The following is a 917,026-nucleotide window of genomic DNA, read 5'->3' as shown; positions in this document are numbered from 1 at the left end:
GGGGCTACGGGCCCGCCGATCGTCGGATGCGGACGATGTCGTGGTCGTGGCCGATGGAGAAGCCGGAGTCGTTCGGCTCGGCGAAGTTGGTCAGGACGTAGTGTTCGAGGGCCTTGCGGCTCGGCAGGTGGTCGCGGGTGGCCAGGTCCGGGACGTTCACCATGAACTCGGCCACCGCGAGGGCGTCGGCCAGGTTGTCCGCACGAAAGCGCACGGGCAGGGTCTCGACGGTCCAGTCCCCGACGAGGCCGTCGTCGGCCGCGACAAGCGCGCTCGCCGTCGCCGCCAGGTCGAAGCGCACGTCGAAGAAGTGCCGCACCAGGCGCATGCACTCGTTGTCCGGATTCTGGAGCGCGAGGACGAGTTCACCGCCCGGTCGGACCCAGCCCAGCATGCGCCGCACCGTGGGCAGCCAACGCGGCTCCGGCAGGTAGTACAGCATGTGCGAACACAGCGCGAAGTCGGCGACGGCGGGCAACTCCACCGCTTCGACGGGATCGCCCAGCACCTCCGCGTCCGGGCAGGCGAGGCGGAGCGCGGTACGCATGTACTCGCCGGGTTCGATCGCGATCGTGCGCTCGAAGTAGCGGCTCAGGTACCGGGTGGTCGCACCGGAACCGGCCCCGATGTCGACGAAGACCGAACGGCGGGGCAACTGTTCCACCAGCGCGGCCAGATGGGCATGGGTCACGGCCTTCTCGTCCGATCCGGCGAGGAAGAGTTCGAAGGCTTGGCGGTATTCGTCTCCGGCGACGTCCAGGATCCGAATCGGGTCGGAAGGGGATGCCTCGGCAGGTGGCAACGCCATGCGGTTCGCCCTCCCCGCGAGGATCCCCCGCAGTTCGCTGTGGTCGTGGGACACCACGCTACGCCGTTACGGGGGCCCGATCCCGGATTGGCGAGAGTGAGCGAACCGCGGTCGCGCGAACGGCCGAAGCACCGACGCCCGGGCCCTCACTCACAATCGCAACCAAGCCGCGGTGTCCGACCCGAGTCGCCCGTCGTCGGCCAATGGCCCACTCGTCAGCAACGGTTCGGCGTGTTCGGGAAGCTCCACCGGCTCTCGGCCCAGGTTGACCACACACGCGAACCGGTCGCCCCGGGTGAACGCGATCACCTGCGCCGATGCCCCCGGCAACCAGGTCAGATCGCCGTCGCCGAGCGCCGATTCCGCGCGGCGCAGCCGGATCGCGGTCCGGTACAGGGTCAGCATCGAGTCCGGGTCGCCGCTCTGCGCCTCGGCGGTCCGGTCGGCCCAGTCGGCCGGCTGCGGCAGCCACGGCGGCGCCGACGCGCGCGCCGGGCTGAAGCCGTACGGCGGTGCGTCCCCCGACCAGGGCAGCGGTACCCGGCAGCCGTCCCGGCCCGGCGAGGTGCCGCCCGAGCGCAGGGCCATCGGGTCCTGCAACGCCGCCACCGGGATGTCCTCCACCTCGGGCAGCCCCAACTCCTCGCCCTGGTAGATGTAGACCGCGCCGGGCAGCGCGAGGGTGAGCAGCGCCGCCGCCCGGGCCCGGCGGGTGCCCAGTGCCGGATCGGTCGGTACGCCGCGCGCCTTGGTCGCGAAGTGGAACGAGGTGTCCGCACGGCCGTACCGGGTCACCGTTCGGGTCACGTCGTGGTTCGCCAGTACCCAGGTCGCGGGCGCGGACACCGGGGCGTGCGCGGCCAGGGTGTCCTCGATCGAGGCGCGCAGTCGGCCGGGTTCCCACGGGCAGGACAGGAAGTCGAAGTTGAACGCGGTGTGCAACTCGTCCGGCCGCAGGTAGCGCGCGAAGCGCTCGGTGTCCGGCAGCCAGATCTCGCCGATCAGCGCGCGCGGATCCGGGTACGAGTCGGCGATCGCGCGCCATGAACGGTAGATGGCGTGCAGCCCGTCCAGATCGACGTAGGGGTGCGGGCCGGTCGAGTCCGGGTCCAGGTCGGGCAGCGCCGGGTCCTTCTCCAGGAGCGCCGCCGAGTCGATCCGCACGCCGGAAGCGCCCCGGTCGAACCAGAAGCGCAGTACGTCCTCGTGTTCCGCGCGGACGCGCGGGTGGGCCCAGTTGAGGTCGGGCTGGCGCGAGTCGAACAGGTTGAGGTACCAGTCGCCGGGCGTGCCGTCCGGATCGTCGGCCCGGGTCCAGGCCGAACCGTGGAACTCGGACACCCAGTTGTTCGGCGGCAGTTCGCCGTGTCCGGGCCGAAACCAGAACAACTCGCGTTCGGGTGCCCTCGGGTCGGCGATCGCCGCCCGAAACCACGGATGCTCGCTGGAGACGTGGTTGGGCACGATGTCCACGATGGTGCGGATGCCCAGCTCCAGCGCGTCGGTGATCAGCTTCTCCGCCCCGGCCAGGGTGCCGAACTCCGGTGCCACGCCCCGGTAGTCGGCCACGTCGTAGCCGCCGTCGGCCATCGGCGAGGGATACCAGGGGCTGAACCACAGCGCGTCCACGCCCAATTCGGCCAGGTACGGTAGCCGCTCGCGCACACCGGCCAGGTCCCCGGTTCCGTCGCCGTCGCCGTCGGCGAAGCTGCGCGGGTACACCTGGTAGATCACCGCGCCGCGCCACCACGGTGCCGCCTGCGCTCCCTGTCGGCCGTGCTCTGCCACGTCGGCGTTCCTTTCGGTGGGAGGGGAAGGGAAGAGGGGGAGAGGAGGTGCGGGCGAGGGGGAGAGGAGGTCTACTCCTTGACGCCGCCCGCGCTGATCCCGGCGATGATGTGCCGCTGGAAGACCAGGAAGATGGCGACCATCGGGATGCTCGCGATCACCATCGCGCCGATCAGGTAGGTCAGCGGCAGACTCGCGGACAGTTGCACCAGCGCGACGCTGATCGGCTGCTTGTCGGTGTCCGGGAAGACCAGCAGCGGCCACAGGAAGTCCTGCCAGACCGCGACCACCGCGAAGATCGACACCACCCCGAGCACCGGCCGCGACATCGGCAGCACGATGTACCACAGGGTCCGCAGCGGTCCGGCGCCGTCGATCGACGCGGCCTCCAACACGTCGTCGGGCAACTGGTCGAAGAAGCGCTTGAGCAGGTACAGGTTGAACGCGTTGGCCACCGACGGCAGCCAGATCGCCCACGGGGTGTTGAGCAGGTTGGTGCCGACGAATGGCACGTCGATCGCGGTCAGGTACTTGGGCACGAGCAGCGCGGACGCGGGCACCATCAGGGTGGCCAGGATCGCGCCGAGCACGATCTGCCCGAACACCGGCTTGAGTTTGGACAGCGCGTACGCCGCCGCCGTGCACAACACGATCTGGAAGAACCACGCGCCGCCCGCCTGGAGCGCGGTGTTCTCGAGGTAGCGGGCCAGGTCCATCCGGCGCCACGCCTCGGCGTAGTTGTCCGCGTGCCATTCCTTCGGCACGTAGGTCGGCGGGCTCTGCAACATCTCGTCGGGGGACTTGAACGCTCCGGTGACCATCCAATAGATGGGGAACAGGAACGCGGCCGTGAAGCCCGCCAGGGTGAGCGCGAAGACCACCCAGTAGGTGATCCTGCCTCGTTTGCTGCGCAGCCGCATCGGTGAGACGAGGGTGCGTACCTGGGCGCCGGCCCGGCGCCGGGAGCGTTCCGCGGCGCGTTCCGCCCGCCGATGCGCGCGCCGATCCGCCCATGCGCCGGCGCGCCCGCCGCCGGATCCGATCGTGATCGTCATCGCCGGCCCCCTAGTCCTTCGTCCGGGTCAACCGCAGGTACAGCGCGGAGAACGCCGCGAGCAGGATCAGCAGCAGCACGCTGAGCGCGCAGGCGCTTCCGTAGTCGCTGTAGACGAACGCGTATTTGTAGATCAGGTACAGCACGGTGATGGTGGAGTCGCCGGGTCCGCCGCCGGTGATGACGAAGGGTTCGACGAACACCTGCATCGTGGCGATGATCTGCAGGAGCATCAGCATCAGGATGATGAACCGGGTCTGCGGGACGGTCACGTGCCGGATGCGCTGCCACAGGTTCGCGCCGTCCAGCTCGGCCGCCTCGTACAACTCGCCGGGGATGCCCTGGAGCGCGGCCAGGTAGATCAGCACCGTGCCGCCCATGTTGGCCCAGGTGGCGACCAGGACCAGCGAGATCATCGCGGTGTCCTCGCCGTTGGTCCAAGTCGAGGTGGGCAGGTGCGCGGCGCGGAGCACCTCGTTGAACAGGCCCGGTCCCGGGTCGAAGAACCATTTCCACATCAGCGCGGTGACCACCGGCGGGATCATCACCGGCAGGTAGACCGCGAGTCGGAAGAACGCCCGGGCGTGCCGCATTTCGTTGATCAGCAGGGCCAGTACGAACGGCACCACGAAGCCGATCACCAGGGCCAGTCCGGTGAAGTAGAAGGTGTTGCGCCAGGCGGCGGCGAACTCGGGGTCGTGGAAGACGGTGGTGAAGTTGTCGAACCCCACCCACTCGGTGCCCGCGTCGGCCCGGCCGCCGGTGCGTTGGAAGGACAGTTGGATGGCCCGGATCGCCGGATACCAGGAGAACAGCGCGAAGCAGAGCAGGCCGCCGGCGAGGAATCCGTACGCGGTGAGGTTGGCGGTGATCGTGCGGCGCAGGCGGGTTCGGCCCCGGGGGCGGGAGGTGGGGCCGCCCCGGGGACCGGTTCGGGAGCCGCCGGGTCGCCATCGGGTCCGGCCCGGGGGGTCCGGCTTCGAGACCGCGACCGTGGTTGTCATGGCGTGCGCTCCCTCGCTGCTGTCGCTTGTCGCCGCTGCCGCTGCTGCTGCTTGTGCCGGTGCCGCTGGTGGGCAGGTGGGCAGGTGGGCCGGGGTGGCCGGGTGTCGGGGGTGTGCGGGCAACGGGCCGAGCGCCGGGGCGGGCCGGGGCTGGGGTGGTGTCCCGGCCGGCCCGTCGGGCGCGCGGAGAGTGCCCGGTGGTGACCGCTGCGCGCGGGCCGGGGCTACTTGGCGAGTTGCTGGGTGATCTTGGTGTTCGCGTCGCCGAGCAGCTTGTCCAGGTCGGCGTCCTTCTTGGTCAGCACGCTGGAGACCACGCCGTCCAGGATCGAGTAGATCTGCTGGCCGTTCGGGGGTTCGGCGATCGCGGGGACGGTGGCGCCGGCGAAGCTCGCGTAGTTCTCCACCGGCAGGTTCGCGTTGGCCGCCTTGAGGTCGACGTTGGACTTCGCGGCGCCGCCGGTCCAGATGGCCGGCTCGGGCAGTCCGACCGGCTCCTTGTCGGTCTTGCCCCGGGCCCAGTCGTTCAGGCCCTTGCCCGGGGTGAGCGCGAGGAAGTCGAGCCACTTCAGGCCCGCCTCGATCTGCTCGGGGGTGCACTTCTTGTTGAACATGTAGCCGTCGCCGCCGGCCAGGGTGCCCTTGCCCTCGGGCATCGGCGCGATGCCCAGGTCGGCGAGCTTGCCGCCGAACTCGTTGACGATGGTGGGGATGTTGTCGGGCGCGGCCAGGAACATGCCGAGCCGACCGCTGCCCATCATCTGCTGGACGTCCGCGATGGTCAGCAACTGCTTGCTGCCCATGCTGTTGTCCGTCCAGCGCATGTCGTGCAGCGTCTGCAGCACGGCCTTGCCCTCGGGCGTGTTCACGGTGCCGGACTTGCCGTCGGCGGACACCGCCGTGCCGCCGCGCGAATACAACTCGGCGACGAAGTGCCAGCCGCCCTGGTTGCTCGCGCTGTAGTCGGCGTAGCCGACCGTGCCGCCGCCGCTGTCGGCGATCTTCTTGGCCGCGGCACGGACCTCGTCCCACGTGGCCGGCGGTTTGTTCGGGTCCAGGCCGGCCTTGGTGAACAGCGCGCGGTTGTAGACCAGGCCCATCGAGTAGTTCGTGCGCGGTACGCCGAACGTCTTGCCGCCGGCGTCCTGGAAGTACTTCACCAGGTCGGGGCGAAGTTCCTTGCCCGCGACGAGCTTGTCCAGGTGGGCGCTGATGTCGGCCGCGCCGCCGCGGGCCAGCACGGTCTGCACATTGGTGTAGTTGACGTAGAACAGGTCTTCCATCTGTCCGCCGGACAACTTTGCCTCGAACGTGGTCGGGTCCGAGCAGGGGAACGCGTCCTTGGACTCGATTTTGATATTCGGGTTGGCCTTCTCGAAGGTGGCCACGTCTTGTTCCCACTGCTTGCGGTCGACCTCGGCGGTGCGCGGCGGCTTGCAGTTGACGGTGATCGAGACCTTCTTGCCGCCGCCGGTCGCGGCGGGGTTCGCGGCGCCCGAGGGGTCGGCCTTGGCGTTGTCCGCTTTGTCGCCGGAGTCGTCCGAGCAGGCGACTCCGGCGAAGAGGAGACCGGCGGCGACGAGGGCGGCGGAGGATCTGCGGTACCTGGGCGTGGTGTCGCGCAGCCGACGTGCGCGACGGGTTTCACGTATCTGGCGCATCTGAAGAGCCCTTCTGACCGTGGGGACTCGTCGGCCGGCAGGTCGTCGTGCTGCCCGCGGGGGATTGCGGGCAGCACGACATGGCCCGGGGGCGGCCGTGCGGATCTCGGTCGGTACTCGATGGAACCCGACGACGGAACGAACAGGCGCAGACGTCCGGGAAGGTGCGTTCCGGACCCTGCGTGGCGCTGCACACTCAACCACGGGGGAGTACGGGGCTACAAGATGTCGACGAGATTTCGCAAATTAGCGACAGGGGTTGGTGGTTCGATCGATGCTGCCTTGCAGAATGCTGCCTTTCAGTTGGCGGTGGGTCCGGTGGAGCGGTCGTCGGGGGTGTCCCGACCGGCCGCCGGAACCGGTCCCGACGACTTGCGCAGCACCAACTCCGGCTCGAACAGCAGCTCGTCGTGGGTGACCCGGGTGCCGGCGATCTCGGCCATCAGCAACTCGACCGCGGCCCGGCCCATCAGCTCGATCGGCTGGCGTACGGTGCTCAGCGGCGGGTCGGTGGCCGACATCAGCGCGGAGTCGTCGTAGCCGACGATCGACACATCGCCCGGAACGTGAAGTCCCAGGCGGCGCACGGCCCTTACCGCGCCGAGCGCGAGCGGGTCGCTGGCGCACACGAGCGCGGTGATGCCGCGATTGATCAGCCGGGTGGCGGCGGCCTGGCCGCCCTCGGGGGAGAACAGCGCGTGTTCGATCCGGTCCTCGGGGAGGTGTACGGCGAGCCGGGCCGCGGCCAGTTTGCGGTTGGAGGGCACGTGGTCCGGCGGCCCGAGGATCATTCCGATCCGGTCGTGGCCCAGCGCCGTCAGATGTGCGATCGCCTGCTCGGCGGCGGCCGCGTCGTCGCAGCTCACCCGCGGGAAGTCGAGGTTGTCCACGGCGGCGTTCATCAACACGGTGGGCAGGTTGCGCTCGGCCAGGCGGGCGTAGTGGCCGTGCGGCGAATCGGCCTGCGCGTACATGCCACCGAAGAAGATCACCCCGGAAACGGCCTGGTCGAGCAGCATCTCGACATAGTCGGCCTCGGTCACCCCGCCGGCCGTCTGGGTGCACAACACGGGCGTGAACCCGCGTTGCGCGAGCGCGCCGACCACGATCTCGGCCAACGCCGGGAAGATCGGATTCTGCAACTCCGGCAACACCAATCCGACCAACCGCGCCCGCTCGCCGCGCAGTTGGGTGGGCCGCTCGTACCCCATCACGTCCAACGCGGTCAGCACCGCGGCCCGGGTCCCCTCCGACACCCCCGGCTTTCCGTTGAGCACGCGACTGACCGTCGCCTCGCTCACTCCGACCTTCTTCGCAACCTCAGCAAGTCGACGCACCATGCGCGCAAGACTAGTACGAGCAACGTCATCTTTTTGCACGATCACGCAAGCCTTGTGCGCGCGGGGTGGGCGCGCGGGTACGGGGGCGGCGCGGGCCGCCGTCGCGCTCCGCCCCGGCGCGTCCGCGTGGAGCGGATCCGGGGCCGGCGTGAGGACCCGCCGCCCACCGTCCGGCGCGCCCACCCCACCCACACCGCGCATCGAGACGCTACCGGGCAGGCGCGGACCCCGGCACGTGACGGGGCGACCGAAGGTGTGGGGTTACGGGGTTGGGGGCGTGAGCGATTGGGCGGCTTCGAGGAGGGCTTCGACGATTTGGGATTCGGGAACGGTTTTCACGATTTGGCCTCGGACGAAGATTTGGCCCTTGCCGTTGCCGGAGGACACGCCGATGTCCGCTTCGCGGGATTCGCCGGGGCCGTTCACGACACAGCCCATGACCGCGACGCGCAGCGGGATCGGGAAGCCGTCGAAGGCCGCCTCGACCCGGCGGGCCAGGCGGTGGATGTCCACCTGGAGTCGGCCGCAGCCCGGGCAGGAGACGATTTCGAGTCGGCGCGGGCGAAGCCCGAGGGATTGCAGGATGTGGCAGCCGGCCTTGACCTGTTCGGTGGGCGAGTCGGACAGCGACACCCGGATCGTGTCGCCGATGCCCTCCGACAGCAGGATGCCGAACGCCACGGCGGACTTGATCGAGCCCTGGAGGCTGGGCCCGGCCTCGGTCACGCCCAGGTGCAGCGGATAGTCGCAGCGCGCGGCGAGCAACCGGTACGCGGCGATCACCGTGCGCGGATCGTGGTGCTTGACCGCGATCTTCAGGTCACCGAAGCCGTGCTCCTCGAACAACGAGCATTCCCACAGCGCCGATTCGACCAGCGCCTCGGGATCGGCCCGACCGCCGTGCCGGGCCAGCACCCGCGGGTCGAGCGAGCCGGCGTTGACCCCGATCCGGATCGGTACGCCCGCCGCGCCCGCCGCCGTCGCGATCTCCCGGACCTTGTCGTCGAACCGGCGAATGTTGCCCGGGTTCACCCGTACCGCCGCGCAGCCCGCGTCGATCGCCTGGAAGACGTAGCGCGGCTGGAAGTGGATGTCCGCGACCACCGGGATCGGCGATCGCGCCGTGATCGCGGGCAGCGCGTCGGCGTCGTCCTGGGAGGGCACCGCGACCCGGACGATGTCGCAGCCGGCGGCGGTGACCTCCGCGATCTGCTGCAGCGTGGCGTCGACGTCGGCGGTCGAGGTGGTGGTCATGGTCTGCACGCTGATCGGCGCCCCGTCGCCCACCGGTACGGCGCCGACGTCGATCCGCCGCGACCGGCGCCGGATCGGAACCTGCGTGGGCACCTCGGGCAGGCCGAGGTCGGTGGCGGTCATGCGGGTGCCTCCTGTGCGGATGGGCGCGTACTCGCGGCTGCGCGACGCAGCTGTGCCGGGGCGTCTGCGATCGGCGCATCCCGTACCGGCGACGGGAGTTCGGCACCGGCGGAGGACGCACGAGGCGGCCTCGCTCGACTACCGGTGCGCCGGTGCAATCGCGGGTCGGTCGCGCGTGGTCGACCGAGTCTCGGGCACCCGTCGTACATGTTCCTCCCGGGTCGCAGCGGTGTGCGCACGCGGCTGCCGGGCCGGGCCGAAGCCCGGTCGGCGCGACGTGCATATGGCAGTTTTCCCGACGATCAGACGATCGAGAAGGCGTGAAGCGTGGCCCGGTGGCGCACCGATGATCAAGACGGTACGCGGGGGGTACGGACGTACGGGAGGGCGCGATCGGATGCGCCGGGCGGTCGCTTCGAGCGCCGTCGGGTGCCGGTCGCGTGCCGGTTGGTGCCGATTCGGGTGTCGGGTCGGAGGCAGGTTCGGGAGCCGGACCCGGTGCGGGGCCGGCTCCGTCGGTGGCCTCGCGGCTCACCCGTCGAGCAACATCCGGCGTAGCCGCTCGAAGGCGGTCGGACTCGGGCGGTTCGGCAGGAAATCCCGGATCTGCCGGGCGCATTCGGCGGAGCTGTAGGTGTGCGTGTCGCATTCGAGGTCGTACACGCCGTGCGCGTGCACTCGGTCGAACTGGAGGGCCACCAGGCCCGAAGGCCGGTCCCCGCGTGCCTGTTCGCGGCGCAGCAACTCGGCGCGTGGGCAGCGTAACCCGACCAGCACCACGTCCCGGGCGGGCAGCACGTCCAGGCAGTCGAGCAGGCGCCAACGTTTGCTGAGGAGGTGGTCCATCACCACATGGTTCCCGGCGGCGGCCATGCCGGCGACCGCGCGGTGGAAGCCCCTGACGGTGCGGTCGATCTCGGCCTGGACGAGGTCCGGCGCGATGTGCCGCTTCGAACGCATGGCGTGGAAGGAGTCCACCGGGAGGTGGTAGTGCGAGGGTTCGAGGATGCGCAGCAGTTCCGTCGCGATGCTGGACTTGCCGGAACTGGAGGTGCCGTTCAGGAAGATGATGCGCCCCGTCGCGGGTCGCGGCGGTGACTCTTGCGGCGACGTCATCTCCGCAGTGTAGCGACCCAGGGCCTATTGCGGATCTCCTATATCCGTTATCTCGATGCGCGGCGACCTCACGTGCTCTCCGTCGATATGATCCACTAGAGTGCCACTACAGTTAATGGCGAGAGCGGACGGGACGGCGGACATGGCGAGCTCGACGGGTTCCCCGGGGACGGGCGTACGTGCGGCCAAGGCCGCCGCCAACCGGGCACGCATGCTCGGTGCGGCGCGTGAGCTGTTCATCGCACGCGGATACGTCGCCACCACGATGGCCGCCATCGCGACCGAGGCGGGTGTCGCGGTGCAGACGCTCTACTTCACCTTCGCGACCAAGCGGGCGATCCTGGCCGAACTGCTCGACGTCGCGGTGACCGGGGACGCCGAGCCGATCGCCACGCTCGACCGGCCCTGGGTGGCCGAGGCGCTCGCGGCTGCGCCGGTCACCCAGATCCGGCTGCAAGTGGTCGCCACCGCAGGGATCCTGGCCCGGGTCGGGCCGATCCTGGAGGTGGTGCGATCCGCCGCCGCGGTGGACCCGGAGATCGCGCAGTTGTGGCGGACCAACATCGCCCATCGACACACCGTGCAGCTACACCTGGCCGAGGCGCTCGCGGCCAAGACCGACCTGCGGGCCGGCCTCGACGCGGCCCGCGCCGCCGACCTCGCGCTCGCCGTACTGGCCCCGGAGAGCTACCACCTGCTCGTCCACGACCGGGGGTGGAGCCCCGAGGCGTGGCAGGTGTGGGCGGCGGACGCGCTGGTGCTGCAACTGCTCACGGGCGCGGTGGATCCGGGCTGAGCCCGCTTCGCGCGCGGCCCGGCGGAACCGCGCGGCACGATCTGAACAGAGTGACACTCCAGTGGAGGTGATGGGCGGATGAACCCGACCGTCGGCGCGGACGCCGGCCCGATAGTGCTCATCGGCGGCTACGGCGCGGTCGGCACCGAGGTCGGCCGGACGCTCGCACCGTGGTTCCCGGGTCGAGTGCTGCCCGCCGGCCGCGATCTCGATCGGGCGCGTCGAGGCGCCGCCGAACTCGGCGGCGCGTTCGGCGGGGCGCGCGTCGACGTCACCGAACCCGGCTCCGTCGTCCGGCTTCTGACGGAGTATCGGCCCGCTGCCGTGGTCCTGTGTGTGGAGCCGCCGGATGCCGAGATCGCCCGGCTGTGCCTGAGCGGCGGTGTTCCGATCGTCGACGTCGGCGCGTCCCACCACCTGCTCGCGGCGACCGCCGCGCTGCGCGACACGGCCGCGTCGACCGGGGCCCGCGCGCTGTTGAGCGTCGGGGTCGCACCCGGGCTGAGCAACCTGCCGGCCCGCAGGGCACACACCGAAGTCGGCGGCGCGGATCGGATCGAGATCACGATCGTGCTCGGCGCCGGCGAGCGGCACGGCACGGACGCGATCCGCTGGACCCTCGACGGTCTCGCCGCGCCGGTGACCGCGACGCCGGCCCGGGTCGGCCTGCCGGGATGCGGCGTGCGGACGGCCACCCGTTCCCGTTCTCCGATCAGTACACGCTGCGCGACACGCTCGGCGTACCCGACGTGACGACGCGGCTGTGTCTGGACTCGCGGATGTCGACGGGGCTGCTGTTCGGTCTGCGGCGTACGGGCGTTGCCCGCGCGGTCGAGCGACCCGGGGTGCGCGGGGCGCTGACGGCGACGCTGCGTCGGGTCCATCTCGGCGGGGACGGGTTCGCGGTCCGGGTGGACGCGATTCGCGGGGCGCCGGGGAGGGCCGACGGCGACGCGGTGCCCACGGAGCGGCGGGTCACGTACGCCGTCACCGGTCGAGGCCAGAGCCGGGCCACCGGCCTGGTCGCCGCACACGCGACGCGGCACATCCTGACCGGCGCGGCCCGACCGGGCGTACGGCACCTCGACGAGGTCGACGAACTCCTCGGCCTGCCGGAGAGCTTGGGATCGGAAGGCTTGCGACTCCGGCGATTCCGGCACGACGCCATCGGGCCGATTCCGCCGGCGTGGTGACCACTCGCGCGAGGGTGCTCGGGTGAGGCGGTGCGGAGCCGCCCGCCTCGGAGCCGCCCGCCTCGGCATCCGACGTTCAGGGCTCGGTCCACCGGTCGGGTGCCGGTGGCTCGTGCCGACATCCTGGGGGCGTGCGTTGCGTTGGCCGTTCCGTTGGGGAGAGGGGCTCCGCTCGGCGGCGCTCCACGGGTGAGGCGGGCGAGCGGGTGTCGTCCGGCGGTGCGGCGGGCGTTGTCCATCAGGGATTCGGTCGCCTGATTCGGTCGCGTGGTCGGGTCGTCGGGTCGTCGGGTCGTCGGATCGCGTCGGAACGCCCTGGATCGGACCGAAATCACCGATGTGGTCGACCTCGCGGAGTGTCGCACCTCCCGAAGGGGGGTTGCCCGTCGGGGCTCTGGCATGCTGGGCGGCGTCCGAGTACCCGTGATGGGGAAGCCAACGGAGGTCCCAGATGAGCCTTGCCCGCAGAGCGACTTCGCCACCCAAAGCGAAGGTCGTGGTCGTCATCAACCGTAAGGGTGGCGTCGGCAAGAGCACGATCGCGGTGAATCTGGCCGCCGTCGAGGGCCAGAACTTCACTCCCACCGGGCCGTTCGACCCCGATGCCGACGCGCCCGTGGTCGCCTGTGGAATCGACCCGCAGGGGTCGATGGAGGACTGGGCGGACCGGGTCCCCGAGGAACACCTGCCGTTCGACTACATGTCCACCAAGGGCAAGCCCGGCATGCTCGCCGAGTTGAAGGCCGATCCCGCGGTCGCGCGGATCATCGTGGACAGCCCGGGATTCATGGACACCGACCCCGAGGCCGAACTCGCCACCGACCCGCTCGGGCACGGCGCGGCGGCGGACGCCCTGCGGGACATGCTCGAGGTCGCGGACCTGGCGGTGGTACCGATCACGCCGGAGTTCATGAGCTGGTCGCCCAGCGAGTACACGATCGAGCGGGTGCTCAAGCCGCGTGGGATCCCGTACATCGCGGTGGTCAATCTGTGGGACCCGCGCGACGGCGAGACCGACCGGGCCCGGGTCGAGGCGTGGATAGACGAACGCGGCTACCCCAGGGCCCGGGAGCCGATTCGCAAGTACAAGATCCACGCCCATGCGGCGGAGGGCGGACTCGTGGTCACCCAATACAAGGAGAGCGGCACCGCGTTGCGTGCCCGCGAGGACTTCTACAAGCTCGCCCTCGCGATCGAGCAGGCGATCTGATGGGCCGTCAACGTACTCCCCGGACGGCCGCCGAGCCGCGTCGACTGCGGACCGCCGCCGACATGGCCAAGGAACTGCCGGCGCCGTTTCGGCCACTGTCCGACAGTCCGGTCCTGATCGACGACGAACAGCGACAACTGGCAGCGTGCGAGGCCGCGATCGAGACCTTGCGGGTCGCGTTCTGGGCGGCGGGCAAGGCATTGCAGATCGTCCGTGACGCGCGGCTGTACCGCACCCGCTACGAGACCTTCGAGGACTACTGCCTCGACCGCTGGGACATGCAACGCCGGTACGCGGACCGGCTGATCCAGGCCTGGCCGATCGCGGAGGCGTTGAGTCCAATTGGCCTCAAGGCGGTGAACGAGGCGCAGGTGCGTGAACTCGTCCCGCTCGCGGGCCGATACGGGAACGAGGCCGCCGTGACGGTGTACCGCACGGTCGCCGAGGCGGAAGCCGTACCGCTGACGGCGGCGGTGTTGCGCGGCGCGGTGGCGGCGGTCGGCGAGGCGTTCTCCCCGGCTGCCGCGGTCGAGCAGGTCCGCGACTACCTCGCCTCGCTCGGCATCGAGCCGGAGCCCGAGGGTGACCGGGTGGTCGACTACACGGCCAAGGCCGCGGACACCATTCCGCGTCGCTGGCTGAGCACGCTGGCCAGGCAGGACCGGGCGGCGGCGGTGGCCTACCTCGACGAGTTGGAGCGTCAGGTGGCGCGGGCACGGCGGGAGCTTGCCGAGGGCGAAGCCGAGGGCCGTGCCGGTGGTCCGGGCGCAGCCGATGTCGCGGGTCGTCCGGACGGCGACGCGGGGTCGGGGTCGGGGTCGAGCGCGGACCGGAGCGCGGTGTCCGCGTAGGCGCTGCGCGCCGCCGGAGCATGGCCGTCGGGTGAGTCCAATTGGACTCACTTGGTGAGTCGTTGCGGCCGGGCGGTCGCTCGTGCGTGCGTTGCGGTGCGCCGGGGCGTGCCTGTGCCCCCGTCGGGGTTCGGCGGCCCTTGCCTTCGTCGCACGCGGGCGGGTGCCTTCCGCGTACGGCCGCCGGCCGCCGGCTTCCCGCCTTCCGCCTCTCGCGTTCCGCGATTGCCGCGAGTACGAGGCAAACGCGTGCGGCGGGCCGGGCGTGCTCGGTGGCGGAGGGGCGCCGGTGCGTGCGTACCGCAGACGCGACGGGCGCGCGACCCGGGCCGGCGTACGCGCGGATGCCGGCCCGGGGGCGGCGGAGCGGATGTCTGCGGCACCTGATCGGATCGTCCCCGGTGGCCGGATCACCTGTCACCGACCGCCTCGGAAGGTCACTTCCCGAAAGCTGACATCTCGAAGGGTGACTTGTCGAAGGGTGGCTCCGGAACGTGACCGCGGATCACCGACCGGACGTCGAAGCGGCCGTTGAAGGCCGAGCCGCGTACCGCGAAGCCGGGTTCCTCCACCACGCAGGTAGCCTCCTCCACCGAAGGACGGTCCCTCACCCGAAATCCAGTCTCCGGCCGAAGGACGCCGCCGCCGAGGGGAGCCCCCACCGACCGTCGGATCGCCCACCCGGCGTTCGCTCCTCCGCGGCCCGAATCACCCACCGAAACGAGCACTTCCCGACTCGGACCCGTGCCTCGCGCGCGGGACGAAGGAGTTGTCGCAGACATGCTGGACCTCGCGCGCTGGGACTGGTCCCGGCACTGGCCCTACCTGGCCGGAGCCCTCGTCGTGCTGGCCTCGATCGTCCTCATCGAACGCGCCCGCCGCCGCGCGATCGCCGAACGCGCCCGCGTCGCGGCCCTGCCGGAGGAGGCCCGCAAGGCGTTGGAGAGCGACCGGTCCGCGACCCGGGACCGGCGCGGGAGGCGAGTCGAGGACCTGCTGACGGCGGCGGTCGCGGCAGCCGCGGCGGGCCTGTCGGCGGCCCAACTCGGCAAGTTCGGCCGGGACGTCATGGGTCTGCACGGCCCGTGGGCGTATCTGCCGTTCGTCGCGCTGGACTTCGCGGCCGTGGTGTGTGCGCTGCGAGCGCGCCGGCGGGCGTCGCGGGGCGCCGCGGCGGGTCTGTCGGGGGCCCTGGTGTGGGTCCTGGCGTTGTTGTCCGCGTCGATGTCGGCCAGCGAGGGCGACAACCTCGGCGAGGCGTTCGCGCTCGGCATCTGGGCGCCGATCGCGGCGGTGTTGTGGGAGCTGGGCCTGGCCGAGGAGCGGCACGCGCGGACCGAACGCGCCGATCGTCGGATCGGGTTGATCCGCTGGCTGCACCCGATCGAACGTGTCCTGGTCCTGGCCGAGTTGGCGGGTGACGAACACCTCGGCGCGGCCGACGCGACCGAACGTGTCCGTGAGCGCCGCGCGGCACGCGCGTTGTACCGCCTGCGCCAGGCCACCGAGGCCCGTGCGGCCCAGATGGACGGGGGCGTCTCCCGCTCCAAGCGCGGGACCGAGCGCAGGTACCGTCGTGCCGAGGCGTTCGCGCAACGTACGGCGGCGCGCGTCCGGTTGGCCGACGCCGAGGTGGAGGCCGCGGTCCTGCCGCAACTGCGCATCCTGGTCGACGTGGGTCGGCTCGCGAACATGACCTGGCCCGCGCCGGACGCCACCGCCATTCCCCGGCAGCGCGGCGGCCGGCCGCACCTCGGCACGGGTCCCACGCACCCGCAGGCCGGCGAACCGCACTCGTATCCGACCGCCACGCGCCGGGTTGCCGGCGTCGCGGTCTTCGCCGGCGCCGGCGCGCAGCCGGAGGCCGGGTTTTCGTCCATGGACGGCGGATCGTCGGAGGACGAGCCTGTGCAGCGCGCCACGCCTGCCGTGTCGCCGAGTGTGAACGGCTCGGGCCGTGGCGCGGCTGCGCCCTCTGCTTCGCCCTCGTCTGCGGTCGGGGAAGACGCGGAGGTGGGGCAGCAGGAGACGAGGATCGGATGGTCGGGGGCCGGTGACCTGCTCGTCGACGGGACGGTCGGGTCGTCCCCTGCCGGGGACCCGCGTGACGGTGTGGTGGCCACCTGGCCGGGCGGCGGCGGCGAGTCGGGCCGAGGGGCGGGGGCTCGGTTGCCGAGGGCCTCGGGTCCGGCGACTGTCGGTGCCGGGGGTTCGGCGACGCGAGGCACGCCGAACGGGCCGCGCGGCCCGGAAGGCCGGTCCCGGGAAGCGGCGATGGCTTCGGCGGGCGCCGGGGGCTCGACCCGATCGTCCGGCGCCGGGGGCGGGGCGCCGCGAGCTGCCGAGCCGCGTCGGGCGGAGGCGGGCGACGGGGACTCGGATGACCGAGATCGGACCCGAGGCGTGACCGGAGACTCGTCGAGCGGGCACGGACCCCGGTACGAGCGTCCCCCGGGGCCGGCGGCCGAACAGCCCGATCTCGGCGCAGTCCGCGTAGGCGCGGCGGAGTCCGCACCGGCCGCGGTGAGCTGGGCCCCGGACATGGCGACGCCGCCGGGAGACGAGGGCTTGCCTCTCGGTGCGCGGATCGGGCCGCTCGTGCCCGTCGCCGGCGCGCACGAGCCGGGGACCGGGCCGGAACCCGCGGAGGACGGTCGGCACTTCGTGGGGACGAATGCGTATGGCGACGCGTACGCACCTCGCGAGGCACAGGTCGGGTCGTCCGGTGGCGAAGGCGGGTACGGCGGCGAACTCGGGACGTGGCCGGAGTCCGCGAGTACGCGCCGCCACGTCGCGGAAGCCGAGGTGTCCGGCGACGCGGCCGCTCCTCGGGGCGCGGTGGCGGGGGTGCGTCGGCATGTCGCGGATGCGGACCCGGACGTGTCGGGTGCCCTGTCGGGTGCCGTGGCGGGGGCCGACCGGATGGCGGGGCCCGAGTTGCTCGGTGGCGGAGGTACGCGTCACCACATGGCGGGTACGTGGTCCGAGGACTTGGAGCCGGACCGCGTGTCGGGTGTCGCCGACACGCCTCCTGTCGCCTCGAGGCGGGACGCCGGTGGCGGGTCGTCGGGTTCGGGCTCGGGTTCGGGTGTCGGGGGAGGGCCCGGGTTCGACGTGGTGGCGTCCGCGGGGCGACTACCCGATGCCGGCGTGCGCGCGGAGGCGGATGGCCGGTCGTGGGAGGTCGGTGACCTGCACCATCGCGCGACAGCCGATGTGCGCTGGGAGGGGACGCCGCAACCTGCCCCGTCGGGCATGTCGCCGGAGGCTCCGAACAGGTACGAGGACGGCGCCGTCGGGTCGCCCGCCGTGGCGGGTTCGTACCCGGACGCGAGTGCCGGTTCGCCCGACGTCCCCGGCCGGCCGCGCGATGCCGCCGGCGCCGTGAGCGTGTCGGGAGCGGTCCGACCCGACATGGCGGCGAGCGGGTCCGGTACCGGGGCGACACCCGTGTCGGCTCGTACCACCCGCCACGGGCGGGCCACCCGACACGACGGCGACCCCGACATGGCGCCGCCCGGCGACCCGACACCCGCCATGGCGGCACCACGCGGCCGGACAGGCGACATGGCGCCCACCGCCGATTCCGGCAGCGGCGTACACCGTCCGCCATCGGAACCGACACTCCCGGACCTGCCCGCCACGCCCGACGAACGCCGCGCGGAACCCGACGTCACATCGTCACGCCGGACGACTCCGGCAGATTCGGCGGCCGGCGACGCCAATTCCGCGCCGGTACCGGCGACACCCGACGCACCGTCGGAGCCGCCCGCCGGCGACCTGATCGAATCGTCTCCCGCGGCCTCCATCGACTACGACATCGCACTCCAGGGCCGAGTCGCCGACGGCGCGGCGCTCACCACCGCCGCCCGCCGTGACCCCCGAGTCCTCAGCCTCGCCGCCCTCCTCGCCGCCGAAGCCGACCTGACCGGCGCCGCCGTGGGCCGCAGCCTCGGCGTCAGCGAACGCACCGGCCAACGCCTCCTCCGCCTGGCCCAGGACGAACTCGACGCCCGCCGCAACCACGCCGACAACCCCGACCTGGCCGACGCGGGTCTGTGACCGGAGGCAGCCATTGCCAAGCCCGCCGCCGAGCCGGCCACCACCGAGGTGACCCACATCCGAGAAGTGACTTCGTACAACCGAAATCCCGGCGCGGGTCGGCGGCGGTCGTGACGTCGAGGGTTCGCCCGAACCTCTTTCGCCGGGGACCGGGGACCGGTGATCGGTACCCCGACCACCGAGCGCACCGTCTCGCGCTCCGTGGTCCGCCGTACGGCACGCTGCGCACGGTGGTTCCGCAACCGCGCACTTCGACCGGTTGCCCGATTCCCGAGTCCTGCTCCCTGAACGTCGACCCGACCCCCGGCAACGGAGGCCGGGCCGACGTGTCCACCACCCTGCGGCGAACATGGCCGGTCGCAGCAACGACGGCCCCCGACATCATGACCGGTCGCACCGACACGACAACAGGCGCATGGCAGTACGAGGTTCGGGACGGTCTGCGCGGCCCTCGGCCCGCCCGCGCGGCCCGCTTGGTCGCTCGATCGGCGGCGCGCCGCGTACCGGTCGACTCCGGGTCGGCCGCCGCCGTCGCGATCGTGGCGGTGCCTCAAGACACGGGCTTGCGCACTCCCCTTTCGACGCCCTCGACGCCCTCGACCACAATCGTCATCGCCGGTCCGGGCCGGCGGCGAGGTGCAGAGCGAGTCCGCTGGTGCCGGGAGATTCCAGACCCGGCACCAACTCCGCACCATCCCGGTAGGTCAAACCGGTGTAGTCGCCGCCGGACTCCGAGCGGTACGGAATCGGCAGCCGCCCGTTCAGCGAGTTGTGGGCCGCCACCGAGGTCGGCGTGCGCGGCCACGGATCACAGCGCTTTCGGCATCCGATGATCGGCGTGATCACGTTGCATCAGGATCGCTTCCAGCTGCCGGACGGTTCCGGCCAGGAGCCGATCACCCTGGTGCCCGAACCGGACGGCATCGATGAGGACAATCCACGATTGCTCGCGAAGCCGGCTGCCGACCCGGCTGCCGACCTTGGCGCCGACGCCACCGGCGCCGCGCAGCCGCGGCTCTGAGACCATCGGGACTCACGGACACCACCCCTCAGTTCAGCCCGGTGATGAACTCGCTGAACAGACGGTTCGCCGAGCCGGACTCGAACAGGCGCTCCAGGTCCGCCCGGGCGATCCGGCGCCGGAACTCGCCTTGATATGAAGCGTCCCCGGCGTTGTGCACCAATTCGGTCCACCAGGCCGCGAACGCCTGGTAGTTCCACACGTGACGAAGGCACGTGGACGAGTAGTCGTCGAGCAGGCTCACATCGTGATCGTTGTCCCGGTAGTGGAGTACGGCCTTCGCGAACACCTCGGCGTCGTGCAGGGCCAGGTTCATTCCCTTGGCGCTCATCGGCGGAACGATGTGTGCCGCGTCCCCGAGCAGGTACAGCCGGCCGTAACTCATCGGGCTGTACACCACACTTCGCAGTGGCACCAGTTGCGTGCCGACGATCCGACCCCTGGTGGCCACGGGCTCACCGAAGCGCGTCTCGATCTCGTCCCAGATGCGCTCCTCCGTCCACTGTGTCGCGGAACTGTCCAGCGGGCACTGCAGATAGAACCGACTCGCGTGCGGACCGCGAGCGAACTGACCCGCGAACCCCCGAGGATGCAGCGCCATCATGGACTGATGATTGGCCGGAACCTCGGCCAGGATGGTCAACCACGCGTACCCGTATTCGTGGGAGTCCCGCGTGAGGCACTCCTCGGGGATGGCCGCCCTGCTGACGCCGCGGTCGCCGTCGCAACCGGCGACGAACTCGCAGCCGATCACCCTCGTCGATCCGGCGTCGTCGCGATAGCGAACGCGTGGGCGTTCGTCGCCGCCGATGTTCGCCAACGAGACGTCGGCATCGAAGCGAAGGTCTCCGCCGTCGCCGACGAACACGTCGATGAGGTTGCGCACGAGTACCTGTTGAGGGCAGAAACGTCCGTCGCCGTGATCGTCGGATCCGAACGCGAGGGGACGCGTTTCGCCGTCGATCCGGAAGTTCATCACCGGCTCGAAGGGGACGCCTCCGATCACCCGGTCCTCGAGTCCCCACTCACGGAACATGCGCGCCGCCCGGGTGTCGATGACCCCGGCTCGTTGTCGCTGCTCGACGTACTCACGGCTGCGTTTCTCCAAGATGACGCAGTCGATCCCACTGCGCAGCAGGAAATTGCCGAGCGTGAGTCCGGCGACTCCCGCTCCCACGATTACTACGGTGGTGTTCTCGTCCGTTTCGGACATGGTTGGGACTCCCTGGAAATGGCGGTTGTGAGGCCGACCACGGCATGGCTGCACTTGGCATGCGGACATGGCCTCGTGGCCGGCGATCGCAGACATGCCTCATGGCCGGCGGTTCGGCGGTTCGACGAACCGGGAAACCGGGGGAACCGGCCACGGAAGCGGCGCCGCGGCATGGGCGCTCGTCTACCATGAAACGAAGTTTGCACTCCGGATCATACGGAGTGATCACTCCGGATAGCAAGGAGAGTCGTCGATGCGTCGAGACGGCGTGGTCAACCGGGAGCGCATCCTGCTGGCCGCCGAGCACGTGTTCGGGGCGGGTGGCGCGGCCGCCTCCACCGAGGAGGTCGCCCGCCAGGCCCAAGTCGGCGTCGCCACCGTGTTCCGGCACTTCCCCACCAAGCAGGACCTGATCGAGGCCACCGCCGTGCGCTACCTCGGAAAGCTGGAGGACGAGACCCGACGGCTCGCCGACGAGGCCGACGCCGGGCGGGCTTTCGCGTCCTTGATGCGCGTCCTGGTGTCGACCGGAGCCACCAAGCTGACTCTGCTGAATCTGCTGCCCACCGACGGCAACGGGCTGAGCAAGCCGGTCGACACGGCGGCCCACAGCTTCCTCGACGCGATCCGACTGGTCCTCGAACGCGCCCAGGCCGCCGGCGCCGCCCGCCCGGACGCCACCGTCGACGACGTGTCCACCCTGGTCCGAGCCCTCGCCCATGTGGCGACACCCGACGAGGGCGAAGCCGTCGATCGGGCTCTGCGGATCGTCCTCGACGGCCTCGGCGTGCCGCACTGACCCGCCTACGGCGCGACCGGCCCTGATCTCCGGCAATGTCGGGAGTGAGGGTGCGGGCGACGGGGAACCGGTGCGGTCCCGGTGTCGACCTCGGCACGGCCGGCGGTGCGTGCGGTGGGGCGATGAGTTTCGCCGTTGCCGCCGGTCTCCATTTCCGACACGCGATCAACCGCACTCGAGGAGAGCATCATGACCGCCACCTACACCTTCGACGTCTTTTCCAGCCTCGACGGCTTCGGCGCCGCCGGCGGCGACTGGACGGGCTACTGGGGCAAGCAGGGTCCCGAGCTTCTCGACCACCGGCTCGCCCTCTACGGCGAGGACCAGCGGATGGTATTCGGGGCCAACACGTACCGGGCGTTCGCGCGCATGTTGGCATCGAGTACCGAGGAGTCCGAGGTGCGTGACCCGTGGGTCACGCGGATGAGGAGCCTGCCCGCGACGGTGGTGTCGACCACCTTGGAAGGATCCCTCGACTGGCCGGACGCGACCGTCGTGAGCGGCGACGCCGTCGATGTCGTCGCCCGGCTCAAGGCGGAGTCCGACGTACCGTTGCGCTCGCACGGCAGCCTGTCGATGAACCGGGCGCTGATGGCCGCCGGTCTGGTCGACCGCGTCCAGGTGACGCTCTTCCCCGTGATCACCGGTCGCACCGGGCTGGACCCGATCTTCCAGGGCGCGGCCGACTTCGACCTCGAGCTGATCGAGCACCGGACGCTCGACGGCCACATCCAAGAGCTCGTCTATCGCCCCACCCTGCATGTCTGAATCCGTGCCTGCCCCCGGCGGATGCCGCGATCGCCCCGCTCGGTCCGCGGACGGTCCGCGAGGGTGACCGGTCACCGAGGCGGGCGTTCGGTTCCGTCGGTGCTACTGCTCGTAGCGCCGACGGGCGAGATGAACGGTGATGTCGGCGGCGATCTCGACCGTCTCGGGCAGAACCCGCGTGATCTGCCGAAAAACCTGCTCCTGCTCCGAGGCCGGCAATATCAGATAGGCCGATATGGTCGAGAGTTGGCCGATGTAGTCGCGAGCACTCATCATCAAGCGCCGCCTGATCATGGACTGCCGAACATCGGTGAACCACTCGGACCGTTGCAGCTCCGTACCGGGCCACTGCATGTCATGCTCCGGAGGCGTCCCGTCCGGGGACGGAACCCCGTCGCTCGCCAAGAACGGTGCTCGGGCCGCTCGAACGGCTTCCTCCACAGCGGGGTCGGCCAGGTGGACCGGTCCACCGAACGAGGCGAACACGCCACCGGGCTCGAGCAGTGCGGCCGTGCGTGACCACCGACCCTCCGGGCTCGTCCAGTGCAGCGCCGCCGCCGCATACACCAGCCCGTAGCTTTCGCCCGGTCGCAAGCCCTCGAACGCGGCTCGCACCGTCCTGACACTCGCCGGAACGTGCTTGCGCAACTCGGCGAGCATGTCCCCGTCGGGCTCGGTGGCGGTGACCGCGATTCCCCGTCGAGCGAACAGGCGGGTCGCCTTGCCTGTCCCGGCGCCGACCTCGAGGGCAGTCCGAATCGGCCGACCCGCGTACTCCATCACCGTGTCGAAGAGCTCCATGGGATACCCCGGCCGGAACCGTTCGTAGGCTTGCGCCCTCATCCCGAAGCTCAGTGCGCGACCAGACATGCCGAGCATCCTGACACGAGCCGCGCCGTCGTGGCTCGGGGCTTTTGTGCGACCGGGCCGCCGCCCGATCGAGAACACGGGCAGGCACACCTCGGTCGCCTGCCTGTCCCGGGCCCTCGCCGAAGCCGACGGGGCCGGTGCACCGGTCGATGCCCGCCGTGTCGGCCCGCGCCGCCGGGATCACCGGCCCCGGCAGCGGTACCGACTCCGAGCTGTGGGCGCGGTCGACCCGGGACGCACGGCCCCCTGTCCGCCGGCGCCCGGTCCGGGTGGGCGCCGGCGGAATCGTCCGCGTCCGAGGTCTTCGGAATCGCCGGTCGTGGGTGTCGGTCGACGGCATCGAGTCGTTGACCGGACTACCGGAGGACACGCCGGGAGCGAGCGCCCGAAGTCTCCGTGGCGACGCGGTCAGCTCGACTTCTCGGCGAGTTCGGCGAGGAACCGCGGCACTCGGCCGGTACCGAAGTCGTAGAACCGGGCCCACTGCGGTTCGACCGCGATACGCGCCATCCGGTCGTACATGGCCCGGCAGTTCCGCTCGAACTCGGCCGCGTACTCGGCGTCGAAGTTCTTCCGCGCGGCCTCGAGGTACTCCGGAACCACCCCGTCGACGATGGTGAGGTGCACGACGCCGCGCACCGACAGTGTCTTGGCCGAGCCGGGGCTGTCGCCGGCGTCGATGGTCAGGGCGACCTCGGGGCGGGCGGACAGCGCTTCCACCTTGGGCGCCGTGGCCGCGGTGGACATGACGATCTCGTCGCCGGTCCAGAAGATCCCGATCGGGATGACGCGTGGCCGCCCATCGAGTCCGTTGTATGCCAGCCGTGCCATCGACGCCCGGCTCAACAGCTCGTGGGCGTCGGCCAGCTCCTGTGCGATCTGTTTGGGGTCCATGACTTGTCGTCCTCCGCTGTCGCGCGGCCGCTCGTGGCCGCTGTGTCTCCGGGACGGAGACGCCGCCCCGCTCTCGACACCCGCGGCCGAATCGCCGTCCACTCGCCCACGGTAATCGTGCCGCGCGGACCGGCTCGGCCGGATGGCGCAGCGAGTGAAAAGCCGGGAGTTCCGTTCAGAGGAAAACGCGCGCGTTGTCGAGCCACGTCTGCGCGTCCGCACCGACCGCGGTGAGGTCGGTATCGGCTCGGGACCTGCGCTGAGTGACGCGGAGGCAGAAGTCCAGGGCGCTGCCCCGTACCCGTTGCGTCGCGTTCTCCGGGCCCCATGCCCAGGTTCGGCCGTCGGGACCGGTCAGTTCGACGCGGAACGGCTCTGCCGGAACAGGTAGCCCGGCGGCGTGGAACGACAGCGCTCGCCCGATCACTCCCAAGGAGGCCACGTGCCGGAGCCGATCCGTGGGACGGCGTGAGACACCGAGTGCGTCGAAAACGTCCTGCCCGTGGGCCCACACCTCCATGAGCCGAAGCGGTGCCATCAGCGTCGCGGTCACCTGCGAGCCGTACCAGGGAAATCCACGATCCCGCGGCGCGTCACGCAGCGCAGCCGCCACCTCGGTTCGGCCGGCGCGCCATTGTTCCAACAGCACCGAGCGCGGTTTGGCCGCTCCCGCCGCGGCGTCGAGATCGGCATGTCGGCTGCCTGCGGCTTCCACCTGCTTCAGTACGTCGTCGAACGCATCCGGGGTTCGTATCGCGATGAGAACGTTCGCGTCGGCCGAGGCGAGATGGGCGATCTGGTGGGCGATGGTCCATCCCGCTGCCGGTGTGGGCTCGGTCCAGTCGGTATGCGCAGATACCAGGGCGTCGAGCTCATCGCCTTCGGCCACCAGATCGAGCACGGCAACGTCGCGCTCCAGATCAGACGTGTCAAGGGTGTAATTCAGCATCCGATATCACCTTTTGGTTTCGTCTACGGTGAGATGCCCGCAGTTATCGGCGTGTTGGGACAGCGCCCATTCGGGTAGCCGGGTGTTCAACCCGACGAGCGCGCGCAGCCGCCCATCGCAAAGGCTCCATCGCGATCTACGCAGCGATCCGTCGATGTCGCCGCGCCGTGCACGACATGAGCGAACGGATGGGCTCATTACAAGAACGGAAAAAATTCGCGACATCCGAAACCGCGAGATCGCCGGGTGATGTGTTCGGCGCCCGTGCGGTTCGTCCTTTGCCGGGCCGCGAAATTCGGAGCGGCCTCCAGGGAGTCGCAACCGGATTCGTCGTCGTCCACCGTGGTTTCCGTTACTTCCACCATTGCATCGTAGATGCCCTCGGTGTTCTCCCGGCAATGGCGGGGCGCACCGCAAGGTCTTGGCACGCACCTCCGGCCGCGCGTTCGGGCCATCCGACTCCGGACGGGGAGCCGCACGCGGACCGTCTGCCACGGCCCACGGGCTGCCGCCCACGGCCCGGACCGCTCAGGGGATCACGCCGCGGAGCCCTGGCCCGGATCCGGGGGCTTGGGGGTCGGTACGAAGATGCTCAGCCGGTAGGTGGTCGGCTGGATCAGTCGCCCACACAGCGTGTCGATCCGCACGGCCGTCCAGTCGATCTGCCGGTCCGTCGCCCGGAGATCGCGGATGTGCGCGCGCCACGCCACCTCGTCCTGGGTTTCGAAGAGCACCTCCCAACGGCCCGCGTCGGGCGCGAAGCGAGCGGCGGCTCGCCGTGCGTCGTCCTGCTGCCGACGCCTTCTCTTCCCTTGTCCTGGCACCGACTCAGCATCACCGGCTTCCCCCGGCACGGCAAGGCCATGACGACACCTGGGAGAGCGGTTCGCAGCAGTGTCCTTGTGCGGCCGCCGCGTCAAGATGAGCGCACGACCGTCCACGAAGCGGAACCGTTGCCGTCGCCGCAGCAACTCGACGACCCGGAGCGAGGAGCCGGGCGGGGTGGCAGCCGGCCTGCCTCGCGCCTACGTGCGCCGGTATGGCGTGATCGCCGGGCGGAGTCGGCGACGGCCGGGGGCGGTGAGCAGTGCGTCGAGCAGTCGTACGAACGCCGCGGCGCCGCCTGCGTCGCCGGCCTGGTGGGGGATCAGGAACAGCGGGCCGACCGCGTCGATGCGGATTCGCTCGCGTGCGAGTACGAAGTCCAGGGTCAACATGGCGGCCCGGCCGTTGCCGTCGTGGAACGGGGGAAAGAACGCCACGTCCAGGTACGAGCGCACCGCCCGGGCCGCCGGGGAGGCTCCCGGTCGCGTCGCCTCGGCCAGGCACGCGTCGAAGGCGCCGCGCGTGCCCGCGTCGAGGCCGTACCGCTCCCTGCCGCCCTTCGCGAACGCGGGGCCGTCGCGGAACGGCACGGTCGGCAGTGCCAGGACGTCGCGCTGCCAGGTCTCCATGAGCGCGAACGAGAGCGGGACGCCGCGTGCGGCGTCGGCGCGGGAGCGGCGCAGGGCCGCGGCGAGACGCCCGGCACGTTCCGCGTCGCGGTCGCGGACCACGGTGGCGACGAACTCGGCGACGCCGTCGCGGAGTTCGGCGGCATCGGCGGGTGGAATGTCCGACTCCGGCCAGGGCACGTCCTGTCGGACGCGGCGCCACACGGCCAGGTCGTCACGCACCTGACAACTCGGTGGCGACGGCCCGTGCGACCTCCGCCGCGTTGCTCTCGGAAGACCTGACCCAACTGGAGAAACGGCCCTCGGTGGCCGCTGTGACCAGGTCCTGCGCGCGCTCGTCGGGCACGCCGGAGGCACTCAGGCACCAGGACAGGACCTGTTCGCAGGAATAGTGCCAGTACTCGTCCTCGGCGACGCGCTCGACCGCCATCGCGATCAGCCGCACGACCACCTGCTCCCAGCGACGCGCCCGAACCTCGGGATCGTCGGAGGGAAGCCTGAACTCGGCGAAGACGACGGCCAGTTCCTCAAGCCATGCGCGCCACCCGAGCAACGACCCGACCACCCCGCGCCGGACCGTGTCGGGGTCGGCGTCCCAGAAATCGCGGGGCCCGCCGGGGAGGCCGACGCCTTCGGGGGTGTTGGTGGTCAGCGCCGACCAACCACAGGCCCAGACCCCGTATCGGTCGACGAACGCATGAGTGATGTCGCGGTGCCAGTCGCGGTCGTCACCGGCGCGGTACGGAACCGTGCCCGGCACCGTCGCGGGATCGAACGGATGTGCGGCCGGGGCGACGTCAGCCCAGGTGAGGCACCACGGATCGGCGCCGAAGCTCTGCATCGGGTCAGTCTTCCACGCCGTCGGCCGCGCGAGGAGCAGTCCGCGCGAACGGGACGAACCGCGACCGCGGTACGTGTGGCGCGCGTCGGCAGGGTCGCGGGTGGGGGCGACTGAATGAGGGTCGGTCCGCCCGATGTCGCCGTGGTCCGGCAGGCACCGGGGAGACCCCGCCGGGCTACCGGTCCGCGATTGCGTCGATGGCGTCGGCGAGTTTGAAGTCGAGTTCCGTGACGACGCCGCCGGCCGTGTAGGTCGTCATGCTGAACCCGGTTTCCGCCCAGTGGAGTTCGACATCCGGGTGATGTTCCAGTTCCTTGGCGATCAGGGCGACGTCCCCGATGAGATGGGTACCGGTCTGGAAGTCGATGGCGAAGCTCTTCGTGATGCCGGTCGTGTCTCCCGACCAGCCGTCGCGCTCGGCGAGCCGCGCGGCTACGTCCTCGGCGGCCAGGGGTGTGCGTTCTCCCACGGTGCTCTCCTCGGATTCGACCGGCGGGTTCGCCGCCGGGGTGGTGTCTTCGGATTCTCATCGGGGAGGGCGGAGGGAGGCCAGTGTGGTGGGTGGTGTCGCGTCGGCGGCGGCTGAGCCGAGTAGGAGGGTGGTCAGGTCGTGGGGGTTGGCGTGTTCACCGGTTGGGGTCGCCGCTGCGATTCGGTCCAGTCGGAAGCCTCGGCCGGCTCGGCGGGTTCGGCACCAGGCGATGAGGTACCAGCGGCCGTCGGCGGTGAGCAGCCCGGCCGGTTCCACGACGCGGTCGCTTTCGTGTCCTGTCGCGTCGGTGTACGACAGCCGCAGCACCAGGTTGTCGGCGAGGGAGCGCTCCACCGCGGTCCGGATCGCCGCGTCGCCGGGTGTCGGCAGGGTGACGATTCGTGCGGCGAGTTCTCGGGCCGCCACCGAGGCGGGGCCGGTCATCGAGGCCACGATCTTCTGCGCCGCCGTGCGGGCCGCGCCGGCGTAGGGGGTGGAGGCGTCGGCCGCGGCGAGTGCGGCGGTCAGCGCCGAGGCCTCATCGACGGTGAGGTGGATCGGGGGCAGGGTCGTCTTCGGGTCGATCGACCAGCCGCCGCCGCGCCCGGGTATGGAGCGCACCGGGACACCGGTCTGCATCAGGGTCTGTAGGTCGCGCTGTACCGTGCGGGTGCCGACCTCGAACCGCGTGGCGAGCCTCGCGACCGTCAGAGGCCGCGGCGCCGCCGCGCGCAACTCTTCGACCAGCGCGTACAGCCGCGCAGTGCGTTTCATGCCGCCGACGCTACCTTCACGCGGAGGCCAGGAAGTCCCGCTGTCGCCGCAGTTCCCGCTCGGTGATGGTCAGCGGAAACAGCGTGAAGCCGTGCATCGCGCCGGCGACGACATCGAGTTGCACGCGCGCACCCGCCGCCTGCCATCGTGCGGCCAGGAACAGCGAGTCGTCCAGCAGCGGATCCTCGGTTCCGACGACGATCCGGGCGGGCGGCAGCCCGGTCGGATCCGCGAACAGGGGCGAGACCTCCGGTGCACGGCGCTGCTCCTCTCCCATCCCCGGCGTGAACAGCTCATAGCCGCTTCGAAGCGTGTCGGTGTTGCTCAGCAACTGTCGGGAGCCGAACCCGCGCTGGCTCGGCGTCATCGACAGGTCGTACGGGCCGAAGAGCAGGTGGGCCGCCCGGAACGCGCCGGTGATGCCGTACCGGTCGCGAAGGCGCAGCAGGGTCAGGACGCTCAGGTGGGCGCCGGCCGATTCGCCACCGATCAGCAGCCGTTCGGTACCGAACTCGGCGGCGGCGTTTTTCACCAACCACCGGGCGGCGGCCTCGCAGTCGTCCGGCCCGGCGGGGAACGGATGTTCCGGTGCGAGGCGGTACTCGACGCTCACCACGGCCAGCCGCGCCTGCTCGGCGAGCTGCCAAAGCCGCGCATCTTGTCCGCTCGCGGACCCGAACACCCAGCCGCCTCCGTGAATGTGCAGGTACACGCCGTCGACGTGGTCCGGTACGAAGACCCGGACCTTCACGCCGCCGTCGACGACGCGGTCCCGGCCGTGCGGCAGCCGCACGGGTGGCGTGTCGCCGCCGAGCCGGTTGCGCCGTAGGAGCGCCAGCGTGGCCGGGCTCGGTGCCTGCGCCCGAGTCGGGCGGCTCGCGGCGGCAGCCTCGAACTGCGCGTTGAAGGCCAGGGTTTCGGGGAGGCAGTCCTCATCCGTGTTCGTCATGCCGTCGACGGTCCCAGCCACCCGCGACAACACCCTGTCACCCTTTCTGCGCGCGCTTTGTGATCCGGGTCATGATCCTGTTTCGCGACCCTCGCACCGAGGTCGCGGCGCTTGTGTCGATCGGAACTTCATGCCGGTCGATTGCGGCGTACCGTGGTCAAAGGCTCACACATCACCTTCTGGGGGCATCCATGGACGTGCCGGCCGACCTGTCGATGGGCGAGCGGATCGAGTGGTTGCGGACTCGGCGAGGCATGAGCCGACCCGTGCTGGCCGGTCTGTGCGGTCGTGGCCCCGACTGGCTGAAGAAGATCGAGAGCGGCGAGCGTGAACTGCGCGACTACAGGCTGATCCTGAGGCTGGCGTCTGCGCTCGGAGTGACGGACCTCGGGGTCCTGACCGGCACCGGAGAGGTGATGCAGCCCGTGTCCCCAGCCCTGCACCACGAGTCGATCCCTGCCATTTGGGCGGCGGTCAAGAAGCGCAACTACTCGGCGGTGCGCCCGGACGCGCCGCCGGACGTCCCCGCACTCCGTGCCCGCGTCGATGCGGCGTGGCTGTTGTGGCACTCGTCCCGGTACAACCGCACCGAGGTCGGCGCATTGTTGCCCGACCTGATCGGTGCCGGCGAGATCGCGGTCCGCGCCCTGGACGGGCCGCAGCGACGCGACGCGTACGCGGTGCTCGCGACGATCTACCACCTCGCGCAGCAGCACATCGCGTACATCGCTCCGGCGGAACTCGTGTGGGTGGTGGCCGACCGGGGGATGTCGTCGGCGCAGTATGCGGACACCCCGGAGGCTCTGGCCGGTGCGGCCTGGTGCTACGGAAACGCGTTGCGCGAGACGGCCGACGGGGACGAGGCGCTGGCCGTGGTGATCGATGCCGCCGAGGCGATGCGCCCGCACCTGGACGATCTCGGCGATGACGCCCGTGGGTTGTACGGCGCGCTGCATCTGCACGCGGCGATCACCCACGCGAAGTACGGCCACGACGGCGACGCCTGGGCGCACTGGCAGCGCGGCGACGCCACCGCGAAGAGCCTGCCGGCGGGCTACCTGCACCCGTGGACCGTGTTCGGACGGCCGAACGTCGACATCCATGCCGTTTCGGTGGCCGCCGATCTGCTGCGCGCGGGCACCGCGCTGGAGTACGCGGATCGCATCGACCCGGAGAGCATGCCGTCCATGGAGCGTCAGTCGAGATTGTGGACCGAGAGCGCCCGCGGCCACGTTCAGCGGGGCGAGCACACGGCGGCGCTGCACCTGATGCAACGGGCAGTGGGTGTGGGCCCGGAGGCGGTCAGGTACACCCCGGCCGCACGAGGGGTGGTCGCCGAGTTGTGGCGCACGACACGAGGTCCGCTTCGGCGTGAGGTGGTGGAACTCGCGGAGAACGTAGGCGTCGTCGAGGGCTGATTCGTTCGACGGCGGCAACGGCGACTACGGCGACGACAGGGACGGATCGTCCCCTCCGCATAGGGGGACAATCCGTCCCTGTCGCTGTGTGCGCATTCGGTTACGGTCTTGGCACTGTCCTCCGCCACCGCGAGGGATGCCATGCCTCACCATCAGCGCACGCACGCCGCGCTCACCTCGGACGTCCGCCCGATGCTCGACTCCGAGACCGGCGAACTGCGGCTGCGGATAACGCTCTACGCCGTGGACGAGCCCATCGAGCACCTGGATCTCGTCCTGTCCGGGCCCGAGGTGGCCGACCTGGTCGACGTGGTGCGCCCGTCGGTGACGACGTGACTGTGATCGGTCCACTGCGGCCGTCATCCGCGTCGGTCCCTCGGGTGACGAGCATCGTCCGATCCGGATCGAAGTCCCCGGTCGTGCACCGTTGGACGTGACGCGGGCCGAGCTCACGGCCCTGGTGCACGAGTCTCGGATGTATCTGATGCGGACGTTTCCGACTCCGTCGCTCGGTCGGATCTCGAACTCGGGTGGGTGAACCCCACTCGATGCCGCCCGCTGTCGTCACCTGCGGGCCGCGGCGCCCGGTCCCGCAGCCACCGGCGCGGTTGCGGGACCGGGTTCGTCACTCTCGCGTCGGTCGGGGATCGCCCGACCGCCACGACCACCCCACCCCACCTCTGGAGGAGAGGCCATGACTCGGCCCGAACGTGACTGGAAGCTGCTTCGATTCGAGTATGACCCCGACCTGCTGAAGGCGCAGTACGAACTGCCGACCGGCGAGTATCGGTGGCAGACGTTCGCCGTGCCCACCGGCACGTTGCCCGCGCTGGTCGGCGCTCTCCTGGCACACGCCGACCAGAACGAGCGCACGGACATCCTGCGCGCGGAAGGTCGAGCGGAACGACGAGGCGATGTCCGCCCGGTACAGGGCGATGACCGATCGCACGCGAGCGCCGTCGTGGCTGCCCGAGTTCCTCCGCCACGGCAACACGCTGCGGTGATCGAAGGTCCGGGCCGTGCCCGCCGCCGGTCGGGTGGCCGGCCGGTTCAGCGCGGGCCGGAAGGGCCTCGCGCGATGGTCGAGAAGATGTCCGGCTGTGCGGCGAGGGTGAACAGTTCGGGTCCTGTGAGTGGGGGGCCGCCCAGCAGCGCGCCGGTCCGACTGTTGCGGGTGCCCGACATGAGTGCGCGTGCGGTGCCGTCCGGCAGCAGGATGAGGAGTTCCACGGTCGTCTCGCCGTCGTCGAGGGTTCGTGAACCGGTCACGGTCTGCGAGCCGTCGGGGAGGGTTCCGCGTACGCAGTCGGTCCAGGCGGGGAGTGCTCCTCCGGTCTCCTTGTTGATCCCGGGATCGCCTTCGCACGGCGATTCGGGTGCGGATCCCGGGGCGTGGCGGGGGCCGACGCCAACGCCGAGGGTGAACGTCCGGCCGTCGGTTCTCGTCGCCATGTACGACAGCGAGGAATCGCCGGGGAACTCCTCGTCGATGCCGGCGATTCCGGCGGGCAAGTGCGCGCGGAGGGCGGCCAAGACCTGGTCGTGCGCCGATCCCACGGCATCGCTCGGGCGCGAGGAGGGCCTGGACCCGGGCGGCGGGCCGGTGGACGGAGCGGCACGCGTGGGTTCGGCGGCCGGCCCGGAGACCACCGAACCGTCGCCGCCGTCGGAGGCGAGGGCCAGTGCGCCCGCCGTACCCCCCGCGAGCAGGGCTCCGGCGGCCACGGTCGCCACACCGATCAGCGACCGTCGGCGTCGGCGAAGTCGCCCGCCGCCCACGCGTACCGCGGACAGCAGGTCGGGCATGGGCGGCTCGCTCTCCGGTGGCGGGAGCATGTCCCGCATGAGTGTCGGCATGTCGTCGTCGATGGACATCGTGTGTCTCCATGTCTTGATGCGGTGATCCTGAGTCGGCGCGTTCGCGGGACCGCCGGGCGTGCTCAGGAGCGGGCGATGTCCTGGAGGGAATCGCCCAGGATCGCGCGGAGTTGGTCCAGGCCTCGGCTCGTGGCCGAGCGCACGGCGGAGGAACTGCGGCCGAGCAACGCCGAGGTTTCCTCGACGCTCTGGTCCTCCCAGTAGCGGAGCACGAGGACCGCCCGATAGACGGGGGTCACCTGCCCCAGTGCCGTCAGCAGCGCCAGACGCCGGTCGCTGTCCACGTCCGCCGTCGCCATCGTGTCGGGAATCGAGTCGGAGACCACCTCGCGGCCGGAGCGCAGGCGCTTGGCGTCGATGAAGCCCCGGATCATGACGCGGCGGGTGTAGCCGTGCACGGCGTCGGTGTCACGCATCCTGTGCCAGGTCGCGTACACCTTCGTCAGCGCCGTCTGGACCAGGTCCTCGGCCTGGTGCCAGTCCCCGCACAGCAGATACGCGGTGCGCCGCAGCGCGTGGTAGCGGGTGGTGACGAACTCGTCGAACAGACGCTCCTTCTCGGGTCTCATCCTGGTGTGCCCCCATGAGGTCGACGACGATTTGTCATACCGATCAGACGGGATCGGCCTCCCGAAATGTTGCGTGCGTCCACGCGCGGTCGGGTTCGCCGGACGGTGCCGGCCCTACCGGTGGGTACGTCGTCCGGTCCCGAACGTGACTCCCATCGCCGTCGTCGGTGCGGCGCTCGGCGAGCCGGGCGGGGTAACTCGGCGTGCCGACAGGGAAGTTGGGCACGCACAGTAGACGTGTTCATACCCGGATGAGGGCCGGACCCGGTCCGCCCGGGGTCCTGCCTTGCGTTCGCGACCCGAGCCGACATAATCCAAGCCTTCGGGGCAATCCCGGGATCGCTCGTTCGTCCGACCGTCTTTCACGCTCCCTGCACGTTCTCCACGTTCTCCACGTTCTCCGAGCTCCCAAGCTCTCCGCGCTCTCCGGACGTTCGTCGGACGTTCCTCGGACGACGGGCGCGGGCTCGTCCCGAAGCAGGCACCCCCTTCCAGTTTCAGGAGCACTTCAGTGCAGCTGCACATCAGCAGGCACATATCGGGCGCCGTCGGCGTCGGTGTACTCGCGCTCGCGCTGCCGGTCGTCATGGCCGGCACCGCCGAGGCCAAGCAGGACCACGACACCTGCGCCCGGGTCGGCGTGGAGTACTCGCTCGACGGCGGCAAGCACTGGACCACCAGTGGCCGGATGGACGGCACCCTGGTGACCCGGATCGAGGTCCGGCTCAAGGACAAGCCGAAGAACAAGTGCGAGTACGCGGTGTCGCTCGCCTCGTACAACACCGAGGGCCCGACCTGGCCGACCTCGGGCACCCAGAAGTTCCTCGGCTGGGACTCCAAGAAGCTCAGCAAGAACAACCCGAAGGTCACGCTCGACGTGAGCGCGTACCGACCGACCTGCTTCGGGCAGGTCGACCTGTATGGGAACGGCAAGAAGTACGACGGCGTGGCCAATCCGCTGCCGGCGTACCCCCGCAGCACGATCGCGAACCTGATCACGGCGTGGAACGGCGGCGACAAGTGCGCCCCGCCGACCACGACGCCGCCGACGACCAAGCCGCCGACGACGAAGCCCCCGGTGGAGACCACCAAGCCGCCGGTCGAGACCACCAAGCCGCCCGTCGAGACCACGAAGCCGCCGACGGCATCCACCAAGCCGCCGGTGGAGACCAGCAAGCCCGCGACCTCCTCCTCGGCCCCCGCCGTCGAGGAGACCAGCAGCACGCCGCCCGTCGGCAAGCCCGAGGTGACCCCGGTCGACGACACCGCCCCCGCGTCGCTCGCGGAGACCGGCTCGGACAACTCGAGCGCGATCGTGCTCGGCGCCTCGGCCGGCGTACTCCTGGTCGGTGGCCTCGGCGCCTTCGCCTGGAGCCGCCGCCGCAACAGCACCGGCACCGGCACCACCGCGTAAGCCACGTAAGCACCACCGGGCAGGCCGCCCGAGACTCCCACCCGGAGCCTCGATGGGGCCCGCCGGCGACACGACGTACGGCCCGGCCGGGACATCCCGGCCGGGCCGTACTCGCGCGTGGGGCGGGTCGGCGGCGACATCCCGCCGCCTCGTCGATGACCCTGGTTTCCCCAACCCGCCTATGGCACGATCCGTCACCTCTGGTCGTGGGCGCCCTTTCGCGTCCCATACCGCTCTCGTCCGATGGAGTGAACGTATGTCGATAGCCCACGTGTCCGGCCGGTTCGACGGCAAGACCGCGGTGGTCACCGGAGCGGGTTCGGGGGTCGGCCGCGCGACCACGCTGCGCCTGGCCGCGGAGGGTGCGAACGTCTTCGCGTTGGACATCGCGGCGGCGGCGCTGGCCGAGACCGCGGAACTGGCGGCCGGGCTCGCGGGGAAGGTCGTCACCCGGGTCACCGACGTGGCGGACCGGGACGAATGCTTCGCGGCGGTGGCGGCGGCGGTGGCCGAGTTCGGCGGGCTGGACGTACTGGGCAACGTGGCCGGCATCGCGCGGGCCGAGCACGTCCTGGAGGTCACCGAGGCGGACTACCGGCGGATGATGGGCGTCAACATCGACGGCTACTTCTTCATGTGCCAGGCGGCCATCCCGCACCTGCTCGAGCGTTCCGGCAACATCGTCAACATCGCGTCCAACGCCGCTGTGATGGGCCTGGCGTACAGCGTGGTCTACACCATGAGCAAGGGCGCCGTGGTGCAGTTGACCCGGTCGCTGGCCTGGGAGTTCGCCAAGCAGCCGCTGCGCGTGAACGCGATCGCGCCGGGCGGGATCGACACCAACCTGGTCGCCAACTACCAGATTCCGGCGGACGTCGACTGGGATCTGGTCGGCCGGGCGATGACGCCGCGCCCGATGGCCCAGCCGGAGGACATCGCCGCGATGTTCTCCTTCGTGGCCTCCGAGGAAGCCCGCAACGTGCACGGCGCCATCCTGCACAACGACAGCGGCCTGACCGCCGGCTGACGCCACGCGCGGTCGGGCGCGGAAGGCGCGCGAAAGGGCAATGCGCGAAGCGCACGACGCGTGAAAAGCACACGACCCGGCCCGCCACGGTCACGCGACCGTGGCGGGCCGGGTCGATTCGGTTACCGCGGTGCCGGGCGAACCCCGGAGCCCGCCACGGCAACCGCCGTTGTCAGGACGGCGCTCCGGCGGCGCGGCGGTCCAGGGAGTCGCCGACGAGGTGGTAGACCGCGTTCGTGGCCGCGGTGTGCTTGGCGACCTCGCCGGGATCGCGGTCCTTGCCGTCCGTGCGGCCGGTCATCTCGTAGATGAAGTAGCGGTACAGCGACTCGTGTATCCAGGTGTAGGCGGCTTCGGGCGCGAACACCTCGGTCTCCCGGTTGGTCGGGGGAGTGACCTGGTTGTAGTAACCGGCGTTGGACTGGGCGAGCGTCGCGGCGGCGATGGCGGTGGGCATCGTGAGCACGCCGACCGTCGTCTGTACGTTGTTGGCCTTGTCCACGTAGAGCGCGGAGACCGCGCGTATGCAGCCCAGCTGTTTGATCAGCTCGGCGGCTTCGCCGGAGGCCATCGGGGTGCAGTCCTCCAGGACCTTCACGCAGGTCCGGGTCAGGGTGCCGCCCTGGTACTTGTAGGGAAGCTGGGCGAGGCCGAAGACCTCGTCGACGGTCACCGGCTTGGGGTCGGTCCCCGCCGAGCGCAGATCCTCACGGGTGAGCGTCCCGCGCGTGGGCTTGTCGGTCGCGGTGACGGTGGCGCAGGGCCGCAACGGTTTGCCCGTCGAGGACGCGGTCGGCGAGGCGGCCCCCGTGGCCGGCGGCGTGCCGGGCGCGGACGCGGACGCCGACCCGGGGGCCTGCGATCCGCTCGCCGGAAGCGGCGCGGCGGCCTTCTTCGTGTCGTCTCCACCACACGCGGTGGAGCCGGCCAACACGGCCAACGCGCACGCCGTCACGGCGAGCCCGCGAACGCGCGTGCGCCGCCTGGCGCGAACGGAATCGCGAACAGAGCGAACAGAATCATGCTCGGACATCGGGGACCCGTTTCGAATCGCGGCCGACACCCACCGCTGTGCCCGGCCGCCGTGGGATCCGGTGCAGCGGCCGGATTTCGTCGTACCGGCTGATAATCGTGGGAAACCTACCATCCGGTGCAGCAGCAAGATCAACCATGTGGGGCGATAGCACGATCTCCGCGCGAAATGGATATGCCGATCACACCGTGTGGTTTCCGGACTCGGGCAGGCTCTCGAGCAGGCGGGTCAGCAGTCGCCCGGCCGCCGGACCGGTCGGGCCGTCGGTCGGCCAGGCCAGGGCGATCCGGCCGCGGGGACTCGGGTCGGTCAGGTGCAGGGTGCGCAAGCCGGCCGCCGTCGCCATGGCGGGAGGCAGGGCCGGGAGTACGGCCACGCCGAGGCCCCGGGCGGCCAGTTGCACCAGCAGTTCGGGCGCGGCGGCCTCGAATGCGATGCGTGGGCGGAATCCCGCCTCGGCGCACGCGCGGTCGAGGGTGCCGCGCAGACCGGTGCCACGCGGCAGGCTGATCAGCGGACGATCGCGCAGTTCGGCCAGCGGGACGCTGGTGCGGCCGGGTGCCAGCAGCGGATCGTCCGGGGCCGTCGCGACGACCAGCGGTTCGTCGACGAGCATCCGGAAGGTGAGGCCCGGCGGGGGCTCCGGGTCCACGATCCCGACCATCGCGAGGTCGAGTTCGCCGCGGCGCAGGGCGGCGAGCATGTGCTCCGACGTGTCCTCGGTGAGCGCGATCTCGACCCGGGGGTGCTCGTCGTGGAAATCGGCGAGTACCGAGGCCACGTCGAACTCGTGGGTCGCGGCGCCGGAGACCAGGCCGAGGGTGACCCGGCCGCGCAGCAGACCGGTGAACTCCTCGACGGTGTGCCGGACTCCCTCGACGGCCGCAAGCGCTGCCCGCGCGTACGGCAGGACCGCCTCGCCCACCGGCGTCGGTGTCACCGTCCGTCCGGAGCGGTCGAGCAACGGTTGGCCGAGCTCGCGTTCCAACTGCCGGATCTGGGCGCTGATACCCGGCTGCGCGAGGTGCAGACGGGCGGCGGCACGGGTGAAGTTGGCCTCCTCCACCACGGCGACGAAGTACTGCAACTGCCGGAGTTCCATAACCGTTGATTCTAGGTCCGAGAAAAGATGCGTCTTGGACTTATCGATCACGCCTCGCCACGCTTGATCACATGACCGGCCCCGCGAACCCACCGCCACCACCGAACGACCCGAGCACCCCGAACCCCCCGAGCACTTCGAGCACTTCGAGCCCCAACACCCCACCGCCCGCCGACGCGCGACTCAAGGCCGCCATCGCGGCCGAACGCCGGGACCTGGCCGCCCTGTTGGCCGATCTCCGAGCCGACCAGTGGGACGCGCCCTCGCTCTGCGCCGGGTGGCGGGTGCGCGAGGTGGCCGCCCACATGTCCATGGGCTTTCGCTACTCGCTGCCCCGCGTCGGCCTGGAACTGCTCAAGTCCGGAGGCAACCTGCATCGCACGACCGACCGCTTGGCCCGCGCGGACGCGGCCGCGCTGTCGACGCACGAGATCGCCGCCGCGCTCGCCGACAACGCGGAGCACCCCTGGAAGCCGCCGGGCGGGCGTACGGCGGGCCTGGGTCACGACGTGGTGCACGGCTTGGACATCACGGTCGCGCTCGGCCTGGATCGCACCGTCCCCGAGGACCGGCTGCGCATCCTGCTGGATGCGATCAGCCCCCGAGGCGTCAAGTTCTTCGGCGTCGACCTGACCGGCGTGCAGCTACGTGCCGACGACCTGGACTGGTCCTACGGCACCGGCACGCCACTGACCGGCTCGGGTCAGGACCTCCTCCTGGTCGCGTTCGGCCGTCGGCTCCCGCCCGGTCGGCTGCGCGGCGAGCACCGGGATCGCTTCGTCGCCGGGTGAGTCGGGGTGAGTCGGGGTGAGTCGTGTGGTGCCGGAACCCCGCCCGGCTCCGGACCGGTTCCGATGCGGTTAGGGTCGATCGGGTGACCAAAGAGTTCCTGCCGCCCGAGCAGTGGTACGAGCAACTGCCCACCCTGTACGCAGCCGCCTCCGCGCTGATCACCGATGTCGAGGACCGGGTGCTCCTGGTCAAACCCAACTACCGCGACTACTGGAATCTGCCCGGCGGCTTCGTCGATCGCAATGAGTCGCCGCACGACGCGTGCGCGCGGGAACTGCGCGAGGAACTGGGACTCGACCTGGACGTCGGCGAGTTGCTGGTGATCGACTGGGTGCCCGAGCAGGATCCCAGGCCGCGACCGCTGACCGGCTGGACCTTCGACGGCGGCACCCTGACGCCCGAGCGGATCGCCGCGATCCGGATCCAGGAGGACGAACTCGACGACTACGCCTTCGTCACCCTCGACCGAGCCGCGCAACTCCTGCCGAGCACCGTCGCCCCGCGCGTGCCGGCAGCGATGGAGGCCCGCGGCCTCGGCCGCGCCGTGTACCTGCCGAGGCACTGACTCGAGCGCATACCCGCCGAGGCACTGACTCGAGCGCATACCCGCCGAGGCACTGACTCGAGCCCGTACCCGCCGAGGCCCCGACCCGAACGAACGGCAACCGCGCCCCGCGCGTAGATTCGACGCCTGCTTCGCATTCGCGAACATCATCCACAGGCGCCCGGAGGCAAGGTTGTCGTCGTTCCGCTCCATCACCGAATCCGATCTCCCACGCGTCCTCGCCTGCGAGGTCGACGAGCCGATCGGCTCGATCTCCGCCGATCGGTACCTCGCCGAGGCGGCGGACGGGATGTATCGGCCGGAGTGGACCTGGATCGCCGAGCGGGACGGCCGGATCCTGGCCCGCGCGCTGTGGTGGGGCCCGGCCGACAGCGCGCATCCGGTCGCGTTGGACTGCCTGTACGTCGACGCGCAGGTCGAGGACCGGGCCGCGATCGGCGCCGAGTTGATCGCGGCGAGCCTGCGGGCGTTCCGCGCGGCCGGTGCGGACCGGCTGCCGCTGTACAACGTGACGCTGACCGGGGGGTGGCGCGAGGACCCCGCCGCCTCGGCCGCACTCGCCTGGCGGCGCGAAGCCGCGCTCGCGGCCGGTCTGAGCCACGAGGTCGAGCGGTTGCGTTTCGAGTGGTCGCCGGACGTGGGCGTACCGGCCGGCTCCGGACGACTCACCTTCACCGAGGCCGACGACGACGCGTTCCTCGCCGTGTTCCGGCGGATCGCCGAGGGCAGCCTGGACGCGGAGACGCGCAAGGGCCTGGCCGCGCACGGCCCGGAGGTCGTCGCCCGCCAGGAGATGGACTTCTACCTCGGCTGCCCGGGCCGACGCGAGTGGTGGCGCCTGGCGCACACCGCCGACGGAACCCTGGTCGGCCTGGCCATCCCGTCCGCGACGCCCTACCACCCCAACGTCGGGTACCTGGGCGTCGTCCCCGAGTTGCGCGGCCGCGGCTACGTCGCCGACCTGCTCGCCGAGATCACCCGGCTGCACGCCGACCGAGGCGCCGAACTGATCACCGCCACCACCGATACGACGAACGCCCCGATGGTCGCCGCCTTCCGCCGGGCCGGCTATCGCACCACCGAGGTCCGCATGGTCTTCTCCGCCCCCGAGTAGCCGGCGGTCGAGCATCCCCGCCCCGCACCTACACCAACTCCCGCCCCATCGCCGTCATTTGACCATTTCGGTCACACGGCCACCCGCCCGCCGGTACGTTTCCGGCGATGCACCGACGAATCGCGATCCGTGATTCGCGGCCGTCTCGATTCGGGTGGGGGCCCGAGGATCGTACGGGGCGGGGATCGACGTGCCCCGAGGGAGACGGCCGGGTGTGGTCCATCTTCAGGGAGGGGATCCCGATGTCGCTCCGTTCCGCGTTCCACGGCCACGAACCGAACCGCCGGCGCCGCCGCTTAGCCCAGGCACCCGAGGCGCGCCACCCGTACCGAACGCGCCACCCGTACGGCCCCCATCGCCTCCGCAACCCCCGCAGGCCGATCGCCCTGATCGCCGCCGCGACCCTGCTCCTCGCCGGCCTGGTCGCCCAGGCCGCCCCCGCCTCCGCCGCCCGTCCCGGGGTGTCCGCCTACGTCGCCAACTCGGGCTCGAACACGGTGTCCGTGATCGACACCGCGAACAACACCACCACGGCGACCATCCCGGTGGGCAGCGGTCCCTACGGGCTCGCCGCCAACCACGCGGGCACCCGGGTGTACGTGGCCAACTTCGGCTCGGCCGGCGTCTCCGTGATCGACACCGCGACCGACACCGTCACCGGCACCATCGCCACCACCGGCGCGCCGTTCGCGATGGCCGTCGACCCGACCGACACCCGCCTGTACGTCGCCCAGAACAATTCCGTTCTGGTCGTGGACACGGCGACCAATACCCCCACCGCCACCATCGCGGTGGGCACCGGTCCGATCGCCGTACTGATGGCCCCGGACGGCGCGCACGTGTACGCCGTCAACAACGCCGGCCACAACGTCTCGGTGATCGACACCGCGACCGCCGGCGTCGGCGCGACCATCGCACTCGGCGGCTCGCCCGACGGTGCCGCGCTCAGCCCCGACGGCAGGCGCCTGTACGCCGTGGACGACCAATCCGGCCTGTGGGTCCTCGACCTGACCGCCGGCGGTGCGCTCGCCGCCACCGTCCCGATCGCCGAGGGCAGCAACGTCGCGGTGAACGCGGCCGGGACCAGGGCCTACGTCTCCGCGTTCCCGGCCGCCGTCAAGGTGGTCGACCTGACCACGAACACGGTGATCGACAGCGTGGCGGTGGGCAGCTATCCGGCCAACCTCACGCTGCACGTCGCGGGCGGATTCGTGTACACCACCAACGCCGTGTCCGGCGACGTGTCGGTGATCGACACCGCGTCCGACACCGTGGTGGCCACCATCCCGGTCGGGAACACCCCGTACGGCATCGTCGTCGTCGGCGTCCCGCAATCGCGCACCGTCACCTCGGTGACCCCCGGTTCCGGCCCCGCGGCCGGCGGCACCGCGGTGACCGTCACCGGGACCGGATTCACCGGCACCACCGCCGTCGCGTTCGGCGCGACCCCCGCCCCCTCCTACACCGTCGTCAACGACACCACCATCACCACCACCGCGCCGCCCGGCACACCCGGCACCGTGGACGTCACCGTGACCGGTCCGGGCGGCACCAGCGCGACCACACCCGCGGACCGCTTCACCTACCTGGCCGCCCCGACGGTCACCTCGATCAGCCCCGGCTCCGGCCCCGCGGCCGGCGGCACCGTGGTCACCATCACCGGCACCAACCTCGCCGGCGCGACCGGCGTCACCTTCGGCCCCGGCCGGCCCGCCGGCTCGGTGTCCTGCACCGCGACGACCTGCACGGCGACCGCGCCGCCCGGCCCGTCCGGTCAGGTGGACGTACAGGTGAGCACCGCCGGCGGAACCAGCGCGACCGGTCCCGGCGACCGATACACCTACATCGCGAGCGCGGCCGACGTGGCGGTGACACTCCGGGCCACCGGCGTGCCGTCGTTGTTCAACGCGCGCATCGACTACACGGTCACCATCACCAACAGGGGCCCCGACGCGCTCGGTTCGACCACCGTCACGGCGCCGCTGCCGGTCCCGATGACCGTCACGTCGCCGGACTGCTCGGTGGCCGACCGCACGGTCACCTGCACGGTCGGCCCGCTGGCCGGCAACGCGACGACCACCCGGCACTTCACCGCACCGGTCGCCCTGCTCAGCCTGGGCGCCGAGTACGAGGTCACCGCGAGCCGCGTGGCGAGCACGCCCAACGACCCCAATCCGGCCAACAACAGCTCCTCGGCTTCGTGCACCGCGATCACGTCGCTGCTCATCTTCTGCTCCTGAGCGGGCCTCGCTTCGGGTAGTCGGTCCGCGCGGGCTCGGGGCGACCGGTCCGCGCGGTTTCGGGCGGCCGGTGCGCGTCGGCCCCGTGCGAGGCGCGACGGCCCGCACGCGTGAGCGGGCGTCGGCCCGGGACAGCCGATATACGCGGGCCGCCGTCGGTGCCGGGTAGCCGGAACACGCGAGCCACTGCCCCGGATCGCTTCCGACGGGTAGACAGGACACCTGCGGCGGGCCGGACTACCGGCCCGCCGCGGCGTGTGCCCGGGCTACGCCGATCGCGAACGCGACGGAATCCCCCTGTGCCGAAGCGGAAGTCGCGATGATGATGGGCCCGCGCACGCGCGCGACTCCACTCCGGACCGGGTCGCATCTCGGTCGGATCGCACTTCGGTGCCGCGCCTCGGCCCCCCGATGGGCGCACCCCGGGACACACGAAAGCGAACGCATGAGCCCCTCCTCGACACCCCGTGAACCCGATCGGATCGACGCCTCGATACCGGCGCAGTCCGCATCCGCGAAGACCCCGCCGGCCGGATCCGCACCCGAAGCCGCAGCCACGCCCGGATCCGGATCCGGATCCGGATCCGGATCCGATCTCGACCTCGGCTACGAGATTCCGCTCGAACTCCCGCACGACCCGACCGAGACGCCGGCCGAGAACGAGCGGCCCACCGGCGTGACCCCGATCGAGTTGTTCTTCGACCTCGTCTTCGTGTTCGTGCTCACCCAGGCCACCCACCAGGTGGAGTCGCACCCGGGCTGGACCGGGCTGCTCCAGGGCATGTTGCCGCTGGCGGCGATGTGGTGGATGTTCGGCGCCTTCAGTTGGTTGACGAACGCGGTCCGCCCCGACGCGACGGTGGTCCGGCTGCTGCTGGCGCTCACGATGACCTCGTTCTTCGTGATGGGCCTGGACCTTCCGTACGCGTTCGACCCGGACGGCTGGGCATTCGGCCTCGCGTTCCTGGTCGCCGTCGGGATGCACGTCGCGCTGTTCCTGACCGCGTCCGAGCCCTCGGCCCGCTCCGGGATCCTGCGCCTGGCGCCGTTCAACGCGGCGGGCGGCCTGCTGATCCTGGTCGCGCCGCACCTGCCGGACGCCGGCACCTGGGCCTGCTGGGTGGCGGCCGTGGTGGTGATGTACCTGTCGATGGTGATCGGTCGGATCCGCGGCTTCGTGGTCGAGCCGCACCACTTCGTCGAGCGGCACGGCCTGATCATCCTGATCGTGCTCGGCGAATCGGTCGTGGCCGTCGGCATCGGAGCGGGCGGTCGACCGGTCGACTGGAAGCTCGCGGGGGGCATCCTGCTCGGCATCGCGGTCGCCACCGGCATCTGGTGGACATACTTCGGCGGCGACGACGAACGCACCGTGCGCGCCATGTCGGAGGCCTCGGTCGAGCGTCGACAGATGCTCGGCTACGTGGCGTTCGGCCTGGCCCACGCGGTGATGATCGCGGGCATCGTGCTGATCGCGGCGGGCATCTCGGACGCCATCCATCACCTGGGCGGCGACACGAACCGTTGGTGGCTGGGGACCGGCTTGGCCACCTTCCTGGCGGGTCACGCGTGGCACCGCTTCGTGCTGGCCACCGGCCCGGTCCAGGGACACATCGTCACCGCGGTGGTGGCGGTACCCCTCATCGCGTCCGTCGCGGGCGCGGGCTGGGCGGTACTCGCGGCCGCCACGGTGCTCCTCGTCGTCATGACCGTGTCCGACCACCTCCGCCAGGTCCGCGCAACGCAGGAGCCGGACGCGCGGCAGGTGACCGCGGCTGCCTGACTCTTCGGGGCCGGGGAGCCTGCTCTGCTAGCGTCCCCGGCCATGAACGACAGCGTGTACGTGGGCAACGCGGGCCCGGACGCGGCGCTGGACCGGGGGTGGCTGCTCGGCCATTTCAAGGACGTCGGCGATCCTCGGCACAGCGAGGCGGTGGAGATCAAGTGGGGCGTGCACCCGCCCGGCGACGCGCGCGCCGAGTGGGTGACCGGTGAGGCGCGGACCGCGCTGCTGATCCTGATCAGCGGCCGGTTCCGGGTCGAACTGCCGGGCCGCAGCGTGTTGTTGGCGAAGCAGGGCGACTACGTGGTGTGGGGTCGCGGTGTCGACCACTCCTGGGCGGCCGAGGAGGAGTCGGTGGTGCTCACGGTGCGGTGGCCGTCCGTGCCGGGGTATCGGGTGGACGAACCCACCTGAGCGGCGGCGCGCGCCGGCGCCGCGGCCCACCCCCAGGCCGGCCACCGTGTCGGCCGACCTTCAGGGCGGTGCCGCTGCGGCCGACGCTTTTCGGCCGGCGCCTCCCGGGCGGCGCCTCCCACCCGGTGACGAACGGCACCGTGCGTTGCTCGCGCGACCCGTTGTACGACGAGCGGCTCATCTCGTACGCTCCGCAAGCCGACCCGGTCCGGGTCGGCGACACAACCGCATAGTTCGCAATCCAGGGGAAGCCGGTCGAAATCCGGCGCTGACCCGCAACCGTAGGCGGTGGCCGACAGGCCGCCGCGAGTCGGAATGCCTGGATTCGTACGAGTTTAAGGCTCCAGCTGTCGTGGACTGCACGCTGAAGCCCGGATTTCACGTCCGGCGGTGTCTCGTCGGCGCGATGCCGGGGGTCGGCGGTCCTGTGAGGAACATCGCTCGGCCCGGTCGGCATCGGTTTCGCCGCTCGTGCCGACGCCCGTCGCACGAAGGGAATCCGCACGTGAAATTTCGTGGGAACAAGGCTCGAATAGGCCGGCTGGTCGGGGCACTCGCCCTTCTCCTGCTGCCCGCCACCGCCCAGATCACCGTGAGCGCACCCGCCGCCTACGCCATCGACCCCACCAAGGGCTCCGCCGGCGTCTGCCCGGACGCCAACGGGGTGACCGTGATCGTCGACTTCCAGGAACTCGGCGGCGCCACGCTCACCCGCTGCGCGCCCGGCGATCAGGCCACCGGTCTGGCCGCGCTCAAGAACGCCGGCTTCCAGATCCAGGGCACGAACCGGTGGGGCGAGGCGTTCATCTGCCGGATCGAGGGCAAGCCCGGCACGGACACCGAGCCCTGCGTCAACACCCCTCCGGCGTCGGCGTATTGGTCGTACTGGCACGCGCCGAACAACGGCACCTGGACCTACAGCTCGTGGGGCGCGAGCAACCGCAAGCCCCCGCTGGGCAGCTTCGAGGGCTGGTCCTTCTCCAAGGACAAGACGTCGACCACCAACCCGCCACCGCGCGTGGCCCCCACGCGCCCGTAGGGCCGGCCGACGCCGGATCCGAAGCGAGGTCGTCTTCGGCTCCGCGACCGCGTTCGTTCCGCCGGGTCATCGCCGACGCGCGTGATTCGGTCGGAACGAACGCCGGGAACGGACCGCGCACGCCTGCCCGATCGGCGTCCGCGTCGCGCGTACCTCGTTTCACCGTCCACCGGGTGGACTCGCCTGCCGAACGCGCCCATCGCCGGCTAAGCTGACGGACGCAGTCGGTTCGCCCTGCCCGCCAGGCAGGCGCGTCGTAAGAGGGAACCCGGTGTGAATCCGGGACTGCCCCGCAGCGGTGAGTGGGAACGACCGCCGTCAACAGCACTGGGCCCGAGTCGGGCCCGGGAAGCGACGGCCAGTAGGAGTCCGCCCTTTCGGTGGACGCGCCCACGAGTCCGAAGACCTGCCACTGCCCGTGTGCCGACGAGGCGCACGGTGATCTCGGTGACCTCGTGGGCGGGTCGGCGGACAACCCGGTGGCACACGTGCGCGACAGCGCCGAAACGGCCCCGCGGCTTGCCCTCCCTTCGCGCCCTCGATCCGTCCCGGGATTCCGGAGACAGCTCGCGAAGGAGAGTTCCGTGACCACCAAGTCCGCAGCCGCGGCAACCCGCGCCACCGTGTACGGCTACCCCCGACAGGGCCCGCGCCGGGAGTTGAAGAAGGCCATCGAGGGCTACTGGGCCGGTCGGGTCACCGCCGACGGGCTTCGCGACACCGCGGCCGAACTGCGCCGCGCCAACCGCGATCGGCTCGCCGATGCCGGCGTGCACGAGGTGCCCACCGGTGACTTCTCGCTCTACGACCACGTCCTGGACACCACCGTGATGGTCGGCGCGATCCCGCCCCGCCACCGTGCGGCCGTCGAAGCCGACGCCCTGGACGGCTACTTCGCGATGGCGCGCGGCACCCAGGAGGTGGCGCCGCTGGAGATGACCAAGTGGTTCGACACGAACTACCACTACCTGGTCCCCGAACTCGGCCCCGACACCGTGTTCTCCGCGAACTCCCGCAAGCAGGTCGCCGAGTTCGAGGAGGCCGTGGCACAGGGCGTCACCGCCCGGCCCGTACTGGTCGGCCCGATCACCTATCTGCTGCTCGCCAAGCCCGCGCCCGGTGTCGCGGCCGACTTCCAGCCGCTGACCCTGTTGGACCGACTGCTGCCGGTGTACGCCGAGGTGCTCGCCGATCTGCGCGCGGCCGGCGCCGAGTGGGTGCAACTGGACGAACCCGCGCTGGTCCAGGACCGCAGCTTCGCCGAACTCAACGCCATCGCGCGCGCCTACCGCGACCTCGGCGCGCTCGCGGACCGGCCCAGGCTGCTGGTCGCCTCGTACTTCGACCGCCTCGGCGAGGCGTTGCCGATCCTGGCCAAGGCGCCGATCGAGGGGCTCGCCCTCGACTTCACCGGAGCCGCGTGCGCCAACCTGGACGCCCTGGCCGCCGTCGGCGGACTGCCCGGCAAGCGCCTGGTCGCCGGCGTCGTCGACGGGCGCAACGTGTGGATCAACGACCTCGGCAGGTCGCTGGCCACCCTGGGCACCCTGCTGGGCCTGGCCGAGCGCGTCGACGTGGCCGCGTCCTGCTCCCTGTTGCATGTGCCCCTGGACGCCGGCGACGAGCGCGATATCGACCCGCAGATCTCCCGATGGCTCGCCTTCGCCCGGCAAAAGACCGAGGAGATCGTCACGTTGGCCCGCGGCCTGGGCCAGGGCACGGACATCATCGCGACCCACCTCGCCGCCAACCGGGCCGACCTGGCCGCGCGCAAGGCCTCCGCGCTGACCCACGACCCCGCCGTACGCGCCCGCGCCGCCGCGGTCACCGACGCGGACGGCCGGCGCAGCCTGCCCTACGCCGAGCGCGCCACGACCCAACGCGCGCACCTGGGGCTGCCGTTGCTGCCCACGACCACGATCGGCTCCTTTCCGCAGACCGGCGAACTGCGCACCGCCCGCGCCGATCTGCGCGCCGGACGCATCGACGAGGCGGGCTACGAGGAACGCATCGAGTCCGAGATCCGCGACGTGATCTCCTTCCAGGAGAAGGCCGGGATCGACGTCCTGGTGCATGGCGAGGCCGAACGCAACGACATGGTGCAGTACTTCGCCGAACGACTCACCGGATACGTGGCCACCCGGCACGGCTGGGTCCAGTCCTACGGCACCCGGTACGTGCGCCCGCCGATCCTGGCCGGCGACATCTCCCGTCCCGAGCCGATGACCGTGCGCTGGACCTCGTTCGCCCAGTCGTTGTCCGACCGCCCCGTCAAGGGCATGCTCACCGGACCCGTCACGATGCTCGCGTGGTCGTTCGTGCGCGACGACCAGCCGCTCGGAACCACCGCCCGGCAGGTCGCCCTGGCGCTGCGCGACGAGGTCGACGACCTGGAGGCAGCCGGTGGTTCGGTCATCCAGGTGGACGAACCCGCGCTGCGCGAGACGTTGCCGCTGCGCGTCGCGGACCGCGCCGAATACCTGGCCTGGGCCACCGAGTCGTTCCGGCTGACCACCTCCGGCGTGCACGCGGCCACCCAGATCCACACGCACATGTGCTACGCCGAGTTCGGCGACATCGTGCAGGCGATCGACGACCTCGACGCCGACGTGATCAGCCTGGAGGCCGCCCGTTCGCACATGCAGGTCGCCCGGGAACTCGCCGCCCACGGCTACCCGCGCGAGGCCGGTCCCGGTGTGTACGACATCCACTCCCCGCGCGTCCCGAGTGCGGAGGAGGTGAGCGCTCTGCTGCGCGAGGGGTTGACCGCGATCCCCGCCGAGCGGCTGTGGGTCAACCCCGACTGCGGCCTCAAGACCCGCGGTTGGCCCGAGGTTCGCGCCTCGCTGGAGAACCTGGTGGCGGCGGCGCGCGAGGTACGGGCGACGCTCCCCGACGCCGCGTCCTGAGTCGAGACCGCCGGGGCGGGGCAGGCGCGCCCCGCCCCGGCGGTCCGGGGTCGTCCCGGCGGCCACGCGCGCCCGAACGGTGCGCGATTGTCCGCCGCGGGCTCACGGTTGGTGACGAACGGCACCGTGATCGCCCGCTCGTGCTGTTGTCCGACAGCCGGAATGCTCCGTATGCTGCACATGCCGACGTGTGTCGGCACCCTCAACTTCATAGTTCGAAACCCAGGGGAAGCCGGTCGAAATCCGGCACTGACCCGCAACCGTAGGCGGTGGCCGACAGGCCGCCGCGAGTCGGAATGCCTGGGTGCGTACGAATTGAAGGCTCCAGCTGTCGTGGACTACACGCTGAGGCCCGGACCCCCGACCGATGCCCGGCATCGGTCGGCTCCCGGGACGCGTTGGTCTCGGAAGGGTCCCATCGATGTCCTGGCTCACCGTGAGGAACACCGGCGCCGTCGCGGTCTGCGGCGCGGTCCTGGTCGCGGCCTCCCCCGTCTTCTCCGCGTCGGCAGACGCCGCGAACCCGCACGCCGACAACGCCGTCGCGGCGGCGAAATGGCAGGCCGGGGAACTGGTCGACGGCGGCATACCGGGCTTCGCCGGCTCCGACTGGGGCCTGACCATCGACACGATGATGGCGTTGTCGGCCACCCGCTCGCAGCCCGTCGCGCTCAAGGCCGCGGCGGACGCGGTGGCCGCCAACATCCGCAAGTACAACAGCGCCGAGGAGTGGGGCATGCCCGGCTCGCGGATCGCGGGTGCCACCGCGAAGGTACTCTTCGCCGCCGTGGTCGCCGACCGCGATCCGACCAGGTTCGGCGACCTGGACATGCGCGCGGAGACGCTCGACCTGATCGCCGGGGCGGACGCCGGCGACGACGCGGGTCGCATCCGGGACAAGCTCACCGGCAGTCCCGACTCGAGCAACGCGTTCGGGCAGTCGCTGGCCGTGCTGGGCCTGGCCCGCAGCGGTGGGGTGCCGCAGAGCGCGGTGGACTTCCTGATCAAGCAGCAGTGCCCCAGCGGCGGATTCCGGTTGTACCCGGGCCAGTTGGGCAGCACCGGCGCAACCTGCCAGGACACCCCGACCACCGTGCTGGACCCGGACTCGACCGGCATGGCCGTGCAGGCGCTGCTCTCCGCGGCGACCGAGAGCAAGTCGGTCGGTGCCGCGGCCGCAGCGAGGAAGGGCGCGGACTGGCTGAAGTCCAAACAGCGCGAGGACGGTTCGTTCGGCGGCTCCGGACCCACCGCGGCATCGAACACCAACAGCACCGGCCTGGCCGGCCAGGCCCTGCACGCGGCCGGCTTCCCGACCGAGGCGGACAAGGCCGCCGCGTGGGTGGCCAAGCACCAGATCACCACCGACAACGCGGGCGCCGCGACCAAGGACGTCGGCACGATCGCCTACAACGCGGAGGCCCTCACCTCGGCCCAGGCCGAGGGCATTCCGGACTTCCAGCGCGACCAATGGCGCCGCGCGACCCCACAGGCCCTGCTCGTGCTGACCGACGTCCCGCTCGGGGACCTCGGCAAGGCCCCCACCCAGCCGACCGGTACCGCCACGACCTCGCCGAAGCCGACCGACTCCGGCACCCCGGGGCCCACCGGCTCGGCCACTCACACCGGGTCGCAAACGCCGTCCGCGTCGACGTCCGCCACACCCACCACCTCGCTCAGCCAGACCGCGAGCGCGTCGATCACCGCGTCCGCGACGACCACGACCACCGCCGCCGGCACCGGCGGTTCGGTGTCGGGCGGCACGAGCAGCTCGGGTGGTGGCGGCACCACGAAGGGCGGCGGCGGAAGCCTCGCCAGGACCGGTGCCCAGGTCGGCGGGCTGCTCATGCTCTCCCTCGGACTGGTCGGCACCGGCCTCGCCGTCCGCGCCGGCGCGCGGCGCAAGAGCGGAAAGCACACATGAGGCGCCGCGGGAGTGGCGGCCGAACAGCCCGCGTGGTCACCGCGCTTGCCCTGCTCGCGCTGCCCGCCACCGCCCAGGTCACCGTCGCCGCGCCGACCGCGCACGCGGTCGACACCTCCAAGGGCACCCCCGGCTACTGCCCGGACGCCAACGGTGTCACGGTGGTGATCGACTTCCAGGAACTGGGCGGCACGACCATCGTGCGCTGCGCACGAGGTGACCAGGCCACCGGCCACGCCGCGCTCAAGAACGCGGGCATCGAGATAGCCGGTGTGGCCCGCTGGGGCGAGGCGTTCATCTGCCGGGTCGAGGGCAAGCCCGGCGCGAACTCCGAGCCGTGCATCGACACGCCTCCGGCCGGCGCCTACTGGTCGTACTGGCATTCCCCCAACGGCGGTTCGTGGACGTACAGCCAGTGGGGTGTGATGAACCGCAAGCCGCCGCCCGGCAGCTTCGAGGGCTGGTCGTTCTCCAAGAACAAGACCGAGACCACCAACCCGCCCCCGCGCGTGGCACCGGCACGCCCGGCGACGCCCACACCGCCGAATTCGCCCGCGACGAACAACCCGCAACCGCCGCCGGCCAACGGCGGATCGGGCGGCGGTACGACCTCGGCCGGGAACGGAGGCCGCACCGACTCCGGTGGGGGTGCGCCCGGCACGACCGGGACGGCGTCGTCGGGTTCGACGACCACGACCTCGGGAACCGACCCCCTCGCGCCGGGGCCGGGTGTCGCCGGCAACCCGATGGAGTCCGAGCAACCCACCGAGTCCGCGGCACCCTCGGCCCCCGCCGCGGCCGAGACGTCCGCGACCGCCTCCACCGATCCGGGCTCACCAGGCGCCTCCACTCAACCCTCCGGTATCACTCCACAAGGTCAGACCTGGACCGGAGGGGAGGAGTTGGCGACCAGGAAGCGCGACGGGATCCCGGCCACGACCATCGTCGGGACAGCCCTGCTCGTGGCGATCTGCGCGGCGGCCGGGTTCACCACGTGGCGTCGACGTACGCGCGCCGACGGGTCGAGTTGAGCACGCCCCGGGCGGGGCACCGGCCGTCTGCCGCCGCGTTCCGGCTTGGCGGTAGCCGGTTGCCGCGCACCGTGCATCCCGGCGCCTGGTGGTTGTGGGCGCTGGGCCTGGCCACCGCCGCAAGTCGCACCACCAACCCGCTGCTGCTGGCGCTGATCCTGGCCGTGGCCGGATTCGTCGTCGCCAACCGGCGCGGCGACGCGCCGTGGGCGCAGGCGTTTCGCATGTACCTGTTCCTGGGCCTGTTCATCATCGTGATGCGCGTGTTGTTCCGGATCATCTTCGGTGCGGGGGCCGCGAGCGGCCATGTGCTCGTCGACCTCCCGGAGATCCCGTTGCCCGCGTGGGCGGCGGGCATCCACCTGTTCGGCCCGGTGTCCCTGGAGCACGTGCTGGGTGGGTTCTACGACGGGCTGCGGCTGGCCACGATGATCGTGTGCCTGGGCGCGGCGAACGCACTCGCGAGCCCGAAACGCATGCTCAAGGCGGTGCCCGCGGCGCTGTACGAGGTGGGCGCGGCCGTGGTGGTCGCGCTGTCGGTGGCACCCCAACTGATCGAGAGCGTGCATCGGGTACGCCGCGCCCGCCGGCTGCGCGGCGGCGCGCAGAAGGGCATGCGGGCGCTGCGCTCGATCGCGATCCCGGTGCTCCAGGACGCGCTGGACCGCTCCCTCGCGCTCGCCGCCGCGATGGACTCGCGCGGGTACGGCCGCAACCGGCACCTGCCTCGGGCCATCCGACTGCTCACCGGCGTACTGACCCTGGTGGGCCTGATCGGCGTCTGCGTGGGGGTGTACGCGCTGCTCGACGGCAGCGCCCCGCGCTATCTGGGCGCGACCATGCTGCCCGGCGGGATCCTGGTCGCCGGTATCGGCTTCGTGCTCACCGGCCGGCGGATCAACCGCAGTGTCTACCTGCCGGACCGCTGGCGGTTCGCCGAATTCGCGGTCGCCGCGTGCGGGTTGGGCACCGGTGCGCTGCTCTACCTGACCAGCCGGATCGACGCCGGGAACCTCTATCCGTCGCTGAGCCCGCTCGCGTGGCCCGAGTTGGCCCCGCTGCCGGTGCTCGCGCTGGTCGTGGGCGCGCTGCCCGCGTGGCTGGCACCGCCGCCCCCGCTCACCGTGCCCCGGCTCGGCGACACCGTGCCCCGGCCGGACGCGACGGCCCGCACACCGACCCCGGGCCCGGCCGATGCCGGCACCACCATCAGGGAGAAGTCCGTCCGGTGATCGAATTCCGCGACGTCACCATCACCTACGCCGACGCGCCCGAACCCGCGCTCCGCGACGTCGAACTGAGCATTCCCGAAGGGGAGTTGTGCCTGGTCGTCGGTCGCACTGGGGCCGGCAAGTCCACCCTCCTGGGCGCGATCAACGGTCTGGTCCCACACTTCACCGGCGGCACCCTGCGCGGCAGCGTGCTCGTCGACGGCATCGACACCCGCTCCCGGCCGCCGCGCGAGTTCGCGCATCTGGTCGGCGTGGTCGGCCAGGACCCCCTCGCGGGTTTCGTCACCGACACGGTCGAGGAGGAACTCGCCTACGGCATGGAGCAGTTGGCCATCCCCTCGCCGGTCATGCGCAAGCGCGTCGAGGAGACCCTGGACCTGCTGGGCATCGCCGAACTGCGCCATCGCCCGCTGCGCACCCTCTCCGGCGGCCAACAACAACGCGTCGCGATCGGCTCGGTGCTCACCGCGCACCCGCGCGTACTGGTCCTGGACGAGCCCACCTCCGCGCTGGACCCGACCGCCGCCGAGGACGTACTCGCCGCGATCACCCGGCTGGTCCACGACCTGGGCATCACCGCGATCGTCGCCGAGCACCGCATGGAACGTGTGGTGCAGTACGCCGACCGACTCGTGCACCTGCCCGGCGACCGCACCGTCCGCGACGGCCCGCCTGCCGAGATCCTTCAGACCTGCGACATCGCCCCACCGGTGGTCGAACTCGGTCGGCTCGCCGGTTGGTCACCCCTGCCGCTGTCGGTGCGCGACGCCCGCCGCCTGGCCGCGCCGCTGCGCGCACGCCTGGCCGGCCGGACGCCGCCGCAGCCGGGTCCGCCCGCCGGCCCGTCGGCCTCGTTGTTGACGGCACGCCGGATCATCGTGCGCTACGGCGACGTGATCGCGGTACGCGGCCTGGATCTGGACCTGCCTCCCGGGCGGGTGACCGCGTTGATGGGCCGCAACGGCTCCGGCAAGTCCTCGCTGCTGTGGGCCCTTCAGGGCTCCGGACCCCGCCAGGGCGGCACGGTGGACGTCGCCGGCGACGATCCGGGCAAGGCCGCCCCACAGCGCGCCCGCGCACTGGTCGGCCTGGTCCCGCAAACCCCCGGCGACCTGCTCTACCTGGAGACCGTCGACGCGGAATGCGCCGAGGCCGACCGGGAATCCGGTGTCGAGGCCGGCGCGTGCCGGGCGTTGCTGGACCGCATCGCGCCCGACATCGACGGCGCCCTGCACCCGCGCGACGTCTCCGAGGGGCAGCGCCTCGCGCTCGTCCTGGCCATCCAACTCGTCGCCGCGCCACAGGTCGTGCTGCTGGACGAGCCCACCCGAGGGCTCGACTACCACGCGAAGCGGCGGTTCGTCCGCGTGGTGCGTGAACTCGCGGACGCCGGACGGGCGATCGTGCTCGCCACACACGACGTCGAATTCGTCGCCCAGGTCGCCGACCGTGTGGTGGTGATGGCCGAGGGCGACATCGTCGCGGACGGCCCGACCGCCGAGGTCGTGGTGTCCTCACCGGCGTTCGCGCCACAGGTGGCCAAGATCCTCGCCCCCGCGGAGTGGCTGACCGTCGCCACGGTCGGCGACGCCCTTGCCGCCGACGCGGCCGACGCCACCGACCGTTCGCGGCCCGTCCCGTCGGAGTCCGCGCCCGCTCCACGCGACGTTCGCGGCCGTGCCGCAGACCGGGAGACGACCGGATGACGATCGCACCGACCCCGACCAAACGCAGCAACGCCATCCGGATCACCCCGCGCACCGCGATCGTGCTCACCATCGCCTCGATCGCGGGCCTGGCGATGTTCCTGTGGCCGCTGTTCGCCTCGCCCTCCCCGGAATCGGCCGCGCACTCGGGCGACGCGCCGCTGATCTTCGCGGTCACCCTGCCGTTCGTGGTCGCGGTGGTGCTGGCCGAGATGACCAGCGGCGGTCTCGACTCCAAGGCGCTGGCCATGCTCGGCGTGCTGTCCGCGATCAACGCGGCCCTGCGTCCGCTGGGGGCCGGCACCGCGGGCATCGAGACGGTGTTCTTCATGCTCGTGCTGGCCGGGCGGGTGTTCGGGCCGGGTTTCGGCTTCGTGCTCGGCTGTACGTCCCTGTTCGCCTCGGCCCTGTTGACCGCCGGGGTCGGGCCCTGGTTGCCCTTCCAGATGCTCGCCTCGGCGTGGGTCGGCCTCGGCGCGGGGCTGCTGCCGCAACGCGTGCGCGGCAGGAGCGAGATCGTGATGCTGGCCGGCTACGGGGTGTTCTCCGCGTATGCCTTCGGCTTCCTGATGAACATGTGGTTCTGGCCGTTCCTGGCCGACTCGGAGAGCATGGTCGGCCCAGCGTTCGTACCCGGCGACGGCATCCTGGACAACCTGCACAGGTTCTTCGTGTTCACCATGCTCACGTCCACCTTCGGCTGGGACACCGGGCGCGCGATCACCAACTGCGTGGCGATCGTGCTGGTGGGCCCGGCAGTGCTGGCCGCGCTGCGCCGCGCGTCCCGCAGAGCGGCGTTCGAGGCGCCGATCGTCTTCGAACCCGCCCGGGCGGACGCCGACCACCCGAGGGCGGGCACCGCAGAAGCCGCGGGCACGGCGGGCACTACGGCCGGCACGGCCGCCGCGGAGGGAAAGGTACCGCCGAAGGGAGGCGGCACCGCGCACGGTCGCACTCGTGACCGAAACCGTTGATCCGTCCTCGTTCATCGCGCCGGCGGGCCCGACCGCACCCCCGCGACCTCGGGCGTACCCGGCGCCTTGTCATCGGACCCGAGACGCCTGCCCGGGCGACCGGCGGCGTACCCGCGAGGGGGGACCGATCAGCCCTGACGCGTAGCCCGGTTCCGACCGTCGAGCGATCCGCGCCCACGCCGACCTCTGGGAGGTTCGTAGCGCAGGGACCGATCGGTCCGTCAACGGGAGGAACACTGATGCACCAGGCGAAATCGCAGGCCACGCACCCGGATTCGAAGACCGCGCGAACGTCCGCCGGCCGGCTGCGACGCGTCTGGCGGGCCGCGCACGAGCCCGTCCCGGGGGTGCCGACCTGGGCGCGTCGGGCCGCGTACGCCGTGCCCCTGGTCGTCCTGCCGTCAAGCGTCTGGCGCCTCGGGGTGATCTTCGGTGACGACAAGCGCGGGGGGATGTTGCCGGACTGGGCCATGGACGGCTACGTCGTGCTGCTGTCCGTCCTGTCCGAACTCCTCGCGTTCACGGCGATCGGCCTGATCGCCCGCTGGGGCGAGGTGTTCCCACGCTGGGTCCCGATTCTGCGCGGCCGCCGGGTGCCGACGGCCGCCGCCGCGGTGCCCGCCGCGATCGGGGCGACCGTTCTCACCCTGATGTGGACGGCGATCGGAGTCCTCACGGAGGTGACGCAGACCAAGCTGAACGGCGATCCGCTGCCGGACGACTTCCCGTCGCGGGCCGGCGGTTGGGAATCCGCCTACTACTACGTGTCCTACGCGCCACTCGTGCTGTGGGGCCCGCTGCTCGCCGCGGTGACCATCGCCTACCTGCGTCGCCGCCGATCCGCCGCCCCCGGCCGCCTGGCCGCCACGGCCGGCTGACCGCCGCACCCGTCCCCGCGGGGGCCGAACCAGGCGGTGATCCGAGATACCGCCCCTCGTCGAGAGGCGGTACCCGTGGCCGGGTCAGGCCCAGTACTCCACATACAGCGAGAACCCGACCGCGCCGTTGCCGGTGCAGTGGTACGTGCTTGCGCCGGCATAGTGCACGTACATCGCGCCGGTGTTCTGGCACTCGGACAGATACCGGTACGTGGCGATGTAAGTGCCGCCCGCGGCCTGCGCCGAACCGGCCCCCGCCGTCACCAATCCCACCGACGCCGTCGCGGCGAGCGCCAGACCCGCCACGCGACGTGTCAACTTCGACATGCTTCCCCCGTTCGTCGATCATGTACGAACGCTCATGCTTCAGGTCGGCCGAGGCGCCGTCAAGATCCTTTCCGAACAACTTCCTTATATGTGGGGGGAGTTGCCGGCAAGCACGGGGTCGGGGGCGATCGCGTGCGGCGACCGTCCGGCACTATGCGAGGTACAACTCCAGTTGGATGCTGTCGGGGTCCCGGAACGCGATCAGGGTGAATCCGGTCCTCGGGGTGACCCGGACCCCGGAGTGGATGACACCGGCTTCGGTCAACCGGGCCTCCCACGCGTCCAGTTCGGCCCGGGAGTCCACCGTCAGGGCCAGGTGGTCGAGTCCGGTCACGTGCTCCTCGAACTCGGCGCCCGCCTCCGGGTGCCGGTGCCGGGTCAGGGCGACGACGACGCCGCTCGGGTGACGCATGATCCGCCGCTCGAAGTCGTCGGTGTCCCACGGGATCAGCGGTGCGAAGTCCAGAACCTCGGAATACCACCGGACCGACGCGTCCAGGTCACGTACGTTCAATGCGACATGGTGGACGCCGGAGAAGCTCGCCTTCGACACGTGTTCCGCCCTTCGTGGCCGCTGTGCCCGCCCACCCGTTCGAGCGGGATCGCCCGAGCCTACTGCGCGCCCGCGCACCCCGTTTCGCGCGCCGAGCGCTCGATCGCGGCAGCCAGGTACTCGGTCAGCGCCCGCACCCGAGGCAACAGGTCCTGCCAATCCTCGCGCTCGGCGCCGAGATAGCCGGCCCGTGCCCGGGCGAGCACGGGTCGGTGCTCGGCCGGGAGGCGTGCGAGCACCCAGTCGGCGGCGGCGTCCTTCGAGGTGATCACCCCGGTCGCGAGCGTCGTTCGGATCCGGGCCAGGGTCAGCAGCACGTTGCGGGTGTCGGTCGCCCACTCGCCGAGCAACTCCGGTACGCCCGCCACGATCGCCCGATTCAGGTCGGCGCGCGGGACCGGGTCGAGCACCTCGTCCGGTGGCGGCCCGAGCAGCGGCGCCCGGCCCAGCAGCGCCATCGTGATCAGCGGCGCGAGATCCGGGCTCGATGTCGGTGCCGGCGTCTCGCCACGCTCGTACTCCTCGCGCAGCCACTCGCCGTACTGGAACTCGCAGCGCGGCGGGTAGCGCCACGGCCTGACCTCGGATTGCACGACGACGGTCAACTCCACCGGCCGCGCGGGCCCGTGTCGGGCGCGCTCGCCGGAGATCTCCAAGGTCGCCTCGACCAGTGCCCGGCGTCGCGTCGTCGTGGTGCCGTGGCGCACGACGACCAGCACGTCCACATCACTGTGCGGGCGCAGGCCGCCGAGCACGGCGGAACCGTGCAGGTACATGCCGATGACGTCGTTGGTGTCGAGCGTGTCGCGCACCACGCGAACGACGTCATCGGTCGATGCCACCCGTGTGCTCTCCGTCCCTTGCCGGACGCGGGCCGCCGACAGGCGGCCCACCCCTTCGCCTGCATCGCATGGTAGGAAGTCGACCTCCCGGGCACCAACCGGTTTCGGCCGGCGTGGCAGAGGCGCGGGTGGGCCCTGCCGAGTCGCGCCCGAGTCGGCAGGCCCCCGCGCGGTCGAGATCAGCCCAGGATCGGGGTGGTCTGGGCCGAGGCGATCCGCCAGTCGTCGTCCTCCTTGACCAGCACGTAGGTGAGTTGTCCGGAGGACGCGGGCAGGGCGGGTGTGGCCGAGTCCTCCGCGCCGACGTTCGGCCGTCCGTCGAAGACCTGCTTGAGGCAGGCCACGATCGCCACGTCCGCGCGGACGAAGTGCACGTCCTGGATCTCGGCGGTGGTGGTCACATCCGCCAGGGGCGAGGCCAACGCCTGTCGCATCGCCGCGGTCAGCGCGGCCCGGCCGGACACGCGGCGTCCCCCGAAATTGACGATGTTCACCTCGGCGGTGTGCAGCGCCATGAGCCCCTCGATATCGTTCTGAAGCCGCACTGCGTCCGCGACGAGACGACGGATGGCGACGAGGTCGGACGATTCGGTGCTCATGTGAACTCTCCCGAGTGGTTGGTGTCGCAAGGGCGGCGCGCCCTCCGGGAACGAGTATGGAACCTCAAGGAAACTTGAAGTCAATCACCCTGGTCGGAGCCCCGAAACGACCCCTGCGCCGCGTCACACCACCCGTACGTCCACGCCCAGCTCGCGCAGCCCCGACACCGCGTCGGCCGGCGCGCTCGCGTCGGTGATCACGATGTCGAGGTCGGTGGCCGGGCACACGTGACCCAGGCCGGTGCGACCGAACTTGTTTCCGGCGCAGACCGCGACGACGCGCTGCGCCGAGGCGATGGCCGCCTGCTTGACCGGGACCTCGGTGAGGTCGTTGGCGGTCAACCCGTGTGTCACGGACAGACCGCAGACGCCCAGCACGGCGGTGTCCACCCGCAGTGTGCGCAGCGAGGTCTCGGTGAGGTGGCCGCCGAGCGTCAGGGCGCCGGGCGTGGTCTGGCCGCCGGGAACCAGCAGGCGGACGTCGGGCGCGTTCCCCAACAGGTGGGCCGAGTGCAGGTCGAGCGGGACCACGGTGACCCGGCGTCGGGCCAGCACGCGCGCGATGGCCAGGCTCGTGGTGCCGCCGTCCAGGATCAGCGATTCGCCGTCGGTGACCAGGGAATCGAACTCGGCGGCGATCCGGCGTTTGCTCTCCGGCGCCTCGTGCTCGCGCACACCGAAGGGCAGCACCTCGCCGCGCAGCACGAGGCTGACCGCGCCACCCCGGACCCGCCGCAGGACCCCCTGTTCGGCGAGTTGGTCGAGGTCGCGCCGGATGGTCATCTCCGAGCAACCGGTCTCCTCGGCCAGTTCGGCCACGGTGACACGTTCCGTCGTACGCATTCTCTCGATGAGCGAAAGTTGCCGCTCCGCACCTTCCATGTGTTCAATCAAACGTGCTGTATGTTCGAAAGTCAATCGACGACTCGATCGAGGAGCTCTCATGCGCACGGAGTGGATCGTCTTCGACTTCGGCGGGGTCATCTGTATGCCACCGCCGGACCACGCGGGGGAGGCGCTGGCCCGAGCACTCGGGGTCACCCAGGAGCGGTTGTGGCCCGCCTACTGGCCGGATCGGGCGGCCTACGACGCCGGCATCACCGACGCCGCCGGGTTCTGGCGCGGGGTGTGCGCGGGCCTGGCACGGCCCGCACCGGATCCGGAACTGGTGGACCTCCTGGTGGCCGCGGATCTCGACGCGTGGATGCACCTGAATCAGGAAACCCTGGACCTGCTGGCCGAGTTGGGCGCACTCGCCGACCGGGGCATCGCCCTGGCGCTGCTCTCCAACGCCCCGGCCGAGATGGCCCGACGGATCGAAGAGCAGCCCTGGGCGGCGCTGTTCCGGCACCGGGTGTTCAGCGCCGACCTGGGCCTGGCCAAGCCCGACCCACGCATCTACCGGCACCTGTGCGAGCGGCTGGACGCGCACCCCGGCCAACTCCTCTTCGTCGACGACCGTGCGGATAACCTGGACGCGGCCCGGGAGTTGGGCATCGAATCGGTGCTGTTCACCGACACTCCCACGCTCCGTGCCGCGCTCGCCGGGACCCGTTTCGCGGGATCGATCCGGTGAGCGCCGGGCGCGACGGCGGGCCCGGCGACAGACCCGGACGACAGGAGCACCCGGGCGCGGCCACGATCGGAACCGTGCGCACCGAGGACGCCCCGGCGCCGGACCCGGCGGCACCCGCGCCGGCCGCCGGGCCACCGGACGACGCCCCGGCGTTCCCACCCGGCGCGGCGATCGCGGCCTGTGTGGCCTTCGTGCTGATCGGCGCGCTCCAGGCGCTGTACGGACCGGCCATCCCGGCGCTGCGCGACGAGTTCGACCTCGGCCCCGCCGGAGCCGGCCTCGCGCTCAGCGCGCACTTCGCCGGCGCGCTGCTGGGCGTACTCGGCGGCGCGGCGCTGCGACGCCGCCGTCCGGATCGCCAACTCCTCGCCGTGTCCTGCCTGTCGATGGCGGCGGGCGCGGTCGGCTTCGGCCTCGCCGGGAGTTGGCCGCTCGCCTTGGCCGCGGTGTTCGTGCTGGGGCTCGGGTTCGGTGGCATCGACTACGGGCTCAACGTGATGGTCGCGGCCGGATTCGGTCGCCGCGGACCGGCCATGCTCAACATCCTCAACGCGCACTTCGGCCTCGGTGCGATCGCCGGACCGGTCCTGCTCGGCGCACTCGGCGCCGGCCGCTATCCGGCGGTGTTCGTCGGCTGCGGCGTGGTCTGCGTGCTGCTCGTGCCACCGCTGCTCGCGGTGCGCGACACCCCGGTCGGCACCGGGACCCGCGCTCCGCGCCCCGGGCCCGCGCCGGGTACGACGGCGCTGCTCGTGGCGGCCTTCGTCGGCGTGTACATCCTGCACGTCGGGATCGAGACCGGCGTCGGCGGTTGGGAGCCCACCCATCTGGAGGCGCTGGGCCATTCCACCTCGACCGCGGCCGGTGCGACCGCCGGGTTCTGGCTCGCGATGACCGTCGGCCGGTTCCTGGTCGCGCCGATCAGTCTGCGGTTGAGTCCGCAGATCGTGGTGCTGGCCGGTTGTACAGCGATGACCGGCTTCCTCTTCCTGGCGGCCGTGCCGGTGTTGGCGCCGTACGCCTATCTGGGCGTCGGGCTCGCCATCGCCCCGATCTTCCCGACCGGCCTGGCCTGGCTCGCCGCCCGGGTACCGGGCTCGGCGAGCGCCGCCGCGTGGGTGATCGCGGCCTCGATGATCGGCGGCATCGCCTTCCCGCCGCTGCTCGGCGGGGTCTTCGAGGTCACGTCCTCGGCGGGCTCCATTCCGCTGTTGCTGGGAGCCCTGTCGGTGCTGTGTCTGGTGGCCGCGGTGGGCTGCGCCCGGATCGGGCGGTCGGTCGGCGCCGGTCGCGGCTGAGCGGCGAGCGCGGTTGCCGAGGGGTTGCCCAGGGGTCGCCGCGCACAGCCACCGAGCGGGGTCGCCGAGGGGTCACAGGACGGGATTCCCCGGCGCACGCGGGCCCACCGGTCCGGCACATCCGCCGAGTGCCGCGGCGCCGCGTGGTGCCGGCGTCGCACGTACCGCCGGCGCAACGGTCCGCCGACGTCCGACCGGGTCGGAGGTCGGCGGACCGGAACCGGATCTCGCCGCGGTGCACGGGAGCGCCCGGTCGGCGCGCGGGTGTCACGCCTGCTTGGCCTCGATCTCCAGGACGATGGTGATCTTGTCGCCCACGGCCGCGCCCGCCGGGCCGCCGGTGACGCCGAAGTCGCCGCGGCTGATCTCGGTGGTGGCGGTGAAGCCCGCGACCGGGTTGCCGTCGAAGCCGGTACCGAAGCCGTTGACCTCGAGTTCGAGGGTGACCGGCTTGGTCACGCCGCGCAGCGTGAGGTCGCCGTCGACCTGGTAGACCACGGAGGACTCGGCGCGGATACCGGTGGACACGAAGGTCAGGCTCGGGAACTCGTCGGTGTCGAGGAAGTCCTCGTTGCGGATGTGGTCGTCCCGCATCTTGTTGTTGCTGTTGACCGAGGCGGTCTCGATGGTGGCGGTGACCGTCGACTCGAGCGGGTTCTCGGCGGTGACGATCGAGCCCTCGAAGGTGTCGAAGCGCCCGCGCACCTTGGCCACGCCCAGGTGGCGTACGGAGAACGAGACGTCCGAGTGGACCGGGTCGATGGCCCAGGTGCCCGCGATGTAGCCGGGAACGGTCTCGACGGAGGTGGTCATGGGAGCTCCTTGGGGTGCACTGCGACGGGATGTGTCGATCGGCCGCCGCAGACCGCGACGGGTTTTGTTGAACGCTCAGGAACATAGCACCCACAAGTTGAGTGTTCAACAAGACCTATGCTGTTCTCATGAACGACGACGATCGGCTGACCACCTCGGAGCACGAGATCTGGCGCTCGTACTTCACCGGGACCAGGGAACTCGCGGCCCATCTGGACCGGCGGATGCGCCGCGAGGCAGGCATGCCGATGACGTATTTCGAGATCCTGGGCCTGCTCGCGGAGTCGCCGAACCGGAGCCTGCGGATGAGCGAGCTGGCCGCGGCGTCGTTGTCGTCGACCAGCCGGGTCTCGCACGCGGTGACCGCCCTGGAGAAGTCGGGATGGGTCTCCCGCTGCCCGGTCGAGGGGGATCGGCGCGGCTGGGTCGCGCGCCTGACCGACGCGGGCCTGACCGCCCTCGGCGCCGCCGAGCCGACCCACGCCGCGACGGTGCGACAACACCTGTTCGACGCGCTGACGCCGACCCAGGTGGCCGCGCTGGCCGAGATCGGCCGGGCGATTCAGGACGGCCTGGGCGTGGTCTGCGCGAGCGCGCGGGCCGCGGCCGCGGGCGTCGACGGCGAGGACGTGGACGGGAGGGAGACCGAGGAGATCGACACCGGGATGGACTGTCCGCTCGAAGGACTCGACGAGACCGCGTGTGCGGGAGACGGCGGAGCCGGCCGTCAGGCGGCCCGCCGCCCCCGCCCCACGCCCTAGGCCCGGCCGGTGGGCCGGGTGCCGATCACGACCGTGGCGTACCACTCCTCGGACTCCACGACCCGCGGGATCAGGCCCGCGCGACGGAAGACCTCGACGGCCCGCGGGGCCTGCCGTTCGCTCGTCTCGACCAGCAACCGGCCGCCCGGGGCGAGCCAGTCCGGGGCCGCCGCGGTGACCCGGCGCTGCACGTCCAGGCCGTCCGTGCCGCCGTCCAGGGCCACCCGGGGCTCGTGGATCCGGGCCTCCGAGGGCAGCAGTTGCAACTCGTCGGTGGGTACGTAGGGCGTGTTCGCGACCAGGACGTCGATCCGCCCGCGCAGCGTCGCCGGCAGCGGTGCGAAGAGATCGCCCTCGAAGACCCGGTCGGCGGCGATGTTGCGCCGAGCACACCGCACCGCCGCCGGGTCGATGTCGGCGGCGTACACCTCGACTTGGTCGACCGCCGCCACCAGGGCCGCGCCCAGCGCGCCGGAGCCGCAGCACAGGTCGACCACCACGGCGCCGGGACGGGCCAGCGCGACGGCCTGGTCCACCAGGAACTCGGTACGCCTGCGCGGGACGAAGACCCCGGGGTCGACGACGATCCGCAGACCCCGGAACTCGGCCCAACCGAGTACGTGTTCGAGCGGAAGGCCGGCGACGCGGCGATCCACCATGACCGCCAGCTCGGCCGGCGAGGCCGCCGCGGCGACCAACAGTTCGGCCTCGTCCTCGGCGAATACGCAGCCGGCGGTACGAAGCCTGGTGACGATCACGGATGTGGGCCACGGTGACGCGGAAACCGACATGAGAGCCTTTCGGGATGCCGAAGGGTGCTCTCGTGGACTCACCTATGCCAGGTGGGCCGCACGGTCGTGGAAGGAGAGCACCCGACTTGATACAGCGGTAATCGGTGCCACCTCCTCGAACTCGGATCCGGGTTGCCCACGGTTGGGCGCGGCGGCCACACTACCGGACGCGAACCCCGCCGTACGCCGGGGTCGCGTCACCCGCGCCCGTGCCCGCGATTCACGCCGGAGGGTGCGCCGTACGCGAGGGTCGCGTGTCCGCATCCGCACCGCGCCGGTCCACGGCGACCAGGACCAGGCCGGCCAGGACGAGCGCGGCGGTGCCCAGGAAGCCCGCCGGGTAGCCCGCACCGCCGATCAGCGCACCGAACCCGACCGCGCCGATGCCCATGCCCGCGTCGAACGCGAGGTTCCACAGCGCGCTGACCCGGCCGAACTCGTGTGGTGCGACCCGCTCGAACATCAGCGACTGGGTCACGTTCTGGGCCGTGCCGAAACCGGCCCCGAACAACGCGGCGCCGATCAGCACGGTGACCGGCTCGTCCGAGCGGGCCAACAGCGCGGTACCCAGCGCGGTGGCCGCGATCGACGGCGCGAACAGCCGGGCGTGCCCGTGCCGATCGCCGTACCACCCGGCCCACCAACGGGCCGCCGGCGTGGTCCCGGATTGCGTCAACAGCGCGAGCGTGACCAGGGAAAGCCGATTCGAGGACACCGCCAGTGGCAGGAACGTGAGAATCACGCCCGCCGCGAACGTGCAAGCCGCGAAGACCACCGCCGGCCGGGCGAGCGCACCGGTACGCAGGCCGGCCAACACGCCGCCCCGGTCCGTCGAGGCCGCCGGTCGGTTCGTCGGCAACGCGATCGCGCTGCCGAGCGCGCCGAGCGCGCACGCCGTCGAGAGGGCGAACACCGCGGTGAACCCGAGGTGTTCGCTCATCCACAGACCCAGCGGCAGGCCCAGGATCGCCGGTACGCCGACCGCCGCCCCGTACAGCCCGAGCCCCTCGCCGCGCCGTTCCGGTGGCACCGACTCGGCGGCCAACGCGGTGCCCACCACCATCAGGATGCCCAGCCCGCCACCGCGCAACAGACAGACACCGACCACCAGGGGCAGTGTCGAGGACACCGCGAGTGCCATCGTGGGCACCCCCAGCAGCAACAACCCCAGCGCGAACACCGCCCGATAGCCGAACCGGGCCAGCAGCGCGGGCACCGCGAGTTCGGCCGCCACGGTCGACGCCATCAACGCACCGGTGACCAGTCCGGCCGCGCCCACCCCCGAGTTCGTCCCGTCCGCCGCCCGGGCGACATACAACGGCACCACCGACAACAGCAGATAGAAGCTGGTCATCGCGCCGCAAGCGGTCACGATGGTCGCCACCATCGTGCGACCGAGAATCGGTCGCCGCGTCGTTCCCTCCACCAAGCACGGCACATGCGCACCCATGGAAACCCCCAAGGAATCGGGTCGATTCGAACACCACCCACGCTGCCCGAGTCCAACCGGCGGCACATCCGGCAAACTCCCCGACCCACCCCCGGCAACCTCCCTATGTCGCCCCGCATACCCCCCACCCGGGGCGGCGGCAACCGGGCGCCCGATCGCAACCGGGTTGCCGCCTGCCGCCTCGGCCGGGGGCGGCTCGGGGGCCGCTCGGCGCGCTCGAGGCTGCCTGGGCACGGCTCGGCGGCAGGCGCACGCGGCGGGGCCTGCCGGCCCGCGGCTTCCGAAGCGTCCGGCGACCCGTCCGGCCCGGCCCCCGCGTTCGAGGACGCGTCATTCGACGCCCGGCGGAGGACGGTCGGCCCGATTCGATCCGGCCCTGCGACGTGCCTCGCCGCAGGACGCGGGACCGTGCGTGCAGGTGGCCGATGGCCCGATGAGCCCGGTGCCATGCTTGCGGGATGGACAGGACTGAGGGGTGGGCGGTGCCGTTGGTCGGGCGGGAGGCGGAGATGGGTGCGCTCGGGCGCGCCTGGGAGCGGGTCGGCACGGACGAGGCCATGGTCGTGCTCGTGCGCGGGGACGCGGGGATGGGGAAGTCGCGGCTGGTGGGCGAGTTCGCCGCCGGCCTCGGCGGCCGGGTGCGCGTCTCGCGCGGCGGTTGTCTGGACATGGGGCCGGACAACCTGCCGTTCGGGCCGTTCGTGACCGCGCTCCGCCGGCTGATCCGCGACCTCGGCGTACCGGCCGCCGCCGCGGCGCTCCCGGGCGGCGGGCGGCGCGGGCTGGCCCGGCTGTTGCCCGAAATGGGCGAGCCCGTACCCGAGGCGGATCCCGACCTCGGTCGCGCCCGGCTCTTCGAAGAGGTGCTGATTCTGCTCGAACACGCCGCCGAGGAACGACCTTTGCTGCTGATCCTGGAGGACCTGCACTGGGCCGACCGATCCACCTGCGAACTCCTGGCGTTCCTGGCCCGCAACCTCGACCGACCCGGCGTCCTCGTCCTGGGCACCCACCGCCCGCTCCTGCCGCACGCCGACGACCCCTTCGCCGCCCTTCCCGGCCTGCTCGCCCGGCTCGGCAACACCCGAGTCCTCGACCTGGCCCCGCTCGACCGCCCCGAGGTGGCCCGCCAACTCACCGACCTGCTCGGCCGGCCGCCCGACCCGCAGCACCTGGACCGGGTCCACCGACGCAGCGAGGGCAACCCGCTGTTCGTCGAGGCGCTCGCCGGCACCGACGCCGAAACCCCGGCCCCACTATCGGAGTTGCTGCTCGCCGAGGTGCACCGTGTGCCGGACCGCGGCCGCCGGGTACTGCGCGCCGCGGCCGTCGCCGGCACCACCCTCGGGCACACCCTCCTGCGCACCGTCACCGAACTCGACGACGTCGCGCTCGAGGACGCGCTGCGCCCGGTGATCGACGCGCGACTGCTGGTCGCCGGCGGCGACGGGTACACGTTCCGGCACACGCTGATCCGCGACGCCGTCTACGGCGACCTGCTGCCGGGCGAACGGATCCGGCTGCACGCCCGATGCGCCCGGGCGCTCACCGCCGACCCCGCGCTCGCGCCCGAGGGCCGGGCCGCCGCCGAACTCGCCGCGCACTGGTACGCGGCCGGCGACCGGGCCCGCGCGTTCGCCGGCGCGTGGCACGCCGCGGGGGCCGCCGGGACGGCATACGCCTACGCCGAGCGGCTGACCATGCTGGAACGTGTCCTGGACCTGTGGGACGCGGTACCCGATCCCGTCGGCGACCTGGGCGCGGACCGGATCCGGGTGCTCGAACTCGCCGCCGACGCCGCCGCGCACGGCGGTGCGGCGGGCCGAGCCGAGAACCTGCTCACCGCCGCCCTGCGCGACCTCGACCCGGTGCGCGATCCGGAACGCACCGCGCTCGCCCTGGAGAGCCGGGCCGCCGCCCGCGAGCGCACCGGCCGCGACGCGCTGCCCGACCTGGAACGTGCGGTACGCCTGGCACCCGCCGACCGCGGCACGCCCACCCGGGCCCGGCTGCTCGCCTCACTCGCCGGCACCCTTGCCGCCCGCGGCCGTGACCGGATCGCGTGCGAACACGCCCACGAGGCCCTGCGACTGGGCGAGGCGGTCGAGGACGGCTCGGTCCGGGCCCGCGCGCTGACCACACTGGCGACGCTGGTCGCGCGCACGGGCGAACTCGCGCCGGCCGTCGAGCTGTACGGGCAGGCCACGCGCATCGCGCGAGCGGACGGCCGCGACGACGACCTGCTCGCCGCGATCGCCGGCGAGGCCGACGCGCTCCAGGCCGCGGGCGAACACCGGGCCGCCGCCGAGGTGGCCCGGCACGGCGTGGCCACCGCGCGGGACCTGGGCCTGGCCCGATCGCGCGGCACCCTGCTCGCCGCGAACCTGGCCGAACCCCTGGTCGCGCTCGGCCACTGGACGGAGGCGGTGGAGATCCTCACCGACGCCATCGCACTGGACCCGCCGCCGGTGTACCTGGCCTGGTTGTGCGTCGTCCGCGCCGAACCGGCGGCGGCCATCGGGGCGCACGACGTGGCGGCCGAAGCGTTGCGTGCGGCGCGGTCCGCGCTCGGGCCGCCGCACACCCAGGAGACCTGTCTCGAACCGGACGCACTGGCCTGTCGACTCGCGTACGCCCGCGGTGACCTGGCCGAGGCGGAACACGTCCTGGACCACGTCCTGGCCGAACACGACCTCACCTCGAGTCGGCGCTACGCGTGGCCGCTGCTCGTGGTCGGGTGGCGGGTCCAGCGAGCGCGGCACGCGCAGGCCGTCCGGGACCCGGCCGGCCGCGCCGCGATCGACGCGCGCCGGGTCGAACTGCTCGCGCTGGGTGCGAAACTCCCGACGCCGGGCCGCGTCCAGGAGGCGCACCGGCGTACCTTCGAGGCGGAGGCCGGGACCGGTCCCTGGGCCGAGGCGGTCGCCGCCTGGCGGGCGATCGAGCAGCCGTACGCGCTGGCCGACGCCCTCCTGGGCAGTGCGACGGCGGCCCTGGCCGCGGGCGACCGTGACCTGGCCGCCGCCCAAGCCCGCGAGGGCGACACGTTGGCCGGCCGGCTCGGTGCTCGCCCGCTGCGCACCCGATTCGGGCAACTGGCCCGCCGAGGTCGGCTGAACCTGACGCCCGAGCCGAGCGTCGGCGCCGTCAGGCCGCCCGATGCCCGCAGCCGACTCGGGCTTACTGCAAGGGAGTTCGAGGTCCTGGGCCTGGTCGCACAGGGCATGGGCAACCGCCCGATCGCCGAACACCTCTTCATCTCCACCAAGACCGCCGGCGCCCACGTTTCCAACATCCTGGCCAAGCTCGCCGTCACCTCGCGCACCGAAGCCGCAGCCCTGGCCCACACCCTCGACCTCTTCCCAGCCGAGACCCCGTGACCCGACGCCCATGACCCGACGCCCGTCACGCCCTAAGGCCACCGGTGTCCCGCCGCGCCGCCGTCCCAGCCCCGGGGGCGACCGCGCGCGTCGAGGAGGTTCGCGACGTACCCCGGGACGTGCAGCCCGCCGCCGGTGGCCCGGCCGCGCCCGGAGCCCTGGCGGCGGCCGACGCACCGGATGTTCTCCCAGGCCCAGGCCTCCGTGCCGGCCATGCGATGGTGCATCGCGGACACGCAGCGCCCCAGCACCAGTTCGGTCTCCGGGTCGGCCGCCGCCGCGCCGCGCCCGCCTTGCAGGGCCCGCCGTGCGGCCATGAAGTCGGCCACCCGATCCTGGATCCGCGCGGCCACCGCCGCCTGCGCGTGCTCGCGGCCGACGTGCTCGACGTACGCCAGCACGCCGACCAGGTCGGCGGGCGGGTCGGCGCCGGCGCCGTCCCGGGACGCGTAGTAGTCGCCGGTCCAAGAGACCACGTCCGCCTGGGCGTTGCGGACGTCGTCGTAGGCGGCGCCGTCCCGAATCGCCACCGGGAGTTCGCCGCCCGCGAGGTACTCGTCGAGCAGCAGGCACGGGAACTGCCCGCCGGCGACCCGTCGATACCGGATGTAGGCGTCCACGCCGCAGGAGAGTTCCCGGGCCGCCGGATGGGACGTGTTCGCCGACCGGCGCGCCACCCGGTGCAGCGTTTCCACGCCCTCGACGACGAATTGCTCGCGCCACTTCGCGCTCATGGCCGGATACACCCGTTCCAGGATGTCCGCCAGGGCGTGCGCCATCGCGCCGGCGCCGGGTTCGGCCCGTCCGGTGCGGTACACCGATTCGATCTGATCGATCAGGTGTCTCTCCGTGGGCGCGTTGTGCTCCTCGGGTTCGGCGTAGCGGTCGTGGATGAGGAACTGCCATGCGATGAACTGCGCGTACAGGCAGAGCAGATCCGCGGTCGCGTCGGGATGGGTATAGGCGGCGAGATCGGCGAGTCGTGCTCCGATCAGTCGCTTCTCGATGCCCGGGCCGTCGAGCAGGTGGTGCCGCCGGGCCCAGGCGAGCAGCCCGCATTCCGCGTCGGGCGCGTGCGGATTGCGGTCGAGGGCGAACGGCAGTGGTATTCGCGGGGGATGTGCCTCGACCATGGGGGGACTCCATTCGTCGTCGAAGGGTGGTGCGGCCAAGGGGTTTCCGCGTACTGCGGACCTTCCCGGCCACCACCGGCTCCCGAACGCGACGATGCCGGCGTCCGGGACGTCACACAGCGATATCGCCCGTTTCCACCACAGGACGAATGTGGATCTGCTACGGATCGTCCGAATGACTCTGCCCGACGGGTGCGGGGCGCGGCGCTCACGCCGGCAGCAACGTCCCCACCAGCTCGGCGAATTGCTCCGGGGTGATGATCTCGACGCCGAGTTTCTCCGCCTTGGCCCGCTTGGAGCCCGCCTTGTCCCCCGCGACGACCAGGGCGGTCTTGGCGGACACGCCGGAGGACGCGGTGCCGCCGGCGCGCTCGATCAGTTCGTTCATCTCGTTGCGGGACAGTGCCGCCAGTGCCCCGGTCATCGAACCCGTCACCACGACCGACTTCCCGGTGAGGGGGCCCGCCTCGATCGGGCCCGACGCGCCGCCCTGCTCGGCCTCGGCCGCGCTCTCGGCCGCGACCGGTCGCCCACCGGGCTCGGTCATGTTCACCCCGGCGGCGACCAACTTGTCGATCACGTCGGCGAGTTCGGCCAGTTCGGCGACGATCACCGCCGCCTTGCCGGGACCGATCCCCTCGACCTGTGCCATCGCCTCCACGTCCGCCGCCCGGATCGCGTCCATCGTGCCGAAGTGCCGGGCGATCCGCCGCGACATCGACCGACCGGTCTGCCGCACGCCCAGCGCGCACAACACCCGGCTGAGCGGCTTGACCCGAGCCTCCTCGATGCCGGCCAACAGCTTGTCGGCGATCTTGTCCACCCGGTCCAGCGCCAGGAACTGTTCGCGGGTCAGGGTGAACAGGTCGGCCATGTCGACGACCGCGCCGGAGGCGACGAGTTGCCCGACGATCCGGCCGCCGATGCCCTCGATGTCGAGCTGGTCGCGGCCGACCGCGTACAGGATCCCGGCCTGGAGACCGCACGCGCGGCCCTGCGCGCACCGCCAGCGCTGCTGCGAGGTGTCCAACTCGCCGCCGCACTGCGGGCAGGCGGTGGGGAACTCGATCGGCGTCTCGTCGCCGGTGCGCACGTGCACCAGCGGGGCCTCCACCCGGGGGATGATGTCGCCCGCCTTGTACACGCTGACCTGGTCGCCGATCATCAGCCCGCGCCGTTCGATGTCGGCCGGGTTGTGCAGCGTGGCGAAGCCGACGATGCTGCCGTCGATCTCGATCGGGTCCAGGATCGCGCGCGGCGCGATCACCCCGGTCCGGCCGACCGCCCAGTCCACGCCGACGAGCCGGGTGATCTTGTGGACGGCGGCGAGCTTGTACGCGATCGCCCAGCGCGGCGCGCGCGACCCGTTGCCCGCGTCGGCCTGGTCCTGCGCGCTGTCGGCCTTGATCACCACGCCGTCGATGCCGAACGGCAGGTCGGCGCGCGACCCGGCGATCTCGTCGACGGCGGCCTGCACCTCCTCGACGCTCGCGCACACCCGCAGCCGCGCCGAGGTCCGCCCGGTGGTGAGCACGCCGAGCGCCTCGACCCGGGCCATCACCGCGGAGTGGTCGGCGGTGCGCAACTCCTCGGCGAACGCGCTCTCGTCGTCGGCGAGCGGCAGCGCGACGTAGCCGAAGAAGGTCATCGGGATCACGTACGGCCGGTCCTTGGCCCGCAGCGTGCCGGCCGCGCCGCCGCGCGGGTTGGCGAACACCGTCGCGCCGTGTTCCCGACGGATCTCGTTGGCCGCCTCGAACTGCTCCGCGGTGAGCAGGACCTCGCCGCGCACCTCGATCGAGACCGGCTCGGTCAGCCGATCCGGCAGGCCGACGACGGTGCCGATCGCGTGCGAGACGTCCTCCCCGGCGACGCCGTCGCCGCGCGTGACCAGCCGCTCCAGTCGACCCTCGCGGTAGCGCACCGCGACCGCGAGGCCGTCCATCTTCGGCTCCACCGTCAGCGCCGCGACCGGCCGCTTGATCCGTCGCTCCAGCGAGGCGGCCCACGCGGTCAGGCCCTCGGGATCGAACACGTTGTCCAGGCTGAGCATCGGCACCGTGTGCGGCACGTCGCCGCCGGACAGCGCGCCCGCCGCGACCTTGCCCACCGGCGACTCGGCGAGCACCCGGTCGGGGTGCTCGTGCTCGTACACGCCGATCCCGCGCAGCAGGCTGTCGTACGTGTCGTCGTCGAGGGTGGACTCGGCGCCGCCGTAGTAGGCCCGCGCGGCGGCGGTCACGGCCTCGACGGCCTGGGCGTACGCGTCGAAGTCGGCGAGAACGGCGGCCGGCGCCGGGGTGTCGGTCATGCGTACATACTCTCGAACCGGACCGACATCGGCCGGATGGCGAGGTGGCGAAACCCGGCCGGACGGCCGCCGCCGCCGGTCCGTCGACCCCCTCACCCGCGCTCCTCACGCCTCCCGGACCACCGGCCAGGGGTGCGCCCGCAGCCCCGCCGCCAACGTCAGCGTGACCGTGATCGACGCGCCGGCCAGCACCGTGATCGCCGTGGTCGGCGACGTCACCTGGGCGATCCCGCCCGCGATCGAGGCGCCGATCCCCTGCATCGCGACCATCCCCGACGAGTGCAGTCCCAACGCCTGCCCGCTCAACTCGTCCGGCGTCATCGCCATCAGGCGTTCCTGGAACAGCAGGCTCGCCGAATACCCGATCGACGCGAGCGCGACCACGGCCGCCGCGAGTGGCAGCGGCGGGTGCGCCGCGAACAGCAGGTACGGCGTGGCCAGCAGCAGCAACATCGGCGGCCCGAGCCGGCGCCGCCACGGCCCCGGGACGAAGCGCCCGCCCAGCACGTCCCCGGCGAGCATCCCCAGCGCCGCGAACGCGAACAGCAGGCCCGCGTGGTCGGGCGCGAGCGGGATGAACAGCGACTCGCAGCCGACGATCAGGCCGTTGGGCACCCACAGGGCGAGGTACACGTACCGGCGCGGCTTGACCGACCACAGCAGCGTGTTGTTGCGCCAGGTCTCGGCCGGCGACGGCCGTCCGGCCGCGCGCGGCGGTCGCCGGACCAGGCCGAACCGGGCCACCAGGGCGGCGAGCAGGTACAACCCGGCGGCCACCACGAGCGTGCCGCGCGCGGACAGCGCGCCGACCAGGACCGCGCCGAGCGAGAAGCCGACGATCTGGAGCGTCCCGTTGCTCATGTTGAGCACCGATCGCCCGAGCAGAAACCCGTCCCTGGGCAGGATCTCGTTGAGCAGGCCGTAGCGCACGCCCCCGCCCACCGCGGCCACCGCACCCTCGGCCAACACGATGACGAACACCGCCCACAGCGGCAGCGCGGGGATCGCCAGCGCGGCGGTGCCCGACGCGAAGATCAGCCCGATCACCGTCATCGCGGCCCGCGGCGGCAACCGGTCCGCCGCCGACATCAGCGTCGTCGCCCCGATCACCTGCGCGAGCGAGCCGCCGAACATCCCCAGCGCGGCCAGCAACGGCGAGCCGGTCCGGTCGTAGACCAGCGTGCCCAGGGCCAGGGCGCTCACCGTGGTGGCGGCGACGTGCGCGGAGGAGACGGCGAACAGCGGGGTGTACTCCGGTGCTTCGAACAACTCGCGATAGGTGCGCATGGCGAGAGCCTCCGGCCCGGCGGGCCGCGGACGTTAGTGTTTCGCCGGGAGGCGAAACCATGGGGTGGTGGCAGGTCGACGCGGACACCCTCGCGGGCAGCCGCTTCACGGTGTCGCCACTGGCCGAGGTGACCGCGACGCTGAAGACCCTGGAACGGGGGACGGCCGCGCATCCGGGCGAGCGGGCCTGGCTGAACGCGCACCTGCCCGCCTATCGCGCCCGGCTGGCCGAGGACCCGATCACGGCAACGTTGTTGCGGATCGGCTTCGGCGGCACCTGGAACGCGGACTTCCTCACGCCGCCGCCCCCGTCGGCGGGGGAGCGGGCCTTCGTCGCGCAACCGGCCCTCGTCGCGGGATCGGCCTTCGCCGCGGAACTGGCCGGGATCCGCGGCACGTCCGGTGCCGCGGCCCGGGCGGACCTGGAGGTGTCGATGGGCGGCCCGCTACCCGCCGCCCTGCACCGATCCGACCTCGCCGAACGCGCCGCGGACATCCTGGACTGGGTCTGGGCTCGGGTGGTCCGGCCGGACTGGCCACGCCGACGGCGGATCATCGAGGCCGACATCGTCGCGCGTACCGGCCAACTGAGCCGAGGCGGCTGGGCCGCGGCCCTGGAAGACCTGCGCCCGGGCATGCGCTGGCTGGGCGCGAGCCGGTTGCGCATCAACGCGTACGACTACCCGCCCCGCGAACTCGGCGGCGCCCGCCTGTCGTTCGTGCCGGTCACCGCCGGGCGCGGCTGGGTGGCCTGGGCGGAGGCCCGCCACTACGCGGTGATCTACCCCTGCTCGGGCACACTGGCCGATCCCCACCACAGCGCCGTCCCCGACCCGCTGGCCCGCCTGCTCGGCCCGGCCCGCGCCGGTGTCCTGACCCGCCTGGACACCCCCAAGAGCACCACCCAACTGGTCGCGCTCACCGGTCAGGGCCTGGGCTCCGTGGGCCGCCACCTCAAAGTCCTCCTGGACGCCCACCTCATCCTCCGCCGCCGCTCCGGCCGCTCCGTCCTGTACTACCGCTCACCCACGGGCGAGTCCCTGATCACGGCCCAGACACCGACCGAAGACGCGCTTCAGAACCACTGCGACCAGCCGAAGGTGAAGCGATAGGCCCGGCGCCCCGCCTCCGATCCCCGGATGCCTCGGACGAGCACGGCCGTCAGCGTCAGCACGAACAGCGTGGCGAAGGCGGCGACCACCAGGGCCCCGACGACGAGGCCCCCGACGAAGGCCGCGACCACACCGGCCACGAGTACCAGGCCCAGGCCGAAGTGCGCGTCGCGCGTGTCGGCGCGGAAGACCTCACGCAACGCACCGCGCGACGCCCGCATGTCCCGGTCGTACCGCTCCCGCGCCGCCACCGGGTCGGCCTCGGGTCCCTCGGGCCACTGCTGCCGCATCGCGTCGTCTCCCGGCTCGACCGAACCGAAGCCTACGGCGACCTTCCTGCCGGGGCGAGACCCGAACCGCCGACCGCCGACCGCGCGATGGTGCGCGGGGCCGTACCCGATGGGCCACGATGACCGGATGAGGACCGAACCCGTCACGCCGTTGTCGCCGCGCGGCATCCCGCACGTGCTGCTCACCCAGCGCTGGAGCGAACTCACCTTCGTGCACTGGGCCGTGCCGCCCGAGGCGGTCGCCCCGCTGCTTCCGGAGGGGACCCGGCCGGACGTTCTGGACGGCGTGACCTATGTCGGCCTCGTGCCGTTTCGCATGGTGGGCGTCGGCTTCCTGCGGCTGCCGGCAGTGCCGTGGCTGGGCACCTTCCCGGAGACCAACGTGCGGCTGTACTCGGTGGACACGGCCGGCCGGCGCGGCGTCGTGTTCCGCTCGTTGGAAGCCGCCCGCCTGGTGCCGGTCCTGACCGCCCGGGCCACGCTGCGCCTGCCCTACCGGTGGGCCCGGATGCGGATCGACCACACCGGGGACCGGGTGCGCTACACGACCCGGCGACATCGCTCGGAGGGCGCGCCGAGAGGCGGCACGGTCGAGGTCCGGGTCGGCGCACCGGTGAGCGACCCCAGCCCGCTCGAACACTTCGTCACCGCCCGCTGGGGCCTGCACACCCGAGTCGCCGGACGCACCCTCTACCTGCCCAACGCACACCCGCGATGGCCGCTCCGCCGCGCCGAGTTGCTGCATCTCGACGACGACCTGGTCGCAGCCGCCGGCCTGCCGCAGGTCGGCGGCAAGCCGGACAGCGTGCTCTACTCACCCGGCGTCCCGGTCCGCTTCGGCCCACCCCTCCCGGTCGACGACGATCCCGGCGGGCAACCCGGCTGAGGCGCTCCCGGGACCGGCCGACGCCCGGCGGCGCGCACGATCGCGATCACCGCCGGCCGACTGCCGGTCACCTCGGCTGGTGGTTACCTCGGCCGCCGGCGATCCCGCGCCCGGCACCGACCCCTGCACACGGTCGGCACCACCGGCCACACGATCACACCCACCTCGACACTCCACTCGAGCCGGGACGTGTCGGAGTGCGGACGAACAACGCGAACGGATCGCTCATACGATCGATCCCCCCAAGGCACCGACCCCACGCCGGTCACCTCCGAGCCGCCGACCCCACGTCGGCCGCCCCACCGCCCCCACCCCACGAACCCGGCGCCCCACCCCACGAACTCGTCGCGCCCCACCACGGTCGCGACGACCCGGGCACGGACTACCCGGCCATCCCCTTCCGCAGTCGGTCCACGTCCTCGAGGTCCTTGGCCCGCCGCGGACGATGCGGCATCCACGTGGGCGTCATCAGCTTTATCTCTATTTGCGCCTCGGGCGAGATGATCGGACAGGACAGCCCGGCCAACTTGCCCGGCGGGCCGTCCAGCATTCCCTCCGGCCACCGGGAGCCCGCCCACGGTCCGCCGGCCACGATCACGTGACCGTCGGGATCGCGGGCCAGGAAGGCGAATCCCAACTCCACGGCACCCGTCGTGTAATCGAGTTGTTGCTCGGCGGGAGCACGAGGCAAACGAACGAATCCACGCGCGGAGAACGCGGCGGTGAGTGCCGGGGCGTCCTGGGCCCACGCGAACCAATCCACGTCCGCGTGTTCCCGGGTTGTCCGGCCCAGGAAGAAGTCCATTGCCCATCCGCCACGCAACCAGACCTCTATACCCAACTCCCGGGCCAGGTCCTGGATTTCGACGATCAGTGCGAGCTGCCGGTCGGCATCCGACGACACAGTCATGGGTTTACCGTAGGGCTCCCGCACCCGGCGCCGGCACGGTCCGACCACGACGTCATCCACCCGTGACCGAAAACGACCCTACGCCGACCCCGAGTCGAACAGCGGCCTCATCGACTCCCGGCCGGCCCGCGCGGATCGATCGGGGCCAGGACCCCGAGCCGGTCCTCGATCGCCTGTGCGGCGAGCAGGCACAGGTCCTCCCGAAACGCGCGCCCGACGATCTGCACGCCGGTCGGGAGCCCCTCGACCACCCCGGTCGGCACGGCCACGCCGGGTACGCCCACGAAGCTGGTCGCCGTACACAGCCGCATCCCCGAGGCGACCCGGTCCCGCCCGGCCCGATCACGCGACTCCAGTCCCGGTTCGACCGGCGGTTCGGTGAACGAGGGGCCGAGCAACAGCGGGTACTCGTCCAGGAACTCGGCCCACGAGCGGCGGATGTTCAGCCAGGTTCCGCTCAGCCGCACCAACTCGTCCGCGCCGACCGGCGGGGTCCGCTCCATCGCCATCGCGATGTACCGATCGCCGCCCTCGCCGAGCAGCGTGCGCACCATCGGCCAGCTCGGCGCGAACTCGGTCACGGTGATCCGGCCGTACGCCTCCAGCGCCTCGTCCAGCCTCGGCACGTCCGCCACTTCGCGTACGTCGTACCCGGCGTCGCGCAGCGCGGCGGCGGCGGTCTCCACGGCCGCGCGCACCGTCGGATGCACCCCGTGCCCGCCCGGATCGCCCACCACCGCGACCTTGACCGGACCGGGGAGCGGTTCGCCGTACGCCGGCACCGGCATCGCCCGCGGGTCGCGCGGATCGGCCCCGACCAGCACCTCGTACACCAGTCGCAGATCGCCCACGGTGCGCGCGAACGGGCCGTCGGTGACCAGCAGTTGGGACGCCGGGCCGGGGTCGTCCGGGCCGAACGCGCGATGATCCGCGGCGAACCGGCCGGTGGACGGCTTGAGCGCGGCCACGCCGCAGAACTGGGCAGGCACCCGCAGCGACCCGCCCGAGTCGTTGCCGAGTCCGAGCGCGGCCATACCGGTGGCCACCGCCACCGCGTCCCCGCCGCTGGTGCCGCCCGGCGTGCGCTCGCGATCCCAGGGGTTGACCGTGTCGCCGAACAACTCGCTGCGCGTGTGCATCCCGGCCAGGATCAGCGTCGGAATGTTGGCGTGTCCGATCGGGATGGCACCGGCCGCGCGCAGCCGGGCCACCGGAGGCGCGTCGGACGGCGCCACCAGGTCGCGAAAGCGCGGCACGCCGAAGGTGGTCGGCACGCCCTCGACGGCGGTGGTCTCCTTGACCGTGAACGGCACGCCCGCGAGCGGACCCGGCGTCGCACCGGCGGCCCGCCGGCGATCCGTGTGCGCCGCCGCCTCGCGGGCGCGCTCGGCCATGACCTGGGTGACCGCGTTCACCTGCGGATTCACCTCGGCGATCCGCTCCAGATGGCTGTCCACCACCTCGATGGCCGAGACCTCCCCATCGCGCACCGCCGCCGCCAGCGCGGCGGCGGACATCCTCCACAGGGCATCCCGCATGGTGCGCACTCCTCTCCGTCCACGTTCCGATGCACTTGCATCGGAACTGTAGCCCGGGAATCGATACGAGCGCATCGGATAAAGTCGCTGCGCACGAACGAGCGTCGCGCGGCCGGCCGCGAACGGGCGACGCGCCGACCGCGAATCGGCGGCGCGTGCGTCGCGAACGAGTCGACCGGACCGTGAACGAACGCCGGGACACGGAAAGGCAACCGGACATGCCCAAACAGGTGGACCACGCGAGCCGGCGCAGGCAGATCGCGGAGGCCGTGTGCTCCCTCGCCGACGAACGCGGCCTGGAAGGGGTGACCCTGCGCGACGTCGCCGCCCGGGCACAGGTGTCGATGGGCGCCGTCCAGCGCTGCTTCGCCACCAAGGAGGAGATGCTGGTGTTCGCGCTCGGGCAGATCGGCGAACGCATCGGCGAACGGATCCGGGCCCGACTGGTCGCCGGCCCGGCCCAGTCGGCCGGCACCGAACTGGGCCACGCGGTCACCGAGATCGCGCTGTTGGACGAGGAGCACCGGGCCGAGGCCAGGGTCTGGCTGGCCTTCGTCGCCCAGGCGGCCGTCAGCGACGCGCTCGCCGGACCGCTGACGGCGAGCTACGCGGCGCTCCAAGCGGCGTTCACCCACCTCGTCACGGCAGCCGCCGCCGACCACGCCCACATCGCCGACCACACCGCCGGAGCCGATGTCGCCGACCGCGCGGCACCGCTGGACGCCCAGCGCGAGGCACGCACCCTGCTCGCCCTCGCGGACGGGCTCACCACCCACGTCCTGATCGGTCATCTCACCCCGGACCAGGCTCGGGAGGTCCTGCACACCCACCTGGAAAACCTCTGGCACCGCCCGCCCGGGATCGGTTGAGCCACCGTCGCGGCCCCTGCTTCGCTCGCTACCCCCGACCGGCTTCGCAGGAGAGCCCGTGCGTGCGCCGATACGCGTGAAGCTCCGCCGCCGTGGGCGGGTTCGCGCCCGCTCGGGAGCAGGTGAGGGCCGCGACCACCGACGCGTCCGCGAGCAGCGTGCCGAGCGTCGTCGGGTCGAGGCCGCGAATGCCGGCGGGGTCCAGCAGATCCCGGCGACGCAGCGCGTCCAGGAGGCCTGCCGTGTACGCGTCGCCCGCGCCGACCGTGTCCACCACCCGCACCGGTCGGGCCGGCGCCGTCGCATCGCCCGCTCGGCACACCCCGTACGAGCCCTCGGCACCGCGCGTGACCACCACCAGGCTCGGACCCAACGCCCGCCAGGCATCCGCCGCCGCGACGAAGTCCCGCCCGGGATAAAGCCATTCGAGGTCCTCGTCGCTGACCTTGACCACATCCGACAGGGCCACCAGCGACTCGATCCGGGTCCGGGCCCGCTCCGGATCACCCATCAGGGAGGGCCGGCAGTTCGGGTCGTAGGAGACCACCGTCCTCCCGCTCGCGTGCTCGGCCGCCAGCACCCGCCGCACGGCGTCCGCGCCGGGAGCGAGCGTCGCCGCGATCGAACCGGTGTGTACGCACCGGGTCGTGGCCGGAACGTGGATCGGCTCCGGCAGCTCCCAGGCGATGTCGAAGGTGTAGGTCGCCGCACCCGCCGCGTCCAGATCGGCGCGCGCCACGCTCGTTCGACCCGCGTGCGCGCTGCCGGGCGCGACCTCGACCGTGCTCGCGGCCAGGTGCGCGGCGAGCAACGCGCCGTGCGGGTCCCTCCCGTGGCGGGTGATCAGGTGGACCGGCACGCCGAGCCGGCTCAGGCCCACCGCGACGTTGGCCGGACTGCCCCCGGGGTGGGCGAGCGGTTCGCCGCCCCGCACGGACACGAGGTCGATCAGCGCCTCGCCGATCACGGTGATCACGGGTGGGTCCTCCCGGCTGAGCCGTCGTTGTGGTGGGTGATTCGGCGACCGGCCTCGACCGGCCGGGCGTCGGTGGACGTGCGGTCGGTCACGGACCGACCTCGCCCGAGCCGCGGGGGATCAGGCGGGTGCGCATGTGGATGTGTTGTACCGGCGTCGCGTCACCCGCCAGCCGGCGGAACAGCAGGTGCGCGGCGGCCTGACCGATGCCGAACGGGTCCTGGGCGACCACCGTCACGGCGGGCACGAGCATGTCGGCGAGTTCGAAGTCGTCGAAACCGACCAGGGCGGGTTGCACCGGGGACCGGCGGATCTCGCGCACGGTCTCCACCGTGAAACGGCTGTTGCCGCAGAAGACCGCCGTGGCCGGATCCGCGCCGCCGAGCATCGCGCGCAACCACACGCGCAGTTCCTCGCCGTACGGCGGCCCGTTGTAGACCAGGCGCGGATCGAGTTCGACGCCCGCCTCGGTCAACGCCTCGCGGTAGCCGCGCAGTCGTTCGTGCGCGGTGAAGATCTCCAGGCGGTCGCCGATGAACGCGATCCGCCGATGGCCGTGCCGGATCAGGTGCTCGACGCCGTTCCTGGCACCGCCGACGTTGTCGACCAGTACGGTGTCCGCCTCGATGTCGCCCGGCGGGCGGTCGACGAACACGCACACCATCCCGGCCTCGATCTCCGGCAACAGGTACGTGTGGCTGCCGCTGGCCGGAACCACGATCAGTCCGTCCACGCGGCGCGCGCACAGGGCCAGCACGAGATCGCGCTCCTTGTCCGGATCCTCCGCGGACGACGCGCTGAACAACACCGTGCCGTGCTGATGTGCGATGTCCTGGATGGACCGGGTCAGCGCGGAGGAGAACGGGTCCGCGGCGTCCTCCAGGACCAGGCCGATGCTGGAGGTGTGTCCCGAGCGGAGCTGCGCCGCGCTGTCGTTGCGGCGGAACCCGGTCTGCGCGACGGCCGCCCACACCGCCTGCTGCTTCACGGCGCTGACGTTCGGCTCACCGTTGATCACTCGCGAGACGGTCTTGATGCCGACGCCGGCGATGGCGGCCACGTCCTTCATCGTGGAGCGCCCGCGCCCGCGCGGTCGCTCCGGTGTCGTGGGGCCGGCCATCGGGGTCCTACCTTTCGAGCGGCCGGGCTCGTGCCCGGCACCCATGGTGCGTTGCTCGTGGAAAGAGGAAAAGCGGGGAAGTGGGGGAGCGGGGAGATGCGAGGGGCGGGGTATCGGGGTCGGGCGGCGGGCAGTGGCAGTGGGCGATGAAGGCGGTCGTCGGCTCAGCGGGTGGCTCGGCGCAGCGCCTCGGCGATGGTCGGAGCGGACCGCAGCCGAGGCAGCAGGGTGGCCTGGACGGCGTGGTACGCGTCGGGTTTCCCCTGCCAGACGGTGGCCGAGGGCCGCGCGTCGGCGTCGAGTTCGTGATGCCAGCTGCCGTGCTTGCGGTCCAGGAACACGGCGTCGGCATGCTCCCACCACGCTCGGTACCAGTCATCGTAGTCGGCGACCCCGGTGGCCCGACGCAGCGCCGCCGCGGCCGCGATGGCCTCGGCCAGGACCCAGTGCATGCGGGTACGGACGACCGGTTGCCCGGCCCAGTCGAGCGTGTACACGAACCCGGGCCGACCGTCCGCGTGTCCGCCCTCGCGTACCGCGGCGGCGAACAGGTCGACCGCGTCGGTGCGCAGCCACCCGGGCGGATCCGGCAGCGAGTCGGCCAGGGAGAGCAGCAGCCGGGACCACTCGAACCAGTGCCCGACGGTCGCGCCGTAGGGGCGGAACGGGTCGGCGGGGCGCTCGCGGTGGTACTCGCGGCGCGGCGTCCAGTCCGTGTCGAAGTGTTCGATCAGCCGCCATCGGTTGGCGCGGGCGTGGTCGTGGACGACGCGTTCGGCGATGCGCAGGGCGCGGGTACGCCACTTGTGCTCGCCGGTGGCGTCGGCGGCGGCCAGGAACGCCTCGACGGCGTGCATGTTGCTGTTGGCGCCCCGGTACGGCTCGCCGGTGGTCCAGGCCCGATCCCAGGATTCGGCGCAGGCACCCCGGTCGGCCTCCCAGAACCGGCGTTCGACCAGGTCCAGGGCCTCGGCGAGCAGGGCGGGCGCGTCCCGATGGCCGGCGGCACACGCGCTCGCGGCGGCCAGGACGACGAACGCGTGGTCGTACATGCGCTTGCCGTCGAGGCGTTCGGCGTCGAGTACGGGCCGCCCGGATCGGGTCACCACCGGATGCCAGCCGCCGTGCTCGTGGTCGTGCAGCAGCTCGGTCAACGCGGTGAGACCGTGCGCCACCAGCTCCGCCGCCTCGCGGGCATCGACATCGGCATCGCCGGCCGTCCCTCCCGGCGGACCGCCGGCGAGCAGCTCGGCCGCACCCGCACCGTCCTCGAACGACCGCCCACCGAACGGTCCCGACCCGAAAGCCCCGCTCACGAACCCGTCCGCGGCGAACCCATCCGCCGCGAACCTCTCGGCCGCGCGCTCATCGGCGGCGAACTCGTCGCCCCCGTACCCCACTTCGCCGAGACCCGCGCTCCCGACCCGCCCCCTCCCGCGGCTGTCCGCCGCGTTCCCCCAGCCCTGACTCTCCCCGGCCGCGTGCCCACCGCCCGAGCCCCTCTCGGCCGAAGAACCCGAAGTCACCCCGCCGGTCTCGCCCACGCCCGCCCCACCGTCCCGGCGAAGCTGCGCCAGCGCGAACACATGCGTCATCCGTGCCGTCACCCACGTGTGCACGACCCCGTCCGCGACCGGCCTGCCGATGTCGTCGAGCCACCCGAAGCCGCCTTCGGCCAACCGCGAGCCCCGGGCGAATCGGATCAGTCGATCGCACTCCGCGTCGAGCCAGGCCACGTGTTCGGGGGAGTCCCCCAGGGGTTCAGCCGCCATATGCCGCACGCTCCCTCTGACATCGTTGTCAGACGGACCGTACTCGGCTCCCCGCAAGCTGTCGATACGCCGACCCCAACCAACCCTCGATCAACCCCCAGTCATCGCACGAGCGGCCCATGGTGTGCCCCATCTCGGGGGCAATCGCCGTAATCCCCACCAGAACAACGGGAGATGCGAGTCACATCCAAGGTCGCCGAAACTCTTGACACCTGCCGGTGAGGCCAGCACTGTACTGACACCGTTGTCAGACGGTGGATCGCACCAACTCCCCCTCGTCCCCGTCCTGACACACGTGCGAACTCGCGGCGCCCCCGGTCCCGGCCGAGACGGCTCGTGCGGAACAACCCGACAATCCGAAGGAGTTGGGCACGTGCAACCCCTGATCGAAGGCCGCGGCCTGGTCAAGCGGTACGGCCAGGTGCAGGCCCTGCGCGGCGCCGACTTCACCGTCTTCCCGGCCGAGGTCGTCGCGTTGATCGGTGACAACGGCGCGGGCAAGAGCACCCTGACCAAGGCGCTCGCCGGCACCGAACATCCGGACGCCGGCCAAATTCTCTTCGAGGGCCGCCCGGTCACCATGCAACGACCAACGGACGCCCAGGAGTTGGGCATCGAAACGGTCTACCAGGACCTCGCCCTGGCGCCCGACCTGGACGGCCCGGCCAATCTCTTCCTCGGCCGCGAACTGCTGCGCAAGGGCTTGGCCGGACGCCTGGGGGTGCTGGACAAGGCCGCGATGCGCGCGCGAGCGGTCGAGGCGTTCGCCCGGCTCGGCGTCGAATTGCAGGACGTGGACGCCCCGATCGGGACACTCTCCGGCGGCCAGCGGCAGAGCGTGGCCATCGCCCGCGCGGTCGCCTGGGCGGACAAGGTGATCTTCATGGACGAGCCCACCGCGGCGCTCGGCGTCCTGCAGCGCGGCCGGGTGATGGACGTGATCCGCCGGGTCCGGGACAGCGGCATCGCGGTCGTGCTGATCAGCCACAACATGCCCGAGGTGCTGTCGGTCGCGGACCGCGTCGAGGTGCTGCGCCTGGGTCGTCGGGTGGCGAGCTTCACCGCGGCGGACACGACGGTGGAGGAACTCGTCGGCGCGATGACCGGCGCACTGGACGGACTCGACACGCAAGGAGCGCCGGTATGAATCTCGACAAGACGGCCACCCCACCGGGTCATCCGGAACCGGACAAGGACCGGCGCGACGAGCGGCCCGAGGGCCGGGACGAGGGGCGGCCCGAGGCGCGGCCCGACGAACGGCGCGAGGAACACGGCGAGGACGCCCCCCGGGGTCCGGGATCCGCGTTGCGCGCCGCGATCTGGCGCCGGCTCGCCCGCACCAACTCGTGGTGGACCTTCCTGGTCCTGATGGTGTTGGTGACCGCCTTCTCCATCATGCGGCCCGAGGAGTTCCCGACCACCTTCAACCTGCGCAACGTGGCCACCGACGCCGCGGTGCTGCTGATCGTCGGCGTCGGCATGACCTTCGTGATCATCATGGCCGGCATCGACCTCTCGGTCGGCTCGGTCCTGGTGTTCTCCGGCGTCGCGGCGGCCAAGACGATGACCGCCGTCGCCGGCGCGGACGCCGGCTGGGGCGCGATCCTGCTGGGCGTGCTCGCCGGTCTCGCCGCCGGCGCCGCCTGGGGTGCGTTCAACGGCTTCCTGATCGCCAAGGCCCGAGTGCCCGCGCTGATCGTCACGCTCGGCAGCCTGGGCATGGCGCTCGGCCTGGCCCAGGTGATGACGGAGGGTCAGGACGTCCGGGGCGTACCCACCCGATTCACCGACACGATCGGCAACGGCAGATTCCTGGGCATCCCCTGGCTGGTGGTGATCGCCCTGGTGGTCACCGCGCTCGGCGCGCTCACGCTGGCCACCACGCGGTTCGGCCGACGCACCTACGCGGTCGGCTCCAACGCCGAGGCGGCCCGCCGCGCCGGCATCGGCGTCGACGGGCACATGATCAAGGTGTACGCCCTGTCGGGCACGCTGGCCGGTCTCGCCGGTGTGCTCTCCCTCGCCCGCTTCACCACCACCACGATCGGCGGCCACGCCAACGACTCGCTCGGCGCCATCGCGGCCGTCGTGCTCGGCGGCACCAGCCTGTTCGGCGGCGTCGGCACCGTGGTCGGCACGCTGATCGGCGTGTTCATCCCCGCCATCCTGCAGAACGGCTTCGTCATCCTCGGCGTACAGCCGTTCTGGCAGAGCGTCGCGGTCGGTGCCGTGCTGATCGCCGCCGTGTACGCCGACCAGTTGCGCCGCCGCGGCCGGCAACGCCGCTGACCGCGCGGGCCGTTCGTCCGGAGCACCCGGTCCGGACGCCCCCGCTCGACCCGCCGGCCGTCCGGGCCCATCGCCCGGCCACGGCTGCCGGTCCCCGGCTGCCCGCCGCCCGGTCCCACCCTCGCTTCGCCCCACCACCGCCAGGAGGCACTGCCCGATGAAGACACCGACGTACGTCGCCGTGACCATCGCCCTGACCGCGGCCGTCACCCTCGGCGGGTGCGGCAGCGACAGCGGTTCCGGGGGCGGGCGCAAGATCACCTTTATCCAGGGCGTCAAGGGCGACGAGTTCTACATCTCGATGGCCTGCGGTGCGCAGCAGAAGGCCAAGGAACTCGGCGTGAAGCTCGATGTGACCGGCGCGGACAAGTGGGACGCGTCGCTGCAGACCCCCGTCGTCAACGCCGTCGCGGCCAAGCGCCCGGACGCGGTGCTCATCGCGCCGACCGACACCCAGGCCCTGCGGCAACCCGAACAACAGCTCAAGTCCCGGGGCACGAAGGTGATCGAGGTGGACACCAAGCTCGACGACGGCTCGATCCGGGAGACCTCGATCTCCTCCGACAACGAACGCGGCGGCATGCTCGCCGCGCAGACCCTGGCCAATCTGGTCCAGGACCGCGGCACGGTCGCGGCGATCAGCGTCAAGCCCGGCATCTCCACCACGGACGCGCGGCTCAAGGGCTTCGAGACCGAGATCAAGAAGCATCCCGGCATCACCTACCTCGGCGTGCAGTACAACGACGACGATCCGGCCAAGGCCGCCTCGATCGTCACCTCGACGATCGCCTCGCACCGCGACCTGGTCGGCGTCTTCGCCGCCAACGTGTTCAGCGGCGAGGGCGCGGCCACCGGCATCGAGCAGGCCGGCAAGGCCGGTCAGGTCAAACTGGTCGCCTTCGACGCCACGCCCAAGCAGGTCGAGGCGATGCGCAAGGGATCCATCCAGGGCCTGATCGCGCAGAAGCCGTTCGACATCGGTTCGCAGGGCGTCGAGCAGGCCGTCGCCGCACTGGACAAGAAGTCGGTCCCCAAGGCCATCTCCACCGACCTGGTCGCGGTCACCAAGGAGAACATGGACCAGCCCGACGTGAGCAAGTACCTCTACAAGGGCGCCTGTTGAGCCCTGACACCTGGTCCGGAGGATCCGCGCGCGGCGCGCGCGGTCCCACCCGGCCCGGCGTCCGGCCCCGGCCCCTCCGGGGCCGGACGTGTGTGCGATCGGCCGCGAGGCGGCCTCGGACCGAGCGATCCGAACACGGCCGAGCGGTCCGAGCACGGCCGGCCGCGAGCGCACGCGGGCGGGCGGCGGCACCTGGTGTCGCCGCCCGCCGTGAACCGCTGCTCCTGATGGCCTACTTGATCATCGTGGTGAGGGGCTGCTTGTCCTCACGCTCGATGATGCACGCGGCCTGGCGGCTGCCGTGCTTCCACGCGTCCATGTCCAGCGGATACGTGAACGAGAAGGTGATCTTGGGCGACGCGGGCTGCCGGTCGACGATGGGGCCGACGTACTGCTCGCACAGTTCGCTGACCTTGTCCTCGTAGCCGGGCGTCTCCGGGGTCACCGTCGCCGGCAGGTCGAACGCCTTGCCGACCTGGCCGTTGTGCGGCTTGGTGCACGGCACATCGGTGGTCTTGGCACCGTCCTGGTTGATGCACTGACCGGTCTTGTAGGTGAAGGCGTCGATGACATCGGCCGAGGACGAGGCGCTGCCGGACGGCTTCGTGGTGCCGCCGGGCTTGCCGGTCGAGGTGGCCTTCTCCGTGGATGATGCGGTCGAAGTGACGACAGGGGCCTTGCTGCCCTTGTCGTCCTTGTCGTCGCCGAGACAGCCGGAAAGCAGGGCGGTGGCGGCGAAGACTCCGGCCACGGCCGGCGCGATCGCGCGCAGGCGGTGGGAGGTGGGCATGTGGGACACAACCTTTCGCTTTGGGACGCCCAAGATCCTGTCGCGATCCCTCACCGAAACGTTGAGGGAAATGGTGCTTGATTCTTCGCCGAATCGATGCGATCAAGCCCCTCGCCGTTCACCACCGACCGCTCTCGCCTGCGATCCGTTCGCATTCTCGTACGCCGGCGTCGTCCGCGCCAGACCCGAGCGGGCGGATCGTGCCCCGCCCGGCGCCGGGATCCGCCGCACGGCCACCCCGATCACCTGATGGCGGTGCACGAAGCCGTACGCGCGTGAGTCCCAACTGGCGGCGGGGTTGTCGCCCAGCACGACCACGGCGCCGGTGGGCACCACGTCCGCGGCCACGTCGCGCAGGATCGGGAACCGGTCCCGGGGGATCGGGTCGCCCGCCACGGCCACCGCGCGTTTGATCATCAGCCGGCCCTCGGGCGCCGGGTCCAGGTCGGTGCGCTCCGGGATCGCGGCCAACTCCTCGGGACCGAACCCGCTGATCTCCGGGGGCAGTCCGGCCAGCAACGGCGGGTTCGGGACGCGCACGACCACAACCTGACCGGCGCGCACCCGACCGGTGCGGCGCACCAGCAGGCGGTCCCCGGGGGACAACGTGGGTTCCATGCTCGGGCCCCGGACCGTGGCCACCAGGTAGCGCCGCTGCATCCATACCAGGCTCGCGCCGCCCAGGCCGGCGGCGGCGGCCCCGGCCAGCGCCATGCGTCGCGTGTTCACTTCGCCTCCTGATAGCCGGCCGCCTGGAGTCGGAACAGGCTCGCGTAGCGGCCGTCGTGGTCGAGCAGTACGTCGTGCGGGCCCTGTTCGACGATTCGGCCGCCGTCCAGGACCACGATCAGGTCGGCGTCGCGCACCGCGCCGAGTCGATGCGAGATGAGCAGGCTGGTGCGGCCCTCGCGGTATTCGCGCATCCGGGCGTGCACCTCGTGCTCGGCCTGCGGATCCAGTCCCGAACTGGGCTCGTCCAGGATCATCAGGTCCCGCCCGGCGCGCACGAACGCCCTTGCCAGGGCCAGGCGTTGCCACTGGCCGCCGGAGAGCACCACGCCGGTGTCCGGGTCCTCCTTGTCCGCCTCGCTGAAGAACATCCGGGTCAGCAGCGTGTCATAGCCGCGCGGCAGCGCGACGAGCCGCTCGTGGATACCCGCCCGTTCGGCGGCGGCCTCGATCCGGGGCCGGTCCCGCAGGCTGTCCGGGTCGCCGAGGGCGATGTTCTCGGCGGCGCTCATGTCGTACTTCATGTGGTCCTGGAAGACCGCGCTGATCCGCGCCCGCAGTTCGGCGGGCGGGATGTCGCGCAGGTCCACGCCGTCCCAGGTGATCCGCCCCCGGGTCGGGTCGTACATCCGGCACAACAGCTTGACCAGCGTGCTCTTGCCCGCGCCGTTGAGGCCCACCAGCGCGACCGCCTGCCCGTGCGGGATGCGCAGGTCGACGCCGCCGAGCACCCAGGGGTGGTCGTCGCTGTAGCGGAACCACACGTCGTGGAACTCGACGCCGACTCCGGGCCGCACCGCCGCCGGCGTCTCGGTCGCCGAGGGCAGGTCGGGTTCGGCGCGGGCGATCGCGACGAAGTGGGTCAGGCCCAGGAGTTGCCCGTGGGCGGAGGCGATCGAGGAGACCAGGGTGTCCAACGCGGCCTGGATCCCGGCCAGCGCGGCGACGAACATCACCACGTCGCCGACGGTGAGGGTGCCGCGCCGGGCGGCGTCGGCGGCCCACCACAGGCCGACGCCGGCCACTGCGGCGCCGAGCGCGCCCAGCAGGCCCTGGGTGGCGAACTCGCGCAGGTCCATTCGGCGTTCGGCGTCGTTGGCGCGGTTGCGCTCCAGCACCATCCGGGCGCGCAGCACCGATCCGATGCCGAACAGGCGGATCTCCGAGGCCGCCTGAACGCCCGTCAGCAGGCCGCTGTAGAAGAACTCGCGGCGATGCACCTGCTCGTTGTCCCACTGCATCGTGGCCCGCAGCCGGGACAACCGCAGTTCGGCGATCAGCACCGGGACACCGGCGACCAGCACGAGCGCGGTCATGGTGGGACTCAGGATCAGCAGCGAGGCGACGAAGCCGAACAGGGTGAGCGTGCCCTGGAGCGTGCTGCCGACACCGTTGACCAGGACGCCGAAGTTGGCGGTGCTCTGCTGGGCCAGCCGCAGCCGGTCCAGGAACGCCGGATCCTCGAACCGGCGCAACCCGACCTGGCGTTCGGCCGCGCCGAAGAGTCGGTCCGTGGCCAGCACGCCGGTGGCCCGGCCGACCTGGGCGCGCAGATAGCGCCCCAGTCCCGGCAGCACGGTCGCGACCAGTCCGGTCAGTGCCAGCGCCAGTGCCGGGCCCGCGATCGAGCCGTGCCGCTCGGCCAACCGGTCGATGACCAGCTTGGTCAGCCACGCGGTGGCGATCGGTACGCCGGCCGCGCCGATGGTGACCGCCAGCGATCCGGCCGCCTGACCGGGCGCGGCGCGTACGGTCAGCGCGGCCGCCTCGCGGGTGGCCGCGGCCACCTCGCGCGCGGGTATCCGTGGGCTCACGCGCGTGCTTCGCTGGGCAGGTCGCTCATCCGACCACCACCGGCCACCACCCGCCGATCGTCGCCGAGCAGGTACACGGCGGGCGTCCAGGTGTTGTGGAACGCCGCCTGGACCGCGCCGTCGAAGTCCTCGGTCACCACGCGGGCCACCGGGGCGAGCGTGGCGATCAGGTCGGCGTCCTCGCCCGCGACCACCGCCAGGACCTCGCCGCGGGCCATCGTGCGGGCCTGGTCGGCGAACAGGGGCGCGAGCGTGTGGCAGGGCTCGCAGTGCGCCGAGAAGAACCCGACCAGGCCGCGCACGTCGGCGTCGGAGACCTGCTCGCCGTCGATGGTGCGCGCGGTGAACATCTCCGCGCGCGACCCGGGAGGCAGTTCGGTCCCCGGACCGCCCGGCCGAGTCGTGCCCGGGTGCGGATCGTTCGACGGCTCGTTCAGGCGGCGGATGACGCCGAGCGTGAGCAGCAGATTGACCGCCGCGACCAGGCCGATCAGGACGACGGCGGCGACAAGAAAGGGCATCAGGCATTCCTCGCGAACAGGTCGACGATGTCGTCGAGCGTGATGATCAGGAGCGCGCCGACCAGACCGCCGACGCCGGCCACGGCACTGCCGGCGATCGGCGGCAGGACGTCACCGGAGGTGGCCGGCCCGGACGCGAGGACGCCGCCGAGGGCGGCGGCCAGGAGCACGCCGTTGCGGGCCAGATGGCGCACTCCCAGCGGGGCGTCCGAGGCGCCGAAGCAGCGACAGGAGGAGCGGCGGCCGCGCCGCAACGCGGTGCCGATCGCGGCGGTGAAGGCGATCAGCAGCACGCCCGCGATCGCGAAGCCCGCGCCGCGCAGCGGCGGGATCGCGACCAGCACCGGTACCGAGGTCTCCGCCGCGACCACCACGACCGCGACCGGCTCGGCCCGCCGCGCGGGCATCGGCACCAGACGCGGCACCGACGCGACGAAGCCGGCGAAATCGCGGAACTTCGAGATCGCCGAGGCGGCGAATACCAGGCCGACCAGACAAGCGCAGCCCACATATATATATCCCATGGGCACCCTCTCTTTATGGCGCGCGGAAACGGCGGGCGGCGAAATCATCGCCGCCCGCCGTCGAGTCGGGCAGGATCGTTCAACACATTCCGGTGATCCGCGTGCGCAAATTCGTCGAATCGGTGGTGACGAAGATGCGCGCGGTGCCACGTCGGAGGCAGTTGTCGATGCGATCCGTGGGACCTCGGCCTTGTGGGCCGTGCGTCCCGGCATTGACGGCAATAAATCCCGCGGTGAGTAATTGCCACGAGGAATTCTGCGGGAGAGGAATCGGCCCCGAGGGACGTCGCGGGCGGGGAAGTCCACCCGCCCGCGACGGGTTTCACTCGGTCCCGGTCAGCAGGTGCCGATCCTGACGTAGGTGCAGCCCTCGTCCAGACAGCACTGCCGCAGCCACTTCACATGGTTCTGGCAGTACGTGTAGTTCGAGCAACCGGCGTCGACCGTGACCTTTTGGGCCACTCGGTTCAGCAGACGATCAGCGAGACGCATCATGACGTCTCCTCTCCCGGCCGGGTGGGCCGTATGGATTGGTAATTGGATTATTGCCAGTCCCGCTTTTTATTGGCAAGACCCAAAACACCAACGATCGGAGATGATCAAGGAATGCTTTGTCCGGCCAATTTGCGCACTGCAAAACAGCCGCGAATCGAGCCCATCCGCCGAATCCGACGGATGGGCTCGAAATGCCACCTTCCGGTCCCGGTACGACACGTGCCGATGTCGCGAAAAGGCGCGCGGGCACGGATACGGCGTGCTTACGGGACGAGATGGGCGAAAACCACGACGTTGCCGGAATAGTGGGTCTTCCTGGAGTAGGTGCCGCCGCAGGTGAGCAGCCGCAGTTCCGGCCGGGACGCGTCGCCGAAGACGCGCGCGGTGGGGAAGTCGTCCCGGGCGAACGCCTCCACCCCGTCCACCACGAAGGCCGCGACGCTGCCGTCCTCGCGGTCGATCTCGATCCTGGAGTCGCGCGGGAGCGCGCCGAGCGGGTAGAAGACCGCGGGTCCGGCGGCGGTGTCCACATGGCCGACGATCGAGGCGGTGCCCTTCTGCCCCGGCGTGACCCCGCCCTCGTACCAGCCGGCCAGATTGCGATCGTCGCGCGCGGGCACGTCGATGCCGCCGGCCTTGTCCAGGCCGACCCGGGTCAGCGGGGCGGAGATGCCCAACTCGGGGATCCGGATCCGGATCGGGGTCGACGCGCGCATCGGCGGCGCCTCGGCCGGCACGGCCGGCGGAGTAGGCGGAGTTGGCGGGGCGGGTGTGTCGGGCACGCCGGGCGCCGCGGGATCGGCCGGCGGCATCGGCGACGCGATCGGCACCGCCGCGGCGGCGGGCGGACGCGGCGGCGGCGCGGCGGTGTGGTACCCGGCGTACAGCAGCCCCGAGCCGCCGATCGCCAGCACGCCGGAGGCCGCCGCCCAGAGCAGGCGGCGGCCACCGGGTCGGTGCGGCCGATCCGCGGCACTCGCGGGTGCCTCGGGAGCGGAACGGGTCATCGGTCAGGCGAGGTTCGAGGCCCGGCGGCGGAGCGCGACGAAGCCGGTGCCGGTCGCGCCCGCGATGACCAGACCACCCACCGCCAGCAGCGCGGGGTCGCGCTCCTGGGTGCCGCCGAAGCCGGCCGTGGACGCCGCGACCGGCGCACTGCCCATCACGTGCAGGCTGCCGATCAGCTCCTGGCCCTCACCACAGACCACCTTGACCTCGTAGTCGCCGGTGGCCACATCCTTGATGGTGGCCTGACCCTTGACCTCCTCGCCCTCACGGGTGAGCGTGACCATGGCGGTGAACGCGTCCGAGGAAGCGGTCGCCGTGTTCGCGGTGCAGTGCTTGTCGTCCGACAACAGCACCGTGTCGCCGGGGCGACCGGAGTCGGCCTGCATCGGCGTGGCGGCGAACGCCGAACCTGCGGAACCGCATACGGTGAGACCGACGATCGTGCCGACGACTGCGAGACGGGCACAGCGCATTTCGTCCTCCAATGGACATGCGGAACCGAACCCGACAGACCGGGTTCCAGGGGAAGTCCCGCTACAAGGAACGTAAAAAGCCGCCCCACCCCCCGCCACCGGTGGCCGCCGAACGGTGGATCACGCCGGGCGTCGGAGTGGACCGGCCCCGGCCGGGGGTTTACCGCCGCCCCCGCTCACCGCCGCCCCGCCCCGACTCGTCGCCGCCGTCTCACCGCCGCCGCCCACCTGCCGGGCCGCCATCACCGCGACGTCGTCCTCCACCGGCGGCACCACCAGCCGGTCCAGGATCGTGTCCACCAGCGACTCCAACGGCGCCCCCGGTTCGATCCGCAGCGCCGCCAACCGCTCCAGCGACACGTCGATGTCCTCGTCCCGCCGCTCCACCAGCCCGTCGGTGTACAGGACCAGCACACTGCCCGGCGCATCCGGCCGAACCTGGGCCGCGTACCCGCCGCACCCGGTGCCCAGCGGCGGACCGGTGGGCAGGTCGAGCAGCCGGGTCGCGCCGTCGGCCGCGACCAGCAGCGGCGGCAGATGCCCGGCGTTCGCGTACGTGGACACCCCCGCGTGCGGATCCTTCAGCACCAGCAGACACGTGGCGACCCGCTCCAGCCCGGCCTCCTCGCCCATCCGGTCGGCCCGCGTCAGGATCTCCTCCGGGGACAGCCCGCCGGCCGCCAACACCCGCAGCAGCGCCCGGTAATGGCTCATGTCCACCGCGGCCTGCACACCGTGCCCCATCACGTCGCCGACCGCGAGCAGGGTGCGCCCGTGCGGCAGCGCGATCGCGTCGAACCAGTCGCCGCCGACCTCCACGCTGCGCCCGGCGGGCAGATAGCGGGTGGCCAGCTCGATGTCCGGGTGCGGCGCCTTGGGCCGGGCCAGCAGGGCGCGCTGCAGGGCGAGCGCGACGCTGTGCTCGCGCGAGTACCGCCGCGCGTTGTCCACACACGTGGCGGCGCGGTACGCGAGGTCGCGGGCCATCTCCACGTCGTCCTGGGTGAACGGCGACGAGTCGCCGGCGCGGACCAGGCTGAGCGTGCCGATCGTCTCGCCGCGCGCGATCAGCGGCACCATCATCGCCGAGTGCATGCCCGCCGCGCGGTAGACCGCCACCCGGGACGCGTCCGGCGCGGTTGCCCGCAACGCCTCGTCCGAGGGCCGGTTGTCCACCACCGTGCACCCGGTCAGCACCACCCGCGCCACGTCCGCGCCCGGCTGGTAGTCGATGTGCTCGCCGGGCCCGCCCAGGACGGCGCTCAGGTAGCGCAGCCGCGGGATCGAGGTCCAGGCGGCCCGACGCAGCCGCACGGTGTCCGGCTCCGGACGCGGCCGGCCGACCTCCTGGTCCGGATCGGCCGGTTCCAACAACTCGACGCCGACCACGTCCGCGAGCACCGGGACCAGCAGGTCGACCAGCTCGCGGCACGTGGTGTCGGTGTCCAGCGTGGTGCCGATCTCCAGCGCGGCCCGATCCAGCAGCGCGAGCCGCCGATGCGCCTGGTCCAGCGCGAGCTGGGTGCGCCGGGAGGCGGTGGTCTCCATCAGGATGCCGACGACGCCGAACACGCCGTTCTCGTCGTCGAGCCGGTGATAGGCCGCGTGCCACCACCGGGTCTGCCGCGCGCCCGCCACGGTGCTGACGCCGGTGACGGTCGCCTCGCGCGCGATCCCGTCGGCGAGCACCGCGCGCAGCACGTCCCGGGGCACCTCCAGCCCGGGGAACCCCTCGGCGAGGTCGCGCCCGACGTGCTCGTGCGCCGGCCGCCCGTCGATCCGGGCCAGCGCCGGATTGACGTACACGTGGCGCAGGTGCGGGTCGAGGATGCCGATCGGGGCGGAGGTCTCCTCCAACACCCGGTGGAACAGCCGCAGCCGGGCGGCCACCGACAGACGCGAGTCCGCGCCGAGCAGTCCGCCCACGTCGAACTCGTCGTCCGCCGGGTCGACGTCCTTGTGCAAGCCGGGTACCTCCTCACCACCACTGCCACCACCGTCGCGGACCGCCGGGTCCGGGACGCCTCGCGCGCCGCGCTCGGGCGGGCGGGCCGGTTCAGCCGGTCGGCACGCCCGGTGGCTCGGCGAGCGCGGCCAGGTCCACGTGCAGCAGTCCGCACGCGCGCAGCGCGCCGCCCACCCGGGCCAGGTCGGCGCCCGCCGAGACCGGTACGACGGTGCGCACCCGGGGATCGCCGGTACGGGCGAACGGGCCCAGCACCTCGCGGGCCCCGGCCTCCACGAACACCTCGATCCCGCGTTCGCGCAACGTGGTCAGCGCGGTGCGATAGCGAACCGGATGCCGCAACTGGCCCACCACCCCGTCGCGCAACTCGCGCTCGTCCGCGTAGTCGCGCCCGAGCAGTGGTGAGAGCACCGGATAGCGCGGGGTCCGGAACTCGATGTCGGCCCCCAGTCGGCGCCACTCGCCGGCCGCCGACTCGCGCAACCGGTTGTGGAAGAGCGTGCGGACGGTCAACGGCTTGGCGGCCACCGCCTTGCGCTCGGCCAACGCGGCGAACGTGGCCAGCGATTCGTCCGGGCCGGAGACCACGGTGTGCTCGGCCGAGTTGTCACAGGCCAGGTCCAGGCCCGGCAACTGGGCCGAGCACAGCAGTTCGAGCGTGTGCCCCGGCGCGAGGCGCAGGGTGAGCAGGCCGGCGGGGTCGGTGGTATGCAGCGTGCAGGCCGCCGCCCGGGCCAGATACAGCCGGGCGCCGTCGCCGGCCGTGTACACCCCGGCCGCCGCCAGCGCCGCCATCTCGCCCAGGCTGTGCCCGAGCAGCACGTCGGGGCGCACCCCGAAATCGCCCTCGAGCAGTCGGAACGCGGCCAGCGCGCCGGCGTAGATGGCCAGGTGCAGGGACAACTCGTGCCGATCCATCAACTCGTGCGCGTCCGGCGCCTTGGGATCGAGGAGCAGGCGCGACGGCGGCAGTGTGGCGCGATCACCGACCGCGTCGTCGACCTCGGCCAGGGTGTCGCGGACGACGGGCCGATCCTGGAGCCGGCGCAGTGCGCCCGGCACATAGGAGCCAACGCCGGGCATGATGATCGCGGTGCGTGGCACGCTCACGGAGACTCTCCCTTGGCTCTCGGTGGTCTCTGCTGTCGCGGCCGGGAGGTTCACCGAACCCCGGCCGCGGGTCCTGGGACGACGTCCGGAGGGTGACGAGGCGACTGCGCCGGGTACTCTCGCGGATCGTCCCCGCTCATGACGGCAACCCGGGCTCGCGGGAACGGGGCGCGTGTCCGGGGCGGATCGGGACGTGGACGGCGGGCTGGGCCCGGGCCGGCGGATCGGCCGGGTGGGGTCGGGGAAGGGCCCGATTCCAGGAGAGTCGAGCCGGCCGAGGACCGCAACCGCGCCCACCGCCGCGTCCCCGCGTCCGGAGCCGCCGAGCGCCCGATCCGGGGCCGATCCCGCGCCCGGGCGGGGCGGGCAACTCGCGTGGTGCCGGCGGCAGCCGACCTCGCGGAGCCCGGTCGGCGATGCGGGCATTCGGCGGCGGCGGGCCGCCGTTCGGGGGTATGCCATCCGGGTGGTTCACCGGGCGCGGGCCGCGGTCGCCGGTTCGGGTGGACCCCGACGCCCGCCCGTCGCCTCCGGTCGCCCCGATCGTTGGTCCGAACGTGATCAGCCCCAGCCGCGCACTGGCCGCCGGAATCTTCTCGGCCGCCGCGCTCGTCGCGCCCGCAGCCGTCGCCGTGGCCGCCGAACCCAACAGCGGCGTCACGGTCGTGGTGACCGGCGACGACCACTACGTCGCGGCGGACGGCGTCGTGGTCCGCCACGCTCCCACCGAGCATTCCGCTGTCGTCGAGATCGCCCGGCACGGCGACGTGTTCACCGTGCCCGGCACCCACGTCCCCGACGCGGACGCCGACCGGTACGGCCCGCGTCGGTGGCCGGCGGTCACCAACCGGCGCACCGGCGCGCACGGCTAGGCCCGGTCCGGCGGATCCTGGTGGATCGGGCCGCGTCGTGAGCGCAGCGAGGAGCCCGAAGGGCGGATGCCGTGCGTCGGCGTGCCGGCGAAGCAGCCGCACGGTGGTTGCATTCGGCTGCTTCTCTGTGCGGCGAGGCGCGCTGCCGGGCGGCGCGGACGCACCGGGATCCTCCGGACAGGGCTCGGGTGCAACGCGCCCACCTGCGCGCCGAACCCGCCCGGACCGGCGCCGCGGCCCGGCGAACCGAGCACGCGCCGACCGGCGAGGAAGCCAACCCCGCCGACCTGCGGGCGGGGCGGATGCCGGCGGTCGAGGACGTGGACCCGGCGGTGGTACGCGAGCACGACGAGAGCACGATCGCGACGCCGAACCCGGCCGGGCTCCGGGAGCGGAACGAGCCGGAGCCCGGCGCGCCGAACCGGGCCGGGCTCCGGGAGCGCGACGATCCGCGTCGGCGCCGACCGATCACCCGAACGGGTGTGCATATGCTGGCGGGGCCGTGAACCGGACATGTGGCCCGGCGGCGCCAACGGGAGGAGTGGCCCGATGAAGGTCGGCGTCATCGGTCTGGGCGACATCGCGGAAAAGGCCTACCTACCCGTCGTCTCGACCCTGCCGGACCTGGAACTGCGCCTGCACACCCGTACGCCGGCGACGCTGCGCCGGGTCGGGGAGATCTACCGGGTGCCCGAGGAGCACCGTCACGCCGACCTGGACGGGCTGCTCGCCGAGGGCCTGGACGCGGCGTTCGTGCACGCGGCGACCTCGGTCCATCCGGAGATCGTGACCCGGCTGATCGAGGCCGGCGTGCCCACCTACGTGGACAAGCCGCTGGCGTACAGCCTGGACGAGAGCGCGCGCCTGATCGAGCTGGCCCGGGCACGCGGCGTCGGCCTGATGGTCGGCTTCAACCGTCGGCACGTGCCGGCGTACGCGGAGAGCCGCGAACTGCCGCGCGACCTGATCGTGATCCGTCGCAACCGGGTCGGCACCGCGCGCGAACTGCGTACCGTGACCTTCGACGACCTGATCCACGTGGTGGACACGCTGCGCTTCCTGGTCCCGGGCGAGATCGAGCACGTCGACGTGCGGGCCCGGGTCGTGGACGGATTCGCGCAACACTTCGTGCTGCACCTGTCCGGCGCCGGCTTCAGCGCGATCGGCATGCTGAATCTGCGCAGCGGGTCGGACCAGGAGATCCTGGAGGTTTCCGGTCGGGACGGCACCCGCGAGGTGTACAACCTGGCCGACGTGGTCGACCACCACCAGGGCCTGCCGACCACCCGGCGGCGCGGCGACTGGACCCCGATCGCGCGCCAACGCGGGATCGAACAGGTGGTCCTGACCTTCCTGGAGGCGGTTCGCACGGGCGTCTTCCCCGACCTCGACGACACGCTGCGCACACACGAGATGTGCGAGCTGGTGGTCACCGAGGTGGAGAAGCAACTCGGCTGAGCGGGACGGGGACGCGCATGCGGACACGATGGTCGCCACCGGTCGTCGATCCGGGGCGGCTCGCCGAGCTTGCCGCCGAGATCGAGCGGATCGGCGAGCTCATTCGCCACGGCGGTGGTGTTGGGCCGGGCGAGGCCGAGGCCGCGATGGCCGCCTTTCGGGCAAGAACGGGACACGACCACACGATCGCGGACTTCGTCGATTACCACGGATCACGGTCCCTGGCGGACTTCGCGCTGGAGGCGGCCCGGCCGGCCCGGCCCCGGATCGCCGACATCACCCGGGCGGAACTGGTCGAGATCGTCGAACGCATCCTCGCGGGGGACGCCGAACTCGACTGGTATCTGCTGGTGTTGACGGTCAACGTGGCGCACCCGAGGGTGACCGAGCTGATCTTCGGCGGGCCGGCCGGGGGCGCCGGCGCCCCCGAGTCCGCCGAGGAGATCGTCGACGCGGCGTCGGCCTATCGCGCGATCGCGTTGTGAGCCGGGCCGGCGGGTCGGCTCGGGTCAGAACATCGTGTTGTCGTTCGCGGCGGTTTCCGGGATCGGCTGGATGACGTCCCAGTGCTCGACGATCCGGCCGTCGCGGATACGCACGATGTCCACGAGCGCGCTGCCCCGATCCTCCCGCGATGTGCGCATCAGGCTGTGTACGACGACCAGATCGTCCTCGGCCAGCACCCGCTTGAAGTCGATGGTCAGGTCCGGGAACCGGGCCCCGAAAGCGGTGACGAACTCGACGAACGCGTCGGCGCCGTCGGGAGCGTGCGGGTTGTGCTGGATGTAGCGGGCGCCGAGGTACTTCGCGGCGGCGTCCACCGGCCGCTTGTCGTTGAACGCCAGGTCGAAGAAGTCCTGGGCGATGCGCTTGTTCCGGGCCGGCCCCTCGAGGCGGTCGGAGTCGTCGGATCGGTCGTTCGGAGTGTGCCGTTCGGTGTCTCTCATGGGTTCAGTTCAGCAGCGCGGGGCCCGCGTCGGGAAACACCCGTTCGGATCGGTGGCATACCCTGCGGGTATGGCCGAGGTGGAGCTGCGTGAGCTGCGCTATTTCCGGGTGGTTGCCGAGGAGCTGAACTTCTCGCGTGCGGCGGAACGCCTGGGGATGACCCAGCCGCCGCTCTCCCGGGCCATCCGGCTGCTCGAACGGCGGCTGGACACGGCCCTGTTCGAGCGGGACAGCCACCGCGTGGCGTTGACCGCGGCGGGGGAGGTGCTGCTCGCCGAGTCCCGGTCGGTCCTGGACGCGGCCGACGCGGCCGTACGGCGCACCCGGCGCGCGGCGGCCGGCCCGCCGACCCTGGTCGTCACGGCGAAGCCGTGCGTCGCGACGGACCTGCTGCGCGACCTGGTCGCCGCGTACCGCGTGTTGCCGGCGGCACCGGTGGTGGAGGTGGCGGTCAGCGGCTTCGGCGAGCAGTCGGACATGGTGCGCGACGGGCGGGCGGACGCCGCGCTGCTCAGTGCGCCGTACGACGTCCAAGGGCTCGAACTGGAGCATCTGCTGGGCGAACCACGCGTGGCAGCACTGCCTCGGGTCCACCCGCTGGCCGCCCGGGAGACGCTGACCTGCGCCGATTTCGCGGACCTGCCGATGCCGAGGTGGCCGACCGCGAGCGTGGTCGAACGCGACTACTGGGCCGGGCGCGACCGGGCGCCGAATCGGGCCGGCGAGCGGCCCCGGGGTCCGCTCGTCCACGACAACGCGCAACTCCTGGAGTGTGTCGCGCTGGACCAGGCCGTCGCGCTGGTGTCGACCTCACTGGCCGAACGCAACCCGCGCCCGGACATCGTCTATCGGCCGGTCTCGGACGCGAGCCCGTTCACGATCGCGATCGCCTGGCGGCAAGGGGCCCGGAACCCGTGGCTCGCCCGGCTGGTCGACGTCGCGACGAAGGTGGCGGCGGAGACGGAGGCCCGCGGGCTCGATACGGGCGCGGAACTTCCCGTCGGTCGGCCCGGGTAGGGCGCGACGTCAGCCGGCTCGGGGCGGCAGTGCGCCGGCGGCCGACAGCGCGGCCACGGTTTCCGGATAGCGGCCCCGCGTCGCCCAGTCGATCGGGGCGTAGCCCGTGCCGTGGTCCTCGCGCAGATTGGGATCGGCGCCGTGTGCGAGCAGTTCGCGGACGGTCTCGGTGTGGCCCCAGCAGGCCGCCGCGCACAGCGGGGTGCCCTCGGAGCCGGATCCGCTCTCGGTGTCGGGGGCCGCGCCGGCCTTCAGCAGGAGCGCGACCACGTCCGCGGCCCCGTGCACCGAGGCCGCGTACAACGGCGTGGTCCCGTAGCGGTCCGGCTGTTCGGGATCGGCCCCGGCCCGCAGCGCCGCGGTCGTCTCGGCGAGGCGGCCGAGGCCGGCCGCGCCCACGAGCAGCCTCGACAGTCGTTTGCGCTCACGATGGTTCACGCGGCAGAGGGTAGTGGGCCGGTCGCCACCGTGCGCGGGGATTTAGCGGGTGGTGCGCGCCGAGGGCGGGGCAGCGGCCGGCCGCGCCGCCGGCCGATGGAGCGGGACCGGGTCGGGGAGGGGCCGGCGACGGGCGCGCGGGAGCGGGCGGGTGCGGGGCGGGTGCGGTGTCTCGGGAGTGCGGGTCAGTAGGTCGTTTCCGCCGCGCCGCCGGGTGGGTTGCGGCGGGCGGCGCGGGCGGCGCGGGCGGCGGTGATCCTGGCCGAGACGTCCACCCACGTGCTCCCGTAGTCGCGGTCGAGGCGGTCGCGCTCCTCCGGGGAGAGGTGTTCCAGGGCGGGCAGCAGGTCGCGCTGCTCGTGGACCAGCAGGCCGTCCATCGCGGACGCGGCGTCCTGCGCCTCGTCCTGGAAGCCCGGGCCGTCCGGGCCGAGCCGCTCGGCCGAGTCCAGGAAGCCCTCGATCCGGCGCGCCTGCGCGATGGCGTCGTCGACGTACCCGCTGCGGTGCCCGTCGGCGTCCCGGATCGCCGGATACAACACCCGTTCCTTGGTCGCGATGGTCGCCCGGATCGCGTTGTCGGCCTCGTCGAACAGGGCGACGGTGCTCTGCGGGGTGGCTCGCCACCGGCGGATCAGCTCACGAAGGTTGCGGTTGTCCAGCACGACTGTCTCCTTGCGCGACTCGGCTCACGCGGCCGCTCGGCGCGGACCGGCCACGACCACACCCCGTGCCACTGCCCTTTTCGGGACGGATCATCCCTTGGCCGGCACCCGGAAGGCCGCCCTTCCGAGGTGGTCGGCACCACGAAGTCGGGGTCTGTCGGGTGTTGCCACGCCGGCCGGCCGTGGGCGGGTCCGGGCGCACCCGGAGCGGCTCGACCCGTTCGGCGGGATGCGCGGCGGTCCCGGGTGAAGTGCCGGCCGATCTCCGCCCCGCGTCGACGACCGAGCCGGCATCGTGGTGCGGGTGACTGAGCCCTCGCGCACCCGACTCGCCCGGACCCTCCTCGCGACAGCCGCTGTGGCCGCATTGCTGACCGCGGCCGGCTGTTCATCGGACGATCCGGTCCGGTTCGAGGACGGCGACCGATCCGATTCCGTCGACGGGGTGCCCGGCCGGGGGTTCGCCGATGTCACGTTGACCCCGGAAGGCCCGTTGGACGCACGGCAGTTGTCCGCCTCGGCGGACATCATGCGCAAACGCGCGGCGACGAGCGGCCTGTCGGTGAAGGACGTGACGGTCCGGGACGGCACATTGCTGCTGCGGGTCTCGCTGACCAAGTACGGAGCCGAGACGAAGCAGCGGATCGCGGCGATCGCCGGCGCCGGGCAACTGACGGTGCGTCCGGTGACCAGCGCGACACCGGTCCAGGCGACCGTACCCGGGCAGCCGGGAGCCTCGGCGCCCGCGGGCCCACCCGAGTGCGCGGACTCGGCGACGCCTCGGGCGGACGTCCCCGGCTCGGAACTGATGGCTTGTGACGCCAAGTCGATGGAGAAGTACGTCCTGGCGCCCGCCGTGATCACCGGCACCGACGTCTCCGGGGCCGAGGCCCGGCCGCCCGCGAACGGCTCGCCGAGCTGGGAAGTGAGGATCAAGTGGACGGCCAAAGGCCAGGACGCCTTCACCCGGGTCACCTCCGAGGCCGCCGGTGGCCGACTGCCCACCAACCGGATCGCGATCGTCTGCGACGGCCGGCTGTTGATCGCACCGACCGTGCAGTCCGCGATCCCGGGTGAGGCGGTGATCAGCGGGTCCTACACCGAGGCCGACGCGCGACAATTGGCGGCGACGATAGGCGCGGGAACGCTGCCCGCGGGATTCACGGTCGGCGCGTACGTCGAGGGCAAGTAGTAGTAGTAGTGGGAGTTGCGCCACGGTCGGCGCGTACTTCGACGGCGCGCGGACGCCCGCCGGACAGGGCCTAGGTCCACAGGCTCGCCCAGGCGTGGGCGGCGTGGGCGAGGGCTTCGGCGCCCCAGACGCCGTCGGCCGCCTCCTCGTCCCAGCGGCGTGCCTCGGCCAGCGTGAAGGCGCGTACGCCGTCCGGGGTCGCGTCGCGCCATCCCGGGGTCCGGGACACCCAGGCGCGGGCCTGTTCGGGAGTGTGGCCACCGGCGGAGACCAGCCGCAGGCCCCATAAGGCCGCGTCGATCCACGCCGGGCCGAGCGCGGGCCAGGCCCAGTCGACCAGGCGGGCCCGGGTGCCGTCGACGAGGACGTTGCAGGCGGCCGGGTCGGTGTGCAGCAGGGACGTCCCGGTCAGCAGGTGCTTTTGGGCCGGGCCGCACCAGTACCCCCAGCGATCCCACGCGCTCGGCAACCGCAGTCCCGGCACCGGACACCCGCCCAACTCGGCGAGCGCGTCCACCACCAGGGCCAGGTCCGGCGACCCGGGTGTGTAGTCCGCATGGCGACCGTCGATGCCCTCGAACGCCAGCAGATGCCACCCCGCGACCTCCAGCCGCCACAACACACGCGGAGCGCTCGCGGGAAGGAACGCGTTCACCCGTTCCTCCTGGTCGAGTTCGTCGACCGGCTCCCAATGCGATCCCCACCATCCGGACACCTCGCCGGCGGGAGCGCCGACGAGCACGGGGGCGGGCCTGCGTTCGCGCTCGCGCTGTGCCTTGACGAAGACGGTCCGACCGTCGGGAAGTGTCAACACGGCCGACGCACCGCAGTTCGCGCCGCCCACCGTGTCCGCCACCACGGGTTGCACGCCGAGCCGACCCCGCACCGCCTCGCGCACCCGCACCGGAAGCCGATCCCACCCCACGTGGGCGATCGCCACGTCAGGACGCCGGAGGCGGCGGATGCTCCGGCGGCGTCGGCGGGTTCTTGTCCGGTGACCTGGGCCCGGGCGGACGTCCCGGATTGTCCGGCGTCGACGGCCCTCGCGGAGACGTACGCCCCTGACGCATCATGCATCGCAGCGTAGACCCGGGTGCCGACCTGCGAACAGGGCCCGAGCGCGGTGATCGTCACCGTCGGTTCGAAGGAAACCGCCTGGCGCGGAGGTTGTCGTCCCGGCATGCTGGGGCGATGTTGATCAGGGAAGCCGGCGCAGCCGACTGGGCGGGCATCTGGCCGTTCTTCCGCGAGATCGTCACCGCCGGGGAGACGTTCACCTATCCGCTGGATCTCGGTGTGGACGAGGCCCGCGAGTGGTGGCTCCTGGCCGCGCCGTTTCGGACCGTGGTGGCGGTCGACGAGGACGGGGCGATTCTCGGTACGGCGAAGATGAATCGCAACCACATGGGCAACGGTTCGCACATCGCAAGTGCGAGCTACATGGTCGATCCCGAACGCTCGGGCCAAGGCGTCGGCCGGGCGCTGTGCGAGTACTCGATCGCGTGGGCCCGGGCCCAGGGGTATCGGGCGATGCAGTTCAACGCGGTCGTCGAGACCAACGTGAACGCGGTACGGCTCTACCGCAACCTCGGCTTCGAGGTGATCGGGACGCTGCCGGAGGGCTTCCGGCATCCCGAGCACGGATACGTCGGGCTGCACATCATGCATCTCGCGCTCTGAGCGGGCTTCGTGCGCCGGTCGGCTCCAACCGGTTCTCCAAGGGTTCCCCACCGGTTCCCGACCCGTTCCCGGTCGGTTCGGGGCGCGCTCCGCGGTAGGTGACGGGCACGCCCCACAAGGCTCCTGATCGGTCGTCAGGCCCGGAGAGCGGTGCGCAGCCAGGACAGGCGCAGGCCGTCCTGGAAGGCGCCGCCGCCCTCGTGGCCGTTGAACGGATAGACCTCCATGCGCTTCGCCGCCGGGTAGTGGTTGTAGGCGGCGAACACCGTGGACGGGGGACAGGTGGTGTCCATCAGGGCCACGCTGAACAGGGCCGGCGCGGTCGCACGGGCGACGTGGTTGACCGCGTCGAAGTAGCCGAGCGTACGAAACGCCGCGTCGACGTGGTCGCGGTGCGCCGCGAGGTAGCGGGTGAGTTCGCCGAACGGGCCGGTCGTGGCGATCTCGGCGCCGCGGCGGAAATGGCACAGGAACGGCACCTCGGCCACCACGGCGGTCAGGTCGGGAATCAGGCCGGACATCGCGAGCGCGATGCCGCCGCCCTGGCTCTCGCCGACCATCGCGATCCGGGTCGGGTCGACGGCCGGGTGGCTGCGGGCCGTCGCGACGGCGCGGACCGCGTCCACGAACACGCGGCGGTAGAAGTACAGGTCCGGATCGGTGATGCCGCGGGTCATGAAGCCCGGGTGGGTGGGGCCGCCGCCCGCCGGGGCGTCGTCGCCGGTACCGCCGCTGCGCCACACGCTGCCCTGGCCGCGCACGTCCACCACGAGATGCGCGAACCCGGCCGCGGCATACAGGAGTTGCTCGTGTGGGAGGCCGCGCCCGCCACCGTATCCGGGGAACTCGACGACGCACGGCAGCGGGCCGTCGCGGTGGGTGGGCAGGACCAGCCAGGCGTGCACGCGCTGGCCGGCGTACCCGGCGAAGGACACGTCGTGGACGTCCACCGCGGTCAGCGGGCCGGCCTCGGGGGTGAAGGTCGGGTCGAGGGGGTGTGCGGCGGCGTCGGCGAGCGTACGCGTCCAGAAGGCGTCGAAGTCATCCGGCTCGGTGCGAACCGGTCGAAAACCTTCCAGTTCCGTCAACGGCAGGTCGCTCAAGGGCATGCCGTGCTCCTCGTTCCTGTTCGGGTGCGATCGATCGAGTGCCCGGGGGATCGAGTGCCGGCGATCGTGTCGTCGGCCAATTCTGCACACCGCCGGATCGGCGTGATCAATCGGGGCGAACGCGGCCGACGCGAGCGCCGGACGCCCCGGAACCGCCGCCGTTCCCTCAGGCTTGACACCCCGCCCGCGGTCGATCGAGGATCGTGAGCGGCATCGAACGTCGGCACCGATCGGGTGCGGCGCACGAGGTGCCGGGGTAATGCCTTGGAGGCATGCCACCGTGTCCGTTCACCTGAACCACACCATCGTCCTGTCCCGTGACCGGCGAATCTCCGCCGAGTTCACCGCCGGGATCCTCGGTCTCGAAGTAGGCCCACCGATGGGCCCCTTCCTGCCGGTCACCGTCGCCAACGGCGTGACGCTGGACTTCGCGAGCGTCGACCCCGAGACGATCTCGCCGCAGCACTACGCGTTCCTGGTCTCCGAGGCCGAGTTCGACGCGATCTTCGAACGACTGCTCGCCGCCGGTGTCCGCTACTACGCCGATCCGCGACTGAGCGAACCGGACGCGATCAACCGGCACGACGGTGGTCGAGGCGCCTACTTCCTCGACCCGAGCGGCCACTACCTGGAGATCATCACGCGCCCCTACGGCGGCGGCGAGGCGGACGCGGAGGACTGAGCGGCCGAGCATGTCGCGTCCGCGCGTGCTCCGTTCGGGCGCCGGCATCCCCGACCCGAACCCTGAGACGCAACGCTTCCCAGGGGCGTATGTATCCATCGGGGTAGGCGCGGGGGCGTACTTTCGTCCTCCTGTTCGTGCGCCGTCGGGAGTAGTACCCCTAGGGGCGGGTCCTCCCCAAGCAGTAACGGCAGTACCTACACACGACTGATTCGCGGCCTGTTGATCGCCCCTAGATTTAAGGAGACGAAGACGAGGATCCGGCCGCAGGGTCGCAGAGTCGAAGATGAGAAAACGGGGACACCATGAGCGCCGCAACCAAGTCGGGGACAGTAGCCGCGTTCATGCGCTTCGTCCTCTTCGGTGGTGGTACCGGACTGGCGTCGAGCGCCGCGCTCGTGGCCCTGTCCGATCACCTGTCGATCGCCGTCGCCAACGCCGTGGTCACCGTGGTCTTCACGCTGCTGGCCACCGAGTTGCACAGCCGGTTCACCTTCGGCGCGGGTCGGGCCCGCGGCCGGGTCCACGTCCAGTCGGCGCTGTCGGCCGCGGTCTCCTACCTCTTCACCACCGGCGCGATGCTCGCGCTGCACGCGGTGCAGTCGGCTCCGGGGGTGCTCAAGGAGCAGGCGGTGTACCTGAGCGCCTCCGGCGCGGCCGGGATCGCCCGCTTCCTGTTCCTGCGGTTCGTCGTGACGGGCAGGGAGGCGAGTGTGCCGGGCGTCGCGAAGGGTGCGCCGACGACGGTGGCGGTTTCCGTTCCGACCGGCCTCGCCGTTCCCGCCGTCGCCGCTCCTGCCGTCAGCGCTCCCGCCGTCGTCGCGGCTCCGGTACCGGCTCCGGCTCGGGTCGTGCTTCCGGCCTGGTCGGCCATCGTCACGGTGGCCCTCCCGGCCGCCGCGGCGCGGCCCGTGCCCACCCGTGCGTCACTCGTCGCGACGGCCTAGCAAGATGTTCCCGCCGACAGGAGTACCGGTATGACCCGCGCCGCCGCCGAGCACTACGAGCGACTCCTCGCCGAGAACTACACCTGGATGTTGGGTGGCGACCTGGCGCCGATCGTCGCTCGGCAGGCCGAGTTGCTCACCGGGCTGGGTGTCGCCCCGACCGAGACGTCCGCGACCTCGGTGGATCTGGGCTGCGGGCCGGGCAATCAGAGCCTGGCCCTCGCCCAACTGGGCTTCGACCGGGTCCTCGCGGTCGACACGAGCCGAACACTGCTGGAGGAACTCGCCGGATACGCCGCCGACCTGCCGGTGATCGAGCCGGTGCACGCGGACATCCGCACCGTTCTGTCCGAGTTGACCGCGCCGGAGGAGGTCGCGGCCGTGGTGTGCATGGGCGACACCCTCACCCACCTGCCCACGAAGGACGACGTGCGCGCGCTGCTCGTGGACATCGCCCGGGCTCTCGCACCCGGCGGCCGGCTCGTCGTCACCTACCGCGACCTCACCGAAACCCTGCACGGTATAGACCGGTTCATCCCGGTACGCAGCACCCGCGACCGGGTGTTCACCTGCTTCCTGGAATACCCGGACGAGGACACGGTCCTGGTCCACGACCTGCTGCACATCCACGACGGCAGCGCCTGGACCCAGCACGTCGGCAGCTACCCCAAGCTCCGGATCGCGTCGACCTGGCTCGCCGACCGCTGCGAGGACGTCGGCCTGAAGGTCGAACACAACGAACCCGGCCCACGCGGCATCCAGGTCCTGGCGGCGCACAGGCGGTGACGGCCGCACGGGGGTCACGGCCCGGCGGCCCGCGGATATTCGCGTGCGGTTGGCGCGTTCGCCGTGATACCCCAGGCTCCCATGGAAGATCTCGAAACCACACGCCTCGTGCTGCATCCACTGACCGTCGCGGAGGTGGAGCGGGTGGTGGCCGGCACCCCCGGCGAGGACGCGCACTGGGCGCCGGGGTATCCGACGCAGGGCGACGTGGTCGGCGGCCGACGTTTCCTGGACACGTGCGCGAGCAGCGGCGATCCGGGTGTATTCGGCAATTACGAGATCCGGCGCCGGGACGACGGGCGGGCCATCGGTGGGCTCGGCTTTCACGGAGCGCCGGACGCCGACGGTACGGTCACCGTCGGCTACGGCCTGATCCCGGACGCCCAGGGCCACGGCTACGCGACCGAGGCCCTGCGCGAACTCCTGCGCTTCGCCCGGGCGGCGGGCGCCACACGCCTACTGGGCGACACCGCGCGGGACAACATCGCGTCCCAGCGGGTGATGGCGGTCGTCGGCATGCGGCTGACCAAGGAGGACGCCGCCCTGAAGCACTATGCGATCACATGGCCGAAGCACGACGAGGCCCCCGACGCCACGACCCCCTGACAGCCGGCGCCGACGTGGGATGACGCTTCCTAGGTGCCGGGGATCGCGGTGCGGCGGTAGGCGTCCGGGGTTTGGCCGGTCCAGCGTTGGAAGGCGCGGCGCAGGGCGCGGGCGTCGGTGTAGCCCAGCCGGCCGGCTATCGATTGCACCGGAAGTTCCGTCTCGCGCAGCAGCGCGGCGGCGCGCTCGTGGCGTACGGACTCGATCTCGTCGCGCCAGGTGGTCTCCAGGTCGCTCAGCCGTCGCTGCAGGGTGCGCGGGCTCATCGTCATGCGCTGCGCGACCAGTTCCAGGCTCAGTTCCTCGCCCAGCGCGCCGGCGACCACGGATCGGAACGTGCCGTGCCAGCCCGCCGCGGGTCGGGCGTTCTCCAGCAGGTTGTCCGCGTACCGGCGCAGGATCAGGGCCAGTTCGTCGTCCGGGCCGGGCGGGCGGCGCGGTTGTGCGTCCAGGTCGAGGAAGGTCATCGAGTTCGCGCGGGCACCGAAGTCGATGGCCCGCGTGCCGAACGCCTCGATCAGGTGCCGGTGATCCTTGGGCGCCTCGTGCGCGAGGGCGACGTGTACCGGGACCACCGACGGCCCCCTCGCGTCCCGCGCCCGCCTGAGCATGATCGCCATCGCGAACTCGTCGATCGCGGTCACCGCCGCCGGCGCGTACTTCGCGATTCCGTACGTGATGGTCAGCCGTCGGTCGTCCTCGACCACCGTCATGTCGACCCCGGGGTCGGTCATGGTGGGGAGGTAGCGGGCGGCGTCGCGACAACCGTCGGCGAACGTACCGGCGGTGGTGAACAGGTAGTCCCACACGTGCAGCCGCCCCTGTGCGGCCGTCTCCCCGGTCCGGATGCCGGCACCCGCCGGGCCGGCGTGCGTGATCAGTTCCCATGCCCGGACCACGCTCGCGGTGGGTACCCGCAGCAGCGGGTCCGCCAGCGTCTCCGGTTCGAAGCCCGGCAGAAACGCGAGTTCGCTCCGGGCCACCCCGGCCCGCAGGGCGGCATCCCGCACCACGCGCGCCATGTGTGAGGAAACCGTGTACTCGATCACCGCCGGAGCATATCCGGGCGGTCAACCGCAACACCGATCCGGGATCTGTCGCGGATGGTCCCCTGGTCGGCGCGAAGTGTCCCCCTGCTCGGCGTCGAGTGTCCCCCGTCCCGGCGCGGGATGTCCCCCCGGTTCGGGTGGCGGGTACGACTCGGCGGCGGTCGGAATCCGTGCGTGGGACACGAATCCGGCCGCCGCCGAGGGGAGCCGGTCGTTGTCGGCCGGCGGGTCAGGGGCCGACCGTGCCGTCGATGCCCTCGCGCAGGAGGTCGGCATGGCCGTTGTGCCGGGCGTACTCGTGGATCAGGTGGAACATGACCAGACGCAGCGACACGTCCTCGCCGGACTTGGCGTTGTGGCCGGTGACGTCGAGGGACTCGGCGGCGGTCTCGATCCGGCGCGCGTGCTCGATCTCGGTCTCCCAGGCGGCGAAGGCCTCCGCCCGGGTGGACGTACTCGCGTCGTAGGCCACCTGGAAGTCGCCCCGGTCCGACCACACCAGCGGGATGTCCTCGCCGTTGATCACCCGACGGAACCAGGCCCGTTCCACCTCGGCCATGTGCCGGACCAGGCCGAGCAGGGAGAGCGTCGAGGGCGGCATCGACCGGCGGCGCAGGTCCTCGTCGGAGAGGCCGTCGCACTTCATCGCGAGCGTGGCCCGGTGGTAGTCGAGGAAGGCACGGATCATCTCGCGCTCGTCGGCGATCACGGGCGGGCTGGGGCGTTCGGTGGGCATGGTGGCTTGCTTTCGATCGGTGGTGGGTGGGCGGCGCGGGGTGTTGGCGCGACAAGCCATCATGCCGTGCGCTCCGATGTCGTCGATCGAACACGGTGCGCACGATCGACTCAGACGTCGGCGGGGGCCGGCGGGCGCAGCGCGTACCCCTGGCCGAATGTGCGCAGGGTGCGCGCGACGGCGCGGCGGGCGTAGGTGTTCGGGGCGGCCGCACCCGGGTCGGAGCCTGTCTCGAGACCGCCCGCGGGCAGGCTGCGCAGTGCCTCGGCCGCCTCCGCGCGCAGTCGCGGGCTGAGCATGCCGAGCGCGGAGGCCGCCCGCCGTGTCGCGGCGGGTGTTGCGGTGGGGTCGGCCAGGAGGGTGCGCAGTTCGGCTGCCGCCGCGTCGAGGAATCGCGGGCCGAGCTCGCCGAACAGCCGGGCCGCGCGGGTGCGGGTGTACCGGCTCGTGTCGGCCCGGGCCAGGGCGGTACGGAAGACCTCGGCGGCTTCGGGGAGGTGGAGGGGGCTCAGGAGGGCGAGCCGGCGCGCGATGTCCACGCGGTCACCGGCGCCGGCCTCGGCGGACCCGAGCAGGTCGCGCAGCGCCCGGATGCCCTCGGTCCGGTATCCCTGCCCGAGCTCCGCCAGACGCTCCGCCGCGGCACCGCGGGCGGCAGGCGGGCAGTCGGGAGCGGCGATCAGGGCGCGCAGGTGCTCCGCGCCCTCGGTGACGTATCCCGGGCCGAGTTCGCCGAGGGCGCGGGCCGCGAGCGTGCGGACGGCGGGTGTATCGCTGCGGGTTGCCAGGATCGAGCGGAGGACGTCGGCGACGTCGGCGGTGCGGCCGGCGTGCACGGTAAGGAGCTTGCGGGCCGCGTCCACGCGTTCGTTGGCAGGCCTGTCGCGCGCGGTGACGATGGCTTCGAGTACGTCCGCGGCTTCATCGGTGTATCCCGGGCCGAGCAGGGCCAGCGTCTGCGCGGCGTCGATTCGGGCGGCGACGTCGGCATGCGTTTCGTCGATCACGGCCCGAAGGAGGGAAGCAGCCTCGGAAGCGCACCCGTCACCGAGGCCGCCGAGCCGGCTCGCGGCGGCTGTCCGGGTGCGGGGGGCGGTTTCGGACGAGAGGGCGAGGGTGCGCAGGCGTGTCGCGGCTTCCTCGATGTATCCCTGCCCCACAGAGTCCAGTAGTCCGGCCGCCCACACCCGCTCCTCCGGATTCGCCCAGGTCGAATCGGCGATCGATCGGAGCACGGTGGCGACCTCGTGCCGGTAGTCCCAACCCAGGTAGGACATCTGGAGCGCGGCCTCCGCGCATCCGCGTGCTGTGCTGTCGGGCGCGGCGAGCACCGCTCGATACACGTCGACAGCCTCACCGACGAAGCGTCGTCCTTGAACGGACAGCACACGCGCCGCGTCCGCTTTCAGGCTCGCGTGCACGTCCGGTGCTTCGACGATGGCGCGCGCGAACGTCGCCACTTGGGACAGGTACTCGACACCGAGCCCCTGCAGGGTCTGTATGGCGCCGAGCCGGAAGCCGTCCAGGATATCCGGATCGGCGATGATCGATCGAAGCGCGGCCACGGACGTGGTGGTCTCCTCGGACGAGAGGCGAGCCAGGGCCCGTGCGGCCCTGATGTGTACGCCGTGGAGGGAGCCGGGATCGTCTCGCAATCGGTGGAGTACCTCGATGATCTCGACCGGTGGGGAGGCCTCGAGCCGGACGAGAGCGTCGGCGGCCGCGACCCGCAGGAAGGCGTCCGTATCCGAGGCCACCAGCACCGCACGCAGTGCCGCCATGGCCGCCGGGACGTGGCCCGGCCCCAGGTCGGCCATGCTCGTCGCCACGGCGAGTCGGTCCCCGCTGTCGACATCAGGTGCGTCGAGCATCGTGCGCAGGACGTGGGCGGCCTCCGCGACGTGGTCGGGACCCAACTTGGCGAGGTTCACGGCGGCAAGCCTGCGCCACGAGGCATGCGTCCTGGGGTCGGTCGATATCGCACGTAGTGCCGCCGCGGCCTCGACGACGTGCTTCGGGTCGATTCGGGCCAGCGTTTCGGCGATGGAACAGCGGTCGAAGAGAGAGGTGTTGGGTGCGACGAGGAGTCGGCGCAGGGTGGTGACGGCCTCGAGCACGTATTCCGGGGCGACCCTTGCCAACGCCGCCGCGCTGTCTTCCTTGGTGCCGGCGCCCGAGTCGGGGGCGATGAGTTCCGCACGCAGGATCCGCACCACTTCCGGCAGGAGATCGGGGCTCAGCTCGGCCAGTTTCATCGCGATCTGGTAGCGGTCGTAGGGATGGGCATGCGGTGCGGTGAGGTCCGACCGCAGTATCGCTTCGGCGTCCGGCAGCAGACGGGGGTCGAGTTCGACCAACCGCGACGCCCCGTCTCGGCGGTCGGACGCCGAGGTGCCCGGAGCGGCACAGGCCGCTCGGAGCGCCCGTGCGGCCTCGGGGATGAACGCCCGGTCGATCTCGCGCAACGCCAGCGCGGCCTGCCCGCGATCGTCGATGTCGGCGTCCTCGGCGGTGAGGATCGCCACCAGGGCCTCGACACCGGGCGTCGTGTGTTCCCCGCCCGGACGGACGCAGATCGATGCCGCGTCCACGCGTACGTGGGCGGGAGCGCGGTCCGAGGACAGCACGGCGCGCGCGAGGTCGGCGGCCTCGCCGGCGTGTTGTGGTCCGAGGTCGGCGAGTGCGCGGATCGCCGCGATTCGGGTTGCCGAAGGACCGTTCTCGGCGTTCAGCACGCCGCGCAGGATGGCGAGCGCGGCATCGGGATCGTGGATGGCGAGCGCTTGCGCGATTTCCACGCGCAGGTCGTCTCGGCGGTGGCAACCGCCCACGTACTCGTCGAGCGCGGCGCGGACGCCCGGCTCCGGGGCCAGGATCGCGGCGTCCCGGATGGCGTTTTGCACGGACTTCGGCCTGTCCTCGTTGGACAACGTCAACAGCAGGTGCGCCACGAACGAGTCGGTATGCGTTGCCGAGGCCGGAATCCCGCCCGCGAGCAACACCCCGGCGAGCGCCGAGTAGTCGCCGGTGCCCCGATTCAACCAGCCCAGGATCGTGTCCCCCGTGCCATGCAGATGGGCGTGGTGGGCGAGCACGGCGTGGGCGAACAGGTCGCCGTCGATCGCGCGATGCACGACGTACGTCCAGGCGGCCTCGGCCGCGTCGAAGTGCCTGGGCAACTCGTTCGCGCGGGTGCTCGCCGCGATGTGTTCGGCGAAGCTGTAGTGGGTGAAGCGCAGGAAATCGGTGTGGTGGGTGAAGACGCCGGCCGTGCCGAGGACCGAGGTGACCAGGCTGCCCCATTCCGGAACGCCGCGGCGGGTGGGTCGGCAGCCGTGTTCGTCGAGCCGGTCGAGGGCGAGGTCCAGGAGGGTTCGGGTGGCGGCGGCCGGGTCGGTGACCACGGTGACGGCCAGATGCTCCACGAGTTCGTCCCGGTGTTCGAACAGGAAGGCCGCGCTTGCCCGGTGGGCGGCCGAGCGTGGGGTCCAGCGGTGCAGGACGGTTTGTTGTTGCTCGTGCACCTCCTCCAGGTGCGCGTCGGCCAGCAGCGTGAAGTAGTCGCAGTAGAGGGTGAATCGGCTTCCGGGCAGCGGGGTGCCGGGTTGCTTGCGGTAGACGAGCGCGGCGACGGTGGCCAGCAGCGGGACCCGGACCAGGTCGCGGATCCCGGCCGCCTCGGTCTGCCGCAGGAAGCCGTCGGTCAACTCCGGCCCGTCCGCGTGGTCGTGGAACCAGCGGTGGGCGAACTCGCGCAACTGCTCGCGGTCGAACGGTTCCAGCGTGTACGTCCCGGTCGCCGCGTGCTGGAGCGGGGCAAGTTCGTCGTTGGGCAATGGGCGGGTGGTGATCAGCAGCCGGAATCGCCCGTCCGGATTGCGGACCCGGCCGGCCAACTCGGCGACCAGGCCGCGCCGTCGCTCGGGATCGGTGATCTCGTCGAGGCCGTCGACGATCAGCAGGCAGGTGGTGCCCTCGGGCAGGTGGTCGAGCAGGTCGTCCGGGAGGGGGCGGTCCAGGTGCGGGGCCAGTTCGGCGGAGAGGATGCGGACCAGGCGGGGGACGAGCGCGCTGCGGTCGGCGGCGAGGCGCCCGGCCGTGACCCGGAGCGGCAACAGGCGTTCGGCGTCGGCACCTCGGCTCGATTGGGCTTCGTAGGCGGTGGACAGGGACGCGGCCAGTTGCAGGCTCAGCGTGGACTTGCCCTGGCCCGCGCCGCCGGTGATCAGGACGTGGCGGTGCAGGCCGAGGGTCTCCTCGGCGGCGCGCGCGGGGGCCACCGGATGCACCGTCGACTCCACGGTCGAGTCCACGGGCACGAAGTGCCGCTTGCGTCGCTCCTCGTCGTGTCGGTGTCGGAACAGGTGCCGCTCGCGGTCGCGCAACTCCTCGCGTGGCTCGGCCGGTTTCGTGGTCGGCGCGCTGCGGGCCTGTTGGCGGACGTACACGGTGGCCAGGCCGTCGAGCGGCGCGTCGTACAGCCGGTAGGTGAAGTTGCGCGCCGCGATGATCTGGGCGTGCAACAACTCCCGTAGATGGGGCGGCAATGAGGGCGTGGTGTCGGCGGCCGAGGGGTGCCGGTTCCAACCGAGCACGATCCGCGCGCCGTGGTCGTCGTTGCGCTGTTGCGGTGGTGGGAAGCCCAGTTCGGGCAGGACGCGGTGCAGGTGGGTGTGTACGGTGGCCAGATCCAATGCCTTCGGGCCACCGGGGACGCCGTGTTCCAGGATGTCGATCAACCGGCCGGTGAAGGCGGTGTATCGGCCGCCGATCGGTGCGACCGCTTGTCGGGTGGCGGAGGCCGCGGCGAGGACGTAGGTGCCTTCCACGCGGGACATCTCGGCCAGTCGGGCGTCTTGGGGCACTTGCGGGGCACTCGGGCGCATGGATTTCGATTTCGGGTCCGTCGTGTCTTCTCCCGACCCGCCCAACCCTGTTCCGCCCGGTTCCATCGCGTCCGGTCGCGGCGCGTCCGGTCCCATCGCGCCGGCGAGGGCTCGGCCGGCGAAGCAGCAGTCCAGGAGTACCGCCTTGGCGGGGACCCGACGGGCCGAGCGCAGCACGTGGCGGACGTCCTGGAAGGGCAGTGCGGTGTACGGCCGGTCGGGTCGGCACCGGGGGAGGGACAGGAGCAGGTCCTCGGTGTCCGGCGAGATCAGGCCGTGACCGGCGTAGTACAGCAGGACCAGATCGGTCGCGGCGCCGGCCGCGTCGCTGAGCGCGTCGAGGACCTGGTCCCGGTGCTCGGGCTGCTCGATCACCACGCAGTTCCGCGCGGGCAGGCCCCACACTCGCGGGTCGGTCAGCAACTCCCGTAAACGCACCAGGTTTCGGGCCACGGCCGGGAGCGGCGCGAGATGCTCGAAGTCGTACGCGCCGACCAGGACCACGCGTGACCCCTGCGGGTCGTGCGGCCCGGCGCCCGTGCCACTCACGCCGCTCCGTGTCGGGTCGCCGGCTCGCCGACGAGTTGCACACGCATCCATCCCCCTTGGCCTGCCGAGCAGTTCAGCGTAGTGGGGTCGGGGGGTGGGGGAGGAAGGCTTGGGGGTGTGGGGGATCGCGACTGTGGTCTGTGGTTGTGGTCTGTGGGTTGGGTGCTCTGTGGTCTGTTGTCGGGGTGGTGCGTTGTCACCGGGGTTGTCTCGGGAGGGGTCGCGCGGGTCGGGGTTCGGGAGCGGGGTCGTGGGGGCGGGGCGTTGGGGGGCGCGGCGGGGCTCGCCGGGCAGCTTCGTGGGTCGGCCTCGTCGTTCGGCCCGGTGGTTCGGCCTGGTGGTTCACTCGTGTGGGTGATCCCTCCACGAGTCGGTCGAGCGATGGCGCGTATCCGCGGGAGGGTGATTGCGGCCGGGCCGGATGGGGTGCGCAGAGTCCGCCGACCGGTGCCTTCGCGGGCCCGTCGCGGGTGTGTCCCAGACGTGCTGCGGGCGGGTCACAGGTGTGACCGAGGCGTGACGTGCGTTCGGCGGCGGTCGTTTCACCCATCGAACGCGGAGCCGCCGGAGGCTCTTGTCCCCGTTCGAGTTGGAGGCTGTCGTGTGTGGTTCCCAGGTACCCGGACCCCGCTCGTTCGCCGCGTCGACGTGGCCGGAACGGTATGCACGACCGGACCCGGACGCGAGCTGTCCGATGTGTCGCAAGGATTTCACCGCACCCGACATCGGGTGGGGATTGTTGCTCAAGCGCGGTGTGTACGGCAACGCGTACCTGTGGCGCGCCGGCCGGGTGCGTGGATACATCGTGGTGGTCTGGACCGGCGGACACGTTGCTCGGCTGACCGCGCTGTCGCCCCGGCAACTCGCGGGCTTCATGGCCGAGGTGATCTCGGCGGGGCGCGCGATCGAGGCGCACTATCGGCCGGTACCCAAGCTCAACGTATCCCTGTTGGAGAACGACATCCCGCACCTGCACGCACATCTGATCCCACGTCACCCCACCGAGCCCACCCCGGAGCACCCGCCACCCTTCGCCCACCTGGACCACGACCATCAGGACGAGACCCGCATCCAATCCGACGCCGCGGCCCTACGCGCCCTCCTCGCCTACACAGGCGCAACCTACGCCGCAGAAACCGGCGAGGGCGGCCCATGAACGCCGCCCCGTGAAGGACAACCGCCCACCACCCACCACCCACCACCCACCACCGACCCGCCCGCGACCGGCGAACCTCCCGGGCGGGGAGGGCCCGCATGGCGACGAGGGGCGTCCTGGGGGCGGTCGGGCGGTGGGACAGCAGGCCGCCGACACCGTCTCGCCTGGGTGGTGGGCGGAGGCACCGGCCGGGGCGGGGGAGGCCGGTTGGGCCGGTTGGGCAGGGCGGTGATCTGGGGGACGGTCTCGGTCGGGTGGCGGGTCGGGGGACCCTTTCGGCCGGACGGCACGGAACTCCCGGGCGGGGAGTGGCCGCAGTGTGACGCGGGGCGCTCTGGAGGGGGTGGCCGGAGGTGGGACGACAGGTCGCCGGGCCGTCTCGCCGTGGCGGTGGGCGAGTGGGGCCGGTCGGGGCGGGCGGAGGTCGGCGCGGCTGATCGGGCTGGGCTACTCGGCCCTCGGTCCGATTGTCCCGGCCGATTTCCGCCTGAAGACCCGCAGCCGCAGCCACGTCGAGCGACGCATCGCCGTGGGCACGCGTGGCGATACGGGGGTCGGCCGCGGGGCTCGGATGCGCAACCTACGCGACCCGCGCGGCGCTTCTCATGTCAGGGCCTCGCCGGGAGGATCACCATGTCCGCCGAGGCCGTGGGGCTACGCGGCTCGCGTCGTGTTCGCCGGGATCTCGAAGATGATCTCGAATCCGTCGCGCTCGTTTCCCCGTTCACCGACACGCGTGAAGCCGAAGCCCGCGATGGTGGCCAGGGAGGCGTCGTTGTCGGATCGGATGGTGGCCCGCACCGTCCTGACATCGGGTTCGGCGGCGGCCCTGGCGAGTAGCGCCGTCAGCATGGCGCGGGCATAGCCCTGGCGGCGGTACCCGGGCGCGACGGTGTAGCCGATCTCGACCATGCCGGCCTCGTCCGGCGGCCCATGGAATCCGCCGTCGCCGACGACGGTCCCGTCCGGCTCGGACACCGCGGCTCGCGTGATCCAGGGCGCGGCAGTCGGATCCTTGGCGAGTTGGTCGGCGCGATAGCCGAAGATCCAGCGGGCGCGGTCGCCGACGAAGTACTCGTCGAGGGAGACCCCGGCTTCGGCGCTGCCGCCGGCGAGGTCACCGTCGGCAAGCGCGCGCAGCGCCTTGGCGCCGAGTTCGACGAAGCGGACGCGCTTGGGGATGGAGAGAGGTTCGTTGTTCATCGCGGAGATGTTCGTCTGGAACCGGAATGTTGTCCACCGCTTTTGCGGCACTGATGGGCATGGCGGTCGTTCCGGTCGGTTGGGTCGTGTCACGAGAAAGGGCGGACGGACGCCACGATGCCTACGTCGAACCCATTTCGCGATCGATCGCCTCGCCTGGACATGCGGCTGACGGTGCTCACTCGGCAGCTCGACGCGTTGGTGGGCAAGGCCGGGCGGGACGCGCGCGGCGAGGTGCGGTGGCGTGTGTGCACGGTCGGGAGCCGCCCGAGACGTTCCGGTCCATCCCACCTGTGGAATCGACCCGCGGATCGCGACCGACAGCCGCTCGCCCGTGGCCGGCCGCGGACCGGTGGTGACGCCGTTCGCGCACCGTGTTCCACCGCCTCGCCGCTTCCGGCAGAGCGCGCCGGCGCGTCCTGGTTCGGCCCCGAAACGGTAGCCCGTGGACCACTGCCCTGCCGGTGATCACGCCACCGGCCGGCACGGCGTCCCGGGTCGGGCCCGGCTTCGGATCGCTCGGGATGTCGGGTCGGCGGAAGCTAATGTCGACCCGTGTCTTCCTTGGATTCGTCGGGCTCGTGCCGTGCGCTGTGCTCACCGCGCCCGGTGCGGGCTCTGCGCTCGCTGCGCAGCGTCGTTCCAACCCGCTCGGCTCGCCCGGCTCGCTCATGCCGCTCGGCCCGCTCATGCCGCTCGGCCCGCCCGATCCGTCAGTGCCGCCCGACACCCGTACTGCATAAGGATGTTCGCCCATGGCAGCCGTCGAAGTGAACCCTTCTCCCGATGACGCCTCCGGCGATGATCGCCCCGAGCGGGTCGGCTATCGGCGGTCGGCGGGGTCGCCGCGTGGGGAGGCCAGGCGGCGGGAGTTGTTGGATCGGGTCACCGACGATCTTGCGACCAATGGGCTTGTGGACTTTTCGTTGCGGCGGGCCGCGCGCGCGGCCGGGACCACGCACAAGGTGCTGCTTTATCACTTCGATGGGGCCGACGACCTGCTGAAGCAGGCGATTCTGCAGCTTCGCGATCGGCGGATAGGCAGGTCGACGGCTGCTGCCGACGGGCCGACCCGGTTGTCGTTGGCGGAGTGGGTGCGGGTGGTGTGGCCGATTCTGGTCGGCGAGGAGGCGCGGGTGCTCGACCAGGCCATCGGGCTGGCGATGTACGACCCCGACCGGTACGCGGAACTGGGCCGGGGGGCGTCCCAGCAATACCTGCCCACCCTGCTGTCCATCTGTCCCGAGCACTGGTCGGATCGGCGCAAGCTCGAAGTCGCCGAGATGGTGCTCGCGGTGCTCCGGGGTTTCCTGGTGGACGCGCGGACCAGCGGTGATCTGGACGGGGTCGCCGCCGGGTTCGACGCCTTGACCCGGGCGCTGGAGCGGGAGGAGGCCGCCGACGCATAGGTGCCACCGGTCGTGCCGGATGTGCCGGCCGTACCCGCCGTCCCGTCCCGGCCGTGCTCGCGGCGTTCCGGCGCCCACGCTCCCCGTGGACAGTTTGCGAACCACGTGGTTCACTTCCTTCAAGGATGAACCTCGTCTCCTCGGAGGTCGGCGTGCGAGCGTCCACGGAACGCGAGAAGGTCCACTTCGTCAGCGCCGGCACGCGATGCGCCGCCTGGCACTATCCGGGCACCAACGGCGCCTGTGTGATCATGGCCGGCGGCTTCGCGGTGACCAAGGAACCGGGCACCGACCCGTTCGCCAAGCGCTTCCACGACGCCGGGTTCGCCGTCCTGGCCTTCGACTACCGCAGGCTCGGCGAGAGTGACGGGCAACCGCGTCAGGTGGTCCGGATCGGCGAGCAACTCGCCGACTGGCAGGCCGCGATCGAGTTCGCCGGGACACTGCCGGGCGTCGACCCGACCCGGCTCGCCGGCTGGGGATTCTCGGTCTCCGGCGGCCACCTCCTGCGCGTCGCGGCGCGCGGCACCTCGCGCCTCGCGGCGATGATCGCGCAGACGCCGAACACGGACGGCCCGGCCGCCCTGCGCAACGCGGCGCGCTTCCAACGACCGCTCGCGCTGCTGCGCCTGACGGGCCTGGGGATCCTGGACGCGCTCGGCGGTGCGCTCGGTCGCCCACCTCGACCGGTACCGCTCGTGGCACCGCCGGGAACCGTCGCCCTGTTGGCCACGCCGGACGCCCAGGAGGGGAACGACGTGCTCAACCCGGGCAACGCCTACCCGGATTGGCAGCAGGCGGTCGCGGCCCGCTCGGCGCTCGCCCTCGGCTGGTACCGACCGGGCCGGGACGCTCCCCGGGTGCGCTGCCCATTGCTGGTGGTGGTGTGCGACCAGGACCGGACCGCGCTCGCCGAACCGGCCGTCGCCGTGACGCGGCGGGCCCCGCGCGCCGAACTCGTACGTGTGCCGGGCCACCACCACGCGCCCTTCACCGCCGAGCACGAGCAGGTAATCGAGGCCGAACTGTCTTTCCTGCGACGCCACTTGACCGAAACCGACCCCATGCCGCGGCACCCCGTGGCCACCGTCCCAACGAGCGCCCCCGCGGCCACCCCCACCCCCGCCGATTCGCGGAGTTGAAGACGATGCCCATCCGGGAGATCGAACTGTCCGCCGGCACCATCGAATACGAGGACACCGGCGGTACCGGCCCCACGATCGTGCTGTTGCACGGGTTGCTGATGGACGCCTCGTTGTGGGACGCGCCGATCGCCGCGCTGTCCGCCGATCACCGCTGCGTGGCACCCACGTTGCCGCTCGGCGCGCATCGTCGCGCGATGCATGCCGATGCCGACTTGTCCCTGCCCGGAGTCGCCCGGCTGGTGGCGGAGTTCCTCGATCGCCTCGACCTGGCCGATGTCACCCTGGTCGGCAACGACACCGGCGGGGCGCTGGTGCAACTGCTCATGTGCGACGGCGCCGCGCGGGTGGGCCGGGTCGTCCTCGCCTCATGCGACGCGTTCGACAACTTCCCGCCCGGACTGACCGGCAGAACACTCGTGCTCACCGGCAGGCTCTCGCCCCGGATGTTCGGGCTGTTCATGCAACAGATGCGGCTTCGGCTGCTCCGGCGGCTGCCGATCGCGTTCGGATGGCTGACCAAGCGCGGCGACGCCGCCACCGCCCGCTGGGTCCGGCCGGTGTTGACCCGACCCGAGATCCGCCGCGACGCCGTCCGGATGTTGCGCGCGCTCGGCGCGGACACCGACCTCCTGCTCGTCGCGGCCGAGAGCCTGCCGAGCTTCGACCGCCCCGCCCTGGTGGTCTGGGCCGGCGAGGACCGCGTCATGCCCCCGGAGCACGGCCGCCGCCTGGCCGAACTCCTGCCGCACGCACGCCTGGTCGAGATCCGGGACAGCCATACCCTGATCCCGCTCGACCAGCCCGCCGAACTCGCGGAAGCCATCCGCGAGTTCACCCGCACCGCAGATCCGGCGGCGCCATGACCACCGTGCGGGGCACGCGCCCGACGGCGGAGCGCGATCACGTCGCTCCCACGTCTCGGCGCCGCCCGCGCCGACCCCGACCGGGACGCGCGGCCCCCGGCGCCGTTCCGGACCCCGCGCCGACCGCGCCGCCGCTCCGGTCCCCGCTCCGGTCCCCACTCCGGTCCCCACTCCGGTCCCCGCTTCGGGGAGCCGCGTCCGTACCGGCGGTGCGCACGAGGCCACGCACCATGGCGACGCCCACCGCCACCGCGAGCGCGTGCAGGACCGCCGCGTACGCGAGGTCTTCCGGCAGCGTGGTCCCGGCCGGGTGCGCGAGCGCGAGATAGAGCGTGAACGGCAACTTCCAACCGCTCCACGCGAACAGTGAGCCCGACCCGATCCAGCCGAGGGCCACCGGCAGCCAACGCGGCAACCGGGCCGGCCGACCCCACGCGAGCAGGCGGCCGGCGATCGCCGCCATGAGGGCCCAACCGCCCCAGATGCCGGTCAGGATCCGCCATTGGGCGTCGCGTGCCTCCGGGTGCGCGACGCCCAGCGTGCCGCCCATCGCCCAGTACAACCACACTGCCCCGAGCACGGCGCCGCCGACCGCCGACCACGGGACCCGACGGCGAGCGGGCCCGGTGGCCGTGTCTCGATCACCGACGCGTCCGGCGAACACGTCCGGCCGACGCCGCAACAGGTACGCGGGCAGCGCGAGGGCCAGACCCAGCCCCATCCCGACGAAGCCGATCTGGACCAGCGCCGCCTCCCAACCCGGCATCGACGCGTCCTCCGCGCCCGTGCCGGCATCGCCGGCCGCCTCCAGGCCCGCGCCCGCATCCCCGCCCGCGTCGGTGCCCGAGTCCGAGTCGCCGCCCGATGTCCACACCGAACTCAGCACCGCGTACGGCAACATCGGCACCAGGAAACCCGTACCCACCCACGTGCAGAACGCCAAGGGAGCGCCGGGAATCCGCATCCCCCACGGCCGGACGAGCGCGAGCGCGACGACGATCCCGATGCCCGCCATGCCCACCGTCGCCGTGTTGAGCACCACCCACTCGGTCAGCCCGAAGCCCGATCCGATCGGCAACACCCCGACCAGGGAACCGATCACCCACGACACCTTGATCAGCAGATACGGGGTCAACGCGAGCGCCGCCCCGTACGCTCCGACACGGCCCGATCGATCCCACCACCGCACCGGAACTCCCCTTTCGTCGACAGGAGTTCCAGCCTCCATCGACGACCTGCCGCGCACATCGGTCGAGCGGCGGGGCGCCCGTCCCCCGATCGGGGGACGGGACGGGTGAACCCGAGAGCGAGTGGGGGCCGAGGAGCGGGTTCGATGGGCCGACGAGCGGGACCGGCCCGTGCGTTCGCTACGTCCGGGGCGCGCCGTACCAGCGCCACGAGGTGCGGCGCGCACGGCCCGGGAGTTCGGCGCGCCCGGTGGCCCACAGCAGCGTCGGCCACGGGTCCGTGTCCTGAGGTACGTCGGGGAAGAGCCGGGCGAGGACGCGCGCGCACAGGTCGGCGGGCGGAGCCCAGGGCAGTGCGAGACCCTCGGCCAGGTCGTGGGTGTGCACCAGGGTCTCCACGATGCCCATCGCGGCGAAGCCCTCGGGGTCCGAGGCGCCGTGGCCGTGGTGGGCGCGCACGCTCGACGGCGTGGTCCGGGCCATGGCGACGAGCAGCGCGCCGCTCGCCTCCAACACCTGCAACAGGCCGTCGGCGCCCGCCGCGCGGTCCGCGTGGATCACGTTCGCCGGTCCGCCGGGCCGTCGACTCCACCACACGAACGGCACCTCGCCCGCCATGGGCGGGACGCCGGGGCCCAGTTGCGCGGCGTACGCGAAGAGGTCGTCGCTCAGGTGCTCGACCGTTTCCCAGCAGTCCCACTCCAGTGAACCGGCCTTGGCGTCCCAGGCCTCGGTGGGCACTCCCCGGAGCGCGGCCACCGCGAGTTGTACGGCCCGATCCAGATCGTCCGGCGTCACCGGACCCGGTGAGGCGGACGTGGCGTCCGAGGAGGGTCCGGACATGGCCTCTTCAGCTGATTCGCGCATGGATGCGACCGTATCGCCACCTCTTCGCGAACACGAGGCGCACCCTGCCGCGCCCCGGCGCCGGTCGGCCGGGCCGGCACCCGTCGGGCGCGCCGGCGGCCGCGCGGCCGAGAATGCCGCCACCTGCTAGCGCCGCGCCTCGAACCACGTGATCGTGACGTCGTTGGAAAACGATTCGCGGGCGGTCACGGCGAACCGCGTAGGGTCGAACTCCCCGTCGAACAGCGGGGTTCCGCCTCCCGCCACGACGGGGTAGCTCTTGATGTTCAGCTCGTCGATCTCGGGCAACAGCGTGCCCGCGAGCCGGCCCCCGCCGCACAGCCAGATGTCCCGGCCGCCCTCGCGCTTGAGCTCGCGGACCAGGGCGAGCGGGTCGCCGTCGACCACGGTGACGGCCGGGTCGGGGGACTGCCCGAGGCCGCGGGCGACCACGAACTGGCGCAGGTGCGCGTACGGGCTCGGCAGGCCGTGTTCGAGTGCGGGGCGATAGGTGCCGTGGCCCAGCACGACCGTGTCGAAGCGCAGATTCGGCGTGTCCGTGAGGCCCGCCCGCGCGCATGGCGGTGGGTACGGTCTCCGGATACCGCGCGTTGACCCACGCGGCGTAGTCGGTGGCCTGCCGCTCGTCGCCGACGGGGTAGAAGTCGACCTGCCCCGCCGGGCCGGCGATGTAGCCGTCGATGGAGACTCCGATGTAGTAGACCAGCTTTCGCATGCAAATAACTCCAGACGTAGTACTCTTCCTGAAGTGGTCAGAACATAGTACTACGACTGGAGTGGTGTCAATGGTCCGCAGGAACGCCGAGCGTCGGGCGGCGCTCGTCGATGCCGCCATCGAGGTGCTGGCGAAGGAAGGCGCCCGAGGGCTGACCTTTCGGGCAGTGGACGTCGAGGCAGGGGTGCCGACGGGCACGGCCTCCAACTACTTCGCCAGCCGCGACGAGCTGCTCACCCAGGCGGGCGCCCGGGTCTACGAACGGCTTCAGCCCGACGAGGCGCTGATCGCGCGGCAGCGGGCGAGTACGCCGGACAAGGAGGCGTACACGGTGCTGATGCGGGAGGTGGTCGGTCGGGTCAGCGCCTTCCGGACCGGCTATCTGGCCCTGCTGGAACTGCGTCTGGAGGCCACCCGGCGACCGGAGTTGCGCTCGGTGCTCACCGAGCGGGTCCGCGCCGACGTGGCCGCCAACGTCGCCTATCACGAACAGTCCGGGCTGCCCGGCGACGCGACCGCCGTCCGCCTGCTCTACCTGGCGTTCAACTGGCTCATCGTCGAACAGCTCACGCTGCCGGGGGTGTTCTCGGAAGCCGAGCGCGAACACCTCGTCACCGCGGCGGTCGACCGCATCGTGAACCCCTGACCGACCCCGGACGGTGCGGACCGTGCCGGGAGCGGCCGTTCGGGTACGGCGCGGAGCCGGCGGTCGGGGCGCGGACGCTGCATCCGACCGCCCTCCGGGCCGGGTTCGGGCGTGACGTCCCTCCGCTGCCGGTCGTTGGTCCGGGCGGAGGTGTGCGTCCCGGCGCGCGCGGGTCGGGTCCCAGTGCCCGGTGTGCGGTGGCCGCGGACACCGCCGCGTACCGGGGGCGACACCCGAAGCTCCCGGATCGATCTGGGGAGAGCGACACTTGAGCGACCACCGCCACAACGCCATCGCCTACGCCGCCATCATCCTCGAACGCGCCGATGGGGCCGTGCTGTTCATGGAGCGCAAGGACACCGGCTTCGCCGACGGCCTGCTCGCCCTGCCGGGTGGTCTGGCCGACCCGGGCGAACTTCTCATCGAGGCGTGCGCCCGGGAGACCAAGGAGGAGATCGCCACCGACGTGGCCATGGCGGACCTGCGCACGGCGTACGTGTCCCAGGTCCTCGGCGAGACCGGCGTTCCGGTGATCGGTTGGTACTTCCACACCACCGCCTGGTCGGGCGTCCCGAGCAACGCCGAACCCGACCAGTGCGCCCGGCTGGCCTGGCTCGACCCGGCCGACCTCCCGGCCGACGTCGAGTCCACCGACGCGACGGCGGTCACCGCGTGGCATCGCGGCAACACCCCGGTCCGCTGGGCCTGACCGTCTCACCGATCGCGCGGGTGGGCTATCCCGCCTCGCGGTCGGGCCAGTTCACCCGGCCGTCCCGGAACATCAGCGGTGCGGGCTCGATGTCCTCCAGGAAGCGCAACCGCCCGAGCACGACCGACCCGTCCGGGCTCGTGTGCGCGTCATCGGCCCGGGCGGCCAGCCAGGTCAACAGGACGCCGACCGCGTCGAACTCGTCCGGATGCAACTCCTGACGTACGCTCACGACCCACCCGCCGGCGGTCGGCGTCACGTCGGCCGTCGACTCGCCACCGACCCTCAACGCCATCCCGGTACGACCCAGCACGGGACGCGGATCGTCCTCCACCGTCGGCACACCGAAGTCGTCCACCACGACCACCGGAAACTCGGTCACGATGCCGCGGGCGCCCGACGCGGGAAGAACCCCGCCGCCGAGACCGGCATGCCACCGCAACTCGGCGACCTCGCCGCCGGAGAGCGGCCCGCGTATCGCCAAGGCCATGGTCAACTCGTAGAGATCACTCACACGTCGGGACCTTAGGGGGTGGCGTCGACGGACGGCGAACCCGACCGAAGTCCGTCCGCGCCTGCCCGTGCCTGTCCGTGCCTGTCCGCGGTCGGGCGCGGCCCGGTGCGGTCGAGCCCGGACCGGCGCGGATGGGCGCGGATGGGCGCGCGTGGTCCATCGCGGGGTGGTCGACTCCCGTGCGGATCCCCATGCAGGCTCCCATGCACTCCACCGTGCGACTCACCATGCGGGCTGCCATGCAGCTCGCCATGCAAGTACCAGGTCAGAGGCCTTTTCAAGCCTGTCGATGATGGCCATGTTCAGGTCGACGCACTCGTCGGCAACCGCGTCGATCGGAGTGCTCGTCGCGGGTTCTCCCCCCGGGGTCCCGCGCGCGGTCGGCGTGTGTCCTGCCGGTGAGGGTGCGGAAGACGTCGTCGAGGTCGGGGGTGTGCACGGTGAGCGCCTCGGTCCGGATGGCCGCGTCGTCGAGGGCGTCGAGGACGATGCGCAGGGCCGCGGCGGTGTCGTCGCCGGGGACGCTCACCGTGAGGGTCTCGCCGTCGCGGGTGGTGGCGCGGAAGAGATCGGCGGCGGCGTCGAGTCGGTCCTGGTCGGCGAACCGGATCCGGATGTGGGCGCCGGGGGTGCGGCGCTTGAGCTCCTCGGCGGTGCCCTCGGCGACCAGCCTGCCGTAGTCCAGGACGGCGACCCGGTCGGCGAGTCGGGCGGCCTCCTCCAGGTATCGCGTGGTCAACAGGATGGTCACGCCGTGGTCGGCGACCAGGCCGCGGACGACGTCCCAGACGATCCGGCGGCTGCGCGGATCCAGACCGGTGGTGGGTTCGTCGAGGAGGATCACGCGCGGTTCGCCGACCAGGGCCATCGCCAGGTCGAGCCTGCGGCGCGTGCTCCAGCACAGGGTGCGCGCGGCTGCGTGGGCATCCCGGGCGAGGTCGAACCGGGCGAGGAATTCGTCGGCCCGTCGGTGGCCCTCGGCCCGGCCCAGGCGGTGCAGGTCCGCCATCAGGATCAGGTTTTCCCGGGCGGTGAGCAGGTTGTCCGCGGCGGTGAACCGACCGGAGACACCGATCGCACGGCGCACCTTGTCGGCATCCCGGGTGAGGTCGTGGCCCGCCACTCGAATGTGGCCGGCGTCCGCGCCGATGAGCGTGGACAGGATTCGCACGGTCGTGGTCTTGCCCGCGCCGTCGGGGCCGAGCAGTGCGAAGACGGTGCCCTCGGGGATGTGCAGGTCGATGCCGTCCAGCACCACCTTGTCGCCGTAGGACTTGGCCAGGCCGACGGCGCTGATCGCCGGTGCGTGGACGAGGGGCGCGGAAGTCGTGGTCATGGCAGTCGCATTCCCCGAATCGTGGTTCTGCGGTCTCGTCCCGGCCGCGCGCCGGGATCAGGCGCGGTGGATCACGATGTGGCCGAGGTCCGTGCGGGCACGGACCTCGACGGTCTGCTTGGAGGCGTCGGGGCTGCCGGTCGGGCCGAGCGAGTTGCGCACGTCGCCCATCCGGGTCCATACGTCGAGCCGGGCCGCGGTGGACTCGCGGATGCCGACCTCCAGATTGCCGGTGCCGGTCCGCAGGCGTACCCGGCCGCGCGCCACCTCCTCGATCCGGATCGCGCCGTTGGCACACGTGGCGTCCACGTCGGCGTGCGCGACGCCGATCGCGATCCGGCCGTCGGACGAACTGACCCGCAGATCGCCGCCGACCTCACCGATGGTGCTCTCGCCGGCGGCGTTCGTGATCGTCGCCGCGCCGGTGACGGTGCCGATCGCGATCCGGCCCGCCGCGACGATCTCGGCGTCCCCGATCACGTGACCCACCCGGATGTCGCCGTAGCCGGTCCGGGCGTACATGGTGCGCGCCTCGTCGACGCGGATCGTGCCGACCGAGGTCTCGAGCCGGCAGCCGCCGAGCGGGCCCAGGCAGGTGAAGTCCGCCAGCGGCGTGCCGGCTTGGACCTCGGAGCCGGCCGGCAACTCGATGGCTATCTCCACTGAACCGCTCTTGCCGAGCGGCGAATGTGTCCCGGGTCCCTTGACCACCAGCCGACCGCCGGTGCAGGTGACCGAGATCTGCTGCGCGGCTCGTACGTCGAGTTCGTCCGCGCCGTCGCCGGGTAACACCTCGACGACCGTGTCGGTGCGCTTGCTCGCGGTGATCCGGACCGAGCCGACGTCGAATTCGAGGTCGACGGAGATCGGCTCGGGGGTGTCGAACTTGGGCATGGCGGTGCTCTCCTCGTGGCTGGTGGTGTTCCCGCCGGTCGGGCGGGGCGGGAGAAGAGTGGAGCGACGTCGGGTGGTCGGCGCGGTGCGCGGGTGCGGGCGCCCTGCGGCTAGCGGACCCAGCCGGTGTAGCGCCGTCGGCCCCGATCTCGGGTGGGGCCGCCTGGTGCGCCGTCGCGGGTCGCCTCGGGTTCGAACGAGCCCGCGACGGCGCGGACCAGCCAGGCGTTGACCGACAGGCCCTCGTACGCGGCGGTTTCCTCGACCCGGGACTTGAGGTGGGCGGGCAGGCGGAAGTTGATCCGCGCCGTGCCGCCGTCCTCGCCGTGGGCCGGGGCCATCGGTGCCGCGGTCGGCGGCGCGGGTGCTCCGCTCGGCTTGCGCTCGGGCGCCCGGGGATCGGCGTACGCCTCCCGCGCCGACGGCGCCGTCACCACGAACTCGGGGTCGAGACCGCGCAGTCGCATGTCCACCGAGCCCGGCGCCAGGTCGCGGGTGACCTCGGCCATCGCGGCGGACAGCGCGCCGAGCAGAACGAGTCGGGTGGCCGAGTCCAGCGGAGCGGTGAGGCGCGCGGCCAGGCTTCGGGCTTCGGCGCCACCCACGTCCGCAGCGACCGCGAGTTCGTTGCGGAGACTGTCGACGTATGGCGTGAGGTCCATAACGCCATCATGGCACGAAGATGGCGCCATGACGAGTCATTGTGACATCATTTCTCGATGGGTAGCGTGTCATTTGTGGCGCATGGCATCGTGGTGGCAGCCTGCGAAAACCGGCTCCTTGGTGCAAATATGCAGGTCGGGAGGGTTCTTTCTGTCGGTGTGCGGCATTGGCCCGTGGCCCTCGGTGGTGCCACGATACCGATGCGGACCGGCAGTATGCACCGTGCCGCCGTCGAAGACCAGAGCGGTGGCCGATGCCTCCGGCAGCACGCTCACGAAGGCGGGCGCACGACGGCGAAACCGGCGACGGCGAGTGCGCATGGTGGAGGGGGCGTCACCGGTGCGTCGCGGGACCACCCGGTACGCCGAGTCGTCCGGCGCGCCTGGGCGGCAACCATTCCGCGGCCCACCGACTTCCGTGTCCGGTCGCCTCGTTCCGCCCGGCGGTGCCGCCGCGGTTACGCCGACCGGGGGATTCGCAGGGTCGTAAAGTGATCATGCAGGGGTGGCGAGGCACGGTTGGCGAGGGGGCCGGAAGACGTGGCGATACGGGATCAACTGCGGGGCATCGGCGGGGCGGTGGGCTCCGCGGCGGCGTCGGGACGCGCGGCGGTGGGGAATCGGATCGGGGCCGGTCGGGCCCGGGTCGCGTCGGGGGACTGGGTGCGCGGGACGCTGGACGCGCTGCCCGCGCCGGCCGCACCCGCCACCGTGGCCTGGGAGTTCTCGCTGGGCGCGCTGGTGTGTCGGCACCCGAAGGTCCCGGCGATCACCGCGCGACCGCTGCGGCTGCTCGACGGGCTGGGCGCGGTGCGGTTCGGCCCGGAGAGCGTCGGCTTCGACGGGGAGGACATCCCGTGGGACAAGGTGATCCGGCTGACCGTGCACGACGCGTTCGCGTCGATGACCACGGCCGCGCTCGACACCGAGGTCGACCGCGTCCGTGAGGTGTTGCCGCCGCTGCCCGGCCGCAAGTGGGCGGTCACCAAGGTGGTGGAGGGCCTGCTCACGGTGGTGCTCGCGTCACTGGAACAGGCCGACGACCGGCGACTGGACAGCGCGGAGGTGGCCTGCGAGATCACCTACCGCGGCCTGCTCGGCCGAGAGAAGACGCTGCGCGCGAGCCTGTTCGCCACCGCGCTGCTGGCCCGACAGACCGCGGTCGCGGACAGCCTGGTGGCCACCGCCCGAGCGCACGGCGTCGAGGTGGTCGCGGCCGTCCCCGAGGGTGGCGCCGACGACGCGGCGGCGGCCGAGCGTACCCGTGTCCTGCGCGCCCGCACCGACGCGGTCTCCGCGCGGCTGCGCGCCCAGCGTGAGCAGGCCGCGGATATCGTCCCGCCCACCGAGTCGGCGGCGGCCGTCGGCAGCGCGCCGGGCCCCGCGTCCGCACCGTCGGTGCCGCCGGCCGGCCCGAGCAACCCGGCCCACCCCAGCGACGCGACGGACCCGACCGACCCGTTCTCCTGCTGACCGCCCGGGCCGCTCGGCGGCGCGCCCCCTCGGCCGAATCCGCGTCGCGGCGTGCCGGCTCGGCCCGACGCGCCTCGCCGCGTGCCTCCTCGGCCCGATCCGCTTCGCGGCCTGTCTTCCGGCCCGACCCGGCGTGCCGTCGTGGGAGGCGCGTTACGCGTGGGCCTCGATGCCATAGGGGCGCAGGCCGCGACCGCGGTAGTTGAGCAGGGCGTTGGGGTGGTCCTCGGAGGACGTGTGCAGCCACACCCGGCGGACCGGTTCGGTCGGCGCACCGGGGGAGGTGCGCCACGCCTGACGGAGCATCAGGGTCAGCGCACAGCCGCCCAGGCCCTTGCCGACGAACTCGGGGAGCAGGCCGAACGTGACCACCTCCACGTTCCCGTCGGGCTGCGGCTCCAGGTTGCCGATTCCCGCCCACTCGCCCGCGTGCGTGATCAGCCAGGTTTGCCGCAGCGGGTGCGCGGCCTGAAGTTCCGCCCAATCACGCTCGGTTCGGGACGCGCTGCGCCAGCCGTAGGGGGCGCCGACCCGAGCCTGGAGCGCGTACACCTCGGGCGTGATCGGGTCGAAGCGGTGCAACGCGAGGTTCGGGACGGAACGGGACGGCCGAAGCTCGTCGGCCGAGGTCATCTCCAGGTACATCACGGTCTTCCCCATCGACGCAGGCTATCGCCGCCGCGCACACCGCTGTGCTGAAGCGCATGCCGGCGGACGCGATGCCCGATATGCACGATATTCCCGGCATGCTCGATACGTTCGGCGCCTGACGCCCGGGAATCCGTGTGGCCACGACTTCCGGCCGGTCGTGGCCACGCGCCGGTGCACGGGTGGGTCGGGCCCGACTCGTGGTTTCCCGCAGCGCCACCACCACGCCGCCACGATGCCGACGTGTGCGGTGTGCGGTGTGCGGTGCCGCGCACTCGGGCCCGCGGCATGATCCATCCGACTTCTTGTGGGTGTCACGTCGTGGCCATACCGGCGCAACACGGGACGGCGAGACTGTGGGCATGCGAAAGTTCAGCACACCGGAGATGCCTGTGACCCCACCGAACGACCTGCTCGACCCGAAGCACCACCAGGGACGCGAGCGCGGCATCGCGCTCGTCGCGCACGACCGATGCAAGCCGGAGATGCTTGCCTGGGCCCGGACCCACCGCGAGATCCTGGCCGCCCACCGCCTGTGCGCGACCGGGACCACCGGTGGCATCCTCGCCGAGGAACTCGACCTCCGGGTCACCCGGTTCCGCAGCGGCCCGCTCGGCGGCGACCAGCAGATCGGATCGCGGGTCGCCGAAGGCGACGTGGACCTGCTGGTGTTCTTCTGGGACCCGCTGAGCGCCCAGCCGCACGAACCCGACGTGCGCGCGCTGTTGCGGCTCGCGGTCCTGGCGAACATCCCGGTGGCCTGCAACCGGGCGACCGCCGACTTCGTGATCACCTCGCCGCTGCTGGCGACGGCCGATGATCCGGACCGCCCCTGCTCGCCGGTCTTCGAGCCGCTGGCGGCGTAGCGCGCCCGGGCGTACGGCGCGTGCACGCCGAGCGGGTGCGCGCAGCGGGCGGGTACGGCCGCCGCCGCGCTCAGGGGCGGGTCAGGCCCCGGCGGTCGGCGTAGCGCACCGCGTCCGTCCGATTGCGCGCGTTGATCTTGGCGAAGGCGTTGTTGATGTGCGTCTTGACGGTCGCCTCGCCGATCGACAGGGCGGCGGCGATGCCGGCGTTGGTCAGCCCGTCGACGATCAGCCTCAGTACCTCCACCTCGCGATCGGTGAGCCGATCGGGATGCGCGGCGCGCTGCGCGGGCCGCGCCGATTCCGTCGATTTTGCCGAGGCGGCTTCAGGCGCGGCGATGGTCGGATGCGGGATACGCGGTCGCGGTGTCGCGGCCGGCTTCGGGTGCGCTGTCGGCTCGGGCCCGTCCGTCACGTCGGTCAACCTTTCGAGCACTGTGGCCTGCGCGGTGATTCGGGCCGCGTTCCGGCGATTTCTGCGCATTGGTGCCGTTGCGTACCCCGTCTCGCGCCGTACAACCTACCGGGACCGACGCCGCCTTCCCGACCGCCGCACCGCCGGCGCCCGGGATCCTTCGTCGGCGTTTTCGTCGACCGAGGACCCCGGGCGGAGGTGGCCGGCTCAGCCGCCGGCCGGCGGCGTCGGCGCGGGGTCGGACCAGTGGGTGAGGACCTCGGTGTACGGGTTGGCGGCGAGCCACGAGATCGCGTCCCGGGCGCTGCGTTCGTAGCTCTCGGCCAAGGCCCGGGCCTCGACCAGGGCGCCGGTGGTCTCGACCAGGCCGCGCATCCGGGCGAGCGCGGTCTCCGGGTTGGTCTCGTGCAGGAGCGCATGTCGGATCGCGGCGCGCTGCTCGGCGCTGCCGCGTTCGTGGGCGAGCAGTACCGGCAGGGTCGGGCGATGGTTGCACACGTCACTGTCGGCGGGCTTGCCCATGGTGGCGGCCGACGCGTCGTCGTACGGGAGCAGGTCGTCGCGGATCTGGAAGGCCAGGCCCACGTGCCGTCCGAACGCGCCGAGTGCCTCCACCGCCGCGTCGTTGCCGCCGCCCAGGATCGCCCCGACCCGGCAGGACGCGGACAACAACGCGCCGGTCTTGCGAGTGGCCATCGCGAGGTAGTCCTCGACCGGGCAGTCCAGATCCCCGGCGAAGCCCAGTTCGTCGAACACCCCCTGGCACATCGCGTATCCGCCCTCCGCCTGGGCGGCCATCGCCCGCGCGATCCGCTCGCCGGGCACCCCGTGGCGCGCACACTCCGCGAGCGCGCCGAACCACGCGAAGTACAGGCTGCTGCCCGCGATGATGGCGCGCTCGGGGCCGTAGGCGATGTGCACCGCCGGTCTGCCGCGCCGCTCCTCGTCGGCGTCGATGATGTCGTCGTGGAGCAGGCTCCCGGTGTGCACGCACTCCATCCCGACGGCGGCCGGCAGCGCGTGCTCGACCTCGCCGCCGACCGCGAGCGCCGCGTACATCACCAACGCGGGTCGCAGCAGCTTGCCGGTCGGCAGGAGCGCGTACCGGTGCACCGCGTCCATGCCCTCGGCGTCCTGCGGCCAGCGGCGGGCGAACTCGGCGGCAAGGACGGTCGGTACGTCCACGATCGGCCGATCGCACAACTCGTACGGGGTGGGCGCGACCGTCGCGCGCGCCCGCTTGGTCGATCGACGTTTGTGCGCCGTCGAGGAAACCTGCGGTGTCTCGGTCACGGCTTGCGAACCCCCTGTGTCGCCCCCTGAGCGCGGCCCCCGCCGCGCCGGAGCGCATGGGGGCGACGCATGATGCGGACGCTCGGCGGCGCCCGGATCAACCCAACAGACCGCGGGGGTTCGGCGACAGCCGGGTACGGAAGCATCGCTCCGGCGTACGCTCACCCGAACGGGAATCCGCGCCTCCACACCCCACCATCGCGTGGTTTCGCGGCGGGGCACCAGGATCGTGAGCCCCGCCGGCGGACGGGTCATGCCCCCGGGCGGGCCGCGATCGTCAGCGGTAGCCGCTCAGCCCGTCCGCCAACTCCGCGCGGTCGCCGTCCCGGAGCGCGGCCGGCGCCTGCTGCAGCGCGAACGTGCCGCGGATCGCGGCGACCCCCGGCGTCGAACGGCCCCGATTCGCCGGCCGTGTGGGTCGTCACGATCTCGCCGCTGCCCGGTTTCCACGGGACCCTCCTCGAACAGCCCGACACGGCGGCGGTGCCGGACGGCGCTCACGACCGCGTGACCGAGCGGAGACGTCCTCGATTCCCGGCGCGGCGCTCAGACCGCCAAAGCGCGTTCCGCGCGCAGCGCCGCCGCGATCTCGACGCAGCGTCGGGTCTGGATTCGGACCAGGTCGAGGGACATGAGGGTCGGGTCGCCGGTGCTGCCCTCGAGGTCCGTCACAGGGGGGAGTATGGCCACCGAACGCTCCGGCTCGCGCGCGCAGCGGCCGGGCGCGGGCCGGTGGACGATGCCGAAGCTGCGCATCAGCCCGCCGTGCAGCGTGCCGGGCGCCGGCGTGGTCACGAACACGCCGAACACCTGCTCCTCGGTGCGACGCTCCCACGCGCCCCGCATCTCGCGCGCGGCCGACGCGGTGGCGGGCGCGGTCGCGGAGTCCGAGAGTCGGCGCAACAAAGCGACCACGTCGCGGTCCCGCGCCGGAGCGCCGAGCACGACGACGTCGGCCCAGCTCAGATCGCGCGCGGTCGCGGGTGGATCCGCTCTCGGGTCCGCCGGTTTCGGGTCCGGTTCGGCCTCCGGCAGCCGGCGCAACCGGACGTCGGCGCCGGTGTTCCAGGCGACCGCCGCCACCGCGTCGGCCAGTGCCCGAACACACTCGGCGGTGTCGTGGTAGACCACTGTGACCTTGATCGTCATGTTGCCGTCTCCTTTGCCGATCCTGCGGCGCGCGGCCGCCCTCCCCGAATCCGGGACATCCTCACGCTAGGCGCGGACCGCCTTCCCGGAGATGGCCGTACGCGCCACGAAGAGGACTCCGCGCGCCGGCCGGCGGTCGATGGTGGTCGAACGAGTCGGTGGTGGCAGTCGATACCAGGCCGCACCGACATCGGCGCCCGGATCGCGGTGCGGCCACCCGCCCGCGCAGGGCGTACTCCGCCCCCACACACCGCACTCCGCCGGAACGCGGCACAGCCCGCCCGGGCGACCCCGAATCGGCCGTTTCCCGCGCTACCGGTCGCCGGCCCCCGGGTCCGGCCTCGATTAATGCGCACCGGCGCGTCCTCGAAGTGAACTTCCGGGGAACGGAAGGTACTTACCATCGGACAACCGCGCCGCCCGGACACCGACACTTCCGCCCGCCACCCAAGGACGTGACCTCGGCGCCCGAAGCGAGCGCGCGTGAATCGGGTACCGAAGCCCCGGTGGGCTAACGTCACTGTGCCCGCTCACCCGAGCCGCTCGCCCGAACCGCCTTGCCCCAAGCCCCCGCCCCCGTCGCCACCCCGCCCGACCCGTACCCAGGAGACCCGACCGATGGCGCTGGACCCGCTGGACAGCCGGATCATCACCGCGCTCATCGACGACGCGCGTTCGACCTACGCCGAGATCGGCGCCCGGGTCGGTCTGTCCGCGTCCGCCGTCAAACGTCGGGTGGACCGGCTGCTGGCCGCCGGTGTGATCACCGGGTTCTCCGCGTCGGTGGAGCCGGCCGCGCTGGGGTGGAGCACCGAGGCGTTCGTCGAGTTGTACTGCGTCGGGCGCACCTCGCCGAGCGCGATCGGACGGGCGCTGGCGAAGTTCCCCGAGGTGGTCTCGGCGAGCACCGTCACCGGCGACGCGGACGCGGTGATCCACCTGCTCGCCGAGGACGTACAGCACTTCGAACGCATCCTGGAGCGCATCAACGCGGAGCCGTTCGTGGTCCGCACCAAGAGCTCTGTCGTGCTTTCCCGGCTGGTCAGGCGCAATGGAACGAGTTGGCAGGGAGTGGAGACGCAATAGATCGGCGTCGACGCGCAAGATCGACCTCTTGGCCCGATCGCACACCCGTACGTAGGGTTTGAGTTGCCGGTGCGGACCAACCCGGCGCCCCACGGTTTTCGCCGGAACACCGACCCGCGCGGGATACGCCACTGCGGGAAACCCACCCTGCGCGGGAAACGCCGCCCGAACGCGCCGAGAGATTGTCGAGCCCCGCCATGCGCATGCACCGGTACGATCCCGCCCTCGCCGACCTGGTCTTCGACTACATGCGCGAGCGGCTCGCACTGGACCCGGTCCCGCTGGACAACCCCGGGCGCAAGGACAAGCTCGACCGCGCGCTCGACGGCCTGATCGGCGCGCAGGGCAACGACCCGGGCGACGTGCTGGCGATCTACGCCGACCAGCTCGCGCCGGCGGTCATCTCCTGCGACAGCCCGCGCTTCCTCTCCTTCATCCCGGCCGCGCCGACCAAGGCCGCGCTGCTGTTCGACATGGTCGTCTCGTGCGCGTCCCTCCAGGGCATCTCGTGGCTGGAGGCGGCGGGCGCGGTGGCCGCCGAGAACCAGGTGCTGCGGTTGATCGCCGACCTGGCCGGGCTGCCCGCGAGCGCCGGCGGTTGTTTCGTCAGCGGCGGCTCGGCCGGCAACCTGTCCGCGCTCGTGGTCGCCCGGGACATGGGCCGGCGGCGTACCGGCGCCACCGCCCGGGACCGCCTGCGGATCGCGGTCAGCGACCAGGCACACTCCTCGATCGGCAACACGCTGCGCATCATCGGCATGGACGCGCTCGTGGTGAAGACCACCGACCACCGCCTGACCGGCGAGGCGCTGCGCGCCGCGCTGGACGCCGACCCGGACGTGGCCGACGTGGTGGGCGTGGTCGCCACCGCCGGCACCACCAACGCGGGGATCATCGACGACCTGGCCGGGATCGGCGCGGTCGCCCGCGAGCGCGAGCTGTGGTTCCACGTGGACGGTGCCTACGGCGGCGCCGGCCTGCTCGCGCCCAGCGTGCGCGCCCGCTACGACGGGATCGAGCTGGCCGACTCGTTCGTGGTCGACCCGCACAAGTGGCTGTTCGCGCCGTTCGACTGCGCCGCGCTGGTGTACCGCGACCCGGCCCTGGCCCGCGGCGTACACACCCAGGACGCGTCCTACCTGGACGTTCTGCACACCGACGCGCCCGAGGAGTGGAACCCGACCGACTACGCGTACCACCTCACCCGCCGTGCCCGCGGCCTGCCGCTGTGGTTCTCGCTCGCCGTGCACGGCACCGACGCCTACACCGAGGCGATCGAGACCGCGCTCACGCTGGCCCGGGACACCGCCGAGCTGATCCGGGCCACCCCGCACCTGGAACTGATCCGCGACCCCGAGCTGTCCGCGGTGCTCTTCCGCCGGGTCGGCTGGAGCGCGGCCGACTACCTGGAGTGGTCGCACCGGCTGCTGGCCGGCCAGGTGGGTTTCGTCACACCGACCGGTTGGGAGGGTGAGACGGTGGCTCGCTTCGCCTTCCTGCATCCGGGTACCACGATGGCGATGGTCGAGGAGATCATGGCCACGATGGTGTAACGCCCTACGGCCTGCCGCTCGCGCGTTCGGGTCGCCGTGGCCCAGACTGGAACCCGATGGACGGCTTCCGGGGGCCGGGCGCCTCACGGGACCCGGGGCTGGAGAGGACAGGCGTGGCGCTGGACGAGTACGCGGACCCGCCGATGATGGTGCCGGAGGTCGACGCCGTGACCGGCGCGGTCGCGCGCCTGGTCGGGGTCGAGGGCGACGACGTGCGCGAGGCCGGCGCGTACGCGGTCTTGCAGGGTCTGCTCGACGGCACGCCCGCCGCGGTCGCGGTGATGAGCCCGAGCCTGCGCTACCTGTACGTCAATCCGGCGCTGGCCCGGATGAACGGCGTCTCGGCCGAGGAGCACCTGGGCCGGAGCATCGGCGAGGTGCTTCCGGAGGTGGACGCCAAGGACGAAATCCTGCGGGCGGTGCTCAGCGACGGCGTGGCCCGCGAGGCCACCTCCACCGGGATCACGCACGCGGGCCCGCCCGGGCGCCGCTGGTGGCACGGCGCCTACCACCGCCTGGAGCACGAGGGCGTGGTGGTCGGCCTGGCGGGCGTGATACTCGAGGTCTCCGAGTCCCGTCGCACCCAGATGGAACTGGACGCGGCCCGTCGCCGGCTGGCGTTCCTGGACGCCGCCGCGACCCGGGTCGGCACCACCCTGGACCTGGTGGAAACCTGCGAGGAACTGGCCGAACTGTTCGTCGCCGAGCTCGGCGACGTGGCCGCGGTGGACGTGTTCGCGGTCGAGGGCGCCAACGGCACACCGCACGCGCCGGAGGACATGGTCCGGATGTGGCGGGCCGCGCTGTCGCACCGGCCGGGGATGGCCGAGCAGGCCGCGATCCTGCGCCGGCCCGGCGAGAACGTGGACTACCAACAGGGCTCGATGGTGCCGCGCGCGCTGAGCGAGCGCAGCCCCGTGGTGGTCAACCGGGCGAGCGACGAGGAACTGGCCCGCGAGGTCTCCAGCCCGGACCGGCTCGCGGTGTTCCGCTCGGTCGGCCTGCACTCGGTGGTCGCGCTGCCCCTGGTCGCCCGGGGCAGCGCGATCGGCATGGTCACCCTGGCCCGGCACGGCGCCGTACCGGCCTTCTCCACCGAGGACGTGGTGCTGGCCCGGGACTTGGCCCGGCGCGGGGCGATCAGCGTGGACAACGCGCGCCGCTACGCGCACGAGCACGACATCGCACTGGCCCTCCAGCACGCGCTGCTGGCCGCGCCGGACGCACCGCACCCGGACATCGAACTGGCCTCGCGCTATCGCCCGGCGGGCAGCAGCGTGGAGGTGGGCGGCGACTGGTACGACGCGGTCGCGCTCAGCGGCGGACGCACCCTGCTCGCGGTCGGCGACGTGATGGGCCACGGCGTGCAGGCCGCCGTGGAGATGAGCCAGTTCCGGGCCCTGCTGCGGGTGCAGGCACGCTCCGACCTGGAGCCGCACGAGATCCTGGCCGCGGTGGACCGCACCAGCACCAAGGCGGGCATCGAGCGGGTGGCCAGTTGCCTGCTGGTGCTGGTGGACCCGGAGGCGGGCACGGTCACCTTCGCCAGCGCCGGCCACCTGCCGCCGCTCCTGGTCGGGCCCGGCGACGCGGCCGAACTCGTGGACGTCCCGGTCGGACCACCGCTGGGCACCGGGTTCGGCGGCTACACCTCGGTGCGCCGGCGCAGCCAGCCGGAGCGGGTCCTGGTGATGTACACCGACGGCCTGGTCGAGCGGCGGGGCGAGGACATCGGCGAATCGCTCCAGCGGCTGACCCACGTGGGACTGAGCGCCGAGACACCGCTGGTGCGCCTGGTGGACACGCTGATCGCGCGGATGATCACGGACAAGCCGGAGGACGACATCGCGGTCCTGGCCGCCCGCCAACACCCGCCGGGCGAAGCGACGGGACCGGTCGCGGGCCGGTGACCAGGGCGCTCGATTCGGGGCGCGCCATGGCGTCCAGCGCGAGCAGGTGATCCTGGCTCAGCGGATTCCGACGATGGTGACGGTGACGCAGCGGTCCTCGATGACGAAGGTGGCCTCACCCTCGACGCAGAACGCGTACCTGCGGGTGTTGGGGGCGCTTCGTTCGCCGACGCCCACGCGCCACGGGTCCGACGCCAGACTGCGGATCATGTCGGCGTAGGCGCTCTGTACGTGCGGTTTGGCGTTCCGGATCCAGCTCTGCGGTTGCGAGAGGGACTCCACCCGGTAGGCCATGATTCACTCGTCCCACTCGGGTGGAAGCGCCGGTACGGTGTCGACCGGCAGGCCGGCATTGATCCTCCGGATGGCTTCGGCCATCTCCGGCCAGTCGGGCAGCCGCCGGTGGTACAGGGTGACCTGCCATTGCGGAAGCATCTCGGCGAGCGGCGCCAGGTCTCCGGTGGCTTTCGCGTGGTCGAGGACGCGGACGTACTCCTCCTCGAACCGGGCCCGTAGGTCTTCGGGAAGCTCGGCTCGCAGTTCCGCGGGCGTCGGGTAGTGGTCGCCGCCGAAGCCGATGACGCGTTCGGGGGCCCGGGGATCGCGTGCCGTCTCATCCATGCCGTCAGCCTGACAGGGCGCGAGCCGGCATCACCAGACGGCGCGCGACGTGAAACCTGCCGGTCGGGCGCGTCGGCGGGCGCTCGGTGCGGTTTCGTCAGTCGGTGCGCGGGGTCGGCCGGCTCAGGGAGTGGCGCGTGCCCACGACTCGGGGACGCGGGCGTGCGGGCGGTGCCGGCGGCGCCGAGACCAGAGTGCCGGCGATGGTGTCCTCGAAGCGGCGGCGGATCGGGCGCCAGCGGGCGTCGTGGCGCGCGGCGCGGGCGGTGGCGCGACGCATCTTGTGCGGCTTGTCGTGGTAGCGCCGCCTGGCCCATGGGGACCCCGGCCGGGCCAGCCGGATCGCCGCGACGATGTTGACGAACGGGACGAAGATGCCGATCACCCCGGTGCCGACCTTGCCCTTGGCGAACGTGATCGCCGCCATCGCCACGTCGAGCAGCAGCACGATCACCCACGCCACCCGATCGTCGACGGTGTCGCCCTCGGGGGTCGCGTCGAAGGGGACGAACCCGCTCGCCGCCAGGCCGGCCGCGGCGGTGGCCAGTACGGTGGCCTCGATCGAGATCCGGCCCTGCTCGGTCCAGTACACGTCGGCCAGATGCACGACCATCCCGAACTCGTCCAGCACCAGCCCCGCGCCGATGCCGAGCAACACCCCCGCGACCGACCGGCCGACCAGGTACTCGCCGGTGGCGACCGCGAGGAAGCCGCCGAGCAGGGCGAGCACGATGCCGGGCACCACGTGGTGGATGTGCACACCGCCGCCGCCGATGTTGTGGAACGGCCCCCGGCCGGCCCGGATCAGCCGGGTGATCGTCCGCGTCACCAGGAACGTGATCAGCAGCGACGCGAACGCCAGGGTCATCGGCAACCGGCCGTCGTGGATCATCGTGTCGTGCCACCAGTCGGCCGACTCCAGGTGTTCCGGCGTCATCGGTACCCCTTTCCGTGTTCGTGCTCGCCCACCGGTGACCGCGCGCCCGGTCGGGGGCGGCGCACGAACGCCGAACAGGTGAACCGGGCCGTGTCCTCGGGCGCCCCGGTGACCAAGCGGTCGTGGTCTCGTTGGTCGGGGCATGATGAAGCGCATCGCAGCCGCCGCCCTGGCCGGCACCGCACTCGCGGCCTTCGCCGCGTCCGCCGCCCACGCGCAGGAGCCGACACCGAACACCGGCAAGGTTGCCGGTGTCCCGTCCGCCGTCTATCCGGACGGCCTCAACGGCCTGAACCACGTCAAGCAGGTCGCGGACACCCTGCCGCTGTAGGGCTCCGCGCCACAGACGGGCGTGGTGTCCCGGTCCGGCCCCGAACGGGGACACCACGTCTTGGGCACCGCACCCACGCGGACCCCGAGCCAGGGTCACTCGTCGTCGAGGGCCCGGCGCAGCTCCTCGGTCTCGCGGTTGGCGGCGGCGAGGTCGTCCGTCATCCGGCGGGTGCCCTCGGCCACCCCCGCGTCCCAGATCCGTTGCACGAGGGCGCTCGCCCGATCCTGCGGCAGGTCGGTCTCGCGCATCAGCAGCTCGGTCAGCTCGATGATCGGGTGTTTGGGGTGCATAGCCCCAGCAGACCCGCCGACGGGCCCGGCCGCACCCGGGGCACGGCCGGTCGGGGGAGCGAGCGCGCCGGCCGCGCGTGGGACGCCGGCTACGCCTTCAGGTGCTCCCACGCCCGCGGGTGGGTGGTCAGGTAGCCGGCCAGATTCTGCGCCGGCCGGCCGGTCAGGTTCGGGACCGCGGTGGACACCTCGCTCATCTCGCCGGTCGCGATCGCCTCGTACGAGGTCACCCAGCCGGCCATCTCCCACGCCGGCGCGTTGTACTGCGCGCGCGAGGCGTACGCCTGATTCCGGGTCTCCGCGACGTAGCGGATCGGCCGCCCGGCGAAGCGGGTCAGCTCGGCCGCCGCCTCGGCGAGCGTGATCGCGTCGGGGCCGGTCAGGTCGTATCGGAGGCCGTCGTGCGCGTCGCCGCCGAGCAGGACGGCCGCCGCCGAGTCGGCGACGTCGTCGTGGGCCACCGCCGAGACCCGCCCGTCCCCGCCCGGACCGCGGATGACCCCGTCCGCGCCGACCATGGCCGGCAGCCCGGCCAGGTAGAGGCTGTCGCGCAGGAACGTGTACCGCAGCCCGGTGGCCCGGATGTGCTGCTCGGTGTGCCAGTGGTCGCGCGCGAACGTGAAGGTCGCGTCCGGCGCCGCGCCCAGGAAGGACACGTACACGATCCGTTCGACACCGGCCGCCACCGCCGCGTCCACGGCGGTGATGTGCTCGCGGACCCGATCGGCGCTCTCCCGCGCGGACACCAGGAACAGCGTGTCCGCCCCCGCCAGGGCCCGTCGCATCGCCGCGTCGTCGCCGTAGGACGCCGGCGGCGCCTTGACCGCGCCCTCGAACTCCGGCAACCGGGACGGGTCCCGCCCCATCAGGCGCTGCGCCACGCCGGCCTCGGCGAGCCGCCGGGCGACCCGGCCGCCGACCTGCCCGCTCGCTCCGGTGACCGCGATGACTGGACCCATGACGACGTCCTCTCCCGACGGGGACGGCCCGACAGCTCCCGGCCGCTCGGCCACCGACCCTACTGCCCGGTTGTCCGACATCCCCCGAACCACGCCCGCACGGCGCGCCCTTGCCGCCCGGACCGGGCCCGCCGGCCGGGTGCCGCGCGAGTCAGCGGGGGTCGTCGATCGTGCCGAGCACCCGGTCCACCAGTGGACGCGCCCGGTCGACCAATTCGTGTGCCTGGTCGGGGTACTTCGCGGCCAGGACCACCGCGCCGATCACCAACAACAGCAGGAGCAGACCGGAACCGCTCGAACGGCCGCCGCGCCGGCGCCGCCGACGGTCGGCGGTTGCCGCCTGGTCGGCGAAGACGCGCCGGTTGACGCCGTCCTGGAACGCCTGTGCCTGCCGTGCCGCCTGCATTCCCGGATCGATGGGCATATCCGGGCCCCCTTCCCCCCTGCCCGCGCGGTCGCGGGTCATCGGTGGGGACGGGCCGGGTGGTCGCCGTGGTTCGCCGTATGCGGGGCTGTCACCGCGTCGGAACCAATCCGTGACGGCGGCGGATCCGGGCCGGCGGGCGCGGCGCCCGGACGAGTCCGCGACCGGACGGGGCTACTCGTCCCACCAGCGGTCGCCCTGCTCGCGACGGTTGGCCACGATCGCGGCGAAGGGCGGGATCGCCATCGCGACGACGGTCATGCCCGCGGCCGCGGCCACCGACCAGCGGTAGACCACCGTGCCGGCCAGCAGGAACAGCAGCAGGCAGACACCCATCATCACGAAGTAGCGCTTGCGGCGCCGCCGCTGGGACGGGACCGGCCCGGATGGAGTGGCACCCCCTCGACCGGGGCCGCCCGGATCGTTGGAGCTCATGTGTTCACGGTACGACTTCGCGCCGCCGGACGGGCTCGCGCCGCACGCGCGATCGCGCCACCCCGGGGAGTCACGCCCGGATGACAATATTGGTATAGACCTTTCGGGTCGGACGGTGTTGACTGGCGTCGAGGCGGGGCCGTGGGTCCGTGCCGATCGCCGGAAAGGAATCAGTCGCCATGACGACCGTCTCCCCTCCGTACGCCGGCGCGCCCGTCGCCTATCTCAGGTGCTATCCGCGCGACCCGTGGGAGATGGCCGCGCATCGCAACGCGCTGACCGCGTACGCGCAGGGGCTCGGCCTGAATCGGCCCGTGGTGTGCCTGGACAACGGCGTGTCCTCGCGCGAACAGGCACCGGAGCTGGAGAACCTGCTGGCCCAGGTGGCCGCGGGCGCGGTGCGCACCGTGCTGATACCGGGCCTGTGGGTGTTCGCCCTGGACCCGGAGCGGGCCCGGGCCACCGCCGACCGGTTCCGCGCCGCCGGCGCCGAGATCATCGACCTTCCGGGCCGCTGGCACCAGCGCGACGGCCGCCGCGTGGCCCGGTGGTGACCACCCGCCGCGTGGGCGGGTGGTGATTCCTTCCCCGGACGGGGCGATCGCGCGCGACCCGGGGGCCGGGCGATCCCCGACCGAGTGATCCCCGACCGAGTGATCCCCCGCCGAGTGGTCCCCGGCCGAGTGAACCCGCGCCACCCGGGAGCCGGGCGATCGCGCGCGGTCAGGTCGAGGCCGCCGCGCGCACCGTGTGGTTCAGCAGCAGCGCCGTCGTCACCGGCCCCACACCGCCCGGAACCGGGGTGAGCGCGCCGGCCACCGGCGCCACGGACACCGCGTCCACGTCGCCGACCAGACCGCCGTCGGCGGTGGGGTTGGTGCCCACGTCCACCACGACCGCGCCGGGCGCGACGTGTTCGGCGGTGATCAGCCCGGCGCGGCCGACGGCGGCGACCAGCACATCGGCGGTCGAGGTCGACCCGGCCAGGTCCTTGGTCCGCGAATGGCAGACGGTGACCGTCGCGTCGCGGTCGAGCAGCAGGTGCGCGGCGGGCTTGCCGACCACCGTCGAGCGGCCGATCACCGTGACACGCCGGCCGCGGAGTTCGATGCCGTGGTGGTCCAGGATCGCCACCACCGCCTCGGCCGTGGCGGGCGCGAAGGCGGGCAGACCGGCGGCGAGCCGGCCGAGCGAGAGCGGGTTCGCGCCGTCCACGTCCTTGCCGAACACGATCGCGCCGGCCAGGTCCGCCGGCACCGCGCCGTCCGGAAGTGGGGTCTGCAGGATGATCCCGTGCACCGCGTCGTCCGCGCTCAGCGCCGCCAACGTGCCCCGGATCGTCTCGGGGGCCGCGTCCGGGCCGAGGTCGACCACGTCGCAGGTGATGCCGACCTTCGCCGCGGCCGCGGCGATCGAGCGCACGTACCACGCGCCGGCCTCGTCGGCCGTGGCCACCACGACCGCGAGCGTGACCGGGGTGCCGGCCTCGGCGAGCAGCGCGGCCCGGGTCGCGGTCTCGGCGCGGATCGCGGCGGCCAATTCCCTGCCGGAGAGCACCCTCGCGGTCATCGGTTGACCTCCTTGCGGACCGCCGCGGTGACCTGCTCGGCGCGCACCGCGATGTCGTCCACCCGGCCGGCCTGCGTGCGCAGTTCGGCGCGGGCCGTCTCGTCCTTGATGCCGCGGAGGTTGATCTCGATGTTCACCCGCGCCGTGGTGGCCGCCGCACGGGCCGCCTCGGCCGCCGCGGCCACGTCGGTGACCACGTTGGGATTGCCGATCGGCAGCAGTTTCTCGGCCAGTTCGACGCACGCGGCGGCCACCACGACCACCTCCGCCGGCGGCTTGGCCGCGCCGACCAGCGCGGCGGCGATCGTCGCCGAGCGCTCGGCGACGGCCTCGTCGGTGTCCGCGGGCAGCCGGTAGGCCTCCGTCACCGCGGTGAAAGCGGCCGCGTCCTCCCCGGCCAACCGCAGTGCCACGTTCCGCAGTTCGTCGGTGAGCGCGATCACCTGGGCGATCGAGGCGGCGTGCTCGGCGTACCTGTCACCGGTGGTGTAGCGCGCGACCATCCCCAGCAGCGCCGCGGCCTGGGCGGCGTGCAGCGCGGCGGCCGCACCACCACCCGGCGCCGGCACCCGGTCGGCGAGGTGCTTCAGGTATTCGCTGATCTTCTCGTCGCGCATGCGCGCCCGTCCTTCGGTCGGTGGGGCCGAGACCGGTCCTGGATCCCCCGACCGGCACCACGACGGGGCATCGAGCACACACGCCTCGGCGCACGTCCGGGAATCCTCGCACGACGCGGCCGAAAGCCCGGAAAGCGGGAGGTGGGAGGCCCCGACCCGGGCGTCGACGACTCAGCCCGGCGCGTCCTGGGCGGGCCGATCCTCGCGGTGGTCCACGCACCACACGACCGCGGTGGCGTTGTCGTGGCCACCCGCGTCCAGGGTCGCCTTCAGCAACCGGGCGACGATCTCGGTCGGCGCGTCGGGTGCGGCCAACAGCGCCGCCAGTGGGTGGTAGGCGATCTGCTCGGCGACACCGTCGGTGCACAGCAGGTACACGTCGCCCGGCCGCAGGCTCACGTTGAGCACGTCCGGCTCGGGGCGACCGGGATGTCCCACGTAGCGGCTGAGCCGGTAGCGCGCGGCGGCGGCCTGCGGCGACTCGCTCGGGTACCAGCCGTACAGCGCGCCCAGCCACGCCTCGGTGTGATCGACCGTCAGCAGGTCCAACCGACCGGCCCGCAGCCGGTACGCGCGCGAGTCGCCGATCTGGACCAGCCAGGCCGCGGCCTCGGTGCTCCCTACGGGTGCCGGTGTCCGGTTCGGATCCGGGGCCGGATCCGGCTCGGCGACCAATGCGGTGAGTGTGCAGCCGGTGAAGCCGGGCAGGCCCGCGGCCTCCGCCAGCACCAGGTCCTGGATCCGGGCGACGCTCGCTCGCAGGTCGGCCGGGCCGGTCCCGTGCCCGGCGGACGCGGCCCGGCGGATCGAGGCGGTGAACTCGGTCATCGTGATTTGCCCGGCCGCCGTGCTGCCGGGTCCGTCGCCCATGCCGTCGGCGACGGCGGCGAGCCGCAGGTCCGGCTCCAGGGCCGGCACGTCGAAGTTGGCCCGGTACTTGTTGCCCACCACCGTGCCCGCGGCCGCGCGTACCCGCACCGGCCCCACCGCGAAGCCCGCCGCGGCCGTCGTCCCCGTGTGCTCCCGGCGTCGTCCGAACATCCGCGGCCCCCTTCGCTCCGTTGGGCGTACCAGCGGAACGCTATCGGGGGATCAGGCCACCGTGCGGAAATGTGTGGTCAACCGACCCTCGTCGTCGAGCCGGTGGAACGCGAGCGCCGGGGGGACGGCCGGGTTCACGAACGGGGCGTCGTCGTCGACGCGTTCCCACGGCAGGTTGATGGTGGACACCACCCCGGGGGCGACGATCAGCGGCTTGCCCGCGAACGTGGTGGCCGCCGGGGTGTGCGCGTGCCCGCACAACAGACCCATCACGTTGGGCCGGTCCGCGACCACGGCGGCGAGGCGGTCCGCGCCGAACTGGCGGATCCGGTCGATCTCCGGGCTGCCCAGTTCCACCGGCGGGTGGTGGAAGGCGACGAACACCGGCGCGGAGGAGGGTGCTTCGTCCAGGACGTCGGTCAACCAGGCGAGCGTCTCGTCGGCCAGGAGGCCGTCCGCGCGGCCCGGGATGGACGAGTCGCACAGCGCGAACACCGCGCCGCCGGCCGTGTGGTGCACCCGGTTGATCGGCTCGTCGCCGGCGGGTTCGTCGAACAGTCCCGCGCGAAAGGGCCCGCGCACATCGTGGTTGCCCGGCAGGATCAGCACCGGGTGCCGGGACGCGAGCAGCGCACGCGCCTCGTGGTACTCGGCGGGCGTGCCGTTGTCCACGATGTCGCCGGTGACCAGCACCACGTCCAGGTCGTACGGGAGCGCGTCGAGATGGGCCATCGTCGTCCGGGTGCGCTCGGCCGCGTGCGGACCGCCGTCGAGGTGGGTGTCACTGAGGTGCGCGAACACGATCATGCGGGCGTCCTTGAGGGGAGGGGAAGCGGTGGTTCCGGTGTAGTCGGCCGCGATGACGCCGACGCTACGGGGGTGACCGGACCAGGGTTAAGATCCAGTGAAATGTTCGAGGATTGGACCAGTTCCCCGGTCGACGCGCTCGATCTGCACGTCGAGGTCGACAGCGCCGCCGGTCGCCGCGTCGGTTTGGAGCGCGCGCTGCGCGCCGCGGTGCGGGCCGGGCGGCTGGCACCGGGCACGCCGCTGCCGTCCACCCGCGGCCTGGCCGCCGAGTTGGGCTTCGCGCGCGGGACGGTGACCGCGGCGTACGACCAACTGGTCGCCGAGGGGTACCTGATCGCCCGTCAGGGTGCCGCCACCCGGGTCGCGGACCTGCCCCGCCCACCCGCGCGGGACACGGCGGACACCGGATCGACAGCCCAGGCGCCGCGCTTCGACCTGCGACCGGGCATGCCGGACGTGTCCGCGTTCCCGACCGCCGCGTGGCTGCGCTCCACCCGTCGGGTGCTGACCTCCGCGCCGCCCGCCGACGTACACGGCCCGGGCGACCCGCAGGGCCGCGTCGAACTGCGCACCGCGCTGGCCGAGCACCTCGGGCGCACCCGCGGCGTGTCGACCACACCCGATCGCATCGTGATCACCTCGGGCTTCTACCAGTCGGCCGGCCTGCTCGCGAGCGTGCTGGCCGAGGCCGGGGTGGCGGCGGTGGGGATGGAGGATCCCGGACACCACGTCTACCGCGACGTGTTCCGGCACGCCGGGCGGCTGGTGGTGCCGCTGCCGGTGGACGCCGACGGCGCGCGCCTGGACCGGCCGGTCGATCCGGCGCTGGGCGCGGTGGTGTTGACACCGGCGCACCAGTACCCGACGGGCGTGCCGCTGCGACCGGGGCGGCGGCACGAGATGTGCGCGTGGGCGCGTGCGAGCGGCGGGCTGATCGTGGAGGACGACTACGACGGCGAGTTCCGCTACGACCGGCAGCCGGTCGGCGCACTCCAGGGGATGGCGCCCGAGCACGTCGCGTACTGCGGATCGGTGTCCAAGACGCTGGGGCCCGGCCTGCGCCTGGCCTGGATGGCGCTGCCCGCCCACCTGGTCGAACCGGTGCTGCGGGCCAAGTACCGGGCCGATTGGCACACCCAGGGGCTGAGCCAACTCGTCCTCGCGGACCTGCTCGCCCGGCACGACTACGACCGGCACGTACGGGCCGCGCGGCTGAGCTATCGGCGGCGGCGGGCGTACCTGGTGCGCCGGTTCGAGGCGGAACGGCGGGCCGGCGCACTGCGGTTGTGGGGCGTCCCGGCCGGGCTGCACGTGCTGATGACGCTGTCGGAGGACGGACCGACCGAGGAGCGGGTGCTCGCGCGCGCCGCCGAGCGCGGGATGGCGCTGCGCGGGCTGGGCGAGTTGTGGCACCGAGAGGCCCCGGAGCAGGGCATCCTGGTGGGCTTCGCGGCCCCGGCGGCGCACGCGTGGACGGGCACGATCGAGGCGCTCGCGGCGGTGCTGGGCGAGCGGTGAGCCGGGTGTGGCCGGCCGGATGGGGCCCGATCCGGTCTTGCACGCGCGCTCAGGGCGTCCGGACCACCCGGAAGTACAGATGCGTGACCCGCCGGCCCTCGATCACCCGGGTCGCCTCCAACTCGATCGGGGTGTTCGCGAGGTGGTCGAAGAACCGGATGCCCGCGCCGAGCAGGACCGGCACCAGGTCGACCACGATCTCGTCGATCAGGCCCGCGTCCAGGCACTGGCGCACGATGTCCGCGCCGCCGACACCCACCGTCAGGTCGCCCGCCACCGCCCGGGCCTGCGCGACGGCGCTCTCCACGCCGGCGGTGACGAAGGTGAACGGTGCCCGGGGGTGCGCGGAGACCCAGTCCTCGGGCACGTGATGCGTCACCACGAACACCGGCACACCGAGCGGGTGGCTGCCGTCCCACCCGTCGGTGTGGTCGAACAGGCGGCGCCCGGTCACCACCGCCCCCGCGTTGACCAGCAGCTCGCGCAGATGCCGGGCACTCGCCTCGGAGGTGCGGAACGTCATCGCCCCACCCGGTGCCGGCGTTTCCACGTTCCCGTTCGAGTACCAACCGAACAACTCCGCCACGCCGTCCGACGGGTCGGCGATGAACCCGTCCAGCGACATCGTCTTCTCCGCCACCACGATCGCCATCCGGCTGCCCTCCTCGGCCGTAGGCCCCGGCCGGCGCCCACGGCGCGGGCCGGGTCGGTCCTTCCAGTCTCGGTGAGGCGGACCGCGAGCGCTTGCGAAACCCGTGCCCACGGGCTTCCGAGGGCGGGAACCCGGCCTTTCGCGGGCGGAACCGACGGCCTTGCCGGGCGCGGAATCGGCGGCTTCTCGCGGGCGGGAACCGGTGGTTTTCCGGATCGCCCACGACAAACGGTGACGGATTGTATCGTCGCGATCACCACGTCGATCCGCGAGAGAGGCCACTCATGTCGGACGCACCCCGGATGTCGGATCACACCGAGCGTTTCCCCGGCGCCGGCTCCCTCTCCTGGCGCTACCTCGGACAGTGGCGGCTGCTGACCACCATCGGTCGGGCGATCGTGCTGGAGACGGCGCACCCGGTCGTCGGCGCCGGGGTGGTGGAGTTCTCCACGTACCGGCGGCACCCGTGGCGTCGGATCGAGCAGACCCTGCTCAGTCTGCAACGGCTGCTCTACCAGGACGAGGCGGACCGCGAGCGCGAGGCGGCCCGGCTGCGCCGACTGCACGGGCACATCAAGGGAGTCGACGCGCAGGGCCAGGCCTTCTCGGCGCTCGACCCGCAGGCGCAGGCGTGGGTGCACCTGACCGTGTTCGACGCGATCGTGCTGATGTGCGAGCTCGGCGGCGATCCGCTCGACGAAGAGCGACAGGCCGAGTTGTACGCGGAATGGCTGGTGGTGGGACGGCAGTCGGGGGTGCCGGCGAGCGAGATGCCGGCCACGGTGGAGGAATTCCGCGTCTACTTCGACGAGACCGTGCGCGAGCGGCTGACGGCCGGGCACGGAGTCGAGCAACTTCTGGACGCACTCGGGCGGTTGCCCGCGCCCGCGCAACTGTCCTTCGTACCGGACGCGGTGTGGTCGGCCGGGTCCTCCGTGCTGGGCACCGGGATCCGTGCGCTCGTGGCCGCCACGCTGCCGCCGAGCTATCGGGAGCGTCTGGGCGAGCGCGGGAAGGTGCCGTTCGGTACCGAGGCCGTGTTGTCGCTCGCCTGCCGGACGGCCGCGGTGGCCGGCGACCTGCTGCCGACGAGGTGGGTGTACATGCCGCTCGCGGCGACCTACATCGCGGCCAAGCGGGAAGCCGGGCGCGGGTTGCGCCGGTTCGGGTCGCGCGATCGTTCGGCCGACCCGGCGGCGCAGCTCGCGGACGCCTTCGTGCGCATTCTCGACCAGACCGGCGACGGGGTGTTGTCCTGGCCCGATCTGGCCGCCCTCGCCCGGGTGTTCAGTGATCGACTCGACCTGGCGGCGGTGGACGAGGAGGTCATGTACGCGGCCTTCCACGCCTGGTGGGACGAACTGCGCGCGACGGCGGACGCGAACCACGACGGTGTGGTCGACGCCGACGAGTATCGAGTGCTCGCCGAGGCCGCGCCGGGGGCCGCGATGGCCGCGCTGATGGTGCGGGTGGCCACCGCGGTGGACCGCGACGGGGACGGTCGGATCGATCAGGCCGACTACGCGCGCCTGATCGGCTCGGACCTCGCGCCGACGCGCCGGATCGGCTGGTTGCACGCGGTGGACACGGACGGCGACGGGACGGTCACCGTGGAGGAGTTCGCCGAGGCGCTGCGGGAGAGCGTGCTCGGCCGGGCCCGATCGGACACGCTGGACTACGTGCTCGGCCGGGCCTGAGGGCGCCGGTCGGCGAAGGCCGGGCGTGGGCGGATCTGCGCGCTGCCGGGCCGCTCCAACGGGGTGCGGGCGGTCGCGTTGCCCCGGTACGGCGCCAGGCGTCGGCGCAGCGCGCGCAGCGCGGCGTCCGCCCGGCCCGAGCGCGGCAGCGGACCGTAGTCCGGGAACGCCTGCCAGGTCGCGCGACCCCGCTCCAAGTGGCCCTGATCCAGGTGCGGTTCGGCCAACCGGGCGGTGGTGACCGCGCGGGCTCGGCACTCGCCGCGGGGGCGGTGGCACAGGGACCGGACGAGCGCCCGGATCGCGCCGGTACGATCGCCCACCGGCGCGAGCGCGTGCGCCCGGTGGCCCAGATGGTGCGCCTGCACGCTCAGTGCCCGTAACGCGGGCGCGTACCAGCCGAGATCGGCGGCCTCGCGACCCAGCCGTGCGGCGGCCCGCGTGTACGAGATCGGTCTCGGCGCGTGAGCCGTCGGCGTTTCGGCGGTCCGGGAGGCTCGCGTCCGAGGTCCGAGGTCCGAGGTCCGAGGTCCGAGGTCCGAGGTCTGCGATCCGGGGTTCGGGGGCTCGACGCGTGCGCGAGGCATCGCCGTTCGCGCTCGACGCGCGCTCGACGCGCGCTCGACGCGCGCTCGACGCGCGCCCTGCGTGCGCCCGGCGGGCAAAGGTCACGTGGGAGATTCGCGAGGTAACTGTGGGTGTCGTACGCATGGAGGAAACCGCCCACCGGCTGATACCGTGAACTACGAGGCCAAGCAGGCAGCTTTGCTCATAAAGCGCCTTTCTCATCCCCGCCTTCCCGCCGGTCGGGCCGGTTGTTCCGCGACTTCGCGCCGGGCGCCGGTGCCTCCTGGCCGTTCTTCGTGCTCGATGTATGCATTCGTGTTCGGTTCATGCTCGAATTGTGCGCGGCCTCTTTCTGTTCGGCCCTCTGGTTCGACGTGCGGTTCGGCTTGCGGTTCGAGACATGCGACAGCAGGAGGCGGCTCGATGAGCATTTCCGACGAGGAACGACGCACGTTCACCGAGCGCGACCTGTGGACGCTGTCGGGCGCCGACGATGCCGTCGACCCGCGGACCGAGGGGCGGGCCTGGGTCCGGCTCGGCGACGCGATGAGCCGCGCGCTGTACGCGTTCGAACGCGGTGTCTCGGCGGGTCCGGAACCGCAAGTCGTGCCCCGTCGAGGCCCGGTCGAGACCGCGATCGTGGTGCGCGCGCGAACGCGGGACATCCGCGAGCGGGCACTGGCACACCGGGAGGCCGCGCGGCGCGCGTTCCGGATCCTCGACGCGTCGCCTCGGGACGGTTCGGGATCGCGCCGGTTCGAGGTGTTGATCGCCCTGTCCCTGGCCGCCGGACAGGCACGCTGCTTGAGCAGGCGGCTCACCCACCTGCCCCCTCCCGCGTCCCCACGCGTGATCGCGCTGGTCGACGCGCTCGGGACGGCCCTGGCGGAGAGCGGGCGCGCGTTGGAGGCGATCCAGGGCGGATTGCGCGAGATGCCCGTGTCGGACGGTCCGGCGAGGTGCGATCCGGCCGCCGTACCGGATGCCGTCGCGGCTGCGGTTCGGCTCGCGATCGCCCTGGAGGAAGAGGTCCGGGCCGAGGCGGTCGACGCGTCCGGGGCGGATCTGTCCCGACTGGACCTGGTCGACACGGGCCCGCTCGCGGGCGTGGTGTGGTCCCGAACGACCGTGTGGCCGGTTCGCATCGCGCCGATGATCCGGGCTCGTTCCCATCGGGTGGCGGCCGGGGTCTATCGGGTGCGGCGGACGTACGGCGGCTGAGGAACGGATCCACCCCCACCGACCACGCCGCCCCCGACGGCCAACCCCCGGCCCGGTAGCGCCTGGGGAACAGGCGGGAGCCCGGCGCCAGGAGGTCGGACGGCGGCGCGCCGGGGCCGGTCGGCATGGTTGCTCGGCGTTCGGGAGATGGCCGGATCATTTGCTGGTTGACTGTGGGTCCGAGGAGGAGTTCATGACCGCACAGCACGCCGAGTCGGGCGACGAGCCACTCATCCCCATGCCGCCGCTGAAGATCAGGGCGCTCCGGGAGGCGGTAGCCGTACTGAGTCCGACCTATCTGCCCGAGTTCCAGCGGGAGGAGGACGAAGCACTCGACTGGGTCGCCGAGAATCTCCAGCCCAATGCCGTTCGCCTTTTTCTGCGCAAGTGGGCCGTCTTCGTGGCGATCGAACGCCGCCCGGCCCTCGCACGACGTCTCCGCGAGCTGGAACGCACGGTGGGGCAGTCACGGGATCCCGATGAGATCCGGCGCGCCGGCAGCGAAATCTCCAGGCTCCGAGCCGAGGTTCACCGAGAGGTCGCCGGTGAGTGACTGGTCCTGGGAGTGGCTGCCCGGCGGCGTGGAGGTGACGGGCGGTCTTCCGGCGAGGTGGTCGCCGCGGTGGGAAAAGCAGCTGCCGAGTTGGCGACCGTGCATTCGATGGTCTACCTGGACGGACCGGCCTTCAGGGCACCGGACCGGGCCTGCGTACATACGGTGACCCCGCCGGCAACCTTCTCTTCGAATACCTCACTGTTCCTCGGCAGGAATGCATCCACGTGACCCAGGTCAGTTGGCTGGGGCCGTAGCGCCACCGACCCGAGTCCGAGAGCTTGCGTTGCGTGGGTGAGGGGTTACGGGGTCCAGTGGGTGGGGTGGGTGAGGGTTGTGGGGAGCTTGGTGTGTGGGTCGCCCTTGGCGGCGTCGAGTTGGGATTGGATGAGGTACAGGGCGTCCGTGAGGTCCGCGCCGCGCAGGTCCGCGTCGCGCAAATCGGCGCCGATCAGGTCGGCGAGGCGCAGGTCCGCACCGCGCAGGTCGGCGCCGATCAGGTACGCCCCGCGCAGATTCGCGCCGCGCAGGTTCGCGCCGCGCAGCCTGGCACCGATCAGGTCGGCGCCGCGGCGCTCCTTCTTCTTGCCCGGGACGCCCGCGCGGGCCAGCTCGCTCGCACGCAGGAGCAGCGGGTTCAGGCGCTGCCGCAGCGCCCCGATATCGATCCGGAGCAGCTCGGCGGGCTCGCCCAGGGTGAGGCGCTCGGTGTCCTGGTAGGCGCTGCGCAACTCGTCATGGATCGGGCGCGCGGCCGTGAGCGAGCGCGCCTCGTGCAGGTACCGGAGCAATTCGTGCAGGTCCCGCATGACCGGGAACACCCGGAACATCTGCTGCGCGGTGTGCGGCGCCCGGCGCCAGTCCCGTCCCGCGTAGGTGACCTGGGCGACCTTTTGTCCCGCGCCGAAGCAGTCGTAGACGGTGCAGCCCGAGAAGCCGATGTCGCGCAGGCGCGTGTGCACGCCGCAGCCGAAGTCGTCCGCCCGGAGGTTGGGGCAGGCCCGACCGGCGGGCTTGTCGATGGCGAAGTCCGCCGAGGCGGCGAAGGCGGGCGCGACGCAGCACAGCGCGAAGCAGTTCGCGCAGTCGGCGCGGAGGCTGTCGGCCCGTTCCTCGACGAGCCCCGGGTCTCGGCCGGGTGCGGCGGGTTCGCGCTGGTCGGACACGGTGTGGGGGCTCCTGCCGGATCGGGGCTGCCGCGAGCCATGGCTCCGTCGCGCGCTCGGGATGATCCGTCCATTGTCCCCGATCGGACGGGGGTCCTTCGCGGGGTGGGTCCTTCGCGGGGCGGGCTCGGGCGGCGCGGGACGCCGGGGGTGGTCCGCCCTTCGGTACGTCCCGCCGGTCGGTGCGTCGGGCCTCAGCGGCCGGGCGTCGCCGGGCGGGTCCGCGGCGCGGGTGTGCCGACCTGGCCGAGCCACAGGGTGTCCCGGGCCCGGACCATCGCGACGAACACCCTGCGCCGGGCCAGTTCGGACCGCTCGCGTGCCGCTTCGCCGCCGCGGGTGCCGCCTCGGCCGCCGCCGGGCAGGGCCGGGTCGTACCTCGGCAGCAGTACGTGCTTGAAGTCCAACCCCTTGGCGCGGACGTAGCCGCCGATCTTGACCCCCGCGGTCGGCCGGCCCTCGTACTCCGCCAGGAGACACACCGGGATCCCGGCCCGCTCGATCAGGTCCGTGTAGTGGCCGACCTCGGCGCGGGAGCGGCACAGTACGGCGGTGTCCGGCCACGCACGGGGGTCCGCCCGTAACGCGGCGAGAAGGGCGGCGTCGTGCGCGGCCGGTGTCGCGCGATGTACCCGGACCACCTCGCGCGCCGGTTCGCGCGGCGCGCCCGCGTTGCTCGCCTCGCCGTCGAGTTCCAGGGGACGGGGGCCGGTGACGCGGCCGTGTTCGAGGTCCTCGAAGCCGTCCGCGCCGACCACCGCGAGCGCGGCGCGGACGATGCCGGGCGCGTTGCGGTAGTTGCGGCGTAGGACGTGGGTGCGCTCCTCGGGGATCGTGATGCCGGCCTCGGCGAGCCGGAATCCGCCCGGATACACGGCTTGTTGGCCGTCCCCGATGAGCAGCAGGCCGTTGGCGGCGTCGCCGACGAGCGCGTGCAGCAGGCGTACGCCCACCAGCGAGAGGTCCTGCACCTCGTCGACGATGACCGAGGCGTAGGCCGGCTGCCGCCCGCGCCGCAGCACCTCGCGGAGCGCGGCGGCGAGTACGTCGTTGAAGTCGCACACCTGTTCCGTGCGCAGCAGCCGTTCGTAGCGCTCGTACAACCGCCATACCGCCTCGCGGTCGCCCGCGCGGGTCAACCGGGTCCGCCGCCCGGGTCGGGGCAGCCGCCGGTACCGTTCGAACGTGGTGATCCCACGGCCCTTGATCACGTGATCGATCTCGTCGCGCCAGTAGCCCGCCGAGGCCGCGATCGCGGACAGGCGTCCACCCCGACCGACCTCGGCCCAGGCCCGATCGAAGGCGGCGGCGGCTCGGATCGGGTCGAGCTCGCGCGGCGGCCCGCCGCGCCCGTTCAGGAACGCGAGCGCCCAGGCGTGGATGCCGCTGAAATCCACCCGGTCCACCGCGACCGGCGCCATCGTGGCCAGGAACGTGCGTTGTACACGGGGCAGGTTGGCGGTGAAGGTCGCGTACAGCACCCGGCCGGTGCCGTGTTGGGCCAGGTAGGCGGCGCGATGCAGACCGACCACGGTCTTCCCGGTGCCCGCGGGGCCGGTGATCCGGGCCGGTCCGGGCCAGTCGGCCCGGACCAGCGCGCACTGGCCGGGATCGAGGTAGGTCATCCATCGTTCGATCGGCCCGACCCGTGCGGCCCGCAGCGTGGCGGCGGCGAACTCCCCCGGATCGAAGGACGCGTCGAGTGGTCCGGGTGGGGACGTACGCGCGACCGCCGTCGTCGACGGGGGCGGGGTCGTGGTCGCGGGTGTGGTCGAGGGCTCGGTGGGATCCTCGTAGACCGGGAACACCCGCTCCAGGCGCCGCGCGATCGCCGTCACCGATTCCGGGTCCAGCCGGGCCGGTCGCCCCAACAGATCGGGCGCGGCCTGGGTCTCGCCGAGCAGTCGGATCCGTCCCAGGCCGGCGTCGACGCGATGGCCGGCGAACACCATCATCGGCACGACCACCACCGGCGAGACGCCGAGCGTGGCGATCGCCTCCTCGGCGATGGCGGTGATCGCGAGCAGCTTCGCGGCCTCGCCGGCCCGCGGCTGATCTCCCGCGTACAGGGTGCCGTTTCGTATGTTCGGCGCGGCGCGCCAGTTCTTGACGTCGACGACGTACACCCCGGCGGGCCCGACCAGCAGCAGGTCCACGTTGGCCGTGCGGGTTCCCGGCCAGCGGCGATCGACGGCGGGCCGCCAGCCGTAGCCGGTCAGCATCAACAGGTGTGCCACGACCCGCTGTTCCGCCTGCGAGGCGGCCTCGTATCGGATCGCCACACGGCGGGCCTGGGCCCATTCGCGACGCAACTCCCTTTCCCGCGCCCGCGCGTCGCGTGCCAGCCGGGCAAGGGACCCGCCGGGGGCGGCGGCGCCCGCGCCGGTGCCCGTGTCGCTGTCCGTGCCCACGTTTGCGGATTGCATCGCGCCCCCCACCGTCGCGCCCCCACCCATGAGCATCCCCATCGGGGCGTGTGGTCATAGGCGGCTCCGGCGGTGAATTCCCGGGGATTCACGGGCACTACGCCGGGCCGTCCCGAGTACGCGTGGGGTGGGGCGGCGCGTCGATCCGTGGGCGTGGTGTCGGGTCGGCGGGCGGGTTGTCGGGTCAGCGGGACGCGGCGTCGTGCAAGGCGGTGAGGAAGGCGCGCAGGGCGGGTTGGGCCGGCGCGGATTCGCGGACCGCCGCGTAGATCCTGCGGATCGGTTCGGGGTTGCGGATCCGGCGGACGACGGTCGCGGATCGGCGGTTTTCCAGGGCTGATTCGGGGACCAGCGCGATGCCGAGGCCGGCGGCGGCGAAGCCCTGGGCGGTGGCGTAGTCCTGACTCTCCACCACGAACTCGGGGCTGAAGCCGGCCGCGCCGCACGCGTCGAGCAGGACGTCCAGGCACGGGCCCGGCGACTCGCTCGCGACCCACTGTTCCTCGGCCAGGTCGGACAGTTCCAGCACGGGCTTCGCGGCCAGCCGGTGATCCTTCGGGAGTACCGCGCGATAGCGGACGTCGAGCAGGTGTACGAAGCGCAGTCCGTCGACGGACGGGCGGTCGTCCGGGCGGACCACGAGTGCGATGTCGGCTTGGCCGTCCCGGACCTCGGAGAGCGGATGCCTCGGATCGGACAACTTCAACCGGACCTGCACGCCGGGGTGTTCGCGGCGCAGCGCGGCCAGCGCGGGAGCCACCAGTACGGCTCCGACGGTGGCGAAGTAGTGGATGGTGATCCGACCGGTGCGCCCGGCGCGAAGGTCGGCCAGGGCGGTCTCGGCGGCGGCGACGTGGGTGCCGATCAGCGTCGCGTACTCGGTGAGCAGACGGCCGGCCTCGGTGGGGCGCACGCCTCGACCGACGCGTTCCAGCAGCTCGATCCCGGCCTCCTTCTCGAGAGCGGCGATCTGTTGGCTCACGGCCGAGGGCGTGTATCCCAGGGTGCGCGCGGCGGCGGTCACCGAGCCGCCGGTGACCACCGCTCGAAGCACCTGCATGCGTCGCACATCAAGCATGTAGGACAGCTTAACGATTCATGAAGATCTTGTCGCTTGTCTTACCGGTTGGAGTGCGACACCGTACCAATCACCCCCTTACCAACTCGCGGCGGAGGCGAAGTGCTCGGCGGATCACGCGCGACCCTGGTGCGAATGGCGGTCCTCGCGTTGTTGTGGGGATCCGGCTTCCTGTGGATCAAGATCGCCCTCAACGGGGGCTTGGCCCCGCTGCACATCACCGTCGTCCGCTGCGCCCTCGGCAGCGCGGCGTTGCTGGTACCGGCCCGCTCGGCGCGGCAGCGGCTCCCGCGCGAACGGCGCGTGTGGGGGCACCTGGTCGTGGCCGCGCTGTTCTGCAACGCGCTGCCGTTCTTCCTGTTCGCGGTCGGTGAGCAGACGGTGGACTCCGGCGTCGCGGGCGTGCTGAACGCCACTACGCCCCTGTGGTCCCTGGCCATCGGGATCGGGCTCGGCACCGAGCGCGGCCTGCACCCGGCGCGGCTGATCGGCTTGGGGCTGGGCTTCGCGGGCACCCTGCTGATCTTCGCGCCCTGGCAGCGGGGCGGCCTGGCGGGCTGGGGCGCGTTGGCCCTGCTCGGCGCGGCGCTCAGCTACGCGGTCGCGTTCGCGTACATGGCCCGGCACCTGATCGGGCGGGGCGGCGCGCCGCTCGCGCTGTCGGCGGCGCAACTGGTGTGCGCGACCGGGCTGACCGGACTTGCCCTACCGGTCGGTCCGACGGATCCGGGCGGGCCGACCGGCACCGCCGTACTGGCCGTGGTGGTGCTGGGCGTCTTCGGCACGGGCGTCACCTTCCACCTCAACTCCCGCCTGATCGCCGACGAGGGACCGACGGCGGCGGCCACGGTCGGCTACCTGCTGCCGGTCGTCTCGGTGACCCTCGGCGCCGTCGTCCTGGACGAGGCCCTGAGCCTCCGCGTGGTGGCGGGCATGCTCGTGGTCCTGCTCGGCGTCGGCCTGACCCGTACCGGCATCCCCGACGCCACCAAGACCGCCCGCCCGCCCCGAACCGACCCCCTCCACCCCGAGAACCCTCCGGCGGCCAACCCCGACCCGGCAAAGAACCGACGAAACCCAAGCCCCCACCCACCGCGAACCCAACCCCACCGCGCACCGCGTTCACGCACCGCGCACCCGCCCCGCCCCCAACGCACAGCCGGTCGCCCGTCGTCGGCCGCAGGCGGCGCTTGCCGGAAGGCCCGCGCCCGCGCTCCGCTCAACGCGCCGCAGGCCGCCCCTTGGTGCCGCAGCTCGGCGCGGTTTGTTGCCCGCCCTCGCGCCCCCCGCCATTCGCTCCGCCGGTTGTCTGTGCCGCCCCCGCCCCCGCCCCCGCCGCAGCAGCAGGTCCGCCCCCGCCGCAGGCCCATCGTGGGTCGCGGGCTTCCGGGTTGGTCAGGTGGTCTTTGCCGGTGTCCAGGTGCCGGGGCGGATTACCGTCGCTGTGGTGTGGATGGGTGGGCTGTGGCGGAAGTGGAGGGTGAAGGGGATGGTTTGGCCGGGGGTCAGCCTGGGGGGTGTGCCGAGCATGATGTTGGCCCCGCTCGCGGTCATGCCGAGGAGGCCCTTGGCCGGGATCGGGAGGGACTTGGTCATCCACATCCGGCCGGCGTAGCCGGTGTAGGTGTGGAAGCTGAAGCCCACGTCGGTGGTGATCGGTGTGCTCACGCCGACGAGTTCGTCGTTGGCGGCGCCGGAGTTGCGGATGGTGAAGTACGCGGAGGTGGCGTCGGCGTTGGTGGCCAGGTGCACGCGGCCGTCACTGATCGACAGCTTCGGTGCGGTGCCCGCCTGCCCCGCGGCCGTCCAGGCGGTGAGCAGGGTCAGTGCGAGGGCCGCCGCCACGAGCGGGCCCGCGACCGTCTTGAGCAGGGCGAGAGGCTTCACTTGGGATCCCGTTTCGGGTCGTCGAGGCGGCGGTCGGCGCGGAATCGGGTCAGCCGCAGGCTGTTGCTCACCACCGCCAGCGAACTGACCGACATCGCCGCGGCGGCCAACATCGGATTGAGCAGCCCGGTCACCGCGACCGGGATCAGCACCACGTTGTAGCCGAAGGCCCAACCGAGGTTGGCCCGGACGGTGCCGGTCGTCCGCCGGGAGAGCCGAATCGCGTCGGCGAGCGCGGCCAGGTCGTCGCCGACCAACGTGACGTCCGCGGCGCCGATCGCGGCGGCCGTACCGCCGCCCATGCCGATGCCCAGGTCCGCCTCGCCCAGCGCGATGGTGTCGTTGATGCCGTCGCCGACCACCGCGATCGCCCGTCCGGGCTGGTCCTGCCGCAGGCCCCGGACCAGTTCGGCCTTGTCGTGCGGGTCCAACTCGCTCAGCACCTCGTCGATGCCCACCGCGTCGGCGACCGCACGCGCCGGCCCGGGACGGTCCCCGGTGGCCAGGATCACCGTGACGCCGAGCCGGTCGAGGGCCCGGATCGCGCCGGCCGCCTCGGGGCGCACCGAGTCGCCCAGCACCAGCACCCCGGACGGCACGCCGTTCACCGTCGCGAGCACGGCGGTGTCCCCGGCCGCGTCCGCCGCGGACAACGCCGCGCGCAGGTTCGCCGGCAGCGACGTCACATCCTCGGCCCCCGGCCGCAGCACCGCCACCCGCGCCCCCTGGACCAACCCGCGGACGCCCGTGCCGGGTTCGGCCGCGAAGTCGGCGACGGCCGGCAGCGGTCCGCTCCGCTCGGTCGCGGCCCGGGCCACGGCCCGACCGATCGGATGCCCGGACGCGGCCTCGACCGCGCCGACCAGGGACAGTAGTTCGCCCGGATCGACCCCGGGCGCCGGCTCGTACCGCAGCAGGCTCATGCCGCCCGTGGTCAGCGTGCCGGTCTTGTCCACCACGACGGCTCCGACCCGGCGCAGCCGTTCCAGCCCGGCCGGTTCGCGGATCAGTACACCCATCCGGGCACCGCGCCCGGTCGCGGCCAGGATCGCGGTGGGGGTGGCCAGGCCCAGCGCGCACGGGCAGGCGACCACCAGGACGGCCATCGTCGCGCCGGCCGCGGCCTGCGGGTCACCGCCCGCGCCGAGCCAGAAGCCCAACACGGTCACCGCCGTCGCGAGCACGGACGGTACGAACACGCCCGCGATCCGGTCGGCCAGGCGTTGCGCGTCGGTCTTGCCGGCCTGGGCCTCCTCGACCGACGCGGCGATCCGGGCGAGCCGGGTGTCCGCGCCCACCGCCGTGGCACGCGCGGTGAACCGGCCGCCCTCGTTGACACTTCCGCCGGGCACCGGGTCGGCCGGCCCGACCTCCATCGGCCGGCTCTCCCCGGTCAGGTGGGACACGTCGAGCGCGGATCGGCCCTCGACCACGACCCCGTCGGCCGGTACCCGGTCGCCCGGGCGCACCACGAACACCTGACCGACCGTCAGGGACGCGGTGGGCACGGTGACCTCGACCTCCCGGCCGCCCCGGCCGGGGTGCAGTACGGCGGCCTCGTCCGGGACCAGCGCCGCCAACTCCCGTACGGCCGACCCGGTGCGGACCCGGGCCCGCTCCTCCAGCCGGCGGCCGAACAGGACGAACAGGGGTACGGCCACCGCGACTTCGAGGTAGGTGTGGGCCTCGGCGCCGGCCGAGGACGGGAGCAGGTCGACCGTCATCCGCATCCCGGGTTCGCCCGCGTCGCCCACGAACAGCGCCCACAGCGACCACCCGAACGCGGCGAGTACGCCCAGGCTGACCAGGGTGTCCATGGTCGCGCCCGCGTAGCGCAGCCCGTGCAGGGCCCGTCGATGGAAGGGCCACGCGCCCCAGGTCGCCACCGGCGCGGCCAGCATCAGGCACAACCACTGCCAGTTGGTGAACTGCCACGCGGGCACCATCGACAACACCAGGACCGGAAGCGCGAGCGCGGCGGTCAGCAGCAGATCCCGCCGACCGCGATCGTGCTCCTCGGCGCCGGCCGGCCGGGCCCGGGTCGGGTCGGCCGTCGGGGCGGTCAGGGTCGCCGAGTAGCCCGCTTCGGTGACCGCCGCCAGCAGGCTCACCACGGGCACCGACGCGGGGTGCACCACCCGCGCCCGCCCCGTGGCCAGGTTGACCGTCGCGCTGACCCCCTCCAACCGGGCCAGCCGCCGTTCGACGCGATGTACGCAGGCCCCACAGGTCATCCCGGACACGGTGACGTCCGTGGTGACCAGTTCGGGCGAGGTGGTCACAGCGCACCGCCGACGGCCCGGAAGGCGGGCACCGCACCGGCCGGTTCGCCCAGTCCCATCCGGCCGTGCCCGCCGCCCTCGTCACCCATCGGCACCGGGGCGCCGGGCGGACCGGGCTTGCGCAGGTCGGGGGCCACCGGGCCGGCCTGGCGCCCGACCGCGAACGCGGCGACGAACAGGATCAACAGGAGGCCGACGAAGCCGAGCACCGTACGGGCGGCCGAGGTCGACCGGGTCGCCCCCGGGGACGAACCTGCGGCGGGACGCGCGGCCCTCGCGAGGAAGGGCAGGCGCCGGAGGCGGCCCGGAGAGTCGGGTCCGCCGGCGAACACGGGCATGAATCGGGCTCCAGGGATCGAACGGTGGGAGGTCGGGTCCGGCGCGGGGGCGGGGCCGCGGTCGACAACGGCGGCACCGGGGACGGACATCGAGGACAACCTTCGAGGACGGGCATCGGACACGGGCACCGGGACGGGCATCCGGGTAGTCGGCCGGCGGTGATCGGTGGTTCCCCGAGGCGGCGGATTCCTCGGTGAGAGGTGCGGCGGGAGCACGCCGGGTCGGATTCGAGGTGATTGGACATGGTTTAGAACATCATTGCGTGAAAGCGTTCGAGTCCGGTTCGAGCAGGGTTCGGGAGAAGTTCGGGAATCGGCCGGGCACCCGAGCGCTCCCGCGTACCCGGCAGGTGGGAGCATGAGCGTCACCATGCCTGCCCGGTCCGTGCTTCGAGCCGTTCGCGCCGCGATGTTCGCGGTGATCTGCGTGCTGCTCGCGTTGTTCGGGCACACGTTGATGTCCGACGCGCCGGTCCACTGGGCCGCGCCGGTCGGCGCCGGCGCCGGGATCGCCGTCCTGGCCTGGGCCGTGGCCGATCGCGAGCGCGGCCTCGGGGCGATCACGGGCGCGGTACTGGCCGCCCAGGCCGGCCTGCACACGTTGTTCACGCTGGCCCGCCAACCGGTCCCCGAACCGACCGGCGCGGCCCGCTTCCGCGACCAGTGGCTCCAAGTGCTGCTGTGCAACGACGACCGACCCGGCGACGCGCCGACCCGGTCGGTCACCGAACTCCTGGTCCGGATGCGGCTGGACCCCAACCTGGCCGGGCAGTCCCCGGAGGCGGCCGGCTTCGGTCGCCCGCCCTCCGGCGCACACCACACGGCCGGCGCCGGGGCCGGCGGGATGAACCACGACGGCGCGTTGACCGCCGTCCTGGGCCACGGCGGGACCGGCATGGTCGCCGCGCACGTGCTCGCCGCGCTCGGCTGCGGTGTGTGGCTGCGCCACGGTGAGAAGGCCGTCTTCCGGCTGCTGCGCGTGCTCGCGACGATGGCGGGCACCGTGGTTCTCGCACTGGTGGGCGCCTGGACGTCGCCGATCACCACCCGCCTGCCGGCCATGCCGCGCGCGGGTCACCGTCGCGAACGCGCCGTTCCCAAGTGGGTCTGCCGCCCGCTGCCGGGCCGAGGGCCGCCCGCCGCGCTCTTCGCCTGAGCCGTCCACCCGACCCGCGTGTGTCCGGACGATCCGGCCGTGTTCGCCCCGCTTCGGCGTGGCGACCACCTCCGACGCCGTTCGGCGAGTGCGTGTTCGTGAGTGCCTGTTCGCGCGTATTCGTCCGTGGTCGCCGCCTGTCGCGGGGCCGCGCCCCGACGGGGCGCCGCGCCCGCGTCGGCGCGTGGCGTCCGCGCGGGCGAGTAGCGCGCCCGCGATCGTGCTGCCCGTGCACCGGCGCACGTTCGCGGTGATCGCACGCACGCACCCACACCGCGGGCCGCGACGCCGACCGAGAACGCGTCCGCGTCGCCGTCGGTGGACCCGGGCGTACCCGCCACCCGAGTGGCGCCCGCCGCGCCGACTCGCCGGTCGCCGTGTCCGAACCCGACACCGCGCGCCGAGCGGGCCGGCCGTGTGCCCGGACGCCATCGGGTGCTTCGCGCACCGCCGTCGAGACCGGGCCCGTGGCTCCGCGCCGCACTCGGCTCCGGCGGGCGTGCCTCCCACCAGTTCGGCGTCGATCCGCCTCGGGCCGATCGATCGCCGCCCGCACGACGAGGACGTGGAACGTGACTTCCCTGCACCCTCCCGGCCGTCCCGGACCCGGAGCCGGCCGACCTCCGACCCTCGATCGACGTCGCGCCCATCGCGCGTGCGTCGGCGGGGTGTGCGATGCATGACCTCGACCTGACCGAGCGGGCCCTGGCGGGCGCCGCCGGAGACCCGGACGCCGTGGACGACTTCGTCCGGGGCACGCACCGCGACGTATGGCGCTTCGTCGCGTACCTGACCGACGTACAGAGCGCGGACGACCTGACCCAGGAGACCTACCTGCGCGCCTGGACGGCACTTCCCCGTTTCACCGGGGCGTCCTCGGTGCGCACCTGGCTGCTGTCCATCGCCCGACGCACGGTCGTCGACCGCTATCGCGCGGCGGCCGCCAGGCCGAGGACCGCCGCGGTCGAGGACTGGGTCGAAGTCGCCGAGCGCCGCCAGGACACCTCCCGGCCGGGCTTCGAGGAGGGGCTCGCCCTCGACGACCTGTTCGGGGCGCTGCACCCGGCCCGCCGGGAGGCGTTCGTGCTGACCCAGGTGCTGGACTTCGGCTACGCGGAGGCCGCCACCATCGCGGGCTGCCCGATCGGCACGGTCCGATCCCGGGTGGCCAGGGCCCGAAGCGACCTGATCACACTGCTGCGCGAGGCCGAGAGCGTCGCCTTCGAGACCGGGGAGGACCATGCCGTGAACCATCGGCGAGCCTGCTGACGCACCTGTTCGGGGCGAGGGTCCACCGGCGGGACCGGTGTGCCCTCGCCCGCGGGACCGGTGCGCCCACGCCCGCGATCCCACCCGGCGCCGCCGGCGGTTCGGTGGCGTCGGGTGGGTCGCGCCGTCGGCCTACGCCTTGCGGTCGGCGAGCGCGTACGACGCGACGGCGACGGTGCCGGCCACCGCGAACACCGAGGGCCACGCGCCGATCTTCTTCGCGAGGGGATGCGAGGCGCCGAACGCGACCGTGTACAGCCCGGTCAACGCGGCGGCCGTGGGCGTCCCGGCCCGCTCCCGCCACCCCTTGGCGGCGAACGCCCCGGCCGCCGCGAGCACCGCGCCACCCAACGGGCGCTTCCTCGTATAGCGGGCGACGGCATAGCCGCCGACCAGCCCGCCGGCGGCGACCGCGGCCGTGGGGATACGAGCCATGGGAAACACACTCCTCGGATCGACAACAACAGACGACGAGCGACGACGAGAGACGAAGGACGAGGGACGACAGGATCTCGCCCGATCGATCCCGGTGCGACACACCACCCGCCGCGCACCTCGACCGGCACCCTCACGAACCTAACGCCCCCGAATCCGCGCGCTGCCGCGGCCCCGCACCCACCCCGCGCGCCTTCGTGGGCCGGTGGGCAGATCGGTGTCGGTGCGGGCGGGTAAGGTGCGGCGGTCGGCGGGTCTGTCGCTTGTGGGTGATTCGTCCGCATCGGATGCGTCGGGAGGAGGTCGGCCTTGGAACGGTTTCGGCGAGTCGGACGCGGCACGCGCGACGTGCCGGTCGGCTGCCCGCGACCGGGCGCGTGGTGAGGCCGGCCGCGCCTCGGGTCGCGATGGCACCCGACGCGTACGGACACGGCGGTCGGCTCCGACCGTTGCGCGAGGACGGTGTGCCGATCGGGCCCGCCGAGCAGGTCCGCGACCTGGTCGCGGCGATCACCGACCTCGAGGCCGCGCCGGTGCCGCCCAGGTGGGTGTGGGCCTCGGCGGAGAGCGCGTACGCACCGCTGTTGCCCACCCGGGTCGCGCGCTGCCACGACCTCGCGCTGGTCGAGTCGTTGCTGCTCGCGCACGAGGGCCGGTTCGGCGAGCCGCGATCGCTGGGCGCGGCCTGGGCCCGCCTGAAGGGCCTGCCCGTACCGGACGACCTGCCGATCGGCGCCGCCGACGCGCAGGACAGCCTGTTCGTCCCCGACCGGCAACGGCTGCCCGCCGGCGCCGACGCGCTGGAAGCGGTGGTCGCGGTACACGCCGACCAGCTGCGCCGGATCGACGCGATCGAGGACCCCGCCCGCCGCTCGCGATTCCGGCTGCTGGTCGCCGCCGAGTCGGCGGGCGGATTGGTCGCGGCCGAGATGGCCGCCGACGGTCTGCCCTGGCGGGTCGAGGTGCACGACGCGCTGCTCACCGAACTGCTCGGCCCGCGCCCGCGGGTGTCCGGCGCGCCGCCACAACGACTGGCCGACCTGGCCGAGCGGTTGCGCGAGGCGCTCGGCGGGCGGGCGTTCAACCCCGACTCGCACACCCAGGTGATCAAGGCCTTCGCCGAGCAGGGCATCCGGCTCACCTCGACCCGCACGTGGTACCTGCGCGACATCGGCCACCCCGCCGCCGACCTGCTGATCAAGTACAAGGAACTCGCCCGCCTGCACGCCGCGCACGGATGGGCCTGGCAGGACACCTGGGTCCGGGGCGGCCGGTTCCGCCCCGAATACGTGGTCGGCGGCGTCGTCACCGGCCGCTGGGCCGGGCGCGGCGGTGGCGCGCTGCAGATCCCGCGGGTGCTGCGCGGCGCGGTGGTGGCCGACCCGGGATGGCGCCTGGTGGTCGCCGACGCGGCCCAACTCGAACCGCGCATCCTGGCCGCGATGTCCCGGGACGCGGGCCTGGCCCGGTCCGCCGCCGCCGGCGACCTGTACGAGGCGCTGGCCAAGGCCGCGTTCCAGGGTGACCGGGCCAAGGCCAAGCTCGGCCTGCTGGGCGCGATGTACGGCCAGACCAGCGGCGACATCGGGCCGCTCCTGGCCACGTTGCGCCGGCAGTACCCGGACGCGATGGGCTACGTGGAGGCCGCCGCGCGCACCGGCGAGGAGGGCGGCATCGTGCGCTCCCGGCTGGGCCGGACCTGCCCGCCGCCGTCGTCGGAATGGCTGGACCTCGCCGAGGGCGGTACGAGCGAACCCGCCGCCGACCGCACCGACGACGCCGGCGCCCGCTCGGCCCGCGCCCGGGGCCGCTTCACCCGCAACTTCGTCATCCAGGCCAGCGCCGCCGACTGGGCCCTGTCCCTGCTGGCCGCGCTGCGCCGCCGACTCGCCCGCTACGACTCGGCCCCGGCCGGCCGCCCGCACCTGGTCTTCTTCCAACACGACGAGATCATCGTGCACAGCCCCGCCGAACTCACCGAGGCGGTGGCCGCGGCGATCACCGAGGCCGCCGCCGAGGCACGGGCGCTGGTGTTCGGGGACACGCCGGTGTTGTTGCCGCTGATGCCGGCGGTGGTGGGGACGTACGCGGAGGCCAAGTAGGAGCGTGACCGCGCCCGCGGGCGACCGGGATTCCCCGGACCGGACCCGGGCCGATCACCGCAGGTGGGCCCGGCCCTACGGGCCGCGGGCCGCGCTACCGTGGGCCGATGCGCAGGCGGACGTGGGGCGTACTCGGGCTCGCGGTGGGGCTTTCGGTGCCCACGGTCGTTGCCACCATGGCCGGGGACGGTCCGCCCTCGACGGCCGCGCGGCTGTTCCTGCTCGGGGCCGGGCTCGTGGCCGGGTGGGCATTCGTGCTGATCGGGCTGTGGGTGCCCGGGCGCGGCGCGGCGCGGCGGATCGGACCGGGCCGCTGATGGTGGTGGCCGGGCTCGCCATCCTGGGCTCCGGCGCGCAGGAGTGGGGCGGGTTCGGCTGGTACGCCGTCGGCAACCTGATCGGCGGCGGCGCCTTCGCGGTGTTGGCGCATCTGCTGTTCACGGTCACCGAATCCACCGGCGGTCGCCTCGATCCGGTGCGCTCGGCGATCGTCGGGCTCACCTACGCGGTGGCCTTCGGCGCGGTGATCGTGATGCTGGCCGGTGGCTCCGCCGGGTGGTCGGCGGTGCTGCTCACCGCCTACGGGGTGGTGCCGGCGGGTGTGCTCGGCCACGCGTGGTGGGGTCGGCCCGACCTGCGCCGCGCGTTCGTGCCGGTCGTGGTGGCCGGGGCCGCGGTGTTGCTCGTGCTGGGCGCCCGGATGGGCACGGTGCTGTGGCCCGGCGACACGCCGCCGGCTGCCCGGGACGGCCTCGGGGCCGTGCTGTTGGTGGTCTTCGCGCTGTGGCCACTGAGCCTGCTGGGCTCGCTGGTCCACCTGCGACTGCGGCAACTCGCGCTCGCACGAGAGGAGTTGGTCGAGCAGGTACGCGCCGCCCGGGCCCGCACGGTCGCCGCGAACGACACCGAGCGGCGGCGGTTCGAGCGTGACCTGCACGACGGTGCGCAACAACGGCTGGCCGCCCTGCTGCTGTTGCTGGCCGGCGAGCGAACCGGCACGGCTTGGCGGCAGGCCCGCGAGGAGGTGCTGTCGGCGCTCGCCGAACTGCGCGAGATCGCGCACGCCGCGCACCCGGCGCTGCTGGTCGAGGCCGGTCTGGGGTCGGCCCTGCACGGGCTGGCCGAACGATCCGCCACCCGCGTCGAGGTACACGTGGCCGCGGGTGTCCCGGCGGACCTGCCGCAGGAGACCGAGCGCGGGTTGTACTTCGCCGCGGCCGAGGCACTCGCGAACGCCGACAAGCACGCCCGGGCGCGGCGGGTGCTGGTGACCCTGTCGACGCGCGGAGCCGAACTGGAATTGGTCGTCGCGGACGACGGCGTCGGTGGTTCGGTCCTGGACGCCGACTCCGCGCTCGCGGACCGGGCCGCCGCGCTCGGCGGCCGGCTCGTGCTGGAGAGCCCGAAGGGCGGCGGCACCCGAGTGCTGATCCGGGTACCGATTCCCGGGCCCGTGCTAGCGGCTGCCCCGGATGTGCCCGAGCACGGCCAGCACCCGGCGGTGGTCGTCCGCGGACTCGGGTAGCCCGAGTCGGGCGAACACGCTGCGCACGTGCGCCTCGACGGTCTTGGGCCGCAACCCCAGCAGCCGCCCGATGGCCGCGTTGGAGCGGCCCTGGGCCATCAACGCGAGCACCTCCCGCTCCCGGGCGCTGAGCACCGCGGCGGGCCCCTCGGCGCGGCGATCGAGCAGCCGGCCGACCACGATCGGATCCACCACACATTCGCCGCGGATCAATCGCCGCAGCGTGTCCACGAGTTCGTCGGCGTCGGCGACCCGGTCCTTGAGCAGATACCCGACCCCGTGCGCGTCGTCGGCGAGCAGCCGGGCGGTGTGCACCGACTCGACGTGATGGGACAACACCAGTACGGCGACCCCGGGATGCCCGGCGCGAATGCGGAGCGCCGCCTCCAGACCCTCGGCCCGCTGCCCGGGCGGCATCCGCACGTCCACGATCACCGCGTCCGGCCGATCGGCCGCCACCGCCGCCAACAGCGTCGGCGCGTCGCCCACCGCGGACGTGACCACGACCCCCGACTCCCCGAGCAGCCGCACCAGTCCGTCCCGGAACAGCACGCCGTCCTCCGCGATCACGACCCGCACGGCCCGATCCTATGGCGTGGCCCGGATCCCGTGCGGAGGTGCTCTACGGGGGCGCGAGGGCTATTCCCGAACGGGGCCCGGCCGCCGCGCCGGACGTCGGGTCCGCCGTCGCCCTAAGGGTCTGCACCTACTCGCGGGGGAGGCTCGCCGGACGGTTCGGCGCCGTGCGCGGCGTCGACCATGGGAGCCGTTTTCCCGAACTCCCAGGAGAGTGGCTGTATGTCGCGGATACCCGGACCCGGCCCGACGCCGGCTCGGACACACGGGGCCGCCGGGCCGCCGGCCGTTCGGCTGGACGCGGTGCTGCCGACACGCCGGAGGACGGCGGGGATCGTACGGTGCGGGCGAAGCTGCTCACCGCGGACGCGGCGGCCCGGGCCGGCACCCCGGAGATCGCCGGGCCGCTCGCCGACGCGACATTGTTGTTCGGTGCGATGGGCGGAGTGGGCGCGTTCGTCGCGGTGTTCGCCATCGCCGGCGCGTTCGGGCTCGCGGTGCTGGGCCGGGCCCGGGAGTTCGCGCTGTTGCGCGCGGTGGGGGCGACCGGCGGACAGATCCGCCGAATGGTGGTCGGCGAGGCGTTGCTCGTCGCCCTGCTCGCGGCCGTTCCCGGCGTCGCCCTCGGCGTTCCGCTCGCGCACGCATTGCGGGACGCCCTCGTCGAGCGTGCCGGTGTTCCGGCCGAGTACACCGTGTCCGTGGGCGCGCCGGCCGTCCTGTGCGGGGTCGGCGTCGGTGTGCTCCTCGCGCTGCTCGCCGCGGCCGCGGCGTCGCGGCACGCCGCGCGGACCCGTCCCACCGACGCGCTGCGCGAGGTCGGCGAACCTCGGCGACTGGTCACCTGGCCGCGAATCCTGCTCGCCGTACCGGCGTTGGGCGGAGCGGGTGCGCTGTTCGCGCTGACCCAGCGGATCGGTGGCGAAGTGGGCGTGGCTTTCCAGGTGTTGGTTCTGCTGTTGCTCCTGCTCGGCGTGCTTCCGCTCGCGCCGCCGCTCACCCGATGGTTCGAACGGCCGATCGGGGCCTGCGTGGCGATGATCGCCCGGACCACCGGATGGCTCGCGCACGCCAACTCCGCGGCGGCCACGCGCCGGGTGGCGTCGGGCGCCGCGGCGATGATGCTGAGCGTGGCGATGGCCGGCGACGTACTGCTCGTGACCACGGTGCTGCGCGATACCACGCGTGAGCAGAGCAGCGAACGGGTTCTGGCCGATCGGGTGTTGACGGGGCGTCACGGCGCGCCGGGGTTGCCCGCGGAGGTGGCCGGGGCGGTGCGCGGGTTGCCGGGCGCGGAGACGGTCTCGGCGATCCGGCGGACCGAGGTGGTCGCCGACGTGCTCGGTACGCCGGACGTGATACCGGCGGGCTTGGTCGATCCGGCCGGCGTCGAGCGGGTGCTGGACCTCGGCGTGCGCGCCGGGCGGCTCGCCGACCTCGCCGCCCCGGACACGGTCACGGTCGGCCGGACCTACGCCCGGGCCCGCGACCTGCACGTGGGCAGCGGGCTCACCGTTCGGCTCGGCGACGGCAGGCGCCGCGAGGCACGGGTGGTCGCGATCTTCGACCGCCCGCTGGGATTCGCCGACCTGGTGTTCGCGGGCCCCGGTGCGGGCGAGGCGCCAGGGCCGCCGCGCGTCGGTGGGGTTCCGCCGGCGGACGACCTCGACGACGCGGTGCTGGTCCGGGTCGCGGCGGGCCACGAGCGGGTGTTCGACGCGGCACTGGCGGCGTACCTACGCGAGCACCCCACCGTCGAGGTGCGCGACGGCGGTTCGTACGCGGACGATGCCGACACCGAGTTGGCGGCGAACACCACGGGTTCGTATCTGGTCCTCGGTGTCCTGCTGGTCTTCACGGCGGTCGCCATGGTGAACACGCTCGTGGTCGGCACCGCCGATCGGGCCCGGGAGTTCGCGCTGATTCGGGTGGTCGGGGCGAGTCGCCGCCAAGTCGCCCGAACAGTGGTCCTGGAGACGGCGATCGTGGTGCTGATCGGCACACTCGTCGGCACCGCGATCACGTGCGTCGCGCTCGCCGGCGCGCGCGGCGCCCTCACCGGCAGCGCGTCGTTCGCCCTTCCCCTGGGCGGGTACGTCCGCATCCTCGGCGGAACGGCGTTCCTGGGCTTGGCCGCAAGCCTGATTCCCACCGTTCTCGCACTGCGCGGCCGGCCGCTGGAGGTGCTCACCGGACGAGGCTGACCGGCCCCGCCTTCCTCGGCCGATCCGCCGCCCCGAGCCCGGATCGCGTACTCCACCCATTTCGCGCCGGCACCGGCCTCGACGCGTCGCGGCGAGGTCGAACCACCGTGCGACAGTCCGGAGATTCGGATTCATCATGGGAATTGCATTTCGGGACGACCGAAATCGGCAGCGTTGTGGTTGATATCGCCCGGATTTGACACCGGACTCGTCTCCTGCGGTAAATTTCGGGCGCCGAGATTGCCAATTTTGGCGAAAAGGTAATCGGTTTGGATTCGTGTTCTCGAGGACGACCATGACACTTTCGCCACCCGTCGCGGCCGCGGCACCCGCCGGCGGCGTGGCCGCACGCTGGGTCGGCCGGTCACCGGCGGCGGTGCGGCCGTACCTGCAGCTCATGCGAGTGGACCGCCCGGTCGGCACCTGGCTGGCAGTGCTTCCCGGGTGGATCGCGGTGGTGCCGGCGGCGGGATCCGGGGCCGGTGCGAACGTGCCGATCACCGTGGTGGTGCTGTTCGTCGTGGGCTTTCTGACCCGCAGTGCCGGATGCACGATCAACGATATTCTCGATCGCGGATTCGATGCGCGGGTGGTGCGCACGAGCGGCCGGCCGCTGGCGGTCGGGGTCGTCGATGTTCGGCGAGCCTGGTTATTCTTCGCCGGTCAGCTCCTGGTCGCGATCTCGATTCCGCTGATCCTCGGCCCGGTCGCCTTTCTGGTGATGGCGCTCGGATGGGTGGCGATCGCCGCCTATCCGTTCATGAAGCGGATCACCGACTGGCCGCACGTGTGGCTCGGGCCCTGCATGAGCTGGCTCGCGTTGGTCGCCTGGATCGCCGTGGCCGGCTCGCTCGATGTCGCCGCCGTGTTCCTGTTCGTCGGCTTGTCCTGCTGGGCCGTGGGTTGCGACATCGTGTACGCGCATCAGGACAAGGTGAGCGATGCCGTGGTCGGGGTCCGCTCGGCGGCGGTGCGCCTGGGGCGGCGCAGCGTTCCGGTGCTGATCGGTCTGTACGGCGCGACCATCGTGTGCCTCGCCGTGGCCGCTGCCCGGTCGGGTCTCGGACCGGCCTTCTGGCCGCTTCTCGCCGTCGCCGCCGGCCATCTGGTCTGGCAATCGCGGGTGTTGGACATCGACGATCCGGCGTGCTGCCAACGGGTGTTCGCCGCCAACCCGCAGTTCGGCGCACTGGTACTGCTGGCCGAGATCGCCGGCAGGCTGCTGTGACGCCGGCCCCGGCGCCCGCTCCGAAGCCTCGGCCGAACGCGCCTCGCATCGCCGTCGTCGGTGGTGGCATCGCCGGCCTCACCTTCGCCCTGGCCGCGCATCGCGCGGGTCTGGTCACGACCGTCTACGAGAAGTCCCGGCAATCGCGGGACGGCGCGGCAGGATTGCAGCTCGGTCCCAACGCGGTGCGTTCGTTGGAGCGCCTCGGGGCCGGGCCCGGGCTGCGCTCGGTGTCGTCGCGACCCGCCCGACTCGACTTCCGACACTGGCGCGACGGCGCCGCCCTGCTCCGGGTGCCGATCCGCCCCGGCTACTTCGTGCGCTTCGGCGCCGAGCACCATGTCCTGCTGCGCACGGACCTGCACGAGCTCCTGCTGGGCCTGTTGCCGCCCGACACGGTTGTCCACGGTGCCCCGTGCGTCGGGTTGCGGGAGGGGGCCGACGAGGTCCGGATCGCCTTCGCGGACGGCACGAGTGCGGTGGCCGAGGTCGTCGTGGGCGCGGACGGCGTGCACTCGAGGGTCGCCGCGCGGATGCACCCGGGGCGGCGGCCCCGGCACTCCGGGATGGACGCGTATCGGGCCGTGGTGCCGATCGGCGCGGCCGAGCGTGCCGCCGCCGTCGACGCGGTCCGGGTCTGGCTCGGCACGGACCGGCACTTCCTGTGCTATCCCGTGGCGAGCGGTCGGCGGCTGAACCTGGTCCTGGTCGCCCCCTCGGATGCCGGCGCCGACCCCGAGGAGAGTCGGGCCGAGCCGGTCGACGCGGAAGTGGTGGCCCGCTCGCTCCTCGACTGGGATCCGGCCGTACCGGCGCTGCTTCGTTCGAGCGCCGAACTGCACCGCAGGCCGCTGTTCGACCGGGATCCGCTGCCCGCCTGGAGCACCGCGCGCACCACGTTGATCGGCGACGCCGCCCACCCCATGCTGCCGCATCAGGCACAGGGAGCCTGCCAGGCGATCGAGGACGCCGTGGTGCTGGCGACCCTGCTGGCCCACGGCGGACGCTCGGGCGTGTCCGAGGCGTTGCGCCGGTACGCGGCGCATCGGGCCCCGCGGACCGCACGCGTGCAGGGCGAATCCCGGGAGTACGGGGCGCTGCTGCACTCGCCGGCGGGCGCCGAACTCCTGGCCGGGCTCGACGCCGACGCACTGCTCGACCTGATGGCGTGGACCTACGGGTACGACGCCGAGGAACAGGCCCTCGCGACCGCCCTGGCGTGAACCGAAGGCACCGATGCCGCGTCGCCGGCGCCGGCCTTGCCCCGCGCCCCGATCCGCACCCCTCTCGACGAACCCGCAGGCCGCAAAGGAGCACCAACCGTGACCGCCGAGGTCTCCACACCGATGCCCGTACCGCCCGTCGGCCCGCCTTCGGTCGCCCCGCCGTCTCCCGACCACATCGTCGGGTTGGCCTTCGGATTCACCGCCGCGAAGTGTCTGCTGAGCGCGGTCGAGACCGGTGTCTTCACCGAACTCGCCCGCCGTGAAGGGCAGCACGCCGAAGGCCTGGCCTCGAACCTGGGGTTGCATCCGCGCGGGGCTCGGGACTTCCTGGACACGCTCGTCGCCCTGGGTCTGTTGGACCGCACGGAGGGGCGCTATGCCAACACGCCGCAGACGGACCATTTCCTGGACCGCGCCAAGCCCTCGTACATCGGTGACGGCCTGGACATGGTCGGTGGGCGGCTGTACGGCTTCTGGGGCAACCTGACCCAGGCCCTACGCACCGGCGAGCCGCAGAACGAGGCCAAGTCGTCGGGCGCCGAGGCGAATCCGTTCGCCTACATCTACCAGGACCCGGACCGGCGGCGGCTGTTCCAGCGCGCGATGTCCCAGCTCTCCCGGCCGACCATGCTCGCGCTCGCCGAGCGGTTTCCCTGGGCCGACCATGCCCGGCTCGCGGACATCGGCTGTGGCGACGGCGCGCTGCTGTGCCGGCTCGCGAAGCGGCATTCGCACCTGACCGGGATCGGCTTCGACCTGCCCGCCAGTGCCGAGGCGTTCGCCGAACGCGTGGGCGAGGCCGAGTTGTTCGGGCGGGTCGGCTTTCACCCGGGTGACTTCCTCACCGATCCGCTCCCGGCCGCCGACGCCCTGGTGTTCGGACACGTCCTGCACGACTGGGACGCGCCCGGCAAGCGCCTGTTGGTGGCCAAGGCGTATGCCGCGCTGCCCGAGGGCGGCGCACTGGTCGTGTTCGAAGCCTTCCTCGACGACGATCGGCGGGCCAACGTGTCCGGTCTGCTGCTGGGTCTGAATACGTTGATCGAGACTCCCGGCGGCTTCGCGTGCACCGTCTCGCAGTGCCGTGAACTGCTGGCCGAGGCGGGCTTCCGGAGCACCCGGGTCGAACCCCTGGCCGGCGCGGAGTCCATGGTGGTGGCGGTGAAGTAAAGCGTTGGGGCGAGGACTTCGCGCCGATGCGGCGGTCCGCGTCCCGGCAGGTCGGGTTGTGCCACGAGTCACGGAGGGCGTCATCAAGGTTCTGCTCGTGGACAACCACGACTCCTACACATACAACCTCTTCCATCTGCTCGCTTCGGTGTGCGGCCACGAGCCGGACGTGGTCAGCAACGACGACGCCCGCTGGGCCGGCCTCGACCCGGACCACTACGACGCGGCGGTGATCTCGCCCGGGCCCGGACGGCCGGGCCGGGTGCGGGATTTCGGTCACTCGGCCGCGTTGTTCCGGGATCGGCGCCTGCCCGTCCTCGGTGTGTGTCTGGGCCATCAGGGCCTCGGCGAGGCGGCCGGCGGCCGGGTGGTCGCGGCGCCTCGGCCTCGGCACGGTCATCCGGAGACGATCACCCGTACCGGCGACGGGCTGTTCGCCGGGATCCCGAGGACGTTCACGGCGGTGCGCTACCACTCGCTGTGCCTGGCCGAGCCGTTGCCCGCCGCGCTGCGGGTGACCGCGCGTGCCGCGGACGGCGTGGTGATGGCCGCACGGCATCGCGAACTGCCTTGGTGGGGAGTGCAGTTCCATCCGGAGTCGGTGGCCTCGGAGTACGGGCAGACGTTGGTCGACAATTTCCTGACGCTCGCGTCGGCGGCGCGCGGCCGACCGAACCGGGCGCCCGCTCGTGCCACGCGCCGTGGCGTCGCGGTGGCCCCGCGACCCGTCGGCCTCCAGGTCAGAACGGCCGTGCTCGACCGGGAGATCGACACCGCGGCGGCCTTCGCCGCGTTGTACCGGGCCGGCGATCCGAGCTTCTGGCTGGACAGCGCCCGGGTCGAGCCGGGGCTGTCCCGGTTCTCCTTCCTCGGCGACACCGGCGGCCCGCTGGGCGAACTCCTGCGCTACGACGTCGGCGACGGGAAGGTGACCGTGTACCGGGACGGGAAGGAGAGCGGATTCCTGCCCGGGACGATCTTCGAGGTGCTCGGCGAACGTCTGCGCGAACGTGCCGTCGACGCACCCGCCGCGCTGCCGTTCGACTTCGTGGGCGGCTACGTCGGCTACCTGGGCTACGAACTCAAGGCGGACTGCGGCGCCGGCGTCAACCGCCACCGCGCACCCGAACCGGACGCGCAATGGCTGTTCTGCGACCGGTTCCTGGCCGTCGACCACTTCGCGCAACGCACCTACGCGGTCGGCCTGTGCCGCTTGGACGACGTGTCCCGGACGGACGCTTGGCCGGCGGCCACGATGCGCACCCTGGGCACCCTGCCGACCGCGACCGTCGCCCCGGAGCACCCGCCGCGCCGACCCCCCCACGTCCGCCGCCGCTCCGGTGCCCGCCGGCCACCGGCGGCGCTATCTCGCCGACATCGCCGAGAGCAGGCGCCTGCTCGCGGCCGGCGAGAGTTACGAGATCTGCCTGACCACGACCTTGTCCGCCGCCGCGCCGGAGGATCCGCTCACCCACTACACCCGCCTGCGCGCGCTCAATCCCGCACCCTACGGCGCGCTGTTGCGCTTCGGCGCGATGTCGATTCTCGCCTCGTCGCCGGAGCGATTCCTGCGCGTGGACCGGCACCGGGTGGCCGAGACCAAACCGATCAAGGGCACCACCCCGCGCGGCACCGACCCGGTCCGGGACGAGGCGTTGCGTCGCTCGCTGGTGACCGATCCCAAGACCCGCGCCGAGAACCTGATGATCGTCGACCTGCTGCGCAACGACCTGGGCCGGGTGTGCGACGTCGGCTCGGTGCACGTGGTCGACTTCCTGGCCACCGAGAGCTACGCGACGGTGCACCAACTCGTGTCCACCATCCGGGGCACCCTGCGGCCCGACGTGGACGCCGTCGGGTGCGCGCACGCGTGCTTTCCCGGCGGCTCGATGACCGGGGCGCCCAAGAAGCGCACGCTGGAGATCATCGACGCGCTCGAATCCGGACCGCGTGGCGTGTACTCGGGCGCGCTCGGCTACTTCTCCGCGTCCGGCGCGGCCGACCTGAGCGTGGTGATCCGCACCGCCGTGGTCCGGGACGGAACGGCCACCGTGGGCGCGGGCGGGGCGATCGTGTTGGACTCCGAACCGGCCGCCGAGTACGCCGAGATGTTGCTGAAGGCATCCGCCACGCTGCAGGCCTTCCCCGATGCGCGTGGTCGACCGGCATAGGGTGCGCATGGGCCGCTTCGCCCCGATACGCGGAGGTCGTCGGGTGGTGATTCGGCTCGCCCCCGGGATCGGGAAGAGAACGCCGCGTCGAAGACTTCGGATGCAGGGCCGGCCCGGGACCGCCGCCGGTGGAGCGATGCGGTCCCGACACCGTCCCCGGAAACCGACCGAGGACCGACGCAAGACCGACGGAAGGACCGAACACATGGACGCGCAACGGGCAATCGAGGAGTCGGCCGGATCGGCGTCTGGCAACACCACGACCGGTACGCCGCGGACGCCGACGCGGCCGGCGCCGCGGCCGAGTTGGAGGACCTCGGCTTCACCGGTGCCTGGATCGGCGGCGCGCCGGTGGACGGGCTGTTCGAGGTGACGAACCGACTACTCGGCGGCTCCCGCCGGCTCGGCGTGGCGTCCGGGATCCTCAACATCCGAACCTTCCCCCACCCGGACACGATCGCCGAGGTGTCCGCGGTCGAGAAGGCCCATCCCGGCCGGTTCCTGCTCGGACTGGGGGTGAGCCACGTCGAGTTGGCCGACCACCTCGGCATCGAGTACACCCCGCCGCTGGCCGCGATGAACGCGTACCTGGACGCCCTCGACGCCGACGGCCCGGAGGTCCCGCGCGTGCTGGCCGCGCTCGGCCCGCGCATGTTGCGCCTGTCCCGCGATCGCGCGCAGGGCGCGCACCCGTACTTCACCACACCCGCGCACACCCGCGAGGCGCGCGAGACGTTGGGCGAGGGGGTGTTCCTGGCACCGGAGCAGAAGGTGGTGCCGAGCACCGACCCGACGATCGCGCGGGCGGTGATCCGCGAGGCCTCGGCGCTGTACCTGGGCCTGGACAACTACCGGCGCAGCTTCCTGCGGCTCGGCTTCACCGAAGCCGACCTGGCCGACGGTGGCAGCGACCGGCTGATCGACACCCTGGTGGTGTGGGGCGACGAGGAGACCATCGCCGCCCGGGTCGGCGAGCACCTCGCCGCGGGCGCGGACCACGTGGGCATCCAGGTGCTCCCCACCGAGCCCGGTCACACCGGTCTGCCGCGCGCGGAGTGGGCCCGGCTGGCCCCGGCGCTGCGCGAGCTCTGATCACTCCCCCGACCCGGTGAGGTCGGCGACGAACGTGCGAAAGACCGTGCGGTAGGTGCTCGGGGTGGTGCCCGTCAGACGTTGGAAGTGGCGGCGCAGATTGGCCGGCGTACCCAGGCCGGTCTGCGTCGCGATCCGCTCCACCGGGTCCTCGGTGCGTTCGAGCAGCCATTGGGCCCGCTGGATCCGGGTGCGCAGCAGGTACTGGAGCGGGGTGAGCCCGGTCTCGGTGCGGAAACGACGGGTCAGGTTGCGTACGCCCAGCCCCGCGTGCGCGGCGATGTCGTCGAGGGTGAGCGGGCGCCGGAGGTTGGCCTCCATCCACCGGGTGGTCGCCGCGACGGTGCTGCCGGGTGGGGTGTAGGCGCTGTACCCCGCGTCGGCGCCGCCGCGGGCGAGGTCGTCGGCCGGGTCGTGGAGGTGCAGGAACACCTGCCGCTCCGTCTCGATGGCCACCGGCACACCGTGGTCCAGGGTGATCAGATCCAGGTACAGGTCGATGCCGCCCAGCACCCCGGCGGCACTGTGGAAGGGGCCGTCCGCGACCACCGAGCCCTCCGGGTCGACCGCGATCAGCGGATACCGGCGGGCGAGTTCCGCGGTGTCCCGGCGGCTGGTCGCGGCGCGCCGGCCGTCGAGCAGGCCGGTCGCCGCGAGTGTGAACGTGCCGGTGCCGACCGCGCCGATGCGGCAGCCGCGCGCGGCGACGGCACGAAGGGCGTCGACGACGTCGCCCGGGGGCGCGTCACGAAAGCCCGCGTGGCCCGGCAGCAGCACGGTGTCGGCGTCGTCGAGCCCGGCCAACGTGTCCAGACCCCAGGGGGTCTCGATGCGGAAGGACGCGGGGCCGCCCGTCGCCGTGAAGCCCGGAGCGGTGCAGATCCGCAGGTCGTAGCCGACCCGCGGGTGATGCCGGGCGGCGGTGCCGAACGCGAGTCCGGGCGCGGTGAGCTGGTGCCCGGGGACCCCGTCGAGAGCGAGGACGGCGATCACTGGCATGTCCGGAATCTAGCCGAGGATGACATCGAGACGACTGTTTGCGTCGGGGACGCGCCACGGAGGATGAGTGGGACGAGGACGGACGCGGGGGGACGTCCGACTCGTGTACGGCAGCACCACCATCCTCTCGAAAGGGTCACCACATGCCCACTTCGCACTCTCGGCCCACCCTCGATGCCCGCCCCGAGCGCCGACGGCGCGGCCTGTTCGCGAAATCGATGGCGGCGGTCGGCGCGGCGGTCGTGCTCGGCGCGACGGCGATGGCCGGCAGCGCGGGCGCCATCGTCAACGGGCAGGACTCGACGCAGCGCTACCCCTTCATGGCGATGGTCCCGGAGGTCGCGGCAGGCATCGACGCCCAGTGCGGGGCGACGTTGATCGACCGGCAGTGGGTCCTCACCGCGGCGCACTGTGTCGACCCCGAACTGCCGATCGTGCTGGAGGGGAAGGTGCGGATCGGCAGCCCGAATCGCGCCACCGGAGGTACGGTCCGCAACATCGACAAGATCGTGACCCACCCGGGCTACAAACTGGACGACCCCAACAGGAACGACCTCGCGCTGATCCGGCTGGACCGCCCGGTCTCCCAGCAGCCGATCAAGATCGCCAAGAAGGCGGGACCGGTCGGTACGCCCACCCGGATCCTCGGCTTCGGCACCACCGTCGACCAGGACATCGAGCACGCGGTGTTCCCCGACCGGCTCCAGCAGCTGGACACCCGCCGCGGCTCCGAGGCGGAGTGCTTCGGCCGCGCCGACGCGACCCGGTTGTGCACGGTCAGCCGAAAGCCCGGGGCCATGGCGTGCTTCGGGGACTCCGGCGGCCCGCAGATCCAGCGCGGCAAGGGTGGCCGCTGGGAGCTGATCGGGACCACATCGGGCGACGGTGACGGCAAGGAGGGCTGCGCGACCGGCCCGGGTCTGTACACCGACGTGACCGTCTACCAGGACTGGATCAACAAGACGATCCGGCACAACCACTGATCCCGAGGACGTGACCCGGCCCGCGCCGGTGGCCCCCGTTCCGGGCCACCGGCGCGGGACGACCCGGTCCCGTCCGCATCCGCGCCGTCCCCGGGGACGGCGCGGGGCGCAATGACGGATGTCGAGGCCGAGAACAGGCGAAATCGTCCGGTCGCGGCACTAGATTCCAGGTATGTCAGTGATCGCCGTGCTGGCCTCGGACGGGGTCCCGGGGCCTCAACTCACCACTCCCGGACTGGTGTTCGGGACCGCCTGCCGTGAACATCCCGGTCTGGCGTACGAGGTCCGGCTCTGCGCGGCCCCCGGACTACGGGCCACCGGCGCCCCGGGCTCGCTCCGGATCGACACGCCGTTCGGCCTCGACGGCCTCGCCGACGCGGACGTCGTACTGGTTCTCGGACACGACGGCCATCGCGACGATCCACCCGCCGGCGTCACGGCCGCGCTCCGCGCGGCGGCGGCGCGCGGCAGCCGGATCGCCGCCGTCGGCACCGGCACGTTCACCCTCGCCGCGACCGGACTCCTCGACGGCCGCCGTGCCACGACCGCGTGGCGACACACCGAGGAACTGGCGGATCTGCATCCGCGGATCGAGGTCGACCCACTGGGCACCGTGGTCGAGGACGGGCCGTTCCTGACGACGGCGGGCATCTTCGGCGGCCTGGACGTCTGCCTGTCCGTACTGCGCCGGGACCACGGCCGGCGGGTGGCGGTCGAGACGAGCCGCGAGCTCATCACACCGCTGCACACCTCCGCCGACGACGTCCGGGACACCATCGACCGCGAGGTCACCGAGAGCGTCGGTCTGGAACCCACCCTGCGCTGGATGGAAGCCAACCTGCACCGCCCGCTGACCGTCCCCGACCTCGCCGCCCACGCGCGCACCAGTGTCAGCAGCCTCACCCGCCGCTTTCACGCCCACACCGGTCTCAGCCCGCTCCGATACCTGCTCCGCGCCCGCCTGAACGAGGCCCGGCGACTGCTGACCGAAACGGACGTCCCCGTCGAGCGCATCGCGGCCCGCACCGGATTCGGCTCGCCCGCCGCCCTGCGTCGACACTTCCGCGCCCTCACCGGCACCGCCCCGCGCGATTACCGCCGGGCCCACCGCGAGTGTGACCATGGCGGTTCGTGCGAGGAGGCACTTTGACGTCCCGGAGCAACATCGACGAACCCGCCCAGGTCACCGAGTGTCCCGCGGCCCGAAACCCAAGGCCGCAGGATCGGGATCGGCAGCCGGACACCGACCCGGATCGGGTCACCTGGGCGAACGCGTGTCGAGTGGTCGGCACGCTCGACCACGTCGCGGGCAAGTGGAGTATCGGCATCCTCGTGTCCGTCGCCGAGGGCCCGATCCGCTTCACCGAGCTCGAGCGCACGCTGGAGGGCATCAGCAGACGTGTCCTCACCTTGAATCTGCGCCGACTGGAGCGCGACGGACTGCTGATCCGCACCGTGTATCCGACCGTGCCGCCGAGGGTCGAGTACACGCTCACCGACGTGGCGCGCGAGCTGACCGTGTCGCTCAGCGGCCTGGTGCGTTGGGCCGATCGGCACGGGCCGAGCATCGAGGCGGCCCGGCAGGTGTACGACCGGGAGCAGGCTGGGCAGGAGTAGCAGGGTCGACGGGGTCGAGCACGGCGCCGGAGCGCGGCGGGGCTCGACGGGTCGATCGGGTCGGATCGATCGGGTCGGATCGGATCGATCGGGTCGGGTGGATCGGGTGGGACGAACGGAGCGAGGAGTTCGATGAACAGCGCGGAGCTACTGGTCGACGGGTTCGGTCGGGTGCGCGAGGTGGTGCACGAGGCGGTCGACGGGCTGACCGCGAAGCAGTTGACCGAGCGGCTCGACGCCGACGCCAATTCGATCGCGTGGCTGATCTGGCATCTGGCCCGGGTCCAGGACGACCACGTCTCGGACGTCGCGGCCCTGGAACAGGTGTGGACGGCGCAGGACTGGCACGGCCGATTCGAACTGCCCTTCCCGGTCCGGGCGATCGGCTACGGCCAGGACACCGAGGCGGTGGCCGCGGTCCGGGTCGACTCGGCGGAGCTGCTCACCGGCTACTACGACGCGGTGCACGAGCAGACCATCGCGTTCGTCCGCGGTTTGTCGGCCGCGGACCTGGATCGTGTGGTCGACGAGGCGTGGACCCCGGCGGTCACCCTGGGCGTGCGGCTGGTCAGCGTGATCGCCGACGACCTCCAGCACGCGGGACAGGCGGCGTTCATCCGGGGCATCCTGCTGCGCCGATAGCCCGTTCCCCCGCGGCCGGGCCCGGGAGCCGCGCCGGCGCGGTCGGACGCTCGCCGACCCGGCATCCGCAGCACCGACTCGTGTTCCGCGCGAGAAGATCGGGACCACTTACTCAAGGATTAGGACGCCCTCTCCCATGAGCCCCGAACCCGCTTCGCACTCCCCGCTGGCCCACGGCGCCGAGTCCCCGGCCGCCGCCCTGTTCGACGCCGTCGGGGCCGCGTACGAGACCGCCTTCACCGGGTTGCCCGAGCAACTGGCCGCGCTGGACTGGCTGATCGCCGAACTCCCGCCCGGCTCGAAGGTGCTCGACATCGGTTCCGGTACCGGGCGGCCGACCGCCGAGCGGCTGGCCGCGGCCGGTCATCGGGTGACCGGGATCGATGTCTCGGCGACGATGGTCGACCTGGCCCGGACCCGGGTCGAGAGCGCGACGTTCGAGCAACTGGACGCGCGTGATCTGGTCGACGACGACGGCGCGTGGGACGCGGTGTGCGCGTTCTTCCCGTTCCTTCAACTTCCCAGGGCCGATCTGGACGCCCAACTGGACCGCCTCGGCGCGCGGCTGGCCCCCGGCGGGCTGCTCGCGTTCGCGACGGTACCGGCCGAGGCGGACGGCGTGGAGATCCTGTGGCTGGGCCACCGGGCGCGGGTGACCAGCCACGGCACCGACGAACTGCTCGTACGGCTGCGCGCGACCGGCCTGGAGATCGTCCACCACGCGGTCACCGTCTTCCAACCGAACCACCCCGAGGCCGGGCCCGAGGAACAACTCTTCGTACACGCGCGCAAGTCCGCGTCGCGCTGAGCGCTCGACCCGGGCGACGCGGGTCCCGGGCGACGCGGGGGCGGGGCGGGGCGGTCGGCGGCGCGTGGCAGGCGATCGGTACCGTGGTCCGCGTAGCGGAATGCCGCACTCGTCCGGCGCCGCGCGCCTTGTCCGTTCCCCTCGTCTCGTTCGGGATCCTGTGATGACCATGACCGAACGTGAGGATCCGAGCGGCAACGGGCGCGCCGGCGGTGCGAAGAGCGCCGACGGCGCGGCCCGCCCGGGTCGGCTCGCGCCGCCCGAGTGGCTCACCCTGACGCTGCGCGCCACCCCCGGTCCGTTGCCCAAGGCCGCCGCCGTACGGGCAGCGATCGGCATCGCGGCGCCGCTCGCCGTCGGGGTGGCCGTCGGTGACAGCGCGTCCGGCGCGTTGGTGTCCATCGGCGCGCTCGGCGCGGTGTTCGGGGACACCGCGGACGCCTACCGGCTGCGCGTCCTGAACATCGCCGTGCCGCAGATCGTGGGCGCGATCGGACTCGCGCTCGGCAGCGCACAGTTCGGACACGGCTGGTCGGCCGTCGCGATGCTGACGGTGGTCGCCCTGGTCGCCGGGATGATCAGCACGATCGGCGCGGTGGCCTCCGCGTCCGGGCTGAACCTGCTGTTGATGGCGGTGATCGGGGCGGGCCTGCCGATGCCCTCGCCGTGGTGGCGGGCGCCGATGCTGACCCTGGTCGGGGCCGGGCTGGTCCTGGTGATGGCGCTGCTGGCCTGGCCCGCGCGCTCGCGCATTCCCGAACGGGCCGCCGTCGCCGACGCGTACGACGCGACCGCGAACCTGCTCGCCGCGGCGGACACCGCCGAGTGGGAGACGGCCCGGGCCGAGGTGACGGCGACCCTCAACCACGCGTACGACCTGCTGCTCGGCCGCCGCGCGGTGGCGCCCGGACGCAGCCGCGGCATGTCGCGCCTGGTCGCGCTGCTGAACTCGGTCGGCCTGCTGGTCGAGGCGGCCACGGCGGTGCACGCCGACGACCGGCGGGTGGGCGAGGCGGACGTGGACACGGTGCGGGAGATCGCTGCGGCGGTCCGCGGCGGCACGGTGCCCACGGGCGCGGCTCCGCGCGGCGTCGCGACCGACCCCGCGGACCGTGCGGTCGCCGCCGCCATCGAGCACGCGCACGAGACGTTGTCCGGTGCGTACCGCACCCCCGACCGGGTCGGCCGGCCCGGAGCGCTGCCCGAACGGGTGGCCGCCGGTGCGCGGAACCTGCTGGTGTCGGCGGAGTCCTGGCGCTATGGCCTGCGGCTGACCCTGTGCATCGGGGTGGCCCAGGTGCTGGTGTCCGTGGTGGATGTACCGCGCTCGTACTGGGTGCCGCTGACCGTCACCTTCGTGCTCAAGCCGGATTTCGGTTCGGTCTTCTCCCGCGCCCTGCTGCGCGCGCTGGGCACGGCGGCGGGGCTGGTGGTGGCGGGCGTGATCCTGGAGTTCGTGCCGCGTGGCTGGTGGGAGGTGCCGGTCGTGGTCGTGCTCGCGGCGGCGTTGCCGATCCTCTCCCGACGCGGCTACGGCTATCAGACCGCGGTGATCACCCCGTTGATCCTGATCCTGTCCGACCTGCTCGGGCATCAGGGCGTCGGGCTGCTCGCACCGCGCCTGGTGGACAGTCTGATCGGCTGCGCGATCGTGTTGGTGGCGGGCTACGCGTTGTGGCCGGAGAGCTGGCACACCCGGGTCGGCGCCCGGCTGGCCACGGCGGTCGAGGACACCGCGCGGTACATCGAGTGCGCGTTCGACGAGAAGACCGATCAGGCCGCACGGGCGCGGACCCGGCGGCGGATCTACCGCGATCTGTCCGACGTGCGTACCGAGTTCCAGCGTGCGCTGGGCGAGCCGCCGCCGGCCGGCGCGCGGGCCGCGGCGTGGTGGCCGCTGATCATCGCGGTCGAGCGGGTGATCGACACCGGTACGGCGGCGGCGGTACACACCGCGCACGGCGCGCCGCCGCCCTCGCCCGAGGCGGCCGCGCACATGGCCGCCGAACTGCGCGCGCTGGCCGCCTCGATGCGCACCGGCGACGCGCCCGATCGGGCGGCGCGGCCGGCCGCCGCCGAGGATCCGCGCGACGCGCTCACCGACGTACGCCGGGAGGTCCGCTCGGCGCGCTCGATGCTGGACGGGCCGGCGGGGGGCGGGCAGGGTTCGGGGGAAGGGAAGGGCGCGGGAGACGGGACGAGCGCGGGCGAGCGGAAGGGCGCGGAACCGGGGGAGGAGAGCGGGTAGGAGAGCGGATGGCACCAGCCGTCAACTGTTGGTTGACGAACCATGATCGTCAACCTATGGTTGACGCATGGAGAATCCTGTGCGCATGACGAATCCGGTGCGGCTCGACGACCTCATCGAGAGCATCAAGCAGACCCATCCCGACGCCCTCCGACAGTTGTCCGACGCGGTGCTCGTCTCGGACCACCTCGGGGAACTGGCCGACCACCTGATCGGGCACTTCGTGGACCAGGCGCGCCGATCGGGCGCGTCCTGGAAGGACATCGGTACGAGCATGGGTGTCACCAAGCAGGCGGCACAGAAGCGCTTCGTCGCGAAGGCCTCCGGCGAGGCCGACCTCGATCCGAGTCAGGGCTTCGGCCGGTTCACCGACCGGGCCCGGAACGTGGTGGTGGCGGCACAGAACGAGGCCCGGGCGGCGGGCAACTCCGAGATCGGCCCGGCGCACCTGGTGCTGGGACTGCTCGCCGAGCCGGCGGGCCTGGCCGGGCGGGCCCTGGTCGCCCAGGGCGTGACCCCGGAGGCCCTTCGGGAGGCGGTCGTCGCCGTGCTGCCGCCGGCCGCCGGGCGGGTACCGGACCTGATTCCGTACGACGCGTCGGCGCGCAAGGTGCTGGAGTTGACCTTCCGCGAGGCGCTGCGGCTCGGGCACAACTACGTCGGCACCGAGCACCTCCTGCTCGCCCTGCTGGAGTTCGAGGACGGCACGGGCGTGCTCGCCGGCCTGGGTGTGGACAAGGCCACCACCGACGCGCACATCGTCGCGGCGCTCGCCGCACTGCTCGCCGATCGGCAAGGCCGGGAGTCCTGACGCTCGCCGCACCGGCGGGCGCCGCGGCCGGGATGCCCGAGGCTCGCCGCGCCCGGTGGCACGGGCAGCAGTCCTGACGCAACGGCCGGCGCTGTGGCGGATCACCCACGGATCGCGGTTCGCGAAGGCGCTCGCGCGCCCCGACGCGGCGGGCCGCCGGGCCGGCGCGCTCGGGGTCGCACCCGCCGACGAACACCGGCGCCGCGTCGAGGTCACCGGGCCGACCCGCCGGAGAGGAAGGCGTGGCGCTCGCCGGCATATTCGCCGTCCGGCGGGTCGTCGGTCGATCCGCCGGCGTCGCGCGGGCAATCGCGGAGGAGGACGGGAAGCGGTATCGTCCGCGCGACGATCCGTACGGCGCCGGCCGCGGGCGGATCGGGATCCCGCGCCCCGTCCTTCGAGCCCATCGCACCGTCCCCACCGCCGACCGAACCGGGCCGGCGTCTGCGGCGCCATGCTCCCGGCTCGTGCGATGCGCCGGATTGTCGCGACGACTCGTGAATCCACCGAGAGTCCTCGACGCGTCACGGAGCGCCCCCGCGCGGCGGAGCGCCACACCCGGTACGCGGCGCGCCTCACCGTCCGGCCATCGCGCCCGTGCGATCGACGTAACCCCCGACGCCGAGGTGTGTCACGCCGCCGAAACCACCGTTCTCTAGCGTCCGGAACGTGGGCTTCACCCGCCACGGGTCGAGACCACGTGCGCGTTCCGCGTAACGGCATATCGAGCCCTCGAGGCCCGAACGGCCCGAGCGACCCGAGCGACCCGAACGACGAGGAGGAACGCCCGTGTCGGCAACGGTTCCCCAGGCAGCCGACACCACCGTGCGGACCGTCTGCTCCTACTGCGGCGTGGGCTGCGGCATGCTGCTCGACGTCACCATCGACACCGCGACCGGACGCCGCACCGTGGTCAAGGCCCGCGGCGACGGTGCGCATCCGACCAACCACGGCCGGTTGTGCACGAAGGGTGCCACCAGCGCCGAGCTGCTCGCCGCGCCGGGCCGACTGGGGACGGCCCTGGTCCGGGACGACCGCGGCGCGCCGCCCGTGCCGAGCGGCGTGGACGCCGCGATCGGCGCGACCGCACGGCGACTGCGGGAGATCCTGGACGCGCACGGGCCGGACGCGCTGTCCTTCTACGTCTCCGGCCAACTCACCCTGGAAGCCCAATACTTGGCCAACAAACTGGCCAAGGGCTTCGTGGGGACCAACCTGATCGAGTCGAACTCCCGGCTGTGCATGGCCAGTGCGGGCAGCGGCTACAAGCTCTCCCTCGGCGCCGACGGACCGCCCGGCTCGTACCAGGACTTCGAGCACGCCGACGTGTTTTTCGTGATCGGCGCGAACATGGCCGACTGCCACCCGATCCTGTTCCTGCGGATGATGGATCGGGTCCGGGCCGGCGCCAAGCTGATCGTGGTGGACCCGCGCCGCACCGCCACCGCCGACAAGGCCGATCTGTTCCTGCGGATCAAGCCAGGCACCGATCTCGCGCTGCTGAACGGCCTGTTGCACCTGCTGGTGGAGAACGGCGACACCGACCCCGAGTTCATCGCCGAGTTCACCGAGGGCTGGGAGGCGATGCCCGACTTCCTGCGGGACTATCCGCCGGCCCGGGTCGCCGAGATCACCGGCATTCCGGAGGCGGACATCCGGCAGGCCGCGCGCTGGATCGGCGCGGCGGGGGAGTGGACGAGCTGTTGGACGATGGGGCTCAACCAGAGCACGCACGGCACCTGGAACACCAACGCGCTGTGCAACCTGCACCTCGCCACCGGCGCGATCTGCCGACCGGGCAGCGGCCCGCTCTCGCTGACCGGTCAGCCGAACGCGATGGGCGGGCGGGAGATGGGCTACATGGGGCCGGGACTGCCCGGCCAGCGCTCGGTCATGGTGGCCGAGGAGCGGGAGTTCGTCGAGGACCTGTGGGGTGTGCCGTCGGGCACGCTGCGGCCGGAACCGGGTCTGGGCACGGTGGACATGTTCACCCGGATGGCCGCCGGCGAGATCAAGGCGTGCTGGATCATCTGCACCAACCCGGTCGCCTCGGTGGCGAACCGCGCGACCGTGATCGCGGGTCTGGAGGCCGCCGAATTCGTGGTCGTCCAGGACGTGTTCGCGGACACCGAGACCAATGCCTACGCCGACGTGGTGTTGCCGGCCGCGATGTGGGCGGAGACCGAGGGCGTCATGGTCAACTCCGAGCGCAATCTCACCCTTTCCCGACAGGCCGCCGATCCGGTCGGCGAGGCGTTGCCGGACTGGCGGATCATCGCCCGGGTGGCGAGCGAGATGGGCTTCGCCGACGCCTTCGACTACGACAGCGCCGAAGAGGTGTTCGAGGAGTTGAAGCGGGCGTGGAACCCGACCACCGGCTACGACCTGCGCGGGGTCGGATACCGGCGACTGCGCGATATGCCCGTGCAGTGGCCGAGTTCGGCTCCCGACGGCCCGGACCGGAACCCGATCCGCTACCTGGTCCAGGACGACACGCCGACGGCGACCGGCCGGCCGCGGTTGCGCTTTCCGAGGCCCGGCGGTCGTGCGGCGTTCTTCGCCCGACCGCACCTGCCGCCCGCCGAACTGCCGGACGACGACTACCCGATGGTGCTCAACACCGGACGACTCCCGCACCAGTGGCACACCATGACCAAGACCGGCACGATCGCCACCCTCAATCGGCTCAATCCCGGTCCGTTCGTCGAGATCCACCCGGCGGACGCACGAGCGCTGGGCGTCGCGGCGGGCGATCGGGTCGAGGTGGCCTCCCGGCGCGGGCGCGCGGTACTGCCCGCTCGGGTGAGCGACCGCGTCCGGCCCGGCGATTGTTTCGCGCCGTTCCACTGGAACGACCGGTTCGGCGAGTACCTCGGCATCAACGCGGTCACCAACGACGCGGTCGACCCGATCTCCTTCCAGCCCGAATTCAAGGCCTGCGCGGTGGCGTTGACCAAGGTGGCCGGGCCGTCCCGACCCGAGTCCGGGAACGCGCACCCGGTATCGGAGCAGCGGCCCGCGGCGTCGCCCGGCGGCGGCGCACCGGCCGGGTTCGGCGACTTCGTGGACCTTGCGCCGCCCGTATTCACCGACGAGGAACGACGGTACCTGGCGGGGTTCATGGCCGGTGCGACGCGTTCCCTGGCGACGGTCGGAGCCGCCCGTGTCCCGGTGCTGCCGGCGCGTTCCCCGATCGCGCCGGAGCGGGTGACCTGGGTCAACGGGTATCTGGCCGGGATGTTCTCCGGCGCGGACGCCGAGCCGGCGCTGCGACCCGAGCCCGTCCACCGACCGGAGCCGGCGCCCGAATCCGGGCCGGCCGCGCCGCCGGCGGCGGATGACGACCACGACGTGCTGGTGTTGTGGGCCTCGCAGACCGGCAACGCCGAGGACGTCGCCGGTGCGACCGCGCGCCAGCTGACCGAGGCGGGCCTGCGGCCGAGCGTGGTGGAGATGGCCGACCACACCCCCGATTCGCTGCCGATCGGCGTGCCCGTCCTGATGATCACCAGCACCTTCGGCGACGGTGAGGCGCCGGACGGCGGGGCCGGGTTCTGGGCCGCGCTCGCCGCCGACGGGCGGCCCCGGCTGGACGGGTTGCGCTACGGCGTGCTCGCCCTCGGCGACTCCGGCTACAGCGACTTCTGTGCGCACGGACGGCGGCTCGACGAGCGGTTCGCCGAACTCGGCGGCACCCGGATCACCCCGCGCGCCGATTGCGAACCCGACTACGAGCGGACCGCCGCGCAGTGGCTGGAGCGCGTGGTCGCGGCCCTGACCGGGGACGGCATACCGGGCTCGCCCGCCGCGGACGCGCCCGGCGGACCCTCGACCACCGCCGTGCCGCCCGCGCCCGCGAGTGCGCCTCCCACCGCGCCGCCCGCCGGCCTCGGCTACTCGAAGGCGACGCCCTTTCCCGCTCCGCTGATCGGCGGTCGGCTGCTCGGGCTGCCCGGATCCGCCAAGGAGGTCCGGGAGTTCGTCTTCGACGCGCGTGGCGGCGGCGAGCAGGCCGCCCTGGAGTACGCGCCGGGGGACGCGCTCGGGATATGGCCGGTCAACCACCCCGAGACCGTGGCCGAGTGGCTGGCCGCGACCGGCCTGGACCCGGCGACGCCGATCACCCTGCCCGACCTGGGCGAACTCCCGCTCGGCGAGGCGTTGCGGACGCGGCTGGAGATCGCCCGGATCACCCCGGAACTGTTGCGATTCGTCGCCGATCGCACCCGCGACCGGGACCTGGCGCGGTTGCTTCGCGCGGACAACCGGGGCGAACTGGCCAAGTGGAGCTGGGGTCGCCAGGCGGTCGACGTCCTGGAAGCCTTCCCGATCCGTGCCGCGGCGGACGAATGGGCCGGTGTGCTCCGCCGGTTGGAGCCGCGGATGTACTCGATCTCGTCCAGTCCACTGGCCCATCCCAACGAGATTCGGATCACGGTGTCGGTGGTGCGCTACCGCAACGAGGCCGGTGCCGTGCGCAAGGGGGTGTGCTCGACCTATCTGGCCGAGGCCGCCGCGGCCGGCGATCCGGTGTCGATCTTCGTCCGCCGCGCGCCGCACTTCCGGCCGCCGGCCGACCCGCTGGCACCGGCCATCATGGTCGGCCCGGGCACCGGGGTGGCGCCCTTCCTCGGCTTCCTGGCCGACCGGGAGGCACGCGGCCACCCGGGCCCGAACTGGCTGTTCTTCGGCGAGCAGCGCCGGGCCACCGACTTCTACTACCGCGACGAGCTCGCCGAATTCCGGCGCACCGGTCGACTGGAACGCCTCGACCTGGCGTTCTCCCGCGACCAACGGGCCAAGATCTACGTCCAGGACCGGATGCGCGAGCACGGACCCAGGCTGTGGGACTGGCTCCAACGCGGCGCGCACTTCTACGTCTGCGGCGACGCGGGCCGGATGGCCAAGGACGTCGACCGCGCTCTGCGCGAGATCGCCACGGCGCACGGCGGCCTTTCCGAGGACGCCGCCGAGGCGTACGTGCGGCAACTCGCGGGCGAGCGAAAGTACGTCCGAGACGTGTACTGAGGGCGACCTCCGCCCGCCGCGGTCAGGCGGCCTCGTCCGGTCGGGCGTCCTGTGCCGCCAGTGCGCGCCGGGCCACGCCGATCGCCCGAGGGTCCCAGCCGGGGCGCGGCACCGACGTCAACAGCAGGCGGGTGTACGGGTGTTCGGGCTCGCCGAGCACCCGCGCGGTGGGGCCGGCCTCGACCACGCGTCCCGATCGCATGACGATCACGTCGTCGGTGACGCAGCGCACCACACCGAGGTCGTGGGTGATGAACAGGTAGCCGACGGAGGTCTGTTCGCGGATGTCCGCGAGCAGGTTGAGGATCTGCGCCTGGACGGAGACATCGAGTGCGGCGACCGCCTCGTCGAGCACCAGGACCTCGGGTTCGACGGCGAGCGCGCGGGCGATGGCGACCCGCTGCCGCTGCCCGCCGGACAACTCCCTGGGCAGCGCGTCCGCGGCGCGGGTCCCGAGTCCGACCCGGTCCAGCAGGTCGCGGATGCGCGCGTCGTGGTCGGTGCCGGGGAAGTGCAGCCGCAGGGTCTCCCGCAACACGGCCCGCACGCTGGTGCGCGGGTCCAGGGACAGGTACGGGTCCTGGAAGACCATCTGGATCCGCCGGGCGCGAGCCAGTCGGCCCGCGCGGCCACGGGGGGTGCCGGTCTGCTCGTTGCCGCGCACCCGCACGGTCCCGGAATCGGCCCGCTCCAGGCCGACGATGATGCGGGCCGTGGTGGTCTTGCCCGAGCCGGACTCGCCGACGATGCCGAGCGAGCCGCCGGCGGCGAGCGTGAACGTGACGTCGTCGACGGCGCGCACGTCACCGAACGAGCGGCACAGGCCGCTGACTTCGAGCAGGACATCGCGGTCTCGGTCAGGCATCGACGCTCTCCTGTTCCAGAAGGTCGCTGTGGTGGCACGCCGCGGTGTGCACGGGATCCCGGGGAGCGGGCCTGGCGAGCGGTGCCTCCCGGGCGCAGATCTCGGTGGCGAAAGCGCACCGGGGCGCGAAGGGACATCCCGTGAGCTTCTCGCGCGGATCCGGCGGCTGTCCGTCGATCGCGGTCAGCCGGCCCCGCGGCGCGTCGGGATTGGGCGTCGAGTTCAGCAGCGCCTTGGTGTACGGATGCCGGGGCCGGGCGAACAGCTCGGCGGCGGGCCCGGTTTCCACGATCCGCCCGGCGTACATGACGTAGACCCGGTCGCTGATCGCGGCCGCGAGGCCCAGATCGTGGGTGATGAACAGCAGTCCCGTGGCGAAGCGCTCGCGCACGTCGCCGAGCAGACCGACGACCTCGGCCTGGGTGGTGACGTCGAGTGCCGTGGTCGGCTCGTCCGCGAGCAGCAGTTGCGGGTCGCCCATGAGCGCCCCGGCGATCATCACGCGTTGCAACATGCCGCCCGAGAGCTGACCGGGGTAGCGGCGCAGGGCGGCGGCGGTCAGACCGACGGCCTCCAGGAGTTCGACGGCGCGCGCGTCGGCCGCCGCCGCGGTCATCGTCTTGTTCAGCCGCACGCTTTCGGTGAGGAAGTCGCCGATGCGGCGCAGCGGATTGATCGCGGCCCGCGGGTCCTGGAAGATCATCGCCGCGGTGCGGGTGCGCAGCTCGCGCAACTCGCGTGCGTCCATGGTCAGTACGTCTCGCCCGGCGACGTCGACGACGCCCTCGGTGACGGCTCCCTTGGGCAGCAGGCGCAACACCGTGCGTGACGTGAGGGTCTTGCCCGAACCGGATTCCCCCACCAGCGCGACCGTGTCGGACGCCCCGACGGTCAGGTCGACGCCGTCCAGGACCGGGCGGGCGGAGTGCGGGAGCCGCAGCCGCAGCCCGCGGATGTCGAGTGTGCTCACCGCTGCCTCCCGGCGCCTCGGTCGGCCCAGCGTTCGCCGACGACGTTGAAGGCGACGACGGTCAGGACGATCACCACACACGGGACGATCGCCGAGAGCGGATAACCGCTCTGGATGGCGGATTTGCCGTCGAAGACCATGCGTCCCCAGTCGGGGGTGAGGGCGGGTACGCCCAGGCCGAGGAAGGACAGGCCGGCCAGGTCGATCAGGGCGTACCCGAAGTTGACGGTGGACTGCGCCAGCACAACGGGCGCGATGTTGGGGATCACGTGCCGCAGGCAGATCTGCGCCCCGGAGTGGCCCTGTACCTGGTACGCGGCGATGTAGGGGCGTTCGCGTTCGGCGAGCACGAGTGAGCGGGTCAGCCGACTCACGTACGGGAAGTACGCGATCGCCAGCGCGACGACCGGCGCCATCAGGCCCTCGCCGTACACCGACACGATCAGGATCGCCAGCAGCAACCCGGGGAAGGCGAGGGTGAGTTCCGATCCACGCGAGAGCAGCGAGTCGAGCAGGCCGCCGCGCCATCCGGCGGCGACACCGACGGCGGCGCCGAGCAGCGTGGAGAACAGCACCACCGCGAGCGGGCCCAGCAGCGAGGTGCGCGCGCCGATGACGACCCGGGAGAACGTGTCGCGCCCGGCGGCGTCGACGCCGAGGAGGTGGTCGGCGGACGGCGGGGCGAGGGCGTCGCCGAGCACCCCCGTGTTGGGTTCGTACGGCGCGATCCACGGGGCCAGCAGCGCGGCCGGCACGATGACGCCGACGAACACCAGGCCGGCGACGTACAGGGGTGCACCCTTGGTGCGCAGCCGGGCCAGGCCGGGTCGGCGGGTGAGCGTGGGGGCACTCATGCGTTCGCCCTCGTTCCCAGGCTGATTCGCGGGTCGACGAGCGGGAGGAGCAGGTCGACGATGAGGTTCACCGTCATGAAGATGCCGATGATGATCAGCGAGATGGCCTGCACGGTGGGGAAGTCCTTGGTGGTCGCGGACAGTTCCAGGAGTTGACCGACGCCGCCGACACTGAACGCGGACTCCACCAGGACGGTGCACACCAGCAGGGTGGACACGATCAGGCCCGCCGTGGTCAACACCGGGCCGAGCGCGTTGCGGAACACGTGGCGGCCGATGACGTGCCGCTCGGGCACGCCCCGGCTGCGTGCGACGGTCACGTGTTCACCGTCGAGCGCCTCCAGCATCGCGCTGCGGGTGACCCGGGCGAGCAGGCCCACCAGGTAGAGCGCGAGCGCGACGGCGGGCAGTGTCAGGTGCCACATCATCGTGCCCAGACCGTCGCCGCTGCCGCTGCCGCTGGAGGGGAACCAGCCGAGTTCGACCGCGAACAGGCCCTGGAGCAGGATGGCCGCGACGAAGGACGGTGTGCCGATGGCGACCGTCGTGCCGACCAGCACGGCCGAGTCGGTCGCACCGCCGCGCACCGCGCCGAGCCGGCCGAGCGCGAGGCCCAGGACGACCACGACCACCATCGCCATGCCGACCAGCAGCAGTGTGGTGGGCAGGCGGTCCGCGAGCAGGTGCGAGACGTCGGTGCGGTATTGCAGGGACCGACCGAAGTCGCCGTGCAGCACGTTGGTCAACCAGCGCAGGTACTGCTCGATGAACGGGTCGTTCAGGTGGTACTGCTTCTCGATCGCCTCGAGGGCGGCCGGGGAGGCCGACCGCCCACCGAGGAGGAAACTCGCCGGATTGCCCGGCGCCAGGTACATCGCACCGAACACCACGAACGAGGCGGCGAGCAGGGTGACGGCCATTTCCAACAGCCGTCGTACGGCGAATCTCACGAAGTTCACCCCGCTGCCCCCACATCGGCCGCCCAGGGGTAGTACATGTACGCGATGGTGGTCGGTGCGCCGGTGATCCGCTTGTTCAGGAATACCGTCGAGGGCCATTCCGCGACCGGGATCCACACCACCTCCGCCGCCGCCTTCTGTTGCAGTTTCGCCTCCAGGGCGAACCGCTGTGCCGGGTCGTAGGTTTGGGTGATCTGTTCGACCAGGGTGTCGTACTCGGGGTCGGAGTAGCCGGCGTGGTTCTGGTAGCCGCCGGTGCGGAAGTTGCGCAGCAGGTCGACCGGGTCGGTCACGGACAGGTAGTACGTCTCGGGGAACATGTCGATCCCCTCGCGCGCCGCCGGGTCGGTGAACAGGGCCGAGAACGCGTCCGGCGCGATGGTCTTGAGCTCGATCCGCAGGCCGATCCTGGTTCCGGCGTCCTGGATCGCGGTGGCGAGCAGTGAGACGTCCTGGCCGATCGGGCTGGTCGCGACGGTGAGCGTCTTGCCGGTCGCGCCCGCCTCCCGGATCAGGCGCTTGGCCTGCTCGATGTCCTGCGCGCTCGGCGGCAGCGTGTCGAAGGCCGCGGCCTGCGCGTGGGCCGGAGCACCCGCCCAGGCCGCCCGCGGAGTGAGCGAGTTGCTCACCTTGCCGTTGCCGGCGAGCGCGGTCTTGACGAAGCCGGCGCGGTCCAGCGCCATCGACAGGGCCCTGCGCACGCGGACGTCGCCGAGCGCGCCCTTGGTGCTCGTGACGTTGACGTTGACGGTGCTCAGGCCCTCGCCGTAGTACAGCGTGCCCACGCCGCCGGCGCGCAGCCGCTCGTAGCTCTCCGTCGGGATCAGGAAGCCGCCGTCGACCTCGCCGCCGAGCATCGCATTGGTGCGCGCGGACGGGTCGGTGAGGAAGCGGAACGCGACGGTCTTCGCCTTGGCCTTGGTGCCCCAATAGCCGTCGAAGCGCTGTAGTTCGAGTGACTGGCCCTTGGTCCAGTCGCCGAGCTTGTAGGGCCCGGTGCAGTCCAGGCCGCCGGTGGTCCCGTAGTCCTTGCCCGCCGCCTCGACGCCCTTTTTGCTCGCCACCACGCCCGCGGCGGTGGCCATGAGTTGGGGGAACATCGAGTCGGGCTGCTTGAGCTTGAAGGTGACCTGCAACGGTGCGGTCGCGGTGACCGACTCCACCTTCTCGAACGACTCGGCCCAGGAAGCGCCGAGTTCGGGGTCCATCTGCCGGCCGACGCTGTAGACGACGTCGTCCGCGGTCATCACCGAGCCGTCGTGGAACCGCACGCCGGACCGCAGGTCGTACACCCAGGTCAGCGGGTCGGGGTTGCTCGCCTTCTCGGCCAGGCCGGGGGCCATGGTGAGCTGCGGTGTCCAGCGCATGAGGCTCTCGCACACGTTGGACAACACGGTGTTCTGCGGGTAGTCGAACGCCGAGACGTAGTCGAGGGTCAGCGGTTCGGCGTACAGGGCCCAGCCGAATTTCTCGATGTCGCCCTTGGCGGGCGGCGTGTCGGCGGACAGGCGGTATCCGGCCGGGTCGGCGTGCTTCTCGGGCGGGCCGGAACAGGCGGCGACCAGGGCGAGCGCGGCGGCGGCCGCGATCGGCGGTGCGGTGCGGCGGGCGGTGCGTCCGGACCGGCGCGGGAGATATCCGGGCATCAGGCGGTCCTTCCCGGGGCGGACGAGACGGGGATCTGCTGCGTGATGCAGTGCACGCCGCCGCCGCCGAAGGCGACGGTGCGGGTCGGGACGCCGACGACCTTGCGGTCGGGGAACGCGTCCTGGATGACCGCGAGCGCGCCGGCGTCCGCGGGGTGGTCGGCGGTCGGGACGACGACGCCGCCGTTGGCGATGTAGAAGTTGAGGTAGCCGACCTCGATGTCGCTGCCGCCCCAGGACACGAACGCGGCCTGCGGGACCTCGACGATCTCGAAGGGGCGGCCCAGTGCGTCGGTGGACGCCTCCAGTACGGCGCGGTTGGCGCGGCAGCGCGCGTAGTCCGGGTGTCCGGGGTCCTCGGGCAACTGGATGATCACCTTGCCGGGCGCCACGAACGCGCACACGCCGTCGACGTGACCGTCGGTCTCGGTGTCCAGGAGGCCGCCGTACGGCAGCCAGATCACCTTGGTGACGCCGAGCTTGTCGGCCAGTTCGGCCTCGATCTCGGCGCGGCTCATGCCCGGGTTGCGGTTGGGGTGGAGCAGGCACTGCTCGGTGGTGATCAGCGTGCCCTCGCCGTCGACCGTGATGGCACCGCCTTCCAGGATCATCTCGGAGGCGATGCGGGTGTCCCCGAGCCGCGCGATGAGCGCCTCGCCGACGCGGTCGTCCGAGTCCCACGGGTGGTGCTTGCCGCCCCACGCGTTGAAGCGGAAGTCGACGCCGGCCCGACGGCCGTTCCCGTCCCGGACGAAGATCGGGCCCGAGTCGCGGAACCACGCGTCGTCCAAGGGGAGTTCGATCACCGTCACGGCGTCGCCGCACAGTTCGCGGGCCTGCCCGCCGGCGCCGGGGACGGTGACCATGGTGACCGGCTCGAAGGCCGCGATGGCGCGGGCGACCGCGGCGTACTCGCGCTTGGCGGGGTCGAACAGGTCCCCCCACAGGTCGGGCCGGGTCGGCCAGGCCATCAGGCAGCCATCGTGCTCGGTCCACTCGGCGGGCATGCGGAACGTCATGTCGTGTCTCTTTCGGATCGGGGTGGTGTGGCGGAGATCGGGTGGGACGGCGGGGAGATACGGGTGGCGGGACAGGGACAGGGACGGGGACGGGGACGGGGACGGGGATGGGGACGGGGACGGGGATGGGCACGGCGGGACGGAGGTCGGGGCGGTGCTGGGGCGAAGGGAGCGCGCCGGGACGGGGACGGGCACCGCACGGGCCGGCGCGGTCGGGGCGTGGTCGGCGCGGCGGACGCGGAACGATCCGCGCGCCGACCCCCGCTCGAACGCGGTCTAGGCGACCGGCTCCTGCATCGTGGTGCAGTGGATTCCGCCACCACCGGCGCCGACGCGGTCGGTGTCGAGCTGGACCACCTCGCGGCCGGGGTAGGCCGCGGCGACCACCTGGCGGGCGGCCGCGTCCTTGGTGCGGTCGCCGAACTGGGACATCACCACGCCGCCGTTGCAGACATGGAAGTTGACGTACGAGTCGACGAAGTCCGGGTTGTTCGAGCGCGGGGTGTCCGGTCCGTCGATGCGGATCACCTGGAGTCGGCGTCCGCGCGCGTCGGTCGCGGCCGAGAGGATCTGCAACTGCTTGCGGGCGTCCTGAGCCCAGATGTCGGTGCGGTCGGCGGGCGGGACCTGCACCATGACCACGCCGGGGCGGATGAACCGCGACGTGGCGTCGATGTGGTCGTCGGTGATGTCCTGCCCCTTGATGCCCGGCACCCAGAGCATCTTGGTCGCGCCGTAGGCGGCCAGGACGGCCTGTTCGACCTGCGCCCTGCTCTTGCCGGGATTGCGGTTGGCGTTGACCAGGCTGCTCTCGGTGGCCATCACGGTCCCGTCGCCGTCGGTCTCGATCGCGCCGCCCTCGCCGACGAAGCCGGCGCGGGTGAAGGCGAGCCGGTCGTAGGCAGCGATCCGGGAGGCCACCAGGGCGTCCTTGGCGTGGGTCTGCTTGTTGCCCCATCCGTTGAAGCCGAGGCCGACCGCGTCCCGACCGCCCGAGCCGTCGGTGCGGAACACCGGTGCGGTGTCCCGCGCCCACAGGTCGTCGACGGGAATCGAGCTGATCACGGTTACGGCGGGACCGCACTTGCCGCGGGCCGCGGACGCGCTCGAGGTGTCCGGCGCACACATGATCACCGGTTCGAAGCGGGCGATGGTCCGGGCGATCAGCGCGATGTCGTTCTGGATGCCGCTCAGCTGCCGGCCCCAGATCGTCGACTTGGTCGGCCACGCCATCCAGGTCCGTACGTGCGTGACGTCGTCGGCGGCCACGCGCAGGCCGGCCGCCGCGCGGGCGCCGGCCGCGTTCGCCGTGGCCGCGTGTGCCGACGACGCGCCGAGGGTCCGGGCGCCGATCGCCAGGCCCGCGGCGCCCAGGATGGTCGTGCCCAGGACGTTGCGCCGGGACGGACCGATGTCGGTCGGTTCGGCGGCCTTCGAGGTACCGCTGCGGTGCACTCCAAACATGGCTGACTCTCCCTATCGGGTGCGCGCTCCGCCGGAATGGCGGCATGGGATGCATGGGTTTGCCGACGGCGGACCGCCCGCCGTCCAGGCTTGATGTGCCTGTCGGTGGCCGCGGACTCGTCCGACTCGTCGCGTGTCCGCTGCCGTGCGTGCCGCGTGGGCCGGGCCGGGAGGGGCGGAGCCGGTCCGGCGTTCCCACACTGTGGCACTGACTGAAAAGTCAGTCAATACATCGTTCGGCAAAGGGTTCGGCGGACATGTGGACGTCGAACCCGGTGGGCTGCGGGCCGGGTGACCGGTCGGAGGGCGGCCCGGCGGCGGCGTTCGGCGCGTCTCTCGCGCACGCGGGCGGAGCACGAGATAGCGTGACTGAAAATTCAGTCGGTTTTCTCGTTCGAGTCTCGGGGTCGGCATCGATCCCGCTGTGGGGTGCCAGGATGTCCAGTCGTCAAACCCGGATCTTGGAGGCCGCCGCCCGGCTCATCGCGCGGCGCGGTGTGCGGGGGCTGCGCGTCGAGGAATTGGCCGTCGACGCCGGTGTGTCCACCGGGCTCATCTACTACCACTTCGGCGACCGCGCGGGGCTGCTGAAGAAGACCTGGGAGTTCATCAACGAACGCGCCGAGCGCTACACCACGTCGGGACGCGATCCGGAGGGCGATCCGCGGGGCTACCTGGAGGACATGCTGCTGTTCGAGCTCCAGGACGTTCCCGAGGTCAGGGAGAACAGCACGGCGTGGGGGGAGTTCCGGGCGAGTGCGGTGTTCGCGCCCGAACTCGGCCGCCAAGTGCACGAGGCGACCGAGCAGTGGATCACGGACGCGGCGGACCTGATCACCGCGGCACGCGAACTGGGCGACGTGGCGCCGGACGTGTGCGCACAGGACGCCGCGGAGCGGCTGACCGCGCTCATCGAAGGGCTCAGCGAGCGGTGGTTGACGGGCTCGCTCTCGCTGGAGCGGGCCCGCCGACTGCTGCGTGGTGGTCTGGCTCTGGAACTGGGGCGCCGGATGGCGGTGTCGGCTGTACGAGAGGTTGACTGAAATTTCAGTTGGTGTCAGAGTGGAGATCACGGTGCCCCGGGTGCGCCGCCGGCTCTCGGGCACGATTCGCGAGAACCGTACGAACCGTGCAGCGTGAGTTTGCGCCCGCCGCCTCGGCTGCGCCGTGGGCCGCTGCCGACACGTCTCGATCCCGCGCCCCCTCGGCGCACGCCGCGATCCGCGCGGCGGTACGACCGATTGGAGGTACTCCATGTCCGATTCCCGTCCCGCGCGCCGCGGCATCCTGCACGCCCTGGGATTCGGTGCGTCGACGGCCGATACCGCCTCGGCCGGCTCGCCCGCGTCCGCCGCGGCCGCGGACCGACACCGTTGGCGGGTCCCCGCCGACGACGTACCGCACGCGCGGACCTGGATGTCGTGGCCGGCCGACCGCTCGATCTGGGGCCGGCACTTGTCCGGCGTACAGCGGGACATCGCGCTGATCGCCCGGACCGTCGCGGACCACGAGCCGGTGGTCGTGTGCGCGATCGACGAGGACGCCACCGCGGACGCCCGCGCGCAGTGCGGGCCGGGCGTCACGGTCACGGCCGAGATCCCCACCGACGACCTGTGGATGCGCGACACCTGCGCCGTGTTCCGCACCGACGGCACGGGCCGGATGAGCGCGATCGGCCTCGGCTTCAACGGCTGGGGCGGGAAGCAGACCCACCGCAACGACGCCCGGGTCGCGCGGTATGTCGCCGAGTACGCGGAACTTCCGTTTACCCGAGCCGAGTTCGTCGGCGAGGGCGGGGCCGTGGAGACCGACGGCGACGGCACCGTGATGGCCACCGAGAGCAGCCTGGTCAATCGCAACCGCAACCGCGGCATGTCCAAGGCGGACGTCGAGGCCGCGATCCTGGACGCCTACGGCGCGGACAGGATGATCTGGGTCCCCGGGATCAAGGGGCGCGACATCACCGACGACCACATCGACGTCACGTCGCGATTCATCCGGCCGGGGGTGGTCATGGTGCAGGTGCCGCCGGCGAGCCGCAAGGACGCGTGGGCCCGGGACGCGCGTGAACAGCTCGCCATCCTGTCCACGGCCACCGACGCCAAGGGGCGGCGCCTGCGGGTGCTGACCGTGGAGGGCCCGGAACACGCCCGTTCGACCAACCGTGACCTGGTCGACTCGTACCTGAACTTCCACGTGGTCAACGGCGCGGTCATCACCGCGCAGTTCGGCGATCCGCGCACGGATGCCGCGGCCGGGGCCGCGCTCGCGGACGCGTTCCCCGGGCGCGAGGTGATCCAGCTCGACGTCGACCGCCTCATGGGCGGCGGCGGGGGCATCCACTGCTCGACCATGCACGAGCCGGCTCGCTGACTTGAGCCCGTTCGCTGAACCGCGCCCGCGCCGACCCGTGCCCGGTCGCTCACCCGAGCCCGCTCGCAAGCCCATTCGGCGCCGCCGCGCCCCGTCCCGGCGTCTCGGCCGCCGTGACGTCGCCGCGGGCGGCGGCGGGATCCACTGCGCGACGCACGACCAACCGGGTACCCCGTCGTCATGACCGAGCGGGCGGGCCGAGCCGCCGGTCCGGGGGCGGGTACCGGGAGGGCAGGGTGAGCCCGCCCGGTCGGACGTTCGCGACGACGTGAACTTGCGTGCCCACATCCGGATTTCCACGGTGGACCCGCCGGTCACACCGACCGGGGGCTCGGTCACCGACCACCCAAGGTTCCGGTCGCCGGTCGGCGCGGGGTGGTGTGGCCGGCCATGGGGTGGATGGGCGCGACCTTGGTCGCCCTGGCGGCGTTTCGGAACTCCGCGCCGGGGCGGGCGGGTTGCTCAGACGCGTTCGAGTGCGCGGTGGGGTGGTGCGGGCAACTCGACGGCGATCGCATCGCCGGGCCGGATGTCGCCGCCGGTGCGCACGATGGCCATGATGCCCGCCTTGCGGACGATGCCGCCCGCCTCGTCGCGGCCGACGACGGCCTTGAGCAGGCCGTCCTGGAAGGCGTTGATCTGCGGACACGGGTTGCGCAGCCCGGTCACCTCGACCACGGCTTCGGCGCCCAGGCGCAGCAGCGTCCCGGTGGGCAGGCCGAGCAGGTCGACTCCTCGGGTGGTGACGTTCTCGCCCAACTCGCCCGCCGCGACGGTGAAGCCGGCCTCGGCGAGTTCCTCGAACAACTCGGCGTGGATCAGGTGGACCTGACGCAGATTGGGCTGGGTGGGGTCGGCCGCGACCCGGGAACGATGTTGCACGGTGACGCCGAGATGGGCATCGCCCTCGACGCCGAGCCCGGCCAGCAGCCGAATGCTCTCCACATTCGCCTTCGTGAACCGATGCTCCGCCTCCCGGCTCACCGTCACCACACGCGCCTCCACGCCGACACCCACTCTCCCGAGTCCCCATTCGATACCCACGACCCTAGGGCCCGAGCGCTCACGGGACGCGAGAGGGCGCCGGGGCGGTGCGTTGGCGCGTGGCGCGTGGCGCGGTGTGTCGGTGCGTACGGTGCGGGTCGTCGGGTGTCGGTGGGCGTGGCCGCGTCGGCGTGGTTCGGGGACGTGCGGGGCGTGGGTCGGCGGGGGTCCGGTCGCGTGGGCGCGAGCCGGAAGTGGCCGGTGGGCGCCGCGCGGGGTCTCTTCGTCGGCGCGCCTGCGTCAGGGTCCCGGAGCAAGTGGTCTGCGGCGCCGGGCAGTTCGGTTTCGGTGTCGCGGGTGACGGGGACGCGTCCGCCCGGTGGACCGGGCGAACCGTCCGAGCGGGGGCGGGATGCGTACGCCGGCCGGTGTGAGGGGAGTGGCTCGCTGGATCCGTGACGCTCCATCGCGGGTGTCGACCCGGCGGCCCGGGGTGGTGTGGGGCGTCCAGTAGTTTGGGTGGGTCGTGGGTGTCGATCCGAGTGGTCAGGGGGTGGTTGTCGTGCCCAAGGCCAGGCTTACGCCGGTGCGCTCGAAGCGGCCGGTGACGCGGGATCGGGTCGTGCGTGCGGCCACCGCGTTGACCGCCGAGGTGGGGTTGGAGGGCTGGACGATCCGGAGTCTGGCCACCGCGCTCGACTCGTGGCCGCAGGTGCTCTATCACCACGTGGGTGATCGGGACGCGGTGGCGCACGCGGTGGTCGAGGAGGTCGTGGCCCGCTTCCCGGTGCCCGATCCGGATCTGCCGTGGCGGGAATGGTTCCGCGAGTTGTTGTTGGCCGCCCGGCCGATCCTGCGCGCCTATCCCGGGGTCGCGCGGCGGCTCGTGCTGCGCGGGCCGAACGTGCCGGCCGCGTTGCCGATCATCGACCACGGCGTCGCGCTGCTGGCCCGCAGCGGCCTGGGCGTCGAGGCGATGGCGGCCTACCACGTGCTGTTCGCTGGGGCGATGTCGCCGATCGCGATCGAGGACGACCGTTCCGCGGCGGGTGTGTCCGCGGTGGACATGAGCGAACTCTCCGAGCAACTGGCCGCCGGCGGCGAGGGTCTGCGGGCCTTCGCCGCGACGCTGGCCCACCTGCGCCAGGGCCCCGACGAACGCGAGGCGTACGCCCTGCACATCTACACCTACACCCTCGATCGAGCCCTGGACGGCATCGCCGCGCGCATCGAGGCCTTGGCCGCCGGCGCGGAACCACTGGCCCCGTTCCCCTCCTGACGCACGGATGACCGTGATCGGTGGGTTCGCCGGACGGCAACCCTTTGCCGGCCGCGCCTGTTTCGCGTGGCGGGCGGACCGCCTCAACCCTTGCTCGCGCGGTGGCGGCAACCACCCGGCTCGACGCCGGGAGCGTTTCACTCGATGGTGAATCACGATCATCCCGCGTGCGCGAAGGCCCCGCCCGAGAGGACGGGAACCACATTCGAGCCGTCCATTTCGATTGCGATGGCGACGTCCTCGGCAAACCCGCCTGCGGCGAGTTCCCGCCCGGAAGCACCGGCGGCGACGGCGGTGCCCACGTCGGAGGTCGACACGAAAGCTCCCGCTGCCGCGTCGGCTTCGGGGGAGATCGTGCCGCAGCCGTGTTCCCCCAGCCCGGCGACTACTGCTCCCGCGCCGAGCAGGTCCTCGAGTGAGGGCCGGAGACTGCCGTCGGGCCATCGTTCGCCCGAGGCGATCACAGCGACAGGACGCTCGGCGGACCCGTAGCCCTTGTCGGCGAGCCACCTGCTCACCGCGGCGGCGTTGCGGAGCGAGGCCGCGACGACGGTGGCGTCGCCGGCCGCGGACGCGATGGCTGAGCCGTTGGGTGAGGGAAGCACCAATCGAGGCGTGAAGGGAGCGGCTCGCAAAGCGGCCGGAGAGAGTGACCACGGAGACGTACCGGTAGCCGCGCGACGTCCCACGGCCAGGTCGGCGTTCACTTGGTCGGCGAACACCGAGGCACTCTCATCGCGCCAACGATATGGCCGCACCCCATGGCCTCCCTGCCTCCACCGGTCGTCCATGGCCGAAGATCATGCCAGGAGAGCTCGACCGACTGCGATGCTTGGCCGGGCCGACTCGATTGCGCTCAAGGGCCACTCGGCCGCTCACTCCCGGCGAGCCGGGACCGGGACCCGGTAACGGCACCTGGACCGCAGGATCGTTTTCAGCGAACTCGGCGCGGACGGCACGGTCGAGGCGGCCGTGTGCTCGAACGTGCGGCAACGGCCCTGGTGGGACGCTCGGTTGGGTTGTGGCGAGGGCTCGGAAGGCGGTCGGCCGGGCAGCTGATGGCGCGGAGTGACAAGAATTACAGGTGGCTTTTGGTGACGAAATGGGATGATTTACGAATGCCTTCGCGTCAGTACGGCGGCCATCCGATCGACCCTCGTGCGCACCTCGACGATTCGGTGAAACGGCGCGTCGCACGATAGGCATGGGGCACTCCCCGCCCCGGCCGAACGATGCACTGCCGGGTGGGAGCCGCCAGTGGGACCCGGTCCCGACGATGCGTCCGTGGAGGATTCCGATGAGTGCCCGCACCCCGCGTGAATTCGCGCAACTGCCCTACGCACACCGGCTCGTGGCGTTCGAGGGCGAACTCGACCGGGACGGCGACCACGAACTCGCGCACTTCGACGGCGACGCCTTCGTGGAGGTGGAGGGCGGCGGCTCCGCGTTCACGTCGTCGGCGTTCTCGGCGGTCACGTTCACCGGCGGCCGGTACCGGCGGGCCCGGTTCGACGACGTGTGGCTGCACGGCGCGCGCGTCGTGGGGGTCGACTTCGCGGAGACCGCGTGGATGGACGCCGAGTTCACCGCGTGCGTACTGGCCGGGACCGAGGCCTTCGGCGCCACGATGCGGCGCGTGGTCTTTCATCAGTGCAAGTTCGACTCGGTCAACCTGCGGCAGACCAAGCTGCGCGAGGTCACTTTCGTGGACTGCCTGCTCCGCGACGTCGACCTCGCCGGCGCGACCCTGACCGACGTGAGCTTCCCCGGCTCGACCCTGGAGCGGGCCCGCCTGGACGGCGCCCGGATGACCCGGGTCGACCTGCGCGAGGCCGGCGCCCTCGACATCGCGTCCGGCCTCGAAGCGCTGCGCGGCGCCACCATCAACACCACCCAACTCCTCGCCCTGGCCCCAGCCCTCGCCCACCTCCTGGGCCTGACCGTCAAGGACCACTGACAGCCCCACCCCCACCCACCACGCCGCCCCCGGCGCCACCTCGCAGTCGCCCGCCCGCCCCCACGCACCGCACTGCGCCTGAGGTCGGGTCCGCGCCGATGCCTGAGGCCGCCGCGCACCGGCCCGCCGTCGTGTGGACCGTGCTGCTTCGCTTCATGAGCCGCGCCCACGACCGGCCCGGCCACGCACTCTGACTCGGCCGCAAGGCCACCGCGCCTTCAGTGCAACCGCCTCGCCGTCCGTCCGGACGCGGCCCACCCTGTTCCGCGCGCTGCATTGCCCGGCCCCGTTTCCCGCTCCGCGTCGCGCCCGACCCCGCGCCGCAGCCACTCCAGGCCGCGTTCCCGGCCGCGCCGCGCCGCCGCCTCGCGTCGCCCCGCGCCGCCTTGCGTCGCCCCGCGCCGCGCCACCCCACGCCGTGCCACCCCACGCCGCGCCTCGCGCCGCGCCGCCATCCCACCCCACGCCGTGCCACCCCACGCCGCGCCTCGCGCCGCGCCGCCATCCCACCCCACGCCGCGCTGCCCTGCTCCGCGCCGCGCCTTGCGCCGCCCTGCTCCGCGCCGCGCCTCGCGCCGCGCCGCCACCCCGCGCCGCGCCGACCCACCGCCCTGTGCCGCGTCCGCCCCGCTGCCTCGCCTCGCCCCGCTGCCCCGCCGCCCCGCACCGCCCGCCGCGCCGCCGCGCCCGCCGCCCCGCACCGCCCGCCGCGCCGCCGCGCCCGCCGCCCCGCACCGCCCGCCGCGCCGCCGCGCCCGCCGCCCCGCACCGCCCGCCGCGCCGCCGCGCCCGCCGCGCCGCCGCGCCCGCCGCGCCGCCGCGCCCGCCGCGCACCGCCCGCCGCACCCCGCCCGGCGCGGCCTCGCCGCCCCGCGCCGACCTGCCGCGCCGACCCGCCGCCCCGCCGCCCCGCGCCGTCGCGCCGCGTCGAGCGCCCCCCGTGACTTGGAGGTTGGGGTGTGGCGAAAATTCGGGCCCGGCTGTGGTGGTTGATGTTAGGTGAGGCTAACCTGCTTGATCACTGATCAAATCCAGACGGCGCAGCAGACCGGACGAGAGGTCGATTCGCGTGGCCACGTACATCACCGAGACGGAAGCGCCGGCAGGGCGGTCGGGTTCGCCGCTGACCGCGAAAGCGGCCGACGCGGATTCCGGGGCGGCGGGCAAGGGGGTGTCCGGGCTCGGTGAGGTGCTCGCACCGGTGCGGGGTCGGCTTGCCATCGGGGCCGGGCTTCAGGTGGTCGGGTCGGCCGCCGGGCTCACCCCGTATGTCGCGGTCGCCGAGATCGCGCGCGAGTTGCTCGCCGCCGGGCCGACCGACCGAGCCACCGTGTGGTGGTGGGTGCTCGCCGCCGTGGTCGGCCTGTTGCTGCGGACCGCGTGTGCGGGCGTCGCGTACACGATCACCCACTACGCGGACGCGGACACCGGGCTCCTGGTCCGCCGCCGCCTCGCCGAGCGGCTCGGCCGCGTGCCGCTCGGGTGGTTCTCCGCGCGCGGTTCCGGCCGGGTCAAGCGGTTGTTGCAGGACGACGTGCACGCGCTGCACCATCTGGTCGCGCACGCGCTCAACGACCTGGTCGCCGCCCTCGTCACCCCATTGCTCGCGATCGGCTACCTGTTCTGGGTGGACTGGCGACTGGCCCTGCTCGCGATCGCGCCACTGCCGCTGTATGTGATCGCGTACGGGTGGATGATGCGCGACGGCACCGCCAAGATCGCCGCCTGGAGCCAGGCTCTGGACCGACTCGACTCGGCCGTCGTCGAGTTCGTCGCCGGGATCGCCGTGGTCAAGACCTTCGGCCAGGCCCGCAAGGCGCACGACCGGTACCGGCGCGCCGGGGACGACCTCGCCGACTTCTTCGGCCGATGGGTCGGTCCGATGCTGCGCGTCGAGGCGGCGTCCTCGATGATCATCTCGCCGCCGGTGATGCTGCTCGTCGCGCTCGGCGGTGGCACCTGGTTCGTCGACGAGGGCTGGAGCGACCCGGTCGACGTACTGCCGTTCCTGATGCTCGCGGTGGGCCTGGGCGCACCCGTGATCGCCCTCGGCTTCGGTGCGCAGGCGATGCGCCAAGCCTCCGAGGCGGCCGGACGGATCGGTGAACTGCTCGCGGAACCGGTGCTGGAACCCCCGGCCCAACCGGGCCTGCCGGTCGGCGCCCGAGTGCGCTTCGAGGACGTGCACTTCTCCTACGACGGCGAGAACCCGGTGCTGAACGGCGTCGACCTGGTTCTCGAACAGGGCACCGTGACCGCCCTGATCGGCCCCTCCGGATCCGGAAAGACCACGCTCGCCCGGCTGTTGCCGCGCTTCTGGGATCCGGACCGGGGCACCGTCGGCATCGGCGGTGTGGACGTGCGCGACCTGGCCGACCGCGACCTGTATCGGCACGTCGGCTTCGTCTTCCAGGAGACCCGACTGCTGCGCAGCAGTGTGCGGGACAACATCGCGCTCGCCCGGCCCGACGCGAGCGACGCGGAGGTCGAGGCCGCCGCGCGGGCCGCGCAGATCCACGACCGGATCGGCGAACTCCCGCGCGGATACCACTCGGTGGTGCACGAGGACGCACACCTGTCCGGCGGCGAGACGCAGCGGATCGGCATCGCTCGGGCGATCCTGGCGGACACCCCCGTGCTGGTACTGGACGAGGCCACCGCGTTCGCCGACCCCGAGTCCGAGGCGGCCGTACAGGACGCGCTGTCCGAACTCGTCGCCGGGCGAACCCTGTTGGTGATCGCGCACCGCCTGCACACGATCACCCACGTGGATCGGATCGCGGTGCTCGAAGCCGGCCGGATCGTCGAATCCGGTCGACACACCGAACTCCTCGCCGCCGACGGCACATACGCCCGACTGTGGCGCGCGCAGTCACACATCGGGCACGACGACCGCGACGACAGTCGTGAGCTCGGCGACCGCGGCGACCGCGATGGCCACGACGACCAAAACCACAGCCAAACCCACGGCCAGGTGCCCGAAGCACACGGGGAGAGCACCCGATGATCCGTCAACTCCTGCGCATCGTCGCGCCGGAAGACCTCGGCCGATTCCAGCGCTACCTCGCGACCCTGACCCTGTACGGCATCCTCCAGGGCGTCGGCGTCGTGCTGATCGTCCCGGTGCTGCGTCCGCTCCTGCGCGGCGACACCGACGCGACCCATCCGTGGCCGGCGCTGCTCGCCGGTGTGACCGTGCTCACCTGCGCGGCCTACTACGTACAGGCCATGCTCGGCTTCACCAGCGCACTCGCCCTCCTGCGCGGATTGCACCACCGGGTCGGCGACCACGTCACGGCGCTGCCCCTGGGTTGGTTCTCCGCCGACCGGGTGGGCCGGCTGGCGCAGTCCACGTCGCAGGGCACGGTGATGATCACCGGGGTGCCCGCGCACCTGCTGCAACCCCTGGTGACCTCGGTGGTCACGCCGGTCACCGTGGCGGTGGGAATGTTGTTCTTCGACTGGCGACTCGCGTTGGCCACCGTCGTGCTCACCCCGGTGCTCGCGCTGGTCTACCGGTGGGCGAACGCGCTGATCGCCAAGAGTGCCCACGCCGTGGACGCCTCGGCGGTCGAATCCTCCAGCAGAATGGTCGAGTTCGCCCAGGCGCAGCCCGTGTTGCGCGCGTTCGGCCGGACCGCCGAGGGCCATCGGCTGCTCGACGACTCGCTGGTCGACCAGCGCCGCGCCGCGGTGCGGATGGTGCGCAGCGGCGTGCCGGGGGCGGCCGGCTTCGCGCTCGCGGTACAGGCCGCGTTCACCGTGATCGTGGTGGTCGGCGTGACGCTCGCACTCGACGGCGACGTGGACGTCGCCGAGTTGATCGCGCTGCTGGTACTGGCCACCCGCTTCACCGGCCCGCTGATCGAGGTCGCCGACCTCGGCGCCGCGCTGCGCTTGGCCGCGCACGACATCGACCGGATCGACGAGGTGCTCGCGGTGCCGCCGCTGCCCGAACCGGCCGCTCCGCGCTCGCCGGCCGACGCCGGGATCGGTACCGAAATCGTGTTCGACCACGTGGACTTCGGCTACGACGACCGGCGCGTGTTGCGCGACGTGTCGTTCACCGTGCCGCCGCGCACGATGACCGCGCTGGTCGGACCGTCGGGTTCGGGCAAGACCACGATCACCCGGCTGATCGCCCGCTTCTGGGACGTGGACGGCGGCAGCGTGCGGGTGGGCGGCGTGGACGTCAGGGACATGTCCACGTCGGACCTGATGAGCAGGCTGTCGCTGGTGTTCCAGGACGTCTACCTGTTCGACGACACGATCGAGGCCAACATCCGGGTCGGCCGCCCGGACGCGACCGACGCGGACGTGCGCCATGCGGCACGGTTGGCCCGGGTGGACGAGATCGTGGCCCGGCTGCCCGCGGGGTGGCAGACCCGGGTCGGCGAGCGCGGCGCCTCGCTGTCCGGCGGCGAGCGGCAACCCGTCTCCATCGCAAGGGCGTTGCTCAAGGACGCCCCGGTCGTCCTGCTGGACGAGGCGACCGCCGCGCTCGACCCGGAGAACGAGGCGGTGGTGCAGGACGCGCTGCGCGCGTTGACCGCCGACCGGACGTTGATCGTGATCGCGCATCGGCTCCGGACGGTGGTCGCCGCCGATCGCATCGTCGTGCTCGACGAGGGCGCGGTGGTACAGAGCGGCACCCACGACGAGTTGGCCGGACAACCCGGCCGCTACGCCGACTTCTGGGCCGAACGCGAACGCGCCCGAGGCTGGCGCCTCGCCGCGCCGGCACCCGGGCACACACCGCAGTAGGCCGTCCATTCCCGACGTGTGAGGTCTTTCGTCACCATGGTTCAGCCCACATCCCCCACCCCGTCCACCTCCGATACGCCGGTGCCGGAACCGGTCGCGGCCGCTGCGGCGGGCCGCTGGCCGGTGATCCTGGTCAGCGGTGCCGGCATCCTGATGACCCTCGACGTGACCATCGTCAACGTCGCGCTGCCCGCCATCGCCGAGGACCTCGGCGCCCGACTGGCCGGCCTGCAATGGGTGGTCAGCGCGTACACGTTGGCGTTCGCCGCGCTGCTGCTCGCGGCCGGTTCGGTCTCCGACCGGATCGGCCGGCGCCGGGTGTTCGGCGCGGGCGTCGCACTGTTCACCCTCGCCTCGGCGGCCTGCGCGACCGCGCCCGACGTCGGCACGCTGATCGCCTGCCGCGGCGTGCAGGGCATCGGTGCCGCGATGGTGATGGCCACCTCGTTGGCACTGCTGGCGTCCGCCTACGCGGGATCCACCCGCCAGACCGCGATCGGCGTCTACTCCGGCCTGAGCGGTGCCGCCGCCGCGCTCGGACCGTTGGTCGGCGGTGGACTGGTGGACGGGCTCGGCTGGCGCTGGATCTTCCTGATCAATCTCCCCGTGGGCGCCGTGGTCGTGCTCGGCACGTGGCTGCGGTTGCCGGACGACAGCACGAGCGTGGCCGGGCGCGGCCGACTGGACCTGGCCGGCGTACTGCTCGCGATCGTCGGTCTGTTCGCGCTCAACTACGCCGTGATCAAGGGCCCGGACAAGGGCTGGGCGGATCCGGTCGTGGTGGGCACGCTGACCGGCGGCGCGGTGCTGGTGGTCGCGTTCGTCCTGGTCGAGATGGCCCGGCCGAGGATCGCGCTGTTGGATCTGCGGCTGTTTCGGATCCCGTCCTTCAGCGGGGCGATCCTGGCCAGTCTGTTCGCCCGGATCACCTCGTTCGGCCTGCTGCCGTTCCTGATCCTGTGGTTGCAGGGCATGCTCGGCAACTCGCCGTTCCGGACCGGCGTGAAGATGTTGGCACTCACCATTCCGATCCTGGTGGTCGCGCCGTTGAGCGGGCTGGTGTTGCGGGTGCTGACACCGGGGCAGGCGATCGGTCTGGGCTTCGCGGTGGCGGGCGTCGGGACGTTGACCATGCTGCCGGTGGACGCGGACAGTTCGTGGACGGTCATGTTGCCGGGCTTCGTACTACTGGGCATATCCGGCGGGTTGAGCTTCCCGCCGCTGATGGGCGTCGCGGTGGGTGTGGTGCCGGCCGAGCGGGCCGGGATGGCGTCCGGCGCGACCAACATGTTCTTCCCGCTGGGTACTTCGATCGGAGTCGCCGCCGGCGGCGCACTGTTGACCGCACGGGTGGGAGACGAACTGGGCGGCGACGTGCTGGTACGCGGCGGAGTGCCGGAGGGAGCCGTCGACCAGGTTCGGGACGGTGTCGTCTCCGGGCGGTTCGAGCCGCTGTCCGAGCATCCGGCCGCGCTGGACAGCGCCCGCGAGGCGTTCACGGCGGGCCTGGCACAGGTGTGCCTGCTGATGTCCGTCCTGGCGTTCGCGGCGGCGGTTTTGTGCACGTGGCTGATCCGGGACGGGGACCGGCACGAGCCGCACGAGGCGAAGGCGGGCTGAACATCCTCGGGACCCCGCTCGCCGGTCCGGTCGGCGGGTACGTGCGAAAGCCCGGGCCGGCACCGACCGGGTGACCGGGCGGCGGCCGGCGCGTCCTCTCCCGCGCGACGGCGGCCGTCGACGATGATTATCGTTGGCGGCCCCGGCTGCCCCGCAGGCGGCGCGACCTGTGAGGATGTCCGCTTGTGGGGGAGGCGACAGTGGGCGAGCCGCACAGGCCGGACCGGACGGACGCGCGGGAGGAACCGCCGGCCGATCCCGGCCTGCCGCTACGCCCGCGAGGGATGGTCGACCTGCGCGGACGCGAGCGCGGGCCCGCCGTGCTGGGCTACCCGAGCGGCTCGGTCGTGGTGGTCTCCGGGTTGCCCGGCAGTGGCAAGAGCACATTGCTGCACCGCTGGTCCCGATCGGCGACGGTGATCGACCCGCGCACGGTGCACGTCGAATATCAGACCCGGATGCCCGGCTGGCTGCCGTACGCGGTCTATCGGCCGTGGGTGCGACTGCAACACGTGCGGCGGCTGCGCGCGCACGTGCGCGGCGGCGGACCGGTGCTGGTGCACGACTGCGGCAGCAGACCGTGGATGCGCCGCTGGCTGGCCCGATCCGCCGGCCGGCAGCGGCGCGAACTGCACCTGGTACTGCTCGCGGTGGACGCGGCCGACGCGCTGGCCGGCCAGGAGCGGCGCGGGCGCTGGGTCCCCGGGCGGGTCTTCGACCGACACCGGCGCGGTCTGGCGCAGTTGTTGCTGGCGCTGTCCGTACAGGGCGGCGGCGCCGTCGTACCGGAGGCGGCCTCGGTCGTACTGCTCGACCGCACCCTGCGCGAACACGTGATCGCGCTCGAGTTCGGCCCGGGGCGGACCCCTCGCCCGCTGCCGGGCCCGGTGCCGGAGCCCACCGAACCACCCCCGATCCTGCCCACCACCACGACCACCCGCGTGATCACCCGGCGGGACCCCCGCACACCCGAACCGATGCCGTGAACCCGAAGCCCACGGCGGACCCGGGCGGCCGGACTCACTCCGAGGAGATTTCCCGGGGCCGCGACCTCGCGACTCGGTAGGCCGGGCTCTCGTCGGTCACCCGATCGCGGTGACTGAGCCTGTCCCGGGGCGTCCGCAGCGCCTCGGACGCGGGCCTCATGGTCAACCCGAGCTGCTTCGACGAAATACGCGCCCCCACCGGGCGGAGCAGAAAACTCTGCCGCTCCTGCGAGAACCCTTTGGTCTGTGTATACCCGTCGACCAGGTCGCGCTGCATCGTGAATTTTCTCAGGTCCTCCGGCGCGAGCGGCACACGATTCTCCTCCATGTACCGAACCGCAAAGTCGACGGCCGGTTTGAAGGGCACCAAAAGGCATTTCGCGCCTCCGATGAAGCCACCCTTGGTGAGGCCGACGCCTTGTTTCATGAAGGCTTTGCCGATACCCATGAAGTCGCTGTCGTCAAGGACCACGTCGCGGTACTGGGTGAATTCACCGCGACCGTTGAGCGGGCTGTAGACCCGAGTCTGGTAGTGCCGCTCCTGTGGATTCTCCCGCTTGTACTCCGCCAGGTGGAACGCCGTGCACGTGTCCCAGTCGGTGCCCGCCATGAGAATGTGGGTGTTCGGGGTCCGGTACAGGGCGCCGAGTGGGGAAGCCTCGCCCAAGTGACTGCGCGGGTCGTGCCCGTCGACAATCTCGTGACCACGTTTCCCGGTGGCGGCAAACGACGTCTGTGGATGTCTGCTGCGAAATCCGCGCCGCCGGATCACCTCGCTCAGGAAGCCGACCTCCTCCGACGGGGTGATTCCCGGATCGAAAGCGGGCAGGGCGGCTTCGATGCGGGCGCGCTCCTCGGGGGTCTTCCCCTCGACCGCGGCCCGATAGGCGTGCGAGGTCAGCGAGTTCCAGGAGGTGAAGGTCGGTACGGCAAGGGTGGCGTCGGGTCCCAGGCCGTCCATGATCCCGTCCACGACGACCTTCGCCATATCGGCCTCGGGGCCCGACCGTGTGCCACCGGGACCCGCGCCGGCACGATCCCGGGTCGATGTCCGGGCGGACAGGGGCTCGAGAAAGGCCGCGAGCGACGAATGCAGCAAAATCGTGCGGTCGGACGGAATACCACGAAGCAGGTACCGCGTATCCTCGGCGATGCGCTCCGGAGTGAGATCGAGGACCGACACAGTTCCACACCTCTATCGTGCCCATCCGGGGTTCGGCGATTGCGGCGATCACTCTCCCACGAGAGTCGTCGCGCGGGAAGACCCGACGACGGGCCATGCCCAGCGGCCCCAGGACACCCGCCGCGCGACGGGAACACACCTGCCACGAGGCGCCGTTCGGGGTGGCCCAAGTGCGCGTTGCAGGCATCCCCAGGACAGGTCTCGCTCGACGGACGACCGGCGCCGGGCTCAGCCGGTCGTCGCCGCCAACCCCAGCTCCCGTTCACCCAGCGGCGCGAAGAACGCCGCGACCTCGGCCGGACCGACCTGCGCCAACGTGGCGGGCGACCAGCGCGGATCACGGTCCTTGTCCACCACCTGCGCGCGGATGCCCTCGACCAGGTCAGCCGTGGCCAGCGACGCGCACGAGACCCGATACTCCTGGTCCAACACGAGAGCCAGCGAATCCAGCTCCCGGGCCCGGCGCAGCGCGGCCAGGGTGACCTTGAGCGACGTCGGCGACTTCCCGGCGATCGATTCGGCGGCCTCCTTCGCGGCCGGCTCGCCGCTGCCGAGCAGCCGGTCCACGATCTCCTCGACGCTGTCCGCCGCGTAGCACGCGTCGATCCACCCGCGCCGCTCGGCGAGTTCGCCCGCCGGCGCGGTCTCGGCGTGGCGTGCGGCGGCGTCGGCCGGGTCCTCGGCGGCGAGCGCGTCGAGCAGTGCCGGCAATCGGTCGACCGGTACGAAGTGGTCGGCGAGCCCGCACAGGATCGCGTCGGCGGCGCCGATCGCCCCGGCGGTCAGCGCCAGATGTGTGCCCAGTTCGCCGGGCGCGCGGGAGAGCAGGTATGTGCCGCCGACGTCGGGCACGAAGCCGATCCCGGTCTCCGGCATGGCGACCGTCGAGCGTTCGGTGACGATCCGGACGTCGCCGTGTGCGGAGACGCCGACACCGCCGCCCATCACCACGCCGTCCATGATCGCCACGTAGGGCTTCGGGTAGGCCGCGATCCGCGCGTTGAGCAGGTATTCGTCCCGCCAGAACTCGCGTGCCGCGTGCCCGCCCACGAGTGCGTCGGCGCGGATCGCCCGGATGTCGCCGCCCGCGCACAGCCCGCGCTCGCCGGCTCCGGTCACCAACACCGCCGCGACCTCGTCGTCGTCCGCCCACTCCGCGAGCGCGGCGTGCATCCGGCGCACCATCGGGTGGTCGAGCGCGTTGATCGCGCGCGGGCGGTTCAGCGTGATCCGGCCGAGTCGACCCGCCGGGCCCACCCGATCGACCAGCACCGTGTCCTCGTGCGGGCTCTGCGCTTGCGGCGTCATCGTGCGGCTCGTTCCCTTCGCGGTCCGTGCTCCCGGAAGATCCGGTACGCCTCGCACGCTACCCGGCCGCCGCCCCGGCGGTTCGTAGCGGGCTCTCGGGCTCTCTTTCGGGCCCTCGGATTCTCGGTTTCCCGGGCCCTCACGCTTGACAAATCCGCACAATTTTTTGCTAGACCTGCCCGGGCCGGGTCGTTCGACCCGTCGTGAATCCACTTGTTCGTTGGGATTTATGCCATGGGGCAATCACCCCTCGTTTCGTATCTCCACGTCACCGACGTCACCCGCGTCACACCGCGCGTGGCGCGGGTGACCTTCACCGGGGAGGGACTCGACGACTTTCCCACCTGGCCGGACCAGCAGCTCAAGCTGTGCTTCCCCCGAGCGGGACAGCGCGCGCCGCGTCTGCCGGAGGAGGACCCGGACGACGTGCAGCGGTGGTACCAGGCGTTCCTGGCCATCCCGGACGCCGAGCGCCCGTGGATGCGCAGCTACACGGTCCGTGCCCATCACCGCGAACGCGCGGCGATCGACGTGGACTTCGTGCTGCACCCGGACGCCGGACCGGCCACCCGATGGGCGCGGACGGCCCGGCCCGGCGACGTGCTGGGCCGCTACGGCCCGTCGGCCGGCTACGCCCGCCCGCTGGGCGACGCCGACACGTACCTCCTCGTCGGCGACGAGACCGCGCTGCCCGCGATCGGCTCGATCCTGGCATCGCTCCCGGTGGGCGCCCGCGCGATCGTGTACGCCGAAGTCGTCGACGCGGCCGAGGAACAACACCTCGCGAGCCGGGCCGAACTCACCGTGCACTGGCTGCATCGTGGCGAAGTCCCGCCCGGGAAGCGCGACGTGATGCTGGGCGCGGTGCGCGATGCGGAGCTGCCCGGCGGCTCGGTACGGGCCTGGATCGCGGGCGAGGCCGGTGTGGTGCGGGCGCTGCGCCGACACCTGGTGGACGAACGCGGCCTGGCCAAGGGGCGGATCGAGTTCGCGGGCTACTGGCGACTGCGGCTGACCCAGGACGACGCGCCGACGGAGGAGGATCTGGCCGAGGCGCGCGAGCGTTCGGCGGACGCGGCGCGGGCGGGCGACTCCTGAGCGATCGGCCCGGTACGACCCGCCCGCCCGTCGCGGCCCGCGCCTACACCGCCGCCGGCCAGTTCGGGGCCCGTCCGGCCAGGGCCACCACGCGGTCGAGCAGCGGAGCGTCGGCGGGCAGCGGCACCGCGCGGGCGAACAGGCCCTGGGCGTCCACGGGGGCGTCGACGGAGTGGTCGGCGTCCGGCGGCGGGGTGAGGAAGGCCAGGGAGGCATCCAGGTTCGCGGTGTCCACCGTGTAGTCCCGGCCCAGCGCGCGGGCCAGGTCCCAGCCGTGCAGGACGAGTTCGTTGTGTGCGACCAGGCCCATGATCTCGGCGGGCAACGTCACGCCACCGGCCTGGGTCTCGCCCTCCCACGCGTCCGGCTTGCGCCAGGCGTCCACCAGCTCGGGCAACTGCCGAGACAGCAGATCGCGCCACCGCGGATCCAGGGCGGGCATCGTGCCGCCGGGCGCGGTCTGCGTCGACGGGCCGAACTCCTTGCGCGCCGCGTCGCGGAACGCGGCGGTCAGCCCGACCAGGTGGGAAAGCAGATCCCGGATCGTGTATCGCGTACACGGCGTCGGATCGTCGAGTCGTTCGTCCTCGATCCCGTCCGCGAGCCGGGCGATGGTCGCGGCCGGCGATTGCAGGTCCAGTGTCATGGGGTGACTCCTCTGCGGCTGTGCTGCACGTTGTCGTTCGATTCCGGTCCGAGTCCACCGCGGGTCCACTACGAGTCCACAGCGGGTCCTCGAGGGGTGGACCGGAATGGTCGGGAGAACTCATCGCGATCGGTCGGGAAAACTCATCGCGATTACCCGACCGCGACGACGCGCATGCCGCGCCTGCCCGGGACGGGCGCGCCGGCCGGACTCCCGTACCGGCCGGCGCGCCACCGCGGGGTCAGCTCGCCGTCGGCTCGTTCCGGTGGGTGATCCGGCGTACGGCAGGCGCCGAGACGATCTGGACGACGCCGGTGCCGGGGATGTCCAGGTGCGCGAACCCGCCCTCGAAGGCGACCCGGGCGCTCGGCACGAAGACGGTGGGCTCGCCGTCGGCGCCGATCACCGGGTAGCCGTCGACGAGCTCGACGGACGCGTCCAGCCAGGTGCGGTGCGAGGTCATGCCTGCACCTCCGGGAAGTCCAGCTCCGGCCGGGCCAGGTGGTTGTAGTAGTTGGACAGCGTGTTCAGCGCGATGTGCGCGACGATCTCGGCCTGTTCGGCCTCGGTGACCCCGGCCGCGCGGGCCGCCGCGCGGTCCGGCTCGGCGACCCGGCCCCGGGTGCGCAGGATCGCCCGGGCCAGGCCCAGGACGGCGTCGGTGTGCGGATCGGCGTCGTGCCCGTCGCGGGTGGCCCGCAGCTCCTGCTCGGTCAGCCCGATCAGGCCGCCGCGGAAGGAGTGCGCGCTGACGCAGTAGGTGCACTCGTTCTCCTGCGCGATCAGCAGCGCGAGCTGCTCCCGCAGGCGCGGTCGCAGCACGCCCCGGGTGAGGTGGTCGCGCATCGCGAGGTAGCCCTCCAGCGCGGCCGGGCCGCTCGCGAGCGCGGCGTACAGGTTCGGTACCCGGCCGAGTTGGCGGGCGACCCGGGCGAGGAGTTCCCCGCCGTCGGGCTCCTCGGCGGCGACCGCCGGGGGTGTGGTCGTGGTGGGTGTGGACGACATGCGGACTCCCGAGAGCCTCGAAACCCAAACGGTACCGATCGGTGCCGTTTCGCAGACGGTACTGATCAGTACCGTTTTCGGTCAAGAGGGATTAGGATCCGAACGTGCCCGTCAACGCCCGCGACCGCCTGCTCGCCACCGCCGAGGAACTCTTCTACGCCGAGGGCATCCGTGCCGTCGGCGTCGAGCGCATCCTGGCCGAGTCCGGCGTGGGCCGGGCCTCGATGTATCGGCACTTCCCGAGCAAGGACGACCTCGTGGTCGCCGTTCTGGAGGCCCGCGACCGGCGCTGGCGGAGCTGGCTCGCCGAGCGGGTCGAGGCCCTGGGCGGGCATCCGCTCACCGTCTTCGACGCGCTCGCCGAGCGCTTCGAGCGGGAGGACTTCCGGGGCTGCGCGTTCATCAACACGATGATCGAGTCGGCCGACCCGGACAGCCCCGCACATCGGGTCGCGGCGGCCCACAAGGAACACGTGGTCGACTACCTGGAACAACTCCTGACCGCCGCCGGAATCGCCGAACCGGCCGTCCAGGCCGGCCGATTCGCCCTCCTGATGGACGGCGCCATCGTCACCGCGCTCCGCGAGCGCACCCCGGCCCCGGCCGGTCGGGCCCGCCACCTGGCCCAAGCCCTGCTCGCCGCCGTCCCGCCCACGACATGAGCCCGCGCCGCGCCCCGGTGCGAGGGCGGCGCGGTACGGGCGGTGCGGGGTGCGTGGTGGGTGCGGCGCGGTACGGGCGCGACATGCCGCGACCCGGCGAAGGTTGCCGGATCGCGGTGGCCGGTCAGTCGGTCGGGGTGGGGGCGACCGCCGCCAGTTCGGCGACCGTGCCGGACATGACGGTGCGCAGGTGCCGGGTGATGTGCTCGATCGGCCAGTCCCACCAGGCCAGTTCGAGCAGGCGGGTGATGTCCTCGGGACTGTGCCGGGGGCGGATCGGGCGGGCCGGATTGCCACCGACGATCGTGTAGTCGGGAACGTCGTCGACCACCACCGCGCCGGAGGCGACGATCGCGCCGTGGCCGATGCGTACGCCCGGCATCACGGTGGAGCGGTAGCCGAACCACACGTCGTTGCCGACCACCGTGTCGCCGCGACCCGGGAGGCCGGTGATCAGGTCGAAGTGCTCGGCCCAGGACCCGCCCATGATCGGAAAGGGAAACGTCGAGGGGCCGTCCATCCGGTGGTTGGCGCCGTTCATGATGAACCGTACGCCCTCGCCCAGCGCGCAGAACCGGCCGATCACCAGTCGATCCGGGCCGTAGTGGTAGAGCACGTTGCGGGTCTCGAACGCGGTGGGATCGTCCGGGTCGTCGTAGTACGAGAATTCCCCGACCTCGATCAACGGCGAGGTCACCAACGGCTTGAGCAGCACCACGCGCCGCTGCCCCGGCATCGGGTGCAGCACGGTGGGATCGGCGGGTGGCAGTGCGTTCACGTGATGTACTCCAAGATCTCGAAGTCCTCCGCGGGTTCCTCGCTCGAAAACGGGAGGCGGATTCCCGGTCCGGCCCGGTGTCAACCCCGGAGCGGCCGGCTTCCGCCCGCCGACCGCCCCGACACCCGACCGCTGCGGTTATTCGTAGCGGTACTTGAGCGAGTCCGCCTCCGCCTGCCGGACGTCCTCGATGGTCAACCCGGGCATCCGCAGTTGGGCCAACGTCACCTCGGCCGAACTCGGCTGCGCGTCGGCGGGCAGCCAGCCCTCCGGCTTCCAGGCCGAACTGCGCAGCAGCGCCTTGGGGCAGTGCGGGTAGACCTCGTCCACCTCGACCACGAGGGCGCTCACCGGCTGCTTGCCCACGGCGGTCAACTGCTCCAGCAACTCCGGCCGCGCGGACACGCACGCGCGGCCGTTGGCGCGAAGTGTGGTGGTGCGCCCGGGAATCACGAACAGCAGCCCGACCCGGCCGGTCTCCAGCACGTTGTGCAGCGTGTCCAGGCGCTTGTTGCCGGTGGCGTCGGGGATCACCAGGGTGCGGTCGTCCAGCACGGTGACGAAGCCGGCCGGGCCGCCGCGCGGGGTCACGTCGCAGCGGCCCTGCGCGTCCGTGCTGGCGACGAAGACCAGCGACGCGCAGCCGACCAGCGCGCGGGTCTTCTCGGTGAGCCGGTCCATCTCCTTGGCGGCCGCCGCCGCGCCGGGTTGTTCGTACAACTCGCGCAGGCTCGTGACGTCGGCTATCGCGTCCGCGCGCAGTGCGTCGAACAGCCCGGTGTCGAAGTGTCCGTCGGCGCCGGCCGCGTCGTCCGAGGTGCTGTTTTCCGTGCGTGTGGTCATGGAACCCACCCTAGGAGAGCCCCCGACCGCGGACCGGGCCCGGGTTCCCCGAGGTCCACGGTCCGGCGGTCCGCACCCACCCGGCTCAGCCCACCACCCGGCGCCGGAAGTGGCGGATTCCCCGCCCGAGCAGCAGTGCGGTGCAGCCGAGCAGCACCGGATACACGACATACAGCCCGAGGTGATCGGCCGGCGTGACCGACGCGCGGAAGCCCTCGCTCACGTAGGTCAGCGGATTGAGCAGGGATACGGCCTGGACCCAGCGGATCGGGCCCAGTGTGCTCCACGGGTACAGCGTGCAGCCGAGATAGAGCAGCGGGGTGAGCAGGATCGAGAACAGGGCCATCACGCTGCGCGCCTCGAAGGCGGTGCCCAGATACAGCCCCAGACTGGCGCACATCACCGCGCCGAGCGGGGCCATGGTCAGCAACACCGCCCAGTGCGTGTGCAGTTCGGGTCGGGACGCGGGTACGAACTCGGCGAGCGGGAAGACCACCAGTGCGGCGGCCAGGCCTTGGAGCGCGCCCGCGACGACCTTGGCGACCGCGACCAGGCCGATCGGGATCGGTGACAACACGCGATCGTCGATCTCCCGGGTGTAACCGAACTCCTGCGCCAGCGGCATCGCGACGGCGAAGATGCCCTGGAAGAGCACGACCATCGCGAGCATGCCGGCCAGGAGCGTGGTGGCCTGCTCGGTCGCCTCCGCCCCGTGGCCGCCGCCCGGCCCGATCCGCGGCGTGACGTAACCCAGGACGAACAGCAGCATCAACGGTTGCACGACGGTTCGGGCGATGAAATTGACCGGTTGCCTGCGGAGCACGGTCAGGTCGCGGGCGAGCAGCGCGCGGAACGCGCGCCGGGTCTCGCCGGCGGACAGGCGCGCGGGCGCGACGGGTTCGGCCGGCGCCGCGGTGCCCGAGTGTTCGGGGGTGTCGACGGCGGCCATCAGTCGCGCAACTCCTTGCCGGTGAGCCGGATGAACACGGTTTCCAACGACGGTTCCTCGACCCGTACGTCGCGCGCCGCGATCCGCGCGTCGGCCAGTGCGGCGACCACGATCGGGAAGACCGCCGGCTCGCCCCGAACGGTCAGCGACACCGTGTCGGCGTGCACGCGCACATCGCGGGCTCCCGGGATTCGTGCCCGCAACACCTCGGCCACCTCGGCGGTCGGCGCGTGTGCGCTCACCGCGACCACGGTGTCCGCGTTGATCGAGCGCTTGAGCGCGTCCGGCGTGTCCAGCGCGAGCAACCGGCCCCGATCGATGATCGCGACCCGGTCGGCGAGCCGATCGGCCTCGTCCATGTCGTGGGTGATCAGCACGGTGGTCTGGCCGGCGGCGCGCAACTCGCGGATCAACGCGTGCAGGGCGAGCCGGCTCTGTGGATCCAGGCCGGTGGTGGGCTCGTCCAGGAACAGCACTGCGGGCCGATGCAGGATCGCCCGGGCGATCATCAGCCGCTGGGCCATGCCGCCGGACAGGCCGTCCACCGGCTTGTCGGCGACCGCCGTGAGGGCGACCCGGGCGAGCCCGCGGTCGGCTTCGCGGCGGGCGTCCGCGCGGCGCAGGCCGAAGTACCGGCCGTGGAAGACCAGGTTCTCGCGCACGGTCAGGCCGCGGTCGAGGGTGTTGCGCTGCGGCACCACGCCGATTTCCCGGCGTGCGGCGGCGGGGTGGGTCGCGACGTCGACGCCGGCGACCAGGGCCCGGCCGGAGGTCGGCACGATCGCGGTGGTGAGCATGCCCACCGTGGTGGACTTGCCCGCGCCGTTGGGGCCGAGCAGCGCGAACACCTCGCCGCGCCGGACCGCGAGGTCCAGGCCGTGCACCGCGGTGGTGCCGTCCGGATAGACCTTCGCGAGTCCTTCGGCACGGACCACCACGGGGGTGTCCGGACCGGGAGCGGGTGGCGGATCGACCGCCGAGGGGTGGACATCGGGCAAGGAGGGAGATGACACGGCTGCTCCCGGGTCTCGATCGAATTATTTGACTGGACCGTCCAGTCAAAATATTGCTCCGCTAGTATTGGACGCATGAGTCCAAGTGGTCAAGGCCGACGGGATACCGGATCGGCCGGGCAGTCGCCGCGTCCCGCCGCGCGGCCGGGGCGACCCGACAAGCGCCAGGCCATCGTCGAGGCGGCCAAGCGGGTGTTTCTGCGGTACGGCTTCACCGATACGAGCGTCGATGTGATCGCCGCCGAGGCGGGCGCCTCCAAGCAGACCGTGTACAACCACTTCGGCGACAAGAAGACGCTGTTCGTCGCGGTTGTCGAGACGGCCCAGCGGGACGCGGCGAATCGTTCCGTCGCCCGCTTCGCCGCGCTCTTCCACGAGTCGGGCGACCTGGAGCACGACCTGCGCGCGGCGGCTCGGATCTGGACCGAACTCGTGCTGGATCGGGAGATGGTGGCCCTGCGTCGGGTGATAGTGGCCGAGCAGTGGCGTCATCCCGAACTGGCCGAGGAATGGGCCCGGCCCCGCCCGGCCTTCGACGAGGCGGTGGCCCGCGAGATCGGCAAGTACGTCGAGGCGGGCGTCCTGGACATCCCCGATGTGCCCCTGGCGACACACCAGTTGATCCTGCTCACCGCGCACGAGGCGATCCATCGCTCGCGGGACGGCCTGCACGAGGTCACCTCCACCGAGATCGGGCGGATCGTCGACGACGGCGTGCGGATGTGGCTGCGCAGCTACCGGGCGCGCCCGTGACGCGGGCCCGCGTCACGACGACCGCCCCGACGCCCGGGCGTCCCGCGCCCGCGCGGTCGTAGGGTCGGCGCATGCGTGACGATCTGGACCTGAGCGTGCCCGTACCGGACGACGTCCGTCGGGTGGTCTCGCTGGTGCCCTCGCTCACCGAGGCGGTCGCGGCGAGCGCGCCCGGATTGTTGGTCGGCGCCACCGACTGGTGCACGCATCCCGCCGAGTTGGACGTGGTCCGGGTGCGCGGCACCAAGAACCCCGACCTGGACACGATTCGCGCGCTCGCCCCGGACCTGGTCCTGGCCAACGAGGAGGAGAACCGCGCCGTGGATCTGGCCGCGCTGCGGGCCGCCGGAATCGCCGTGTGGGTCACCCGGGTTCGCGGCTTGGACGAGGCGTTCACCGCGCTCGAACGTATGCTCGCGCTCGGATGCCGGCTTCCCGTCCCGCCCTGGCTCGACCGCTGCCGCGCCGCGTGGGCCGCGCTGCCGCCGGCTCCGCCGCGGCGACGGGCGATCATCCCGGTGTGGCGCCGTCCGTGGATGGTGGCCGGCCGGGACACCTTCGCGGGCGACGTCCTCGCCCGCTTCGGCGTCGTGAACGTCTTCGCGTCCCACCCCGAGCGCTGGCCCGCGATCCCGTTGGCGGAACTGCGGGCCGCCGCACCGGATCTGGTGGTCCTGCCGGACGAACCCTACGCGTTCACCGCGGACGACGGCCCCGAGGCGTTCCCCGGCGTCCCGACCGCACTCGTCAGCGGACGCCACCTCACCTGGTACGGCCCGTCCCTGGCCGAGGCCCCCGCGCTGCTCGCCGCCCGACTCGCGCCGTAGCCACACACGCCGTGCCCGGCGTCCCGGCGTCCCGGCGTCCCGGCGTCCCGGCGTCCCGGCGTCCCGGCGTCGCCTGTGCCCTGGACCCCGTGCCCCCTGCCCCCTGCCCCCTGCCCCGTGCCCGGTGCCCGGTGCCCTCAGAGGGTGATCTGGTACAGCACGAAGCCCCGGTTCAGCCCCACTCGGTCGTAGAGCCGGCGGGCCGTGGCGTTGTCCTGGTGGGTCGACCAGTACACCCGCGAGCACTCGCGTTCGCGGGCCCAATCGGCCACCGCGGCGATCAACGCGCCCGCAACCCCCTTGCCCCGGGCCTTCGGTGCGGTGAACAGGTCCTGGAGGTAGCACACGTCGGGCGCCGTGGTGCTGGCGTGCACGAGGAAGTGGGTGATACCCACCAGCTCGCCGTCCACCTTCGCGCCCAGCGCGTGCATCCGGGTGTCCTCCTGGAACGCGGTCCACGCCCGGTCGAACAACTCTGGGGCGAGCGTGCGCTCGTAGAAGGTGTTGTAGCCCTCGAACAGGACCTGCCACTCCGCCCGGTCCGCCGGCGTGAGCCTGCCGATGTCGACCACGAGCCGCCTCCAAGGATGATGCGAAAGGGCAAACCCTATCCACGCGTTCGGCCCGAGCGTCCGCCGGCACGGCCGGTGCCCGAACATGCCGCTGCCCGCAGGCGGGTGCCTGCGGGCAGCGGTGCCGGGCGGGGTCGAACGCCCGACCGGGTCGTTCCCGTCCGCGCGTCAGCGCAGCCGCAGCGCCGTGCGCAGCGTGGTGAACAGCTCCGTCTGGTCGGTCACGCCCAGCACTCGGTAGGCCTGCGGGCCCTGCGCCGCGATGCGCACCTCGGTGCCGGTGTGCTCCTGCGACTTGCCCGGGGTGTTGGTCGAGTAGTTGACCTTCAGTTGCCCACCCTCGTTGGTGACCAGCGTCGAGGACAGACCCGGCGGGGTGGCCTCCAGCGGCACGATCTGGCTGGTGTGGCCGTGGTCCGCGGTGGTCACCACGAGCGTGTCGGGGTGCTTGGCCGCGTAGTCGCGGGCCAGCTTGACCGCCTGGTCGAACGCGACGGTCTCGCCGATCTGACCGCACGGGTCGGCGGCGTGGTCCTGCTTGTCGATCGAGGCACCCTCGACTTGGAGGAAGAAGCCCTTGCCGCGGTCGTGACCGCGGCCGGACTGCTTGGCCTCCAGCAGTTCCAGCGCCTTCGCGGTGGACTGCGCCAGGCTCGGCGTACCGGCCGGACGGGCCGGGTTGGAGGTCACGCAGCGCTGCGGTTCGGTGCCGCCCACCGCGGCCGCCTTGCCGGTCCACTCGACCGGCACGTTGACCGGCGCGAACAGGCCGAGTACCGGCTTGCCGGCCTTGGCGGCCTCGAGCGAGTCGGCGTCGGTGACCACCTGGTAGCCCTGCGCCTGGGCCTGCTGGGTGACCGTCCTGCCCGCGAACGGACCCTGCGTGATGGTCTGGTCGAAGCGTGCCTTGCCGCCGCCCAGGAGCACGTCCACCTTGTGCGCGACGCTCTGCTCGGCGATCGAGCCGGGGCCGCCGGCGGCGATCGTGTCGGTCGGGCACTTGGCCATGTCCGCCGGGCCCGCGCAGCTGCGGTCGGTGGCGTGCGCGGCCAGTACGGCCGGGGTGGCGTCGGTCAGCTCGGAGGTGGTGACGCTGCCGGTGGCGTAGCCGTTGCGCTGGGCCAGCTCCAGGATGGTGGGCACGGCCTTGTCGGTGTCCGGGGTCTTGGAGATGCGCCCGTTGACCGTCTTGTGCCCGGTCGCCCACCCGGTGCCGCTCGCGGCCGAGTCGGTGACGTAGTCGGGACGGTTCTCCTTGTCCACCGCGTACGTCGTGTACGCGCCGGTCAGCGGGAAGCGGTCCATGTTCAGCCGGCCGGCGGCGCCGACCGAGTAGTTCCGGGCGAGAGTGATCTCGGAGTCGCCCATGCCGTCACCGATCAGCAGGATGACGTTCTTGGCCGATCCGTCCGTGATCGAGTGCCGGGCTTGATCCGCCTGACCGAACGCCGACGCCGCGCCGGGTACGGCGACGCCGATGGCCAGTACGACGGCCGCACCCCACGCGAGATGACGGCGGGACACACGCAGATCCGGCATTTCTCCTCCTTCGAGGTCGACGCGTTGCCGACGTGGCAGAGTCCATCAGTCGTGGGGGAACCAAGGGGCGAAGAACAGATGACGTGTCGTGTACGGCCGCGTGGCCGTTGCCCGCCCCCTACAAACCGAGGGAATCCGCCGAAATGCCGAGCGATCCGACACCATCCGTCATCGCAGTGCCACCCACTGCGACCGTCGGTCGAGCTCGCACGGGCCGTAGCGGGCGGCTTCCGCATTCGTGGTCAGCGCCCAGTAGCGGTCGCCGTAGGACCAGTGCCACCACTCCGTGGGGTAGTTGACCAGTCCGCCGGCGGTCAGTGCGGCGCTCAGCACGTCGCGGTTGGCGCGGGCGGTCGCGTCGATGTTCTCGGCGGCGGTGTAGCAGGCTCCGGCGCTGTCCTCGGGACTGGCGTTCATCGGGGTGCCGAGGTCGAGTTCGCGGCCGTCCGGGTCGACCAGCGTCAGGTCGACCGCCGCGCCGGCGCTGTGCGGAGCGATGTCGGGTGGTGAGACGTAGCGACTGGCCGCGATGTGGATCCGGTCGGCGGACCAGTCGGGACGCGCGGCCCGCAACTCGTCCGAGTACTCCTCGAAGTAGTGCCGTTGCAGTGCCGGCGGCCGGTACCCCTCGACGAACAACAACCGCAGCCCGTCCGGCAGCGCCGCCTGGGCCTTGATCAACCGGTCGAGCACGCCCACCCGCAGGAACGAGAACGTCTCGGCTCGATCCGCCTGGCGCAGGTCCACCGGCAGTGAGCCGTCCAGGCGGACATCGACGAGCGGTTCGTCGCACTCGTGTACGGGGACGGCGGCCACGCGAGGATCGGACATCAAGATGATCTGTTGCATGCGGTGATCATCTCGTGCCGCACCCGGAGCACTTGCGCGTGGTCCGGTCGTGGCGTCCCGGGTCGCGCGTCGTGCCCGGGGCGTACTCCGGTCAGACCACGGGCGCGCCGCGCTCACGCAACAACCGCACCAGTTCCGCCCGGTCGCCCGGCACCCGGCCCAGCGCGGTGTACCCCTCGTCGTTGCGGATCCCGGCGTCCGCTCCCGCGTCGAGCAACAGGCGGGCGCAGTCCAGGCTTCCCGCGTTGCACGTACGCATCAGCGCCGTCCATCCCGACGCCGACCGGGCGTTCACCGCCGCGCCGTGGTCGAGCAGCAGCCGCGCCAGGTCCGGGTGTGCCATCGAAGCCGCCGCGATCAGCGGAGTCTGCCCGTCGAGGAAGCGCGACCTCGGATCCCGCCCCTCGATCTCCGCGCCGGCGGCCAGGAGTTCGCGCACGGCCTCGGGATCGCCCCGCTCGATGGCCACGAACAGCTCGCCCCCGGGCGCGTGCGGATCCCACCCGGCGGGCCCCGGGCCCGACCCTTGCGACTCGGTCGACGACATCCCGCCACCCTGCCACACCGGCGCTCCGGGAGCGGGAACCGGCACTCGATGTGCGGACCGGGACAGGGGTCGGCGGGGCGACCGAGGGCCGCTTGACCTCAACTCGACTTGAAGTTCGATAGTGATCCCGGAACCGGCGAACGCGGGCCATCGGGCCGCGAACGTCCACCATCGAACCCGGGAGCCACCACATGCGCGCGATCCGACTGCACTCCTTCGGTCCCGCCGAGAACCTGCGCCTCGAAGAGCTGCCCGAGCCGGTGCCGGCCGAGGGGCAGGTGCGTGTGGATGTCCGAGTGAGCGGCGTGCACCTGATCGAGACCAGGCTCCGGCGTGGCATCGCGGTCGGCCCGCACCGCCCGCCCGAGTTGCCGATCACCCCCGGCAGCGAGGTGGCGGGTGTGGTGGGGGCGGTCGGCCCGGGAGTGTCGGCCGACTGGCTGGGCCGCCGGGTCGTCGTGCAACTGGGCGATGCGGGCGGGTACGCCGAGCAGGCGCTCGCCGACGAGTCCGCGCTGTACCCGATCCCCGACGAATTGGCCGACGACGTCGCGGTCGCGGCGATCACCACCGGCACCACGGCGCAGGGTGTCCTGGGAGTGGCCCGGTTGACCGAGCGGGACGTGGTGCTGGTGATGTCGGCCGCAGGCGGTCTGGGCAGCCTGTTCGTCCAGGCGGCGAAGGCCGCGGGCGCGCTGGTGGTCGGGGTCGCGGGCGGCGCCGCGAAGGTGGCCCGGGTGCGTGCGCTCGGCGCCGACGTCGCGGTGGACTACTCCGCCGCGGACTGGCCCGAGCGGGTACGGACGGCGTTGGCGGGCCGCGAGATCGGCATCGTGCTCGACGGTGTCGGCGGTGCTTCGGGCCGACGGGCGCTGGAACTGCTCGGGCCCGGTGGGCGCTTCCTGATGTACGGCTGGGCGGCCGGTGAGCCGACCGAGATCACCACGCGCGACCTGGTCGAGCGCCAACTGACCGCGACCTGGGCGATCGGCCCGAACATGGTGCCGCCCGGCGGATGGCGCGAGTTGACCACCCGGGCGCTGCGCGAGGCGGCCCGGGGCCGGCTGGTCCCGACCATCACCCGCTTCCCGCTCGACCGGGCCGCCGACGCGCACGCCGCGCTGGAGGGTCGGGCGGCCGAGGGGAAGGTGGTGCTGACGGTATAGGCCCACCGCCGTCGACGCGCCGTGCGGGCACAACCGCGTTGGCGGGTCGGGTTCGCGACGCCGGAGGCGACCGTGACGGCGAGGGTGATCGCGAGGCCGAGGGCGACCGTGATCGTGACCGCCACGGTCACGCGGATCGGCTCGGCGATCGTGCGCCCGGGAGGTCATGACGGGCACAATGGTGATATGTCCAACGTTGCGCAGGATGATATTTCTTGGCTCGCGACGGTCGACGACCTCGGCGCCGCGGCCGGCGGCGGGTCGGCGGTGCGCACGCCCGCCGACCCCACGGGGCGCGAACTCCCTTCGCGATGGCGGTTGGACTGGGTGACCGGGCCGTGGGTGGCGGCCGAACACCGGGCCGCGCCGCTCGTTCGGAGAGGACAGCCGGGCGGGTCGGGCGCATCGGCCGAACTCCCGGCCGAACAGGCCGAGCCGGTCGCGGGGGACGGCCATCGCCCGCCGTCGGTGCGCGCGGTGGTCCCCGAGCAGCCGATCGGTGAGCCGCTGACCGGTCACGACGGGCGCGTGGACGCGGTGGCCACCGCGCTGGTCGGTGGGCGTCCGGTCGTGGTCGCGGGCACCGCCGGGTGGGGCGCGACGGTGCGCGTGTTCGACCTCGAACGCGGACACCAACTGTGCCGACCGCTGACCGGCCGGACCGCGTGGGTGGGCGCGGCGCGGGCCGTCGTGGCCGGCCGCCCGGTCGCGGTGACCGGCGACGCGGCCGGCGTACGGGTATGGGACCCGGCCACCGGCCTGCCGGTCGGTGAACCGCTGTCCGACTCGGTGTGGGCGGTGGCCACGGCCGTGCTGGACGGACGCCCCGTCGTCGTCGCCGGGGCGGAGTCCGGTCGGGACGCCGGCCGCGAGCACGCGGTGCGGGTCTTCGACCTGGCCACCGGAGCCGAGTTCGGCGCGCCCCTGGTCGGACACACCTGCGTGGTCACGGGCGTGGCCACGGCCGTCGTCCGAGGCCGCCCGGTCGCCGTCACCGGCGGTTGGGACGCGGCGCGGGTGTGGGACCTGACCACCCGCGAGCCGATCGGCGAACCCCTGGCCGAGTATGTGTCGGCCGTGGCGACCGGGCTGCTCGACGGCCGGCCGATCGCGGTGGTCGGCGGCGCGAGCGGCGCGACCGAGGAGCGCGGGACGGTACGGGTCTGGGATCTGAGCACCCGCAGCCCGATCGGCCCCTGCCTGGTCTTCCCGTTGTCGGTGGACGCCCTCGCGGTGGCCCCGGGCGGCCGGCTGGTGGTCGGGTTCGGCCGTGAACTCGCCGCGCTGCGGTGCGACTGAGCGGCGGACCTCACGGCGCCACCGTTCGACGCGCCGACGCGACCCGGCTCGCCGGAACCGGCACCTGTCGGCGTCGGCCCCGGCGTCGACACCGGCGGCGCGTCGCGCCCGCTCAGCGGGTCCCGAGCAGGTGATCCATCGCCAACTGGTCCAGTCGCTCGAACGCCATGGCGCGTCGGGCCGCCGCCTCGACGTCGAAGTCCTCGTAGGCCGTACGGTCCGCGAGCAGATCGGCCGCGGACTCGCCGGCGCCCAGCGTCGGCTGCGCGAGCCGGTCCGACCGGGCCGCCGCGAGCGCGTCGCGGACCGCCGGATCCGCCCGGAACGCCGCCGCCCTCGCCTTGAGCACCAGGTAGTTGCGCATGCAGGCGGCGGCCGACACCCACACGCCTTCGACGTCCTCGGTGCGCGGCGGCTTGAAGTCGAAGTGACGCGGCCCCCGGTAGCCCGCCGATTCGAGCAGGTCGACCAGCCAGAACGCGGCGCGCACGTCGCCCGCCCCGAACCGCAGGTCCTGGTCGTACTTGACGCCGGTCTGTCCGTTCAGATCGATGTGGAACAGCTTGCCCGCCCACAGCGCCTGCGCGACGCCGTGCGCGACGTTCAGGCCGGCCATCTGTTCGTGGCCCACCTCCGGATTCACCCCGAACAGGTCGGCGTGTTCGAGCCGTTCGATGAACGCGAGGGCGTGGCCGATGGTGGGCAGCAGCAGGTCGCCGCGCGGTTCGTTCGGCTTGGGCTCGATCGCGAAGCGCAGCGGGTAACCCTGATCGAGCACGTATCCCGCGAGCAGGTCGAACGCCTCCTTCAACCGGTCCAGCGCGGTCCGCACGTCCTTGGCGGCACCCGACTCCGCGCCCTCCCGGCCGCCCCACGCGACGTACGTCTCGGCCCCCAACTCGACCGCGAGGTCGATGTTGCGCAGGGTCTTGCGCAACGCGTACCGCCGCACGTCGCGATCGTTGGCGGTGAACGCCCCGTCCTTGAACACCGGGTGGGTGAACAGGTTGGTGGTGGCCATCGGGACCTTCATCCCGGTCGCGTCCAACGCCTGCCGGAAGCGCTTGACGTGCGTCTCGCGCGCGGTGTCGGAGCTGCCGAACGGGATCAGGTCGTCGTCGTGGAAGGTCACGCCGTACGCGCCGAGTTCGGCCAGCCGGGAGACCGTCTCGACCGGGTCGAGCGCGGGCCGGGTCGGCTCGCCGAACGGGTCGCGGCCGGGCCAGCCGACGGTCCACAGGCCGAAGGTGAAGCGGTCGTCGGGGGTGGGGGTGAAGGGATCCTCGGGGGTGAAGGGGTCCGTCATGGGTGCCGCTCCCGGATCGTGTCGGATGGTGGCCGAGCCCTATTGGTAAACGCGAAAAACAAACTAGTATCGGCCCGGTACGGAAGGGAACCCTCGCCCGTCGACCCGCGCCCGCGCTGCCCGGGTCGATCCGGCCTCGGACACGACACCAGGAGGCGGCATGCGCACACGGCGCGTGGTCATCGGCGTGGACAGTTCCACCCAGGCCACCAAGGCCCTCGCCGTGGACGTCGACACCGGCGAGGTTCTGGCCACCGGCCGAGCCCCGCACCGGGTGAGCACCGGCGACGCCCGGGAGAGCGATCCGCTGCGGTGGTGGCAGGCGCTGTCCGCCGCCCTCGCCGCGACCGGTTGGGCCGAGCACGCGCGAGCCGTGTCGATCGCCGGCCAACAGCACGGCCTGGTCACCCTCGACGCCGCCGGTGCTCCGGTCCGGCCCGCCATGTTGTGGAACGACGTACGCGCCGCGCCGCAGGCGGCCGCGCTGGTGGCCGAATCCGGCGCGGCCGACTGGGCCGCACGCGCCGGCAGCGTACCCACCGCCGCGTTCACCGCCGCCAAGTGGCGCTGGCTCACCGCACACGAACCCGAGGCCGCCGCGCGCGTCGCCGCCGTCCGGCTCCCACACGACTTCCTCACCGAGCGGCTCACCGGCGCGGCGGTCACCGACCGCGGCGACGCGTCCGGCACGGGGTGGTGGACCCCGACCGGGTACGACACCGAACTGCTCGAACGTATCGGCCTGCCCGTCGAGTTCCTGCCCGCCGTCGCCGACCCCGGCGTGCCGGTGGGCAGCGCGCGGCCCGGGACCCCGCTGCGACCGGGCACCCTCGTGGCCGCCGGTACCGGCGACAACATGGCCGCCGCGCTCGGCCTGGGCCTCACCGCCGGCCTGCCCGTGCTCAGCCTGGGCACCTCGGGCACCGTGTACGCGGTCACCCGCGGCCGACCCGCCGACCCCACCGGAACGGTGGCCGGCTTCGCCGACGCGCTGAGCGGCTGGCTGCCCCTGGCCTGCACGCTCAACTGCACCGTGGCCGTCGACCGGATCGCCGCGCTGCTCGGCCGCGACCGCGACGCGGTCGAACCCGGCGGCGACACCGTCGTCCTGCCCTTCCTCGACGGCGAGCGCACCCCCGATCTGCCGTACGCCGCCGGCCTGATCCACGGGCTGCGCCACGAGACCACCGGCGGGCAACTCCTCCAGGCCGCCTACGACGGCGCGGTCCACTCGCTGCTCACCGCGCTGGCCGAGGTGCTGCGCGCGGGCGGCGAATCCGACGATCCCGACGTGCCATTGCTGCTGATCGGCGGCGGGGCTCGGGGCAGTGCCTGGCGCGACACCGTACGCCGACTCTCCGGTCGCCCGGTGCGGATACCGGTCGCCGAGGAAGCGGTCGCGCTGGGCGCTGCCGCCCAGGCCGCCGGGCTGCTCACCGGCGAACCCGCCGACGCGGTCGCGCGCCGGTGGCGCACCGCCGACGGGCCGCTGCTGGAGCCGCTGCCCAGGGACGACGCGGCGATGGAGCGGATCGCGGATACGCTGCGCAACGCCGGGCCCCTGTTCGACGCCGCACCCGGCCGGCCCTGATCGGGAAGAGTCCAGTGCGCCGCGCCCACCGATCCACCGACCGGCCCCGGTCGCTGCCCGCGTCGCAGCAGGGCATGCGGCGACAGAACCTCGCCCTGGTGCTGCGCGACGTCGCCGCCCGGGGTCCGCTCTCGCGCGCCGACGTCGCGGCCGGCACCGGACTGACCCGCGCCGCGGTGTCCAGCCTGGTCGAGGAACTGCACGCCGCGGGCCTGGTCACCGAGTTGGGCAGCGCGCCGAGCGGGCGTCCCGGACGGCCCGGCCGGGCACTGATGGTGGGGGATCGGGGGCCGGCCGGACTGGGCCTGGAGATCGGCGTCGACCACGTCGGCGCGTGCGTGGTCGACCTGCGCGGCGAGGTGCGCGCGTGGGAGCACGCCGCCGCGCCGAACCGCGATCGTCCCGCCGCCGAGACGCTGCCCGCGCTGGCCCGGGTCGCCGCGCGCGCCGCCCGCACCGCCGCCGCGCTCGAACTGCGGCCCGCCGCTCTGGTGTTGAGCGTGCCCGGTCTGGTCGGCGCGGCCCCGGGCCGGGTGCAGCACGCGCCCAACCTGGGCTGGCGCGCGGAACCGGTGGTCGAACCGCTGCGCGCGTTGCTCCCGGCCGGCCTGCGCGCGCTGCCGCTGACCGTGGAGAACGAGGCCAACCTGGGCGCGCTGGCCGAGTTGTGGCACGACCCCGCCGCGACCGACTTCGTGTACGTGTCGGCCCAGGCCGGGATCGGTGCGGCCGTGGTCGCCGACGGTCGGCTGTTCCGGGGCGCGCGCGGTTTCGCGGGCGAGTTGGGCCACGTCCCGGTGCACCCGGACGGCCCCGCCTGCGCGTGTGGCGCGCACGGCTGCCTGGAGCAATACGCGGGCGAGGCGGCCGTGTTCGCGGCGGCCGGCCTCGCACCCACGACCGACGACCCGATCGCGACCCTGGCCCGGTACGCGAGCGACGGCCACGCACCGGTGGTCGCCGCGCTGGATCGGGCCGGCAGCGCCCTCGGCACGGCCCTGGCCGGTGCGATCAACCTGCTCGATCCGGCCGGGGTCGTGCTCGGCGGCGCCGCCGCCGAACTGGGGGAGTGGCTGCTGCCGGCGATGCGCCGTGAACTCGCCGCCCGCGTGACGATCCGCCCCTGGGCTCCCGAGGCCCTCACCGCGTCCGCGCTGGCCCGCCGAGCACCCCTCCTGGGGGCGGCCGGCATGACCATCCACGCCATCCTCGACAACCCGATCACCCACGCCGCCGGATCCGGCTGACCCGGTCGACCCGGCCGGCCGGCATCGGTGATCACCGGGTCCCGATCACCGGATCCGCAGCACCAACTTGCCCGTGTTCGCGCCGGAGAACAGTCGCAACAACGTCTGCGGAAACGCCGTCACGTCGCCCTCGACCACGTCCTCGCGCGAGCGCAACCGCCCGTCCGCGAGCCACCCGGCCAATTCGGCCGTCGCCTCCGCGTAGCGGTCCGCGTAGTCGAACACCACCATGCCGGTCATCGACGCCCGATTCACCAGCAGAGACAGGTAGTTCGCCGGCCCGGGGCCCTGCTCCGTGTTGTTGTACTGCGAGATCGCGCCGCAGATCACCACCCGCGCGCCACGCGCCAGCCGGGTCAGCGCGGCATCCAGGATCTCGCCGCCGACGTTGTCGAAGTACACGTCGACACCGTCCGGGCAGTGCTTGCGCAGTGCGGCCTTGACGTCCTCGCTCTTGTAGTCGACGGCAGCGTCGTAGCCGAACTCCTCGACCAGCAGCCGGCACTTGTCCGCGCCGCCCGCGATGCCCACGGTCCGGCAGCCCTTGAGCCGGGCGAGTTGGCCGACCACGCTGCCCACCGCGCCCGCCGCGCCGGACACCAGCACGGTCTGGCCCGGTTGCGGGTCACCGATGTCGAACAAGCCGAAGTACGCGGTCAGTCCGGTGATCCCGAGCGCGCCCAGATAGGTCGACAACGGCGCCGCCGCCGGATCCACCCGGCGAACGCCGCGCCCGTCCGAGTCCGCGTACTCCTGCACGCCGAACTGGCCGTACACGTGCTCCCCGACCGCGAAGTCCGGGTGTCGCGAGGCGATGACGCGGCCGACCGCGCCGGCCCGCATCACCTCGCCGATGCCCACCGGCGGGATGTAGGAGCGCACGTCGTTCATCCAGCCGCGCATCGCCGGGTCGAGCGAGATGTGCGAGATCTCCACCAGCAGCCGGCCGTCGGCAGGCTCCGTCACCGGTTCGCCGACCAGGTCCCAGTCGGTGGGCTTGGGCAGCCCGAACGGGCGGGCGGCCAACCGGATCTGCCGGTTGATCAGGTCGGCGGGCAGCGGCCCGCCGGCGGGCGTGGTCATATGGAACGCAACTCCTTCTTCATGATCTTGCCCGAGGGGCCCTTGGGCAGTTCGTCGAGGATCCGCACCACCCGCGGATACTTGTACGCGGCCATGCGCTCCTTGCAGAACGCGACGATCTCGTCCGGGTCCGCCGCCTCGCCCGGGCGCAGCGCCACGACCGCGACCACCTCCTCGCCGAGCCGCTCGTCCGGCCTGCCGACCACGGCCGCCTCGGCGATCGCCGGGTGGGTGTACAGGACTTCCTCCACCTCACGCGGATAGACGTTGTAACCGCCCCGGATCACCAGGTCCTTCTTGCGGTCCACGACGAACAGGAAGCCGTCCTTGTCGAGGTAGCCGAGATCGCCGGTGTGGAACCAGCCGTTGCGGAAGGCCTCGGCGGTGGCCTCCGGGTCGTCGCGGTAGCGGGTGATGATGTTGTGCCCGCGCAGCAGGATCTCGCCCACATGCTCGGCGCCGGGCGGCAGCGGCAGGTCGTCCGGGTCGGCCACGCGCAGTTCGACGCCCCAGATCGGCTTGCCCACGGACAACACCCGGCGGTCGTCGGCGCGGTTGAAGGTCGCGGTGCTCGCACTCTCGGAAAGCCCGTAGCCCTCCAGGATGACGACGCCGAACGCCTCCTCGAACTCGCGGATCACCTCGCCGGGCATCGACGCCCCACCCGAACTGCCCACCCGCAGCCGGGACAGGTCGCGCCCGGTACGATCCGCGGCCAGCAACGCGACGTACATCGTGGGTACGCCCACGATCACGCTCACCCCGTCCCGGGCCATCTGGTCGAGCACGCTCTGCGCCTCGAAGCGCAGTACCAGCGACAGCGTCCCGCCGTAGCGCACGCACACGTTCAGCACGCCGGACAGGCCGTATACGTGGAACAGCGGCAACGCGCCGATCGAGACGTCACCGGGGAACAGGCCGAACAGGTCACCCGAGACGGTGCAGTTCTGGTAGAGCTGGAAATGGCTCAGCTCGGCGCCCTTGGGCCGCCCGGTGGTGCCGCTCGTGTACAGCAGCACGGCCGTGTCGTCGCTCGACGTCGGCTCGATGTCGCCGTGGAGCGATTCGGCCCGGTCCGGCGGCCCGTCGGGCAGCAGCAGGGCGAACCCGAGGGTGTCCTGCGGCACCGGGGTGTCCTCGACCAGGTTGACGGTGTACACCTCGGTGCCCGGTACGGCGGCGGCCGCGCCCAGGGCCTCGGCGGCGAACACGTCGAAGGCGATCAGGGTGCGGGCACCGGAGTCGGTGAGGTGGTAGGCGATCTCGGTCGCCTTCAGCAGCGGATTCAGCGGCATCAACGTGACGCCCGCCTTGAGCGCGCCGAAGTAGGCCACCACGAACTCGGGGACGTTGGGCAGGGATATCGCCAGCACGTCGCCGCGGCCGAGCCCCTTCGCGCGCAGGCCACGGGCGAACCGGCTGCTGAGGTCGTCGAGTTCGCGGTAGGTGACCGGGGTGCCCTGGTGGATCAGACACGCCGTGTCCGGGGTCGCGAGGCGGGACTCGCGGAGCATGACGGCGAGGTTGAAACTCACGCGTGATCCTTTACTGATCGAGGTGCCGGGGGTGGCCGGACGTCGGGGAACGCCCGGCCGAGGACGGGTCCGCGGGACGTCCCGGGTCCCGCAGCCGCGGCGCGGTGCCGATGCCGGGCCAAGCGCGCCCGACATCGGCACCGGCACTACGGGACGACCAGGGAGAGCGTGTCCGCGACGCACGCGGGCTTGGCGACGCCCTCGATCTCGATGGTGTGCCGCACCGTCAGCCGCACGCCCTGCGCGGTCTCGACCGCATCGATCAGCACGGCGTGGTCGCGCACCCGGGCGCCGGCCGGGACCGGGGCCGGGAAACGCACCTTGTCCGAGCCGTAGTTGACGCCCATCCGCACACCCCGCACGGTGAACAGGTCGGCGGCCAGGGTCGGGATCAGCGACAACGTCAGGTAGCCGTGCGCGATGGTGCCGCCGAACGGACCCTCCTTGGCCCGCTCGACGTCCACGTGGATCCACTGGTGGTCGCCGGTGGCCTCGGCGAACGTGTCGATGCGATCCTGATCGATGGTCAGCCAGTCGCTGGTGCCGAGTGGTTCGCCCTTGGCCGCGAACACCTCGGTGACGTTCTCGAAGACGCGCATGATGCTCCTTCGTGGTGGCGGCGGGATCCGGGCCGGTCGCCGCCGCCGAGCCGGGTCAGGCGGGCAGGTCGACCAGGTGCGCCAGGGTCGCGCGGTGCCGGTCGGGGGTGCCGAACGCGAGCGCGTCGGCCTTGGCGCGCTTGAGGTACAGGTGCGGGTGGTGTTCCCAGGTGAAGCCGATGCCGCCGTGCAGTTGTACGCATTCCTCGGCGGCGCGGACGGCGATCTCCGAGCAGTGCGCCTGCGCGACGGCCACCGCGACGGGGGTGTCCGGGTCGTCCGCGGCCACGCACGCCGCGGCATAGCGGGCCGCCGCGCGGGCCTGGGTGATCGACACCCACAGCGCGGCCAGGCGGTGCTTGGGTCCCTGGAACGAGCCGACCGGGCGGCCGAACTGGTTGCGGGTCTTGAGGTAGGCGACGGTGCTCTCCAGGCAGAACTCGGCGATGCCGAGCTGCTCGGACGCCAACAGCGCCGCCCCGGTGCCGATCGCGGTCGCCACCGCCGCCTCGGCCCGCTCGCCGCGCGCCAGCGGAACGCCGGTGGCGCCGGTGAACACGATGTCGGTCAGCGGCCGGGTCAGGTCGAGCGAGACGACCGGGCGGCGGTCCACGCCGACCTGATCGGTGTCGACCGCGTACAGCACGGGCCCCTCCGCGCTCCCGGCCGCGACGACGAGGACATCGGCGGTGCCGGCGTCGACGACCGAGGTCACGGTACCGGTCAGGGAGTTGCCGTCGGCCCGCACCCCGTCGGGGAATCGGGCACCGGGTGCCGTGGCGAAGGAGACCGCCAGGGTCGCGCTGCGCCGGCCGCCGGCCAGGTCGGTGAGGAGCGGTCCGGCGTCCACCGCGTCCACCGCGCGCAGCGCGGCGGTCGCGAGCACCGCGCTGCCCAGGTACGGGGTCGGTGCGACCGTGCGACCCAACTCCTGCAGCACCACGGCGGTTTCCCGCCAGGTGGCGCCGCTGCCGCCGTGCTCCTCGGCGACGGCCAGCCCGGCCGCGCCGATCTGCTCGGTGAGCACGCGCCACAACTTCGGGTCGTACGGCTCGTCCGTCTCGATCCGGGCGAGCAGCGCGGCCAGGGTCACCCGTTCGGTGAGCAGGTCGCGGATACCGGAGCGCAGTTGGTTCTCGTCCTCGGTGTGCACGAGGTGCTCGATGACACTCATCGGGGCAGGTCCTTCCACGCGACGTCCTTGTCCACCCGAGGCTCCGCGGGCAGGCCCAGCACGCGCTCGGCGACGACGTTGAGCAGGATCTCCGAGGTGCCGCCCTCGATCGAGTTGCCCTTGGCGCGCAGGTAGCGGTAGCCGGGCGAGCGGGTGGTGAAGTCCACCGACGCCGGCCGGCGCATGGTCCACTCGTCGTGCCGCAGTCCCTCTTCGGCCAGCAACTCCACCTCCAGGCCCGAGATTTCCTGGTTGAGTCGGGCGAAGGCGAGCTTGGCCGCCGAGCCTTCGGGGCCGGGTTCGCCGGCCGCCGGTTGCAGGCGCAGGCGGGCCGAGGTCAGGCGGGCGGCCTCGGCCTCCACCCACAGCCGCAGCAGCCGGTCGTGCAACCCGGCGGTGCGCAGTTCCGGACGCGCGCGCCAGGTGTCCGCGACGATGCCGATCATGCCGCCCTCGCGCGGTGTGGCACCGCCGCCGATGGCCACCCGCTCGTTCATCAGCGTGGTGCGCGCCACGCTCCAGCCGTCGCCGACATCGCCGAGGCGGTGCGCGTCGGGGATGCGCACGCCGGTGAGGAAGACCTCGTTGAACTCGGCCTCGCCGGTGGCCTGGCGCAGCGGACGCACCTCGACGCCGGGCGCGGTCATGTCGCAGACGAAGTAGGTCATGCCCCGGTGCTTGGGCAGTTCGGGGTGGGTGCGGGTGACCAGGATCGCCCAGCGTGCCTCATGGGCCATCGACGTCCACACCTTCTGGCCGTCCACCACCCACTCGTCGCCGTCGGGCACCGCCCGGGTGCCCAGCGCGGCCAGGTCGGAGCCGGCCCCGGGTTCGCTGAACAACTGGCACCACACCTCTTCCCCGGTCCACAACGGCCGTAGCCAGCGGGCGCGTTGGGCCTCGGTGCCGTACGCGAGCACGGTCGGCGCGGCCATCCCCAGCCCGATGCCGATCCGGCCCGGGTCGTTGGACGGCGCGCCGGCGGCGGCGAATCGCGCGTCCACGGCCGGTTGCAGCGCACGCGGCGCGTCCAGGCCGCCGAGGCCGACCGGGTAGTGCACCCAGGCCAGCCCGGCGTCGAAGCGGCCCCGCAGGTAGCCGAGCGCGTCGTCGATGTCCGGATGGGCGGCGATGAACTCGTCCACCCTCGCGTCGAGTTCGGCGGCGGTCAGCACAGCGGGCCGCCGGCCACGTAGATCACCTGGCCGGACACGAAGCCCGCGCCCTCGCTCACCAGAAACGCGATGGTGTTCGCGACATCCTCGGGCCGGCCGACCCGACGCACCGGGATCTGCTCGGCCGCGGCCTGCTGGAAGGCCTCGAACTCCATTCCGACCCGGGCCGCGGTCGCGGCGGTCATGTCGGTGACGATGAAGCCGGGTGCCACCGCGTTCGCGGTCACGCCGAACTTGCCCAGCTCGAACGCCAGCGTCTTGGTGAAGCCCTGGAGGCCGGCCTTGGCCGCCGAGTAGTTCGCCTGGCCCCGGTTGCCCAGCGCGGACGAACTGGAGAGGTTGACGATCCGGCCGTAACCCGCCGAGGTCATGTGCGCCTGGACCGCGCGGCTCATCAGGAACGCGCCGCGCAGGTGTACGTCGATGACCGTGTCCCAGTCACCGTCGGACATCTTGAACAGCAGGTTGTCGCGGATCACGCCCGCGTTGTTGACGAGTACGGTCGGCGCGCCGAGCACGTCGGCCACGCGCGCCACCGCGGCGTCGACCTGCTCGCCGACGGTGACGTCCGCGCCGACCGCGAGCGCGCTGCCGCCGGCCGCGACGATCGCGGCCACGGTGTCCGCGCAGGCGGCCTCGTCCAGGTCGAGCACGGCCACGGCCATGCCCTCGGCGGCGAGCCGGCGCGCGGTGGCGGCACCGATGCCCCGGGCGGCGCCGGTCACGATGGCCACGCGCGGTGCGGTCGCGTCCGCGGTCGAGGTCGCGGGAGTGTTCTCGGTCATGGGTGGGGGATCCTCCGGGTCGTCGCGGGTCACGAGGTCGGCCGGCGAATGCCACGCACCGCCGTCCCGAGATGCGACCCGCACGTCCGGTCGTGAGGTGCCGACCGGTCGGTATGCACATGCATCGGAAGCGGAGGAGCGGGAATCACGCTGCGCCTGTCACGGTACCGACCGGTCGGTATCAAGGCTAGAGCGCAACGCGAACTCGTTCGGGTGGGTCGTGGGACGGGTATGGCCGAGCGGGCCCGCGTGGGAGGGTCTGTCCTACCCGCGCGGGGAGCCGACGCGCCCGCGAGGGAAGGGTTCTCGTGTGCGCGGGAGGGGCTGTCGTGCGCGCGGGGAGGGCCGCCGTGTCCGCGCAGAGAGCGCGCGTCGTACCGCGCGCGGGCCCGCGACGAGGCATGGGAGGGCCCGGCGGCGGCGCGCGGCGGCCGGTTCGGTGGGCGGCCCGCCTGCCACACCCGTCCCGCTCGGCGCCGCCGGCCCGGGCGCAGCTCGGGCGGCATCGGGCGGGACGGCGGTCACCGGGACCGGCCGACCACCTTCGGTACGTCCGGGCGGAGCACCATCAGGGCCGCGTCGTCGGTGAGCCGGTCGTCCACGTGTGCCAGCAGCGCCCGCTGCAGCCGGGTGAGCAGTTCGTTCGCGGGCAGGTTCGGATCGGCGTTCGCGGCGATCCACTCGCGGAGCGGAAAGAACCGGCCTTGGGCGTCCCGGGCCTCGGTGGTGCCGTCCGTGTACAGCAGCAGCGACTCGTCCGGCGTCATCCGGAACCGGTAGGCCGACGCCCGCTCGTCGCCGGGAATCAGGCCGGCCAGGCCGAGCGGCAGCTCGGTCGCCACGTCGAGCCAGCGCACGCCGGACGGGCCGATCAGCGCGGGCGGCTCGTGGCCGTAGTTGACCAGCTCGACCAGGCCGTCCGGGCCGAACTGGGCGATCAGCGCGGTGGCGAACCAGTCCGTGTCCGGCTCGCCGAGCAGCACCTGATTGCGGCCGAACCGTTCCAGCCCCTCACCCATTCGCCGCCCGACCTGCCACAGGTCCGACGTCGTGAACGCCGCCTCGCTGAACGTGCCGACCAGGGCCGCGCTCGCACCGACCGCGGTCAGCCCCTTGCCCTGCACGTCGGCGATGAACGCGCGCGTACCGTACGGCGTGGCCACCACGTCGTACACGTCGCCGCCCACCTCCGCGTCCCGCTCCGCCGCCAGATAGCTGCGCGCCACCCGGATCCCGCCCACCACGGGCGGTGCGGGCGGCAGCAGCGCACGCTGGACGTGCTCGACCACATTGCCCAGCCGGGACACCCGCTCCTGCAGGCGGGTCCGCAACAACACCGCCGCCACCGCGATCGCGCCACCCAGCACAACCACCACGAACCCGGCCCAGTCGTGCTCGTAGCCGGTGGGCGCCAACCACGGGTCCAGCACCAGGAACGTCAGCGTCGCGAGCACCGCGTAGACGACCGTCGCGCGCACCGAACTCAGGCTCGACGCGGTCATCGGCACCAGACACAACATCGTGTCGGTGCGAAACTCGTCGGGTGTGCCGAAGTCGACGGCCACGATCACGACGTACAACACGGCCGGCAACAGCGGGATCAACCACCGCATCGGCCGCGCGCCACCCGCGCCGCCTGCGCCGCCCGTGTCGACCACCGGGGCCTCGCTCATACCGGGGTCTCACTCATCGGGAAGGCACCGTCCTGGATCACCCGGGGTGGGCCGGTCGTCGGGCATCGGTCGTCGGGCAGGGCATCGGGCCGGTCATCGGTCTGCTCAGCCCTTTCCCGATCCGACCCGTGCCCAGCTACGCCACACGGTTGATCATTGCCGGCCGATCCGGCTCTCCCCGTCCTTCTCCGCCGCGCCGCCGAAACGCGCAGGCACGCGGCGGAATGCCTTCGGTGCCAATGGAGTTGCCGTTCGTGGCAAGCCGAACCCAACCCTGGGAGTACCCCTCATGCGTGCTGTCGTCGTCAACCACGCCGTGCCCGGACGGCTCGAACTCGACACCGTGCCCGACCCGGTACCCGACCCCGATCAGGTCCTGGTCCGGGTCGCCGCGATCTCGCTGAACTTCGGCGAACTGCCCAAGACCGACGGCGATACCCCCGACGGCACCATCCCCGGCTGGGACGCGGCGGGCGTGGTCGAGCGGGCCGCCGCCTCCGGCCGGGGTCCACGGGTGGGCGAACGGGTGATCACCTTCGACTGGCGCGGCGGCTGGGCCGAACTGCGCTCCGTGCACGTCGACGAACTCGCCACGCTGCCCGACGAGGTGAGCTTCGAACAGGCCGCGACCCTGCCGGTGGCGGCGGTCACCGCGCTGCGGGCGCTGCGCCGGGCCGAGATCGTGCCGGGTACCCGTGTCGGAGTGACCGGCGCGTCCGGCGGGGTGGGCAGTTTCGCGGTGCAACTCGCCCATCTGGCGGGCGCACACGTGACCGCGTTCGTCGGCGGCCCCGAGCGCGGTGCGGGCCTGGCCGAACACGGCGCGGACCGGGTACTCACCGACCCCGCCGAGCTCGACACCCCGTTGGACGTGGTCCTGGACAACGTAGGCGGCCCGCTGCTGACCGCACTGGTGGGTCGACTCGCGCCCGGCGGGCGGGTGATCGCGATCGGCGCCGTGTCCGGCGAGCGGGCGGACTTCTCCTCCTACGACCTGATCGGCCCGCAGACCTCGATCATCGGCTTCCAGCGCGGCGGCGACTCGGCGGCGGATCTGGCGTACGTGGTCCGCCTGGTCGCCGACGGCCTGTTGCACGCCCCCGTCGACTGGCAGGCGGACTGGACCAAGGTCGGCGAGGCCACCGCGCTGCTGCTCGGCCGCCGAGTCCGCGGCAAGGCGGTGCTGACCCTGAGCTGACCCCAACCCCCCGATCGGATCCGGCCGATCGCGGCGCCGATGCCGCTCAGCGATAGCCGGTCTGGTCGGCCGGCAGCCCCGGATCCTGGACCTCGACCAGGTAGCGCCACGCGTCGGGCCGGCTGCCGTCCAGGTCGGTGAAGCCGTACACGCCCGCGAGTTGTCCGCTGGAGAGGGACTGCCCGTTCCAGCGGGCCACTTCGGGGTCGCCGGCCAGCGCCACCACGGCTCGGCCGACGTAGGCGGGGGATTCCGAGATGCCGAAGTGCGGCTGGATCTTCGTGCCCTCGCGCCAGTTGGCCTCGGTCACCCCGTAGTTGTCGAGCATCATCTCCGACCGCAACCACCCGGGAGTCAGCGCGACGGCGGTCGCCCCGCGCGACCCCAGCTCGTGGCCGAGCGCGAAGGCCATCCGCAACACGGACGACTTGGCCAGGTCGTAGAAGAAGGACACGCGATAGTTGTCCCGGTTGTACTCGTCGGTGCCGTCGGTCATCTCCACCACCAGGCCGCCGGGCCGGCGCAACAGCAGGGGCAGCGCGTAGTGGTTGGTGATCGCGTGGGTCTCCACCGCGAGCCGGAGCAGCCGCAGCCCGTCGGCCAGGTCGTGCTCCCACACCGGGGTGTCCCACGCGAACAGCTTCTCGCCGCCCCAGATGTCGTTGACCAGCACGTCCAGCCGACCCTGCTCGGCCTCGATCCGGGCGATCAGCGCCCGTACCCGCTCCGGATCCAGATGGTCCGTGGGCACCGCGACACCGCGACCGCCCGCAGCGGTCACCAGGTCGGCGGTGTCCTCGATGGTCTCCGGACGGTCGTACTCCGAGCGCCGCTCGCGAGTGCTGCGCCCGGTCACGTACACGGTCGCGCCGGCCGCGCCGAGTTCGACCGCGATCCCGCGCCCGGCGCCTCGGGTGGCCCCGGCCACCAGGGCGACCCTGCCCTGGAGCGTGCTCGTCGACATGGTGATTCCTTTCGACATGGCGACTCGTGCGGATCGACTCCGCCCGCCGGCCTTTCCCGCGTGCCCGCGAACGCGTGCGAGTACTCGACCCAAGGGAAACACCTACAGTCGCAAGCCCCTCCGACATGTAGCGTCCGGTCATGCGTTCCGGCATCTGCACGAAATGCGGCCAGGCGAGCGTCGTCCGGCGGGTGGGCGGCCTCCGCGACGGCGCGGTGGACATCGTGGCGTGGGTCGGTTTCGCCACGTGGCGCAAGACCCGCGCGACGCACTACGTGTGCACGGGTTGTGGCTTCTTCGAGGTGTACCTCACCAAACCCGAGACCCTCGCCGCCGTCGCCCGGGCCTGGGAATCCTGCCCGCCCAGGCCGTCCACGCCACCGCGACCACCACACCCGCCCGGCCGGTGAGATGCGATGCGGAGGAGAGAACCGCTTCGGGAGGTCGGTTCACCGGCCGTACCCGGTGAACCGACCGCCGCGTTCGGGGCTGCTCGGGCGCGATGCATTGTCCGAACGCGGCGGCTACACGCGCACCATGAAACAGGGGGCGCCACGTCGCGCGACCCGATGCTTCACCCGGACGGCGGAGTCGGGCGACCGAGTCCACCCGAACGCGTGGCCGCACGCCCCCGGCGCGCCGCGTGGTGCGCACCGGGCCGCGCGTCCGGGGGCCGACCGGGGAGCGGACGAATCGTGGCGGTGACGGCCCGTGGGGTGTAATACCCATGGGGCGGCGCACCCCGGGCCGGACGACTCGCCGGGATCGAGTCCCGACGGTGGTCAGCCCGTCGGCGCCAATCCCGACTCGAGTGGGTTGTCCAGCAGGCGGGCGAAGGCCAACTCGGCCGCGCCGTACAGCGGGGCGTCGTCGCCCAACGCCGCCGTGCGCAGCTTGAGGTGCTCGCGGGTGACCGCCAACGAGGTGCGGTTGAGCCGACTGCGGACCTGTGCGGCGGTGGCCAGGTACACCTCGCGCAGCGTCCCGCCGAACACCACCATCTGCGGATTGAGGATGTTGACCAGGTTGGCCACACCCAGGCCGAGCCAGTCGCCGACCCGGCGCAGACCCTCCTCGGCGTCCTGGTCGCCGCGCGCCGCCGAGTCGGCGAGCCCGCCGATCGCGTGCTTGGCGGTGCCGCGGGTGAGCGCGAACTCGCCGATCTCGGTCTCCCAGCACCCGCGCGAGCCGCACCGACACGGCCGGCCGTCCGGGTTGACCACCATGTGCCCGACCTCGCCCGCGTACCCGTCCCCGCCGGTCACCGGCCGCCCCGCGGACAGGATGCCGCCGCCTATGCACACGTCGCCGTGCAGGTAGATCACGTCGTCACAGCCCACCGCCGCACCCCGGGTGTGCTCGGCGAGCACCCCCAGATCGGCGTCGTTGCCGACCGTGACCACCGTGCCGATCGCCGCCGACAACCGCTCGCCCAGCGGCTCGTCGCGCCAATCCGGAGTCGGTCCCTCGGGGATGGTGCCGTCCGAGCCGCGCACCATCGCGCACACCGCGACGCCGCCGCCCACGCACACCCCGTCGCGCGGCGTGGTCAGCCGCATCTGCGCGACGAACCCGCCGAGCGCGTCGGCCACCTCCTTGGGCGAGAACCCGCTGCCCGGACGTTGCAGTTCACGGCGATCCAGGATCACCCCGCCGAGCCCGACCCGGGCCGCGACCACCCGGTCCACACCGATGGTGAACGCGTACACGTACACCCGCTGCGACTGCGCCCGGACCACCAGCGAGGGCCGGCCCCGCCCGCCGCCCGAGGTGTCCCGCGGGGCCTCCTCGACGATCAGGCCCGCCGCCGCCAGATCGGCGGTCAGCGCGCCGATGGTGCTGCGGTTGAGCCCCATGCCCGCGGTCAACTGGGCCCGCGAGGTGGGGCCGAGCACGTGCACGTGGCGAAGCAGCGCCCCCAGGTTCTGCCTGCGGATGTCCTCCTGGGTGGGCGCTGCGCGCATGGGGCTGCGGACCCTGCCTTTCTCATCCGTGGCGTCGATCGAGGGGGAGGGCGGCGTCACCGCAGCCCGGCGGCTTCGGCCCGCCGCCGCGACAGGGCGTCGACCCCGGCGGCGAGGAGCAGCACGACGCCGGTGACAACGTACTTGACGCCGGCGCTGTACCCCATGAGGCCCATGCCGTTGTCGATCACCGCGACCACCGCCCCGCCGAGCACCGCGTCCAACACCCGTCCCTTGCCGCCGAACAGGCTGGTGCCGCCGATCACCGCGGCGCCCACCGCGTACAACAGCACGTTGCTGCCACCGGTGTTGGAGTCCACCGAGTTGGCCCGCGACGCGGCGACGATGCCGCCGATCGCGGCCATCGTGGAACAGATCACGAACGCCGAGATGCGCACCCGGTCCACGTTGATGCCCGCCCGGCGGGCCGCCTCGCGGTTGCCGCCGACCGCGTACAGGCTCAGCCCGTACGGCGTGCGGCGCAGCACGAACGTGCCCACCAGCAACAGCACCACCAGGACCGGCACCACGATCGGCACGCCGCGCAGCGAGGAGATCACCACGTTGCGGCTGCGCTCCTGGTTGAGCACGTACACCGCGAGGCCGACCAGAACGGCCAGTGTGCCGACCCGGATCCCGGTGATCGCGATCGGTTCGGCGCTCAGGCCGCGCCGCATCCGGTTGCGATTGCGCCGCAGTTGCAGCGCCGCGTATCCGCCCACGGTCGCGGCGGCCAGCAGCCAGCCCACGATCGGCGCGAGGTTGCGGTTGGAGATGGCCAGGATGGTCGAGTCGCGTACCGGCACGTTGGTGCCGCCCTTGACCAGGAGCAGCGACACGCCCTGGAAGGCCAGGAACGCGCCGAGGGTGACCACGAAGGAGGGGATGCCGACCTTGGCCACCAGTACGCCGAGCACCAGGCCGATCACCGAGCCGACGACCAAGGCGGCGAGCACGCCCGCGTACCAGGGCCAGCCGTGTTCGGTCAGCAACACCGCGAGCACCGCGGCACAGACCCCACTGGCGAAGCCCGCGGACAGGTCGATCTCGCCCAGTACCAGGACGAAGATCAATCCCATCGCGATCACGGTGACCGCGGCGCCCTGGGTGAACAGGTTGGCGAAGTTGCCCGCGCTCAGGAACCTCGGGCGCATGATCGCGAAGACCGTGCACAGCACCACCAGGCCGAGCACGGCGGGCATCGCGCCGGTGTCGCCGCCGCGCAGGCGGGCGACGTAGTCCTTGATGTGCGTGACCACCGGCGACGTGGGCGCATCGGACTCGCTCTTCTCGGCGAGAGGCAGGACGCTGCTCGTCATCGGTTCACTCCGTTTCGACCCGCGCCGGGACCGAGTGCCTCGGTCTGCCCCGACGTGATGAGTTCGACGATCTGGGAATGGGTGATCTCACTCGTGCTCACCTGGGCGGCGGTACGGCCCAGGTAGAGCACCGCGATCCGGTCGGCGACCGCGAACACGTCGTTCATGTTGTGCGAGATGAGCACGACGGCCAGGCCGTTGTCGGCCAGCCGGCGGACCAGTTCGAGCACCTGCGCGGTCTGCGAGACGCCGAGCGCGGCGGTCGGTTCGTCCAGGACGACCACCTTGCTGTTCCACAACACCGCCTTGGCGATCGCCACGGTCTGGCGCTGGCCGCCGGAGAGACTGGAGACGCGCTGGCGGATCGAGGAGACGGTGCGTACGGACAGGCCGGCCAGGGTCTCCTCGGCGATCTGCTCCATGCTGTCCTCGTCCAGCACCCAGCCGCGCCGGCGTTCCCGACCGAGGAACATGTTCTGCACGATGTCGAGGTTGTCGCACAGGGCGAGGTCCTGATAGACGATCTCGACGCCGAGCTCGGAGGCGTCGCGGGGGCTGTTCACGGTGACCGGCGCGCCGTCGAAGAAGTACTCGCCGGAGTCGGCGGTGTGGATGCCGCCGATGCACTTGACCAGGGTCGACTTGCCCGCGCCGTTGTCGCCGACGAGCGCGGTCACCTGACCCTCGTACACGGACAGGTCCACGTCGCGCAGCACGTGCACGGCGCCGAAACTCTTGTTGATGCCGCGCAGTTCGAGCACGGGATCGGCCGCGGGCGGCGGGGCGGGGGTGGGGGACAGGGCCACGATGCGGGCTCCTCGCGTCGGGGTGGCGGCAGGGTACGCGCCGGGCCGGAACCGACCCTCGTGGGTGTCGGCTCCGGCTCGACTACGCGGTCCCGGTGGCTAGTTGATGCCGAACTCGGTGCACTTGGCGGCGTACGCTCCGGTGCACAGGGTGTCCTTGGTGACGTAACCGTCGGCGACCACGTCCTTGACGTTCTCCTTGTAGATGGCCAGCGGCTCCAGCAGCACGGACGGCACGTCGCGCTTGCCCTCGGGGTCGCGCACGGTGGCGGGCACGGTCGGCTTCTGGCCCTTGGCCAACGCCACGGCCAGTCCGGAGACCGCGTCGGCCTCCTTCTTGATCGCCTTGTACACCGTCATGCACTGGTCGCCGACCAGGATGTTCTGCAGCGCGGTGGTCTCCGCGTCCTGCCCGGTGACCGGGACCTTGCCGTTGAGCTTCTGCTTCTTGAGGATCGAGATCGCGGCGTTGCCCAGGCCGTCGTTGGCGGCCACCACGCCGGAGATGTTCGGCGACTGGGTGAGCATCTGCTCGAACATGTTGGCGCCCTCGGTGTTGTTCCAGTCCGGGACGGCCTGGTCCGGGCCCTTGACGTACTCGCCGGAGTCGAACTTCGGCTTGAGCACCGCGTCGTAGCCCTGCTTGAGCAGCGTCGCGTTGTTGTCGGTGGCCGAACCGTTGAGCATCGCGACGGTGGGCTTCTGGGCGTTGGCGGCGGACAGGCACTTCTCGATGCCCTGGCCCATCAGCGTGCCGACCTTCACGTTGTCGAAGCTGACGTAGTACTGCGCGCTGCCGCCGAGGGTCAGCCGGTCGTAGTCGATCGTGGCGACGCCCTGCGACTTGGCCTTGTCCAGGACGGCCTTTCCGGTACCGCTGTCCAGGTTGACGATGATCAGCACGGTCGCGCCGTTGGTGATCATCTGGTCGGCGAGGGTCTGGAACTGCGACTTGTCGCCCTGCGCGTTCTGGATGTCGTAGTCGACGCCGGCGGCCTTGAACGCTTCGGTGAGGTACTTGCGGTCGTTGGTCTCCCAGCGGCCCGACGTCTTGCTGTCGGGCAGGATCACGCCGATCTTCGCCTTCTTGCCGCCGCCGTTGGTGGCGCCGGACGAGCCGGTGCCGGAGTCGTCGGAGCAGGCGGAGAGGGTGCCGGCGGCGAGCACGGCACAGGCGGAGACGGACACGAGGAACCTCTTGCGCATGGTGGATCCCTTCGGGCACGCGCCGGTGGGGCCGGCGGGGGGACGTGGAGGCGTCGTCGAGGGGTGGTGCCGGGTGTGGTGGTGCCTGGTGGGGGTGCTGCCTGGCGGGGTGGTGCGGCCGGGTTTGTGTGGCTGGGTGGTGCGGGGGTGCTCGGCCGGGTGGTGCGGGCTGTGCGGCGTGCGGCGTGCGGCGTGCGGCGTGCGTGGTGCGGGGTGCCGTGCGCGACGTGCGATGGGTGGCGGGTGGATGCGGAGGGGGTGCGACAAGCGGGTATCTGCAACAGGTGAAGGCGGTGTTTGCCTAAATGTTGTGGGCGACAACGTAATAGGCCCAACGGGTGTTCGCCAGACCCCGGAACCCCTGAGAAATGCCGGTTTCGGTAACGGTTGGGAAACGTAAGCGAACCAAAAACCAGTTGTTCGTGGGTGATGTCTTCAGAAATCAACATCAAATGGCTCGGTCGGGGGCGAGTGTCTTCGGATCACGAACTCTGGTGGGTGGGGCTGTGGGGCCGATTAAGTTCCAAGCCACAACTTAGGTTGCCCGTTGGGGTGTTGAGGCAGGCCGGGTGGACGGCAAGGAGGGACCCGGCAACCTTTTCGGGGGTCTTGCCTTGGTTGAGCGGTTGCGTTTCGGTGCGGGTGCGGGTGCGGGTGCGGGTGCGGGTGCGTCGGGCGGGAGGCGCGGGTGGGAGCGGGACCGAGCTGCGGGTGCTCGCGCTTCCGACGGGGGCTCTTGTCTCGGTCGGGTGCTCGCGTCGCGGAGCGGTGCTCTGGCTTTGATCGGGTGCTCGTGTTGCGGAGCGGTGCTCTGGCTTTGATCGGGTGCTCGTGTTGCGGAGCGGTGATCCGGCCTTGAACTGGTGCTCGCGTCGCGGAACAGTGCTCTCGTTCCGATCGTGTGCTCCTGTTGTGGAGCGGTGCAGGACGTCAACGACGACGAGTTGATGCGGCAAGCCCGTGCGGGATCATCGGCCCGGCACGCTCGCCGGCGGCGCGAAGGTCGGCAGTACACGGAGGCGCGGCCGTGCCCGTGGGCGGCGGCGGTGGTGGGGTGTGGGAGCCGGCCGTCAGGCGGTGTGTCGGGGCGACGGAAGGCGAGGGTGGGTCAAAGCCGTGTAGCCGTGCGGATCAGCCCGGCGAGGGCGAGGGAGCGGCTGTGCGCGGGCCACGCGATGTGGGTGACGACAGGGGGCGCGTCGGCCAGGGGGACGGCAGTGTGCTCGGCCCATAGCCAGGCGCGGGCGGAGTCGGGGAAGACTGCGACGGTGCGTCCGAGGGCGATGAGCTGGGCGAGTTGCGTCTGGTCGTGGATCTCCGGGCCCGGGCCGGGTGGGTACGTGCCGTCGCGGGACCAGCGGGCGAGTGGAAGATCGGGGATGTCGCCGACGTCGGCCAGGGACAGCGTCTTGCGCGCGGCGAGGGGGTGCCCGGCGGGCAGGATGGCGATCTGCCCCTCGGTCATCAGTTCCTCGTTGTCGAACCCGGTGAGGGAGTTGAACGGCGTGTGCATGAGCGCCACATCGGCGCGGCCATCACGCAACATCTCGCCCTGCTCACAGGTGCCGCTCGGCAGCACCTCGATTTCGGTGGCGTCGGGCTCGGCCGCGAAGGCGTCGAGGAGCTTGTGCAGCAGCTCGTGAGACGCGCCGGCCTTCACCGCCAGCACCAGACGGTGGCGGGGGCCGCCCGGATCGTCGGCGCCACCCGCGCGGCGGGTGCGGCGGGCGGCAGCGGTGGTCGCGTCGAGGGCCGCGCGGCCCTCGTGCAGCAGCGTCTCTCCGGCGACGGTCAGGGCGACGCCGCGGCGGTTGCGTTTCAGCAGGGAGACGCCGAGGCGCCGCTCGAGTTGTTGGATTGCCCGGGACAACGGTGGCTGGGCCATGCCGAGGCGCTCGGCGGCGCGGCCGAAGTGCAGTTCCTCGGCGACGGCGATGAAGTACCTCAGGTCGCGGGTCTCCAAGGTGTCCATGGCCGCAGCCTACCTCGGTGATACCTACCGGGTATGACAGGGCGTTCCATCGGTATTGGATGCACCCCTTGTCCACGAGCGAGCATCGACGGCATGAGCGAAACCGTGAACACCCCCTCCGCCTCACCGCCCGGCGGCACCTGGACCTTGGGTGATCTGACCGTCACCCGCTTCGGCTACGGCGCCATGCAACTCACCGGCCCAGGAGTCATGGGCCCGCCCGCCGACCGCGACGGTGCCCTCGCCGTCCTGTGTGAGGCCGCCGACCTCGGGATCAGCCATATCGACACCGCCGGAGCGTACGGACCACACATCACCAACCGGCTGATCCGTGAAGCGCTGCATCCCTATCCCGAATCGCTGCACATCGTGACCAAGGTCGGCGCGGTCCGCGATCAGCACGGCGGCTGGCCTCCTGCCCGACAGCCCGAGGACCTGCGCCGCGCCGTCCGCGAGAACCTCGAGGACCTCGGCCTCGATGCGCTCGACGTGGTGAATCTCCGACTCGGCGACGCCCAAGGCCCCCGGCCCGGCTCGCTCGCCGAGCCCTTCGAGGCCCTCGTCGAACTCCGGCAACAGGGCCTGATCCGACACCTCGGAGTGAGCAACGCGACGCCGGAACAGGTCGCCGAGGCACAGGCGATCGCGCCGATCGTGTGCGTACAGAACATGTACAACCTCGCCTACCGTCAGGACGACGAACTGATCGACGAACTCGCCGACAAGGGCATCGCCTACGTGCCCTTCTTCCCGCTCGGCGGCTTCACCCCGCTGCAGTCCACGGCGCTTTCTGCCGTGGCCACCCGGCTGACTGCGACACCGATGTCGGTCGCCCTGGCCTGGCTGCTGCGGCGGTCGCCGAACATCCTGCTCATCCCCGGCACTTCGTCGATAGCGCACCTGCGCGAGAACGTCGCCGGCGCACGACTCCCGCTCTCCGACGAGGACCTCGCCGAGCTGGACAACATCGGCCACTAGTGCCGCGCCCGGCCCGGCTCCAGCAGACCAGGGGCAGCGGCGGCGCGATGCGGATCCCGTCGTTGGTGACCGACAGGTGTGTTCACCTACGCCGCAGCGCGGTGGCGCCGCCGGAGACGGCTCCACCGCGCCAGAGCTGCGGTTCCGCGTGAGGGACGCGCTCTACTCGTCGGGCTGTGGTGACGGTCGAGGTCCGGTTTTCGGCGGTCCCACAGGAACGCGACGACTCCAGCCCCGTGGCCGCAGGACAGGCCGGCCTGCCCGCTCCGATCACCCGTCCGGGCTCCCGGGCGAGATCGGCGTCCCGATCACCGCAACCCGCGGCGCCGCCATGCGCCGGCAACTCCTCGAACCATCCGCCCCGTTGTCGCAGACGCTCTCGGCCACCACGACAAGACCACCAGTTGCTCCCATGGCGGGAGACCTGCGGAACGTGGAGTCGATACGCCGCAGGTGTCCACCTACCGTCACCGTCCGGCCGGAATCCCCGACAGGTCAGCGACAGTTGAAGCTCAGGTCGTGTCCCGGTTCGGCTGCGGGTAGCCGATCTCCGCGATGTCCTCGGCCAGGTCGGCGAGGGTGACCTCCGAATTCAGTGATGACACGACCTTGTGGCTCAGGGGTCGCAAGGCATAAACGTCGTACACCGCCTCGAGATCCACGGGTACCTCGTAGTAGTCCTCGGCGAAGCGCCGGAAGGCTTCCGGCGATCGGTCGACCAAGAGCTCGAACAGGGCCGTTGCCCCGTCAGCGTCGGTACGACCGGCAGGGAAGTCGATCGTGCCGTGTTGCCACCGATCGTCCGCCGTCCCCCGCCACAGACAAGCCGTCACGACCGGCACGTTGTCCTCGTCGGTGAACGCCGGCTCCTCGACAAAGGGTCTGAAGGAATCCGGGACATCGTCGATCACTCCCGGCCAGGGCTCGCCATCGTTGCCATACGGGCTCATCGGCGCTTCGTGGTCGAAGCCGCGGACGTAGGCCCCGGCCGGCGAGAACACGATGGAGTACTCGTCCCCCGACCCATTGCGCATCGAGGCCATCTCTTCCCCCTCGGCCCAACGGGCGTTGAAGGAGTAGTACCGGTCCTCCCATGCCGGGCTCAGGATCGCATCGAGCATCGCCAGCGATCGGCACAGGTCCCGCAGGTCGGCGATGGTGGGGAGCCGGCGAGCTACCTCGTAGACGGTCACGTGCTCATGCAACCGGATGCCCCTGACACTCGGATCCCCCGGCAGGAGCCTCGCGGTCAGTAGTGATGCGGGAGCCAGGCAGGTCAACTGGTGACGGTTGGAGATGAGAGCTCACCGGGATCAAACCCCTGCTCTCGAATCTTCCGCTCTCGCCTGGATCGGTGCTCGTGGCTCGGAGCGGTGCTCTCGCCTACATCAGATGCAGACCCTCGGAGCGGTGCTCTCGCCTTGATCAGGTGCTCGCGTCGCGGAGCGGTGCTCTCGTTTCGGTTGCGCGCTCTCGAGTCCGGAATGCTCGGCTCGGGCGTGTGGTCGTGTTTCGGCCGGGTGCTCGCGCCCCTGAGCGGTGCTCTCTTCCGTCGGCGACGGCTGAAAGATTCACGCGTCGCCGACACTCGCCTCGGTGCGGCGTTCTGCCCTTGCATACGTGCTCGCGTCTTGGAGCGGTGCTCTCGTTTTGGGCGGGCGCTCTCGGCTATGGAGGTTCTTGTTTCGAGGGCGTGGTCGGGTATTGGCTGGGTGTTTGCGCCATCCTGAGCAGTGCTCTTGGCTCGGTGTAGTGCTCTCGACTTGGGCAAGTGCTCGCGTTTCGGAGCACTGCTCTCGCTGGTCGGGTGCCCGCGCTGCGAAGACTGCTTTCGCCTGGTCGGGTTCCCGCCTCTCCGAGCACCGCTCTTGCCCGGTCAGACGACCGTGTTTCGGAGCGCTGCTCTTTTCTGGTTAGGTGCTCGCGTCTTGGAGCGGTGCTCTCGTTTTGGTCGGGTGTTCTTGGGGTGATTGTTCGGGCTCGCTGACGAGGGCGGTCCGGGGGCGCCGAGTGGGTTGGATGGATGGTGCCGGTCCCGGGGTGCGTCGCCGGACGGGCTCGGTCAGCGGCGCGGGTGGCGGCGAATGAGGCGGGGGAGGAGGTGCGGGCGGCGGGGCCGTCGGGTGTGGACGGGGTGGTGCGGCGGCTCCGGGCGGGTGAGTTCGGCCTGGTGAGGATGCCAAGGATCGTCGGGGGAGCGCATCGGGACCTTGCGCTGTGCTTGGACTCGAATCTCGAGGTGCGCGTCGTTCGCGGTGCCGTGCAGCGCCTCGTCGTAGGACGCCATGGCCCCGCGGATGGCCGCGCCGGCGAGTCCTCGGCGTCGAACGTGCGCGGCCAGCCATACGCAGCAGGCCAACATCGTGCCGAGGCAACCGGCGACCGTCAGGAATCCCAGGAAGCCACCCATGGCGTCGAGCCTACGTCAGGGCACGGCCACGCCGGCCACGCCGACGTGAACTCGGCGAACACGTACCGGTGATCGTCGTCCGCGTTGGGCGTGCGCAGGCCGGCGCGAGCCCCCGCGCCGGGCCGGATCCCGGGGTCGCCCGTCTGCGGCCCGGCGATGGCCAGGCCGGGCCCCGGCCCGGCCCTCGCCTTGCCTCGGCCCCGGCCCGGCGCCACCCCCACCCGCCCCGGCCTCGTCTCGCCCCGGTTCGGCCCCGGCCCGGCCCCGCCCCGCCCCGGTTCGGCCCCGGCCTCGTCTCACCCCGGCTCGATCCCGCTCCGATCTTGGCCTGCTGTGCCCCGGTCCAGGCCCGGTACAGCCCACCCCGCTCCGGCGTGGCCCGGTCTCGATCGACCGGCCTCGACCCACGCGGTTCCGCCCCACCCCGCTTCGACGCGGTCGCGGGCGTTGGGAGATCGGCGCCCAGCCGGGAGCGCGGCGATCGTGGACGGTGAAAGGTGTTGTGGCCATGCGCTGTTCGCTTGGGGCGGCCCACTGTTTCGGCGGGAACGAAAAGGTTTTGCGCGAGGTGGGTGAGGTTGGGGTTTCCGTGTTGATACTGATGACATGGAACTCATCGTCTTCATGACCCTGCCGACCATGGTCGTTCTGCTGACGGTCGTGGCGTTCGTCGATCAGATGATGCTCCGGGCCGGGAGGGCCGGGCTGTTGCCGTGGCGGAACAGTGGGAGTCGGGGGCAGGTTTCGGCCACCGGCTTCGAGCAACTGCATGCCACTTTCTCGCCGGGGAAGCAGAGCGAGCTCAAGGAGCGGCAGACGGCGCTGCTGCTGCGGGACGACGAGGAGGACGGGGCGCCACCGAACCGGACGACGGTGGATCTGGAGCGCGGTACGGCAGTCGTCCGCATGCCGCGGGCCGGTCGGTAGGAGGCGGGAAGCGCCCCCACCCGCCGCGATCGGCTGTCCGGTGTGGTGACCCGGTCCGGATTCGAACTGCCGGACGGGAGAAGGTGGTTGGTGTCGGGCAGGGCGATCCGCGCCGAGCGCGGCCCGGGCGGAGGCGTCGTCGGACGGATGTGGATACGGGGCGGCGCGCGGTTGGGTTACTTGTCGAAGGCGGCGAAGTAGGCCGCTGCCATGTCCTGGTCGCCATGGCCCTGTTCGGAGGCGCGGCGGAAGCGCGCCGCGCCGGCTGCGACCACGTCCATGCGGATGCCCGCGTGTTCGGCGGCCTGGAGGACCAGGCGGGCGTCCTTCTCCGCGTTGTCCACCGAGAAGCTGGGGGTGTAGTCGTCGGAGAGGATGGCGGCGGACTTGAGTTGGAGGTAGCCGCTGTCCATCGGGCTGCCGCCGACGACGTCCAGGAACAGTTGCGGGTCCACGTCCAGGCCCTTGGCCAGGGCCAGGGCCTCGCCGACGCCGTGGGTCAGCGCCAGGACCCACGTGTTGAGGACGAGCTTGAGTCGGGTGGCCGCGCCGGAGGTACCGTCCTCGCCGACCCACAGGGTGCGCCGACCGATCGTGTCGAACAGAGGCTGTACGGCTTCCCGGATCGCCGGAGTGCCCGCCGCCAGGACGACCAACTGCCCCTGTTCGGCGGGTCCCCGGGTGCCCTGGACCGGGGCGTCCACGAGGGTCAGTTCGTGTTCGCGGGCGAAGACGACCAGGTCGTCCAGCGCGTCGACGCCGACCGTGCTGATCTGCACCCACACCGTGCCCGGGCGCAGCCCCGGTGCCGCCGCGCGCATCGCGTCCAGGACGCGCGGGCCGTCGTTGAGCACGGTGAGCACGATGCCCGCGCCGGTGACCGCGTCGGCGGGTGACGCCGTGGCCGTCACGCCGTCGGTGGTCAGTGCCGCGGCCTTGTCGGGCGTACGGTTCCACGCCCGCACCGGGAAGTCGTCCCGGGACAGGTTGCGGGCGATGGCGGCGCCGATGATGCCGGTGCCCAATACGGCGACGGTGGGTCGAATCGGGGTGGGCTGGGTGCTTGTCATGGCATGGCTCCGCATCGGGTGGTTCGAAAATCTTCGTACCCAGGTACCGTAGACACCCACGGCATGCGCCGGCAACCGTGGGGTCGAAGCAAGGAGCGGATGCGGGATGCCCGTCCAGATGCACCACCCGTCGCTCGACGACGTGCCGTTGAGCGCCGTCTTCGCCGCGCTGTCCGACGACCACCGGCGTGCGGTGGTGGTCGCGCTGGCCGCGGATCCGAACCGTGAGCAGCCGTGTTCGGCGTTCGCGGTGCCCGGGACCAAGTCCACCCGCTCGTACCACTGGAAGGTGCTGCGCGAGGCGGGCCTGATCGTGCAACGCAACACCGGTACCGGGATGCTGCTGCGTCTTCGTGAACCCGAGTTCGATCAACGGTTCCCGGGGCTTCTGGCCAACCTGATCCGTCTCGAAGGCGTCCCGTCGCCGGATGCGACGGGGCCCGTGGAGGCGACGGAGGCTCCGGGCGCCTCCGAGGCGACGGGCGAGAGGGGTGACCAACCGCTCGGCTTGTGAGCGCGCGGCATCCATGCCCGGCGGGGTGACGGGGGCGGGTCACGTGGTCGGGGAGTGGGTTGTGTTGCCGCCGAGCGCGGAGAGTGAGGCCATGCGCCGAGTGCCGCCTTCCGCCGGCCGTGTGTGCCGGTCATGGGGCTGTGCTGCGCGGTACCTCAGCTGTCCGGCTTCTCTCGGTAACTGGCCCATGAATAAAGGGAGTTCATGGTGAACCGACGGCGACCGCGACGGCTGCGGTTCCGGCGTCGACGGTTGGGGCCTCGTCGAGCGATCCGGTGAGCGGTGGGCTCGGTTGGCCGCGATGTTGGCCGTCGATCCGCATACCCCGGACGCCTTGTCGGGGTGGTTGGCGGAGAGTGAGGATGTGCCCACGCTCGTTTCCCTCGGTGGCGTGCCGGGTTGCCCGAGGCAGTGGTACGGCGGTTGCTCGGCCATCCCGATGCGGCCGTGCGTGAGCGGTTGCTCGATCGATCCGACCTGGCCGTGGAGATTCGGATCGCCTTGCGCACCGACCCGGATCCGGCAATCCGCCGCGCGTGCGTCGAGGCGCGCTTCGGAGGAATCGGAGGAGTCGGCGGACTCGGTGACGTTCCCGAACTCCCGCACGCCGTCTACGCTCGCCTGGCGATCGACCTCGATCCGAGGGTACGCCGGGTCCTCACCGTCGTCCCCCATCTCCCCGACGACCTGGCCGAGTTGCCGGCCCGGGACCGCGACCGGCTCGTCCGACCGGGCCTGTTGCAACGCCGGCGTACGCTCCCGACGGCCGGTCGGACCACGCTCGAAGCCACTGCGGACGAGGCCACGCGCCGCGACCTCGCGCTGTACGTACCGGGCCATCGCCCCCCCGGAGGTGCGCCGCGCGCTGCTCGCCGACCCGGCGTCGGCCCGGCGGTTCGCGCTGGTGACGCCGCTGGACGTGGCCGAGGCGGCCAAGGCGGCCGAGTTCGTGGGCCACCCGGATCCGCGGGTACGCGCCGCGGTCGCGGCCGATCCGACCCTGCCCGCGTCGACCCGCGCGTTGCTTGCCGAGGACGTCTCGGCAACGGTCCGCAGCCGTGTCGCGATGCGTCCGGACGTCGGGCCCGAGGAATGCGCGGCGATTCGCCCGTGGCCGGCGGATGCCTGAACACGGTGGACTGGCTCGTCGATCGCCTCGACGACGTCGACCTGCTTCTGCGCTACCTGGACAGCCCGCATCCCGCCTTCCGCCGCAGCGTTGCGCGCAGCCCGGCGCTTCCCTCGGACGCCGTGGCCGACTCGCGACCGACCCGGATCACCGCGTACGCCGGATCCTGGCCGAGCACCACCCCGACGCCCCGACCCAACCCCTGGTGGGCCGGATACCGCCGCTGCGCCGGGCCGGGCGGACCGGCGATCGCCCATCCCCGTTTTCCGCCGGCGGCGCTGCGCCGGTTCGCCGATTCCCGCGACCCCGCACCTGCGCGCGCTCGCGGCGCTGAGCCGGCGGAGCCCGCCCGACCTGGTCGAACGCCTGAGCCACGATCCCGAGTCCCGGGTGCGCGTCTGCGCGGCGGGCAACGCCCGGCCGAGTCGATCACGCGCTCCGGCCCTGCTGGGCGACCCGGACCCCAAGGTCACGGAGGCGGTGGTTCGGTACACCCGACTACCCGAGGTGACGATGTCCCGCATCCTGGCCCGAGCCGGCCTCCGAACCCGGGGCCTCCGAACCCGGGCCGGCTTCCGAACCCGCGGCGTCGGGACGTTCGCCGGCTCGGGTCGGGGGCGGCGTGGCGGGTGTGTTGGTCGCGGCCTTTGCGTAGCGGCGGGCCAAGTGTGCGAAGGCGTCCCTGAGTTCGGCCGGGCCGACGACTTCGATGTCGGCGTCGAAGCCGCCGATCGTCGCGGCCAGACCGGGCCACGACCACGAGCCGAGGAACAACCGGCAGCGGTCCGGCCCGAGTTCCTCGACGAGTCCGTCGCGGCTGTAGCGGGACACGTCGGCGGCGGGCAGGTCGAGGATCACCTCGCCGCGGCAGGGCCAGTCGTCCGAGTTGTCGGATCCGTGGAACCTGCCGGCGACGAAGGCGGACACGTCGACCCCGCCGGGCAGTTCACGCGGGGTGAAGCGGGGTCCGGTGGGAGTGCGCGGGGTGATCCGGTCGGCGCGGAAGGTACGCCAGTCCTCGCGGTCGAGGTCCCAGGCGACGAGGTACCAGCGGCCGCTCCAGGTGACGATGTGGTGGGGCTGTACCCGGCGCGGAGGGGGGAGCGCGCAGCCTTCGTCGTTGCGGTTGCCGTTGTCGCTGCCTCGGCCGCCTTTGCCTTTGCCTGCGCCGGCTTCCGGTGGGGATGTGAGGGCGTAGTCGAAGCGCAGCACTTCGCGGGCGTGGACTGCGGCGCCCAGGGTCATGAGCACGCCGCTGTCGACCTGTGGGTTCGGTCGGGTCGTGGGTCGCGCGACGGCGGTGACCTCGAAGGTGTCGATGCGACGGCGCAGGCGGGCGGGCATGACCTGGCGGACGGTGGTCAGCGCGCGTGCGGCGGCCTCCTCGATGCCGGCACCGGTCGTGGTGGCGATCCGGAGGGCGACGGCGAGGGCGACGGCCTGCTCGTCGTCGAACAGCAGCGGCGGCAGTTCCGTGCCGGCGTCGAGTCGGTACCCGCCGTCGGGTCCCTTGAAGGCCACGATGGGGTAGCCGAGTTCGCGCAGCCGGTCGACGTCGCGGCGCACGGTGCGCGGGCTGATGTCGAGGCGCTCGGCCAGCAGCGCCCCGGGCCAGTCCCGGCGTGCCTGGAGCAGCGAGAGCAGCGAGAGCAATCGGGCCGAGGTCTTCTGCATGGCTCCATGATGCCTCCAGAAGCGGCCACACCCTGACCTCTTCTGCTGCGACTGTGATCTCGGGCCGGACAGCGAGAACGGACGGACCAGCGGAGGCACCCCGCTACCGGCAGAGACACCGTCGGCGTGATCGCGATCCGTGGTGAGCGCGCTTCGCGCTCTGCGGTCTGCGTTCGGTGGTCGGTGGTGAGCGGTGCGTGCTCTGCGCTGCGCGGACCGCGGTGTGGTCCGTGGTCCACGGTTCGGTACGGCGGGCGCCGCGTGGCGTCCGGAGAAGGCGATCATCGAAGGTCAGGAGCCAGGAATGTCGGTCAAGTCGGTCACTCATCTGAACTTCCGGGGCGAGGCTCGGGTGGCGCTCGAGTTCTACCGGTCCGTGTTCGGTGGTGACATCGCCGTCGTCACGTACGGGGATGCCGGGAACGTGTCGGATCCCGCCGCGGCGGGGCAGGTGATGTGGGGTCAGGTGGTCGCGGACAACGGCTTCCACGTGATGGCGTACGACGTGCCCTCGGGGATGCCGTGGGATCGGGGTGTGAACTCGTTCTTCGTCTCCCTTCGCGGCGAGGACACGAAGGAGATCACGACGTACTGGGAGAAGCTCTCCGCCGGGGCGAGCATCGTGCAGCCGTTGGCGCCGGCGCAGTGGGCTCCGCTCTACGGGATGCTCACGGATCGCTTCGGCGTCGTCTGGGTGCTGGACGTGGCGAGTCCGTACAGCGGGTGAGAGCGGCGAGCGTGAGGGGAGGCGCGCGCGTCGTCCGGCCTTCCCATCACGCTGCCGGGCGACGCTCCTGTGACGGGGCGGCAGCGCGGCGGGACGGCACTTGAAGAGCCAAGAGCCAAGAGCCAAGAACGACTAACGACGAGCGAAGAACGACGAACGCGACGGGTGCGTCCGCCGCGATCGACGGAGCCGCCGAGCGCCACCGCCGGGGTGTCGAGCGGGACCGACGAAGCCATGACCGGCACCGACAAGCCATCGAAGGGAACACCCACCATGAGGATGCGGCCCCTGGAACGGACCCGAACCCGGGTCGGTCCGCACCGTCCGGGCACGATGACGTGCGGCCCGTCCCGGGACTCCGCCCCGCGCATCGCCTCGGCGTCGCCGCGCCGGCGGGCCGTCGACGAGTGTGCGGCGGTGTGCGGGCGATGATCGTTCTCGACACGCGGGCGCTCAACCGCGCGACGCTGGCCCGGCAGTTGTTGCTCGATCGCGCGGACGTACCGACCCTGGACGCCGTCGCGCACCTGTGCGGTCTGCAGGCGCAGGAGCCGCAGGAGCCGTTCCTCGGGCTCTGGTCGCGGCTGCGGGCGTTCGATCCGGCGGTGCTCTCGGGTCTGCTGACCGGACGGCGCGTCGTACGGACCACCCTGATGCGTCGCACCGTCCATCTCGTCACCGCCGAGGACGTCCTGGCCTGGCGGGCGCGCCACGACGACATGCTGCGCCAACGGGTCCTCGGGGTCTACCGTCGCGATCTCGACGGGGTGGATCTCGAGGAGCTGGCCGCGGCGGGCCGGGCGGTGATGGCCGACGGCGAACCCCACACGACGGCGGAGATCACCCGGGCGCTCGCCGAGACGTGGCCGAAGACGGAACCGCGGGCGCTGGGGGAGATGACCGGCGCCCTGGTCCCGATGGCGCAACTGCCGCCGCGCGGACTGTGGCGCACCAGGGCGGGCGTACGCCACCTCCCGCTCGCCACCTGGCTGGGACGCGAGGTGGACCCGGCGGCGCCGGACGGGTCCGATCCGGTGGGGCGGGCGTTGGTACGGCGATATCTGGCCGCGTTCGGGCCGGCCGCCTCGGCCGACCTGCGCGCCTGGTGCGGGCTCACCGGGCTGCCGGCCGCGATCGCCGCGGTCCGGGAGGAGCTGGTGAGCTTCCGCGACGAACGGGGCCGGGAACTGTTGGACCTTGCCGACGCGCCGCGTCCGGATCCGGACACGCCCGCCCCGGTACGGTTCCTGCCGGCGTTCGACAACGCGATCCTCGGCTACCACGACCGCACCCGGATCATCGACTACGAACACCGCGGCCTGTCCGTCGCCGGTGCGCGCGTCGTCCTGGTCGACGGCCGGGTCGCCGCGACGTGGACCGTCGAGACCGGCACCGTGGTCGTCACCCCACTGCGCTCCTTCTCCCGAGCCGACCGCACGGCCATCACCGAACAGGGCCAGGAACTGGCGGGGTTCCTCTCCGACAACGACAGCCATCGAATCCGGATCGACCCACCCACCTCCTAATGCTGTTGTCAAGCAGCGACTGTGGCAGGTAGTTCACCTTGGAAGCACCACCGTCCGTCACGAATGAGGACCCACAGGACGTTGACGCGTCGTCGGGCGGCGCGAGGACGGCTTGGGTGTGGCGCTTGCCTTCGGCGCGCTTGCGCTCGTAGAACCGGCGGGACTCCTCACAGCAGCGAATGCTGATCAGCGCAGAGGTGTAGAAGACGCGTTGGAGGCCGCGGTGGTAGCGCCGGGGGCGGTGCAGGTTGCCGTTGACGTTGCCGGAGTCGCGTGGGACCGGGGCGACTCCGGCAAGGCCGGCCAGGCGGTCGGAGCTGCCGAAACGGTTCATGTCGCCGGCGGTGGAGGCCAGGAACTCGGCCCCGGCAGTGGGCCGATGCCGAGCGTGGTCTCGATCGCTTCGGCAAGGTCGTGTTCGCGAAACCGGGCCGCAATGAGCTTGTCGATCTCGGCGAGCTGCTCGTTGAGGCCCATCACCTCCTTCGCCGGCGTGTGAATCACCTGCGCGGTGACCTTCTCCCGGGAAGGGTGGTGTGCTGACGCTCGGCAGCCTCCATGGCAGCCTCGGCAAGAGCTTCCGCGCCACGGACCTTGCGATTGTGCGGCCGGCTCAGCAGGCGCTTGAGGCCGGTTCGTCGCAGGGCGGCCGGGGTCTGGTAGCCGGTCAGCAGAACCGGCGGACCGACGTGCCCAGATCGAGGGCGCGTTCCAACGCGGGAAGAATGCCGGTGAGTTGGCCGCGCAGGCGGTTGATCCGACGCGTGCGGTCGGCGCCGAGGTCGCTGCGGCGGTCGGTGCGGACCCGCAGTTCGACGGCGAGCTCGTCGTCCGGCTGGACGACGGTCAGGTCCCGGTGCGTGCGAGCCTGGTCGGTGATGACGGTCGCGTCCTTGGCGGCGGTCTTGCCCATGCCCCGATGGCCGGCGGAGGCCCGGTTGACCGCGAGGCCGGGTATGTAGACGAGTCGCCGGCCAGGGTTCGGCAACAGATTGATCCACAAGGTGGGCATGCCGTCGGCGACGTCGACCGCCCAGACGTCGTCGTGGGACGCCGGGCGGCCAGGTGAGTGGAACCATCGAGGGCAACCGACTGAAAGCCATACCCGGCGTCTCTGGATTTCTGGACCTTACGACGGCCCAACCAACCCACCAACAACGTAGGACCGACCGAGCACCCGCAAGCACGATCCGCGTCCCCGGCTCCGGCCTCGGGCGGCGTCCCCGGCGCGCACCGACGCCCCAGCGCACACGGTCTCACCCGGCGGCGCCGGGGGCTTCCCGCGCCGGGGCCTCCCGGCACCGGCACCTGCCGCCTGCCCTACACGGTTACCGAGCTCTTCGCTATCGGGCCCGCTGCCGCGCCCGTGCCGTGGCGTACCTCGTGCCGCCCCGGTCCTTCGGCCCCGGACACCCGGCTGCCGGCGGTTGTTGAGGCCGCGTGAGCGAAAATCGACTGGGTCGCCTGCGCCGCCCCGCGCACGACCGGCTGGGCTCGGCCCGCCTCATCCCCGCCGTGCCCGCGCCCGCCGGCCCGGTCGGGGAACGCCGACCGGGGCCTTCCGCGCCGGGGCATTCCGGCACCGGCACCCGCCGTCGACCGCACACTGCCGCCCTGTGCGGTTCCGGGTTCTTCGCCGTCGGGCTCGTTGCCGCCCGTGCCCGGGCGTACCTCGTGCCGCGCCGCTGTTGGGTTGGGGGCCTGGTTGGGGTGTCTGGTTGTTCGGGTGGGGGTGGAGTAGCATCTCGATGGGTGCTGAATCGTGTCAGCTAATGAGTCGGGTCGGTCGGGTGGGTCGGCGGGAAAGGGGTCGTTGTGAAGTTGCATGTTCATGAGCGTGGGGACGGGGACAAGGTTGCGCTTCTTGTGCATGGGGGGATGTCGGATCACGGGACGTGGCACGCGTTGGAGGATGTGCTCGTGGCGCGGGGGTATCGGGTGTACGCGCCCGACCTGCGGGGGCACGGGCTGAGTGAGCGAGGCGAGTACAGGCCGGAGTTGATGGCCGACGACCTTGCCGAGAGCCTGCCCGTGGGCGCAGATGTGGCCATCGGGCATTCGCTCGGCGCGCTCGCGCTGTCGTTGGCCGTCGAGCGGTTGCTGCCGCGGAAGGCCGTGTACTCCGACCCGGGCTTTCGGCTTGCCACCGTGCCCGCCGGGGCCTACGAGGGGATGCGGGTGATGGTGGCCGACGCCTCCCCGGAGAGTATTCGTGCGATGAACCCGAGGTGGTCCGAGGCGGACGTACGGGCCGAGCTCGAGGGCTTCCGCAAGTTCGACCTGAGCTTCCTGGCCGAGCTCGGTGGCTTCGACGGGAAGTACGTCCCCGCCGCGCCGGTGGTGCCGAGTCTGGTCCAGTCCGCGGCGAACAGCTTCATCATGACGCCCGAGCTCAATGAGGAGCTGCGCGCGAACGGCTTCGAGGTGCGTGTGGTGGACGACGTCGCGCACTGCATCCACCGCGACGACTTCGACGCGTTCCTGAAGTCGCTCGACGGCTGGATCTGACCCACTCCCGGCGGAGCGGGCCGACCTCCCGTGCGGTACGCCGACGCCCGATCGCCCCGGGCGAGCGGGCGTACCACGCGGGAGGCGCGCCGGCGCCGGTTCGGCCCGGAGCGAACTCGATTCGCCGACGTGCGTGCCATCGATATGGTCCCGATATGGGGCGATCGAGTGGTGTGTCGAGCGGTGCGTCCGGTGGTGTGTCGCGGGTGGTCGAGGTGAGCGGGATCCGCCTGGTGTACGACGTGTGGGGTGAGCCGCAGGCCCCACCGCTGGTGCTGTTGCACGCGCTCGGCGAGGACGCGCGGGACTGGGCCCGGACAGCCGAGGCCCTGGCCGAACAATGGCGGGTGTACGCGGTCGACCTGCGTGGGCACGGTCGCAGCGACTGGCCGGGCGACTACTCGCTCGAACTCATGCGGGACGACCTGGTCGGTTTCCTGGACGCGCTCGGTCTGGAGCGGGTGGACCTGATCGGGCACTCGATGGGCGGCATCGTGGCCTATCTCTTCGCGCAGGAACACCCGGATCGGGTGGGCCGGTTGGTCCTGGAAGACGTACCCGTCCCGCTGCCCCGCGAGGCCGTGCCGCCGAACCGACCCGAAGGCGAACTCGGCTTCGACTGGGACATGGTCGTCGCCGTCCGCAAGCAGATCGACAGCCCCGACCCGCAGTGGTGGGACCGCCTGGGCCGGATCACCGCCCCCACCCTTGCCGTGGCCGGCGGTTCGACCAGCCACATCCCGCACGAGCGCATCACCGAGTGGCCCCGTCGCCTTCCCGATGCCCGAGTGGTGACCATCCCGGCCGGCCACCTGATCCACGCCGTCGAGCCGGACGCCTTCACCGAGGTGGTCCAGACCTTCCTGCGCACCCCTCCGCGCGAAGAGCGCCACCCGCACTGACCCCGGACATCCGCGCGACCCGGGTACGCACACCCGCACGCCGGCCACCGGACGCCGGCCACCCGCACGCGGCCCGCCACCCGCCGCACTCGGGCCCACGACCCGCACCCGTACTCGTTCCCGTCACTTTCGCCGAGTGCCCGAGCGTCCGGCTGCCCGAGCGTTTGAGTGCCCAAGCACCCGACTGCCCAAGCACCCGAGCACCCGGCCGCCCAGCCGCACCCGTCAACCCCCGCCGTCATCCGAAACAGCACAGCACAGCGCCGAGCCCCCACCATCGGCCGGAACACCGCCCCCTGCCACCACGGCGCCGAATTCACACGGTCGACGTCCGTTGTTGGCGATACGGATGATCCACATGGGTTTTCCATCCAATACCGTGCGCATGCCCCCCAACCGCCAGCGCCGGAGAACCACCATGTGCCAACAGCACGACGACGATTGCGCCCAGCCCGTCACACCGTTGTCCGGGCCCGCCCGTAGGGCGTTCCTGCGTTCCGCGGCCCTGGCCGGTGCCGGCGCCGCCGTGGTGGGTGCGGTGGGTATCTCGCCGGCCGCGGCCGCGGCAGCCGACGACGAAGCCGCCGCCGCGGGGGCGGTGGACGCGCAGCACCTGCCGGACTGGCGTCCGGATCGGGACAGTCGACGGTTCACGCTGGTGGTGATGCCCGACACGCAGTACATGTTCGACGAGGCGAGCATCACGACCGCCCCGATCGAGGCGTCCTTCCGGTACATCCTGGAGCACGCCCGCGACGACAACATCGTCTTCATGTCGCACCTGGGCGACCTCACGCAGAACGGCCGCAAGGCCGAGTTCGACGGGATCGGCCGGGCGTTCGAGCTGTTGGACCGCAAGGGCGTCGCGTACAGCGTGATGGCCGGCAACCACGACATCGACTCCAACACCGACGACCGGCGCGGTCGGTCGCCGTACCTGGACACGTTCGGCCCGCAGCGCTTCCGCGGCAAGCGTTCCTTCGGCGGAGCGACCCCGGACGGATACAACACCTACCACCTGTTCCAGGCGGGGGGCCGGGAATGGCTCGTTCTCGCGTTGGACTGGCGGCCCTCGCCGGCCGGCATCGCGTGGGCGAAGAAGGTGATGGCGGAGCACGCGCACACGCCGGTGATCCTGACCACCCACGAACTGGTCTCGGCCGACCGGCCGGGCCAGGAGGCGGAATTCTCCGAGCACGGCAGGCAGTTGTGGAACGACCTGATCAAGAGCAGCGATCAGATCTTCCTCACGCTCAACGGCCACTACTGGCCGGCCGGTCGCACTACGCAGCGCAACGACGCCGGAGGTGAGGTGCACCTGCACATCACCAACTACCAGAACCGCTACTTCGGCGGCGCCGCGATGATCCGGCTCTACCACTTCGACCTCGATCGCGACACGATCGACGTCGAGACGCTCTCCCCGTGGATCCTCGGCCGCAGCAACCGCGGGCTCAACGAACTCGAGCGCCAAGAGATGGAGTTGACCGGACCGCAGGACTACTTCTCGGTACCGATCGACTTCGAGAAGCGCTTCGCGCGGTTCGCTCCGGTACCCCAGCGCCCGGCCCGACCGGCCCAGCGCATGGTGGTGCCCGGCACGGTCGCCTACTGGCGTTTCGACGGCGCGCACCAGGACGGTGCGCCGATCCCCGGTGCGCAGCGTTTCGCGGACCTGTCCGGGCGCGGCAACGACCTGACCCTGGTGCCGGCGCCGGGAGCCGCGGCGGGTGCCGTCAGCTGGTCCCACCAGTACCACCCCGATCAGCCCGGGCACGGCAGCATCCGGCTGGCCGGCGGCAAGTCCCCGCTGCGGGGCGGTCACCTCCAGACCGCCGCCGGAGCCCCGCTGAACACCGCGACGTTCCGCTCCGGCTACACGATCGAGGCGTTCTTCAAGCTGCCCGCCGACTGGGACGGGGGCCGCGACGCCTGGTCGGCGCTGCTGAGCCGCTGGGGCATGAGCGGCGAGGCCCGCAAGCCCAACGGCGATCCGCAGGAGCCGGTGGTCACGCTGAGTCTGTCCGGCGGCCGTGAACTCCAGTGGTGCGTCTACCCGTTGAACAGCGATGGGTCGGCGACCAACTGGGGCCACGAGCTGGCACTGGACACGTGGTGGCACGTCGCCGTGGTCAACGACGCGCGGCAGACCACGATGTACGTCGACGGTTGCCCGGTGGTGCGCAACCCGACGGCCCGCTCGATCGGCCTCACCACGCTCAACCTGCCGTGGATGCTGGGCGGTTACGCGTACGACGGCAAGCTCGACCAGACCATCAACGCCTGGGTGGGCGACGTGCGGATCGTCGAACGCGCGCTGCGGCCGGACGCGTTCATGATCGCCCGGTAACCGGCGATCCACGACGTGGCTCCGAGGCGTGGCTCCCAGTTATCGATCGAAGCCATCGATCCCAGCCATCGATCCGAGCCATCAACCCGAGCCATCCGACCCGCGGCATCGAACCACCGGGATCGGTCGGGTGATGGGGAGTGAGCGTCGCGTCGACGCGACGCTCACTCCCCACCACCCCTCATCCGCCGAATCGTGCTCGCAGTTCGCGTTTGAGTACCTTGTGGCTCGGGCCCAGAGGCAGTTCGGTGACGAACTCGACGCGGCGCGGATATTTGTGGCGGCCCATGCGATCCCGGGCCCAGGTGATGAGTTCGGCTTCCGTCGGGGGCGGGTCGGTGGTCGGGGCGAGGACGATCACGGCGCAGATCTCCTCGCCGAGCAGCCGGTCCGGCAGGCCGATCACCGCGGCCTGGGCGATGGCCGGGTGGCGGAGCAGCACCTCCTCGATCTCGCGCGGGTAGACGTTGAAGCCGCCTCGGATGACGATGTCCTTCTTGCGGTCGATGATCGTGACGTACCCGTCGGCATCCTTGATGCCCAGGTCCCCGGTGCGGAACCAGCCGTCCACGAGGGCCTCCGCGGTGGCCTCGGGGCGATTCAGATAGCCGGTGAAGACGTTGTGGCCCCGGACGACGATCTCGCCCGACTCGCCCGGCGCCAGCAATTCGATCGCGTCCTCGGTCTCGGCCCGGGCGATCTCGACGTCGACGCCCCACACCGCGTGTCCGACGGTGCCGGGCCTGGCGCCGAAGACCTCCTGGTTCACGGAGGCGGTCGGGGACGTCTCGGACAGGCCGTACCCCTCGTACACGACGGCGCCGAACGCCGCCTGGAACCGTTCCAACACCGTTGCGGGCAGCGACGCCCCGCCGGACAGACACAGGCGCAGCTCGGGCAACGCCGGTGCGGTGCGGGCGGCTTCGACCAGTGAGATGTACATCGTCGGTACGCCGTGGAAGGTGTTGACGCCCTCGGCCACCATCAGCGCGATCGCCGTCACGGGGTCGAAGCGCGGCAGCAGGACCAGGGTCGCGCCCACCCGCCAGGTCGAGTTCATGCTCACCGTCTGGCCGAACGCGTGGAACAGCGGCAGCGCGCCGAGCGCGATGTCGTCCGGGAGAGCGTGGTTCGCGTCGAATGCGCTGACGGTCGCGTTCATGACCAGGTTCAGGTGGCTGAGCACGGCGCCTTTGGGCGCGCCGGTGGTGCCGCTCGTGTAGAACACGACGGCCGGGTCCTCCGGGGCGCGGGTGGCATACCCGACCATCGGCTCGACCGCGTCGCCCAGTTCCTCCAACCGCTCGGGAGCGACGGCGACTTCCGCGGGCCCCTCGACCCCCGCGATCCCCACCTCCTCGGCCCCCGCGACCTTGACCCCCTCGGCTCCCGCGACCCCCTCGGCCGCCGCGATCCCCATGTCGTTCGGGACGGGTTCGCCCGCCTCCTCCGACCGCCCGATCGTGAGCATCCGCACCCCGGTTGCGCGGGCCGCCCGTTCGCCGACCGCGCGGTGCCTGTCGTGGCACAGCAGCAACTTCGCGCCGCTGTCGCGCAGCACGTACGCGGTCTCGTCCGAGGTGAGCAGGAGATGGACCGGGACGACCACGGCCCCGGTGGCCAGGATCGCGTAGTAGGCGCGGGGGAATTCGGCGGTGTTTGGCGCCATCAGTGCGACTCGGTCACCGGGCCGCACCCCGATCCGGATCAGTGTGGCGGCCTGCACCCGGGCCTGGTGCCACAGGTCGGCGAAGCCGATCCGCAGGTCGCCCTCGACCAGTGCGATGTGATCGGGCCTGCGCCGGGCCGCCTCGGCGAGGATCGCGGCGAGGGACAGAGAGGTCATCCGACGGTGCTCCTTTCCCTGGCCTCCGGCCTTCTCTGCGACCATCACCCGGCCGCGGTTACGCGCCGAAGCGCAGCGGTTCGCCGGTTTCCAGGAGTGTCTTGAGGTTGGAGAGGATCATCGGCCAGCCCTCGCGAACGCTCTTGAGCATCTCGGATTCGGCCGCGAAGCCGTCGTGCAGGACGCGGAGCGCGACCACCTCGCCGAGCGGTACCAGGTCGAAGGAGACCCGGGAGATCGGCTCCCGGCGGTACTCGGCCAGTTGTTCCGGGCTCCAGCCGAACATCTCGCCGATCTCGGGCTCGTAGTTGTGCCAGGTGTAGGCCAGTCGGACCGGCGGTTCGGCCGTCAGGACCACCTGGCCGGCGTCGCGGGGAGCCATCCGGGGCGCCATCGACCAGCGGACCGGCGAGCCGACCTGCCAGTCGGACTCCGGTCCCGAGCCGTCGAAGTAGCGACTGATCTCGGTCCGGTCGGTCAGCGCGTGCCACAACACCTCGGGGGTGGTGCGGATGTACAGGACATAGGTGAACTGCGTGTCGGACACGGGGTTTCTCCCAAGTGGGGCGGCATCGCTCACGGGGCGACCGATGCCCGGGGATCGCCTTCGTCCAACTATCCGACGGTTCGGCCCGGTCGTCCGGTACCGGGCGCGCGCCACGCCGTAGGAGCGTGCCGAACCACCCGGAGGTGGGCCGGTCGGCCGATCGGCGGCGTGCGGACGACACCCGCCGCCCACCGGGAGTGGGCGGCTCGTGCTCGGTTGGGCCGAACGGGTCGCGGCCATCGTCGTCGTCCGCGAGAGGGTCGTGTGCCCCCGTGGGATGTATCCGGATCGCCTGCGGCGGTGCACCGGTCGGCCGATGTGCGCGAGCATTCGAGGGCTCCAGGATCGGACCATGACCGGATCCCCACCACGCCGGAGGGCCGCACCATTCGCTCTCGCCCTCTCCCTGGCACTCGCCTTGGCCCTGCCCGCAACAGCGGCATCGCCCGCCTCCGCCACCACCACGACGCAGGTGTCCGTCGGCTCCACCGCCGGCCCGCGCACCTCGCTGCCCCGTCCCACCGGCTCTCATTCGGTCGGCCGGGAAACCCTCCACCTCGTCGACCGATCCCGGCGCGACCCATGGGTGCCGGAGGCCGAAGCGCGTGAACTGATGGTCGGCATGTTCCATCCGGCCCGGCCCGGCACCGGTACGCCCGCGCGCTACGCCACCCTCGAGGAGGCCCGGTTGCTCGTGGCGGATCGGGGGCTGGGTGGCGTCCTCCCGGCCGAGACGCTGAGCGCCACCGGGATCGACGTCGCGGTCGACGCGCGGCCCGCGCGTGGCCGGTTTCCGCTGGTGGTGCTGTCCCCGGGATTCGGTGTCTCGGCCTACACGCTCACCGGCCTGGCCGAGGAACTCGCGAGTCGGGGGTACGTGGTGGCCGCCGTCGACCACGCCTACGAGTCCGTGGGCTCGGCCTTTCCCGGTGGGCGGATGCTCACGTGTGTGGCATGCGAGAAGGTGCGTACCGAGGCGGATCTCGCGGCGGTGACGGCGGGCCGGGCCAAGGACGTGTCCTTCGTGCTGGATCGGCTCACCGGATCACGCCCGGCCTGGCGGTACGCCGCCCTGATCGACCGCAGCCGGATCGGCATGGTCGGCCATTCGATCGGCGGCGCGAGCGCGGCGGCGGCGATGGCGATCGATCCGCGCATTCGGGCGGGGTTGAACATCGACGGCGCCTTCCACTCGGCCGTACCCGAAGAGGGCCTGCACGGACGGCCGTTCCTGATGCTAGGCACGGACGACGACACGCACCGTCCCGGTGGTACGGACCGAAGTTGGGACGAGGCATGGGGTCGATTCGACGGCTGGAAGCGGTGGTTGACCGTGGCCGGCACGAACCACTACAGCTTCACCGACTTCCCGGTCTTCCTCGACGAACTCGCTCCGCCCGGAACCCCGTCACCGCCCACCACCCTCACCGGCGGTCGCGGGTTGGACCTGACCCGCGCCTACGTCGGGGCGTTCTTCGAACTCCACCTGAAGTGCGTTCCCCAGCCCCGGCTGACGGGCCCCACGTCGGCCGATCCGGAAGTGCGATTCCAGAACCCGTGACGGGCCTTCGAGCCAATCTCCGTCGAACCAATCCCCGTCGGGCCGATTTCCGTCGAGCCAATCCCCGTCGGGCCGATCCCCGTCGGACCAATCTCCGCTCGACCGATCGCCTTGGAACCGGTCGCCTCCGCACGAATCGCCGTCGGGCCCCCGATCACCTTGGAACCGGCCGCCTTCGGACCGAGTAAACCCCGGGTAACCCGGGCCCGCCCCCGGCCCCGAGGACGATCCGCCCGCCCCGAAAGGAGTGTGGCCCGGCGGCGCCGCGTGGGCGCCGCCGGGCTCGGGAGGCACCGGCCGAAAGGGGGTCGACCGATGCGAGGTCGTCGGGGTCAGCCGGTGAAGTTCTCGAAGAGGTTGGTGAATTCGTATGGCGACTGGCTGATGCTGCTGCACGTGGGCGAGACACCGCCACCGGGGCAGGAGCCGTTGTCGCGACCCACCGACCAGAACGCCAGCCGGCCGATGTGGTTGGTGTTCGCCCAGGTGACCAGCTTGGTCGCGTCCGACTGGACGAAGATCTTGCCGTTGAAGTTGCGGCCGATCATCGGGGTCACCGCGAGCATGCCCTTGAGTTCGGCGTCGGACTTGGTGGGCCGGATCTCCTTCATCTGACGCAGCGTCGATTCGGCCGCGGCGATCACCGCATCGCCCCAGACCGGGCGCGAGGTACCGAACTCCATGGTCATCGCGTTCACGACGTCCACCCGAACCCTTTCGTCGCGCGCGTTCTTGAGCAGGTCGATGCTCAGCGCCGGGGTGAGGCCGTAGTCGTCGCCCTGGATCATCAGGGTGAAGCTGACGGTGGTGGCCGGTCGGTCGCGCTGCACCTTGGCCAGTGCCTTGTTCATGGTGCCGATCGGGATGGACGCCTCGATGTCGATGTCGAGGTGTTTGACGCCGAGCGTGTCGATCACCTTCGTGTAGGCGGCGGCGAGCGTGTCGACGCTGCCGCAGGACGCCTCCAGGTACGGGCCGGCCGCTCCGCCGAAGGCGACCACGACGTCACCGCCCTGGGCGCGAAGCGCGGCGATCTGGTTGAGGATGCGCGGTTCGTCGAGCGCGATCGTGCCGCCCCACTTGGGGTCGCAGCCGCTGTTGCTGCCCAGTACGAAGGCCGGTGTGAACGACTTCTGGCCGGTGGCCGCGGCCACGTCGGTCAGGGTGGGGGTGGGTGCGGTGATGTCGATGTAGGGGACGCTGCGCACCGATCCCGGCGGCGGATCGCCGCCTCCCGTCGTGGTGCGGGCGATCAGCTCGGGCGTGAACGGGGACACGTTGCCCGATGCGTCCTTCGCGCGGACCTTGATCGGGTAGTCGGTGCCGGGAGTCAGTCCGGACAGGGTCACGCCCGGCGTGGCCGTGGTCGTGGTCGCCACGCCCGCGACGTACACGTCGTAGCCCGCGACCCGGTCGTTGTCGGTGGACGGGGTCCAGGCCAGGGCCGGCGCGGACGGGCCGGCGGTGGACACGCGAAGGTCGGTCGGTGTGCCGGGTGGGGTGGTGTCGGGTACGGCCGGTCCCACGCACGGGTTGCCGTTGAGCGTGCAGTTGCCGGGAGTTCCCGGACCCGTGCCGAGGAAGCCGAAGGTGACCGAGGCACCGGGTGCGAGGGTGCCGTTGTAGTCGCGGTTGGTGAATACGTGATGGTTGCCGGATCCGGTCTTGAGGGCGTCCCAGTACGAACCGACGGTGGTACCGGCGGGCAGGTCGAACTCGACCCGCCACCCGGTGAGCGTGCCGGTGCCCTGGTTGCGGATCGTGTATTGCCCGGTGAAGCCGGAACCCCAGTCGGACGCCTTGGCGAAGGTCGCCTCGGGAGTCGCGGCGTGGGCGGCACCGGTGGGCAGGACCACCAGCGCGATCGGTGCGGCAACGGTCACGGCCGGCACCCGGGCGAGTGCGCGCCACCCGCGTCGGGTGCGGCGGGGATGCCCCGTTCGAGACGAACGGGGTTTGGGGGAAGGCGAGTTGCGGTGTCGTGCGCGGAACACAGGGATCATCGAGCCGGCTCCTGGACACGTCTTGGGACGCGAGTCGGGGGACACGAGTCGGGGGACGAGAGACGTGGGGTGTGGGACGCGGAGGTGGGACATGCCGGGCGCGCGCCGCCGGTTGGCGTGCGCCACCGCTCGCGGCCGGACGGTGGGCTGTCGCTGCCTCCTTGCACGGACAATGGTCTATACCAACCCTGTCCCCGTCCATAGGTGCGCGGGCACTTTTTCGAGTCGCCCGGCAAGTATTGGCAAGGCGACTCCCGAGCGCGGGAAATTTTTCCTCGCCACAATGACGACACATCTGACGGTGTGTCAGATATAGAGCGATGCAGGCCAACCCGAGTTTTCGAGGGAGTTCGCGACGCCTCGGTTGGGGACTGATGAAGCCCTCACGGCCCGATCCCCTCGGAAAGACCGGCTCCGCGCTCTTGCGCGACCGGTCGAGCACGGCGACTCTGAGTACCGCCACGCCATTGGTCTATACCTGTCCCCCCGGACCGCAGGCGGCGGCACCCGTATGCCGGAACACCGGGATCCGTCGCGGATCCCCGTCCCACCCGTGCCGACCCACCCCACCCGCGTCGATCCACCCATCCGCGCCGACCGTCCCATCCGCGCCGATCCGCCCCATCCGAGGGCTCCCGTACGAGGCCTCCCGCACGTCCCCGTTTTCGGCAACTCCCTTATCCGGAGGGCTTCATGAAGTCTCGCCGCAAGGTGGCGGCATTCGCCGCGACCTGCTGTCTGGCGCCCCTGACGATCGCCGCGCTCTCCACCGGCACGGCCCAGGCACACGGCACGCTGAGCAATCCGCTCAGCCGCACCGGCACATGTCGTGCCGAGAACCCGGAGAATCCCACGTCCGCCGCGTGCAAGGCCGCGGTCTCGATCGGCGGCACGCAGGCCGTGTACGACTGGAACGAGGTCAACCTCGCGGACGTTGCCGGCCGGCATCGTCAAGTGATCCCCGACGGCAAGTTGTGCAGTGCCGGGCGGGACAAGTACAAGGGCTTCGACCAGGCGCGCGCCGACTGGCCGGCGACCGCCGTCGCCGAGGGCAGCACGTTCAACTTCCTGTTCCGGGCCACCTCCCCGCACCGGGGCACCTTCGAGTTCTACGTGACTCGGGACGGCTACGACCCCACCGTGCCGCTGAAGTGGTCGGACCTGGAGCCCACTCCGTTCCTGACCCAGACCAACCCGCCTCTGGACAACGGGTCGTTCGTGATGAACGGGCGGATGCCCACCGGCAAGACCGGTCGCCATCTGATCTACGTCGTCTACCAACGGACCGACAGTCCCGAGGCGTTCTACTCGTGCTCGGACGTCGTCTTCGGCGCCGCGCCCGCCGCCGCGCGGGTGAACGCGGCCACCGCGCCGCTCGCGCACGAGACCGGCGCGCCGTACATCGAGCCTGCCGGGCACAACCACCAGACCATCCACGAGGCCCCGGTCGCCGCGGCCGTGCCGGACAACGGCCCCGCCGGCGTCCCGCGCTCGGCCGGCGTCGGCGCGGCGGGAGCGGGCGCGCTGATCATCCTCGGCGGCGGCGTCATGGTGCTCACCAACCGGCGCCGGGAGGCCCACGCGCGGCGCTGAACCACGCGCCGACGCCCCACAGATGCCACCTCCGGTCCGGACGAAGCCGACGGGCCCGACCAACCCGACGGCCGCCGCCGGGCCGGAGGTGGGCCAACTCCCCCCGACCCCATCGCCCCACGCACCCCGCCCCATCCCGTGCACCGCGCCCCGCGCGCCGTGGACGCCGCACCCGCGCACGCCGCATCGCACCACCACACCCCGTCTCGGATCCGCCGCCCCGCATCACCGTCCCGTCCCACCCGGCACCGTCCCTTCCCGTCCCTTCGAAAACGGGAGCACCGATGAGACGACCACACCCGCTTCGCGCCCTGGCGACCGTGCTGACCACCGCAGCCGCGTCGCTGGGCCTCGTGCTGTCCGCAGGCGGCGCCGCGCCCGCCGCACCGGTGACCACCACGACCGCCACCGCCACCGCGACGCCCGCCGCCGCGCAGCGGGCCCTCGGCACCCCGATGCCCGCCCGCGTGTTCGCGCCGTACTTCGAGGCGTGGACCGGCGAGAGCCCGGCGACGCTGTCCGCCCAGTCCGGTGCCAAGTACCTGACCATGGCCTTCATCCAGACCCCGAGCCGGGGATCCTGCACGCCGTACTGGAACGGCGACACCGGGATGCCGATCGCACAGTCCACGTTCGGCGCGGACATCGCCACGATCCGCGCGGCCGGTGGTGACGTCATCCCATCGTTCGGCGGCTACACCGCGGGCAACACCGGTACCGAGATCTCGGACAGCTGCACCAACGTCAACTCGATCGCCAGTGCCATACAGAACGTCATCTCGACCTACGACCTCACCCGGATCTGCCTCGACGTCGAGGACAACTCGCTCACCAACACCGCCGGCATCGACCGCCGCAACAAGGCGCTCAAGCAGGTGCAGGCCTGGGCCGCGAGCACCGGACGGCCGTTGCAGATCCAGTACACCCTGCCGACCACGACGCAGGGCTTGGCCCCCAGCGGCCTGGCCGTGCTGCAGAACGCGGTCACCAACGGCACCAAGGTCGACGTGGTCAACATCATGACCTTCGACTACTACGACAATCAGCCGCACCAGATGGCCGAGGACGCCAAGACCGCGGCGACCGGCCTGAAGAACCAACTCGCGCAGTTGTACCCGACCAAGACCCAGGCGGAGTTGTGGGCCATGGTAGGCGTCACCGTGATGCCCGGCGTGGACGACTTCGGCCCCGCCGAGACCTTCACCACCGCCGACGCGGTCACCGTCTACAACTGGGCCGAGACGCAGGGCATCAGCACCCTGTCGATGTGGGCCCTGCAACGTGACAACGGCAACTGCCCCGGTGGCGGGGCGGCCGACAACTGCTCCGGGATCCCGCAGGAACTGTGGCAGTTCACCCGCACATTCGCGCCGTTCACCAGCGGGGGACCGGTCACCAACGACTTCTCGCTCGGGGTCAGTCCAGGGGCCGGTTCGGTGGCCAAGGGCGCGAGCACCTCGGCGACGATCAACACGGCGGTCACGGCCGGCAGCGCGCAGAACGTCGCGCTCACCGTCACCGGCGCGCCCACCGGGGTCAACGCCACGATCACCCCGACCTCGGTCGCCGCGGGCGGGTCGGCGACGTTGAACATCGCCGCCTCCGCGTCCGCGACGCCGGGTAGCTATCCGCTCACGATCAACGGAGTCGGGCCCTCGGCGACGCACAGCGCGACCTACCTGCTCACCGTCACGTCCGGGCCGACCACCGACGACTTCTCCATCCTCGTCGCACCCGCGTCCGGCACCGTTCCCCAGGGCGGGACCGGCACGGCGGCGGTCAACACCGGCGTCACCTCGGGTCTCCCCCAGAACGTCGCGCTCACCGTGACCGGTGTGCCCACCGGGGTCACCGCGACGGTCAATCCGACGTCGGTGAACGCGGGCTCGTCGGCGACGCTGAGCATCGCCGTGTCCACATCCGCGCAAACGGGCACCTTCCCGCTGACCGTCACCGGTGTGGGTCCCTCGGCGACGCACAGCGCGACCTACCTGCTCACCGTCACCGTCATCAGCGGTGGCGGCCTGCTCAACGCCGACCTGGAGACTGGCACGCTCAGTCCCTGGACCTGCCAGCCGGGTGGCGCGGTGGTCACCACCGTCGCGCACGGCGGCAGCCACGCCATCGAGGCGGCGGCCGGCCCGGCGCAGACCGGGGAATGCCGGCAGACGCTGCAACTCGCCCCGAACTCGACGCACACGCTCACCGGTTGGGTCCGCGGGAACTACGTGTACCTGGGCGTCAGCGGCGGCGCGAGCGGCAGTACGTGGGCCTCGCCCGGAGCGGCGTGGACCAAGCTGACGGTGCCGTTCACCGTCGGCGCGTCCGGCTCGGTGACCGTCTACCTGCACGGCTGGTACGCGCAGGGATCGGTCTACGGCGACGACTTCGCGATCACCTGAGTCCGGTTCGCCGGAGCGGGCCCCGCGGATCCGATCGGGTCCGCGGGGCCGGCGCGCACGCCCCGTCGATCGCCCATGAACCCCGGTCGCCGGCTCGCGACCCCACCGTGAGCCGGCGGCCGGTCGTCGGCGTGAGGGCGGTGGAAGGTCCCGGCGCGCCCGGGTCGGCTCGACGTCGGTGTGTTCGGGCGGTACCCGCGGGCAGCACCGGCACGACACGCACGTTGCGGTCGCCGGACGCGGGGGCGTTCCGGGTGGCCGCGCCGGTGCGGCCGGGCGCCCTGGGTCCGGGCACCCTGGGTCCGGGCCGACTGGCGGGCTTGGCCCTGCGGTTGGCCGATGAGGGCGGCACCATGGAGCGCATCACGGCAATCCCCGTGTGCGGTTCGTCGCGGGCCGGTGGGGGCGGCGCCGAGGCGGTGGTGGTGTCGCCGGTGGAGACTCGACCCATGAACTCCCTTTCGGTCGGGAGTAGTTGCGCAGCCTGTCCGGCCTGCGGTGACCTGCGGAGGTGGCTGCGCTCGGAGATGGTCGAGGAGCGCTACGACACCCGTCTGCTCAACCCGGCTGAACGCCGCCCGTCTGCTCGACGTCGGCCGACCCCACCGGTCTGCTCGCCACCGGCCGACCTGTGCCGCCGGGCCGCTGTCGGCGGCCCGGCGCCCGGCGCCGGACATGCCCAGGGCCCCGGCGGGTGGCGCCGCCGGGGCCCGTGATCGACTCGCCTCCCCCCGAGGGTGTCGATCAGACCCGCTGCCAAAGAGCCGGCACGTTGGGCGGCTCCCAGCCCGGTTGTGCGGTGTGGCCCTGCAGGCAGCGGTAGTTCTGGCCGCTGTAGCTCGCCGTGCTGCCGGCCGCGTAGTTGGTGCCCACGCGCCAGGTGCCGCCCGGCGGGTTGGTGGGCGGCTCGCTCGTCGGCGGTTGGGTGGTCGGCGGCACGCCGTTCACGTTCAGCACGAAGTCGAAGGACGCCTCCCTGCCGTTGCCCACCGTACGCACCGTCATCAGCAGTCGGGGGTCGAAGATGGTGTCGGTGTTGTTGCGCGGCTCACCCGGGAAGTACGTCTGCGTGGTGAGGATGCCGCGGTTGGGCGCCTGGACCTTCATATGCAGGTGCCGGGTGCGGCCGGGGTACAGGCCCGGCACGATCGTGGTCAGCGAGTACGCCCCTTGGGCGTTGGTGAACTGGTGGCCCCGGAAGGTGAATCCGACGTTGTCGTAGTTGCCGTTGGTGTCCGCCTGCCAGAAGTCGAGCAGTACGTTCGCCAGTGGCTGACATTGCCGGCCGAACACGTATCCGGAGACGGTGAGCGGTACACCCGGGGTGTTGGGGGTGGTGAGCACCGAGCGCAGCGGTGAGTTGGGCTTGAAGTACGGGCCCTCGGTCTGCGCGATCGTCGGCTCGTCGCCGTCGTGGCAGAAGGGGGTGGGTTCCAGCGTGCCCGACTCGCGCTGCGACCTGGCCAGCGCGGGCACACCGCCGATGAGCAGCGGGAGGGGGGCGGCCACCAGGGCCGCCTTGAGCAGGTTCTTGCGGGTGATGCCGCGCCTGACGGGCTCGTCCTGATCGGTGTTGTCGGTGTCCACGGCGACCTCTCCTCGGCGAGGGGGACGGGCGGGCAGGGTCGAGGAATCGATCCGCCCACTCGCGATTGGTCTGAACCTATGCGCGCCGGTCGGGTGCGTCGATGGACAAAGCACGGCCCTCGTGGTGCTTCGCGTTGATGTCCCGGCGATACTCCCCGGGGGTGCTTCCGGTCTCCCTGCGGAAGAATCGGCAGAAGTACGCGGGGTCCGCGAATCCCACCCGATCAGCGACCTGGCGAACCGTCAGATCACTGCCCGCGAGCAGCCGTTTGGCCTCCACCACCTGGGTCTGGCGGATGATCTGGCCGGGGGTGCGCCCGGTGGTGCTCTTCACCGCGTGGTTGAGGTGGCCCACCGACACCCCCAGTTGGGCGGCGTACGCGCCGACCGTGCGATCGAGGGGGTCCAGGTCCACCGGCCCGTCCAGCAGCCGGGTGAAGCGCTGGGCGATGACGGCGGTGGGGCCCGGATCGGGATCGGGGTCGACATCCGGGCCGTTTCGGGCCGCGAGTCGTGCCGCGCGCAGGATCAGCACGTGCAGGTACGCCTGCAGGATCGGGATGAACCCCTCGCCCTGCTCGGCGTATTCGCGCCGCATCTCGGCCACCACCCCGGCCAGCCCCGGCGCCGCCTCGGGCGTGGGACGCAGCCTCGGGTGCCCGGCCAGGTCGCGCACCGTGTCCCGGTCCTCGGGGTGGGCGAGCAGGAAGTCGTCGTTGAACAGGACGACCCAGCCGGTGAGTTCCTGCATTCGGTGCCAGAAGTGCACCTGGCCCGGGGCGACGAAGAACAGGTGCGGTGGGGTGACCGTGCGCGGCACCAGGTCGATCACGTGGGTGCCGCGGCCGCCGGTCACGAAGACGATCTCGTAGAAGGTGTGTCGATGGGGGAAGTCGGCGCGCGACATCGGCCCGATCGTGTCGAACGAGCCGATCGCGAACGGCAGGATGCTCGGCGCGGGGACGTCCAGCCGGTGCAGGGGGACCGCCGGACGAAGCTGGGTCGGCGAACTCATCGGCTCACCCCGACGCGTTCGTCCGGTCGGTCCAATCGTTCGCCGGGCCTGTGCCGTCGGCTCGGCCCGGGTGGCTCGTCGGGCCCTTCCGGCCTGTCGTAGCTGCGCGAATACCATGCCATGTCGGCCCCCTGTGGTTCCGGTCGATGCGGCCGGCGCTCGTTCAGCGGCCAGGTTAGAGCGTTCGATACCCGCTGTGGGCGACTTCGCACCGTCCGTCACGAACTGGCAAACACGGCCGCCCTCGTGGGCCGCCGCGCGAGCGGGCGAGGCGGCGGGCGAGCGGGCGGGCGGGACGTCGATTGCCCGGGGGGCGGGCGGCCGGCAGGGTCGTGGCCATGCCTACCTTCTCCGCGCACGACGGGACCCCGCTCGCGTACCACGTGTCGGGGGACGGCGCGCCCCTGGTGTGTCTGCCCGGCGGGCCCATGCAGGCCTCCGCCTACCTCGGCGACCTGGGCGGCCTGGCCGCGCACCGCCGGTTGATCATGCTCGACCTGCGCGGGACCGGCGAGTCGGCGAAGCCGCAGGACACCTCCTCGTACCGCTGCGACCGGCTCGTCGAGGACGTCGAGGCGCTGCGTGAGCACCTGGGCCTGGCGCGGATGGACCTGCTCGCGCACTCGGCGGGCACGAACCTGGCCGGACGGTACGTGAGTCGGCACCCCGAACGGGTGGGCCGGCTCGTGCTGGTCACGCCCAGCGTGATGGGCGTCGGGCTCGCCATCGCCGCGAGAGACCGGACCGAAACCGCGCGGCTGCGCCGGGACGAGCCGTGGTTCCCGCAGGCGTTCGCGGCCCTGGAGGCGATCGTGGCCGGCCGGGCCACGGCGGATACGTGGGGCGCCATCGCACCGTTCGCCTACGGCATCTGGGACGAGCGGGCCCGGGCGCATCGCGCGGCCGAGGACACCCAGCGCAACGACGAGGCGGCGGCTGTGTTCGGGGCGGATGGCGCCTTCGACCCGGCCGCCACCCGTGCGGCGCTGGCCCGCCTCGAGGCGCCGGTCCTCCTGCTCGCCGGCGAGGTCGACATCTCCGGCCCGCCGCGCGTGATGGGGGAGTTCGCCGCGTTGTTCCCGCACGCCGAACTCGTGGTCCAGTCCGGGGCCGGCCACTTCCCCTGGCTCGACGACGCCGACCGTTTCGCCCGGACCACGGCGACGTTCCTGGGATAGCGATGTGCCGCGCGCCGAAGCGTCGCGCGCCGGGCACCGAGCCGTCCGCACCGGGGCGTGCGCGCGAGCGCCTTCGGTCAGCCCGCGATGGTGAGTTGCATCAGGGCCTTCGCGGTGTGCATCCGGTTCTCGGATTGCTCGAAGACACGGCTTCGGGGCCCTTCGAAGACCTCGTCGTCCACCTCGAGGATGTCCGGGTGGGCGCGGGCGGTCTCGGTGTCGAGGTCGTGGAAGGCCGGAAGGCAGTGCAGGTAGATGGTGTCCGCGCGGCCGGTGCCGGCCATCAGGTCGGGGGTGACCTTCAAGTCCCGGAGCAGGTCGACGCGTTCGCGGGTGTGTGCCTCCTCGCCCATGGACACCCACACGTCGCCGTAGACGGCCGCCGAGTCGGCCAGGGCCCGGTCGGGCGACGCGGTGACGGTGATCGCGGCGTGCGGGGACTCGGCCTCGGCGAGCAGTTCGGCGATGGATCCGGGGTTCGGGTGCAGCGGTTCGGGGGCCAGGACGCGCAGGTCCAGACCGAGTTTGGCGGCGGCGATGGCCAGCGTGTACGCCACGTTGTTGCGGCCGTCGCCGACGTAGGTGACGGGCAGGCCCTCCAGACGACCGAAGTTCTCGCGCAGGGTGAGCAGGTCGGCGAGGACCTGGGTGGGATGGTACGAGTCGCACAGGCCGTTCCACACCGGTACGCCCGCGTGACGCGCGAACTCGGCGATCGTCGCGTGTTCGAAGCCGCGGAACATCACCCCGTCGAAGACCCGACCGAACACCCGGGCGATGTCGCGGACGGACTCCTTGACGCCGAACCGGATGTCCTCGCGGCCGAAGAGCTCCGGATGCGCGCCGGACTGGGTCGCGGCGACCACGAACGAGATCCGGGTGCGGCACGAGGGCTTGAGGAAGATCAGCGCGATGTTGCGACCGGCCAGGACCGGGACACGTTCGCCGTGCGCGGCCCGCTCCTTGGTGTCCGCCGCCCGGTCGAGCAACTCGGTGATCTCGTCCGCTCCGACGTCGCGCAGGGAGAGCAGGTTGCGGCCTTTGAGGGTGGAATACCCCATGGGTCGACCTCGATTCGACGACTCGATGATGAATGAATATGCCTTACTCGGCATCATCATGCACCATGGCGCGTCGGTGCGGCATCTGTTTCCGCCCGGAAACCGGTGGAGGCCGGGCGGGTCCGACTGGTAGCTTCCCGATCGTGTCCAGCCCCGAGTCGGACAGACGACGGCCGCCGGTGAAGCGGTGGCCGACCTCCTGTCGAACGTGTCGATGAACTGAGCCGCCCGGCCGCAGCAGCGAGCCGAGGGCGTGCTCGGACCCGCCCGCGGGCATGACCGCCACCCGAGTCGCCGGAGCAGCGAAGTGTGGGCTCCCGCGCGCCGCCGTTGCGACACCCGTTCAAGCACGCCGGTGTCGTACGCACGCGCGGACGCGGCCCACCCCTGCCCAATCGGATCCGGATCGGATCCCTCGGACGTCCATGGGGTTTCGTCATGCCATTCGCTGTCTACGTGCTCGGGCTCGCGGTCTTCGCCCAGGGCACCTCGGAGTTCATGCTCTCCGGCCTGCTCTCGGGCATCGCCACCGACCTGCACGTGTCCATTCCCACCGCCGGGCTGCTGACCTCGGCGTTCGCGATCGGGATGGTGATCGGCGCGCCCGCGATGGCGCTGCTGAGCCGCACCTGGCCCCGCCGACGCGCGCTGTTGTCGTTCCTGGGCGTGTTCATCGCCGTGCACGTGGTCGGCGCGCTCGCCCCGAACCACCCGGTCCTGCTGGCCACCCGGGTGATCGGCGCACTCGCCAACGCCGGGTTCTGGGCGGTCGCCCTGGTGACCGCGATCGACCTGGCCGGGCCCGAACGTCGCGCCCGGGCCACGTCCGTGGTGGTCGGCGGGGTCACCCTCGCGTGTGTGGCGGGCGTGCCCGCCGGTGCGTTGCTGGGCGCGTGGTGGGGGTGGCGCTCGGCATTCTGGGCGGTGGCCCTGGTGTCACTGCCGGCCGTGTTCGCGATCGCGCGCACGGTGCCGAACCGGCCGGTCCGGGCGGATGCCCCGGTCGGCGCGCGCCGCGAACTGCGGGCCCTGGCCACGCCGCCGCTGCTGATCACGCTGCTGCTGAGCGCGCTCGTGCAGGGCGCGACGTTCGGTACGTTCTCCTACCTCGAAGCGCTGGTCACCGACGTCGCCGGGCTCGGCGACGGCTGGGTGCCGCTCACGCTCGCGCTGTTCGGGGTGGGCTCGTTCATCGGCGTCACCGTCGCGGGCCGCGTTGTCGACGCGCGGCCGAACACGCTGGTCACGGCCGGGATGGCGGCGCTCGCGCTGGGATGGGCCCTCCTCGCGGCGACGGCCGCTCATCCGGTCGGGGTGCTCGTGCTCGTCCCGGTGCAGGGGATGCTCGCGTTCGGCACCGGAACGGCCCTGATTTCCAGGGTGCTTCGACTCGCCCCGGAGACCTCGGCACTGGCCGGAGCGGGCGCCACCGCCGCCTTCAACGTGGGTGGCGCCCTCGGACCCTGGCTCGGCGGCCTGGCCATCGACGCCGGGTTCGGCTACCGCGCGCCGGTGTGGGTGAGCGCGATGCTGATGGTCACGGCCCTTGCGGTGGCGGGGCTGACGTATCGGGCGACCCGGGCGAGCGCGGCGACCCAGGCGCCCGACGCGATTCGGATGCCCGAGACGCCCCAGGTGCCTGAGGAGCCTGAGGAGACCGAGGAGACTCAAGCGCCCGAGCCCCGCGGACGCGTCCGGTAGTTCCCACGGTTCCCACTCCACGACGCCGGTCGGGCGGGTCGACCCACCCACCCGACCGGCATCGCAGCCGTCGGTCCGGAGTCGTCAGCCCATCCCGACCCGCGCCAGCACCCGCATCGCCGCCGGCGACACCCGACTCAGCAACCGGCCCGCCTTCGCCTCCGGCGTCACCGGCACCACCGCCCGCCGCCGTCGGATCGCCCGCACGATCTGGTCGGCGACCTTCTCCGGCGGGTAGTTCCGCCGCGCGTACAACCTGGAGAACCGTTCCCGACGCGCGTCCTGTTCGGTGTCGTCCACGCCGGAGAAGGTGGTGCTGCGGGTGATCCCGGTGTTCACGATGCCGGGACAGATCGTGCTCACCCGCACGCCCGAACCGGCGAGTTCGGCCCGCAGGCAGTCGGACAACATCGCCACCGCGGCCTTGCTCGTCGCGTAGGCCGCCAGCATCTTGGCCGGCGTATACGCCGCCGCCGACGCGAGGTTGACGATGTGCCCGCCCTCGCCGCGCTCGGCCAGCAGCGTGCCGAACGCCCGGCAGCCGTGGATCACGCCCCACAGGTTGACGTCGAGCACACGCTTCCATTCGGCGTTCGTCGTGGCCAGGAACGTGCCCGAGTGACCCACGCCCGCGTTGTTGACCACGATGTCCGGGACGCCGTGCGCGTGCACGACCTCGGCGGCGAACGTGTCCATCGCCGCGCCGTCGGCCACATCCACCCGATACGCGTGCGCCGCCCGCCCGTACAGCCGGGCCAGTTCGGCCGTGCGCTCGGCGGCGGGCAGATCCAGGTCGCACACCACCACATCCGCGCCCTGTTCGGCGAACGCGACCGCGGTGGCCCGCCCGATCCCACCACCCGCGCCGGTGACCAGCGCGAGCCGCCCCGCGAACGGGTCCCTGCCGGGTGGGCGTTCGCGCCGCCGGGCCAGGTCCAACGCCGGTGTCGCGGTGCCGTGCTCGATGTGTTCGACGAACTCGCGGGTCATGCGGGCCACGGTCGGTCCCTTCTCCAGGAGGGCGGACCAGTGGCCCGCGGCGACGGTCCGCCGCCACAGCCGAGGTACCCAGCGTTCCAGGCCCTCGGACAGGGCGGCCCCGACGTAGCGGTCGTCGGTGAGCGTGACCAGTTGTACCGGCACGGTCGTTTCCCGGCGGCCCGGCAACACCATGCGCGGAACCATGTTGACGCGGTACAGCGCGATCCCACGCACCGCGTCCTCGACCAGCGTGGCCTGCGGGTGCCCGGCGCGCGGCCGGATCCCCTCCGTCCCGGCCAGCACCCGATCCCAGCGGGCGGCCAGTCCCAGCCGCCAGGTCGCGGGCGCGAGCACCGGCAGGTGGAAGGCGGTGATGTACCACGAGCGCACGGACTGCGCCGCGAGTTGCCGCAGATGCCGGGGAGTGGGCCGGGCGAACCGGGTGCGCGCCCAGTGCCCAACGTGGTCCAGACACGGCCCGGAGATCGAGGTGTACGAGGCGATCCGGCGCGGGCCCGCCCGATCGGTGACCGCCTCCCAGGCCTGGATCGAGCCCCAGTCGTGGGCCAGTACGTGCGCCGGCCGATCCGGGGCGACGGCCGCCAAGACCGCGAAGAGGTCGGCCGCCAGTTGTTCGAGCCGGTAGTCGTACCGACTCTTGGGCGCGCCGGAGGCTCCCGCGCCGCGCACGTCGTAGCGGACCACCCGGTGATCGCGCTCCAGGTCGGCGGCGACGTCGTCCCAGACCCGATGGGTGTCCGGATAGCCGTGCACCAGCAGCACCAACGGGCGGTCCTGCGGGCCCTGTTCGTACACCGCCAGGGAAACCCCGGCGGAGACCACCGTGCGGGTGCGCAGGTCCACGACCACGTCCACGCGCTTCGGGTCGGTCGCGGGCGGCGCCGTCATCGCCCACCCGCCGCACGCACCCGGTGCACGTGCGGCACGTCCTCGTCCAGCCAGTACGCGTCGTCGTCGGTGACCACCAGCAACTCCTCGAATTTGGCGCCCACCGCACGCAACGCGATGTGCGGCTCCACCGCCCACAGTCCCGGCGTCGGCGCGTGCCGGGACGCCCGTCCGTCCGCCCACAGCGGCGAACGCCCGTGCAGGCGCTCGCCGATCAGTTCCCGGCCCAGGGTGCGCAGCGTGCGCACGCCGAAGCCCAGGGCGTTCACCCCGACCGGCCGGCGCAGGGTCACCCGGGTGACCCGATGGCCGATCACCCGGCCGGGATAGACCCGATGCCGGTTGTCGTAGCCGTGTTCGAGGATCAGCGCGTCCACCGCGCGGTACACGTCGTCGAGCGGCTTGCCCGCCCTGACCTCGCGCAGGATCAGGTCGCGGTACGCGCCGAGGTCGAGGACCAGGCGATCCCACACCGCGTTCTCGCCGACCTTGCCGGCGTAGCCGATGTCGGCGGTGTACCCGTCCACGATCGGCGCGCAGTCCAGCACGTACGGCATGCCCTCGGTGAGCACCCGGCCGGTGGCGAAGAACTGAAGCGGGGTGTGGAAGTTCCGGAAGGCGGTGCGGTCGCCGAACCACGCGAACGGGATGTGGAAGAAGTCCCGGACTCCCTCCGCCACCAGTTCGCGGCGCAGCCGAGCGGCGGCCCGACGCTCCGTCACGCCAGGCTCGATCCAGGCGGCGACGCGCTCGGCGCAGCGGTAGGCCAGTCGCTGAACGTCGCGGAAACGATCCAGATCGACCTCGTCGAACGCGAACGCCGGGATCCCTCGGGGCGGTCGCGCCGCCGGAACCTGTAGCCGTGTGCTCATGTCCTCCGCCTTCGTGGGGGTTGGGATGGCGGCCGCGGACGCCCGCCCGCGCGGTCGCTCACAGGTCCAGGACCAGCCGCTCGCCCTCCGCGGCGCGCGACACGCACACCAACATCGCGCCGGCCGCCCGCTCGTCGTCGGTCAGGCGCAGATCGCGGTGGTCGACCTCGCCCGCCAGTACGCGCACCCGGCACACACCGCAAAACCCCTGCCGGCACGAGTAGGCGGTCTGCGGCAGGGCCTCGCGCAGCACGTCCAGGGCGGGGCGATCGGCGGGCACGGCCAGATCGATCCCAGCGCGCCGCAGGCGCAGTTCGAAGGGTCGCCCGTCGACCACCGGGGCGGGCGCGAAGCGCTCGAAGTGCAGGCCGCCGCCGCCCTGGCCGACGTCGACGGCGGCGCGGACGCCGGCCAGCATGGGCGCCGGCCCGCAGCAGTACACCGCGGTCCCGGCGGGCGCTCGACCCACCAGCTCGGCGCAGTCGGGCGGGCCCGCCTCGTCGTCCGCACGCACCTCGAACCGCCCGCCCGAGCCGCCCAGTTCGCCCAGCTCGGCGCCGAACGGCAGCGAGGCGCGGGTGCGGCCGAGATGGATCAGCCGCCAGTCCAGGCCGGCCCGCGCGGCCTGACGCACCATCGGCAGGATCGGGGTGATGCCGATGCCGCCGGCCAGGAACAGCACGGCGGGTTCGGCGGCGAAGGGGAACGCGTTGCGCGGACCGACCGTGCGCAGGGTCGCGCCCACCGGCAACGCGTCGTGCATCTCCACCGATCCGCCACCGCCGTCGGGCAGTCGGCGGATCGCGATCCGGTACGTGTAGCGGTCCTGGGGGTCGCCGCACAGCGAGTAGTGGCGGCGGCGTCCGGAGGGCAGTTCCAGGAGCAGGTGGGCGCCGGGCTGCCACTCGGGCAGCCGGCCGCCGGCCGGTGCGGTCAGCCGCAGCGAGATCACCTCCCGCGCCTCGACGACCCGCTCGCGGACCACGAGTTCGAGCATTCCCGCCCGCCGGGTCGGGGGGTGGGGCGCGCCGGATCGGGCCCGCCGCCGGCCGCGGTGCGCGACCGCGTCGGTGTGCAGCCGGCCGAGCACGGTCAGCACGCGCATCATCCGGTCGGCGCGCTCGCGCCCGTACAGGTCCGGCGGCGCGGTGCTCGGCCCGCCGGATATCGAAGTCGGCGGCGTGGACGGACTCATCGGCATCCTCGGCATCCTCGGCATCCTCGGTATCCGGGCCGGACGGTGGGCGGGTGCGCGCTCACCGGGCGGCGGCGCGGGCGGCGGGCGAGCGGGCCAGGTAAGCGACGGCCTGGCCGGTCGAGCCCTCCTGGGTGGGGTGGTAGCGCGGCTTGACGTAGCGCGCGGCGGACCGTGCGGCCCCGGTCAGTCCGGGCAACAGCCCCCGACGCGACGCCTGTACGTACGCACGCCAGGTCGGTTTGGCGCGACCCTCCAGTTCGGGATCGGTGAGCATCAGGAACCGCACACCGCGCACCCACAGCCAGGTCAGCACCGGTCCGGTGACCGCCATCGTGCGCATCCGGCGCAGGTAGCTCGGGTCCAGGTGGACCAGCAAGTCGTAGGCGACGCTGCGGTGTTCGACCTCCTCGGCGCCGTGCCAGCGCAGCAGGTCGAGCATCATCGGGTCCACCTCGGCCCGGTCCAGGCCGGGCGCGTTGAGGACCCAGTCGCCCAGGAACGCGGTGAAGTGCTCGATCGCGGCGACGATCGCCACGCGTTCGATCAGGTTCTCCCGGCCGGCCGCGCCGGTCGGGTCGTCCCGGCCGCCGAGCACCCGGTGGAAGAGCCACTCGACCTGGCGCACGAACGGCGTCGGGTCCAGGCCCTTGGCGAGCAGCAGGTCCAGCACGCCCTGGTGTGCCTCGGCGTGCACGGACTCCTGGCCGATGAAGCCGATCACGTCCTCGCGCAGCCGCTCGTCGGTGATCAGCGGCAGCGCCTCCCGGAAGGTGCGCACGAACCAGCGCTCACCCTCGGGGAGCAGCAGGTGCAGCACGTTCATCGTGTGCGTGGCCATGGGCTCCTGCGGCACCCAGTGCATCGGAAGACGCGACCAGTCGAAGTGCACGTCGCGCGGGTCGAGCGCCAGGTCGCGGTGTTCGTCGGCGCGAACGACCGGTCCCTGCGCCAGAGTTCGGGTCGAGCGCCGGGCGATCCGCGGGACCGTCGCGGCGGGTGGAACCGAGGACATGGCGGTGCTCCTTCGTCGGAAGGATTCTTGTTACCTCACAGTAGGGAGTGTTGAATAAAAGTCAATACCTTGCTCGGACGGCACTGCGGCCCGCGCTGCGGGGGTGCGTCGAAGGGCTTGGGCGCGATGTCGGTGGCGGGCCTGTCCGCGGGTACGCGGCCGGTCGGGCGCGTACGTCGGTGATGAGGGCGAGCGGCGGCACGATCGATGAAGAGGCACGCGACCGAGGGCCGTTCGGGACGGAGTTCCCCGACTCCGGCGAGGTCATCGCCGGTACTCTTGCCGTGGACGAGCGACATGGAGCGGAACCGCCCCCGCCGCGTCGCCGTCGACCCGTGCACACACCCTGTCGCGATCGAGACTAGGCGCCGTTTTGAATCAAAGTCAACGCCCCCGACCGCAGGGTCGCCGGACCCCGCCCGACTCCGAACGCTCGCAGGCGCGCCGAGCCGAACTCGTGGCCATCGGACGGCAGTTGTTCGCCAATACCTCCTACGACGCGCTGTCCGTGGACGAGATCGCGGCCCGCGCCAACGTGGCCAAGGGCCTGCTCTACTACTACTTCCGGAACAAGCGCGGCTACTACCTCGCGGTGATCGAGGACTCGGTCGCCGACCTGGTCGCCCGCGCCCGCAGCGACGCCGACCAGCCCGCGGCCGATCGGCTGCGCAACGTCCTGGACGGCTACCTGCGCTTCGCCCAGGGCAACGAGGCCGCCTACCGCACGGTGGTCAGCGGCGGGGTCGGCTTCGACACCGACGTGCTCACCATCCGCGAACGTGTCCGCGAGGAGATGCTCACCTCACTCGCCGAGGGCGCCTACGGTCGGTCCGACCTGTCGCCGATCGCGCGCGCCGCGCTGATCGGCTGGTTGTACTGCGTCGAGGGGGTCACCCTGGACTGGCTCGCCCGCCGGGAACCGGAGCGCGAGGTGGTACACCAGCTGCTGGTGATGCTGCTCCTGGACACGTTCGTCACCATCGCCCGCCTGGAACCGGCGTGGCAGCCCCCGGCGGCGGCCCTGGCCCTCCAGCGCGCGAGCGGGCCCCCGGAGTAGCCGACGGCGGGCACCCGTCGGGTCATCCCAGCGACGGACCCGTTCACCCTGGGGGCGCACAACCGGCGCTCCCGGGTTCGCCCCCACGGCGATCGTCGCGGGCCCGGCCGCCGGCTAGCGTTGAGGGCAGCTCGGGCACCCGCCCGGCGGCCCTCCACGCGGAGGCGCCCAAGCACCGGAGCCACGGAGACGGCAGCGATGATCAAAGCCGACGCACTCACCAAGCGCTACGGGCCCAAGACCGCCGTCGAGGGACTGACCTTCACCGTCCGCCCCGGCGTGGTCACCGGCTTCCTGGGCCCCAACGGCGCCGGCAAGTCCACCACGATGCGGATGATCCTGGGCCTGGACCACCCCACCTCCGGCACGGTCACCGTCAACGGCCGCCGCTACGCCGACCATCGCGCCCCGCTGCACGAGGTCGGTGCGCTGCTGGAGGCCAAGGCGGTGCACACCGGGCGCTCGGCGTACAACCACCTGCTGTCGATGGCCGCCACCACCGGCATCCCCACCCGCCGGGTGCGCGAGGTGATCGAGATGGTCGGCCTGGACGAGGTGGCCCGCAAGCGGGTCGGCGGCTTCTCGCTGGGCATGGGTCAGCGCCTGGGCATCGCCACCGCGCTGCTCGGCGATCCGGCCACGCTGGTGCTGGACGAGCCGGTCAACGGGCTGGACCCCGAGGGCGTGTTGTGGATCCGCACGCTGCTCAAGTCGCTGGCCGCCGAGGGCCGCACGGTCTTCCTGTCCTCGCACCTGATGAGCGAGATGGCGCTCACCGCCGAGCACCTGATCGTGGTCGGCCGGGGCCGGCTGATCGCCGACGTCTCGGTCGCCGAGTTCATCCACAACGCCGCGCCCGACCAGGTCCGGGTCCGGACACCCGACGCCGACCGGCTGCGCGCGCTGCTGTTCGGCCCGCGGGTGCGGATCAGCGGCCACGAGCGGGACGTCCTGGAGGTGTCCGGGGTGTCCAGCGACGACATCGGCCGGGTCGCCGCGGCACACGGCATCACCCTGTTCGAACTGGTCCCGCAACAGGCTTCACTGGAGGAGGCGTTCATGGAATCGACCCGGGACGCGGTCGAGTATCGGGTGGCCGCGGGCGGACCCGGCCCGACGCGGACGACCGGCACGGGCCGCCGCCGCAAGGACGAGGTGGCCTGATGTCGACCACCACGACCATCGCCGGCGACACCACCGGCGTCCCCCGATTCGTCTCCACGGCCGCCGGCCGCGGCCGGATCACCTTCGTGCGGGTGCTCCACGCCGAGTGGATCAAACTGCGCAGCCTGCGCTCGACCCTGTGGGTGCTGGCCACCGCCGTCTTCCTGGTGATCGCGCTGGGCCTGTTGGTCACCTCGGGCACGGTCGACCGCTGGCCGAACATGAGCACCGGCGAGCGGGAGCGATTCTCCGCACCCAACGCGAGCCTGACCGGGTTGTACCTGGCCCAACTGGCGATCGGCGTACTCGGTGTCCTGGTGGTCACCGGCGAGTACGCCACCGGCTCGATCCGGGCCACCATGTCCGCCGTACCGCATCGGCTTCCGGTGTTGTGGGCCAAGACCGCGGTGTTCGCGACGGTCACCTTCGTGCTGATGCTCGCCACCTGCCTGGTCGCGTTCGTGACCGGACAGGCGGTGCTGGCGAAGGAGCACATCGACGTCTCGCTCGGCGACTCGGGCGTGCCGCGCGTGGTCGTGGGTGTCGCGGTCTACCTCGCCGTCACCGGTGTCCTGGCGATCGGGATCGGCGCGATCGTGCGCAACGCCGCCGGCGGCATAGCGATCGTGTTCGGACTGCTGCTGGTCCTGCCCGAGGTGGTCCGCGCGCTGCCCTCCGACTGGCAGGAGCGCATCACCAAGTACCTGCCCAGCGAGGCCGGTCAGGCGCTCAGCCGGTGGCACCAGACGGAGGGCGTGCTGTCCCCGGGAGCGGGCATCACGGTGTTCGCGCTGTACGCGGTGGGCGCGCTCGCGGTGGCGGCGGTGCTGCTCGGGCGGCGCGACACGTGACCACGATTCCGGCACGGTTCGGCGGCGAGCACGCGCTCGCCGCCGTACCGGCACGGGTGGTGGCCTTCACCCGCCGGCATCCGATCCGGGCCGACGCCACGCTCTCGCTCGCCCTGCTGTTCCTCTTCGAGGCCGGCAACGTGCTGCGGCTGTCCCCGTGGGGGGCGATGGGGGTGGTGCTGACCCTGCCGCTCGCGCTGCGCCGCCGGGCCCCGGTCGCGGTGTTCGTGGTGATCTCGGCCGCGGCGCTGGGGCAGTGGTCGATCGACGCGAAGACGGGCGCGGACGCGAGCCTGCTGATCGCGCTGTACACCGTGGCCGCGACCTGTGACCGGCGGCGCACCCTGTACGCGCTCGCCGTGGTCGAGATCGGCATCGTGCTCGCCGTCGCCCGCTGGACCGTGGACGGGTACCGGTTCGGCGCGTTCGTCGGGCTCAGCGCGATGGCCGTCACGGCGGCGGTGCTCGGCGCCAACCTGCGCACCCGGCGGCGCTACCTGCTGGCCCTGGAAGAGCGCGCGCAACGTCTGGAACGTGACCAGGAACAGCAGGCCGAACTCGCGGTGGCGGCCGAACGCGCGCGGATCGCCCGCGAGATGCACGACATCGTCACGCACAACCTGTCGGTGATGGTGGCGCTCGCGGACGCCGCCACGATGACCGTGCACAGCAGACCGGACCGCTCGGCCGCCGCGATGGAGCAGGTCTCCGGCACGGGTCGGCAGGCGCTCACCGAGATGCGCCGCTTCCTGGGCGTGCTGCACGAGGACGAACCCGACGCCGCCCGGCACCCGCAGCCGGACCTGGCCCGGCTGGGCGCGTTGGCCGAACAGGTGCGCGCGGCGGGACTGCCGACCACGCTCACCGTGCAGGGCGACACCCGCGACGTGCCGGCGGGCGCGCAACTGGCGGTGTACCGGCTCGCCCAGGAGGCGCTGACCAACACCCTCAAGCACGCCCAGCCCGGCGCGAACGCGCGCATCCGGGTTCGGAGTTCGCCCGAGCGGCTGGAGCTGAGCGTGGTCGACGACGGCCGCCCCCGCGCGCGCGACGTCGGCGACGGGGAGGAACCGCGCGGCGGGCGGGGACTGGCCGGCATGCGGGAACGAGCCGCCGTCTACGGTGGCGATGTGGAGGCCGGGCCGTTGCCCGGGGGCGGCTGGCGAGTGTCGGCGCTGTTGCACCTGAACGATCCGGGAGGATCCTGACGTGGCCATCGACGTACTGGTGGTGGACGACCAGCCGCTGCTGCGGATGGCGTTCACGATGGTTCTGGACGCCCAGGACGACATGACCCTGGCCGGCGAGGCCGACTGCGGCGAGGACGCGGTCCGGCTGGCCGAGTCGGTGCGCCCGGACGTGGTGTTGATGGACGTGCGCATGCCCGGCATGGACGGCATCGAGGCGACCCGGCTGATCACCGAGCGTTGCCCCGCGACCAAGGTGCTCATCCTGACCACGTTCGACCTGGACGAGTACGCCTTCGCCGGACTGCGCGCGGGCGCCTCCGGGTTCCTGCTCAAGAACGCGCTGCCCGCCGAACTGCTGGGCGCGATCCGCTCGGTGGCGGCGGGCGACGCGGTGGTCGCGCCCCGCGTCACCCGCCGCCTGTTGGAGACGTTCGCGCACCGGCTGCCGCAGCACGATCTCGCGCCCGGCGCCGAGGATCCCCGGCTGGCGCAGTTGACCGAGCGCGAACGCGGGGTGCTGATCGAGGTCGCCCGCGGCCTGTCCAACGCGGAGATCGCCGCCCGACTGCATCTGTCGGACGCCACGATCAAGACCCATGTGAGCCGGGTGCTGGCCAAACTCGGCGTCCGCGACCGCGTGCAGGCGGTGGTGGTCGCGTACGAGAGCCGCCTGGTGCAACCGCTGTGAGATCCGGCGCCGCGCGGGTCGGGCACGTCCCGCGCGGCGCCGGCGATCCACTAGTGCAGCGTGCCGCCGGTGGCCGGCATCTCGGCCGGTGCCGGCGAACCGCCCTCGCCCCCGGTGAACGGTCGGATCCGTGCGATCGACGCGAGGTCGCGCACCTCGTCGGCGACGGTCGGCCACAGGGCGGCGGGCAGGTCGTGGCCGACGCCCGGAAAGGTCACCAGGCGGGCGCCCGGCACCGTGTGCGCGGTGACCCTGGCCGCGTGCACGCGCAGCAGCGGATCCTGTTCGCCGTGCAGGACCAGCGTCGGCCGGCGCAACTCGCGCAGCTTCGGGCCGTGCCACTGGGCGCCGATCTGCCGGCTCTGCGCCTTCTTGTCGCGCGGGCCGCTGTCCACGTCGGCCTCGACCCACGCGCGGGCCGCGTCCTCGTCGAACGGGTAACCGGGCGAGGCGATGCCGCGCCACACGGTGAGCGCGGCCTCGATGTCGCCCTCGCGTCCCGGTGGGAACTTCGCCCGGGCGAGCCGGGCGAGCAGACCCGGGCGCAGGTAACGCAACACGCGCAGGCCGGACACGTCGCTGGGCAGCGCGGCCGAGGAGGTGACGCCGAGCACCCGATCCGGGTGCCGCAGTGCGATCCGCTGCGCGATCACCCCGCCCAGCGAGTGGCCGAACACGTGCGCGCGCTGCCAGCCGAGGGCGTCCAGTACGGCGACGGCGTCGTCGACCATGTCCTCGGACGTGTAGGCCTCGCCGCGCCTGCCGAACAGCGCCCGGAACGGATTGCCGGTGGCGGTCTCCGGCAGTCGGGTGGATTCGCCGGCGTCGCGCTGGTCGTAGCGGGCGACGGCGAAACCGGCCGCGGCGAACGCCTCGCACAGCCCGGCCGGCCACCAGAACCGGGCCGTGGCCAGGCCCATGATCAGCAACAACGGTTCGCCCTGCGTGCCTTCGAGCCGGTCGTAGGCCACCTCCACCGCGCCGTTGCGGGCGTGACGAGTCGGCGTCCACTGCAGGTCGGGCATGGCGATTCCCTTCGACGTGCTTACTGCGATCAATGTTCGCAGTTTCTGTTCACTAAGCTACTGCATACGTCGTTCGCAGAAAAGGGGAGTCCGTGACCGAGCAGTCCGCGCGCAGCATCTGGCTACGCCCCGAGCGCGCCGCCCGCGGTCCGGCGCCGGAGTACGACCGGGACCGGATCGCCTCGGCCGGCGTCGCCCTGGCCGATGCGGAAGGGCTCGCGGCGGTCACGATGCGCGCGGTGGCGCTCGCCCTGGGCGCGGGCCCGGCGTCCCTCTACCGGTACGTGGCCACGCGCGACGAACTCCTGGAGTTGATGACCGACCGGGTCAACGGCGAGATCTCCTACGCCGGACTCGGCGGCGGGCACTGGCTCGACGACCTGCTCGCGCTGGCCCGGGAGAGCCGGCGCGTGCACCTCGCCCACCCGTGGCTGTCGGAGGCCGGTGCGTCGCGGACGTCGATGGGACCGCACGCGGTCGACTACCTGGACCACGCCATGGCCGCACTCGCCGATCTCCCGGTCGGCCCTCGGGTCAAGCTGGAGGCCGTCGGCATCCTCAACGCCGTCGTCGCCGCGCTGACCCGCGCCGAGATCGAACAACGCCTGGCCGGGAAGACCATGGCGCAGTGGCAGCGGGCCCAGGCCGAATACCTCGCCCACGTGGTCGGGGCGGGCCGCCACCCGCACCTGTCCGCCGTGCTGACCGGGACGCCTCCCGGCGCGGACGAGGAGCCGGCGGAACCGCTCTTCGAGCGGCTGGTCACCCGAGTCCTGATCGGCCTCCTGCACCCCGAGGACACCGGCCGGGCCGGGACATCGACGCGTGCGAGCGGGCGCGGATAGCATCGCAGCGCTGTGCCGCCGCATCCGCGCGCGCCGCTCCCGGGTCGGGACGACGCCGAGCCACGGAGAACGCCCATGCCCGAGATCTTCGCCGACCTGTCCACGCCGCTGGTGGCCGACGCGTGCGTGCGCCACGGCGTACCGCTGCGCGTGGCGCCACCGGGCATCGGCGCGGTCGCGCCCGGACACCGCGTCGCCGGGCGGGTGTTGCCGGTTCGGCACTACGGCAGCGTGGACGTGTTCCTGGAGGCGTTCGGCGGGGCCGAGCCGGGCGACGTGCTGGTGATCGACAACGGCGGCCGCTCGGACGAGGCGTGCGTCGGCGACCTCGCGGTCCTGGAGGCCGAGACGGCGGGGGTGGCGGCCCTGGTGGTGTGGGGGCTGCATCGCGATACGCCGGAACTGGTGGAGATCGGCCTGCCGGTGTTCAGCTACGGCGCCTTCCCGCCCGGACCGGTGCGGTTGGACGAGCGTGAACCCGAGGCGCTGAGCACGGCCCGGTTCGGGACGCACCTGGTGAGCACCGACGACCTGGTGTTCGGCGACGAGGACGGCGTGCTGTTCGTCGCCGCCGATCGGGCCGACGAGGTGCTCGCGACGGCCCATCGGATCCGCGACACCGAGCGCGAACAGGCCCGCCGGATCCGGGCCGGCGAGACACTGCGCCGACAGACGACCTTCGACGACTATCTGGCCCGCCGCGCGGTCGACCCGTCGTACACGTTCCGGCAACACCTGCGCCGCACGGGTGGGGCGATCGAGGAGTAGGCCGTCGGGCGTGCGGCGGGGCGCCCGGGGTCGACAGGCGCGGCGCGCGCCCACCGGCGGGATCCGGTGATCTCGACCGCGGACGCGCACACCGTCGCGCCGAACTCACGGCGCGTGGTGCGGTTCCGGCGGGTCGGTCGCCCTGGCGAGCGCCAAGACCAGCGCGTCGTCGGTGAGCCCCAGGAGACCGACATGCCGCATCAGGTCGTCGCCCAGCCGTTCCACCGCGGCCACCGGATCGGCGTCCTCCAGACGTCCCTCGCCGAACAGTGCCCGGATCCGCGCGACCAGCGGATAGTGCCCGCCCGTCGCGTCGCGCGCGTCCGCGAACCCGTCGGTCATCAAGAGCAGCAGATCGCCCTCGTGAAACGGCACCACCCACACGGGGGGCGGCTCCGGCTCCAGGTCGCCCAGGCCCAACGGCAGACCGGGATCGGGGGGTTCGAGCACATGCACACTGCCGTCCGCGCGGATCGTCACCGGCTCCTCGTGGCCGCGGTGGGCGAAGGCCACCCGATCGGGACGGACCTCGACCAGGAGCGCGGTGACGAACCGGTCCGCGGGCGCGTTCCTGGTCACGCTGACGTCGATGCGGCGGGCCACCGTGCTCAGTTCGGGTTCGTCGTAGGCGGCTTCGCGAAACGCGCCGATCGTGATCGCGGCCGTCCGGACCGCCCCCAGGCCCTTGCCGAGCACATCGCCGATGATCAGCCGCACCCCGAACGGCGTGTCCAGCGCGATGTAGAGGTCGCCGCCGAGTTCGGCCTCCTCGGCCACCGCGAAATAGCGCACCGCCAGGCGCAGACCGCCCAGGTTGTCGCTCGGCGGCAGCAGGATCGCGCGCTGCGCGGCGACGGCCACCTCGGAGACGGCGACCAGGGCTCGCTCGTGGCGGATCCGGGCGGCGGACAGGTACATGGCCAGCGCGGTCGCCATGGCGTACATCCACGTACTGACCTCGAAGAGGTCGCTGTACTCCGGACCGAGGTACCCGTCGTTGGCGGCCAACCAGTAGCGCAACGGCAGCGAGACGCCGCCGATGACCAGGATCGCCACCGGCGGCGCGGTGGCGGCGGCGAGGGTCGGCGCGAGGAGCAGGAACGGGTAGTAGACCGTCGAGGTTCCGGTGGCCAGGTCCACCACCGTGACCACGACGAGAATTCCCACGGGCAGGGCGACCTGCCGGAGCAGCGACCGGGTCGCCGACCCGGCCACCCGCGGCGGTGCCAGGCTGTTCATCGTTGCGTCCATGATCGCCGGCGAGGTGGCGCCGTGTCGCCGCGCAGCGCCCGCCGAACAGGTGAAGCAGCCCGAACGGACGCGACGGACGGCGCGCGCCCGAACGGACCCGGTGTCCGGTCCGCGAGCGCCGGGCCCGGCGCCGCGACCGGAACGGCGCACCGGCTCCCGGGCGCGGCGTCGGGACGCCCGCGAACTACCCGGCCTGCGGTTCGCTCCGGATGATGGCGAAGGGGGCGCCGAACGGGTCGGCCAGCCACGCGAGGCGGCCCACCTGCGGGACGTCGGCGGCGGGCATGAGCACCGTTCCGCCGTGCTGCCGCGCCTTGGCGACGATGTCGTCGGCGTCGGCGACCTCGAAGTAGGCGATCCAGTGCGGGTCCTGGCCGTTCGAGTCCGGAACGACGCCACCGAAGGAGGCGTCCTGCTGCTCGCCCTCGGCCGTGGACAGCACGGTGTACGTCATCCCGGGCATCTCGAAGTCCTGTGCACGCCAGCCGAACAGCCCGCCGTAGAAGGAGGTCGCCACGCCGAGCTCGACGCCGTGCAGTTCGACCCACGACAGCGAGTTCGGCTTGCCCACCAGCTCCGAGCCCTGGAACGCGCCGGATTGCCAGATGGCGAACTCGGCGCCGGCCGGGTCGGTGAGCGGCGACATCCGACCCATCTCCATGACGTCGAACGGCTCCACCCGGACCGTGCCGCCGGCCTGCTTCGCGGCCCGGGCGGTGGCGTCGGCGTCGGGCGTCTTGAAGTAGACGGTCCAGGCGGACGAGGCGCCCTCCTCGGTGAGCGGGCCGATCCCGCCGATGGTCTTGCCGTCCTGCGTGAACAGGCCGTAGCCGCCGGCGTCGGGTCCGGCGGACTGGAAGTCCCAGCCGAGGACGGCGGTGTAGAAGGCGGCCGCCGCGCTGGTGTCGGGGCTGCCGAGGTCGAGCCAGTTCGGCGCGCCGGTCACGTAGTCGGTGCTGAGCATGTCGCTCCTTCATCGGACCATCGGACCCGTTTCGGCCCGATTGACACGTGTGGTTCGGATGTGTCAAGTCTGGTCCGGAAGCCGGTGCGAGGCTCGCGAACGCGCGGGTCCGGGAAGGGCGGATTCGCCGTGCTGCGCCGAAGGAGTGAGCGAGCCGACGCTCGTCATCCCACGGACACGCCGGCGAAGATCTCCTTGAGCACGCGGTCGTTGCCGGCCGGATCGCCGTCCGCCTCGGTTCCGGGCGCCGGCGCGTGCTCGGTGATGCCGAGTCCGGCGAGCGCGAACGCGTCGGTCAGCGCGCACAGCGCCGCGCGCAGCCGCGCGGGCGACAGGCCCTCGGGCTCCGGGAAGGACAGCGCGGTGAACTGTTCGGGATCCAGGACGTCGAGATCGATGTGGATGTAGACGTGCGTGGCCCCGGTCTCGGCCACGGCGGCGACCAGTGCGCTCGGCTCGTCGAGGCGGTCGACGGACACCCGGCGGATCCGCGCGGAGTCGATGAACCGCTGCTCGGCGGGATCGATGGACCGCACACCGGCGAGCACGAGCCGCTCGGCGGAGAGCCGTTGTCCGGGCGGAGGAAGCAGGGCGGCGGGCCCCTGGCCGAGCACGGTGCGCAGCACCATGCCGTGGAAGCCGCCGGAGGGCGAGGTGTCGGGGGTGTTCAGGTCCGGATGGGCGTCGAACCACACCACCGCCAGGCGATCGCCGTGCCGGCCCACGGCGTGGGCGATCGGGGCGAGTTCGACACCGCAGTCGCCGCCCACGGTGAACAGGGCCGCCTCGCCCCACCCTTCCAGCGCCTGCCTGCTCGCGGCCAACGTGCGGGCCAGCACGTCGAGTTGCCGCACGCCGTCCCGATCGGGCGCCGGGTTCGGGTCGACGCTCACGAAGGTGCGTCGTACGGCGGGCAGCAGCGCGCTCAACCAGTGGGCTCCCGCGACGAGGCGGCGCGCGTCGACGGCGCTCGAACCCTGCCATTGCGGGACCACCAGCATGTGTTCGAGCGGTAGCGCCGAATAGATATGCTCCATGCGGCATATAGTTGCAGGGTGGTCGTGGCCTGTCCAGGGATTTGTCCGATGTGGGCCGGGTGAACGCGCCGGCCGTCCCGTGCGGATCTCGGGCCCCGGGTGTGCGGTTCAGGGGATGACGGTGACCGGCCAGCGGGCCGAGCGGACCAGGCGGATGGCCAGGGAGCCGATCAGGCGGTGGCCGAAGCGTTCGGAGGCACCGACCACGACCGCGTCGGCGCGTACCTCGTCGGCGACCTTGGCGATCTCGTGCGCGACGTCGCCGCGTGCCTCGACGAAGCGGTGCCGTACCCGCAGTTCGGCGGCCCGTCGGGCGATGTAGTCCGCGATGTCGCGCATCGTGTCCTCGTGCGCGTGCTCCATCACCTCGGCGCCCTCGGGCGTGGTGGCGGCGAGCCCGAGCGGCGCGCGTACGTAGACGCCGACCAGTTCCGCGCCGCCGCGTCGGGCCTGGCCCAGTGCGTAGTCGGCGGCGCGGAGGGAGGTTCGGGAGCCGTCCACGCCGACCAGTACGGCACGGGGCCCGTCCGTACCGAGCTCGAACGCCGGCGGCGGCGCGGGGCTGGTCACCGGTGATCCTCCTCGGGAGGCGTGGGCACGGGCGGGCCGGGCGCGGCTGCCGGGTGGCCGACTCGCTAGTCGGAGTCGCCGGCCTTGCGGTGCTCGACCACCGAGTCCGGACCCGGCGACATGATCGTTTCGTGCCCGTTGGCGGCCCGCACCCGAAACGGAGGCGTGCCGTCGGGGCCCAGGACCTCGATGATCTCCACGAAGTGGTCTTCCTGGCCGACGACTCGGCCGTGGATGAGAAGGCGATCACCCTTGGTGGCGTGCATGTCGACTGGCTCCTCTGGGGTGGATGGCATGCGGTGGGACAGCGGAATACTCAGATGGTAACAGGATGATCACTGTGGGTGAGTAGCGCTCGGCCGCGGGTCCCCGTCGACGGCTGGAGTCCCGGCTCGATCTCTCCTACAGTGCGTAGGAGTTGCTCGGCCGGGTGAGGGGACGTGTGCGATGGCGCGGTTTGCGGGCGGCGGGCCGGTTACCCCGGCGGACCGGGGGCACCCGGCGCCGATCCAGGGCGGGGCGGTGTTCGACGCGGTCCCCGCCGAGGTGCCCCGGGCCCGGCGCGTGCTGGTCGCGGCCCTGCGCCGGTGGCACGTGCACGAGGACGACGTGCACAGCGCACAACTGGTCGCGTGCGAGCTGCTGAGCAACGCGGTCCGCTACGGCAGCGGGCCGACGATGGACCTGGACGTGCGGATGGACGATGCGCACATACACCTGGCGGTGCGCAACCGGCATGCCCGACCCAGGCGCCTGGCGCGGTCCAACGGATCGGTCACGCCGATCGGGTGGCCCGAACCGGCCGAGGCGCCGGAGCCGAGCGAGTCGGTGTGGGGCAGCGAGTGCGGCCGAGGTCTGCGCCTGGTCGAGGCGTTGGCCGTGGAGTGGGGGAGTAGGCCGCTGGCGGGAGAGCTGCTGGTGTGGGCGACCATCGCGCGTGTCGACGGCGCGCGGTCGACCTGACCGAGCACGCGGTCGGCGGCGACGCGGGTTCGCGCCCCTTCGGGTGACCGCCCGCCACGCGGGTTCACGTTCGCCCGAATGCCCGGGGCGCGGGGCGGGCCCGCTCGGGTGACGGTCTGCGGCGCGTTCGGCCGTCGGTGCGCGAACGCGGCGGATGGGGGCACGTGCCGCTGATGTGACACCGGACCGGGGCGGTGCCGAAGTGCGCGGTGCCGATCAGGGCCGCGCTCGGCGTCGGCCCGTCGTGATCGACGTGCCCGACGGCGCGGCCCGGACGGCGAATGTGCTCATCGCCCGCCGCGCTCGTGCTCGATCCGGCGGGCGAGTTCGCGCAGGTCCTCCAGCTCCGATACCTCCAGTCCGCCGACGAGTTGGGCGAGGGCCACCCGTCGGGCCGGCGCGGACGCCGCGGCGAGCGCCGAACTCACCGAGGAGGAGACGTAGTCGGCCTCGGTCACGGTCGGCCGGTACACGAACGCCTGCCCCTCCCGGGCCCTGGCCAACAGGCCGCGCTCGGCCAGCCGATTGCACACGGTCTGCACGGTCGTGTAGGCGCCACGCGAGGGCTCGGCCAACTCGGCGCGGATGCGCTCGACGGTACCGGCCTCGATCCGCCACAACACGGACATGATCTCCGCCTGCAACTCCCCTTGCACCCGGGGCGACTCGTCCACCGCGTCCCTCCGTCCTCCGTGTCCGGGGATACCCGGCTCCCGGTCGGCTGCGGATCCCGACGGTACCTGTTCGCGGGCGCGGATCGATGCCCCCGGCTTGCCCCTAGTCGCGAATGTTGCGCTGTTTCAAGCCAATTCGCGGATACCGGGTGCCAAGGCGCGGCCATCGACGGGAGCGGGCGTCGGGCCCGCCGACGTGGCCAAGGATCGGTGTTCCCGAAGGTTCCTCGGCGCCGGCGAGTACGCGCAGACCTTCACGTCCGACAACCGGGACACCTCGCGTGTCCCGGCGGAAACCCGTTCCACGTGCGCGTGCGCCGCGACGCGATCGTGGAGATCGGCGTGCGCGCCGCCGACGACGACTTCGGACCGACCAGGCTGCCGATGCGCACCGGCCGCCTCGCTCCCACCGACTGAGCGGGTGGGGGCGGGCGGCCGGGTGGTTCGGGCTTCGGTGCCTCGGGCTTGGGGGCTCGGGCTTGGGGGTTCGGGTCGGCGTCTCGGGGGCTCGGCCCGGTGGATCAACGCGCGGCCGGGACCGGGATCCGGCTCTCGACGGGGGAGGAGGGAGCGGGCGAGGTCGCCGGGGCGGGGCGCTCACGCAGCAGCAGGCCGGCGGTCAGCGCGACCAGGGCGGCGGTGAGACCGTGGATGCCGAGAGCCTTCGCCGCCGAACCGTCGTTGCTCAGCACGACGACCATGTCGCCGGCGGGCACGAAGGAGATGGCGAGCAGCGCCCAGCCCAGTGCCCGCCGGTGGCCGGTCAGCAGCAGCGCGAAGACGACGAGCCCGGAGCCCAGGTCACGCACACCCTTGACGGCCAGGAACGCGGTGCCCTCGTGCTCGGGCCAACTCGGCAGGCCGAACCCGGACGCGGTGGACTGCGGGACGATCAGGTAGGCGAGCCCGATGTAGAGGATGAACAGGCCACCGAGAGCGGCGAGGGTGGTGGTGAGGTTCCTGACGTTCATGAGATCTCCCGAATGAAGTGATGGTCCCGGTCGAGCGGTTCGTGAGCGAACCCGCACCCCGGGAGGCGGTCTTCGTTTGCCTGGAAGAACTCTCGCCGGGGACTCCTGGAAGGCACATGGAGGCGACTTGGAACGCGTCGAGCACCCGGGCGCCACCCGGGCGCCACCCGGGGGCCACCCGAGGACCACTCGGGGGGCACCCGGCACACGCACGACCGCGTGGCTTGACCGGGAAGTAGTTAGGGGCCATATTAGTTGTCGTGGAACGTGAATCGATGCCTGAGGAAACCCCCACGCTCGACCAGGCGGCGTACCAGATCCGACGCTACGGGCTCGATGTCGACCCGCAGGCCGTGCTGGTCGCCGTGCGTTTGATGGCGGCGGGGGCGCGGCTCGGCCAGGCGGTCGAGGTGCACTTCTCCAGGTTCGGCCTGTCCGCGGGGCGATATCGGCTGCTGGCGGCCCTGGAGGACGCCGACGGGGAGATGTCCCCTTCGGGCCTGGCGGACGTGCTCGGGGTGTCCCGGGCCACCGTGACGGGCCTGCTCGGCGGTCTGGAACGGGAAGGGTTGGTGCTTCGCCGACCCTCCGCCGAGGACGGGCGCTCCGCCGTGGCCGTGTTGACCGCCCGAGGGGCGCGGAAGATGCGTGACCTGGCCCCGGAGCACTTCGGTCGACTCCAGGAGATGGTCGGCGCGCTCGATCCCGAGGAGCGCACCGTCTTCCTGGAGTTGCTCGGTCGTCTCGTTCGTGGCATCCCGGCGCTGACGCGGGAGTAGCGGGGCCGCGAGGCATCCCTGTTCGACGCCGTCCCGGCGTGTCGCGTCCGTGCGACGCGCCGTCGGGACGGCTTTTGTTCGACCATATAGTTAGGGAGCTAATCAAATGCCTGAAACGGAGACCGAAAACTGTATGGGACAAGGCCGTTCGTCCGCCCCGGGCTCCGGCCCGCCGCCGTTCACGCTGTGGCGTGAGGTGCTCGTCGCCTACCTCGCCCCCGCACTGACCGCCGGCGCCGGCGGCGTGGCCACCGGGCAGCGCGACCTGACCATCGCGGCCTGCACGTCGATCGCGGGCACCTCGGCGATCGTGGCCGCGCTGGTCGGCGGCCGGCTTCGGCGCCGCGGCGCGAGGCGCTCCTGGCTGACCACGACGCCGCGCCTGGTCCCGACCGTCGTCCTGGCCGTCGCGGTCGCCACTCTCGCGGGCCTGGTCGGCTGGTTCGTCGCCGGCCACATACCGGAGCGGATCATCCCGCACCACGGCTCGTGGCCCGACCGCCTCCGTCTGGACCTCCCCATCTCGGCGGCCCTGGCCACCACCATCATCACGTGGCGCTGGCGCGGGGCGTCGAAACAGCGGCGACCGGGCCCGTAGCGCATCCGCAAACCCCGCCTGAACCCCCGCACCACCACCGACCGGGAAAGACAGAACACATGATCGTCGTCATGGGCGCCACCGGCGCCACCGGAAGCGCCCTCCTGCACCGCCTCGTCACCCTCGGCATACCGAGCCGGGCGCTCAGCCGCGACCCCGAACGGCTGTGGGCGGGCCTCGACCACGCGGCGCGCCGTCTCGTCGAGGCCCGAGCGGCCGACGCGGGCGACCCGCAATCGTTGCGCGATGCCTTCCAGGGTGCGAGTCGACTGTTCCTGGCCATGGCGAACAGCCCCGAGCAACCCGCGCTGGAGATCCGCGCCATCCACGCCGCCGCGGCCGTCGGCATCGAACACGTCGTCAAACTCTCCGCTCCGGCCGCGACCGCGGACTCCCCGGTCGCCGTCTCCCGATGGCACCACGCCATCGAGGAGACGCTGCGTGACTCCGGACTGTCGCACACCGTGCTGCGCCCGTACGCGTTCATGCAGAAACTGCTCACCCTCGCACCGGCGGTCGCCGCTCAGGGCGTCGTCCACGGGGCGATGGGGGACGCGGCCTGCAACTACGTCGACTGTCGCGACATCGCGGACGTGGCCGCCGAGGTGCTGACCCGCCCCGAACTCGCCGGGCGGACCTACACCCTCACCGGGAGTCGAACCTTCAGCCACCCGCAACTCGTCGAACTGCTCGGGCTCCTGCTGGGTCGGCCGATCCGCTACGTCGACCTGCCGCCCCGGGTCATGCGCGACCAATTGATCGAACGCGCCGGCCTGCCGGCCTGGCTCGCCGACCACGTGGTGGAGATCCAGCGACTGGCCGTGACCCGGCCGGAGGAACCCACCGACACGGTCGCGAGCCTGCTCGGCCGATCGCCCCGGACGCTGGAGGCCTTCCTCGGCGAGAACATCGAGCGCTTTCGCTGACCGACGCGTCGCCGGGCGCGATACCGCTGTCCGTGCCGAGACCGGGGTCAGACGCTGTCCGGCGGCGGGTTCTGCCCTCGGTCGGGGTCGCACAGGGCGGCGAAGTGCACGTTGCCGCTCAAGGACTGGAACGCGTACGTGAGTTGCTCGTAGTCCTCGCGTCGGTCTTCGAGCTGTTTGGTGACCTGCACGGTGCGTTGTCCGGTACCGGTGTCGGTGTCGGGGAAGAGCATCGCGGTGTGGACCGTGCCCGGTTCGCGGGGGTCGCCGGCGCGGGCGAAGACGATGAAGTCCCAGGTCTGGGCGCCGCCCGCGGCCGTGCCCGGGTCGCGCAGTCGCAGTGCGTAGGCGGGCCGTCGTCGCCACACCTGGAGCGGTGCCAGAACGGTGAGCGTGGGGCCGACCACGCGCCAGGTCGGCACCGGCCGGCCGATGTGGTGCATGTCCCCGAACAGGTCGCGGCGCAGTTCCGCGTAGCGGGGCGCGATGGCGGCCAGGCCCTCGACCGCGTCGGCGAGATCCATCCGGCTGTCGCAATAACTCAGGCTGTGTTCACGGGATTCAAGCTGCCGGCGAAGCCACGGCTCGAGTACGGAGTCCAGTGCGCCGAGGCCGTACGCGTCCTCGGCGCACTCGGCGGTGAACAGGGCCGCGTGGTACAGACCTCGATACTGCGCCGCCAGATCCATCTGCTCCCCTCGGCCCGTCGCGGGATGGCCGGTGCCGCGGCCGGGAACGTTGTCGCGTCCCGGTCGCGGAATCGGACATCAGGCTATGCCTCTTCGCGAGGGCCGCCGGGGGTGGCGGCGGTTGTCAGCGACCCAGTTGGGTGTAGGTCTTGAACGTGTACAGGCCGTCCAGCGTGACCGAGTTCGCGCCGGCGGGCGAGGGCAGGTTGTTGCGGTGGTCGAGGACGGCGCCGAGCGGGCCGCAGTCGGTCGCGGCGGGAATCGCGACGGTGTCGTCCCACAGGGTGCCCTTGAGGATGGGCGGGTCCTTGGAGATCCATTCGTTGGGGCCCTTGCGCATCATGGTCAGCCGGATCGGGTGCTCGGCGGTGCCGATCGAGCAATCCTCGGGCAGTAGCGGACCGCTCAGGGCGAGGGTCACGTCCAGACCGCCGGCCGAGGTGCCGTGCGAGAGGAAGTCGAACCAACCGCCGTACTTCGTCTCGACGTTCACCCCGAGCATCGGCGCGCGCTCGGGCAGTCCGGGGATGTCGAGCAGGCCGCCGGTCGCCGGGCTGGGCGTCGCGTGCATCGCGCCGAAGACCTGTCCGGTCGAGCCGTCCGGCAGCGGACCCTCCGCGTGCGTGATGGTCATCGGACGCAGCGGCACGGTGAGCCCGCCGAGCTGCATGCCGCCGGTGGCGACGTGTACTTCGCAGCGCCACTTGTCCGGGTCGGCGCCTGCGGGCAGGGCGGGGCAGTCGGTGAAGTCGAAGGTGGGCAGCGGCGCGGCGGCCGAGGCGGGCGCCGCCCGAGGTGCCGCCCGCCCGTCGGCGAGGGAGGGTGCGGCGGACAGTCCCACGGCACCGAGTGCGAGCCCGGCACAGGCGGCGGTCCAGGCCCATCCACGATTCCTCTTGCGATCCACAACGATCGTCCCCTTGATCGGTACGCACGACTGAGTCCCCTCGAAGGTAGGGAAGTCGACCCGCACGCAGAATCCGGCTACCCCCAGCGCGGACACTGGTGCCGGCCCCATCCCGCGCCCGTCGCCTGTGCGATGGGCGTCAGGTGATCGGGGCGCCGGGTCGGAGCGGGTCGCCGGCGGGAACGGTGGGAACGGTGGGACGGGGGAGCTGTTTGTAGTAGAAGGTGCAGTCCCGGAGCGTGCCGACCGGGGTGGCCGCGTACTCGGGGACCACGCCGTAGCGGGTCCAGCCGGCCCGGCGATAGAGGTGGTCGGCGGTGCTCTCGGCCTCGGTGTCCAGGAGCAGGAGGGTGGCTCCGGCATGCGCGGCGGCCTGTTCGGCGGTGGCCAGCAGGGCCCGACCGAGGCCGTGGCCGCGCGCGTCGCGGTGCACCATGAGCTTGACCACCTCGGCACGGTGTCGGCCGTTGGGCTTGCGTTCCAGGGCCAGGCCGATCGTACCGACGACGCCGGACGCGCCGTGCGCCATCCAGACGTGCAGGCTGCCGTCGGCGACGGCGGGTGCCCGGTCCAGCCACCACGTCGCCGCCGCGCGGTTGTCGAAGGGGGCGACGAAGCCGAGGGAGGAGCCGTCGGCCACGACGTCCGCGAGGAGGTCGGCCAGCTCCGCCACGCTGTTTCCGAAGTCGTCGGCGGTCAGGCGGGTGATGGTGTGCACCGTGGGTCTCCGTTACGGCAGGACGATTTCCGACAGGACGAGTTCCGGCAGGACGAGCCGGCAGGACGAGCCGGCGGGACGAGCCGGCGGGACGGGTCGGCGAGGCGAGTTCCGGCGGCACGCGTCACGGCAGGACGATCAGGAGGGCATAGCGCACCGGATCGGATCCCGGGCAGCGGAAGCGCGAGCGGCCCCACAGCCGAAAGCGCAGGCAGTCCCCGGTGCGCACCTCGTGCGTACGACCGCCCGTGGTCACCTCCAGGACGCCGTCGAGGACCCAGATGTGCTGCTCCAGTCCCGGTACGGGCGGCTCGTCGTAGGCGATGTCCGCGCCGGGTCGCAGGACGCCCTCGACGACCTCGCCGCGCAGTCCCGGGTGCGGCGGCGACACCGACCGCCGGGTGAACCCCGAGGCCCGGTCCTCCCACACCTCCTGGCGCCCGGCCCGGACCAGTTGTGGCGGCTCGGACTCCACCTCGGCCAGCACCTGCGACATGGTTCGTTCGTACGCCGCGCACAACCGGCCGAGCAGCGCCGCGGTGGGGCTGATCTCGGCCCGCTCCAACCGGGACAGCGTGGACCGGCTCACCTCCGTACGCCGTGCCAGCTCGTCCAACGACCACCCCTGCTCGCCGCGCAACTCCGCCAATCGCTCGGCCAACCGGGCCTCGACCTGCTCGGGTGTGCGTGCCGGCGACGTGGCGTCCCCACCATCGCTCCTTCTCATATTCGAGACGATATCCCGAATATGAGAATCAGCGCGAGCCCCGACCGCTCCGGTGCTGGGCCCGCGCTGCTTCCGCGGGGTCTTCGCGCCGGCTATCGAGCGGTGCCCTCGGCGTTCAGGATGAGGCCGGCCAGGGCCTTGGCGGCCAGGGCCGGGCGGGCGTGCGGGCGGGTGAGGGCGTGGGCCAGGACGCCGTCGATGAGGACCAGGAGCTGGTCGGCGCCGAAGGGCGGGTCGGGGTGCTCGATGCGGGTCAGTTCGGCGGCGAAGATCGCGTGCAGATCGTCCTTGTACGCGCGAACCACCGGGTGCGCGGGGTGCGCCGGGTCGGTGAGGGTGAATTCGGCCGCGGTGTGTCGGCAGCCGTGGAAGGTCGATTCGCCGGTGATCCGGTCCAACTCGTCGAACAACGCCAGGACTCGGGCGCGCGGATCGTCGCCGGCCGCCTCCAGCACGCCGCGGTAGCGCTCCTGGGTCCGCGTCGTGCGCAGCACCTCGGCGATCAACTCGTCCTTGCCGCCGAAGTGTTGGTACAGCGAGCGGCGGGCCACGTCCGCCTTCTTGAGGATCGCGTCGACGCCGACGTGTACGCCGTGCTCGTAGGTGAGGTCGCGGGCGGCGTCGAGCAGGCGTTCGCGCGGGCCGGGTCGGGGCGTGGTCACGATCGCATCCTCACATGGCGTTGACAGGTAGATCAATCAGTCTATCTAATGTCCTGTGTAGACCGACTGTTCTATCTACTTGTTGTCGTCCCTTCCACCCGAACCCGGGAGCTTCCATGCCCCGCAGGGGAACCCTGCCCATCGTGCTGACCGGCGTCTTCGTCACGATCCTCGACTTCTTCATCGTCAACGTGGCCATCCCCACGACCCAGCGCGACCTGCACGCGGGCACCGCCGCGATCGAGTGGGTCGTGGCCGGATACGGCCTCGCGTACGGTTCCGGCCTGGTCCTCGGCGGCCGGCTCGGCGACATTCACGGGCGCCGTCGCATGTTCGAGATCGGTCTGGCCCTGTTCACCCTCGCCTCGATCGCGTGCGGCCTGGCTCCGGACGTCGGCACGCTGATCGGCGCCCGCATCGCCCAGGGCCTGTCGGCCGCGCTGCTCGGCCCGCAGGTGCTGGCGATCCTGCGCACCACCTACAGCGGACCCGCGCAGGCCAGGGCGGTGAACGCGTACGCGCTGACCATGGGCCTGGCCGCGGTGTTCGGCCAACTGATCGGCGGCGCGCTGATCCAGGCCGATCTGTTCGGCCTCGGCTGGCGGGTCTGCTTCCTGATCAACGCCCCGATCGGCGTCGTGGTGCTCGCGCTCGGCCGCCGGATGGTCCCGGAGAGCCGGGTCGAGGGCGCCACCCGACTCGACCTCGGCGGTGCCGCCATGGTCACCACCGCGCTGGTGGCGTTGCTGCTGCCGCTGATCGAGGGCCGCGAGCAGGGTTGGCCGCTGTGGACCTGGCTGTCCTTCGCGCTCGCCGCCGCACTCCTGGCCGGATACTCCCGCCGGCGGCACGAATCGCCGCTGATCGACGTCGCGCTCTTCCGCGAACGGGCCTTCACCGTAGGGCTGTTCACCCAGCTCGCGTACACGATGGGGATGGGCGCCTACTTCCTGATCTTCGCCGTCTACGCCCAACAGGGCCGTGGCCTGGACTCGTTGGAGGCCGGACTGATCTTCGTCCCGATGGGCCTGGGCTACCTGGCGGCGTCCGGGATCGCGCCGGCCCTGGTCGCCCGGTGGGGGCGGCAGGTGATCGCCGCCGGCGGTCTTACCCGGGCGGTCGGCCTGACCCTGCTCCTGGTCGCGGTGACCCGGGACGCCGCGATCGGTTGGCTGATCCCGATTCTGGTGGTCGACGGCGTCGGGATGGGACTGGTCCTCGCGCCGATCATGGGTACCGTGCTGGCCAGGGTCGAGCCCAGGCACGCCGGGTCCGCGGCCGGGGCGCTCACCACGACCCAACAGGTCGGCGGCGCGCTGGGAATCGGCATTGTCGGAGTCGTGTTCTACGGCGACTCCGGCGCCACCGTGGCCCAGGCGTTCGAACACGGGCTGATCTACCTGATCGTGGTCGCCCTCGCGGTGGTGGTGCTGGTCCGGTTCCTGCCGCCCACACCCGCCCGGGCCGGACACGCGCCGGCGCCGGCCGGCCCGGACTCCTCGACGCGGTCCGGCACTTCGCCGGCCGGCAAGCGATAGGCGCGGACCGTCCACGACGACGCCGACCACGAGGTCGACGCGTGTCGTGCCGGCGTCGCCGATCGGGGCCGCTGCCTCAGCGGCCCCGATGACGGCCCCGGGCGGCGGGCACCGGCACCGGGGTAGCCCCGCCCTTGCCGGCCCCACCCTTCCCGGGCCTGCCGTGATCGGCCGCCGCCAGGATCGCCGCCAGCGCGGTGGTCACCGGGACCGAGGCGACCAGGCCGATGCTGCCGACCAGGGTGCGGGCGATCTCCTCCGCGACGATCTCGCTGGTGGCCACGTCCAGGACGTCCCGACGGGCGATCGAGAACAGCAGCATCAGCGGCAACGCCGCGCCCGCGTAGGCCAATACCAGGGTGTTGACGGTGGACGCGATGTGATCGCGGCCGATCCGGATACCCGCCCGATACAGCCGACGGGCCGTCATGGTCGGGTCGGCCTGCTTGAGTTCCCATACCGCCGACGTCTGAGTGACCGTCACATCGTCCAGCACACCCAACGATCCGATGATGAACCCGGCCAACAACAGACCGTGCAACTCGATGTCGGGATACAGCGCGTGCACCAGGCCGGTCTCGTCGGAGGTGTTGCCGGTCAGATGCGCCCAGCCGATGAACAGCGAGCCCAGTACCCCGATCAGGGACAGCGATACGAGAGTGCCGACCACCGCGACCGAGGTCCGCGCGGATATCCCGTGGCACAGGTACAGGGCCACGAACATGATCGCGCTGCCGCCGACGACCGCGACCAGGAGCGGATCGGACCCGTGCAGGATCGCGGGCAGGATGAAGAACGACAGGACCGCGAAGCTGATCGCCAAAGCGATCAGCGCGGTCAGCCCGCGCAGACGCCCGACCACGATTACCGCGACCGCGAACAGGCCGGCGAGCAGCAACATCGGCGGACCGCGCCGGACGTCGATCACCGAGTACCTCAGGTCCTCGGGCGCGTTGGGGGCGTACGCGAGCACCACCCCCTGCCCGACCGAGAACCGGCGCAACTCGGTCGGGCGGACCAGTTCGGTGACCGAGCGACCCTTGTCGGCGCCCGAGGTGACCTCGATCGTGGCCCGATGGCAATCGGCGCGCGCGTTGCCCGAGCCGGGCGCGGTGGAGGCGCCGAGGGAGGGCGGAGGCCAGGGCACACCACCCGGCTCGGCGGCGGGGTCGCCGGGCGGCGCGGCGTGCCCGTCGGACGATCCGGGCGGGTCGGACGCGGCATCGGGGGCGGACGGGCCCGCCGCGCCGGCGAAGGCCTCGGCGTCGGCCCGGGCGCAGGGCAGTTCCTCGACCTTGGTGACCCGTCCGTCGCGGGTCTCCTGGTCGAAGCCCACCCCGGTACGCGGATGCGCCGGTGTGCCGCCCGGCCACAGCACCACCAGGCCCACCACCACGGCCGCCGCGAACGGGATCAGGACGGCGGCCACCAGGCGGCGCAGCCGAGCCGAGGCGGGCGAGGGTGGTCCGTGCGCGTGACTGTGCCCGTGCGCGTGGCCGTGGCCGGCCGCGCGTTGTCCGTGGCCCGGCGCGTCGTCGGATGCGTCGGGGGCATCGTCCGTACCGCCGCGATGCGTTCGTGTGCCGCCCATGCCGCATTCCCTCCCGGTCCGGTCGACGCGTCATCGTGCCGGAGTCCCGGCCGGAAGCGTATCGGGCCGGCCGCCCGGTTCCGGCGCCGCGCACGGTCGCGGCCTCGGCGCGAGCATCCGGGTGATCGGCGCAAGCCACTTGCGGTGAATCGGCTCCAGGCCGCAAGATTCTTGCCTGCCGACCAGGTTCCGCACCTGGAGTTTTGCGTGGGCAGCGCCGAGGAGTGGAGCGCCGAGCATGGCCGAGATCGACAGCATCGACCACAACATCCTGCGCATGCTGCGCGAGGACGGACGGCGGACCTTCTCCGAGATGGCGGGCCAGATCGGCCTGTCCGTCGCGGCGGTCAAGCGCCGTGTGGACCGGATGCGCGAGGAGGGGGTGATCACCGGCTTCACGGTCCAGATCGACCACGCCAAGCTCGGCTGGGGGGTGGAGGCGTTCACCGAGCTGCGCTACCCCGGCAGCATGCCGGTCAGCGAGATCGTCCGCACCGCGACGGACACGCCCGAGGTGCAGGCCGTGTACACGATCGCCGGCGACCCGGACGCCCTCATCCACGTCCGCGTCCGCGACATCACCCACCTCCAGCAGGTCATCGACCACCTGCGCCGCAACGGCAACGTCACGGGCACCAAGACGCTCATGGTGCTCGGCTCCTGGACCAAGGAGGGCTGACGAGAACGGCGGCCGGGCCGGCCGGGCACACCCCTCGCCCGCGTCCCGCGTCGTGCCGGCCCTGTCCAAGCGCCAACGCAAGGCCCGCGCGGCCGGCTAGGCCGGCGATCGGCCGCCTCCGCGAGCCGGTCGGTCCCGCAATCGGCCGGTTCGTACCCGCCGCTAGTGCCGCGCCCGGCAACGTTGCCCCGTTGCGGTGTCCGGTGCGGTGAGGGGCCGTGCCGGGCGCCGCGACGGGGCAAACGTTGCCGGGCGCGGCACTAGGACGCGGTGACGACACCCGTGTTCGTACCGGGTTCGGTGGTGCGCGGCGCGAACGGGAACGACTCGCGGAGGACCCAGTTGCCGTCGTCGTCGCCGACCACCAGGTCGAGCCGGTCGACCCGGGCGGTCAACGGCAGTCGCCCGGTCACCTCCTCCGCCAGCGCCCGCAGTTCGTCGGGGCCCTGACCCAGGGCGACGGTCAGGTGCGGACCGACGTCGTCGGGATCGTCCAGGTACGCGCCGCCATAGGGGAGATAGTCCGGCCAGCGGTCGGACACCGCCTCGATCAGGCGCAACACCGGCTCGGCCGGATCGGGCGCGAGCCACAACCCCCGGTGGAACTGGCCGACCCGGGCGAAGACCAGGTCCAGCGGGGGGCGCGCGGCGGCGATGTCGGCGAGCGCGGCCAGGTCGGCGGGCCCGATGTCGGAGGGCGCCAGCCAGGGATAGAGCACCGTGACGTGCGCCGGGATGCCCTCGGCGCTGCGTGGGTCGTAGCGCTCGCGCCAGGGCTCGACGACCTGCTCGACGTCGGGGACCAGCAACACCAGGGCACTCGCCGCGTTCCGTTCGGCCATTCCCGCAGTGTACGGTCCGCGTCCGGGCATACCGGCGGATCGTCGGATCACCGGCCGGGGTGTTTCGCCGGCCGGGAGTCGCCTCCGGCAGGGGTGGGTTCGAGGCGCGCGTTCCGGGGGCACTCGTCCCGGCATGGCTGTGTTGAGAACCTTCGCGCGTCCCATGCTGGCCTCGATCTACGTGCTGCAGGGGTACGACGCCGTGCTGCGTCCGGACCGCGTGGTGCCGGTCGCCGAACCGGTGGTGCGGCGGATCGCCGGGCTGGTGCCGATCGTGCCGGCCGACATCCGTACGGCGGTACGCCTGAACGGCGGCGTGCAACTGGTCGCCGGCACGCTGCTCGCCCTCGGCCGGGTACCGCGCCTGTCCGCGCTCGTGCTCGCGGCCACCCTGGTGCCCACCACGCTCGCCGGACATCGCTTCTGGGATGCCGAGGACAAGCAGGAACGGGCGGGTCAACGCGTCCACTTCCTCAAGAACGTGTCGATGCTCGGGGGCCTGCTGATCGCCTCCGCCGACACCGGCGGCAAGCCCTCACTCGCGTGGCGCAGCCGGCACCGGGCGCACGCCCTCCGGCACGACGTCGGCCTCGCCCGCCGAACCGCCAAGGCCGGCGCGGCGTCCACGGCTGTGGCCCACCGCCTGGGCGATCTGGTTCCCGGGCACTAGGCCCTGGGGCCCCGCGGTCGCCCCCCCGGGCAGGCCGACGGGCGAGGTGGCGTGCCCTGGTCGGCACGTTGGTCCACCTCGCCCGTTTTCGGCACGAGGGCGGCTCGCCGGCGCCGCGCTTCCCCCCGGTTCGGCGCAGTGCTCGCGAACCGACCCGATCAGCCCAGTGCGCGAGCGTCCGAGGCGATCAGCTCGGCCCGGGGCGCCGGGATGGTGCGGCCGGCCTGGTTGTCGGCCCAGCGGGCGAGTGCCTCGTACTGGTCGTGGGCCAGCATCGTGGTCAGCGTCGCGATCGCGTTGCGGTCGGCGGCGGAGGTCAGGATCAGGTGGGCGAGCCCGGTCCGCGAGGCGGTGACGGTGAAGGTCGACTCCGCGACCGTGGTGCCGCCCGGGCCCTTGGCCTCGGCCCGCAGCGTGTGCGCGCCGAGCGGCAGCGTGCCCGAGTCGATCGGCGTACCGGCGGCCAACTCCCGCCCGTCCAGCGTGAGTCGGACCGTTTCGGCGCCGGTGGTGCGGAGCGAGGGGACCGGGTTGCTCGCGCGCTCGACCTTGGCGCCGGCGGCCGGCGCGAGCACCTCGACGGTGGGTGCGGCGGGCGGCTCGGGAGTGCCGGTCTGGCGCCAGGCGGCGTTCCACCCGGCCAGTTCGGCGGGACGGTTGGTGATGATCGCGTCCGCGCCGCCCGCCTCCAGGGTCTTCCACCCGGTCGCGTCGTCGACCGTCCAGACCATCACCGCGACGCCGGCGCGGTGCAGGTCGGCGACCACGCCGGGGCGCTTGGCCAGGCCGGCGGCCGAGGGGTTGTAGGCCTTGAGGTCGAGCTGCTTGGCAAGCGCGACCGGATCGGCGTCGAGGTTGCTGCGCAGCAGACCGAGCGGCAGATCGGGGGCCAACTCGTGGGTGAAGGTGAGCGCGTCGACCTCGAAGCTCTGGACGAAGACCCGGCCGCTCATCCCGGTGTCGCGGACGTCCTTGACGATCCGGGAGACCTCGTCCTTGCTGTGCTTGCCCTTGATCTCCAGGAGCAGGTTGCCGCCGCGCGTGCGCAGGTCCTCCAATTGCCCGCGCAGGGTCGGCACCCGGGCCCCGGTGTGCAGCGGGGAGAACCACGAGCCGGCGTCCAGGGCCGCGAGTTGAGCGGCCGTCAGGTCGCGGATCCGGCCCTTGCCGTCGGTGGTCCGGTCGACCGTGTCGTCGTGCAGGATGTGCGGGATGCCGTCCTTGCTGGGCTGGACGTCGTTCTCGATCCAGTCGGCGCCGGCCCGGCGGGCGGTCTCGTCGGAGATCAGCGTGTTCTCCGGCGCGGCGGAGGAGGCGCCGCGGTGCGCGATCACGGTGAGCGGGGCGCCGGGCGCGCGCAGGTAGGCGTTCGCCTCCGGGGCCAGTCGGGTGACCTTGACGTCGTCGAAGGAGACCCGCGAACCGTTGACGAGCAGCGCCTGTGCGCCGTCGGCGGAACGCTGGACCCGGGTGCTGCGCAGCGCCTCACGGCCGTCCACGACCAGGCGTGCCCGGCTGCCGTGCACCTCGACCGCGACCCGCACGTCCCGGCCGGTCCCGGCGGCGCTCGGCGCGGAACCGGTGTCGGTCACGTTCCACGCGTCGCCGGTGGTGCGCTGGGCGAACTCCAGGCCGTTGGCGGCGGTGGTACCGGTGCGCATGGTCGCGATGGACCACGGGGTCGTGCCGGCGGCGGGCACGTCCAGGCCGAACGCGGTCCAGCGCGCGGCGTCGACGGCGCTCTCGAAGCGGACGACCGCCTCGAAGCGGAAGTCGTCCAGATGGCGGCCGAAGGTGATCCGGCTCTGTTGGCCGGAGTTCGTCGAGGTGCCGACCAGGCGGCCGTTCTCGACCTTCCAATCGCCCTCGACCGCCCGCCACCCGGTGGGTAGCGCGGAGCCGGTGAAGTCCTCGGACACGACCACGTCGCCGGCGGGCGGCGCCGCGGCGGGGGTGTCGGGGGCGGCGACCGAGACGCCGGTCAGGGTGGCGGTGGCGCCGATCCCGAGGGCGGCGACCACGGCGCCGAGGCGGAGTCGGGAGCGATGCCGCCGAGGCAGCCGGAACGGGGACGAAGTTGTCTGCGAAGGCATGTTCGAAACGCTAGGGAGCGTGGGCGAACCCCCGATCACGCGACGCTGAAGCTCTGCCCAACGGTCGGGTACGGGCGGTGGTCGGCCGGTGGTTGTGCGAAGGTCGCCCGGGTGGCCGGCCACCGCCACGAGGGGCGACCGTGCCTCGGGAGCAGGCCCGAGCCAAGCGGGATGCAAGCCCGGGGCGGTACTTCTTGACGTACGGGCCGGCGTGGCCCGCCGGCACGCGAGATCGACCGCACGCGAGATCGACCGGCATGTGACACCCCTCGGGGCGTCGACCCACCGGGCCCGAGTCCGGGGCGGCACACCAGCCGTACCGAGGTCACCGTCCCGACACGGCCGGCCCCACTCCCGAGCACCCGACCGGGGCGCGACCAGACCGGACGTGGCGCGACCAGAGCAGACCAGAGCAGACCAGACCAGACGCCACCGGCCCGGGCAGGACCCGGCCGGCCACACGCGGCCCGGCCGGACCAGATCCGATGCGGTCCGATCCAAACCGAAGCAGTCCGAAGCGGTCCGAAGCAGTCCGACGCAATCCGATTCCAGTCCCGCTCGACCCCGTGCCCACCGCCCGCGACGGCGGCTTTCGGCCAACCCGAAGTAGTGGGGGACAGATGCTAGGCACAGTCAACTCTTTCCTCCACGATCTCCCCGGGAGTACATCGTCTGCGCCGCCGACCACGAATCGGCATCAGGACACCTCAGGAGAGTCGATGAGTCCAACCGCCTACCCAGCACTGGATCCGACCGCATCCCTGGCCGCTCTGGTCGATGCCAGGATCGAGCACTCGCCCACGCTCGTCGCCTTGATCGCCGGGGAACACCGGCTCTCCTATCGCGAGTTGGGTGCCATGGCCGATCGGGTCGGGGCGCGCCTGGCCGAGGCGGGGGTGGCCGCGGGCGACCTGGTCGGCGTCTGCCTGCCGCGCACCCCGGATCTGGTCGCGACGTTGGTCGCGGTCCTGCGCGCGGGTGCCGCGTACGTCCCGTTGGACCCCGAGTACCCGCGGGAGCGACTGGAGTGGGTGATCGGCGACGCGCAGGCTCCCGTCGTGGTCACCGACCGCGCACACGAACACCTGCTCGCCGACGCGTCGGCCGACCGGGTGTACGTCGACGCCGATCCCCCGGCCGCTTCGGTACGTCCCGCCCGCGCGCACACCCGGCCGGACGAACTCGCCTACGTGCTCTACACGTCCGGGTCCACCGGGCGGCCCAAGGGGGTTCGGGTGACCCACCGGGGGGTCACCGCGATGCTGCGCTGGGCGGCCGACACCTATCGACCCGACCAGACCCACAGGGTGCTGTTCTCCACCTCGGTGTGCTTCGACATCTCGGTGTACGAGCTGTTCTTCCCGCTCGTGGTGGGCGCGGGCGTCGTCCTGGTGGACAACGTGCTCGCGCTCGCGGACGCGCCCGCGCGGGACGAGGTCACCCTGATCAATACCGTGCCCAGCGCGATGGCCGCGCTGTTACGCGGGCCCGGACTGCCGCCCGGGGTGCGCACGATCAACCTGGTCGGCGAGGCGCTCTCGCGTCGGGTCGCGGACCAGGTATACGCGTGTCCGCAGGTCGAGCAGCTCTACAACCTGTACGGGCCGACCGAGGACACCGTGTACTCGACCTGGGCCGTGGTGGACCGCACCGACCGGGCCGAACCGCTGATCGGCGTACCGCTGCCCGGCACCACCGCGCACGTGCACGACGAGAGCGGCGAACCGGTCGCCCTCGGCGAGCTCGGCGAGCTGTACCTGGCGGGCGACGGTCTCGCGGAGGGATATCACGGCCGTCCCGACCTGACCGCCGAGCGGTTCGTCACCGTGGCGGGGGAGCGTCGGTATCGCACCGGCGACCTGGTCCGCCGTCGACCCGACGGCGCGCTGGAGTATCACGGGCGGGTGGACCAGCAGGTCAAACTGCGCGGCTTCCGCATCGAACTCGGGGAGATCGAGGCGGTGTTGACCGGGCACCCCGGTGTCCAGGCGACTGCCGTGGTGTTGCGCGAGGACGCGCTGGGACCGTATCTGGCGGCGTTCGTGCAGGGCGCCGCACGCGGTCCCGACCCCACCCCGGCCGAGCTGCGCGCGCACTGTCTGACCCGACTCCCGGCCTACATGCTGCCGGACGCGGTCGCGCTGCTGACCCCGCTGCCGCTCACCCTCAACGGCAAGATCGACCGCAACGCGCTGCCCGCCGCGACCCGGACCCGCTTCCGGGACGTCGAGTTCGTCGCGCCCCGGACGCCGACCGAGACCACGATCACCGACCTGTTCCGCGACGTGCTCGGCGCCGATCGCATCGGCGTGCACGACCCGTTCCTGGAGTCCGGCGGCAACTCGCTGCTCGCCGTCGGGCTGTTGGCCCGGGTGCAGCGGGCCTGCGGGGCGCGCATCCCGCTCGACGTGTTCTTCGCCGACCCCACACCGGCCGCCCTCGCCGAGCACGTGCGGCAGGCCGACGCGTCCACCGGGTCGGCCCGGCCGACGGTGTCGCCACCGTGCCGCGAACCGCACGCGCCCGCGCTCGCCGGCACCGTGCAGGGCGAGTTCGCGATGCACGAGATGGTCCGGCCGGGCAGCGCGCTCTACCACGTGCCGCTGCGGATCCGGGCGTGCGGCGCGCTGGACGTGGCCGCGTTGGGCCGGGCACTGGGCGAGGTGGTGCGCCGGCACGAGGTGTTGCGCACCGCGCTGGTGCACCGGGGCGGCGAACCGGTGGTGGAGATCCGGCCGCCCTACCCGGTCGAGCCGGCCCTGCTGGATCTGCCGGGCGCGGACGAGGAGCGCCTGGACGCGGTCCTGCGGGCCGAGGCGCTGCGACCGCTGGACCGGGCCGAAGGCCGACTGTTGCGCGCGCTGGTCGTGCGGGTCGCCCCGGACCGGCACGAACTGCTGCTCACCGTGCACCACATCGCGATGGACGGCTGGTCGATCGGCCTGTTGCTGCGCGATCTCGCGCACACCTACCAGGGGTTGCCGCTCCCCGAGCCGGCCCTGCAGTACTCCGACGTGGCCCGCTGGGAACGACGCCACGCGGACGCCGAGCACGACGAGGCGCGGCGCTGGGCAGGCCGACTCCGGGGCCTGGGCACCGAACAGCACATCCCCGGCGACCGCACCCGGCCCGACCCGTTCGATCCGAGCGGGGCCCGGTTGGCGCGCCGGCTGGATCCCGAACTCCTGCGTGCCGCCGAGGAATGGGCGGCGGGCGAGGGCGCCAGTCTGTACATGACCCTGCTCGCCGCGCTCGGCACGCTGGTGCACCGCTACACCGGCCGCACCGATCAGGCGGTGCTCAGTCCGTTCGCGGTCCGCCCGCTGCCCGAACTCGAGGATGTCATCGGCCCGTTGCTGAACACCGTTCCGCTGCGCTTCCGCGTCGAGGGCGCCGACACGTTCCGGGAACTGGTGCGCCGACTGCGCCCGGTGGTGCTCGACGCGCTCGACCACAGCGCGCTGCCGTACCTGCAACAGCTCCGCTTCGCGGGCGTCTCGGGCGCGGAGACCTCGACCCCCGTCTCGCAGATCCTGCTCGCGGTCCAGAACCACCCCGGCGCTTCGGTGGAACTGCCGGGTTTGACGCTGGAGTTCGTGAACGAGGTGTGCAACGGCGGGGCCAAGACCGATGTGTCGATGTTCGTCGAGTTCCCGGCGGCCGGACCGCTGTTGTCCGTGGAGTACCGCACCGGACGCTACGACGCCGCGTCGATCGAGACCATCGTGGACCACCTGCTGGCCGTGCTGGCCGAGGCACTGGCCGCGCCGGACCGGCCGATCGGCGAAACGATCATGCTCGACCCGGCCGAACGACACCGGCTGATCGAGGCCGTCAACCCGGCCCCGATCGCCCGGCCCGACCTGCGGCTGCCCGACCTGGTCGCGGCGCGGATCGCCCGCACCCCGCACGAGATCGCCGTCGTGGCGGACACCGGCAGCCTCACCTACGCCGAACTGGACGCCACCGCGAACCGGTTGGCGCACGTCCTGCGCCGGCGCGGCGCCGATCGCGGCACCCTGGTCGCGATCGCCATGCCACGCACCCACCTGTTGCCCGCCGTCCTGCTGGGCGTGCTCCGCACCGGCGCGGCCTACCTGCCGATCGACACCGACCAGCCGATCGCCCGCAACCGGGCCCTGCTCGACGACGCCAAGGTCACCCTGATCGTCGGCCACAGCGCGCCCGCCGCCGACATCCCGCTGTTGGCCGACCCCGGCTACGACGTGATCGCGGTGGACGGCAGCGAGGTCGGCGCGGCCGACGAGAGCCCGCTCGACGGGCGAGCCGAGGCGGAGGACCCGGCGTACCTGATCCACACCTCCGGTTCCACCGGCCGACCCAAGGCGGTCGCCGTACCGCACCGGGCGATCGTCAACTTCCTGCTCTCGATGGCCGACGAACCCGGACTGACCGCCGCCGACACGATGGCCGCGGTCACCACGCTCACCTTCGACATCGCCGCGCTGGAGTTGTGGCTGCCGCTGGTGGTCGGCGCCCGGGTGGTGATCGCCGACCGGGCCACCGCCGCCGACGGCGCACGGCTCGCCGACTGGCTCGAGCACCACCGGGTGACGGTCTGCCAGGCGACGCCGGCCACGTGGCGGATGTTGCTGGACGCGAAAGGGACCTGGCCGGCCGCACTGGTCGCGCTCTGCGGCGGCGAGGCACTCACCGGGGACCTGGCCGGCGCGCTGCTGGATCGCTGCGCGCGGGTGTGGAACATGTACGGCCCCACCGAGACCACCGTGTGGTCCACCGTCCTGCGCGTCGACCGCTCGCACGCCGCGCTGCCCGTGGTCCCGCTCGGCACACCGATCGCCAACACCCGCGTCTATGTCCTGGACCGGGCCGGGCGTCCCGCGCCCGTCAACGCTCCCGGCGAACTGTGCGTCGCGGGCGCCGGGGTCGCGCTGGGCTACCTCGGCCGGGCCGAACAGACCGCCGAACGTTTCGTCCAGGACCCGATGGGCCCATCCGGAACACTGATGTACCGCACCGGCGACCTCGCCCGCCGCCGACGCGACGGCACCCTCGAGTACCACGGGCGCGCCGACCATCAGGTCAAACTGCGCGGATTCCGGATCGAGTTGGGCGAGATCGAGGCGGAACTGACCGCGCTCGCGGGCGTCACGGCCGCGGTCGCGACCCTGTGGGACGGACCGGCCGGACCGACCCTGGTCGGGTACCTCGTCCCGGAGGGCCCGTTCGACCCGACGGGCTTGATCGCCGCGCTCGGCGAGCGCCTGCCCCGACACATGGTGCCCGGTGTGCTCGTCCCGCTCGACGCGCTGCCGCTGACCCCCGCCGGCAAGGTCGACCGGGCCGCCCTGCCCGAACCCCGGCCCGGCGGCAGCGGCGCGCCCCCCGAGGGCGACTGCGAGGAGATCCTGGCCGAGATCTGGTACGAACTGCTCGGCCCGGACCGGATCGGCCGCGACGACACCTTCCTCGCGCTGGGCGGCAACTCGCTGCTCGGGCTGCGCCTGATGGCCCTGGTGAGCGAGCGCTTCGAGATCGACTTCCCGCTGCGCGTCGTCTTCGAGGCGCCGACCCTGGCCGCGATGGCCCGCCGGATCGAGGACATCCTGCTGAGCGAACTCGACGAATCCGCGACCGACTTCGGCCACCCCAGCGGGCCGAACGTCGCGAACGGGGAACCCGACTCGACCGACTCGACCGACCGGGACGCGCGATGACCGACTCCGAGGAGATCCTGACCACGCGCCCCGAACCCGACCCCGACCGCGCCCGCCGCGACCTGCTCCGCAGCCGGCTCGCCCGGGCCCGAGTCGCCGCACCCCGCGCCGACCTGGTGCCCAGGCCCGCCGACGTGCCCGCGCCGCTCTCCGCCGCGCAACGCCGCATGTGGTTCCTCGCCCAGTACGAACCCGACGGCGCCGCCTACAACATGCCGCTCGTGCTGCGCCTGACCGGTCGGCCGGACCGGGACGCGCTGGTGACCGCGCTGACCGACGTGGTCGCCCGGCACGAGGTGCTGCGCACGGTGTATCCCAGCGTGGACGGACACGTCCTGCCCACCGTGCACGACATCGACCAGTTCCGGGTGTCCGTGCTCGAGGTGGCCGAGGCGGAGGTGACCGCCCGGCTCGCCGCCGAGGCCCGCCGCCCCTTCGATCTGTCCCATGAACTCCCGTTCCGGGTGGTTATGTTACGTACGGGCGACCGGCATGTGCTGAGCCTGGTGCTGCACCACATCGCCGCCGACGCCTGGTCGGTGGGCGTACTGTTCGACGACCTGGCCGCCGCGTACACCGCGCGTTGTGCCGGTCATCCACCCGAACTCGTCCCGCTGCCGGTCCAATACGCGGACGTCGCGTACCGGCAGCAGACCACCCTGGCCGCCGAACTCGACCGGCAGCAGACCTGGTGGCGGGCCCGGTTGCAGGGCGCGCCGGGCACGGTGAGCGTGCCGGTGGACCGGCCGCGTCCGGCCGTCGCGGACACCCGGGGCGAGCGGATCGAGGTCGGCTTCGGCAGGGACCGCTCGCGACGCGTCCGGGCGCTGGCCGAACGCATGGGCGGTACCACGTACATGGTGTTGCTCAGCGCGCTGCAGATCGTGCTGGCCCGGTACAACGGCGTCACCGACGTGACGGTGGGCAGCCCGGTCGCGGGGCGCACGCACCGCAGCACGGACGCCCTAATAGGCTGTTTCGTGAACACTTTGGCTATGCGCACCGACCTGTCCGGCGAGCCGACGGTACGGGAGTTGCTCGGCCGGGTCCGGGAGGACACCCTCGCCGCCTTCGCGCGCCAGGAACTCCCGTTCGACCGGCTGATCGACGCGCTCGACCTGGATCGCGAACTCGCCTACACACCGCTGTTCCAGGTCCTGTTGAACGTGCACAACCAGGCGCCGGCCCGGCCCACGCTGCCCGGCGTCGAGGTCGAGTGGTGCGACACGCACACCGGCGCGGCGAAGTTCGACCTGTCGCTCGCCGTGCTCGACACCGGGCCCGCCGACGAACTCGTCGCCGACCTGGTGTGGCGCAGCGTGCTCTACGACGAGGCGAGCATCCGGCGGGTGTTCGGGCACCTGATCACCGTGCTGGACGCGATGATCGCCGACCCGGACCGACCGGTGGCCGAACTGCCGTTGCTCACCGCGGGCGAGGAGCGGCAACTCGCGGGCTGGAACGACACCGCCCGGGACTGGGACACCGGCGGCACCCTGCACGGCCTGATCGAGGAGCGGGCCCGCAGCACGCCGCACGCGCCCGCCGTGCGTGGCGTGGACGGCGAGCTGAGCTACGCCGAACTCGACCACCGGGCGAACGTGTTGGCGCATCGGCTGCGCGGCCTCGGGGTGGGGCCGGATCGCATCGTCGGGCTGTTCGCGGAGCGCTCGACCGCGCTGATCGTCGGCATGCTCGGCATTCTCAAGGCCGGTGGCGCGTACCTGCCGCTGGACCCGCTGTATCCGGACGAGCGGGTTCGCGCGCTGCTCACGGCCGCCGACGCGGTCGCGGTGGTCACGACGGAGGAACTGCGCCCCCGGGTGGCCGGGGCGCTGCCCGCCGTGGTGCCCGAGGAGACGCCTGCGGACGCGGACCCGGGACCTCCGGTCGTGGACGTGCGGCCGGACCACCTGTGCTATGTGCTGTTCACGTCCGGATCCACCGGCGCGCCCAAGGCGGTCGCCGTCGAGCACCGCAACTATCGCAACTACCTGCACGGTCTGCGGGAACGGGTGGGCCCCGGACGGACGGCCGACGGGCGGCCGTGGAACTGGGCGCTGGTCTCCACGTTCGCCGCCGACCTGGGCACCACCAACGTGTTCGGCGCGCTCACCGGCGGTGGCTGCCTGCACCTGCTCACCCGGGATCAGGCCACCGATCCGGACGCGTTCGCCCGGTACCTGAGCACACATCGCATCGACGCGATGAAACTGGTGCCCAGCCACCTGGAGGGCCTGGCCGCGCTCGGCGACCGACTCGCCGACGTGCTTCCGCGCGCGTTGCTGATCTGCGCGGGCGAGCCGTTGCGCGCGGACGCGGTGGACCGCCTGCGGGCGGCTCGGCCGGAGTTGACGCTGCACAACCACTACGGGCCGACCGAGACCACCGTGTCGATGCTCGGCACGCCGGTCACGGCGGTGCCGGCCGGTGCGGCGAGCGCGCCGCTGGGGCTGCCGTTCGGCAACGTCGGCGCGTACGTGTCGGACCCGCACGGGCGCGAGCTGCCGGTCGGCGTGCCGGGGGAACTGTACGTGACGGGAGCCGGGTTGGCGCGCGGCTACCTCGCGCGCGCGGACCTGACCGCCGAGCGCTTCGTCGAGTGGGCCGGGCGGCGCGCGTATCGCACCGGGGACCTGGTCCGACGCCGTGCGGACGGAGCGATCGAGTTCCTGGGCCGAGCCGATCAGCAGGTCAAGATCCGTGGTTTCCGAGTCGAGATCGGCGAGGTCGAGGCCGAACTCGGCGCGCAGCCGGGGGTGCGCGAGGCGATCGTGCTGGCCCGGGGCGAGGGCGCCGGACGCAAGCTGGTGGGATACGTGGTCGCGGACGCCACGGCGACGGTGGACGGGGGCACGATTCGGGCGGCCCTGCGAACCCGGTTGCCGGACTACATGGTGCCCTCGGCGGTGCTCGTCCTGGCCGCGCTGCCGTTGACCGGCGCCGGCAAGGTGGACCGGGCGGCACTGCCCGCGCCCGAACTCGCGCCGGCGGAGGTGGGCCGCGTCGAGCCGTCCACGCCCACCGAGGTGGCGGTGGCCGCGACCTTCGCCGACGTCCTGGCCACGACCGGGGTCGGCGCGGCGGACGACTTCTTCGCGCTCGGCGGAGACAGCTTCTCCGCCGTGCGCGCGGTCCGCACGATCGGCCGGGGCCTGTCCATCATCGACCTGTTCCAACGCCCCACCGTGCGCGAACTCGCCGCCCTGCTCGACGAGCGCGCCGGTGCGGGCGGCCCGGCCGAGCGTCCGCGCCCGCTGCTGCACCGGCTCACCAAGGACGCCGGACCGACCACGTTGACCCTGGTCTGCGTGCCGTACGGCGGCGGCAGCCCGATCACCTTCCAACCACTCGCGGACGCGCTGCCCGCGGGACATCGGCTGTACGCGGTGGAGTTGCCCGGCCACGACCCCAGTCGGCCGGACGAGGCACCCGAGGATCTGGAGCAACTCGCGGACCGGCTCGCGGTACGGATCAGCGAGCGGATCAGTGGGCCGATCCTGCTCTACGGCCACTGTCTGGGCGGTGCGCTGGCCACCGCGCTGGCCGGGCGCCTGGAGGCGGCGGGCGCCGAACTGCGCGGCGTCGCGCTGGGCGGGACCTTCCCGGCGGCTCGGCTTCCGGGCCGGTTCGCCGAGTGGGTGGCCAGGCGGCTGCCCGGCGACCGGTTGCTCTCGGACCGGGCCTACCTCGACTACCTGCGCGCGATGGGGGGTTTCACCGATATCTACGACGAGGCCGAACAACGCTTCCTGATCCGGGCGTTGCGGCACGACGTGCGCCAGGCGGAGGACTTCTACACGCGTGCCTACGGCGACGCGCGCCCGATGCCGGTGGTCGCGCCGATCCTGTGTGTGGTGGGCGACAAGGACCGCGCGACGTTGTTGTACGAGGAACGCTTCGCGGAGTGGGAGCACTTCGGCCCCAGGGTCGAACTGGCGGTGATCCCGCGCGCGGGGCACTACTTCCTCAAACACCAGGCCGTCGAACTGGCCGAGGTGTTGAGCCGCTGGTCGGCCGGTCCCGGTCCCGGGGCCGCCGACCCGCCTCCCGGCCCGCGGGCCGCCTCGGCCCGGCCGAATCTGGCCACCTTCGCCAAGGTGGCGGGCGGCCAGTTCGTGTCGATGATCGGCACCGCGCTGTCCACGTTCGCGCTGGGGGTGTGGGTCTATCTGCGGACCGGTTCGGCCTTCGACTTCGCGATGATCTCGGTCGCCGCGGTGCTGCCCGCGGTGTTGTTGTTGCCGATCGCGGGCGCGGTCGCGGACCGGGTGGACCGGCGGCGGATCATGATCGTCACGGACACGGTGGCCGCCGCCGCGATGTTGTCGTTGGGCGTGCTGTTGTGGACCGACCATCTGCAGCTCTGGCACGTGTACGTGGTCGCTTGCGTCGGCTCGGTGTGCAACGCCTTCCAACGGCCCGCCTACATCGCGGCGATCGCCCAGTTGGTGCCCAAGCGCTATCTGGGTCAGGCCAACGGCCTGGCCCAACTGGGCACCGGTTCGGGGGACATGCTGGCCGCGCTGGCCGGCGGTGTGCTGGTCGCGGCGGTCGGCCTGCACGGCGTGGTGCTGTTCGACATGGCCACGTTCCTGATCGGGGTGAGCGTACTGCTGCGGGTGCGCTTCCCGGACACGCTGTTCGAGAAGCGCGAGGAGCCGCTGCTGCGCGAAGTGGTCACCGGGTGGCGCTACATCGTGCGCCGGCGCGGACTGGTGGCGATGGTGGTCTTCTTCGTGGTGTTCAACTACCTCTTCGCGGTGGCCACCGTGCTGGTCACCCCGATGGTGTTGGCCGACGGCTCGGCGGTGACGCTGGGCGTGGTCACCGCGGTCGGCGGGGTCGGCGCGGTGCTGGGCGCGCTGGTGATGGCGCTGTGGGGCGGGACCGCCCGGCGGGCGACCGGCATGATCGGCTTCACCTCGGTGGTGGGAGTGGCCGCGGTGTTCGCGGGCAGTCGGCCCGAGCCGGTGTTCGTCGCGATCGGGCTGTTCGTGTTGTGGGCGGCGCTGATGATCCTGAACTCGCACTGGATGGCTCTGATCCAGACCAAGGTCGGGATGGAGTTGCAGGGGCGGGTGCTGGCCACCAATCAGATGTTGGCGATGTCGATGATGCCGCTCGGCTTCCTGACCGCCGGACCGCTGGCGGACCGGGTGTTCGAGCCGCTGCTGCGCTCGGATGGCGCGCTCGCCGATTCGGTGGGCGTGGTGCTGGGCACCGGACCCGGGCGCGGTACCGGCCTGTTGCTGGTCCTGGTCGGCCTCGCACTGGGCGTCTGGGGCCTGGTGGGGTTGTTGTACCGGCCGCTGAGTCGCATGGAGGACGTGCTGCCGGACGCGATCCCGGATGTGGAGATCGGCGACAAGGACACCATCCAGGCCGAGGCGGACCGGCGGCTGGCCCGCGTGGGCGAGGCGGGGCCGCCGGTGTCCTGACGGCACGCGTGCGGTGTGGGGAGACACCCGGGTCGCGGTGTCCCCACACCGCGCGCCGCCGGGCTCGCGAACGCGAGGGGTCCGCCTCACACCGTGCGGCAGGGCGCCCGGGACGGTCGGCGGCAGCAGGATCTCGTCGATGAGGCGGGTCAATACGGCGGCGTCGACCGTGTGTTCGGCGAATACCGTCTGATGGAAGGCCATCGAGGGCGGGACCCCCGCGAGCAGGTCCGGGTCCCGGTCCGGGTGCACCTCGCCGCGTTCGCGGCTGCGGTCCGGCTGCGGGCGCAACATCCGTTGCCACGGCCCGGGTGTGGGACGGTCGCGGGTGGGCGCGGACCGTCCCGCCCCTGGTCAGGATCGACCCGTCGGGTGCACCTCCACGGTGGTGCGCAGCGGCAGGTCGGCGCTGGATCCGCCCACGCGCAGGGTGTAGGTGCCGGGCTCGCTCTCGCGGCGGCCGGTCTCCTCGGACCAGTACTCGAAGGCGCGGGCCGGCACACGCAGGTCGACGATGACCTCGGCGCCGGCCGCCGCGGTCGCCGACGCGTGGCCGGCCAGCCACAGGACGGGCCGCTCGACACCGCCGTCGCCGCGACCGAGATAGGCCTGGAGTACGTGCCGGCCCGCGCGTGCGCCGGTGTTGCGCACCGTCACCCGGGCCACGAAGCCGCCGTCGGACGCGACCGTCTCCATCCCGACGTGCTCCCACGTGGTCCAACCCAGGCCGTGACCGAACGGGTAGGCCGGCGTGGCGCCCGCCCGGGCCCAGCCGCGGTAGCCGAGGTGGATGCCCTCGGTGTAGTCCAGACGCCCCTCGGTCGGGATCGTGGACAACACCGCCGGGTCGTCCTCGCGACCGGGCCAGGTCATCGGCAGTCGGCCGCCCGGCTCGGCGCGCCCGAGCAGCACGTCGGCCAGCGCCGCGCCGAACTCCTGTCCCGGGAACCACGAGACCAGGATCGCCGCGACGTCCTCGCGCCAGGGCAGCAGCACGGGTGAGCCGGCGTTGACCACCACCACCGTGTTCGGGTTGACCGCGGCGACCCGGCGGATCAGCTCGTCCTGCCGGCCCGGCAGGGACAGGTGCGCCCGGTCGCGGCCCTCGCTGTCGCTCTCCTCGGTGCTGCCCACCACGACGATCGCCACCTCGGCGTCCGCCGCGAGCGCGACGGCGCGCTCCAGGTCCGCGTTCTCGTGCGCCGCCGGCCGATCGACGCCGAGCACGAACCCGGTGCCCGGGCGCTCCGCCTCGAAGTCGTGCCGCAGGTGCAACTCGACCTCCCCGCCGGCCTTCAGGTCCACGACGGCCCACCGCTCGGGCGGGGTGAGGATGCCGCCGAGCGGGTCGTCGGTGACCAGGTCGTCGTCCACGAGCGGGATACCGTCGGCCAGCAGCCGGAAGCGGCCCACGCCGGCCACGCCGATCCGATGCGGCCCGTCCTCGCGGACCTCCAGCACGCCGATCGCCTCGATCGCCACGGCCCGCGCGACGATCGGATCGTCGAGCCACAACAGCCGTCCGCCGCCGCGTGCCTCCTCGTGCAGCACCTCGCCGCCGGGACCGATGAAGCGCACCCACAGACCGCGCTCGCCGGTCTTGGGATCGTGTACGTCCGCGCCGGTGACGGCGGGCAGCCGATGACGGATCCGGGCGCCGACGCCATGGGTGACCTCGACGTCGGGTCCCAGCGCGGCGCGCAGACCGGCCAGCGGGCCGATCGTGTACGGCGGTACGACCGTCGCGCTGCCGCCGCCCTGGATCCGCGCCGTGTCGGCGTTGGGTCCCAGCACCGCGACCCGGCGCAGCGTGCCGGGATCCAGCGGCAGCGCCGCGCCGGTGTCGCGCAGCAGCACCATGCCCGCCGCGGCCGCCTCGCGCAGCAGTACGGCGGGCTCGGACGCCAGGGGCGCCGGCGCGGGCGGTGCGATGCCGGCGAGCGCGCCGACCCGGGCGGCGAGCGACAACAGCCGGCGCACCTTGCGGTCGACCGCCTCCCGCGGGACCAGGCCCGCGCGTACGGCGGCCACCAGTGCCGCGCCCCACGGCCGGTCCGGACCCGGACCCGGCATCGCCAGGTCCAGCTCGGCGCTCGCGGCGCCCTCGGTCGAGCGGGTCGCGAACCAGTCCGAGACGGCCGGCCCGTCGAAGCCCCATTCGGTCCGCAACGGCGTCTCCAACAGCGGGCTTTCGGTCATGGTGACGCCGTCCACGCTGTTGTAGGCGGCCATCAGCGCCCATACGCCGCCCGCGCGCACGATCTCCTCGAACGGCGCGAGATGGACCTCGTGCAGCGCCCGCCGCGACATCCGCACATCGACGGAGTATCGCTCGGTCTCCGAGTCGTTGGCGGTGAAGTGCTTGACGCAGGCGGCCACGCCGCCCGCCTGGACGCCGCGCACCAGCGCCGCGCCGATCCGACCGGACAGCAGCGGATCCTCCGAGTAGCACTCGAAGTGCCGGCCGGCGTACGGGCTGCGCTGGAGGTTGACGGTCGGGCCCAGCACGACGTCCACGTGCTTGCGGCGCGCCTCGACGGCGAGCAGGCCGCCGAGCCGCTCGACCAGGTCCTCGTCCCAGGACGCGGCGAGCGCGGTCGGACAGGGCAAGGAAGCGGAGGGCTCGCGTTCGTCGAAGCGCTCGCCGCGCACGCCGGCCGGGCCGTCGCACAACACCATCTCGCGCAGTCCGATCGCGGGTTCCGCGGCGGTTCGCCAGAATCCCGAACCGGTGAGCAATCGGACCTTGCGTTCGAGGTCGAGTTCGGCCAGGGCCGCCTCGACGCGCTCGAGGATGTGGGCGTCCGGCGCCCTGGGGCTGTGCATGGGGGTGGTTTCGAGCGGCTCGAAGGCGCCGGACGCCTCATCGACCGAGGACAGGGGAAGGGTGCGGTCATCATGACCGTTGGCCTGCGACACGCGGGGCACACTACATTCAATACATTCCAGGTGGAATGCTTTCATGAGGGGAGCCGGACGGATGTCGGATCGCACGGGGGCACGGGGCCCGTACGCGCGCGGTGTCGCGCGGCGGCAGGAGATCGTGCACGCGGCGCTCGAGGTGTTCGCCACGCGCGGCTACGACGCGGTCTCGTTGCGCGAGATCGCCGCTCAGGTGGGTCTGTCGCACACCGGGCTGCGGCACCATTTCGCGTCGAAGGAGGAGTTGCTCACCGCCGTGCTGCGGTACAAGGACGAACTGACGCTGACCCCGGACGAGCCGGTGGACGTGTCCGGCATCGCGTGGGTGCGGGCCAGCCGGGACGTGGTCGCGCTCAACGCCCGACAGCCGTTGCTGATCCGGCTGTTCGCGACGCTGTCCGTGCAGGCCACCGATCCCGCGCATCCGGCGCACGCGTACTTCGTCGAGCGCTACCGGATCGCGCGCGAGATCGCCGCCGGGCACCTGGCCCGGGCCCGGGACGACGGTGACATCGCCGCCGACGTGGACGCCGAGCACTGCGCCGAGTTGATGCTGGCCGCGATGGACGGCCTCCAGGTGCAGTGGCTGCTGGAGCCGGACCGGGTGGACATGGTGGCCGCCTACGGCCAGTTCCTGGACCGCTTCCTGGCGGTCCTCGCCGTCCCGCTGCCGGAGGCGGGCGGAACGGCGAGGCAATGACCGGGAGGTGTCCTCGTGTGGGGCGGTGACTTCGTGCCGGGCCCGGGATCCGGTGCATCGGTGGCCGGCGGCTCGTGCCGGCCCTCGGATCCGGTGCGCGTTCGCGGCTACGGCGCCGGTCGGTCCGCCCGGTGGATGGTGTGCCGTCCGGCGGGTCGGCGCCGTCCGGCGTGCACGAACGGCACCGGGCTGTCCACCGTCAACAGGCTCGGCGTCACCACGACCTCGATTCGGCCCGCCGGGCACGGCACCGCGCCCGCGGCCCGGGTCAGGTAGCCGAGTTCGGGTTCGATCCGGGCCAGCGCGAACCCCGGTTCGGCCGGCTCCACGCCCAGGACGCGCGTCATCAGATCGCGCGTGGGCGTCGAGGACCAGCCGTGGCTGACCGTGCCGCCGTACCAGGTCTCGCTCCACGAGGTGTCGCTGCGCGCGAGCAGTGCGACCCAGTCCAGGCACAGGCCGGCGATCAGGTCGGCGCGGCCGGCCCGGGCCAGCGCGTCGTGCACCACGTAGCGGAAGAACGGCTGGGCGCACACCACTTGGCGTCCGGTGTCCCACCACGGCTTCGGCGGCCCGGCGCGCAGGTGCGCGCCGCCGACCTCGGTGTCCGAGCCGGGGTCGGCGGGGCCGTCCGGGGCGCTGAAGGCGGCGTGGACCAGGTCGTCCTCGGCGGTGAGCACCCGCACCAGCCGCTCGATCCGCTCGGCCGGCACCAGGCCGCCCACGATCGCCGCCGCCTGGCCGTGCTGGGACGCCATCGGACGGCGCTCGCCGTCCGCGATCGAGTCCGCGTAGCGCTCCCGCTCCGGGTCCCACAACCGCTCGAAGCCCGTCACGAGCCGGGCGTGCGCGGCGCGTGCCCAGTCCGCCCGGCCCCGATCGCCGAGCCAGTCGGCCAGTTCGGCGAACTCCAGGAGGGCCCGGCCCCACAGGCCGCACAGCGCGGCGGAGACACCCTCGGTGTGTACCGCGGACCAGTCGATGATCACCCAGCCGAACACGTCGGTGGGCAGGCCGGTGTCGTCCAGGAACGGGACGAACCAGCGCAGCACGCGCTCGGCCACCGGCAGCAGTTCGGCGATCTCCTCCCGATCGCCCACGTAGCGGTACAGGTTCCACACCGAGTGCACCCAGTGCAGCGCCCAGTCCGGGATCACCGTGAAGTCGGCCCACTCGGCGTCCCCGGCCACCGCCATCGGCAACATGCCGTCCGAGCGTGGGGAGGCGGCCAGCCTCGGGTGCCAACGGGCCAGCCGCCAGTCGGCGTTGGTGGTCAGGTCGACCAACTGGTGCACCACCGCGTCGCCGGTCCAGGCCCGCTGCTCGCGGGTGGGGCAGTCGACGTAGGCGTCCGCCGAGCACAGCGTCACCGTGCGTCGGCCGACCCGCCAGATCCGTTCCAGGCGCGGATCCGAGCAGGTGAACCACGCGCCGCCGGTGACCGGGTAGGTGCGTTCGCGGACCGCCACGCGGTGCACGGTGACGTCGTCCGGGGCCTCGACCAGGACGCCGCGCAGGCCGTAGGAGTCGAGCGATTCGAGCACGCGCCGGCCGCCGTCGGCGGTCACCGCAAGGCTCGCGTCGTGCTCGCCGGGCGCGGGTCGTCCGCTCGGGTCGAGGAACTCGGCGGTGTGCAGCACGACTTCGGCGCCGGCCGGGCCGTGGGCGTCGACGACCAGGGTGCCCGAGAGCACCTGAGCCGCGGTGTACCCGCCGCCGGGGCTCGGGGTCAGGATCGTCTCGCGCGGCTGCGGCCAGGTGATCGGCCGGCCGCCGAACGGGCCGCCCGGGTAGCTGGGCGGTTCGGGCCGGCCCGGTTCGCCGGTGGTCATCGCGCGCCGCAGCACGGCCGCCGGCCAGCCCGGATCGTGGTCCGGTAGCTGCCAGTCGGCGGGCAGTGCTTGGGCGTCCAGCAGTTCGCGGCCACGCCCGGAGACGGTGCCGCCGCCGGCGGTCGCGGTCCAGCCGTCCAGCACGTGGGCCCGCCACCGCTCGTCGGTGACGAACCAGGCGTCCGGGCCCAGCCGGGCCTCCAGCACGAACGCTCCGTGCACCAGGTCGTTGGCGAACGGCGACGGCGGCAACCACCACGGGTTCGGCGCGTCGTAGACCCAGGCGAGCGCGGTCACCACGTTGGTCCCGGGCCGCAGCCGGCCGGCCAGATCGAGGTCGTCGTACGGCCGCACGCGCGGATTCGCGCGCACCGGCCCCCGGGCCACCTCGACGCCGTTCACGGACAGCGCGTACCCGGAGAGCGCGACCACTCGGGTGGGCACCCGCTCGGGGACGGCGTCGAGGTGGAGTTCGGCCCGCAACGCGACGGCGTGCCGGCCGGGCGGGCGGTCGTCCCGCGGCTCGGCCCAGATCCATCGGGCCCGCCACCGTCCGGGCGGAAAGTCGGTCTTGGCGATCACGCGATCGTTCCTTCGTATCGGGGGAGCGGGCCACTCGCGGCCGGGCGCGACTTCGCCCGGCCGGTGTTCGAGGCCGCTATCGGGTCAGGTGCTCGCGAATCGCGTGCAGCCACGCCTGGGGTCGCTCCGTCTGCGGACTGTGTTTGGCCCCCGGGATCACCCGAAGCCGCGCCCCCGGGATGCCGGCGGCGAATCGGTCGGCCGCGCCCCGCAACCGCCGGTCGTGTTCGCCGACGACGACGGTGACCGGGCAGGACAGCTCGGCCAACCGGCCGACCAGGGACGGATACGTGCCGAGCGCCTCGGCGCAGCCGACGAAGGCGGCGCGGTCCATCCCGGTGAGCGCGCGGGTCTGCCGCTCGCGGCGGGCCAGGACGTCGGGGTCGGCGTCCGCCGGGGCGCGGGTGAACGGCTTGAGGACGGTCAGCAGCGGGGTCAGGCCGAACCGGCCGACCACCGCGTTCATGCCCTTGCCGAGCGCCCGCGACAGCGGCGTGCCGGTGGGTTCGGCGGCGGTGTCCATCAGCACCAGCGACCGCACCCGGTCCGGGTGGGCCAGCGTGTAGCGCAGCGCCAGGACGCCGCCCATCGAGTGGCCGAGCAGATCGATCGGCTCGGGCAGCAGGCGCTCCACGAAACCCGCCAGGTCGGCGGAGAGGCGGTCGAAGGTGTACGCGGACCGGTCGGCGAACTTGGTGCTGCCGCCGTGCCCGCGGTGGTCGTACGCCAGCACCCGCCGATCCCGGGCCAGGAGCGGCGCGACGCCGTCCCAGTCGGCCAGGCTGCCCGCGAATCCGTGCAGCAGGAGCAGGGGCGCCGTACCCGGTCGGGGGTCGGCCGCGGGCAGGTCGCAGTAGCGCAGATCCGCCCGCGAAGCGGGGGGACGAGAGGGGTCGAAGGGGTGCGATTCGGCCTCGCCGAGCGTACCGCCGGCGAGGAGTCGGGATGATGCCGTCCACGAAAGCCTTCCATCTGGCATGTATTCGATGTTAGCGTCCCGCCGTCGTGATGTGACACACAAATCCCCCCGGATTCGCCGGGGCCAGGGCCTCCCCGGCCGCCATTCCCACACTTCCTTCGAAGGACAGGTGAGCCGCTGTGTTGCTCCGAGGAGACCGACCCGCTCCGGCGCGACGTATCGCCGCAGGCGTTCTGCTCGTCGCCTTCGGCCTGACCGCGTCGGTCGGCTGCTCGGTCGAGAAGAAGTCGGACGACAAGAAGCCCGCCGGGCCGGCCGCCGCCCCGAGCGGCCCCGCCAGGGGCGTCACCGACAGCACCGTCAAGCTCGGCGTCGCGGCCACCGACCCCGCGCAACTCAAGGCCTTCGGCGTGCCGAGCGAGGGCCCGGCGAGCAAGGACATGTACGCCGCCTGGATCGCCGCGCAGAACAAGCGCGGCGGCGTCCAGGGCCGCACCATCGAACTCGCCTTCCGCCCGTTCCTGCCCACCGGCCCGGCCGAGGCGCAGGCCGCGTGCGTGGAACTGAGCGAGGACAAGAAGGTGTTCCTGGCCATCGGCATCCTCACCGGGGACACCCCGCTGTGCTTCACCGAGACGCACGGCACGCCCTACCTCGGCCAATGGGGCCAGTCCACCGAACGCGACCGCCGGTCCAAGGCACCGTTCGTCGCGCTGGAGATGGCCGACGACCGCCAGCGGGCCGCCGCCGTCAAGGCGCTGCTCGACCAGAAGCTGCTCCAGGGCAAAAAGGTCGCGCTGTACTGGGAGGCCCAGGACGCGGCCGTCACCAAGAACACCGTCAAACCGCTCCTGGACGCGGCCGGCGTCGACGTGGTCACGCAGACCCCGCTCGACGACTACGGCACCGACCAGGCGGCGGGCGACCAGGCGTTGGACACCCTGGTCCAGAAGATGCGCTCCTCGGGCGCCGACACGATCCTCAACACCTCCAACTTCTCCAACCTGATGATCGCGCTGCAACGCGCGAACTGGCTGCCCGAGCAGGTGTACGCGACCTCGGCCCAGGCGCTGAGCCCGGCGGTGGTCAAGACCACCGGGATCAAGCCGACGACGATGCAGCGGGTGACGGTGGCCGCGCCGTACATCCCGACCAAGGCCGAACTGCTCGCCGACCCGGCGGTGACGGCGTGCGTGGACGAGTACAACGCGGGCGGTGTCGGGGAGCGCTTCGACGCGGCGGCGGCCAGTCGGGAGGCGCTGAGCGCGGTCGCCAACTCGTGCGCCGCGTTCCGGCTGTTCGTCCAGGCCGCGGACGCCGCCGGGCGGGACCTGACCGCGGCGTCCTGGCAGCGCGGCGCCGAGTCGCTGACCAGGCTCACGCTGCCCGGTATGCCGCTCGCGTCGCTCGCGCCCGGCAAGCACTGCGCCGGCGACGCGGTGGGCGTGTACCGATGGGACCCGGCCCGGAACGAGATGCTCCCGGCCGGGCCGCCGATCTCCGCGACGAAGTGATCGCACGCGCCGCGACGAACCGAGCGCGCGGACCGCGATGACGTGAAGGCGTGCTCCGCGACGAAGTGGCGGCACGCGCAGTGCCGGAGTGACGGCACACGAACCACGAGAAAGGCCGATCAGATATGGACGGCGGCACCGCCGCACCCCAGCGGGACGACACCGGGGGCGAGCCCGGCAACCTGGCGGACCTCGCCGGCGCGGTCCTGGACGAGACACCTCGGGCGGCCGGGCGCACGTCGTCCGGCCGGCGCAGGCCGACGACCCGGCCCGAGAACCCCGCCGCCGACGCCGATACCGCCGTCCCCGGCGTCGGCGGCGGCCCCGACCCGGCCGACCGGAAACCGCCCGCCGAGCCGTTGACCCTGCGTCAGGGGCTGCGCAGGGGTGGCACCTCGGTGTTCACCGTGCTGCTGATCCTGACCGCGCTCGACGAACTCGAAGGCGCCGCGCTCGCGGTGCTCGCCCCCGACATCCGGGACAGCCTGGGCGTGGGCAACGGCACGATCGTCTTCCTCGGCGTCGCCGCGGGCGCGTTCACCGTGCTCGGCGCGGTGCCGATGGGCTGGATCGCGGACCGCTTCCGGCGCGGTCCGGTGATCGGCGTCTCCACGGCGTTCTTCGCCGCGATGGTGTTCCTCTCCGGCTTCGCGATGAACGCGTTCATGTTCTTCTGGACCCGGTTCGGCGCGGGCGTGGCCAAGTCCAACAGCGGCCCTGTGCAGGGGTCGTTGCTGGCCGACACCTACCCGATCGGGATCCGCGGCCGACTGGGTGCCTCGATCGGTGTGGGCGGCCGACTCTGCGCGGTGCTCAGCCCGCTGGTGGTCGGCGGGATCGCCGCGGCGGTCGGCGGACCCGACGGCTGGCGCTGGGCGTACTACCTGCTCGGCCTGCCGGTGCTGATCTTCGCCGCGTTCGCCTTCTTCCTGCCGGAACCCCCGCGCGGGCAATGGGAGAAGGCCGACGTGCTCGGCGAGGTGATCGAGGACGAGAACCCGCCGCCGATCTCGATCGAGGCGGCGTTCGCCCGACTCGGCCGGATCCGCACGCTCAAGACGGTGATCCTCGCCTTCGCCGCGATGGGCTTCGGCCTGTTCACCACGCCCGTGCTGGGCAACCTGTTCCTGGAACAGGAGTACGGCCTCGGCGCGTTCGAGCGGGGCCTGGTCGGCACCGCCGGCGGGATCGGCGGACTGCTCGTGCTGCCGTTCATCGGCCGCTACTACGACCGCCGCTTCCGCGAGGACCCGGCGCAGGCGCTGCGCCTGATCGGGCTGCTGATCGTGCCCTCGGCACTGTTCGCGCCGTTGCAGTACTTCTCGCCCAACCCGGTGCTCTACACCGTCTTCGGCGTGCCGCAGATCGTGCTCCTGTCCTGCGCGTTCGCGCTGATGGGTCCGCTGATGCAGACGATCGTCCCGTACCGGCTGCGCGGGCTGGGCACCGCGATGGCCTCCATCTACGTGTTCTTCATCGGCGCCACCGGCGGCGGCCTGGTCTCCGCGCCGCTGATCGACAGCTTCGGCCCGCGCACCGCGGTGCTCATCACCCTGGTCCCGGCCACCGTCATCGGCGGCCTGCTGATCATGCGCGGCGCCGGCTACGTGCACGACGACCTCGCGCTGATCGTGGCCGAACTGCACGAGGAGCACGAGGAACACGAGCGCCGGCGGGCCCGGCCCGATCAGGTCCCGGTGCTCCAGCTCAACCACGTGGACTTCTCCTACGGCCAGGTGCAGGTCCTGTTCGACGTCGGCCTCGAGGTGCGGCGCGGCGAGGTGCTGGCGCTGCTCGGCACCAACGGAGCGGGCAAGTCCACCATCCTGCGGCTGATCGCGGGCCTGGCCACTCCCGAGCGCGGAGTGATCCGACTGGGCGGACGTACCGTCACCTTCGTCGCTCCCGAGCAACGGATCCGGCTCGGCATCGTGTCGTTGGCCGGCGGCGCGGGCGTGTTCCCCGGGATGAGCGTGCGGGAGAACCTGGAGATGGGCGCGTACATCCACCGCGCCGATCCCGAACAGGTGCGGGCCAGGATCGAGCGTTCGCTCGCGCTGTTCCCGCAGTTGGTCGAGCGGGCGGGCGAGCCGGCGTCGGCGCTGTCGGGCGGGCAGCAGCAGATGCTCGCGCTGGCGATGGCGCTGCTGCACGACCCCGAGGTGTTGTTGATCGACGAACTGTCGCTGGGTCTCGCGCCGGCGATGGTGGCCGAACTGCTCGCGGTGATCGAGCGACTCAGGGCCGAGGGGCTCGCGATGATCGTGGTCGAGCAGTCGCTGAACGTGGCGATGTCGATCGCGGATCGGGCGATCTTCCTGGAGAAGGGCCGGATCCGGTTCGAGGGGGCGGCGGCCGACCTGGCCGAACGCGACTTCGTGCGGGCGGTGTTCCTGGGCGGTGACGCGGAGGCGGGCGCCGCGGACGGGACCGCGGGTTCCTTCGACGCGGAACGGTCCGCCGGCGCGGCGGGCTCGGCCGGCTCGGTTGGGCCGGCCGGCCCGATCGGCTCCGTCGGCTCCGTCGGCTCCGTCGGAAAGGGTGCCGACCATGGCTGATCTGATGACTCGCCAGATCGCCTTCGACGGTCTGGTCAACGGCCTCGCGATCGGCCTGATCGCACTCGGCATCGTGTTGGTGTACCGCTCCGGTCGGGTGATCAACTTCGCGGTCGGCAACCTGGGCGTGATCGGTGCGGCGCTGCTGCCGCTCGCGGTGATCAACTACGGCGTGCCGTTCTGGGCCGCGTTGACCGGCTCGCTCCTGGTCGGCACCCTGGCCGGGACGATCGTCGAACTCGCAGTGATCCGGCGGTTGTTCGACTCGGCTCGGGTGACCGTACTGATCGCCACCATCGGTGTCGCCCAGGCCTGTGTGGCGGCGGTGCGCGCGCTGCCCGATGTCGACGGCGCGGTCCGCGCGAGCTACCCGGTGGCGATCGACGCGCAATGGCAGCTCGCCGGCGTCCGGGTGACCGGCGCGCAGGTGTGCGTTCTGGTCGTGGTTCCCGTCGTGGCCGGCGCGCTGACCTGGTTCCTCGGCCGCACCACCCAGGGACGCGCGGTCACCGCCGCCGCCGAGAACCCCCATCTCGCCCGCACGGTCGGGATCAGCCCCAAGATCGTGTCCACCGTGGTCTGGACGCTCGCCGGCCTGCTCTCCACGCTCGCGATGATCCTGATCGCCGGCCAGTCCGGCCGGGTCTCGGCCACCGCCGACCTGGGCCCCAACACCATGGTCCGGGCGATGGCCGCCGCGGTGATCGCGGGACTGACCTCGTTCCGCTGGTCGATGCTCGCCGGCGTGCTGATCGGCGTGCTCCAGGCGGCCATTCGATTCAACTTCGTCGAACAGACCGGCCTGGTGGACTTCCTGCTGCTGTGCGCGGTGGTCGTCGCGGTCTGGGTCCGGGCCCGACGCGACGCCCGCACCGACAACCGGGGCGACGTGCGCACCTTCGCCACCGGGCCGCGCCCGGCACCGATCCCGGAACGGCTGCGCGGCGTGTGGTGGATCCGGCACCTGAACCGACTCGCCCTGGTCGTCCCCCTTCTGGTCGCCGTGCTGCTGCCGCTCGTGGTCACCCAGGCGTCCCGGCATCTGCTCTACGGCACGATCCTGGCCTTCGCGATCTGCGCCTGCTCGCTCACCGTGCTCACCGGCTGGGCCGGCCAACTCTCGCTCGGCCAGATGGCGTTCGCCGGGCTGGGCGCGTTGACCACCGCCGCGCTCACCCGAGGCGTGTCGATCGACATCGGCGGCGATCGTACGATCGCCTTCCAGGCGCTGCCGTTCGCGCTCTCCGCGCTGCTCGCCGCCCTCGTCACGGCCGCGCTGGCGGCGATCGTCGGCGCCGGCGCGCTGCGGGTGGACGGCATGCTGCTCGCGGTCAGCACCTTCGCGCTCGGCGTCGCCGCGGCCGGCTACCTCTACCGGCGGCCGTTCCTCACCGACGGCAACGCTTCCTCGGTGCCGCTGCCCCGAGGTGACCTGCTCGGTCTCGACCTCGCCGACGAACGCACCTACTACTACGTGCTGTTGGCCGTGCTGATCGTGGTCCTGGCGCTGATCGCCCGGCTGCGCGCGCACGGCACAGGGCGGCGCACCATCGCCGTTCGGGACAATCCGGAGGCCGCCGCCGCGTGTACCGTCCCGCCGCTGCGCACCAAGGTCACCGCGTTCGCGCTGTCCGGGGCGATCGCCGGGCTCGGCGGATCGCTGCTCGCGGGCTGTGTGCAGAGCGTGCCGCTGACCGAACGGTTCTTCCAGGTGTCGGATTCGCTGACCCTGGTGGCCATCGTGGTGATCGGGGGCCTCGGCTCCACCGTCGGCCCGGTGATCGGCGCGGTGTGGGTGATCGGGCTGCCCGCGTTCTTCCCCGGCAACTCGTTGGTGCCGATCTTCGCCTCCAGCATCGGACTGCTGGTGCTGCTGCTGTACTTCCCGGGCGGCCTGACCCAGATCGCGAACGCGGCGCGCGCGGCCCTGCTGCGCTGGGCCGAGGGCAGACTGCCGGCCGAGACCGCGCCGTCGACGCCCGCGCCGAAACCGGAACGCGCCCTGCGAGTTCGGGAGCGCCGCGAGGTGATCGCCTCCGACGCGCCGGTCCTGGCCACGCGCGACGTGTCGGTGCGCTACGGAGGCAACACCGCGGTCGACGCCGTGTCGATCCAGCTTCGCCCCGGCGAGATCCTCGGCCTGATCGGCACCAACGGCGCGGGCAAATCCACCCTCCTCAACGCGATCGGCGGGTTCGCGCCGGCCACCGGGACGGTCGAACTGCTCGGCCGGGACGTCTCGCGCCTGGCACCCGCCCGGCGAGCCGCACTCGGTCTCGGCCGGACCTTCCAGGCCGCCCGCCTGTTCCCCGAACTCACGGTCCGGGAGACGGTGTTGGTCGCCCTGGAGGCGCGCCGCCGCTCGGGCCTGGTGTCCACCGCGCTCCTGCTGCCCGCCGCCACGCGCGCCGAACGGCACCGCCGGGCGGAGGCCGTGGACCTGATCGACCTGGTCGGCCTGGGCCGCTACGCGGACACCCCGGTCGCGCGACTGTCCACCGGCACCCGGCGGATCGTGGAACTGGCCAACCTGATCGCCCTGGACGCGCGCGTGTTGTGCCTGGACGAGCCGACCGCCGGCGTCGCACAGCGCGAGACCGAGGCCCTGGGTCCGCTGCTGCTGCGCCTTCGGCAGGAACTGGACGCCGCGATGATCGTGATCGAGCACGACATGCCGTTCATGATGTCGATCAGCGACCGGCTGTACTGCCTGGGCGCCGGGCGCGTGATCAGCGAGGGCACGCCCGAACAGGTGCGCTCCGACCCGGCCGTGATCGCCGGCTATCTCGGCACCGACGTTCGCGCGATCGACCGATCGGGCGCGGCGACCGCCGACGCCGGGCCGACCGCGGGCACGGCCCGCGCCGGCACGGCCCGCGCAGACACTCCCGTCCTGGCCGCATCGGCCGCCACCCCGCCGCACCCCGTGCCCGACCCCGCGATGGAGAGCTGACCCATGCCCCTGGACCCGCCGATTCAGCGCATCATCGACCTGCTCGCCGCCCACCGCGACACGAACGAGCCGCCCGGGACCCTGGACGAGCGGCGCAAGCTCGCCAACTCGACCATGCGACTCGCCTTCACCGGACGGCCCGACGACGTCACCGCCACCGACCACCAGGTCCCGGTCGCCGACGGCGAGATCACCGTCCGCGTCCTGCGCCCGGCCGGACTGCCTGCCGCGGCACCGGTGTTCTACTTCATCCACGGCGGCGGCTGGTTCCAGGGCGACCTGGACACCGCCGAGGTGGAACTGGGGCCGATCACCTCGCTGGTGCCGGGTGCGGTCGCCCTGGTCGACTATCGGCTCGCGCCCGAACACCCCTACCCCGTACCGCTGGAGGACTGCGTCGCGGGCTACACGTGGCTGCACACCAACCACGCGGAGCTCGGGCTCGATCCCGAGCGGATCGCGGTCGGCGGATGCAGCGCGGGCGGCAACCTGGCCGCCGCACTGTGCCTGATCGCTCGCGATCGCGAACTGCCCATGCCATGCGCCCAGTTGCTCGACGTACCGTGCCTGGACCTGACCGGGATGGACACCGACGCCGAGCCGGAGGCGATCCTCGACTTCGGCGGATTGACCCCCGAGGCGTGCAACGAGTTCTTCGGCCTCTACCTGGCCGGCGTCACCGACCCGCGTGATCCGCGGGTCTCACCGATGTACGAGCCCGACCTGAGCGGCCTGCCGCCGGCCGTGATCACGGTCGCCGAATACGACCCGGTCCGCGACCAGGGCGAGCGCTACCTGACCCGACTGCACGAAGCGGGCGTGCCCGGCGCGGCCTTCCGCGTGCTGGCCCACCTGCACGGCGGCTGGGTCATCCCCGGCACCGTCACCCACGCCCTCGTCGGCGACCTCCGCGCCGCCTCCGTGCGCCGAGCCCTGACCGGGACCCTCGCCCCCTGACAGTGATCATGTGACTGGTGGTTCTGCTGATGAGCCTGACTCGCCCCCTGACTGACGTCGTTGACTGTCCTGTATGGGATTTGTCGGCTCGTCGGCGGGACCACCACGCACGCGGCCGGACGGGCGTTTGTGACCTCATAGGAGCTTGGTCCAGAAGCCCCGTCACTGTCTTGTCCACCCGCCCGACCGGCGCGTGCCGCCCTCGGCTCGGACAAGCGGCAAGGACGGACATGACCAGCATGACGCACGACGGAGCGGAGATCACCGGCGGAGTCGACACGCACGGCCCGACCCACCACGCGGCCGTGATCGACCCGCTCGGCCGGCATCTGGCCGACCGGGAGTTTCCCGCGACCGTCCGCGGCTACCGGGACCTGCTTGACTGGATGCGCTCGCACGGCACTCCGACCGCGGTCGGGGTGGAGGGCACCGGCGCCTACGGAGCCGAACTCGCGCGGGTCCTGACAGCGGCCGGCGTCACGGTCGTCGACGTCGACCGGCCGGACCGCAAGACCCGCCGGACGAAGGGCAAGTCCGACCCGATCGACGCCTACGCCGCTGCGACCGCAGTGCTCTCCGGACGGGCCACCGGCATCCCCAAAAGCCGCGACGGAGTGGTCGAGGCCGTGCGCGTGCTGCGGGTCGCCCGCCGCAGCGCGATCAAGGCCCGCACCCAGGCGATGAACCAGATCCGCAACCTCGTGGTGACCGCCCCGGCGATGCTGCGAGAGCAGGTCGCGGGCCTGGACCGGACCGCCCTGATACGCACCCTGGCCCGGCTGCGGCCCGGCGACGACGTCTCCCGCCCGCTCGCGGCGACCAAGGCCTCGCTGCGGCGCCTCGCCCGCCGCCACCAGGCGATGGACACGGAGATCGCCGAGCTCGACGCCGAGATCGGCCCCCTGGTCGAGCAGGCGGCCCCGGCCCTGCTGAAGCTGTTCGGTGTCGGACCGGAGACCGCCGGCCAGCTACTGGCCTCGGCCGGGGACAACCCCGAGCGCATGCGCTCGGAGGGCGCGTTCGCGCACCTCGCCGGCGTCGCCCCGATCCCGGCCTCCTCCGGCCGCACCCACCGCCACCGCCTCAACCGGGGCGGCGACCGGGCCGCGAACAACGCCCTGCACACGATCGTGCTGGTCCGCATGCGCTACGACGAACGCACCCGCGCCTACGTCGAACGCCGCACCAAGGAAGGGCTGTCGAAGAAGGACATCATGCGCTGCCTCAAGCGATTCGTCGCCCGCGAGGTCTACCGCGCACTGACCAGCACACCAGCGGAACGAATCACCCAAATCAACCTCGCTCCTGCGGCTTGACATGCATAGGAGCATCCCACCCCTGAAACGGTTGTCCCCGAACGCGGTCCGGCCTTGCCGCGGTTCGCTCCACCGAGCGATCGCCCGGCCGGGCCCGTTCGAGGACGACACGGCCGCCGGTCGGTTCCCAGGGCGTGTCTTCGGTCCCCCGCCGAGCTCCACGAGGCCCGGCACCGCATCCGCCCTTCGGGCTCCCTCGCCGCGCTCACGCCGCGGAGCCCGACGGGGGACCGAAGACACGCCCTGGAGCCGAACCGCCACGCGGCCATCCCCGCACGCCCGCCTCGCGGTCGTGCCCACCGTGCGCCGTCGAACCCAGCCGGGCCCGACGCGATCCGACCACCCATCCCACCCACCGCACTTCGCGCCACCGTCCCCTTCGCATGCGTGACCTTTTGGAGGTCAGGGTGTCCGTCCGCATTCCCAACCCCGTTCCCATCTCCCCGCGACGAACAGCACAAAGAGCGGCCCGCCGGCGCGTCGGCGTGGCCCTCGCCTCGACCCTCGCCCTGCTCGCCGCGCTGTTCGGCGCGGTACCGGCGACCTCGACGCCCGCCGGCGCGACGCCGCTCGTGCAGGGCAGCGTCGCGCAGTACGGCGTCGCCAAGCAGCAGAACCTGCCCGTCACGATGGCCGACGGCACGGTCCTGCGGGTCGACGTCTACACGCCGGCCACCACCGGTACCACCACGCCGGCGACCGGGTCGTTCCCGGTGCTGCTGACCCAGACTCCCTACGGCAAGGGGTCCACCGAGGCCGAGTTGTCCTGGTTCGTGCAACGCGGCTACATCGCGGTGGCGGCCGACGTCCGCGGAACCGGCACCTCCGCCGGTTCGTGGTCGCCGTGGGCACCGAAGGAGGCCCAGGACGGCGCCGAACTGGTCACCTGGGCAGCCGCCTTGCCGCACGCCGACGGCAAGGTCGGCCTCAACGGCGGCTCGTACGCCGGCATCAACCAGATCATGACGGCCGCGTCCGTCGGCCCGAACTCGCCGGTCAAGGCGATCTTCCCGCTGGTGGCGGGCAACGACCTCTACCGCGAACTGGCCACGATGGGTGGCATCCCGGACGCCGAGTTCATGTCCTTCTGGCTGACCTACACCGGCATCGCGCACCTGAGCGCACCGTTGGCGGAGGCACTGCGCCAGGGCTCGACGCAGAACATCCTGGACACCCTGGCCCTGGAACTCCAGCACCTCGGCGGGGTCGCCTCGGCCAACCTGCCGATCCTGACCGGCCTGCTCGGCGGTGGTGAGCAGGCGTACGACGGCACGTTCTGGCAGCAGCGCCGGCCGGCGGACCTGCTCGCGGGCGTGGTCGCCAACGGTGTGCCCGCGTTCCTGGTCGGCGGCTGGTACGACCTGTTCCAGCGCGGCGCGTTGATGAACTACGCCGGTCTGCAGAACGCGTGGGCGGGCCGCCCGGTCGGCGCGCCGATGATCGCCGGCCAGCCGGTCACCGACCGCTACCAACTCCTGATGGGCCCGTGGTACCACGACCCGCGCCAGGACCCCACGTTGGACCTGCCCGGGTTGCAACTGCGCTGGTACGACAAGTGGTTGAAGGGCATCGACACCGGGATCACCGGCGGCGCCGACCCCAACCCGCTGCACGTGAAGGAACTGGGCAGCAACCGCTGGCTGGACACCCGCACCTACCCGTTCGCGGGCGCCGACCCCACCCGCCTCTACCTGGACCAGGGCCGCACCGGCAGCGCCCCGGCGTCCGCCAACGACGGCCTGCTCACCCCGAACGCGCCCACCGGGAACGGCAGCGAGTGGATCAGTTGGACGGCGAACAACAGCCCGTGCACCCGCTCGACCGCGCAATGGCTCGGCGGCTTCCTCAAGGATCCCGCCTGCACCGACAGCAACACCGCCCGCGAGAGCGGCCCGAACTCGCTCGTCTACACGACCGCCCCGATGACCGAGACCAAGGTGCTCGCCGGCCCGATCGGCGCCACCCTGTACGCGCAGTCCAACACCCCGGAGACGCACTGGGTGGTGACCGTCACCGACGTCGCCCCCGACGGCTCCTCGGTCCCACTCAGCTCCGGCGCCCTGGCCGGCTCGCACCGAGCCCTGGACCCGGCTCGTACGTGGTACGCGCCGGACGGCAGCACGCTGATGCCGTACCACCCGTCCACCCAGACCACCACGACCTCGGTACAGCCGAACCAGGTCACCCGCTACGACGTCGAGGTCTTCCCGACCTTCGCCTCGATCGCCCCCGGGCACCGGATCCGGGTCAACGTGACCACGGCCGACACCCCGCACCTGGCCGCGACGCTGACCCAGACACCTGGCCTGCTGGCCGGCATCTGGCAGCTCAAGTCCGGCCCGGCCAATCCGTCCTCGGTCACCATCCCGCTCGCTTCGGCCACGGCGTTCGGCACGCCGTGCACGAGCGTGTGCCCGTGACCGGGTGATGCGCGGGTAACGCCCACGGGCGCCCGGCCGGGGGTCGACACCCTCGGCCGGGCGCCCCCGTGCGTGCCGCGCGGGCCCCCGCCCGCCGACCCGGCCCCCGCCCGCCGACCCGGGCCCGCGACGGTCGGGCCCACGGCCCGCCGGCCGGTGCACCCGCGTGCCGGCGCCCGCCACCTGCCGCCCGCCGGCCCCCGGTGGGGTTCTGCGATCCTGGCGCCATGCAGGTTGCGCTGCTCGGAGGGGTCCGGGCCCAGGTCGATGACGGCACGCCGATCGAGATCGGTGGGGTGCGGCTGCGCATGCTGCTGGCCCGGCTGGCGTTGGACGCCGGGAACGTGGTGTCGATCGACGCCCTGGTCGACGGGCTGTGGGGTGCGGAGCCGCTCGCGGACGCCGGGAACGCGGTACAGACGTTGGTGTCGCGGTTGCGCAAGGTGCTGCGGCCGGTCGGCGTGTCGGTGGACCTGGTCGGCGGCGGCTACCGGCTCGATGTGCGGGCCGAGAACGTGGACGCGCACCGGTTCGAGGAGCTGGCCGCGCGAGGGCGGCGGGAGCTGGCGGCGGACCGGGCGGAAGAGGCGGCCGCGGTGCTGGCCGAGGCGCTCGCGTTGTGGCGCGGGCCGGCGCTGGCGGACCTGGCGGAGGCGCCGTTCGCCGGGACCTACGCCGCGCGGTTGGACGGGCTGCGGGTGGATGCCGCCGAGGACCGGTTCGAGGCAGAGCTGCGCTCGGGCCGGCACGCCGAGGTGCTGGCCGATCTGACCGCGGCCTGCGCGGCGCATCCGCTGCGCGAACGCACCGCGGCGATGCGGATGCGCGCGCTGTACGCGGCGGGACGTCAGGCCGACGCGCTGGCGGTGTACGAGGACATCCGGGGCCGACTGGCCGGGGAACTGGGTGTGGATCCCTCGGCCGAGCTGCGGGAGACCCATCTCGCGGTGCTGCGCGGCGAGTTGGCCCCACCGGCGGCGCGCCCCGAACCGGCCGCCGCGCCGCTGCCGGCCCGATTGACCGGCTTCTTCGGCCGGGACGACGAACTGCGATTGCTCGCCGACCTGATGGCAGGCTCCCGGCTGGTCACGCTGGTCGGCGCCGGCGGCGCGGGCAAGACCAGGTTGTCCGTGGAGGCGGTGACCCGGCATCAGGCCTATCGGCGCGGGCGGGTGTGGTTCGTGCCGCTGGCCGGCGTGGGCACGCCGGACGGAGTGGCCGACGCCGTGCTGGCCGCGCTCGGCTCGTGGGAACTGCGTTCCTCGGACGGGCGACAGCGGCGGACCGGCACCCCGGTGGACCGGGTCGCCGAACTGCTCGACGTCGGCGAGGCGGTGCTGATCCTGGACAACTGCGAGCATCTGGTGGAGGCGGCGGCGGAGTTGGCGTACCGCCTCCTGGACCGGTTGCCACAGCTCACCATCGTCGCCACCACCCGGGAGCCGCTGGGCATCACCGGTGAGGCGCTGTGTCGGGTCGGCCCGCTGCCGGTGCCACCGGTCGGCGATCCCCGCGCGGACCTCGCCGCGGCGGGCGAGGCGGCATCGGTGCGGCTGTTCCTGGACCGGGCCGGCGCGGTGCGGCCCGGGTTCACGCTGAACGCCGGCACGATCGAACCGGTGGTGGAGATCTGCCGACGACTGGACGGGATGCCGCTCGCACTGGAGTTGGCCGCCGCGCGACTGCGTGCGATGAGCGTCGAGCAGATCGCCCGCCGCCTCGACGACCGCTTCCGGCTGCTCGGTTCCGGCAGTCGCGCCGAGGCGCCGCGTCGGCGCACCCTGCTGGCGGTCGTCGAGTGGAGCTGGGACCTGCTGGCCGAGTCGGAACAGCAGCTCGCCCGACGGTTGTCGGTGTTCCCGGGCGGTGCGACGGTGGCCGCGCTGGAGGCGGTGTGCGCCGACGAACTCTTGCCGGTGGACGACGTGTTCTACGTACTCGGCTCCCTGGTGGAGAAGTCGATCGTGGATGCGGTCGGCGACGGCGAACCGCGCTACCGGATGCTGGAGACGGTCCGCGCCTACGCGGCGGATCAGTTGGTCCGGGCCGGGGAACGCGACGAGTTCGCGGGCCGCTTCGAGCGATACTGCCTGGCGTTGGCCTGCGAACACGACCCGCTCCTGCGGACCGCCGCGCAGCTCACCTCGATCGCACTCCTGGACGCCGAGTACGACAACCTGATGGCCGCGTTGCGGGCGTTCGTCGACGCCGGGGACGCGGCGGACGCGGCCCGGTTCGCCGGTGCGATGTTCTGGTACTGGGGGATGCGCGGGATCGGCGCGCCGTTCGAGACCATCGTGCCCGAGGTGCTGCGCTTCGGCGACGCGCTGCCCGAGCACGCGCGAGCCGCGTTCGCCGCGATGCACGTGCTGGCCGGGATCAACGCCCCACGACTCGCGGACGGCGAGGAACTGCGCTCGGTGCTCCGAGCGTGCGCCGTGGCCGACGTGTACGCGCACTATCCGGCACTGGTGGTGGGACTGCCGCTGGCCGCCTTCCTGTCCGGGAACACCGAGGTCGGAGAGCAGGAACTGGCCCGGATGTCGGCCGGGCCGGATCCGTGGGTCCGGGCGTGCGCGCACTGGATGAACGACTTCGTGTACACCGATCGCGGCGACTGGCAGGCCGGAGCGCCGGCGCGGAACGAGGCGCTGTCCGGGTTCGCGGCGGTGGGCGATCGCTGGGGCCTGGGGATGGCGCTGATGGCCATCGGCGCGCACCATTCGATCCGGGGTGAACACCCGCCGGCGATAGCCGCGTTCGAGCGGGCGGTGGCGCTGGCGAGCGAACTGGGCGCGGTGGACGATCTGTCGCTGTACCGGGGCACGCTGGCGGCCGAGCGTATGCGGGCCGGCGACCTGGCCGGCGCGCGCAGCGAACTCGACGCCGCGGAGCGGCAGGCATGGGCGCGTGGGCATCGGTATCTGGAGATCGGCGTACTCTCCGGGCGTGCCGAACTACACCGTCGAGAAGGTGAGTTCGCTGCGGCCGAGGACATCCTCGACCGGGTGGGAGCACTCGCCGAGAGCCTGTCGTTGCCCGCCGAGATGGTCGGCGACCTGATCGCGCAGGGGCGGCTGGCGACACTGCTCGCGAGCGCCGCCGAGGACCCCGATGTGCTAGCGCGGGCACGGGGGTTGCTGCCCGCCACGTCGGCGGCGGCGGTGTCCCGCCGTGACCTGGCGGACGTGGCGCCGACGGCGGAGTTGCTGGCCGCGGTGCTGGGGCGCGAGGGCGATCCGGTCGGCGCGGCCGAGGCGCTGGGGCTGAGCGCGGCGCTTCGCGGCATCTTCGACGCGGGTAGCCCGGACTTGCGGGTGCTGGTGGACCGGCTGGTCACCGAGCTGGGCGAGGCGGGCTACCACGAGGCCTATGCTCGGTGCGTCGCGTTGTCCCGGGAGGAGGCACTCGGCGCCGTACTGGCCCGACTCGAACCGGCCGGGGTGCCGAACACGCCGTAGTTCGGGGGCAGATGCGGTGGTGGCGGCGACAGCCGACCGGTCCGGCTCGATGCAGAATTTGCATTTGCCGGCCAAATGTCCATCATTGGGTGGCAAATGCGAACGAGAGAGTCGATTTGGCTTGCAGATGTATTTTGTGTTCGGGTCCGTCGGCATGGGCATGATCCGGAGCAGTGGCTGAACGGGTGATCACGCGATCGGAAGGGGAACCGGTGAACGATCGCGGGATCCGGGAGTTCGGGCTGGATCGGGAGTTGACCCGGGTGGCGGGCGTCGAGGTCCGGATCGTCGTCGACGGCATCGCGGCCTGGGGCATCGAGTGGGTCGACGGCCCGACGGTGGACCGGATGCGTGGCCAGGTCGCCGCCGTGCGCCGCGAACGACGCCACGTCGCGCCGCCCGACCACCGGCTCGACTACCGTCGCCGGCAGAGCCCGCGGGCATGGGCGGCGCGCGCGATATCGGCGCTGCGCGACGCGAGTTCGGTCCGTGCGGTGGCGGCGGGCGCGGCGATGCGCCGAAACCATCCGGCCGCCCAGGGCCGGCGGGCCGGCGATCTGACGCCCGAGGACCACGCGCTGCTGGATCTGGTGCGCCGGTTGTCCGAGGGCATAACCGATCCCGAGCGCGCGGACCGGCCGGAGGACGAGCCGCTGATCCGTCGATTGCTCGACGAGGGAAACCACTCCACGGAAGCGATGTGCCGTGTCCTCAACGAGGCACCGGGCGGCCCGGGCTTCGCTTTCGGCATCGGGGTCACCGATGAGGGTGAGCGGGCGCGGCGGCGGTCGCGTCTGCGGCTGGTCTCGGGAGACTCCGGCCGCTGAGTACGGCGGTCCGGTTCGACGCGAACGCGGCCGATCCGGTCGCGGCCCGCGGTTCCCGCCGGACGAACGCCCGGCGGATCAGCCGAGAGCCGCGGCGAACCGGTCGCGCAGGTCGCCCAGACGCTCGACCGGTTCATTGGCGAAGACCAGCCGCAGATACGAACTGCCCTGCGGGCCCCAGCCGTTCATCGGCGTGGCGGCGACCCGCCCGAGCCGGAAGAGCCGTTCGGCGGCCGTCTCGGGGGTCAGGCCCAGCGCGGCGGTGTCGATCAGCAGCGACCAGCCGCCGTGTGGACGCACACACGGGTAGTCGGCGAGCCGATCCAGGATCCTCGCGCAGCGCTCGCGCCAGATCGCGGTCGCCGCGGCGACGTCGGCGTCCGCGTCGGGTGCGGACAGCGCGGCGGCGACGGCCGCCTGACCGATGCCCACCGGGCAGACCACGTTGCTCAGGCCCACGAGTTTGACGTCGGCCATGATCTCGGCGGGACCGACCACCCAGCCCACCCGCCAGCCGATCATGCGCAGTTCCTTGGACGCCGCGCCGCACGTCATGGTGCGGTGGGCCAGCCCGGGATGCGCGGCCGGATGGTCGGGGGCCTTGCCGTCGAACCGGATCCGCTCCATCGCCGCGTCGTAGACGACCCAGCAGTCGTGCTCGGCGACCGCGCGGGCCAGCGCGTCCCAGTGGCTGCCGTCGAGCAGCGCGCCGGTGGGCATCGCCGGGGCCATCACCAGCACGGCGGCGGTGTTCGGGCCGACGGCGGCGGCGAGTTCGTCCGGATCGGTGCTCCAGCCGGTGGGCCCCGGGGTGGCCCGGACGTGCCGCGGGACGCCGCCGGCGAGGCGGATGCGATTGACCAGGCCGGCGTAGATCGGGTCGGCGATCACCACCTCGCGGCCCGGTTCGACGGTGGCGAGCAGGACGTTCAGGACGCCGTTGAGCCCGCCGGCCGCATTGACCACCTCGTCACCGGGGTCGTACCCGCGTCCGGCGAGTCGGCCCACGTGTGCGGCGGCGGCCTCACGCAAGGCGAGCGAACCGTGGAAGGGCAGGTAGCTGTTCGCGGCGTCGTCCTCGATCGCGGCCCGGGTCGCGGCGAGCGCGACGGCCGGCGGGCGAAGGTCGGTGTCGAGGTTCTCCAGGCGCAGCAGGTCCGGATCGTGCGCGGCGTCGGCGGCGTCGCCGACCTTGTCCACGCCGATGCCCGGGATGTGCTGGAGGCGGGAGACGCGCATGGTCATGATCTCCATCCCTGGGGCGCGGTGCCGAGCGGTGCCGGGGAACAGCGCATCGCGTGCCGGCTCGTACCGGTAAACTGATACGAGGATCCAGCATAATGAACGCCATGACCATCGCAAGGGATATCGGACACAACATCCGGACGCTCCGCGAGGCGGCGGGCCGCTCCCTGGCCGATCTCGCCACGAGCGCGGGCCTGAGCAAGACCACGCTGCACGGCATCGAACAGGGCGAGGCCAATCCGACGCTGAGCACGCTGTGGGCACTCGCGGGCGCGCTCGACGTCCCGCTGGGCGGCCTGCTCGAAGCCGGCGCGCCGGCGGTCACGGTGGTGCGGGCCGATCAGGGACCGCGGGTGAGCGGCGAGGCGGTGCGGGCCCGACTGCTGCACCGGGTGCACGTACGCGGCTGGGTGGAGCTGTACGAGCTCGACGTGACCGGGGCCGAACAGGTGTCCGATCCGCATCGCCCCGGCGTCGAGGAGTGCCTGCTGGTCACCGCCGGCCGGATCGAGACGGGTCCGATCGCCGACCGTCGGGAGTTGTCGAGCGGCGACTCGATCCGCTTCGACGCGACCCGACCGCACGTCTACCGGGGACTGGACGAGAGCAACCGGGCCGTGTTGCTGATGGTCCATCAATGACCGGCCGGGAACCGGGCCGCGGCGCACGTCGAGCCGCCGCGCGGATCCGCGTTCGGGTTGCCGGAATCCACCACTGTGACCGGAGTCTCCATTCTTTGGCCAAGTATCGCCCTGCCAAAGCGAGTTGGACAACGATTGACTCCACTCATGGCAACCACACTCGTACCCGAGAGTCCGGTGCGACCGGACCGGCCCGGTCACTTCAACATCGGCACCATCGAGTTCCCGTTCTGGACCGGTGGCCCCGGGTTCACGCTCGCCAAGATCAGCTACCCGGCGGAGTACGACGGCTGGCTGGCCCCGGCGGACAAATCCGAGGGCTCGTATCCGTCGATCGTCCTGGCGCCCGCGACCTGGACCGGTTCGAACATGTACGACTGGTTCACCGACTACGTGGTGCGGCACGGGTACATCGTCTTTCGCTACTTCCCGGAGAACATCCTCGCGCTCGACCCGCATGTGCACGCCGACACCGTCAGCGACGCCATCGACAAGCTGATCGACATCGACGACGACCGGTTCAACCCGCTGCGCGGCCTGATCAAGCAGGACGCGTTCGCCGCGGTCGGGGTGTCCCTGGGCGGGGCCGGCGCGCTGCTGGCGGCGGCTCGGGACAAGCGCATCCGCGCGGTCCTGGGTTTCGCGCCCGGCCGCAACGTCAAGGAACCCGACCTGTACGCGCGGATCGACGCCGAGGTCTGCAAGGTGGCCACGCCGACGCTGATCGTGTCCGGGCAGAACGACAGGATCTCGCCCGGATCCGGCGTGCACTACCTGGACCTGGTCCCGCAGGGCTACAAGGCGTACGTGGAGATCACCGGCGGCAATCACGTCCAGTTCCTCGACCCCAGCGACGTGGACATCCACCTGCCCGGCCTGCCCCGGGACGGCAAGCCCGGCATCACCTTCGCGGAGCAGCACGCGATCACCAACGTGTACGCGACCGCGTTCCTGCACGCGGCGCTGAAGGGGCACGGCCACTGCGAGGGGCTGGTGTCCGGCGAGGACGCGTTGATGGCGCTGAAGAACGGCCGACTCTCCGACCTGCGTTCGGAGGCCGGCCCGCTGCCCCTGCCGTTCCCGGCGGCGACGACCGGCGTACGCGGCGCGGCGGCCGCCGCGGTGCCGGCGGCGGCGTCCGGGAACCTGATCGAGGCGGCGACCACGGTCGCCTCGGCGGTGCTGCTGCGGGTCAACGGCCTGGTGCGGGACGTGGCCCGGGGCGTGGAGCGGGCGACGGTGGAGGTGGAGAAGCGCATCGTGCGGTAGGGGCGCGTCGCCCCCGGTAGGTCAGCCGTCCGCGTCGCGGCCGAAGGATTCGGCGGCGGCGCGGGCGAGTTCGTCCTCGAACTCCGCCGCGTCCCCGCTGACTCCGACCCCGCCCACCGGGCGCCCGTCGATCAGGAGCGGATGGCCGCCGCGCCCGAGATACCAACTCCCCTGTGCGACAAAGCTCTGCGCGAACACGGGCCGGTCGCCGAGCAGTTCCTCCATCACCGCGGTGGCCCGCCCGAACGCCGCCGCCGTGCGGGCCTTGGCCGCGGCGAGATCCGCGCTGAACCGCAGCGCGCCGTCCATGCGTTCGAACGCGACCGGTATGCCCGCGCCGTCCACCACCGCGACGCTCACCGCACGCCCGGCCGCCGACGCCGCGGCCACCACATCGCGCACGATCGCCCGCGCGGCGGAAGCGGCCACGTCGTGATGGACAACGACCCGGTCGACCCGGTCACGGTTCACCATCGCTGCTCCCGCGTCGAAGAAGTCGAGCCGCGCGTCCCGGCCGGACCGCGCGAGGCCGCCCCAAGAGTGCCGGCGTCGTGCCGATCGTGGAAGGGCCGACGCCGGGCGGTCGCGATCGTGTCCGGACCGGGAGACTCGCCCATTCGGTGTGGTTCGGCGCGGTGCGCGTTTCCGGGTCTCGGCCCGCGTCGACCCTGAACCCATGGCCGACCGTGAACTCGTGAACCAAGCCGTGCTCGTACCCCCCGGCGCCGACCTCGTCGGTGCGCAGGGCATCCGAATCAGCGAACGTGTGTCCGCCGCGACCGTGGGCGCCGGACGCCTGTGCGGCTTCTTCGCCACCCTGGGACCGGGTGAGCGGACGGCGGTGCATCATCACGAGGACGAGGAGACCATCGTGCTGCTCACCGCGGGTAGCTGCGACGTGTTCTCCGGCGAGGGGTTGACCGGCGGGGTGCGCATGCGGGTGGGCGACGTGGTGTTCATCCCGTCCGGCTGTGTGCACCAGGTGCTGGCCGGGCCGCACGGCTTCACCGTTTTCGAGGTCCGCTCCGGCGCCACGGACCGCACGGTGGTGGTCGGTCCGCCGTGACCGGGTCGGACCCGGGTTTCGGGCGCTGCCGAGCACGACCCCGGGTCCCCGGCGGAGCCGAGCATGACCCGGGCTTCCGGTGGGGTCGAGCACGCTCCCGTCATCGATAACCATCGGCTATCACCGTCGGTCTTGGACGGTGGGCCGGCCCGCGCGGCAAGGTGATCACACGGGAAGCGCCGCCGACTCGCCGAGTGGGCGGCGCGATGACGAGGGGAACCACACGATGAGCAGGATCTGGTTGGTCACCGGCGCGAACAGTGGCTTCGGACGGGCCGTCACCGAGGCGGCCGCGGCCGCCGGCGACACCGTGGTGGCCACCGCGCGGCGGCCCGAGTCGCTCGCGGATCTGGTGGCCGCGCACCCGGACCTGGTCGAGGCGGTCGGGCTGGACGTGACCGACGCGGCCGGCATCGAGAGCGTCGTGCGCGATGTGGTCGCCCGGCACGGCCGGGTCGACGTACTCGTCAACAACGCCGGCCGCACCCACGTGGGTGCCATGGAGGAGACCACCGACGCGGAACTGCGTGCGCTGTTCGAGGTGCACGTCTTCGGCCCGGCCGCGCTGGTCCGCGCGGTACTGCCGCACATGCGCGCCCGGCGCTCCGGCGCGATCGTGCAACTGAGCAGCATGGGCGGGCAGATGTCGTTCGCGGGCTTCTCCGCCTACAGCGGCACCAAGTTCGCGCTCGAGGGCATGTCCGAGGCGTTGGCCGACGAGGTGCGCGAGTTCGGCATCAGGGTGCTGGTGGTCGAGCCGGGTGCGTTCCGGACAGGGCTGATGGGTGCCGCCGGCGTCAGCGCCGAGATCGCCGCCTACAGCGAGACCGCCGTCGGAGCGACCCGGCGCATGGTCGAGGCGGCCGACGGGCAGCAGCCGGGCGATCCGGCCAAGGCCGCCGCCGCGATCCTGGCCGCGCTCGCCGCCGAGATCACGCCGCTGCGGCTGCCGCTGGGCGCGGACGCGGTGGACGCGGTCGTCGGGCACCTCGACAGCGTGCGGTCCGAGATCGACACGTGGGAGAAGGTCGCCCGCGCCACCACGTTCGACTCCTGAGCCGGGCCCCGAGCCGGGCCCCGAGCCGGGACCGCCGGGCCGGTCGATCCGGGTTGCCGACTCGGGCCGGTCGGGAGGCCCACGGGTCGCGGGCGGGTTCCCGGCGGTCGATACGGTGAAGGTTCAGGGTCGTACGTCCCCGTCCCGGACCAGGAGGCAGCATGGAAACGCGCGTGGTCGACAACCCGGCGCAGTCCCGTTTCGAGATCCACGCGGGCGGCGAGCCCGCCGAGCTCGCCGGGTTCGCCGAGTACTTCCTCGGCGACGATCTGATCGCGTTCATCCACACCGAGGTCGATCCGCGCTTCGCGGAGCGCGGTTTGGGCGACGTGCTGGTCCGGTCCGCGCTGGACGCCGCCCGCGAGCGCCAGGTCGGCGTGGTGCCCAACTGCGCCTATCTGCGGGCCTGGATGATCGAGCACCCGGAGTACCTCGACCTAATTCCCGAGCGGCATCGGCCCGCGCTGGGCCGGTGACCCGGCCGGGGGTGTCGGGGACGGGACCGTCCTGGCAATCTTGGGGTGTGAACGCCGCGGTTCGATCCGGGCCGTCGCCCGACGTCGGGAGGGGTCGATGACGAAATCCTTGCGGGACGAAATCGGACCGGAGCGGTTCGACGAGTTGATCGCCGAAGGGGTCCGGAAGGCGGTCGCGGAGTCGCACGCGGCGGGGCTGCCCGCGATCGGCGGCGAGAACGGGCGCGTGTACAAGGTGTACGCGGACGGCACCAAGGTGTACGTCGACGAGGAGGAAGAGGGCGCGCGCGAGTACCGGATATTCGCCGACGGAACCAAGGTGTACGTCGACGAAGCCCCGGCGTGATCCGCGGCACGCGCGGCGGGCGGCACGCGGTTCGGGTGGGCGGTACCGGGGCGATCCGGGCGATGTGTCGGCCGGATACGGTGGGGTGCGCGGGTACGGTCGGCGGTGGGATCGACGTGCGTACGCGTGGACAGGAATGCCCGGGCCGCAAGTCCCGATCGTGACCCAGGAGGCAGCAGCATGGAAACGCGTGTGACGGACAACCCGGCGCAGTCCCGCTACGAGATATTCATCGGCGTCGAGGCCGCCCCCGGCGCGTCCGTGGCCCCGCCGCTGCGGCCCACCGAACTCGCGGGCTTCGCGGACTACTTCGTCAGCGGCGACGAGGTCGCCTTCACGCACACCGAGATCGACCCGCGGTTCGGCGGCCGGGGTCTGGGCGGTCGGCTCACGCACGCGGCGCTGGACGCGGTCCGGGAGCGGGGTCTCGCGGTGCTGCCCTACTGCTCGTTCATCCGGGACTGGATCGCCAAGCACCCGGAGTACGTCGACCTGGTCCCGGAGGACCGCCGCGACGCGTTCGGCCTGTGATCCCGCGGGCGCCGGCTCACGACTCGACGGCCATCCGGATGCCCAGCGCGACCATGACCCCGCCGGACGTCTGCTCCAACCGGCGCCGGACCTTGGCGCGGCTCAGCACGGTGCGCATCCGGCCGACGAACCAGACGTACAGGCCGTAGTAGCCGATCTCGTACACCGCCCAGATCGCGGCCAGCGCGACCATCGTGGGCAACTGCGGCGCGCCGTGCGGGACGAACTGGGGGAGGAAGGACATCGCGAAGACGGCGGCCTTGGGGTTGGCCAGGTTCAGGGTCAGCGCGGCACGGTAGGCGCGTCGACCGCTGTCCGGCTCGCGCTCGGTGCCCGCGTCGGCCCCTGCCCGGGCCCCGGCGTCGGTCGAGTCGGCGGCGGTGAATCCGGTCAGGCCGTCCCGGCGGGCCGCGCGGATGGCCTGGACGCCGAACCCGACCAGGACGACGGCGCCGACGATGCGCATGATGTCGTAGGCGAGTTGGGAGGCGGCCAGCAGGCCGGTCAAACCGAAGGCCGCGGCGAGTCCCCAGACGAAGACCCCGGTCTCGTTGCCGAGCACCGCCAGGAAACCGGCCCGACGGCTCTGCAACGAATGTCGGATGATCAGCACGGAACTCGGTCCGGGGCTTGCCGCGATGAGGGTGCAGGCGCCGAGGAACGCCAGAAGAGTGTGCGTCATGCCCGCATCCTGGCCCTCCACCGGTCCGCGATGCCATCGAATTGCCGGGCGGACGGACGGCCCGGTCCGGCGCCCGCCACCGGCCGCCGCCGGCGCTACCGTGCGGGGAGCGGCTCGACCGGCTCGGTCGGCAGCCAACCACGCGGGTCGGCCACGACCTGCTCGCCGGACGCGAGTTCCTTCACCTGGTGCGTTTCGCGGCCGTCCGCGTCCGCGCCGGCGTTCGCCCCGGCCCCGGGGAACCACACGTATGCGATGCCCTTGCGCAGCGCGTATCGCAGTTGCTTCTGCAGCTTGTCCGGGTGGTGGTAGACCTCGGTGCGGATCCCGCGAGCGCGCAGCGTCGCGGCGGTCCGCACCGACAGCGCGAACGACTCGGCGTCGGGCACCGCGACCAGCACCTGGGTGGGGCACTTCGGCCCGATCGGCAACCGGCCCTCGGCGACCAGCTTGGCGAAGATCCGGGTCAGGCCGATGGAGATGCCCACACCGGGCAGGTCGCGCCGGATGAACGACCCGGCGAGGTTCTCGTAGCGGCCACCCGAGCAGATGCTGCCGTAGTCCGGGAATTCGACGAACTTGGCCTCGTACACCGTGCCCGTGTAGTAATCGAGCCCGCGTGCGATGGACAGGTCCGCGACGACCGAGCCAGGCGACAGGTCGGCCAACGCGTCGAGTACGAAGGCCAGTTCCGTGAGCCCTTCGTCGAGCAACGAGTGTTCGACGCCCAGCGCGCGGACCTCGGTCACCACCGACGCGTCGGTGCCGCGAATCCGGGCCAACTTCAGGCAGTTCGCCACCTGGGCGGCGTCCAGGCCGAGTTCGCCGGAGAGCAGGTCCCCGACCCGGTCGAGGCCGACCTTGTCCAGCCGGTCGACGATCCGGATCGCGGCCACCGGGTCCGCGATGCCGAGCCCGGCGTAGAAGCCCTCGAGGATCTTGCGGTTGTTGAGGTGGATCGTGAACGGGCCGATCCGCAACGCGGTGAGGATTTCGTGTGCGATGCGCGGCATTTCGGCATCGAAGTACAGCGGAACCCGGTCGACGTTGATCACGTCGATATCGCATTGCACGAATTCCCGGTACCGGCCGGCCTGCGGGCGCTCGCCGCGCCAGACGCGCTGGATCTGATAGCGCTTGAACGGGAAGACCAGGTCGTTGAAATTCGGGTTCGGCAACCCTCACAGGATCGACCGGGGTTGGGCAAGGCAATTCGTGGGCCTCGACCGTCGGTGGGCGGGGTCAGGAGGAGGTGGTGGTCGGCTGGGGCAGGCCTTCGCGTACCACGTCGAGGTATTCGGCGATCGCGTCCCGGTTGCGGATGAGACAGTTGACGCGTTCGGTCATCCGGTCGCGTTCGTGCTCCAGGGTGGCGATCATCTCCGGCGTCGCGTCCGGGAAATGGATGATGCGAGGCTTGTCGAGGCAGGGCAGGATCTGTTTGATGATCCGGGTCGGCAGACCGGCGTCGAGCAGGCCCCTGATCTGCAGCACCCGGTCCACGAAGAACTCGTCGTAGTCCCGATAGCCGTTGGGCGAGCGGTTCGCGACGATCAGGCCCTGCTCCTCGTAGTAGCGCAGCAGTCGGCGGGGGGTGCCGGTGCGCTCGGACAACTCTCCGATGCGCATGTGATCCACCTCACGTCTCGTCGCTTGACCATCACATCAATGTGAGGGTTCGAGCATACGCGGCATGACAAGTCGAAGCACGGCACCAGCCCCCTTCCCCACGGAAACCGACGACCGCAAGTTGCCGATGGCGGCGCTGTTGGCGCTGGCCACCGCGGTCTTCGTGACCAGCCTGACCGAGACCCTGCTGGCGGGCGTCCTGCCCGCGATGAGTTCCGACCTGGGGGTCGGCGAGTCCGCGATGGGACAGTCGGTGACGATCTACGCGATCGGCACCGCGCTCACCGCGATTCCGCTCTCCACGGCGACCGCCGGGTGGCGCCGCAAGCGGTTGCTGCTCGCCGCGATGGCCGGCTTCGCGGCGGCCAACACGGTCACCGCCGTCTCCGGCAACTACCCGCTGACCATGGCGGCCCGCTTCGTCGCAGGCGTGGCGGCGGGCGTGGCCTGGGCGTTGCTGGCCGGGTACGCCCGCCGGATGGCACCCGCACACCTTCAGGGCAAGGCGATCGCGATCGTGATGGCGGGCATTCCGATCGCACTGTCGCTGGGGGTGCCGGCGGGGACATTCCTCGGCGACGAGTTCGGCTGGCGAGTCACCTTCTCGTTGATGACCGTGCTCGCCCTGATCCTGATCGGCTGGATCGTCGCGACCGTCCCCGAACACCCCGGACAACGACCGGAGGAACGAACGCCCCTGCTGCGCACATTGGCCATCCCCGGCGTGGCCCCGGTCCTGTTCGTCACCCTGGTCTTCGTCCTGGCGCACACGATCCTCTACACCTACATCGCCTCCTACCTGGACCGGCTCGACATGGGCGGCTCCACCGACGTGGTGCTGCTCGCCTTCGGCGGCGCGTCACTGGTGAGCATCTGGCTGGTCGGCGTGTTGATCCACCACCGACTGCGGGCGCTCACCATCGCGGCCACACTGTCGTTCGGCGCGGCGGCGGCCGTGCTCGCGGTGTTCTCGGACAGCCATGTCCTGGTCTACGGCGCGGTCGTGCTGTGGGGGCTCGGCTGGGGCGGCGTGCCCACTCTCCTGCAGACCGCCGTCGGCGACGCGGGCGGCGCCGACGCGGACGCCGCGCAGGCGATGCTGGTCACGCTGTGGAACGCGGCGATGGCCGGTGGCGGCGTGGCCGGAGCGATCCTGCTGGACCTGGTCGGCGCCGGGTCCTTCCCCTGGAGCGTGCTGGTCCTGCTGGTACCCGTACTCGTGGTGGTCCTCGCCGCCCGCGCGCACGGGTTCCCGGCCCGGCGCCCGAACGCGGCTTCCTGACCACCCGGCGAGGCGCGGCGGCCCGAGGCGACGTGGGGCGACCCGGTGCGATGCGGGGCGCGGTACGGCGAGGTGGTGGGCGAGGTGGCTCGGTGGCGCGGCGAGATCGCCCGGCGGGTGCGGCCGGGCTCGGTCCGTCTAGGGTTCCGTCATGAGCACGCACGCATACCTCTCCGAACTGTTCTCGCTGGAGGGTCGGGTCGCCGTGGTGACCGGCGGGAGTTCCGGCATCGGCCGAGCGATCACCCGGGCGCTGGCGCGGGCCGGGGCGAGTGTGGTGATCATCGCCCGCCGCGAGGCGGAACTGGCAGCCGCCGTCGACGAGTTGACCGCCCTGGGTGGCAAGGCGGCCTGGGTGAGCGCCGATCTGGGCAGCAGGGACGCCGTGCGCACGGCGGCCGACGCGGCGGCCGAGGTGTACGGCGAGCCCGACATTCTGGTCAACTCCGCCGGGATCAACCTGCGTCCGCCGATGAACGAACTCGGCGACGACGTGTGGGACGCCACGATGGCGGTGAACCTGGAGGCGCCCTACCTGCTGGGGCAGCGGTTCGGGCCCGGCATGGCCGAGCGGGGCTACGGGCGCATCATTCACGTCACCTCGCAGCAGGCGCATCGCGCGTTCGTCCAGAGCGGCGCCTACGGCGTGTCCAAGGGCGGCCTGGAGTCGCTGGCCCGATCCCAGGCGGAGGCCTGGTCGCAGTACGGGGTCACCAGCAACACGCTCGTGCCCGGGTTCGTGATGACCCCGCTCAACGCCCGGCTGGCCTCCGACCCGGAGAAGTCGGCCGCGCTGGCCGCGCGCACGATGGTCGGACGCAACGGCCTGGCCGAGGACTTCGAGGCTGCGGCGCTGTTCCTGGCGAGCCCGGGATCGGGCTACGTGACCGGCCAGTCGATCTTCGTGGACGGCGGGCTCTCGGTCCACTGAGCACGCCGAGCGGCCGGCCCGGCCCGGTGCACGTCGCCCGGCCGGCCCGGCTACGACGACCGGGCGCCTCCTCGCCTCCCCGACGCCCCGACGCCCCGACACCCCGACACCCCGACACCCCGACACCCCGACACCCCGACACCCGGAAATGGTGTGGACGACCGATCGGTTGTCGCCGATGATCCCGGGGTGACAGATCCTCTCGATACCTCCGCCGCGCGCCCGTCGTCCGCCCGCTCGGAGCGGCAGGTTCGCTGGGTCCACCTGGTCGGTCGACCCCTCGGCGCACTGCTGGCGGGCGACCTGGCCGAGGCCCGCCGGCAAACCGGCTTGGACCTCCCCGAGTTCTTCGTGTCCGACCGGGCGCGCGGCCTCTGGCGTCGCCGCTTCGACCAGGTGACGGCCGAACCCGAGAGCGCTCCGTGGCTCGCCCGGGCGGCGGTGTCCGAGCCGGACGGCGCGGTGGTCGGCTACGCCGGGTTCCACGGGCCACCGGACGAGTCGGGCATGGTGGAGATCGGCTACACCGTGGTGCCCGAGGCGCGCCGCCGAGGATATGCCCGCGCGATGCTCGCGTCGCTGCTGGAGCGCGCGGCGCACGAACCCGACGTGTCCACCGTCCGGGTCACCATCTCACCGGACAACGCCGCGTCGCTCGCGACCATCCAGGGATTCGGATTCGTCGAGACCGGCGAACAGATGGACGAGGAGGACGGCCTGGAGATCATCTTCGAGGTACCGGCCGACCACATCCCGGGATCCTGACCGCCGGGGAGTCGTGACGGCCGTAAGGCGAGGCGGCGAGGCCGTGCGGGAAACCGTCACCCGATCCCGGGCCGGGCCCGCTCGGCCCTCGGTACCTCGTCCACGCCGCCGGCGTCCACCGCGCTCCCGCGCACCCGGCGGAAGTTCAGCGCGACGAGCACCGCGAGTACCGCGCCCGCCGCCGCGCCGAACACGGCGGTCCGCAGCCCGTCGGCGGTGGCCGTCCGCAGCGCCTCGCCGGTGCGCCCGTCGGTGCCGGAGTTGGCGACGGCGACCAGTACCGCCAGGCCCATCGCGCCCCCGACCTGCTGTCCGGTGGACGCCATCCCGGACGCGACGCCCTGCTCATGTGGCCGCACCCCGGTCGCGGCGGCGGCGAACATCGTGGTGTAGACGACACCCTGGCCGATCCCGAAGACCAGCAGACCGGGCGCCAGGTCGAGGTAGGAGCCGTTCGCCGAGATGCCCAAGCCGACCACGACCAGGCCGACCGCGCTCACCGCGAGGCTCGCCGGCAGCGTGGACCGTACCCCGAACCGGGTGGCCAACCGGCCACCGAGCAGCGAGCCGATCAGGCCGCCGCCCATCGGGACCAGGTAGGCGAAGCCGGTCCGCAGCGCGCTGTACCCGTGTACGCCCTGGAAGTAGACGGTGAGGAAGTACGGCAGCGTGCCGAGCGTGGCCATGAACAGAAACGTCACCGCCATACCGGTGCCCAGGGAGCGGTCGCGCAGCAGGCGCAGCGGCATCAGCGCATCCGGATGGCGCCCCTCGGCCACCAGGAAAACCACCAGCAGACCGACGCCCAGCACGCCGCCGGCCGCCACGAGCGGGCTCGTCCACCCCGACTCCGGGCCCTGGACGAGGGTGAACACGAGCAGGGTCGAGCCGAGGGTGGCGGTCAGCGCGCCGAAGACGTCGAACCGCCGACCGGAGACGCGCGCGGGGTCGGCGGGCAGGATGACGAAGGTCAGCAGTGCGGCGCCGCCGGCGAGCGGGACGTTGACGAAGAACACCGCCTCCCACCCGAGCGCCCGGGTCAGGACACCGCCCAGCAGCGACCCGAGGATCAGCCCGCCGGAGCCGGTCGCCGCCCAGACCGACAGCGCGTGGTTGCGTTCGCGGCCCTCCGCGAACGTGGTGTTGACCAGGGACAGCGTCGCGGGGAAGAGGAGGGCGCCACCCAGGCCCTGGCCCGCGCGGGCGGCGATCAGCGCCCCGGGCTCACGGGCGAGGCCGCCCGCCGACGAGGCCACCGCGAACAGCGCGAGTCCCAGCACGAACATCCGCCGGCGGCCGAGCAGGTCGGACATCCGGCCGCCGAGGAGCAGGAACGCGCCGAAGGCCACCGCGTACGCGCTGACCACCCACTGGAGGGTCTGCGCGGAGAAGCCGACTCCACGGCCGATGTCGGGCAACGCGACGTAGACGATGTTGTAGTCGAGCGAGGTGATCAGGCTCGCGAAGGCGAGCAGTGCGAGGGCCGCGCCGGGGCGGCGCGGGCCGGACGTGTCGACGTCGTGGCGGGGAGCGGGCATGGCGAAGCCTCCCGAGGCGGGTGGAGGGGGAGTTCGCGCGGTCGGCTTTGGTGGGATCGGGCCGATTCCGGCGACGTCTCGAAGGCTGCCACGCTCGTGCGCCGCCGAGGAGCGGAGCGTTCACCCTGGGATCGCCGATCCCTGGGTACCCGAGTCTGTGCCGGCAGCCCCCCGTCCACGCCGATCCGGGGCGCCGGGTCGGCGATCGGATCAACACCTGGGACGGCGGCCGGGCGCGTTCTGCGCCGACCCGAGCGGGCATGACAGGGAGACCGTCACCAGGCCCTATGGCAGCGGCTCATGACGGGCCGTCAGCTTGGCCGGCCCCGGTCGGTCGGTTGAGGTGAAGGCCCGATGGAGGCGCTCGATGCCCTCGACCAGGCGCTCGGGGCCCTCGGCGTAGGCGTAGCCGACCCGCAGGTATGGCGCGGGCGGCTCGGCGGTGAAGTACGCGTGCCCGAGGGTAACCGCGATAGCGGTTGGCGGCGTCGGCGGGATCGGTCGCACCGGCGGTATCGGCGGCACGGCCCTGACGGCGTTCGCCATCCTGACCTTCTCGCTCAGCTTCCCGGCGACCGTGTGGGTCCTGGACGGATTCGGCCCGTGGACGGTCACCGGTCTGCGCGGTCTGCTCGCGGCCGGGTTCGCCGGGGCCGCCCTGCTGGTCGTGCGGGCACCGCTGCCCGCCCGGGCGGACCGGATCGCCCTCGCCGTGGTCGCGGTCGGTTGTGTGCTCGGCTTCCCGCTGCTCACCACGCTCGCGTTGCAGACCTCGTCGACGGCGCACTCGGCGGTGGTGATCGGCCTGCTGCCGCTTGCCACCACGGTCTGCTCGGTGCTGCGCACCGGCGAGCGGCCGAGCCGGACGTTCTGGGCGGCGGCGGTCGCGGGCGCGGTCGTGGTGTTCGCGTTCGCCGTGCAGCAGAGCAGCGGTGGCCTCGGGCTCGCGGATGTGTACCTGTTCGGCGCGCTGGTGTTGTGCGCGGCCGGCTACGCGGAAGGCGGCCGACTGGCCCGGCACATGCCCGGATGGCAGGTGATCGCGTGGGGCGTGGTGGCGGCGGCGCCGGTCACCGCGCTGATCTCGGTGTCGGGGTTGGCCACCGCGCCGGTACACCTCGACGCCCGCGGTGTGAGCGGGCTGCCGTATCTCGCGGCGTTCTCGCAGTTCCTCGGCTTCGTCGTGTGGTACCGGGGCATGGCGGCGATCGGCGTGCCGGCCGCGAGTCGGTTGCAACTCGCCCAGCCGTTGCCGACGTTGGGCTGGGCGGTGCTGATCCTGGGCGACTCGTTGACGCCCGCGATGCCGATGGCGGCGCTCGGCGTGTTGGCCTGCATCGTGCTGACCCAGCGGACCAGGACCACTCCCGCGCGAGCTTGACCCATCGCGGCCCGAACGCGAGCCGGTTCCGGGCTGGTTCGGCGGAACCGGCCGGGGCGACGGTGCGTCACATCCGCGTTGCGCCGGTCGGCGCGCGGGTGCGAGGGGCGACGTGAGGTGGGGCGCGTGATCGGAGCGGGAGCAGGACGGGGCGGCGGCGGGCCCGCGTCGGTGGCCTCGGCTCTTGCGGGGGTGTTGCTGCCGGCCGGGTGCGGCGGTGGCGGTGGCGGCGGCGAATCGCGCGTGATGAGCGACCCCGCGTCCCTGCTTGTACGCGCCCGCCGCACCGGGCGCCCAGGAGGCGGGCGCCCGGGCCCGGACGGCCCAGGCGGCGAATCGATGGATCCGGGAGCGGCGGATGGACGCACCGCGCCCCTTCACGGTGACCGGCGGCTACCGAGACCGGGTCGGCGACCGGGAACCGGACCGGGGTGGCCTCAAGGCATCCCTGGTCGACGGATGCATCGCCGTGGCACCGGAGTCGGTCCCGCGACGCGGAGATCCGCTGGGTGGACGGGACGGTGGTGCACCGTACGTTGCTGCCGCCGGAACGCACGTACGGGGAAAGGAGCATGCCGGGCCGACGCGACGGCGGGTGCGACCGGGGTCCGCGCGCCGAGGCCCCGTCCGGCGCCGGCTCCCGGCGCCCTGATCTCCCCGCACGAGGGCTTCCGTGCCCGGAGCCCTCGTGCGGGGGCTCGCATCGACACTTTGCCGGCGGCTCGCGGGGTCGCTCGGCCCGGTCCGCCCCGCCTTCCCGGTTCGTCGGGGGTCCCGGCCTCGGGGATGCCGGTGGTATCGGTCGCAGGGGTGTCGCGTGACCCTCGCGGCCGGGTCAGGCCACCGGGCGGATGCGGTCGACGCCGGCTCGGCGCAGTGCCGTTGCCAGGTTGTTCCGGGCCTCGGTCTGGGCCGCGATGCGGGCGTCCAGTACGGCCAGCCGGTCCAGCGCGATCCGCACGGCGGCGGCGGACGGCGGGCGGGCGACGACGTCCACGCCGGCGTCCAGGCAGGGCAGGAAGGCGCGTACGTCGTCCAGGGTGAGACCGACGCCGAGCAGGTCACGGATCGAGCGAACCCGGGCCACGTCGCGCTCGTCGTAGACCCGATAGCCGTTCGCCGACCGGGCCGACTCGATCAGCCCCGCCTGCTCGTAGTGGCGCAACGCGCGCGGCGTCGCGCCGGTCGCCTTCGCCAGTTCACCGATCCGCATCCGGACACCTCCGCTGCGACCACACCTATCACGAGCGCGCGCCGCGCATCCCACCCGGCACGGTGCGGCGAGTGGGCGTCCACCCGCTCGCCGCCGCCCGCCTCGAACCGCCTCCGGTCAGGAGATCACCGCGCCCCCGTCGACGGGCAGGATCACGCCCGTGACGAAGGAGGCGCCCGGTGCGGTCAGGGCCGTGACGGCCCAGGCGACCTCCTCGGGGTCGCCGATCCGGCCCAGCGGGGTGTGGGCGAGTTGCCAGGCGCGGATCGCGGCGCGTTGTTCGGGGCTCCAGCCCTGGTGGTCGGCGATCGGCGTGGTGATCGCGCCGGGTGCGACCGCGACGACCCGCACGCCGCGCGGGGCCAACTCGACCGCCCAACTGCGGGTGAGCAGTTCGAGGGCGGACTTGCTCGCCGCGTACAACGAATTCCCCGGCCACGCGCGCTGCCCGACCGAGGTGGTGATGTTGACGATCACCCCGCCGGACCTCTCCAGCACCGGCAGCGCGGCCTGGGTCAGCAGCACCGGCGCGATCAGATTGGTGGCGAGCAGCGGGTCGATCATCTCGCGCGTGTACGTGCCCAGATTGCCGGTGCCCACGATGCCCGCGTTGTTGACGAGCACATCGAGCCGCCCGCGGGTCTCGGTGACCGTACGCACGATCCGCTCCGGCTCGCCCTCGGCGGTGATGTCGGCGGCCAGCGGCGTGATGCGCTCGTACCCCTCGGCGGTCTCGCCGAGCGGCTCGGCCCGGCGCCCCACCGCGATCACCCACGCGCCCTCGGCGGCGAAGGCGCGTGCGGTGGCCCGTCCGATCCCGGTGCCGGCACCGGTGACCAGGACGACGCGGGCGGGACGGGAGTCGTCGTCGTTCGAGTTCATGCCGCGATGCTCCAACCCTGCCGCCAACGACAAGGTCAAGCATCCGACCCCGGACCGTCCTGGCCACCCATCGCGACGGTGAGTCGCTCACGGCCGAACACGGCTTCCCGGTGCGCCTGATCGTGCCGCACCTCTACGGCTGGAAGGGCCTCAAGTGGGTCCGCGGCATCGAGTACCTCACCCAAGATCGCCGCGGCTTCTGGGAACAACGTGGGCATCACAACATCGGCGACACCCGACGGGAACAGCGCTACTCCCACCAGGAGCACGCGGACGACGGTCCACCCCTGTGACCCGTCGGTCGGGGTGCGGCGTGCGTCCACGCCGGCGGGGTGCGCCGCATCCACCGGAGCGTCCGCTTCGGTCGGGTCGCATCCGCGAGGTGGGGTTCGTGTCGGTTTCGACCCGGCGGATTCATCCCGAATAGCGTGGTGATCACGCACCGGGGATCCGCCCCCGGACGATCGAGGATTCAGGTGCATCCCCATGTCGCTCAGCATCCGTAACCAGTTCCCGGGCACCGTGACCTCCGTGGTGACCGGCGAAGTGATGGCCACCGTCAAGGTTCGCCTGACTTCGGGTCGGGAGCTCACCGCGGCGATCACCGTCGACGCGGTCGAGGACCTCGGCCTGGCCGAGGGCAGCGGGGTACGGGTCCTGGTGAAGTCCACCGAGGTGTCGCTGGCCACCGGCCCGGTCACCGGACTGAGCATCCGCAACAAGATTCCCGGTACGGTGACGCACATCGCCACCGGCGGCGCGATGGCCGGCGTCAAGGTCAGCGTCGAGGACGGCGAACTCACCGCCGCGATCACCGCGGACGCCGCGACCGAACTCGACCTCGAGGTCGGCTCCTCGGTGACGGCACTGCTCAAGTCGACCGAGGTCTCGCTCGCCACCGTCTGACCCACGGCAGGACGCCCGCCACCGGTGCACGGCGGTGGTGCCGTTGCCGAACTCGGCGGTGCCGACCGCGAGGTCGAAGCGGGCTTCCACGTCGCCGACCTTCCCGTGCGTCTCGCCCACGAAGCTGTCCTGCGGCCGGGCGATCCGGGCCTTTGTGGCGTCCTTGTCGGGCAGGACCGGGCCCGGGGCCCGTGGCCTCCTCGGGGTTGCTGTTCCTGCGTCGATGCCGCGTGCGGCAGGCAGGGCCGGTTGGGCCGGAGGCATCGAACGTGGGTGCGGGTGGGGACGTAGGCTTGCGGATCGGTTCGATGGCTGATTCATCCGTAGGCGGAGGCTTTACATGTCCCAACCCGCTCCACGTTCGCGGACCCGGCCCAGGGTCGCGGTCTTCGGTGCCGGCAGTGTCGGCTGCCAGCTCGGTGGTCGGCTCGCCGCGTTCGCCGATGTCACGCTGATCGGCCGGCCGTCCGTGCTGGACGCGCTGGTGGACGGGTTGACCGTGACCGGCGCGGGCCGCCCGCGGACCGTGGTCGCGCCGGAGCTGTTGACCCTGGCCGAGTCGCCGGACGCGGTGGCCGGCGCCGACTTCGTACTGGTCACCGTCAAGTCGGCGGCGACCGAAGAGGCCGGGCGTGCCCTGGCCGGGCGGCTCGATCCGGCCGCGATCGTGGTCAGCCTGCAGAACGGCGTCCGCAACCCGGCCGCGCTGCGGGCCGCGTTGCCCGGGCACACGGTGTTGGCCGGCATGGTCCCGTACAACGTGCTGCGCACCGAGCCCGCCGTCTTCCATCAGGGCACGTCCGGCGCGTTGATGATCGACGCGAACCCCCGGGTGATCCCGCTCGTGGACGTGCTGGTCGAGGCCGGCATCCCGGTGCAGGTGCGTGAAGACATGCCCGAGGTGCAACACGCGAAGCTGCTGATGAACCTGAACAACGCGGTCAACGCGCTGTCGGGACTGCCGCTGCGCGATCAACTCGGTCAACGCGACTACCGCACCTGCCTGGCGCTGTGCCAGGGCGAGGCGCTGGCGGCGTTCCGGGCGGAGGGCATCCGGCCGGCCAAGCTCGGGCCCGCTTCCGCCGCGCGCAATCGGCAACTGCTCGCGCTGCCCGATCCGCTGTTTCGCCGGCTGGCGGGTTCGACGCTGCGCATCGACGCGAAGGCCCGGTCGTCGATGTGGGAGGACCTGCAGCGGGGCCGGCGGACCGAGGTCGACAGTGTGCAGGGCGAGATATTGGCGATCGCCGAACGCAACGGGCTGACCGCCCCCGCCAACGCGCGCATGATCGAACTGATCCGCCAGGCGGAGGCGGCGCCGGCGGGGCAGGCCCGACAGTGGAGCGGCCCGGACCTGCTGGCCGAACTCACGACGGCGGTCGCCGCCGGCTGACCCGGGCGTCGGCGTCCGTGGGGATCGGTGGTGTCACCACGTGCGGGCCGCCCGGACCAGGTGTTCGTGGACCAGGGTCAGGTGCGGGTGGTCCGCGGTGCCCGCGCGGCGGACCAGATAGCCGGTGTTGATCGGTGGGTCGTCGGGCGTGAGCAGCGGGACCAGCGCGCCGGAGGCGAGTTCGGCCGCGCACAGGTAGCGGGGGAGTACGGTCAGGCCCGCGCCGGCGACCACCGCGGTCAGCACGCCGCGCAGGTCCGGGACCGTGATGGCGGCTCGTTCGGTGAGCCGGGTGCCGAACACGTGACGCCAGTAGCGGCGGGCGATCGGCAGATCCTCGGCGTAGCTGATCACCGGTACGCCGCGCAGCGCGACCGGGCCCTCGGCGGCGACCCGATCGGGCCCGATCCGCTCGGCCCAGGTCGGCGCCGCGACCAACACGAACTCCTCGTCCATCAGTGGCACGGCCGCCAGCGTGCGTCCGCGCGGCCGGATCGTGGCCAGGACCAGGTCGTGTCGACCGGCGCGGAGCCCGTCGAGCAGGTCGTCGGTCATTCCGGTGGTGATCCGCAACAACACGCCGCGCTCGATCAGCGGCGCGAGCGCGGGCAACGCGCGCACGCACAGGATCTCGGCGGGACCGGCCAGGTGCACCGGCTCCGCCGGAGTGTCCGCGCCGAACCGGTCCCGCTCGGCGACCTCGGCCAGCGCGTCCAGCGGGTCCGCGACCCGGATCGCCAGGTCGTCCGCGATCGGTGTGGCGGCCACGCCCCTGGGCAACCGCTCGAAGAGCGCCCGGCCCAAGCGGCGCTCGAGCGCGCGGATCTGGGTGGTGACCGTGGGCTGGGACAGGCCGAGGACGCGGGCGGCGCCGGTGAACGAGCCGGCGCGGTGCACCGCCAGGAAGGTGCGCAGCAGGGTCAGATCCAGCGGGCCGCGCGCGACCGGGTCCGGTATCGACGCCGACCCGGCGTCCGAGGGCAACCCATCGGAATCTTCATGGCTCATGGTGGAGAGCCTATTTGAATGCCGATGGGTGGGCGATCTAGGTTCGAGTCCGACGGCGCGACGCCACCGACGGCGGGTCGCACCGGCGGCGGGCCGCACCGAGAGGTGTGACGCACCGGCGGTGGGACGGGCCGACGGCACGACGCACAGACCGCGACGCACGGAGGGCGCCGTACCGACGCGACGCACCGAGGGCGCCGTTCCGGCCGCCACGAACGACCGGGTGGATCCGACGGCGAACATCCGACGATCCGAACGCCGCGACGCACCCACGCACCGACGAAGCGATCACATGATGGCTCCCGAGCGCACCCGCTCGGCGGCGCCGAATGGAGAGAGACTCATGGCGAAGATCCTGTTCGTGCTCACCGGTTCCGACCACTGGACGCTGGCCGACGGCACGCGGCACCCGACCGGCTTCTGGGCCGAGGAGGCAGCCGCCCCGTTCGAGGCGTTCACCGCGGCCGGTCACGAGGTCGTGGTCGCCACTCCGGGTGGCGTGGCACCCACCGTCGACCGGGCGAGCCTGGCGCCCGAGGTGAACGGCGGCCCCGACGGAGTGGCCGCGGTGACCTCCGCGCTGGAGCGGTTCACCGCGCTGCGCACGCCGATCGACCTGGCCGACGTCGACCTCGCCGACTACGCCGCCGTCTTCTACCCCGGTGGCCACGGGCCGATGGAGGATCTCGCGGTGGACGCGACCTCCGGCGCGCTGCTCACCGCGGCGCTCGACTCGGGCAAGCCGCTGGGTGTGGTCTGCCATGGGCCGGCCGCGCTGCTCGCCGCGAAGCGCGCCGACGGCACCTCGTCGTTCGCCGGCTACCGGCTGACCGCGTTCACCAACGCCGAGGAGACCCAGGCCGGCTTCGCGGACCGGGCCGAGTGGCTGCTCCAGGACCGCCTGACCGAACTGGGAGTCGATTTCCGGGAGGGCACTCCGTGGGCGCCCTACGTGGTCGTCGACCGCAACCTGTACACCGGCCAGAACCCCTCCTCCGCCGCCCCGTTGGCCGCCGAACTGGTAAAGGTCCTGGGCTGACCCGAGCGCCGACCGGCGCCGCCGAGGTGCGGCGGCGCCGGTCGGTTCCGTGCTCGGGTGTCACCGGCCGTCCGTCGGCAGGGGTGACACCGCGGTCACCGCGCCCGAGGTGGACGTGCCGACGAGAGCGGGCGGCACGTTGCCCGGAGCGGACGGTGCGTCGCCCGGGCCGGCCGGCCCGGTGTCCGTGCCGCGCGGGGCGGTCGTGGGACCGAGCATGCGGGCGGCCGGGATCAGGATCGCGGTGAGCACGGCGACCACCGCGAACGAGGCGCTCAGCGACGCGCGGTCGGCGATGCCGCCGACGAGGGCGGGGGCGATCAGGCCGGACGTGTAGGTGACCGTGGCCACGCCCGCGATGGACTGACTCGGGTCGTCACCGATCCGCCCGGCCGCCGCGAAGGTCAGCGGGAGGACCGCGGACACGCCCACGCCGAGCAGCGCGAAGCCGAGCGCGGCGGGCAGTGGGGAGTGCGCGGTCGCCACCAGGATCGCGCCGATCGTGGCCGCCACCGCGCCGGCCCGGACCGTACGGGTCACCCCGAACCGGTCCACGACCGTGCCGGAGGCCAGTCGGGCGATGGCCATCGTGCAGGCGAAGCCGGTGTAGGCGAGGGCCGCGACACCGGGGGAGGCGTCCGCGACCTCCCTGAGGTGTACCGCGCTCCAGTTCATCCCGGCGCCCTCGGCGAAGATCGCGCAGAAGCCGACCGCGCCGATCACGAGCACCGGGCGGGACGGCAGCGCGAAGCGTGGCGGGGCCTTCGCGCCGGCGGTGGGACGCGCGTCGAGCAGGTTGTGGCCGGCGAACCAACCCGCCGACGCGAGCAACAGGGCCAGGATGGCGAGGTGTACGCGGGCGTCCAGCCCGGCGAACGCGGCGGCCGCGCCCAGACCCGCGCCGATCAGCGCGCCCGCGCTCCACATTCCGTGCAGCAGCGGGAGCGTCGAGCGGCCGAGCCGCCGTTCGACCACGAGTCCCTGCGTGTTCATCGCCACGTCGGACATGCCCGCGCCCACGCCGAACACCAGCAACGCCGCGCACAGCCACGGCAGGCCCGGCGCGGACGCGGGCAGCAGCGGTACCGCGCACCACAGCGCGATCAGGCAGCGCAGCGCGGTCCGGCCGCCGTGTCGGTGCACCAGCGACGCGGCCAGCGGCATCGCCAGCGAGGCGCCGACGGCGGGCGCGGCCAGCGCGAGCCCCAATTGGCCCGGACTCAGATCGAGGTGGTCCTGAAGCCAGGGCAGGCGGGACGCGAAGCCGCCGCCGACCGCGCCGTGCACGGCGAAGATCAGGCTTGCCGCGATCCGGGCCCGACCGGCCTCGGCGACCTCGGTGGTGGACGGATCGGGCGGTGGCGGTGGTGCCTCCGTTGCCGTGGGCGGCGGGGCGGAGGAAGCGAGCGGCGCGACGTCGGGCGTGTGCGACGGCGATTGCGGTGGCGTCGATGAGGTTGCCGGCGCAGGCGTCTGCGAAGTCGCCCGCGCAGGCTTTTGCGAAGGCGAAAGCGGGGGCGAGGGCAGGCCGGCGGTGTTCGGCGACATGGAAGTCTGCGTCATGGTGCGATAAATTATCAGGCAGGGTTCCTGAAAGAAAGAGTCTGCGAGGATCGGTATCCATGACAGCCGCCCACACCGCGACGCCGAGCACCGCCCGTGCGATCAACGATCGCCTGGCGCTCGATCTGCTGATCGAGCACGGCCCGTTGACCGCCTCCCAGCTCAAGACCCTCACCGGACTGTCCCGCCCGACGGTCGCGGATCTGGTCGAACGCCTCGGCGGCGCGGGCCTGATCCACCTGGTCGGCGAGGCGGGCGAGCGACAGCGTGGCCCGAACGCGCGGCTGTACGGCATCGTCGCCGAGCGCGCCCACATCGCCGGCCTGGACGTGCGCGTGGGCGGGGTGGAGGTGGCCGTCGCCGACCTGACCGGCCGGACCGTCGCGACCGGCGCGCTGGCGATACCGCCGGATCGTGATCCCGGACAAGCCCTCGCCGATGTGCTCGAACTGCTCGACGACGCGGCGACCCGAGCCGGCGCCGACACCCTGCACACCTTCGGGATCGGCGCTCCCGGCCTGATCGACCCGGTCTCCGGCAACCAGCGCTCGGCCGACTTCCTGCCGGGCTGGCACGCCCTCCTGGTGACCGCGCTGCGCGAGCGCGGGCGAGTGGTCCTGGAGAACGAGGTCAACCTCGCCGCCATCGCCGAACAGCGCTTGGGCGCGGCCCAAGGTCTGGACACGTTCGTGCTGGTCTGGCTCGGCCAGGGCATCGGCGCCGGCGTGATGCTGGACGGGCGGCTGCGTCGTGGAGCCTCGGGCGGCAGCGGTGAACTGGGCTTCCTCCCGGTCCCGGGCACCGATCACCTGCCCTCGCGCACCGACTGCAAGGGCGGCTTCCACACGCTGGTCTCCGGTGTCGCGATCGAGGAACTGGCCGCCCGACACGGCTTCACCGGCAATGCCGTGGAATGCGTCCGGGCGGCGGTCGAGCAGGAGGGTTCGCCGTGGCGGGCGGAGGCGGGTGCGGCGTTCCTGGACGAACTCACCGGCCGGGTGGTGCTCGGGGTCGCCGCGCTGGCGGTCATCCTCGACCCGGGCTGCGTGGTGCTGGGCGGCGAGACCGGACGGGCCGGCGGCACGGTGCTGGCCGATCGGGTGGAGGCCGCACTCGCCGAGGCGACTCCGCTGACCACCCGGGTACTGGCGGGCGCGGTGCCCGGCAACGCGATTCTGGACGGTGCCGTGCTGACCGCCCTCGACGAGGCGCGCGACGACCTGTTCGGCCGCCCTCGGCGCTGAGTTCGCCGGGTGTCACGCCTTCCGGTGGGCGTCCGAAGTGCCGGACGTGTCCGAGGCGTCCGGGGCTCGCGTGCTCACACCCGGTGGGAGCCGGAGAGCAGACCGGCGGGCGCGACCGTGCTCCACGCGTCGAAGAGTTCGGTGACGTTCGGGTAGCGCTCGGCCGGGTCGCGCCGGGTCGCCCGCTCGACCACGGCGAGTTGCGCCAGCGTGCCGCGCCACGCGCGTTCCTCGTCGCCCGCGTCCAGCAACAGGCGCAGCGTGCGGCCGAGCAGGAACACGGTGCCGGTGCGGGTGACCAGCGCGCCACGCCGACTGTGCTCGGGCGGCATGTACCGGGTGGACCCGGACAGCCGCGCGCAGTCGAGCACGAACGGCGCGCTGCGGTATTCGTCCAGGTCGATCAGGTGCACGCGGCGCGCGTCGAAGTCGTACAACACGCACCCGTCGTACCAGTCCACGCCCACGTAGCCGGCCGCGTCGATCAGCCGGTGTGCGTCGAGGATCGCGTCCAGGGCGGCGTGTACGTCGTCCAACGGCAGCGCCCGGAAGCGGGCGAGCGGCGAGGCCGCGCCGGTGCGCAACTGCTTGCCCGCGCGCTTGACCGTCGAGTGGTACAGCACCTCGCCCGTGCGCCACGGCCCCACCGTCACCGGAACACCGTTGGCGTTGAACGTGTGCAGCACCGGCACGATCGCCGGGTGCCGTACGTGCGCGTGCAGGTCGATCGCGCGGCGCAGGCTGAGCGCGGACGCGGGGTTGGGGCCGGTCTTGACGAACCAGTTCCCCTCGGCGTGCACGCCGTAGGAGACCGCGCCGGAGTCCTGGTCGCCGAACGTGGTGTGCACGGTCCCGATCGAGCGCAGGAAGTCGGCAGGGTCCTGCGCGGTGTCGATGGCGTCGAGCAGTGGGTGCGGCACGGCGGTGGGCCTTTCCTGGCGGGTGTTCCGGACCCGCCGCCCGGGTGTCGGCAGCGTGGAGACGGATCGAGCCTGTGGGCATCGGGTCCTTGTAGGCGACGGTAGCGCCCTCGGGAAGGGCGATGGGGCGTTTTCGGTGGAAGCCCCGCAGATGAGGGGCCTGCCAGGGGTGCTCGGAAGGCGGAAAGGAACACGAATTCGGGGGACTGTGTCAGCAAGCGCGGCAATTGCGCGGCCGCTCCCCGGAGCGATCTCACACCGTGCCGCGGCCTCGGTTTCCACGCCGGATCGGCCCGACGAGGCGGAGCGCGGTGGGCCCGCCACATCCGCCTCGTCCGCCGCGCCGCGGATGGATACCTCCCCAAAGGTTCTCCACAGCGCTATCGGATCGGTTCGGGTGGGTTCCCGGCTCGACCGGCCGGCCCGGTATCGGTGATCCCGGGCCGGTGATCGGGAACCGACACAGGGGAATCGCCGGCCGACCGAAGCCAACCGGGGCGAACCCACGTTCGACCGACGCGGATCGCGACCGGCGCCTCTTCCGCACCACCACCCCGGCCCCGACCACACGAATCCGGGCAGGCGAACACGACATCAACAGCCGGCCGCCGCCACGCTAGTCCGCAACAGCCCCCTCCCAACAGACGATTACCGGACACAAACACCAACTCCACTGCACCACCCACCGCTGCGCACGACCGGGGAGCGAAATCAGGCTCCCTGAAACGAGGTTCGGCACGCCGTAACGCGGTTCGCAACGTCGAGCCGCGCTTGCCGCCGCCCGATGCCGCTTCTCCGGTTCTCGGGCGAGGGGCCGTCGATGCGCTCCGACAGAGGGCGGTCGTCGTCGCGTCGGTCGGGGGACCGGGTGGAGTTGCCGGCGAGGGGTGTGGAGGGCGGGGTATGGTTGGGAGATGCGGTTTACAGCGGGTCGGAGTTGGTGGCGCTCCACTTAGGGGCGACCACCATTCGTGCATGACCAGGGTCGTTCGGACGGACGGCCCTTTTTTGTGCCCTGGATCAGGGATGGGTGCCGTCGGGACGGCGATCCGCCCACAGACCAGGAGACAGATCATGACCGGCACGCCGAACACCACGATGCACACCTCCGTTTCGGTCCTCCCGACCGAGTCGGCAGCCCCCATCGACCCGATCGCCCCCGTCGACCCGATGGGTACGAACGCCGCGCAGGCTCGAAGTGCCGTTCTCGAAGCGCGGATTCGTCGCGAACCGGGGCGATTTCGAGTGCTCACCGGGGACCGCCCGACCGGACGGCTGCATCTGGGCCACTACTTCGGCACCCTGCACAACCGGGCGCGCCTGCAGAATCTGGGTGTCGAGCAATACCTGGTCATCGCCGACTACCAGGTGCTCACCGACCGCGACGTGGCCGACCGGCTGATGGAGTACGTCGACGGGCTGCTGCTCGACTACCTGGCGGTCGGGATCGACCCGGACCGGACCACGATCTTCACGCACAGCGCCATCCCGGCGCTCAACCAACTCCTGCTGCCCTTCCTGAGCCTGGTCTCGGTCGCGGAACTGGGCCGCAATCCGACGGTCAAGGACGAGATCGCGCACTCGCGGCAGGCGGCGGTGAGCGGGCTGATGTTCACCTATCCCGCGCACCAGGCGGCCGACATCCTGTTCTGCAAGGGCAACCTGGTCCCGGTCGGCCAGGACCAACTGCCGCACCTGGAGCTGACCCGCACCATCGCCCGTCGCTTCAACGACCGATACCCGGCCGGCGGGCGTCCCGTCTTCCCCGAACCCGAGGCGCTGTTGTCGGCCGCGCCGCTGCTGCTCGGCACCGACGGCACCAAGATGAGCAAGAGCCGGGGCAACGCGATCGCGCTGGCGGCGACGGCGGACGAGACGGCGAAACTGATCCGCGGGGCCAAGACCGACGCCGACCGGCACATCACCTACGACCCCGAGACCCGCCCGGAGGTGTCCGGCCTGGTCCTGCTGGCCGCGCTCTGCCAGGGCCGCGATCCGCATCGGGTCGCGGAGGAGATCGGTACGGCGGGCGCCGCCGCGCTCAAGCGGACCGTCACCGAGGCGGTGAACGAGTTCCTGGCCCCGATCCGGGCCCGCCGCGCCGAGTACGCGCGCGACCCGGCCCAGGTCCGGCGCATCCTGCACGCGGGCAACGAACGGGCGGACACGGTGGCCCGGGCGACGTTGCGCGAGGTGCGCGAGGCGATGATGAGCCTCTACTGAGCACGGGCCGTCCCACGGATACGACCGATGCACACCGACGGTGACCCGTCGACCGCGTGCTCGGCGGGTCACCGGTCGGTGTGGAGGATGAGGAGGTGGTCCCGGTGATCCGGGATTCGTACACGGTGCGACCCATCGGCAGGGTCGAATCGGTGCTCGTGGACCGGCGTTCGGCGCCCCGGCAGGCGGACGAGGGGGCGCCGGACGCGTGGTTGGTGTTCGCGGAGGAGGTGCGCGCGGGACTCGGCGACCTGCGCGCGGGCGACGAGGCGGTACTGCTGACCTGGCTGGACCGGGCCGCCCGGGACGTACTGACCGTGCATCCGCGCGGCGAACGGGAACGGCCGGCCACCGGCGTGTTCAGCACCCGCTCACCGGACCGGCCGAACCCGATCGGGCTGCACCGGATCGTGATCGTGCGGGTGGAGGGCCTCAGGGTGCACGTACGCAACCTGGAGGCGATCGACGGCACTCCGATCCTGGACCTCAAGCCCGTCCTGGGCCCGACGTCCGAACGCTGAGGACGCCGACACACCCCCGGCGCCCACCGGGACGGGGTCGTGCACCGCGTACCCGGCCGGCCGGCGCTCAGCCGACGAGGTCCGCGATCCGGGCCGGGTCCTGCGCGGCCGGCCGCTTCGGCCGATCCCGCATCAGGTACGCCACCAGCACCGCGGATACCAGCAGCATCGCCGAGCCCGTCCACAGCGCCAGGTGCAGGCCGTCCATGAACGCGGTCGTCGCGGCGTCGCGCACGACCGCCGGCGTGTCGCCCAGGTGCCCGATTCCGCCGCCACCACCCGACGTGCCGGCGTCGACGATGCGGCGCGCGTCGTCCGCCGGGACCCGCGCGTCGGCCAACAGCTCGGTCAGTCGGCTCGACAACCGTGCGGTGAGCACCGCGCCGAGGGCGGCGATGCCGACCACGCCGCCCAGTTCGCGGGCGGTGTTGGTGACCGCCGAGGCCATGCCGGCGCGGGCCGGTTCGACGCGGGACATCACCGCGACCGAGATCGGTGTGAAGCACAGGCCCATGCCCGCGCCGAGGAACGGCAGCACCCAGAAGAATTCGAGATAGGAGACGTCCTTGCCGTAGAACGAGAGCCCGCCGAGCGCGACCGCGCACAGCGCCAGTCCGGACGCGAGCGGTACGCGCGGGCCGATCCGGCCGGCCAGGTGCCCGGAGATCGGCGCCGCGATCATGATCGCCAGGGTGGACGGCAAGGACGCGAAGCCCGCCCGGGTCGGCGAGTAGCCGAGCACGTCCTGCATGTACAGGCCGAGGAAGAACAGCGCGCCGAACATCCCGAAGCTCACCGCGAATCCGCCCCACACCGCGGCGCCGATCACCCGGTCGCGCAGGAAGCCGACGTCGAGCATCGGTTGGGCGACCCGCAGTTCCACGCACACGAAGGCGATCAGCGCACCGGCGGCCAGTGTGGCGGCGGCGAGCACCCGGGCCGAGCCCCAGCCCTGGGCCGGGCCCTCGATCAGCGCGAACACCAGCGCGCCGATACCCAGGACGCCCAGGACGAGCCCCGGCACATCGAACCGGCCGCGACGCTCGGCGAATTCGGGCAGGACCGCGGCGCCGACCAGGATTCCCGCGACGCCGATCGGCACGTTGATCCAGAACACACTGGCCCAGCCGAACGCGTCCACCAGCGGGCCGCCGATCACCGGGCCGAGCGCGAGTCCGGCGCCGGACACCCCCGACCAGATGCCGATCGCCCGAGCCCGCTCGCGATCGTCGGTGAACACGTGTCGGATGATCGACATGCTGCCGGGCAGCAGCAGCGCGCCGCCCACGCCCTGCACCGCGCGACCGGCGATCAGCGCCGTGAGCGATCCGGCCAGCGCGCACACGATCGAGCCCGCGGTGAACACGCCGAGGCCGATCAGGAACACCGGGCGCCGGCCGTACCGGTCGCCCAGTGTGCCGCCGGTGAGCAACAACGCGGCGAAGATCAGGCTGTAGCCCTCCATCACCCACTGCAGTCCGCTGACCCCCGCGCCCAGGTCCCGATCGATGCTGGGCAGCGCGTTGGAGACCACGACGTTGTCGAGCATCGCCACGAACAGCGCGACGCACAGAGTGGCCAGGATCAGGCCCTTGCGCGGCGCGCCGGCCTGGGCCGACGCCGCCGGGATCGGGCCGCCCGAGGCGGTCGGCGAGGGTTCGGATCCCGGTATCGGATCGTGGGGTTCCTGTCCCGGTATCGGACCCGGGGGATCGTGCGCCATGGTCACTCCCTAACGGTGTTAGTTGGCATCTAACGGTGTTAGATTGCACTTCGTCGGGCGCCGACGCAACAGGATTGACGCGGATCCGGGATCGGAGGCGGCCCGAATGAGGAAGAGAAATGACCTGAATCCGCGGGAGGATCGACCCGACGGTTCGGCGGGTGACGCCCGCCGGGGTCGACGACAGGGAGTGGGCATGACGGGCAAGGGCCGGGCGCCGGCGGACGGCGCGCGACGGCGGCCGGCGGTGACCCTCGACGCGTTGGTCCGGGCGGCGTTGGTCGTGCTGGAGCGCGACGGCCTGGACGCGTTGTCGATGCGCTCGGTGGCGGCCGAACTCGGCGTGCGGGCACCGTCGTTGTACTGGCACGTGCGGGACAAGGAGGAATTGCTCGACCTGCTCGCCGATGGGCTGCTCGGGCTCGGCGTCTCCGCGTTGCCGCCGCTGCGCGGCGACTGGCGGATCGAACTGCGCGAACTGGCCTGGGCGTTCCGCGCGTTCCTGAACCGAAGGCGGGATTCCGTACGGGTGCTGATCGGTCGTTTCCCGACCGGTCCCGGGATGGCCGCGGTGATGGAGCATCAGCTCGCCATGCTGGACCGCGCCGGGTTCGACCGGCAGGACGCGGCGTACATCACCTACGGCCTGAGCACCCTGGTGACCGGGTTCGTGTACAGCGAACAGCGGCCGGTCTCGGCCGCGGCCGCCGCCGGGGTGCCGATCGGTGAGGCGGTGGGCGCGATCGGCGACACCATCGAGGCATTGCCCGCGGACACCTACCCGCACCTGGTGGCGACCGCGCGTGAACTCACCGGGCCGGGCATCGACGCACGCTTCGAGTTCGTCCTCGAACGTTTTCTGGACGGCCTGGCCATCCTGCCCCGGACGACGAGGGCCGACCCGGACCCGTCCGACCCGACCGACCCGACCGGTTCGCCGGAACCAACCGACTCGACCGAGGAGGCCTGACGACGAGCCGTAAGGACCGGACGGTAGGCTCGCGTGCCCGCTCCGTCATGATTCGACGTTGAATCACGTCTCGAATTCGGCGAGTTCACCAGGAATTAACCCGCCCTGTGCCCAACTGAGCGGTATTCGGTGGACGGTAGTGCCATCCATCCAGGACAATCCGCCGTCGGACTGTCGGCAAGCGATGAGTTTCGGGGCGCCGCGCAGTCTGAACTCCTGTATGCAACACAACTATTTCGGCACCGTCCGGTTGGCTCCGGGCGGTGTCGTGGACAGTCTCGATCACCGGCCCTCAAACCCGGCGTCGAGCTGACTCCATGTTGTCGATCGACCGCTGCTTCCTTGGAATCAGCCCATCAGCTGGGGGAAACATGAACCGGATCAAGGCGCTTGCGGCGTTGCCGTGCGGGCGTCGATCCAAGTGGGTCGTGCTGGCCTTGTGGGTGGTGTTGCTCGTCGTGGCAATGCCGCTCTCGAGCAAGCTGACCGACGCTCAGAACAACGAGGTCTCGTCCTGGCTGCCCGCCGAGGCCGAATCCACGAAGGTCATTCACGAACAGAAGGACTTCCGCCCGGACACGACGGTTCCCGCCGTCGTGGTCTACGAGCGGGAGTCCGGTCTGACGCCGGACGACACGAAGGCGATAGCCGAGGACCGGGCCAAGTTCGGCACCGCCAAGGGTGTCACGAACCAGGTCGAGCAGCCGACGTTCGATCCGCTGAACAAGGCCGCGCAGACCCTGGTTCCGATCACCGTCAAGGACGGCGGCTGGAACGACCTCGGTGACGCGGTCGATCAACTCAAGGAAGCCCTGAAGGACAATCCGGCGGGCCTGAAGTCGTACGTCACCGGCCCGGCCGGACTCGGCTCGGACCAGGCCTCCGCGTTCGAGGGCATCGACGGGACGCTGCTGTACGCGACGCTGGGCGTGGTCGTCCTGATCCTGCTGTTCACCTACCGCAGCCCGGTGTTGTGGCTGCTCCCGGTGATCTCGGCGGTCGCGGCGCTGTTCATGGCGCAGGCCGTGGTGTACCTGTTCACCAAGGCCGGTCTGGTCGTGAACGGGCAGAGCGCGGCCATCCTGACCGTGTTGATCTTCGGCGCCGGCACCGACTACGCGTTGTTGCTGATCGCGCGCTATCGCGAGGAGCTGCACCGGTACGAGGACCGGCACGAGGCGATGGCGGCCGCGCTGTTCCGCGCCGGTCCGGCGATCGTGGCCAGCGCCGCGACGGTCGGCGTCGGCATGTTGTGCCTGATGGCCGCCGAGATGCAGTCCACCAAGGGCCTGGGGCCGGTCTGCGCGCTCGGTGTCCTGGTCGGCCTGGTCGCGATGACCACGCTGCTGCCCGCGCTGCTGGTGATCGTCGGCCGCTGGGTGTTCTGGCCGATCCGCCCGGCGTACGAGCCGGACGCCGTCACGCACGACGAGAACGGCCTGTGGGCCAAGGTCGGCCGGCAGATCGCCCGCGGTCCGCGCCTGGTGTGGATCGTGACCGCGGTCATCCTCGGCGTGATGACCATCGGTCTGACCAACCTCAACGGCGACGGCATCGCCAACAAGGACTCGTTCACCAACAAGCCGCAGTCGATCAGCGGCCAGGAGGTCTCCGAGCGCTACTTCCCGGCGGGCTCCGGCGACCCGATCGTGGTGATCGGCCGGGAGTCGGCCGGGGCGACGCTGATGCAGACGCTTCAGGCGACCCCCGGGATCGCTCCCAACGGCGTGCGTCAGACCGGCGCGGCGAACGGGCGGGTGCAGATCGAGGGCGTGATGAGCGACTCGCCCGACTCGGCGGCGGCCAAGGCGACCGTCGACCGGGTCCGCGCCGCGATGCACGCGGTGCCGGACGGCGCGGCCAAGGTCGGCGGCGGCACGGCGACCCAGATGGACATCGCCAAGGCGTCCGAGCACGACGACAAGGTGATCATCCCGCTCATCCTGCTCGTGGTGCTGATCGTGCTCGGTCTGCTGCTGCGGGCGGTGATCGCGCCGCTGGTGCTGATCGCCACCGTGGTGTTGTCCTTCGCCGCGGCCCTGGGCATCAGCGTGTTCATCTTCGAGCACCTGTTCGGCTTCAAGGGCACAGACGTGAGCTTCCCGCTGTTCGTGTTCGTGTTCCTGGTGGCACTGGGCATCGACTACAACGTGTTCCTGATGAGTCGGGTGCACGAGGAGTCGAAGCGGCACGGGACCCGGCGCGGCGTGCTGATCGGGCTGTCCGCGACCGGTGGTGTGATCACCTCGGCCGGCCTGGTGCTGGCCGCCACGTTCGCGGTGCTCGGCACGCTGCCGATTGTCTCGTTCGCCGAGATGGGCTTCACCGTCGCGCTGGGCGTGTTGCTGGACACCTTCATCGTGCGCTCGGTGCTGGTCACCGCGCTGGGCCTGGACATCGGTCGCAAGATCTGGTGGCCGAGCAAGCTCGCGCAGCGCCCGGACGAGGAGGACGAGCCGAAGGCCGGCGGCGACGGCGACCGGGAAGGCGTCCTGGTGAGCTGATCCATCGCGGGGCCGGTTCCACCGGCACCGGATGATCGAGGGTGGTGGGCGGATCGCATCCGCCCACCACCCTCTTCGCGTTCGGACGGGGAATCCGTCGCGCCCGGTCAGGGAACGCGCGGGCCCGCCCACGGCGAGGCCGTACGCCGCGAACCAGCTCCGGCCCGGCGCGCGCGGGGACTAGGCGGTGCCGTTCCGGGCGCGGAGCGCGGCGAGGAACCACGCGAAGACCGGCGTCATGCTCGGCCGGGACGGCCAACCGTTCATCACGCCCAGCAACTGCCAATAGCGTTCGGCGCGCGGGTCGGAGCCGATCTCGAAGCGCTCGACGAGCCAGGCGACGAAGGCCGCGTCGGGAGTGCGACCGAACGTGGTGGCGTACCGCGCGAGCAGGTCGGCGACCACCGGTTCGGCCTCGGGCGAGGTCGGCTCGACGCCGGCCGTACGGGCCACCTCGACCAGTTCGCGGGTGATGGTGGACAGCCGCTCGTGCGCGTCCGGCGCGACGTCGTCGCCGCGACCGCGCGCCTGCGCCTGGTACTCGGCCATCCGCCGAATCGACGCGCGGAAGTCGGGATCGGCGACCAACTCGCCGAGCTCGACCCACGCCTCGAGCTGCTCGGAGGTCGGGTCGTCGGGCAGGTTCGGCAATCCGCAGCGCATCTTGGCCAGGAAGTCCGGGTCCACGTCCAGGTCGGCGAAGGTCGCGTCGAGGAAGTCGGTGACGATCTTCCGGCGTTCCTCGTCGGACAGTTTCGCGAGCTTGTGCATCAGTTCCAACTCCTCGGGACTCGATCCCCGCCGCGCCACCGCGCGCAGTACGGCCCGACGCAGCCGCAGGGTGCGGATCTGCGTGTCCACCGCGTTCGCGTGCGCCCGCGCGACCTCGCCGACGGTGACCTCGCGCGCCAACACGCGACGGATGGTCTCCAGATCGATGTCGAGGTCGCGCAGCGTGCGCACGAGTTCGAGGCGGACCAGCGCGTCGAGGTCGTACAGCCGGTAGCCGGCGGGACTTCGTTGAGTGGGCGGCACGACACCCGCGTCCGCGTAGAACCGGATCGTGCGAACCGACAAGCCGGTCCGCCGCGCCAGGTCGCCGATCGAATACAGGGTCGCGCCGTCCATGTCCCTCACCGTGCCGTCTCCACCGGGTGGAGACTCAAGTCCGATCCCCGAGCCTACGAGTTCGCGGCCCGCGGAGCGGCCCTGATCAGCCCTTGAGCCCGATCCGGTCCATCAGCACCATGCCGTCGTTGGTGAGCACCATGCCCACCACCGTCGACCGGTGGAACCCGGTGACCACGGACGACTGGTACGTCCACAGCGGCGCGTCCTGCTTGAGCTGCGCGGCGACCGCGGTGTACGCGGCCTTGCGCTGGGCCGGGTCGTTGGTGGTCCGGGCCTTGTCCAGGTTCTGGTCCACGGTGGGGTTGGCGTACAGCAGGTAGTTGTTCGGGCTGGTGCTGTACAGGTTCACGTACAGCCCGGGTTCGGCGTCCGAGAGGTAGTAGCTGAACATCGCGGCCTGGTAGTTCTTGTTGATCACGATGTCGGTCTGGAACGCGGCGATGGGCATCGGCGCGATCTTGACGCCGATGTTCTTCAGGCCCTGGAGCGAGGTCATGATGTACTCGGCGGTCCGCTGCGCGTTCGCGTTCTGCGGGATCGAGTACGTGAAGTCCAGCGGCTTGCCCTCGGCCGCCAACTCGTTCAGCAGCCGCTGCGCCTCCGCACGGTCGGTGCGCTGAACGGTCTCGGTACCCGGCTCCACCAGCGGACTGTCCGGCGGGAAGATGCTGTGCGTGGGAGTGCCGTTGCCGCTGAAGGAGATCTTGTTCACCTCGTTCGCGTCCAGTGCGAGCTGCACCGCGCGGCGGGCCCGGACGTCGTCGAACGGGGCACGCTTGTTGTTGAAGTAGAGCGACTCGCCGCCGATGATCGTGACGACCTTGGTCTCCAGGCCCTTCTGCTTGGCCTTGACCGGGTCCTCCGCGTTGACCGAGACCTTCAGGTCGGCGCCGCCTGAGTAGACCGTCTCCAGCGCCTGCGTGCTGTCCTGGATGATCTTGAACACCACGGTGTCCGCGTACGGCTTGGCCGCGCCCTGCCAGTAGCCCGGGTTCTTGACGAACGTCATGTGGTCGCCGTTGGTCCACTCCTTGAACGTGTACGGACCGGCGCCGATCGGGTTGCGGGCGAAGCCGGCCGGGTCCTTGCGGTACGCGGCGGGCGAGACGATGAAGGACAGGTTGGACGCGACGATGTGGTCGAAGTTGGCGTTCGGGCCGGTCAGCGTGATCTTGAGCGTGGTGGGGTCGACCACCTCGGTGGCCTTGACCGCCTGGATCGTGCCCGCCTGGTACGACTTGCGCGCGGGCGCCGCGTGCTCGTCCCAGGTGAACTTCACCGCCGCCGCGTCGTAGGGCGTGCCGTCGGAGAACTTGACGTTCGGTTTGAGCTTGAGTGTCCACGAGGCGTTGCCCGGGTCCGGGGTCAGGCTCTCGCCGATCTGCGGCATCACCTTGCCGGTCTTCGCCTCGTGCCAGAACAGCGAGTCGTAGACCGCGTTGAGCCGGGTGTTGTCGGTATAGGAGTTGCTCAGCGCGCCGAACGGGTCCATCGAGCGCATGTCGCTCGCCATCGCCACGGTCAGCGTTCCGCCGCTCTTGGGCGCGACCGTGGAGGTGTCCGTGTCCTTGGCCGCCTTGTCCTCGCCGCCGCCGCACGCGCCCAGCAGCAGGCACGCGGCGACGGCGGGGATCACGGTACGGAAGGCGCGCCCGCCGGCGGGGCCCCGGGCCGGGGCGTCGGGGCCCGGTATAACGCGTTTCGTGTCCATGTCTGTGCCTCGCTTCGATCTGTGCGTCGACCCCCGAGGGGCAACCGGTGGCGGAGCATAACCGAAGCCGTGAACGATCTTTGTCGCGCTTTTTCGGGTACTGATGGATGTTTCGCCCGGTGCGCCCCGGCGCGGCAACGGTGGGGCTCCCGACGGCGCCCACGGGCAAGTTCCGTATCGCATGGTCCGGTTGATCGACCGCGCCCGGAAGCCCTCGTCCGTGACGAGGGCTTCCGGGCGGTGTGCCGAGGTCGGGTGCCGGATGTCTGCCCGGTGCCCGATGAGCGGTGCCGCGGGTGTCAGCGCACCGGCCGCAGGGTCTTGCTCCACAGCACGGTGGAGGCGCCGTCGCGCAGATTGACCGTCAGATCGCCCGAGGGGCCGTCGATCTCGACCTCGCCGAAGTGCTGGAAGCCTTCCAGCGGCGAGTAGTTCGCGCGCGGCGGCGCGTGCACGAACTCGGCCTTCGGGCCGAACGTGCCGTCCAGCGCGTTGGGGCCGAACGCGCCCGCGTTCAACGGACCCGAGACGAACTCCCAGAACGGGTCGAAGTCCTTGAACGCCGCCCGCGCGGGGTCGTAGTGGTGCGCCGCGGTGTAGTGCACGTCGGCGGTCAGGAAGACGATGCCGCGCACACCGCGTCGTTGCGCGGTGCGCAGGATCGTGGCGAACTCCATCTCCCGACCCAGCGGCGTGCCCGGGTCGCCCTGCGCGACGCCCTCCTGCGCGGCGGCGCCGTCCGGCACCACCAGGCCCAGCGGCAGGTCGTTGGCGATCACCTTCCAGGTGGCCCGGCTCTGCGACAGCCCCTCGATCAGCCACCGCCGCTGCCGGTCGCCGAGCAGCCCGCGCTCGGGGTCGGCGTAGCGGTTGTCGCCGTTGGGGTCCTTGTAGGTGCGCATGTCCAGGACGAACACGTCCAGGTGCCGGCCGTAGGAGAGTTTGCGGTAGACCCGGTCGTCACCGATCGGCACCCACTCGCGGAACGCCTGCTTGGCGCGCGCGGCGAGCACGTCGACGCGCTTCTCGGTGTAGCGCGCGTCGTCCAGGATCTGGCCCGGGTACCAGTTGTTGCGCACCTCGTGGTCGTCCCACTGGTTGATCTGGGCGACCTCGGCGGCGAACGCCCGGTAGTTGCGGTCGAGCAGGTTGTAGGCGAACTGGCCCCGGTACTCGGTCAGCGACTCGGCGACCTTGGACTTCTCCGGGGTGACCACGTTGTGCCAGATCCGGCCGTCGGGCAGCGGGACGCTCTCCACCAGTGGGCCGTCCGAATAGACCGTGTCGCCGCTGTTGAGGAAGAAGTCCGGACGCAGGCGGCGCATCTGCTCGAAGATGGTCATGCCGCCGATGTCCGGGTTGCTTCCCCAGCCCTGCCCGACGGTGTCGCCGGACCACACGAACCGCACGTCGGAGCGGCTGCGCTCGCTCGGCGCGGTGAGCAGCGAACCGGTCACCGCCTCGCCCGCCGCGCCGCGCTCGCCCTCGACCCGGACGCGGTAGTGGATCCGCCGCCCCGCCGGCAGGTCGCGCAGGCGAACCCGGCCGGTCAGGTCGCCGGCCGGAGTCAGCCACGGACCCCGCACGCGGTGCGCGTCGCGCAGGTCGGGCCGGGTGCCGTACTCGACGATCAGCCGACCGGGCCGATCGGCGCGGCCCCACACGATCGCCGAGGACGCGGTGGCGTCGCCACTTTGCACACCGTGGCTCAGGCTCGGCCGGCCGGAGGCCACGTACGCGGGCGCGTCCGACGTCGAGGCCGAGGCCGAGGTCGCGCCCACCACTGGGGCGATCGCCAGGCCCGCGCCGACGACGGAACCGGTGCGCAGGAGGGTCCTTCTGTCCACTGAGGTCATGGACATGTGTGTAGTGGCGCCGGGCGACGTACCGGCGAACGCCGGCTTGCCGGCTCGTCAAGTCTGGTCGGCGGGCCGGGGGCGACCGAGCGGTTCGGTCCGCGGGCGGCGGGCCGGGCGAAGTGTCTCTTGTTTCCGTCGGCCGCTGCGCCGATGATCCGTTCCACGCGGGCGCCGGCCGCGGCGGGTGGCCGGCCGTGACGAAGGGCGGGCCACGGCATGGGCGCACGGTTCGAGGGACAGCGGGTGCTCGTGACGGGCGCGTCCTCCGGGATCGGCGCCGCGACCGCAAGCGCGTTCGCCCGCGAGGGCGCGGTGGTCGGGCTGTGCGCGCGCCGGACCGATCGGCTGGCGCGGGCGCTGGCCGACCTTCGCGAGGACAGCCCCGACTCGCGGATGTGGCCGTTGGACCTGGCCGAGTTGGAGGCCCTCCCGGACTTCGCGGCGACGGTGGAGCGGGAACTCGGCGGGGTGGACATCCTGGTGAACAACGCCGGCATCCCCAAGCGGCGGCGCAGCGCGACGTTGTCCGGAGAGGATCTGCGCGAGGTGATGACGGTCAACTACGAGGCGCCGGTCCGGCTGACCGCCGCGCTGCTGCCCGCGATGCTGGCCCGCGGCACCGGACACGTGGTCAACGTGTCGTCGATGGGCGTGCACATGTTCAGCTACGGCGTCGGCGCCTACGCGGCATCCAAGGCGGCCCTCGAACTGTGGACCGAGGCGCTCTATCTGGAACTGGCCGGCACCGGCGTGGCCGCGCACCTGTTCGTGCCCGGTACCACGCTCACCGAGTTCAGCACCGACCGTGAGGGCAACGACCCGCCGTTCCCGGCCGACCCGAGGAGCGCCGCGACGCCGGAGCTGGTGGCCGCCGCACTCCTGGACTGCGTGGGCGACGACGCGTTCGTGACCTACGCCACCGCCGGGGACGCCGAGACGGCGCGGACCAAGAACGCCGACCCGAACGCCTTCCTGCGCGCGATGCGCGACCGTCTGACACCGCGCTGACCGGGGGACCGGAGACACGTCCCAGGCACGCGCTACCCGGGTTCGTCGGTGGTGCCGTGCTCGCGCCAGGGGTAACCGTGCGCCCGGAACGCCCGGGCCACCGTACGTCGTCCGACCCGCGGCAGGCCGCCGCCGAGCGGGTGGGCGTCGTGGTCGAACAGGACCACCCGCTTGCCGTCGAGCCGGACCGCGCCTATCCCGGTCCGCTCGATCGTGGTGGTCCGGTCGTTGTGCTCGAGCAGGACCCGGGTGTCGGTGAGGGTGAAGCGGGTCGACTCCGCGACGGCGACGAACGCGACGCCCAGGCCCAGGATCAAGCCGAGGACCGCGCCGACGGCGACCTGCGACGGCTGCTCCGCCGTGCCGACGAGGCGCACGACCGAGCGCATCGGCAGGATCGGCAGTTCGAGCGCCAACCGGGCCAGCGGCGGCAGTACGAACCCGAGCAACAGTCCGAGCGCCGGTAGCCCGCCGAAGATCACCACCCGATCCGCGCGCGAGTAACCCAGGACCGTGTGCCTCTCGGCGGCCTGCGCCGCCCACCCGCCCGTGTGGGCGGATCGCTCCTCGGCCATGGCGTGCCCTTCCCTTCCCCCGCGGTGGGCGGCCGGATCGGTCCGCCTCCACCTCGATGCTAGGGAGACCCGGTAGGCGCCCGCAGCGGCCGAAGGTCGATCACGCACAGACTTACGTCGAGCCCGCCGAGCCGAACCGCCGCGCGTGTCGCCCGGCGGCCCCGCGCCGAGCGGTGTGCGGCGGGCGTGGGTAGGCCGATCGGCTCGGCTCCGGCGGCCCGACTACTCCGCCACGGTCAGCACGATCTTTCCCGAGGTGCGACCGCTCTCGCCCAGTTCGTGCGCCTTGCCCGCCTGCTCCAGCGGCAGTACCGCGTCGATCACCGGCCGCAGCAGACCCGCCTCGACCAGCGCCGCGATCTCCTTGAGCCCACCCTGATCCGGCTCCACGATGGTGAACCCCGAGCGCAGCCCCGCCGCCTCCGCGACCGGCACCAGGTCCACCTCCGCCGGCGACGCCAGCGAGACCACCAAGCCGCCCGGCCGCAACGTGCGCAGCGAGCGCGGCCCGTACTCGCCGCCGATCGTGTCCAGCACCACGTCCACGTCGCGTACCGTCTCGGCGAAGTCGACGGCCGTGTAGTCGATCACCTCGTCCGCGCCGAGCCCGCGCACCAACTCGTGCTTGGCCGCGCGAGCGGTGCCGATCACGTACGCGCCGCGCGCCTTGGCGATCTGCACCGCGAGGTGGCCCACGCCACCCGCCGCGGCGTGGATCAGCACCCGTTGACCGGGGCGTACCTCGGCCGCGTCCACCAGCGACTGCCACGCGGTGAGCGCGGCCAGCGGCAGCGCCGCGGCCTGCACGTGCGACAGGCCGGCCGGCTTGCGGGCCAGGTGGCGCGCCGGTGACGTGACGAACTCGGCGTAGGCACCGGCCGGCAGCGGCAGTCGGGGCATCCCGAACACCTCGTCGCCGGGCCGGAAGACGCTGACGCCCAGGCCGACCTGCTCGACCACGCCCGACACGTCCCAGCCCAGCGGAACGGGAGTGTCGCCGATCAGCCCGCCGCTCGCCCGGTGCCAGTAGTCGGTCGGGTTCACCCCGGCCGCGTGCACCCGGACCAGGACCTCGGCCGGCCCGGGCGCCGGGCGCTCCACCTCGACCACCCTCAGCACCTCGGGTCCGCCCAGCGTCTCCTGCCGAATGGCGCGCATCGTCATCGCAATCCCCTGCCCGTGTTCGGGTCGATCCTCGTGCCCGGCGCGGTGACCGGGACCGTTCGCCGGTGCTCGGCGCCCGGCGTGGGACCAACTCTGTCGGGGCGGCCCGACCCCATCGAGTGGCCCGATAGCCATTATGTGCAAGGATCGGGCCATGCATCGCGTCGTGGTCCTGGCTCTGGAGAACGTCTATCCCTTCGAACTGGGCATCCCCGTCCGGATCTTCGGCACCGCCACCGGCGCCGACGGGGAACCGCTGTACGAGGTGATCACGTGCAGCCTCGACGGCCGACCGGTGCGCACCAGCGCCGACTTCACCATCGCCGTCGAGCACGGCATCGAGGCACTGGCGACCGCCGACACACTGGTCCTACCGCCCTTCGTGTGCGGCGTGGACGAGAACGACGAACCGGACTGGCTCCCCGAACCGCTGGCCGGGGCCCTGGCCGGGCTGCGCCCGGGAGCGCGGATCGTGTCCATCTGCACCGCGTCCTACGTGCTCGCCGCGGCCGGCCTGCTGGACGGCCGCCCGGCGACCACGCACTGGAACGAGGCCGACCAGTTCCGCAAGCGTTTCCCCCGGGTCGACCTCGACCCGGACGTGCTGTTCGTCGACGACGGCGACATCCTCACCGCCGCCGGCGTGGTCGCCGGCATCGACCTGTGCATGCACCTGCTGCGCCGCGACCACGGCAGCGAGGTGGCCAACCGGGTCGCGCGGCGCTGCGTGGTGCCACCGTGGCGCGAGGGCGGCCAGGCGCAGTTCATCGAACGCCCGGTGCCGGAGCCGTCCTCGGCGGCCACCTCGGCGACCCGGGAATGGGCGCTCGAACACCTGCACCGCCCTTTGTCGTTGGCCGAGTTGGCCGACCACGCGCGGATGAGCGTACGCACCTTCACCCGGCGTTTCCGGGACGAGGTGGGCATGACGCCGGGCCAGTGGTTGACCCGGCAACGCGTCGAGCACGCGCGGCGGCTCCTGGAGACCACCGACCTGACCGTGGACCGGATCGCCGACCGGGCCGGCTTCGGCACCGGCGCCTCGCTGCGTCAACACCTGGTCGCCACCATCGGGGTGCCACCGATGACCTACCGCCAGACCTTCCGCACCCACGACCGGGCGCCCGCCGATCAGGTGCCCGCACGCGGGTGAGGGACGGTCCGCCCGCGTCGCCCCGGCCACGAGCGGGGCGGTCGGGGCGTCCTTCCGACGGGTGACCGGGATCAAGTCGGCCGACCGGGCGGCCGATACCTCCGACAACGTGCCCACGCTCCGGAGGAGATCCACTCGTGCCGTCGCCGTCCCGTGTCGCCGCCTCCCTCGCCGCCGCCGCGACCCTCGCGCTCGCGGGGATCGCCGCGCCCTCGGCCGCGGCGCCCGCGGGCGATTACGCGGCACTGGGCGACTCGTACAGCTCGGGCGTCGGCGCGGGCGACTACTCCGCGGGCGGCGGCGATTGCAAGCGCAGCGCGAACGCGTACCCCGCACTGTGGCAACGGGCGCACGCGGCGGTCGCGTTCGACTTCGTCGCGTGCTCCGGGGCGACCACGGCGGAAGTGCGCGCACGGCAACTGTCCGTGCTGGACGGTGATACCACGCTCGTGACGATCAGCGCGGGCGGCAACGACGTCGGCTTCGCCGAGACGATCAAGACCTGTGTCCTGGGCGGGGACCGGGACTGCTCGGACGCGGTGGCCCGGTCGATGGCCTACACGCGCGACCGGCTGCCCGCGGACCTGGACGACACCTACGCGCGGATCCACCGGCAGGCGCCGAACGCACGGCTCGTGGTGCTGGGCTATCCGCGCCTGTTCGAACTCGGCACCTGTGTCCTGGGGTTGAGCGAGGGCAAGCGACGCGCGCTGGACCAGGCGGCCGACACGTTGGTGGAGACCACGGCGGGTCGCGCGGCGGCCGGCGGCGCCGATTTCGCGGACGTCCGGGATCGGTTCGCGGGGCACGGGGTGTGCGGCGCGCAGGAGTGGCTGCACGGGCTGACGTTGCCGGTCGACGAGTCGTACCACCCGACCGTCACGGGCCAATCCCGGGGATACCTCCCGAGTCTGGTGGCGATCACCGGCTGAGTGTCCCGGTGGATCGCTCCGAGCCCGCGGCCAACACCTCGCCGAGGGCGGTGTGTTGGTAGTGCACCGAGCGGCCCACCCGGATGCCGGTGATCAGATCGGCGCGGCGCAGCACGGCCAGGTGGTCGCCGACCGTTCCCAGGCCGAGGCCGAGCCGGGCCGCGAGTTGGGTGGTGGTGGCCCGGGTGGCCAGCGCGCGCAGGATCATCGCCCGCGTGGTGCCCAGCAGATCGGCCAGCGCGGCGTCGTCGGCGCGGGCCGGAGCACCCAGGAGTTCGGCCACGCCGCGCGCCGGATACACGATGGCGTACGGCCACGGCGGCTCCACGTAGGCGATGAACGCGCCGAACGCCGACGGGACGAACAGCAGCCCGGCGCCGTCGAGCCGCACCGTGTCGGCCGCGTGCCGGGTCACCTCGATCACGCCCTCGTCGCGCCACCGCAGCCGCGGCGACAGATCGCTCAGCGCCGCGCCCCAGCCGTACGCCGCCAACCGCCCGGCGGTACGCACCAGATCGCGCTCCAACACCGCGCGCAGCGCCGGCCACCGCGGCTCCAGCAACGTGGCCCACGCGGCCTCGATCGCGTCCGCCAACCGGGCGACCACGTCGGGGGAGTCGAGCAGCGCCCGGACCGCGGCCGAGGGCGGGCGCAACCCCTCCAGGTTGCGCGCGATCTCGCCGTGGGCGCGGGCCGCCGACGTGGCCCGCACCGCGGCGAGCTCGTCTCCGATCCCGGCCGGTGTCCCCGAAGGCGGCGGGTGCAGGAAGTCCGCGTTGTAGGCGCCGCGCCGGTACAGCGACGTCATCGCCGCGACCGCGGGCAGCTCCCGCCGCAGTTGCTCGTACGCCGGCCGCAGCCGCTCGATCCACGGCCGCAGCGGCCCGGCCTGATGGTTTCCCGACAACGTCCGCAGCACCATCACCGTCTCGCCCAGCGGGGAGATGCCGAACCTGCTGTGGGCCACGTCGGCCGGCCCGACCTCGATCCTGAGCATGCGTGGCCTCCCACCCGGCAGCCTGCCAGGTTTCGGTGCTGCCCGAAAGGTTGGCCGGCGCGCGGCGTGGCGCGGCACGCTCGCCCCATGATCGGCGACGACGTCAAACCGGCGACCTATCGCGAGGTCTTCGCGGTGGGCGCCTTCCGGGTGCTGTTCGGTTCCTATGTCCTGCTGCTGATCGGCGACACCGTGCGGATGCTCGCGCTCGCGGTGCTCGTCTACGAACGGACCGGGTCGCCGGCGCTGTCCGCGCTCGCGTACGTCGCCGGGTTCGTTCCGCAGGCGTTCGGCGGCGCGCTGCTGCTCTCGCTCACCGACCGGGTGCCGGTGCGCGCGGCGATGGCCGGGTACGACCTGATCCGCTGCGCGCTCGCGCTGGTGCTCGCGCTCGACGTACTGCCGGTGTGGACGGTCCTGTTGCTGCTCGCGAGCGTCGGACTGGTCAGCCCGATCGCGGGCGCCGCCCGACAGCGCACGCTGCCCGAACTGCTGCACGGCGACGCCTACGTGCTGGGACGCTCGGTGTTCGGGATGACCGCCGGCGCGATGCAGGTGCTCGGCTTCGCGGTCGGCGGCCTGCTGCTCGCGCTGGCCGGGTCGAGCGGCGCGCTGCTGTTCGCGGCGGCGACCGCGTTGGCGTCCGCCGTGGTCGTGCGCCTGGGCCTGGCGCCGGGGCCGCGCACCGAACGCACCGGGTCGACCCGGGCCGAGGGCACGGTGCGCGCCACGCTGCGGGTCAATCGCGAACTGCTCGGCGATCGCACGGTGCGCGGCCTGCTGCTGGCCCAGTGGATCCCGGCCAACCTGGCCGTCGCCGCCGAGGGCGTGGTCGTCCCGTACTCCCCCGGTCACGCCGGAGTCCTGTACGGCTCGGCCGCCACCGGGATGTTGCTCGGCGACCTGGTGGTGGGGCGCTTCGTACGCCCGGCCCACCGCGAACGCCTGGCGCTGTGGCTCGCCCTGCAACTCGGCGTCCCGCTGCTGTTCTTCGCCGCGGGCCCGCCGCTGTGGGTCGGCGCCGGCCTGTTCGTCCTGTCCAGCGCGGGTCTGTCCTACCAACTCGGCCTGCAACGCCGCTTCCTGGAGGCCGTCCCGAAGGCCGGCACCGGCCAGGCGCTGGGTCTGGCGATGACCGGCACGATGACCTTCCAGGGCCTCACGATGGCGGGCGCCGGAGCACTGGCCGGGGTGCTGGAGCCGGCTCATGTGATCGCGCTGGTCGGGGCGGCGTCGATGGTCGGCACGCTGGCGATTCACCGGGTGCTGTTGCCGGACCGGGTCGCGCGGGCGGTGGTACCGGCTCCGGTGGCCGAACCGGGTCGGGTGGCCTGACCCGGAGCCCACTCCCGATCGGGTCCGGGTCGATGACGATCCCGGATCCGGGCTTCGGCGGGGGCCCGGTACGGCTGCGGCGTCCGGGGGCGGCGTGGGAGGTGGCCGTTCTGGGAACCCCGGAGGGGTTCCGGGAGGGTGGAAATCCGGAGGGTTCGGGAGGGCGCGATCGTGCTCGGCGCATCGGTCCGACATTCTGTGCGCCGGGATGTCGAGAACCGTCGGCCGGCTCCGACCCGGTTGCGAGTGGCCCGCCGGGGGGATTCGGGAGACCGATCCCGAGCACCCCCGATCGGGCCACTCGCAACCGGATCGGACCGAGCGGGGGCGCGGACCGCGTGGATCGTGTGCACCGTGTGGGCCGACCCGAACAGACCAGAGCGACCAGGAGGCACCCGATGAAGTTCATGCTGCTGATCCACAACCGCCCGGGATTCGTGGAGGAACTCTCCGAGGCGGAGCGCACCGAGTTGTTCGGCGAGGTCGACGCCCTGATGGCGGAGCTCACCGCGTCCGGGGAACTGCTCGGCGGCGAGGCGCTCGCCGATCCCGCGCAGACCCGGACGGTCCGGGTCCGTGACGGTGTACCGGCGGTCACCGACGGCCCGTTCGTCGAGGCCAAGGAGCACTTCGCCGGCTATCTGCTGGTCGAGTGCGAGAGTACCGAGCGAGCCGTCGAGATCGCCGCACGCTGGCCGGACGCCCGGTACTGGGCGATGGAGGTACGCCCGGTGATGACGGATTCCGGGACGGAGATGTGAGCCCGGACGCGCACGTCGAGGGCCTGCTGCGGGAACTGACCCCGCAGGTCCTCGGCGTGCTCGTCCGCCGGCACGGCCAGTTCGACGCCTGCGAGGACGCGGTCCAGGAGGCGCTGCTGGCCGCCACCGTGCAGTGGCCCGTGGAGGGGATCCCGGACAGTCCGTGGGGCTGGCTGCTCACCGTGGCCGACCGGCGGCTGATCGACCACTGGCGCAGCGAGCGGGCGCGGCGCAACCGCGAGGAGCGGCTCGCCGCGCGGGCCCCGGCCGACGAACACGTCTCGCCCGCGCCCGACGAGGACGCGCCCGGCAACCGCGACGACACGCTGACCCTGCTGTTCCTGTGTTGTCACCCCGCGCTGACGGGCGCCTCGCAGGTCGCCTTGACGCTGCGCGCGGTCGGCGGCCTGACCACCGCGCAGATCGCCGACGCGTTCTTGGTGCCCGAGGCCACCATGGCGCAGCGGATCAGTCGGGCCAAACAGCGGATCAAGGCCGCCGGCGGTCGGTTCGGCGGTGCGGTCGGGCCCGAGTCGATCGAGCGCCTGGGCGCGGTGCTGCACGTGCTCTATCTGATCTTCAACGAGGGCTACACCGCCGGCTCGGGCCCCGATCTGCTGCGCACCGACCTGACCGCCGAGGCGATCCGGCTGACCCGCGCGGTGCGCCGGTTGCGGCCGGACGACGGCGAGGTGTCCGGCTTGCTCGCGCTGATGTTGCTGACCGACGCCCGCCGGGCCGCGCGTACCGCCCGGGACGGCGGACTGATCCCGCTGGCCGAGCAGGACCGGAGCCGCTGGAACGCGGAGGCGATCCGCGAGGGCACCGAGTTGGTCACCGACGCGCTCACCTGGGGCCCGCCGGGGCCGTACCAGGTGCAGGCCGCGATCGCCGCGGTGCACGCCGAGGCGGCGCACGCCGACGCCACGGACTGGCCGCAGATCCTCGCGCTGTACCGCCTGCTCGCGCACCTGTCGCCGGGCCCGATGGTCACCCTCAACCAGAGCGTCGCGGCGGCGATGGCGCACGGCCCCCGAGCCGGCCTGGATCTGCTCGACACACTGGCCGATGACGAGCGGATGACCGGGCACCACCGTTTCTGGGCGGTCCGCGGCCATCTGCTCGAACTGGCGGGCGAGGGCGAAGCGGCCCGGGAGGCGTACCGTACGGCGGCCCGCCGGACCACCAGCCTGCCGGAGCGGCGCTACCTGGAGATACGCGCGGCGCGGGTGACCGGCGAGGGGTGAACCGGTGCCCGGTGGGGTGCCCGGGCACGGGGCACCTTCGCCCGCCCGTGTGCCCGTGCGCCCCGTGTGCCCCGTGCGCACGGAGTCTCGAAAACTCTTCACGGGAATCCGCCGGGAGGTGTCGAGGAGCGCGGGCCGGCTCCGACCTCCCCGTGAGAACACCGAAGACCGACACTGTCAGGAGCCCGACATGCGCAAGATCCTCTATATGGTCCACCAGTCGCTCGACGGTTACATCGAGGGCCCCGAGGGCGAATTCGACTGGCCGGTGATGGGCCCGGAGCTGTCCGACTTCGGGCAGACACTGAACGCGGGGGTCGACACGTTCCTGTACGGACGGGTCGTGTGGGAGATGATGGCCGGCTACTGGCCGATCGTCGAGACGATCTCCACCGACCCGCACGACCTGCGGTTCGCGCCGGTCTGGCGGGCGACCCGGAAGGTCGTCGTCTCGGCCACGCTGGAGCGGGCCGAGTGGGGCGCCGAGGTGATCGGCGCGAACCTCGCCGAGGACATCGCCGCGCTCAAGCAGGAGCCCGGCAAGGACATCCTGCTCACCGGCGGGGCCGGACTGGCCAACGCGCTCACCGGGCTCGGCCAGATCGACGAATACCTGATCTTCGTGCACCCGGTGATCCTCGGCGGCGGCAAGCCGGTCTTCCGAGCCGACGAGACCCGGCACCCGTTGGCGCTGGTCGAGTCGCGGACCTTCGACGCGCGCACCGTCCTGCTGCGCTACGAACGAGTGGGCGAGTAGCGGTCGTTCCCGTCTCGGCGGCGGCCCCGGGCGGTTCGGCCGGGACCCGGCAGCCGGCGGGCCGCCCTCAGCCCGGGAGTTTGCCGGCCGCGCGATCGGCGAGCCAGCCGTGCAAGGCGGTTCGGGCCTCGGCGGCGTCCTGTTCGGTCAACGGGCGGGACTGGTGCGTGATTTCCAGGTGCACGCCGTTGGGGTCGAAGCAGTACACCGAGTACCAGACGCCTTCGTGGTCGATCGGGCCTCGGACCTCGACCCCGTGTCGACGGATCTGCTCGGCCATCGCGTCGACTTCGGCGACGGAGTCCACGGCGAGCGCGACGTGCCGGGTCCACCATTCGAGACCGTCGGGCACGGGCGCGTACGCCTTCGCCACGTCGAAGAACGCGATGCACTCACCGCTCGCGAGCGCGTAGAAGACGTGCAGGAAGGGTGCGGTGACCTCGCCGCTGCTGGTGGTCCGGGACTCCTCGCGGACCGCGCCCACGAGCTCGGCGCCGACCGCCTCGGTCCAGAAGCGGTGCGTCGCGACCAGATCGCGGGTCTGGTAGGCGAGGTGGTTCAGCGCTACCGGTACGGCCATGCCGTGCTCCTGTTCGCCCGACGGTGAGCAACTTCGGTGCACCATGCACGATATCGAGAACACGGCCGTCCCGACACCGCGTCGACGACGAAAGTGGCGCGACCACCGACGACCGACTCCTCGGCCCCGTCGACACCGGCCACCCGAGCGGCGGCGGCCGGCAGTCGTCCTCGCGTCCCCTCCCCGCGGTCTCGACGAAGGCAGCGACCGGCCGGCCGACGTCCTGCGCACCGCGGGTCTGCGACCCGGGGACCTCGCGGGCTGTAGGGCCGGGCCCGAGAGTGAGGTGGCCGCGGGACGCGCGCCGGCTCGGCCCACCGGCGTCGCGATACGACTCGTACGCCCGAGGGAAGCCGGGATCCCGCCGGCGCCACCGCCCCCGCTCCCGCCACGGTTTCCGCCCCCGCCCTTCGAGCTGTGGCGTCACACGGGGTCGTCTCGCGGACGCCGCGAGACGACCCCGATGGGGCGCGGCACCGGGGCGGGCGTGTGTGCGAACCCTCGCCCGTCACGATCACGCCGCGCGCCGCATCCGCCCTTCGGGTCCTTCGCCGGGTTCGCTCGTTGCGCGGGGCCCGACCGGAGGTCGAGACGCGCCGTAGCCTGCGGTTGTGATGACGACCTCCTCGATTCTCGGACAGTTCGATCTCTGCGCGGACGAGGCGGAGTTCCCCGATCTCGACAACGGCTACTACTACCCGGTCGACGTGCGGATCAGCCTGTTCGGCGACACCACGCGCTGGGCGATGGTCGCGGAATTGCTGGGCTACGACCCACGCGGTGGCAATCTCACCGACGTCATGCACCGCTTCGGCAACTGCCTGACGCGCGGCGAACCCGGCTTCGGCGATTTCCTGGCACGGGTGGACAACATGGATGAGATCGATCCCGACGGCGCCGAGGTCTATGCGGGCGGAGTGCCGGTGGTGGTCCGTGGCACCGCGTTGGCGGTCGGCGCCCATGCCGGGGCCGGTACCCCGCTGCAGGACGTGTTCCGTTCACTGGCGCCGGCCAACAAGGGGCTCCTGCTCGCCGACGAGACCGAGTTGCGGGCCGACATTCCCTCCGACCTGCCGGAGTTGCTCCGGCTGGACGAGTGGAATCAACCGGAGGACTTCGGGGACGTCCCGCCCGGCCGGCACGAGACCTTCCGGATGATCGCCGACGTGCTGGACTCCGGGGACCCGACCCGATACCGGCCGACTCTTCCGGCGAACACCCACTGGTCCTGTTGGCCGTACGCCGGAACCCTGTAGCCGCCGCACGGCCGGTCTCCGCACAACCGCCCCACGCCCTTCGGCGCCGCGAGTTCGCGCCACCGGCTACCCGCCGCCCGCCATCGGCCACCGGTCGGCGGTGGATCGGGGGGAGGCGCCGGCGCGTGGTTGTTGCACCCCTGGGTAGGTTTCGATCATGACTGCCTCAGCCGCCCGCCCGACACCGGGTCAGGATTCCGGCGGCCCCCGACCACCCGCCGGGACCGGCCCGTTGGCCCCACGTCTGGCCTGGGCCGGAATCGCGCTACCCGTCTTCATCGTGGCCGCCACGCTGTGCGCCGTGGCGGCCGACATCGACTTGGCCGCCGCCCGAGCGTTGTGGATCCTTGCCGCCGCCCTCTGCGCGACCGCGGCCCTGATCGCCTGGGCCGACATCCTGGTCGTCGTACATCGCCGCCGCCCGGTCCCCCGATCCACCACGTCCGGCCCGCCGACCGAGAACACCGGACCCGCCTCGAGGGCAGACCGAGCATGACCACCGCGGTTCGAATCGAGGAGACGGCTCACCCGGGGCGCGTCCGACGGGGCGGCGGGCAACTTTGCTGTGGTCAGCCGTGTGGTTGTGGGCCCGCACGGTTGGCGCGGTGGGTCGCTACGCGTACTCGGGTGGCGCAGCGGGTGGTGCAGTAGCGCTGGGGGGATCGGCGGCCGGTGTCGATGAAGTAGTCGGCGCATTCGGGCGCGGCGCATTGGCCCCACGCGGCGTGACGACACGTACTGGCCACCCCCAACCACTGACCCCGCGGGAACCGCCACGCCCACACATCGAGCCATTCCCAACCCCCAACCCGCCCGCACCCCCGGCTCCGGATTCCCTCGGCCCGCACCGAGCCGCCGACCCGCCCACGCCGCCGCGACGGCGGCGCGGCACGATCCGCGGCTGCCGGCCGGCCCGCCCGCGACGGCGGACTCGGGGCGTACCGCGGGCCGCGCCGGCACGCCGAACCACCCTCGACGACGGAAGGAGTGGCCGGGGCGGGGGGCTCGGCCGCCGTGTGCTCAGACCAAGCCCGACTCGTAGGCCGCGATGACCAGTTGCACTCGGTCGCGCGCGTCGAGTTTGGCCAGGAGGCGGGCCACGTGGCTTTTGGCCGTTGCCATGGTGATGAACAGTTCCGCGGCGATCTCGCCGTTGGATCGGCCGCGTCCGATCAGGGTCAGCACCTCGCGTTCGCGGTCGGTGATTCCGTCGATCTCGCGGCCTCGACGGGTGCGCGGTACGGGTGCCCGGTCGACGAACTCCGCGATCAGTCGGCGGGTGACGGCGGGTGCGATCAGCGCGTCGCCGGCCGCGACCACCCGGACCGCCGCGATGATGTCCTCCAACACCATGTCCTTGACCAGGAACCCGCCGGCCCCGGCCCGCAGCGCGCCGTAGACGTTCTCGTCCTCGTCGAACGTGGTGAGGACGACCACGCGCGTCGACGCGGATTCGGCCTTGATGATCCGGGTGGCCTCGATGCCGTCCATCACCGGCATCCGGATGTCCATCACCACCACGTCGGGGTCGAGTTCGCGCACCAGTCGGACCGCGTCGGCACCGGTGCCCGCCTCGCCCACCACGTCGATGTCCGGGATGTCGGCGATCAGCATGCGCAGCCCCGCGCGTACCACCGGCTGGTCGTCGGCCAGCACGACCCGGATCGTCATACCGGCAATCTCGCGGCCACCCGGAAGCCGCCCTCCGGCCGCGGTCCGGAACTGAACTGCCCCCGCAACAGACCGACTCGCTCCCGCATCCCGGCGATGCCGTAACCGGCCCCAGGCTGCCCGACCGACCGGCCGCCGACCCCACCCCCGTCGTCGACGATCTCGAGGCACAACTCGTCCGCCCCGTACTCGACGGACACCCGGCAGTGCGCGGCGTTCGCGTGCCGCACCACGTTGGTCACCGACTCCTGGATGATCCGAAACGCGGACAACTCGATCTCGGCCGCCAGCGGCCGCCGCGGCCCCCGCCACCGCACATCGACCCGGACCCCGGCGTCGGCGGTGCCGGCCACCAACCGCTCCAGATCCGCCAGATTCGGGGCGGGCGCGGCGGGTGCGGCCGACGCGGGACCCACGGGCCGACCCGAGTCCGGCTCGCGCAGCGCGCCGAGCAGATGCCGCAACCCGGTCAGCGTTTCCCGACTGGTGGTCTCGATCACGCCCAGCGCCTCGCGCGCCCCGGCCGGCTGCGTCTCGATCACCCGCTTCGCGGCGCCGGCCTGGATCGCGATCGCGCCGATGCTGTGCGCGACCATGTCGTGCAGTTCGCGCGCGATCCGCAGCCGCTCGGCCTGCACCGCCCGGATCGCCGCCTGCGCGCGCAACTCCTCGGCGTGGTCCTGGCGCAGCCGGATCCAACTGCCCAGCACCCAGGCCCCGACGGTGGTCACGCCGAGCATCGAGGACCGGCCGGTGAGCGCGGCGAAGGCCTCGGTCACGGGTAGGTAGGCGGCGACCACCAGGCCCCAGCAGGTCAACACGCCGACCAGAGCCGCGACCGCGGCCCGGCGCGCGCACGTGATCGCGACCTGGAGTACCAGTACGTCCGCGGCCAGGAACAACGGCCACGTCCGCACCCCGAACGTGCGCGCCGCGAACGCCTCGACCAGCAACAGCCCGAGCACCGGCAACGGCCGACGACCGGCCCAGCCGATCGGCAGCGCGATCAGCACGGCCAGACCTCCCAGCGCCCACGGGTCCGGACGCACGAATCGATCCGGCGGGAGGAAGACCGGGTGCATGGGCAGCGGCATCGTGCCGTACACCAGCAGCGCGAACGCGGGCATCGCACACCAACCGAGCGTCGCCAACCCGCGCGGCGACGACAACCGGGCCGGCAGGGCGGAGGACTTCGGGGCTCGTGGCACCCGACGACACTAGCCGGCCACCGACCGCGAGCGAATCAGCCCACAGGCTGCATCCCGTGGAAGGATGCCGCACGGGCCACGGGCCGATGCGCGCCGACCTCGGCCGGCGGCAGCCTCGACGGTGTGATCGACATCAACGAACTCACCAAGTCCTATGGCCGCGGCGCACCGGTCGTGGACCGCCTGACCTTCTCCGTGTGCCCGGGACGGGTGACCGGGTTCCTGGGGCCCAACGGCGCGGGCAAGACCACCACGCTGCGCGTCCTGCTCGGCCTGAACACCGCCACGAGCGGCACCGCCACCATCGACGGCCGCCCCTTCCGCGCGTTCGGCACCGGGCTGCGGCACGTCGGCGCGCTGCTGGACGCGAACGACGTACACAACGGCCGTACGGCGAACGCGCACCTGGGGGCGCTCGCCCGCAGCAACCGGCTGCCCCGGGGCCGGGTCCGGGAGGTGTTGGCCACGGTCGGCCTCGGCAAGGTCGGCGCGCGGCGGATCGGCGCCTTCTCGCTCGGGATGCGCCAACGGCTGGGGATCGCCGGCGCGCTGCTCGGCGACCCGCCCGTGTTGCTGTTCGACGAACCGGTCAACGGCCTGGACCCGGAGGGCATCCGCTGGGCCCGCGGGCTGTTTCGCGAACTGGCGGCGGAGGGCCGCACCGTACTGGTCTCCAGTCACCTGATGAGCGAGATGGAGCACACCGCCGACCACCTCGTCGTCATCGGCGCCGGTCGACTGATCGCCGACGAGTCGCTCGCCGACTTCGCCGCCCGCGCCGGCACCGGCCGGGTCGTCGTCCGCACCCCCGACCCGGACGCCCTGGCCCGGGTGCTCATCGACGCCGGTGCCTCGGTCGACCGCACCGGGCCGGACACGCTCGCCGTGACCGGCTCGACCGCCGAGCGGGTCAACGAACTGGCCTTCACGCACCGGGTGATGGTCCACGAGGTGGGTACCCGGGGCGCGACCCTGGAGGAGGCGTTCATGCGACTCACCGCGGACAGCGTGCGCCATCGCGCCGCCGCGTCGGTGGAAGGGACGGGGGGACGATGACCACGTTCGCGACCGCCACGACGCCCGCCCGATGGCTCGACCTGATCGGCGCCGAATGCATCAAACTGCGTTCGCTGCGCTCGACTCCCGTCGTGCTCGGCCTGCTCGTGCCGTTCTACGTCTGGTTCGCCCATGACTCGGCCGCGGTCACCCACGACGCGTGGCCGACCATGTCCGCGTCCGAGCGGCAGGAGTTCGACCCGGCGCACGGCGCCTTCCGCTTCCCGCTGTTCCTGTTGCTGATGGCCACGGCCGGCACGATCGGCGCGATGACGGTCGCCGGGGAGTACGCGAGCGGCCTGATCCGCACCACGTTCATCGCGGTCCCGGCCCGGGGCCGAGTGCTCGCGGCCAAGGCGGTGGTGGTGACCGGTGTACTGGCGCTGCTCGGACTGCTCGTCGGCGTCGGCGTCTGGGCGGCCACCTTCGTCGCGTACGGGGACCGGATCACCGCCTTCTCCGCCGGCACGCCCGGCGTCGGCCGCAGCGTCGCGGGCACCACCGCCATGGTCGCGGTGTGCGGGCTGATCGGGATGGCGATCGCGTCGATCATCCGCAACACCGCGGGGTCCGTGTTCGCGGTCCTGGTCTTCTTCCTGCTCGGCCCGGTGGTCGCCAAGGGGCGGATTCCCCTGCTCGGCGCCGAGCACAGCGCGCACGTGGTCAACGCGATGCCCGCGTACGCGTGGGGGCGGCTGACCGTCATGAACACGAGCCACGTCGTCGAACGCATCCCCTCGGTCACCGCCGCCTGGAGCGCACTCGCCGGCTGGGCCCTCGTCGCGATCGCGGTGCAACTGCTGCTGCGCCGCCGGGACGTGTGATGCCCGCCGCGCCGCGACAGGGGAGCGGGCAGCGGGCGAGCGGGGCGCGCGAGCGCGTTCCCGAGTGCCTTCCCGAGTCGGCTCCCGTGCGCGTTCCCGACGCCGACCCCCGCGCGCGACTCCGCGATCTGTTCGCCGCCGAGTGGAGCAAACTGTCCTGCCTGCGCCTGTTCCGCCTCCCGTTGCTCCTGGCTCCGGTGTTCACCGCCTGCGTGGCGTGGTCGACCTGCTCGCGCGTGGACGTGATCGGCGCACGCGGGCGGGCCGATCTCGATCGGGTGAGCGCCTCGTTCAACCACGGGACCTGGGCGTTCCTGATGGTCGGCGCGGGAGCGATCGGTGCCCTGTCCATCGCGGGCGAGTACGCGAACGGATCGATCCGCACCACCTTCGTCGCCGTCCCGGACCGGCGCCGGGTGGTGCTCGCCAAGGCGGCGGTCCTGGCCGCCGTCACCTCGGCCGTCGGTGTGGTGACGGCCGCGGTGTCGTTCGGTACGTCCCAGGCCGTCCTGTCCGGCAAACACCTGGGCATGGCGATCACCGAGCCCGGCGTGGCGCGCGGTTTCGCCGCCGCCGCGCTGCTGCCGCCGGTATCCGCGATCGTCGGCCTGGCGCTCGGCGTGTTCCTGCGACACCCCGCGGGCGCGCTGTGCGCGGTCTTCGCGCTGTCGCTCGTGCTGCCGGAGCTCGTGCCGACCGACGGCAACCGGGTCGTCGCCGAAGCGGCCGAGATGATGCCGCGGAACGCCTGGACGACCCTGGTCGGCACAGGTACCTCCGGCTCCGTGCCGCGATCGTGGTTCGCCCTGCTCCTGTGGCCGGTCGCCGTGCTGTGTGCCGCGACGACTGTCGTCGCCCGCCGCGACGTGTGACCCGCCGACGCACCGGCCCCGCGACGCACCGGCCCCGCGACGCGTCGCCCCCACCGAAGCGCCGACCCCGGCCGAAGCCCCCGCCTCAGCGCCGGGGTCGGCCCTCCTTCGGCTCCAGCAACTGCGCCCGCAGGGCCGTCAGTTGATGGGAATGCTCGACCGAGCGGGTCTCGTCCAACGAGGCGACCGCCAGCAGCAGCGCGTCGCTGAGCACGATCGCGGCCAGTGATTCGGCGGTGATGCCGGTCGGGGTGTGCGGCGCGTACAGGACCGCGTCCGCGGTGTCGGCCAGGCGCTCGACCAGTTCGTCGGTGACCACCACGATGCGCGCGCCGACCACCCGGGCGCGGTCCAGGAGCACCTCCATGTCGCGCAGGAAGCGGCCCGGGACGAACATCACCACCACGTCCGCGCGGCGCAGCGTGAGCAGTTCGTCGGCCAGCCCGAAGCCCGTGGTGCCGACGAAGCGGGCCCGGCGGCCCATCCGGTTGAGCTTGAGCGCCAGGTGGCGCCCGGCCAGTTCGGAGGCGCCGACGCCGTACGCGAGCACCTCGCTCGCGTCGGCGAGCAACTCGGTGGCCAGCCGGAAGGCGTCCGCGTCGAGGTTGGCCCGGCCGTGCTCCAGCCGCTCGATCGCCTCGTCGTAGACCCGGGCCCGGATTCCGTCGAGGTCCTGGCCGACCTGGCTGATCCGCTGCCGGAGCCTGACCTCGGGGGCCACGTCCGTGCTGAAGTCGGCGGCGATGTCGCGCTTGAGCGCGGAGAGTCCGCCCAGCCCCAGTCGTTGCAGCGTGCGCACCACCGTGGCGTTGCTGACGCCGATGCTCGCGCCCAGGTCCTGCGCGCTGGCGAAGAGCACCTGCTCGGGGGAGCAGTTGGTCAGATAGCGGGCCACGTTCCGCTCGGCCGGCGACAGGTCGTCCCACTGATCGCGGATCGCCGCCCGGAGCCGGGCCAGCGCCGGATTCTGCGGTTGTTGTTCGCTCACGCCTCTTGACTCCCCGGTATCAACCATTACTCTCCTCATGCAACGTGCAATACATATTACCGCGAACTCGTAATGAACGTTACGACACGTGGTGCGACGAGCAGCGCGACGAGCGTTACGACACGTGTCACGGCACGCGTCGCAGCGAGCGTCACCAGGCTCGCGGACCCCAGGACAGCGTGCAGCACCCGCATCGCTGCCGAACCCCCAGCACCCAGGAGACGACGTGAGTGGCGTGTCCCTTCCGACCATCGAGATCGTCGGCGAGCCTCGAACCCGAGGTCGCCAGTACGGCGAAGGGGCGAGCGCGCTGATCCGTACCGCGGTCGACTACTACACCGAGGCCTTCGGCGCGGCCGGTGGCCTGACCTGGCGTCAGGTCACCGAGCGGGCCGAACACTGGCTCGCCCCCTCCCGCGCCTTCGCCCCCGACCTGGTCGAGGAGATGGCCGGGATCGCCGAGGGCGCCGGCCTCGACCTGCTCGACATCCTCGCGCTCAACGCCCGAGGCGAGATCATCTACGACGACACCTTCGCCGAGATGGGAGCACCCGCGCCGGCGGAGAACCCCGACGGCTGCACCTCCTTCGCGTTGCTCGACCAGGCCTCCGGCGACGGCCACGTGTACGCGGGCCAGAACTGGGACTGGCGCTACGGCGTGCGCGCGACGGTCATGGTCGTGCGCGTCGTGCAGCCCGGCAAGCCCACCGTGGTGATGCAGGTCGAGGCGGGCCAGATCGGCCGGCAGGGTGCCAACTCGGCCGGCATCGCGCTCAACGCCAACGGCCTCGGCGGGCGCTTCGACCACGCCGTCGGCATCCCGCAGACGCTGATCCGCCGCCGGGTGCTGGACTGCGCCAACCCGGCCGAGGCGCTGGACGTACTCTTCCGCACCCGCGCGCACATCGCCAGCAACGCCCTGCTCACCCACCGCGAGGGCTTCGCGATCGACATCGAGACCACCCCCGGCGCGAACGGCTGGATGTACCCCACCGACGGCCTGCTCGTGCACGGCAACCATTACCAGGCCTTCATGCCCGCGCAACTGGCCGCGAACTACCGTCCCGCGGCCCCGGATTCGCTGCTTCGCGTACCGCGCGCCGAGGCCGGACTGCGGCGCTGCCGGGACGCGGGCGACCCGGCCGAGACCCGCAAACTGATCCACGCCGCGATGTCCGACCACCTCGGCTACCCCGAATCGTTGTGCACCCACCCGGATCCGGCCCGGCCGGCGGTCCGGCAATGGGCGACGCTGCTCTCCAGTTGCGTCGACCTGACCACGGGCGAATACCGCGTCACCGCCGGCACCCCGTGCGACCACGAGTACGAACTCCTGCCCTGGAACCTGCACGACGGACCCGGCGGAGCCTGAAGGCCACCCGCCCCGGCGGCGCCCGAAGCCGACACCCGTCCCGGGCCGCGCCCGCAGCACGCCCGCCCCGGCGCCCCACCCCACCCCACCCCACCCTCCCCCCCGCATCCCCCGGAGAGTCGCATGTCCCGCACTCGCACCCTCACCGCACTCGGACTGGCCGCCCTGCTCGGCCTGACCACCGCGTGTTCCGCCAAGAACGCCGGCGGCAACAACGCGGCCGGCGCCCCCGGCAAGCCCGCCGACCTCGCGCTGACCGACACCACCGCCAAGGCCGCCGGCGCGGTGGACAACGTCAAGTGGCTGCTGGCCAAGGAACCCAAGTCACTGGACCTGGACGTCAGATCCGACAGCGACTCCAACGCGGTGCTCGCCAACGTCTGCGAGCGCCTGTTCCAGACCCAGCCCGACCTGAGCATGCGCCCGCACCTGGCCGACTCGGGCACCTACACCGACCCCACCACGTTCGTACTCAAGCTGCGCGCCGGCGTCACCTTCCACGACGGCTCGCCGATGACCGCCGACGACGTGGTGTGGAGCCTGCGCCGGCACGCGGCCGACGGCAACAACGAGTCGGACGAGTTCGAGCGGGTGCAGTCCATCGAGCGCACCGGCGACACCGAGGTCACCGTGCGGCTCAAGGAGCCCGACGCGCTGTTCACCAAAGCCCTGGCGGGCAACGCGGGCATCGTGCTCGACCGCGAACAGGCCGAGCCCGCGGGCAAGGACTACGGCACGCCCGGGCGCACCGACGCGTGTTCGGGGCCGTACACGCTCAAGGAGTGGAAGGCCGGCAGCCGGATCACCCTGGAGCGCTACGACGCCTACTGGGACAAGTCCCGCAAGCCGCTGGTGCGTTCGGCCACCTTCGGTTGGGCGGACGAGAACGCCATGGTCAACAGCATGACCACCGGCGCCGCGGACGGCACCTACCTCACCACGATGAGCGCGGTGCCGCCGTTGGCCGGCAACGGCGCGCTCACCGTCTCCTACGGCTCCTCCTCGCGCGCCTGGACGCTGATCCCCACCGAGCGCGGCGGGATGAAGGACCCGCGCGTGCGGCGCGCGCTCTCGCTCGCGCTGGACCGCCAGGGCATCGCCAAGGCCGCCTTCGCCGGACTCGCCACGCCGTGGAAGACCCCGCTGGGACCGGGCGCGTGGGGCTACGAGAAGGCCACCTTCCAGGCCGGCTACGACGCGCTCCAGGGCGCTCCGGCGCAGCCCACCGCCGCCGACCTGGACGCGGCGAAGAAGCTGATCGCCGAGGTCGGCCCGGCCGCGCCGACCCTGGTGGTCGCCAACGACGGCACGCCCACCCGCAACCTGATCGCCAACGCGGTGGTGGACGCCGCCCGCAGGATCGGCCTCAAGGCCGAGATCAAGACCATGTCGGGCGCGGACTTCACCTCGCTGTACACCGACCAGGCGCTGCGCAAGAGCGTCGACATGTTCGCCGACGACTGGTACATCTCCAAGGCCGACCCGGCCGGTTTCTACGACAACGCGCTCACCGGCTCGAACAACAACTGGGTCGGCTTCAGTTCGCCCGAGTACGACAAGGTCGTCAACGAGGCGCTGCGCACCACCGACGACGCGGCCCGGGCCAGGCTGCTGGTCGAGGCCGAGCGCCGGTTCACCGCGGACGCGGTGTGGTTGTCGCTGGTCCAGGTGCCCAACGTGCTGGTCACCAGCGCCAAGCTGACCGGCGCGCCGGCCTCGATGGCCAACGTCGCCTACCCGTGGCTGGCCGACCTCGGCACCAAGGGCTGATCCCACCAAGCCCGTTCCCGTCGCCTTCGGAGGTGTCACCACCATGCCCGCCCGCGCCCTGCGCATCACCCTTGGGCTGCTCGTCACCCTGTTCGCCGCGTCCTTCGTGATCTTCGGCGCGATCTACGCCGCCCCCGGCGATCCGGCCGCGTTCCTGGTCGGCGGACAGGAGGACGCGACGCCGGAGAAACTGGCCGCCGTCCGGGCCGCCTACCACCTCGACGACCCGCTGTGGGTGCAGTACGGGGACTGGATCGGCGGCGTGCTGCACGGCGACCTCGGCCGCTCGATGCAGTACCACGACCAGGTCGCGGACCTGGTGTCCTCGCGCGTGCCCACCACGCTGTTCCTGGTCTGCTATTCCGCGGTGTTGTTCGTGGTGGTCGGGATCGCCCTCGGCGTGTTGTCCGCGGTGCGCGGCGGGCGGGTCGACTCGATCATCGTCGCGGTCACCACGCTGCTCGCGTCCATCCCCAAGTTCGTCAAGGCCCTGGCCCTGGTCGCCTTCCTCGGCGTGCAGTTGGGCTGGTTCCCGGTCACCGGCGCCGGTGAGGGCTTCGGCGACCGACTCCACCACCTCACGCTGCCGGCGCTCTCGCTCGCGCTGGGCGAACTCGCCGTGGTCAGCCGGGTGACCCGGCAGAGCATGTTGGAGCAGTACGCGCAGGACCACGTCACCGTGGCCCGCGCGGCGGGCCTGTCCGAGTTCAAGGTGATCCGTCGACACGTGCTGCGCAACGCGCTGGCGCCGGTGGTCACCATGTGCGGCCTGATCACCGCGAGCCTGTTCGCGGGCACCGTGGTGGTGGAGACCGCGTTCGGGATCAGCGGGATGGGCTCGCTGCTGGTCCAGGCGATCAACACGCACGACTTCCCGGTCACCCAGGCCGTGCTGCTGCTCATGGTGCTCGCGTACATGCTCGTCACCACGCTCGTCGACCTCGTCCACCCGCTGATCGATCCGCGGGTGCGCCTCGAAGGAAGCGCCGCATGACTCTTCTCCAAGCCGGCGCGCGGCCCGTCCCGGCGGCGCCCTCGAAGCCGGCCCGTCCCAGGAAGCGGACCTGGCCGATCTCGTTCCGGATCGCGGCCGGATTCCTGCTGCTGACCGCGTTGGCGGCGGTCCTGGCGCCGCTGGTGGCACCGTACGAACCGGACGCGATCGATCTGAACGCCTCGCTCGCGGTGCCGGACGGCGCGCACGTGTTGGGCACCGACCAGTCCGGGCGGGACCTGCTCTCACGGGTGCTGCACGGCGCCGGGCCGAGCCTGGTGGCGCCGCTGGCGCTGCTCGCGCTCGCGTCGGTGATCGGCATCGCGCTGGGCACGCTGGCCGCGTGGCACGGCGGCTGGGTGGACGCGTTCGTCTCGCGCGTCACCGACGTGATGTTCGCCTTTCCCGGGCTGTTGTTCGTGATCCTGATCGTGTCGGTGTTCGGCGACGGGCTGACCACCGCGGTGATCGCGCTCGCGCTGGCCTATTCGCCGGTGGTGGCGAAGTACACCCGCAGCATCGCGCTGGCCGAGCGGGCCAAGCCGTACATCGACGCCTACCGGGTGCAGGGCATGGGCGGATTCGCCATCTGCGTACGGCGGTTGGTGCCCAACCTGGCGCCGTCGCTGATCGGCTACCTGGTGCTGATGTTCGGTCAGGTGCTGATGGGCATGGCCACGCTCAGCTATCTGGGCTTCGGCGCCCAGCCGCCGAGTTCGGAATGGGGCCTGATGGTCAAGGAGGGGCAGGCCGCGCTGGTGCAGGGCGCGTTGTGGCCGGCCCTGGTGCCCGGCACCGCGATCGCCCTGGTCGTGGTGGCCTTCAATGTCGTCGGCGTGCGGATCTCCGACCGCCTGGGGGTGAGGGAACGTTGATGGTCGAGAACAGGACGGACGCGGTGGACGAACTGCTGGAGATCCGGGACCTGACGGTCGAACTCCCGGGCACCGGCGCGCGGCGCCCGGTGCTGGACGGGGTGGACCTGCGGGTGCGCCGAGGCGAGGTGGTCGGCCTGGTCGGCGAGTCCGGCTCGGGCAAGTCCACCACCGCCAAGGCCGTGTTGCGGATGCTCCCGCGCGACGCGCACATCCACGGCCGGGTGGGCGTGGCCGGGCGCGACGCGCTCACCCTCGACACCGACGAACTGCGCGAACTGCGGGCCCGTCGGGTGGCGATGGTGCACCAGGACCCGCGCTCCTCGCTCAATCCGGTGCGCCGGATCGGCGACTTCCTGACCGAACGACTGATCCACACTCTGGATCGGCCGAAGGCGCAGGCGTACGCCGAGGCGCTGCGCCTGCTGGAGGCGGTGGGCATCGTGCGCCCGGCCGAGCGGCTGCGCCAGTTCCCGCACGAACTCTCCGGCGGGATGCTCCAGCGGGTGGTGATCGCGGCGGCGCTCGCGGGTGATCCGGAACTGCTGCTCGCGGACGAGGCGACCAGCGCGCTGGACGTGACCACGCAGGCCGAGATCCTGGCCATCCTGCGCGAGCACCGGACCGGGCGCGGCCTGGGCCTGCTGTTCATCACGCACGACCTGCACCTGGCGGCGGCCTACTGCGACCGGGTGTACGTGATGTACGCGGGGCGCGTGGTCGAGGAGCGCACCGCCGCGAGCCTGTTCGAGGATCCGCGCCACCCGTACACCGCCGGTCTGTTGGCCTGCACGCCCGAGCTGGGCGACCCGCGCCCGATCCGGCCCATCCCCGGCCGACCGCCGTCGCTGGACGACGCCTTCCCCGGCTGCCCGTTCGTCGCGCGCTGTCCGGTGGCGGAGACCGCGTGCGAGACCTGGCGGCCGGTCGCGCGCGAACTTCCCGACGGCGGCCGGGTGACGTGCCGCCGCACCGACCTGGACCACCCCGCGGAGAAGGTGCTCGGATGACCACCCCTGCTCTTGAAGTACACGGACTGTGCCGCGAGTTCGCGCTCCCGGGCCGGCGCGCCGAGCGCACGGTCGCGGCGTCCGACATCTCCTTCACCGTGCCGCCGGGCGGCTCGCTCGGCCTGGTCGGCGAGTCCGGCTCGGGCAAGACCACGATCGCGCGCATGCTGGTCGGGCTGATCCGTCCGGACGCGGGCACCATCGCGGTGGACGGGCGCCCGCGCGCGGCGCGGGCCAAGGGCGGCCCGGAACGACTGCGTCGGGCCCGGGAGATCCAGATGGTCTTCCAGGACCCGTACGTCTCGCTGGACCCCAGGCTCACCGCCGCCCAGTGCGTGGCCGGCGTGCTGCGGCTGCACGGCGAGGCGGACCGCGATCGGCGGGTGCGCGAACTGCTGGACCAGGTCGGTCTGGGCACCCGCGAGGCCGGTGCCCGGCCGCACCGACTCAGCGGCGGGCAGCGGCAACGGTTGTCCATCGCGCGGGCGTTGGCGGCCCGGCCCAGGGTGTTGGTGCTGGACGAGGCGGTCTCCGCACTGGACGTGTCGATCCAGGCGCAGATCCTGCACCTGCTCACCGAACTGCGCGAGGAGACGAACGTCGCGTTGGTCTTCGTCAGTCACGACCTCGCGGTGGTGCAGCAGGTCACCGACGACATCCTGGTGCTGTACCGGGGCGTCGCGGTGGAACAGGGACCGACCGCCGACATCCTGATCGACCCGCGCCACGCGTACACCCGCCTCCTGGTCGGCTCCGCCCCGCGCCCGGGCTGGGACCCGGCCTCGGTGGCCGGATTGCGCAAGGCGCTCACCGTGTGAGCGCGGCGCGAGGAGGGCGGTGAAAAACGGGCGTGGGGACGGGAATCGGGCCGCTGCGGAGCGTAACCGGTTGGGGACGGCGAGGTAAACGGAGTCGGATCGCGGAGAAAACCTTGACACGCTCTATTGGTCTGGACCACTTTGGCCTAGACCATTAGCGCGCAGGGCGGGCTGACGCGCACGCGGTCGCACGACTTCCACCTACATCGCTTCTCCACGCACGGAGGCAGTAGTGGCACGCGTTTCGCACGTTCCGCGAGCGAAGTCCCCTCGCCGCGGACACCCCACCCTCGCCGCACTCGCGGCGCTCACCCTGGCCGGCGCCGGACCGACCGTCGCGGTCGCCGGCAGCGCGCAGGCCGCGGACAACCTGGTGAGCAACCCAGGCTTCGAGAACGGCCTCGCCGGTTGGACCTGTTCGGCCGGTTCCGGGGCCTCGGTGAGCACTCCGACGCATGCCGGCACCGGCGCGCTCAAGGCCACTCCGGCGGGCTCCGACAACGCCCGTTGCGCACAGACGGTCACGGTGCTGCCCAACTCGGCCTACACGCTGAGCGCCTGGGTCCAGGGCAGCTACGTGTACCTGGGCGCGACGGGCACCGGCACCACCGACCCGTCCACCTGGACGCCGAGTGCCGGAACGTATCAGCAACTCACCACCACGTTCCGCACCGGCGCCTCGACCACCTCGGTCACCGTCTACACGCACGGCTGGTACGGCCAACCGGCCTACTTCGCCGACGACATCGTGCTCTCCGGCCCCGGCGGCAGCACCCAGATCCCGGCGGTGCCCACCGGCCTGGCCGCCGGCGCGCCGACCTCGTCGAGCGTGCCGCTGTCGTGGAACTCCGTTCCCGGCGCGACCGGTTACAACGTGTACCAGAACGGCACCAAGGTGCAGTCGGTCACCGGGACCACCGCGAACATCACCGGGCTGACCCCCTCGACCGCGTACGGCTTCCAGGTCAGCGCGACCAACTCGGCGGGCGAGTCGGCCAAGTCGGCGACGGTCACCGCGACCACCACCGGCGGCGGCACCCAGATCCCGGCCACCCCCACCGGCCTCGCGGCCGGCGCGCCGACCGCCTCCAGCGTGCCGCTGTCGTGGAACTCCGTCCCCGGCGCCACCGGTTACAACCTCTACCAGGACGGCACCAAGGTGCAGTCCGTGACCGGGACCAGTGCCACCGCCGGCGGTCTGACCGCGTCCACCTCCTACAGCTTCCAGGTCAGCGCGACCAACGCGGCGGGCGAGTCGGCCAAGTCGGCCGCGGTGACCGCGACCACCACCGGCGGCGGGGGCGGCGGCCAACTGCCCAAGCACGTACTCACCGGCTACTGGCAGAACTTCAACAACGGCGCCACCGTGCAGACCATCGCCCAGGTGCCCGCCGAGTACGACATCATCGCCGTCTCCTTCGCGGACGCCACCGGCACCCCGGGCGGCGTCTCGTTCACCCTGGACCCGGCGCTGAACTACTCCGAGGCGGCGTTCAAGGCCGACATCGCGGCCAAGAAGGCGGCCGGCAAGAAGGTGATCATCTCGGTCGGCGGCGAGAAGGGCACCGTGTCGGTCAACAGCTCCGCGTCGGCGACCAACTTCGCCAACACGTTGTACACACTGGTCCAGAACTACGGGTTCGACGGTGTGGACATCGACCTGGAGAACGGCATCAACTCCACCTACATGTCCCAGGCGCTGCGCTCGCTGTCCGGCAAGGTCGGCGCGGGCCTGGTGATCACCATGGCGCCGCAGACGCTGGACATGCAGTCCACCGGCACCGAGTACTTCAAGACCGCGCTGGCGATCAAGGACATCCTGACCGTCGTCAACACCCAGTACTACAACAGCGGCGCGATGCTCGGCTGTGACGGCAAGGTGTACAGCCAGGGCACGGTCGACTTCATGACCGGCCTCGCCTGCATCCAACTCGAAGGCGGCCTGGCCCCCTCGCAGGTCGGCCTCGGTCTGCCCGCGTCGCCGCGCGGCGCCGGATCCGGGTACGTGCCGCCGAGCGTGGTCAACAACGCGCTCGACTGCCTGACCAAGGGCACCGGCTGCGGCACGTTCAAGCCGAGCAAGACCTACCCGGGTCTGCGCGGTGCGATGACCTGGTCGACCAACTGGGACGCCCTGAACGGCAACCAGTTCTCCAACACGGTCGGCCCGCACCTCGACACGCTCCCGTAGCGCGTCGCGCCCGGGCCGGACCACGCGACCGGCCCGGGCGCGGCCCCATCCCGCTCGGCCCGGGCCGGCCCCTGCTCGGCCGGCCCGGCTCGGCCACGCTCAGTCCCGCCACGCTCAGTCCCGCCACGCTCAGTCCCGTCCCGACCACGCGAGGAATCCCATGTCCGGATCCACCAGCGTTCGTCCCCCCAAACGGTTGCGCCCCCTCGTCGCCGCGGCAAGCACCGCCCTGTTGACCGCCGCCATGCTCACCGCCGCCGGCGGCACCGCCGACGCGGTCGACGCCGCCGAACTCGTCCGCAACGGCGGCTTCGAGTCCGGCATGTCCGACTGGACCTGTAGCGCCGGCAGCGGAGCCACCGTCAGCACCCCCGTGCACGGCGGCACTTCCGCCCTGAAGGCGACCCCGGCCGGCAGCGACAACGCGCGCTGCGCCCAGACCGTCACCGTGCAGCCGTCCTCCGACTACGTGATCTCCGGCTGGGTACGCGGCAGCTACGTATACATCGGCGCGAGCGGCACCGGCACCACCGACCCGTCCACCTGGACCGGCTCCGCGCCGGACTGGACCCGGCTCACCACCACGTTCCGCACCGGCCCCGACACCACGTCGGTGACCCTGTACACGCACGGCTGGTACGGCACCGGCGCCTACTACGCCGACGACCTGTCGCTGACCGGCCCCGGCGGCGGCACCCAGATCCCGGCGGTGCCCAGCGGGCTCGCGGCGGGCACGCCGACCGCCTCCAGCGTGCCGCTGTCGTGGACCGCGGTGCCGGGTGCGACCGGATACAAGGTCTACCGCGACGGAGTGTTGGCCCAGACGGTCACCGGAACGAGCGCGACCGTCACCGGCCTGACCCAGGCGACGACGTACAGCTTCCAGGTCAGCGCCACCAATTCGGCCGGCGAGTCGGCCAAGTCGGCGGCCGTGAGCGCGACCACCTCCGGCGTCGTCGTGGTCCCGGCCACCCCCACCGGCCTGGCGGCCGGTACGCCGACCGCCACGACCGTGCCGCTGTCGTGGACCGCGGTGCCCGCTGCGACCGGCTACAACGTCTACCGCAACGGCACGTTGGCCCAGACGGCGACCGGCCCCAGTGCCACGGTGACCGGACTGACCCCGGCCACCGCCTACAACTTCCAGGTCAGCGCGACCAACTCGGCGGGCGAGTCGGCCAAGTCGGCGGCCGTCACCGCGACCACCGGCACCGACGGCGGAGGCGGCCAACTGCCCCCGCACGCGCTGGTCGGCTACCTGCACGCGAGCTTCGCCAACGGCGCGGGCTACACGAAGATGGCCGACGTACCCGCGAGTTGGGACGTGATCAACCTGTCCTTCGGCGAGCCGACCTCGGTCACCTCCGGCGACATCCGGTTCGTGCGCTGCCCGGTCGCCGAGTGCCCGAGCGTGGAGAGCGACGCCGACTTCAAGGCCGCCATCAGGGCCAAGCAGGCGGCCGGCAAGAAGGTGCTGATCTCGATCGGCGGGCAGAACGGCCAGGTGCAACTGTCCACCACCGCCGCGCGGGACAAGTTCGTCGAATCGGTCGGCAGGATCATCGACGAATACGGACTCGACGGCCTGGACATCGACTTCGAGGGCCACTCGCTGTCGCTGAACACCGGCGACACCGACTTCAAGAACCCGACCACACCGGTGATCGTCAACCTGATCTCGGCGGTCAAGACGCTCAAGGCCAAGTACGGCAGCCGGTTCGTGCTCACCATGGCGCCCGAGACGTTCTTCGTGCAGATGGGTTACCAGTACTACGGGTCGGGACAGTGGGGCGGCCAGGACCCGCGCTGCGGTTCCTACCTGCCGGTCATCTACGCCCTGCGCGACGACCTGACCCTGCTGCACGTCCAGGACTACAACTCCGGCTCGATCATGGGCCTGGACAACCAGTACCACAGCATGGGCGGTGCCGACTTCCACATCGCGATGACGGACATGCTGCTCGCCGGCTTCCCGGTCGCGGGCAACACCAACAACGTGTTCCCGGCACTGCGCCCCGAACAGGTCGCGATCGGCATGCCGGCCTCGGTCCAGGCGGGCAACGGCTGGGTGTCCACCACCGAGGTGAACAAGGCACTCGACTGCCTGACCAAGGGCAGCAACTGCGGAAGCTACACGCCACGCGGCGGCGTACGGCCGAACCTGCGCGGGCTGATGAGCTGGTCGATCAACTGGGACCGGTTCAACAACCTCGAGTTCTCCCGCAACTTCGACACCTACTTCGGTAGCTGATCGAAGACACGCCCCGGATCCGACCCACCCGATGCGACTCGGCTGCCGCCGTCCCCCGGCAGCCGAGTCCCCCGAAGCGACCCCCGCCGCCGGCACCCACGAGAGACCGGCGGCGGGCCGGTCCACCCCGCGGCCGGCGCGCGCCGGCCATTGTTCCCGTCGACCCGATGCGGCACCATCCGGCGGCATGGACATAGCGATGACCCTGCCGACCATGCTGCCCCACGGACGCGACGAGGTACTGCGCTGGTGTCGCGGCATCGACGAGGGTCCGTGGTCGAGCCTCGCGGTACCGGAGCGCATCACCTACACCAGCCACTCGCTCACCGTGCAACTCGCCGCGGCCGCCGCGCTGACCGAGCGGGTCCGGCTGTGGACCACGATCGTGATCCTGCCGTCGCACAACGCGGTCCGGATGGCCAAGGACCTGGCCTCGGTGGACCGACTGAGCGCGGGACGACTGACCGTCGGGATCGGGGTCGGCGGTCGTGAACAGGACTACCGCGCGGTCGGCGCCCCGTTCGAGCGGCGCTGGCAGCGCATGGACGACCAGGTCGCGACGATGCGATCGATCTGGGCCGGCGAGCCGCCCGCCCCCGACCTGGAACCGGTCGGACCGCCCCCGATCCAGGTGGGCGGGCCGCCGTTGGTCGCCGGGGCCATGGGCCCGATGGCCACCGCCCGGGCGGCGCGTTGGGCCGCGGGCGTCGACGACGGGTCCGCCGTGGCGGCACCGGATCCCGACACGTTGCGCGACGTCGCGGAGCGGGTCCGGGGCGCGTGGCGCGACGCGGGTCGCACCGACTCGCCACACCTGTCCACGAGCCTGTGGTACGCACTGGGTACCGACGCCGAATCCCGGCTGCGCGCCTACGCGTTCGACTACCTGCGGGTCTTCGGTGAGCAGATCGGCGAGGCCGTCGCCGAAAACGTCACCGCGTACACGCCCGAGGCGCTCCGCAAGGCCGTCGACACCGTCCGCGAGGCCGGTTTCGACGAACTCTTCCTGGTCCCCACCACGGCAGACCCCGACGAAGTCGAGCGCACGCGCGAGGCGTTGGGGTTCTAGGGCGCGGCACCAGGGACACGCGCCGGCCGCGCGGATCGCGAAGTGCCGGAATCCCACCGGCGGGAGCACTCCGGCCGGTGAGTGTTCGCGGCGGCGCCCGCTACGGAGCGAGCCAGGTGCCGTCGCGCAGGAGGTCGCGGCCCTTGATCTCGTTGGCCTCGCGCCAGGCCTGGACCAGACGCGGACGGACCCGGAAGTAGTGGTAGGACGTGGTGAGTACGCGCGGATCGAACCCGGTCCTGGCGGCGAACGTGTCGCCGAGGTCGTCGGCGATGTCCGCCGCCGGGAACGCCTCGGCGGTGGCCTCGATCAGCACCACGTCCCGAGTGGGTCCGATACCGAGCCGCAGGGTGCCGCCGGCCAGCAGGTTGCGAGCGGTCGGGCTCGCCGACGCGGTCGCCATCAGCAGAGTCTCGCCCTCCCACAGGAAGGACAGCGGTACCAGGTACGGCGTCCCGGTCTCCGCGTCGGCGGTGGCCACCCACGCGTCGACGTCGTTCTCGAGCCGGTCGAGGGTGTCCTGCTTGCGCTGCTCGGCGGTACGGGCGGGCGGTGGCGGTGGGGTCACGATGACGCTGCCTCCGGATCGGTGCTCTCGGCTGTTCTCGGGCGGTTCTCGCGAGTGATTGTCAGGAGTGATGGTCGCGAACGGATCTTCCGGCGATCGATCATGCCGGATACGGACCCGCGATGGTCGGCGCCCCGGATGCCCCGGCACCGGTACACCACCCATCCGATCCGGACCGTGTTCCGGCCGCCAAGCCTCGACCCGTCAGGCCCCGACCCGCCGCACTCAGCTCACCCGGTGGCCGAACTCGGCCGCGAGCGCGTCGAGTTCGGGCGTACCGAACTCCGCCTTCAGCGCCTCGAACGTGACCACCTTGTCATCCCCGAAGCGCCGGATCCTGGCCGCGAACGTGTCGGGGCGCAGGAAGCGCGGCGGGTTCGACTTGCTGTGGAACTTGTCCGCGTACATCACCAGCCGCTCCTCGGCGGACTCGGCGACGTAGTCGTCGACCGGGATCGGCAGCTGTTGGCTCACCACGTCGTGCCGGGTCAGTCCGACGCCCGTGTGGCACGAGCAGAAGCGGTGCAGCGACTCGTCCAGGCCCTCCTTGCGCAGGATCTCCGTACCGAGCAGCCCGTGGCGCACGTAGTTGGCGCCGTCCAGCCGGCCGTTCTCGTCGTAGAGGCGGTAGACCCCGATGTCGTGCAGCAGACACCCGGCCCGGACCAGATCGCGGTCCACGTCCGCGCCGCCGGGGCCGGCCGTCAGGGGTTCGGCGATCCGCCAGACGATGTGGCAGTGCGTGTGCACCTTCTCGAAGATCGCCCGGCTCGGTGCGTAGGCCTTGTGCAGTGCGGTGATCTCGGCGACCGTCGGAAGCTGTGCCATTCGGGGAGCCTAACCGAGAGGCCGTCGGGTTTGTCCGCATGGGCGGAGGGCCCGCGTGGCGGGAACCGCCCGCGGCGCGGCCGGTCGCCCCGCCGCAGGCTCGGCGCCGTGCCGGGAAAGGTCCGGGAATGCGCCGTGTGCCCGCGTGAACGTGCCTTCACACAGCGCGAGTTCGATGTTCGGCCGCCCCGACGGGTACCCTCGTGGTTGCCTGATGTTCGCCCGGTCGATCCTGCGGGGGCATCCCGGGATCGGGCAACGTGGAGGGGCGACGGCCGGCGACGTGCTCGCACGCTCGGGCGGGTCCGTCCGCGACCGACGGCCATCCCAGCGAACCAGGACACCGTGATGACCCCGACCACGCTCGCAGGGCCCGCTCCCGCCGGGCGCACCGACCACCACACGTTCATCGCGATCGAGGCACCGCCGGGCGCCGGCGGCGCCGCGCTCGCGGACACCCTCGGCACCGCGCTCGGTTGTACGCCGATCGCCGGGCGCGCCGAATCGATCCGCCTGGATGCCCGGGCCGGCTACGGCCTGGGCCTGGCCGGGCTGCTCCGGGCCGACGCGCTCGTCAAGCGGCAGCGACCGGCCGGGCCGGTGGTCGTGCACACCTGGGCGGCCGGCGTCGCCGCCGACGGTGCGGCGATCTACCGCGCCGACGGGACCCGGCTCAGCGCCCAGGTCGCCGAGTACCGGGCCGTGTTGGAGCAGCCGACCGTCACCGTCCACCTCACCGGGTCGGCCCGCACGCTGCGCGACCGGTTGTCCGCGCAGCAGGTGTTGTCCGCCGACGACCGGGGCTGGCTCACCCGCCGGGGCGCGCTCGAACGGGTCGCGGAGGCGCATGTCGCGCTCGCGCTCGAGGCCGATCCCCGGCACGCGATCGTGGTCGACATCGACGGATGCGGCTCGCGGTCGGTGGCGGACGTGGTGTTCGCCGGACTGCACGCGCGCGAGATCGGGGTCGTGGACGCGGCATAGGTCGCCGCAGGCCCGGTCGGCGATGGCCCCCGGACGCCGGACGGATGCCCGTCGCCCGGCGCATCACCCGGCGGCCGGCGCGGCCGTCTCCCGTAAGGTGCCGCGCATGAGCGGTGAGATGGGGCTGCGGGAGCGGAAGCGGTTGCGGATGGCGGCGAACATCTCCGACGTCGCGATCGGATTGTTCCTGGCCAGGGGCTTCGACGCGGTGTCGGTGGCCGAGATCGCCGAGGCCGCGGAGGTCTCCAAGCCGACGCTGTTCCGGTACTTCCCGACCAAGGAGGACCTGGTGCTGCATCGGTTCGCCGACCACCAGGACGAGGCCGGCCGGGTGGTGGCCGGGCGACCCGAGGACGTCTCCGCGCTGACGGCGCTGCGCCGGCACTTCCTGGCCGGGCTGGATCGGCACGATCCGGTGACCGGGCTCAGCGACGACCCGCAGGTGTTGGCCTTCCACCGGTTGCTGTACGGGACCCCCGCGCTGCTCGCCCGCGTCTTCGCGTACACCGAGGGCGCCGAGGACGCGCTGGCCGCCGCGCTGGGCGGCCCGGACGAGGTCGAGGCGCGCCTGGCGGCCGGCCAGATCATCGCGGTGCAACGGATCCTGGCCCGGGAGAACTGGCGGCGGATCGCGGCGGGCGAGCGCGCGGCGGACCTGCGCGCGGTGGCCGGCGCGACCGCGGAACGGGCCTTCGACCAACTGGAGGTGGGACTGACCCGCTACCGGAACGTTACTCGGTAACATATTTAACCGAGTTGCATTATCCTGGTCGGCATGACGTCACTCGATGCCGCACTCGATGCCGAACTCGGTCGGGAACGCGACTACCACGAGGTCTGCCGCGAGGCGATGGCCGCGATGGTCGCGGGCGCCGCCGAACACGTCGTCACCGGTGCCGACGTCTCCGCGTCCGGCGCGGACGCCGAGGCGCTGGGCTACACACTGCGCAGCCGTGCCAAGGAGATGGGCGAACTCGCGCAGACCCCGCTGTTCTTCGGCCGACTCGACTTCGCCGGGACGGCGGCGGCGGGCGAGCACCGCGGTCGCCGGTACCACATCGGCCGGCGCCGGATCACCACCGACCTGGCCGCCCCGCCGCTGGTGGTCGACTGGCGCGCGCCGATCTCCCGGGCCTTCTACCGGGCGAGCGCCCGCGACCCGCAGGGCGTCGCGGTCCGCCGCCGGTTCGGCTGGGCGCCGTGGAGCGCGGGCGCCGCCGAGGACCTGACCAGCCTGGAGGACGAACACCTCGACGCCCGGCCCGCACCCGGCGCGAGCGCACCCGGCACTCCCGGCGCACCCGGCACGATCCTGACCGGCGAACTCGGCCGGCCCCGGGTCGGCCCCATGCGCGACATCGTCGCCACCATCCAGCCCGAGCAGGACGACCTGGTCCGCCGCGACCTGACCGCCTCCATCTGCGTCCAGGGCGCCCCCGGCACCGGCAAGACCGCCGTCGGCCTGCACCGCGCGGCCTACCTCCTCTACACCCACCCGCAACGCCTGCAACGCGGCGGCCTGCTGATCGTCGGCCCCAACCGGGCCTTCCTGCACTACATCGCCGAGGTGCTGCCCGCCCTCGGCGAGACCGGCATCCGCCAGGCCACCATCGACGACGAGGTCGGCCGACACCCGATCCGGGCCCGGGACGAACCGGCCGCCGAGGTGGTCAAGCACGACGCCCGGATGGCCGGCGTGCTGCGCCGTGCGCTCTACGCGCGGATCGCCGCGCCCGGCGAACCGGTCGCCGTACCGGACGGCTCCTATCGGCGGCGAATCGCCTTGGAGGAGCTGGCCGAGATCGTCGAGCGGGTACGTGTCGAGGACACCCCCTACCAGGTCGGCCGGGAGCGGGTCCGGGCCCGCGCGGTGGCCGTGCTGCAACGCCAGGCCGAGCGCAACTCCGGCCCACCGACCGGTGATTGGCTGCGCCGGATGGGCCGATCCAAGGCGGTCGGCGGCTTCGTCGACCGGTGCTGGCCGCAGGCCGGCCCGGAACAGGTCCTGGCCGGGATCCTCGCCGACCCGGACGCGCTGGCCGCCGCGGCGGACGGCATCCTCACCGCCGACGAGCAGCGCGCGATCGGCTGGGCAAAGCCGCCGCGCTCGTGGCGCGGCGCCCGCTGGTCGGCCGCCGACCTGGTGCTGCTCGACGAGGTCGCCGGGCTGATCGAACGGCCGGCCGGCTACGGCCACGTGGTGATCGACGAGGCCCAGGACCTGTCCCCGATGCAGTGCCGCGCGTTGGCCCGCCGGATCGGCTTCGGCTCGGTCACCGTGCTCGGCGACCTGGCCCAGGGCACCACGCCGTGGTCGGCCCGTACCTGGCCCGAACTGCTGGCCCACCTGGGTCGACCCGACGCCGAGGTGGCCCCGCTGACCGTCGGCTTCCGGGTGCCCGCGGTGATCGTCGCGCTGGCGAACCGCCTGCTCGCGAGCCTGGACGTGGACGTACCCGCGGCCCGATCGTTGCGCGAGGACGGCGCGTTGACCGTGCACGAGGTGGCCGACCCGGTCGCCGCGACGGTCGGCGCGGTGCGCGCCGCACTCGCCCACGAGGGCTCGATCGGGGTGATCGCGGACGGCGCGGGCACCGAGCCGCTGCGCGCGGCGCTGGCCGAGGCGGGCATCGCCACCGGCACGGCCGACACACCGGATCCCACCGGCGCGGTACGGGTGACCGTACTGCCCGCGACGCTGGCCAAGGGCCTGGAGTACGACCACGTGGTGGCGGTCGAACCGGCCGCGATCGTGGCCGCCGAGGCACGGGGCGCGGGCCGCCTGTACGTGGTGCTGACCAGGGCGGTGTCCCGGTTGGACATCGTGCACAGCCGGCCGCTCCCGGACGTGCTGCGCGCGGCGGTCGGATGACGGGACGTGCCCGGGCGGTCACCACCCGTTCGCGGTAGTCGGGCGGGCGGCCCGGGGCAGTCGAACCTACCGTTTGGGGGAGGACCGGTGCCCGGACGAGGCCGGTGAATCGACCCGGGAGGCACGATGACGGGTGCGAGGCACGAGGTCCCGGTGATGATCGCCGGCGATTCGATCGGTCACGTCGGCAGCGGCGACCGGACCTGGCGCTACCGGCTGTGGCGCCACCTGCGCGCCCACGACGTGCGCCTGGACCTGGTCGGTTCCAAGGATCCGCTCGGCGACATCGGGGCCGAGGTGGCCGAGTACCGACCCGACTACCTCCTGGTCCTGATGAGTGTCGACGACCTGCGCCGACCCCCGATCGAGCCGGCCGCCTTCGAGGCCAAGCTGCGCGACTTCATCACCGAGGCCCGCCGAGCCGGCCCGAGCCTGCGGATCGTGCTCGGCCACGTCCTGCCCACCCACCAGGCGGGCCCGGATCCGGAGTTCGCCGCCCGCGCGGCGAGCTTCAACGCCCGCATCGACGCCATCGCGGCCGACCTGAACACCGACGAGTCCCCGGTCGTGGTGGCCCGCACCGACGCCGAATTCGTCGCGGCCGACCACACCGGCGACGGCCTGCATCCGAACCCGGCCGGCGAGTACCGGATCGCGGCGGCGTTCGCCGACGTCCTCGCCGACCGATTCCACCTCGGCGTGCACTACCCGCGCCCCTTCCCCAGGGTCTTGGACGCCTCGACGGACGCCCCGCCGCCGGACGAGTGACCACCGGCCCCGGGCCGGCCCGCGCCGCGCCGCGCCGTCGGGCGACGCGCGGGTACGCCCGAGCACTCCCGGCGGAGACGGGGTGGACGCGGACCTACACGGAGGGGACGAGGGTCGAGTAGCGGTCGAGCACGTCGCGGTCGCCGGTGACCTCCAGCCGGTCCGCCGCGAGGCGTCCCCACACGAAGAGCATCAAGTCGGATGCGGTACCGGCCAGTTCGACATCGCAGGGTCGGTCGGTGTCGCCGAGCAGGACCCGATCGCCGGCGAAGCGCGCCGCCCAGACGCCCGGACCGTCGATCCGCCGGAGCCGCAGGCGCTCCCCGGACCCGGCCGCGGCCGCCACTCGGGCTCGCCGGGCCGGGATCATCACCTCGAAGTGCTGGCCCACGGCGTCCGCCGCCAGCTCGGCGTCCATCGGCGCGGCGGCCCCGACCGTGTTCTCGGCGTCCCAGCGGTGCACGGCGGCCTCGATGGTCTGCACGCGCAGCCAGAAGCCGACGGTCTGCTCGTCGGACCAGGTCCAGACCCGCTCCTCGGCCGCGGTCCGCGCGAACGCCCGGGCCAACTCGCCCGCCCCGGCGGCGAACCAGTCGACCAGACCGGGAGCGAGCGGCCCCCACGTGGGCGTGGGCCCCGCCGGGTCCGGCCAGCCGGCACGGTCCTCGGGCAGCGCGAAGATGCCGACGTCGGAGACATCCGGCGGTTCGCCCAGTCGCGCGTCGACGACCCGCGTCACGAAGCGATGTACACCCCCGAGGTGGACGACCAGATCGGACATGGTCCATTCCGGACAGGACGGCACGACGGGCGCGTCCCCGCCCTCGAGGCATCGTCGCGCGGCGGCCTCGAACGCGCGGACCTCACGACGGAGATGGCTGATGCGATCCATGCCCCGATTATCGGGTGGTTCGCGTCGCCGGACAGGTGGTTCCGTTCAGCCGGACGGGTGTGTGGTCTCGCGGGGGTGGGGATTGTTCGCGAGGGTGTTGGCGAGGCCGTCGGCAGCGAGCGCGTGTGGTGCGCGTCGGGCCGGCGACGTATCGAAATCCATCCGAGGAGCAGCGATGCAGCAGGACGAGCACCCAACACCGACGTGCCGTCTGACCTGCGGAAACGCTGCGACCTCAGCGAACGCGAACCGGGTCGGCACGTCTCGGCCCGTTTCAGCCCGTTTCGGCCCGACGGTACCCGGATCGGCACGCATCCGTGCACCCGTGGGTGCACGGCCGGGCGCACCCCCGAAAACGCAGCAGGGCCCGGCGCCGAAGTGGCACCGAACCCCTGCTCAGCGGGCCCACCAGCTTTGCGGAGCACGGCCACCCGCCGGCCACCACGTCCCCGCGAGGAGCAGCGGCCCGACGCAGATCGGCGATGGCCGAAATGCGCCTGTCCACGGTTAACGGGCGAGCCCGAACATCCGTCACGCTCAAATGAGCGAGACCCAGCAGGGCCGACCCTGCCCCATTACCCGGCCACCCGTTCCCTCTCCCGCCCAGGCTCTACGAGGGCCCGGCGGACGGCGACAGCACGCGATCCACGAGACCGTCGAGCCGCTCGTCGAAGACGTTCCGCGCGTCGGGGGTGAGTGTCGCGAGTGCTACCAGCGTCGTCACCGCGACGTCCACCAACTCCTTCCGCACGTCATCCCACGAGTGCGACGCGCCCTTTCTCGGGTTGGCGGCGAGAGCCCCGTGCAGGGCCTCCGCGACCTCGCCGTATTCCTCGCCGACCTTGAGCACGCGCAGGAGCGTGCGTTCCCGCTCGGTCTGCTCGCCGGCGTTCTCGTCCAACCAGCGGCGGAGCCGGTTGATCTGTTCCCAGGTGTTCTCGTCCATCCACATCTCCCACGTTCGTACGGGTGTCAGAACAGGGCGGACACGGGTTCCCCGGTCCGCGTCGGGTCGGTCACCGGCAGCGGCACCGAAGCGGTGACGGCGAGCCGCATGGTCAGCGCCGAGTGGTCGGTCAGCCTGTCCGGTCCGGTGCGGGACTCGTGGACGTACGAGCAGTCGAGGAGCGCGCCGCCCAGGTCGGCCGAGACGTGCGCGTGGTCGTAGCGGTATCCGTCACCGGTCTTCCCGACCCACGAATACTCAAGTGCGTCCGCGTGCAGCGTCCGGAACGCGTCCGCGTACCCGGCTCGGCCGAACGCCTCGTAGAAGTCGTACTCGAACGGGGCGAAGAACCGGTAGCGCGGCGAGTGATCAGGCTCCAGGACGTTGAGGTCTCCGAGCACGACCCGGGCGCCGGTCCGGCCGTCGGGAAGCACCGTCGCGCACTCCCTCAGCCACCGCTCCTTGCGTTCCCGCTTCTCCGGCGACGCGTCCCGCGACGGCACGTACAGGCCGATCACATCGAGCGGCCCCCGGTCGGTGTCGACCGTGACCGCGACCGCGCGATGCGGCAGGTACCCGACGGCGAACGGCGCCGGGCGGGTGGCGAGACGGCTGACGAGCATCACGCCGCGCTCGCCGCGCTGCTCGGGGCGGGGGAAGGTCACCGAGTACCCGGCCGCGGTGAAGCGCTCCTCCAGGAACGCGCACCCGGCGCTGTCGGCGGTCTCCGTGAGCACATGCACCTGCTCGGGCCGCGCCGCGAGATAGGCGAGCTGGCGCTCGGCCCGCTGCCGGCTCGGGTTGTTCAGGTTGAACGTCAGCACGTCGAGCGCGCTCGGGCTGGTCATGAATTGCCTTTCATCCACGGGCCCCTGACGGCCGCGACCACGGCACTGGCGACGGCGGCCGGGCCTTCGTTGCTCGCGTCGAGTTGGAGGACGCGGACGCCGGCGGCCATGAGGAACGTAGCGGCCTCGCGGAACGCAGCGCATTCCCGCGCGGTGCTGCCGGGGTCGCGCTCGTACCGGCTGTGCGCGCCACGGCTGGTCAGCCGCGTCTCGATCACGTCGGTGCGGGCGTTGAGGATCACGGCGACGTCGGGCATGTCGGCGTGCCGGTTCAGCTCCCACACCACATCGACGTTCACGCCGTCCAGGACCTGGAGCACCAGCGACGAGGCGATGTACCGGTCACAGACGACCGTCTCGCCGCGCGCGAGCGCCGGCCGGATCTCCTCGTCCAGGTGCGCGTACCGGTCCGCCGCGATCAGGCACGCCATCGCCATACCCCGGTATGTGTCGGTGCCGTTCCGCGCGAGCAGCCCCAGCGGGGTGTCGCTCGGCTCCCGGGTCTGGCACACCGCGACACCGATCGTCCGCAGCTCCAACGCCACGGCAGCCGTCACCGTCGACTTCCCCACGCCGCCCGGCCCGTCGATCGTGAAGAACTCCCCGGCCATCACGCACCGACCACGGGCAACATTCGTGCCTGCCTCGGGACGATCGGGCACTGCTCGGTGTCGAGCGCGCCGATCCGTTCCCCGGCGGCCACGACGGCCGCGGGGCATGCCTTCCCGCACGAGGCCGACATCGAGCATGCCCCGCACGTTGAGTTGCCGCCCAGATCCCAGCGGTCGCTGAACTTGCCGTACGCGTCCAGCCGCGCCGCGACATCGTCGTGCTCCCACACGTTCCCGACAAGGAAGTCCGTGTCCGGGTGCCGGGAAACCTTCGTCCGGGCGGCGAACACCAGGTACGGGCAGATCGCCACACCACCATCGGTGAAGACGTAGATGATGTTCCCGGCCTCGCACGGCGCCAACGGCTTGTCCGCATTGGGGAACCGGATGTTCACCATCTCCAGGCCATCGGCCTCGAACGGCGCGGTCATCCGCCGGATCTCCCGCATCTGTTCGTCGAGCGTGCGCAGTTTCTCCTGCGCCGACTTGGACGCGCCGCGCCCCATCGACCCCAGCGGGTTCATCAGCACGTACTTCGCGCCCTGGTCCCGGGCGAACTCGACCAGCTTCCGGTACTCCTCGTCCTCCGCGAGGTTGTTCGGCGTGCACAGCAAACCCTGGAGGATGCCGGCCGCAGCGAACCGCCGGATCGTCCCGACCGTTTCCTCGAAGCACCCGGGGAGGCCGCGGAACACGGAGTGCGACTCCTCCGCGAACCCGTCCAGGCTCACGTTCATGTGGGCGTCCAGCGCGGCCAGCGCGGTCACGTCCGCGTCGCTCACGCCCGTGCCGTTGGTGCAGACGCCGACGGAGAGCCCGGCCTCGCGGAACTCCGTGACGATCTCGATCAGGTCCTCGTGGACGAACGGCTCCCCGCCGGTCACCGTGACGCGCGTGACCCGGGCGGCCAGGAGGGCCGGGATCAGCCGCTCCCGAATCTGGACGACGGACATGAACGTGCCGCGCTTCGTGGCGCTGACGAAGCAGTGGCGGCACAGCATGTTGCACGGCTCGCAGATCTGAACGAGCGCCTTGCGGTAGGGGTGATCGACCGTCGTTCGGAAGTAGCAGGACGAGGCTTGATCTTCGGTGCTGATCGGACGTGCGGTCACGCGGACCTCCACGATGAGATGGAATGGGCCCGCTCCCCGGCCGGGCGCAAGACAGCACGGCCGGGGGCGGGAGTTCGATGGGCCATTCAGGAGACGAGCCGAGCCGGTTCGGTGACTTCGACGTTGATGCTCGTCGACTCGGCGACTCGCCAACCGGTGTCGATCAGGAACTGTCGGTAGTCCGTGTACCAGTCGTGCACCTGAGCCGCGGTGCCGACCAGCCAGCGCGCCCCGATGTCGTCCACGCGAGTCCCCGCGGGCAGCACCTTGAACCAGACCGGCCCGGTGCCGTCGATCGGGAACTCGCGGAGCAGGGTGACGTGCGATCCAGTCGGGCAGTCCAAGGCGTCGTACACCCCGCCCCGGTCGGGGTGCTCGAACACCTCGGTCAGGTATGAGTCGTGGGGCTCGCGCGGCAGGTACCACCCGGCGCCCGCCTCCGCGATGGCCTCGTCCAGACGGCGCAGTCTCTCGGGATCGACTCTGTTCCTGTTGTGCACTCGAACCAACCTCCTGCACGTTCTGTCGTCGGTGCCCCACGCCCGGCCTCGCGGTGGGCGCGGCTTCTCCGGCCGGGCGTGGGGCGATGGGGGACCGGTCCCGCAGCCGCGCGAGTGGGGCTGCGGGACCGGGTGCCGCCCGTCTGGTGGGACCGGGAGCGGGCGGCGGCAGGGGACAGGTCTGGGTCAGCCGTACACCGCAGTGGGTGGACGGACGTCGAACCGGCCGGCGGACGCGTCCCTGATCGCGTTGTCCAGGCGCTGAAGGGTCTGCTCCCGTGTCTCCCGGGTCACTCGTCCAGCCACCTTCCGCGACCGGCGTTGACGAGTCGGGTCAATGCCCGTGTCGAACAGAAGCGTTTCGATTCCTCCACCGAGACCACCCACCACGGGCCGGTGCGCTCCGGCGTGTACCGATCGGGCGCGGGAATCAGCAGGGGCCGGTCAGCGGGCTCCAGGGTCGTCAACGGCACGACCCAGCGACGACCCACGGAGTAGGGCACAAGACCCGTGTACGTGTCGTCGTCGCTGCCGCGCGTCCTCGGCCGGTAGAACATCGGCCCGTCGACCACCGACGTGAGGTGTTCGGCGAACTGGTTCAACGTCCGCCAGTTGCCGATCGCGGCGTGAACCGCCCCGGCCGGGAGCGACACGGCGGAGAACACCGTCCCCGGCGTGAACCAACCGGCCCGAGCGTGCGCCCACTCGGCACGCGCCTGCGGCGCCAACGGGGCCGCTTCCAGCAGCCATTCCCACGGCTCACCCCCCTCCGGCGACGCGTCCGAAGGAGCAGAAGAATCAATGGACATCGTGGATTCCTTCACGACAAGGGCGGCGGATTGCTTCGTCATTCACTGGCCCGCCGGTCCTGGTAGGCGCGGACCAGGGCTTCGAGGCGGCGGATACACGGCTCGCAGACGTAGAACGGCCCGGCGCCCTCGTAGTCGGTGTGCACGGGGCCGAGCCACAACACCGGCACGTCGACCTGCTCGCACCGCCAACACAGGCCGTCCACCCATCGGCGATCCATGGCTCGCCCCTCACGTGGGACCGTCCGCCGCGGTCACCGTCACTTGGGCCCACACCCGCTTGCCGACAGGCAACGGCTCCACCCCCCACCGGCCCTCGGACAGCGCGTCCACCAGCGTCAGGCCCCGTCCGCCGACGGAACCGGCATCCGGGGGCCGGACCAGCGGCATGATGTCCGACCGGTCCACCACGAAGACCCGCACCAGTCGCGGCCCCATCCGCCGTACGCCGACGCGGATCGTCGGGGTAGCGGCGTGGAGGTGGGCGTTCGACACCAACTCGCTGATGACGACGAGCGCCTGGCCGTCGTCGTCGGCGAGTCCCCACGCGGCCAGGGCCGAGGTCACCAACCGGCGGGCCTCCCAGGCGGATTCCCGCCGGGACGGCAGACTCTTCGTGTAGACCTGGCTGCCGGTGGCGCTCGGGCGGCTCGTCATCGGGGCGGTACTCCTCACCGCAGCGCCCTCCCGGGCGGGTCCCACGATCCGGCGGACCGTGGCCCGTCTCGACAGCAACCATCGGGGCCTCATCACCCCGACCACCGCAACGGTTCCGTGCGAGAGCGCAGAACGAGCGCGGCCAAGTCGACCGCCGCGCACAACGAGTCGCCGTCACCGGCGACAACCCACCACGGGCCCCCATCGGTCGCCGGCAGGTACCGGCCGGGCGCCGGCACCCACAGCAGCGCCTGACCCGAGCACAGCCGCGTCTGCGGTTCGCGCCACGTCCGTCCCTCCGCCACCGGCAGCAGCGCCGTGTACGACGACTCGTGCTCGGCCCCCGGGGGGCTGTAGAACACCGGACCGGCCAGGAGCCGCGCCAACGGCTCGACGCACTCTTCCGGTTTCCGCACTCGGAGCGCGACGTGCACCAGTCGGGCCGGGACGACGACGGCCGAGAACACCATCCCCGGGCGCAGCCACGCCGCGCCCGACTCGTACCACTGCACATGTGCCTGCGCCTTCGACGGCGCGGCCGACGACAGCCATGTCCCGAACACCACCAGACGTGCGGGACGTCCAGCGTTGGGAAGGCGAACACCCGGCGAACGACTCGTCATCGCGCATCACCAGTCGCAAGCGAGGGCGTGGGGTAACGGGCGAGCCGGGCGCCGATGTGCGCGTGCAACTCCCAGAGCTGAGTCAGGGTGACGTCGAAGTCTCGGCCGTCGGGCTCGTCCCAATTCACCTGGAGCTGGAGTTGTACGGGCTGTTCCGGGTCGTTGGTCTCCACGACACGAACCGCGGTGAGTCGATCACTCACGAGGGTGCATCCTCCGCGTGTGTGCTCGGCATTGCTCTGCAACTTCCGAGCGGGTCGATGGCCAGTACGTGCTTGTCGAGCTCTCAAACCAGCCAACGCCCGTAGAACCGGCGCTACCGGACATTCCGGCGGACTTTCGGCCGGACTTTCGCGGACATCGGACCTTGCCGCGCCTGGAGAGTCGCTACCGTTCGTAGTGATTCAGATCACGGAGGTGACGTGGTGCCGGAGCAGACGCCCTTCGAGTACGCCTGTAGTGCGCGTGGCTGGGACAAGCCGGCGGACTTTCTGCGGACCTTCCACACTGCGGCACACCTGCTCGGCGAAGCGGTCACCCTGACGGACCGCCAGTACCGCAGGTGGCGTCAACCCGACCCACCTGCACCCCGGGCGCGCGCCTGGCGGACCCTCCACGCCATGTTCGCCGTCTGCCCAAGCGAGATTGGGTTTCCTGGACCACCGCCAGGTGTCACCGTGGGGAGTGCACCACTCCTCGCGCAGAAGGGCACCGGCGTGGACCGACGGGCTTTCCTGGCCGACTCCATCGGCGCAGCCTCCGCATTGAGTTTGCCCGCCCACGTGGTTCCCCTGAGCCCGGCCGGAGGCACCGGCGCCATCGGCACCACACATCTGCTCGAACTCCGGGACGGCCTTCACGTCCTCTTCCAGCTTGACGCGACGTACGGCGGCAGCGACGTCCGCTCCCTGGCCGTGCGCCACCTGAGCCGCGTCCGCCGCATTATCAACACCAGCAAGTATCCGGACACGATCGGCCGTCAACTCCGCCTCCTCTCGGGGGAAGTCGCCGGGCACTGCGGCTGGCTGTACTACGACGCGGACAAGCAGGACGACGCGCGACGCTATTGGGGCGAGGCCCTGACGACGGCCACGATGCTCCGAGACACGAACCTGGAAATCCTGGTCTTCTCCTCCATGAGCCTCCAGGCGTGCCACGAGGGACGGCCCCGCGACGGCCTCGACTTGGCCCGCGCCGCCCAGGACCGTGCGACCCGCCTCGGGTCACCGATCCTGCAATCCCTCATCGCCGCCCGGGAAGCGCGCGCTTTGTCGCTGCTGGCCGACGACACATCCGCTCGACGTCGCATGAGCGACGCCCTGCGGCTCGTCGACCGCAACGGGCGCGGGCGCCCCTCGCCCGAGTGGGCCGCGTTCCACGGGCATGCCGAGCTGGACTACGCGCAGGGGCTCCTCTACACCGAACTCGGCCACCACCAAGCGGCAACCGCGTTTTTGCGAGCTGCGCTTGCCCATCAGGAGGCCAACTACGGACGCAACCGGGCCCTGTACCGCCTCACTCTGGCCCGGGGCCTGATCGGCGCCGGGGATGTCGACGAAGGCGCTGCCCAGGCCGTAGCAAGCTTGACCGACCTGGAAGAGGTGGAATCGGGACGCGTCATGCGACGTCTCACCGAGGTGGTCGGCGCGCTGCGCGCCGTCGACGCCGTCTCCGCCCAGGAGGCCACCGACGAATTGGCCGAATACGTGAAAACGAAGGGGGCAGCGTGATGACCGAGGTGACGTACGAGCGATACGAGGGCCAGGAGGCCGCAGGACAGCTCGACGCCTTCCTGTCGGCCTATGAGGAGGTCTACGCCGAACCGCCCTACAGCGAAGGCCCCTCGGACGTAGCCCAGTTCATCGACCACTACCTGTTCCACACGCAGCGGCCGGGGATGCGTCTGATCATCGCCCGCGACGGCGAAGACGTCATCGGGTTCACGTACGGCTATCTCCTCCCCCGCGACACCGGATGGTGGGCCAACGTGGACCAGGTCCTCGCGGACGACTTCAAGCGCGAGGACGGCAACCGCACGTGGGTGATCCTCGAACTCGCGGTCCGTGAAAAGTGGCGCCGCCGCGGTATCGCCGCTGCTCTCCACGCCGCGCTACTCAAGGGCCTGCACGTCGAACGTGTGACACTCACCGTCCGCCCGGAACCGGAGGCGGCCCCGGCGCAGTCCGCGTACGCGTCGTGGGGCTACCGCACCGTCGGCGTGTCGCACCCGTGGGAGGGCGCGCCGTTCTACAAGGCCATGGTTCTCGAACTCGCCGGCCGGCCCGCCCGAGCCTGACGCCGGCCAACACGGAGCGCGTCAGGCAGCGTCCACATCCATGCCATGGTCATCAAAGAACTTGATCCACGCCGTCACAGCGGCCTTGGCGACATCGCGCGCGTCTTTGGTGTGGGGTGTGCCGTCGTCCTCGGTCCACTCGATCGTGAAGCTCGCTGCGCCCTGGTCATCAAGCCAATCCACCACCACCGCCCGCCTGTAGCTTCCTCCCCACCGGTTCACGTGCTTGTGTGTGTTGCAGACGTCAACGCACAACTTGATGTCGTCGTCCTGCTTGGCGTAGACGAAGGGCCCTGGGTTCCTTGCCGACGCAGGGGTAGCGGGGTCTCGCTTGATCCCGTCTCTGACCTCGGAGCATGCGCAACAGAATCTCGTCGCCGGGCTTGCTGAGTCGGCGCGTTGCTCGGACGCCGGGCCCACGTACTCGGCTTCAAGATCATTGAATGCCTTCAGGACGCTGCGCCATTTCGACTGCCACGTTTGTTCCCACTTGATCCCACGTGTTGCTCTCTCGGTCACCGTTACGGTGTCCGTGAGGGTGATCTCGTGATGCCGCGCCTCGCCGCACTCCGGGCACGGCACTCCCGGCGGGACGTTGCTGAGCCCTGCGCCGCAACTCGTACATGAGCCGGCCTGCCCGAGTTCGTCGGCATTCGACATGATCAGCTCCGATCCTGCCGCCCAATCCAGGGTAGGACCCGATTGGGGAGAGCACCCTATGCGATGATTCGAACAAATGAGCGATTCCCGTGGCGGCGACGACACCCTCGACTGGGAGCAGCCCAGCCGGTTCGACGTCGCGAGCCAACGGGCCCGCCACCGCGCCGGCCCGGCGACTCCGCCCGTCCCGGCCGCCCTGGATCCGCGCACGGCCGAGGCGCTGTACGAACTCTGCCCGCCCGGATACCGCGACCACGAGGTCCTGCGTCGCCACCCGCGCCTGCCAGTCCGCCTCGCGCGGCATCACCTCCTGGCCGACCTCGCCGAGCTCCGCCAGGGCTACTCCGACCTACGCCGCGAGCTGCGAGACCAAGTGCCCGTACACGTCATCCCGCGGGCCCTCGCGACCTACAAGGCCGAGGCCGCGGAACTCCACCGCGCGCTCGAACGCCTCAACGCCATCGAACGGACCCCGCCGCCCGGCTGATGCCGCGTCCGTCCTCACGATCGAGCCCACTTGCGCGCGGGGATCTGCGTACGACGCTGCGTGCTGTGAGGGGACGTGGTGGCGCTTGTCGGGCCCAACTCCCTCGGACAAACGACGCTGGGCGAGAGCGTTCTGGTCGCCTGACCGGCACGTCCCGGATGCTGTTGGTGATCTCCCGGGCCTCTCGCGGTCGGAGGTTAGGCCGAGTCCTTCCTTCTCGCCGTGGTGGTGACGAGGACGATGGCCGGCATGCGATACGTGCCTCAACTCGCTTTGCCCGCAGGGGCGTTGTAGCGAATTCGAGTGCGGGTCAGACGCCGACGCTGGTAGGTTGAACCTCGCCGGGAACGCATTCGCGATCCCGGGATCGAGCGCTCGGAAGGCGCTCTGAGAGGAGCGGTGTTTTGTCTCGGATCCTGTTCGTATCGGTGAACCAGACGTTTGACGACACCTTCGATCTGCGAGAGCTTGAGGTCTGGGTGGAGCGAGCCTGGGCTATCACTGTCACCAAAGCCAGTGAGTGCGAGCGTGTAGTCGCCGTTCTGGCGGGCGAGCCAGTGGCCGCTTGGCGGTTGCGCGGTGCGTTCCCGACCGACGAGACGTACGCCGTGTCCAACGGCGACACTCGCAGTCGCACCGGCCTGGCACTTGGTGAGGCATTGCCGGTCCTGTCCGCATACCGGTCCGGGGTTCCGGCGCTGCGCCGTGGAGTTGCCGTGGCCAACCTCGATCTGACCCCGCTGCCTCCGGAGCGGTAGCAATACGTGAGATCGGCTCCCGGCCGGTGCTGGGAGCCGATCTTGTTTTTCGAAGGGCCTATCCGGCGCAACCGACCGGGTTTTGTCCGACGCCCGCAGGCACATGTCCGGAAGTTCGGCGGCGACGGCGTCGAGGTCCTAGTGGGCGTCCCACCCAGGGGCAAGAAGGGTCGGGTGGGACGCCCGGCCTAACTCTCCTCCGACGCCCCATCACCCGCGTCGCCGGCCTTGTTCTCGCAATCCGGACACAACCGGGCGAGCTGCCGATTCGTCGAGTCGATCGCGTCCCTGAGCGACGCCCCGTCGTTCGGGTGCAACTCGTGCTCCACCCGCCCGAGTCGCGCCTCCATAGCCCCGACCCGCTCCATCAGTCCCGGCCGGGCCGGTACACCAGGCCGCGCCGCCTCCCTGTCGAAGAGCCATCCGTTCCACACCGGCAACGCCCGCCCGGTGGACCCCGAAGGGGCGATCGCCAAGTTCGAGCGCCGCTACGGCGGCCAGGGGAGCGACGGTACCGACGCGGGGGGCGAATCGCGGTGATCCGGGCGCGTTGATCTCCCGTCATCTCGCTTTGCTCGCACGGGAGTTCGAAGATGTTCCGGACCGGTGGGGGAGGTCGACGGTTGCTCCTTGCCCCGGACAACAAACCGAGTTCATCACCAATAGGCTTGCCATCAACGGGAACTGATCATCACTCACCCCATGGTTGGAGCCTTTCATGGCAGACGACTCGCAAGCGGCGGGCAACTCTCCGGTCGGATCGGACGACGACTGGCGACCGGTCGGTATCGACATCTCCACGCCCAGCATCGCGCGGGTCTATGACGCGGTACTCGGCGGCAAGGACAACTACCCGGTGGACCGGGCGATCGCCGAGGCGTCACTGGCGATCGTCCCGGAGATAGGCGATGTCGGCCGGTACAACCGGGCGATACTCGGGCGCGGGGTCCGGTACATGGCGGAGCAGGGCATCCGTCAGTTCCTCGACCTGGGCTCCGGCCTGCCCACCGTGCAGAACACGCACCAGGTGGCGCAGGAGCACTCGCCCGAGGCCCGCGTGGTCTACGTGGACAAGGACCCGATCGTACTCGCGCACGGCCGGGCGCTGCTCGCGGAGAACGACCGGACCACGGTGGTCACCGCCGACCTGCGCGAGCCCGCCGAGATCCTGTCCCACCCGGACGTGCTCGCACTGATCGACTTCGACCAGCCGATCGGTCTGATGCTCGTCGGCGTCGTGCACCACCTCAACGACGACGAGGGCCCCGAGGCGATCGTCGAGGCCTACAAGAAGGCGCTGCCGCCCGGCAGTTTTCTCTTCCTCACGCACTTCTGCGCGTCCAGCCCGGACGCGGTCGCACTGGAGAAGGCGCTGCTCACCGACCTGGGCTCGGGACGTTTCCGGACCATCGAGGAGATCTCCGCGTACTTCGACGGCCTCGAACCGGTCGAGCCGGGCGTGGTCTTCCTGCCGCAGTGGCAGCCCGAGGAACCGGTCGAGGAGCCGCTGACGGTCGGTCAGAAGCTGATGGCCGGTGGCATCGGCCGCAAGCCGACGGCCTGATCCGCCGGGACGGAGCGTCGCGGCGCGCGACTCAGCGTGCCGCGGCGAGTTGTTGTTCGGCGCGGGCGACGATCTCCTGGAGATACAGTCCGCGACGAACATCGCACACGTGCCGGCCGCCGTCGCGGACCAGGCTCGCGAACTCCGCGCGCAGCACCGCGAAGGCGGACCCGTCGATCGCCGTGGACAGGTCCAGCGTGGCGGCCCCGGCCGATCCGGATACGTCCACGTCGTAGCGGTGACCGCCTTCGGCCGAGCAGCACAACACCAGTTGGGACACCGCGCCGCCGGCGTGGACGAGCTGAAGCGCCGCCCAGCCCGCGCCCGCGGAGTCGGCCCGCAGGTCCACGATGTCGCCCAGCGCGACGCTCATCAGGTCGAACGCGTGCGGGCCCACGTCCAGGATCGCGCCGCGCGCCTGTCGCCACGGCGACGCCGCGAACGGACCGCCGAGGAAGGCCCCGGTGACGCAGGTCAACCTGCCGGTGCGCCACGGGGTCTCGGCGCTCTCCAGGTGGGCCAGGAACTCCCGTACCCGCGGCGCGTATCGCGCGCTCAGCGCGACCATCGAGCCGACCCCTGCCGTGTCGATCACATCGGCCAGGCGGCGTGCGGTGTCCGGGTCGGCCGCGATCGGCTTCTCCAGCAGCACCGCCTTGCCCGCCCGCGCCGCGCGCTCGGCGAGCGGGGGTTGGGCCTCGGGGGCGATCGCGAAGACCACCGCCTCGCACACGTCGAGCAACTCGTCGAACTCCGCGCACGCCCGGGCGTCGTAGGACTCGGCGAGTTCCCGGGCCGCCTCCGGCCGGCGTGCCCATACCGCGGTGAGCCGGGTCTCCGGCCCGGCCGCGAACACCGGCGCGTGCACCAGCCTCGCCCACGGCCCGGCCCCGACCAGCCCCACCGCGACCTGCTCGCTCATCGTCTTCGCCTCCGGTGTCGTGCTGCCCGTGCCTGCGGCGTTTCCCGCCGGCCGAGCGTACCGGGCGGTTCGCGTCGCGCGACCGCGCCACTCGGGTGTCGAACGACGGACGGCGCCATGGCTCTGGAGAGCTCGCGAGGACGCTGCTAGCTTCCGCCCGCATGAGGCTCTTCGGATGAGGTCGTGCGCATGAGGTTCTCCATGTCCCTGCCCGTGCTGCGCGATCCCGGCCACGCGCAGCCCTATCACCGCACGTTCGCGCTGGCCCGGATCGCCGAGGAGGCCGGTTTCGACACCGCCACCGTCGGCCACCACCACTTCATGCCGGGCAACATGAGCGATCCGCTCACGCTGCTGGCCGCCGTCGCCGCCCGGACGGACACCCTGCGGGTGGGCACCGGCATCTTCCAGCTCCCGGTGCACCATCCCCTGCGGGTCGCCGAACAGGTCGCCACGATCGACGAGATCTCGGGCGGACGGGTCACCCTCGGCGTCGGACTGGGCTGGTGGCCGCTGGAGTACGCGGCGCACGGATCCGAGTTCCGCACCCGGGGCGCGCGGATGGAGGAGGCGTTGGAGATCCTCCGCCTGGTCTGGACCCGGGAGAACGTCGCCTATCGGGGCCGCTTCCACGACTTCCCCGAACTGACCGTGCACCCGCGCCCGGTGCAGGAGAGCATCCCGCTGTGGGTGGCCGGCGTCGCGGACGCCGCCGTCGAGCGTGCCGCGCGCCTGGGTGACGCGTGGTTGTGCGGCCCGGTCCAGTCCCTGGCCAAGGCCCGATCCTGCCTGGCGGTCTACCGGGCGGCGTGCGCGCGGCACGCCCGGCGACCCGACTGGGTGCTGCGCCGGTACGCGTGGCTCGGCAAGGACCGCCGGACGGTCGCCGAGGAGGTGCTGCCCGCGTACGTCGGCGGCCTGCTCGAGCACTGGCGCGAATCGGCCGAGGACGCCACGGAGCGCGAGTTGTTCCACCGCCTGGACGCCGGCGAACACGTCCCCGCCGAGGAGATCGCCCGGGACCGGCTGTTGTGGGGTGGTCCCGAGGACGTGATCGCCCAGATCGCCGACTACCGCGACCGCACCGGTAGCGACCACATCCACGCCGCCTTCGGCGCGGGCCTGCCGGGCGACACCGGCCCGACGTCCACGCGCGGCTCCTTCGACGAACTGGCTTCGATGATCGCACTGTTCGGCAAGGAGGTGATCCCGGCGTTCCGGTGACGCCGACCGGGCGGCGCCGGCACCGCCCGGCGGCGGGTGGGAGTGCCCACGGCGCTCGTGGCACGGCGCGGCATCCGGGGGCCACGCGTGATCGTCGGCCCGTCGCCGACTCCGAACCGGTCGCTCGAATGATCTACTGGACGTGGCCGGGGGATGGGTGTCGGACGAAGGGTTCGCAGCGTGCTGATCGATCTTGCCGGGAAGAGTGCGTTGGTCACCGGGTCGACCCAGGGGATCGGGGCGGCGATCGCGGTGGGGTTGGCCCGGGCCGGGGCCCGGGTCGCCGTGAACGGGCGCACCCCCGAGTCCGTGGACGCGGCGGTGGAGCGCATGCGCGGCGAGGTGCCCGGCGGGGAATTCCGGGCGGCGCCGGGGGACATCGCCACCGACGAGGGGGCCGCGCGGGTGTCGGCGGCGGCGCCGGACGTGGACATCCTGGTGAACAACCTCGGCATCTTCGGAGCGCGGCCCGCGCTGGAGATCGACGACGCGGAGTGGCGGCGGTACTTCGAGGTGAACGTGCTCACCGCGGTGCGGATGATCCGCGCCTACCTGCCCGGGATGCGCGAGCGCGGCTGGGGGCGGATCCAGAACATCGCCGGCGACTCGGCGGTGGTCATCCCGGCGGAGATGATCCAGTACGGCATGTCCAAGACGGCGTTGCTCGCGGTGTCCCGCGGATTCGCCAAGGAGGCGGCCGGCAGCGGGGTGACGGTCAACTCGGTGATCGCCGGGCCGACCCACACCGGCGGAGTCGAGGACTTCGTCTACGAGTTGGTCGACCCCGCGCTGCCGTGGCCACAGGCACAGCGCGAGTTCATGCGGCGCCACCGCCCCCAGTCGCTGATCCAGCGGTTGATCGAGCCCGAGGAGATCGCGCACATGGTGGTCTACCTCAGCTCGGACTTCGCGTCGGCGACCACGGGCGGTGCGTTGCGGGTGGACGGCGGGTACGTGGACGCGATCCTCCCCTGAGTGAGGCCGAGCCGGGTCGGGCCCGAGCGAACCCGGCCTCCCCGACAACACCGCGGCACCCCCCACCACAGATCCCCGGCACCCCCGGCACACTTCCGGCGTTCCCCCACCCCACCCCCCCATCCCACTCCCGGCACCCCCGGCCGCGGCGGGGCACCCCACCGCCCCTTGTGGCCCGGCTCTCGGCCCCGCTCGACTGGAGCCCCCATGCAGCCCCCCGACCCCCGGCTCCCGCCGGCCCGGCGCCGCACCACCCTCCGACGCGGCCTGCGGATCGCCGTTTCGTGCGCGGCGCTGCTCGCCGGCGTGGCCGGCACCCTCGTCGGCACCGACGCGCAGGCCGCCTCCGGTGCCGACGCGAACGCCGGCGCGGTCAACCCGTACGGCTCCCTCGGCGCGCAGCGTCCGCACTGGCGGGTGTGCGACTGGTACACCTCGCCCGGCCCGGGCGATCCCGACTGGCGGGACCACCCGGTCACCTCCTGTGCGGACGTGCGCGCGCCGCTGGACTGGTACGACCGGAGCAAGGGCACGATCACCGTGCGGGTGACCCGGGTGGCGAGCACCGGCGGATCGGCGCGACGCGGCGTGCTCCTGGTCAACCCCGGCGGCCCCGGCATCGACGGCTCGGCGTCGGCGACCCGGATCGCCCGGTCCCAGCCCGAGTTGTTGCGGACCCACGACATCATCGGCTTCGCACCCCGGGGAGTCGCGCCCTCCACGAGCCTGGATTGTGGCGTGGACTGGACGCGATACGACTCGGTCGCCGACACCCGCGACCGCTCGCCGGCCAACGTCGCACGGCAGCTCGCGAACGCGCGCCTGGTCGGACAGGCCTGCGGCGACGCGGAGTTCGCCCCGTATGTGACCACCGATCAGACCGCGCGGGACCTGGACCTGATCCGGGCCGTGCTCGGCGAGCGCCGCGTCGACTACCTCGGCTTCTCCTACGGCACCTGGCTGGGCGTGTGGTACGCGGCCGCCTTCCGCAATCGGGTGGACCGTTTCGTGCTCGACTCGAGCATGAACTGGTTGTCCACGCCGGAGGAGGTCTTCGTCGAGTCGTGGGCCCGCGGCTTCCGGCGCCGCTTCGACGTGCAGTTCCTGCCCTGGCTCGCTCGCCACCACGACCGGTACGGGTTCGGCGACACCCCGGAGGCCGCCGGCGCCGCGTACGAGGAGTTGCGCGCCGCCGTCGCCGGGCAGGGTCGCGGCACGGCGTTGGACGCGACGCAGGCGACCGTGCTGTACAACTCCGGCGGTTGGCCGCAGTGGGCCGAACTGCTGGTCGCGCTGCGCGGCGATCCGACCCGGGCGGTGGACCTGCTCGCCGCGCCCAGGGTGCCGGTCGGCATACCGGACAGCGGAGCGCACTGGGCGATCCGGTGCGGCGACGCCCGGTGGCCGCGGGACCCGGCCGGCTGGGTCGCCGAGGGTGACCGGCTCGGCGCGCGCTATCCGTTGGCCGGCTCGCTCGCCACCGAACAGCCTTGTGCCTTCTATCCGTTCGCGACCGCGCACCCGGCCGTGCCGAACGCGGCCACGCTGCCCCGGATGTTGATGGTGCAGAACCAGCTCGACCCGGCGACGCCCGCCGACGGCGCGCTGATCGCCGCCGCCGAGTCGCACCAGCCGATGATCTTCGTCCGGGACGCGGGCAACCACATCGCCTACGACAGCGGCAACGCGTGTGTCGACGCCCGGGTCAACGCCTACCTCGCGCGCGGCGCCCGGCCGGGCACGGTGGTCTGCGAGGGACTGCCGCTCCCGCTGGACGACGTCGTACACCCGGTCGGCGCGGCCGGCCCGCAACCCCCGCGTCCGGGCCGCTGACCCGGCCACCGGAAGACACCGGCCCCGGACACGGCGCGGGCCCCACCGCCGATGGCGATGGGGCCCGCGCCCGAGGTGCCGTGAGGTCCGGAAGACCCGGCGGCACCGATCGTGCGATCAGTGCACGAGCACCGGAACCGGCAGCTCGTCCGCGTCGGCGTCCGCGTCCTTGTCGTTCGTGGCGACCACCGTGCTGTCGCCGTGCCCGACGGTGATGAACGTGAAGGCGATCGCCGAGGCCAGCGCCAGGATGCCGACCGCCCACCAGATGGCGGTGGCGTAGCCGTGCACCATGGCCTGCATCTTGAGCTGCTCCAAGCCGGCCGAACCGGCCTTGTGCGAGGCCACGTAGGCCGTGGTCGCGCTCGCCGCGATGGTGTTCAGCAGCGCCGTGCCGATCGCGCCGCCGACCTGCTGCGAGGTGTTGATCATCGCCGAGGCGACACCCGCGTCCCGCGGTTGCACGCCGTGGGTGGCCAGGCTCATCGCCGGCATGAACGCCGTACCCATGCCGAGGCCGAGCAGGATCTGCGCGGGCAGGATCAGCCCGACGTACGAGCTGCCGACCTCGATCTGGGTGAGCAGCAGCATGCCGATACCGGCGGTCAGGAAGCCGGGGCCCATCAGCAACCGGGCCGGGACCCGGGTCATCAGGCGCGCGCCGATCTGGGTCGAGCCGGTGATCATGCCCGCGATCATCGGCAGGAACGCCAGGCCGGTCATCACCGGCGAGAAGTCCTTGACGATCTGGAGGTAGTAGGTGAGGAACAGGAACATGCCGAACATCGCGATGATGGCCAGGCCGAGCGAGAGGTAGATGCCGGCCCGGTTGCGCTCGGCGATCACCCGCAGCGGCAGGAGCGGGGCCTTGACCCGGCTCTCCACGAAGACGAATGACGCGAGCAGGACGGCCGCGGCGATGAACAGGCCCACCGTGCTGCCCGAGGTCCAACCGTGGCTCTCGGCGCGGGTGAAGGCGTAGACCAGGGTGCCCAGGCCGACCGAGGAAAGCACCACGCCGGGGATGTCCAGCGGCGAGCGGTTGCGGGTCCCGGCGGGCTCGCGGATGACCAGTACGGCACCGGCCGCGGCGACCGCGGCGAACGGGATGTTGACGAAGAAGGTCCAGCGCCAGTTCAGGTACTCGGTGAGCACGCCGCCCAGGATCAGGCCCACCGCGCCACCACCACCGGCGATCGCGCCGAAGATGCCGAACGCCTTGGCGCGTTCCTTGGCGTCGGTGAACATCACCGCGAGCAGGGACAGCGCGGACGGGGCGAGCAGCGCGCCGAACGCGCCCTGGAGCGCCCGGGCGCCGAGCAGCATGCCGGTGCTCGCGGCTATGCCGCCGAGCGCGGACGCGGCGGCGAAGCCGGTCAGGCCGACGATGAAGGTGCGGCGTCGACCCCACAGGTCGGCGATCCGGCCGCCGAAGAGCAGCAGCCCACCGAACGCGAGGGCGTACGCGGTGATCACCCATTGCCGGTTGCCGTCGGAGATGCCCAGGTCGGTCTGGGCGGACGGTAGCGCGATGTTCACGATGGTGCCGTCGAGGACGACCATCAACTGGGCGATGGCGATGAACAGAAGCGCTTTCCAGCGCCTGGGATCGGGCACGGTGGTCTTGGGCGGGGCGGTTGCAGACATGGGTGTACTCACTTGGGGGGTGCGATGCGACGACGGACGTCGCGAGGGTGGACGGTGCTCCCTCGCCCGCGCGGAGCCGGCGGGGCGACGGTGAGGTGTTCGTGGTCGTTACGCGGTCACGAGGTGTTGCGATGGTTCGGGATGTCGGTGGGGCGCGTCAGTGCCCGGAAGGCCGCCCCTCGTGTTCGGCGGCAAGCTGTTCGATGTCCCCCAGTGCCACGGCGGTGCCGGACAGCGGGGTGGGGTCGGGGGTGCTCAGACCGTCGAGCAGCACGTCCAGGTGACGGTGCACGAACCGGTCGTTCACCACGCAGCCGCCCATCCCGGGCAGCGGTCGGGTGAGCTGGGTGATCGCCATCAGCAGATCGCCCGAGCCGACGTCGGTACGCAGCCGGCCCTCGGTCCGAGAGCGCTCCATCAGCGTCTCGACCAGGTGCTCCAACCGTGCCCGGGCGGCGACCATCTCGGGGTGCGTCTTGTCCACTCCGGCGGACATGAGCGTGCACAGCGCCCCGATCCGCTCCTCCGTCGCGCCATGCGCGAAGCGCCGCAGGGCCGCGAAGGGCTCCGGCTCCTCGGCCAGGGCCAGCTCGCCCCGCTCGGTGATCCGTTCCAGGACGGAGAGGATCACCCGCCGCGCGAGCTCGTTGCGGTCGGCGAAGTGGCGGTACAGGGTCGCGTTGCCGACTCCCGCGCGGCGGGCGACCTCGTCGAACGGCACCTCGGCGCCGTGCTCGACGAACATCTCGCGCGCCGCGGCGATGATCCGCTCGCGGTTTCGCCGGGCGTCCGCACGAAGTCGCGGGCCACGGTCCTCGGCGACGTCGGTGGCAATGACGGTGCTGCCCATGATCCGGCTCCTTCCTGTCGGTACCCGAGCGATAACCGGGGAGTGACTCCCCGATTGTTGATTCGCTGGGTTAAACGGACAGGAAGTCCCCGGATATTTCGATCGATGATGTGACCTGGGTCACATCTCGTTCCACACGCGTACGACCGGGTGGCGGTGGGCCCGGCACCCGGTCGGCGAACGGCCCTCTACCAGGCGAAAGACTCCGGCGCGGGTCCCGGGCCGGGGAAGATCCGGTCCAGTTCGGCGAGCGTCTCCGGGCTCAACTCGACGCTCGTCGCCCGCAGCGCCGAGTCCAATTGGTCTCGCGTGCGCGGGCCCACGATCGGGCCGGTCACCCCGGGGCGGGTGAGCAGCCAGGCCAGTGCGACCTCCCCCGGCGGCGTACCGATCTTGGCGCACAGCTCCTCGTACGCCTGGATCTGCTCGCGCCGCTCGGCCACCTCGCCCGCCGCACGGTCCCCGGCGGAGCGGTGTCGACCGCCCGCGCGCTCCTTCTCCAGCACCCCGCCCAGTACGCCGCCGTGCAGTGGCGACCACGGGATGACCCCGAGGCCGTAGGCCTGTGCCGCCGGCAGCACCTCGGCCTCGGCGGCCCGCTGGGCCAGGTTGTACAGGCACTGCTCGCTGACCAGACCCAGCGAGGATCGGCGGGCCGCCGCCTCCTGGGCCTGCGCGATGTGCCAGCCGGCGAAGTTCGACGACCCGACGTAGAGCACCTTGCCCTGCGCGACCAGCAGGTCCATCGCCTGCCAGATCTCCTCCCACGGGACCCGGCGATCGATGTGGTGCATCTGGTAGACGTCGATGTGGTCGGTGCCCAGGCGACGCAGGCTGTCCTCGCAGGCCCGGCGGATGTGCCGGGCGCTGAGCCCGCCCGAGTTGGGCCAGTCGCCCCAACTGCCGTAGACCTTCGTGGCCAGCACGACCCGTTCGCGCCGGTCGCCCCCGGCCAGCCAGCGGCCGACGAGTTCCTCGGTGTCCCCCCGGGCGCCGGCGCCGGTCAGTTGGGAGCGCCCGTACACGTTCGCGGTGTCGAACAGGTTGATGCCCGCGTCGAGCGCGGCGTCCATGATCTCGCCACTGTCGCGTTCGTCGGTGGCGGGCCCGAAGTTCATCGTGCCGAGCACGATGCGACCCACGGTCAGGCCGGTGCGGCCCAGTTCGGCGTACGGCATGGCGGAGGTGGAAGAGGTCATGTCCTTGTCGCTGCCCGGCCCGAGCAGGCCGGAACCCATGGGATTCGCCACGCGCTCCGACGGCCGTCGAAGCGATCGGTCCCCGTCGGCGCCTCGCCGCAGGCCGGCGGTACGGGAGGGACCGGGTCCGGCCTGGGTCGGGTCCGCCACCGGCACCGCGTCCCGGGTGCGCCGCACCGTGAGCGGGGCGTGGCGGCGGATCACCCGGTGCCCAGGGAAGGCGTCGCCGGCGGGTTGGAACGGTTCCGCGCCCGAACGCGTCCGTAGCAGGGGGAGTCGACGCAGATCTCCCGGGCCGCGACTCGGGCCGCCGACCCGGGCATCCGTCCGCGGTCATGCGCGGCCCGTCGGCCACGACCGAGCGGTTCGCCGGCCCCGACCCGGGCCCGAGAACCACGACACAGGGGGAAGATCCGTATCGCCATCGCCGAACCGGGGCGGATTGCCGAGGAGAGCACCGCGCCAGGCCCGGACGAGCCCGTGGAGGTCGGCGCACACGCCGCGGCGGAGGGCGGGGTCGGCGACGCCGGGCGCGACGCTCCCGCGGCGGAGCCCGATGCCCCCTCGCCGCCGCGTGGGGGCCGACTGCGGCGACGGTGGCGGTCGTGGAGTCGCCGGCGGCGGATCACCGTGATCCTGCTGATCCTGGTGAGCCTGCCGCTGCTGCCGGTGGGCGCGGCCGCGCTCGCGCTGCGGCTGGAGTACGCGGGCGATCCGTCGGACCAGGCCCGCACCCGCGGCCGGGACGCGATCTGGCTCGGCCACGCGTGGGTGGACGGCCGCAAGGGAGCGGCCGAACTGGCCACACTGGCACAGCGGTTGCGGGGGACCGGGATCCACGACCTGTACGTGCACGCCGGGCCCCTGGAACACGACGGCACGCTGCCGCCCTCGGCCCACCCCGGGGCGCGGCAACTGGTGGACGCGGTCCACCGCGAACTGCCCGGCGTACGGGTGCAGGCCTGGCTCGGCGACATCGTCTCGCACGGCGGGCCCGGGCTGCGGCTGGAGCGCCCGCCGGTGCGCGCGGCGATCACCGCGTCGGCCGCGCAGATCCTGGACGCCGGCTTCGAGGGCGTGCACCTCGACCTGGAACCGGTGTGGTCCGGGAACGAGGACTTCCTGAACCTGCTCACCGCCACCCACGCGCTGACCCGTGCGCGCGGCGCCCCGCTGTCGGTCGCCGCCGCGCAGATCGATCCGCTGCCGTCCCTGCACAGCGTCTTCCAGGCGCTGCGCGACCACCCCAAGTGGTGGTCGCAGCGCTACTTCGGCCAGGTCGCGCGGCGGGTCGACCAGATCGCGGTGATGTCCTACGACACCGCGATGCCGCTGGAGTCGCTGTACGGCGGCTACGTCGCGCAGCAGACCGAACTCGCCCTGGAGGCGACACCGGCCGGGGTCGACCTGCTGATGGGCCTGCCCGCCTACTACGCGAACAGTTGGGGCCATCGCGGCTCGGCCGAGACGGTCGCGGCGGCGGTGCGCGGCGTACGCCTGGGCCTGACCAGACACGACCCGCGCCGACCCGACTTCGGCGTCGCGCTGTACGTCGACTTCGCCGCGACCGACACGGACTGGGCGTCCTACCGCCGGGATTGGTGCCGTCTCGACGATCGAGCCGGGTGAGCCGGGTGAGCCGGGTGAGTCGGGTGAGTCGGGTGAGTCGGGTGCCGAACGAGGTGTCCGATTGCCGCCGGCACCGGGTCCCGGCCGCGTCCACGCTGGAGGCATGACCACCACCGCGGACACCCGCACCTTCGTCGTCCGAGCGATCCCCGCCGAGCTCCTCGCCTCGGTCCGGGCCACCGGCCTGGACGTCTCCGGCCATCCGGTCGAATCGCACACGGCCGGCGGCGGCGAACCGTTGCGCTGCTGCCTGCGCGACGCCGAGCCGGGCGAGCGGCTCATGCTGTTCGGCTACGAACCGCCGCTCCCGGCGAGCCCGTACCGCGAGATCGGCCCGGTCTTCGCGCACGCCCACGCCTGCCCCGGCCCGAGCACCGACGCCTACCCGCCCCAGTGGCGGTCCCGACCCCAGGTCTTCCGCGCCTACGACGCCCGGGGACGGATCCACCCCACCTCACGCGTCCACGACACCGACAATCCCGAGCCCGCCCTCGCCGAGATCCTCGCCGACCCCGAGGTGACCGAGATCCACTGCCGCAACATCACCTACGGCTGCTACATGTCCACCATCGTCCGCCCGTCCACCCCCGACCACTGATCCCACGACCGGACCTCCGCCGGCGCCCGCGCCCGGCGCCGCCGGGGGTCCGCCCGCGCGCGAGCGCCCGGCGCGGCGCGTCGACCGGGGCCGGCGACACCGTCGCGCCGGCCCCGGCCACGCCCGGGACGATCACCGTGTCGGGCCGGATTCCGCATCGGCCCGCGGGCGGGCGGCTCCGAGCCGATGGCTACCGTACGCGGATGGACAACGCAGTCGTGCGGAGCCCGTCGGCCCAGGTCGCGGCGCACACCGCCGCGCCCGATTCGGGCCGCGTCCGGGGCGCCGCCCAGGTGGTCACCGACGTCCTCCAGCCGCGCAACACCATCCTGGCCGGACTGTCCGGTTTCGGTGCGCTCGTCACCCACTCGTGGGCCGGCGCCGGGTGGGGTCTGTTCGCGGCACTGTGCGCGGGCATCGTTCCGGCCGGGTACATCGAGTGGGAGCGTCGCCGCGGTACCTGGGGCGACCGGCACGTGGTGGACCGCCGGCAGCGTCCGCGCATCTTCGCGGTGATCCTGGCCTCGATCGGTATCGGTGCGGCGGTCATGCTCGGCGCCGGCGCGCCGTCCCGGCTGGTGTTCGCGATGTTCGCGCTGTGGGGCATGACGGTGGTGCTGCTGGTGGTGAACGCGGCGTGGAAGATCAGCGTCGACTGCGCGGTCGTGTCCGGCATCGTCGCGTTGCTCGCCGTCGCGGGCGGACCGTGGTGGTCGACCGGTTGTCTCGCGGTCGGCGTCGTGTGCTGGTCGCGTGTGGCACTGCGTCACCACACCCTCGCGCAAGCCGTGGCGGGTGCGCTCTTGGGCGCCGCCACCGGGGCATCTCTGGCTTTCGGCTGACCGATAGCGGTACATATCGGACCATCCTCCACCGTCCCTATGGCGCACGTCACATGGCGGGCACCGATGGTCAGGAGTTCGTACGCACCGTGAACCGTCTTTCCGCGATTCCTGCCCTGAGTAACCGAGTTGTCCACGGTGCGTCATCGATTCGGGCACAATGCGTACGCTCCTCGGGACTTTAGGTCCCGATATTCCCCCCTTACGACCCGATTCTTCGGTTTCGGCGAAACATGATGTTTGGATCCGAGTCGGGGGTGTGCGTAGCTTGGTGCTTCGCCACACCGGTCCGGTGCTCGGCGAAATGGTCTCCCGGTTCGCCGAATCCTGCCGCCGGAGCGAGGCCACGGTACGAAACCCGAAAGGCAGGAGCGGGGGAACCAAGTGGAATGCCGTCCCGGGCGTCCGTGACACGGACGCCCATCACGACGGCTTGGGGTGAAGCCGTGCCCGTCCCTTCCTCAGGAGGGCCGAACACGGCCGGGCGAGACTCTCCAGCCCGAATCCGACAGCTCACTTCGTAGGCGTGGGAGAAGGAAAAATCTTCGTGCAGTCGTTCATCACCCCTGCCCGCATGCCCAAGAAGACGCGTCTCGCGCTGACCCTCGGCATGGCCGGCGCGATCGTCGCCGCCCCGCTGGTCACCGGTCTCGCCTCCGCCAACGCCGCCTCCGTCTCCACCTGGGACAAGGTCGCCATGCTCGAGAGCTCGGGCAACTGGCACATCAACACCGGCAACGGTTTCTACGGTGGTCTGCAGTTCACCATCAGCACCTGGAACGAGTTCGGCGGTCAGCAGTACGCCCCGCGTGCCGACCTGGCCACCAAGGACCAGCAGATCGCCATCGCCGAGAAGGTGCTCGCCGTACAGGGTCCCGGCGCCTGGCCGAACACCTCCGGCCCGGCGGGCCTGACCAAGGGCAGCGCCGCTCCGGCCGTCTCGCCCGGCACCAAGTCCACGGTCAAGGTCACCCCGAAGGCCACCGAGCAGCCGGCCGAGTCCGCTCCGGCGACCGCTCCGGCCCCGAAGATCGAGGTCGTCCCGGCGGCCGCGTCGAAGTCCGCGTCGACCACCACCTCGTACGCCGTGGTCAAGGGCGACACGCTCTCCAAGATCGCCGCCGACAAGGACGTCGAGGGCGGCTGGCACAAGCTGTACGCCGACAACCGCTCGGTGATCGGTGGCAACCCGAACGTCATCCAGATCGGTCAGAAGCTCTCGCTCTCGGGTAAGGCCTCGGCCTCGACCGAGTCCGCCGGCACCAAGACCGAGACCGCTCCGGCCGCGCCGAAGACCGAGACCAAGGCCACGGCGTCCGTGAAGGTCGCGCCGAAGGTCGAGGTCAAGGAGAAGGCCCCGGTCGTGGCCAAGGAGTCCTCGGCCAAGGCCGAGTCCACCACGGCCAACGCGTCCGGTTACGTCGCTCCCGTGAAGGGCAGCCTGGGCACCGCGTTCGGCACCGGCGGCAAGCTGTGGTCCAGCGGCAGCCACACCGGCCAGGACTTCGTGGCCGCCACCGGCACCTCGGTGAAGGCGATCACCTCGGGCACCGTGGTCAAGGCCGGCAACGGCGGCGCCTACGGCAACGAGATCGTGATCAAGCACGCGGACGGCAAGTACTCGCAGTACGCCCACCTGTCCAGCATCGGCGTGCGCGTCGGCGCCACGGTGAGCACCGGTCAGCAGATCGGCCTCTCCGGCGCGACCGGCAACGTGACCGGCCCGCACCTGCACTTCGAGATCCGCACCACGCCGAACTACGGCAGTGGCATCAACCCGGTCACCTACCTGCGCGCGCACGGCGTCAACCTCTGAGCCGAGCGTCATCAGGCGGTAACCACACCGCGCTAGCCACAACAACGCGGTAGCCGTACCAAGGGCCGGGCCCGTCGACCGAGTGTCGACGGGCCCGGCCCTTTTCGGCGTCCCCACCCCTGCGGACGCCGAAGTCCCCGGCGGATCGCGCCGATCAGCCGCGCGCCGGGTAGCGCTTGGGCAGCGGCAGCCCACGTGCGGCCATCAACTCCCGCAGCCGGTCAGGGTAGTCGGTGATCAGGCCGTCCACGCCGTCGTCCATCAGCTTGGCCATGGTCGCCGGGTCGTCGACGGTCCACGGCACCACCTTGATGCCCGCCGCGTGTGCCCGGGTGACCATGTCGCGGGTCACGTAGGGACGGTAGTTCGGGTCGGTGACCTTGCCGTCCTGCGGGAAGCCGTGCACGGGCGAGAACGTGCCGGCGCCGAGCGAGGCGATCGCGCGCAGCGGATCGCCGCCGAAGTCGTCGATGTCCAGGCCGCCCAGCCAGGGCGAGGCGCCGGGCTTGCCGACCTGGAGGAAGTCGTAGTTGGTCAACGCGACCAGCGGCAGACGCGGTTCGACCTGTCGCATGCGCTGGAGCGCGCCCCAGTCGAAGCTCTGCACGGTGACCTGGCGCGACAGCCCGGCCCGGCGCACCTCGCGCGCCACGATCTGCACGAACTGCTCGCGCGGCGCGGTCTCCTGCGGCGCGCCGGCCTCGACCTTGGTCTCCACGTTGAGCTTCACGCCGTGCGCGTGCCGGCGGTTGACCAGGTCGAACACCTCGGTGAGCAACGGCATTCGGGCGCCGGGCGAGGTGGTCTGCGCGGGGAAGCCGGGGAACTGCCGCGACCCGCAGTCCAGCGTGCGGACCTGCGCCAGGCTGAGCGTGTTGACGTACTTGCCGACGTACGGGAACTCCGGGTCGCCGGCGCGTACCGGCTTGGTGTCGGCGCATTTGCGCCCGTCGACCTTGCGGTCGTGGGTGACCACGGCCCGGCCGTCCTCGGTGATCTGGACGTCCAGTTCGAGCGTGGACACCCCCAGGTCCAGGCCCTTGGAGAAGGACGCGAGCGTGCTCTCCACGGTCAGCCCGAGACCGCCTCGGTGCGCCTGGAGGTCGAAGGACTTGCGGTGGTGGCCACCGTGACGATCCGCGGCGGCGGCCACTCCCGGGGCGGCGACAACGGCGGCCCCGGCCAGGATCGCGGCCGTGACGGTCTTCCATCCGGACATGGACGTCTCCCTCTCGCTCCGGTCGACGGCGATCGACCGTCGACGCCCACACCCTGGCCCGCGCGAAGTGATGTGCGGGGAGTCGGATCATGGCGGTCGGGCGAAGAAGAGACGAAGAAGCGGCGAAGTACTCCGGCGCGAGCGCGAATCCGGGCCCGAGCCGGGATCGAATCCGGGCCCGGTCTCGAAGCCGGACCGGGCCCGAGCTCGCATCCGGACCGCCCGGGCTCGCATCCGAACCCGGGCTCGAGTGGAACCGCAGTCGCCCGGCGGGCGCCTCGATCCGGGCGCCGCGCCGAAGCGGCCGTTCAGCAGTTCGCGTCGGTCCCGTCGTCGGACCACCCGGGACGATGCGCGGCGAGCAGACGGCCGGACGCGTCGTGCACGATCTGCCGGTCCTCCGCCGAGACGGCGGCGAAGAAGGTGTCCTCGGCCTCGCTCAGCAACCGGGTGCTCTCCGCGACCAGTTCGCGTCCGGAGGCAGTGACCTGGATGACGTGCCGCCGTCGGTCGTGCGGGTTGCGCCGACGCTCGGCGAAGCCGCGCTCCTCCAGGTCGTCGAGCACGCCGACCAGGACGTTGGGGTCGATCCCGAGCAGTCGGCTGACGTCCTGCTGGGACAACGTCTCGTAGGTCAGCAGGGTCTCCAGCACATGCACGTGCTTGGTCTTGACGCCCAGCGAGGCAAGCGTCTGATCGGCGAGCGCCAACAGGAGATCGGCCAGCTTGACCAGCCGGTACCCGGTCCGTGCTCCCATCGGCGGCCGCCCGGTGTTGGGTCGGTCCGTCATGTCCACATGTTAGCGGTCCGCGAACATATGTCATCTAGACGAAAGGCTTTGCATATCGTATGTTCCACATACGATCCATCGACTCTACGGAAGGGTTCGGCGATGTTCGCTGCCCTGGCCCGCCTGACCACCGCCCGGCCCCGGCTCCTGTTGATCACGGCCCTGTTCCTGCTGATCGGCGCCGGACTGCTCGGCCGAGGCGTCGGCGACCACCTGCTCGGCGGTGGCGCTGTCGACCCGAACTCGGCCTCGGCCCGCGCCGCGACCGCCCTCGACCGCGACTTCCCCGGCAGCCGCCCCAACCTGGTCCTCCTGGTCGGCGCCGACCGCCCCCTCGACGCACCCGAAGTCGCGCTCCAGGCAAAGGAGTTGACCGATCGCCTCGGCGCCGAACCCGATGTCGCCGGGATGGTCTCCTACTGGAACGGCGGTGCACCGACCCTGCGCACCGCCGACGGTCGACACGGACTCGTCCTGGCCCACATCCGGGGCGAGGAGACCGCCGCCTCCGACACGTTCGAACGTCTGGCGGCCGACTACCGAGGTACCCGAGGCGCGCTGAAGGTCGAACTCGGCGGCAGCGTCGCGGTGCGCCACGACATGCAGAAGACCATCTCCGATGACCTGGTCCGCGCCGAACTGATCGCCCTGCCGATCACCCTGCTGATCCTGATCCTGGTCTTCGGCAGCCTGGTCGCGGCGCTGCTGCCGCTGGGCGTCGGCATCCTGGCCATGGTCGGCACCAACGCGGTGCTGCGCATGGTCTCCTCGGTCACCGACGTCTCGGTGTTCGCGCAGAACCTGACCACCGTGCTGGGCCTGGGCCTGGCTGTCGACTACGGCCTGTTCGTGGTCCGCCGCTACCGCGAGGAACTCGCCGCCGGCGCCCCGCCGATCCGGGCCGTGACGGTGATGTTGAACACCGCCGGGCGCACCGTGGTCTTCTCCGCACTCACCCTCGCCGTCTCCCTGGCCGCGATGCTCGTCTTCCCGCAGTACTTCCTGCGCTCGTTCGCGTACGCCGGCATCCCGGTCGTGCTGCTCGCCGCGTTCGGTGCGCTGGTGATCCTGCCCGCCGCGCTGGTCCTGCTCGGCGACCGGGTGGACAGGGGCGACCTGCGCGTGCCGCTGCGCCGACTCGCCGGCCGGACGCGGCCCGTGCGCCCGGCCGTGCCGCACGCGCAGCCGGAGAGCCGCTGGTATCGCATCTCCCAGGCGATCATGCGCCGGGCGCCGATCGTCGCCGTCCTCACCACCGGCGTCCTGGTCGCGCTCGGACTACCTTTCCTGGGCGTGCAGTTCGGCACCGGCGACGATCGCCAGCTGCCGAAGTCGGCCGAATCCCGGCAGGTCCAACAGGTGATCCGGGACCAGGTGGACGGACGCCCCACCGGCGCGATCGAGATCGTGGTGGGCGCGGCGCGGCAACCGGACGGCACCGCCGACTACAGCGCACGACTGTCCGCGATCGACGGTGTGGCCCGCGTGGTCGGGCCCGCCGGCACCTTCGAGCGCGGTGCCCGCAGCGCGGCCCCGGGCCCGGCCGAGGCCGGTCGGCGAGCCGCCGGCAGCGCGTACATCTCGGTGGTGCCCGCCGTCGAGGACCTCTCCGCCGCCGGTCAGGATCTGGTGCGCGAGGTCCGGGCCGTGCCCGCGCCCGGGCCGGCCCTGGTCGGCGGACAGACCGCCGAGGTGGTCGACGCCAAGCACGCGATCGGCAGCCGACTGTGGCTCGCCGGCGGCCTGATCCTGCTCACCACGTTCGTCCTGGTCTTCCTGCTCACCGGCAGCGTGGTGCTGCCGATCCTGGCGATCGTGTTCGCCGCGCTGAGCCTGACCGCGATGTTCGGCGCGGTGGTGTGGGTGATCCAGGACGGCCACCTGTCCGGCCTGCTCGACTTCACCCCGACCGGGTCGATCGAGACCGCGCTGCCGGTGCTGATGTTCTGCATCGCGTTCGGCCTGTCCATGGACTACGGCGTGTTCCTGATCTCCCGGATCAAGGAGGAGCACGACCGCACCGGCGACCACCGGGGCGCGGTCGCCACCGGACTGGCGCGCACCGGCGGCATCATCACCGCCGCGGCGTGTGTCCTGGCGGTGGTGATGTTCGCGATCGGCACCTCGCGGGTGACCAACACGATGATGCTCGGCGGTGGACTCGCGCTGGCCGTCCTGGTCGACGCGTTCGTGGTGCGCAGCCTGCTCGCGCCGGCGGTGTTGGCCCTCACCGGTCGGGCCACCTGGTGGGCGCCCGGGCCGCTGCGCCGGCTGCACGATCGCTTCGGCCTCTCCGAGGGCGGGCCGGTCGAGCCGCCGACCGTGCCGGAGCCGCGCGTGTCGGTGCCCACACCCTGAACGGACCGGGCGCCGGGCGAGGCCGATTCCGGCCCGCCCGGCGCCCGATTTCCGACCGCGGCTTGAGAACACCCCATCAAGCCCGGTCGGTGCCCGATGCCGACCGGCTCATCGGCGGTACAGCACCGCCTCCGGCGCCGCCGCGGTCAACGTGACCGGCTTTTCGGGACGGACCGGCATTGCCCGCCCGGGTCGGTCGTCCTCGCCCAGCAGGAACGCCCGATTGACCCCGTTCACCGTGACCGTGGTGCCCGGGTCGACACCCGCCACCGTTCGGATCGCCACCACCTCGACGATGTCCGACGCCCGCGTCCCGTGCGGGAGTCGTACCGTGGTCGCCGCCGGATCGTCGCGCTGCAACGACCAGTCCACCCGCCCGCGGTCCGAGCGGTACAGGGTCGGGTCGCCCTTGATCCGCACACCGAGCGCCACACCGGCCCAGCCGGCCGCGCCGGGCGGCGGCGCCGAGGTGGTCTTGCGGACCACCGCGTACAGGTAGTCCCGGGGGTCGGCGATCAGCGTCGTGGTGTCCGCCGGCGGGTCGGCGACGACCCGGCCCTCGCGACGCACCTCGTCGGTCATCACCGGGTACACCCACGGGTGCCGGTCCACCATCTCCTCGCGTGCGGTCTTCTTCGGGTCGACCAGCCGCTCGACCGCCGCCGGCGCGAACCGCATCGGGTTGTCGACGACGTCGCACAGGTTGTTGTTCAGCGTGCACGTCTGCAACAGCGGGTGGCCGTCCTCGTAGCGGCCGGCGAACAACTTCGTGCCGTGGTCGGGCGACTGGAAGTACGCGGTGCCCGGCACCGCCTTGCCCCGGCCGTCCACCTCGACCCGGTAGGCCCATTCGATGTCGGTGGTGCGGCCCCAGCGGGCCATCAGCGCCGGCGTCGAGGTGCCGCCGTCCTCGTTGCTCCACACGATCGTGTAGGTCAGCACGCGGTTCCCGGCGGTCGCCGCCGGGGCCTCCTGGTACCAGGCCAACACCGGCGTGTCGGAGATCGCGTTCTGGAACGGGCCGGTCGCCCCGCCGGGTACACCCGGGATGCCGCGGCCGTACAACACGGGCGCGTTCGCGGCCACGGCGTGCTCGCGGTCCGTCGTGGCGATGGTCTCGGTGCGCAGCCGGGAGACCCGCACCACCGATCCGGCCGGCGACGAGCGATCGGCCGCATAGCTCAGCGTCAGCTTGTGCCGGCCCTTGCGCAGCGCGCCGAGGGCGAAACTGCGCTCGGTGGGCGTGGCGCCGAAGACCACCACGTCACCGGCGGGCCGCCCGTCGACGAGCAGTCGCAGCACCGCCGACTCCTTGCCCGGCGTACCCCAGTCGAGGCCCGGTGCCGCGACGGTGAGCGTCACCAGGGCCTCGCCGTCGCGTCCGGTGCGGAACGGCACCACCACCGGGCGGCCGTCGCGGTGCACCCCGAAGGTGCCGTGCGCGCCCGCCGATCGGTCCGCCTCGGCGGCCTGTGCGGACGGGACCGGGCCGACCAGCGCGGCCGAGGCGGCGAGTACGGCGGCACCGATCACGGATCGGCGCAGGCCATGGGTACGAGAACCAGCGAACACGAGCATCCCCCGAAGCACATCGGTGAGGCTGACCCGTCCACCGTGGTCGGCCGGCGGTGCGCGGGCCAACCCCCGGGCGGGCAAATTCCACCAACCGTCACCGCCGGGCCGACGTCCCGACATGCCCCGGCCACGCAATCGGTGCGACGGCACGCCCCGGTCGCGGCGCGCCCGGTGTCCGATTCGTTCAAGACCGAGCACGCTCGGCGGCCTAGCGTCGAGTCATGGAGTGGATCACCCAAGACATGCTCGAGCGGGCCGAACGTTTCCTGTGGACGTCGGGACGGGTGCTGGAACAACGCCGTTTCGCATACCTGTTCGGCACGAAGGACGGCAGGGCCGAGCACGACAGGGCCGGGGACGACAGAGCGAGGGACCGCACGGGCGCCGGGCGCGGGAGAGGTACGGCGGACGACGAACGGGCCGGAGTGCTCGCCGCGTTGTACGCCTACCGGAGCCCCGACGGCGGCTTCGCGTACGGCTTGGAACCGGACGTGCGCGGTCCCCTTCCGCAACCGGCCACGCTGCGCACCGCGATGCCGATCCTGGCCGAGACCGGCGCGCTGCGCAGCGCCGAGACGGCCCGACTCTGCGACTGGCTCGCGAGCGTGGCGACCGCGGCGGGCGGGGTGGCGCCGGCTTTCGCCGGCCTGCGCGACTATCCGCACCCGCCGTGGCTGGTGGTGCCGGACCCGCCGATCGCGGGCCTGATCCCGACCGGCTGGATCGTCGGGGCGCTGCTTCGTGCCGGCGTCGAGCACCCGTGGCTCCCGAGCGCGACGCAGTTCTGCCGGACCGCCGTCGAGGCTCTGGCCACTACCCATCCCTACGAGGTGGAGGCGGCCGTCACCTTCCTCGACGGCACGCCGGATCGAGCGTGGGCCCGGCACCAGGCCGCGCGGCTGGGCGAACTGGTTCGGGAGCAGCGGCTCGTGCTGCTCGACCCGGCCCATCCGGAACAGGTCCGGCTCGCGCCGGGCTACGCGGTCGGCGAGTATCACCTGCCGCACGACTTCGCGCCGTACCCGGACAGCCTGGCCCGGGACTGGTTCACCGATGCCGAACTGCGGGTCGGCCTGCGGGCGCTGGTCGAAACTCAGGAGGAAGACGGCGGTTGGCCGTTGCGCTGGGCCGAGTGGTCGCCCACCGTTCGGGGTCAGGCCCGGCCGGGCCTGACCATCGCGGCCCTGACCATCCTGCGGGCCTATGGGGAGGCGGTGCCGCCCAGGGCGGACTGAGCGCATGTCGGACCGAGCACACGTTTGACCGAGCGCTCGCCGGGAGCGCATGGGCGGCCGAGCGCACCTACACCCGGCGCTCGTCCGGATCGGCGCCGGCCTCGAGTCCCGGCTCAGCAGACCGTGGCCCGCGCCCCGTCGATCAGCAGGGCCTGTCCGTCGCGCAGCGTGCGGTGCGGCACGCCGTGGGCACGATAGTCGGCCACGACGGCCGCGAGCAGTTCCGCCTCCGGGTGGCCGGGCGAGTCGATGTGCGGCACGACGGCATGGTCGAGGACGGCCAACCCGTCCCAGGGGGCGGGTTCCCCGTACAGCGCGGTGACCGCGTCCGCGTCGTCGCACCGTTCGAGGCCGCGCAGGCTCGGTGCGAGCACACACGCGCCGGCGCTGTACCCGGCGTAGACCAGTGCGTCGCGGCGCAGCAGATCGACGAGGACGCGGTCCGCGCCGCTGCGGGCGAGTGCGTGGCGCAGCACGAACACGTTGCCGCCGCGTACCCAGACCGCCGCGAAGTCGGCGAGCACGGCGGCGACTTCGGGGTGCGGGCGGTCGAAGAACGTGCGCAGGTCGAGTTCGCTCGGCCGCAGTCCCAGGGCGCGGAGGCCGGCGATTTCCTGGTCGACGCCGGCCGCGCGGACGCCGGCCGGCCGGTCGTCGGTCGCGTTGGCGATCACCGCGATCCGAGCGCCCGCCGGCGGGTCGAGCAACGCGAGCAGGCGGTCGGGGTGTTCGCCGAACCGGAACGAGGAGAGATACATCCGCATCATCGGACCCTAATACCGCGATCGGAAACCGGGTCCGCCGGGCGGTACTCGAGACGGTGTGCCGGTCGACACGGGAGCACTCCGGCGGTCGCGGGACTGCTCCATCGGGGTGGCGCACGCGATGCGGTGTTCACCCGCGCGAGTCGATCGGCATGCGACCCCTGTCCTCGGCAATCGCCGGGAATCACACAACGAACCCGACACGACACGCAACGTGGCCGAACGTACACATACCGCTCTCGCGTGGTCGCAGCCCGTAAGGTCGCCGGCGTGACGCCTCTGGATCGCCGAAGCATGCTTCGCCGGCTCGCCCGGGCCGCCGCGCTGGGCGCTGCCGCCGGCGCGGCGGCGAGCGCGTGCGGCGACGGGTCCCCCCGCGCGTCGACACCCGCGTCCGCTCCGGCGTCCACGGCGGCCGGCGGCGGCAACACCCCGACGCCCGCTGCCGTTTCCGGTGCCCCGAGTGCCGCCGCCACCGGCGGAGCGGTCCGGGAGCCGCCGCCGCTGTCCGCCGGTCTGCCGTTCCAGATCGGCTCGGGTCCGCCGGATCGACCCCGGGTGGCGCTGACCTTCCACGGGCAGGGCAGTCCGGAGATCGCCGACTCGCTGCTCGGCCTGATGGAGGCGGCCGGGGCGCGTGGCACGGTGCTCGCGGTGGGCTCCTGGCTCGACGAACAGCCGCGGATGGCCCAGCGCGTGCTGACCGGCGGCCACGAACTGGGCAACCACACCATGCACCACGGCGACATCTCGTCGATGTCCGCCGATCGCACCTACGCGGAGATCGCCGACTGCGCCGACCGGCTCAACCGGCTCACCGGCTCGATCGGGCGCTGGTTCCGGCCCTCCCAGGCCAAGGACTGCACCCCCACCGTCGTCGCCCAGGCCCGCCGCGTGGGATACGCGCACTGCCTGGGCTACGACCTGGACTCACTCGACTTCACCGATCCCGGCGCCGCCACCGTCACCCGCACCGTGCTGAACGAGGTTCGGCCGGGCTCGGTGGTCAGCCTGCACTTCGGACACCCGGGCACCGTAGCCGCGATGCCCGCAATCCTCGACGGCCTACGGACCCGCGGACTGCGGGCGGTCACGATGTCGGAGCTCGTCACCTGATGACCACTCATCCTTTCCCCTCCCGCCGCCGCCCCGGCCGGACCTCGCTGTTCCTGGCGGGCTGTTGCCTGGTGGCGTCCGCCGCGTGCGGGTCCGCCACGAACGACGCGGCGAAACCCGAACCGGTCACGTCCTCGATCGCCCCCGTCGACCCCGCTCCCGCTCCCGCCGTACCGGTGGCGGAGACCGCGAACCTGCTGCCCGGCATGCCGCCGCCGCTGGACCCGAAGGACCTGTACGCGGCCGACCGCCCCGGCATGTTCGCGGACGTGGTCAAGGACTTCCCGTCCCGGGTGTACGTACCCAACACCGAGTCGAACACGGTCAGCGTGATCGACCCGACCACCTACAAGGTGATCGAGACGATCAAGGTCGGCCACCAGCCGCAACACGTGGTGCCCTCCTGGGACCTGAAGACCCTGTGGGTGAACAACGACCTGGGCGACACGCTGACTCCGCTGGACCCGGCCACCGGCAAGGTCGGCACGCCGGTTCCGGTGGAGGACCCGTACAACCTCTACTTCACGCCGGACGGGAAGTACGCGGTCGTGATGGCCTCGATGGACCGCCAGGTGGTCTTCCGCGACGCGCACACGATGGCCGTGGTCAAGGCCATCCCCAGCGAGTGCGCGGGGGTCAACCACGCGGACTTCTCGCCCGACGGCAAGTACTTCATCGTCTCCTGCGAGTTTTCCGGCGAACTGCTCAAGATCGACACCGCCGAGATGAAGCTGCTGGCCAAACAGAAGATCCCGATGTCCGGTGCGATGCCCCAGGACGTCAAGATCTCCCCGGACGGCCGCACCTGGTACATCGCCGACATGATGGCCGACGGCCTGTGGGTGCTCGACGGCGACACCTTCGGCAAGCCGACCAGGCTGCGCACCGGCAAGGGCGCGCACGGGCTGTACCCGAGCCGCGATTCCAAGAGCCTGTACATCTCCAACCGCGGCGAGGGCTCGATCTCGGTGCTCGACTTCGCCACCGGCGCGTTGATCGCCAAGTGGCACCTGCCCGGCGGCGGCAGCCCGGACATGGGCGGCGTCTCCGCGGACGGCAAGGTGTTGTGGCTCAGCGGGCGCTACGACGCCGAGGTGTACGCGATCGACACCACCGACGGCCATCTGCTCGCCCGCGTGCCCGTCGGCGTCGGCCCGCACGGGCTGTGTGTCTACCCGCAACCGGGCCGCTACTCGCTCGGCCACACCGGCGTCTTCCGCTGACCGAGGACGCGGTGCCGCGGTGGGACGGGCGGCGGGGGTGCGACTCCCCGCCGCCCGCTCATTGCCGTTTCGGGTGAGCCGGGCGGCCCGGCGCTCCGCGAGATCCGGGCCGCCCGGTCCGAGGCCGTTCAGGACGGGCGGGCGTCCCGGGGCGAGCGCGTGTCGATCAGTACGGCCGCCACCGCGGCGGCGCCGAGCATGATGCCCGTGGCCACGAGCAGGGCCACGCCGAACCCGTGCACGGTGCCCGCCGTGATCGTCTCCGGCCCGCCTTCGTGGGTGCGCAGATACCTCGCGGTGACGCTGGTGGCGCTGGACTGGCGGGCGACCATGTTGCGGCATCCGTGGTCGGCCGCGCTCCTGCAGCGACCCACCCTGGGCCCGAACGTGCTCGCCCGCATGGAGTTCCTCCAGGCGGCCCTGGTCCGAGCGGACTTCACCGGCCGCAGGCTGAACTCGGCGACCTGGGCGCTGTACAACCACCTCATGGGCGCGACGGTGGCCCGAGCCGGCTTCGCGTTGTCCGTCGAGGACCGCGAGGCCGCCCAGCGGCAACTGCACGACCTGAGCGACCGGTACCCGACGCTCAGCGCGAACGACTACATGCTCCAGGACGACTGGGACGCCACCTTCACCAGCGGCCTGGCCTACGTCCTCGACGGCATCACGGCATCTTCCGACGCCGCGTCGGACGCGCCCTCCGCGACCTGAGGTGTGACGCGCGTCCCGGCGGCGAGGGCCGGGACGCGCGGCAGGCGGCCCCGGCGTGTCCGTCGTCGTGGTCGACGCACGCAGCGCCGCGGCCCGGGGACGCGTCCCCGGGCCGCGCAGGTCCGACCGCGTCGCGCTCGGGTGTCGCCCGCGCCTGCCGAGCGCGGCGGGGCCCGGGCCGGGCACGGCGCACGCGGCTCCCCCCGTGTGGAGTCGCATGCGCCGAACTCGCCCCGGGCCCCGCGGCTTTCCGGCTCAGATCGGTCCCGCACTCCGGTCGTCGACGCGGAACTCGGTGAGGAACTCGGCGAGATGGAGCGCGCGCACCCGCGACTTGCGGCGGCGCAGGCCGGTGCGGAGTTGGCGCAGGCAGCCGGGATTGACCGCGACCACGACGTCGGCGCCGGTCGCCTCGATCGCGGCCAGCTTGCGGTCCAGGATCCGGCGGGACTCGGCAGGTCGCAGCAGGGCGTACGTGCCGGCCGCGCCGCAACATTCGGCGGCACTCGGGGTTTCCACGAAGTCGGCCACCCGGGAAAGGAGTTCGCGCGGTTCCCGCCATACGCCCAGACCGTTGCGCAGGTGGCACGAGTCCTGGAGGGTGACCTTGATCCGACGCCCGGAGGGCCCGCCCTCGGTGAGCGTGGCCGGGTCGATCGCCTCGGAGAGTTCGGTGACCCGGTCCCGGCCGAGTACGTCGGCCAGGTGTGCGGCGCAACCACCGGAGGTGGTGACGATCCGGCCGGGCAGTCGTTCGCCCAGCCGGCGGGCGAGTGCGCGGCCCTTGTGCAGCTCGCCGTTGTGCGCGTGCAGCGCACCGCAGCAGCCCTGGCCGTCGGGGACCGCGAGGCCGGGCAGCAGGGTGCGCGCGGCGCGGGCCACCTTCGGGAACAGGGCCCGCTCGAAGCAGCCGAGCATGAGCGAGGCGCCGGCGCCGGTACTCGTGCCCGGACGCGTGGTCGTGCCGCCGTCGAGACCGGGAACCGGCGGGTCGGTGGTCACGATGCGGGCCGGCGTCGTCGGCTTCGATCGTCCGGGCCCTCGGCCCGACGGCAGTACGAACCGCCCCCATCCCATCGCCCGTACCACCGCCGGCATGCTCACCACGACCGTCAGCAGTCGGGCCAACGGCGGTCGACGCCGGCCGCGCCACTGGTGTTCGCGCCACTGTTCCAGCAGTGAGCCGTACGGCACGCCCGCCGGGCAGACCGGTTCGCAGGCCCGGCAGCCCAGACAGGCCGAGGACTGTTCGAGCAGGGTCGGGTCGTCGGCGTCCAGCCGACCGGTCTCCAGCGCCCGCATCAGGTTGATCCGGCCGCGCGGCGAGGACGCCTCGTCGCCGGTCTCGGCGTAGGTCGGGCACGCGGGCAGGCAGAAGCCGCAGGAGATGCAGCGGGAGAGTTCCTCGGGATCGAACACACCGGTCATGAGCCGAGCTTTCCGGGATTGAGGATGTGGGCGGGATCGAAGGCGGTCTTGATCCGGCGCAGCAGATCCGTCTGGGCATCGCCCAGTTGGGCCCGCAGGTGAGGCAACTTGGCGGCGCCGACGCCGTGTTCGCCGGTGATCGTGCCGCCCAGCTCGATCGCGGTGCGGAAGATGTCGTCGAACGCGGCGTGGGCGCGTTGGATCGACTCGGTGTCGTTCGGGTCGGCCACCACACAGGTCGGGTGCAGGTTGCCGTCGCCGGCGTGGCCGAAGGTGGCGATGGTGATCGTGTGCCGGTCCGCGATGGCGTCGATCCGGTCGACCATCTCGGCGATCCGGGGGCGGGGCACGGTGGCGTCCTCCAGGATGGTGAGCGAGCCGAGCCGGGACAACGCGGGCAGTGAACAGCGGCGCGCGGTGAGCAGCGCCTCGGCGCCGGCCACGTCCTCGGCCAGGGTCCACTCGGTGGCGCCGACCCGGTCGCACAGTTCGGCCATCCGGGCCAGGTCGCGGCGTACCGCGTCCGGCGCGCCGTCGTCGCCGAACAGCAGCAGCGCGCCCGCGTCCCGGCGCAGCCCCAGGTGGGCGAAGTCCTCGACCGCGCCGATGCAGCGCCGGTCCAGGAATTCCAGGGTCGCCGGGACGATGCCGGCGGAGAGGATGTCGGCGACCGCGCGGCCCGCGTGTGCCAGGTCGGGGAAGTAGGCGATGCCGGTGCCCGTGTCGGCGGGCGCGGGCAGCAGCGCCATGGTGATCTCGGTGATCACCGCGAGGGTGCCCTCCGAGCCGGTGAGCAGCCGGGTCAGGTCGTAGCCGGCCACGTCCTTCCAGAGCCGTCCGCCGGTGCGGATCACCTCGCCGGTGGGCAGCACCGCCTCCAGGCCCAGCACGTAGTTGCGGGTCACCCCGTACTTGAGCCCGCGCAGCCCGCCCGCGCAGGTGGCCACGTTGCCGCCGACGGTGGAGACCGTGCGGCTGCCCGGGTCGGGTGGGAACAGCAGGGCGTGCTCGGCGACCGCGCTCGCCAGCGCGGCCGTGGTGACGCCGGGTTCGACCACGGCGAGCAGTTCGGCGGGGCTGATCTCGCGGATCCGGTTCATCCGGGTGGTGACCAGGACGATGCCGCCGTCCAGGGCGACGGTGGCCGCGCACAGGTTGGAGCCCGCGCCCCGGGGGACGACCGGGACGCGGTGGTCGGTCGCCAGGCGCAGTACGGCGGCCACCTCGGCGGTGTCGGCGGGAAAGACCACGGCGTCCGGGAGCCGGTCGAACAGCGGCGTGGCGTCGCGCGCGTAGGGCACGAGATCACCGGCGGCGTGCCGGACGTGTTCGGCGCCGACGATCTCGCCCAAGCGGTCGATCAGGTCCGTGGACAGGGGCATACGACGTGCTCTCCCTCGGGTGCGGCAGGTGGATCCGGCAGGCGGTCGGCCGGCGGGGGCCGATTCCCGTCACATGACCGCGAGTTGGCCGCCGTCGACGACCAGTTCCGCGCCGTGCACGAAGGCCGCGTCGTCGGAGGCGAGGAACGCGTACGCGGCGGCGACCTCCTCGGCCAGGCCCGCGCGCCCCAGCGGGATCCGGTTCGCGATGTAGTCGCTCTCGAAGTCGCCATCGCTCATCGCGCCGGCGATCGAGGCGTTCAGTGGTGTACGGATGTATCCCGGGCACAGTGTGTTCACCCGGATCCCGTGCCGACCCAGTTCCACCGCCATGGTCTTGCCGAGCAGGAGGACACCTCCCTTGGAGGCGTTGTAGTGCGCGTAGTCCTCCTCGCCCGCGATCCCGTTCGTGGACGACATGTTGACGATCACCCCGCCGCCGCGGTCGACCATGTGCCGGCCGACGGCCTGGGCGACCAGGAACATGCCGCGCAGGTTGACCGCGAGCATGCGGTCGAAGTGCTCGGGGGTGATCTCCAGGAAGGGTTCGCGCCACGCGATCCCGGCGTTGTTCGCGAGCACGTCGATGCCGCCGAGGGCGTCGACGGCGGCGGTGACCAGGGCGCTCACGTCCGGCTCGTGGCTGACGTCGAAGGCCTGACCGGTGATGTCGCCGAATGGGTGAAGCGCGGTGACGGCCGCCTGGACCTCGGCGGGGTCCAAGCCGCTGACGAAGACGCGACAACCCTCGTCCAGGAAGCGCCGGGCGGCCGCGAGGCCGATCCCGCTGCTGCCGCCGCTGACCAGTACCCGCTTACCGATGAGTCCGCGCATCGCTTCTCCTCCGTGGGCTCCGATGAGCCGGGACGGTATCAGCGTTACGCGATACGGTCTATCATTCCATCAGACGGAACGCCATCCCATTATCGCCTCGTCCCTAGGGGGGACCTTGACCGGCAACAGCGATTCGCCCGTGATCAGCGTGGATCGAGCACTGCGGATCCTGATGCGTATGGGGGAAATGCCCCGAGGCATCACGTTGGAGGAGCTCGCGGGGGATCTGGACGTGCCCAAGAGCACGCTGCACCGCCTGCTCGGCGCGCTCAAGCACCGAGGTTTCGCCTCCCAGCCCGAGCTCAACGGCCCGTACTTCATCGGGAGCCAGTTGCTGGCGACCGCGTTCCGCTTCCACGACGACATAGATCTGCGCTCGATGGTGCATCCGCTGCTGGCGGACCTGCGCCGACTGATGGACGAGACGGTGCACGTGGCCATCCTGGACGCCGGTGAGGTGGTCTATCTGGACAAGGTCGAGGCGTCCGGGGCGATCAAGCTCTCGTCCGTGATCGGCGGCCGAAATCCCGCGCACAGTACGGGAGTCGGCAAGGCGTTGCTGGCCTGGACGTACCCGACCGACGAGGCGCTGCGGGCCTGGGCGACGCCGCGGCTGCCGCTGCGCGCGGCGACCCGGCACACGCTCACCTCGGTGCCCAAGCTGGCCGCCGAATTGGAGGAGGTGCGCGGCCGCGGGTACGCGACCGACCTGGAGGAGAACGAACTGGGCCTGCGGTGCGTGGCGGTGCCGCTGTTCCTGGGGCGGTCGGCGCCGGCGGCCGCGATCAGCGTGACCGGGCTGAAGTCGCGGATGACCTCGGCGCGGATGGCCGAGCTGGCCGAGGCGCTTCGCTCGCGCGTGGCGGAATGGGCCGGCGCCGCTGGCTAGGACGGCGTGCGGCCGAGTGTCCTCGAACGCCGGACGGCTGCGAATGTTCGACCCGGGCGTGTTTCGAAGTGCCCGAAAGCGACACGCAGTGTGATCCAACTTCCCTGCACGGTAAGCGAATTACCCGAGACCCCCGAACCGGAGAGTTGCCGGTTCGGGGGTCTCTTGACATCTTCGGCGGCCCGTTGTTTTACTCACCACGCCACTTGGAATTGCGTTCCGCTAGGCGGAACGACGAATGACGGGGGAGTGGGAATGAGACTGGCGACAGTCGAGTACGAGGGCCGGCCGATGGCCGTCGTCGAGCGGGACGGCGGGCTGTACCGACTCGACGGGCCCGGCGACGGCACGCTCGGCGCGCTGGTCGCGGCCGGTCCCGAGGCGCTGCGCGACGCGGCGCTCGGCGCGACGGAAGAGATCGAGGCCGGCCGGCGGCTGGCCCCGCTGCGGCCCGGGAAGATCGTCGCGATCGGGCTGAACTACCTGGACCACATCCGCGAGGCCGGGGTGCGACCGCCGGAGAGCCCACTGGTGTTCGCCAAGTTCCCCTCCAGCGTGATCGGCACGGGGGAGGCGATCGTGATCGACGCCGAACTGACCGGGAACGTCGACTGGGAGGTCGAGCTCGGCGTGGTGATCGGCCGCACGCTGCGGCACGCGGACAAGGACGAGGCGATGGCCGCCATCGCCGGCTACACCGTCGCCAACGACGTCTCGGCCCGCGACCTCCAGTTCGCCGACGGCCAATGGGTGCGCGGCAAGAGCCTGGACACCTTCTGCCCGCTCGGACCGGTTCTGGTCACCCCCGACGAAATCGCCGATCCGCAGGCGCTGGTGCTGCGCACCCGGGTCAACGGCGAGACGGTGCAGGACTCCTCGACCGCCGAGATGGTCTTCGGCGTCGCCGAGTTGTTGTCCTACTGCTCGCGGGCCTTCACCCTCGAACCCGGCGACCTGGTGCTCACCGGAACCCCGTGGGGGTGCGGCGCGTTCATGGACCCGCCGCGCCGGCTGGTGCCGGGTGACGTGCTGGAGACCGAGGTCGAGGGCATCGGGGTGCTGGTCAACCCGGTCGTCGACGCCGACGCGTCGCCGGGCCGCCGATGATCGTCGGCGGTTCCGTCCCCGGCGCGGGGGCGGGGCCGACCCTGCTGTCGCCGCCGGCCGCGGTGCTGGGCGAGAGCCCGTGCTGGGACCCGCACACCGCCCGCCTCCTGTGGGTGGACATCCCGGCGGGCCGGATCCACTACCTGGCGCCCGACACCGATCAGCACGGCTGGTACGACGTCGGCACACCGGTGAGCGCGGTGGTCCCGCGCGCGGCCGGCGGCTACGGCCTGGCGGTGCGCGAGGGGTTCGCCGTACTCGACCCGGACGGCACGGTGCGGGTGGTCGCCGAGGTGGAGGCCGACCGGCCGGGCAACCGGATGAACGACGGGGCCTGTGACGAGGCGGGCCGGTTCTTCGCCGGCACCAAGGCCGAGGACGACACCCCCGGCGCCGGCGCCCTCTACCGACTCGACCCGAGCGCCGACGCCGGCCACCGGCCCGAGCCGGTACGGGTGTTCGCCGACGTGACCAACTCCAACGGGATCGCCTGGAGCCCGGACGGGCGACTCGTCTACTACGTGGACACCGGGACCCGGCGGATCGACGTCTGCGACTACGACCCGAGGACCGGCACCGTCTCCGACCGCCGACCCTTCGCCGAGATCGGCGCCGAGGCCGGTTGGCCGGACGGACTGGCCGTGGACGCCGAGGGCGGCGTGTGGGTCGCCCTGTGGGAAGGCGGCGCGGTCCGCCGGTACACCCCCGACGGCCGACCGCACCGGACCCTGTACGTCCCGGCCCGCCGGGTCACGAACTGCGCGTTCGGAGGCGCCGACCTGGACGTGCTCTACGTGACCACCGCCGCGACCGACGACCGGGAACCGCTGGGCGGCCGGTTGTTCGCGTTCCGGACCGGGATCCGCGGTCTGCCCGCGCACCCCTACCGAGGCTGACCTCCCGTCGCGGGCGCACACCGCCGCGACCCACGAACGACACGACGCCCGCCCCAGGGCGAGATGGAGAGTGCACGTGAACCGCAACCGCACCGGCAACGGCGCGACACAGGGGGCACGACGGTGAGGGCGCTCGTGTTCACCGGCCCCTCGACCGTGGAGATGGACGACGTCGCCGAACCCGAGGTGGGCGAGGACGAGGTGCTCGTCCACGTACGCAGCGCGGGCATCTGCGGCAGCGAACTGCACGGCGTGCGCACCCCGGGCTTTCGGGTCCCGCCCCTGGTGATGGGCCACGAGTTCGCGGGCGTCACCGACGACGGCGTCCCGGTGACGGTCAACCCGATCCTGTCCTGTGGCACCTGTGACCTGTGCCGCAACGGCCTGCGCCAGGTCTGCCGCGAACGCCGGATCATCGGCGTGCACCTGCCCGGCGCGTTCGCCGAACGGGTCGCCGTCCCGCGCTCCGCGCTGCACAAGCTGCCCGAGGACATGTCCTGGGAGGCGGCCGCGGTGGTGGAACCGGCGGCCAACGCGGTACACGCCTGGCGGCTGGCCGGCGTCGCGCCCGGCGCCCGGGTCGGCGTGATCGGCGCCGGCGCGATCGGTCTGGTCTGCGTGCTGGCCGCGCTGACCGAGGACACCGCGAGCATCGCGGTGGCCGACCGCTCCCCCGAACGCCGCCGGATGGCCTCCCTGTTGGGTGCCGCCACGGTCGGCGGCGAGCTCTCCGGCGAGTTCGACGTGGTCTTCGACGCGGTCGGTACCGGCGAGACCCACGAGCAGTCGGTACGGCTGCTGCGCCCGGGCGGGGCGGCGATCTGGCTCGGCCTGGCCGACGCCGGCGCGGGCTTCGACGCGACCGTGCTGGTGCGTACCGAGAAGCGGGTGCTCGGCTCGTTCGCCTACACCGACGACGAGTTCGCCCGGGCCGCCGAACTCGTCGGCGGCTGGGGCCTGGGCTGGACCGCCAGTTACCCGCTGGAGTCGGGCGCGGAGATCTTCACCGACCTGATGCGCGGCGGCAGCCACCCGGTCAAGGCGATCCTGCGCCCGTGACGGCGCCCGTGACCAACCTCCCGCCCGACCCGACGCCCACAGCGAGGTGACCCGAACATGGCAAGGATCGTGCTCATCGGAGCCGGCAGCATCACGTTCGCCAAGAACCTGCTCTCCGACCTGCTGACCTACCCCGAACTGACCGACGAGATGACCGTCGTGCTGCACGACATCGACGTCGACCGGCTGAACACCGCGGAACAGATGACCCGTTGGATGATCGAATCGCTCGGCGTCGGGGCCCGGGTCGAGGCGCACCTGGGCCGCCGCCGGGCGCTGGCCGGCGCCGACTACGTGATCAACGAGATCGCGGTGGGCGGCGTCAAGGCGGCCCACCTGGACTTCGAGATCCCGGCCCGCTACGGCCTGCGCCAGACCATCGGCGACACGCTCGGCATCGGCGGCATCTTCCGCGCGTTGCGCACCATCCCGGTGATGGTCGGCATCGGCCGCGACATGGCCGAACTGTGTCCGAACGCGGTGCTGATCAACTACAGCAACCCGATGTCGATGGTCCCGCGCGCGGTCCACGACGGGACCGACTTCAAGAACGTGGTCGGTGTCTGTCACTCCATCCGCGACACCGAGGCCACGCTGGCCGGGCTGGTCGGGATCCCCAAGGAGGAGATCTCCTTCCAGACCGCGGGGGTCAACCACCAGGCGTTCGTGCTGAAGTTCGAGCACCGGGGCGAGGACCTGTACCCGCGCCTGGACGAGGTGATCGAGGCCGACCCGGAGATGAAGCGTCGGGTCCGGGTGGAGATGTACCGCCGATTCGGCTACTTCCCCACCGAGTCCAGCGAGCACGGCTCGGAGTACCTGTCCTGGTTCCTGTCGCACGAGGACCAGGTGGAGCAGTTCCGGCTGCCGATCGGCACCTACCTGGACTGGCTCCAGGACAACCTGGACACCTACGAGGCGCTGGTGGCCGGCCTGCGCGCGGGCGAGGGGGTGCGGATCGAGCCGGGCAACGAACTGGCGTCGCTGATCATCCACTCCACCGAGACCGGCACCCCGCGCGTGCTGCACGCCAACGTGGTCAACGACGGGCTGATCACCAACCTGCCCGGCGACGCCTTCGTCGAGGTGCCCTGCCTGGTCGACAAGGCCGGGGTACAGCCCACCCGGGTCGGCGCGTTGCCCCCGCAACTGGCCGCGCTCAACCGCACCTACCTCAACGTCGGCGACCTGACCGTGCGCGCCGCGCTGGAGGGCCGCCGCGACCACGTCCACCACGCGGCGATGCTCGACCCGAACGCGTCCGCGACGCTGACGCTGCAACAGATCCAGGACCTGGTCGACGAGTTGATCCTCGCGCACGGTGCCGCGCTGCCCGACGGCATCCGCAACTAGTTTTCGCGCCCGGCCCGTTCACCCGGGTCCCCATCCGCTTCGGCCCGTTCACCCCGGGTCTTTCACCCCCGCGCGGCGCCCGGTACGGCGCGGCCGGGCGCGGCACCGATCCGCGACACCCAGACAGGGAGCGACGAGATGATCCCGCACTTCCCCCACGAAACCGTCGTGCCGGCGCACGTGAAGGACCTGCCGCTGGCGCGCTACCGCCCGCGCTCGCGGCTGGTCGTCGGGGCACACGAGGTCGAGCGGGCCTCGCTCCCGGTCGTGGACGCGCACATCCACCTGGGCCGCTGGCTCAGCGAGGACGGCGGCTGGGTGGTCCCCGACGTCGGCGCGCTGATCGCGATGATGGACGAGCTGGGCATTCGGGGCATGGTCAACCTCGACGGTCGCTGGGGCAAGGAACTCGACGAGAACCTGGAGCGCTACGACCACGCCCACCCCGGGCGGTTCGCCACCTTCTGCCACGTGGACTGGCGCGAACTGGACACCCCCGGCTTCGCCGAGCGGATCGCCGCCGGCATCCGCGAGGCCGCCGACGCGGGCGCGGTCGGACTCAAGGTCTGGAAGGACCTGGGCCTGCACCTGCGCGATCACGCGGGCACCCTGGTGATGGTCGACGACCCGCGCCTGGACCCGCTGTGGGCGACCGCCGGCGAGGTGGGCCTGCCGATCTGGATCCACACCGCGGACCCGGTCGCCTTCTTCGACCCGATCGACGAACACAACGAGCGACTGGAACTGCTCCTGGCCCGACCCGACTGGTCGTTCGCCGACGAGCGCTTCCCGACCTTCGAGCGGCTGGTGGACGCACTGGAGACCACCGTCTCGCGGCACCCGGGCACCACCTTCGTCGGCGTGCACATGGGCTGCTACCCGGAGAACCTGCAATGGGTGGGCCGGATGCTGGACAGCTACCCCAACTTCCACGTCGACATCGCGGCGCGGATCGCGGAGTTGGGGAGGCAACCGCGGGCGACCACCGAGTTGATCCTGCGCCACCCCGACCGGGTGCTGTTCGGGACCGACGAGATTCCGCCCGACCGGGACATCTACCGACTGCACTTCCGCTTCCTGGAGACCGCGGACGAGCACTTCCCGCACTCCAACCAGGACCCGCCGCTGATGGGCCGCTGGGCGATCAGCGGGCTGGACCTGGCACCGGACGTGCTACGCAAGGTCTACGCGGACAACGCGTTGCGCCTGGTCCCCAGGCTGGCCTCATGAGCATGACCCTCACCCGGCGCAAGAGCCCGGCCGGCAAACGCCCGACCCGCACCGCCGGCCGGGCACGCGCCAAGGAGAACCGGGCCGCCGGCCTGTTCCTGCTGCCCGCCTTCATCGGCTTCGCGGTGTTCTACCTCTACCCGACCGGGCGCGGCATCTGGATCTCGCTCACCGACTGGAACCTGCTCGCCGACCCCAACTACGTCGGCACGGACAACTACGCCGAAGTCGTCGAGGACCCGCTGTTCTGGAACGCGCTCAAGGTCACCGCGTACTTCGTCTTCATCACCCTCGGCGTACAGATCGGCGTCGCGCTCCTGCTCGCCGCGATCATGGTGCGGCTGACCGGATCGGTGGTGGTGCGCGCGCTGCTGCTGGTGCCGTGGCTGGTGCCCAATGTGACCATCGGCCTGATCTGGTTGTGGATGCTCGACGCCAACCTCGGCTTCGTCAACCACCTGATCGGCTCCGCCGGTGGCGAGACGCACGGCTTCTTCGCCTCGCCGGACGAGGCCCTGGCCAGTGTGTCCGTGGTCAACATCTGGGCGGGCACCGGATACGTGGCCCTGCTGCTGTACGCCGGGATGTTGCAGATCCCGGGGGAGTTGTACGAATCCGCGTCGATCGACGGCGCGGGCGAGATCCGGATGTTCTTCAAGATCACCCTGCCGCTGCTGCGGCCCATCCTGGCCCTGGTGATGGTGGTCTCGGTGATCGGCTCGTTCCAGATCTTCGACACGATCGCGGTGACCACCAAGGGCGGTCCCGTCGATGCCACCCGGGTCGCCTACTACTACATCTACCAGGAGGCGTTCACCCACTTCCGGATGGGCTACGCCGCCGCGATGGCGCTGTGTCTGGTGGTCGTACTGGGCGGACTGACCTATCTCCAGATGCGCCTGCTGCGCGCTTCCTCGTCCGACCTGGCGTGAGGAGTCGACCATGTCCACATCCACGCAGGTCCGCCCCGCCGCCGCGCCCGCCGCGCCGGCGCCCGAGAGTGGGCGCAAGTCGCGCCGCAAGCGGCTCACCCCCGGCCGCGCGGCGGCCTGGCTGGTGCTCGCGATCTCGCTGCTGATCACGCTGTTCCCGTTCTACTGGATGTTGCGCACCGCGCTGACCGACGGCAACCACCTCTACAGCGACAGCACGTCGCTGTGGCCCGAGCACTTCACCTTCGCCAACTTCAAGCGGGTGCTCGGCCTGGGCTCGGTGGAAGAGAGTCGGGCGGCCGGCGGGTCCGGTGCCGACCTGGACTTCCTGCTGTACACCCGCAACTCGATCATCTACACCACCGCGATCGTGGTGGGACAGACCATGTCCTGCGCGATGGCCGGCTACGCGCTGGCCCGACTGCGCTTCCGCGGCCGGGAGTTCGCCTTCGCGGTCGTGGTCGGCGCGCTGATGGTGCCGCCGATCTTCACGCTGCTGCCCAACTTCGTGATGGTCAAGGACCTGGGCCTGCTGAACAGCTTCGCCGGCATGGTCGCGCCCACGCTGCTGATGACCCCGTTCACGGTGTTCTTCCTGCGCCAGTTCTTCATGTCGATCCCCCGCGAGATCGAGGAGGCGGCGATGCTCGACGGCGCCGGCCACTGGCGGATCTTCCGGCGGGTGGTGCTGCCGATGAGCAAGGGCCCGATCCTGACCATCGCGCTGACCACCGCGGTGTGGGCCTGGAAGGACTACCTGTGGCCGCTCCTGGTCGGCAACGACCCGGACAACCGCGTACTCACCACCGGCATCGGCGTGTTCCTCCAGCAGTCGCCCAACGCCCGCCCCGACTGGACCGGCCTGATGGCCGCGTCGACGCTCTCGGTGATCCCGATGCTGATCCTGCTGATCGTCTTCGGCCGCCGGATCGTCAACGGGCTCAACTTCACCGGCCTCAAGTGAACCCCTCGAGGAGATCCCCATGTCCCGTTCCGTCATGCGCCGTTCGCTGAGATCGCCCGTCGTCAAGTCCGCCGCCCTGGTGGCGAGCGCGGTGCTGGTGGCCGCCGGTTGCGGCTCCAGTGGCTCCTCCGGGAGTGGCGGCGGTGGTTCGGTGAAGCTCAAGTACTCGCTGTGGGACGACAACCAGGTGCCCGCCTACAAGAAGTGCGCGGACGCCTTCCACGCGAAGAACCCGAAGATCGGCGTCGAGGTCACCCAGACCGCGTGGGCGCAGTACTGGCAGAACCTGACCACGCAGGTCGTCTCGGGTACCGCGCCGGACGTGTTCACCGATTCCGTCCTGTACTTCCCACAGTTCCAGAAGAACAACCAGATCCAGGACCTCACCTCCTACATCCAGCGCGACGGCGTGGACCTGGCCCGGTACCAGCCCAATCTGGCCGACGTGTGGACACGTGACGGAAAGCGCTACGGCCTGCCCAAGGACTGGGGCACGATGGGCGTCGCCTACAACAAGGACCTCGCCCAGCGCGCCCAACTGACCCCCCAGGCACTGGACGCGTGGAACTGGAACCCGGTGGACGGCGGCGACTTCGGCCGCGCCGTGGCCGTGCTGACCGTCGACGAGAGCGGCCGCAACGGCTTGGACCCGGCCTTCGACAAGAGCAAGGTCAAGACGTACGGCCTCGCCATCGCCTACGAGGGCGGCGCGGTCGGCCAGGACTCCTGGGGGCCGTTCGCGGCGTCCAACGGCTTCCAGTACGTGGACAAGAACCCGTTCGGCACCAGGTACAACTACACCGACCCCAAGCTGGTGCAGACCCTCGACTGGTTTGCCGGGCTCATCAAGAAGGGGTACATGCCGCCGTACGACAAGCAGTCGACGGTCGGCGCGGACGGGTTGCTCCAGTCCGGCAAGGCCGCGATGACCATCGCGGGCTCGTGGATGGCCAAGACCTACATGAGCGACGGCAAGGTCGCCTTCACCGGCATGCCGGCCGGTCCCGCCGGGCGCAAGACGCCGATCAACGGCCTGTCCGACGCGATCTACGCGAACGGCAGGCACAAGGAAGAGGCCTGGCAGTGGGTGAAGTTCCTGGCCTCCACCGAGTGCCAGGACATCGTCGCCGGCGAGGCCGTCGTCTTCCCGGCGATCACCTCCTCCTCGGTCAAGGCCGAGGCCGCGCAGCAGGCCGCGGGCCGGGACATGCGGGTCTTCACCGAACCGGTCAAGACTCCCGGCCAGACCTTCGTACTTCCGGTCACCGACCAGGGCGACCGGATCCTGGACATCGTGCAGAGCGCCGTCGACCGCATCTGGCTCGGGCAGACCGACGCCAAGTCCGCGCTCGGCCAAGCGAACAGCGATGTCAACGCCCTTCTCAAGAAGTGAGCCACCGTCCCATCCGGAAACAGCCCTTTCCCGAAGGAGTACGAATGCGCACGGATTCTCGCGCCCGCTCATGGCGGGCGCGCGGGGCCGCGGCCGTCGCCGCGACGGCCGCACTGCTCGGCGGGTCGCTGGTCGCGACCGCGCCGGCCGCCCAGGCCGACCCCGGTCCCGGGATCAACCAACAGATCGGCATCCCGGCCTACTTCCACCCCGGCGTCGATCCGGGCGGCAAGCAGTATTGGGCGACGCTCGGCAGTGGTGCGGGCACGCCTGGGCTGACCATCGTCAACATCGCCAACGGCCCCAGCTTCGACGAGACCACCTCGAATGCCGTATTCGCCTCCGCGATCCAGAAGGTGCGGCAGGCGGGCGGCAAGGTGATCGCCTACGTCGACACCGGCTACTTCGGGACCAACACCATCGGTCCCCCGAAGACCACCCGGCTCGGTGAGTCGACCATCGAGGCGTGGCGGATCCAGATCCAGCACGACGTGGACAAGTGGTACCGGTTGTACGGCCCCGACATCGACGGGATCTTCTTCGACCAGGGGCAGAACGTATGCGGCCCCACCACCGGTTCGCAGGCCTACGTCGACGAGTACCGCGCGCTCACCGCCTACACCAAGCGCAACCATCCGGGCGCGCTGGTGGTGGACAACCCCGGCATCGACATCCCGCAGTGCTACGAGGACGCGGCCGACATCCAGGTCACCTTCGAGGGCAACTACAACGACTACCAGGCCTTCAACCCACCGCAGTGGGAACTCGACAGCGACCCGTCCAAGTTCTGGCACCTGATCTACGAGACGTCCGCGGCGCAGATGCCGCTCGCCGTGGCGCAGAGCAAGCAGAAGAACGCCGGGACCGTCTACGTCACGCCCGACCAGCTCAACGCGAACCCGTGGGACCTCCTTCCCGACGCCTCCTACTGGTCGGCGGAACTCGCCGCGGCCAAGGTCGCCCCGACCGCCGCCCCGGCGACCCCGGCGCAGCCCACCGCCTCCGTCGGCTCGGCCACGTCGGTGCAACTGAGCTGGCCGAACGCGGGCCCGAGCACGGTGGCCGGCTACGACGTGTATCGGAACAACGTCAAGATCGGTTCGGTGCCGCATCGGACCACCGGCACCGCGCAGTTCATCGCCAAGGACCTCAACCCGTCCACGGCATACACGTTCACGGTTCGCGCCCGCAACGACGCGGGGGTGTTGTCGGCCGCGAGCCCGGCTCGGAACGTCACCACCTCGGCACCGGGCGCCAACCCGCCGGGCGTGCCCGGGTCGTACACCGCCACGGTCAGCGGCCCCACCTCGGTGCAGCTCTCCTGGGCCGCCTCGACGCCGGGGTCGGCCGCCGTCGAGGCGTACGACATCTATCAGAACAACGCCCGGATGGCGACGGTGCCGGCGGGCCGGATCTCCGCACATCTGGGTGATCTGACGCCCGGATCCACCTATTCCTTCGACGTGGTCGCCCGGGACGTCACGGGCCGGGTGTCCGCACACACGGCGCCGGTCTCGCTCACCCCGCCGCCGCCGGTGGGCGGCCCGATCGTGAACCAATCGGCGACCCTGACCGCCACTCAGGCCGAGTACAAGGCGACCTTCCAACTGCCGTTCACGACGCACCACGTCTTCATCGACGCGGACAACGACGGGAGCACCGGCTATCTCGTGCCGAACGGATTCCCGGGGATCGGGGCCGACTTCATGCTCGAGAACGGCAACCTGTACAAGGCCGTGCAGAGCGGTCCGGTCTGGGACGGAACATGGCAGTTCGTGTCCATCACGCCGTCGCCGCTGATCTCCACCACCAACGGCCAGTACGTGTGGCGGTTGCCGACGTCGCTCTTCGCGGGGCTGAACACCGGCACGCAGCGGGTGGCCTTCCACGGCAGCCTGCCGGAGAGCTGGGTGCCCAACCTGACCATCGTCCAGCAGTAGGCGCCCGAACGGGCATCCCGGCCGCCGTCCATGGCCGGGATGCCCTCGAACGACCCGACCACGCCTGCCCGGCCCCGGAACCTCGGGGCCGGGCAGGCGTGGTCGGGTCACGGCCGGCTCGGGCGGGGGCGTCCCGTCCGGCGGGACGGGACGCGCGCCGGCCGGGCCGACCGACGGTCCTCAGACCGCGGCCGACAGCGCCTCGAACTGCTCGTCGGACAGGTCGATCCCGGCCGCCTCGGTGTTCTCCTCCAGGTGCGCGACGCTGGAGGTGCCGGGGATCGGCAACATCACCGGGGAGCGGTGCAGCAGCCAGGCCAGCGCCAACTGCGACGGCGCCGCGCCGTGCTCCTTGGCGGCCTGGTCCAACGGTCCGCCCGGGCGGGCGAGTTCGCCGGTGGCCATCGGGAACCACGGGATGAAGGCGATGTTCTCCCGCGCCGCGTAGTCGAGCACGGCCTCGGCCTTGCGGTTGGCCAGGTTGTACAGGTTCTGCACGGAGACGATCTCGACGATCTCCCGGGCCTCGCGCAGTTGCTCGACGGTGACCTCGGACAGGCCGATGTGTCGGATCTTGCCCTCCTCGCGCAGCCGGCCGAGCTCGCCGAGCTGGTCCGCGAGCGGTACCCGCGGGTCGATCCGGTGCAGCTGGTAGAGGTCGATCCGGTCCAGGCCGAGGTGCCGCAGGCTCAGTTCGGTCTGCTGGCGCAGGTACTCGGGCCGGCCGAGCGCGTGCCACTCGCCCGGCCCGGTGCGGGCGAAGCCGCCCTTGGTGGCGATCACCACGTCCTCGGCGTACGGGTGCAGGGCCTCGCGGATGAGCTGCTCGCTGACGAACGGGCCGTACGAGTCGGCGGTGTCGATCAGGTTCACCCCGAGTTCGACGGCGCGGCGCAATACCCGGATCGCCTCCCGGCGGTCCTTGGGCTCGCCCCAGACACCGGTCCCGGTGAGCTGCATCGCGCCGAACCCGAGTCGGCGCACCGGCAGGTCGCCGCCGATCGGGAAGACACCGGACGCGTGGGCGGGGCCGGACACGGACGAGACGGTCATGTGTGCTCCGTAGGGATCGGGCGGCCCGGGCGGGCCGGACGGTGCGGACGAGGTCGTGGCCATTGTGCCCCGGTGGGGCGAGTGTGGTCGCTGGGTGTCACCGACTCGCATGTCGCAGCTACGGGGCGGGATGTCCATCCGCACGGTGACCAAGTTCGCGTGTCTATTTGTACACAACGACGCGTTCGCGGCACCGCTACCCTCCCTACTGTTTGCCACTCGTCGAGGCACTCGATCCACGGATGGAGCTGTTCATGGTCTGGCTCATACAGGACTACCGCGAGGAGGACCTCGCAGCGGTGGTGCACCTCATCGACACCACGACCGGCCTCGGCCAGGAGTCGGTCTTCTCGCTGTCGGAGTGCATCAACGCGCTGACCTCACGGCAGCCCGCGATGGTCGCGCGCCGGGACGGCGCGGTGGTCGGGGCGGCGCTGGCCACGGTGTCCGAGGGGCGGGCCTGGGTGATGCGGATCGCCATCTCGCCCGCCGCGCGCGGTCTGGGCCTGACCAGCACGTTGTTGCTCGCGCTGGAGCGCAGGCTGGTCGAGGAGCGAGTGCGGCGGATCGCCTACGTGCTGCCCGAGGAGGACTCGCGGGAGCAGGGCCTGCGCAACGCGGGCTACGAACGGCGCCCGGCGGTCGCCTACTTCGAGAAGGTGGAGCCGGTCGACGACCACGCGGCGGAGACCCTGGACCGGCTCGGCGGGCGGATGTTGCCGGGCGACCTGTGGTCGAAGGTGGCCGGCATGGAGGTGGAGAAGAACCTGATCGAGCGGCGGGTGGTGCTGCCGTTGGCCGATCCCGAGCGCGCGCTTCGGCACGGGGTGGAACCGCCCAGCGCGATCGCGTTGTTCGGCCCGCCCGGAACCGGCAAGACCACCTTCGCCCGGGCCATCGCCTCGCGCCTGGGCTGGCCGTTCGTGGAGTTGTTGCCCTCGCGGCTGGCCGACGGCGGCAACCTGGCGGCGGCGCTGCGCGAGGCGTTCGGGCGGCTGGCCCGGCTGGAGCGCATCGTGGTGTTCATCGACGAGGTCGAGGAGATCGCGCCGGTACGGCACGCCCGGGCCGGCGCCGTGCACGCGGTGACCAACGAACTGCTCAAGCTGATCCCGGCGTTCCGCGAACACGGCGACCGGCTGCTGGTCTGCGCGACCAACTCGGTGCGCTCGCTGGACCCGGCGTTCCTGCGGCCCGGCCGGTTCGACTACATCATCCCGGTGGGCACGCCGGACGCCGACGCGCGCCGGGCGATGTGGACCCGGTACGCGTCCGCCCGTCCGGACGTGGACCTGGACGCGCTGGTGGCGGCGAGCGAGTTGCTCACGCCCGCCGACATCGGCCACGCGGCGCGAATCGCCGCCCAGGCCTCCTTCGAACGCGACCTGTTCGACGAGGCCGCCGGCGGCGAGGGTCCGGGCGCGGGCACCGACGACTACCTGGACGCCCTCGCCCAGTCCCGCCCCACGGTGACCGCGAGCATGGTCGAGCTCTTCGAGGAGGACATCACCACCCACGCCCGGGTGTGACGGCGTCGCCGCGCCGGCCGGGAAACCCCGGGCCGGCGCGGCGACGGCGTGCACAGGATCGGCAACGCGTACCTGTGCCGAGTTGTCGAGTGCGCTGATCCGACGGTGGCGGATCAGCAACTTGCGTATACGTGGGCCGAGTTGCCGGGTGCGGTGACCTGACGGTCGCGGAGCACGACGGAGACCTTGCCGCCCCAGCCGCGGCACGCGGTGTCGAAGTCGGCCCGGGTGTACTCGACGACGAAGACACGATTGGCGAACGCCGAGGCGTAGGCGCCGCACTCGTCGTAGTGGCCGCACTCCTCGGCGACCGCGAAGTCGAAGCCGATCTCGGCGCGGCGGCCGGCCAGTTCGACGGTGTTCTTCTGCCCGATGGCCAGGCCCGCGGCATGGGCGCGCCCGGTCAGCAGCCGGGCGAACGCGGCGTCGTGCTCGAGGGTCAGCAGGCCACCCGAGCGGCTGTAGGAGTCCAGGTTGTCGGGTTCGACGGCCTGGAAGCCGCTTTTGGCGCAGTCGTCGATCCAGGGCCCGACCACCGCGATCAGCTTGGCGCGCTTGGCCTCGGTGGACACGTCGAGCAGGGCCTCGCCCCAGTCCTCGTCCAGCACCACCTTGCCGGCCTTGCGCAGGAGCAGGTCCGGGTGCTCCTTCTCCCACCACGCCCGCGCGTCCGGCTGGGTCTGGAAGGCGTTGACGTAGCAGATGTTGTACCGCCCGGGTTCGGGCCGCGCGCCCCGATCGCGGATCACCACACGCACGTTCGCCGGCGGCGGGTAGGGGCCGCCGATCTGGTAGTCGAACGGGGCGTCGGCGGCGGGCGGCACGACCTGCTTCGCCGAGGTCCCGGGTGCCGCCTGCCCGGGCGGCGCGGGGGAGTTCGGGGCCGGGGCGGCCCCCGGCGCCGTCGGGCTCGCCGACCTGGTCGGGACTTCCGGAGCCGTCGCACTCACCGGCGCGGTCGGGCTCGCCGCCGTCGAGGCCGCCGACGGTGAACCGGCCGCCGCCCGGGGCGGATTCGCGTCCGCGTCCGACCCTCCTTCGGACCCGCAACCCGCCACGGCGGCCAGCGCCAGGGTCAACGCGACCGCCGCGCCGGCGACGCCGTGGCGTCCGCTGTGGCCGCGGGGTCCGCGGTGTCCGCGGAAAATGAACGAACCTGACACGTGCACTCCTTGCGTGACGGGCCGAAACCGCGCTCGCCCGGCGCGGCGAATTCCCGCCGGTGGATATCTGATTCCGGTAATAAATCGAGGTTCGCGCGGGACCGCTTCCGCGTTCCACGACTATAGCCCGATTGCCGGGAGCAAATTACCCGCCGAGAATGATCATGCCCGAGAATCACGCATCCGGATAAACGATCTTGCCGAAATCCACTCGCGCCCGGCCGAATCCGTCATATCAGGCCGCGGTGCGCACCGGTGCGGAAAGGGCTTTCGGGTCGAAACCGCTCGCGGTGACCGTGCCATTCGCATCCAGCAAACCGAACACCGGATATCCGGCGACCGCGAATCCCCGACCCAACGGACCGTCGGCCGGCTCCACCACGACCCGCGCGACCGCGGTCAGCGCGGCGACCTGCTCGCGGGTGTCCGCCTCGTCGCCGTGCACCACCGCGAGCACCCGCCGGCCCTCGCCGACCGCCTCGCGCGCGGCCTTCACGAACAGCGGCAGCCGCTCCGCGCAGGCCGGGCACCCCGGCGAGAAGAAGCCGAACAGCACGGCCCCCAAACCGTCCCGTGAGACCGTCTCACCTGCGGTGGTGACCGCGGTGAAGGCGGGCACCGTCGCGCCCACCGGCAGCACCAGGTCCGTGATGTCCGCGTCGTGTCCGCCGTGCCCGTGCCCGCCTTGCGCGCGCAGTCTGCGCACGACGCCGAAGGTGAGCAGCAGGTTCAACAGACACAACACGGTGACCAGGACCACGGCGGCGATCAACAACGGCATGGCGACTCTCCCGAGGCGGCGAAGGATGTCGGCCGACCTCCGGGCCCGCCACACGGGCGAACGGGATCGGCGTACAGGATCCGTGAACGGGACCGCGAACACGACCGCGAACACGACCGGCGAAATGTATCCCCGGGCCCGCCAATGGCAACAGTGCTCACCCGGAGCCGGTCCGAAACAAAGAAGATACTCGTCAATTCGGGCCGCTCGCATTCTCTTGCCACTCGACGTCGAACGGGTTTAACGTCGCCTCCGGCAGAAGCACACCCTGCTTCCGTCGAATCGACCCTGCAATGGAGGTCCACGATGAACCGTGTGATCGGCACCATGGGCGACAAACTGTTGGGACTCGTCCTCCGTGAGAAACGAGCCGGGGCGTGCGTCCCGGAACACGGCCAGTTCTGCGCCTGCCGTAGCCACTACCGCTACGTGTACAGCTGCAACGGCCCGTGCGTGAAGACCGCCACCAAGTGCTGATCGGCGCTTTCGCCACCCCGGCGTCTTTCGGAGGTACGAGATGAAGCACCTGATGGGCACCATGGGCGACCGGATGCTCCGCCTGGTCCTGAAGGAAGAGAACGCGGGCGCCTGTGTGCCCGAGGTCGGCCAACTCTGCTACTGCCGGAGCGGCTACCAGTACCGGTTCGCCTGCAACGGCGTGTGCACCAAGCGTGCCACCCGCTGTTGATTCCGCAATCGCACGGGACCCCGGAGGGCGGTACGCCTCCGGGGTCCCGGTTGCGCCCCCGCGCGGTCAAGGTCGCCCTCGCGCTCCAGTTCCGGGCCGCGCCGGTGGGCGCCGCGCTGTTGTTGGGCTGCACCGTGCTGATCGGCGTGCTGCCCGCGCTGGTTGCCTGGTCGACCAAACTGCTCTTCGACGAGTTGGGCCGAGGCGAACACGTCGACTCCGGACGGGCGGTGGCACTGGGCCTGGTGCTCGCGACGCTCGGCGCGGTGCTCGCCGTCCTGATGCAACTGGCCGCCTACCTGGACGAGGTGGTCCGGCGCCGGTTGGTGGTCACCGTCGAGCGGGACCTGTTCGCCAAGGTCAACGAATTCCGCGGGCTGCGGCGCTTCGAGGACCCGGCGTTCCACGACCGACTGCGGCTGGCCCAGCAGGCCTCCGAGGACGCGCCGCACAACATCACCATGTTCAGCCAGGAGGTGGTGCGTTCCGCCGCCGCGCTGAGCGGGTTCACCGGAGTGCTGTGGGCCGTGTGGCCGCCGATGGTGGGCCTGCTGTTCCTGGTGGGCGTCGCCGCGTTGCTGGCCCGGCTGTCGATGGCCCGCCGGCAGGTGGCGGTGCTCGAACTGACCTCCGGGAAACAGCGCCGCCGGCTGTTCTACCGGTCGCTGCTGACCGACCCGCGCGCGGCCAAGGAGATCCGGCTGTTCGGGTTGGGCGACTTCCTACACGGCCGGCTGGTACGCGCGCTCACCGAGGCCACCGACGCCGAACTCGCGGTGGCCCGACGCGGCATGCTCGTCCAGGCCGGATTCGCCGCGCTGAACGCGGTGGTGGCGGGTCTGGGCATGGTCGTGGTGGTCGCGGGCGCGGCGCGCGGCCGATTCACCGTCGGCGACGTGATGTTGTTCACCGCCGCCGCCGCGGGTGTGCAACAGGCCTTCACCGGGGTGGTCTCCCAGACCGGGATGGCCGCCGAGGCGATCCGGTTGTTCGGCCACTTCCTGGACCTGATGGACACCCCCGACGACCTGGCCACCGCCGCCGGCACCGGTACCGGGCAGGTGCCCGCGCTGCGCGGAGCGGTCGAGTTCGACGACGTGTGGTTCCGCTACGACGCGCACGGGCCGTGGGTGCTGCGCGGCGTGCGCCTGGTGATACCGGCCGGCGGCGCGGTGGGGCTGGTCGGGCGCAACGGCACCGGCAAGAGCACGCTGATCAAGCTGCTCTGCCGGTTCTACGACCCGGACCGGGGCACGATCCGCTGGGACGGCGTGGACATCCGCACGATGGACGCGGCCGCGCTGCGCTGTCGGATCGGGGTGACCTTCCAGGACTACATGACCTACGACCTCTCGGCGGCGGAGAACATCGGCATCGGCGACCTGGCCCACCGCGAGGACCTGGCCCGGATCCGGGCCGGCGCGGTGTCGGCGGGCATCGACGCGGACCTGTCCGCGCTGCCGGACGGCTACCGCACCCAGTTGAGCCGGGTGCACCTGGACGAGGACGACGACAAGGCCGGCGTCACGCTGTCCGGCGGCCAGTGGCAGCGGGTCGCGCTGGCCCGCTCGCTGATGCGCGCCGACGCGGACCTGCTGATCCTGGACGAGCCCAGTTCGGGCCTGGACCCCGAGGCCGAACACGACGTGCACCGCACACTGCACCGGCACCGGGCCGGCCGGACGAGCCTGCTGGTGTCGCACCGGCTCGGCGCGCTGCGCGACGCGGACACCATCGCCGTGCTCGCCGACGGGCGGATCGCCGAACTGGGCCGCCACGACCAGTTGATGGCGTTGGCCGACGGGCACTACGCCCGGCTGTTCGGGCTCCAGGCGGCCGGATACCGGGACTCGGACCGACCGGACGACTCGACCAGGATCGCGGAGGACGCGCAGTGAACCCGAGAACACGCGGTGCCCTGATGGTCGCCGCGGTCGCGGCGACCGCGCCGGTCGTCTGGGCGGTGCGCTCGCGGGTCGCCCTGGTGCGGGTGACCGGGATGAGCATGGCGCCCACATTCGTGCACGGCGAGCGGCTGATCGTACGCCGGACCACCACGGTGCGGCGCGGCGACGCGATCGTCTTCCGTAACCCGGTCCGGTTCGGCGCGGAGGACGAACTGCACTGGCTGGTCAAGCGGGTGGCGGCGGTCCCCGGCGATCCGGTGCCGCGCGAGGTGCGCCCTGCGGTGCACGCGGTGCGCGGGACACGGGTGCCGCCGAGATCGCTGGTGGTGCGCGGTGACGCGGCGCGGACCCAGGACTCGCGGCACTTCGGGTACGTGCCGACCTCGACCGTGCTGGGCGTGGTGGTCGGCGGACGCTGAGGCCCGGCGTGCCGCGCCCCCGACCGGGCCCGCCGGGGTGCCCCTCCCTTGACGGGTTCGACCGTGGGGTCGTACGTTCCCCTGCATCGAATTGAAACGTTTCATTTCTGTGCGTCAGGAGAGTGCTCCCATGCCGGACCACACGATGGTGCGGGCCGCCCTGCGCGCCCAGCGGATCGAGACCCCCTCGTGGGCCTACGGCAATTCCGGCACCCGGTTCAAGGTGTTCGCGCAGGAGGGCGTGCCGCGCGATCCGTTCGAGAAGATCGCGGACGCGGCCCAGGTGCACGCCTTCACCGGGGTGGCGCCGATCGTGTCGCTGCACATTCCGTGGGACCGGGTCGAGGACTACGCGGAACTGGCCGAACACGCGCGGAACCACGGCGTACGGATCGGCGCGATCAACGCCAACGTGTTCCAGGACGACGACTACATGCTCGGCAGCGTGACCAACCCCGACGCGCGGGTGCGCCGCAAGGCGATCGACCACCTGCTCGCGTGCGTGGACGTGCTGGACGCGACCGGATCGCGCGACGTGAAGTTGTGGTTCTCGGACGGCACGAACTACCCCGGGCAGGGCGACATCGCCACCCGGCAGGGACATCTGGGCGAGGCACTGGCCGAGGTGTACGCGCGACTCGGCGCGGACCAGCGGATCCTGTTGGAGTACAAGCTCTTCGAGCCCGCGTTCTACATGACCGACGTGCCGGACTGGGGCACCGCTTACGCGCACTGCCTCAAACTCGGCCCCAAGGCCGTGGTGTGCGTGGACACCGGACACCACGCGCCGGGCACCAACATCGAGTTCATCGTGGCGTTCCTGCTGCGTGAGGGCCGGCTCGGCGCGTTCGACTTCAACTCCCGCTTCTACGCGGACGACGACCTGATGGTGGGCGCGGCGGACCCGTTCCAACTGTTCCGGATCATGCACGAGGTGGTGCGTGGCGGCGGGCTCGACCCGGCCGTCGGGGTCAATTTCATGCTCGACCAGTGCCACAACATCGAGCCGAGGATTCCCGGCCAGATCCGCTCGGTGACCAACGTCCAGGAGGCCACCGCCAAGGCGCTCCTGGTCGACGCCGAGGCACTGGCCGACGCCCAGCGGGCCGGCGACGTACTCGGCGCGAACGCCGTGCTGATGGACGCCTACAACACCGATGTCCGGCCGCTGCTGCGGGAGTTGCGCGAGGTGCAGGGGCTCGCGCCGGATCCGGTCGCGGCGTATCACGCGTCGGGTCACGGCGATCGCATCCGGGCCGAGCGGGTCGGAGGCACACCGGCCGGCTGGGGCGCCTGAGCCCGGGCCCCGCTTCGCCCGCCTCCGGCGCTGGGCCGTGACGCGTATCCGCGCCGCGCCGTACCGCATTCCTTCGCGTTTCCGCGCCGCGCCGTACCGCACCGCACCTCACCGCATTCGTTCCGCGCTTGCGCGCCGCGCCGTACCGCAGTTCCGTACTTCCGCACCGCGCCGTACCGATGTACAAGGAGCCCGCCGATGTCCGGCACCCCGTCCGAGGTCGATCGTCTGCTCAGTCGTTCCCGTGCGCTGGGCGCGGATCCGCGCAACACCAACTACGCCGGAGGCAACACCTCCGCCAAGGCCGACGGGATCGACCCGGTGACCGGCGCGGCGGTACCGCTGATGTGGGTCAAGGGGTCCGGCGGAGACCTGGGCACGCTGACCGAGGACGGGCTGGCCGTGTTGCGGCTCGACCGGCTGCGCGCGTTGGTGGGGGTGTACCCGGGCGACGAGCGCGAGGACGAGATGGTCGCCGCGTTCGACTTCTGCGCGCACGGCAAGGGCGGCGCCGCGCCGTCCATCGACACCGCGATGCACGGCCTGCTCGACGCCGCGCACGTGGACCACCTGCATCCCGACTCGGGCATCGCCCTGGCCACCTCGGCGGACGGCGAGAAGCTCACCGCCGAGTGTTTCGGCGACAGCGTGGTGTGGGTGCCCTGGCGCCGACCCGGATTCCGCCTCGGCCTGGACATCGCGGCCATCCGGGCGGCCAACCCGTACGCGATCGGGTGTGTGCTGGGCGGGCACGGGATTACCGCGTGGGGCGACACCAGCGCCGAGTGCGAGCGCAACTCGCTGCACATCATCCGGGGCGCGGAGAAGTTCATCGCGTCGCGGCTCGACCCGGCCCGGCACGCGTTCGGCGAACTGCTGGCCGAACCGCTGCCCGAGGCGCAACGACGGGCCAGGGCCGCCGCGTTGGCGCCCGTACTGCGCGGACTCGCCGGCACCGACCAGCGCCGGGTCGGACATTTCACGGACAGCGCGCCGGTGTTGGAGTTCCTGTCCCGGGCCGAGCACCCCAGGCTCGCGACGCTGGGCACCTCGTGCCCGGACCACTTCCTGCGCACCAAGGTCCGACCGATGGTGGTCGACCTGCCGGCCGACGCGCCGATCGAGGACGTGCTCGCCCGACTGCCCGAGTTGCACGCGAACTACCGTGCCGAGTACGCCGCGTACTACGCGCGGCACGCCGAACCCGACTCGCCGGCCATGCGCGGCGCCGACCCGGCGATCGTGCTCGTGCCCGGCGTGGGCATGTTCTCCTTCGGCCCGGACAAGCAGACCGCCCGGGTGGCGGGCGAGTTCTACGTCAACGCGATCAACGTGATGCGCGGCGCGGAGACGATCTCGACCTACGCGCCGATCGACGAGCGGGAGAAGTTCCGGATCGAGTACTGGGCGCTGGAGGAGGCCAAGTTGGCCCGCCGGCCCGCGCCGCGGGCGCTCGCCGGTCGGGTGGCCCTGGTTACCGGCGCGGGTTCGGGGATCGGCAAGGCGATCGCCGAACGCCTGGTCGCCGAAGGGGCGTGCGTGGTGGTCGCGGACGTGAACGCGGCGACCGCCGGTGAGGTCGCCGAGGCGCTCGGCGGTCCGGACCGGGCCGTCCCGGTCACCGTCGACGTGACCTCCGAGGAGGGCATCCTGGCCGCGTTCGCCGCGGCGGCACTGGCCTTCGGCGGCGTTGATTTGGTGGTCAACAACGCGGGCCTGTCCATCTCCAAACCGCTCCTGGAGACCACGGCCCGCGACTGGGACCTCCAACACGACGTGATGGCGCGCGGTTCGTTCCTGGTCTCGCGCGAGGCGGCCCGGACGATGATCGCGCAGGGCACGGGTGGCGACATCGTCTACATCGCTTCCAAGAACGGGGTGTTCGCCGGCCCGAACAACATCGCCTACGGCGCGACCAAGGCCGACCAGGCGCACCAGGTGCGGTTGTTGGCGGCCGAGTTGGGTCCGCACGGCATTCGGGTCAACGGCGTCAACCCCGATGGCGTGGTGCGTGGGTCGGGCATCTTCGCGGCCGGGTGGGGTGCGCAGCGCGCCGCGGTGTACGGGGTCGAGGAGGACAAGTTGGGCGAGTACTACGCGCGGCGGACGTTGCTGGGGCGCGAGGTGCTTCCGTCGCACGTGGCCAACGCGGTCTTCGCGCTGACGGGTGGGGAGTTGTCGCACACCACGGGCCTGCACATCCCGGTGGACGCGGGCGTCGCGGCGGCGTTTCTTCGCTGAGTCCGTCGAGCCCGTCGAGCCCGTCCGGTCCGGCGAGTTCATCGAGTTCATCGAGCCCGTCCGATTCGGCGAGTCCATCGAGTTCGTCGTGTACGTCGCGTTCGTCGAGTCCGTATCGACGAGGTAAGAGGAGGTGTTGGGCATGCGTACGCCGCGGACCTTTGTGGCCGTAGATCTCGGGGCGTCCAGTGGGCGAGTGCTGGCCGGACGGGTGGGGCCGGAGTCGCTGACGGTGAGCGAGGCGCATCGGTTCGTCAACCGGCCGGTGCGCGTCGCCGGCACGCTGCACTGGGACGTCCTGGCGTTGTACGGCGGCGTCCTGGACGGGCTGCGGGCCGCCGGACGCACCTCCGGCACGCCGGTGAGCGTGGGAATCGACGCGTGGGCCGTCGACTTCGGGCTGCTCGACGCGAGCGGGGCGCTGCTCGGGAATCCGGTGCACTATCGCGACGGGCGCACCGAGGGGGTGCCCGAGCGGGTGTACGCCCGCGTGCCCGCGGCCGAGCTGTACGCGATCACCGGGATCCAGCACGCGGGCTTCAACACCGTCCACCAACTCGTCGCGGCGGCCGACACGCCGCAATTCGCGGCCGCCCGGCAGGCGTTGCTGATTCCGGACCTGATCTCCCACTGGCTGACCGGGGTGGCCGGCACCGAGGTGACCAACGCCTCCACCACCCAGCTCCTGGACCCGGTCTCCGGGCGCTGGTCGACCGCGATCATGTCGGCGCTCGGGCTCGATCCGAACCTGTTCCCACCGCTGCGGCTGCCCGGCGAGGCCGCGGGTGTGCTCGGCGCGGAGGTGCTGGCCGAGACCGGACTGCGCGGACCCGTCCGGGTCACCGCCGTGGGATCGCACGACACCGCGTCGGCGGTGGTCGGGGTGCCCGCGCACGGCGATCGCTTCGCGTACATCTCCAGCGGGACCTGGTCCCTGGTCGGTGTCGAACTCGACGCGCCGGTGCTCACCGAGGAGAGTCGGCAGGCCAACTTCACCAACGAACTGGGCGTCGACGGCACCGTGCGCTACCTGCGCAATGTGATGGGACTGTGGCTGCTCCAGGAGTGCATGCGGCACTGGGATCGGCTCGGCCGACCGCACTCGCTGGAGCGCCTGCTCGACGACGCGGCGAAGGTGCCGGCGCTGCGCTTTCTCGTGGACGCCGGCGATCCGGTGTTCCTGGCGCCCGGCGACATGCCGGACCGGATCGCCGCGGCCTGCCGTCGCGCCGGCGGGCCGGTGCCCGGCACCCCCGGCGAGACGGTGCGCTGCATCGTGGACAGCCTGGCGCTCGCTTATCGCACGGCCGTCCTGGACGCGCAGCGCCTGTCCGGACACGCCGTCGACGTCGTGCACGTGGTCGGCGGCGGAGCACTGAACACGCTGCTGTGCCAGACGACCGCCGACGCGTGCGCACTGCCGGTGGTGGCCGGGCCGACCGAGGCCGCGGCGCTGGGCAATCTGCTGGTGCAGGCGCGGGCCGCCGGGAGCGTGACCGGTTCACTCGCGGACCTGCGCCGGCTGTTGCGGACGACCCAGCCGCTGCGCCGGTACGAGCCGCGGGGTGGGGCCGGCGAGGGCGACTGGGCGAGGGCGGCGGATCGGCTGCCGGTGCGGCCGGCCTCGGTCGGCTGAGAGGGAGGGCGGGCGGGGCGGTACGGGCTCGGGCGGTACGGACCCGGGCGGTACGGACCCGGGCGGTACGGACCCGGGCGGTACGGGCTCGGGGGGCGAATCGTGCGGACGTGCCCAGGGCGTCGCCCGGTCCGCACGTGCGGTCGGCGCCGATCCGAGGTGCGCGACGACAACCGTTAGGCTGCCCTGGTGGCGCCCGCCGGAGCGTACCGGCCTGGAGGAGCGGATCGATCCCGGATGACGACGTCGAGCATCAAAGAGGTGGCCCACCGGGCCGGTGTGTCGGTGGGCACCGTGTCCAACGTGCTCAATCACCCCGAGCGGGTGGCCGAGTCGACCAGGACCCGGGTGCTCGAAGCGGTGGCGCTGCTCGGGTTCGTCCGCAACGACTCGGCCCGTTCGCTGCGTTCGGGCGTCGCGAACACCGTCGGCCTGATCGTCCTGGACGTGGCGAACCCGTTCTTCACGGATGTCGCCCGCGGTGTGGAGGACGCCTGCAACGAGACCGGGTCGGTGGTCATCCTGTGCAACTCGGACGACTCCGGGGCCAAGCAGGAGCGGTATCTGCGGGTACTCCAGGAACAGCGGGTGCGCGGCGTGCTGGTCACTCCCGCACGGGACGCCGAGCTGCCGGTGGCGGAGTTGCGGGCGCGGGGCCTGGCCGTGGTGCTCCTCGATCGCACCGACGACCGGGCCGACCTGTGCTCGGTCGCGGTGGACGACGTGGTCGGCGGCCGGTTGGCCGCGGAGCACCTGGTGGCCGAGGGGCATCGCGAGTTCGCGTTCGTCACCGGTCCCCTGGGCATCCGGCAGTGCGAGGACCGCCGTCGGGGCATGCGGGCCGCGCTGCGGGACGCGGGACTGCGACTGGGTACGTCCACCCGGGACGTGGTGGTGCCGGCGATGAACGCGCGCTCGGGCGCGGAGGCCGCCGGGCGGCTGCTCGCGGCGGGCCGGCTGCCGTCGGCGGTGTTCTGCGCCAACGACCTGCTCGCGATGGGGCTGATGCGCGAACTGCTGCGCGCCGGGGTGCGGATTCCGCGGGACGTCGCGGTGGTGGGCTACGACGACATCGAGTTCGCGGCGGCGTCCGCCGTCGCGTTGACCTCGGTGCGTCAGCCCACGTATCGGCTCGGGCGTACCGCCGCCGAACTGCTCTTCGAGGAGAGCGAGCAGCCGCGCTCGCACACCCATCGGCAGGTGGTGTTCCGGCCCGAGTTGGTGGTGCGCGAGTCGACGACGAGCGGCGGCGGGACCCGGTAGGTCCCGCCGCCGCACGGTGTGGCGCTTCGCTGTCACTCGGTGGTGTCGGTCAGAAGGTCGTGGTGACCGACGTGCCGGCGAAGGTCTGCGTCGCGTGCAGGGTGATGTAGTGGTACCCCTCGTGCGGTGCCGTGATGGTCAGCGTCTCGGCGTTTCCGCTCTGGGTGGACTTGGCGGTGTAGGTGGTGTTCGTGGCCCACACGGTGCTGTTGTAGTAGAGATCGGCGTTGCCGGTGCCACCGGCGGTGGTGATGTTCAGGCGGGCGGTACCCGCCGGGATGTAGATGTAGAAGTAGAGCCGGTCGTTTCCGTCGGTCGCCGCGGACAGGGCGCTGCGCCGGCAGTTCTTGGCCAGGGCGCGGATGTCGGGGTCGGTGCACTCGGCGGTGCCGCCGCCGGTGACCGTGACGTTGTGGGTGACGGTCGCGGTGGCGCCCCCGTTGTCGGTCACGGTCAGCCGTACGGTGTAGGTGCCGGCGGCGTAGGTCTTGGTCGGGTTGGTCGCGGTCGAGGTGGTGCCGTCGCCGAAGTCCCAGGCGCGGGTGGCGATGGTGCCGTCGGGGTCGGTGGAGGTGTCGGTGAAGGCGACCGAGGTGCCGTTGACGGCGCTGGTGAATTCGGCCACCGGCGGCCGGTTGGCGGGAGTTCCGCCGCCGCACTCGCCGGCCGCGCAGGCGGCCAGCCACGTGTACCAGTCGCTGTCGTAGCGGTTGCCGATGGTGCTCTTCAGGAACGTGCGGGCGCCGGCCCAGTCGCCCGCGCGGTAGTAGCCCAGCAGCCGGGTGACGTCCGCGGGGTGCTTTTGCAGCATGTACCGCGCCGCGAGGTAGCCCCAGCGGTAGATGCGGGTCGTGTCGTGGGAGTAGGTGGTGTCGAACACCGTGCTCAGTGCGTAGGTGTGCTTGCCCGCCTCGGTGATCGCCGCGTCGTAGGGCAGGTTGCGGTAGGAGTAGGAGACGTACTCCGCGAAGCCCTCGATCCACCAGATGGTCGGGGTGCTGACACCGGCGTCGAAGTCGCCGGCCATGTCGAAGCGGCCGTCGAGGTAGTGCGTGTACTCGTGGTTGAGGTTCCAGATCTCGAACGCGGGGCGCGTCCACTCGGCCTCGTAGGCGATGAAGCGCGGCTGGTTGCCGGCCGCGCTCGGGTCGCCCTCCAGGTACATGCCGCCGTTGTTGGTGTCGATGCCGAAGATCGCGCCGGCGTAGGTCTGGTAGTCGGCGCTGGAGTCGAAGACCACGACCTCTATCTTGGTGTTGAGATCGCCCGCCACCGGACCGTTGTCCGCGACCACGCCGTGGAAGTAGGCGTCCTGGTTGCGCAGGCTGGTGCACGCGGCGGTGAGGTTGGCCGGGGTCATCTCCTGCGCGCGGATGCGGATGCTCGTACTGCACGTGTAGTCCACGGTCAGCACGGCCGCGGTCAGCCGGGCCTGGAGGTTACAGGTGTCGTAATAGGCACACTGTGCCTTGTCGTAGTAGTCCGTTCCCGAGGCCAGTGCGACCCACAGCGGCGCGGTCGGCCCGGTGATCGAGGTGGCCGCCAGGTGCGTGCGCACCATCGGGCGCACCTTGGCCTGGAGGGTCGGATACTGGACGAACCGGACCAGTTCGCGACCCGCGTTGGTGGTCAGGTACGCGCGGTCGGTCCCGAGCAGGTCGCGGTGCGCGGTCGCGAATCTGTCGACCGCGTCGATGACGCTCTGGTCGGCCTGCACCGCGGTGACGAACTCGGGAACCTGGTGGCCCCGGAACAGCACGGTGAAGACGTTGTTGACCGCGGCCTTCATCCACCAGGACGCGTCGTACGAGCTGTTGTAGCCCGCCAACAGGCGCTTGACCACGGACAGGTAGCGGGCGTTCTCCTGGGCGCTGTCGATCAGGGTGACGGCCTCGGCCAACGTCTCGCCGTTGGCGTCGGTGACGTCGGAGGAGTGTGCGTTGGCGTAGAAGGCGTCCAGACCGGACCGGATGGCGGTCTGCAACGTGGGGCCGTAGGTGCCGACGGTGGATTCGTTGTACCAGTGCACGTAGTAGCCGGCCCGCAGGAAGAGCACGATCTGCGGGGCGCCGGTGCTGCCGTTGCCCGGATAGGAGCCGGCGAGGTCGCGCAGGGCGTAGGCGACCGTGGTCATCTGCGCCTCACGGAAGATCGAGGCGGCGTCGGGCCCGGTGACCGTGAACAGCGTGTTGACGCAGTCCGTGGTCGATGCCTTGATCTGCTGGACGAGCGCGGCGCCGGTGCGGCTCGCGAAGTCGGCGACCGTGCAGGCCGCTGCGGCGCGTCGCTCGCCGGCCATGGACGGGCGAGCCGGCAGTACGGCGCTCGACGGGTCGCCGTAGTCGCGCCGGGCGCTGTCCGGCGCGCTCGCGGACAGCGGTGGTTGGTCGGGTATCGCAAGCGGTTTGCCCTGGGTGTGCGGGGTTTGGTCGGCCGATGCGCTGGGGGCGGTGCCGGCCGACGGCCCGGAGGTGGAAGCGGAGGTGGAGGTCGCCTGGGCTGTCGACGTCGTCGCAGCCGGATCGGAGGGGGCGGCCGATCCGGGCTGGGTGAACAACCCGAAGCCCATGGCGAGCGAGATGGTGATCACCGCGATGCGGCGAAGTCCCTGTCGTGCCGGTTTGGTTCGCAAAGACCGTCTCCTTGCGGAACAGAGGTCGCGCGCACGCGCGCCTCCGATGGGGGGTGGTGCCACGGCATGAACGGTTCGACGTCGGCCCCGATCGGGGACTTCGGGGTCGGCGCGAGTGTGGTCCTGGTGCCTGCCTCACCGCAAAGCCCAACGGTGGCAAGGCAGTTGGTGCCGTAGTGGACCGGAAGGGGAGCGTCCGGGCCGCTGCGTGACATGTACCATGTCACAAATCACATTTTGCGTGAAGGCCTGTCGAACACCGAATGCGGCCAACGAAACGGCAGCCCTCGGGGCGGCGTTCGGCGTCGGTGGGGCCGTCGGGGTCGACGGGGGCGGTGGTGTCCCCGTGGCGACAGGGCCGGCGGGGCGGCAGTCGGTCGCGCGAGCGATCCGATTCGGTCGCGGGTGCGGGCACGGGCCGAGTCGATCAACGTCCTTGTGCCCAGCCGGAATTGCCGCGCCGGTGAGCGGATTCCGATCGATCCCGGTCCGCGCTGATCCCTACTGGTCTAGACCTTGATTATTGGTCCAGACCTTCACTACGCTCGCCCTACTGTGTGAGCCGGACATCCCGGCTCATTGTGGGGCGCAGGTTCTCCATCGGATCCCAAATCCAGGAGCACCCATGGCCATCGGAACCGTGAGGCGCACCAAACGCACCAAGCCGGGCAAGAGACTCGTCGCGATCTTCGCGGCCCTGCTGCTCCCGCTCGCCGCGATGGTCGGCCTGTCGGCCGCGCCCGCGCAGGCCGCCGCGGGCGCGACCGCCACATTCGCCAAGACCTCCGACTGGGGCAGTGGCTTCCAGGCGGAGTGGACGATCAAGAACACCGGTACCGCCGCGATCACGGGCTGGACCGTCGAGTGGGACTTCCCCACCGGCACCAGCGTGGGTGCGTACTGGGACACGCTCATCACCAAATCCGGAACGCGGATCACCGCGAAGAACCGGGAGTACAACGGTTCGCTCGCGCCCGGCGCCGGCGCCAAGTTCGGCTTCGTCGGCAGCGGACCGGGAAGCCCGAGCAACTGCAAGGTGAACGGCGGTCCCTGCGACGGCGCGCCGCCGACGGACAACCCGCCGAGCGCCCCCGGGCAGCCCACCGCGACCGCGACCACCGTCGACTCGATCTCGCTGAGCTGGGCGGCGGCCACCGACGACAAGGGCATCCAGAACTACGACGTCTACCGAGGCAATACCGTGGTCGGCACGACCGCCGGCACCGCGTACACCGACACCGGGCTGACCGCCGACACCGCCTACGTGTACAAGATCGTCGCCCGGGACACCATCGGCCAGACCGGGCCCGCCGGCCCCCCGGGCACGCTGCGCACCCGGCCCACGGGCGGTCCGGACACCCCACCGACCGCGCCGGGCACGCCGACGGCGAGCGCGGTCACCGACACCTCGCTGACGCTCAACTGGGCGGCGGCGACCGATGATCACGGCATCAAGAACTACGACGTCTACCGGGGCGCGACCAAGATCGCGACGGTGACCACCACCGCCTACGGGGACACCGGTCTGACCGCGAACACCACGTACACGTACACGGTGGTCGCCCGGGACACCATCGACCAGACCGGCCCGGCCAGTGCGCCGCTGACGGTCAAGACCACCGGTGGGGGCACCCCCGGCAACGACTACGTGCGCGTGGGCTACTTCGTGCAGTGGGGCATCTACGGACGCGCCTACACGATGAAGTCGCTGGACACCTCCGGTGCCGCGGCCAAGCTGACCCACCTCAACTACGCCTTCTCCAACATCGATCCGACCAACCTGACCTGCATGAACGGGGTCACCCGAGCCACCCTCCCGGGACCGCAGGATCCCAACCAGGGTGACGGCGCGGGCGATTCGTGGGCCGACTACGAACGCTCGGTCGGTGCGGGCGAGTCCGTCAACGGGACCGCGGACACCTGGAATCAGCCGCTCGCCGGCAGCTACAACCAGCTTCTTCAACTCAAGGCCAAGTACCCGAAGTTGAAGTCGCTGATCTCGATCGGCGGCTGGACGTACAGCAAGTACTTCTCGGACGCCGCCAAGACCGACGCGTCGCGGCAGAAGTTCGTGAAGTCCTGCGTGGACATGTACCTCAAGGGCAACCTGCCGGTGACCAACGGACGCGGCGGCACCGGTGTCGCGGCCGGCGTCTTCGACGGGTTCGACATCGACTGGGAGTGGCCCGGCTCCGAGGGCCACGCCGGCAACCACATCTCGACCGCCGACAAGAACAACCTCACCCTGCTGATGGCCGAGTTCCGCAGGCAGATGGAGGCGCTGACCGCGACCACCGGCAAGAAGTACCTGCTCACCGCGTTCACCCCGGCCGACCCCGGCAAGATCGACGCCGGTTGGGACATCACCACGAACGACGGCACGCCCGGCGTGTTCGACTACATGGACTTCGCCAACGTGCAGGGCTACGACTTCCACGGTTCCGGCAGCGACAACAGTTGGGAACCCAACCGCACCGGCGACCAGGGCAACCTGTACGTCGACGCGGGTGACCCGTACCCGACCAAGTTCAGCGTGGAATCCACCGTCCAGTACTACCTGGACCAGGGCGTCGACCCGCGCAAGCTCGTGCTCGGGCTGGCCTTCTACGGCCGTGGCTGGCAACAGGTCACGGACGGCGGGGCGCACGGCGAATGGCAGGCCGCCAACGGGGCCGCACCGGGCCAGTTCCCGGAGGAGGCCGGCACCAGGGGCTACGCCAACCTGATCGCGTCGGTACCGAACCTGACCGTCTACCACGACGAACAATCGGTCTCGACCTACGGCTACACCGGCAACAACGGCCAGTGGTGGACCTTCGACGACTCGTGGTCCATCGGTAAGAAGACGGCCTGGCTCCGTACCAAGAACCTCCTGGGCGCGATGCTCTGGGAGATGAGCGGAGATACCGGGGTGTTGATGACCGCGGTCGACAACGGGCTCAAGTAGCCCACTGATCGGAAGGTCGGGATGCCGGTGAGTGGCCGCTCCCGACCTTCCTCCGGTCCGGCTCGCCCGGCGGACCCCGATCCCGCCCACCGCATCCGGTGGGCGGGTCAGGGTGTGCGGTACGCCGGGGCGTGCCGGGGCCAGGGGTTGGATCGTTGGAGTTGGGCGGCGATCGCGAGCAGGAGGGGTTCGCCGGCGGGGCGGCCGACGAGTTGCACGGCGGTGGGCAGGCCCTTGGGCCCGGTCCCCATCGGCACCGTGGCGGCCGGGTAGCCGGCCAGGTTCCAGGCCACCGTCATCGGCGCGTACCGGCCCGAGGTCACGAAGCTGCGCAGCCACGAGCCCTCGCCCCAGCGGCGGGCCGGCGGAGCCGGTTGGGCCGGCGTCGGCATGATCAGCACGTCGTACCGTTCGAAGAACGGCGCCGGCGCGGCCCGGAACCGCTCGCGGTCCGACGCGCGCGGCGGCCGGATGGCGGCGGCGATGCGACCGGCACGCGCGTGCCGGACGGTTCCGGTCTCCAACCTGGCCTTCAGCCCGGGGTCCGCCAGGAACGGCGCCGCGTCGCGCGCGGGCAGGGCCGGCCACCGCGCGTTCACCGCGAGCGCCACCCAGAGCGGGTAGCGCGGTTCCGCCGATTCGACCGTGTGCCCGTGTTCGCGCAGAAACCGACCCGCCTCGCCGACCGACGCCTTGAGGGCCGGGTGGACGACGAGGCCGGCGGCGGGCGGCTTGACGGACAGCGCGATCCGGACCCCGGCGGGCGCGTCGAGATCGACCGGCGGCTCACCGGACATCACCGCGAGCATCAGGGCCGCGTCCTCGACCGTGGTGGTCAGCGGCCCGTTCTCGGACATGACATGTGGTCCCAACTGTCCGCGCCGATCTCGCCCGGCACCACGCCCGTTCCCGGCTTGAACCCGAACAGGCCGCAGTTGGCGGCCGGTATCCGGATCGAGCCGGCCCCGTCGTTGCCGTGCGCGATCGGCACCATGCCCGAGGCCACCGCCGCGGCCGACCCGCCCGAGGAACCACCGGCGGTGACGGCCAGGTTCCACGGATTGCGGCTGGTGCCGTACACGCTGTCGCTGAACGGATAGATGGCCGACTCGGGCAGGTTGGTGATGCCCACGACCACGGCGCCGGCCGCGCGCAGTCGGGCGACGACGGTGTGGTCGGCGGACTGCGGCAGGTCGGAGGTGGCGGCCGAGCCGTTGCGCATCGGTTCGCCGGCCACGGCGATGTTGTCCTTTATCGCGATCGGAACGCCCGCCAACGGCAGTTCGCCCCGATCGGCACGGGCGTCCAGGACATCCGCCTCGGCGAGCGCCGCTTCGGCGCGCACCCGGACGAACGCCCCGAGCCGCCCGTCGCGTTCGGCGATCCGGTCCAGGTGTTGCCGGACCATCTCTCGCGCGCTCACCCGGCCGGTCCGCACGGCGGCGGCGATCTCCGTCGCGGTCCGCCCGATCCACTCACCGCTGGTGTGGCCCATGATGTCCTCCGAAGGCAGGGGTCCGCCGGATCTCGCGCGAGCGCCCACGGTGCCGGCTCGACGCCCACACGTCACGAGGCCGGCGGCGCGATTTCCGCGCCTCGGCGGCCCTCCCCGCCGTCGAGGTCCGCCGGCCCCGGGTGGCGAATCCGCCACCCGGGGCCGGCGGTCAGTGCTCCGCGTCGCCGGCGGCTGCCGGGAGGGCCTCGCGCAGGGCCCGCTTGAGGATCTTGCCGGTGGGGCCGAGCGGGAGCGCGTCGACCGGGCGGATCACGCGTGGGTACTTGTGCCGGCCGAGGTGCTCGCGGGACCAGGCGATCAATTCCTCGGGAGTGGGTGCCGGTGTGCCCGCCGGCGGGGGGCGCAGCACGACGGCTGCGTGTACCTCCTCGCCGAGCGCCTCGTGCGCGGCCCCGTACACCGCGACCTGGGCGATCGCCGGGTGGCGGGCCAACACCTCCTCGACCTCGCGGGGATAGACGTTGTAGCCGCCCCGGATGACCAGGTCCTTCTTGCGATCGACGATGGACAGGAAACCGTCCTCGTCGACCACGCCGAGGTCGCCGGTGCGGAACCAGCCGTCCACGATCGCCGCCGCGGTCGCGTCCGGGTCGTCGAGGTAGCCCGCGAAGACGTTGTGGCCGCGGATCACCACCTCACCGACCGTCCCGACCGGCAGCAGGTCGACGCGCGCCTCCACGTCGGCGGCGGCGACCGCCACCTCCACGCCGCGGATCGCGTGCCCGACCGTCCCGGGCCGGCGGCCGAGCAGGCGTTGATTGAAGGTCGCCGCGGGGGACGTCTCGGTGAGCCCGTACCCCTCGAACACATGCGCGCCGAACGCCGTCTCGAACCGTTCCAGCACGGCGACCGGAAGGGCCGCGCCGCCGGACACCGCCATGCGCAGGTTCGGCATGGTGCGCCCGCCCGCCGCCTCGACGAGCGCGTGGAACATGGTCGGCACGCCCATGAAGACGCTCACCCCCTCGCGGACGATCAGGTCGAGCGCGTCGGCCGGGTCGAAGCGCGGCATCAGTACCAGCGTGGCGCCGGCGCGCAGCGCGGCGTTCATCGCGCAGGTCTGGCCGTAGCTGTGGAACAGCGGGAGGCAGCCCAACACGACGTCCTCGGGCGCGAGTTCGTGCAGGTCCTGGGCGCAGACGGTGGCGTTCAGCACGAGGTTGAGGTGGGTCAGCCTGGCGCCCTTGGGCCGACCCGTGGTGCCGCTGGTGTACAGGATGGCCGCGATGTCGTCGGCCGAGGTCGGATGCGCGGCGGCCGACGGCTCGCCGGGGTGCTCGTGGTCGGCCTCAAGTACGGGTATGCCGGCCGCTGCGGCGGCGGCCAGCGCGGTCGGCCACAGCGTCCCGCCGCTGACCACGAGCACCGAACCGCTGTGCCGCAGGATGAACTCGACCTCGTCCGCGACGAGCAGCGCGTGGATCGGCACGACCGAGGCGCCGGCCGCGATGATCGCGTAGTACGCCCGCGGGAACGGCGCGATGTTCGGCAACATCAGCGCGACCCGATCGCCCGGCCGCACGCCGCGTGCGCGCAGCGCCGCCGCGTAGCGCAGCACGTCCTCCCACAACTGCCGGTAGGTGAGCCGGGTTTCGCCCTCGACGACGGCGACGCGGTCCGGGAAGCGCAGCGCGGAATCGCTCAACAGAGCGGCCACACCGAGTTGTTGCTGCACAGGGCACTCCAGGGGTATGCGGTGCCGGACGGGGATCGGAGCAGGGCAGGAAGCGGAGCGGAGCAGGCGGGATCAGGGCTTGGCAGGGCGGGGCTTGACCGGTCTCGGCGTGGTGTGCGGGGTGGCGGTGGTCATGGACGACCTCGATCCATGCCCCGGGTCAGGGGCTCGGCCGGGGCCTCCAGGACCGCGTCGAAGGTGCCCGCGGGATGTTCGGCGACGCTGCCGTCCCGGGCCACGAGCACGACGGGGACCGGGGATCGCACGTGTACGCGAGTGCCCTCGACACGGACGTGGACCTGCCCGTGCGGGGTGGGTACCGCGCCCTCGGCCCAGTCCAGCCCGCCCGGTCGCGGGGCGACCCGGACCTTGGCGTAGCCGGGTTCGGCCGGGGTGACGCCGAGCGTGTACACCAGCAGGTCGCGGCTGGGCGTGGAGGACCAGCCGTGGCAGTAGGTGCCGCCCTCCCAGGTCTCCCGCCACGCGGTGGGACCGGTGGCCAGCAGGCGCTCCCAGTCGCGGTAGAGCCCGGTGAGCGTGTCGGCGGCGCCGAGCAGGGCCAGCGCGTCGTGCACGACGTAGCGGAAGAAGGGCTGGGCGCCGACGACCCGACCGCCCACGTCCCAGGTCACCGCGGGCGGCGCGAAGTGCGCGACCTCGTGTCCGGTCGGCGCGCCGTCCGCGTCGCCACCGTGCGCGGCGACCGGGGCGAGGGTGAACATCGCCTCGCGGTCGAGCAGGAAATCCCTTACCCGGTCCGCGCGTTCGGCCGGGACCAGGCCCGCGCAGACGGCCGCGGCGGTGGTGTGCTCGCTCATCGCGGGCCGCACCACGTCCCGGACCGCGTGATCGCGATAGCCGCCGCGTTGGTGATCCCAGAAGATCCCGAAGCCGGCCCGCACCGCGTCGTGCAGACCGCGGGCCCACGCGGCCCGGTTGGCGTCGCCGAGCCAGTCGGCCATCTCGGCGAAGTCGGCCAGGGCGCGCGCCCACAGCGCGTTCAGTGCCGCGCTGGTCCCCTCGACCTGTACGGGCGACCAGTCGATCAGGACCCATCCGGTGACGTCCCGGGCCAGGCCGTCCGGGCCGAGGAAGGCGGTGAACCAGTCGAGTACCGCCTCCGCGGTGGGCAACAGCCGGGCGACCAGCGCCCGGTCGCCGGTGTAGCGGTAGAGGTTGTGCACCGAACGCACCCAGTGCAGCGACCAGTCCGGAATGGTGACCAGGTCCGCATCGCCGGCGTCGCCCGCGACGGCCATCGGCAGCAGGCCGTCCACGCGCGGGGTCGCGCTGAGCAGCGGCTGATGCCGGGCCAGGCTCCAGTCGGCGTTGTTGACCAGGTCGACCGACTGGTGCACGACCGCGTCGCCGGTCCAGGCCCGCTGTTCGCGACTGGGGCAGTCGATGTAGGCGTCGTGCGCGGTCAGGTCCACGGTGCGCAGACCCACCCGGTGGATCTCCTCCAACAGCGGGTCAGAGCAGGCGAAGTACGGGCCCTGTGGGCGCGGGCGCAGCCGCTCGGCGACGGTCGGCGCGATCCGGGTCGGGCCGGTGCCGGAGACGACGAGCAGGAGGTACCGTCCGCCCGCCGGATCACCGAGTTCGAACCGCTCGCCGTCGCCGCCGCGAGCGGTGTAGGCGAACAGCCCCGCGGCGGCGAGCGCGGCCGGGGTCGGCGACTCGGTGAGCGCGCCGAACAGTACGGTGTCCGGGTCCGCTTCGAGGTCGATCCGCAGCGTGCCGCTGACCATCGTGCCGAAGTCGGCGACCACCAACCGGTATCCGGCCGCCAGCACCAACGACGGGGGCACGGGTGCGTCGCCCGCGTCGGGCAGGCGGTCGGGCCGGGCCGTGGGGCGGATCTCGGCGAGCGCCTCGGCCAGGGCGGCGTATACGTCCGCGAAGCCGAGCGGGCCCTGGGGACGCGCGGTCGCGGTCGGTGTCGCGGTGACGAAGGAGGCCGGCTCGCGGATCGAACCGCCGGGCTTGGGAAGCGGGTTGGGCAGCAGTGCGCCGTAGGGCTCGGCGGGCGGCCGGGTGGCGCCCGCGCTGCCCACATGCGAGGCGGGCAACACCGTTGCCGCGGGCCAGTGTTCGTCGTCGAACTCGGCGCGGTTCCAGGCCGGGTCGAGCCGTCGGCCGTCCAGGATCTCGGGGATCTGTGGGGAGACGGTGGACTGCGGCGCGCACGGTGTCCAGGCGTCCGACTCGAGGCAGCGCCAGGACGCGTCGGTGGCGATCCAGGTGTCCGTGCCGACGCCGAACTCGGCGACCAGCGCGCCGCCGCCGAGGGTGTAGGTGGTCGGGGAGGGCGCCCACCACGCGGTGCGGTGGCCGTAGAACCGGACCACGACCGCGATCACGTTGCGTCCGGGGCGCAGTGCCGCCGCCGCGTCGCCGACGTCGTAGTACAGCCGCCGCGCGCCGTGCCGGATCGGGCCCCGGGTCAGTTCGACGCCGTTGACATAGAGCACGTGCCGGGAGTCGGAACTGATCCGGAACGGCGCGAGCCGGGGAACCTCGGCCAGTTCGAAGGTGCGCCGGAACAACACCCGGCGGTCGAATCGCTCGGGATCGAGGGATCCGTTCATCGGGTTCTCGCGTGGCGGCGCCCCCACCGCGCCGTGCTCCGTCCAGAGCCACTGGCCCTGCCAACGACGGTTCGCGAAGGTGTCTCGCATCGTGCGTGTCCTCCCGATTTCTCGACCCTCGGTTCCCGGCATCGCACGCGGGACTCCCGGATCCCGAGCGGCGGGGACCCCCGACTACCGCTCGGCGGACCACACCCTAACTCCGTTTTTTACTAACCACTAGATAAAAATGTTAGGATGCTCGCCGTGACTGAGAGAACACGCGGAGATGGCGAGGATCGCGGGAAGCCCTCCCGACAGAACCCCCAGCCCCGCCGCGGCCCGGGGCGAAGCGAGCGCGGCGCGCGCCGGCGCGAGGAACTGGTGACCATCGCCGGCGAGCTCTTCGCCCGCAGCGGTTTTCGCGGGACCGGGCTGGCCGAGGTCGCGGCCCGCGCCGGGATCACCCAGCCGGCCCTGCTGTACTACTTCGGCAGCAAGGAGGGACTGTTGCAGGCGGTGATCGAGCGCCGCGGCGCGCAGAGCATCGAGTTCGCCCAGGAGTCGGTGGCCGTCGGCGGCCTGCGGGCGATCCGGGAGCTGCCCGCCTCCGCGCATCGCAATCGGCGCGAACCGGGTCTCGCGCGCCTGTTGGCGGTGCTGACCATGGAGAACCTGGATCCGGAGGATCCCGCCCACGACTACTTCGTGCAGCGCTACCGGCGACTGCGCGCACTGATCGCGCGGATCATCACCGACGCCCAGGCCACCGGCGAGATCCGCGCCGAGATCGACCCGGCGCACAAGGCCGCCGAGCTGCTCGCCACGATGGACGGCCTGCAGATGCAATGGCTGCTCGACCCCACCGAGGTCGACCTGGTCACCGCCATCGAGTCCTACACCCTCACCCTGATCCGCGACCTGGCCGCCGATCCGGCGGCGTACGCCACCGCCGCCACCGCCGGCACCGCCGCGGACCCCGCAGACCGCGATTGACCCCGGCGCCGGGCACGGGAAAGGGCGCCCTCGACGGCGAGAGCTCCCGGTGGCGCGGTGGGCGGGATGGGTTCAGCGATCGGCCGAGTCGACGCGCAGCCGCTCGCGCAGGGCCGCGACGTGCTCGGCCGTGACGCCCGACGCGGCACCCGGGCCGGTGAAACCGCCCCGGGTGCTGCCCGGTTCGCTCAGGCACGTGCGCATGGCGGCAGCCGGCGCACGCAGGATGACGGCGGGCATCACGGCGTGGTCGACGCCGGGAACGGCAATGCCGTTGCCGGCCCGGAGCGCGGGCAGCGCCTCCTCGGTGCGGGTGTGGTCGGCGGTGATCGATTCGGCGGTCGCGCCGAGGAGTTCGAGCAGGCGGCGATCACGATGCCGGTGCGGTCCTTGCCGGCGATGCAGTGGATCAGCGTGGGCGGGCGGCTCGGGGCGGCCAGGAGGTGCACGGCCTCGGCCGGGAGGTCGGCGTTGTGCACGGCCAACTCGGCATACCAGCGGCCGAACTCGACCGCACCGAACGGGTCCGGCCAGGTCGTCGCGCCGGTGCTCGGCGCCGGGATGACGGGCAGCGGGTGCACGCGCACGCCCGAGGGCAGTTCGGGCCACGGGCGGGTGGTGCGCTCGATCGGACTGCGCAGGTCCAGGACCAGGCCGAGGCCCGGGCCCTCGAGCAGGCTCTCGGCCTCCGGCGGGCCGGGTTCGCGCCCGACGGCCGGCGGACCGTGCTGGTACAAACGTGACGGCGGCTTCGGGGACGCGGCACCGGGACGCCATCGCAGAAAACGAACGACGGGGGACGACCATGGACGACAAGGACACGGGCGCGCCGGGCGCGCCGGGCCGGTGCCCGGCCGGTGAGGAACTGCGGGAACTGTTGGGGAAGCTGACAGGGCGTCGGATCACCGGGCGGGATCGGGAGGCCCTGCGCGAGTTGGCCGGGCGACTGCGCGCGGCAGGCGAGGTCGCCGAGGTCCTGGCGGCGGTCGAGGTCAAGCGCTGGGGCACCTTGCCGGACCGGGACGTGGACCTGGATCTGCTGGACGCCGCGCTCGACGCCGGGGTGCCGGTGGCCGACCCGCCGGGCGACGTCGCGCTTCGTCTCGCGCCGTGGTTGGACCTGCGCAAGCGGCGGGGCGGACTCGGCGCCGTGTGCGCCGATCCGAGATTCCGGCCGCTGCTGCGGGACGCGGTCCTGGATCGGCGGGCCGACCTGCTCGCGCTGGGTTGCCCGGTCTACGCGCTGCTGCGCACCCGCCCCGAGGCCGTCGACGCGGTCCTGGCCTCGCCCGGCCTGCTGGACGTACTGCTCGAAGCCCTGCACACCTGGGTCGTGGCGGTTCGGGCCGGCAGCCTGCCCGCGCTGCACGAGGCGGTGTACTACCTGGACCTGGTGGGTCCGGCCCGGTTGGTCGACGCGCACCCGGCCGCGGGCCCGCCGGTCGGCGAGTTGCTGGGCACCGACCCGGCCGCGCTGCTCGCGCGCACCTGGCGCGCCGGACTCGTCGACGAACTGGGACACCGGGCGCTCGACCGCTTCACCGGGTTCGACTCCGGTGACGACGTCCACCCCGTGGATCTCGTGGACGGGGAGAACGCCGACGCACGCGCCGGGTTCGCGGTGATCGGTGGCATGCGCGCGCTGGTCTTCGACGCCCGACGTCGGGTGGCCGGCCCGCTGCGCGTCCGGCTCCCCAAGACCGGGGGCTCCTCCGTCGTCGCCACCCACCGCCATCGCTTCGAGGCCGGCCTGCTCAGCGCGGTCCGGATCGGTCCGAAGGAACCCCGCCCGGCCGATTGCTCGACCTTCGTCCCGGTCGGTGGCGAGCAGGTCCGGGAACTGCGCCGGACTGGGGCCGGGTGGTGGGAACTGGCGGACGCCGACGGGGTGATCACCGCCCGGTGGTACCAGGGCCCATCCCGGCCGCACGGCTCGTCCGGGTCGCACAGCGTGGGTGGGCGCAGGCACCGCTGGGCAGCCGGCAGCGAACTCGTGCCGCCCGCGCACCTGTGGGCGGACCTCGTCCCCCGCGACAAGGCCGGCTCGCGGGTCCTGCGGGCCGCCGACCGGGCCCTGGCCGACCGCAGCCTGGCCGCCGTGGACCGCGAACTCGGAGCCCGACTCACCGAGATCGGCCGCCGGATCGAGGTCGGCTCCCCGTCCCGCGAGGTGGACGACGCCTATCGGGCACTGCGCGAAGCACTGGACCCGCTGCTCCCGGGGATCCGCGCGGACCGCCTGCTCGAAGGCATCGCCGGTACGGTCTGGACCGCCGTCGAATGCCGCGAACTGGCGGCCCGTCACCTGGACCCGCCCGCGGCCGGGGACGCCGCCTCGACCGCCGTGGTGTTGCGTACCGAGCCTCGGCCCCATCCGCGGGCCGACGCGGGCGACCTGCGGGCGCGGTACTACACCTCGATGCAGGACATGTTCGAGCGCGTCGTTCGGGTCGCCACCGTGTGCGCCGACCCGACCGTCGAAGTGCCGCCGCAGACCGTGCACCTGGTCGACGCCCTGGGCTGGGAGAGGACGTTGGGCAGGCTCGGCAATCGGGCGTTGCGGCTCGCGCTGATCCCCGGTTCCGGGGGCCTCGAGCACCAACGCGAACTCGCCCGCGACCACCTGCGGATCTGGGCGGTACCGGAACTGGGGGACCCCGGCGGTCGCTGGCGGGTGCTGGAGGTCGAGGTGGACTCCGGGCACCCACCCGAGCAGGACACCGTGTGCCGCACCGTACGCGGTTGCGCGATCGTGCTCCAGCGTTCGCGTGCGCCGCGCGGCAAGGTCGTTTCGGTGCTGGAGTACGAACCCGAAGGCCGGTTCGGCGCGGCGCCGTTCGGGGCGATCGTCACCGAGCGGGTCTGCCCCGGCTGGGGCGGCATGGCCCGGATCGCCGCGCTGTTGCGCCTGCATCACGACCGGGGCACGGCGCCGTGGCCACACCGTTCGGTCGCCGCGTTCGCCGCCGGGACCGGGATGTCATCGGCTCGGGCGGCCGTCCTGACGGCGGGATTCGACCCCTACGACACGTATCTGGTCCGGCGTGGCCAGGGCGTGGACGCGGGTCTGGCCGAGCGGTCCGGGACGGATCCGGGCGAGATCGCGGACGCGGCACGGGAGTTGTCCCGGGAAGTGGAGCCCGAGCAGCGGTTGATGATTCCCGAACTGTTGATGCCCGACGACCCCGAGGACGTCTGGGCGGACCGACTCGCGGTCGATCGGGCCGCCGCCTGGTGGCACGCGGCGACCGGCACGCAGGAGGCCCGGCCCGGCGACCCGGGTACGTCGGTTTTCTCCAATACCCGCCCGTAGCCGGCCCGGCAGCCTGGTCACGCCCCGCACGGAGCCTCACCCCCCGAGGTCGGGCGGCCCGACCGGTCCCCCCGGTCGGGCACGGGCATCCGCGGGGCGGGCCCGATGGGGGAGGCCCGCCCCGCGTTCCGCCTCACGGCCGGGGCTGCGGCAACAACACCGTGGTGACCGTGCCGTCGAGGCGCGTGGGCCGGGCCGACGCGTGCGGCGCGTGGGCGAGGAAGCCGCCGGGGGTGAGCCCGGTGGCGGCCCTGACCTCGCGGTTGAGGTGAGACTGGTCGTAGAACCCGGTACGGGTGGCGACCTCGGCCAACGGCAGCCCCGCCACCACCATGCGCAGCGCGTCCTGCAACCGCAGCACCCGGGCCACGGCCTTGGGCCGCAGACCCAACTGCTCCCGGAACCTGCGCTCCAACTGCCGCTCGCCCCAGCCCAGTTCCGCCGCCAGGCCACCGATCGGCAGCCGACCCGCCGAGACGGACAACAACTCCCAGGCACGCAGCACCCGGGGCGCGGGCCCCGGACCACTCGCCTGCCAGCGCAGCAGGGTGGCGTCCAGCAGCGCGAACCGGGCGGGCCAGTCGGGCAGTTCGGCGAGCCGCTCGGTCAGTCGGAGGATCCGCGCGTCGGCGAACTCGCTCGGATCGACCAGCTGTTCGGCCAGCTCGTGCATCGACACCCCGAACATCGCGTACGCCGCCCACGGATGCATCACCACCTCGATGCCGTGCACGAACCCCCGATGTTCACCGATCACCGCCTTGGTCCGCATGCCCGCGAACAAGGATGTGAACGTGCCGGCCCGGCTCGACGCGGCATCCGCGGCCACCGGCCCGACCCGGATCCGCTGATCGAACCCGAGCACCAGCGTGGCAAAGCCCACCGGCAACTCCAGCCGCCGCCGCGGTCGATCGAACGCGACCCGCAAACCCCGGTAGAACCGCACACCGGGCCGCAACAACGGATGCGGCAGAACCTCGACGATCGGCGCGGCGGCGCGGGATCCCCGATCGAACGCGCAGGCGGCCGAGGCGCCGGGGCCGGCCGGGGCGAAGGCGGGTGCGAAAGGGCCGGACGAGCACGTGTCCGGCACCGAGGATCCCGACCCGAGCGGGGTCGGCGGGAGGAGAACGGGCCTCGCGGGGACGGGCGAGCGGTGCGGCATGACCAACGCCTCCGGGACGATCGGACCGTGCCGCGCCCGCCCGAGACGTTCCCGATACCGGGTGCGGTATCGACGTTCGACCGTTCGTGGCCGGGCGACGTCACAAAGTAGCGGGATCCCGGAATGCCAGCGACGCGCGCACCGTCCCGACAGCCCCCCGCCGGCACTTTCCCGCGCCTTGCCGGAACCCTTGCCTCCGCTGCGCACGGCCGACCGGGTCGACGCCGTTCACGGCGCACGATCCGGTCGGCGAACGGGCGTCGTGGTCACTCGCCGTCGTACGCCTTGCGCAGGGCGGCGATGTCGAGCTTGCCCATCTTGAGCATGACCGCGGTGGCGCGGGCCGCCTTCTGTTGATCCCCGTCGGTGAGCATGTCGATCAGTTCGGTGGGAACGACCTGCCAGGAGACGCCGTACTTGTCCTTGACCCACCCGCAGGGACCCTCCTGGCCGCCCTCGGAGAGCTTGTCCCAGTAGTAGTCGACCTCGTCCTGGTCGGCACAGGGGACCTGGAACGAGATGGCCTCGTCGAAGGTGAACTGGGGTCCGCCGTTGAGGCCGACGAACTGCTGCCCGTTGATCTCGAACTCCACGGTGATCACCGAGCCGGCCGGACCCGGGCCGGCCTCGTTGTAGCGGGCGATCCGGCCCAGCTTGCTGTCCTCGAAGATGGTCAGGTAGTGGTTCGCGGCCTCCTCGGCCTGTCCGTCGAACCACAAGCAGGTGGTGAGGGCCTTGCCGGTCATCGCGACCTCCGGTACTGGGTGCTGGGATTGTGTTCACCAGTACCGACCTGTCCCGCACCACAAACTCATCGGTGCCCGGCCGACGAATCTCCCGAATTTCCCGACCCGGTCGACGGGGCCGTCGATCAGCGCTTGCGAGCGGCCTCGACCACGTCGCGGATCCCGTCCGCCGAGGTCACCCGGCGGGAGTATTCCGGTTGGCGCAGTGCACCGCCCATGTACGGGTAAGGGTTGCGGTGGGTCGCCGTGCTCTCCAGCACCGCACCCGCCGCGAAGTGCACCTCGCGCGCGCCGGTGGCGGCCAGGACGCGGTCGATGTTGCGGGCGGTGATCCCGCCGCCCGGCATGATCACGATCCGGCCCGCGGCCTGTTCGACCAGACTGGCGATCAGCGGCGCCCCTTCGAGCACGCTGCTGTCCTGACCGGAGGTGAGCACCCGGTCGACGCCGAGCTCGATCAACTCCTCCAGCGCGGCGTGCGGGTCGCGGGCCATGTCGAAGGCGCGGTGGAAGGTGACCGAACGGTCGCCGGCGGCGGCCATCAGCTCTTCGATCGCCGGCCGGTCCAACTCGCCGTCCGGGGTCAGCGCGCCGATCACCACCCCGTGCGCACCGGCCGCCCGGATCGCCTCGACGTCCCGGCGCATCGCGGCGACCTCGTACTCGTCGTAGACGAAGTCGCCGCCGCGCGGACGCACGATGACATGGACCCGGATGGCCTCGACGGCGGCCAGGGTGGTCTCGATCAGGCCGAGGCTCGGCGTGATGCCACCCTCGAACAGGTCCGCGCACAACTCGACGCGGTGCGCGCCCACGCGCTCGGCGGCGAGCGCGCCGGGAACGTCGTCGATGCAGATCTCATAGGTCAGGGCGGGGGTGGGACCGGCGGTGACGATCATGTCGTGAGTCTCCTGGAGGACAACGGGAGTACGGGGAAGCCAGCGGATGTACGGGAGAGCTTGGGGCGGGCCGGCCCCGGACGGCCCGGCGAGGCGACCGCGTCGGGAGGCCCGCCGGGCAGGGCCTAGTTCGGGAGGTCGGCCGTCACCCGGACCTCGCCGACCGGCAGACCGCCGCCGAGCACCGGGACGGAAGCCCACTCGCGCGCCGCCTCCGTGTCCACGCCCAGCGCGCGCAGTGCCGCCAGGGCGAGGGCGGTGGTGGCCCGCGGGCTGCCGTCGATCACCTTGACCGCGACCGCGTGCCCGGCCGTCGTCGCGGCCACGAACACGCCCTCGGCGCCGCCCTTGACCAGCGTGCCGGGCAGCAGCCGCATCACCTCGGTGTTGGCCTGCCCGTCCCCGCCCACGAATTCCGGGTGCGCACGCATCGCCTCGGCGATCGTACGCTCGGGCCCGCTCGTCGCCACGGCCAACGCGCGCACGCCTCGGGCCAGTCCGGTCAGCGTCATCGCGAACACCGGTGCGCCGCAGCCGTCCACGGCGGTGTGCGCGACCGGTTCGTCGGCCAGTTCCTCGATGCCCTCGCGGACCAGCAGCTGCAGCGGGTGCGCCGGATCGAGGTAGCCGTCGGTGGGCCAACCGGCCGCGACACACGCGGCCAGCATCGCGGCGTGTTTGCCGGAGCAGTTCATCCGCTCGCGCGAGTCACCCTCGCCGCGCCCGATCATCGCCCGGTACGCCGCCTCGTCCTCCGGGCGGCTCGGCGGACACCGCAGCGCGTCCGCGGTCAGGCCGGCCGCCGTCAGGATCTCGTGCACCGCGTGGACGTGGAAGTCCTGCCCGGTGTGGCTGCCCGCCGCGATCGCCACGTGCGCCCCGTGCAACGGCGCGCCCGCGCGCAGGCAGGCCAGCGCCTGGAACGGTTTGGCCGAAGAGCGCGGGATCACCGGGTCGTTCGGGTCGCCCACCTCGATCGCGGGCCGCCCGTCCGGGGCCAGCGCGACCAGACTGCCGAAGTGCCGGCTCTCCACGAAGCCGGAGCGGACCACCTCGGCCAACTCGGCGTAACGCGGGCTGGGTTCGGGGCGCACGGTGTCCTCCTGGCGGATCGGGTCCTGCGGGGCCTGCGACCGAGTGGCCGCCGGTGACGGAGGTGTCGCGGGTGTTCGAGGGCTCGTCGTCGCGGCGGTCACCATCGGCACGGTCGTCACAGCCGCGCGTCCGAGCCCGCACGAGCGCGCACCAGCGTGCGCAGGCTCCGGCGACCTGCCGGTCGGAAGCCCTGCCGGGCCTCCAGCGTGCGGGCCAGCTTGGACAGCGACGCGTTGAGCACGATGTAGACGAGCGCGATGATGATGTAGGTCTGGATCAACAACCGGTTGTAACTGGCCAACACTCGCCCGCTGTAAAGCAGTTCGGAGTAGCTGACGATGAAGCCGAGCGAGGTGTCCTTGAGCAGGCCGACCGACTGGCTGACCAGGGACGGCAACAACCGGCGTACGGCCTGCGGCAGCACGATCAGCCGCATCGTCTGTGTGTCGGTCAGCCCGACGGCCAGGCCCGCCTCGCGTTGACCCCGGTCCAGGGACAGGATCCCGGCCCGGAAGATCTCCGCGAAGATCGCCGCCGCGGACACCGACAGCGGCAGCACGAGCTTCCAGAACAGCGGCAAATCCACGCCGTAGTGCGGCAACCCGAACAGGACGAGGTACACCAGCAGCAGCACCGGAACCGTGCGCATCACCTCGATGTACACGGTGGCCGGCCACCGCAGCGCGCGCCGCCGGGACAGCCGGCCCAGGGCCAGCACGATGCCACCGGCCACGGACAGCGCGGTGGCGACGGCCGCGGCGCGCAGCGTGGCCCACAGGCCCTCCAGGAGATACCGCCACATCGGCCACGTGGTGTACGGCCGCCACTTGTCCGCGTCGAGCTGACCGTGGTCGGCGAACCGCCGTACGGCCAGGGCCAACAGCGCGGCCACCGCGACGGCGACCACGATGCCGGCGATCCGCATCCGGCGGCGCGCGATCGGGCCGGGCTCGTCGAACAGCACTCGGGACGCGCTCATCGCACGATCGCCACCTTCCGCTCGATGACGCCGGTGAGCAGACCCGCCGCGGCGCAGATGACCATGTAGCCCAGGCCCGCACCCACGAACACCGGGATGGGCTGGGCCTCCAGCAGGTTGACCCGGTTGGCGGCGGAGGTCAGCTCGACCACGCCGACCGCCGCCGCCAACGAGGTGTTCATGGTCAGCGCGATGAAGATGTTGCCGATCGGCTGGACCACGCCGCGCAGCGCCTGCGGCAGGATCACCAGGCGCAGCGACTGGCCGAAGGTCAGTCCCAGCGCCCGCGCCGCCTCGGCCTGGCCGATGGACACGGTGTTGATCCCCGAGCGCACGGCCTCGGCGATGTAGGCCGCCTCGTAGAGCGCGATCACGATCACCGCGGTGGTGAACAGCGGGAAGATCACCCCGACTTCCGGCAGGCCGAAGACGAACAGGACGAGCAGGACCAGCAGCGGGGTGTTCTGGAAGGTCTCCACGTACACGGTGCCCACTCCGCGCAGGGCGGCGACGGGGGACACCCGCATGGCGGCCACCACGATGCCGATCACCAGGGCGCCGGCGAAGGACAACGCGGTGAGTTCGAGCGTGGTGGTGATGCCGTCGGTGAAGGCGGAGAGATGTCGCAGCACGACATCCATCGGCGATGGCCTTTCGGGAGAGGGCGGAGAGGTGGCGCGGGCGGGTCCCGCCGCGCGGGAAGACCGCTTCGGGGCGTCGGCCGGCGGCTTGGGGCCGGATGCCCGGGCCGGCAGGGGACCCGGCCCGGGGCGGCCCGGGTCGGGAGGGCGTGGCGTGCCGCCCTCCCGACCCGGGGGATCAGGAGCCGGGGACGCCGCCGATCGCGGGCGGCGTCGGCGGGTTGCCCTCGACGACCGTGCCGAGGGTCTGCTTCCAGACCGTCTGCCACGCGCCGTTCTGGCCGATCTTGCGCAGCCAGTCGTTGACGAACGTCTTGAACGCGGCGTCGTCGTGCTTGAGCCCGATGCCGTACGGGTCGGCCGTGAACGGCTCGCCCACCACCGTGGTGTCGGGGTTCTGCTTCACGTCCGCGACCAGGAGCGCCTGGTCCTGGACGTACGCGTCGCCGCGGCCCTGGCGCAGCGCCGTGACGCACTCGGGGTCGCTGCCGAAGGTGACCACCTTCGCGTCCGGCGCGACCTGCTTGATCGCGGCGATCGCGGGGGTGTTGGCGCCGGCGATCACGGTCTTGCCGTTCAGGTCGGCGGGCAGCTTGATGCCGCCGGTGCCCTTCTTGACCAGGATGGCCTGGCCCGACGAGTAGTACGGGCCCGCGAACGCGACCTGTTCGGCCCGCTTGGGGGTGATCGTGTAGGTCTGGAAGACCACGTCGACGGTGCCGTTCTGGAGCAGCGCCTCACGGGTCTCGGTGGCCGAACTGACGATCTTCACCTCGGGCTTGCCGATGATGTACTTCGCCAGCAGCCGGCCCATCTCGGCGTCGAACCCGTCGGTCTTGCCGGATATCGGGTTGAGCTGCGACCACAGCGGGGCGTCCTGGGAGCCGCCGACGATCAGGTAGCCGCGCTCCTTGATCTTGGCCATCGTGGAGCCGGGCAGGATCGCGGTGTCCGGTGCGACGTCGGCCTGCTTGGCGACGTCCTCGCCGGCGGGCTTGGCGCCACCGGGGACGTCCGAGGAGGAGCCGCCGGAACAGGCGGCCAGCGCGGTCAGGGACAGTGCCGCGAGGACCGCCGGGGCGGCGGTGCGCAGGCGACGCGGGGACGCGGCGGTGCGCAGGCGACTCAGGGGGAAGCCGGACATCGGGGGGCCTTCCTTCGCAGGTGGGTGTGTGGGGACGAGGGCGTTCGGGGCCGGGGAGCGGAGCGGTGGCCCCGACGCTCGGCGGTGCGGTGCTGCGATGGGCCGGGGCCGGGGCCGGCCCGGTGACCCGGGACCCGGGGCCGCGGACGGCCCGGCGGGCGGTGGCGCGGAGGCCGGGTCGGTCAGTGGTTGAGCACCTTGGACAGGAAGTCCCGGGCGCGTTCGGTGATCGGGGTGGTGAAGAAGGTCTCCGGCGTGCCGACCTCGACGATTCGGCCGTCCGCCATGAAGACCACCCGGTCGGCGGCCCGGCGGGCGAAGCCCATCTCGTGCGTGACCACGACCATGGTCATCCCCTCGCGGGCCAGGTCGACCATCACGTCCAGGACCTCGTTGACCATCTCCGGGTCCAGTGCGCTGGTCGGCTCGTCGAACAACATCACCTTGGGTTGCATGGCCAACGCCCGGGCGATGGCCGCGCGCTGCTGCTGGCCGCCGGACAACTGCGCCGGGTAGTGGTCCGCCTTGTCGGCGATGCCCACCCGGTCCAACAGCGCCCGGGCCTGCCGGTCCGCGTCGCTCGCGGACAGGCCCTTGACCCGGGTCGGCCCGAGCGTGACGTTCTGCAGCACGGTCTTGTGCGCGAACAGGTTGAACTGTTGGAAGACCATGCCCACTTCGGTGCGCAGCCGGGCCAATGCCCGACCCTCGGCGGGCAGTTCCTCCCCGTCCAGGAGAACCACGCCCGAATCGACGTTTTCCAGCCGGTTCAGACAGCGGCACAGCGTCGACTTGCCCGCGCCGGAAGGGCCGATCAGCACGACCACCTCGCCGGCGGCGACGGTCAGGTCCACATCGGTCAGCACGCGGACCGCGCCGAACGACTTGTTGATGGCGCGCGCCTCGACCATGGGCGTCAGTACGGCGGAAGAAGGCGACGCGGACTTCATCAACGCTCCATCTTTGTTCGGAATCGAAGTTTCGTGTGACAGTAGAAGCGAAATTCGAAGGAAGTCAATGCCTTGCTGGTTATTACGGGGTGTGCTATTCCTGTCACTGCCGTACCGCAGCAGGTGTGCCTCGAACGGGAGTGGGACGTTGGCTGGAAGCGCGGGTGACCTGGTGCGACTGGTGGCCAAGGGGCACGGTCGATCCCGGGCGGAACTCGCCCGATTGAGCGGCATGGCCCCGTCGAGCGTCTCGCTGCGCGTGGAGGAACTCATCGACGCGGGCCTGCTGCGCGAGGACGGCGAGGGCGCCTCGCGGGGCGGCCGTCGTCCCCGGCAACTACGGCTGCACGAGAACGCGGGCGTGGTGGTGGCCGTCGACGTGGGTACCCACCACGTGCGGATGGCGGTGCTGGACCTGGCCGGCCGCGTGCTTCTGGAACACGAACTCCCGGGCGACATCGCCGAGGGTCCCGAGCGGGTGAGCGAACGCCTGCTGGAGCACATCCGGATGACGCTCCGTCAGGCGACGGTCGAGCGACTTCCGCTGCTCGGGGTCGGCATCGGCATGCCCGGCCCGGTCGACCCGGGGGCCGCCAAGGTGGTCGCACCGTCGCGGATGCCGGGCTGGAACGAGTACCCGATCGGCCGCCGGATGAGCGAACTGCTGGGCGTACGCGTGGTGGTGGAGAACGACGCCAATCTGATGGCGGTGGGCGAACACCGCTACGGCTGGCCGGACCGGGACAACCTGATGGCGGTCAAGGCCGGCACCGGGATCGGCTGCGGCATCATCGCGTCCGGAAAGCTGCATCGGGGGCGGGGCGCGGCCGGCGACATCAGCCACGTCCCGGTGCACGTTCCCGAGCCGGTCACCTGCTCGTGCGGCCACTCCGACTGCCTGGAGGCGCACGCGAGCGGCGCGGCGCTGCGGCGGACGCTGCGCGCGCAGGGGATCGAGGTCTCCTCGTCGCGGCAACTCGTCGAACTGGTCAACGACGGCGTTCCGGAGGTGACCACGCTGGTGCGCAACGCCGGCCGCCTGGCCGGTCAGGTGCTGACCCCGCTGGTGAACTTCTTCAACCCCGACGTGCTGGTCCTGGGCGGTGGCCTGTCGGCGGCCGAACCGTTCGTCGCCGCGGTCCGCGGAGCCATCTACGAACGCTGCCTGCCGCTGGCCACCCGCGACCTGGAGATCGCCACCGCCGTCACCGGCCGAGACGCGTGCATGTTGGGCGCCGGAGCACTGGTCCTGGACGAGGTACTGGCCAGCGAATGGGTGGACGACACCCTCTCCGCCCGCTGACCCGCCGCGACCGGCTCGCGCGAATGGATCTTTGCAACCCGGTGGTATAGAGCTATCGTGGCGTACGTCAAGTTCACGCCATATCGCGGCGCGGTGAGAACCGTGTTCGAGGAGGTCCCGCCATGGGTTACCGGGTGAGTGCCATCGATCCGGCGCGTACCGCGCTGATCGTCGTCGACGTCCAGCACGACTTCATCTCCCCCGGCGCGCCCATGGAGTCGCCCGCGGGTCGCGCCATGCTGCCCACCCTCGTCGGACTGCTCGACGCCTGTCGCCGAGCCGGGATCCTGGTCGTGTACACCGCGCACGTGCACCGTGCGGACGGCTCCGACCTGGGACGTTACGGGGACCTGTATCCGCCGATCGCCTCGGGCGCCGCGCTCGTCGACGGCTCGCCCGGCAGCGAGATCCATCCCGATGTCGCGCCCGTGGAGGGCGAGATCGTGGTCAAGAAGCACCGCTACAGCGGTTTCCACGGCACCGATCTCGACATGTTGCTGCGCGGTCGGGGCATCACCACCGTGGCGGTCACCGGCGTGACCACCGAGGACTGTGTGCACGCCACCGCGCGCGACGCCATGTTCCGCGACTACTGGACCGTGGTGGTCGCCGACGCCTGCGCCACCTACGACCACCCCGACCTGGGCTGGGGTGCGATGTCCGCCGAGGAGGTCCACCGCACCGCCCTGGTGGTCCTGGCCCAGTCCACCGCCGACGTGGTCACCGCCGAGGAGTTCCTCGCACGGGTACGGGAGCCCGCGGTCGATCGGGAACGGTAGGGCGCCGGGCTCAGGCGCCGCCCTCCGTCCCGGCCCGCGCCGGCAACAGGGCCAGGAGTTGCCGGGTGTGGCCCGGCAGTTCCACTGCCGCGAGGCCGGCCAGCAGGTCGCGCAGCGGTACCGGCCCATCGACCAGCGCCGCGTCGTGGGACACGAGCACCGTGGGCATCGGCGTGTCGAGTTCGGCCTCGCTCAACGTCGGTCCGCTCAGTGCGCACAGGGCTTCGCCCTGGATGCGGATGCGTTCTCGGATCCCGGTATTGCCCCCGGCGAGCGTGAAGACGCGGTCGAGAGTCCAGGGGTCGTGCGCCAGTCGGTTGTCGTACGTCGCGATCGCTCCGGTGGCGACGCAGGAGACGGCCGTGACGGCGCCGGCGCCGACGATGGCGATGTGCGCGAGGATCCGGTCCGCGTTCCACTCGCCGGTCGGCGGGACCGGGCTCGGGTCGCCGGAGTCGGCCACCGTGGCGGCGGCGTCCAGCAACGCACGGTAGGCGTCCCGAAGCGGGGTGGTGTCCATCGTGTCCTCATTCTCTTGCGATCCTGCGCGGAAGGGGGAGCGCCGGCCGGGAACGGCGGGAACGAGCGCGGGAGGGGCGGCGACGCCCGCCCGCTCAGTCGTGCGCGGGGGACATCTCCCACGGCGCCTGCGGAAGGACCTCGCCGGTCTCCAGCAGGGACTTGAGGTTGGCCAGCACGGCCGGCCACCCCCGCGAAATGCCGCCGAGCATCGCCAGGTTGGGGAGGTTCTCGTGGGTCACGGTGAGCCGGACGATGTCGTGGTGCGGTTCGACGAGGAAGGTGACCACGGACGGCTCCCTGGGCGCCTCGGCGTCGGGGGTGTCCTCGAAGGTGACGACCAGGCGCGTCGGGGGCTCGGTCTCCAGCACGCGACCGACGACGTCGACGGCACCCGACCCGTCGACGCGTCGGTGCTCCCAACCCGAGCCCGGCTGCCAGTCCGAGACGTTGGCGTGTCCCCAATAGCGGGCCGTCAGGTCCGCGTCGGTCAGGGCCCGCCACACCTGCTCCGCGCTCGCGCGGATGTAGGTGACGTAGACGTAGGTCGGCACGGATGCGGATTCGTCGGTCATGGCGTACTCCTCTGCCTGATTCCTGATGGCACTGATCGTTTGTAGGCGCGGCTTGTCGAACCCCGAGATCCAGCGCTCCTCGATCTCGTGGATCGGCCCGGGATTGAGGTAGTGCAGCCGTTCCCGTCCGCGCCGCACGACGGTCACGAGGTTGGCCCGCTGGAGGATGTCCAGATGTTGCGTCGCCGACTGGCGCGCCATGTCCAGGCGCTCGCACAGCTCGCGCAGCGTCTGCCCGTTGTGCTCGTGCAGGCGGTCGAGCAGGAGTCGCCGGGTGGGGTCGGCCAGCGCCTTGAAAACCGAGTCCATCGCTCTCCCTTCCAGGCTCACGCTCAATTATGCAGGTAAATGCCTGCCTATTGTCAACGACCGCCGCCACGCTCCGCCTCAGGCGCTGCCCACCCATGCCTCGGCTCCGAAGGTCGCCTTCACCTCGGAGGCGATGCCCGCCGCGTGCACCGTGGCCGCCAGGGCGTACACGGTGGTCTTGTGCACGCCGCGCACGGTGAGGTGGACCGGGCTGTCGCCCGGATGGGCGGCGAGGATGCGCTTCAGCTCGGCCACCGCGTGCTCGGTGACCCGGTGCTCGGGCAGCGCGAGCCGCACGGGAGGTCGCCCGCCGTGCTCGGCGGAGGACACGTCCAGCACCGTCACCTCCCGGCCGAAGACGTTCACGGTCCCCTCCCGGTCCTCGACCTTGCCCTTGACCGAGACGACGTGGTCCTCGACCAGCGCGTGCTGCACGAGTCGGTAGGCGGCCGGGAAGAACAGGACCTCGACGGTCGCGTCCCGGTCCGCGAGGTTCACGATGGCCCACGCGTTGCCCTGTCTGGTCATCTTGAGCTGAACACCGGTGATCAGCCCGGACAGCCGTACCTCCCCGGTGGTGCGCTCGGAGGCGAGCAGTTCGGCGATCGAGCAGTCCCGCGCGCCGGAGAGGATGTGTTCGGCGCCGTCGAGTGGGTGGGCGGAGACGTACAGGCCCAACATCTCGCGTTCGCCGGCCAGCAGTTGCCTGCGCGGCCACTCCGCGTCGTCGACGGGGAAGTCGAGGCCGAAGGCCGGTCCCGTGCTCGCGTCCCCTCCCGGATCGGCGAAGAGATCCTCCTGCCCGAACCCGGCCGCGCGCTTGACCGGGATGATCGCGTCGATCGCCTCCTCGTGGACGGCGGTCAGGCCCTTGCGCGAGTGACCCAGCGAATCGAAGGTGCCGGCCTTGATCAGCGATTCCACGGCCCGCTTGTTGAGCGCGGGCAGGTCGGCCTTGGCCAGGAAGTCGGCGAACGAGGCGAACTTCCCCTTCCGCCGGCGCGCGTCGACCACGGCCTCGATGACGTTGTCGCCCACGTTGCGCACGGAGCGCAGCCCGAACCGCACGTCGTCGCCGACGGCGGTGAACTCCGCGACGGACTCGTTGACATCGGGTTGCAGGACGCGGACGCCGTTCTTGCGGGCGTCGGCGAGGTAGACCGCCGCCTTGTCCTTGTCGTCGCCGACGGAGGTGAGCAGCGCGGCCATGTACTCGGCCGGGTGGTTGGCCTTGAGGTAGGCGGTCCAGTACGAGACGAGACCGTAGCCGGCGGTGTGCGACTTGTTGAACGCGTACCCGGAGAACGGCAGCATGACGTCCCACAGCGCCTTGATCGCCTCCTCGCCGAAGCCGTTGGCCCGCATCCCGTCGTGGAACCTGTCCCACTCCGCGGCCAGCACCTCCGGCTTCTTCTTGCCCATCGCGCGCCGCAGCAGGTCGGCGCCGCCGAGTGTGTAGCCGGCCAACTCCCGGGCGATGGCCATGATCTGCTCCTGGTAGACGAGCAGATGGAAGGTGTTCCCCAGGATCGGCTCCAGCGCCTCGCGCAGTTCGGGATGGATCGGGGTGATCGCCTGGCGACCGGTCTTGCGATGCGCGTAGTTGGTGTGCGCGTTCGCCGCCATCGGGCCGGGCCGGTACAGGGCGTTGACCGCCGCGATGTCCTCGAACCGGGTGGGTTCCATCTGCCTGAGCAGCACGCGCATGCCGCCGCCGTCGAGCTGGAAGACCCCGAACGTGTTGCCCTCCGCGAGCAGCCGGTACGTCCTGGCGTCGTCCAACGGGATCACGACGGTCGCGGGGTCACCGTCCATCGGGTCCACGGTGGCCAGCGCGATGCCCCGGTTCTCCCGGACGTTCTCGATGGCCTGGTCGATCACGCCCAGGTTCCGCAGTCCCAGGAAGTCCATCTTGATCAGCCCCATCGCCTCGCACGAGGGGTAGTCGAACCCGGTGATCCGCACACCGTCCGAGGCGCGCATGTGCAGCGGGATGCGGTCGGTGAGCCGGGTCTTGGACAGGATCACCGCGGCGGCGTGCACTCCGGTGCCGCGGATCAGGCCCTCCACCCCGCGGGCGGTGTCGATCACCCGGCGCACGTCCTGCTCCTCCTCGTACATCCGCCGCAGCTCGCCGGCCTCGGCGTACCGCTCGTGCGCCGCGTCGAAGACGGCGGCCAGCGGGGCGGACTTGCCGTTGTTGTCCGGCGGGAGCGCCTTGGTGATGCGCTCGCCGTGCGCGTACGGATAGCCCAGGATGCGCGAGGAGTCCTTGATCGCGTTCTTGGCCTTGATCCGGCCGAACGTGTTCACCATGGCGGTGTACTCGTCGCCGTACTTCTCGGTGACGTAGCGCACCATGCGGTCGCGCCGGCGGTCGTCGAAGTCGAGGTCCACGTCGGGCGGGTTGATCCGCTCGGGGTTGAGGAACCGCTCGAACAGCAGACCGTGTTCCAGCGGGCACAGTTCGGTGATGCGCGTGGCATAGGCCACGATCGAGCCGGTGGCCGAGCCGCGTCCGGGGCCGAGCGGGATCCGGTTCTCCCGGGCGTACCGGCAGATGTCCGCCACGACCAGGAAGTACGAGCTGAAGCCCATCGGGCCGATGACCGACATCTCGGTCTCGAAGCGGTCCAGCACATGCTCGGGGACGGGGTCGCCGTAGCGAAGGCTCAGGCCCGCCAGGACCTCCTTGCGCAGCCACGACTCCTGGCTCTCGCCCGCGGGCACGTCCGGGAAGTGCGGCATCTCGTCGACGTAGTCGAAGACGTCCTCGTAGGACTCGACGCGCTCGGCGATCAGCAGGGTGTTGTCGCAGGCCTGGGGCAGCTCCGCGAACAGGGCACGCATCTGGGCGGCGGTCTTGAGGTAGTAGCCGGAGCCGTCGAAGCGGAATCGCCGGGGATCGTCCTTGTTCTTGCCGACACCGATGCACAGCAGACTGTCGTGCGCGTCGGCCCGGTCCTCGGTGACGTAGTGCGCGTCGTTGGTGGCCAGGAGCGGAAGGCCCAACTCCCGGGCCAGGCGCAGCAGGCCGTCGCGGACATCGCGCTCGATGGCCAGGCCGTGGTCCATCAACTCCAGGAAGTAGTTCTCCCGGCCGAAGATCTCCCGGTAGGCCGCGGCGGCGGCCTTCGCCTCGTCGTACTGGTTCAGCCGCAGTCGGGTCTGGACCTCGCCGGACGGACAGCCGGTGGTGGCGATGATGCCGTCCGGCCGTTCGGCGATCAACTCCCGGTCCATCCGCGGCTTGCCGGCCGGGAACTGGCCCTGATAGCCGGCCTGGGTGCTGAGCCGGAACAGATTGCGCAGGCCCTGGACGTCGCGCGCCCACATGGTCATGTGCGTGAACCGGCCGCCACCGGAGACGTCCTTGGCACCCTCGCCGTCGCTGCCCACGGCGCGTCGGCCGCCCGGCCCCCAGAACTCCTGCTTCCGGGAGAACCGCGAGGACGGCGCCACGTACGCCTCGATGCCGATGATCGGTTTGACACCTTCGAAGCCCTTCGCGACCTGCGCGAACTCGTAGGCACCGAACATGTTGCCGTGGTCGCTCATGGCGATCGCGGGCATCCGCTGCCGGGCCACCTCGCCGAACATCGGCTCCAGCTTCTGTGCGCCGTCCAGCATCGAGTACTCGGTGTGGTTGTGCAGGTGGACGAAGGAATCGGGCATGCGTGAGTCATCTCCGAGGGCAAGGGGCGGGCGCCATCCGCGAAACCGAGCGTTGACCGGAGACATCCAATCGAGCATTGCGTAGGGGGATCAAACAACCATCTCACCCACTGCCTACAACCCTTGGTTGTGTCCCTAGGATGTGCGGCGTGGACCCCATCGCCGTACGCACCTTCGTCGCCGCCGTGGACGCGGGGCAGTTCCGGACCGCCGCCGCCGTGCTGTCGATCACCCAGCAGGCCGTCTCCAAGCGCATCGCCGCGCTGGAGCGGGACCTCGGGGTGCAGTTGTTCGTGCGCACCGCGCGCGGGGCCCGATTGACCATCGACGGCCAGGTGTTCCTGCCGCACGCGCGCGCCCTGCTCCTGGCCGAGGAGCGGGCCGCGGCCTCCGTACGTCCGGGCCGGCGCATGTTGCGGGTGGACGTGGTCGGCCGACGGGCCGCGCCGGCCGGTCTGCTGCGCGGCTTCCACCGCGCGCACCCGGACATCGGGCTCGACGTGGTGACCCTGTTCGGTGCCGACGCGGCCGTCGACGCCGTGCGATCCGGTGCCATCGACGCGACCTTCCGCGCGGTCACCATGCCCGGGCGACAACTGCCGGACGGTGTCGAGGCCACCCCGGTCCTGGACGAGCCGCTTCGGCTGTTCACCGGACCCGACCACGAGTTCGCCACGATGGCGGTGGTCGAACTCGGCCGGCTCGCCGGGCACCGAATCTGGATGCCGAGCAACACCCGCGGCACCGAGTGGGCCGCCTACTACGACGAACTCGCCGCCGCGTTCGGGTTCACCATCGACACGGTCGGCCCCGACTTCGGCCTCGAGGCGCTGCTCGACACGATCGCCGACTCCACGACCCTGGCCACCTTCCTCAGCGAGCGCACGCCGCTGGTCTGGCCCGTCGGGCACGATCTGCGGCTCATCCCGCTGCGCGATCCGATCCCGGTCTACCCGCACTCGTTGGTCCGGCGCGCCGACAACCCGCACCCCGCGCTGAGCACGCTCCGCGAGTACCTCGCCGGCCTGGAACCCGAACGCCTCGACTCCGAGGTCTGGACACCGACCTGGGCCCGGCGCCGCAGCCGGGCGCGCGCCGGCCGGACGGCGGCAGCGGCGGCCGTGCCGCCGGCCCGGTGAGGCACGTGCGCGGGGCCGGCATCCAGCCGTCGTCCCCGCCCGGACCTGCGGGTCGACCCGTACGGTCGCGCCGACCGGGTCCCGCGGGCGCCGATCGTGGCCGGTGGGCACCGGCCGGTCGATCTCCCGGTCGGGGTCAGCGTTCGAGCCGGCTCAGTTCCGTCTCGATCGCTTCGGTGAGGAGGTCTCGGGCGTGCGATATCGGGAGGATCCCGGCCAGCCAGCGGCCGCTGAGGCCTTCGAGGAGGGCGGTCAGGCGCTCGGCGGCGGCTCGGGCCGCCCGCGGGGGCGCGCTCGGGACGGCCTCGGCGATCAGGTCGCCGATCTCGACCGACCACTCCGCGGTCGCGTTCGCCAGGTCGCTCCGGAGGGATTCGTCGAACACGGCGCTGGCGCACAGTTCGTTCCACGCGGTGCTGTTCTCCCGGACGATCGGGTCGTCCTGCAACTCCAGCAGCAGCCGGTGGGTCAGCTCGGCGCGCGCCGGCATCGGTGCCGCGCCCGGCTCCCGCTCGGTCGTGTACCGGTCGGCGCGGTCGTTGATGAAGCCCAGGGTGGCCCGCAGGACTCCCGTACGGTCCTTGAAGTGGTAGTAGATCAGACCCGTCGAAACGCCGGCTTCGGCCGCCAACTCCTCGACGCGCAGCCCTCGTACCCCCCGGCGCGCGATGACGCGGGCGGCGGCTTCCATGATCGTGATGCGACGGTCGGACACAAATCGACACCCTAGCGCCTGTCCCCATTGCCCTCGTCCGACCCTCGCCGGCACACCGGGAGGCGCCGGTCATGATCGCCACCGCGTCACGATCGAGACCGGCCGCGAGCGGTCGTGGTCGGACAGGAAACGCGAGCCGTACAGCAAACTGTCGCCCAAACGAATCAACCGGTTACCGGGTGTCGTGTGTGCCGTGGGGCGGGGTAGCTATCGAGATGCTCGACGGGCAACCACGGGACGTCGATGTCGACTGGGGGGGCGAACATGATCCGGGTTCTATTGGTGCACGACACGGAGCTGATCCGTTCGGCGCTCACCGCGCTGCTCGATCGGGAGGAGGACATCGAAGTGGAGGCGGAGAGTTGGGACGGCGCCGCTCGACGGGCGCGATCCCAACATCCGCATGTGTGCGTGGTGGACGTGGACTGTCCGGGAGCCTCGCTGTTACCGATGCGGCCGGTCGACCCGGACTGCGCGCTGCTGGTCCTGGCCACCACCGCCCGGCCCGGCAGTCTGTGCCGGGCGGCCGAGGCCATGGCCCTCGGCTTCGTGGACAAGGACGCCCAACCACCGCAACTACCACGTGCGATAAGACTGGTGGCCGCTGGTCGGCGCTACGTGGACGGCTCGCTCGCGCTCGACCTGCTGCGGGCCGCGACCGCCCCGCTGACCCCGCGCGAGCTGCGCGTACTCTCCCTTGCCGCCGAAGGGGCCTCGGCCCCGGAGATCGCCCGCAACTTGCGGCTGAGTATCGGCACGGTGCGCAACTACATGTCCGCGATCACCCGAAAGACGGGTGCGCGCAACCGGATCGACGCGATCCGGATCTCACAGGACGCGGGCTGGGTGTAGACCGGCCCGGTCGGATTCGGGCGCCGCGCCGGAGCCCGGGTTCGACCGCACTCGGCGTGCGGGTACCCGCATGGTCGCCCCGCCGAGACCGCGATCCGGATGCTGTTCCCCTCGGATCCGTTCGACTCGGATCCGTTCCCCGCAGGGCCGTTCCCCTCGGACGCGTTCCGCCGGGATCCGCCGTGTCCGGATTCGCCGCATTCGGATTCACCGACTTCGGATCCGCCGCATCGGACGCGTCTTGGATTCGTTTCCCGCTCAGATGCGTTCGGCATGCCAGTGTCCGACCAGATCGCGGTAGAGCGGGGAGCGGTCCAGGAGTTCGCGATGGGTGCCGCACACCGCGTGTGCGCCGTCCAGGACCAGGACACGATCGGCGCGGCGGGCCGACGTGATCCGGTGGGCCACCACGATCAGCGTCCCGGGCCGGGCGGCGAAGGCCCGCTCGGCCCGCTCCTCGGCGATCGGGTCCAGATGACAGGTCGCCTCGTCCAACAACACCAGCGGGGCCGGCGACAGATGCGCCCGGCCCAGCGCGATCAACTGGCGCTCGCCCTGGGACAGCGACGCGGGGTCGACGAGCGCGTCCAGGCCGCCCAGTCGACGAACCAGCGGAAGCAGACCGACCGCTTCCGCCGAGGCGGTCAGCGCCGCGTCCTCGGCGCCGTCCGGGCACAGGTACAGCAGGTTCTCCCGCACGCTGCCGGTGAACACGTACGCCTGCTGCGGGATGAGTACCCGCAACCGGGACGGATCGCCGCCGACCGGACGTACCGAGCGACCCCGGACGAGCACCTCGCCCCGGTCCGGGGCCAGCAGGGCGGCGACCAGCGCGACCAGCGTCGACTTGCCGATCCCGCTCGGGCCGACCACCACGACGTGTTCGCCGGGCTCGATGCTCAGATCGAGGTCGCGCAGGACCGGCTGCGCGTTCGGTCCGTAGGCGAAGGTCACCCCGCGCAGCTCCACCCGGGGCGGCCCACCCGCGTCCGGGACCGCCCGCGCGGCCCGCGCCGGGGGGTGCGCGGGGGGCTCGGTGAGCCGGTCGAGCACCACCAGGAGCCGGGTGCCGGCCGCGCCGAGCGCGTTCATCAAGGTGTGCAGGGCGGGCAACAACGACTGGGTCAGGTAGGTCAGCGCGCCGAGCAGGGCCCCGGCGGTCAGTCCTCGGCCCAGCAACCACGGGGTGCCGATCAGCAACAACACCACCGGAAGTTGCCCGGCCACCGCCAGGGCCAGGGCCCGGGCGGCGGCCCAGCGGGCGAGCGAGCGCGCCGCCCGGGCCTCGGCCTCGATCAGGGTGTGGGTCCGGGCCGCGACCGGCTCGCGAGCGCCCGCCGCGAGCACGTCGCGCAGGCCCTCCGCGACCTCGCCGAGGCGCGTCGACAGTGCCTCGTCGGCGTCCAGGAAGGTGCGTTGCCGGGCCGCCATCGGCACCAGCGTGGCCACGAAGAGCAGCAGACCGAGCACCAGTGGCGGGCCCACCACGAGCAGCAACTCCGGTGCCAGCGCGGCCAGTCCGAACAGCGCGCCGAGCGCGGTGAAGACGAACGAACGGGCCACCAGGACCAGTCCGGCGAAGCTGTCCCGGGCGATCTCGGTCTGGTTGGTCAACCGCGACACCACCGCACTGTCCGAGCCGCGGGAGGGCGCCGCGATCGCATCGCCCAGCGCCCGCGCCGCCACGCGCCGCACCAGACCGTCGCGCAACGGCTCGACCAGATCCGCCAGACCGCGAAAGATCCCACCCGTGGCCAGGCCGCCGAGCACGATCGCCGCCGCCGCGACCGCCAGCCAGGCCAGGCCGAGCCCGGTCTTCCCGGCCAGGAACCCCCGATCGACGGCCATCGCCACGCCGTAACCGACCAGGAACGTCTGCGCCGCCTCCAGCAGCGACCAGGCCGCGAGCCGGGCCACCACCAGCCGCCGTCGGCTCACGAATCGCCGGGCCAGGGCCCACACGCGAGAGCGTTCGCCCCTCATGCGCGGTCCCCGTCGGGCCCGGTCGGGTCGGCCCGTTCGCCGGAAGTCGGCCCCACCGCAGCCGGATTCGCCGCAGCCGGATTCGCGAACACCGCCCGGTAGTCCGGGTCCTCCCACAACAGTTCGTGCGTCCCGATCGCCCGCACCCGGCCGTCGGCCAACCACACGACCCGGTCGGCCCGGGCGGCCGAGGAGGCCCGGTGGGCGACCAGCAGCCGGGTGCCCGCGCGCACGTCTCGGACCAGCGCCCGGCCGACCCGCAGTTCGGTGACGCTGTCCAGACTGGACGTGGCGTCGTCCAGCACGAGCAGTCGGCCGGCGTGCGCGAACGCCCGTGCCAGACCCAGGCGTTGCAGCTCGCCGCCGGACAGTGGCGCGGTGCCCAGGGGCTCCGCGTATCCGGCCGGCAACAACCGGATGAAGGTGTCGGCCCCGGCTGCCTCGGCGGCGGCCTCGATCTCGGCGGCGGATGGTGCGTACGGCCCGAAGCCGATGCCCTCGCCGATCGTGTCGCCGAACAGCGCCGGTCGCTCGAACGCGTAGCCGACCTCCCGGCGCAGCAGCTCCGGTTCGACCTCGGTCAGCGGCACCCCGTCCAGCAGCACCGTGCCCGCGTCCGCGTCGGTCAGCCGTCCGGCAACCGCGGCGAGCACGGACTTGCCCGCTCCGGAGTGGCCGACCACGGCCATCGTGCTCCCACCGGGCACGACCAGGTCGACGCCGCGCAGCACCGGTGTCCCGCCGCGGACGACGGTGACCCCGCGCAGTTCCAACCGTCCCGAGCCCTCCGGCGGCAGGTCGCGGTCGCCGGAGCGCAGCGCGGGTACGGCGAGCAGTTCGGCGATCCGGCCGGCGGCGGCGCGGCTGCGCACGAGCGAGTCGAGGGCGCCGACGGCGGCGCCCAGACCGGCGGCGAGCACCGCGTAGCGCGACGCGGCGAGCAACTCGCCGACACTCAACTCGCCCTGGGCCAACCGCACTCCGCCCATGGCGAGAACCGCCATGGTGAGCAGCGGCACCAGCACGCCGGCGCCGGCCATGGCGCGCCCGTAGACCTGCCACATCCGCCGCCCCTGTGCGCTCAGTTCGGGCAGCGGGGCCAGGATTCGGTCGAGTTCGCGCCGTGAGCTGCCGGCGGCGGCGACCGAGCGGGCGCCGCCGAGGGTCTCGACCAGTCGGGTGGCGATCTCGGCCTGCACGCGCTGATAGTGCGACACGCTGTCCGAGGAGCCGCGGACGAAGACCCGCAACAACCAGAGCAGCAGCGGTACACCGGCCAGGAACACCGCCAGCAGGCGCAGGTCGATCAGCGCGAGCGCGACCAGTCCGCCGAGCGGCACGCACAGTGCGGCCAGTCCGTTCGCCGCGGTGGTGGGCGCGGTGCTCGCCTCGGCGACGTTGCCGGTCAGCCGGGTGACCAGGTCGCCGGGTGTGCAGCGGGCGGCGGCGCGATGGGGGGCCAGGGTCAGCAGATGGTCGACGCCCCGGCGGCGCAACCAGGCGGCGGTGCGCGCCCCGGTGACCCCGCCGAGCAGGGTCTCCAGGGTGTCGAAGACGACCCCGGCGACGATCAGAAGCACGCACAGGGTGACCGCGCCGCGCTGCCCGGGGGCGTCGTCGAGCAGCAGGTCGAGGGTGTGCCCGAGGACGGCGGGCAGGGCGATCGCGACGCCGGCGGAGCCCGCGCCGCAGACGAACCCGGCCGAGGTGCGGCCCGCGCTGTGCCGCAGCGCGCCGGCCAGGAGCCGCCCGGTACCGGGGTACGCGGGCGCCGCGGGGTCGGGGGTCCGGCGCGAGTCGGCCATGCTGGTGCGGTTCCTCGCCTTCGGGACAGGGGTACGGCATGGGCAGGTCCCGGGCGGAATGCCGCCGCCCGGGACCGCGGTGCCCTCGTCACCTCGGGGTGCTCACCCCTGGGTGCGGGTGCGTCAGTGGCAGGTGATCAGGCTCAGGCTGCTGTTGCCGCAGAGCAGGACGCTGAGGTAGCTGCCGCCACCGCCGCCACCGCCGCCGTTCAGCTCAACCTCTTCGGTCTCCATCGTCTGCAGGTCGAGAAGTGCCATGGTGTCGTTTCCCTTCGGTTGTCGTACTCGATGGTTCGAGATGGTGCGCCGGCCCCGTGCGGGGCCGGTCTTGCCTCGATCCCGCAAGGGATCGGGTTCAGGGCCGCCGGGTCGGCGGCGGGAGGAAGGGCAGGTGCACGGGTCGGTCGTGCAGCGCGCTGCCCAACGCGAGCAGGCAACCGGCGGTGCCGGTGCTCAGGTCCATCGACAACCGCATCATCTGCTCGCCGGCGAAGGCCAGTTGCCCCCGATAGGGGAGCGCCCCCCAGGCCAGCGAGTCGATCTGGCGGCGGATGTCGGCCGGTTCGATGCCGGGTTCTTCGGTGGTGGTGCGGCTCAGGTGCAGGACCATGCCCGCCGCGCCGCGGAACAGTCCGGGCTGGGCGTAGAACCTGGCCTGCGCGGCCCGGACGATCTCGCCTCGGGCGGCCTCGAACTCGGCGTCGGCACGATGCGCGAGGTAGTCGTCGAGCACCATGCCGATGCCGACGCTGCCGGCCCCGAGGTAGGGCATCGTCCGTCGACCCTCGTCGACCTGGAGGGTACCGCCGACGGCGATCACACAGCGGGCCAGATCACGGCGCAGCGCCTCCGCGGCGGCGTCCAACAGAGAGGACTCACCGACGCGTTCGTACAGGCGCAGGTACAACAGCGCACTTCCGGTGGCGCCGTACAGGAGCCCGGCCCGGGTCGGCGCCGGTTCGCTGCGGGTCCGCTCGGCCAGCTCCTCGGCGCACGCGAACGCGTGGGCTTGCAGGGCGTGTTCGCCGGTGGAGGCAGCCAGCGCGTCGAGCGCCAGGCCCAAGCCCGCCAGGCCGCTGTGCAGGTCGCGGGCCAGGGTGCCTCGGTCCTGGGCGAGGATCAGATCGACCAGTTCCAGGGCCTGTTCGCGATGGCCGAGCCGGTCCAGCGTCCAGGCCACTCCGGCCAGGCCGTCGTAGAAGCCGATCGGGGTGCCGGACCGCGGGTTCTTGGCGGTGCGCAGCAGCCATTCCTCGCCTTCCGGACAGGCCGCGGCGCCGGTCTCGGCCAGCGCGTACAGCACCCCGGCCGCGCCGTGGCCGAAGCACGCGCCCCCGCCGGGAATGGCGAACTGCGCGATGTCGCCCGGGAAACATCGGTCCTCGCGGTCCGGGGTGGCCGACGCCCGGATCGCCCGCGCCATCGAATCGCGGCTCTCCGGCCAGTTCGCGGGAGTCACCGGAAGGTAGTCGTGCGTCGACCCCGTCCCGTGCGACACCGCCGGCACCGCGAGCCCGGCCGCGCCGGCGGGCCCGTCCGGGTGCCGGTCGCGCAGGATCTCCTCGAGCGCGGAGTCCAACCAACCCTCGGGGATCGGGAATTCCGCCATGGCGATCCGGACCAGGTGCCGGGCCTTGCCCCGATCCACGGTGAACAGGCTGGTCAGCGGCAGGAACAGGGCGATCCGCAGGCACGCGAGCGCGTACCGGTCCACATCCGTGCCGCGCCGGTCGGCGGGAGCCAGGAAACCGGGATTGGCGACCACTTGCCGGCGGGTCTCGTCGTCGACCGTGGCGGCCTCGAAGTCGAGCAGCGTCACCGAACTCTCGTCCTCGGACATCATGATGTTGAACAGGTGCAGGTCGTTGAACACCACACCGCGTGCGTGGATCTCCGCCACGGCGTTCTCGACCAGCCCGTACACCCGCATCGCCCACTGTGTGTACTCGGCGAGGCGCTCGGGCGAGGGATCCGTCTCGATCAGCGGGTGGCGGTGCGCGAAGAAGGTGTTCAGCGGGCTGCCCTGGACGAACTCCAGGACCAGGAAACGATGATCGCCGAGGGTGAACCAGTCGTGCACCTCGGGCGTGCACACGAGCCCGCTCAGTCGGCGCAGGGCGTCGCGTTCGCGCTCCAGGCGGGTGACCGCGTCCGCGCCGTCCGCGCCGAGTCCGGCGTACGGGCGGGCCTCCTTGAGCACGACCTGCTCGTCGGTGCGCAGGTCCCGGCCGATGTAGACGCCGCCGCCGTTGGAGAAGTGCAGCGCGCGCTCGATCCGGTAGGGGAGTTCACCGACGGTGGTCGCGGTACGGGCGGCCAGGTGCGGGGCCAGGAACGCGGGCAGGGTGAGCCACGAGGGTACGTGGAAGGTGGGTTCCCTGCGGTCCGGGACCAGAGTGCCGGTGTCGTCCTCGATCGCGGGGCACAACACGCCGTTCGCGTCGTGACACGTGCGATCGGCGAAGCTGCCGTAGCGCACGTACACCGGGCCCTCGCCCCAGCGCAGATCGCTGAGGATGTACGGCCCCGGCTCGCCGGCCAGCAGCGCGGCCAGGTCCGTCGCGACGTCCCGACACTGCTCGTCGTCGGCCGGGTAGACGGTGACGAACTTGCCGCTCCCGGCCCGATCGGCGTACTTGGCGTTGCGGGTGTGCAGCAGGTACGGACTCGGCATGCACTTGAAGGCGATGCCACGCGGGACGCAGTGGTCCCAGATCGCGGCGAGCACCCGGTCGGCGTTGTCCAGGCATGCCGACACGTGGATCTTCCACCCCTGGTCGGGCAACCGGCAGTCCACCGGACGGAACGCGAGCCAGTCGCCGGAGCGGTAGCGCAGCCAGCCGTCGGGGAGTTCACGACGGGCGGTCTCGTAGTGCGCCGCCGGGCCACCCTCGTCCGTGCGAAGGCGATGCGGCGCGTCGTAGAACTGCCGATCGGCGTCGCAGTAGGCCGCGTAGCCCTTGTTCATCGTGCTCCCTTCCCGGTGGCCGGGGTGCCGTGGGGAACACTGCCGGCGGGTGGGAGCGGCGGACAGTCGCAAACATCACGAATCACCGGTGAGGAACGAATGCCTCCGGCCGTGAGGAACTCACGTCGGCGGCGGTCGAGTTGCCGGTCACCTGCGGCGGGGTGCCGGACCGGCGCACCCGCGTCGTCGGTGCGCGGTGCGCGGTGCGCGGTGCGCGGTGCGCGGTGACGGTGACGGTGACGCGAGCGTGAGCGCCCGTGCCTCCGGCACGTGGTGACGGCGCTGTGAACGGGCGTCCGCGCCATCGGTGCGCGATGCCGGTGAACTGCACGGAAGCGCCCGTGTGGTCGGTGCGCGGTGCGCGCTCGCGGTGCGCGCTGACGGTGACGGTGACGGTGACGGTGACGGTGACGCGAGCGTGAGCGCCCGTGCCTCCGGCACGTGGTGACGGCGCTGTGAACGGGCGCCCGCGCCGTCAGCGCGCGGTGACGGTGAAGCGCACCGGAGTGCCCGGAACCGCCTGGGCGGCGTGGGCGAGGTACTCCTCGGGGACCACGCCGATCACCGGATAGCCGCCGGTGACGGGGTGATCGGCCAGGAAGAGCACCGGGCGCCCGTCCGGGGGCACCTGAACCGCGCCCAACACCATTCCCTCGCTGGGCAGTTCGTCGGTGCGTGCCCAGCTCAACGGGGGTCCCTCGGTGCGCAGCCCGATCCGGTTGCTCGCCGACGCCACCGCGTAGCGCGCGGCTCCGAGCGAGGTGAGGGCGCCGGGGGTGAACCAGTCCTGCCGGGGGCCCGGGATCAGCGGCAGCACCAGCTCGGTGGGCGGCCCCGGCCGCCGCGAGACGTCCGCGCCCGCCGGGGTGGGGCCGGACGGCTCGCCCAGCGCGAGCACGTCGCCGTCGGCGAGCGGCGCCGGTCCCAGGCCGGACAGCAGGTCGGTGGAGCGGCTGCCCAGGACCGGTTCGACCGCCACCCCGCCGGCGAAGGCCAGATACCCGCGCAGCCCGGCGGTCGCGGGGCCGACGTCAAGCACGGCGCCGGCCGGCACCCGGATCGCCGCGCCCCACGCGACCGGGCGGCCGTTTATCCGGACCGTGCAGGGTGCGCCGACCACCGCGGCCACGGTGGTCGTGCGCACCCGCACGGCGGTGCCGGTCAGCGTGGTCTCCAGGGTCGCCGCGTCGGGCGGATTGCCGACCAGATGGTTGGCGTGGCGGTGTGCGGGCTGGTCCAGGGCCCCCGAGCGCGGCACACCCAGGTGCGCGAACCCGTCCCGGCCCAGGTCCTGAACGGTGGTCAGGGCCCCGGCCCGGATCACCTCGACGGCGCGCGCGTTCATCGCTCCACCGCCACGAAACGCACCCGGACGCCGGGCGCGAACAACGCGGCGGGCTCCCGGGCGGCGTCCCACAACACCGCGTCGGTGCTGCCGATCAACTGCCAGCCGCCGGGCGACGAGCGCGGGTACACGCCCGCGTACTCGCCGGCCAGCGCCAGCGAACCGATCGGCACGGACGTGCGCGGGGTGGCCCGACGGGCCAGGTGGTAGCGCTCGGGCAGACCGGTCAGGTAGCCGAAACCGGGCGCGAAGCCGCAGAACGCGACGCGGAAGGTGATCCCGCCGACGATCTCGGGGACGCGTTCGACCGGCACCCGCCACAGGTCGGCCACCTCGGCCAGGTCGGGCCCGTCGTAGCGGACCGCGATCTCGATCCGGTCGCCCGCCTCGGCGGACAGCGGCGGGATCCGCCAGCCGGGCACGTCGGCGGCCAGCGCGGCGGGGTCCGCGAGCCCGTCGAGCAGCACGGTACGCGCGGCCGGGACGATCTCGCGCACCGCCGGCAGCCTGCCGGCGGCGCGTCGGCGAAGCAGTTCGGCGTGCAGCGCCTCGGCCCGGTCGGCCGTGTCCACCTCCAGGAGCAGCGCGTGTCGGCCCACCGGCAGGGCCCTCACGCGAACGGCTCCAGGGACACTCCGGCGGCAGACAGCGCGCGGCGGACCCGCAGCGCCAGCTCGGCCGCGCCCGGGGTGTCGCCGTGCAGGCACAACGACCGGGCCGAGACGGTGACCCGCTCTCCCGTGATGGCGACGACGGCGCCCTCACGCGCCATCGTCAACGAGCGGGACACGACCCGGTCGCCGTCCTGGACGACGGCACCGGGCTCCCCGCGCGGCACCAGGGTGCCCTGCGCGGTGTATGCGCGGTCCGCGAACGCCTCGGGTACGCAAGGCAGTCCGGCGGACTCGGCGGCTTCGAGCAGACGTGAGCCGGGCAGTCCCAGAACCGGCAGCGCGCCACCGGCCAGCAACACGCCGGCGACCACCGCGCCGGCCTGATCCCCATCCCACACCGTGCGGTTGTACAACGCGCCATGCGGCTTGACATAGGCCACGCGGGCCCCGGCGGCGCGCGCGAACACCTCCAACGCGCCGATCTGGTAAGCCACTTCGGCGGCCAGCTCGGCGGCCGGCACATCCATCGCGCGGCGGCCGAAACCGGCCAGGTCGCGGTAGGAGACCTGCGCGCCGATCCGCACGCCGCGTTCGGCGGCCAGTTCGCACACGCGGCGCATGGTGACCGGATCCCCGGCGTGGAAACCGCACGCGACGTTGGCGCTGGTCACCACGGACAGCAGCGCCTCGTCGTCGGTCAGCGTCCAGCGGCCGAAGCCCTCGCCCAGGTCGGCGTTGAGGTCGATCACGGTGTCACTCACGCGCCGTCCATTCGCATCGCCGCGCAGATCATCTCGCACGCGTCGTCCAGATACCGCTCCAGGACCACCGCCGCGCCGGGCGTGTCGCCGGCCGTGAGCAGGTCGACGATCTCCCGGTTGCGCCGCAGGAACGGCTCGTGCAGCGCGCGGGCCGAGGGCATGGCCAGGAAGGCCAGGCGCAGTTCGGCGATCAGTCGGGTCATGTACTCGTCCAGTCGCGGGCTGCCCGCGAGCGCGACCAGGGCCCGGTGGAAGCGCAGGTCGGCGGTGCCGACCTCGGGCCAGTCGCCGATCTCGGCCGCTGCCTCGCCGCCGGCGACCGCCGCGTGCAGCGTGGCGAGCCGTTCCGGGCCGGCCGAGGCGGCGGCTCGCAGGCCGGTGCCCTCCAGGGCCCGGCGGACCGCGTAGATGTCGGTCACATCGTCGGGGTCGAGCATCCGGACGAAGACGCCGCGATTCATCTCGTGGACGACCAGGCGGCCGTCCACGAGCGTGCGGAACGCCTCGCGCAACGTGTTGCGGGAGACGCCGAGGGCCGCGCCCAGGGCCTGTTCGGACAATCGGGTGCCGGGTGGCAGCGCGCCTTCGGCGATGCGATCCCGCAGCACCTCGGCGACGCGTTGTGCGGTGCCGGCGCGTCCGAGCAGGTCGCGATCGGCGGCAAGGCGTCCGAGCGTGTCGTCGGCCGACGACCGGGCGAGGTCGACGTCTTGGCCCATGTGGGGTCCCCCAGAATGCGACGAGCGGTGCGGGAGGAGTAGATCAAGTTCCCGCACCGTTCACAAGGTCTTGTGGGATTGTTCAACAATAGCTTAGCCTCCTCGGCACCTCCTCGTCCCCCTGTTCGAGGACCCGAGCGTGGAAGGCTGCGCAATGATTGTGCTCCTCGGCGTCCTATTGGTGATCGTAGGGTTCGCCACACGACGCAACCCCCTGTTGGTGGTCGGTGTCTCCGGCGTGGCCACCGGCCTGCTCGGTGACCTGTCACCGCGCGAAGTGCTCGCCGCCTTCGGCAACGGCTTCGCGTCCAGCCGGGGCGTGACGATCTTCGCGATCACCCTGCCGGTGATCGGCCTGCTGGAGCGCAACGGCCTCCAGGAGCAGGCCCGAACCCTGATCGCGCGGTTCGGCAAGCTCACCACCGGGCGCTTCCTGGTGTTGTACCTGGGCCTGCGTCAAGTCACCGCCGCCGTCGGCCTGGTCAGTCTGGGCGGCCCGGCCCAGACGGTCCGGCCGCTGGTGGTCCCGATGGCCGAGGGCGCCGCCGAGCGCAGCCACGGCGCGCTCCCGGACAAGACGCGCGAGAAGATCCGTTCGCACGCCGCCGGCGCCGACAACGTCGGCCTGTTCTTCGGCGAGGACTGCTTCCTCGCGGTCGGCTCGATCCTGCTGATCACCGGCTTCGTGAACACCACCTACCACCAGCACATCGAGCCACTGCACGTGGCGCTGTGGGCGATTCCCACCGCCGTCTTCGCGTTCCTCATCCACGGCGGCCGACTGCTGCGGCTGGACCGCACGCTGGCCCGCGAGTTCGCGACGGTGTCCGCCGCCGGGCCGCCCGCCGAGAGCGTCGCCGTATCCGCCGTCGCAGGTCCCGCCGCCGGCACCGTCGCCGAGGGGAAGCTCAAGTGATCAAGGTCGAGTGGTTCTTCTGGCTCGTCGGCGCCGTCTTCCTGGTGATGGCCGCGCAGATGCTCGTGGACCGCAGCAATCCCAAGCGATTCGGCAGCGCCGCGTTCTGGGGCCTGCTCGGCGCGGGCTTCATCTACAGCACGCGGGTCGTGGAGAAGACCTCCCCGGCCGAACCGCTGGGCGTGGCCGTACTGGTGATGGTGTGTCTGGCCGGCTTCGGCTTCACCGGCAAGGGCACCGTGCACACCACCGACCGCGAGCAACGGGTGGCCATCGCCGCCCGACTCGGCAGCCGGATCTTCATCCCGGCACTGACCATCCCCGTGGTGGCGATGGTGTGCGCGGTGCTCGTGAAGAAGTGGCACATCGGCTCCGAACCGATCCTGCAAAAGGGCAGCGAGACCATCCTGGGCCTGGGAGTCGGCGCGATCGTCGCGCTCGTGGTGGGCATGCTCGTGGTCCGCGAGAAGCGGGTCAGCGTGCCGATCCACGAGGGTCGTTCGATGCTGGAGGCGATGGGTTGGGCACTGCTGCTGCCGCAACTGCTGGCCACCCTCGGCTCGATCTTCCAGGTCTCGGGGGTCGGCAAGCAGGTCGGCGTGATCACCTCGAAGGTATTGCCGGACGGCAAGATCTACGTCGCGGTGATCGTGTACTGCCTGGGCATGTTCCTGTTCACCACGATCATGGGCAACGCGTTCGCCGCGTTCCCGGTGATGACCGCGGCGGTCGGCTGGCCGGTGCTGGTGGTCGAGGGCGGCGGCGACCCGGCGGTGGTCCTCGCGCTGGGCATGCTCGCCGGCTTCTGCGGCACGCTGTGCACCCCGATGGCGGCCAACTTCAACATCGTTCCCGCGGCACTGCTGGGACTCAAGGACCAGTACGGACCGATCAAGGCGCAACTGCCCACGGCGGGCGCGCTGCTGGTCGTCAACATCGGCATCATGTCGGCATTCGCGTTCTGAGCCGACCGCCCCCGCCCCTCCGCTCGCCCAGCCGTTCCAGGAGACAGCCACCATGACCCGCGTACTCGTCACCGGTTTCGACACCTTCGCCGGTGAGGCCACCAACCCCTCGTGGGAGGCGGTCCGCCTGCTCGCGGACCTGCCCGAACCGGGCCTGGAGGTCACGGCGGTACGGCTGTCCTGCGTGTACGGGGTCGCGTTGGAGGAACTGCGGGCGGCCGTGGAGCGGGTCGATCCCGACCTGGTGCTGTGTGTGGGCCAGGCCGGCGGCCGGCCGGACGTCACCGTGGAGCGCGTCGCGATCAACATCGACGACGCGCGGATCCCGGACAACGCCGGCCGGCAGCCGATCGACGTCCCCATCGTCGAGGCGGGTCCCGCCGCGTACTTCGCCACGCTGCCGGTCAAGGCGTGCGTCGCCGCGGCCCGCGCGGCCGGGGTGCCCGCGTCGGTGTCGCAGACCGCGGGCACCTTCGTCTGCAACCACGTCTTCTACGGGCTGATGCACCTGCTCGCCACCGAACGCCCGACCACCCGGGGCGGCTTCGTGCACGTCCCGTACTCCTCCGACCAGGTCACCGAGCGCGCGGCCCCCTCCCTCCCGCTGCCCACGATCGCCGCCGGCCTGCGCGCCGTGATGACCACGGCCGCGACCCGCACCCGGGACATCACCGCCGCCGGCGGCGCCACCCACTGAACCCCGGCCGTCCGCTCAGGCGTCCGCGGCCGACCAGAACACGCCGACCTCGTCCTCGGCGACCACGACCAGTCCGATATCGCCGGCCACCGTCACCAGGCCGTTCGAGCAGCGCACGGAGTCGTGGTCGCGGGCCGCCGACGGGGTGGGACTGTCGTTGGCGTAGTAGCGGGCGCGGCGACCGAAGCGGCCGAGCAACGTCTGTGCGGCCTCGATCGCCCGCTCGTCCGCACGGGCGACCGCCTCCCAGGCGGGCGTCCTGAGGCACTCCGACGCCGCGCGCCAACCCACCTCGTTCAAGTGCGCCATCAGGGTGCGCCCGTCGGTGACGGTGAACTCGACCCAGTCGGTGACCAGATTCGCCCAGCCGCGCGGGTCGCCGTCGTACGTCACGGTCGCGAACCACGCGTCACGACCGCGCGCCCGCCGATCCGGCTCGGGCAGCTCCAGGTTGTGTCGCCGCATCACCTCCGCGGCCACCCGCGCCCAGGCCCGGTTGTCGGGCAGGTCCGCGACCGGGAACGGATACGTGTCCGCGAGCTCCAGCGCGGACGAGCGCCACGGACTTTGACGCGCCCCCCGGAGCGCGACGCGAACCACCTTGAGGTGGTCCCGCAACTCGCCCAACGCGGCCTCCCAGGCCGCGGCCTCCCGTGTCGTGCCGGTGCTCATGACCCCGAAACGATCACGACCCGGGACCTGTTCCCACCGGCACCGCGTGCCGGTGGATACTGGTGATCGGTCATCGCGCTCGTTCCCGAAGGTGATGGCTCGATGGTCCGGGTCGACCGCCGACGCGTCCCCGACCGGCATCGCACGCCGGCCGTCGGGCACCGGGACGGCATCGCGACAGGACCCGCCACCGCGCGTCGCGGTTCGGCGAAACCCGGGTCGTCGACGAAGGACTCATCATGAAGCGATACATCCTGACCGGCACGCCCGGTGCCGGCAAGACCACCGTGCTGCGCCGACTGGAGGAGATGGGGTACGCCGTCGTCGAGGAGGCGGCGACCGACGTCATCGCCCGGGGACAGGCCCGGGGCGAGCCCGAGCCGTGGACGGGCGAGACGTTCATCGATCGCGTCGTCGCCCTGCAACGCGAACGCGAGCGCGAGACGGCGGTGCCGTCCGCGGACCGGGCGGAGGACCCGACCGCGGACCGTACGGCCGGTGTGCGGATCTTCGACCGTTCGCCGATCTGCACACACGCGCTGAGCGTCTACCTGAACCGGCCCGTCTCGGCGGCGCTGTCCGCCGAACTGGACCGGGTCGCCCGAGCCGGGAGCTATCGGCGCGAGGTCTTCTTCCTGCGGAACCTGGGCTTCTGCGAGCCCACCGCCGCCCGGCGGATCGATTTCGAGGAGTCGTTGCGGTTCGAGCGTGTGCACGAGGAGAGCTACCGCGCGTTCGGCTACGAACCGATCGACATCGCCGCCGCCGACCCGAACGAACGAGCCGCGCTGATCTCCCGGACGATCCGCCGCCTCACGCGGTGACCAGGGCACCGGGCCGGCGACGGGACGTGCTCACCCCCGACCCGTGCGCGGGACCGCGGCGAAAGGCTGGAGGGTGAACCACGCCGGGACCGGCGGCGCAGGGCCTCGGGGCCGGTGATCGCCGCGGCGCCGGAGCCCAGCGCCTCGGCCCGGGTCGGGTCGCCGCGCCAGACCTCGATCAGCGGACGCAGTCCGGCGGTGGCATTGCCGTTTGCCGACGGCGAGTTCGACATCGTGCCGTCCTGCGTCGGGATCATGTTCGCGCCGCATCATCAGGTCGCCGCCGACGAGATGCTCCGGGTCTGTCGCCCCGGCGGCACGATCGGCCCGCGCAACTGGACGCCCGAGGGCTTCATCGGGCATATGTTCACGAGTCGAGGCCGTACGCGCCGCCGCGGCCCCGCACGGCGCGCAGCCCGCGCCGTTGTGGGGCCGCCCGGACCACGTCCGGGCGCTGCTCGGCGACCGGGTGACCGACCTGGTCGCGGATCGACGCGCGGTGCGGATCGAGCCCTTCGAACGGGCCGAGGCGCTCCGGGACTACTTCAAGGCCCACTACGGCCCGACCGCGGCCGTCCACCGCTCCATCGCCGCGGATCCGACGCGGGTGGCCGCACTCGACCGGGACCTGGCGGACCTGGCCCGCCGGCACGCCCAGGGGCCGGACGACGCGACGATGGACTGGGAGTATCTGCTGCTCACCGCACACCGGCGCGGCCGACGCCCGCGCATCGCCGCGCCCGCCACGTGCCCCGGTCGTCACCGCACCGTGATGCCGGGGGACCGGCCCCCAGCCCCGACGCCGGAACGCCTCGCGGCGTCGGTGGTCACCCGTTCGGGTAGGCCGGCGCGGAGTTGTGCGAACCGCGCTCGCGGACCCGGTCTCGCGCGGAAACCCGGGGCCGTGCGCGTGACACAGTGTAGCCGGCCGGCTTCGCCCCGGCATTCTCGGCATGCGCGGGGTCGGACGCCCGGCTTGGCTGGAGGTCGCGAGCACGGCTGTCCCAGCGGTAGGTCGCTACCGCGTCCGGGCTCGCCGGAGGTTGCATCATGCGTTCGATCAACAGGCTTGCGGGCGCCGCGCTGCTCGGCACGAGCCTCGCGCTGGCCGCCCCGGCGGTCGGCCACGCCGCCCCCGCCCGGTCCCAGGTCAACCCGGCCGACTGCGCGAAGGCGGTCGCCGCCGCCGCGAAGGCCCAACTGCAGTACGACGCCGCGGTCGCGGAATACGGCAAGGACGCGGCCGCCGCCGGCGGGAAGCCCGACAAGTCCCGGCAGGAGCAGCTCGACCGCGCCAAGCACGAGTTCGACGCCGCGGCATCGGCCGCCGTCAAGGCGTGCCCGGAGGTCAAGTCCGCCGGCGAGAAGAGCGGTTCCGGCGACAAGACCGGTTCCGGCGAGAAGGCCGCCACCGAGAGCGGCCATGACAAGGGCCGCGCGGACTCCGCCGAGGATACGCATGACAGCACCGGCGGGTACGAGGGCAGCCACGCCGCGGCTCCCTCGGGCAGCATGCACACCGGTGCCGGCGGGACCTCCACCGACGCCGGCGGCAGCGAGATCGCACTCGGCGCCGGCCTGTTCGCCGCCGGCGCCGGTGTCCTCGTGCTGCGTCGTCGTCGACGCGCGGCCGGCCGGATCTGAGCGGATCCCTCCCGGCCGCGGCACCGCAGCGCGGCAGCACTCCGGCACCGCGTTCCCGCACCGCCCGACCACGGTCGCGCGGTGCGGGAACCGGGCGGAATACACCCACCACACGGGCGACTTCGGGCCGAGGCCGTCGTCGGGCACAGTTGGTCAGGAGCATTCGTGGAACCTTCGGCGCCGGCCGACACCGCACCCGGGCGCAAGCGCGGCAGGGGACCGGTGGGCGCCGCCGCAGCCGCGATGTGCCTGGGCCTCGTACTGATCGTCAACGGCACCGGGGCCGCCGACCCGCCGCCGCAGCCCGGCGAGGCCCGGGTCTATCCGGACCAGCCGCGCCCGGCGCCGCACGATCCACCTCCGCTGGCCCCCCTGCCGACCGCGGCGCCGATCCGGGTGCGGATCCCGGCGATCTCGGTGGACGCCCCGCTGACCGGGCTGACGCTCGAGGACGGCGGCCGACTCGCGGCCCCGCCGGACGACGAGGGCAATCTCGCAGGCTGGTACCGCGAGGGCACCGCGCCGGGGGCCGGCGGCACCGCGATCGTGGCCGGGCACGTGGACACCCGGCAGGGTCCGGCGGTCTTCTACCACCTCGGCGAGCTGCGCCGGGGGAACACCGTCGAGGTCGATCGGGCCGACGGCGACACGGCGATCTTCAGCATCGACGCCATCGAGGTCTATCGCGCCGAACGATTCCCCGATCGACGGGTCTACGGCGCCGCGAAAGGGGCGGAGTTGCGGCTGATCACGTGCGGGGCGGGCTTCGACGAGGTCGAACAGCGCTACCGGGGCAACGTGGTCGCGTTCGCCCACCTGACCGGCCGCCGCCCGGCCGGCGCACCGGACGGATGACATGCCGCCGCCCCGCCGGCCGGGTGGCCGTCGGGGCGGGCGAACAGCGCTGCGATTCGGGTCAGTTGGCCGTACCCGCGGCGACGGCGAGCTCGTTCGTGTCCGCCTGGTCCGGGTCCGCCGCGGGCGCGTCGGACCTCGGCTCGCGCATCAGGATCAGGGCGAGTGCGGCGGCGGCCAGGACGCCGGCGGCGCCGGCCCAGAAGCCGGCCGACATCGCGCTGGTGAAGGCCTCGCGGGCGGCGTCCGCCGACCCGTGGTCACCGGAGGCGTCGGCCAGGGCGAACGCGTCGGAGATCGACTCCCGGGCCTGCTCGGGCGCCGAGTCGGGCATCGCGCCGGTGTAGGTAGCGGAGAGGATGCTGCCCAGCACGGCCACACCCAGCGCGGCGCCCGCCTGCTGGACGGTGTCGTTGAGTGCCGAGCCGACGCCGGCGTGCTCGGCGGGCACCGCGCCCATCAGGGCCCCGGTCGCCGCCGGCATCGCCAACCCGCCGCCGATTCCGATCAGCACCATGGCGCCGGAGAGCAGGGCGAAACCGGCGTTCGAGGGCAGACTCGCCAGCGCGCCGAAGCCGGCCGCGATGATCACCGGGCCGATCGCGGTCATCGTCCGGTTGCCGATCCTGTTGCCCAGCGTGGCGCCGATCCCGTTGAACGCCGGCGAGGCGACCGCCATCGGGGCGAAGGCCAGACCGGTCTTGCTCGGCGAGTAGCTGAGCACGAACTGCACGTACTGGGTCAGGATCAGCATCAGGCCGCCGTTGGCGAAGGTCAGCAGCACGAGCGAGAAGCTCGCACCGCTGAAGACGCGGTTGCGAAACAGCGCGAGCGGGACCATCGGGTGCGCCGTGCGGACCTCCCAGAAGCCGAACGACACCAGGCAGACCACGGCCAGGACCAGCGAGATCCGCGTGCTCGGGTGCGACAGGCCCTCCTTGGCGGACTCGATGATGGTCCACACCAGCGCGGTCATACCGACCATCGACAGCAGCACGCCGATCGGGTCGGCCCCATGTCAGCCGAACAGAAGTCGATCGAATCCGCGTGGACTCGCCCGCGTCGACAGCGGGAGCAGTTGAGCCGGGAACAGATCGTGGCCGAGGCCGTGCGGTTGTTGGACGAGGAGGGCCTGGAGGCGCTGAGCATGCGGCGCCTGGGCACCCGCCTGGACGCGGGGCGACCTCGCTGTATCGGCACGTGGCCAACAAGGACGAGCTGATCGAGTTGGTCGTGGACGAGGTCTACGGCGAACTGGACGTGCCCGAGGTGAGCGATCCGGCGGACTGGCGCTCGGCGACCGGCCGGTGTGCGTACAGTCTGCGGGCGATGGTGCCGGGGCACCCGTGGGTCGCCTCGGTGCTCGGTCAGGTGGGCCTGGCCTACCTCGGGCCCAACGTGTTGCGACTGTCCGAGCGCATGCTGGCCATGTTCGACACCGCGGGTTTCGCCGCGAACGAGACCGACCGGGCGATGAGCACGGTGTTGGCGTACGTGATCGGGGTGGCCACCGCCGAGGCCGCCTACATGTCGATGATCGTCCGCAGCGGGCAGACCGAGCAGGAGTGGATGGCCGGTCTCCAGCCGAGTACCGACCAGGCGATGGCGGACCACCCGAGGCTGCTCGAGGCGCAGGCCGCCCACCGCGACCAGGACCCGGCACGGGTCCGCGACGAGAACTTCGACTACGGCCTCCAGCGCGTGCTGGACGGCTTGGCCCTTCGGCTGGGCTAGGTCGTGTCCGGCGGATCCTGGTGGGTCCGCGCCGGCGGCGCATCGCCGAAACGCTCGGCCGGGTCCCGGTGCGCATCGGCACCCGGCTCGCGGCGGAGGCCGGGGATCGATGATCCCCGGCCTCGGTTGTGCCCTGCGCGTCGGTCAGCCTCCGTGCGAGCCCTTGACGTCGACGAAGATCGGGTTGCTGTAGAACCAGATGTCGCGCCACGGGTCGCCGTCGTTGTTCGGGTGCTGGATCGGCCCGGCCGGGTCGACGCGCGGACCGAACGGGCCCACGCCGTGCCGGTTTCCGTCGCTGCCCCGGAGCCGGATGTAGTACGGCTTGTTCCGGCGCGGCAGTTGCACCTTCAGGGTGTAGGTGCCGGTCCGGCCGGCCACGTCGATGCGCTTGCTGACACGGGTGTCCGGGGCCTGCCACGAGTCGGCGTCGCGGGACCTGCCGGTGACGGTTCCGGTGATCACGTCCACATGCGCGAGCCGGGGGATCTCACCGTGGTAGTTGGGCCGGCTCGCCGTGGTGACCTGGATGTAGAGCGTGGCGCCCCGGTTGGCCGCCAGCGGCAGCCGGCCGCCCAGGGTGACCGGCTCGGTGCGACCGTTGTCCGCGACCAGCCACACGTCGAGACCGTCCAGCAACTGGCCGTGGTCCACCCACACCCGCCCGGCGCGCAGGCCCGCCATCACGTCGCGGTAGCCGAAGCGCTCCACACCCACGTGGGTGCGGCTGAACTGCCCCGGCCAGAAGTCGCTGCCGGGCTGCGGGACCCCGGTGTCCACCGGCAGCGGCTTGGAGCCGAGATCGTCGAAGCCCTTGCCGGGCGGGTAGGCGCCGTCCGCGTAAGTGTCGAACATGGTGCGGTGGTTGTCCGAGTTCGAGGTGACCGACCACAGCCGCCCCTCGGCGAGCAGCGCGTCCCACATGCCGCCGACCGTCGCGGTCATCCAGTCGAAGCCGCCGTGCGTGCGGTAGCTCTCGATCGGGTACCTCGGCCAGCTCTGCGGCGACGGCGCGTTCTGGTACTCGCCGCGCTGGAAGCTGCCCGGCCCCGACTGCCCCTCGCGGAACTTCACCCATTCCGGGTCGGCGTTGGCCTGCGAACCGGGCGCGCCCTCGAAGCCGAGGAAGATCGACGGGTCCGCGTCCTGCCACGCGCGCAATTCGTGCGGGGAGACGATGCCCAGCCGGCTCGGGTGGTTCGCCAACACCAGCACGTCGTCCACGTAGCCCTCGCGCCGGCGCTGCCCGAGCCAGCGGATCGCCTCCACGGCCTTGGCCTCGTTGGCGGCGGTGGCCGGGTCCCCCACCGCGCCGACGTCGAACTTGTTCAGCTTCGCGTCGAACTTCAGCTCGAACTGCCGCAGCAGCTCCACCTCGTTGGCGCCGGGCGCGACCATCAGGGTGGCGTGCTCGGCGGCGGGCACGTACCACTCCAGGCCCTGGAAGATCAGGACCCGGGGGTTCTCCTTGCGCGCCTTGACGATCTCCTCGTGCTCGCGCTGGGCGCCGCCCGCGTTGGCGTGGCCGAAGTTGGCGTGCTCGGTGTAGACGATCCAGTCCAGACCGAACTGGCGACCCTGCGCCGCCGACTGGGCGAAGCCGTACTTGGCGTCGTGGCTGTAGACGGTGTGCACGTGGTGGTCGCCCACCAGGTAGGCGTACTTGGCGGGCGGACCGTCGTGACCGGGACGCGAGCTCGCCTGCACCTCGTCGTCGGACTCGGCCGCGGCGGCCGAGCCGGCGCCGACCGCACCGAGCGCCGACGCGCCCAGGAAACCGGCCCCGAACAGCCCCGCCCGACCGATCAGGCCGCGTCGGGACACGCCCTGCGCGTCGAGCCGGTCCTCGGCCACCTCCGGGTCGGCCCATTCGGGCAGTCGCACAGCGGGGTGATCGGGTCGGTTCGAGTGATCGGCGGTCGCCATGTGGAGTCCTTGCGGTCGAGGGCGTCGGGGGATGCCGCCGTGACGCTATGGGCCGCAGGTGGCGAACGGGCGACGAACATCCCGCGCGCACGTGACGGGCGGAATGATCTTCGGGTGCGCGCCCCCCCGCGAGCCCGAGACCTGGCGACGAGACGGAAGACCCCTGCTCAACCTCGCCGTGCGCCCTCCCCCGCACGAGGGGCCCTGTCTCACCCGGTCCGAACCGGCGAATCCGGTGTGCCGCCGGGACGCCGGCGCGACGCCGACCGACCCCGCCCGTTCCGGCGCAGCAACAACTCGACCACGATCAGGTTGGGCACCCAGCACAGGAACGGGACCACCTTGTACGCGCTGTCGAAGTCGGTGAACGGGACCAGGATCACCAGCCACAGCCGCAGCGTCACCGCCGCGTAGGTGAACGCGAAGGTCCGGTGCATCCACCGGCGGTGCTCCTCCACCGCGCCGCGCCGAATGGCCCGTACGGCCGACAGCGCGCAGGTCGTCCACAACACCGCGAGCATGCCGAACCCGGCCGTGCCCACCGCGCCGGCATAGCTCATCGGCGCGAGCGTCAGGCCGGCGACGCCGCCGACCACGATGCACGCCACCACCACCCGACCGCAGACCCGGTGCAGCCGCGGCGCGCGGGCCCGGGCGCGGGCCGAGAGCTGCGCCGGGGACAACAGCAGGGCCACGGCGGCGGGCACGATGTGGGCGTAGAAGGCGGCGCGGACCCACGCGGGTCGGTCCGCGTAGTTCGCGGCGATGTCGCCGTCGTCCGCGGCCAACTCGGCCAGCGAGGCGGTCAGGTAGGGCAGCGGCGCGAAGACCGCGATGGCCAGGGCCGTCAGGGCAAGCCACCAGACTCCCGCCGTGCGCCCTCGGGTCGAGTCGTGCGTCACCGCTGTCATGTCCGTGCGTCCTTTCGCTGCATGCCGGCAACGCTAGGAAGCGCGGGGTGCCGCGCTCGCCCCTCGGGACGGGGGAACCGTCTCCCTCCTGCGAGGGAGGGTGGTCTCCGCCGAGGGGAGGTGGACCGATCCGGCCCCGATCGGTGCAGGATGGGCCATGCGCATTTCCGACGCCTGGCTGACCGTGGCATTCGTGGTCTGCGCGGCCTCGGTAACCGTGTTCGTGCCGGCCGGTTCGCCCTATCGCAGCCAGGACCCGGCCGGTCTGGCACTGGCGGTCGCGGCGGCGGGCTGCCTGTGGTGGCGCCGGACCGCGCCGGTCGTGGTGGTCGTCGTCGCGTCGGTGCTGGTGGTGGTCAACTCGGTGGCGGGTTATGCCACCACGGTGACCCAATGGCCCGCGTGGATCTCGCTGTTCACCCTCTTCTCGCTGCGCGGCGCGCTCGATCGATGGGTCGGCGCGGTGGCGGGACTCGCCGCGGTGAGCGGCTACGTGTTGTCCGATCGCGAGCCGGTCGGCGCGGTGGAGGTGTTCAGCCTGTTGGTGTGCTTCCTGATCGCCACCGTCACCGGCGACGCGGCGCGCAGTCGACGGGCCGCCACCGCCGCCGAGCACGCCCGGGTCCGGGCCGAGGAACGCACCGAGTTGGCCCGTGAGCTGCACGACTCGATCGGGCACGCGGTGAACGTGATGGTCATGCAGGCGGGGGTCGGCCGCCGGGTGTTCGCGGCGGATCCGGCCTTCGCGCGCGAGGCGCTCGGCAACATCGAGAGCGTGGGCCGCGAGGCGCTCGGCGAACTCGACCGCCTGGTCCGGGTGATGCACGCGGCCGAGCCGGTGACGGACCTGACCGGCCTGGTCGATCGGGTCCGGGCCGCCGGACGGGAGCTGCGGCTGGACGCCGCGGAGGTCACGATGAGCGCCGGCGTCGCCCGGGCGCTGCACCGGATCGTCCAGGAGGCGCTGACCAACGCCCTGCGCCACACCGAGGCGGGCCGGATCGACGTGCACCTGGCCCAGGTCGGCGCCACCGTGGTGCTGGAAATCGTCAACCAGGGCGGAAACCTTCGGATCGGCCCGCCCGGTCGCGGTCTGGCCAACATGCGCGAACGCGCCCGCCTGGTCGGCGGCGAGGTGGAGGCGGGCCCGATTCGCACCGGATTCCGGGTACGCGCGACCCTGCCCGCACAGGCACCCTCGTGATCCGGGTCCTGCTGGCCGACGACGACGCACTGGTCCGCGGCGGCCTCAAGGCGCTGCTTCGGGCCGAGCCGGGCATCGAGGTGGTGGGCGAGGCCGCGAACGGCGTCGAGGCGGTGCGCGCCGCGCTCGCACTGAAACCCGACGTGGTGGTGATGGACATCCGGATGCCGGTCCGCGACGGGGTCTCCGCCACCCGCGACCTGATGGCCGCGCCGGATCGCCCGAGGGTCCTGGTGCTCACCACATTCGACCTGGACGAGGTGGTGGACGACGCGATCACCGCCGGGGCGGACGGATTCCTGCTCAAGCGGGCCACCCCCGAGGAACTGGTCACGGCGATCCGCGCGGTCGCCGCCGGCGACGCGGTGGTCTCGCCGGCGGTGGCCCGCAGGTTGTTCGCCTCGCACGCCGCGCGGGTGGGCCCCGACCACGAGCGCGCGGCCCGGCTCACCGATCGTGAGGCGGACGTGCTGCGGGCGATGGCGCTGGGCCTGTCGAACACCGAGATCGCGCGTTCGCTGCACCTGTCCGTGGAGACGGTCAAGACGCACGTCAAACACGTGCTGGCCAAGCTCGACGTGCGCGATCGCACCCAGGCCGTGGTGTGGGCCTATCGGACGGGGTTCGCCTATCGAGGCACCGCCACCGTCGTGGAGTGAACCCGGGTCCCGTTCCCCGGAACCGGACCCGGGTGCGGGGCTCCGCGCGCAGGCGGAGCCCCGCACCCTTCTCGACCGCTACGCCGTGCCGGCCTTGGCCAGGATCGTCTCCGCGACGTGTCCGGGCACCGGGGCGTACGAGTCGAACTCCATCGTGTAGCTCGCCCGACCCGAGGTCCGGCCCCGCAGGTCGCCCACGTAGCCGAACATCTCGGCGAGCGGCACCAGCGCGGCGATCACCTTGGCGCCGGAGCGCTCCGACATCGTCCTGACCTGTCCGCGACGGGCGTTGAGGTTGCCGATCACCTCACCGAGGTAGTCCTCCGGCGTGGTCACCTCCACCGCCATCATCGGTTCGAGCAGGGTCGGCGACGCCAGCCGCGCGGCCTCCTTGAAGGCCAGCGATCCGGCGATCCGGAAGGCCATCTCGGACGAGTCGACGTCGTGGAAGTCGCCGTCGAGCAGGGTGACCCGAAGTCCGGTGAGCGGGTAGCCGGCCAGCACCCCGAACTCCATCGCGGCCCGGCAGCCCGCGTCCACCGACGGGATGTACTCCTTCGGGACCCGCCCGCCGGTGATCTTGTCGACGAACTCGTAGCCGTCTCCCTCCAGTGGTTCGATCGCGATCCGGACCTTGGCGTACTGGCCCTTGCCGCCGGTCTGCTTCCGATAGGTGTAGTCGTGCCCGGGTACCGCCGCGCGCACCGTCTCGCGGTAGGCGACCCGGGGCCGGCCGACGTCGGCGGCCACGTCGAACTCCAGCCGCATCCGGTCGACCAGTACCTCCAGGTGCAGTTCGCCCATGCCCGACACGACGGTCTGGCCGGTGTCCCGGTCGGTCTTGACCCGGAACGACGGGTCCTCCTCGGCCAGGCGCTGGATGGCGGCGCCCAGTTTCTCCTGGTCGGCCCGGGACTTGGGCTCGATGGCCACCTCGATCACCGGGATCGGGAAGTCCATCGATTCCAGCACCACCGGGTTTGCCGGGTCGCACAACGTCTCGCCGGTGGTGGTCTGGCGCAGCCCCATCACCGCGACGATGTCGCCCGCGCCCACGGACGCGATCTCCTCTCGTTTGGCGGCGTGCATACGGTAGATCTTGCCGACCCGCTCCTTGCGGCCCTTGACCGAATTCTGCACCTGGTCGCCGGTGCGGAGCCGGCCCGAGTACAGCCGGATGAAGGTCAGCTTGCCCAGGTGCGGATCACTCGCGATCTTGAACGCGAGGGCCGCGAGCGGCTGTTCGTCCGAGGGCAGGCGGACGACATCGGGCCGCGTCGGGTCGACCGCGTGGCCCTCGATCGCCCGCACGTCCAGCGGGGACGGCAGGTAGCGTGCGACGGCGTCGAGCAGCGGTTGAACTCCCTTGTTCTTGAAGGCGGTTCCACAGAGCACGGGGGTCGCGGTGCGACCCTCGTGGAGACCGGAGGCGATGGTGATCCGGCGGATCGCGGCGTGCAACTGCGCCTCGGTGGGCTCCTCGCCCGCCAGGTACAGCTCCAACATCGCCTCGTCGTGTTCGGCCGCGGTCTCCAGCAGCCGGGCACGCCATTCGAGCGCGGTCGCGCGATGCGCGGCCGGGATCTCGACGTCCTCGTACGCCTCACCCAGTCCGGTCTCGGCCGACCAGAGCAGGGCGCGCATGCGTACCAGGTCGACGACGCCGTGGAAGTCGGCCTCGGCGCCGATCGGCAGTTGCAGCACCAGGGCCACCGCGCCCAGCCGTTCGCCGATCATCTCGACGCAGCGACGGAAGTCGGCGCCGGTGCGGTCGAGTTTGTTGACGAAGCAGATCCGGGGCACCCGATAGCGGTCCGCCTGACGCCACACCGTCTCGGACTGCGGCTCGACACCGGCGACCCCGTCGAAGACGGTCACGGCGCCGTCGAGGACGCGCAGGCAGCGCTCGACCTCGACGGTGAAGTCGACGTGGCCGGGCGTGTCGATGAGGTTGATCCGGTGCCGCACACCCTCCAGCGTCCAGTCGCACGTGATCGCGGCGGACGTGATGGTGATGCCGCGATCGCGTTCCTGGGGCATCCAGTCCGTCGTGGTGGTGCCGGCGTGTACTTCGCCGATCCGGTGCGAGGCGCCCGTGTAGAACAGGATCCGCTCGGTGGTGGTGGTCTTGCCGGCGTCGATGTGGGCCATGATCCCGATGTTGCGGATGCCGGCGAGGTCGCGGGCGGTTCCGGTCATGACTGGTTCTTCTCTCCTGCTCGATGGATGGGTGGAGACGAATCCGGGCAGCCGCCATCGACCCGTGACCCCGTCGGCATGGCCCGGCACCCGGCAGAGCCGCGTGCGGCGGGCGAACAGCACAGAGGGGAAACGGACTCCGTCGCATGGCAGGTGCGGACGCAAGCGCAAGCGCAGCGGCAGGCGCACGCGCAGGCTCAAGGGGCCGCCGGGGCCGGTCGGGACGCGACCGGGCACACCTCATCGACCCATGGGCGCACCGCGCGCAGCGGTCGACGACACCGGCGCGCGCCGTCGGGACGGCGTGGCGGTGTGGCCGGACCGGTGCGGCGCGGGGCGCGGCATGGGTGGCCGGTGAGGGTTCGACGTGCGCCGGCGAAGCCGGGACGAGCCGGGCTCAGCGCGGGGCGGCGGCCTTCGGGTCGGCTCGGTGGCGGCTGTGGCGTCGCGGGCCGGCAGGTAGGACGACGGGTGTCGTCCCCCTGGCTACCGGTGGCGAATCAGCCGCGAGGCGACCCGGAGCGATCGGGCCAACGGCCCTTCCACGGCTCCCGGTTCGACGTCGGACGCGCGCTTCGCGGCCGGGTGCCGAACGCGGGGCGCGGCGCTCCGATCCGCTTGCAGGTCACGTCCATGCGGCCACCATAGATCGACAACTCCGGCGCGGTCACCTGGATTTCCGGAGGGACCGGACGAGGGGCCCGAGCGTGCGGACGGCGGTGGGTCGGCAGGCGGTTTCCACGCCCGTCGTCGGGCCGGGGCGCGCCGGTGTCGGATCGGGCTCGCCCGCAGGACCAGTGGAGCGAGGAAGGCGATGCCGCACAGGGCGGCGAGGGCGCTCCGGTGCCCGGCCTGATGGCGGTCAGGCCCGCGGTCGGCGCCCGATTGCCCGGACGGGCCGCGGTGCACAGCCGGTCGACCGGTGGCGCGCAGGCGGCGGTAACATCGGGTCACGCCGGGTCACGCCGAGTCGCGCGGGCGTCGCGTGATGTGGTCGAGTTCGGTGAAGTCGGCGTGTTCGAGCGCGGATGTGGGCAACAATGCGCGCAACGGCGGGCCCGGGAGGACGGACTCGGCGACGACACGGTTCGGGCGGGACGCGCGGCGCGCGTGGGCCCGCCCGTCTCGGTGCGGACAGCTACGGGGGGCGGCGTGGAAGCGGAACTGATGACGCTGGCGACATCCGGCGCGACCACGATGGTCGGCCTGATGGTCTCCGAGTCCTGGGCTCAGGCCCGGGCCCGGATCGCCACCCTGTTCGGCCACGGGGACCCGGCCCGGGAGACCGTGATCGAAGAGGACCTCGAGCTCTCCCAGCGCGAGTTGATCGTGGCCCGGGAAGCCGGCGACGATCTGGTGGCGGCGGACATCGAGGCCGAGTGGCGGACCAGGCTGCGTCGACTGCTGCGGGAGGATCCGGTCGCGGCGGCGGAACTGCGCGCGCTGCTGGACGAGTTGACCCCGGCGGGAGCGGGCGAGTCGGGCGCGGTGCACAACACGATCAGTGGCGGGACCCAACTCGGTCCGGTCGTCCAGGGCCGGGACTTCGACAGATTGACCTTCAACGCGCCCGGAATCCCGCCATCGGTCGATCGGGACCCGGGCGGTCCGGCGGCGCGCCCCTGATCGAGGTCGCCGGATCGATCGGTGACGTGGTGCGCACCGGCCGCTGCCAAGACCGAGCGGGCCCGGTCCGCGCCGTCTTCTCGCCGCGCGCGGCGGGCCCGGGCGTACCAGGGTGGGATGTGGTGGCCTCGTTGGCCCGTGTCACCCGCCGCACCGGAATCGCCAGGATGTCGAGGACTTCGAGATGAACGACTCCCACGACCACGACCACGACCACGACCACGGTCTCGGCTCCGGCCGATGGATCACCGTGCCGACCGGCGACGGTCCGATGCGGGTCTACGCGGCACACCCCCACGGCCCCGACGGCGGCCACGACGGCCCCGACGCCCACGACAACCCCCACACCCGAGTCGCCGGTGCCGTCGTGGTGCTCCAGGAGGCGTTCGGAGTCAACGAGCACATCCGGGACATCACCCGCCGGATCGCCGCCCGCGGCTACCCGGCCCTGGCACCCGACCTCTTCCATCGCAACGGGGTGCGTACGCTCGACTACGAACAGCGCGCCGAGGCGATGCCGCTGATCGACGCGATCGGCCCGGCGGCGATCGCCCTCGACATCCGCGCGGTGTTGGCCCACCTCGCCGAGCACGAGTCGATCGGCACCGGCCGCACCGCACTGGTCGGCTTCTGCTTCGGGGGCCGGGCCGCGTTCACCGCGGCCACCGCGATCGCCGGCCTCGCCGGCACCGTGGTCTTCTACGGAACGGGCATAGCCTCGGGGCCGCACGCCGTACTGGACCGGGCCAAGTACCTGGACGCACCACTCCTGCTGCACGTGGGCGCCGAGGACCCGACCATTCCCGCACCCCGGGTCGAGGCGATCGACGACGCGCTGCGCGCGGCAGGCGCGAGCTTCGAGAGCCATGTGTACCCGGACGCGGGTCACGCCTTCGCGTGCGAGGCCCGCCCGCACCTGTACCGCGCCCGGGCCGCCGAGACCGCGTGGGCCCGGACGTACGCCTTCCTCGACCGCCGGCTGCCCGTGATCGGCTGACCGAGCCGAGCCGTCGCTACAGGCCCATCCGGACCACCCGGGCGGACAGTTCGGTGGCCGCGGCGCAGACGGCCGCGACGTACTCCGGCACCCGTTCGTCGGAAACCCGGTGCGACAGCGCGGCGATGCTCACCGCGGCCACGACGGCGCCGTCCTCGCGGCGCACGGGGGCGCCGATGCCCAGCACGTCCGGGTCGAGCTCACCGCGCGCCACCGTGTACCCCTCGGCGCGGATGTCGGCGAGGCGCCCGCGCAGTTCGTCGGGATCGGTGACGGTGGCGTCGGTGAAGCGGGGGAGCGGGCGGGCGAGCAGTCGCTCCACCTCGGCGTGGTCGGCCCAGGCCAACAACGTCAGCGCCGCGGCGCCGGCGTGGACGGGCAACACCTGACCGCGCTCGTAGGACAGGCGCAGCGTGTGCGTCGCCTCCTCGCGTTCGAGGCACACCACCGACTCGCCGGCCCGCCGGGTCAGCAGCACCGGCTGGCCGACCGCGCGGGCCAACTCGCGCATCAACGGCCGGGCCAGGTCGGACAGCCCGACCCCCTTGCGGGCCAGCCGGGCCAGGTCCAGCACCCGCGGCCCGAGCCGGAAACCGGAACCGCCGTCGTTCTCCTCCAGGAACCCGTTGGCGGTCAGGCTCTGCAGGTAGCGGTACGCGGTGGAGCGGGCGACGCCCAGGTGTTCGGCGACCTGGTTCGCGGACACCGCGAGCCGCTCCTCGTCGAACAGCAGGAGGATGTCCAAAGCGCGATCCGCGGTGGAGTTGCGCCCGCGATAGGCCTGGCCATTTCCTGTTTCCCGGGGAATGGTTCCTGACATGCGAAAACGGTATCAGCGGGTGCGCCGGCCACGGCCCGTCGAACTCCCCGCCGCGCCGGTCCCGGTCGGTCCGGGCGGCCGGCTCGTCGAACGTCCGGAGCGGCGGCTGCCCGAACCGGGGCGAGCCGGTCGGGAGGCACCGGGTCAGCCCGGTGCGGGCAGTGACTGCTCCGCCCAGATCGTCTTGCCGTCACCCGTGTAGCGGGTGCCCCAGCGCTGGGTGAACTGGGCGACCAGGAACAGCCCGCGCCCGCCCTCGTCGGAGGTGCGCGCGTGGCGCAATCGGGGGCTGGTGCTGGTGGCGTCGGACACCTCGCAGATCAGCGTGGCGTCGCGGATCAGCCGCAGGCGGATCGGCCCCGAGGCGTACCGGATCGCGTTGGTCACCAGTTCGCTGACCACCAACTCGGTGGTGAACGCGATGTCGTCCAGTCCCCAATCGGCGAGTTGCCGCCCGGCCAGGATGCGCGCCTCGGCGACGATGGCCGGATCGGCGGGCAGGTCCCAGGACACCACCTTCGAGGAGTCGAGCGTGCGGGTGCGCGCGACGAGCAGTGCCACGTCGTCCCGCGGCGGATTGTGCGACAGGGTGCCCAGCACCGAGCGACACAGCTCGTCCAACGGTCGGTCGGGGTCGGCCAGCGAGGCGCGCAGCCGGTCCATCCCGAATTCCACGTCCCGATCGCGCGTCTCGACCAGACCGTCGGTGTAGAGCACCAGCAGGCTGCCCTCGGGCAGTTCGAACTCGGCCGACTCGAACGGCAGGCCGCCCAGGCCCAGTGGCGGTCCGGCGGGCAGGTCGAGGAACTCCACCGCGCCGCCGGGCCGGACCAGAGCGGGCGGCGGGTGCCCGGCGCGCGCGATCGTGCACACCCGGCCGACCGGGTCGTACACCGCGTACAGGCAACTGGCGCCCAGCGCGGTGGTGTCCACGCCGCCCTCCCCGATGCCCTCCTCGTCGACGAACCGGATGACCAGGTCGTCGAGATGGGCCAGCAACTCGTCCGGTGGCATGTCCAGGTCGGCCAGCGTGTGTACGGACGCGCGCAACCGGCCCATCGTCGCCGCGGCGTGCGTGCCGTGCCCGGCCACGTCGCCCACCACCAGCGCGACCCGGGCCCCGGACAGCGGGATCACGTCGAACCAGTCGCCGCCGACCCCGGCCCGGTCGTCGGCGGGCAGGTAGCGACTGGCCACCTCGACCGCGGTCTGTCGAGGCAGGCCGTGCGGCAGCAGGCTGCGTTGCAGGGCCAGCGCGGCGGCGTGCTCGTGGGTGAAGCGGCGCGCGTTGTCGATGCACACCGCGGCGCGCGAGACGAACTCCTCGGCCAGGATCAGGTCGTCGCCCTCGAACGGGTCGGGGGTGTCCCGGCGGAAGAAGTGCGTCACGCCCAGGATGGTGCCGCGAGCCCGGATGGGGATCACCATCATCGAGTGCAGACCCACCGTGCGGGTCCGATCCGTGGACACCGTGTCCTCGGCCAGCCAGGGCAGGATCTCCGGGTCCAGGACCGGTTCCAGGACCGCCTTGCCGTCGACCAGGCAGCGGGCGCCGGGGGAGTTGCGGGCCACCGGGGCGGGCTCGCCGATCCGGGCGATCGACTCGGCCAGGTTGCCGCCCGCCGCAGCCGCCCCACCGTCGCGACCCTCGCGGGCCGAGCGCTGACCGAGCCGGATCAGCTCGGGGTTGTCCCGGCGGACCGGGCCCGGCGCCGGCTCGACTCCGCTGAGCACCGGCTCCAGCAGGTCGACCGCGACGAAGTCGGCCAGATCGGGGACCGCGACGTCGGCGAGTTCCTGCGCGGTGCGCGCGACGTCCAGGGTGGTGCCGATCCGCGCGCCGATGTCGCTGAGCAGCGCGAGCCGCTGCCGGGCCCGCCACCGGTCGGTCACGTCGATCACGAGGTAACACACCCCGGCCGGCACCCCCGCGCCGTCCTCCAGCCGGAAGAACGAGGTCGAGTACGCGTGCACGTGGTCGGGATCGCTCGCGGTGCGGCCCTGGTACTCGTGGTCGATCAGCGGGACGCCGGTCGCCAGCACGTCGCGCATGACCGCCTCGATGGTCTCGGCCGGCAGGCCGGGCAGCACCTCGCTTATCCGCCGACCCAGACGCAGCGCGCGGGGGATCCCGCCGCTGCGTTCCAACTGGTCGTTCAGCCACACGCAGCGCAGCTCGCGATCGACCACCGCCATGCCGATGGGTGCCCGGTTCAGCAGGTGGTCGAGCAGCGCCCGGTCCGCGCCCCAGGGCACGGCGGACGCGTCGGCACCGCCATCGTCGGCACCGGCGTTGTGGGGTGTGCCCATCGAGCCCTCCTGTTCCTCCTCTTTCCATGGTCGCGCGTTTGCCGCTCAGCGCAGATCGGCCGCCGCTCCCGTGTCCGCGCCCGTTCCGGCCGATCCCGGCGGCCCGTCCCGGGGCGCCGGCCAACGGGTCAGCAGTACGGCCACGTCGTCGGCCCGCTCGGTCAATCTGCCCGCGTCGCGCAGCATTCGATCCGCGAGCTCGGCCAGGCTCGCGTCGGCGGCGCGCGACAGGGACGCGCGCATGCGGTCGATGCCCAGGTCCAGGTCGGCGCCGACGTCCTCGACGAGGCCGTCGGTGTACAGCGCCAGGATCGAGCCGGGGTCCAGGGCCAAACGGGTCACCGGGTACTCGGCGGCCCGATCCACCCCGAGCAGGGTGCCGCCGGCCAGTTCGAGCACCGTGGTCCGCCCGTCCGGGCCGCGCAGCAGCGGCGGCGGATGACCCGCCCGCACCGCCTCGGCCGTGCCGTGGGCCGGGTCCAGCTCGATGTAGCAGCAACTGGCGAACAGGCCGGTGTCCAGGTCGGCGAGCAGCCGGTTGGTGCCCCGGACCACCTCGTCGGGCCGCTGCCCGCCGGTCGCGAACGCCCTTACCGCGCTTCGCAGTTGGCCCATGGTGCCGGCCGCGGCCACGCTGTGTCCCTCGACGTCGCCGATCACCAGGACCACCCTGCTCCCGGTGTCGATCACGTCGTACCAATCGCCGCCGATCTCCATGCCCTGGGTGCCGGGGAGGTAGCGGGCGACCACCTCCAGGTTCGGCAGATTCGGCAGCCGGTGCGGGAGCAGCGCGTGTTGGAGACCGCGGGCGAGGGCGAATTCCGCGTCGTAGAGCCGGGCCCGCTCCAGCGCCTGGGCGATCAGGCCGCTCAGCGCGGTGAGCACCGAGCGCTCCTCGGGGGTGAACGCGTGCCGCCGGTCGAAGCCGAGGATGCAACTGCCCACCGGGCGGTCCGAGGCGATCAGCGGCAGGAACGCCCACGCGGACATCTCGTCGAGCGGGATGCCCGGATACGCCGCGGACAGATCCTCCGCCGATTCGAAGAAGATCGGCACACCGTGGGTGAGCGCCTCGACACCGGGCAGCGCGGCGTCGAGTTGTACGCCCTCGAACCGGTCCAGGAAGCCCTCGGGATAGCCGGTTTGCAGGGCCAGGAAGAAGCGCTTGTCCCGGACGATGTAGACGGCCAGTTCCCGGCCGCCGAACGCGGGCAGAATCTGGTCGGCGACCACCTCGCACACCTCGCCCACCGACACCGCCTCGGTGAGCGCGCCGGCCATCTGGAGTACGTGGTAGATCGCGCCGAGCCGGGGCGGCGCCGCCTCGGTGTCCACCCGGGCCGCCTCGCTGCCGACCGTGCCCCCCGCGCCCGGCGGGGCGCCCACCGGGACCACCTTGCCGGTCAGGCCGTACGGGTCGGGATACAGCGAGAAGGCCAGCCAGCGGTCGCGCGGGGTGCGGGCCAGGAACGAGCCGGGCTGCTGGGACAACATCGCCGCCCGGTAGCGGTCCTCGTAGGAGGGGTCGGCCAGCCACGGCAGGGCATCCCACGGGGTCCGGCCCAGCACGTCCTCCATCGCGACGCCGAGCAGGTCCGCGAGGTTGCGGCTGGCGTAGGTGATCCGGCCCTCGGGGTCGAGCGAGAACACGCCGTCGCGCAGCCGCTCCACCGCCTCGGCCGCCGCCGCCCCGGTGCCCAGGTCCAACACCGCGCCCACCAGGTGCCGCGCCCGGCCCGCGGCCTCGTCGTCGGGTACCCGGCCCCACACCTCCAGGGGGCGGTTGGCGCCGTCGGGACCGGTCACCTGGAGTCGCCAGGCGAGTACCCGCCCGGTGCGCACGGCCTGTTGCGCGGCCTCACGGAACTCGCGCCCGCCCCCGGAGACCACCCGGGCGGCCAGCGTCGTCGCGCGTCGATCGAAGCGGGCCGGGTCGACGCCGAACAGTTCGCACAGTTCCTCGTCGGCGTCGAAGTCGCCGGTGGCCACATTCCAGTCGAACAGGCCGACCCGGATCAGCGGGAAGGTGTTGGCGGGCAGCAGCGTCACCGTCGGCGGGCCGTCGTACTCGATGCGTGTGCCGCGGTCGGCCCGTGCGCCCAGCGCGTTGCCCAGCCGCTTGGCCGCCGCGCGCAGTCCGCGGCGCCGGGAGGCGGGCAGGCCCCGGCCGGGCGAGGCGGGCCACATCACCGTCACCACGCCGAACGTCTCGGTGCCCGCGCGCACCGGCGCGGACGCGGACGCGTAGGCGTACGGCATGCCCAGCGCCAGTTGCGGGAAGCGCCGCATGGTGTCGCCGTCGTCGGCGAGGAAGACCAGGTGCCCGGTGCGGTACGCCTCCGGGGCGGGCAGCGCGCCGGTCACCGGGACCCGGCTCCACGGGCCGAGCAGCGACACGGCCAGCCCGGCCACCTTGGCCAGCACCAGTGAGCGCCGATCGGGCGAGCGCAGGTAGACCACCCCGGCGTAGGCGCCGGTGGCCCGTACCGCCATGTCCAGCGAGGTCGAGCACTCGGCCAGGATCGTGTCGGGCTCCTCGTGGCGATCGGCCTCGGTCCGCAACGCACGAAGGGGGCGGGAACCGGGTCCGGGCACGGTTCCGGTCATGGGCGCCACCCACGTCCGTGGGCCGGGCGTCTTTCCACCGTGCGGCGCGGCGGCCGCTCCGCTGCTTGCGCGCGCATAGTCTCGGAGTACGCCTGCACGAAGCCGATGTCAAACGGGCGCAATCGTGGTGAGACGGGCATATCGCCGAGTGTGGCACGGGTGCGGTGACGGGCCGCGACGGGTGCCGCACGGTGAGGCATACGGGTGAAAACAAGGTGGGGTGGCGCGTGTCGCCGGTGGGGTGATGCGTGCGCGCGTCACGGTCGAAATGTCCCGTCTTCAGGTGATTCGACGATCCGTCGACCACCCTCTCCGTGGAGTGCCATTGTGATGCCATCCCCCTGCCCCAGCCCGTCCTCCCGCCTACGGCGGCTGACCGTCGCCGCGATCGCGGCGGGCGCCGCCACGTTCGCCGGTGCCGGCATGGCGCACGCGCTCCCGATGGCACCCGGGGACAACGGAGACGTGAAGGTGCACAAGAGCACCACGTCGCCGACGGACCAGAGCAACGAGCCCAAGGTGTGCCAGTTCAACCTGGCGGCGTTCAACTTCGACGGCCTCCAGTCGGTCACGTACACGATCGCCGCGCAGCCGGCCGACGGCAACGGGACCGTGCTCGGCGGCAACATCACCCTCGCGGCGGACGGGACCGGGCACACCGCGACGCTGTCCCTGCCGAACGGGCAGTACAAGCTGGTGTGGACCTTCGAGGGCGAGCAGGGGGCGGGCAAGCAGAAGGTGTTCAGGGTCGACTGCCCGAACGGCACCACCAACGGCGGGACCACGAATGGCAGCACCGGCGGCAGTTCGGGCGGCCGGCCGGTGGGCAGCGTCAACGCCGGTGGCGGCGGTGGTGGTTCGCAGGTCGACACGGGTGAGGTGACGGCCGGTCTGCTGGTCGGGGGCGCGGCCCTCGGTGGCTTCGCCTTCTACCTCCACCGTCGTCGCCGGGCCACCGGCGATGGGTCGAACTGAACCCAGGCCGGCGCACCGCAAGCGTCGCTCCGGCCCGTTCGCGGCCGGAGCGACCGCGTTGGCGCTCGTCGCCGGACTGTGGCTGGTACAGCACGGAACCGGTGACGGCACGGTCGAGCGGCCGCCGGCTCCCGTCTCGGACGTGGCGCCCGCTCGCGCCCGCGTTCCGAACGACGCGGGGCACCGGGTGGACGTCGCCCCGATGTCGGCGTCGGCGGCGACCCGGATCAAAATCCCGTCGATCGGCGTCAACGCGCCGATGAGCCCGCTGGGCACCGGCCCGGACCACCGGCTGGCCACGCCCCCGGTGGGCAACAAGAATTTGGTCGGCTGGTATCGCGACGGCGTCGCCCCCGGAGCCCGAGGAAACGCGATCACCGTCGGCCACGCGGACACCCGCTCGGGCCCGGCGGTGTTCTTCAAGCTCGGCCTGCTCCGGGTGGGCGATCGCATCGAGGTACAACGGCGGGACCGACACACTGCGGTCTTCTCCGTCGACGCGGTCCGGTCCTACCCGAAGGACGACTTCCCGGACGACGTCGTCTACGGCCCGACCGACGCCGCCGAACTGCGGGTGATCACCTGCGGCGGTCGATACGACAAGCACACGGGCTACGCCGCGAATGTCGTCGTCTTCGCGCACCTGACGGGCAGCCGCTGAGATACGCACCGGGGCTGCTCGATGCGCCCGCGACGCCCGACCCGCACCCGCCTTCGCGCGGGGCGGGATCGGCGCGGGCGCATCGGTTCGGCCGCCGCCCCGGGCTCGGGTCGTCCGAGTCCGGGGCGGCGGCCGAGGAGCCGAGCCCGCCCGGACTCGGCGCGGGTGCCGGTGCGGGCGCCCGTGCAGCGGCAGGGTCGGGGCGGACGCGGATCGACCGTCAGGCGTTCGCGGCGCGGAACCAGGCGACGGTGCTCGCGATCGCCTCCGCGTGCGGGGTCGCGGGCAGCGGTCCGAAGGTCTCGGTGAACTTGGTGGAGTCGACCACGAACGGGCGGTCGTGCTGGTACCAGGTCTCGCCGAGGGCGCGCACGGTCGGATTGACCAGGCCGAGCACGCGCTGCATGGTGCGGCTCACCGAGGCGGACTTGTCCGGGCCGCCCACCTCGGCGAAGACCAGATCGAGGAACCGCCGCCCGGTCAGCGGCTCGGCCGTGGGGATGTGCCACACCTGTCCGTCCGCCCGCGCGTCCTCGCCGAGCAGGACCAGACCCTTGGCGAAGTCGGGCAGGTAGCTGAACGAGTGCGGCTGGTCCAGGGGCCCCACCCAGCGGGCGACCTTGCCCCGCACCGCCGCGCCGAACACGTTCTCGCCGACCGTGGTGCCGACCCCGCGCGGGCCGTAGTAGTCGGACGCGCGCCCGATCGCCACCCGCAGCTCGCCGGCCTCGTGCGCGGCCAGCAGCGAGCGCGCCATCGCGGCCCGTACCCGGCCCTTGGGATTGCTTGCGGCTGACGGCATGTCCTCGGTCATCGGCGCGCTCACCGGCCCGTACGCGAACAGGTTGTCCGCGAAGACCAGCTTGGCCCCGGCGGCCGCCGCGCCGCCGCGGATCGCGTCGGTCATCCGCGGAAACTCGCTCACCCACGCGGTGTAGGCCGGAGCCGCGCAGTGGTAGACCACGGCGGCGCCGGCGCAGGCCGCCCGCGCACCGTCGGTCGTGGTGATGTCGCCGCGTCGGACCTCGACGCCGTCGGGAACGGTGAGCGCGCCACTGCGGTTGACCGCGCGCACCCGCCGGCCGCGGGAGTGGAGTTCGTCGACGACGGTCCTGCCGACGGCACCGCCGGCGCCGAGGACCACGTGCAGATCGGACGCGCCCGCTGCGCTGGACATGAGGACTCCCCGTGGTTGTGTCCGCCCGACGGCTCGTGGTCCGTTCCGGGAGGTGATTTTGATTACGGTGTTATGAAACAGTGTTGCGGTATTCTTGTCAACATGGGACGGCCACGAACGCGCGACTACGACGAACTCCGCCGGGAGCTGCTGACCGCCGCCGGGCGGCTGCTCGCCGAGGAGGGCCCGCACGCGATGAGCACCCGCCGCGTCGCGCACGAGGTGGGCACGTCGACGACCGCCGTGTACAACCTCTTCGGGGACAAGTCCGGGCTGCTGCGGGCGATGTTCCTGGACGGGTTCGCGGCTTTGGAGGCACGATTCGCCCGAGTGCCGGTCGACGGCGACCCGGAGGCCGACCTGCTCGCGCTCGGCCACGCCTATCGGGCCGCCGCGCGCGCGAACCCGCATCGCTACGACCTGATGTTCGGCCGCCCGATCGCCGACTTCCGTCCCGACGAGGCGGATCTGGCCCGGATCCAGGGCACCTTCGACAGCCTGGTGCGCGCCGTCGAGCGCTGCGTGGCCGCCGGCCGGTTCGCGCCGACCGATCCGTACGACACGGCCACCCATCTCAGCGCTCTGGTGCACGGCCTGGCCGGCCTGGAACTGCGCGGCGCGCTGGGCGACGAGGAACGGGCCGAGCGCCAATGGCGGGTCGCGCTGGAGGCGGCGTGCCGAGGCCATCGCGCGACGCCCGGAGCCGTCGTGTCGGCGGCCGACGCGTCCGACTGACGTCGTACCGGATCTCCCGGCCGGCGCTCGCGCCGAAATCCGCTCGCCGTTGTCGGTGCGCTTGCCTACGCTCGTGCCATACCACGCGACAACACCTCGGGGGAACCCTCATGAGCATGCCGAACTACACCCAGGACCCACTGGTTCGACTCGACCGCCACCGGATCGAGTTCACCACCTACCCCGGAGACCACGCCGCACTGGGCTTCGTCGCCACCCGCGCGACCTGCTCGTGCGGTACGTGGGCCTCCAACCGCCCGTGGGAGCGCGGCGATCACCTGCGCGCGTTCGGTCGGCACATGAACGACGTCCAGGTGATCGCGCACACCGTGCCCCGCGAGTACGAGCAGCTCGCGGTGGTGCCGCTGCGCTGCGTCGACGCCGACCGGGCCGCGGCCGTGGTCCGCGACTGGCCGGAACCACAGGACGCCGAACACGGGTTGTTCCGGCGCGAGGAGACCGTGTTCATCGCCTACCGGGACGGCGAGTTCCCGTGCTCCGTCGCGGTCTGGGCGCACCTGCGGGGCCACGTGAGCGACGTGTACGCCGGGCGCCTGTTGCGCGACGTGTCCTGACCGGTCCGGCCGGCCGCAACGGATGAGTGGGCTGAGACCATGATTTGACGCCTGCCCGGCTGCCGGGCACCCCCATCACCTCCTTCGTACCCGTGAGAATCCGGAACCGACGAAGGAGAAACCCGATATGAGTACGTCGATTTCCGTCGACGTTCCCGCCGCTTTCGCCCGGTCCTACGGCCGCCAGGGCGCCCACGCCCTGGCCTGGCTCGACGCATTGCCGAAGCTGGCCGCGGACACCCTGGATCGCTGGTCGCTGCGGCCGGACGGTCCCGCCGGGCACGGCATGGCCGCGCTGGTGCTGCCGGTGACCCGCGCGGACGGCACACCGGCGGTGCTGAGACTCCAGCAGCCCACCGAGGACAACGCCGGTGTCGCGCTCGGTCTGCGGACCTGGAACGGCGACGGCGTCGTGCGGCTGCTCGACCACGACCCGGACGACGGCACGATGGTGCTCGAACGGCTGGACGCGACTCGGTCGTTGTCGTCGGTGCCCGATGACGACGACGCGATGCGAACCCTCGCCGAGCTGATGGCGCGCCTGGTCGCGGTCCCGGCGCCGGCGGGTCTGCGGCACCTGGCGGACGTCGCCTCGGCCATGCTCGACGAGGTGCCGCGTGCGGTGCCGGCCCTGCGCGACCCGGCCGAACAACGCCTGGTGCACACCTGCGCGGGCGCCGTCGCCGAATTGATCGGCGAACCCGGCGACCGGTTGCTGCACTGGGACCTGCACTACGACAACGTCCTCGCCGCAGCGCGCGAACCCTGGCTGGTCATCGATCCCGAACCGCTGGCCGGCGACCCGGGGTTCGAGTTGTGGCCGGCACTGGACAGCCGATGGGCGGACGCGGTGGCCGGCGGTGACGTGACCCGCACGGTGCTCCGCCGCTTCGACCTGTTGACCGAGGTCCTGGACCTGGACCGGCGGCGGGCGGGCGGGTGGACGCTCGGCCGGGTGCTCCAGAACGCGCTGTGGGACATCGAGGACGGCGAGACCGCGCTGAACCCCGCGCAGGTCGCCGTGGCGGAGGCGCTGTTGGGCAGATGACGACGCCGCGGCCGTGGATGGGCGCCCCCGGTGCGCGCGGGGCCTCGGCGCCGATCACCGGGCCGGGCCGCACCGGCGGGCCCGCCGTACCGTCTCCGCTCGGGGTCGGTACGGCGGGCGAGGGCGGCGCCGGGGCTATCGGTTCGCGGCCGGGCCGGCGACGGAGTCCGATCGGAACGGGCCGTCCAGGGCCGCCCATTGGAGCAGCATGATGGTCTTCGCGTCGGCGATGGAGCCGTCCCGGATCATCGCGAGCGTGTCGGCGAAGGGGAGTTCGAGGACGCTGATGTCCTCGCCCTCGGCGGCGATCCCGCCACCGGCGTCGGTGGCGGTCCCGGAGCCGTAGGGCGCGGCGAAGAAGTGCACGCGTTCGGTGACCGAGCCGGGGCTCATGTAGACGGCGAAGACGTACTCGGGCCTGCCGACGGTGTGCCCGGTCTCCTCCGCCGCCTCGCGCCGGATGGCCTCCTCGGGGCTGTCGCCGTCGAGCAACCCGGCGGCGGTCTCGATCAGCATCCCGTCGGGATGCCCGTTGACGTAGGCGGGCAGGCGGAACTGGCGGGTGAGCAGCACGGTGCGGCGATCGGCGTCGTAGAGCAGGATCGTGGCGCCGTCGCCCCGGTCGTAGTTCTCGCGCTGCTCACGGCTCCAATGCCCGTCGGCGTGCCGGTAGTCGAAGGTGGTCTTGCGCAGTACGTACCAGTCGCAGGCCAGTACCTCGACGTCGCGGATCCGCACCCTCGGGTTGCCGGTCAGGTCGCGGCCGTACCGGTCCAGTCCGGTACGGCCGCGACGGTCGGGGATGTCGATGCCCTCGATCATCGGCTGCCGGCCGGGGCATCGCAGGTGCGGCGGGTCGTGCTCATGGCGGTGTCTCCTTGCGTCGGACGGCCCGGCGGCGGGCCGGGGGCCGCGGGGGCGGGAGCCGACCCGGCTCGGCAGCGCGCGAGTGCCGGCCTCGCGCGGGGCCGCCGACGGGAGGACGCGTGATCGAACAGGGTCATGGGGGAATGATCGCTCGGGTGGGCGTGCCCAGGACGGCGAGGGTCGCGTCGGCCACCGGTTCGGGCACGACGTGCAGGAGTGCGCTACGGCCGCCCCTTCGGCACGCTGGTCTCCGAACCGGACGAACGCGAGGACGACCTGGATCGACACGCCGCCGCCGTGCCGCGCCGACTCTCGACTGGGTCGAGGACCAGTTCCGCGAGATGGGCCACGACACGGACGCCCGCGAGCTCGCCCTCGCCCTGATCGGCGCCTACCAGGGCATGTCCCTGCTCACCAACGCCCTCCGCGACCCGGACGTGATGCTCACCCAGGGCAGGCGGCTGGGGGACTGGATCGACGCCCTGGCCTGAGCCGTCTCCCATCGACCCCGGCGGCCGCGCGCCGCCTCGACCTCGGCGCCCCGATCCTTGCCGATGCCGCTCGTCACGCACGGTGCGGAGACATCACGGAAAGTTTTTTCGGGGACGCTGTCGATTCGGTCGTTGCCCGTTCGTCGTCATGGTGCGCGGCAAGGTGCCGGGCGAGGATGTGAACAGGACGGACGGGAGACGGACATGAAGTACATGTTGTTGATTCACAGTGGTGCGATCGACGCGGACGGCGGCGCCGAGGGGTGCACCGTCGAGGACTGGATGAGCTACGACAAGGAGGTCAAGGACGCGGGGATCTTCGTGTCCGGGGAGTCGTTGGCGGATCTGATCACCGCGACGACCGTTCGGGTCGGGCCGACGGGTGAGCGGACGGTGACGGATGGACCGTTCGCCGAGACGCGCGAGGTGCTCGGTGGCATCTACGTGATCGACGTGCCGGATCTGGATGTCGCGCTCGACTGGGCCGCGCGTTGTCCCGGTGCGCGTGGCGGTGGGTCGATCGTGGTGCGGCCGATCGCCGACTTCGACGCCTGACGGCCCGGGGCTGAGGGCGGACGGCGATGAATGAGCGAGCGGCCGATGCCGGGTGGCCCGCGGGCGCGGCCGGGGACGGATCCGAGGATGTCGGTCGAGGGTCGGGGGACGGGGCGGTGGGCGCGTCCGTCGAGTCGGTGTTCCGGGAGGAGCGAGGTCGGCTGCTCGCGTCACTCGCGCGCCGATTCGGTGATCTCGACCTGGCCGAGGAGGTGGCTTCCGAGGCGATCGAGGCCGCGCTGGTGCACTGGCCCGTCGACGGCGTGCCGGACCGGCCCGGGGCCTGGTTGCTGACCACGGCGCGCCGTCGTGCGGTGGATCGGCTGCGGCGGGACCGGACGTACGCCGCTCGGCTGGCCGTGTTGCAGGTGGAGGCGGATCGGGCCGATCCCGCGCCGCCGCCGGAGGCGGACGCCGACCTGCCCGACGACCGGCTGCAACTGTTCTTCACGTGTGCCCACCCCGCGCTGCCCGCCGAGGATCGCGGCGCGTTGACGCTGCGCTGCCTGGCCGGGCTGACCACGCCCGAGGTGGCCCGGGCGTATCTGGTGCCGACGGCGACGATGGCCCAGCGGATCGTCCGGGCGAAGAAGAAGATCCGCGAGGCGCGGATCCCGTTCCGGGTGCCCGGCGCGGACGAGTTGCCGGAGCGCCTGCCCGGCGTGCTCCAGGTGGTCTATTCGATCTTCACCGAGGGCTACGCGGCCAGCTCCGGACCGCGGTTGCAGCGGCTCGACCTCGCGGAGGAGGCGATCCGGCTGGCCCGGATCCTGCGTCGGCTGTTGCCGGCCGAACGCGAGGTCGCCGGGCTGCTCGCGCTGATGCTGCTCACCCACGCGCGCCGCGCGGCGCGGACCGATCCGGACGGCAACATCGTGCTGCTCGACGACCAGGACCGCGGACGGTGGGACCGGTCGATGATCGAGGAGGGCCGGGGCCTGGTGGTGGCCGCGCTGACCGGCGGGCCGGCCGGGCGGTACGCGGTGCAGGCCGCGATCGCCGCGCTGCACGACGAGGCCGCGGACGTCGCGACCACCGACTGGCCGCAGGTGGTGGCGCTGTACGACGTGCTGCTCGTGCTCACGCCGTCGCCGATCGTCGCGCTGAACCGGGCCGCGGCGGTGGCGATGCGGGACGGCCCGGAGGCGGGTCTGGCGCTGCTGGACGAGTTGGCGGGTGAGCCGAGATTGCGCGGCTATCCCCCGTATCCGACCGCGCGGGCGGATCTGCTGGGTCGACTCGGCCGCTTCCCCGAGGCGGCGGCGGCGTACCGCGAGGCGCTGGAGTCGGCCGGCACGGAACCCGAACGGGCGCACCTGCGGCGCCGGTTGAGCGAGGTCGAGCCGGCTCCGGGACCCGAGCCGGTCGAGCCGCCCGAGTCGGGCGAGCGGTCCGGCTCGGACGCGGCCGGCGATCGCTGACGGTCGAGGCCGTCACCACACCGACTACGACACCTGTACGACAACGACATGACCCGAGGAGAGCCGGACATGGACCGCGACGAAATTCTTGCCTGGGTACGGGACGAACGACTGGGCCTCGCCGATTTCCTCGACACGCTCGACGCGGACGACTGGCGCGTGACCTCGCTCTGTTCCGATTGGACGATGCACGAGTTGGCCGCGCACCTGACCACGTCGACGCGTACGACGCTGAGGAGCATGATCAAGGGCGCGATCCGGGCCCGGGGCGACTTCGACCGGATGAACGCCGACGAGGCCAGGGAACTGGCCGCCAGGTTCACTCCGGCGGAACTGATCGCCCAAGTCCGCGAGACGGCGGGCTCGGCCCGACGCGCACCGCTGGCGGCGCCGCTCGACCCGCTCGTCGACGTGCTGGTGCACGGGCAGGACGCCGCGCGACCGCTGGGCCGGGTCCGGGAGATGCCGACGGAGCGGGCCCTCGCGGCCCTGGGGCACGTGCTGTCCAGCCCGTTCTACGGCGCCCGGAAGCGCTGCCGGGGCACGCGCCTGGTGGCCACCGACGCGGAGTGGTCGGCCGGCACCGGTCCCGACGAGGTACGCGGCCCGACCGCCGATCTGCTTCTCCTGGCCACGGGCCGTCCTGCCGGCCTCACGGCCGTCTCCGGCCCGGGGCGTGCCCGGATCGCGAGTGCGCTGTAGGGCACGGCTGTCGGGCATACGGCCGTCGATCGTCGCCGGCGGCCGACCCCGGGGGCCCGGGCGGCCCCGAGGGCACCGAGGCGGTCGGTCACAGCCGGCGCCATGGGTCGCCGGTGCTACTCGTCGGTGTCGCCGAGGAATTCCATGCCGTCGAGGACGGTCACCACGACGACCACCATGACCCCGCGCAGTACGCCGTACTCGATGAGCAGTGCCGAGGCGACCATCGCCTGACGGGTGTCGTCGTCGGGGCCGATCGGGGCGGACGCCTTGGTGTACGGATCGCGGGCCAGGACCCGGAGGGCCTTGGTGAGTTGCTCGCGGCGCTCGGGTGGGAGCGAGTCGCGTACGGCGGCGGCCGTTTCCGTGTACTCCACGCGGTACGGGCCGCTCGGGTGAGCCTTCACGGTGCCCTCCCTTCCCCTGGCGTTCCGGTCCTGAGGGGACGGTAGCCGGTGCTCGACGCGGAGACCAGATCGGGGCGGGGCGAGGGGGTGGAATCCGGGTCGGCGCTCCTCGATCGTCGGTTGTCGGGCATCGCCGCGCCGTGGGGTGCGGTGCGCCGGGATGCGCGATCGGTGGTCGGCGATTCGGGTTCGGGATCCGGTGTCGGCGGGCGTGGCCTCTGGCGGAGATACCGACCAGTCGGTACCTTCGTGGGAGTCGGCGGGTTCGCTGCCGCTACCCGCTCGTACTCGCACCGGTTCCGCTCCCACCAGCGCACTCGGGGCCGGTCACATTCAGGCCGGTCACACTCACAGCAGGGATGCCGTCATGCCCGAAGCAGTCATCGTCTCGACCGCTCGCTCGCCGATCGGGCGTGCGTTCAAGGGTTCGTTGAAGGACGTCCGGCCGGACGACCTGGCCGCCATGATGGTTCGGGCCGCGTTGGACAAGGTCCCCGGTCTGGACCCGCACGACATCGTCGACCTGATGCTCGGCTGCGGCGGGCCCGGTGGCGAGCAGGGCTTCAACATGGGCCGCAATGTCGCGGTCATGCTGGGCATGGATCACCTGCCCGGAACCACCATCACCCGTTACTGCTCGTCCTCGTTGCAGACCACGCGCATGGCGATGCACGCGATCAGGGCCGGGGAGGGCGACGTGTTCGTGTCGGCCGGTGTCGAGTCGGTCTCCCGGGCCGCGCTCAAGGGCAGCAGCGATTCGCTTCCCGACACCCACAACCCGCTGTTCGTACCGGCTGAACAGCGCTCCGCCGAGCGGTCCGGCGCCGCCACCCCGGACTGGACCGACCCGCGCGAGGACGGTCTGCTCCCGGACGTCTACATCGCGATGGGCCAGACCGCCGAGAACCTCGCGCGGCTCAAGGGCGTCTCGCGGGCGGAACAGGACGAGTTCGCGGTGCGCTCGCAGAACCTCGCCGAGCGGGCGATCGCGGACGGCTTCTGGGCCGAGGACATCACCCCGGTCACGCTCGCCGACGGCACCGTGGTGGCCGCGGACGACGGTCCGCGCGCGGGCACCACGCTGGAGGGCGTCTCCGGGCTCAAGCCGGTCTTCCGTCCGGATGGCACGGTCACCGCGGGCAACGCGTGTCCGCTCAACGACGGCGCCGCGGCGTTGGTGGTCATGTCCGACACCAAGGCCCGCGAGTTGGGCCTGACCCCGCTGGCCCGGGTCGTCTCGACCGGTGTCACCGGACTCTCGCCCGAGATCATGGGCTACGGCCCGGTCGAGGCGTCCCGGCAGGCGCTGCGCAACGCCGGTCTCACGGTCGCCGACATCGATCTGGTGGAGATCAACGAGGCGTTCGCCGCGCAGGTGATCCCGTCGTACCGGGATCTGGGCTTCGATCTGGACAAGGTCAACGTCAACGGCGGTGCGATCGCGGTCGGTCACCCGTTCGGGATGACCGGCGCGCGGATCACCAGCACGCTGATCAACTCGCTCCGGTGGCACGACAAGCAGTGGGGGCTGGAGACCATGTGCGTCGGCGGCGGCATGGGCATGGCGATGGTGCTCGAACGGCTCAGCTAGTGCCGGGCCGGCGGCGTGACTTCTGGGCATGCCTTCGGTCGACCCGCCGAGATCTGCCGGACAGGCCCCCGGGGCGGGTCAGTCGGCGCCGTCGCCGTGCCCGGGTGGTTGCCGGCGGTACTGCTGGGCTCCCTGGCGGTCCCGGACGGTGACGCCCAGTTCGCGCAGCCCGTCCAGGGCCTCCTCGGCCGCGCCGGTCCGCTTGTCTGCCAAGGCCCGCTTGCGCGTGCGCAGCAGGGTGTGCGCGGCCGGGTCGAGGTCGGGGGTGCCGTCGACCCACGCGGCGAATTCCGTCTCGCGTGGGTCGGTCGTACCGCGCCACGGGTAGTCGAATCGGGCGAAGGCCGCGCGCAGTCGTTCCGTCGGCAGGTCGGTCGCGCGGACCCGGGCGAGTTCGGACTCGGCCCTGTCCAGGGCGACCAGGTCTCGGCCGTCGGTGAAGACGGCGTCGATCCGGTCCCGGCGGACGTGCAGGCCGGAGCCGTCCCGGTGGATCGCGACGTGGTCGGCGGCCACGGTCACCACGGGGCTCTCCCGGACGGCCTCGGTGATCAGCCACGCGCCGGCGACCGCGCCGAGCACGGTCGCGATCGGTACCGCCCAGAGTGTGGGCAGTCGTGCGGCGAGTCGAAGCGGGCCGGGTGCCGAGCCGACCCGGTCGATCAGCCAGTCGGCGAGCGGCCCGACCGCGAAGCCGGCGCCGAGGCCGAGCAGGGTGGCGCCGATTCCGATCACCCAGAGCCACACCGGCGGCATCCGGACCGTGACGGCCTGCTCATCCGTCGTCGCGCTGCCCATCGTGCCCCCTTGGCTCGTCCGGTATGGCTTTCGGTCGGTGGTCCGGTTTCGCGTTCGGCGTTCGGTCGGGTGTCTGGTTCCGCGTCTCGCTCGGGGCGGGTGCCAGGTATCGCGCGACGGTGCGGCGCAACGCGGGCGTGGCGTCGCGGGCCGGTTCGGCGTTCAGGTACACGGCGTCGACCACGGTCTGGAGCCATTCGGCCGCCTCGATCGGGTCGAGTGTCGCGTCGATCGTGCCGTCGGCGATGCCGCGCTCGATCAGGTGGGCCAGGCCGTCCCGGACGATTCGGGCCGTGCGGGTGACCACGTCGACCAGTTCGGGATCGCGGTCCACCTGGCGCAGCAGTTCCACGAGCAGCCCGACCGCGCTCGGGTCCCGGGCGTCGGCGGCGAGCGCGGTGGTGAGTTCGACGATCGCCTCGACAGGGTGTTCGGCGTCGGCGAAGCGGGTCACCAGGTCGCGGGACAGCGGCAGATCGCGTTCGAAGATCGCGCGGAACACCGCCCGCTTGTCCGGGAAGTAGTAGAAGACGCCGGCCGTGCTGATGCCGGCCGCCCCGGCGATGTCGGCGACGGTCGTCGGCTCGAACCCCTGCTCGGCGAACAGCCGCGCGGCGGCGAGCGTGATGGCCTCACGCCGCCGGGCCGTTCGTCCGGCGTCCACGGTGCGGGGCACGGGGCTGCCTTCCGATTCGATAACTGATTGATCATTCGAAGAATAGCAGCCGCGCCTGGCCGGCGATGGGGATTTGGTCGGGGCTGTGGGCGGGCCGACGGGGGAGCGGGTGGGTCGGCGCGCTACGGAGTCGGTATTTGTCGCTGCGCGGGTTCCGGTGCCGGGTCCGGTTCGGGTTCGGATCCTCGGTGGGGTTCGGATTCGGGTTCCGTCTCGGCGAGGTAGTCCTCGTAGACGCCCACTTTGTAACCGATCAGGTCGAGGCACTTGTGCAGCTGGGCGATCTGGGCGTGGATGCGGGACTGGTGTTCGCGCAGGATGGCCAAGCGCTCGCGTTCGGTGCCATCGCCGGTGCGGGCCAGTTCGGTGTAGTGGCGGATGGCGGGGATGGGCATGCCGGAGCCGCGCAGGATCACGCACATGTTGAGCCAGGCGATGTCGTGCTCGGCGTACAGGCGTCGGCCGCCGGGGTCGCGGCGGACCGGGTTGGCCAGGATGCCTTCGCGTTCGTAGAAGCGCAGTGTGTCGATGCTCAGGCCGGTACGGGTCGCGACCTGGCCGATGGTCAGGTCCTCGTGGGTGTCTGTCACGGGTCCAAGGATGGGACTTGACCTGGAGTCGGGTCCAGCTCGTAGATTTCCGGTCGGGAACGCCGCCGGGATCGGGGGCGGGCGCACTTCCCGTCGGGCTGCCGGGGTCGTGTCGCACACGACCGGCCGGCCCGCGGACCGTCGCCGAACGCGTCCGCGGGGGCATGCCCGGACGAAAGCGCCTCCACGAAAGCGCCTCCACGAAAGCGCCTCCACGAAAGCGCCTCCACGAAAGCGCCCATACGAACACGCCCGCACGACCATGCCGGTGGAACACGCCGGTTCGAGAATCGGCGTGTCCCACCGGCAGGAACACCGAAACAAGAGGAGCACGAACATGCGCTACCGCACCCTCGGCCGCACCGGCATCCAGGTGAGCGTGCAGGCCCTGGGCACGATGATGTTCGGGGCGGTCGGCAATCCCGACCACGACGACTGTGCCCGGATCGTGAACGCCGCGCTGGATCACGGGATCAACTTCGTCGACACGGCCGACATGTACTCGGCCGGTGAATCCGAGGAGATCGTCGGCAAGGCGCTGCGGGGTCGGCGTGACGACGTGGTCCTGGCGACCAAGGTGCACTTCGCGATGGGGGAAGGGGTCAACCGGGGCGGCAACTCGCGGCGCTGGATCACCACGGCGGTGGAGGACAGCCTGCGGCGGTTGCGGACCGATTGGATCGACCTGTACCAGGTCCATCGCCCGGACGACTCGACCGACATCGAGGAGACCCTCTCCGTCCTGACCGACCTGGTGCGGCAGGGCAAGATCCGCACGTTCGGCTGTTCGACCTTCCCGGCCGAGGACGTGGTCGAGGCCCACCACGTGGCCGAGCGGCGCGGATTGCAGCGGTTCCGGACCGAACAGCCGCCCTACTCGATCCTGGCCCGGGGCATCGAGGCCTCGCTGCTGCCGGTGTGCGAGCGCCTCGGCATGGGCGTGCTGACCTGGGGCCCGCTGGCGTCCGGCTTTCTCACCGGCAAGTACCGCAAGGGCGGCCCGATCGATCTGACCTCCGGTCGAGCCGGCCTCAACCCCGGACGCTTCGACCCGAGCCTGCCGGTGAACGCCGCCAAGCTCGACATCGTCGAGCAACTGGTCGAACTGGCCGAGGAGATCGGCTGCACGCTGCCCGAACTCGCGGTGGCCTTCCCGACGGCGCACCCGGCGGTCACCTCGGTCATCATCGGACCGCGCACGATGGAGCAACTCGACGTGTTGGTCGAGGGCGCGACGCTCACCCTGGACGACGCGGCGCTGGACCGCATCGACACGATCGTCGCGCCGGGCACGAACACGTACCACCCGGACGGCGCGTGGACCCACCCGGCGCTGGCCCGCACCGCCCTGCGCCGACGCTCCGTCACCGATCGCGCGGCGGGCTGACCTCCCCGGACACCGGACGTGGTCCGTACCCGTTTTGGTGTTCATCGGCGGAGTCCGGCACGGGCGTTCGGGGTGGGCCCGGTGGGCCCGGTCCGCGGGAGAGGCGGGAACCCGACCTCGGTGGGAACTTACGCGGGGTCTCGGCCGACTGAGTGTCCGGGTTCGCGTTTGCGGACCGACCGTCGGTACTTCCGGGGAGCGAAACTGTGCGGGGCAGCAAGGTGTGTGGCATGGCCGCCGTGGTGGTTTTGTTCGCGACGGCGTGTGGGGGTGACTCGAAGGACACGGACACCGCCGCTTCGGGCCCGACCGCGTCCGCGACGGGACCGGGCAAAGGCGGGGCGGCGGGCTTCCCGGTGAAGGTGACGGACTGCGCCGGCGCCGAGACGACGTTCACCGAGGCGCCGAAGAAGGTGGTCACCAGCAACGCCTCCAGCCTGGAGATGTTGTTCTGGCTCGGCGCCGGTGACCGGGTGGTCGGCACCGGCTTCCCGCCGGGCAAGGGCACGATGCCGGCGCAGTTCGCGGCGCAGGCCGACAAGGTCCGGGTGCTCGGCGACATGGTGATCCCCAAGGAGCAACTGCTCGGCTCGGGCGCCGACCTGTACATCGACACCTTCGCCGACATGGGCGGCATGGGAGCGATGGGGTCGGGGCCCTCGGCCAAGGAGTTCGCCGCCGCCGGCATCAAGCACATCTATCTCAAGTCCACCGCGTGCGCGACCAAGCGCCCCGGCCCGCAGCAGGACCTGAGCGCGGTCGAGGCGGACATCAAGGAACTCGGGGCGGTGACCGGGACGTCCGCCCGGGCCGACGAACTCGTCGCGGGCATGGAACAGACAGTGGGCACGGTGCGCACCGCGCTCGCCGGCGTGCCGCAGGATCGGCGGCCGAGCTACTTCTTCTTCGACTTCGACGCCGGTACCAAGCAGCCGATCGCCATATGCGGCAAGCAGGTCGCCAACGCGGTGATCACCCAGGCCGGGGCGCGCAACGTGTTCGCCGATTGCGCCGGCGACTTCAAGCCCGTCGCGTGGGAGGACGTGGTCGCCGAGAACCCGGACTGGATCCAGCTCGGAGTCCGGAACAAGGGCAGCGCCGAGGCCAACGCCAAGGCGTTCGACGACGCCGAGCGATTCCTGCGGACCTTCGACGCGACCAAGGGCCTGAACGCGGTCCGGGACGGCAGGTTCGTCCGGATCGGTTCGGAGAGCACCACGATCGCCGGGGTCCGCAACGCCGAGACGGTGCGGCGGATCGCGAGCACGATCCACCCGGACCTGGTCCGGCCCGCACCGGCCGCGGGGTAGGCCCGGTGGTGTCGGTATCCGAACGCAGGACCCGACGTCGGGACCGGGCGGCGGCGCGGCCGGCCGACGAGGACCGGGACCGCCCGGCGCGCACCGCGTGGGTGGTCGCCGTCCTGGCCGTGCTCCTGGTCGTCGCGTTGACCTCGGCGGTGTCGCTGGGCTCGGTGGACATCCCGATCGGTGAGGTGTGGTCGGTGGTCGGGCGCCGGCTGACCGGCGAGCCGCCCGAGGCCGGCACCCGCGACCTGATCGTCTGGCAACTCCGACTGCCTCGAGCCCTGTTGGCGGCGGTGGTCGGCGCCGGGCTGGGCCTGGTGGGCACCGCCGTACAGGCATTGGTGCGCAATCCGCTCGCCGACCCGTACCTGCTCGGCATCTCCTCCGGCGCCTCGCTCGGCGCCATCGCGGTGATCGTGCTCGGCGCGAGCACCGGTGGGCTGCTCGGACTCGGCCTGTCCGCCTCTGCGTTCGCCGGTGCGTTGGCGGCGTTCGCGCTGGTGTGGGCACTGGCCCGACGAGGTGGCGGGTTCTCCCCGCTGCGCCTGGTACTGGCCGGGATCGGGGTGGGCCAGTTCCTGTCCGGATTCACCAGCTTCCTGGTACTTCAGGCGGGGGACGAACAGCAGACGCGCGGCGTGCTGTTCTGGCTGATGGGCAGCCTCAGCGGCGCCCAATGGGAGCAACTGGCCCTGCCTGCCGCGGCCGTGGCCCTGGGGTTGATCGGGTTGCAGGCCCGGGCCCGGGCGCTCAACGCGCTGCTGATGGGCGACGAGACGGCCGCCGGGCTGGGCGTGGACGTGGCTCGACTGCGGCGCGAACTGTTCGCGGTGACCAGCGTGTTGACCGGTGTCCTGGTCGCCGTGTCGGGGGCGATCGGCTTCGTCGGACTGATGGTTCCGCATGTCTGCCGGCTGCTGATCGGCGGCGACCACCGCCGACTGCTGCCGGTGTCCGCGTTGTTCGGCGCGGTGTTGTTGGTCGCCGTGGACACCGTGGCCCGGACGGCGGTGAGTACCCAGGAGTTGCCGATCGGCGTGGTCACCGCCGTGATCGGCGCCCCGGTCCTGTTGCTCCTGCTCGATCGACGGCTGGAGACACGATGACGGGCGGCGGCGTGGGCGATCGTGTGGATGGCGGGGTGGGCGACGACGTGCGCGGGGCGGGCGCCGAGCGAACGCGCGTCACCGTGCAGGATCTGCGCGTCACCCTCTCCGGCCGGGACATCCTGACCGGGGTCGGGCTGATCGCGGCGGGCGGTGAGATCACCGGCCTGGTCGGCCCCAACGGCAGCGGCAAGTCCACCCTGTTGCGCACCATCTACCGACATCTGAAGCCGCAGGCAGGCCGGGTCCTGCTCGGCGATCGGGACCTGCGGGCGATGACCCCGGCGGCGGCGGCCCGACATGTCGCGGCGCTGCCGCAGGAGCGGGAGAACGACTTCGACTTCACCGTGCGCGAGGTGGTCGCGATGGGTCGGACCCCCTACCAGAAGGCGTTCGCCGGGGACAGCGCCGCGGACCGGGCGGCGGTGCTGATCGCGCTGGTGCAGGCCGGAGTCGAGGCGCATCAGGGCCGGCGCTTCTCGACGCTGTCCGGTGGTGAACGCCAACGGGTTTTGCTGGCAAGGGCGTTGGCCCAGGAACCGGACGTGTTGGTGCTGGACGAGCCGACCAATCACCTCGACGTGCGGCATCAGGTCGAACTCCTCGCGCTGTTGCGCGCCCAGGATCGTACGACGCTGATCGCGCTGCACGACCTCAACGCGGCGGCCTCGGTGTGCGATCGGCTGCACGTACTACACCAAGGCCGGTTGCGGGCGTCCGGCCCGCCGCGCGAGGTGCTCACTCCGGAGCTGCTCGCCGAGGTGTTCGGCATCCGTGCGGTGATCCTCGACCACCCGCTCACCGGCGATCCGCTGATCGCGGTCGATCACCGGACGACGGCGGCTCCGGTGACTCCGGTGACTCCGTTGGCGGCCGGGCGGGGCGGCGAAATCGGGTCGTGCTCGGGGGGTTGATCGGCTTGGGTTCGTGCTCGTGAGTGCCCTGAATGTGTCGGGTTCCTCCGTCCCCGGGTGGACAACCGGGCGGGGCGACTCCCGCGAGGACCCGGGAGGTTCCGGGAGGACTCGGAAGGACCCGGGAGGATACGTTCGGGAGATGGACAGGTGATCCGCGTCGGTTCACCTCGCGCCGAAGCCGGGGAGGGCGGGAACGGCGGGCGGGCGCGGACCCGGCGTTTCGGGTCGGGCGCGGGTCCGGGTCTCGGAGCGGGCGTGGGCCGGTGGTGTGGGGACGATGTCCAGCCGGCTCGGGCCGTTGACCATCAACGACGGGATGGGCGTCGGCGGTTGTTCGGGGTGCGCGAGCGTGAGGTCGGGGAGACGGTCGAACAGGGTGGTCACCGCTATCCGGGTCTCCAACCTGGCCAGGTGCGCGCCGAGGCAGAAGTGCGGGCCGTACCCGAAGGCCAGGTGGGTCTTGTCGGCGCGGGTGGCGTCGAACGCGTCGGGTGCCTCCGGGTGTCGCGCGGGATCCCGGCCGGCGGCGGCGAAGGCGATGATGATCGGGTCGCCCCGACCGATGACGACACCCTCCCCGAGGTCGATGTCCTCGATCGCGTAGCGCAGCGGGAGGTGCATGACCGGGCCTTCGACCCGCAGCGTCTCCTCGATGACGTCCGTCCAGTCGATGGCCTTTGCGCGGAGTCGGTCCAACTGATCGGGGTGGGTGAGCAGTTCGGCCAGGACGTTGGTGATCAGGTTCACCGAGGTCTCGTAGCCGGCCCCGAGCATCAGGAAGAGCGAGTCGAGGAATTCCTGTTCCGAGGGCGCCGTCCCGGCGCTCGCGGCCGCGGTGAGCAGGTCACTGGTCAGGTCGGCGCCCGGGTTCTCCCGCTTGTGCTCCAGCAACTCCACCAGCCGGGCCTGGAGTTCGATCTGCCGAGCGATCGCCTCGGCGGCGTCGATCGTGGTGTCCAGCACCGCGTCGATGGCTCGGCCCAACCCCGGCCGCAGAGCCTCGGGCACGCCGAGCAGGTCGCAGATGACGGTCATCGTCAGCGGCAACGACAACATCTGCCGTACGTCGACGCTCTCGCCGGGCGGTACCGCCGCCAGCACGTCGACCAGGCGATCCGCCGTGGCCTGGATCCGCGGGCGCAGCCGCTCCACCCGGCGCGGGGCGAACGAGGGCGCGACCCGCGCACGCAGTCGGCGATGCTCCTCGCCGTACGTGTTCACGAAACCCTGTTGGAGCGCGACCGGCGCCATCGGCCAGCCGTCGGGCAGTTCGGCCAGACCGGGCCAGTGCCGACGGAAGTCGCGGGAGACCCGGCGGTCGGTGGTCAGCGTCTGGATCACCTCGTGCCGGGTGATCGACCAGGCCCGTACCCCGCCCGGGAGTTCGACCAGGACGGCCGGACCCCGGGCGCGCAGCGCGGCGGCCTCCGCGTGTGCGGCGCGGGCGGTGGGATCGAGTACGGGACATCGGTGCTGGGGTTCTGCCGACATGCGAGGCTCCCCTCGAGGGAACGTGCAGAGTGGCCACCGCGCCTGCGAGGCGCACGGCGCGGCCGTGTTCGCGCGTCACACCCGACCCCGGCGGGGCCGCATGCCCCTTCTTCTACGCCTGGTTCCGCGTCCTGACAACACCGTCGGCGGGGATGATCGGCGCTTTGCCTCGATCGGCGCACCATACCGGCCTGATCGCGCGTCCATCCGCGAGGCTCGTGCGAGCGGTGCGCAAGCCGCGCCGGTTCCCTGGAGCGGGCGCGCTCCTCGTGGCCGGGCGACGTACACCGATCGGCGGGGTATTGCCGGGTGGGGTTGGACGCGCGGTCGGGGGAACGGCGGGGCTTTGTCGGGTGGGGTTGGACGCACGGCCGTCCAAGGCGCGGTCGGGTGATCAGCGCAGAGTCGGTACGGAGCCGCCGTCGGCCCACGTCGTTTCGACGCCGGGCAGGCCCTTGCGCCACCGGTCGGTGAGCTCGGCGAGGGCGGTGGCGGTCGGCGGGTCGGCACCGAGGCCGATCGCGTAGCGGGTGCGCGAGTCGGACACGAACGGGCGGGGCCACGCGTGCGCGTCCTGGACACCGGCCTCCCGCAAGGCGGTGAGCAGGCCGCGGACGCGACCGCGCAGCCGGCCGGTGGTGGCCGCGAACTCCTCGGCGGAGGAGGGCAGTACGGTCAGCACCGCCCATGCGGCGTGCCGGCGGTGCAGGGGCGGCGGCTCGATCAGGGCGGCCCACGGGTCGCGATCGGCCCGCTCGGGGGCCTCGCCCGGCGTGAGCAACTCCCACGCGCGGTACAGCTCGTCGACCAGCAGGTCGCGCCCGCCGGGGCCGACCTGCTCGGTACACGAGCGCACCGGGTGGGTCGGCGTCAGGATCGACACCGGCCCGCCGGTGACCGTGCCCGCGCGGGCCGTGTCGTCGTCCAGGGCCACCGGCACGCGCCAGTCCCACGCGGCCCAGGTGGCGAAGAAGTGCGCCGGCAGGTCGTCGTCGGCCACGTGCGCGGCCTCGCGCGTGGTCCGGGCCGCGAGCACCGACCAGGCCAGGCCCGGGAGCCCGCCGAACGGAGCCGCGTCCAGGCCGCGTGCCCGCGCCCACGCCTTGATCCGTCGGGCCAGGTCGGCGAAGCGCTCGTGGTCCGCGCCGACCGCGCTCCGGATGGCGTCCGCGTCGGTGACCGCGCTCAGGGTGATTGCGGCCGGCTCGCCCAGTTCGGCGCGCCGGGCCACCGCGTCGGCGGGGGCGATCCGTCCGGTGCCGATCAGGGCCAGATCGACGGGCGAGTCGTCGACGCGCAGGCGAAGTCCTGGTACCCGGGCGCCGAGCACGGGCCGGATGCCGGTGGCCTCGGGCAGCGCTGCCGCGATCCGCGCCGCGACGTCGGCGGGATCGACGGTGCCGGGCAGGGCTGCCATCAGATCGAGGTCGGCGTCGGGCGACGCGCAGCCCATCCGACGCGAGCCGACCACCGACACGACGCCCTCGCCCAACGCCGCGGAAACACGCCTGGTGATCCGTCGGGTTCGGGCGTCACCGTCCGGGTCGTCGGCGCGGGGCGCCCGAGTGTCCCCCGGCGAGTCGGTGCGGGGCCGGATGTGGGCTTCGCCTTCGGGATCGGCGGCACGGTGCTCCCGGGTGTCACTGCCCGGGTCGGCGACGACGGGCACCCGTGCCGTTCCTTCCCGTTCGGTGTCGACCGGCACCCGTGCCCGATCCGAGGGTTTGCGTGCCCGACCCCCGACGACGGAACCTCCGCTGCTCCCGGTCTCGTCGGCATCGGCCGCCGGACCCGGATCGGGCAGCTCGCGCAGTTCGCCCGTGCCCAGCGTGAGGACGGCTCGCGGGCGCATCGGTTCGTCGCCTCGGCGGGAGAGCAGAATCAGTTCCCCGACCCGCGCCGTCATCGGCTCCAGTTCGCGTGCGCACGCGGCGGCGACGCGCAATGGATCGGTGCTGCGGCCCAGGGTCAGGTGCGGGGTGTAGCCGCTCGTCCGGCCGAGGCAGCGGGGGAAGTGGGCCGCGAAGGCCTCCCGCAGCCGGGCCCACGGGAGTTCGTCGGCGGCTGCCGGGTCGAGCCAGACGGTGGCGTTCTCGCGATGGCCGAAGGTGTGTACGCCGTCGAGTTCGGCGGTGAACGGTGTCACTCGTGCGGCGGCCGCGGCCAGCAGCGGCGCGGCCCGGTCGAAGTCGGCTTCCGGGACGAAGCCGAACAGCACGTTGACGTGCGGCGGCCAGCGGTCCACCTGGGGATCGTGCGCGCGACGGGCCCGTTGCAGCGCGGGCCACAGGCGCCTGGGCGGCAGCCAGGCCAGTGCGGTGCGCGCGGTCGGCGCGACGTCCAGGACATCGTCGGCGGGCGGATCCGCGGCGGGGAGCAGATCCGCCTGCACCCCGAAGTGGTCGGACGCGTACAGGCCGTCGGGTCCGGGCGTGTCCCCGCGCAGTACCGCCGTACCCGCCCGCCAGGCGCCGGTGCGCAACAGGATCCGGTCCAGCCGGGCGGCGCGGCCGGTGAGCGAGCCGATCGCCGCGAGCGGGTTGACGCCCGGGTCGAACGTGGGCGTGTGGTCGTCGGCGCCGTGCACATCCGTCCACACGTCCGCCAACCCCAGCGCGGCGGCCGGCCCCGCGGTGCCGTCGTTGAAGTCGCCGACCACCACCAGGTCGCCCGGGATGCCCGCGAACCCGTCGGCGAGCGCGGCCAGTTCTACCCGTCGGCGCCCGGCGCCGTCCTGCGTGTGGTCGCTGGTGAGGTGCGTGACGGCGAGCACGAGCGGCGCGGCCGGCCCGGCCACGGTGATCGCGGCCACCGCCTTGTACGGCCCCAACGCGTGCCGCCCGGCCTCGCGCACCGGCAGCCGGCTCAGCAACAACAGCCCGGTGGCCGGCACATCGCGGCCGGCGGGATCGGTGTCCATCGTGTATGCGGCGCGCACCCACGGTTGGGCGGCCAACAGCAGGGCCAGTTCGGGCTCGACCTCCTGGAGCGCGATCACGTCCGCGTCGGCGGCGGCGAGCGCGGCGAGCAACATCGGCCGCCGGCGTGCGGTGTCGATCCGATCGGCGTCGTAACGATCCCACAGCGTATTCCAGGTCAGCAGGCGGATCCGCGCGGTGTCCGGGAGGCCGGTCGGGTCCGCGCCGCTCGCGGTCGCGGGTCGCCAGCGACCCGTCGCCGGGTCGAACGTGTGCGGTTCGCGCGCGGTGAAGAACGGCGCCCGCAGCCGGCGCGGATCCCGAGTCCGACCGGCGACACAGTGCTCGATCCGGTCCACGCGCGCGGCCCGATCCCACACCACCTCGCCGTCCGCCTCGATCCGCAGCACCCGATGCCACGGGATCTCGCCACCCGGGACGAACGCGGGCAACGGGATGCGCTTGGGGTCCGCGCCGCGTCGGCTGACCTCGAGGACGAAGCGGGCGGGATCGAACCGGGGATCCCAGCGCACTCGGTGGTAGATCTCCTCGCTCGTACGCATCACGCGTCCTCCGCGTCCAGCGAGCCGGCGACGTCGTCGAGGCCGCCGTCCGCGCCGATGTACCAGGTGCGGTGCGCCTGTCCGGGATACGGCGGCGCGAAGCGCCGTGCCTGCGCGGCGAGTACCGCGGGCGGGACCGCGTGTTCGCGCGTGGCGTTGCGCCGGGCCAACTCGTCGTCGCCGACCAGCAGTACGGCGTGCGTGATCAGCGCGTCGCGGCGGTGCGCGATGGCCTGTACCGGCATGCGTTGGCTGCCGGTGAGCGAGGTGGCATCCCACACCACCGTCCCGCCGGCGGCCAGCGCCGCGTCGAGCCGGTCCAACGCCTGGCTCAGCACCTCGCCGTTGGCGCTCTGGTCGGCTCGGGAGCCGCGCGCCGCACGTAGCTCGTCCAGGCTGATCAGCGTGTCGACGCCGGGGAGTTCACGGGCGAAGGTGCTCTTGCCGCTGCCCGAGCGGCCGATCGTCTGGATCAACCGGGGAAAGTCGCCGCGCCACCACCGGCGGGTCGCCTCGGGTGGCATCGACCAGCCCTTGGCGTGGCCCGCGCGCAACTCCGCCCAGCAGCGGTCGGCCACTTCCGAGTCCAGGCCCGCGAACGCGTCCGCGGCCCGGGCGCGCAGCGCGGCGAGCGGCGCCTCCTCGAGCAGCCCCGCGTCCGCCGCGAACAGCGCCGACCACTCCACCTGTTCGCGCTCCGCGTCGGCCTGCGCGTCGGTGCGCCCGGTCAGCGTCGCGGCGGCCACCGCGTGCAGCACGCCCACATCCGCGGCGACCGCCAACCGGGCCAGGCCGCGTGCGCGTTCGTCATCCGGGAAGGGCCGGCGCAGGTGTGCCTGCAACCCGACCAGGTCCGCGACGCGGCGCGCGGCGGGCAACCCGAGGGCCGGGACGAGTCGGGGCATCAGCGACGCCCGCCGTTCGGCGTGCAGCGCGGCGGCCAGTACCCCGGCCAGGCGCGCGTCGCCGGTGCGCCCCAGCACGTCCAACCGCGCGCACGCGTCCGCGACCGTCTCGGCGGTGGCGACCGTCGCGGCTCCGGTGACCGAGCCGGCTCCGGCGACCGTCTCGCCCTCGGCGGCCGGTGCATCGGTCGGATTCAGCCACGCGAGCAGGGCCGGCAGGTCCGGATTCGCGCCCGAACGCACCGCCCACAAGCCGGCGTTCGGCCCGAGACCGTTCGGCACCACCTCGGCGTGCATCCAGTGCGTATCGGTCTGCACGTGTCCGCGCCGCACCCATTTGGCCACCCGCCGGCCGAACTCCGCGCGCTCGAAACCCTCGACCGTCCGGACCACGAAGCCCTCCCGGCGCGCGGGATCGAGCCGGATCGCACGCAACTCCCGCTCGTCGAACACCCCGCGCCACAACACCGGCGGGGTCGGCACGCCCAGTCGACGCAGGAAACGCGCACTCTCGTCCCAGTCCAGGCAACGATCCCCGGCCCATACCGAGAACCCGTAGAACCAACTCGCCAGCGCGTCATAGCCGATCGAGTGCCGGGCGTACATGTTCTCGCCGCAGATCCGCCACCCGGGCGGGATCCGTGCGCCGATCCGGCCCTGGAGCGCCTTGACCCAGGTCCGCGAGGGGTGGTGCGCGGAGTCCAACGACCGCGCGTGCAGGCCGTCCGGGTACAGCGTGGTGTTCTCACCGTCGAGCTTCTCGGTGACCACGACCTCCAGGCCGCGCAGTCCCGACAGGTCGCCGGCGCGCACGTCGTCGGCGCCGGCACCCGGCGACCACGGCACATGCGGGGTGCGGGGATAGTGCGTACGCATGTCCCCTCCCCGATCACCGGCCCGGTCCCGCTGCGACCGAGCATTGCGCGCGGATCCCCGGTCACTGTAGGAGTGGGCCGCGCGGCGAGCCATCGAATTTCGGCCGCCGGCGGCCCGGTCGGCCATTCCTTCGGCCACCCGGCATCGCGCGGCGGACCGAGCGGGAGGCGGGACATGCGGGAGGTCGAGCCGGGTGGGGGCCGGGACGAGCGGGAGCCCGCGAAGCGAGGGAGCCCGCGACGCGAGGGACGCGAGGGGCGCCGGGACGCGCGGGAAGCAGCTCGGCGCCGCCCGCCCCGCCGGCCCCGCCCGCAGTCGTCACGGTGCCCCGATCGAACGGATCAGCGTCTCGCTCGCGTTGATCGCGGCGGCCGCCGTGCTGCCCTTGTGCTGGGCCATGACCGCGCAGACCACCAGGTGCGGCTTGCCGTCGACATGGCGCTCGGCGGCGAAGACCAGGTTGGCGCCGGCGGGGGTGGTGAATCCGGTCTTGCCCGCCAGCACGCCCTCGCGGCCGAGCAGGGTATTGCCGTTGGGCTTGGTGATCCGCGCCGAGTCGGTGTAGCTGGGGACGCCGGCGACCGCGGCGAAGGCCGGGTCGCGCATCGCCACCGTGAACAGTCGGACCTGGTCGGCGGCGGTGCTCACGGTGGCCCGGTCGAAGCCGGAGGGATCGGTGTAGGTGGTGTCGCGCATGCCCAATTCGCGGGCGGCGCGGTTCATCCGGGCCACGAAAGCGGCCTCGTTCCCGTCCACCCAGCGGGCGATCTCGTGCGCGATGTTGCTCGCCGATATCGTCATCAGGGCCTCCAGGGCCCGACGCTGGGTGAACGGCTCGCCCGGGGTCACCGGGGTCAGGCTCTCGAAGCGGCGCAGGCGCTCGGCATAGCGGCCGGCCTCCTCCGCCGAGACGGTGAACGTCGGCCCCGCCGCGCCGGGCACGAGCGGCTTGGCCTTGAGGAACACGTACGCGGTCATCACCTTGGCCAGGCTCGCGGTCGGCGTCGGCTTGGCCGCGCCGGACACGATCGGGTCCCGGGCGCCCTCGACCGACACGGCCGCCTGGCCGTCCTTGGGCCATTCGGGGCTGATCGGCTGCGGGAGGTCGATCCGGCTGGAGAGGGTGGCCACGGGGGCCGGGTCGGTCCGGCCGGCCTCGCCGGCACACCCCGCCACGAGGGCCAACAGCGCGGCGACGACGGCGAGCACGATCGGCCGCGCCGAGCGAGGACGGCGCACGGTGAGCGAAAGGTGGTTCGTCATGGCCCCGACCATGGCGAGCGGGGATGACCGGAGTCGGCCGGGAACAAGACCGTTCTGTCACAACCGGCCCGATCGCTTCCTCGACGGCTGTTCGCACGGTCGGCCTGATCGATACTGAATCAATGGTTCGCGTGCTCCTGATCGAAGACGACCCCGCCGTGGCCGAGGGCCTTGCCATCGGCCTGCGCCGGCAGGGCCACACGACCGAGGTGCGGCACACCGGCGAGGACGGCCTCGCGGGAGTGGCCGGATTCGCTCCCGACCTGGTGGTGCTGGACCTGATGTTGCCCGGCATCGACGGCTTCGAGGTGTGCCGCCGGATCCGCAGGGCCGGCACCCTGCCGGTGATCATGCTCACCGCGCGCAACGAGGACATGGACGTCGTGATCGGCCTGGAGGCCGGCGCCGACGACTACGTGGTCAAACCGGTCCAGGCCCGGGTCCTGGAGGCACGGATCCGCGCGGTCCTGCGCCGCACCGAATCCGCCGTCCCGGCCGGGCGGCGCGAGGTATACGGGGACCTCACCGTGGATCGCACCGCCCTGACGGTGCTCAAGGCCGGGCAGTCGGTCGCCCTCGCGCCCTCCGAACTGCGGCTGCTGCTCGCCCTGTCCGCGTCCCCCGGCCAGGTCTTCAGCCGCGGGCAGTTGTTGGAGTCGGTGTGGGAACACCCCTACCTCGGCGACAGCCGGCTGGTCGACGCGTGCGTCAAGCGGCTGCGGATCAAGATCGAGGAGCCGGACCGGCCGGCCCGCTACATCCAGACCGTGCGCGGGTTCGGCTATCGCTTCGGGCCGCTGTGACCGGGCCGCTGGCCTGGCTGCGCGGACTACGGGTACGACTGGCCGCGGCCTGCCTGCTCGTCGCCGCGTTCGCCGCGCTCGCGACGGCCGCGCTGACCTATCGGGAAGCCCGTACCGCGATGTTGCAACGCACCCAGGACTCGGTGGTGCGCTCGGTGCGCGACCGGGTCGAGGCGGTCGCACCGTCCGTGCCCTTCCCCCCGGACCAGGCGGCGATCGACCGGATCGTCGCGCTGGTGGACACCCGGGGCAACACCGACCACTGGACCGTCGTGGTGAGCTTCGGGGACTTGTGGGCGGCCGGCGACTCCAGTACGACTCCCGACGCGATCCCGCGGGAGTTGCGCAGGATCGTCACCGACCACGTCTCGACCGCGTTCCAGCGGGTGGACGACCACGGCATGCTCGCGCTCGTCGTCGGCGTACCGATCACCTTCGCCAACCGCGACGGCCGGGTCGCCTCCGGGGTGCAGGTCTACGTGATCACCTCGATGGCCGGTCAGGTCCAGGAGGAGGCGGCCCTGGTCCGGGCGGCGCGCAACGGCGCGATCCCCGCGGTCCTGCTCGCGCTGGTCCCGGCCCTGATCGTGGCCGGCGGCGTACTGCGGCCGGTCCGCGCCCTCCAGCGGGCCACCCGGCGCCTGGCACAGGGTCGCCTGGACACCCGGCTGGAGGTCAAGGGCGGCGACGAACTCGCCGAACTGGCGCGCGACTTCAACCACACCGCGGCGGCCTTGGAGGAACACGAGGCGCGGCTGCGGACGATGGAGGCCAGGGCACGCGGTTTCGCGGCCGACGTCTCGCACGAACTGCGCACCCCGCTGGCCGCGATGGCCGCCGTGATCGACGTGCTCGACGAGGACGCCGCCGCCGAGACGCTGGATTCGGACACCGCCGCCGCGCTGCGCCTGGTCTCCACCGAGACCGGCAAGCTCACCCGGCTGGTGGACGACCTGATGGAGATCTCCCGCTTCGACGCCGGCGCCGCCGCGCTGAACGTGGACGAACTCGACGTGGCGGAGGCGGTACGCCGCTGCCTGGCCGCGCGGGCCTGGTCGGACGCGGTGGTCACCGACCTGCCGGACGGGATCCGGGCCGAGGTCGATCCCCGGCGCTTCGACGTGGTGGTGGCCAACCTGGTGGGCAACGCGCTGCGGCACGGCGCGCCGCCGGTCGAGGTGAGCCTGAGCAGCGAGCGGCGGGCGGACGGCCCGTGGGTCGTGCTGCGGGTCGCCGACCGCGGCCCCGGTCTCGCCGCCGACACCCTGGACCGGGTCTTCGAGCGATTCTTCAAGGCCGACACGGCCCGCGCGCGCTCGGCGGGCAGCGGCCTGGGCACGGCGATCACACTGGAGAACGTGCGACTGCACGACGGACGGATCCGGGCGGCCAACCGACCCGACGGTGGAGCCTTGTTCACCGTGGAACTGCCCCGGTACGCCCGGGCCCGAACCGAAAAGGACACGTGATGGCCGGCCGATACGCACTGCCACCGCTCGCGGCGCTGCTCCTCGCGGTCGGCGTCGGCTGCGGCATTCCCACCACCGGCGTGGTGGAGGCGGGGGAGCCCGCCACGGGCATGATCGCGCCCGCCGACGCGGAGCATCCCGGAAGTGTGTACATCTACCTGGTCGCCGATCACCGGCTGCGCCCCACGTTGCGCACCTCGCTCGCCGGTGCCGGTCCGCAGGCCGCGCTGGACCTGCTGCTGGCGGGGCCCACGGCGCAGGAGGTCGGGGACGGGGTGACCACCACCGTCCCGGTGAACGCCGGACCCGCGCGGGTGACGGTCCAGAGCGGCACGATCCGGATCGACCTGGCCGGTTCCGACTCGCTCACCGACATCGCGCTGGACCAACTCGTGTGTACCGCGGCGGCGGCCGGAAGCCGCGGCATGTCGGGAGGGGCCGAGACGCCGGTGTCGGTGACCACGGCGGTTCGGCGCCTGGAGAACCGGATCTGCCCGAGCCCGGTGGGGACCTGACCCGATCGCGGCGGATCCGGGCCGGCCCGGGTGCGGCGAAGGCTCCGAAAAAGGGGCGAATGTCGCCGGGTGCGGGCTGTCTTCGGCCGGGCCGCGGCCGACCCCAGCTCGATAGGGGTAACAGTCAGGGGTTTCGCCACTACGTTGCGTGTTCATAGGCTGATCACGCCAACCGGTTGACCGCCGCGTCGACGTGCCCAGCGTCGACGCGGCGATTCCCGGTCGGATCAAGGGCGTCGCGTGGGCCGCCGGAGCGGATCCGGGTCCGAACGCGCGCCCGGGACACACCGCCGAAGGGAGCGCGCCATGGACGTGTCGTACGGGGACGAGGTCGCGGAGTTCGCCGGAAACGCGGCGACCCTGATCGGCCGGCACTGGGGTCGGGCCGGCGCCGCGCCCACCGGGGAACTGGACCGGCTGTGGGATGTGGGCGCCGTGCACGGCTGGTTCGATCTCGGCGGCACCGACGCGCTCGCCGCAGCCGTCGCCGTGACACGCGAACTGGGCCGGGCCGCATGCCCGTTGCCGGTGCTGGACGCGTTCGTCGCGAGCCGGCTGTTCGCCGCCAACATCGGCCTGGCCGGCGCCATCGGGGACGGTGGCATCCGAGTGGCGACCGCGCTGCCGGGCGGCCCGGACGAGGCCGAGGTCGGCGCGGACTGCCTGATCGAGGCCGGCGACGCGGCGACCCACGTCATGCGCCTGCCGTTCGGCGGCGGCCCGGTGGGGCTGTATCGGATCATGGCGGCGGAACCGGTCGAGGGACTGGCGATGCCCAGGTGGTCCCGGGCCCGCCTCGGTCCGGCGCTCGCGTACAGCGCGATCTCGGCGGACCGGACCGACCGGGTGGTGGCCCTGCTGCGGCTGGGCCTGGCCGTGCGCGCGTTCGGCGCCGCCGAGCGGGCCGCGACGTCCGCACTGGCACACGCACGCGCGCGTACCCGATTCGACGCGCGGGTGGGTGCGTTCGGCGCGGTCCGCGAGCGGGCCGTGAACGGCCGGATCGAACTCGACGCGGGCGACCTGCTGATCGCGGACGCGGTACGCCGGTACGCCGAGGGTGGCACCGACTGGGTGATCGCCGTCGAACTGGCCGTCGCACACGTGCGCCGCATCGCCCCGCGGGTGCGCGCGGACGTGCACGACCCACCGTTCTCGGCCGATTGTTTCGACGAACACGAGGCACCGTGGCTGTTTCGGCGGGTACACGCCGACCTGGCCTGCCTGGGTGGATTCGGCTCGCCCGGCGGCGAGGTCGCCGATCGCCTGCTCGACGACGACCCGCAGACGGAGGCCGAACTCCCGGAACCGCGACTGGGCCCGGACGGGGACGCCCTGCGCAAGGCGTTGCGTAAGGTGGTCGCCGGTCGGCAGACCTGCCCGCCGGCCGTCGGCGACCCGGGGGACGACCCGGACGCGGTGGCCGAGTTGGCCGAACACGGTTGGTTCGCACTGGGCTGGTCCGCCGCGCACGGCGGCAGCGGCGGCACCCCCGCCGAGCGGTTCGCGCTGCGCCAGGAGGTCTGCCGGCATCGCCTGCCGGTCGCCGACGCGCTGGCCACCGCGACCGTGTTCGGTGCGCCGATCGCCCGGCACGGTACACCGGAACAGCGCGAGCGGCTGCTGCCCGCGATCCGCCGGGGCGCGCTGCGGATCGCGCCCGCCTACCGGGCCGTGCGCGAGGAGTTCGACCCGGCCGCGGTGCGGGTCGACGCGGTGCGCGACGACGCCGGCGACTGGACGCTGACCGGCGACCGGCTGTGGACCGCCGACGCGCATCGGGCCCGGTACCTGTGGCTGGCGGCGCGTACGCAACCGGGCGCCGCGGCGCTGCGGGCCGCCGTCACGGTCTTCCTGGTGCCGCTGGACGCGCCGGGTGTACGGGTGCGGCCGTATCGGACCGCGGCGGGGGAGGCGGGCAGCGACGTGCTGCTCGACCGGGTCCGGGTCCCGGACACCGCCAGGATCGGTGCCGTGCACGGTGGTTGGGAGGTGATCACCGACACCTTCGCCGCCGAGTCCGCCGTGGCCGGCGACGTCGCGGCCACGCTGCATCGCGAACTGGTCGACCTGCTCGCCCTGCTGCGCGCGGGACCGGGAGCGGCCTCGGCGGCGGGAGCGCGCGGTTCCGCGGCCCGGGCCGCGGTGACCGAACTGGCCGTGCGGATCCAGGCGGTACGCCTGTTGGCGGCGGCGGCGGTGTGCACGCCGGACGCCGACGACGGCGCGGCGCGACTGCACGCGCTCGCGGCGGGCGCGCTGGGCGGTGAACTGGCGGCGGACTTCGGCGCGATGGTGCTCGAACTGCTCGGTCCGGCCGCCGCGCTGGGCACGGGCGCGACGGCCGAGGGGATGTTCGGACACGGACTGCGCGAGGCGCCGACCGAGAGCCTCGGCGGCAGCGGCGACCTGCGTCGCGGCCTGCTCGCCCGGGCGATGGGGCTACCGGTGCGCGTCTGAGCCGGTGAGCTCCGAGCCGGTGCGGCCGGTGGCGGCGGTGGTGTGCGGGCACGGCCCGGGTCGATGGCGATCCGGGTTCGACCGCAGCAGGCCGGGCAGTTGCCGGCGGTTCTTGATGTCGAGTTTGCGATAGACCCGGGTCAGGTGTTGCTCGACGGTGCTGACCGTGATGAACAACTCCTCGGCGATGGCCCGGTTGCTGTACCCGGACGCGGCCAGCGCGGCCACGCGCTTCTCCGACTCGCTCAGGTCCGCCGCGGCGGCGCCGGCGTTGCCGGCGATCAGGTCGGCGTAGGCGTGCGAGACGTTGCGCGAGCGCGGGCGCGCGCCGCACTCCCGGGTCAGGTGCCAGACCCGGGACTGGAGCGTGGCGGCCCGGGCCGGCTCGGCCCGTGCCCGGTACGACTCGGCGAGCGCCTCCAGGGTGCGGGCCAGCTCCAACGGGTCCTCGGACCGGCGCAGTGCCTCGACCGCCTGGGCGAGCAGCGCCGGGCGCTCGGCGACGTCGACGGTCATCGCGCGCAGTCGCAGTGTGGTGCCGCGCACCCGGCCGCCACCGGGACCGCACAGGCGCAGTTGCTCCGCCACCAACTGCCGGGCACGGTCGGTCTCGTCGAGCCGCAGCAGGGCCTCGGCGGCATCGGTCCGCCAGGGCACCAGGAACGGTTGGTCCACGTCCCAGGCATGGGCCAACCAGGCCACCTGGAGGAAGTCGGCGAGGGCGGCCCGGACCCGGTCGGTGGCCAGCAGGAAGCGGCCCCGGGCGCGCAGATAGGCGAGCCCGGGCAAGCCGGTGAACAGGGCCTTGCCGACCGGCTGGTTCACATGGCGCGCGGCGGCCTCGTAGTCGCCCATCTCGGTGTACACGCAGATCAGGCTGGCCAACGGGCCGCCGAGGAACAGACTTCCGGTGCGCTCGGGCAGCGCGTCCATCGCCTCGAGGGCGTAGGTCTCCGCGTCCGGCAACCGACCCTGGCGCAGCGCCGCCTCCGCGCACACGGACCCGAACACGGCCTGCCAGCCCGGGGCTTCCCGGTGGAGCGACTCGGCCAGCAGGGACCGGCCGTGGGCCTCCGCGACGCCCGCGCGATCGTGTTCGATCAACAGACGCAGCGCGGCGACGAGGGAGGAGAGGGTCACGTCGGTCAACCCGGACACGCGCAACCGCCGCTCGGCCGCCTCGAGACGGTCGGCGTGATCGCGCGGCGGCGCGGGGGAGACCCAGGGCAGTGGCGTATCGGAATCGATGTGGTCGACCCATTCCGCGCCGGGGTCGGTGCGTTCCTTGAGCCGGTCGAGGACCTGACGGGCCGCGTCGAGTCGGCCGTGGGCGAGCAACTGGTGTGCCAGCGGCGTCATACTCGACACCGGCAGGTCGCCGACCGCCAGCGCGGTCAACGGTTCGCCCAGGCAGCGCTGTTCGGCCGCTCCGGGGCTGAGCCGCCAGGTGACCTCGGCGAGCCGCACGTGCGTCTCGGCGCGCAGGGCGGGGTCGCGGCACTGCTCGGCGGCCAGTTCCAGGCACGCGACCGCCCGGCGGGCCCGGTCCCGGCCCAGGGCCTCCTCGGCCGCCTCGCGCAACACGCGCACCGCCCACGCGTCGTCGTCGGGCACTTCACGGGCGGCGAGCAGGTGGGTCGCGATCCGGGCCGCCGCCGCGCCCTCGTGCCGCAGTACGGTCGCCGCGTGGCGGTGCAGCGCGCCGTGTTCGGCCGGATCCAGGCTGTTCGACAGCGCGTTCGCGGCCGCGGGGCGTAGGCGGCCCTCGGTCAGCAGACCGGCGCCGGCCAACGCGCCCAGTGCCTGAGCGGTGGCCACCGGGGTGGTGCCGGCGAGCCGGCCCAGCACCTGCGCCGACGCGCCGGTGTCCAGCACGGCCGCGGCCTTGGCCACCCGCCACATCCCGGTGCCGCCGCGGCGCAGGCAGGTCAGCACGGCTCGGCCGTACGGGCCGCCGGGCGCCGGGAGGGGAGTTGCCCCGGATCCGCCCGAGGACCGGTACTCGGCAAGCAGTGCGCGCAACAACAGGGGGTTTCCGCCGGTGAGTTCGTGGAATTCCGCGGCGCGTTCCGGACCGGGTGGATCGAACCCCTCGGCCAGCAGGCCGGCCACGCCGGTCGGGCTCAACGGGCCGAGCCGGATCCGGCTCAGGGCGGGCAGCCGCAGGAACTCGGTGTCCGACTGCGGGTCCGGCAGTGCGAAGTCGAGCGAGCGGGCGAGCAGCACGAGCACGCGTGCCCGGCCGGAGTGTCGGGCCAGGTGCAACAGGCACTGCACGGAGGCGACATCGGCGTGGTGTACGTCGTCGACGCACACCAGCACCGGTCGGCGCAGCGCGACCTCGTGCACCGCGGTGGTCAATCGCCGGGCCGCGCGCGGGGTTTCCCCGTCTTCGACCAGCCGCTCCAGGGCGAGGGCCAGGCGCGGGGGGACGGCCGGGCCGTCCCGGAACTGGCCGATGAGCGCCAGAGGTCGAGCGTCGCCGCCGGCCGGCGCGGTGGCGGACAGCACCGTCGCACCCGCGTTCGCGGCCTGTTCGGCGGCCCAGGCGAGCGTCTCGCTCTTGCCGCAACCGACCGCCCCCTCGACCAGGACGATGCCGCCCTGCGCCGCGGCGCACTCCTTCAACGCGGTTTGTAACCTGCCCTGTTCCGGCCCTCGTTCGATGAACTCCATGGCCTCTGCGAGCCCCCATATGTCGGCATGCACACGTTCTCCCACCGGTGCATGAAACCTCGGCCGCGCCGGCCTCGTCAACCATCGGTAACCGGCCACTGACCGGTAGTGACAGTCGAACGGGTTGCTTCCGGCACCGACCGCCGCGTCGGTGTCGGGTCGGGGCCGCGCCGGGGCCGGGTGGGGTGTCGGTCAGGTTGTCGCCGGGCCGGCGGCGACGCAGAATTCGTTGCCCTCGGGGTCGGCCATCACGATGTGGTGGTCGGTGTCCTCGTACAGGACGCTGCCGCCCGCCGCCACCAACCGTGCGGACTCGATCCGGATCCGTTCCCAACGCTCCTGCGGGGAACCGTGTCCGGGCACCCGGATGTCGAGGTGCAGGCGGTTCTTCGCGGTCTTGGGCTCGGGGACCTTGAGGATCGACAACCGTGGTCCCACACCGTCCGGGTCGCACAACCACGCGGCGTCGTCCACCGACTCGTCCGCCGGCGGATCGAACTGCGCGAACCATTCCTCGCGGGTCTCGAACGGCGCCGGCGGCGGTTCGTCGACGTAGCCCAGAGCGGTCTTCCAGAAGGCCGCCAGGAGCGGTGCGTTCGTGCAGTCCAGGGTCAGATCGATGCGCGCTGCCATGCCCGGACCCTAACCCGCCGCGCGGACACCTTCGCCCCGCCACGCGGTCGTCCGGGCCGGGGCGATGATCTTCTAGGGTGTTCTTCATACGACGGCCGGCGTCGTGCGGATGCGGAGGACGGCACGATGGACGTGGGCCGACGTGTGGTGTTGGCGGCTGCCTTGGGCGGGCTGCTGGTGGGGTGTTCGGAGTCGGGGAAGTCCGCGTCGCCGACGACGACGGCACCGCCGGCCCCGGCGGCGGCTCGACCGATGCCCGCGGATCCGGACCCGAGCCGCACCGCCGGCCCGCCGCCCGCCGGTCCCACCCGGGCGGAGATCGTCGCCCGGTACGGCCGGCAGGCGCCCACCGGTTGGGGCCTGGAGGTGCCCGGATCGTTGTCCCGGTTGCCGGGCACCGCAAAGGTGGCCGCGCTCACGTTCGACGCGTGCGGTGGCAAGGGTGGCAGCGAGTACGACAAGGCGCTGGTCGACTTCCTGCGGGAACGCTCGATACCGGCGACCCTGTTCGTGAACTCCCGATGGGTCGACGAAAACCTTTCCACGCTCCGGCAGTTGGCCGCCGATCCGCTCTTCGAGATCGGCAATCACGGCACCCGCCACCTGCCGTTGTCGGTGTCCGGGCGCTCCGCCTACGGGATTCCCGGCACCAAGGACGCGGGCGAGGTCTACGACGAGATCTGCGGCAACCGGGCCAAGCTCACCGAAGTGCTGGGCCGGCCACCGCGGTTCTTCCGCTCCGGGACGGCCTACTGCGACGATGTCGCGGCGCGCATCGTCACCGACGTCGGCGAACGCTTCGCGGGCTTCCACGTCAACGCGGACGGCGGCGCCACCTTCACCCCGGAACAGGTGCGCAAGGCGATGCGGGGCGTACGCCCGGGCTCGGTCGTGATCGGCCACATGAACCACCCGCGCGGCGGCACCGCCGCCGGGATCCGCCTGGCCGTACCCGAACTCCTGCAGCAGGGCTACACGTTCGTCCGCCTCTCGGACGCCGCCAAGTCCTGACCGACGGGTGACCGCGATACCCGCGAGCGGTGCCGTTTGGCCGCGTCGACCGCGTAGGCGGGGAACTCTCGACCGGGTCTAGCCCGGTGCCGGTGGTTCGGACGCCGTCGGTTGTGGGGTGTGCCAGCGGTAGACGTACTCGGGGCGGCCGGCGCCGCCGTAGCGTGGTTCGCGGGAGACCAGGCGGCGGGCGGAGAGGTGGTCCAGGTAACGGCGCGCGGTCGGGCGGGAGATGCCGAGGGCGTCGGCGAGGTCGGCGGCCGAGGTGACCGCGCCGGTGCCCAGGTGCGCGACGATCGCCTCGAACGTCGCGGCGGCCAGGCCCTTGGGCAGCGGCGGCGCGTCGAAGGTCCGGCGCAGCGCGGCGAACGCCTGATCGACCTCCTGTTGTCCGGTGGCGGTCGGCGCGCTGCTCGGCTCGCCGATCCGGCGGCGGTATTCCGCGTAGCCGTCCAGGCGTTCGCGGAACGCGGCGAACGAGAACGGCTTGAGCAGGTACTGCACCACGCCCAGTGACACCGCCGAGCGCACCAGCCGCAGGTCCCGGGCCGAGGTGACGGCGATGACATCGGCGTCGTGACCCTGGGCACGGATGCTCCGGCACAGGTCCAGGCCGTGCAGGTCCGGGAGGTAGAGGTCGAGCAGAATCAGGTCGACCGGCCGGGTGGACAGCAGGCGCAGTGCCTCGGCGCCGCTGCCGGTGACGCCGACCACGGTGAAACCCGGGACGCGGCCGGTGAAGACCACGTGCGCCTCGGCCAGGACCGGGTCGTCCTCGACGATCAGGGTGCGGATCATGGTTGTTCCCCCGGGCGTTGGGCGGGCAATGCGGGCAACCGGACGGTGAACACCGCGCCGCCGGTGTCGCCGCGGTCGACGTCCACGGTGCCGTCGTGCCGGGCCACCGTGGCGCGGACCAGGGCCAGGCCCAGGCCGCGGCCCTGGGATCCGTAGGCCTCCTTGGTGCTCCAACCGCGCTCGAACACGCGCGCGGTGAGCGGTTCGTCGATCCCGGGACCGCTGTCCGCGACGCGCAGCAGCAGGGCGCCCGCCGCGTCGGGATCCGTGCCGATGGTGACCTGTACGGTGCGCGGCGGCGGCGCGGACACCGCTGCGTCGATCGCGTTGTCGACCAGGTTGCCCACCACGGTGACCAGGTCCCGCGGTTCGAATCGGGCGGCGAGCGCGTCCAGCGGGTCCGCCTCGTCCGCGCCGGCCGGACCGCCGGTCACGGTCAACTGCACGCCGCGTTCGGCGGCCTGCGCGTGCTTGCCGAACAGCAGTGCGGCCAGGGCGGGTTCGTGCACGGCGGCGGTGAGTTCGTCGGCCAGGTCCTGGGCGGCGGCCAGTTCGCCGGTGGCGAACCGGATCGCCTCCTCGCCGCGCCCCAGTTCCACCAACGCGACGATGGTGTGCAGCCGGTTGCCCGCCTCGTGCGCGGACGCGCGCAGCGCCTCGGCGAAGCCCTTGACCTGGTCGAGTTCGCCGACCAGCGCCCGCAGTTCGGTGTGGTCGCGGAAGGTGGCCACCATCCGGCCGTCCCGGCCGGTGGGGCTGATGTTGACCGCGAGCGCGCGAGTGCCGCACAGGTGGATCTCGTCGGTGACGGTGCGGCCGGCGGCGAGTGTTTCGGCCAGTGTGTCGTCCAGGCCCAGGGTCTGCACGCGCCGCCCCTCGGGTGCGGTGGGCAGCGCGAGCAGCCGCAGGGCCTCGTCGTTGGCCAGCACCAGTCGGCCGTTGGCGTCCACCACGATCAGGCCCTCGCGGACGGCGTGCAGGACCGCGTCGTGGTGTTCGTACACGCGCCGCAGCTCGACCGGCCCCAGGCCCAGGGTCTGCCGGCGCAGCCGGTGGTGCACCGCCACGCTCGCCGCGCAGGCCACGACCAGCGCGCCGGCGGCGACCGTGAGCACCAGTGGGACGTCCTCGCCGACCAGCGCGTCGACGCGGCGATTGGTGACGCCGACCGAGACGAGCGCGACGGGGCGACCGTCGGCGCCGGCGACCGGGACGACGGCGCGTACGGAGGGGCCCAGCGAGCCGGTGTAGGTCTCTGTCGAGGTCCGCCCGTGGGCCGCGGCGTCGATGTGGCCGAGGAAGGTCTGCCCGATCCTGGTCGGGTCGGGGTGGGTGTAGCGGATGCCGGCGACGCTCATCACCACCACGAAGTCGACGCCGTTCTCCTTGCGGATCTCCTCGGCCATCGGCTGGAGCCGGGCGGTCGGGTCGGCGGCGGTCGCGGCCTCGGCGAGGCCGGGCGCACGGGCGAGCGTACGCGCCACGTCGAGCGCGCGCTCCCGGGCGGTTTCCGCGCCGGACCGGCGCACGGCGTGCACCGCGACACCGGATCCGGCCGCGACGAGCAGCAGGACGAGGGCGAGCTGCCACAGCAGCACCTGCCGAGCGATGCTCTGGTTGGCCATGCGCGAATTATCACCGGACGCCCCAGCCGTACCGCAAGAGAGCCAGTGGCGGCATTTCATCCGGTTTCCGGCGATTCGGCGGGAATTTAGTCGTGCGCGTAATGCGCGTAATCGACGACGGACACCGGTGCCACGCCAATCTACGTCGCGTAACGCGCTGTTTCGCCGATGTTTCCGCCGCCCGCCCGACCGGGCCAGGCCCCGGTGTCGCAGCGTTCCCGTCCGCTCGACCCGACATCCTCCCCGGGAGGCCCCTCATGTCCCAGGTCACCACCACCGACCCGGCCGCCGGCACGTCCGGCCCACCGCCCGACGAGGCGCCGGCGCGCCGCCCCTGGTACACGCTGCTGTACGTATGGGTCCTGGTCGGCATCGTCGCCGGCGTCGTGGTCGGCGCCGCCTGGCCGCACACCGGTGAGCAGCTTCGCCCGCTGGGCGACACGTTCGTCAACGCGATCAAGATGATCATCACGCCGATCATCTTCGTCACCGTGGTGACCGGCATCGCGGGCGTGGACAGCCTGCGCGGCGCCGGCCGGATCGGCTGGAAGTCGCTGGTCTACTTCGAGGCGCTGACCACCATCGCGCTGATCCTGGGCCTGGTGGTGATGAACGTGCTGCGTCCCGGCGACGGGGTGCACGCCGACGTCGGCTCGATGAAGGTCTCCGAGGCCGCCCAGGGCTACATCGACAAGGGTGAGGCGCAGTCCTGGTGGCACTTCCTCACCGACCTGGTGCCCAGCAGCGTGGTCGGCGCCTTCGCCGACGGCGACGTGCTCAAGGTGTTGTTCTTCGCGGTCCTGTTCGGCATCGCGATCAAGCTGGTCGGGCGTCCGGCGCAGGGCATCGCGATCGGCGTGGAGCGCACCGGCCGGGTGCTGTTCGCGGTGCTGCGGATCGTGATGTACGCGGCGCCGGTCGGCGCGTTCGGCGCGATGGCGTTCACCGTCGGCAAGTACGGGCTCGACACGCTGACCAGCCTGGGCAAGCTGGTGGCGATCTTCTACGGGACGAGCCTGTTCTTCGTCCTGGTGGTGCTCGGCCTGGTGATGGCGGCCATCCGGCTGAACATCCTGCACCTGCTGCGGTACATGAAGGACGAACTGCTGATCGTGCTGGGCACCTCGTCCAGCGAGACCGTGTTGCCCCGGGTGATCACCAAGATGGAGAACCTGGGCGTGCCCCGGCAGGTGGCCGGTCTGACCGTGCCCAGCGGGTACTCGTTCAACCTCGACGGGACCTGTATCTACCTGACGCTCGCCGCGCTCTACGTCGCGCAGGCCACCGACACCCCGCTGTCCATGGGGCAACAACTGAGCCTGGTGGCGGTGCTGTTGCTGACCTCCAAGGGTGCGGCCGGGGTGACCGGATCGGGCTTCATCGTGCTCGCCGCGACGTTGTCCACGGTGGGACACGTGCCGGTGGCCGGGATCATGCTGGTGTTCGGCATCGACAAGTTCATGAGCGAGTGCCGGGCGCTGACCAACGTGTGCGGGAACAGCGTGGCCTCGCTCGTGGTGGCCTCGTGGGAGGGCGTGCTGGACCGGGACCGGGCGCGCAAGGTGCTGGCGGGCGAACCGGTCGAGCCGCTCGCCTCCCGTGACCTGGTCGACGTGATCACCGCGACCGCGCCGATCGAGGAGCCGGCGGTCGCCGCCGGTGGAGTCTCGATCGACAAGCGGGCTCCCGGGGCGCCGGTGGCGACGGCGCACTGAGCGCGGCGCCGCCACCCGCGACCGCGCCGAAGGCGGGTCGCGGGTGGCGGCGTGCCGGCTCCTGATCGCCCTGGATCGGTGGGAGGTACGCCGTCACCCGGTCCGCACCCCGCCGCGGCCGGCCGTGTGGTTGCTGATCGGCCGACTCGCGCTGTTCGCGGCGGCGGCCGGCCTCGACCGCTCCGGGGTTTCCCGGGCGCTGTTCGTCCTGGTGCCGATCACCGCGTACTTCGCCTTCGGCCGGCGGGTCGGTGTGGCGCTGAGCGCGGTGTGCGTGGGAACGATCCTGCTCGGCACCGTGCTGCGGGTGCCCGAGTGGTATCTGCGTACCGACATCGTCACCGACCTGCTGATGTCCGGCCTGGGCCTGGTGCTCGCCGTCGCGATGGCCGCGATCGCGGTGGGCGAGCAGGCCGGTCGGGTGCGGCTGGAGGAGACGTTGGGCGAACTGCGGGATTCGCACGCGCGGTTGGCCGACTACGCGGCCCGGGTGGAGCGGTTGTCGGTGGCCCAGGAGCGCAATCGGCTGGCCCGCGAGTTCCACGACGGACTGGGCCACCATCTCACCGCGATCGCCATCCAGTTGGAGAAGGCGTCGGCGTTCCGCGACCTGGACGCCCGGGTCGCCGAGCGGGCGATCACCGACGCGCGCTGGTCGGCAGGCCGAGCGCTCGAGGAAGTCCGGGTGTCGGTAAGGGCGTTGCGGGACGAGGGCGAGCCGTTCTCACTGTCGGCGGCGCTCGCGGACCTGGTCCGGCACGTCGACGGCGGGCCGGCCAGGGTGACCCTGGACGTGACCGGCGAGGAGCGCGGCTACCACGTCGAATCGCTCACCGCGCTGTACCGGGCCGCACAGGAGGGAGTGACCAACGCGCATCGGCACGCCGACGCCGCACACGTCGCGGTGTCCGCCCGGTACGGCGAACGCGAGGCACGGCTGGTGGTGGCCGACGACGGACGCGGCTTCGCACCCGGCGCCGACCCCGGCGACCGGGTGCCGGGCACCCGGGACGGCTTCGGCCTGCGGGCGATGCGCGAACGGGTCGACCTGCTCGGCGGCCGGGTCGAGGTCGACGCCGCACCCGGGCGCGGCACGGTGGTCACCGTCACGGTGCCGCGCGCTCCGGTGCGCGCCGGGGCGTCGATCCGATGAGCGGCCACGAGGAGGAACCGGTCCGGGTGTTGGTGGTCGACGACCAGGAACTGGTGCGCGAGGGCATCGCCTCGCTGCTGGGCATCCAGCCCGGAATCACGGTGATCGGCGCGGTCTCGGACGGCCGTCAGGCGGTGGACACCGCGTGCGCCGAGCATCCGGACGTGATCCTGATGGACGTCCGGATGCCGGTGATGGACGGCGTCACCGCGGTCGCGCTGCTGAGCGAACGCGCGCCGCTGTGTCGGGTGATCATGCTGACCACGTTCGACGACGACGAGTACGTGGCCGACGCGCTGCGCGCGGGCGCGGTCGGCTACCTGCTCAAGAACCTGCCCTCGGCGCAACTGGCCGCCGCGATACGGCTGGCCCGCGCCGGCGTCGCCCAACTGGACGCCTCGATCACCCGGCGCCTGGCCGCCGGCCCGGCCCGCCCGGAACCGGCGCGTGCCGACGGCCCGGGGCGTCTCGACGGGCCGGCGCGTGCCGACCAGTCGGCGCGCCCCGAGGGGCCGGCGTCGAACCGCGATCGCGCACCGGGGCCGACGCCGGGGCCGGATCCCGACGTGCTGACCGAGCGGGAAACCGAGGTACTGCGACTGATCGCCACCGGATCGACCAACCGCGAGATCGCCGCCCGCCTGTTCCTCAGCGAAGGTACGGTCAAGAACCACATCTCGCGGATCCTGGCCCGCCTGGGCCTGCGCGACCGCACCCACGCGGCGATCTACGCGCACGACCGCGGCCTGCTGTGAGCCCGCCGGTCGGGGGCGTCATGCCCGCCGCCCCCGACCGACGAACCCGCCTGGGGAGCCGCGCGGGGTTCAGCCGGGCGACCCGGGTCCGGCCGGGCCCGGGCGACGTGCCGCCGGCAGGAACAGCACCGAGTTGACATAGCGTCGGCTGAACGGCGCCAACGTGCGGCGCAACAAGCCGCGTTCGGCGACGTGCGCGGTCTCGGCCTGGTGACCGGCGAGGTCGAAGTCGGCCAGCGGAACCCAGCTTCTGCCCGGCAACACCCAGCCGCGATAGTCCAGTTCCGCCAGAAAATCGAGCACCGGCTCCGGCGACCCGATGCGCGCCTCCACCTCGATGAACAGCGCCGGGCGATCGCGCCGCACGGTCTCCAGGGCGCCGTGCAACACGGCCGACTCGCTGCCGTCCACGTCGATCTTGACGAAGGTGACCCCGGTCAAACCGAGATCGTCCAGCCGCACGCACGGCACGTCCAGTGCGCGATCGTGGATCTCCCTGCGGACCAGCGACGAGACGCCGCGATCACCCTGATCCCCCGGGGGCAGCCACAGCGCGACGGTGCCGGTGCCCCGGTCGCCCGCGGCGGCGGCCACCACCCGCACATTGGCGGGCGTACCGGCGTCCAGCAGCCGGGCCAGACGCGGCACCGGCTCCACCGTCACCACCGACTCCGCGCGCCGCGCCAGGCGCCGCGACCACGGCCCGTACCAGCCGCCCACGTCCACCGCCGTGCCGCCGCGCGGCACGAAGTCGGCGATCCGCCGCAACTCGGGTTCGAAGCGCGGGTACAGCACGTCCACCGCGGTGCGGACCAACCTCGGCGACACCCGGGGCGCGAGCCGGGCGGCCAGCGTCATCGGTCGATCCGCAGGCTGATCCGGGCGTGCTCGTCGTCGGAGACGCGGACGCCGGAGGAGGGGAGAAGCTGGGGGATGCCGTCGACGATCGGGTAGCGGCGGCGCAGTCGCGGGTTGTACAAGGCGTCCTCCGGGAGCAGCAGGGTCAGGGGTCCCTTGTCGAGCGGGCAGGCCAGGATTCGCAGCAGCGGATCGTCAGGTTCCATCGGGCGACTCCTCAACCAGGGCGGGGACTTCGGCCGGCGCGGCGGGGGGTTCCTCGTGCCGGGGCAGGACGATCAGGACGGCGACGGCGAGCGTGCCGCCGACCAGGCGCAGGATCAGCCGCAGCCGGTCGTGCGGCAGCGACTCGCCGAAGGCGAGGCTGCCGAGCACGGCGGTGAACAGCGCGGACACCGTGGTGCACACCGGCACGATCAGCGACGCCCGACAGCGTTGCAACGCGGCCTGGGACAAGACCAGTCCGGCCGCGCCGGTGCCGACGAGCAGATAGGGGTGTGGCGTTCGGAGCAGAGCGAGCACCGTGTCGCCGACGCCGTGCCCGGTGAGCCGGCCGGAGACGCCCTTGACGGCCAGCGAACTCACCCCGTACAGCAGGCCCATCGCGACGCCGTACTCGACGCCGGTGGCCGGTGGACGGGACGGGTCCCGGGCCCGACGGCCGGCGGCCAGATACAGCCACAGCCCGGCCGCGAGCGCCGGCAGACAGACCGCCAGGAGCCGGCCGGTCGGGGCGTGGTCGCCGACCGGGTCCGCGTCGCGCAACGAGGCGACGACCATCGCCAGCGCGGCGAGCACGGCGAGCACGCCCACCCGTTCGCGTACGGTGGGCCGTTCGCCCAGGATCACCGAGGACAGCAGGAGCAGCAGCACCAGGCCCGCGACGAACAGGCCCTGCGCCGCGGCGATGGGCAGCGTGCGGTAGACCGCGAGTTGGGCACCGAACCCGGCCGCCAGCGCGAGCGAGCCGGCAAGCCACGCCGGGCTGCCCAGAAGCGAGCGGATCAGCCGCAGCGGCCGACCGGCGGTCAGTGCCGGAAGGTTGCCCAACGCCCGTTTCTCCAGCACGAATCCGGTGCTGTAGAGCACGTTGGCCAGCAGCGCCGCGGCCACTCCCCACCACACGGCTAGACCCGCCGGGCGTGCGCGAGCAGGATCGAGGCGAGCGAGGGGGCCGCGCACGCAACCCGATCCAGCGGCCTGAGTACCCGGGGCACGCCGTGGAACGGCGCCCCCGCGATGCGCACCACCTCGAAGCCGGACGCGGTGAGGAGCTCGCGCAGGGCGCGGGCGGTGTACAGCCGCAGGTGGCCGACCACCTGCGAGCCCGGTCGGCCGTGGATGCCGCGCAGGCTGACCTCGGAGAAGATCGGCTGCACGCCCGCGAGGAGCAGCGCGCGGTTGTACCACGCGGCCAGGTTCGGTGTGGAGAGCATGAGGTGGCCGCGCGGCTTGAGCACCCGGCGCAGTTCGTCCAGCGCCGCGTCCGGATCCACCAGGTGCTCCAGCACCTCGGCGAACACCGCGGCGTCCACGCCGCCGTCGGCCAACGGCAGTCCACCGTCCGTGAGTTCGCCGCGCACCAGGTGGCGCATGTGGTGGCTCGCCCGGCGCAGCGCGTCCTGCGACCAGTCGATGCCCACCAGGGTGTGTCCGGCCGGGGTGGGGCCGGCGAACGAGGCCGCCGAGCCGTCGCCGCACCCGATGTCGACCACCACCGCCGGCCCCGGGCCCAACGCCCGGGCCAGCATCCTGGCCTGGCGCCGGCTGCGCTCGGGGCCGGAGGCGACCGGTACCGCCGGGTTCTCGTAGAACGCGCGCAGGCCGGCGGGGGAGGTGTCGCTCATCGCGAACCCCCCTCGTGCGCGATCGGGTCGGCGACCACGGCCGAGGAGCGCGCGGCCGCCGAGACGGCGGACAGGTAATCCTCGAAGAGGCCGTACAGCTCCCGGCCGGCCGCGTCCGTCAGCAGCGCGCGCGACCAGCGCAGCCCCACATGCAGGCGGCCGAGGGTGCCGGTGGTGGTCACCGTCAGTCCCCGGGGCATCCGGGTGGGCGCCGAGACCCAGACCGCGTTCGCCCGGCCCGCGTCGCCGAAGTCCAGCGGATAGGGGATCCGGCCGAGGTTGCTGAGCAGCGTCGTCGAGGTCCAGGGCCCGAGCGCGCGGCCCAGACCGCGGGTGATCGAGGCCCGCAGGTCGACCGGCAGGAGCGGGGCGGTCAGCAGTGCCGCGCCGCGGCCGAGCGGGGGGCGGGGAGCGGCCCTGAGTGCCTTGGTCCGGCGGGCCGTGCGCCGGAGCAGGGCAAGGATCGTCTCCGGGTCCGGTTCCTTGTCGTACTCCCGGGCGCCGAACGCGACGTCGACCAGTCGGGTGCCGTTGCCGATGGGCATGTCGACACCACGCGGGCGGTCGTCGACCGGCATGGTGATCCGGATCGGCCGGGTCGGCGCGCCGTGCAGCCGGTTCCAGTGGGCGATCATCAGGCAGGTGACCACCAGGAGTTGGTCGTTGACGGTGTACGCGGCGCCGGGTGGACGCGGGGGGAGCGGCAGTTCGCCGAGCACCAGGCCGTTGCCGGCGCGGTGCCCGGCCCCGCGTGCGGGGTCCGGCGCGACCCGGGCCGAACGGGCCAGGGCGGGGCCCGGGTCGAGGATGGCCTGTTCCGGGTCCTCGGCGCAGGCCGGTGCGGCCCGGTCCGAGGTGGGCCCGGTGCCGGCCCCGCCGTACAACTCGGCCGCCGTGGCCAGCACGCGCAGGAACGAGGGCCCGTCGAGGGCGGTGTGGTGGATGCGGCACAGCAGGACGCATCCGCCGGAGGTCGCCGACGAGCGGATCACGTCCAGCCGCACCGGCGGCGACAGGGTCAGCGGAGGTGCCTCGACCAGGGCGAGTGCCCGGGCCCGGGCCAAGGCGTCCGGGCCGGGTGGCGGGAAGCCGACCGGTTCGACGTCGGGGGCGCCGGTGAGCTCCCACTCGTAGCGCCGCCGATACCACCGACCGGGCGCCTCGCGGACCAGGATTCGGGAGTGCCGGCGCAGTGCGGCGCCGAACGCGGCGCGCAGCCTGGCCGGATCCGGCTGACCGGGCAGCCGGATCTCCATGTGCACCGCGATCGGCTCACCGGGCCGCTGACCCTGTCGGGACATCTCGTCGATGTGTGGGAACGGGATCCGGGCGAGGGCCGGCTCGACCGGGTGTTCGCGCCGAGCCGGGCGCACTGCGGTCATGGGTGTTCGATCTCCTTCGTCCTGCCGTCCGACGGGGGTTCCCGATCGGTCGGCGCGGGTTTCCCACCGTCCGGCCGCACCGTCGGCAGCGGCGCGGTGTCGGCCTCCGGGGCCCGGTCGCCGACCGCCGAGGGTTCGGAGCCCGGATCCCGGTCCGCCCGCGCCGGTTTGGCCATCGACACGGGCGTGGTCGCGGCTTCGGGCGGCGCCTCGGAGGATGTGCCCACAGGCGGATACGCAGGCGGCGCGGACGGCGAACGCCCGTGCCTGGGACCGGAAGCCCCGACCCGCAAGCCGCCGGGATCGGGCCCGCCCACCGTCACCAGTGCCGCGCACAGCGCGATCAGCGCGAGCAGTTGCGCGGCCGGCCCGAAGGAGCCCTCACCGCCGGCGATCGGCTCGCCCGCCCCGATCGCCGCCGTGATCCCGGCACCGGCCATCGCCACCAGCGCGATCGGCGTGAGCAGCCGGTGCCGCAGGTGAGCGACCACCGCGAGCGCGAGCACCACCAGCGCGATCGGTCCCGCCACGATGGCGACCACGACGGTCGGCGCGAGCACGCCCAGGATCGGGCCGGGCGGCGGCGGTGCCGCGGGCGGTGCGTCGCTCCCGGCCGAGTCCCGGTTCCGGCGCCGGACGAAGGCGAGCGCGATCAGCGCGGCCAGGGCCACCGCGCCGCCGATCAGTCCGCCCCGGTAGATCCCGCCCGGCTCGTACTCGAGCTCGACGGTCCCGGCCGAACCGGCGGGCACCAGCCAACCCTGCTGCCAGCCGTCGATCCGGACCGGGCGCAGTTCCTTGCCGTGCAGCGTGGCCTTCCAGCCGGAGTTGCGGTTCTCGTACATCTGGAGGTAGGTGGCCTCGCCCGCGCCCATCCGTACCGAGCGGTGGTCGCCGCTCCAGTCGGCGGCGGTGGCCGATCGCGCGGACTGCGGGGCCGGGAGCCGCAGTTGCCCTCGGATCGCGGTCACGTCGGTGATCTGTAGCGGCCCCTGGTTGCCGGCTTCGACCGTGTGCATCCCCGCGCCCAGGGGCAGTACGCCGCCCGGCGACTCGGCGGCGCACAACCGCACCGTCACGGACCGGCGTTCGACCAGGTCGCGCACCGTGCCCGAGGCACTGGTGGCGTGCATGACGCCGTCCACCGCCAACGGCGGTCCCTGCCCGCACGGCAGCGAGAACGCCGCCTTCGGGTCCGGCGGGGGCGTGCGCAGCCGGGCCAACGCCGGGATGTGGATCTCGCTCAATCCCACGGGCAGTTGCAAGCGCTTGTCGGCGAGCGGGTTGTGCACGGTCAGCGGCGCGCCGCGGGTGATCGTGATGGTGATCCGGTCGGTGTCGATCGGCCCGAACCGGGCCAGCCCGTTCTCGTCCACGGCGACGGTCACCGAACCGTTGGGCGAGTCGATCCGGATTTCCTCCGGCCGGGTGGACAATCCGCCGGCCGCCCCCAGCATGATCTCGTCGATGCTCGTGCGATCGGGCCAGTTCAGGTGGATCACCGGTCGGTCGCCGGCGATCCACGCGGTGGTCAGGTCGCCGTCCACGAGGTTGCGCGCGCTGAGCGAGCGGCCGGTGTGGCCGGTCGACTCGGCGGTCGCGGTGACGCGCTTCGCCTGGTCCGGCGCGGCGCCCACCACCAGCCGGTCCAACTCCGGGCCGGGCACCGCGACGGCGCGCAGGTCGAACGCGAAGTCACCGCCCTTGGGGGTCTCGAATCGGCGGTGCAGCCCGTCCTCGGCGGCCACCGGCGAGAGCCCACCGGGGTCGTTGTCCCGGTGCATCGAGTAGACCCCGGTCTCCGCGTCGGAGCGGTCGGCGTCGGTGGGCAGACGCAGCAGCCGGGACACCTGCACACCGGGGATGGCCACCTCGGCGAAGCCCGCGCCGGACAGCCCGGAGCGCGCGGTCCGCACGTCCAGGATGGTGACCTTGAGCCACTTCGCCGCCCCCTGCGGCGCCTTGACCTGCTGCGTCGTGCCCTCGGGGCGCAACAGGCTCTCCTGGGAGCCGCGATCGGTCTCGATCCGCACCCGGGTCGGCGCGGCACGCATGCCGTCGCCGGGCAGTGGGGTGAGCGAGAGCGACGCGGGGATCTCGGTGGGCGCGGTGAAGGCGACCTCGAGCCACTGGCCGGCCGGGGTGCCGGGGCTGCCCTCGGCCCACGCGGTCGCCGGGTCGCCGTCGAAGGCGTTCACCGGGTCGTACTGCGGCAGATGGAAGAGCCAGTTGCCGCTGCTGGAGGCGGTCACCGACGCGGCGCCGCGCAGCACGGCGGTGCTCTGGTGGGCGGCCCCGTCGACGGGCAGGATCTGCTTCGGCGCGGATCCGGGGTTCTGCGTGCTGTCCGGCGGGTTCCGCTCGCCGGCGGTGTACGGGTAGGACGTGTTGGAGTTGACCAGGCCGAAGCGGGTGTCCGCGCGGCGCAGTCCGTCCGCGACGAACTGCGTGCCGGGCCGGTCGATGCCGGGGTGGGCGTCACCGGTGAGCACGGTGGGGCGGTCGCGCAGACCGGGATCGGCGGACAGTTGCAGCAGCGCCTCCGGGCCGCCGCTGAGCAGCGCGGTGTCGGCGACCGCCCGACCGCCGACCCGTCCGGGCCGAGGCGTGCCCGGGGCGGGCTCGTAGATCTCGACGGCCTGCAGGCGGGTGAACAGCCCCTGCACCTGGACCGGCGTGCCCTCGGGGATACGACCGCCGGTGATCAACGGCCCGAAACCGGTGACCCGGTGGTAGCCGGAGGCCTCCAGGGTGCGTTTGACGGTGATCGGCGGCACGTAGCCGATCTGGTCCGGGTCCAGGTCGTTGCGGACCACCACCGCGTACAGACCGGCCCGGGACAGGAAGTCGGCCAGCCCGGGAACCTGGCCGCCGGTGAGCAGGGCCTGTTCCACCGCGTCCGTCATCCGCCGCGCGCCGGGCGTGCCGAACGGGACGAAGTCCCGCTGCGCCCACGGCGAATCGGCCAACGGATCGAGTGGCTGGTCGATCGGCGAACCCCAGGTGTACAGCCCGTGGGCGGTCGCGGGGACCACCAGTGCCCGGCTGTCGGGGGAGTGTTCGTCCAGCCAGTCGGCGGTGTGCCGCCAATGGTCGGGCAGCTTGGTGAAGGCACCCGATTGCAGCACCGTGCCGTTGAGGTACGGCCAGGCCAGGCCGGGCAGAATCAGCAGCGCGGCGAGCGCGGGCGCGAACCGGCGGGCGGGTCGGGGCAGCGCCGGTTCGTTCGCGCTCACCGTGCCGACCAGATGGGTCAGCCCGAGCACCAGCGCCAGGGCCAGTCCGGGTTCGAACTTGTAGATGTTGCGGAACGGGCGCAGCCACCCGTCGAGCCAGTCGCGGGCCGTGCCGTGGAACGGCGCGCCGAACGAACCGCCGTACCCGGCAAGGGCGATCAGCGCCACGATGAGCACGGTCAGGATCAGCCAGCGGCGTTCGGGAAGGTCGCGCCTGGCCAGCCCGGCCAGGCCGAGCGCGGCGGCGAACGCCGAGCAGAGCACGGTGACCACGGCGGTGGCCACCGTCCAGCCGGCCGGCAACCACGGTTCGCCGAAGTTGAGATAGGCCACCCAGTCGCCCGCGCCGCGCAGCAGTTCGGTCGCGGACATCGTGCTCGTGGTGGTCTGGGCCTGCTCGATGTACGGCATGAAGTTCTCGCCGTACACGCCGAGCAACAGCAGCGGGATCACCCACCACGCGGTGGCCAGCAGCGCCCCGGGAATCCACCAGCCGATCAGCGCCCACTTGCCCGGCCCGGCCGGGCGGGTGAGCAGGTACAGCCCCACCGGCAGCAGCGCGGCCAGCGTGGAGGCGGCGTTGACCCCGCCCATGAACGGGATCAGCAATGCCGAACGGGCGGCGGCCGTACGCGGGTTCAGGCGCGGCGAGGTCAGCGGCAGCAGCACCCACGGCAGCAGGGCGCCGGGCAACACCGCGGCCGAGGTGGAGCCGATCACGATGGTGAAGGTCGGCCACAGCGCGTACGCCACCGCGCCCAGCAGTCGGCTGTGCGCGGTGCCCACGCGCAGCCGTTCGGCCAGTCGCAGCGCGCCCCAGAACGCGGCGGTGACGATCAGCGAGAGCCACAACCGCTCGGCGAGCCAGATCGGCAGGTGGATCAGGTCGGCGAGGGCGTAGAACGGCAGGATCGGGAACGCGTAGCCGATGTACTGGTCGGCGATGCCGCCGAAGCCGGCCCGGTCGTGCCACAGGTTGCCCAGGTCGCCGATGAAGCCCCACGGATCGGTGACCACGCCCAGCTTGGTCTCGAAGGTCATCTTTCCCGGCGACACGGCCAGGAACGCGACGAAAACGACTGCCCAGAAGGCCGGCAGCAGGATCCGCCGGCGCGACCGGTCGGCCGGTGGTTCGGCCGGCGCCGGCTCGGCGGGCGGCCGGCCGGGCCGGGCCGGGGGGAGGGACAGGGTCGTCTCAGTCACGAGTGCCTCCTGCGGAGCGCGCGCGATGCCCGGGCGCCGAGACGCCGGCGGCGGGATCGAGGAACGCGTCGGGCGATGGCGCCGTCACGGGCACCGCCGAAGAATGAGGAGCAGGTTCCAGGTGATGACCTCGCGCAACCCGGGAACGCGGGTGACCGCGCCGGGCAGAAACGGCCAGTAGCGCGAGCGGGCCGACGCCACCACCACGTCCGGACGGGCCCGGACATGGCGCAGGGTGGGCCCGATGTGCACGGCGAACAGGTTCTCGCCCAGGGTGTGCTTGGCGGCCCGCCCGGTGCGCCGCGCGTACCGGGTACGGGCGCGTTCGGCGCCCAGGTAGTGCCAGGGCGCCCACTCGTGACCGCCCCAGGGGGAGTACCAGTTGGTGAAGGAGACGTAGATCAACCCGCCCGGGCGGGTGACCCGGACCAGTTCGCTCAGGAAGGTCTGCGGATCCGCCACGTGCTCCAGCACATTGGACGAGAAGCACACGTCGGCGACACCGTCCGCCAGCGGCAGCAGGTACCCGTCGGCGACCACGGCACCCTCGGGCGGGGTGCCCCGCGCGGTCAGCTCCGCGGGATCGGGTTCGAACAGGTACGCGTGCGCGCCGCGTCGGCGGAACTCGCGGGTGAAGTGCCCGCTGCCGCCGCCCACGTCGACCACCACCCGACCGCGCAGCCGCACGTGCCGTTCGACCTGATCGGCGGCGTCGCGGGCGAGCAGTCCATAGCACCGGTCCGGGTCCTGCGGCTCCTGCCGAAAGGCGCGAAAAAGCGCGATCGACCGGCGCAGGGACGGGTCCTTCACGCGGTCACCACCCAGTGCCGCGTCCGGGGACCGGGGCGGGCGCGGCCTCGGCGGCCACGGCCCGGAACCGGTGGACCGTGCCGGCCCAGCGAAACCGGGCGGCGCGCAGTCCGGCGGCGGCACTCATCGCCGCGCGGCGCTCGGGACTGAGCGCGAGCGCGCACCAGGCGGCGGCGAACGAGCTCTCGCCGCGGGCCAGCACGCCGGTGACCCCGTCGTCGATCGAGTCGCGCAGGCCCGGGATGTCGAAACCGATGGCCGGCGTGTGCCGGGCCGCGGCCTCGGTGACCACCAGACCCCAGCCCTCGACCAGCGAGGGATGCAGCAACAGCCAGGCCGCGCACAGCAGTCGGTGCTTCTCGGTCTCGGACACCCGGCCGGCGAAATGTACGCCCGGCCCGGCCGAGGCGCGCAGCCGATCGCCTTCCGGCCCGTCGCCGACGATGACCAGCCGGCCACCGGTGATCGGCCGGACCCGATCCCACAGGCGCAGGAGCAGGTCGATGCGCTTGTACTCGACCAGGCGCCCCACCGCCACGAACAACGGCTCGGGCGACCTGGGAACCCTGGGGGCGGGTTCCTCGACGCCGTTGTGCACGACCCGGATGCGATCCGGCGGCACGCCGATCGCCCGCAGCGCGGCGGCGGTCGAGCCGGACACCGCGACGATCAGGTTGTCCCGATGCGCGCCGGCCAGCCCCCAACGCTCCAGCCGTCGGCCCAGCCGCGCGGCGGGGCTCGGAAACCGCATGCCCCACAGGGCGGTGTGCACGTGGTTGACCAGGCACAGGGTTGGGCCCCGGTGCCACAGCGGAGTCAGGTACGGCATGCCGTTGCAGACCTCGACCAGCAGGTCGCAACCGCCGACCCGACGGTCGAGGGCACGGTGCGCGCGCAGGTAGTGGTCGGCGTCGCCGCCGGCCGAGACCACGCGGTAGTCGCGGTCGGCGGCCGGTCCGCCGCAGACCAGGGTCACCTGGTGACCCCGGGCGGTGAGACCGTCCGCCAGTCGATCGACCAGCAGTTCGGAGCCGCCCGCGGCCGGGTTCGCCAGGTCGCGGCGGGCCAGGAAGACGATGCGGCGAGGGTGGGGGGTCCGGTCGGACGCGGAACCGCGCGGTGAGGAATGCAACGGTGCCGGACCGGTCACCGGACGCAGCGCGGAAGGCACGTGCTGGGGCATGTGAGCTCCAACTCGTAGCGGGCCTGGAACGAACGCGGAAGGGTGCACGGGAAGTGCGGGACGTGCGGGGTGAGTTCGTAGTTTTCGCCACCAAGTGCGCCGAAGCTACTCACCCAGGTGACAACTTTGACGTTCCGCACGACCGGAGAATTGTCAGTTCGGTGCCGGTCTGCCCGAGTCGCGCCGCCGGATCGGCCCGGTACGGCGGTGCGGCAACCAACGGAAGCGGGCGTGCCGGTGTGGCTCGGCACCCGGCTCGTGCCCCGGCTCGGGGGTGGGCTCGTGCCCCGGCTCGGCGTCGGGTTCGGGGTGGGGACGGGTGCCGGCGCCGCGGACCAGGAGCAGCACTCCCAGCGCCGTGAGCAGGGCCCCGAGCGCGCTCGCGGCCAGTGGGGCGGTCTCGCCGACCAGTTCCAGCTTGGCGCCGTCCTCCTCGGCCAAGTGCACCTGCCGGCGCCGGGTCTCCTCGGTGAACCGGATGTTGTCGCTGTCCAGCAGCACCACCGAGGCGGAGTTCGCCCCGGGTGCGCGCAGGGTCTTGCGCGGGGCGATCCTGGCGTCGATGACCCGGCCGGTGCGCGGGTCGACGACCAGGTCGACGCCGGCGTTGGCGTACCACTCCTCGGCGAGCACCTGCGGCTGCGCGGGCAGGCCGACCAGGGTGCCCGGGACCTGCCGGCCGCCGACCCGGGTGTCCGGGACGACGCCGGTGAAGCGATAGCCGCGGTGCCCGCGGACCTTCACCGTGCCGCGGTAGTCCAGCGGTACCGCAGCCCCCAACGTCTCGTCCCACCAGCGGTATCGACGCTTCTCCAGGTCGAACGGGAACTTCAGGAACGCCTCGCCCCGGATCGCGGGCGTCTCCCCGCAGCAGTGCACGGGCGCGTTGGTGCGCCGGTCGGTCACCCAGCGGGCCAGCGTCCACTGGAAGGACCGACGCGGGTCGTGCGCGGCCAGCGTGGCCGGGGTGTCGATCGTCGTCGACACGTCCCACACCGCCCGACCGCTGCGCTCGGCCGCCGCGACATCGCCCACCACGCGGCGGGTCACGGTGAGCGTCTCGCCGTGCACCGGCCGCAGCGAGCCGGTGTCGAAATAGCTTCCGGTACCGGCGAACACGACGGTGTCGTCGATGTCGACGGGGGTGCGCTTGGCGTGCGGCTCGACGTACCAGGCCAGCATCGCGGCCAGCACGAGCAGGAAGACTCCGGCTCCGAGCAGAGCCAGGGAGAGGATCGAGGAACGGGAGGAAATGGCGCGGCGCATCCGGCACTCCTGACGGCAATGGGCCTCGGGGACGTGCACGTCTGTCTCAGGCCGGGAACCGTAGGCGCACCCTTGACGGAGTGTCAATACACCTCGCACACTGTGCTGATATAGAGCCGGTGCATGGGAACGGGCGGGGTGCCCTCCGATCGAGAGGCTCGTCGAAGCATGCGCAGACTGCTCGCCGCCGGCTTGACCGCGGTCCTTGCCGCCGCCCTCGCCGTGGCCGCCGCGCTCGGCATCGTCGCCGCGTTGAACGCCACGCCCGACCAACCCAACGTCCCACTCGTGTCCTTCCGCACCGACCCGACGGCGCCGAACGCGCAGCCCTGATGCCGGCCCCGCCCGCAGGCAAACGGGTCCGGTCACGGGCGCACGGCCCCGGCGACGGCGGCGAGCGCCGGCCGCGAGGGAAAGGCGACATGACGGTGCGCACCGCCTGGCGGGACGTGCCTCGGCCGCGACTGTGTCGGTTCGCCGATCTGGCCATGGCCGAGATCCCCGACCTGGCGCAGGACATCCTGCGCGACATCCGGGTCGAGTACCCCGGACTGCCGCTCGTGCCGGACGAGTCCGGCGAGCCGATGGCGCTGGTCGCCATCCGGCGCGCCCTGGTCGACTTCGTCGAGCACCTGCTGGCCACCGACGACCGGCAGCACGAACGCCTGGAACTGTTCGAGCTGTTCGGCCGCGTCGAGGTGCTCCAGGGCCGAAGCCTGGATTCGCTCCAGGCCGTCTACCGGCTCGGCGTACGACTCGCGTGGCGGCGACTGGCCGAGATCGGCCAGCAGGTGGAGATCCCGCCGCCCGCGATGTACGAACTCGCCGAGGCCGGATTCGAATACCTGGACGGCCTGGTCGCCCAGTCCGTGCACGGCTACGCCGAGGCCGCCGCCCGGCAGGTCGGCGAACGCCTGTGGGCGCAGAAGCGATTGATCAAGATGATGCTCACCGAATACGGCACCGAACCCGCGAGCGCGCTGGCCGAGCACGCCGCCCGGATCGGCTGGCCACTACCCGAACAGGTGGCCGTCGGCGTGCTGTTGCGACCCGCGCCGGACGCGGTGGCCCCGGCGGTGGGCCGGGACGTACTCCTGGACATGGAGTGCGAACGACCTCGGATGATCGTGCCCGACCCGGACGCGGCCGGCCGGCCCGAACTGCTGCGCCGGGCGATGACCGGCTGGACCGGCGCGATCGGCCCGTCCGTCCCGCTGGCCGACGCGGCCAAGTCGTTGCACTGGGCCTGCACCGCGCTGCGCCTGATGGAGCGTGGACACCTGCCGGACGGGCGGGTGATCCGCTGTACCGAGCACACCGAGGCATTGGTGCTGCTGCCGCCGGAGGAGCTGATCGAGGATCTGGCCCGGCGCTGCCTGGCACCGCTGGACAACTGCTCGCCCACGCACGCCCGGCGACTGGCCGAGACGCTGCTCGCGTGGCTGGAGACGCGCGGCGGCGCACCGGAGATCGCGGCCCGGCTCGGGGTGCACGCGCAGACCGTGCGCTATCGGCTGCGGCAGATCCGCGAACTGCTGGGTGACGAGATGGACGAGCCCGATCGCCGCTTCGAACTGGAACTGGTGCTGCGAGCACGTCGGTTGCGTGACGAGCAGGAGGGTCTGAGCCGCAACTGAGGCTTTGCGGAACGGAGTTCGGTACGACCGCGATCCGGGTCGCGGCGGGCGCCGTCGTGGGTCACGGGATCGAGGGGCGCGCCGCAGCGGTTGCCGACGCCGAGGTCGGGGCTGCGGTCGGCGACGGGGACGGAGCCGACGTCGACCACGGCGTCGACGGGCGCCACTCCCGGACGTCCGGTCGGCTCTCACGCGGGTTCGGTGAGGCGAACGGGCCCGCGCGCTCGTTCATCAGGACCAGCACGATCACGACGAGGATCACGGTGAGCACGGTCAGTGCCAAGCCGATGGGATTGCGGACGTTGTAGGTGTAGCGGTTCGTCCCCCACCTGTCCCGCTTGAACACCGGCTCGTCGTCGTCCCACACACCGGCCACCCTACGCCGGGCGCTCGAACGTCCGTACCGGCTCCCTCCGAGCCGCTTCGGCCCGTCGGCGGTGCCCGGGATCCGTGGGGTGTCGTGCCGCGTCGGGCGCCGCCGGCGCCCGCCCGGGTGACTCGGGACATCGGCCGGCGAATCGGGGCCGTGGGCTCATCCGCCCGGGACGGTGGGCGGCGCACCGTTGGCATGTGACCAACCAGCCGACGGACCACCCGGCAGCTCGTGAATCCGCTGCCGACCACGGCACTCCCGGAAGGACCAGGACCATGTGCCGGCACTCTCCCCCATGTCCCGCCGCATCGGCCTCCGACCACCTGGCGGCACACGTCGTACAGAGCCATCCCGAACAGGGCTGGAGCCTGCTGTGCAACGGCGTGGTGATCTTCGAGGACACCGGCGCGCTGCTGCCCGACGGTGCGATCGAGGCGCCGCATCGGGTGTGCGGTCCCCGGGCGATGTCGATGGAAGCCGCCGGATAGGCGGTCGGCCGGACGGCCGAGGCGCTGAGGCGCTGAAGGACCGAAGGACCGAAGGACCGAAGGACCGAAGAGCAGAAGCGCAGAACGCAGAACAGCGATCCGGGGGCCTCGGGAGCCGACTCCCGAGGCCCCGGATGTATCACCCCTCCGCAGCTCCGGATTCTCGCGAAGGTTCCGGACCAGGCAAGGAAGACAGCTCGTGAGTACTCTGTGCCGGCCCGCCGTGGCCGTCCCCGAAAACGTGATCACCATGGACGAGTCGCTCGACATCGCCCGGCGACTGCACGCGGACAACCCCCGGCTGCCGCTCGCGCTGCGGCTGATCGCGAACACCGGTGTCCGCCGCCGACATCTCGTCCAGCCGATCGAGCGGACCCTGCGACACCCCGGCTTCGAGGCCCGCAACCTGCTGTATCAGGAACAGGCCAAGCTGCGCGTGCCGCCGGTGATCCGCCGGGCGCTCGCCAACGCGGAGGTGGAGATACGCGACATCGACCTGCTGATCTACGTCTCGTGCACCGGGTTCGGCATGCCGTCGATGACCGCCTGGCTGATCAACGAACTGGGCATGCGCTCCGATACCCGCCAACTGCCGATCGCCCAGCTCGGCTGCGCGGCCGGTGGCGCCGCGATCAATCGGGCGCACGACTTCTGTACCGCGTACCCCGGGCTCAACGCGCTGATCGTGGCGTGCGAGTTCTGCTCGCTGTGCTATCAGCCCGACGACGCCGACATCGGGTCGTTGCTCTCCGACGGCCTGTTCGGCGACGCGGTCGCCGCGGCCGTGGTGCGCGGCGCGGGCGGCACCGGCGTGCGGCTCGAACGCAACGGTTCGTACCTCATCCCGCACACCCAGGACTGGATCTCCTACGCGGTCAAGGACACCGGATTCCACTTCCGCCTGGACAAGCGGGTGCCCACCACGATGGCGCCGCTCGCGCCGGTCATCGACGACCTGGTCGCCCGACACGAATGGGACGCCTCGGCGCTGGACTTCTACGTCGTACACGCCGGCGGGCCGCGGATCCTGGACGACCTGAGCAGGTTCCTCGGGGTCGTTCCCGAGGCGTTTCGACACAGCCGGGCGACCCTCACCGAGTACGGGAACATCGCGAGCGCGGTGGTCTTCGACGCCCTGGACCGGTTGTACGCGGCGGGCGGACCCGCCGTCGGCGGACACGGCATCGTGGCCGGCTTCGGGCCCGGGATCACCGCGGAGATGGCCCTCGGCACCTGGGTCGCCGGCGAACCGGCCGGCGTCGGGGTCCGGCGGCCGACGAACGAGGAGGTGCCGTCATGGTCGACGGCCTGATCATCCCGCCCGGAGCGGGTCGACGACTGGTCACCGCCGCGCAGGAGGTCACCTACAAGGTGACCGGCGCGCACGCCCGACACACCTCGACCTTCGAGGTGGTCGTGCCACCCGGCTTCGACGTCGGCGCGCACGTGCACGCGCGGGGCGAGGAGTTCTTCTACGTCCTCGACGGCGAACTCGAGGTGCTCGCCTTCGAACCCCGCCGGCGCACCCGCGACGACTGGCGCGGCTGGCGCTCGGAAACCGGCCGGGGACCGGTCCGGGCCGGGGCCGGGAGCTGCATGTTCGTACCGCCGGGCTGCCCGCACGCGTTCGCCAACCCGACCACACGGCCGGCCAGGATGTTGTTCCAGTCGACGCCGGCGCCCGACCACGAACGCTACTTCGAGGAACTGATCGAGATCTTCGGCGCGGGGGAGCGGGTCGACTCCGACCGCGTGGCCCGACTACGTGAGAACTACGACGTCCAACAGATCACCCCACTGCGGCACGCGTCGCCGAGGGCCAGCGGCAACGTCGGGCCCGGATCGGGGGCCGGAGCCGGATCGGGGGCCGGACCCGGTACCGGATCGAGTGCCGCGCCGCACCCGGACGAGGGGAGACCGCGATGAACACCGCTTCCGTACCCGCCGCCGAGCAGCAGGCGCCGGCCGACTGGCTGGCCTGTCCGAGCTGCCGGGCGCTGGTCTACCGCAAACGTTTCGAGCGCGCCGACCGGGTGTGTCCCGGCTGCGGCACGCACACCCCGCTCGACGCGGCCCGGCGGCTCGACGCGCTGCTCGACCCGGGCAGCGCCCGACCGCTGACCCCGACCGAGACCGTGCACGACCCCCTGCGCTTCGAGGATCTCAAGCCGTACCCGGACCGCCTGGCCGCCGCCCGGGTGGCGACCGGACACGACGACGCGGTCCGGGTGGCGCTCGGCACCGTGGTCGGGCATCCGGTGGTGCTGGCCGTGATGGACTTCGCCTTCATGGGCGGCAGCCTGGGCGTGGCCGCGGGCGAGGCGGTCACCACGGCCGCGGACGCCGCGTTGGCCCGGCGGGTACCGCTGATCCTGGTCACCTCCTCCGGTGGGGCGCGGATGCAGGAGGGCGCGCTGGCCCTGATGCAGATGGCCAAGACCTCGGCGGCGATGGCCGAACTGGACGAGGCCGGGATCCTCACCGTCACCGTCGTCGCCGACCCGACCTACGGCGGCGTGGCCGCGTCGTTCGCCACGCTGGCCGACGTGGTGGTGTGCGAACCGGGTGCGCGGATGGGCTTCGCCGGACCGCGGGTGATCGAGGAGACCATCGGGGAGCGGCTGCCGGAGGGCTTCCAGACGGCGGAGTTCCTGCTGCGACACGGCCTGGTGGACGCGGTCCGCCCGCGTGGAGAGCTGCGCAGCACGCTCGCGGTCCTGCTGGCGTCGGCACGGGGGGCGGGCGGGGCGGAGCGGGTGGACGGGGGCGATGGGGCGGGTGTACCCGATCGGGGCGAGGCAGAGGAACGGTCGGGCGTGTCCGATCGGGCCGAGGTCTTCGACGGGTCGGACGGATCGCGTGGGTCGGGTGGGTCGGGTGGGTCGGGTGGGGTGGATGCGTGCGATCGATCCGACGGGACCGGGACCGTGACGCCCTCGGCGACCCTCGCGTGCCGTCGGATCGACGCGGCGCGCGGCGCCCAACCGACACCGATGTCGGCTCCCCCGCCCGTCGAGCCGCCCGTTCGTCCGGCGCACGAGGTGGTCGCCGCCGCGAGGGACCTCGGTCGGCCCACCACGCGCGACCATCTCGCGTATTGGATGGACGCGTTCGTCGAGCTGCGCGGCGACCGGGCGGGTGGCGACTGCCCGGCGATCGTCGGCGGCCTGGGCCTGGTGGACGGCCGCGCGATGCTGGTGCTCGGGCACCAGAAGGGCCACACCACGGCCGACCTGGTCCGGGCCAACTTCGCGATGGCCTCGCCGGCCGGCTACCGCAAGGTGGTCCGGCTCGCGCGTCTGGCGGAGAAGCTCGGCGTGCCGTTGGTGACCCTGATCGACACGCCGGGCGCCCACCCGGGGATCGAGGCCGAACAGCAGGGCCAGGCCGGGGCGATCGCCGCGTGCCTGCGCGTGCTCGCCGGACTGCGAGTGCCCGTGGTGGCCGTGGTCACCGGTGAGGGCGGCAGCGGCGGCGCGCTCGCGCTCGGTGTCGCCGACCGGGTGCTGATCAGCGCGAACGCGCTGTACTCGGTGATCAGTCCGGAGGGCTGCGCGGCGATCCTGTGGAAGACCCGGGAGCAGAGCCCGGCGGCGGCCCGCGCGCTCGGCCTGGACGCGCGCTCGCTGCTCGAACTCGGCGTGGTGGACCGGGTGGTCCCCGAACCCGAGGGCGGCGCGCACACCGATCCGGCCGCCGCGAGCCTGGCCCTGCGGGACGAGGTCCTGGAGACGGTGGCCGAACTCGCGGCGGTCGAACCGGCCGAGCGCGTCGTGCTGCGCCGGCGGCGGTTTCGAGCCTTCGGGCTGCCCGCCGTGCGGTCGGCCGGCGCCGGCGACCCGGACGACGGCGACACCTACGACTTCGAGGAGGAATCGGCATGACCGGCACCGACGGCGAAGGCCGCACGGCGAGCCTGACCGCGCTGCGCAGCGCGCTGGGCCACGTCCTGAACGAGGCCCAGCGACCGCCGACCCGGATCGTGGTGCGCTCCGGAGGGGAGAGCATCGAGGTCGCGTGGTCCGACCCGTCGGGCGCGCCGGGGCCGTCGCCGGCCGCGCCCGATTCCGAGCCCATTGCCGTTGCCGCGAGGGCGGCCGACCCGGACCGGCCCTCGGAGGCCGCGCCGGCGGGCGAACCCTCGGGCCATCTCGTCCGCGCCCCGCTGGTGGGCACCCTCTACCGCGCGCCGGAGCCCGGGGCGGCGGCGTTCGTCGAGGTCGGCGACGTGGTCCGGGCCGGCCAACAGGTGGCCATCATCGAGGCGATGAAGCTGATGAACCCGATCGAGGCGGACCGCGACGGCCGGGTCACCGCGGTGCTGGTCGACAACGGCCGGGGCGTCGAGTACGACCAACCGCTGCTCGAACTCGAACTCGAACTCGATGCCGACTCCGACCCCGACCCCGACCCCGACGCTGCGAGGTGACCCGCCGTGTTCGACACCGTACTGATCGCCAACCGCGGCGAGATCGCGCTCCGCGTGGTGCGCACCTGCCGGGACATGGGCATCGCCACCGTGGTGGTGCACTCCGGCGCGGACCGCGACTCGGCCGCCGTACGCGCGGCCGACCACCACGTGAACATCGGCCCCGCCGACCCGCATCGCAGCTACCTGTACGCGCCGGCGGTGATCGAGGCGGCCCGCAACACGGGTGCGCAGGCGATCCACCCCGGTTACGGATTCCTGTCCGAGGACCCCGACTTCGCCACCATCTGTGCGGAGAACGGGATCGTCTTCGTCGGTCCGCCCCCGGAGGTGATGGCGCGGCTCGGCGACAAGTCGACGGCCCGGCGGATCATGGCGGACGCGGGACTCCCGGTGCTGCCCGGATCACGCGAGCCGGTCGGCACCGCCGACGAGGCCGCCGAGGTGGCGCGGGTAATCGGCTTCCCGCTGATCGTCAAGGCGGTCGCGGGTGGCGGCGGCCGGGGCATGGCGGTGGTGCCGGACGCCGGCGCGCTCTTGCCCACCTTCCGCGCCACGCGCGCCACGGCCCAGGCGGCCTTCGGTGACAACCGCGTCTACCTGGAGCAATACCTGGCCGGCGCCCGGCACATCGAGATCCAGATCCTGGCCGACGCGCACGGGAACGTGGTGCATCTCGGTGAGCGCGACTGCTCGGTACAGCGCCGACACCAAAAGCTCGTCGAGGAGTCGCCCGCCCCCCGCCTGCCCGCCGAACTGGCCGAACGGCTGGCCGCGCACGCGGTCGCCGGGGCCCGGGCGGTGGGGTATCGCGGAGCCGGCACCTTCGAGTTCCTGGTGCGTGGCGAGGACGCGGCGTTCATCGAGGTGAACTCGCGGATCCAGGTCGAGCACCCGGTCACCGAGACGGTGACCGGCATCGACATCGTCCGCGAGCAGCTGCTGATCGCCGCCGGCCGACCGCTGGACTTCGGTCAGGATCGGGTGCACCGCCGCGGGGTCTCGGTGGAGTGCCGGATCAACGCCGAGGACCCGGCGCGCGACTTCGCGCCCTGCCCGGGCACGCTCACCGCGTTCGAGGCGCCGGCCGGTCCGTTCGTCCGGGTGGACACCCACGCGTTTCCCGGCGCCCGGGCTCGGCCGGAGTACGACTCGCTGCTGGCCAAGATCGTCACGTGGGGACCGGATCGCGACCAGGCGCTGGCCCGGATGCGGCGTGCGCTGCGCGAACTGCGGGTCGAGGGCCCGGGCGTGCACACCACCGCGCCGCTGCTGGCCGAGGTGCTGGACGAACCGGACTTCCGGGCCGGGCGCCACGACACGACCCTGCTCGACCGCCGTACCGCACCCTGACGAAAGGCGCGTGCCATGTCCGCTCCCGGGACCACCCCGATGCCCCCGTCGCCCGCCCGCGTGTTGGCGATCTCCGGTTCGCTGCGCGCGGAATCGGCCAATACCCGATTGCTGGCCGCGTTGCCCGCGCTCGCGCCACCGGGCATGTCCTTCGACGTCTATCCGACGTTGGGCGAACTGCCTTTGTACAACCAGGACTTGGATGTGCACCCGGCGCTGCCGGCGGTGCGGAGGTGGCGCACCGCGATCAGTCGGGCGGACGGGTTGGTGATCGCCACGCCGGAGTACAACCACTCGATTCCCGGGGTCCTGAAGAACGCGGTCGACTGGGCGTCGCGGCCGCGCGGCGACGCGTCCCTGTGCGGGAAGGGCATCGCGGTGATGGTGGTGACGGCCAGTCGGCTGCACGGGTTCCGCGGGTTGACCGACACGGTGCGGATCCTGACCGGGCTGGGCAACCTGGTGGTCCCCGATCCGGAGGTGGTGGTGGGCGGCGCGCCCGAGGCGCTGACCCGCGACGCGGACGGCTCGGTACGCCCGGCGGACCCGCTGGTCGCCGCCCGGATCCGCATCCAACTACAGGCCCTCGCCGACGTCATCCGCACCGACGCCGCATCCGCAGCCCTGGCCGCCCCAACCCACCACCGCCGACGGCCGTGACCGCACGCCGCCGCACCTCGGCCGCCGTCCTGCGGGCGCAGGTCGCCACGGGCGGCCGGCCGGACGTGATCGGCACCGGCGCCGCGTCCGCGACCCGGGGCGGCCCGTCCCGTCACCGTCGAAGGCCGCGACCATCCGCCGGTGTCCCCGAGCTGCCGCCGTCCGCAGACCGTCGCGAGCGTGGCCGCGCCCGGGGTCGCCGGCGGGTGGGTGCCGTCGTCCGCAGGTCGTCGCGGGTGGGCGGCCCGGCGGCGTCCACGGCTGCGTCTTGGCGCACATGGGCGGGAGGTTCCGCATCGTTGCGTGGACGCGTTCGGCGTACCTCTCGCGGGCCGCCGCGCACACGTTGCCGTCTGCCGCCGGCGATGTCGTCGTGCCCTTCGCGGGCAGGCGTTGCGCATCCCGCGCCGTTGGGCATCACACCGGCGCCTCCGCACACGAGCCGCCTTTGTGCGCCGTCACGCCTGGGCCGCACTTGGTCCTCCGCCGCGTATGCCGCTCTCGCCTCCGCCCACGCTCCGCACACGCATACGCACACCCCGTCCCGCTCTTCGTCTTCGTCTTCGTCTTCGTGCTTGCCCTCGCCCTCGTTTCCGCTCCCGCGCTCCTGTTCGTTCGCGCCTCGATCCCGCTCCTGCTCCGCGGCCGTGTGCGTCCTCGCGCCTGTTTCCGCTGCGCCCCTGTTTTCGTCTCTGCTTTCGCTCCTGTTTCCGCCTTCGCTCCGCCTCCGCTCTCGCTTTCGCCCCTGCCTCCGCCCCCGTTCCCGCCCGCGCATCCGGTCCTGTTCCCGCCCCTCGTTGCCATCGTCGCGTCGCCCCCCCGCGCCCCCGCGCCCGAGTGCGCCCGAGTGCGCCTGGGTGTGCCTGGGTGTGCCTGGGTGTGCCGCCGCCCCCGCCGTCGGGGACGGTGGGGGCGGCGGGTCGGTGTGGGGTTGGGATCGCTCAGGCGATCGGCGGGTGGTGGGTGTCCGGTTCCTCCGGGCGACCGGGGCCGGAAGCGTCGGCCCGATGCGGCGGATGGCCGCCGTCCGGAGTGTCCGGTTTCGGCGAAGCGGGCTCCACGCTGTCGCACGGATTGTTGGGCGGGTGGCAGCCGAGCGGCCGGTCGGGGTCATGCGATCCCGACGGTTCGCCACCTTTGGGGAGTGGGTTCGTCGACATTTTGATCTCCGTGCTTCGAGGGGGACAAGGTGACCGTTTTCGATCACCGCTCCTCCACTCTCGCTCGGCCCGATCATGCCCGCATGTGGTCACGGTCCCGGGTTGGTCCCGGGTTGGTCCCGGGTGTCGGTCCCGGGTCGGGGGATGACCGCACGCACCGTGGTGCCGTGTTCGTCGCTGGTGGCGGTGAAGCTGCCGCCGAGTTCCTCGGCGCGTTCCGCCATCGAGGCCAGGCCGACACCGTCGGAGGCCGCGGTGCGGTCGCGGTCCAGGTGTCCGACGCCGTCGTCGACCACCTCCAGGGTGACCCGGGTGTCGGAGACCCGGACGCCGAGGGTGGCGTTTCGGGCCCGCGCGTGCCGGACGACGTTGTGCAGCGCCTCGCCGCAGATCCGGTAGACCGCGACCTCCAGGGCGGCGGGCAGCGGCGGCGGTGGTTCCGGGTCGAAGGTCACCCTGATCCGCGGGTGGGCGCCGTCGCCGCCGTCGAGCCGGGACGCGGACTCCCGGAGCGCGCCGGCGAGGCCGAGTCGGGCCAGCGCGGCGGGCGCGAGCCCGTCGGTGATCCGGCGCAGTTCGGTGATCGCCTCGCCGATGCTGCGCGACGCGATGGCCAAGGTCCCCTCGGCCGGGGTGCCCACGGGTACGCAGGACCGCGCGGTGTCGACCTGGAGCCGGGTGCCGGAGAGCGCGGGTCCCAGGCCGTCGTGCAGGTCGTGGCGCAACCGGCGGCGGGCCTCCTCGCGGGCGAACACGATGTGCTCGCGGGTCTCCTGGAGTTCCTCGTACAGGCGCAGCGACGCGATGGCGGGTGCCGCCTGGTCGGCGAGGAAGCGCAGTACCTCCAGATCCTGGCGGTCGAGCGTGTCCTGCCCGGAGCGCGGCGGTGCGGAGAGCCGGCCGATGACCGCGCCCTCGTAGGTGAGCGGGAAGTCGACCCGGTCGGCGTCCGCGTCGCCGATCCGGGCGAGTTCGCGTTCGCCGTGCCGGGTGTCCACCACGACGCCGGCGCCGGGCAGGCCCAGGGTGTACACGACGGTCTGGCACAGCAGGGTCGGCGCCGCGCCGGGCGCCACCGCCCGGCTCAGCCGTTCGGACAGGTCGCGTACGACCTGGTAGGGCCGGGCCCGTTCGCCGTAGTAGAAGCGGTCGACGACGCGCATCGCCCACCCGATGGTCGGCCGCAGCAGCGCGCCGATGACCAGCGCGCCGGCCGCCATCACCAACGCGCCGGCGGTGCGCGCGCCGGGCAGCGCGCTGGAGAGCGCGACGGCCACCGCGAAGTAGCCGCCCATCAGCACCGCGGCCAGCGAGAACGCGGCCAGCACCTTGCGCGTGGACCGGTCGAGGTGCCACTGCCGGTCCCGGGCGAAGGCGTACGCGAAGCAGAGCTGCCACACCAGCACGCCCGCGTAGAGGAGGAATTCATAGAGCAGATCCGAGAGTTCGAGGTGGTAGCCGAGGAAGAGCACGGCCAGCCACAGCAGGTAGGGCACCAGCGGCAGGATTCGCATCGGGTGCGGCCCCGGCAGGCGCACCCAGCACACCGTCATCACGAGCAGGCTGGCCAGGATCACCAGCGGCGGGATCAGCTCCAGGCGCGGGGTCAGCCACTCGTTCAGCCATCGCTGGACGGCGGCCCAACTGCCGTGGCGCAGGAAGCTGGGCAGGCCGTACCAGGAGGACTCGGCGTAGTCGTTGTAGGCGTGCAGCACACTCCACAGCGCCACGAGCACCGCGTACGCCCGTACGAACCAGGATCCGGGCAGCGTCCCGGTCGGCAGCCACAGCGGCAGGGCGTACATCCCGAACAGGAACACCGCGTCGGTGACCAGCCACAGCGAGATCGCGAAGGCGGCCCAGCCGGGGCCGGCCCCCGCGAACACGGCGGTGAACAACACCGCGCTCGACAGCGGATAGGCCAGGCCCGTCCACAACAACACCCAGCCCAGGCCGGGCATCGAGCGCCGCGCGATCACGAACAGCCCGGAGAGCGCGAAGGCGATGCCCTGGAGCGTGGACACGCCGATCAGGGCGGGCCGCGGCGGCATCCGCGCATCGTCGAGGTGGGTGATCAGCAGGATCAGCGTGACCAGGCCGGCGACCAGCGAGATGCCGCATACCGCGTAGGCCCGGTCGAGGCCGGAGCGTTGCTCTCGGATGCCGATGGGCATGTGGCGCCTCCTCACGGGACGTCGTCGGACGACGGCGCGAACGAGTGGAGCCGGGGGGACCGAACCACGCCGGTGTGATCCCGGTGCGGACGGGCCGGCGCGGTTCGGACATCCAAGAATGGCCGAGGCCCGGTCCCGAGGGCACGAGGCACCGGTCCCATCGAGGTCCCGAAGCGGGCCCGGACGGTGTCCCGAGTCGGGCTCGGGACGGGTCCGGTCGGGGCGCGCCGTGCGGCCGGCTCGGCGGCCGGCTCAGTCGGCACCCAGGCCGAAGTCGCGGGCGTGGGCCACCGCCTCCGCGCGGGTGCCGACGTGCAACTTCTCGAAGATGTGCGTGATGTGGTTGCGCACCGTCTTCTCGGCGAGGAACAGCCGACGGGCGATGTTCCGGTTGTCCAGGCCGCGGGCGAGCAGGTCGAGCACCTCGCACTCGCGATCGGTCAGCTCGGGGAAGACCCGTTCCGCACCGCGTGGCGCGCCGCTCGCCAGCAACGCGGTCAGGCGGGGCACGGTCTGCGCGCCGAACACCGCGCCGCCGGCGGCGACCGTGCGCACCGCGTGCAGGACCTCGTCCCGCCCGGCGCCCTTGACCAGATAGCCGCCCGCCCCGGCGCGCATCGCCGCGAGCAGGCTGCCGTCGTCGTCGGACATGGTCAGCACCAGGACCGGTACGCCGGGCGTGTCGGTGGCGATCCGGCGGGTGGCCTCGATTCCCGAGCCGTCCGGCAGGGACAGGTCCATCACGACCAGATCGGGGCGCCGCTCGGCGATCACCTCGGGCACCGCGGCGGCCGTCTCGACCTCCGCCACCACCGAGATGTCGCCGGCACTCTCCAGGGCGGCCCGCAAACCCGCCCGAAACAACGGATGGTCGTCGACGATCACGACACGCACTACCTCGGACCCGCTCTCCCCAACCACGCGGTACATACTACGCGTGATCCAACGGCTACTTCAGGTGAATCCGGCCCGCGCCGAGGGAAGTTGTCCGCCCCCACTCCGCCACGTCGAGGCGGGTCGGGCGTGAGGCCGGTCGCGCGAGGCGGGTCGGGTCGGGTGTGCAGTGGGTGGGGCGCGCAACGGGTCGCATGCGAGGCCGGTCGCGCGAGGCGGGTGGGGCGCGCGGCGGGCTCCGGTGTGCGGTGGGTCGGGGGCGCGGCGAGTCGGGTGCGGTGCGGGTCGGGTGTGCGGCGGGTGGGGCGTGAGGCGGATGGGGTGTGTGTCGCACCGGGCGCGCGGCGGGTCGGGCGCGAGACGGGCGGATTGGCGCGGGGCAGGTGGAGAGCGGGTGGGGCGTGCTGCAGGTCGGGTCGGTCGCGCCGGGTGGGTGCGCGGCTCGGGCCGGGTGGCTCGGCGTAGGTCTGGGTGGCGGCGAGTCGGCGGGCGGCTCCGGCGCAGGGGTGTGTGCGGGGCGTTCGGGCGCACGCGAGGGTGCCGGGTGCCTGTGTGCAGGACGAGTCGACCGCCGGGGCGAGGCGGGTGGGGTGTGCGGCAGGTCGGGTCAGGTGCGCGGGCCGGGTGTGCGGCCCGGGCCGGGTGGACCGGCGTAGGCCTGGGTGATGCCGAGCCGGCGAGTGGCCTCGGCGCCGTGCGCCCGGACCGCCAGGTCGTCGGGGTGGCGGCGTCGGGTGACCAGGAGGCAGAAGTCGAGCAGCGGTTCCGTCACCCGCTCGGCCGCGTCCTCGGGACCGTACGTCCATGGGCCGCCGACCTCGGGCCCACCGGTCAGCTCCACCCGGAACTCCCGCTCGGGTGGCCGCAGACCGTGCACGGCGTAGGCGTAGTCGCGGGCCCGTACGCCGATGCGCGCGACGTACCGGAGTCGGGCGGTGGGCGGGCGGCGCACGCCGAGCGTGTCGGCGACGTCCTGGCCGTGCGCCCAGGTCTCCATGATCCGGGCGCCGGCCATCGACGCGGCGCTCATCGGCGGGCCGTACCAGGGCAACCGCCGTCCCGCCGGGAGCGCGGCCGGCGCGGCGGACACGGTGCCGCGGCCGGCTCGCCAGCCGGCCAGGATGCGCTCGGGCGGTGCCGCCGCGGCGCGGTTCGCCGCGCGGTCGACGAAGCCGTCCGGGTCGGCCGCGGCCTCCGCGACGGCGAGCGCGAAGCCATCGGGATCGGTCGCCGCCAACGCGACCTGGTCGTCGGTCCAGGCCAGGTGGGCGATCTGGTGGGCGATGGTCCACCCGGGCGCGGGGGTGCGCGTGGCCCACGCATCCGACGTCAGCTCGCCGACGAGCCGGTCCAACGCGGCGCCCTCCGCGTCGAGATCGGCCAGGACGGCCACGAGATCCACCATCGTCCCCGTCCTTCCGCCATGGACGGCACCGGCACCGGCACCGCTCCGACACCACACACCTCGGCAGCGTTCCACCGGCCCCCATCCACACACAAGCCCGCCACGCTGCCCGGCGACCGCCACCGGCGCGTGCCGTCCCTCGGCGTGAGGCAATTGGTCCAGACCTATTGACAGTTCGCTCGCCTCGGCGGTCAACTCGTCCTGCACACAGGCACCCCCGGCACCCTCGGGTGCGCCCGGACGGCCTGCGCACGCCCTGCGCCGAGGCAGCCTGACGTCCCATCAGGCGATGCGGTGCCGACCCGGGTCCACCCTCCCTTCCAGGCACGCCCATGCCCGCAGGCACTCGCCCGGGCCGGTACGGGAGGAACACCCCACGATGGCACCGAAACGTCCCCCGAACACCCGCGCGGCGCAGGCCGTTCCGCGCGGCAGGCGCACCCCGCGCCGCTTCGTCACCGCCCTGCTCACCGCGTGCGCGATGGCCTCGGCCGGTCTGATCGCGCTCGCCTCGCCCGCGCCGGCCGCCGCCGAACTCGTGGTGAACGGCGGCTTCGAGTCCGGCCTGTCCGGCTGGACCTGCTCCGGCGGCACCGGCAGCCCCGTCACCGGCCCCGTACACAGCGGCACCGGCGCGCTCAAGGCCACCCCGGTCGGCGGCGACAACGCCCGGTGCAGCCAGACCGTCGCGGTGCAACCCGACTCCGAGTACACCGAGACCGCGTGGGTCCAGGGCTCGTACATCTACCTCGGCGCGACCGGCACCGGCACCACCGACGTCTCCACCTGGACGTCCTCCGCCGCAGGCTGGCAAAAGCTCACCACCACGTTCCGCACCGGCGCCCGCACCACCAGCGTCACCATCCACCTCAACGGCTGGTACGGACAGCCCGCCTACCTCGCGGACGACGTCTCGCTGGTCGGTCCGGGCGGCAGCACCACCATCCCGGCCGTACCCACCGGCCTGGCCGTGACCGGCACCACCGCACGCGGCGTCTCGCTCGGCTGGACCGCGGTGCCCGGCGCGACCGCGTACGACGTCTACCGCGCCGACACCAAGGTGGCCACGGTCACCGGCAGCACGGCCGAGATCCCGGGCCTGACCCCCGAGACCACCTACACCTTCTCCGTCGCCGCGAGCAACAGCGCCGGGACGTCCGCGCGTTCGGCCCCGGTCACCGCCACCACCGGTCCCGACGGCCCCACCGGCCAGGACCCGACCGGCCTGCCCAAACGGGTGATGACCGGCTACTGGCACAACTTCGTCAACGGCTCCACGAACCTGCGCCTGCGGGACGTCCCCACGTCCTACAACCTGGTCGCGGTGGCGTTCGCCGAGGCCGACCGCACCCGCTGGGGCGCGGTCACCTTCGGGGTGGACCCGGGCCTGTCGACCGCACTCGGCGGGTACACCGATGCCGACCTCAAGGCCGACATCGCGACCATGCACGCCCGCGGCCAGAAGGTGATCCTGTCGGTCGGCGGCGAACTGGGCGCGGTCTGGGTCGGCGACAACGCCTCGGCGGCCATGTTCGCGAGCACGACCACCGCACTGCTGCGCGAATTCGGGTTCGACGGCGTCGACATCGACCTGGAGAACGGCGTCAGCCCGACCTACATGGCGACCGCGCTGCGCGCCATCCGGGCGCAGATCGGCACGAGCCTGATCATCACGATGGCCCCGCAGACGCTGGACATGCAGTCGAACCAGGCGGCGTACTTCCAACTCGCCCTGGGGATCAAGGACATCCTGACCATCGTGCACATGCAGTACTACAACTCCGGAACCATGTTCGGCTGCGACCAGAAGTTGTACGCGCAGGGCGGCGTCGACTTCCTCACGGCGCAGGCGTGCATCCAACTCCAGGGCGGGCTGCGCCCCGATCAGGTGGCGCTGGGCGTCCCGGCCACCGGGCGCGCGGCGGGCAGCGGGTACGTCCCGCCCGGCGTGGTGAACAACGCGCTGGACTGCCTGGCCCTGGGCAACAATTGCGGGAGCTACCGGCCGACCACCACGTGGCCCGGCATCCGGGGCGCGATGACGTGGTCGGTCAACTGGGACGCGACCGCGGGCTATGGCCTGGCCAACTCCATCTCGGCGCACTTGCGCACGATGCCCTGACGCCGTCCGTCCGCACACCGCGTCACTGCCTTCGAGAGCCACGGCAGCTCGGCATCACGCCACCACGGCCACAGCTGCTACAGCGGACGAAGGTCCGCCCACAGCGCGATCGCACCGGTCGCGAGCGGCGCCGTCGGCACGGCGGCGCCGCTCGCCCACCACAACCCCTGCCCGGCCCGCAACGTCGGCACGGGCGCGTCTCCCGCCGGCGTGTCGGGTGCGTCCGGTGTGTTCGGCGCGTCCGGTGCGGACAGTACGTACAGCACACCGGCGTGACCGGCGGGTGCCGCCACCGGCGCGGTGACCCGGTGCACCCGCGCGGCCCATCGCCCACGCCGGGTCATGATGTTGAGCACCCGGGTACCGGCGCCGAGCACGGTGGCCCGAACGGCCGACTCGCCGGAGAACGCGAAGGGTTCGCCGGTTCGGTCCAGCCGGTGGTCGAGTCCGTCGTCCCCGACCAGCCGCACGCCGCCGCCCGCGAGGAGGGTGATCGTCCGGTCCACGCCGGGGAAGGCGGAGAACGGTCCGTCGGCGGAGATCGTCGCGATGCTCGCGCGCCAGTCGAAGTCCGCCGGGTCGGCCGCGGCCCGCGTGGCGATCTCACGGGTGTCGCCGCCGCCGTTGCGCCACCGGCCGACCGGTAGCGTCTCGATGTCGAAGAGGTTGCTCACGGGCGTGCCTGTCTTCCGGTCGGGGGCGATGCGGCACCGCCATGATGCCGGCGCGCCGTCCGCTGCCCGGCCGCGCATCCCGTGCCCGGCGACCCGCGGCCCCGGGAGGTGCGGACCCGCGGGGCTCAGTCGCGTTTGGCCACGGTGAGCAGCACCGCCGAGTCCTCCAACGCCTCGAGACTGTGTCGCGCCTTCGGGGCGACCAGGAAATCACCGGAGCGCCCCTCCCACGACGTTTCTCCGGCGACCAGTCGGACCCGCCCGCGAAGCACCACCATGGTCGCCTCCCCGGGATTCTCGTGTTCGGCCAGCGCGGTGCCCGTCGTCAGCACGATCAGGGTCTGCCGGAGCATGTGCTCGTGGCCGCCGTACACGGTATGGGCACTACGCCCCGTCGACGCGGCTGCGGCGAGCTTGAGCAGTTCGCGGACCTGAGCATCCAAGGAGAGCTTTTCCATGCTCACAGTGTGCACACGCCCGCTCACCAAAACCCCGAACGACCCAACCGGATCGCCGCCGGACCGTTCCGTGCCGCTGCCCGTGGCTACTGTTCGGGCCATCCGCCGGCTCCCGCCGGTGGCGGCGGGAGTGGAGCGGGCATGCGGGTGGCGGTGCTGATCGGGCTTCAGGCCTCGGGCAAGTCGAGTTTCCATCGGGCCGTCCTGGCCGGGACGCATGTGCACGTGAGCAAGGACCACTTTCCCCGCGCCCGGAACCGGCAGCGTCGCCAACAACGACTGATCGAGGAGGCGTTGGCGGCCGGGTGGGATGTCGCCGTGGACAACACCAACCCCGCGCCGGAGGATCGGCGGCCGATCGTCGAACTCGCGCACGCCTGGGGCGCCGAGGCGGTCGCCTATTGGTTTCCGCCCGATCCGGTCGGATCGTTGGAGCGCAATGCCGTGCGGGAGGGGAAAACCCGTGTCCCGGAGGTGGGGATTCGTGCCACGCTGACCCGGCTGCGGGCGCCCGGCCCGGACGAGGGGTTCGATGTCCGGTACGTCGTGCGGTTCGACGGCGCCGGCGGGTTCGTGGTCCAGACACTGAGCGAGGGGTGATTCGGGATGGATGCCGACCGGTTCGAGGCGAGCCAACGGTCGCGCGAGTGGTTCCACTCGCTGGTGCTGCTGCCCGGCGCGTGGACCGTGATCCGGGTGGACGGCCGGTCCTTCTCCCGCTTCACCGAGCAGCACTTCGACAAGCCCTTCGACGAGCGCTTCGCCGCGCTCATGGACGAGACCGCGCAGGCCCTGTTCACCGAGTTGGACGCCCGCTACGCGTACACCGAGAGCGACGAGATATCGATCCTGCTGGACCCGTCGTTCGACATGTTCGGCCGCGAGGTGGAGAAACTGGTCTCGGTGACCGCCGGGATCGCGTCGGCGACGTTCACCCACCGCGCGGGGATCCCGGCCCATTTCGACAGCCGGATCTGGATGGGGACGGGCGTCTCCGACGTGGTCGACTACTTTTCCTGGCGCCAGGCCGACGCGGCCCGTTGCGCGCTCGACGGTTGGTGCTACTGGACGCTGCGCAAGGACGGCAGGTCCGCCCGGGCGGCCACCCACGAGTTGGCGCGGTTGTCGAAGGCGGACAAGAACGAACTGCTCTTCGCGCACGACGTCAACTTCAACGAGCTGCCCGCGTGGCAACGACGCGGGGTCGGGGTCTGGTGGGAGAGCTTCGAGCGGATCGGCTACGACCCGGTCCGTGAGATCGAGGTCTCGGCCACCCGGCGGCGCGTGCGGGTGGAGCGGGAGTTGCCGATGAAGGACGAGTACCGCGCGCTGATCGCCGCGCTCGCCGATCCCACGCCCTAGCGGCCCCCGCACCGCCGGCTCGGATTGTCAGGCCGGTTCGGTCGGCGCCAGGGTGGGCGGAGTCGGCGCCTGCGTCGACTCCGGCCACCGCCGGCGCCGCTCCACCCGATCCAGGTTCAGCCGCAGCAACATCGTGACCAGCGCGGCGAGCGCGAAGCCGGCCCCGACCCAGGCGAGCCCGCGCGGACCCGTCGCACCGAGCAGCCGGCCGCCGACGGTGGTGCCCACGGTGATGCCCAGGTTCGAGAAGGAGATGAACAGGCTGTTGCCGAATTCCGGGAACTCCCGGGCTTCGCGGCTCAGCCAGTACTGGCTGACGATCAGGCCGCCGGAGTGCACCGCACCCCAGATCGGTACCGCCACCACCATCACCGCGGCGTACGGGCCGACCGCGTAGAGCAGCACGTAGACAACCAGGCACAGGACCGGGAACAGCAACACCGTACGGATCGCGGCACGGCGCAGCAGCGCGCCGAACGCGAAGTTGCCGAGGATCATCACGATGCCGAAGGCCATCAGCAGCGCGCTGGTCCAGGAGCCGCCCAGGCCGGTGACCTCACCCAGGAACTCGGCGAAGTAGCCGTAGACCGAGAACATCGCCGCGAAGACGAGGACCACCGACAGGATGGTCAGCCACATCCGGCCGCTGCGCAGCACATCGACCTGGGCGCCGTAGGTGTGTCGTCGCTCCACCGGCATGGCCGGGAGGTAGCGCAGGATGCCCAGGAACGCGATCAGGTTGACCGCGGCCCCGAACCAGAACGCCGCCTGCAGCGACAGGTGCTCGGCGAGGTACGAGGTCAGCGGCACGCCGAGGGCGAAGCCGACGGTGACGCCGGCGAACACCCGGGTCGTGGCCCGGGTCGCGTCGCGCGAGGGCACCAGTCGGACCGCGGTGGCCAGGGCGACCGAGAAGAACACCGGGTGGAACACGGCGGGGATGATCCGGAAGGCGAACATCACCTCGAACCGGGTGGTCAGCGCGTACACGGCGTTGGACACGGCGAACACGGCGATGGCCGTCGCCAACACGGTCTTGCGGTTGATTCCCGACGCGAGCAGCGTCATGAACGGCCCGGACACCGCGATCACCAGGGCGAAGACGCCGACGAGCAGGCCGGCCGTCGAGGGGCTGACGTCGAGTTCGGCCGCGACCCGGGGTAGGACGCCGACGATGCCCATCTCGGTGGTGATGATCCCGAACACGCCCAGGGCGAGGGTCGTGATCGTGAGGGAGGTGTTTTTCATCGTCGCCTTTCGGGGTCCGGGCGGGGCGGGCCCGCCGAACCGTCTGTGATACATATCGAGATATGTAGATGCATCAGGCCATGGGGATGCCCCGTGCGCGCGTGCGTCGGCCGACCAGAGCCGCGTTCGGTTCGGTTCGGGTCGGTCGGAGCCCGAGCCGCTCGGAGCGCGGGTCCGGTCCGGTCAGAGTTCCGTGCGGACGTGCTCGGCGAACTCGGCGATCGCCTGTTCGTTGCGGCGGTAGTACGTCCACTTGCCGATGCGCTCCGAGTCGAGCAGACCCGCGTCCTTGAGGGTCTGGAGGTAGCCGGAGACCACCGACTGGGCGAGTCCGGCCCGCGCCTGGATGTCACCGACGCAGACGCCGATGTGGAAGCCCAGGCCCTGCTGTCGGTAGGAGTCCTCGTCGAAGTACTTCGCCGGGTCCTTCAGCCAGCGCATGAACCGGAGCCTGGCCGGATTGGCGAGTGCCTTGTGTACGGCCAGCGGGTCCACGGGGCTGCCTTCCCGGGGTGTGCGAGGCCCCTGTGTGGTGCGAACGCGGCGCGGATGCGGTGCGGATGCGGTGCGGATGCGGTGCGGATGCGGTGCGAATCGGATCTAGTTTTCTCGATATGTAGGGATCGTGTCAAACCCGCGAGCGGATCGGGCGCACAATAGGGGAAATATGCGGTAAATATTCGGGATTGTGCGGGTTAGCCACAGGTGCGACGGCTATCAACCAAGGGACCGCGATTCCTCGGAAAGAGGGTGGTGGACGTGTCCTCGTCGACAGCGCCATCGATTGAAAAGCATCCCGACCTCATGGACCTGCGAGCTCGCTCCGAGCGGGCCACGACCGGCCCGGTGGCGCAGGTGGCGGAAGCACTCGGTGTCCTGTGCGGTGTCTACCTGGCGGCATCCCCGTGGATCGTCGGGTTCAACGGCTTCACAACCCTGGCGACGGCCAACCTGATCACCGGTGTCGCGCTCGCGTTCCTGATGAGCGGCTTCGTCTCCGCCTACGAACGCACGCACGCGATGAGCTGGGCCGCGTTCTGCATCGGTGTCTGGACGATGGTCGCGCCCTGGGCCGTGTCCGGAGCCGTCGACACCACCCGCACCATCACCAGCAATGTGATCGTCGGTGGCGTGGCGTGCCTGATGGCACTGGTCCTCGCGCTGCGGAGCGTCGTCGGGTTGCACCGGCTGTAGCGCTCCGATCCCGAATGATCCGAACCGGTGACCCGACTCGGTCGCCCGAATGCGAGTCACCCGAAATCCGAGTCACCCGAAACCCGAGACAGCCGAAACCCGAGTCATCCGAAGTCTGAGTCATCCGAAGTCTGATTGATCCGAACCCAAGACCGGGCCGCCGGTCGGTCCCACCGGCGAACGGTTCGCCTCGGTGGATATCGCCCGGCGCACCTCGCCTCTCGGCCCCGTTCCGCGGTCCCGGGTGGGAGGTGGACGTCGTGGACGGACCGTCGCTTTCGGGGCGGGAACGCCGCACCCTCGCGCGACTGGAGGAATCCCTCGCGGAGGACGAGCAGTTGGCCGAACTGCTGCGCGTCTTCGAGGACCCGATACCCCAACCGGATCGGCGCCGCCGTCGCGTCGGTATCCGCGCACCCGATTGGACGGCGATATCGAAGTGGACAGCCGTGGGCCTGTCCGGCGCCGCGCTGGGACTGTTGGTCGCCGCGGTGCTCGGGGGAGACCTGATCGTCGCGTCGGCCGCCATCTGCGTCACGGTGGCGGCGCTGTCGGTGATCGGGGTTTTCGCGTATCTGCGCTGGTGGCGCCGGGACGGTGCGGGCGCCGCGCGTGTGCCGCACCGGGCTCATCCCACCCACGTACACGGGTGGACCCGTGCGTATCACCCTCGGGCCACCGACGCTCGCGACCATCGAGCCATCGATCCGGACGACCCGGGACGGGAGCGGTGACCAAGGTGGCCGAGGTGACGAAGGTGGCCGAGGTGGCCGAAGGGTGATCGAGCCGGTGCCGCCGGGCCGGGTGACCGACCCGCCGTGTCGGCCTACCCGAGCACCCGGATCGGCCGGCCGGAGCGGAAGGCGGCGATGTCCTCGACCGCGTCGCGGTAGAAGATCTCGTACAACTCGCGGGTGACATAGCCGATGTGCGGGGTGAGTACGACGTTGTCCAGGTCGCGCAGCGGGTGATCGGCGGGCAGCGGCTCGATGTCGTACACGTCCAGCGCCGCGGCGGCGATCGACCTCGCGCGCAGTGCGGCCACGAGAGCGGCCTCGTCCACGACGGGTCCGCGCGAAGTGTTGACCAGGATCGACGAGGGCTTCATCAGGGCCAGTTCGGCGGCGCCGATCAGGCCCCGGGTACGGCGGCTGAGCACCGTGTGCACGGACAGCACGTCGGCGCGGGCGAACAACTGCTCCCGCCCCACCGCGGTCACGCCGTGTTCGGCGGCCCGGTCGGCGGTGAGGTTGTGGCTCCAGGCCACACACTCCATCCCGAACGCCTGCCCGATCCGAGCCACCTCCGTGCCGAGCCGGCCCAGGCCCAGCAGGCCGAGCACCTTGCCGCGCAGCCCGACGCCCAGGCCCACCTGCCAGCCGCCCGCGCGCATCGAGCCCCACTCGGCCGGGAGGTTGCGGGCGGCGGCCAGGATCAGCGCCCAGGTCAGTTCGGCGGTCGGGTACGCCACGTATCCGGTCCCGCACACCACGACGCCCAGCTCGCGCGCGGCGGCCACGTCGATGGCCGCGTTCACCGGTCCGGTGGTCACCAGGAGCCGAAGGCCGGTCAGTCCGGCCAATACCCGGGCCGGAAACCGGGTGCGCTCACGCATCGCGACGATCACCTCGAAGCCGGCCAGCGCCTCGACCACCTCCGCCTCGCCCGCGAACGGCTCGGTGAACACGCGGATCTCGGCACCCAACGAATCCCAGTCCGCCAGGTCCCGGGCCACGCCTTGGTAGTCGTCGAGGACGGCGATCTTCATGGTGCTCCCGAGGGGATCGAGCCGCGCGACCGCGGCGATGGGCCCAAGGGTCGAGGCTATCGGGGCAGTCGGCCGATGCCGCCGACCGACAGGTGGCCCTCGGGGGTGAGCGGCTCGGTCACCGGCGCGTCCGGACGCCACAGCGGCAGCAGCACCACGCCGGGCTCGATCAGTTCCAGGCCCTCGAAGTACCCCTCGATCTCCTCCAGGGCGCGGAAGCGTCCGCTGCCCAGCCCGGTCAGGAAGATCTTCTCCAGGGCACGTCCCTCGGGTGTGGAGTCGCAGAAGTGGGTGATGAAGATGTGACTGCCCGGCGGCAGCGCGTCACGGTAGGCGCGGACCACGCCGGCCGGGTCCTCGTGGTCGCCGAGGTGGTGCAGGACGCCCACCAGGAGCAGGCCGACGGGCCGCCTCAGGTCCACGAGTTCGCGCAGTTCCCGGCGGGCCAGCACGTCCGCCGGGTCGCGCAGGTCGGCGGTGACCACGCGGGTGCGGTGGTTCTCCGCGAGCAGCGCGCGACCGTGGGCGAGCACGATCGGGTCGTTGTCCACGTAGACGACCGAGGCGTCCGGGTTGACCGCCTGGGCCACCTCGTGCGTGTTCTGCACGGTCGGCAGCCCGGATCCGAGGTCGACGAACTGGTCGATGCCCTCGGCGGCCAGGTAGCGCACACCCCGAGCCAGGATGTGCCGGTTGGCCCAGGCGCCCTCGTTGGTCAAGTCCTTGAGCGCCTCGTCGGCGATCGCCCGGTCCACCGCGAAGTTGTTCTTGCCGCCCAGGATGGCGTCGTAGACCCGGGCGACACTGGGCACCGTGACGTCGATGCCGGTGGGCGCCCAGTCCTCCGGCGACTCGCCCGCCGGCGGGGCCGAAAAACCCCACTCGTCCTGCTCGCGCTCGCCCACGGCTGCCCCTCGATCGCGGTGTCGTGGAGTCACCCGCTGTGACCTCCGTGTGCGCCGACCCTATCCGAGCCTTTCTCGATTTCCGGCAACTTCCGCTCCCTACCGATGAGTTCGATTCGCGGCGAGCCGCTCTTCGGGAGGGATTCGGTGGATTGGTCCAGACCTCCTGAAGGCGGGCGGTACCCGGGCTCGCGGGGTCCGGGGTGCGGGCGGTACCCGGGCTTGCCGGGCCTGCTCACGGGAATCACCAAGTGTTGCCGAGTCCCTTGGCAGATGTTGCCGATTCCGTGGCATGGCGCTGCGAAGTTGAATCGCTGTCAGCAGCCGGGCGACCCGCCCTCCGCGAACGCGATTTCCCTGCCCCTTCCGATTGGAGCGCGCTGATGACGCCTGCCGCGACGGCGGGACCCCGCCGACGGATCCGGATCGGTATCGACACCGGCGGAACCTTCACCGACGTGGTCGCCCTGGACGAGGAGTCCGGCGAGCTCGTCACCACCAAGACGCCGTCCACACCCGCCGACCCGGCGGACGGCTTCATGAACGGCATCGACAAGGTACTGGGCCTGCTCGGTTGCACGGGAGCCGACGTCACCGCCGTCGCGCACGGCACCACGGTGGCCACCAACCAGCTCCTCGAGGACAAGATCGACCGCCTCGGGTTCATCACCACCGAGGGCTACGAGTACATCCTGGAGATCGCCCGCCAGGCGGTCCCGGACGGCTACGGCAACTCCTACTTCTGGGTCAAGCCGGACCGGATCGTGCCGGTCGACCTGGTGCACACGGTCGGCGGCCGGTTCGACCACAAGGGCAACGAGGTCCGCCCGTTCGACGAGGAGGGCGCTCGGGTCGCCGCCCGTCGGCTGCGTGACCAGGGCATTCTCACCATCGGCGTGTGTCTGCTGCACTCCTACGCCAACTCGGCGCACGAGGAGCGCATGCGCGAGATCCTGCGCGAGGAGCACCCCGACGCGATCGTGTCGATCAGCTCCGAGGTGCTGCGCGAGTACCGCGAGTACGAGCGCTCGATGACCACCCTCGTCGACGCCGCCGTCAAGCCGCGCGTGGCCCGCTACGTCGGCGGCATCCGTCGCCGGCTGGACGCGTTCACCACCGACGGCGAGGCCGCGCGCCGCGTCCCGTTCGCGATCATGAAGTCCAACGGCGGCGTGCTCTCCGCCGAGGAGGTCGTGCACCAGCCGATCACCACGGTCCTGTCCGGCCCGGCCGCCGGCGCCCTGGGCGCCGCGCTGATCGCCCAGAAGGCCGGCTTCGACAAGGTCCTCACCTGCGACGGCGGCGGCACCTCCACCGACGTCTCGGTGGTCCTGGGCGGCGAGCCGACGCTGACCACCGAGGGCTCGATCGGCCGCTTCCCGTCCAAGATCCCGATGATCGACGTGGTCACCGTCGGCGCCGGCGGCGGCTCGATCGCCTGGATCTCGCCCGAGGGCACGCTCAAGGTCGGGCCCCGCTCGGCCGGCGCCGACCCCGGCCCGCTGTGCTATGGCAAGGGCGGCACGGAGCCGACCATCACCGACGCGCACGTGCTGCTCGGCCGGATCCCCCCGCACCTGCTCGGCGGCGAGATCCCGCTGGACGTGGACGCGGCTCGCGAGGGCCTGACCAAGTTCGCCGCCGAACTGGGCATCGGCGTCGAGCAGTGCGCCACCGGCATCCTGGAGATCTCCGCCTGGAACCAGGCCAACGCGCTGCGCCAGATCACCGTCAAGCGCGGTCTGGACGTCCGCGACTTCACGATGGCCACCTTCGGCGGCTCCGGCTCGCTGCTGCTGTGCCGCCTGATCGACATCCTCGGCCTCGCCGGCGTCATCGTGCCGCGCGACCCGGGCAACGTCTCGGCGTTCGGCCTGCTCACCGTCGACGTGCGCTGCGACTACGTGCAGACCGCCGTCGGCGGGCACCCGGATCTCGACCACGCCAAGGTGGCGGGCATCTTCGCCGAACTGGCGGGCAAGGCGGGCGAGGCCCTGGACAAGGAGGGTTTCGCGGCCGAGGACCACCGCTACGTGCGCACCGCCGACCTGCGCTACTTCGGCCAGGCCTTCGAGGTGCGCGTGCCGGTGCCGGACGGCCCGTTCGACGCCGCGCTCGCGGACACCGTCGCCGAGTCGTTCCACGCCGCGCACGAGCAGTTGTACGGCTACAACTTCCGCGGCGACGCCAGCCAGCCCGTGGAATGGGTGAACCTGCGGGTCACCGGCGTCGGCCCGATCCGCCGCCCGGAACTGCGCGAGCTGCCCGCCCGCGACAAGGACGTCGAGCGCGCCCGGACCGGCACCCGCGCGGTGTGCTTCGTGGACCGCGACGGCTACGTGGACACCGCCGTGTACGCCCGCGCCGAACTGGCTCCGGGCGACCTGGTCGCCGGCCCGGCGATCATCGAGGAGTTCGGCTCCACCATCCCGATCCACCCGGGCTTCGCCGCCCGCGTGGACGCCTACGGAAACGTCGTGGTCACCCGCGACACCACCTCGAAGGGGGCCTGACATGAGCGCCGGTACCGCCACCACCCCGCAGGACGCGCTGCACGGTGTGGACCCCGTGCTCCTGGAGATCGTCGAGGGCACGCTCGCCTCGGTCGAGATGGAGGTCGAGACCGCGATCGGTCGCACCTCCCGCTCGCCGATGATCCGCGACGCGCACGACTTCCGCGCCGGGATCCACGACCGCAAGTTGCGCAAGCTCACCGGCCGTTCGTACTCGGCGCTGGTACACCCGGTGGCCCGCGACTTCCCGCTGGAGACGATGCGTCCCGGCGACGTGTTCTTCCACAACGACGTCTACGAGTCGGAGGGCGGCATCGGCCACCTGCCCGACCTGTGCGTCACCGTCCCGGTCTTCGCGGACGGGCAAGTGGTCGCCTTCGTACAGGCGTTCGGCCACCACGACGACATCGGTGGTTGTTGCCCCGGGTCGATGCCCTCGGGCGCGACCAGCGTGTACGAAGAGGGCCTGATGGTCCCGCCGATCAAGCTGTGGGACCAGGGCGTGCCGAACCAGGCCGCGCTGCGCATCATGACCCGCAACTCCCGGATGCCCGACTCGCTCGCCGCCGACCTGGACGCCGAGTGCTCGGCGTGCCTGATGGGCTCGCGACGACTGGGCGAACTCTTCGAGCGCTACGGCCGGGAGACGGTCGAGGCGTGCTTCGACGCGATCCTGGACAAGACCACCGAGACCTACCGCCGCGAGATCCTCGCCAAGATCCCGGACGGCGAGTACGTGTGGGAGGACTACGCCGAACACGACGGCGTGGACGAGCCGATGCTGCACACGCAGCGGATCACCCTGACCAAGACGCCCGAGAAGATCGTCATCGACTTCACCGGCACGTCCAAGCAGGCCAAGGGCCCGATCAACCACTGCGGCGACTACGCGGACGGCAACTTCCTCAAGAAGTGGCTCGCGCCGATCCTGCGCAACCTCGCGGACACCCCCGAGCGGATGGCCGAACTCGACGTCAACGAGGGCGTGGTGCCGCTGATCGAGATGAAGTTCCCGGAGAAGGGCACGCTGCTCACGCCGATCTTCCCGGCTCCGACCAACGCCCGTACGTTCGTCATCCTGCGCCTGCTCGGCGTGCTCTCCGGCGTGCTGGCCAAGGCGGTGGACGGCAAGATGCCCGCCGACCAGGAGACGATCCGCTACACCGGCGTGTACGGGCACGACGCGGACGGCCGCTCGTACCTGATGCGCGAGGTGCTCGGCGGCGGCTCGGGTGGGCGCTACTACGCGGACGGCGAGGACACCATCCACGTGGTGCCCGACTCGCGCAACCTGCCCACCGAGTTCACCGAGTCGCGCTTCCCGTTCCTGGTCGAGCGGCTGGGTCTGGCCACCGACTCGGGCGGCCCCGGACAATTCCGCGGCGGTCTGGGCTACGAGAAGCACATCCGGATGTTGCTCGACGCGTCCTTCATGTCCATCGCGGACCGCTCGATCCTGTCCTGCTGGGGTGTCAAGGGCGGCAAGGCCGGGCGCTCCTTCCAGGTGGTGATCGACCCGGGCGGCCCGAACGAGCGGGAGATGGACGGCCTGGTCGACGACGAACCGGTCAAGGCCGGCGAGGTGATCCGGATCCGGACCACCGGCGGTGGCGGCTGGGGCGACCCGCTGGACCGCAAGACCGAGTCGGTGCTGCGTGACGTGCGCTGGGGCAAGGTCTCGCGCGGCGCGGCGACCGACGACTACGGCGTCGTGCTCACCGGCGAGGGCGACGACCTCGCGGTGGACGAGGCGGCGACCGCGGCACTGCGGGCGTCGGTGCGCGCGGCGCGGCCCGAGGTCGAGCCGTTCTTCGACCGGGGTCCCGGCTACGCGCGGTTGTCCGGCGGGGAGGCCTACCCGGCGGTGGACCTGCTGTAGCGGCACACGAACCGGCCGCGCCTCCTTCGCGATCGGGAGGCGCGGCCTTGCGTCGTGTGCCGGTGGTTCGGGTGCGCGCTCAGCGGCGGGTGAAGTCGACGTCCTCGGGCGCGCGGTTCGGCCAGGTCAGCCGGGTCGGCGCGGCGGGGGTCTCGGCGACCACGCGGCCTCGGGAGATCACGTGGCTCGGGCGCACCTGACGGCGCAGTACGTCGAAGGGCGAATCGGCGGGCAGCAGCAGGAAGTCGGCCGGACGGCCGACGGCCAGGCCGTACCGCTCGCCCAGGTTCAGCACCCGGGCGGCCCGCTCGGTGACCATCGCGAACGCCTCGTCCATCTCGTCCTGCCCGGAGAGTTGCGCGGCCAGGACGCCGGCGTGCGCGACCTGGATCGGGTTGGCCGTGCCGAGCGGGAACCACGGGTCCATCACGTCGTCGTGGCCGAACGCGACGTTGACCCCGGCCGCCAGCATCTCCTTGACCTGGGTGAGGCCGCGTCGCTTGGGATAGTCGTCGAAGCGGCCCTGGAGGGTCAGGTTCACCATCGGGTTGCAGACCAGGTGGATGCCCGAACGGGCCACGATCCGGCGGAGTTTGCGACTGTAGGCGCCGTTGTACGAACCCATCGCCGTGGTGTGACTGGCGGTCACCCGGCCGGCCATCCCGGTGCGGTGCGCCAGGGTGGCGACCACCTCGACGAAGCGGGACTGCTCGTCGTCGATCTCGTCGCAGTGCACATCCACCAACAGGCCGTGCCGCTCGGCCAGTTCGAAGAGGATCTGCAACGAGCGCACACCGTCCTCGCGGGTGTCCTCGAAGTGCGGAATCGCGCCCAGGACGTCGGCGCCGGCGTCGACGGCACGGGCCATCAGGCGCTCACCGTCGGCACAGGAGACGATGCCCTCCTGCGGGAACGCCACGATCTGCAGGTCGAGCACGTCCCGCACCCGCTCGCGCAACTCGACCAGTGCGTGCAGGGCGGTCAGTTCGGGATCGGTGACGTCGCAGTGGCTGCGCACGTGCAGCACGCCGTGCGCGACCTGCCAGCGCAACACCTGCTCGGCACGGGCCAGTACGTCCTCGCGGGTGAGCAGGGCCCGGCGTTCGGCCCATCGTTCGATGCCCTCCCACAACGTGCCGGAGATGTTCCAGCGCGGTTGTCCGGCGGTCAGCGCGGTGTCGAGGTGGATGTGCGGCTCCACGTAGGGCGGGGTGGCCAGGGCGCCGGCCGCCTCCAGCACGGGTCCGACCGGGGGAGTGGCGCCGGCGGGGGTGATGCGGGTGACGACACCGGCGTCGACCGTGATGTCCACGGGTTCGGTGCGGCCGGGAATCCGGCAGTCGGTCACGGTGCGGGTGTTGTCCTGCATGTCGGATCGCTCCAGTGGTTCAGCGTTCGGCGGGATTCGGTTGGCGCGCTGCTCGTTCGCGGCGGCCGAGCAGCAGGTACAGGCCGCCCGCGACCAGTGCGCCGGCCAGCCAGGACAGGTCCACATTGCCGATCGCCCGGGCTCCCGGGCCACGCAGCGCCTGCGGCACGCCGTACTCGAAGCACCAGGTGGCGACCATTCCGCACACCAGTGCGACGATCGCCGACCAGCGCACGTCGGCGAACAGGCCGCGACGGGGCTCGGCGTACAGGGCGGGCACGTCGATGCGCTGCCGGGCGAACACGTAGAAGTGCACCAGCATCACCGCCGCCCACGGCGCGACCCACGTGACCATGCCCGCGAGCCAGGTGTCGAGGGTGTGCGCCAGGCTCGCCCGGAACACCAGGAACAGCGTGAAGACGGTGGCGAACGCGCCCACCAGACAGGACAACACGCGCCGGGAGACCTTGATGTCCAGGGTCTGGGCACACAACGAACAGCTGTACAGGTTCAGGATGTTCGTGGCGATCGGTCCGTGCAGGACGAGCAGCAGCACCGGGATGGCCAGGCCGCCGAACGAGTCGACGATCAGCCGGCCCGGGTCGGCCTTGGCGTTCACCGTGGCCAGCGAGGCGCCGAGCACGCCGAGCCAGACCACCGGGAGGAACTGGCCGAGCACGCTGGCCGCGTACAACCTGCGACGTGAGGTGGCGCGGGGCACGAAGCGGGAGTAGTCCGACGCGTAGGCGAACCAGGTGATGCCCCAGCCGACGCCGATCGCGGTCATCACCGTGCTCATCGCCGACCAGCGGTCACCGCCGCTCAACGTGCTCGCGTGGCCCCAGTCGATGTCCAGCCGGGTCCAGGCCACCACGGTCATCGCGGCCAGCACCACCAGGGTCGCGGGCACCGTCCAGCGCTCGAAGTCGGCGATCGCGCCGAAGCCGGACGCGGCGATCGCGATCTGGGTGGCCATCACCACCAGCACGACCACGACCTTGGTGCCGTTGCCGCCGACGTAGCCGACGCTGTCCAGCAGGGCCATCACCAGGTCGAGCACGATCCAGGTGTTGATCGCGCACCAGCCGGCCGAGATCACCCCCTGGACGGCGGCGGGCAGATACGCGCCGCGCCGGCCGAAGGCGGCCCGGGCCAGCACCATCTGGGTCACCCCGGTGCGTTGGCCCATCAGCACGAACAGGCCGAAGACGCCCATGCCCACCAGGTTGCCCACGACCAGGACCAGGACGGTGTCGAGCAGACCGAGGCCGAGCACGATGCCCAGCGCGCCGAGCACCCAGTTGATCGGTGCGATGTTGGCGCCCGCCCAGATCCAGAACTGGTGCGCGGGGGTCGAGTCGCGGGCCTCGTCGGGCACGGGTTCCAGGGATTGGGTGTGGTCGACGGCTTGGGTGGGTCGGGCCGGTTGCGCGGGTTCTTCGAGGATTGCCACGGAGACCTCCGGTGGGGCGGAGCGGAGCACGGCGGTGGGCGGAAGTGAGGCGGTGTCGAGGGCGGGACGGGTTGGTGATGCGGGGTGATCACCGAAGGTTCCTCGGCCCGGGAGGTCGTGACAACGGACACGGTGACCGGGATACTGGCGCATCTTCCGGACGGAGTGTCCATGACCCTGGGACTACGAGAGGTCCTCGACCACCCGGTGATGCGCCGAGCCGACCCGGTCGTGCCGGACCCGGGGGCGGATCTGGAGCGGCCGGTGCGCTGGGTGCACTCCAGCGAGATCTACGAGATCGCGCCGCTGCTGCGGGGCGACGAACTGCTGCTCACCACCGGTCTGGGCCTGGCCGGGCGGGATGCCGGCGAGCGCCGGCGCTATGTCGTCGACCTCGCGCAGGCGGGGGTCGCCGGGGTGGCGCTGGAGGTCGGACGCACGTTCGGCGAGGTGCCGGCGGACGTGTTGCGGGTGGCCGCCGAGGTGGGACTGCCGCTGGTCGTGCTCCGCGGGATCGTGCCGTTCGTGGAGATCGCCGAGGCGGTCAACGCGGCCATCCTGGACTCGGCGGTGACCCGGCTGCGGCACGTCAACGAGATCGTCCGGGTGTTGTCCGGCGTGCTCGCGCGGGGGGCGGGCGTGGACGAACTGACCCGCACTCTGGCCCGGCTCACCGACCGACCGGTGGTGCTCGCGGGCATCGACGGCACGATCACCGCGTGGGCGGGCACCGACACCCCGAGTCACGTGGCGGCGAGGCCGGCGGCGAGCGCCGGCGTGGAACTGCGCGGGTCGTTGTGGGGGCGGCTGTTGCTGGGGCCGACCGGATCCGGCGCGGCGGCGTGGACGGGTCTCGCTCCCGAGGCCGGCGCCGCCGCGGGGGTGACCGGCGACGATGCCGAGGACCGCGCGTCCGTCCGGTCGTGGTCGGGTGCGGCCGGCGGGCTCGCGGACGAGGTGGCCGAGCACGCGGCGCGGGTGTTCGCGCCCGCGTTGTTGCGGCTGGCCGATCGGGACGGGTGGGTCGGGCGCGAGCGGCGCGAACTCGTGGAGGGACTGCTGCGGGACGCGTTGCCGCCGCGCGAGGTGGCGGCGCGGCTGACGGTGTGCGGCCTGGTCCCGGCCGGGACGGCGGCCTGGGCGAGCGTCGCGCTGAGACTGCCGGATCCGGTGCGTGCGGTGACGGTGCTGTACGAGGGGCTGCGCGCGTGCGGCGGCCGAGGGCTGGTCAGCGACGGGCCGGACGGTGCGTACGCGCTGATCGCGCTGGACCGGGACACGCACGTCGCCGAACTCGCCGGCCGCCTGGGTCTGCCCGCGGCCACGGGCGACGAGCCGACCGCCGCGCTCGGGCCGCTGGTGCGCGATGTCGCCCGGGTCGGGCACAGCCTGCGGGCCGCGCGGGACACGCTGCGGCTGGCCCGACGGGTCCGGTCGGTGCGCCCCGAGCCCGTCGCCGACACCGTGCTCGCCGACGCCTGGGCCCTGGAGCGGGTCCTGGACCGGCTCACCCCCGAGGACCTCGCCGACCTGGTCGAGGACCAACTCGGCCCCCTCCTCGCCTCGGACGCCGCACGCGGCACGGGCCTGGTGGACACCCTCGAGGCGTACCTGCGCTGCGGCTGCTCCAAGACGGAAACCGCCGGCGTCCTGTTCCTGCGCCGCCAGTCGGTTCACCAGCGCCTGGCCCTGATCGAATCCCTTCTCCGAGTCAGCCCCGACGCCCCCGACCGCCAGGGCCCCCTCCGCGCGGCCCTCACCGCCCGAGCCCTCCTGACCACCCGAGGCCCACACCCGATGTAGGCCCAACGCGGCGGTGATCAACCGACCGGGCTGCCTTAAAGGAGGTCCTTCATGAATTCGGTCGGCCAGGCCGCGGAGAACGGTTTCGGAAGCCAGACCGGTTCGCCGACCCGGAAGACGGCGGGTTCGGGGTAGACGCCATTGGTCGCGTCCCGGAAGAGCAGCACCTCGGCTTTGCGGCGGTCGACAACCAGGTACAGCGGGATCCCGCCGGCGGCGTACTGGCGTGGTTTGGCGGCCGGGTCCTCACGGTCGAGATCTTCGCGCCGGGTGGAGTTCGACGTCACCTCGGCCAGCAGGAGGATCCCGGTGGTGGACATGGCCCTGCCACCTCTGACCAAGACGCGGCGGGAGGGATCGAACACGACCAGGTCCGGGGTGCGCTCGGACGCACCGACTTCCACCGAGATGTTCTCGCGCAACGCCCAGGCGGTGGTGCCGTGTCTGGGCAGGCCGGTGAGAAAGGTGCGCAGGTCGTCCAGAATGTCACCGTGCGGCGCGTCGGGAGCGGTCATCATCACGATGCCGTGCGGCGTCGACTCGAAGGTCACCGGTTCGGACAATGCGGCCAGCTCCGGCACCTCGCGCACGTGGTCGAGAATGCGGCCGGCGACGAAGGCGATGTAGTCGGGGTCGTGGACGTCGGGAGCATGTCCGGATTCGACGGGATCCATGTGCGCAGTCTAGTGATCCGGTCCGGGATTCCCTGGCTGTAAGGGTTCGATCAGCGATCGGCGGCGTGAGGGGCATGGGCGTTGTCCTCGAGTCGCTGCGGGATTCTGCCTTCGGCAGGATGTGACCGATTTCGGGGGTGGGTGTTGGCGAGGGCGGACGGTGCCGGGGGTGGGTCGGCTGCCTAGCGTGAGTGCATGATCGTGATCACTGGTGCGGCGGGGAAGACCGGGCGGGCGCTGACCTGGGCGTTGGCGGAGCGTGGGGCTCGGGTGCGGGCGTTCGTGCGGCGGCCGGAGCAGGTTTCGGTTGCGGTCGCGGCCGGGGCGAGCGAGGCCGTGGTGGGCGATGTGGGCGAGCCCGCGGATCTGGACGAGGCGTTGCGTGGGTGTTCGGCGATCTACCACATCGCGCCGAACGTACATCCGGACGAGCCCGCCATCGGCCGGGTGGTGATCGCCGCGGCGCAGCGGGCCGGCGTGGAGCGATTCGTCTTCCATTCCGTGCTGCGCCCGCAACTGCGCGCGATGCCCCATCACGAGGCGAAGGCGCGGGTCGAGGAGGCGCTGTTCGAGTCGGGCCTGGCGGTGACCGTGCTGCAGCCGGGGCCGTACCAGCAGAACACGCTCGACGCGCGCGAGGCGATCGTGCGGATCGGCGACTTCGCCGTGCCGTATCGGGTGGACGCGCCGTTCGCCGCCGTCGACCTGCGCGATGTCGCGCAGGCGGCGGCCGTGGTGTTGTGCGAGGACGGCCACGAGGACGCGGTGTACGAACTGTCCGGCCCCGAGGCGTTGACCCCTCGGCTGATCGCCGGGCACCTGGCCGAGGTGCTGGGCCGCCCGGTGACCGCGCGCCGGATCGACCCGCGCGACTGGTACGAGGAGGCCCGTGCCGGCGGACTGTCCGGCTACCCGCTCGAGACCCTCACCGCGATGTTCGCGTTCTACGACCGGCACGGCCTGACCGGCAACCCGCGCACCCTCGCCGCGCTGCTCGATCGTGCGCCGACCCGCTTCGCGGACTTCGCCCGCCGGGTGTTCGGGCCCGACGACGCGCACTACGCGCCGGGCTTCCAACACCAAGTATTGCCAAGTGAGCGCGATTCGTTGGGCAGTAACTGACGGCGAGCATCGCCCGCGAGCCGCCTAGCTTGGACGCACTCGGAATCGGAGCGCGGATCGCACCGCGCCCCACGCTCGGCCGTACGCACCGCACACACACGCACCGCACACACGCACCGCACACACGCACCGACATACGCACTGCCACCACGCGTCACGCACCACACCCGTACACCGCACGGATGCCCGGATGGACGGACGCGCAACGCCGCATACCTGCAGAAAGGGGTGTTTCGACGTGAGCGGACCGCTCTGCGACCTCGTCGTGCTCGACCTCTCCCGCGCCCTCGCCGGCCCGCACGCCGCGATGATGCTCGGCGACATGGGCGCCCGTGTCATCAAGGTGGAGAACCCGGACGGTGGGGACGACACCCGCGGCTGGGGTCCGCCGTTCGTGGGGGCCGAGGACGCGCGGGAGTCGACGTACTTCCTGTCCTGCAATCGCAACAAGGAGTCGATCGTCCTCGACTTGAAGACCGAGGAGGGCCGGCAGACGCTGGCCCGACTGATCCGGCACAGCGACGTGCTCGTGGAGAACTTCCGCACCGGCGTGCTCGATCGACTCGGCTTCCCGATGGAGGAGCTGACCCGGCTCAACCCGCGCCTGGTGGTGCTGTCCATCACCGGCTTCGGACACGACGGCCCGCAGGGCGGCCGGCCCGGCTACGACCAGATCGCCCAGGGCGAGGCCGGCCTGATGAGTCTGACCGGCCCCGGCCCCGACGACCCCACCCGGATCGGCGTGCCGATCGGCGACCTGCTGGCCGGGATGTACGGCGCCTACGGCGTGGTCGCCGCGCTGCACGAGCGTGAGCGCACCGGCCTGGGCCGGGTCGTACGCACCTCGCTGCTCGCCGCGATCGTCGGCGTACACGCCTTCCAGGGCACCAACTACACCGTGGCCGGCCAGGTCGGGCACGCGCAGGGTAACCTGCACCCCTCGCTCCAGCCGTACGGCTCCTACCGCTGCGCGGACGCGATCATCCAGGTCGCGGTCGGCAGCGAGAAGTTGTGGGCCAAGTTCGCGCCGATGGTCGGCCTGGCCGTGGACGACCCGCGCTTCGCGGTCAACGCCGACCGGGTGGTCAATCGGGCCGAACTCGCGGACGCGATCAACGCCGCGTTCGGCGAGCGCGCCGTCGACGAGCTGCTTCCGGAACTGGCCGCCGCCGGCATCCCGGCCGGCGAGGTGCGCACGATCGACCGGGTCTACGAGTGGGACCAGACCAAGTCGCAGGGTCTGCTGCTCGACGTCATGCACAGCACGCTCGGTCCGATCACGCTGCCCGGCCCGCCGATTCGCCTGGACGGAGCGGGCGACGCGGCGGACGGCGGTCGGCGCCGGCACGAGGCGCCGCCGACGCTGGGCCAGCACACGGACAGCGTGCAGGCGTGGCTCGACGCCGAGGACGCCCGCGCCCTGCACGCCGCGCGGCGCGCATGAGCACCGCGCCCGTGCCGGCGCCCGCGTCCACGCCCGCACCGGTACCCGCACCGACCCGCCGCACCCGCGTCGGCGCGCACGCGCTGATCCGCCTGGTCCTGGACCCCGACACCTGGACGAGCTGGGACACCGCACCGCACCGCCCGGAGCGACTGGACGCGGGATACGTCGACGAACTGCGCGCCGCCGAAGCCAAGAGCGGCGTGGACGAGTCGGTGATCACCGGTGAGGGGCGCATCCAGGGCCGCCGAGTGGCGGTCGTGGCCTGCGAATTCGACTTCCTGGCCGGCTCGATCGGGGTGGCCGCGTCCTCGCGCCTGGTCGCCGCGATCGAACGCGCCACCGCCGAGCGGCTGCCGCTCGTCGCGTCGCCGACCTCCGGCGGCACCCGGATGCAGGAGGGCACCGTCGCCTTCCTCCAGATGGTCCGGATCAGTGCCGCGGTCGCCGCGCACAAGAGCGCCGGTCTGCCGTATCTGGTCTACCTGCGCGGGCCCACCACCGGTGGTGTGCTCGCCTCGTGGGGCTCGCTGGGCCACGTCACCGCCGCCGAACCCGGCGCGTTGATCGGCTTCCTCGGCCCGCGCGTGTACGAGGCTCTGCACGGGCAACCCTTCCCGGAGGGTGTCCAGGTCGCGGAGAACCTGTACGCGCACGGCCTGGTGGACGCCGTCGTCGAGCCCGATCGGCTCGGCGAAGTGGCCGCACGCGTCCTCGACATCGTCACCGCGCCGCGCGAACACCTGCCCGACGTCGCGCCGTTGCCGGTCGAGGATCTGGCCGACGTTCCGGCGTGGACCTCGGTCGAGCTCTCCCGTCGCGCCGAACGCCCGGGCGCCCGCGCCCTGTTGCGCCACGCGGCGAGCGCGGTGGTGCCGCTGCACGGCACCGGTCAGGGCGAGAGCGACCCCGGTCTGCTGCTCGCGCTGGCCCGATTCGGCGGCGCGCCGTGCGTGGTGCTGGCCCAGGACCGGGCCCGGCAGTCCAGTCACGGCCCGTTCGGCCCGGCCGGTCTGCGGGTGGCCCGACGCGGCATGCGGCTGGCCGCCGAACTCGACCTGCCGCTGGTCAGCGTCGTGGACACCGGCGGCGCGGCGCTCAGCCGCGAGGCCGAGGAGGGCGGTCTGGCCGGTGAGATAGCCCGGTGCCTGGCCGAACTGGTCACCCTGCCCACACCGACGTTGTGTCTGCTGCTCGGGCAGGGCGCGGGCGGCGGCGCGATGGCTCTGCTGCCCGCGGACCGGGTGTTGTGCGCCCAGCACGGCTGGTTGTCCCCGCTGCCGCCCGAGGGCGCGTCGGCGCTGCGCTATCGCACTCCCACCCGGGGTGCGGAGATCGCCGCCGCGCAGGGCATCCGGTCGCTGGATCTGCTGCGCGACGGGGTGGTGGACCGGATCGTGGCCGAGCGGCCCGACGCCGCCGACGAGCCGGTCGCGTTCCTGGCCCGACTGGCCCAGGTGTTGGAGTACGAATTGGTCGGACTGTTGCGCCGACCGACCGCCGAGCGGCGTGCGGCGCGGCTGGAGCGGTACGCGCGGCTGGGCTGCTGAGGCCCGCGGGCGGTGCGTACCGCTCGGCAAGTTCTGCCAGATCGATTGGGTTTTGTGGTCAACAAGCTCCCAAGCCATCGACCTGGTCACCCGCTTAGAGTCCCAAGTCCCGGACGGGACAGCCGGGACTCCCCGCGTACGACAGGAACAGGAGAGTTCGACACATGCCAACTCCCCGCACCGGGAGAGTACTCATCGCCCTCGGCGGAAACGCCATGACGGGACCCGATGGGAGTGCCACTCCCGACGCCCAGCGGGCCGCCGTCGCGGTGGCGATGGAAGCGGTGGCCGACCTGATCGCCTCCGGCGTCGAGGTGGTGCTCACCCACGGCAACGGACCGCAGGTGGGCAACCTGCTGGTCAAGAACGAACTCACCGCGCACGTCGTGCCTCCGGTGACCCTGGACTGGTGCGGCGCGCAGACGCAGGGCACGCTCGGCTTCACCATCGTCTCCGCCTTGGAGGCCGCGCTGCGCCGCCGAGGGCAGGCGGCGCCGGTGGCGGCCCTGGTCACCCGCACGCTCGTGGACGCCGCCGACCCGGCGTTCGAGCACCCCACCAAGCCGGTCGGCCGGCATCTGCCGCAGGCCGAGGCGGAACGCTTCGTCGCGCTCGGCCAGCACTGGGAGGACCGGGGTGCGAAGGGCTGGCGACGGGTCGTACCCTCGCCCGATCCGCTGGAGGTGGTCGACGCCCCGGCCATCTCGGCCCTGGTCGCGGCGGGCTTCGTCACGGTCGCGGCCGGTGGCGGTGGCATCCCGGTGGTGCGCGACGCGGACGGCGCCGAGCGCGGCGTGGAGGCGGTCCTGGACAAGGACCTCACCGCGGCCCTGCTCGCGGCGTCGGTGGACGCGGACGTACTGGTGATCGCCACCGACGTGCCCAACGCGATGCTCGACTACGGCACCGCGAACGAGCGGGTGATCGGTCGGGTCACCCCCGAGGAACTGCGCGCGCACGCCGCGGCCGGCCAGTTCGCCGGTGGCAGCATGGGGCCCAAGGTCGAGGCGGCGGTGCGCTTCGTCGAGAAGGGCGGCCGGCGCTCGGTGATCACGTCGTTGGATCGCATCACCGCCGCCGTGGCGGGCGAGTCCGGGACGGTCGTGGAGCCGGGCGCCTGACGGGGCGTCGGCGGTATCCGACGTGGTCGACGAAGTACAAAGAACTCAACGAACTCCAATGAACGAGGTGGAACGAGTGCCCAGGCCGATCGAGGTTCACAAGGTCGCCATCGAGAGCGTCACCGACGCGTCCGGATTGGCCAAGCTCATCGACGACGGCGTGTTCGCCGCGGACGATGTGCTCGCCGTCATCGGGAAGACCGAGGGCAATGGCGGGGTCAACGACTACACCCGCATTCTGGCCGACCGCGCCTTCCGCGAGGTGCTGGTCGCCAAGGGCAAGCGCTCGGTCGAGGAGGCGCAGCAGGTTCCGCTGGTGTGGTCCGGCGGCACCGACGGCGTGATCTCCCCCCACGCGACGGTCTTCGCGTACGCGCCGGAGAACCGCTACCAGCCCACCGACGAGCCGCGCGTGTCGGTCGGCGTCGCGATGAGCGAGCAGATCCTGCCCGAGGACATCGGCCGCGTGCCGATGGTGGAGAAGGTCGCCGCCGGCGTACGCAAGGCGATGGCCGTCGCGGGCATCACCGACCCGGCCGACGTGCACTACGTGCAGACCAAGACGCCGCTGCTGGTGCTGGACACCATCAACGACGCCAAGGCGCGCGGGTTCGACGTGTGGACCGAGGACACCCTCAAGTCCATGGACGTCTCCAACTCCACCACCGCGCTGGGCATCGCCGTGGCGCTCGGCGAGATCGAGCTGCCGACCGCCGAGCAGATCCACCGCGACCTGTCGTTGTACTCGTCGGTGGCGTCCTGCTCCTCCGGCGTCGAGTTGGACTGCGCGCAGATCGTCGTGGTCGGCAACGTGCGCGGCGTGGGCGGTCCGTTCCGGGTCGGCCACGACGTGATGAAGGACGCGCTGGACGCGGACGGCATCTGGTCGGCGATCCGTTCGGCCGGCATCGACCTGCCGGAGCGCCCGCACACCTCGGACCTCGGCGACCGGCTGGTCAACGTGTTCCTCAAGTGCGAGGCGGACCCGAGCGGCAGCGTGCGCGGGCGGCGCAACATCATGCTCGACGACTCGGACGTGCACTGGCACCGGCAGATCAAGGCCACCGTCGGCGGCGTGACCGCGTCCGTCACCGGCGACCCGGCCGTGTTCGTCTCGGTCGCCGCCGTCCACCAGGGCCCCTCCGGCGGCGGACCGGTCGCGGCCATCGTGCGGATGGACTGACGCATCCCGCAACCCCTCCACCGGCCACCGCCCCCTCGTCCCGGGGCGGTGGCCGGCGGCATGTGGCGAGCGTCGGCGCCGACCTCGGTCGGCGGCCGACCCGTCACCCCTGGTCGGCGACCAGCAGTGCCGCAGCCGTCCGCGCGGCGTCGCCGACATCCCGGACGCCGACTGATCCGACGATTCCCCGTCGCCGCGGACCACGGCCGGGAGCGACAGTGATTCTCGGCCTCCGAGGGTGGTGGAGCACCTGTTTCGCGTCGGAGTTCGCTTCCGCCGTTGATTGCGCACACGCGGGGGAAAGGCTCCCGATCAAGCACCGGGGCGGGGATCCTCGGGGCTCACGTCCGGGAGAGGGAGACATCGTGACGGCAGTGCGCAGAATGGTTTCCACCATGGCCGCAGCGGCGATTGTGGCCGGCGGCGCACTGATGGCCGCGCCGGCGGCCCGGGCGGACGCGAAGCTCGCCGCGGCCCCCGTCGAGGCGACGGTGGCGGCGAGTGCGCCCGGGTGGGTGTACTACGGCTATTTCCCGAACACCGGCGCGTGCAACACCGCGGGGCAACGACTGGTGGCGTCGGGCTGGACGACCAAGTACCGCTGCGACTACGGGCCGTGGGTGACCCTGATGTACGTCTGGGCCGAGTGAGCCGGGGCCGGGGCGGTGGGCGTTGCCCGGTCTGAGATAGCAACTTTCGAGGGCAGCCGACGTGTTGCCCCGCGTGTGAGGCTCGCCGTATGACTTCACGTGATGAACTGCGGCATCGCTTCCGACCGGCGGTAACACCTGCGAATGGGTCTGGGGATGCGCTTGCGAACGGCTTGCCGGCGAACCGGGTGTCGGCGAACGGCGCCCCCGCGAATCGACGTCGGCGCAGGTCCGGTGCGGCCCTGTGGATCGGTCTCTCGGTGGCCATGGCCGCCGTCCTGGTTGCGACGGCGGGTCCACCCGCCTCGGCACTCGTTCGCCCGTCGGGGGCGACGGACCCCGGAATCGACGCATCCGAGGCCTCGGCAGACACCGATCGCCGTTCCCTGGACGGGATTTGGCGACTCGACGGCTACGGCATCGTCTTCGGTGTGGAGCACGGCACCTTACGAACCTACGAGACGACCGGGATCAGCTGTGCCAAGGCCGGTTCGGCGCAGCAGGTCGGCGCGCCCGGTCCCGATGGCACGATCCGCTTCGAGGATGCGAACGGGATCGGCTTCCTCGTCCGTCCCACTGCCCGGCCCGGCCACGCCTCGCTGCGGGTCGAGGGCTCGCTGGGTGACAAGGACATGCGCCGGGTTCGCGCCCTGCCGCCTCGCTGTGGTCGTCCGTCGGCGACCGATCCGCTGAGCACGTTCGACGTGTTCTGGCAGACGTTCCGGGAGAACTACGCGTTCTTCGCCACGCGCGGCGTCGACTGGGACGCGGCCCGTGCCAAGTACCGTCCTCTGATCAACGCCGCCACGACCGACGACCAACTCTTCGACATCCTGTCCGCAATGGCCGACCCCCTGCACGACGGGCACGTCGGGCTGCATGCGGACACGCCGACGATCAACCGGACCTACGGCGGCCTCCGACCGGGGACTCTGTCGCCGACCAAGGAACTCGACGCGAAGACAAAGGCGTTGATCGAACGGCGCGACCTGGGCGGTGTTCCGCTCCGGATGTTCGCCAACGGCGCGATCGGCTACGCGGACCTGCCCGGCGGGCTCGGCTACATACGGATCACCCGCTTCGCCGACTACACCGCCGATGGGGGTGGCCATGCGGCGGAGGCGGCCGAACTGGATCGCGCCCTGGATGCGATCATCACCTCCGCGCACGCCTCAGGCCCGACGGCCTGGCGAGGTCTGATCGTGGACGACCGGTTCAACACCGGCGGCGCCGACCCATTGGGCCTGCAGATCGCCGCCCGACTCACCGACCGGTCCTACGTGGCGTACGCGAAGCGCACCCGCAACGACCCCGACGACCTCGACGCCTACACTCGCCCGCAGCCTTTCCGGGTCGACCCGGCCGCGTCCGTGCCGCGCTATACCGGCCCGATCGCGCTGCTCACCGGCGGCTCCACGGTCAGCGCCGGCGAGACGTTCGCGCATGCCCTGATCAACCGCCCGACCGGCACGATCCGGATCGGCGAGAACACCCAGGGCTGCTTCTCCGACCGCCTGATCCGCAACCTGCCCAACGGCTGGCTGTTCAGCCTGTCCAACGAGCAATTCCTCACCCGCACCGGCCACTTCTACGAAGGCCCCGGTATCCCACCCCACATCCGCACTCCGGTCTTCACCGACGACGAGTTCCGCGACGACCGCGACAGCGCCTTCGACCGAGCCCGGGAGCTGCTGAGCCGACCTCACCCTTGACGGCATCGCGGTCTTTCCGCACACCGACCGACCGTCCCGGTCTCCGGGGCGGTCGGCGGGCGCCGGGGTCGGGGTGGGTACCACCGGACCGGTTCGCGTTGGTTGACGGTGCGGCGAGGCGCGGCACTAGTCCTCCGAGCGGCCGCCGAAGCACCAGTCGTGGACTTCGATGTTCCGGTACAGGCCGGCCCGGGCGTACGGCCCCTGGGCCAACAGGTCCTCCGCGGCGGGGCGGTCCGGTAGTTCGGCCAGGATCGCGGTGCCCAGCCAGTCCTCGGCGGCGTCTTCGGAGAGCAACGGCCCACAGACGATCAGGTTTTCCCGGTAGTCGCCATGGAGTAGCCAACGGCGTTGCTCCGCCCGCAGCCGGTCCCGGGTCGCGGCCACGCCCGCCTTGGCGTGGCCGAGGATCAGGAATCGCGGGTGGCCTTCCGAACTCCCTTTGAAATCCCACATCTTCCGGCCGAGAGTGTTGTGCCAACGCCGGATCAGCACCTCTTCCTCGTACACGCCCGCCCGGTGGTTCGGCTCCGCGAACGCGAACACGCGCGCGGCCTCGGCGTCCGGCAGGTCGACGATGTGGACGCTGCCGGTCACCGTCTCCCCGTCGGGGGCGAACGTCGGCCCGCGGGCGATCATCCCCTCGGCGTACCCGTCCATGAACGACCAATGGGCTTCCAGGAGTTCGTCACGCAGGGCCCTGGTTCCCGGCTTGTCGCGACAATAGAAGAGGTACTCCATGTCGATCCCCCATGAGTCACGCCGTTGTCGGCACGCACAGTACGGGAGCCCGCCCTCCCTGTCGATCAACGAGTGCCGCCCTCGCATCGGTGTACGGCATCGACTCCCATGGCTGCCTCGGGATGCGCATCCGTCACGGCGAGTCATGGCCGCAGTGGCAATCGTGGAGCTATTTCTATGCTTATACGCCGACTCCTTCCTTCAGGGTGGTTCCCGAATGCCTTCCGAGTGGCTCCCGGGCGAGGTGATCATTTTGCGCTGTCATGCAGCTGCAAGATCGCTCAAAACTCGTCGTATCCACACGGGAAAGCAGGACTATGAGCAGATTCGGGTTCGCGAAAACCGCATCGGCCATCGCATTGACGACTTCGGGGTTGCTCCTCGCCGCGAGCGGCACGGCCCAGGCGGAAGCCAACTACGACCAGATCACCATGCTGAAGCAGGAGAAGAGCCAGTGGTGCTGGGTCGCCTCCGGGCTCACCATCGCCAAGTTCCAGGGCTACGGCACCACCCAAACGGACTTCTGTACTCGGGCCGCCGGGCGTAACGGCAATCTGAGCTGTGACAACCAGCCCGCGACGCTCCAGGACATGGCGAACGCCTGGGCGAGCCTGGGCATGAAGCAGACCGGCACCGGCCTCTCCAGTGCCGCCTCGTTCAACCAGGTCAGCACCGACGTCAAGGCGGCCCGGCCGATCGGTGCCCGCATCGGCTGGACGTCCGGCGGTGGCCACATGAACGTCGTCTACGGCTACGACACGTCGAACAACACCATCGCCGTCGGCGACCCGTGGCCGGACACCACCACCTACACGTGGTGGAACTACAACGACTACGTGAACAACAGTTCGTTCAAGTGGACCCACTCCCGGATCAACATCTCCCAGTAGAAGGCGGGCGACATGCAAGACCAAGGCACGTCCACCACACGGGAGAGAAATCGTTTCTCCCGCCTGTCCACCGTTGTGGCGCTGAGCGCATCGGCACTGCTGACCGCCATCGGCCCGGCGGGCGCGGTCGACATCCCCGATCAGCAGGCCGCGCTCGATCTGGTGAAGTCGGCCGGCGTGCACGACGCCGTCTGTCGCTTCCTCGGCGTGCCGCTGCCCGAGGGTGGCCCCGGGGCGGCGCCGGTGACGATTCCGGACAAGGCCGATCCCTGCGAGGGCCTGCCGGCGTTCACGGTGAAGGACCCTCTGGTGGTGAACCAGATCACGCCGGGCTTCGTCGCGGGAACGGCCCTGCCGATCGCCACCCAGGCGATCGCGCTGAGCCATCTCGTGTCCTCGCTGGATGTCACCGTCAACGGCCGCAATGCCACCGTCATGCTCGCCCCGACCCAGGGCGGCGGCTGGCACCTGGCGGCCGTCCGCGACGGCGACAGCGACACCACGTACGCCGGTAAGGCCGGCGTCGGGGCCCTGGTGTTCACCGAGCCCCAACTGCACGCGTGGTACCAACTCAAGGCCACCACCGTCGAGCCGCTCAACGACCAGGCCAAGCAGGGTCTGGGCGGGCAGTCCGCACTCTCGCTCGGCGACTACCAGAAGCTGGTCAAGGCCCGCTACGCCGACAAGTTGCCCGGCTCGGACTACGACACCAACGGCGTGTCCAGCGGTTACGCCACCGCCGACACGGCGGACGACTCGTCGTCGGCGACGCCACTGATCGTCGGCGGTTCGAGCGCGGCACTCGTACTCGTGGGCGGTGCCGTCGTCCTCCGCCGCCGGCGGCGCGAGAACACCGGCTGAACGCGGTCCCTTCGCCCCGGCGCCCGGCACTGGCGGGGCGCCGGGGCGAGGCCGTTCCTGCGGCACGGCGGCCCCGAGCGGCGGCAGGTGTGCAAGTGGCCCGAGTGGTAAAGCCGTTGAGCGCGCTCGCCGAACCGGTGAGAACGTCCCTGGTAGGGTCCGCCGAGGGTTTTGCCACGCGATGGAGATGGTGCATGAAGCTACTCCCGCTGTTCCTGCGGCGGCCGATCGAAGCGGTGTACGAACGCCGACTGGCCGCCACCCTGATAGGCCTGCCGCGCCCACGGCACGTCGGGATCATGCTCGACGGCAACCGGCGCTGGGCCCGAAAGGCGGGGCACGCGGACGTCCGGGAGGGGTACCGGGCGGGTGGCGCCAAGGCGACCGAGTTCCTGGGCTGGTGCACCGCCGCGGGAATCGAGCACGTAACCCTCTTCATGCTCTCCGACGACAACCTCGGCCGACCCGCGGAAGAGCTCGGCCCGCTGATCGAGATCATCGAGGAGACCGTCCGGGACATCACGGCCGAAGGCCGGCCCTGGGAAGTGCGGGTGATCGGCTCGCTCGACATGCTGCCCGGTGCCGGCGCCCGGGTGCTCAAGACGGCCACCGCCGCGACGAAGGGGCGCGGTGGGCTGAGAGTGGACGTCGCGGTCGGCTACGGCGGCCGACGGGAGATCGTCGACGCGGTGAAGAGCGCCTTCGAGGCACACATGGCGGCCGGTGGGGACCCGGCCGAACTGGTCGAACGGTTCGATGTCGAGGACATCTCCCGGCATTTGTACTCGCCGACCGCCGCGCACACCGACTTCATCATCCGCACCTCGGGAGAGCAGCGGCTGTCCGGCTTCCTGCTCTGGCAGTCCGCGTACGCGGAGATGCACTGGGTGGACTGCTACTGGCCGGCGTTCCGGCACGTGGACTTCCTGCGCGCGCTGCGCTCGTACGCCAGTCGCGAACGGCGATTCGGCAAATAGCCGCCGTCGGCGCCGGGCGGCACCCGGACGAGCAGCCGGGTGAGCGGGCGGCACCGCGTGCACGATGCCCCGGCCCGATCCGCCGGGCCGGGGCATCGCGTTCGTGCGCTGATCAGCCGTGCGGGAACGTGGACTTCGCCGGACGGACCAGGTCGTCCGCGTAGTTGGCGATCAGGTCCAGGTTGCGGTCGGCCAGGTGGTCGAAGACCTGGGGCACGTTCGACCCCGGGGTCAGCGACGCCAACGCCCGCTCCGGGTCCAGACGAGCGGAGACCCAACCCTCATGCGAGGAGCCGCGCGCGATCACCTCGGCGCCCGGGGTGACGATCATCGAGTTGCCGAAGTACAGCACACCGGCCGGGTCGCTGCCGGTGGCGTTGGCGCCGATCACGTAGACGTGGTTGTCGTACGCCCGTGCCCGGCAGGTGAGTTCCCACAGGTCGGCGGAGCGCAGCAGGGCGGACGGGCGGCAGATCACCTCGGCGCCGTGCACCGCCTGGATCCGGCTCAGCTCCGGGTAGTCGCCGTCGAAGCAGATGATCATGCCGATCCGACCGAGGTCGGTCTCCACGACGCTGACGTACTCGCCCGGCGTGACCCACCCACCGCGCGAGCGCAGTTCGGGCCCGAACGGGTGGGTCTTGCGGTAGACGCCGAGCACCCGACCGTCCGGCCCGGCCAGCACGGACGAGTTGTACACGACCCCGCGGTCGTCCCCGCGTTCGTAGGTACCCCACACCAGATGCACGCCCAACTCCCGGGCCCGCTCCTGGAACGGCTCGGTGAGCGCGCCCGGGACGTCGTCGACCAGGTCCCACAACTCCTCGGCGCTCAGCGCCGGGGTGAAGCCGGTGGTCACGCTCTCCGGCAGCACGACCAACTCGGCACCGGTGGACTCGACGCAGCGGGTGACCCAGTCCAGCGCGTGGGCGATGTTCGCCTCGACCACCGCCGCGGTGAGCGGTCCCGGCCGGGGCACGACCTGGACGGCCGCCGCCGTGAACGCACGCATGGTAACTCCCTTTCCCGATCGGTTCGTGATCGGTTCCCGATCAGTGGAATCAGCGACGACGGGCGATCACGCCGCCGACGATCGCGCCGAGCAGCGCCACCGCGGCGCCGAACAGCGCACCCTTGGCGAAGTCGGTGCCGCCGAACGACGAGGCCGCCGCCGGGGCCGCGTACCCGCCGGCCGGCGCGGCCGCGCCGGCGCCATCGGCCTGCGCCACCACGGCGGTTCCGTTGACCGCCGCGGGCACCGGGGTGAGCGGCGTCTGTCCGGTCAGGATCTTGTCGACCGACTTGAAGAACTCGCCCGCCGTCTTCTTGGCGACACCCGTCAGCATGCGCTGCCCGACCCCGCCGATCACCCCGCCCACCACGGCCTCGGCGTCGTACTCCAGCCGGGTCCGCCCGCCGTCGATGTCCTCCAGGGTGACCTTGACCTCGGCGCTGACCGTGCCCGGGCCGCCCGAGCCGGACGCCTTGAGCATGAACGAGCCGGGCGGTACCTGGTCGGTGAGCTGCACGTTGCCCAGGTAGGTGCCCTTGATCGAGGCGACGCCCATCGTCACCGTCATCCGGTACGCGTCGGGGCCGGTCTCCTCGAGCTTCTCGCAGCCGGGGATGGTGCGGGTGAGGACGGCCGGGTCGTTCAGCGCCGCCCAGACCTTGTCGGCCGGCGCGTTCAGGATGGCGTTTCCTTGGACCTTCATGGTGCGACGTGCTCCTTAACGGTGGGTGCCGGCGGCATGGTCGGCGCCGCGGCGCAGGGCCGGGATCTCGCCGGCGGCGAACCGCTTGCGCAGGTGGAAGAGTTCGGACGGCTGGATCGGCATCCGCACGATCGGGAAGCCCTCGGCGTCCTCGATCGCGGAGGCGAACACGGCCGCCGCGGGGATCACGCCCGCCTCGCCGGCACCCTTGATGCCGAGCGGGTTGAGCGGGGAGGGCGTCTCCAGGTGGTCGATCTCGATCTTCGGGACCTCGCTGGCGTACGGCATCAGGAAGTCCATGAACGAGGCGTTGACCAACTGCCCGTGCTCGTCGTACTCCATGCGCTCGTACAGCGCGCCGCCGACGCCCTGCGCGACGCCGCCGTGCACCTGGCCCTCGACGATCATCGGGTTGATCAGGTGCCCGCAGTCGTGCACGACGCAGTAGCGCAGGATGCGGATCTCGGCGGTGTCGGGGTCGGTCTCCACGATCACCGCGTGCATGCCGTTGGCGAAGGTGGCGGTCGGCGGCGAGTAGTAGTCGCGGCCCTCCAGGCCGGGTTCCTCGCCCTCGGGGACCGGCAGCTTGGAGAAGTCGGCGGCGCCGGTGAGCTGGGTGGCCGCCTGGGACGCCTCGTCGAAGGCGTAGCGCAGCGGGTTGGACAACACCGCGACCGTGCCGAGCGCGACCGACGAGCCCGGACTGCCCTTGACCCGCACTTGACCGTCGACGATTTCCAGGTCGCGCGGGTCGGCCTCCAGCGCCTCGCCCGCGATCCGCAGCGCCTTGGCCTTGACGTTGCGCGCGGCCAGCGCGATGGCGTTGCCGCTCATCACCGCCGCCCGTGATGCGAACGTGCCGACCGCGTACGGGAATCGGCGGGTGTCACCGGTGGTCACCGTGACGTCCTCGAGCGGTACGCCCAGTTCGTCGGCGACGATCTGCGCGAACACCGTCTGGTGGCCCTGGCCCTGACTGGTCAACCCGGTGGCGACGTTGACCTTGCCGGTGGTCTCGATCTGGACGTGACCACCCTCGTACGGGCCCACGCCGGTGCCCTCGACGTAGCACGCGACGCCGATTCCGACCCGGCGGCCCTCGGCCCGCGCCTGCGCGCGGTACGCCTCGAACTCGTCCCAGCCGACCAGCTTCTTCAGCGCCTCCAACGACCCGGGGAAGTCGCCCGAGTCGTAGATCAGCGGTCGGCCGTCCTGGAAGAGCAGGCCGTGGTCGTACGGCATCTCGTCGGGCTTGATGAAGTTGACCGCGCGCACCTCGGTGCGGTCCCTGCCCAGGTGGTCCGCGATCGCGTCCATCGCGCGCTCCATCGCGAACACGCCCTGCGGGCGCCCGGCGCCGCGGTAGGGGGTCACTATCACCGTGTTGGTGTACAGGCTGCGGAAGTCGACCCGGTAGGCGCCGGGCTTGTACGGGCCGAGCAACTGGGTGGAGGTGATGATCGGCACGATGATCCCGTACGGCGTGTAGGCGCCGTTGTCGTGCAGGATCTCCACGTCCAGGCCGAGCAGTCGGCCGTCGTCGTCGAAGCCGACCCGTACGGTCTGCAACTGCCCGCGCTCGTGCGCGGCGGAGATGAAGTGCTCGCGGCGGTCCTCGGTCCACTTGACCTCGTGGTCGAGCAGTCGGGCCGCCCACGGGACCAGGATCTCCTCCGGCCACGGGTGCACGATCTTGACGCCGAAGCCGCCGCCGACGTCGGGGGTGACGCACTCGACCCGGTCCAGCGGCAGGTCCAGCTTGGCCGCGACGGCCGCGCGCACGCCGGTGGAGGTCTGCGTGGAGGTGTACACGCGCAGGCTCGCGTCGGCGGCGTCCCAGCGGGCGTAGACCCCGCGACCCTCCATCGGCATGCACGCGCTGCGCTCGATGTCGAGCTTCAACTCCAGCCGGTTCGGCGCGGCGGCGATCGCCGCGGGCGCGTCGCCGACCTCCTGGACGAAGTGCGCCGCGCAGTTGCCGGGCACGTCCTCGTGCACCAGGCGGTCGGCGCGGAAGGCGTTCTCGATGCCGACCACGGGCGGCAGCGGTTCGTACTCGACGGTGATCCGCTCGCAGGCGTCCTCGGCCAGGTAGCGGTCCCGGGCGACGACCATCACGACGGCCTCGCCGACGTGGTTGACGAACTCCTTGGCCAGCGGGTACGCGGTGCGGCCGTGGGTGAGCGCGGGGTGCGGGATGAGCAGCGGGAGCGGCTCGGCGACCCGGCCGGTCAGGTCCTCGTAGGTGTAGATGGCGACCAGGCCGTCGACGTCGAGCGCGCCGGTGACGTCGATCCCGGTGATCCTGGCGCGGGCGTGCGGGCTGCGTACGAACGCGGCCTCGTAGGAGCCCTCGCCCAGGTCGTCGAGGTAGCGGCCGTTGCCGACCAACAGGCGCAGGTCCTCGGTGCGTTGCACGGGTGCGCCGAACATCTTGGTGGTCATCGGGCGTCCCCCTCGGACTGCTCGTCGGCCCGGCGTTCGTGGGTGATCTCGGCGGCGCGCAGCACCGACTTCACGATGTTCTGGTACCCGGTACAGCGACACAGGTTGCCCGAGATCGCCTCGCGCGCCTCCTCCTCGGTCGGCGTCGGGTTCTCCTCCAGGAAGGCGGAGACGACGGTGAGGAAGCCGGGTGTACAGAACCCGCACTGGAGTCCGTGACACTCGCGGAAGGCCTGCTGTACGGGGTGCATGGTGCCGTCGGCGTCGGCCAGTCCCTCGACGGTGGTGATCTCGTGGCCCTGCGCGCTGACGGCGAACATCAGGCAACCACGCATCGGCTTGCCGTCGACCTGGATCGTGCACGCGCCGCACACGCCGTGCTCGCAGCCCACGTGGGTGCCGGTCAGGCCCAGGTCGTGGCGCAGGCAGTCGGAGAGCAGTCGGCGCGGGGTGACGGTGGTGGTGTGCAGCACGCCGTTCACGCTGAGCCGGATGTCGAGGCGTTGTTCGGTGGGGATCTGCGTCTCGGTCATCGGGCGCTCCGCTCGTTGGTGCCGGTGTCGCGTGCTGCGTTGGGGTTCGGGTCGACCAGGGCCGCGCGTTCGGTGGCCGTGCGCAGCGCGCGGACGGTGAGTACGCCGGCCAACTGCGCGCGGTACTCGGCGGTGGCGTGGATGTCCGGCTCGGGTTCCAGACTCGAGGACGCCAGGGTCGCCGCGTCCTGCCAGCCGGCGGTGTCGGCGGTACGGCCGATCAGCGCGTCGGTCAGGTCGAGCACGAGCGGCACCGGCGAGAGCGAGAGGTAGGCGGCCCGGGCGGAGACGATCCGCAGGTCGTCGTCGACGGTGACCGCCGCCGCGACGCCGCACATCGCGTAGTCGCCGTGTCGGCGGGCGATCTCCACGAACTCGGTGCCGGTGCGGCCCGGCAGCCGGGGGAAGTAGGCGGCCACGGCCAGCTCGCCCGCCTCGATGCACGCCTCCAGCGGCCCGACGAAGAAGTCCTCGGCGGGCACGGTGCGGGTGGCTCCCTTGCGGGCCAGCGTCATCGAGCCGCCGAGCAGGGCCAGTACGGCGGTCATCTCGCCGGAGGGGTCGGCGTGCGCGAGGCTGCCCACGGTGGTGCCCCGGTTGCGGATCACCGGGTGGGCGACCAGGCGCAGGCCCTGGCGCAGCAGCGGGACGACCGCGTGTGCGGCCTCGTCCGCCTCGACCTCGGCGTGCCGGGCGAGCGCGCCCACCGCGACGCCGCCGGGGTCGGTGCGGACATAGGAGAGTTCGGCGAGCCCGTTGATGTCGACCAGGTTGGCCGGGGCCGCGAGTCTCATGTTGAGCATCGGGATCAGACTCTGGCCGCCGGCGAGGACCTTTCCGTCGTGGCCGACCCCGTCGAGGACGTCGAGGGCTTCGGCCAGATCGGTCGGTGCGTGATATCGGAATGCCGGCGGCTTCACGGTGTCGTCTCCTCCTGGTGTCGCGTGCGGTGGTGCGCCTGGTGTGTCGGCGTCAGCTCGACGGCGTCTTCGGCGGCGGAGCGGCGGCGGTGGAGCCGGCCAATGGCTGCTCCGAGGGCTGGTGTTCCTCCACCGTGCCCAGGGACAACGCGGTGCCGCCCTCGAGTTCGACGTCGGCGGGGGCCTTGGGGTCGCGCATGTGTGCGGGAGCCAGGGCATGCAGGGTGTGGTAGGCCACCAGGGTGACGATGGTGCCCAGCGCGATGCCCTCGATGACGAAGTCGTCGTTGATCTTGATCGCGACGCCGCCGATGCCGATCACGATGCCGGCCGCGATCGGGACGAGGTTGATCGGGTTGGCGAAGTCGACCTTGTTCTCGATCCAGATCTTCGCGCCGAGCAGGCCGATCATGCCGTAGAGCACGACGGTGATCCCGCCCAACACGCCGCCGGGGGTGGCCGCGATCAGCGCGCCGAACTTGGGACACAGGCCGAACAGCACGGCGACGACTGCGGCGACGTAGTAGGCGGCGGTGGAGTAGACCCGGGTGGCCGCCATGACGCCGATGTTCTCGGCGTACGTGGTGGTGGGCGAGCCGCCCACCGCGCTGGCCATCACGGTGCCCAGGCCGTCCGCGGTGATCGCCTTGCCCAGGCTGCCGTCCAGGTCGGCGCCGGTCATCTCGGAGACCGCCTTGACGTGGCCGGCGTTCTCCGCGATCAGCGCGATCACGGCGGGCAGCGCGACCAGGATCGCCGAGGTCTTGAAGTCCGGGGCGTGCGTGGTGGGCAGCCCGAACCAGTCGGCGGAGGTGACGCCGGAGAAGTCGACCCGGTCGTGGGCGAATGCCTTGCCGTCGTTTTGACCGGGCTGGACCGAGGTGATCTGTCCGAAGCCCTTGTCGAACAACCACGACATCGCGTAGCCGAAGACCAGGCCGAGGAAGATCGCGATCCGGGACCAGAAGCCGCGCAGCAGCACGGTCATCGCGATCACCGCGGTCATCGTCAGGATGGCGATCCACTGGTCCTGCGGCCAGTACACCTCGGCCACCACGGGCGCCAGGTTGAAGCCGATCAACATCACCACGGCGCCGGTGACCACCGGCGGCAGCGCCTTGTTGACGAGTTCGGCGCCGAGCAGGTGGATCAGCACGCCGGCGAGCGCGAGTACCACGCCGGCGACCAGGATCGATCCGGTCACCGTCGCGCTGGAGCCGCCGGAGGCGCGGATGGTGGCGACCGCGCCGACGAACGCGGCGCTGGTACCGAGGTAGCTGGGGATCTTGCCCTGCACGATGAGCAGGAAGACCACCGTGGCCACACCCGACATCATGATCGCCAGGTTCGGGTCCAGACCCATGACTACCGGGAATACGAATGTCGCGCCGAACATCGCGACGATGTGCTGTGCGCCCAGACCGATGGTCCGACCCCACGAGAGTCGTTCGTCGGGGCGTACGACCTCACCCGGAGGTGGGGTGCTGCCGTCCCCGTAGAGCTTCCATCCCAAGCCGAGTGCCATGTTCAGCCGCCTTCCAGGCGTAGGGGGGTGCGAGGGCGATTCGTTGTCGCACGACCCGGCACGGTGAGCGCGATCCGGTGATGTTCGCCGTTCTCGCCACGAGGTTGGGGGAAGGTTATGGATGGGTCGGACACTGCGGCTTGGGTGATAGCTGACAGATCCGGCCTGGTGGTGTTGTGGAATTCACCCAAGGTTTGTTGCCGACTCGTCTCGGCGTATGGATGAACGACCAAGGGTCTCTCCGTACGTGCGCGCTACGCTACAGCCCGCGCATGCGGCGCACCTGGAGCGCCAGCATGATGTTGAGCCGTAGGTGCGAATCCGTGGTGAACGCGCCGAGCAACCGTTCGAGTTTGCCGATCCGGTAGCGCAGCGTGTTGTAGTGGAAGTGCAGGATCCGGGCCGTCTCGGCCACGTTCAGGTTGGTGTCGAGCAGCACCTCCAGGGTGGTGCGCAGGTCGGTGGTCTCCTCGTCCTCGCGGCTCGCGAGTTCGCCGAGGGTCTCCCGCATGAAGCTGGTCAGTTCGGCCGAGTCGGGGACCAGGCTGAGCAGGCGGTACACGCCCAGGCTGTCGAAGTCGGCGATGCCGCCCGGGCCGTGCATCTGCCGACCGACCTTGGCCGCGCGGCGCGCCTGTTCGTAGGCCTCGGGCAGCAGCGCGGGGTCGGTGACCACGCGGCTGACCCCGGTGGAGAACGAGCGGCGCCCGCCGCCGCCGTCGCCGGAGACCTGGGCGACCATGTGCCGGACCAACTCGCCGGGCGGGGTGCGCTCCGAGGCGCCCATCACCACCACGACCTCCTGGCTGTAGCCGACCACGGCCGCGCGCGGATCGCGTTCGCGCACCACGATGCCCCACGCGGTGGCGAAGCGTTCGTGTGCGGGCCGCAGGTCGTCCGACTCCGGGTCGAGGCCCTCGCCGGGTTCCAACTGCGCGACCACCACGGTCAGCGGGCGGTCGATCGCCCAGCCCAGCGACGCGCAGTGCCGCACGGTGTGCGCCGGGTCGCCGGCCCGGCCGGCCAGCAGGTCGCGCATGAAGTCGCCCTGGTACTTGCTCTCCACGGCGGCGACCGCGAGTTCCTTGGTGATCACCAGCGCCGCGGTGGCGGCGGCCCGTTCCAATACTTGGATGTCGCTCTCGTCGAGCGTGCGCCCGGCGGAGATCAGGACGACCCGGCCGTGGTCGAGAGCGCCGGCCAGGATCGGTACCAGGGCCACCCCGGTGGTCGGGTCCTCCAGGGCCCGTGCGCCGTGCTTGAAGCGCTCCACCCGGAAGCGGCCGGTGGCGTCGAACACGCCGCGTCCGCTCGATGTGGCCGCGACCTGTTCGGAGGCCGACGACGCGAGCAGCCGGCCGTCGGGTGTGGTGACCATGACGGTGCCGCCCAGCAGTCGGCTGAGCTCGTCGGTGATCGCCTCCAGGCCGCCGCCCGCGAGCACCACGCTGACCAGCGCGCGGTGCGCCTCCTCGGAGCGGGCCAGCACCGCGGCCTGCCGGTTGAGGATGTCGGTGAGCACCTGGTTGAGAATGTCGTCGAAGGCGACGTCGTCGGGCAGCCGGATGATCGGCAGGCCCACCCGGTCGGCGGCCTCCAGCATGTCGGCGGGCAACTCGTCCAGGTAGCGGCCCAGCTTGATGCCCACGGCGGCGAGCCGGCGCGACTCCAACTCGGTCACCAGGTCGCACAGGGACTGTGGGGTCTCGCGCAGCGGGTAGCCGGTGGTCAGCAGGAGTTCGTGCGGTTTGGTCCAGGGCAGGATGTCCGGGACCTCCATCACGTTGAGCCGCTGCACCACGCGGTCCAGGCCGCGCTCCCCGGCCATCAGCCGGGCGCCGGACAGGCTGGACAGGCTCAGCACGTCGCGCACCGCGACGCCGCGGACGAGCGTGCCGGTACTCGCGGTTCGCACCCCGCCAGGGCTTGGCAAATTACGCGAATTATCTGCGCCAAGGTTGGCAACTTGCTCCATTCGAGGACCATAGCCATTGGATTACGTTCACAACAGACATTGAGCCGGTCCGATTTGAGTGGCACCGGATGACAGGTCACACCGGAGCCCCTCCGCCCCGGAGGCCTCGACCACACCGTGTCGATCATCGACTTCGCACCGTTTCGACCAGGGGCGTCGTTGAGCCCGGCACCGGTGGACCCGGCGCCACTCGACCCGGCATCGCTCGGCACGACAGCACTCGGCACGGACAGCACTCGGCACGGACAGCACGTTGATCCCCGTACCACTTCGCATCCGCTCCACACCACCTCGATTCCGCACCGTTCCCGGGAGGCACCACCGTGGTAGACCCGGGAGACAGTGGCGATCCGGCGACGGTGACGATGCCGGGCTCGGCCTCCGAGCGGATCCGCGCGGCACTGTGCGCGCCGACCCGGCCCGCGCGGGTGCTCGGCGTCTTCCCGGCCGCGATCTACCTCGCCGACCCGGACGGCACGGTCCTGGCCCTGTGCACGCACGACGCGGTCCGACTGCCCAACGCCCTCGTGCTCGCCGGCCGCAGCACCGCGTCCCCCTTCCCCGCACTCGCCGGCCACCGGCACGCCCATATCGGCGACGGCCGGGTGTGCATCGGCCCGCTGCGGGTGCCGGCGGCCCGCTGGTGGACCCCGCCGCGCCCGCCCGCGCCGGGCGACGCCGACACCCGCCGGGCCGGGTGCGCCGCGCTGCGCACCGCACTGGAGCCGGTACGCACCGGCCTGTCCGCCGACGCGCGCGCCCACCTGGCCGACCTGGGCCGACACGTCGCGACCGACCCCGATCGGGCGTACGCCGCCGCGCTGCGGCTGATCGGCCTGGGCCCGGGTCTGACCCCCAGCGGCGACGACGCGCTGTGCGGCTTCCTGCTCGCGCTGCGCCTGCTCGCCCCCGACCCGGCCGGCGGCCGGCACGCGAGCGCCCTCGGCGCGCGCGTCACGGCACACGCCCCGGGCCGCACCACCGACCTGTCCGCCGCGCTGCTCGGCCACGCCGTCCGCGGCGACGGCTGCGCGCAACTGATCGACCTGATCGGTGCGGTGGGCCGGGACACCGACGTCATCCCTTGCCTGCGCCGCCTGCTGACGGTGGGTCACACCTCCGGCGCGGACCTCGCCCACGGCGTCCTGGCCGGGGCCGAGGCGGCCGACGCAGATCTGGTACCAGCGATCGCCGGAGCCCCTCGCGGCTGCGGCGGTCCCACCGAACTCCCGTACCCCGAAGGAAGGAGCGCCCGTGAGCAGCGCGCTTGAGCTGCGCCGCGGAACATACCGAGACTCGGTCAGCCTGATGCAGGTGAGCCGATCGGTATCCGCGGTGGACGGGGTCACCAAGGCGCTCGTCGCCATGGCGACGGAACTCAACGTCGGCCTGTTGGCGGGCATGGGCTTCGAGACCCCGGACGGCGCCGGACCCAACGACCTGATCGTGGCGATCCGGGCCGACGACGACGACGCGCTGCGGCGCGCCCTCGAGGTGCTCGAACAGGCACTGGTCCTGTCCACCGGCGGCGGCACCGGGATCGGCTCCGCCGCCGGCGTCCCGCCGCGCACGATCCGTACCGCCGCCGGTGCCACGCCCGACGCGAGCCTCGCGCTGGTCTCGGTACCCGGACCGCACGCCTTCGCCGAGGCGATGGACGCCCTCGAAGCGGGCCTGGACGTGCTGATCTTCAGCGACAACGTGCCCGTCGAGCAGGAGATCCGACTCAAGGACGTGGGCCGCGAACGCGGCCTCCTGGTGATGGGCCCGGACTGCGGCACCGCGCTGGTCGGCGGCGTCGGCCTCGGCTTCGCCAACTCCGTGCGCCCGGGACCGATCGGCATCGTGGCCGCCTCCGGCACCGGATCGCAGGAACTGATGTGCCTGCTGCACGCGGCCGGCAGCGGCGTCAGCCACTGCCTGGGCGTGGGCGGACGCGACCTGAGCGAGGCGGTCGGCGCCCGCTCGACGCTCCAGGCGCTGGCGATGCTGGACGCCGACCCGGCCACCGAACTGATCGTGGTGGTCTCCAAGCCGCCCGCCGACTCGGTCGCGGCCGAGGTCGAGCGCTACGCCTCGACGCTGTCCACACCGGTGCAGTTGGCCTTCCTCGGGCAGGGCCGCGAGGACCTCACCGCCGCCGCGACCAAGGCGCTGGCCGCCATCGGACACGCCGGTGTCCAGGACCGGACCTGGCGCCCCGAGCGGACCGTGCCCACCCGTACCGGCGCGCTGCGCGGGCTCTTCTGCGGCGGCACGCTGTGCGACGAGGCGATGATCATCGCCGCCGACCGGCTCGGCCCGATCGCCTCCAACATCCCGTTGCGGGCCGACTGGGCGCTGCCCGCCGACCTGCGCACGGCCGGGCACCTGATGATCGACTTCGGCGACGACGGCCTGACCGCGGGCCGTCCGCACCCGATGATCGACCCGAGCCTGCGCCTGGAGCGGCTCGCCGAGGAACTGGCCGACCCGGCCACCGCGGTACTGCTCCTGGACGTCGTCCTGGGACACGGCGCGCACCCGGACCCGGCCGCCGATCTGGCCGAGGTGCTGCGCGCCGCCGGACCGGACGCGCCCGCCGTGCTGATCTCGCTGTGCGGCACCGACCTGGACCCGCAGGACCTGGACGCCCAGGCCCGCGCCCTGACCGCCGCCGGCGCCGAGGTCCACCTGTCCAATGCCGAGGCCGCCCGGCGCGCCGTGGCGATCGTAGAAGGGCTCGACGCGTGAGTGCTCCCAACCCCCGAGGCGGCACGCTGCTGACCCGGGACCCGTCCGTGGTGACGGTCGGCGCCGATCTGCTCGCCGACGCGCTGGCCGCGCAGGCCGTACCGGTGACCGCCGTCGACTGGCGCCCGCCGCTGCCCGGCACCGCCGACGCGCTGGCCGCGGTGCTCGCCGACGCGCGCCGCGAGGCGGCCAACACGGTCGCGATCGAGCGGGTGCTGGCATCCACACCGCACCTGGTGGACGTCAAGCCCGCGAGCGAGGCGCTGGGTCTGAAGGCCGGCCAGTTCCGGCACGCCGGACCGCCGATCGACTGGGCGCGGGCGTCCGGGCCGATGCGCGGCGCGCTGATCGGCGCGGTGCTGTTCGAGGGCCTGGCCGACACCCCGGAGGCGGCGGAGAAGTTCCTCGCCGAGGGTCACGCCGAACTGGACTCCTGCCATCACCACCACGCGGTGGGGCCGATGGCGGGTGTGGTCAGCCCGTCGATGTGGATGTTCGAACTCGAGGACACCACGCACGGCACCCGCGCGTGGTGCTCGCTGAACGAGGGCCTGGGCAAGGTGCTGCGCTACGGCGCGTACGGGCCCGAGGTGATCGAGCGGCTGCGCTGGATGTCCGCGGTGCTCGGTCCGCTGCTGCGCACCGCGGTGCGCGCGGGCGAGGCGATCGACATCCGGGCGATCATCGCGCAGATGTTGCAGATGGGCGACGAGGGCCACAACCGCAACCGCGCCGGCACCCTGATGTTGCTGCGCGAACTGCTGCCGAACATGATCGACAGCGGCGCGCCGACCTCGGACATCGCCGAGGCGGCCCGCTTCGTCGGCGGCAACGACCACTTCTTCCTGAACCTGGACATGCCCGCCTGCAAGCTGGCGATGGACGCGGGCCGCGACGTGCCCGGCTCCTCGCTCGTGGTGGCGATGGCGCGCAACGGCACCGACTTCGGCATCCAGGTCTCCGGCACCGGCGACCGCTGGTACACCGGTCCCGCCGAGGTCCCGGACGGTCTGTACCTGGGCGCGTACGGCCCGGACGACGCCAACCCGGACATCGGCGACTCGGCGATCACCGAGACCGCCGGCATCGGCGGCTTCGCGATGGCGGCGGCACCGGCGATCGTGCGGTTCATCGGCGGCGAGGTGGACGACGCGCTGGCCGCGACCCGGCGGATGTACGAGATCACCCTCGCGGAGAACCCGGCCTACCAGATCCCGGTGCTGGACTTCCGCGGCACGCCGACCGGGATCGACGTGACCAAGGTGGTGCGCACCGGCATCCTGCCGCAGATCAACACCGGCATCGCGGGCAAGGTCGCGGGCACCGGTCAGGTCGGCGCGGGCCTGGTCACCCCGCCGGCGGACTGCTTCGTCGCGGCGGTCCAGGCACTGGCGGAGGCGATACCGCCGATCGGCTGACCTTCGACACCTGCCGCACCGCAAGGAGCCCGCCGCGCGAATCGCGCGGCGGGCTCCTTGCGGTGCGGCAGGTGCGGCACGTGCGGCACGTGTGCGGCTCGGTGTGCGGCGGCTGCGCGGTGCTCAGCGGTGGATGCGGCCGTCGGTCAGCGACAGCGGGCGGGCGGAGCCGCCGTGGCGGGCCCGGACGATCTCGGCGAGCACCGCGATCGCGGTCTCCTGCGGAGTGCGCGCACCCAGGTCCAGGCCGATCGGGGAGTGCAGCAGCGCCAACTCGGCCTCGGTCACGCCCGCCTCGCGCAGCCGCGACAACCGGTCCTCGTGCGCCCGGCGACTGCCCATCGCGCCGACGTAGGCGACCGGCATGCGCAACGCCCGGACCAGGACCGGCACGTCGAACTTGGGATCGTGGGTGAGCACGCACACCGCCGTGCGCGCGTCCACCCGGGTGTCCGCGAGGTAGCGGTCGGGCCAGTCCACCACCAACTCGTCGACGTCGGGAAAACGCTCCGCGGTCGCGAACACCGGGCGCGCGTCGCACACCGTCACCCGGAACCCGGCGAACGCGCCCGCGCGGGCCACCGCCACCGCGTAGTCGTTCGAGCCGAACACCAACAGGCGCGGTCGCGGCAGGTACGAGCGCACGAAGACGATCTCGTCCTGTCGCACGCCGAGCGCCTCGACCGGAACCAGCGCGTCGCCGTCCGGCCGGGCCAGCGTGGTGCGATCGTCCGCGAGCAACGCGCGCAGCGCGGGCACGAACGGACCGCTCCCGTCCTCGTCCGCGCCGACCACCACCCGGGTGCCGAGCCGATCCGCGTCCGGGGCCGCGACCACGGTGGCGACCGCGATCGGCCGGCCCTCGCGCAGCGCGGCGATCAGCTCGGGAAACTCCGGATAGCGCGCCGGGTCGACCGGCTCGACGTACACCTCCAGGGTGCCGCCGCAGGTCAGGCCCACCATCAGCGCGTCGTCGTCGCTGATCCCGTAGGCGGCGGTACGCGGCCGGCCCTCGGCGATGACCTCCCGCGCCAGTTCGTACACGTCGCCCTCGACGCACCCGCCCGAGACGCTGCCCAGCGCCACGCCGTCGGCGGACACCGCCATCACCGCACCCGCGTCGCGCGGGGCACTGCGCAGCGTGGACACCACGGTCGCGAGCGCGAAGGTGCGCCCGTCCCGGTACCACGCCTCCAGGTGGTCGAGCAGTTCACGCATGGCCGTTCACCCGGTCCCTCGCTCGTCCACCAGCAGTGCACACAGTTCCTCCAGGGCCGCCAGGCTGTGCCCGGCGACAAAGTCGTCAACGTACGGAAGAGCCGCGGCCATACCCGCCGCCAGGGGTTGATACCCCTCCCGGGCACGGTGCGGATTGACCCAGATCACCCGATGCGCGAGCCGGTGCAGCCGGGCCATGCCCACCGCGAGCCGGTCCGGATCACCGCGCTCCCAGCCGTCCGAGGCGATCACCAGCACGGCGCCCCGGGCCACGCCGCGCCGGCCCCAGCCCTCCAGGAAGGCGTGGAGTTGATCGCCGAGCCGGGTGCCGCCGCTGAAGTCGGGCACGGCGGCGGACGCCGCGGCCAGCGCCCGGTTCGGGTCGGTGTGGGCCAACTCGCGGCTGATCCGGGTCAGCCGGGTACCGATGGTGAACACCTCGGCGCCGCGGCGGCGCCGGACCGCGGCGTGGCCGAAGCGCAGCAGCGCGTCCGCGTACGGCGCCATCGAGCCGCTGACGTCCAGCAGCAGCACCAGTCGGCGCGGCCGGACGACCCGGTCGGTGTAGCGCAGCCGGTCGAACTCGCCGGTCCGCAGCGCGGCGCGCACCGTGCGGGTGCGGTCGATCCGCCCGTGCCGGGCCGGCCGCCGGCGCCGGGTGCGCCGGGTCGGCGCGGCCGGGCGCAGCAGCGCGAGCAGTCGGCGCAGCTCGGCACGCGCGGCCGGATCCAGCGCGGCGATGTCGCGCCGGCGCAGGATCTCGGTGCGGTCGGCGGCGGCGATCCGGGGTTCGTCGTCCGACTCCTCCCGGCGGGGCGGCACCTCGTCGGGGCCCGGCAGGCCCACCGCGCGCTCGACGTCGACATCGGGTCGGCGGCGCCCGGGTGGCGGCTGTTCGCAGTCGAAGTAGGCGGTGAACGCGGCGTCGTAGCGGGCCAGTTCCTCGGGCGCGGAGCACAGCGTGAGCCGCCCCGCCCAGTAGGTGGCCGGCCGCGCGTCGGCGCCCAGCTCGGCCGCGGCGGTCAGGAACGCCTGCACGCGCCCCGGGTCGGCGGGCACACCGGCGGCCCGGACGGTGCGCGCGAAGGCGACCAGCGTCTCCACCCCGTCGCGCCGGGTCGGCGCCGCGACGGCGGCGCGCACCGTGGCGGCGTCCAGCGGACCGCGCCCGGCCATCTCAGCCGCCCGCCGCGAGCAGCCGAACCAGCCCGGCCGCCCGTACGCCTTCCAGGTCCTCCCGGTGCTTGAGCACCGCGCCGAGCGTGCGTGCGGCACTGTCGGGGTCGAGCTCGCGCACGCCGAGCACGAGCAGCGCGCCGGCCCAGTCCAGGGTCTCGGACACGCCGGGCGGCTTGACCAGGTCGGCCGTGCGCAGCCGCCCGACGGCACGGACCACGTCCTCGGCCAGCTTGGAGCTCACCTCCGGCAGTCGGCGGCGCACGATCGCCACCTCCTGCGCGTGGTCGGGGTGGTCGAGCCAGTGGTAGAGGCAGCGCCGCTTGAGCGCGTCGTGCAGCTCGCGGGTGCGGTTGGAGGTCAGCACCACCAGCGGCGGCACCTTCGCGGCGATCCGGCCCAGCTCGGGCACGGTCACCGCGAAGTCGGAGAGCACCTCGAGCAGGAACGCGTCGAACTCGTCGTCGGCCCGATCCACCTCGTCCACGAGCAGCACCGCCGGCGCCGCCTCGATCGCCTGCAACACCGGCCGGGCGATCAGGTAGCGCCGGTCGTACAGCCCCGCCTCCAGCGCCGCGGCATCGGTCTCGCCCGCCGCGCCGGCCGCCCGCAGGTGCAACATCTGGCGCGGGAAGTCCCAGTCGTAGAGCGCCTGCGAGGCGTCCAGGCCCTCGTAGCACTGGAGCCGGAACAGCGGCACGCGAAACGCGGCCGACAACGCCTGGGCGAGCGCGGTCTTGCCCACCCCGGGCTCGCCCTCCACCAGCAGCGGCCGACCCATCCGCAGTGCGAGGTAGGCGGCGGTGCCGATGCCGTCGCCGGCCAGGTAGTCCACGCCGTCGAGCCGGGCGACCACGTCCTCGGGCCCACCCGGGCCGCCCGCGTCGACGCCCTCGTCGTCCCACCACGCCTGCGACACGGCACACACCCCTCGACACCCGTACTGTCCGGCTCGCCTCGACCCGGGGCCGACCGGCGACATGCACCCGTCGCGGCACCGGTGATCGTGTTCAGTACACGCTGTACCGGCCGAGCCCTCGACGGCAACATTTGCCAAACCGCCGGCCGATCGCTGCGTATCCGTGACCGCCCGGCACGCGGCCCGCCGCGATCAGCGCCGGGTGCGGACGTCGACGACACCGCCCGTCGCGAGGGTCCGGTCCGCCGCAAAAGTCGGGGTCGGCATCGGCGGGCACACGAACCAGTCTCGCACCACCGCCTCCGCCCGCGGCCGGCTGCCCACCCGCGCGGCGCTCGCCGTGGCGGTCTACAACCAGCGTGGTAGACGGGTGTGGACCGTCGGTTTGACGACGGCCCGTCGATCACGGGCTACGCTGCGCCGATGCGGGCCCGAACGGTGCGGAGCAGGCTGTCCATCACCCTCCCCACGACGGTGGTGGACGCGATCCTCGCGCTGTCCTACATCGTGGTCAGTCTGCTGTTGGCCCACGAGGATCCCACCGGGGACTGGCGCGAGACCGACACGCTCGGTTTCGCGCTGATCGTGGTGATCAACCTGCCGCTGATCCTGCGCCGCCGTGCCCCGGTCCCGGTCCTGCTGGTCATGCTCGCTCTCCAGGTGGTCTACATCGCGCTGGGCTACTGGCCGGTGGTGAACTCGCTCGGCACGCTGATGGGGATCTACACCGTCGCCGCGCACCGATCGATCCGGACCATGGTCGGCTGCGTGGTGGCGGTGGGCGCCACCTGGCTGTACGCCGGACTGGCCGCGGACGGCGGTTCGATGACCACCGTCCTCGCCCAGATCCTGGTCATCCCGCCGGGCATCTGCTGGTTCGGCGTCGCGGCCCGGCGGCTGAGCGAACGCAACGCGCAGTACGCGATGTTGACCGCGCGGCTGGCCCGTGAGCAGGAGGCCCGGGCCCGGCGGGCGGTGACCGACGAGCGGGTGCGGATCGCGCGCGAACTGCACGACGTGGTCGCCCACCACGTGTCGGTGATCTCCGTGCAGGCCGGCCTCGCCGAGTACGTGCTGACCTCGGATCCGCCCACCGCCGAGGCGGCGTTGCGCACCATAGGCGAGACCACGCGCGAGACCCTGGACGAGATGCGCCGGATGTTGATGCTGCTGCGCGCGGACGAGGGGGACACGTCCGACGTCGACGAGGCACCGCCGGACGCCGCGCGCGGGCGGACCGCCGACGATCGGCTGGATCCGGCGCCGGGGCTGGCCCGACTCGGCGAGGTGGTGCGCCGGATCCGGGCCGCGGGGGTCGACGTGCGGTCCACGACGCTGGGCGTCGCGCGCCCGCTGTCCCCGGGCATCGAGTTGTGCGCGTACCGGATCGTCCAAGAGGCTCTGACCAATGTCCTCAAACACGCCCGTACCGCCCGGGTCGACCTGGTGGTGGACTTTGGTCCACACCACTTGCGGATAACCGTGACCGACGACGGGGGAGACGGGACCGCGAGTACCGCCCCGCAGGGGTTCGATCCGGGCACAATCGGTGGGGTGGCGGCGCACGGGTTGATCGGCATGTCCGAGCGCGCCAAGCTCTACGGCGGGACGCTCGTTGCGGGACGGCGGCCCACCGGGGGATTCGAGGTCGGTCTCGTCCTGCCGATCCCGGCCGAGCCCACCACGTCGGCCGAGAGCGGGGATGCCTAGGCCGCCTCGTACCGACGTGACGAAGGGACCGACGGGGTGACCAAGGTGTTGGTGGTCGACGATCAGATCCTGATCAGGGCGGGCCTGGCCGCGTTATTACGCGCGGCCCCGGGGATCGACGTGGTCGGCGAGGCGTCCGACGGGGCCGAGGCGATCGACCTGGCCGCGAAGCTGCGCCCCGAGCTGATCCTGATGGACATCCGGATGCCCGAGGTGAGCGGCGTGGAGGCCACCGAGCGCATTCTGGCCGCCGCCGAGGGCACACCGCCCCGAATCGTGGTGCTGACCACGTTCGACCTGGACGAGTACGTCTACGCCGCGCTGCGCGCCGGGGCGTCCGGTTTCCTGCTCAAGGAGATCGGCCCTCAGCGGCTGCTGGCGGCGATCGACGCGGTGATGGCGGGCGACATGCTGTTCGCGCCCAGCGTCACCCGGCGGCTGATCGAGACCTACGTCGCGTTCGCGAGCGCGCCGACCGGCGACGTGCCGCCGGACCTGGAGACGCTCACCGGGCGGGAGTTGGAGGTGCTGCGCCTGGTCGGGACCGGGATGGCCAACAACGAGATCGCCGGCACCCTGGTGGTCACCGAGTCCACGGTCAAGACCCACTTCAACCGCGCGCTGGCCAAGTTGAACCTGTCCAGCCGGGCGCAGGCGGTGGTGCTGGCGTACGAGACCGGGCTGGTCACACCCGGCGGCCGACGCGGCTGAGCGACCGTGCGGCGGGGCGGGCGGCGCGAGTCACGCCGGTCCGACGTCGGGAGCGTGCTCGTCCGGCTCGGCCAGTGCGGCCAGTGCGGCCAGCACCTTGGGGTCGAGTGCGGCGGCGATCGGGCGGCTGTGCCGGGTGGAGAGTTCGGTGAACCAGTCCTGGAACCAGGCGCGGACGGCGGCGGCGCGCGCGGCGGGCGGGCCGAATTCGGCGTCCTCGCGCTCGGTGACGTGCTTGAACGCGGTCAGGAAGTCCTCGGCGCGCAGCTCGGGATCGTGCGCCAGTGCCAGTTCCAGCAGCCGGCCGGTGTCGTAGCGGTCGGCGAGCGCGAAGACGTCGAAGGCGTCCCGCACCTCGGAGCGCAGGCCCAGGATGACCACCTTGGCCGCGACCAGGTCGTCGGGGTGCAGCACCGGGACACCGTCCACGACGGTGGGCTCGTGCGTGCGGGGCGCGACGTGCAGGGTCAGCGGTGTGCCCTTCCCGCCCCCGGTCGGCCGCGCGGTCATCCGGACGAAGGTTTTGGTGCCGGCCCTGCCGTCGACGCCGACCCGGAAGCCCGCGTCGGTCAGCGCCGCGACGATCGCGCCGCGGGCGGCGGAGAGCCTCCCGGCGTCGCGCGCGGCCAGGGCGAAGTCGACGCCGTCGCTCTCCCGGTCCGCCAGACCGCGCAGACGAAGACCGCGAGCGCCGGCCAGGGCGATCCCGAAGGGCTCGCCGGCCGCCGCGACGATCTCCATCGGTGGTGCTTCGGGGTTGTCTCGCACGATGTCCGGTCCTTGGCGTCGGGGCTCATCAGGGTACGTGCCGACCGGCGCGGTCACGGCGTCGGCGGGCTACTCCGAGGGTTGACCCGACCGCGGCGGACTACCACGCCGGTTCGATCGACTCTTCCACCCGGGACGGGATGTCGTGGCGGACCTCGGCTGCTTGGCTTCACCCATGGCCGCTTGTCGGGGGTTGCCCCGAACACCCGGCAAGCGGCCGTTTCGACATGAGCTCGTGCACGGGGGTGGGCTCATTTCGGATCCAGGGGTGGCCGGTGCGCGGCTTGCGCACCGGCCACCCGGGGCCGGTCCCGGGGCGGATCCGGGGTCGCGGCGAGCCCGAGTCGCGGGAGTGCCCGGCGCCGGGGCGGCGACCCGTCACCCGCGCCGGCGCAGTGTGTGTCGGTGCAGCCGGCGCGGGACCCGCAGCAGTCGATCGGTCGGCGTCACCACCCACCGGATGCTCTCCCGCAACACCGGACCGGGTCTGGCCACCGCGGCCCGGAGCCGGCGCTCCTGGGCCAGGCGCCGGCGACGCTCCTCGATCCGCTGCGCCAGGTCGCCCGGAGTGCCCGCCGGCCGGGTCTCGTCGACCAGCTTGTCCACCGCGGTCAGCAGCGTCCCGTACAGCTCCCAGCGGTCCGGGTTGGCGATCGAGTCGGCGAGCAGGATCGCCTCGGTACGCAACCGGTCCTCCTCGGCCTCGGCCAGCCGTTCGCGCAACGTGACCTCGGCGTGCGCGGAGTCCACCGGGCGGTCCTGGCCGTGCAGCACCAGCAGATGGCCGTACGCCGCGAACAGCGCGGCCAGCGAGTGGAACAGGCTGCGCAGCGACTGTGCGGTGGCCAACGGGATCTCGGTGTACGCCGGCTCGCCGTGCTCGCCCCGCGCGTACAACCCACTCAGCGACCGGCACACCATGCGCAGCGCCACCGCGCTGATCTCGGCGGTGTCCAGGCCGCTGCGCAGCGCGAGCACGCGCACCGTGGCGCGTCGGCCACGCGGGTTGAACCGGGTGCCCTCCTCGGCCGTGGTCAACGTCGCGTCCACCCGCACGATGTCCCGGTCGATCCGGCGCGCCTCCTCCAGCCAGCCGTGCGCCCGGTCGTGACTGACGTCGTCGTCGATCTCCCGGGCCATGGTGTCCAGGAGCCGGGTCAGCGCGTCGAAGGCGGACATCACCGCCTCGTTCGCGGGCCGCACGTGCACGGGCGGGGCCAGGACGAGCGAGAACACCATGCCGACGGCGGCCCCGATCAGGGTCTCCGCGACCCGGTCCCACGCGGTGTCCGCGACCTGGCTGACGCCGAGCACGATCATCGCGCTGATCGCCACCTCGTTGATCGAGTCGCCCAGCCGGATCAGGTGTCCCAGACCGAGCGAGGCCAACAGCAGCAGGGTCAGACTCCACCAGTTCAGCCCCACCGCCTCGCTGAAGAGCACCGCGATGAGCACGCCCGAGACCACGCTGGCGACCCGCTGCACGCCGGTGGTGAACGTCGCGTACGAGGTGACCTGGACGACCAGGAGCGCGGTGAGCGGGGCCAGGATCGGCTGCGGATCGGTGCCGGCCAGGAACAGCGCGGCGACGTAGGACGTCACCGCCGCCACGGTGGTCCGCAGCACCTGCGCGACCAGCGAGGTCTCGCTCTCCTTGACCCTGGACAGCGCTGCGGCGAGATCGACTTCCGACGGCATTCGGCTCCTTCCTCCTCGGTCCCGCGCTCGGGCGGATTCCCCTTGTATGCCCTGTTCCGCAGGCGTACACCACGTGCCGTCGGGGTCGTGGAGGCAATCCGCAGGGCCGATCCCGATCCGGCGGGCGGGTGGACGCGCCGCCGTACGGGACCGGCCCGGCGGTCAGGGCCGGTCGGCGAACCAGCGCAGGATGTGCGGAGCCGCCTGGATTCCGGAGGGGTAGTGGGGGAGGTCACCGAGGTCGATCAGGGTCGGGTCGGCGCCGCGTTCGGTGAGTTCGGCGGCGCAGGCGCGGGAGTCGGCGAAGGGCACCTCCCGGTCGCCTCGGGCGCCGAACAGGGCGACGGGTACGCGCGGAGCCCATGCGCAGGTCGTGTCGTTCTCCCGCATGGCGGCGAGGAAGCGGCCGGCCGGCGCGCCGCGGCCGGCCAGGAACTCCGGGCGGAACAGCGCCTCGAGCCGGTCGGGCAGCTCGGCCAGGATCTGCGGTTCGGTGTGCCGGCCGTCGAACAGGCGCGACACCCGGGCGACTTGGTCGGCTTGGAAGGCCTCGTCGGGGCGGTGGTACAGGGGGCGCGCGGAGTTCCAGCCCAGGACCAGGTAACTCAGCGCCAGGTTGACGCCGCGCGCGTCACCGGTCGTGCCGAGCGCGGCCGGAACGCCGCTGGTGCCGGCGCCCGCCCCGGTTGCGGGTCGTGCGTGAGCGGCAAGGATGGGAAGTGATGCCCTCCCACCGAAGGCGTCGGCACGACTGGAGGACCGTGATGGCCATTCTCATGCAGATCGATCTGCCGGGGGTCGAGAAGGAGCAGTACGAGCAACTCTCCGCGCGCGTGCGGTCCGGCGAGATCCCGGCGGAGGGATGTCTGGCCCACGTGGCGATCCCGACGGACGACGGCGTACGGATCATCGACCTGTGGGAGTCGCGGGCGGCGATGGACGCGTTCAACACTCGGCTGATGCCGGTGGCCGTGGAGCTGGGCTTCCCGCCGAGCCCGGCTCCGCCCCAGGTCACCGAGGTTCACGGCTACTGGGTCCCGGGCGCCTAGGGCGTGTCTTCAATCCCCCGCCGAGTTCCACGACGCCCGGCACCGCATCCGCCCTTCGGGCTCCTCGCTGCGCTCGCCGCCCCGGAGAACCACCCGAATAGAACCACTATGCGAGCGCTTCTCCGGCACGCCGATGCGCGGCATCCGCCCTTCGGGCTCCTCGCCGCGCTCACGCCGCGGAGCCCGACGGGGGATTGAAGACACGCCCTGGAGCCGAGACCCGTCGCCGGTCGTCAGGACCCGCAGGCCGCCCTCGGTGGCGGCGCGTACAGGCGCTCCCCGCCCCGGTCGCGCAGCCGGCGCAGCAGCGACAACACGCCCGTGCCGCCGCCGGCCCAGCCGGGGTCGGTGCCGGCGAGCGTGTTGTCGGGGAACAACGGGCGCCGCGTCGTGCCGCCGCTGCGCGCCAGGATCAGCGACACCACATCCTCGGCGGCCCGCCAGTGCTCGTCGTCGCCGGTGACGAGCGCGGCGTCCACGAGCAGTTCGCCGACCCCGGAAAGACCGCAACATTGCGATACCAGGCTCATCCGGGGTGCGAGCGAATGGCACAACCGGGCGCAGCGCAGGCCGAGTTCGAGCAGCTCCGACTCCTGTTCGCGGGCGCCCGCGGCGATCAGGACGGTGCCGATCCCGGCCATTCCCCGACACCAGGACGCGAAGTGCCGGGCGGCGCCCGGGCGGGCCGCCTCCGCGAGCAACTCGGGTGTGTGCGCGGCGAGTCGATCCAGGCCCTCGCGTGCGGCGAGTCCGACCACCGGGTCCGGGGCCGGGTTCGCGCCTTCGCGGGAGCGGGTGTCGTGGCAGGCGCGGAGGAAGTGCACGATGCCGGCCTCGCCGTGCGCGTAGCCGTGCGCGTAGGCCGCCCGTGACGAGGCCGGCGGCAGGTCGTCGGTCCCGGTCCGCGCGTCGCGTGGTCGGTCCAGGAGGGCCTTGGCGCAGGAATCCGCGGCGGCCAGGTGTCGGGCGGCCTGCTCGATCCGTCCCGCCGCGTGTGCCTGGCGCGCCAGCAGCAGGTGGCCCGTACCGGTGCCCGCCGCCCCGCCGATCTGGTCGCCGGTGTCGTCGTACGGCAGGGGGTCGGGCGGGAAGGCCGGCAGGGGAAGACCGCCGCCCGGTTGCGCGGCGGCGGCGCGCAGGAACAGCTCGACCCCGGTGCGGCCGGTGTACAACGCGCCGGAGAGCGCGTCGAGTTCGGGGTGTGTCGCGGTGCGGCGGGCCAGCTCGGCGACCGCCTCCGCGACGCCCGGGTGGTCGAGGTGGTGCAGCAGTTCCAGGCCCACTCCGGCCGCGCCCGCGTAGACAGTCAGCGTCGATCCCGGGCGCGCGCCCGATGCGGCGGGCAGCGCGCAGGCGGCGGATACACAGCCGGCCACGGTGTGCGCGATCACGTCGTCCAGCAGGTCGGCGTCGACGCGAGGCGGCGTCGGCAGACGGCGGCCGTGCGGCGGCTCCGGCAGGCCGGTCCGCAGGCGCCGGGCGCAGGCCAGCCGCTCCTCGCGATCGAGGCTGAGCAGTCCGGCGACCAGGGCCCGGACCGGTCGATGGGCGGCGCCGGGAAGCGCGGCGGCCAGGCAGGCCAGCGTACGGTCGCGGTCCACCGCGCGGTCGGGGTCGACGATCACCGGATCCATCCCGGTCAGCGCGTAGTGCAGCGTCGCGCCCAGCGCGTACAGGTCGTCCGCCGGGTCGGCCGGACCGTCGGCGGGGTCCACCGCGAGGGTGTAGCCCGGCGTGCCGCCGGCCGGGCGGTGCGCGTGCAGCGCGCTGATGCCGAAGTCGACCAGCCGGCAGGTGCCGTCCGTGTCGAGGACCACGTTGCCCGGTTTCAGATCGCACATCACCACGCCTCGGGCGTGCATCGCGTCGAGTACGGTCAACAACCCGCGAGCCAGCCCGGACACCCGGCGCCCGGGCCGCGCGTCGCCCGGATAGGGGCCGTGCGTCAGGACGTCGCGGCGCAGGTCCGCGGGGCCGCAGTCGGTGGTGACCAGGTATTCGTCCTCGCCGTGGCGCACGTGGTCGACGACCCGGGGCACCCCGTCGAGATCGGCCAGCGCGGCCAGCACGGCGCGCTCGTGGCGCAGCCGGCCCCGGGCGTCCACGCCGTCGCCGTCCTCGCCCGCGTAGGCCCTGGCCTGCTTGACCACCACCCGTTCGCCGGTTGTGGTGTCCAGGGCGCGGTAGACGTTCCCGTGCGGGGAGCGGGCGATGCCCGAGGTGAGTCGGTATCGGCCGCCGACCAGCCGTGCGGCCCGCCCCGGGGCGGGTTCGGCGGCACCGAACGGGTCCGCCGCCCACGGGGGTCGGCGATATCGAATGCTCGCCCGGCCGGGGAAGCGCTGCCCGTCGGGTCCGGTCATCACCAACTCGGCGGCGCCGGATCCGGTGGCCCGGAAGGGGCCGTAGCGGTAGTACACCGGCGCGTCCGGCCGGACCCGGCGGTCGCCGAGCACGCGCGGGCCGGCGCGGCCGACCAACACGTCGGCCAGTTCCCGGCCCAGGGCCGGTACGTCCTGTTCGCGCGGATACACGGTGGCCGCCTTGCCGACCACGGCCGGATCGCGCACCCCGGAGTTCAATTCCTCCAACACGGCGGTGCTCACCGCGAACTTGGCCAGGCAGCGATAGCGCAGCAGCACCGGGACCACCAGGTCCAGGGTCTCGGGGAAGTCCTCGGGCCGGGCCGAGACGTGCAGTTTCCATCCGTGGTCGAGCACGGGCATGCGCGGGTCGAACAGGTGCAGCCAGACGTCGTCCGCGCTACACCGTCGGGCGTGGCCGGCCACGAGCGCCTCGAGTCGCGTGCGCAGATCCTGCGCGGATCCGTGGGGGATCGACCGCACCAATGCCCACCCCTCCCGCCGGTTCCTGCCGGTCCCGCGATTCCTGCCGTTCGTGCCGTTCCTGTCGTTCCTGGATCCGCCGCCGGCAGGTGGTGCCGCGCGTGGGTGCACCGGCGCGAGCCCGATCGGGCCGATGGGTGCCGATCGGGCCGTGCGCACCGGGTCGGTCGGGTCCGGGTCAGACCTTCCAGTCACATCCGACGCGCGTCGTCGCGGTGGGCCAGGGCTCGGGCAGACAGGCCTCGATCCGCCGGTCCGGGTTCGACTCGTCCTCGAACTCGACCGCTTCCTCTTCCACCTCGACGTCGAGCGGTCCGGCGTCGCGGATCTCTACCTTCACGGGGCTCATATCGATCCTTCCTGCAAAAAGGCGGGCAGATCATTACACGAACCGAGCGACTTTCGGTTGTTCGGGGCCGCCGCGCCCACCTGTGCCCCCCGGTGCGGATGGGGCGGGTGGGTCGTCGTACCGCGCCAATAGTCTCCTCGTTGGACAACGAAAGGAGAACGTGCCGAATCGGCCGGCTTGTGGCGGGATTTCGCACGCGTGTACGGGACCGGCGCCGGACCCGGAGCGGTGCTCGGTCGGCGCCGGGTGGCGGGACCGCGAGGGCGATCGATGACGGCCGGATGGTGGGAGTGCGAGGGCGCTCGATGACGGTCGGGCGCCGGTAGGGCGGGGGCGCTCGATGGCGGCCGGGTGGTGGCGCGCGAGCGGGTGGCGTCGACCGCCTACGGTGAACCCGTGCCCGGGCCGGTCCCGGCCGCCCCACCCGCGGCGGGAGCCGGTGCGTGGGCGACCCGAACCAGCCCCGGAGAGTTCCGCCGATGACCAGCACACCCCGCTCCGGGAGCACCGACGCGTCGCGGGCGCGATTGTGGGGGCGAGAGGTCGAGCGGGCCGAGATCGCGGCGGTGATCGCACGGGCCCGCCTGGGCCGCAGCGCGGTGCTGGTGCTGCGCGGGCCGGCCGGCATCGGCAAGTCGACGCTGCTGGACGGGGCCGCGCGCGACGCCGACGGTCTGCGGGTGCTGCGCGCCGCGGGAGTCGTGGCCGAGGCCGGCCTGCCGTTCGCCGCGCTGCACGGCCTGCTGCGGCCGGTGCTGCACCGCCTGGACACGCTGCCCGACGTCCAGGTGGCGGCGCTGCGCGGCGCGTTGGGTCTGGCCCAGGCGGGTCCGGACCGGTATCTGGTCGGCTCGGCCGTGCTCGGCCTGCTCTCCGACCTGTCCCGCGAGCGGCCACTGTTGTGCCTGATCGACGACGCGCACTGGTTGGACGTCGCCTCCGCCGAGGTGCTGCTGTTCATCGCCCGGCGGCTGGACGCCGAGGGGGTCGGGATGCTCTTCACCGCACGGGACGCCCCGGAGGGCTTTCCGGCCCGTGCGCTGCCCGAACTCACGCTGTCCGCGTTGGAGCACGACCCGGCCGGGGCGCTGTTGGCCGAGCGGGTCCCGGATCTGACCCCGGCGGTGCGCGAGCGGATCATCGCCGAGTCCGCCGGAAACCCGTTGGCCCTGCTCGAGTTCGCCGCCGGACTCGACGCCGACGTGCGCACCGGCCGGGTCGACCCGCCCACCGCCCTGCCCGTCACCGACCGGGTGTCGGCCGCCTTCGGGGACCGGATCGCCCGGCTGCCCGAGCCCGCCCGCGTGGTGTTGACCGTCGCCGCCGCCGAGGGCACCGGTGACCTGGGCACGGTGCTCCGGGCCGCGCGGGCGCTGGGCGCCGGCGCCGAGGACCTCGACGCGTGCGTGGCGGCCGGCCTGTTGCGCGGCACCGGCGCGACGATCGCCTTCCGACACCCGCTGGTGCGCTCGACCGCCTACCAGCGGGCCGGAGTGGCCGGCCGGCTGGCGGTACACCGGGCGCTGGCCGCGGCCACCGACGGCGAGCGCCGACTGTGGCACCTGGCCGAGGCCGCGGCCGGGCCCGACGAGAGCGTCGCGGCCGCGTTGGAGCGGGCGGGCGTGGACGCGCACGAGCGTGGCGCGACCGGGGCCGCCGCGCCGATCCACGAACGGGCCGCCCGGCTCAGTCCGGAGCCCGCCGACCGGGCTCGGCGCAGCGTCCTGGCGGCCCAGATGGCCGTGGTCGCGGGGCGTACCGAGCACGCGGCGGAGTTGGCCGATCGGGCCCTGGCCGGGACCGAGGACCCGTTGCCGCGAGCCGGATCGGCCATGGTGCGGGCGACCGCGGCGAGCGAACGCGGCACCCCGCGCGGGGCGGCCCGACTGCTCATCGAGCACGCCCGGCCGATCGCGCCCACCCACCCGGAACTCGCGCTGAGGCTGCTGATCATGGCCGCCGGCATTGCGTGGTCCGCGGCGGAGGAGGTCGAACTGCGCGAACTGGCCGCCCTCGCGGCCGAGTCGGAGTCGGCTGCCGCCGCGTCGGTGGAGCATGCGTCGGCGGAGCACGCGTCGCCGGCCGCCGCGATCACCGCGCTCGCGTACCTGGTCGACGACGATCCCGAGCGCGCCCTGCCGATCCTGCGGTCCTTCGTCACCGGTGTGCGGGTGAACCCGCCCGGCCTGCTGCTCACCCGGATCCTCGCCGGCAACCTCGCGGTTCTGCTCGGCGACGACGACGCGGCTCTGGACCTGTCCACCACCGACGCGGCACGCACCCGGGTACGCGGACAGGTCGGCGCGCTGCCCGGCGCGCTCCAGGTCCAGGCGCACGCCCAGGCGATGGCCGGCCTGCCGCACGACGCGGCGGCCACCATCGCCGAGGCGCTCACCTTCGCGCGTGACACCGGTCAGGTGTACCGGGTGGCGCGACTTCACCTGATCACCGCCCGGATCGCCGCCGAACGCGGCGACGAGGACGGGTGCCGCGCGGCGCTCGCGGCCGACGCCGACCTCGCCGGGGCGCCCGCGTTCGGCGGGGTCGCCGAGACGACGGCCGCCGCGGACTGCGTGCTCGCACTGCTCGATCTCACCCTGGGGCGCCACGAATCGGCGGTGCGTCGGCTGACCGAGTGCACGCGCGGGCCGGCCCGCCACACCGCCGCCGCCGTGGCCGCGAACGCCGATCTGGTCGAGGCCGCCGTCCGGGCCGGCACCCCGGAGCGGGCCCGGGAGGCGGCGGCGCGCTTCGAGCGCTGGGCCCGGGCGAGCGGGACCCCGTGGGCGATGGCGGTCGCGCTGCGCTGCGGTGCGCTGCTTGCCGAACCGGACGCCGCCGACGCGCTCTACGTCGCGGCGATCCGCGAACACGAGCGGGGCGGGCGGCCGTTCGAGCGGGCGCGCACGGAACTGCTGCACGGTGAATGGCTGCGCCGGGCCCGGCGGCGCGTGGACGCGCGCGCCCCGCTGCGCTCCGCGCTGGCCGGATTCGAGCGGTCGGCGGCGAGCCCGTGGGCCGAACGGGCCCGGAGCGAGCTGCGCGCCACCGGCGACGCGGCCCCGGCCGACACCGGCGACGCGGACGTACTCGCCCGGCTGACGCCGCAGGAGCTGCACATCGTTCGACTCGCCGCCGAGGGCGTGAGCAACCGGGACATCGCAAGCCGCCTGTTCCTGAGCCCGCGCACGGTCGAATACCACCTCTACAAGGCCTATCCCAAGCTCGGCATCGGCTCCCGCGGCGAGTTGTCCCGGTTCCGAACCTCCAGGTGCTGAATCACCCCGGTCACCCGGGACACCGGTGGTGGGTGGGACCCCGCCCGCCACCGCCCGGTTGTCGGGCGGGCACAATGGCGGCATGACGACGCCGAACACCCCTCCGTCCCGCGACGAGCTGATTCGGCACCTGGAGACGACCCGCATCGCGGGCCGGGTGGCCACACCCCGAGAGGTCAATCTCCGGCACTACGCGGAACTGGTGAAGGGCAACCGGCGGTTCTGGCTGGGCCTGGACCTGGGCGACCGCTGGAAGACCGAGGACGACGTGCTCGACGTGATGGTCGAGCGGGTGGGCGTGCGGGCGGACCCCGAGCACCGCACCGGTCAGGACACCATCGACGCGCGACTGACCCTGGACGGGCTCGATCGCATGGCCGCCGTCCTGCGCGACGCCGCCGCGCGCCGGCTGCGCGTACTGATCGCCACCGGACATCCCGGCGGCCTGTTGGACGTACATCGGGCCATCGGTCGCGCGTTGCGGGCGGCCGGCGCCGAGATCCTCGACATCCCCCGCGGACTGCACACCACCGAGGGTGACGACGACACCAGCGGCAGCGTGCGGCAGTTCGGCGGTGTGGCGGTGCTCGAACGCGGGGCCACGCTGTGGCACACCCACGCACCGCAACCGATGAGCGCGATCCTGGACGCGCTCGCGGCGGCCGGGCGACCCTGGCCGGACCTGGTCGTCGCCGACCACGGCTGGGCCGGCCGCGCCGGGCAATACGGCATCCCCACGGTCGCGTTCGCCGACTGCAACGACCCGGCGCTGTTCCTCGGCGAGGCCGAGGGCACCGTCACGGTCACCGTGCCGCTCGACGACCACGTCGTGGACGCCCGGGACTACGAGCCGATGACCGCCTACCTGCTCGCGACCGCGGGCCTGGACCACGACACGCGATAGGGCCGGGCAGGCCACCGCGACGGCCGGGAACCGGTGATCGGTTCCCGGCCGCGGTGCCGGTGGGTCAGGAACGCGCTCGGCGCGGCTTCGCGGGGCGCTCCACGGGCTGCTCCGCGCTCTTGTCCTTGTTCTTCTCCTTGATCCGGATCGTTTCCTTCCGGACCTCGGCCTGGGTGGCGCGTTCCTGCCGCAGCCACTCCGGGCCGTCCTCCTTCAGCGCGTCGATCTCCGCGGTGGTGAGCGCCTCGGTGATGCCGCCGCGGGCGAGGCCGGCGATGGAGACGCCGAGCTTGTTCGCCACGACGGGACGCGGGTGCGGGCCGTTGCGGCGCAGTTCCCGGAGCCACTCGGGCGGGTCGCTCAGCAGCGCGTTCAACTCGTCGCGGGAGACGACACCCTCTTGGAACTCGGCGGGGGTGGCCTGGAGGTACACGCCCAGCTTCTTCGCCGCGGTCGCGGGCTTCATCGTCTGGGTGGTCTTGTGCGACGTCATGGTGTCAAGAGTAGCGACCGTGTGCGGTGCCTCCGATCATGGCCGCTAACCTGACGTGGTGACAGGCTCGGAAGTACCCACCCCGTTCCGGCTCGCGTACGTTCCGGGGGTGACCCCCACCAAATGGGTGCGGGTCTGGAACGAGCGGCTGCCGGAGGTACCGCTGACGTTGATCCCGGTGTCCGCGGCCGACGCGGCCGACGTCCTGCGCGCCGGGGACGCCGACGCCGGGCTGGTGCGGCTGCCGATCGACCGGACCGAGCTGAGCGCGATTCCGCTCTACACCGAGACCACGGTGGTCGTGGTGCCCAAGGACCACGACGTCGCGGGGGCGGACGAGGTGGTCGCGGAGGATCTGGCCGACGCGGTCGTGCTGCATCCGCTCGACGACACCCTGGAGTGGGAGCGCCGGCCCGGGGTGGCCGCGAAGGAGCGACCGGCGACCACGGCGGACGCGGTCGAACTGGTGGCGGCCGGGGTGGGCCTGCTGGTCGTCCCGCAGTCCCTGGCCCGTCTGCACCACCGCAAGGACCTGACCTACCGGCCGGTGTCCGACGCTCCCGAGTCGCGGGTGGCGCTGTCCTGGCCCGAGGCGCACACCACCGACCTGGTGGAGGAGTTCATCGGGATCGTCCGCGGACGCACCGTCAACAGCTCGCGCGGTCGGGCACCGACGCCGGCCCAACCGAAGGCCAAGTCCCAGCGCCCCGACGCGAGCGGCGCCAAGCGCAAGCCCGGCGCCGCCGGCGGGTCGACCGGCAAGGGTGCCCGCGGCGGCCCCGGCGCCGGCAAGGGCGCCAAGCGCGGCAAGCCCCGCCGCCGCTCCTGATCTCCCGACCCTCCTGATCTCCCGACCCTCCCGATCTCCCGACCCTCCCGATCTCCCGACCGGCCGCCGCGGCTTGCCGCGCGATCGGTCACGAGCGTGGGCGTGGCGTAGCGTGCCTCACGCCTCCGCGGCGACCGCGCCGGGACGTGCGACCGGTTCCGGCGAACTCTCCGGGACCACGCGGAACAGCGCGATCGCGCCGACCAGGCTGACCAGACACATCGCCGCCAGATACCAGGTCACTCCGGTCGAGGATGCGCCGGAGTTCAACAGCGCGGTGGAGATCGTCGGAGCCAGTCCGCCGCCGAGGACGGCGCCGAGTTGCAGGATCAACGAGGACCCCGAGTACCGGACGTGGACGGGGAAGGTGTCGGCGATGATCCCGCCCTGGACACAGTGCGTGATCGGAATGATGAGGCCCATTCCGGCGAGGGCCAGCACGGCGAGCGCCGAATTCCCGGTGTTCAGCAAAGGGAAGAAGGCGAGACACCACGCCAGGATCGCGGCCGAGCCGCCGATGAACATGGTGCGTCTGCCGTATCGGTCGGCGACTCGTGTCCACAGCGGAATACTCGCGAACCACAACACGGCGGCGGCCGAGATGCTCAGGATCAGGAATCTCTTCTCATAGCCGAGATGCTTGGTTCCGTACGACAGCGTGAAGACCATGAATACGTACGCGACGGCGGAATTGGCGACCACGGCGAGCAGCGTGAGGCCCAGGCGTGGGAAGCCGACCTTGAATGCCTCGGCGAGCGGAAAGCGGACCACCTCGCCCTGTTCCAGAGCATGATCGAAGGACGGGGATTCGGTGACCCGGAGCCGGATCACCAAGCCCACCGCGACCAGGACGAAACTCATCAGGAACGGGACCCGCCAGCCCCACGAGGTGAACGCGTGATCGCTCATCACCGTGCTGGTGGCGAGGAAGATCATGTTCGCCAGGACCAGGCCGGCGGGTGTTCCCATCTGGGGGAATCCCGCGTACAGGTTCCGCTTGCCGGCCGGGGCGTGCTCCATCGACATCAGTGTCGCGCCCGCGCCCTCGCCGCCCAGACCGATGCCCTGCACCACACGCAGCACGACGAGCAGTACGGGCGCCCAGTAGCCGATCGTGTCGTAGTTGGGAATGGCGCCGATGAGGGTCGAGCCGATTCCCATCATCACCAGCGACACCACCAGGGTCGCCTTGCGGCCGATACGGTCGCCGAAATGGCCGAAGACCAGTCCGCCCAGCGGTCGGGCGACGAATCCGACGGCCAGGGTGGCGAACGAGGCGAGAGTTCCCGCCGCGGGGCTCAGTGACGGGAAGAACTGCTTGTCGAAGATGAGTGCGGCGGCAGTGCCGTAGAGAAAGAAGTCGTACCACTCCAGGGTGGTGCCGGCCAAAGTCGCGACGGCGGTTCTTCCCGCCGTCTTTCCACCGCCGTCGGTGCTCTCTTTCGGAGCCGAATTACTCATGGGTGACCTATCCACTCGGGGGCGGGCGTTCACTCCGCAAAGCCGCTGCGGCGGCCGATGTTCACAGTGCGTCACATGGATCCTGACCCCGGCGGACATGACATACAAATGCCGAATCCGAGGTCGACCATATCCGTTCGGGTATGACGCGCCCGTTTGTTCGCGCCGATCGCCGGTGGTCCACGCCTCGATCCACGGAACGGATACGCGCCGAGGAGGGTGAACCTCGAAGGGCGGCTCGGAGGCGGGCGAAAAAAGTTCGGCGGAATCGGGAACCCGGCGAGGGCCCGCACGTCTGGATGTCCGTCACCGAGTGGTGGCGGTCGGCGTGTGCGCACGGCGGCCCGTTCGATGCTCGACAAGGAGAACGGTGTTCATTCCCTCCCCGCGCGTCCCGCGCCGCACGACCGCGTCGCCGCCCGCCGGCCGGGCCCGGGTTCGTACCGGTCGCGTGCTCGGCGCCGGTTTCGTCCTGGCGGCCTCGGCCGTGCTGTTGACGCAGAGCCCAGCGATGGCCGACAACACCTCGCCGGTGAGCCCGGCGCGCGTTTCGGACTCCCGGGCCGTCCCGTCCACGCAGCCGCCTCGGGACGCGGTGCCCGAGGCCCGCACACCCAGCGCGCCCCCGACCGCGCGTCCCGGCGTCGGCACCGCGCCGGCGCCTGCCGAGGCGCCCGGGCGGGCCGGCAACCCGGCGGCCACCCCGGCACCGGCGGAACGCCGCCTCGCCGAGACCGGCGGTGACGACAAGACCGCGCTGTACATCGGCGGCGCCGCGGGACTGCTCCTGCTCGGCGGCGGTGTCGTCGTGTTCGGCCGGCGTCGCGGCGGTACCGCGAGCTGATCGTGCGTGGAACCGGCCGGTGGCCCGGGGACGTCGACATCCCCGGGCCACCGGCCGGCCGCGGCGCCGACCCACGGCATCGGCAGTCCATCGGTACGCATCCGAGGAGTTCACGGCCATCCAGGAATCCCACGTCCGGGTCCACCGCGACCCGATCCCGGCCCCCCAGACGCCGCCCGCCCCGGACGCGGCGCCCCGCCGGCGTGCCTTCGGCCTGTTCCGCCGGCGGACCCGGGAGGCCGGCGAGCCGCCGCCGACCATGACGCAGCTCTACCACGCGCACCGGATGCGCCTGGTGCGCCTGGCCACGCTGCTGGTGGACGACCAGGAGACCGCGGAGGACGTCGTACAGGAGGCCTTCACGGCGGCCTTCCGTCGGCACGGCGCGCGCCTGGGCGAACTCGACGACCCACCTGCCTACCTGCGCCGTTGCGTGGTCAACGGCGCCCGATCGGTGCTGCGTCGGCGGCGGACCGCGCGGGCCTGGATACCGCCGGTGCCGCCGCCGGTGGCCTCGCCCGAGGACGACGCGCTGCGCGCCGAACGCGACCGGCGACTGCGCCACGCGCTGGGACGGCTGACCCGACGGCAACGTGAGGTGCTGGTGCTGCGCTACTGGGAGAACCTCAGCGAAAGCGAGATCGCCGGCGCGCTGGGCATACCGTCCGGCACCGTGAAATCCACCGCGAGTCGCGGGCTGACCGCACTGCACCGGCTGCTTATGGAGGACGACGCGTGACCCGACACGGCGGTGAACCCTTGCGGTCGGGGACGCCCGAGCACACGGCCCTGGAGGCCGAACTGCGCGACTGGCTGGGTCGACGGGCCGACGCGGTGACCCCCGCGACGGTGCGCCCGCGCGAGGTGCCGTTGCCGATCGCACCGGCACGGAGGCGACGCGTCCCGCTCCGACTGGCGGTACCGGTGGCGGCGTTCGCGCTGGCCGCGGCCGGGTGGGCGGTGGCCGGCTCGATCTCCGCCCCGGACGCCCCGCGCCCGGTGACCGTACCGCCGGCCGGGCCCGCGCCGGAGATCGGCGGGCCGACCACGACCGCGCCCGCCTCGACGCCGGAATCCCCGGCGGACGTGACCGCGCCGAAGCCGAGTGCCCTCTCGACCGCGCCGCCCAGCGCCCCGCCCGGCACCGACCAGCCCGCGGTCCCGCCCCGCACCGCGCCGCCCGATACCCCGCCCGGCACCGCGCCGGGCGGGCGCCGGGGTTCGCCCGTGGACAACCGACCGCCGAGCAACGCACCGCCACCCGCGACCGGCGAGGGGTCCGCGCCCGCGCTGAACGGCGCCCCACTCACCGCGCGACCAACAGTCCCAGCGTGAGGTAGACGCCGCCCACCAGGTACCTGGCCCGGTCCCGCCCGGGACGCCCGCCGCGCACCAGGTGCCGGGCGGCGTCCGCGGCGAACGTGTAGCCGAGCCCGACGAGCAGGCCGATCGCGGACACGCTCGCACCCAGGCCCAACATCCACACCCTGGCCCGGGTCGGCGACGCCCCCGAGGGCACGAACTGCGGAAGGAACGCGAGGAAGAAGAGCACGACCTTGGGATTCAGCACGTTCACGAGCACGCCGTCCAGGAAGACCCGGCGCAACGACCGCGCGGGCCCGCGACCCTCCCCGGGCACCGCCGTCGAACGGCGCAGCACGGTGCGCACGCCGAGCCAGGCCAGATACCCGGCACCGGCGTACTTGAGCACCACGAACGCCGTCGGCGACGCGGCGATCAGCGAGGCCAGGCCGATCACGGCGACGCCCACGTGCACGAGCGTCCCGGCCTCGACGCCCGCGGCGGAGACGACACCCGCACGACGCCCCTGGGCCAGAGTCCGGGTCAGGATGTAGACCAGGTTGGGGCCGGGGACCGCGGTGAGCACCAGCGCGGCGGCCAGGAAGGTGATCATCCGAGGTCGAGCGCGGCGCCCGCGAGCCCGAGCGGCGGTGCGCCCAGATTCAGCAGCGCGGCGTGGAAGCGGGGCAGCGAGAACGCCGACCCCCAGCGCAGTCGGGCCTGCTCACGCAGGTCCAGCACGGCGAACTTGCCCCACGTGTACCGCCCGTAGGTCGGGTCGAACAGGCCGCGCTGTGCCTCGTGGCGGGCGGCGGGGCCGGCCAGGGCGACGTCCGCGGTGAACCGCCGGGCAGCGTCCTCGACGCTCATCGCACCGGTGTGCAGCCCGATCGCGCAGGCGAACCGGGTGACCCGGCGCAGGGCGTCCTGCGCGACCGCCACCGCGAACGCCGGATCGGTGCGGAAGCCCTCGGTCAGCGCCATCTCCTCGCAGTAGTGCGCCCAGCCCTCGATGAACACCTCGGAGAGCACGGTGCGCCGGACCTCGCTCGTCGCCCTGCGCATGGCCCGGCCGTGGCTCAGATGTCCCGGCGCCACCTCGTGCACGACCATGTTGGCCATCAGGTTCCGGCTGAAGCCGGTCCGCAGCCACTGGTCGCGCTCGGTCGCCGACCACTCGGGCAGCGGCAGGCTGACGTGGAATCGCCCGGGCGCGTCCGCCTCGTTGGCGGCGGCCCAGGTCGCGCCCGCCAGGGATCGGCGTTGCGCGTCGGGCATCGGCAGCACCTCGACCGGCACGTCGTGGTCCGGCGCCAGGTCGTTGGCCGCGGTCCAGGCGACCGCCTCCTCGGCGAGCTTCCGGAACTCGGGGATCACCCGATCCGCGTCCGGACGGTCCTCCTGGAGGGCGCGGATCGTGTCCGCGGGCTCGGCGCGCGGATCCACCCGCCGGCAGGCCTCGTCGCGCAGTTCGCACAGGCGGTCGCGCTCGGCGTCGACCCGGGCGGCGAGCCGGTCCACGTCGATCTCCAGCGCCTCGGCCGAACCGAGCAGCCGGGCCAGGACCGCCCCGCCGAGCGCGGCGGACGGCGGGCCCTGGACCGCGGCCCGCTCCAGGTGCCGGACGAAGCGGTCCAGCGCCCGCCGCGCCGCGTCGTGCACGGGACCCGCACCGGTGTCGACGAACGCCGCCAAGCCCCGCGCGAGTGGCACGGTGGCCGCGGCCAGCGGCGCGGGTACCCGGTCGAGCGCCTCGATCGCCGCCGCCACGCCGTCCGGCCAGCGGGCCAGGTGCGCCCGGCGCGCGGCCGCGCGCTCCTCGGCCGGGGCATAGTCGCGGTCGTACCCGGACAGGTCGAGATTGTCGATGTGCCACACGGGGTTGCTCCGGTGCAGTTCCAACTCGCCCAGGCGCACCCGCAGGGCGTGCTCGGCCGCGGCGGCCAGCGCCTCGTCGTACGCGTCCGGATAGGGCCGGGTTTCGCGCGGTCCGCCGAGCGCGGCCAGGGCGCGGCGCACCCCGTCGGGCGACAGGTCCTGGATCGTGCCGTCGTACTCGTGCCGACCGGCGCTCTCCCGGGCGGCGAACACGGACGCGTCGCAGATCGCGGCGAGGCGGGCATCCGGGGCTTTGGCCGAACTCATCTGGTGCTCCAGTACTGTGCGCTGCTGTGACGCTGACCAGCCTGGGCGCGACGGCCGCCTTCGACACGGGCCAATGAGGCCGCGGGTGGACCGGATTTCGCCGCCGCCGGGGCCGATGGAGGCCGCCGACCTCGTCGAGCTGCTCGGCGACTGGGCCTCGGGCCGGGGCGCGCTCTATCGCAGATTGGCGGCTGCCACGACGCGGCTGATCGCGGACGGGGCTCTGCCGGCCGGGGCGCGGTTGCCCGCCGAACGGCGGTTGGCCAAGGCGCTCGCGGTGAGCCGGGCCACGGTGGTCTCGGCGTACGACGCGCTGCGCGCGGCCGGGCTCGTGGAGAGTCGGCGCGGCAGCGGGAGCAGCGTCGCCCGCCGGCCGGAGTTGCCGGCGGCCGGGGACGGGCGGGTACGCGGTGGCCGGGCGACGGCGCTGACGCAACGCATGGTGACCGGGCCGGGCGAGGTGATCTCGCTGGGACACGCGGCCGACGAGGGCGGCCCGGATCTGGCCGGCGCGCTGCTCGACGTGGTCCGCGAGGACCTGCCCGGCCTGCTGCGCGACACCGCCTATCACCCTGCGGGCCTGCCCGCGTTGCGCGCGGCGATCGCCGAGCACCACACCGGGCACGGTCTGCCCACCGAGCCGGGCCAGGTGCTGGTCACCACCGGCGCGACGCAGGCGCTCGCGCTGGCCACCGGGCTGTTCGTCCGCCCGGGCGCAGGTGTGGCGGTCGAGTCGCCGAGTTGGCCCGGCTGCCTGGACACGTTCCGCGCGGCGGGCGCCCGGCTGGTCGGGGTCGGGCTCGACGACGAGGGGATCCGGATCGATCTGTTGGCCCGGGCCTTCGCCGAGCACCGGCCCGCGTTGTTGTTCGTGATGCCGACCTTTCACAACCCCACCGGCGCGCTGATGTCGGCGAGCCGCCGCCGCCGGGTGGCCGCGCTGGCCGCCGAACACGGGGTCACCGTGCTGGAGGACAGCGCGCACGCGGCGGCCGTCGCGCCGGGCGAGGTGCCCGCGCCGATCGCGGCGCACCCGACGGGCGCCACGGTGCTCACGCTGGGGTCACTGTCCAAGGCGGTCTGGAGCGGGCTGCGGATCGGGTGGGTGCGGGCCCCGCGGGCCACCATCGAACCACTCGCCCGGATCAAGGCCCGCGCGGACCTGAGCACCCCGCTCCTGGACCAGGCGCTCGCGGCCCGCCTGCTGCCCGACCTGGCCGCGCTCGGCGCCGCCCGGAACACCCTGTCGCGGCAGCGACTCGCCACGATGGAAGGGCTGTTGGCCGACCGGCTGCCGACCTGGCGCACGCACCCGCCGACCGGCGGCTCGGTGTTGTGGGTCGAACTCCCGCCGGGCACCGACGCCCGCGTCTACGCCCAGGTGGCGCTGCGGCACGGCGTGGAGGTGGTGCCCGGCGCGGCGATGGACGCCACCGGCGCCCACGACCACTTCCTACGCGTCCCGTTCGGCTTCGCGGACGACGTGCTGCACCGCGTCGTGGACCGACTGACCTCGGCGTGGACGGAATCGACCCGGTCGTGAAGACCGAAGCGACAACCGAAGCGGCCTCCGGCAGGGTCAGCGCATCGGGTCCGCGCTCGGCTCGCCCGGGCCCGACCCCTGGAGGCCGAGTGGTGCGGGCGTTTCCCCCGGGTCGAGGTGGTGGACAGCGCGGTCACCATCCAGGTGATCAAGCAGATGGGCCGCGTGGTCGGCCCGAACGGGCACGCCACCGGTTTCGTGCCCCTGGACATCTGGTCCGACCCGCTGGAGGACACGGAGGTGTGGCCATAGACCCGCATGCCGGTTCCGCACCGGGCCCCGACGACCCGCGGACCGGGTCCGCACCCGGTTCCGAACAGCCGCAGGCCGGCTCCCCACCCGATCCCGAAGATCCGCAAGCCCGTTCCGGACCCGGTTCCGAAGGGACGAGAGGCCGTGGCAGGATCGGACGCCCGTCGTCCTCGGGAGTGTCCGCGAACCCCCGCCGGTCCCGGCGGTGGTGCGGGACGTCGCGGGCCGGGCGTGGGGCGCGGAACACGGTCCAGGGGAGGGTCGACCCGATGTTGGCACTGTCGGCCGCGCTGCGTCTGGCCCCGCCCGAGGTGGCCGAAGCGCTCGCCGAGCGGTTCCGCGCCCGCTGGGTGCACGCGTTCGCGGACGAGTTCGGCTTGGCGTACCCGGTCGCCGACGCGCTGATCGGAGCGGAGCCGCTCGCCGCGGCGGTGACTTCCGAGGGTCGGTGGACGGCCGAACTGCTGGCCCGGACCGCGGCGATCGCCGATCCGGTCGCCGCCGCGCGGCTGATCCGCTCCTACGCGTGGTTCTTCCCCGGGCTCACCGAGCAGGTGTTCGCGAGCGTGACCGACCCGGAGGATTCGCGCTGGCACACCCGGCCCGGTCTCGCGCACGAGGTGCGCCGCATCGCCCGCCGGGACCCGGTCATCGTCGCGCGCGGCCCGTTCGCCGAGGTCGCCCTCGTCGTCGCGGAGGAGAACTGCGCGCGGGTGCCCTACCCGACGGCCGTGGAACTGTGCGTCGCGGTGGCCGAACGCGGCGGCGCCGACGCGCTGCGCCGACTGGCGGGCGCGCAACTCGGTCACGTCGGACTGCCCGAACTGCTCTACGCCGCGGCCGAGTCCGCCGCGCCGGCCGAAAAGCTCGCGGCCTGCCGTCCACCCGGCCCGCAGACCGACCCGACCGTGATCGGCGCCCTGATGCGCCTGCGGCTGAACAGCGTGAACTGGTCCTCGAAACCGCCGTCACTGGACCCGGACCTGCTCCGGCGCGAACACGCGCGCACACCCTTCGGCGGCGCGGCGCTGGCCTACCTGTCCGGATCGCCGCACTGCCCGCCCGAGTTGGTCGAGGAGGCGCTGCGATCGGAGTTCGACCGCACCGTGGCGCGCGGACACGACCTGCCGTTCGAGCTCGTGCACGAGCCGAAGGTCAACCGCCGGGAGCACCTGCTCGCGCGCTTCCTGGACCGCGGGATCACGAGCGGGCGGTTCGCGGTGGAGCGGGTGCTCGTCGAGGCCCGTCCCGCCCGCGCGATGCTGATCGCGCTGCCGGTCGAAGAGCCGTCGGTACGCCGGGCACTGGCCGCGTTGTGCGCGCCGCTGGGCGCCGACCCCGCCGCGTGGGTGGCGGTGTATCGCCTGCTCGCGGACTTCTCCGGCACGGCGCGCGAGTTGATCGCCGCCGCCTCCGCCGCGGCCTGGACCGCGCCGAACCGATGGCCGAATCCCGAGCCCGCGGTGTTCCCGATCGAGTATCGGCGCGACGCCCGGATCGCCTTCCTGAACCTGCTGCGCTGCGTACCGGAGGCCGTGTCGATCGCGCTCGCACCGCATCTGGACCAACGGGCCGCACAACAACTGCTGCTGTACGCCTCGCCGTCGGCGTCGGTACGCGGCGCGCTGCTCGCCGCGCACGCCGCGCCGGGCGAGCCGGCCGAGCACCTGCGGGTGGTCCGCGACGCCGCCGAGCCGGTCGCCGCGCTCGGTGAACTGGTCCGGCGGTGCGTGGTGTTGCCGTGGGAGGCGCTGGCCGAGGCGGCGCCGCACCCGGACTGGCCGGAGGCGACGCTCTGGCCGCTGGTCAAACACCCGGGCTGTCCGCGCGACTTCGTGCTGGCCGCGTGCGCCCGACTGGACCGCTGGCACGACGGCGAGTGGGTCGGGCGCGGCGTGTTGGCCGCGGACGACGTGGTCCGCCACGCGCCGCACCCGGCGAGGGCGCTGAGCCGACTGGTCCGCGACCCGCGCGTGCCGGGTGCCCGGGTGGCGGAACCGTGCGACGCGGCGCGCGCCCTCACCGAGCGCCTGCTCGGCGACGACATCGAGGCCTGGACCGTCGCGCTGCACCTGTTCGAAACGTTCACCGGCACGCTGCCCGAACTCCTCGAGGTGGCCCGTGCGTCCGCCCACCACTCCCCGGCATCCTGACAAAAACGCGGACAATCCACGTCGGCGCGGGTTCGACACGTTCGTGTGACGCGGCAACTTTCCCGCACAGAGGGAGGTTTGTCCTCCTCGTGCTCTACCGCTCCCGCAAGTGGCGATCTACTCTGCGGAGATGAGAGATGTTGCGCCTGGGGTGCGTGGGACGAGAATGGCGGAGCCGATATCCACCCGGGACTCGGAGTCGGACTCGAACGAACCGATCCGGATGATCGTGGTGCGCAACGTGCGGATGCTCGCACGGCGCGACGGCTACACGGACGGTGCGATCGGCGAGGCCCTGGGACACGGCCGGTCCTGGGCGTGGCGTCGCTTCACCGGTGAACTCCCCTTCGACCTCAACGATGTGGAGCGCCTGGCCCAATTGTTCAAAGTGGAACCCGCGCACCTGCTCGCCCCCGCCCACACGTGGGCTCCGGACCCGGCCCGAAGGGTTGTCTCATGAGCACCGATCGTCGCCCGAGCAGCCGGCGCAACCGGAACGACGCCAAGCACCGCGGCGACCGAGTCACCGCGCGCCCCGCCCGCCACACCGACGGGGCCTCCGTCCCGGCGATGTCCTCGGAAGTGATCGAGGCCGCGCTCTACCGCGCGGCCGAGGGCAGCCACGCGGACCAGGCGACCACATACATCCTCACCGAGGAAGGCTCGTTCGTGCGCCGCCCCGAGTTGTACGCGGTGTGCCTGGACTGGTCCGACGACGGCCGCTACGCGGCGGTGCGCTGGCGGACGCTGCGCGAGGTGGTCACCGCCTCCGACGCGCCGTTCCCGCCGGGAGCGTTGCGCACGATGCTGCTCCTGTGTTGTTCGCTGCACGACGACGGTCCCGCGCCGCTGTCCCGACTGTCCATGCTCGACTCGACCAACGCGCGGATCGTCTCGCGCGGAATCCACATCGCCACCGGCGCGCTACCGCTGCGCCAGGCGCTGGGCAACACACCGTGATCCCGAGGTGACCCCCCGATCGAGGACCCGCCACCGCCCGAAGCGGCTGCCACGACCGGGGCCTCGACGGGCCGGCGCGGATGCCGGCGGGCGCACGGAGCGAGACCATGGTGGGGGCGACGCGATCACGGAGGTGTGTGATGGCCGCCAAGTTCGAGATGTACACCGACAAGGCCGGCAAGTTCCGGTTCAGGCTGAAGGCCGGGAACGGGCAGATCATCGCCGTCGGTGAAGCCTACGAGACCCGCGCGGCGTGCATGAACGGGATCGACTCGGTCAAGCGCAACGCGCCCGCCGCCAAGGTGGTCGAAATGGCTCACGCCTGACGCCCGCGGACCGCCGCGAACACGCGCCGCCCGGGCACTTCCCGGGCGGCGCGTGCCGGTGTGACGTCACCGCGACGCGGATGCGGGCGCGGTCTCGGAATCGGGTGCCGGCCGCCGGTCCGGGGGCGCGGCCGCGGTGGCGGGTGCGGCCCGACCGGTCAGCAGGACCAGTGCGCCCGCCGCGATCCCGAGCACCCCGCAGAGCACGAACGTGCGGTCCAGGCCCGCCGCGAACGCCTCGCGCAGGGTGCCCAGTACGACATCCCGGGAGTCGGCCGGCGCCGCCGCCGCGATCTCCTGGGCCCGGCCGCCGCCGAGCGCCTCGGCGGCGGCGTGCGGGTCGCCGCCGACCGACCCGGCGTCGCGCAACGTGTGGGTCGCGCCGTCGCGGAAGAGCACACCCACCACGGCGATGCCGAGCGCGAAGCCCAACTGTCGGAAGGTGTTCAGCGCGCCGCCGGCCATCCCGGCCCGCGCGGGCGGGACGGCGGCCAGTGCCGCGCCGGCCAACTGCGGCATGACCAGGCCCACTCCGACCCCGCCCAGCACCAGGCCGGGAGTCAGCGCCGTCCAGTCCGACCCGGCGTCGACCAGGGTCAGCGCGAGGCTGCCGACGCCGATGAACACCGCGCCGATCCCGATCGACCACTTGGGCGCCACCCCGAGCAGGAACCGGCCCGCCAGCGCGGACACCACGAACGAGGTCGCGGCCAGCGGCAACAGCGCCAGCCCGGCCTCCACCGGGCCGTATCCGAGCACCGACTGGAGCCACACCGACATCTGCGGGAAACCGGAGAACGCGGCGAACTGGATCAGCAGGCCGGCGGCCATGATCGCGCCGAACGACGCGCGGCGGAACAGCGCCAGGTCGATCATCGGCTCGGCGACCCGGATCTCGGTCACCACGAAGACCACGAACGCGAGCGCGGCGCCGGCGAACACGGCGAGCGTCCCGCCCTCGGTCCAGCCGGCTCCGCCCGCGCGGACGAACCCGTAGGTGAGCAGTGCCGCGCCGAGAGTGAAGGTGAGCATGCCGATCGGGTCCAGTCGCGCCGAGCGGTTCCCGTGCGACTCGCCGAGCACCCGCCAGGCCATCAGCGCGGTCGCCACCCCGATCGGCACGTTGACCAGGAAGATCGCCTCCCAGCCGAGATGTTGCGTCAGCAGGCCGCCCAGAATGGGCCCCATCGCGGCGGCGGCCCCGCTGATCGATCCCCACACGCCGAACGCGACACCTCGGTCGCGGCCCTGGTAGGCGTGGCCGAGCAGGGCGATCGTGGTGGCGAACATCGCCGCGCCGCCGACGCCCTGGAGCGCCCGCGCCGCGATCAGCGTCGCCGTGTCGGAGGAGAGCGCGCACAGTAGCGACGCGACGGTGAACAACATCGTGCCGAGGACGAAGACCCGCCGCCGGCCGACCCGGTCGGCGAGCGAGCCGGCGCCGAGCATGAGCGCGGCCAGGGCGAGGGAGTAGGCGTCCAACACCCACTGCAGGTCGGTGTACGAGGAACCCAGGTCGGCACCCATGTCAGGCAACGCGACGATGACGATGGTGACGTCGACGAGCAGCATGAACGACCCGAGACAGACCGCGACGAGCGGTCCCCATTTGCGCACGATGACTCCTTGGCGGAACGAGCCGCATCGACCCGATGGGTCGGATGGGCTGCATGGCTTTGCTGGGGGTCGCGTCGGATCCCGACCGGACGGGGTCGGGCGAGACGCGGGCGGCGCGGGCCGTCGTCCGCTCGGCGCCGCTGACGGAAACAGTCGCGTATTCGCGTGACCCGGTCGAGTTTGAAGCGTCGATACGGCGGATTCCCATCATTGCTAGGCTCCGTGTGATGGGATCCATCGAATTCGATGCCGTCGACCTGGCCATCCTGCACGCGCTCGACATCGACGGTCGTGCGCCCTTCGCGCGGATCGCCGAAGTGCTGGGCGTCTCCGACGCGACCGTGCTGCGGCACTATCGCCGCATGCGCGCGAGCGGCGCGATCCGAGTGGTACCGATCACCGACACCCGACGCACCGGTCAGACGTCGTGGGTCCTGCGCGTGCGGTGCGTGCCGGACGCGGTGGACGCGGTGGCCCAGGGGCTGGGCCGGCGACCGGACGTGTCCTGGTTGCATGTGCTGGCGGCCGGTACCGAGGTGATGTGCGTGACCCGGGCGAAGGGCCCGGAGGCCCCGGGGGGCGAGCTGTCCCGGCAACTGGGCCGCGCGGCCGGGGTGATCGGATTGGAGATGTACTGCCTGCTGCGCGTGGTCGTCGGTGGGCCGACGACCTGGCAGGGGCAGAACATCGGCCTCACCCCGGCCCAGGTCGACGCGTTGACCCGGGCCGCTCCGCAGCCGTCGTGGGACACGCCGGTGCCCGCGTGGGTGGACGGCGACCGCGAACTGTTCGCGGCACTGGCCCGGGACGGCCGCACCTCGTACGCGGAACTCGCCCGAGCCTGCGGAACCTCGGAGTCGGCGGTGCGCCGGCGGGTGGAACTGCTGCGCGGCACGGGCGTGCTGTTCTTCGAGGTGGAGACGGATGCGGCGAACCTGGGCTACGGCCTGTGCGCGTTCCTGTGGATGAATGTGCGCCCGTCCGCCCTCGACGCCGTCGCCGAGGTCGTCGCGGCCGACCCCCGGGTGGTGTTCGGCGCCGCGGCGACCGGACGCGCGAACTTCCTGGCGAGCGTGTTGTGTCGCGACACGGCGGACCTGTACGACTTCATCGCGGAATCGCTGGGCTCGGTCGAGGGCATCACGAGCGTGGAGACCACGCCGATCGTCGAGACGCTCAAACGCGAGGGCCCGATGCCCGGACCGCGTGGGCGCCGCTGACCGGGCGCGGATCGTTTAGCGCGACGCGCCGTTCCTTGTCGGATCCGGCGTTGTTCGGTGCGCGCCGGCCGACGAGGGTTGAGAGGTGCCTCCGTCGCGTCCGCGACGGGGGTGTCCTTCCGCACAGGAGCCTCATCATGCCCGGATTCTTCGAACCCCTCACCGTCGGCAAACTGGAACTGCCCAATCGACTGGTGATGGCACCGATGACGCGCAACCGCGCGAACGACGCGGGGGTGATCTCCCCGGCCGCCGCCGAGTACTACGCACAGCGCGCGTCGGCGGGACTGATCATCACCGAGGCGACCCAGATCAGCGAACTGGGGCAGGGGTACGTGCTGACCCCGGGGCTGCACACCGACGAGCAGGTCGCGGCCTGGCGACCGGTCACCGAGGCGGTGCACGCCCAGAGCGGCCGGATCGTCGCACAACTCGTGCACTGCGGCCGGATCGGGCACCCGAGCCTGTACTCGGACGGCGCGCACCCGGTCGGACCGTCCCCGATCGCCTCCGGCGAGCAGATGTTCACGCCCGACGGCATGCTCGACCACCCGACGCCGCGCGAGATGACCCTCGACGACATCCGCGGTGTCGTCGAGGACTTCGTGAGCGGTGCGCGCAACGCGATCGACGCGGGCTTCGACGGCGTCGAACTGCACGCGGCCAACGGGTTCCTGCTCCACCAGTTCCTCGCCGACGGGTGCAACCGGCGCACCGACGGATACGGCGGCTCGGTTGAGGGGCGCATCCGGCTCACCGTCGAGGTGGTCGCGGCGGTCGCCGAGGCGATCGGGCCGGAGCGGGTCGGCGTGCGACTCTCGCCCGGGATCACCTTCAACGGGATCAGCGAGAGCGACCCCGCCGAGTCGTACACCGCACTGGTGCGCGCGCTCGCGCCGACGCCGTTGGCGTACCTGCACGTCTTCGAGATCCTCACCCGCGACGTCACCCGGCTGATCCGCGCCGCGTGGCCGGGCGTGCTGATCCTGTGCGCGCACCCGACCCCCGAGTCCTTCCCCGGCACGCCCGAGATCGGCGCGGGGGCGCTGGCGGACGGCGTGGCCGACGCCGTCGCGCTGGCCGAGATGTGGCTGGCCAACCCCGACCTGGTCGCGCGGGTCCGGGCGGGCGGGCCGTACAACGTCGCGGACAAGGCCACCTTCTACGGCGGCGACCACCGCGGGTACACCGACTACCCGACGCTGGAGGCCGCCCGGGGCGGCGGCACCGTCGCCGCGGCCAACTGACCGCACCTCGCCGACACCCACCGGTGATCGGCGTCCACCCCGTCCCCGGCGCGCGCTCCCCGTGCGCCGGGGACCGACCGGGAAGCACACGGGAAGCACACATGCGAGCACTCATCCACGGCCCGCGGGGTCTGCACGCGGCCGACGCGCCGGACCCGCGCCCGCGGGAGCACCAGGTACTGGTCGCGGTCGCCGTCTTCTCGCTCAACTTCGGTGAGATCGCCTATCGCCCGAGCGGCGAACCGACCGGACACGTCCCCGGCTGGGACGCCGCCGGGATCGTCGCGCGCGCCGCGGCCGACGGCTCCGGACCCGAGGTGGGCACCCGCGTGGTCACCTTCGGCTGGGACGGCGCGTGGGCCGAACTGCGCGCCGCCGACACCACGAACCTGGCCGTCGTCCCCGAGGCGGTCGACCTGGGCGTCGCCGCCGCCCTTCCGGTCGCCGGCGTCACCGCGCTCCAGGCCGTCCGCCGACTGGGCTCGGTGCTCGGCCGCCGGGTCCTGGTCACCGGCGCCTCCGGCGGCGTCGGCCGGTTCGCCGTACAACTCGCCGCGCTCGCCGGCGCGCACGTGATCGCCTCGGTCGGCTCGCTCGAACGGGCGGAAGGGCTGGAGGAGTTGGGCGCGGCCGAGATCGTGCTCGGGCCCGGCGCGTTGTCGGCTCCCGTGTACGGCGTGCTCGACAACGTCGGCGGGCCGCAACTGGCCGAGGCGTTCTACCGGCTGGAGGCGGACGGGGTGGTGCAGGCGATCGGCCGGGCGGCCCGGCAGCCGACCACCATCGACTTCGAGGTGGCCGGCACCAACTCCGCGCGCGGCCGACTGGAGAACTTCAACGTCGCGACGCCCTTCGCGGACGACCTCGCGGTGCTGCTCGGGTTGCTGGAATCGGGTCGACTCAGGCCGCAGATCGGCTGGCGGGGCCCGTGGCAGCAGGCGGAACTCGCCGCCGACGCGCTGCTGTCCCGCCGGGTCCGGGGCAAGGCGGTGCTGGACGTGCCGATCACCGGGCAGTGGGCGGCGGAGCAGCGGGGAGCGCAGGACGCCGGGTCATGACGCGGTACGGGTGCGGCTGAGCGCGACGGCCCGGTCGTTGAACGCGCGCACCCGTTCCGTCTCGTGGGCCTTGCGCCAGATCAACCCCCATTCGATCGGCGGGGCGTCGGCGATCCGGACGTAGCTGACGTCGGGACGGACGTAGAAGCGGTTCACCTGGTCGCCCACCGTGAACGCGCCCTCGCCGGCGCCCACCAGGGCGAGTGCTTCCAGGAAGGTGGTGGCGGGCCGGCCGTGGGCGATCGGTCGGCCCGCGGGGGTGCGGGAGGGGACCCGGTCCTCGGCGACCGAGGGCGGGCAATTGGCCGGCATGCGCAACAGCGTGACGTCGGCCAGATCCTCCTGTCCGATCTCGGTGCGGGAGGCCAACGGGTGCTCGCGCGGGAGCGCCAGGTAGCGGGTCTCGGCCCACAGGGTGGGACCGATCACCAGATCGGGATCGGCGAACGGGCGGGTGACCAGCACCAGATCGGAGTTGTGCGCGCGCAGGCCGGCGATCGAGGTGTTCATCTGGAACTCCTGGAGGTCCACCTCCGAGGTCGGGTGCTCCGCGCGGAAGGCACGGACCACCTCCAACAGGAACCGGCCGCCGGCCGCGCCCAGGAAGCCGACGTGCAGCGGGCCGTCGAAGCCTTGGGCGGCCATGATCGCCTTCCCCACGGCCCGCTCGATCTGCTCGTGGCCGGGCCGCAGGTCGTCGTGGAACCGGCAGCCGAGCGGGGTGAGCGCGACCCGGCGGCTGGTGCGCTCGAACAGCCGGGCGCCGATCCCGCGTTCCAACTTCGCGATGGTCTGACTCATCCGGCCGGTGGAGATGCGCAGCCGCTCGGCGGCACGGCCGAAGTGCAATTCCTCGACGAGGGTGAGAAAAGCCTCGATTTCGTAGCGTTCCACGGATCCTCGTCCAGATCGTCGTGCAGGGCCCGAGCATGATCTCAGGTGGGCTCGGCGGGCGGTCGCCAGGGCGTGTCCGCGATCGCCCGGCGGGAAATCGCGGACACGCCCCGGGCCGTCGCGGGTCGACGCGCGGCCGCGCCGGCGTCAGTGGTCCAGCCGCACCAGCATCTTGCCGATGTTCTCGCCGCGCAGCAGTGCGATCAGCGCCTCCGGGGCCCGCCGCAGGCCGGAGAGCGCGGTGTGCCGGGTGCGCAGGGTGCCGTCGGCCAGGAGGGGTGCGGCCAACTTCGTCCATTCCTCGGCGAGCCCGAAGTACGAGGTGACGGCCATGCCGCGCAGGGTGAGCTCCTTGGTGGCGGTGGCGAAGATGTTGGTGGGTCCGGGCAGCGGACCGGTGGCGTTGTAGCCGGAGATCGCTCCGACCACGGCGATCCGGCCGCCGACCCGGGCGGCGTCGATGGCGGCCTCCAGGTGCGCGCCGCCGACGAGTTCCACGGTCAGGTCGACGCCGTCGGGGGCTGCCCGGGCGAGGTCCTCGCGCAGTCGGCCCCGGGTGTGGTCGATGCCGACGTCGAAGCCGAACTCCTCGGTGAGGAGTCGGGTCTTCTCCGCCCCCTCGGTCGAGCCGATCACCGTGGCCGCGCCCAGTCGGCGGGCCAGTTGTCCGGCGACGCTGCCGGTGGCGCCGGCGGCGGCCGAGACGTAGACCACGTCGCCGGGCCGCACCGGCAGTACCCGGGTCAGCGTCGCGTAGGCGGTCAGGCCGGTACTGCCCAGCGCGCCCAGGTGCGTCTCCACCGCGGCGACCGCGTCGGCGCCCAGCACGGCGTACTCGCGCCATCCGGCGAAGTGCGACACGATCGTGCCGACCGGGAGGTCCTCCGCGCGGGAGGCGACCACTTCGCCGACGGCGCCGCCGGCGAGCGGCTCGCCGACGACGAACGGCGGCACGTACGCGTCGGCGTGCATCCATTCGCGGGTGAACGGATCCACCGACATCCAGGTGTTGCGCACGAGGACCTGGCCGGCTTCCGGCTCGCGAACCTCGGTCCGGGCGAACTCGAAGTCCTCCGCGCGGGGTTCGCCCACGGGACGACTCGCCAGGCGTACTTCGAGGCCGTCCGGACGGCGGGTGGGGGAGGGCATGCTGCTCCGATGCTCGAACCGGGTGGGGGCGGGCGGCAGTCACCGATCCCGACCGGGCCGCCGCCGATGTCCTCAACTCTCCACCGGCGCACCGCTCCCGATCAACGTCGATCCGCCGCGCCTTCGTTGACCCACGCTCAACGATCGCGCGGGCCCGACATCGACGCCGCCCGACCGGTCCGCTCCCCACGTGTCGCCCGGGACTCGGCGGGTGGGTGGGAGTCCCGGCCGGGACGCGGAGCGCCGAGCCCGGACGGGCGTTCGACGCATGCCGCAGGGGACGGCCACGGCGTACGAGAGGTTCGGAATCCGCCAACGGCCCGTTCCCCCGTGCGCCGACGCCGTTCCGGGGGAGCGAGCACGTTCGTCCCGCGTCCGGGCAGGGCCCGATCACGGGGTCGACGTGTCGCCGCGCACTGCCTTCCATCCGGACTCTCACCGTCGGTCCCGGAGTCTCACCGGGTCAACCGGCCGCCGGCCGCGGTCGGGTCGCGGACTGTCACCGCCGGTTCGGAATTTCACCGACCCCGGAGCGCGCGAACACTCGGCGCGAGCCTTCCACGCCGCGTGCCCGCGTCGATACGTGTCGCGCGTCACCGAGAGTGGGCCGGGCGTACGGAACGCGGGTGGCGTTCACCCGCACGGCCCAAGCCGTCGATCGGGATTGTGCCTGATCGGGTGCCCGGAGCCCCGGATCGCCCCTCGGCCGGGAAGCGCTGGGCGTGCGGGCCGAGCCCACAGCGGATTACATGGTGAGGTCGATGGATCTCACGACACGGGAGCGGACATGCACGTGATGAGAGCGGTCCAGGACGCACAAAGCGTGGTGTGGCACGCGATGGAGAGCGAGGACGTCGCGATGTGCGGGGTGACGTTGCCCCCCAGCCGGGATGTGGACGGCGCCCGGCGACGGGAGACGTTCTGCGGTCCGTGCATGAGCGAGGTCGAGCGGACCATAAACCCCGTCGCGAAACTCTCCGACGACTGTGCCGACGAGGGGACGCCGGTCTGAGTCACGGGTCCGACCAAGGGCGCCGCGCCTGCGGCGCCCTTGGCGTGCGAGTCGCGGGTCCGCGCGTCGCGGCGGGGATGCGGCAGCTGGGGCGGCGGGTGGGCGCCGCTCGACCGACGGCGGCGGTGCCTCGTCGGTGGTCACGGTTGGAAGGAGTCCACGATGGTGTGCTCGACCGCGGGGCAACGGGTGGCCCCCGTACGCCGTGCGCTCGGTCGCGGAGCCGTGCCCGTCGTGGTCGGGGGGCGGCCGTGATCACGCTCGGCGTCGAGGAGGAGTACCTGCTCGTGGATCCCGTCGACGGCCTGCCGGTGCCGATGGCCGAGGCGGTTCGGGCGGCGGCGGATCTGCAACCGGCGGTGGCCGGCGGCGAGATCCAGCCCGAGTTGTTGCAGATGCAGGTCGAGGTCGCCACACCGGTGTGCGAGACCCTCGACGAGGTCGGCGGCCACCTGCTGCGGCTGCGTCACTCGGTGGCCGCCGCGGCCGAAGAAGCGGGATGCCTCCTGGTCGCGTCCGGGTCCTCGCCCTTCGGCCCCGGCCCCCCGGCCGAGGTCACCGACCGAATCCGCTACCGATCGCTGCGTTCGGACGCCCCGCGCCTGGTCGACGAGATGTTCATCAACGGGATGCACGTCCACGTCGCGGTCCCCGATCGGGACGCGGGCGTGACCGTGCTCAATCGGCTGCGCCCGTGGCTGCCGCTGCTGGTGGCGATGTCCGCGAACTCCCCGCTGTGGGAGGGCGGCGACACCGGCTTCGCGAGTTGGCGCACCATCGTCTTCGGCCGCTGGTCGGTCAGTGGGGTCCCGCCCGCCTTCGTCGACGCGAACGACTACGACGCCAGGATCGACGACCTGCTGAACGCGGGCGTGCTGCGCGACCGGGCCCGGGTCTACTGGCAGATCCGGCTCTCCGACCGCTATCCCACGGTCGAGGTTCGGGCGATGGACGTGCAGCTCAGGGTGGACGACGCGGTGATGCTCGCGGGCATCGTCCGGGCCCTGGTGACCACCGTGCTGCGGGACGCGACGGCCGGGCAGCCGTCGCCTCGACCCGCCCCCGAGCTCGTCGCGGCGGCGCAGTGGTACGCCGCGCGGCACGGCCTGACCGACGTGCTGGTCGACCCGTACACGCCGCACCGCCTCAAGGCCGGTGAGCTGGTCGGCCGGTTGATCGAGTACGTCACCCCGGCCTTGGCGGACACTGGGGACGTCCGTCAGGTCGACGCACTGGTGCACCGGCTGATGCGGGAGGGGACCGCGGCCGATCGGCAGCGGGAGGCCTTCCGGCGCGGGGGACGGGACGAGTTGCTGCGGTTGCTGGTCTCCGAGTCGACGATGTCCCACCGGCACTGATCGCCGATCGGGCGCCGTCGATCCCCGGACGTGCCGCCGTACGGCGGCACGGAGCCCGCATGCCACGCCCGGCTCGGCGCGGCACGGGAGCTTCTCGACGGTGGTCGGTCGACGCCGCGACCGCCGGCTCAGGAGCCGTCGTCGAGTGGGCGCAGGAAGCGGCGTTCGTAGCGCTTGATGCAACCGGTCTCGCGGGCGAGTCGGATCGCGGCCTGGCAGTCGGGGTCGGTCGCGCTGTCGATGCGGTACCGCTCGTAGGCGGCGAAGCCGGGGAAGGAGAAGAGCGCGTAGGCGATGTCGCTGTCGCCCTCGCTCGGCAGGAAGTAGCCGTGGTGGGTGCCGCCGAAGCGGTTGACCAGGCCGACCCAGCGGCGGCCGTACTCCTCGAAGTCCGCCAGTTTGTCGGCGTCGATCTCGTACTTCAGATGAATGGTGATCACGCGCACATGATGCCGCGTGCCGCGGTGCGCCGCGACGTCGGCCGCGCGGTGTGTGGTCCGGGGCCGGCCGGAGTGGTCCGGACGGCCCCGGGAGTGTGCTCGCACCGGGGTGAGGGCTTCCGGCGCGCGCGGTCAGGTTGGCGTCACAGGTCGGTGGCGATGATCTTCTCGATGTTGCGTTCGGCGAGGGCGGTGATGGTGACGAACGGGTTGACGCTGGTGTTGCCGGGGATCAGCGCGCCGTCGATCACGTACAGCCCGGAATAGCCGTGCAGCCGGCCGTAGTTGTCGGTGGCCTTGGTCAACACCGCGCCGCCGAGCGGGTGGTAGGTGAGGTGGTCGCCCCAGATCTTGTACGTGCCGAAGAGGTCGGTCCGGTAGATCGTCCCCTCCTTCGCGTTGATCTTGTCGAAGATGGTCTTGGCCATGTCGATGGACGGCTGCTTCCAGGAGGACTGCCAGTTCAGGTCGACCTTGCCCGTCGCGGCGTTCCAGGAGAACCGGGCGCGGTTCGGGTTCTTGGTGATCGACAGGTAGAACGAGGCGTAGGTCTCGATGCCGGTGGGCAGCGGGGCCACCTCGGCGAACGCGCCGCCGGCGTTCCAGTTGTCGATGCCGCCGGTGGGGATGGAGGACTGGAGGGAACCGGTGGGATCCCACAGGTGGTTGGCCCGGCCGCACATGACGTTGCCGTTGTCGCCCCAGCCCTGGCCGATCTCGCCGTTCAGGGCGGGCAGCGCTCCGGTGGCCTTGAGCCGGACCAGCAGCTTGCTGGTGCCGACACTGCCCGCGGCGAAGAAGACCTTGTCGGCGACGACGGTCTTGGTGGTTGTGGTGGCACCGCCGGTGTCGATCTGGTCGATCACCACGGTGTAGCCGCCGCCGGCCGCCGGGGAGACCGAAGTGACCTTGTGCAGCGAGGAGATGGTGACCCGGCCGGTGTCCCGGATCCGGGCGAGATAGGTCTTCTGCAGGGACTTCTTGCCGTAGTTGTTGCCGTAGAGGATCTCGCCGGCCAGCGCGGACTTGGGGACGACGCCGGCGGCCTCCTGCTTCATGTAGTCCCAGTCGTACACGGTGGGCACGAACACGAACGGGAAGCCGGAGCGCTGGGCGTGCTTGCGGCCGACCCGGGCGTATTGGTAGCAGGCGGTGGTGTCGAACCAGGCCGGGTCGATGGTGGCCACGCCCAGACCGGCGTTGGCGCGCGGGTAGTAGGTGTTGTACATCTCGTCGGCGTTCACCGAGGGCAGGATGGCGCCGAAGTTCTCCCGCTTGGGGGTCACCGCCATGCCGCCGTTGACCAGCGAGCCGCCGCCGACGCCTCGGCCCTGGTAGACGGTGATGCCGGCGAACTCCTCGGCGTCCAGGATGCCGGTGTGCCTGGGGATGTCCCGGTCGATCGGGAAGCCGAGGAAGTTGCTCAGCGGTTGCTTGGTCTTGGTGCGGAGCCAGAAGGAACGGGCGTCGGGGGAAGTGGTGTTGGCGAAGATCTTGCCGTCCGGGCCGGGGGTGTCCCAGGACATTCCCATCTCGATCATGTGCACGTCGACGCCCGCCTGGGCCAGACGCAGTGCGGCGACACAGCCGCCGTACCCGGTGCCGATCACCAGGGCCGGGACGTGTGCCCCGGAGGGGATCGAGGCGGCGGAGGCGGCCGCCGTCGGCTGGGCCGCAGCGGCGCGGCCGGCGAGGGCCGCGACGCCGAGGATGGAACCGGTTCCAGTAATGAAAGTGCGGCGCGAGAAACCCTTGGAACTGTTGCTGTGTATGGCGGAATCGCTCATGTGACGTTCCTCACTCTGGGACGGAGTGGGAACAAGTTCTAGGCGTGATCGCGTGACAAGTCACGGCATACTCGCGAGTAACTTCCGGACGGGTCCGGGTACTTGCCCACGGGTCGCGCAGCGTCGATCGGTGGTTACGCAAGCGGCCGCACGGGCGGCCGCACGGGCGGCCGTGCGAGCGGCAGGGCGCCCGATTGCGCGAGTGGCGGGCACGCGGTCGCGCGAGCGGTCGAGCCGGGCGCGGGGGAGGCCGGGCGGGGGGCGTCCCCCGCGCTCAGGGTGTGTTCGCGGTCGCGGATCGCGAGTTGCGATCGTGGAGCGTTACGGCTGCCGGGAGTTCAGGCGCAGCCCGAGCAACTGGCCGGGCCAGGAGGGCTGTCCGGGGCGGGCGACCGCGAATTGCGACAGGGGACTGAAGCCGAGCGCCTTGTACTGCTCGACGAGCGCACCGTCGCCGCCCGCGTAGCAGTCGACCCGGATCAGGTCGACGGCGCGACGGGTCGCCTCACGGCGTACGTCCTCGATCAGCGCGGCGCCGACGCCCGCTCCGGAGAAGCGCCGATCGGTGACCAGGAGGTTGACGAACCACTCGGGTTCGTCGGCCGCCGGGATGTACTCGGAGGGTGTGTCGGAGGCGACGCAGCCGCCGGCCGGTTCGCCGTCGATCTCGGCCAGTCGGGCGTGGCCGTGGCGCAGGACCTTCTCCACGCGCCGCACGGCCTCGGGACGGGTGGACCACGGCTCGGTGCCCCATTGGCCCTCGCGACCGGAGGCGGCCAGCCAGGCCACCGCGCGGTCGAGCATGGAGAGGAAGATCGGCAGTGCGGTCGTGTCGACCGTGCGGATGCGCACCCGACGCGGGGTGGGGGTGGTGTGTTCGCGAGTGATGGGGGACCTCCGACTCCTCGTCCCGGTGGCCGGGGTCGACCGACCGGGCCTGGGTGGGCCATGCCGCCGCGCGGGTCGCGTGGCGCTCGAGGATCGTCCCAGGGGGTCGCGGATGGCGGCGAGCGTGGTCGTGGCGATGCCGCGGCCGGGCCACGGGCGCGGGGGTGTCGCCGTACGACGAAGGCCCTGCGGATCCCGGTCCGGGGCGGGGATCCACAGGGCGGCTCGGCGTCCCGGGGGAAGCGCGCGGTCCGGTCCAAGCCGAACACGGTGTCGCGGAACACGTGTGGACATCCTCGCGATCGTCATCGGTACGGCGATATCCCAGATCCCTGGGAGGTTTGCGGGAGACCGCGTGGCGCCCCCCGACGTCCGCACCCGATGGTCGCTCTGCGGACGCGGTCGTTGCCTGCGTGTTACGTTCGCGCCATGGCATTACGGGGCGTGAGTGCGCGGCGGGCGATCGAGGGCCTGCGTGAGCTGGCCGGGGCGGGCCTGGAGGCCGACGCGATCTTTCGCCGGTCCGACGAACTGCTGCGCGACGTACTGGAGTTCGACGCGGTGTGTTGGCATACCGCCGACCCGGCGACCGGATTGGTCACCTCGGTGCTGAGCGACGATCTGAGCCTGGAGGGCTTCCACGCCGCGGTGCGGTTGGAGGTCTGGCACGACGACGTGAGCACCTTCCCCAAGATCCGGCACAGCGGGCTTCGGGCCGAGACGCTGGACCGGGCGACCCGGGGCCGGCCCGAGCGCAGCCTTCGCTTCCGGGAACAGATCGCGCCGGCCGGCTTCGGGGACGAGATGCGCACCGTCTTCGACACGCAGGGCGGCATGTGGGGCTGCGCGGCGTTCATGCGGGCGGCGGATCGTGGTCCGTACCTGGGCCGGCAGCGGGACTTGGCGGACGTCGCGGCCCGGCACATCGGCACCGCGCTGCGCGCGTGCCACCGGGCGACCGCGCCGGCGGCGTCGGGCGATCAGGCGCCCGCGATGGTCGTGCTCGGGCCCGGGAACGGCCTGGTGGCCGCCGACGAGCGGGCGCAGTGCCTGCTCGCCGAGCTCGCCGACGACGCGGTCGGCGCGCTCTCGGTGCCGACGGCGTTCGCGGTGGTCTCCGAGCACGCCCGGTTGGCCGCGTCCGGAGTGCCCGTCTCGTCGGCCAAGGTCCGGGTGCGCACTCGTGACGGACGCTGGTTCGTACTGCACGCCTCGCTGCTGGACGGCCTCGCCGACGGCCACGTCGGAGTCGTGGCCTCGCCGGCTTCGCCGGCCGAGACGATGCCGCTGTATCTGGCCGCCTACGGGTTGACCGGTCGCGAGCAGGAGGTGGCGCTGCTGGCCGTTCGCGGCTGCGACACCAAGGAGATCGCCCGCGCCCTGGCGATGACGCCGTACACCGTCCAGGACCACCTGAAGGCCGTGTTCAGCAAGGCCGGGGTGACCAGTCGCCGCGAGTTGATCGCGCGGATCGTGATCGGGGAGCGGGCCACGGGGTGAGCCGCCGGCCTCCGGGCCGGATCGGCGTGGTGCGGGCGCGGGTTCCGGGTCCGGGTCCGGGTTCCGGGTGCGGGTTTCGGGTGAAGCGGCGTCCGGGTCGATGTTCTCAGCGGCGGTGAATCCGTTCGGGCCGGGGCGGTTCGCGAGCCGACGTGGTCGAGGGTGGTGACCGCTCGCGGGGTGCGCGGGCCGTAGTCGGTGCCGGCCGGCGCAGACCTCGCGGACCGGCGCCGTGGCGAGCCTCCGGCAGGCGGCCTGTTCGGCGATCCTCGCGGGCGTTTTCGGGTACCCGAGGCCGCCTCGCGCGTGAGCGGCGGACGACTCCTGCAACGCGAGCTGCAACGCGAGCTGCAACGGAATCCACAACGCGAGCTGCAACGCGAGCTGCAACGGGATCTGCAACGGGGTGGGGGACGGGATGGAGCGCCGGACAGGGCGCGGGGCCGGGAACGGAAGGTGGAGCGGAGGACGGGCGGAAGCCGGTGCCGCCGAGAGGTGCCGTCCGACCACGGAGTGGAGACCGGGCGGATTCGACCCGCGATGTTAGGGTCGGGGCGCAACCCAAGGCACCGAATCAACCTGGAAAGGGCACCCCTCATGCGCGGAAAGACCAGCGGTCTCAACGGAGTTCGTCCGATCAACTCATCCGCTGCGGGAGCCACTGGCCGTCATGAACCACTTGAACATCGGGATCGTCGCGCATGTTGACGCCGGCAAGACCAGCCTGACCGAACGCCTGCTGTTCGACGCGGGTGTGATCACCCGGATCGGCAGCGTCGACGAGGGAAGCACGCAGACCGACTCGCTGGCCCTCGAACGCAAGCGCGGCATCACCATCCAGTCCGCCGTGGTGGCGTTTCGGATCGGCGACCTCCGGGTCAACGTGATCGACACCCCGGGCCACTCCGACTTCGTCGCCGAGGTCGAACGCGCGCTGCGGGTACTCGACGGCGCCGTACTCGTGGTGTCCGCGGTCGAGGGTGTGCAGGCCCGAACGCGGGTATTGATCCGCTCGCTGGCCCGACTCCGGATCCCCGTGCTGGTGTTCGTCAACAAGATCGATCGCCGCGGGGCGCGCTACGCCGACCTGCTCGACGAGATCGCCGCCGAACTGGGCCCGAACTGCGTCGCGATGGGATCGGTCGCCGACGCGGGCACCCCCGACGCGCGATTCACGGCCTTCGCCGGCACGGACGCGCGGTTCGCGGCCCGGCTCGCGGAGGCCTTCGCCGACCACGACGACGCGTTCGTGGACGCGTACCTGGACGACCGGGTCACCCTCACCGAGGCCGACTTTCGGCGCGCGCTCGCGCGCCATGTCGAGCACGCCCGGGTGTATCCGGTGTTCTTCGGCTCCGCGATCACCGGCGAGGGAATCGACCACCTGGTCCGGGGCATCGCCGAACTCCTGCCCAGGGTCGGCGAGGAGGCGGCCGAGCAACCCTTGCGCGCGGTGGTGCTCAAGATCGAGCGGGGTCGCGCGGGGGAGAAGATCGCCTACGTCCGCACCCGGACCGGCACGCTGCGCCCGCGTGCGGCGGTCGCCTTCTTTCGGCGCGACCACGGCGGCGGCGTGATCGAGTCGAGCGGGCGCACGTCGGCGGTCCAGGTGTTCGACGAGGGCACCCGGCTGCGGGACGCGGACGCGACCGCGGGCACCATCGCCAAGGTCCGGGGCCTGGCGGAGGTACGGGTCGGCGACCATCTGGGGGCCGCGGACGGGCTGCCCACCCGGGGCCTGTTCGCCCCGCCCACCCTCGAATCGGAGGTGACGCCGTCGAGGCCGGCGCAACGGCCCGCGCTCTACGCCGCGTTGCTGCGGATCGCCGAGCAGGATCCGATGATCGACGTGCGCGGCGACGAGGCGACCGGGGCGATCTCGGTGCGCCTGTACGGCGAGGTGCAGAAGGAGGTGATCGCCGCGACGCTCGCCGACACGTACGACCTCCGGGTCGTGTTCGAGGAGTCGCGCCCGCTGTACTTCGAGAAGCCGGTCGGGGTCGGCGAGGCGGTGCAGGAGATCACCGGTGACGGGGTGAACTTCTTCTGGGCGACCGTGGGTCTGCGGGTCGAACCGGCGGACCCCGGGGCCGGGATCGTCTTTCGGCTGGGGGTGCAGTTGGGTGGGCTGCCGCTCGCCTTCCATCGGGCGATCGAGGAATCCGTACACGGCACGCTGCGCCAGGGTGTCCGCGGCTGGGAGGTGCTGGACTGCGCGGTGACGCTGACCCGGACCGGTTTCGCCGGCCCGCTCAGCGCGGCGGGCGACTTCCGGAACGTCACACCGCTGGTCGTCGGCGAAGCGCTCGAACGCGCCGGCACGCGGGTGTTCGAGCCGACGCACCGGTTCGAGCTGGAGGCACCCGCGACGTGCGTCGGGGCGGTCTCGGCGCTGCTGGCGGGTGCGCGGGCGGTGCCCGAGGAGCAGTCCACGCGGGGCGACCGCTGCCTGGTACGGGGCACGATCCCGGCCGCCGAGCTGCACGGGGTCACCCGGCGGCTGCCCGAGTCGACCCGGGGGGAGGGGGTCCTGGTCAGTGAGTTCGAGGGTTATCGCGCCTTCACCGGCCATCCGATCCCGATCCGGGCCCGGACCGGGCCCGATCCCTACGACCGGGATCGATACATGCTCCACACGCTGGGCCGCGTGCGGGGCTCCTGACGTGATCCGCCGCGGCCGGGCCTCGAGGGCCCGGCCACGGCGGAACGCCGCTACGCGGTCACCGAGGACCCGGCCGCGACCGCCGTGCTCGGCTCGTCGATGGGCGCCCTGGTCAGCTACCACCTGGCCTTCCGCCGCCCGGACGTGTTCGGCCTGGCGGGCGTGCTCTCGCCGTTCCTGGTCTTCGTCGACCCGGTCACCCTCGACGAGACACCGGTCCACCGGCGGCAGAGCACGCGCGGCCCGGCCCGGATCTGGATCGACATCGGCGGCATGGAGGGCCTGATCACCGTCCGGCACACCCGCGACCTGGTGGAGCACCTGGTCACCGACCTCGGCTACGCGCCGGATCGCGAGGTGCGCTTTCGTGAGGACCCCTGGGCGCCGCACCACGAGAGCGCGTGGGCCGAGCGGATCGGCAGCGCGCTGCTGCACCTGTTCGGCGACGCCGACTCGCCGCTGGTGGACCTGCGGCTGCCCGAGCGGGTCGTGCTCGCCACCGGGCAGGAGCAGGCGAGCGTGGCGCCGGTGGGCACACGCGCCGACGGCTGCGTGTACTCGGTGCTCGGCGCCGAGACGACCTGGACGCCGGCCGAGTTGCTGCGGCCGCTCGGCCCTGCCCGGGTGGCCCCGAGCCGGCCCGGCGTGGTCGAACTCACCGCGGTGGCCCAGGGGCACACCGCGCACGGCGAGGTCGAGGTGGTCGAGGGCGACGCGGACGCGCTCCTGGAGGTCATCCTGACCACGTCCGACCTGCCTCCCGAGGAGACCGTGTACTTCTCCGGCCTGGTCACCACGCGGGTGGCCGCCGGTACGTACCACGGCGGTTGGCGGCTGCCGCGCGGAGTCGGACTGAACGGCGCGGTCGGGCGCGGCCGGCGCTGCGACGGCCTGCACGAGGACGGCACCGCGATCCGCGATCCCTTCCATCACGACGGCGACCGGCACATCCGGCTGCACGTACCCGCCTGGAGCGACCCGCGGCGATCCTCGCGCACAGCGAGACCCGCGTGCCCGACTCGCCCGTGCGACCCGCCTCGGTCGTCGCCCGCGGCGACCGGGTCGGCCTGCTGGTGACCCTGCCCGACCGGAGCGTACGCCTGGGCTGGGCGGGACACCCGCTGGAGCCGGTCGCGCAACCGGTGCTCGACGCGGGCGGCCGCGCGGTGGCCGCACCCGGGTGGCACCCGCTGACGTACAGCCAGATCGCGGGCCGACAGCGGGAGATCAGCGAACTTGCGGGTGCCGGTGGCGGACGACCCGAACAGCGGCAGCCTGCGCACCGCGGACGGGATCAGCGCGGGCGCCTATCGCTCGACCCTCGCCTACGACCGGGGCGCGGACACGATCACCGACCGGGCCACGGGCATCGTGTACCGACCCACCTCCGACGGCGTGTTCGCGGCGCCGGACGGCACCCGGCTCAGTCCGGGCTGGAAGGTCTTCGTCGGCCTGGACAACTTCGAACGCATCCTCACCGACCGCGACATCCGCGGCCCGTTCCTGGGCGTGCTGGTGTGGACGTTCCTCTTCGCCGCCGTGTCGGTCGTGGTGCCGTTCGGGGTCGGCCTGGTGCTCGCCACGATCCTGGACGGGAAGCGCCTGCGCGGGCACCGGATCTACCGCTCGTTGATCATGTTGCCCTACGCCTTCCCGGCGTTCCTGGCCGCGTTGGTGTGGCAGGGCATGCTCAACACCGACTACGGCTACGTGAACGTGTCGCTGCTCGACGGCGCGCACATACCGTGGCTCACCGACCCGTGGCCGGCCCGACTGAGCGTGCTCGCGGTCAACGTGTGGATCAGCTTCCCGTACATGTTCCTGATCTGTACCGGAGCGCTCCAGGCGATCCCGGCCGAGGTCACCGAGGCGGCGCGGATCGACGGCGCCGGGCGGCAGGTGTTGCGGCACATCAAGCTGCCCCTGCTGCTGACCGCGGTCACGCCGATGCTGATCGCCACCTTCGCCTTCAACTTCAACAACTTCAACGTCATCCACATGCTCACCGGCGGCGGCCCCAAGGACCCCGACGCCCCGATCGAGGTCGGCTTCACCGACCTGCTGATCTCGCTCGTGTACAAGCTCGCCTTCGGCGGCAGCAACCGCCAGTACGGCCTGGCCTGCGCCGTCTCGATCCTGATCTTCGTGGTGGTCGCCGCGATCTCCGTCATCGGCCTGCGTCGCAGCCGCGCGTTCGAGGAGCAGACATGATCCGCTGGTTCGCCCGCACCGGATGGCGGCACCTGATCGGCGTCCTCGCGGTGCTGGTCGCGGTCTTCCCGCTGGTCTTCGTGCTGTCCGCGTCGCTGAATCCGAGCGGGACGCCGACCGGGTCCAACGAGCTGTTCTCGGACACCACCGGGACGCACTACCGGGAGTTGTTCGACGATCCGCTGCACCCGTTCGGCAAGTGGTTCGTCAACTCGATGGCGGTGGGCCTGGCCACCGCGATCGGGTCGGTGTTCCTGGGCGCGTGCGCGGGCTACGCGTTCTCCCGATTCCGCTTCCGCGGACGCAAGGCCGGGTTGAGCACGCTGCTGCTGGTCCAGATGTTCCCGCAACTGCTCGCCTACGTCGCGCTGTTCCTGCTGCTGTCCGGGTTCGACGACGTGTTCCCGGCGATCGGCCTGGGCAGTCGGGATGATCTACCTCGGCGGCGCCCTGGGCGTGAACACCTATCTGATGAAGGGCTTCTTCGACACCGTGCCGCGCGACCTGGACGAGGCCGCGCGGATCGACGGGGCATCCCACGCGCAGGTGTTCTTCCGGATCGTGCTGCCGCTGGTGGCACCGGTGCCGGCCGTGGTGGCCCTGCGGTCCTTCGTCGCGACGCTCAACGACTTCGTGATCGCGAGCCTGGTGATCGGCGACCTGCCCGGGGTCCGCAGCCGGCTGCGCTATCCGAGCGCGTTGGGGGTGGACGCGGTGTGGCTCACCCCGTTCTATGCCTCTCCGCAGGCCGATCACGGCCACGACGTGGCCGATTGCCGGTCCGTGGACCCGCTGTTCGGGACGTTGCAGGACGCCGAGGCGCTGTTGCGCGACGCGCACGCGCACGGGCTGCGGGTGATCGTCGACGTGGTACCCAACCACACGTCGGAGGCGCACGAGTGGTTCGTCAGGCGCCGGCGGCCGGCCCCGGCTCGGCCGCGCGGGAGCGGTACCACTTCCGGACCGGACGCGGCAAGAGCGGCGAACTCCCGCCCAACGAATGGCAGTCGGTATTCGGTGGGCGAGCCTGGACGCGGCTGCCGGACGGTGACTGGTATCTGCACCTGTTCGCCCCCGAGCAACCCGACCTCGCGCCCGCCACGTGGGTGCTGTCCAACCACTACGTGCACCGGCACGTGACGCGCTACGGCGGCGGTGCGACCGGCCTGCGCCGGGCCAGGGCCGCCGCGCTCCTGACGCCGGCACCGCCCGGCTCGGTGTACGTGGACCAGGGTGAGGAACTGGGCCTGCCCGAGGTGCTCGATCTGCCCGACGAGGTGCTCCAGGACCCGCGCTGGGAGCGGTCCGGACACACCGAGCGAGGCAGGGACGGTTGCCGGGTGCCGCTGCCCTGGTCGGGCGAGCGGGCGCCGTACGGATTCGGCGCCCCGGCCGGCGCGGCCGCGTGGTTGCCGCAACCTCGCGAGTGGCGTGAGCTGAGCGTCGAGGCGCAGTGGGACGACCCGACCTCGACGCTGTCGTTGTACCGGTCCGCGCCGGCGCTGCGCCGCGAACACCCGGCGCTGGGCGAGGGGGCCGAACTGCGCCGGCTCGATTCGCCCGAGGGCACGTTGGTGTTCGGGCGCGGCGACGCGCTGGTGTGCGCGGTGAACCTGGGCGCGGAGCCGGTCCGGCTGCCCGAGTACGGCGCGGTGTTGCCGGCCGGCGGCGCGTTGCCCGGGGGCGGGATCCTGCCGGGCGACACGGCGGTCTGGTACGCGGTGGACGGCCGCCGAGGGTGCGTTCGGTCGGCGGCTCCGTTGCGGGGCCGCCGTCCGGCGGCCATGTGCCGGGCGGGGTGGGCGTGTTGCGGTGCGGCGCGTGCGCACGCGACGCCGTCGGGCGCGCACTGTCGTCGTGGGCCGCGCGTCGGGCTAGGGTGAGTGCGTGGTGCAGTTCGAAGCGAATGTGGACGCGGACCGCCGGGCCTGGCTCGGGCAGCAGCTCGGCGACAGCAATGTCGCGGCATCGCCGCACTTGGCGAGGCTCCAGGGCACCGATGCCGAGGACGAGGTGGCATTGCACCTGTTCGCCCTCGACGACGACGGCACGATCATCGGCGGTTTGGCCGGATACACGTGGGCCTACTGGCTGCACGTGGACCTCCTGTGGGTCGATCCCACCCGGCGGGGCACCGGGCTCGGCGGGGAACTGCTGGCCCGGGCCGAGAAGACCGCGCTGACCGAGCGCGACTGCCGGCATGTGCGGTTGGAGACCTGGGAGTTCCAGGCGCCGGAGTTCTACCGGAAACAGGGCTACGAACTCGTCGGCACGGTGCCGGACTACCCGCCGGGCAGCACCGAGTACATCTTCGCCAAGCGCCTGGCCTGACGGCCTGCGCGGTCGCGGCGGCAGGCTCTTCGACGGGCCCTCGGCGGCCTTCCCGGAGGTGGGCTTCGGGTACGACGCGCAGGGGCGCTTCCCGTCGGCGATGAGTTCTCGGGCGCGCCGGGGTCTACTTCGGGAGAAGCGGGTATTCGCCGTCGACACCGACGGCGGCCCGCCTCGGGTCGACCAAGGAGTCGTGACGCATGTCCGAGTGGACCGTCCTGTGGGAGAACATCGCCTTCGGTGAGTCGGCGCGGTGGTTCGAGGGCCGGTTGTGGTTCTCCGACTGGGGTGCCCAGGAGGTGCTCGCGGTCGCGCCCGACGGCGTGGGCGAGGTGGTGGTGCGGGTGCCGTTTCCGTCGATGCCGATGTGCATCGACCGGCTGCCGGACGGGCGGCTGCTGATCGTCTCGTCCAGCGAGGCACGCGTGGTGACCCTCGAGGCGGACGGGTCCCTGGTCGAGTACGCCGATCTGGGTTCGGTCGGGGACGGTTTCAACGAGATCGTGGTGGACGGACGGGGCAACGCGTACGTCAACGGGATCGGCTTCGACCTGGCGGCGGGGCAGGCGTTCCGGCCCGGGTTCATCGCGGTGATCGCCGCGAACGGATCGGTCCGGCGGGTGGCCGACGACGTCGCCTTTCCCAACGGCATGGCGGTGACCCCGGACGGCTCGACGCTGATCGTCGCCGAGTCGTACGGCAACCGCCTCACCGCGTTCGACATCGCGATCGACGGCGGGTTGTCGAATCGCCGGGTGTGGGCCGACCTCGGCGACGGCGTTCCGGACGGGATCTGCGTCGATGCCGAGGGTGCGGTCTGGTACGCGGACGTGCCCAACGAGCGGTGTGTGCGGGTTCGGGAAGGGGGCGAGGTGCTGCGTACGGTCGAGCTGGACCGGGGTTGCTTCTCGTGCGCTCTCGGCGGGCCCGATGGAAGGACCCTGTTCGTCGTCGCCACCGAATGGCGCGGCATGGCCGACGCGACGGAGGGCCCGCGCACCGGCCGGCTCGTCGCGGTCCCGGTGTCGGTGCCGGCGGTCGACCGGTGAGCGCCGGTACGGCCGCGCGGGTCGGTGCGGCCGAGTGGGTCGGCCGTTCGCGACGCGTTCCGCGGGTCGCCGCCGGGGACGGCCGGGTACGCCCCTGTGCGCAGGTGCGATGACCTACAGTTACCCAATGATTTTCATCGTGGTGAAGTTTCCGGTGAAGCCCGAGCACGCCGACGAGTGGCCGCAGCACGTCGAGGCGTTCACCCGGGCCACCCGGGGTGAGCCGGGCAACCTGTGGTTCGAGTGGTCGCGCAGCGTCGAGGACCCGAACACGTACGTGTTGGTCGAGGCGTTCCGCGACGACGCGGCCGCGGCGCACGTGAACTCCGACCACTTCAAGGCGGCCCTGGAGCAGATCCGTCCGCTGATCCGGCACACGCCGGAGATCGTGAGCACGGTGATCCCGGACGCGAACGGGTGGAGCGCGATGGGTGAGTTGCGGCTCGACTGACCGGGACACCGGGACAGCCGGTGGGTCGGGTCTCGCCTGTGCGAGGCCCGACCCACCGGTGCCGGATTCGGCTAGTGCAGGACCTTCAGGCCGATCACGCTGCCGACGATGCCGGCCAGCAACAGGACCTTGACGACGGAGAACGCCTCGCCGTCGAAGAGCATCGCGTAGGTGACGGTCAACACCGCGCCGATGCCCACCCACACCGCGTAGCCGGTGCCGACCGGCAGTTCGCGTAGGGCGTACGCCAAGCCCGCCATGCTCGCGGTCAGGCCGACGCCGAACACTACGGTCGGGAAGAGTTTGCTGAATCCGGCGGACTTGCCGAGTGCCGTCGCCCAGACGGCTTCCAGGACACCGGAGATGATCAGGACGATCCAAGCCATGACAGGCACGCTCCCTGACACCGTCTTGTCTCAACCGGGTACGGCGTGCCTCGTCCGGGAGCCGGTTCAGGCTCCGTGAACCACTCTCGCACGCAGGACTCGGCGCACAAAATCCGGGATTCGGCCACCCTTCGGGCGCACGATTCCGGTGGTGCCGGTCACCATGCGGGTGGGATCGGCGATCAGTGGTCGCCGAGCAGGGCGCGCAGGGCGATGTCCAGGGCGGGGAGCAGTTCGGCCTCCGCGTCCGGCGTGTAGAGCATGCGCATGGCCAGGCCGTCGGACAACGCGATGACCGCGTCGGCGATGTGTTCGCACTCGTCCCGGCCGTGCGCGGGCAACGCGGCGGAACCGAGCCAGTCGGCCAGCGCCGCGCGGATGTCGGTGTCGATCTCGCGCTGGGTCGCGGCCAGGCCGGGGTGGTGGACGGCTCGAGTGACGAAGGCGAAGCGCACGGTCGCCTCGGCGTGCCGGGCGGCGTCCAACGGGAGGGTGGTCAGCACCAGGCGGCGCAACACCTCGTGCGGCGGCCCGGTGGGATCCACCTCGGCCCACCGCCGCTCCACCGCCTCGCCGGCCAACTCGGCGGCGAAGCCCAGCATTTCGTCCTTGGTGCGGAAGTACTTCTGGACCGCGCCGGCGGAGCGCCCGGCGGCGGCGGCCACGGTACGCACACTGACCTCGTCGAGGCCGTTGCGGGACACCAACTCCAGCAGCGCGGCCCCGATCGCCCGCCGTTGCGCGTCGCGGTCCACGATCTTGGGCATCGATCCCCCCTGACAAGTTTCGGATACGACTGTATTCTAAAGGCTCGGTGTCCACCCGGAAGGAGATTGTCGTGGATGCTCGACTCGATCACGCCATGCGCGCGTCGGATCACGATCGCGACACCACACTGGCCCGGCTCGCCACCGGCTACGCCGAGGGTCGACTGGACCGGAGCGAGTACGACGAGCGCGCGACGCGCGCCGCGACCGCCTCCATGCTCGGTGAACTGGCCGAACTCACCGCGGACTTGCCCGCCGGGCGACCGCCCGAGGCCACGGTCGCGGCCACGCGGGCGGAGCGGGATCGCCGGGACCTGCGCGAGTGGCTCCAGGAGTGGCGCTACTGGCTGGGCGGCGCGGTGATCCTCACCGGTGTGTGGGGAACACGCTGCGTGCTCAAGGGCGAGCTGATCGCATACTGGCCGATCGTGCCGCTGGGGATCTGGGCGGCGGTCCTGATCGCGATCGCGGTCTGGCCGCGCGGCGACGCGGACGACGAGCACGAACGGTAGCGGTCGGTTATCGGGGTGCGGCGGTCAGGACGGACTCGGCGATCGATGTGCGGGCGTACAGGACCACGCGGCCGGCCCGGTGTGCGGTGACCAGGCCCGCGTCGCGCAGTGCGGTCAACTGTTGGGACACCGCCGCCGCGGAGAGGCCGGTTCGGTGGGCCAGTTCGGTGGTCGAGGCCGGAGTGTCCAGTTCGCTCAGCAACAGGGTGCGCGAGCGGCCCAGGACGGCGGCCAGGGCCTCGGTGCCGGTGACCGGACGTGGGGTCCACAACCCGCCGATGCCCCGGGCCGGATAGGCCAGTTGCGGTGGCTCGGGCGGGGTGACCCGGGTGAACGGATCCGGTCCGGTGAACACCGACGGGATCAACAGCAGTCCCGCACCCGCCGTCCGCCGGGACAACGCCCGCTCCCGCCGACCCAGCCGCAATGTGTCGTCGTCCCAACTGACCGACGGGTGCAGCTCGTTGAGGAGCCGACCGGCCCCGCGTTCGGCGACCTGCCGGGCCCGGTGGAAGACATCGGCCTCGAGCACCGCCCGGATCCGCGCCCAGTAGGGCGCGAGCGCCAATTCCCAATAGGCCTCGATCTCCTCCGCGACCCGGGCCAGCCGGGCACGCGGATCGGCGTACAGGGCCTCGGTTCTGGGGCCCAGCCCGCCGCGCTCGTGGCGCAGCCGATCGAGGTCGCGGCGTACCGAGGCGTCGGGAGTGGACACGATCTCGGCCAGTTCCGCCGCCAGGGTGGAGGTCGGCCCGGTGGGCGCCGGGTTGAGGAAGTCGGGCACGTAGCCCGACGGCGGAATCAGCTCGGCGAGCCGGCCCCGGTCCAACCCGGCGGCCGCCACGCGAGGGCGGACCTGCTCGATCCAGGGCCGGTGGATCGCATGGGCGGCGCCGGAGCTCAGCAGCCGGAAGCTGGGGCCGACCTCCCACATCGGCGAGACGGCGAACCGCATCCGGGCCAGATCACCCGCCGAGAACGCCAGCTTCGCCGACACCGCCACCTCTGAGGATTCGGGTATGCCTTAATCGATGGTGATCAGCCTAGCGCCCAAGGATCATGCCGCCATGACCACACAGACGATCACCGCGACGGAATCGGGCACCTGGACGCTCGGCGACCTGACGATCAACCGGATCGGATTCGGCGCGATGCGCCTGACGCAGCACGGCGAGGCGCTCGCGGCCGACGCGGTGCCCAGCGATCGGCAGCGGGCGATCGGCGTGCTGCGCCGCGCCGTCGAACTCGGGGTGAACCACATCGACACCGCCGCCTTCTACTTCTCGCCGCTGCGCTCCGCCAACGAACTGATCAACCGGGCGCTCGCCCCCTACCCGGACGACCTGGTGATCACCACCAAGGTCGGACCCGGCCGGGACCCGGCGGGTCACTGGGCGTCGCACGCGAGGACGCCGGCGCAACTGCGCGGCCAGGTCGAGGAGAACCTGCGCCAACTCGGCCGTGACCACCTCGACGTGGTGAACCTGCGCGTCCTGGGCACCGACTCGATCGCGGAGCGCTTCGGCGCACTGGCCGACCTGCGTGCGGCCGGTCTGATCCGACACCTGGGCGTTTCCAACATCCACCCCGAGCAACTGGCCGAGGCCCGCGCGATCGCGCCGGTGGTGTGCGTACAGAACCCGTACGGCATCGGAATGCGGGCCGACCAGGGCGAGTTCGTCCGCACCTGCGGCGAACAGGGCATCGCGTTCGTACCGTTCTACGCCATCGCCGGTACCGGGCGCCAGGTCGGAGTCGTCAACACCGAGGCGGCCGAGGTGCTGGAGGTGGCGCGGGCGCACGGGGTGAGCGCGGCGCAGGTCCGGATCGCCTGGACGCTGCACCAGGGGCCGCACGTGCTGGCCATACCCGGCACCGGCAACCCGGACCACCTGGTCGCCAACGTGGCCGCCGGCGCGCTCCGGCTGACCGAGGCAGACCTGGCCGTGCTGGGGGATCTACACCGACGCGAGGCGTGAGCGAGGCGGCCGGCGGCCGAGCCGCGTGCGTCGACCGGCCGCGCACGCCGGGTCGCGGGGCCGCACTGTCGCGGGGTCGGGGCCGCAGTGCCGCGGGTCGGGGGCGGCGGCGTCGGTGATCGTCGCTACGGTCGTCGGCATGAACCCCGATCCCGCCAGGCGCTTCGACCCGCTGCCCGGACGAACCGGCCATGTGGCCGGCATCGAGTCGCTCGTCCTCGACGGGCGGCGCTACTACTTCGGCTTCGACGGCACGAGCGACATGGTCGTCTCGCCGTTGATCGACGACCCGGACGCGATGGCGGCGTTCGCGAGCGAACACATCCGGCAGACCGACGGCCGGCACGAACCGGCCTACTGGGCGGACCTGGTCGCCTGGGCCGTACAGGGTTCGGACCTGGTGGCGCGGGACGCGGACCGGGAGTTCGACACGGCCCGACTGCGTGGCGAACTCCCAGCTCCGGGAAGTCACCTGCTCTACCTGCTCGACGCGGTGGCCGGATGGGACGAGTCGCTGTCCATGCCCGATCACGTGCGTCGGGCCTACGCGCGACTGGGGTTCGACGAGGACGACCCGGTCGAGTGCCTCGATCACGCCCTCGAGGTGGTCCGCACGCACGGCGCCGGCGCGCACCCCGACGAGTGGGCGGTGGTGCGCTTCCAGTTGACCTTCGCGGTACGGCGCGTGCCGGCCAACTGGACGCTGCTGTTCGATGCCGTGGGGGAGTGCGTGGCCGCCCACGGTTGAACGAACGACCCTGCCCGCTACGGGAGTCGGGCGGTGCGTCCGGCTCAGCGGCGGATCAGGTGCATCGGGAGGGCACTGGGGGTCAACACGCTGCGCGGGGTGGCCCGGACCGGGGTGCCCGAGGCGGGGCGCAGGCGCCAGCGGGCCGCGATGGAGGCCAGTGCGAGCGTGGCCTCGGTCAACGCGAACGTGTCGCCGATGCACTTGTGCGGACCCGTACCGAAGGGCACGAAGGAAGCGCGCGACCAGGCCGCCGGGGCGACGCCGTCGGACTGGTCGCGTTCCGGGCGGAAGCGCTCCGGCTCGGGGTGGAACTCCGGGAGGCGGTGCAGGATGTACGGGCTGAACACGAGCGTGCTGCCGGCGGGCAGCCGGCGGCCGGCCACCTCGATCTCGCGCGTGCTGGTGCGCGGGAGCACCCAGGCCGGCGGGTACAGCCGCAGCACTTCGCGGATCACCCGGCCGGTCCACTCCAGCCGGGGCAGGTCGTCGGGACCGGCCACGCGCCCGTCGAGGACGGCGTCGACCTCGGCGTGCAGCGCGGCCTCCGCCTCGGGATGCGCGGCGATCAGATGCAGCGCCCAGGCCAGTGCGGACGACGTGGTTTCGGCTCCGGCCAGGATCAACACCGCGACCTGATCGTGCAGTTCCCGCTCGGTGAGCGCTCCGCCCGCCTCGTCCCGGGCGGCGATCAGACGACCCAGCAGATCCCCGCCGTCGCCGTCGTCCGCACGGCGCTCGCCGACGATCCGCGTCACGTGGGTCCGCCAGCCGGCCAGGCCCCGGGTGTAGCGCCGGGCGCCCGGGGTGGGCAGGGCGTCGACGGCGGGCAGCAGCGCACGCAGGTAGACGCCCTTGAGGAAGGTGTCCAGGCTGTCCCGCAGTTCGGCGATGTCGCGATCGGTGATGCCGCCGCCGAACAGGGTGCGAACCGCCACGGTCGTGGTGAGCGCGAACATCTCGTCGACCATGTCGAGCACCAGGCCCGGTCGCCAGTGCTCCAGTGCCATGCCGATCTCCCGCCGCATCGCGTCGGCGTAGCCGGGCAGGTGTTCGGAGCGGAACGCGGGTTGCATCAGCATGCGTTGCCGCCGGTGGTCGGCGTGCGGGCAGGTGGCCAGCCCGTTGCCCAGGGCCGCGCGCGAGCCCTCGTACAGCGGCCCGACCCGGTCGAAGGCGCGGCCGTCGCTCATCACCTGCCGGGCGAGTTCGGGATGGCACAACACGAACGCGGGGCGTGGGCCGAGCCGGATCTCGACCAGTTCACCGTGCGCGGGCAGCGAGCCGAGGAAGCGCAGCGGGGCGCGCAACAGGTGCGGGAGGTGCCCGAGTACGGGCCAGGCCCCGGGCGCCCGGCCGGTGCGCGCGATGGACGTGGTCCGCCGGGGCGGGTGTCGGGTCGTCATGGGTCGCTCCCTCGTGTGCCGGACGGCGGTGTTCGGGCGCCGCCACCGCGCCGCGCGGTGTCCGGTTCCATTCCAGCAGCGCCGGACCGGGCGCGGGGGGACGTTTCCGACACCGGAGCGTGTCGTCGCGGGCGGCCGGGCCCGGTCCGAGCACACTTCGACCCGCGGGTCCATCGGGTGCGCCCCCGGGTCCGACCCGGGCGTGCCCGGATCCCGTCCTCCCTGCTGTCCGGATGTTCGCCCGCTCGACGAATGCCTAGCGTCGAGGCATGGGAAACCGAGGGTTCGACACACCAGGCAGGAACTCCCGTATGGCACCGCGCGCCGGTGCCCCGACCTCCATCGCCTGCTCCACCACTCGCCGGCTCACGGCGGCGCTCGTCCTGGCCGGCCTGCTCGGCGCGTCGGCCACCGCGACCGCGCGGGCCGCCGCGCCAGTCGCGCCTGCCGCGTCCGTCGCGTCGCAGGCGGCCGTCGACCGGCTCGGGCGCGGCACGCTCGTGGACTTCGTCGAGTTGCGGACCGTGACCGCCGGGCAGGCCCGGCAGGAACTGCGCGACGACCGCTGGGACCCGGGCACCGTCCGCGACGACGTCACGCTGTACCGGCTGGTCTACCGCACCGTGGACGCGACCGGCCGACCCACCACCGCGACCGGCCTGTTCGCGCTTCCGACGAACGCAGATCGACGACTGCGCGTGGTGTCGTTCACGCACGGTACCGAGCTGTACCGGCGCGACGCGCCGTCCACCGCCGAGGACACGTGGGGCATCGCGCCCGCGCTGACCTTCGCCTCGGCCGGATTCGCGGCCACCATGCCCGACTACCTCGGTCAGGGCGAGGGCCCGGGCCCGCACCCGTGGATGGACATCCCGTCGGAGACCACCGCCTCGCTCGATCTACTGCGCGCGGCACGGTCGTTCGCCGACTCGCGCGGACGAAGCCTGGAACGGGAGGTGTACGTCAGCGGGTTCTCCCAGGGCGCCTCCGCCGCACTCGGCCTGGCCCGTGCGCTCCGGTCCGGCGCGGACGCGTTCTTCCGGGTCGGCGCGATCGCGCCGATCAGCGGTGCCTACGACTTCCGCCGCGCCGAACTGCCCGCGCTGCTGCGCGGCGACCTGGACGACAAGGCGAGCGTGATCTACGCGAGCCTGCTCCTGGTCTCCTACAACCGCCTGCACCACGTGTACGACCGTCCGGCCGACGTCTTCCAGCCGCTGTACGCGGAGACCATCGAGGGCCTGTTGGACGGCTCGCACACACCCACCGAGGTCTTGCGGGGGACCCCGGAGAACATCGACGGCCTGCTCACCGGACCAGGGCGGGCCCTGTTGGAGCGACCCACCGGCGCGTTCGCCGCCGCGCTGCGGGAGACCGACTCGGTGTGCACGAATTGGCGCCCGGGGGTGCCGGTACGGCTGTACATGGCGGTCGACGACCAGGAGGCCGCACCCGCGAACACGGCGCACTGCCAGGCTGCGTTGCGCGCCACCGGGACGGACGTCCGGGTCACCCGCTACGGCCCCGAGGTGACGCACTCGGACTCCAACCGCCTGGGCACCGCCGTCGTCGTCCGCTGGTTCCGCGAACTGGGGTGACCCGCGCGGATCGTGGTCGACGTCAGGGCCGGGCCGGGGGCGCGGCGGACAGGCTGCCGAGGAGGCGGAGCGACTCCTCCGTCGGGCTGCCCGGCTCGGCCTGATAGACGACCAATTGCTGGCCGGGGGCGCTGTTGATGGTCAACGCCTCGTAGGCGAGCACGAGTTCACCCACCTTGGGATGCCGGAAGCGCTTCGCCTCGGTGCTCTTGCCGCGTACCTCGTGCCGGGCCCACAGCCGGGCGAAGTCCGGGCTACGCACGCTCAGTTCACCCACCAGCGAGATCAACGCGGGGTCGCCGGGATCGTCGCCCGCGCACGCGCGCAGCGACGCGACCGTGTTGCGCGCCGCCTTCTCCCAGTCGGGGTAGAACTCCCGCCCGGCCGGATCGAGGAAGATCAACCTGAGCAGGTTTCGCTCCGGCGCCTCGAACAGCGCGGAGCCCAGCGTGTTCGAGGCCAGGATGTCCATGTACCGGCCGAGCACGAGCGCGGGCTGCCGGTCCCAGGTCTGCATCATCCGGGTCAGGTGCGGGCTCACCTGCTCGGCCCGCCGGGCACGGGGCCGCCGGTGCGCGGTCGGGCGGGCCAGTCGGCGCAGATGCTCGGCCGCGTCGTCGCCCAGGCGCAGGGTCCTGGCCAGCGCGTCGAGCACCTGGTCGGACGGGCCGCGCTCGCGACCCTGCTCCAGGCGTACGTAGTAGTCGGTGCTGACGCCGGCCAGCACGGCCACCTCCTCGCGGCGCAGGCCGGGCGTACGGCGGCGCCCGGTGTGCACGATGCCCACCGCGTCCACGTCGACCGCCTCGCGGCGGGCCCGCAGGAAGGCGCCGAGCGCGTTGTCGCTGTTCATACCCCGACGGTACGACGGCCCGCGATCGCCCGGGAGGGTGCCGTACACCCAGGGTGTGCCGCGGCCTGGCCCGCCCCCGGGCACGCCGGCCAGCCTTGGAGCCATGACATCCACCACTCCCACCGGCCCGCCGGCCGGCATCGCACATTGGTTTCCCCTCGACTCCCGCAGCTCGCCCGACCGCCCGCTGCACGGCCGCGTCGCGGTCGTCACCGGCGCCGGCAGCGGCATCGGCGCCGCGACCGCCCGGGCTCTGGCCGACGCCGGCGCCGACGTGGCGATCCTGGGCCGCCGGGCCGACCGCCTCGCCGCGCTCGCCGAGGAATCCGCCGACCGCGGCACGATGTTGCCGATCCCCTGCGACGTCGCCGATCCGGCGGCGCCGGCCCGGGCCGCCGACCTGATCCGCGCCCGACTCGGATCGCCCGATCTGGTGGTGGCCTCGGCCGGGGTGATGTTCGGCGCCGCCTTCGAGACCGCGCCGACCACCGAATGGGAGCGCATGGTCGACGTCAACCTCAACGGACTCCTGCACACCGGCCGGGCGTTCGCCGAGGACCTGCTGGCCGCCGCGGCCGGCGGCCGGGCGGCCGACCTGATCCACATCGGCTCGATCGGCGGACAACAGTCCTTCCCCGGCTGGTCCGTCTACTGCGCCACCAAGGCCGCCGTCGCCCACCTCAGTCGGGGCCTGCGCGCCGAACTCGGCCCGCGCGGTGTCCGGGTGAAGAACGTCGAGCCCGGCATCACGCTCACCGAACTGGGCGCCGAGATGGCCGACCCGGCCGGCCACGAGGCCCTCGCCGCGATGCGGACGGCGCTGACGCCGTTGGCTCCGGAGGACGTGGCCGCGGCCATCGTGTACGCCGTCGCCGCTCCGGCACACGTCAACCTCGCCGAGTTGCTCGTGCTGCCCACCGCGCAGGCCTGACGCGCGGAGCCCCGGCCATGGGGCTCGGGCCTCGAATCCGAATCCGAGTTGCGGGTCCCGAATTCCGGAGGCCTCGCGCGGATGAGGAGGGAAGGGGTGCCGGTGCCCCTACGGCCGGGGGCCGGGCGGATCCGGCAGCGCGAGCAGCGGCAGGCGGCGCAATGGTGGGGGCTCGCCCGGCAGCCCGAGTCCGTACCAGTGCGCGCGCAGGGTGTAGCGGAGCAGTCGGCGGGCGCGGGTGGCCAGGAAAGCGGCGAGCGGCAATTCGCACAGTGCGGCGGAAGCGACGCTCGGCCACAGGTCGGGAGTGCCCCACGCGAGCATCACGTCGAACCACGCGTCGCACACCAGCAGCGTGGCGGTGATCAGCGCGGCGGGGATCAGGGCCTGTCGGCGGCGCCACCCGAAGTACGCGGTACAGGCCAGGGCGACGAGTAGGCCGACGTCGAAGCCGGCCCACGCGTCCCGCCAACGGCGCGCCTCGTAGTGCATCGGCAGGGTGACCAGCAGGTAGCCGGTCCACGGTATGAGGAGCAGGCAGCACGCGGACATCACCGCGAGCGCGCTGCGCCGTGCCGAGGAGGAGGCGTGGATCTCACGGCGCAACGCCTGTCCGCGTTCGTGGGCTTCGGGGCTCATGGCGGCTCAGGGTACGCGCTCCTCGCGGCTCGAATTCGGGCGGTTGGGGGTGGATTTCCGCCTGTCGGCGCGGGCGGGCGAGGCATGGCCGGGCGGGGTGCCGGACGCCGCGATCACCGAGTGGCGCACCGGTTCGGATGCCGCTCCGGTCGCCCGTTCCGATCCGCGTCGTGGCGTCGTGGCGTGGTCGCGGTGCGCGAGCGGATCCTGGCCGCGCCGGGCGCCTCGCCGGCGCCGCCACCGGCGACGACGGGTGGGTTCGACGAGGAGTATGTGGCACTGGCCCGAGAGTGGAACCGTCGTGTTCCCGCCGGTGCGAAGGTGTATCCCACCCGGCCGTCGACCTTCGAGCGGTTCGTGGGCTCGGCGCCGGAGTGCTTCGAGCCGTGGGATCCGACGGCGTGGATCGAGCGGTGCCGGGCAGACGGTTGTGCGCTGTTCCCCGACGCCTGATCGGTCCGCAGGCCGGTCCGCGGCGGGGGGATCCGGTGGGGCTACGCCTGGCCCGTTTCGAAGCGGCTGATGCGGCCGTCGGGGGTCACGGTGAAGCGCCACGCCGTACGCATCTCGCCCCAGGTGTCGTTGCGGTAGCCCACGATCAGGGCGTGGCCGCCGGCGGACTCGGTCACCACGTCCATGTGGCCGTTGGAGGAGAAGATCTCCCGATCCACCCAGTCGTGCAGGTCGCGGTCCGAACCGTCGTCGGACATCGTCGCGTCGGCGGTGAGGAGCGCGGCGAAGGCGTCGCGGTCGTGCGCGTTGACGGCGGCGACGAAGGCGCCTACGGCCGGGTCGGACAGCTTGCCGGGAGCGATGGCCACGGGGATCTCCTGAACGGGCGGACGAACGAACGGGGGGACGAACCGACGAACGGCGCGCGTACGTTCCGCGCGACGTGCACGGTGGGTGCCCTACCAGGGAACAACACGGCCGCCGCTCGGAGGCCGACCCTCACTCGTTTGCCGCATGGCGGCGTGTCAGAGCGGGTTCGCGCATCACCGCCCACGTCCGTGCCGCTCCGGCGATACGAGTCGCTCAGGCCGCGAGGACGGGTGATTCGGCGAGTCGGGCGGTCGGGCGGTCGGGCGATCCGGGCGGAGGCCAGGCCGTCGCCGTACGGACTGGGTGTTTCGGCGAGACGGGCCGGCCGCTCCTCGGTGTCGGCCAGCCAGGTGCGGGCCGTGTCGCCCAGGTGGGCGCCGGGGCGTACCAGCGCGGCGAAGCCGGCGTCCACCGCCTCCGGGCGTTCGGTCGAGCGGCGGACCACCAGGAGCGGGCGGCCCAGCACCGTGCACTCCTCCTGGATGCCGCCGGAGTCGGAGACCAGCAGCGCGGCGTGCCGGGCCAGGGCCAGGAACTCGGCGTGGCCCACCGGCTCGATCGCGGTGATTCGGGCGAGCAGTGTGGTCAGGTCGAAGCGTTCGACGGCGGCCCGGGTGCGCGGGTGCTCGGGAACAGCACCCGGGTACCGGATCGGGCGATCGTGTCCGGTTCGGTGAGCACCGCGCGCAGGGCGGCGGCGGTGTCGGTGTTCTCCGGGCGGTGCACGGTGGCCGGCACGTAGGTGTCGGGCCGCAGTCCGTATCCGGCCGGCAGCGCCGCGCGGGCCGGTGCACCGGGCAGTTGGCGGCGGACGACCTCGACCACGGTGTTGCCGGTGACGGAGATCCGGCCCCGGTCCACCGATTCGGCGCGCAGGTTGGCCGCGTTGGTCGCGGTCGCCGCGCAGAGCAGGTCGGCGACGTGGTCGACCATGACCCGGTTGTGCTCCTCGGGCATGGCCCGGTCGAAGCCGCGCAGTCCGGCCTCGACGTGTACGAGCGGGATGCCCCGGGCGTTGGCGGCCAGGGCGCCGGCCAGTGTGGCGTTGGTGTCGCCCTGGACGACGACCGCGGCCGGGCGGTGCCGGACGAAGGCGTCGTCGCGCTGGTCCGGGGACTGGGCGATCTGGCCGGCTCGCGGACGACCGCCGATCCCGGTGAGCAACTCGGGGTGCGGCAGCTCGAGATCGCGCAGGAAGCGGCCGGACATCGCCTCGTCCCAGTGCTGCCCGGTGTGCAACAGCCGTGCCACCGAGCCGAGTTCGTGCATCATCGGGGCGAGCTTGACCAACTCGGGTCGGGTGCCGAGGACGACGGCGACACTGGCGGGCGGCAGGCAGGGGGTACTCACGTGCGGTTCTCCGTGCTGGGCTTCGAGGGGAAGTCGGGCGTCGGGAGGTGGGTGGTCGCCGACCGGAGGTCGGGTCTCGCGTTCGCTTCGGCTCTCGCGTCCACGTCGGGCCTCGGGTCCGCGTCGGGTTCGCGTCGAGGTCGGGTCGCGCCGCGGAGCCGGGTCAGGCCTCCAGCGCGGTGGGGGCGCCGGCGATGCCGATCTCGGCGTTGCGCCGGGTCTTGGCCCAGCCGTTGCGCCCGAGCGCGAGCCGTACCGCGGTCCGGCCGGCCACCACGAACAGGTGGTAGGTGTGCAACCACAGCAGGACACTCCAGAGCAGTCCGGTGAACCAACTTCGTTCCGGATGCACACGTTCGCGGTACGCCAGTCCCCAGGCCGCCATCGGCAGCGCGGCCGGCACGAAGGCGCCGACCATCAACGGTCCGAAGCGGAACCGGAGGGCGGCGGTCTCGCCGGGGAAGACGATCGGGCCGACCACGGTGATCCCGATGGACAGTGGGGTGAGCACCAGACCTCGCTCGGGCAACGGGAGCCGATCGTCGGCGTCGCGCATGCGCACGCCCATCTGCACGGCGCCGGTGTCGGGGCGACCCATCGCATTTGTCGGTGCAGACCAGTGCGAGGGTGCCCGGGTCGAGCCGGCCGTCGGCGTCGATCACGCCGAGGATCAAGTGGTGCGCCTCACCCTGGGTCGGCGGGCGGTGATCCGGGGCGCGGGTCCGACACCACCTTGATGGCCGAACCCCAAGCGCGGGGAACGCGGCCACGCGCGGGTTAGCGTCGTCGGATGAGACGCCCCACCCACTCCGGCGGCCGGCCCGGCGCGTGGCGATGGGCCGGCGACCGCACCGGAGGGTTGCCGCAGGCCCGGCGGATGTGGGGCCAAACGCTCGCGTGCGCCGCCTCGATCGGTGTCTACCTGCTCGTGCGACACCTGAGCCACCCCTCGATGGTCGACCTCGTGGTCTATCGCGCCGAGGGGCTGGCGGTGCGGGACGGGATCGACCTGTACGGTCCGCTCGAGACGCCGCACGGCCTGCCGGCGACCTATCCGCCGTTCGCCGCGCTGTTGTTCGTCCCGCTGACCTACCTGCCGAAGGACCCGCTGCTCGATCTGGGGGTGGCCGCGAATCTGGTGCTCGTGGCGATCGTGGTCGCACTGTCGATGCGGCTGGTGGATCCCGAAGGCCGCCGACCGGACCCGGCCCTGGTGCTCGCCGCCACGACCTTCGCCATCTGGTTCGAGCCCGTGTTCACCACCATGCGGTACGGGCAGGTCAACCTCGCGGTGCTCGCCGTGCTGCTGTGGGACCTCACCCGCCCACCCGGTGTGCGGCTGCGCGGGGTGGGACTGGGACTGGTGGCCGGCATCAAGGTCACCCCGGCCGTGTTCATCGTCTACCTCCTGCTGACCGGACGCCGCCCCGAAGGGGTCACCGCGATCACCACCGCGGGTGTGACGGTGGCGCTGTCGGCGCTGATCCTGCCCGGGGCCACCCGGCGGTTCTGGACCGACCTGGTCTTCACCCCCGAGCGGGTCGGCCGGGTGGAGAACGCCGCGAACCAGTCGGCGCGCGGGCTGCTCACCCGGGTGACCGGGTTGTTCGATCCCGGGATCGGCGGGACGCTGACCATCGTCACCGTGGGCGTGCTGGGCATGCTCTGCGCCGTGGTCGCCCAGCGCCGCCGCGGCGACGCGTGGGGGCTGCCGGCGGCGGCCGTGGCCGGGCTGCTCGCCAGTCCCATCTCCTGGAGCCATCACTGGGTGTGGTGCGTGCCGATCGCGATCCTGCTGTGGGCGAGGCTGCGCGGCGCGCACACGCGGGCCGACACGCTGCTCTTCGCCGGCCTGATCGTCTTCCCGAGCTTTCTGGTCTGGTCCGTGCCGCACCTACCCGGCCAGGAATGGCACCTGACCGGCTTCGAACTGTTGCGCTCGTCCTGTTACGTGGCCTTCGGGGTGGCCTTCCTGTTCGTGGCCGCGCGGTTCGGTCCGGAACCGGCGAGAGCCCCGGTGCCGGCATCGGCCGCCGGGATCTCGTGAACTCGCCTATAGGGGTGGGCTGTTCATCGTGCATGGTCCATCGGCAAAGGTAGGCGGGTGCGACGGCGGTTCTCGCGGCTCGCCTCGGCCGGGCGATTTCGCGACCTGCCCGAGCGGCGGTCGGTGGTGCAGGGCGTGCCGCAGGGCGTGGACGAGGGCGTCCGGGTCGATGGTGGGATCCAGGTGCAGGATCGGCACGGCGTGATCGGGGCCGTCGGGGATCGGTCGAGGGCGGGTGGGTACCGGCTCGGACTCGGGGGTGGGGGTGGGGGTGGGCGTGGGGTCGAGGAGGTCGAGAATCTCCTCGATCGCGCCGGCGAGTGTGCCCAATGCCTCGTCGAGCGACGTGGATGTGGTCATGGCGGATCAACGAGCCCCCGCCGCCGGCCGCAACGGCGTGCGCCGGCACACCATCCGATCGACTGCCTTTGTGTCACTCCCACCGGGCCCGGCGGCCGGAGTGTGGGCGCGGACTAAGGTGAGTGACATGGCGAAACGCGGCCCGTACGAGAAGGGCGAGGCGAAACGGCGGGAGATCCTGCGGGTGGCCCTGGAGGTCTTCGCCGAGGAGGGCTACCGGGGTACGTCGCTGCGCAAGGTCGCGGCGCGGTGCAACCTGAGCCTGCCGGGTCTGATGCACTACTTCGCGTCGAAGGAGGACCTGCTGACGCAGGTGCTCCGCGCCCGCGACGAGGAGAACCGCCGGGTGTGGGAGGACTACGAGGGGCCCGATCCGCATCTGGAGATGGTCCGCGCGGGAGCGCGCGCGGCCGGGTTGATCGAGCTCTACGTGTCGATGGCCGCGGCGGGCAGCGATCCGGAGCATCCGGCGCACGCGTTCTTCGCCGAGCGCTATCCGCGCTCGCGGGAGTCGGTGCTGGCCGCGATGCGGTCGCGCATCGAGGACGGTTCCATCGACAGTGTGATTCCGCCGGAGCGGCTGGCGGTGCTGCTGATCGCGGTCGCGGACGGCATCCAGTTGCAGTGGCTCAACGACCGCTCGATCGACATGGAGCAGGCGATCAAGGACATCCTGACCCTGTTGGAGCCGGCGCCGGCACCCGCTTCGACGGGCCGCGACTGAGCCGGACTCCGGGCCCGGCGGGTGCGGCGTCCTCGTGGACACCGCACCCGCCGGTCGGCTCGGCTCCGGCCTCAGCCCGCGGCCTGCGCGACCCGCTCGGCGAGCACCGCCAGTTCGTCGCGGCCGATCAATCCACCGGCGAAGTCGGCGACCACCTCCAGCGGGACGTTGTGCGCGGCGCGCTGCAACATCGGGTCCTCCGCGAGCCGTGAGGTGAGGTCGGAGCTCGCGCGGGCCAAGCGCTCCAGGAGCAGCGGGCCGCCGACCGGGTGGGCCAGCCACTCGCCCAGCGTGCTGTGCACGCTCAATTCGGCGCCTGCGTCGTCGGCGGTGACGGCCAGGTCGGCGGACAGCCGGATGTCGCGTGAGGACGCGGCGGCCTCGATGCGGTAGGTGCCGCCCTCGACCTGCCAGCCGTCGGTGCGCACGCTGTAGTACGCCAGGTCCGCGCGGTCGAACTCGACCAGCACCTCGCGGCTCTCGCCCGGCTCCAGGCGCACCGACGCGAAGCCGCGCAGTTCCCGGATCGGCCGCTCCACCGTCGAGCCGGCGGGCGCCGAGGAGTACACCTGCACCACCTCGCGGCCGGCGCGGTCGCCGGTGTTGGCGATCGTGACCCGCGCGGCGAACCCGGTGTCGTCGGCGGTGGGCGCCACGGTCAGGTCGCGGTAGGCGAAGGTCGTGTAGGACAGGCCGTGGCCGAACGCGAACGCGACCTCGCGGCGGGCGGCGTCGTAGCCCCGGTAGCCGACGAACACGCCCTCGCCGTAGCGCACGTGGCCCTCCGCGCCGGGGAAGGTCAGGAAGCTGGGGGAGTCCTCCAGGCGCAGCGGGATGGTCTCGGCGAGCTTGCCGGAGGGATTGACCGCGCCGAACAACACGCGGGCGAGCGCGCCGCCGCCGGCCTGGCCCAGCAGCCAGCCCTCGACGAGCGCGGGCACCCGCTCGTGCCACGGCGCGGTGCGCACGACGCCGCCGTTGGAGAGCACCACGGCCACCCGGGAGTTGACCGCCAGGATGCGCTCCAGCAGCGCGAGTTGCTCGGCGGGCAGGTCGATGTGGTCACGGTCGAAGCCCTCGGACTCGTCCTGCTGAGCCAGGCCCAGGAAGAGCACGACGGTGTCGCTCGCGGCGGCGAGGCGGACGGCGCGGTCGGCGGCCCCGACCGGGTCGGCGTCGGGTTCGGGGCCGTCCGCGAGTGGGTAGCCGGGCTCGAAGTCGACCCGGGCGCCGGTGGCGAGTTCGCGGATGTGGTCGAGCGGGACGTCCACCCGGGTGGGTGTCACCTGGGAGCTGCCGCCGCCCTGGAAGCGCGGGGTGCGGGCGAGTTCGCCGATCACCGCGACGCTGCCCGAGGCGGGGTCGAGCGGCAGCAGCGGGCCCTCGTTCCGGAGCAGCACGACGCAGTTGTCGGCGACCTCGCCGGCGAGTCGGTGGTGCTCGTCGTACGGCGCGGTCGAGCCGTCGCCGGCGGGTCGCGCGGCCAGGTGGGCGAAGTGCACGAGCCGCTCGACGGCTTGGTCGAGCACGGCCTCGTCGAGCTCGCCGGCGGTGACGGCGGCGACCACCTCGCGGTCGGTGCGCCCGCCGGTCGGCGGCATCTCCAGGTCGAGTCCGGCGCGCAGCGCGGCGACCCGATCGCGCACCGCGCCCCAGTCGGACATCACCAGGCCGTCGAAGCCCCACTCGGTGCGGAGGATGTCGGTGAGCAGTCGGGTGTTCTCGGACAGGGTCACGCCGTTGACGCCGTTGTAGGCGCACATCACCGCCCAGGGCCGAGCGCGGCGGATCACGCGTTCGAACGCGCGCAGGTAGATCTCGCGCAGGGGGCGCTCGTCGATGTCGGCGCTGACCCGCATGCGGTCGGTTTCCTGGTTGTTGGCCGCGTAGTGCTTGAGGGTGGCTCCGGTGCCGTGCTCCTGGAGGCCGCGGACCAGGGCGCCGCCGAATTCGGCCGAGTGCGTCGGATCCTCGGAGAAGTACTCGAAGTTGCGTCCGCACAGCGGCGAGCGCTTGATGTTGATGCCGGGGCCGAGGAGGACGCCGATGCCGTGCGCGGCCGCCTCGACGGCGAGTGCGGCGCCGACGCGATGGGCGAGTTCGATGTCCCAACTGCTGCCCAGCGCGACGGCCGGCGGGTAGCACGTCGCGGGGGCGGCCGGGCTCAGGTCGAGTTGACCCGGCTCGCGATCGGGGCGCTGCAGGCGTAGCCCGTGCGGGCCGTCGGACATGGTGATCGACGGGATCCCCGCGTGCTCGATCGCCTTGGTGGTCATCTGGCCCAGGCCGCTGGTCAACGCGGCCTTGTCGGTCAGGGTGAGGTCGTGCGCGGCCATGGCGACTCCGATCGGTGGGTCCCGGGGCAGTCCGGGTTACTGCCCGGTTCAAAAACCATATGGTGATCGGTTTTGATGGTCAAGGGTGAACCCACCGTGTGCCGCGAAGCGATCTCCGGCTCGGGCGGCCGACGTTGCGGCCGCGCCCTCGACGCGGATCGGTTGCCGTCCGGGGTGCTCGCGGGATCCGAGCGGACTGTGGTCATTCCCTGCCGGGAATTGTCGGGTCCGCGCGAGGGTCGCAGGATCGTTCCCACGGCGCCGCCTGGACCGGTGGGCCGGACATCGTCGACGAGTTCGGGAGAACTCGTCGGAACACACACGGGAGACACGACCATGTCGCGGATCACGACGACCATCGAGACCACGACCGCCACGACCGCCACGACCGCCGGGACCGCCACGACCGCCACGACCGCCGGGACCGCCGGGACCGCCGGGACCGCCGGGACCGCCACGTCCGGCGAGGCTGCCGGGATCATGACGACCGCTCAGGTCATCGAGCGGTTCAACGAGGCGTTCACCACGCACGATCCGACGCTCCTGGCCGGTCTGGTCGCCGCCGAGTGCGTGATGGTGAGCGTGCAGCCGGCGCCCGAGGGCACACGGTACGAGGGACTGGACGCGTGTCTGGGCTTCTGGCGGGAGTTGGCCGCCGACACGAACACCGCTTTCAGGCCGCAGGAGGTGTTCGTCTTCGGGGATCGCGCGGTGATCCGTTGGAACGTGTACTTCGGCGGGGGAGAGGTGAACGAGGTGTTCGGCGACGCGCACGCGGAGTCCGCGTGGGTGGCGGGCGTCAATCTGATGCACATCCGCGACGGACGCATCGTCGAGGCGCTGGGCTACAGCAAGTCCCCGTGACCGGGCGGCTTCCGCTTCTTCGACGGCAGCGGGCCGCGCGGGCGGGCCACGCGGGCGGGGAAGCGGGCCACACCGGCCACGCGGGCCGTCCGGGGACATGCTCCGGGCGACCCGCGGCGGCGGGTCGGGTCAGGCGTTGGAGCCCGCGTCGACGGTCAGCGCGCTTCCGGTGATGCCGCCGGCGCCGGGGCCGGCCAGGAAGGCGACCGTCGCGGCGACCTCGTCCGGGTCCAGGAAGCGTCCCAGCGCGCTGAGTTGGCGTTGCGCGTCGGCGGCGGGGCCGACCGCCGGGTTCATGTCGGTGTCGGTCGAGCCGGGGTGCACCACGTTCGCGGTGATCCCGCGCGGCCCCAACTCGCGGGCCAGGCCCCGGGTCAGGCCGCCCAGCGCGGCCTTGCTCATCGCGTACAGCGCGATGCCCGGGAAGGGCACCCGGTCCGCGAGGCAACTGCCGATGGAGATGATCCGGCCGCCCTCGGGCAGGTGTCGGATCGCGGCCTGGGAGGCGAGGAACGCGGCGCGTACGTGGATGGCCAACGTGCGGTCCAGTTCGTCCAGGGTGACCTGCTCGATCGGGCCGTTCGGGAAGACGCCCGCGTTGTTGACCAGGATGTCCAGCCGCCCGAACTCGGCGTGCGCCCGGTCCACGGCCTCGGTCACCGCGTCGGCGTCCGCCACGTCGGCCCGGATCGCCAGGGCTCGCCGGCCGGTCGCCTCGACGGCGGCCACCACCTCCTGGGCCTTCTCCTTGCCGGTCGCGCTCACGTAGGTGAACGCCACGTCCACGCCGTCGTGCGCCAGACGTCGGGCGATCGCCGCGCCGATTCCCCTGCTGCCCCCCGTGATCAGCGCGGCCCTGTTGCCCGCAGTGCCCGCAGTGCCCGCCGCGTCCGTCGTGTCCGTCGTGTCCGTCGTGTTCGTCGGCTCGTGCATGCCCGTCCCCCGGTTCCGTGTGGATGTTCTTCCCTGCGCGCCGATTTCTGTGTCGATCGGCACAGAAATAATCACAGGGCCGTCCGGGCAGGTCAAGGCATATATTGAACGAACGACACAGAAATGGATGGGCGAAGGGTGGTGGCCCGGCTTGGCCGGACGCGGACGACCCAGGGGATTCGACCGGGACGCGGCCCTGGAACGGGCGATGCGGGTGTTCTGGGACCTGGGCTACGAGGCGACGTCGATGACCGACCTGACGTCGGCCATGGGGATCGGCTCGCCCAGCCTGTACGCGGCGTTCGGTTCCAAGGAGGAACTGTTCCGCGAGTCGCTGCGGCTGTACGGCGCCACCGAGGGCCGGACGGTGACGCGGGCCCTGGTCGAGGAGCCGACCGCGCGTGCCGCCGTCGCGGCGATGCTGGCCACCAACGCGCGGGCGTACACCGAGGAGGCCAAGCCGCGCGGCTGCATGATCGTGCTGTCCGCGACGAACTGCTCCGAGGCGAACGCGGCCGTGCGCGAGCACGTCGCCGGCGTACGCAAGGAAGGCATCGACGACCTGACGCGCAGACTGTGCCAGGGCGTGTGCGACGGCGACGTCCCGCCCGGCGTCGACGCCGCCACCGTCGCCTCCTTCTATAGCGCGGTGATCCAGGGCATGTCCGTTCAGGCCCGCGACGGCGCGTCGCGCGCGGACCTGGAGCGGGTCGCCGCGTGCGCGATGGCGGCGTGGGACGCGGTCGTCGGCGACGCGGTGCGCCCGGGTTCAGCCGACGAGGGCACGTTCTAGCTCTCGACCGAGTTCCGGGTAGGTGGGCGCGAGTTCGCGCAGGCCGGCCGCCAGCGCCCGGTCGTCCCCGACCACGAGCGGATACTGCAACGCGCCGACCGACGCGGCCTGTCGGCCGGCGATCCGCGCGGCCTCGTGCAGACCCAGCCCGGCCAGACATCCGGCCGCGTCGTCGAGCCTGCGCGCGCCGACCCGGACGGCGAACGAGGCCAGCAGCGTGCGCACGTCCGGGGCGAGCCCGCGCGCCACCGCCTCGGCCAGCGCGTGCAGCGCTTCGGCGCCGCCGAGGGTGCCCGGCGGCACGGGCAGGTCCGCGCGGCCGGCGAGCCAGTGCGCGGCGGCGGGCAGCGACCCGCGCAGCGCGTCGGCGACGGCGAACTCGCGGACCCGGACGAATCGCGTGCGCAGCACGAACGGTTCATCCAGGTAGGCGATCGCCTCGCCGCGCCACGCGGCGGCGAACTCCCGCACGGGCAACGTCGCGTACGGGTGCCCCTGTGGGTCGTGCAGGAGCACGGTGTCCTCGCCGGCGGCCAGCACCACCACGTAGTGGTCGGCGCCGTCCGCCACCGGCGTGCCGGGCCGATACGTCAACAGTCCGAGATCCAGCGGCCCGGCCAGGACCGGGCCCCGGGCGCAGGCGGCCCGCAGCCGGTCCAGGGCCTCGTCCGCGGTGCCGCCGCACTCGCGCTCGCAGGTCCAGCCCAGCGCGGTGACCGCGGCGGCCAGCCCCAACTCCGGATCCCAGCCGAACGGGTCGAAGAACGGCGTCTCACCGCCGACCAATTGCACCCCGAAGGGCGACCCGGTGAGGGTCTCGACCACGGCCGGATCCGGCGCGTACGAGCCGAGCATCATGCGCAGACTATGGGTGTAGCAGTACGGCCCGGAGCCGTTGTAGGCGATCATGCGACCCAGCACAGCGCCTGACACGGTGTCAGAGTCAACCCGCCCATCGCGCACGCGCCGCCGGCGCGAGGCCGCCGCCCGGCTCGAAAAGGTGAGCGCGTCGGGAGGCGGACGGCGGGCAGAATGCGGTCATGACCAGCACCGCGACGAGCTACCTGACCCCGGCCGAGACGGCGGAGCGATCCGGCTTCAGCCTGGACACCCTGCGCTACTACGAGCGCATCGGCCTGCTGGCCGACGTGGGCCGGGCGCCCAGCGGGCACCGCCGCTTCACCGAGGACGACCTGCAATGGCTCGGCATACTGCGCTGCCTTCGCGACACCGGCATGCCGATCGCGGACATGCGTCGGTACGCCGAACTGGCGCGCACCGGTGACCAGGAGTCGCTGGCCGAGCGCATCGGGCTGCTGGAGCGGCACGACGACGCGGTCGAGGAACAGATCGCGCTGCTGCGCGCCCGACAGGGACATCTGCGGGCCAAGATCGACTGGTATCGCTCGATCCTGCCCGACTGAGCGGCGCCCGCTCCGGCAACGGCGCGAGTTAGCGCTTCCGGCTGCCGAAACCGGGGTCGACCTCTTCAATGGAAGGATGGCGGACGCACGAAAAGACCCGGACAGGCCCGGTCCGCCGCCCGAACCCGTCGAGACACCGGGACAGGAGCGGATCACCATCACCGATCACATCGAGGGCGGACAACTGCCGCCGACCGTCACCGCCGACCACCGGGCCACCCTCCTGGAGTACCGGCGGGCGCGCGGGCGCCAACACGTCCGCGATTGGTACGCCGGGCTGCGGATCAAGAAGTTCCCCGAGGACCTGCGGGTGTTCGAGCACGTGTTGTGGGCCTCGCGGGCCCAGGTGGTGGTGGAACTGGGCACGCACCTGGGCGGCTCGGCGCTGTGGTTTCGCGACCGGCTGCGCACCCAGGCCGGCTACGGTCGCGTCCCGGACGGGATCCGGGTGATCTCGGTGGACCTGGACCAGGACCGCGTCGCCGCCCTGCTGCACGACGCCGACCCGTCCTTCGCCCGCGAGATCACCCTGGTGGCCGGCGACGTCACCGATCCGAGCGTCGCCGACCGGGTCGCGGACCAGGTCCCGCCCGGTGCCCGCTGCCTGGTCGTCGAGGACACGCTGCACGAGTACGCGACGACGATGGCCGCGCTGCGCAACTTCGCCCGCTTGGTCCCCGACGGCGGCTTCTTCGTCGTCGAGGACGGCATCGTCGACGACCCCGACCTGTGTCCGCCCGGCATGCCGGGCGGTGTGGTGCCCGCGGTCACCGACTGGTTGGCCACCGAGCAGGGCAGCGCGTTCACCACCCGCCGGGACCTGGAGTTGTACGGCGTCACCAGCCATCCGCACGGCTGGCTCCAACGCACCGCGCGGGAGTGACCGGCCCGTCGCGCTCCGACCGGATGGACGCGGCGGGGGATCGCGGACCGGCACGGGCGGTCGACGACGGGGCGGCCCGGTGCTTTGGGGCCGGCCCCCGTCCGGGTCCGGCGGGGCGCGACTACTGCGGTGGGTGGAGCGGGCGTGGCGTATACCGCCGAAGTTCCATCCGCTTCTCATCCGGTGAGGGAATGCCACGAGGGCGCCGGATTCGTAGCGTTGTCGGGGGTCGACGGCACGGGCGGTCGACGGGGAGACGGAGCCGCGATGGGTGCGGTGGGCGGCGGTGGGACGCGCGCGGGGCGCGGTGTCGGGCGGGCCCGGGGACATCCATCGTCGGCTCCGTCGCGCGTCGGCAGAGCGTGGACTTCGACGAGGACGGCGGGGTCGACGGCGAGCGGATCAGCCACATCGGCGGCGACGATGCAGCCGGTCCGATGCCGGGGTTGGACGGCAACGACCTCCCGCCGCCGAAAACGGCGGGGCCGGTGCGCCGGGACGGTGATCGCACGACGGTCCCCCGGTCGTGGGAATGGCGACGGACCGCGCCCTCGGCGAGGGGCGCGGCCCGTCGGGGTGGGCGGGCTCGGTCAGGCGCGTACGGCGGTGCCCGGCAGGGCGTCCAGGCACAGGACGCCGTCCTGGACCACGGGGACGCCGCCGACCAGGACGTGCGCGTACCCGATGGACGGGCGGGTGCTCTGCTCGTAGGTGGCCTGGTCGGAGACGGTGTCGGGGTCGAAGACGATCAGGTCGGCGTCGCATCCCGCCTGCACCCGGCCCTTGCGGCGCATCACGGGCACGCTGTCCTGGAGGAGCCGCGCGGGCGCGAAGCTGCTGCGCGCGACGGCGTCCATCAGGGTGAGCGCGCCGAGTTCGCGGACGTAACGGCGGAGCACCTTCGAGAACGTGCCCGCCGTGCGCGGGTGGGTGACCACGTTCGGCGGCAGCGGCCACGCCATCGGGTCGGCCGTTCCGTTCATCCAGGTCAACGGCATCGCGTCGGAGCCGATCACGCTGCCCGGATGCAGCAGGGCCCGGTCCACGAACGCGCGGTCGTTCGGGTCGTTCTCGTCGAGGAAGTGCACGATGGCCAGACCGCCCGGATCCGCCGCCCGCAGTTCGAGCAGCCGCGCGGCGTCGGCCGGGCGCTCGCCGGTCGGGGCGTAGACGATGTCGGAGGGTTCGATGTTCGCCGAGCCGAGCTTCTCGGGCGCCAGGAAGGACGCGCCGATGGCCGTCATGCCGGCGCCGTAGGGGTACGCCTCGGTGGAGACCCGGCCGCCTTCGGCGCACACGTCCTCCATCAGCCGCATCACCCGGTCGGTGTGCCGGAGCGACGTGGACGGGACGTGGCAGTAGTGCGCGTGCACGCCGGTCTCCGCCGCCGCGCGGGCGATCTCCTGCGCGCCGTCGATGGGAGTGTCCTTCTCCACCTCGATCAGTTGCCGGGCGTGCGTGTACGTCGGGCGTCCGGTGGAGGCGGCGAGTCGCGACACGGCGAGGTATTCCTCGGGTGTGATCCGAGGCGCGTAGCCGACCACGATCCCGATGCCCAGCGCGCCGGCGGCGAGGTCTTGGCGCAGCAGTTCGAGCAGCGCGTCCAGCTGCCGGCCGTCGCCCTCGAGCTGCCAGGCCGGGTGGCCGAGCTGCGCGAGCGCGACGGCGATGCCGCCACCGTGCGGAAGCCCGCCGACGGCGGTCATCCGGGCCTGGCACCAGGACGCGGAGAAGCCGTAGTTGAGCGGGCGCCCCTCGGCGGCGGCCTGCCGGTAGCCCTCCTCGACCGGCGACAGGCCGGCCTCGAGGTCGAGCGCGGTGGTGACCCCGTCCAGGGCCTGGAGGCGGTGGCCGGCCACGTCGTGCGAGTGGCTGTGCATGTCGATGAAGCCCGGCGCGACCACCAGACCGCGCACGTCCACCGTCCGCAGGGCCCGGAGCGGCTCCCGGGAGACGGCGCTGATCATGCCGGCGGTCACGCCCACGTCTGCCACCGCGTCGAGCCCGGTTTCCGGATCGAGGACCCGCCCGCCTCGCAGTACGAAGTCGTGGGTCCCGAACGGCAGCGCGGCTGATTGCGTCATGGGACCACAGACTAGGCAGCCGATGCCCGGGCGGATCCGTTCGACCGACCCAATTCCGGGCTCGGTCTTCGTTCGGCGCGACCAGCACACCACGGGTGCGATCGCGATAAGGGTCCCGAACGGTTGGGCGGGCGGCCCGGCGTCAGTGGGCCGCGTCCAGCCGGGTGCGTTGCCGCGGGGTCAGTTCCAGGTCCACCGCGGCCAGGTTCTCCTCGAGTTGTTCGACCGAGGACGCGCCGGCGAGCGGGACGATCGGGAACGCGCCGCCCAACTGCCAGGCCAGCACCACCTGGTTCACCGTGGCCCCGGTCTCCTTCGCCACCTCGCGCAGGACCGCCAGCCGGGCCGGCGTGCCCGGGTGGTCGTAGTCCGGCGGCAGCGGCTTGTCCTCGCGCACGTAGGCGCCGCCGAGCAGCGGCGAGTAGGCGACCAGGGTCAGGTCCGGCTCGGCCCGCAGGTAGCTCAGCAGATCGGGCCCGACATGACCGAGGCTGCCGTCCTCGAACAGCGCGTCGGAGATGTCGTAGCGCGGGCGCAGCAGGCTGTGCTGGTACTGCAGGACCTCGTAGCCGGGCACGCCGGCCGCCGCCGCCAGCGCGCGGGCCCGCTCGACGCGCCACGTCGCGTGGTTGCTCACCCCCAGCAGCCCGACCGTACCCTCGAGCACCAACGCGCCGAAGCCCTCGACGGTTTCGCGCAGCGGGACGGTCCGGTCCTCGATGTGCGCGTAGAGCACGTCGAGCCGCTCCACACCCAGGCGTTCCCGGCTGCGCTCGGCGGCCTCGCGGATGGTCTTCGCGGACAGCCCCTCAGGGTTGTCGATGAATCCGGTGCCGGGTGCGAGCGGGGCCGCGCCCAGTTTGGTGGCGATCACCATCTCGTCGCCGACACCGCGGCTGCGCCGCCAGCGCCCGAGCAGCGCCTCGCTCTGGCCGCCCTGGCTGCCGTCCTCCCAGTAGGCGTAGTTGTCGGAGGTGTCGATGAAGGTGCCGCCGCCCTCGACGTAGCGGTCCAGTACGGCGAACGAGGTCTTCTCGTCGGTCCGGGTGCCGAAGAGCATCGCCCCCAGGGCGAGCACGCTCACCTCGCGGCGGGTGGTCGGATCGGTTCCGATGGTGCGGTACTTCATGATGTTCCCCTCCGGTTCGGCCCGTGGTCTCCGAGCCCCGAACGGGAGTCAACAACCTGGAGCGCGCTCCAGGTCAAGCGCTCGGGCCGGTTCGGTGCCCGGGGGTCGGGCGTCCTCGCCGGCCGGGGCGGGTCGGGTGGGCATACGGCGGCGCGCGCCGCATGCCCACCCGCGGTGGTCGCTGCTCAGGGCTCGGGAATCAGCCCACCCTGAAGCCGTGTTGGTTGCCGAGTCGGGTCAGCGAGGTCTGCCCCGGGATGCCGTCGGCATCGGTGCCGGAGTAGCCCAGGCGGCGTTGGTAGGCCGCGTAGGCGCGGATCGTGGCCGTGCCGAAGGATCCGTCGACCAGGCCCGAGGCGAGCAACCCCTCGGCCTGGAGCGCCTGTTCGACCAGAAGCACGTCGGTGCGGTGGGCGGCGGAGCCCTGCGGCGCGGGTGGGTCGCGCCGGGCCGAGTCCAGCACGTTCGCGAGGTTGACCGTCGGTCTCCCGCCGCCCGATCCGCCGCCGCGCGGGTCGTGCGGGTCGGCGGTGGGTGGGCAGCCGTCGGGAAAGCGCGGCGCGAAGTAGCCGGTCACCTTCGGGTCCGTGCGGCGAGTCGTGTGCGAGTACACGCCGTTGCCCTGACCCGCGTCGCCGCCGGTCGGGATGGTGTTGCCGCCCTTCGTGTACACGTGCGTGTCGTCGAAGCGCACCACGATCTCGGTGTGCGCGCCGTTGCCGAAGTCGACCCACGCCCCCCAACTCGGATACTCCGACCACTGGCCGTGCCTGCGGGCCCAGTCGGCGAACGCGGACACGTTGTCGACCTTGGGCACGATCCGGGCCAGGCCGACGTCGTTGTACATGCACCAGTCGAAGATGACGCACCACGCGACGCCGTCCTCGCCGAACTCCCGACCCCATTTGGTGTGATTGTCATAGCCGTCCCGGGCGTTCCAGCCCTCGTACACACCCTCGGGAACGGCTTGCAGATGTCCGATCAGGTCGTCCCATGTGGCCATGGGCGCCCCCATTTCACGCCGTGCGGAACGTACACACGATGGCCGGGGTGGCGGGCCCCGTTCCGGTGGGCCCGCACGCACCCCGGGTGCGCCCCGCGACCGGCACGAGGCGCACACTGACGTCGATCGAGGCATACCCCGTGACCTGCGACGTGTACCACGAGTATGTGTTCGACGACACAGCGTGGTCAGATCATCGTATGGTCATATCGATGCAGGGGTGACCTGCTCGCGGGCGTTGCGTTCCGCTGCCGGGCAGTCCCGCAAATGCTCCCAGAAATATGGGATATCGCCGGACGCCCGATGCTCGCGAGGATGGTGAGAGCGCGTTCCACGTCAGGCGGATCGCGCGACTCGCCCGTACGAACGTGCCACGCGTGCGGCTGGAGGGGAGCACGCCGAGTCACCGGTGGGGCGACAGGGGCGAGGATGGACACGAACGCCGCGGCGTGTGCGGCGGGCACCGGTGCGCTGGGGGCCACCGAACCGCCCGATCCGCGCCGCCGCCTCGTGTCCGCCCTCGTTCCCGAAACGGGACACGTACGGGTGCTCGCGCGCGCCCGGCGCGACGGTCGGGCGCGGCCGCGGTGCTATGTGGCGGTGGCGCGGGCTGCGGCGCGGCCCGCGTGTCGGCCGCTGAACAGGCAGCCGCCCAGGAACGTGCCCTCCAGGGCGTTGTAGCCGTGCACGCCACCGCCGCCGAAGCCGGCGACCTCGCCGGCCGCGTACAGGCCCTCCACGGGCCGGCCGTCCGGGCCCAGGGCCCGCGATTCGAGGTCGGTCTGGATGCCGCCGAGGGTCTTGCGGGTGAGGATGTGCAGCTTGACGCCGATCAGCGGGCCGGCCGCGGGGTCGAGGACGCGGTGTGGCGCGGCGGCCCGGCCCAGCCGATCCCCGAGGTAGCGGCGGGCGTTGTGGATGCCCTGGACCTGCGAGTCCTTGCCGTACGGGTTGGCGATCTGGAGGTCGCGGGCCTCGATCTGGCGGCGCAGCAGAGCCGCGTCCAGCAGCGGTTCGGGGGTCGTGCGGTTCATCCCGGCGACGAGTTCCTCCAGTGTGTCGGCGACGACGAAGTCCTCGCCGTGCCGCTTGAACGCCTCCACCGGGGCGGGGGCGCCCTTGCCGAGCAGGCGGGTGCGCAGGAAGCCGACCCGGTCCTTGCCGGTGATGTCGGGATTTTGTTCGGAACCGGAGAGTGCGAACTCCTTCTCGATGATCTTCTGGGTGAGCACGAACCACGAGTGGTCGTGGCCCGCGAGGTCCTCGGTGGTGCGCAGGTGCCGGAGCGTGGCCAGGGTGTCGTAGCCGGGCAGGCAGGGGTCGGGCAACCGCCGTCCGAGCGCGTCGAACCACAGGGAGGAGGGGCCGGGCAGGATCCGGATGCCGTGGCCGGGCCAGATCGGGTCCCAGTTGCGCAGGCCCTCGGTGTAGTGCCACATGCGGTCCCGGTTGACCACCCGCAGGCCGCCGGCGGCGGCGATGTCGAGCATCCGCCCGTCCACGTACGCGGGCACGCCGGTGACCATGTCCGCGGGCGCGGTGCCCAGTCGCGCGGGCCAGTGGCGGCGGATCAGGTCGTGGTCGGCACCGATCCCGCCGGTGGTCAGGACGACGGCCTGGGCGGTGAGTTCGAAGTCCTCGATCTCGTCCCGGTTGGTCGGCATGCCCCGGCGCGCGCGGTCCGGGGCGAGCACGCAACCGCGAACGCCCCGGGCGCCGCCGTCGTCGACGATCAACTCGTCCACCCGGTGCCGGTGGTGGAAGGTGAGCAGTCCGTCGGCGGCGGCCTGCCGGGCGAACCGGACGAAGGGTTCCAACACCCCGGGGCCGGTGCCCCACGCGACATGGAAACGGGGTACGGAATTGCCGTGCCCGTCGGCGCGCAGGTTGCCGCGCTCGGCCCAGCCGACCGTGGGCAGGAACGAGATGCCGAGCCCGGCCAGCCACGAGCGCTTCTCGCCGGCCGCGAACTCGACGTAGGCGCGGGCCCAGCGCACCGCCCAGGAGTCCTCGTCGTCGAGCCGGTCGAACCCCGCGCTGCCGCGCCAGTCGTTCCAGGCCAGTTCGAAGGAGTCCTTCACCCCCAGGCGCCGCTGCTCGGGCGAGTCGACCAGGAAGAGCCCGCCGAAGGACCAGAACGCCTGCCCACCCAGGTTCGCCGGGCTCTCCTGGTCGACCAGCGCGACCCGCCTTCCCCGCGCGGTGAGTTCGTGCGCGGCCACCAGACCGGCGAGCCCGGCCCCGACGACGATGACGTCAGCGTCCACTGTGCGATCTCCTTGGGTCGGTGCCGCCGAACCGGCGACCCGGACGAGGTGTTCGGCGGTGCCCCGCTCCATCCGCCGAAGTTCCCAGGAGGGTACCCGCGCCGCGGCGTCGCATGGCGGTGCCGGGCACACCGGGCCGGTCCGGGGCGCGCGCCGTCCCGCGTCACCCGACCCAGTCGCGCTCGTTCGTGGGCACCGGCACGTCGGCGACGACCCGGAACCCGCCCTCCGGGCGGCGTCCGGCCTCCAGGGTGCCGCCGTGCAGGGTCACCCGCTCGCGCATGCCCATCAGCCCGTATCCGCCGCCGGTGATGCCGGTCGAGGACGAGGGACCGCCCGCGCCGTCGTCGACCACCTCGACCACGACCCGGTCGGGCAGATGCCGCACCCGCACACACGCCCGCGCGTCGCCCGAGTGCTTGCGCGTGTTGGTCAGCGCCTCCTGGACCACCCGGTACAACGTCAGACCGGTCGCGGGCGACAACGGCCGCCGCTCGCCGATCTCTTCGTAGTCGATCGGCAGGCCCGCCGCGCGCGACTCGACGATCAGCCGATCGATCTCCCGCATGCCGGGCTGGGGTTCGGAGGGCGCCTCCTCGGGAGCGTCGGTGCTGCGCAGTACACCGAGCAACTGGCGCATCTCGCCCAGCGCGGTGCGGCCGGACTGCTCCAGGGTGAACAGCGCCCCCTTGGCCGTCTCGGGGTCGCGGTCCAAGGTCGCGCGAGCGCCACCCGACATCAGGTACATCGTGGTGATGTGGTGCGCCACGATGTCGTGCAACTCGCGGGCGATCCGCCGCCGTTCCTCGGTCACCGCCCGATCCGCGAGCAACTTCCGGTTGATGGCGAGCTGTTGCTGCCACGCGGCGGTGCCGACACCCACCGCGATCACCAGACAGGTCGCCCCCAGGGTCCCGCCGACGGTCGCCGCGAAGGCTTCCGTGCCGCGCGCCGCCCGCACCACCTGGACCGTCATCGCCGCGGCCGCGGCGAGCCCGATGTCGAGGGGGCGGCGATACCGGGCCACCGTGTACACCGCGATCATCAGCGCGCAGCCGTAGCTGTGCGCGGACGCGTCGGTGAACAACGTGAAGAGCAGTTGTACCACCATCACGGCGGCGAGCACTGCCGGCGGGTGCCGGCGGCGAAACGGCAGGAACGCGGAACCCAGGACCGCCAGCGCGATCCCGGGGCCCAGCGAGGCCGGGTCGGGGTCGAACTCCTCGGCCGTGACGTACGCGAGCACATCCAGCGCGGCGGAGGCGATCGCGAGCAACAGCTCGTCGCGGTGCGTGGACAAGGCGGTGACCCCGCGCCGGGTTCGCGCGTACCGCCGGGCGCGTCGGCACACGGTGGTGCCGTCGCCGGCCGCTGCCGGGAGCGCCGGCGGGTGATCGGACCCCATCCTCGGGCCTCCTTGGCTGGTTGTCGGTGGTCGCCTTGTCGGTGGTCGACGGACAGGAGAGCCGTTCGGCCGGTCGGCCGCGTGTCGACGAGGAGCGGTCGTCGTGAAAACGCGGTCGTCCTCCATTCCACCGCCTTCGGCGGCCCGTGCGGACCGCCGCATTGACGATCTCGACCCCGGACCCGAGTCCTGCCCCATCGACCGGCCCGGACCGAGGTCCCGGGTCCCGGTACCTTGCGCTCGCGACGCCGAGGGCCGGCCCGGCGGCCCGCGCGCCCGGGAGGGGATCGGGTCGGCGACCGGCCGGGTGCGCGTCGGCGGCCAACCGGGTGCGAGGCGTGTGCATGATCGCCCGGTGGGTCGGGAACTCTTGCTGTCCGGTTTGCGCAGGTAGTGTGGCATTCTGCGTTCCGCTCGACTCGATCCTCGCGCGGCTGTCCGACGCGTGGACGACGGGCGCGTGACGCGGCGGCCGACCCGCCGGGCGCCCCGTCAACCGCTCCACCCGGAGGGACATCATGGACACCCGTGGCCGGCTGACCGAGGCATTCGACACGTGGTCCGCGTGGGCCGACGCGCAGGCCGGCGACGACTCGCGGCACGCGGTGCTCGCGGAGCACCTGCGGGCGGGCCGGCCGTTCTCGCATCCGGCCTACGCCGGGCACCTGGTCCGGCCGCCGCATCGGGCCGCGCTCCTCGGTCTGCTCGCCGCCACGCTGGTCGATCCCGAGGACCGCGTCGACGACGAGTCGACCACCGCCGCGCTCGAGGACGAGATCGTCGCCGGCCTGGCGGCGATGTTCGGCCCGGCCGGGTGGCACGGGCAGCTCACCTCGGGCGGCGACATCGCCGCCCTGGAGGCCCTCAGGGCGGCCCGCGAGGCCCACCCCGAGGTCGGCATCGCGCACAGTGCCGACGGATACGACGCTCACGAACGTATGTGCGAGTTGTTGCGCGTTCCGGCGTACTCCGTCTCCGTCGACACCGCCGGCCGGATGGATCCGGACGCGCTCGTGACGGTCCTGCGCAGGGAACGCGTCGGCACGGTCGTGGTCACCGCCGGCACCACCACGCTCGGGGCGGTCGACCCGATCGCCGACATCCTGCCGCTGTGCCACGAGCACGGCGTGCGCGTGCACGTGGACGCCGGCTACGGCGGGTTCTTCACCCTGTTGGCCGACGCGGAGGAACTTCGCGGCACGCCCGTAGCCCGGCACCTGCGCGCCATCGCCGACTGCGACTCGGTGCTCGTGGACCCGTACCGACAGGGCCTGCACCCGAGCCCGTGCGGCGTACTGCTGGTGCGTGCCGGCGACGGCGAGGAGCCCGGGTCCGTTGCGCGGCGCCACCCCGGCGTGTTCGACCCGGATCGGGCCCGGTCCGGCGGGCCGGCCGCCGCGCTGTGGCTGACCCTGCGCGCGCTGCCGCCGACCCCGGACGGCCTGGGCGAGCTGCTCGTGACCGGCCTGCGCGGCGCCCGCCGTTGGCGCGATCTGATCGACGCCGAGCCGGAGCTGATGCTGTATCAGGAACCCGAACTGGACATCCTGACCTTCGTACCCCTCACCGGCGAGCCCCACCCGCGGATGTCATCGGTGACGGCGGCCGGCCGGCACATGCTGCGCGCCGGCACCGGAGGCGCCGAACACCCGGCCCACCTGAGCACGTCGTCGGTGCGCGTCCTGGACTTCGTCCGCCGACACCCCCGTGCGGTCGCCGATCGCAACGAGGCGCACATCCTGCGCGGTGCCCTGCTGCGTCCGGACGCCGCGGCCCACGTCGAGCGGGTGCACGAGCGCGTCACCGCCCTGGCCGCGGCGGCACCACGCCGGCCCCGGCCGGCCGGTCCGCCACCGCACCCCCAGCCGGTCGAATCCGCCGTCTGACATCGCGCACGCGCCCTGGCCGCCGGCCCGGCGCGTGCGCTCGGGTGGGACCGGCTCGGTCGCGGAGGATGGGACCGGTCCGGTCGCGGAGGGCGGGATCGGTTCGGTTTGCGGAGGATGGGACCGGTTCGGTCGCATGGGGCGGGGCCGTTTCGCTCACGCGGGGGCGGAGCCCGTTCGGTCGCACGGGGCGGGAGTTCGACAGTCGTTGGCCGAATCCTGGAAGCGCGCCGCCGCGCGGTCGCCGAGGATCGGACGACGGGGGAATCGATCCGACCAGGAGTGTGCGATGCATGACCGCGCCCAGAACGATGTCCGAGGCCTGCTCGACGAGTTGGTGGAATCCGGCCGGGAGATCGGGATCCGGGTGGCGGCCTACCTGGACGGCGAGTTGGTGGTCGACGCGTGGGCGGGGTGGGCGGATCGGGCCCGGACCGAGCCCGTGGACGGACGAACACTCTTCCCGGTGTTCTCGGTGAGCAAGGGCATCCTGGCCTGCCTCACGCACGTGCTCGTCGATCGGGGCGTGCTGACCTACGACACCCGCGTCGCGGACCTGTGGCCCGAGTTCGGCGCGCACGGCAAGGCCGCGATCACCCTGGCGCAGGTGCTCGAACACAGCGCCGGCGTACCGTACTTCCCGCGCGGCCTGAGCCCGGACGACCTGCTGGACCGGGAGCGGATCGCCGGGTTGATCGCCGACACCGAACCCGTGTGGCCGCCCGGCACCCGGACCGGCTACCACAGCCTGACCTTCGGATACCTGATCGGCGAGACGTTGGAACGGGCCACCGGTCGCCCGCTGGAGGACTTGGTCCGCGACGAACTCGCCGTCCCGCTGGGCCTGGACGGGGAACTGTACGTCGTGCCACCCCTCGCGCAGGCGGCCCGCTTGGCCGACGTCGAGGCCACCGACATCGCCGCGTGCATGGCCGCGGTGCCGGCGGACAACCCGTTCGCGCGTGCCGTGGGCGGCATACCGGTCGAGTCGATCGTGCCCCGCCGTACGGTTCCGCCGGGCCGCTCCTGGAGCACCGAGGCACCCCTGCCGTTCGCCGCGACCATGACCGCGCGGGCCGGGGCCCGGTTGTACGCCGCGTTCGCGGGCGGCGGCGAGGTCGACGGTGTGCGCCTGCTGCGCCGGGCGAGCCTGGAGGCCGCGACCACGATCCGCCGGCGCGATGTGGACGAGGTGGCCGGCGTGCCCGCGCTGAAGTCGCTCGGCTACCTGCACGCGGACCCGGTGTCGGGGGAGCGTGAGGCGGCCTTCGGCTTCGGCGGCCTGGGCGGCGCGGAGGCGTACGCCGATCCCGAGCACCGCTTCTCCTTCGCGTTCACGCACAACCGGCTGACGCCGCCGACCGAGTCGGACAACGCGCCGGCGATCGCGGCCCGGATCCGAGCGGCACTCGGCATCGAGTAGCGGGCACGGGCACGGGCGCGGGCACGGCGTCGACGTTTCGGCGGGCGCCGTAACGTCCGGGGGTCAGGATGGGTCCATGATCTTGCGAAGCCCCGCCGTACTGGCCGATCCCGCCCATACCGTTCCGTCCGTGCCCGACGCGCCGCCCGGAGGTGTGGCCTGGCTGCGCGCGTCCGTGGCGCGGTTCGCCTCCGGCGCCGCGCACGAGCGCCGGCGTGCCCTGGCCGTCGCCGAGTTGGCCCGCGTCGATCCGCAGGCGCTGTTGGAACGCGCGTCGGCGGGCGCCGCGGGCCCGGTCGAGGTGCTCGCCGAGGTGCTCGGCCTGCCCGCCGACGTCGCGGACGACGTCGCCGTGGTGGCCGAGTCCTACCAACCGCACACCACGATCACCGAGGCCGCCGATCAGGCGTTGTCCCGCCTGGTGCGGGCCTGCGGCGGCGTCGCCGACGAGGCGACCGCGAACCGCATCGGCCTGCTCGTCCAGGCCTGCGACGCGACCAAGGCCCTGGTCGCGCACCTGTCCGCCGGGCGCACCGATCCACCGGTTCCGCGGACCCGTCGGATCGCCCCCGACGGCACACCGGTGGAAGTGGACCTGTCCCAGGCGCCGTTCGGCCTCGGCCCGCACGCCTGCCCCGGCCGGGCGCATGCCGAGGCCCTGGCGACCGGCCTGCTCCGATCGACTGCCCTTTGACGCCGGCCACGGCCGGACGGGACGCGGAACGCCCTACGAGAGCCGACGTCGGAGCCGGCCGGATGCCCGGATCGGTGACAGGGGCGGCGAATTCGGTCGCCTGGGCCGGCGCGGTCGGACACGATGCGGTGATGAAGGGTGACGATTTCCTCGGCCGGGCTCGGGAATTGTGGGTCGAGGCGGCGGGGGTCGCGGTGGAGTTCCCGGCACCGGGTGAGGTGAGCGTGGTGGTTGCGCCGCGCTCGCGGTTGTGTCCGCCCGGATGGGCGGGGATCGTACTGCTCGGCGGCGCCGGGATCGCCACCGCGCCGAGCGGACGGGACGCGGAACTGTTGGCCGGCGTGCTTCGGAAGCCGGCCCCGACGGATCGGCCGGTCGACGCCGACCGACTGCGGGAGGTGTTGCCCGTTCTCGACCTCTTGGGCCCGGCCTCGCTCCTCTACCTGGACCGCGCGGCCTTCCTGCCGGACCGTGGCGACGCCGACGTCGAGGAAGTGGCCCCTGGCGGTGCCGAGACGGCCGCACTGCTGGCCCGGGTCGGCGCGGCGGACGCGGACGAGAGTGGTTTGGCCGACGTCACATCCCCGGTTTTCGCGGTCCGCGAAGGTGCCGAAGTGGTTGCGGCGGCCGGCTACGAGGTGTGGCCCCGGTCCGTGGCGCAGCACGGTGTGTTGGTGGCACCGGGGGAGCCGAGGCCGTGGCTTGGCGCGGACGGTCGCGTCGGCCGCGGTGCGCCATGCCCTGGCCGCCGGACTGCTTCCGCAATGGCGAGCGCGACCCGAGCCGTCCAAGCGGGTGGCGCTCGCGCTGGGCTTCCGGGATGTGGGCTTCCAGGTGAGCATCCGGCTCGGCCCGGCACCAGCGGTCGGAGCCCGGTAATCGACCTTCGGCGCGGTCCGGGTGGCCGTTTCCCGACCGTGCACCACGGCTGTGGTGGTCGGCGCCGGCTCAGGATGTCCGTGGGGAATCAGGAGCGCGGCGCGGGTTCTTCCCTCGTGGCCGTGTCCGCGCCCCAACTGGCCAGCAGGCGCAGGTTTTCCGAGGTGGGCGAGGCCGGTTGGGCGTGGTACATCGTCAGCGACTGCTCGGTGTCGTCGGGCAGGCGCAGGGATTCGAAGGACAGGGTCAGGTCGCCGACCAGCGGGTGCCGCAGGCGCATCGCGCCGTGGTGCTTTTCCTTGACGTCGTGCGTGGCCCACAGGGAGCGGAACTCCTCGCTCTTGACCGAGAGTTCACCCACGAGCGCGGACAGTTGCGGATCGTCCGGGTGGCAGCCGGCGTCCAAGCGCAGGGCGCCGACGATATCGGCGGCCTTGGCCTCCCAATCCACGAACAACCCGCGCTGTTCCGGCCGCAGGAACACCAGTCGCGCCCAGTTGCGCTCCCGGGCCGGCAACCGGTCCCAGTCGCCGAACAGGGCCGCCGCCATCGGGTTCCAGGCGAGGATGTCCGTGCGCTGCCCGGTCACGTACGCGGGCACCGTCTCCAGCGAGGCCAGCAGCCCCCGCAGCGCGGGACGCACCTGTTGCCGCTCCGGCGGCGAGGCGCGCTTGCGGCGCTGGCAGTGGACGAGGTGGTTCAGGTGCGCGTGCTCGGCGTCGGTCAGCCGCAGGGCGCGGGCGACCGCGTCCAACACCTCCTCCGACACGTTGTGGCCCCTGCCCTGTTCGAGCCGGGTGAGGTAGGCCACCGATACGCCGGCCAACCGGGCCAGTTCCTCGCGGCGCAGTCCCGGTACACGCCGGTGTCGCCCGGTCGAGCCGGCCAGGCCGACATCCTCCGGCCGCAGCCGGGAGCGGCGATTGCGCAGGAATTCACTGATCTCGGCACGCGGATCGATCGGCTCGCCGCCGAGATCCGCCGCCTCCGCCGCCGTGCTGTCGGGCCGATCGTTCATGTCGCCCATTATCTCCGGTGGTACGACCACGAGAGTGGGCGAGCCTGACCCTGCCAGTGGTAGGACCACCGGTCGTAAGCCGAACAGGGCTCTGGGTGACCCGGCCGAGGTGCGGCAGGCTCGTGGCCACCCCCTCCGAACGAGCCGTCGGCGGGGGCGACCGATCACAATGCGGGGAGACTTCCGATGAGCACCGACACCGTCCGGACCACCGTGCCGTCCGCCACGACGACCCGCCAGGACCAGACACCCCAGGACCCGACAGCCGGCGGCCCGACCCCACCGGTGCGTGCGACCCCCGTCGCACACCGCAACGGCCGGCCGGCGACCGCCGAGGAACTGGCGCCGCTGGCCTTCGCCGGCTACGCCCACTTCACCGCCATGCAGGTCCGCGAAGGCCGGATCCGGGGCCTCGACCTGCACCTGGACCGGCTGCGGAGCGCATCGGCGAGGCTGTTCGGGCGGGCGCTGCCCGATGATCGGGTACGGTCCCACCTGCGCGCGGCGCTGGCGGCCGGTCCGGCCGACGCCTCGCTGACGGCCACGATGTACTCGCCGGTGGGCGAGTTCACCGCGACCGGGAACGACGCGGACCCCGACGTGCTGGTCCGGGTCGACCCGCCCACGACCGGCCCGACGGGGCCGTTGACGCTGGACGTGGTCGAGTACGAGCGGGTACTCCCGGAGATCAAGCACGTCGGCGAGGTCGCCAAGACCCACTACCTGCGCCGGGCCGTCGCGCGCGGCTTCGACGACGCCGCCTTCGTCGACCGGCGGGGCCGGCTCGGCGAGGCGACGATCTGGAACCTGGCGTTCTGGGATGGTGCCGAGGTGATCTGGCCCGAGGCCGAGGTGCTGGGCGGGACCACGATGGCCGTCGTCCGTCGGCAACTGGATCGCCTCGACGTGCCGCAACGGATCCGCGAGATCACGCCCGCCGACCTGCCGACGCTGACCGCGGCCGTGGTGATGAACTCGTGGACGCCGGGTGTCGAGGTGCTCCGCATCGGCGACGTGTCCCTGCCCGGGTCGCCGGCCTTCATGGATCTGCTGCACCGCGCCTACCGGGCCGAGCCGCCCACCGCGCCGTGAGGAGGACCGTGAAGTCCCCGCCTACGGCTACCTCGTCGCCCGGTTCCTGTCGACAGCGCGAAGCCGCGCGCCGACGGCTACGCCGACCGGGCCCGGTTCGCGATCGAGGTGGTCGAAGCCGTCGGCGCCGCGATCGGACCCGATCGCACCGCGCTGCGCCTGTCGCCCGGCAACCGGCTCCACGACATCGAAGAGTCCGAGCCGGCCCGGCGCCACCGCCGGCCGGCGGACGCGTTGGCCGGCGCGGGTCCGGCGTACCTGCGCGTGGTGCAGTCCGGGGTGTACGCCGCGTTGGCCGACCCGCGCCGCCGCTGGAGCGGTACGTTGGTGGGCAGCTACGACGGCCCCGAGCCCGGCGGTCGGGAACAGGCCGAGCGGGCGCTGCGCGCCGGTCACGCCGACGTCTACGCGTTCGGCCGGCTGTTCCTGGCCAACCCGGACCTGCCGGAACGGATCGCCGCCGGCGTCCCGCTCAACGCACCGCGCGAGACCGGTATGTACGCGGGCGGCGCCGAGGGGTACGTGGACTACCCGGCCATGACCGAGTAGTCGGGTGGGGAGCGCGGACGGAAGGGCGTGGTATGCGGAGGACTCGCGGGTTTCGGTGGTGGCCGGCGGCGGTGTTACTGATCGTGGCGGGTGCCGGATCGGTGGCGTGTGATCCGGCGAAGACCGGGTCCGCCCGGGCCTCCGGATCCGCCGCACCGGGTGCGGCGGTGCCCAAGGCCGCCGGCGGGCAACCGGCGCGCTTCGCCCCGCAGGTGGTCAAGTACGCGACGGCGGCCGGCATCGACCCGCAACTGCTGATGGCGATCCTGCACAACGAGTCGTACAAGCCGCACGACTCGGCGTTGGAACGGGCCTGGCAAAAGCTCAAGCCCGATTCCGCGTTCGGGATCGCGAACATGCACAGGGCCGCGTTCGACGAGGCCAAACAGGGCCGGGACTTCGCCGACCGGGATTGGCACGACCTGCCCGACGACCCCGATCTCGCGATCGAGGCCGCGGCCTGGCACCTGCACGATCTGGCCCGGCAACTGCCCGCGAAGTGGGCCGGTGCGTTGACGAGGAACGAACTCCTCGCGCTGGGCTACAACGCCGGCGCGGGCAACATGTCGGCCTTCGCGCGCGGCGTGCAGCCGGGTTCACAGGCGAGTTCGTATCTGGACCGCCTGCACGACAACTGGTCCAGGTCCGGCCGAGAGGTCCAGGGCTGACGCCGGGCAGGGTGCCTAGGACATGTCGGTGTCGGCCGGCGCCGGGGCCGTGCGGGTGGTGGTGGTGTGGGCGTCGGCGAGGGCGGCGAGCGGGAGGGGCTTGATCGGGGGGCGGGCGGTGAAGGGGCCGAGGGTTTCCCGGGGGATGTGGGTTTCCTGGTGCAGGAGTTCGACGAGGGCGGGTCCACACATGCGGCCCTGGCAGGGGCCCATGCCCGCGCGGGTGAGGAGTTTGACCGCGTCGGCGGTGCCCAGGCCGGGGTTGTCCCGCATGGTGCAGCGGATCTGCCCGTAGCTCACCTCCTCGCAGCGGCACAGCGGCGTGTCGTCCTCGGCGAGTGCGTTCAGCGCGGCGCGGTCGGGGGCGCAGGTGTGTTCCAGCAGCTTGGCCATTCGCATGGTCGTGGCCAATTCACGCTCCACGGCCGGGAGTTCCCGATCGTGATCGGCGGTGGTGAGGATGCCGAGGCTGAGGCAGATGTCCAGCGCGGCGCGTTTGCCGGTGGCGACCGCGTGTTCGGCGCCGGCGACGCCGGTGAGTTCGCCGGCGGCCCAGACGTGCGGGAGTGTGGTGCGCATGGCGTGGTCGTGGACCAGGACCCAGCCGCCGGCGGGGCCGTTCCAGGTCGCGGCGCACCCGGCCTGGCGGGCCAGTTCGGTGGAGGGGACGAAGCCGTAGCCGGTGCCGACCGTGTCGCAGGCGACGGTGCGTTCGGTGCCGGGTATGGGCCGCCAGTTCCGATCGACTCGGGCCAGCACGGCACCGGTGACGTGTTCCGCGCCCTCGGCGCGCAGGATCAGGGTGTGGGTGCGGATCGGTACGCCGGCCTGCCGCAGCGTGCGCACGGCGGTCGTGCCCTCGGCGACCTTGGCCCGATTGCCGGGCAGTGCGGCGAGTGCGCGGGTCAGCTCGGCGGGGCCGGGCAGGCGCTGGGCGAAGGCGACTTCGGCGACGTCGGCGCCGGCCCGGACCAGTTGCGCGGCGGCGATCAGCAGCAGCGGGTGCGCGCCGGCCAGCACGATGCGGCGCCCGGCGAGCGTGCGGTGGCCCTTGAGCAGGGCCTGGATGCCGCCGACGGTGAAGAAGCCGGGGAGGGTCCAGCCGGGCATGGGCACCGGCAGGTCGTAGGCGCCGGCGGTGAGCAACAGGGCCCGGGGGAGCAGGATTTCCACTCCGGCGGGGCCGTGCACGGCGACCCGGGGACCCTCGGGCACGGGCGTACCGGGGGGCGCGGCGAAGCCGTCGGGCGTGGTGCGCGTGCCGAAGACGCCCCACGCGGTGGTGTCGTGCGCGAAGGTGATCCGCGGATGGGCGGCGGCCCGGGCGAGCAGCGCGCGGCCGGCGGTGTAGGCGGGACCGGCGAGCGGGTCGGGGCCGCCCGAGCCGGGGTGGGGTCGGCGCCAGATCTGCCCGCCGGGGCGGGCCTGTTCGTCGACGACCAGCACCTGCGCGCCGTGGTGGGCGGCGGTGACCGCGGCGGCGAGCCCGGCGGGGCCCGCACCGACGATCAACACCTGCGGTTCGACGGCGCTCATCACACGTCCTCGGGGTGTGCGTCGCCACGCGTGTCCGCGCGGGCCACGCGGCCGGTTTCGTCCCGCGCCTTCGTGTCGACGTCGTCCCGCACACCCATGAGGGCTTCATGGCCGCTCTCGTTGCGCGTGCGCGTGCCGCTCTCGTCGCACGCGTCCGTGCCGCCCTCGTTCGGCCCGCCCGCGCGGGCCCGGCCGGTGTCCACGCGCATGCCCGAACGGACCGGTTCCTGGCAGGCCCGGACCAGCGGGGTGCCGTCGACGGTGACGACGCAGTCGAAGCACACGCCCATCCCGCAGTAGGGGGCGCGGGGCCGGCCGGCCCGGTCGTAGCGGGTGACGGGTCGGTCGGTGGCGATCAGGGCGGCGGCCAGCGAGCGGCCGGACGGCACGGTGTGCGGCCGGCCGTCGAGCGTGATGGACACCTGCGCCGGGTGGTCAGACAAAGTTCAGTGCTCCGAACCGTGCGGGGGAGTAGTCGTCGAGGGGCAGACCGGTGCTGCCGGTGAGCACCTGTTCGGCGAGCAGGCGGCTGTAGGTGGGGCCGAGGGTGAAGCCGGATCCGCCGGTGGCGACGTAGAAGTCGGGACGACGGGGGACGGGGCCCAGCAGCGGGAGCTGGTCGGGGGCCAGCGAGGTGGCGCCCGACCACACGCGCAGCACCGGCAGGCGCTGTACGGCCGGCACCACCCGGGCGGCGTCGGCGCCGGCGAACACCGAGTCCAGGCGCAATTCCGGGCGTGCGTCGAGGTCGAGGGCACCGGCGTGCTGGACGAACTTGGCGGCCCGGCCGCCGCCGATGAGCACGTTGCCCTCGCGGGTCTGCTTGAGCGAGAGTCGGCGGCCGGCGTGCTGGACCAGGTGCGGGATCAGCGGCGGCGCGGCGGCGGTGACCGTCATGGTGAGCGCGACGGGTATCACGGGCAGGCGGATGTCGGCCATCGCGGCGACCTCGCCGGTCCACACGCCGGCCGCGACCACGACCGCGTTCGCGGCCAGTCGGCGACCGCCGGCGGTCTCGGCGAGCCACCGCCGCCCGTCGTGGCGCAGTGCGGTCAGCCGCACGCCGGTGTCGATCCGGGCGCCGTGCCGGCGGGCGGCGCGGGCGTAGGCGTGGGTGACCAGGCGCGGGTCGGCCTTGCCCTCGCCGGGGCACCAGGCGGCGCCGATCACCCGGTCGGAGAGGTAGGGGGCACGTTCGTGGGTGGCGCGCGCGTCGAGCAGTTCGACGTCGAGTCCGTGGGCGTGCTCCAGGTGGGCCTTGTGCGCGAGCAGGGCCATGTCCTCGGGGGATTCGGCGAGCATCAGGCCACCGCCGCGGCGCACGCCGCACGGTTCGCCGAGTTCGTCCTCCAACGCGGCCCACGAGCGCATGGCGTCCAGATGCAGCGGCAGCGCCTCGGCGGCGCGCGCGGCGACCGCGGGGCCGTGTTGGATCATCCGGTACTCGAGTTGGAAGTGCAGACTGCCCGCGTTCTGGCCGGAGGCGTGCCGGTTGAGCTGATCCTTCTCGATCACCCGCACGTCGGTGCCCGCGCGGGCGAGGTGGTAGGCCAGCGCGCAGCCGAGCAACCCGCCGCCGACGACCAGGACTTCGGTGCGGTCCATCAGGCCAGGAGTCCGAGTTCGGCGACGGTGGCCCGTACCTGTTCGGCCTCGGCGACGCTCAGCGGCAGCAGCGGGCGGCGGGGGTGGCCGGCGGGCACCCCGCGCAGGGTGAGCGCGTGCTTGAGGATGGCCGGCGCGCTGCCGAAGCGGGGTCCGTAGTCGGCGGTGAACCAGGCCCGCATCAGCACCCGGTCGCGGGCGCCGACGGCCAGCGCGGCGGCCTCGTCGCCGGCCGCGAGGTGGGTGAAGAAGGCCGCGTGGTCGCGGCCGAGCACGGCGCCGGCGCCCATCAGGCCGTCGCCGCCGATGCCGCGCATCAGGGCCAGCCCGACCTGGTCGGTGGTGATGCCGAAGTAGCGCACCCGGTCGTGCAGCGCGATCAGGCCCTTGACGAAGGCGCCGAAGTCGCCCGTGGAGTTCTTGATCGCGACCACGTTGGGCACCTCGGCCAGCGCGCACAGGGTGTCGGTGTCCAGGTCCAGGCCGGTGCCGCGGGGCCAGTTGTACACGCAGATCGGGATGTCGACGGCGGCGGAGACGTCCTGGTAGAAGGCCGCGGTCTCGCGCGGATTGGGCACCACGTACGGCGGCGGGGTGAGCAGGACGCCGTCGAGGCCGGCGGCGCGCGCGGCGCGGGCGTGGCCGATCGCGGCGGACGCGGTGTAGGCGTTGCAACCGCCGAGCAGCGTGTAGCGGCCGCGCACCCGGCGGGCCGCGCGGGTGAACAGGGCGGCGCGTTCGGTCGCGGTGAGGGTGTACCACTCGCCGGTGGTGCCGGCGATGATCACGCCGTCGACGCGTTCGGCGGCGAACCACTCCAACTGCTCGTCCCAGGCCGCGAGATCGAGGTCGCCCTGGGAGGTGAAGGGGGTTGTCACGGCCGGTATGTAGCCGTGCCAGTCGACGGTGGTGCGGTCCATGCCCTGGGTCCTTTCGGGGCACAAACGCGGGATCCGGGCGACGCGGTGCCGGTTACGGCATGGGCGGCGTCACCGCGACGAGCAGCCGCGCGGGTGCGTCTGAGGAGTTGACGAACCGGTGCGGCAGACGCGAGTCGAAGGTGATCGCGTCACCCTCCTCGAGGTGGTGGACGCGGCCGTCCACCTCGACGTCGAGCCGTCCGGCGAGCACGGTGGCGCATTCCGTGGAGGGATGGCTGTACGGCTCGTCGGAGGATGCCTGGCCGGGCTCGATGTCGGCCTCCAGCACTTCGAGATCGCCCGATCCGGGGGTGAGCCTGGAATAGGTGATGTGCTGGCGGGCCGCGCCGAGCCGCATGCGTTGCTCGCGCGTGGTCACCGCCACGCGCGGTACGTCCGGATCGTCGAACAGGGTCGCGATGGAGGTGTCGAAGACGCGGGCGAGCTTGCGCAGGGTGCTCAGGCTCGGTTCCGCGGCGCCGTTCTCCAGTTGACTGAGCATGCCCGCCGAGATGCCGGCTTGGACGGCCAACTGACGCAAGGTCAGGTCGTGCGCCTGGCGCAGCTCGCGCAGTCGGTCACCCAGCATGGTCCGATCCCCGTTCGCTCCGGTGCCGAGCACCCTCGACTCGCGGATCCTGGCTTGTGCTTCATGACGTGTTCAATGTGGTTGAACGCTTCGGGGCGAACATAGGCACGAGGCTGACTCCCCGTCAAGATCACTGTGCCGCCCGGGTGATGGCCACCGGGGTGGGGCCGGGTGGATTCCGCCGGCCGGGCACCGCGGTGAACGCCGCCGACGGGTGCGCCGGGTGACGTCCTGGGATCCCCAAGAGGGCTCTGAGCAGTCATCAAACCGTTATCAAGGCGAAAAATCGTCGCTCCACGTGGACGTGCGATCACGTTGAATGGATCTTTGGTCCCAAATTCCGAGACGGCCGAGAAAGTCATTGACCATCACGCTCGGCCACGCCTACTTTCGAGCCCACCGTTCAGCCAGATCAAACACTCGGTTCCGTCATCGGCCGATCGGGTGGCTCGAGGAAGGTGCGCCATGCAGGGCAATCACCCCATCGGGGACAGTCGCCGGGCCAAGGCCGTACGCCGGGCCGCCGCCCCACTGGCGGTCACCGTCGCCGCCGCTTTGATGCTCGCCGCGTGCGGCGGAGCCAAGAAGCAGTCCGGCGACGCGGAGGGCGGCGGCACGCTTGTCGTCGACACCTCGTTCAGTCTCAAGACCGCCGACCCCGGCCGCACGTTCGAGCCCACCGGGATCCTGGTCACCCGTCCCGTGTACGACACGCTGCTGACCTTCGCGGGCGGCGACGTGACCAAGCCGGTGCCGTTGCTCGCCGCCTCCTACGAGGCCGCCCCGGACGCCAAGACGTTCACCTTCCCGCTGCGCCCGGAGGCCAAGTTCTCCGACGGCTCGCCGGTGACCGCCAAGGACGTGGTGTTCTCGTTCAACCGGGTCAAGAACCTCAAGGGCAACCCGGCCTTCCTGCTCGACGGCGTCACCGCGACCGCCAAGGACGAGCACACGGTGGTGCTGACCACCGAGGCCGCCGACCCCGCGCTGCCGTTCCGCATCGCCACCCCCGCGCTCGGCGTGGTCAACTCCACGACCGTCGCCGCGCACGGCGGCACCGACGCGGCCGGCGCCGACCAGGGCGACAAGGCCGAGCAGTTCCTCAACACCGACTCGCAGGGCAGCGGTCCGTACAAGATCACCAAGTACGACGTGAGCAGTGAGGTCATCCTCACCCGCAACGACAAGTACTGGGGCGCCAAGCCCAAGTACGCCAAGGTCGTGGTGCGCAACGTGCCCGCGAACACCCAGCAGTTGAACGTGCTCAGCGGTGAGAGCCAGGTCTCCCTGGACATGTCGCCGGACCAGGCGGTCAAGGTCAAGGGCCAGGCACAGGTGCTGCAACAGCCCACGCCCACCACCGCGTTCCTGTTCACCAACGACAACCCGGCGATCTCGCCGACCACCTCCAACAAGGACTTCCAGGAGGCGGTGCGCTACGGCGTGGACTACAAGAGCCTGCTGGACGTGGCCGGCGCCGGTTCCGCGCAGGCCGCCGGGATCGTGCCCGGCTTCTTCACCGGCGCGCTCGACCCGGCCAAGGCGATCGTGCGCGATGTCCCGCGCGCCAAGGCCGCGTTGGCCCGGGCCGGCCTGAACAACCCCAGCGTCGACCTGTACTACGCCTCCGACGTGACCATCAACGGGATAAACTTCGGCGACCTCGGCGCACGGGTCCAGGCCAACCTCAAGGAGGTCGGCATCACCGTCAACCTCAAGCCGGCCCCCACCCAGACCGCACTGGACTCCTACCGCAACGGCACCGAGGCGATGGGCCTTTGGTGGTGGCAGGCCGACTACCCGGACGCCAGCGACTACCTCGCGTTCACCCCGGGTGAACTGGTCGCCAAGCGCGCCGGCTGGAAGGCGGACGGCAACGCGGAGGTGAGTGCCCTCGCCCAGCGGGCCAAGGTCGCCACCTCCGACGCCGAACGCGTCCAGCTCTACAAGCAGCTCCAGGAAGCGATGAACAAGACCGGCCCGTTCATCCCGCTCCTCCAGCCCGCACAGGTGATCGCCGCGAACAACTCGGTGAAGAACCTGCACTACAACCCGATCTGGTACATCGATGTCGACAAGCTCGGCTGACCCCACGGTCGACCGCGGCACCCCCCGGACGGCCGCACCCCGCAAGGGTGCGGCCCCCGGCCCCCGGGCCGCGCGCGGCTCCCATCCCTTCGCCCGCTTCGTGCTGGTGCGGCTGTCCGTCGGCCTGCTGCTGTGCGTGGGCATCACGATCCTGGCCTTCGTGCTCACCCACTCCGTGCCCGGTGACCCGGTCGCCGCCAACCTCGGCGACCGCGCCCAGAACGACCCGGCCGCGGTCGCCGCGTTCAAGGCGAAGAACGGGCTCGACGAGTCCCTGCCCTCCCAGTACGGCACCTACCTGAACAACCTGCTGCACGGCGACATGGGCACCTCCCAGCAGACCCACCGGCCGGTCTGGGACGACCTGGCCGACCGGGTCCCCGCCAGCCTCGAACTCGCCCTGGTGGCCATCGTGTTGGCGCTGGTGATCGGCGTCGGAATGGGCATCGTCGCGGCGGTCACCCGCAACCGCTGGCCGGACCGGATCATCCGCGTCGTCAGCCTCGCGGGTGTGTCCATGCCGGTGTTCTGGCTCGCCCAGGTCGCCTTCTACCTGTTCTCCTTCAAACTCGGCTGGATCCAGGCCGGCGGGCGACTGTCACCCGGCGCCATCCCACCCCAGGACATCACCGGCCTGTACACGCTCGACTCGCTGCTCACCGGCGACACGGGCACCTTCGGCGAGGCCTTCTCCCGGCTGATCCTGCCCGCGTGCGTGCTGGCCGCGTTCAACATCGGCGTGCTCACCCGCTTCACCCGGGCCGCGGTCCTGGAAGCCCTCGGCAACGACTACGTCCGCGCCGCCCGGGCCAAGGGCCTGCCCGAGTCCACCGTGATCCGCCGGCACGTGCTGCGACCCGCGCTCACCTCGATCCTGACCGTCGCCGGGCTCACCTTCGGTGGCATGCTCGCCGGCACCGTCCTGGTCGAGAACGTGCTGTCCTGGCCGGGTCTGGGCCAGTACGCGTACAAGAGCGCGCTCAACCTGGACCTGCCGTCCATCATGGGCGTCTGCCTGTTCGTCGCGGTCGTGTACGTCGTGATCAACCTCCTCGTGGACCTGCTCTACGGGGTCATCGACCCGAGGATTCGCCTCTCGTGAACGCCACGCGCCTCTTCCTCGGCGATCGGCTCGGAGCCGACCGCACCGGCACGGACGACCCCGCCCCGCGACGCAAGCGTCGCCCCGGCAAGTCGCCGTGGCGCAGCCCCCTGGCCATCACCGGCCTGGTCATCATCGGCGTCTTCCTGATCGCGGCGATCTTCGCGTCGGTGATCTCGCCCGAGGACCCGCTCGCCCAGAAATGGCCCAAGTACCAGTCGCCGTCCGGTGAACACTGGTTCGGCACCGACCAACTCGGCCGCGACATCCTCTCCCGGGTCATCCACGGCACCCGCATCTCGCTCCCGCTGGCGCTGCTGCTGGTCGTGCTCGCGATGGTCATCGGAACCGTGCTCGGCGCGGTCGCCGGCTACTTCGGCGGCTGGATCGACATGGTCGTGATGCGCTGCGCCGACCTGGTGCTCGCCTTCCCGGCGATCATCCTGGCCATGGCCGTGGTCGCGGCACTGGGCCCCAACCTCACCAACGCCGTGCTCGCGGTGGTGATCGTGAGCTGGCCCACCTACGCCCGCGTGGTCCGCGGACTGGTGCTGACCCTGCGCCAATCCGACTTCGTCCAGGCGGACCGACTCCTGGGCGCCTCCGGGTGGCGGGTGCTGGCCGTGGACCTGCGCCCCAACCTGGCCGGCCCGGTCGCCGTGCTCGCCGCGCTCGACCTGGGCAACGCCGTACTGCTGCTGTCCGGACTGTCCTTCCTGGGCCTGGGCGCACAACCGCCCGCCGCCGAGTGGGGCGCGATGGTCAACGCCGGCTCGGCGAACTTCGACGCGTGGTGGGTCGCGGTCTTCCCCGGCGCGGCCATCCTGCTCTCGGTGCTCGCCTTCAACTTCCTGGGCGACACCCTGCGGGACGCGCTGGACCCGCGTACGGCACGGGCGATCCGAAAGTGACGGACATGAACGACACCCCGACCCCGCCGGTCGCCGACGACGAACCGCTCCTGGCGATCCGCGACCTCGTCGTGGAACTGCCCGGACCCGACGGCGAACGACTGCGCGCCATCGACGGCGTCGACCTGACCGTGGGCCGCGGCGAGATCGTCGGGCTGGCCGGCGAGAGCGGCTCCGGCAAGACGATGACCGCGCTCGCCCTGCTCGGGCTGCTGCCCCAGGGCGGCAGCGCGAGCGGGCGGATGCTCGTCGAGGGCCAGGACGTCCTGACCATGACCCCGCGTCAGGTTCGCGACCTGCGCGGCAACCGGGTGGCGATGGTCTTCCAGGACCCGATGACCTCGCTGCACCCGATGCTGAGCATCGGCAAACAACTCACCGAACACCTGCGCCACCACAAGAGGTTGGACAAACGCGCGGCCAACACTCGTGCGGTGGAACTGCTCACCACGGTACGCATCCCCGACCCCGAGCGGGCGCTGCGCCGCTACCCGCACCAGTTCTCCGGTGGCATGCGCCAGCGCATCGCCATCGCCATCGCGCTGGCCTGCGACCCGGCGCTGCTGCTCGCCGACGAGCCCACCACCGCGCTCGACGTCACCGTCCAGGCCGGCATTCTGCGTCTGCTGGACCGACTGCGCCGGGAGAACGGCCTGTCGGTGCTGATCATCACGCACGACCTCGGTGTGATGTCCGCGCTCGCCGACCGGGTGAGCGTGATGTACGCGGGCCGGATCGTGGAGAGCGGGCCGCGCGCGGACGTGTTGCGCGAGCCGCGACACCCGTACACCCGGGGCCTGTTGGACGCGCTGCCGCACCCCGACGGCGGCACCGCGGCGCTCGTACCGATCGTCGGCGCGCCGCCCAAGCTGGGTCAGGCGCCCAGCGGATGCGCGTTCCACCCGCGCTGCCCGCACGCGGTGGACGGTTGCCGACAGGAGCGCCCGCGACTGCTGGCGCTGACCCCCACCCACGCCGGGGCCTGCCCGATCGACCCGCTCGCCGTCGCCGCTTCGAAGGTGGATAGCCGATGACCTTGTCCTCCCTCACCTCCACCATCGCCGTCACCTCCAAGGACGTCGGGCTGACGCTGCGCGAAGTGAGCGTGTCCTACCGTTCGCCGGGTCGGCCCGCCGTGCGCGCCGTGGCCGGGGTGAGCCTGAGGGTGCAACCGGGGCAGGTGGTCGGCCTGGTGGGCGAATCCGGCTGTGGCAAGTCGACCCTGGGCAAGGCCGCGGTCGGCCTGCTCAAGCCCTCCTCCGGCGCCGTCGAGTTCGACGGACGCCCGGTCGCCCCGCTCGGACTGCGCTCGCGCCCGACGACGCAACGCGGCCTGCAGATGGTCTTCCAGGACCCGTACGCGTCGCTGAACCCGCGCCGCCGGGTCGGCGAACAGATCTCCGACGCCGTGGTCCTGGCCGGCGGCACCCGCGACAAGGGCCGCGGCGTGGCCCGCGAACTGCTCGAACGGGTGGGCCTGCCGGCCGAGTTCGCCGACCGCTTCCCGCACGAGTTCTCCGGCGGCCAGCGCCAACGCATCGCCATCGCCCGGGTGCTCGCCGCCGAACCCACCTGCATCGTCGCAGACGAGCCGATTGCCGCGCTGGACGCCTCCGCGCAGGCGTCGGTGGCCAACCTGCTGCTCGAACTGGCCCGCGAGCGCAATGTGGGCCTGCTGTTCATCTCGCACGACCTGTCCATCGTGCGGCAGATCGCCGACACGGTCGCGGTGATGTACCTGGGCACCGTCGTGGAGAGCGGCCCCACCGACCAGGTCTGGGCCGAGCCGCGCCACCCGTACAGCAAGGCGCTGATCGCGGCCGTGCCGCGCGCCGACGGCAGCGGCGAGTTGCCCGTGGACCTGCCCGGCGACGTGCCCGACCCGGCCTTCCCGCCGGCCGGTTGCCGATTCCACCCCCGGTGCCCGATCGCCGTCGACGCCTGCGCGGACGACGAACCGGTGCTGGTCGAGTTCCTTCCGCGCCGGCGCGCCGCGTGCTCCGTCCTGGCGCCGAACCTCAAGAAAGTCGGGTGAGCGCACTCATGTGGCTGACCAACTGTCATATCGTCGACGTCGTCACGGGCGAGGTGCTGCGCGACCGCAGCGTGCGAGTCGAGGACTCGACCATCGCCGAGGTACGCGCCGCTCTGCCGCCGAACGCGAACGCGCACGACCTGGGCGGCCGGTACCTGCTGCCGGGGCTGATCTCCTGCCATTCGCATCTGTCGGTGGTCTTCCCGTTCTCCGACACGCGCGAGGACGAGTCACCCGGTCTGACCGCGTTCCGCGCCGCCCAGCGCGCGCACGACGCGCTGCGGGCCGGCATCACCACGCTGCGCTGCGTGCACGAGCAGAACCGGATCGACCTGGTGTTGCGCGACGCGCAGCGGCGCGGCTGGATCCAGGCACCGCGGATCTTCGGCGCCGGCCGTGCGCTGTCCACGCCGCACGGGCACGGCGAGGGCGCGGACTGCTCCTACGCGAGCGGCCCGGACGGCTTCTATCGCGCCGCGCTCGGTGAACTGGCGGCCGGCGCCGACCACTTGAAGATCTTCATCAATTCCGGTCTGGCTCGCGAGGGGGAGGACTTCGAACACGCCGAGATGACCGACGAGGAGATCGCCGCCACGGTCCGGGCCGCCCACGAGCACGACGCGTACGTGGTCGCCCACTCCGGCGAGTCGGCCGCGATCCGCGCGGCCCTGGCCCAGGGCGTGCGCTCCTTCGAGCACGCGTACGCGCTCGACGACGACACCGCGCGGCTGCTCGCCGACCGGCGCGCGTTCGTGACCCCGACGCTGTGCGTGACCAACTCCGAGGGCTGGATGCGGGAGAACCGCTTCGAGGAGGCCTCGATCGCCAACGCGCAGAACGCGATCGAACCGCATCAGGAGAGCTTCCGCCGCGCGGTCGCGGCCGGCGTACAGCTGGTCAACGGCACCGACATCCCGCCCGCCGACCTGGTCGAGGGCGTGCCGGCGGCGGTGTACGAGATGTTCCTGATGGCCCGGGGCGGCCTGGACAACCTGCGCGTGCTCCAGTCGGTGTCCACCACCGCGGCGCGGCTGGTGAAGGCCGAGGACCGCCTGGGACAGGTCGCGCCCGGCTTCACCGCCGACCTGATCGCCGTCGACGGCGACCCGCTGCACGACATCTCGGCGCTCGGCCGGTTGTCGTTCGTCATGCAAAGCGGCCGGATCGTCCGCGAGGACGTGGCGGCCTGACCCGTCGCGGACGTCGCCCGGTGGGTACACCTCGCCGGCCCCCACCCGTCGCCGCGTCCGCGACCCGACCCACCCCCGACGTAAGGACATTCGTGCCATGACCGACGCCGCCCCGCGCGACACGCACCGACCCGCAGGGTCGGCCGAGGACCGCGCCGCCGTCTGGAGTGCCCTGCTCGACATCTACGCCGGCTTCACGGCCGGCGACCGCGAGCGGATCGACGCCCGGATCCACCCCGAGGCCACCATCTGGGACTCGGCCGCGCCGGAACTCCTCTTCGGTCGGGCCGACCTGGACCGGATCCGTGCCGCGCGACCGGTAGGCCCGGACGCGCCGGTGGTCACCGGGATCCACGCGAGCGACGAGGTGATCGACGTCTGGGGCGACACCGCGCTGGCCCGCTACACGCTGCGGGTCGACTTCGCACCCGCCGCCGACGGCTCGACGCCGCCCGCCGAACACATCCGCAACACGGCGGTGGTGCGACGGTTCGACCAGGCCTGGTTGGTGGTGCACAACCACGAGGACCTGCTCGCGTAGTAGGGGATGCCCGGTCGGCAACGGGGTCGTGCCCCGGAGCCGATCGGGCGCCCGCCGATGCGCTCCCGCCGACCGCGCTCGAAACCGCCGGGAGCGCGACGGCGCGGGGTGGTGCGCTCGGCCGGTCGAAGCAACGCCGAGGAACAAGACCGCAGATGGAACCGGGACCGACCGGCCGCGTCCGATCGTGCCGGGCGCCGGCGCGGGTGCACCCGTGACGCGTGCGGCCCCACCACGATCGAGCGTCGGGGCCCCGGTCACCTGTCCGGTCGCGGGACGACCGGCCCGGTCACGGGATGATCCGGTCACGGAATGGTCCGGGTACCCGGCCGCGTGGCGGGAAGTCACCCGTGTGGGTGGGCGATTCCTGCATGATGGCGGAGCTGCCCGGAACGCCGGGCTCCGGCTCTCGGGGTGATCGCCCCGGTCGCCGTCGTGACTCACCTGCGCGGGGTGGACGTCTTGGCTCCCTCTTTCGACGATGCGTATCGGGCCGCCTCGGAGCGGCGGGCGGACGCGCTACAGGCCGAGGAGTCCCGGGGCCGGGCGGCACAGGACAGCCGATCGCGGGCCCGGGCCGTCGCCGAGCCGGCGCTGATGTCGTTGGTCGAGCCGGTGCGCCGGCGACTGGAGGCGTCGCGGATCCCGATGCAGACGCACACCGATCGTTCGCGCTCGGGTCTGTTCGCGCGTCGCGGTCGGCATTTCTGGCCGCTCGCCCCGTCCTTCCGGGGGGTGCGGGAGACGCTGAACGTGGCGGGCTGGTCGTCGGACAGCCTCGTGCTGACTCGCAGCGGTCACTTCTCGATGGACTACCGGCTGCCCGGGCCGGAGGGCTTCGCGGCCCTGTTGGACGGCATCGACATGGCCGACGCGAGCGCGCCGTCGATGTCGGTGCGGGCGGGCCGGCTGTTCGTGGATCGGGCGACGAATCTGGTGCACTGCTACCACGCCATCGGCGACGGGGTCGAGGAGCGCGCCGTGCACGAACTCTCGGCCTATCTCGCCGACATGATCGTGCGTCTGGAACTCGTCGAGACGAACCGGCGCAACCGCACGGCGCTCGGAAGCTGACCGACCGCCCACCCGTCCCGACCGATGCCCCCATTGTTCAGGCTGTGTGACTGCCGATGTTGTACCAATACCCCGAGATCCGTTTCGTGCCGGTTCCCGACATGGCGCCGCTCTGGCACGCACTGGTGTGGCGCTCCCGCGACGACGCCGACACACGTGTCCGGGCCTTCGCCGACGTCGTCCTGGAGATCGCACCCGCACCGGCGGTGCCCGGCACGATCGCCGCCTCCGATGGCATCGAGGACGTGCCGGCGCCGGCCCGAGTCGGGCGGGCCCGACCGCTTCGGGGCAGCTCAGGGCGTGAGCGGGCGCCGGGGAGAGGAGCCCGGCCCGCCGGGCGTGGATCCGCGCAGCACGACGTCGGGGCCGTGGCCGAGGGAGAGGGCCATCCGGATGTCGTCGAAGCGTTCGTTGTCGATCTCGATGACGTTGGGCAGGCGACCCCAGACGGTGAAGCCGAGCTCCTCGTACAACTCGATCGCGCCGTGGTTGTTGCCCCGGACGCCCAGCGCGAGGGTCTCGATCCCGGCCCGGCGCGCGCTGTCCATCAGGGCCGTCATCAGCAGGCGCCCCAGGCCCAGGCCGCGGCCGGCCGGGTGTGCCATCACCTTCTCCACCTCGGCGGTGTGCGCGAAGACCGGCTCGGCCCTGCGCCGCCACAGGCCGGTCGCCCGCACGGCGCCGTCCACCAGGGCGACGATGAACGCGGCGTCGCCGGCCCGGACGGCGGCGAGGGCGTCCTCGAGCCAGGCGTCGGTGGCGGGCTTGGCCGGCGGCGTCAGGTAGCCGATCGCGCCACCCAGGCGCGCGACGTCGTGAAAGACGTGATGGACCTCGGTGCGCAGCCGGGCGTCGGCAGCGGTGGGCAGGAGCAGTTCGATCTTCGGTGCCATGGTCGCCCATTCTCGCGAGTCGACGTCCGCGGGCGCGCACCGGCCCGAGGCGCGGCGGCGGACGTCGTGCCCGGCGCGTGCCGGGCGGGCCCGAGGCGGTTGCGCCGGCATGTGCGGGGCGACTCGGCGGCGATGTCCGTCAGCGCGTTCGCCGGGTCGTCTGGCGCGGGATGTGCGGCCTGCGGGCCGCGAGTTGCTCGGCGAGTCGCAGGTTGCGGGCGTGGGAGAGGCATTGGCGCATCCACAACGCGGCCACGATGGAGCCGGCGATGCCCAGGGTGAACCGGTCGGGTCGGTGGCCGGCGAGCGTGTGGGCGCAGACGATGGCCACACAAGCGAGCACCGGGACGCATACGGTCAGCGCACCGGTGGCCGCCCGGCAGCGTACGGTGATCGCGGTTCGGGTGCCGGCGCACAGGCAGGCCCCGAAGGTGATCATCAGCATCCCGGCGACCCGGGTCGCCGCCGAGAGCCGATCCGTGCAGGTGGCCGTCGCGTGCCCGAGCGCTTCGAGGCCCTCGACGCCGATCACCACGGCGGGTACGAGAGCGACCAGGGTCGCGGCGGCTCGGCGCCCCCGGACGGGCCGGGCGCACAGTACCGGCGCCAGGCAGAACAGCAGCATGTCGACGCACAACCACCCCACCATCACCCACGTCACCGCGGTGGGTTCGTGCCGGTGTTCACCGGCGGCGCAGTGCCGGGCGAGGGCTTGGCCCAGGGCGAGCACCGAGGCGCCGATCAACCACGTGTCCAGGGCCGTGCGCACCCGGCGCGCGCACGCGCCCTCGAAGCGGGCGAGGACGGTCAGTTGCCGGACCGCGATGCCGACGGTGATGGCGAGGGCGATCGCGAGGAAGGCGAGCAGCGGCCACAACAAGGCGCGGGAGGGCGCGGCCGCGGGCGGGTAGGACAGGGTCTGCACGGTCCCCACGGCGATGGCCAGGAGACCCTGGGCGGTCAGCCGTGGCGGCGTCGATCCCAGGTCGGAGCGCGCGAGTACGACGAGTGCGACGGCCGCGAGGACGAGCGCGAGGGTGCCGGATCCCGGTTGGCCGGCGGCTCGGGTCCAGGCGACGGCGATGCCGACGGTGGCGGCGCCGAGGGCGGTGGCCGCGAGGACGACGGGGCGCGGACGGACGCGGCCCGCCCGGGTGGCGGCGGACCGTGGTTCGTCGTGCGGGGCGGGGCCGGATGCGGATTTCGACGTGCGTGGCGTGATCGGCTCCTGGTTCGTACCACCGCCGAAGTCGGTGCGTGCGCAGGCCGGCCCCGGGCGCTTCCTCGAGTCGAAGCGTGTGGGTCGCGGATCGGCTTCGGAGCGGATAACGAGGCTTTCGCGCCCGGCACACGCCGACCCTCGGGTATTCATCCCAACGAGGAGAACCATCACCCCTTCGAGCGACCCCGCCGACGAGTGGACGGATGCCCGCTCCGGACATCGGGCCGTTGAAGAGCGAAATTGACCGATGATGCACGAGTTTTTGCTTGCTCGAAGACCTTCGGTGATTGTCTGGTCATCGCTGAAGCGACAAATCCTTGTTGTGTGCGATCGCACACTCCGTGACTTGTCAAATCCGTGCAGTGCCGGCTCCGTGCATCCGCCGTGCATCCGCCGCGAAGCCGCCGCGTCGCGATCGCTTCGCCCGGACGGCGGATCACGGTCGGGCCCGCGGGCGTGGCGTGCGCCGGGGCGGACGCGGCGGCGAGATGGTGGGAGTGCGCACGCCCGGCGCGTGGGTACGACTGGGAGGTCGAATGATCCACGGCGCGAGGTCTCGACCTCGACGCCGACCCGGCTCCGGCCGCCGACCGATCGAGGAGCACTCATGGGGACCGTACCCGCCTGGCGCTTGCGGGCCGCCTTCGCCCGCCGTCTGTCGGACATGTACGGGACCGAAGTCCCGGCCTACACCACGCTGTCGGCCGCCGTCGCGGAGATCAACGAGGACGTCTCCCGGGTCGACGGCGACGCCGGCCGACTCGGCGGCGTGGAACGGGTCGCGGCGGAGCGGCACGGGGCGATCCGGGTCGGCACGCCCGGCGAACTGCGGCAGGTCGCGGCGATCTTCGGCGCGATGGGGATGCGTCCGGTCGGCTTCTACGACCTGCGCGAGGCGAGCAGCAGTTCGGTACCGGTGGTGTCCACCGCGTTCCGGCCGACCGAACCGGCGGAGTTGGCGCGCAATCCCTTCCGGGTCTTCACCTCCCTGCTCACCACCGCCGATCGCCGCTTCTTCGACGAGGATCTCCAGGCACGTCTGGAAGCCTTCCTCGCCCGGCGCGAACTCTTTCCGGCCGAACTCCTGGAACTCGCGGATCGGGCCGAGCGCGACGGCGGGCTCGATCCGGAGCCGGCCGAGCGCTTCCTCACCCTGGCCGTCGACGCCTTCCGGTTGTCCGCCGACCCGATCGACGGAGCCTGGTACCGGGAACTGGCCCGGGTGTCCGCGGTGGCCGCGGACATCGGCGGGGTGACCGGCACGCACATCAACCACCTCACGCCGCGGGTACTGGACATCGACCGGCTCTACACGGAGATGGGCCGGCGCGGAATCACCATGATCGACGAGATCCAGGGCCCACCCCGTTGGGACGGACCCGACGTGCTGCTGCGGCAGACCTCCTTCCGGGCCCTGGAGGAGAAGCGGCGGTTCCGCTCCGCCGACGGCGGCACGGAGTTCGGGACACTGCGGGTCCGCTTCGGCGAGGTCGAGGCCCGCGGCATCGCGCTCACCACGACCGGCCGGGCGCTGTACGACGACCTGATGACCGAGACCGACCGGCGGGCCGCCGGGGCCACGGCGGCGGACCGGGCCGAGCTCGCGCGTGAGGTCTGGACCGCGCGCTTCCCCCGCACCGAGCGCGAACTGGCGGTGAACGAGCAGGCGTTCTTCACCTACCGGGCGACCGCACCGGAGCGACGCCCAACCGACCGGCAGCCGCCGCAGGACCTCGCCGCACTCCTCGACCAGGGCTGGATCGAGGCCGCGCCGATCGTGTACGAGGACTTCCTGCCGCGCTCCGCCGCCGGCATCTTCCAATCCAACCTGACCGAAGCGGGCACCCGGGACGCCACCCGCTCCGGCACGCACTACGACCGGCCCTGGCTGGCGGAGACCATCGGCCGACCCGTACAGGACCCGATCGACCTCTACGCCGCGCAGCGGGACACGTCCCTCGCCGAGGCCCGCACCGAGTTGGCGGCGCCGCCCGCCGCACCGGCGTGATTCCCGCGGCGTGATTCCCGCACACCCGCGACGCCGCGAACCGGCCGCGGCCCCGACCAGGAGACGACATGCCCGATTCCGCCACCCGCCTCCCCGAGACCGAGGCGCTGCGCGCACGGGCCGACGCGTGCCTGCGCCGCTGTGGGGCCGCGCCCGGACCCGATGCCGGGGACCTGGTCGTGCGTACCCCGATCACCGGTGGCGTGCTGCGCAGGCTCGCCTCCTCGACGCCGGAGCAGGTGAGCGAGGCCGTCACGGCCGCGCGGCGGGTCTTCGAGACCTGGCGTACGACACCGGCGCCGGTGCGTGGGGCACTGGTGAAACGGCTGGGCGAGTTGCTCGCCGAGCACCGGGAGGACGTGGCCGAGCTGATCACCCTGGAGGCGGGCAAGATCCGGACCGAGGCGCGCGGCGAGGTACAGGAGATGATCGACGTCTGCGAGTTCGCGGTCGGCCTCTCCCGGCAGCTCTACGGGCGCACGATGCCCTCGGAACGGCCTGGGCATCGGCTGTCCGAGTCGTGGCACCCGCTGGGCGTGGTCGGCGTCATCTCCGCCTTCAACTTCCCGGCCGCGGTGTGGTCGTGGAACACCGCGCTCGCGCTGGTCTGCGGCGACGCCGTGGTGTGGAAACCCTCCGAGCTGACCCCGCTCACCGCGATCGGCTGCGCCGCGCTGCTCTCCCGGGCGGCCGTCGACGTCGGGGCGCCGACCGACCTGCACCGCCTGGTGCTCGGTCGCCGTGCGGTCGGCGAGGTCCTGGTCGACGACCCGAGGGTCGCGCTGGTCAGCGCCACCGGTTCGGTCCGCATGGGCCGTGAGCTCGGCCCTCGTGTCGCCGCCCGGTTCGGCCGCTGCCTGCTGGAACTCGGCGGCAACAACGCCGCGATCGTCGCCCCGTCGGCCGACCTGGACCTGGCGGTACGCGGCATCGTCTTCGCCGCGGCCGGCACCGCCGGACAACGCTGCACCACCCTGCGCCGGGTGATCGCGCACGAGGACGTGGTCGAGCCACTCGTGACGCGGCTCGCCCGGACCTACGCGGACCTGCGGATCGGCGACCCCCTCGCGGAGACCACCCTGGTCGGGCCGCTGATCGGCGCCGCGGCGGGGACGGCGATGGACGCCGCGCTGGAGCGGGCCCGGGCCGACGGCGGCGAGGTGGTGATCGGCGGCGAGCACCTGCGCCGCCCGGAGGCGCCCGACGCCGTGTACGTGCGTCCCGCGATCGTCCGGATGCCCGGGCAGACCGACATCGTGCGGGAGGAGACCTTCGCGCCCATCCTCTACGTGCTCACCTACCGTACGTTCGACCAGGCGATCGACCTCAACAATCAGGTGCCACAGGGCCTTTCCTCCAGTGTCTTCACCCGCGACCAGCGCGAGGCGGAACGGTTCCTCGCCGCGGACGGCTCCGACTGCGGCATCGCCAACGTCAACATCGGCACGTCGGGCGCCGAGATCGGCGGTGCGTTCGGCGGCGAGAAGGAGACCGGCGGCGGACGCGAATCCGGCTCCGACGCGTGGCGCGCGTACATGCGCAGGGCCACCAACACGGTCAACCACTCCGACGAACTCCCGCTCGCCCAGGGCGTCGACTTCGGCTGACACCGTACCCGTACCCGTGACCGGAAATCGGCCGCAAGATCGTCCCAGTGCCGCGCCCGGCACTAGAATCCGCATGATCGATCGGCGATCCTGCACGGTCATTGCGGAAGGACGGGAATGTTCGCGCTATTCCTGGGCGACGGAGCCGAGTTGCGGTCGCTGGAGCCCTGGCGGGCCGAGGAGTTCCTCGCCCACATCGACCGCGGCCGGGATTTCATCGGTCGATACGTCGGCCTCCCCGACGTCACGGCAGACCTCGATTCCGCCCGGAAGTGGCTCCAGGGCTACGCGGACAAGACCGCCGCCGACGCCGGTCGGGTGTACGGCATCTGGGTCGACGGACTCCTCGTGGGCGGCGTGTTGTTCCCGACCTTCGACGTGGCAACGGGCAACTGTGAGGCCGGTTGCTGGCTGGAACCGACCGTCGCCGGCCGCGGGCTGGCCACCCGCGCGGCCCGGGTGATCATCGACTGGGCGATCCGGGAGCGCGGCATGCACCGGGTGGAGTGGCTGGTGCCCGCCGAGAACACCCCGAGCATCAACGTGGCCAAGCGCCTGGGCATGAGCCGCGAAGGAGTCCAGCGGCAGAACTACCCCTACCGAGGCGTGCGCCAGGACACCGAGATCTGGTCGGTCCTCGCCCCCGAGTGGCGCGCCGCGCACGAAGCCTCGTAGCGGCGCGCCGCGCCGCGCAAGCCTGGTGGTGGTGAGTCGTACGCGCGGATCCGCACGGCATCGGTCGCGATCCCCGAGCGGGGGCACCTGTGCGCGGGTGCCCCCGCCCGGGCGACGGCCTCGGGTCAAGCGCGCTTGAGTCCGTCCACGAACGCCGTCCAGGCGGTTCGTGCCACCGGGATCTGCCGCCCGTCGGGGCCGGCCTTGGAGTCGGCGACACGGATGTCCCCGTCATCCGGGCTGCGCCACTGCACACAATTCTGATGCTGCGAATAACTGCTGGTGGTCCAATCAGCGGGAGGAGAGACGGTCATTCGGGACCCTTTCTCGTGAAGATCGGACGAGCCGGAGCGAAGTATCCGAATCGCTCCGCACTTTCACGATTTCTCGGAGTGACCGCCAGGTCAAGCGTTTGCGAGCGGCCATGCGCGGACGGCGCCGAGGTCGGTGCCCGGCGCACGTCCATACCCGCTGGTGGAGCCGGTCGAAGCCGCCCGGGAGCAGGTTCGACGCGAACGCGGATTCGAATCCGTCGGCACGACCCGACCGAGGACGCGCATCGCATGTGACGCTCGCCGGTCGGTTGATCGCCGAGGGTTTCGATCCCGTTCCCGGGTGACGACGGCACGATGCCGGGACCTGTTGCGGATTTCGACGCACCGACATGGCAGCATGCATGCTGACTGATCTGACGGTGCGTCACACAACTGGCGAGCCGGCCGGTCGGATCGGAACGTGCGGCGCGGGTCGGGCGAAGCGGGCGAAACCCGCGAGGTCGGCGTTGTCGGGCGGGCCGATATCATCGACGCAGTGGTCAAGTTACCAATGGGTAGGGAGCCCGAGCGGCCTTGCCCAGTCGGCCGATACACGCCCCGGAAGGGACGTCCCACCGGAGGAGCCGAACAGCATGCAACTCGCAGGGATCGTGATCTCGCTGCTGATCAGCGTGATCGGGTTCGCCCTACTCGGGCGCACCGCCGCCTACATCCACTCGTTCGTCAAACTCGGGCAGCCCGTGCGCGGCCGGACCAGCGCGGCCGGCACGCGTCTGCGCACGATGCTCACCGAGACCATCGGGCACACCCGGATGCTCCGTTGGGGCATCGTCGGCGCCGCGCACTGGTTCGTCATGGTCGGTTTCGGCGCGCTGATCCTGACCCTGGTGAACGCGTACGGCCAACTCTTCTCGCCGGAATTCGCGCTGTGGGGTCTCGGGCACTGGGACGTGTTCGAGGTCTTCACCGAGTTCATGGGTCTGATGACGATCGTCGGCATCCTGGTGCTGATCGCGATCCGGCAGTCCTCCCATCCGCGCCGGCCCGGTCGCAAGAGCCGGTTCGCCGGATCCAGGTTCGGCCAGGCGTACTTCGTCGAGTTCGTGGTCGGCTCGGTGGGCGTGTGCATCATGATGCTGCGCGGTCTGGAGGGCGCGCTGGCGGGAGTCGACGCGTACGAGCCGGGCTACTGGGTGAGCTACCCATTGGTGGTCGCGTTCGCGGACCTCTCCGACGGCACGTTGGAGAACCTGATCTACATCGTCGCCACGGTCAAGATCGTCATCTCGATGACGTGGGCGATCACCATCGGACTCAAGCCGAGTATGGGTGTGGCCTGGCATCGGTTCCTGGCGTTCTTCAACATCTATTTCAAGCGTGATGCCGATGGTGGTGTCGCGTTGGGTGCGTTGGCGCCGATGCGTTCGGGTGGCGAGGTGATCGATTTCGAGGACCCGGCCGAGGACGCGGTGTTCGGGGTGTCGCAGATCGAGCATTTCACGTGGAAGGGTCTGTTGGACTTCTCCACGTGTACCGAGTGTGGTCGGTGCCAGTCGCAGTGTCCGGCGTGGAACACGGGCAAGCCGTTGTCGCCGAAGTTGTTGATCATGTCGTTGCGTGAGCACGCCTACGCGAAGGCCCCGTATCTGCTGGCGGGTGGGGGTCGGGACGAGGAGGGCAACGAGCGGGCCACCCCGGAGCAGTTGGCGAGGGTGCCCGCGTCCGCGTTGGCCGAGGCGGGGCGGCCGCTGGTGGGCACGGCGGAGGAGAACGGGGTGATCGACCCGGACGTGTTGTGGTCGTGCACCACGTGCGGGGCGTGTGTGGAGCAGTGCCCGGTGGACATCGAGCACGTGGACCACATCGTGGACATGCGCCGGTACCAGGTGTTGATCGAGAGCGCGTTCCCCTCCGAGGCTGCGACGATGCTCAAGGGCCTGGAGAACAAGGGCAACCCGTGGGGGGTGGCCACCAAGGCCCGCCTGGACTGGGTCAAGGAACTGAAGAAGGCGACCGGGATCGAGGTCCCGATCGTCGGGCGGGACGTGGAGCCCGCGGAGTTGGAGTACCTGTACTGGGTGGGTTGCGCGGGGGCGTTGGCGGACGGGCCGAAGAAGACCACGAAGGCGTTCGCGGAGCTGTTGCACATCGCGGGCGTGCGGTACGGGATCCTGGGCAAGGAGGAGTCCTGCACCGGCGACTCGGCGCGCCGGCTGGGCTCGGAGGTGGTCTTCCAGATGCTCGCGGCGCAGAACGTGGCGACGTTGAACGCCGCGTTGGAGGACGCCCCGCGCAAGCGGATCGTGACCACGTGTCCGCACTGCTTCAACACCCTCGCCAACGAGTATCCGCAGTTGGAGGGCCACTTCGAGGTGATCCACCACACCCAGTTGCTGCAACACCTGCTCGACGAGGGCCGGCTGACGCCGGTGGAGCCGGTGGACGGCCTGGTCACCTACCACGACCCGTGCTACCTGGGCCGGCACAACAAGGTGTACACGCCGCCGCGGGAGATCATCGCCCGCGTGCCGGGACTGCGCAACGAGGAGATGCACCGGCACAAGGAACGCGGCTTCTGCTGCGGCGCCGGCGGCGCGCGCATGTGGATGGAGGAACGCATCGGCAAGCGCATCAACAACGAGCGCATGGACGAGGCCCTCTCCCTCAAGCCCGACATCGTCTCCACCGCCTGCCCGTTCTGCCTGGTGATGTTCACCGACTCCATCAACGCCAAGAAGCAGGCCGGCGACGCCAAGGAAGACCTCCGCGTCGTCGACGTCGCACAACTGCTCCTGCAATCGGTCAAACTGCCCGAACCACCGGCGGTCCGTGGGGAGTCCGAGGACGTCGCGGAGCCGGCACCGGAACCGGTGAGTGACACGGGACCCGGTGCGGGAGCACCGGAGCCGGTGAAGTAACCCGCGGCACGAGGTTCCCTCGATACCGCGACGCGGCCCCTGTTCCCGGTCGACGCCGGGGACGGGGGCTACCGCGTCTTCAGGTGCCGTTCGAGCGCGGACAGCGTCGCGCGCATCGACTGTTCGTTGTGGTCGGCGCGTGGGCCGGTGCGCAGCGCCGCTTCGGAGAGGCAGGCCATCAGAGTGCCGAGCGGGCCCACCCGGCGATCCCGCCAGGTCTGTTCGACGAGGGTGCCGGTGGGGGTCGGGGAGAGCACGAACGACCAATGGGCGAGCGGGATGCCGAGCCGGGTGTCCCACGCGATGGCGCGGCCGGGGCGGGCGTCGGTGATGATGCACCGCGTGGTCCAGCGCAGCAGGCCCTTGCGGTTGGTGCCGATGAAGCGGGCGCCGACGACGGGCTCACGGTGGGTGCCGAGCCAACTGCCGCCGGTGCATTCGGGACTCCACTCGCCCATGCGGGTGATGTCGGCGAGCGCGGCCCAGACGACCGCGGGGGCGACCGCGACCTCGCGACGCACGGTGACGGCGCGTCGGGTCGGCAGGCCCTCGGGAGGAACGGCGCTGTCGCGGGGGCGGGCCACCACGACGGTGCGCTTGGCCGGGATCAGCGTGACGTGCCGCGCCCGCGGCCGTTCCGGGGCCGGATCGGGGGCGGTCAACTCCAGGCGGGTCAGCACCTCACGGATGATCACCGTCATTTCCAGGACCGCGAGTTGCGCGCCGACGCAGTACCGACGACCGCCGCCGAAGGGCATCCAGGCCCGTTGTGTCCGGGCCGCGTCCGGGCCGAGGAAGCGCTCGGGGCGGAACTCGGAAGGCTCCGGGAAGACTTCGGGGTCGTGATGGATCAGGGTGATCACCGGCGACGCGAACGAGCCCGCGGGCACCCGGAATCGGCCCAGTTGGAGCGGCTCGTCCAGGAGGCGCGGGGCCTCGTACACCACGGGGCGCGAGCGCAGCGCCTCCTTGACCACGGCGTCGAGGTAGGTGCTGTGGCGACCGTCGTCGATCTCCTTGCGGAGTTCGGCCAGGACGGCGGGGGTGCGCAGGAGGCGCTCGAAGGTCCACGCCAGGGCGGTGGCGGTGGTCTCGTGGCCGGCTTCGAGCATGGTGATCAGCTCGTCGCGCAGTTCCTGGTCGCTCATCGGCCGACCCCGCTCGTCGCGAGCCTGCAACAGCCGGGACAACACGTCGGTGGCGCCGGGGACCGGGTCGGTACGGCGATGCGCGATCTCGTCGAACAACATCGCGTCCACCGCGTCGCGGGCGCGCTGGAATCGGGTCGTGGGCAGGAAACCGAGCCGGGTCGCCGACGGGCTCTGGGTCCAGGCCCGAACCCGTGGCGGCAACATCAGCACGACCGGCGAGCCGCCGACCTCGATCAGTTCGGGGATGGCGGTGCGCAGCCGGGACAGACGATCGTTGTCGCGGATCCCGAACACCAGCCGCAGGATCACCTCCAGGGTGATCTCCTGCATGCGGTCGCGCAGCGCGAACGGCCGGTGTCGCGGCCACTCGGCGATGTGCTCGGCGGCTATTCGGGCGATCTCGTCGCCGTAGTCGGCGATGGCCCTGCCGTGCAGGGCCGGGCTCAGCAGTCTGCGGTGCCGCCACCAGGGGTCGCCGTCCAGCGTGAGCAGCGAGTTCCGGCCGACCATGCCCTCCAGGAATTGCCGGCGCACCTCGCCGGCCCGGCCGCCGCCGGCGTCGACGGCGTAGACCTGCTGGGCCAGTTCGGCCGTGGTGACGTAGGTCTGCGGCGGGAAACCGAGGAACCGGGCCTGGAAGACCGGCCCATGGCGGCGCCGGGCCGCCCTGAGCGAACGGCCGGGGGCGGCGAGGTAGAGCGCGGTCTGGATCCAGTTCGGCAGCCGGGAACCCGGCGGCGGGGTGGCAGACGTCATCGACTCGCTCCTGATCCGAGAGAAGTCTGAACATTCGTGCTGCACGTTTGTCCAACACGGTGGGATGCCCAAGTCGCCCCTGTCCAGGAGTCATCGGGAGCGAGTCCTCGCCGGCGCCGTGCGCTGTCTGCGGGAGAAGGGCTACGCGCACACCACCGCACGCGATATCGCGCAGGCCTCCGGAACCAGCCTCGGCTCGATCGGCTACCACTTCGGCGGCGTGGACGCGCTGCTGGAGGAGGCGGTCGGGCAGTGCTTCGAGGTGTGGACCCGGCGGGTGCGGGACGCGGTGTCGGCCGTCGTCGCCGATGGTCCACGTGCGCAACCGGCCGCCGCACTGGTGGCGTTGATCGATTCGTTCGAGGAACTGCGCCCGATGGCGGTCGCGTGTGTCGAGTCGTTCGCGCCGGCCATGCGCTCGGCGGCGCTGCGCGAACGCCTGGCCGCGGGATACGCCGACGCCCGTCGGGCCGGACACGCCATGACCGACCGGGCGTTCGCGGACTCGGGCGTCGAGCCACCGGCGGGCGCCGAGGCGATTCCGGCGCTGCTCATCGCGATCTGCGACGGCCTGATGCTCCAGTGGCTGGTCGACCCGGAGCACACCCCCGACGCGCACGGGATCCTCGACGCCCTCACCGTCCTGGCGCCGGTCCTGGCTCCGCCGCGCTGACCGCGGCTCATGGCCGTGACCGGTGACTCGCGAGCGGCGCGGCGACGACATGGCGACGACGTGGCGGGCGCTTCCGCTTCCGCGAACTACGCGGTGGTACAGCGGTATTCGGCCAACCAGGGCGAGGGTCGGCGCCGGTGCGTCCCGACCCGGGCCGGCGCCCGCGTGGCCGTGCCGATCCGGCCGGGCCCGACCCGAGGTTCCGGAACCGGGCCGGATGCGCGAGTCGGGCAACCGACGGTTTGTGTCGGTTGGCGTGGGCGGCAAGGCCGGCTTGTTTGCCGCCTGTTCCCCGGCGGTGACCGGGGCCTAAAGTCGTGTTCACGGGTGGTGACGAAATGATCACGCAAATGTGATCGACTTCGTCGCGGCCCTGGGGGGCGACCGTGATTCCCGTGTCACGCCGGGAGTCGATGGTCGGATGGGGGGAGGAGCGCTCGACGATCCGTCCGGAGACGTTGCGAGCGACACTCGACGGGTGGGAACCCGCCGAGGTCGCGGGCAAGGTGTCGGGAGGTGGCTCGCAACGCGTCCGAGGCGAACCTGCCGGGGTGGCCGGCCGTCTCGGCGTCGTTCGGTCGGTATCGACGGCGCGCCCGCGTGGTGTCCGGGTACGGCGGCACGTTCGCCGTACCCGGAACCGCCTGCGGGACCGCACGCCCACGGGAACGGACGAACCCGGCCTGCTGGTCGAGGCCACCGCCGTACTCGACCGATCGCCCGGATTCGCGGGCGACCCGGCGCGCGTTCGCAGACCGGCTCGCCCGGGGTGAGCGGCGCCACCTCGTGATCGGTGGTGCCGTGTCGTCAGCCCTCGGCCGGATCTGCCGGGGGCGCGGGAAGGAGGCGCGGCCCGCGAGGGTGAGACCTGGGGACGATGGGTCCGCTCGGCGCATCGGATGACGCCCGCACGAGGCCCTCGCCCGTAGCGTCCCGGTGTGCAAAGAATCTACGCCTGGCTGCGCGGGCACCCGTTGGTCGTGGACGCGATGATCGTGCTTCCGGTGTTGTTGCTGAGCGCCGCTCAGGTCCACGACGACGACGCGACGCCGGCCGGTCGGGTCCGGTACGGGCTGTGGGTTCTCGTCGTGCTCCACAGCCTGGGCGCGTCGCTGCGCCGAGTGCGACCCCGGACCGCGTTCGGGCTGGTGATGCTGGGCAGCGCGGGCCAACTCGTGGTGAGCTCGGAGATCATGATGACGAGCATCGCGGTGCCGATGGCGCTGTACACGGCGGCGAAGATCGGCTCGCCGCGCCGGGTGCGGCTCGCCCTGGTCTGCGTGTTCGCGGTGCCGGGGCTCTACTTCGCGCGCTGGGGCGCGAGCGTGAATCTGGACGTGCGCGAAGGCGCGTTCGTGTACTCCTTCATCGCCATCACGCTCGGCATCGCCTGGGTGCTCGGCGACTCGATGCGGACCCGCCGCGCCTACTACGCCGAACTTGAAGAGCGGGCGACCCGGCTGGAGTTCGAGCGCGACCAGCAGGCGCTGATCGCCGCTGCGGCGGAACGCTCGCGGATCGCACGGGAGTTGCACGACGTGGTGGCGCACAACGTGTCGGTGATCGTGGTACAGGCGGATGGTGCGAGCCGGGCCATCGCCACCTCCCCCGACAAGGCCCGCGAGGCCCTGGAAACGATCGCGAAGACCGGACGCGAGGCGCTGGTGGAGATGCGCCGACTGCTGGGGGTGCTGCGCGCGCAGAACGAGACCGAGGGCCTGGTCCCGCAGCCGAGCCTGCGCCACCTGGACGATCTCGTCGACCAGGTCGGCCGCGCGGGCCTGTCCGTGCGGGTGGTTGTGGAGGGCGAGCCGATCGACCCGTCCCGGACCGTCGCGCTCACCGCGTACCGGATCATCCAGGAGGCGTTGACCAACACCCGCAAGCACGCCGGTCCGACGGCCGGCGCCGAGGTCCTGGTCGGGTACCGCAGGGACGCGCTGGAGGTGCGTGTCCGCGACGACGGGCGGGGCGCGCAGGCGCCGGGCGACGGAATGGGCCACGGCCTGATCGGCATGCGCGAGCGTGTCGCGATGCTCGGCGGCCGGCTCGACATCGGTCCCGACCCCGACGGCGGCTGGGCGGTACACGCGGTACTGCCCTACGGTTCGACCCGCGGCGTGCCCGTGCCGGCCACACGATCGACGCTCGGGAAGAGGACCGGCTCGTGAGCGACGCCGACGTCGGTCATGCCGACGCGGGAGGCGAACGGGTGTCACCGAGGGCGGGGAGGCGGACCCTGACCACGGTGCCCCGATCGGAGGCGGGGCCGATGTGGATGCTGCCATGGTGCATGTCGACGATGGCCGCCACGATGGACAGGCCCAGGCCGCTGCCGCCCTGGGCGCGGCTGCGGCTCTTGTCCGCGCGGTGGAAGCGGTCGAAGACGTGTGGGAGATCGGCGGCCGGTATGCCCGGGCCGCCGTCGCGCACCGTCAGTTCCACGTGATCGCCCTCACGGCGCAGTTCGACCGCGGCCGGGGCGTCCGGCGGGGTGTGCATGCGGATGTTGCCGAGCAGGTTGGCCACCAACTGCCGCAGGCGGTCCTCGTCGCCCAGGACCAGTACCTCCGCCGTGGACGCGGTGGCGGCATGGGTCAGCGGCCGGGCGGGTTCGACCGCGGCGGCGTCGCGGCAGGAGTCGGCCACGACCCGGGCCAGGTCCACGGGTTCGAGATCGGTGTCCTGTTCCTCGTCCAGGCGGGCGAGCAGCAACAGGGCCTCCACGAGGCCGTTCATGCGCCGTATCTCGGCCCGCATCCGGGACACCGCGTCGTCGACCGAGGCCCGGTCCGGAAGCGCGCCGCGCTGGTACAACTCGGTGTATCCGCCGATCGACTGCAGCGGGGTGCGCAGTTCGTGGGAGGCGTCGGCGACGAAGCGACGCAGGCGTTCCTCCGAGGTGTCCCGGGCGGTGAACGCGGCCTGGATCTGGTCGAGCATACGATCGATGGCGATGGCCAGTCGGCCGACCTCGGTGCGCGGACCGATCAGCGGATTGCGTACGCGCCGCCCGTAGTCGCCCGCCGCGATCGAGTCGGCGACCTGGGCGGCCTGTTCCAGCGGCCGTAGTTCGCGCCGGACGAACAGCGCGCCGAGCAGGCCCAGAGTCGGCAGGGCGATCCCGACGGTGATCAGCACCACGTACAGCGCGTGGTCCGCGGCCCGTTCGGCGTCATTGGTGCTCAACGCGACCAGCGCGGTGCGCCCGTCGGTCAGGTCCTGGACGCGAACCCGGAACCTCTCGCCGGAACCGGGCTCGGCCGAGGGCGCGGTGACCGTGCTGCCGGTGGGCGGCAGGATGCCGGTCAGCCTCGGCCCCGGACCCTGCGGCGGGCGGCGGCCGGGGGCGGCGAGGGCCACGCGCAGGCCGCCCGGGTACTTCAGCCAGATGCCCGGATCCAGGCCCAGCCGCTGGTTGTTGCGTTCACGCTGGTCCAGGGCGCGCAACGCGGCGACGGTGGTGTCGAGTTGGTCGTCGAGACGGTCGAAGAGCGAGTCCCGCAGCACGCCCACGGTCACCGCCGCGCAGGTGTTGAGCACCACGGTGCAGACCAGGACGAGCACGATCACCAGGCGTCGGCGCAGCGGTTGCCGGCGCATCCTGGGCCGCAGGCTCAGCACGGCGGTGTGCGCAGGCAGTACCCGACCCCGCGACGGGTGTGGATCAGCGGTGTGCCCTGGCCGTCGTCGATCTTGCGACGCAGATAGCTGATGTAGGTGGCCACCACGGTGTCGTCGCCGTTGAAGTCGTAGGACCACACGTGCTCCAGCAGGCGGGCCCGGGTCAACACGTGGTCGGGATGCAGCATCAGGTAGCGCAGCAGCCGGAATTCGGTCGGCGAGAGGTCGACGGGGCGTCCGGCGCGGCGCACCTGGTGGGCGGCGGCGTCGAGTTCGAGGTCCGCGACGCGCAGTACGTCGCCGCCGGGTGCCGCGCGCCGGGTGCGGCGCAGCACCGCCTCCACACGCGCGGTGACCTCGTCCAGGCCGAACGGCTTGGTGATGTAGTCGTCGCCACCGGCGGTCAGGCCGCGGACCACGTCCTTGCGGGTGTCGCGCGCGGTGAGGAAGACCACCGCGACCTGGAGTTCGTCCGAGCGCAGTCGGCGCAGCACCTCGAAGCCGTCGCCGTCGGGGAGCATGACGTCGAGCAGGATCAACTCGGGCAGGAAATCCCGGGCGACGGTGAGCGCCTGAAGGCCGGTGGCGGCGGTGCGCACGTCGTAACCGACGAAGCGCAGCAACCGGGCGACGGTGTCCACGATCGCCGGTTCGTCGTCGACGACCAGGAGGCGGCCCCGGTCGTGGGTCGCGGGTGGGCCGGCCTGCGGATCCGGGATGCTCATCGGTGCCTTCCTCGCGACGCGTTCCGCCTGGTGCGGCGGATGGGTTGGGGCCGGTGGGCGTGATCGGCGCGAACACTACGGTGCGCTGCGCCCCCGTCGGCACCGTACCCGGGCCCCCGACTCCCGCAGGCGCCGGCCCGGCGGCCCGCGCCCCTCCAGCGTGGCCCACGAACTGAGTTTCGTTCTATGGGAGTTGCGTGTGAATGGCCCCGTCTGCGGGCCGGATCGCGGTGGTCGGGCCGAGTCGGCTCCTAGCGTGGCCACGGCCGCTCCGCCCCGCTTCAAGCAGCGCACCGTCCGGGAGTTCGTGATGTCCACGATGTTGTATCGCCTGGGCCGCTTCGCCTATCGGCGCCGGTGCCGAACGCGACCGGCGACACCGTGATGATCGAGGTGGTCCCGGCGGCCGGGCCCGACTCCGCGCACACCCAGGATCTCCTCGACGACATCCGCCGGGCGCGGGACCCGATCGCCGCGCTCACCGGGACCCGGATCGACGTCACCGGCAGTACGGCGGTCGACCTGGACGTGGGCCGCCAAACTCGCGTCCGCGCTGCCGGTGTACTGCCTGGTGGTGATGGGGTTGGCGATCCTGCTGTCGACCGTGGTCTTCCGCTCGATCGTGGTGCCGGTGAAGGCGGCCCTGGGGTTCCTGCTGTCGGTGGTCGGCGCGCTGGGCGCGGTCGTCGCGGTCTTCCAATGGGGTTGGCTGTCCGGCCTGGTCGGCCTCGACGGGACCGGCCCGATCGTGAGCTTCCTGCCGATCCTGGTGATCGGCATCCTGTTCGGCCTTGCGATGGACTACGAGGTGTTCCTGGTCTCGCGGATGCGCGAGGAGTACACCCGCGGCCGGCCCGCGCGGGAGGCGCTGCGGGTGGGCTACGCGCACAGCGCGAAGGTGGTCGCCGCCGCCGCGCTGATCGTGGTCTCGGTGTTCGGATCCTTCGTGTTGTCCGAGAACGCGGTGGTCAAGGGCATGGGCTTCGCGCCGGCGATCGGTGTGCTGTTCGACGCCTTCGTGGTGCGGATGACGCTGGTCCCGGCCGTGATGGCGATCCTCGACCACCGGGCCTGGTGGCTGCCCGGCCTCCTGCACCGGTGCCTGTCGCACATCGACCTGGAGGGCGAACGGCTCGCGCGACACCTGGACGGGGGGTTCGCGCCGGGGAATGGCACCCGCGAGCCAGGCGATGCGGCCCCGAAATCGGTGCTCGTCGAGGATCCGCACGCCGGTGCGCGAGGCGGGCGCGGCATGCGAGGCGGCGGATGAGCGAACCCGCGCCCGCGCCGGCCGTCCGCGCCGCCTCGTCGGGCGCACGCGTCGGCCCGTCCGGGCCTTCGATCCCCCCTCCGACACCGACACCGACACCGACAAGAGACCGGCGGTGCGGGCCCGCCACGTCACGGGAGCGAGTGCACACGCGATGAACGAGACCGAATTCCCGCTCCGGGGCCCCGGCTTCCACATCCGCCTGGCGGAACTGGTCGAGGTCGTCCCGGACAACGACTGGCAGTGGAGCGTCCTGGAATGCATCGGCATCGGGACCATGCCGTGGGAGATGAGATCCGGCCGGGTCAACGAGCTCGTGTTGGCCTCGCAGGTCGGATTCCTGATGTCCTGGCGCGAGTTGAAGGAATTCGCGGACGGACTCGAAAGGGTCGAGGAGTTGCTCGTCGTGGCCGCCGAATCCCGCGACCTGCTGATCCCGGAGCAACTGAGCGTGGACGACTTCTCCGGCTGTCTGATGATGCTGGAGGCGTTCGGCAACACCACGTGGACCGTGGCCGGCCGCTCCGGCCTGTTCGACGACATCGACGTCGTCGACCTGTTGCGGGCACGGTACGGCGGTAGTTGACCCGAGGCGGCCCGCGCCCGGGTCGGATCCGGCTCGGGCGGGGCGTCGGATCGGATCCGCGAAAGGTTCTGTGCCGACTCTGAGGCTGCTCTCAGTCTTTCTTCATGCACACGTCCGACAGTCGTGAGCATGACGACAGAAGAGGCAAGGACTCCCGAACCCATGTCGATTCGCTCCGGCCCGGTTTCGTCGGGGGACGAGCACGCGGTGCCGACGATCCCGCCACTGCCCCGGGTACCGCCGCCGGAAGCCGGCCGGCACCGGCCGTCCGGTCGGCGGGTCCGCCGGGCCTCGGTCGCCCTGGTCGCCGCCGCGGTGGCGGCCGGATTGCTCGGAGGGCTCGCCGGGGCGACCGCCGTACACCGCTTCGGTGGGTCCGACGGCGGGTCACCGGCGGCCATCGGCGCGCCGGCGCGGACCGCGGCGGTCACCGACGCGGCGGCGCCGGTGGCCGCGGTGGCCGCCGCGGTCCAGCCGAGTGTGGTGGAGCTGCGGGTGACCACGCGTCGCGGCTCGGTCACCGGCTCGGGCCTGGTCCTGGACACCGATGGCCGGATCCTGACCAACAACCACGTCCTGGCCGGGGCGAACGCGGGAACCGTCACGGTCGCGTTCGCCGACGGCCGGACCGCGCCCGCCGGCGTGGTGGCCGCCGACAGCGCGCACGACCTCGCCGTGGTGCGGGTCACCGGCGTCTCCGGTCTCACCCCGGCGACCCTCGGCGACTCGGGCTCCGCCCGGGTCGGGGACGAGGTGGTCGCCTTCGGCTCACCCCTGGGCCTGACCGGGACCGTCACCTCCGGGGTGATCAGTGCACTCGACCGCCGGGTCACCGTGTCGGGGGACAGCGCGGTCGGCTCGTCCGAGGACGGGAGCGGTTCGAGTACCTCGCCCGTCGCGACCGGAGCCGGCAACACACTGACCTACCCGGCGATCCAGACCGACGTCGCGATCACCTCGGGCAGCTCCGGTGGACCGCTGGTCGACCTCTCCGGCCGGGTCATCGGCATCGACTCGGCCATCTACAGCGCTGCTCCCGACACGGGCACCGGCACCGAGGCGGGCAGCGTCGGCATCGGCTTCGCGATCCCCATCGACACGGTCAAGACCTTCCTGAACACGCTTCCCCGGGACAAGTAGCCGACCCCACACCTGGTACGAATCCGCCTGTACGAATCAGTGCGTGTACAGGTAGATCAGCCCCTGCGGGCCGTCGGCGCAGAAGAAGTTCGGACCCCACAGTTCGTAGCCCGCCTGGCCCGCCGCGTGGCACTGGGCCTGCGTGTAGTACACGCCTCGGATGTGGAACTCGCCGGCGGCGCTCGCGGAGGTTGCGCCGGCGAGCGGCAGCAGGGTTGCGGCGGCGCCCGCGACGAGCAGTCCGATACGTTTCTTCACGTGCCAACTCCTTTTATTCGGACGGCATTTGACAACTTGTCAGATGCCATCGGAGATGGTGCGATGCCGCTCGAATGTTATCCGGGTGCCTTCGAACAGGTCTATGCCAATCGACAGAAAGGTCTAGGCCAATCGGACAGGCGACGGGATGGCCGTCGAGCAGTCGTGTGCTCGGTGGGTCACGCTCTCGGATGGGTCGCGTTCGGTCGCGGGGCTTCGTCCCGCCCGGGCTCCGGTGCGGTGGGCGGGAGTGCGGACAGGGCCCGCTCGATGGCGGCCACACGTGCGAAGGCGCGATGGATCTCGTCGGCCTCCCTGCGATACGTCGCGAGCGCCTGCGGGATGACGTGTACGGGGACCTGGTCCTTGAGCTCTCGGCGCAGGTCGGAATAACCCTGGCGGAGCTCGGCCGGCTCGGCCCGGAGGTGATGTCGGGCCAGCCGTACCAGCAACCGTGGGTGTCGGCGCAGCACCTCGTGGTTGCGATAGCCGGGTGGGCACAGCTCGTACAGCGCCTCCACCGTGCGCGGATCCAAGCCGTTCGCCTCGGGCTCGACCGGAGGTCGGCCGCCGCCGTGACGGTCCCTTCGGCGCACGACGTCGAACCGGCCGGGCAGCTCCCAGGGCGGCATGGCATCGGCGTTGTCGTTCATATGTTCGAATCATCGCATCTCGACAGTGCCCGGCAACCCGAAGCGGGCCCGAGGTGGCACCGTCGCCCGCCTCGTATGGGTGACAGGGCCGTGTCGGGGCGATCCGGACGAAGGCGCGCTCCGATACTGAAGAGGCTTTTCGCCGGTCGCCGCGTGTACCGCAGGTGCCCGTCGCGGTGGCGGAGCGCGCACACCCGATCGGCGACACGTCTCTCGGCAAGGACCCGACATGACCTTCCCGGCCCGCGTCACCACGGTCGCCGGGCTGCTGGTGGGCGGCGCCGCCGTGCTCGGCCCGGCCGTGGCCGACGCCGCTCCCGGTGCGATCCCGATCGTCTGCGCCGGCACGGTGACCGACGGCCCGGACATCGTGGTGGCCTACGCGTGCGACCGGGCCCGGGGCGCGGGCGACGACACGGTCACCACCCCGTCCGCGACGTACCACTGCGCGGGTTCGGTGAACTTCTTCGTCGACCCCTTCCGCGAACTCCGAGCGCGAGGCGTCGACCCGGGCCACACCTTCCTCGGCGGTCGCTGTACGAGGGCCTGACCCACCAGGACCCCCGACCCATCGGGAGCCGATCCGGGACCCGGCCTGCGAGCCGTCCCCGCGGCCCCTTGCGACCCACCCGGCGACCTGCCCGAGGCAGGCCGCACTACCCTGGGCCTCAGCACGCGATTTGCCAACGTATGCACCTGCTCGATCCGCGGGAAGTCGGAGAGGAATCCGCGCCATGAACGACCGGCGGGACACATCCGACACCACCGGGCGCATGCCGCCCCGAACGGCTCCCGTGCCCACCGGCCCGCGGTTGCGGGCGTTGCCGTGGTGAACCGCGACATGCCCGGACCCAGGCATCCCGCCACCAACCCGGCCTTCAGCGTGCGGATCCACGTGCCGCCCGGTGCCGCCGCCGCGGTCGCGGGCGTACTGGCCGAAGCCCCCGGCACGGTGACGAGTCGGATCGACGAACCGGATGCCATGGGCACCTGTCGGATCACCCTGGACGCCGACGGTCCCCGGACGCTGGCCTGGCTCACCCGGACCCTGACCCGACGCCTGGGCGCGGACCTGCTGCTCACCCAGGATCCCGTCTTCGTCGCCGCCTCCACCGGCAAACTGACGCTGCGCGTGTGCGCGGCCACCACCACCGGCCACGACATCGCCCTGCTCGACGCCGACGCGGACCGCCGCGTCGTCTCGCACCTGGCGGCACACCCCGAACACACCGACGACTACACCGGGCGCCGGCACCGCGTCGCGCTGATCAGCGATGCCAGCGCCGTCCTGGACTTCGACGCGCTGCCCGCCGACGCCGCGCTGCCGGCCCTCGAATCCCAGGCGGTACACCTGCGCCGGGCCACCGGGCTCGACGTCTTCCCGTTGCCCATCGCGACGCCGCACGTCGAGGACATCGCGCAGGCGGTACGGCTGCTCGCCCCCGGCTTCGCGGCGGCCGTGCTCGTGCACACCCGCCCGGAACACGTGCTCACCACCCGCGCGATCCTGGGCGCCACCCCACCGGTGCTCCTGCTGGACACCCTCAACGACGGCCTCGCCGTCGCGATCGCCGCCGCGACGATCAACGCCCTGGCCAATCGGGGTGTGCAGCCGTCGAGCGGCCGGGTGGTCCTGGTGGATCCGGCGCGCGGCGGGGATCTGGCCGGGCTGTTGATCGCCTCCGGGATCGCCGACCTGACCCTGTTCGACCCCTTCGGCCCCGGTGGCGGGAACCTGCGCGCGATCGCCGCCGAGGCCGATCTGATCGTCGACCTCACCGGGCTGGCCACACCGCCGGAGGAGGTCCCGATCCTGCGCGCCCGGCCCGAGGCGCCACCGCGCTTCGCGGCGGCCACCACCGGTCCCCGCCCCCTGCACGCGCTGCCCGGGCTGCTCACCGCGGCCACCACGACCCGGCGGCCGATCACCGCGCGCGCACGGGTGGCCGCGGTGCACGCGCTGGTCGAGGGCACGCCGCCGGACGCGCTCCTTCCGGCACCGGATCAGCCCGGCCTCACCGCCGCCGTCGCGGCCGCGGCGACCCACGCGCTCGACCCCGACAACGGCATCGGCATGGGCAGCGCCTGATCCATCGGGATGCCCCGGACGGGCCCGAGGCCGGCCGGCCCGCTCGGGACGCCGCGCGCGTCGCCGCGGGTCGACCGGCCCCGGGGTCCCGGGATCGGCGCGGTCGGCCGCCGAGGTCGCCCGCCGCCGTCTCGACCGGGTCCGCGACCGGGATCGGCTGTGAGGCCAACGACGCGTGCCCGGCCGCGAGTTCGATCACCATTTGGCTCAGTGAGTGATCGGACGTGGTCGCCCGGCACAAGCCGAGTCACGTGTGACCGACTCGCTACCTTGTGTACTCGATTCGAAGTCGACCCCGGATCGCCGGTACGTCGGCCGCGGCGGGAGATCGAAGACACGCCCTATCCGGCGACGGCGACGAGACGGCGGGCCATGCCGACGACGGGACGCACCGTGTCCTGGTCGTAGTTGCCGAGCACGACGATCACCCATTCGCCGTCCGGGAACATCTCGATGCCGGTCGACTCGCCCGGGGCGCCGCCGCCGTGGCCGAACGTCCACCGGTCGGCGAGCACCACGCCGATCGGCCCGTAGCACTGGAACGTGGCCTGTGGGCGGGGGTCGCCTCCGCCGGGAGGCGGGTCGGCCGGACCGGTGGGGGACGGGCCCGTGGGCGACGCATCCTTCGGCGGTGGGCCGGAAGTGGGCGGCCCCAAGGGGAGCTTGCCGCCGAGGAGGGTTCGGGTGAACGGCGGGGCGAGCAGTTTGTCGCGGAGCAGGGCTCGGGCGAAGCGGTCCATGTCCGAGGTGGTGGAGAACGCGTCCCCGGCCGGCGTGCCGATGAACACCCGTCCCGCGACGTCGTCGACGCGCTCTCCCGAGGGCTGCTTGACGTACGGGTGGGCGATGCCCGGGTCGCGGCGCCAACGGGGCGCGGTGACGAAGTCGGTGTCGGCCATGCCCGCCGGGCGGAAGATCCGTTCGCGGGCATAGTCGAACCAGGACCGGCCGGACACGCGGGCCACGATGGTTCCGAGCAGGTGATACCCGGAGTTGCTGTACCGGTCCGCGGCGCCGGGCGGGAAGGACAACGGCATCCTGCGGATGAAGTCGAGTGTGCCGTCCATGACTTGGTCGGCCGTGGTCCACGTGGCCGCGGTCTCCTCGAATCCCGGCGCCTGCTGATGGTTGCCCAGGCCCGAGGTGTGGGTGAGCAGGTGATGCAGCGTCACGTGGTCGGCGATCTCGGCGGGCAGGCCGTCGAGGTAGGTGCCCACGGTCGACGCGTAGGAGAGTCGGCCCCGTTGCACGAGTTGGGCGACCGCGACGGCGGTGAACAGCTTGGTCACCGACGCGAGCGCGAAGAGGGTGTCGGGTGTGATCGGTACGTCGCGTCGCCGGTCGGCCATGCCGTAGGCCCGGGAGAGCACGGTCCGGCCGCGTCGGGTGATCAGCAGGGTGCCGGAGAACGCGTCCCTGGCCGCCAGGTCCGCCACGAACCTGTCGAGTTCGCCCCCCGGCCCGAGCCCCTCGGGGATCGGGCCGGGGGATCGGGTGTCCCGGTCGGCCCGGGCGTCGCCGCGCGCGGTGCCCTCGGCCCCGAGCACGGTTCCGGCGGCGAGTGGGGCCGCGCCCAGTACGCCGAGCATCCTTCGTCGAGTGGAGGTCATGATGGTTCGGTCTCGCCTTTCGTCGCGCTGACGCGGTGCGGATGGTGGCCTGGACGGGAAGCGGGAAGCGGGAAGCGGGAAGCGGGAGCGCAATGCGGCAGCGGGCGAGCGGCCGGCGGCAGCACCGCCGACTACGCCGTGATCAGCTTTCGCCCCAACTCGACGATGGGATCGATCCGATCGTCGTAGTTGCCGAGCACGATCGACACCCAGTCCAGGTCCGGGAAGACGTCCAGTTGATTCGCCATGCCGGGTCCACCGCCCGAATGCCCGTAGATGCGTTGTCCGTTGACCATCAGGTCTTCGAATCCATAGGCGTAGAAACGATCCTGGGTCGGCGGGCCGGGCCGCTGCGCGGGGGTCAGCGCGACCTTCCCGGTGGTGACCAGGTCGGTGAACGCCGGGGACAGGAGGCGGCCCGCCGTCAGGGCGCGCGCGAAGCGGAGCAGGTCGGGCGCGGTCGCGTAGGCGCCGCCCGCGGGGCCGTTGGTATACGGAAAGAACGGGCTCGTCGAGGCGTCGACGCGGGGGCCGGAGGGTTGCGTCCAGTACGGGTGGGCGAGGTCGGCGACGGATGGCAGGTCGGGCTTGCCGTGGAAGGCGGCGCGGGTCATGCCGGCCGGTTCGAAGACGTGGCGCCGGATGTGGTCGACGTACGACATGCCGGAGACCTTGGCCACGATGGCCCCCAGCACCCAGTACTCGTCGTTGGTGTACTCGTACCGGGTGCCGGGCGCGAACCGCAGCGGTGTCGTGCGGACGGCGGCGAGCGTGCCCTCCAGCACCTTGTCGAAGCTGTCCCAGTCGGCGGGCGGGCCGCCGCTGCCCAGTGGGGGTCGGCCGACGCCGGAGGTGTGGGTGAGCAGTTGATGGATCGTCACATGGTCGGCGATCTCGGCGGGAAAGCCGTCGAGATAGGCCCCCACGGTCGCCTGGAACGCGACCTTGCCCTGGTGGGCGAGCCCGGCGATCGCCAGGCCGGTGAAGGGTTTGCTGATCGAGGCGAGGCCGAACACGGTGTCCGGCCCGTTGCGGATGGCGCGGACCCGGTCGGCCATGCCGTGCGACCGGGCCAGGACCGGCCGCCCCCGGCGGGCCAGCAGCACCGTGCCGGAGAACCGGTCCTCGGCGGCCAGTCGGGTGATCAGCCGGTCGTACGCGCCGCCGGGGCGCAGGTCCTTCGGGATGCCGGATCCGTCCGGACGGGCGTCGGCGTCGGCCTTGGCGTCGGCGTCCTCGGACGCCACGAGGATGCCCGCGCCGGCGAGCGGAACCGCCGCGAGCAGGCCGATGATCGAGCGTCGGGACGGTCGTACCGTCGATCGGGCGGAGGTCGAGGGGGTGTCGTGGGCCATGACCGTTGTCTATCGGCGCGGGCCGATGGGTGGCCGATCGTCCGGCCATACGGGATCCATATGTGCCGGCCGGCATGCTGCGCGCATGCGAGTGCTGCTGGTTGAGGACGAACAACCGCTGGCCGGCTACATCGCCGCCGGATTGCGCAAACACGGATTCGCCGTCGACGTCGCCGGTGACGGCCAAAGCGCCTTGGACAGGGGCGAGTCCACGCCCTACGACGTGGTGGTGCTGGATCGGGACCTGCCGGTGGTGCACGGCGACACGGTGTGCCGACGGATGGCCGAACGGGGCACGTCGCGCATTCTGATGCTGACCGCATCCGGCGCGGTCGAGGACCGCGTCGACGGGCTCACCCTCGGTGCCGACGACTACCTGGGCAAGCCGTTCGCGTTCTCCGAGCTGATCGCCCGGGTACACGCCCTGGCACGCCGCAGCGCGCCGGCCCGACCGCCGATCCTGCGCGCCGCCGACGTGACGCTGGACCCGGCCCGGCGCACCGTCGAGCGGGCCGGCCGGCTGCTGTCGCTGACGCCGAAGGAGTTCGGTGTCCTGGCCCAACTGCTCGCGGCGGGCGGTGACCTGGTCAGCGCGGAGACGCTGCTGGAGAAGGTGTGGGACGAGCACGCCGATCCCTTCACCAACGCGATCCGGATCACCGTGGGCACGCTGCGCCGCAAGCTGGGCGATCCGCCGCTGATCGAGACCGCGACCGGCGCCGGGTATCGGATCGGCGGACCGTGGCCGTGCGATTGAGCGCGCGCGGCCGGTTGGCGATCCTGTACACCGCGCTCGTGTTGGCCGCGGGAGTGGCATTGACCGCGCTGACCTACGCGCTGGTGCGGCGGAGCATGCGGCATCGGATCGCGATCGACATCAGGACCGAGTCGCCCGGCGCCCCGGGGCCTCCGCCGACGGGCCTGCCGAGGCCGGAGGAGCTCGCGGATCGGGTGCGCGCCACGACGCTGTCCGAGCTGCTGACCCAGGCCGCGATCGCGCTCATCCTGGTGGTCGTGCTCGCCGCCGTGCTGGGTTGGCTGGTGGCGGGGCGGGTACTGCGGCCGATCCGCGCGATCTCGGCCACCGCCCGCCGGTTGTCGGCGGAGAACCTCTCGGAGCGCATGCCGGTGAGCACACCGGCGGACGAACTCGCCGAACTGGCCGACACCGTCAACGGCATGCTGGACCGCATCCAGGCCGGCATCGCGGAACGCGACCGGGCGCTGGCCGGCCAACGCATGTTCACCGCGAACGCCGCCCACGAACTGCGCACCCCGCTGACCACCATGCGCACCGCGATCGAGGTGACCCTGGACGGCGAGCCGGACCGGGACGAACTGCTGACCATGGCCGAGGACGTCAGGACCGCGATCGAACACAGCCGGCGGACCCTGGACGGCCTGCTGGCCCTGGCCCGCGGCCGGATACGCCCGGACACGCACCGTGCGGTGGACCTCGCGGAGGTCGTGACGGCCCTGGTGGCGGGTGCCGCGGACGAGGCCGCCGCCCGGGGCGTCGAACTGCGTACCGACCTGCGGCCCGCCGCGCTCGGCGGCGATCCGATCCTGATCGAGCGCATGGTCGGCAACCTGCTCGACAACGCGGTCCGCTACAACCGGCCCGGCGGCCACATCGCGGTGACCACGGGCAGCGAGGACGCCCGGGCGTTCCTGCGCGTCGACAACTCCGGCGCGCTCGTCGCCGCCGAGGACGCGGACGGGCTGCTGGAGCCGTTCGTGCGCGGCGAGGGTGTGCGCACCCGTGCCGACGGCGGCGCGGGACTGGGCCTGTCCATCGTCCGCGCGATCGTCACCGCCCACCGGGGCGAGATCACCACGACCGCCCGCCCGACCGGCGGCCTGGACATCACCACCCGGTTCCCCACCTCGCCCCCGGCGCCGAGCCCGCCGGCACGAACGGGCGACGGGGCAGGCGACGGGGCATGTGACCCGGATCTCTTCCCGAGGTCGATGAGTTCGCGGGTGCACGGCGGTCGATACCCCTGACAACACCATCCGCCGCACGCGCCGAGAGGACACCGGGAAAATGAGCGAGACCCCGAACGGCCCCGCAAGCTACTTTCCGTCGATCGAGAAGAAGTACGGCCGCATGATCGCGGACTGGCAGGACCTGATCCGGTCCTCGCCGCTGACCAAGCACATGGAACTGGTCAGCTGGCTCAAGGCCGAGTACGGCATCGGACACGGCCACGCGAACGCCCTGGTCAAGCACACCCTCACCGAGGACCTCGCCCGTTAGGGCGCACCGGGCGGGCGGATGGCGGGACGGGCGAGTGCCCGTCCCGCCGCGGGTCGGTGGGCGTGCGCCGCCTACGTGGCGCAGGGCAGCGTGCCGGCGCGCAGGGCGTGCCCGCCATCGTTGCCGTCGTCGGCCCACACCACCGGCTTGCGGCCCGCGACGCAGGCCGCCTGCGGTGCGATGGCGAAGCCCTCGTTGTTGTAGTCCGGCATCCCGCTCGGGCGGTCGAAGCGTGCGGTGACGGTGAACCGGCCCTGTGCGTCGAGGTCGAGCGTCGCGGTGCGGCCCTGGCACGTGTCGTCGCAGGCCGCCCACAAGTGCCCGGTCTCCGGCTCGAATTCGAGATCCATCACCGCCGGGAAGCCGCTCGTGACGGTGGCGATCCGGGTGTACCCGCCGCCCGCCTGATCGAGCGCGTAGGCGTACACCGTGCCATTGGCCTCGAGACCGGCGAAGAACAGGCCGCCGCCGTGGTTGGGATAGCCCGCGGGGTTGTAGGCCGCCCCCGTGCGTTCGTCGCGCAGGCCGTGCGCGGTGAGGAACGTGTCCGGGATCCAGGAGATGCCCTCCAGGCCGCTGTTGGCGGCCACGGCGGGCAGATCGGCGGTGAGGTTCCACTCCGCGGTCGCGTTCAGCGAACCGGCCGTGCCCGAGGTGTCGAAGCGCAGGATCTTCGGCAGGGCGACACCACTGTTGTCGTTGTCGCGCTCGGTGGCGACGAACACCCCGTCGGGCGTGGCGACCACACCTTCGGCGTCCGGGTCGCCGCCGCCGTCGCGGTAGCGCAACGACTTGCCCGAACCCCAGCCGCCGGTCGGGTCGGGGCGCCACGTCGTCCCGTCCGGCACCAGGCGGTACAGCGTGCCCGGGCCGTTGCGCACCGCCCACAACACGCCTGTGCCCTGGAAGGACAGGCCGCTGAGGTTGTCGCCGAACACGTTCGAACCGTCGGCGACGGTGACCGCCGTACCGCCCGGCCAGGCGCCCGTGGAGGGTTGCCCGCCGCACGCGTTCGGCGCGCCCTTGGTCGGCGCGACGGTGGTGCGGAACGCGCCGGTCCCGTCGGCACAACGGCCGTACGTGGTGGTGGCGTGCGTGGTCCAGGTGTAGGAGTCCACCAGCGTGGAGCCGTTCGCCCGGTACAGCCGGGCCGAGTCGGAAGCGCCCAGCCCGAAGGACGACTCGACGTCCACCGCGAGGTAGCCGCCCGGAGCCAGTGAGGTGCCGGCCGCGATCTTGTGCGAGTGCGAACCGTCGTTGTCCTTGACGATCCAGCCGGACAGGTCGGCGGTCGTCGAGCCGGTGTTGACCACCTCGACCCAGTCGCCCGGCGTGCCGCCGCTCGACTCGATCTCGTTGACGCGTACGGTGGGTTGCGCCTGGGCCGATGCCGGCGAACCGGACAATCCGAGGGCCACGACGGACAGGGCGACGGCGACGAGTCGGACTCTTCCACGCCAATGCGTTCGCAAGGTAGCCAGTCCTTTGTCTCAGTGGGTCGGGCAGCGCACACGCCCTCCCATCGAAGGTTTCGGCACACCGACGACCGACGCCTGAACACGGCACGAACACCGGGCGAAGCACACCGGTCAGGCCACTCCCGGGTAGACGACACCGATGCGTTCGCGCACGGCGTCCAGTGTGCGCATGACCGCGAGAGTGCCGTCCAGGGGTACGAGCGGGGATTCGGTCTCGCCGGCGCGCAGGCACCGCATCACCTCGGCGGCCTCGTGCCGCATCGTGCCGCGTTCGAGGTCGTCGGTGACGTCGGCGAGCAGGACCGGTTGCGGTTCGTGGCCCCGGCGGTGGATGACGAAGCGGTCCGGGTAGAAGAAGCCGTCGGCGAACTCGATCCGACCCCTGGTGCCGGTGATCGTCGCGGGCGCGTCGGTATCGGCGGTGAACGTGCACCCGAGTGTGGCCACGGCGCCGCCGTCCCAGCCGAGGACGATGCCCGTGTTGTCGTCCACGCCCTCGGGGGTCAGGTGCGCCCAGGCCCGGATCGCGTCCGGCTCACCCAGCAGCAACTGGGCGAAGGACACCGGGTAGACGCCGAGGTCGAGCAGCGCGCCGCCACCCTGCGCCGGGTCGCGCAGCCGGTGCTCCGGCGGGAAGTCCCCGGCGATCCCGAACGCCGCCGAGACGCCCCGCACCTCGCCGATCACGCCGTCGGCGATCACCTCGCGCAGCCGGCGGATCAGCGGGTGGCAGTACGTCCACATCGCCTCCATCAGGAACAACCCGCGGTCGCGGGCCAGATCCACCAGTTCGCGGGCCTGGCGGGAGTCGAGTGTGAACGCCTTCTCGCACAGCACGGCCCGGCCCGCCTCCAGACACAGGCCGGCCGCCGCGCGGTGCGCGGAGTGCGGCGTGGCCACGTAGACGACGTCCACCTCGTCGTCCGCGGCCAACTCGGCCCAACTGCCGTGGGCCCGCAGGATGTCGTGGCGCTCGGCGAACGCCTTCGCGGACTCGGGGCGGCGTGAACCGACCGCGACCACCTCGGTGTTCGGCAGGCCGCGCAGCGCGGCGGTGAATTCGGCGGCGATGCCGCCGGTGGCCAGGATTCCCCAACGGATGATCCGCGTGCCGTCGCTCATCGGTGCCCCACCACTCGGTCTCGGTCGTGCGCGACCGCCGACAGACCGGCGAAGGGCGCGCCTGCTCCGATGGAGCGTGCCATACCGCCCACCGGCCCGGACACACCGGAGTCGCCAACGGGGCCGTACGGCACGCGGGCACGACGGAGCCGGCCACGCGCCGGACGAGCGCGAGCACGAGCAGGCGTACGCGTCCGCGCACCGCGCAGTACGGCGGCGGCGCTACCGCAGCGAGATCTCCCGGCCGATCGACTGCTCGCGGGCGGCGGTGACGACCAGGGCCGCGGCGGCGGCGTCCTGTACGGCCACGCCGACCGATTTGTACAGCGTGAGCTGCTCCGGCGAGGTGCGGCCCGGGCGGCTGCCGGCGACCAGTTCGCCCAGTTCGGCGTGTACGTGTTCGGCGGTGATCACGCCGTCGCGGATCGGCATCAGCAGGTCGTTGCTGCCCGCCGGGAACGGCGCCAACACGGCGTGCCGCGATTCGACGCACACCAGCGCCTCGGCGACGGTGGCATCGTCGAGTTCACGGCCGGCCGGGTTGAAGCCCACCGACGTGACGTGTGTCCCGGGCGCCAACCACGCGCGCCGGACCACGGGTTCCACGGCGTTCGTGACCGCCGCGACGATGTCCGCGCCCTCGACCGCCTCGGCGTAGCCGGCCACCCCGCGTACCTCGGCGGGCAACTCGGCGGACAACTCGTCGGCCAACGCCGCCGCCCTCGCCCGATCGCGCCCGGCCACCCGGATCCGCCGGATCGGCCGGACCCGGCACATCGCACGGGCGTGCGAGCGGGCCTGGACCCCGGTGCCCAGGATCGCCAGCACCGTCGCGTCCTCGCGGGCCAACAGCCGCGCCGACAGCGCCGAACAGGCGCCGGTGCGCACCGCCGTGATGGCGGTGCCGTCCAGCAACGCCGTGGGTTCACCGGTCTTCGGGTCGAACACCACGATCAGCGCCTGGTGGGTCGGCAGCGGCGTCCCGGCGTTGTGCGGGAAGAGCGAGACCAGTTTGCTCATCAGCGCCCCGGAGGACGGAACGTGTCCCGGCATGGCCGCCAGGAAGGCGTCCCGAGCGGGAACCACGGCGGCGATCCGGTCCGGCGCCGAGGCACGGCCGGTGCTGAGGTCCGCCATCGCCGCGGCGAGCGCGTCGATCAACGCGTCCGGCTCGAGCAGGGCCTCGACCTGCGCGGATCCGAGCACCAGCATGTGGCCCACCCTCCTCGCGGCGATCGTCCGGCCGAGACCGCTCGTCGCCGACAGCGTCGCCCGCGCGACGCCGCGCCCCCGGCCGCGACACGCGGGACGGCGGCCATGATCGTCCGTCCGGACCCACCCGGACCCACGCCGGCTCACGCGCCGGGGCGTCGCCCGCGAGGCCCGGTCCCAGGGGATCTCACCCCTGCGGCGGGGCGGGCGAGTGCGCCGGGGGAGCCTGCTGTGCGGGGGCCAGTTCCGCCGGAACGCACGTGCGCAGCGCGTCGGCCGCCGCGAGCACCGCGGGGTGTTCGGCGGCGCCGCCGCGAAAGGCGATCGTGGTGCGCCGGTGGATCGGCAGCCTGGTCAGGGTCACCTCGGGCGGCGGATCCACGATGCCCAGGTGCGGTACGACGGCGACGCCCTGCTCCGCCGCGACCAGGGCCAGCACCGTGGCGAAGTCGTCCACCTGGTGTCGCACGTGTGGGGTGAAGCCGGCGGCCTGACAGGCGCGGATCGTCATGGCCTGGCACAAGGTGCCCGAAGTTGCGGTGATCCAGGGCGAGTTTCGCCAAGAACCGAGCATCGACGCGTCGGCCGTCCGGTCCGGCGCGGGTGACGTCGAGGCCAGGTACATCGGCTCGGTGCACAACGGCAGACCGGCCAGGCCGACCTCGTCCACCGGCGGTACGAAGTCGTACTCGTGGATCAGCGCCACGTCCAGGTCGCCCGCCCGCAGCGCGCCGGCGACCTCGGCCGGGTCGATCTCCAGCACCATCGGCTCCAGGCCCGGATGCCGTCGGCCGAGGCAGGTCAGCGCACCGAGGACGATGGTCCGGGTCGCGCTGGGGAAGGTGCCGATCCGCAGCGGCCCCGCCAGGCCGCGGCGGGTGTTCGCCAGGTCGGCCGAGGCCTGTTCCAGGTGCGCGAGGACGGCCTCGGTGTGGCGGACCAGGTTGTGTCCGGCCGGGGTGAGGGTGACCCGACGTCCCGTGCGCTCCAGGAGCGGGACCCCGGCTTCGCGTTCGAGGACGCCGAGTTGCTGGGAGACCGCGGACGGGGTGAAGGCGAGCGCCTCGGCGACCGCGGCGATCGTGCCGCGCAGGGACAGTTCGCGCAGCAGGCGCAGGCGGCGGACGTCGAGCATCAGTACAGCTTACGCTCACGTTCACGAATGTGAACTGGACCTGAAGGATCCGCGCGGGTCACCCTCGAAGGTATGACCCAGCAGCCGCCCCGACACGGGGTCCACGTACCGCTCGTCACGCCGTTCGCCGCCGACGGAGCCGTCGCGCGGGACGCGCTCGAAGAGCTCGCCCACGCCGTGCTGGCGGCGGGCGCCGAGGGGATCGTCGCCCTGGGCACGACCGCCGAGGCCGCCACGCTCGACGCCGACGAGCGGATCGCGGTCGTCGACGTGTGCGCCCGGGTCTGCGCGGAACACGACGCGGTACTGACCATCGGCGCCGGCGGCAACGACACCCGGGCCACGGCGGCGGCTCTCGCGGACCTCGCCCGGTGGCCGACGGCCGCCGCCGCACTGGTGCCCGTCCCGTACTTCACCCGCCCCTCGCCGGCCGGCGTGATCGCGCACTTCACCCACCTGGCCGACAACAGCCCCGTACCGCTGATCGTCTACCACATTCCGTATCGCACCGGGCAGTCGCTGGACGCGGCCGACCTGCGCGCGTTGGGGCGGCTTCCGGGCGTCGCCGGCGTCAAGTTCGCGCCGGGCGGCATCGATCAGGACGCGGTGGAACTGCTCGGCGACCTTCCGCCGGACTGCGCGATCCTGGCCGGCGACGACCTGTTCCTGTCACCGCTGCTGGCGTTGGGCGCGTCGGGCGGCATCCTCGCGTCGGCGCACCTGGCCACCCACCGATTCGTGGAACTGTGCGCCGCGTGGCGCGACGGCGACCTCGCCCGCGCGCGGGATCTGGGTCACGCGCTCGCGCGGTTGTCCGCCGCCGCCTTCGGCGAGCCCAATCCCACCGTGATCAAGGGCGTGTTGCACGCGCAGGGCCGGATTCCCACCGCGGACGTGCGGCTGCCGTTGTTGCCCGCAGGGCACGCGTCGGTCGAGCGCGCGTTGAAGCGACTGGCCGATTCGGGCGACGCGGCCGACCTCGGCGAACCGGCCGCGTAGGCGCGCACGGATCCGAGCTCGTGCCCGCCTGTGGAGTTCGCGCCCCTCCGTGCGCGGACTGCGCGTCGTGCGCGTCGCCGCGCGCGAGGAACGGGCGCGGTCACGAGGGGGGAAAGCGGGTTGCCCAGCGGCGTTGCCAGGGTGTCTCGACGGCGCGCGGGTGGTGGTGCCGACGGGTCCAGTCGACGGCTTCGGCGGGGTCGACGCCGGACAGGATGGCGAGGCAGGCGATGACGGTGCCGGTACGGCCGACGCCGCCTCCGCAGGCGACCTCGACCGAGGCGCCCGTACGGGCCCGTTCGTGCAGGGCCCGGATGTGCCGCACGGCCGCGTCCCGGTCGCGGGGCAGGCGGAAGTCGGGCCAGTCGAGCCACGCCTGCGGCCACGGCAGCGCGTCCTCGTGCCGACGGCGCAGGCGGTCGGAGCCGAGGTAGAGGCCGAATTGCGGCGGCGGTCCGTCGGGCAGCGGGTGGCGCAGGCCGCGACCGCGAATCGAGGTGCCGTCCGGGAGTCGGAGGGCGCCCACGAGGGGGGTGTCGCTCATCGGTTCACGCTCTCTTCCCTGCGGCGCGCGCGGTGGTTGGCGACATTGACCCGATTGCCGCATCGGTCGGGCATGCAGTAGCGGCGGCGGCCCGCCCGGCTGGTGTCCACGAACACACCCCGGCAGTCCGCGGTGGCGCAGGCCCGGAAGCGCTCGTGGCCGAGTACCCGGACGACGCCGAGCAGCCCGACGCCGATCAACGTGGCCAACTCGTCGGCGAGGTCGGCGTCGGGCGCGGTCGGGACGTACCACTGCCACCGGCGGTCGTCGTCGCGAACCAGCGTCGGGGCACGCCCGGCGCGGGCGACGAGCACGGTCGCGCCCGCGACGGCGTGCTCCTCGGTCTCGGTCTCCACGATCACCCGCACCTCGCGGCGCAGCAGTCCCACCGCGTGGAGATCCGCGGCGGTCGGCGTTCGTCCGTCGGCGACAGCGGCCGGCCGAAGGTCGTGCTCGGCCAGGAAGTCCGCCAGGGCGCCCGGGTCGGGGAGGGCGTCGCCGGTGGTGGGCCGCACGGTGGGTGAGGTGTTGATCAGGTCGGTCGCGATCGCCGCGCCGACGGCGTAGTCGGTGATGGGGATCCGCACGTGTTGCCCCCGTGATGACGGTAACTGGTCAACTGAGACTATAACCCTTACAAGATGTGGCGGGGAATCTCCGTGATCCCGCGACGACGCCGGCGCGACCGGTGTGTGACCGGGACGCGACCGCGGTATGGCCGGGCGGGGCGGGTCCGCCGGCACCGCGCGCGCCACGCCCGGCGTCGGGCCCGGGGTCGGGCCCAACTCGACCGCGCGAAGGCGTTGTTCGACACCGGCTCCGGTCGACCCCGGTCGGGTGGGTTTTTCGTGGCCACTGTTCGCGGGGTAGGGGCTTCGCGGACAATCGTTGCGAAGCCCCGACGCACGGGGTCGGCGGGAAGGGAGCAGGTCGTTGATCCGTTTCGCGCACCGCGCCAAGGGTGGGTCCGTGCTGGGGGCGGCACCGGGCCACCACGGGCCGTTCGGCGCCGACCTGCCGGTCGGCCATGCCGACGTTCGTCTCGTGCCCCGGGCCTACACCCATCCGGACACCCAGGTCCTCCTGCACGCGTTGTACGCGGAGCAGGTCGGCCTCTACGGGTTCGCCGATCATCCCGACACCAGCGAGCCTCGCGATCTGGAGCCCCCCGAGGGCCTGTTCGTGCTCGCCTACAACGGACACGCGCCGGTCGGCTGCGGCGGTTGGCGGACCATGCCCGGTCGGGCGGCGGAGATCAAACGCCTCTACGTCAGCCCGGAGCGGCGCGGGAGCGGCTACGGACGCCGCCTGCTCGCCACGCTCGAACACACCGCCGCCCAGGCCGGCGCACTGCGGCTGGTGGTGGAGACGGGCAATCGCAACATCGGGGCGCTCGCCCTGTTCGCCGCGAGCGGGTACACCCTTCGCGACGCCTACGTCCAGGGCCGTGATCCGGCCGTCAACCGCGCCATGACCAAGCCGCTGCTGCGCACGGCGGGTCGGGGCCCGCTCTCCGCGCCGCCGCGCTGATCCGCCCCGGGCGGCGCATCCGCGGCGGCGCGTCCGGACGGCTCGCGGGGTGCGGCGCGCGGTCTCGACGAGGCGACGTCGTCGACCCGCCCGGTGCCGCGGTGCCGTACTGCCGGCGTGCCCGGAGTCAGTCGAACAGCGACTCCTGCACGTCGAGCGGGGGCATGAACTCGGGTTCGAGCGCGGGCGGGGACGAGCCCGCGACGCGTGCGAGGTCCTCGAGCGTCGACCAGCGGCCGACGGCGACGCCCTGCGCGACCACGGTGTGGAACAGGTGTGCCAGCGCGTACGCGTCCCACGTGACGGCTCGTTCGGGCGGCGGTCGCAGGCCGATCCGCTGGAGCCGGGCGTCGAGGGACTGCGGCGCGGCGGTCGGGGCGACGACCGCGGCGAGGGCCGGCACGTCCAGGACGAGGGACGACGCGAGCAGTGGGCAATAGGCCCGCTGCTCCCACACGAGCGTCCTCTCGGCGAACGGCGATACCCCGAGCAGCGCGTGCGGGATGTCGCGCACCAGGTGACGCTCGACGCCGGCCAGCGCCTCGGCGAGCGAACCGGGGGCGGCCGGCGGTACCGGGACACCGATCGGCGCGGGCGGCGGGCTTCCGGGCGGGGGAGGTTCGATCGGGGCGTACGCCCGCCAGGCGACGTGACCACCGGGCCCGTGGTGGGTGAGCGCGGCGACCTCGACGGGGACCGGGCGATGCAACCCCCGGGTCTCCAGCCGAAAGCGCAACCCGACGAAGCGCACACCCGACAGCGGCGTCGTACTCGTTCGTTCGGCCACCCCCGGAGTGTAGGCGCCGGTGTCCCGGTCCCCGCGGAGCCACTCGCTCATGTCGCGCGGGGTCGGTTTACAGGCCGTGGCGGCGGTTGCCCAGGACCAGTTCGCACACTCGCGCCTCGTTCGCGGCCGAGAACGGGTCCCGGTGAGCGGCGACCGCCGCGCGGGTGGCCTCGTCGGTCAGGTCGCCGTCGATTCGGATCGCCGCCGTGGCACCCGCCGCCGCGGCGGCGCCGACCTGGGCGGTCGGGTCGGTGACGTTGCCGGCGACCCACACCCCGGGGACCTCGGTGCGACCGTCCGGTTCGGAAGGGATGTGCTCACCGGCTCCCGACGGATGTTCCACCGTTCGCAATCCGAGCCCGGACAGGAATCCGGCGCGCGCGACCATCCTCGGCGACACCGCGAGCGCGTCGAGGCGGAACGATGTGCCGTCGCCCAGGCGTACGCCCACGAGGCGATCGTCGACGACGTCCAGGGAGGACACCTCGCCGGCCGACACGCGGACGCCACGGGCGGCCAACCGCTCGGCGTCCTCGGCGGTCGGCGACAGGGTGTGCGCGAAGAACGTGACGTTGTCGCTCCATTGGCGCAGCAGCAGCGCCTGGTGCACCGACCGCGGCCCACCGCCCAGCACTCCGATGGCCAGGTCGCGGACCTCCCAGCCGTGGCAGTACGGGCAGTGCAGCACGTCCCGGCCCCACCTGGCCCGCAGACCCGGCACGTGGGGCAACTCGTCGACCAGTCCGGTGGTCACCAGCAGTCTGCGGGCGCGGACGGTGCGGCCGTCGGCCAGCGCCACGTCGAACCGGCCGTCGACCCCGGTCACGGCATCGACCTCGCCGGACACCACATGACCGCCGTACGCCCGGACCTCCGCCCGCCCGCGCTCCGTCAACTCCGCCGGCGACATCCCGTCCCGGCCCAGCAGCCCGTGCACACCTCCGGCGGGCGCGTTGCGCGGGGCGCCCGAGTCGACCACCACCACCGAACGCCGCGCCCGGGCCAGCATCAGCGCACCGTTCAACCCCGCGGCGCCGCCACCGATTACCACCACGTCATAGCCGTCCCGCAACCGATCGGTCATCGTGACCACCTCCACGACGACCATGCGACCGCATCGGCACTTCCGGCAAGATTCGTTGCCGATTCGGCAAAGGCGGTGACGTCGACGACGTGGTGACGCCGGTGTCGATCGTGGTCGGAAGCCGGTGGGGGCCGGCCGGCCCCCACCGGTCACGCGCACGGCACGGTCAACTGCCGGGGAGGTCCCACACGGTGACCTCGAGGCGGACGGGTGCGTTGCCGGCGGGTGGGCCGATCAGTCGGAAGTACGCGGTGCGGCCCTCGTTGGTGATCGCGCAGAAGGCGGAGCCCTGGGCGAGTTCGCCGGCCAGATAGGTGCCGCGCTTGGCGACCGCGTCGGCGCAGGTGGCGGGCGTCGGATTCGAATCGCCCTGGGGAAGTGCGGCCAGGGTCGGGGTGGAGCCGACGGTGACGAGTTCGGGCTTGGCGAAGGTATAGAGGAACACGATGTCCGCCGCCTTGTTCGACGGGCCGACCAGCGGGGGTTTGGTGTCGAGATCGACATATTCGTTCGACGGGTCGGCGGTGACCGTGCCGGGTCCGAACAGGACCGTAGGCGATTGACCACCCGACGGCCGTCCGCCCGTCGTCTGCCCGCCGGGGCCCGGCGTGCTCGACGCCGACCGGCCGCTCTCCGGCGGATTCTGTTGGGCCCGGGTGCCGGCCGTGGTGCTCGTACTCGTGGACGAGTTCTTCGAGTTCGAATCCGAATCGGACCCACTGACGGCGATCGTGACGAAGATGCCGATCAGCGGGATGGCGATGCCCACCACCCACCAGGCCCACCTGGGCTGGGACGGATGCGGCGGCGGTGGGGGAGGGTAACCGTGTGCACCCTGGTTTCCCGGCTGGTTGGTCAAGTCGCCTCCGTGGAACGGGTGGCCGGTCGGCGCGGGCACTCTACCCAACGATCCTTCCCGACCGCACCCCGCGATCATCCCCGTCCGCGCGAGCCGCGCGGACGAACGCGGACGCGCTCACATGGCCGAACGACCACGGTCACCCCCGGTGAGCCGGGTCACCTCGCGTGCGCGGCGCGGGCGGCACACCGAGCGGGGAGGACTGCCGTCCCAGGCTTCGAGAATCGCGTGCTGAGGCTTCGGATCCCGCGGCGTCTCCGGCTCGGGCGTTGTTGGTTTCAGGGTCCGATCGCGGCCTGATCGCGGGTTCGGTGACCTTTCGATCCCGGGCCGGGAGGCGGAGGCCGGGGGGCCAGGGCCGGGGTCACAAGGCAACGAGCCGCTGACCGGGCACGTCGTCCGCCGTCGGGTGCGAGGCGTGTGCGGTGTGCGGCGTTCGCGACGCCGGACCGGACCCCGCGTGCGCTGCCGGGGCGGCCTCGTGCCCGACCGGTGGGTTGTCATGCGCGGCGGTGCGTGCGTGAAGGTCGGCTTCATCGCCGGGCACGGCCACTCGGATGGGATGCCCATGGGCGCGCGCGGCGCGCGCGGCGTGCGATCGACCCTGGTGGGGTTGCGTGTTGCGGGGCGTGGTGGTGGACGTGGAACACTTCGTCTCGCGAGGGCGGTGGGCCCTCGGCGTCGGGCGGGTGTGGTCTCGTCGGTCGTGCCGTGCGTGGCCACGAGCAGCGGAGGAGGCTGGACGCGATGCCCGAATCCGCGCATGTGGCCCACGGGTTCGGCGTGCCCGGCCGCGCGCCGCATCCGCGCGCGGTGCGCAGCCGCGCCGCCGTGTTGAAGGCCGCGCGCGAATTGTTGCTCGAGGACGGCTGGGCCGCGGTCACCCACGTGGGTGTCGCCGCCAGGAGCGGCGTGGGCCGGACCACGGTGTACCGGCACTGGCCCGAGCCCACCGCACTGATCCGCGACGCGATCGTGCAACTCGTCGCCGAATACCGGGATCGGCTCGGCCCGGCCGTCGGCTCCCGGCCGGGCACCCGGACGGGCGGCCTGCGGGAGGAGTTGGTGGCCGCGCTCGACGGCACCCGGTTGCTGCTGCACGACCGTGAGGGCGAGCGGGCCATGCGGGTGTTGATCGAGCGCGCGTCGGATCCGGCGTTCGTGGGCGTCCGGGAGATCCTGCAACGCGCCGGTACCCATCCCTTCAGGGTGATCCTGGACGCCGCGAAGGCTCGTGGCGACCTCCCCGTCGATCTGGACGCGGACGCGGCGATCGACCGCCTCGTCGGGCCGCTGGTGTTCCGCCGACTCCTGGCCAACGGCACGATCGGCAAGGCGTACGTACGGCAGGTGGTCGACGACTTCCTCACCGCGCACGCCGAGCGCGGGCGACCCCGGGAGCGCTGACCCGAGCCGACGTGCCGCCCGCGTCGCGCCGAGGGCGTCGCGCCTCTTCCCGTTCCGACGCGGGCCGAACCGACCCCCGCCGGAGCGGGTACGGCCCTTCCTGCGCGCCCCGTCGCGTGCCGCCGTGGGGCGTCGGTCCGAGGCAGCCGCGGTCTTGCGCAGCGACGGTCGTACGGCGGATCGTTGCGAGTGCGCCGACAACCCCCGTGGTCGGCGCCCGGGCTGCCCGGCGATTTCACCCCCGGTCGCCGGGCGGCTCCCTCCGGGCGCGTACAACTCGTTTGCGGCGGACGGCGACCGCCGCCACGGCCCGTGCGCCGAACTCCGATCGCACTCCCGCCGGCTGATACTGTCCGTGCCGGTGGACAAGGCTTCGGGTGATCGAAATCGGGGGGCTCATGCGGTCGTGGCGGTATTGTCTGGACGCCGCGGGTGTGCGGGAGAGCACGCTGCGCGCCGACTACACGGCTGCCGAACGGTTCATGCGCCGGAGGGAGACGGCCGGTTGGGGCGCCTTGCGCTTCCTGACCCCGCCGGAGTTCCTGCCGCACGCGGTCGCCGGAGCAGCCCTCGCGTACTTCACCGACGACGTGTGCGACCGGGGTGACGCGGAGGGCCGCGCCCGGCGGTTCGAGGCATGGGCGACCCGGGTGCGGACGGCGCTGGACACCGGGACCGCGACCCACCCCCTGCTGCGCGCATACCTGCACGCGGCCCGGGAGAACGGCCTGCCGCGCGACTGGGCCGACGCCTACATGGCGGGCACACGGGCCGAGTTGACCTTTCCCGAGTTCGCGGACGAGGCCGAATACCAGTCCTACGTCGACACGTTGACCTGGCCCGGCGCGATGCTCAGCACCGGTATGACACCCCACCTCGTCTCGGACGAGGACTTCGCCGCCTCCGTCCGGCAGTTCGCCGACGGCTTCCAACGCACCGACCTGGTCTGCGACTTGGCGGAGGACCTGAGCGAGGGCCGACTGCGGCTGCCCAGGTCCGATCTCGACCGGTACGGCGTCACCCGCGCCGACCTGGAGTCGGGCCGGGACACCCCGGGCGTGCGTGCCCTGCTCGCGGCGACCGTGGCCACCGCCCGCGCCGCACTCGACTCCGGTACCCGTATCGTCGACGAAGTGCCGCACGAGTACCGTCCCTTGGTGCGCGGCGTGATCGACATCAGCCACTACCGCCTGGACAACGCCTGCGCCCTGGGCCCCTCGATCACCCGGCGCGCGGCCCGCGACAACCCGGCCGTGTGCGTACGCCTGCTCGTCCGGGCCCGCCGCATGGCCCCGCCGATCCGGCGGGCGAGTTCCCCGCACGATCCGAGCGGCACGGTCACCGCGGCGCTCTCGACACCGCGACCCGACTCGGACGTGGTCGTGCGAACGGGATCGCACCCGACGGTGATCACCGCGGCGGCAGGCCCGGAGTCGACGACGCGGTAGACCCGGCGCCGGCGGTCGTGGCGTCGCCACGACGTCCGATATGGGTACATGTGTGCGACCCGGGATCCTGCCCGCGCTCCGGCCGCGCCGCCCGTGTGCCTGATTGCTCGCCTGTCGGCCCGCCCGGCCGTCCCCATGCCCGAGGAGGACGCCGACCGCAGGTGCGTGCGTCCGGCTGCAATGGGTGCGACACGCCCGTGTGGCGCACCGATCGTGTCCGACCGATATCGCACAATGGCTCGATGATTCCGGATGACGAGTATCTGTTGAAACTGGGACGAGTGACGTACAGCCTTGCCCTGCTGGAGAGTGTGGTCCTGGGCGAATTGGCCCAACTTCCCGGTCTGCCTCCGGCTTTGGTGGCCCGCAAGTTGGCGGGCAAAAGCATCGAGGCGATCGCCCGGGCGCTGACCGACTCCGCGAACACCGGCAAGGTCGCGGACGCGACCACACGGGCCTGGCTCCAGGTCGCGGGTGGCGAACTCGCGGCGGCGGGGCGCATCCACCACGCGCTCAAGCACGCCCGTGCGGCCGAGGAGGGCGAGGTGGCGCAGCTCCATCGGCGAACCGGCGAAGCGGGCGACGCCGTGGACATCACCGCGGCCTGGCTGCAACGGGCCCAGGCCGACCTCGACGACGCGCTGCGCCAGGTCGCCGGAGCCCGGGCGAAGGCCGCCTGACCCTCGGGCGAGGTGCGCATCCGGCGTGATCCGCCGCCGGATGCGCCCGGCACGCCCGGCGAACGGCTGACCCACCCCACCCCTACCCCGACCTGTCGACGCTCGGCCGATCCGTCGCCACCCGCCGACGCCGGGCCAGCACGACGACCGCGCGGGTCGCCGCGGCCGGCGTGTCGTCAGGGGTTCGTCGGGGCGAACGCCTCGATCATCGGGATCAGCAGATCGGCGCGCGTGATCGCGCCCATGTGCGTGGTGCCCGGGAGGACCGCCAGCCGGGCGTTCGGGATGAGTTCGTACATGCGCACGGCGTGCTCCAGTCGGATGAAGTCGGTGTCGCCGAGGACCAGGAGCGTGGGGGCGGTGATCGCGCGCAACTCGTCCTCGGTCCACTCGACGAAGCCGTGGGCCAGGGGCTGGAGCCTGGCCAGGGTGGCCTCGAAGCGGGTCGGGTCGGGGGCGACCCGGGCGTATGCCTCGACCATCGCCTTGAAGTCGTCCTCGGTCGGCAGGCGCTCGGAGGTCTGCTCGGGGGCGGTGATCTCGGCGTAATAGCCGTCGTGGCGGTAGTGCGTCGACACCAGGACCAGACGGTCGACACGCTCCGGGTGCCGCACGGCGGTGCGCAGCGCGACCAGGCCGCCGAGGCTGTATCCCAGCAGGTCGGCGCGGGCGATGCCCAGCCGGTCGAGGAGCGCGACGACGTCGTCGGAGAAGAGCTCCAGGGACATGTCGCGGTCGGTGTCCGCGGTGTGCCCGTGGCCTTGGAACTCGACCGCGATCACCCGCCGACGGGCGGTCAGTGCGGGAAGCAGTGCGGCGAAGCTCAGGTCGATGGTCTGGGCGCCACCGTGCAGGATCACCAGCGGCGGCCCGTCGATGCCGTGCGACTCGTAATACATCTCGATGCCGTTCACCGAGGCGTATCCGACGGTGGGGGTGCCGATCGTCATGGTGGCGTCCTGCTTTCCGGTCGGGGTCGGGCGGGGTCGGGCGGTGCTCAAGTGATTTGACCGTTTCGCCCACCCAAAACTCATCGCGACACACCCGAGGGATCACACGTCGGCGCCGAGACCGCCCGCCCCGCCTGTCGCGAGGTCGACCCGCCCGAGGACCGTGGGCGAGTCGGGGGCGGCGGTCCACGGCAGGAGGTCGGGCCGCTTCGCGGTGCGGCCGTCGCCGGAGGAGCGGCCGCGCACCCGCCGTACCAGCCACGGCCCGAGGAACGCGGCGCCCCAGCGCACCTCGGCCACCGCGGCTCGCGGTCCGGTCGGGGTCGGCAGCGGGGGCAGCGGGAGCGTCCAGGTGTCGTCGCTGCCGGGAAGCCCCAGGGCGTCGGCGATGGCCGCGGCGATGCGGTCGTGGCCCAGGGGACTGGCGTGCAGCCGGTCCCGGCTCCACAACCTCGGGTCGGTGGTGACGGGAGGGTACGCCGTTTCGGCGACCGTGACGTGATGGCGGGCGGCGGCCGCGCGGATCCGGGCGTTGAGATCGAGCACGCGTGGCCGCAGCGGTCGGGCGAGCGGCGCGATCCGGCCGACGTCGGGGAAGGTGGCGGTGGCGACCCGGGCCCCGGAGGCGGTGAGCGCGGCGAACATCTCCTCCAGGTGGGCGACCACCTCCGCCGCGTCGAATCGAGGCCGGAGCAGGTCGTTGACCCCGGCGAGGACGGTGGCCAGATCCGGTCGCAGGGCCAGCGCGGGTCCGAGTTGTTCGGCGCGGACCTGTTCCGCGACCCGTCCGCGTACGGCCAGGTTCGCGTACCGGAGGGAGGGGTTGGCGACCGCGAGTCGCTCGGCGAGGCGGTCGGCCCACCCGCGCAGGCCGGTGGCGTCGTCTCCGTCGCCCAGCCCTTCGGTCTGGCTGTCGCCCAAGGCGACATAGCGTGCGTACGTCACGGGTTTCGGGTGTTCACCGTGGGGTGTGGACATGGGTCGTTCGCCTTTCCCTCTCCCGGAGGACGCCCGCGACGCGCAGGCACCAGTCCCGGTTGCCTCGTTCGAAGGCCAGGCCGCGGACGCAGGTCAGGTAGGGCCCGATCCGCTCGCCGCGGAGGAGGAACTCCTCCTCGTCCAGATCGCCGCGCATCCGGCGCAGCAGGTCGCCGAAGAGCGCGATCCGGGCCTCGGCGGCGGACGCGCGCTCCTCGAGGTGGGCGATCATCGGCCCGGTGGCGACGTAGTCGACGGCCTGGACCTTGACCGCCAGGTCGTCGCGGATGAAGGACGGCTTGGACACCGCCGCCGCGAACCGCTCCAACTCGGCCAGGCCCGCGTCGGAGACCCGGAACAGGCGCTTGTTGGGCCGCGTCTCCTGGATCACCTGCCGACCGGTGACCAGGCCCTCCTTCTCCAGCCTGGCCAACTCGGCGTAGAGCTGCTGGGGCAGTGCGTGCCAGAAGTTCGCGACGCCGATGTCGAACGCCTTGGCCAGTTGATAGCCGCTGTACTCGCCGTCCAGCAGCGCCGCCAGTACGGCATGCCGCAAGGCCATCGCAGCGTCCCTTCCGATCGTCTTTCCAGGCATCCGCCGTCCCGGCATCATACTCAAGAAAGTGACTAGTCATATTCATGAGTACGAGGAGACGTGATGGACACCGCGGCACACTTTCGCGCCGCCGTCGAGGCGCAGGACCGCGCCGCGCTGGGTCGAGGCGCCGAGGCGGCGGCCGGCCTACCGTTGAAGATGGTCATTTCCCATCAAAACGGTCAGAGGTCGGTATGCGGGCGTCGTGGAAGGGTGCCATTTCGTTCGGGCTGGTGAGCATCCCGGTCCAGCTTTACTCGGCGGTGTCCGAGCATCGCTCGCCAGGCCATCAGGTGCATCGGGAGGACGGTGGCCGGATCCGGTACAAGCGGGTGTGCGAGCTGGAGGGCGAGGAGGTCGCCTATGCGGACATCGCCAAGGCGTACGAGTCCTCGGACGGTCGTCAGGTCGTCCTCACGGACGAGGACATGGCCGAGCTGCCGCTGCCGAGCAAGAAGGTCGTCGACGTCCTGGCCTTCGTCGACGAGGCCGGGATCGACCCGTTGACACTGTCCAAGCCCTACTACCTGGGGCCCGCGACGCCGGCGGCGACCAAGCCGTACGTGCTGATCAGACAGGCCCTGGCCGGGCAGTCCAGGGCCGCGGTCACCAAGATCACGCTGTCCACGCGGGAGAGCCTGGCGCTGGTCCGCGCCCGGGGCGACCTCCTCACCCTCCAGACCATGTTGTGGCCGGACGAACTCCGGGCCCCCGAGGGCATCGCCCCCACGGAGAACGTCACCATCCGCCCCCAGGAGCTGAAGATGGCGGCCTCGCTGATGGACACCCTCAGTGAGGACTTCGACCTGGGCGACGTGCAGGACGACTATCAGCGCGCCCTGGACGCCCTGGTCGAGGCCAAGGCCACCGGTGCCCACCCCGACGAGGTCGCCGCGCGCTCGACCGGCGAGAGCAATGTGGTCGACCTGATGTCGGTGTTGACCGCGAGCGTCGAGGCCGCCGAGAAGGACCATCCCAAGCCGGCGAAGCGCACCGATACCAAGGCGCCCGCGACGACGAAGACCCGGGCGTCGGCGAAGGCCGCTACCGGCCGCGCCTCGGCGAAGAAGACCACGACGACGCGGCCGCGCCGGAAGACGGGCTGACGCGGCGGCCGTCGGACGCACTCGGCTCGCGCCGTTGTCGTCGTCAGGTGGCCTCGGAGGACTCCCGGGCGAGGGCCGCCAGGGCGGCGAGCTTGAGCACGTCGCGATCGGGGGCGCTGTCGGCGCCCGCGGCGGCGCGGGCGGTGATCAGGGCTCGCATGGCGTGCAGGCGGGCGGCCCGGCCCCGGTGCAGCGCTTCCTCGTCGCCGAGTTCGGCCGCCCGGAGGCAGGCGAGATGGGCACGCTCGAACCCGAGCTGGAAGTCGAGCAACGGCAACAGGCGGGCGGGCAGTGATTCGGGTTGTTCGGACATGTGTTCGAGAATAGAGCCTGCCGCTCCGACCTGTCCCCGCGCCGAGGCAGATGGGTGGATCACCCGCCGGGTCGCGGGCCAGGGCGTGTCTTCAGGAATCGCGTGTTCCCGACAATCCCTGCGATTCGGCCGCCGAGAGGGGACATTCCTCTACCGACAGACCGCACCGGGCCACCGCATACTGGCCACAGCCCATGGGCCGACGTACCGAATCGCATCGAGAGGCGCACGACGGATGAATCACACGGGGCACGGCGGCGGGACTCGGTCGCGGGGGACGGGCGAGGGTCATCGGCTCCGCGCGGGGTTGGTGGCCGTGGGGCGATCGGTGGCGTTGTGGGGGCTGTCGTTCGTGGCGACGCTCCTGTCGTTGGCGCTCTCGCTGGTCGTGCTGTTGCTCGGTACCGGTCTGGGCCTGCCGTTGCTCGCGCCCGTCGTGTGCGCGGTCCGGCGACTGGCGGACCGGCAGCGCGAGTTGGCCCATCGGTGGTCCGGAGTGCGGATCCCGGCCCACTACGCCCCGGCGCCCGCGCGGACCCCCGGCCTGCGAGGTCTCCTCGCGCGGCTCCGGTGGATCGTCCGGGATCCGCAGACATGGCGTGACTGGTTGTGGGTGGCGATCGACCCGATCGTCGGTGCGCTGATCGCGGTCGGTCCCAGCGCGCTGATCCTCGGTGGCCTGTGGGCGATCGCCCTGGCGTTCCACGGGGTCGCGTGGACACAGGAGTGGGACGGCCTGTGGTATCTGTTCATCCCGATCAAGGGGCAGGCCACCGCCACCCTGGCGGGTGTGCTCGGGCTGCTCCAACTGCCGTTGGCCCTGTGGCTGGCACCGCGTTCGGTACGCCTGCACGCCCGGTACCTCCGGGCCGTGCTCGCGCCCGGCGAGAAGGCGCTGATGGCGCACCGCATCGAACACCTCACCGCCACGCGGTCCGAGGCGGCCGACACCCGTTCGGCCGAGATCCGGCGGATCGAGCGCGACCTGCACGACGGCGCCCAGGCCCGCCTGGTCGCGATGGGCATGACGCTGGGCGCCGCCGAGCACCTGCTCGACAGCGATCCCGCCGCGGTGCGCGAACTGCTGGTCCAGGCACGCGAATCCTCGTCCGCCGCGCTGGCGGAACTGCGTGACCTGGTGCACGGGATCCACCCACCGATCCTGGCCGACCGGGGCCTGGGCGACGCCGTACGCTCACTCGCCATGGTCTGCCCGCTCGACGTGCGCGTCACCGTCGATCTGCCGGGGCGGGTGGAGGCGCCGGTGGAGTCGGCCGTGTACTTCGCCGTCTCGGAGGTCCTGACCAACGCCGTGAAACATTCGGGCGCCGAGCGGGTCGACCTCGCCATCCACTACGATCGCGGGCTGCTGCGCGTCGAGATCACCGACGACGGCCGAGGCGGCGCGGACGTCAACCGGGGGAGCGGACTTCGAGGCGTCCAGCGACGGCTCGCCGCCTTCGACGGGGTCCTGGCCGTACACAGCCCGCCGAACGGCCCGACCCTGGTGACCATGGAGATCGTGTGCGCATCGTCCTCGCCGAAGATCACTTCCTCCTCCGGGACGGCGTGATCCGACTGCTCCGGGCGTACGGCCACGACGTCGTCGCCGCCGTGGAGAGCGGGCCGGACCTGCTGACCGCACTCACCGGACTGCGACCCGACGTCGCGATCGTGGACGTCCGGCTGCCCCCGACGTTCACCGACGACGGCCTCCGCGCGGCCCTCGAAGCCCGCCGCCGGATGCCGGGGCTGCCCGTACTGCTGCTGTCCCAATACGTCGAGCCGCTGTACGCCCACGAATTGCTCGCCGACGGCGCGGGCGGAGTCGGCTACATCCTCAAGGACCGCGTCTTCGACGGCGGACAGTTCGTCGACACCATCCGACGGGTGGCCGACGGCGGCACCGCGATGGACCCGCACGTGGTCTCCCAACTGCTCACCGGCAAGGACCGCGACACCCACCTGGGCAGCCTGACCCCGCGCGAACGCGAGGTGTTGGAATGGTTGGCCCAGGGCCGCTCCAACGCGGGCATCGCCGAGGGCCTGTTCATCACCGAGAAGGCGGTCGCCAAGCACATCGGGAGTATCTTCACCAAGCTCGATCTCCAGCCGTCCGACAGCGACAACCGACGGGTCCTGGCGGTGTTGGCGTACCTGGACCACTGAGTGCCCGTCCGGCCCGGTTCGGCCTGCCGGTCGGTCCGTGGGGGCTGGGTCGCTATCGTGCGGTCGTGACCGGCTCCGTGCAGCGTCCGCTGCGCTTCCTCGACGTCGATGGACCGCTGCTTCCCTTCGGGGCGGCCGAGTATCCGACCCATGGTTCGGATCCGGAGCGCTTGGACGCCGACGCGAACCCCCTTCTGGCCAGGGCCGATCCGGAGCACGGATCGCGACTGCTGGGGCTGGCGTGCGAGCTGCTCTGGGCCACGGCGTGGATGGAGGAGGCGAACCGATACATCTCCCCTCGGATCGGTCTACCGGAACTCGCCGTGGTGATCTGGCCGGAGCAGTCCGCCATCGACGACCAGGACGAGCGCGACGGCCTGCATTGGAAGACCCGCACACTCGTACTCCGGGCGGCGGGCCGCCCGTTCGTCTGGATCGACGACGAGGTCACCGACACCGACCGAGCATGGGTCGCCGCCCACCACAAGGGCCCCGCCCTCCTCCACCGTGTCGACCCCCGCCCGGGCCTCACCGAAAGCGACTTCACCACCATCACCGCGTGGCTGAACACCCTGACGAGCCCACCTGCCCCGCGCGACGCGGTGTGACGGCGACCGGGTCGAGGGTTTGTGTCACACGCGGGGACCGTCGTGCGTCTTCATGGGGACAGGGCGACGCCGGCCGGGGTCGGTGTCGTTTCGTCTTCGGTCGGTGGACGACGGCAGTAAGGACGACGGCATGGCTTTCACGACGTGGTGCGCGCGATGACGGCGCCGTCGATCGCGCGCGTCTCCGCCTACTGGGCGCCCTGGGAGCACGCCCTGCACGCGTTTCTGCTCCGCGTACACGGCGATCGCACCCTGGCCGGACGCTTTTCCCCCGGCGCCGACGCCCGCCTGTCGGCGTCGGCCGTGGAGCCGATCACCGCTCACCTGCCGCACACCCTCGAACCACGCCGCGCGACCCGGACCGTCTGCCGAGTGGTCACGCTGTACCTGCTCCACCAGGGAACGACCGGGACCTCGCCGCACCGCCCGGACGGCACCTCGATCGGCGCCGCCTGCCGGGACCTGTCGCTGCTGATCGCGCCCGAGCGGACCCTCGTGCAACGGCGACAACGCACCCGCTTCGACGCCGCCGTCGAGGCCGGCACAGTCGACGAGTTGGCCGCCCACCTGCGCACGCTCATGCCCCTGCTGCGCCGCAGAGGCATCGCCCTCGACCATGTCCGCCTGGCCAAGGACATGTTGTGGTGGGAGACCCCGGTCGGCCGACGCTACGCCCGGAACCGGTGGGAGGAGGACTTCCACGACCTGCACGGGACTCCGGCCGGAGGCGGTGACATCCGCCGCCCGTGACCGGCCCGCGGTCTCGCGCGCGGGGGGCGAAATCGGATGTTTTGCCGGAGAGTTGGTTTCGGGTGGAACGGGACATCCGCGGTCGCCGATCGTGCCCGGGATGCGCAGACCCCGCCCTTCGCGGGTAGGGATCGGTCGAGGCCGCGACGACGTGTGCTGGGTCACGACACCGGCCGTCGTTCGGTACCGGGACGCGAGGTGTTCGGAGGAGCGGGATGAAGTGGTCGACCGGAACCGCCGGATGCCTTCTCGCCGTTGTCGCGCTGTCGACGCTGACCGGTTGCGGAACGCGGGCGCCCGACTCGGACATGACGGTCGACGAGGCGTTCGCGACGGCCAACCCCGACGTCGAGGGCGCCTTCGACGCGGTGTTTCCCCGGTACGAGCCCCTGAGCAGGATGCGGGAGGACGCCTGCGGTGACCGGCAGTTGCTGAACAGTCGCAAGGAGAACCTGATCCGCACCAGGCATTCGCTCGACGTGACGCTGCCGCCGACCGACCGCCGCTCGCCTGCGGAGATCCAGGACCTGATGGTCGGTCAGTTGCAGATGCGCGGTTGGATGCCGACGGAGCGCACCGTGCCTCGCGACGACTCCGCCTCGGTGTCGGCGTCCCTGTCGAAGAGGGGCACTCCGGCCGGCGTCCGGATCGCATCGACCCGTGAGCGGTCGAAGTCCGGCCCGGACACGGTGATCCTGCATGTGACGATCTCCAGCGGCTGCCTGAACAACCCGAAGGCGAAGCTCTAGTCGCAGCCGGGCCGGGCGCTGCGGGGGGAGCGGGATCTCACCCCGTCCCCACTCACGGAGCCCACGAACTCGGAGGTGTCGTCGGCCCATTCGAGGTGGAGGTCGAAGCCGGGGCAGTGGTCGAGGAAGCCGACGTGGTCGAGGTGGAACCCGTACTCGCGCCGGTCGCCGCCGACATGGTCGCGGTCCCGCTCGGCGAACCGGCCGTCTCGGTCGCCTCCAGGATCGAGGAGGGCGCATCCGACGGCGGTTCCGAGTAGGTCGGCGACGGCGGTGTGCGCGTCGGCCCGGTGGGGCCGGTCGACGGAATCTCACCCACCCGCACGGCGGCCAGGATCGAGGCCGAGCGGTCCTGAGCGACAGTCGGATCGAATTCGACGAAGGCCCCGTCCGACCGGGTGACCTGCTCGAGCCGTCGCTCGTCGACCCCGGGCGGCCGGTCGCCCACGCCCACCTCGAACCAGGCCGGCTCGGTGCCCTCCGCGCCCGGCGGGTCCACGGTGCCGTAGCGCAGCGAGTAGCGCGGCGACCCGGTGGTCTTGCCCATCGGAGCCACCACCGCGATCAGGTGTTCACCCGCCGTGAGCACGGCCCGATCCAGCGACACCGGACCGCGCGCCGGTTGGCGAACCCCCGGCACGACGCTTTCGGCCACGTGGTGGACACGTTCGGCGTCGGCGGCCGGACCGGCGAGCGTGGCGACCGCCCACGCGTTCGGTGCCCACTGCCAGAGCAACTCGAGGCGATCCGCCGACGGTTCGGGGCCGGCCGGCCACACGGCCGCGTGTCCGTTCACCGGTGGGGCAGGCGTGCCGAGCGGAGGCTCGCCCCCCGGGAGCCGGCCCGGCGCGTACATCGTCACCATCGCCCGCGTCGCGCTCAACTCCGCCGGGCCGTTCGGCTTCTCCACGCCCAACACGACCCGCTGGCGGAACTTGCCGGTCTCGTAGGACACGGGCGTGTAGCCGCCCGCCGAGCCGACCCGGAACGCCCGTTCCCGAACGTCGAACGCGCCGCCGGAGGCCGGCCCGGTCCCGTTGTCGTGCGTCGGCGCGACCACCAACACGGTCATCAGCACCACCAGCGCGACGGCGATCGCACCGCCCGCCACCGTGAGCGCACGCCGAACCCGGATCGTCCGCCGGCCGTCCCGGATCGCACGCGCGACGTCGACGCCGGGCTCGTCGGACTCGGTCCACGGCGTCCCGCGCAACGCGCCAAGCAGTCGGGCGCCCTCTTGCTCGTCGGTGTCCATGGCCGGTCTACTCCCCTTCCCAGCGGGCCACGACCGGCCCGTCCAACAGTGTGCGCAGCCGCGTCAGTCCCAACGCGGTCTGACTCTTCACCGTGCCCTGCGATCTGCCGAGGATGTCCGCGACCTCGGCGACCGGCAGATCGCACAGGAAACGCAGCACCAGGACGACCCGTTGCCGAGGCGGCACCCGGGAGAGCGCGATGCGGACCGCGTCGCGCGTCTCCACGTCCGGCCCCGGGGGCGCGGCCGGCAGCGGTGTGTCCTGGGGAGCGCCGACGAGTCGGACCCGAGCCCAGGCCAGCCGGCGTTCGTTGAGGAACGCGCGGACCAGCATCCGGTGTACGTACCGGTCGATATCGTCCGCCGCCGCCGCGCGCCGCCAATGCACGTACAGGCGCGTGATCGTGTTCTGCACGATGTCGTCGGCGCGGTGTGGATCCCCGCACAGCAGATGCGCGACCCGGCGCAGCGCGGGCAGCCGGGCGGAGACGTACTCGGTGTACGCGTGCTCGTCGGTCGCCCGCACCCGACCGGCCTCCGTTCTCGCGCCGACACCCGTCGGCGATTGTCCCGCCTCCCCACCGACCGCGATCTCGCCCTCCCCGGTTCGGTACGGAGTCACCTGCTCAGCCGGCACCGGCCGCACCTCCCGCCCGCACGTCCCACAACCACACCCCGCCGATCGGGACGCCCGGACCGAGCAGCCGGTCGAGCGTGCCGCGCAGCGCCTCCTGGCGGTCGTGCGGCCCGAGCACCACCGCGTCCGCACGCCAGAAGGCGAGGTCCGCGCGGGCCTGGGCACGGTCCGCGTCGCTCACCTCCGGTACGACCCCGCCGTCGCGCACCTCGCGCAACAGCTGCGAGGTGGCCCTGGTGACCGCGCCGTAGCCGCCGAGCCGGTCCGGCCCGAACGGGCCGACGAAGTAGCCCTCGGCGAGCGGGAAGCCCAGCCCCGCGTCGACCTGCCAGGTCAACGCGCGCGCGTCGCCGGGGTCGGGCAGCGGTACGGTCACGATGGCCCGGCCGGGACCGGTGAAGCGGCGCCAGGTCCCGTCCGCGAAGAACGCCGGCGTCGGCTCGCGCGGCGCGGTGGCCAGGGGCTGGGGCAGCAGCGGCAACAGCGCCTGGACGACCACGACGAACCACAGCAGGCGGATCCGCCGGTCACCCGCGCGGCCGGCGGCCTGTGCGCCCAGGGCGAGCAGGATGCCCAACACCGGCACACACACCATGGTGAACCGGCTCTCCAACACCGATTCGTACAGCGGGAGTTGCCCGAGCAGTTTCCACGGGCCGAAGATCCCGGTGGCCTCGCCGTCGACGATGATCTCCGGGCCGAGGGAGAACAGCGCGGCACCGACCAGGACGGCCGCGAGGGCCTTGGTCAGGGCCGTCCGCCACAGTGCGACGGTGATCGCGACGGCCAGCACGAGCAGCGGCCAGCCGAAGAACGCGTTCTCCTCGGTCCGGTTCATCGACAGGCGGGCGGAGACGTCGATGTCGCCGGCGAGCGAACGGTCGGCGTACGCGGTGAGCGCCGCGAGGTCGTTGCCGGCCGGGCCGTGCAGCAGGTTCGTATAGCTCTGCGGGCCGGTGAACTGCCACCACAACGGATACGCGACCAGGACACCGCACAGCGCCGCGCCGACCCCGACCCCGCGGGCCAGGTGCGGCAGGGCGGCGCGCGCGGCCCCCGGCGCGACGCACGCGTAGGTCGGCGCGAACAGCGCGATGCCGGTCGCGGCCAGCAGCAGCGCCTCCTCGCCGAGGAAGATCTGATACGTGGTCAACAGACCGAGGAGCACGCCGTCGCGGATCGGCCGACGACCGCCGGCGACCCGGATCAGGCGATCGATGATCAACGGGAGGACGAACAGTACGGCCAGGTTGGGGTGCGCGTTGGCGTGCGAGACCATCGGCGGGGCGAACGCGCAGAAGGCCCCGCCGAGGGCGGCGGCCGGGCGCGAGGCGACCAGGTGACGGGAGATCAGGTAGTACCAGGCGGCGGCGGTCGCGGCCAGCCCGAGGGTGAGCACGACGGCCCAGGTCGCGGACGGTCCGAACAGCCAGGTGATCGGGGCGAGCGGGATGGACAGGCCCGGCATCGAGGTGTTCGCCATCAGATTCACCCCGTCGGGGTGGTTCTGCAGCGTCGTGGTCAGCGGGTTCTCGCCGTGCGCCACGGCACGCGCGGTCACCGCGAAGAACCACTCCCACTGGCGCTGGTCCTGACCGCTGTCCACGAGGTAGCGCCCGGCCGGGCCACCCGCCCACAGCCCCCGGTACAGCAGCAGCGCTGCCGCCAGATATGTGCCGCACGCGAGCGCGTCGGCGACCCGTCCGGAGCGGGGGAGCCGGGGGAGCCGGGAGAGCCGGGGGAGCCGGGGGAGCGCGGGCGGGCGCGGCGGCGCGGCCACGTCGCGTACCGCGGTCACGCCGCCCGCCTCGGCGGCAGCGGCAGCGGGAAAGGGTCGCGGGGCGAGCCGGCACCGCCCGCCGGCCGCCGCATCCGCGCCGACGGGTTCCCGGCGCGCCCCGGACGGCCGTGCCGCAGGCGCACTCGGGCCAGGTCGGTGAGCACCTCCAGGCAGTGGCCCGGCCGGAGCTTCGAGCCGCTCTGATGGGTCCACGCCACCGGCACCTCGACGAAGCTCCAACCGCAGCCGAGGAAGAGCCGGAGCACCTCGATGTCGAACGCCCATCCGTCCACGTCCGCGCGCGCGAACGCGGCGCGCGCCTTGGCGCCGTCGAACAGCTTGAACCCGCACTGGGTGTCCACGGTGCCGGGCAGCGCGACCGCCCGGATCAGCCGGCTCCCGACGTCGGACAACACGCGCCGGATCGGCGGCCGGGCCACCGCGAACGCCTCGCCGCGCGAGCCGATCGCGGCGTCGAAGCCGTCGTCCAACGCGGCTTGGAGCCGAGCCAACTCGGCGATCGGGGTCGCCAGATCCGCGTCGCACACCAGGACCCGGTGCCCGCGCGTGACCTCGACGCCCCGGCGTACCGCGTGTCCCTTGCCGCGGTTGCTCGGGTGCCGCACGACGCGCACCCTGGGCTCGTGCCGGGCCGCCGCCGTGGCGATGGCGTACGTATCGTCGGTGGATCCGTCGTCGGAGACGACCAGTTCCCAGTCGATCCCGCTGTCCCGGAGATGGTCGAGCACGGTGACCAGCGTCGCCGGCAGCCGCCGCGACTCGTTGAACACGGGTATCACGACCGACAGCTCGGTCCCGCAAGGAGTTCGGTTCACACCTGCGTGACACCGTGAGACCTCGGCCGCGTTGTGTGACGTGGGCCACATCCACCGTGACGGCCGCATCCACCGCGCCGGTCCGCCCGGTCACCGCGTCCGCCGGCCGTTCGCGGGTCGGTCAGGCCGTTCGCGGGTCGGTCAGAAGGAGATCACCGCGGTGAGAACGAAGCCGGCGACGATCACGAAGAGGATGAAGCCCACCGCCACGAGCACCGAGCGCACGCGGCGCGAGGCCTTGGCGCGCACCCGGGCACCGGTGGTGAGGTCGTCGAGCTCCTCGGCGTGCAGGGCGCCGTCCCGCCAGGTGCCGCCGACCCGTATCTCGTCCCCCTCGCTGACCGTGCCCGCGAAGCACAGGCCGCGCATCTCCACGGGCACCGGCACGAGCCGCTCGCCGTCCGCGTCCCGACGCTGGACATGGAAGCTCCAGACCTCCAGGTCGGCGTCGAGGTCGTCGATCCGCCGCTCGCGGCGGATCCGGAAATCGCGCACGACGCCGGTGAACTCCCTGCCGTGCCCCGGCAGGTCCCCGGCCCGCCGATGCGGCACGTGCTCGGCCGTTCCCACCGCCGGGACCGGGCCCACCGGCGTCGAGAGCGGAGCCGGTGTCGCCCCGCACCGCGCACATTCGGCAGTGCCTACCGGGTTCTCGTATCCACAGGACTGGCAGCGCATGAGCATGCTCCCTCCCCTCCACGCTAGCTCGCGGCCGGGGCGGGCGCGACGGCGCACGATCGCCCCGCGACCACGGTCGTTGACACCGGACCCGAGCCGACCGGCCTCCCGACGTCACGTCGGCGGGGCCGGTTCGGCACGCCATGGGCCCTGCCGGCTCGCGGCGTCACCCGACCACGGACCGCCGAACCGCTACGCCGCGTAGTCGGGTCGTGGTCGCCGGCGAGTATCGCCGGAGCTTGGTGAACCCTGGGACCATCGCGCGGGAACCATGGGGCGATTCCCGCCGAAGGTTGATCTTCGGCCGGATTCGCGGCCCGCCCGTCTTGCATACTCACGATCGTCGTCGACGAACAGCACGAATACCTGCGCAGCCGGCGCCGTACCCTCTCGCGCCGCAGCGTGCTCACCGCGATCGGCCTCGGCGCGGCGGCCGTCCCGCTGTTCGGCACCTCGTCGGCCGGCGTGCGCCGCGCGCCCTCCCTGCTCTCGGGCACGAACTACGTCGACGGGAACGCGCTCAAGCCCGCCGGCCGCCACCTCGCACTGGGCGCGGACCCGCGCAGCCAGGCGGCGATGAGCCGGCAGGTGCCGCAGCCGGTGCGCCGGCCGTACCTGCGCCTGGGCACCTCGCCGGGGCAACTGGACCAGGTGGTGCCGGCCGAGATCCGGCACCTGCACTCACACCTGATCGAGTACGCCGACAATCCCGCCTCGGCCTATTTCGACCACGACCAGTACCACCTGCATGCCGCGCTGGACGGGCTCGACCCCGGCACGCGCTACCACTACGCGCTCGGCCACGACGGCCTCGACTCGAACTCCGTTGCCGCGACCGTCGGTTCGTTTCGTACCGCACCGGCGGCCGGCGGCGTGCCGGAACCGTTCACCTTCACCGCGTTCGGCGACGAGGGCGTGGAGTTCGGCGCCGCCGCCAACCAGACGCTGATGCTCCGGCAGAATCCGGTGTTCCACCTGCCGGCGGGCGACATCTCGTACGCCGCGTCCGGCGCGGGACTGCCGTCCAGCCACCACAGCGCGGAGGGCGCGGACAAGCTTCAGCCGGAGGTGTGGGACGAATACCTGCGGATGATCGACCCCGTCGCCGCGTCGGTGCCGTGGATGGTCGCGATGGGCAACCACGACATGGAGGCGTTGTACTCGCCGGACGGCTACGGCGGTCACCTCGCCCGCCGGCACCTGCCCGGCAACGGGCCGCGCAACGCGCACGCCACGTACGGCTTCAGCTATGGCAACGTCGCGGTGGTGAGCCTGGACGCCAACGACATCTCGCACGAGATCCCGCACAACCGCGGCTACACGTCCGGCGCGCAGACGACCTGGCCGGCCGGGGAGTCGGCCCGACTGCGGCGTACTCCCGGGATCGACTTCATCGTCGCCTTCTTCCACCACCGCGCGTACTGCACGGCGACCGACCACGTCTCGGACGGCGCGATCCGGGAGGAGCGGATCCCGTTGTTCGACCGCTATCAGGTCGACCTCGTGATCAACGGGCACAACCACGTCTACGAGCGGGCCGATCCGATGCGCGGCGGTGTGCGCACGCGCCGTGCCGCGATCGGCGACCGGATCCGGCCCGCGACCGACGGCATCACCTACCTGACCGTGGGCAGAGGTGGGAAGAGTGGTTACGAGTTCTCCGCGCCGGAGACCTACGCGGGCGGTCCCGCCGACGTCACCGACGCGGTCAAGGGTGGTTTCCACGTCAAGGGCGCCAGGCTCGACGAGACCGTCGAGTGGTCGCGCGTGCGTTTTCGCGGCAACGCCTTCATCGCGGTCGACGTCCGTCCGGCCGCCGCCGGGCGCGAGACCACGATGACCATCCGCACGCTCAGCGCCACCGGTGCGCAGATCGACACCGTGACGCTGGTCCGGGACGCGGGTACGGCGATCCCGTCCGCGAACGCCGGCGAGCGCGGGGCGGGCGGGGGCGGGCGCGGCTGAACCCGGCCGGGGTGCGGGATCGGGCGGGGTGTCGGGCCGGCACCCCGCCCGACGCCGTTCCGGCACCGCCCGATTCGCGGGTTCACGCGGGGCTTCGGCGTCACGACGTCCCGCCTCGCGTTCGTGCGGGCTCGGCGGCCGGGGCGGTCTTCGATCCCCCGTCGTGGAGTCCGACGGGATCGAAGACCCGCCCTACGCCGTGCCGGTCAGGCGCAGCCGGGTGCGGGCCGGTGCGGTGGGGGGCAGGTCGGCGACGATGTCGGCGAGGCTGACGCCGGCCAGGCTGTGCTGCCACGCCTGGTGCGCCTCGGCCATCTTCGCGGCGAGGATGCAGTCCCGCCGGCATTCGTCGGCCGGCAGCGCACCGCGCCCCTGCTGCCGGATCTCCCGGCACTCGTACGGCGAGGAAGTGCCGTCCACGGCCTCGACGATGTGCAGGAGCGTGATCTCGGTGGCGGGTCGGGCGAGCCGAAATCCGCCTCTGGGACCGGTGGTCGCGGACAACAGGCCGGCCCGGACCAGGGTCTTGAGCTGCTTGGCGAGGTAGGGCGCCGGCAGGTCGTAGTACTGCGCGAGTTGGGTCGTCGACGCGCTGGTCCCGGGATCGAGTTGGGCCAGCGTGGTGGCGCAGTGCAGGACCCATTCGGTACTCCCGGGCAGCTTCATGCCTCGAGTCTATCGCAGACTTTGTGGACCCATTTAGTCCGTGATAGCGTCCGGGTTCCTGGCAGCGAGAGAAAGAGATGATCATGCGGATCGCAATCGCCGGCGCGACGGGAAACATCGGGGCGCTCACCGTCGCCGCGCTCGAGCGGGACGGGCACGAGACGGTGCGGATCAGCCGCTCGCTCGGTGTCGACCTGACCACCGGTGACGGCCTCGACGACGCCCTGGCCGGCGTGGAGGCGGTCGTCGACGCGACCAACGGGCCGGCCGTCGACCCGGCCGAGACGGTGGCCTACTTCGGCACCACGACGCGGAACCTGCTGGCCGCCGGGAAGCGCGCCGCTGTCCGGCACCACGTGCTGCTCTCGATCGTCGGGATCGACCGGGTCGAGGGCAACGCGCACTACGCGGGCAAGCGCGAGCAGGAGCGCCTGGTGGCCGAGGGGACGGTGCCGTGGACGATCGTGCCGGCCACGCAGTTCCACGACTTCGCCGAGATGGTGACGAGCTGGACCGAGCAGGATGGTGTCGCCACGATCGCGCCACTGTTGGTGCGGCCGATCGCGCCCGCGGACGTGGCCGACGTGCTGGCCGAGGTCGCGATCGGTCAGCCGCGCGGGCGCTACGCCGACGTCGCCGGGCCCGACCCGCAGGACCTGGTCGACATGGCCCGGCGCACGCTCGCCGCGCGTGGCCGCTCGGTGCGGCTGGTGCCGACGTGGTCCGGCATGTTCGGCCCGGCGATGGCGGGCGACGCGATGCTGCCCGGCGAGGGCGCGCGAATCGCGCCGACCACGTTCGACCAGTGGCTCGCCGAGCAGAAGTAGCGCGGGAAAGTCGTGACGTGGGCTCGGTGGTCGGTGAACCGGGCGGGCCGGGGGCCGGCGGCGGATGGTGCCGCCGCCGGCCCGATCGACTACGGCCGCCGCCGGTTCGGTTCCGGTGCCGTGGCGCGGAAGCGGGCCGTTGTCGCGTCGCCGCTCCAGCGCCGCAATCCGGCCTTCTCCAACACGCGGATCGAGGCCGGGTTCGACAGTTCGACGTCGGCGTACACGATGTCCACCTGCGGTGAGGTCAACGCGTACGCGACCAGGGCCCGGGTGGCCTCGGCGGCGTAGCCTCGGCCGCGCCGCGAGGCGACGACGCCGTAACCGATCTCCAGAGCGCCGTCGTTCGGCGGCCAGAGCAGGCTGATGCTGCCGACCACGAGCCCGGTGGTTCGCTCGACGATCTGGCGGTGCCCGTACCGCCGCGGCACATCCGACTGTTCGGCGACGACGCCGGCGATGACCTGATCGCCCTCGGCGGGGAAGTCCTCCGCCCAGTCCGCCGACCGCACGTCACCGAGAACGGCGGCGAGCTCGTCGGCGGACCACGGCCGCAGGACGAGGCGATCGGTGGTCAGGTCCGTACCTGCGGGAAAAGAAGATGAAGACACGCGAAACTCCTGGTCGTTCGGGACGACCGGGCCGGCTACGACGAGCGCGCGACCCGGACAAGGGCATGACGAATAAGCTCCCGGCGGGCCATATTCATCAACCTCCCTTGTCGCGGCGGCGATCACGTACCTCACGTGTCCCGTCAACGGTACCGGCTCAGGTGGACGGGGTGTCCGCGGGGGCGCGGCCCAGAGCGAGACATCCGCCGCCTCCGCCACTTCGCGGACGCCGACGTCGTCGTAGCCGCGCTCCAGGAACAGGCGCGGCGCGGCATCGGCCAGGACTCGGCGCGTCTGGGCCTTCTTGCGCTCGCGGCGCCCGATCGTCGCGGTGCCCTCCCCCCGGACGGCGACGACCCGGACCGGCAACTCGACGGCGAAACCCATCAGTCGCAACGCCCGTGCCCACGACCTGTCCGGCCTGCCGCCCACCTATGTCGCCACGGCCGAGCTCGATCCGGTCCGCGACGACGGCATCGGCTACGCGATGCGCCTGTCGGAGGCGGGCGTATCGGTCGAACTGCGCCAATGGGCGGGCACGTTCCACGGCTCGCAAACCATTCTCACCGCCGATGTCTCCCAGCGCCGGATCGCCGAGATCACCGCGGTGTCGCGCCGGGCGATGGCGGCGCAGCGCGGCGGCGGGACGGGTCTGGGCGCGGACTCGGGCGCGTCGCGGGCCGGTGGGGCGGGCGGGTCACGGGGACGCCCGGCCGATGCGGAGCCGCGTCGACGCCGGCTCCGCGCGTAGATGCGCGCAACGTGTCGCCGACGTGGATCGTGGCGAACGGGAGACGCGAGGCGGATGAATTCTCGATTGGGGACGGCCGGATTGTGGACGGCCGGCTCCTTCGTGCTGTGGGATGGTCTTCGCTCTCCGCTCGCCCACCGTTGTCCGGCCCGTCTTTCCGGACCGCGATGGGGAGTTCGAGGGCTCGAGCTCGGAGTTCGGCTGCACACCCCTGTCCCCGACGTCCCATCGAGGGAGCGTCGGCAATCTGGAGGTATTCGATGCGTCGGCTGACCACAGTCCTTGCCGCCACCGCGACGGCGGTCGTTGCCGGAGTCGGTGTGACCACACCGGCCCAGGCCGCCCCGGCGGACAAGCCGCAGGTCTTGTCCAGTTGGACCCAGACGAGCGTGAACAGCTACAACGCCTGGAACTCGGCGCGGCAGAACCAGGGATCCTGGTCGGCCTACGGCTTCGACTGGTCCACGGACTACTGCTCCAGTTCGCCTGATAACCCGTTCGGCTTCCCGTTCCAGAACTCCTGCGCCCGGCACGACTTCGGGTACCGCAACTACAAGGCGGCGGGCACGTTCGCGGCGAACAAGGCGCGGGTGGACAGTGCCCTCTACGAGGACCTCAAGCGCGTGTGTGCCCCTTACGGCGCGGTGGCCCGGGCCACCTGCAACGGCACGGCGTGGACGTACTACCAGGCGGTCAAGCTTCTGGGTTGACGCGCGTCGACCCCGGCACGCGGCCCCGTCGTCGAAGGGCCGCGCTGTCGGGGTGGCCCCGGCGAACCCACCGTGAGCGGCCGGGATCCCGCTGTCGTGAACCACACGTTCGGGGCGCGGTTGTCACCTGATCGGGTGGCGCGTGCGCCGACGGCCTCGGCTGGTGCCCCTCCCGAACTATCAAGGGGGGCATGGATGACGAGTCGAGGTTGACGACGACGCGCCCCAGTGGGCCGTGCGCGGGATCGTATGGATGTGCCCCCGTGTCGGCGCGAGTGTGGTCGATCGGCATGGGCGCGACGCCGGTGTTCGATTCGCTGGTCCGGGAATGGGCTCGTACCACCCGCCAACTGCCGCAAGCGGTACCCAGGTTCTCGTGTCCGGCCTGTCGTTTACCGCATCCCCCGGCGCCGTGGGCCGGCCGGTGACGGACGGGCCGACGCGCCGACGTGCCGCCGCGGGCCCCGGGACGTGCCGGGCGAGCCGCCCGCGGTGTGGAGCCGGCGGTGTGGAGCCGGCGGTGTGGAGCCGGCGGTGTGGAGCCCGGCCGGTCCCGGGGTGAAGGCGAGGTCGGAGGGCGGTCGGCGTGCGCCCGTCCCGGAGCGGGTGGCCGCCGAGGCCCGTGCGCTCATTCCGCATGGGCGGGCGTACTCGTGGCGTGCGTGCGACGGTGGATGGGAGTGGGCGGGGGACCGCTCGCCGGATCCAGGTGGGTGCGGACGTCGAACGCCGGGAGGAACGATGTCTCCGATGTCGCGTGGTCTTCGGTCCCGGTCGCCGGGATCCGAGTGGGGGTCGGTCGGCCCGCCGCGGGTACTGCTCGTGCTCGCGGTCGCCTCGGTGGTCCTCGGCGTGGTGGTGCTGGCCTGGCCGACCCAGACCGTGCGTGTGGTCGCGATCCTGTTCGGGCTGTACCTGCTGGTCAGCGGCCTGATCCAGGTGGTTTTGGGGGTCGGCGGGCTGTTCTCGGGCGGCATGCGGGCGGTGCTGATCGTCAGCGGTCTGGTGTCGGTGGTGTTCGGTGTCCTGTGTCTGGGCGGCGGCTCGCGCTCGGTCACGGTGCTGGCGATCTGGATCGGCATCGGCTGGCTCGTCCGGGGCCTGGCCGAACTCGCGGGCGGTGTCGTGCACAAGAGCCTGCCGGGCCGTGGCTGGGTGATCTTCTTCGGGTTCGTGGACATCGCCGCGGGCATCGTGCTGATCGCCGCCCCCGTGTCGAGCACTACGGTGCTGGCCGTGCTCGCCGGAATCACCCTGATCGTCCTGGGCCTGATCGGCGCGGTGACGGCGTTCGGCCTCGGCCGAGGCCCGGCGAGTGGAGGTACGACGTGGCACGCGGGGGCGACCCGGGGAACCTCACGGCGGCTCTGAACGCGGGTGGACGAGGGTCACGTCGGCGGGTTGTCGAGGCGGGGGTGGAGGCCGGGAAGGTTGACCACGATGGCCTCCCGGGTGCTGCGGGCGATCACGACCACGGCTTCGGAGTCCGGGTCGGGGTTCTCCTCGCGGTGGGGGATCGCCGCGCTGCCGACACCGCCGCCCCCCGACACCCTTCGCCCTCGCCCCACCCGCGTCACCCCGCCGCCGCCCCCGCGCCGCGCCGCCCCCGCGCCGCGCCGCCCCCGCGCCGCGCCGCCCCCGCGCCGCGCCGCCCCCGCGCCGCGCCGCCCCCGCGCCGCGCCGCCCCCGCGCCGCGCCGCCCCCGCGCCGCGCCGCCCCCGCGCCGCGCCGCCCCCGCGCCGCGCCGCCCCCGCGCCGCGCCGCCCCCGCGCCGCGCCGCCCCCGCGCCGCGCCGCCCCCGCGCCGCGCCGCCCCCGCGCCGCGCCGCCCCCGCGCCGCGCCGCCCCCGCGCCGCGCCGCCCCCGCGCCGCGCCGCCCCCGCCGGCCCGTTGCACGGCCATCGTCGCGCCGTTACCGGGCCGTGCCCTTGTTGCCGGGGTGGGCAGCCGTGTCGGTGGTTCGTTGGAGTGGGGTGTGGGTTGGTCAGGGGTGTTCGTGCACCACTCGGCCGTCGACGATGGTGAGGGTGATCGGGATCTCGGGGAGGGCGGTGACCTCGGATTCCAGGGGGTCGGCGGCGAGGACGCACAGGTCGGCCGCCTTGCCCGGTTCGAGCGAGCCCTTCCAGGACTCGGCGCCGTCCTGGCGGGCGGGCGTGGTGGTGTACGCGCGCAACGCCTCGCGCAGGGCCAGGCGTTGCTCGGGGCCGCAGACGGTACCGTCGACGCCGGTCCGGGTGACCGCGGCGACCACCCCGCGGCGCCAGTCGGGGGTCAGTACCGGGGAGTCCGAGCTGAGGCACACATCGATGCCCGCGTCGAGCGCGTCGCGGGTGGGGCACATGCGGGCGAGGGCCTGCGGGCTCAGCGTGTCGTGGAGCAGGTTGCGGGTGGCCACCGCGATGCCGGGCTGGGTGTTCAGGCCGATGCCGGCCGCCGCCATCTCGGCCAGCGTGGTGGGATGCAGCAGGTCGCCGTGGATGAGGTAGTGCCGGGCCGGGCGGGGATCGCGGGCGAGCGCCGCGCGCAGCGCGGAGACGACCGCGGCGGAACTGCGGTCGCCGGTGGAGTGCACGCCGATCTGATGTCCGGCCGCGTGCGCGATGTCGATCATCCCGGCGAGCCGCTGCCGGCGTCTCTCGGCCGAGTCGCCGTCGATCAGCAGCGAACCGTGTGACCCGTCGGGGTACGGCTCGCACACCCAGGCGCTGCGCATCGGCGGGATGCCGTCCGCGAAGATCTTCACCCCGGCCACCCGGAACCAGCCCGGCACGTCGGCCGGGGCGGCGAACTCGCGCAGTCCGGTGGCGAAGGCGTCCGCCGAACCGGGGCCGTCCAGTTCGCCGAAGAGCAGCAGCGCCGTGACGCGCGCGGTGAGCCGCCCGTACGCGGCCAGTTCCGCGTAGTCGGTGAGCGCGGCGGAGCCGAAGCACCCGGTCGCGCCGGCGTCCTCGCCCGGACCCAGGCCCGGTTCGGTGTAGCTGGTCACGCCCAGCGTGGCCAGCAGGTCGTGGGTGCGCACGATGGCGTCCCGGCGCTCGGCCGCGCTGCGCAGGGCGGGTGTCGGCGCGGGCGTGCCCGCGTGCGGGCCCGGCGTACCCGCGTCCGCGCCGCCGGTGAGTTGCTCCATCAGGAAGTGCGGCCACATCGCGCCGAGCCAGACACCGTGCAGGTGGGAGTCGTTGATCCCGGGCAGGACCGCGTGGCCGCGCAGGCGGATCACCCGGGTGTCGCGGCCGATCAGTGGGGCCACTTCGGTGTCGTCGCCGACCCGGGCGACGCGGCCCCCGGTGACCGCGATGGCGGTCGCGGACCGGTCCCGCGCGTCGAACGTGTGGACGCGTCCTCCGGTGAGGACCAGGTCCGCCGGACCGGTGGCGTCCCACGATTCGCGGTTGCGCACTTTATTTCCTCCTGGGATCTGGACAGGTCCTCTGGGAGCCCATACCGTACACGCAATCAGATACGATTTGCGAGTCGATTGGGAGGCAACGGTGCCCCTGCATCCGGAGGCCCAAAAGATCATCGAGCGCACTCGGATCGGCGAATCCGGACCGGCCCCCCTCGCCCTGGACGCCCGGGCCATGCGCGCCGGCTTCGCTCTCACCTGGTCGATGCCGGAGCGACTGCCGACCGTGGGATCGGTCCGCGACGCCACCGTCCCCGGACCCGCCGGCGACATCCCGGTCCGGATCTACACCCCGGAGGGCCCCGGCCCCTTCCCGGTCCTGGTCTGGTTCCACGGCGGCGGCTGGACCATCGGGTGTCTCGACGAGAACGAGTACGCCTGCCGGGCCGTGTGCGCCGGCGCCGAGACCGCGGTGGTCTCGGTCGACTATCGCCTCGCGCCGGAGAACCCGTACCCGGCCGCCGCCGACGACTGCCACGCGGTGGTGGCGTGGCTGCACGAGAACGGCGAGCGATGGGCGGTGGACGGTACGCGGATCGCGGTCGGCGGGGAGAGCGCGGGCGGCAATCTGGCCGCCGTGGTCGCGCTGAAGAGCCGCGACCTGGGCGGCCCGCCGATCGCACTCCAGGTGCTCGTGTCGCCGGTGGTGGGACACCCCGACGACGGGCGGCCCTCCTATCGGGAATTCGCCGACGGCTACTTCCTGTCCAAGGCGAGCATGGACTGGTTCTTCACCCAGTACCCACGCGACGCCGCCGACCTTGCCGACCCGTACCTGCTGCCGATCCGTGCCGACGACCTCTCCGCACTGCCGCCCGCGCTGGTGCTGGGCGCGGAGTACGACGTGCTCCGGGACGAAGGCGAGGACTACGCACGGGCGTTGAACGACGCAGGCACCCCGGCCACCGCGGTGCGCTTCGACGGGCTCATCCACGGCTTCTTCGGCCTGCTCGCCACCGACCTCGGCGACGCCGAACGGGCGCACGAACTGGTCGTCGGGGCACTGCGGGACGCGTTCGCGGGGAAGGCGCGGTGAGCGCCCCGGCCGTCCTGCGGCTGCGCGACGTGAGCATCCACCGGGACGAGATCCCGGTGGTGCGCGACGTCACGCTGGATGTGGCCCCCGGCGCGGTCACCGTGCTCCTGGGCGCCAACGGTGCGGGCAAGACCACCCTGATGGACGGCATCGCCGGCCTGGTGCGCACCACCGCCGGCAGCATCGAACTCGACGACCGCCCGGTGCACAAGCTGTCCGTGCACAAGCGCGCCCGGGCCGGCATCGGCTACGTCGAACAGGCCCGCACCATCTTCCGCACCCTCACCGTCGAACAGAATCTGTTGGTCGCCCGCGCAGGCGGCGGCGACCCGGACACCGTCTACCGGCTCTTCCCCGAACTGGCCCGCCGCCGCACCTTGCAGGCCGGCCATCTCTCCGGCGGCGAACAGCAGATGCTCGTGCTCGGCCGCGCCCTGGTCACCGATCCCAAGGTGGTCCTCGTCGACGAGATGTCGCTCGGACTCGCGCCCATGGTGGTGCGCCGGCTGATGCGCGTGGTCGGCGAACTCGCCGGTGCGGGACTGGCCGTCCTACTGATCGAACAGTTCGCCAACCTCGCCCTCGACGTCGGCGCACACGCCTACGTGCTGCGCAAGGGCCGCGTCGTGCACGACGGTCCCTGCGCGGAACTGCGCGACCGGGCCGAACTCCTGCACGAGTACTACTTCGGCTCGACCACGACGCCGACCACCGACCCGGTCGAGCAGGTCCCGGTCGGCCCCCTGGACAGCCGGATCGGCGGTGCCGCCCGATGAAGCCCGACGCCCGCACGAGGGCCGCCGGCCGCACGCCCGGCGGCACGACACCCACCGCCATGGACCTGCTCGACAAGCGCGGCGCGGCCGTCACGATCGTGCTCGCGATCGCGGCCTGCGTGGCGATCCCCAACATCCTGTCGCCCTACTGGCTCTACCTCGCCATCACCAGCGTGATCAGCGCCGTGATCATGCAGAGCTACGGCGTGATCGTCGGCCGCGCCGGCGTCATGTCGTTGTGCCAACTCTCCTTCGCGGCGATCGGCGCCTGGGTGGTGATGCGGCTCAACGTGGCCGACGCACCGGGCGGCCTGCTCGTCTGGCTGCTCCTCGGCGGCCTGGCCGCCGCGCCGGTGGGCATGCTGATCGGCCTGCCCGCCCTGCGTGTTCGCGGCGTCAACCTCGCCGTGATCACCTTCGGCGCGGCGGTGTCCACCGACATCGTGCTGGGCGCCAAGCAGTTCCCCGGTACCGAGGAACTCGAGACGGTCGCCCGCCCGCCCGCCTTCGCCACCAACGCGAACTACTTCGTCCTGGTCGTCATCGTCTTCACCGTGATCGCGCTCGCCCTCGCCGTTCTCGACCGGACCCGACTCGGCCGGTCCTGGCTCGAACTGCGGCACTCCGAACGGCTGGCCGCCTCGCACGGCATTTCGGTGGCCCGCAGCAAACTCGCCGCCTTCGCGATCAGCGCGTTCATCGCCGGGATCGGCGGCGGCCTGATGGCCGGTCAACTCGGCTTGGTGGTCTCCGGCAACTTCGCCATGGGCCAATCCGTCACGCTCTTCGCGATCGCCATCCTGATCGGCCCGCACCACCCCGAAGGTGCCCTGATGAGTGGGGTGTTCGGCGCGACCATGGCCACCCTCCTGGAGAAGGTCAAGCTGCCCCAGGACCTGGGCGGGATCATCTTCGGCATCGTGCCGATCCTCGCGCTGCGCAGCGGGATGAGCCAAACCGACTTCACCCGCAACCGCAAACGCCTGGCCAAGGCCCGCAAGGTCGCCGACGCCGAGCCCGCGCACGACCGCGAACGCGCCGACGCGGCCCCACCACCCGAGCGCACCGTCGGCGCGCCCGCGCGACCCGTGGGCACCGAACCCGCCCTGGACGTGCGGGGTCTGACGGTTCGTTATGGTCCGGTCACCGCCCTGGACGCGGTCGACCTCACCGTCCCCGCCGGTGCCGTGGTGGGCCTGATCGGCCCCAACGGCGCGGGCAAGTCCACCTTCATCTCGGCGGTCGGCGGCTTCCTCGGCCGAACGCCCGGCTCGGTCCGCCTGGACGGGGCGCCCATCGACCGACTCGCCCCGCAGGTACGCGCCGCCAAGGGTCTGCGCCGCACCTTCCAAACCACCCTGATCGCCCCGGAGTTGACCCAGTACGAATACCTCGATATCGGCGCGGGGCGGCGGTTGGGCCGGGCCGAGGCCGACGAACTCCTGGAGTTCTTCGGCTGCCCCGTCGGCGACCTGCCCATCTCGATCGTCGACGCGGGCACCCGCCGCCTGCTCGACGTGGCCGCGGCGATCGCCGCGCGGCCGGCGGTGGCCCTGCTGGACGAGCCGGCCGCGGGCCAGTCCGCCGCCGAATCGCTGCGCCTGGGGGCTCGACTCGCCCAGGTGCCCGAGCGCTACGGCGTGGCCGTCCTGCTGGTTGAGCACGATATGGAACTGGTGCGCGTGGCCTGCCGCGAGGTCACCGTCCTGGACTTCGGCACAGTGATCGCGAGCGGCCGCACCGAGGAGGTCCTGCGCGACCCGGCGGTGCTCGCCGCCTATCTCGGCGGCGCGGACACCCCCGACGGCGCGGTCCCCCCGACCGCGATCGTCACCCCCACCGGCTGACCCACGGGCGCCGACCACCGGCCGGTCCACCGGCCGACCCGCCCCGACCCGCCCGCACCACCCCGTGTCGCGCGCTCGCCTCCGCGCCGACCCGGGTTCCCCCGGCATGCCTTCGATCGGATCGACTCCGTACCGATCCACCATGACAAGGACGTTCCCCATGAAGCGTTCCCTCGTGAGCCGGTTGGCCGTGACCGCCGCGCTCGCCCTGGCCGCGACCGCGTGTGCCGGCGACGGCAGCGACGGCGGCTCCACCAGCGGCGCCATCAAGGTCGGCTCGATCAACGGAATCACCGGGCTGTTCCAGACCCCGGAGGTCCCGCAGGCGGTCAAGGCCGTCTTCGACGAGGTCAACGCGGCCGGCGGGATCAACGGCCGCAAGCTGGAGCTGATCAGCAAGGACGACGCGATGAACCCGCAACGTTCCACCGAGAACGAGGTGGAACTCGTGCAGTCCAAGGGCGTGGTCGCCCTGGTCGGCTCCTCCAGCGCGGTCGACTGCGGCGTCAACCGCGCCGCGTACAAGAGCGCGAAGATCGTCTCCATCCCGGCCGTCGGCGTCGACCCCGCGTGCTTCAACAGCCCCGACATCGCGCCGGTCAACCCCGGTCCGTTCAAGCTGCTCACCGCGATGCTCTACTACGCCTCCGAGACGCTGCACCACGACAAGGTCTGCCTCTACTACACCACCCTGCCCGGCAGCGGCGGCGGGATCAGCGACGCGATCAAGGAGTGGAGCGACCTCACCGGCAAACAACTGGCCGCCAAGGACACCGCCGTCGGCGAGGGCGACCCCACGCCGCACCTGATCGCCGCCAAACAGGCGGGCTGTCAGGCCGTGTTGTACAACGCACAGGTCGGCCCGTGGTTCGCCCAGGCGCAGACCCAGGGCATGAACAACGTCGACTTCATCATGGGCGCGAACAGCTACACCGACGCCAACGCCAAACTGGTGCCCTCGGGCATGCGGGCCTACGTCGGCACCGAATGGCAGCCGTACACCGACGTGACCCTGCCCGGCAACGGGCGTTGGGCGCAATTGATGGACAAGCACGGCATCCAGCGCACCGCGTTCAGCCAGGGCGCGGTGATGTCCGCAGACGTGTTCGTCCAGGTGCTCAAGGGCATCAAGGGCGACATCACCCGCAAGTCGGTCACCGAGGCGTTCAAGAAGATGAGCCCGATCGACTACCCGATGGTCGGCTCCCCGTGGGTCTTCGGCCCCGACGACAAGCACAACCCGGTCCAGGGCAGCCGCTTCGTCAAGGCCGTCGACGGCAAGTGGCAGGTGCTGCCCGAGGGCTTTGTCGTGCCCACCAAGAAGTAGGCGCGCGAGGGTCCGATCCCGGTGCGACCGATCGACCTCGCCGTGACCGCCGCCGACCGCGCACGCGCGGTCGGCGCGGCCGGCCCCTCGGAGCAGGAGGTGCTCGAATGCTGAACTCTGTGATCGCGGGCCTGAGCAGCGGCGGGGGCTACGCGCTGCTGGGACTGTGCGTGGTGCTGACCTATCGCCTGGTCGCCGTGGTGAACTTCGCGATGGCGGCGATCGGCGCGATGGGCGCCTTCACCATGGTCTCGCTGACCGACGACGGGCTGAACGTATGGCTCGCGCTGCCGCTCGGGGTCGCGGTCGGCGCGACCTTGTCCGGCATCCTGGGCGCGGTGCTGATCCGCTGGTTCGGGGAGCACAACGAACGCACCAAGGCGGCCGTGACGGTGGCCGTCTACGTCGCGGTGATGGCCGTGGGGCTGCGCCTGTTCGGCGCCACCTCCACCGGCGCGCGCCGCTTCCCGGCGCCCTTCGACGGGGCGATGTTCCGGATCGGCGACGTGGTGGTCTCACAGGCCGTGCTGGTCTCGATCGCCTTCGCGGTGGCGATCACCGTCGGCGTCGAACTGCTGCTGCGCAGGACCCTGGTGGGGCTGCGCCTACAGGCACTGTCGGAACGGCCGGGCACCGCACAGGTGGTCGGCATCTCCGCGCCGCGGCTGGCCACCGCGGTGTGGGTGGCCATCGGCGCGCTCACCGCGCTGGTGATCATCCTGGTCGCGCCGCGCCTGGGCGGCGACTTCTCCACGCTGGGCAAGCTGATCGTCACCGCGCTCGCCGTCGCCATGGTCGGCGGGTTCCGCAACCTTCCGCTGACCCTGGCCGGCGGCCTGCTGCTCGGCTGCCTCGAAGGCATGTCCGCCGCGATGAGCGCGGTGCGCGAGTACCGAGGCGTGATCCCGTTTCTGGTGATCCTGGTGCTGCTGTGGTGGCGCAGCCGGCACGAGGTCTGGGACACCGCGCACAGTCGATGACAACGAACCGGAGTTCGCAGATGATCATGGGAACCCGCTCCGCCCCGGACGGCTCCACCCGCGCCGCGGTGCTGCGCGCGCACGACGAACCGCTCACTCTGGAGGACATCGCACTGCCCGAACGTTGCGAGCCGGGCGCGGTGTTGGTCCGGATCGGCTGCGCCACGCTGTGCGCGACCGACGTGCACCTGTGGCGCGGCGCGATGAGTTTCCCCGGCATGTTGCCGATGGTGCTCGGCCACGAGATGACCGGCGTGGTCGAAGTGGTCGGTGTGGGCGCCACCGACGCGCTCGGCCGCACGCTGCGGGTCGGTGATCGCATCGGCTGGTCCGAGTCGACCTGCGGCACGTGCCACGCCTGCACGGTGTTGCGCCGGCCGGTGGGTTGCGTCGATCGGGGCTACGGCTTCCGGCAACGCTCGGACCGATGGCCGTACGCGACGGCCGGGTTGGCCGAGTTCGCCTACGTCGGGCCGCGCGCGGAGAAGGTGCTCGTACCCGACGACGTGCCCGACACCTGGGCCGCGTGCGCGGGGTGCGCGGTCAAGACCGTGCTGCACGCGTTCGACCGGGCGGGTGGGGTAAGGCCCGGCGCCGAGGTCGTGGTGCAGGGCGCCGGAGCGCTGGGCATCGTGGCCGCCGCGATGGCCAAGGCGAGCGGCGCGCGCACGGTGATCACGATCGGCGGGCCCGAGAACCGGCTGGAACTGGCCCGGGAGTTCGGCGCGGACGTGACGATCGGCCTGGACGGCGACGCCGAGGGCCGACGCGAGGAGGTGCTGGCCGCCACCCGCGGGCGCGGCGCGGATCTGATCCTGGACCTGGCCGGTGCGCCCGGTGTGGGTGCGGAGGCGGTCGAACTCGCGGCGTTCGGAGCCACGTTCGTGATCGTGGGCAGTACCGGTCCCACCCCGGAGCGGTTGCCGCTGGGGACCGTGATGGGCAAGGAACTCGATGTGGTCGGCTCGCTCAACGGCGACGTGGGCGACTACCACCGGGCCGTCGAGTTCCTGCGCGACTTCCGCGACCGATTCGACTGGGACCGGCTGTTCGCGGCGCCGGTCGGGCTGTCCGGCGCGAGTGCGGCGCTGGCGGCGATGGGTCGGCAGGAGCAGGTCAAGGCCGTGGTGCATCCGTGGTTGCCGTAAGCGCGTTCGTCGTTCCTGGAGCGCCGGTTCCACCCGCCCGCAGTACTCATTCCCGAGAGGACCTTCGATGGGTGACATCGACAGCATGACCGTTCCGCGACGCCGACTGGGGGTCGAGGGCCCGTACGTGTCCGCGCTTTCCCTGGGGTCGTGGCACACCTACGACCGGATGGACTTCCACGACGCGGTCGACATGGTCTCGCACGCCGTCGAGTTGGGGATCAACCTCTTCGACGTCGCGGTATACGGGATCCCCGGGCAGAAGCCGGTGTTCACCGACGTGCTGTTCTCGGCGATCGTGCGGGCGGCGGGACTGGCTCGGGAGGAATACCTGCTGTCCACCAAGGTGTGGCTGGAGGGCTATCCGGCACGGCCGTTGCGCGAGCAGGTGGAACGGGCGATGTTCCGGGCCGGGACCGAGTACGCCGATCTGGCGATCCTGGGCGACATCCGCGGCGACGCGCGCGGCGACGCCGTGGATTTGGAGCGACTCGCCGGTGATCTGGCCGAGTTGGAGGAGAGCGGGCTGATCGGGCACTGGGGTGTGAACAACTGGTCGGCGCAGGCGATCACCACGATTCGGCGGCACGCGGTGGAGGCGGGTTCGGCCGGTCCGCAGGTCGCGCAGCTGAAGTACAGCCCCTGCCGGCGGGCGATCGCGGACGGCGCGCCGTTCGCCGAGTTGTTCTCGGCCGGTCTGTCGATGCAGGCGTCCGATGTGCTGGAGGGCGGCATCCTGGCCGGCAAGGTCGCGCCGACGCGGGAGATCGGACGGGATCCGGGGGGTGTACGGGAGCGGATCATCGCGTCCGCGCCCGGGATCGCGGCGGTGGCGGCGGAACTGGACGCGAGCGCCGCGCAGGTGTGCGTTGCGTTCGCGTTGTCGCATCCGGCCACGGCGAGCGTGTTGTTCGGGGCCACGCGCCGGGAGCAACTGGTGGACAACGTCGCGGGGTTGCGGTTGTTGGATCGGGTCGGGGCCAGTGCGTTGCGGGCTCGGCTGGTGCCGTTCTTTGCGGACGGGGGTGTGGTGGACCCTTCGGGTCCTTGAGGGTTTTGGTGGCTTGGGGTGGCCTCAAACGCCGGCCGGGCTGAAGGGTGGCCTCAAACGCCGGCCGGGCTGAAGGGTGGCCTCAAACGCCGGCCGGGCTGAGGGGTGGCCTCAAACGCCGGCCGGGCTGAGGGGTGGCCTCAAACGCCGGCCGGGCTGAAGGGTGGCCTCAAACGCCGGCCGGGCTGAAAGGTGGCCTCAAACGCCGGCCGGGCTGGTTTGGTTTCGTCCGGCGTTTGGTGTGCACGCGGCTTGGGACGGCCGCAAGAAACGCCGGCCGGGCTCTCGGTTGGATTCAGCGTTCCGTGCCTGTCGGGTTCATGGTGTCGGCGTCGACCCACGTGGCGGAGAGGGCGGTGCGGAGGTCTTCGGGGTGGTGGGTGAGGAGGTTCAGGGCTTTGAGGTTGTCCTGCCATTGGGATATGCGGCTGGCGCCGAACAGGACGGTGGCGACCGCGGGGTTGGTGAGACAGAAGGCGATGGCCAGTTGCGCGGGTGTGGCGTCGAATTCGGCGGCCACGCGGGCGATCAGCGGGTACGTGTCGCGGATGCGATCGCGGATGTCGCCGGGGTCGGCGCCGATCTTGCGTTGCGGGTGGAGGTTGCCCGCCAGGATGCCGCCTTCCAGCACGTCGGACGCCTGCATGGCCAGTCCGTCGGCGAACAGTTCGGCGAACGGCTCGCCCTCGGGCACCGCGCGACGCGCCAGGCTGTACTTGAGCTGCGCGAACGTCGGTGGCGTCAGCCCCTCCTCGGCGGCGAACCGTCGGGCCCGCCACACGTCCGCGGCGGACCAGTTGTTGACGCCCCACGAAGTGAACCGGCCGGCCGCGATCTGTTCGGCGACGTCGCGGACCACGGCTCGTACGTCCAACTCGCCGAAGAAGTCGCCGACCACGACCAGGTCGGCCCGGTCGGTGCCGATCCGGTCCAGCGAGACCGCCAGTTGCTCGGCGAAACCCTTCCTCGGGTACTCCCACAACCACAGCTTGCCGCACAGCAGATAGTCCTCCCGGGCCACGCCCGCGTCGCGCATCGCCTGCCCGAAGATCAGGTCGGTGCGCGCGTTCTCCGCGTGTGGGCCCATGTCGTAGTGCGCGACGTCGAACAACTCCACGCCGTGCGCCAACGCGTCGCGGATCAGCGCGACGGCGTCCGAACGGCTCATCCGGTCCCAGGTGTTCCACGAGCCCAGGCCGAGCACGGGCACCTCCGGGCCGTGTGCGCCGAGTCGACGACGGGGCACCGGGCCGGGGCTGCCGGCGACGGGGGAGAGCACCACGGATCCTCCAAGGGGGCGGAGATCGACACGATCGCCATTGTTGACGGCATCGGTAATCATATAGCATTCCAGATACCAACTTCCTGCCCCGCGAGGAGATCCGATGTCAGTTCCCTCGGACGCCCAGGCCGAGGTCGGCCCCGATCGCATCATCGAAATCGCGATCGCGTACATGGCCGCCAAGCAGCTTTTCGCGGCCAACGAGGCCGGCCTGTTCGCGGCACTCGCCGACGGACCCGCGCCGCTCGACGAGCTCGCGACCCGGACCGGACTGCCCGAGCGCACCACGCTGATCCTGGCCGACGCGATGGTCGGTCTCGGGCTGCTGGAGCGCGGCGAGGCGGGATACGCCGGCTCGCCCGCCGCCCGGCGCTACCTCGGGGGATCGACATCGGACGTGGATCTGCGCCCGTTCCTGACCTTCCTGGACACCGTCAGCTACCCGCACTGGCTCGGCTTCGCCGAGACCACCCGCACCGCCCGGCCCGCTCCGTTGGACCTGGGCGGCGATCGGCTCGGCGTCTTCCTCGGCGGGGTGATGACGTACAACGCGTTGCACGCCCGCATGCTGGTGGGCGCCTACGATTTCGGCGCGCATCGGCGGGTCCTGGACCTGGGCGGGTTGTCCGGGTCGTTCCTGGCCGAGGCGCTGCGTGCGAACCCCGAGCTGAGCGCGACCTTCATGTCCGCCGGCGACCTGGTCGGGCACGCGGAGAACACCCTCGCGGCGGCCGGGGTCGAGGACCGGGTCGAGGTGGTGAGCGGCGACCCGCTGACGGACGACGTGCCCACCGGCTTCGACCTGGTGCTCCTCGAACACGTCGTGCACCGCTTCGACGCCGAGCAGAACCGGCGGATCGTGGCCGCGGCGCGCAAGGCCGCGACTCCCGGGGCCCGGCTGTTGTTGCTGGACTTCTTCCTGGAGCCGAACGGGACGCCGCGGCTGATCGACACCCTGCACGCGGGGGAGTACCTGGTCATCGACGGCACCACGGTGTACCCGCGCGGCGAGGTCGAGGAATGGCTCACGGACGCCGGCTGGCGGCCGGTGGACATACTCGAACTCCCGGGCAGCCCGCGGGTGATCGTGGCGGAGGCCCGATGAGCACCGGACGCGTCGTGGTGGTCACCGGCGGGGCGAGCGGCATCGGCGCGGCCGTCGCGCGCGCCTTCGCCGAGGGCGGCGACCGGGTCGTGATCGCCGATCTCGACGTCGACGCGGCCGAGAAGGTCGCCCGGGAGATCGGCGGCGTCCCGATCCCGATGGACATCACCGACCCCGTGTCGGTGGCCTCGGCCCTGGACCGGGTCCTCGCCGAGGTCGGCCCGCTCGCGGTCCTGGTCAACAACGCGGGACTGGTCGCGGGCGGCGGACTGCTCGTGGACCTGCCGATCGAGGTCTTCGACACCGTGGTGGCGGTCAACCTGCGTGGCACCTTCACCGTCACCGCGGCCGCGGCCCGGCTGATGATCGCCGCGGAGGCGGGCGGCGCCATCGTCAACATCAGCTCGATCGGCGCCCGGCAGCCCACCGCGGGACTGGGCCACTACGAGGCCACCAAGGCCGCGGTGGACGCGATCACCCGTACCGGCGCGATCGAACTGGCCCCGCACCGCATCCGGGTCAACGGGATCGCGCCCGGTCCGGTGCACACCCCGATGACCGCCGGCCTGATGTCCGACCCGCAGGCCCGGCAGGCGTGGGAGGCGCGGATCCCGCTGGGCCGCATCGCGGTACCCGAGGACGTCGCGCCGCTCGCGGTGTTCCTGGCCTCGCCGGCGGCCGAGCACATCACCGGCACGATCGTGCCGGTGGACGGCGGTCAACTCCTGGTCTGAGCGCGGCGCCACCCGACCCCGGCGCCACCCGAACCCGGCACCACCCGAACCCGGCACCGCAGGGACGCCGGCGCCGCACGAGCGGCACGACGCGACGAAGGGCGGGCTCCCGGAGCCCGCCCTTCGTCGCGTCGCCGAGCCGCTACGGGGTCCCGGTCTTGGCCTGGTGCAGCGCCGCCGCCGTGGCGATCTTGTGCGCGCACGCGGCCTGTTCGATCACCTGTGGGTCGGCGCTCGCGTCGATCAGGTCGAGCAGATGCTCGTGCTCGCGCACCGATGTCCGGGCTCGGCCGGGCACGTAGGTGAAGGTCGACCGCCGCATGTGATCCAGCCGCGCCCACTCCGACTCGAGCAGCGCGTTCAGGTGCCTGTCGGGGCAATGCGCGTAGAGCGAGAAATGAAATCGCCGGTTGAGCGCGGTGAACGCGGTGGGATCGAAGTCCGCCAGCGCCTCGACCATCCGGTCGTTGATCGCGCGGGCCTCGGCGATGTCGGCGGCGCTCATCAGCGGCGCCGAGATCGCGGTCGCGTAACCCTCCAGGCGGGCCAGCACGTTCAGCGAGTGCTCGACCTGCGAACGGTCGAAGACCGCCACCCGGGCCCCGACGTTGCGCACGATCTCCACCAGACCGTCGGACTGGAGCCGGCGCACCGCCTCGCGCAGCGGGATGGTGCTGACCCCCGCCTCGCGGGCGAGCTGGTCGAACACCAGCCGATACCCGGGCCCGTAGGTGCCGTCGAGGATGCGGCCGCGCAGCAGCTCGTAACACATCTCCGATTTCGACGCCTTGGCGGCCTTGCTCGCGGCGGTGGTTGCCTTTGCGGGACTCAACTACGGTCTCCTCAGTCTGGACCGGACACGGTGGCGGGCCGGGACGAGGTGTCCCGGCCCGGCGTCTCCGGCGTGGTCCGGTGGGGGTGGTGCGCCGCGGTGGGTCAGCGGTCGAGGACCCGCACAACCAGTTCGCGAAAGAACGGGTTGACCAGAACGCCGTGGTGGTCGCCGGCCATGGCGACCATTCGGGATCCCGGGATCAGGGCGACCAGATCCTTGGTGCCGTGGGTCATCGTGTCGTCGATGCCGACCACGAACCACGGCGGTGTACCGCCGGCCCACCGCTCGGGCGTGAACGGAGTACCGCGCAGGCCCTCGACACAGGTCACCAACCCGTCCGCGCGCGCACCCTCGGCGCGGATCAGGCCCGCGATCATGCCGGTGAGCGGGTCGGCGGGCGGGGTCGCCCCGTCGTGCACCGCCCGGCGCAGCTCCGCGACGTCCACGTCGGCGAACGGCTCGGTCGGGTTCAGCCCGCCGAACACGACCCGGCCGATCCGCTCCGGGGCCAGCGCGGCCAGTTCCCAGACCAGTCGGGCGCCGAGCGAGTACGCGACGACGTCGAACCGGTCCGCGTCGTACGCGTCGACCACGGCCAGCAGGTCCTGAGCCGAGGCGACCGCGTCCACTTCCTCGGCGCTCGTCGGTGCCGGGCTGGCGCCGTGGCCGCGCAGGTCCGGGGCGATCATGGTGCGGCCGGCGTCGAGCAGGGCCTGGACGACGCCCGTCTCCAGCCACGTGCGGCGCGTACTGGAGCAGAACCCGTGTACGAGCAGCACCGGAGGCTGCTCGGTGCGCTCCGTGCTCGGATAGGTGGTCACGGCGAGGGGTTGCCGCAGGCGCATCCTACTTCTCCACTCGACTATTTCGGATACGATTTCAGATCGTACACCAGGGGCGAATACTCAGAGCTGCGACCCGATCCGGAATCCGTCGCCGGTCGCGTCCCGGGCGAACGAGAAACCGTCGGCGCCGACGGTCACCTCCGCCTCGTGGTCCTCCCGCCGGGCGAGCACCGGTTGCGGGTGCCCGGCCAGGTCCAGGACGGGGGAGGCATCCGCGTACCAGGACGGCACCACCGGGTTGCCCCACCAGTCCCGCCGCTGGTTGTCCCGGACGTCCCAGGACAACACCGGGTGGTCCGGGTCCCCCGTGTAGTAGTCGGTCGTGTAGATCTCCACCCGATGCAGATCGGGATCGCGCACGTAGACGTAGAAGGCGTTGGACACCCCGTGCCGCCCGGGACCGCGCTCGATGTGCGTGGACCGGCGCCGCGCGCCGAGCAGATCGCACACGTGCAACACCTGACCGCGCTCGTGCGTGCCGAACGCGATGTGGTGCAGCCGCGGCCCGTCGCCACCGGTCAGCGCGATGTCGTGCACCGTGTCCTTGCGATGCAGCCACGAGGCGTACAACGTCTCGTCCTCGCCCCGGATGTCCTCGGTCACCCGAAAGCCCAGGTCGCGGTAGCAGCGCTCGGCCCGGGCCACGTCCGGCACCACGATGTTGAAGTGGTCCAGCCGCGCGATCGCGCCCGCGCCGTGCAGGTCGTAGCGCTGATGCAGGCGCGGCACGTGCTCGGCCTCGTAGAAGAACTCCAGTGGGAACCCCAACGGGTCCAGGACCCGTACGGCGGGCCCGATCCCGCGGGTCGCACCCGGCGCGCGGCGCTCGACCGGCACCCCCAGCGCCCGGTAGTAGCGCTCGGCGACGTCGACCTCCCGCGGCGCGCGCACCCGGTAGGCCAACGCGGCCAGCGCACCGGCGGCCCCGCGCCGCAGTACCAGCGAATGGTGCAGAAACTCCTCGAAGGCGCGCAGGTACACCGCGTCCTCGTCCTCGTGGGTGACCACCAGGCCCAGCAGGTCGACGTAGAACTCGCGGGACGCGGCCAGGTCGGTGACCACCAACTCGGCGTAGGCGGCGCGGACGATGTCCGGACAGCGCGGGGTCGCCGGGTCGGGGGCGGGCACGCCGGGGCGGTCGGTGGGTATGGGCGGAACGGCGGGAGTTGGCATCGGACTCTCCTCCTGTTCGAGGCGCCGGACCCGGCCGGCGCGATCGGTCCCGGTCACCCGGGCCCGATCCGGAAACCAGCGCTCCGCCCCGGCCGGGGCCATGGTCGAGCGCGGACGGGGATCCGGCGGGCACGGGCCGGACACCCGGCCGGCGTCCCGGGCTCACGCGGCGCCGAAGCGGGCGGTGTGCAGCGGCGCCATGGCCACGTGGACGGCCTGCTGCGACGTGTAGAAGTCGATCGAGCGGTAGCCGCCCTCGTGACCGAGCCCCGAGGCCTTGATCCCGCCGAACGGCGTGCGCAGATCGCGGACGTTGTGCGAGTTGATCCACACCATCCCGGACTCGACGCTCTGCGCCACCCGGTGCGCCCGGCGGATGTCGTTGGTCCACACGTAGCCGGCCAGTCCGTAGCGGACCGCGTTGGCCAGCTCGATCGCCTCGGCCTCGTCCGCGAACGGGGTCAGCGCCACCACCGGTCCGAAGATCTCCTCCTGGAAGATCCGCGCGTCCGGCGGCACGTCGCAAAAGACGGTCGGCGCCAGGTAGTTCCCGGTCGGCAGGTGCGCGGGACGGGCGCCGCCCGCGACCAGCCGCGCCTCGTGCCGGCCGATCTCCACGTACGCCAACACCCGTTCGTAGTGCTCGGGGTGCACCAGCGCGCCCACCTCGGTGGTCGGATCCCGCGGCGGGCCGACCACGATGCGTTCGGCTCGCGCGGCGAACCGCTCGACGAACTCGGCGTACACCCCCCGCTCGACCAGGATCCGCGAACCGGCGGTGCAGCGTTCGCCGTTGAGTGAGAACACCCCGAAGAGCGCGGCGTCGATCGCGTCGTCCAGGTCGGCGTCGGCGAACACGATCACCGGTGACTTGCCGCCGAGCTCCATCGACAGGCCCTTGAGGTGTCGGGCCGCGGAGCGGAAGATGTTCTGCCCGGTGGTGGTCTCGCCGGTGAACGAGATCAGCGGCACGTCGGGATGTTCGACCAGGGCCGCGCCCGCCTCTTCGCCGAATCCGCCGACCAGGTTGAACACGCCCTGCGGCAGGCCCGCTTCGGTGAGGATGTCCGCCCACAACGAAGCCGACAGCGGGGTGAACTCGGCCGGCTTGAGCACCACCGTGCAGCCGGCGGCCAGAGCCGGCGCCAGCTTCCACGACTCGAGCATGAACGGCGTGTTCCACGGCGTGATCAGTCCGGCGACCCCGATCGGGCGGCGATTGACGTAGTTGAGCTGGCGACCGGGCACCTGGTACGCCTCGTCGGTCCGACCGACGATCAGGTTCGCGAAGAAGCGGAAGTTCTCCGCGGCGCGCTGCGCCTGACCCAGCGCCTGGGTGATCGGCAGACCGGTGTCGAAGGTCTCCAACTCGGCCAGCCGGGCGTCCCGACGCTCCACCTCGTCGGCGATGCGACGGAGCACCCGGGCCCGCTCCTTGGCCTGCGTCCCGGGCCACGGACCCGAGGTGAAGGCGCGCCGGGCGGCCCGCACCGCGGCGTCCACGTCGGCCGCCTTGCCCGCAGCCGCGGTCGCGTAGGGCAGGTTGGAGGCGGGGGCGCAGACCTCGAAGGTGGCGCCGTCAAGCGAGTCCACGTGCCGGCCGTCGATGAAATGACGCAACCGCGTGGGCAGCGCGGCGGGCACCGCGGAGTGCTCGACGGGAGTCGTCGTCGTGGAACTCATATCGCTTCTTCTCCAAGGGCGGGGTCGGTCAGCAGGTCGAGCCGGCTCTGCGCGAGGGCGGTCACGTCCGCTCGGCCCCGCTCGGACAGCGGCAGCAGCGGTGGACGCACGAAGTCGGAGCCGATCAGGCCGCGTCGGTGCATCAGCCACTTGGCCGGCGCCGGGTTGGTCTCCACGAACAGCAGGTCCACCAGGGGATGGAGGGCGTAGTGCAACTCGCGGGCCCGGCCCGGATCGCCCTCCTGATAGGCCTCGTACATCCGCGCGACCGCGGCCGGTGCGATGTTGGCCAGCGCGGAGACGAAGCCCGCGCCGCCCAGGACCAGGACCGGCAGACACAACAGTTCGATGCCGGACCAGACCAGCAGTTCGGGACCGGCGGCCTCGATCACCCGGGAGAAGTGCTCGAAGTCCCTGGTGGTCTCCTTGACGCCGACGATGTTCTCGTGCGCCCGGAAGAGCCGGGCCACGGTCTGTGGAGCGATCTCCACGGCGGTGCGACCGGGCACGTTGTAGATCACCACGGGCAGATCCGGGTACTCCCGGGCGACCGTGGAATACCAGGCGAACAACGCCTCCTGGGTGGGGCGCGCGTAGTACGGGGTGATGATCAGCACCGCGTCGGCGCCGGACTCCCGGGCGATCCCGGTCAGTTCCAGGGTCTCGTCCAGCTTGGTCGATCCGGTGCCCGGCAGGAACGGCACCCGGTCGTCGATCTCGGCGGCGACCGCCCGGATCGCCTCGGCGCGCTCGGCGAGGGTCTGTGCGGACGGCTCGCCGGTGGAGCCGCCGAGCGAGATGCCGTGCGAACCGGCCGCGATCTGCCAGCGGACCAGACGGCGCAGCGCGGCGGTGTCGACCGCGCCCTCCGGGGTGAAGGGGGTGACCAGCGGGGCGATCGAGCCGCGGATCAGGGACGGATCGGCGCGGTACTTCATCGGTGCTCCTCGCGAGTGGTGGTCGGGGCGGTGCTTGCGCGGGCTGCGTCGGCGGGGGTGGTGATGCCGGCCGACGTGACGGCGGGGCCGGATGGGGGGATGTCGACAGGGGCGCCGACAGGGATGTCGGCGGCCCACGCGCGGTAGGCGGGCTCCCAGTCCGGCCCGAGCGGGTACAGGCCGGCCAACTCCGCGCCGGCGGCCACCTGTTCGGTGATGAAGCGCTCGCGGGACTCCTGCTCCTCGGCGGCCGGGAGGACCTCGGCGAGCAGTGCGGGCGGGATCACCACGGCGCCGTCGTCGTCGGCCACCACGATGTCCCCGACCTGTACGGTGGCGCCGCCGCACGCGATGGTGACGTCGGCGTCCCAGGGCACGTGCCGGCGGCCGAGCACGGCGGGATGCGCGGCGGCGGCCAGTACGGGCAGGCCCAGCGCGGCCACGGCGGCGCTGTCCCGGACGGCGCCGTCGGTGACGATGCCGGCCGCACCGAGCGTGCGGGCGCGCAGCGCGAGGATGTCGCCCAGGGTGCCGGCGCCGGCCACGCCGCGTGCCTCCATCACCAGGACCTGGCCGGGTTCCAGCGAGTCGACGGCACGTTTTTGCGTGTTGAAGCCGCCGCCGTGCTCGGCGAACAGGTCCTTGCGGAACGGGACATAGCGCAGTGTGCGGGCGGTGCCGACCAGGCGGGTCCCCGGGGTGAGGGCGCGGACGCCGTCGATCGAGACGGTGTCGAAGCCGCGGGCGCGCAGTTGCACGCTCAGCGTGGCCACGGCCACTCGGGTGAGCCGGGCACGCAGGTCGTCGGTGAGGACGGGTGGCGTGTCGGCGCCGGCGGGCTCGGCGGGCGGGGTGGGCGCGGGCGGCCCGGCGGGCTTCGGGGGGCGGTGTGGCTGGGTGGACGCGGGCCGCGTGCCGGTGGCGTCGGCCCGGGTGGCCGGGTCGACCCGGGGCGGTGCACCCCACTCCGCGAGTTCCGGGCCGGCGACCACGTCGGTGCGCAGCCTGCCGGTGCTGCGGTCGGGGTCGCGCAGGCTGTCCACCTCGACCTCGACGCGTTGCCCGATCCCGGCCACCGACGCGCCCGCCGGGGTGCCGGTGAGGATCACGTCGCCGACCTCCAGGGTGAGCAGTCGGGACAGGTCCGCGACCAACTCGGCGAAGCCGAACAGCAGCGTCGCGCTCTCGTCCTCTTGGACCAACTCCCCGTCCAGCCACGTGCGTACGCGCAGCTCGTCGGGTCGCAGCTCGGCCGCGGGCAGCAGCGTCGGTCCCAGCGGGGTGAAGCCGTCGCCGCCCTTGGCCCGGACGTTGGAACCGCGGTCCGCGTAGCGCAGGTCGTACAGACCCAGGTCGTTCGCGGCGGTCACCCAGCCGACGTGCGCCCATCCGTCGGCGGGGGCCACACGGTGCGCGGTGCGGCCGACGATCAGCGCGATCTCGCCCTCGAAGCCCAGCAGTTCGACGCCGGCCGGCCGCTCGACCGGGCCGGATCCGGTGAGCGAGCTGCTCGGTTTGAGGAAATACGAGGCATGGTCGGGGACGCGGCCACGCTGGTGCGCGCGGGAGCGGTAGTTGAGGTGTACGGCCAGCACCTTGCCGGGCCGCCGCCCGGTCGATGCGGTCACCGCGTCGTGCGTCACTCGCCACCCCTTTGCGCCTGGATCAGCGATGCCATCTCGAAACGTATATGATTCCGGATAGAATAATAGAGGTGATCTCGGTTGCACTGTCAACCACCGCGGCGGGAACGCTTGTTCGCCCGACCGCCGAGGGAGGGGCCGGCAAGACGGTCGGGGAGCGCGCAAGGCGTGCGGTGCGGTGCGGCGCGCGCCCGAGCGGCGGTGTGCCGGGCGAAGCGGCGGGCCGGGCGAGGCGGCGGGCCGGGCGAATCGGGTGAACGGGCGAACCGGGCCAAATGGTGCGGAGGGCCGGCGGAAGCGGGGCGTCGCCGACCACCCGTGAACGCGGCGAGGGCGCGCATGTTCGCATCACGCGGAGGGCGACGCGGGGGACCGGTGGGCGGGACGGGCCGGACTCGCGCGGACCGGGTGCGCCTTCGACGGGCGCTCTCCGGCGGCCGGATGCCACACCCGGGCAACGGCGCGAGACGCGCTGGGCCGTACGCCAAGCCGTGGCCGTGGCCGGCACGGCGGATGGTGGAACGGCGCGAGACGCGCGGAGCCGTACCTCTCGTAGGCGGCGGGACGACTACGGCCTCGGTCCCGCGCGGTCGACTACGGACTCGGACTCGGGCCAGGGCTCGGGCTCGGGCGCGAGGCCGATCCCGCCCGGTCGTCGTTCGCCTCGAAACGGCGATCGGGGCTCCGCGGACGCACTCGCGGAGCCCCGAGACACCCGGTCAGGGAGGAGGAGCCGAGACCGGGGGATGGTGGGTCAGCCGTGGTGGCCGTCGCCGACCATGCTCCCGGTGTGGTTGCCGGCCTTGAAGTCCTCGTGCTTGTCCTCACCGTCGACGTTGAGGCAGACGTTCCCGAACGTCGGGTTGAGGGCGGCGAGGCCGTTGACCGTGTTCCCGCAAATGTTGATCGGGATGTGGATCGGGACCTGCAGGTTGTTGCCGGACAGTACGCCGGGGGAGTTCACGGCGGCGCCGTCGGCCTCGGCGGTGGCGCTCGCGCCACCCGCGCCCGCCATGACCAGGGCGGCGGTGCCGGCGGCCAGCACGGTGGCCTTCTTGAACGAGTTCACTGGTGTCTCTCCGTATCGACGTTCACGCCGCCCGGATGCGGCGCTCGTGCAATGCAACGAGGCGAATCGCTCCGGGCAACCGGTCGGTGTCGACATTCACCCGAACGCCGGTCGGCGACGGGCGCGGGGAAAGCGATGGCCACGCGCGGCGGGCGCGGTTAGCGTCACGACGGTGAGCCTCGACATCCGGGAGATCCCGGAAGCACATCTGGACCAGGTATTGGATCTCGCCGATCTGGCCTTCCACGAGAAGGACTCGGCCGCCAGACGCGAGCGGTATCGCGAAGTACTCCTGGAACTGCGAGCGCATCGGCGCGTACGACGACGACACGTTGGTCGGCCAGGTCGTCGCGCACCGCTTCGCGCTGTCCGTGCCCGGCGGCGAGCAGCCCTGCGCCGGGCTCGACTTCGTCGCCGTCGCGCCGACCCACCGCAGACGCGGGCTCCTGTCGCGGATGATCGACGAACAATGGCGTCGGTGCGCCGAGGCCGGACAGGCGCTGTCGTGCCTGTGGTCCTCCGAGGACGCGATCTACGGCCGGTTCGGCTACGCGCCCGGCACCGAGGGGCTCGGGGTCGAGATCGACAGCCGTCGTCCGCTCGCGCTGCGCGTGGCGCCGGACCCGCGCCCGCTGCGGCTGGTCGACGCCGACAACGCGGCCGGCCTGCTCGACCCCGTGTACGAGGCCGCCCGCGCGTCGCGTGCGGGCCGGTTCGCCCGGGACGAGCGGTGGTGGGCCGAGAACGTCCTGGCGGCCGACGACGACGAGTCGCCGACTCGGATCGTCGTGCTCGGCGACAGCGGCGCCCCGCCGGTCGGGTACGCCATCTACCGGGTCGAGTCCGGGAACAGCGCGGCCGGCACCCCGGGCGTGGTCGAGGTGCACGAACTGGAGGCCGACGGCGCCCCGGCGGCCGCAGCGCTGTGGGACTACCTCGCCTCGATCGACCTGACCGGCAAGGTGGTGGCCTGGGTCCGGCCGGCGGACGATCCACTGTTGCTGTTCGCGAGCGACCGGGACCAGGTGCGGGTGACCAGGCAGTTCCCGGCGCTGTGGATCCGCCTGGTGGACGTGCGGACCGCGCTCACCGCCCGCTCGTGGGCCGCGCCCGTCGACCTCGTGCTCGACGTTCGGGACCCGGCGGTGTCCGGCAACCACGGGCGATTCCGGCTCACCGCCGGACCCGAGGGCGCGAGCTACACCGCGACCCGGGCTCCGGCCGATCTCGTGCTGGAGGTCCGCGACCTGGCGGCGTGCTACCTGGGCGGCACCCCGCCGGCCCGACTCGTCGCGGCCGGGTTGGTGGTCGAGTCCACGCCGGGCGCGGCGGCCGAACTGGACCGGGCGCTGCGTACGGAACTGCTTCCGTTCGCCCACGAGGACTACTGAGCCGAAGGCACCCGCGGTCCGCTCGGCCGGTGTCGATCGGCCGTGCGGACCGCGGGTGTGGCGACCACCTCGTCAGGAGGTCGCCGTGGTGCCCGAAGGCGGACCGGGTGCGGTGCCCTGGTGCGCCGCGAAGTAGCGGATCAGGTCCGGGTCGAGCGGCGCCACCTCGGTACGCACGCCGCCCGCCCGCAACGAGGCGGTGGCGGCGACACCCGCGGCCACCGCCTGTCGCGCGGCGATCGGCGAGGTACGGGTGGGTCCGCCGTGGACCGCGAAGCGCAGGAACTCGGTGACCAGGGCCGGGTCCGCGCCGCCGTGCAGGCCGCCGCCGGGCACGTACTCGCTGCGGTCGGCGTCGGCCCGGTAGCCGGAGCGGCGCAGATTCCACAACTTGATCGACGGGTGGTCGTCCTCCAGGCCGTCGCCGAAGTTCTCCATCCGGCCCTCGTCGCCGATCACCGTGTAGTTGCGCCAGTAGTCCGGCGTGAAGTGGCACTGCTGATAGCTGGCCAGGACACCGTTGTCGAGTCGGGTGAGCATCAGGCTGATGTCCTCCACGTCGACGATCGGATTGAGCCCGGTCATCGCCGTCGGCGGCCACACCTCGGGGGCGAACCCGTCCCGCGCCCGAGCCTCCTCCTCGACCCGGGTCGCCGGATCCCGGCCGGCGGCGGCGAGCACGGGCTCGCGCCGGGGGTTGCCGCCGTACACCGCCAGGTCGCCCATCGCGACCACGTCGTGCGAGTAGCCGCCGGCCAACCAGTGGATCACGTCCAGGTCGTGCGCGCCCTTCTGGAGCAACAGGCCGGTGGTGCGCGCACGTTCGGCGTGCCAGTCCTTGAAGTAGAAGTCGCCGCCGTGCCCGACGAAGTGCCGGCACCACACCGACCGGACCCGGCCGATCGCGCCCTCGTCGATCAACTCGCGCATCCGTCGCAACATCGGCAGGTGACGCAGGTTGTGCCCGACGTACAACCTGGTCCCGCTCTCGTGCGCGGCGCGCAGCAGGCGGTCGCAGTCGGGCACCGTGATGGCCAGCGGCTTCTCCACGAACACCGGCACCCCGGCGGTCAGGAAGAACAGCGCGGGCTCGACGTGTCGATCGTCCGGGGTCAGTACGAAGACGGCGTCGAGACGGTCGTCGAGCATGCGTCGGTGGTCGGTGTGCACGGCGACGTCCGGGCCGAACAGGGCGACGGCGTCGGCCCGGCCGCGCGCGGCGGGGTCGGCGCAGGAGACCACCCGGGCCCGGCCCGGCCGGTTCGCCTCGACGGCCAGACCGGCGCGCTGTCCGACCCCGACCACGCCCACGCGCAGCTCGCTCATCGCGTCAGTGCCCCAGCGTGGCGCGCAGTGCCGGCTGGAGCAGGTCCCCGTGCGCGCGGGCCATGTCGTCGCACAGGTCCCAGATGCGCTCGACGGGCAACGCGGCGGCGGTGGCCGGGTCGGCCATCGCCGCGTGCCGGATGTGCCGCGGGTCGTCCTCCAGGGCGGCGCGTACGACCAGGTCGTTCACGCTCAGGTAGGCGCGGTTGAGCGCGGCGCACTGCGCCGGCAGTGCCCCCACCCGCGTGGGCTGCACGCCCAACGCATCCACCAAGCACGGTACTTCGACGATGCCATCGGCGGGCAGGTTGTCGATCAGCCCGTGGTTGGGCACATTGCCGTAGACCGTGCGCGGGGTCCCGGTGACGATGCTGTGGATGATCTGCGGCGCGTACTCCATCGTTGACTCCACCGGGACCGGGTCCCCGGCGGCCAGCGCGCGGCGGGTCTCCTCGTAGGCGGCCATGTTCTCGTCGACGATGCCGAGATAGGCGCCGACCGGCAGCCGGAGCCGGGTGATCTCGCTGTCGTGGCCCAGGTACCAGGGCACGTACTCGCTGGAGTGCTCGCTGGTCTCGGTCGGGTAGAAGCCCAGCCGGCGATACATGTCCACCCGTACCCGGCGCCGCAGTTCGGCGTCCTCGGCGATGAGCGCGTCCAACTTCGGGTACAGGTCGGTGCCGTTGTGCTCGAAGCGCAGCACCCAGGCCTGGTGGTTGACGCCGGCGGCGCGGTAGTCGACCTCCTCATAGGGGACTCCGACCAGTTCCGCCAGGCCCTGCATGGTCCAGTAGACCGAGTGGCACAGCCCCACCACCCGGGTCAGCCCGGTGGCCCGGGTGAGGTAACCCACGTTCATCGCCATCGGGTTGGTGTAGTTCAGCAACCACGCGTCCGGGCAGATCTCGGCGATGTCCTCGCCGAGGGCCCGCAACACCGGGAAGGTGCGCAGCGCGCGGAAGATGCCGCCGATGCCGAGCGTGTCGCCGATGGTCTGGCGCAGGCCGTATTCGGCGGGCACCTCGAAGTCGGTCCGGGTGGCCTCACGCATGCCGACCTGGACGATGTTGATCACGAAGTGGGCGCCGGCGAGCGCCTCGCGGCGATCGATGTGCGTGCTGATCGCCGGGTCCGCGCCGCGCTCCCTCGCGATCAGACGGGCCGCGCCCTGTGCGGTGGCCAGCCGCTCCGGGTCGATGTCGTGCAGCGCGATGTGCGCCCGGCGCAACTCCGGGAAGGCGAAGAGGTCGGCCAGCAACCCCTGGGTGAACACGACGCTGCCGGCGCCGACGAAGACGATCTTGGTGCGGGTCATCACTGGTTCTTTCCGTTGCGGGCGACGGCTGCGACAGCCTCGTCCCAGGTGGGTTGGGCCGGCGTGCCGCCGTGCGCCCGGGTGGACAGGGCACCGCACGCGGCGGCGAGTTCGAGTGCTCGGCCGGGCGACTCGCCGGCGAGCAGGGCGGCGAGGTATCCGGCGTCGAAGCTGTCGCCGGCGCCGACCGTGTCCAGCGGTCGCGCCGGGATGCCCCGGGTGCGCAGTACGGTGCGACCGTCGTGCGCGAAGGCGCCCTCGCCGCCGTTCTTGACCACCACCAACGGGCCCTGGGCGGCCAGCCGTTCGGCCGCCTGCTCGGGGGTGCCGGTGGGCATCCGGGCCAGCGCCAGAGCCTCCTGCGCGTTGGGCAACAGGACGTCGACGGTGGGCAGTACGGCGGCCAGGCCGGTGGGATCCCAGCGCCCGGAGGGATCGTCGTTGGTGTCCAGGGACGTGCCCGCGCCGTGTGCGCGGGCGGTGCCCAGCAGGTCGGGCAGCGCCTTCGCGAGCCTGGGCATCAGGAAGTAGGACGCCGCGTGCACGTGCCTGCTGCGGGTGAGCAACTCCTCGGGGACGTCCTCGGGTCCGGTGGCGTCCAGGGTGCCGGCCGCGGTGAGGATCGCGCGGTCGCCGTCGGCCCGGGTGAGCACCGTGGTCAGCGGCGTGGACAGGTTCGGGTCGACGCGCAGCGCCGCGGTGTCCACGCCCCGGTCGGTCAGTGCGGCGCGGACGAAGCGCCCGGCCTCGTCGTCGCCGACGCGGCCGGCGATCGCGACACGCAGCCCGAGCCGGGCCGCTCCGCACGCGGTGATCGCGGCGGAGCCGCCGAGGGTGAGCAGACCGGTGGGGACGAGTTGTTCGCGTTGACCGAAGGCCAACGGCTCGTCGAGGGGACCGAGGACGACATCGGGATTGGCGTCACCGATGACGAGCAGGTCGAAGGTGTGCGGCATCGAACTTCCTGGGTGCGAATGATGCGGACGGCAGGGACGGTGCCAGGGGTGAGGGCAGGATGCCGGGTGTGTCCCGGGGAGGGTCGAACTCCCGGGACACCGCTAACCCTTGAGCCCGCTGGAGGTGATGGACTGGATGAACGCCTTCTGCGCGCCGAGGAAGGCCAGCAGCACCGGAAGCACGGTGATCACGTTGCCCGCCATGACGGCGGCCCACTGGGTGTGGTGCTGCCCCTGGAAGGTGGTCAGGCCCAGTTGCAGGGTGTACTGGGTGTCGTGGTTGATCGCGATCAACGGCCAGGTCAGGTCGTTCCAGGTGGTCAGGAAGGTGAGCACGGCGACGGTGCTCAGCGCCGGTCGGGACAGCGGCAGCACGATCAGGATCAGCACCCGCAGCCTGGAGCAGCCGTCGATCCAGGCGGCCTCCTCCAGTTCCCGGGGCAGGGACAGGAAGAACTGACGCAGCAGGAACACCGCGAACGGCGTCACCAGCGAGGGGATGATCAGCGCGCCCAGCGTGTCGATCAGACCCAACCGCTTCATGATCAGGAACGTCGGGATCATGGTGAGCTGGAACGGGATCGCCATGGTGGCCAACATCGCCACCATCAGCACCCGTGAACCGGCGAACCGCATCCGGGCGAACGCGTAGCCGCCCAACGCCCCGAACAGCAGGTTGGAGGCGACCGCGACCGCCGAGACGATCAGCGAATTCATGAACCAGCGCGGGAACATCGCGTTGCCCAGGACGTAGCGGTAGCCGCCGAGGTGAATGCCCGAGGGCCACAACGCGGGTGGGAACCGGTTGATCTCCGCGTTGGTCATCACCGAACTGAGCACGAGCCAGACCAACGGCAGCGCGAACAGCAGGGACAACGGTGCGAGCAGCAGATGCCAGGGACTGAACGGCAACAACCGGCGCCGGCGCGGCTCGGGACGCGACCGGTCCTGCGGGCGGGCCGCCTCGATCGGTACGGCGGTGGTCACGGTCACTTGGCGGCCCCCTCGACGACGACGGCACCGGGCTTGCGAGCGCGCACGAACCGCGTGCCCAGCCCGATGACCAGCAGGGCCGCGGCGAGCACGTAGGCGGCCGCCGCGCCGTACCCGGCGGTGAAGTTCTTGAACGCCTGCTCCCAGATGAAGTAGACGATGACGGTGGTGGACCCCAACGGCCCGCCCTTGGTGGTCACATAGACCAGGTCGAAGACCTGGAGCGCGTTGATCGTCTGCCACAACAACAGGAAGACGGTGACCGGCGTGAGCGTCGGCATGACCACGTGACGCAGCAGTTGCCATCGCCCGGCGCCGTCGAGGCGAGCCGCCTCCAACAGCGACGGCGGCACGTCCTGGAGCGCCGCGAGATAGATCACCACGCAAAAGCCGGTGCCGCTCCACACCGAGATCGCCACCAGGACGAGCAACGCCTGACCGGGGTCGGTGAGGAATCCCTGCCGACCGATGCCCAGCGCGTGCAGGATCGAGTTGGCCGCGCCGAACTCCGGATCCAGGATGAAGGAGAACAACACGCCCTGAGCCGTGGCCGAGATGACGAACGGCACGAAGATGAGCGTGCGGTACAGCCCGACCAGGCGGATCCTGCGGTTCAACACCAGGGCCAGGAACAGCCCGAAGGCCATGCTCAGCGGCACGTACAACGCGGTGTACAACAGGGTGTTGCGTACGGCCTGGCTGAAGTGCGGGTCCTGGGTCAGCGCGTCGTAGTTGTCCAGGCCGACCCATCGGCTGGGCGTCACCAGGTCGTCGGCCCGGAAGGACAGCAGCAGCGACCATACGAAGGGCAACACGCTCAGGCCCAGGATGACCACGACGGCCGGAAGGATGTACGCCCAGGCGGTCGCCGATTCGCGCCGGCGTCTGCGGCGCAGGGTGCGGCGTTGTCGATCGTGGTCCGACAGCGTGAGTGGAGCGGGCAGTGATGACATGGGGGCTCCTCAACGCGGTATGACGAGGGCGGCCTTGGCCGCGGCGGCGCAGCGGTTCAACGCGCGGGTCGGACTGCTCTTGCCGAGCAGCACGGAGACGATGGCCTCGCCGAGCGCCATCGAGATCTGCGGATAGGCCGGATGCACCGGGCGCACGCGCGCGGTCTCCAGGGCGTGCGTGAACACCTCCAGGCCGTTGGTCTCGGCGGTGTGCGCGCGCCACTCGGGCTTGGCCTCGCAGGCCCGGCCCAGCGGCAGGCTGCCGACCGTCAGGGCCCATTCGATGTCCTGGTCCGGCTGCGCCAGCCAGGACACGAACGTGCGGGCGGCGCGTACCCGGGCGCTGCCGTTGTCGAAGACCGTCCAGGTGTCCGGACCGCAGATGGTCATCGGCCGGCCGCTGTAGGTCGGCAACGGCACCACGTGGTAGTCGATCCCCGCCTGGGTGATGTCCGGGATCTGCCACGGGCCGGTCAGCACCATGCCCATCCGCCCGGACGCGAAGACCTGGTACATCTGCTCGCTGCCGGGCTTGGGGTCGATGTAGACGCTCTTGGCCCGCGCGAGCGCCTCCACGGTCTCCAGCGCGCGCACCCCGACGTCCTTGAAGCCGATGTTGCGGCCGTCCTCGGCGACCACGTCGCCGCCCAGGTCCCACACCATCGGCCACAGCCGCCACACGGTGTCCTCGTCGCCCACCCCCGGCCAGCCGGTGCCGAAGACGCCGCGCTGCGCGTCGGTCAGCCGCTGTGCCGTGGCCAGGAAGTCCGTCCAGGTCCAGCCCGCCTGCGGCAGCGGGATGCCGGCCTCCTCGAAGAGCCGCTTGTTGCAGATCACGGCCAACGCGTCGAGCACGGCGGGCGAGGCCCGTACCCGGCCGTTGATCGTGACGGCCTGCCGGGACGGATCCCAGTAGTCCTCCCATGGCGTGGGAGCCGCGTGCACCGTCTCGCTCAGGTCGACCACCTTCGGGCTGCGGGCGACGCCGGCCAGGTCGGATCCGAAGATGTAGGCGATGTCCGGGTAGGAGCCGGACGCGAGCGCGGCGGTGATCTTCTGGAGCATCGCGTCGGACAGGACACCGCCGCCGAGGTCGACCCGGATCGCCGACTGCACCCGGTGGAACTTCTCCACCAGGGCCTCGATGCCCTCGCGGCCGGTGTCGGTCTGCCCGTGCCACATCTCGATCGTGACGCGCCCGTCGGCGCCCACGCCGTCGTCGGTGCCGCCGCACGCGGACAGCGTCGCGGCGACCGCGACACCGGCGCCGGCGCGCAGCACGTCGCGACGGGAGAGACCGGCGAAATGCTGTCGGCCGAAAACCACTGGACCTCCAGGGAGACTTCGAAACGCGCGGGCGGGGCCGGGTGCGCGCGGGCGCACCGAGCCGGGGATCCGCCACACACGCCGGGACGGGGACGGGCGGAGGAAGGGCCACACGAAGGCGATCACCGGGCGCGAGCGGGCGGGCCCGGGGACGACGAGCGGGGGGCGAGCGCGTCCCCGGGCCCGTTGCGAGGGCACGGGTCGACGGGCGAAGTGGCGGGGAGGGACACACACCGGGTGCGAAACGGGCCGCGCACGCGGCCCGGTGCCGGTTGCCGACGGACCGGATCCCGACGGACCCGGGCACCGGGCCGCAAAGGGGGCGATCAGCAGGTCTTGCGCACGTACTTGCCGTCGCCGATCGGGCTGACACCGACGTCGCGGCGGACCACGCTGAGCTTGCCGCCCCACTTCGAGCAGGCGTTGGACAAGCCCTTGGCGGTGTACTCGATCACGATCACGTTGTCGCCGAAGTACTTGGTGTAGTCATTGCATTCGTTCCACTCGCCGCACTCTTCGGCGACGGCGAAGTCGAGCCCGAGGGCGGTGCGATCCGCGGCCAGCTCGGAGGTGTTCTTCTGCGCGATCGCCAGGCCGCGCCGGTGCGCGTGGGCGGAGAGCAGGGCGATGTAGTCCTTGGCGTTCCGGTCGGTGAGCAGGTCCTCGGAGCGGGTGTAGCTGTCGTAGTTGTCGGGCTCGACGGCCTGGAAGCCCTTGTTCGCGCACTCGTCGATCTGCGCGTTGATCTTCGCGGCGATGTCGGTGCGCTTGGCGGCGGTGCGCAGGTCGAGCAGGGCTTCCTTCCACACGCCGTCGTAGACGATCGAGCCGTCGGCGCGCCGCAACAGCAGGTCGGCGCGCCAGTCGCCTTCGGCGTTCGGCTGGGCCTGGAAGGCGTTGACGTAACAGATGTTGTAGAGCCCGGGCGCGGGAGCGGCGCCGTGATCGCGGGTGACCACCTTGACCCCGGCGGGCGGGGTGTAGGCGCCGCCGATCTGGTAGTCGAAGTTCGCGTGTGTCGGGGGCGCCGTGACGGCGCCGGCCTTCGCGTTCGTGCTGCCGGCGGTGTCCGCGCCCGCTTCGGTGTTCGCGTTGGCGGACGTCGAGAGGAACAGGGTGCCCGCGATCGCCGCGGTGGTCGCCGTCATCGCGGCGACGCGTCGGGCCGATCCACGCGGGAGGAAGGTGTTCATCATCGAACTCCAGATGCGGAGGATACGTCCCCGCCTCGGATGTCCACGGACATCCTGGCGACTTTGTCCGGGCTTGCGGCTTAGCGCCGCCTACCGGCTGGGCGTACCTTTGACGCCGATTGCGCTGCTCTCGGCGTCGCAGCAGTAAATCGAGCAACATTCGTCATGTCAAGGGATCGTCTTTGCGCAGGACGCGCACGGGAGTTGCCGCGCGGGTGGCAGAATTCCGCCGGTCAGCTATCGATCGGGAAACCGTGACTGCGCGAATGCGCACGGATATGCTGCGCATATGCTGAGAACCGAGCGTCACGCGCGCATCCTCGAACACGTCAGTGCGAAGGGAAGCGTGAGCGTCGAGGAACTGTCCGAAATATTGGCGGTCTCGGGAGCCACGGTGCGGCGCGACCTCCAGCACCTGGATGCCATGAGTCTGCTGCGCCGCACCCACGGCGGGGCGTCCGTGGGCAACATCGGCCTCGAGACGCCCATGCAGTACCGCAGCGAGCGCCGCCGGCCGGAGAAGGTGGCGATCGCCCAGGCCGCCGCCGCGCTGGTGCCGCCGAAGGCGGTGGTCGGCCTGACCGGGGGCTCCACCGCCACCGAGATCGCCCGGATCCTGGCCGAGCGCGGGCCCGTCACCATCGTCACCAACGCGGTGAACATCGCCGCGGAGATGGTCCTGCACAAGGACGTCACGCTCGTCGTGATCGGTGGCACCGCGCGCAACGAGAGCTACGAACTGGTCGGTCCGATCGCCGAGAAGACGCTCGCCGACTACTTCACCGACGTGACCTTCCTGGGCGTGGACGGCATCAGCGCCGCGCACGGCTGCACCACCCACGACCAGTTGGAGGCGGCCACCGACCGCGCCTTCACCGAGCGCAGCCAGCGCACCATCGTGGTGGCGGACAGCTCGAAGATCGGGAAGGTGACGCTGGCCAGGATCTGCCCGCTCGCCCGGATCGGTCACCTGGTCACCGACAGCGACGCCCCGGAGGAGGAACTGACGCGGATCGCCGAGGCGGGGGTCGCGGTCACGGTGGTGTGATCCGGGGTGTGACCCGGGCGCGCGCGATGGCACCGGCCCCGGTCGCCCCGGTCACTTTCGCGCCGCTCGCTTCGGCGCCCCTCGCTTTCGCACGGCTCGTTTCGGCGCCGCTCGCCCTCGCTCCGCTCACGGTCGCGCCGGCGACGGCCCGGCGCCGGTCCGGGAGCGTGGCATGGCGGCGATCAGCCGGCGTACGGCCGACACGTCGCCGGTCACGGTGAGGCCGCCGGACTCGATCGCGGACAGCACGCTGATCCCGCTGCCGGGGATGGGGCACCGGATGCCGCCCCGCGAGGTGTGGGACACCGTCGTCACCGCGATCGGCGAGCACTCGTCGCGGGGCCCGGCCCGGTGACCACCGGACGATCCGATTCCGGATTCGGACCTCGATCCGGCCCCGAGGCCGTCCGGGAACTCCGCCTCGGGCGTGCCCGGTTCCCGGCGGCGCGGCAACAGGCGCCCACGTGTCGGGCGGGTCCGCGCGGCGAGCGTCACAGGTAGTCGTCCAGCCGGGCCAGGGCGAAGCCCTGCCGGGTGACCGTGTCGATCACCCGGCGCAACATCTCGGTCATGTCGCCCTTCCACTCCCCGGGGCCGCGGAAGTGGGTCAGGATGATGTCGCCCGGCTTGAACACGTGGTCGTAGCGATACTCCATCCGGTCCGGGAACGCCTCCTGGTTCCACAGCGGGAAGGCGACGATCCCGCACGACTGCGCGGCGTGCAGGGTGTTCTCGTCGAACTCGCCGTAGGGCGGCCGGAACAGCCGGGGCGTGCTGCCGATCTCCCGGGTCAACTCGTCCTGTTGGCGACAGATCTCGTTGCGCTGGCCTTGATAGCCCAGCTTGCGCAGATCCGGATGGCTCACGGTGTGGTTGTTCACCGCCACGCCCTGCTCATGCAGTCGGCGGAAGTAGCCCCAGTCCGAGCGCGCCAGGTAGCCGCTGACGAACGCGCTGAAGGGCACCCGCAGTTCGCGCGTCATCCTGGCGAAGTCCGGATCCTTCTCGGCGCCGTCGTCGATGGTGAGGAAGACGATCCGGTCCTGGGTGGGCACCCGGTGCACGACCGCCGGCAGGTCGCCGTGCAGCGCGACGCCGGGCCCGGACCGCAGCGCGGGCCGGGTGGCCGGAGGCGCGGGGGCGGCGATCGGGACGGAGGCCAAACCCCACTTCTTCGCGGCGGCGGTCACGGCGGCGCGCTCCCGGCGGGTGGCCGCCTCGTCCGGCGCTGCGGCCCGCGCGGCCTGCCCCGGCGCCTCGGCGGGCGCCGGCTTGTCCGGCAGTTCCCGGTCCGGAGCGACCCGGTCGAGCGCCACCGGTCGCGGCACGGAGTCGGTGTCCGCGCACGCCGACGCGGCGAGGCAGGCACACAGGCCCAGTGCGAGGGTCCAGCGCGGGAGAACTCGACGAACACGGGACGTCACCGCATCAACACAGCCCATAGCGGCATTCGATGCCCGATTTTGTCCTGATTTTAACCAGAACGTATTTTCGATCCGGGCTCGTGGGTCGCCTCGGGTCACACGGGTCGCCCGAACGCGGAAGGTGCCCGCCGCCCGGGGAGCCGGCCCGAACGGGTGCGTACCGCCCCAGCCTCTCGCCCCGCCTCCCGCCTGCGTCGACGCGCCGGGACGCCGTGCCCGCCCTCGAACACCGGTCGGGAAGAATGGGCGCGTACGCACGGCGTACACATGATCGAAACGCAACCGGGAGTCGAGCCGAGGAGGCAGGCGTGGATGCCGAGAACGGGCAGTCCGCAGAGCAGGCGCAGCCGATCAAGCAGCGCAAGAACGGCCTGTACCGGGGCGTCTCGGAGGAACTGGCCGCGAATATGCGCGCCGGTTGGGCGGACGCCGGGCGCGAGGATCTCGCGCCGATCGAACAGGCATCCGACACCGCCCGGCGCCGGGTCGCACTGTCGGCCCGGTTCCCGGGCGAACGCCTGGTGATTCCCGCGGGCAACCTCAAGACCCGCTCCAACGACACCGAGTACCCCTTCCGGGCGTCGAGCGAGTACGCCTACCTGACCGGCGACCTGACCCAGGACGGCGTGCTGGTCCTGGAACCGGTCGCCGACGGCCACGACGCGGTGCTGTACCTGCTGCCTCGGTCCGACCGCGAGAACGGCGAGTTCTGGCTGGACGGCCAGGGCGAGCTGTGGGTCGGCCGGCGGCCCGGTCCGACCGAGGGCGAGGCGCTGTACGGGCTGCCCTGCCGGGACGTGCGCGCGGCCGCGACCGAGGTGGCGCGGGCCGGCGTCGACGTGCGGATCGTGCGCGGGCACGACGCGGGTCTGGAGAGCGCCCTGGGCGAGCGGCTCGACGCCGAGCGGGACGAGGAACTGCGTGTCTTCCTGGCCGAGCAGCGGTTGGTCAAGGACGAGTTCGAGATCCGCCAGCTCCAGGCCGCGGTGGACTCGACCGTACGCGGTTTCGAGGACGTGGTGCGGGTGCTGGATCGGGCCGAGGCGACCAGCGAGCGCTACCTCGAGGGCACGTTCTTCCTGCGCGCCCGGGTCGAGGGCAACGACGTCGGTTACGGCTCGATCTGCGCGGCCGGACCGCACGCGACCACGCTGCACTGGGTGCGCAACGACGGGGCCGTGCGCTCGGGCGACCTGCTGCTCCTGGACGCGGGCGTCGAGACGCACACGCTGTACACCGCCGACGTGACCCGCACGCTGCCGATCGCGGGCCGCTTCACCGAGTTGCAGCGGCGGATCTACGACGCGGTGCTCGCCGCGCAGGAGGCGGGCATCGCCGCGGTGCGTCCCGGCGCCAAGTACCGCGAGTTCCACGACGAGGCGCAGCGCGTGCTCGCCGAGCACCTGGTCGCCTGGGGCATCGTCGAGGGGCCGGTGGAGCGTGTGCTCGAACTCGGCCTGCAACGCCGGTGGACCCTGCACGGCACGGGCCACATGCTCGGCCTGGACGTGCACGACTGCGCGGTGGCGCGGACCGAGTCGTACGTGGACGGCGCGCTGGAACCGGGGATGTGCCTGACGGTGGAGCCCGGGTTGTACTTCCAGGCCGACGACCTGACGGTGCCCGAGGAGTATCGCGGCATCGGGGTGCGGATCGAGGACGACATCCTGGTCACCGAGGACGGCAACCGGAACCTGTCGGCCGCGCTGCCGCGCGGCGCGGACGAGATCGAGTCGTGGATGGCGCGACTGCGCGCCTGACGCCCCCGCCGCGCCGGCGGCTGCCGTCCCCGTCCCGGGCGACGGCGGCCGCCGGCGCCGGTGGGTTCCCGGTTGTCACCGACCGGTGGGGTTCTCGTTCCGGACGGCCGCGTGCGCCGCCGCGATCAGGGTCGGGCGATCGATCTCCAGATTGCGCAACACGCGGGCGGCCGTGCCGTGTTCGAGCTCGGCGACGGCGATCAGGACGTGCGCCGTGCGCAGCTTCCCGGGCCGCTCGGACTTGGCGATGGCGACGGCTCGTTGGAATACCTCGTTCGCGCTGCCGGAGGCGCGGTACGGTCCGCGCGGGGTGGGCGCGGGGGAGACGGCGGGGATCGAGTCGGTGTCGATGCCGACCGAACGCAGCGCCGCGGCATGGGATTCGGCCAGCACGCGGCGGACGTCCTCGACGGTGACACCGGACGCGGCCAGGGCCGTGTGGGCGGACTCGTCGGGGAGCGCGAGGGCGGCCAGGAGCAGGTGCTCGGGGCCGGGGGTGTCCTCGCCGAGCGCGCGGGCCTGCTCCTCGGCGCCGGTGAGGAGGCGCTTCATCGCGCCCATGTCGTGTATCGCGGCTCGAATGCCCATGGTGGATCTCCTTGCCGGTCCGGTGGATCACCGGTCCTGTGGTGGCGTTCGTCGGGAGGGTGACAGGCGTTTGTGGGCGGCCTGGGCGCTCATGCCCAGGGCCTGACCGATGTGGTTCCAGGTCCAGCCCTGGGCGAGTGCGTGGTCCACCGCGGCTCGCTCCAGCGACGCGGCGAGGCCGCGCAGTGCGACCACGGCCGCGAACGCGTCCTCGGGATGCTCGGGCGAGGGGACGTCTTTGGCGTCGATCACGCATCAACTTTAGTTGATGGCGGATCGGCTCGTCAACAAAAGTTGATGACGGTCACGGCTCCCGTGCGCCGCGCCGCCCGGAGCGGTCAGGCGGTCACGGCCGCCGCGGTGGCGAGCAGTTCCTCCAGCGTGCCGGGGAAGTCGCGGAGCAGGCTCGTCGCCACGACCCAGGCGTCGACGTCGTCGCGCAACCGCCGGCGCACCGTGTCGCGGGCGAAGTCACGGCACGCGATCACGGCGTGTGCGGCCGGCCGGACCCCGGCCAGGATCTCCGCCCGGGTGAGCATCCCGTCGCGCAGGAGGTCGCCCAGTTCCCAGGTCGGCAACTCGCGCACGGGAGGGTCGGCGATCAGCGCCCGGGCGACGGCGGGGGACTGCACCCACCCGTAGGAGAAGAAATGCGGATGGCGCCGGACGAGGGTGTGGAGCAGGGCTTCGGGGCAGTCCGGGTGGTACGCCGCGACGGCAGCCGCCGGATCGGGGACTCGGTCGGCACCGGGATCCTCGGCCAGGCGGCGCCACAGCGCGGCGGGGACCCGGCGGGGCAGCGCGCGCAGCGGTTCCGGCGACGGCCAGGTCTCCAGGTCCGCCGGCGACGCGCGACCCTCGATGCGGTAGCGGGTACGGCCCCGCCGAGGATCGACGGACCAGACGCCCTCGTCGGTCCGAGCGAGTGCCTTGACCACCTCGGCGGAAAGCTCGTCCTCGACCTCCGCGAGCGCCTGGATCGCGTCGCGGCGGGCGGTGATCCGGCGGGCGATCCCGAGCGGAAGCTCGCCGGGCCAACGGCGGGCGAGCGCGACCGCAAGCGCCGGGGCGAGACCGTGTCGGCCGGCGCCGAACGCGTGCAGGTCGTGCGGGGCCAGCGCGGAGACGACCTCGGCCGCCGGGCCCGGCTCGGCGTGGGTCAGCAGCAGCGACAACGGGCTCGTCGCGTACCGGAGCGGGCCGGGCGGCGCGGTGGGCGGCCCGGCGGTCCGGTCCGATTCGGCGGCCGGCGCGGGAGTGCCGGCCGAGTGTTCGACGTGGCGCAACAGTTCGTGGACCGTCCCGGGGAATCCCGGTCCCGTGCGGGCCAACCGCAGCCACCCCGGGACATCGTTCGGCAGCAGCGGGCGGAGCGCCGTCACGAGCGGGTCGAACGCGGCGGCCTCGGCGGAGCGCGCGTCGAAGGTGTCCATGGCGCGCAGGACGTCCCAGGCGGGCCGGCCCGCGCGCAGGAATTCCTCGGGCGTCGTCACACCCGCCAGCAGGGCCTGTTCGAGCGGGCGATGGTTGTGATTGGCGGCGGTGTCCAGCACGGCCACCACCGACGGCGGGCAGCCCTCGGTGCCGGCCAGGGCCGCGGCCACCTCGGGCGTGAACGGCTCCCGCCGATGTGCCCGCGTGAGCGTGTCCCAGTCGGGCGGTGTGTCCGAGGTCGCGAGCACGTGCCGGGCCTCGCCGCGCCGCAAGCCGCCGGCTCGCAGCAGCGTGAGGAGTTCGCGCTCGTCCGGTCCGGCGCACGCGCCGACCTCCAGCAACATGAGCCCCTCGGGCGCGTCGAGTGCCGCGCGCACGATCGGCGTCACCACCTTGGTGCGATACCGGCCGACGGACAGCGCGGCGTGGACGGCCTCCGGCCCCTCGGCCCGCCACAGTCCGGCGAACGCCCGCAGCCGGGCCCGTTCGACATGGGGTCGGTTGGCGAGCCTGCCCAGGACGGTCAGCGCGTGCCGGAGCAGGCGGCCGTCGCGCGCGTACACGAGGGCCAGCGCGTGCGTGCGGGTGCGGGTGGTGCGCAGTGTCTCGTGCAGTTCGGGATCCAGGGCACGGCCGAGGATCCGGCGGCGGATGCGCGTGTCGGCGCGGGGATTGAGGAAGACGTGCCGATCGATCTCGGGATCGTCGAGCGCGACCAGCCGTTCCAGGACCGAGCGCGGCAGCCGGTCGTAACGGGCGAGCGCGATGTGCACGGCCCGATCACCGTCGGTCAGCGCGTGGTCGACCACCTCCGGCCGGTCGGACAACAAGGCCGCCAACCGGCCGCGCCCGCTCGGATCGCAGCGCGCCATGAGCTGCACGACCAGACTCGGATCGGCGTGCCTCCACAACATCGAGATCGCCCTGCTCACCACTGCCCCGTTCCGTCCCGTGCCGCCCCGTCGCGTGTGCGTCCCGTCGCCCGCCGGGACCGGCGCCCGGCGTCCGGCGACGCGAGGTCGTCGTCCGGCGGGCCAGTCTGGCATCGGCGCCACGCGCGCGGGCGGCCGGCCGGGGGGCGCCGAGCCGGCCCCGGACGTCGTGGTGTGCGCCTCGCGCCGTGTGGCACGTGCCGGCCGGGTATCGTCGTGGCACGGTGTCGGGGGTGACGGACGGGGTCCGAGGTGTCGATCCGGGTGCTGATCGCCGACGATCAGGCCTTGTTGCGAGGCAGCTTCGCGATGCTCGTGGACACCGCGCCGGGACTGGCGACGGTCGGCGAAGCGGCCACCGGCGTCGAGGCGGTCGAACTGGCCCGGCGCGAACGCCCGGACGTGGTCCTGATGGATGTCCGGATGCCGGAGATGGACGGCGTCGAGGCGACCCGGCACATCTGCGGACCCGAGGGCGTACCCGGCACCCGGGTGCTCATCCTGACCATGTTCGACCTGGACGCCTACGTGTATCCGGCACTGCGCGCGGGCGCGAGCGGCTTCCTGCTCAAGGACACCCGGCCGGCCGAACTGCTCACCGCGATCGGCGTGATCGCGGCCGGCGAGGCGCTCCTGGCACCGACCGTGACACGACGGCTGATCGCCGGCTACGGGCCGACCGCCCCGAGCGGGGAACCGGCGCCGTCTTCCGGTGAGTTGGTCGGGCTGACCGACCGCGAACGCGAGGTCCTGGTGCTGGTCGGCAAAGGGTTGTCCAACGCCGAGATCGGCGCGCGCCTGCGGGTCGGCCTGCCGACGGTCAAGTCGCACGTGAGCCGCCTCCTGGACAAGCTCGGCGCCCGCGACCGTGTGCAGTTGGTGATCGCCTGCTACGACACCGGCCTGGCCGCCCCCGCCCGCCCGGGCGCCGGATCCTGGCGGTAGGGCAACACGGCGACCACGCGGAAGCCGCCCCCGGCGAGCGGACCGGCGGTGAGCGTGCCGTCGTGCAGCGCCACCCGTTCGCGCATCCCGACGAGCCCGTAGCCGTGCGGGCCGGCCGCGGTGCCGGGACCGTCGTCGCTCACCTCGATCCGCACCCGCCGGCCGTCCGCCTCGACCGAGACCTCGCAGCGGGCGGCCGGGGCGTGTCGGGTCACGTTCGTCAACGCCTCCTGGACGATGCGAAACGTGGACAGGCCGACGCCCTCGGGGAGTTCGCGCGCGCTCGCGACCCGCAGGGTGACCCGTACGCCCATCCGCGCGGCCCGTTCGACCAGTGCCCCCAACTCGGCGACGCCGGGAGTCGGTCGTGACCCGGCCTCCTCCTCGGCGCGCAGCACGCCGAGCATCCGGCGCAGATCGGTCAACGCCTCGCGGCTGGTGGCCTCGATCACCCGCAGCGCCTCGACCGCCTCCCCGGGGCGGCTCTCGGCCACATGGCCCGAGATCGACGCCTTGACCGCGATCACCCCCATCGTGTGCCCGACCACGTCGTGCAACTCGCGTGCGATGCGCAGCCGTTCGTCGGCCGCCGCGCGCTCGGCCGATTCCCGGGCGGTGCGTGCAGCGAACTCGCGGCGGGCGCGGACCGTCCGGCCGATCGTCCACGCGCCGCCCAGCGCGCCGGTCGCGGCCATGGCCGGCGCCGGATCGACCCGCCACGCGTACGCGGGCCCGAACGCGGCCAGCGCGAACAGCGAGCCCGCGCCGAGCGCCGCGATGGTCGGCGTGGGCAGGCGGCGGCGGTGCCGGGAGAGGGCGACCGGGTACAGCGCGAAGGCCGCGGCGACGAACAACGTGCGGGCGGCGCCCACGACTTCCGCCGCGATACACGCGGCGAGCACCACGGCGAACACCGGCACCGGCCACCGGCGCCGGACCGCGACCGGAGCCCCGATTGCCAGGGCGAACAATCCGCGTGCCCACCACGGCAGATGACTTCCGTGTCCGCCCGACCACGCGGCGAGCGTGAACCCCACGGCGGCCGCGCCGTCCAGCGCGAACAACCACCGTCGGGTCAGCCGCCGGGTCACCGCCGAGCGCAGGCCGAACTCGTTCACGCCCCGACCCTACGGAGCGCGACCGCGGTCCGCCTCATCCCCCGGGATGTCAGTCGGCCGCCCGATGTGCCACGCCCCCCGGGCACCCGAGGGTGATCCGCATGATCGAAGTGGAAGACCTGACCAAGCGATACGGGCGGGTCGCCGCCGTCGACGCGCTGTCCTTCGTGGTGCGTCCCGGTGTGGTGACCGGATTCCTCGGCCCCAACGGCGCCGGCAAGTCCACCACCCTGCGGTTGATCCTCGGCCTGGCCGCGCCCACCCACGGCACCGCCCGGATCGACGGCCGCGCCTACGCCGAACTGCCGCGCCCGATGCGCGAGGTGGGTGTGCTGCTCGACGCGGACACCGCGCACGCCGGACGGACCGCGGTCGACCACCTGCGCTGGCTGGCCCGCAGCAACGCCATTTCGCGCCGCAGCGTCGACGCCGTGTTGGAACAGGTCGGCCTGGCCGCGGTCGGTCGCACCCGGGTCGGCGGATTCTCGCTGGGCATGCGCCGGCGACTGGGACTGGCCGCGGCGCTGCTCGGCGATCCCGGCGTACTGATCCTGGACGAGCCGACCAACGGCCTGGATCCGGACGGCATCCGCCGACTCCGCGACCGGATCCGCGCCCTGGCCGGCGAGGGCCGCACGGTCTTCGTCTCCAGCCACCTGATGAGCGAGATGGAACTGACCGCCGATCGCCTGATCGTGATCGCCGAAGGGCGTCTGATCGCCGACACCTCCGTGCGCGAGCTCACCGATCGTTTCGCCCGGGGTGTGCTGGTGCGTTCGCCGCGCGCGGGCGAACTGGCCTCGGCCGCGGTGTCCGCGGGCGCGACGGTGGCGACGGAGCCGGACGGCCGACTCGTGGTGCGCGGGCTCGAACCGCACGACATCGGCGACCTCGCCGCGACCCGCGGCATCCCGGTGTGGGAAATCCGCGCGCGAACCGCCTCGCTGGAGGAGGCGTACGTCGAACTGACGGCCGGCCGCCTCGAATTCGTGCCGACGGAGCCGGCGCGATGACCGACGTGCTCGCCGCGGAATGGCTCAAGCTGCGCACCGTGCGCTCCACGTACATCGTCCTTGCCACGCTCGCCGTCGCCATGGCCGGCACCTGCGCACTCGCCGCGTACGGCGCGCACACCTGGGACGGGTTGTCGGCGACGGACCGCGCGCACTTCTCCATGTCGCCCCTGGAACCGCTCTTCCTGACCGTCGCCGAGATGAGCATGGCCGTGCTCGGCGCGCTGACGATCACCTCCGAGTACGCCGGCGGCATGATCCGGGACACGCTGGTCGCGGTGCCCAGGCGCGGACGCGTGGTGTGCGCGAAGGCGGCGGTCGTCGGCGCGTTCGCCCTGGCGCTCGGATCGGCCTGCGTGTTCGCCACGTCGTACCTGACCCGGGCCGTGGTCGGGGACCGGCCGATCCCCGCCTACAGCGACGCGGGTGTTCCCACGACCGGCCTGCTGATCGCGCAGAGCCTGGCGATCACGGTGGCCGCGCTGGTGGGATACGGGCTGGGCGCGCTGCTGCGGTCCACGGCGGGCACGATCAGCGCCGTGGCCGGCCTCCTGTACGTCGTTCCGATGGTCGTGCACAACCTGCCCGCGCCCTGGGACACACGGGCCGGCTCGTTCGCGCTCGACAGCCTTCCGGGCCAAACGGCGGGCACCGGCAACCCCTATTCCATCTACGGCACGACCCTGCCGCCGATCGCCGCCGCCGCGGTGATGGGCGCCTACGCGGTCGTGCCGCCGACCGTGGCCGCGATCCGGATCCGCCGCCGGGACCTGTGATCGAGGCGCTGATCGGGCGCGCGGAGCGAGTGCCCCGAACCCGCCCGAGGCCCTGCGTACGTCCTAGTCATTCGCGGCGCCCCAGGGCCTTGGCGCGGGTGTAGCCGCGGGCCGCGAGGAGCGCGCCGGCGGCGGTGAGCACGGAGTACGCGAGCAGCGCCGGCGCGAAGCCGCCCGGGAGCCACGGGAGCAGCCCGCGCTCGTCGTCGCCGAAGAGAAGTCGGACCAACCCCTGTCCGAAGGCCACCATCACGACCATGCCCAGGATCTGTCGAACGTCATGTCTCATGGACTCCCTCCTTCAACGTTTTGCGTTACGAACGTATCAGCGAGATGAGCCGAAACCTGCCTTTGCAGGCAGCAATAGTTGCGTTTCGTCACACAAACTCCAACGCTAGAATGAGCACCATGCGTGACGAAAAACGGTCGGGGTGTCGGATGTGCGGCGCCGACATCGCCGGGTCGCACCGCGGCCGCCCCGCCCTGTACTGCTCCCGGAGCTGCCAGGGCCGGGCGTATCGCCGACGCAAGCAGCCGCCCGTTCCGGCCACGCCGGCGGCGGCCCGACCGAGGGACGTCCGGGCCCGGCAACGGCGCCGGATCGCCGAGGCGGTGTGGCGGATCGCCGCCGAACAGGGCCTGGACGCGGCGAGCATGCGCCGGATCGCGACGGAGGCCGGGGTGTCCCTGCGGCTGGTCCAGTACCACTTCGCCGGCAAGCACACCCTCCTGGTCGACGCGCTGCGTCTGCTGCACGAGGAGAACGGTCGGCTCGCCAGGACCCGGATTCCGGCCGACGCGGGTGACATCCCCGGGCTGTTGCGGTCGATCCTGGGCGAGTTCCTGCCGATGGACGAGCAACGCGGCTTCGCGTTGCGGGTGTTCGCGGCTTATTACGCCCGCAGTCTGACCGACCCGGAGCTCGCGGAGGTCTTCCTGGCCGCCGAACAACCGCTGGAGCACCTGGTCGCGGACATCATCGAGACGGGTCGCGCGGCCGGCCTCGTGGCGCCGGGCCTGGACGCCGGGCACGAGGCGGACCTGCTGGTGTCGGGGGTCACCGGGCTGGGCCTGGACGTCGTGCACAACCGCCGCTCGCTCGCGGAGGTGCGGGTGGTCATCGACTACCACCTGGCCCGGATCTTCCCGACGGCACTCGTCTCGGGCTGATCCGCACGCCGATCCGGACCCGGCGTCCGGTGGGCGGCGGGTCGCGAAAAAAGAAGTTCCCGCGGATTCGGAGAGAAATCCGGGCGCGGACGCACATCCCCACCGAACGGGTCGTCACGCGCGGCCCCCAGGCGAAGGGATGCCTCCATGTACCTGCTCTCGCACCCGCGTTCGGTCGCTCGTCGAACCGCACGCACCCCGCTTCACCTCCCGCGTCGCACGGGTACGGCGGTGGCCTGCGTGCTCGCGGCGACGACGCTCGGATCCGCCGTCGGCGGCTGCGCGCTGCTCGCCCGCACCGCCGTACAGGTGAGCGCCGAAGCGGCCGTCACGGCCACCGCGTCCGCCTTCTTCGAGCGCCTGGGCCAGGACCGGGCCGACGTCCACCCGGCGCCGGACGGCGGCCGTCGTCGTGGCGACACCCCCGGCCTGTACGGCGTCGCGCGCGACGTGCCCGGTTGCGACCGGCCCAGGCTCGTCGCGCTGCCGGCGGCGGACCCGGTCAAGGCCGCCGCGTGGACGGCCGCCCTGGGCATCACGATCGCGCAGATCGACGACTTCGTGGCCCGCACCACGCCCGTTCTGCTGCGCCAGGACGCGCTGGTGCGCAACCACCGGTTCCGCGGCGGCACGGCCGAGGGCTACCCCGCGCTGCTCCAGGCGGGTACGGCGGTGCTGGTCGACCCGTGGGGTCGGCCGGTGGTCAAGTGCGGCTGCGGCAACCCGCTCACCGCCCTGGCCCAGGCGCCGGACCGGATCGAGGCGAACGGTCTGACCCCGGCCTGGAAGCGGGTGTACGACAAGCGCGCGGTCGTCGCCGTGACCGGCGGCGACGGCGACCCGATGTCCCGCATCGTGCTGACCGACCTCGACCGTCCCGACGTCACGATCGTGCGGCCGACCGGCACCGCCGGCGAGGCCGACACCGTCTCCGAACGCCGACCGGCGCCTCCCGCGGACAACAACCCGTCGACGCTGCCCGCGCCCGGCCGATCGGCGCCCACCACCTCGACGTCGCCCGCGCCCGGCCGGTCCGCGCCCACCACCTCGACCAACCGCCCCGGCGGTCGAAGTGCCGCGCCGACGAGCCCCTCGCGCACGGCCGCGCCACCGGTGACGTTGACGTTGTCGACGAACACGGTCGCCGTCGGCGCGTCGTACACCGCGCGCGCGGCCGGCTTCGAACCCGGAGAGCGGATCATCTTCCAATGGACCGGGGCCAGTGCCGGAACCATCGACACCGTCACCGCGGACCGTGACGGGACGGCGGTGATCTCGGTGCGCGAAGGCGCGGCTCCGGGCGATTACCGCATCCTGGCCCGGGGGGCCGTGTTCGGCCGGCTCGCCGCCGCGCCGCTGCGCGTGGTGGCCGCCACGTCGCCGGCGGCGCCCGCGCCGACCCTGACGCTCTCCACGAGTACCGTCGCGGTCGGCGCCTCCTACACGGCGCGCGCGGCCGGATTCCGCCCCGGGGAGCGGATCACCTTCCGCTGGACCGGGGCCGGTTCCGGGACCATCACCACGGTCACGGCGGACACCGCCGGATCCGCCTCGATCTCGGTCCGCGAGGGGGCCGCCCCCGGCGACTACCGCATCCACGCCGACGGGCTCGGCTCGGGCCGCACCGCCGGCGCCCCGCTGCGCGTGGTCTGACCGGCACCGGGGTAGCGCGTCGGCCGGGCCGGGCGGATCGCCGGGCCCGGCCGAACTCCCGGGCGGGAGGCCGCTGTCGGATGGGGGAGAGGAGGGGGAAGCGGAATGTCAGCGTGAACCGGTCAGGTGTGCGAACAGCACGGTGTTGTCCTGGTAGCCCCCGTTGTCGGGGTCGTAGTCGCCGCCGCAGGTGATCAGGCGCAACTCGGCTCGGTTCAGGTCGCCGTACACCCGCTGCGTGGGGAACTCGGCCTTGGCGAAGCGCTCCACGGAGTCGACGGTGAACACCGCGGTGCTCCGGTCCGCGCGGCGGATCTCCACGGTGGACCCCGGGTGCAGGGTGCCGACGTCGTAGAACACGGCCGGGCCGGAGGCGGAGTCGAGGTGGCCGACCACCACGGCGGGGCCGAGTTCGCCCGGGGTGGGTCCCTGGTTGTACCAGCCGGCATGACGCTCCGGATCGGGGGGCGGCACCTCGACGGCGCCGTCCGCACCGAGCCCGACCGAGGTCACGGGGGCGTGCAGGCCGATCTCCGCGATGTCGACCGAGGCGGGCTCGGCGCGGGCGAGGATCGGGCCCTCGACCGCCGGCGCGGCGGGAGGGACGGGGTCGGCCGGGCCATTCGAGCCGCCCGGACCGCCGGTGGGCGTCGTGGCGGGCGCGTGTGTGGACACCACCTTGGGCGCGGCCGTGGCCGCGGCGGGTGGACGTCGTTCCTGATAACCGAGCACGGCGAGCACGACGCCGCAGACCAGCACCGCGACGGCCGCCACCAGCAGGAGGCGGCGGCCGGCGCGATGGACGAAAGGTGTGTCAGCCACGCAGGTTGCCCCGGCGCAGCGCGAACGCACCGGCCCCGGCACCCGCGACGGCGAGTGCGGCGCCCAGACCCAGGAGGCTGTTGTCGGACTCGGTGGTGCCACCCTCGCCACCGGCCACCGCGCCCACCGGCAGCAGCTTGGTCTGGCCGGCCGGCTTGGCCTCCGGACGGGCTTCGGGCTTGTGGACGGGCGCGGCGGGCTTGTGCACGGGCTTGTGCGGGGCCGGCTTCACCGCTTCGGGGTGCTTTACGGGGTGCTTGACGGGCTTGTGGTGGTCGATCACGACCGTCTTGTGGTTGTTCACCACGTGACTGTTGGTCGTGTGGCTGATGTGGTTGTTCGTGACGACGGTGTTCGTCACGTGGTTGATGATGATGCCGTCCGGCTTGTGGGTCGGCTTGTGCTCCGGCTTGTCCGCAGGCTTGTGGTCGGGCTTGTCCGCCGGCTCGTGCTCCGGCTTGTCCGCAGGCTTGTGGTCGGGCTTGTCCGCGGGCTTGCCGCTCGGCTTGTGGTCGGGCTTGTCCGCCGGCTTGCTGCTCGGCTTGTGGTCGGGCTTGTCCGCCGGCTTCTCGGCCGGCTTGTGCGCCGGCTTGCTCGAGCAGTCGTGCGCCGGACGGGGGCAAGTCGGGGCGCCGCTCCCCTTCTTGCCCTGCTCCGCGCCGGATCCGGTGTCGGCGCCTGACGCCTCGGCCTTGATGTCCTTGGTCTGCGGGCCGGGACCCTCGACGGCCGTGGCGGTGCCTCCGATGGCTACGGCCAACAGGCCGGCGGCTACGGTGCTGCAAAAGACACGAGTGGTACGCATCAGGGACGATCTCTCCTTCGCAGCCGGCGCGTGATCGGCGGTCCGATGGGGAACGCGACGGCAATGCGGAAAGTTGCCTCATATATTGCGAAAATCACCCTTAGTAGCTCTAAGTAACACTTATGGGCGATCGGTGCTCTTCGGGTCGGGAGCCGATCCCGCCGGTCGAATGCGGCGAACTCCAGGATTGCTGCCGGGAGTTGCGGGTCGTCGGCGGCTTTCTCGGCCGGATGTGAAATGAGGCGCCCGTAGACGGTGCCGACGGGCCGACGGAAGAACGCACTCGCTCGAACAGCGAAGCGGATCAACCCTTGCTCGGGGCGACCGATGGGTCGGCCCGAAGCCCCAATCGGCGGTCGGTCCGCGCTACCATCCACCGGCCGTACAACCGCGTCCGGTCGTACAACCGAGTGGGGGACCGTGGTGCGTGGCGCCGGTAGGCGAACAGCGGGATCACGGAAGGTATTTCGGGTCGCGGGGGTGGCGGCGGCCCTGGCGGCCGTGTCGTGCGCCCTGGCTCCGGCCGCGTTCGACGGGGCGGAGCACGACGTCACGCGGGAGTATCTGCGTACCGTCGCCGACGGCGGTTCACCCGCGGCGCTCTACGGCGCCTGCGCCGGTGCGAACGGCGCGGACGCGCATCGGATCCTGGCCGGCGAGGGGACCGGATTCAGCTTCTCACTCGTCGCTTCCACCCGGACCGACGACACGGCCACGGTCAACGTGAAGGTCACCGGACAGGACCATTCGGCCTCTCCCTACAACGTCGACCTGCGCCGGGAGAACGGGAAGTGGCGGGTCTGCGCCATGGGCCCGGGCCATATCTCGATCGACGTCGACGCGTTCTAGGCCCCGTCCGGGAGACCCACCAGGATCCGCCGGACGGGGCCCGGCCGAGCGGCCCCGGCGGTGGGCGGGTGATCCCGGGTGTTCCGGCGACGGGGAGCGGGCCGGTCTGCGATATTTCGGCACGAGCCCGACCGCCCACTCCCGGAACGGAATCGGTGAGACCATGACACCCGACCGCCACGCCTTACCGTCCGCGCACGACCCCACCCGCGCCTTCGCGCGTCGGGACCGGCCGGCCGGCCCGACCCGGCGGCGCGCGCTGCGTACGCGGGTCGCCGCGATCGTGGTCGCCGGCCTGTCGGTGATCGGGGCCGGCTCGGTGAACGCCGCCGCCGCGACCGCCGAGAGCGCACCGCCCACACCCACCCTGGCCTGGGCACCCTGCGCCCAGGACGCGACCTTCGAATGCGCGAACGCCACGGTGCCGCTGGACTATCGCGACCCCCGTGGCCGGACCCTCACCCTCGCGGTGATCCGACACCGGGCCGCGGATCCGAGCAGGCGGCTGGGCACCCTGGTGATGCAACCGGGCGGACCGGGCAACTCCGGAGTCGACTTCGTGCGCGGCAACCACGCCGCGCTGCCCGCGGAATTGCGGGACCGGTTCGACGTGTTCGGCTTCGACGCGCGCGGAATCGGGCGCAGCGCGCCGTACGAGTGCTGGGACGACGCCCGCTACGCCCAGGAGATCGGGTCCTCGCCGGGGCACCCGGGCCCCGACGCGTATCGGCGCGCGGTGACCACCGCGCGGGACTTCGACGCCGCGTGCGCCGCCAAGGCCGGCGACGTACTGCCGTTCATGGGCACCGGCTACGTCGCCCGCGACCTGGACCTGCTGCGACAGGCCCTGGGCGAGCGCCGGCTCTCGTTCTACGGACGTTCGTTCGGCAGCTTCGTCGGCACGGTGTACGCGGACCGATACCCGGGACGCGTCCGCGCGATGGTGCTGGACGGCGGGTACGACCCGGTGCGGTACGCGAACCGCCCCTACGAGTACGACCGGCCGCAGTATCTGGCCCTCGACGGCGCGATGGGCCGCTTCCTGGACTGGTGCTCCGCCGACCCGACCGGCTGCGGGTTCGGCGGCGGCGACGCGCGCGGCGCCTTCGACCGGCTGGTGTCCGAGTTGGACGCACATCCGGTGGTCACCCCGTCCGGAGCGCTCGCCAACGGCTACACCCTGGTGTATCGACTGATGTTCAACATCAACGAGGGCAAGGCGATCCGGCCCGCGTTCGGCGCGGCGCTGCGGCAGGCGGAGCTGCGCGACGGTACGGCGTTCCTGCTGCGACCGCCGTCGCCGGCGAGTTTCGACTTCCTCACCGCGAACATCGCCGTCGAGTGTGTCGATCGGGTCTATCCGCAGGACATGGGCCGACTGGAGCGCAACGTGCGGGCCAACGTCCGCGACGCGCCGCTGCTCGGCCCGGCGATCGGCTTCGGGCCGCCCACCTACGACCACAACCACGCCCCGGCCTGTGTGCAGTGGACCGGTGAGCGGGTCAGCCGACACGAGGGCTCGTACCGGGCGTGGGGCTCCGCGCCGATCCTGGTCCTGGGCACCACCGGCGACCCCGACACCCCTTACCGGGACGCGGTCGCGCTGGCGGATCGGCTGGACAACGGCCGGCTGCTCACCTTCCGCGCCGAGGGGCACACCGCCTTCGGCCGCAGTGCGTGTGCCAAGGCGGCGGCCACGGCCTACCTGACCGATCTGGACCTCCCACCGCGCGGCACGGTCTGTGCCGACGAGGTGGACCCGACCGCCGCGGCGGCGCCGCGCTCGGAGCCGGCGACCGGGCCGGGCCGCGACGAAGGGTTCGACCGGATCGGCTGACCCGGATCGCCGGCCGGATCGGCCGACCCGTCCCGGCCGACCGGACCGTCGATCCGGATGGGCGCCACCGGGGCCGGGGCCGGGATCGATACGATGAAGGTATCCATCCCCGGCCCCGGCGACCGGCGGGAACACCCGCCTCGCGTCGCTTGTTCTCTTCCCGGGTGAGTAGTCGAGGCAGTCAGGAGTTGCGACATGAGTGCTCAGGTGGAGAAGGCGGTTCTGGCCGGCGGATGCTTCTGGGGGATGCAGGACCTGATCCGCAAGCAGCCGGGGGTCACCGCCACCAGGGTCGGCTACTCGGGCGGCGACGTCCCGAACGCGACCTACCGCAACCACGGCGACCATGCCGAGGCGATCGAGATCCTCTTCGACCCCTCGGTGACGACGTACCGCGACATCCTGGAGTTCTTCTTCCAGATCCACGACCCGACCACCCGGGACCGGCAGGGCAACGACATCGGCCGGAGCTACCGCTCGGCGATATATTTCGCCGACGAGCAGCAGCGCGCGACGGCGATCGAGACCATCGCGGACGTGCAGGCCAGCGGCCTGTGGCCGGGTGACGTGGTCACCGAGGTGGAGCCGCTGGGCGACTTCTGGCAGGCCGAGCCCGAGCACCAGGACTACCTGGAGCGCTACCCGCACGGCTACACCTGCCACTTCCCCCGCCCCGGCTGGAAGTTGCCGCGCCGTACGCACGCCTGACCCGGAATCCTCGCGCCCCGCACCGCATGGTGCGGGGCGCGAGGTCGTTCGCTCGGGCCCGCGCCCGGCGCGGCGGGTGGAACTGTCGGCCGACCGGTCGCGTCCCCCACCGCGGATCCACGTGCGGATCAACGTAGAGTCTCCCCACCTCCGGGAGGCCGGCGAACGCGGGACGGCACACGATGACCACGACACCAGGTATCGACGACGAGCACCGGCCTCGGGATCCGGGCGATCCGCCGCGCGTCCTGGTCGTCGACGACGACCCCGCGATCCGCCGCGCCCTCGAACGCGGCCTGCGCTTGGCCGGCTACCACGTGCTGCTCGCGTCGGACGGAGCCGCCGCGCTCGACCTCACGGGCAGCGCCGAGCGCCCCGTGCCGCGGGCACCGCACGCGATCGTGCTGGACGTGGCCATGCCCGGCCGCTCCGGCATCGAGGTCTGCGCCACGATGCGGGCCCGGGGCATCGAGACCCCGGTGCTGATGTTGTCCGCCCGGGACGAGACGGCCGACCGGATCACCGGCCTGGAATCGGGCGCGGACGACTACCTGGTCAAACCCTTCGACCTGCGCGAACTCGACCTGCGGCTGCGGGCGCTGCTGCGCCGCCGACCACCGGACGCCGCGACGCAGTCGGTGCTGCGCGCGGGCCCGCTCGTGCTGGACCGCGCCGCGCACCTGGCCACCCACGACGGCGAGCCGGTGAACCTGACCGGTCGCGAGTTCGCCCTGCTCGACGTGTTCGTGCGCAACGTCGGCCAGGTGCTGACCCGCGATCAACTGCTGGCCCGCGTCTGGGGATACGACTTCGAGGTACGCACCGACGTGGTCGACACCTTCGTCAGCTATCTGCGCCGCAAGCTGGAGGCCGGCGACCGACCGCGCCTGCTGCACACCGTGCGCGGCGTCGGCTTCGTCCTGCGGGTGCCGGACGGTCGGCGGTGACCGCCGCCTCGGACCGGGCCCGCGAAACGCGCCGCAGACCGGCCATGCGGCTGTCCACCCGGATCGCGCTGGCGGTGGGCGTGCTCGTTCCGCTGCTGGTGATCGCCGCCGGAACCCTGGTCGTCCGGTGGGTCACCGCCGATGTGACCCACCGTCAGGACGTGGCCCTGCGGCAGCGCGCCGACCACCTCGCACCCGACGCACGAGCCCTGGTGCGTGCCGTGGAGAACGAGCGGGAGAACGCCGTACGGGCTCGGGAGAATCGGCTGCTGGACGGTGCGCTCGACCTCGGCGTACGGGTCGAACTGCCCGGTGGCCCGGTGTCGGCCGGGCCCCAACCGCCCGCGGGCGTGCCGCTGCCGGACGCGAGGCGCCGGAGCCCGGTCACCGTGCGTGCCGGCGGCAAGGCGTGGCGCATGGTCAGCCGCCCGCTCGGCGCGACCGGCACGCTGCGGGTGTTCCAGCCCACCTCGGAGACCGACGCCCGCACGGCGCTGCTGCGCCGGCGCGTGTTCGTGGTCGCCGGGTTCGCGGTACCCGTCTCCGCGCTCGCCGGCCTCGCCGTCGGCAGCACCGCCACCCGGTCGTTGCGGGCGCTGCGTCGGCGGGCGGCCGCGATCGAACCGGACGACGCGGCGCGCCCGGACGTGCACATCGCGTCGGGGGTCGCCGAGGTGGACGATCTCGGCCGCACGCTCGCGGCGGTCCTGGGTCGCTACGACACGCAGACCGCCCGGACCCGGGAGGCGCTGGAGACGGCCCGGGCGTTCGCCGCGACGGTGGACCACGAACTGCGCGGACCGCTCACCGGCATGCGCACCGACCTGGACGTGCTCGCGACCTACCCCGAACTGGCGCCGGCCGAGCGTACGGAGATCGTCACCGACCTCGCGGCCGGGCAGGAGCGGATCCTGTCCCTGCTCGCGTCCCTGCGCGCGCTCGCGCAGGGCGATCTGGCCGACGGGCAGGCCTTCGAGCGGGTCGATCTCGGCGAACTGGCACACGCGGCGGCCCGCGACGCGCGCACCCACCGACCCGACGCGGACCTGGTCGTGTCCGCCCCGAAGGACGAGGTCCGGATCGACGGCCTGGGACCGGGGCTGCGGCTGCTCCTGGACAACCTGATCGGCAACGCCTTGGTGCACGGGCGCGGGCCGGACGGCGCGGTCTCGATCCGGATCGGGGTCGAGGCCGGGGAGGACGGGGCCCGGATCCGGGTGGACGACGACGGGCCCGGCATACCGGTCGAGCGGCGCGACGCGGTGTTCGAGCGGTTCCGGCGGGGCCCGGACAGCCCCGGGGCGGGCCTGGGGCTGACCCTGGTCGCCCAACAGGTGGCGCTGCACCTGGGACGCGTCACGGTGGGGACCCCGCCGACCGGGCGCGGCACCCGCGTCGAGGTCGTGCTGCCGCTTCGGCGCCCGGACGTGGAGCCGAACCGGACCCGGGGGATCCGGCACGACTGGTTGACCCGGGAACCGGCGGCACGGACGCCCGGCGGCTGAACGGGGGGCTGAACGGGCGGCCGAACCGGTGGCGGGACCGGCGGCGGGCGCGGTCACCGAGTACCGGGGTTCGGGCACCCGGCCGAAGGTCGGGCCGGCCACCGTACCGGCCTCACATGAAGCCCACAGGCAGCCCACAAGAACCCCACAGAACAGGGTCATACCGTCGCGGCACGCCACCTCGCACCGGGGTGGGGAACCGTGAACTCGGGAGAAGCACCATGTCTCGCCGTACCACCGCGCGCACCCGCGCACCCCGCCGTCTCGCGACGCTCGGCGCCCTCGCGGCGCTGACCACGATCGCCGGTCTGGCCGCCGCCCCCGCCGCGCAGGCCGGCCCCATGCCCGGCGCCGACAAGCACAAGCCCGCCATCTGCAAGCGACTCCCCGCGATCGACACCCGACTGGACAAGGCGATCGAGCGGCTGAACGGCGCCGCCGCGGTCAAGGGGTCGATCGCCCACCTGCAAGAGCGGATCGCCACCGCGGACCGGCTCGACCGCCCGGCGGTGAAGACCTACCTGAACGACAGGTTGACCACCCGTCAGCGCCTGCTGCCCGAACTGCGGCAGCGCAAGACCGATCTGGCGAACGTGAAGACCTGGTGCGACGCGCGGCAGCCCGCCGCCGGCAAGTGACCGGCGCACATCGTCGGGCCGGCGCCGCCCTGATCGCGGTCCTCGCGCTGGGCACCGCGCTGAACGCGTGCGGTGGATCGGAGGACAGCGGCGGCGGACCGGTCCCGGCCGGCACCCGCGTCGCTCCCTCCGGCGCACCGACGGACCCGGCGGCCATCCTCGCCGAGGCGGAACAGGCGGCCGACCGGGCCGACCGGGACGCCGACGCCCCGGAGACCCCGCCGGGCTGACCGGGCGGCCCCGGGCGCACACCCGGCCTCAGCACCCGGCGTCGCGCACATCAGCGGTACGCACACCGGCGGGCCGCACCCGATCGCGGGCGGCCCGCCGGCTCGGGTACGACCCCGAACGACTTCGCCGCTGGGCCCTGTCCGGCGGATCCTGGTGGATCGGGCCGCGTCGTGAGCGCAGCGAGGAGCCCGAAGGGCAAATGCCGTGCGTCGGCGTGCCCCAGAAGCAGCCGCACAGTGGTTGCATTCGGCTGCTTCTCCGAGGCGGCGAGGCGCGGTGCCGGACGGCGCGGACGCACCGGGATCCGCCGGACAGGGCCTAGCCCACCGCCACACCCTCGGCCGGCTCGTCGGCCGGGACGCGCACGGCGACGAAGGCCGGGGTGCGGCGCAGCCGGAAGCCGAGGGACTCGTACAGGCGGATTGCGTTCACGTTCTCGGCCGCGGCGTGCAGGAACGGTGTGTCGCCCCGTGCGGTGATGTGCGCGACCAGTGCGAGCACCAGCCGGGTGGCCAGACCCCGTCCGCGCCGAGCCGGATCGGTGCACACCGCGCTGATCTCGGTCCAGCCGGGCGGGCGCAACCGTTCCCCGGCCATCGCGACCAGCGCGCCGTCGTGTCGGACGCCCAGATACCTGCCCAGTTCGATGGTGCGCGGCAGGAACGGGCCCGGTCGGGTACGGGCGACCAGATCGAGCATCTCGGGCACGTCGGCGTCGGTGAGCCGGACGAGCGAGTCGTCGGGTATGCCGAAGACCGCGTCACCCACCAACTGCACGCCGCGCATCCGCATCACCACCTCCCACGGCTCGGGTGGCCGCAATTCCTCGCCGTCGGCCAGCGGTACGACCGCACCCGGGCCGGCGAGCGCGGCCAGATCCGCCCAGTCCGCCGGACCGGGATCGTCGGGCAGGGCCATGAACGGCGCCACGTCGGCGCGATAGCGCACGACCCGTCCCCTGCGTTCGGCCAGCCCGGCGTGCGGGCCGGTCAGGGACGAATAGGCCACGTTGTCCAGCACGCGCACATCGTTCATGGCGTGCCGACCGTCGACCGGGCTCGGGACATCGTCGATCCACTCCGCTCTCGCGTCACCAGGGGAGGAAGGGCCGGACCGGCCGGCGCCCACGCGCGCCCGATCGGGCGACGCGACACCGAACACCCTTGCCCTGCCGGGAAAAGGCCACCGCGGACACGCCGAGGGACCGACCTACCGATCCCCTCGGGACCCGCCCTGTACGGCACCGGTCGAAACGGCTCAGGAGGAGCCGGGCAGGCCGAAGCGACACGCGGCACTGCTCACCCGCAGCAGGTCGATGTGCCTGCGGGTCGCCAACCGGATCCTGGCCTGCATGATCGGCAGGCTACGAGCTCGATCGCGCCCCGTCAAAGGGCTTCCACGGTGTGACACCGCGACCCGCGTCGCCCGCGACCGCGCCGGATCCGCCCCTTCGGGGCGCCGATCCGGGAGCGGCAAGGGGCATGCCCGGCCGCGTCGTTGCCACCGCCCGGGTCGATGGACAAGACCCGGCGAGCTGCGTTAGCGTCGCGATGTCGACCGATACCGGTCGTCGCCGCAGTACGTGTCACGAGTGCCGACATCGAGCCCCGGCTGGTCGGCCGGCAACCCTCCTTCGCGACGGGGTGCCCCGGGTGAGGACACGGCCGCGCGTCACTCGCGGGGCAATCGCGGGGCCCGCCTCGACGGGCCCGGGGGCAAGGGGACGATGTCATGAGCAGGTGCGTGATCGCGGTGGAGCACCGCGCCGCCACCATGCCCGCCGTCCCGACCCCGGCCGGCCGTCGGGAGAGCACGATCGGCACTCGCGGGCGGCGCGCGACATCGCCCCGGACCCGACTGACCCGGCGCCTGTTCATCGATCTGCGCCGCTCCGCCGGCTCCCTGTGTCACTGATCCACTAGCACTCGCCACCCCGGGCCGTACGCGCCGCGAAGCCGCGGCACCGCCCGCCCGAGGTCGCGTCACCGTGCCCGTCCGCCGTCGAGCCGGCTCCGCCATGGGCGCCTGCTCCCGGACGAACCCGCCCTGAAATCCCGAGCGTTCGGCACCCGCCGAATGCTCGGGAGCGGGCGCCCACCCGCCGCCGGGTACCCACGAGACCCCCGCCCCGGCCGACCATCGCACGGCGCAGGCCGCCGGGCGATCGGCCGCGCCGTGTCGTGCCACCCGTCCGCGACGCACCGTCGTCACCCTCGGTCGTCCCCACCGTCCCCACCGTCGCCACTCGCCGCCGCCACTCACTGTTGCCGACCACCGTCGTCACCCACCCGAAAGCGAGACCCACCGATGACCACCCCGAACACCCCCGTCCCCACCCCCCTGCATCTGGCCCTCGCGCTGGACGGAGCCGGTTGGCATCCCGCCGCCTGGCGCGAACCCGACGCCCGCCCGAGGGAGTTGTTCACCGCCCGCTACTGGACCGACCTGGTCGCCGAGGCCGAAGCGGGCCTGCTCGACTTCGTCACCATCGAGGACGCGCTGGCACCCCAGTCCACCCGCTTCGACGGCTTCGACACCCGCACCGACCAGGTCCGCGGCCGGCTGGACGCGGTCCTGATCGCCTCCCGCGTCGCGCCGGTGACCGAGCACATCGGACTGATCCCGACGGCGACCGTGACGCACACCGAGCCGTTCCACGTCTCCAAGGCGATCGCCACGCTCGACTACGTCGGCCTCGGCCGCGCCGGGTGGCGTGCCCAGGTGTCCCGCCCGGCCGAGAACACACACTTCGGCCGACGCGAGCACGCGCCGTTCTCCGTCGAGGACTACCACCGACCCGAGGTGCAGGCGGCCGTCGCGGAGGGCTTCGCCGAGGCCGAGGACTTCGTCGAGGTGGTACGCCGACTGTGGGACAGTTGGGAGGACGACGCGGAGATCCGCGACGCCGCCACCGATCGATTCATCGACCGCGACCGGGTGCACTACATCGACTTCGTCGGGTCCGGGTTCCGGGTCCGCGGGCCCTCGACCGTGCCGCGCCCGCCCCAGGGCCAACCCCCGGTCACCGTGCTCGCCCACTCCACCGTGCCGTACCGGCTCGGCGCCCGCTCGGCCGACGTCGTGTACGTGACGCCGCGCGACCACGACGACGCGCTCGCCATCGTCACCGAGATCCGCACCGAACAACGCGCCGCCGCACGCGAGTCGGAGACCGTGCACGTCTTCGGCGACCTGGTCGTCTTCCTCGACGACACGGCGACTGCGGCCCGTGAGCGCAAGGCCCGGCTGGACGACCTCGACGGCGCCGAGTACACCAGTGACGCACACGTGTTCACCGGCAGCGCGGCCGAACTCGCCGACCTCCTCCAGGACTGGCAGCGCGCCGGCCTGACCGGATACCGCCTGCGCCCGGCCGCGCTGCCGCACGATCTGCACGCGATCACCCGCGAGTTGGTGCCCGAGCTGCAACGCCGCGGCGTCTTCCGCACCGAGTACGCGGCCGGTTCGCTGCGCACCCGACTCGGCCTGCCGCGCCCGGCGAGCCGCTACGCGACGCCCACGGCCGCGGCGTGACCCGCGCCGAGTCCACCAGCCCCACCGCCGTCCCGGCAATCGTCCGAAGGGACCCATCCCGATGAGCACGTCGCGCAAGCAGATCATCCTCGGCGCCTACGTGGGAGGCGTGAACCACCACACCGTGTGGTCCGACCCCGAAGCCGGCAGCCAGATCGACTTCTCCTCCTTCAAACACGTCGCGCAGACCGCCGAACGCGGCCGATTCGACTTCTTCTTCCTCGCCGAGGGCCTGGCCCTGCGCGAACGCCTGGGCCTGATCTTCGACCAGGACGTGGTCGGACGCCCCGACACCCTGCCCGTGCTCACCGCACTCGCCGCCGTCACCGAACACCTGGGCCTGATCGGCACGGTCAACGCCACCTTCAACGAACCCTACGAACTGGCCCGCCAGTTGAGCACACTCGACCACCTCTCCGGGGGCCGGGCGGGCTGGAACGTGGTCACCTCCTTCGACGCCTTCACCGGCGCGAACTTCCGCCGCGGCGGCTTCCTGGACCGCGAGGACCGCTACACCCGGGCAGCCGAGTTCCTGGCCGCCGCCCGCGAACTGTGGGACTCCTGGGCGGCGGACGCGGTGGCCGCCGACCAGGCGGCGGGTGTCTTCCTGCGCGATCCCAAGGCCGGCGAATTCTCGTTCACCGGCGAGCAGTTCGACATCTCCGGCCGGTTCGGCACACCGCGCGGCCCGCAGGGCCGGCCGGTGATCCTGCAGGCCGGCGTCTCACCGCAGGGTCGCGACTTCGCCGCCGGCGGAGCGGACGCGATCTTCTCCCCGTACCACCGGCTGGACGAGGCCCAGGAGTTCTACCGCGACATACAGGCCCGGGCCACCCGCCTGGGCCGGCCCGCCGGTTCGGTCAAGCTGCTGCCGTCCGCGTCCTTCGTGCTCGGCGAGAGCGAGGCCGACGCCGTCGAGCGGCACCGCGACATCACCCGGCGCCAGATCGGCGGACGTACCGCGCAGATCCTGCTCGAGACGGTCTGGAACCGCGACCTGTCCGGCTACGACCCGGACGGTCCCCTGCCCGACGTGGAACCCGACCCCGACGGACCGGCGGTGATCCGCGGCCGCGCCCGGATCGCCGAGGACGCGCATCGCAGGGTGGCCGAGTGGCGCGCGCTGGCCGAGGCCAACTCGTACTCGCTGCGCGACCTGGCCATCCATGTGTTCGGCCGCACCGAGTTCGTCGGCACCCCGGAACAGGTGGCCGAGCGGATCGACACGTTCGTGCAGCAGGACGGCTCGGACGGATTCATCCTGGGCTCGCACCTGACCCCCACCGGCCTCGACGAGTTCGTCGACAAGGTGGTGCCGTTGCTCCAGGAACGCGGCTCGCTGCGCGCCGAGTACACCGGCGGCACCCTGCGCGAGAACCTGGGCATCGGGCCGGTCCGGGAGGAGGGCGCCGCGGCACGCGTGGCGTGAGACCCGATCGGGTGGATCGCGGAGCCGCCCGCCCGGGCGACCCCGCGATCCACCCGACGGCCGGCCTCACCCGTTCGGCACCCAGTCCAAGGTGCGCTGCACCGCCCGCTTCCAGTCCGCGTAACCGCTCTCCCGGCGCTCGCGGTCCCACTCCGGTTCCCAACGGGCGTCCTGGTTCCAGTTGGCCCGCAACTCGTCGGTGTCGCGCCAGAAACCGACCGAGAGACCGGCGGCGTACGCCGCGCCCAGCGCGGTGGTCTCCGGGACGGTCGGCCGGATCACCGGCACCCCCAGCACGTCGGCCTGGATCTGCATACACAGGCTGTTCTCGGTGACCCCGCCGTCCACCTTCAGCACGCTCAGCGCCACACCCGAGTCCTTGGCCATCGCGTCGACCACGTCGCGACTCTGATAGCAGATCGCCTCCAACGTGGCCCGGGCGATGTGGCCCACGTCGTGATAGCGGGCCAGGCCGACGATCGCGCCGCGCGCGTCGCTGCGCCAGTACGGCGCGAACAGACCGGAGAAGGCCGGCACGAAGTACACCCCGGCCGTGTCCTGGACCTGGCGGGCCAACGTCTCGCTGTCCGCGGCCTTCTTGATGATGTGCAACTGGTCGCGCAACCACTGCACCGCCGACCCGGTCACCGCGATCGAGCCCTCCAGCGCGTACACCGGATCCTGCCCCGCGAAGTGGTAGGCGACCGTGGTCAGCAGGCCGTGCTCGGAGCGCACGATCCGGTTGCCGGTGTTGAGGAGCATGAAGTTGCCGGTGCCGTAGGTGTTCTTCGCCTCGCCCTCGGCGAAGCACACCTGACCCACCGTGGCCGCGTGCTGGTCGCCCAGCGTGCCGGTCAACGGGATGCCCACGAGCGGACTCGTGTCGGGCGACTCGCCGTAGCCGTCCGGGTAGCCCGACGGGCGAATGGTCGGCAACATGCTCCGCGGGATGTCGAAGAAGGACAACAACTCCTCGTCCCAGTCCAGCGTGCGCAGATCCATCAGCATCGTGCGCGAGGCGTTGGTGACATCGGTGACGTGCACCCCGCCGCGGACCCCGCCGGTCAGGTTCCACAACAACCAGGTGTCGATGGTGCCGAAGATCGCGTCGCCCCGCTCGGCGTCCCGGCGCACGTCGTCGACGTTCTCCAGGATCCACTGCACCTTGCCCGCCGCGAAGTAGGTCGACGGCGGCAGGCCCGCCTTCGCCCGGATCACCTCGCCCCGGCCGTCCTGCTCCAACGCGTGGGCGATCCGGTCGGTCCGGGTGTCCTGCCACACGATGGCGTTGTGGTACGGCCGGCCGGTGCGCCGATTCCACACCACCGTGGTCTCGCGCTGATTGGTGATGCCCAGCGCGGCGAAGTCGGCGGGGGTGAGGTTGTACTGGTTCAGCCCACTGGAGATCACCGAACGGGTGCGCTCCCAGATCTCCACCGGGCTGTGCTCCACCCACCCCGCGCGCGGCATGATCTGCCGATGCTCCAACTGCTGGCGCCCGACCACGTTGCCGGCATGGTCGAAAACCATGAAACGGGTGCTGCTGGTGCCCTGATCGATTGCCGCGACGAAATCCGCCATCTCCAACCCTCCACTGTGGCGACGCCCGACCCTGCCGTGGCCGCGCGACGTCGGATCTGCCCGTTCCGTACGCCGGTCAGTCGGCTTCGACCACTCTGCCCGGCAGTTGCTCCGCTGCGGGCAGGAACGGCGCGATCAGCCGTTGATACAGGGCCGCCCCGATCAGGCCACCGATGAACGGTCCCACGATCGGCACCCAGAAGTAGAGATTGCCGTACTGATCGCGCCAGGCTCCGCCGTACCCGGTCAGGAAGCTGGCCAGCCGAGGACCGAAGTCGCGGGCCGGATTGATCGCGTAGCCGGCGTCGGTACCGAACGCCATCCCGATCGCGACCACCAACAGGCCGGTCAACAAGGCGCCCAGATTGGCCTTGGGCGCGGTGTTGAGCACGTCCGTGAGTGCCATGATCACCAGCAGCAGGATCGCGGTGCCGATGATCTGGTCGCGCAGGGCGCCCCACTCGCTGACCGGGAATGTGCCGTTGCCCGGCAACGTCGAGAAGACGGTCTGCGTCTTGATCGTGTGCCCGGGGTCGGCCTGGGCCAGCACCTCGGTGTAGTTCCAGCGCACCAGCAGCGCCGCGACGAACGCCCCGGCGGTCTGGGCGACCGCGTACGGCGCCACCTTGTGCCACGGGAAGCCGCGGAAGGCGGCCAACGCCACCGTCACCGCCGGGTTCAGATGCGCGCCCGAGGTGCGGGCGGCGATGTACACCCCGAAGGTCACCCCCAGCCCCCAGGCCCAGGCGATGCTGTCGTGATCACCCAGGTCCGCGGCCACGACCTGGGCCACCACGCCCGTGCCGAACAGGATCAGCACCATCGTGCCGACGAACTCGGCGATCAGCTCGCCCCGGAGCGCCCACCGCCCGCTCGGCGGCGACACCGGGTCCACCCGCCGGGCTCCGGTGTCCCGCGCCTCGCCCGCGCTCACGGCGCCGGGACGATGTCGGGGGCACCGAGCCGGGCCGCGTCGGCGGTCAGGTCGTCCGGTTGCCGCTGTGCGTCGCGTTCGGCCTCGACCCGTTTGCCGTAGTGCGCGATCTCGTCGAGGATCTGCTGCTCGTCCCACCCCAGCGGCCCGGCCATCAGGCGCGCGGCGATCTCCGCCGCCTCCACACCGCGATCCCAGGACTCGATCGAGGCGCGGGTGCGCCGGGTGAGCACGTCGTCCAGATGGCGCGCGCCCTCGTGGGTGACCGCGTACACCACCTCGGCCCGCAGATAGTCGTCCGCCCCGGGCAACGGCTTGGCCAACTCGGGATCGTGCTCGATGAGTTCGAGCACCTCGCCGATCATCGAGCCGTACCGGGACAGCAGATGTGCGATGCGCGCCACATGCAGCCCCGATGCCTTGGCCAGGCTGTGTCGGCGATTGCGCAGCGCCTGGTAGCCGTCCGCGCCCAACAGCGGCACGTCGTGAGTGACCGACGGGCCCGGATACGCGCCGTCCAGCGTGCGAACCGCCTCGTCCACGGCGTCCTTGGCCATCACCCGGTAGGTCGTGTACTTCCCGCCCGCGATCACCACCAGGCCGGGCACGGGATGGGCGACCAGGTGCTCCCGGGACAACTTGCTGGTCTCGGCCGCGTCGCCGGCCAGCAGCGGACGCAGCCCCGCGTACACCCCCTCCACGTCGTCCCGGGACAGCGGCGTGGCCAGCACCAGGTTGACGTGCTCCAACAGGTAGTCGATGTCGCGCGAACTCGCGGCGGGGTGCTGCTTGTCCAGGTCCCACGGTGTGTCGGTGGTCCCGATCAGCCAGTGTCGACCCCACGGGATCACGAACAACACGCTGGCCTCGGTGCGCAGGATCAACCCGGACCGCGAGTTCACCCGATCCCGCGGCACCAGCACGTGCACGCCCTTGGACGCGCGTACGTGGAACTGACCCCGGGTGTCGGCCATGGCCTGGGTGTCGTCGGTCCACACACCCGTCGCGTTGATCACCTGCTTGGCGTGCACCTCCAGCTCGCGACCGGACTCGACGTCGACCAGCGTCGCGCCGGTGACCCGTTCGCCCTGCCGGAGGAAGCCGGTGACCCTGGTCCGGTTGGCCACGTGCGCGCCGTAGGCGGCGGCCGTACGGGTGATCGTCATGGTGTGCCGGGCGTCGTCGACCTGCGCGTCCCAGTACTGCACGGCGCCGATCAGCGCGTCCGCCTTGAGGGCCGGGACCTCGCGCAGCGCGCTGTGTCTGGTGAGATGTCGATGATGGGGCAGTCCCCGGGAGTTGCCCGAGGTCACGCCCATCGTGTCGTACAGGAGCACGCCGGCGCCGACGTACAGGCGCTCCCATCCGCGATGGGTCAGCGGATACAGGAACTTCACCGGTTTCACCAGGTGCGGGGCCAGCCGTTGCACCAGCAGACCACGCTCGCGCAGCGCCTCCTGGACGAGCCGGAAGTCCAGCATCTCCAGATACCGCAGGCCTCCGTGGATGAGTTTGCTGGAGCGGCTGGAGGTGCCGCTGGCCCAGTCGCGGCCCTCGACCAGACCGACACTCAGTCCCCGGGTGACGGCGTCCAGCGCGCATCCGGCACCGACGACACCTCCGCCGACGACCAGGATGTCCAGTTCGCGGCCGGACCCCAACGCGGTCAGGGCATCTTCGCGGGCCTTCGGCGACAGGGCGACGGGCTTCACGTCGGACTCCTCGGCAGGGAAACGCTGGTCCCTACATTCGATGGCCTACGCCCGCGCCCCGCACGTCGAGCGGTGCCCGGTTGTGGGCCGGGCGGAGTAACGGCGATCCGGGGCGTGGGCCGGGCCGGGTGAGGTGGTCGTCGTCCACGACGGCCGGCGCCGGAACGGTCAGCGGATGTGGGACCGCGCCGGGGCGGGCGGCTCGGCGGACGACGCGGCCAGGGACGTCAGGGTTTCGTACGCGCGGGTCAGCGACTGTTCGGCCAGGGGCTTGAGGGCGGACATCGCGGGGACGGTGGTGGCCAGGGTGAGTTCGGCGTGGACGAACTCCAGGTCCCGGGCGAGGCCGATCGAGCGCAGGACGGCCCGCAGGTACGGCTCCTGGTGGTCCCAGCCCTCGCGCGGCGTGCCGGGCGCGTACGACCCGCCCCGGGTGGTGACGACGACCACGGATTTGCCCGCCAGCGGGCCCGGGCCGCCGTCGGGCGTGACCATGTTGGCCGGTGTGACGACGCGGTCCAACCAGGCCTTGACCGTGGACGGGATCGAGTAGTTGTACATCGGCACGCCCATCACGACGGTGTCCGCGTCGCGCAGTTCGGTGTTCAGCAGCTCGGTGAGGGCCCGCTCGTGCGGCGGTTCGCCGTGTTCGCCGCTCGGATCCAGGAGGGCTTCGCGGACGGCGTGGGTGATGTGCGGAACGGGGTGGGCCGCGAGGTCTCGGTGGACGTAGCCGCCGTCCGGGTGCCGATCGCGCCACCGGGCGGCGAAGTGGGCGGACAGGTCGCGGGATACCGAGCCGGTCCGGCGAATGCTCGCGTCCAGGTGCAGGAGGGAAGGCATGTACGACCTCGAATCGGGTGTGGGAGGAGGCGGATCGGCGCCGTCCCTGCCGGGCGGCGGCGCACGATGACGACGGTAGAGATTGACGCCGGTGTCAGGGCAAGCCCGCTCGGCGACGGAGCGGTGTCGTACCGCCGCCGGCGGAGATCGCTCGCCGGCTACGCCGCAGGTTTACCCGCGATGTCCACCGAGGACGGGACGACAGCCGGCGGCCGGTCGGCCCGGCCCGCGCCCGTCGGCTCCTCGACGGTGCGGGTCGGGCCGGCTCCCTCCCGGTGCTGGGGCAAGTCAGCTGTCTCGAAACGGAGTTCGGCTGGAAGTAGGTGAGGTGCGGACGAGTGCGGACGAGTGCGGGCGACAGGATTGAGTGTGGGAACGCGGGGCAGACGGGCGGACACAGTGCCCGCGACCGGCGGGCGCGAGCCGGAGAGGGGTCGCGTGTGATGCCCGAGCTGAAGGACGTGAGGGACACGGCGGCGGTTTCGCGGGACGTCACGGTCGGGGCGCCACTCGTGCCGGGTGCCCCGGGACGAGTGCAGCGGGTGCCGACGGCCGACGCGGCGCGCGGGCGTACCGCGATCGCCGACGCCGTGGTCGCGAAGATCACCGGTGTGGCCGCGCGGGAGATCCAGGGCGTGTACGCGCTGGGCGGTTCGGTGGCGCGGGCGTTGGACGCGGTGCGACAACGCGTTCCGGGCGGCCGGCCGAACGTGGCGCACGGGGTGAGCGTCGAGGTCGGGGAACGACAGTGCGCGCTGGACCTGAACCTGGTCGTGGAGTACGGCGTGCCCATCGCCGAACTGGGCCAGGCGGTACGTGCGCACATCATCGAGACGGTCGAACGATTGACCGGCCTGGAAGTGGTCGAGGTGAACATCGCCGTGGACGACATCCACCTGCACGACGGCGACCAGCACGCGTCGGCTCGGGTCGAGTAGGCACGGGCTTCGTCGCGGCGGCCCGTCCGCGCTCGCGTATCCGCACCCGGGCCGGGGGCGGCCGATATTCGTGGGACTGGGCCCGGCCGCTCGCTCAGCCGTCGCGGCAACCTCGGCCGCGGGTACGGCGAAAGGCGTCGCGGTAGGCGGTGCGGACCGCGGCGGTCACGGCGTCGGCGTTCGCGAGTCGGGTCAGGCGGTCGTGGCCGGCCCGGCCCAGGCGCCGGCGTTCGTGCGGGTGGGTCAGGAGGGCGTCGAGGGCCCGGGCGAGGGCGGTCACGTCGGTGGGTTCGACCAGGACACCCGCGTGGCCGTGGTCGAGTTGGTGGGGGATGGCGCCGACCGTCGTGGCCACCACCGGTACGCCCGCGGCCATCGCCTCCAGGACGACCAACGGGGCGCCCTCGGTCAGCGAGGGTACGCACAGGACGTCCAGGGCGGCCACCGCCGCCGGGCCGTCCGCGCGCATTCCCCGGAAACGCACCCGGTCGCCCAACCGCAAACTTCGGGCCAGCGCGTGGAGTTCGCCGCGCAGGGTGCCGTCGCCCACGATGGTGAAGGCCACTTCGGGATGCCGATCCGCGATCCGGGCGGCGGCACGCACGAAGAACTCGACGCCCTTCTCGCGCTCCAACCGGCCCACCACGCCCACTGTCACCGGCGAACCGCACCCGGACGGATCGGTCGCCGTCGGGGGACCGAACACCGCCGTGCCCACGACCCGGACCCTCGACGCGGGAACCCGGTCCACCGTGCGCAGCCGGTCCGCGATCTGTTCGGAGACGGCCAGCACCAGCGCGCATCGGCGGTACAGGGGCCGGCTGTAGGCGCGGGCGAGGGGGCCGCGCCAGGACGCCATGCTGTGCTCGGTCACCACGACCGGGACGCGGGCGATGCGGCCCGCGAGCGCCGCGGCCATCGTGGCGGCGTGTACGTGCGCGTGGACCAGGTCGAAACCGCCGGCCCGGACCAGCCGCGCGATCCGCAGCGCCAGCATCGGGCTGACCAGGCGGGCCACGCGGCGCCTGCCCAGCACCACGACGCGCACGCCCGCCGCGGCGAGTTCGGCGCCGGCCGGCCCGTCCTCGGTACAGGCCAGCACCACCGCGTGTCCGTGTGCGGCCAACGCGACGGCCAGGCCCGCGACTTGTCGCTGCGCGCCGCCGATGCGCAGGTCGTCCACCACGAGCAGTACTCGTAGCGGTCCCCGCCCGCCCGCGCGGCATTGCCCGCGCGGCGCCCCCCTGGCCCCGATCGTCGCCCCCCTGGTGCACGGCTGCCGCAGTGTCGCGCCCCCGTCCTACGAGCATGTCCCTTCTCGGGCGCCGGGGGAGGCGAGAGTCGAATCCGGACCGATCTCGACGAGGATCGGCCGTATTGTCCGCGGGGGCCGGAATCTATTGTCGGCGTGCACGGAAAACAAGACCCGTGCGTGCCGGGCACGAGTGGTCGGCCCGCCGTGCGCGCAGGTCTTCGATCGCCGGGACGGGGGCCGTACTCGCTACTCGGCTCCCGCGCCGTGCGGTCCGGGGTGCGTGGAGTCGGCTTCGGGGGATCTCACCACGGCGTAGCCCTGGCCGGGTGCCGGGCGCAGTGCGCTGGACGAGCCGGAGATGAAGGGGGACAGCAGGTCCATCTCGCGGTGGTAGACGAACAGGGAGGACTTGGTGCCGAAAATGTTCGGCCCGTCCAGGATCAGGGGCAGCTCGGCTATCGCGTAGCCGACGGCCTGGTCGACCTGCTCCTCGGTCGGCTCGCGGCCCGCGAGGTGGCGGACCGCGGCGCGGGCGGTGCGGCGACAGGCGCCCCGGATGGCTTCGTCCGTGTGATACGCGTCGCGGACGCGCTTGAGGCAGCGCTGGTAGGGGGGCCGCTCGGACAGTTGTGTCCAACTGTGCAGATGTAGGTCCGGGTCGGGCACCCCGGCGCGTTTGAGGCCGCGCCGTGCCGGCGCGCGTAGCCGGCCGATGGCGTAGCGTGCGCGGCGGACGGCCTCCGTCGGTTGTGCGCCGGCAGCGGCCAGGGTGTGCGCGGCCTCATCGCCGGGGACGAACACGTCCACCCGGGCGAAGTTCGCGGATGCCCAGCCGACCAGGGCCTCGACCACACGGGGCTTGTAGTAGCTGTTCCAGGGGCTGAGTCCGATCAGTACGTGCTCGGCGCGTTCGAGGACACTCCGGCTTCCGTGGGTACACGGCCACACCACGAATCCCATATCGATCGACTCCTTCTTCCCGTTGCCTCAAGGATTCCACCGATCACGCCCACGGCCGGCCCGACCGCGCGATGTCGATGATCGGCGCGCGGGAGCCATTGATGTTGTTGACCGGAGGGCGTGTGTCGAACCGCTCACCATCGGTGGCGGACGCCGGTGTGGAGCCGAGAGGACGCGCGGACGCCGCCGGGCCGGGCGTGCGTGGGGCCCGGCCCGGGGTTGTGCGCGGCCGTGCGCGGCCGCTCGGCTCCATGAGGTCCGTGGACTCCGCGGGGTCCGTGGGCTCCGCGGGGTCCGTGCGTTTCATGGGCTCGATGGCAGCGTGCGGCGGGGTGATGTGGGCCGGGTGGGAGTGGAGGCTGTGTGCCGGTTCGGTGGCCGTACCTCGACGGGGCATGGCCGGCTCGAGAGTGCCGGCGTGGTTCAGCGCACGCGGCCCATGGCCGCGAACATGTTCGTCTCCTCGACGCCCACCGGCGTTTCGCCCTCCGCGGGGCGCCAGTGCTGCATGGGCACCACACCCGGCTCGATCAGGTCGCAGCGGTCCGCGAACAGGGCCGCCAACTCGTCGTGGGAGCGCAGGTACATCGGCACGCCCCGGCGCGTGTACACCTCCGCCAGCGCGGTGGACCCGACCGCGAGGTCGGCGGTCGCCGCGGTGATGGCGAGGTAGCTGCCCGGTGCCAGGGGCGCCGTCAACTTCTCGATCAGGCCGGCGGCGTCCTCGACGAACTGGAGCATCGCGATCACCGTCACCCCCACCGGTCGGCTCAGGTCCAGCGTCTCGCACAGTTCGGGCGTCGAGAACAGGAGGTCGGGCTCGCGCATGTCCGCCTCGACATAGGCCGTGCGGCCTTGCGGGGAGCTGGACAGCAGGGCCCGGGCGTGCACCAGCACGATGGGATCGTTGTCCACGTACACCACGCGCGCCTCGGGCGCGGTCTCCTGCACGACCTCGTGCAGATTCGGCGACGTGGGGATGCCGGTACCGATGTCGAGGAACTGGCGTATGCCGCCCTCGGTGGCCAGCCAGTGCGCCATCCGTCGCATCACCGCCCGGTTGACCCGCATGCTCGTCCACAACCCGGGCCATACCTTCAGCGCTTCCTCGGCCGCCTCCCGGTCGGCGAGGTAGTTGTCCTTGCCACCCAGGACGTAGTCGTACATCCGAGCCGAATGCGGAACCGTCGTGTCCACCTGAACCATGTCGGCCACTCCTGCCTTCCCACCGGTTACGCGCCGACGTCGGTTCGCGTCCGGGCGCGCATCCAAGGAACGTATAAGCGCTTCCCGGATCGGACAACCGGCGTGGCGCATTCGTCCGCTTTGGCCTCGGCATTCGTTCGCCGGGCCGTTCGCGGCCTTCACCCGCTGCCACCCGCGCCGGGCGAGGAGGTGAGCGCGCGGACTGCGGCGGCGACCGCCTCGGGAGCGGAAATCATGGGCAGGTGGCGGGACTTGGGGATGATCGTCGGTGTGGGCGCGCCGATCCGCGCGGCGGTCTCGGTCGGGGTGCCCGCGTCGAAGACGTCGTCGTCGGCGCCGAAGACCACCGACTTGGGCACGTGCAGTTCGTGCAGTTGGGCCAACCGTCGGGCCGAGACGCCCAGGACACCTTCGCCCAGCATGCTCCACAACGCGCCCTCGGCGCCCGCCACTTGGAAGGGCCGCCGCCATTCGTCGACACCCGCGCCGTCGAGCCTGGGACACTCGGGCCCGCACTGCGCGTCGTACATCCTGCGGATCAGCCCATCGACGCCGAGTCCGATCCGCAACAGGCTGGTTCGGAACGGATCGATCAGGACGTACTCGAGTGCGGCGGGCGGTCCGGCACCGGTGTCGAGCGCGTCGCCGTCCAGGAGCATCACTCCACCGATTCGCTCGGGTGCGCGCAGCGTGGCCTCGGCGACCATCGCCGCGCCGCTGGAATGGCCCACCAGTATGGGTCGTTCGTCGGGGCCGCCCAGGCGCATGGCATCGAGGAAGCCCAGGAGTTGGCGAGTCAGGTGGTCGACCGTGTACGGGCCGCGCCGTTGGCTGTATCCGTAGCCGGTGAGGTCGAGCGCGTAGACGCGATGATCCCGGGCGAGGATCGGCGCCAGCCGAGACCACGTGTCGACCGATTCGAAGGCACCGTGCACCAGCACGACGGGTGGCCCCGATGTGCCCCAGGTCTGGTAGCGCGTGCGTACGTCGGCGGCCTGAACGTAGGTCAGTCCCGGAGGTGGCGTGGCGCGATCGTCGGTGAAAGCGTTGTACGTGAACGACGCGATCGTCACGGCGACCAGCAGCACGGCGCAGGTCAGCGCGATACGACGGGTCCACCGCCGAACACGGGAACGCGGCGGTGCGTCGGCGACCGGCGCTTCGAGTGGTTCCGGCGCTCCGGGCTCATCAGGTGTTTCGGACGCGGTGGACTCGGTGGGTTCGGTGGGTTCGGTGGGTTCGCCGGGTGCTTCGGGGGCTTCGCGTTCTCCGCTCCCTCGGGCTTTCTCGGATGTTTCGCCGCTTCGAGGGACCGAACCGGTGGTCGAGGTCGCCGTGCCTTCCTCGGTCTCGGCGGTCTTGTCGCCGGTTGATGCCTGGTCCAAAGCGTGCGCCCCGTCGGTGGATGAAAGCGCCGGAACCGAGCGGTCCGGACGCGCGGGCGAACCGACGGGGCCGACGGTGCCGGCCGACGATCCGGTTCTCCTTCTCGCGGGACAACTCTCGCGTCCGGCCTCCCCTCGGCGCGTCCGGCGCGAGGATGCTTTCCGGCACCTTCGTGTGGGGCAGGCCACGCGCACACGCATGCTCCCGGGGAGGTAGGCGCGGGCCGCGGGCCATGCATTCGGGCATCGGGCCGGTCGCCGCCGGCCGCCGGAGTCACCCGGCGTCGGTCGCCTGCGGGACGATCACCAGGGGACCCGGGGCGTGGTGGATGAGGCCGTGGGTGACCGATCCGAGCAGCATGCCGCGGAATCCGCCCACCCCTCGGGTGCCCACCACCAGGCACAACGCGTCCTCGGCGGCGTCCGCGAGGGAACGGATGCGATGGCCGAGGATGGTGATGCGCTCCACGGGCACGTCCGGATACTTCTCGCTCCAACCGGCGAGGGTCTCGCCGAGCCGGATCAGCCCCTCCTCGACCTCGGACTCGCTGCCGAACGCGGCGACCATGTTCGCCGTCGGTGGGCGTACCTGGACCGCGCGCAGCGAGGCGCCGCGCAGCGACGCGGTCTCGAAGGCGTAGCCGACGGCGCGCTCGCAGCCGGGCGAGCCGTCGATCCCGACCACCACCATCGGCGGCACGCCGGCGGCGGCTTCGGGGCCGCGGACGACGGCCACCGGACACGGCGCGTGTGCGCTGACCGGGACGGCGATGCTGCCGGTCGTGAAGAGCTCCGCGAGGGCCGACAACCGGCGCGACCCGAGGACGAGCATGGACGCGGCGTGCGCCTCGGCCCGCAGTACCTCCACCGGCCGGCCCTCGACCGTCTCGGTACCCACCTCCAGTCCGGGGTGCCCTGTCGCGGCCACGGCCCGCGCCTTGTCCAACAGCGCGTCGTCGGCCGCGTGCCGACGCTCGGTCCAACTGAGGCGGGGTACCGACACCCCGGCCTCGGGGTAGGTCTCGACCGACCAGTCCAACGCGTGGGCCGTACGCAATCGGCCGTCGTGGCGGCTCGACCGCGTCGAGGCATCCGCCTCCGCCGGGTCGACCGGCCATTCCGACGCGTGCACGAGCCGCAACGGCAACCCGTGTCGTACGGCCTCGTCCGCGGCCCAGCCGACGGCGAGCATGCCCGCCGCCGAATTCTCCACTCCGGCCACCACGGGCCGACGTCCGGTTGTCATGACAGCTCCCGATCACCCTGGGGAATCCGCCTCGATCGCGGTGCTGTCTACCACTGTCTCTCGGCGAGTGCCCCGACGGCGCGGCCACCGCTCTCGGGACACCTGTGGGTCGCCGCGGCGTCGCGGTGGGTAGCCCGCCGGAGGCGGCCGTGACACGGGTGAGGCCATATAGCGGCACTTTGTCACCGATCGAACCCGTACGGTGAGAGTCGTCGACCCGAGCCGCCTCCGCGCTTCGGCGTCCTCGGGGCGGCCCGTCCGGATCGGAGAGGGCATCACGATGGGTGAAGAGACGGCCGTGGGTGTGGGTCCGTCGGGTATCGACGTGGCGTACGAGCGCTTCGGCGACGCGGCGGACCCGCCCGTGTTGTTGGTGATGGGCGGCGGGGCGCAGATGATCAATTGGCCCGAGGGGTTGTGCGCCGAACTGGCCGACCGAGGGCTGTACGTGATCCGATTCGACAATCGTGACGCCGGACGGTCGACGCACTTCTCCGACCTGCCGGAACCCGATCTTCGGGCGGCGCTGACCGGCGACCTCTCGACGGTGCCGTACACGTTGTCGGACATGGCGGCCGATACGGTCGGGCTGCTCGACGTCGATGGGATTGCCCGGTGTGCATGTCGTCGGCGCGTCCCTGGGCGGGATGGTCGGGCAGACGATGGCGATCGAGTACGGCGACCGGATTCGGTCGTCGACGTCGATGATGTCGAGCACGGGCGCTCGGGACGTCGGTCAGGCCGACTTCGCCGCGCTGGGCGGGCTGGGGCCGGCCCCGGAAGACCGCCAGGGGCACATCGACTGGACGATCCGGGCGTCCCGAGTCCTCGGATCCCCCGGCTTCGTGTTCGACGAGGCCGCGGTGGCCGAACGGGCCGGACGGGCGTACGACCGCGGCCACGATCGTTCCGCCATGCTGCGTCAGGCGGTCGCGACCGTGGCTTCGGGAGACCGTACGGCCCGGCTCGGGTCGGTGCGCGTGCCCATCCTGGTGATCCACGGGACCGCCGACATCATGTGCGACGTCAGCGGCGGACGCGCCACCGCCGCGGCCGTCCCCGGCGCGGAACTGGTCGTCATCGACGGCATGGGCCACAACTTCCCCCGTGAACTGTGGCCCCGGTTCGGCGCGTTGATCGCGAACCTGGTGCAACACGTCGAGCGGAACCCGTCCTGACGCACGGCCGACGCCCCGCCCACGGTCGGTCGCAGGGCCGCGCGGAGACGACAGCCGCCCGGAGGCCGGCTCAGCCGTCTGTCGTCGCCCCGTGGACGGCCGCCACGGCGGTCGTGATCAGGCCGGTGAGGGCGGCCGCGTCCCGGGTGGGTTCGCCGCGGGCCAGGCCGTCGTACGTCTCGAAGCCGGTGAGTTGCCAGATGATGTCGATCGTGTCGGCGGGGGTCTCCCGTGCCTGGCGGCGGAGCAGCTCGGTCAGCGCGGCTCGGCGCATGTCGTCACGTTCGCGCAGCAGTCGGTCCAGGTCCGCGTCCAGCACGGCCATGCCGCGCAGTCGGCGAATCGCCACCGGATCGTTCGCCCAGAAGCGGCAGAAGCTCTCGGTGAACCGCCGCAGCGCCGTGTCGGCGTCGTCGGCGGCGAACGCCTGGGGCAGGTCGAGGCCCGCGTGGCCGGCGAGCGCGTCGAAGAGGGCCTCCAGCAAACCGGACTTGGATCCGAAGGCGTTGTAGATCGTCTGCCTCGAGACGTCCGCAGCCTTGGCGATCGCGTCCACCGAGATCTGGGTCGGCTTGGGGGCGGCCAGCAGCGAGCGGGCTGCGGCCAGGATCCGCAGTCGGGTGTCCTCGGCGGCGGCCTGGCGTTTGTCGGACTTGTAGACGCGTGGACTCACGTGGCTTGCCTCCTCCATGATTTTGGATTTACAGTCTGTCCATCGAATTCTACGCGAGCTCCGGATCGCGCACACCCCGGCCTGCCCGGGATGCGACGCGGATTCGACGGCGCGGCGACTTCGACCGATCGCGACGGTACTTCGAGCGATCGGCCTCGACGCATTCGACCGACCTTCGATTCGACCGACCACCTCCGATTCGACCGACCTTGATGCGGCCGATCTCCATGCGGCCGACCTCGACACAGGAGCCCACCATGTCCATCGAACAACCACTCGACGGTCGGGTTGCGATCGTCACCGGCGCGAGCCGGGGCATCGGCGCCGCCACCGCCCGCGCACTGCACCGCGCCGGGGCGGCGGTCGTCCTGGCCGCCCGCGACACCGACGCGCTGAACACGCTGGCCGCCGAGATCGACGCGGACGGCGGACGCGCGCTCGCCGTACCCACCGACGTCACCGACCCCGCCGCCGTCGAACGCCTGGTGGCCGTCGCCGTCGACCGATTCGGCCGACTGGACGCGGCCGTCAACAACGCCGCGGGCGGCGGTCACCCGCCCACGCCGCTGGCCGACGTGGACGTCGCCGCCTTCGACAGTGCCCTCACCGTCAGCCTGCGCGGCGTCTTCCTCGCCATGAAGTACGAGATCCCCGCCATGCTCGGCTCCGGCGGAGGCGCCATCGTCAACATGTCCTCCACCGCCGGGCTCCAGGCCGTCGGCGGGCTGGCCGGCTATGTCTCGGCCAAGTTCGGGCTGATCGGTCTCACCCGGACCGCCGCGCTCGACTACGCCGACGCCGGCATCCGGGTCAACGCGCTCGCGCCCGGGCCGATCCACACCGAGCAACTGGAGGCCGCGGGCGAGCACGCGCGGCGGGCCGCAGCGCAGGCGATGCCCATGAAGCGGATCGGCGTGCCCGACGAGGTCGCGGCGGCGGTGGTGTGGCTGTGCTCGGACGCGTCGTCCTTCGTCACCGGCGCGACACTGCCCATCGACGGCGGCAAACTCGCCGGCGCGCCGCCCTTCCGCAGGCCCGTGGGCACTGCGCCGCGCCCGGACGCGTCGTCGTCGTGAACCTGCTCCCGACCGACGACACCGGTAGTACGCAAGGCCGTTGGGGAGCGTGGAACGCGCCGACCCGGGCGTCGACCGGTGTGCGGTACCGATGGTGCCGCGCCCCGATGGATCGCGGTGGGAACCGATTCGGGTCGGTGGTCATCGAAGCGGCGTGACGACGACGGAAGACGGGGGTGCCCCCGACATGGGACCCGGGATCGAGACGGAATCGCCGAGGCGGAGTCGGTGGTGGACTCGTGCCCGGGTACTCCTGGCCGCCGGCACGCTGTGCGCGGTCGCGGGTGTGACGGCGCTCGTGTGGGAGCCGTGGGTCGACGGTGATCCGGGGCGGAGGGACGCGGGCCCGGTGTTGGTTCCGGCGAGTCGGACGTATCCGGTTCTTCCCGATCCCTACGGTGACCGGTACGACGCGAAGTTGTCCCCGACGTTGATCCGGGAACGGCAGGCCTTTCGACAGCGAGTGGCCGACGTCGTGCAGCGGCATCTGCCGCCGGGGGCGGCGATGGCGATCAGCGAGCTCTCGTTCGGCGACTATCGGGTGACGATCGACCGAAACGAGTATGCGATCACGTTGTACATCGATCCGATTCGGCCGGTCCGGAAGCCACCGAAGGGCGTGGTCACGACGATGCGCTCCGATTCGACTCCCGGCCTTCGGCCGCGGCAGAGCATCGACCGGTACGACCCGAGATGCAAAGCCTCGCCACCTCGTCCGCCGGGCCTGGGGTGCGTCGACGGGGCCCTGCCCAACGGTGAGTACGCCGCCGTGTACTTCCCCGAGAAGGCGGACGTCCCGGACTCCCGACCCGGGACCACCGGTCCGTCGGCATCCTTCCGGTATCGCAACGCCACGGTGCAACTCACCGTCCGTACCCAGGAGAAGTCCCGCGCCTTCCCGCCGATCGCCGGCGAACAGTGGCTCGGCGTGGTGACCGACCGGGACTTCATCGAACTCGTCGACTACTGCCGCGCGCATCCGAAACTGAAGGGCAACGGCTGGTGAGGGACGATGCGGGAGGAGTCGAGCCGGGACCGCGCGGCGGCGGGGCCCGGGACAAATGTGAGGTCCGCCAGGCCGCCGACGAATGCGGCGGATCGGAACCGGTGCCGGGAGCGCTGTCGACACGGCGGGGAAGCCGGTGCCCGGCGACCCCATGCCGGTAGGGCAGGATGGGGCACATGAGCAACGTCTACTTCGACATCACCATCGACGATGTGCCCCAGGGCCGCATCGTCTTCTCCCTCTTCGACAAGGTCGTCCCCGAGACCGCGCGGAACTTCCGCGAACTCGCCACCGGCCAGCACGGCTTCGGCTACGCGGGTTCGTCCTTCCACCGGGTCATCCCGGAGTTCATGCTCCAGGGCGGCGACTTCACCCGCGGTGACGGGACGGGTGGGAAGAGCATCTACGGCGCGAAGTTCGCCGACGAGAACTTCACCCTCAAGCACGACCGCCCCTTCCTGCTGTCGATGGCGAACGCCGGCGTCAACACCAACGGCTCGCAGTTCTTCATCACCACCGTGGTCACCTCGTGGCTCGACGGCAAGCACGTGGTCTTCGGCGAGGTCGTCGAGGGTGCGGACCTGGTCAAGAAGATCGAGGCCCTGGGCTCGCGCTCCGGCAGCACCAAGAGCAAGATCACGATCGCCGCGTCGGGCGTCGTCGAGGGCTGATCCCCCACGCCTCACCAACGGCGGCCCCGCACTCGCGTCGGGGCTCGTCGGTGCCCCCGGGCGCCACGTTTCGGGCCGAGTGCCCCGTGGCGTTCGGGGGCTGCGCGCCGTGCCGCGCCCCACCGTCGGCGGCCGTCGTCGCCTCCTCCTCAGCCCTCGTCCGCTCCCGCGTCACGCGCCTCGTCGGGCGCCTCCTCGGCCGTGCCCGCGACGGCCGACAGCAGGGGTCGTTCGAAGAGCGTGCGAAGCACGATCGTGCTGCCCGTGGAGCGGATCACCGGGACCGAGCGGATCCGGTCGAGCGTGTCGGCGAGATCGCCCGTCGACGCCACCCTGACCTTGATCCACATGCAGTCCTCGCCCGCGACGTCGTGCGCCTCCAGCACGGCCGGGTCACGCCGGATCGCCGCCTCCACCTGATCGCGCGCCGCCTTCCCGGCGTCGAAGCGCAACGCGACGAACGCCGCCGTGCCGGCATCCACCGTCTCGGGCGCGAAGGTCGCGTGATAGCCGGTGATCACACCGTCGCGCTCCAGTCGCTGAAGGCGATCGCGGACCGCCGGCTCGGACAGGTCCACCGACTTCGCGAGCGCGCGCACCGTCCGTCGCCCGTCGTTGCTCAGTGCTCGAAGCAGTGCGCGGTCGATCTCGTCGAGCTGCCGTGCCATCGAATCCCCTTGTTTCCGCGAATGAGATGGACCTACTCTAAAAAAGGCTAGCAGCCGATTCGGGCTAACTTATCGAGGCATGGGGGCCGTCTTGACTCCTCTAATGAGGGATCGACTGATGCCGTGGGCGGCTCTCGTCACCGTTTGGATCCTGTGGGGCTCGACGTATCTGGGCATTCGGTATGCGATCGAGACGATTCCCCCGCTGCTCTCGGCCGGAGCGCGGTTCCTGACCGCCGGCCTGTTGATGTTCGCGGTCGTCGGACCCCGGCACGCGCGTGGCGCGCAGCGACCGACCTGGCCGCACCTGCGTTCGACCGCGATCATCGGCGGCCTGCTCCTGGTGGGCGGCAACGGGCTGGTCACCCTGGGCGAACAACACCTCGACTCGGGACTGGCCGCGTTGATCGTGGCGACGGTGCCGGTGTGGATGGTGCTGATCAACGCGGGAGTCACCAAGACGCGCGTGTCCGGCCCGGTCCTGCTCGCGCTGCTCCTGGGCACCGTCGGCATCGGCGTACTGGTCGGCGGCCCGGGCGGCGACGTGCACGCGGGCGGCACGGTCATGGTCCTGATCGCGTGCGTGTTGTGGGCGGCCGGCTCGGTGTACGCACGGAGCGCGCCGCTGCCGAAGCACCCGTTGGTGGTGGCCTCGTTGGAGATGATCACGGCCGGTGTGATCCTGCTCGTACTGGCCGCGCTGCGCGGCGAGTTCGGCCGGGTGGTGGTCGCCGACATCTCGACCGCCTCGTGGTTGGGCCTGGCCTGGCTCGTCTTCGCGGGCTCGATCGTCGCCTTCAGCGCGTACATGTACGTCAACGGCGTGCTCCCCAACGACACGGTGGCGACGTACGCGTACGTCAATCCGGTGATCGCGGTCCTGCTCGGCGCCGCGATCGCCCGCGAGTCGGTGGGCCCGAACGTGTACCTGGGCGGCGCGATCATCGTCGCCTCGGTGGTTTTGATCGTGGCCACCCGCTCACGCCGCCCCCACCCGCCCCGAGCCACTCCCGCCCGAGCCGCCGACGAGACGGCGGAGGCCGAACCGGCGAGATAGCCCGGCGCGCCGGCCGCACGGATTCCGCCCGGCGGGTGGGAACCCGTGGTGGGGTCGAGGACACATAAGGGCGTGAACATTCCCACCGAGACCGACCGTGAGTTGTGGGACAGGGCCTGCCGGGGCGAGCGATCAGCCTTCGGCGACCTGTTCGACCGACACGCGCGCGCGGTCCACAACCACCTGTTTCGGCGCACCGCGTCGTGGGCGGACGCCGAGGACCTGACCTCGGCCGCCTTCCTGCACGCGTGGCGCATGCGATCGGAGGTCGTGCTCCATCACGACAGCGCGCTGCCGTGGTTGTTCGCCGTCGCCCGCAACCTGGCCGCGAACAGCGGGCGGGCGTTGCAGCGCCATCAGGCGTTGCGGGCGCGGCTGCCCGCTCCCGTGCCGAGTCCCGATCACGCGGACGAGGTGGCCGCGCGGCTCGACGACGAACGCACGATGGCCGCGCTGCTCCGGGCCGTCGCCGAACTCCCGGACCGCGATCGCGAAGTCCTCGAACTGTGCGTGTGGAGTGGCCTCGACCATCAGGCCGCCGCGGCCGTGCTGGGGGTGGCGGTCGGCACGGTGAAGTCCCGGCTGCATCGGGCCCGCGCCCGACTGCGCGGCCTCGTACCGGTGGGTCCGTCCGCCGAGGACGCCCGTTCCGATTCCGCGGCCGATCGTCGGTCCCCGATTGCGAAGGAGGCGTCGTGATGATCCCGAACCATCCGCCCGCCGACCGTGACCTGCGCGAACACGTGGCCCGCAGGGCGGAGTTGCTCGCCCTGCTCGACGCCGCGGAGGACCTCGAGGGCTTCGACGCCGTTCCGCGTCCCGACACTTTCGCAGCCGGCCGCGAGCCCGACCACATCCACCGGGTCGGTGACCGGGCACCGGCGCGCCGGCGCGGGTTCGTCGCGCGTTATCGGCTCCCGCTGCTCGCGGCGGCATCGGTGGCCGTGCTCGTGACGGGCATCACGGTGGGTCTGCCCGACGACGACACGCGTTCGCAGCGCACGCCCCCGGCCGCGCCTTCGAGCCCGGCTCCGCCGGTCACCGAGGCGCCGGCCACGGCGGCCAAGCCGCCTACCCTGCCGGCGGGCATGCTGCCGGTGCCCGCGGGGCGGGAGATGCCCGAGGCGCTCGCGCGCGACTTCGTCCGCCGCTGCGTGTCGACCGTGCCCAACCCCGAGGGCCGCGCACAGCCCGCGTTGGCCGCGACGTTCCGCCCCTATCTGGCGGTGCGGACGCCGAGGTCGGGCCTGCCCGACCTGTACTTCGCCGTCGCGGTCGACGATCGCGCGCGCATCGTGGAGTGTCGCGGCGACGCGGACCCGGAAACGTTTCCCTCACCCACGTCCGGCCCGATCGAGGACCCCGAGTGGATGGCCCGCCCGGTGGAATACCAGGCCGGGTCGAGTTCCACCCGGACCCGATGGACGGTCGAGGCGTGGGGTCGCTACAGCGGCGCGGTCACCCGCGTCACGACGGACCACGGCCGAGGCGAACAGGACGTCCTGATGGGGGGCGGAGTCTGGTACGGCACGTTGTCGTCGAGCACGTCCGGTGAGCCGGAGCCGAACGACG

810 protein-coding genes, 16 pseudogenes and 7 riboswitches (1 of these 833 running past the window's edge) are annotated in these 917,026 nt (G+C 72.3%); of the genes and pseudogenes, 418 read left to right on the top strand and 408 right to left on the bottom strand.

Going from position 1 to position 917,026, the window contains the following annotated elements; all coding sequences use genetic code 11:
• Positions 1-4: 4 nt before the first annotated feature.
• From OG948_RS46695 to OG948_RS46660, 8 genes are all read right to left on the bottom strand, one after another.
• Positions 5-808, bottom strand: coding sequence for a class I SAM-dependent methyltransferase (locus tag OG948_RS46695; protein ID WP_331771102.1), 804 nt, complete (start codon positions 806-808; stop codon positions 5-7).
• Between the two features lie 150 nt (positions 809-958).
• Positions 959-2,596, bottom strand: a complete 1,638-nt coding sequence (locus tag OG948_RS46690) for a glycoside hydrolase family 13 protein (protein ID WP_331771101.1) — start codon at positions 2,594-2,596, stop codon at positions 959-961.
• A gap of 71 nt (positions 2,597-2,667) precedes the next feature.
• Entirely contained in the window at positions 2,668-3,516 is an 849-nt protein-coding gene (locus tag OG948_RS46685) for a carbohydrate ABC transporter permease (protein WP_331773528.1), read from the bottom strand.
• 145 nt (positions 3,517-3,661) lie between these two features.
• Positions 3,662-4,654 carry a sugar ABC transporter permease gene (locus OG948_RS46680; RefSeq protein ID WP_331771100.1) on the bottom strand — a complete coding sequence of 331 codons (993 nt, stop codon included), beginning with the start codon at positions 4,652-4,654 and terminating at the stop codon, positions 3,662-3,664.
• 224 nt (positions 4,655-4,878) lie between these two features.
• Positions 4,879-6,315 (bottom strand): extracellular solute-binding protein, encoded by a 1,437-nt coding sequence (locus tag OG948_RS46675; RefSeq protein WP_331771099.1) that lies wholly within the window; start codon positions 6,313-6,315, stop codon positions 4,879-4,881.
• 299 nt (positions 6,316-6,614) lie between these two features.
• Positions 6,615-7,655 (bottom strand): LacI family DNA-binding transcriptional regulator, encoded by a 1,041-nt coding sequence (locus tag OG948_RS46670; protein ID WP_331771098.1) that lies wholly within the window; start codon positions 7,653-7,655, stop codon positions 6,615-6,617.
• A 261-nt stretch (positions 7,656-7,916) separates the two neighbouring features.
• Entirely contained in the window at positions 7,917-9,032 is a 1,116-nt protein-coding gene (gene ispG / locus OG948_RS46665; RefSeq protein WP_331771097.1) for a flavodoxin-dependent (E)-4-hydroxy-3-methylbut-2-enyl-diphosphate synthase, read from the bottom strand.
• A gap of 531 nt (positions 9,033-9,563) precedes the next feature.
• On the bottom strand, positions 9,564-10,148 hold the full coding sequence (locus OG948_RS46660; RefSeq protein ID WP_331771096.1) for a phosphotransferase-like protein: 585 nt from the start codon (positions 10,146-10,148) through the stop codon (positions 9,564-9,566).
• A gap of 142 nt (positions 10,149-10,290) precedes the next feature.
• Between OG948_RS46660 and OG948_RS46655 the strand changes: the two genes are divergently transcribed.
• The 6 genes from OG948_RS46655 (at position 10,291) to OG948_RS46630 (ending at position 18,260) form a co-directional block, all read left to right on the top strand.
• Complete coding sequence (locus OG948_RS46655) at positions 10,291-10,944, top strand: helix-turn-helix domain-containing protein (RefSeq protein WP_331771095.1); 654 nt, start codon at positions 10,291-10,293, stop codon at positions 10,942-10,944.
• Between the two features lie 78 nt (positions 10,945-11,022).
• Complete coding sequence (locus OG948_RS46650; protein WP_331771094.1) at positions 11,023-11,697, top strand: saccharopine dehydrogenase NADP-binding domain-containing protein; 675 nt, start codon at positions 11,023-11,025, stop codon at positions 11,695-11,697.
• Entirely contained in the window at positions 11,694-12,137 is a 444-nt protein-coding gene (locus OG948_RS46645) for a hypothetical protein (RefSeq protein ID WP_406300651.1), read from the top strand. The genes OG948_RS46650 and OG948_RS46645 overlap by 4 nt, the downstream gene beginning before the upstream one ends.
• 496 nt (positions 12,138-12,633) lie before the next feature.
• Complete coding sequence (locus OG948_RS46640) at positions 12,634-13,347, top strand: ParA family protein (protein WP_406300650.1); 714 nt, start codon at positions 12,634-12,636, stop codon at positions 13,345-13,347.
• Positions 13,347-14,198 (top strand): hypothetical protein, encoded by an 852-nt coding sequence (locus OG948_RS46635; protein WP_331771092.1) that lies wholly within the window; start codon positions 13,347-13,349, stop codon positions 14,196-14,198. The genes OG948_RS46640 and OG948_RS46635 overlap by 1 nt, the downstream gene beginning before the upstream one ends.
• Positions 14,199-14,978: 780 nt before the next feature.
• On the top strand, positions 14,979-18,260 hold the full coding sequence (locus OG948_RS46630; RefSeq protein ID WP_331771090.1) for a hypothetical protein: 3,282 nt from the start codon (positions 14,979-14,981) through the stop codon (positions 18,258-18,260).
• 609 nt (positions 18,261-18,869) lie between these two features.
• Here the strand turns inward: OG948_RS46630 and OG948_RS46625 are convergent.
• Positions 18,870-19,106: a hypothetical protein gene (locus tag OG948_RS46625; RefSeq protein WP_331773666.1), complete on the bottom strand. Its 237-nt coding sequence runs from the start codon at positions 19,104-19,106 to the stop codon at positions 18,870-18,872.
• Here OG948_RS46625 and OG948_RS46620 point away from each other — a divergent pair.
• Positions 19,054-19,281, top strand: a complete 228-nt coding sequence (locus OG948_RS46620) for a hypothetical protein (protein WP_331771089.1) — start codon at positions 19,054-19,056, stop codon at positions 19,279-19,281. The two genes, OG948_RS46625 and OG948_RS46620, sit on opposite strands and share 53 nt — an antisense overlap.
• 28 nt (positions 19,282-19,309) lie before the next feature.
• Here the strand turns inward: OG948_RS46620 and OG948_RS46615 are convergent, their stop codons facing one another.
• Positions 19,310-20,494 carry a 4-hydroxybenzoate 3-monooxygenase gene (locus tag OG948_RS46615; protein ID WP_331771088.1) on the bottom strand — a complete coding sequence of 395 codons (1,185 nt, stop codon included), beginning with the start codon at positions 20,492-20,494 and terminating at the stop codon, positions 19,310-19,312.
• Between the two features lie 253 nt (positions 20,495-20,747).
• Between OG948_RS46615 and OG948_RS46610 the strand changes: the two genes are divergently transcribed.
• The gene (locus tag OG948_RS46610; protein ID WP_331771087.1) at positions 20,748-21,293 is read left to right on the top strand and encodes a TetR/AcrR family transcriptional regulator; all 546 of its coding nucleotides are present in this window, start codon (positions 20,748-20,750) and stop codon (positions 21,291-21,293) included.
• Between the two features lie 189 nt (positions 21,294-21,482).
• Positions 21,483-22,061: a dihydrofolate reductase family protein gene (locus tag OG948_RS46605; RefSeq protein WP_331771086.1), complete on the top strand. Its 579-nt coding sequence runs from the start codon at positions 21,483-21,485 to the stop codon at positions 22,059-22,061.
• Positions 22,062-22,163: 102 nt separating this feature from the next.
• On the opposite strand, the gene OG948_RS46600 is transcribed toward OG948_RS46605, so the two are convergent.
• The 9 genes from OG948_RS46600 to OG948_RS46560 form a co-directional block, all read right to left on the bottom strand.
• Entirely contained in the window at positions 22,164-22,931 is a 768-nt protein-coding gene (locus OG948_RS46600) for a class I SAM-dependent methyltransferase (protein ID WP_331771085.1), read from the bottom strand.
• A gap of 408 nt (positions 22,932-23,339) precedes the next feature.
• The gene (locus tag OG948_RS46595; RefSeq protein WP_331771084.1) at positions 23,340-23,825 is read right to left on the bottom strand and encodes a pyridoxamine 5'-phosphate oxidase family protein; all 486 of its coding nucleotides are present in this window, start codon (positions 23,823-23,825) and stop codon (positions 23,340-23,342) included.
• A 175-nt stretch (positions 23,826-24,000) separates the two neighbouring features.
• Entirely contained in the window at positions 24,001-24,774 is a 774-nt protein-coding gene (locus OG948_RS46590; RefSeq protein ID WP_331771083.1) for a TIGR03084 family metal-binding protein, read from the bottom strand.
• A gap of 536 nt (positions 24,775-25,310) precedes the next feature.
• A complete protein-coding gene (locus OG948_RS46585; protein ID WP_331771082.1) occupies positions 25,311-25,508 on the bottom strand; it encodes a hypothetical protein in 198 nt (65 codons plus the stop codon).
• 291 nt (positions 25,509-25,799) lie between these two features.
• Positions 25,800-26,450: a hypothetical protein gene (locus OG948_RS46580; RefSeq protein ID WP_331771081.1), complete on the bottom strand. Its 651-nt coding sequence runs from the start codon at positions 26,448-26,450 to the stop codon at positions 25,800-25,802.
• The gene (locus tag OG948_RS46575; protein ID WP_331771080.1) at positions 26,443-27,069 is read right to left on the bottom strand and encodes a hypothetical protein; all 627 of its coding nucleotides are present in this window, start codon (positions 27,067-27,069) and stop codon (positions 26,443-26,445) included. The genes OG948_RS46580 and OG948_RS46575 overlap by 8 nt, the downstream gene beginning before the upstream one ends.
• Positions 27,070-27,244: 175 nt before the next feature.
• Entirely contained in the window at positions 27,245-27,538 is a 294-nt protein-coding gene (locus OG948_RS46570; RefSeq protein WP_331771079.1) for a 4a-hydroxytetrahydrobiopterin dehydratase, read from the bottom strand.
• A gap of 57 nt (positions 27,539-27,595) precedes the next feature.
• On the bottom strand, positions 27,596-28,315 hold the full coding sequence (locus tag OG948_RS46565) for a WYL domain-containing protein (RefSeq protein WP_331771078.1): 720 nt from the start codon (positions 28,313-28,315) through the stop codon (positions 27,596-27,598).
• A 16-nt stretch (positions 28,316-28,331) separates the two neighbouring features.
• Positions 28,332-29,264 (bottom strand): alpha/beta hydrolase, encoded by a 933-nt coding sequence (locus OG948_RS46560; protein WP_331771077.1) that lies wholly within the window; start codon positions 29,262-29,264, stop codon positions 28,332-28,334.
• 191 nt (positions 29,265-29,455) lie between these two features.
• Between OG948_RS46560 and OG948_RS46555 the strand changes: the two genes are divergently transcribed.
• Both OG948_RS46555 and OG948_RS46550 read left to right on the top strand, forming a co-directional pair.
• Positions 29,456-30,682: a helix-turn-helix transcriptional regulator gene (locus OG948_RS46555; protein ID WP_331771076.1), complete on the top strand. Its 1,227-nt coding sequence runs from the start codon at positions 29,456-29,458 to the stop codon at positions 30,680-30,682.
• A 141-nt stretch (positions 30,683-30,823) separates the two neighbouring features.
• Positions 30,824-31,018 carry a hypothetical protein gene (locus OG948_RS46550; protein ID WP_331771075.1) on the top strand — a complete coding sequence of 65 codons (195 nt, stop codon included), beginning with the start codon at positions 30,824-30,826 and terminating at the stop codon, positions 31,016-31,018.
• A 714-nt stretch (positions 31,019-31,732) separates the two neighbouring features.
• On the opposite strand, the gene OG948_RS46545 is transcribed toward OG948_RS46550, so the two are convergent.
• Together OG948_RS46545 and OG948_RS46540 are read right to left on the bottom strand one after the other, a co-directional pair.
• Entirely contained in the window at positions 31,733-32,557 is an 825-nt protein-coding gene (locus OG948_RS46545) for a hypothetical protein (protein WP_331771074.1), read from the bottom strand.
• Positions 32,558-32,622: 65 nt separating this feature from the next.
• Positions 32,623-33,129 carry a SigE family RNA polymerase sigma factor gene (locus tag OG948_RS46540; RefSeq protein ID WP_331771073.1) on the bottom strand — a complete coding sequence of 169 codons (507 nt, stop codon included), beginning with the start codon at positions 33,127-33,129 and terminating at the stop codon, positions 32,623-32,625.
• Positions 33,130-33,640: 511 nt separating this feature from the next.
• Between OG948_RS46540 and OG948_RS46535 the strand changes: the two genes are divergently transcribed.
• Entirely contained in the window at positions 33,641-34,543 is a 903-nt protein-coding gene (locus OG948_RS46535; RefSeq protein ID WP_331771072.1) for an LPXTG cell wall anchor domain-containing protein, read from the top strand.
• Positions 34,544-34,799: 256 nt separating this feature from the next.
• Complete coding sequence (locus tag OG948_RS46530) at positions 34,800-35,570, top strand: SDR family NAD(P)-dependent oxidoreductase (protein WP_406300649.1); 771 nt, start codon at positions 34,800-34,802, stop codon at positions 35,568-35,570.
• Positions 35,571-35,742: 172 nt separating this feature from the next.
• On the opposite strand, the gene OG948_RS46525 is transcribed toward OG948_RS46530, so the two are convergent.
• Positions 35,743-36,510: a hypothetical protein gene (locus OG948_RS46525; protein WP_331771071.1), complete on the bottom strand. Its 768-nt coding sequence runs from the start codon at positions 36,508-36,510 to the stop codon at positions 35,743-35,745.
• Between the two features lie 274 nt (positions 36,511-36,784).
• Positions 36,785-37,705 carry a LysR family transcriptional regulator gene (locus OG948_RS46520; protein ID WP_331771070.1) on the bottom strand — a complete coding sequence of 307 codons (921 nt, stop codon included), beginning with the start codon at positions 37,703-37,705 and terminating at the stop codon, positions 36,785-36,787.
• A 71-nt stretch (positions 37,706-37,776) separates the two neighbouring features.
• Here OG948_RS46520 and OG948_RS46515 point away from each other — a divergent pair, with 71 nt between their 5' ends.
• The 14 genes from OG948_RS46515 to OG948_RS46450 all read left to right on the top strand — a co-directional run bounded on the left by OG948_RS46515 (position 37,777) and on the right by OG948_RS46450 (position 56,306).
• Positions 37,777-38,496, top strand: a complete 720-nt coding sequence (locus OG948_RS46515) for a maleylpyruvate isomerase family mycothiol-dependent enzyme (RefSeq protein ID WP_331771069.1) — start codon at positions 37,777-37,779, stop codon at positions 38,494-38,496.
• A gap of 83 nt (positions 38,497-38,579) precedes the next feature.
• Entirely contained in the window at positions 38,580-39,062 is a 483-nt protein-coding gene (locus tag OG948_RS46510) for an NUDIX hydrolase (RefSeq protein WP_331771068.1), read from the top strand.
• 172 nt (positions 39,063-39,234) lie between these two features.
• A complete protein-coding gene (locus OG948_RS46505; RefSeq protein WP_331771067.1) occupies positions 39,235-40,176 on the top strand; it encodes a GNAT family N-acetyltransferase in 942 nt (313 codons plus the stop codon).
• Between the two features lie 242 nt (positions 40,177-40,418).
• Positions 40,419-42,416: an IPT/TIG domain-containing protein gene (locus OG948_RS46500; protein ID WP_331771066.1), complete on the top strand. Its 1,998-nt coding sequence runs from the start codon at positions 40,419-40,421 to the stop codon at positions 42,414-42,416.
• Positions 42,417-42,861: 445 nt separating this feature from the next.
• Complete coding sequence (locus tag OG948_RS46495) at positions 42,862-44,199, top strand: low temperature requirement protein A (protein ID WP_331771065.1); 1,338 nt, start codon at positions 42,862-42,864, stop codon at positions 44,197-44,199.
• A gap of 42 nt (positions 44,200-44,241) precedes the next feature.
• Complete coding sequence (locus OG948_RS46490; RefSeq protein ID WP_331771064.1) at positions 44,242-44,613, top strand: signal peptidase I; 372 nt, start codon at positions 44,242-44,244, stop codon at positions 44,611-44,613.
• Between the two features lie 245 nt (positions 44,614-44,858).
• A riboswitch (cobalamin riboswitch) is annotated at positions 44,859-44,933 on the top strand.
• Positions 44,934-45,118: 185 nt separating this feature from the next.
• Positions 45,119-45,652, top strand: a complete 534-nt coding sequence (locus tag OG948_RS46485; RefSeq protein ID WP_406300648.1) for a flagellar hook-length control protein FliK — start codon at positions 45,119-45,121, stop codon at positions 45,650-45,652.
• A 208-nt stretch (positions 45,653-45,860) separates the two neighbouring features.
• A riboswitch (cobalamin riboswitch) is annotated at positions 45,861-46,081 on the top strand.
• A gap of 155 nt (positions 46,082-46,236) precedes the next feature.
• Positions 46,237-48,561 (top strand): 5-methyltetrahydropteroyltriglutamate--homocysteine S-methyltransferase, encoded by a 2,325-nt coding sequence (metE, locus tag OG948_RS46480; protein ID WP_331771063.1) that lies wholly within the window; start codon positions 46,237-46,239, stop codon positions 48,559-48,561.
• A 181-nt stretch (positions 48,562-48,742) separates the two neighbouring features.
• A riboswitch (cobalamin riboswitch) is annotated at positions 48,743-48,884 on the top strand.
• 98 nt (positions 48,885-48,982) lie between these two features.
• Entirely contained in the window at positions 48,983-50,485 is a 1,503-nt protein-coding gene (locus OG948_RS46475; protein WP_331771062.1) for a prenyltransferase/squalene oxidase repeat-containing protein, read from the top strand.
• Positions 50,482-51,516, top strand: coding sequence for a hypothetical protein (locus OG948_RS46470; RefSeq protein WP_331771061.1), 1,035 nt, complete (start codon positions 50,482-50,484; stop codon positions 51,514-51,516). The genes OG948_RS46475 and OG948_RS46470 overlap by 4 nt, the downstream gene beginning before the upstream one ends.
• Complete coding sequence (locus tag OG948_RS46465; protein WP_406300900.1) at positions 51,513-52,748, top strand: CbiQ family ECF transporter T component; 1,236 nt, start codon at positions 51,513-51,515, stop codon at positions 52,746-52,748. The genes OG948_RS46470 and OG948_RS46465 overlap by 4 nt, the downstream gene beginning before the upstream one ends.
• Complete coding sequence (locus OG948_RS46460; protein ID WP_331771059.1) at positions 52,745-54,454, top strand: ATP-binding cassette domain-containing protein; 1,710 nt, start codon at positions 52,745-52,747, stop codon at positions 54,452-54,454. The genes OG948_RS46465 and OG948_RS46460 overlap by 4 nt, the downstream gene beginning before the upstream one ends.
• Positions 54,451-55,428 (top strand): ECF transporter S component, encoded by a 978-nt coding sequence (locus tag OG948_RS46455; protein WP_331771058.1) that lies wholly within the window; start codon positions 54,451-54,453, stop codon positions 55,426-55,428. Before OG948_RS46460 ends, OG948_RS46455 begins: the two co-directional genes overlap by 4 nt.
• Before the next feature lie 239 nt (positions 55,429-55,667).
• Complete coding sequence (locus tag OG948_RS46450) at positions 55,668-56,306, top strand: hypothetical protein (RefSeq protein ID WP_331771057.1); 639 nt, start codon at positions 55,668-55,670, stop codon at positions 56,304-56,306.
• An 84-nt stretch (positions 56,307-56,390) separates the two neighbouring features.
• Here OG948_RS46450 and OG948_RS46445 read toward each other — a convergent pair whose 3' ends face one another.
• From OG948_RS46445 to OG948_RS46425, 5 genes are all read right to left on the bottom strand, one after another.
• Positions 56,391-56,633 (bottom strand): hypothetical protein, encoded by a 243-nt coding sequence (locus OG948_RS46445; RefSeq protein WP_331771056.1) that lies wholly within the window; start codon positions 56,631-56,633, stop codon positions 56,391-56,393.
• A 151-nt stretch (positions 56,634-56,784) separates the two neighbouring features.
• Positions 56,785-57,186, bottom strand: a complete 402-nt coding sequence (locus OG948_RS46440; RefSeq protein ID WP_331771055.1) for a VOC family protein — start codon at positions 57,184-57,186, stop codon at positions 56,785-56,787.
• Positions 57,187-57,245: 59 nt separating this feature from the next.
• The gene (locus OG948_RS46435; RefSeq protein WP_331771054.1) at positions 57,246-58,028 is read right to left on the bottom strand and encodes an aminoglycoside adenylyltransferase family protein; all 783 of its coding nucleotides are present in this window, start codon (positions 58,026-58,028) and stop codon (positions 57,246-57,248) included.
• Positions 58,029-58,207: 179 nt separating this feature from the next.
• The gene (locus OG948_RS46430) at positions 58,208-58,627 is read right to left on the bottom strand and encodes an SgcJ/EcaC family oxidoreductase (RefSeq protein ID WP_331771053.1); all 420 of its coding nucleotides are present in this window, start codon (positions 58,625-58,627) and stop codon (positions 58,208-58,210) included.
• Positions 58,628-58,750: 123 nt separating this feature from the next.
• Positions 58,751-59,509, bottom strand: coding sequence for a DeoR/GlpR family DNA-binding transcription regulator (locus OG948_RS46425; RefSeq protein WP_331771052.1), 759 nt, complete (start codon positions 59,507-59,509; stop codon positions 58,751-58,753).
• 61 nt (positions 59,510-59,570) lie between these two features.
• On the opposite strand from OG948_RS46425, the gene OG948_RS46420 reads away from it, so the two are divergent.
• Together OG948_RS46420 and OG948_RS46415 are read left to right on the top strand one after the other, a co-directional pair.
• Positions 59,571-60,203: an HAD family phosphatase gene (locus OG948_RS46420; RefSeq protein WP_331771051.1), complete on the top strand. Its 633-nt coding sequence runs from the start codon at positions 59,571-59,573 to the stop codon at positions 60,201-60,203.
• Positions 60,204-60,277: 74 nt separating this feature from the next.
• Positions 60,278-61,501: an MFS transporter gene (locus tag OG948_RS46415; RefSeq protein ID WP_406300647.1), complete on the top strand. Its 1,224-nt coding sequence runs from the start codon at positions 60,278-60,280 to the stop codon at positions 61,499-61,501.
• Positions 61,502-61,768: 267 nt separating this feature from the next.
• Here the strand turns inward: OG948_RS46415 and OG948_RS46410 are convergent, their stop codons facing one another.
• The gene (locus OG948_RS46410) at positions 61,769-62,314 is read right to left on the bottom strand and encodes a YceI family protein (protein WP_331771049.1); all 546 of its coding nucleotides are present in this window, start codon (positions 62,312-62,314) and stop codon (positions 61,769-61,771) included.
• A 128-nt stretch (positions 62,315-62,442) separates the two neighbouring features.
• On the opposite strand from OG948_RS46410, the gene OG948_RS46405 reads away from it, so the two are divergent.
• A complete protein-coding gene (locus OG948_RS46405) occupies positions 62,443-63,075 on the top strand; it encodes a MarR family transcriptional regulator (RefSeq protein ID WP_331771048.1) in 633 nt (210 codons plus the stop codon).
• On the opposite strand, the gene OG948_RS46400 is transcribed toward OG948_RS46405, so the two are convergent.
• A complete protein-coding gene (locus tag OG948_RS46400) occupies positions 63,072-63,866 on the bottom strand; it encodes a putative protein N(5)-glutamine methyltransferase (RefSeq protein ID WP_331771047.1) in 795 nt (264 codons plus the stop codon). The genes OG948_RS46405 and OG948_RS46400 overlap by 4 nt on opposite strands.
• Before the next feature lie 220 nt (positions 63,867-64,086).
• Positions 64,087-65,253 (bottom strand): MFS transporter, encoded by a 1,167-nt coding sequence (locus OG948_RS46395; RefSeq protein ID WP_406300646.1) that lies wholly within the window; start codon positions 65,251-65,253, stop codon positions 64,087-64,089.
• 521 nt (positions 65,254-65,774) lie between these two features.
• Between OG948_RS46395 and OG948_RS46390 the strand changes: the two genes are divergently transcribed.
• Entirely contained in the window at positions 65,775-68,696 is a 2,922-nt protein-coding gene (locus OG948_RS46390; RefSeq protein ID WP_331771045.1) for an AAA family ATPase, read from the top strand.
• A 32-nt stretch (positions 68,697-68,728) separates the two neighbouring features.
• Here the strand turns inward: OG948_RS46390 and OG948_RS46385 are convergent, their stop codons facing one another.
• From OG948_RS46385 to OG948_RS46375, 3 genes are all read right to left on the bottom strand, one after another.
• Positions 68,729-69,829, bottom strand: coding sequence for a hypothetical protein (locus tag OG948_RS46385; protein WP_331771044.1), 1,101 nt, complete (start codon positions 69,827-69,829; stop codon positions 68,729-68,731).
• Between the two features lie 208 nt (positions 69,830-70,037).
• Complete coding sequence (ligA, locus tag OG948_RS46380; RefSeq protein WP_331771043.1) at positions 70,038-72,140, bottom strand: NAD-dependent DNA ligase LigA; 2,103 nt, start codon at positions 72,138-72,140, stop codon at positions 70,038-70,040.
• A 105-nt stretch (positions 72,141-72,245) separates the two neighbouring features.
• Positions 72,246-73,427, bottom strand: a complete 1,182-nt coding sequence (locus OG948_RS46375) for an MFS transporter (RefSeq protein ID WP_331771042.1) — start codon at positions 73,425-73,427, stop codon at positions 72,246-72,248.
• A 59-nt stretch (positions 73,428-73,486) separates the two neighbouring features.
• Here OG948_RS46375 and OG948_RS46370 point away from each other — a divergent pair, with 59 nt between their 5' ends.
• A complete protein-coding gene (locus tag OG948_RS46370; RefSeq protein ID WP_331771041.1) occupies positions 73,487-74,539 on the top strand; it encodes a winged helix-turn-helix domain-containing protein in 1,053 nt (350 codons plus the stop codon).
• On the opposite strand, the gene OG948_RS46365 is transcribed toward OG948_RS46370, so the two are convergent.
• Positions 74,503-74,829 (bottom strand): hypothetical protein, encoded by a 327-nt coding sequence (locus OG948_RS46365; RefSeq protein WP_331771040.1) that lies wholly within the window; start codon positions 74,827-74,829, stop codon positions 74,503-74,505. The two genes, OG948_RS46370 and OG948_RS46365, sit on opposite strands and share 37 nt — an antisense overlap.
• A gap of 127 nt (positions 74,830-74,956) precedes the next feature.
• Between OG948_RS46365 and OG948_RS46360 the strand changes: the two genes are divergently transcribed.
• Entirely contained in the window at positions 74,957-75,715 is a 759-nt protein-coding gene (locus OG948_RS46360; RefSeq protein ID WP_331771039.1) for a DUF2071 domain-containing protein, read from the top strand.
• A gap of 382 nt (positions 75,716-76,097) precedes the next feature.
• On the opposite strand, the gene OG948_RS46355 is transcribed toward OG948_RS46360, so the two are convergent.
• On the bottom strand, positions 76,098-76,625 hold the full coding sequence (locus OG948_RS46355) for a nucleotidyltransferase domain-containing protein (RefSeq protein ID WP_331771038.1): 528 nt from the start codon (positions 76,623-76,625) through the stop codon (positions 76,098-76,100).
• A gap of 107 nt (positions 76,626-76,732) precedes the next feature.
• Positions 76,733-78,163: an amidase gene (locus OG948_RS46350; RefSeq protein WP_331771037.1), complete on the bottom strand. Its 1,431-nt coding sequence runs from the start codon at positions 78,161-78,163 to the stop codon at positions 76,733-76,735.
• Between the two features lie 218 nt (positions 78,164-78,381).
• Between OG948_RS46350 and OG948_RS46345 the strand changes: the two genes are divergently transcribed.
• On the top strand, positions 78,382-79,032 hold the full coding sequence (locus OG948_RS46345) for a TetR/AcrR family transcriptional regulator (RefSeq protein WP_331771036.1): 651 nt from the start codon (positions 78,382-78,384) through the stop codon (positions 79,030-79,032).
• Between the two features lie 28 nt (positions 79,033-79,060).
• Here the strand turns inward: OG948_RS46345 and OG948_RS46340 are convergent, their stop codons facing one another.
• From OG948_RS46340 to OG948_RS46330, 3 genes are all read right to left on the bottom strand, one after another.
• On the bottom strand, positions 79,061-80,008 hold the full coding sequence (locus OG948_RS46340) for a carbohydrate kinase (protein ID WP_331771035.1): 948 nt from the start codon (positions 80,006-80,008) through the stop codon (positions 79,061-79,063).
• 88 nt (positions 80,009-80,096) lie between these two features.
• On the bottom strand, positions 80,097-81,128 hold the full coding sequence (locus tag OG948_RS46335; protein ID WP_331771034.1) for a LacI family DNA-binding transcriptional regulator: 1,032 nt from the start codon (positions 81,126-81,128) through the stop codon (positions 80,097-80,099).
• A gap of 164 nt (positions 81,129-81,292) precedes the next feature.
• Positions 81,293-82,900: an AGE family epimerase/isomerase gene (locus OG948_RS46330; RefSeq protein ID WP_331771033.1), complete on the bottom strand. Its 1,608-nt coding sequence runs from the start codon at positions 82,898-82,900 to the stop codon at positions 81,293-81,295.
• A gap of 373 nt (positions 82,901-83,273) precedes the next feature.
• Between OG948_RS46330 and OG948_RS46325 the strand changes: the two genes are divergently transcribed.
• The 3 genes from OG948_RS46325 (at position 83,274) to OG948_RS46315 (ending at position 86,312) form a co-directional block, all read left to right on the top strand.
• Entirely contained in the window at positions 83,274-84,047 is a 774-nt protein-coding gene (locus OG948_RS46325; RefSeq protein WP_331771032.1) for an ATP-binding cassette domain-containing protein, read from the top strand.
• Entirely contained in the window at positions 84,044-85,189 is a 1,146-nt protein-coding gene (locus tag OG948_RS46320; protein ID WP_331771031.1) for an ABC transporter permease, read from the top strand. The genes OG948_RS46325 and OG948_RS46320 overlap by 4 nt, the downstream gene beginning before the upstream one ends.
• Before the next feature lie 157 nt (positions 85,190-85,346).
• Positions 85,347-86,312 (top strand): ABC transporter substrate-binding protein, encoded by a 966-nt coding sequence (locus OG948_RS46315; protein WP_331771030.1) that lies wholly within the window; start codon positions 85,347-85,349, stop codon positions 86,310-86,312.
• 232 nt (positions 86,313-86,544) lie between these two features.
• Here OG948_RS46315 and OG948_RS46310 read toward each other — a convergent pair whose 3' ends face one another.
• From OG948_RS46310 to OG948_RS46290, 5 genes are all read right to left on the bottom strand, one after another.
• On the bottom strand, positions 86,545-87,102 hold the full coding sequence (locus tag OG948_RS46310) for a septum formation family protein (RefSeq protein WP_331771029.1): 558 nt from the start codon (positions 87,100-87,102) through the stop codon (positions 86,545-86,547).
• Positions 87,103-87,204: 102 nt separating this feature from the next.
• Positions 87,205-87,831 (bottom strand): S26 family signal peptidase, encoded by a 627-nt coding sequence (locus OG948_RS46305; protein WP_331771028.1) that lies wholly within the window; start codon positions 87,829-87,831, stop codon positions 87,205-87,207.
• The gene (locus OG948_RS46300; protein ID WP_331771027.1) at positions 87,828-89,645 is read right to left on the bottom strand and encodes an ABC transporter ATP-binding protein; all 1,818 of its coding nucleotides are present in this window, start codon (positions 89,643-89,645) and stop codon (positions 87,828-87,830) included. Before OG948_RS46300 ends, OG948_RS46305 begins: the two co-directional genes overlap by 4 nt.
• On the bottom strand, positions 89,642-90,166 hold the full coding sequence (locus OG948_RS46295) for a hypothetical protein (protein WP_331771026.1): 525 nt from the start codon (positions 90,164-90,166) through the stop codon (positions 89,642-89,644). The genes OG948_RS46300 and OG948_RS46295 overlap by 4 nt, the downstream gene beginning before the upstream one ends.
• Positions 90,166-90,690 (bottom strand): MauE/DoxX family redox-associated membrane protein, encoded by a 525-nt coding sequence (locus OG948_RS46290; protein WP_331771025.1) that lies wholly within the window; start codon positions 90,688-90,690, stop codon positions 90,166-90,168. The genes OG948_RS46295 and OG948_RS46290 overlap by 1 nt, the downstream gene beginning before the upstream one ends.
• Here OG948_RS46290 and OG948_RS46285 point away from each other — a divergent pair.
• Positions 90,689-90,931, top strand: coding sequence for a hypothetical protein (locus tag OG948_RS46285; RefSeq protein ID WP_406300644.1), 243 nt, complete (start codon positions 90,689-90,691; stop codon positions 90,929-90,931). The two genes, OG948_RS46290 and OG948_RS46285, sit on opposite strands and share 2 nt — an antisense overlap.
• A 95-nt stretch (positions 90,932-91,026) precedes the next feature.
• On the opposite strand, the gene OG948_RS46280 is transcribed toward OG948_RS46285, so the two are convergent.
• The 5 genes from OG948_RS46280 to OG948_RS46260 all read right to left on the bottom strand — a co-directional run bounded on the left by OG948_RS46280 (position 91,027) and on the right by OG948_RS46260 (position 95,742).
• Positions 91,027-91,185: a hypothetical protein gene (locus OG948_RS46280; RefSeq protein WP_331771024.1), complete on the bottom strand. Its 159-nt coding sequence runs from the start codon at positions 91,183-91,185 to the stop codon at positions 91,027-91,029.
• A gap of 263 nt (positions 91,186-91,448) precedes the next feature.
• Positions 91,449-92,192 carry a class F sortase gene (locus tag OG948_RS46275; protein WP_331771023.1) on the bottom strand — a complete coding sequence of 248 codons (744 nt, stop codon included), beginning with the start codon at positions 92,190-92,192 and terminating at the stop codon, positions 91,449-91,451.
• A 3-nt stretch (positions 92,193-92,195) separates the two neighbouring features.
• Positions 92,196-92,666 (bottom strand): hypothetical protein, encoded by a 471-nt coding sequence (locus OG948_RS46270; RefSeq protein WP_331771022.1) that lies wholly within the window; start codon positions 92,664-92,666, stop codon positions 92,196-92,198.
• Positions 92,667-92,786: 120 nt separating this feature from the next.
• The gene (locus OG948_RS46265; protein ID WP_331771021.1) at positions 92,787-94,631 is read right to left on the bottom strand and encodes a SpoIIE family protein phosphatase; all 1,845 of its coding nucleotides are present in this window, start codon (positions 94,629-94,631) and stop codon (positions 92,787-92,789) included.
• 91 nt (positions 94,632-94,722) lie between these two features.
• Positions 94,723-95,742 carry an acyltransferase domain-containing protein gene (locus OG948_RS46260; protein WP_331771020.1) on the bottom strand — a complete coding sequence of 340 codons (1,020 nt, stop codon included), beginning with the start codon at positions 95,740-95,742 and terminating at the stop codon, positions 94,723-94,725.
• 557 nt (positions 95,743-96,299) lie between these two features.
• Between OG948_RS46260 and OG948_RS46255 the strand changes: the two genes are divergently transcribed.
• The 4 genes from OG948_RS46255 to OG948_RS46240 all read left to right on the top strand — a co-directional run bounded on the left by OG948_RS46255 (position 96,300) and on the right by OG948_RS46240 (position 98,557).
• Positions 96,300-96,614 (top strand): hypothetical protein, encoded by a 315-nt coding sequence (locus OG948_RS46255; RefSeq protein ID WP_331771019.1) that lies wholly within the window; start codon positions 96,300-96,302, stop codon positions 96,612-96,614.
• A gap of 188 nt (positions 96,615-96,802) precedes the next feature.
• Positions 96,803-97,120 carry a hypothetical protein gene (locus OG948_RS46250; RefSeq protein WP_331771018.1) on the top strand — a complete coding sequence of 106 codons (318 nt, stop codon included), beginning with the start codon at positions 96,803-96,805 and terminating at the stop codon, positions 97,118-97,120.
• 43 nt (positions 97,121-97,163) lie between these two features.
• The gene (locus OG948_RS46245; protein WP_331771017.1) at positions 97,164-98,072 is read left to right on the top strand and encodes a Gfo/Idh/MocA family oxidoreductase; all 909 of its coding nucleotides are present in this window, start codon (positions 97,164-97,166) and stop codon (positions 98,070-98,072) included.
• 17 nt (positions 98,073-98,089) lie between these two features.
• Positions 98,090-98,557: a hypothetical protein gene (locus OG948_RS46240; RefSeq protein ID WP_331771016.1), complete on the top strand. Its 468-nt coding sequence runs from the start codon at positions 98,090-98,092 to the stop codon at positions 98,555-98,557.
• 24 nt (positions 98,558-98,581) lie between these two features.
• Here the strand turns inward: OG948_RS46240 and OG948_RS46235 are convergent, their stop codons facing one another.
• Entirely contained in the window at positions 98,582-99,019 is a 438-nt protein-coding gene (locus OG948_RS46235; protein ID WP_331771015.1) for a nuclear transport factor 2 family protein, read from the bottom strand.
• A 70-nt stretch (positions 99,020-99,089) separates the two neighbouring features.
• On the opposite strand from OG948_RS46235, the gene OG948_RS46230 reads away from it, so the two are divergent.
• Positions 99,090-100,037 (top strand): LysR family transcriptional regulator, encoded by a 948-nt coding sequence (locus OG948_RS46230; protein ID WP_331773526.1) that lies wholly within the window; start codon positions 99,090-99,092, stop codon positions 100,035-100,037.
• Between the two features lie 9 nt (positions 100,038-100,046).
• Here OG948_RS46230 and OG948_RS46225 read toward each other — a convergent pair whose 3' ends face one another.
• Positions 100,047-100,475 (bottom strand): ankyrin repeat domain-containing protein, encoded by a 429-nt coding sequence (locus OG948_RS46225; RefSeq protein WP_331771014.1) that lies wholly within the window; start codon positions 100,473-100,475, stop codon positions 100,047-100,049.
• A gap of 185 nt (positions 100,476-100,660) precedes the next feature.
• Positions 100,661-101,140: a hypothetical protein gene (locus tag OG948_RS46220; RefSeq protein ID WP_331771013.1), complete on the bottom strand. Its 480-nt coding sequence runs from the start codon at positions 101,138-101,140 to the stop codon at positions 100,661-100,663.
• Between the two features lie 304 nt (positions 101,141-101,444).
• Between OG948_RS46220 and OG948_RS46215 the strand changes: the two genes are divergently transcribed.
• Positions 101,445-102,332, top strand: a complete 888-nt coding sequence (locus OG948_RS46215) for a SecDF P1 head subdomain-containing protein (RefSeq protein WP_331771012.1) — start codon at positions 101,445-101,447, stop codon at positions 102,330-102,332.
• Between the two features lie 70 nt (positions 102,333-102,402).
• On the opposite strand, the gene OG948_RS46210 is transcribed toward OG948_RS46215, so the two are convergent.
• Positions 102,403-103,272, bottom strand: a complete 870-nt coding sequence (locus OG948_RS46210; protein ID WP_331771011.1) for an aminoglycoside phosphotransferase — start codon at positions 103,270-103,272, stop codon at positions 102,403-102,405.
• Between the two features lie 251 nt (positions 103,273-103,523).
• Here OG948_RS46210 and OG948_RS46205 point away from each other — a divergent pair, with 251 nt between their 5' ends.
• Positions 103,524-104,012 (top strand): GNAT family N-acetyltransferase, encoded by a 489-nt coding sequence (locus OG948_RS46205; protein ID WP_331771010.1) that lies wholly within the window; start codon positions 103,524-103,526, stop codon positions 104,010-104,012.
• Positions 104,013-104,146: 134 nt separating this feature from the next.
• Here the strand turns inward: OG948_RS46205 and OG948_RS46200 are convergent, their stop codons facing one another.
• Positions 104,147-105,121, bottom strand: coding sequence for an acetylxylan esterase (locus OG948_RS46200; protein ID WP_331771009.1), 975 nt, complete (start codon positions 105,119-105,121; stop codon positions 104,147-104,149).
• Between the two features lie 280 nt (positions 105,122-105,401).
• Here OG948_RS46200 and OG948_RS46195 point away from each other — a divergent pair, with 280 nt between their 5' ends.
• From OG948_RS46195 to OG948_RS46180, 4 genes are all read left to right on the top strand, one after another.
• Complete coding sequence (locus OG948_RS46195) at positions 105,402-105,803, top strand: VOC family protein (RefSeq protein ID WP_331771008.1); 402 nt, start codon at positions 105,402-105,404, stop codon at positions 105,801-105,803.
• 305 nt (positions 105,804-106,108) lie between these two features.
• A complete protein-coding gene (locus tag OG948_RS46190) occupies positions 106,109-106,750 on the top strand; it encodes a hypothetical protein (protein ID WP_331771007.1) in 642 nt (213 codons plus the stop codon).
• A 30-nt stretch (positions 106,751-106,780) separates the two neighbouring features.
• The gene (locus OG948_RS46185; protein WP_331771006.1) at positions 106,781-107,536 is read left to right on the top strand and encodes a class I SAM-dependent methyltransferase; all 756 of its coding nucleotides are present in this window, start codon (positions 106,781-106,783) and stop codon (positions 107,534-107,536) included.
• 81 nt (positions 107,537-107,617) lie between these two features.
• The gene (locus OG948_RS46180; protein ID WP_331771005.1) at positions 107,618-108,142 is read left to right on the top strand and encodes a GNAT family N-acetyltransferase; all 525 of its coding nucleotides are present in this window, start codon (positions 107,618-107,620) and stop codon (positions 108,140-108,142) included.
• A gap of 29 nt (positions 108,143-108,171) precedes the next feature.
• Here the strand turns inward: OG948_RS46180 and OG948_RS46175 are convergent, their stop codons facing one another.
• The 3 genes from OG948_RS46175 to OG948_RS46165 form a co-directional block, all read right to left on the bottom strand.
• Entirely contained in the window at positions 108,172-109,191 is a 1,020-nt protein-coding gene (locus OG948_RS46175) for a helix-turn-helix domain-containing protein (protein ID WP_406300643.1), read from the bottom strand.
• Positions 109,192-109,420: 229 nt separating this feature from the next.
• Entirely contained in the window at positions 109,421-109,927 is a 507-nt protein-coding gene (locus OG948_RS46170) for a DinB family protein (RefSeq protein WP_331771003.1), read from the bottom strand.
• A gap of 110 nt (positions 109,928-110,037) precedes the next feature.
• Positions 110,038-115,362 carry a caspase, EACC1-associated type gene (locus OG948_RS46165; protein WP_331771002.1) on the bottom strand — a complete coding sequence of 1,775 codons (5,325 nt, stop codon included), beginning with the start codon at positions 115,360-115,362 and terminating at the stop codon, positions 110,038-110,040.
• Between the two features lie 694 nt (positions 115,363-116,056).
• Here OG948_RS46165 and OG948_RS46160 point away from each other — a divergent pair.
• A complete protein-coding gene (locus OG948_RS46160) occupies positions 116,057-116,518 on the top strand; it encodes an HIT domain-containing protein (RefSeq protein ID WP_331771001.1) in 462 nt (153 codons plus the stop codon).
• Between the two features lie 654 nt (positions 116,519-117,172).
• Here OG948_RS46160 and OG948_RS46155 read toward each other — a convergent pair.
• On the bottom strand, positions 117,173-117,721 hold the full coding sequence (locus OG948_RS46155) for a GNAT family N-acetyltransferase (RefSeq protein WP_331771000.1): 549 nt from the start codon (positions 117,719-117,721) through the stop codon (positions 117,173-117,175).
• Between the two features lie 755 nt (positions 117,722-118,476).
• On the opposite strand from OG948_RS46155, the gene OG948_RS46150 reads away from it, so the two are divergent.
• From OG948_RS46150 to OG948_RS46140, 3 genes are all read left to right on the top strand, one after another.
• A complete protein-coding gene (locus tag OG948_RS46150; RefSeq protein WP_331770999.1) occupies positions 118,477-119,130 on the top strand; it encodes a TetR/AcrR family transcriptional regulator in 654 nt (217 codons plus the stop codon).
• A gap of 125 nt (positions 119,131-119,255) precedes the next feature.
• A complete protein-coding gene (locus OG948_RS46145; protein ID WP_406300642.1) occupies positions 119,256-120,272 on the top strand; it encodes an alpha/beta hydrolase in 1,017 nt (338 codons plus the stop codon).
• A 5-nt stretch (positions 120,273-120,277) separates the two neighbouring features.
• Positions 120,278-121,138: an alpha/beta hydrolase gene (locus OG948_RS46140; protein ID WP_331770997.1), complete on the top strand. Its 861-nt coding sequence runs from the start codon at positions 120,278-120,280 to the stop codon at positions 121,136-121,138.
• A gap of 37 nt (positions 121,139-121,175) precedes the next feature.
• Here OG948_RS46140 and OG948_RS46135 read toward each other — a convergent pair whose 3' ends face one another.
• The 3 genes and pseudogenes from OG948_RS46135 to OG948_RS46125 form a co-directional block, all read right to left on the bottom strand.
• Positions 121,176-122,327, bottom strand: coding sequence for a hypothetical protein (locus OG948_RS46135; RefSeq protein WP_406300641.1), 1,152 nt, complete (start codon positions 122,325-122,327; stop codon positions 121,176-121,178).
• A 178-nt stretch (positions 122,328-122,505) separates the two neighbouring features.
• Positions 122,506-123,192 carry a hypothetical protein gene (locus OG948_RS46130; RefSeq protein ID WP_406300640.1) on the bottom strand — a complete coding sequence of 229 codons (687 nt, stop codon included), beginning with the start codon at positions 123,190-123,192 and terminating at the stop codon, positions 122,506-122,508.
• 126 nt (positions 123,193-123,318) lie between these two features.
• Positions 123,319-123,907: pseudogene (locus tag OG948_RS46125) on the bottom strand (dihydrofolate reductase family protein).
• Between the two features lie 70 nt (positions 123,908-123,977).
• Here OG948_RS46125 and OG948_RS46120 point away from each other — a divergent pair.
• On the top strand, positions 123,978-124,553 hold the full coding sequence (locus OG948_RS46120) for a TetR family transcriptional regulator (RefSeq protein ID WP_331770995.1): 576 nt from the start codon (positions 123,978-123,980) through the stop codon (positions 124,551-124,553).
• 268 nt (positions 124,554-124,821) lie between these two features.
• The gene (locus OG948_RS46115; protein WP_331770994.1) at positions 124,822-125,262 is read left to right on the top strand and encodes an NUDIX domain-containing protein; all 441 of its coding nucleotides are present in this window, start codon (positions 124,822-124,824) and stop codon (positions 125,260-125,262) included.
• A gap of 25 nt (positions 125,263-125,287) precedes the next feature.
• Here OG948_RS46115 and OG948_RS46110 read toward each other — a convergent pair whose 3' ends face one another.
• The 5 genes from OG948_RS46110 to OG948_RS46090 form a co-directional block, all read right to left on the bottom strand.
• Positions 125,288-125,776 (bottom strand): hypothetical protein, encoded by a 489-nt coding sequence (locus tag OG948_RS46110; protein ID WP_331770993.1) that lies wholly within the window; start codon positions 125,774-125,776, stop codon positions 125,288-125,290.
• A 277-nt stretch (positions 125,777-126,053) separates the two neighbouring features.
• Positions 126,054-127,112 carry an ATP-binding cassette domain-containing protein gene (locus OG948_RS46105; protein ID WP_331770992.1) on the bottom strand — a complete coding sequence of 353 codons (1,059 nt, stop codon included), beginning with the start codon at positions 127,110-127,112 and terminating at the stop codon, positions 126,054-126,056.
• Positions 127,113-127,169: 57 nt separating this feature from the next.
• Positions 127,170-128,006 carry a DUF4097 family beta strand repeat-containing protein gene (locus OG948_RS46100; RefSeq protein ID WP_331770991.1) on the bottom strand — a complete coding sequence of 279 codons (837 nt, stop codon included), beginning with the start codon at positions 128,004-128,006 and terminating at the stop codon, positions 127,170-127,172.
• A 110-nt stretch (positions 128,007-128,116) separates the two neighbouring features.
• A complete protein-coding gene (locus tag OG948_RS46095) occupies positions 128,117-128,668 on the bottom strand; it encodes a hypothetical protein (RefSeq protein WP_331770990.1) in 552 nt (183 codons plus the stop codon).
• Between the two features lie 69 nt (positions 128,669-128,737).
• Entirely contained in the window at positions 128,738-128,944 is a 207-nt protein-coding gene (locus tag OG948_RS46090; protein WP_406300639.1) for a hypothetical protein, read from the bottom strand.
• A gap of 264 nt (positions 128,945-129,208) precedes the next feature.
• On the opposite strand from OG948_RS46090, the gene OG948_RS46085 reads away from it, so the two are divergent.
• Complete coding sequence (locus tag OG948_RS46085) at positions 129,209-130,141, top strand: hypothetical protein (RefSeq protein WP_331770989.1); 933 nt, start codon at positions 129,209-129,211, stop codon at positions 130,139-130,141.
• Positions 130,142-130,294: 153 nt separating this feature from the next.
• On the opposite strand, the gene OG948_RS46080 is transcribed toward OG948_RS46085, so the two are convergent.
• Positions 130,295-130,801, bottom strand: coding sequence for a GNAT family N-acetyltransferase (locus OG948_RS46080; protein ID WP_331770988.1), 507 nt, complete (start codon positions 130,799-130,801; stop codon positions 130,295-130,297).
• A gap of 350 nt (positions 130,802-131,151) precedes the next feature.
• Between OG948_RS46080 and OG948_RS46075 the strand changes: the two genes are divergently transcribed.
• A complete protein-coding gene (locus tag OG948_RS46075; protein WP_406300638.1) occupies positions 131,152-131,655 on the top strand; it encodes a methylglyoxal synthase in 504 nt (167 codons plus the stop codon).
• A gap of 70 nt (positions 131,656-131,725) precedes the next feature.
• On the opposite strand, the gene OG948_RS46070 is transcribed toward OG948_RS46075, so the two are convergent.
• The 4 genes and pseudogenes from OG948_RS46070 to OG948_RS46055 all read right to left on the bottom strand — a co-directional run bounded on the left by OG948_RS46070 (position 131,726) and on the right by OG948_RS46055 (position 134,512).
• Positions 131,726-132,070: a LuxR C-terminal-related transcriptional regulator gene (locus OG948_RS46070; protein ID WP_406300637.1), complete on the bottom strand. Its 345-nt coding sequence runs from the start codon at positions 132,068-132,070 to the stop codon at positions 131,726-131,728.
• Between the two features lie 207 nt (positions 132,071-132,277).
• A complete protein-coding gene (locus OG948_RS46065; RefSeq protein ID WP_331770986.1) occupies positions 132,278-133,363 on the bottom strand; it encodes a polyprenyl synthetase family protein in 1,086 nt (361 codons plus the stop codon).
• 277 nt (positions 133,364-133,640) lie between these two features.
• Positions 133,641-133,742, bottom strand: a pseudogene (locus OG948_RS46060) (phosphotransferase); the annotation flags it as partial.
• A 167-nt stretch (positions 133,743-133,909) separates the two neighbouring features.
• On the bottom strand, positions 133,910-134,512 hold the full coding sequence (locus tag OG948_RS46055; RefSeq protein ID WP_331770985.1) for a hypothetical protein: 603 nt from the start codon (positions 134,510-134,512) through the stop codon (positions 133,910-133,912).
• 618 nt (positions 134,513-135,130) lie between these two features.
• Here OG948_RS46055 and OG948_RS46050 point away from each other — a divergent pair.
• The 3 genes from OG948_RS46050 (at position 135,131) to OG948_RS46040 (ending at position 139,061) form a co-directional block, all read left to right on the top strand.
• Entirely contained in the window at positions 135,131-135,598 is a 468-nt protein-coding gene (locus OG948_RS46050) for an Lrp/AsnC family transcriptional regulator (protein WP_331770984.1), read from the top strand.
• Positions 135,599-135,801: 203 nt separating this feature from the next.
• Positions 135,802-137,151 (top strand): pyridoxal-dependent decarboxylase, encoded by a 1,350-nt coding sequence (locus OG948_RS46045; protein WP_331773524.1) that lies wholly within the window; start codon positions 135,802-135,804, stop codon positions 137,149-137,151.
• Positions 137,152-137,207: 56 nt separating this feature from the next.
• Positions 137,208-139,061, top strand: coding sequence for a SpoIIE family protein phosphatase (locus OG948_RS46040; protein WP_406300636.1), 1,854 nt, complete (start codon positions 137,208-137,210; stop codon positions 139,059-139,061).
• A gap of 57 nt (positions 139,062-139,118) precedes the next feature.
• Here the strand turns inward: OG948_RS46040 and OG948_RS46035 are convergent, their stop codons facing one another.
• The 3 genes from OG948_RS46035 to OG948_RS46025 form a co-directional block, all read right to left on the bottom strand.
• Positions 139,119-139,355 carry a hypothetical protein gene (locus OG948_RS46035; protein WP_331770982.1) on the bottom strand — a complete coding sequence of 79 codons (237 nt, stop codon included), beginning with the start codon at positions 139,353-139,355 and terminating at the stop codon, positions 139,119-139,121.
• 3 nt (positions 139,356-139,358) lie between these two features.
• A complete protein-coding gene (locus tag OG948_RS46030; RefSeq protein WP_331770981.1) occupies positions 139,359-139,682 on the bottom strand; it encodes a DUF6247 family protein in 324 nt (107 codons plus the stop codon).
• Between the two features lie 97 nt (positions 139,683-139,779).
• A complete protein-coding gene (locus OG948_RS46025; protein WP_331770980.1) occupies positions 139,780-140,619 on the bottom strand; it encodes a hypothetical protein in 840 nt (279 codons plus the stop codon).
• A gap of 142 nt (positions 140,620-140,761) precedes the next feature.
• Between OG948_RS46025 and OG948_RS46020 the strand changes: the two genes are divergently transcribed.
• Positions 140,762-140,950 (top strand): hypothetical protein, encoded by a 189-nt coding sequence (locus OG948_RS46020; protein ID WP_331770979.1) that lies wholly within the window; start codon positions 140,762-140,764, stop codon positions 140,948-140,950.
• 95 nt (positions 140,951-141,045) lie between these two features.
• Here OG948_RS46020 and OG948_RS46015 read toward each other — a convergent pair whose 3' ends face one another.
• The 4 genes and pseudogenes from OG948_RS46015 to OG948_RS46000 all read right to left on the bottom strand — a co-directional run.
• Positions 141,046-141,243 carry a hypothetical protein gene (locus OG948_RS46015; protein ID WP_331770978.1) on the bottom strand — a complete coding sequence of 66 codons (198 nt, stop codon included), beginning with the start codon at positions 141,241-141,243 and terminating at the stop codon, positions 141,046-141,048.
• A gap of 89 nt (positions 141,244-141,332) precedes the next feature.
• Entirely contained in the window at positions 141,333-142,202 is an 870-nt protein-coding gene (locus OG948_RS46010; RefSeq protein WP_331770977.1) for an SDR family oxidoreductase, read from the bottom strand.
• Positions 142,203-142,353: 151 nt separating this feature from the next.
• Positions 142,354-142,626 carry a hypothetical protein gene (locus OG948_RS46005; protein ID WP_331770976.1) on the bottom strand — a complete coding sequence of 91 codons (273 nt, stop codon included), beginning with the start codon at positions 142,624-142,626 and terminating at the stop codon, positions 142,354-142,356.
• Between the two features lie 177 nt (positions 142,627-142,803).
• Positions 142,804-143,061 (bottom strand): annotated as a pseudogene (locus tag OG948_RS46000) (DUF3099 domain-containing protein); the annotation flags it as partial.
• A gap of 179 nt (positions 143,062-143,240) precedes the next feature.
• Here OG948_RS46000 and OG948_RS45995 point away from each other — a divergent pair.
• Positions 143,241-143,615, top strand: coding sequence for a hypothetical protein (locus OG948_RS45995; RefSeq protein ID WP_331770975.1), 375 nt, complete (start codon positions 143,241-143,243; stop codon positions 143,613-143,615).
• Positions 143,616-143,784: 169 nt separating this feature from the next.
• Here the strand turns inward: OG948_RS45995 and OG948_RS45990 are convergent, their stop codons facing one another.
• The 4 genes from OG948_RS45990 to OG948_RS45975 all read right to left on the bottom strand — a co-directional run bounded on the left by OG948_RS45990 (position 143,785) and on the right by OG948_RS45975 (position 147,095).
• On the bottom strand, positions 143,785-144,630 hold the full coding sequence (locus tag OG948_RS45990) for a bifunctional 5,10-methylenetetrahydrofolate dehydrogenase/5,10-methenyltetrahydrofolate cyclohydrolase (RefSeq protein WP_331770974.1): 846 nt from the start codon (positions 144,628-144,630) through the stop codon (positions 143,785-143,787).
• Positions 144,627-145,247: a cyclodeaminase/cyclohydrolase family protein gene (locus OG948_RS45985; protein WP_331770973.1), complete on the bottom strand. Its 621-nt coding sequence runs from the start codon at positions 145,245-145,247 to the stop codon at positions 144,627-144,629. The genes OG948_RS45990 and OG948_RS45985 overlap by 4 nt, the downstream gene beginning before the upstream one ends.
• Before the next feature lie 171 nt (positions 145,248-145,418).
• A complete protein-coding gene (locus OG948_RS45980) occupies positions 145,419-146,288 on the bottom strand; it encodes a protein phosphatase 2C domain-containing protein (RefSeq protein ID WP_331770972.1) in 870 nt (289 codons plus the stop codon).
• A 51-nt stretch (positions 146,289-146,339) separates the two neighbouring features.
• Positions 146,340-147,095 (bottom strand): metallophosphoesterase, encoded by a 756-nt coding sequence (locus OG948_RS45975; protein WP_331770971.1) that lies wholly within the window; start codon positions 147,093-147,095, stop codon positions 146,340-146,342.
• A gap of 102 nt (positions 147,096-147,197) precedes the next feature.
• On the opposite strand from OG948_RS45975, the gene OG948_RS45970 reads away from it, so the two are divergent.
• Positions 147,198-148,616 carry a PLP-dependent aminotransferase family protein gene (locus tag OG948_RS45970; RefSeq protein ID WP_331770970.1) on the top strand — a complete coding sequence of 473 codons (1,419 nt, stop codon included), beginning with the start codon at positions 147,198-147,200 and terminating at the stop codon, positions 148,614-148,616.
• 49 nt (positions 148,617-148,665) lie between these two features.
• On the opposite strand, the gene OG948_RS45965 is transcribed toward OG948_RS45970, so the two are convergent.
• On the bottom strand, positions 148,666-149,256 hold the full coding sequence (locus tag OG948_RS45965) for a dihydrofolate reductase family protein (RefSeq protein WP_331773523.1): 591 nt from the start codon (positions 149,254-149,256) through the stop codon (positions 148,666-148,668).
• Between the two features lie 314 nt (positions 149,257-149,570).
• On the opposite strand from OG948_RS45965, the gene OG948_RS45960 reads away from it, so the two are divergent.
• Positions 149,571-150,965: an oxygenase MpaB family protein gene (locus OG948_RS45960; RefSeq protein WP_406300635.1), complete on the top strand. Its 1,395-nt coding sequence runs from the start codon at positions 149,571-149,573 to the stop codon at positions 150,963-150,965.
• On the opposite strand, the gene OG948_RS45955 is transcribed toward OG948_RS45960, so the two are convergent.
• Positions 150,944-151,333, bottom strand: coding sequence for a hypothetical protein (locus OG948_RS45955; protein ID WP_331770968.1), 390 nt, complete (start codon positions 151,331-151,333; stop codon positions 150,944-150,946). The genes OG948_RS45960 and OG948_RS45955 overlap by 22 nt on opposite strands.
• Before the next feature lie 622 nt (positions 151,334-151,955).
• Here OG948_RS45955 and OG948_RS45950 point away from each other — a divergent pair.
• Both OG948_RS45950 and OG948_RS45945 read left to right on the top strand, forming a co-directional pair.
• The gene (locus OG948_RS45950) at positions 151,956-152,753 is read left to right on the top strand and encodes a hypothetical protein (RefSeq protein ID WP_331770967.1); all 798 of its coding nucleotides are present in this window, start codon (positions 151,956-151,958) and stop codon (positions 152,751-152,753) included.
• 193 nt (positions 152,754-152,946) lie between these two features.
• Positions 152,947-153,306 (top strand): hypothetical protein, encoded by a 360-nt coding sequence (locus OG948_RS45945; protein WP_331770966.1) that lies wholly within the window; start codon positions 152,947-152,949, stop codon positions 153,304-153,306.
• A gap of 302 nt (positions 153,307-153,608) precedes the next feature.
• On the opposite strand, the gene OG948_RS45940 is transcribed toward OG948_RS45945, so the two are convergent.
• From OG948_RS45940 to OG948_RS45930, 3 genes are all read right to left on the bottom strand, one after another.
• Positions 153,609-154,472: a pentapeptide repeat-containing protein gene (locus OG948_RS45940; RefSeq protein WP_406300634.1), complete on the bottom strand. Its 864-nt coding sequence runs from the start codon at positions 154,470-154,472 to the stop codon at positions 153,609-153,611.
• A gap of 194 nt (positions 154,473-154,666) precedes the next feature.
• Positions 154,667-156,898 carry a UvrD-helicase domain-containing protein gene (locus OG948_RS45935; RefSeq protein ID WP_331770965.1) on the bottom strand — a complete coding sequence of 744 codons (2,232 nt, stop codon included), beginning with the start codon at positions 156,896-156,898 and terminating at the stop codon, positions 154,667-154,669.
• A 184-nt stretch (positions 156,899-157,082) separates the two neighbouring features.
• On the bottom strand, positions 157,083-157,976 hold the full coding sequence (locus tag OG948_RS45930; protein ID WP_331770964.1) for a LysR family transcriptional regulator: 894 nt from the start codon (positions 157,974-157,976) through the stop codon (positions 157,083-157,085).
• 135 nt (positions 157,977-158,111) lie between these two features.
• On the opposite strand from OG948_RS45930, the pseudogene OG948_RS45925 reads away from it, so the two are divergent.
• A pseudogene (locus tag OG948_RS45925) lies at positions 158,112-158,996 on the top strand (DMT family transporter); the annotation flags it as partial.
• A 375-nt stretch (positions 158,997-159,371) separates the two neighbouring features.
• Here OG948_RS45925 and OG948_RS45920 read toward each other — a convergent pair.
• Genes OG948_RS45920 through OG948_RS45910 form a run of 3 tightly spaced genes read right to left on the bottom strand, consistent with a single transcriptional unit; the run spans position 159,372 to position 162,483 of the window.
• The gene (locus OG948_RS45920) at positions 159,372-159,863 is read right to left on the bottom strand and encodes a copper chaperone PCu(A)C (protein ID WP_331770963.1); all 492 of its coding nucleotides are present in this window, start codon (positions 159,861-159,863) and stop codon (positions 159,372-159,374) included.
• Positions 159,860-162,097 carry a heavy metal translocating P-type ATPase gene (locus tag OG948_RS45915; protein WP_406300899.1) on the bottom strand — a complete coding sequence of 746 codons (2,238 nt, stop codon included), beginning with the start codon at positions 162,095-162,097 and terminating at the stop codon, positions 159,860-159,862. Before OG948_RS45915 ends, OG948_RS45920 begins: the two co-directional genes overlap by 4 nt.
• A gap of 44 nt (positions 162,098-162,141) precedes the next feature.
• Positions 162,142-162,483 carry a hypothetical protein gene (locus OG948_RS45910; RefSeq protein WP_331770961.1) on the bottom strand — a complete coding sequence of 114 codons (342 nt, stop codon included), beginning with the start codon at positions 162,481-162,483 and terminating at the stop codon, positions 162,142-162,144.
• Positions 162,484-162,841: 358 nt separating this feature from the next.
• Here OG948_RS45910 and OG948_RS45905 point away from each other — a divergent pair, with 358 nt between their 5' ends.
• A complete protein-coding gene (locus OG948_RS45905; protein WP_331770960.1) occupies positions 162,842-163,639 on the top strand; it encodes a hypothetical protein in 798 nt (265 codons plus the stop codon).
• Between the two features lie 675 nt (positions 163,640-164,314).
• Entirely contained in the window at positions 164,315-164,908 is a 594-nt protein-coding gene (locus tag OG948_RS45900) for a sigma-70 family RNA polymerase sigma factor (RefSeq protein ID WP_331770959.1), read from the top strand.
• Between the two features lie 132 nt (positions 164,909-165,040).
• Here OG948_RS45900 and OG948_RS45895 read toward each other — a convergent pair whose 3' ends face one another.
• On the bottom strand, positions 165,041-165,343 hold the full coding sequence (locus OG948_RS45895; RefSeq protein WP_331770958.1) for a hypothetical protein: 303 nt from the start codon (positions 165,341-165,343) through the stop codon (positions 165,041-165,043).
• 407 nt (positions 165,344-165,750) lie between these two features.
• Between OG948_RS45895 and OG948_RS45890 the strand changes: the two genes are divergently transcribed.
• From OG948_RS45890 to OG948_RS45880, 3 genes are all read left to right on the top strand, one after another.
• Entirely contained in the window at positions 165,751-167,445 is a 1,695-nt protein-coding gene (locus OG948_RS45890; RefSeq protein WP_331770957.1) for a bifunctional 3'-5' exonuclease/DNA polymerase, read from the top strand.
• A 107-nt stretch (positions 167,446-167,552) separates the two neighbouring features.
• A complete protein-coding gene (locus tag OG948_RS45885; RefSeq protein ID WP_331770956.1) occupies positions 167,553-167,762 on the top strand; it encodes a hypothetical protein in 210 nt (69 codons plus the stop codon).
• Positions 167,714-168,970: a sensor histidine kinase gene (locus OG948_RS45880; protein WP_406300633.1), complete on the top strand. Its 1,257-nt coding sequence runs from the start codon at positions 167,714-167,716 to the stop codon at positions 168,968-168,970. The genes OG948_RS45885 and OG948_RS45880 overlap by 49 nt, the downstream gene beginning before the upstream one ends.
• On the opposite strand, the gene OG948_RS45875 is transcribed toward OG948_RS45880, so the two are convergent.
• Complete coding sequence (locus OG948_RS45875; protein WP_331770954.1) at positions 168,902-169,549, bottom strand: response regulator transcription factor; 648 nt, start codon at positions 169,547-169,549, stop codon at positions 168,902-168,904. The genes OG948_RS45880 and OG948_RS45875 overlap by 69 nt on opposite strands.
• A gap of 338 nt (positions 169,550-169,887) precedes the next feature.
• On the opposite strand from OG948_RS45875, the gene OG948_RS45870 reads away from it, so the two are divergent.
• From OG948_RS45870 to OG948_RS45845, 6 genes and pseudogenes are all read left to right on the top strand, one after another.
• Positions 169,888-171,750, top strand: a complete 1,863-nt coding sequence (locus tag OG948_RS45870) for an ABC transporter permease (RefSeq protein ID WP_331770953.1) — start codon at positions 169,888-169,890, stop codon at positions 171,748-171,750.
• A gap of 340 nt (positions 171,751-172,090) precedes the next feature.
• Positions 172,091-172,978 carry a UbiA family prenyltransferase gene (locus tag OG948_RS45865; RefSeq protein WP_406300632.1) on the top strand — a complete coding sequence of 296 codons (888 nt, stop codon included), beginning with the start codon at positions 172,091-172,093 and terminating at the stop codon, positions 172,976-172,978.
• Entirely contained in the window at positions 172,975-174,201 is a 1,227-nt protein-coding gene (locus tag OG948_RS45860) for an FAD-dependent monooxygenase (RefSeq protein WP_331770951.1), read from the top strand. Before OG948_RS45865 ends, OG948_RS45860 begins: the two co-directional genes overlap by 4 nt.
• Before the next feature lie 99 nt (positions 174,202-174,300).
• A complete protein-coding gene (locus OG948_RS45855) occupies positions 174,301-175,374 on the top strand; it encodes a methyltransferase (RefSeq protein WP_331770950.1) in 1,074 nt (357 codons plus the stop codon).
• An 82-nt stretch (positions 175,375-175,456) separates the two neighbouring features.
• Positions 175,457-177,545, top strand: a pseudogene (gene pabB / locus OG948_RS45850) (aminodeoxychorismate synthase component I).
• A gap of 240 nt (positions 177,546-177,785) precedes the next feature.
• Positions 177,786-178,637, top strand: coding sequence for a TIGR03620 family F420-dependent LLM class oxidoreductase (locus tag OG948_RS45845; RefSeq protein WP_331773521.1), 852 nt, complete (start codon positions 177,786-177,788; stop codon positions 178,635-178,637).
• Here OG948_RS45845 and OG948_RS45840 read toward each other — a convergent pair whose 3' ends face one another.
• Complete coding sequence (locus tag OG948_RS45840) at positions 178,638-179,636, bottom strand: helix-turn-helix domain-containing protein (protein ID WP_331770949.1); 999 nt, start codon at positions 179,634-179,636, stop codon at positions 178,638-178,640. It lies immediately after the preceding gene.
• 143 nt (positions 179,637-179,779) lie between these two features.
• On the opposite strand from OG948_RS45840, the gene OG948_RS45835 reads away from it, so the two are divergent.
• The 8 genes from OG948_RS45835 to OG948_RS45800 all read left to right on the top strand — a co-directional run bounded on the left by OG948_RS45835 (position 179,780) and on the right by OG948_RS45800 (position 191,773).
• On the top strand, positions 179,780-180,619 hold the full coding sequence (locus OG948_RS45835; RefSeq protein WP_331770948.1) for a serine protease: 840 nt from the start codon (positions 179,780-179,782) through the stop codon (positions 180,617-180,619).
• A 172-nt stretch (positions 180,620-180,791) separates the two neighbouring features.
• On the top strand, positions 180,792-181,769 hold the full coding sequence (locus OG948_RS45830; protein ID WP_331770947.1) for a helix-turn-helix domain-containing protein: 978 nt from the start codon (positions 180,792-180,794) through the stop codon (positions 181,767-181,769).
• A gap of 131 nt (positions 181,770-181,900) precedes the next feature.
• The gene (locus OG948_RS45825; RefSeq protein ID WP_331773520.1) at positions 181,901-182,236 is read left to right on the top strand and encodes a helix-turn-helix domain-containing protein; all 336 of its coding nucleotides are present in this window, start codon (positions 181,901-181,903) and stop codon (positions 182,234-182,236) included.
• Between the two features lie 132 nt (positions 182,237-182,368).
• Positions 182,369-182,878 (top strand): mycothiol transferase, encoded by a 510-nt coding sequence (locus OG948_RS45820; protein ID WP_331770946.1) that lies wholly within the window; start codon positions 182,369-182,371, stop codon positions 182,876-182,878.
• Between the two features lie 136 nt (positions 182,879-183,014).
• On the top strand, positions 183,015-183,686 hold the full coding sequence (locus OG948_RS45815; protein ID WP_331770945.1) for a class I SAM-dependent methyltransferase: 672 nt from the start codon (positions 183,015-183,017) through the stop codon (positions 183,684-183,686).
• 163 nt (positions 183,687-183,849) lie between these two features.
• Positions 183,850-185,934 carry an FUSC family protein gene (locus OG948_RS45810; RefSeq protein WP_331770944.1) on the top strand — a complete coding sequence of 695 codons (2,085 nt, stop codon included), beginning with the start codon at positions 183,850-183,852 and terminating at the stop codon, positions 185,932-185,934.
• A 67-nt stretch (positions 185,935-186,001) separates the two neighbouring features.
• The gene (locus tag OG948_RS45805; RefSeq protein WP_331770943.1) at positions 186,002-186,745 is read left to right on the top strand and encodes a Clp protease N-terminal domain-containing protein; all 744 of its coding nucleotides are present in this window, start codon (positions 186,002-186,004) and stop codon (positions 186,743-186,745) included.
• A 789-nt stretch (positions 186,746-187,534) separates the two neighbouring features.
• Positions 187,535-191,773 (top strand): molybdopterin-dependent oxidoreductase, encoded by a 4,239-nt coding sequence (locus OG948_RS45800; protein ID WP_331770942.1) that lies wholly within the window; start codon positions 187,535-187,537, stop codon positions 191,771-191,773.
• Between the two features lie 22 nt (positions 191,774-191,795).
• On the opposite strand, the gene OG948_RS45795 is transcribed toward OG948_RS45800, so the two are convergent.
• From OG948_RS45795 to OG948_RS45765, 7 genes are all read right to left on the bottom strand, one after another.
• Positions 191,796-192,638: an ATP-binding cassette domain-containing protein gene (locus OG948_RS45795; protein WP_331770941.1), complete on the bottom strand. Its 843-nt coding sequence runs from the start codon at positions 192,636-192,638 to the stop codon at positions 191,796-191,798.
• The gene (locus OG948_RS45790) at positions 192,631-193,608 is read right to left on the bottom strand and encodes an ABC transporter ATP-binding protein (RefSeq protein ID WP_331770940.1); all 978 of its coding nucleotides are present in this window, start codon (positions 193,606-193,608) and stop codon (positions 192,631-192,633) included. The genes OG948_RS45795 and OG948_RS45790 overlap by 8 nt, the downstream gene beginning before the upstream one ends.
• Positions 193,605-194,462: an ABC transporter permease gene (locus tag OG948_RS45785; protein WP_331770939.1), complete on the bottom strand. Its 858-nt coding sequence runs from the start codon at positions 194,460-194,462 to the stop codon at positions 193,605-193,607. The genes OG948_RS45790 and OG948_RS45785 overlap by 4 nt, the downstream gene beginning before the upstream one ends.
• Positions 194,459-195,421, bottom strand: coding sequence for an ABC transporter permease (locus OG948_RS45780; protein WP_331770938.1), 963 nt, complete (start codon positions 195,419-195,421; stop codon positions 194,459-194,461). Before OG948_RS45780 ends, OG948_RS45785 begins: the two co-directional genes overlap by 4 nt.
• Positions 195,418-197,067, bottom strand: coding sequence for an ABC transporter substrate-binding protein (locus OG948_RS45775; protein ID WP_331770937.1), 1,650 nt, complete (start codon positions 197,065-197,067; stop codon positions 195,418-195,420). The genes OG948_RS45780 and OG948_RS45775 overlap by 4 nt, the downstream gene beginning before the upstream one ends.
• On the bottom strand, positions 197,067-198,086 hold the full coding sequence (locus tag OG948_RS45770) for an agmatine deiminase family protein (protein WP_331770936.1): 1,020 nt from the start codon (positions 198,084-198,086) through the stop codon (positions 197,067-197,069). Before OG948_RS45770 ends, OG948_RS45775 begins: the two co-directional genes overlap by 1 nt.
• 276 nt (positions 198,087-198,362) lie before the next feature.
• Positions 198,363-199,550, bottom strand: coding sequence for an agmatine deiminase family protein (locus OG948_RS45765; RefSeq protein ID WP_331770935.1), 1,188 nt, complete (start codon positions 199,548-199,550; stop codon positions 198,363-198,365).
• 437 nt (positions 199,551-199,987) lie between these two features.
• Here OG948_RS45765 and OG948_RS45760 point away from each other — a divergent pair, with 437 nt between their 5' ends.
• From OG948_RS45760 to OG948_RS45750, 3 genes and pseudogenes are all read left to right on the top strand, one after another.
• Complete coding sequence (locus tag OG948_RS45760) at positions 199,988-200,593, top strand: TetR/AcrR family transcriptional regulator (protein WP_331770934.1); 606 nt, start codon at positions 199,988-199,990, stop codon at positions 200,591-200,593.
• Positions 200,594-200,804: 211 nt separating this feature from the next.
• A complete protein-coding gene (locus OG948_RS45755; RefSeq protein ID WP_331770933.1) occupies positions 200,805-201,923 on the top strand; it encodes an agmatine deiminase family protein in 1,119 nt (372 codons plus the stop codon).
• Positions 201,924-202,295: 372 nt separating this feature from the next.
• A pseudogene (locus OG948_RS45750) lies at positions 202,296-202,361 on the top strand (hypothetical protein); the annotation flags it as partial.
• Positions 202,362-202,385: 24 nt separating this feature from the next.
• On the opposite strand, the gene OG948_RS45745 reads toward OG948_RS45750, so the two are convergent.
• Positions 202,386-202,868: an MOSC domain-containing protein gene (locus tag OG948_RS45745; protein WP_406300631.1), complete on the bottom strand. Its 483-nt coding sequence runs from the start codon at positions 202,866-202,868 to the stop codon at positions 202,386-202,388.
• Between the two features lie 661 nt (positions 202,869-203,529).
• Between OG948_RS45745 and OG948_RS45740 the strand changes: the two genes are divergently transcribed.
• Entirely contained in the window at positions 203,530-204,186 is a 657-nt protein-coding gene (locus tag OG948_RS45740; RefSeq protein ID WP_331770931.1) for a TetR family transcriptional regulator, read from the top strand.
• A 158-nt stretch (positions 204,187-204,344) separates the two neighbouring features.
• Here OG948_RS45740 and OG948_RS45735 read toward each other — a convergent pair whose 3' ends face one another.
• Complete coding sequence (locus OG948_RS45735; RefSeq protein ID WP_406300630.1) at positions 204,345-204,893, bottom strand: 2-phosphosulfolactate phosphatase; 549 nt, start codon at positions 204,891-204,893, stop codon at positions 204,345-204,347.
• Positions 204,894-205,483: 590 nt separating this feature from the next.
• On the opposite strand from OG948_RS45735, the gene OG948_RS45730 reads away from it, so the two are divergent.
• From OG948_RS45730 to OG948_RS45710, 5 genes are all read left to right on the top strand, one after another.
• Positions 205,484-206,143, top strand: a complete 660-nt coding sequence (locus OG948_RS45730; RefSeq protein ID WP_331770929.1) for a pentapeptide repeat-containing protein — start codon at positions 205,484-205,486, stop codon at positions 206,141-206,143.
• Positions 206,144-207,212: 1,069 nt separating this feature from the next.
• The gene (locus tag OG948_RS45725) at positions 207,213-209,150 is read left to right on the top strand and encodes an ABC transporter ATP-binding protein (protein ID WP_331770928.1); all 1,938 of its coding nucleotides are present in this window, start codon (positions 207,213-207,215) and stop codon (positions 209,148-209,150) included.
• Entirely contained in the window at positions 209,147-210,907 is a 1,761-nt protein-coding gene (locus OG948_RS45720; RefSeq protein WP_331770927.1) for an ABC transporter ATP-binding protein, read from the top strand. The genes OG948_RS45725 and OG948_RS45720 overlap by 4 nt, the downstream gene beginning before the upstream one ends.
• 36 nt (positions 210,908-210,943) lie before the next feature.
• The gene (locus OG948_RS45715; RefSeq protein ID WP_331770926.1) at positions 210,944-212,527 is read left to right on the top strand and encodes an MFS transporter; all 1,584 of its coding nucleotides are present in this window, start codon (positions 210,944-210,946) and stop codon (positions 212,525-212,527) included.
• Between the two features lie 185 nt (positions 212,528-212,712).
• Complete coding sequence (locus OG948_RS45710; protein ID WP_331770925.1) at positions 212,713-213,513, top strand: AAA family ATPase; 801 nt, start codon at positions 212,713-212,715, stop codon at positions 213,511-213,513.
• Positions 213,514-213,547: 34 nt separating this feature from the next.
• Here OG948_RS45710 and OG948_RS45705 read toward each other — a convergent pair whose 3' ends face one another.
• Positions 213,548-214,696, bottom strand: coding sequence for an AAC(3) family N-acetyltransferase (locus OG948_RS45705; RefSeq protein WP_331770924.1), 1,149 nt, complete (start codon positions 214,694-214,696; stop codon positions 213,548-213,550).
• A 228-nt stretch (positions 214,697-214,924) separates the two neighbouring features.
• Positions 214,925-216,004, bottom strand: coding sequence for an enoyl-CoA hydratase/isomerase family protein (locus OG948_RS45700; protein ID WP_331770923.1), 1,080 nt, complete (start codon positions 216,002-216,004; stop codon positions 214,925-214,927).
• Positions 216,005-216,238: 234 nt separating this feature from the next.
• Here OG948_RS45700 and OG948_RS45695 point away from each other — a divergent pair, with 234 nt between their 5' ends.
• Positions 216,239-217,102 carry a siderophore-interacting protein gene (locus tag OG948_RS45695; RefSeq protein ID WP_331770922.1) on the top strand — a complete coding sequence of 288 codons (864 nt, stop codon included), beginning with the start codon at positions 216,239-216,241 and terminating at the stop codon, positions 217,100-217,102.
• A 43-nt stretch (positions 217,103-217,145) separates the two neighbouring features.
• Here OG948_RS45695 and OG948_RS45690 read toward each other — a convergent pair whose 3' ends face one another.
• The 3 genes from OG948_RS45690 to OG948_RS45680 all read right to left on the bottom strand — a co-directional run bounded on the left by OG948_RS45690 (position 217,146) and on the right by OG948_RS45680 (position 218,753).
• Positions 217,146-217,748, bottom strand: coding sequence for a TIGR03086 family metal-binding protein (locus OG948_RS45690; protein ID WP_331770921.1), 603 nt, complete (start codon positions 217,746-217,748; stop codon positions 217,146-217,148).
• Positions 217,749-217,989: 241 nt separating this feature from the next.
• Positions 217,990-218,211, bottom strand: coding sequence for a hypothetical protein (locus OG948_RS45685; protein ID WP_331770920.1), 222 nt, complete (start codon positions 218,209-218,211; stop codon positions 217,990-217,992).
• The gene (locus OG948_RS45680; protein WP_331770919.1) at positions 218,208-218,753 is read right to left on the bottom strand and encodes a carboxymuconolactone decarboxylase family protein; all 546 of its coding nucleotides are present in this window, start codon (positions 218,751-218,753) and stop codon (positions 218,208-218,210) included. Before OG948_RS45680 ends, OG948_RS45685 begins: the two co-directional genes overlap by 4 nt.
• A 104-nt stretch (positions 218,754-218,857) precedes the next feature.
• Between OG948_RS45680 and OG948_RS45675 the strand changes: the two genes are divergently transcribed.
• Entirely contained in the window at positions 218,858-219,415 is a 558-nt protein-coding gene (locus tag OG948_RS45675; RefSeq protein WP_331770918.1) for a TetR family transcriptional regulator, read from the top strand.
• A gap of 124 nt (positions 219,416-219,539) precedes the next feature.
• Here OG948_RS45675 and OG948_RS45670 read toward each other — a convergent pair whose 3' ends face one another.
• The 4 genes from OG948_RS45670 to OG948_RS45655 all read right to left on the bottom strand — a co-directional run bounded on the left by OG948_RS45670 (position 219,540) and on the right by OG948_RS45655 (position 222,998).
• Positions 219,540-220,151 (bottom strand): CatB-related O-acetyltransferase, encoded by a 612-nt coding sequence (locus tag OG948_RS45670; protein ID WP_331773519.1) that lies wholly within the window; start codon positions 220,149-220,151, stop codon positions 219,540-219,542.
• Positions 220,152-220,331: 180 nt separating this feature from the next.
• Positions 220,332-221,036 (bottom strand): MSMEG_1061 family FMN-dependent PPOX-type flavoprotein, encoded by a 705-nt coding sequence (locus OG948_RS45665; protein WP_331770917.1) that lies wholly within the window; start codon positions 221,034-221,036, stop codon positions 220,332-220,334.
• An 85-nt stretch (positions 221,037-221,121) separates the two neighbouring features.
• Positions 221,122-221,985 (bottom strand): ABC transporter permease, encoded by an 864-nt coding sequence (locus OG948_RS45660; RefSeq protein ID WP_331770916.1) that lies wholly within the window; start codon positions 221,983-221,985, stop codon positions 221,122-221,124.
• Entirely contained in the window at positions 221,985-222,998 is a 1,014-nt protein-coding gene (locus tag OG948_RS45655) for an ABC transporter ATP-binding protein (protein ID WP_331770915.1), read from the bottom strand. Before OG948_RS45655 ends, OG948_RS45660 begins: the two co-directional genes overlap by 1 nt.
• Positions 222,999-223,073: 75 nt before the next feature.
• Between OG948_RS45655 and OG948_RS45650 the strand changes: the two genes are divergently transcribed.
• Together OG948_RS45650 and OG948_RS45645 are read left to right on the top strand one after the other, a co-directional pair.
• Positions 223,074-223,751, top strand: a complete 678-nt coding sequence (locus tag OG948_RS45650; RefSeq protein WP_331770914.1) for a TetR/AcrR family transcriptional regulator — start codon at positions 223,074-223,076, stop codon at positions 223,749-223,751.
• Positions 223,752-223,822: 71 nt separating this feature from the next.
• Positions 223,823-224,578, top strand: coding sequence for a helical backbone metal receptor (locus OG948_RS45645; RefSeq protein ID WP_331770913.1), 756 nt, complete (start codon positions 223,823-223,825; stop codon positions 224,576-224,578).
• 137 nt (positions 224,579-224,715) lie between these two features.
• Here OG948_RS45645 and OG948_RS45640 read toward each other — a convergent pair whose 3' ends face one another.
• The 4 genes from OG948_RS45640 to OG948_RS45625 all read right to left on the bottom strand — a co-directional run bounded on the left by OG948_RS45640 (position 224,716) and on the right by OG948_RS45625 (position 228,085).
• The gene (locus OG948_RS45640) at positions 224,716-225,150 is read right to left on the bottom strand and encodes a GNAT family N-acetyltransferase (protein ID WP_331770912.1); all 435 of its coding nucleotides are present in this window, start codon (positions 225,148-225,150) and stop codon (positions 224,716-224,718) included.
• 168 nt (positions 225,151-225,318) lie between these two features.
• Complete coding sequence (locus OG948_RS45635) at positions 225,319-226,689, bottom strand: alkaline phosphatase (protein ID WP_331770911.1); 1,371 nt, start codon at positions 226,687-226,689, stop codon at positions 225,319-225,321.
• A 168-nt stretch (positions 226,690-226,857) separates the two neighbouring features.
• Entirely contained in the window at positions 226,858-227,538 is a 681-nt protein-coding gene (locus OG948_RS45630) for a M15 family metallopeptidase (RefSeq protein WP_331770910.1), read from the bottom strand.
• A 91-nt stretch (positions 227,539-227,629) separates the two neighbouring features.
• Entirely contained in the window at positions 227,630-228,085 is a 456-nt protein-coding gene (locus OG948_RS45625) for an ankyrin repeat domain-containing protein (RefSeq protein WP_331770909.1), read from the bottom strand.
• Positions 228,086-228,276: 191 nt separating this feature from the next.
• On the opposite strand from OG948_RS45625, the gene OG948_RS45620 reads away from it, so the two are divergent.
• Positions 228,277-229,251, top strand: coding sequence for a zinc-binding dehydrogenase (locus OG948_RS45620; protein ID WP_331770908.1), 975 nt, complete (start codon positions 228,277-228,279; stop codon positions 229,249-229,251).
• A 186-nt stretch (positions 229,252-229,437) separates the two neighbouring features.
• The gene (locus OG948_RS45615) at positions 229,438-230,550 is read left to right on the top strand and encodes a hypothetical protein (protein ID WP_331770907.1); all 1,113 of its coding nucleotides are present in this window, start codon (positions 229,438-229,440) and stop codon (positions 230,548-230,550) included.
• 112 nt (positions 230,551-230,662) lie between these two features.
• Here the strand turns inward: OG948_RS45615 and xylA are convergent, their stop codons facing one another.
• On the bottom strand, positions 230,663-231,856 hold the full coding sequence (xylA, locus tag OG948_RS45610; RefSeq protein ID WP_331770906.1) for a xylose isomerase: 1,194 nt from the start codon (positions 231,854-231,856) through the stop codon (positions 230,663-230,665).
• Positions 231,857-232,016: 160 nt separating this feature from the next.
• Between xylA and xylB the strand changes: the two genes are divergently transcribed.
• Together xylB and OG948_RS45600 are read left to right on the top strand one after the other, a co-directional pair.
• Entirely contained in the window at positions 232,017-233,447 is a 1,431-nt protein-coding gene (gene xylB / locus OG948_RS45605; RefSeq protein ID WP_331770905.1) for a xylulokinase, read from the top strand.
• A 74-nt stretch (positions 233,448-233,521) separates the two neighbouring features.
• Positions 233,522-234,694 carry an ROK family transcriptional regulator gene (locus OG948_RS45600; protein ID WP_331770904.1) on the top strand — a complete coding sequence of 391 codons (1,173 nt, stop codon included), beginning with the start codon at positions 233,522-233,524 and terminating at the stop codon, positions 234,692-234,694.
• Positions 234,695-234,739: 45 nt separating this feature from the next.
• Here the strand turns inward: OG948_RS45600 and OG948_RS45595 are convergent, their stop codons facing one another.
• From OG948_RS45595 to OG948_RS45565, 7 genes are all read right to left on the bottom strand, one after another.
• The gene (locus OG948_RS45595; protein ID WP_331770903.1) at positions 234,740-235,777 is read right to left on the bottom strand and encodes an NADP-dependent oxidoreductase; all 1,038 of its coding nucleotides are present in this window, start codon (positions 235,775-235,777) and stop codon (positions 234,740-234,742) included.
• Positions 235,774-237,312 (bottom strand): long-chain fatty acid--CoA ligase, encoded by a 1,539-nt coding sequence (locus tag OG948_RS45590; RefSeq protein ID WP_331770902.1) that lies wholly within the window; start codon positions 237,310-237,312, stop codon positions 235,774-235,776. The genes OG948_RS45595 and OG948_RS45590 overlap by 4 nt, the downstream gene beginning before the upstream one ends.
• A 146-nt stretch (positions 237,313-237,458) precedes the next feature.
• A complete protein-coding gene (locus OG948_RS45585; RefSeq protein ID WP_331770901.1) occupies positions 237,459-237,911 on the bottom strand; it encodes a MaoC family dehydratase in 453 nt (150 codons plus the stop codon).
• A 55-nt stretch (positions 237,912-237,966) separates the two neighbouring features.
• The gene (locus OG948_RS45580; protein ID WP_331770900.1) at positions 237,967-239,085 is read right to left on the bottom strand and encodes an acyl-CoA dehydrogenase family protein; all 1,119 of its coding nucleotides are present in this window, start codon (positions 239,083-239,085) and stop codon (positions 237,967-237,969) included.
• On the bottom strand, positions 239,082-240,260 hold the full coding sequence (locus OG948_RS45575) for an acyl-CoA dehydrogenase family protein (protein WP_331770899.1): 1,179 nt from the start codon (positions 240,258-240,260) through the stop codon (positions 239,082-239,084). The genes OG948_RS45580 and OG948_RS45575 overlap by 4 nt, the downstream gene beginning before the upstream one ends.
• A complete protein-coding gene (locus tag OG948_RS45570; RefSeq protein ID WP_331770898.1) occupies positions 240,254-241,045 on the bottom strand; it encodes an SDR family oxidoreductase in 792 nt (263 codons plus the stop codon). Before OG948_RS45570 ends, OG948_RS45575 begins: the two co-directional genes overlap by 7 nt.
• 521 nt (positions 241,046-241,566) lie before the next feature.
• On the bottom strand, positions 241,567-242,718 hold the full coding sequence (locus OG948_RS45565; protein WP_331770897.1) for a PP2C family protein-serine/threonine phosphatase: 1,152 nt from the start codon (positions 242,716-242,718) through the stop codon (positions 241,567-241,569).
• 289 nt (positions 242,719-243,007) lie between these two features.
• Between OG948_RS45565 and OG948_RS45560 the strand changes: the two genes are divergently transcribed.
• Positions 243,008-243,916, top strand: coding sequence for a zinc-binding dehydrogenase (locus OG948_RS45560; protein WP_331770896.1), 909 nt, complete (start codon positions 243,008-243,010; stop codon positions 243,914-243,916).
• 46 nt (positions 243,917-243,962) lie between these two features.
• Here the strand turns inward: OG948_RS45560 and OG948_RS45555 are convergent, their stop codons facing one another.
• Positions 243,963-244,880: an SDR family oxidoreductase gene (locus OG948_RS45555; protein WP_331770895.1), complete on the bottom strand. Its 918-nt coding sequence runs from the start codon at positions 244,878-244,880 to the stop codon at positions 243,963-243,965.
• A gap of 140 nt (positions 244,881-245,020) precedes the next feature.
• Here OG948_RS45555 and OG948_RS45550 point away from each other — a divergent pair, with 140 nt between their 5' ends.
• The gene (locus tag OG948_RS45550) at positions 245,021-245,290 is read left to right on the top strand and encodes a hypothetical protein (RefSeq protein WP_331770894.1); all 270 of its coding nucleotides are present in this window, start codon (positions 245,021-245,023) and stop codon (positions 245,288-245,290) included.
• A gap of 372 nt (positions 245,291-245,662) precedes the next feature.
• Here the strand turns inward: OG948_RS45550 and OG948_RS45545 are convergent, their stop codons facing one another.
• The 5 genes from OG948_RS45545 to OG948_RS45525 all read right to left on the bottom strand — a co-directional run bounded on the left by OG948_RS45545 (position 245,663) and on the right by OG948_RS45525 (position 252,147).
• Positions 245,663-246,844, bottom strand: coding sequence for an ROK family protein (locus tag OG948_RS45545; protein ID WP_331770893.1), 1,182 nt, complete (start codon positions 246,842-246,844; stop codon positions 245,663-245,665).
• Positions 246,845-246,900: 56 nt separating this feature from the next.
• Positions 246,901-248,163 carry an ABC transporter permease subunit gene (locus tag OG948_RS45540; RefSeq protein WP_331770892.1) on the bottom strand — a complete coding sequence of 421 codons (1,263 nt, stop codon included), beginning with the start codon at positions 248,161-248,163 and terminating at the stop codon, positions 246,901-246,903.
• Positions 248,160-248,963: an ATP-binding cassette domain-containing protein gene (locus OG948_RS45535; RefSeq protein WP_331773518.1), complete on the bottom strand. Its 804-nt coding sequence runs from the start codon at positions 248,961-248,963 to the stop codon at positions 248,160-248,162. Before OG948_RS45535 ends, OG948_RS45540 begins: the two co-directional genes overlap by 4 nt.
• A 105-nt stretch (positions 248,964-249,068) precedes the next feature.
• Positions 249,069-250,175 (bottom strand): substrate-binding domain-containing protein, encoded by a 1,107-nt coding sequence (locus OG948_RS45530; protein ID WP_331770891.1) that lies wholly within the window; start codon positions 250,173-250,175, stop codon positions 249,069-249,071.
• A 1,108-nt stretch (positions 250,176-251,283) separates the two neighbouring features.
• Entirely contained in the window at positions 251,284-252,147 is an 864-nt protein-coding gene (locus OG948_RS45525; protein WP_331770890.1) for a LysR family transcriptional regulator, read from the bottom strand.
• A gap of 93 nt (positions 252,148-252,240) precedes the next feature.
• Between OG948_RS45525 and OG948_RS45520 the strand changes: the two genes are divergently transcribed.
• Positions 252,241-253,125 carry an aldo/keto reductase family oxidoreductase gene (locus OG948_RS45520; RefSeq protein ID WP_406300629.1) on the top strand — a complete coding sequence of 295 codons (885 nt, stop codon included), beginning with the start codon at positions 252,241-252,243 and terminating at the stop codon, positions 253,123-253,125.
• A 512-nt stretch (positions 253,126-253,637) separates the two neighbouring features.
• Here the strand turns inward: OG948_RS45520 and OG948_RS45515 are convergent.
• Both OG948_RS45515 and OG948_RS45510 read right to left on the bottom strand, forming a co-directional pair.
• Complete coding sequence (locus OG948_RS45515) at positions 253,638-254,318, bottom strand: hypothetical protein (RefSeq protein WP_331770889.1); 681 nt, start codon at positions 254,316-254,318, stop codon at positions 253,638-253,640.
• A gap of 869 nt (positions 254,319-255,187) precedes the next feature.
• Positions 255,188-255,535, bottom strand: a complete 348-nt coding sequence (locus tag OG948_RS45510) for a hypothetical protein (RefSeq protein WP_331770888.1) — start codon at positions 255,533-255,535, stop codon at positions 255,188-255,190.
• A gap of 606 nt (positions 255,536-256,141) precedes the next feature.
• Between OG948_RS45510 and OG948_RS45505 the strand changes: the two genes are divergently transcribed.
• Positions 256,142-256,462, top strand: coding sequence for a DUF6191 domain-containing protein (locus tag OG948_RS45505; protein ID WP_331770887.1), 321 nt, complete (start codon positions 256,142-256,144; stop codon positions 256,460-256,462).
• Positions 256,463-256,638: 176 nt separating this feature from the next.
• On the opposite strand, the gene OG948_RS45500 is transcribed toward OG948_RS45505, so the two are convergent.
• A complete protein-coding gene (locus OG948_RS45500; protein WP_331770886.1) occupies positions 256,639-257,532 on the bottom strand; it encodes an NAD(P)-dependent oxidoreductase in 894 nt (297 codons plus the stop codon).
• A 106-nt stretch (positions 257,533-257,638) separates the two neighbouring features.
• Here OG948_RS45500 and OG948_RS45495 point away from each other — a divergent pair, with 106 nt between their 5' ends.
• Both OG948_RS45495 and OG948_RS45490 read left to right on the top strand, forming a co-directional pair.
• Positions 257,639-258,046, top strand: a complete 408-nt coding sequence (locus OG948_RS45495; protein ID WP_331770885.1) for a helix-turn-helix transcriptional regulator — start codon at positions 257,639-257,641, stop codon at positions 258,044-258,046.
• Positions 258,047-258,899: 853 nt separating this feature from the next.
• Positions 258,900-259,175 carry a hypothetical protein gene (locus OG948_RS45490; protein WP_331770884.1) on the top strand — a complete coding sequence of 92 codons (276 nt, stop codon included), beginning with the start codon at positions 258,900-258,902 and terminating at the stop codon, positions 259,173-259,175.
• A 498-nt stretch (positions 259,176-259,673) separates the two neighbouring features.
• Here OG948_RS45490 and OG948_RS45485 read toward each other — a convergent pair whose 3' ends face one another.
• Complete coding sequence (locus tag OG948_RS45485) at positions 259,674-260,849, bottom strand: WYL domain-containing protein (RefSeq protein WP_331770883.1); 1,176 nt, start codon at positions 260,847-260,849, stop codon at positions 259,674-259,676.
• A gap of 304 nt (positions 260,850-261,153) precedes the next feature.
• On the opposite strand from OG948_RS45485, the gene OG948_RS45480 reads away from it, so the two are divergent.
• Together OG948_RS45480 and OG948_RS45475 are read left to right on the top strand one after the other, a co-directional pair.
• Positions 261,154-261,576, top strand: a complete 423-nt coding sequence (locus OG948_RS45480; protein ID WP_331770882.1) for a VOC family protein — start codon at positions 261,154-261,156, stop codon at positions 261,574-261,576.
• Positions 261,577-262,004: 428 nt separating this feature from the next.
• Positions 262,005-263,102, top strand: coding sequence for a winged helix DNA-binding domain-containing protein (locus OG948_RS45475; protein ID WP_331770881.1), 1,098 nt, complete (start codon positions 262,005-262,007; stop codon positions 263,100-263,102).
• Positions 263,103-263,110: 8 nt separating this feature from the next.
• Here OG948_RS45475 and OG948_RS45470 read toward each other — a convergent pair.
• A pseudogene (locus OG948_RS45470) lies at positions 263,111-264,141 on the bottom strand (IS110 family transposase); the annotation flags it as partial.
• Positions 264,142-264,917: 776 nt separating this feature from the next.
• Between OG948_RS45470 and OG948_RS45465 the strand changes: the two are divergent.
• From OG948_RS45465 to OG948_RS45455, 3 genes are all read left to right on the top strand, one after another.
• On the top strand, positions 264,918-265,610 hold the full coding sequence (locus OG948_RS45465) for an alpha/beta hydrolase (protein WP_331770880.1): 693 nt from the start codon (positions 264,918-264,920) through the stop codon (positions 265,608-265,610).
• Positions 265,611-265,765: 155 nt separating this feature from the next.
• On the top strand, positions 265,766-266,512 hold the full coding sequence (locus tag OG948_RS45460) for an alpha/beta fold hydrolase (protein WP_406300628.1): 747 nt from the start codon (positions 265,766-265,768) through the stop codon (positions 266,510-266,512).
• Positions 266,513-266,930: 418 nt separating this feature from the next.
• Positions 266,931-268,862: a LamG-like jellyroll fold domain-containing protein gene (locus OG948_RS45455; RefSeq protein ID WP_331770878.1), complete on the top strand. Its 1,932-nt coding sequence runs from the start codon at positions 266,931-266,933 to the stop codon at positions 268,860-268,862.
• 181 nt (positions 268,863-269,043) lie between these two features.
• Here OG948_RS45455 and OG948_RS45450 read toward each other — a convergent pair whose 3' ends face one another.
• Both OG948_RS45450 and OG948_RS45445 read right to left on the bottom strand, forming a co-directional pair.
• On the bottom strand, positions 269,044-270,708 hold the full coding sequence (locus OG948_RS45450) for a long-chain fatty acid--CoA ligase (protein WP_331770877.1): 1,665 nt from the start codon (positions 270,706-270,708) through the stop codon (positions 269,044-269,046).
• Between the two features lie 58 nt (positions 270,709-270,766).
• Positions 270,767-271,255 carry an SRPBCC family protein gene (locus OG948_RS45445; RefSeq protein WP_331770876.1) on the bottom strand — a complete coding sequence of 163 codons (489 nt, stop codon included), beginning with the start codon at positions 271,253-271,255 and terminating at the stop codon, positions 270,767-270,769.
• 352 nt (positions 271,256-271,607) lie between these two features.
• Between OG948_RS45445 and OG948_RS45440 the strand changes: the two genes are divergently transcribed.
• Positions 271,608-272,816 (top strand): alpha/beta hydrolase, encoded by a 1,209-nt coding sequence (locus OG948_RS45440; protein WP_331770875.1) that lies wholly within the window; start codon positions 271,608-271,610, stop codon positions 272,814-272,816.
• Between the two features lie 332 nt (positions 272,817-273,148).
• Here OG948_RS45440 and OG948_RS45435 read toward each other — a convergent pair whose 3' ends face one another.
• Entirely contained in the window at positions 273,149-274,699 is a 1,551-nt protein-coding gene (locus OG948_RS45435) for a cellulose binding domain-containing protein (RefSeq protein ID WP_331770874.1), read from the bottom strand.
• Positions 274,700-275,512: 813 nt separating this feature from the next.
• Here OG948_RS45435 and OG948_RS45430 point away from each other — a divergent pair.
• Together OG948_RS45430 and OG948_RS45425 are read left to right on the top strand one after the other, a co-directional pair.
• Entirely contained in the window at positions 275,513-276,412 is a 900-nt protein-coding gene (locus OG948_RS45430) for a lytic polysaccharide monooxygenase (RefSeq protein ID WP_331770873.1), read from the top strand.
• Between the two features lie 284 nt (positions 276,413-276,696).
• The gene (locus tag OG948_RS45425) at positions 276,697-278,814 is read left to right on the top strand and encodes a glycosyl hydrolase family 18 protein (protein WP_331770872.1); all 2,118 of its coding nucleotides are present in this window, start codon (positions 276,697-276,699) and stop codon (positions 278,812-278,814) included.
• A gap of 744 nt (positions 278,815-279,558) precedes the next feature.
• On the opposite strand, the gene OG948_RS45420 is transcribed toward OG948_RS45425, so the two are convergent.
• Both OG948_RS45420 and OG948_RS45415 read right to left on the bottom strand, forming a co-directional pair.
• Entirely contained in the window at positions 279,559-280,401 is an 843-nt protein-coding gene (locus OG948_RS45420) for a carbohydrate-binding protein (protein WP_331770871.1), read from the bottom strand.
• Between the two features lie 76 nt (positions 280,402-280,477).
• Complete coding sequence (locus tag OG948_RS45415) at positions 280,478-281,416, bottom strand: AraC family transcriptional regulator (protein WP_331770870.1); 939 nt, start codon at positions 281,414-281,416, stop codon at positions 280,478-280,480.
• A gap of 338 nt (positions 281,417-281,754) precedes the next feature.
• On the opposite strand from OG948_RS45415, the gene OG948_RS45410 reads away from it, so the two are divergent.
• A complete protein-coding gene (locus OG948_RS45410; RefSeq protein WP_331770869.1) occupies positions 281,755-282,594 on the top strand; it encodes an alpha/beta hydrolase in 840 nt (279 codons plus the stop codon).
• A gap of 77 nt (positions 282,595-282,671) precedes the next feature.
• On the opposite strand, the gene argF is transcribed toward OG948_RS45410, so the two are convergent.
• A complete protein-coding gene (gene argF, locus OG948_RS45405) occupies positions 282,672-283,655 on the bottom strand; it encodes an ornithine carbamoyltransferase (RefSeq protein WP_331770868.1) in 984 nt (327 codons plus the stop codon).
• A 438-nt stretch (positions 283,656-284,093) separates the two neighbouring features.
• On the opposite strand from argF, the gene OG948_RS45400 reads away from it, so the two are divergent.
• Positions 284,094-285,356, top strand: a complete 1,263-nt coding sequence (locus OG948_RS45400) for a Cmx/CmrA family chloramphenicol efflux MFS transporter (RefSeq protein ID WP_331770867.1) — start codon at positions 284,094-284,096, stop codon at positions 285,354-285,356.
• Between the two features lie 84 nt (positions 285,357-285,440).
• On the opposite strand, the gene OG948_RS45395 is transcribed toward OG948_RS45400, so the two are convergent.
• The 4 genes from OG948_RS45395 to OG948_RS45380 form a co-directional block, all read right to left on the bottom strand.
• Positions 285,441-287,246: an SDR family oxidoreductase gene (locus OG948_RS45395; protein WP_331770866.1), complete on the bottom strand. Its 1,806-nt coding sequence runs from the start codon at positions 287,244-287,246 to the stop codon at positions 285,441-285,443.
• Positions 287,243-288,118 carry a M24 family metallopeptidase gene (locus tag OG948_RS45390; RefSeq protein WP_331770865.1) on the bottom strand — a complete coding sequence of 292 codons (876 nt, stop codon included), beginning with the start codon at positions 288,116-288,118 and terminating at the stop codon, positions 287,243-287,245. The genes OG948_RS45395 and OG948_RS45390 overlap by 4 nt, the downstream gene beginning before the upstream one ends.
• Positions 288,119-288,176: 58 nt before the next feature.
• On the bottom strand, positions 288,177-289,313 hold the full coding sequence (locus OG948_RS45385) for a PDR/VanB family oxidoreductase (RefSeq protein WP_331770864.1): 1,137 nt from the start codon (positions 289,311-289,313) through the stop codon (positions 288,177-288,179).
• A 61-nt stretch (positions 289,314-289,374) separates the two neighbouring features.
• Positions 289,375-290,328, bottom strand: coding sequence for a metal-dependent hydrolase (locus OG948_RS45380; protein WP_331770863.1), 954 nt, complete (start codon positions 290,326-290,328; stop codon positions 289,375-289,377).
• A gap of 373 nt (positions 290,329-290,701) precedes the next feature.
• Between OG948_RS45380 and OG948_RS45375 the strand changes: the two genes are divergently transcribed.
• The 5 genes from OG948_RS45375 to OG948_RS45355 all read left to right on the top strand — a co-directional run bounded on the left by OG948_RS45375 (position 290,702) and on the right by OG948_RS45355 (position 295,278).
• Entirely contained in the window at positions 290,702-291,385 is a 684-nt protein-coding gene (locus OG948_RS45375) for a TetR/AcrR family transcriptional regulator (protein ID WP_406300627.1), read from the top strand.
• A 198-nt stretch (positions 291,386-291,583) separates the two neighbouring features.
• Entirely contained in the window at positions 291,584-292,549 is a 966-nt protein-coding gene (locus OG948_RS45370; protein WP_331770861.1) for an ATP-binding cassette domain-containing protein, read from the top strand.
• Positions 292,549-293,400, top strand: coding sequence for an ABC transporter permease (locus OG948_RS45365; RefSeq protein WP_331770860.1), 852 nt, complete (start codon positions 292,549-292,551; stop codon positions 293,398-293,400). Before OG948_RS45370 ends, OG948_RS45365 begins: the two co-directional genes overlap by 1 nt.
• Positions 293,397-294,608: a histidine kinase gene (locus OG948_RS45360; RefSeq protein ID WP_331770859.1), complete on the top strand. Its 1,212-nt coding sequence runs from the start codon at positions 293,397-293,399 to the stop codon at positions 294,606-294,608. Before OG948_RS45365 ends, OG948_RS45360 begins: the two co-directional genes overlap by 4 nt.
• A gap of 1 nt (position 294,609) precedes the next feature.
• Complete coding sequence (locus OG948_RS45355) at positions 294,610-295,278, top strand: response regulator transcription factor (RefSeq protein ID WP_331770858.1); 669 nt, start codon at positions 294,610-294,612, stop codon at positions 295,276-295,278.
• Between the two features lie 50 nt (positions 295,279-295,328).
• On the opposite strand, the gene OG948_RS45350 is transcribed toward OG948_RS45355, so the two are convergent.
• The gene (locus OG948_RS45350) at positions 295,329-296,294 is read right to left on the bottom strand and encodes an alpha/beta hydrolase (protein ID WP_331773516.1); all 966 of its coding nucleotides are present in this window, start codon (positions 296,292-296,294) and stop codon (positions 295,329-295,331) included.
• 101 nt (positions 296,295-296,395) lie between these two features.
• On the opposite strand from OG948_RS45350, the gene OG948_RS45345 reads away from it, so the two are divergent.
• Positions 296,396-297,148 (top strand): TetR/AcrR family transcriptional regulator, encoded by a 753-nt coding sequence (locus OG948_RS45345; RefSeq protein ID WP_331770857.1) that lies wholly within the window; start codon positions 296,396-296,398, stop codon positions 297,146-297,148.
• A 75-nt stretch (positions 297,149-297,223) separates the two neighbouring features.
• Positions 297,224-297,916 (top strand): RraA family protein, encoded by a 693-nt coding sequence (locus tag OG948_RS45340; protein ID WP_331770856.1) that lies wholly within the window; start codon positions 297,224-297,226, stop codon positions 297,914-297,916.
• 105 nt (positions 297,917-298,021) lie between these two features.
• Here the strand turns inward: OG948_RS45340 and OG948_RS45335 are convergent, their stop codons facing one another.
• The 5 genes from OG948_RS45335 to OG948_RS45315 all read right to left on the bottom strand — a co-directional run bounded on the left by OG948_RS45335 (position 298,022) and on the right by OG948_RS45315 (position 302,004).
• Positions 298,022-299,155, bottom strand: a complete 1,134-nt coding sequence (locus tag OG948_RS45335; protein WP_331770855.1) for a PP2C family protein-serine/threonine phosphatase — start codon at positions 299,153-299,155, stop codon at positions 298,022-298,024.
• A 196-nt stretch (positions 299,156-299,351) separates the two neighbouring features.
• The gene (locus OG948_RS45330) at positions 299,352-300,131 is read right to left on the bottom strand and encodes a VOC family protein (protein ID WP_331770854.1); all 780 of its coding nucleotides are present in this window, start codon (positions 300,129-300,131) and stop codon (positions 299,352-299,354) included.
• 164 nt (positions 300,132-300,295) lie between these two features.
• A complete protein-coding gene (locus OG948_RS45325; RefSeq protein ID WP_331770853.1) occupies positions 300,296-301,168 on the bottom strand; it encodes an arginase family protein in 873 nt (290 codons plus the stop codon).
• A 108-nt stretch (positions 301,169-301,276) separates the two neighbouring features.
• Positions 301,277-301,738, bottom strand: a complete 462-nt coding sequence (locus OG948_RS45320) for a universal stress protein (RefSeq protein WP_331770852.1) — start codon at positions 301,736-301,738, stop codon at positions 301,277-301,279.
• 65 nt (positions 301,739-301,803) lie between these two features.
• Positions 301,804-302,004 carry a DUF1918 domain-containing protein gene (locus tag OG948_RS45315; RefSeq protein ID WP_331770851.1) on the bottom strand — a complete coding sequence of 67 codons (201 nt, stop codon included), beginning with the start codon at positions 302,002-302,004 and terminating at the stop codon, positions 301,804-301,806.
• Between the two features lie 181 nt (positions 302,005-302,185).
• Here OG948_RS45315 and OG948_RS45310 point away from each other — a divergent pair, with 181 nt between their 5' ends.
• Complete coding sequence (locus tag OG948_RS45310; RefSeq protein ID WP_331770850.1) at positions 302,186-302,701, top strand: ATP-binding protein; 516 nt, start codon at positions 302,186-302,188, stop codon at positions 302,699-302,701.
• A 287-nt stretch (positions 302,702-302,988) separates the two neighbouring features.
• On the opposite strand, the gene OG948_RS45305 is transcribed toward OG948_RS45310, so the two are convergent.
• Both OG948_RS45305 and OG948_RS45300 read right to left on the bottom strand, forming a co-directional pair.
• Positions 302,989-303,375 (bottom strand): BlaI/MecI/CopY family transcriptional regulator, encoded by a 387-nt coding sequence (locus OG948_RS45305; protein WP_331770849.1) that lies wholly within the window; start codon positions 303,373-303,375, stop codon positions 302,989-302,991.
• Positions 303,376-303,896: 521 nt separating this feature from the next.
• On the bottom strand, positions 303,897-304,346 hold the full coding sequence (locus OG948_RS45300; RefSeq protein ID WP_331770848.1) for a DUF4267 domain-containing protein: 450 nt from the start codon (positions 304,344-304,346) through the stop codon (positions 303,897-303,899).
• A 275-nt stretch (positions 304,347-304,621) separates the two neighbouring features.
• On the opposite strand from OG948_RS45300, the gene OG948_RS45295 reads away from it, so the two are divergent.
• The 3 genes from OG948_RS45295 to OG948_RS45285 all read left to right on the top strand — a co-directional run bounded on the left by OG948_RS45295 (position 304,622) and on the right by OG948_RS45285 (position 306,649).
• Entirely contained in the window at positions 304,622-305,125 is a 504-nt protein-coding gene (locus tag OG948_RS45295) for a MarR family transcriptional regulator (protein ID WP_331770847.1), read from the top strand.
• Between the two features lie 133 nt (positions 305,126-305,258).
• Positions 305,259-305,723 (top strand): hypothetical protein, encoded by a 465-nt coding sequence (locus OG948_RS45290; RefSeq protein ID WP_331770846.1) that lies wholly within the window; start codon positions 305,259-305,261, stop codon positions 305,721-305,723.
• A gap of 59 nt (positions 305,724-305,782) precedes the next feature.
• Positions 305,783-306,649 carry an NmrA family NAD(P)-binding protein gene (locus tag OG948_RS45285; protein WP_331770845.1) on the top strand — a complete coding sequence of 289 codons (867 nt, stop codon included), beginning with the start codon at positions 305,783-305,785 and terminating at the stop codon, positions 306,647-306,649.
• Between the two features lie 47 nt (positions 306,650-306,696).
• Here the strand turns inward: OG948_RS45285 and OG948_RS45280 are convergent, their stop codons facing one another.
• The 5 genes from OG948_RS45280 to OG948_RS45260 form a co-directional block, all read right to left on the bottom strand.
• Positions 306,697-307,338 carry a hypothetical protein gene (locus OG948_RS45280; protein WP_331770844.1) on the bottom strand — a complete coding sequence of 214 codons (642 nt, stop codon included), beginning with the start codon at positions 307,336-307,338 and terminating at the stop codon, positions 306,697-306,699.
• Positions 307,339-307,462: 124 nt separating this feature from the next.
• Complete coding sequence (locus OG948_RS45275; protein ID WP_406300626.1) at positions 307,463-308,179, bottom strand: hypothetical protein; 717 nt, start codon at positions 308,177-308,179, stop codon at positions 307,463-307,465.
• A 205-nt stretch (positions 308,180-308,384) separates the two neighbouring features.
• Complete coding sequence (locus OG948_RS45270) at positions 308,385-308,963, bottom strand: GNAT family N-acetyltransferase (RefSeq protein ID WP_331770842.1); 579 nt, start codon at positions 308,961-308,963, stop codon at positions 308,385-308,387.
• A 124-nt stretch (positions 308,964-309,087) separates the two neighbouring features.
• Entirely contained in the window at positions 309,088-309,690 is a 603-nt protein-coding gene (locus OG948_RS45265; protein ID WP_331770841.1) for an XRE family transcriptional regulator, read from the bottom strand.
• A gap of 92 nt (positions 309,691-309,782) precedes the next feature.
• Complete coding sequence (locus OG948_RS45260; protein ID WP_331770840.1) at positions 309,783-310,352, bottom strand: TetR/AcrR family transcriptional regulator; 570 nt, start codon at positions 310,350-310,352, stop codon at positions 309,783-309,785.
• A 116-nt stretch (positions 310,353-310,468) separates the two neighbouring features.
• On the opposite strand from OG948_RS45260, the gene OG948_RS45255 reads away from it, so the two are divergent.
• Complete coding sequence (locus OG948_RS45255; protein WP_331770839.1) at positions 310,469-311,890, top strand: MFS transporter; 1,422 nt, start codon at positions 310,469-310,471, stop codon at positions 311,888-311,890.
• 76 nt (positions 311,891-311,966) lie between these two features.
• On the opposite strand, the gene OG948_RS45250 is transcribed toward OG948_RS45255, so the two are convergent.
• Positions 311,967-313,481: a YibE/F family protein gene (locus OG948_RS45250; RefSeq protein WP_331770838.1), complete on the bottom strand. Its 1,515-nt coding sequence runs from the start codon at positions 313,479-313,481 to the stop codon at positions 311,967-311,969.
• Positions 313,482-313,719: 238 nt separating this feature from the next.
• Between OG948_RS45250 and OG948_RS45245 the strand changes: the two genes are divergently transcribed.
• The gene (locus tag OG948_RS45245; protein ID WP_331770837.1) at positions 313,720-314,160 is read left to right on the top strand and encodes an Lrp/AsnC family transcriptional regulator; all 441 of its coding nucleotides are present in this window, start codon (positions 313,720-313,722) and stop codon (positions 314,158-314,160) included.
• Between the two features lie 260 nt (positions 314,161-314,420).
• Here OG948_RS45245 and OG948_RS45240 read toward each other — a convergent pair whose 3' ends face one another.
• The gene (locus tag OG948_RS45240; RefSeq protein ID WP_406300625.1) at positions 314,421-315,002 is read right to left on the bottom strand and encodes a 2'-5' RNA ligase family protein; all 582 of its coding nucleotides are present in this window, start codon (positions 315,000-315,002) and stop codon (positions 314,421-314,423) included.
• A 133-nt stretch (positions 315,003-315,135) separates the two neighbouring features.
• On the opposite strand from OG948_RS45240, the gene OG948_RS45235 reads away from it, so the two are divergent.
• Positions 315,136-315,672, top strand: coding sequence for a DoxX family protein (locus OG948_RS45235; RefSeq protein WP_331770835.1), 537 nt, complete (start codon positions 315,136-315,138; stop codon positions 315,670-315,672).
• Between the two features lie 158 nt (positions 315,673-315,830).
• Here the strand turns inward: OG948_RS45235 and OG948_RS45230 are convergent, their stop codons facing one another.
• The gene (locus OG948_RS45230; RefSeq protein WP_331770834.1) at positions 315,831-317,765 is read right to left on the bottom strand and encodes a glycerophosphodiester phosphodiesterase family protein; all 1,935 of its coding nucleotides are present in this window, start codon (positions 317,763-317,765) and stop codon (positions 315,831-315,833) included.
• Between the two features lie 719 nt (positions 317,766-318,484).
• Between OG948_RS45230 and OG948_RS45225 the strand changes: the two genes are divergently transcribed.
• Positions 318,485-323,464: an amino acid adenylation domain-containing protein gene (locus OG948_RS45225; RefSeq protein ID WP_331770833.1), complete on the top strand. Its 4,980-nt coding sequence runs from the start codon at positions 318,485-318,487 to the stop codon at positions 323,462-323,464.
• Positions 323,461-328,905, top strand: coding sequence for an amino acid adenylation domain-containing protein (locus OG948_RS45220; RefSeq protein ID WP_331770832.1), 5,445 nt, complete (start codon positions 323,461-323,463; stop codon positions 328,903-328,905). The genes OG948_RS45225 and OG948_RS45220 overlap by 4 nt, the downstream gene beginning before the upstream one ends.
• 354 nt (positions 328,906-329,259) lie before the next feature.
• On the opposite strand, the gene OG948_RS45215 is transcribed toward OG948_RS45220, so the two are convergent.
• The gene (locus OG948_RS45215) at positions 329,260-331,824 is read right to left on the bottom strand and encodes a glycoside hydrolase family 3 C-terminal domain-containing protein (protein WP_331770831.1); all 2,565 of its coding nucleotides are present in this window, start codon (positions 331,822-331,824) and stop codon (positions 329,260-329,262) included.
• A 61-nt stretch (positions 331,825-331,885) separates the two neighbouring features.
• On the opposite strand from OG948_RS45215, the gene OG948_RS45210 reads away from it, so the two are divergent.
• Entirely contained in the window at positions 331,886-332,527 is a 642-nt protein-coding gene (locus OG948_RS45210) for a helix-turn-helix domain-containing protein (RefSeq protein ID WP_331770830.1), read from the top strand.
• A gap of 107 nt (positions 332,528-332,634) precedes the next feature.
• Here the strand turns inward: OG948_RS45210 and OG948_RS45205 are convergent, their stop codons facing one another.
• Positions 332,635-334,941: a hypothetical protein gene (locus tag OG948_RS45205; RefSeq protein WP_331770829.1), complete on the bottom strand. Its 2,307-nt coding sequence runs from the start codon at positions 334,939-334,941 to the stop codon at positions 332,635-332,637.
• Between the two features lie 76 nt (positions 334,942-335,017).
• Positions 335,018-335,920, bottom strand: coding sequence for an alpha/beta fold hydrolase (locus OG948_RS45200; protein WP_331770828.1), 903 nt, complete (start codon positions 335,918-335,920; stop codon positions 335,018-335,020).
• A 119-nt stretch (positions 335,921-336,039) separates the two neighbouring features.
• Here OG948_RS45200 and OG948_RS45195 point away from each other — a divergent pair, with 119 nt between their 5' ends.
• From OG948_RS45195 to OG948_RS45160, 8 genes are all read left to right on the top strand, one after another.
• Positions 336,040-337,374: an ABC transporter substrate-binding protein gene (locus OG948_RS45195; protein ID WP_331770827.1), complete on the top strand. Its 1,335-nt coding sequence runs from the start codon at positions 336,040-336,042 to the stop codon at positions 337,372-337,374.
• Between the two features lie 125 nt (positions 337,375-337,499).
• Positions 337,500-339,932: an MFS transporter gene (locus OG948_RS45190; protein WP_331770826.1), complete on the top strand. Its 2,433-nt coding sequence runs from the start codon at positions 337,500-337,502 to the stop codon at positions 339,930-339,932.
• On the top strand, positions 339,925-342,885 hold the full coding sequence (locus tag OG948_RS45185) for a branched-chain amino acid ABC transporter permease/ATP-binding protein (RefSeq protein ID WP_331770825.1): 2,961 nt from the start codon (positions 339,925-339,927) through the stop codon (positions 342,883-342,885). The genes OG948_RS45190 and OG948_RS45185 overlap by 8 nt, the downstream gene beginning before the upstream one ends.
• A gap of 3 nt (positions 342,886-342,888) precedes the next feature.
• Entirely contained in the window at positions 342,889-343,842 is a 954-nt protein-coding gene (locus OG948_RS45180) for an alpha/beta hydrolase (RefSeq protein WP_331770824.1), read from the top strand.
• A gap of 230 nt (positions 343,843-344,072) precedes the next feature.
• On the top strand, positions 344,073-345,158 hold the full coding sequence (locus OG948_RS45175) for an IS110 family transposase (RefSeq protein WP_331770823.1): 1,086 nt from the start codon (positions 344,073-344,075) through the stop codon (positions 345,156-345,158).
• 485 nt (positions 345,159-345,643) lie between these two features.
• On the top strand, positions 345,644-347,578 hold the full coding sequence (locus OG948_RS45170) for a CocE/NonD family hydrolase (RefSeq protein WP_406300624.1): 1,935 nt from the start codon (positions 345,644-345,646) through the stop codon (positions 347,576-347,578).
• A gap of 227 nt (positions 347,579-347,805) precedes the next feature.
• Complete coding sequence (locus tag OG948_RS45165; protein ID WP_331770821.1) at positions 347,806-351,039, top strand: BTAD domain-containing putative transcriptional regulator; 3,234 nt, start codon at positions 347,806-347,808, stop codon at positions 351,037-351,039.
• 212 nt (positions 351,040-351,251) lie between these two features.
• On the top strand, positions 351,252-351,866 hold the full coding sequence (locus OG948_RS45160; RefSeq protein ID WP_331770820.1) for a hypothetical protein: 615 nt from the start codon (positions 351,252-351,254) through the stop codon (positions 351,864-351,866).
• Between the two features lie 78 nt (positions 351,867-351,944).
• Here the strand turns inward: OG948_RS45160 and OG948_RS45155 are convergent, their stop codons facing one another.
• Positions 351,945-353,105 carry a pyridoxal phosphate-dependent aminotransferase gene (locus OG948_RS45155; RefSeq protein ID WP_331773515.1) on the bottom strand — a complete coding sequence of 387 codons (1,161 nt, stop codon included), beginning with the start codon at positions 353,103-353,105 and terminating at the stop codon, positions 351,945-351,947.
• A gap of 110 nt (positions 353,106-353,215) precedes the next feature.
• Between OG948_RS45155 and OG948_RS45150 the strand changes: the two genes are divergently transcribed.
• Together OG948_RS45150 and OG948_RS45145 are read left to right on the top strand one after the other, a co-directional pair.
• Complete coding sequence (locus OG948_RS45150; protein WP_406300623.1) at positions 353,216-353,752, top strand: helix-turn-helix domain-containing protein; 537 nt, start codon at positions 353,216-353,218, stop codon at positions 353,750-353,752.
• A gap of 147 nt (positions 353,753-353,899) precedes the next feature.
• Positions 353,900-355,021 carry a hypothetical protein gene (locus OG948_RS45145; RefSeq protein ID WP_331770818.1) on the top strand — a complete coding sequence of 374 codons (1,122 nt, stop codon included), beginning with the start codon at positions 353,900-353,902 and terminating at the stop codon, positions 355,019-355,021.
• A 21-nt stretch (positions 355,022-355,042) separates the two neighbouring features.
• Here OG948_RS45145 and OG948_RS45140 read toward each other — a convergent pair whose 3' ends face one another.
• Complete coding sequence (locus tag OG948_RS45140) at positions 355,043-355,495, bottom strand: heme-binding protein (RefSeq protein ID WP_331770817.1); 453 nt, start codon at positions 355,493-355,495, stop codon at positions 355,043-355,045.
• A 202-nt stretch (positions 355,496-355,697) separates the two neighbouring features.
• Between OG948_RS45140 and OG948_RS45135 the strand changes: the two genes are divergently transcribed.
• The 5 genes from OG948_RS45135 (at position 355,698) to OG948_RS45115 (ending at position 358,497) form a co-directional block, all read left to right on the top strand.
• Positions 355,698-356,087 (top strand): cupin domain-containing protein, encoded by a 390-nt coding sequence (locus OG948_RS45135; protein WP_331770816.1) that lies wholly within the window; start codon positions 355,698-355,700, stop codon positions 356,085-356,087.
• A gap of 226 nt (positions 356,088-356,313) precedes the next feature.
• Positions 356,314-357,144: an oxidoreductase gene (locus tag OG948_RS45130; RefSeq protein ID WP_331770815.1), complete on the top strand. Its 831-nt coding sequence runs from the start codon at positions 356,314-356,316 to the stop codon at positions 357,142-357,144.
• Between the two features lie 161 nt (positions 357,145-357,305).
• On the top strand, positions 357,306-357,620 hold the full coding sequence (locus tag OG948_RS45125; RefSeq protein WP_331770814.1) for a GNAT family N-acetyltransferase: 315 nt from the start codon (positions 357,306-357,308) through the stop codon (positions 357,618-357,620).
• Between the two features lie 97 nt (positions 357,621-357,717).
• On the top strand, positions 357,718-357,966 hold the full coding sequence (locus OG948_RS45120; RefSeq protein WP_331770813.1) for a hypothetical protein: 249 nt from the start codon (positions 357,718-357,720) through the stop codon (positions 357,964-357,966).
• Positions 357,967-358,146: 180 nt separating this feature from the next.
• Positions 358,147-358,497, top strand: a complete 351-nt coding sequence (locus OG948_RS45115) for a GNAT family N-acetyltransferase (RefSeq protein ID WP_331770812.1) — start codon at positions 358,147-358,149, stop codon at positions 358,495-358,497.
• 16 nt (positions 358,498-358,513) lie between these two features.
• Here the strand turns inward: OG948_RS45115 and OG948_RS45110 are convergent, their stop codons facing one another.
• From OG948_RS45110 to OG948_RS45100, 3 genes are all read right to left on the bottom strand, one after another.
• A complete protein-coding gene (locus OG948_RS45110; RefSeq protein ID WP_331770811.1) occupies positions 358,514-359,179 on the bottom strand; it encodes a LysE family translocator in 666 nt (221 codons plus the stop codon).
• 95 nt (positions 359,180-359,274) lie between these two features.
• On the bottom strand, positions 359,275-360,357 hold the full coding sequence (locus tag OG948_RS45105; RefSeq protein ID WP_331770810.1) for an ATP phosphoribosyltransferase regulatory subunit: 1,083 nt from the start codon (positions 360,355-360,357) through the stop codon (positions 359,275-359,277).
• Positions 360,358-360,421: 64 nt separating this feature from the next.
• Positions 360,422-360,808, bottom strand: coding sequence for a MerR family transcriptional regulator (locus OG948_RS45100; RefSeq protein WP_331770809.1), 387 nt, complete (start codon positions 360,806-360,808; stop codon positions 360,422-360,424).
• A 64-nt stretch (positions 360,809-360,872) separates the two neighbouring features.
• Here OG948_RS45100 and OG948_RS45095 point away from each other — a divergent pair, with 64 nt between their 5' ends.
• The 3 genes from OG948_RS45095 to OG948_RS45085 all read left to right on the top strand — a co-directional run bounded on the left by OG948_RS45095 (position 360,873) and on the right by OG948_RS45085 (position 363,786).
• Positions 360,873-362,090, top strand: coding sequence for an MFS transporter (locus OG948_RS45095; RefSeq protein WP_331770808.1), 1,218 nt, complete (start codon positions 360,873-360,875; stop codon positions 362,088-362,090).
• Between the two features lie 151 nt (positions 362,091-362,241).
• Entirely contained in the window at positions 362,242-363,021 is a 780-nt protein-coding gene (locus OG948_RS45090) for an SDR family oxidoreductase (protein ID WP_331770807.1), read from the top strand.
• 189 nt (positions 363,022-363,210) lie between these two features.
• Positions 363,211-363,786 carry a GNAT family N-acetyltransferase gene (locus OG948_RS45085; protein WP_331770806.1) on the top strand — a complete coding sequence of 192 codons (576 nt, stop codon included), beginning with the start codon at positions 363,211-363,213 and terminating at the stop codon, positions 363,784-363,786.
• 56 nt (positions 363,787-363,842) lie between these two features.
• Here OG948_RS45085 and OG948_RS45080 read toward each other — a convergent pair whose 3' ends face one another.
• Positions 363,843-365,324, bottom strand: a complete 1,482-nt coding sequence (locus tag OG948_RS45080) for an MFS transporter (protein WP_331770805.1) — start codon at positions 365,322-365,324, stop codon at positions 363,843-363,845.
• 496 nt (positions 365,325-365,820) lie between these two features.
• On the opposite strand from OG948_RS45080, the gene OG948_RS45075 reads away from it, so the two are divergent.
• The gene (locus tag OG948_RS45075) at positions 365,821-366,705 is read left to right on the top strand and encodes a DMT family transporter (RefSeq protein ID WP_331773514.1); all 885 of its coding nucleotides are present in this window, start codon (positions 365,821-365,823) and stop codon (positions 366,703-366,705) included.
• An 835-nt stretch (positions 366,706-367,540) separates the two neighbouring features.
• Here the strand turns inward: OG948_RS45075 and OG948_RS45070 are convergent.
• Together OG948_RS45070 and OG948_RS45065 are read right to left on the bottom strand one after the other, a co-directional pair.
• A complete protein-coding gene (locus OG948_RS45070; RefSeq protein WP_331770804.1) occupies positions 367,541-367,918 on the bottom strand; it encodes a MerR family transcriptional regulator in 378 nt (125 codons plus the stop codon).
• Positions 367,919-368,035: 117 nt separating this feature from the next.
• Complete coding sequence (locus OG948_RS45065) at positions 368,036-368,800, bottom strand: SDR family oxidoreductase (RefSeq protein WP_331770803.1); 765 nt, start codon at positions 368,798-368,800, stop codon at positions 368,036-368,038.
• A 50-nt stretch (positions 368,801-368,850) separates the two neighbouring features.
• On the opposite strand from OG948_RS45065, the pseudogene OG948_RS45060 reads away from it, so the two are divergent.
• From OG948_RS45060 to OG948_RS45050, 3 genes and pseudogenes are all read left to right on the top strand, one after another.
• Positions 368,851-369,093, top strand: a pseudogene (locus OG948_RS45060) (molybdopterin-dependent oxidoreductase); the annotation flags it as partial.
• Positions 369,094-369,286: 193 nt separating this feature from the next.
• Entirely contained in the window at positions 369,287-369,706 is a 420-nt protein-coding gene (locus OG948_RS45055) for a TOBE domain-containing protein (protein WP_331770802.1), read from the top strand.
• 340 nt (positions 369,707-370,046) lie between these two features.
• Positions 370,047-371,099: a 2-dehydropantoate 2-reductase gene (locus tag OG948_RS45050; protein WP_331770801.1), complete on the top strand. Its 1,053-nt coding sequence runs from the start codon at positions 370,047-370,049 to the stop codon at positions 371,097-371,099.
• A gap of 33 nt (positions 371,100-371,132) precedes the next feature.
• On the opposite strand, the gene OG948_RS45045 is transcribed toward OG948_RS45050, so the two are convergent.
• Positions 371,133-372,107, bottom strand: coding sequence for a LysR family transcriptional regulator (locus tag OG948_RS45045; protein WP_331770800.1), 975 nt, complete (start codon positions 372,105-372,107; stop codon positions 371,133-371,135).
• A gap of 343 nt (positions 372,108-372,450) precedes the next feature.
• On the opposite strand from OG948_RS45045, the gene OG948_RS45040 reads away from it, so the two are divergent.
• Positions 372,451-373,146, top strand: coding sequence for a type 1 glutamine amidotransferase domain-containing protein (locus OG948_RS45040; RefSeq protein WP_331770799.1), 696 nt, complete (start codon positions 372,451-372,453; stop codon positions 373,144-373,146).
• 60 nt (positions 373,147-373,206) lie between these two features.
• Here OG948_RS45040 and OG948_RS45035 read toward each other — a convergent pair whose 3' ends face one another.
• Positions 373,207-374,709 (bottom strand): MFS transporter, encoded by a 1,503-nt coding sequence (locus tag OG948_RS45035; RefSeq protein ID WP_331770798.1) that lies wholly within the window; start codon positions 374,707-374,709, stop codon positions 373,207-373,209.
• Between the two features lie 59 nt (positions 374,710-374,768).
• Between OG948_RS45035 and OG948_RS45030 the strand changes: the two genes are divergently transcribed.
• Positions 374,769-375,953 carry an ROK family transcriptional regulator gene (locus OG948_RS45030; protein ID WP_331770797.1) on the top strand — a complete coding sequence of 395 codons (1,185 nt, stop codon included), beginning with the start codon at positions 374,769-374,771 and terminating at the stop codon, positions 375,951-375,953.
• A 74-nt stretch (positions 375,954-376,027) separates the two neighbouring features.
• Here OG948_RS45030 and OG948_RS45025 read toward each other — a convergent pair whose 3' ends face one another.
• Complete coding sequence (locus tag OG948_RS45025; RefSeq protein ID WP_331770796.1) at positions 376,028-376,873, bottom strand: serine/threonine protein kinase; 846 nt, start codon at positions 376,871-376,873, stop codon at positions 376,028-376,030.
• 1,170 nt (positions 376,874-378,043) lie between these two features.
• Here OG948_RS45025 and trpS point away from each other — a divergent pair.
• The gene (gene trpS / locus OG948_RS45020) at positions 378,044-379,096 is read left to right on the top strand and encodes a tryptophan--tRNA ligase (protein WP_331773513.1); all 1,053 of its coding nucleotides are present in this window, start codon (positions 378,044-378,046) and stop codon (positions 379,094-379,096) included.
• Between the two features lie 104 nt (positions 379,097-379,200).
• Positions 379,201-379,617, top strand: a complete 417-nt coding sequence (tsaA, locus tag OG948_RS45015) for a tRNA (N6-threonylcarbamoyladenosine(37)-N6)-methyltransferase TrmO (RefSeq protein WP_331770795.1) — start codon at positions 379,201-379,203, stop codon at positions 379,615-379,617.
• A gap of 67 nt (positions 379,618-379,684) precedes the next feature.
• Here tsaA and OG948_RS45010 read toward each other — a convergent pair whose 3' ends face one another.
• Positions 379,685-381,340: an MFS transporter gene (locus tag OG948_RS45010; RefSeq protein ID WP_331770794.1), complete on the bottom strand. Its 1,656-nt coding sequence runs from the start codon at positions 381,338-381,340 to the stop codon at positions 379,685-379,687.
• Positions 381,341-381,536: 196 nt separating this feature from the next.
• Here OG948_RS45010 and OG948_RS45005 point away from each other — a divergent pair, with 196 nt between their 5' ends.
• Positions 381,537-382,310 (top strand): TetR/AcrR family transcriptional regulator, encoded by a 774-nt coding sequence (locus OG948_RS45005; protein ID WP_331770793.1) that lies wholly within the window; start codon positions 381,537-381,539, stop codon positions 382,308-382,310.
• A 371-nt stretch (positions 382,311-382,681) separates the two neighbouring features.
• Positions 382,682-384,814, top strand: a complete 2,133-nt coding sequence (locus OG948_RS45000) for an MMPL family transporter (RefSeq protein WP_331770792.1) — start codon at positions 382,682-382,684, stop codon at positions 384,812-384,814.
• Positions 384,815-384,994: 180 nt separating this feature from the next.
• Here OG948_RS45000 and OG948_RS44995 read toward each other — a convergent pair whose 3' ends face one another.
• From OG948_RS44995 to OG948_RS44985, 3 genes are all read right to left on the bottom strand, one after another.
• On the bottom strand, positions 384,995-385,942 hold the full coding sequence (locus tag OG948_RS44995) for a MerR family transcriptional regulator (protein ID WP_331770791.1): 948 nt from the start codon (positions 385,940-385,942) through the stop codon (positions 384,995-384,997).
• Positions 385,943-386,027: 85 nt separating this feature from the next.
• Positions 386,028-387,656 (bottom strand): ABC transporter substrate-binding protein, encoded by a 1,629-nt coding sequence (locus OG948_RS44990; RefSeq protein ID WP_331770790.1) that lies wholly within the window; start codon positions 387,654-387,656, stop codon positions 386,028-386,030.
• Positions 387,657-387,955: 299 nt separating this feature from the next.
• On the bottom strand, positions 387,956-389,512 hold the full coding sequence (locus tag OG948_RS44985; protein WP_331770789.1) for an alkaline phosphatase D family protein: 1,557 nt from the start codon (positions 389,510-389,512) through the stop codon (positions 387,956-387,958).
• A 219-nt stretch (positions 389,513-389,731) separates the two neighbouring features.
• On the opposite strand from OG948_RS44985, the gene OG948_RS44980 reads away from it, so the two are divergent.
• Entirely contained in the window at positions 389,732-390,523 is a 792-nt protein-coding gene (locus tag OG948_RS44980; RefSeq protein WP_331770788.1) for an SDR family oxidoreductase, read from the top strand.
• A 32-nt stretch (positions 390,524-390,555) separates the two neighbouring features.
• Here OG948_RS44980 and OG948_RS44975 read toward each other — a convergent pair whose 3' ends face one another.
• Both OG948_RS44975 and OG948_RS44970 read right to left on the bottom strand, forming a co-directional pair.
• Positions 390,556-391,098 carry a hypothetical protein gene (locus OG948_RS44975; protein ID WP_331770787.1) on the bottom strand — a complete coding sequence of 181 codons (543 nt, stop codon included), beginning with the start codon at positions 391,096-391,098 and terminating at the stop codon, positions 390,556-390,558.
• A gap of 222 nt (positions 391,099-391,320) precedes the next feature.
• Positions 391,321-392,256 carry an NADP-dependent oxidoreductase gene (locus OG948_RS44970; protein WP_331773512.1) on the bottom strand — a complete coding sequence of 312 codons (936 nt, stop codon included), beginning with the start codon at positions 392,254-392,256 and terminating at the stop codon, positions 391,321-391,323.
• 160 nt (positions 392,257-392,416) lie between these two features.
• Between OG948_RS44970 and OG948_RS44965 the strand changes: the two genes are divergently transcribed.
• Complete coding sequence (locus tag OG948_RS44965) at positions 392,417-393,415, top strand: helix-turn-helix domain-containing protein (protein WP_331770786.1); 999 nt, start codon at positions 392,417-392,419, stop codon at positions 393,413-393,415.
• A 137-nt stretch (positions 393,416-393,552) separates the two neighbouring features.
• On the top strand, positions 393,553-394,347 hold the full coding sequence (locus OG948_RS44960) for an SGNH/GDSL hydrolase family protein (protein ID WP_331770785.1): 795 nt from the start codon (positions 393,553-393,555) through the stop codon (positions 394,345-394,347).
• Here the strand turns inward: OG948_RS44960 and OG948_RS44955 are convergent.
• Positions 394,337-395,344: a DUF5937 family protein gene (locus OG948_RS44955; RefSeq protein ID WP_331770784.1), complete on the bottom strand. Its 1,008-nt coding sequence runs from the start codon at positions 395,342-395,344 to the stop codon at positions 394,337-394,339. The two genes, OG948_RS44960 and OG948_RS44955, sit on opposite strands and share 11 nt — an antisense overlap.
• 87 nt (positions 395,345-395,431) lie before the next feature.
• Here OG948_RS44955 and OG948_RS44950 point away from each other — a divergent pair, with 87 nt between their 5' ends.
• The 4 genes from OG948_RS44950 (at position 395,432) to OG948_RS44935 (ending at position 399,444) form a co-directional block, all read left to right on the top strand.
• On the top strand, positions 395,432-396,679 hold the full coding sequence (locus tag OG948_RS44950; RefSeq protein ID WP_331770783.1) for an MFS transporter: 1,248 nt from the start codon (positions 395,432-395,434) through the stop codon (positions 396,677-396,679).
• Between the two features lie 398 nt (positions 396,680-397,077).
• The gene (locus OG948_RS44945; RefSeq protein WP_331770782.1) at positions 397,078-397,440 is read left to right on the top strand and encodes a YciI family protein; all 363 of its coding nucleotides are present in this window, start codon (positions 397,078-397,080) and stop codon (positions 397,438-397,440) included.
• On the top strand, positions 397,437-398,687 hold the full coding sequence (locus OG948_RS44940; RefSeq protein WP_331770781.1) for a DUF6596 domain-containing protein: 1,251 nt from the start codon (positions 397,437-397,439) through the stop codon (positions 398,685-398,687). The genes OG948_RS44945 and OG948_RS44940 overlap by 4 nt, the downstream gene beginning before the upstream one ends.
• A gap of 190 nt (positions 398,688-398,877) precedes the next feature.
• Entirely contained in the window at positions 398,878-399,444 is a 567-nt protein-coding gene (locus OG948_RS44935; protein WP_331770780.1) for a dihydrofolate reductase family protein, read from the top strand.
• A gap of 67 nt (positions 399,445-399,511) precedes the next feature.
• Here the strand turns inward: OG948_RS44935 and OG948_RS44930 are convergent, their stop codons facing one another.
• Positions 399,512-400,024: a VOC family protein gene (locus OG948_RS44930; protein ID WP_331770779.1), complete on the bottom strand. Its 513-nt coding sequence runs from the start codon at positions 400,022-400,024 to the stop codon at positions 399,512-399,514.
• Between the two features lie 614 nt (positions 400,025-400,638).
• Between OG948_RS44930 and OG948_RS44925 the strand changes: the two genes are divergently transcribed.
• Both OG948_RS44925 and OG948_RS44920 read left to right on the top strand, forming a co-directional pair.
• Positions 400,639-401,280 (top strand): DUF7003 family protein, encoded by a 642-nt coding sequence (locus OG948_RS44925; RefSeq protein WP_331770778.1) that lies wholly within the window; start codon positions 400,639-400,641, stop codon positions 401,278-401,280.
• Between the two features lie 157 nt (positions 401,281-401,437).
• A complete protein-coding gene (locus OG948_RS44920; RefSeq protein WP_331770777.1) occupies positions 401,438-401,776 on the top strand; it encodes a hypothetical protein in 339 nt (112 codons plus the stop codon).
• Positions 401,777-401,849: 73 nt separating this feature from the next.
• Here the strand turns inward: OG948_RS44920 and OG948_RS44915 are convergent, their stop codons facing one another.
• The 3 genes from OG948_RS44915 to OG948_RS44905 all read right to left on the bottom strand — a co-directional run bounded on the left by OG948_RS44915 (position 401,850) and on the right by OG948_RS44905 (position 404,159).
• Positions 401,850-402,026, bottom strand: a complete 177-nt coding sequence (locus OG948_RS44915) for a CGNR zinc finger domain-containing protein (protein ID WP_331770776.1) — start codon at positions 402,024-402,026, stop codon at positions 401,850-401,852.
• Between the two features lie 274 nt (positions 402,027-402,300).
• Positions 402,301-402,951 (bottom strand): response regulator transcription factor, encoded by a 651-nt coding sequence (locus OG948_RS44910; protein WP_331770775.1) that lies wholly within the window; start codon positions 402,949-402,951, stop codon positions 402,301-402,303.
• Positions 402,948-404,159 carry a sensor histidine kinase gene (locus OG948_RS44905; RefSeq protein WP_406300620.1) on the bottom strand — a complete coding sequence of 404 codons (1,212 nt, stop codon included), beginning with the start codon at positions 404,157-404,159 and terminating at the stop codon, positions 402,948-402,950. The genes OG948_RS44910 and OG948_RS44905 overlap by 4 nt, the downstream gene beginning before the upstream one ends.
• Positions 404,160-404,282: 123 nt before the next feature.
• On the opposite strand from OG948_RS44905, the gene OG948_RS44900 reads away from it, so the two are divergent.
• From OG948_RS44900 to OG948_RS44890, 3 genes are all read left to right on the top strand, one after another.
• Positions 404,283-405,215 carry an ATP-binding cassette domain-containing protein gene (locus tag OG948_RS44900; RefSeq protein ID WP_331770773.1) on the top strand — a complete coding sequence of 311 codons (933 nt, stop codon included), beginning with the start codon at positions 404,283-404,285 and terminating at the stop codon, positions 405,213-405,215.
• The gene (locus tag OG948_RS44895) at positions 405,212-406,039 is read left to right on the top strand and encodes an ABC transporter permease (protein ID WP_331770772.1); all 828 of its coding nucleotides are present in this window, start codon (positions 405,212-405,214) and stop codon (positions 406,037-406,039) included. Before OG948_RS44900 ends, OG948_RS44895 begins: the two co-directional genes overlap by 4 nt.
• Before the next feature lie 86 nt (positions 406,040-406,125).
• Complete coding sequence (locus OG948_RS44890; RefSeq protein WP_406300619.1) at positions 406,126-406,911, top strand: hypothetical protein; 786 nt, start codon at positions 406,126-406,128, stop codon at positions 406,909-406,911.
• A gap of 85 nt (positions 406,912-406,996) precedes the next feature.
• On the opposite strand, the gene OG948_RS44885 is transcribed toward OG948_RS44890, so the two are convergent.
• On the bottom strand, positions 406,997-407,926 hold the full coding sequence (locus OG948_RS44885) for a MurR/RpiR family transcriptional regulator (RefSeq protein ID WP_406300618.1): 930 nt from the start codon (positions 407,924-407,926) through the stop codon (positions 406,997-406,999).
• 208 nt (positions 407,927-408,134) lie between these two features.
• On the opposite strand from OG948_RS44885, the gene OG948_RS44880 reads away from it, so the two are divergent.
• The 9 genes from OG948_RS44880 to OG948_RS44840 all read left to right on the top strand — a co-directional run bounded on the left by OG948_RS44880 (position 408,135) and on the right by OG948_RS44840 (position 420,249).
• On the top strand, positions 408,135-409,271 hold the full coding sequence (locus OG948_RS44880) for a C45 family autoproteolytic acyltransferase/hydolase (RefSeq protein ID WP_406300898.1): 1,137 nt from the start codon (positions 408,135-408,137) through the stop codon (positions 409,269-409,271).
• 123 nt (positions 409,272-409,394) lie between these two features.
• Positions 409,395-411,041, top strand: a complete 1,647-nt coding sequence (locus tag OG948_RS44875) for an ABC transporter substrate-binding protein (protein WP_331770768.1) — start codon at positions 409,395-409,397, stop codon at positions 411,039-411,041.
• Positions 411,042-411,084: 43 nt separating this feature from the next.
• The gene (locus OG948_RS44870; protein ID WP_331770767.1) at positions 411,085-412,035 is read left to right on the top strand and encodes an ABC transporter permease; all 951 of its coding nucleotides are present in this window, start codon (positions 411,085-411,087) and stop codon (positions 412,033-412,035) included.
• Positions 412,032-412,910, top strand: coding sequence for an ABC transporter permease (locus OG948_RS44865; protein ID WP_331770766.1), 879 nt, complete (start codon positions 412,032-412,034; stop codon positions 412,908-412,910). The genes OG948_RS44870 and OG948_RS44865 overlap by 4 nt, the downstream gene beginning before the upstream one ends.
• Entirely contained in the window at positions 412,910-413,920 is a 1,011-nt protein-coding gene (locus tag OG948_RS44860) for an ABC transporter ATP-binding protein (RefSeq protein ID WP_331770765.1), read from the top strand. The genes OG948_RS44865 and OG948_RS44860 overlap by 1 nt, the downstream gene beginning before the upstream one ends.
• Positions 413,917-414,738, top strand: coding sequence for an ATP-binding cassette domain-containing protein (locus OG948_RS44855; protein WP_331770764.1), 822 nt, complete (start codon positions 413,917-413,919; stop codon positions 414,736-414,738). The genes OG948_RS44860 and OG948_RS44855 overlap by 4 nt, the downstream gene beginning before the upstream one ends.
• 232 nt (positions 414,739-414,970) lie before the next feature.
• Positions 414,971-416,929 carry a glycoside hydrolase family 18 protein gene (locus tag OG948_RS44850; protein ID WP_331770763.1) on the top strand — a complete coding sequence of 653 codons (1,959 nt, stop codon included), beginning with the start codon at positions 414,971-414,973 and terminating at the stop codon, positions 416,927-416,929.
• A 160-nt stretch (positions 416,930-417,089) separates the two neighbouring features.
• On the top strand, positions 417,090-419,180 hold the full coding sequence (locus OG948_RS44845; protein WP_331770762.1) for a glycoside hydrolase family 18 protein: 2,091 nt from the start codon (positions 417,090-417,092) through the stop codon (positions 419,178-419,180).
• Between the two features lie 187 nt (positions 419,181-419,367).
• On the top strand, positions 419,368-420,249 hold the full coding sequence (locus tag OG948_RS44840; RefSeq protein ID WP_406300617.1) for an LLM class flavin-dependent oxidoreductase: 882 nt from the start codon (positions 419,368-419,370) through the stop codon (positions 420,247-420,249).
• 100 nt (positions 420,250-420,349) lie between these two features.
• On the opposite strand, the gene OG948_RS44835 is transcribed toward OG948_RS44840, so the two are convergent.
• Together OG948_RS44835 and OG948_RS44830 are read right to left on the bottom strand one after the other, a co-directional pair.
• Positions 420,350-420,817 (bottom strand): pyridoxamine 5'-phosphate oxidase family protein, encoded by a 468-nt coding sequence (locus OG948_RS44835; RefSeq protein ID WP_331770760.1) that lies wholly within the window; start codon positions 420,815-420,817, stop codon positions 420,350-420,352.
• Between the two features lie 225 nt (positions 420,818-421,042).
• Entirely contained in the window at positions 421,043-421,645 is a 603-nt protein-coding gene (locus OG948_RS44830; protein ID WP_331770759.1) for an HD domain-containing protein, read from the bottom strand.
• Between the two features lie 348 nt (positions 421,646-421,993).
• Between OG948_RS44830 and OG948_RS44825 the strand changes: the two genes are divergently transcribed.
• The 4 genes from OG948_RS44825 (at position 421,994) to OG948_RS44810 (ending at position 426,269) form a co-directional block, all read left to right on the top strand.
• Positions 421,994-422,629 carry a hypothetical protein gene (locus tag OG948_RS44825; RefSeq protein WP_331770758.1) on the top strand — a complete coding sequence of 212 codons (636 nt, stop codon included), beginning with the start codon at positions 421,994-421,996 and terminating at the stop codon, positions 422,627-422,629.
• Positions 422,630-422,735: 106 nt separating this feature from the next.
• Positions 422,736-423,371, top strand: coding sequence for a TetR family transcriptional regulator (locus OG948_RS44820; protein ID WP_331770757.1), 636 nt, complete (start codon positions 422,736-422,738; stop codon positions 423,369-423,371).
• 33 nt (positions 423,372-423,404) lie between these two features.
• A complete protein-coding gene (locus OG948_RS44815; protein WP_331770756.1) occupies positions 423,405-425,501 on the top strand; it encodes an AAA family ATPase in 2,097 nt (698 codons plus the stop codon).
• Between the two features lie 126 nt (positions 425,502-425,627).
• Positions 425,628-426,269, top strand: coding sequence for a GDSL-type esterase/lipase family protein (locus OG948_RS44810; RefSeq protein WP_331770755.1), 642 nt, complete (start codon positions 425,628-425,630; stop codon positions 426,267-426,269).
• Between the two features lie 94 nt (positions 426,270-426,363).
• Here OG948_RS44810 and OG948_RS44805 read toward each other — a convergent pair whose 3' ends face one another.
• From OG948_RS44805 to OG948_RS44755, 11 genes are all read right to left on the bottom strand, one after another.
• On the bottom strand, positions 426,364-427,161 hold the full coding sequence (locus tag OG948_RS44805) for a maleylpyruvate isomerase family mycothiol-dependent enzyme (protein ID WP_331770754.1): 798 nt from the start codon (positions 427,159-427,161) through the stop codon (positions 426,364-426,366).
• A gap of 610 nt (positions 427,162-427,771) precedes the next feature.
• Positions 427,772-428,107 carry a MazG-like family protein gene (locus OG948_RS44800; protein WP_331770753.1) on the bottom strand — a complete coding sequence of 112 codons (336 nt, stop codon included), beginning with the start codon at positions 428,105-428,107 and terminating at the stop codon, positions 427,772-427,774.
• A 26-nt stretch (positions 428,108-428,133) separates the two neighbouring features.
• On the bottom strand, positions 428,134-428,955 hold the full coding sequence (locus OG948_RS44795) for an endonuclease/exonuclease/phosphatase family protein (RefSeq protein WP_331770752.1): 822 nt from the start codon (positions 428,953-428,955) through the stop codon (positions 428,134-428,136).
• Positions 428,952-429,566: a dTMP kinase gene (gene tmk, locus OG948_RS44790; RefSeq protein ID WP_331773511.1), complete on the bottom strand. Its 615-nt coding sequence runs from the start codon at positions 429,564-429,566 to the stop codon at positions 428,952-428,954. The genes OG948_RS44795 and tmk overlap by 4 nt, the downstream gene beginning before the upstream one ends.
• Positions 429,566-430,678: a radical SAM protein gene (locus tag OG948_RS44785; protein WP_331770751.1), complete on the bottom strand. Its 1,113-nt coding sequence runs from the start codon at positions 430,676-430,678 to the stop codon at positions 429,566-429,568. Before OG948_RS44785 ends, tmk begins: the two co-directional genes overlap by 1 nt.
• A gap of 86 nt (positions 430,679-430,764) precedes the next feature.
• Positions 430,765-431,178 (bottom strand): hypothetical protein, encoded by a 414-nt coding sequence (locus OG948_RS44780; protein WP_331770750.1) that lies wholly within the window; start codon positions 431,176-431,178, stop codon positions 430,765-430,767.
• A gap of 290 nt (positions 431,179-431,468) precedes the next feature.
• A complete protein-coding gene (locus tag OG948_RS44775; RefSeq protein ID WP_331770749.1) occupies positions 431,469-431,987 on the bottom strand; it encodes a hypothetical protein in 519 nt (172 codons plus the stop codon).
• A gap of 38 nt (positions 431,988-432,025) precedes the next feature.
• Positions 432,026-432,208, bottom strand: coding sequence for a hypothetical protein (locus OG948_RS44770; protein WP_331770748.1), 183 nt, complete (start codon positions 432,206-432,208; stop codon positions 432,026-432,028).
• A gap of 10 nt (positions 432,209-432,218) precedes the next feature.
• On the bottom strand, positions 432,219-432,644 hold the full coding sequence (locus OG948_RS44765; protein WP_331770747.1) for an ATP-binding protein: 426 nt from the start codon (positions 432,642-432,644) through the stop codon (positions 432,219-432,221).
• 92 nt (positions 432,645-432,736) lie between these two features.
• Positions 432,737-433,207, bottom strand: a complete 471-nt coding sequence (locus OG948_RS44760; protein ID WP_406300616.1) for a hypothetical protein — start codon at positions 433,205-433,207, stop codon at positions 432,737-432,739.
• A 56-nt stretch (positions 433,208-433,263) separates the two neighbouring features.
• Positions 433,264-433,470 (bottom strand): hypothetical protein, encoded by a 207-nt coding sequence (locus OG948_RS44755; RefSeq protein WP_331770745.1) that lies wholly within the window; start codon positions 433,468-433,470, stop codon positions 433,264-433,266.
• Between the two features lie 219 nt (positions 433,471-433,689).
• Here OG948_RS44755 and OG948_RS44750 point away from each other — a divergent pair, with 219 nt between their 5' ends.
• Together OG948_RS44750 and OG948_RS44745 are read left to right on the top strand one after the other, a co-directional pair.
• Positions 433,690-434,997 carry a hypothetical protein gene (locus tag OG948_RS44750; protein WP_406300615.1) on the top strand — a complete coding sequence of 436 codons (1,308 nt, stop codon included), beginning with the start codon at positions 433,690-433,692 and terminating at the stop codon, positions 434,995-434,997.
• Positions 434,997-435,563, top strand: a complete 567-nt coding sequence (locus tag OG948_RS44745; protein ID WP_331770743.1) for a GNAT family N-acetyltransferase — start codon at positions 434,997-434,999, stop codon at positions 435,561-435,563. The genes OG948_RS44750 and OG948_RS44745 overlap by 1 nt, the downstream gene beginning before the upstream one ends.
• 21 nt (positions 435,564-435,584) lie before the next feature.
• Here OG948_RS44745 and OG948_RS44740 read toward each other — a convergent pair whose 3' ends face one another.
• Entirely contained in the window at positions 435,585-436,223 is a 639-nt protein-coding gene (locus tag OG948_RS44740; protein ID WP_331770742.1) for a hypothetical protein, read from the bottom strand.
• A gap of 76 nt (positions 436,224-436,299) precedes the next feature.
• Here OG948_RS44740 and OG948_RS44735 point away from each other — a divergent pair, with 76 nt between their 5' ends.
• Together OG948_RS44735 and OG948_RS44730 are read left to right on the top strand one after the other, a co-directional pair.
• A complete protein-coding gene (locus OG948_RS44735) occupies positions 436,300-436,710 on the top strand; it encodes a hypothetical protein (RefSeq protein WP_331770741.1) in 411 nt (136 codons plus the stop codon).
• A gap of 404 nt (positions 436,711-437,114) precedes the next feature.
• A complete protein-coding gene (locus tag OG948_RS44730; RefSeq protein ID WP_331770740.1) occupies positions 437,115-437,468 on the top strand; it encodes a hypothetical protein in 354 nt (117 codons plus the stop codon).
• Positions 437,469-437,656: 188 nt separating this feature from the next.
• Here OG948_RS44730 and OG948_RS44725 read toward each other — a convergent pair whose 3' ends face one another.
• Positions 437,657-437,818 carry a hypothetical protein gene (locus tag OG948_RS44725; RefSeq protein ID WP_406300952.1) on the bottom strand — a complete coding sequence of 54 codons (162 nt, stop codon included), beginning with the start codon at positions 437,816-437,818 and terminating at the stop codon, positions 437,657-437,659.
• A gap of 61 nt (positions 437,819-437,879) precedes the next feature.
• On the opposite strand from OG948_RS44725, the pseudogene OG948_RS44720 reads away from it, so the two are divergent.
• Together OG948_RS44720 and OG948_RS44715 are read left to right on the top strand one after the other, a co-directional pair.
• Positions 437,880-438,008, top strand: a pseudogene (locus OG948_RS44720) (50S ribosomal protein L31); the annotation flags it as partial.
• Positions 438,009-438,186: 178 nt separating this feature from the next.
• A complete protein-coding gene (locus OG948_RS44715; protein WP_331770739.1) occupies positions 438,187-439,032 on the top strand; it encodes an SAM-dependent methyltransferase in 846 nt (281 codons plus the stop codon).
• Positions 439,033-439,063: 31 nt separating this feature from the next.
• Here OG948_RS44715 and OG948_RS44710 read toward each other — a convergent pair whose 3' ends face one another.
• Positions 439,064-439,954 carry a Gfo/Idh/MocA family oxidoreductase gene (locus OG948_RS44710; RefSeq protein WP_331770738.1) on the bottom strand — a complete coding sequence of 297 codons (891 nt, stop codon included), beginning with the start codon at positions 439,952-439,954 and terminating at the stop codon, positions 439,064-439,066.
• Positions 439,955-440,143: 189 nt separating this feature from the next.
• On the opposite strand from OG948_RS44710, the gene OG948_RS44705 reads away from it, so the two are divergent.
• From OG948_RS44705 to OG948_RS44695, 3 genes are all read left to right on the top strand, one after another.
• Positions 440,144-441,178 carry an LLM class flavin-dependent oxidoreductase gene (locus tag OG948_RS44705; protein WP_331770737.1) on the top strand — a complete coding sequence of 345 codons (1,035 nt, stop codon included), beginning with the start codon at positions 440,144-440,146 and terminating at the stop codon, positions 441,176-441,178.
• Positions 441,179-441,358: 180 nt separating this feature from the next.
• Positions 441,359-442,153, top strand: a complete 795-nt coding sequence (locus OG948_RS44700; RefSeq protein ID WP_331770736.1) for an SDR family oxidoreductase — start codon at positions 441,359-441,361, stop codon at positions 442,151-442,153.
• A gap of 207 nt (positions 442,154-442,360) precedes the next feature.
• Positions 442,361-443,986, top strand: coding sequence for an alpha/beta fold hydrolase (locus tag OG948_RS44695; RefSeq protein ID WP_331770735.1), 1,626 nt, complete (start codon positions 442,361-442,363; stop codon positions 443,984-443,986).
• 117 nt (positions 443,987-444,103) lie between these two features.
• Here OG948_RS44695 and OG948_RS44690 read toward each other — a convergent pair whose 3' ends face one another.
• The 3 genes from OG948_RS44690 to OG948_RS44680 form a co-directional block, all read right to left on the bottom strand.
• A complete protein-coding gene (locus OG948_RS44690) occupies positions 444,104-445,633 on the bottom strand; it encodes an MFS transporter (RefSeq protein WP_331770734.1) in 1,530 nt (509 codons plus the stop codon).
• A gap of 157 nt (positions 445,634-445,790) precedes the next feature.
• Positions 445,791-446,483 (bottom strand): TetR/AcrR family transcriptional regulator, encoded by a 693-nt coding sequence (locus OG948_RS44685; RefSeq protein WP_331770733.1) that lies wholly within the window; start codon positions 446,481-446,483, stop codon positions 445,791-445,793.
• A gap of 188 nt (positions 446,484-446,671) precedes the next feature.
• Complete coding sequence (locus OG948_RS44680) at positions 446,672-447,661, bottom strand: aldo/keto reductase (RefSeq protein WP_331773510.1); 990 nt, start codon at positions 447,659-447,661, stop codon at positions 446,672-446,674.
• A 501-nt stretch (positions 447,662-448,162) separates the two neighbouring features.
• Between OG948_RS44680 and OG948_RS44675 the strand changes: the two genes are divergently transcribed.
• The 4 genes from OG948_RS44675 to OG948_RS44660 all read left to right on the top strand — a co-directional run bounded on the left by OG948_RS44675 (position 448,163) and on the right by OG948_RS44660 (position 452,567).
• On the top strand, positions 448,163-449,311 hold the full coding sequence (locus OG948_RS44675; protein WP_406300614.1) for a hypothetical protein: 1,149 nt from the start codon (positions 448,163-448,165) through the stop codon (positions 449,309-449,311).
• Between the two features lie 103 nt (positions 449,312-449,414).
• Positions 449,415-449,909: a DUF1203 domain-containing protein gene (locus OG948_RS44670; protein WP_331770732.1), complete on the top strand. Its 495-nt coding sequence runs from the start codon at positions 449,415-449,417 to the stop codon at positions 449,907-449,909.
• Between the two features lie 203 nt (positions 449,910-450,112).
• On the top strand, positions 450,113-450,751 hold the full coding sequence (locus OG948_RS44665) for a hypothetical protein (protein WP_331770731.1): 639 nt from the start codon (positions 450,113-450,115) through the stop codon (positions 450,749-450,751).
• Between the two features lie 308 nt (positions 450,752-451,059).
• Positions 451,060-451,293, top strand: a riboswitch (cyclic di-AMP (ydaO/yuaA leader).
• 32 nt (positions 451,294-451,325) lie between these two features.
• On the top strand, positions 451,326-452,567 hold the full coding sequence (locus OG948_RS44660; RefSeq protein ID WP_331773508.1) for a transglycosylase family protein: 1,242 nt from the start codon (positions 451,326-451,328) through the stop codon (positions 452,565-452,567).
• A gap of 154 nt (positions 452,568-452,721) precedes the next feature.
• Here the strand turns inward: OG948_RS44660 and OG948_RS44655 are convergent, their stop codons facing one another.
• Entirely contained in the window at positions 452,722-453,786 is a 1,065-nt protein-coding gene (locus tag OG948_RS44655) for a glycerophosphodiester phosphodiesterase family protein (protein WP_331770730.1), read from the bottom strand.
• Positions 453,787-454,094: 308 nt separating this feature from the next.
• The gene (locus tag OG948_RS44650; RefSeq protein ID WP_331770729.1) at positions 454,095-454,577 is read right to left on the bottom strand and encodes a MarR family winged helix-turn-helix transcriptional regulator; all 483 of its coding nucleotides are present in this window, start codon (positions 454,575-454,577) and stop codon (positions 454,095-454,097) included.
• Between the two features lie 102 nt (positions 454,578-454,679).
• On the opposite strand from OG948_RS44650, the gene OG948_RS44645 reads away from it, so the two are divergent.
• Positions 454,680-456,935, top strand: coding sequence for an MMPL family transporter (locus tag OG948_RS44645; RefSeq protein ID WP_331770728.1), 2,256 nt, complete (start codon positions 454,680-454,682; stop codon positions 456,933-456,935).
• A gap of 108 nt (positions 456,936-457,043) precedes the next feature.
• Here OG948_RS44645 and OG948_RS44640 read toward each other — a convergent pair whose 3' ends face one another.
• The gene (locus OG948_RS44640; protein ID WP_406300613.1) at positions 457,044-458,513 is read right to left on the bottom strand and encodes a hypothetical protein; all 1,470 of its coding nucleotides are present in this window, start codon (positions 458,511-458,513) and stop codon (positions 457,044-457,046) included.
• Positions 458,514-458,731: 218 nt separating this feature from the next.
• Between OG948_RS44640 and OG948_RS44635 the strand changes: the two genes are divergently transcribed.
• Positions 458,732-459,745: a hypothetical protein gene (locus OG948_RS44635; RefSeq protein ID WP_331770726.1), complete on the top strand. Its 1,014-nt coding sequence runs from the start codon at positions 458,732-458,734 to the stop codon at positions 459,743-459,745.
• Between the two features lie 113 nt (positions 459,746-459,858).
• Here OG948_RS44635 and OG948_RS44630 read toward each other — a convergent pair whose 3' ends face one another.
• Positions 459,859-460,503 (bottom strand): Type 1 glutamine amidotransferase-like domain-containing protein, encoded by a 645-nt coding sequence (locus tag OG948_RS44630; protein ID WP_406300612.1) that lies wholly within the window; start codon positions 460,501-460,503, stop codon positions 459,859-459,861.
• Between the two features lie 276 nt (positions 460,504-460,779).
• On the opposite strand from OG948_RS44630, the gene OG948_RS44625 reads away from it, so the two are divergent.
• The 3 genes from OG948_RS44625 to OG948_RS44615 all read left to right on the top strand — a co-directional run bounded on the left by OG948_RS44625 (position 460,780) and on the right by OG948_RS44615 (position 463,559).
• A complete protein-coding gene (locus OG948_RS44625; RefSeq protein WP_331770724.1) occupies positions 460,780-461,625 on the top strand; it encodes a polysaccharide deacetylase family protein in 846 nt (281 codons plus the stop codon).
• On the top strand, positions 461,625-462,848 hold the full coding sequence (locus OG948_RS44620; protein WP_331770723.1) for a YncE family protein: 1,224 nt from the start codon (positions 461,625-461,627) through the stop codon (positions 462,846-462,848). Before OG948_RS44625 ends, OG948_RS44620 begins: the two co-directional genes overlap by 1 nt.
• Positions 462,849-463,100: 252 nt before the next feature.
• Positions 463,101-463,559, top strand: coding sequence for a TetR/AcrR family transcriptional regulator C-terminal domain-containing protein (locus OG948_RS44615; RefSeq protein WP_406300611.1), 459 nt, complete (start codon positions 463,101-463,103; stop codon positions 463,557-463,559).
• Positions 463,560-463,814: 255 nt separating this feature from the next.
• Here the strand turns inward: OG948_RS44615 and OG948_RS44610 are convergent, their stop codons facing one another.
• The 3 genes from OG948_RS44610 to OG948_RS44600 all read right to left on the bottom strand — a co-directional run bounded on the left by OG948_RS44610 (position 463,815) and on the right by OG948_RS44600 (position 467,203).
• Positions 463,815-464,987 (bottom strand): (Fe-S)-binding protein, encoded by a 1,173-nt coding sequence (locus OG948_RS44610; protein ID WP_331770720.1) that lies wholly within the window; start codon positions 464,985-464,987, stop codon positions 463,815-463,817.
• On the bottom strand, positions 464,984-466,369 hold the full coding sequence (locus tag OG948_RS44605) for an FAD-linked oxidase C-terminal domain-containing protein (RefSeq protein ID WP_331770719.1): 1,386 nt from the start codon (positions 466,367-466,369) through the stop codon (positions 464,984-464,986). Before OG948_RS44605 ends, OG948_RS44610 begins: the two co-directional genes overlap by 4 nt.
• A gap of 69 nt (positions 466,370-466,438) precedes the next feature.
• The gene (locus tag OG948_RS44600) at positions 466,439-467,203 is read right to left on the bottom strand and encodes an SDR family oxidoreductase (RefSeq protein ID WP_331770718.1); all 765 of its coding nucleotides are present in this window, start codon (positions 467,201-467,203) and stop codon (positions 466,439-466,441) included.
• 115 nt (positions 467,204-467,318) lie between these two features.
• On the opposite strand from OG948_RS44600, the gene OG948_RS44595 reads away from it, so the two are divergent.
• From OG948_RS44595 to OG948_RS44550, 10 genes are all read left to right on the top strand, one after another.
• Entirely contained in the window at positions 467,319-468,092 is a 774-nt protein-coding gene (locus OG948_RS44595; RefSeq protein WP_331770717.1) for an IclR family transcriptional regulator, read from the top strand.
• 255 nt (positions 468,093-468,347) lie between these two features.
• Positions 468,348-469,199, top strand: a complete 852-nt coding sequence (locus tag OG948_RS44590) for a fumarylacetoacetate hydrolase family protein (RefSeq protein WP_331770716.1) — start codon at positions 468,348-468,350, stop codon at positions 469,197-469,199.
• Positions 469,196-470,095 carry an SMP-30/gluconolactonase/LRE family protein gene (locus tag OG948_RS44585; RefSeq protein WP_331770715.1) on the top strand — a complete coding sequence of 300 codons (900 nt, stop codon included), beginning with the start codon at positions 469,196-469,198 and terminating at the stop codon, positions 470,093-470,095. The genes OG948_RS44590 and OG948_RS44585 overlap by 4 nt, the downstream gene beginning before the upstream one ends.
• 123 nt (positions 470,096-470,218) lie before the next feature.
• Entirely contained in the window at positions 470,219-471,154 is a 936-nt protein-coding gene (locus OG948_RS44580) for an alcohol dehydrogenase catalytic domain-containing protein (protein ID WP_331770714.1), read from the top strand.
• 57 nt (positions 471,155-471,211) lie between these two features.
• Positions 471,212-472,507: an alpha-glucosidase/alpha-galactosidase gene (locus tag OG948_RS44575; RefSeq protein ID WP_331770713.1), complete on the top strand. Its 1,296-nt coding sequence runs from the start codon at positions 471,212-471,214 to the stop codon at positions 472,505-472,507.
• Positions 472,508-472,645: 138 nt separating this feature from the next.
• The gene (locus tag OG948_RS44570) at positions 472,646-473,737 is read left to right on the top strand and encodes an amidohydrolase family protein (protein ID WP_331770712.1); all 1,092 of its coding nucleotides are present in this window, start codon (positions 472,646-472,648) and stop codon (positions 473,735-473,737) included.
• The gene (locus OG948_RS44565; protein WP_406300610.1) at positions 473,734-474,669 is read left to right on the top strand and encodes a carbohydrate ABC transporter permease; all 936 of its coding nucleotides are present in this window, start codon (positions 473,734-473,736) and stop codon (positions 474,667-474,669) included. Before OG948_RS44570 ends, OG948_RS44565 begins: the two co-directional genes overlap by 4 nt.
• Before the next feature lie 10 nt (positions 474,670-474,679).
• Complete coding sequence (locus tag OG948_RS44560) at positions 474,680-475,633, top strand: carbohydrate ABC transporter permease (protein ID WP_331770711.1); 954 nt, start codon at positions 474,680-474,682, stop codon at positions 475,631-475,633.
• A gap of 19 nt (positions 475,634-475,652) precedes the next feature.
• Positions 475,653-477,026: a sugar ABC transporter substrate-binding protein gene (locus tag OG948_RS44555; RefSeq protein WP_331770710.1), complete on the top strand. Its 1,374-nt coding sequence runs from the start codon at positions 475,653-475,655 to the stop codon at positions 477,024-477,026.
• 44 nt (positions 477,027-477,070) lie between these two features.
• Entirely contained in the window at positions 477,071-478,966 is a 1,896-nt protein-coding gene (locus OG948_RS44550) for a spherulation-specific family 4 protein (protein WP_331770709.1), read from the top strand.
• Positions 478,967-479,146: 180 nt separating this feature from the next.
• Here OG948_RS44550 and OG948_RS44545 read toward each other — a convergent pair whose 3' ends face one another.
• On the bottom strand, positions 479,147-480,019 hold the full coding sequence (locus OG948_RS44545) for an aldo/keto reductase (protein WP_331770708.1): 873 nt from the start codon (positions 480,017-480,019) through the stop codon (positions 479,147-479,149).
• A gap of 254 nt (positions 480,020-480,273) precedes the next feature.
• Between OG948_RS44545 and OG948_RS44540 the strand changes: the two genes are divergently transcribed.
• A complete protein-coding gene (locus tag OG948_RS44540; RefSeq protein ID WP_331770707.1) occupies positions 480,274-481,548 on the top strand; it encodes an ATP-binding protein in 1,275 nt (424 codons plus the stop codon).
• Between the two features lie 113 nt (positions 481,549-481,661).
• Here the strand turns inward: OG948_RS44540 and OG948_RS44535 are convergent, their stop codons facing one another.
• Both OG948_RS44535 and OG948_RS44530 read right to left on the bottom strand, forming a co-directional pair.
• Positions 481,662-482,498 carry an endo alpha-1,4 polygalactosaminidase gene (locus tag OG948_RS44535; RefSeq protein ID WP_406300896.1) on the bottom strand — a complete coding sequence of 279 codons (837 nt, stop codon included), beginning with the start codon at positions 482,496-482,498 and terminating at the stop codon, positions 481,662-481,664.
• A gap of 448 nt (positions 482,499-482,946) precedes the next feature.
• Complete coding sequence (locus OG948_RS44530) at positions 482,947-483,492, bottom strand: hypothetical protein (protein WP_331770705.1); 546 nt, start codon at positions 483,490-483,492, stop codon at positions 482,947-482,949.
• A 306-nt stretch (positions 483,493-483,798) separates the two neighbouring features.
• Here OG948_RS44530 and OG948_RS44525 point away from each other — a divergent pair, with 306 nt between their 5' ends.
• The 8 genes from OG948_RS44525 (at position 483,799) to OG948_RS44490 (ending at position 492,943) form a co-directional block, all read left to right on the top strand.
• Positions 483,799-483,969 (top strand): hypothetical protein, encoded by a 171-nt coding sequence (locus OG948_RS44525; protein ID WP_331770704.1) that lies wholly within the window; start codon positions 483,799-483,801, stop codon positions 483,967-483,969.
• A gap of 40 nt (positions 483,970-484,009) precedes the next feature.
• Positions 484,010-484,180 carry a hypothetical protein gene (locus OG948_RS44520; RefSeq protein WP_331770703.1) on the top strand — a complete coding sequence of 57 codons (171 nt, stop codon included), beginning with the start codon at positions 484,010-484,012 and terminating at the stop codon, positions 484,178-484,180.
• A 50-nt stretch (positions 484,181-484,230) separates the two neighbouring features.
• On the top strand, positions 484,231-486,078 hold the full coding sequence (locus OG948_RS44515; RefSeq protein WP_331770702.1) for an ABC transporter ATP-binding protein: 1,848 nt from the start codon (positions 484,231-484,233) through the stop codon (positions 486,076-486,078).
• Positions 486,075-486,506: a S26 family signal peptidase gene (locus OG948_RS44510; RefSeq protein ID WP_331770701.1), complete on the top strand. Its 432-nt coding sequence runs from the start codon at positions 486,075-486,077 to the stop codon at positions 486,504-486,506. Before OG948_RS44515 ends, OG948_RS44510 begins: the two co-directional genes overlap by 4 nt.
• 130 nt (positions 486,507-486,636) lie before the next feature.
• Positions 486,637-487,803, top strand: coding sequence for an L-rhamnose isomerase (gene rhaI, locus OG948_RS44505; protein WP_331770700.1), 1,167 nt, complete (start codon positions 486,637-486,639; stop codon positions 487,801-487,803).
• Positions 487,804-488,001: 198 nt separating this feature from the next.
• Complete coding sequence (locus OG948_RS44500; RefSeq protein WP_331770699.1) at positions 488,002-490,044, top strand: bifunctional aldolase/short-chain dehydrogenase; 2,043 nt, start codon at positions 488,002-488,004, stop codon at positions 490,042-490,044.
• Between the two features lie 142 nt (positions 490,045-490,186).
• On the top strand, positions 490,187-491,680 hold the full coding sequence (locus OG948_RS44495; RefSeq protein ID WP_331770698.1) for a rhamnulokinase family protein: 1,494 nt from the start codon (positions 490,187-490,189) through the stop codon (positions 491,678-491,680).
• A 237-nt stretch (positions 491,681-491,917) separates the two neighbouring features.
• On the top strand, positions 491,918-492,943 hold the full coding sequence (locus OG948_RS44490) for a substrate-binding domain-containing protein (RefSeq protein ID WP_331770697.1): 1,026 nt from the start codon (positions 491,918-491,920) through the stop codon (positions 492,941-492,943).
• A 49-nt stretch (positions 492,944-492,992) separates the two neighbouring features.
• Here the strand turns inward: OG948_RS44490 and OG948_RS44485 are convergent, their stop codons facing one another.
• On the bottom strand, positions 492,993-495,575 hold the full coding sequence (locus tag OG948_RS44485; RefSeq protein WP_406300609.1) for a collagenase: 2,583 nt from the start codon (positions 495,573-495,575) through the stop codon (positions 492,993-492,995).
• A 625-nt stretch (positions 495,576-496,200) separates the two neighbouring features.
• On the opposite strand from OG948_RS44485, the gene OG948_RS44480 reads away from it, so the two are divergent.
• The gene (locus tag OG948_RS44480) at positions 496,201-498,522 is read left to right on the top strand and encodes a glycoside hydrolase family 18 chitinase (RefSeq protein WP_331770696.1); all 2,322 of its coding nucleotides are present in this window, start codon (positions 496,201-496,203) and stop codon (positions 498,520-498,522) included.
• A gap of 107 nt (positions 498,523-498,629) precedes the next feature.
• On the opposite strand, the gene OG948_RS44475 is transcribed toward OG948_RS44480, so the two are convergent.
• The 4 genes from OG948_RS44475 to OG948_RS44460 all read right to left on the bottom strand — a co-directional run bounded on the left by OG948_RS44475 (position 498,630) and on the right by OG948_RS44460 (position 504,394).
• Positions 498,630-499,379, bottom strand: coding sequence for an amidase family protein (locus tag OG948_RS44475; protein WP_331770695.1), 750 nt, complete (start codon positions 499,377-499,379; stop codon positions 498,630-498,632).
• Complete coding sequence (locus OG948_RS44470) at positions 499,358-500,017, bottom strand: amidase (protein WP_331770694.1); 660 nt, start codon at positions 500,015-500,017, stop codon at positions 499,358-499,360. Before OG948_RS44470 ends, OG948_RS44475 begins: the two co-directional genes overlap by 22 nt.
• 169 nt (positions 500,018-500,186) lie before the next feature.
• Positions 500,187-501,695 carry a long-chain-fatty-acid--CoA ligase gene (locus OG948_RS44465; RefSeq protein WP_406300608.1) on the bottom strand — a complete coding sequence of 503 codons (1,509 nt, stop codon included), beginning with the start codon at positions 501,693-501,695 and terminating at the stop codon, positions 500,187-500,189.
• A gap of 149 nt (positions 501,696-501,844) precedes the next feature.
• The gene (locus OG948_RS44460; RefSeq protein WP_331770692.1) at positions 501,845-504,394 is read right to left on the bottom strand and encodes an alpha-L-rhamnosidase C-terminal domain-containing protein; all 2,550 of its coding nucleotides are present in this window, start codon (positions 504,392-504,394) and stop codon (positions 501,845-501,847) included.
• A gap of 156 nt (positions 504,395-504,550) precedes the next feature.
• On the opposite strand from OG948_RS44460, the gene OG948_RS44455 reads away from it, so the two are divergent.
• Positions 504,551-505,279: a TetR/AcrR family transcriptional regulator gene (locus OG948_RS44455; RefSeq protein ID WP_331770691.1), complete on the top strand. Its 729-nt coding sequence runs from the start codon at positions 504,551-504,553 to the stop codon at positions 505,277-505,279.
• Between the two features lie 72 nt (positions 505,280-505,351).
• Here the strand turns inward: OG948_RS44455 and OG948_RS44450 are convergent, their stop codons facing one another.
• Together OG948_RS44450 and OG948_RS44445 are read right to left on the bottom strand one after the other, a co-directional pair.
• Positions 505,352-505,519: a hypothetical protein gene (locus OG948_RS44450; RefSeq protein WP_331770690.1), complete on the bottom strand. Its 168-nt coding sequence runs from the start codon at positions 505,517-505,519 to the stop codon at positions 505,352-505,354.
• On the bottom strand, positions 505,519-506,016 hold the full coding sequence (locus OG948_RS44445; RefSeq protein WP_331770689.1) for a tyrosine-protein phosphatase: 498 nt from the start codon (positions 506,014-506,016) through the stop codon (positions 505,519-505,521). The genes OG948_RS44450 and OG948_RS44445 overlap by 1 nt, the downstream gene beginning before the upstream one ends.
• A gap of 68 nt (positions 506,017-506,084) precedes the next feature.
• On the opposite strand from OG948_RS44445, the gene OG948_RS44440 reads away from it, so the two are divergent.
• On the top strand, positions 506,085-508,592 hold the full coding sequence (locus OG948_RS44440; protein WP_331770688.1) for a hypothetical protein: 2,508 nt from the start codon (positions 506,085-506,087) through the stop codon (positions 508,590-508,592).
• Between the two features lie 133 nt (positions 508,593-508,725).
• Here the strand turns inward: OG948_RS44440 and OG948_RS44435 are convergent, their stop codons facing one another.
• The 8 genes from OG948_RS44435 to OG948_RS44400 form a co-directional block, all read right to left on the bottom strand.
• Positions 508,726-509,685: a helix-turn-helix domain-containing protein gene (locus OG948_RS44435; RefSeq protein ID WP_331770687.1), complete on the bottom strand. Its 960-nt coding sequence runs from the start codon at positions 509,683-509,685 to the stop codon at positions 508,726-508,728.
• Positions 509,686-510,023: 338 nt separating this feature from the next.
• Entirely contained in the window at positions 510,024-510,503 is a 480-nt protein-coding gene (locus tag OG948_RS44430; RefSeq protein WP_331770686.1) for a VOC family protein, read from the bottom strand.
• A gap of 125 nt (positions 510,504-510,628) precedes the next feature.
• A complete protein-coding gene (locus OG948_RS44425) occupies positions 510,629-511,402 on the bottom strand; it encodes a copper homeostasis protein CutC (protein ID WP_331770685.1) in 774 nt (257 codons plus the stop codon).
• Positions 511,403-511,527: 125 nt separating this feature from the next.
• Positions 511,528-512,496 carry an asparaginase gene (locus OG948_RS44420; protein ID WP_331770684.1) on the bottom strand — a complete coding sequence of 323 codons (969 nt, stop codon included), beginning with the start codon at positions 512,494-512,496 and terminating at the stop codon, positions 511,528-511,530.
• Positions 512,497-512,612: 116 nt separating this feature from the next.
• The gene (locus OG948_RS44415; RefSeq protein ID WP_331770683.1) at positions 512,613-513,476 is read right to left on the bottom strand and encodes an amino acid ABC transporter permease; all 864 of its coding nucleotides are present in this window, start codon (positions 513,474-513,476) and stop codon (positions 512,613-512,615) included.
• On the bottom strand, positions 513,473-514,117 hold the full coding sequence (locus OG948_RS44410) for an amino acid ABC transporter permease (RefSeq protein ID WP_331770682.1): 645 nt from the start codon (positions 514,115-514,117) through the stop codon (positions 513,473-513,475). The genes OG948_RS44415 and OG948_RS44410 overlap by 4 nt, the downstream gene beginning before the upstream one ends.
• A 178-nt stretch (positions 514,118-514,295) precedes the next feature.
• The gene (locus tag OG948_RS44405) at positions 514,296-515,261 is read right to left on the bottom strand and encodes a glutamate ABC transporter substrate-binding protein (protein WP_331770681.1); all 966 of its coding nucleotides are present in this window, start codon (positions 515,259-515,261) and stop codon (positions 514,296-514,298) included.
• A gap of 182 nt (positions 515,262-515,443) precedes the next feature.
• Positions 515,444-516,211 carry an amino acid ABC transporter ATP-binding protein gene (locus OG948_RS44400; RefSeq protein ID WP_331770680.1) on the bottom strand — a complete coding sequence of 256 codons (768 nt, stop codon included), beginning with the start codon at positions 516,209-516,211 and terminating at the stop codon, positions 515,444-515,446.
• Positions 516,212-516,359: 148 nt separating this feature from the next.
• Between OG948_RS44400 and OG948_RS44395 the strand changes: the two genes are divergently transcribed.
• The gene (locus tag OG948_RS44395; protein WP_331770679.1) at positions 516,360-517,514 is read left to right on the top strand and encodes an ROK family protein; all 1,155 of its coding nucleotides are present in this window, start codon (positions 516,360-516,362) and stop codon (positions 517,512-517,514) included.
• Positions 517,515-517,636: 122 nt separating this feature from the next.
• On the top strand, positions 517,637-518,293 hold the full coding sequence (locus tag OG948_RS44390) for an isochorismatase family cysteine hydrolase (RefSeq protein ID WP_331770678.1): 657 nt from the start codon (positions 517,637-517,639) through the stop codon (positions 518,291-518,293).
• Positions 518,294-518,303: 10 nt separating this feature from the next.
• On the opposite strand, the gene OG948_RS44385 is transcribed toward OG948_RS44390, so the two are convergent.
• From OG948_RS44385 to dnaE, 3 genes are all read right to left on the bottom strand, one after another.
• Entirely contained in the window at positions 518,304-518,813 is a 510-nt protein-coding gene (locus tag OG948_RS44385; protein ID WP_331770677.1) for a hypothetical protein, read from the bottom strand.
• A gap of 94 nt (positions 518,814-518,907) precedes the next feature.
• Positions 518,908-519,696: a metalloregulator ArsR/SmtB family transcription factor gene (locus OG948_RS44380; RefSeq protein WP_331770676.1), complete on the bottom strand. Its 789-nt coding sequence runs from the start codon at positions 519,694-519,696 to the stop codon at positions 518,908-518,910.
• A gap of 78 nt (positions 519,697-519,774) precedes the next feature.
• Positions 519,775-523,371, bottom strand: a complete 3,597-nt coding sequence (gene dnaE / locus OG948_RS44375; protein ID WP_331770675.1) for a DNA polymerase III subunit alpha — start codon at positions 523,369-523,371, stop codon at positions 519,775-519,777.
• A 149-nt stretch (positions 523,372-523,520) separates the two neighbouring features.
• Here dnaE and OG948_RS44370 point away from each other — a divergent pair, with 149 nt between their 5' ends.
• Positions 523,521-524,510 (top strand): LysR family transcriptional regulator, encoded by a 990-nt coding sequence (locus OG948_RS44370; protein WP_331770674.1) that lies wholly within the window; start codon positions 523,521-523,523, stop codon positions 524,508-524,510.
• 136 nt (positions 524,511-524,646) lie between these two features.
• Here the strand turns inward: OG948_RS44370 and OG948_RS44365 are convergent, their stop codons facing one another.
• Positions 524,647-525,225 carry a TetR/AcrR family transcriptional regulator gene (locus OG948_RS44365; RefSeq protein WP_406300607.1) on the bottom strand — a complete coding sequence of 193 codons (579 nt, stop codon included), beginning with the start codon at positions 525,223-525,225 and terminating at the stop codon, positions 524,647-524,649.
• Between the two features lie 264 nt (positions 525,226-525,489).
• Here OG948_RS44365 and OG948_RS44360 point away from each other — a divergent pair, with 264 nt between their 5' ends.
• The gene (locus OG948_RS44360) at positions 525,490-526,077 is read left to right on the top strand and encodes a response regulator transcription factor (protein ID WP_331770673.1); all 588 of its coding nucleotides are present in this window, start codon (positions 525,490-525,492) and stop codon (positions 526,075-526,077) included.
• A gap of 258 nt (positions 526,078-526,335) precedes the next feature.
• On the opposite strand, the gene OG948_RS44355 is transcribed toward OG948_RS44360, so the two are convergent.
• The 8 genes from OG948_RS44355 to OG948_RS44320 form a co-directional block, all read right to left on the bottom strand.
• Positions 526,336-528,060: an ABC transporter ATP-binding protein gene (locus OG948_RS44355; protein WP_331770672.1), complete on the bottom strand. Its 1,725-nt coding sequence runs from the start codon at positions 528,058-528,060 to the stop codon at positions 526,336-526,338.
• A complete protein-coding gene (locus tag OG948_RS44350) occupies positions 528,057-529,865 on the bottom strand; it encodes an ABC transporter ATP-binding protein (RefSeq protein ID WP_331770671.1) in 1,809 nt (602 codons plus the stop codon). The genes OG948_RS44355 and OG948_RS44350 overlap by 4 nt, the downstream gene beginning before the upstream one ends.
• A 123-nt stretch (positions 529,866-529,988) precedes the next feature.
• The gene (locus OG948_RS44345) at positions 529,989-530,123 is read right to left on the bottom strand and encodes a SapB/AmfS family lanthipeptide (protein WP_331770670.1); all 135 of its coding nucleotides are present in this window, start codon (positions 530,121-530,123) and stop codon (positions 529,989-529,991) included.
• Between the two features lie 97 nt (positions 530,124-530,220).
• Positions 530,221-532,833: a class III lanthionine synthetase LanKC gene (lanKC, locus tag OG948_RS44340; protein WP_331770669.1), complete on the bottom strand. Its 2,613-nt coding sequence runs from the start codon at positions 532,831-532,833 to the stop codon at positions 530,221-530,223.
• Between the two features lie 475 nt (positions 532,834-533,308).
• Positions 533,309-534,178 carry a biotin-dependent carboxyltransferase family protein gene (locus OG948_RS44335; protein WP_331770668.1) on the bottom strand — a complete coding sequence of 290 codons (870 nt, stop codon included), beginning with the start codon at positions 534,176-534,178 and terminating at the stop codon, positions 533,309-533,311.
• Entirely contained in the window at positions 534,175-534,792 is a 618-nt protein-coding gene (locus tag OG948_RS44330; RefSeq protein ID WP_331770667.1) for a carboxyltransferase domain-containing protein, read from the bottom strand. The genes OG948_RS44335 and OG948_RS44330 overlap by 4 nt, the downstream gene beginning before the upstream one ends.
• Complete coding sequence (locus OG948_RS44325; protein WP_406300606.1) at positions 534,789-535,553, bottom strand: LamB/YcsF family protein; 765 nt, start codon at positions 535,551-535,553, stop codon at positions 534,789-534,791. The genes OG948_RS44330 and OG948_RS44325 overlap by 4 nt, the downstream gene beginning before the upstream one ends.
• Positions 535,550-536,272, bottom strand: a complete 723-nt coding sequence (locus OG948_RS44320) for a GntR family transcriptional regulator (RefSeq protein WP_331770666.1) — start codon at positions 536,270-536,272, stop codon at positions 535,550-535,552. The genes OG948_RS44325 and OG948_RS44320 overlap by 4 nt, the downstream gene beginning before the upstream one ends.
• Positions 536,273-536,426: 154 nt before the next feature.
• Here OG948_RS44320 and OG948_RS44315 point away from each other — a divergent pair, with 154 nt between their 5' ends.
• The 3 genes from OG948_RS44315 to pcp are packed head-to-tail and all read left to right on the top strand — an operon-like array spanning position 536,427 to position 538,850.
• Positions 536,427-537,188 carry a DUF969 domain-containing protein gene (locus OG948_RS44315; protein WP_331770665.1) on the top strand — a complete coding sequence of 254 codons (762 nt, stop codon included), beginning with the start codon at positions 536,427-536,429 and terminating at the stop codon, positions 537,186-537,188.
• Positions 537,185-538,153, top strand: coding sequence for a DUF979 domain-containing protein (locus tag OG948_RS44310; protein WP_331770664.1), 969 nt, complete (start codon positions 537,185-537,187; stop codon positions 538,151-538,153). The genes OG948_RS44315 and OG948_RS44310 overlap by 4 nt, the downstream gene beginning before the upstream one ends.
• Positions 538,154-538,205: 52 nt before the next feature.
• The gene (gene pcp, locus OG948_RS44305) at positions 538,206-538,850 is read left to right on the top strand and encodes a pyroglutamyl-peptidase I (RefSeq protein ID WP_331770663.1); all 645 of its coding nucleotides are present in this window, start codon (positions 538,206-538,208) and stop codon (positions 538,848-538,850) included.
• Positions 538,851-538,865: 15 nt separating this feature from the next.
• Here pcp and OG948_RS44300 read toward each other — a convergent pair whose 3' ends face one another.
• Positions 538,866-539,522: a hypothetical protein gene (locus OG948_RS44300; protein WP_331770662.1), complete on the bottom strand. Its 657-nt coding sequence runs from the start codon at positions 539,520-539,522 to the stop codon at positions 538,866-538,868.
• Between the two features lie 239 nt (positions 539,523-539,761).
• On the opposite strand from OG948_RS44300, the gene OG948_RS44295 reads away from it, so the two are divergent.
• Positions 539,762-540,346 (top strand): AAA family ATPase, encoded by a 585-nt coding sequence (locus OG948_RS44295; protein WP_331770661.1) that lies wholly within the window; start codon positions 539,762-539,764, stop codon positions 540,344-540,346.
• Between the two features lie 114 nt (positions 540,347-540,460).
• A pseudogene (locus OG948_RS44290) lies at positions 540,461-540,610 on the top strand (SAM-dependent methyltransferase); the annotation flags it as partial.
• A gap of 103 nt (positions 540,611-540,713) precedes the next feature.
• On the opposite strand, the gene OG948_RS44285 reads toward OG948_RS44290, so the two are convergent.
• Positions 540,714-540,926 (bottom strand): hypothetical protein, encoded by a 213-nt coding sequence (locus OG948_RS44285; RefSeq protein ID WP_406300951.1) that lies wholly within the window; start codon positions 540,924-540,926, stop codon positions 540,714-540,716.
• 470 nt (positions 540,927-541,396) lie between these two features.
• Between OG948_RS44285 and OG948_RS44280 the strand changes: the two genes are divergently transcribed.
• Both OG948_RS44280 and OG948_RS44275 read left to right on the top strand, forming a co-directional pair.
• Positions 541,397-541,990 carry a hypothetical protein gene (locus OG948_RS44280; protein ID WP_331770660.1) on the top strand — a complete coding sequence of 198 codons (594 nt, stop codon included), beginning with the start codon at positions 541,397-541,399 and terminating at the stop codon, positions 541,988-541,990.
• A 165-nt stretch (positions 541,991-542,155) separates the two neighbouring features.
• Positions 542,156-542,845 carry a class F sortase gene (locus OG948_RS44275; RefSeq protein WP_331770659.1) on the top strand — a complete coding sequence of 230 codons (690 nt, stop codon included), beginning with the start codon at positions 542,156-542,158 and terminating at the stop codon, positions 542,843-542,845.
• Positions 542,846-542,906: 61 nt separating this feature from the next.
• On the opposite strand, the gene OG948_RS44270 is transcribed toward OG948_RS44275, so the two are convergent.
• Positions 542,907-543,821, bottom strand: coding sequence for an MFS transporter (locus OG948_RS44270; RefSeq protein WP_331770658.1), 915 nt, complete (start codon positions 543,819-543,821; stop codon positions 542,907-542,909).
• A gap of 39 nt (positions 543,822-543,860) precedes the next feature.
• On the opposite strand from OG948_RS44270, the pseudogene OG948_RS44265 reads away from it, so the two are divergent.
• Positions 543,861-544,579, top strand: a pseudogene (locus OG948_RS44265) (TetR/AcrR family transcriptional regulator).
• A 144-nt stretch (positions 544,580-544,723) separates the two neighbouring features.
• Here OG948_RS44265 and OG948_RS44260 read toward each other — a convergent pair.
• Positions 544,724-546,505, bottom strand: coding sequence for a histidinol-phosphatase (locus tag OG948_RS44260; RefSeq protein WP_331770657.1), 1,782 nt, complete (start codon positions 546,503-546,505; stop codon positions 544,724-544,726).
• Between the two features lie 209 nt (positions 546,506-546,714).
• Entirely contained in the window at positions 546,715-547,416 is a 702-nt protein-coding gene (locus OG948_RS44255; protein ID WP_331770656.1) for a DUF2306 domain-containing protein, read from the bottom strand.
• 157 nt (positions 547,417-547,573) lie between these two features.
• Here OG948_RS44255 and OG948_RS44250 point away from each other — a divergent pair, with 157 nt between their 5' ends.
• Both OG948_RS44250 and OG948_RS44245 read left to right on the top strand, forming a co-directional pair.
• The gene (locus OG948_RS44250; RefSeq protein ID WP_331770655.1) at positions 547,574-548,620 is read left to right on the top strand and encodes a histidine kinase; all 1,047 of its coding nucleotides are present in this window, start codon (positions 547,574-547,576) and stop codon (positions 548,618-548,620) included.
• Positions 548,617-549,279, top strand: coding sequence for a response regulator transcription factor (locus OG948_RS44245; RefSeq protein ID WP_331770654.1), 663 nt, complete (start codon positions 548,617-548,619; stop codon positions 549,277-549,279). The genes OG948_RS44250 and OG948_RS44245 overlap by 4 nt, the downstream gene beginning before the upstream one ends.
• Before the next feature lie 78 nt (positions 549,280-549,357).
• Here the strand turns inward: OG948_RS44245 and fusA are convergent, their stop codons facing one another.
• Positions 549,358-551,478, bottom strand: coding sequence for an elongation factor G (fusA, locus tag OG948_RS44240; protein WP_331770653.1), 2,121 nt, complete (start codon positions 551,476-551,478; stop codon positions 549,358-549,360).
• Positions 551,479-552,645: 1,167 nt separating this feature from the next.
• Between fusA and OG948_RS44235 the strand changes: the two genes are divergently transcribed.
• Both OG948_RS44235 and OG948_RS44230 read left to right on the top strand, forming a co-directional pair.
• Positions 552,646-553,104: a hypothetical protein gene (locus OG948_RS44235; protein ID WP_331770652.1), complete on the top strand. Its 459-nt coding sequence runs from the start codon at positions 552,646-552,648 to the stop codon at positions 553,102-553,104.
• Positions 553,105-553,288: 184 nt separating this feature from the next.
• The gene (locus OG948_RS44230; protein ID WP_331770651.1) at positions 553,289-554,101 is read left to right on the top strand and encodes a dienelactone hydrolase family protein; all 813 of its coding nucleotides are present in this window, start codon (positions 553,289-553,291) and stop codon (positions 554,099-554,101) included.
• Positions 554,102-554,117: 16 nt separating this feature from the next.
• Here the strand turns inward: OG948_RS44230 and OG948_RS44225 are convergent, their stop codons facing one another.
• From OG948_RS44225 to OG948_RS44215, 3 genes are all read right to left on the bottom strand, one after another.
• Positions 554,118-554,921 (bottom strand): IclR family transcriptional regulator, encoded by an 804-nt coding sequence (locus tag OG948_RS44225; protein ID WP_331770650.1) that lies wholly within the window; start codon positions 554,919-554,921, stop codon positions 554,118-554,120.
• Positions 554,922-555,065: 144 nt separating this feature from the next.
• Positions 555,066-557,231 carry a SpoIIE family protein phosphatase gene (locus tag OG948_RS44220; RefSeq protein ID WP_331770649.1) on the bottom strand — a complete coding sequence of 722 codons (2,166 nt, stop codon included), beginning with the start codon at positions 557,229-557,231 and terminating at the stop codon, positions 555,066-555,068.
• Between the two features lie 45 nt (positions 557,232-557,276).
• Positions 557,277-559,838, bottom strand: coding sequence for a SpoIIE family protein phosphatase (locus OG948_RS44215; RefSeq protein WP_331770648.1), 2,562 nt, complete (start codon positions 559,836-559,838; stop codon positions 557,277-557,279).
• 330 nt (positions 559,839-560,168) lie between these two features.
• On the opposite strand from OG948_RS44215, the gene OG948_RS44210 reads away from it, so the two are divergent.
• Positions 560,169-560,813: a hypothetical protein gene (locus OG948_RS44210; protein ID WP_331770647.1), complete on the top strand. Its 645-nt coding sequence runs from the start codon at positions 560,169-560,171 to the stop codon at positions 560,811-560,813.
• Positions 560,800-561,474 (top strand): class F sortase, encoded by a 675-nt coding sequence (locus OG948_RS44205; protein WP_331770646.1) that lies wholly within the window; start codon positions 560,800-560,802, stop codon positions 561,472-561,474. Before OG948_RS44210 ends, OG948_RS44205 begins: the two co-directional genes overlap by 14 nt.
• A gap of 220 nt (positions 561,475-561,694) precedes the next feature.
• Here the strand turns inward: OG948_RS44205 and OG948_RS44200 are convergent, their stop codons facing one another.
• Positions 561,695-562,651: an NAD-dependent epimerase/dehydratase family protein gene (locus OG948_RS44200; RefSeq protein ID WP_331770645.1), complete on the bottom strand. Its 957-nt coding sequence runs from the start codon at positions 562,649-562,651 to the stop codon at positions 561,695-561,697.
• A 102-nt stretch (positions 562,652-562,753) separates the two neighbouring features.
• On the opposite strand from OG948_RS44200, the gene OG948_RS44195 reads away from it, so the two are divergent.
• The 3 genes from OG948_RS44195 to OG948_RS44185 all read left to right on the top strand — a co-directional run bounded on the left by OG948_RS44195 (position 562,754) and on the right by OG948_RS44185 (position 565,009).
• Positions 562,754-563,386, top strand: coding sequence for a TetR-like C-terminal domain-containing protein (locus OG948_RS44195; protein WP_331770644.1), 633 nt, complete (start codon positions 562,754-562,756; stop codon positions 563,384-563,386).
• Between the two features lie 110 nt (positions 563,387-563,496).
• The gene (locus OG948_RS44190; RefSeq protein ID WP_331770643.1) at positions 563,497-563,961 is read left to right on the top strand and encodes a hypothetical protein; all 465 of its coding nucleotides are present in this window, start codon (positions 563,497-563,499) and stop codon (positions 563,959-563,961) included.
• 127 nt (positions 563,962-564,088) lie between these two features.
• The gene (locus OG948_RS44185) at positions 564,089-565,009 is read left to right on the top strand and encodes an aminoglycoside phosphotransferase family protein (RefSeq protein WP_331770642.1); all 921 of its coding nucleotides are present in this window, start codon (positions 564,089-564,091) and stop codon (positions 565,007-565,009) included.
• Positions 565,010-565,144: 135 nt separating this feature from the next.
• On the opposite strand, the gene OG948_RS44180 is transcribed toward OG948_RS44185, so the two are convergent.
• Positions 565,145-565,831, bottom strand: a complete 687-nt coding sequence (locus OG948_RS44180; RefSeq protein ID WP_331770641.1) for an NUDIX domain-containing protein — start codon at positions 565,829-565,831, stop codon at positions 565,145-565,147.
• Positions 565,832-566,217: 386 nt separating this feature from the next.
• Between OG948_RS44180 and OG948_RS44175 the strand changes: the two genes are divergently transcribed.
• From OG948_RS44175 to OG948_RS44160, 4 genes are all read left to right on the top strand, one after another.
• Complete coding sequence (locus tag OG948_RS44175) at positions 566,218-566,367, top strand: hypothetical protein (RefSeq protein ID WP_331770640.1); 150 nt, start codon at positions 566,218-566,220, stop codon at positions 566,365-566,367.
• A 204-nt stretch (positions 566,368-566,571) separates the two neighbouring features.
• Positions 566,572-566,922: a YciI family protein gene (locus tag OG948_RS44170; protein ID WP_331770639.1), complete on the top strand. Its 351-nt coding sequence runs from the start codon at positions 566,572-566,574 to the stop codon at positions 566,920-566,922.
• Positions 566,923-566,948: 26 nt separating this feature from the next.
• Positions 566,949-568,343 carry a DUF6596 domain-containing protein gene (locus OG948_RS44165; protein WP_331770638.1) on the top strand — a complete coding sequence of 465 codons (1,395 nt, stop codon included), beginning with the start codon at positions 566,949-566,951 and terminating at the stop codon, positions 568,341-568,343.
• 69 nt (positions 568,344-568,412) lie between these two features.
• Positions 568,413-569,045 carry a maleylpyruvate isomerase family mycothiol-dependent enzyme gene (locus tag OG948_RS44160; protein WP_331770637.1) on the top strand — a complete coding sequence of 211 codons (633 nt, stop codon included), beginning with the start codon at positions 568,413-568,415 and terminating at the stop codon, positions 569,043-569,045.
• A gap of 116 nt (positions 569,046-569,161) precedes the next feature.
• On the opposite strand, the gene OG948_RS44155 is transcribed toward OG948_RS44160, so the two are convergent.
• Positions 569,162-569,452: a hypothetical protein gene (locus OG948_RS44155; protein WP_331770636.1), complete on the bottom strand. Its 291-nt coding sequence runs from the start codon at positions 569,450-569,452 to the stop codon at positions 569,162-569,164.
• 367 nt (positions 569,453-569,819) lie between these two features.
• Between OG948_RS44155 and OG948_RS44150 the strand changes: the two genes are divergently transcribed.
• Complete coding sequence (locus OG948_RS44150; protein WP_331770635.1) at positions 569,820-571,043, top strand: acetyl-CoA C-acetyltransferase; 1,224 nt, start codon at positions 569,820-569,822, stop codon at positions 571,041-571,043.
• Positions 571,044-571,121: 78 nt separating this feature from the next.
• Here the strand turns inward: OG948_RS44150 and OG948_RS44145 are convergent, their stop codons facing one another.
• The 3 genes from OG948_RS44145 to OG948_RS44135 all read right to left on the bottom strand — a co-directional run bounded on the left by OG948_RS44145 (position 571,122) and on the right by OG948_RS44135 (position 573,107).
• Positions 571,122-571,841 (bottom strand): hypothetical protein, encoded by a 720-nt coding sequence (locus OG948_RS44145; RefSeq protein ID WP_331770634.1) that lies wholly within the window; start codon positions 571,839-571,841, stop codon positions 571,122-571,124.
• Positions 571,819-572,517, bottom strand: a complete 699-nt coding sequence (locus OG948_RS44140) for a TetR/AcrR family transcriptional regulator (protein ID WP_331770633.1) — start codon at positions 572,515-572,517, stop codon at positions 571,819-571,821. Before OG948_RS44140 ends, OG948_RS44145 begins: the two co-directional genes overlap by 23 nt.
• Positions 572,518-572,639: 122 nt before the next feature.
• Positions 572,640-573,107: a MerR family transcriptional regulator gene (locus OG948_RS44135; protein WP_331770632.1), complete on the bottom strand. Its 468-nt coding sequence runs from the start codon at positions 573,105-573,107 to the stop codon at positions 572,640-572,642.
• A gap of 337 nt (positions 573,108-573,444) precedes the next feature.
• Between OG948_RS44135 and OG948_RS44130 the strand changes: the two genes are divergently transcribed.
• From OG948_RS44130 to OG948_RS44115, 4 genes are all read left to right on the top strand, one after another.
• Positions 573,445-574,494, top strand: a complete 1,050-nt coding sequence (locus OG948_RS44130; protein WP_331770631.1) for an aldo/keto reductase — start codon at positions 573,445-573,447, stop codon at positions 574,492-574,494.
• Between the two features lie 230 nt (positions 574,495-574,724).
• Positions 574,725-575,804, top strand: coding sequence for an ABC transporter substrate-binding protein (locus tag OG948_RS44125; RefSeq protein WP_331770630.1), 1,080 nt, complete (start codon positions 574,725-574,727; stop codon positions 575,802-575,804).
• Positions 575,805-575,905: 101 nt separating this feature from the next.
• Positions 575,906-576,907 (top strand): iron ABC transporter permease, encoded by a 1,002-nt coding sequence (locus OG948_RS44120; RefSeq protein WP_331773503.1) that lies wholly within the window; start codon positions 575,906-575,908, stop codon positions 576,905-576,907.
• Positions 576,904-577,821 carry an ABC transporter ATP-binding protein gene (locus OG948_RS44115; protein WP_406300605.1) on the top strand — a complete coding sequence of 306 codons (918 nt, stop codon included), beginning with the start codon at positions 576,904-576,906 and terminating at the stop codon, positions 577,819-577,821. Before OG948_RS44120 ends, OG948_RS44115 begins: the two co-directional genes overlap by 4 nt.
• 165 nt (positions 577,822-577,986) lie before the next feature.
• Here OG948_RS44115 and OG948_RS44110 read toward each other — a convergent pair whose 3' ends face one another.
• The 4 genes from OG948_RS44110 to OG948_RS44095 form a co-directional block, all read right to left on the bottom strand.
• On the bottom strand, positions 577,987-579,315 hold the full coding sequence (locus tag OG948_RS44110) for a cytochrome P450 (RefSeq protein ID WP_331770628.1): 1,329 nt from the start codon (positions 579,313-579,315) through the stop codon (positions 577,987-577,989).
• 394 nt (positions 579,316-579,709) lie between these two features.
• Positions 579,710-582,796: a poly(A) polymerase gene (locus OG948_RS44105; RefSeq protein WP_331770627.1), complete on the bottom strand. Its 3,087-nt coding sequence runs from the start codon at positions 582,794-582,796 to the stop codon at positions 579,710-579,712.
• A complete protein-coding gene (locus OG948_RS44100; RefSeq protein ID WP_331770626.1) occupies positions 582,796-584,577 on the bottom strand; it encodes an RNA ligase family protein in 1,782 nt (593 codons plus the stop codon). The genes OG948_RS44105 and OG948_RS44100 overlap by 1 nt, the downstream gene beginning before the upstream one ends.
• Before the next feature lie 318 nt (positions 584,578-584,895).
• Positions 584,896-585,840, bottom strand: a complete 945-nt coding sequence (locus tag OG948_RS44095; protein ID WP_331770625.1) for a D-alanyl-D-alanine carboxypeptidase — start codon at positions 585,838-585,840, stop codon at positions 584,896-584,898.
• A 122-nt stretch (positions 585,841-585,962) separates the two neighbouring features.
• Between OG948_RS44095 and OG948_RS44090 the strand changes: the two genes are divergently transcribed.
• The 4 genes from OG948_RS44090 (at position 585,963) to OG948_RS44075 (ending at position 591,087) form a co-directional block, all read left to right on the top strand.
• Positions 585,963-586,643, top strand: coding sequence for a response regulator transcription factor (locus OG948_RS44090; RefSeq protein WP_331770624.1), 681 nt, complete (start codon positions 585,963-585,965; stop codon positions 586,641-586,643).
• On the top strand, positions 586,640-588,112 hold the full coding sequence (locus OG948_RS44085) for an ATP-binding protein (protein ID WP_331770623.1): 1,473 nt from the start codon (positions 586,640-586,642) through the stop codon (positions 588,110-588,112). The genes OG948_RS44090 and OG948_RS44085 overlap by 4 nt, the downstream gene beginning before the upstream one ends.
• Complete coding sequence (locus OG948_RS44080) at positions 588,112-588,627, top strand: GerMN domain-containing protein (protein WP_331770622.1); 516 nt, start codon at positions 588,112-588,114, stop codon at positions 588,625-588,627. The genes OG948_RS44085 and OG948_RS44080 overlap by 1 nt, the downstream gene beginning before the upstream one ends.
• Before the next feature lie 306 nt (positions 588,628-588,933).
• Complete coding sequence (locus tag OG948_RS44075) at positions 588,934-591,087, top strand: acyl-CoA dehydrogenase family protein (RefSeq protein WP_331770621.1); 2,154 nt, start codon at positions 588,934-588,936, stop codon at positions 591,085-591,087.
• Here the strand turns inward: OG948_RS44075 and OG948_RS44070 are convergent.
• Positions 591,070-593,796 carry a LuxR family transcriptional regulator gene (locus OG948_RS44070; RefSeq protein ID WP_331770620.1) on the bottom strand — a complete coding sequence of 909 codons (2,727 nt, stop codon included), beginning with the start codon at positions 593,794-593,796 and terminating at the stop codon, positions 591,070-591,072. The genes OG948_RS44075 and OG948_RS44070 overlap by 18 nt on opposite strands.
• Positions 593,797-593,955: 159 nt before the next feature.
• Entirely contained in the window at positions 593,956-594,396 is a 441-nt protein-coding gene (locus tag OG948_RS44065) for a VOC family protein (protein WP_331770619.1), read from the bottom strand.
• A 126-nt stretch (positions 594,397-594,522) separates the two neighbouring features.
• On the opposite strand from OG948_RS44065, the gene OG948_RS44060 reads away from it, so the two are divergent.
• Positions 594,523-595,407, top strand: coding sequence for a polysaccharide deacetylase family protein (locus OG948_RS44060; protein WP_331770618.1), 885 nt, complete (start codon positions 594,523-594,525; stop codon positions 595,405-595,407).
• Positions 595,408-595,485: 78 nt separating this feature from the next.
• Here the strand turns inward: OG948_RS44060 and OG948_RS44055 are convergent, their stop codons facing one another.
• Together OG948_RS44055 and OG948_RS44050 are read right to left on the bottom strand one after the other, a co-directional pair.
• On the bottom strand, positions 595,486-596,205 hold the full coding sequence (locus tag OG948_RS44055) for a response regulator (RefSeq protein ID WP_331770617.1): 720 nt from the start codon (positions 596,203-596,205) through the stop codon (positions 595,486-595,488).
• Positions 596,202-597,830: a sensor histidine kinase gene (locus tag OG948_RS44050; RefSeq protein ID WP_331770616.1), complete on the bottom strand. Its 1,629-nt coding sequence runs from the start codon at positions 597,828-597,830 to the stop codon at positions 596,202-596,204. Before OG948_RS44050 ends, OG948_RS44055 begins: the two co-directional genes overlap by 4 nt.
• 257 nt (positions 597,831-598,087) lie before the next feature.
• Here OG948_RS44050 and dctA point away from each other — a divergent pair, with 257 nt between their 5' ends.
• Genes dctA through OG948_RS44035 form a run of 3 tightly spaced genes read left to right on the top strand, consistent with a single transcriptional unit; the run spans position 598,088 to position 601,453 of the window.
• A complete protein-coding gene (gene dctA, locus OG948_RS44045; protein ID WP_331770615.1) occupies positions 598,088-599,545 on the top strand; it encodes a C4-dicarboxylate transporter DctA in 1,458 nt (485 codons plus the stop codon).
• 43 nt (positions 599,546-599,588) lie between these two features.
• Positions 599,589-600,698: a sensor histidine kinase gene (locus tag OG948_RS44040; protein WP_331770614.1), complete on the top strand. Its 1,110-nt coding sequence runs from the start codon at positions 599,589-599,591 to the stop codon at positions 600,696-600,698.
• Positions 600,695-601,453 carry a response regulator transcription factor gene (locus OG948_RS44035; RefSeq protein WP_331770613.1) on the top strand — a complete coding sequence of 253 codons (759 nt, stop codon included), beginning with the start codon at positions 600,695-600,697 and terminating at the stop codon, positions 601,451-601,453. The genes OG948_RS44040 and OG948_RS44035 overlap by 4 nt, the downstream gene beginning before the upstream one ends.
• A gap of 69 nt (positions 601,454-601,522) precedes the next feature.
• On the opposite strand, the gene OG948_RS44030 is transcribed toward OG948_RS44035, so the two are convergent.
• From OG948_RS44030 to OG948_RS43990, 9 genes are all read right to left on the bottom strand, one after another.
• Positions 601,523-602,311, bottom strand: a complete 789-nt coding sequence (locus tag OG948_RS44030; RefSeq protein ID WP_331770612.1) for an FkbM family methyltransferase — start codon at positions 602,309-602,311, stop codon at positions 601,523-601,525.
• Positions 602,308-602,517: a Trm112 family protein gene (locus tag OG948_RS44025; RefSeq protein WP_331770611.1), complete on the bottom strand. Its 210-nt coding sequence runs from the start codon at positions 602,515-602,517 to the stop codon at positions 602,308-602,310. Before OG948_RS44025 ends, OG948_RS44030 begins: the two co-directional genes overlap by 4 nt.
• Positions 602,507-603,436: a hypothetical protein gene (locus OG948_RS44020; protein WP_331770610.1), complete on the bottom strand. Its 930-nt coding sequence runs from the start codon at positions 603,434-603,436 to the stop codon at positions 602,507-602,509. Before OG948_RS44020 ends, OG948_RS44025 begins: the two co-directional genes overlap by 11 nt.
• Before the next feature lie 2 nt (positions 603,437-603,438).
• Positions 603,439-604,158, bottom strand: coding sequence for a class I SAM-dependent methyltransferase (locus OG948_RS44015; RefSeq protein WP_331770609.1), 720 nt, complete (start codon positions 604,156-604,158; stop codon positions 603,439-603,441).
• Positions 604,155-605,540: a condensation protein gene (locus OG948_RS44010; protein ID WP_331770608.1), complete on the bottom strand. Its 1,386-nt coding sequence runs from the start codon at positions 605,538-605,540 to the stop codon at positions 604,155-604,157. The genes OG948_RS44015 and OG948_RS44010 overlap by 4 nt, the downstream gene beginning before the upstream one ends.
• Positions 605,537-609,979 (bottom strand): alpha-(1->3)-arabinofuranosyltransferase family protein, encoded by a 4,443-nt coding sequence (locus OG948_RS44005; RefSeq protein WP_331770607.1) that lies wholly within the window; start codon positions 609,977-609,979, stop codon positions 605,537-605,539. Before OG948_RS44005 ends, OG948_RS44010 begins: the two co-directional genes overlap by 4 nt.
• Before the next feature lie 84 nt (positions 609,980-610,063).
• Positions 610,064-610,789 carry a class I SAM-dependent methyltransferase gene (locus OG948_RS44000; RefSeq protein WP_331770606.1) on the bottom strand — a complete coding sequence of 242 codons (726 nt, stop codon included), beginning with the start codon at positions 610,787-610,789 and terminating at the stop codon, positions 610,064-610,066.
• A 4-nt stretch (positions 610,790-610,793) separates the two neighbouring features.
• A complete protein-coding gene (locus OG948_RS43995; RefSeq protein WP_331770605.1) occupies positions 610,794-611,972 on the bottom strand; it encodes a glycosyltransferase family 4 protein in 1,179 nt (392 codons plus the stop codon).
• 153 nt (positions 611,973-612,125) lie between these two features.
• The gene (locus OG948_RS43990) at positions 612,126-613,226 is read right to left on the bottom strand and encodes a porin PorA family protein (protein ID WP_406300895.1); all 1,101 of its coding nucleotides are present in this window, start codon (positions 613,224-613,226) and stop codon (positions 612,126-612,128) included.
• A 180-nt stretch (positions 613,227-613,406) separates the two neighbouring features.
• Between OG948_RS43990 and OG948_RS43985 the strand changes: the two genes are divergently transcribed.
• Positions 613,407-613,571, top strand: coding sequence for a hypothetical protein (locus tag OG948_RS43985; RefSeq protein ID WP_331770603.1), 165 nt, complete (start codon positions 613,407-613,409; stop codon positions 613,569-613,571).
• 89 nt (positions 613,572-613,660) lie between these two features.
• Positions 613,661-614,875, top strand: coding sequence for a helix-turn-helix domain-containing protein (locus tag OG948_RS43980; protein WP_331770602.1), 1,215 nt, complete (start codon positions 613,661-613,663; stop codon positions 614,873-614,875).
• Between the two features lie 61 nt (positions 614,876-614,936).
• Here the strand turns inward: OG948_RS43980 and OG948_RS43975 are convergent, their stop codons facing one another.
• Positions 614,937-615,242, bottom strand: a complete 306-nt coding sequence (locus tag OG948_RS43975; RefSeq protein WP_331770601.1) for a hypothetical protein — start codon at positions 615,240-615,242, stop codon at positions 614,937-614,939.
• A 281-nt stretch (positions 615,243-615,523) separates the two neighbouring features.
• Here OG948_RS43975 and OG948_RS43970 point away from each other — a divergent pair, with 281 nt between their 5' ends.
• From OG948_RS43970 to OG948_RS43940, 7 genes and pseudogenes are all read left to right on the top strand, one after another.
• Positions 615,524-615,736, top strand: a complete 213-nt coding sequence (locus OG948_RS43970) for a DUF5999 family protein (RefSeq protein ID WP_331770600.1) — start codon at positions 615,524-615,526, stop codon at positions 615,734-615,736.
• A 199-nt stretch (positions 615,737-615,935) separates the two neighbouring features.
• Positions 615,936-617,048 carry a type III polyketide synthase gene (locus OG948_RS43965; RefSeq protein WP_331770599.1) on the top strand — a complete coding sequence of 371 codons (1,113 nt, stop codon included), beginning with the start codon at positions 615,936-615,938 and terminating at the stop codon, positions 617,046-617,048.
• Positions 617,033-617,542, top strand: a pseudogene (locus OG948_RS43960) (cupin domain-containing protein); the annotation flags it as partial. The gene OG948_RS43965 and the pseudogene OG948_RS43960, both read left to right, overlap by 16 nt.
• Before the next feature lie 116 nt (positions 617,543-617,658).
• A complete protein-coding gene (gene accD, locus OG948_RS43955) occupies positions 617,659-619,620 on the top strand; it encodes an acetyl-CoA carboxylase, carboxyltransferase subunit beta (RefSeq protein WP_331770598.1) in 1,962 nt (653 codons plus the stop codon).
• On the top strand, positions 619,617-620,165 hold the full coding sequence (accB, locus tag OG948_RS43950) for an acetyl-CoA carboxylase biotin carboxyl carrier protein (protein ID WP_331770597.1): 549 nt from the start codon (positions 619,617-619,619) through the stop codon (positions 620,163-620,165). Before accD ends, accB begins: the two co-directional genes overlap by 4 nt.
• 6 nt (positions 620,166-620,171) lie before the next feature.
• Positions 620,172-621,518 carry a biotin carboxylase N-terminal domain-containing protein gene (locus tag OG948_RS43945; RefSeq protein WP_331770596.1) on the top strand — a complete coding sequence of 449 codons (1,347 nt, stop codon included), beginning with the start codon at positions 620,172-620,174 and terminating at the stop codon, positions 621,516-621,518.
• A 15-nt stretch (positions 621,519-621,533) separates the two neighbouring features.
• Positions 621,534-622,178 (top strand): NAD(P)H-dependent oxidoreductase, encoded by a 645-nt coding sequence (locus OG948_RS43940; protein ID WP_331770595.1) that lies wholly within the window; start codon positions 621,534-621,536, stop codon positions 622,176-622,178.
• Between the two features lie 1,249 nt (positions 622,179-623,427).
• Here OG948_RS43940 and OG948_RS43935 read toward each other — a convergent pair.
• From OG948_RS43935 to OG948_RS43925, 3 genes are all read right to left on the bottom strand, one after another.
• Positions 623,428-625,512, bottom strand: a complete 2,085-nt coding sequence (locus OG948_RS43935; RefSeq protein WP_331770594.1) for an ATP-binding protein — start codon at positions 625,510-625,512, stop codon at positions 623,428-623,430.
• Positions 625,513-625,764: 252 nt separating this feature from the next.
• Entirely contained in the window at positions 625,765-626,406 is a 642-nt protein-coding gene (locus OG948_RS43930; RefSeq protein WP_331770593.1) for a response regulator transcription factor, read from the bottom strand.
• Between the two features lie 607 nt (positions 626,407-627,013).
• The gene (locus OG948_RS43925; RefSeq protein WP_331770592.1) at positions 627,014-627,811 is read right to left on the bottom strand and encodes a TIGR03084 family metal-binding protein; all 798 of its coding nucleotides are present in this window, start codon (positions 627,809-627,811) and stop codon (positions 627,014-627,016) included.
• A gap of 379 nt (positions 627,812-628,190) precedes the next feature.
• Here OG948_RS43925 and OG948_RS43920 point away from each other — a divergent pair, with 379 nt between their 5' ends.
• Positions 628,191-629,933: a glycoside hydrolase family 18 protein gene (locus OG948_RS43920; protein WP_331770591.1), complete on the top strand. Its 1,743-nt coding sequence runs from the start codon at positions 628,191-628,193 to the stop codon at positions 629,931-629,933.
• 77 nt (positions 629,934-630,010) lie between these two features.
• Here OG948_RS43920 and OG948_RS43915 read toward each other — a convergent pair whose 3' ends face one another.
• Together OG948_RS43915 and OG948_RS43910 are read right to left on the bottom strand one after the other, a co-directional pair.
• Positions 630,011-630,607, bottom strand: coding sequence for a HutD family protein (locus OG948_RS43915; RefSeq protein ID WP_331770590.1), 597 nt, complete (start codon positions 630,605-630,607; stop codon positions 630,011-630,013).
• Positions 630,608-630,732: 125 nt separating this feature from the next.
• Positions 630,733-631,065: a cupin domain-containing protein gene (locus OG948_RS43910; protein ID WP_331773502.1), complete on the bottom strand. Its 333-nt coding sequence runs from the start codon at positions 631,063-631,065 to the stop codon at positions 630,733-630,735.
• 141 nt (positions 631,066-631,206) lie between these two features.
• Here OG948_RS43910 and OG948_RS43905 point away from each other — a divergent pair, with 141 nt between their 5' ends.
• Positions 631,207-631,665 (top strand): ATP-binding protein, encoded by a 459-nt coding sequence (locus tag OG948_RS43905; protein WP_331770589.1) that lies wholly within the window; start codon positions 631,207-631,209, stop codon positions 631,663-631,665.
• Between the two features lie 6 nt (positions 631,666-631,671).
• On the top strand, positions 631,672-632,427 hold the full coding sequence (locus OG948_RS43900) for a tRNA(His) guanylyltransferase Thg1 family protein (RefSeq protein WP_331770588.1): 756 nt from the start codon (positions 631,672-631,674) through the stop codon (positions 632,425-632,427).
• Positions 632,428-632,454: 27 nt separating this feature from the next.
• Here the strand turns inward: OG948_RS43900 and OG948_RS43895 are convergent, their stop codons facing one another.
• Both OG948_RS43895 and OG948_RS43890 read right to left on the bottom strand, forming a co-directional pair.
• On the bottom strand, positions 632,455-633,675 hold the full coding sequence (locus tag OG948_RS43895; protein ID WP_331770587.1) for an MFS transporter: 1,221 nt from the start codon (positions 633,673-633,675) through the stop codon (positions 632,455-632,457).
• Between the two features lie 183 nt (positions 633,676-633,858).
• Positions 633,859-634,170 carry a helix-turn-helix transcriptional regulator gene (locus OG948_RS43890; RefSeq protein ID WP_331770586.1) on the bottom strand — a complete coding sequence of 104 codons (312 nt, stop codon included), beginning with the start codon at positions 634,168-634,170 and terminating at the stop codon, positions 633,859-633,861.
• A gap of 309 nt (positions 634,171-634,479) precedes the next feature.
• On the opposite strand from OG948_RS43890, the gene OG948_RS43885 reads away from it, so the two are divergent.
• Positions 634,480-634,869, top strand: coding sequence for an SPW repeat protein (locus OG948_RS43885; protein ID WP_331770585.1), 390 nt, complete (start codon positions 634,480-634,482; stop codon positions 634,867-634,869).
• A 260-nt stretch (positions 634,870-635,129) separates the two neighbouring features.
• Positions 635,130-635,603, top strand: coding sequence for a hypothetical protein (locus OG948_RS43880; protein WP_331770584.1), 474 nt, complete (start codon positions 635,130-635,132; stop codon positions 635,601-635,603).
• Positions 635,604-635,695: 92 nt separating this feature from the next.
• On the opposite strand, the gene OG948_RS43875 is transcribed toward OG948_RS43880, so the two are convergent.
• Positions 635,696-636,637: a D-2-hydroxyacid dehydrogenase family protein gene (locus OG948_RS43875; RefSeq protein ID WP_331770583.1), complete on the bottom strand. Its 942-nt coding sequence runs from the start codon at positions 636,635-636,637 to the stop codon at positions 635,696-635,698.
• Positions 636,638-636,693: 56 nt separating this feature from the next.
• Positions 636,694-637,542: an SAM-dependent methyltransferase gene (locus tag OG948_RS43870; RefSeq protein ID WP_331770582.1), complete on the bottom strand. Its 849-nt coding sequence runs from the start codon at positions 637,540-637,542 to the stop codon at positions 636,694-636,696.
• A gap of 383 nt (positions 637,543-637,925) precedes the next feature.
• Between OG948_RS43870 and OG948_RS43865 the strand changes: the two genes are divergently transcribed.
• Together OG948_RS43865 and OG948_RS43860 are read left to right on the top strand one after the other, a co-directional pair.
• Positions 637,926-640,055, top strand: coding sequence for a hydantoinase/oxoprolinase family protein (locus tag OG948_RS43865; RefSeq protein ID WP_331770581.1), 2,130 nt, complete (start codon positions 637,926-637,928; stop codon positions 640,053-640,055).
• Between the two features lies 1 nt (position 640,056).
• A complete protein-coding gene (locus OG948_RS43860; RefSeq protein ID WP_331770580.1) occupies positions 640,057-641,934 on the top strand; it encodes a hydantoinase B/oxoprolinase family protein in 1,878 nt (625 codons plus the stop codon).
• Positions 641,935-642,013: 79 nt separating this feature from the next.
• Here the strand turns inward: OG948_RS43860 and codA are convergent, their stop codons facing one another.
• On the bottom strand, positions 642,014-643,303 hold the full coding sequence (codA, locus tag OG948_RS43855; RefSeq protein WP_331770579.1) for a cytosine deaminase: 1,290 nt from the start codon (positions 643,301-643,303) through the stop codon (positions 642,014-642,016).
• 19 nt (positions 643,304-643,322) lie between these two features.
• Positions 643,323-644,756, bottom strand: a complete 1,434-nt coding sequence (locus tag OG948_RS43850) for a cytosine permease (protein WP_331770578.1) — start codon at positions 644,754-644,756, stop codon at positions 643,323-643,325.
• Between the two features lie 171 nt (positions 644,757-644,927).
• On the opposite strand from OG948_RS43850, the gene OG948_RS43845 reads away from it, so the two are divergent.
• Positions 644,928-646,559, top strand: coding sequence for a PucR family transcriptional regulator (locus OG948_RS43845; RefSeq protein ID WP_406300604.1), 1,632 nt, complete (start codon positions 644,928-644,930; stop codon positions 646,557-646,559).
• A 35-nt stretch (positions 646,560-646,594) separates the two neighbouring features.
• On the opposite strand, the gene OG948_RS43840 is transcribed toward OG948_RS43845, so the two are convergent.
• On the bottom strand, positions 646,595-647,233 hold the full coding sequence (locus tag OG948_RS43840; protein WP_331770576.1) for a Uma2 family endonuclease: 639 nt from the start codon (positions 647,231-647,233) through the stop codon (positions 646,595-646,597).
• A gap of 195 nt (positions 647,234-647,428) precedes the next feature.
• On the opposite strand from OG948_RS43840, the gene OG948_RS43835 reads away from it, so the two are divergent.
• The 7 genes from OG948_RS43835 to OG948_RS43805 all read left to right on the top strand — a co-directional run bounded on the left by OG948_RS43835 (position 647,429) and on the right by OG948_RS43805 (position 656,015).
• Positions 647,429-648,355, top strand: a complete 927-nt coding sequence (locus OG948_RS43835) for an NmrA family NAD(P)-binding protein (RefSeq protein WP_331770575.1) — start codon at positions 647,429-647,431, stop codon at positions 648,353-648,355.
• A gap of 190 nt (positions 648,356-648,545) precedes the next feature.
• Positions 648,546-649,799: a CaiB/BaiF CoA transferase family protein gene (locus tag OG948_RS43830; RefSeq protein WP_406300603.1), complete on the top strand. Its 1,254-nt coding sequence runs from the start codon at positions 648,546-648,548 to the stop codon at positions 649,797-649,799.
• Entirely contained in the window at positions 649,796-651,349 is a 1,554-nt protein-coding gene (locus OG948_RS43825) for a carboxyl transferase domain-containing protein (RefSeq protein WP_331770573.1), read from the top strand. Before OG948_RS43830 ends, OG948_RS43825 begins: the two co-directional genes overlap by 4 nt.
• Positions 651,350-651,513: 164 nt before the next feature.
• On the top strand, positions 651,514-652,470 hold the full coding sequence (locus OG948_RS43820; RefSeq protein ID WP_331770572.1) for a carbamate kinase: 957 nt from the start codon (positions 651,514-651,516) through the stop codon (positions 652,468-652,470).
• Positions 652,471-652,546: 76 nt separating this feature from the next.
• The gene (locus OG948_RS43815; protein ID WP_331773501.1) at positions 652,547-653,653 is read left to right on the top strand and encodes a ring-opening amidohydrolase; all 1,107 of its coding nucleotides are present in this window, start codon (positions 652,547-652,549) and stop codon (positions 653,651-653,653) included.
• Positions 653,654-654,048: 395 nt separating this feature from the next.
• Positions 654,049-654,303, top strand: coding sequence for a hypothetical protein (locus OG948_RS43810; RefSeq protein WP_331770571.1), 255 nt, complete (start codon positions 654,049-654,051; stop codon positions 654,301-654,303).
• A gap of 431 nt (positions 654,304-654,734) precedes the next feature.
• Entirely contained in the window at positions 654,735-656,015 is a 1,281-nt protein-coding gene (locus tag OG948_RS43805; protein WP_406300602.1) for a S41 family peptidase, read from the top strand.
• A 126-nt stretch (positions 656,016-656,141) separates the two neighbouring features.
• On the opposite strand, the gene OG948_RS43800 is transcribed toward OG948_RS43805, so the two are convergent.
• Positions 656,142-656,756: a YciI family protein gene (locus OG948_RS43800; protein WP_331770570.1), complete on the bottom strand. Its 615-nt coding sequence runs from the start codon at positions 656,754-656,756 to the stop codon at positions 656,142-656,144.
• 317 nt (positions 656,757-657,073) lie between these two features.
• On the opposite strand from OG948_RS43800, the gene OG948_RS43795 reads away from it, so the two are divergent.
• The 3 genes from OG948_RS43795 (at position 657,074) to OG948_RS43785 (ending at position 659,484) form a co-directional block, all read left to right on the top strand.
• Entirely contained in the window at positions 657,074-657,646 is a 573-nt protein-coding gene (locus OG948_RS43795; RefSeq protein ID WP_331770569.1) for a papain-like cysteine protease family protein, read from the top strand.
• A gap of 12 nt (positions 657,647-657,658) precedes the next feature.
• Positions 657,659-658,507 (top strand): hypothetical protein, encoded by an 849-nt coding sequence (locus OG948_RS43790; RefSeq protein WP_331770568.1) that lies wholly within the window; start codon positions 657,659-657,661, stop codon positions 658,505-658,507.
• 194 nt (positions 658,508-658,701) lie between these two features.
• Entirely contained in the window at positions 658,702-659,484 is a 783-nt protein-coding gene (locus tag OG948_RS43785) for an isoprenyl transferase (RefSeq protein WP_331770567.1), read from the top strand.
• 112 nt (positions 659,485-659,596) lie between these two features.
• Here the strand turns inward: OG948_RS43785 and OG948_RS43780 are convergent, their stop codons facing one another.
• The 7 genes from OG948_RS43780 to OG948_RS43750 all read right to left on the bottom strand — a co-directional run bounded on the left by OG948_RS43780 (position 659,597) and on the right by OG948_RS43750 (position 668,537).
• Positions 659,597-660,496, bottom strand: coding sequence for a carbon-nitrogen hydrolase family protein (locus tag OG948_RS43780; RefSeq protein WP_331770566.1), 900 nt, complete (start codon positions 660,494-660,496; stop codon positions 659,597-659,599).
• Positions 660,497-660,545: 49 nt separating this feature from the next.
• Positions 660,546-661,199: a carbon monoxide dehydrogenase subunit G gene (locus OG948_RS43775; RefSeq protein ID WP_331770565.1), complete on the bottom strand. Its 654-nt coding sequence runs from the start codon at positions 661,197-661,199 to the stop codon at positions 660,546-660,548.
• A 15-nt stretch (positions 661,200-661,214) separates the two neighbouring features.
• Positions 661,215-663,644 carry an aerobic carbon-monoxide dehydrogenase large subunit gene (gene cutA / locus OG948_RS43770; protein ID WP_331770564.1) on the bottom strand — a complete coding sequence of 810 codons (2,430 nt, stop codon included), beginning with the start codon at positions 663,642-663,644 and terminating at the stop codon, positions 661,215-661,217.
• Positions 663,641-664,177 carry a (2Fe-2S)-binding protein gene (locus OG948_RS43765; RefSeq protein ID WP_331770563.1) on the bottom strand — a complete coding sequence of 179 codons (537 nt, stop codon included), beginning with the start codon at positions 664,175-664,177 and terminating at the stop codon, positions 663,641-663,643. Before OG948_RS43765 ends, cutA begins: the two co-directional genes overlap by 4 nt.
• Complete coding sequence (locus OG948_RS43760; RefSeq protein ID WP_331770562.1) at positions 664,174-665,097, bottom strand: xanthine dehydrogenase family protein subunit M; 924 nt, start codon at positions 665,095-665,097, stop codon at positions 664,174-664,176. Before OG948_RS43760 ends, OG948_RS43765 begins: the two co-directional genes overlap by 4 nt.
• Positions 665,098-665,149: 52 nt before the next feature.
• Positions 665,150-666,622 carry a solute carrier family 23 protein gene (locus OG948_RS43755; RefSeq protein WP_331770561.1) on the bottom strand — a complete coding sequence of 491 codons (1,473 nt, stop codon included), beginning with the start codon at positions 666,620-666,622 and terminating at the stop codon, positions 665,150-665,152.
• 259 nt (positions 666,623-666,881) lie between these two features.
• Positions 666,882-668,537, bottom strand: coding sequence for a PucR family transcriptional regulator ligand-binding domain-containing protein (locus tag OG948_RS43750; RefSeq protein WP_331770560.1), 1,656 nt, complete (start codon positions 668,535-668,537; stop codon positions 666,882-666,884).
• A gap of 383 nt (positions 668,538-668,920) precedes the next feature.
• Here OG948_RS43750 and OG948_RS43745 point away from each other — a divergent pair, with 383 nt between their 5' ends.
• The 3 genes from OG948_RS43745 to OG948_RS43735 are packed head-to-tail and all read left to right on the top strand — an operon-like array spanning position 668,921 to position 672,748.
• Positions 668,921-669,868, top strand: coding sequence for a DUF2877 domain-containing protein (locus OG948_RS43745; protein ID WP_331770559.1), 948 nt, complete (start codon positions 668,921-668,923; stop codon positions 669,866-669,868).
• The gene (locus tag OG948_RS43740) at positions 669,852-671,330 is read left to right on the top strand and encodes an FdrA family protein (protein ID WP_331770558.1); all 1,479 of its coding nucleotides are present in this window, start codon (positions 669,852-669,854) and stop codon (positions 671,328-671,330) included. Before OG948_RS43745 ends, OG948_RS43740 begins: the two co-directional genes overlap by 17 nt.
• Complete coding sequence (locus tag OG948_RS43735; protein WP_331770557.1) at positions 671,327-672,748, top strand: DUF1116 domain-containing protein; 1,422 nt, start codon at positions 671,327-671,329, stop codon at positions 672,746-672,748. Before OG948_RS43740 ends, OG948_RS43735 begins: the two co-directional genes overlap by 4 nt.
• Positions 672,749-672,871: 123 nt before the next feature.
• Here OG948_RS43735 and OG948_RS43730 read toward each other — a convergent pair whose 3' ends face one another.
• Genes OG948_RS43730 through OG948_RS43720 form a run of 3 tightly spaced genes read right to left on the bottom strand, consistent with a single transcriptional unit; the run spans position 672,872 to position 676,061 of the window.
• Entirely contained in the window at positions 672,872-673,966 is a 1,095-nt protein-coding gene (locus tag OG948_RS43730; protein ID WP_331770556.1) for an XdhC family protein, read from the bottom strand.
• 6 nt (positions 673,967-673,972) lie between these two features.
• On the bottom strand, positions 673,973-675,142 hold the full coding sequence (locus tag OG948_RS43725) for a VWA domain-containing protein (protein ID WP_331770555.1): 1,170 nt from the start codon (positions 675,140-675,142) through the stop codon (positions 673,973-673,975).
• A 1-nt stretch (position 675,143) separates the two neighbouring features.
• On the bottom strand, positions 675,144-676,061 hold the full coding sequence (locus tag OG948_RS43720; RefSeq protein ID WP_331770554.1) for a MoxR family ATPase: 918 nt from the start codon (positions 676,059-676,061) through the stop codon (positions 675,144-675,146).
• A gap of 423 nt (positions 676,062-676,484) precedes the next feature.
• On the opposite strand from OG948_RS43720, the gene OG948_RS43715 reads away from it, so the two are divergent.
• Both OG948_RS43715 and OG948_RS43710 read left to right on the top strand, forming a co-directional pair.
• On the top strand, positions 676,485-677,771 hold the full coding sequence (locus OG948_RS43715) for a sensor histidine kinase (RefSeq protein WP_331770553.1): 1,287 nt from the start codon (positions 676,485-676,487) through the stop codon (positions 677,769-677,771).
• 36 nt (positions 677,772-677,807) lie between these two features.
• Positions 677,808-678,482 carry a response regulator transcription factor gene (locus tag OG948_RS43710; protein WP_331770552.1) on the top strand — a complete coding sequence of 225 codons (675 nt, stop codon included), beginning with the start codon at positions 677,808-677,810 and terminating at the stop codon, positions 678,480-678,482.
• 30 nt (positions 678,483-678,512) lie between these two features.
• Here the strand turns inward: OG948_RS43710 and OG948_RS43705 are convergent, their stop codons facing one another.
• The 3 genes from OG948_RS43705 to OG948_RS43695 form a co-directional block, all read right to left on the bottom strand.
• Entirely contained in the window at positions 678,513-679,250 is a 738-nt protein-coding gene (locus OG948_RS43705) for a nucleotidyl transferase AbiEii/AbiGii toxin family protein (RefSeq protein WP_331770551.1), read from the bottom strand.
• Between the two features lie 378 nt (positions 679,251-679,628).
• A complete protein-coding gene (locus tag OG948_RS43700; protein WP_331770550.1) occupies positions 679,629-680,948 on the bottom strand; it encodes an aromatic acid exporter family protein in 1,320 nt (439 codons plus the stop codon).
• A 162-nt stretch (positions 680,949-681,110) separates the two neighbouring features.
• On the bottom strand, positions 681,111-681,470 hold the full coding sequence (locus OG948_RS43695; protein WP_331770549.1) for a hypothetical protein: 360 nt from the start codon (positions 681,468-681,470) through the stop codon (positions 681,111-681,113).
• A 242-nt stretch (positions 681,471-681,712) separates the two neighbouring features.
• Here OG948_RS43695 and OG948_RS43690 point away from each other — a divergent pair, with 242 nt between their 5' ends.
• Complete coding sequence (locus OG948_RS43690) at positions 681,713-681,997, top strand: hypothetical protein (protein WP_406300600.1); 285 nt, start codon at positions 681,713-681,715, stop codon at positions 681,995-681,997.
• Between the two features lie 233 nt (positions 681,998-682,230).
• On the opposite strand, the gene lanL is transcribed toward OG948_RS43690, so the two are convergent.
• Both lanL and OG948_RS43680 read right to left on the bottom strand, forming a co-directional pair.
• Positions 682,231-684,843, bottom strand: coding sequence for a class IV lanthionine synthetase LanL (gene lanL / locus OG948_RS43685; RefSeq protein WP_331770547.1), 2,613 nt, complete (start codon positions 684,841-684,843; stop codon positions 682,231-682,233).
• 178 nt (positions 684,844-685,021) lie between these two features.
• Positions 685,022-685,192: an SflA family class IV lanthipeptide gene (locus OG948_RS43680; protein ID WP_331770546.1), complete on the bottom strand. Its 171-nt coding sequence runs from the start codon at positions 685,190-685,192 to the stop codon at positions 685,022-685,024.
• A 479-nt stretch (positions 685,193-685,671) separates the two neighbouring features.
• Here OG948_RS43680 and OG948_RS43675 point away from each other — a divergent pair, with 479 nt between their 5' ends.
• Positions 685,672-688,470, top strand: coding sequence for an AAA family ATPase (locus OG948_RS43675; protein ID WP_331770545.1), 2,799 nt, complete (start codon positions 685,672-685,674; stop codon positions 688,468-688,470).
• A gap of 82 nt (positions 688,471-688,552) precedes the next feature.
• Positions 688,553-689,374 carry a phosphatase gene (locus tag OG948_RS43670; RefSeq protein WP_331770544.1) on the top strand — a complete coding sequence of 274 codons (822 nt, stop codon included), beginning with the start codon at positions 688,553-688,555 and terminating at the stop codon, positions 689,372-689,374.
• Between the two features lie 64 nt (positions 689,375-689,438).
• On the opposite strand, the gene OG948_RS43665 is transcribed toward OG948_RS43670, so the two are convergent.
• A complete protein-coding gene (locus OG948_RS43665) occupies positions 689,439-689,867 on the bottom strand; it encodes a DUF5997 family protein (RefSeq protein WP_331770543.1) in 429 nt (142 codons plus the stop codon).
• 58 nt (positions 689,868-689,925) lie between these two features.
• Between OG948_RS43665 and OG948_RS43660 the strand changes: the two genes are divergently transcribed.
• A complete protein-coding gene (locus OG948_RS43660) occupies positions 689,926-690,696 on the top strand; it encodes a LysR family substrate-binding domain-containing protein (protein WP_331770542.1) in 771 nt (256 codons plus the stop codon).
• Between the two features lie 117 nt (positions 690,697-690,813).
• Here OG948_RS43660 and OG948_RS43655 read toward each other — a convergent pair whose 3' ends face one another.
• Positions 690,814-692,157, bottom strand: coding sequence for an MFS transporter (locus OG948_RS43655; protein ID WP_331770541.1), 1,344 nt, complete (start codon positions 692,155-692,157; stop codon positions 690,814-690,816).
• Between the two features lie 370 nt (positions 692,158-692,527).
• On the opposite strand from OG948_RS43655, the gene OG948_RS43650 reads away from it, so the two are divergent.
• From OG948_RS43650 to OG948_RS43640, 3 genes are all read left to right on the top strand, one after another.
• Positions 692,528-693,001, top strand: coding sequence for an LAETG motif-containing sortase-dependent surface protein (locus OG948_RS43650; protein ID WP_331770540.1), 474 nt, complete (start codon positions 692,528-692,530; stop codon positions 692,999-693,001).
• Between the two features lie 259 nt (positions 693,002-693,260).
• A complete protein-coding gene (locus OG948_RS43645; protein ID WP_331770539.1) occupies positions 693,261-693,740 on the top strand; it encodes a SigE family RNA polymerase sigma factor in 480 nt (159 codons plus the stop codon).
• Complete coding sequence (locus tag OG948_RS43640; RefSeq protein WP_331770538.1) at positions 693,737-694,336, top strand: hypothetical protein; 600 nt, start codon at positions 693,737-693,739, stop codon at positions 694,334-694,336. The genes OG948_RS43645 and OG948_RS43640 overlap by 4 nt, the downstream gene beginning before the upstream one ends.
• Here the strand turns inward: OG948_RS43640 and OG948_RS43635 are convergent.
• Together OG948_RS43635 and OG948_RS43630 are read right to left on the bottom strand one after the other, a co-directional pair.
• Positions 694,308-694,916, bottom strand: coding sequence for a LysE family translocator (locus OG948_RS43635; RefSeq protein ID WP_331770537.1), 609 nt, complete (start codon positions 694,914-694,916; stop codon positions 694,308-694,310). The two genes, OG948_RS43640 and OG948_RS43635, sit on opposite strands and share 29 nt — an antisense overlap.
• Complete coding sequence (locus tag OG948_RS43630; RefSeq protein WP_331770536.1) at positions 694,913-696,448, bottom strand: DUF885 family protein; 1,536 nt, start codon at positions 696,446-696,448, stop codon at positions 694,913-694,915. The genes OG948_RS43635 and OG948_RS43630 overlap by 4 nt, the downstream gene beginning before the upstream one ends.
• Before the next feature lie 85 nt (positions 696,449-696,533).
• Here OG948_RS43630 and OG948_RS43625 point away from each other — a divergent pair, with 85 nt between their 5' ends.
• From OG948_RS43625 to OG948_RS43600, 6 genes are all read left to right on the top strand, one after another.
• Complete coding sequence (locus OG948_RS43625; RefSeq protein WP_331770535.1) at positions 696,534-697,991, top strand: PLP-dependent aminotransferase family protein; 1,458 nt, start codon at positions 696,534-696,536, stop codon at positions 697,989-697,991.
• 120 nt (positions 697,992-698,111) lie between these two features.
• Positions 698,112-698,243: a hypothetical protein gene (locus OG948_RS43620; protein ID WP_331770534.1), complete on the top strand. Its 132-nt coding sequence runs from the start codon at positions 698,112-698,114 to the stop codon at positions 698,241-698,243.
• Between the two features lie 269 nt (positions 698,244-698,512).
• Positions 698,513-700,396 (top strand): hypothetical protein, encoded by a 1,884-nt coding sequence (locus OG948_RS43615; RefSeq protein ID WP_331770533.1) that lies wholly within the window; start codon positions 698,513-698,515, stop codon positions 700,394-700,396.
• A gap of 166 nt (positions 700,397-700,562) precedes the next feature.
• On the top strand, positions 700,563-700,856 hold the full coding sequence (locus OG948_RS43610) for a helix-turn-helix domain-containing protein (RefSeq protein ID WP_331770532.1): 294 nt from the start codon (positions 700,563-700,565) through the stop codon (positions 700,854-700,856).
• Complete coding sequence (locus tag OG948_RS43605; protein ID WP_331770531.1) at positions 700,853-701,356, top strand: hypothetical protein; 504 nt, start codon at positions 700,853-700,855, stop codon at positions 701,354-701,356. Before OG948_RS43610 ends, OG948_RS43605 begins: the two co-directional genes overlap by 4 nt.
• Before the next feature lie 140 nt (positions 701,357-701,496).
• Positions 701,497-701,682 (top strand): YegP family protein, encoded by a 186-nt coding sequence (locus OG948_RS43600; RefSeq protein ID WP_331770530.1) that lies wholly within the window; start codon positions 701,497-701,499, stop codon positions 701,680-701,682.
• A 66-nt stretch (positions 701,683-701,748) separates the two neighbouring features.
• On the opposite strand, the gene OG948_RS43595 is transcribed toward OG948_RS43600, so the two are convergent.
• Positions 701,749-703,299, bottom strand: coding sequence for a DHA2 family efflux MFS transporter permease subunit (locus OG948_RS43595; protein ID WP_331770529.1), 1,551 nt, complete (start codon positions 703,297-703,299; stop codon positions 701,749-701,751).
• A 227-nt stretch (positions 703,300-703,526) separates the two neighbouring features.
• On the opposite strand from OG948_RS43595, the gene OG948_RS43590 reads away from it, so the two are divergent.
• The 3 genes from OG948_RS43590 (at position 703,527) to OG948_RS43580 (ending at position 706,824) form a co-directional block, all read left to right on the top strand.
• Positions 703,527-704,519: an Lrp/AsnC family transcriptional regulator gene (locus tag OG948_RS43590; RefSeq protein WP_331770528.1), complete on the top strand. Its 993-nt coding sequence runs from the start codon at positions 703,527-703,529 to the stop codon at positions 704,517-704,519.
• 137 nt (positions 704,520-704,656) lie between these two features.
• Positions 704,657-705,766: an alkene reductase gene (locus tag OG948_RS43585; RefSeq protein WP_331770527.1), complete on the top strand. Its 1,110-nt coding sequence runs from the start codon at positions 704,657-704,659 to the stop codon at positions 705,764-705,766.
• Positions 705,767-705,867: 101 nt separating this feature from the next.
• Positions 705,868-706,824: a zinc-binding dehydrogenase gene (locus OG948_RS43580; RefSeq protein ID WP_331770526.1), complete on the top strand. Its 957-nt coding sequence runs from the start codon at positions 705,868-705,870 to the stop codon at positions 706,822-706,824.
• Here the strand turns inward: OG948_RS43580 and OG948_RS43575 are convergent.
• Together OG948_RS43575 and OG948_RS43570 are read right to left on the bottom strand one after the other, a co-directional pair.
• Entirely contained in the window at positions 706,819-707,718 is a 900-nt protein-coding gene (locus OG948_RS43575; RefSeq protein WP_331770525.1) for a LysR family transcriptional regulator, read from the bottom strand. The two genes, OG948_RS43580 and OG948_RS43575, sit on opposite strands and share 6 nt — an antisense overlap.
• A 147-nt stretch (positions 707,719-707,865) precedes the next feature.
• A complete protein-coding gene (locus OG948_RS43570) occupies positions 707,866-708,867 on the bottom strand; it encodes an NADP-dependent oxidoreductase (RefSeq protein WP_331770524.1) in 1,002 nt (333 codons plus the stop codon).
• 409 nt (positions 708,868-709,276) lie between these two features.
• A riboswitch (FMN riboswitch) is annotated at positions 709,277-709,407 on the bottom strand.
• Between the two features lie 247 nt (positions 709,408-709,654).
• On the opposite strand from OG948_RS43570, the gene OG948_RS43565 reads away from it, so the two are divergent.
• Together OG948_RS43565 and OG948_RS43560 are read left to right on the top strand one after the other, a co-directional pair.
• On the top strand, positions 709,655-709,879 hold the full coding sequence (locus OG948_RS43565; RefSeq protein WP_331770523.1) for a hypothetical protein: 225 nt from the start codon (positions 709,655-709,657) through the stop codon (positions 709,877-709,879).
• 251 nt (positions 709,880-710,130) lie between these two features.
• The gene (locus tag OG948_RS43560) at positions 710,131-711,237 is read left to right on the top strand and encodes a glutamate--cysteine ligase (protein WP_331770522.1); all 1,107 of its coding nucleotides are present in this window, start codon (positions 710,131-710,133) and stop codon (positions 711,235-711,237) included.
• Between the two features lie 128 nt (positions 711,238-711,365).
• On the opposite strand, the gene OG948_RS43555 is transcribed toward OG948_RS43560, so the two are convergent.
• The 3 genes from OG948_RS43555 to OG948_RS43545 all read right to left on the bottom strand — a co-directional run bounded on the left by OG948_RS43555 (position 711,366) and on the right by OG948_RS43545 (position 714,316).
• Complete coding sequence (locus tag OG948_RS43555) at positions 711,366-711,677, bottom strand: NIPSNAP family protein (protein ID WP_331770521.1); 312 nt, start codon at positions 711,675-711,677, stop codon at positions 711,366-711,368.
• Between the two features lie 143 nt (positions 711,678-711,820).
• On the bottom strand, positions 711,821-713,464 hold the full coding sequence (locus OG948_RS43550) for a GMC oxidoreductase (protein WP_331770520.1): 1,644 nt from the start codon (positions 713,462-713,464) through the stop codon (positions 711,821-711,823).
• 321 nt (positions 713,465-713,785) lie between these two features.
• Positions 713,786-714,316, bottom strand: coding sequence for a GNAT family N-acetyltransferase (locus tag OG948_RS43545; protein WP_331770519.1), 531 nt, complete (start codon positions 714,314-714,316; stop codon positions 713,786-713,788).
• 465 nt (positions 714,317-714,781) lie between these two features.
• Here OG948_RS43545 and OG948_RS43540 point away from each other — a divergent pair, with 465 nt between their 5' ends.
• The 8 genes and pseudogenes from OG948_RS43540 (at position 714,782) to OG948_RS43505 (ending at position 724,556) form a co-directional block, all read left to right on the top strand.
• Positions 714,782-715,852, top strand: a complete 1,071-nt coding sequence (locus OG948_RS43540; protein ID WP_331770518.1) for a LuxR C-terminal-related transcriptional regulator — start codon at positions 714,782-714,784, stop codon at positions 715,850-715,852.
• Between the two features lie 670 nt (positions 715,853-716,522).
• Positions 716,523-718,514 carry a translation factor GTPase family protein gene (locus OG948_RS43535; RefSeq protein ID WP_331770517.1) on the top strand — a complete coding sequence of 664 codons (1,992 nt, stop codon included), beginning with the start codon at positions 716,523-716,525 and terminating at the stop codon, positions 718,512-718,514.
• 48 nt (positions 718,515-718,562) lie between these two features.
• Positions 718,563-719,591: pseudogene (locus OG948_RS43530) on the top strand (alpha/beta hydrolase-fold protein); the annotation flags it as partial.
• A gap of 165 nt (positions 719,592-719,756) precedes the next feature.
• Entirely contained in the window at positions 719,757-720,725 is a 969-nt protein-coding gene (locus OG948_RS43525; RefSeq protein ID WP_331773499.1) for an ABC transporter permease subunit, read from the top strand.
• Between the two features lie 429 nt (positions 720,726-721,154).
• Positions 721,155-722,449: pseudogene (locus tag OG948_RS43520) on the top strand (alpha-amylase family glycosyl hydrolase); the annotation flags it as partial.
• Between the two features lie 163 nt (positions 722,450-722,612).
• Positions 722,613-723,056, top strand: coding sequence for a GNAT family N-acetyltransferase (locus tag OG948_RS43515; RefSeq protein ID WP_406300598.1), 444 nt, complete (start codon positions 722,613-722,615; stop codon positions 723,054-723,056).
• A gap of 200 nt (positions 723,057-723,256) precedes the next feature.
• A complete protein-coding gene (locus tag OG948_RS43510) occupies positions 723,257-724,105 on the top strand; it encodes an SMP-30/gluconolactonase/LRE family protein (protein ID WP_331770516.1) in 849 nt (282 codons plus the stop codon).
• A 127-nt stretch (positions 724,106-724,232) separates the two neighbouring features.
• Positions 724,233-724,556 carry a putative quinol monooxygenase gene (locus OG948_RS43505; RefSeq protein ID WP_331770515.1) on the top strand — a complete coding sequence of 108 codons (324 nt, stop codon included), beginning with the start codon at positions 724,233-724,235 and terminating at the stop codon, positions 724,554-724,556.
• Positions 724,557-724,627: 71 nt separating this feature from the next.
• On the opposite strand, the gene OG948_RS43500 is transcribed toward OG948_RS43505, so the two are convergent.
• On the bottom strand, positions 724,628-724,942 hold the full coding sequence (locus OG948_RS43500; protein WP_331770514.1) for a multidrug efflux SMR transporter: 315 nt from the start codon (positions 724,940-724,942) through the stop codon (positions 724,628-724,630).
• Between the two features lie 14 nt (positions 724,943-724,956).
• A riboswitch (guanidine-III (ykkC-III) riboswitch) is annotated at positions 724,957-725,019 on the bottom strand.
• Positions 725,020-725,124: 105 nt separating this feature from the next.
• Positions 725,125-725,709 (bottom strand): TetR family transcriptional regulator C-terminal domain-containing protein, encoded by a 585-nt coding sequence (locus OG948_RS43495; RefSeq protein WP_331770513.1) that lies wholly within the window; start codon positions 725,707-725,709, stop codon positions 725,125-725,127.
• A 71-nt stretch (positions 725,710-725,780) separates the two neighbouring features.
• Here OG948_RS43495 and OG948_RS43490 point away from each other — a divergent pair, with 71 nt between their 5' ends.
• Positions 725,781-726,221 carry a DUF1707 domain-containing protein gene (locus OG948_RS43490; protein ID WP_406300597.1) on the top strand — a complete coding sequence of 147 codons (441 nt, stop codon included), beginning with the start codon at positions 725,781-725,783 and terminating at the stop codon, positions 726,219-726,221.
• 7 nt (positions 726,222-726,228) lie between these two features.
• Here the strand turns inward: OG948_RS43490 and OG948_RS43485 are convergent, their stop codons facing one another.
• Positions 726,229-727,218, bottom strand: a complete 990-nt coding sequence (locus tag OG948_RS43485; RefSeq protein ID WP_331770512.1) for a DUF5937 family protein — start codon at positions 727,216-727,218, stop codon at positions 726,229-726,231.
• 70 nt (positions 727,219-727,288) lie between these two features.
• Between OG948_RS43485 and OG948_RS43480 the strand changes: the two genes are divergently transcribed.
• Together OG948_RS43480 and OG948_RS43475 are read left to right on the top strand one after the other, a co-directional pair.
• Positions 727,289-728,200, top strand: a complete 912-nt coding sequence (locus OG948_RS43480) for an aldo/keto reductase (RefSeq protein WP_331770511.1) — start codon at positions 727,289-727,291, stop codon at positions 728,198-728,200.
• A gap of 139 nt (positions 728,201-728,339) precedes the next feature.
• Positions 728,340-728,948: a hypothetical protein gene (locus OG948_RS43475; RefSeq protein ID WP_331770510.1), complete on the top strand. Its 609-nt coding sequence runs from the start codon at positions 728,340-728,342 to the stop codon at positions 728,946-728,948.
• Between the two features lie 44 nt (positions 728,949-728,992).
• Here OG948_RS43475 and OG948_RS43470 read toward each other — a convergent pair whose 3' ends face one another.
• Positions 728,993-730,354, bottom strand: a complete 1,362-nt coding sequence (locus tag OG948_RS43470; protein WP_331770509.1) for a cytochrome P450 — start codon at positions 730,352-730,354, stop codon at positions 728,993-728,995.
• Between the two features lie 311 nt (positions 730,355-730,665).
• Here OG948_RS43470 and OG948_RS43465 point away from each other — a divergent pair, with 311 nt between their 5' ends.
• Positions 730,666-731,952 (top strand): lipase, encoded by a 1,287-nt coding sequence (locus OG948_RS43465; protein WP_331770508.1) that lies wholly within the window; start codon positions 730,666-730,668, stop codon positions 731,950-731,952.
• 22 nt (positions 731,953-731,974) lie between these two features.
• Here OG948_RS43465 and OG948_RS43460 read toward each other — a convergent pair whose 3' ends face one another.
• Complete coding sequence (locus OG948_RS43460; RefSeq protein ID WP_331770507.1) at positions 731,975-732,805, bottom strand: helix-turn-helix transcriptional regulator; 831 nt, start codon at positions 732,803-732,805, stop codon at positions 731,975-731,977.
• A gap of 103 nt (positions 732,806-732,908) precedes the next feature.
• On the opposite strand from OG948_RS43460, the gene OG948_RS43455 reads away from it, so the two are divergent.
• The gene (locus tag OG948_RS43455) at positions 732,909-733,736 is read left to right on the top strand and encodes an SDR family oxidoreductase (RefSeq protein WP_331770506.1); all 828 of its coding nucleotides are present in this window, start codon (positions 732,909-732,911) and stop codon (positions 733,734-733,736) included.
• Between the two features lie 108 nt (positions 733,737-733,844).
• On the opposite strand, the gene OG948_RS43450 is transcribed toward OG948_RS43455, so the two are convergent.
• The gene (locus OG948_RS43450) at positions 733,845-734,375 is read right to left on the bottom strand and encodes a hypothetical protein (RefSeq protein ID WP_331770505.1); all 531 of its coding nucleotides are present in this window, start codon (positions 734,373-734,375) and stop codon (positions 733,845-733,847) included.
• Between the two features lie 183 nt (positions 734,376-734,558).
• Here OG948_RS43450 and OG948_RS43445 point away from each other — a divergent pair, with 183 nt between their 5' ends.
• Positions 734,559-734,828, top strand: a complete 270-nt coding sequence (locus tag OG948_RS43445; protein WP_406300596.1) for a hypothetical protein — start codon at positions 734,559-734,561, stop codon at positions 734,826-734,828.
• 41 nt (positions 734,829-734,869) lie between these two features.
• On the opposite strand, the gene OG948_RS43440 is transcribed toward OG948_RS43445, so the two are convergent.
• From OG948_RS43440 to OG948_RS43430, 3 genes and pseudogenes are all read right to left on the bottom strand, one after another.
• Positions 734,870-735,196: a nuclear transport factor 2 family protein gene (locus OG948_RS43440; RefSeq protein ID WP_331770504.1), complete on the bottom strand. Its 327-nt coding sequence runs from the start codon at positions 735,194-735,196 to the stop codon at positions 734,870-734,872.
• Positions 735,157-736,406: pseudogene (gene wecB / locus OG948_RS43435) on the bottom strand (non-hydrolyzing UDP-N-acetylglucosamine 2-epimerase). The gene OG948_RS43440 and the pseudogene wecB overlap by 40 nt, the downstream one beginning before the upstream one ends.
• Before the next feature lie 304 nt (positions 736,407-736,710).
• Positions 736,711-737,145 carry a hypothetical protein gene (locus tag OG948_RS43430; RefSeq protein WP_331770503.1) on the bottom strand — a complete coding sequence of 145 codons (435 nt, stop codon included), beginning with the start codon at positions 737,143-737,145 and terminating at the stop codon, positions 736,711-736,713.
• Between the two features lie 192 nt (positions 737,146-737,337).
• Between OG948_RS43430 and OG948_RS43425 the strand changes: the two genes are divergently transcribed.
• A complete protein-coding gene (locus OG948_RS43425) occupies positions 737,338-738,594 on the top strand; it encodes a glycosyltransferase 87 family protein (protein WP_331770502.1) in 1,257 nt (418 codons plus the stop codon).
• A gap of 6 nt (positions 738,595-738,600) precedes the next feature.
• On the opposite strand, the gene OG948_RS43420 is transcribed toward OG948_RS43425, so the two are convergent.
• Positions 738,601-738,954 carry a hypothetical protein gene (locus OG948_RS43420; protein ID WP_331770501.1) on the bottom strand — a complete coding sequence of 118 codons (354 nt, stop codon included), beginning with the start codon at positions 738,952-738,954 and terminating at the stop codon, positions 738,601-738,603.
• A gap of 127 nt (positions 738,955-739,081) precedes the next feature.
• On the opposite strand from OG948_RS43420, the gene OG948_RS43415 reads away from it, so the two are divergent.
• The gene (locus tag OG948_RS43415; protein WP_331770500.1) at positions 739,082-739,678 is read left to right on the top strand and encodes a TetR/AcrR family transcriptional regulator; all 597 of its coding nucleotides are present in this window, start codon (positions 739,082-739,084) and stop codon (positions 739,676-739,678) included.
• A 71-nt stretch (positions 739,679-739,749) separates the two neighbouring features.
• Here OG948_RS43415 and OG948_RS43410 read toward each other — a convergent pair whose 3' ends face one another.
• The gene (locus OG948_RS43410) at positions 739,750-742,014 is read right to left on the bottom strand and encodes a glycoside hydrolase family 3 C-terminal domain-containing protein (protein ID WP_331770499.1); all 2,265 of its coding nucleotides are present in this window, start codon (positions 742,012-742,014) and stop codon (positions 739,750-739,752) included.
• A 336-nt stretch (positions 742,015-742,350) separates the two neighbouring features.
• Here OG948_RS43410 and OG948_RS43405 point away from each other — a divergent pair, with 336 nt between their 5' ends.
• On the top strand, positions 742,351-742,878 hold the full coding sequence (locus OG948_RS43405) for a nuclear transport factor 2 family protein (protein WP_331770498.1): 528 nt from the start codon (positions 742,351-742,353) through the stop codon (positions 742,876-742,878).
• A 129-nt stretch (positions 742,879-743,007) separates the two neighbouring features.
• Here the strand turns inward: OG948_RS43405 and OG948_RS43400 are convergent, their stop codons facing one another.
• Positions 743,008-743,811, bottom strand: a complete 804-nt coding sequence (locus OG948_RS43400) for an SDR family oxidoreductase (protein ID WP_331770497.1) — start codon at positions 743,809-743,811, stop codon at positions 743,008-743,010.
• Between the two features lie 127 nt (positions 743,812-743,938).
• Here OG948_RS43400 and OG948_RS43395 point away from each other — a divergent pair, with 127 nt between their 5' ends.
• Positions 743,939-744,604, top strand: coding sequence for a TetR/AcrR family transcriptional regulator (locus OG948_RS43395; protein ID WP_331770496.1), 666 nt, complete (start codon positions 743,939-743,941; stop codon positions 744,602-744,604).
• Here the strand turns inward: OG948_RS43395 and OG948_RS43390 are convergent.
• Positions 744,581-745,513 carry a hypothetical protein gene (locus OG948_RS43390; protein WP_331770495.1) on the bottom strand — a complete coding sequence of 311 codons (933 nt, stop codon included), beginning with the start codon at positions 745,511-745,513 and terminating at the stop codon, positions 744,581-744,583. The genes OG948_RS43395 and OG948_RS43390 overlap by 24 nt on opposite strands.
• Positions 745,514-745,644: 131 nt before the next feature.
• On the opposite strand from OG948_RS43390, the gene OG948_RS43385 reads away from it, so the two are divergent.
• Positions 745,645-746,028 (top strand): MerR family transcriptional regulator, encoded by a 384-nt coding sequence (locus OG948_RS43385; RefSeq protein WP_331770494.1) that lies wholly within the window; start codon positions 745,645-745,647, stop codon positions 746,026-746,028.
• Positions 746,029-746,104: 76 nt separating this feature from the next.
• Positions 746,105-746,911 carry a CmcI family methyltransferase gene (locus OG948_RS43380; RefSeq protein WP_331770493.1) on the top strand — a complete coding sequence of 269 codons (807 nt, stop codon included), beginning with the start codon at positions 746,105-746,107 and terminating at the stop codon, positions 746,909-746,911.
• Between the two features lie 590 nt (positions 746,912-747,501).
• Here OG948_RS43380 and OG948_RS43375 read toward each other — a convergent pair.
• The 5 genes from OG948_RS43375 to OG948_RS43355 all read right to left on the bottom strand — a co-directional run bounded on the left by OG948_RS43375 (position 747,502) and on the right by OG948_RS43355 (position 754,799).
• Entirely contained in the window at positions 747,502-748,995 is a 1,494-nt protein-coding gene (locus OG948_RS43375; protein ID WP_331770492.1) for an amidohydrolase family protein, read from the bottom strand.
• Between the two features lie 142 nt (positions 748,996-749,137).
• Positions 749,138-750,124, bottom strand: coding sequence for an aldo/keto reductase (locus OG948_RS43370; RefSeq protein WP_331770491.1), 987 nt, complete (start codon positions 750,122-750,124; stop codon positions 749,138-749,140).
• 199 nt (positions 750,125-750,323) lie between these two features.
• Complete coding sequence (locus tag OG948_RS43365; protein ID WP_331770490.1) at positions 750,324-751,127, bottom strand: peptidoglycan-binding protein; 804 nt, start codon at positions 751,125-751,127, stop codon at positions 750,324-750,326.
• Between the two features lie 590 nt (positions 751,128-751,717).
• A complete protein-coding gene (locus OG948_RS43360) occupies positions 751,718-753,394 on the bottom strand; it encodes an FAD-binding dehydrogenase (RefSeq protein ID WP_331770489.1) in 1,677 nt (558 codons plus the stop codon).
• 163 nt (positions 753,395-753,557) lie between these two features.
• Positions 753,558-754,799 (bottom strand): histidine kinase, encoded by a 1,242-nt coding sequence (locus tag OG948_RS43355; RefSeq protein WP_331770488.1) that lies wholly within the window; start codon positions 754,797-754,799, stop codon positions 753,558-753,560.
• Between the two features lie 518 nt (positions 754,800-755,317).
• Here OG948_RS43355 and OG948_RS43350 point away from each other — a divergent pair.
• From OG948_RS43350 to OG948_RS43335, 4 genes are all read left to right on the top strand, one after another.
• Positions 755,318-756,685, top strand: coding sequence for an aminotransferase class V-fold PLP-dependent enzyme (locus tag OG948_RS43350; protein ID WP_331770487.1), 1,368 nt, complete (start codon positions 755,318-755,320; stop codon positions 756,683-756,685).
• A 289-nt stretch (positions 756,686-756,974) separates the two neighbouring features.
• Positions 756,975-758,108, top strand: a complete 1,134-nt coding sequence (locus tag OG948_RS43345; protein ID WP_331770486.1) for a serine hydrolase domain-containing protein — start codon at positions 756,975-756,977, stop codon at positions 758,106-758,108.
• Between the two features lie 76 nt (positions 758,109-758,184).
• On the top strand, positions 758,185-758,802 hold the full coding sequence (locus tag OG948_RS43340) for a hypothetical protein (protein WP_331770485.1): 618 nt from the start codon (positions 758,185-758,187) through the stop codon (positions 758,800-758,802).
• Positions 758,803-759,504: 702 nt separating this feature from the next.
• A complete protein-coding gene (locus OG948_RS43335; protein WP_331770484.1) occupies positions 759,505-759,681 on the top strand; it encodes a hypothetical protein in 177 nt (58 codons plus the stop codon).
• Between the two features lie 88 nt (positions 759,682-759,769).
• On the opposite strand, the gene OG948_RS43330 is transcribed toward OG948_RS43335, so the two are convergent.
• Positions 759,770-760,699 (bottom strand): helix-turn-helix domain-containing protein, encoded by a 930-nt coding sequence (locus tag OG948_RS43330; RefSeq protein ID WP_331770483.1) that lies wholly within the window; start codon positions 760,697-760,699, stop codon positions 759,770-759,772.
• A gap of 186 nt (positions 760,700-760,885) precedes the next feature.
• Here OG948_RS43330 and OG948_RS43325 point away from each other — a divergent pair, with 186 nt between their 5' ends.
• From OG948_RS43325 to OG948_RS43315, 3 genes are all read left to right on the top strand, one after another.
• A complete protein-coding gene (locus OG948_RS43325) occupies positions 760,886-761,791 on the top strand; it encodes an aminotransferase class IV family protein (protein ID WP_331770482.1) in 906 nt (301 codons plus the stop codon).
• A 108-nt stretch (positions 761,792-761,899) separates the two neighbouring features.
• A complete protein-coding gene (locus OG948_RS43320) occupies positions 761,900-762,340 on the top strand; it encodes a hypothetical protein (protein WP_331770481.1) in 441 nt (146 codons plus the stop codon).
• Positions 762,341-762,411: 71 nt separating this feature from the next.
• Entirely contained in the window at positions 762,412-763,008 is a 597-nt protein-coding gene (locus tag OG948_RS43315; protein ID WP_331770480.1) for a transglycosylase SLT domain-containing protein, read from the top strand.
• A 15-nt stretch (positions 763,009-763,023) separates the two neighbouring features.
• On the opposite strand, the gene OG948_RS43310 is transcribed toward OG948_RS43315, so the two are convergent.
• The 5 genes from OG948_RS43310 to OG948_RS43290 are packed head-to-tail and all read right to left on the bottom strand — an operon-like array spanning position 763,024 to position 767,658.
• Positions 763,024-764,544 (bottom strand): NAD(P)/FAD-dependent oxidoreductase, encoded by a 1,521-nt coding sequence (locus tag OG948_RS43310; protein WP_331770479.1) that lies wholly within the window; start codon positions 764,542-764,544, stop codon positions 763,024-763,026.
• Positions 764,544-764,987, bottom strand: coding sequence for a (2Fe-2S)-binding protein (locus tag OG948_RS43305; RefSeq protein ID WP_331770478.1), 444 nt, complete (start codon positions 764,985-764,987; stop codon positions 764,544-764,546). Before OG948_RS43305 ends, OG948_RS43310 begins: the two co-directional genes overlap by 1 nt.
• Entirely contained in the window at positions 764,980-766,149 is a 1,170-nt protein-coding gene (locus OG948_RS43300; RefSeq protein WP_331770477.1) for an FAD-binding oxidoreductase, read from the bottom strand. Before OG948_RS43300 ends, OG948_RS43305 begins: the two co-directional genes overlap by 8 nt.
• Complete coding sequence (locus OG948_RS43295; protein WP_331770476.1) at positions 766,149-767,069, bottom strand: dihydrodipicolinate synthase family protein; 921 nt, start codon at positions 767,067-767,069, stop codon at positions 766,149-766,151. The genes OG948_RS43300 and OG948_RS43295 overlap by 1 nt, the downstream gene beginning before the upstream one ends.
• A 52-nt stretch (positions 767,070-767,121) precedes the next feature.
• Positions 767,122-767,658 (bottom strand): XRE family transcriptional regulator, encoded by a 537-nt coding sequence (locus tag OG948_RS43290; RefSeq protein WP_331770475.1) that lies wholly within the window; start codon positions 767,656-767,658, stop codon positions 767,122-767,124.
• 465 nt (positions 767,659-768,123) lie between these two features.
• Between OG948_RS43290 and OG948_RS43285 the strand changes: the two genes are divergently transcribed.
• The 8 genes from OG948_RS43285 to OG948_RS43250 all read left to right on the top strand — a co-directional run bounded on the left by OG948_RS43285 (position 768,124) and on the right by OG948_RS43250 (position 776,599).
• A complete protein-coding gene (locus tag OG948_RS43285; protein WP_331770474.1) occupies positions 768,124-769,746 on the top strand; it encodes an ABC transporter substrate-binding protein in 1,623 nt (540 codons plus the stop codon).
• Positions 769,727-770,848 (top strand): ABC transporter permease, encoded by a 1,122-nt coding sequence (locus OG948_RS43280; protein ID WP_331770473.1) that lies wholly within the window; start codon positions 769,727-769,729, stop codon positions 770,846-770,848. Before OG948_RS43285 ends, OG948_RS43280 begins: the two co-directional genes overlap by 20 nt.
• Positions 770,845-771,759 (top strand): ABC transporter permease, encoded by a 915-nt coding sequence (locus tag OG948_RS43275; protein ID WP_331770472.1) that lies wholly within the window; start codon positions 770,845-770,847, stop codon positions 771,757-771,759. The genes OG948_RS43280 and OG948_RS43275 overlap by 4 nt, the downstream gene beginning before the upstream one ends.
• Before the next feature lie 5 nt (positions 771,760-771,764).
• The gene (locus OG948_RS43270) at positions 771,765-772,793 is read left to right on the top strand and encodes an ABC transporter ATP-binding protein (protein ID WP_331770471.1); all 1,029 of its coding nucleotides are present in this window, start codon (positions 771,765-771,767) and stop codon (positions 772,791-772,793) included.
• Complete coding sequence (locus OG948_RS43265) at positions 772,790-773,794, top strand: ABC transporter ATP-binding protein (RefSeq protein ID WP_331770470.1); 1,005 nt, start codon at positions 772,790-772,792, stop codon at positions 773,792-773,794. Before OG948_RS43270 ends, OG948_RS43265 begins: the two co-directional genes overlap by 4 nt.
• Positions 773,791-774,984: an amidohydrolase family protein gene (locus tag OG948_RS43260; protein ID WP_331770469.1), complete on the top strand. Its 1,194-nt coding sequence runs from the start codon at positions 773,791-773,793 to the stop codon at positions 774,982-774,984. The genes OG948_RS43265 and OG948_RS43260 overlap by 4 nt, the downstream gene beginning before the upstream one ends.
• 97 nt (positions 774,985-775,081) lie before the next feature.
• Positions 775,082-775,525, top strand: a complete 444-nt coding sequence (locus tag OG948_RS43255; protein WP_331770468.1) for a DUF4440 domain-containing protein — start codon at positions 775,082-775,084, stop codon at positions 775,523-775,525.
• Positions 775,526-775,987: 462 nt separating this feature from the next.
• On the top strand, positions 775,988-776,599 hold the full coding sequence (locus OG948_RS43250; protein WP_331770467.1) for a hypothetical protein: 612 nt from the start codon (positions 775,988-775,990) through the stop codon (positions 776,597-776,599).
• 293 nt (positions 776,600-776,892) lie between these two features.
• Here the strand turns inward: OG948_RS43250 and OG948_RS43245 are convergent, their stop codons facing one another.
• Both OG948_RS43245 and OG948_RS43240 read right to left on the bottom strand, forming a co-directional pair.
• The gene (locus OG948_RS43245; protein ID WP_331770466.1) at positions 776,893-777,492 is read right to left on the bottom strand and encodes a GNAT family N-acetyltransferase; all 600 of its coding nucleotides are present in this window, start codon (positions 777,490-777,492) and stop codon (positions 776,893-776,895) included.
• A 139-nt stretch (positions 777,493-777,631) separates the two neighbouring features.
• Positions 777,632-778,864, bottom strand: a complete 1,233-nt coding sequence (locus tag OG948_RS43240; RefSeq protein ID WP_331770465.1) for a hypothetical protein — start codon at positions 778,862-778,864, stop codon at positions 777,632-777,634.
• A 457-nt stretch (positions 778,865-779,321) separates the two neighbouring features.
• Here OG948_RS43240 and OG948_RS43235 point away from each other — a divergent pair, with 457 nt between their 5' ends.
• The 3 genes from OG948_RS43235 to OG948_RS43225 all read left to right on the top strand — a co-directional run bounded on the left by OG948_RS43235 (position 779,322) and on the right by OG948_RS43225 (position 783,004).
• Positions 779,322-780,722: a VOC family protein gene (locus OG948_RS43235; protein WP_331770464.1), complete on the top strand. Its 1,401-nt coding sequence runs from the start codon at positions 779,322-779,324 to the stop codon at positions 780,720-780,722.
• Positions 780,723-780,790: 68 nt separating this feature from the next.
• Positions 780,791-782,329, top strand: a complete 1,539-nt coding sequence (locus OG948_RS43230) for an aldehyde dehydrogenase family protein (protein WP_331770463.1) — start codon at positions 780,791-780,793, stop codon at positions 782,327-782,329.
• Positions 782,330-782,446: 117 nt separating this feature from the next.
• Positions 782,447-783,004, top strand: a complete 558-nt coding sequence (locus OG948_RS43225) for a GNAT family protein (RefSeq protein ID WP_331770462.1) — start codon at positions 782,447-782,449, stop codon at positions 783,002-783,004.
• 125 nt (positions 783,005-783,129) lie between these two features.
• Here the strand turns inward: OG948_RS43225 and OG948_RS43220 are convergent, their stop codons facing one another.
• A complete protein-coding gene (locus OG948_RS43220) occupies positions 783,130-783,318 on the bottom strand; it encodes a DUF397 domain-containing protein (RefSeq protein WP_331770461.1) in 189 nt (62 codons plus the stop codon).
• A 593-nt stretch (positions 783,319-783,911) separates the two neighbouring features.
• Here OG948_RS43220 and OG948_RS43215 point away from each other — a divergent pair.
• Positions 783,912-786,197 (top strand): (Fe-S)-binding protein, encoded by a 2,286-nt coding sequence (locus OG948_RS43215; RefSeq protein WP_331770460.1) that lies wholly within the window; start codon positions 783,912-783,914, stop codon positions 786,195-786,197.
• A 68-nt stretch (positions 786,198-786,265) separates the two neighbouring features.
• On the opposite strand, the gene OG948_RS43210 is transcribed toward OG948_RS43215, so the two are convergent.
• Positions 786,266-788,104, bottom strand: coding sequence for a cytochrome P450 (locus OG948_RS43210; RefSeq protein ID WP_331770459.1), 1,839 nt, complete (start codon positions 788,102-788,104; stop codon positions 786,266-786,268).
• 64 nt (positions 788,105-788,168) lie between these two features.
• Here OG948_RS43210 and OG948_RS43205 point away from each other — a divergent pair, with 64 nt between their 5' ends.
• Together OG948_RS43205 and OG948_RS43200 are read left to right on the top strand one after the other, a co-directional pair.
• Complete coding sequence (locus OG948_RS43205; RefSeq protein WP_331770458.1) at positions 788,169-788,777, top strand: TetR/AcrR family transcriptional regulator; 609 nt, start codon at positions 788,169-788,171, stop codon at positions 788,775-788,777.
• Positions 788,778-789,715: 938 nt separating this feature from the next.
• On the top strand, positions 789,716-790,948 hold the full coding sequence (locus OG948_RS43200; RefSeq protein ID WP_331770457.1) for a sensor histidine kinase: 1,233 nt from the start codon (positions 789,716-789,718) through the stop codon (positions 790,946-790,948).
• 16 nt (positions 790,949-790,964) lie between these two features.
• Here OG948_RS43200 and OG948_RS43195 read toward each other — a convergent pair whose 3' ends face one another.
• Both OG948_RS43195 and OG948_RS43190 read right to left on the bottom strand, forming a co-directional pair.
• A complete protein-coding gene (locus OG948_RS43195; protein ID WP_331770456.1) occupies positions 790,965-792,401 on the bottom strand; it encodes a HAMP domain-containing sensor histidine kinase in 1,437 nt (478 codons plus the stop codon).
• Positions 792,395-793,126 (bottom strand): response regulator transcription factor, encoded by a 732-nt coding sequence (locus OG948_RS43190; RefSeq protein WP_331770455.1) that lies wholly within the window; start codon positions 793,124-793,126, stop codon positions 792,395-792,397. Before OG948_RS43190 ends, OG948_RS43195 begins: the two co-directional genes overlap by 7 nt.
• A 577-nt stretch (positions 793,127-793,703) precedes the next feature.
• Here OG948_RS43190 and OG948_RS43185 point away from each other — a divergent pair.
• From OG948_RS43185 to OG948_RS43175, 3 genes are all read left to right on the top strand, one after another.
• Positions 793,704-794,396 carry an MMPL family transporter gene (locus tag OG948_RS43185; RefSeq protein ID WP_406300595.1) on the top strand — a complete coding sequence of 231 codons (693 nt, stop codon included), beginning with the start codon at positions 793,704-793,706 and terminating at the stop codon, positions 794,394-794,396.
• Between the two features lie 154 nt (positions 794,397-794,550).
• On the top strand, positions 794,551-794,982 hold the full coding sequence (locus OG948_RS43180; protein ID WP_331770453.1) for a hypothetical protein: 432 nt from the start codon (positions 794,551-794,553) through the stop codon (positions 794,980-794,982).
• Positions 794,983-795,144: 162 nt separating this feature from the next.
• On the top strand, positions 795,145-796,122 hold the full coding sequence (locus tag OG948_RS43175) for a trypsin-like peptidase domain-containing protein (protein WP_331770452.1): 978 nt from the start codon (positions 795,145-795,147) through the stop codon (positions 796,120-796,122).
• A gap of 36 nt (positions 796,123-796,158) precedes the next feature.
• On the opposite strand, the gene OG948_RS43170 is transcribed toward OG948_RS43175, so the two are convergent.
• Positions 796,159-796,380, bottom strand: a complete 222-nt coding sequence (locus tag OG948_RS43170; RefSeq protein WP_331770451.1) for a hypothetical protein — start codon at positions 796,378-796,380, stop codon at positions 796,159-796,161.
• Between the two features lie 179 nt (positions 796,381-796,559).
• Positions 796,560-797,033: a hypothetical protein gene (locus tag OG948_RS43165; RefSeq protein WP_331770450.1), complete on the bottom strand. Its 474-nt coding sequence runs from the start codon at positions 797,031-797,033 to the stop codon at positions 796,560-796,562.
• 229 nt (positions 797,034-797,262) lie between these two features.
• Between OG948_RS43165 and OG948_RS43160 the strand changes: the two genes are divergently transcribed.
• Both OG948_RS43160 and OG948_RS43155 read left to right on the top strand, forming a co-directional pair.
• The gene (locus OG948_RS43160) at positions 797,263-797,583 is read left to right on the top strand and encodes a hypothetical protein (protein ID WP_331770449.1); all 321 of its coding nucleotides are present in this window, start codon (positions 797,263-797,265) and stop codon (positions 797,581-797,583) included.
• 291 nt (positions 797,584-797,874) lie between these two features.
• Positions 797,875-799,122 carry a malic enzyme-like protein gene (locus OG948_RS43155; protein ID WP_331770448.1) on the top strand — a complete coding sequence of 416 codons (1,248 nt, stop codon included), beginning with the start codon at positions 797,875-797,877 and terminating at the stop codon, positions 799,120-799,122.
• A gap of 341 nt (positions 799,123-799,463) precedes the next feature.
• Here OG948_RS43155 and OG948_RS43150 read toward each other — a convergent pair whose 3' ends face one another.
• Both OG948_RS43150 and OG948_RS43145 read right to left on the bottom strand, forming a co-directional pair.
• Positions 799,464-800,732 carry a serine hydrolase domain-containing protein gene (locus OG948_RS43150; RefSeq protein ID WP_331770447.1) on the bottom strand — a complete coding sequence of 423 codons (1,269 nt, stop codon included), beginning with the start codon at positions 800,730-800,732 and terminating at the stop codon, positions 799,464-799,466.
• A gap of 131 nt (positions 800,733-800,863) precedes the next feature.
• The gene (locus OG948_RS43145) at positions 800,864-802,087 is read right to left on the bottom strand and encodes a serine hydrolase domain-containing protein (protein WP_331770446.1); all 1,224 of its coding nucleotides are present in this window, start codon (positions 802,085-802,087) and stop codon (positions 800,864-800,866) included.
• Between the two features lie 85 nt (positions 802,088-802,172).
• Here OG948_RS43145 and OG948_RS43140 point away from each other — a divergent pair, with 85 nt between their 5' ends.
• From OG948_RS43140 to OG948_RS43130, 3 genes are read left to right on the top strand one after another with little or no spacing between them, the layout of a single operon-like run.
• A complete protein-coding gene (locus OG948_RS43140) occupies positions 802,173-802,844 on the top strand; it encodes a response regulator transcription factor (RefSeq protein ID WP_331770445.1) in 672 nt (223 codons plus the stop codon).
• Complete coding sequence (locus tag OG948_RS43135; RefSeq protein WP_331770444.1) at positions 802,829-804,094, top strand: ATP-binding protein; 1,266 nt, start codon at positions 802,829-802,831, stop codon at positions 804,092-804,094. Before OG948_RS43140 ends, OG948_RS43135 begins: the two co-directional genes overlap by 16 nt.
• A 40-nt stretch (positions 804,095-804,134) precedes the next feature.
• The gene (locus tag OG948_RS43130) at positions 804,135-804,347 is read left to right on the top strand and encodes a DUF4287 domain-containing protein (protein WP_331770443.1); all 213 of its coding nucleotides are present in this window, start codon (positions 804,135-804,137) and stop codon (positions 804,345-804,347) included.
• 71 nt (positions 804,348-804,418) lie between these two features.
• Here OG948_RS43130 and OG948_RS43125 read toward each other — a convergent pair whose 3' ends face one another.
• The 4 genes from OG948_RS43125 to OG948_RS43110 form a co-directional block, all read right to left on the bottom strand.
• The gene (locus tag OG948_RS43125) at positions 804,419-805,819 is read right to left on the bottom strand and encodes a lamin tail domain-containing protein (protein ID WP_331770442.1); all 1,401 of its coding nucleotides are present in this window, start codon (positions 805,817-805,819) and stop codon (positions 804,419-804,421) included.
• Between the two features lie 117 nt (positions 805,820-805,936).
• Positions 805,937-806,947 (bottom strand): Gfo/Idh/MocA family oxidoreductase, encoded by a 1,011-nt coding sequence (locus OG948_RS43120; protein ID WP_331770441.1) that lies wholly within the window; start codon positions 806,945-806,947, stop codon positions 805,937-805,939.
• A 222-nt stretch (positions 806,948-807,169) separates the two neighbouring features.
• Complete coding sequence (locus OG948_RS43115; protein ID WP_331770440.1) at positions 807,170-808,159, bottom strand: ornithine cyclodeaminase family protein; 990 nt, start codon at positions 808,157-808,159, stop codon at positions 807,170-807,172.
• Positions 808,160-808,346: 187 nt separating this feature from the next.
• Entirely contained in the window at positions 808,347-809,294 is a 948-nt protein-coding gene (locus tag OG948_RS43110) for a LysR family transcriptional regulator (RefSeq protein WP_331770439.1), read from the bottom strand.
• A gap of 72 nt (positions 809,295-809,366) precedes the next feature.
• Between OG948_RS43110 and OG948_RS43105 the strand changes: the two genes are divergently transcribed.
• Positions 809,367-810,293, top strand: coding sequence for a dihydrodipicolinate synthase family protein (locus OG948_RS43105; protein ID WP_331770438.1), 927 nt, complete (start codon positions 809,367-809,369; stop codon positions 810,291-810,293).
• 100 nt (positions 810,294-810,393) lie between these two features.
• Here the strand turns inward: OG948_RS43105 and OG948_RS43100 are convergent, their stop codons facing one another.
• Complete coding sequence (locus OG948_RS43100; protein ID WP_331770437.1) at positions 810,394-810,837, bottom strand: protein-tyrosine phosphatase family protein; 444 nt, start codon at positions 810,835-810,837, stop codon at positions 810,394-810,396.
• Positions 810,834-811,424: a CGNR zinc finger domain-containing protein gene (locus OG948_RS43095; RefSeq protein WP_331770436.1), complete on the bottom strand. Its 591-nt coding sequence runs from the start codon at positions 811,422-811,424 to the stop codon at positions 810,834-810,836. The genes OG948_RS43100 and OG948_RS43095 overlap by 4 nt, the downstream gene beginning before the upstream one ends.
• Positions 811,425-811,770: 346 nt before the next feature.
• On the opposite strand from OG948_RS43095, the gene OG948_RS43090 reads away from it, so the two are divergent.
• Positions 811,771-812,367, top strand: coding sequence for a GNAT family N-acetyltransferase (locus OG948_RS43090; protein ID WP_331770435.1), 597 nt, complete (start codon positions 811,771-811,773; stop codon positions 812,365-812,367).
• A gap of 127 nt (positions 812,368-812,494) precedes the next feature.
• Here the strand turns inward: OG948_RS43090 and OG948_RS43085 are convergent, their stop codons facing one another.
• The 3 genes from OG948_RS43085 to OG948_RS43075 form a co-directional block, all read right to left on the bottom strand.
• Complete coding sequence (locus OG948_RS43085) at positions 812,495-813,205, bottom strand: hypothetical protein (RefSeq protein ID WP_331770434.1); 711 nt, start codon at positions 813,203-813,205, stop codon at positions 812,495-812,497.
• Positions 813,206-813,221: 16 nt separating this feature from the next.
• Positions 813,222-814,238, bottom strand: coding sequence for an NAD(P)/FAD-dependent oxidoreductase (locus OG948_RS43080; protein WP_331770433.1), 1,017 nt, complete (start codon positions 814,236-814,238; stop codon positions 813,222-813,224).
• A 166-nt stretch (positions 814,239-814,404) separates the two neighbouring features.
• Positions 814,405-815,097 carry a hypothetical protein gene (locus OG948_RS43075; protein ID WP_331770432.1) on the bottom strand — a complete coding sequence of 231 codons (693 nt, stop codon included), beginning with the start codon at positions 815,095-815,097 and terminating at the stop codon, positions 814,405-814,407.
• A 747-nt stretch (positions 815,098-815,844) separates the two neighbouring features.
• Between OG948_RS43075 and OG948_RS43070 the strand changes: the two genes are divergently transcribed.
• From OG948_RS43070 to OG948_RS43060, 3 genes are all read left to right on the top strand, one after another.
• Positions 815,845-816,504 (top strand): TetR/AcrR family transcriptional regulator, encoded by a 660-nt coding sequence (locus OG948_RS43070; protein ID WP_331770431.1) that lies wholly within the window; start codon positions 815,845-815,847, stop codon positions 816,502-816,504.
• A 377-nt stretch (positions 816,505-816,881) separates the two neighbouring features.
• The gene (locus tag OG948_RS43065; protein ID WP_331770430.1) at positions 816,882-817,952 is read left to right on the top strand and encodes a squalene/phytoene synthase family protein; all 1,071 of its coding nucleotides are present in this window, start codon (positions 816,882-816,884) and stop codon (positions 817,950-817,952) included.
• Positions 817,953-818,194: 242 nt separating this feature from the next.
• A complete protein-coding gene (locus OG948_RS43060) occupies positions 818,195-818,632 on the top strand; it encodes a hypothetical protein (protein ID WP_331770429.1) in 438 nt (145 codons plus the stop codon).
• Between the two features lie 176 nt (positions 818,633-818,808).
• On the opposite strand, the gene OG948_RS43055 is transcribed toward OG948_RS43060, so the two are convergent.
• From OG948_RS43055 to OG948_RS43045, 3 genes are all read right to left on the bottom strand, one after another.
• Complete coding sequence (locus OG948_RS43055) at positions 818,809-819,582, bottom strand: alpha/beta hydrolase (protein WP_331770428.1); 774 nt, start codon at positions 819,580-819,582, stop codon at positions 818,809-818,811.
• Positions 819,583-819,684: 102 nt separating this feature from the next.
• The gene (locus OG948_RS43050; RefSeq protein ID WP_331770427.1) at positions 819,685-820,560 is read right to left on the bottom strand and encodes an SGNH/GDSL hydrolase family protein; all 876 of its coding nucleotides are present in this window, start codon (positions 820,558-820,560) and stop codon (positions 819,685-819,687) included.
• Positions 820,541-821,122 (bottom strand): PadR family transcriptional regulator, encoded by a 582-nt coding sequence (locus OG948_RS43045; protein ID WP_331770426.1) that lies wholly within the window; start codon positions 821,120-821,122, stop codon positions 820,541-820,543. The genes OG948_RS43050 and OG948_RS43045 overlap by 20 nt, the downstream gene beginning before the upstream one ends.
• 227 nt (positions 821,123-821,349) lie before the next feature.
• Here OG948_RS43045 and OG948_RS43040 point away from each other — a divergent pair, with 227 nt between their 5' ends.
• Positions 821,350-822,261 (top strand): Ku protein, encoded by a 912-nt coding sequence (locus tag OG948_RS43040; RefSeq protein WP_331770425.1) that lies wholly within the window; start codon positions 821,350-821,352, stop codon positions 822,259-822,261.
• A gap of 43 nt (positions 822,262-822,304) precedes the next feature.
• Here OG948_RS43040 and OG948_RS43035 read toward each other — a convergent pair whose 3' ends face one another.
• Positions 822,305-822,574 (bottom strand): hypothetical protein, encoded by a 270-nt coding sequence (locus OG948_RS43035; RefSeq protein ID WP_331770424.1) that lies wholly within the window; start codon positions 822,572-822,574, stop codon positions 822,305-822,307.
• A 316-nt stretch (positions 822,575-822,890) separates the two neighbouring features.
• Here OG948_RS43035 and OG948_RS43030 point away from each other — a divergent pair, with 316 nt between their 5' ends.
• The 5 genes from OG948_RS43030 (at position 822,891) to OG948_RS43010 (ending at position 826,850) form a co-directional block, all read left to right on the top strand.
• A complete protein-coding gene (locus OG948_RS43030; RefSeq protein ID WP_331770423.1) occupies positions 822,891-824,147 on the top strand; it encodes a sensor domain-containing protein in 1,257 nt (418 codons plus the stop codon).
• The gene (locus OG948_RS43025) at positions 824,099-824,743 is read left to right on the top strand and encodes a response regulator transcription factor (protein WP_331770422.1); all 645 of its coding nucleotides are present in this window, start codon (positions 824,099-824,101) and stop codon (positions 824,741-824,743) included. Before OG948_RS43030 ends, OG948_RS43025 begins: the two co-directional genes overlap by 49 nt.
• A 65-nt stretch (positions 824,744-824,808) precedes the next feature.
• Positions 824,809-825,351: a hypothetical protein gene (locus OG948_RS43020; protein ID WP_331770421.1), complete on the top strand. Its 543-nt coding sequence runs from the start codon at positions 824,809-824,811 to the stop codon at positions 825,349-825,351.
• A gap of 156 nt (positions 825,352-825,507) precedes the next feature.
• Entirely contained in the window at positions 825,508-826,101 is a 594-nt protein-coding gene (casB, locus tag OG948_RS43015) for a type I-E CRISPR-associated protein Cse2/CasB (protein ID WP_331770420.1), read from the top strand.
• 215 nt (positions 826,102-826,316) lie between these two features.
• On the top strand, positions 826,317-826,850 hold the full coding sequence (locus OG948_RS43010) for a hypothetical protein (protein WP_331770419.1): 534 nt from the start codon (positions 826,317-826,319) through the stop codon (positions 826,848-826,850).
• Between the two features lie 52 nt (positions 826,851-826,902).
• On the opposite strand, the gene OG948_RS43005 is transcribed toward OG948_RS43010, so the two are convergent.
• The 5 genes from OG948_RS43005 to OG948_RS42985 all read right to left on the bottom strand — a co-directional run bounded on the left by OG948_RS43005 (position 826,903) and on the right by OG948_RS42985 (position 831,928).
• Positions 826,903-828,105, bottom strand: a complete 1,203-nt coding sequence (locus OG948_RS43005) for a hypothetical protein (protein ID WP_331770418.1) — start codon at positions 828,103-828,105, stop codon at positions 826,903-826,905.
• A gap of 7 nt (positions 828,106-828,112) precedes the next feature.
• Positions 828,113-828,631, bottom strand: a complete 519-nt coding sequence (locus OG948_RS43000) for a SigE family RNA polymerase sigma factor (protein ID WP_331770417.1) — start codon at positions 828,629-828,631, stop codon at positions 828,113-828,115.
• A gap of 100 nt (positions 828,632-828,731) precedes the next feature.
• Positions 828,732-830,540: a glycosyl transferase gene (locus tag OG948_RS42995; protein ID WP_331770416.1), complete on the bottom strand. Its 1,809-nt coding sequence runs from the start codon at positions 830,538-830,540 to the stop codon at positions 828,732-828,734.
• A complete protein-coding gene (locus OG948_RS42990; protein WP_331770415.1) occupies positions 830,537-831,313 on the bottom strand; it encodes a glycosyltransferase in 777 nt (258 codons plus the stop codon). Before OG948_RS42990 ends, OG948_RS42995 begins: the two co-directional genes overlap by 4 nt.
• Positions 831,314-831,499: 186 nt before the next feature.
• The gene (locus OG948_RS42985; RefSeq protein ID WP_331770414.1) at positions 831,500-831,928 is read right to left on the bottom strand and encodes a hypothetical protein; all 429 of its coding nucleotides are present in this window, start codon (positions 831,926-831,928) and stop codon (positions 831,500-831,502) included.
• Between the two features lie 510 nt (positions 831,929-832,438).
• On the opposite strand from OG948_RS42985, the gene OG948_RS42980 reads away from it, so the two are divergent.
• Positions 832,439-834,001, top strand: a complete 1,563-nt coding sequence (locus OG948_RS42980; RefSeq protein ID WP_331770413.1) for a metallophosphoesterase family protein — start codon at positions 832,439-832,441, stop codon at positions 833,999-834,001.
• Between the two features lie 192 nt (positions 834,002-834,193).
• Here the strand turns inward: OG948_RS42980 and OG948_RS42975 are convergent, their stop codons facing one another.
• Positions 834,194-834,667 (bottom strand): Rrf2 family transcriptional regulator, encoded by a 474-nt coding sequence (locus tag OG948_RS42975; protein WP_331770412.1) that lies wholly within the window; start codon positions 834,665-834,667, stop codon positions 834,194-834,196.
• An 83-nt stretch (positions 834,668-834,750) separates the two neighbouring features.
• Between OG948_RS42975 and OG948_RS42970 the strand changes: the two genes are divergently transcribed.
• Complete coding sequence (locus tag OG948_RS42970) at positions 834,751-835,494, top strand: NAD(P)H-binding protein (protein ID WP_331770411.1); 744 nt, start codon at positions 834,751-834,753, stop codon at positions 835,492-835,494.
• Between the two features lie 89 nt (positions 835,495-835,583).
• On the opposite strand, the gene OG948_RS42965 is transcribed toward OG948_RS42970, so the two are convergent.
• Positions 835,584-836,231, bottom strand: coding sequence for a GNAT family N-acetyltransferase (locus tag OG948_RS42965; protein WP_406300894.1), 648 nt, complete (start codon positions 836,229-836,231; stop codon positions 835,584-835,586).
• 66 nt (positions 836,232-836,297) lie between these two features.
• A pseudogene (locus tag OG948_RS42960) lies at positions 836,298-836,492 on the bottom strand (TetR family transcriptional regulator); the annotation flags it as partial.
• Here OG948_RS42960 and OG948_RS42955 point away from each other — a divergent pair.
• The 3 genes from OG948_RS42955 (at position 836,437) to OG948_RS42945 (ending at position 838,937) form a co-directional block, all read left to right on the top strand.
• Complete coding sequence (locus OG948_RS42955) at positions 836,437-836,856, top strand: alpha/beta hydrolase fold domain-containing protein (RefSeq protein ID WP_406300594.1); 420 nt, start codon at positions 836,437-836,439, stop codon at positions 836,854-836,856. The pseudogene OG948_RS42960 and the gene OG948_RS42955 overlap by 56 nt on opposite strands.
• Before the next feature lie 260 nt (positions 836,857-837,116).
• A complete protein-coding gene (locus OG948_RS42950; RefSeq protein ID WP_331770410.1) occupies positions 837,117-837,566 on the top strand; it encodes a phospholipase in 450 nt (149 codons plus the stop codon).
• Between the two features lie 750 nt (positions 837,567-838,316).
• Complete coding sequence (locus OG948_RS42945; RefSeq protein ID WP_331770409.1) at positions 838,317-838,937, top strand: DUF308 domain-containing protein; 621 nt, start codon at positions 838,317-838,319, stop codon at positions 838,935-838,937.
• 17 nt (positions 838,938-838,954) lie between these two features.
• Here OG948_RS42945 and OG948_RS42940 read toward each other — a convergent pair whose 3' ends face one another.
• Together OG948_RS42940 and OG948_RS42935 are read right to left on the bottom strand one after the other, a co-directional pair.
• Entirely contained in the window at positions 838,955-839,116 is a 162-nt protein-coding gene (locus OG948_RS42940; RefSeq protein WP_331770408.1) for a hypothetical protein, read from the bottom strand.
• A 433-nt stretch (positions 839,117-839,549) separates the two neighbouring features.
• A complete protein-coding gene (locus OG948_RS42935) occupies positions 839,550-840,968 on the bottom strand; it encodes an amidohydrolase family protein (protein ID WP_331770407.1) in 1,419 nt (472 codons plus the stop codon).
• A 91-nt stretch (positions 840,969-841,059) separates the two neighbouring features.
• On the opposite strand from OG948_RS42935, the gene OG948_RS42930 reads away from it, so the two are divergent.
• From OG948_RS42930 to OG948_RS42900, 7 genes are all read left to right on the top strand, one after another.
• Positions 841,060-842,010 (top strand): alpha/beta hydrolase, encoded by a 951-nt coding sequence (locus OG948_RS42930; protein WP_331770406.1) that lies wholly within the window; start codon positions 841,060-841,062, stop codon positions 842,008-842,010.
• Positions 842,007-842,786 (top strand): ABC transporter ATP-binding protein, encoded by a 780-nt coding sequence (locus OG948_RS42925; RefSeq protein ID WP_331770405.1) that lies wholly within the window; start codon positions 842,007-842,009, stop codon positions 842,784-842,786. The genes OG948_RS42930 and OG948_RS42925 overlap by 4 nt, the downstream gene beginning before the upstream one ends.
• Before the next feature lie 59 nt (positions 842,787-842,845).
• Positions 842,846-844,633: an ABC transporter permease subunit gene (locus tag OG948_RS42920; RefSeq protein WP_406300893.1), complete on the top strand. Its 1,788-nt coding sequence runs from the start codon at positions 842,846-842,848 to the stop codon at positions 844,631-844,633.
• Between the two features lie 160 nt (positions 844,634-844,793).
• Complete coding sequence (locus tag OG948_RS42915; protein WP_331770403.1) at positions 844,794-845,960, top strand: ABC transporter substrate-binding protein; 1,167 nt, start codon at positions 844,794-844,796, stop codon at positions 845,958-845,960.
• Positions 845,961-846,067: 107 nt separating this feature from the next.
• Complete coding sequence (locus tag OG948_RS42910; protein WP_331770402.1) at positions 846,068-846,940, top strand: branched-chain amino acid ABC transporter permease; 873 nt, start codon at positions 846,068-846,070, stop codon at positions 846,938-846,940.
• 20 nt (positions 846,941-846,960) lie between these two features.
• Positions 846,961-848,088, top strand: coding sequence for a zinc-binding dehydrogenase (locus OG948_RS42905; RefSeq protein ID WP_331770401.1), 1,128 nt, complete (start codon positions 846,961-846,963; stop codon positions 848,086-848,088).
• A gap of 67 nt (positions 848,089-848,155) precedes the next feature.
• A complete protein-coding gene (locus OG948_RS42900) occupies positions 848,156-849,139 on the top strand; it encodes an aldo/keto reductase (RefSeq protein ID WP_331770400.1) in 984 nt (327 codons plus the stop codon).
• A 295-nt stretch (positions 849,140-849,434) separates the two neighbouring features.
• On the opposite strand, the gene OG948_RS42895 is transcribed toward OG948_RS42900, so the two are convergent.
• Positions 849,435-850,421: an aldo/keto reductase gene (locus tag OG948_RS42895; RefSeq protein WP_406300593.1), complete on the bottom strand. Its 987-nt coding sequence runs from the start codon at positions 850,419-850,421 to the stop codon at positions 849,435-849,437.
• Between the two features lie 103 nt (positions 850,422-850,524).
• Between OG948_RS42895 and OG948_RS42890 the strand changes: the two genes are divergently transcribed.
• On the top strand, positions 850,525-851,526 hold the full coding sequence (locus OG948_RS42890; protein WP_331770399.1) for a methyltransferase: 1,002 nt from the start codon (positions 850,525-850,527) through the stop codon (positions 851,524-851,526).
• Entirely contained in the window at positions 851,523-852,260 is a 738-nt protein-coding gene (locus tag OG948_RS42885) for an SDR family NAD(P)-dependent oxidoreductase (RefSeq protein ID WP_331770398.1), read from the top strand. Before OG948_RS42890 ends, OG948_RS42885 begins: the two co-directional genes overlap by 4 nt.
• 142 nt (positions 852,261-852,402) lie before the next feature.
• Here the strand turns inward: OG948_RS42885 and OG948_RS42880 are convergent, their stop codons facing one another.
• The 8 genes from OG948_RS42880 to OG948_RS42845 all read right to left on the bottom strand — a co-directional run bounded on the left by OG948_RS42880 (position 852,403) and on the right by OG948_RS42845 (position 860,756).
• Positions 852,403-853,092, bottom strand: a complete 690-nt coding sequence (locus OG948_RS42880) for a GntR family transcriptional regulator (protein ID WP_406300592.1) — start codon at positions 853,090-853,092, stop codon at positions 852,403-852,405.
• 104 nt (positions 853,093-853,196) lie between these two features.
• On the bottom strand, positions 853,197-853,940 hold the full coding sequence (locus OG948_RS42875; protein ID WP_331770397.1) for an alpha/beta fold hydrolase: 744 nt from the start codon (positions 853,938-853,940) through the stop codon (positions 853,197-853,199).
• Positions 853,941-854,000: 60 nt separating this feature from the next.
• Complete coding sequence (gene hpaD / locus OG948_RS42870) at positions 854,001-855,113, bottom strand: 3,4-dihydroxyphenylacetate 2,3-dioxygenase (protein ID WP_331770396.1); 1,113 nt, start codon at positions 855,111-855,113, stop codon at positions 854,001-854,003.
• A 162-nt stretch (positions 855,114-855,275) separates the two neighbouring features.
• Positions 855,276-856,796, bottom strand: a complete 1,521-nt coding sequence (gene hpaE / locus OG948_RS42865) for a 5-carboxymethyl-2-hydroxymuconate semialdehyde dehydrogenase (RefSeq protein WP_331770395.1) — start codon at positions 856,794-856,796, stop codon at positions 855,276-855,278.
• Positions 856,793-857,734: a 4-hydroxy-tetrahydrodipicolinate synthase gene (dapA, locus tag OG948_RS42860; protein ID WP_331770394.1), complete on the bottom strand. Its 942-nt coding sequence runs from the start codon at positions 857,732-857,734 to the stop codon at positions 856,793-856,795. Before dapA ends, hpaE begins: the two co-directional genes overlap by 4 nt.
• Positions 857,731-859,377: a fumarylacetoacetate hydrolase family protein gene (locus OG948_RS42855; RefSeq protein ID WP_331770393.1), complete on the bottom strand. Its 1,647-nt coding sequence runs from the start codon at positions 859,375-859,377 to the stop codon at positions 857,731-857,733. The genes dapA and OG948_RS42855 overlap by 4 nt, the downstream gene beginning before the upstream one ends.
• A gap of 754 nt (positions 859,378-860,131) precedes the next feature.
• A complete protein-coding gene (locus tag OG948_RS42850) occupies positions 860,132-860,446 on the bottom strand; it encodes a chaplin (protein ID WP_331770392.1) in 315 nt (104 codons plus the stop codon).
• A gap of 22 nt (positions 860,447-860,468) precedes the next feature.
• Positions 860,469-860,756, bottom strand: coding sequence for a hypothetical protein (locus OG948_RS42845; protein WP_331770391.1), 288 nt, complete (start codon positions 860,754-860,756; stop codon positions 860,469-860,471).
• Between OG948_RS42845 and OG948_RS42840 the strand changes: the two genes are divergently transcribed.
• Entirely contained in the window at positions 860,653-861,837 is a 1,185-nt protein-coding gene (locus OG948_RS42840) for a GNAT family N-acetyltransferase (RefSeq protein ID WP_331773493.1), read from the top strand. The genes OG948_RS42845 and OG948_RS42840 overlap by 104 nt on opposite strands.
• A gap of 72 nt (positions 861,838-861,909) precedes the next feature.
• Here the strand turns inward: OG948_RS42840 and OG948_RS42835 are convergent, their stop codons facing one another.
• The 7 genes from OG948_RS42835 to OG948_RS42805 all read right to left on the bottom strand — a co-directional run bounded on the left by OG948_RS42835 (position 861,910) and on the right by OG948_RS42805 (position 869,899).
• Positions 861,910-863,163 carry a Gfo/Idh/MocA family oxidoreductase gene (locus OG948_RS42835; protein ID WP_331770390.1) on the bottom strand — a complete coding sequence of 418 codons (1,254 nt, stop codon included), beginning with the start codon at positions 863,161-863,163 and terminating at the stop codon, positions 861,910-861,912.
• A gap of 4 nt (positions 863,164-863,167) precedes the next feature.
• Positions 863,168-864,478, bottom strand: coding sequence for an alpha-glucosidase/alpha-galactosidase (locus tag OG948_RS42830; protein ID WP_331770389.1), 1,311 nt, complete (start codon positions 864,476-864,478; stop codon positions 863,168-863,170).
• On the bottom strand, positions 864,478-865,434 hold the full coding sequence (locus OG948_RS42825; protein WP_331770388.1) for a carbohydrate kinase family protein: 957 nt from the start codon (positions 865,432-865,434) through the stop codon (positions 864,478-864,480). Before OG948_RS42825 ends, OG948_RS42830 begins: the two co-directional genes overlap by 1 nt.
• Positions 865,435-865,536: 102 nt before the next feature.
• The gene (locus OG948_RS42820) at positions 865,537-866,427 is read right to left on the bottom strand and encodes a carbohydrate ABC transporter permease (protein ID WP_406300591.1); all 891 of its coding nucleotides are present in this window, start codon (positions 866,425-866,427) and stop codon (positions 865,537-865,539) included.
• Entirely contained in the window at positions 866,424-867,380 is a 957-nt protein-coding gene (locus OG948_RS42815; RefSeq protein WP_331770387.1) for a sugar ABC transporter permease, read from the bottom strand. Before OG948_RS42815 ends, OG948_RS42820 begins: the two co-directional genes overlap by 4 nt.
• Positions 867,381-867,389: 9 nt before the next feature.
• On the bottom strand, positions 867,390-868,706 hold the full coding sequence (locus OG948_RS42810) for an extracellular solute-binding protein (protein WP_331770386.1): 1,317 nt from the start codon (positions 868,704-868,706) through the stop codon (positions 867,390-867,392).
• A gap of 326 nt (positions 868,707-869,032) precedes the next feature.
• The gene (locus OG948_RS42805) at positions 869,033-869,899 is read right to left on the bottom strand and encodes an endo alpha-1,4 polygalactosaminidase (RefSeq protein ID WP_331770385.1); all 867 of its coding nucleotides are present in this window, start codon (positions 869,897-869,899) and stop codon (positions 869,033-869,035) included.
• A gap of 289 nt (positions 869,900-870,188) precedes the next feature.
• Here OG948_RS42805 and OG948_RS42800 point away from each other — a divergent pair, with 289 nt between their 5' ends.
• Positions 870,189-870,947: a DeoR/GlpR family DNA-binding transcription regulator gene (locus OG948_RS42800; RefSeq protein WP_331770384.1), complete on the top strand. Its 759-nt coding sequence runs from the start codon at positions 870,189-870,191 to the stop codon at positions 870,945-870,947.
• Positions 870,948-871,119: 172 nt separating this feature from the next.
• A complete protein-coding gene (locus tag OG948_RS42795) occupies positions 871,120-871,302 on the top strand; it encodes a hypothetical protein (RefSeq protein WP_331770383.1) in 183 nt (60 codons plus the stop codon).
• A 136-nt stretch (positions 871,303-871,438) separates the two neighbouring features.
• On the opposite strand, the gene OG948_RS42790 is transcribed toward OG948_RS42795, so the two are convergent.
• On the bottom strand, positions 871,439-872,371 hold the full coding sequence (locus tag OG948_RS42790; RefSeq protein ID WP_331770382.1) for a polysaccharide deacetylase family protein: 933 nt from the start codon (positions 872,369-872,371) through the stop codon (positions 871,439-871,441).
• Between the two features lie 308 nt (positions 872,372-872,679).
• Between OG948_RS42790 and OG948_RS42785 the strand changes: the two genes are divergently transcribed.
• Positions 872,680-874,131 (top strand): aminopeptidase P family protein, encoded by a 1,452-nt coding sequence (locus OG948_RS42785; RefSeq protein ID WP_331770381.1) that lies wholly within the window; start codon positions 872,680-872,682, stop codon positions 874,129-874,131.
• A gap of 75 nt (positions 874,132-874,206) precedes the next feature.
• Here the strand turns inward: OG948_RS42785 and OG948_RS42780 are convergent, their stop codons facing one another.
• The 3 genes from OG948_RS42780 to OG948_RS42770 form a co-directional block, all read right to left on the bottom strand.
• Positions 874,207-874,719 carry a Clp protease N-terminal domain-containing protein gene (locus OG948_RS42780; protein ID WP_331770380.1) on the bottom strand — a complete coding sequence of 171 codons (513 nt, stop codon included), beginning with the start codon at positions 874,717-874,719 and terminating at the stop codon, positions 874,207-874,209.
• Between the two features lie 27 nt (positions 874,720-874,746).
• Positions 874,747-874,971 (bottom strand): helix-turn-helix domain-containing protein, encoded by a 225-nt coding sequence (locus OG948_RS42775; RefSeq protein WP_331770379.1) that lies wholly within the window; start codon positions 874,969-874,971, stop codon positions 874,747-874,749.
• Between the two features lie 86 nt (positions 874,972-875,057).
• On the bottom strand, positions 875,058-877,085 hold the full coding sequence (locus OG948_RS42770; protein WP_331770378.1) for a hypothetical protein: 2,028 nt from the start codon (positions 877,083-877,085) through the stop codon (positions 875,058-875,060).
• A 252-nt stretch (positions 877,086-877,337) separates the two neighbouring features.
• Here OG948_RS42770 and OG948_RS42765 point away from each other — a divergent pair, with 252 nt between their 5' ends.
• Entirely contained in the window at positions 877,338-878,030 is a 693-nt protein-coding gene (locus OG948_RS42765; protein ID WP_331770377.1) for a response regulator transcription factor, read from the top strand.
• On the opposite strand, the gene OG948_RS42760 is transcribed toward OG948_RS42765, so the two are convergent.
• Positions 877,976-879,148, bottom strand: coding sequence for a sensor histidine kinase (locus OG948_RS42760; RefSeq protein WP_331770376.1), 1,173 nt, complete (start codon positions 879,146-879,148; stop codon positions 877,976-877,978). The genes OG948_RS42765 and OG948_RS42760 overlap by 55 nt on opposite strands.
• Before the next feature lie 101 nt (positions 879,149-879,249).
• Here OG948_RS42760 and OG948_RS42755 point away from each other — a divergent pair, with 101 nt between their 5' ends.
• Together OG948_RS42755 and OG948_RS42750 are read left to right on the top strand one after the other, a co-directional pair.
• Positions 879,250-880,161, top strand: a complete 912-nt coding sequence (locus OG948_RS42755; RefSeq protein WP_331770375.1) for an ATP-binding cassette domain-containing protein — start codon at positions 879,250-879,252, stop codon at positions 880,159-880,161.
• Positions 880,158-880,937: an ABC transporter permease gene (locus tag OG948_RS42750; protein WP_331770374.1), complete on the top strand. Its 780-nt coding sequence runs from the start codon at positions 880,158-880,160 to the stop codon at positions 880,935-880,937. The genes OG948_RS42755 and OG948_RS42750 overlap by 4 nt, the downstream gene beginning before the upstream one ends.
• A gap of 67 nt (positions 880,938-881,004) precedes the next feature.
• Here the strand turns inward: OG948_RS42750 and OG948_RS42745 are convergent, their stop codons facing one another.
• Positions 881,005-881,226 carry a hypothetical protein gene (locus OG948_RS42745; RefSeq protein WP_331770373.1) on the bottom strand — a complete coding sequence of 74 codons (222 nt, stop codon included), beginning with the start codon at positions 881,224-881,226 and terminating at the stop codon, positions 881,005-881,007.
• A 119-nt stretch (positions 881,227-881,345) separates the two neighbouring features.
• Here OG948_RS42745 and OG948_RS42740 point away from each other — a divergent pair, with 119 nt between their 5' ends.
• Together OG948_RS42740 and OG948_RS42735 are read left to right on the top strand one after the other, a co-directional pair.
• Positions 881,346-882,107, top strand: a complete 762-nt coding sequence (locus tag OG948_RS42740) for a TetR/AcrR family transcriptional regulator (protein ID WP_331770372.1) — start codon at positions 881,346-881,348, stop codon at positions 882,105-882,107.
• 147 nt (positions 882,108-882,254) lie between these two features.
• Positions 882,255-883,760: a DUF6777 domain-containing protein gene (locus tag OG948_RS42735; RefSeq protein ID WP_331770371.1), complete on the top strand. Its 1,506-nt coding sequence runs from the start codon at positions 882,255-882,257 to the stop codon at positions 883,758-883,760.
• Positions 883,761-883,868: 108 nt separating this feature from the next.
• On the opposite strand, the gene OG948_RS42730 is transcribed toward OG948_RS42735, so the two are convergent.
• Positions 883,869-884,582 (bottom strand): class F sortase, encoded by a 714-nt coding sequence (locus tag OG948_RS42730; protein ID WP_331770370.1) that lies wholly within the window; start codon positions 884,580-884,582, stop codon positions 883,869-883,871.
• Complete coding sequence (locus OG948_RS42725) at positions 884,575-885,387, bottom strand: hypothetical protein (protein WP_331770369.1); 813 nt, start codon at positions 885,385-885,387, stop codon at positions 884,575-884,577. Before OG948_RS42725 ends, OG948_RS42730 begins: the two co-directional genes overlap by 8 nt.
• A gap of 480 nt (positions 885,388-885,867) precedes the next feature.
• On the opposite strand from OG948_RS42725, the gene OG948_RS42720 reads away from it, so the two are divergent.
• From OG948_RS42720 to OG948_RS42690, 7 genes are all read left to right on the top strand, one after another.
• Positions 885,868-886,236 carry a hypothetical protein gene (locus OG948_RS42720; RefSeq protein ID WP_331770368.1) on the top strand — a complete coding sequence of 123 codons (369 nt, stop codon included), beginning with the start codon at positions 885,868-885,870 and terminating at the stop codon, positions 886,234-886,236.
• Positions 886,237-886,399: 163 nt separating this feature from the next.
• Positions 886,400-888,073, top strand: coding sequence for an alpha/beta fold hydrolase (locus OG948_RS42715; protein WP_331770367.1), 1,674 nt, complete (start codon positions 886,400-886,402; stop codon positions 888,071-888,073).
• Between the two features lie 195 nt (positions 888,074-888,268).
• A complete protein-coding gene (gene msrA / locus OG948_RS42710; RefSeq protein WP_331770366.1) occupies positions 888,269-888,781 on the top strand; it encodes a peptide-methionine (S)-S-oxide reductase MsrA in 513 nt (170 codons plus the stop codon).
• A gap of 182 nt (positions 888,782-888,963) precedes the next feature.
• On the top strand, positions 888,964-889,728 hold the full coding sequence (locus tag OG948_RS42705; protein ID WP_331770365.1) for a response regulator transcription factor: 765 nt from the start codon (positions 888,964-888,966) through the stop codon (positions 889,726-889,728).
• Positions 889,725-891,233 carry a HAMP domain-containing sensor histidine kinase gene (locus tag OG948_RS42700; RefSeq protein ID WP_331770364.1) on the top strand — a complete coding sequence of 503 codons (1,509 nt, stop codon included), beginning with the start codon at positions 889,725-889,727 and terminating at the stop codon, positions 891,231-891,233. The genes OG948_RS42705 and OG948_RS42700 overlap by 4 nt, the downstream gene beginning before the upstream one ends.
• Before the next feature lie 221 nt (positions 891,234-891,454).
• A complete protein-coding gene (locus OG948_RS42695; protein ID WP_331770363.1) occupies positions 891,455-891,871 on the top strand; it encodes a hypothetical protein in 417 nt (138 codons plus the stop codon).
• Positions 891,868-892,101, top strand: a complete 234-nt coding sequence (locus OG948_RS42690; RefSeq protein WP_331770362.1) for a hypothetical protein — start codon at positions 891,868-891,870, stop codon at positions 892,099-892,101. Before OG948_RS42695 ends, OG948_RS42690 begins: the two co-directional genes overlap by 4 nt.
• 319 nt (positions 892,102-892,420) lie before the next feature.
• On the opposite strand, the gene OG948_RS42685 is transcribed toward OG948_RS42690, so the two are convergent.
• Positions 892,421-893,137, bottom strand: a complete 717-nt coding sequence (locus OG948_RS42685) for a GNAT family N-acetyltransferase (protein ID WP_331770361.1) — start codon at positions 893,135-893,137, stop codon at positions 892,421-892,423.
• A gap of 222 nt (positions 893,138-893,359) precedes the next feature.
• On the bottom strand, positions 893,360-893,455 hold the full coding sequence (locus tag OG948_RS42680; protein WP_331770360.1) for a putative leader peptide: 96 nt from the start codon (positions 893,453-893,455) through the stop codon (positions 893,360-893,362).
• 230 nt (positions 893,456-893,685) lie between these two features.
• Positions 893,686-893,797: riboswitch (SAM riboswitch) on the top strand.
• A 36-nt stretch (positions 893,798-893,833) separates the two neighbouring features.
• Between OG948_RS42680 and OG948_RS42675 the strand changes: the two genes are divergently transcribed.
• The 3 genes from OG948_RS42675 to OG948_RS42665 all read left to right on the top strand — a co-directional run bounded on the left by OG948_RS42675 (position 893,834) and on the right by OG948_RS42665 (position 897,065).
• Positions 893,834-894,016 (top strand): hypothetical protein, encoded by a 183-nt coding sequence (locus OG948_RS42675; RefSeq protein WP_331770359.1) that lies wholly within the window; start codon positions 893,834-893,836, stop codon positions 894,014-894,016.
• 393 nt (positions 894,017-894,409) lie between these two features.
• Positions 894,410-895,636, top strand: a complete 1,227-nt coding sequence (locus tag OG948_RS42670; RefSeq protein ID WP_331770358.1) for an LLM class flavin-dependent oxidoreductase — start codon at positions 894,410-894,412, stop codon at positions 895,634-895,636.
• A 61-nt stretch (positions 895,637-895,697) separates the two neighbouring features.
• Positions 895,698-897,065 carry an NtaA/DmoA family FMN-dependent monooxygenase gene (locus OG948_RS42665; protein ID WP_331770357.1) on the top strand — a complete coding sequence of 456 codons (1,368 nt, stop codon included), beginning with the start codon at positions 895,698-895,700 and terminating at the stop codon, positions 897,063-897,065.
• 66 nt (positions 897,066-897,131) lie between these two features.
• Here OG948_RS42665 and glpK read toward each other — a convergent pair whose 3' ends face one another.
• The 4 genes from glpK to OG948_RS42645 all read right to left on the bottom strand — a co-directional run bounded on the left by glpK (position 897,132) and on the right by OG948_RS42645 (position 902,135).
• The gene (gene glpK / locus OG948_RS42660; RefSeq protein ID WP_331770356.1) at positions 897,132-898,646 is read right to left on the bottom strand and encodes a glycerol kinase GlpK; all 1,515 of its coding nucleotides are present in this window, start codon (positions 898,644-898,646) and stop codon (positions 897,132-897,134) included.
• Positions 898,647-898,722: 76 nt separating this feature from the next.
• The gene (locus tag OG948_RS42655; RefSeq protein WP_331773491.1) at positions 898,723-899,532 is read right to left on the bottom strand and encodes an MIP/aquaporin family protein; all 810 of its coding nucleotides are present in this window, start codon (positions 899,530-899,532) and stop codon (positions 898,723-898,725) included.
• Positions 899,533-899,576: 44 nt separating this feature from the next.
• Entirely contained in the window at positions 899,577-901,277 is a 1,701-nt protein-coding gene (locus OG948_RS42650; protein ID WP_331773490.1) for a glycerol-3-phosphate dehydrogenase/oxidase, read from the bottom strand.
• Positions 901,278-901,460: 183 nt separating this feature from the next.
• Entirely contained in the window at positions 901,461-902,135 is a 675-nt protein-coding gene (locus tag OG948_RS42645) for an NAD(P)H-dependent oxidoreductase (protein WP_331770355.1), read from the bottom strand.
• A 443-nt stretch (positions 902,136-902,578) separates the two neighbouring features.
• Here OG948_RS42645 and OG948_RS42640 point away from each other — a divergent pair, with 443 nt between their 5' ends.
• The gene (locus OG948_RS42640; protein WP_406300590.1) at positions 902,579-903,073 is read left to right on the top strand and encodes an Asp23/Gls24 family envelope stress response protein; all 495 of its coding nucleotides are present in this window, start codon (positions 902,579-902,581) and stop codon (positions 903,071-903,073) included.
• A gap of 94 nt (positions 903,074-903,167) precedes the next feature.
• Here the strand turns inward: OG948_RS42640 and OG948_RS42635 are convergent, their stop codons facing one another.
• From OG948_RS42635 to OG948_RS42615, 5 genes are all read right to left on the bottom strand, one after another.
• A complete protein-coding gene (locus OG948_RS42635; protein ID WP_406300589.1) occupies positions 903,168-904,256 on the bottom strand; it encodes a glycosyltransferase family 4 protein in 1,089 nt (362 codons plus the stop codon).
• A gap of 318 nt (positions 904,257-904,574) precedes the next feature.
• On the bottom strand, positions 904,575-905,288 hold the full coding sequence (locus OG948_RS42630) for a tRNA-dependent cyclodipeptide synthase (RefSeq protein WP_331770352.1): 714 nt from the start codon (positions 905,286-905,288) through the stop codon (positions 904,575-904,577).
• A 423-nt stretch (positions 905,289-905,711) separates the two neighbouring features.
• A complete protein-coding gene (locus tag OG948_RS42625) occupies positions 905,712-906,494 on the bottom strand; it encodes an SAM-dependent methyltransferase (RefSeq protein WP_331770351.1) in 783 nt (260 codons plus the stop codon).
• Between the two features lie 158 nt (positions 906,495-906,652).
• Positions 906,653-907,582, bottom strand: a complete 930-nt coding sequence (locus OG948_RS42620; protein ID WP_331770350.1) for an alpha/beta hydrolase — start codon at positions 907,580-907,582, stop codon at positions 906,653-906,655.
• A 571-nt stretch (positions 907,583-908,153) separates the two neighbouring features.
• On the bottom strand, positions 908,154-909,125 hold the full coding sequence (locus tag OG948_RS42615; protein WP_331770349.1) for a universal stress protein: 972 nt from the start codon (positions 909,123-909,125) through the stop codon (positions 908,154-908,156).
• 602 nt (positions 909,126-909,727) lie between these two features.
• Here OG948_RS42615 and OG948_RS42610 point away from each other — a divergent pair.
• A complete protein-coding gene (locus OG948_RS42610) occupies positions 909,728-910,303 on the top strand; it encodes an alpha/beta fold hydrolase (protein ID WP_406300588.1) in 576 nt (191 codons plus the stop codon).
• A 70-nt stretch (positions 910,304-910,373) separates the two neighbouring features.
• Here the strand turns inward: OG948_RS42610 and OG948_RS42605 are convergent, their stop codons facing one another.
• Positions 910,374-910,976: a TetR/AcrR family transcriptional regulator gene (locus tag OG948_RS42605; RefSeq protein WP_331770347.1), complete on the bottom strand. Its 603-nt coding sequence runs from the start codon at positions 910,974-910,976 to the stop codon at positions 910,374-910,376.
• A gap of 257 nt (positions 910,977-911,233) precedes the next feature.
• Here OG948_RS42605 and OG948_RS42600 point away from each other — a divergent pair, with 257 nt between their 5' ends.
• The 3 genes from OG948_RS42600 (at position 911,234) to OG948_RS42590 (ending at position 913,729) form a co-directional block, all read left to right on the top strand.
• Positions 911,234-912,052: an SDR family NAD(P)-dependent oxidoreductase gene (locus OG948_RS42600; protein ID WP_331770346.1), complete on the top strand. Its 819-nt coding sequence runs from the start codon at positions 911,234-911,236 to the stop codon at positions 912,050-912,052.
• Positions 912,053-912,206: 154 nt separating this feature from the next.
• The gene (locus OG948_RS42595) at positions 912,207-913,058 is read left to right on the top strand and encodes a hypothetical protein (RefSeq protein WP_331770345.1); all 852 of its coding nucleotides are present in this window, start codon (positions 912,207-912,209) and stop codon (positions 913,056-913,058) included.
• Between the two features lie 176 nt (positions 913,059-913,234).
• On the top strand, positions 913,235-913,729 hold the full coding sequence (locus OG948_RS42590) for a peptidylprolyl isomerase (RefSeq protein ID WP_331770344.1): 495 nt from the start codon (positions 913,235-913,237) through the stop codon (positions 913,727-913,729).
• Positions 913,730-913,878: 149 nt separating this feature from the next.
• On the opposite strand, the gene OG948_RS42585 is transcribed toward OG948_RS42590, so the two are convergent.
• Positions 913,879-914,397 carry an Lrp/AsnC family transcriptional regulator gene (locus OG948_RS42585; RefSeq protein ID WP_331770343.1) on the bottom strand — a complete coding sequence of 173 codons (519 nt, stop codon included), beginning with the start codon at positions 914,395-914,397 and terminating at the stop codon, positions 913,879-913,881.
• 103 nt (positions 914,398-914,500) lie between these two features.
• On the opposite strand from OG948_RS42585, the gene OG948_RS42580 reads away from it, so the two are divergent.
• The 3 genes from OG948_RS42580 to OG948_RS42570 all read left to right on the top strand — a co-directional run.
• On the top strand, positions 914,501-915,454 hold the full coding sequence (locus tag OG948_RS42580) for an EamA family transporter (protein ID WP_406300587.1): 954 nt from the start codon (positions 914,501-914,503) through the stop codon (positions 915,452-915,454).
• 72 nt (positions 915,455-915,526) lie between these two features.
• On the top strand, positions 915,527-916,153 hold the full coding sequence (locus OG948_RS42575) for an RNA polymerase sigma factor (protein WP_406300586.1): 627 nt from the start codon (positions 915,527-915,529) through the stop codon (positions 916,151-916,153).
• Positions 916,150-917,026 carry the 5' portion of a hypothetical protein gene (locus tag OG948_RS42570; RefSeq protein WP_406300585.1) on the top strand. 209 nt of this gene lie beyond the right edge of the window, so the window shows 877 of its 1,086 coding nt (coding positions 1-877); its start codon is at positions 916,150-916,152; the stop codon falls past the right edge of the window. The genes OG948_RS42575 and OG948_RS42570 overlap by 4 nt, the downstream gene beginning before the upstream one ends.

It is taken from the genome of Embleya sp. NBC_00888, from assembly GCF_045207655.1.
GTDB lineage: Bacteria > Actinomycetota > Actinomycetes > Streptomycetales > Streptomycetaceae > Embleya.
The sequence above is the reverse complement of the archived record's forward strand: the minus strand, read 5'-3'. Positions and strand labels throughout refer to the sequence as shown.

What these genes read in the sequence shown, in the direction of transcription:
- OG948_RS45680 (WP_331770919.1), bottom strand. Translation starts at nt 218,753, where the DNA reads ATGTCGTCCACACCCACCACGACCACACCCCCGGCGGTCGCCGCCGAG.
- OG948_RS43830 (WP_406300603.1), top strand. Translation starts at nt 648,546, where the DNA reads ATGGACGGACGCGCAACGCCGCATACCTGCAGAAAGGGGTGTTTCGAC.
- OG948_RS44130 (WP_331770631.1), top strand. Translation starts at nt 573,445, where the DNA reads ATGCGCTACCGCACCCTCGGCCGCACCGGCATCCAGGTGAGCGTGCAG.
- OG948_RS45185 (WP_331770825.1), top strand. Translation starts at nt 339,925, where the DNA reads ATGGCTGATCTGATGACTCGCCAGATCGCCTTCGACGGTCTGGTCAAC.
- OG948_RS44705 (WP_331770737.1), top strand. Translation starts at nt 440,144, where the DNA reads ATGAGGTTCTCCATGTCCCTGCCCGTGCTGCGCGATCCCGGCCACGCG.
- OG948_RS42610 (WP_406300588.1), top strand. Translation starts at nt 909,728, where the DNA reads ATGGGATTGCCCGGTGTGCATGTCGTCGGCGCGTCCCTGGGCGGGATG.
- OG948_RS43400 (WP_331770497.1), bottom strand. Translation starts at nt 743,811, where the DNA reads ATGCACGAGCCGACGAACACGACGGACACGACGGACACGACGGACGCG.
- OG948_RS44125 (WP_331770630.1), top strand. Translation starts at nt 574,725, where the DNA reads ATGGCCGCCGTGGTGGTTTTGTTCGCGACGGCGTGTGGGGGTGACTCG.
- OG948_RS46150 (WP_331770999.1), top strand. Translation starts at nt 118,477, where the DNA reads ATGGCAGCCGTCGAAGTGAACCCTTCTCCCGATGACGCCTCCGGCGAT.
- OG948_RS46230 (WP_331773526.1), top strand. Translation starts at nt 99,090, where the DNA reads ATGGCCGAGGTGGAGCTGCGTGAGCTGCGCTATTTCCGGGTGGTTGCC.
- OG948_RS44480 (WP_331770696.1), top strand. Translation starts at nt 496,201, where the DNA reads ATGGCCATCGGAACCGTGAGGCGCACCAAACGCACCAAGCCGGGCAAG.
- OG948_RS46285 (WP_406300644.1), top strand. Translation starts at nt 90,689, where the DNA reads ATGGGCACCCTCTCTTTATGGCGCGCGGAAACGGCGGGCGGCGAAATC.
- OG948_RS45040 (WP_331770799.1), top strand. Translation starts at nt 372,451, where the DNA reads ATGGCGAAGATCCTGTTCGTGCTCACCGGTTCCGACCACTGGACGCTG.
- OG948_RS44190 (WP_331770643.1), top strand. Translation starts at nt 563,497, where the DNA reads ATGAGCATGCCGAACTACACCCAGGACCCACTGGTTCGACTCGACCGC.
- OG948_RS43290 (WP_331770475.1), bottom strand. Translation starts at nt 767,658, where the DNA reads ATGCTGGGTGACCGACTGCGCGAGCTGCGCCAGGCGCACGACCTGACC.
- OG948_RS45295 (WP_331770847.1), top strand. Translation starts at nt 304,622, where the DNA reads ATGCCTGAGGAAACCCCCACGCTCGACCAGGCGGCGTACCAGATCCGA.
- hpaD (WP_331770396.1), bottom strand. Translation starts at nt 855,113, where the DNA reads ATGCCAACTCCCGCCGTTCCGCCCATACCCACCGACCGCCCCGGCGTG.
- OG948_RS42920 (WP_406300893.1), top strand. Translation starts at nt 842,846, where the DNA reads ATGGACCTGCTCGACAAGCGCGGCGCGGCCGTCACGATCGTGCTCGCG.
- OG948_RS42625 (WP_331770351.1), bottom strand. Translation starts at nt 906,494, where the DNA reads ATGGTTCAGGTGGACACGACGGTTCCGCATTCGGCTCGGATGTACGAC.
- OG948_RS45130 (WP_331770815.1), top strand. Translation starts at nt 356,314, where the DNA reads ATGAGCAGGATCTGGTTGGTCACCGGCGCGAACAGTGGCTTCGGACGG.
- OG948_RS42950 (WP_331770410.1), top strand. Translation starts at nt 837,117, where the DNA reads ATGCGTCGGCTGACCACAGTCCTTGCCGCCACCGCGACGGCGGTCGTT.
- OG948_RS44710 (WP_331770738.1), bottom strand. Translation starts at nt 439,954, where the DNA reads ATGAGCGAGCAGGTCGCGGTGGGGCTGGTCGGGGCCGGGCCGTGGGCG.
- OG948_RS45220 (WP_331770832.1), top strand. Translation starts at nt 323,461, where the DNA reads ATGACCGACTCCGAGGAGATCCTGACCACGCGCCCCGAACCCGACCCC.
- OG948_RS44635 (WP_331770726.1), top strand. Translation starts at nt 458,732, where the DNA reads ATGGAGTGGATCACCCAAGACATGCTCGAGCGGGCCGAACGTTTCCTG.
- OG948_RS43470 (WP_331770509.1), bottom strand. Translation starts at nt 730,354, where the DNA reads ATGACGACCCGACACCCGCCCCGGCGGACCACGTCCATCGCGCGCACC.
- OG948_RS44690 (WP_331770734.1), bottom strand. Translation starts at nt 445,633, where the DNA reads ATGTCTGCAACCGCCCCGCCCAAGACCACCGTGCCCGATCCCAGGCGC.
- OG948_RS45145 (WP_331770818.1), top strand. Translation starts at nt 353,900, where the DNA reads ATGGCAACCACACTCGTACCCGAGAGTCCGGTGCGACCGGACCGGCCC.
- OG948_RS42755 (WP_331770375.1), top strand. Translation starts at nt 879,250, where the DNA reads ATGATCGAAGTGGAAGACCTGACCAAGCGATACGGGCGGGTCGCCGCC.
- OG948_RS43480 (WP_331770511.1), top strand. Translation starts at nt 727,289, where the DNA reads ATGACCACACAGACGATCACCGCGACGGAATCGGGCACCTGGACGCTC.
- OG948_RS46315 (WP_331771030.1), top strand. Translation starts at nt 85,347, where the DNA reads ATGAAGACACCGACGTACGTCGCCGTGACCATCGCCCTGACCGCGGCC.
- OG948_RS44080 (WP_331770622.1), top strand. Translation starts at nt 588,112, where the DNA reads ATGGCCGGCCGATACGCACTGCCACCGCTCGCGGCGCTGCTCCTCGCG.
- OG948_RS45840 (WP_331770949.1), bottom strand. Translation starts at nt 179,636, where the DNA reads ATGCCAGTGATCGCCGTCCTCGCTCTCGACGGGGTCCCCGGGCACCAG.
- OG948_RS43985 (WP_331770603.1), top strand. Translation starts at nt 613,407, where the DNA reads ATGCGCAGACTGCTCGCCGCCGGCTTGACCGCGGTCCTTGCCGCCGCC.
- OG948_RS44550 (WP_331770709.1), top strand. Translation starts at nt 477,071, where the DNA reads ATGCGCACGGATTCTCGCGCCCGCTCATGGCGGGCGCGCGGGGCCGCG.
- OG948_RS43365 (WP_331770490.1), bottom strand. Translation starts at nt 751,127, where the DNA reads ATGGCCACATGGGACGACCTGATCGGACATCTGCAAGCCGTTCCCGAG.
- OG948_RS45910 (WP_331770961.1), bottom strand. Translation starts at nt 162,483, where the DNA reads ATGCCCGTGTTCGCCGGCGGACCCGACTCTCCGGGCCGCCTCCGGCGC.
- accD (WP_331770598.1), top strand. Translation starts at nt 617,659, where the DNA reads ATGAACACCGCTTCCGTACCCGCCGCCGAGCAGCAGGCGCCGGCCGAC.
- OG948_RS46635 (WP_331771092.1), top strand. Translation starts at nt 13,347, where the DNA reads ATGGGCCGTCAACGTACTCCCCGGACGGCCGCCGAGCCGCGTCGACTG.
- OG948_RS46100 (WP_331770991.1), bottom strand. Translation starts at nt 128,006, where the DNA reads ATGCCCAAGTTCGACACCCCCGAGCCGATCTCCGTCGACCTCGAATTC.
- OG948_RS45600 (WP_331770904.1), top strand. Translation starts at nt 233,522, where the DNA reads ATGCGGCGACAGAACCTCGCCCTGGTGCTGCGCGACGTCGCCGCCCGG.
- OG948_RS44970 (WP_331773512.1), bottom strand. Translation starts at nt 392,256, where the DNA reads ATGCGCGCCATTCGGCAGGAGACGCTGGGCGGACCCGAGGTGCTGAGG.
- OG948_RS45370 (WP_331770861.1), top strand. Translation starts at nt 291,584, where the DNA reads ATGATCAAAGCCGACGCACTCACCAAGCGCTACGGGCCCAAGACCGCC.
- OG948_RS44830 (WP_331770759.1), bottom strand. Translation starts at nt 421,645, where the DNA reads ATGGCACAGCTTCCGACGGTCGCCGAGATCACCGCACTGCACAAGGCC.
- OG948_RS44335 (WP_331770668.1), bottom strand. Translation starts at nt 534,178, where the DNA reads ATGAACGCGCGCGCCGTCGAGGTGATCCGGGCCGGGGCCCTGACCACC.
- OG948_RS43690 (WP_406300600.1), top strand. Translation starts at nt 681,713, where the DNA reads ATGGCCATTCTCATGCAGATCGATCTGCCGGGGGTCGAGAAGGAGCAG.
- OG948_RS43635 (WP_331770537.1), bottom strand. Translation starts at nt 694,916, where the DNA reads ATGATCACCTTCCTGGCCGCCGCGCTGGTGCTCACCGCGGTCCCCGGC.
- OG948_RS45690 (WP_331770921.1), bottom strand. Translation starts at nt 217,748, where the DNA reads ATGACACTGGACCTGCAATCGCCGGCCGCGACCATCGCCCGGCTCGCG.
- OG948_RS46540 (WP_331771073.1), bottom strand. Translation starts at nt 33,129, where the DNA reads ATGAGACCCGAGAAGGAGCGTCTGTTCGACGAGTTCGTCACCACCCGC.
- OG948_RS44545 (WP_331770708.1), bottom strand. Translation starts at nt 480,019, where the DNA reads ATGACCGTCTCGTCCGTGTCCGGCCCCGCCCACGCGTCCGGTGTCTTC.
- OG948_RS43940 (WP_331770595.1), top strand. Translation starts at nt 621,534, where the DNA reads ATGTCCGCTCCCGGGACCACCCCGATGCCCCCGTCGCCCGCCCGCGTG.
- OG948_RS43610 (WP_331770532.1), top strand. Translation starts at nt 700,563, where the DNA reads ATGGCGGAGCCGATATCCACCCGGGACTCGGAGTCGGACTCGAACGAA.
- OG948_RS46630 (WP_331771090.1), top strand. Translation starts at nt 14,979, where the DNA reads ATGCTGGACCTCGCGCGCTGGGACTGGTCCCGGCACTGGCCCTACCTG.
- OG948_RS43910 (WP_331773502.1), bottom strand. Translation starts at nt 631,065, where the DNA reads ATGGAAAAGCTCTCCTTGGATGCTCAGGTCCGCGAACTGCTCAAGCTC.
- OG948_RS44315 (WP_331770665.1), top strand. Translation starts at nt 536,427, where the DNA reads ATGATTGTGCTCCTCGGCGTCCTATTGGTGATCGTAGGGTTCGCCACA.
- OG948_RS44065 (WP_331770619.1), bottom strand. Translation starts at nt 594,396, where the DNA reads ATGGCAGCGCGCATCGATCTGACCCTGGACTGCACGAACGCACCGCTC.
- OG948_RS42640 (WP_406300590.1), top strand. Translation starts at nt 902,579, where the DNA reads ATGCCCGAGCTGAAGGACGTGAGGGACACGGCGGCGGTTTCGCGGGAC.
- OG948_RS46425 (WP_331771052.1), bottom strand. Translation starts at nt 59,509, where the DNA reads ATGGAAGGTGCGGAGCGGCAACTTTCGCTCATCGAGAGAATGCGTACG.
- OG948_RS44875 (WP_331770768.1), top strand. Translation starts at nt 409,395, where the DNA reads ATGTCCCGCACTCGCACCCTCACCGCACTCGGACTGGCCGCCCTGCTC.
- OG948_RS46335 (WP_331771034.1), bottom strand. Translation starts at nt 81,128, where the DNA reads ATGGCCGGCCCCACGACACCGGAGCGACCGCGCGGGCGCGGGCGCTCC.
- OG948_RS45555 (WP_331770895.1), bottom strand. Translation starts at nt 244,880, where the DNA reads ATGTCGACGAGCACGCTCCAGGGCAGGGTCGCCCTGGTGGCCGGGGCC.
- OG948_RS44845 (WP_331770762.1), top strand. Translation starts at nt 417,090, where the DNA reads ATGTCCGGATCCACCAGCGTTCGTCCCCCCAAACGGTTGCGCCCCCTC.
- OG948_RS46040 (WP_406300636.1), top strand. Translation starts at nt 137,208, where the DNA reads ATGGACGGCTTCCGGGGGCCGGGCGCCTCACGGGACCCGGGGCTGGAG.
- OG948_RS46310 (WP_331771029.1), bottom strand. Translation starts at nt 87,102, where the DNA reads ATGCCCACCTCCCACCGCCTGCGCGCGATCGCGCCGGCCGTGGCCGGA.
- OG948_RS44775 (WP_331770749.1), bottom strand. Translation starts at nt 431,987, where the DNA reads ATGTCCATTGATTCTTCTGCTCCTTCGGACGCGTCGCCGGAGGGGGGT.
- OG948_RS44995 (WP_331770791.1), bottom strand. Translation starts at nt 385,942, where the DNA reads ATGGACGGCGCGACCCTGTATTCGATCGGCGACCTGGCGCGGCGGACC.
- OG948_RS45775 (WP_331770937.1), bottom strand. Translation starts at nt 197,067, where the DNA reads ATGCCCGGATATCTCCCGCGCCGGTCCGGACGCACCGCCCGCCGCACC.
- OG948_RS44645 (WP_331770728.1), top strand. Translation starts at nt 454,680, where the DNA reads ATGTTCGCTGCCCTGGCCCGCCTGACCACCGCCCGGCCCCGGCTCCTG.
- OG948_RS43410 (WP_331770499.1), bottom strand. Translation starts at nt 742,014, where the DNA reads ATGGCCGCGCACGACCTCACCCTGACCGACAAGGCCGCGTTGACCAGC.
- OG948_RS44855 (WP_331770764.1), top strand. Translation starts at nt 413,917, where the DNA reads ATGACCACCCCTGCTCTTGAAGTACACGGACTGTGCCGCGAGTTCGCG.
- ispG (WP_331771097.1), bottom strand. Translation starts at nt 9,032, where the DNA reads ATGACCGCCACCGACCTCGGCCTGCCCGAGGTGCCCACGCAGGTTCCG.
- OG948_RS43375 (WP_331770492.1), bottom strand. Translation starts at nt 748,995, where the DNA reads ATGACGCAATCAGCCGCGCTGCCGTTCGGGACCCACGACTTCGTACTG.
- OG948_RS45110 (WP_331770811.1), bottom strand. Translation starts at nt 359,179, where the DNA reads ATGACGCACACTCTTCTGGCGTTCCTCGGCGCCTGCACCCTCATCGCG.
- OG948_RS44630 (WP_406300612.1), bottom strand. Translation starts at nt 460,503, where the DNA reads ATGTATCTCTCCTCGTTCCGGTTCGGCGAACACCCCGACCGCCTGCTC.
- OG948_RS44745 (WP_331770743.1), top strand. Translation starts at nt 434,997, where the DNA reads ATGACCGAGGTGACGTACGAGCGATACGAGGGCCAGGAGGCCGCAGGA.
- OG948_RS45565 (WP_331770897.1), bottom strand. Translation starts at nt 242,718, where the DNA reads ATGAGCGAGGCCCCGGTGGTCGACACGGGCGGCGCAGGCGGCGCGGGT.
- OG948_RS44575 (WP_331770713.1), top strand. Translation starts at nt 471,212, where the DNA reads ATGGCAAGGATCGTGCTCATCGGAGCCGGCAGCATCACGTTCGCCAAG.
- OG948_RS45230 (WP_331770834.1), bottom strand. Translation starts at nt 317,765, where the DNA reads ATGCCTTCGCAGACAACTTCGTCCCCGTTCCGGCTGCCTCGGCGGCAT.
- OG948_RS46155 (WP_331771000.1), bottom strand. Translation starts at nt 117,721, where the DNA reads ATGAACAACGAACCTCTCTCCATCCCCAAGCGCGTCCGCTTCGTCGAA.
- OG948_RS43495 (WP_331770513.1), bottom strand. Translation starts at nt 725,709, where the DNA reads ATGCCCAAGATCGTGGACCGCGACGCGCAACGGCGGGCGATCGGGGCC.
- msrA (WP_331770366.1), top strand. Translation starts at nt 888,269, where the DNA reads ATGAGTGCTCAGGTGGAGAAGGCGGTTCTGGCCGGCGGATGCTTCTGG.
- OG948_RS44225 (WP_331770650.1), bottom strand. Translation starts at nt 554,921, where the DNA reads ATGTCAGGAACCATTCCCCGGGAAACAGGAAATGGCCAGGCCTATCGC.
- ligA (WP_331771043.1), bottom strand. Translation starts at nt 72,140, where the DNA reads ATGACCGACACCCCGGCGCCGGCCGCCGTTCTCGCCGACTTCGACGCG.
- OG948_RS43885 (WP_331770585.1), top strand. Translation starts at nt 634,480, where the DNA reads ATGGACCTGCGAGCTCGCTCCGAGCGGGCCACGACCGGCCCGGTGGCG.
- OG948_RS46520 (WP_331771070.1), bottom strand. Translation starts at nt 37,705, where the DNA reads ATGGAACTCCGGCAGTTGCAGTACTTCGTCGCCGTGGTGGAGGAGGCC.
- OG948_RS42875 (WP_331770397.1), bottom strand. Translation starts at nt 853,940, where the DNA reads ATGCGCCTGCGGCAACCCCTCGCCGTGACCACCTATCCGAGCACGGAG.
- OG948_RS45645 (WP_331770913.1), top strand. Translation starts at nt 223,823, where the DNA reads ATGCGTGACGATCTGGACCTGAGCGTGCCCGTACCGGACGACGTCCGT.
- OG948_RS44300 (WP_331770662.1), bottom strand. Translation starts at nt 539,522, where the DNA reads ATGAGCACCGGCACGACACGGGAGGCCGCGGCCTGGGAGGCCGCGTTG.
- OG948_RS46675 (WP_331771099.1), bottom strand. Translation starts at nt 6,315, where the DNA reads ATGCGCCAGATACGTGAAACCCGTCGCGCACGTCGGCTGCGCGACACC.
- OG948_RS46035 (WP_331770982.1), bottom strand. Translation starts at nt 139,355, where the DNA reads ATGGCCTACCGGGTGGAGTCCCTCTCGCAACCGCAGAGCTGGATCCGG.
- OG948_RS44945 (WP_331770782.1), top strand. Translation starts at nt 397,078, where the DNA reads ATGAAGTTCATGCTGCTGATCCACAACCGCCCGGGATTCGTGGAGGAA.
- OG948_RS46555 (WP_331771076.1), top strand. Translation starts at nt 29,456, where the DNA reads ATGGACGTGCCGGCCGACCTGTCGATGGGCGAGCGGATCGAGTGGTTG.
- OG948_RS44110 (WP_331770628.1), bottom strand. Translation starts at nt 579,315, where the DNA reads ATGTCGGCAGAACCCCAGCACCGATGTCCCGTACTCGATCCCACCGCC.
- OG948_RS45720 (WP_331770927.1), top strand. Translation starts at nt 209,147, where the DNA reads ATGATCCGTCAACTCCTGCGCATCGTCGCGCCGGAAGACCTCGGCCGA.
- OG948_RS45180 (WP_331770824.1), top strand. Translation starts at nt 342,889, where the DNA reads ATGCCCCTGGACCCGCCGATTCAGCGCATCATCGACCTGCTCGCCGCC.
- OG948_RS44425 (WP_331770685.1), bottom strand. Translation starts at nt 511,402, where the DNA reads ATGATCGTCACCGCCGGTCCCACCCCCGCCCTGACCTATGAGATCTGC.
- xylB (WP_331770905.1), top strand. Translation starts at nt 232,017, where the DNA reads ATGCGCACACGGCGCGTGGTCATCGGCGTGGACAGTTCCACCCAGGCC.
- OG948_RS45265 (WP_331770841.1), bottom strand. Translation starts at nt 309,690, where the DNA reads ATGAGAAGGAGCGATGGTGGGGACGCCACGTCGCCGGCACGCACACCC.
- OG948_RS42735 (WP_331770371.1), top strand. Translation starts at nt 882,255, where the DNA reads ATGTACCTGCTCTCGCACCCGCGTTCGGTCGCTCGTCGAACCGCACGC.
- OG948_RS45125 (WP_331770814.1), top strand. Translation starts at nt 357,306, where the DNA reads ATGGAAACGCGCGTGGTCGACAACCCGGCGCAGTCCCGTTTCGAGATC.
- OG948_RS45300 (WP_331770848.1), bottom strand. Translation starts at nt 304,346, where the DNA reads ATGAACGTCAGGAACCTCACCACCACCCTCGCCGCTCTCGGTGGCCTG.
- OG948_RS45995 (WP_331770975.1), top strand. Translation starts at nt 143,241, where the DNA reads ATGACGACCGTCTCCCCTCCGTACGCCGGCGCGCCCGTCGCCTATCTC.
- OG948_RS43005 (WP_331770418.1), bottom strand. Translation starts at nt 828,105, where the DNA reads ATGGACACCGACGAGCAAGAGGGCGCCCGACTGCTTGGCGCGTTGCGC.
- OG948_RS46275 (WP_331771023.1), bottom strand. Translation starts at nt 92,192, where the DNA reads ATGACCCGTTCCGCTCCCGAGGCACCCGCGAGTGCCGCGGATCGGCCG.
- OG948_RS44055 (WP_331770617.1), bottom strand. Translation starts at nt 596,205, where the DNA reads ATGATCCGCACCCTGATCGTCGAGGACGACCCGGTCCTGGCCGAGGCG.
- OG948_RS43185 (WP_406300595.1), top strand. Translation starts at nt 793,704, where the DNA reads ATGGGGTTGGCGATCCTGCTGTCGACCGTGGTCTTCCGCTCGATCGTG.
- OG948_RS44475 (WP_331770695.1), bottom strand. Translation starts at nt 499,379, where the DNA reads ATGTCCGAGAACGGGCCGCTGACCACCACGGTCGAGGACGCGGCCCTG.
- OG948_RS44220 (WP_331770649.1), bottom strand. Translation starts at nt 557,231, where the DNA reads ATGGGCACACCCCACAACGCCGGTGCCGACGATGGCGGTGCCGACGCG.
- OG948_RS44195 (WP_331770644.1), top strand. Translation starts at nt 562,754, where the DNA reads ATGGGACGGCCACGAACGCGCGACTACGACGAACTCCGCCGGGAGCTG.
- OG948_RS44965 (WP_331770786.1), top strand. Translation starts at nt 392,417, where the DNA reads ATGCATCGCGTCGTGGTCCTGGCTCTGGAGAACGTCTATCCCTTCGAA.
- OG948_RS45970 (WP_331770970.1), top strand. Translation starts at nt 147,198, where the DNA reads ATGTTCGAGGATTGGACCAGTTCCCCGGTCGACGCGCTCGATCTGCAC.
- OG948_RS44075 (WP_331770621.1), top strand. Translation starts at nt 588,934, where the DNA reads ATGGACGTGTCGTACGGGGACGAGGTCGCGGAGTTCGCCGGAAACGCG.
- OG948_RS44990 (WP_331770790.1), bottom strand. Translation starts at nt 387,656, where the DNA reads ATGGACACGAAACGCGTTATACCGGGCCCCGACGCCCCGGCCCGGGGC.
- OG948_RS43585 (WP_331770527.1), top strand. Translation starts at nt 704,657, where the DNA reads ATGCCCGGATTCTTCGAACCCCTCACCGTCGGCAAACTGGAACTGCCC.
- OG948_RS44180 (WP_331770641.1), bottom strand. Translation starts at nt 565,831, where the DNA reads ATGATCGAGGGCATCGACATCCCCGACCGTCGCGGCCGTACCGGACTG.
- OG948_RS43035 (WP_331770424.1), bottom strand. Translation starts at nt 822,574, where the DNA reads ATGTCCGAACAACCCGAATCACTGCCCGCCCGCCTGTTGCCGTTGCTC.
- OG948_RS45730 (WP_331770929.1), top strand. Translation starts at nt 205,484, where the DNA reads ATGAGTGCCCGCACCCCGCGTGAATTCGCGCAACTGCCCTACGCACAC.
- OG948_RS44795 (WP_331770752.1), bottom strand. Translation starts at nt 428,955, where the DNA reads ATGACCAGCCCGAGCGCGCTCGACGTGCTGACGTTCAACCTGAACAAC.
- OG948_RS44115 (WP_406300605.1), top strand. Translation starts at nt 576,904, where the DNA reads ATGACGGGCGGCGGCGTGGGCGATCGTGTGGATGGCGGGGTGGGCGAC.
- trpS (WP_331773513.1), top strand. Translation starts at nt 378,044, where the DNA reads ATGGGTACGAACGCCGCGCAGGCTCGAAGTGCCGTTCTCGAAGCGCGG.
- OG948_RS46290 (WP_331771025.1), bottom strand. Translation starts at nt 90,690, where the DNA reads ATGGGATATATATATGTGGGCTGCGCTTGTCTGGTCGGCCTGGTATTC.
- OG948_RS42815 (WP_331770387.1), bottom strand. Translation starts at nt 867,380, where the DNA reads ATGTCATCACTGCCCGCTCCACTCACGCTGTCGGACCACGATCGACAA.
- OG948_RS46445 (WP_331771056.1), bottom strand. Translation starts at nt 56,633, where the DNA reads ATGTCGAAGTTGACACGTCGCGTGGCGGGTCTGGCGCTCGCCGCGACG.
- OG948_RS43235 (WP_331770464.1), top strand. Translation starts at nt 779,322, where the DNA reads ATGGGGACCGTACCCGCCTGGCGCTTGCGGGCCGCCTTCGCCCGCCGT.
- OG948_RS46430 (WP_331771053.1), bottom strand. Translation starts at nt 58,627, where the DNA reads ATGAGCACCGAATCGTCCGACCTCGTCGCCATCCGTCGTCTCGTCGCG.
- OG948_RS45430 (WP_331770873.1), top strand. Translation starts at nt 275,513, where the DNA reads ATGAAGTCTCGCCGCAAGGTGGCGGCATTCGCCGCGACCTGCTGTCTG.
- OG948_RS44030 (WP_331770612.1), bottom strand. Translation starts at nt 602,311, where the DNA reads ATGACGCTGGCCGCCCGGCTCGCGCCCCGGGTGTCGCCGAGGTTGGTC.
- OG948_RS43905 (WP_331770589.1), top strand. Translation starts at nt 631,207, where the DNA reads ATGCGGGTGGCGGTGCTGATCGGGCTTCAGGCCTCGGGCAAGTCGAGT.
- OG948_RS46020 (WP_331770979.1), top strand. Translation starts at nt 140,762, where the DNA reads ATGATGAAGCGCATCGCAGCCGCCGCCCTGGCCGGCACCGCACTCGCG.
- OG948_RS45030 (WP_331770797.1), top strand. Translation starts at nt 374,769, where the DNA reads ATGACAGCCGCCCACACCGCGACGCCGAGCACCGCCCGTGCGATCAAC.
- OG948_RS42890 (WP_331770399.1), top strand. Translation starts at nt 850,525, where the DNA reads ATGTCAGTTCCCTCGGACGCCCAGGCCGAGGTCGGCCCCGATCGCATC.
- OG948_RS44390 (WP_331770678.1), top strand. Translation starts at nt 517,637, where the DNA reads ATGGGTTACCGGGTGAGTGCCATCGATCCGGCGCGTACCGCGCTGATC.
- argF (WP_331770868.1), bottom strand. Translation starts at nt 283,655, where the DNA reads ATGGGGTATTCCACCCTCAAAGGCCGCAACCTGCTCTCCCTGCGCGAC.
- OG948_RS43220 (WP_331770461.1), bottom strand. Translation starts at nt 783,318, where the DNA reads ATGACCGTCTCTCCTCCCGCTGATTGGACCACCAGCAGTTATTCGCAG.
- OG948_RS45520 (WP_406300629.1), top strand. Translation starts at nt 252,241, where the DNA reads ATGAGCGAAACCGTGAACACCCCCTCCGCCTCACCGCCCGGCGGCACC.
- OG948_RS45290 (WP_331770846.1), top strand. Translation starts at nt 305,259, where the DNA reads ATGGGACAAGGCCGTTCGTCCGCCCCGGGCTCCGGCCCGCCGCCGTTC.
- OG948_RS42750 (WP_331770374.1), top strand. Translation starts at nt 880,158, where the DNA reads ATGACCGACGTGCTCGCCGCGGAATGGCTCAAGCTGCGCACCGTGCGC.
- OG948_RS46270 (WP_331771022.1), bottom strand. Translation starts at nt 92,666, where the DNA reads ATGCGCTGTGCCCGTCTCGCAGTCGTCGGCACGATCGTCGGTCTCACC.
- OG948_RS43055 (WP_331770428.1), bottom strand. Translation starts at nt 819,582, where the DNA reads ATGACGATCGGCACCCCCACCGTCGGATACGCCTCGGTGAACGGCATC.
- OG948_RS46375 (WP_331771042.1), bottom strand. Translation starts at nt 73,427, where the DNA reads ATGCGCACCTATCGCGAGTTGTTCGAAGCACCGGAGTACACCCCGCTG.
- OG948_RS45235 (WP_331770835.1), top strand. Translation starts at nt 315,136, where the DNA reads ATGGCTGTGTTGAGAACCTTCGCGCGTCCCATGCTGGCCTCGATCTAC.
- OG948_RS45385 (WP_331770864.1), bottom strand. Translation starts at nt 289,313, where the DNA reads ATGAGTCCGTCCACGCCGCCGACTTCGATATCCGGCGGGCCGAGCACC.
- OG948_RS45975 (WP_331770971.1), bottom strand. Translation starts at nt 147,095, where the DNA reads ATGATCGTGTTCGCGCACCTCAGTGACACCCACCTCGACGGCGGTCCG.
- OG948_RS45455 (WP_331770878.1), top strand. Translation starts at nt 266,931, where the DNA reads ATGTGCCAACAGCACGACGACGATTGCGCCCAGCCCGTCACACCGTTG.
- OG948_RS42665 (WP_331770357.1), top strand. Translation starts at nt 895,698, where the DNA reads ATGAGCACGTCGCGCAAGCAGATCATCCTCGGCGCCTACGTGGGAGGC.
- OG948_RS46140 (WP_331770997.1), top strand. Translation starts at nt 120,278, where the DNA reads ATGCCCATCCGGGAGATCGAACTGTCCGCCGGCACCATCGAATACGAG.
- OG948_RS45820 (WP_331770946.1), top strand. Translation starts at nt 182,369, where the DNA reads ATGAACAGCGCGGAGCTACTGGTCGACGGGTTCGGTCGGGTGCGCGAG.
- OG948_RS45095 (WP_331770808.1), top strand. Translation starts at nt 360,873, where the DNA reads ATGACAAGTCGAAGCACGGCACCAGCCCCCTTCCCCACGGAAACCGAC.
- OG948_RS46390 (WP_331771045.1), top strand. Translation starts at nt 65,775, where the DNA reads ATGGACAGGACTGAGGGGTGGGCGGTGCCGTTGGTCGGGCGGGAGGCG.
- OG948_RS46130 (WP_406300640.1), bottom strand. Translation starts at nt 123,192, where the DNA reads ATGCGCGAATCAGCTGAAGAGGCCATGTCCGGACCCTCCTCGGACGCC.
- OG948_RS46385 (WP_331771044.1), bottom strand. Translation starts at nt 69,829, where the DNA reads ATGGTCGAGGCACATCCCCCGCGAATACCACTGCCGTTCGCCCTCGAC.
- OG948_RS44640 (WP_406300613.1), bottom strand. Translation starts at nt 458,513, where the DNA reads ATGCTCGTGTTCGCTGGTTCTCGTACCCATGGCCTGCGCCGATCCGTG.
- OG948_RS43045 (WP_331770426.1), bottom strand. Translation starts at nt 821,122, where the DNA reads ATGGCCTTGCGGCATGCCGTACTGGCGGCGCTGCTGGACGGCGAGTAC.
- OG948_RS45495 (WP_331770885.1), top strand. Translation starts at nt 257,639, where the DNA reads ATGCCCGTCCAGATGCACCACCCGTCGCTCGACGACGTGCCGTTGAGC.
- OG948_RS45115 (WP_331770812.1), top strand. Translation starts at nt 358,147, where the DNA reads ATGGAAACGCGTGTGACGGACAACCCGGCGCAGTCCCGCTACGAGATA.
- OG948_RS45335 (WP_331770855.1), bottom strand. Translation starts at nt 299,155, where the DNA reads ATGAACAGCCTGGCACCGCCGCGGGTGGCCGGGTCGGCGACCCGGTCG.
- OG948_RS45245 (WP_331770837.1), top strand. Translation starts at nt 313,720, where the DNA reads ATGGCCGAGATCGACAGCATCGACCACAACATCCTGCGCATGCTGCGC.
- tmk (WP_331773511.1), bottom strand. Translation starts at nt 429,566, where the DNA reads ATGGCCGGGGAGTTCTTCACGATCGACGGGCCGGGCGGCGTGGGGAAG.
- OG948_RS45280 (WP_331770844.1), bottom strand. Translation starts at nt 307,338, where the DNA reads ATGGATCTGGCGGCGCAGTATCGAGGTCTGTACCACGCGGCCCTGTTC.
- OG948_RS44655 (WP_331770730.1), bottom strand. Translation starts at nt 453,786, where the DNA reads ATGTCCGGATGGAAGACCGTCACGGCCGCGATCCTGGCCGGGGCCGCC.
- OG948_RS43165 (WP_331770450.1), bottom strand. Translation starts at nt 797,033, where the DNA reads ATGAACGACAACGCCGATGCCATGCCGCCCTGGGAGCTGCCCGGCCGG.
- OG948_RS44400 (WP_331770680.1), bottom strand. Translation starts at nt 516,211, where the DNA reads ATGAAGTCCGCGTCGCCTTCTTCCGCCGTACTGACGCCCATGGTCGAG.
- OG948_RS42725 (WP_331770369.1), bottom strand. Translation starts at nt 885,387, where the DNA reads ATGCGTACCACTCGTGTCTTTTGCAGCACCGTAGCCGCCGGCCTGTTG.
- OG948_RS43460 (WP_331770507.1), bottom strand. Translation starts at nt 732,805, where the DNA reads ATGAACAGCGACAACGCGCTCGGCGCCTTCCTGCGGGCCCGCCGCGAG.
- OG948_RS43130 (WP_331770443.1), top strand. Translation starts at nt 804,135, where the DNA reads ATGAGCGAGACCCCGAACGGCCCCGCAAGCTACTTTCCGTCGATCGAG.
- OG948_RS44295 (WP_331770661.1), top strand. Translation starts at nt 539,762, where the DNA reads ATGAAGCGATACATCCTGACCGGCACGCCCGGTGCCGGCAAGACCACC.
- OG948_RS44950 (WP_331770783.1), top strand. Translation starts at nt 395,432, where the DNA reads ATGATCGGCGACGACGTCAAACCGGCGACCTATCGCGAGGTCTTCGCG.
- hpaE (WP_331770395.1), bottom strand. Translation starts at nt 856,796, where the DNA reads ATGAGTTCCACGACGACGACTCCCGTCGAGCACTCCGCGGTGCCCGCC.
- OG948_RS42745 (WP_331770373.1), bottom strand. Translation starts at nt 881,226, where the DNA reads ATGAGACATGACGTTCGACAGATCCTGGGCATGGTCGTGATGGTGGCC.
- OG948_RS43085 (WP_331770434.1), bottom strand. Translation starts at nt 813,205, where the DNA reads ATGAGCGAGTGGCTCCGCGGGGACCGGGACACCGGCGCCTACACTCCG.
- OG948_RS42645 (WP_331770355.1), bottom strand. Translation starts at nt 902,135, where the DNA reads ATGCCTTCCCTCCTGCACCTGGACGCGAGCATTCGCCGGACCGGCTCG.
- OG948_RS44385 (WP_331770677.1), bottom strand. Translation starts at nt 518,813, where the DNA reads ATGGACACCACCCCGCTTCGGGACGCCTACCGTGCGTTGCTGGACGCC.
- OG948_RS45660 (WP_331770916.1), bottom strand. Translation starts at nt 221,985, where the DNA reads ATGGCCGCCGTCGACACCCCCGAACACTCGGGCACCGCGGCGCCGGCC.
- OG948_RS44250 (WP_331770655.1), top strand. Translation starts at nt 547,574, where the DNA reads ATGCGCATTTCCGACGCCTGGCTGACCGTGGCATTCGTGGTCTGCGCG.
- OG948_RS43715 (WP_331770553.1), top strand. Translation starts at nt 676,485, where the DNA reads ATGCGGGCCCGAACGGTGCGGAGCAGGCTGTCCATCACCCTCCCCACG.
- OG948_RS45560 (WP_331770896.1), top strand. Translation starts at nt 243,008, where the DNA reads ATGCGTGCTGTCGTCGTCAACCACGCCGTGCCCGGACGGCTCGAACTC.
- OG948_RS43645 (WP_331770539.1), top strand. Translation starts at nt 693,261, where the DNA reads ATGACGCAGCTCTACCACGCGCACCGGATGCGCCTGGTGCGCCTGGCC.
- OG948_RS44345 (WP_331770670.1), bottom strand. Translation starts at nt 530,123, where the DNA reads ATGGCACTTCTCGACCTGCAGACGATGGAGACCGAAGAGGTTGAGCTG.
- OG948_RS44530 (WP_331770705.1), bottom strand. Translation starts at nt 483,492, where the DNA reads ATGCCGTTGTTGATCGCCGCCGTGGTCCTGGTCACCGTGTTGTGTCTG.
- OG948_RS42830 (WP_331770389.1), bottom strand. Translation starts at nt 864,478, where the DNA reads ATGACCCGCACCAAGATCGTCTTCGTCGGCGCCGGCAGCGTCGTGTTC.
- OG948_RS45760 (WP_331770934.1), top strand. Translation starts at nt 199,988, where the DNA reads ATGTCCAGTCGTCAAACCCGGATCTTGGAGGCCGCCGCCCGGCTCATC.
- OG948_RS43425 (WP_331770502.1), top strand. Translation starts at nt 737,338, where the DNA reads ATGAGACGCCCCACCCACTCCGGCGGCCGGCCCGGCGCGTGGCGATGG.
- OG948_RS44860 (WP_331770765.1), top strand. Translation starts at nt 412,910, where the DNA reads ATGGTCGAGAACAGGACGGACGCGGTGGACGAACTGCTGGAGATCCGG.
- OG948_RS45895 (WP_331770958.1), bottom strand. Translation starts at nt 165,343, where the DNA reads ATGGCTCGTATCCCCACGGCCGCGGTCGCCGCCGGCGGGCTGGTCGGC.
- OG948_RS45390 (WP_331770865.1), bottom strand. Translation starts at nt 288,118, where the DNA reads ATGAGCACACGGCTACAGGTTCCGGCGGCGCGACCGCCCCGAGGGATC.
- OG948_RS44170 (WP_331770639.1), top strand. Translation starts at nt 566,572, where the DNA reads ATGAAGTACATGTTGTTGATTCACAGTGGTGCGATCGACGCGGACGGC.
- OG948_RS46400 (WP_331771047.1), bottom strand. Translation starts at nt 63,866, where the DNA reads ATGTCGGTTTCCGCGTCACCGTGGCCCACATCCGTGATCGTCACCAGG.
- OG948_RS44360 (WP_331770673.1), top strand. Translation starts at nt 525,490, where the DNA reads ATGATCCGGGTTCTATTGGTGCACGACACGGAGCTGATCCGTTCGGCG.
- OG948_RS43115 (WP_331770440.1), bottom strand. Translation starts at nt 808,159, where the DNA reads ATGCTGGTGCTCGGATCCGCGCAGGTCGAGGCCCTGCTCGAGCCGGAC.
- OG948_RS44350 (WP_331770671.1), bottom strand. Translation starts at nt 529,865, where the DNA reads ATGGCCGACTCGCGCCGGACCCCCGACCCCGCGGCGCCCGCGTACCCC.
- OG948_RS45365 (WP_331770860.1), top strand. Translation starts at nt 292,549, where the DNA reads ATGTCGACCACCACGACCATCGCCGGCGACACCACCGGCGTCCCCCGA.
- OG948_RS43175 (WP_331770452.1), top strand. Translation starts at nt 795,145, where the DNA reads ATGTCGATTCGCTCCGGCCCGGTTTCGTCGGGGGACGAGCACGCGGTG.
- cutA (WP_331770564.1), bottom strand. Translation starts at nt 663,644, where the DNA reads ATGACCACCAAGATGTTCGGCGCACCCGTGCAACGCACCGAGGACCTG.
- OG948_RS43755 (WP_331770561.1), bottom strand. Translation starts at nt 666,622, where the DNA reads ATGGCACTCGGCTTGGGATGGAAGCTCTACGGGGACGGCAGCACCCCA.
- OG948_RS43155 (WP_331770448.1), top strand. Translation starts at nt 797,875, where the DNA reads ATGCCCGGACCCAGGCATCCCGCCACCAACCCGGCCTTCAGCGTGCGG.
- OG948_RS44895 (WP_331770772.1), top strand. Translation starts at nt 405,212, where the DNA reads ATGACCACGTTCGCGACCGCCACGACGCCCGCCCGATGGCTCGACCTG.
- OG948_RS44885 (WP_406300618.1), bottom strand. Translation starts at nt 407,926, where the DNA reads ATGGTTGATACCGGGGAGTCAAGAGGCGTGAGCGAACAACAACCGCAG.
- OG948_RS46345 (WP_331771036.1), top strand. Translation starts at nt 78,382, where the DNA reads ATGCCCAAACAGGTGGACCACGCGAGCCGGCGCAGGCAGATCGCGGAG.
- OG948_RS42885 (WP_331770398.1), top strand. Translation starts at nt 851,523, where the DNA reads ATGAGCACCGGACGCGTCGTGGTGGTCACCGGCGGGGCGAGCGGCATC.
- OG948_RS45980 (WP_331770972.1), bottom strand. Translation starts at nt 146,288, where the DNA reads ATGTTCGGACGACGCCGGGAGCACACGGGGACGACGGCCGCGGCGGGC.
- OG948_RS43865 (WP_331770581.1), top strand. Translation starts at nt 637,926, where the DNA reads ATGACGCCTGCCGCGACGGCGGGACCCCGCCGACGGATCCGGATCGGT.
- OG948_RS43180 (WP_331770453.1), top strand. Translation starts at nt 794,551, where the DNA reads ATGAACGAGACCGAATTCCCGCTCCGGGGCCCCGGCTTCCACATCCGC.
- xylA (WP_331770906.1), bottom strand. Translation starts at nt 231,856, where the DNA reads ATGACGGACCCCTTCACCCCCGAGGATCCCTTCACCCCCACCCCCGAC.
- OG948_RS42795 (WP_331770383.1), top strand. Translation starts at nt 871,120, where the DNA reads ATGGCGGCGATCAGCCGGCGTACGGCCGACACGTCGCCGGTCACGGTG.
- OG948_RS46475 (WP_331771062.1), top strand. Translation starts at nt 48,983, where the DNA reads ATGTCCTGGCTCACCGTGAGGAACACCGGCGCCGTCGCGGTCTGCGGC.
- OG948_RS45765 (WP_331770935.1), bottom strand. Translation starts at nt 199,550, where the DNA reads ATGTTTGGAGTGCACCGCAGCGGTACCTCGAAGGCCGCCGAACCGACC.
- OG948_RS43700 (WP_331770550.1), bottom strand. Translation starts at nt 680,948, where the DNA reads ATGCCGTCGGAAGTCGATCTCGCCGCAGCGCTGTCCAGGGTCAAGGAG.
- OG948_RS43615 (WP_331770533.1), top strand. Translation starts at nt 698,513, where the DNA reads ATGTTGGCACTGTCGGCCGCGCTGCGTCTGGCCCCGCCCGAGGTGGCC.
- OG948_RS46080 (WP_331770988.1), bottom strand. Translation starts at nt 130,801, where the DNA reads ATGGGGAAGACCGTGATGTACCTGGAGATGACCTCGGCCGACGAGCTT.
- OG948_RS45440 (WP_331770875.1), top strand. Translation starts at nt 271,608, where the DNA reads ATGACCGGATCCCCACCACGCCGGAGGGCCGCACCATTCGCTCTCGCC.
- OG948_RS43920 (WP_331770591.1), top strand. Translation starts at nt 628,191, where the DNA reads ATGGCACCGAAACGTCCCCCGAACACCCGCGCGGCGCAGGCCGTTCCG.
- OG948_RS44215 (WP_331770648.1), bottom strand. Translation starts at nt 559,838, where the DNA reads ATGACCGGAACCGTGCCCGGACCCGGTTCCCGCCCCCTTCGTGCGTTG.
- OG948_RS45935 (WP_331770965.1), bottom strand. Translation starts at nt 156,898, where the DNA reads ATGCAATCCGCAAACGTGGGCACGGACAGCGACACGGGCACCGGCGCG.
- OG948_RS45250 (WP_331770838.1), bottom strand. Translation starts at nt 313,481, where the DNA reads ATGGGCGGCACACGAACGCATCGCGGCGGTACGGACGATGCCCCCGAC.
- OG948_RS45580 (WP_331770900.1), bottom strand. Translation starts at nt 239,085, where the DNA reads ATGAGTGTCATCGAGCACCTCGTGCACACCGAGGACGAGAACCAACTG.
- OG948_RS46660 (WP_331771096.1), bottom strand. Translation starts at nt 10,148, where the DNA reads ATGACGTCGCCGCAAGAGTCACCGCCGCGACCCGCGACGGGGCGCATC.
- OG948_RS44440 (WP_331770688.1), top strand. Translation starts at nt 506,085, where the DNA reads ATGGACGACAAGGACACGGGCGCGCCGGGCGCGCCGGGCCGGTGCCCG.
- OG948_RS43345 (WP_331770486.1), top strand. Translation starts at nt 756,975, where the DNA reads ATGCATGACCGCGCCCAGAACGATGTCCGAGGCCTGCTCGACGAGTTG.
- OG948_RS43605 (WP_331770531.1), top strand. Translation starts at nt 700,853, where the DNA reads ATGAGCACCGATCGTCGCCCGAGCAGCCGGCGCAACCGGAACGACGCC.
- OG948_RS43500 (WP_331770514.1), bottom strand. Translation starts at nt 724,942, where the DNA reads ATGGCTTGGATCGTCCTGATCATCTCCGGTGTCCTGGAAGCCGTCTGG.
- OG948_RS44920 (WP_331770777.1), top strand. Translation starts at nt 401,438, where the DNA reads ATGACTGCCTCAGCCGCCCGCCCGACACCGGGTCAGGATTCCGGCGGC.
- OG948_RS44355 (WP_331770672.1), bottom strand. Translation starts at nt 528,060, where the DNA reads ATGAGGGGCGAACGCTCTCGCGTGTGGGCCCTGGCCCGGCGATTCGTG.
- OG948_RS44185 (WP_331770642.1), top strand. Translation starts at nt 564,089, where the DNA reads ATGAGTACGTCGATTTCCGTCGACGTTCCCGCCGCTTTCGCCCGGTCC.
- OG948_RS44925 (WP_331770778.1), top strand. Translation starts at nt 400,639, where the DNA reads ATGACGACCTCCTCGATTCTCGGACAGTTCGATCTCTGCGCGGACGAG.
- OG948_RS46650 (WP_331771094.1), top strand. Translation starts at nt 11,023, where the DNA reads ATGAACCCGACCGTCGGCGCGGACGCCGGCCCGATAGTGCTCATCGGC.
- OG948_RS45090 (WP_331770807.1), top strand. Translation starts at nt 362,242, where the DNA reads ATGAGCACGCACGCATACCTCTCCGAACTGTTCTCGCTGGAGGGTCGG.
- OG948_RS42780 (WP_331770380.1), bottom strand. Translation starts at nt 874,719, where the DNA reads ATGGGCATTCGAGCCGCGATACACGACATGGGCGCGATGAAGCGCCTC.
- OG948_RS45325 (WP_331770853.1), bottom strand. Translation starts at nt 301,168, where the DNA reads ATGGAGCATATCTATTCGGCGCTACCGCTCGAACACATGCTGGTGGTC.
- OG948_RS46565 (WP_331771078.1), bottom strand. Translation starts at nt 28,315, where the DNA reads ATGAAACGCACTGCGCGGCTGTACGCGCTGGTCGAAGAGTTGCGCGCG.
- OG948_RS44525 (WP_331770704.1), top strand. Translation starts at nt 483,799, where the DNA reads ATGAACCGTGTGATCGGCACCATGGGCGACAAACTGTTGGGACTCGTC.
- OG948_RS45395 (WP_331770866.1), bottom strand. Translation starts at nt 287,246, where the DNA reads ATGACGGCGCCGCCCGCGACCGACCCGAAGCGCGTGGACGTGGTCGTG.
- OG948_RS43105 (WP_331770438.1), top strand. Translation starts at nt 809,367, where the DNA reads ATGACCCAGCAGCCGCCCCGACACGGGGTCCACGTACCGCTCGTCACG.
- OG948_RS43600 (WP_331770530.1), top strand. Translation starts at nt 701,497, where the DNA reads ATGGCCGCCAAGTTCGAGATGTACACCGACAAGGCCGGCAAGTTCCGG.
- OG948_RS45715 (WP_331770926.1), top strand. Translation starts at nt 210,944, where the DNA reads ATGGTTCAGCCCACATCCCCCACCCCGTCCACCTCCGATACGCCGGTG.
- OG948_RS45000 (WP_331770792.1), top strand. Translation starts at nt 382,682, where the DNA reads ATGAACCGGATCAAGGCGCTTGCGGCGTTGCCGTGCGGGCGTCGATCC.
- OG948_RS45665 (WP_331770917.1), bottom strand. Translation starts at nt 221,036, where the DNA reads ATGACCACACGCACGGAAAACAGCACCTCGGACGACGCGGCCGGCGCC.
- OG948_RS45530 (WP_331770891.1), bottom strand. Translation starts at nt 250,175, where the DNA reads ATGCGCAAGAGGTTCCTCGTGTCCGTCTCCGCCTGTGCCGTGCTCGCC.
- OG948_RS45550 (WP_331770894.1), top strand. Translation starts at nt 245,021, where the DNA reads ATGCGTTCCGGCATCTGCACGAAATGCGGCCAGGCGAGCGTCGTCCGG.
- OG948_RS46470 (WP_331771061.1), top strand. Translation starts at nt 50,482, where the DNA reads ATGAGGCGCCGCGGGAGTGGCGGCCGAACAGCCCGCGTGGTCACCGCG.
- OG948_RS44145 (WP_331770634.1), bottom strand. Translation starts at nt 571,841, where the DNA reads ATGGGCAGCGCGACGACGGATGAGCAGGCCGTCACGGTCCGGATGCCG.
- OG948_RS46575 (WP_331771080.1), bottom strand. Translation starts at nt 27,069, where the DNA reads ATGCAGAGCTTCGGCGCCGATCCGTGGTGCCTCACCTGGGCTGACGTC.
- OG948_RS42825 (WP_331770388.1), bottom strand. Translation starts at nt 865,434, where the DNA reads ATGCCGCACACCTTCGACCTGCTCGTCATCGGTGACGCCAATCCCGAT.
- OG948_RS43270 (WP_331770471.1), top strand. Translation starts at nt 771,765, where the DNA reads ATGAACGACACCCCGACCCCGCCGGTCGCCGACGACGAACCGCTCCTG.
- OG948_RS44670 (WP_331770732.1), top strand. Translation starts at nt 449,415, where the DNA reads ATGACCACCACCGCGGACACCCGCACCTTCGTCGTCCGAGCGATCCCC.
- OG948_RS44260 (WP_331770657.1), bottom strand. Translation starts at nt 546,505, where the DNA reads ATGGCGACCGCCGATCACTCGAACCGACCCGATCACCCCGCTGTGCGA.
- OG948_RS42715 (WP_331770367.1), top strand. Translation starts at nt 886,400, where the DNA reads ATGACACCCGACCGCCACGCCTTACCGTCCGCGCACGACCCCACCCGC.
- OG948_RS46370 (WP_331771041.1), top strand. Translation starts at nt 73,487, where the DNA reads ATGGGGTGGTGGCAGGTCGACGCGGACACCCTCGCGGGCAGCCGCTTC.
- casB (WP_331770420.1), top strand. Translation starts at nt 825,508, where the DNA reads ATGACGGCGCCGTCGATCGCGCGCGTCTCCGCCTACTGGGCGCCCTGG.
- OG948_RS46105 (WP_331770992.1), bottom strand. Translation starts at nt 127,112, where the DNA reads ATGACCACGACTTCCGCGCCCCTCGTCCACGCACCGGCGATCAGCGCC.
- OG948_RS43675 (WP_331770545.1), top strand. Translation starts at nt 685,672, where the DNA reads ATGACCAGCACACCCCGCTCCGGGAGCACCGACGCGTCGCGGGCGCGA.
- OG948_RS45100 (WP_331770809.1), bottom strand. Translation starts at nt 360,808, where the DNA reads ATGCGCATCGGAGAGTTGTCCGAGCGCACCGGCACCCCCCGCCGACTG.
- dnaE (WP_331770675.1), bottom strand. Translation starts at nt 523,371, where the DNA reads ATGCCCGATTCCTTCGTCCACCTGCACAACCACACCGAGTACTCGATG.
- OG948_RS44930 (WP_331770779.1), bottom strand. Translation starts at nt 400,024, where the DNA reads ATGGCCGTACCGGTAGCGCTGAACCACCTCGCCTACCAGACCCGCGAT.
- OG948_RS43070 (WP_331770431.1), top strand. Translation starts at nt 815,845, where the DNA reads ATGCCCGAATCCGCGCATGTGGCCCACGGGTTCGGCGTGCCCGGCCGC.
- OG948_RS42680 (WP_331770360.1), bottom strand. Translation starts at nt 893,455, where the DNA reads ATGCAGGCCAGGATCCGGTTGGCGACCCGCAGGCACATCGACCTGCTG.
- OG948_RS44560 (WP_331770711.1), top strand. Translation starts at nt 474,680, where the DNA reads ATGTCCACATCCACGCAGGTCCGCCCCGCCGCCGCGCCCGCCGCGCCG.
- OG948_RS45055 (WP_331770802.1), top strand. Translation starts at nt 369,287, where the DNA reads ATGTCGCTCAGCATCCGTAACCAGTTCCCGGGCACCGTGACCTCCGTG.
- OG948_RS42900 (WP_331770400.1), top strand. Translation starts at nt 848,156, where the DNA reads ATGGGTGACATCGACAGCATGACCGTTCCGCGACGCCGACTGGGGGTC.
- OG948_RS43925 (WP_331770592.1), bottom strand. Translation starts at nt 627,811, where the DNA reads ATGGTGGATCTCGTGGCCGTCCTGGCCGATCTCGACGCGGAGGGCGCC.
- OG948_RS45480 (WP_331770882.1), top strand. Translation starts at nt 261,154, where the DNA reads ATGTCGGTCAAGTCGGTCACTCATCTGAACTTCCGGGGCGAGGCTCGG.
- OG948_RS45045 (WP_331770800.1), bottom strand. Translation starts at nt 372,107, where the DNA reads ATGAGCCATGAAGATTCCGATGGGTTGCCCTCGGACGCCGGGTCGGCG.
- OG948_RS43350 (WP_331770487.1), top strand. Translation starts at nt 755,318, where the DNA reads ATGGACACCCGTGGCCGGCTGACCGAGGCATTCGACACGTGGTCCGCG.
- OG948_RS44470 (WP_331770694.1), bottom strand. Translation starts at nt 500,017, where the DNA reads ATGGGCCACACCAGCGGTGAGTGGATCGGGCGGACCGCGACGGAGATC.
- OG948_RS44380 (WP_331770676.1), bottom strand. Translation starts at nt 519,696, where the DNA reads ATGGACTCGGTTTTCAAGGCGCTGGCCGACCCCACCCGGCGACTCCTG.
- OG948_RS46500 (WP_331771066.1), top strand. Translation starts at nt 40,419, where the DNA reads ATGTCGCTCCGTTCCGCGTTCCACGGCCACGAACCGAACCGCCGGCGC.
- OG948_RS43330 (WP_331770483.1), bottom strand. Translation starts at nt 760,699, where the DNA reads ATGAACGATCGGCCCGACAGCACGGCGGCGGAGGCGGCGGATCTCGGC.
- OG948_RS43670 (WP_331770544.1), top strand. Translation starts at nt 688,553, where the DNA reads ATGACGACGCCGAACACCCCTCCGTCCCGCGACGAGCTGATTCGGCAC.
- OG948_RS43860 (WP_331770580.1), top strand. Translation starts at nt 640,057, where the DNA reads ATGAGCGCCGGTACCGCCACCACCCCGCAGGACGCGCTGCACGGTGTG.
- OG948_RS43060 (WP_331770429.1), top strand. Translation starts at nt 818,195, where the DNA reads ATGATTCCGGATGACGAGTATCTGTTGAAACTGGGACGAGTGACGTAC.
- OG948_RS44735 (WP_331770741.1), top strand. Translation starts at nt 436,300, where the DNA reads ATGAGCGATTCCCGTGGCGGCGACGACACCCTCGACTGGGAGCAGCCC.
- OG948_RS45225 (WP_331770833.1), top strand. Translation starts at nt 318,485, where the DNA reads ATGAGTCCAACCGCCTACCCAGCACTGGATCCGACCGCATCCCTGGCC.
- OG948_RS43665 (WP_331770543.1), bottom strand. Translation starts at nt 689,867, where the DNA reads ATGACGTCGCACAAGACCACCCAGACGATGAAGCCCGCGACCGCGGCG.
- OG948_RS44590 (WP_331770716.1), top strand. Translation starts at nt 468,348, where the DNA reads ATGAGACTGGCGACAGTCGAGTACGAGGGCCGGCCGATGGCCGTCGTC.
- OG948_RS45915 (WP_406300899.1), bottom strand. Translation starts at nt 162,097, where the DNA reads ATGACCTGTGGGGCCTGCGTACATCGCGTCGAACGGCGGCTGGCCCGG.
- OG948_RS46605 (WP_331771086.1), top strand. Translation starts at nt 21,483, where the DNA reads ATGACCGCCACCTACACCTTCGACGTCTTTTCCAGCCTCGACGGCTTC.
- OG948_RS45285 (WP_331770845.1), top strand. Translation starts at nt 305,783, where the DNA reads ATGATCGTCGTCATGGGCGCCACCGGCGCCACCGGAAGCGCCCTCCTG.
- OG948_RS45340 (WP_331770856.1), top strand. Translation starts at nt 297,224, where the DNA reads ATGCCCGAGATCTTCGCCGACCTGTCCACGCCGCTGGTGGCCGACGCG.
- OG948_RS45475 (WP_331770881.1), top strand. Translation starts at nt 262,005, where the DNA reads ATGATCGTTCTCGACACGCGGGCGCTCAACCGCGCGACGCTGGCCCGG.
- OG948_RS43205 (WP_331770458.1), top strand. Translation starts at nt 788,169, where the DNA reads ATGCCCAAGTCGCCCCTGTCCAGGAGTCATCGGGAGCGAGTCCTCGCC.
- OG948_RS44540 (WP_331770707.1), top strand. Translation starts at nt 480,274, where the DNA reads ATGGTCTGGCTCATACAGGACTACCGCGAGGAGGACCTCGCAGCGGTG.
- OG948_RS43825 (WP_331770573.1), top strand. Translation starts at nt 649,796, where the DNA reads ATGAGCACCGCGCCCGTGCCGGCGCCCGCGTCCACGCCCGCACCGGTA.
- OG948_RS43245 (WP_331770466.1), bottom strand. Translation starts at nt 777,492, where the DNA reads ATGGCACCGAAGATCGAACTGCTCCTGCCCACCGCTGCCGACGCCCGG.
- OG948_RS43935 (WP_331770594.1), bottom strand. Translation starts at nt 625,512, where the DNA reads ATGCCCATCGGCATCCGAGAGCAACGCTCCGGCCTCGACCGGGCCTAC.
- OG948_RS44280 (WP_331770660.1), top strand. Translation starts at nt 541,397, where the DNA reads ATGCGTTCGATCAACAGGCTTGCGGGCGCCGCGCTGCTCGGCACGAGC.
- OG948_RS46330 (WP_331771033.1), bottom strand. Translation starts at nt 82,900, where the DNA reads ATGGCGGCTGAACCCCTGGGGGACTCCCCCGAACACGTGGCCTGGCTC.
- OG948_RS42630 (WP_331770352.1), bottom strand. Translation starts at nt 905,288, where the DNA reads ATGGGATTCGTGGTGTGGCCGTGTACCCACGGAAGCCGGAGTGTCCTC.
- OG948_RS43465 (WP_331770508.1), top strand. Translation starts at nt 730,666, where the DNA reads ATGGCACCGCGCGCCGGTGCCCCGACCTCCATCGCCTGCTCCACCACT.
- OG948_RS45570 (WP_331770898.1), bottom strand. Translation starts at nt 241,045, where the DNA reads ATGACCGAGAACACTCCCGCGACCTCGACCGCGGACGCGACCGCACCG.
- OG948_RS44160 (WP_331770637.1), top strand. Translation starts at nt 568,413, where the DNA reads ATGGACCGCGACGAAATTCTTGCCTGGGTACGGGACGAACGACTGGGC.
- OG948_RS46595 (WP_331771084.1), bottom strand. Translation starts at nt 23,825, where the DNA reads ATGGACCCCAAACAGATCGCACAGGAGCTGGCCGACGCCCACGAGCTG.
- OG948_RS44610 (WP_331770720.1), bottom strand. Translation starts at nt 464,987, where the DNA reads ATGACCGGTGTGTTCGATCCCGAGGAACTCTCCCGCTGCATCTCCTGC.
- OG948_RS43630 (WP_331770536.1), bottom strand. Translation starts at nt 696,448, where the DNA reads ATGAGTTCGGCCAAAGCCCCGGATGCCCGCCTCGCCGCGATCTGCGAC.
- OG948_RS46015 (WP_331770978.1), bottom strand. Translation starts at nt 141,243, where the DNA reads ATGCACCCCAAACACCCGATCATCGAGCTGACCGAGCTGCTGATGCGC.
- OG948_RS45175 (WP_331770823.1), top strand. Translation starts at nt 344,073, where the DNA reads ATGACCAGCATGACGCACGACGGAGCGGAGATCACCGGCGGAGTCGAC.
- OG948_RS44200 (WP_331770645.1), bottom strand. Translation starts at nt 562,651, where the DNA reads ATGTCCAGCGCAGCGGGCGCGTCCGATCTGCACGTGGTCCTCGGCGCC.
- OG948_RS44955 (WP_331770784.1), bottom strand. Translation starts at nt 395,344, where the DNA reads ATGCTCAGGATCGAGGTCGGGCCGGCCGACGTGGCCCACAGCAGGTTC.
- OG948_RS43535 (WP_331770517.1), top strand. Translation starts at nt 716,523, where the DNA reads ATGAACCACTTGAACATCGGGATCGTCGCGCATGTTGACGCCGGCAAG.
- OG948_RS43785 (WP_331770567.1), top strand. Translation starts at nt 658,702, where the DNA reads ATGAAGCTACTCCCGCTGTTCCTGCGGCGGCCGATCGAAGCGGTGTAC.
- OG948_RS43780 (WP_331770566.1), bottom strand. Translation starts at nt 660,496, where the DNA reads ATGCGTGCGTTCACGGCGGCGGCCGTCCAGGTCGTGCCCCGGCCGGGA.
- OG948_RS46405 (WP_331771048.1), top strand. Translation starts at nt 62,443, where the DNA reads ATGAACGACGACGATCGGCTGACCACCTCGGAGCACGAGATCTGGCGC.
- OG948_RS46200 (WP_331771009.1), bottom strand. Translation starts at nt 105,121, where the DNA reads ATGCCCTTGAGCGACCTGCCGTTGACGGAACTGGAAGGTTTTCGACCG.
- OG948_RS43225 (WP_331770462.1), top strand. Translation starts at nt 782,447, where the DNA reads ATGTTCGCGCTATTCCTGGGCGACGGAGCCGAGTTGCGGTCGCTGGAG.
- OG948_RS43475 (WP_331770510.1), top strand. Translation starts at nt 728,340, where the DNA reads ATGAACCCCGATCCCGCCAGGCGCTTCGACCCGCTGCCCGGACGAACC.
- OG948_RS46495 (WP_331771065.1), top strand. Translation starts at nt 42,862, where the DNA reads ATGAGCCCCTCCTCGACACCCCGTGAACCCGATCGGATCGACGCCTCG.
- OG948_RS42845 (WP_331770391.1), bottom strand. Translation starts at nt 860,756, where the DNA reads ATGCGCTCGCAGTTCCAGGAGTACTTCGCGATACCGCTCGCGTCTGGC.
- OG948_RS43280 (WP_331770473.1), top strand. Translation starts at nt 769,727, where the DNA reads ATGTCGACAAGCTCGGCTGACCCCACGGTCGACCGCGGCACCCCCCGG.
- OG948_RS45905 (WP_331770960.1), top strand. Translation starts at nt 162,842, where the DNA reads ATGAGCGTCACCATGCCTGCCCGGTCCGTGCTTCGAGCCGTTCGCGCC.
- OG948_RS44100 (WP_331770626.1), bottom strand. Translation starts at nt 584,577, where the DNA reads ATGCGTACGCACTATCCCCGCACCCCGCATGTGCCGTGGTCGCCGGGT.
- OG948_RS43190 (WP_331770455.1), bottom strand. Translation starts at nt 793,126, where the DNA reads ATGAGCATCCCGGATCCGCAGGCCGGCCCACCCGCGACCCACGACCGG.
- OG948_RS44825 (WP_331770758.1), top strand. Translation starts at nt 421,994, where the DNA reads ATGACCCCGACCACGCTCGCAGGGCCCGCTCCCGCCGGGCGCACCGAC.
- OG948_RS45505 (WP_331770887.1), top strand. Translation starts at nt 256,142, where the DNA reads ATGGAACTCATCGTCTTCATGACCCTGCCGACCATGGTCGTTCTGCTG.
- OG948_RS42835 (WP_331770390.1), bottom strand. Translation starts at nt 863,163, where the DNA reads ATGAGCGAGCTGCGCGTGGGCGTGGTCGGGGTCGGACAGCGCGCCGGT.
- OG948_RS44680 (WP_331773510.1), bottom strand. Translation starts at nt 447,661, where the DNA reads ATGCCGTACGCCGAACTGGGCCGCACCGGCCTGACCGTGGGTCGCATC.
- OG948_RS44770 (WP_331770748.1), bottom strand. Translation starts at nt 432,208, where the DNA reads ATGGATCGCCGATGGGTGGACGGCCTGTGTTGGCGGTGCGAGCAGGTC.
- OG948_RS45545 (WP_331770893.1), bottom strand. Translation starts at nt 246,844, where the DNA reads ATGCGCGCAGCGCCCACCCAGGAGGACATCCGCAGGCAGAACCTGGGG.
- OG948_RS44430 (WP_331770686.1), bottom strand. Translation starts at nt 510,503, where the DNA reads ATGACCGGCAAGGCCCTCACCACCTGCTTGTGGTTCGACGGACAGGCC.
- OG948_RS43230 (WP_331770463.1), top strand. Translation starts at nt 780,791, where the DNA reads ATGCCCGATTCCGCCACCCGCCTCCCCGAGACCGAGGCGCTGCGCGCA.
- rhaI (WP_331770700.1), top strand. Translation starts at nt 486,637, where the DNA reads ATGCCGGACCACACGATGGTGCGGGCCGCCCTGCGCGCCCAGCGGATC.
- OG948_RS46160 (WP_331771001.1), top strand. Translation starts at nt 116,057, where the DNA reads ATGTGTCGCAAGGATTTCACCGCACCCGACATCGGGTGGGGATTGTTG.
- OG948_RS45035 (WP_331770798.1), bottom strand. Translation starts at nt 374,709, where the DNA reads ATGACGCAGACTTCCATGTCGCCGAACACCGCCGGCCTGCCCTCGCCC.
- OG948_RS43310 (WP_331770479.1), bottom strand. Translation starts at nt 764,544, where the DNA reads ATGAGCGCCGTCGAACCGCAGGTGTTGATCGTCGGTGCGGGCCCCGCC.
- OG948_RS46615 (WP_331771088.1), bottom strand. Translation starts at nt 20,494, where the DNA reads ATGTCCGAAACGGACGAGAACACCACCGTAGTAATCGTGGGAGCGGGA.
- OG948_RS46075 (WP_406300638.1), top strand. Translation starts at nt 131,152, where the DNA reads ATGCGAAAGTTCAGCACACCGGAGATGCCTGTGACCCCACCGAACGAC.
- OG948_RS43895 (WP_331770587.1), bottom strand. Translation starts at nt 633,675, where the DNA reads ATGAAAAACACCTCCCTCACGATCACGACCCTCGCCCTGGGCGTGTTC.
- OG948_RS45990 (WP_331770974.1), bottom strand. Translation starts at nt 144,630, where the DNA reads ATGACCGCGAGGGTGCTCTCCGGCAGGGAATTGGCCGCCGCGATCCGC.
- OG948_RS44500 (WP_331770699.1), top strand. Translation starts at nt 488,002, where the DNA reads ATGTCCGGCACCCCGTCCGAGGTCGATCGTCTGCTCAGTCGTTCCCGT.
- OG948_RS45080 (WP_331770805.1), bottom strand. Translation starts at nt 365,324, where the DNA reads ATGCCCGCTCCCCGCCACGACGTCGACACGTCCGGCCCGCGCCGCCCC.
- OG948_RS45065 (WP_331770803.1), bottom strand. Translation starts at nt 368,800, where the DNA reads ATGAACTCGAACGACGACGACTCCCGTCCCGCCCGCGTCGTCCTGGTC.
- OG948_RS46245 (WP_331771017.1), top strand. Translation starts at nt 97,164, where the DNA reads ATGAAGGTCGGCGTCATCGGTCTGGGCGACATCGCGGAAAAGGCCTAC.
- OG948_RS46280 (WP_331771024.1), bottom strand. Translation starts at nt 91,185, where the DNA reads ATGATGCGTCTCGCTGATCGTCTGCTGAACCGAGTGGCCCAAAAGGTC.
- OG948_RS46095 (WP_331770990.1), bottom strand. Translation starts at nt 128,668, where the DNA reads ATGGACCTCACGCCATACGTCGACAGTCTCCGCAACGAACTCGCGGTC.
- OG948_RS45410 (WP_331770869.1), top strand. Translation starts at nt 281,755, where the DNA reads ATGCCTACCTTCTCCGCGCACGACGGGACCCCGCTCGCGTACCACGTG.
- OG948_RS43140 (WP_331770445.1), top strand. Translation starts at nt 802,173, where the DNA reads ATGCGAGTGCTGCTGGTTGAGGACGAACAACCGCTGGCCGGCTACATC.
- OG948_RS44695 (WP_331770735.1), top strand. Translation starts at nt 442,361, where the DNA reads ATGCAGCCCCCCGACCCCCGGCTCCCGCCGGCCCGGCGCCGCACCACC.
- OG948_RS43080 (WP_331770433.1), bottom strand. Translation starts at nt 814,238, where the DNA reads ATGACCGATCGGTTGCGGGACGGCTATGACGTGGTGGTAATCGGTGGC.
- OG948_RS43160 (WP_331770449.1), top strand. Translation starts at nt 797,263, where the DNA reads ATGACCTTCCCGGCCCGCGTCACCACGGTCGCCGGGCTGCTGGTGGGC.
- codA (WP_331770579.1), bottom strand. Translation starts at nt 643,303, where the DNA reads ATGCAGGACAACACCCGCACCGTGACCGACTGCCGGATTCCCGGCCGC.
- OG948_RS45330 (WP_331770854.1), bottom strand. Translation starts at nt 300,131, where the DNA reads ATGCTCAGCACCGACTACGTGACCGGCGCGCCGAACTGGCTCGACCTC.
- OG948_RS46530 (WP_406300649.1), top strand. Translation starts at nt 34,800, where the DNA reads ATGTCGATAGCCCACGTGTCCGGCCGGTTCGACGGCAAGACCGCGGTG.
- OG948_RS44165 (WP_331770638.1), top strand. Translation starts at nt 566,949, where the DNA reads ATGAATGAGCGAGCGGCCGATGCCGGGTGGCCCGCGGGCGCGGCCGGG.
- OG948_RS43795 (WP_331770569.1), top strand. Translation starts at nt 657,074, where the DNA reads ATGAGCAGATTCGGGTTCGCGAAAACCGCATCGGCCATCGCATTGACG.
- OG948_RS43775 (WP_331770565.1), bottom strand. Translation starts at nt 661,199, where the DNA reads ATGAAGGTCCAAGGAAACGCCATCCTGAACGCGCCGGCCGACAAGGTC.
- OG948_RS46030 (WP_331770981.1), bottom strand. Translation starts at nt 139,682, where the DNA reads ATGGATGAGACGGCACGCGATCCCCGGGCCCCCGAACGCGTCATCGGC.
- OG948_RS44865 (WP_331770766.1), top strand. Translation starts at nt 412,032, where the DNA reads ATGACTCTTCTCCAAGCCGGCGCGCGGCCCGTCCCGGCGGCGCCCTCG.
- OG948_RS42580 (WP_406300587.1), top strand. Translation starts at nt 914,501, where the DNA reads ATGAGGGATCGACTGATGCCGTGGGCGGCTCTCGTCACCGTTTGGATC.
- OG948_RS45885 (WP_331770956.1), top strand. Translation starts at nt 167,553, where the DNA reads ATGCGCAGGCGGACGTGGGGCGTACTCGGGCTCGCGGTGGGGCTTTCG.
- OG948_RS46490 (WP_331771064.1), top strand. Translation starts at nt 44,242, where the DNA reads ATGAACGACAGCGTGTACGTGGGCAACGCGGGCCCGGACGCGGCGCTG.
- OG948_RS46145 (WP_406300642.1), top strand. Translation starts at nt 119,256, where the DNA reads ATGAACCTCGTCTCCTCGGAGGTCGGCGTGCGAGCGTCCACGGAACGC.
- OG948_RS42685 (WP_331770361.1), bottom strand. Translation starts at nt 893,137, where the DNA reads ATGAACGATGTGCGCGTGCTGGACAACGTGGCCTATTCGTCCCTGACC.
- OG948_RS46655 (WP_331771095.1), top strand. Translation starts at nt 10,291, where the DNA reads ATGGCGAGCTCGACGGGTTCCCCGGGGACGGGCGTACGTGCGGCCAAG.
- OG948_RS46320 (WP_331771031.1), top strand. Translation starts at nt 84,044, where the DNA reads ATGAATCTCGACAAGACGGCCACCCCACCGGGTCATCCGGAACCGGAC.
- OG948_RS42675 (WP_331770359.1), top strand. Translation starts at nt 893,834, where the DNA reads ATGAGCAGGTGCGTGATCGCGGTGGAGCACCGCGCCGCCACCATGCCC.
- dapA (WP_331770394.1), bottom strand. Translation starts at nt 857,734, where the DNA reads ATGAAGTACCGCGCCGATCCGTCCCTGATCCGCGGCTCGATCGCCCCG.
- OG948_RS42975 (WP_331770412.1), bottom strand. Translation starts at nt 834,667, where the DNA reads ATGAAGCTGCCCGGGAGTACCGAATGGGTCCTGCACTGCGCCACCACG.
- OG948_RS45625 (WP_331770909.1), bottom strand. Translation starts at nt 228,085, where the DNA reads ATGTCGTCGACCGAGTCGCAAGGGTCGGGCCCGGGGCCCGCCGGGTGG.
- OG948_RS45540 (WP_331770892.1), bottom strand. Translation starts at nt 248,163, where the DNA reads ATGACGAGCAGCGTCCTGCCTCTCGCCGAGAAGAGCGAGTCCGATGCG.
- OG948_RS45135 (WP_331770816.1), top strand. Translation starts at nt 355,698, where the DNA reads ATGGCCGACCGTGAACTCGTGAACCAAGCCGTGCTCGTACCCCCCGGC.
- OG948_RS44270 (WP_331770658.1), bottom strand. Translation starts at nt 543,821, where the DNA reads ATGACCGCGCTGGTGTGGACCATCATCGAGTCCGCCAAGGAGGGCCTG.
- OG948_RS46560 (WP_331771077.1), bottom strand. Translation starts at nt 29,264, where the DNA reads ATGACGAACACGGATGAGGACTGCCTCCCCGAAACCCTGGCCTTCAAC.
- OG948_RS42585 (WP_331770343.1), bottom strand. Translation starts at nt 914,397, where the DNA reads ATGGCACGGCAGCTCGACGAGATCGACCGCGCACTGCTTCGAGCACTG.
- OG948_RS44660 (WP_331773508.1), top strand. Translation starts at nt 451,326, where the DNA reads ATGCCCAAGAAGACGCGTCTCGCGCTGACCCTCGGCATGGCCGGCGCG.
- accB (WP_331770597.1), top strand. Translation starts at nt 619,617, where the DNA reads ATGACCGGCACCGACGGCGAAGGCCGCACGGCGAGCCTGACCGCGCTG.
- OG948_RS44025 (WP_331770611.1), bottom strand. Translation starts at nt 602,517, where the DNA reads ATGGAACCTGACGATCCGCTGCTGCGAATCCTGGCCTGCCCGCTCGAC.
- OG948_RS46055 (WP_331770985.1), bottom strand. Translation starts at nt 134,512, where the DNA reads ATGACGATCAAGGTCACAGTGGTCTACCACGACACCGCCGAGTGTGTT.
- OG948_RS43590 (WP_331770528.1), top strand. Translation starts at nt 703,527, where the DNA reads ATGGGATCCATCGAATTCGATGCCGTCGACCTGGCCATCCTGCACGCG.
- OG948_RS46680 (WP_331771100.1), bottom strand. Translation starts at nt 4,654, where the DNA reads ATGACAACCACGGTCGCGGTCTCGAAGCCGGACCCCCCGGGCCGGACC.
- OG948_RS46025 (WP_331770980.1), bottom strand. Translation starts at nt 140,619, where the DNA reads ATGACGCCGGAACACCTGGAGTCGGCCGACTGGTGGCACGACACGATG.
- OG948_RS44985 (WP_331770789.1), bottom strand. Translation starts at nt 389,512, where the DNA reads ATGACCTCAGTGGACAGAAGGACCCTCCTGCGCACCGGTTCCGTCGTC.
- OG948_RS45240 (WP_406300625.1), bottom strand. Translation starts at nt 315,002, where the DNA reads ATGGCCGAACGGAACGCGGCGAGTGCCCTGGTGTTGCTGGTCCCCGAC.
- OG948_RS46395 (WP_406300646.1), bottom strand. Translation starts at nt 65,253, where the DNA reads ATGGTGGCGACCATCGTGACCGCTTGCGGCGCGATGACCAGCTTCTAT.
- OG948_RS42915 (WP_331770403.1), top strand. Translation starts at nt 844,794, where the DNA reads ATGAAGCGTTCCCTCGTGAGCCGGTTGGCCGTGACCGCCGCGCTCGCC.
- OG948_RS45150 (WP_406300623.1), top strand. Translation starts at nt 353,216, where the DNA reads ATGACCATCGCAAGGGATATCGGACACAACATCCGGACGCTCCGCGAG.
- OG948_RS44175 (WP_331770640.1), top strand. Translation starts at nt 566,218, where the DNA reads ATGGGCCACGACACGGACGCCCGCGAGCTCGCCCTCGCCCTGATCGGC.
- OG948_RS42905 (WP_331770401.1), top strand. Translation starts at nt 846,961, where the DNA reads ATGATCATGGGAACCCGCTCCGCCCCGGACGGCTCCACCCGCGCCGCG.
- OG948_RS43240 (WP_331770465.1), bottom strand. Translation starts at nt 778,864, where the DNA reads ATGAATACCCGAGGGTCGGCGTGTGCCGGGCGCGAAAGCCTCGTTATC.
- OG948_RS44570 (WP_331770712.1), top strand. Translation starts at nt 472,646, where the DNA reads ATGATCCCGCACTTCCCCCACGAAACCGTCGTGCCGGCGCACGTGAAG.
- OG948_RS45695 (WP_331770922.1), top strand. Translation starts at nt 216,239, where the DNA reads ATGGGGCAATCACCCCTCGTTTCGTATCTCCACGTCACCGACGTCACC.
- OG948_RS44605 (WP_331770719.1), bottom strand. Translation starts at nt 466,369, where the DNA reads ATGCCCCTGTCCACGGACCTGATCGACCGCTTGGGCGAGATCGTCGGC.
- OG948_RS45770 (WP_331770936.1), bottom strand. Translation starts at nt 198,086, where the DNA reads ATGACGTTCCGCATGCCCGCCGAGTGGACCGAGCACGATGGCTGCCTG.
- OG948_RS45255 (WP_331770839.1), top strand. Translation starts at nt 310,469, where the DNA reads ATGCCCCGCAGGGGAACCCTGCCCATCGTGCTGACCGGCGTCTTCGTC.
- OG948_RS43385 (WP_331770494.1), top strand. Translation starts at nt 745,645, where the DNA reads ATGACCAGCACCGCGACGAGCTACCTGACCCCGGCCGAGACGGCGGAG.
- OG948_RS42970 (WP_331770411.1), top strand. Translation starts at nt 834,751, where the DNA reads ATGCGGATCGCAATCGCCGGCGCGACGGGAAACATCGGGGCGCTCACC.
- OG948_RS45930 (WP_331770964.1), bottom strand. Translation starts at nt 157,976, where the DNA reads ATGCTTGATGTGCGACGCATGCAGGTGCTTCGAGCGGTGGTCACCGGC.
- OG948_RS46360 (WP_331771039.1), top strand. Translation starts at nt 74,957, where the DNA reads ATGAGGACCGAACCCGTCACGCCGTTGTCGCCGCGCGGCATCCCGCAC.
- OG948_RS43875 (WP_331770583.1), bottom strand. Translation starts at nt 636,637, where the DNA reads ATGAAGATCGCCGTCCTCGACGACTACCAAGGCGTGGCCCGGGACCTG.
- OG948_RS43970 (WP_331770600.1), top strand. Translation starts at nt 615,524, where the DNA reads ATGTGCCGGCACTCTCCCCCATGTCCCGCCGCATCGGCCTCCGACCAC.
- OG948_RS45200 (WP_331770828.1), bottom strand. Translation starts at nt 335,920, where the DNA reads ATGCCAGATGGAAGGCTTTCGTGGACGGCATCATCCCGACTCCTCGCC.
- OG948_RS42705 (WP_331770365.1), top strand. Translation starts at nt 888,964, where the DNA reads ATGACCACGACACCAGGTATCGACGACGAGCACCGGCCTCGGGATCCG.
- OG948_RS46350 (WP_331771037.1), bottom strand. Translation starts at nt 78,163, where the DNA reads ATGCGGGATGCCCTGTGGAGGATGTCCGCCGCCGCGCTGGCGGCGGCG.
- OG948_RS44980 (WP_331770788.1), top strand. Translation starts at nt 389,732, where the DNA reads ATGGGCGCACGGTTCGAGGGACAGCGGGTGCTCGTGACGGGCGCGTCC.
- OG948_RS45120 (WP_331770813.1), top strand. Translation starts at nt 357,718, where the DNA reads ATGACGAAATCCTTGCGGGACGAAATCGGACCGGAGCGGTTCGACGAG.
- OG948_RS44255 (WP_331770656.1), bottom strand. Translation starts at nt 547,416, where the DNA reads ATGACAGCGGTGACGCACGACTCGACCCGAGGGCGCACGGCGGGAGTC.
- OG948_RS44815 (WP_331770756.1), top strand. Translation starts at nt 423,405, where the DNA reads ATGACGTCACTCGATGCCGCACTCGATGCCGAACTCGGTCGGGAACGC.
- OG948_RS44490 (WP_331770697.1), top strand. Translation starts at nt 491,918, where the DNA reads ATGACGACGTCGAGCATCAAAGAGGTGGCCCACCGGGCCGGTGTGTCG.
- OG948_RS43845 (WP_406300604.1), top strand. Translation starts at nt 644,928, where the DNA reads ATGACCCTGGGACTACGAGAGGTCCTCGACCACCCGGTGATGCGCCGA.
- OG948_RS46600 (WP_331771085.1), bottom strand. Translation starts at nt 22,931, where the DNA reads ATGTCTGGTCGCGCACTGAGCTTCGGGATGAGGGCGCAAGCCTACGAA.
- OG948_RS43900 (WP_331770588.1), top strand. Translation starts at nt 631,672, where the DNA reads ATGGATGCCGACCGGTTCGAGGCGAGCCAACGGTCGCGCGAGTGGTTC.
- OG948_RS44010 (WP_331770608.1), bottom strand. Translation starts at nt 605,540, where the DNA reads ATGACCGCAGTGCGCCCGGCTCGGCGCGAACACCCGGTCGAGCCGGCC.
- OG948_RS45890 (WP_331770957.1), top strand. Translation starts at nt 165,751, where the DNA reads ATGGCACCCGACGCGTACGGACACGGCGGTCGGCTCCGACCGTTGCGC.
- lanKC (WP_331770669.1), bottom strand. Translation starts at nt 532,833, where the DNA reads ATGAACAAGGGCTACGCGGCCTACTGCGACGCCGATCGGCAGTTCTAC.
- OG948_RS45005 (WP_331770793.1), top strand. Translation starts at nt 381,537, where the DNA reads ATGACGGGCAAGGGCCGGGCGCCGGCGGACGGCGCGCGACGGCGGCCG.
- OG948_RS43285 (WP_331770474.1), top strand. Translation starts at nt 768,124, where the DNA reads ATGCAGGGCAATCACCCCATCGGGGACAGTCGCCGGGCCAAGGCCGTA.
- OG948_RS45315 (WP_331770851.1), bottom strand. Translation starts at nt 302,004, where the DNA reads ATGCACGCCACCAAGGGTGATCGCCTTCTCATCCACGGCCGAGTCGTC.
- OG948_RS45795 (WP_331770941.1), bottom strand. Translation starts at nt 192,638, where the DNA reads ATGCCTGACCGAGACCGCGATGTCCTGCTCGAAGTCAGCGGCCTGTGC.
- OG948_RS45190 (WP_331770826.1), top strand. Translation starts at nt 337,500, where the DNA reads ATGGACGGCGGCACCGCCGCACCCCAGCGGGACGACACCGGGGGCGAG.
- OG948_RS45400 (WP_331770867.1), top strand. Translation starts at nt 284,094, where the DNA reads ATGCCATTCGCTGTCTACGTGCTCGGGCTCGCGGTCTTCGCCCAGGGC.
- OG948_RS46455 (WP_331771058.1), top strand. Translation starts at nt 54,451, where the DNA reads ATGACGATCGCACCGACCCCGACCAAACGCAGCAACGCCATCCGGATC.
- OG948_RS45380 (WP_331770863.1), bottom strand. Translation starts at nt 290,328, where the DNA reads ATGTCCTCGGTTCCACCCGCCGCGACGGTCCCGCGGATCGCCCGGCGC.
- OG948_RS45620 (WP_331770908.1), top strand. Translation starts at nt 228,277, where the DNA reads ATGCGCGCGATCCGACTGCACTCCTTCGGTCCCGCCGAGAACCTGCGC.
- OG948_RS42615 (WP_331770349.1), bottom strand. Translation starts at nt 909,125, where the DNA reads ATGACAACCGGACGTCGGCCCGTGGTGGCCGGAGTGGAGAATTCGGCG.
- OG948_RS46420 (WP_331771051.1), top strand. Translation starts at nt 59,571, where the DNA reads ATGCGCACGGAGTGGATCGTCTTCGACTTCGGCGGGGTCATCTGTATG.
- OG948_RS44210 (WP_331770647.1), top strand. Translation starts at nt 560,169, where the DNA reads ATGCCATCCCCCTGCCCCAGCCCGTCCTCCCGCCTACGGCGGCTGACC.
- OG948_RS45815 (WP_331770945.1), top strand. Translation starts at nt 183,015, where the DNA reads ATGAGCCCCGAACCCGCTTCGCACTCCCCGCTGGCCCACGGCGCCGAG.
- OG948_RS44235 (WP_331770652.1), top strand. Translation starts at nt 552,646, where the DNA reads ATGACGCTGGCGACATCCGGCGCGACCACGATGGTCGGCCTGATGGTC.
- OG948_RS46550 (WP_331771075.1), top strand. Translation starts at nt 30,824, where the DNA reads ATGCCTCACCATCAGCGCACGCACGCCGCGCTCACCTCGGACGTCCGC.
- OG948_RS44415 (WP_331770683.1), bottom strand. Translation starts at nt 513,476, where the DNA reads ATGAGCGCGTCCCGAGTGCTGTTCGACGAGCCCGGCCCGATCGCGCGC.
- OG948_RS43680 (WP_331770546.1), bottom strand. Translation starts at nt 685,192, where the DNA reads ATGAGCCCCGTGAAGGTAGAGATCCGCGACGCCGGACCGCTCGACGTC.
- OG948_RS44555 (WP_331770710.1), top strand. Translation starts at nt 475,653, where the DNA reads ATGTCCCGTTCCGTCATGCGCCGTTCGCTGAGATCGCCCGTCGTCAAG.
- OG948_RS44150 (WP_331770635.1), top strand. Translation starts at nt 569,820, where the DNA reads ATGCCCGAAGCAGTCATCGTCTCGACCGCTCGCTCGCCGATCGGGCGT.
- OG948_RS43380 (WP_331770493.1), top strand. Translation starts at nt 746,105, where the DNA reads ATGGCGGACGCACGAAAAGACCCGGACAGGCCCGGTCCGCCGCCCGAA.
- fusA (WP_331770653.1), bottom strand. Translation starts at nt 551,478, where the DNA reads ATGACCGGAACCGCCCGCGACCTCGCCGGCATCCGCAACATCGGGATC.
- OG948_RS46205 (WP_331771010.1), top strand. Translation starts at nt 103,524, where the DNA reads ATGTTGATCAGGGAAGCCGGCGCAGCCGACTGGGCGGGCATCTGGCCG.
- OG948_RS44650 (WP_331770729.1), bottom strand. Translation starts at nt 454,577, where the DNA reads ATGACGGACCGACCCAACACCGGGCGGCCGCCGATGGGAGCACGGACC.
- OG948_RS45165 (WP_331770821.1), top strand. Translation starts at nt 347,806, where the DNA reads ATGCAGGTTGCGCTGCTCGGAGGGGTCCGGGCCCAGGTCGATGACGGC.
- OG948_RS45010 (WP_331770794.1), bottom strand. Translation starts at nt 381,340, where the DNA reads ATGGCGCACGATCCCCCGGGTCCGATACCGGGACAGGAACCCCACGAT.
- OG948_RS43325 (WP_331770482.1), top strand. Translation starts at nt 760,886, where the DNA reads ATGAGCACCGACACCGTCCGGACCACCGTGCCGTCCGCCACGACGACC.
- OG948_RS44715 (WP_331770739.1), top strand. Translation starts at nt 438,187, where the DNA reads ATGGCAGACGACTCGCAAGCGGCGGGCAACTCTCCGGTCGGATCGGAC.
- OG948_RS45830 (WP_331770947.1), top strand. Translation starts at nt 180,792, where the DNA reads ATGTCAGTGATCGCCGTGCTGGCCTCGGACGGGGTCCCGGGGCCTCAA.
- OG948_RS43100 (WP_331770437.1), bottom strand. Translation starts at nt 810,837, where the DNA reads ATGAGCGACACCCCCCTCGTGGGCGCCCTCCGACTCCCGGACGGCACC.
- OG948_RS42805 (WP_331770385.1), bottom strand. Translation starts at nt 869,899, where the DNA reads ATGAACACCTTCCTCCCGCGTGGATCGGCCCGACGCGTCGCCGCGATG.
- OG948_RS43820 (WP_331770572.1), top strand. Translation starts at nt 651,514, where the DNA reads ATGCCAACTCCCCGCACCGGGAGAGTACTCATCGCCCTCGGCGGAAAC.
- OG948_RS42740 (WP_331770372.1), top strand. Translation starts at nt 881,346, where the DNA reads ATGCGTGACGAAAAACGGTCGGGGTGTCGGATGTGCGGCGCCGACATC.
- OG948_RS46010 (WP_331770977.1), bottom strand. Translation starts at nt 142,202, where the DNA reads ATGGGTCCAGTCATCGCGGTCACCGGAGCGAGCGGGCAGGTCGGCGGC.
- OG948_RS43150 (WP_331770447.1), bottom strand. Translation starts at nt 800,732, where the DNA reads ATGACCTCCACTCGACGAAGGATGCTCGGCGTACTGGGCGCGGCCCCA.
- OG948_RS46685 (WP_331773528.1), bottom strand. Translation starts at nt 3,516, where the DNA reads ATGCGGCTGCGCAGCAAACGAGGCAGGATCACCTACTGGGTGGTCTTC.
- OG948_RS45755 (WP_331770933.1), top strand. Translation starts at nt 200,805, where the DNA reads ATGTCCGATTCCCGTCCCGCGCGCCGCGGCATCCTGCACGCCCTGGGA.
- OG948_RS44035 (WP_331770613.1), top strand. Translation starts at nt 600,695, where the DNA reads ATGAGCGGCCACGAGGAGGAACCGGTCCGGGTGTTGGTGGTCGACGAC.
- OG948_RS43995 (WP_331770605.1), bottom strand. Translation starts at nt 611,972, where the DNA reads ATGCCCCAGCACGTGCCTTCCGCGCTGCGTCCGGTGACCGGTCCGGCA.
- OG948_RS43300 (WP_331770477.1), bottom strand. Translation starts at nt 766,149, where the DNA reads ATGGACCGCACCGAAGTCCTGGTCGTCGGCGGCGGGTTGCTCGGCTGC.
- OG948_RS44820 (WP_331770757.1), top strand. Translation starts at nt 422,736, where the DNA reads ATGAGCGGTGAGATGGGGCTGCGGGAGCGGAAGCGGTTGCGGATGGCG.
- OG948_RS46355 (WP_331771038.1), bottom strand. Translation starts at nt 76,625, where the DNA reads ATGACTGTGTCGTCGGATGCCGACCGGCAGCTCGCACTGATCGTCGAA.
- OG948_RS46050 (WP_331770984.1), top strand. Translation starts at nt 135,131, where the DNA reads ATGGCGCTGGACCCGCTGGACAGCCGGATCATCACCGCGCTCATCGAC.
- OG948_RS45630 (WP_331770910.1), bottom strand. Translation starts at nt 227,538, where the DNA reads ATGCAACAGATCATCTTGATGTCCGATCCTCGCGTGGCCGCCGTCCCC.
- OG948_RS42695 (WP_331770363.1), top strand. Translation starts at nt 891,455, where the DNA reads ATGTCTCGCCGTACCACCGCGCGCACCCGCGCACCCCGCCGTCTCGCG.
- dctA (WP_331770615.1), top strand. Translation starts at nt 598,088, where the DNA reads ATGTCCCAGGTCACCACCACCGACCCGGCCGCCGGCACGTCCGGCCCA.
- OG948_RS45460 (WP_406300628.1), top strand. Translation starts at nt 265,766, where the DNA reads ATGGGGCGATCGAGTGGTGTGTCGAGCGGTGCGTCCGGTGGTGTGTCG.
- OG948_RS46410 (WP_331771049.1), bottom strand. Translation starts at nt 62,314, where the DNA reads ATGACCACCTCCGTCGAGACCGTTCCCGGCTACATCGCGGGCACCTGG.
- OG948_RS45485 (WP_331770883.1), bottom strand. Translation starts at nt 260,849, where the DNA reads ATGCAGAAGACCTCGGCCCGATTGCTCTCGCTGCTCTCGCTGCTCCAG.
- OG948_RS44805 (WP_331770754.1), bottom strand. Translation starts at nt 427,161, where the DNA reads ATGGATCGCATCAGCCATCTCCGTCGTGAGGTCCGCGCGTTCGAGGCC.
- OG948_RS43655 (WP_331770541.1), bottom strand. Translation starts at nt 692,157, where the DNA reads ATGAGTAATTCGGCTCCGAAAGAGAGCACCGACGGCGGTGGAAAGACG.
- OG948_RS43420 (WP_331770501.1), bottom strand. Translation starts at nt 738,954, where the DNA reads ATGACCACATCCACGTCGCTCGACGAGGCATTGGGCACACTCGCCGGC.
- OG948_RS43405 (WP_331770498.1), top strand. Translation starts at nt 742,351, where the DNA reads ATGTCGCGGATCACGACGACCATCGAGACCACGACCGCCACGACCGCC.
- OG948_RS44725 (WP_406300952.1), bottom strand. Translation starts at nt 437,818, where the DNA reads ATGGAGGCGCGACTCGGGCGGGTGGAGCACGAGTTGCACCCGAACGAC.
- OG948_RS43430 (WP_331770503.1), bottom strand. Translation starts at nt 737,145, where the DNA reads ATGGGTCGCCCCGACACCGGCGCCGTGCAGATGGGCGTGCGCATGCGC.
- OG948_RS43110 (WP_331770439.1), bottom strand. Translation starts at nt 809,294, where the DNA reads ATGCTCGACGTCCGCCGCCTGCGCCTGCTGCGCGAACTGTCCCTGCGC.
- OG948_RS42600 (WP_331770346.1), top strand. Translation starts at nt 911,234, where the DNA reads ATGTCCATCGAACAACCACTCGACGGTCGGGTTGCGATCGTCACCGGC.
- OG948_RS46450 (WP_331771057.1), top strand. Translation starts at nt 55,668, where the DNA reads ATGCACCAGGCGAAATCGCAGGCCACGCACCCGGATTCGAAGACCGCG.
- OG948_RS43455 (WP_331770506.1), top strand. Translation starts at nt 732,909, where the DNA reads ATGACATCCACCACTCCCACCGGCCCGCCGGCCGGCATCGCACATTGG.
- OG948_RS44740 (WP_331770742.1), bottom strand. Translation starts at nt 436,223, where the DNA reads ATGTCGAATGCCGACGAACTCGGGCAGGCCGGCTCATGTACGAGTTGC.
- OG948_RS43835 (WP_331770575.1), top strand. Translation starts at nt 647,429, where the DNA reads ATGATCGTGATCACTGGTGCGGCGGGGAAGACCGGGCGGGCGCTGACC.
- OG948_RS43565 (WP_331770523.1), top strand. Translation starts at nt 709,655, where the DNA reads ATGCACGTGATGAGAGCGGTCCAGGACGCACAAAGCGTGGTGTGGCAC.
- OG948_RS46295 (WP_331771026.1), bottom strand. Translation starts at nt 90,166, where the DNA reads ATGCCCTTTCTTGTCGCCGCCGTCGTCCTGATCGGCCTGGTCGCGGCG.
- OG948_RS44095 (WP_331770625.1), bottom strand. Translation starts at nt 585,840, where the DNA reads ATGACGAACCACCTTTCGCTCACCGTGCGCCGTCCTCGCTCGGCGCGG.
- OG948_RS44810 (WP_331770755.1), top strand. Translation starts at nt 425,628, where the DNA reads ATGACGGGTGCGAGGCACGAGGTCCCGGTGATGATCGCCGGCGATTCG.
- OG948_RS44405 (WP_331770681.1), bottom strand. Translation starts at nt 515,261, where the DNA reads ATGTCCGGCTTCCCCCTGAGTCGCCTGCGCACCGCCGCGTCCCCGCGT.
- OG948_RS44495 (WP_331770698.1), top strand. Translation starts at nt 490,187, where the DNA reads ATGCGTACGCCGCGGACCTTTGTGGCCGTAGATCTCGGGGCGTCCAGT.
- OG948_RS45450 (WP_331770877.1), bottom strand. Translation starts at nt 270,708, where the DNA reads ATGACCTCTCTGTCCCTCGCCGCGATCCTCGCCGAGGCGGCCCGGCGC.
- OG948_RS45585 (WP_331770901.1), bottom strand. Translation starts at nt 237,911, where the DNA reads ATGCGCGTCTTCGAGAACGTCACCGAGGTGTTCGCGGCCAAGGGCGAA.
- OG948_RS42910 (WP_331770402.1), top strand. Translation starts at nt 846,068, where the DNA reads ATGCTGAACTCTGTGATCGCGGGCCTGAGCAGCGGCGGGGGCTACGCG.
- OG948_RS46120 (WP_331770995.1), top strand. Translation starts at nt 123,978, where the DNA reads ATGGTCCGCAGGAACGCCGAGCGTCGGGCGGCGCTCGTCGATGCCGCC.
- OG948_RS43725 (WP_331770555.1), bottom strand. Translation starts at nt 675,142, where the DNA reads ATGGCCGGGCGCGGTCCGCTGGACGCCGCCACGGTGCGCGCCGCCGTC.
- OG948_RS45310 (WP_331770850.1), top strand. Translation starts at nt 302,186, where the DNA reads ATGGCGCGGTTTGCGGGCGGCGGGCCGGTTACCCCGGCGGACCGGGGG.
- OG948_RS44840 (WP_406300617.1), top strand. Translation starts at nt 419,368, where the DNA reads ATGGACATAGCGATGACCCTGCCGACCATGCTGCCCCACGGACGCGAC.
- OG948_RS43340 (WP_331770485.1), top strand. Translation starts at nt 758,185, where the DNA reads ATGATCTTGCGAAGCCCCGCCGTACTGGCCGATCCCGCCCATACCGTT.
- OG948_RS45155 (WP_331773515.1), bottom strand. Translation starts at nt 353,105, where the DNA reads ATGCGCGTCTCCCGCCTCCAGCACATCCCGGGCATCGGCGTGGACAAG.
- OG948_RS46005 (WP_331770976.1), bottom strand. Translation starts at nt 142,626, where the DNA reads ATGCCCATCGATCCGGGAATGCAGGCGGCACGGCAGGCACAGGCGTTC.
- OG948_RS45945 (WP_331770966.1), top strand. Translation starts at nt 152,947, where the DNA reads ATGACCGCACAGCACGCCGAGTCGGGCGACGAGCCACTCATCCCCATG.
- OG948_RS45835 (WP_331770948.1), top strand. Translation starts at nt 179,780, where the DNA reads ATGCCCACTTCGCACTCTCGGCCCACCCTCGATGCCCGCCCCGAGCGC.
- OG948_RS43355 (WP_331770488.1), bottom strand. Translation starts at nt 754,799, where the DNA reads ATGGGGTCCGATCACCCGCCGGCGCTCCCGGCAGCGGCCGGCGACGGC.
- OG948_RS46610 (WP_331771087.1), top strand. Translation starts at nt 20,748, where the DNA reads ATGCGTCGAGACGGCGTGGTCAACCGGGAGCGCATCCTGCTGGCCGCC.
- OG948_RS44050 (WP_331770616.1), bottom strand. Translation starts at nt 597,830, where the DNA reads ATGGCCAACCAGAGCATCGCTCGGCAGGTGCTGCTGTGGCAGCTCGCC.
- OG948_RS45615 (WP_331770907.1), top strand. Translation starts at nt 229,438, where the DNA reads ATGTCCAACGTTGCGCAGGATGATATTTCTTGGCTCGCGACGGTCGAC.
- OG948_RS44910 (WP_331770775.1), bottom strand. Translation starts at nt 402,951, where the DNA reads ATGACGATCCGGGTCGTGCTGGCCGACGACCAGCCGGTGGTACGCGCG.
- OG948_RS43980 (WP_331770602.1), top strand. Translation starts at nt 613,661, where the DNA reads ATGACGGTGCGCACCGCCTGGCGGGACGTGCCTCGGCCGCGACTGTGT.
- OG948_RS45070 (WP_331770804.1), bottom strand. Translation starts at nt 367,918, where the DNA reads ATGCGGATCGGTGAACTGGCGAAGGCGACCGGCGCGACGCCGCGCGCG.
- OG948_RS45525 (WP_331770890.1), bottom strand. Translation starts at nt 252,147, where the DNA reads ATGGACACCTTGGAGACCCGCGACCTGAGGTACTTCATCGCCGTCGCC.
- OG948_RS43570 (WP_331770524.1), bottom strand. Translation starts at nt 708,867, where the DNA reads ATGCCCTCCCCCACCCGCCGTCCGGACGGCCTCGAAGTACGCCTGGCG.
- pcp (WP_331770663.1), top strand. Translation starts at nt 538,206, where the DNA reads ATGACCCGCGTACTCGTCACCGGTTTCGACACCTTCGCCGGTGAGGCC.
- OG948_RS42670 (WP_331770358.1), top strand. Translation starts at nt 894,410, where the DNA reads ATGACCACCCCGAACACCCCCGTCCCCACCCCCCTGCATCTGGCCCTC.
- OG948_RS44090 (WP_331770624.1), top strand. Translation starts at nt 585,963, where the DNA reads ATGGTTCGCGTGCTCCTGATCGAAGACGACCCCGCCGTGGCCGAGGGC.
- OG948_RS46235 (WP_331771015.1), bottom strand. Translation starts at nt 99,019, where the DNA reads ATGAGAGACACCGAACGGCACACTCCGAACGACCGATCCGACGACTCC.
- OG948_RS46185 (WP_331771006.1), top strand. Translation starts at nt 106,781, where the DNA reads ATGACCCGCGCCGCCGCCGAGCACTACGAGCGACTCCTCGCCGAGAAC.
- OG948_RS43255 (WP_331770468.1), top strand. Translation starts at nt 775,082, where the DNA reads ATGACCGACGCCGCCCCGCGCGACACGCACCGACCCGCAGGGTCGGCC.
- OG948_RS44230 (WP_331770651.1), top strand. Translation starts at nt 553,289, where the DNA reads ATGAACGACTCCCACGACCACGACCACGACCACGACCACGGTCTCGGC.
- OG948_RS43415 (WP_331770500.1), top strand. Translation starts at nt 739,082, where the DNA reads ATGGCGAAACGCGGCCCGTACGAGAAGGGCGAGGCGAAACGGCGGGAG.
- OG948_RS44320 (WP_331770666.1), bottom strand. Translation starts at nt 536,272, where the DNA reads ATGGGCCAAGACGTCGACCTCGCCCGGTCGTCGGCCGACGACACGCTC.
- OG948_RS45050 (WP_331770801.1), top strand. Translation starts at nt 370,047, where the DNA reads ATGTCCCAACCCGCTCCACGTTCGCGGACCCGGCCCAGGGTCGCGGTC.
- OG948_RS43295 (WP_331770476.1), bottom strand. Translation starts at nt 767,069, where the DNA reads ATGGACCGCACCACCGTCGACTGGCACGGCTACATACCGGCCGTGACA.
- OG948_RS42590 (WP_331770344.1), top strand. Translation starts at nt 913,235, where the DNA reads ATGAGCAACGTCTACTTCGACATCACCATCGACGATGTGCCCCAGGGC.
- OG948_RS43370 (WP_331770491.1), bottom strand. Translation starts at nt 750,124, where the DNA reads ATGAAGTACCGCACCATCGGAACCGATCCGACCACCCGCCGCGAGGTG.
- OG948_RS45415 (WP_331770870.1), bottom strand. Translation starts at nt 281,416, where the DNA reads ATGAGTTCGCCGACCCAGCTTCGTCCGGCGGTCCCCCTGCACCGGCTG.
- OG948_RS46180 (WP_331771005.1), top strand. Translation starts at nt 107,618, where the DNA reads ATGGAAGATCTCGAAACCACACGCCTCGTGCTGCATCCACTGACCGTC.
- OG948_RS43505 (WP_331770515.1), top strand. Translation starts at nt 724,233, where the DNA reads ATGATTTTCATCGTGGTGAAGTTTCCGGTGAAGCCCGAGCACGCCGAC.
- OG948_RS43010 (WP_331770419.1), top strand. Translation starts at nt 826,317, where the DNA reads ATGAAGTGGTCGACCGGAACCGCCGGATGCCTTCTCGCCGTTGTCGCG.
- OG948_RS45650 (WP_331770914.1), top strand. Translation starts at nt 223,074, where the DNA reads ATGAGTCCAAGTGGTCAAGGCCGACGGGATACCGGATCGGCCGGGCAG.
- OG948_RS44410 (WP_331770682.1), bottom strand. Translation starts at nt 514,117, where the DNA reads ATGGATGTCGTGCTGCGACATCTCTCCGCCTTCACCGACGGCATCACC.
- OG948_RS43215 (WP_331770460.1), top strand. Translation starts at nt 783,912, where the DNA reads ATGCAACTCGCAGGGATCGTGATCTCGCTGCTGATCAGCGTGATCGGG.
- OG948_RS45670 (WP_331773519.1), bottom strand. Translation starts at nt 220,151, where the DNA reads ATGCCGGGGCAGCGGCGCGTGGTGCTGCTCAAGCCGTTGGTGACCTCG.
- OG948_RS45805 (WP_331770943.1), top strand. Translation starts at nt 186,002, where the DNA reads ATGGAGAATCCTGTGCGCATGACGAATCCGGTGCGGCTCGACGACCTC.
- OG948_RS44565 (WP_406300610.1), top strand. Translation starts at nt 473,734, where the DNA reads ATGAGCATGACCCTCACCCGGCGCAAGAGCCCGGCCGGCAAACGCCCG.
- OG948_RS43810 (WP_331770571.1), top strand. Translation starts at nt 654,049, where the DNA reads ATGGCCGCAGCGGCGATTGTGGCCGGCGGCGCACTGATGGCCGCGCCG.
- OG948_RS46190 (WP_331771007.1), top strand. Translation starts at nt 106,109, where the DNA reads ATGAGCGCCGCAACCAAGTCGGGGACAGTAGCCGCGTTCATGCGCTTC.
- OG948_RS44800 (WP_331770753.1), bottom strand. Translation starts at nt 428,107, where the DNA reads ATGGACGAGAACACCTGGGAACAGATCAACCGGCTCCGCCGCTGGTTG.
- OG948_RS46515 (WP_331771069.1), top strand. Translation starts at nt 37,777, where the DNA reads ATGACCGGCCCCGCGAACCCACCGCCACCACCGAACGACCCGAGCACC.
- OG948_RS44870 (WP_331770767.1), top strand. Translation starts at nt 411,085, where the DNA reads ATGCCCGCCCGCGCCCTGCGCATCACCCTTGGGCTGCTCGTCACCCTG.
- OG948_RS42945 (WP_331770409.1), top strand. Translation starts at nt 838,317, where the DNA reads ATGTCGCGTGGTCTTCGGTCCCGGTCGCCGGGATCCGAGTGGGGGTCG.
- OG948_RS46545 (WP_331771074.1), bottom strand. Translation starts at nt 32,557, where the DNA reads ATGTCCATCGACGACGACATGCCGACACTCATGCGGGACATGCTCCCG.
- OG948_RS45785 (WP_331770939.1), bottom strand. Translation starts at nt 194,462, where the DNA reads ATGAGTGCCCCCACGCTCACCCGCCGACCCGGCCTGGCCCGGCTGCGC.
- OG948_RS44460 (WP_331770692.1), bottom strand. Translation starts at nt 504,394, where the DNA reads ATGCGAGACACCTTCGCGAACCGTCGTTGGCAGGGCCAGTGGCTCTGG.
- OG948_RS46240 (WP_331771016.1), top strand. Translation starts at nt 98,090, where the DNA reads ATGCGGACACGATGGTCGCCACCGGTCGTCGATCCGGGGCGGCTCGCC.
- OG948_RS43580 (WP_331770526.1), top strand. Translation starts at nt 705,868, where the DNA reads ATGCGAGCACTCATCCACGGCCCGCGGGGTCTGCACGCGGCCGACGCG.
- OG948_RS45425 (WP_331770872.1), top strand. Translation starts at nt 276,697, where the DNA reads ATGAGACGACCACACCCGCTTCGCGCCCTGGCGACCGTGCTGACCACC.
- OG948_RS43040 (WP_331770425.1), top strand. Translation starts at nt 821,350, where the DNA reads ATGCGGGCGTCGTGGAAGGGTGCCATTTCGTTCGGGCTGGTGAGCATC.
- OG948_RS45140 (WP_331770817.1), bottom strand. Translation starts at nt 355,495, where the DNA reads ATGGTGAACCGTGACCGGGTCGACCGGGTCGTTGTCCATCACGACGTG.
- OG948_RS44205 (WP_331770646.1), top strand. Translation starts at nt 560,800, where the DNA reads ATGGGTCGAACTGAACCCAGGCCGGCGCACCGCAAGCGTCGCTCCGGC.
- glpK (WP_331770356.1), bottom strand. Translation starts at nt 898,646, where the DNA reads ATGGCGGATTTCGTCGCGGCAATCGATCAGGGCACCAGCAGCACCCGT.
- OG948_RS46695 (WP_331771102.1), bottom strand. Translation starts at nt 808, where the DNA reads ATGGCGTTGCCACCTGCCGAGGCATCCCCTTCCGACCCGATTCGGATC.
- OG948_RS44105 (WP_331770627.1), bottom strand. Translation starts at nt 582,796, where the DNA reads ATGCGTACGAGCGAGGAGATCTACCACCGAGTGCGCTGGGATCCCCGG.
- OG948_RS43390 (WP_331770495.1), bottom strand. Translation starts at nt 745,513, where the DNA reads ATGATCGCCTACAACGGCTCCGGGCCGTACTGCTACACCCATAGTCTG.
- OG948_RS46670 (WP_331771098.1), bottom strand. Translation starts at nt 7,655, where the DNA reads ATGGTGCGTCGACTTGCTGAGGTTGCGAAGAAGGTCGGAGTGAGCGAG.
- OG948_RS45700 (WP_331770923.1), bottom strand. Translation starts at nt 216,004, where the DNA reads ATGACGCCGCAAGCGCAGAGCCCGCACGAGGACACGGTGCTGGTCGAT.
- OG948_RS43790 (WP_331770568.1), top strand. Translation starts at nt 657,659, where the DNA reads ATGCAAGACCAAGGCACGTCCACCACACGGGAGAGAAATCGTTTCTCC.
- OG948_RS44585 (WP_331770715.1), top strand. Translation starts at nt 469,196, where the DNA reads ATGATCGTCGGCGGTTCCGTCCCCGGCGCGGGGGCGGGGCCGACCCTG.
- OG948_RS43395 (WP_331770496.1), top strand. Translation starts at nt 743,939, where the DNA reads ATGGGCGAAGGGTGGTGGCCCGGCTTGGCCGGACGCGGACGACCCAGG.
- OG948_RS46170 (WP_331771003.1), bottom strand. Translation starts at nt 109,927, where the DNA reads ATGCCCACCGAACGCCCCAGCCCGCCCGTGATCGCCGACGAGCGCGAG.
- OG948_RS43120 (WP_331770441.1), bottom strand. Translation starts at nt 806,947, where the DNA reads ATGAGCGACGGCACGCGGATCATCCGTTGGGGAATCCTGGCCACCGGC.
- OG948_RS43050 (WP_331770427.1), bottom strand. Translation starts at nt 820,560, where the DNA reads ATGTCCACACCCCACGGTGAACACCCGAAACCCGTGACGTACGCACGC.
- OG948_RS43840 (WP_331770576.1), bottom strand. Translation starts at nt 647,233, where the DNA reads ATGGATCCCGTCGAATCCGGACATGCTCCCGACGTCCACGACCCCGAC.
- OG948_RS43265 (WP_331770470.1), top strand. Translation starts at nt 772,790, where the DNA reads ATGACCTTGTCCTCCCTCACCTCCACCATCGCCGTCACCTCCAAGGAC.
- OG948_RS45685 (WP_331770920.1), bottom strand. Translation starts at nt 218,211, where the DNA reads ATGACCTCGCACCGCACCTGGCTGGACGCGTCCGTCGAGCTCGTCGAC.
- OG948_RS43800 (WP_331770570.1), bottom strand. Translation starts at nt 656,756, where the DNA reads ATGGAGTACCTCTTCTATTGTCGCGACAAGCCGGGAACCAGGGCCCTG.
- OG948_RS43765 (WP_331770563.1), bottom strand. Translation starts at nt 664,177, where the DNA reads ATGACCGAGACGCAGATCCCCACCGAACAACGCCTCGACATCCGGCTC.
- OG948_RS45810 (WP_331770944.1), top strand. Translation starts at nt 183,850, where the DNA reads ATGACCATGACCGAACGTGAGGATCCGAGCGGCAACGGGCGCGCCGGC.
- OG948_RS45510 (WP_331770888.1), bottom strand. Translation starts at nt 255,535, where the DNA reads ATGGGTGGCTTCCTGGGATTCCTGACGGTCGCCGGTTGCCTCGGCACG.
- OG948_RS43550 (WP_331770520.1), bottom strand. Translation starts at nt 713,464, where the DNA reads ATGAGCGATTCCGCCATACACAGCAACAGTTCCAAGGGTTTCTCGCGC.
- OG948_RS43145 (WP_331770446.1), bottom strand. Translation starts at nt 802,087, where the DNA reads ATGGCCCACGACACCCCCTCGACCTCCGCCCGATCGACGGTACGACCG.
- OG948_RS43730 (WP_331770556.1), bottom strand. Translation starts at nt 673,966, where the DNA reads ATGCGTGAACTGCTCGACCACCTGGAGGCGTGGTACCGGGACGGGCGC.
- OG948_RS45595 (WP_331770903.1), bottom strand. Translation starts at nt 235,777, where the DNA reads ATGACCACGCCCGCCGGCGGGCCGCTGCCCGCCGACCTGATCAACCGG.
- OG948_RS46365 (WP_331771040.1), bottom strand. Translation starts at nt 74,829, where the DNA reads ATGCGGCAGCAGTGGCCCGAGGGACCCGAGGCCGACCCGGTGGCGGCG.
- OG948_RS44450 (WP_331770690.1), bottom strand. Translation starts at nt 505,519, where the DNA reads ATGCCCGCCGTCATCCTGCGTGCGCCGGCTGCCGCCATGCGCACGTGC.
- OG948_RS45900 (WP_331770959.1), top strand. Translation starts at nt 164,315, where the DNA reads ATGCATGACCTCGACCTGACCGAGCGGGCCCTGGCGGGCGCCGCCGGA.
- OG948_RS45950 (WP_331770967.1), top strand. Translation starts at nt 151,956, where the DNA reads ATGAGCATTTCCGACGAGGAACGACGCACGTTCACCGAGCGCGACCTG.
- OG948_RS45960 (WP_406300635.1), top strand. Translation starts at nt 149,571, where the DNA reads ATGTCGGATCACACCGAGCGTTTCCCCGGCGCCGGCTCCCTCTCCTGG.
- OG948_RS44665 (WP_331770731.1), top strand. Translation starts at nt 450,113, where the DNA reads ATGGACAACGCAGTCGTGCGGAGCCCGTCGGCCCAGGTCGCGGCGCAC.
- OG948_RS45210 (WP_331770830.1), top strand. Translation starts at nt 331,886, where the DNA reads ATGTCGGATCGCACGGGGGCACGGGGCCCGTACGCGCGCGGTGTCGCG.
- OG948_RS44015 (WP_331770609.1), bottom strand. Translation starts at nt 604,158, where the DNA reads ATGAGCGACACCTCCCCCGCCGGCCTGCGCGCGTTCTACGAGAACCCG.
- OG948_RS45500 (WP_331770886.1), bottom strand. Translation starts at nt 257,532, where the DNA reads ATGACAAGCACCCAGCCCACCCCGATTCGACCCACCGTCGCCGTATTG.
- OG948_RS44520 (WP_331770703.1), top strand. Translation starts at nt 484,010, where the DNA reads ATGAAGCACCTGATGGGCACCATGGGCGACCGGATGCTCCGCCTGGTC.
- OG948_RS44975 (WP_331770787.1), bottom strand. Translation starts at nt 391,098, where the DNA reads ATGGCCGAGGAGCGATCCGCCCACACGGGCGGGTGGGCGGCGCAGGCC.
- OG948_RS42800 (WP_331770384.1), top strand. Translation starts at nt 870,189, where the DNA reads ATGCTGAGAACCGAGCGTCACGCGCGCATCCTCGAACACGTCAGTGCG.
- OG948_RS45635 (WP_331770911.1), bottom strand. Translation starts at nt 226,689, where the DNA reads ATGCCGGATCTGCGTGTGTCCCGCCGTCATCTCGCGTGGGGTGCGGCC.
- OG948_RS44685 (WP_331770733.1), bottom strand. Translation starts at nt 446,483, where the DNA reads ATGGGCAGCACCGTCATTGCCACCGACGTCGCCGAGGACCGTGGCCCG.
- OG948_RS46045 (WP_331773524.1), top strand. Translation starts at nt 135,802, where the DNA reads ATGCACCGGTACGATCCCGCCCTCGCCGACCTGGTCTTCGACTACATG.
- OG948_RS44935 (WP_331770780.1), top strand. Translation starts at nt 398,878, where the DNA reads ATGCGCAAGATCCTCTATATGGTCCACCAGTCGCTCGACGGTTACATC.
- OG948_RS45985 (WP_331770973.1), bottom strand. Translation starts at nt 145,247, where the DNA reads ATGCGCGACGAGAAGATCAGCGAATACCTGAAGCACCTCGCCGACCGG.
- OG948_RS43540 (WP_331770518.1), top strand. Translation starts at nt 714,782, where the DNA reads ATGGCATTACGGGGCGTGAGTGCGCGGCGGGCGATCGAGGGCCTGCGT.
- OG948_RS43450 (WP_331770505.1), bottom strand. Translation starts at nt 734,375, where the DNA reads ATGAGCCCCGAAGCCCACGAACGCGGACAGGCGTTGCGCCGTGAGATC.
- OG948_RS44600 (WP_331770718.1), bottom strand. Translation starts at nt 467,203, where the DNA reads ATGCGCGGACTCATCGGTAAGCGGGTACTGGTCAGCGGCGGCAGCAGC.
- OG948_RS44765 (WP_331770747.1), bottom strand. Translation starts at nt 432,644, where the DNA reads ATGACGAGCCGCCCGAGCGCCACCGGCAGCCAGGTCTACACGAAGAGT.
- OG948_RS43510 (WP_331770516.1), top strand. Translation starts at nt 723,257, where the DNA reads ATGTCCGAGTGGACCGTCCTGTGGGAGAACATCGCCTTCGGTGAGTCG.
- OG948_RS44620 (WP_331770723.1), top strand. Translation starts at nt 461,625, where the DNA reads ATGACCACTCATCCTTTCCCCTCCCGCCGCCGCCCCGGCCGGACCTCG.
- OG948_RS46590 (WP_331771083.1), bottom strand. Translation starts at nt 24,774, where the DNA reads ATGCTGAATTACACCCTTGACACGTCTGATCTGGAGCGCGACGTTGCC.
- OG948_RS44060 (WP_331770618.1), top strand. Translation starts at nt 594,523, where the DNA reads ATGGACGTGGGCCGACGTGTGGTGTTGGCGGCTGCCTTGGGCGGGCTG.
- OG948_RS43210 (WP_331770459.1), bottom strand. Translation starts at nt 788,104, where the DNA reads ATGACGTCTGCCACCCCGCCGCCGGGTTCCCGGCTGCCGAACTGGATC.